The organism is Lysinibacillus sp. FSL K6-4013 (genome assembly GCF_038630435.1).
Lineage (GTDB): Bacteria > Bacillota > Bacilli > Bacillales_A > Planococcaceae > Lysinibacillus > Lysinibacillus boronitolerans.
Map to the genome: position 1 here is coordinate 1,153,429 of NZ_CP152031.1, position 922,746 is coordinate 2,076,174.

The window sequence follows — 922,746 nt, forward strand, 5'->3', positions numbered from 1 at the left end:
ACGATTGAATATGTTGACCTAAACGGTAATCGTAAATGGGCAGGACAGCTGATTATGGCAAAATTCCCGAATGCTGGTGGTTTAGCTAAGGTAGGAGGCAACTATTACCAACAAACAGCTAACTCAGGAGCTGCTTATGCACAAGTAGCCACTGTTGCAGGGATGGGTAAAGTAGTTCCTGGGACAGTAGAAATGTCCAATGTTGACTTATCTGAAGAGTTTACAGAGATGATCGTTGCTCAGCGTGGTTTCCAAGCGAACACACGTATTATTACAACTTCAGATGAAGTGTTACAAGAACTAGTAAACTTAAAACGATAATAATATAGTCCTTTCATAACGGACATTTTTACAAACATATTTTTCATATGAGGGAGGGTCGGGCCGGCTCTCATGCTAGACCCGGCCCTAATTCATGATTGAACTAACACGTCTAAATGGCAAAGCATTTACCTTAAATGCTTTATACATAGAAACAGTCGAATCATTTCCAGATACGACTATTACATTAACAACTGGAACAAAATTAATTGTTTTAGAGAGTGAAGAAGAGGTGCGACAAAAGGTAACTGCCTTTTATAACAATATACAAATACTATCCAACCCGCATCTACGAGGTGAAGAAGATGAAGAATAATAAAATGCTAACAATGATTATTATTTTACTAGTAGCAGTCATTCTGATTGGGGTTATTTTGTTTGTATTGCTCACGCAATTTAATAAACCAACAGGTGCTGTTGAGCCGTCCATTGATGAGATTGTAGAGGCTACAGTGGAGGTACCAGAGATCACGACAAATCTAGCAGATAATAGAGTTGTACGCCTGTCATTAAAAATCCAAACGACAAGCAAGGAAGCTGGTGCAGAGTTAACAAAGCGCGTTTTCCAAGTGCAAAACATTGCCATTCAAGAGCTTTCTGAAATGGAGAAAAAGGACTTAGAAGGTAAGCAAGGGAAACAAATTTTCCAAAAATCATTAAAAACACGATTAAATGAGTTAATGCAAGAAGGAGAAGTCCAGGAAGTATATTTTACCTCCTTCATTACTCAATAAAACAGAAACTGCTTGAATTGGAGGTGGGCAAATGGCAGGAGATGTGTTATCTCAATCCGAGATAGATGCGCTGCTTTCCGCTATATCGACAGGGGAAATGTCAGCGGATGACATAAAAAAAGAGGACGAGGGACGAAAGGTTAAAGTCTATGATTTTAAACGAGCACTTCGCTTCTCAAAAGATCAAATCCGAAGTTTGACCCGAATACATGAAAATTTCGCACGACTATTGACAACCTTTTTCTCAGCACAGCTTAGAAGCTATGTACAAATTACAGTTGCATCAGTAGACCAAATACCATTTGAAGAGTTTGTCCGTTCCATTCCAAATATGACACTCATTAATGTATTTGAAGTGCCACCATTAGATGGTAATATATTGATGGAAATCAATCCGAATATTGCCTATTCAATGTTAGATCGCCTAATGGGCGGTAGTGGGGCGAGTCATAGTAATGTAGATAACCTAACGGAAATTGAAACAAAAATTATGACAAACCTTTTTGAACGCTCATTCGACAATTTACGCGAAGCATGGGAAAATGTTGCGGAAATTGATCCAATATTAGTGGAACTTGAAGTAAATCCACAATTTTTACAAATGATTTCACCTAATGAAACGGTTGTTGTAATTTCGTTAAATACGATTATTGGTGAGACAAGCGGTATGATTAATATTTGTATTCCACATGTTGTGTTGGAGCCAATTGTTCCAAATCTTTCAGTTCGTTATTGGATGCAAACCAATACGAAGGAGATGTCACCAGAGCAAACAAAAATGCTTGAAACACGTGTGAAACAAGCCCAATTGCCACTCTCAGTTGAATTAGGTTTGACAGACATCACCATTGAAGATTTCCTAACAATGCAAGTTGGAGATGTTATACAGTTAGATCAAAAAATCGAAGCACCATTACTACTAAAAGTAGGAACATTGCCGAAATTTACTGTTCAACCAGGTAAAAAAGGTAAAAAATTAGCAATCCAGATTATCGACCCTTTGAAAGGAGGAGACGAAGATGAGTGATGAAATGCTCTCCCAAGAAGAAATTGAAGCGCTATTAAGGGGCGAGACGTTGGGAGATAAAAACAACGACACTGATGCTTCAACAAATGAAGAAATAAATGAGATACGAGTGGAGGATTACCTTGATTCGTTTGCACAAGATGCATTAGGAGAGGTAGGCAATATATCCTTTGGTAGCTCTGCCACTGCTCTTTCAGCGTTATTGGGTCAAAAAGTAGATATTACTACACCAAGTATTTCGATGATTAATCGCAATAAATTAGAAGAGGAATTTCCTCATCCATATGTAGCTGTACAAGTTGAATATACAATTGGTTTGACAGGTATGAATTTACTTGTTATTAAACAATCCGATGCAGCAATTATCGCAGATTTAATGTTAGGTGGCGATGGATTAAATCCGAAGCCAGACTTAGGTGAAATCCAGCTAAGTGCTGTTCAAGAAGCTATGAATCAAATGATGGGCTCAGCTGCTACATCGATGTCGACGGTCTTCAACAAAAAAGTAGATATTTCTCCACCGACAATTGATTTAATGAACATCTCGCAAGATGAAGGTCGAGAAAATATTCCAGAAGACGATTTGCTGGTGAAAGTTTCATTTAGATTAAGAATTGGTAATTTAATTGATTCAAATTTAATGCAATTATTACCGCTTAAATTTAGTCAAAATATTGTAAAATCATTATTAGGTGAAACAGGAGTATTTGAGGAACCTGTGGCAGCAACGATTGCACCTGAAGCTCCACCAGTTGCACCACCACCTGTACAACAGCATGTTCCTGTAGCCCCACCATCTGAACAACCAGTTTATCAGCAGCAATCAGCACCGATGCAGCAACCGATTTATCAGGAGCAACAACAATTTGCACAACCAGCAAGACCGGCACAGCCTGTCAATGTGCAACAAGCGCAGTTTGCTAGCTTCGATACAAATGTAATCTCTCAATCTGAAGCTAGAAATTTAAATATGCTACTTGATATTCCATTGCAAGTTACTGTAGAGTTAGGACGTACGAAACGTTCTGTTAAAGAGATTTTAGAACTCTCAAGTGGTTCAATTATTGAACTGGATAAATTAGCGGGGGAACCGGTTGATATTTTAGTCAATAGTCGTTTAATTGCTAAAGGGGAAGTCGTTGTTATTGACGAAAACTTTGGTGTCCGTATTACAGATGTTTTAAGTCAAGCAGAGCGTTTAAATAATTTAAGATAGTTTCAATTGGAGGAGTTAACCATGTCTAAAAGAATTTTGATTGTAGACGACGCTGCATTTATGCGCATGATGATCAAGGATATTTTATCAAAAAATGGATTTGAAGTAGTTGGAGAGGCAGCAGATGGTTTACAAGCTGTCGAAAAGTACAATGAACTAAAACCAGATTTAGTAACAATGGATATCACAATGCCAGAGATGGACGGTATTGCAGCTCTTAAAGCAATTAAGGGAACAGATCCAAGTGCAACTGTAATCATGTGTTCAGCAATGGGGCAACAAGCAATGGTAATCGATGCGATTCAAGCTGGTGCGAAAGACTTTATCGTAAAACCTTTCCAAGCAGATCGTGTAATTGAAGCGATTCAAAAAGCGCTAGGATGATTGCATGAAAATGTTAAAATCATTTCGTTTCACGATGATTTTCGCATTTCTTGTATCCTTCCTGTTTTTGTACCCGACACCAACTTCTGTCTATGCAGATGCTGACACAAATAGTGTCACGGATTGCATTAAAGACCCAGAAGCTTGTAATGGAGATACGACTGATCCAGCTGCTAAACAAGAACCAACTGTAACAGCAGCTGGAGATATATCTGCATGGGAATACATAAAAATGGTTTTGGCGCTTATTTTTGTTGTAGCTTTATTTTATGGATTGATGAAGTTTTTAAATAAACGAAATTTAAACTTCCAACGTAATCAAATGGTACAAAATTTAGGCGGTTTATCGTTAGGTGCGCAAAAGTCAGTTCAGCTTTTACAGGTAGGTAAAACATTGTATTTAGTTGGGGTCGGAGAAGATGTTCAGCTTTTACGAGAAATTACAGATCCTGAAGAAGTTGAAGCTCTTTTAGCACTTTATAACGAAAGGCAAGAATTTGCAGCAACATCACCGTATATTGCAGAAGTACTTTCTAAGTTTAAGAGAAAAGATAGCATAAATATGCAAAATGAGCAGCAAAAGCAAGATTCATTTGGCAATCTATTTGAAAAAAAGCTATCCGAAATAAAACAGGAGCGTAGTGATGAGATAGAGAGATGGAAGCAGAAGGAGAAGGATGGTAAATGAATGATTTAATCAATATTTTTTCCAACAGCGATCCAACGAACGTCTCGACATCTGTAAAGCTCTTACTTTTACTAACAGTTTTATCACTTGCACCAAGTATTTTAATTTTAATGACATCCTTTGCTCGTATAGTCATTGTCTTATCCTTTGTGCGTACAGCATTGGCAACACAGCAAATGCCACCAAATCAAGTAATCGTTGGGCTGGCACTATTTTTAACGTTTTTTATCATGGCACCAACCTTTCAAGAGGTTAATAAAGAGGCATTACAGCCATTGTTTGCTGAAGAAATTGGTATAGAAGAAGCCTATGATCGTGCTAGTGTGCCATTTAAAGAGTTTATGAGTAAGCATACTAGGCAAAAAGATCTAGATTTATTTTTAACATATAATCAAGCAGAAAAACCAGCATCAGTGGAGGAAATCCCACTGACTATGCTTGTACCTGCCTTTGCTTTAAGTGAAATTAAAACTGCATTTCAAATTGGATTTATGATTTTTATTCCATTCCTAGTGATCGATATGATTGTCGCGAGTACATTAATGTCGATGGGGATGATGATGTTACCGCCAGTAATGATTTCATTGCCATTTAAAATATTATTATTTGTACTGGTTGATGGCTGGTATCTCGTTATGAAATCGTTACTACAAAGTTTTTAGGGGATGATACAGTATGACAGGTGAGTTGGTTATTTCCATTGCAGAGCGTGCTATTATGATTATCCTTCTAACAAGCGGTCCGCTACTATTAGTTGCTTTAATCTCTGGTTTAGCGGTAAGTATCTTTCAAGCCACAACTTCGATACAAGAGCAAACGTTAGCATTTGTACCAAAAATTATTGCTGTCTTAGTGGCCATCGTATTCTTCGGTCCTTGGATGCTATCTCAAGTTACAAGCTATGCGAGAGACATATTCGAGAATTTAACGCGTTATATAGGGTGAGTACATGAATGAATTAATTCCGCATTTAACGGTTTTCTTATTAGTACTTGTGCGCATCTCAGCCTTTTTTGTTACAGTTCCTTTTTTTTCATATAGAACCATTCCACCACAAGTCAAAATTACTCTCGCACTGGTTTTAGCTTGGATGATGTACTATACAATTGATGTTGAGCCATTTGCATTCAATGATGATTACATATTATTAGTGATGAAAGAAGCACTAGTTGGACTATTACTCGGTCTAATGGGCTATATCATCATGTCCGCAATTCAAATTGCAGGAAGCTTTATCGATTTTCAAATGGGTTTTGCTATTGCCAATATAATTGACCCGCAAACAGGTGCTCAAAGTCCATTAATTGGTCAGTTTTTTAATATGCTAGCACTGCTTTTATTGTTAGCAATTGATGGCCATCATATGATTCTTAATGGAATCTACTACAGCTATCAATTTTTCCCGATGGATCAATTCCCAAATTTTATGAGCGAAAACTTTCCTCAAGTTATTATCAAAACTTTCACAGCAGTTTTTGCCATAGCATTCCAGATGGCTGCTCCTGTTGTAGCGACCTTATTTTTGGTCGATTTAGCTTTAGGGATCACTGCAAAAACAGTACCACAATTAAATATATTTGTTGTCGGTTTTCCTATTAAAATTGGTGTTAGTTTTTTAGTGTTATTTACAATGATGGCCGTTATGATTCAAGTTATTCAAAAGCTTATTACGATAATGATTTATGGGATGCGTGATTTAATGGCCATTTTAGGTGGTGGATAATATGAGACTACTACTGAATTTAGAGCTACAATTTTTTGCGGGTGAAAAAACAGAAAAGGCAACACCGAAAAAACGACAGGATGCTCGAAAAAAGGGGCAAGTTGTCAAGAGTCAAGATATTTCTAGTGCCATTGTAATGTTAATGGTATTTATCTTTTTGTTTTTCTTTGCAGGCTCTTTGCGTGATGAGCTATTAGCCTTTTTCAGGCAAACCTTTATTCATAACATACGCATTGAATCACTAACGATTGATAGTGTGATGCGCTTATTTACAGAAACTTTGATTCAAATGGCTTTTATCATTGTGCCAATTATGGCGATTGCATTTGTCGGAGCACTTGCAGGTAACTTTTTGCAATTTGGCTTTCTCTTTACGTTAGAGCCAATGAAGTTTGATTTAAAAAAGATGGACCCTATTAAAGGGTTAAAAAAGATATTTTCCGTGAAAGCCATTGTGGAGTTAATAAAGTCTGTTTTAAAGATTGGTTTTATCGGAAGTGTCACAACAATTATTATTTGGTCCAACTTACCGGAAGTTTTGGCATTATCATTTAAAAGTCCATGGATGACACTCATTACGGTAGGGAAGCTTGTTGGTATTATGGGTATAGCGGCTTCTTTAGTATTACTTTGTGTATCCGTTTTAGACTGGATGTATCAAAAACATGAGTATGAAAAAAATCTTAAAATGTCTAAGCAAGATATTAAAGATGAATATAAAAATAGTGAAGGTGACCCTCTAATCAAATCAAAAATCAAACAACGCCAACGTGAGATGGCGATGAGACGTATGATGTCAGAGGTTCCTAGTGCGGATGTAGTTATTACCAACCCTACTCACTATGCAATTGCCCTCAAATATAATGAGGACAGTATGGATGCCCCTCGTGTTATTGCGAAGGGGACAGACTTTATTGCTCAAAAAATCAAACTGATTGCCAAAGAACATGATGTAATAATGGTTGAAAATCGACCTTTAGCACGTGCTATGTATGATCAAGTAGAAATAGGCGATCAGGTACCAGAGGAATTTTTCAAAGCAGTAGCAGAAATACTCGCTTATGTTTACCGTATTAAGCGAAAAATTTAAGGCTTTTTGTAGGAGGGACACAAATGAAAGTTCGCGATATTGGGGTTTTAGGTGCGGTTATTTTAATCGTTGCGATGCTCATCATCCCTCTTCCTCCGTGGATGTTAAGTTTTTTAATTGTCATTAATATTACATTAGGATTAATTGTATTGCTTACAGCAATGAGTATGAAAGAAGCATTGGATTTTTCCATTTTTCCTTCGGTGATTTTACTATTAACTTTGTTCCGATTAGGACTAAGTGTTTCCACAACTCGTGCAATTTTAGCTAATGGAGATGCAGGTTCAGTCGTTGAAACCTTTGGTGATTTCGTAGTTGGAGGAAATATCCTTGTTGGTTTAGTCGTCTTCTTAATTTTAGTGTTAATTCAGTTTATTGTAATTACAAAAGGTGCAGAACGAGTAGCAGAAGTAGCAGCACGTTTCACACTTGATGCGATGCCAGGTAAACAAATGAGTATTGATGCTGATTTAAATGCGGGGATTATTTCCGAAAAGGAAGCACGCGAACGACGTGAAAAAGTTGCGGGGGAAGCGGACTTTTACGGTGCAATGGATGGTGCTACAAAATTTGTAAAAGGGGATGCCATTGCTTCGATGGTAATGGTTATTATCAACCTATTATTTGGTATCATCATTGGCGTCGTACAAATGGGGCTTCCCTTTGCAGAAGCGGCAACTCATTTTTCGAAACTAACTGTCGGGGATGGTATTGTATCCCAAATTCCCGCCTTGCTTATTTCAACTGCTACAGGGATTGTCGTAACAAGAGCCTCTTCTAAAGGTAGTCTTGGTCAAGACATTACAGGGCAATTATTTGCTCAAGCAAAGCTGCTTTATGTAGCAGGAGGTACGATTGTATTACTAGGGCTATTTACGCCAATTCCAAACTGGGTGACACTTCCAATAGGTCTCTCGTTAATTGCGGGAGCTTATATGATGGAGCGTAAGAAGCCAGAGGATGAAGAAGAATTACAGGAGATTGAGGAAGAAGTGGCTACTGACGGCATGAAGAGCCCTGAAAATGTTGTGAATTTATTAAATGTGGACCCAATTGAATTTGAATTTGGTTATGGATTAATTCCCTTAGTAGATGCCGCTCAAGGTGGAGATTTGTTAGACCGTGTTATCATGATTCGTCGACAGCTTGCTTTGGAGTTAGGTATCGTTATCCCAGTAGTTCGTATTCGAGATAATATTCAGCTTCAACCAAATGAATATCGAATTAAAATAAAGGGGAACGAAATGGCACGAGGTGAACTTTTACTAGATCATTATTTAGCGATGAGCCCAGGCGATGATGATTCTATTGAAGGTATTGATACTGTGGAGCCATCATTTGGATTACCAGCTAAATGGATTACAGAGCAAGTAAAAGAGGATGCAGAAATGTATGGTTACACGGTTGTAGACCCACCAAGTGTGGTGTCAACACATCTAACAGAAATTATTCGAGCAAATGCTCATGAGTTATTGGGCCGTCAAGAGACAAAGCAGTTAATCGATCACTTACGGGAATCCCATCCAATTTTAGTAGAAGAATTAACACCTGCACCTTTATCTACTGGGGAAATCCAAAAGGTACTGGGTAAGCTTCTTCGAGAAAATGTATCTGTGCGTAACTTACCAATTATTTTTGAGACACTTGCAGACTATGCAAAATTAACGAGTGATACAGATATCTTGGCTGAGTATGTGCGTCAAGCATTGGCACGCCAAATTACAGCGCAGTATGTTGGGGATAGTTCGGTATTAAAGGTGATTACGGTTTCAGGAAAAGTAGAGAAAATGATTGCGGATAGTATCCAACAAACGGATCACGGAAATTACCTAGCGATGGACCCACAAGATTCTCAAACAGTATTAGAAACTATTGCAGCGGAAGTAGAGCGTGTATCCTTTATGGAGCAATCAGCTATTATATTATGCTCTCCAGCAGTTCGGATGTATTTACGACAATTAACGGAGCGTTATTTCCCACAAATCCCGGTTCTATCCTATAATGAATTGGATGCTTCGGTTGAAATTCAAAGTGTTGGGGTGGTGAATGTTCAATGAAAATGAAAAAATATTATGCATCATCCATACCAGAGGCGATGAAGCAGGTGCGAGCAGAATTAGGTGAGGACGCAGTCATTTTAAATTCAAAAGTCGTCATTACAAAGAAATTTTTTGGGATGATAAAAAAGAAGAGTTTTGAAGTGGTTGCAGGTGTTGATGCAATGGAGCCACGTCAAGTGGCTTCAGTACCAACACCTGCTGTTCTGCCTGTAGCAAAAAAAGAAAATGCAAGGTTACAAGAGATTACAAATGCTATTCAAGCAAAAATACATCAGGAACCACCCCAGGATGTAGCAGTACATGAGGACGCTAGCATTTCAGAAGAATTGAGAAAAGAAATTGCTGATTTAAAATCATTAATGCAATCTATGCATAAAAAGACTACCCAAGCTCAATATCCCGATGAACTCTTACCCTTCATTGAATACTTAAGACAGCAAGAGCTAAGTGAAGAGCTCATCACAACGATAGGTGATGAGCTTTTTATGCATTTCAAAGAAGCATCTGAAATAAATTTTTCGCAATGTAAATTGATAACAAAAAATTTACTACGTAAGAAGCTAGAAGTACTTCCAGTCGGAGGATTGTCCTACGAAAGAAAATATATAAATATTTTAGGGCCAACAGGTGTTGGGAAGACTACAACTATTGCCAAAATGGCTGCTAGAGCTGTGTTAGAAAAAAAGAAAAAGATTGGCTTTATTACGACAGATACTTATCGGATTGCGGCAATAGAGCAGCTTAAAACATATGCTGGTCTTTTACAAGCTCCTGTTGAGATTGCTTACAATGCAACAGATTTTGAACAAGCGATCCAAAGATTATCACATTTAGATTTGGTATTTATTGATACAGCTGGTCGAAATTATAAAGAAGTCAAATACGTTGATGATCTCCAACGTCTCATAAAATTCGATGATCAAGCAGAATCTTATTTAGTCCTTGCAATGACAACGAAAGAAAGAGATATGGAGAATATTGTAGATCAATTTAAGCAATTACCAATTGAAAAATTCATTTTTACAAAAATTGATGAAACAAATTCTATTGGCACAATGATCAATTTAATGATTAAATATAATAAAGGACTTGCTTACTATACGAATGGTCAAGAAGTACCAGAAGATATTGAAGAAGCTGATTTAGAAGCAGTACTTAATTTGTTTTTTCAAGGTGAAGAAAAATGAGAGACCAAGCTGAAGCATTACGCTTAAAAATGATGAAACAGCAAGGCGAACTAGGTAGAGCGATTGCAGTTGTAAGTGGCAAAGGTGGAGTAGGTAAAAGTAACTTCACAATGAACTTTGCCATGACTTTAGCCCAAAAGGGAAAAAAAGTTGTCATTGTAGACATGGATATTGGGATGGGAAATATCCATGTCTTAATTGGGAAAAATGCTTCTTATAGTTTAAAAGATTACTTGGAAGGAAATAAGTTACTAGATGAGGTAATATTTGAAGGGCCTTACGATTTAAGGTATATTTCAGGTGGGTCAGGTATGACGAGTGTGCTTGATTGGTCTCATAGTATGTTCGAACGACTTATTCAAGCATTTGAAGAACTTCAAAAAAACTATGATTATATTTTATTTGATATGGGAGCTGGTGCGACAAATTGGTCGCTAGATTTACTCACATCCATCGATGAAATTATCGTGATTTCAACAGCGGAACCTACTTCTATTACAGATGCGTACTCTATGATGAAATATATTCATGTTCGAGATCCAGATAAGCAGTTTTATATTCTCTGTAACCGCGCTTTCAGTAAAGAAGAAGGAATAGAAACGAATGAACGTTTACAGTTAACAATGAAACGTTTTTTAGACAAAGAAACGATCATTCTTGGCTCATTACCTGAAGACCCAGTTGTGCGTAAGGCAGTGCGCGAGCAAGTGCCATTCTCTCTTGCTTATCCAGACGCATTAATATCAAAGACATTGCAACTTATTGTCGTTCGTTTTATGGAGCAACGTGCGGGGGAAATACACGCACATGATCAAACAACGAAAAAATTTTTAACGAAACTTAGAAGTATTTTCTCGAAAGGGCGTGATTAATTGGACTTTTTGCATAAAAGCAAGCTTTTAGTTGTGGATGATTCTGCTTTTATGAGAAAGCTAATTAGTGACTTTTTTGTTGGCAACTCGAAGGTGGAAGTAGTTGGAACAGCTCGAAATGGTAAAGATGCGATCAAAAAGATACAATCGTTGAAGCCAAACGTTGTGACAATGGATATTGAGATGCCTGAAATGAATGGGCTCGACGCTTTAAAAGAAATTATGATACAATGTCCAGTTCCTGTAGTAATGCTCTCAAGTACCACGCAACGTGGGACAGAAAATGCAATTGCAGCGATTGAGGGCGGGGCAGTCGATTTTGTTGCCAAGCCGAGCGGGACCATTTCCCTTGATTTACATAAAATTCAAAATGAACTTGTGCACAAAGTGGAACAAGCTGCAACGGTGCCAATTTCCAAATTGAAAAAACCTTCTGGTAGTAAACGACAACAAGAACAAGTGACAAGGGTGAGTACCGTAATAAAGGAACCACAACAACATGGACGAACAAATACGTCTACTAATGTTGTTTCTACTAAGGTAGCCGTAACTAAACCAATGGTAGAATGGAGTAAGGTAGGAAAGAAGATTGTGCTAATTGGCACTTCAACAGGAGGACCTCGCGCACTTCAAGAGGTTGTTACTAAAATTCCTAAGTCTATTCAAGCTCCTATATTAATTGTTCAGCATATGCCTGCTGGATTTACTAAATCGCTTGCGACCCGACTTGATCAGCTAAGTGAAATTTCTGTTAAAGAAGCTGAACAGGGTGATATTTTGCAAAATGGAGTGGCTTATATTGCACCAGGTGGGTATCATTTAAAGCTTAGAAAAGTAGGGACGACTTTTGGCATTGTTCTTGATAATCAAGAAGCACCAAGATCTGGCCATCGACCTTCTGTAGATGTTATGTTCGAAGATGTTAGTCAATATAAAGATTTTGATAAAGTAGCAGTGATTATGACAGGTATGGGCCATGATGGATCTAATGGTTTAAAAGCATTAAAAAATACTGGCAATGTCATTGCTATTGCAGAATCAGCAGAAACTTGCATTGTATATGGTATGCCGAAAGCAGCAGTAGAAACGCAACTTGTTGATGAAGTTGCAGATGTAGATGATATTGCACAAACAATAATGAAATATTTGCCTTAAAAGGGGTGTCCTCTTATGGAAGTCAATCAATATTTAGAGATGTTTATTGAAGAAAGTAAAGAGCATTTACAAGCGTGTAGTGAACATTTATTAGAATTAGAAAAAAATCCAGATGATTTGGCAATTGTTGGGGAAATATTCCGCTCTGCACACACTTTAAAAGGTATGTCTGCCACAATGGGCTTTGAAGATTTAGCAGATTTAACACATAAAATGGAGAATGTTTTAGATGCCATCCGTAATGAAAAGATTCATGTTACACCCGAAATTTTAGATGTTGTATTTGAATCTGTTGATCATTTAGAGGAAATGGTGATGGATATTGCTAACGGTGGGGATGGTAAGCGTGATGTTTCCTCAACTGTTGCACAGCTAAAACGAATAGAACTAGGCGAGGAAGCAATCCCAGAGGTGGTAGCAACGATTGCTGCACCGGTTGTTGAAAGTGTATTAGAATATGATTCGTTTGAACAAACAGTCATTACACAATCGGCTGAACAAGGCTTTAATGCTTTTGAAATTTCAGTAACATTACGCGAGGATTGCCTTCTTAAGGCAGCACGTGTATTTATGGTGTTTGAGATTTTGGAAAAAGATGGAGATGTCATTAAATCAAGTCCATCTGTTGAAAAGCTAGAAGACGAGCAGTTTGACCAACAGTTTTATGTGGCTTTTGTCACAAAAACATCAGCTGAGGATATGCAGAAAAAGCTAATGAAAGTTTCTGAAGTTGATGAAGTAATTGTGACAGTAATTGACCAAAGGAAATTTAGTGAAAAAGAATTTGAAGCTCATCAAGAGGTAGCAGCAACTGTAACAGCAGTGGCTGAAGTAGCTGCTATTCCAACTGATACGCCTACTGCTAAAGCTGAGCCTGTTGCAAAACCAGTCAAAGAAGCTACACCTGCAAAGACTGATAAAAATCATGCACCTGTAGGTAATAAAACAATTCGTGTAAATATAGAACGGCTAGATATTTTAATGAACTTGTTTGAAGAGCTTGTCATTGATCGTGGTCGACTGCAATCTATCTCTACTGAAGTCAATCATGGCGAGCTAAATGAAACAGTAGAGCGTATGAGTCGTGTGATGGGCGATTTGCAAACTATTATCTTAACAATGCGAATGGTACCAGTAGAAACAGTTTTCAATCGTTTCCCGAAAATGATTCGTCAGCTATCACGTGATTTAAATAAGAAAATCAACCTTGAAATTATTGGTGCTGAAACAGAACTAGATCGTACAGTAATCGATGAAATTGGAGATCCGCTTGTTCACTTGATCCGTAATTCTGTGGATCATGGCATTGAGAATCCAACTGCTCGTCGTGCAAAAGGCAAGCCTGAAGAAGGAACGGTCGTATTGCGTGCCTATCATAGCGGAAACTACGTCTTTATTGAAATTGAAGACGATGGAGCGGGCATAAATCGAGAAAAAGTATTAGCGAAAGCTATTTCAAAAGGTATTGTTACACAAGAACAATCATATTCAATGTCTGATAAACAAATAAATGAGCTTATCCTAGCCTCAGGCTTCTCAACTGCAGATGTCATTTCGGATGTATCTGGTCGTGGAGTAGGTTTAGATGTTGTAAAAACAACGATCGAATCACTAGGTGGCAATATTTCAATTGAATCAACACAAGATGTTGGATCCATCTTCTCGATTCAATTACCACTGACATTATCGATTATTTCAGTTATGCTTGTGGAGATTGAAAAGGAAATTTATGCAATTCCACTATCTTCTATTATTGAAACATCTATTATCCGTTCATCAGAGATTATGAATGCGCATAATCAAAAAGTAATCGACTTCCGTGGCAAAGTTGTACCATTGGTATTCTTAGAGGAAATCTTTGAGGTACCTCGTCAAGAGCATCAAGATGAAGAATTCCACTCAGTAGTGATCGTCCGTAAGGGTGAAAAACTTGCTGGTTTAGTGGTGGATTCATTCATTGGCCAACAAGAAATTGTCTTGAAGTCTTTAGGAAATTACTTAACAAATATCTTTGCCATTTCAGGAGCAACAATCTTAGGCAATGGTAAAGTAGCCTTAATTGTAGATTGCAACGCACTAATTAAATAAGGTGAATGAATAAGAGAGGTGTAAAGTATGACAAATGCAGTGGAGCAAGAAAGTATTAAAGTAATAGTTTTTCAGTTAGCAGATAAAGAATATGCAATTCCTGTGTCCCATGTTCAAGGTATCGAGAAATTAATGCATATCACACGTGTACCGAAAACAGCGAAATACGTAAAAGGTGTAATCAATCTACGAGGTGTTGTCACACCGATTGTGGATTTACGTGAACGTTTTGAATTACCTATTTCTGAACATGAGGAAACAACACGCATTATCATTATTTCATTAGAAGATATGGAAGTAGGCTTTGTAGTGGATTCCGCTAACGACGTTATCGATATTCCTGCAAGTGCTATTGAACCGCAACCTGAAGTCGTTGGCTCACTTGAAGAAGAATTTATTTCAGGCGTTGCTAAAGTAGAGAAGCGATTATTAATCTTATTACATTTAGAAAAAGTATTAAATCCACTAAAGTAGGGATCGATAATGACATTTAATCAAAAAATTACATCACTACATTTAGATGTATTAAAGGAAATTGGAAACATTGGTGCTGCGCATGCCGCGACAGCACTTTCCAATTTACTTGGGAAAAAAATTGATATGCGCGTTCCAAAGGTAGAAATGGTGTCCTTTAACGATATGATGGAGTTGGCTGGTGGATCAGAAAACGTTGTTGTTGGCATTTTCCTTCGTATTGAAGGTGATGCTGAAGGAAGTATGTTCTTTATTTTACCTATCGAACAAGCAAACCGCTTTATACGTCGACTCATTTTCGACGATTCTTTTGACTTTGAAAAACGACCTGTTTCAGAGTTAGGTTTATCAGCTATGCAAGAAATGGGGAATATTTTATCGGGCTCTTATTTATCTGCCTTATCGGATTTTACTAATTTAAAAATTTATCCGACTGTGCCAGGTCTAAGTGTTGATATGTTTGGAGCTATAATAAGCATTGGTTTAATAGAATTATCTCATGTCAGTGATAATGTTATTGTTATAAATACATCCATTTTTGAAGAAGGTGTGGAAGACCATGAAACGGTGAGGGGCCATTTCTTCCTACTACCAGATCCTGACTCATTTGATGCGATTTTTAAAGCATTAGGGGTTTCGTGATATGTTAACCAATAGTAGTGGACAAGTGATTAAAGTGGGAATTGCACAAATGGATGTAGTAAAGCTACCTAACACGATTCGAACTTCTGGTCTTGGTTCATGTGTTGGTGTTATTTTGTATGATGAGTCAAAAAAAATTGCTGGTTTAATCCATGTGATGTTACCAGATTCCAGTTTAGGAAGAGCTGAGTCAATCAATGTCGCGAAATTTGCAGATTCAGGGATTGCTGCAATGATTGATTTATTAAAGTTAGAGGGCGTTCAAAAATTTAAGCTCAAGGCAAAAATTGCAGGGGGTGCGCAGATGTTCCAATTTACTTCTGACAAAGATACAATGCGTATTGGTCCCCGCAATGTAGAAGCTGTCAAAAATGAATTAAAGAGACAGGGCATCCCTTTAGTGGCAGAGGATACTGGTGGAAATAGTGGTAGAACGATTGAATTTAATCCTGCAACGTCGATATTACATATCCGAACAGTTAACCAGGGAGTGAGTGAAATCTAATGTTTGGTTCTATATTTTACAACCTATGGGGAGCATTAATTGCCTTTTCGATTTATTTTTTTAGTACATTTCAAAAACCATTTACGCCTCTGCGAATCCTAATTAGCTCTTTTATTGCAGCAACCATCGTATTTTTTGTAATGTTCATTGTACGTTTTCTAATTGCTTACATCTTGTTTACACCAGAAGTAGATGAGGAAGCGGTTGAAGGTGAATTAGAAGAAAAGGAACTTGATTCTACGGAAGGCGTAAACCATGAAGTGCCAACAGCTAATTCTACGGTTGAATTTCAAGATGAGAATACCGAGGAAATTGCACAAGTAGTACGAACGATGATGAATCGAGAAGAAGATCAACAAGTGAATGCATAAAAAAAGAGTCGTGAATAACGACTCTTTTTTTATTTGGCTTGAAGTTTGTATTATACGAAAAACTTAAGTAAAATTTATTTTTTTTATATTATTCATATATACAGTCCTCATGTTAGCATATTTGTACAAAGGTAAAAGCTATTAATCAGAAAACCACAAGTTATAAAAATGTAGCTTGTTCTGTCAATCAATCACCAGAAAAAATGTTGATTATGGATAATTTCAATTGTTGAAAAGGAAAGAGAAATTTGCAATTTCTAGGAGAGGGAACTGTATGAAATCTTATGACTTTATGAAAAAAGCGCTTGAACTAGCTAAGGAAAATGAAAGAACAAAACATGGTGCTCCTTTTGGTGCAATTGTGGTCAAAAATGGACAAATTATTGGCTCTGGTGTAAATGAGGTTACCATCACCAATGATGTAACGAATCATGCAGAGATTCAAGCAATCCGTCAAGCTTGTCATGCACTGAAAACAACCAATTTAGAAGGTTGCGAAATGTATGCAAGCACGGAGCCATGTCCTATGTGTTTGAGCGCCATTTATTATTCTAAAATTTCTACAGTTTATTATTTTAATGCTAGTAATTCTAGTCAAGATTATGTCTATCATCAACTTTCTTTACCACATCAAGAGAGGGCCATTCAAATGGTTCATCTAGCTATTAATCTTCAATAAAATTCGGGGAGGACCAATCAATGATACCAACAGCATACTGGCTAACAAATGTACGATTAGAAACGGGTTATGGTTACGATAATGGGGCTGTTATAGAAACAAAAACAGCTCTTTTTAATGTACAGGTCGAAAATGGTAAAATAACTCAAATTATAGGTGCAGATCAGCCTTTAGAGACTGATTTGCCTAAACGAAATGCACATAGTTATTTAATGCTCCCTTCTTTTAGAGATATGCATATTCATATTGATAAAACCTATTTTGGTGGACCATGGAAGGCTCCTTCGATCCCCACAGAAGGTCTTATCACAAGATTAAAAGAAGAAGAGATTCTACTGCCAAGCTTATTGCCTGTTGCAGAGGAAAGAGCAAAAAAATTACTAGATTTGCTATTACATGCAGGATCAACACATATTCGTACGCATTGTAATATTGATCCGTTTATTGGATTGAAAAATTTAGAAGCAGTCTTAAGAGCTAAAGAGGCTTACAAAGATAAAGTTGATTTAGAGATTGTCGCTTTCCCACAACATGGCCTCTTACGTAGTGAATCTATTTCTTTAGTAAGGGAAGCTTTGCGAAGTGGAGCGTCTCTAGTAGGCGGTGTAGACCCAGCATCGATTGATGAAAATATAGAAAAATCCTTACAAACGGTGATGGAATTAGCAGTAGAAGCTAATGCAAATGTTGATCTGCATATCCATGATCCTGGTCATCTTGGTATTTTTACCTTTAAACGATTAGCTGCATTAACAGAGGAAGCAGGTTGGCACGGCCGAGTGACAATTAGTCATGCCATGGCCTTAGCTGATGTTTCTACTAATGAAGCAAGTGAAGTGGCAGCGTTACTAGCTCATCACGGTATTGACATTACTTCGTCTGTTCCTTTGAATCATACCATTCCTATTCCGTTATTAGATCAAAAAGGTGTTCATATCTCGTTAGGTGATGATAGTATTACAGATCACTGGTCGCCGTTTGGTATAGGTGACAGCCTAGAAAAAGTAGGCACGCTAGCTGAACGCTTTGGCTTAAGTGATGAACGTTCACTTGATCAAAGTCTAAAGTATATTACTGGAGGCATAACACCTTTAAACAAGGATGGACAGCTTCAATGGCCGAAAATTGGAGATATAGCCAATGTCGTGTTTGTAGAAGCAACTTGCTCAGCAGAAGCAGTCGCAAGGAGAGCAAGGAGAGTGGCAGTGCTTTTTAAAGGAAATATAGTTGTAGGCAAGCTTTAATTATTGAAGAAGAAAGGATAAATCTAAAATGAACTCTACTTTCTGGTTAACAAATGTACGTCTTGAAACAGATTATCACTTTGTAAATGGCACGATAACTAAAACGAATACGGCTTGTGCTCATCTATTCATTAAAGATGGAACCATTGCAGAAATAGTTGCTGCTGATAGTCAATTAAATGATGATTATCCAAAAAAAGATATGAAACAGCTATTAGCACTACCTTCTTTTATAGAAAAACATTGTCATTTGGATAAAACTCTCTTGAGCGACAAATGGCGGGCAGTTACACCTGTGAATAATATTTTTGAACGCTGTGAGATTGAAAAAGAGGTACTGCCAACATTGCATACAACTACACAACAACGCGCTGAGGAATTACTTAGTCGTTATGTGCAGTTAGGGGTTACACATGTACGTACGCATGTGGATTTATATCCTGAGGTAGGTTTGAAAAATTTAGAGGAGGTTCAAAAAGCTTTCCAAACTTTTGAAGGGAAATTGTCTTATGAAATCGTTGCCTTTCCACAACATGGTCTATTACGAACAAAGGCAACCAGTTTAATAAGAGAGGCTTTACGTTCTGGGGCTGGATTTGTAGGAGGTGTCGATCCGGCTACAGTGGATGGTGATATTGAGGCTTCTCTACAACAAATGGTGGAACTCGCTGTTGAAGGAAACGCAGGGATTGATTTGCATTTGCATGACCCAGACCAATTAGGTACTTTCACAATGAAGAGATTAGCCCAATTAACAAAGGAAGCGGGTTTACAGGGGAAAGTAGCCATTAGCCATGCCTTTGGGCTAGGAGATGTTTCACGCTCTGAGGCAGAAAAATGGCAGACATCTTACGTGATGCAGGCATTACCATTGTGACGAGTGTCCCCCTACGTAGAAAGTTCCCGCCTGTTGGTTTGTTAAACAGTAAAGGCGTACCCATTGCAATAGGTTGTGACAATATCTTTGATGTTTGGTCGCCGTTTGGTAATGGAGATTTATTAGAACGAGCTGGGCGTTTGGCAAAAAGTTCAGGTTGGGGGGATGAACGCTCATTAGCTCAAACCCTTCAATTTATTACAGGTGGAAAAACCCCACTTAATCAAGCAGGTGAGCAAACATGGCCAAAAGTGGGAGATAGTGCAAATATGGTGTTCTTGGAGGCCTCTTGCTCTGCTGAAGCAATTGCTCGAAGATCTCAACGCAAGGCAACCATGTTCAAGGGGAACTTTGTCTCTAGTTCGATTTAAAGCATAATTTATTACTAAAGAGTTGGTTCCATATTTTAGGTATTATTGTTCTTTTGTTCAATTTGTTTGTTGTTCTACAGTATTGCTAAAACTATATGAAAGAATTCAATAGCTTCATAAACTAAAAGCTTCATTATATCCAACTGTATCCGCGTGTCATTACACAATCAGGATACAGTTTTTCTATGTCTTTAAAAAACAAAGGAATATATTAGAGACTAAGAGAAACAAATGAAATTATAGTCGATTCTTGTTATAATATAGGAAAGATGGCAACTGCTTATCGGGCTTTAACTATTCAGGGCTCACGTCTAAATTAGCTTACATGTGGATTTTTATAAAAATAGCTGAGAAATCCTGTTGAATGATAAATTTTAAGAGCGCAGGTAGTCGTTGGCACATGAGCGTGAAAAAGCGTTTTTTAGAGAGGTGGATTTCATGACACAACCAATTCTGAACGATGAGCAAAAACTATGGAATCGATGGATACATGAGCGTGATCCAGATGCTGGTGATTTACTTATAAAAAAATACATTTCTTTAGTATCTTATCATGTCCAACGTATTGGTGCAGGTCTGCCAAAAAGCGTATCACGAGACGATTTAACGAGTTTAGGGATGGTAGGACTTTTTGATGCATTAAATAAATTTGACATTAACAGAGATTTAAAATTTGATACATATGCTTCGTTTAGAGTAAGAGGAGCCATCATTGATGGTCTACGAAAAGAAGACTGGTTACCACGGTCAGCGCGTGAAAAAGCCAAAAAATTAGATGCGCAGATTGAACAACTAGAGCAGAAATATATGCGTCATGTAACGCCTGAGGAACTTGCGGAGCATATGGAAGTATCTGTTGAAGATGTTTATCAAACTGTGCAAGAGCATTTTTTTTCAAATGTTCTCTCTATTAATGAACAACAAGATCAAGAAGAAACAGATGGCAAGTCATTTGTCATACGCGACGATACAACAAAAACACCTGAGCAAGCAATCATTAAATCAGAGTTATTAGATGATCTAGCGGAAAATATACAGAAACTCAATGAAAAAGAACAGCTTGTCCTTAGTTTATTTTACACGGAGGAGTTAACTTTGACTGAAATTGGTGAAATGCTTGAACTATCAACTTCCCGTATTTCACAAATTCATTCAAAAGCGCTATTAAAGCTACGAAAGCTATTATCTAGTGAAATGATTAATGCGTAAATATCCTTGAGGGAGAGATTCCAATGAGTTTAAAAGGTGTCGAGTTACAGATTGCTATACCAAAAACATTTGAAGCAGGGAAAATGGCGGATCAGGCACAGCAACAAGTATTAGCTCAGCAAGCACATGCAAATGAAGCATTAAAAAAAGAAGTAGAGCGCAAACAAAAAATTGTCAACACATCAGAAGGTATGGATGAAATTAGTGAGGATGAAGATGCGGGTGGTGAGTATTTAACAGGTTTTCATAAAAAGAAAAAAAAGGAACAACAAGAAAAACAGGCACAACATCCGTTTAAAGGGAATTTCGTGGATTTTAGTGGATAGGAGTTTACAATGACAACCATTCTAATAGCGGTGCTATTCTTTTTACAGCTAATTTCTTTTTACTTTCTTATCATTTTAAATACAAAGTTAGCAAAGTTTAAAGATTTGGAAAAGAAGCAAGAGCGATTAATGCGGGAAATGGATGATACCATTAGTGTGTATTTAACAGAAATGAAAGATGAAAATGATCGTCTTATTAAAGAGTTACAAAATGTCTCACAGTCGGAAATAGCGGCTAGTAGCATGCAGCACACGGAACAATATATGTCACCTCAGGAGGAGCCGCCTTTGCCAGTAGTACAGGAGGTGAAAAGTGATAGTTCTCTATCTTTAGAGAAAGATGCTCGTATCTATGTACCTAAGAATATTGTCGCAAATGCTTATTCACGTCAGCAACATACAGGTTCCAAAATGGTGAAAACAGCTTCACCTCTAAAAGTGGAGGAGCAAAAAGAACCAGATAAAGTACTGACAGTGGAACAACAGGCTCTAGAATTAGCAAAGCAGGGAAAATCACCAGAGGAAATAGCGAAACAACTGCAAAAGGGTAAAACAGAAATCGAGCTTTTACTGAAATTCCATCACTAAATTGTTGCGAATCATTCAAAGCTATGATATAGTTGCAAATGGTGTTATTACTACACACGTATTTTGATACAGTAAGTGGTGCTCTAAGCTTAGGGTAGCTTGTTGTAGATGATAAATGCGGAGGATAAAAACCAAACATATAGGAGGAAATTCACATGTCAGTAATTTCTATGAAACAATTACTTGAAGCTGGTGTACATTTCGGTCACCAAACTCGTCGTTGGAACCCAAAAATGAAGAAATATATCTTCGTTGAACGTAACGGGATCTACATCATCGACTTACAAAAAACTGTTAAAAAATTAGAGGAAGCTTATGACTTCATGCGTCAAGTTGGTCAAGACGGTGGTAAAGTTCTTTTCGTTGGTACGAAAAAACAAGCACAAGAAGCGATCAAAGATGAAGCTGAACGTTCAGGCAACTACTACATCAACCAACGTTGGTTAGGTGGTACTCTTACAAACTTCGGTACAATTCAAAAACGTGTTGCACGTATGAAACAAATCGAAAAAATGGAAGAAGAAGGAACTTTTGAAGTTCTTCCTAAAAAAGAAGTAATCCAACTTAAAAAAGAACACGAACGTCTAATCAAATTCTTAGGCGGTATCCGTGATATGCACGATCTTCCAGACGTAATGTTCGTGGTTGACCCACGTAAAGAACGTATTGCGGTTGCAGAAGCTCGTAAATTAAACATCCCTCTAGTAGGTATTGTTGATACTAACTGTGATCCAGATGAAATCGACTACGTAATCCCTGCTAACGATGATGCTATTCGCGCTGTTAAACTTTTAACTGCTAAAATGGCTGACGCTTTAATCGAGTCAAAACAAGGTGAAGAAGAAGCTCCAGCTGTAGAAGCTGCTGCTGAGTAATTCACGTTTACAAAAAGGTGATAAGTGGCTCAAAACCCTTATCACCTTTTTTAGAACCTATCATTAAATTATGTTCAACCAATTTGAGGAGGAAACACTAAATGGCAAACATTACTGCACAATTAGTAAAAGAATTACGCGAAAAAACTGGCGCTGGAATGATGGATTGTAAAAAAGCGTTAGTACAAACTGATGGCGACTTAGAAGCTGCAATCGATTTCCTACGTGAAAAAGGTCTTTCTTCAGCTGCTAAAAAAGCTGACCGTATCGCTGCAGAGGGTACAACTTACATTTTAGAACAAGGTAACGAAGCAATCATCCTTGAAGTAAACGCTGAAACTGACTTTGTTGCGAAAAACGATAAATTCCAAGTATTAGTTGCATCTTTAGCTGAGCAATTACTTGCTGCTAAACCTGCATCAGTTGAAGCTGCTTTAGAGCTTGCAAATGCTGAAGGCGTAAAAATTGTAGATCAAATCTCAACTGCTATTGCAACAATTGGAGAAAAAATTACACTTCGTCGCTTCGAAATTAAAACAAAATCTGATGCAGATGCATTCGGTTCATACTTACACATGGGTGGCCGTATCGGTGTATTAGTAACTTTAGAAGGTTCTACTGATGCAGCAGCTGCTAAAGATGTTGCTATGCACATTGCAGCAATCAACCCAACTTATGTTTCTCGTGATGAAGTTTCTGCTGAAGAAATTGAACGTGAGCGTAAAGTATTAACTGAACAAGCTCTTAACGAAGGTAAACCAGAAAACATCGTTGCAAAAATGGTTGAAGGCCGTCTTGGTAAATACTTCGAAGATGTTTGCTTACTTGACCAAACTTTCGTTAAAAACTCAGATCAAAAAGTACGTGATTTTGTAGCTTCAACTGGTGGTTCTGTAAACGGCTTTGTACGTTACGCTGTTGGTGAAGGTATCGAAAAACGTGAAGATAACTTTGCAGAAGAAGTAATGAGCCAAGTTAAAGGTAACTAATTTAGCTTGCATTTGATTCTAATCAAATAATATCTAGATTATCTAGACAAAAAAATGGGGAACACAACATAGCGTGTTCCCTATTTTTCCGAAGTGAATGAAAAATTGAAGAATTTTCTATTCTGCCTTATTCACAACTAGCAATTATTGTTAGATATACTATAATGGAAAAGGGAATAGGGATGTTTTAAATAAAGTCTTACGGAGGTTTACAATGAGTGTACCGCAATATAAACGAGTAGTTATTAAACTAAGTGGTGAAGCGTTAGCTGGAGAAGCGGGCTTCGGTTTATCACCAAAAATAATCAAGTCTGTTGCAGAAGAAGTAAAAGAAGTAGTAGATCTTGATGTAGAAGTTGCTGTTGTTGTAGGTGGCGGTAATATATGGCGTGGGAAAATAGGTAGTGAAATGGGAATGGATCGTGCTGCTGCGGACTATATGGGCATGCTGGCAACCGTAATGAACTCCCTAGCTTTACAAGATGCACTTGAAAAATTAGGCATTGAAACACGTGTTCAATCTTCTATTGTGATGACTCAAGTAGCGGAGCCATACATTCGTCGTAAAGCAGTTAGACATCTTGAGAAAAAGCGTGTCGTTATCTTTGCAGCAGGGACAGGTAATCCGTTCTTCTCTACTGATACGACTGCCGCATTACGAGCAGCAGAAATTGACGCTGATGCAATTTTAATGGCTAAAAACAATGTCGATGGCGTTTATTCAGCGGATCCTAAAGTGGATGAGACAGCCATTAAATATGATACACTCACATACTTAGACGTTATCCAACAAGGCTTACAAGTAATGGATTCAACGGCTTCTACTTTATGTATGGATAACGATATCCCGCTAATTGTTTTCTCAATTACGGAGCCGGGTAACATTAAACGTGCTGTACAAGGCGAGAAAATCGGAACAGTTGTTAGGAGGAATGTATAATGGCTAAACAAGTATTAGAACAAGCAAAAGAAAAAATGAACAAAACAATCGCAGCTTTCTCACGCGAACTAGCATCTATTCGTGCGGGTCGTGCGAATGCATCTCTATTAGATCGTATTTCGGTTGATTACTATGGAGCGCCAACACCAATTAACCAACTTGCGGGTGTTTCTATACCTGAAGCTCGTTTATTAGTAATCACACCTTACGATAAATCAATTTTAGGTGATATTGAAAAAGCAATTATGAAATCAGATATTGGTATCACACCAACAAATGATGGTTCTGTCATCCGTCTTATGATTCCCGCTTTAACAGAAGAGCGTCGTAAGGATCTAGTAAAACAAGTGAAAAAAGAAGCGGAAGACGCAAAAATTGCTGTCCGTAATGTTCGTCGTGATGCAAATGATGATTTGAAAAAACTTGAAAAAGCTGGCGAAATCACAGAAGACGATCTACGTGGCTATGGTGAAGATATTCAAAAATTAACAGATGAATTCATTGTAAAAGTAGATCAAGTAGCGAAAGATAAAGAAAAAGAAATTTTAGAGGTGTAAACAAACCTTTTACACGTCTATGATGGAACTTTTTGAGGAGATGAAGGCGTCCTATACTTAACAGGACGTCTTTTCTCTTTATTATTCATAGCCAAATTGCTGACTCAAGTAGAGAGCATGTATGAATGTGAAAAGGTCATTAATGATACAATCATCATTTTTTAACAAACTCATTCTTTAATATGTGTATAGTTCTAAAATAAGCTAGTACATACATAGTCAATTTAGAGGGAAAAAAAAGACAAAAGGCGCTTTTGTTTGATATGATAGGTTAGTATACGTCCGATTAGTTGTAGTGGGGGAGTTAGCATGTTTAAAAAGCTATTAGGTAAACAAATAAATATGGATACACTATCATTGGAGGAGCGTGTGGCCCTAGCTAAAAGCGAGCCGATTCCTGCCCATGTAGCGATTATTATGGACGGAAATGGACGTTGGGCGAAGAAACGAGCTATGCCACGTGTGGCTGGTCATCATGAAGGAATGAAGACGGTGCGTAAGGTGACGAGATTTGCGTCAGATTTGGGTATTAAAGTCTTAACTGTCTATGCATTTTCCACTGAAAATTGGAAGCGACCAAAACCTGAGGTTGATTTTCTTATGAGGCTACCTGTTGAGTTTTTAGGTTCCTTTTTACCAGAAATGATGGAGCGTAATGTACGTGTCGAAATGATTGGAGACCCCTCTTTATTACCTGCCCATACACAAAAAGCGTTGTATGAGGCAATGGAAGAAACGAAGCATAATACAGGGCTTATTTTAAATTTTGCGCTAAATTATGGTAGTCGTTCTGAAATGGTCAATGCCATGAAAATGATGCTTCAAAAAGTGCAGGACGGTCAATTAACGATGCAAGACATAACAGAAGATTGCTTAACATCTCATTTAATGACGGCCCATTTACCTGAGCCAGATCTTTTAATTCGTACAAGTGGTGAAGTGCGATTAAGTAACTTTATGTTATGGCAGCTCGCCTATACAGAATTTTGGTTTACAGATACATTGTGGCCAGATTTTAGTGAGGAAAACTTACTGGAAGCGGTGGAAAACTATCAGAAACGTAATCGCCGTTACGGTGGGTTGAAGGGAGAAGAAACAACTTGAAACAACGAATTATCACGGCAATAATTGCAGCAGCACTTTTTATTCCGTTCGTTATTTATGGCAAAGTACCGTTTACCATACTTGTGCTCGCAATGGCTATTGTCGGTTTTTATGAAATACTTAAGATGAAAGGTATTTCCATCTTTTCTGTGCCTGGCTTCTTAGGGCTAGTCACTTTAATATTACTGGTTATCCCGAAGGACTGGAGTGAAAAGGTTGTAGAATTAATAGGCTATTCATCTAATCTAATGGTAGTCTATGGTCTAATGATGCTACTTCTTATTTACGTAGTATTAGTAAAAAATAAAATAACCTTTGATGAAGTTGGCTTTATTTTATTAGGCGCATTTTATGTGGGCTTAGGATTCCATTATTTAATTGAAACTAGAAATGTTGGATTAGAGTATGTTGTCTATTGCTTATTAGTTGTTTGGACAACAGATTCTGGTGCTTATTTTGTAGGTAGAAAATTAGGGAAAAATAAGTTATGGCCAGAAATTTCACCTAAGAAAACGATCGAAGGCTTTATAGGTGGAATCGTCATTGCTGTTATTTTTGCAGTTGGTATGCAACTCATTTACCCATTCGCAAATGGTTATATATCACTTGTTTTAGTAACGATTTTTGCCTCAATCATTGGTCAAATGGGGGATTTGGTAGAGTCCGCTATTAAACGCCACTTTGATGTAAAAGATTCAGGCAATATTTTACCAGGGCATGGGGGAATTTTAGATCGCTTTGATAGTCTATTATTTGTCGTGCCTCTACTCCATTTTTTACATTTATTTAGTAATTAATTGTATAGGGAAAGACTCTTGCTAAATCATTTGCTTAGATAGAAAAAGGGGACAATTTGTTGTGAAAAAAATTAGTTTATTAGGTGCAACTGGTTCAATTGGTTGGCAAACCTACGACATCTTAAAAGAACAACGTGATGCTTTTCAATTAGTAGCTTTTTCATCAGGAAAGAACTTAGAGAAAACGCGAGAAATGATTGAAACATTAAAGCCCGAATTAGTTTCAGTACAATTAGAAGAAGATGCACTTACGCTTGCTAATGAGTTTCCAAATATCCAATTTACATTTGGGGCAAAAGGACTTGTAGAGGTCGCAACACATCCAGATTCGACTGTTCTTGTCAATGCTGTGCTTGGAAGTGTAGGGCTTGAATCAACATTAGCAGCCATTCGTATGGGCAAAACGATTGCTATTGCTAATAAAGAAACGCTTGTAACTGCTGGTCATTTAGTGATGGCAGAGGCCAAAAAATACAAAGCAACCATCTTGCCTGTAGATAGTGAGCACTCTGCCATCTTCCAATCAATGAATGGTGAGAATCCGAAAAATATTGAACGTTTGATTATTACCGCTTCTGGTGGTAGCTTCCGTGATAAAACGCGAGAGCAATTAAAACAAGTGACGGTCGCAGATGCACTTAATCATCCAAACTGGTCTATGGGTGCAAAAATTACGATAGATTCCGCTACAATGATGAACAAGGGATTAGAAGTCATAGAAGCACATGTTTTATTTGATATGCCATATGATAAAATAGATGTACTTTTGCATAGAGAAAGTATTATTCACTCTCTAGTTGAGTATCATGATACTAGTGTTATTGCTCAGCTAGGTACACCAGATATGCGTGTGCCAATCCAATATGCTTTAAGCTACCCAGACCGTATCCCATTACAAAATGGTCAGCGACTAAATTTAGCGCAAATTGGTCAACTACATTTTCAAGAGATGGACTTTGAGCGATACCCTGCCTTGCGTTTAGCGTATGAGGCTGGTCGTATGGGTGGTACGATTCTGACAGCAATGAATGCAGCAAACGAAGCGGCAGTTTCAGCCTTTTTACAAGGAAAAATCACATTCCTTGAAATTGATGAAACGATTGAACGTGTGATGCAAGCACACCAAAACATTGCAATACCAGATTTACAAACCATATTACATGTGGATAGTGAGACAAGAAAAATAGTGTTAGACATGGTAAAATAACGAAAGCACTGTAACGTTAACTAATCGCTATTAAAGGTGGGGTAATATGCAAACAGCCATTGCATTTATATTAATATTTGGTATGCTCGTCTTCTTCCATGAACTTGGACATTTCTTATTTGCCAAACGTGCAGGTATCTTAGTACGTGAATTTGCGATCGGAATGGGTCCCAAAATTTATGGAAAAACGCATGGCGAAACAATGTATACTATTCGATTATTACCAATCGGGGGATACGTACGTATGGCCGGCGAGGATATGGATGGCACTGAATTACAGCCAGGCTACCGAATAGGGCTTATTGTGAATGAGGATAATGTTGTAAAAAAAATTATTTTCAATCAAAACAATAAGCAGTTACCAGATTTATTATTTTTAGAAGTTGAACGCGCTGATTTAGAGAAAGAGTTATTTGTAGAGGGCTATGATGAAGAAGAACGTTTAGTTCGTTATCAAGTAGCTAGAGACTGTGTGCTAGTGGAAAATGGTCGTGAACTAGTCATTGCGCCACAGGATCGTCAATTTAATGCAAAAACAGTCGGCCAACGAGCGATGACGATCTTTGCAGGTCCTTTGTTTAACTTTATTCTTGCGTTTGTGATTTATTTAGTGATTGGTTTGATCCACGGTGTACCAACATACGAGCCAATCATCACGGAAGTAGTAGAGAATGATCCAGCTGCACAGGCAGGGATGCTGGCAGGAGATAGAGTAACAGCTATTAACGGACAAGCAGTTGAAAAATGGCAAGATTTAGCTGCTATCGTTCAAGATCATCCAAACGAAGATATTGCTGTGACAGTTGAACGAGATGGACAATCAGTGAACTTAAATATGACCGTCAAGGAAATCCAACAGGATGGCGAAAAATATGGTCAAATAGGTGTGCGCTATGAAAGCCCAAGAGAATTTAACCCATTAAAAGCAGTTGTCTATGGAGCACAAGAAACCTATAATATGACTGTGAAAATATTTGAACTATTAGGTATGCTGATTACTGGTAAGTTCACAATAGATGCACTTTCTGGTCCTGTAGGTATTTATAAAGCAACAGAGCAAGTTGCCCAGTATGGTATTATGAACTTAATGAATTGGGCAGCAATGCTAAGTATTAACTTAGGAATTATGAACCTACTTCCATTACCAGCACTTGACGGAGGCCGTTTATTATTCTTTGGTTTTGAAGCTCTACGTGGTAAACCAATTGACCGTCAAAAAGAAGGTATTGTACATTTTGTAGGAATCGTCCTACTGATGATTCTAATGGTGGTTGTTACATGGAACGATATACAACGATTTTTCTTTTAATTCATTTACAGTTAAATGAAATTTGATTTCCTAGCTTTGAGCGCAATTTCGATGAAACATTGCGCTCAAAGCTAAATTTGTTTATGCTATTGAGAGTATAAACTTATCTATTGAAAAAGGTGGAACACTGAATGAAGCAAAGTAAAACATTTATCCCAACGTTACGTGAAGTACCTGCTGATGCTGAGGTAAAATCACATAAGCAATTACTACGTGCAGGGTTTATTCGTCAAAATACAAGTGGGGTATACTCGTATTTACCGCTTGCAAAACGTGTGCTAACAAAAATTGAAACAATTATCCGAGAAGAAATGGAAGCTATCAACTCCATTGAGCTTCTCATGCCATCTCTACAATCTGCTGAGCTGTGGCAGGAATCAGGTCGCTGGGAAAAATACGGTCCAGAATTAATGCGCTTAAAAGACCGTCATGACCGCGATTTTGCATTAGGACCAACACACGAAGAAGTCATCACTACTTTAGTACGTGATGAAATTAAATCATATAAAAAATTACCGTTAACGTTGTATCAAATTCAAACGAAATTCCGTGATGAAAAACGTCCTCGCTTTGGCTTACTACGCGGAAGAGAGTTTATCATGAAGGATGCTTATTCTTTCCATGCCTCACGCGAAAGTTTAGATGAAACATATGAAGATATGTATCGTGCTTATTCTAATATTTTTTCCCGCCTTGGCTTAAACTACCGCGCTGTTATTGCAGATGCAGGTTCGATTGGCGGTAAAGGAACACATGAATTTATGGTGCTTTCTGAAATCGGTGAAGATACAATTGCATACTCTGATACTTCTGATTATGCAGCAAATATCGAAATGGCTGAAGTAATCGTTGATTATCAACCATCTGATGAAGCTTTAAAAGAAGTGGAAAAAGTAGCAACACCAGAGCAAAAAACAATTGAAGATGTTTCAGCATTCTTAAAGGTAGAACCTGCTAATGTCATCAAATCCCTAGTTTTTGATGTAGATGGAGAGCTTGTTGTAGTCCTTGCACGTGGGGATCATGAAATTAATGATATCAAATTGAAAAATGCACTTGATGCAGGTTCTGTAGAACTTGCTAGTGAAGCAGCAATTCAAGAATTATTAGGGTGTGGCGTTGGTTCAATTGGCCCAGTGAAATTACCAGTAGACGTAAAAGTAGTAGCAGACCATGCTATTAAATCTATCCGTAATGGTATTGCAGGTGCAAACGAAGATGGATTCCATTTAGTCAATGTTAACCCAGAGCGTGATTTTGCTGTTAATGATTATTTAGATATTCGTTTTATTCAAGAGGGAGATCCATCTCCTGATGGACAAGGGAACATTAAGTTTGCAGAAGGTATCGAGGTTGGTCACATTTTCAAATTAGGTACTACATACTCTGATAAAATGAATGGTACATTCTTAGATGAGCAAGGTAAGGCTCAACCATTTATTATGGGGTGCTATGGTATTGGCGTATCTCGTATTCTAGCTGCTGTAGCGGAGCACTTCCAAGATGACAATGGCTTTACATGGCCACCACAATTAGCACCGTATGATATTCATGTTGTGCCAGTTAACACAAAAGATGAGGCACAAGTGGCATTAGCAGAGGAGCTTTATGGCTTACTAAAATCATACCGTTATGATGTACTAATAGATGATCGTCCTGAACGTGCGGGTGTAAAATTCGCGGATGCTGATTTAATTGGTTTACCTGTTCGAGTAACTGTTGGTAAAAAAGCAACAGAAGGTATTGTAGAAGTGAAATTCCGTCAAACAGGTGAAACATTTGAATGGAAAAAAGAAGAAGTAATTGATCGCCTTAACGAATTTTTCCGTAAAAATTAACGATGAGCTAAATTGTTGTTTATAATTGGAATTCGATGCTTTTGATAGAGGCTTTCGTATAATTTTGATAAGATAGATATAAATAATTCGCGACACTTCTGCGGGACAGTGAGCCAAGCAAGAAACAACAGATGGTAAAATCTCTGTTAAACTTGAAGAGCGCCCGCAGTGTGGGAGCGAATTTTTTTCTTGAGTTTTCACATGCATTTGAGACGAACTAGAACATGAGGCTAAAGAAACTGCCTCTTTCTGAAAGTAGGTGTCATTAGATTGGAACAGCAACAAGAGGCAAGAATGAGACTTCGAATGCTCTTGCAACAACTAGAGTTAACAGATGATGTATATATGTCATTTTTTGAGGAAGGTGAACTATCACGCCTGACAGTTCATAAAAAGGATAGACTTTGGCATTTCACCATTAAGCTAAAGGATATACTACCATTTCCGTTATATCAGCTTTTCCGTACGCATTTAACTGAGAAATTTTCAGCCATCGCCCAAGTTAATACGACATTTGAAACATTAGATAAAAATGTCACAGAGGAACTGGTGCAAGCGTACTGGCTAAATGTTGTGGAACAAATTGATGAGATGGCTCCAACGCTTAAAAACTGTCTTATTACCCAAATACCAACATGGAACGGCCAAAAAATCACATTATCCTGTATGCAGGAAATGGAATTTATGATGCTCAAAACTAAATATGCTGACAAACTGGCAGAAAGCTATGGGCAATTTGGTTTCCCTCGTATGGCAATCGACTTTGTGCTACAAGAAGAAACAGAAGAAATGATAGCGGCACAGGAAGCGTTTATGGAGCAGAAACGTATGGAAGAAGTGGCTCTAGCACAGCAAGCAATGCAAGATTTCCAAAAGCGTGAGCAGGAGAAGAAGGACAATCCAGCATTGGCAAACCTTGGTGACCGTCCATTCCAACTTGGGATGCATATTAAAGATGATGAAGTCATGGAAATTAAACGGATTGTTGAAGAAGAACGACGTGTTATTATTGAAGGATTTGTCTTTGATACGGAAATTAAAGAGTTAAAAAGTGGACGTTCCTTACTACAAATTAAAATTACCGACTATACAGATTCCATTGTTGTAAAAATGTTTTCTCGTGACAATGATGATGCTGAATTAATGCAACATTTGAAAAAGGGCATGTGGGTTAAAGTTCGAGGCTCTGTGCAAACAGATACGTTTATTCGTGATTTAATCGTCATGGCGAATGATATTAATGAAATCAAAAAAGCAACACGACAGGATTTAGCACCAGAGGGTGAAAAGCGTGTTGAGTTACATTTGCATACACCAATGAGCCAAATGGATGCTGTTACACCTGTTGATCGACTTGTTGCTCAGGCTGCAAAGTGGGGGCATCCAGCCATAGCTATTACGGATCATGCCGTTGTGCAATCTTTCCCTGAAGCATATGCAGCGGGGAAAAAACATGGCATTAAGATTATTTATGGTCTGGAAGCAAATTTAGTTGATGATGGTGTACCGATTGCCTATGCTCCAGAGCATCGTTTATTGGCAGACACAACGTATGTTGTTTTTGACGTAGAAACGACAGGGCTATCAACTGCATACGATACCATTATTGAATTGGCTGCAGTTAAAATTAAAGATGGGCAAGTGATCGATAAGTACGAAAGCTTTGCAAACCCACATCATCCACTTTCAGCAACGACCATCGAATTAACAGGTATTACGGATGATATGGTTCGAAATGCTCCAGAGGTAGAGCAGGTCATTAAAGAATTTCATGCCTTTATCGGTGATGCAATCGTTGTCGCTCATAACGCATCATTTGATATAGGCTTCCTATATACAGGCTATAAAAAATATGGTCTTGAAGAGACAGTCCATCCTGTCATTGATACATTAGAGCTAGCAAGATTGCTTTATCCTACAATGAAAAACCACCGTTTGAATACGCTGTGTAAAAAATTCAATATTGAATTAACACAGCATCATCGAGCAATTTATGATACTGAGGCGACAGGGTATCTCCTGCTGCAGCTATTGAAGGATGCTGATGAGCTAGCTATTAAATACCACGATGACTTCAATAAGCATATTGGTGGTGGGGATGCCTATAAAAAAGGGAGACCTATGCATTGTACAATTTTAGCAGTAGATAATGCAGGCTTAAAAAACTTATTTAAAATCGTCTCACACTCACATACAAAAACATTCTATCGTGTTCCTCGTGTGACACGTGCAGTGCTTGAACAATATCGTGAGGGCTTATTAGTAGGATCAGGTTGTAGTAATGGTGAAGTATTCGAAACGATGATGAATAAGTCTCCAGAGGAAGCAGAGAAAGTCGCTCGTTTTTATGATTATATTGAGGTGCAACCGAAGGCTGTATATGCGCCATTAATCGAACGCAATGTTGTACGAGATGAATGGACATTAGAAGATATTATCCGTAAACTTGTGAAACTCGGGAAGAAGCTAGATAAGCCTGTTGTTGCAACTGGAAATGTTCATTATTTAGATCCGACAGATGGGATATTTAGGAAAATACTTATTGGTTCACAAGGTGGAGCGAATATTTTGAATCGCTCTAAGCTACCAGAGGTCCATTTTAGAACAACTGATGAAATGCTGAAAGAATTTGATTTTTTAGGACCTGATCTTGCAAAAGAAGTGGTTGTGACGAATACTCAAAAAGTGGCAGCAAGTATAGGTGACGTCAAACCAATTAAGGATGACCTATATACACCAAAAATTGAGGGCTCTGATGATGAGGTAACCAATTTAACTTATGAAATGGCCCATCGTATTTATGGCGAGGAGTTACCAGAAATCGTGAAAGCTCGAATTGAGAAAGAGTTAAAATCGATTTTGGGGCACGGTTTTGGAGTAATTTATTTAATTTCTGCCAAGCTAGTGAAAAAATCATTAGCTGATGGCTATTTAGTAGGATCCCGTGGTTCGGTTGGTTCTTCATTAGTAGCTACTTTTATGGAAATCACAGAGGTTAACCCATTACCTCCTCACTATATTTGTCCTAATTGTAAACATTCCGAGTTTTTTGATGATGGATCTGTCAGCTCAGGCTACGATTTACCAAATAAAGACTGCACGGAATGTGGTACACCTTATAAAAAAGATGGACAAGACATACCATTTGAAACCTTCCTTGGTTTTAAAGGTGATAAGGTACCTGATATCGATTTAAGTGCGACACGTTGCTAATTGAAAAGATTAGCCACCATTAATGGTAGAACTGCTATTTCGAAGTGTGGAATGACGGAGTAACGCCCCGAAACACACTCGCTGAAGCTACGACATGCAAGCGGATGACTGCAAAATTGAAACTTGTATGAAGCTCGTTAAAGTGGGCTGAAGTTCACCCAAACAGTACAGCTGTGGAAAAGGAGACATCCTGTGAATGATAGGTCTGGCGTCTATAAACTTTCTATGGTTAGAATCAGTAGATTGACTGGGACGAACCCTCGATTGACTTTTCGTGAATGTCACACAGTAGAAATGCTGTGGGGTCCAAATTAGGGCTTCTAGGTGTGGATGAGTAAGCGTTTGATTATGAAAATCCATCTTGTGTTATAGGCACATGCAAGCCTAGCGGAATTTAGGGGGAACCTAAGGGAAGATGTACAGATAGAAATAGTGGAACGTGTGAAGCTCCAAACGTAAGAGACAGTTGCATGTCGATGACGACGGTACGAGGAAAGGCTTTTAGCTATAACTCGTTTTAACGGAGTGGCAGTAGTGCCGTAGTACCGATGATGAAATGCCAATGATGACTGAATAACAAATAGGTCGGAGGAAAAAACATTTCTGAGGGAAGGGCACAAGTCGTTAGTGTTGAAAACAAACCTACACAAGTCAGATTCTAGTATGACTAAAGAGAACGAAAGCTCAAAGGGAGTGATTAGTTGACTGACTTAATGATTCAAAAGTTAAGAAACAATGAGTATTTTGGATTGCAAACAACTTTTGATGATCTTTATAACGAAAGTAAAAATGGTCGTTATTTTACAGACATTTATGATGTGATTATTTCCGAAGAAAATATCATGCTCGCCTTTCGTAACCTTAAAAGTAATACAGGTAGTAAAACGAAAGGTACTAATGGACACACAATTAAACATTTAAACAAAATGAATGCTAATAAACTAATCAAGCTTGTTCGAAGAAGACTAGAAAATTATTCACCACATGCAGTAAGAAGGTTATTCATACCAAAACCGAATGGAAAGATGCGACCTCTTGGTATCCCAACTATTGAGGATAGATTAATACAGCAAATGTTTTTGCAAGTATTAGAGCCGATTACAGAGGCGAAATTTCATCCGCAAAGTTATGGCTTTAGACCGAAACGAAGCACACATGATGCCCTCGCAAGATGCTATCATATGGTGAATCATAGTCATCAGCATTTTGTTGTTGATATCGACATTAAAGGTTTCTTCGATAATGTAAATCATAAAAAGCTAATGAGACAATTATGGACGATTGGTATTAGGGATAAAAAAGTATTAGTAATTATCAAAAAGATGCTGAAAGCTGAAATTACAGGTGAAGGAGTACCAACGAAAGGAACGCCCCAAGGAGGAATTTTATCTCCGCTACTTGCCAATGTAGTATTAAACGAGTTGGATTGGTGGATTTCAAATCAATGGGAAACGAAACCAACACGAGTACCTTATAAGCTAAAACGCAATAAAACGGACGCACTTAAAAAGACAAGGTTAAAACCAATGTATCTAGTTCGATACGCAGATGATTTTAAAATATTCACGAACTCATATGAAAATGCTCGAAAGATTAAAATTGCTGTTGAAAAATGGTTAAAAGAACGATTAGGGCTAGAAATTAGTGAAGAAAAAAGTAAAATCACGAATTTGCGTAAGAATGGTACAGACTTTTTAGGAGTTCGCTTTAGAGCGGTACAAAAAGGCAATGCGAAAACAGGATACATCGTCAATTCTAAGATGGACCCAAGAGCAAAAGAAAAGGTACAAGGCGTTATAAGGCATCAGCTAGTAAAACTAAGAAAAAGTCCTACTCCACAAAAAGTGATGAATTTTAATGCGAATATTTTAGGGCTGCAAAACTATTATAAGATTGCAACTCGGATCGCTCAGGATTTTAATGAGATAAGGCATAACATTCACCCAAACATTAAATCACTCATGATTAGAAACATCTTTTTGAAAACAAAAGAAACAAACGGAGTGATTGATAAATTTTACGGAGATTACAATTATCCACGTTTCAAAAGCAATGGATTGCTGGTATATCCTATTGAAGCTGTTCGACATGATATACGAGGACAGCGAAAGCCTGAATTCACAATTTACAATGAAGCTGATAGGAAAGTAATTCATAAAGATTTAAAACAAGTGTCCATTCGAGAAATCGAAATGTTTCGTAAAGGAATATATAAATCAAAAAGTGTTCTGTATGAGAATAACCGATTGAGTAAATATGTAGCACAAAAAGGCTGCTGTGGTATTACGGGTGAGAGATTAACACCTCATCAAGCGTTATGTCATCACATTAAATCAACAGCACAAGGTGGTACAGATGAATACGATAACTTGATTATTATTAATAGAAAGTATCATATGCTCATTCACAATTCAGACCCTTTAAGGAATAAAGAATATCAGAAGATTTTAAGTAAATTCGAAATAAAAGCAATGAATAAATTAAACAGGCTAAGAACGGAAGTAGGAAATCCAAAGCTTAGTCTATAACATTCAACAAAACTAACGATGGAACGCCGTGTGAGTGTGAAAGCCTCATGCACGGTGTGGGACGGGGGAAAAGCTGGCGATAACTTCAAAGGCTTACCTATCGTCATATTTCTCGGGTGAATATCAGCCTCAAGCGCACAACTATACAAAGGTGCTATTTGGCGAGGATTATGTATTCCGTGCTGGAACAATCGGTACAGTGGCAGAGAAAACAGCATATGGCTATGTAAAAGGCTATGCAAGTGATCATAATTTACATTTTCGTGGTGCAGAAGTTGATCGTTTAGTTCAAGGCTGTACAGGAGTAAAACGTACAACTGGGCAACACCCTGGAGGAATTATTGTTGTTCCAGATTATATGGACATTTATGATTTCTCTCCAGTACAGTACCCTGCAGATGCGCAGGATGCAGAATGGCGCACAACCCATTTTGATTTCCACTCTATCCATGACAATATTTTAAAGCTAGATATACTTGGACACGATGATCCGACGGTGATAAGAATGTTACAGGATTTATCAGGAATCGATCCTAAAACAATCCCGACCGATGATCCTGTCGTTATGAAAATTTTTAGTTCTCCTGAATCTTTAGGCGTGACAGAAAAGCAAATTGGTTGTAAGACAGGGACATTAGGTATACCAGAATTCGGTACGCGTTTCGTACGTCAAATGCTAGAAGATACAAAGCCTTCGACATTCTCAGAGCTTGTACAAATTTCTGGACTTTCCCATGGTACAGACGTATGGCTAGGAAATGCACAAGAATTAATTCAAAACGGTACATGTGTGCTAAAAGAAGTAATTGGTTGTCGTGATGACATTATGGTGTATTTAATTTATCAAGGCCTAGAGCCGTCATTAGCCTTCAAAATTATGGAATCTGTTCGTAAAGGGAAAGGCTTATCAGAAGAATTTGAAGCGGAGATGCTCGCCAATAAAGTACCAGGTTGGTATATTGAATCCTGTAAAAAGATAAAATACATGTTCCCGAAGGCCCATGCCGCAGCATATGTGCTAATGGCGGTACGTATTGCCTGGTTTAAGGTACATTTCCCAATCCTTTATTATGCAGCGTATTTCACAGTTCGAGCAGATGATTTTGATTTAATTGCAATGGTGCAAGGATCGCAAATGATTCGAGCACGTATTGATGAAATCAATATGAAAGGCTTAGATGCATCCACTAAAGAGAAAAACTTATTAACGGTGTTGGAGCTTGCGCTAGAAATGTGTGAACGAGGTATGAGTTTCCAAAAGGTGGACCTGTATCGATCACAAGCTAGTGAGTTTGTCATTGATGGCAATTCACTCATCCCACCGTTCGATGCGATTCCGGGTCTTGGAACCAACGTGGCGAAAACAATCGTTGCTGCTCGTGAAGAGGGAGAGTTTTTATCCAAGGAAGATTTACAGCAACGTGGTCGTGTTTCCAAAACGCTTATTGAATACATGGACCAGCTTGGTTGTTTAGAAGGCATGCCTGATGCTAATCAGTTATCGCTATTCTAGTATTGCAATTGTTTTGCATTGAAAGGTCACAATGTAAATTCAAATTCCTGACACAATATGGTTATCTAGAATGAAGGAAATTTGCATTGTGTCGAGAACTGTGCTATTCTTATGGTAATAATTTGTTGATATTTTTCCAGCAAAAGAGTGGGGCATACCCGCTCTTTTCTGTTGTTTAACCGTAGCAAAACAAATTTTGACTAACAGCAGGTAAGACCGTAAAATTTCACCAAAGCAACTGGTGGAATTTCTGTTTTATTATGGTTCATTACTGCGTTAACTTCATAGTGATGAACAATCATACGCTAGAATCTGATAAATACAGGAGGAAATAATGAGCAAAGTACCATCTTTAATTGAAGAGCTCGCTAAACCAATTGTGGATGAGTTAAATCTTGAGCTAGTGGATATTGAGTTCGTAAAAGAAGGACGTAACTGGTTTTTACGTGTCTATGTTGATACACCTGAGGGTGGAATTGACATCGATCAATGTGCTCAAGTGAGTGAACGACTAAGCTTGTTATTGGATGAAAAAGATCCAATTACACAAAACTATTATTTAGAAGTTTCTTCACCTGGAGCGGAACGTCCATTAAAAAAAGATACGGATTTTGTCAAAGCAGTTGGTAAATTTATTTATGTAAAAACCTATGAGCCCATCAAGGACATGAAGGAATTCCAAGGCTACTTAACGTCATACGATGAACATACATTAGTGATGGAAGTGCGTATTAAAACACGTAAAATAACAGTAACAATTGAACAAGAAAAAATTGCATTGGCACGACTTGCCATCGATTTTTCAGCATAAAGCATATTTAGGAGTGAAAACAAAATGAGTAGTGATTTGTTAGATGCGCTGAATGCGCTAGAAGAACAAAAGGGAATTTCAAGAGATGTGTTAATTGAAGCCATTGAAGCGGCATTAGTTACAGCTTACAAACGCAACTTTAACCAAGCACAAAATGTTCGAGTGGACTTAAATCTAGATAAGGGCTCAATTCGTGTATTCTCACGTAAAGATGTTGTAGAAGAGGTAGAGGATGATCGTTTGCAAATTTCTTTAGAAGATGCAAAAGTTATTAATCCAGCCTATCAGCTAGAGGACATCGTGGAACAGGAAGTAACACCACGTAACTTCGGACGCATTGCTGCACAAACAGCAAAGCAGGTAGTTACACAACGCGTACGTGAAGCGGAACGAGGTTTAATTTATGAGCAATACGTAGATCGTGAAGATGATATCGTAACTGGCGTTGTAGAACGTTTAGATGCTCGTAATATCTATGTAGGTCTAGGGAAAGTAGAAGCGGCATTGCCAGTTAATGAACAAATCCAAGGTGAATCTTATCATCCACATGATCGTATTAAGGTGTATATTACAAAAGTTGAACGTACAACACGTGGACCTCAAGTGATTGTGTCTCGTACACATCCTGGGTTGTTACGTCGATTATTTGAGATGGAAGTACCTGAAATTTATGAGGGTATTGTAGAGATTAAATCAATTGCACGTGAAGCTGGAGATCGCTCTAAAATTTCTGTCTTTGCACATAATGAGGAAGTGGATCCAGTAGGTTCATGTGTTGGGGCAAAGGGAGCTCGTGTACAAACGATTGTCAATGAACTAAATGGTGAAAAAATTGATATCGTTGAATGGTCTGAAGATCCAGTTGTATTTGTAGCTAATGCATTAAGCCCATCAAAAGTATTAGATGTACAAGTGAATGAAGAAGAAAAGTCGACAACAGTTGTCGTACCTGACTATCAATTATCTCTAGCTATCGGGAAACGTGGGCAAAATGCACGCCTAGCAGCGAAGCTTACTGGCTGGAAAATTGATATTAAGAGTGAGACTGATGCTCGTGAATTAGGTATTTATCCTTCGGCTACAAGCACTTTCATCCCTGCTGATGATGCAGAAAGTGATTTTGATGATGTAGCAGTTGACTTATATCAAGACGACGAAGAATAAGTAAGAAAGCCCGTGTGACAAGTTAGCTGACAGTATTCAGTGGGCCCCCTACGCCGACTGAATACTGTCAGAGCGTCAAGTAGAGCAAGACTTGTCCACCTCTTACGACAAGCTTCAGAGAGGAATGGTGATTCTTATGGCTGTAAACAAAAAAGTACCTCTTCGTAAATGCGTAGCAACTGGAGAAATGCTACCAAAGAAAGAGATGATACGTGTTGTTCGTTCGAAAGAGGGCGAAGTAAGTGTAGATGTCTCCGGGAAAAAGCCGGGGCGTGGTGCCTATGTCTCTAAATCAGAGCAGGCAGTTGACCTCGCGCGTAAGAAAAATGTATTAGGGCACCAACTTGATGTGAAAATTCCTGAAGAAATATATGAGGAACTTATTTTGCTGATTCGTAGGGAGTCTATTTTATGATGAATCAAGCAATATTTAATTTGCTTGGAATCGCGGCAAGAGCACGTAAGGTGATTTCAGGAGAAGAGTTAGTAGTAAAGGAAGTCCGCAATGGCAATGCTAAACTAGTACTGCTTGCAAACGATGCTTCTAAAAACTCTAGTAAAAAAATTCAAGATAAGTGCACGTACTACAACGTTGAGTATCATGTAATTGGAGATCGATATGATCTAGGACATGCTACAGGTAAGGAGGCCCGAGTGGCTTTAGCTATTACCGATAAAGGTTTTGCAAGTAAATTGTCTAGTCTACTCAACGAAAACTAATCGGGGGTGAGCAGATGACCAAAATCAGAGTTCATGAATATGCGAAGCAAGTGAATAAAACGAGTAAAGAGGTTATTGAAGCACTAAGTAAATTAAATGTGAGTGTAACAAACCATATGTCTATGTTGGAAAAAGACGCTGTGGCAAAGTTAAATCAAACATTTAAAGCAACACCTGAGAAAAATGTAGCAAAACAATCAACTCAAAACATGGCACAAAAGCCTCAATCAAATGGCCAGCAAAAACCACAGCATTCGGTGAAAAAGCAAGAAGGACAAAGGCAGCAATCTGCTACTTCTAAGCCAAAAGCAAACAATCAGCAACATGCACAGCAAAACTCAAATTCGTCTAACGAAAAATCTAAGAATACAAAAGGTAATCAAAATAGAAATATGACACAAAATAATAATAATAACAATAATAATCGTAGAGGTGGCGGTGGTTACAACCAACGTCCAAAACCAGGGATTCATGGAGGCAAACGTCGCCATCCAAAAACGCATCAACCATCAATTCCAGTGAAACAAAAGGAACTTCCAGAAAAAATTACTTTTGTTGAATCATTATCAGTTGCAGAATTAGCAAAAAAATTACACCGTGAGCCATCTGAAATCATTAAGAAATTATTCATGCTTGGCGTAATGGCAACAATTAACCAAGAATTAGATAAGGATGCAATTGAATTAATTTGCGCAGACTATGGTGTAGAAGTGGAAGAAGAAATTCGTGTAGATATTACGGATTTAGAAACACACTTCGAGCAAACAGAAGAAGTAAACGAGGCAGATTTATCAGAGCGTCCGCCAGTTGTAACAATTATGGGTCACGTTGACCATGGTAAAACAACTTTATTAGACTCTATTCGCCATACAAAAGTAACAGCAGGAGAAGCTGGTGGTATTACACAACATATTGGTGCATACCAAGTTACAGAAGGCGACAAGAAAATTACATTCCTTGATACACCAGGACATGCGGCTTTCACAACAATGCGTGCACGTGGTGCAAAAGTAACGGATTTAACAATTTTAGTCGTAGCTGCTGATGATGGTGTTATGCCACAAACAGTAGAAGCTATTAATCACGCCAAGGCAGCTGAAGTACCAATTATTGTGGCTGTGAATAAAATGGATAAACCATCGGCAAATCCAGATCGTGTAATGCAAGAATTAACAGAGCATGGCTTAGTTCCTGAAGCATGGGGCGGGGACACAATTTTCGTTCCAATTTCAGCGTTAAAAGGTGAAGGCATTGATACATTGTTAGAGATGATTTTACTTGTAGCTGAAGTAGGCGAGCTTAAAGCTAACCCAGAACGTTTAGCACTTGGAACAGTAATCGAAGCGCAGCTTGATAAAGGTCGTGGCTCTGTTGCTACGCTTTTAGTACAAGATGGAACATTAAAAGTAGGTGACCCAATCGTTGTAGGTCATACGTATGGTCGTGTACGTGCGATGGTAAATGATAAAGGTCGTCGTGTAAAAGAAGCTGGCCCATCAACTCCAGTTGAAATTACAGGTTTAAATGATGTACCTCAAGCAGGTGACCGTTTCGTTGTCTTTGAAGACGAGAAAACAGCGCGTCAAGTTGGGGAAACAAGAGCAATGTCAGCGATCCAAGCACAACGCTCAGAAAAACAACGTGTAACGCTAGATAACTTATTTGAACAAATGAGCCAAGGCGAAATGAAAGAGCTTAACTTAATTGTGAAAGCTGATGTTCAAGGTACTGTTGAAGCAATGGCAGCCTCTCTAATGAAAATTGATGTGGAAGGCGTAAATGTGAAAATTATTCACACAGGTGCTGGAGCTATTACCGAATCTGATATTTCTCTTGCAGCAGCTTCTAATGCGATTGTTATTGGATTTAACGTCCGTCCGGATGTTAACGCAAAACGTGCAGCAGAAGAAGAGGGTGTAGATATTCGCTTACACCGCATTATCTATAAAGTAATTGAAGAGATTGAACAAGCAATGAAAGGTATGCTTGATCCTGAATTTGAAGAAAAAATTATTGGTCAAGCAGAAGTTCGTCAAACAATTAAAGTATCAAAAGTTGGTACAATTGCTGGTTCATATGTAACAGAAGGAAAGGTAACACGTGATTCAGGTGTACGTGTGATCCGTGATAACGTCGTTATTTTTGAAGGTGAGCTAGATACGCTTAAACGCTTTAAAGATGAAGTTAAAGAAGTGGCAAAAGGATACGAATGTGGTATTACGATTACAAACTTCAACGATATAAAAGAAGGCGATATTATTGAAGCCTATATTATGGAAGAGGTTAAACGCGCCTAATGATCGTGTATGCAGAGGTTGAATTTATCATTCAAACTGCCCATTCGTTAAAGGAAAAGCGTGCTGTCTTACAGCGTATGATTACCCGCACAAAGCAGAAATTTAATGTTTCTATTGCGGAAATTGACCATCAAAATGTATGGCAGCGTACGAAATTAGCACTTGTTGCTGTTTCCTCATCAAAGGACGCAGCTGAACGGGAAATTAATCACGCGCTCCATTATTTACAGTCAAATCCGTCATGGGAACAGCTTAATGTGTGGCGAGATTATTTATAAGTAATAGTAGATAGTTGAGAGTGTGAACAGCAATAATATATCAACTATCTGTACATCGAAATAGAGGTGACAAATTATGTCTCTACGTTCAAACCGTGTTGCCGAGCAAATGAAAAAGGAGCTTGGTGATATTCTTGGCCGTAAAATAAAAGATCCGCGTGTTGGTTTTGTGACTGTTACAGGTGTTGAAGTAACGGGTGATTTACAGCAAGCGACTATTTATATTACATCTTTAGGCAACGAACGTGAACGAGAGGAAACGCTTAAAGCTTTAGTAAAAGCTTCGGGCTTCATTCGCTCTGAAATTGGATCACGTATTCGTTTACGACGTACACCAGAATTAATCTTTGAATTTGATTCATCGATTGAATATGGTAACCGTATTGATTCGTTGCTTAGAGATTTACACAAAGAATAAGCTAAAAAAAGTCTGCCACATGCATGTTTATGCAGGCAGACTTTTTATCTTCATGGAAAAGGTTATATTGCCAATGAATTATAGAGTAGGCAATTTGGGAGGAGCTATATGAACGGTATTTTACCGCTTTGGAAAGAAAGAGGCATGACGAGCCATGACTGTGTCTTTAAATTACGCAAAATTTTACGGACAAAAAAAGTTGGGCATACAGGGACACTTGATCCAGGTGTTGAGGGCGTACTGCCAATTTGTATTGGCCAAGCAACTCGAATAGCAGAATATTTAACTGACGCAGGGAAAACCTATGAAGCCATTATCTCAATAGGTCGTTCTACGACAACCGAGGATGCTGAGGGTGAAACCGTTGAAGAAGATCTTACGATAAAAAATTTTTCTCGTGAGCAGGTGTTAGAGGTTTTAGCTTCATTAACTGGCGTTATTGAACAAACACCACCCATGTTTTCAGCAGTAAAAGTAAATGGGAAGCGCCTCTATGAATATGCGAGAAAAGGCGAAAGTGTTGAAAGACCTACTCGCCAAGTAACAATTTATAATTTGGAGCTACTTGATGAGCTAGCACAATATGAGGGGCAAGAAATCACATTTCCAGTACGTATCGCTTGTAGTAAAGGGACATATATTCGAACATTAGCTGTGCAAATTGGTGAGGCTCTTGGCTATCCAGCACATATGAAAGAGCTTGTACGAACTGCTTCCGGTACTTTTACACGGGATAATTGTTTTACGTTAGCACAGGTTGCTGAGCTAATGGAGGATGAGCAAATAGCTACCTGTATTTTACCTGTCGAGTATGCATTAGCAGACTATCCATATATTGAGATTACGAGTGCTAATGAAAAAGAAATTTTCAATGGACAAGTGCTTCCAGCAGATGCATTATTAAATAGTCATGATAAAATTGTATACGGAATCAATGGAAAGGCAGTTGCGGTTTATCGGGCTCACCCTACAAAGGATGGGTTGATGAAGCCACATAAGATGTTTCCGACGATAGAGTAGGAGGATTTTTCAATGGAGGTCATTCATTTAAAATACCCACATCAATTACAGCAACGAGAAAGCATGCAGCCATATTCATTAGCTCTTGGCTTTTTCGATGGTGTACATAGAGGGCATCAAGCAGTTATCAAGGCAGCTAAGGAAGAAGGAAACAAGCGACAAATTCCAACTGCAGTGATGACATTCGATCCACATCCTTCATTAGTCCTTGGTGGACGTAACGAAAAGGTTTTTTATATTACACTCTTACAGCAAAAATTACAGCTGTTTGAAGAACAGGGTGTGGATACGGTATTCGTTGTCCACTTCACTTCTGATTTTGCCAAACTTTCACCAGCGGCATTTATCGATACATTTATCCGTGGATTAAATGTTCAGCATGTGACAGCTGGCTTCGATTATTCATTTGGAGCATTTGGTAAGGGAACAATGGAAGATATGCGTGTATTAAGCAATGGTGATTATGGCGTTACAATTGTTGAGAAGAAAACAGATGATGTTGAGAAAATCAGCTCTACCCGTATCCGCAAGCTATTACAAGAAGGCGATATGGAAGAAGCAACAGTGTTACTAGGGAGACCGTTTGAAATCAATGGGATTGTTGTACATGGTGATAAGCGTGGCCGTACTATTGGCTTCCCTACAGCAAATGTCCAAGCTTTAGAGGGAACGTTTATTCCAGCAAGTGGTGTCTATGCTGTTCGTCTGCTTGTGCAAAATAGCTGGTATGATGGTGTTTGTAATGTAGGCTATAAACCAACTTTCAAAGACCCAAATGATAAGCAATTATCGATTGAAGTCCATATTTTAAACTTTGATAAAAATATCTACGGTGAAGAAGTACATGTGGCATGGTATAAACGTATTCGAAGTGAACGGAAATTCGATGGTATTGAGGCCTTGAAAACGCAAATTGAAAAGGATAAACAAGAAGCAATCCGTTACTTTAACGCGCTATAATACGACTTCATCATTGTAGTCACATTTCCAAGTCGACGTTTTACTTGCTTGACTAAGTAATGTATGATAATATTCATAAGTGCATAAATGCTTAACCTTAGCTCGGTATATCGATGACTCCAACGTTTACTGTGCTAATGGGGATTAATTATAATTTAGGAGGTCCATACAAATGGCTATTACAAAAGAACGTAAAAACGAAATTATCGCTGAGTACCGTACTCACGAAAGTGACACTGGTTCACCAGAAGTACAAGTTGCAGTATTAACAGAGGAAATCAACGCTCTAAATACTCACTTACGTACTCACAAAAAAGATTTCCACTCTGAGCGTGGTCTTCTTAAAATGGTAGGTCGTCGTCGTCACTTATTAAAATATCTTCGTGAAACAGACGTACAACGTTACCGTGAATTAATCAACCGTTTAGGCTTACGTCGCTAATTCATAGCAAAAGTAATCCTATATTAGACTGTAGACAAACATTCGTTTGTCTACAGTCTTTTTTTTGAAATAAACATTGTTCATAATATTTTGTTCAACAATAAGCCATAACTTTTTTACACTACGATGAACGATAGATAAAAATGATTTGATACTTGATAAAAGGGTGATATATTCTAATCACATTTCACAGCCCATGTTATAGTCATTGCGATCATCATTTGCAAGTGCAATTGAAGTAGACTGCTATTATATTTCATGAAATCAATCCAGCAAATTATAGATAGAGGCTCAAACAATTGGTACATAAGCGTCAATCATACAATCTAAATGCTATCATTGAATACTAGTAAAACGTTGGCTTTGGGTTAGAAAACTAGATGGTGAAATGTAAACTAAATCATTTAGAGGGGTGAGTAGGATGTTTAACCAATTATTAAGAGAGAATAATATTGTTGCAGGTATTCTAACAGTTATTCGTGTTTATTTAGGCTGGCATTGGCTTACAGCAGGTTGGGGAAAACTGTTTAATAGCTTTGATGCATCTGGCTTTTTAGCCAATGCGATTACAAATCCAGTGACAAGTGGAGAAGAGCTTGCATATCCACTGTATGTAAAGTTTATTGAATCATTTGCTTTGCCAAATGCCGGGCTAATTAACATTCTTGTGCCGTGGGGAGAATTTTTAGTAGGGCTAGGATTAATTCTGGGATGCTTAACGACATATGCTGCATTTTTCGGTATGGTCATGAATTTTGCTTTCTTAATGGCAGGTACGATATCTAGTAATCCGTGGGATATTTTACTTGCAATCTTTATAGCTGCTGCAGGTTACAATGCTGGGAAATTCGGACTCGACCGCTTCATTATGCCTATCATAAGTGAAAAGATGGCGAGAAATAAGAAAAAAGATGTAGTTCAACCTGTTGCTAAAATTACATAATAAACTTTTTTAGATATCTTATATTAGGAGACTACTCATTAGTTTGAATATACCCCACCCATTATATGGGTGGGGTATTCATATTGTTGAAAAAAGAACACGTCACTAGCAGAAGAGATCTTTTTGCAAGGAGAGGTGGTGATTTCTGTTCCACCTGCGTCCTTTCCAGGGGGCGTCCAATGAACCGCTAAATCCCCTAGGAAAGAAGCTGGCTAACCATTCTGCAAAAGTGTCTTTTCCTCTTTCATACTAGTAGTGAACGAAATAGCCCATTATCTGTAGTAGTAGAGAGGATGGGCTCCTATTTTCACGGTGGAGAATTGATGCGTTACAACAGCTTCCATAAAATGAGTAGTGAAAACCTTCACTTTATTTAAAAACCTTTGCTAAAAAGTTAACATTTGTGTTTCAACACTTTGTATAACCCGACTATTATTTACCAAGCTACTAACTTTTCTAGCTGATTCGACTTTCTTTTACCTTATAAGATGTTGTATGATAAGCTCCATGTTATAATAAGTCTATTGTTTAAACTTGTACGTGAAAAACTAATGTTAGCGAAGCAGTTATTTCCATTTACATACATTACTTTTCGTCAAGAAGGAATCAATATAAAAAAATCCATATACCAAAAATGCTTTTTCGATAAAATAAAGAAATAAATCTTAAATAAATTGGCAATAACTGAATTTAAATGTATGATTATTTCATGAAATATTATTTAGCATAGAACAAGCATTTTTGGTACACTTACTATTAGTACATACAGACGAAGTAAGTGTTTTTATAATAGAGAGGGGTTCATTGAATGAACGAAAAGAAAGTCTATTCCTATGAATGGGCTGGCCGTCCACTTGTAATTGAAGTAGGACAGTTAGCAAAACAAGCAAACGGAGCCGCATTAGTACGCTATGGCGATACTTCTGTACTTGCTACAGCAACAATGTCAAAATCACCTAAACCACTTGATTTCTTCCCATTAACAGTAAACTATGAAGAGCGTCTATATGCTGCGGGTAAAATTCCTGGCGGCTTTATTAAGCGTGAAGGACGTCCATCTGAAAAGGCGATTTTAGCAAGCCGTTTAATCGACCGTCCGATTCGTCCGATGTTCCCGGATGGTTTCCGTAATGAAGTACAAGTTATTTCTATGGTTATGTCAAATGATCCTGACTGTACATCTGAAATGGCAGCAATGGTTGGTTCATCACTAGCATTAGCGATCTCTGATATTCCATTTGATGGGCCAATAGCAGGTGTACAAGTTGGTTATATTGATGGAGAATTCATTGTCAACCCGACAGTAGAGCAATCGAATCGCTCAACAATTCATTTATCTGTAGCAGGGAACAAAGATGCTATTAACATGGTTGAAGCGGGTGCGCTTGAAGTACCAGAGGAAATTATGTTAGAAGCGATTATGTTCGGTCATGAAGAAATCAAAAAAATCATTGCTTTCCAAGAGCAGATTGTGGCAGAGGTTGGTAAAGAAAAGTTACCAGTGACACTATTTGAAATTGACGAAGCGATTCAAGCCGATATAAAAGCAGCTTGTGAGACTGATATGCATGATGCTATTCAAACGGCTGAGAAACATGCACGTGATGAGGCAATCCAAGCTGTTAAAGATCGAGTTATCGCTTCCTATGAAGAGCAAGAAGCAGATGACGAAACAATGAAACAAGTGTATACAATTCTTGATAAGATGGTAAAAGAAGAAGTACGCCGTCAAATCACGGAAGATAAGATTCGTCCAGATGGTCGTAAGCTCGACGAAATCCGACCACTTTCTTCTGAAACAGGCTTATTACAACGTACACATGGTTCAGGTCTATTTACACGTGGACAAACACAGGCACTTTCTATTTGTACTTTAGGTGCGCTTGGTGATGTACAAATTATTGACGGTTTAGGTGTGGAAGAGTCTAAACGCTTTATGCACCATTATAACTTCCCGCAATTTTCTGTAGGGGAAACAGGACCAATCCGTGGGCCAGGTCGTCGTGAAATTGGTCATGGTGCGTTAGGTGAGCGTGCACTTGAAGCAGTAATTCCTGATGAATCGGTCTTCCCTTATACAATTCGTTGTGTATCAGAAGTACTTGAATCAAACGGATCAACTTCTCAAGCTTCTATTTGTGCATCTACTTTAGCCATGATGGATGCAGGTGTTCCATTAAAAGCACCAGTGGCAGGTATTGCTATGGGTCTTATTAAAAAGGGCGAGCACTATTCTATTTTAACGGACATTCAAGGAATGGAAGACCATTTAGGCGATATGGACTTTAAAGTTGCAGGTACAGCTAAAGGTGTAACAGCGCTACAAATGGACATTAAAATTGATGGCTTATCTCGCAATATTTTAGAAGAAGCACTGACACAAGCAAAAGTTGGACGTATGCATATTCTAGAATCAATGCTTGCTACACTGGCAGAGCCACGTAAGCAATTATCTGAGTTTGCACCAAAAATTGTTATTGTAAAAATTAATCCTGATAAAATTCGCGATGTAATTGGACCAGGTGGTAAACAAATTAACAAAATTATTGAAGAAACGGGCGTTAAGATTGATACGGAGCAAGATGGTACAATCTATATTTCTTCTGCAGATGAAGCAATGAATGCACGTGCAAAACAAATTATTGAAGATATCGTACGTGAAGCAAAAGTAGGAGAATACTACTTAGCAACAGTGAAGCGTATTGAAAAATTCGGAGCCTTTTGTGAAATCTTCCCAGGGAAAGATGGCTTGCTTCACATTTCTGAAATTCAAGAGGAACGTACGAAGCAAGTGGAGGACGTCTTAAAACTTGGCGATCAATTACTTGTGAAAGTGATTGAAATCGACAAGCAAGGTCGTGTGAATTTATCTCGCAAAGTAGTAATTCAAGAGGAAAAAGAGCGCGCTGAACAAGAAAAATAATATCGATCAAAAGGCTGCGTAAATTGCGCAGCCTTTTTCGATAGTAGCAAGAAGAATAGTAGAGGATTTTTATAATTGGGGGAGATAGTTTGGTTCAAGTACATACATGTCAGAATGGTGTTCGTATTGTATCAGAGCAAATTGATCATGTGAGATCGGTTGCATTAGGAATCTTTGTGAATGCGGGCTCTCGCTACGAGCTACCTGAAGAGAATGGTATCACACATTTTATTGAGCATATGTTGTTTAAAGGAACAGCAACTCGCTCAGCTCGTCAAATCGCTGAAGAATTTGATCGAATCGGAGGAGAGCTAAATGCCTTCACATCGAAAGAAAATACATGTTACTATGCTAAAGTTTTAGATCATCATGCGGAGCTTGCGGTCACAATACTAGCGGATATGTTTTTCAATTCTACATTTGCGGAAGAAGAATTAGAAAAAGAGCGACAAGTAGTATTAGAAGAAATATTAATGAGCGAAGATGCTCCCGATGATGATGTTCATGAGAAGCTGTGGGGCGTCATGTATCCGAATGATGCACTCGGTCGTCCAATACTAGGCACAGCTGCTACGTTAAAGACATTTACAGCAGATGCTATACGACATTATATGGATAAACATTATGGGCCAGAGTCCGTTGTTATTTCGATTGCAGGTAATATTTCATCTCAGCTTATGCAAACGATTGAAGATTTATTTGGACACTATCAACCTTCACCATATGCTATGGCGCCTGTCCTGACAAATCCTTCATTTTATCCAGGGGAAATTACAAAAATACGCGATACAGAGCAGGCACATGTTGCGATTTCATATCCAGCAATCGGTGTAAAAGACCCAGATATGTATAGCTTTATTGCGCTTAACAATATTATTGGAGGCAATATGAGCTCTCGCTTGTTTCAGGAAGTACGAGAAGAGCGTGGGCTTGCCTATTCTATTTTTTCCTATCAATCGTGTTATGCCGATGTAGGCGCTTTTACGATTTATGGTAGTACTAGTCGACAGCAATTAGCGCAGCTTCAGCACACGATCGATGCCACTTTATTAGATATTGTAGCGGGTGGTGTTACAGAGGAGGAGCTTGATAATGCGAAAGAGCAGCTTAAAGGCAGCTTTGTCCTTGGGTTAGAAGGGACAGGGGCTCGTATGAATCGTAATGGAACAAGTGAACTTGTCCATCGCAAGCATCGAACAGTAGACGAGGTTCTTAAATCGATAGATGCTGTATCGATGGAGTCAGTAGATCGACTGATTGCTAAAATTTTAAAAGCAGAACCAGCTATCTCAATCATTGGTCCTAGCGAATAAAAATATTTTAATAAGGATAGCATTTTTTCCAGGCTATAACGAATTTTTTATTATATTGATACCTAGAAAAGGAGAACTTTGATTATTTTCAAAGTTCTCGTTTTCTATTCGTTTATCATCATTAGCAAAATAGCCTATTATTTCCAATTTGGATAAGTGACAGCAGCCCTCCATAATGAGGAGTGCATACCTTTGCTAAAAAGGTAACACTTTGGGCTGGCGTGGAAGGTACTTCACGAGACAGACCAATCTCTAAACGGAGAGGTAGCGAAAGAGGCAGCTCTGCGCATACCCATAAGAAAGCCAGTAGCCTGCAACGGAAATCCATTTCCATTTTAATTAACTTTTTTGTTATTCAATACGATTAAAAATAAGCAGCCAAATAAAGTAGCCTATTTTTTGATGACTGTTTAGTAAATCTCCTTTGCCATATATAAATAAAGACATTTGTAAAACACAATAAAACTGATGAGGATACTAACCAGTGTTGGTATGAACAAGATAATTAAATTTGCTGCTACTAGTGATAAATAGTAATGAATAACAAAATTTAGCAGAATGATAAGCACAACAGCTGTAAGCATTCTAACTGTTCGCATTCCCTCTGTTTCCTCAAGATGCTGAATATAAAATTGACTACAGATGAGGAAAGAGGCGCTACTTATATAAGCAAAGTACATAGCTAAATGCTCTATAAAATTTTCAGATGCTTCAGGTTGTGAGAAATACGTTGGCGCTAGGACAATAAAGAGTAACGAAATAAGGCCATAGCAAAATAGAAAATCGGATTGCAATTGTGTCTTCTTTGAAAGAGGTAGAGTATTGACATACACGTTCCACTTTACTTGACGATCGCCTCTATATAAATTATCTACGAGGTTGGCAGAAATAACGACAACAAATAATCCAATGGAAGGACTATCTACAAAAGGTATGTGAACAAAATTAAAAAGTAAACATATAATCATTGCAAAAAGAATAATCCATTTTTGTACGACAATTCTTTGTAACAATAGTGCTCGCATGAGATACCTCCTAAAACTCTTTTCTTTTATAAATAGCTGTAGAAACTAAAGAGGAGAGGCATAGCAGTAAAAGTCCGCCAAAAGGTGTTAAATAGACATATTGCTTTAAATATAAAAAGGTTTGGGGCATATCAGGAATATATTCTTTAAACATCCCTGTTAAGAAGCCAGGGATAAAACATAGCGCAATTAGGACGATCCTTCCTTTAATAGAGCCAAATTTAATATAGATAGGTAGTAACACGGCTAACGAACAGAGCGCCAATGTTACAATCAAATTAAACGTTAGGAAAAATTCTGAAGTGATTTCGTTATTGGTAAAGAAATTGATAAAAAATAGGATAGGTAAAGCCATAACAAGGCCGATAATCATTAACATCACACTAAGTATATATTTACTAAAAACAATATCCGCTTTAGAAATTGGTAAAGTATTAGCATATTTATCCCACTTACTTTGTTCATCGTAGCTAAGCGCAGTTATCGCTTGTATCGTAACAATAAAGACAATAATAGCTAGGAGCATTGAGCTTTGCTGCATAAATATCGCCATCACAAGAAGAAATACAAGAACAAATGCTTGTGCTTTCATTTGACGTTGAATGGTCATTAAATCTTTTAAGATAAGTCCTACCATATTTAAACACTACCTTTCACAAAAAATAGCATGATATCTTCTATAGAAGGTCTTTCAAGTTTGAAAGCCTCATTTACTTCCTTTTTCAGCACTAATGCTTCTATTCCAAACGTACCAGGACGGGTTCTCAGAATAGCATGCTTCGGTAAGTCGTTTACTTCCTCACTATTTCCTTTGAAAATACCATATTCATATAAAAGAGCATCTTTACTCTCGCTCAATAAAATTTCACCATTATGAATTAACGTAATATAGTCAGCAATTTTTTCTAAGTCGCTTGTAATATGAGAAGAAAATAAAATGCTGTGCGTTTCATCCTGCATAAATGCTAAAAATAAATCCAAAATTTCATCCCGAATAATAGGGTCTAATCCACTTGTGGGCTCATCTAAAATCAATAGTTTTGGATGATGTGCCAATGCCAAGGCGATCGATAGCTTCATCCTCATCCCTCGTGATAGTTCCTTAATCTTCTTCCTCTTTGGCACCTTAAATTGAGCTAACCTTTCAAAATAATAGCCTGAATCCCATGTTTGAAATACTTTGCTCATGATTTTGTCGAGTTGCGTCGCATTTAGCGTTTCTGGTACATGTAAATCGTCAAATACAACGCCGATGTCGTTTTTTATCGATAGTTCGTGTTCGACATGATCTTTGCCAAATAGCAAAATTTCGCCATATTCTTTTTTTAGTAAATTCAGCATGCATTTTATCGTTGTTGATTTCCCAGCCCCATTTTCCCCAACAAATCCCATGACAGTGCCTTGAGGGACGGAAAAACTTATATTTTTGAGAAAAAAGCCTTCAAAGCCCTTATGTAAATCATGAATTTCAATGGCGTTCATTTTACTGATCCTCCTCTAACATTAAAGATAGTAGTTCTCGCAATTCTTCACTAGAAAGTCCAGCGGTTTTCGCTATTTTTGCTGCTCTTTGCAAATGCCCCTCTACCTGCCGTAATAGCTCCTCACGTAGAAAGTCTTGATTTCGTTCTGTGACAAAGCTCCCTTTACCAGCGACTGTTTCAATGAAACCGTCTCGCTCTAAATCAGCATAAGCCCGTTTAGTGGTCATCACACTTATTTTTAAATCCTTTGCTAGAGCGCGGATAGACGGTAGTGCGTCACCTGCCTGTAATTTATTAGCCAAAATAGCCTCTTTGAGCTGTATGGTGATTTGCTCATAAATAGGTTTTTCACTCGCATTACTTAAATGGATATGCACAAATCATCACCTCTTATTACTGTATATACACACTATATACAGTTGGTGATGAAAATGCAACATATTCGTACTTTTGGTAGGGGTCACGATTTGCAAAAACTCGGCATATATTGAGGTAACGGCTCAAGGAGGGAGATGAGGCATGCTACTATCTGAGATGGTGGATAAGGAGTTAATTCAAATTGAGGGTGGCGTACATTTTGGCATCCTGGCACATACAGAATGCCTATTAGATGTGCAAACAGGGAAAATACATGGCTTTGAAATTGTGAAAGATAAACTACCATTCCAAAAAAAGAAAATGAAAGTTAGTGAAATGATACCTTGGCACGAAATTATTTTAATTGGTGAAGATCGTATTTTATTTAATAAGACATCTACAGTACAGTCAGAATATTTACAGTGAGGTGAGCTTTTGGAAAACGAAAAATGGCTTGTTATCGGTGAGGACTCCCGGTTAAAGGAACTAGCTACAATGCTAAGAAGTCCATCGAGAACAGTGTTTTATAAAAGAACGACCGTATGGAACGAAGAGTTAAATAAACTTGTTTTAGAATTCCAGCCCAATAAAATTGTACTACCTATTCTTCCATTAAAAATAGAAGTTGAGCAGCTCTATGGTATATCACAAGTGAAATTTTATACAGGTCGATTAACAATGCATTGGAAGCAGTTACTAGAGAAAAATGAATCTATTTGCTATTTACAGCAAGAATCATTTATTTGGCAAAATGCTCGATTAACAGCAGAGGGATTTATCGCCACGTTTTACGGACTCGAGCAAAAATGTATTTACGGACAAAATTTCACAATCGCAGGTTTTGGGCGCATCGCAAAAATGCTCGCCTCTTTACTAGTTAAGATGGGTGCAAATGTTCATATTGTTGCACGTTCAGTTGTACAAGTGAGTGAAGCAAAAGCATATGGTTATAAAGCTACGAATTTAGATGATCGCCAATGGTCTATTACGGATGGCATTTTTATAAATACAATTCCTGCTAAATGGATTACAGAGTCTTTTATAGAGCATGTCCCAACAGTTTTATATGACTTGGCTTCAGAGCCAGGCTGTTTAGATATAGATTCTGAGCAACTACAAACATATGTACTATTGCCGTCATTGCCTGGGAAATACTTTGCACATGATGCAGCTACAATATTGTGCAAGGCAATAGAGGAGGAAGAAAATTGTTAACGGGGAAACGAATTGGCCTAGGTATTACTGCTTCCCATTGTACGTATGAAGATGTAGTACCTAAAATCCAAAATTTTATTGATGTCGGAGCAACAGTTATTCCAATTATTACGCATTCCGTTTTACATGCAGCTACTCGCTTTGGTACAGGAGAAGAGTGGATTGCAAAAATAGAAGCTTTGACAGGAGAAAAAGTTATTTCTTCTATAAAAGAGGCGGAGCCATTTGGCCCATCCAATCCATTAGACGCAATGGTCATCGCCCCCATGACAGGCAATAGCATTAGTAAATTTGCTAATGCAGCAACAGATAGCCCTGTATTAATGGCAGCGAAGGCAACTTTGCGTAATGGTTCGCCTGTAGTTTTAGGTATTTCCACAAATGATGCACTAGGCTTAAATGGCATAAATATTATGAAATTGTTAAATGCCAAAAATATATATTTTATTCCATTTGGTCAGGATGCCCCTCACTCCAAACCAAATTCTTTAATTGCTGATTTTGAGCAAATGGTGGATACTGTTCATGCAGCAATTACGCAGAAAAAGCAATTACAACCGCTGTTGATACAATATTTCAAATAAATAAGAGATTACACACAATTTTCAGTATTTTTGTGATACAATAGCACACATTATGGAACATGTATTCAAGGAGAGATGACAGATGACAAAGCAGTTAACAGTTGCGGTTGTTGGGGCAACAGGAGCAGTAGGATCAAAAATGATGGAGCAGTTGATTAAACGTAAATTTCCGATTGGACATATTAAATTTTTAGCTTCTGCTCGTTCAGCAGGAAAATCAATCGAATTTAATGGTGAAACATATACAATTGAAGAAGCGACACCTGAGGCTTTCGAAGGCGTCAATGTCGCTTTATTCTCAGCTGGTGGCTCAGTATCTGCCGCGCTTGCACCAGAAGCAGCTAAGCGTGGTGCAGTAGTTATTGATAATACAAGCCATTTTCGTATGGATCCAGAGGTACCGCTTGTTGTGCCTGAAGTGAATCGAGGCGACTTAGCGGAGCATAAAGGGATTATTGCGAATCCAAACTGCTCTACAATTCAAATGGTAGCTGCACTTGAACCAATTCGTAATGCATTTGGTTTAACAAAAGTAATTGTTTCAACTTATCAGGCAGTATCAGGTGCGGGGATTTCTGCGATCCAAGAATTAAAGGCACAAAGCGAAAACTGGGATGCAGGTAAAGATGTAGAAGCCAATATTTTACCGTCTGGTAGTGATAAACGTCATTACCCAATTGCTCGTAATGTCATTCCACAAATCGATAAATTCACAGATAATGGATTTACATACGAAGAAATGAAAATGATTAATGAGACGAAAAAAATCATGCATGCACCAGAGCTAAAAGTAGCTGCTACTTGTGTTCGTGTGCCAGTCGTTTCAGGTCACTCTGAATCTGTTTATATTGAGGTAGAGAAAGAAGCGTCAATCCAAGAGATTTTTGATGTATTACGCAATGCACCAGGTGTGGTATTACAAGATGATATTGCAACACAAACTTACCCAATGCCTATTTATGCAGAAGGGGAAGACGCTACTTTTGTAGGACGTATCCGTCAAGATTTAGACAACAGCAAAGGGTTCCATCTATGGATCGTTTCTGACAATTTATTAAAAGGCGCCGCATTAAACTCTATCCAAATTGCAGAAGCAATGCTTGAGGATAACTTACTATAAGAGGGGTGTAAGGATGAATTTAGGTCGAATTGGAACGGCTATGATTACGCCGTTCAAAAATGATGGCACGATTAATTATCCAGAACTAGAACGTATTATTAATCATTTAATAGACAATGGTACTGATTGTATTGTTGCTTGTGGTACGACTTCTGAAAACCCAACTATGTCTACAGAAGAGAAGATTGAAGTTGTTCGCTTTACAGTAGAGAAAGTAGCAGGTCGCGTACCAGTTATTGCAGGTACTGGGGATAATGAAACAGCTTACTCTATTGCAATGACACATAAAGCAGAAGAAAATGGAGCAGACGGCATTATGCTTGTAGCTCCCTACTATAATAAGCCAAATCAACGTGGGATTTATGCTCACTTTGAAACCATTGCTAAACAAACGAGTCTCCCAGTTATGCTTTATAATGTCCCAGGGCGTACAGGGGTCAATGTTGCCTATGAAACTTCTGTTGCATTAAGCAAGATTCCTAATATTGCTTGGATTAAAGAAGCGAGCGGTAACTTAGATCAGATGGGTGATGTTATTGAGAATGTAGATCCAGATGATGATTTCTTAGTGTATAGTGGGGACGATGGTTTAACACTCCCACTAATGGCCATTGGTGGAGCGGGTGTTATTTCTGTAGCTGCACACGTGGTAGGTAATGATATGCAATTAATGATTAAAGCGTTTGAAGAAGGAAATCATAAGCTAGCAGCCAAAATTCACCGAGCCTTATTACCTTTAGTACGTGCGCTGTTCGCTCAACCCAACCCTTCACCGATTAAATATGCGATGACAAAATTAGGATTTGATACACTCAATGTCCGTTTGCCAATGATGGAAATGACAGATGAAGAGAAAGCTAATTTTGACCGAATTTGGGATACGTATCAAGAAAAAGCGAAAAGTTTTAGATAAATAGCAACGAGGCTGATAGCATTTCAGCCTCGTTTTTTTATATCTTATAAAATAAAATGTTTTAACCAAATCTGTAGCTCCTTGTCCTCACAAATACTAATTAAGCTCTATTTATACAGGATATCCAATTTTTGTTTACCATCTGCTAGCAATAAGCAAATAGCAGGAAAATCTATTTCCAACGTGAAACATGTATTTTTAATTTGTGCAAAAGCTTTGCAAACCGTATAATAAATGTTAAGTGGTTGCTGTTCGGGATATTTTTTAGGAGGAAATAAATTGACAAAAAAGAAAAATGAATTAATCCGCATCATCCCTCTTGGTGGTGTAGGCGAAATTGGGAAAGCAATGTACGTAGTAGAAATTGATGAAGAACTATTTGTGGTGGATAGCGGCTTAATGTTCCCAGAAGATGAAATGCTAGGTATAGATATCGTGATTCCTGACATTACGTACTTAGAAGAAAATAAAGAACGTGTGAAGGGTATTTTCTTAACACATGGTCATGAAGACGCGATTGGGTCTATTGCCTATGTATTACAAAAAATAAAGGCACCTGTGTACGGATCAAAATTAACCATTGCATTAGCAAAGGAACATTTAAAAGAATTACCTGCACCACATCAGGTGAAGTTTTTTGAAGTAACAAACCGTAGTCGTATGAATTTTAACTCAACGTATGTAACATTCTTCCACACAACACATAGTATTCCCGATTCGTTAGGGGTAGTGTTCCATACATCTGAAGGCGCGATTGTTCATACAGGAGAGTTTAAATTCGATCAGTCAGCGACAGGTAAATTTAAACCTGATTTAGCAAAAATGGCACAGCTAGGAGAAGACGGCGTCTTTATTCTATTATCGGAGTCTTGCGAAGCTGAGCGACCAGGATATACGACATCAGAGATTGTCATTGAAGAACAATTATCAAAAACATTCCACTCAGCACCAGGTCGTATTTTAGTAGCTGTTTACGCATCAAACTTTATTCGAATTCAACAAGTATTTGCTCAAGCCCAGAAATCATTCCGTAAGGTTGTGATTGTGGGTAAACCATTGGAAAAAGCGGTTGATCTAGGCGTACAGCTTGGCTATTTAACAGTTCAAGAAGATACAATAATTCCGATATCGGAAATGCAAAAATATCAAGATGATGAAATTATCATTATTACAACAGGCAATAGAGGAGAACCCCTCGATGCTTTAGAAAAAATTGTCCGTAAACACCATCGTGACATTAAAATTAAACAAGGTGACACGGTACTAATCACCTTTACACCTTCTCCTGGCATGGAAGTTCAAATGGCAAATACAATGAACTCTATGTCAAAAGCAGGCGCTGAAATTTTGACTTCTAGCAAAAATGTTCATGTTTCAGGACATGGTAGTCAAGAAGATTTAAAGCTGATGCTAAACTTAATGCAACCAAAGTATTTTATTCCTGTACAAGGAGAATACCGTATGCTAATTGCACACTCTAAATTAGCACAACAGCTTGGTATGCAAAAATCCCAAATTTTTATCGCTGATAAAGGGGATATCGTAGAATATAAAAATAATAAAATGCGCATGAGTGGTCGTGTACAAGCTGGTAATGTCTTAATTGACGGTATTGGTGTAGGCGATGTAGGTAATATTGTACTTCGTGACCGTAAATTATTATCGCAGGATGGTATTTTCATTGTGGTGGTAACATTAAATCGAGCACAAAAGAAAATTGCCTCTGGCCCAGAAATTTTATCACGAGGCTTTGTCTATGTACGAGAATCAGAGGAATTAATGATTGAGGCTTCTGACATTGCGAAGAATGTGATTGAAAAGTACGTTGGGAAAGAAACCTTTGAATGGACGAATATTAAACAAGAAATTCGAGATACGCTAAATACGTATTTATTCCAAAAAACAAAACGTCGCCCAATGATTATTCCTATTATTATGGAATATTAATTGAACAAACTCATCGTATATGCTTTGAGGAAAAAATAAATGAAAAAGGATTTTCTCCCAATTGCGGTGGAAAATCCTTTTTTTGAAATAATCAAGTTCTACATGTGATGATTCGCTACATATATAGAATGGATTGCAGAAGAAGGTGAAATAGATGGCAGTTAGTAAGAGAAAAAAAGTTGCTAAAAGTAAGGCGACAACAGAAAAAAAAGAAATGCATCCGCTTATGTACGAAATTTTAGGGTTGCTCTTAATTGCGCTAGCAGTCATTATGATTTTTGAATACGGCATGATCGGGCGGATTCTACAAACAATCGCCATGTTCCTTTTAGGTAATTTACATTTTGCTGTTCCATTTATGCTTATATTTGTTGCATTGTTAATGATGATTGGTCGTAAAAAAGTTGGAATAAAGGATCGATTAATACTGGGCATGTTTCTCATTGTTATGAGCTTAACGATTTTTAGTCATGGCATATTATTTGAACAACTATCCAAATCAGGTGGTCTACTATCTGATTCTGTGCTACGTGAATCATGGCGAATTTTGATTAATACAGAAGGTATCATCCATCGCAGTAATGCTTTGGGGGGGGGGATGATTGGTGCCCTACTATTTAGTGGGCTTCATGTGTTATTTGAAGCCTCTGGGGCAAAAGTTGTTGCTTGGGTTATTTTCTTTATTGGATTAATTCTTGTCACTGGAAAAGCATTAGTGCCTTATTTAGCAGAAAAAACACCAGATATATTTGGCAAATGGAAAAAAAAGCACCGTGATAAGAAAAAAAATACACCGAAAAAGCCAAATAATCGTCGTTCAAGAGTAGAGAGTGAAGATGAAGTAGCAGCCGTTAATCAATCTATAGATATGCCTGAACAGGAAGAAGAAATACCACATGAGCCGATTATTTCTGCTTTTACACAGAATGTTTCACAGGAAAGAGAAGTGTTTGATACAACTCACTTGTTGGAAAATGAACTAGAAGAAACAACAGATGATGTCCAGATTCAGGGCACAGATGCAGTAGAAAATGCAGACTATCAGCTTCCATCATATAATTTATTACAATTACCACCACAACATGATCAAAGTGGTGAATATTCAGTGATTCAAGCGAATGCCAAAAAGCTTGAGCAAACGTTACAAAGCTTTGGAGTAAAGGCAAAGGTGACACAAGTGCATTTAGGTCCTGCTGTCACAAAATATGAAATTTTACCTGATATCGGTGTGAAAGTAAGCAAAATTGTCAATTTGCAAGATGATCTTGCATTAGCATTAGCAGCTAAAGATATTCGTATGGAAGCGCCAATTCCAGGGAAATCTGCGATTGGTATTGAAGTACCAAACAGTGAGGTAGCCATTGTAACACTTCGTGAGGTATTGGAATCGAAGGATGGTGCTAAGCCTGAAGCATTATTACAGGTAGCATTTGGCCGTGATATTACAGGACAAGCTGTACTAGCAGAACTCAATAAAATGCCACATTTACTTGTAGCTGGTTCTACAGGCAGTGGGAAAAGTGTTTGTATAAATGGCATTGTGGTATCCATACTAATGCGTACAAAACCGCATGAAGTGAAGCTCATGATGATTGACCCAAAAATGGTTGAATTAAACGTTTATAATGGGATTCCTCATTTATTAGCGCCTGTCGTAACAGATGCACGTAAAGCTTCGCAAGCACTGAAAAAAGTGGTATCTGAAATGGAACGTCGCTACGATTTGTTTTCTCATACAGGTACAAGAAATATAGAGGGTTATAATGCACATGTACAAAAGGTTAATGAACAAACAGAAGAGAAACATCCAAAGCTACCATATATTGTGGTTATTGTAGATGAGTTAGCGGATTTGATGATGGTCGCTTCAAGTGATGTAGAGGATTCAATTACACGTTTAGCACAAATGGCAAGGGCTGCTGGCATTCATTTGATAATTGCCACACAACGACCAAGTGTAGATGTTCTAACAGGTGTCATTAAAGCAAATATTCCATCCAGAATTGCTTTTGCAGTTTCTTCCGCAATTGATTCGAGAACAATTTTAGACATGGGTGGAGCCGAACGTTTACTAGGAAGAGGCGATATGTTATTTTTACCTGCTGGAGCTTCTAAGCCAAAAAGGGTGCAAGGTGCCTTTTTATCAGATCAAGAAGTGGAAGCAGTCGTTCATTTTGTTATAGAACAGCAAAAAGCTCAGTATCAGGAGGAGATGATTCCTACTGAAGAAGAAACCATTTTAGAGGAAACAGATGATTTATATGATGAAGCGGTCCAATTAGTTGTCAATATGCAAACTGCATCTGTCTCTATGCTTCAACGTCGCTTCCGAATTGGTTATTCAAGAGCTGCACGTATTGTTGATCAGATGGAACAACGCGGTATTGTTGGGCCTCCAGAGGGTAGTAAACCTCGTCAAGTACTTGTTCACCAATACGATAACTAAACAAAAAATGAAGCTGAAAATGATGAGAGTAACTGTATTTATGTCCAAAAATTTGCAGATAAAATAAAGAAAGAATGAATTCTATAACAGATTTTACTCAAAACTGTTTATTTCATTCTGCAAAAATGTTATATTTATGAACGATTAGTAGGAATGTTGTACATCAGATGTCTGATCTCTGATTTTGGTGGTGATATATGTGACTATTAAAGCAGATCATCGTCATCTCTATCTTCAAGTTATCGATCGTTTAAAATCTGACATCGAGGCTGGCATTTTTAAAGAAAATGAAAAGCTGCCTTCAGAATTTGAATTATCGAAATCACTAGGAGTCAGTCGAGCAACACTTAGAGAAGCACTTCGACTGTTGGAAGAGGAAAATGTGATTGTGCGCCGACATGGGGTTGGGACTTTTGTCAACCCGAAGCCGTTGTTTACATCAGGCATCGAGCATCTATCTAGTATTTCTTCTATGATCGAGGCAGCAGGTATGGAGCCAGGTTCGCGGTTTTTAAAAGCGACTGAGCACGTGCCTTCTGAGGAAGATTTAAAACGCTTCCAAAGTGATGGCGACGATAAAATACTCACGATTGAACGTGTCAGAACAGCGGATGGTGAGCCAGTAGTATACTGCATAGACAGGCTACCTGCAAGCTTCCTGCCTACTGACTTTGTCGAAAAAAAAGAAGTTTCACTGTTCTCTGCACTTGAGCAATCTGGCAAAATTCATGTAGCTTATGCTGTAACCTATATTGATCCAGTTGGGTATCATGAACAAGCCTCACCGATTTTAAATTGTGGACGTGAGACAGCTCTTTTAGTGTTAAAGCAATTGCATTATGATGATCATGATCAAGTAGTGCTCTATTCAAAAAATTATTTCCGAGCTGATAAATTCAGCTTCCATGTAGTTCGTAAACGGGTGTAGAACATTTCTAAATTTTTTCCTGCTAATTACAATACCTTTGGGGGGTTAATTAAATGAAAAAACGTAAATTTGGTTTAGTATTAACATCAGTATTAGCGGCAAGTGCTATTTTAGGTGCTTGTGGTACGAAAGACGACGAAAAGCCAGCGAAAGAAAATGACAAAGCTTCAGGCGGCGAAAGCACAGAAGAAGCTTTCTCAGTAGCAATGGTTACTGACGTAGGTGGCGTGGATGACAAATCATTCAACCAATCTGCATGGGAAGGTGTACAAGCTTACGGTAAAGAACACGGTTTATCAAAAGGTGATGGTGGTTTTGACTACCTACAATCAGCTTCAGATGCTGACTATGAAACAAACTTAAACAATTTAGTTCGTCGTGACTTTAACCTAGTATTTGGTATCGGGTTCATGATGGCTGATGCAATTGATGCAGTTGCTTCTGAAAATCCAGATAATCACTTTGCATTAATCGATGCTGAAGTAGAAGCAGACAACGTAGTAAACGTACTGTTCAAAGAGCAAGAAGGTGCTTTCTTAGCAGGTGTTGCTGCAGCGAAAACATCTAAAACAGGTAAAATCGGCTTCGTAGGCGGCGTTGATATTCCAGTTATTAACCGTTTCCACGCTGGTTTCGTTGAAGGTGCTAAAGCAGTAAACCCAGATATCGAAATTCAAGTAAAATATACTGGTGCGTTTGATAAAGCGGATCTTGGTAAAATTACAGCGAACAGCATGTATTCTTCAGGTGTAGATGTAATCTTCCACGCTGCTGGTGCAACTGGTAACGGTGTATTCTCTGAAGCAAAAGAGCGTAAAGCGAAAGATCCAAATGCTGATGTATGGGTTATCGGTGTAGATGCTGACCAATACGAAGAAGGTAAAGTAGACGATAAAACAAACGTTACACTAACTTCTATGTTAAAAGGTGTTAATACAGCAGTAGTAGATATTTCAAATAGAGCGAAAAATGGTGATTTCCCAGGTGGAGAAACACTTGTTTACGGTTTAGCTGAAGATGGCGTTAAACTTGCGGATTCTCGCGGTGCAATTCCAGAAGATGTACAAAAAGTAATCGACGAATATAAAGAGAAAATTGCTAAGGGTGAAATCAAAGTTCCAGAAAAAGTGGAAAAATAATTCATCTTTTGATCATCATAAGGGACTTTTAGAAGGACCTTATGATGATTTTTCAATCTATCGTTATATTTAGATTATTCGCAATACTCTATTTAGCTAGATTTATAGGAACCTTATAGAGGTAGTAATTATGATTTGAATAATGATGGTAACAAGTTAATAGAAGAAAGGTTTCTAACGATGACCTTTCCTGTATTAATTTAGCAAAACATCTACCTCTATACGTGGGATATTAAATCGGTCAATAAAATATAGCCTCTGGTAGAAAATTCATTACTGGACGTATGGCTTATCTGTACCATCCATCATGTAGCAGCAGATACTATACGCTAAGGCAAAAATACTTAATAATAGTGCCTATTAAGGGAGTGACAAATTTGGATTATGTGATTGAAATGCTAGGAATCCGTAAAGAATTCGGTAATTTCGTGGCGAATAATAATATCACCCTCCAACTGAAACAAGGCGAGATTCATGCATTGCTAGGTGAAAATGGTGCAGGTAAATCGACTTTGATGAATGTCCTTTTTGGTTTGTATCAACCAGAAGGTGGCGAAATTCGTGTACGTGGGAAGGCAGTAAAAATTACAAACCCGAATATTGCCAATGATTTAGGGATTGGCATGGTGCATCAACATTTTATGTTGGTAGAAAACTTTACAGTAACAGAAAATATCATTTTAGGCACTGAGCCTACTAAAATGGGAATTGTGAATATAAAAGATGCGGCTAAGAAAGTACAAGCACTTTCTGAAAAGTATGGATTAGATGTTGATCCAAACGCCAAAATCGAGGATATCACGGTTGGTATGCAACAACGTGTAGAAATATTAAAAACATTGTATCGCGGTGCCGAAATTTTAATTTTTGATGAACCAACTGCATCATTAACACCGCAAGAAATTACCGAATTAATTCAAATAATGCGTCGTCTTATCGCAGAAGGTAAATCCATTATTTTAATTACGCATAAGCTAAAAGAAATTATGGAAGTTTCAGACCGTGTGACGATTATCCGTAAGGGAGAAGGGATTGGCACTGTTGTAACCGCTGCCACAAATCCTGATCAGCTTGCTGAAATGATGGTTGGCCGTCAAGTTGAATTCAAAACGGAAAAAACGGATGCGACACCAACTGATGAAGTGCTTGCAATTGAGAACTTGGTTGTTACAGATTATCGAAATATAGATAAAGTTAAAGGTCTTAATTTAAATGTTCGTAAAGGTGAAATCGTGGGTATTGCGGGTATTGATGGTAATGGTCAATCTGAATTAATTGAAGCCATTACAGGTCTACGCAAAATTAAAAGTGGTAAAGTCAAGCTGAATGGTAAAGATATTACTAACATGAAGCCTCGTAAAATTACAGAGGAAGGCGTAGGACATATTCCACAAGACCGTCATAAGCATGGTTTAGTTTTAGATTTCCCAATTGGTCATAATATTGCATTGCAAACATATTACCAATCTCCAATAGCGAAGGGCTTTGTCATGGACTATAAAAAGGTGTCAGAGAAAGCTCGCCAAATCATTAAAGAGTATGATGTGCGTACTGGTAATGGGGAGATGACACCAGCTCGTGCATTATCTGGTGGTAACCAACAAAAAGCAATTATTGGTCGTGAAATTGACCGTAACCCTGATCTATTAATTGCTGCTCTACCAACACGTGGACTTGATGTAGGAGCTATTGAATTCATTCACTCTCGTCTAATTGAGCAACGTGATAAAGGGAAAGCCGTTTTGTTAATCTCATTTGAATTAGATGAGGTTATGAATGTTTCGGATCGAATTGCCGTTATCTATGATGGACAAATTGTCGATGAGTTAAATCCGAAAGAAACGACTGAACAAGAGCTAGGCTTACTAATGGCAGGGCAAAGTAAAAAAAATATCAAGCGTGATGCGAAGGAGGGGAACGACTAATGTCAAATCGTGTCATTAATATACTCGTTCCTATCATCTCTATCATTATCGGTTTAATTGTAGGGGCTATCGTCATGGTAGTCAGTGGCTATGACCCAGTGCAAGGTTATATCGCTCTTTGGACAGGTATTTTTGGAGATTCATATTCAATCGGGAACACAATTCGTCAAATTACACCATATATTTTAGCAGGTCTCGCAGTAGCCTTTGCATTCCGCACAGGGCTCTTCAATATCGGTGTTGAAGGTCAGCTAATTTTAGGTTGGTTAGCCGCAGCTTGGGTAGGTTATGCGTTTGAACTTCCTAAAATCATTCACTTACCATTAGCATTGCTTGCAGCAGCAGCTGCAGGTGCATTTTGGGCCTTTATTGCAGGTTTCTTAAAAGCGAAATTTAAAGTTCATGAAGTTATTGCGACAATTATGCTAAACTACACTGCACTTTATATTGCAAATGCAGTGATTAAAAAATTGTCCGATGGCAGCTTTAAAACAGAACGTATCCATGAGTCAGCTTCTTTACGTTCTCCGTTTTTAAGAGAGCTTACAGACAATTCAAGTCTTCACTATGGGATCATTGTTGCACTTTTAATGGTAGTCGTGATGTGGTTCATTCTAGAAAAAACAACACGGGGCTACGAGCTAAAAGCAGTAGGTTTTAACAAAAATGCTGCTGATTATGCAGGTATGAGTGTCAATAAAAATATTATTTTAGCTATGACGATTTCTGGTATGTTTGCAGGTCTTGGCGGCGCGATGGAAGCATTAGGAACGTTCCAAAACGCATCCATTAAACCTGGCTTTACAGGAATTGGTTTTGACGGTATCGCCGTTGCTTTACTTGGTGCCAATACACCACTTGGCGTAGTATTTGGGGCATCCCTTTTCGGTTCTTTAAAATATGGTGCATTAAATATGCCAAATGCTGCGGGTATCCCAGAAGAGATCGTATCCATTATCATTGCATTGATTATCTTCTTCGTTGCATCAGGCTATATTATTCGAGTAGGCTTACAAAAGCTGAGCAAGAAAAAGGAGGGACAATAACATGAGCTTTTTAGAAATGTTATATTTCATCATCCCTTCAGCGATTCTATATGCAACACCTTTGATTTTTACAGCCATCGGTGGGGTATTCTCTGAACGCTCTGGTGTTGTCAACATCGGGCTAGAAGGCTTAATGATTGTCGGTGCGTTTGTTGGTATTTTTGTCAATTTAGAATTCGCTTCATCATTAGGGGCAGCAACAGTTTGGGTAGCAATGCTAGCAGCTGTTGTGATTGGTGCTGTGTTCTCACTTTTCCATGCTGTAGCTTCTATTTCTTTCCGTGCCGATCAAACGGTATCAGGGGTAGCTATTAACTTACTAGGTTTAGCTGCAACCGTATTCTTAGTAAAAATGATTTATGATAAAGGTCAAACAGATATGATTGACCAACCGATTCGTCGTTTTGGTGTCCCTTACTTAGAGGATATTCCGTTCTTCGGTCGTTTACTGTTCCATGATGTTTACAGCACATCTATTTTAGCGTTCGCTGTAGCATTCGGGGCATGGTTTATCATTTATAAAACGCCATTCGGCTTGCGTTTGCGTGCAGTGGGTGAACATCCAATGGCAGCAGATACAATGGGTATAAATGTAAATAAAATGCGCTATATTGCCGTGATGATTTCAGGGGCATTAGGTGGTCTTGGTGGTGCAGTGTATGCACAAACAATTACACACGACTTCTCACATGCAACAATTGCTGGTCAAGGTTTCATGGCTATTGCCGCAATGATTTTCGGGAAGTGGCATCCAATTGGAGCACTAGGTGCAGCCTTATTCTTCGGTTTAGCACAAACATTAAGTATTGCAGGGAATCAAATTCCGCTAATCGAGAATGTTCCAGCAGTGTATCTACAAATTTTACCGTATGTGTTAACAATTCTTGCTTTAGCAGGATTTATTGGTAAAGCAAACGCTCCAAAAGCGAGTGGACAACCTTATATTAAAGGTAAACGCTAAGAAAAGCATTTTAAGGACTGGGCACTATGCTCGGTCCTTTTTTTATTATAATTGGCGTAATTTTTAATTTTTCCCATACATACTTTGGATTCCTTTTGCAATTATAGACAATAGACATGTATAGTATGTGTAGTACATCGTTATATTAAGAAGGATAGGAGGGTTTCATATGTTTAAAACAATACCTTTTGCAAAAGGTGTCAATTTGCATATCCGACAAACGACCCAATTTAAAACCGTAAATTTTTCAATTAAATGGAGAAGAGCATTAACAGCTAAAAGTGCATCAGAGCGTACAGTGTTAACAAATGTACTGCAGCACAGTAATGCTAAATATAAGACAACGGCTGCTTTTCGAAGCTTTTTAGATGACTTGTATGGTACAGTTTTGTATTTTGATACATCGAAGCGCGGAAATGAGCATACAGTTCTTATGAATGTAGAGACTGTTAATGATCATTATCTAGCGAATACAAGTGTCTTAAACGAAGTCCTTGGTTTATTGCATACAGCTATTTTTGAGCCTAATCTAGAAAATGGTGTCTTTAAGGAATCCGTTGTTGAGCGTGAGAAAAAGACAGTTATTCAACGTATTGAATCTATTTTTGATGATAAATCTCGCTTTGCACAATTCCGTCTACAACAAATCCTGAGACCAAATGAACCAGCATCCATTTCAGCGAATGGTAGTGTCGAAGAAATTCAAAAAATTACACCTGCCTCTTTATTTGAGGCATATCAATCGATGCTAGATAACGACAAAATTGATATTTATGTTGCTGGGGACATTAATGAAGAGGAAATTGTTGCGAAATTAAAAAAAGCGCTACCATTTAATGATCGTACACCTGAGGAAGTGCCAGCAGTGCTTCCACAACAACATCCTGCCAATGATTATGTAAGAGAACAGCATGAAATGAAACAAGGTAAACTTCATATTGGCTTTAGCACACCTGTTAGATTTGGTGATGTAGATTTCTCTAAGATGCAAATTTTTAATGGCATTTTTGGTGGATATCCACATGCCAAGTTGTTTATGAATGTTCGTGAAAAAGAGAGCCTTGCTTATTATGCTTCTAGTTCCTATGCATCGCATTATGGACTTGTATTTGTTGTATCTGGTATTGAAGCTAAAAATGAAGAAAAAGCGCTATCTTTAATTAAAGAACAACTTGCCGTCATGCAGGCTGGAGACATTACAGATTTAGAATTGGAACAAACAAAGGCTATGCTGACAAATCAGATAAAAGAGTCCTTAGATTCTGCACGAGGACAAATCGAAATTTTTGATCAATATAAAGATTTACCTGAGGAATTCTCAGTTGAAGCCTGGGCAAATAAGTGGAAAGCTGTGACAAAGGAAGATGTTGTTGCAATGGCAAAGCAAGTGCAGCTTGAAGCGGTCTATTTCTTATGTGGAAAGGAGCAAGCCGCACAATGAAAACAATAGAATTTAAACAATTAGATGAAACACTTTATTATGAAAAGCTAGACAATGGCTTAGATGTTTATATATTGCCGAAAAAGAGCTTCTCTAAAACATTTGTTACATTCACAACAAAGTACGGCTCTGTCGATCGTACGTTTGTACCAATTGGCGAAACAGAAAGTATTACTGTACCAGATGGTATTGCGCACTTTTTAGAGCATAAAATGTTCGAAAAAGAGGATGGAGACGTTTTCCAAAAATTTAGCGAATATGGTGCTTCTGCGAATGCATTTACATCGTTTACACGTACAGCTTATTTATTTTCGTCTACCGACAATATTTATAAAAGTACAGAAACATTATTGAATTTTGTCCAAGAACCATATTTTACAGAGGCTACTGTTAATAAAGAAAAAGGAATTATTGGGCAAGAAATTACAATGTATGACGATCAACCAGACTGGCGTCTATATTTTGGCACAATCGAAAATATGTATCATCATCATCCTGTGAAAATTGATATTGCTGGTACGATTGAATCGATTGATGGCATTACAGCAGAGCATTTATATACATGCTACAATACGTTTTATCATCCTTCGAATATGTTGTTATTTGTGATTGGTGCTGTAGAACCAGAGGAAATGATGACGTTTATTCGTGACAATCAAGGTAAAAAAGAGTTCCCAGAACCAACGCCAATTCAACGCTTCTTTGATATAGAACCAACAGAGGTAGCCATTAAGGAACGTACATTAAATATGGATGTTCAAAAACCAAAAATTTATGTTGGTTTAAAAGCGAAAGACACTAATTTATCAGGTCAGGACATGTTAAAGCATGAGTTGTCCGTTCAAATTGCGCTTGAACTTATTTTTGGACGTACTTCTGATTTTTATGAACGTGTTTACGAGGAAGGTTTAATTGATGAGACGTATGCTTTTGATTTTACCTTAGAAAATGGCTTTGGATTTGCCATGATTGGTTCAGATTCAGCAGAGCCTGATAAATTGTCAAAAACGATTATGGACGAATTAGCAAAATATGAAGGAAATAGCCAATTCGATCCTGCTGGTTTGGATCGTATAAAACGCAAAAAAATTGGGTTCTTCCTACGTGCACTAAATTCGATCGAGTTTATCGCAAACCAATTCACACGGTATTCCTTTAATGACATGAATTTATTTGATGTAGTACCAGTACTTGAGACTTTAACCGTTGAGGACTTACAAAAAGCATTTGCTTCTATCCAAGGTGAAACACAGCAAACAGTCTTTAAAATTCTGCCAAGTAAGCAGGATGCCCAGTGAAAAAATTTGCCCTTGTTTTAGGTGCATCAGGTGATATCGGTCATGCCATTTGTCAAAGCTTAGCTGAGGACGGCTGGTCCATCTATGTACATTATTCAAACAATCAAAATGCTGCACAGAGATTATGTGAAATGCTTTCCGAAAATTTCCCTGCACAAGAATTTATGCTTGTACAGGGGGATTTTTCAATCGTTAATGGAGCAGAATTAGTAGCCGCGCAAATTTTCAATGTGCAGGCAATTGTTTTTGCCAATGGACAAGCCCATTATTCATTGCTCGAAGATACAACAGTGGAGGATATGGATGCTTTATGGCGTGTTCATGTTCAAAATCCTATGAGACTAACAGCTTTACTTTCTGGAAAACTTCGCAAGCATGATGTAAGCTATGTACTATTTATAGGTTCCATTTGGGGAGAGGCTGGCTCAGCAGGGGAGGCACTTTATGCAACTGTTAAGGGTGCGCAACATGCTTTTGTTAAATCCTATGCAAAAGAAGCGGCATTATCTCGGATTAGAGTGAATGCTATTGCTCCTGGCTTTATAAATACCTCAATGAACAGCCATCTAAGTCAAGAAGAGCTTCAATACATTTTGGACGATATCCCACTAGGTTCCATTGGACAAACAAGGGATGTGGCTGAAATGGTACGTTTTTATTTGTCTGGTAAAGCTGATTATGTGACAGGACAAATCGTACGATTAAATGGAGGCTGGTACATATAATAATCTCTTTTGCACATACTACTTGTGTAAAGGAGGAGGAAGAATATGACCATTTTAGAAAACTGGCAAAAATGGACATCGTTTTTAGGGCAAAACGTTATGCAAGCTGAATCAAGCGGTATGCCGAAGAAAATGATTCAAACGGCTGCTGTCCAAATTGGGGAATATTTGGCGACAAATGTCGATCCTAAAAACGAACAAGAGCGAGTGCTGTCGGATTTATGGGGCGTTGCCTCTGAAGATGAAAAACATGCATTAGCGAATTGTGTCATTAAGCTTGTACAAAATAAGCATGTGCAGTAAATAAAAGAGGAGAGCCAATCTCCTCTTTTTGTTATACAATAAACTTTTTATCTGTAAAAACGGGAACATATGTAAGCCTTTTAACAGGCATCAAAAAAAATTAGCAAATAACGCTGTAATTCCATGTATTCTAACTTTCCATTACATAAAAAATCAGCTATGATGGAACTTATAAAGGATTTTTTACGTTAACTAATAGGAAGGGAACGAGTGTGTTGAGCGATTGGTACTTTGAATATGAAATTCAGGTGAATCGCCCTGGATTATTAGGAGATATTGCTTCACTTTTAGGGATGCTTCGTGTCAATATTATATCAATAAATGGTGTAGATGAGGATCGACGTGGTATGTTAGTGCATACAGACAATGATGAGGCAATTGAGCGTTTTCGTACAATTGTTTCGACAATGGAACATATTAACGTAACCAAATTTCGACAACCAAAACTTCGTGACCGATTAGCCATTAGGCATGGTCGTTATATTCCTCGAGATGCAGACGAAAAAAACACATTCCATTTCGTAAGAGACGAACTAGGTATTTTAGTTGACTTTATGGCAGAGCTCTTTAAAAAAGAGGGGCATAAGCTGATTGGTATTCGTGGGATGCCACGTGTGGGAAAAACTGAATCCATAGTAGCCGCAAGTGTCTGCGCCAATAAAAAGTGGATCTTTTTATCATCTACAATGATTAAGCAAACAGTTCGTAATAAGCTTGTGGGAGATGAATTTAGTCGTAACAATATTTTTATTCTAGATGGTATTGTGACTCGACGTTCATCTGATGAGAAACATTTGCAATTAGTGCGTGAAATGATGAATATGCCTTGTATAAAAGTTGTAGAGCATCCAGATATGTTTGTTCAGCACTCAGAATATAAAATAGAGGATTTTGATTATATCATTGAATTACGTCATCACACTGATGAAGAAATTACTTATGAAATAATGGAAAAAAATCATATGTCCGAATCCGATTCTTTTGGTGGATTTAATTTTTAATTTGATGTTAAAGTAGGTGTTATTAGTGGCAGAATTAGGGACTCGACTGAAAGAGGCGAGACTGTCTAAAGGCTACAGCTTAGACGATTTACAAGAAATAACGAAAATTCAAAAACGTTATTTAGTAGGAATTGAAGAGGGCAATTATTCCATTATGCCTGGCTCGTTTTATGTACGAGCTTTTATTAAACAATATGCAGAAGCTGTTGGTTTGGACGCGGAAGAAATTTTAGAGACATATAAAAATGAACTACCGAGCACTCCAAATGATCAAGTAAGTCAATCGATGACGAATAGCCCTAGCAGAAGAAAAGTAACGAAAGGCCCTTCGAATAAAATGATGGAGGCTATGCCAAAAATCATTGTTGCTTTATTTATTGTAGTCATTATTGTGGCTATATGGGTGCTATGGCAATCAAAAAACAGTCCAGGGACAAGCGAAGAAGTAAATCCAACTCCTGAGATGGAATATGACACAAATGTCAATCCAATTGATAGTGAGAAGGATAAAAAAGAACAAGAAAATAAAGATGCACAGAAAAATGATAAAGATAAAGATGATACAAAAGCTACAGAAGAAACACCAACTGATGAAGATGACACTGATCAAACTGAAGAGATGAAGCAAACAATTTCCGCGGGTACTGTTGAAGCAGATGGAGCGACAACTTCTTATACGTTAACAGGGACGGATACAATGAAACTTAAAATCGAAATATCAGGCCCTACATTTGTTGGTATTCGCAATCAACAGCAACAAGAAATCTTAACAGATACGCGTGTCTATAATGCCGGGGAAGTAGTTGAATTTGACGCCTCAACACAAAACTATGTTCGTATTCGTCTCGGTAATTCAACGCAAGCTAAAATCTATATTAATGACGAACTTCTAACGTATGCACAACAAATTGTAACGCAAAATATCGTCATCAATTTCAATAAAGAACAGTAGTCATCCTATGATGACTACTTTCTTTCATCATGAAAGGTGTTAGAAAAATGAACATTCCAAATAAAATTACCATCTCTCGAATCTTGCTTATTCCATTCTTTGTCATTGTTATGATGTTTGATTTTGGCTGGGGAACATTATCGCTTTTTGGTGCAGAGATGCCAATCCATCATTTTATAGGTGCACTTATTTTTATCTTTGCTTCAACAACCGATTGGGTGGATGGTTATTACGCACGTAAGTATAACCTTGTGACTACATTTGGGAAATTTTTAGATCCCTTAGCTGACAAGTTACTTGTCTCAGCAGCCTTTATTTTAATGGTCGAGCTTAAGATGGCACCTGCTTGGGTAATTATCATTATTATTAGTCGTGAATTTGCTGTTACGGGTTTACGTTTGATTTTGGCAGGTGGAGGAGAAGTGGTCGCTGCCAATCAGCTTGGTAAAATTAAAACTTGGGCACAAATTGTAGCGATTGCTGCTGCTCTTTTACACAATACAATCTTTACATTGGTTGGTATTCCATTTGATACAATCATGCTCTATATTGCATTGTTCTTTACACTTTGGTCAGGGTGGGATTATTTCTATCTAAATCGACGTGTATTACTTGAGTCTAAATAAGAAAGGTCTTGGGATCATGAATGCTGAAATTCTTGCGGTTGGCTCAGAACTATTATTAGGTCAAATTACGAATACAAATGCGAGATTTATCTCAAGCCAGCTATCCGAGCTTGGCATCAACGTTTTTTATCATACCGTAGTGGGCGATAATGCAAAGCGTTTAGAACAAGCTATCGAAGTGGCAGAGTCTCGTGCAGATCTCATTATTTTTTCGGGAGGACTGGGTCCAACAAAAGATGATTTAACGAAGGAAACGATTGCACGTCATCTTGGTGTTTCTCTTGAGTTTGATGAAGTAGCATTGACGTATATTGAGCAATTTTTTGCTAAACGAGGACGTCCAATGACGGAAAATAATCGTAAACAGGCATTAATTTTAGCAGGGAGTGAAGTATTAGCTAATCACCATGGAATGGCTCCAGGTATGATCTTCACAAAAAGTGATCGCACTTATATTTTATTACCAGGACCTCCAAAAGAGTTAGAACCAATGTTTCAATTTGAGGCTAAACCTAAACTTGCTGCGATGCTTAATGATGGAGGGATCATTGCATCACATGTTATGCGATTTTATGGAATTGGTGAGGCCGAGCTTGAAGTACAAGTTCAAAATATTTTAGATGCACAAACCAATCCAACAGTTGCTCCACTTGCTTCTGATGGTGAGGTAACGTTACGCGTAACAGCTAAAGCCGCAACAGAGCAGCAAGCTAGAGAGCTTATTAAGGCAAAGGTTGCGGAAATACAAGCACTTGTTGGTGATTATCAATATGGTGTAGATGATGATTCCCTTGCCTCAAAAACGGTAGAAATGCTATTGGATAATAAGCTAACAATCGCGGCTGCAGAAAGTTTAACTGCTGGGTTATTTCAATCTGAGCTTGCGGAAATTCCAGGGGTAGGCAATGCTCTTATAGGAGGCGTTGTTACCTATGCAGCAGATGCGAAAGTAAAACAGCTAGGCATTTCACAAGAATTAATTGATACACATGGTGTTGTGAGTGCTGAGTGTGCGGCGGCAATGGCAAGTGCTGTTCGTGAGAAATTTGCTACAAATATTGGGATTGGCCTTACAGGAGAAGCAGGTCCCACTGCGCATGATCATCAGCCAGTAGGTACTGTTTGGATTGGTATTGCCATAAATGATGAGGAGCCGCTTACATATTTACTTCATTTATCAGGCATGCGGAATACGAATCGACTCCGTGCGGTGAAATTTACATGCCACTATTTAATGCAGCTGTTAGAAGAACGTGGCTACACAAAACGTTATTAAAATAGAGTAAAACATAGGAATTTGGGTAGAGGAAAACTATCCAAATTTTTATTTTGAAGGAAAATCGAATAAATGTTCGCTTTTTTCTTGCGTGTTTTCTCAAAAACAAGTATAGTAGAGATAGATAAAAACAGTGAACAGTTTTCGAAGGAGGAAAATGAATGAGTGATCGTAAAGCAGCCTTAGAACAGGCTCTAAAACAAATTGAAAAGAATTTTGGTAAAGGTTCCATCATGAAACTCGGTGAAAAAACCGATTTAGAAATTGCCACATCTTCAAGTGGTTCACTTGCACTTGATGCTGCATTAGGAGTGGGTGGATATCCACGTGGACGTATTATTGAAGTATACGGTCCAGAATCATCTGGTAAAACAACTGTTGCTCTGCATGCCATTGCTGAAGTACAAGCAACAGGTGGACAAGCAGCATTTATCGATGCTGAGCATGCATTAGATCCAATCTATGCACAAAAATTAGGTGTTAATATTGATGAGCTATTATTATCACAGCCTGACACAGGTGAACAAGCACTTGAAATCGCAGAAGCATTAGTGCGTAGTGGGGCTATTGATATTATCGTTATTGACTCTGTTGCTGCCTTAGTGCCAAAAGCTGAAATTGAAGGTGATATGGGTGACTCTCATGTCGGCTTACAAGCCCGTTTAATGTCTCAAGCTTTACGTAAACTATCAGGTGCGATTAATAAATCAAAAACGATTGCTATATTCATTAACCAAGTTCGTGAAAAAATTGGTGTTATGTTCGGTAATCCAGAAACAACACCAGGTGGACGTGCACTTAAATTCTACAGCTCTGTCCGTTTAGAAGTGCGTCGTGCTGAAGCTATTAAACAAGGTAATGATATTGTTGGTAACCGAACTAAAATTAAAATTGTTAAAAATAAAGTAGCACCACCTTTCCGTACAGCTGAAGTAGATATTATGTATGGAGAAGGAATTTCTAAAGAAGGCGAAACAGTCGATTTAGGTGTGGAATTAGACATTGTACAAAAAAGCGGTTCTTGGTATGCATATGGCGATGAGCGCTTAGGTCAAGGACGAGAAAATGCTAAACAGTATTTAAAGGAAAATACTGCTGTCCTGGAAGACATAGCAAACAAAATCCGAGCTTCTTATGGTATTGCGGCTTCTTCTTATACAATTGCTGCACATGATGATGAAGAAGAGATGGATGAAGAATTAATGTTACTTCTTGAAGAAGAATAATTAATGATTGCATTGTTCCCACTTTATTGAGGGGGCAATGCATTTTTTTGTCTATATTCTTAAATTTTTACACATAATAAGAGAGAAGCTATGTATTTCGGTGTTTATTTCTAATGTACTGTTTTTTTATTAATTGTATTTAACGTGAAAATTTTCTAGTGAAATAGTAATAGGAAGAAAATTCGCTGAATGGATAGGACTTACTTTTTTTTGGCTAAGGTGGCGAACAGACGCCCGACTATCCTTGACAGAGCTTGAGGCTAGCTATACAATTAAATATGTATAATTTCTGAATTATGACTTTAAATAGGCAGTACATTTTATCTTCATTTAGCAAATGTTTTATAGTGAAATATCCTTTAAAATGGATGTCTAAACGCCTACTGGATGAAGATAATGCCTTTGGCCAATGAAACGGGTTTTGCACAAATTCTAACAAAATCTGGTGCATTTTAGCTAAGGCGACATAGATGTATGCGCCGACTGAAACTGTAATACCCAAATAGCAAGAGGAGGTGTTCATATGGATGGAATTACTATCATCTCCGCTTTGCTTGGACTCATCGTTGGTGCCGCTGTTAGCTATATCTACATGAAAAAAGTGAATGACTCAAAAATCACTGGTGCTAAACATGTCGCTGAAACAATCGTTGAAGAAGGAAAACGAGAAGCGGAGGCAATGAAGAAAGAAGCACTACTTGAAGCCAAAGATGAAACTCACAAATTTCGTACTGAAGCTGAAAATGACATTCGTGAACGTCGTTTAGAACTTCAAAAACAAGAGAACCGTTTATTGCAAAGAGAAGAGAATCTTGATCGCAAAGATGATGCTCTAAATAAGAGAGAAGCTGGCTTAGAGCGCAAAGAACAAGCTCTAGCTGAAAGACAACAGCATATTGAACAGATGGAGAGCAAAGTGGACGAGCTCATGGCATCACAAAAAACAGAGCTAGAACGTATTTCTGCTTTAACTAGGGATGAAGCTAAATCAATTATCCTCAATGAAGTAGAAAAAGAGTTATCAACTGATATTGCTGTGATGACGAAAGAAGCTGAAACGCGTGCGAAAGAAGACTCAGATAAAAAAGCACGTGAAATTTTATCATTAGCACTACAACGCTTTGCTGCAGATCACGTAGCAGAAACAACTGTATCTGTTGTGAACTTGCCAAATGATGAAATGAAGGGACGTATTATTGGTCGTGAAGGCCGTAATATCCGCACATTGGAAACGTTAACAGGAATTGATTTAATTATTGATGATACGCCAGAAGCGGTTATATTATCAGGCTTTGATCCAATTCGCCGTGAAACAGCACGACTTGCACTTGAAAAACTTGTACAGGATGGTCGTATTCACCCAGCTCGTATTGAGGAAATGGTGGAAAAAGCTCGACGTGAAGTGGATGAACAAATCCGCGAAACAGGTGAGCAAACTACATTTGAAATTGGTATTCATAACTTACATCCAGATTTAATGAAAATTTTAGGCCGCATGAAATATCGTACAAGCTATGGACAAAACGTCCTAAAACATTCAATTGAAGTCGCACATTTGGCAGGATTACTTGCTGCTGAACTTGGCGAAGATGTAGCATTGGCTCGCCGTGCAGGCTTATTACATGATATTGGAAAAGCAATTGACCATGAAGTTGAAGGAAGCCACGTCGAAATTGGTGTGGAATTAGCAACAAAATATAAGGAACACCCAGTTGTTATTAATAGTATTGCCTCGCATCATGGTGATACTGAAGCAACATCTGTTATTGCGGTATTAGTCGCTGCAGCTGATGCATTATCAGCAGCTCGTCCAGGTGCACGTAGTGAAACACTTGAAAACTATATCCGCAGACTTGAAAAGTTAGAGGAAATTTCAGAAAGCTATGATGGCGTAGAAAAATCTTTTGCGATTCAAGCTGGACGTGAAATTCGTATTATTGTACAACCTGAAAAAATTGATGATTTAGCCTCTCATCGTCTTGCACGTGATATTCGCAAACGTATTGAGGAAGAACTCGATTATCCAGGTCATATTAAAGTAACAGTTATTCGCGAAACACGTGCTGTGGAATACGCGAAATAAATAATAAAATATTAGGCATCCCTTGACCGAGGTCAGGGGATGCCTTTTTGTATGTGAATAAAATTCGATGTAATCTACCCAGTAAGAATAAATGGATGATTCCAACAATATAGTATGGAATAAAGCATAGTGAACTAGCCTCAACATGAATACCTTTTAAAAATTAACCAGCCTAGTTATACTCCGTTTTTACAACTGGTTTATGTTTTGACAAGGAGTGAGAAGCATTGAAAGAAACGATCACATTACAAGATATATTGAAAATAGTCCGAGAAAATCTTCTTTTTATCATAAGTTTTACACTTTTCGTAGCGTTGGTTACGGCCTTTATTAGCATCTTTATTTTAAAACCTACCTATGAGGCAGAAACGCAAATTTTAGTTAACCAAAAAAATATAGAGCAACCACATTTAGGCGTACAACAGGTTGAAACAGATCTCCGACTTATTAATACGTATAACATTATCATTACAAGCTCAGCTATTTTATCTAAAGTTATAAATAAGCTAGATTTGGATGTCACACCTGAAGTGTTAATGGATCAAATTACTGTATCAAGTGCCAATAATTCGCAAGTCGTCAATATTAATGTTGTAGACAAGCAAGCAGAATTGGCTGTTGAAATTGCCAATACAATAGCAGATGTGTTTCAAGAGGAGATCCAAGTTTTAATGACGGTTGATAATGTTAATATTTTGTCCGTTGCAAAATTAGATAAGGAGCCTGTACCGATTGCGCCAAATAAAACTCTTTATGTTGTAGCAGCCTCGTTTATTGGTTTTGTATTAAGTGCTGCCTTCATAATTATAATAGAGAGCTTAGATACCACAATCAAGACAGAGCAAGATATTGAAGAGTTGGTAGGGCTACCGATTATAGGCTTGATTAGTCAAATTAGTGATTCTCACAATAAAAGCGCTAGGATAAAATCCCGTAAAACGAGGAGGGGATCATAATGTTCCGGAAAAAAAAGAAAAAAAAGAAGCTAGTGAAAATGGCACGAAAACTTGTGACGATTGCAAATGGCCAATCTTTTATTTCTGAACAATTTCGAACAATCCGAACAAACATTACATTTTCAATGCCAGATAAAGAGATTAAAACAATATTAGTGACATCTGCAACACCAGGTGAAGGAAAGTCAACCAATGCAGCGAATATCGGCGTTGTTTTTGCACAAGAAGGAAAACGAGTCATCATCGTAGATGCAGATTTACGTAAACCAACAATGCATTATACGTTTCTATTGCAAAATGCTAGGGGACTATCAAATTTACTAACACGACATTTTACAATGTCCGAAGTTATCAATAGTACAGATATTGCTAATCTATTTGTCTTGACGAGTGGGCCTATTCCACCCAATCCAGCAGAGTTACTGGCTTCTAATGTAATGGAGAGTGTAATAGAAAACCTAAAGAAAGAGTTTGACATCATTATTTTTGATGCGCCACCGATTTTATCTGTGACGGATGCTCAAATTTTGTCCAATAAATGTGATGGTACATTATTAATTGTGAACAGTGGAGTTGCAGAAAATGAAAGTGTGTTAAAAGCAAAGTCAAACCTAGAAGCCTCAAAAGCAAATATTTTAGGCGTCATATTAAATAACTATAAAATGCCACTCCATCAATATTATGAGCAATATTATTATTAATTCAAGTACTTAGACAGGGAAGTGAAGTACAGTGATTGATATACACAGTCATATATTATTTGATGTCGATGATGGTCCGAAAGCGATTGAAGAGACACTTTGTTTATTTGAGCAGGCAGTTTTGGAGGGGATTACAACGATTGTTTCCACTTCGCATGCTTTACATCCATTGTATAATGTTCCTTTTAATGTAGTGAATGAACAAATCGAACAGTTGCAAATGGCAATTGACCAACGTAACATGCCGTTAAAGCTTTACACGGGACAAGAGGTACGCTTGGCGGGTAATATACTAGAATTGTATGAAAAAAAACAATTACATACATTAGCACATTCCAATTATTTGCTGTTGGAACTCCCCTCTAATCATATTCCAAAATATACAAAGGATATCATCTACTCGTTATTAACAGCAGGCATAACACCCATTATTGCACACCCAGAACGAAATAGAGTCATTACAGAAAATCCAAGTCAATTGGAACAAATTATACGGGAGGGGGCACTTGCACAAATTACAGCAGGAAGTTTAGCAGGATTGTTTGGAAAAGCCATCCAAAAGCTTTCAATAAAATTTGTGCGCTCGAATCTTGTCCATACATATGGTTCGGATGTGCATAACTTAAGTACACGTCCTTTCTTATTTGAAAAAGGTCTTCGATATTTAGAAAAGCAAAAAGACTTAGATATGGTGGATTTTTTGCTTGAGAACAACGAACGAATCATAAACAATCAGCCATTAATTGTATATGAACCAGATGATACTTTCACAAAAAAATGGTGGAAGTTTTTTTAAAATGCGAGAGCATCTTTCAGTTGGAAGGATATAAAAGATAGCAACAAGTAGCTGAAGCGCTGGAGACATTCAGTGTTTAAGGGGGCCGTATGGGATGCGAGTTGTTTTTATGAGGAGTAACCCTGTTTCACCAGACCCAAGGGTTGAAAAAGAAGCACTTTGCCTTGTGGAAAATAATTGGAATGTCCACATTTTAGCTTGGGATAGGGATAATAAATATAAAGTAAAGGACCAACTGCTAGAAGGTGAACATGCAATCCGTATTACAAGGTTTGGTATTCCTGCAACATTTGGGGGAGGTTTGAAAAAGAACTTAATTCCATTTATAAAATTTCAGATTAAACTTTTTCAGTGGTTACTTCGCCATAAAAATACGTATGATATGATTCACGCTTGTGATTTTGATACAGCACTAATAGGTACAATATGTGGGAAATTACTGCGTAAAAAAGTAATCTATGACATGTTTGATTCGTATACCTCACCATTTTATGGACCAGCGAGTATTGGAAAGGTCATTGAAAGTATAGATTTACGTCTTTTGAATAGTGTAGATGCAGTCATTATATGTACAGAAAAGCGTAAAGAACAGATTGCTAAAGCTTCACCTAAAAAAATAGAGATCATATATAATACCCCGCGTTATATAGATTCAAATAATCGCTTAGATTTGAATCCGAAAAAAGTAAAAATAGTTTATGTAGGCATACTTACTGAAAATCGGTTGATTAATGAATTGGTTGAAGTAGTAAAGAATACGCCAAGTTACGAGCTGCATATTGGTGGATTTGGTAAATTAGCCGATACATTGCTGCAAACTTCAAAAATGCATGACAACATTCACTTTTATGGTAAGTTACCCTATGAAAAAACAATAGAGTTAGAAAATAGTTGTGACATTATGACGGCTATTTATGATCCTAACATTTCTAACCACTATTATGCTGCACCCAATAAATTCTATGAAGCATTAATGCTTGGTAAACCTTTGATTATGGTAAAAAATACGGGAATGTCGGAAGTAGTTGCAGCAAATAATTTTGGAGAACTTATTGATTATAATAGAGAGAGTTTACAAAAAGGAATTGAGAATTTGGTAAAGCGTAGAAAAGAATGGTCAGATATTTCTCATGAAATGAAGGCACTGTACGAAGAAAGTTATAGCTGGGCGAAAATGGAGAAACGAATCACTAATTTATACAGTAATTTATAAAAGCTGTGCGAAGGACGGAGTGACTCGTAGCGGCAATCGATATCCCAATTGAGGAAATTTGTTCATCCACAATCGTAAGAGCAATATGAAAATTTACAATAGTATTGGATTTTTAGGGGGACTAAATATGAAGATATTATTTGTTGCACAAAATTTTCAAATGGGTGGTATCCAAAAGGCATTGATTAATATGCTAAAAGAAATCAGCCACTACGAGCAATATAAGATAGATGTTTTTACATTTAGTGGTGGGGAATTAATGAACGATATTCCCTCCAATGTGAAGGTAAATACAGGGAATTTACTGTTGCAACTAATTGCTACACCTTTTGCTGAAGTGAAAAAAGGAAGTAACATATGGCATATTATTTTACGAATTGTGTGTATGATAGTTGTTCGATTAATAGGTTCCCATAACTTCTATTCGATGCTTTTAAAAAAACATCGCAATAATTGTCATTATGATATCGCCATATCTTATTTTAATGATGTACCCAATCAATACTTCAATAAGGGGACCAATTTATTTGTAGATCAGTTTGTGATAGCAGATCGTAAGTTAGCATGGATTCATACAGATCCCATTAAAGCGAATTTTAATTATGAGGCTTGTGTCAAAACCTATAAAAATTTTGATCGATTGTTATGTGTTTCAGTAGCATGTAAGGAAAATTTAATACATTTTCTTCCACAATATCAACATAAAATTCAAGTGGTTTATAATTTTTTTCCAATCGAAGAGATTAAAGAACTGGCATGTCAATATACACCGTTTCATAAAAGCGAGTTGGATTTAATATCTGTCGGGCGAATTGAAAATAGTACAAAAAGGTTCGACCTTATTCCACATCTGTGTAAGTTGTTAAAGGAAGCTTCTATAAATAATTTTCGCTGGCGCATTTTAGGGGATGGACCAGACCTACTTTCAAATCAGCAATTAGCTTTGCAACTAGGTGTAGAGGATGTAGTTGAATTTGTAGGAGAAATGAAAAATCCCTATCCATTTATAAAATGTAGTGATGTATTCGTTTTAACATCTGCCTACGAAGGCTATCCAATGGTCATTGGGGAGGCATTAATTGTACAAACGCCTGTTATTACAACGGACTTTGCCGCAGCAGGTGAACAAATATGTAATGGTCATAACGGGTTGATAACAGGCTTTAATGTTGAAGACATCTTTCAAGTCATTGCCAATGTAATGAAAAATACAGAATTACTAAATAATATGAAAAATTGCATAGAAGAAAATCACTACACAAACGAAAAAGCTCAAGAGCAACTAGAATTGGAGTTTGATGCTATATGATAGTGGAAAATAAAAATTTTAGTGTGCTCATTTGCATTATTTCTAGTATCTTTGTCGTATTAAAAATATATACAGGTAGTAATCTATTTCTCTGGATCTTCTTTCTTTTAACAAGTACGGCGATGCTGCTAGATAAGCAGCAGCATCGAATTGACTATTTATTGTTTTTTATTTCATGGGTTTATGTCATTAAATTTGATATATCTGGCTATTCACTGCTTGTCGTACTTAGTTCTTTCTATATTTTGTTAAGTATTTTGACGATCTTTTTACAAAAGCAAGGTATATCAAAACGTCTCTTATTGACCTTTTTCTTATTTGCGTTTTATACGGTGGCCGTAACGTTAATTAGTGGGGGCAATCTTATAGCAGTTTTAGGCTTTGTGTTGAATTATAGTGTGCTCTTTTGTGCAGTAGTGACTATCAATGAGAGGACATATTTCAGAAGGTATACGTATATCTATGCATTGGGTTTACTAGCTGCTTCGATCGTTCGATTAATCAGTTATTCTGTTCCAAAAATTGATCATTTTATAGAGTCAATGACCGTTGTGAATACAGTGAAGACAATGAACTCAATTAGTACAAGATTTACGGGTTTAGATTTAGATCCAAACTACTTTAGTTTGCAAGTATTAATAGCAATGGCTTGTTTATTAGTGCTTTTTAATCTGGATGGAAAAAAGGAGAAAAAGTCAATTGTATTACTCGTAATATTAGCGTTTTTTGGCATACTGACATATTCCAAAATGTTTATTATTACATTCGTCGTTTTCATTTTGATGACATTCATCGTATTCATTAAAAATAATGTGAAGACAGCCATTAAATTTTCAACTTTTATAGTGATCATATGTGGGGTTGTACTCTATTTTTTTTACGAGTCTTTATTCGAAATTTATTGGATTCGGTTTTTCGGGTCAGGAATATCGACAGATGCTATTACCACTGGTCGAGTGAGTAGTTGGAGCATATTTATCAATGAAATCCTTCAAAACACGAAAGTATTTGTTTTGGGAGCAGGATTTGGCACAAGCTTTGCGAAGGTGAAGATGGCACATACAATGTACTTATCAACTCCCTATTATATAGGTTTAATCGGAATAGTCTTGTCAGTACTATACATTTCAAGCCTCTATAAAGTACTTAGAGAGAATGTCGGAATTATGAATAGACCAGGCTTTCAAATCCTTTCAATCAACGCTATTCCTCTCTATATCATGTTAATAGCGAATATAGGACTTGATTCATTTGTCATGGATTATTTTCCATATCATATTTTATTAATTATGTTAGCTCTGACTATGAGTAAAAGTAAGACGGAACTACTTACGATGAATGAGAGGTGAGGTGAGTGCCATTTTTAAGCATTATTGTCCCCATCTATAATACGGAGCCTTACTTAAATATGTGTCTTGATAGCATTTTGAGACAGGAATTCGTGGATTTTGAGTTGATATTAGTGAATGATGGCTCGACTGATAACTGCTCAGTAATTTGCGATGAATATGCCGAAGCTGATACAAGAATTACTGTCATTCATCAAGCAAATAGTGGTGCTGTCAGTGCCCGTAAAGCAGGGCTAAGCGTCGCCAAAGGACAGTATATTGGCTATGTAGATAGTGATGATTGGATTGAAGTGGATATGTACAAATCATTATGCAATGCTGCACGTGATTTTGATGTAGATATTGTCATTTGTGACATTGTAGAAAATTATCCACTCCAAGAAGTGAAGAGAGCGCAGCTTGTCGCGCCCGGTTTGTACAGGAAGGATAGGCTGGAAAAAGAAGTGTATCCAATTATGCTATATTCGGGCGAGTATTACCGTTTTGGATTATTTCCATCTTTGTCTAATAAAATATTTAAAAGAGACCTATTAGAGAAAAATCTATTTGATGTGGATGAAAAAATTTGCATGGGGGACGATGCTGCTTGTACGTATCCAAGCTTATTTGATGCAGAAAGTATTTATATATTAGAAAATCAATACCTCTACCATTACCGTCAGCATACTTCTTCCATGACAGCTAGTTATGATCAGCTGTTTTTTAACAAAATACTTATTTTGTATGAACAATTGAAAGTGTTAAAGCACAGAAAAGCAGACCTGGTTCCTAATTTTACTGAACAACTTCAGTATTATTTTACTTATTTAATGATTGCAGCAGTGAATAATGAATTGAATAGATTTAACTATAAGCGTTTACATGAAAAGCGTATCTTTATCAAGAAAATGTTGATTCATGAAGTGTTTCATGAATCGTTGCACACTATTCGTATGACAAATATGCCGCTCAAATCAAAGGCCTACATTTGGTTATTAAGGAAAAAACAAATTCTATTACTTTTCATGTTGAATAGGATCAATCGGTGGATAATTGATTGTAAAGGATTAATTCCCACTTTTACTAAAAGAAAAGGTGCTTACCAGCATGAGAACTAAGAGGGTAGTTTTAAATTTAATGTCTAATGTATTGCTACAAGTGGTTGCAGCGGTTATTAATTTCATTTTGCCTCGACTATTTATGACAACATATGGCTCTGCTACAAACGGGCTTGTTTCGTCGATTAAGCAATTTTTAAGTTATTTAAAAATAGTAGAGGCAGGTGTTGGTAGTGCATCCATAGTGGCGCTCTATAAGCCACTAGCCCAGAGAGATAAGGACCAAATAAATGGAATTCTTTCAGCAACTAATCTTTTTTATAGACGCTCGGGTTATGTCTTTGTTGGGTTAGTCGCCATTTTGGCCATTTGTTATCCGTTAATAGTAGGCGATGAGGTGAACCCTCGAACAGCTTTTTACATGGTACTTATTTTGGGGATAAGTGGCATGTGGGAGTATTTTTTTATAGGGAAATATTTAGTCCTACTGTCGGCAGATCAAAAAAGCTATGTTATTTTTCGCGTTCAAACAATCTTGCTTTTTATGAGTGCATTATTGTCAATTGCTTTGATAGTACTTGGCTTTTCCATCGTCGTTGTCGTTGCTAGTTCAAGTGCCTTAATGTTACTTGATGTTCTTTTTTTAAAATTGTATGTTAAAAAAAAATATCCGTATTTCAATAGTAAAGAACAAGCTAATACGTTAGCAATTAAAAATAAATGGGATGCTTTAATTCATCAAATTGCCTCGTTAATTATATTTAACACACCGTTTATTTTAATAACGATTTTTTTAGGCTTAACAGAAGTTAGTGTATTTACAGTTTATAGTATGGTGTTTAATGCAGTCACATTGTTCATCTCCACTTTTTCAGGGGCGATATTAGCAGCTTTTGGCGATATTCTCGTTAAAGAGGATAAGGACGCACTTCGGAAACAGTTTCATCATTTTGAATATATTTTTTATGGCATTATTGCTTTTAGTTACACATGTACGGCTATTTTAATATTGCCTTTTATAACGATTTATACAGCGGGTATTGAAGATGCCAATTACATAAGGCCATGGCTGGCAATATTGTTTGTCATTGTAGGAATTGTGAATACAATTCGGATTCCTGCGAATACGTTAGTGAATGCTGCGGGGCATTTTGGAGAGACGAAAAATCGTGCCATTATGGAAGCATTAATGAACCTAGTAGCGTCTCTTGTTTTTGTACAGTTTTTTGGCGCAGAAGGAATATTACTAGGAGGAATTTGTTCATACGTCTACCGAACTTACGATTTAATCATGTATTCTTCAAAAGTGATTTTACAAAGTTCCCCTTTAGATACTGTCAAAAAAATTGTGCGTAATAGTATCTTTGCATTTCTTGCAGCGACACCATTTATATTCTTTTTTGAGCTCCATATTACAAGTGCCAGTTCATGGCTTGTAGCAGCTATATGTATTTCCCTGTGGACGATGTTTATTGTATTAATAGGTAATTTTATTATTGAGCCTAAAGCAATGCGAGATATTTTGATGCAATTAAAGCGGACAATTACCGATAGTTAAATAATTTTATCCCTGCATTTTAGTAAGGTAAGAAGCATAATTGAAAGGCAAATAGATTCCTTTGAAATGGCAGGTGATGATGATGAAAAGAGAAGTCAAAGAAATATATTTACTACGATTCGTTGCTTGCTTAGGAATTGTGTTAATGCATAGTGTTACGTTGGCGTTGAACATGTATAACATAGAAGAAGGCCCACAATTCGTAATCCTGACATCAATTCAGCTGATCTTTATGTTCGGGACACCTCTTTTTATATTTATCTCAGAGTTTGTCATTGCCTTTTCCTATTCAGATCGTTTGCCGAAAAAGTTTTATGTAAAACGTTATAAATATATTTTAGTTCCGTTTCTTTTTATTGGGCTACTTGATGCAGTTCTTAAATCAATTGAATCACCTACTATTGAATTTGCAAAAAAACTCCTATTGAATTATTTAGAAGGTGATTTTCATGGTTATTTTATCGTAATTATTTTTCAGTTTTATATCATACATCCATTTTTTGTAAAATTTATTGTATCGAGATATCCAGCCCATAAAGTAATAATAACTGCGTTTATTATTAATTTTGGTTACTTAGCCTTTTTTAATTTTTTGGATCCATATAAGTATTTTCCGTATTTGTCTTATATTAGTTTGCAATGGGATTTCTTTAATAAGATGCCATTTCCAGCGTGGATTGCTTATTTTGTAGTAGCTTATTATTGTGGAAAAAATTATGAAAAATTTCTATCGTTGTTACAGCGTTTTCGTCATCTGCTGCTAATAGTATCGCTAATTACAGTAAGCATTTTGCTAGCCTCCCAGCTATCAGGTATCATTACGGAAGTTCATTCTAAGAGAATAGACGTTATCCTTTATACATTCAGTATAGCTTTTCTGTTATTTTTCATCGCGAGTAACAGAAGAAAAATGCCGAAATTTATCATTTTTATTAGTCGATATTCCTTCGGTATCTATTTATTACATCCCCTAGTTAATAGCCTACTTAAAATTTTTTTAACGAATGTTATCGAAACATTAAGTGTCTTCTCTGTTATTGCCATTTCATTTATTATCAGTATTAGTTGCTCTATTTGTATAACCTATGTAATGAGTAAATGGCAATTCGGTGCATTTTTTGTAGGGCAACTCACCAACAATGGGTACTCCTCTAATAAAAAAGATGCACAATTACCCATCCAGCAATCCTAGATAAATTGGTGCTATCCAAAAAGTATCCAAAAACGTAAATTGAGTATGGCTTACGTTTTTACTTTGCGATTGCTAAAGCAAAGATGGTAAACTAAAAGTTGTTATTTAGAGAAAGTGTGGTCTTGCATAATGAAAGTTCTATTTATTGGTGATATTGTTGGTTCAATTGGTCGAGATGCGGTGGAAAAATATTTACCTCGCTTAAAAAAGAAGTATAATCCAGATGTTGTGATTGCAAATGGAGAAAATGCTGCAGCTGGACGAGGGATTACTCGTAATATTTATAACAGTCTGCTACAAATAGGTGTAGATGTCATTACAATGGGCAATCATACATGGGACAATAAAGACATTTTTGATTTTATTGATGATGCGGATTACTTAATTCGACCAGCAAACTTTTCAAATGAAGCACCTGGTAAAGGTATGGTTCAAATTTCTAAAAATGGTGTGACATTATCCGTCATTAATTTACATGGTCGTGTATTTTTACCTCCACATGAGGATCCGTTTGCAATGGCAGATCAATTGATTGCAGAAGCACGACAAATATCTCCACTTGTCTTCGTGGATTTTCATGCTGAAGCGACTAGTGAAAAAATTGCTCTTGGTTGGCATTTAGATGGGAAGGCTTCAGCCGTTGTAGGCACACATACACATGTGCAAACAGCAGACGCAAGAATTTACCCGCAAGGTACAGCTTATATCACGGATGTTGGTATGACAGGTCCATATGATGAAATTTTAGGTATGACGAAGGAAAGTGTCATCTACAAATTCCAAACAAACATGCCATCTCGTTTTGAAGTTCCGAAAAAAGGGCGAGAGGTTTTAAGTGGTTTCTTTGTAGAGATAAATGATCGCACAGGGAAAGCTATTGCCTGTGAACGCATTTATATAAATGAAGACTATCCATTTCAAGGGTAGATAAGTCGAAGAATGTTTTTTTACGTTTCTTTTTCAGGGATATAGGTTTCTTTGTCAAACTAGTCTATTTCCGTTTTGCGGAGCATAAAATGTGCTACGGACAATAACTTGAGGTCCAAAAAGGGGGACACATGAGTTGTTGAGCGTAAACACTATTCGCGAAACGGGGAGGAATAATTGTGGATTCATTAAAAGTATCATCACGCTCTAATCCAAATTCAGTTGCAGGTGCATTAGTCGCGGTAATCAGAGAAAAAGGGCAGGCAGAAATGCAAGCAGTTGGGGCAGGTGCACTTAACCAAGCCGTGAAAGCAGTGGCCATTGCACGCGGATTTGTAGCGCCAAGTGGCACAGATTTAATTTGCGCGCCGGCGTTTGCCGATATTTTGATTGCTGGAGAAGAACGAACAGCATTAAAGCTGCTAGTGGAAAAACGTATTCGATAAAAAAGTAATGAAGTAAAATGCTCTGTCACATAATATTGTGGTGGAGCATTTTTTCGTTTTCCTATTTACATATGATAGATGTCACTTGAAATAGGGGCGTGATTTTGCTTAGATTTGAAAATTACAACTTTATGAACAGGATTTTCAGTCAAAGGTCTGATTTTCGCCTAAATCGTGGAGAAACAATAGTCCAGACGGTTTCTTCGTGTTAAACTTATGAAGGAAAAATAATAGTACACATTGGATTTAAGGAGTTGTTGACATGTTACATCAGCTTTCATGGAAAGTCGGTGGGCAACAGGGTGAAGGGATTGAGAGTACAGGTGAGATTTTCTCAATGGCAATGAATCGTCTAGGCTATTTCCTATACGGTTATCGTCACTTCTCTTCTCGAATTAAAGGTGGCCATACGAATAATAAAATTACAGTTCGTCCAACAGAAGTACGTTCAATTGCGGATGATTTAGATATTTTAGTGGCATTCGATCAAGAAACAATTGATGTCAATTATAAAGAGCTTACAGAAAAGGGTATTATTTTAGCCGATGCAAAATTTGATCCTGTTAAACCAGAGGATTCAAAAGCTCCATTATTTGCAGTACCGTTTACAGAAGTAGCAGCAGAGCTTGGTACTTCGTTAATGAAAAACATGGTGGCTATCGGAGCAACTGCGTCATTGCTAAACCTAGAAGATGCAGTTTTCCAAAATGTTGTCGATGATATTTTTGGTAAAAAGGGCGAAGAAGTCGTTCAAAAAAATATGGAAGCCATTACACGTGGTCGTCAAATTATGAATGAGCTTTTAGTTGATCGTATAGGCGAATGGGAGCTTGCACCTGCGGATGGTAAACGTCGTATGTTTATGATTGGGAACGACGCCATAGCACTTGGCGCAATAGCTGCTGGGACACGCTTTATGGCAGCATACCCAATTACACCTGCCTCTGAAATTATGGAATATTTAATTAAAAAATTACCGAAGTTCGGTGGCACTGTCATCCAAACGGAAGATGAGATTGCTGCAGCAACAATGGCTATTGGAGCTAACTTTGGCGGTGTACGTTCCTTTACCGCTTCTGCTGGTCCTGGTCTTTCATTAATGATGGAAGCAATTGGTCTTTCAGGTATGACTGAGCAACCTTTAGTAGTAGTGGATACACAACGTGGAGGCCCTTCAACTGGGTTACCAACTAAGCAAGAACAATCTGACTTGATGGCTATGCTTTACGGTACACATGGAGAAATTCCTAAGGTAGTCATTGCACCTTCTACGATGGAGGAAGCTTTCTTTGATACGATCCAAGCATTTAACATTGCAGAGGAATTACAATTACCAGTAATCTTAATGACAGATTTACAATTATCTCTAGGTAAACAATCTGTTGAGCCATTTGATTATAATAAAATTGAAATTCGTCGCGGTAAAATTGTGATGGATGATCTTGAGGAAGCGGCAGATAAAGCCTACTTCAAGCGTTATGAAGATACAGAAGATGGCATTTCACCTCGTGTATTACCAGGAACATTACATGGTATTCATCACGTTACAGGTGTTGAACATGATGAAACAGGGAAGCCATCTGAGGCAACGGGTAATCGCCAAACTCAAATGGATAAACGCTTCCGCAAATTAGAGAGCTTGAAATTTGATAACCCAGTCTATGTCAATGCACCACATGAGGAAGCCGATATTTTATTAGTAGGCTTTAACTCAACAAGAGGAGCTATTGAGGAAGTGCAAGAACGACTGAATGCGCAAGGAATGAAAGTGAATCATGCACATATTCGTTTAATTCACCCATTCCCATCTGCGGAAATGGCACCTCTTATTACACAAGCGAAAAAAGTGATCGTTGTAGAAAATAACTATACAGGTCAATTAGCTAATATTATGAAGATGAATGTTGGTGGTCACGATAAAATCGCGACAATCACTAAATATAATGGTACACCATTCTTGCCAGGTGAATTAGAAAATCGTGTGAAGGAGTTGACTCGCTAATGGCAACATTTAAGGATTTTCGTAATACAGTGAAACCAAACTGGTGCCCAGGCTGTGGAGACTTCTCCGTACAAGCAGCTATCCAACGTGCTGCTGCAAATGTTGGCATTGAACCAAATGAACTTGCTGTCATTTCAGGAATTGGTTGTTCAGGACGAATTTCAGGATATATCAATTCTTATGGATTCCATGGTATTCATGGTCGTGCACTTCCGATTGCACAGGGCTTGAAAATGGCTAATCGTGATTTACATGTCATCGCTTCAGGCGGTGATGGTGATGGATTTGCAATTGGTATGGGGCATACAATTCATGCAATCCGCCGTAATATTGATATTACTTATATCGTGATGGATAACCAAATCTATGGTCTTACAAAAGGTCAAACATCGCCACGTTCTGCTGCTGGATTTATTACAAAATCTACACCAGGTGGAGCGATTGAGCCATCATTGAAACCATTAGAGGTAGCATTAACAAGTGGTGCGACATTTGTGGCACAGGGCTTCTCTACTGACATTAAAGAATTAACAGCTCTAATTGAAGCTGGTATTAACCATAAAGGCTTCTCGTTTATCAATGTCTTTTCACCTTGTGTAACGTATAACAAAGTGAACACATATGATTGGTTTAAAGAAAACCTAACAAAATTAGCGGATGTTGAAGGTTATGACCACTCAGATCGTGGTATGGCGATGCGTACAGTGATGGAGCACGAGGGCTTAGTAACAGGCATTATTTATCATGATACGGAAACAAGGTCTTATCAAGAAAAAGTACCTGGCTACTCTGAGTTACCATTAACAGATATCGATATCAAAATGAGCGAAAATGATTTTAATGATTTAATAAAAGAATTTATGTAAAAAAGATAGAAACGAAGCATTTGGAATGTCATCATTCCAAATGCTTTCAGACTGTAGACAAACTCAATGAATTTTGAGTTTGCCTACAGTCTTTTTTCTTTTACAATAAAATAAAGTAAAGCCGTTGATTTCCACTACGGGCGGACGCTTTCCGCGGGCGGGGTCGAGCTGCTTCCCTCGCTTCGCTCAGTCCAGGATCTCGACTTTCCCGCTTTTCCCGCAGGAGTCGCCACCCTTCGTTCCAATCAACTTCTACATAAAGAATTCCTAATTCATCTATTGATAAAAAGTACACTTTCGAGGTGATTAACCATGATGACGAAAAATCAAATCAATGAACGTGAACAATTAGAAATGCTAACGATTGATCAATTAGTTCCCCAAGATCATTTAGTACGAAAACTAGAGGCGGCTATTGATTTTTCATTTATCTATCCTTTAGTAGAAAACCTCTACTCTGCTAAAGGACGCCCTAGTATTGATCCTGTTGTTCTCTTTAAAATGACGTTTATTCAGTACGTTTTTGGTATACGGTCCATGCGTCAAACCATCAAAGAAATTGAAACGAATATGGCGTATCGTTGGTTTTTAGGATTTGGCTTCCATACAGAAGTCCCGCATTTCTCTACCTTCGGTAAAAATTATGTCCGTCGCTTTCAAGACACTGATATATTTGAGCAGATATTCTATCGTATATTAAAGGAGATTATGCATCAAGGACTCCTCCATGCAGACCATTTATTTATCGATTCTACGCATGTGAAAGCGAGTGCGAATAAACGAAAGTATGATAAAAAAGTTGTGCGAAAAGAAACACGAGCTTATGAAGAGAAACTTCAATTAGAGTTAAATATGGATCGTGAGGAACACGGAAAAAAGCCCTTTCCCCCGGAGAAGTTTGAAAAGGAAGAATGGAAAGAAATAAAGGAAAGCACGACAGATCCTGAAAGTGGATATTACGTGAAGGATGAACGCACGAAACAGTTTGCGTATTCTTTTCATGCAGCGACAGATGAAAAAGGCTTTGTCTTGGGTGCCATTGTAACTCCGGGAAATGTGCACGATAGTCATGTATTACAGCCACTTGTGGAAAAAGTCATTGAAAACGTTCAAAAACCATTAGCTGTTGCGGCAGATGCAGCCTATAAAACACCCGCAATTACAAACTTTTTATTAGAGAATCAAATGTTGCCTGTTCTTCCTTATACACGTCCTAAAACGAAAGATGGATTCTTCCGAAAACATGAGTATATATATGATGAGCACTATAATTGTTATCTTTGTCCACAAGGACAGATATTGAAGTATACGACAACGACTAAAGAAGGGTATCGTCAATATAAATCGAATCCTTTGATTTGTGCGAAGTGTCCGAGCCTATCCCAATGTACAGAAAGTAAGCAACATCAAAAACTCATTCAACGTCATATTTGGGAATCGTATGTAGAGGAAGCAGAACATTTACGCCATTCCAATGACATCAAACAAATCTATGCAAAGCGCAAAGAAACGATTGAGCGTATCTTTGCAGATGCAAAAGAAAAGCATGGTATGCGATGGACAACCTTAAGAGGTCTAAAAAAATTGTCTATGCAGGCGATGCTTACTTTTGCTGCCATGAATTTAAAGAAACTGGCTACTTGGACGTGGCAGGCAGCTTAAGAAGGTAGCTATGCTCGAAGAGTATGTTGAATTTGGTAGTATATTACCAAATGTTAAAGATAAAATAGGAAGAAAAATGACAAAAGCCCATCGAGAGTGAACCTCTCGATGGCTTTTGTCTACAGTCTGGAAGCATTTGGAATGTCATCATTCCAAATGCTTTTTTTGTGCTTTAGTAAGTGTTTGATCGTGGGTAAATGCATAGCCACTTTGAGTATTTGATATGATCCTTATAAAATCCTTATATTTATTTTTTACACTTAGGTCATTGAAAGGATGATGACTAATTATGAATGACTTGATTTTGAAAACAAACAATCTTAATAAAACGTTTAAAGGACAAAAAATCGTAGACAATTTATCTTTAGAAATTAAACGCAATACGGTATATGGCTTACTTGGACCGAACGGAGCGGGGAAATCTACAACCTTAAAGATGATAACGGGCATGCTACGACCTAATGAAGGAGATATCATTTTTAATGGACATTTATGGACTCGAAAAGATCTGCAGAATATCGGAGCCTTAATTGAAACACCACCCTTGTATGATAATTTAACAGCTAAAGAAAATCTAAAAGTTCGAACGATCGCGTTAGGCTTACCGCAAAGTCGGATTGACGAAGTATTGGAAATTGTAGATTTAACGAACACGAGGAAAAAACGAGCAGGTCAGTTTTCTTTAGGAATGAAGCAACGATTAGGTATAGCCATTGCACTGTTAAACAAACCGAAGTTGTTAATTTTAGATGAGCCGACAAATGGTTTGGATCCAATTGGTATACAAGAGCTGCGTAAGCTCATTCGCTCCTTTCCAGAACAAGGTATCACTGTTATTTTGTCAAGTCATATTTTGCATGAGGTAGAACAAGTCGTGGATGATATTGGCATTATTGCTGATGGCAAGCTGGGCTATCAGGGACCAGCTCCACAAGGTCATGAATTAGAATCACTCTTTATGCAGGTTGTCACTGCCAACAGAAAGGCTGGTCACTAGCATGTTAGCCATCATAAAAGCAGAACGATTAAAATGGAAGCGAACTTTTATTCCCAAACTTCTTTGGCTTACGCCTCTTATAACCTTACTTTTAAGCGCTGTACTTATGGGAGGTGCTTACTTTCAAACAGGTGCTTATAACTGGTGGTATACGATGCTACTGCCAGGTGCAATGACGATTTGCTGTGCCTTAGTGGTCGAAAAAGATAAGAAGTTGAAATACCATAGTATACTGGCACTACCGCTTGACCTCAAAAAAGTTTGGCTAGGAAAAATACTTTCATCAGGTGTATGGCTTTTCCTTATCACTAGTATGTTCTTTGGAGGAATTACAGCAGGGGGCTGGCTATTTGGTCATACATTACCAATAACAAGCAGCTTATTAAGTTCTCTAGTTATTTTCGTAACATTTTTGTGGCAAATTCCTTTATGTCTTTTTCTGTCAGCTAAATTAGGGACCTATTTGGCTATTTTGCTTAATGTAGTGGCCAATATCGTAGGGATTGTAGTATTTGCTGATGGAGAGCTATGGTATTGCTATCCATTTACGATTGGTGCACGTTTACTATGCTCAACCCTCGGCATATTACCAAATGGTCTGCCTGTACCTGAAGGAAGTTCTTTACTCGATAAAGATGTTATATTTCCTGGCTTATTGATAACAATTGCTTGGTTTATCATAATAAGTTTTCTCACAACAAAGTGGTTTCAAAAAAGGGAGGCAAAATAGCAAATGGACATGTTACGATTATTGAAAGCAGAATGTCTTAAAACAAAACGCACGAAATTGTTACTTACACATCTACTTGTCCCCATAGCTATTTCTGGACTGTTTTTAGCTTACTATTCCTATTCACCATGGGATTCTCATGGAAAAATAACTGCCTATTTTCAAGGCTTAGCGTGTGGACTACCTATTATTATAGGATTAGTATGTGCAATGGCATCCGAGCAGGAGGCAAATGCAGGTCATTATCAAAGCATGCTAGTCACAACAAAATTAAAAATAAAGGCATATCTGAGTAAGCTTGTATTATTATTGATGTATAGCTTTGGAGCCATCTTTATGTCTGTAGCTATTTTTAGTATTGGTTTTAGAGAACTATTACATGAACTAGATTTTGACTATTTATTTTATAGTATTGCTGCCTGTATTATATTCGGCAGCCATATTATCTTTTATATCTTACATTTATTTGTGAGCTTACAATTTGGGAAAGGTGCTTCGATTGGTTTAGGTATTGTAGAAGCTCTGCTGGTTGCTTTGTTGCTTACTGGTTTAGGGGATACTATTTGGCCGTTTTTACCGTATGGATGGAGCGGTCACTTTGTTATTTTATGGATTTTAGCATCGGCGGGTACAAATTTAACATGGCTCGAGGCAAGTATCCAGACTAGCATAGTTTGGTGTTTAGGCGGAATCATATTAGCATTTGCATTGTCTTGCTTATGGTTTTGGAGATGGGAAGGTAGAGCATCTGAATAGTGGGAATGGATGGTTGATTATGGCAAATATATTAGTAGTTGATGATGAAGTTGATATTTTAATGCTGATTAAAAATGCACTACAGAAAGATGAACATTTAGTAAGCATTGTGTCTAATTCGACAGAAGTAGAGAAGATGGAGCTAGGTTCCTATGATTTGATTTTGCTTGATGTTATGATGCCTGCTATTGATGGATTTACGTTATGTAGGCAAATTCGCCATGCTGTAGATTGTCCAATTCTTTTTCTTACCGCTAAATCCTTAGAGGAAGATATTATGTTTGGTCTTGGTTTGGGTGCAGATGACTATTTAATCAAACCCTTTAGTATTGGAGAACTAAGGGCAAGGGTCAATGCTCATATTCGACGTGAAAATAGAGAGAAACGGAATATCCTTTTTAATGGTAAAATTCATTTTAATCTTTCCGGTAAAGAACTATTTGTTCAAAATGAGCGTGTTCTGTTAACCAAAAGTGAGTATGAAATATGTGAATTTTTAGCACGTCATCGCGGGCAAGTATTCTCTAAAGAACAAATATACGAAACGATTTTTGGATTTGATGGCAAAAGTGACAGTACAGCGATAACAGAGCATATTAAAAATATTCGTTCAAAGTTACATGCATTTGATATAGAACTTATTGATACGGTTTGGGGGATTGGCTATAAGTGGAAACCATAAAACCGAGGAAAGGAACACATCTGCATACATTTTTCCTGAGATATTTATTTTTTCTTTGCATTGGCATCATTCTTTTAGTAGCTCTATTAATAGGTCTATTTATGTTTGCCTTTTCAGCTAATATTATTTTACCTGCAAATTATGCAGAGACACAAATCACTTTAGCAAAAGACCGAATTGCGACAAGCAGCTCGGTAACGGACGAGATGATCCCTGATCTTGTAGATTATGCAGTGGTTTCTATGCAGGGAGAATTTATTTCAGGCAATTTAACAAAAGAAGAGGCTTCCTATGCATGGCATTTAAAACAAAAGGGAGAGAAGCAAGGAAGTTCTCGATTTTATGCATTTATTGAGCGCGAACAGGAAGTATGTATTTTACGCTATAGTTTAGTCCCTGAGTATCGATCTGCGATCATAAGAAATTATTTACCTAACCCGCAATTAACGGTTTTATTAGTTTTTATTATTGGAGTTGTTGTACAAGCAGCGGTACTTGCTGTTCATTTTGGCAGAAGACTAAAACAAAAAATGATGGGCTTGCAAGAAGCTATTGAAAAAATACAACATCAGAATTTGGCATTTCATTTACAACCATCTGGAATTCAAGAAATTGATGATATTGCTCTTTCCTTCGAACAAATGAAGGAAGCATTAAATACTTCTTTGACACAGCAATGGCGGGCAGAAAGATTGCGCAGAGAACAAATATCAGCACTGGCACATGACCTGAAAACACCATTGACAATTATTAAGGGAAATGCCGAGCTTTTATCGGACACTGCACTAGACGAAATGCAAAAAGAATATAACCAATATATATTAAAAAATACGGTTGAAATTGAAAAGTTCACAAAGCAATTAATGGATCTTTCGAATATGGAGCAAGGTATTGTCACATCAAAATCAAATGTAGCCATGCATTCTTTTATTCAACAGGTCGAACAACAAATGAAAGCTCTTGCTTTAGAAAAAAATCTTGAAGTTAGTGTAGAAAAGGTCAGGCTACCTACTTCCATTATGATAGAGGAAGAGCTTTTTTATCGGGCTCTATTAAATGTGATTGTCAATGCAGTTGAGCACACACCAAATAACGGCAAAGTTACTTTATTTGTTCAAGGAAAGGAAGATGTTATTCATTTTACTGTGAAAGATAGTGGTACTGGTTTTTCATCAAAAGATTTAATAGAGGCTACCAAACAATTTTATCGTGGAGACCAAAGTAGAAACACAACAAATCATCATGGTATGGGCCTTTATATTGCAGAGTCAATTATTAAAAAGCATGATGGGGTATTGACACTCGCTAATGATTCGATAACGGGAGGAGGGAAAGTGACAGTTACTATTCCTGTTATGAGCATGGAATGATAGCCTATTTTTTCAATTCACTTCAGGTATAGGTTAAAGTCATTGCTCTATTGAAGGCCTTTATGTTTACCCTAGAATAAAGTTAGTCCTTTTTATTGGAGGTAAGGTTTTACAACTAATTATCCTTATAAAGGACTTTTTCTATAGAAATAAAGGCGCAATTGGAGAAGAAAGCTTTTCTGTGGAATTTCACAAATTGGCTACTTTTTTAGAGGAATTTAATAAAAAACAAACCATTTAAGTGGATTGGATAAAGGGCTCTTTCAGGCAATGTTTCTATAAAAAATGCTACAATAAAAGAAAAAAAGAGGCGATGGACGTGAATAACGTCATTGATTTTATTGCAAAAAAAAAGGAACGTGAAGACCGAAAGCGTGCGCAGGATTTAGAACGTTATGTTGCAACTCAGTGTAATTTTCAGCAGCCTGAAAATATTGATGCTCTGGTAGAAGACAAACTAATTGAAGTCAAAGATCATACGTTATTTCTTGGTTTTCTATCCATTTTAAAGGATGAGCAAATAGAACCGCTAGATATTTTTCAAGATGTCTTTTCATTAGAGCCCTCTCGTTTTGAAATGTCCTACAATATGAGATGGTGGTCAGTTGTGCAACTGGCATTTACATTTTTAACAATTCTCAAGGAAAATGAGCCGCATACATATGCTGATTTTTTAGGTCTCTCCAAATAACCTAGGTATGTGTACGTCTGTAAAGCAAACGTACACATACTTAGGTTTTTCCTTATCTTCCCCCTTCAGCTTTACAAGTCTACTTCATTTATTCATTAAATTCATAGATATTTATAATTCCTCAATAATTTTTACTAAATATTCTTAACATCTCCATACTTGCTTAATGTTTGTTTTATAACATAACGTTTGTAAGCAAATAAAAATAAAGCAAAACAAATGGAGGGTCCAACACATGGCAATTCAAAAACTGTGGAAAAAAGGTCTAATTGGTGCATTAGCTATTTCCATGTTGGCAGCTTGTTCTGACAGTTCATCTAGTGCAAATGAGGTAAACAAGGATTTATCGCTTGAGGACATTACAGAAAAAGCAAAGGAAGAGGGCACTGTTAATTCTGTCGGTATGCCAGATACATGGGCGAATTGGGTAGAAACCTGGGAGGAACTCGGGACCGAATATAGCATCAAACACAAGGATACGGATATGTCGAGTGCCGAGGAGTTAGCGAAGTTTGAAGCAGAGAAGGAAGATGCTACAGCAGATATTGGAGATGTCGGGATTGCTTTTGGACCAATCGCTAAGGACAAGGGCTTAACATTACCATACAAAACATCATATTGGGATGAAATACCTGATTGGGCAAAAGACGATGAAGGACACTGGATTGTTGGCTATACTGGTACCATTTCTTTCTTGACAGATAAAAATAATGTGAAGAATGCTCCAAAATCATGGGAAGATCTGAAAAATGGAGATTACACAGTCAGTATTGGGGATGCATTAACAGCTAACCAAGCACAGTTTGCCATATTAGCAGCTGCTATTGCATTTGGTGGAGATGAGTCGAACATACAGCCAGGTATAGATTTCTTTGCTGAATTAGCGAAGCAAGGGCGTTTACAGGGGGATCCATCAGTAGCGAACCTAGAAAAAGGTGAAATCGATGTTGCGATTTTATGGGATTTTAATGCATTAGGCTATCGTCACCAAATCGACGAGGAGCGCTTTGATGTAGTGATACCAAAGGAAGGATCTGTTACTTCTGGTTATGCAACAGTTATTAATAAATATGCTAAAAACCCACATGCTGCCATGCTAGCACGTGAATACATTTTATCTGACGCTGGTCAAGAAAATTTAGCAAAAGGCTATGCTCGTCCGATTCGAGACAACGTAGAACTTCCACAAGATGTAAAGGATTTATTATTACCAGCTGATATGTATACGAATGCACAGCCAGTAAAAGATCAAAAGAAATGGGAAGAAACAACAAAGCAAATCCCTCAACTTTATCAAGAGCAGGTGTTAATCCATGCAAAATAACAAAGTGGTTCTCATTGTCATCGATGCATTACGCTTTGATACAGCCTGTACACATATGGGATTCTTACACCATCTAGTCGAGCGTCAGGTGGCTGCTCGCTATAAGATTTGCTCAGAGGTGCCATCTTTATCGAGACCATTGTATGAGACGATTTTAACGGGTACACCCCCTATTGTACATGGCGTTACCAGCAATATGACAGTGCGTTTATCGAACGGGCAAAGTGTCTTTCATGTCGCAAAGGAGCACGGTTTATCTACAGCAGCCTCCGCCTATTATTGGGTGAGTGAGCTTTATAATAGAGCACCATTCAATCATATGGAGGACAGAATACAACTCGATACACAATTACCAATTGACAACGGTATATTTTATTTTGAGGATCATTATCCAGATAGTCATGTGTTTGCCGATGCAGCATGGTTAATGGATCAAAAGCAGCCTGATTTCCTTTATATTCATCCAATGAATGTCGATGATGATGGTCACAAATTTACGGCGGATTCTGCCCAATATCGCAATCGTGTTTTAGCGATGGATGCCTTATTATCATTATTTATTCCAAAGTGTATGGCACAGGGCTATGAGGTGATCGTTACGGCTGATCATGGCATGACAAGAGATGGGAATCATGGCGGCACAACACATGAGGATCGTCATGTTCCGCTATTTGTCATTTCAGAGGCTGTAAAGGCTGGTATAAAAGAAGGCATTATTTCACAATTACAAGTTGCACCACTGTGCTGTCATTTATTAAATATCAAGCCTGCAGATGATATGGTGCCACTCCTATTAGACGGTGTGTTTACAGCAAAAGAGGTTTAAATAGTAGTAGTCGCTCTTATTGTAAGGAGCGGCTATTATCCCCATAAGCCGCAAGTCATTTATAGAAAGAAGTGAGTGTGTTGATATCGAAGCGGCAATCCATTGCTTGGCTTTCGCCTTTTCTTGTATTACTATTACTGTTTTTCTTAGTACCGCTACTATATATGCTCATTACAAGCTTTCAAAATATTGAGGGCTTTACATTGAATCAGTATGAATCGATTTTTACGAACGACTACATTCTCCAAGGTTTTAAAAATAGTATTACATTATCTGTTATCTCGGCTATGATTGCGTTACTTATCACATTGTTCGCGGTTTATGCCATGATGAAGTTTTCAGAGCCAGTACGGGAGAAAATTTTAATACTAACGAACTTAACCTCCAATTTTTCAGGTATTCCGCTAGCATTTGCTTTTATCGTTTTACTTGGCAATAGTGGTTTATTTACATTGTTATTTGACAAATGGGATATTGATGTGTTGACGTCCTTTTCACTTTACAGTTGGAGCGGATTGTTACTTATTTATATTTATTTTCAGCTGCCATTATCGCTTATGCTGCTCTACCCCATTTATGATGGGATTCAGCAACAGTGGAAGGAGGCAGCAGCCCTTCTAGGGGCATCCAGCTGGCAATTTTGGATGAAAATTGGTATCCCTGTTATGCTGCCAGGAATTGTGGGAACCTTTAGTGTATTGTTTGCCAATGCAATGGGTGCGTATGCCTCTGCTTATGCATTAACAAGCAGTAATTATAATTTAGTGGCGATTCGTATTGGCTCCTTAATAAAAGGTGATATTTTTGCTCAGCCAGAGCTAGCCAGCGCCATTGCAGTAATATTAGCAGTGACAATGGTGACTGCCATGCTTATCAGTGAATGGAGCATCTCTAAAACAAGGAGGAAAGTAAAATGAAAAAGCGTGGTTTGGCTGATTTCTTTTTCCTTCTGCTAGTGGGGTATTTACTATTACCTGTGTTAGCAACAATGCTCTATGCGTTTGCAACAAAATGGAATAAAACGATATTGCCAGAGGGACTTACGCTAAAATGGCTTGCTACATTGTTTCGGGATACCGATTTTATTCAGGCATTTGGTCGTTCAGTACTTTTAGCAGGTGGTGCAGTTAGTATCGCACTCCTCGTCATTGTGCCAGCCATCTTTGTCATTGTCTTGTACTTTCCTAAATATGAAAAGTGGATACAGATGGCAGTGGTGATGGTGTATTCTTTTCCAGGCATTATTTTAGCTGTTGGGCTTATACGCGTTTATAGCAAAATAGGTATACCGATGATATTCGTTGTTTTAGGTGCCTATGTTGTGGGGATTCTTCCTTATATCTATCAAGGTACACGAAATAGTTTAAGAAATATAGATGCGAGGCAGCTACTTGATGCGGCACAATTGCTAGGTGCATCGAAAAGGCAGGCATTCACAAAAATTTTACTGCCTACCGTTTATCCGGGCTTATTTGCAGGAGCATTGTTATCCTTCTCAGTCTTATTCGGTGAGTTTGTCTTAATTAATCTTGTTGTCGGTTCTCGCTTTGAAACCGTTCAAATTTATTTAATGAAAAAGCTTAGCACAAGTGGACATATAGCTAGTGCAGTTGTATTCATCTATCTCGTGCTGATGGGTCTTTTAACATTCGTCATTGCAATCGTAACAAAACGATCGAAAGGTGCTACAAATCTATGAGTTATCTTATTATTGAAGGGCTTCATAAAAAATATGGACAAGTATCTGTTTTAACCAATATTCATATGGAAATACAAAAGGGAGAATTTATCACACTATTAGGTCCTAGTGGCTGTGGAAAGAGTACCATTTTGCGGATTGTTGCGGGCTTAACAGATGCATCGGCAGGTAAGATTTCGATTGAAGGAAAAGATATGAGTGGCGTACAACCGAAGGATCGTCAAGTAGGTATGGTCTTTCAATCCTATGCACTTTTTCCAAATATGACTGTGCACGAAAATGTTGCTTTTGGTTTGCGTATGCAAAAAGTCAATAAGACAGATATGGAGCAGCGTGTTCATGAAATGCTTGCGCTTGTTCATCTAAGTGAGAAAGCTAATGCTTACCCGAAAGAATTATCTGGAGGTCAACAGCAGCGTGTTGCTCTGGCTCGTGCATTAATTGTCCGTCCTAAAGTATTGCTATTAGATGAACCACTTAGCGCGCTCGATGCTCAAATTCGTAAAAAACTTCAAGCAGATTTACGATCAATTCAAAGAAAATTAAATATGACTATGATTCTAGTTACACATGATCAGGAGGAGGCAATGGCTGTTTCGGATAGAATATTCGTTATGAATAATGGCAGCATTGCCCAAACAGGTACGCCAACGGAAATCTATACGAGACCAAATAATGAATTTATTGCTAACTTCATCGGTCATTATAATGTTTTTCCACGCCAATCTTTAGAAAAAATGCTTGGCAAATCTTTAATAGGTCAATCCACTAAATTTGCCATACGACCTGAAGCACTGCATCTCGATCAACGAGATGGAGACTTGTGTCTCTCTGGAATTGCCAAACAATCATTAATGAGCGGCAATATTATTCGTACTACGTTTGAAGGAGAAATGCCGTTTACAATGGAACAACTGCATCAACAAGGGTACTCGATTGAAATGGGAAAATCCTATAAGTGTTATGTCGCACAAGAAGATGTGATTGCGCTATCATGACTTACGCTAAACTGGAAAGATTTGAATTTATTTTAAAACAATTAGATACAGAAGGAAAAATTATTGTTGCTAATATTGCCGATGCCCTTCAGGTGGCACCAGAAACAATTCGCCGAGACTTTGATGAATTAGAGCAACAGCATTTATTATCAAGGGTTCATGGTGGGGCTATTAAATATACGAATGTACGAAATGAACCGGTATTTTTACGCAAGCTACAAATGCACAAGGACGCAAAGAGACAAATTGCTCAGATGGCAGCAAAACGCATTTGCGACGGCGATACTATTGCAGTAGACACAGGTACTACAACAGTACATATAGCCGATTTTTTACTAGCTGTTGAAGATATAACGGTTGTAACGAATTCAATTGCAGCAGCTATTCAATTTAATTTAGCCATAGAAGAACGACGTATGACAGGCAAGGTCATATTACTAGGGGGCACGGCGAATCCAAAACAATCTTCTGTTGCAGGTGCTATGACGTTAGAAATGCTAGATAATATGAATTTTGATAAGGCTTTTTTATCGTGTGGTGGTATGAGTGAGGGCATTGTTTATGATTACGATTTGGATGAATCTCTTATTTCTAAGAAAATGCTCAAGCATAGCAAAGTGAGTTATTTATTAGCCGATGGATCCAAAATTAATGGCAAATCATTTTTTCAAATCTGTCATCTTGATGAATGTACAGAAATTCTTTGCGAAAGCACTTGTCCATTAGAATGGCAGGCTTATGAGGAAAAATGGACGATATGTAATGGAGGGAAGAACTGATGACAATTGATTATCACGTACATTTAGAAGAGGGGCCTTATTCATTTCGCTGGCTAGAGCGTACATCGCAGGCACTGGAGTTTTTTCATTCGGATGATGAAACGGAAAAAGGCTCTAAGCAACAAATGACCTGTCATTTACAGCGGCTAGCACAGCGCGTGAAAAATGGCTGTTATAGTGAGGAATGGTTGGATTTATATCTCGAACAGGCAAAGCAGCTTGGCTTACGTGAGGTGGGTATTGTCGATCACTTATATCGTTTTCAAGAAACACGTGCCTATTTTGAGCGCTATATGAGACTGGATGATAGTGAAATTGGGCAGGTACAGCGCTATTGGCTGGATCGTGTGATGACAGAAAACATAGATGCTTTTGTGGCGTCCATTCAGCAGGCAAAGGAAAAATGGCGTCAGCATGGGATTACGTTGAGACTTGGTATAGAGGCAGATTATTTTGTTGGTGGAGAGGAGGAATTAACAGCTTTACTAGCTGGTTATCCTTGGGATTATGTAATTGGTTCTGTCCATTTTGTCGATGGGTGGGGCTTTGATAATCCGCAAACACAATATCTTTTTGAGCAAATGGATCAACTTTCTTTACAACAAAATTATGAGCGATTTTTTAAAGTAGTTGAGAAAATGATTCTTTCCAATATGTTTGATTTTGTTGCCCATTTAGATAATTTTAAAGTATTTAATTATCAGGTGGAGGATCGTGCTTTTCTTGAAGCTTGGTATAAACGTATTGCAAAGGCACTAACATCTACTCAAACCGCCACTGAAATCAATGCCGGGCTGTATTATCGTTACCCTGTACAGGAAATGTGCCCGAGCCCTCGTTTTTTACAAACCTTACTTGAACATGGAGTTGCTTTTACTGTATCCTCTGATGCACATTTCCCAGACGATTTAGGTAAATTTACATCTGCTAATACAGAGCTACTAAAGAGTCATGGCGTTCAAGCCGTTGTCTCCTTTGAACAGCGAGTTAAAAAAATGATTACATTATAGGTTGAGTATAGGGCACTACAGCTTCGATATAGTGCCTTTTACTCGTATTACATAACTACAATTTAGCTCGCATACACATGATTAAATTCATCTTTTTAATGTGAGGAGAGTCCAATTGACATCCATTAAAGAACAACCCTTTTTGCCAATTATTATACAATCGGGTCAACATGCCTACGGGGTAGCCCGCTCTTTTTATGCAGCCTATCGCGTGAAAAGTCTTGTCATTGAGCCAGCTAAAAAAGGAAGATCGATGCGCTCACTCTTTTTGGGGGGCTCTCAGGGAATTGCAACGCAAAATAGCGGTATTCTGGATTTTCAATATGTTGAACATTTAGATGATCCAGCCCTATTTGTACAAGCGCTAGTCAGAGTAGCCATGCAGTGCCAGCAAAAGAAATTGATTCTATTAGTGTGTGACTGCTACTATGCTGAGCTTATCATTGAAAATAAAAAGAAGCTTGAAAAGTACTTTATTTTACCTTATATTGATCAGGCTTTACTAAAAATGGTCCAAACTAAGGAAAAGTTTTACCAACTTTGTGATAAATATCAGTTAAAATACCCCAAAACCATCATCATAACAAAGGCACATCATCCAAATAGAGACATCCCTATCCAGTATCCCATTATTATTAAACCTTCCAATGCCGTGAGCTATACGAACTGTTCCTTTCCTGAAAAGAAAAAAATATATCTAGTGCATGATGCCGACGAGATGGAGCACATCATTCGCTGTATTTATCGTTCTAGCTATCAAGACACCTTAATCGTTCAAGAATTTATTCCAGGCGATGATTCCTATATACGTGTTCTAGACGTATATGTAGGAAGGGATCGAAAAGTAAAGTTAATGTGTGTAAGCAACAAGCTACTTGAAGATCCCTCTCCACAAAACAAAGGCATTTCTTTAGCGGTCATGACCGATTATGATGAACAGCTAATGGAATCCATTCGGTATTTTTTAGAGGACATCGGCTATACAGGCTTTGCTAATTTTGATATGAAATATGACATCAGGGATGGGAAATACAAGCTATTTGAAATGAATTTGCGCGCAGGGGCGTCAAGCTACTATGTGACCGCAAGCGGGTATAATTTAATGCAATATGTGGTGGATGATTATTTATTCCAAGTTCATCATGAACGAACATATGTCCAGACGAAGCATGTATGGTCACTCCTTCCACCAAAAACGTTATTTAAATACATGAAGAATGAAAAATTAAAAATAGAAGCAAAGCAACTAAAGAAAGATGGGCAATACACGGATGCATTACTATATAAAGAAGATATGAATATAAAGCGTTGGATAAAGCTGAAATTGTATCATTCATATTTACAGATAAAATACAGCAAGTATTTTAACAAAAGCAATGGTTAGCATAGGTGAAATGAAGGATAGGGCTTTAAAACTTTCAGGATAGAACGCCAGAGCTGATGGATAATTACGCCTATCTTCATATAATTAAGTCGAAACCACGACATTTGAGGCGCAAACCTTGTAGGAAGTATCAACTATTCAGTATAATAATAAAATGGGAATTCAAGTGCATGGATTTCGTTTGAAAGGAGTTACCTGATTGCGATGAATGAGGAACAACGCTTAGCAAATCAACAAGTCAATCAACCCAAAAAAGAAGACAAGCCTGAAAAGGATTATAGTAAATATTTTGAGAGGGTCTTTACAGCTCCTTCCTTAAAAGATGCTAAAAAACGTGGGAAAGAAGATGTCAAGTATCATAAGGATTTTAGCATTGCAGAAGAGTTCACAGGAATGGGCAAAGATCGCACCTTCTATATTCGAACTTATGGCTGCCAAATGAATGAGCATGACACAGAAGTAATGGCAGGGATTTTTATGCAGCTAGGCTACACACCAACAGAGGTGATTGAAGAGGCTGACGTTGTCTTGCTAAATACATGTGCTATTCGTGAAAATGCAGAAAACAAAGTATTTGGAGAACTTGGTTTCCTGCTGAAATATAAACGAAAAAACCCTGAGATGCTAATAGGGGTATGTGGCTGTATGTCGCAAGAGGAATCTGTGGTTAATAAAATTTTAAGAAGCTATCCACATGTCGATATGGTATTTGGTACACACAATATTCACCGTCTGCCAAACATTTTAAAAGAAGCCTACATGTCGAAAGAAATGGTCATAGAGGTTTGGTCTAAAGAAGGCGATGTCATTGAAAATCTGCCGAAAAAACGTCTTGGTTCCATTAAGGCATGGGTTAATATTATGTATGGGTGCGATAAGTTCTGTACGTATTGTATTGTTCCGTATACACGTGGGAAAGAGCGTAGTCGCCGACCAGAGGAGATTATTGCTGAAGTTCGTGAGCTAGCGGCAGCGGGCTACAAAGAAATTATGTTGCTGGGACAAAATGTCAACGCATATGGCAAAGATTTTGAGGATATTAATTATCGTCTTGGAGATTTAATGGATGAATTAAGAAAGATTGATATTCCACGGATCCGTTTTACAACGAGTCATCCACGTGACTTTGACGATCATTTAATTGAAGTTCTTGCAAAACGTGGCAATTTAGTGGAGCACATCCATTTACCAGTACAATCTGGCTCGAATGACGTGCTAAAAATTATGGCGCGTAAATACACACGCGAACATTTCCTCGGTTTAGTGGATAGAATTAAAGCGGCAATTCCTGAAGTAACATTAACAACAGATATTATCGTTGGCTATCCGAATGAAACAGAGGAGCAGTTTGAGGAAACATTGTCCTTGTACCGTGAAGTCGGCTTTGAGGCAGCGTTTACGTATATTTATTCTCCACGTGAAGGCACACCAGCTGCGAAAATGATCGACAATGTACCTGAAGAGGTGAAAAAAGAGCGTCTTCAACGTTTAAATGAAGTGGTGGGCGAATACTCACGCAAAGCATTAGAGCGTTTAAATGGCGAGGTTGTCGAAGTATTAGTTGAAGGAACAAGTAAACGACGCGACGATGTGCTAGCGGGCTATACGCGAAAAAATCGTTTAGTTAACTTTAAAGCACCAGCAGAAGTAATTGGTCAATTAGTAAAAGTAAAAATAACAGAGACTACATCTTATTCACTTACTGGTGAATTTGTAGAAGTCGTAAAAAATGAAAAGGTGGAAGCGTAAATGACACAAGTCTTATATACAAAAGAAGATTTAATTAAAAAATCACACGAAATTGCACATATGATTGCGAATACGCCAGAGGTTGAATTTTTCAAAAAAGCAGAAGCGCAAATTAATGAAAATCAACATGTACGTGAACGTATTGCAAGTTTAAAAAGCTTACAAAAACAAGCGGTTAATTTCCAACACTTAGGGAAAGAAAAAGCATTAAAAATGATTGAAGATAAAATTGCCAAAATCGAAGAAGAAATTAATGCCATCCCAGTCGTACAACAATTTAAAGAATCACAAGGCGATGTAAATGATTTATTGCAACTTGTTTCGAATACAATCGCAAATAATGTAACAAATGAAATTATTCGTTCAACTGGTGGCGATGTACTTCGTGGTGAAACCGGCTCGTATGTAGAAAACACTCAGCCAGGTAGCTGCTCTTAAAAGATGATAGAAATCAAAGCTCGAATGCTGTCATTCGAGCTTTTTTTACGTCTTCTTCTATTGAAGCTTACAGCGGCTATCTTAGGCCTCTCACAGAAAAGTTTTAAATGATCCATTTCATTCTCTAAAAATATATGTTCACCCAATGGGCGCTACCTGCATATGATGGAGTGAAAAGAGTCGAAGGAGGAATTGCGCTGAAACGTTTACGACAAATCGTGACGAAAGCAGTAGTTGCCAAAGGGAAGAAGAGAACGGAAGAACGTGTGACATTATCACCAACAAATAAACCGACAAGTATTTTAGGATGCTGGGTAATCAATCATACTTGCTCTGCAAAAAAAGTTGGGAAATTTGTAGAAGTAACAGGGAAATTTGATGTCAATGTATGGTATGCCTATAGTAATCATTCGAAAACAGCTGTGTTTTCTGAAACGGTTCACTATAAAGACAAAGTGAAGCTTCACTATCGAGAAGGTGAAATTAGTGTTGGTGATGATGTTCGTGTACGTGTGATACAAGAACCAAATTGTATTGAAGCGATAATCTCTCCATGTGGTACGAAATTTGAAATTGTAGTAGAACGTGAAGTAATTGTTGAAGTAATGGGTGAAACAACAATTTGTATTAGTGTGCATCCACTAGACTATGAAGAAGATTGGAACCTTAGTGATGAAAGTTCATCCTCATCTTCATCCTCATCAAGCTCTAGTTCTAGCTCATCTTCTAGTTCTGAAGGAGAAGGCAGGTATGTGTTAGAGTCTTCATCGTTTCCTGATGAACGTCCAAGATAAGTCTACTAAACATCATTTTTTGATACATGCGAAATGCTAGCATCTTAAAAAAGGTGATTGAAGCGTTTCGCATGTATCTTTTGTTATAATAAATATATCTATAAGGCAAGAGCGAGGTAAATAGTGATATGACAACATATACACCAATGATGCAACAGTATCTACAGGTAAAGGAAGATTACAAAGATGCCTTTTTATTTTTTAGATTAGGTGACTTTTATGAAATGTTTTTTGAGGATGCAATCAATGCCTCACAAATTTTAGAAATTACATTAACAAGCCGAGATGCAGGCGCAAAAGAGCGAATACCAATGTGCGGTGTGCCGCATCATTCGGCTAAAAATTATATTGAAACACTTGTGCAAAAGGGCTATAAAGTGGCTATTTGTGAACAAACAGAAGATCCAAAGCAAGCAAAAGGTGTGGTCAAACGTGAAGTGGTTCAGCTTATCACACCAGGAACAATTATGGAAGGGAAGGCCCTTGATGGTAAATCTAATCATTTTATTGGCGCGGCAGAGCAATTAGATGACACAACATTTGGCTATGCTTATTTAGATTTATCAACAGGTGAGGCAGTAGCGTCTTCTATTGAAGGCGATGGGAAAGCCTTATTAATGCAAATGCAGGCTTATGGCATTCGAGAACTGATTGTAACGGATAGTTTGCAGCTATTATTAGCAGAGCATGCCGTCAATGCTGGTATCGTGCTTTCAATTGAAGTGAATGAAATGCCTATGCACAAAGCAGCAGGCTATTTAGAAGCTGTACCACAACCGTTACAAATAGCATGTCTTCGATTGTTAGCATATATTGATCAAACGCAAATGAGATCTTTATCACATATTCAGGCATTCACATTTAATGAAATGAAAAATTATTTGCGCATTGATTCTAGCTCAAAGCGCAATTTAGAGCTGATTCAATCGATTCGTGGTGGCGATCAAAAAGGGACACTCTTATGGCTATTAGATGACACTGTGACAGCGATGGGTGGGCGAAAATTAAAGCAATGGCTACACCAGCCGCTTGCCACACGTTCAGCAATAGAGGCTAGACTAGCGATTGTGACGGATTTATTGGAAGAATATTTTGTACGAACAGAGCTTCAAGCATCCTTAAAACAGGTATATGATTTAGAGCGTTTGGCTGGTCGTGTTGCTTTTGGTAATGTGGGTGGACGAGATTTAGCCCAATTGCGTGATTCTTTACGCCAAGTGCCAACTATCCAGCAACAGTTAATGGGTTCAAATAAAGAAACGTTACAGCATTTAGGTGCAGACCTTGATACATGTTCAGATGTCGAGGCATTATTAGCAAAAGCGATTACCGATAATCCCCCTATTACCATTAAAGAAGGGGATGTTATCCGTGATGGCTATAATGAACGCTTAGATGAACTTCGCTATGCTGCTCGTAATGGTAAGGATTGGATTGCCCAACTTGAACAAGAAGAGCGTATGAAAACAGGTATTAAAAATTTAAAAATAGGCTATAATCGCATTTTTGGTTACTATATTGAAATTACAAAATCAAATATTCATTTAGCAGATTTAACACGCTATGAGCGCAAACAAACACTGGCGAATGCGGAGCGCTATATTACACAGGAACTAAAAGAAAAAGAAGCATTGATTTTAAATGCTGAAGAAGAAAGCTTAACATTAGAGTACAACCTATTTGTAGAAATTCGTGATGTATTAAAAGCTTATATTCCACGTGTCCAAGCACTGGCAGCAAGCATTAGTGAATTAGATGTTTTACTAAGCTTTGCAAGTGTCTCAGAAAAATATCGATTTACGAAACCGCAATTTCATGGTGGACGTGCCCTAGAAATTATAGAAGGACGTCATCCTGTAGTTGAAAAAATGCTGAATAAGCAAATGTATGTACCAAACGATTGTGTCCTAGAAGAGCAGAACAATATGATGCTTATTACAGGACCGAATATGTCAGGTAAAAGTACTTATATGCGTCAAGTTGCATTAATAGTTGTTATGGCACAGATGGGCTGCTATGTACCCGCTGAAAAAGCGAGATTGCCTATTACCGACCAAATTTTTACTCGGATTGGAGCGGCTGATGATTTAGCGGCAGGGCAATCTACATTTATGGTGGAGATGCTTGAATCGCAACATGCAATTATGCATGCAACAAAAAATAGCTTGATGCTATTTGATGAAATTGGACGTGGAACATCGACATATGATGGTATGAGTTTGGCACAATCAATGATGGAATATATTCATGACAAAATTGGGGCAAATACGTTATTTTCTACGCACTATCATGAATTGACAGCACTTGAAAAGGATTTGCCACGCTTACAAAATGTGCATGTTTCGGCAACCGAAAAAAATGGTACGGTCGTATTCCTGCATAAGGTAAAAAAAGGAGCGGCTGATAAATCCTATGGTATTCATGTGGCACAGCTTGCTCAATTACCTGAGGAAATTTTAGCTAGAGCCCGTGTATTACTTGAGAACTTTGAGGCAGGGAAAGAGGTAGTTGCCGAAACACAGGTGATAGCTGAACAACCAGTGCAGATGTCTTTATTTGCAGAGGAAGAGTCGATTTCTCCATCCGAGGCAAAGGTGCTAAAGAAATTAGAAAAGGTCAATATTCTAGGTACTTCACCGATGCAGGCGATGAATATTTTATATGAGCTACAGCAAGAGCTAGTGAACGCTAAAAAATAAAGGAGTGATACGTTAGTGGGAAACATACAAATTATGGACGAATGGCTATCCAATAAAATCGCAGCAGGAGAGGTAGTAGAAAGGCCAGCTTCTGTTGTCAAAGAGCTTGTGGAAAATGCTATTGATGCTGGAAGTACGTCCATTGATGTTTTTTTACTAGAAGCGGGTCTCACTTCCATTCAAGTAATAGATAATGGTAGCGGTATGGATGAAGAGGATGCACTCATGTCATTCTCTCGTCATGCTACTAGTAAAATTCATCAGGAACATGATTTATTCCGTATCCGGACACTTGGCTTCCGTGGTGAGGCTTTAGCATCCATTGCTTCTGTTTCTAAAATGACATTGATTACATCAAATGGTGAATCTGGCACACATTTAGAGCTTGAAGGTGGACATATCCTCACTCATAAGCCTGGTCCGTTGCGTAAAGGGACTGATTTAACTGTATCACAGCTATTCTTTAATACACCCGCGCGCTTAAAATATATGAAAACCATTCAAACTGAACTTGGGCATACAATAGACCTGATGAATCGCCTCGCACTTGGTAACCCACAAATTGCTTTCAGATTACTGCATAATGGTCAACAATTACTACAAACAAATGGCCGTGGAGATGTACAACAAGTACTTGCTGCTATTTATGGTGTACATAATGCCAAGAAAATGGTGTCTTTCCAAGGCGAGTCACATGATTATCAAATTTCTGGCTTTGTAACCTTGCCAGAGGTAACACGTGCTTCTAAAAATTATATGTCCCTATTTGTAAATGGTCGTTGGGTCAAGCATTATTTAGTACAAAAGGCTATTGTGGATGCCTTCCATACGTATTTACCTATTGAGCGCTACCCGATAGTTGTTCTATTTATAAAAGGTGATCCTTACTTAACAGACGTGAATGTGCATCCTGCAAAACATCAAATTCGTTTAAGTAAAGAGCCTGAGCTTTTGAAGCTAATAGAAGAAACCATTCGTGAAACAATACGCAACATTATTCGAGTTCCGCAAATGGAAAAAAAAGAAAAAATCGTTAAACCAGCTACTGAGCAATTAAACATTTGGAAGCCTGCTCCCAAGATGGATGTGGAGAAAATGAATGCCATCGTAGAAAAATTATATGATGTCCAAACCATTCAAGAAAATAATTGTGAGCAGATAGTTGAACCTAAGCCTATTTCTACTGTTCGAGAGGAAAGTTGGCAGCCTACACCTCAAATGGAGGCTGAAATAAAAGATGAAGTAACTATAGTGGCACATTCCGAAGTATTGGAAGAGGCGCCTACAAAGGAACCCTTTCCTGAACTCGAAGTAGTAGGGCAAATCCATGGCACATACATTGTCGCGCAGATGGAGGATGGTTTTTATTTAATTGATCAGCATGCTGCACAGGAACGTATTAAATACGAATTTTTCCGTGAAAAAGTCGGTCAAGTCAATCCTCATGAACGTCAGGCATTATTGTTACCATTAACATTCCATTATGCAGCCGATGAGGCATTGATCTTACGAGAACACAGGCATGAATTAGAAGCTGTAGGCGTATTTTTAGAGGAATTTGGACAGTCATCTTTTGTTGTGCGTGAACACCCGAGTTGGTTCCCACAAGGGGAGGAACAGGAAATCATTGAGGATTTAATTGAACAGGTGCTGACAACTAAAAAGGCTGATATCAAAAAGCTACGTGAGGCAGCAGCGATTATGATGAGCTGTAAAAAATCGATTAAAGCCAATCATTATTTAACAAAAGAGCAAATGGAAACATTGCTACGAGATTTACGCAATGCAGATAATCCATTTACATGCCCACACGGACGTCCAGTGCTTATTCACTTTACTTCGTATGAAGTGGAAAAAATGTTTAAACGGGTTATGTAAGTGAGAGGGGGAAAATGGATGGGCGAATTTATTTTAGCGATTGATCAAGGAACGACAAGTTCAAGAGCCATTTTATTTAATAAAAAAGGTCAAATTGTTCATGTAGCACAAAAGGAATTTCAACAAATTTTTCCAAAGGCTGGCTGGGTAGAGCATAATGCAAATGAAATATGGGGATCTATCTTGTCCGTAATTGCGGCTGTATTAACCGAAAGTGGCCATGAAGCAAGTGAGGTTCATGCGATCGGCATTACCAATCAGCGCGAAACAACAGTGGTGTGGGATAAACACACAGGTCAGCCGATTTACAATGCGATTGTCTGGCAATCACGTCAAACACAGGACATAGTGAATGCATTAAAAGAACAAGGACATGAAGAACGTTTCCAGCAAAAGACAGGGCTACGCTTAGATGCCTATTTTTCAGCGACTAAAATTAAATGGATCTTAGATAATGTTGAAGGTGCGCGTGAAAAGGCAGACAATGGCGATTTATTATTTGGGACGATTGACTCATGGATTGTTTGGCGATTATCAAAGGGAAAGGCCCATGTGACCGATTACTCAAATGCAGCTCGAACAATGCTCTACAATATTCATGAATTGCAGTGGGATAAGGAACTTTGCGAGCTTTTAGCTATTCCGATGTCCATGCTTCCAGAAGTGAGAAATTCATCAGAAATATACACAGAAACGGCTCCAAGTATATTTTTTGGAGAAAAAATTCCGATAGCTGGTATTGCGGGTGATCAGCAAGCCGCACTTTTTGGACAAACTTGTTTTACCAAAGGAATGGCGAAAAACACGTATGGCACTGGCTGCTTTATGCTTTTAAATACAGGACAGCAGGCAGTGACATCTGAAAATGGTTTACTAACGACCATTGCGTGGGGAATAGATGGGACAGTGACCTATGCATTGGAGGGTAGTGTGTTTGTAGCAGGATCAGCTATCCAATGGCTACGCGATGGACTACGGATGATTCGTGCAGCAGAGGATTCGGAAACCTATGCTAGAAAAGTAGACAATACGGATGGCGTCTATGTTGTCCCTGCCTTTGTTGGACTCGGTACACCTTACTGGGATACAGATGCACGTGGCGCCATTTTTGGGTTAACACGAGGAACGTCAAAAGAACATTTTATTCGAGCAACACTAGAATCATTAGCCTATCAAACGAAAGATGTACTAGATGCAATGGAAGAAGCAGCAGGTACTCCGATTGAAGTACTCCGTGTAGATGGTGGAGCTGTCAAAAATCAATTTTTAATGCAGTTCCAAAGTGATGTTTTACAGCTACAAGTAGAACTAGCAAAATTGAATGAGTCGACAGCCCTCGGTGCAGCCTATTTAGCAGGACTGGCGACAAGCTTTTGGCCAAACCAAGAGGCTTTATCCTCATTATGGGTGAGTGGGCAAACCTACCAACCTCACATGGATGAAGTGCAAGCCATGGCTCTGTATACAGGCTGGCAGAAGGCTGTTGAGGCAACACGAATTTTTAAATCATAGCTATTGGGGGAGAAAGGTATGTTTTCATTTGAGCAGCGACCAAAAATTATATATTATCTAGAGCACTATAGCTTTGACGTATTAGTCATTGGTGGTGGTATTACAGGTGCAGGAATTGCATTAGATGCCGCATCAAGAGGCCTTTCTGTCGCATTAATTGATATGCAGGATTTTTCAGCTGGTACGTCGAGTCGTTCAACCAAACTGATTCACGGTGGTCTACGTTATTTAAAGCAATTTGATGTGGGAGTTGTAGCAGAAGTAGGGAGAGAGCGTGAAATTGTTTATGATAATGCTGTACATGTCACAACGCCTGAAAAAATGCTATTACCTTTATATAAAAAGGGTTCACTCGGTCCGTTCACAACATCTATGGCTTTAAAGGTCTATGACCGCTTAGCAGGTGTCAAAAAACATGAACGTCGAACGATGTTAAACGCGCAGGAAACCCTGGCATTAGAGCCTTTACTCAATCAAGATGGCTTAGTTGGTGGTGGCTATTATGTAGAGTACCGTACAGATGATGCCCGTCTAACAATTGAAGTATTAAAAAAGGCTGCAGAATATGGAGCACTTTGCCTCAATTATGCGGAAATGACGGAATTTATCTACGAAAAGAAAAAGCTTGTTGGCATTAAAGTGAAGGATCATGTCACGGGGAGAATGCTGGATGTCCATGCTGCACAAATTGTGAATGCGACAGGCCCATGGGTTGATGACGTACGACAAAAAGATAAAGTAGCAGATAACAAGCAATTACGTCTAACAAAGGGCGTTCATATTGTCATCAAACAAAAGGATTTTCCACTAAAGCAAGCCGTTTATTTTGATATTGCTGATGGTCGCATGGCCTTTGCTATTCCACGAGATGGCAAAGCCTATGTAGGGACGACGGATACTGTCTTTGAGGGTAATCCTGTACACCCTGTGGCGACTCAGCAAGATGTGGATTATCTAATCGAGGCTGCAAAAAAGGTCTTTCCAACAGCTACTATTACAAGAGACACAATAGAATCCTCTTGGGCAGGCGTAAGACCACTGATTTATGAAAAAGGCAAGGATCCATCAGAAATTTCAAGGAAAGATGAAATTTGGACAGCGCCAAGTGGTTTAATGACAATCGCTGGTGGCAAGCTTACGGGCTATCGCCAAATGGCTGAAACGATTGTCGATAAAATTGTGAAGGCCCGTCGTTACAAGCATGCAAGTGCCTGTTTAACACGTGAGCTAGCACTTTCCGGTGCAAAGGGAATTAACGCTATAAATTTCCCTGACTATATTGCCTATAAAGCACGAGAAGGCGTACAGTATGGCTTAAATTATGATGAAGCCAAGCAGCTTGTACAAAAGTATGGCACGAATGTAGATGCCTTATTTGATCGCGTGAAATTTTTACATGAACATGGTAGTACAATGCCTCTTGCCTTACATGCGATGCTACTGTATGGCATTGAGGCCGAAATGGTCTATACACCAAGCGACTTCTTTATTCGTCGAACTGGTTTATTATACTTCGATATTGAAGCAGTAAAGCTTTATAAACAGCAAGTGATTCAGGTGATGCAACAACGCTTGAATTATACGGAGGAGCAAAAAAATAGGTATATTGCTGAATTAGAGCAAGCCATTAACGATGCAACAAATTTTGTGAAAGAAGGGGAGTAAGGGATGGAGCGTTATATACAAATGTCGGATGAACAATTTGTCTTCACTCGAACATTGGAGCCTTCAACGCCATGTATAGGACATATTCACATTTTGCATGGCATGGCAGAGCACAGCGGTCGCTATTTAACATTTGCGAAAACACTCAACGCAGCAGGCTATGTTGTGACGATGCACGATCACCGCGGGCATGGTGAAACGGCAGCATATAATGGGACATTGGGCTTTTTTGCTGAAGAAAACGGCTTTGAGCGTGTTGTAAAAGATGCTCATGAAGTGATTACACAACTCCACGCACCATATCCTAATGTACCTTTTATTGTCTTTGGCCATAGTATGGGTTCTTTTATTACTAGACGCTATATCCAATTATACGGAGAGCAAGTAGACAATGTTATTCTCTGTGGCACTGGGAATGTGACAGCCTTGCATGCTGTAGGAAATCTAGTAGCCAAAGCTTTAGCTAAGGGACTAGGGAAAGAAACTGAAAGTAAGCTGTTAAATCAACTGAGCTTTGGTAGCTTTAATAAGCAATTTCCGAATCCAAAGACTGCCTATGATTGGTTATGTTCAGTACAACAAGAGGTGCAAAAGTATATAGACGATCCCTATTGTGGCTTCATTCCAACGAATCAATTTTTCGTTGATTTGACAACCGGCTTTGCGACGCTAAATCGTAAAAAAGAATTAGCAAAAGTAAGAAAAGATCTTCCTATTCTCTTGATAAGTGGCAGTAAAGATCCAGTCGGTGAACAGGGGCTAGGAGTTTATAAAGTTGCTGAGCAATTGGTAGCGATAGGTGTAGAGGATGTAACGGTTTATTTATTCGAGGAAAAACGACATGAAATTTTAAATGAAGACAATCAAGAAGCGGTCTTTCAAGTTTTATTACGGTGGTTAGAAAAATATGATAGAAACTAAATTGCAGCAGGCAGAGGTCGTAGCAATAGTAGGACCGACTGCCTCTGGTAAAACGGCTTTAAGCATTGAACTGGCAAAAAAATATAACGGTGAAGTCATTAATGGTGATTCCATGCAAGTTTATAAAGGGCTCGATATCGGTACAGCTAAAATTACTGAAGAAGAGATGGAGGGCGTTCCACATCATTTACTAAGCTTTTTAGAGCCAACAGAATCTTTTTCAGTAGCAGATTATCAAAAATTAGTACGTGCGAAAATCACGGAAATTCAAGCTCGTCAAAAATTACCTATAATAGTAGGGGGCTCTGGCTTATATGTACAGGCTGTCCTCTATGATTTCCAATTTACTGATGAAAAAGTAGATGAAGAAGCACGTAAAGCCTATTATGAGGAATTAGCAAAGCTTGGCCCTGAGGCAATGCATGATAAATTAAAACAACTCGACCCTCAAACAGCGGAGACAATCCACCCAAACAATACACGACGTGTTATTCGTGCTTTAGAAATGCTGGAATTAAGTGGTGTATCAAAAGCAGCAGAAGCGCAAAATCGAGGGGAAATGCCTCTTTACAATCATGTTATTTTAGGTCTAGGTCAAAACATGTCCCGTGACGTGCTATATGACCGTATTAATCGTCGGGTTGATTTAATGATGGAAAATGGTCTTCTGCAAGAGGTGAAGGGATTATGGCAGCAAAATATCCGAGGTGTGCAATCTATACAAGCCATTGGGTACAAGGAATTATATGATTATTTAGATGGCAAATGTACCTTAGAGGAAGCCATTGATAGCTTAAAACAAAATTCCCGTCGCTATGCAAAAAGACAACTTACTTATTTCCGCAATAAAATGGATGTTCATTTTATTACGCCAGATGAACGATTATAAGAATAAAGAAAAATTTCTAAAAATTACTAATTGATAAATTGGTAGAACGTGCTACTATAGGAATGAAGAGGTAGAAAGTTAGTAGGGAGGCTATTTGATGAAATCAATCAATTTGCAAGATACGTTCTTGAACCAACTACGTAAAAACAGTGTTTTTGTAACTGTATTTCTATTAAACGGATTTCAGTTAAAAGGGACCGTGAAATCATATGATAATTTTACAGTATTACTATTAGATGCTGAAAATAAGCAGCACCTAATCTACAAGCATGCCATTTCTACATTCGTTCCAGCAAAACAAATAGAGTTTTTAGAGACAGACGTATAAAAAGATTGTAAAACAGTTAGTGTTCTCCACACTGGCTGTTTTTTTTGCTACAAGCTATAATGATAGTGGAATTTGATATTTTGGAGGACGAAGTTAATGAAAACAATGGAAACAACAGAATTATTAGATCTTTTAGATGCAAATGAGGACCTATATATTATCGATGTTCGTGAAGAGGATGAAGTAGCACATGGTATGATCCCAGGCGCTCAGCATATTGCACTTGGAACAATCCCTGAACGTTTAGAGGAATTAGATATAGAAAAGCCATATATTATTGTATGTAAGGCTGGAGCTCGTTCTGCCAATGCGTGTGCTTACTTAGAAGCACAAGGATTTGATGTAACCAACCTTGAAGGCGGCATGCTGGCTTATGATGGAGAATTAGAATTTAAATAAAGTGTGAGTAAAAAAGAAAGAGTTCCTTATCTTGGAATGACAACTTCCAACTCGATTAAAATTAATAGACCAGACATATTATACACATAAATATGTTTGGTCTATTTTTTTGTTTTGTTCGTTCTTAACTAACAGAGCAGTTTAATGGAGTGTCATATAAAGGGATTTCTCCAAAATTAAATCTTTCATGAGTTGAAAATTTATTTGATACTTAGTAAGCCTAGTTTAATAGCTGTTACAACAGCACCTAAACGAGTTTCAGCATTTAATTTGCGAATAATAGAAGATATATGATATTCCACTGTTCTCCTACTCATACCTAATTCTAAACTAATCTCATTATTGGTTTTGTCCTCAGCAATACGCTCTAAAATCTCATATTCTTTAGGTGTTAACTTTATCATATGTAATACTCCCCCCTATTTATTTTCAGAAGATATCGTATCAACAAATTCCATTTTATTCTATATTCTGGATAAAAAATACCGTTTAATCAAATGTAAAAAGTGACAATTTTTCAAAATAATAATTAAAATTTCACTATGATTGCGGAAAATACGGATACCTCATTTGAGAAGTTTTGTTAAATTTGAACTACAAAACAAATTAATATTTACATATTAGTACCTAATAATTAATTGTTTTGTTGTAGTTATAAGCGGTTTGAGGAGGTGAAAAAATGCTCAAGAGAATTAATCATGGTTTTAATAGTGCTATTTCTAAATCTAAATGGTGTGTTTTTTGTGATGCAAAAGATTATTGCAATAAGTGTGATGCTATGGATTGGGGATGTGCTGGAGGCTGGGAAACTTGTTTTAGAAAAGATACAGACGGTTAAAACAAGTGCTTAATATTTTGCAATGTAGAGTAAAATCATTATTTACTCTACATTGTATCAAAGAAATGGAGGGTATTTATGATTGAATCTATGGAGAAAAAAATTAAAGTATCAAGTTTTAAAGAGTTAGAAGTTAATCATAAAAAATATATTTATGTACCGAATACTAATGGTTTATTTGAAATAGATGATATTGTTTATTCTATTTTATCAAGTGACAACAAAAGCATAGTGGAAGTTTTTAATCAATTAAAAGAAAAAATAGCAGAAAATGAATTTAATAATATTATTCAATCACTAATAGAAAATAGGATTATCAATGATACTACTGAAAGTAATGCTGTTAACGAAGAAAATGTTAAAAACATAAGTGCACTCACATTAATGATGGTGCAAGAATGTAATTTACGATGTAAATATTGTTACGCTGGTGACGGAGAATATAACGAAAAAGGTAGAATGTCTATAATGACAGCAAAATCAGCAATTGACTATTTGCTAGAACAGTCAGGTGATCGTGATGATCTATCCATTGTATTTTTTGGGGGTGAACCTTTATTAAATTTTCCAGTAATTAAGCAAGTAGTAGAATATGCAAATCACAAAGTAAAATTACATAATAAAAAAATAGGCTTTAGTATGACCTGTAATGGAACGTTAATAAATAAAGAAATCACAAAATTTATTTTAGACAATAACATCGCTGTTCAAGTAAGTGTTGATGGGACTAAAAACGAGCATGACACAAATCGCTTTTATGGAAATAAAAAGGGAAGTTATGATGTTATTTTAAACAGAACAAAAGAATTAAGGGAGCAAAAACAATTAGGAGTTAGGGCAACCATTACTCCGAATAATGTTGATTTGGTAAATATATATGAGCATTTATTCGATTTGAATTTTAGAAGTATATATGCTGCCCCAGCTATGCAGATGTTTACAGAAGATCAATTCATTGAATTGTCTAAAAGTTATAATGAATTAATTTATTATTTCGAGTATTTAGTTAATAGAAGAGAATATTCTAAAGCAGTCAAACTCAATAATATAATGAAGAATTTAGAACGTATTCATATTGGACACGAATCAACATATTTTTGTGGTGCAGAGGTTAATTTTTTAGCAGTTGATATTAATGGTGATTTATATCCTTGTCATCGTTTTGTCAATAATAAAGAGTATAAACAAGGAAATATTTTTGAAGGGACCTACTCAATTGCTAGGTCAAAATTTTTAGAAGAAGCACATGTTTCAAATAGATTAAATTGTACTAAATGCTGGGCAAAAAATTTATGTGGGGGTGGGTGTCACCATGAAAATTTAGAATCAACAGGTAAAGTAACGACACCCCCTTTACATTATTGCATTTTAACACAAAAGCAATTAGAAGCTACCTTGCATTTATATTTACGTTTATCAGATGAACAAAGAGAATTATTATTAGAAAAGAAAAATACAAGAGAGTTTGTTAAAAATGGAAATCAAAATTAAAAATTTAACAAAAATTTATAAAAATATAAAGGTACTAGATAATGTCTCCTTAGAAATTCATAATGGTGTATTTGGTTTATTAGGGGAAAACGGAGCAGGAAAAACAACATTGATGGAAATAATCTCTACATTACTTCCATTTGATGACGGAGAAATTGAAGTTGCAGGGCTAAACGTAAAAAAAGAACCACTTAAGGTTTGTGAAATATTGGGTTATCTTCCCCAGAAGTTTGATTTTTTTCCAAAGGTTACTTTAGAAGAGTCATTTGATTATTTATGTAAATTAAAAGGAATGAATAATAGCGAAAGCCGAAAACAGGAAATAAACTTAAGACTTCAAGAGGTGGGGCTATTAAGCGAACAAAAAAAATATATTCAAGAACTTTCGGGTGGTATGAAACAAAGATTTGGCATTGCTCAAGCTTTAATTGGTAATCCCAAAATAATACTCATTGATGAACCAACAGTAGGTTTAGATCCTCATGAGCGCATTTCCTTTCGAAATTTAATTACTCGGATTAGTCGAGATAAAATCATTCTGCTTTCAACACATATTGTACAGGATATTGCTTCTACATGTAAAAATTTGATGGTGCTACAAAAAGGAAAAGTGAATTACTTCGGTAGTACAATAGACCTTATTAATAAAGTTCGAGGGAAGGTATGGCTTTATAATATTTTAGATGATGAAATACCTCATGTGGATTTATTTGTATCTTTACAAGATAAAGGCAGCAGTATTGAGATTCGTTACATTGCAGATAATCCGTTACAAGGAAGTATATCGACAGAGCCTACTTTAGAGGATGCATATATTTATATAAATAGAAAAGAGTTAACCGTATGAGAGAATTACCTTTTTTAATAAACTTTGAATTAAAAAGACTCATAAAGAGTAGAGCTATTTCCGTCTTTCTTATACTTATAATGCTGGTTCTTCCAATTATAATGAATAACTTAGACACTCAGGAAACGATTATTGAGAAATGGTATGGAACACTTCAGTTACAAATGGTATTTTTACTTATTTTAATACCGAGTATGGTTTCATATGTTTGGAAAGGGTATCTTCAATCATTTGAAAGAGCAGTCATCCTACTAAAATTGACAAATAGAGCGATGTATATAGTTGGAAAAATCGTAGCAGTTCTTCTTTTTGTTTCAGTTTATCTATTTTTCTTCTATGTAATTTTTTTTATTTTTTATGCAAATAAAATTCCTATTAGCATTTTATTAATTACATTGTTTCAAGTCTTCCTTTCTATTTTCTACAGCATTACCTTTAGCTTTTTCATTTCCTTTTATTTGAAACGTACTGTATATCTACACATTTTACTAATAGTATATTTGGTATTCAGTATTTATTTAAATTCTCCTTATTTTTCTATATGGTTTAATCCTGATTATATACAACATCAAATGACTGATCTGCTATTTAATGTAAAGAGAAGTATTTTTCTAAGTATTGGCATACTATTTATGTTTGGAAATGTGTTGCTATTTAAAAGAAGGGTGAATGACAAATGAGAGATATCTTTTTATTTTGGTCGAAAGTGGTCTTACGAAGTGATTATTTGTTGACTTATTATGCTATCGTCATTCTATTATGTATCTCTCAGTACTTCTTTACAGTCAGTGATGCGCAAGCATTGATTCCTTTATATGGGATTTTCTCAAGTGTATTAACGATTCAAATTATAACTTTGCATCAAAGATATCATGTAGAGAAATTTTTAATGATTTCCCCAATATCAAATGGGAAGCTTTTATTATGGCAATGGGTTTTCAGCTTTATTCTGACCACCCCTGCCATTATGTTATTAGTTGGTTTTGTAAAGTTTGTATATGTAGAGACACCAATATATAAAATTCTACTTATCGTTTTTGTTTTTCAGCTATTTACTATATCCATTCCATTTTTAATGGCAACAATTTTTAAAAATCAAGCCGTGTCTATAATTTTAATTGTCATCATTTATTTTTTACTAATGTTAATGCATGGTTATAGACTAGAAACGATTCAATATATAGCTCCTACTCTTAACTTTATGTATCCAGATTTCATTCATTATTTAAATGTTATAGGTGTTTTATCCATTTGTTTGTGTTCTATATCGTGCGCGATTTTATTCAGCAGGAGGGCCACAAATAAAACGGAAAAGTGGGTTGCTGGAATTATGACCAGTATGATGCTTTTCGTTCTATTAAGCTTACATTTTTATAATGGATATAAAGAAGAGGAGCTGTTAAATAAACCTTATCAAAATTATCAATATAACGGGCTAACTGTCCAATATAAAGGTGTGAGTATAGAAAAAGTGGAGAATTATGCGAATGTTTATAAAGACATTACTCAAATAATGGAGAGCTTCGGTGTCCACAACATTCCGTATCACACGCTGAAAATAACGAGAGTTTTTAGCCTTCCAGATAACAATAGTTTAGAAAATATTATTAGTAGTTCTGGCGACATCATTGAAATACGCCCGTATTCTAATAAATTTTTTGAATTTAATTATGGCTATAATATTACGGAAGACATGATAAATACATTAATGGGCGAACAGTGGGAAACCAAGGAACAAACTAATTGCTATGAGGTTTTAAAAAGAACGATCGAGCAAAAGGTTATATACACCAACAAAAGCATGCTCTTTAGTGAGGCGAAAAAGAAGTCAGTAGAAAACTTGCTCATTAGTAATGAAAAAGATCCGTATATGGAAAAGTTTCTACATATATTACAGGAAGAGCCGAAAAATGCTTATCTGTATATCAAAAGGTTATAAGAAAACCTTAACTAAATCAGGGAGATAGAGTATTATTTCATGAAAATATTAGGTGAGGTATTTAAGTATACAAAGCCATACAAAGCAAAATTATTTCAAGTAAATATTTTGATGGGTATTTCAATGATTTTAAGTATAGTACACCCCCTTTTATTTGGTAAATTTATTGATTCTATAACAGTAAAAGATCTCAATTCAGCATTCCTCATTATAGTGTTTATGGCTTTTTTGTTTCTGTTTAATTTATTTTTTAAAGTAATCCAAAAATATTATTTAACGAAATTTGCCTGCTATCTACAAATGGATATTAAATTAAAAATAATAAAAAGAATTATGGCTATGGACATGGATGAGTATCAATTAAAAGCAAAAGGTGAACTGATGAATAAAATAGAAAATGATACAAAGGCATTTTCTGAGGTAGTATCAGAGTTTTTAAATATTGTTATAGATTTTATCAGTATAATAATTGTGTTAATAATATTGATCAATCTAAATTTTATTTTAGCTAGTATTTTATTCATAGCTTGTCCTTTAGCACTTATCATTTTTAAATATTATGGAAAAAAAATAAGGATGATGGATACTGCCATCAAAAAAGATTTAGATTCTTATTTAACCTATCTGGGAGAATTACTGTCATCATTTAAATTATTTAAGATATTTAATAATGAGGTAAACGCCATAGATAACTATCAAAAGAAAATTACCTTATTATACAAAAATACTCTTGATAAAATGCGTTTAAGCATAAAATCAGGATCAATAATAGAATTAATAAACTTTACAAGTTATTTGATTATCCTTATTATAGGTGCCTACTTTATTTATAAAGGAAGCCTCACGTTAGGAGTATTAATAGCATTCACAACCTATGCCAATAACTTTAGTCAGTCATTTTTAAGATTTTCCCAACTAAATTCATTTTTACAAGAAGCAATTGTGTCTGTAAATAGAGTGAAAAACTTAATGGAAGACAATAAATATCAGCTAAGGAAATTAGAAGTACCAGACTATGTAAATTCATCGCATCATTTTAATAAAGATAAAATAGTATTACGGAATGTAAGCTTTACCTATACTAATGCATTTTCTCCAGTTTTAGAAAATATAAATTTCCAAATACCTTTGAAGAAAATTGTATTGATTAAGGGAGAAAGCGGATCAGGTAAATCGACATTATTGAATATATTATCAGGTTTATACATTAATTATCAGGGTGAAATATTTCTATCCAATCAGAATATTAGATATATTCCTATTGATGTTTATAGAAAAAGGGTATGTTTGGTAACGCAAGAGCATTTTATAATGACAGGGACAATAAGGGAAAATTTGTTATTAGCAAAGCCGAATGCAACAGACGAAGAATTAATTCAAATTTGTAAAATGGTTAACATTTATTCATATATAGAAACGTTAGACTATAAATTTGAAACGCTTATAGGGCATAATGGGCTTGAATTATCTACTGGGCAACAGCAAAGACTTTCAATAGCAAGATCGCTTCTAAGAGATGCGGATATCTATTTGTTTGACGAGATTACTTCTGCGCTTGATAAAGACAACCAAATAAATATAGAATCATTACTTTTATATTTAAATAAAGAAAAACAAAAGACTGTTATATTGGTTACTCATCACCCTGCTTTAATAAATGAAGCAGATAAAATATTTGAAGTTGATAGGAATCAGGTGAACGAGAGGGATTCATTTGTTGTGACAGGTTCTTGATAAGCCTATATTGTTTGAATAGGTGGTGGTACTAAGTTAACACTCAAAAAATTTTTATCTATTGACACTAAAAAAGTTGTAAAGTAGATTTAACATAATTACATAAAAGCAATAGGTGCCCACTAGGGAGAATAGGGAATAAAGTGAAAAGCTTTAGCGGACCCGCCACTGTATAAGGAAGTTTCATAGTGTATGCCACTAGCGAATTGCTGGGAAGGTACTATGAGATGTTGAACTTGAGCCAGGAGACCTGCCTACTTGCTTTAGAAGATATAGATGATGGAAAAGTCTGTAGTTTATTTGTCATGACAATAAACTACAGACTTTTTATTTTGTCTTAATGAGAACGAGAGGAGAAATAATTATGCCATTATTACAAGACACGATTGAAAACATTCAAGGGGTTGATATGAAAGGTATGGAGCAAGCTAGAAAGCGGATTGATGCGCTTTGTAAGCCCCCAGGTAGCTTGGGTAAACTAGAATCACTTGCCGTACAGCTCTCTGGTATAACAGGACAATTATATCCGACGGTTGACAAAAAGGTGATGATTGTTTGTGCTGCAGATCATGGTGTATGTGAGGAAGGTGTAACCACGAATCCGCAAGATGTTACAGTCTTTCAAACATTAAATTTTCCTAAGGGGGGGACAGGCGTTTGTGCAATTGCGCGCATTACCAATGCAAAGGTGGTCACAGTAGATGTTGGGGTAAAAGCAGATATTCCACTTGATGCTGGTGTCATTATTCATAAAATTAAATACGGTACAGATAACATGGCACAAGGTCCAGCTATGTCCAAACAAGAAGCCATTCAATCGATAGAAGTAGGAATCCGTGTGGCCACTGAGGAAATCATACAAGGTGCTGATGTACTTGGTACAGGGGAAATGGGTATTGGCAATACAACACCAAGTGCTGCGATATTAGCTGTTCTGACTGGATGTGACCCTATAGAAGTAACAGGGTTTGGGGCAGGAGTTGGCCAAGGAGGCATTGCCTATAAAGCGGCGATTATTGAAAAAGCAATTACCTTAAATAAGCCTAATCCAAAAGATGCTATTGATGTTCTGGCTAAGGTAGGAGGATTAGAGATAGGGGCGATGACAGGTATTATTCTTGGGGCTGCAGTTCATCGTAAACCAGTGGTTATTGATGGATTTATTTCGACTATAGCTGCCCTCATTGCTTATAAGCTCGAACCAAAAGTAATCGATTATATTATTCCTTCCCATGCTTCAGAGGAGCCAGGGGCAAAAATTGCCGCTGCATTACTAGGTATTGAACCGATGTTGCACATGAATATGCGTTTAGGCGAAGGTTCTGGAGCAGCCTTAGCCTTTCCTATTTTAGATGCAGCTTGTTCAATGATGAAAAACATGGTGACATTAGAAGAAGCAATGCAGTTGTTAAAAAGATAAGCTAAGTTAATGTCTTCTTCAATCATATAAGGAATGAAACCCATAAAAGATTATTATTAGACAAAAAATAAAATAGCCAATGACTTAATTTTTGGTCATTGGCTGAATAGTATTTATGCACGATTTAACTTACGTAATGGCAAGCGCCACTTCATCGTATAGGAAAGAATACGTAACGCAGTAATTACCGCGAATAAAATATAAAGGAAAATGTCCCCTGTAAAAACCTCGAAGCCGATTAGTAGTCCAGCAAGAGCTGCCCAAACACCATAAACTTCATCACGGAGAACTAATGGTTTTCTTCTAGCTAATAAATCACGCACAATGCCACCACCTGAACCTGTTAACACAGCAGCTACAACTACAGCACTAACAGGCATATCCAGCTTGACAGCATAAAGTGCGCCTTGAATGGCGAACGCTGATAAGCCAATCGCATCTGTGAAGTTACCCCAACGATGCCAATGTTGAATCAGATGATGCGGAAAAATAAAAAATATCGTAATCGCAGCCAGCGCAATTTGAAACATCATATCCTGTCCCCATAGGGTTGTGACAGGTAGCCCGATGAGTAAATTTCGAATGGCTCCTCCACCAAAAGCAGTGACAATACCAAGTATATATACACCAAATAAATCGTATTCTTCTTCCATGGCAATAATTGCCCCAGAAATAGCAAAGGCAATTGTTCCTATGATACTAAAAACCTCCCAAGCCATCCCTTTCACCCCTTCTATCAATAAATAAACTTTTTAAAGTTAAAAGACTATTTTACGTAACAGAATCTATGAATTTAATAGCCAAAATCGGTCATTAAATACGCTTCTCGAAATAAGTCCGCACATTAGCTTAGCGTAAAATGCTCTTAGAAACAATAGGCAAGTTTTACAGGTGCACATACAAATTGATAAAATGTGATTAAAATAAAGAAAACATTCGTCAAAAGCGTTCATATACCAGTAGTTGGTTAGGGTAATTCTAGAGTGATTGAAGTCAATTTAGATAGTCAATAAATGTTACTGATTGAAATGCGAGACATTGTGAAATGGAGAAGAAAGAATGACGTTTACATCAAATTTATCAATACAAACGCTATCGTTAGCGACAAAAATTGAGGAGCAAGTTCGGCCATATCATGCCAAGGTAGAAGAAATGGCGTTTTACAATCAGCAGAAGGTGCTAGCAGCGTTCAGAAAGCATCAAGTAGGTGATTATCATTTACATCCATCAAACGGCTATGGCTATGATGATGAGGGACGGGATAATCTAGAGCGTGTTTATGCAGAAGTATTTGGTGCAGAGGCAGCCATAGTTCGACCACAAATTATTTCAGGCACACATGCAATCACGCTTAGTCTATTCGGTGTTTTGCGTCCTGGTGATGAGCTGCTTTATATTTCTGGTCAGCCATATGATACATTGCAATCCATTGTCGATGGTGGTGATAAAGATACAGGTTCACTGAAGGATTATAAAATCGGTTATCAACATGTGGATTTGCTAGATAATCAGGCCATTGATTGGGCAGGTGTTGAAGCAGCCATTACAGCACAAACCAAAATGATTGCGATTCAACGTTCAAAAGGCTATGCAACACGTCCATCCTTTACAATTGAAGAAATTGCTACTATGTGTGCAAAGGTACGTAAATTGGCCCCAGAAGCTGTTATTTTTGTAGATAACTGCTATGGCGAGTTCGTAGAGGCACAGGAACCTACAGAGGTCGGTGCTGATTTAATGGCAGGCTCGCTCATTAAAAATCCTGGCGGAGGCTTGGCTAAAATTGGGGGCTATATTGCTGGCCGAGCAGATCTAGTGGAGAAATGTGCCTATCGCATGACTTCTCCAGGGATTGGTGCCGAAGCGGGAGCCACATTAAATACACTAGGTGACTTTTATCAAGGGTTTTTCCTGGCACCACATGTAGTATCGCAAGCATTAAAAGGTGCAATTTTTACAGCTGCAATGTTAGAGGAAATCGGTATGAGCACTTCTCCGAGCTATCATGCGAAGCGTACAGATTTAATTCAATCAGTATCTTTTCAAACAGCACAGCAAATGATAGCCTTTTGTCGCGAAATACAAGCGAACTCACCGATAAATGCCCATTATGCTCCTGAACCAGCCTATATGCCAGGCTATGAAGATGATGTCATCATGGCGGCTGGAACATTTATTCAAGGGTCCAGCATTGAGCTGACAGCGGATGGCCCAATACGACCACCCTATACAGCCTTTATTCAGGGCGGACTAACATATGAACACGTTAAATTTGCTATTTGCAGTGCGGTTCAAGCTATTCAAAAATCATAATAAGACAATAGATAAAGCCTAAATATGAATAGTTTTTTACAATTTTCACTCGGATTGAAAAAAATAGTACCAACCATGTTAGGTTACCTTACATGGTTGGTTGACAGTAAAAAAATTTCGTTATATGATAAGCGGGTATTGGAGGAGGACTTAAATGAGTCGTGAAATTAGACGAACTATGCCGTTATTATCGATGAGTATTGTGATGCAATTAACAGAGCTTTCGGCAAGACAAATTCGTTATTATGAAGAACACCATTTAATTGAGCCGCACCGAACAGAAGGCAATCGACGTATGTTTTCACTAAATGACGTCGATACATTGCTTGAGGTTAAAGACTACTTAGAACAGGGTATGAATATGGCGAAGATTAAAAAAATATTTGCTAAAAAGAAAAATCCTGTTGCAACAACTGATGAGCAAGACTTAAGTGATTCAGAATTACGACAAATTATGCGCGAAGAAATGCGTCAAGCACAGCGCATGCAAAAATCGTCCATCCGAAGAGGGGATTTATCTCGATTCTATTAATAAATAGGGTAGGGTAAACATAAAAGCTAGACAAATTATAGGAGTGTGGAAAACTGTGGGTAAATACACAAAAGAGGACATTAAACGTCTCATCGAAGAAAAAAACGTAAGCTTTATTCGTTTACAATTTACAGATATTCTTGGCACTATCAAAAATGTTGAGATTCCTGTAAGTCAATTAGACAAAGCACTGGAAAATAAAATGATGTTTGATGGCTCATCTATTGAAGGTTTCGTTCGAATCGAAGAATCTGATATGTATTTATATCCTGATCTTGATACTTTCGTAGTATTCCCTTGGACTTCTGAAAAAGGGAAAGTAGCACGTTTTATCTGTGATGTATACACTGCGAAAGGCGAACCGTTTGCTGGTGACCCACGTAACAACCTAAAACGAATTCTTAAAAAAATGGAAGAAATGGGCTTCTCAAGCTTCAATTTAGGGCCTGAGCCAGAATTCTTCTTATTCAAATTAGATGCAAAAGGCGAACCAACCTTAGAAGTAAATGACCATGGTGGTTATTTCGATTTAGCGCCAACAGATCTTGGGGAAAATTGCCGTCGTGATATCGTGTTAGAGCTAGAAGAAATGGGCTTTGAAATTGAAGCATCACACCATGAGGTAGCTCCAGGACAACACGAAATCGACTTTAAATATGCTGATGCTGTTACTGCGTGTGATAACATCCAAACATTCAAATTAGTGGTTAAAACAATCGCTCGTAAACATGGCTTACACGCTACATTTATGCCAAAACCACTATTTGGTGAAGCAGGCTCTGGTATGCACTTTAACGTGTCGCTATTTAAAGGTAAAGAAAATGCATTTTATGATGAATCTACAGAATTAGGTCTTTCTGAAACAGCTATGCAATTCATGGCGGGTGTTCTTGCACACGTACAAGGTTTCACAGCTGTAACAAACCCAACAGTTAACTCTTATAAACGTCTAGTACCAGGTTATGAAGCACCATGTTATGTAGCATGGTCTGCACAAAACCGTTCACCATTAATTCGTATTCCATCTGCGCGTGGCCTTTCAACTCGTGTTGAAGTACGTTCTGTAGACCCTTCTGCAAACCCATATTTAGCGATGGCTGTTATTTTAGAAGCAGGTCTTGAAGGTATTCGTCAAAGCCTAACTCCACCTGCTGCTATTAACCGCAACATCTATGTGATGTCGGAAGAAGAGCGTCAAGCAAATGGTATTGAAAACCTGCCTGCAGCACTTGATGATGCACTAACATTACTTGCTAAAGATCAAGTAGCACAGGAAGCACTAGGTGAGCATATTTATGCAAACTTTAAAGAAGCAAAAGAAATCGAGTTCGATATGTACCGTACAACTGTTCATCAGTGGGAACGCGATCAATATTTAAAAATGTATTAATCATAAAGATACCGAGTCCCTGATAAAGGTGACTCGGTTTTTTTCTGAACATATATTAGGAACGATGGGGTCATATGACAACCCCATCGTTATTTTAGTATTAGCGCATACGTTTATGATGGTGTGGCATAGGCATATGGCAAGGGTTAGGTGGCATACCGCACATTGTATGTGTTTCACAGCATTCATTCACGACAGATTCTGTGCATGGGAAATAGTACTGATGATCAATCATATGTTTGTTGACTGTTGTAACATGTGCAGGTTGTACGTGTGGAACAACCGTATGGATATAATTTGTGCGTACATATTGCTCTGGTGGTAAAAATTGTGGTGGATCATATTGCATTGGCATCATTTGTGGCGGACAGCAGTGTGGACCTTTTGCCGGATGGCGTCTTCGTTGAAACATGTTATTACCTCCTGTTTTGATAAGTTGTAGTTCATTATTAAGATATGAGATATACGTCGATAGGGTCTATTTATTTGCCTATTAATGCATAGGTAAATCTAACAAGTAACTAAAATAGTAGAAAATCTATAATCAATTTGCCTACGTCTTTGAGTGAAATGAAAGCATGACATATTGTTGAAAAAAGATGATGTCAACGGCAGGAAAAGCAATTTTGCGGGCGAGGCGTTTTCCGTTCCATCATTGTCCTTTCCAAAGGGCGATGATCCTCCCCTCAATCATGCTGCAAAACTTCTTTCATACTAACAGTAGTGAACAAAATAGCACATATTTTCGAAGTGAAAAGTAAAAGCCTCTAACAACCATCCACTTGCTTTTTTTCAACGCGATGAATAGGTTTTTTAAATAACGTTCTTCCTAGCGGCATAATGTAAAATAAATTTTTATTGAAAAAGTATGTTTTTTGAAAAAATATATATTGTCAATAAAACAATCGTACAGTATACTCTTTAATTGATAATGATTATCGTTATCGATTATTTCTTAGGAGGAAATGTATGCCAAAATTATCACTGCAGAAAAAGAACTTTTTTGTACTGTTCACACTACTATTAACCTTCGCGTTATTATTAGTTGGGTGTGGGGAGAAAACATCGAACTCCAGTAGTTCACAAGAGAACGACAAAGCAGAAGAAAGTAACACAGAATCAAAATCTTCTAGTCGTGAGATTACACATGCAATGGGTACTACAACGATTGAAGGCACACCTACAAAAATCGTTACACTATATCAAGGCGCAACAGATGTTGCAGTAGCTATGGGCATTAAGCCAGTTGGGGTAGTAGAATCTTGGGCTGAAGCGCCTGTTTATAATTATATGAAGAATGAGCTTGATGGCGTTGCAATTGTAGGACAAGAAACACAACCAAACCTTGAAGAAATTGCAAAGCTTAAACCAGATTTAATTATTGCTTCTAAAGTACGTCATGAAGAAATTTATGATCAGTTATCGCAGATTGCTCCAACAGTTGCTCATGAAACAGTTTTCGATTTCAAAGGAACAGCTGAAATGATGGGTCAAGCAATGAATCAAGAAGATAAGGTGAAAGAATTACTTGGCGATTGGGATACGCGAGTAGCTGATTTCCAAACAAAAATCAAAGAGAAGCTTGGCGATAAATGGCCATTCCATGTTTCTGTTGTCAACTTCAGAGCAGACCATGCTCGTATTTATGTGACAGGTTATGCGGGTTCTATTTTATCTGAGCTTGGATTCCAAGGTCCTAAAAATTTAACAGATGATTCTTTAGAAATTGTGAAGCTAACGGACAAGGAAAGTATTACCCAAATGAATGCTGATGTTATTTATATGTTTATGGAAAATGATGAGACAGTGAAAAAAACTTATGAAGATTGGACAAACCATCCACTTTGGAAAGAGCTTGACGCAGTGAAAGCGAATCAAGTTTATCAGGTAGATGAAATCAATTGGAATCTAGCAGGTGGTATTACTAGTGCTAATTTAATGCTAGATGATATTTATGACAAGTTTGAATTAGAAAAATAGAGAATGAAGGATGGGCTGTTAAAAGTGTTAGAGAATACTTGAATAACAGCCCTCTCATTGTAGTGTTTGAGCATAATTGAAACCTACATAAGATAAATTGTGGATCAAGAAAGTTGGCATAACATGAGAATTATTCTTTCCAGTAGACCGATGAAACAAGTAGGTTTACTCATCAGCTGTTTGATTCTTTTGCTGGCATTTATAATCAGCATAGCTATTGGTCAAACGTCCATACCTTTTTCGTCAATCTATGATGCTATTTTTCATTTTGATGCTGCTAATAAGGAGCATGTCATTATTCGAACATCTAGATTTACAAGAGCTGTGATCGCTACAGTAGTTGGCGCAAGCCTTGCCATTGCGGGTGCATTAATGCGAGCATTAACAAGAAATCCTTTAGCAGCTCCTGATATTTTAGGTATTAATGCAGGGGCCATATTTTTTATTGTCAGTGCTATTACTCTTTTTTCCGTTCAGTCTTTAATGAGCTATATGTGGATTGCCTTTTTAGGGGCAGGTGCAGCGGGAGCAATGGTTTTTTTCCTAGGCTCATTAGGAAGAGATGGGTTAACACCGATAAAAATAGTATTAGCTGGTGCAGCGATTACAGCTCTATTTGTCTCGTTTACGCAGGGGCTTTTAGTCATCGATGAACAAGGTTTACAAAGTGTCCTGTTTTGGTTAGCAGGTTCTGTATCGGGGCGTAGTATTGAAATGCTTGTGCCTGTCCTACCGTTTGTTTTAGGAGTGACAGTTGTGGCAATATTTATGGGGCGTTCAATCAATATTTTACAATCAGGAGATGATATTGCCAAAGGATTAGGACAACGAACAATGATCACGAAAATCACGCTAGGCATAATTATTATCATACTTGCAGGTAGTTCAGTAGCTGTTGCAGGTTCAATAGGCTTTATCGGCTTGATTGTCCCTCATATGGCGATCCATCTTGTTGGCACGGATTATCGCTGGATTATTCCCTACAGTGCCGTGTTGGGAGCAATATTGCTACTGTTGGCTGATATTGCGGCAAGATATGTGATTATGCCATTGGAAATGCCGATTGGTGTCATGACTGCCTTAATCGGAGCTCCTTTCTTCATTTATATTGCACGAAAGGGGTTAGCAAAAAATGCCTAATTATGTGACAGTACGAACGAAATCTAATCGTATATCCTTTCAAATTGTTAAAAGAACGGCTTGGATACTATTACTATTAAGCTTGTTATTAGTCATCATAACGGTTCTGGGTTTATCTGCTGGTAGTGAGTTTATTCATCCAGTGACAGTGGTGAAAGAATTGTTGGGCTATGGGAATGGAGATTATGATTTTGTCTTACATACATTAAGGCTCCCGCGTGTCTTAATGGCCTTATTAGTTGGTGCTGCGCTGGGAGTTGCCGGTTTAATTTTACAAGGAATTATTCGTAATCCTCTTGCTGCCCCAGATATTATTGGTGTAACGAGCGGAGCATCGATGGGTGCAATTATTTTTATCGTGTACTTTATGGGATCAGTCAGCATTCAATTTTTACCGTTAGCTGCTATATTAGGTGCTGGTATTGTCTCCTTCATCATTTATCTACTGTCATGGAGAAAAGGAGTCACACCCATTCGTATGGTATTAATTGGAATTGGTATCTCGGCCTTAGCAAAGGCAGTTGTGACGATGCTGCTTGTGATCAGTAATGTAGCCGCTACAACGAAGGCTTATTTATGGCTGACAGGTAGTTTGTATGGGGCTAATATGCAGGATGTCTATTTGCTATTACCATGGCTAGTCATTTTAGTGCCACTAACATTTATTTTAGCAAGAACGGTGAATGTGAAGGAATTAGGCGATGAAATAGCGATAGGGCTAGGCGTAAAAGTACAAGTGTATCGTGTACTTTTTCTACTCATTAGTGTCATGCTAGCTGGTTCTGCAGTAGCTTTTGCTGGTGGCATTGCCTTTGTTGGATTAGTGGCTCCTCATATGAGCAGAATGCTTGTAGGGCGTTCCTTTGCAGGATTAATTCCTGTGACAGCTATTATAGGTGGAATCATTGTCATTGTAGCTGATATTGTGGCACGCACAGCCTTTTTACCAAAGGATTTACCTACAGGAGTCTTTACTGCTGCAATTGGCGCACCATTCTTTATTTATTTATTATTTAGAACGCGCAATCAATAAAGCTCCATGTTAAAAAGTTAAAAGCGGGAGAAGAAGGTGACAGGATTTTGAAAAATGTCTTAGAAGCACAAAATTTACATGTAAGCTATGGAGAAAATCTTATTTTAGAGGATTTGAATCTTCAAATACCAAAAGGAAAAATTACAGTACTAGTTGGGGCCAACGGTTGTGGAAAATCTACACTACTTCGGACATTTGCACGACTACAAAAAGCGAAGTCGGGTGAAATTTTTTTAGATGAGAATAAACTAGAGGCCATTTCAACGAAAGAGGTGGCGAAACGTTTAGCTATTCTGCCGCAGGGCCCTGTTGCACCAGAAGGATTAACTGTTCAGCAATTGATTAAGCAAGGTCGTTATCCACACCAGAGCTGGTTAAAGCAATGGTCTACGGAGGATGAAAATATTGTAAACAATGCGCTTGCAGTAACGCAGATGACTGAATTTGCCGATCGTCCAGTAGATGCATTATCAGGTGGTCAGCGGCAGCGTGTATGGATTGCTATGACATTGGCTCAAAAAACAGATCTTATTTTACTAGATGAACCTACAACTTATTTAGATATGGCTCATCAAGTAGAAATTTTAGATTTACTATTTGATTTAAATGACAAAGAAGGGCGTACCATCGTTATGGTATTACATGATTTAAACTTAGCCTGTCGCTATGCCCATCATATTGTGGCGGTGCGTAATAAACAGGTTTATGCCCAAGGGAAGCCAGAGGAAGTGGTGACAACAGAGATGGTCCAGACTGTTTTTCGTATGGATTGTACCATTATTAAAGACCCGCTCTTTGGTACACCTTTATGTGTGCCACATGGCAAGGGGCGAACAGTTCAATCAGTGGAATTAGAGGAGGTAGGGATCTGTTGAGCCTCACACTGTCAGCTGAAGAAACATCCGTGTTACTAAGAGACTATCGATTGGCGATAGAGCCTGCAGTAGATGCTACATACTCTTTATATGCCAAAAATTTATTGGACAATGAACAAGCTCTAGATTATTTACAAAAAATTGCCCATTTCTTTCAATCGCCCTCTATCCTAGTTACGGCATCGTTATTTGCGAAGCGCTATAGTGTCTTAACGATAGCTTCAGCATTCTATGCTATGTCCAGATACGATAAAGGACTACATTGCAGAATTGAAAATATGTGGGTAGAAGCGGAATATGCAAAACCTTGGCTTCCTACTATTCGGCTAATTGATCGCACAGTGTCAATACCTACTGAAGACCGTGAAAAATGGCGTGATGAGGTTCTTAGAGAAATCTTTGCGAATAATTTAGCGAAGGTTTGGCGGTCATTAGCGAAAATAAGTAAAATCCCAAAAACAATCTTATGGGAAAACACAGCTATTTATGTGAATTGGCTCTATGAAACAAAAATAGGGGAAGGGGCCAGCGAGCAAGAAAAGGCTCGTATACAAGAGGATTATCACTATATTGTAAACCTAGCACCAGGCTCCATTTTTGGAGAAAGGAAAAATCCTTTGACGAACTACTGTGGTCCTAAAGTGAAAATTATGGAATCGGAGCAACCTGTACGCTTGAGAAAAACATGTTGTTTCTATTATCATACCTCTGATGAAGCAAATGATTTTTGTATCTCCTGTCCAAAAATAAAAAGATGATCATAACACAAAATCTCTAACCACCAAAAGTGAGTAAACACTTATATCATTTCATAAGTGTTTATTCACTTTTATGTTGATCATCAATACCTGCCAATAAATAAGGAATTACAGGTTTGATAAATTCTTCGGGCTGTATCTCCTGATTGCTAGTTCTCCATTCTATAGAAGCCCCATAGATTCCCCAGCTTAATATTACAGCAGTCATTTTTAGCGCTTCGTTCTCTGTCGCTGCATTTTGTTTCAATAACATTTTGTAAAAGATAATTTCAAGCTGCTCTCTAATAATTCGAGCAATTGTCTCTTCATAGCCTCTATGACAACGATTAGACAATGACTTTTGAAAATTAGTTATCGCTTTAAAGAGAATAATGAAAGCGCCTTCATTAAGTTCGTTATACTGTAGAAAGTCATCATTCAAATTAATTAATAATACTTCTGACAGTACCTTCTCTAACAAATCATATATATCTTCAAAGTGATAATAAAAAGTCGCACGATTAATCATGGCCTCTGTCGTAATATCCTTAACCGTTATATCCTTGAACTCTTTTTTACTAGAAAGTGCAATGAAAGAATCCATGATTAATTTACGAGTCCGTATAACACGAAGATCTGTCTTAGATGAGGTCATTACTTAGCACTCCTTTTTAAACAATTTCTTAAAAGTGTTGTATAAACAACAATTCAAATAAATTATTGGTTTAATGATGGTTTTATTATGAATAAAATACAACTGTAAGGCAAATAAGAGAGTTATATATTTATTCTTAACGAAAGTAAGAAAAGGGGATAGTCAATTGAAGAATCATCCAATGGTTTGTGATTTAGAGACAGGTGTATGTGGAGTAGCTAGCGAGGATGAATTGGGGATGATTGATTTTAATCAACCAAAGAAATCCGTTGAAGTATACTATGTAACTGATCCAATATGTTCTCATTGTTGGGCACTCGAACCCGTTCTTCGACGCTTTATAGAGCAGTACGGACACTATTTTAACTTTCATACGATTATGGGAGGATTACTAGAAAAATGGGGTGATGGTCCAGTAGACCCTGCAAATGGAATATCAGGACCTGCGGACGTGGTAGGACACTGGAGAGAAGTTGGAGAATATTATCGCATGCCAATAGATGGAACAGTGATGATGAATAATCCAGTGCAATCATCCTATCCGCCATCTCGTGTTTTTAAAGTGATTCAAAAAAATCAGCATGATGCTACAGCATTTGAATATTTGCGCAGAGCAAGAGAAGCGTTATTCATATTTAATCAAAATATTGCAGAGGAATCCGTTATGATTGACATTGTAAATAAGCTGGGGCTTGACGGAGGGGCTATTGTACATGAATCAGAACAAACAAGCGGGCAACAGTTATTAAATGAAGATTTTGATCTTGTAAGAAATCTAGGCGTAAGAGGATTTCCAACTATTATTATGATGAATGAGGATAATAAAGGCTTAAAAATTGTTGGTGGACGTCCATTTGTAAACTATGTGGAAGGACTAAAACAAGTTCTCAATTTTGAAGAGCTGCAACCAAAACAACAGCCATCTCTTTTAAGCTTACTTGAAAAAGAAAAACTTCTATTTTCCAAAGAAATTGAAGTCATGTATGATTTGGAAAAGTCAGAGGCTATAGCTTATGTGAAAAAAGAGCTTTCATCAGATCAATATGAAATGAAGGAAATGCTCGGTGAATGTTATATTACTACTAAATAATGAGGAGAATGGCAATGACATACGTATTACAGGTAGATTTTAAATTGGATGGACCATTTGGTGATGAGATGGCAGAAGCGTTTTCTGATTTAGCAAAAAGTATTTATGAAGAGGAAGGACTTTTGTGGAAAATTTGGACAGAGAGCCCTGAAACAAACGAAGCAGGCGGCATCTACCTATTCGAATCTAAACGCACAGCTGAACAATATATAGAAATGCATTCCAAAAGGCTAGTTGAATTTGGAATCACTACTATCAACGCAAAAATCTTTGCTATCAATTCAAAACTGACTGAAGTCACGAAGGGTCCAGTAAAACAATTAAAAAAAGCTGATGCATAGTAGAATTGCTAGCTAAATCAAAGGAGTCTAATTTCTAATTAAGAAGTTAGACTTTTCTATATTTAAGGATGAATAAATATTCAGAATATTGTGAGGTTGAACCAAATATGTTGTAGCGTTTACAATAGTTTTATAACACGTTTATGGTATAAAAACATGAATAATGTGAGTGTTATTCTATTTAATGCTCAATACTTCAAAGCTTTTATAATAGTCCTATAACAGAAGGAGGGATGAGATGTTGAATGAAAACAACATTTTTTTGCTTGTATAGTAGTACAACAATTGATAAATAAATGTTTCTTATAAACACTATTTTAATTGTTGTAATGCAAAATACATAAATTATTGAGATTAAAAGAGATGAGGTTTTAGAAAAAAATGAAAAAGTATTCTGTTGCTACATATTTTTCCTTCATTATTCCTTCTTTAATTGGTATCTTTCTATTTATGACCCCCATTTTAACGGAAGAGGGATGGAAAGTACCCATTGCCATATTAGCTAATGTTTTAGCGGGGATAGTGGCTCCAATCATTAGCTATTTTACAATTGGAATGTTTGCCATTTCTGCAATTGGTGCACTCATAGCGAAATTTATACCACGTAAAAATGCTAAAGAACCTAGTATTTTAGATACATTGTTTTATGTTAATTGGTTTTGGACAATTACTCGTATTATCGGTTTAGCCTTTGCTTCAATGGTGGTCTTCAATTTTGGACCTTCTGCCATCAATAATGAAAATACGGGTGGACTCCTAATGGATCCAAATGAGGGGCTTGTGACGTTTTTATTTACCATTTTTTTGTTTGCAGGTTTCCTTTTACCATTTTTAACAAACTTCGGTTTACTTGAATTTTTCGGGACAATGATGGTGAAAATTATGCGGCCACTGTTTAAAAGTCCAGGACGTTCTTCAATTGATGCTCTTACGTCATGGGTTGGAGATGGCACAATAGGTGTGTTAATGACCAGTAAACAATATGAGATGGGGAACTACACAAAAAAAGAAGCTGCGATTATTGCCACAAGTTTCTCAGTAGTGTCCATCACATTCTGTATCGTTGTATTGGATACTGTACATTTGGCACGCTATTTTATTCCTTATTATTTGACAGTAGTCCTTTGTGGAATTGTATTAGCCATTATTATGCCTCGAATCTATCCACTTGCGAAAAAAGAAGATACGTATATAGATGGGACAACAGTAGATTATTCACGTGAGAAATTACCAGAGGGCTATAATTCTGTCTCACATGGCTTAGAGAATGCACTTGCTATTGCGCATGCAAATCGTGATCCTCGACAATTTTTCAAAGATGGCTCTAGAAATGTAATTGATTTATGGGTGGGTGTTGCCCCTATCGTTATGGCTTTTGGGACAATTGCCTTAATGCTTGCTGAATTTACAAGTATTTTTGTGATTTTAGGAAAACCGTTCGAGCCAATTTTAACTGTCCTTGGCTTGCCTGAAGCGGCTGAAGCAGCGCAAACTATGGTCGTAGGCTTTGCCGATATGTTTCTACCTTCTATTTTAGGTGCAGGGATTGAATCGGATGTTACTAGATTTGTTATTGCAGTTGTTTCTGTGTCACAGCTGATCTACATGTCTGAGGTAGGTGGACTTATTTTAGGTACAAAAATTCCATTGAAATTTTTGGATTTAGTCGTCTTATTCATACTACGTACGCTTATTTCTCTTCCAATTGCAGCATTGGTTGGTCATCTACTCTTCTAACTAAAATGCCAAGTCTTAAATGGACTTGGCATTTTTCATAAACAGATTGTGATCGATTTTCTTTAGACGTCTCCATAATGTAAGCATGTAGATAAAGAGTACTAAAATGATAAGATAGGCACTTAACATGGAGCCTTCCGTATTTCCCATAATGTTGAAGAAATTATTCAGTCCATGGAAAATAATTGTTACGATAATTGATTGACCTTCCAATACAAGTAAAGCTAGAACTAGGCCAACTAAAAGAGCATAGATGATTTGAAGAATCGTATCTTCTAGAGATTGGCCACCTAGTAATTGTAATGCATGTGTGACGCCAAACAATATACTAGAAATCCAGACAGCAGAAAAAGCCCCTTTTGCTACTAGCATGCGTAGCATAATGCCTCTAAATACAGACTCCTCAATAAATGCTACTATGAAAATTTGCATGATAAACATGACAATTAAATCACTAATAGATGTCATATTCAATCCTTTTGTGCTTACTAAGATGATGCCTAAAATAAGAAGAAGTGGTAAGGTGATGAAGAAATGATTCTTTTTAATAGGATAAAAGAAATATTCTCTCCATTTCTTTTTCGTCGCTATATACATGAAGAGTCCTAATGCAAATGGGATTAACAGCGCAAACTGTAGAAAAGGGCTTGAAGGTTGTTTAATAGAAACAAAGGCACCATTTAAAACATAGAAAAATATGAGTAGTGACTCTAAACCAATTATTTTCATCAACATTTTTGGGGTCATGTTATTATCTTCCTCCTATTCTATTTATACAGGATTTACAGAAACCTTTCTCATACTAGCTGAAATAACTAGATAGAGGAAAATACTAACAACAAACATGCTCCCTAAAATCGCTAATATAGATGAATTGGCTAATAGTTTATACAACGGAGAATACCATTCAAAGATCACCATTAATATAGGTATTAATGCAAGGAAACCAATTAAGCTATAGCCTCCTAGTATGCCTAAACGATAAAAAACAACGTTAAGGAGAAGGCCAGAACTTAGACAAAATAGAAGCAAGATTGTATCCAATACTACTGTTTGTAAAAATGAATGGGTAATATCAAAAAATAAGATAGGGTGGATGATAATAATATCTTTGATCTTGAATAGAGTAGAAACATAAGAAATGATTTGATGAGCACATGCAATCATCAAGGCACCGACCAGACTCCAGCTGATAAAAAATAGCCCGACATACAACATATATTGCTGACGACTTAATCCTAGCTTTAAAAAATAGGGTAAGGTTTTATTGAGAAGCTTTGTTGCCATCGTACTGTAAAAAATATAAACAGGAATTGAAATAGTCATAGCAAATGATACATATTGACCGAAAAATGCATCTAAGAAAAATGACAAAAGCACGATAGAAAATAAAATGCTCCAAAAAATAATATTTTGCTTCTTATAGCTTTGAAATAAGATATAAAAACTGCCTTTCATCGTGTTCATCGCCCCGGCCTCACTTTCTGTTTACTTAAATAGACGAGCATATCTTGAAGAGAAACAGATTCAAGCTTAATGTTCTGATCTTCAATGGATTGACCATTTGCGAAGACAATAGCTGTCATCTCTTGCATAAATGTATGTTGATAGATTACTTGTAAATCCCCAATTGCTCTCTCAACATCTGAGGCATTGCCTTTTACAGCCACAATATGCTCTCGCCATTCAACAGTGGTCTTTTGGAGCAAAAGTTCGCCCTCATGTAGAATGAAAATTTCCTCAAATAGCTCGCTCGCCTCATCGATTAAATGTGTAGATAGAATAAATAATCGCGGATTTTCTGTTTGCTGTTCAATTAACAAATCATAAAACATATTACGTGCGGCTACATCTAAACCGATATACGGTTCATCAACGATAGTAATGGAAGCACAACTCGCAAAGCCTGTAATAATTCCAAGTGCAGATACCATCCCTTTTGAAAGATTTCGCACTTTATCTTTTGGATTCAGGGCAAATACTTGTAGCAGTTCTTGAGCTAGCTCCTCATCCCATTTTGGATAAAAGAAGCGATTGGCCTTTAATGTTTGGGCAATGGTCATTTCTTCTTGAAAGTTGCCACTTTCAGCGACAAAGCAAATATCACGTAATGTGGAAGGGGAGTTGAAGACATTTTCTCCGTTAACTAAAATTTCTCCGCTTGTCGTAGAGATGAGACCTGATAATAAATTTAAAAAAGTCGTTTTGCCAGCTCCATTGTGTCCTAAAAAGCCAATAATCTTTGGCCCCTCCATGGTGAAAGAGATATTTTTTAAAGCTGTTTTATGTTTATAGGATTTCGTGACATTGCTCACATTAATTTTCATTCATGATCCCCCTTGCATCAATTTTTGTAACTCTTCATCTGAAATGCCTAGACGTCTTGCTTCCTTTTTCAATGGTTCAATATGTTGCTGGAAAAAGCTTTCTTTACGCTCAGTAATTAAAATATTTTTGGCGTCTTCATGTACAAACATACCGACACCTCTCTTTTTATAAATGACGCCCTTATCCACTAATTCATTCATGCCTTTCCCAGCAGTTGCAGGATTAATCTGGTATTCTTTTGCAAACTCATTTGTAGATGGAATGCGATCTTCAGGCTGTAGCTGTCCATCTAGAATGGCATCTTCTATTCTTTCACGTATTTGTTGGAAAATGGGCTTTTTGTTATTTAAAGAATGAATCACAATCCACCTCACTTGTTAGTTGGTTAATCACTTATGTAACTAACCATATAACTTGTGGTATTCATTGTCAATGATTTGGTAAAAAAATGTACAAAAATTTTTACATGTAGAAAACCTTCTTATTCTTGAGAGGGCTCTAAGTAAACTAAATAGATGAACATGTTATTCATGAAAAAACTTCCTTCACTTTCTATGTTTGATAATAGCTTGCATCACAAAATATTATCAAAAAATACTAGTAACTTGGCTAGAGTTCCATTTTTGCATATGTGTCACATAACCACTATGCATATACTGTGGCAAGAGGGGGGGAGGTGAGCTTTTATGAGAATTAATTGGAAGGTTCGTCTTCAACATATTCCATTTCTACTAGGGCTATTTTCATTGTTGCTCTTACTCGCACAACAAGTGGCTGCAATTTTTGGCTATGATTTTACAGGTGTGATGAGTGAGCAAATGTCATCTATATTAAATACAGTTTTATCCATTCTTGTGTTAATGGGGGTCATTGTTGATCCAACCACACGGGGCACCAGTGATAGTGAACGTGCCTTAATGTATCGGAGACCGAGATAAAATAAACAAAAAGTGTAATTTTACAATAAGGATAAATGTGTTATAATGTTAGAAAATTGATAAAGTGGGGAGGATGATTGAATGTCCCTTGAATTGGAGCGCAGAATTGCGAAGCTCGAGGAGGAAATGGCAGATTTACGTCAGGAGTTGTCAGTATTAAAAGGTTCGCAAAGCACTGAAAAAATGAATACTCTTGATGCCAGACAGTCGATGATCAAGCAATCAGAACCAATTAAACCAAAACCAGTACTGGAGTCGAAGCCTATCCCGACTAAAGTAGCGGAAAAAGAAGTGCAACCACAGCCATCGATGGAGGAACGTGTTATGTGGGCACTTCCAAAAGTATTCATGGTTATTTTAGTAATGGGCGTACTTTGGGGTCTAAAACTTGTCAGTGACTATGGCTATTTATCGGATGGCGTGAAAATCATCCTTGCCTATGTACTATCGGTAGGATTGGCGGTTATTGCCTATGGACTAGAGCGTAGGAAAGTAGGCTCATCGGCTATAACGATTTCTTTATATGGTGGGGCATTTATTGTCGGTATTTTAACAACCGCAGCGAGTTCCATATTATATGAAATCATTGGTCTTATTCCAGCACTAGGCATTACGCTACTTTATATTGGCTATGGTATTGCCATTAGCTATTTAAAGAAAAATGAAGCACTAACTGTTTTTGTTGCCTTTACATCATTATTACTACCTTACTTACTAGAATATATGGATTTTAGTGCTGTCATTATTTTATTATTTGTGGTCGTATTGTTTGCTGCATTGCAATTAGTTATTTACCAGCACAAGCAAAAGCTAGCCCTTTATATTGCCACATTCTTTTCAGTGCTAGCAGTGAGTGTTGTAGCATTTATGAATAGTGATCAGCAAGTTGTTTTTGCACTTGGCTTACTTGTGATTCTAGCAATCTTTTATGCCATATGGTGTTTACTCTATAACGCTCAATCCAAATGGAAGCCACTTCACATCGGACTCCAATTTTCTTTAGGTTCATTTAGTTTATTACTGCTGAACCTGATTATCCGTTCTCTTGAGAATGGAGAAATGCTACTCTTCATTTTAATGGCTTTATTTGGCGCTGTAGCGTTTTATAGCTATCGTCAAAAATGGCAGGAGGTACTGGATAGTTCTGTGACACTTGTGTTTATCACCTTCTGTAATATGATACTGCTATTGAATATTCCGAATAAAGTGGATGATTTATTGTATCCTTTGATTGCATTTACAGGCGTGATGATGAGCTTACGAATACGTGCAAGTATAATGAAGGTTGTTACTTCACTTTCCCTTGTGATGACATTTACACTAAACTTTGTTTTCCATGAACCAAGTCCATTTTTCAGTATCGATCATTTAAGCTTATTTATGCCAGTCATCTATTTCATCATTATTTACTTATATGCAAGACGTCCAAAAGAGACACTCACACCTTTTGAAAAGGTCATGAAGGATTTATTTGTAATCGATATTTTAGCAGTGGTCACAGCTGGCTATTTCTTAGCCTATATTGGCAAGCTAGATACCGTATATTTTGCAGCAACAAATGGCATGCCATATATGATGTGTATCGCATTAGCTGCCTTATTTACTGGCTCTCTATTTGTAGAGGAAACTTACAAAGGACGCGCTTTAACGCCAGTACTTGGCGCATTTTTCCTACTAGTCTCCTTGATGATCAGCACTAGAGTGTCAATGTTGGAAAGCTTAAACAGTATTACAAGATTAATTTATATAGCAGTGATTGTAGCGATTGTCGCGGATGTGCTTGTAAAAGGAATTATTTATCGATTGTACGAGGAGCGTCTAGGGAAATATGTAGACGTCATTGTAAGCGGTGGTATCGTGCTCACGATGATTTCCATATGGGGGCTAATCCATCAATTCACGTACAACAACGTCCTTGATTGGAAGCTAAGCATCGCCCTTGCAACCATTACATTATTCTTAACAGCCAGTGTTTCACTATGGATTAGTTCCACACATCATTTAAAAACACTGCGCACAACCGGCTTTATTATTTTAGTCATTGCATTCATTAAGCTAATTTTCTTTGACTTATCTGCCCTTGATTTATTGATTAGAGCTATTCTATTTATTACCATTGGTGGTATTGGGATGCTGTTGTCGGGTAGGTTGTTGAGGAAATGAAAAATGGGTTATTTAGCGTGCTTTTTTCACCATAGCACTCTAAATAACCCTTAATTTTTGTACGTTTTTAGTTCTTAATATGAATATTCATACTCAGTAGTATAGTCAATTGAACCAGGAGACACTGTAGGGCTACCACCTGCACAGGCAGCTTCAAACTTGTCATTTCCAACAATAATAGATTCATGAACCCTGGTAGAAGTTCTAGCGTATATTTTACTGGTACCTCCTGAATGATCATTGATATTTCCAATGGCTAAATCCCCGTTGACGCAAATCTTAGCATTCCTTTTAAGATTCACTCCTTGATAAATGTTGGCACTTCCATGTACATATATAGTTGAATTCGAAATTTGATTGATCTGTGCCATCATAAAGGCTCCGCCAATAAATATAGTTGAATTGGTTAGATTATCTAGATTTCCAATCAAAGTGGTACTTCCTGCTACTTCAATAACAGAGTCGACTATACTACTATTTAGCTGACTTACATAAAGTGCACCACCAACATGTAATTTTACGTTAGTCATTGAATTTAAGTTTTGACCATTCATACTACCAACTATATAAAGTGTTGAGTTGGAACTAGAGTAATTCATATTAGGAACTGTAAGTGTTCCACTTACTCGATAGATGGAGTTATTGAATTTTAACTCATCATTTTGAGAATAAGTAATATTTCCTTTGATTTGACATTGTTTATTGGATAAATCCGCCCTTGTTCCAGTAGGACAAATATTTAAACTAGTCCCTGGATCAGCAATGGTATTGCCTGTAATAATTGTTTCATCAGATTCATTATTAGTTGTTGGATCAATCATATTGGAAAAATCTACTGTAATTGTCCCATTAATTTCCGCATTTTTGGCTTCATCATGCCCTATGCTTGTAAAATTAATAATTAGCATACTATTTTTATCTATAAAATTTATAGAATCTATTTCAAAATTATTTTGCGAATTTGAGTGTATGTTAATATTAATATTCAGAAAGGGAATTACTTCATCTTCTATTTCCTGCTTCATGTATCCAACAGCTAAATTTCTATAGTATTCATCTGCTTTAATCAAATTATCTTTAATATCTTTTTCTCTTTGTAAGAGTACTTTTTGAATAATTTTATCTTGACGAGTAATGATTTCATTAGTCATGGCATGTTGAAAATAACTTGCACCCATCTCTGCGATAGATTGGGATTGAAATGTACTTTCCACAATGTTATTTTGTTTTGTTGTATTAGAGGAAATAGCTAAAAATGAGAAAAAAATCACAGTAAATAATATAGATATAATTAATACTAAAGCCAATACATAGCCTTTATTATTATTTAGGACATTCCTCATTTTTTTTTCTCCTCCTTTAAGCGGCTTAATAAAGAATTGATTTCGATTTTATTTTTAGGGTTATCCTTTTCCTCAATTATTAAATGTATATCAGCATCAGTTGTTTTGGGATTTATAGTAAAATCATTTACTTGGATACACATTTGACTATTTTCAAATACTTCTGTTTTTGTTGTACTTTTAGTAGTGTATTGAACCGAAAGGATACAGTTGTTTGAAGTGGCACTATACTCAATAGAACGTTTATGAATCGAGTTTAAACTAGCAATAATAACATTAGCTTCTTGTTGCATTTGATTTTTAGAGACAGCTTTCTTTGAATATTCTGTGCCTTGAAAAAATATACTCCATGCTAGAATAGAAATTATAGACAAAATAATCACAGTTGCTAACACTTCTACTAAAGTAAGTCCTCTTTCATTTTTAGTTTTCATTATTTTCACCCTCAATAAAAGACATAGCCGTAAATCTCTGTTACTAAAATATTGCTATTTTTGTATATAAAAATACTAATCTGATTGGCTTTTGTTGGCGATGTTTTTAAATCTGGTTTTCTCGTTATTTTTATTTCTGTTTTATATTTCGAAGGCGCAGATTTAGTAGTAGTTGTAATGGTAATCGTATCATTATCATATGTAAGCTTGTCATCAGGTTTGATAAATGAAAACGTACCATTTGGATTAGCCAACAAAGTATTAAAATCACTCTGTAATGCAGATTGCCAATAAGCTAGCTCTTTTGATGCAAGGTTTACAGCAATTTGTTTATCTTCATTTTGGTTGTTTTTTTTACCCATTTGTGGAAGTAAATTAATTATAGAAACCAGTATGATTGCTAGAAGGACAATAGAAGCAACAACCTCTATTAATGAAATACCACGTTCGTTTAATACCTTTTTGTGGCTCATTTCTTCAACACCTTTCTGTTATTAAAAAATTTGAGACTAAGTAAATGGAAGTACTAAATTTATGTATTTAATTGAATTTGAAATTCTATGAACTATTTAAAAATAGTCAAATTTAATAATTTTAATCAGATACTTTGGATTCGAAGGATGAAATTTTAATTGATTTAAATAGTACGTTCCAATCAACTATGAATGGAAAAGATAAATAAGGGTAAATAAATCATGCAGCTTCATTTTAACTCAATCAACAACAAACAACTTCATATATGATTTAACTTCCTAATATTATAAAACTGGATTACATATTAAAAACAATTAGATAAAAATGACTATCTAGGATATTATAACAAATTACAGAATTGTTTATAATGAATTATAAAACACTTTGTAATTCTATAGAACTATTTTTTGAATTATTTTTGAATGTTTGTATGAAAATTAAAAGAAAAATCGGAACAAAGTTGCATTTTGGTAGTGTCAGAATACCATAGTTGTAGTATCATTTGTATATAAATAGAAAAACCACTAAGTAAAATAAAGGATGATGTGGATGAAAACATACATAAAAATAATTAGCTTGTTTTTGGTAATTGTTCTAATTGTGGGATTTTTTGTTCCATCATTTGTGCTAAATGACACAGTTTTTGCTAAAGAAGGTCCCGGATATTCCACCATTGGAGGGATTGAGATCAATGATGTGAAAACATCAGATTTAGCCACAACTTTACAAAATGCGATCTCAGAATGGCAAGGTGAGGAAATAGAAATTGTTAGTGAGGGCATTTCCAAAACCATTGACCCGAAACAATTTGTTTTTGATACATCAGCAGCTATTGCTCAGTACGAAATGCTGACAAAAAAACCTTGGTATGCATTTTGGCAAAAAGAGAAAATTGTTCATATTCCCATTCCTGTTACCGTTAATGAAGTAATTACACAGCAAATAGATGAAGCAGGTATTTGGGATACAGATAAAACCCTTCAGAAACTAATCTTGCAAGCCAGCTATTTGAAGGAGCATAAGGTTGAAGCCGTTATCAATGAAGATTCCATGCAAACCGAGGAAAGGATTGCCTTTCAGATTGCCGAGCTACCAGCAAATAGTCAAGGGGTAGCGAAAATCATTCCGTTATTAAATGATGTTAATCTTGTTCCAAATCAATCAATCTCGTTGCTTACACTTTTAGGTGAACAGGCTGGGGTTGTCAATGATGCAGGTTTAGATTTTGTCGCGTCTATGCTATATAGTGTCATTCTTCAAACGGATTACGAAATTCTTGAAAGACATTCTCAGGAAATCAATCCAAGCTATTTACAGCAGGGCATTGAAGCAGATATCAATGCAGCATTAGTAAAAGACTTACAGTTTATTAATCGTTCCGAACAGCTTGCTAAAATGAAAGCATCTATGGAAGGTAATCAATTAAAGATAGAAGTTTTTGCAGCAGCGAAAGACAAGGACATTACAGTTCGCGTCAGCAAGGATAAAATCGTGAAGCCACGAATTATTTATCGCTATTCGGAGGATTTAAAAGCTGGACAAGAACGAGTGGAGCAAGAGGGTAAAGAGGGTTCAAGAGTGGAAGTGTATCGTTCCATTGTAGAGAACGGAGCAACAGAAGAACAGTTCATCAGTAGAGATTATTATGCACCTCAAAATCGAATTGTTACGCGTTCATCGCAGGAGCCTGTTACGATCACAACACCTACTCAAAACGTAGGGGCAGGAACATCAGATCCTGATTTAGAAGTGGATTTAGATGGCAATGGCTTGCCTGACGTGAAACCTTCAACACCAGAGGAAACTAAGGAAGAAGATGGACCAGAAATTGTCTATGGCTACTATGACAAGGGCGGTAATTTTGTACAAACAAGTCCATAACGATTGGAGGTATGTTTATGGCAATGAAGCCAGGGCGTAAACGTTTAGGGGATTTACTGGTTGAATCAGGTGTTATCACAGCTGACCAGCTAGAGTACGCATTAACTACTAAGATGAAAAATGAGAAGCTTGGAGATTTCCTTATAAAAGAAAATTTCCTAACAGAGCAGCAGCTTATTGAGGTCTTAGAATTCCAGCTGGGTATCCCACATATCAGCTTGAATCAGTTTTCAATTAGTCCCGAATTATTACAGCTAATTCCTGCGGAGCTTGCGAAGCGGACAAATATTATGCCGATTCGCAAAGAAAAAAATAAACTGTTTATTGCAATGGAAGACCCGATGGATTATTTCGCCATTGAGGAAGTTCGTATGACGACGGGCTGCCAAATCGAGACAAGTATTGCAGCAAAAGATGATTTATATCGGACGATAACAAAATACTATGATTTGCAGGAATCAATGGATGCGGCCATGCTGGATTTGGCTGCCACTAGTACAGAAACACAAGAAGAAATCGAGAATGAGGATTCGCCTATTGTTCGTTTAGTGAATCAAATAATTGCCAATGGTGTCGCACAGCGCGCAAGTGATATCCATTTTGATCCACAAGAAACAGAGCTACGTGTCCGCTATCGAGTAGATGGTGTGCTTCGTACTGAACGATCTTTGCCCAAGCATATGCAAAATGTCGTATTGGCTCGTATTAAAATTATGGGTAATTTAAATATTACAGAAAATCGTATCCCACAGGATGGACGTATTAAAACCAATGTTAATTTTAGACCTGTCGATATACGTTTAGCCACATTACCAACAGTCTATGGTGAAAAGGTTGTTATGCGTATTTTAGATTTAACCAATTCAGCCAATGATATTGATAAATTAGGCTTTAGTGCAAGTAACGAAGCACTTTTCAGGAAAATGATAGCCCATCCAAACGGTATCATGTTAATTACTGGTCCAACAGGCTCAGGGAAGTCCTCTACGTTATATGCGGCACTTTCTCATTTAAATGAAGAAGGCGTCAATATTATTACGGTTGAGGACCCAGTAGAATATCAATTAGATGGTATCAACCAAATCCAAGTAAAAGAGGAAGTCGGCTTAACATTTGCGGTAGGTTTACGATCAATTTTACGACAGGACCCTGACATTGTGATGGTAGGGGAAATTCGTGACCTTGAAACAGCGCAAATTGCTATTCGTGCTTCACTTACAGGTCATCTAGTGTTAAGTACGCTGCACACTAATAGTGCCGTAGAATCTATTTCAAGACTACATGATATGGGTATCGAGCCATTTCTACTATCCTCCTCCCTCGTAGGAATCATGGCGCAACGTCTTGTACGTAAAGTTTGTCGTGATTGTGCTGAGCCATATGTATTCACTTCTCGTGAACTTGAAATACTTGAGGAAAATGGGGTGGAGGGCGTAACGCATGGAAAAAAAGGTCGTGGATGTCCTGCCTGCAACCATACAGGCTACCGAGGGCGTATGGCGATTCATGAAATCCTCCCTGTTGATCGCCAAATAAAGGATATGATTTTAAATCGTGTTGGTGATAGCGTTCTACGTGATTATATGAATGAGAAAGGCTTCCATACCTTATTAGTAGATGGATTACTAAAGGTTGTAGCTGGCAAAACAACCACATCAGAAATATTACGTGTTGCAAGTGCAGACTAGGGGTGAAAGAAATGACAGCATATTCAATCGTTGAATTATTAACACGTGCATTTGAAGATAAAGCATCGGATCTACATTTAACAAAAGGTATTCCACCAGTATATCGTATTCATGGGCAACTGGAGCATTATGGCACAGTGCCGTTAGAAACAGAAGATTTAAAGGAAATGGTAAAGGTCATTCTCCCTGTCCATAAACAACAGGAGTTTGAGGACAAAGGAGAAACGGACTTTAACTTTTCATTGCCTGGGAAATGTCGATTCCGTGTCAACGCCTATCATCAGCGAAATGAAGTAACGATTGCGGCTCGTTTAATTGAGGCTAAAATTCCTTCTATTGAAGCGCTCAATATGCCACAGGTGTTATATAAGCTTGCGGAAAAACCACAAGGCTTAATTTTAGTGACTGGCCCAACAGGCTCAGGAAAATCAACTACCTTGGCAGCAATGATTGATCATATTAATGAAACGAGATCAAAACATATTATTACGTTAGAGGATCCAATTGAATACTTGCATACACATAAGAAATCTGTCATCAATCAGCGTGAGATTGGTGTCGATACGATGAGCTTTGCAAATGGTTTACGTGCATCATTACGTCAGGACCCAGATATTATTTTAGTTGGGGAAATGCGAGACTATGAAACCATCTCCACGGCTATTACGGCGGCTGAAACGGGGCATTTAGTCATGGCAACACTTCATACAAGTAGTGCACCAACGACGATCGACCGTATTATCGATGTATTTCCACCGCATCAGCAGAGTCAAATTCGTGTGCAGCTTGCGAATGTACTACAAGGTATTGTTTCTCAGCGTTTATTTGTACGTAAGGATATAAAAGGGCGTATTGCTGCGACAGAAATTTTAGTACAGGCACCTGCAATTTCAAATTTAATTCGTAATGAAAAAATTCATCAAATTCCAAGTGTGATGCAGACAAGTAAAGCTTTGGGTATGCACACATTGGAATATTCGATGCAGCACCTAATTACGACAGGTAAGATTTCACTAGAGGATGCAAGACCATATATGAACGCTGGTGATTATAGTTGACGATATTTCGTTATAGTGGTCGTACCAAAACAGGAGCACCTAAAAAGGGCATTATCGAGGCACCGAATAAAAAGGTAGCCATGGAAAAGCTTCGAGCACAAGGAATTAATGCAAGAGAACTTCAAGAATCAAATAGCATTTTACATAAAGATATTGCTTTTGGTACAAAAGTGAAGCACCAGGAATTCGTTATTTATTGTCGGCAATATGCGACATTAATTCGTGCTGGCGTTCCTGTCGTTGAAGCAACTCATATTTTGGGTGAGCAAACACGGAGTAAACCACTGAAGCGAGCATTGATGCAGGTTGAAGAGGATATTCGAAATGGGATGGCATTTTCAGATGCAGCAGGTAAACACCCAAAAGTGTTCCCATTGCTATTTGTCAATATGATGCGTGCTGGTGAGGCTACAGGAAACGTTGACGATACATTAGATCGTCTTGCAAGCACACTAGAGAAGCAATATAACATTAAGAAAAAAATTCAATCTGCCATGACCTATCCAGCGATTTTATCGCTTTTAACTCTAGTGGTTGGTATGTTTTTAATGGTATTCATTGTGCCAACCTTTATGGATGCATTTAAGGAAATGAATTTGGAAATGCCGTTAATAACGGTCATTGTAGTGGGGATTAGTGATTGGCTCATACAGTTTTGGTACCTTGTGATTTTAGGGCTATTGGTATTAGTAGTGGGCCTACATTATTTCTATAAAAATAATAAAGAGTTTCATTATGCCGTCAATGTATTTTTACTTCGTATGCCAATCTTTGGACAGCTTTTGCAAAAGGATATTATCGCGAGAATGACAAGAACCTTGTCAACACTCTTTAGCAGCTCCGTACCAATCTTACAAGCCCTAACAATTGTCGAAAAGGTTGGTGGTAATCCGGTAATGGGTAAAGTAGTACTGGAAGCTCGCGATAATTTAGAAAAGGGTGGCACATTATCAGAGCCACTTGAAAAAAGCTGGCTATTTCCACCGCTTGTAACACAAATGACCTCAATTGGCGAGAAAACAGGGTCCTTGGATTACATGCTTGAAAAGATAGCTGATTTTTATGAAGAGGAAGTAAACCGTGCCGTCGATACCATGAAGTCACTAATTGAGCCTTTAATGATTGTGGTACTGGCTCTAGTTGTAGGAGTCATTGTAGCGGCTATATTCTTACCAATGTTCCAACTATACGAAAATATGTAAGAACTGTTAGATTCAACACTTGAAAAAGTGTATGAAGTTATATATCGATACCTACTCATAAAAAGCACACCTTAGGATAAGAAACATAGAAAGTGGATGTCTAAAAACTTTCTATTTCTTATTTAATGGGACCAGCAATATTTATAGAAGATACTGGTATAAGGCGCTAAAGGAACACGCAATGAATATTCTCACGGCAGCTGATTTCTTTTTTCTAGACAATCCAGATAAAACTGTAGTTTCAAGTGGTTAATTATTGGTACTTGGTTATTTAGATGATACAGGTAAATTCCAAGTAAGGGAACTATTAAAATAATTGTAAAGATAATCAAAAAGATAGAGAATATGATTCTAAGATTATTGAAAAATAAACCAAATTAGATACTAAGAAAATAGAAGTTCGTGTTTTCACACTTCATATAAAAATACTAAGGAGGAATATTAAATGTTAAAAAAATGGAACAATAAGAAACTATTGAAAAACGAAAAGGGTTTGACATTAATTGAGCTTTTAGCAGTAATAGTTATCCTAGCTATTATCTCTGCAATAGCCGTTCCTGCAATTGGAAATATTATTGAAAATACTCGCTATAACGCTGCAAAGGCGGATGCAGTTAATGTTCTAAATGCAGCAAATCTCTATTTTACGGATGAGCCAGATGAAACTTCAGTGACATTAGAGAAATTAAAGAGTGAAAAATATTTAGATCATGCTGGTAAGCTTGAAAAAGCCACTACTGTTTCAGTCACTAAAGCAAGTCCTAACAAAATATCAGCTACAAATGTTCCATTTAGTGGTACAAAAACGGTTTCATTTAATGAGGCAACATTAGAATCTATCAATGCGGATAACCAAAAAGGAAGTAACTCACCTAAATCAATAGGTGGCACAACAAAATAATCAGTCCTCCCAACCCACTCAGAAGCGCAAGAAAATTTGCGTTTCTGGCTGGGAAATGGATGACTAATTGAAAAAATCATTTATACTGGATAGGATAAGGAGGTCTTTTCACATGTTTAAGAGAAAAAGAAAGTCGCATGTTTCGATTGAACTGAAGGATTATGTGCTGCGTGCGATTGTGGCGAAAGGACCAGAGCCTAATCAGTGGCAAGGCTATGAATACCCTTTAGCAGCTGGAATCGTTGAAAATGGAACAATCGTCGATGAGGTAGCTCTTTTTGAGGTGATTAAAGAGCAAGTAATGAAATGGACAGGGAAAAAACAGGCTGTCCGTATGTTTGTCCCTGATACGACGGTTCTATTAAAAAACTTTGAGCACCCTAAAGATGTCAAGCCTCAGGAATTACGAGGATATGCTGAAATGGAATTGGGACATTCCATTCATTTACCATTTCAAGACCCTTTAATTGATGTTTATGATGCTGATGCCGAGGATGGCAAGGCTATCTTATTTGCTGCGCCTTCTGAAGAGATAACGAAAATGGTAGGGATGCTGCTAGATGTTTCATTAGAACCTGAAGCTGCCGATATTCGTGCGCTTTGCAATATACGCTTATTAGAGCATATGTCATTATTAGTGCCTAATAAAACGTATTTGATTGCGGAATGGTCGATTAATGAGCTCTCTATCAGTATTTTTTCCAATGGCCAAGTGGAGTTTTTGCGCTATCAATCCATTGAAGTAGATATGACGCAATGGCAGGGGAAGAAAGAGAATGAGTTTAACTATCAATTTATCTATAATGGCGAAGCAGAGAATTATCAAATGGTCGTAATGGATCAGGTTCTAGAGATTGATCGGATGATGAATTTCTTTAAGTTTTCTTTACATAAAGGTGAAAAAGCAGTGGATGAAATTATTATGCTTGGCGATAACCCACTATTGAAATCAATTGGAAACTTACTTGCTTCTAATTTAGAACCACCGCTAAGAGTTGTCGATGGGAAAAAGATTGAGAAATCATTTCCTCGCTTTAAGCGAGAATTTTCAACGTTGCTTGGCTTAGCTTTGAAGGAGGTTCATTAATGGTTCCAGATATAAACCTCTTACCACAACTTGAAAAAAGAACAACCTCCCCCAAGCTTTTTTACAGCTTGGTGATTGTCATTGTGGGACTTATTGTAGCTTATTTACTTTTTTTATTTTTTACATCCAAAAGTGAATTGTCACGATTGACTGCAGAGGAACATGCTTTAACAACACAGCTTGATCAATTGCAGCAAGAGTTAGATGCACGACAAAGTGTCGATCAGGGTTCATTGGAAGAGTCTGTGACATTTATTCAAGGTGTTTCTTATCCTGTAACACCGTTGATTGATGAAACGAAAACTTTATTACCAACTCATTCCTATTTACGTAGCTACGTTTTCGGAGAGAATACGGTGAATATTGAAGTGGATTTTGAAACGATGACAGATATATCGAAATATGTGGAGCGGCTTTTAATGAGTAGCTATTTTACAGACGCTCAAATTAACACTGTCTCAAACTTTGATATAGAGCTAGGTGAACAAAGGGAGTTAACACCCCAACAAAAATTTAAAGAAGTACCGCGCTATTCAGTGTCCATTACAGCGACAATCGATTTTATGTATTTAGCTGGAGGACGACGCTCATGAATAAATTAACGAGTAGTAAAAATTCATCTATGATCTTGTTACTTGCGCTAATAGCTGCTATTTTATTTGCGCTGTATTATTATTTGCTTTCACCAAAATTGAATGAAGTGAATGAAAAAGAGAGTAATGTGTTGCAGGTGAAGCAAGAATTAGCTAGTGTCAAAGAACAACTAGCTCAATTAGACAAGGAGCAGGGACAGCCTACAATCAATATATTAGCCTTAAGACAAAAGCTACCTGCAACAAGAGCCGTTGAAAAGATTATTCTTGATTTAGCTGAGATTGAAGAGGTGACAGGAACTCGTATACAGTCTTTAACTGTTCAAGGTGAGGACGGCACTGTAACAAATTCAGATGTATCGAATGATCCCAATATGTTGGAGCAGGCTGAAGCAGAGGTCAATGGTAATCAGGAGAACAAGGAGACAACGACACCGATTGCTTCTCTTTCGAAAGACTCTTTACCAGCAAATTTAAAGCTTATTACTTTTATATTAGAGGTGGGTGCGCTTGATTTTAATTCTCTTGAAAGCTTTTTACAGGAGGTTGAACAATTAGAGCGTGTCATGAAAACCGATAAGATTGAATTTAAATTGCCTGGAGAGCAGGCACAGCTAGAGAAAGATGCAGATCTTACGTTAAAGGCAACAGTGCAAGTGACGACGTTCTATTACGAAGAACAACAATAAACTTTATTGATAGGCGCCCCATACTTCATTTGTATGGGCGCCTATTGGTTTAGGAGGACATGAAATTGGAAATGGCTTATACGATCTTTATTTTTTTATTTGGACTTATCTTTGGCTCTTTTTATAATGTAGTTGGCTTACGTGTACCACAGAAGGAATCGATTGTACATCCTCCTTCACATTGTCCGAAATGCCAGAGACGACTAACGGTGCTTGATTTAGTACCCGTTTTGTCCTATGTATTTTTAGGAGGAAAATGTCGGAGTTGTGGCAATAAAATTTCTTGGGTTTACCCATTCATAGAATTAATGACAGGTGTATTATTTGCCTTTGCTTATTGGCAGCTAGGCTGGGGCATAGAATTGATAGTAGCGTTCTTTTTTATTTCCTTATTAGTTATTATCGTTGTGTCAGATTTGGCCTATATGCTAATTCCTGATAAGGTATTAATATTCTTTTTACCTTTGCTAGCTATTGGACGAGTTCTGTCACCATTAACACCGTGGTGGGACTCTCTTGTGGGTGCTGTCGTCGGTTTTGGCATATTATATATCATTGCTGTGCTATCTAACGGTGGCATGGGTGGAGGCGATATTAAATTATTCTTTTTAATTGGTCTCGTTCTGGGTACGATTGATACACTATTAACGCTTTTTTTAGCTGCAGTGATTGGTATGATTGTCGGGATTACCGTTTTATCGAAGAACAAACAAGGGAGAAAAACACCCATTCCATTTGGGCCATCTATTGCATTGGCCGCAGTCATTGTTTATTTCTATGGCGATCTATTAATCAATTGGTATTTAGGCTTTTGGTAATTGTTCAATCTTCAAGAATGTGGAGGGAAGCAAGTGAAACCGATTATTGGTATTACAGCCTTTGTGGAGGATGATTTATCCTCTCGATTAAATGCTGCTTACAGCAAAAGTATTATTGATGCTGGTGGAATTCCACTGATTATTCCAATTGGAGTAGAAGAAGAGGCAGCCCAGATTTTAGCCCTTACAGATGGTTTATTATTATCCGGGGGTCATGACGTGCACCCATTTCTGTTCGGGGCTGAGCCTTCATTAAAACTTGGAAAAATTCATCCCGCGCGTGATACAGTGGAGTTAGCAATAATTGAAGCCGCATTCCAACGAAAGATGCCTATTTTCGGGATTTGTCGAGGGATTCAAATACTAAATGTTGCATTAGGTGGTACCTTATATCAGGATATTGATAGTGATCATTTTAGCACTAAATTACTCCAACATATGCAGCAATCAGGTAGAGCTGTAGCTACCCACACTGTACAGATTATTGCTGATAATTTATTAGCGACTATCGTTGAACAAGAGAAGATAGCAGTGAATTCATTCCATCATCAAGCGGTGAATGTATTAGCTGAAAAATTAAAAGTAGCGGCAAAATCAAATGACGGTATTATCGAAGCTGTAGTTCATGAGGAAATGCCATTTTGCTTGGCTGTTCAGTGGCATCCTGAGGAACTAGCCATAGCAGGAGATGAGAGTGCTCAAAAGCTATTTTCAGCCTTTGTTGAAGCTAGCTTAAAATTTAAGAAGGAAGCTTAGAGGGCATTGTACAAAGAATCCAATCGTCTGTGGATTCTTTTTTTGCGTAAAAAAGAGGATACATGCTCTTAGAAGGAACATAATCCTCAAAACCTGTTTTAATAGTTAATGTACTCGTCTGTAAAGACCTACAACTTGTCCTAAAATAGAAACTTGATCGACAATAATAGGTTCCATAGAAGAATTTTCAGGCTGTAAACGGAAATGATTTTTCTCTTTAAAGAAGCGTTTTACAGTTGCTTCATCCTCAGCTGTCATAGCTACAACAATATCCCCGTTATTAGCTGTTGCCTTTTGTTTTACAATGACTAAATCTCCATCTAAAATTCCGGCTTCAATCATTGATTCTCCCATAATTTCTAGCATGAACAATTGATCTTCACTTGTGCCGTACGTATCGGGTAATGGGAAGTATTCTTCAATGTTTTCAATTGCTGTAATTGGAGAACCAGCTGTAACCTTCCCGACAAGTGGGACATGGATCACCTGTTGCTTTTGGATGGATTCTTCAGGCTCTAAAATTTCAATTGCGCGTGGCTTTGTTGGATCTCGACGAATAAAGCCTTTTTGTTCTAATCGAGCTAAATGTCCATGAACAGTTGAACTGGAAGCAAGTCCAACTGCTTCACCAATTTCACGTACTGATGGCGGATATCCCTTAGCTCGTACCTCTTCCTTAATGAAAGCTAAAATATCCTCTTGTCTTTTCGAAACTTTTTTCATGAGTGCTCACCTCTTTTTTCTAAAATCAATCTTCTTATTTGATAGTATAACAGAATGCGAACATGTATGCAAACATAGGTTCGAAAAGTGTTTGACAAAAACGTTTGTTCGCTTTATTATGAGAACATACATTCCGAACAAACATTCTTAAAAAGGGGTAATGATTATGACATGGTTTAAGAAAAACACACATATCTCAATTTTATTAGGAGCTTGCCTACTATTTGCAGCATACCTTTACATTACTGATCCAGGAAAAGTTAGTTACGCAGAAATCCAAATCGAACATGGGGATAGCTTGTGGTCGTTAGCGGAGCAATATCGTGGTAAAATGAGTACTGATGATTGGATAAAGCTTGTAAAAACGGAAAATGAACTAGCAGATATTAAAATTGTAGCGGGAAAATCTCTAGTTATTCCTGTAGTGAGTGATCAAGCCAGTCCCATCAATACTATCGAAATTGCGAGAAATGAACAATGATAAATAATCAACTGTCGGCTGTTGTCTATTGTCGCGTAAGTACTGAAAAAGAAACACAAAGCTCCTCATTAGAGCGTCAACAGGAAGAGTTGCTGCGCTATGCTAAGGAGCAAGGCTATGCGGTGAAGGGCGTGTTTAAAGATCAGCATAGTGGTTATGATGTAGAACGTGCAGGCTTACTAGAAATGCTTGATTTCATAAAAGATAAAAACATTAATGCCCTTTTTGTACAAGATGAAACTCGTTTAGGACGAGGCAATGCAAGAATGGCTGTATTGCATTTATTACAAAAATCAGCAACGGATGTTTTTTCTATGCGTGATGCTGGCCCAGTTCAATTAAATGAAATGGACACGATGCTGCTAGAAATTTTAGCGATTGTAGAGGAATATCAGCGTAGAATTCATAATGCTAAAATACGACGAGGTATGCGACGTGCTGTAGAAAACGGCTATCGTCCTGAAAATAATTTATCCAACAGAGGTAATCCGCAGGGGCAGGAGCGTAAAGATCTACCTGTAGATGAAATTGTAAAGCTACGCAAACGTGGATTTACCTTTGAAGAAATTTCTATAACGCTTAGAGGGTTAGGCTTTGAGGTAAGTAAGGCGACTGTCCATCGTCGTTTCCAAGAGCACCAAGAAAGATTAGCAGGAAAATAATATTCCTGCTAATTTTTTTTGTAAAAAACTACTGAGAGGAAGAAAAGCTCTCGATAATAACATTTTTAGGCAGTTGGAAAGGGTGCTCTTTATTTATTCGGTCATAAAACATGATGCCATTTAAATGATCGATTTCATGTTGTACAACGATGGCCCCATAGCCCTGTAACTGTACAATGATTTCATGTCCATCAATGTCGTAAGCTTTGACTTTAATCCTCTCATATCTCGGCACAAAACCAGGAACAGGTCGATTTACAGATAGACAGCCTTCTCCCTCCGGTAGATAAATCATATTGATGGAATGACTCATTATTTTAGGGTTAATCAGCATCATTTCTTGGTCATCAAAGAGTACAGCAAACATTCGTTTATCTACACCAATTTGATTAGCAGAGAGTCCACTTCCAGGGCGAAGCTTATATTTTTTTGCTAGAGTTGGATTTTGACTATTTTTCAGATATTGTAGCATGGCTAGGAGGGTATTTCGGTCCTCATTGGTCACAGGTATCGCCACTTCTTGAGTCCGTTTTCTTAAAATTGCCGAGTGTTCTTTCACGAAATCCTTCATTGTAATCATATAATCTGGGTGAAATTTAGTCATAGATAAACACCTCATCAACACGGCTATTGAGAACCTTAGCAATCTTAAAAGCTAATTCAAGGGTCGGATCATATTTATCATTTTCAATACTATTAATGGTCTGCCTCACAACCCCACATTCTTTTGCAAGTGCAGCTTGTGTTATACCTAATTTTTTTCTCAAAATTTTGATAATGTTCTTCAGAATTATCCCTCCATTTTGTCTAAAGTATTAGATATATATCGTAAAATAAGAATCAAGAAATGTCCAACTAATTAGACATTTATGAGTATTGAAAAACAAAACAGTCAATTGAAGGGTAGAGATGGATTTCCGTTGCAGGCTACTTGCTTTCCTCTGGGCGAGCACCAAATCGCTTCCGCCGCTACCGCTCCGTTTAGAATTTCGCCTGTCTCGCTATCCCACGGGAGTCAAGTAGCCCTCCGCTCTAACCCATAAATATTTAACTTTTTAGCAAAGATTTTCAGATAAAGTAAAGGTGTTTTACTCTTTATGGAGGCGTGTTGTCAGACATCACTTTTCTACATTGAAAATAAAAACCCTAATTCAAATAATGGGGTATTTTGATCGATACTACTGATAAGGAAAAGACGCTGGCGGAGCTGAAATCACCCCGTCTTGTTAAAAGGTCTCAATCTACTAATGACATAATCTTTTTTTAACAACATGAAATGTCCGATTAATTGGACATGCAGGTTTTAAATATCACTTAATACCAATTTTCATCAAAATTTAGCTTTAACGCATGACCAAAACAAATACCGAATGGAATAAAACCTCGTCCTTTTGCTGTAATGATATTGCCATCTTGTACCACTAGTTCATCTGAAAAGTTATGAAGCTCAAAGCACCCTAGCTGCTTCATGCCATCTAAAGGTAGCCCTACTGTATATTTTTTGTTTTGTAAGACACCTGCTTTTGCCAATAGGTAAGGGGAGCTAGAAATACTTGCAATCATTCCTCCTTTTGCAGATAGATGACGAATGAAATCTAGTAAGCTCTCTTCAAGTTGTAATGTTGAAATATCCATACAGCCTGGTAATAGTAGACTATCAATATCGTCAAGCTCTACTTCAGTCACGGGTAAATCAGCTATGCAATTTAAACCAGATTCTCCTCTGATAGGTTCGGTATTCGATCCTAGTGTGACGATGGGTTTCCCTCCTTGCATTAATATGGACAAAGCAACACTCAATTCATATTCACTAAATTGTGGGTATAATAACACCGCAGTTTTCTTCATTTCATACACCTCTTACCTTTAGATTGTTCCATTCTTCCTCTAAAATAGCGTAATAGTATTCATCCCACCAAGTCTCTCCATGAGGAATGCATTTTTTGAAAAATCCTTCTTGGCGCATACCGATCTTTTCCATGACTCGGTAAGAAGCGATATTTTCTGGCTGGCATGTGGCAATAATTCGATGAAGTTTCATATTATTAAAGCCATAGTCTAATAGGGCCTGAGCAGCTTCAGAAGCATAGCCATGATTATGATAGACAGGATTCATAACCCATCCAATTTCATACGTATGGTCGCCAAAGTATTTGTGGAAAACAAGATGACCAATGACTCGCTGTTGTTCACGTAAAACAATGGCGAAATGTTTTGCATGCTCGTTGCTATTCTCTGTTATGAAATTTTGAACCTGATCTTCATTTAACACACCCTCTGGCATATAGTGCATGACTTTTTCGTTGGACATATAGCTATAAACAGCCTGCCAATCTTGTGCTTCAAATGTTCGAATAAGTAGTCTAGGTGTTGTGATGTTCATGATAGTTCCTCCTATATGCTATCAAATTTTTCCTTTTGTTATTAGTTATACACCTCTAACATCTGGAAGTCATGTAAATAATGGCTATGAAGTGTTTTTAAGGGTTGGTATAACTGCATTTTAAGGGAAACCGTGCTATACTTTGCATACTGAGGTCATTAAGCTAGGTACTGAAAGGTGTGTAACGATGTTATCAAAGGAAAAAATTAACCGAATTAATGAATTATCTGCTAAAGCAAAAAGCGGACAATTAACAGAGGAAGAAGCAAAGGAGCGAACAGCGCTTCGCAAGGAGTATTTAGATACGTTTAGAGCAACGATGCGAGATACGATTGAAAACGTTAAAGTGGTCGATGCAGAAGGCAATGATGTAACTCCTGAGAAGGTAAAACAAGCGCAAAAAAATAAATTTCTAAATTAATGTGACACAATTCAATAAAGTATGTATGAAAACGCAAATAGTATAACAAAAGCATTGTTTTCTAAAGCAATGTTGACTAAACTGTAAAAGAACAATATATAGGACGAGAAAGGATGTCACAATATAATGACTCAACACGCGGATCTTTTAGCTATTAATGCTATCCGAACTTTGTCAATCGATGCTATTGAAAAAGCAAATTCTGGTCACCCAGGTTTACCAATGGGAGCAGCGCCAATGGCTTATACGCTTTGGACAAAACAATTACGCCATAATCCAGCAAATCCAAAATGGTTTAACCGTGATCGTTTTGTACTATCAGCAGGTCATGGCTCAATGCTTTTATACAGCTTACTTCACCTTGGAGGCTATGGTTTACCAATGGAAGAAATTCAAAACTTCCGCCAATGGGATTCATTAACACCAGGACATCCTGAATATGGTCATACAGTAGGGGTAGAGGCAACAACTGGTCCTCTTGGACAAGGAATCGCTATGACTGTTGGTATGGCAATGGCTGAGCGCCATTTAGCCGCTACTTACAATAAACCAGGTCATGACATTGTTGACCACTACACATTTGCGTTATGTGGTGATGGTGACTTAATGGAAGGTGTTGCAGCAGAGGCGATTTCATTAGCTGGTCACTTAAAGCTTGAAAAATTAATCGTACTTTACGATTCTAATGATATTTCTTTAGATGGTGACTTAGAAAAGTCATTTTCAGAAAACGTTCAAAAACGCTTTGAATCTTATGGTTGGAATTATTTAAAAGTGGCAGATGGTACAGATGTAGATGCTATTAATGCAGCCATTGAAGAAGCCAAAAAATCTACTGGCAAGCCAACATTAATTGAAGTGAAAACAGTGATTGGTTTTGGTTCTCCAAATAAATCTGGTAAAGCAGATTCTCACGGTGCACCACTTGGTACAGATGAAGTTGTCTTAACGAAGGCTGCCTATGAGTGGGCACATGAACCATTCCAAATTCCTGCAGAAGTTTACGATACATTTAATGCGGCTGCTGAAGCGCAAGGCGCACAACCAGAGGAAGCTTGGAATGCAAAATTTGCTGCATACAAAGAAGAATTCCCGGCGTTAGCAGCTCAATTCGAGAAAGCGATGAATGGTGAATTACCAGAAGACTTTGCTTCTGAGTTACCAGTATATGAAGCAGGTAAATCTGTAGCAACTCGTTCTTCTTCAGGCGATGCAATTAATGCTATTGCAAAGAAAACACCTTCATTCTTTGGTGGTTCAGCTGACCTTGCTGGCTCCAATAAAACAACGATGAAGGGTGCAGGAGATTTCTCAGCAGACGACTATGCTGGACGTAACATCTGGTTTGGTGTTCGTGAATTTGCAATGGGTGCTGCTATGAACGGAATGGCTCTTCACGGTGGTTTAAACGTATTCGGTGGTACATTCTTCGTATTCTCTGATTACGTTCGTCCAGCAATTCGTCTATCTGCATTAATGGGTCTTCCTGTAACATATGTATTCACACATGATTCGATTGCAGTAGGGGAAGATGGTCCAACACATGAACCAATCGAACACCTTGCATCATTACGTGCAATGCCAAACCTATCTGTTATTCGTCCTGCGGATGCAAATGAATCAGCAGTTGCATGGGAGCTTGCAGTAGCAGCAGAAAAAACACCAACTGTTCTTGTATTATCTCGTCAAAACTTACCTGTTCTTGACGCTTCTATTGAAACAGTACGTGAGGGCGTAGCAAAGGGTGCTTACACAGTGTCTCCAGCTACAAAAGAAGTGGCAGATGCTATTTTAATTGCAACAGGCTCTGAGGTTTCGCTTGCTGTCGAAGCACAAAAAGCATTAAAAGCAGACGGTATAGATGTAGCAGTTGTTTCTATGCCATCTATGGATCGCTTCGAAAAACAAGACGCAGCTTACAAAGAATCTGTTCTACCAAAAGCTGTTACAAAACGTCTTGCAATTGAAATGGGGGCATCATTCGGTTGGCATAAATATACTGGCTTTGAAGGCGATGTTCTAGCAATTGATAAGTTCGGTGCATCTGCTCCAGGTGAATTAGTAATGGAAAAATACGGCTTCACTGTTGAAAACGTAGTAGCAAAAGTGAAAGCATTAAACAAATAATATTAAGAAGACAAGCAAAAACATCTTCATTATAAAGTAAAAAGGCAGTGGGAAGCTCGATATATTCGAGCTTCCCACTGCCTCATTTAAATTAACGATAGAGGTATTTTTTATGCAATTTTATTTAATGGTATTTCCACCATCAATCACAATATTTTCACCTGTGATTAAATTGGAAGCATCACATGCAAGGAAAAGAGCAATGGCTGCAACTTCCTCTGGATAGCCGAAGCGTCCAAGTGGAATTTCTTTCATAGCTTGTTCGCCCACTTCACCAGCCCAAGCTTTTTTTCCAAGCTCTGTTAAAATAACGGTTGGTGAAATTGCATTGACGTTAATATCAAATTGTGCCCACTCCAATGCAAGAGAACGTGTAATACCAAGCACAGCCGCTTTACTTGCACAATAGGCAACATGATTATCCAGTGCAATAATGGCTGCTTGAGAGGCTAAGTTAATAATTTTGCCTCCAGTGCCTTGTTCGATGAAAATATTGCCAACCTTCTGTGCCATTTTAAATGTACCTGTTACATTAATATCCATGGTTTTTTGCCAATAGTCATCAGAAATATTTTCAGCATCATCGAGTAGAGCAATGCCTGCACAGTTTACCAAAATATCAATTTTTCCATAATGAGTATGGGCTTGTTTGATGGCATCATCCATACTTGCATTATCTGTTACATTACATAGAACACCAATTGCTCGCTCCTGGTGCAACTCCTTTGCAATAGCTGCTACATCTTCTTTTAAATCAAAAAGTGCAACAGATGCCCCTTTTTCAATAAATAGCTGAGCGATAGCATAGCCAATCCCGTTTGCACCGCCTGTAATTACTGCCACTTTATTTTCAATGCCGAAATTTGTATCAAAACCTTTGAACTTCAAGTGAATCCCACCTTTTGTTATTTTTTTGCCACAATCAGTTCAACATTATACGTTTGGAAAAGGTCGAAATAGTCTTCAGAAACTGGTTCATCTGTAATGAATGTATCAATATCTGCAATGGAGGCAAAGGCTGCAATAGAACTACGGTTTATTTTTGTATGATCGAGCAAGGCTGTCACTTTTTTAGCTGCTTGAACCATGCGCTTTTTCAGTTCAACTTCATAAACACTAAAATCCGTAAATCCTGCATCTTTACTAAAACCATTGGCAGATGTAAATAAGCGATCTACATGAATCTTATCTAAAATCTCTGCGCCAAGTGTTCCCTCTAATGAATTTGAACCTTGCTTCACGATTCCACCGATTAAAATAACAGTAATATTAGGAGAATCACTTAATTCCATTGCCACTTTTAAGCCACTTGTCACAACTGTTAGACGATGATTAAAGTCCTTTAAACAGTGGGCTAGTTCCAAAGCAGTTGAACTGGCATCAAGCATGATAGATTGATTATCTGAAATCGTTTGCAAAGCTGCACGTGCAATCGCATTTTTTTCAGTTTTATTTTTGAGCTGACGCGTAGAAAAGCTTGTTTCATGTTCATCTGTATCGACTAAAATAGCACCACCATGCGTTCGGCGTAACAGATTTTGTTGTTCAAGCTTTGTTAAATCAGTGCGTAAAGTAGCTTCCGACACATTTAAAGAAGTAGCCAATTCCTTAATCGTAATACTATTCTGTTGAACTAATTTATCCAAAATTATTTTTTGACGTTCCTGTGCAAACATTTTTTTCATCACATCACCTATAAATTTTCTATAATATTATTTTTTGCTTTTCACCATAAAGTGGGGTTGACTGCCACCCTGCTAGCATACTTTGTAAGTGCTGCTTCTTTTACATAGAGTAAAGTTTCCTTTGAACTCAGGTGTGTTGATTAGCCTTTATTTTACAGATGATACGAAAACCTTGTCCATTTCCGTTGCGGGAGACGCTTTCCGCTGAAGTCGTACCCTCCACGCCACTGAACAAGTAAAGGCTCTAAAAGAAAGTGTTTGCTTGCAACACACGCTAAGCACATCAGGTTGTTCTATGACATTATATCTATGCGATAGTAGCAACGCCTTTGTGACCAGGATCTTATCTTTTAATTACTATTTGAAAAAATATCAACCATATCTTTTAGTGATGAGCATATTGTTATTGTTTTTCGTTATTTTCACTATCATATCATACCTAGATAGTGTAAAAACAATAGGATTTAGAAAATTACAATTACAAGCAATATGATAATTAAGAAAGTCAGAAAAAATATTGCTTTTACATAGTAGCGTAAAAATAAATGAAATGAAAGTAAAAAATAGATAACGAAATTAAATAAAAATAAAAATTGAAATTCGAAAGTTTGGGTGGTACGATAAAAACAGAAAAACAAAAACAATCTGAAAAATGAAAACGCTTTTTTATAATGGGAGGATGAAATACATGTGTTCAAATCAAGTAGTAGACAAAGTGACAAAATCTATTGACAATATCCCAACAAAAATGAAAGCAGTTGTTGCCTATGAACCTGGTGATTATCGTTTAGAGGAAGTAGCTGTTCCAAAGATTGGGGAAGGTGAAATTTTAATAAAGGTAGAAGCATGTGGCATTTGTGCAGGTGATGTAAAAGCATTTGACGGTGCGCCAAGCTTTTGGGGCGATGAAGATCAGCCCGCATACATTAAAGCACCAATGATTCCTGGTCATGAGTTTATCGGTCATATTGTAGCAATTGGTGAAAATGTAGATGGTGATTTTGAACTCGGTGATCGTGTAATTTCAGAACAAATAGTTCCTTGTGAGAAATGTCGCTTTTGTAAGCGTGGTCAATATTGGATGTGTCAAAAGCATGATCTATATGGTTTCCAAAACAATGTTAATGGTGGTATGGCTGAGTATATGAAATTTACAAAGGAGGGCATTAATTACCATGTTCCAAATGAGTTACCAATTGAAAAAGCCATTCTTATTGAGCCATATGCCTGTTCATATCATGCTGTTCAACGTGCACAAATTGAATTAGAAGATGTTGTTGTATTAGCAGGTGCTGGAACATTAGGGCTTGGCATGATTGGTGCGATAAAAAAATCAGGTCCAGGAAAATTAATTGTTCTTGATTTATTTGAGGATCGTTTAGCATTAGCAAAACAATTTGGTGCAGATATAGTACTAAATCCTGCGAAAGATGATGTTTATGGCATTATTGATGAATTAACCGATGGCTATGGTTGTGATGTATATATTGAAGCAACAGGTGCACAAAAATCTGTCGAGCAGGGTTTAAAATTAATTCGTAAATTAGGGCGTTTCGTTGAATTTAGTGTGTTTAAAGACCCAGTAACAGTGGATTGGTCTATTATTTCAGACCGTAAAGAGTTGGATGTATTAGGTTCACATTTAGGGCCGTACTGCTATGAGCCTGTTATCAAAGGAATTATGAATGGAGATTTACCAACAGAGGGCGTTGTTACACATATGCTACCTCTTGAAGAGTTTGAAAAAGGGTTTGAGCTAGTGAAAAATGGACGGGAATCATTAAAAGTAGTACTAAACCCAAATTTATAGGCCGATAAACGCTAGACAAGGGGGGATATTATGCAATCAAATTTACAGGCGACATCAGTTGGTAAGCTAGGAATGGATAAAAAAATGTTTATGGGTTATTTAGGCGTCCTGATATTTATGATTGGGGATGGTTTAGAACAAGGTTGGCTTTCAACCTATTTAACCCAAAATGGAATGACTGTACAGGAGGTCGCTACATTACTTAGTTTTTATGGTATTGCTGTAGCTATAGCCTCTTGGCTTTCAGGTGTGTTAGCAGAAATTTATGGTCCTAGAAAAATGATGATTATAGGATTGAGTTTATTTGTTTTAGGAACGTTGATTTTCTTATTAATAGGTATTACAACGATGAATTTATCTATTATGCTTCCTACATATGCATTACGTGGGCTAGGCTATCCATTATTTGCGTATTCATTTTTAGTATGGATTACGTACTATGCTCCAATTGAGCGATTAGGAACAGCAGTTGGTTGGTTCTGGGTATCATTTGCAGGTGGTCTAAATATGCTAGGGGCCTATTATTCAAGTTTTGCACTACCATTTTTAGGCGAGATGATGACGCTTTGGAGTGCATTGATTTTTACAGCAATCGGTGCAGTTTTTGGTATTATCCTTTGCAAACCTGAAGTACAAAAAACAAATTTAACAATTAAAGAAGCAATGAAGCAAATGACAAAAGGCATCACGATTGCATTTGAAAAGCCACGTGTAGGTCTTGGTGGCATTGTTCGTGCTATTAATACATCTGGTGCATATGGATTAGTAGTCTTTTTGCCTGCCTATATGATTGATGCTGGATTTACGATGTCACAATGGCTACAAATTTATGGGGCTCTATGGGCAAGCAATGTTATTTTCAATTTAATTTGGGGTGCAGTGGCCGATAAAATTGGCTGGCAGCGTACTGTTATGTGGATCGGTGGTTTAGGTTGTGCAGTGTTTATGGCAGGTCTTTATTATGTGCCGTATTTCCTTGGTGCTAACTATCTGATGACAATTATTGTGGCTATGTGCTTCGGCTCCTGTTTAGCGGCGTATGTCCCACTTTCTGCATTAGTGCCATCATTAGCACCAGAAAACCGTGGAGCAGCAATGTCTATTCTTAACTTGGGTGCTGGATTAAGCACATTTCTCGGTCCAGCAGTTGCAGGTGCTTTAATCGGTGGTTTTGGTGCTGTTGGTGTTATTTGGGCATATGTTACTATGCATATTATAAGTGCTGGGTTGATGATATTTGTTCGTCTGCCAAAAGGCTCTAAACAAACCGATATACCGAAAGAGGTAGTAACAGGACATTGATAAAAAGGATATTCGAAAAGAATATCCTTTTTATATAATCGAAAACGAAAATAAACGAAAATTAACGAAAATAAAAATTGACAAACGAAAATCGGTGTGTGAGAATAATATTATATTTATCAGAAAATACCAAATATATATAGATGACAAGTAGGAGGAAATTGTATAATGAAAATTGGTTTAGGTTCAGACCATAATGCACATCATTTGAAACAAGTTTTGCAACAATATATTACCGAAGAATTAGGTCATGAAGTGATTGATTATGGTTCAAAAGACAATTGTACAGAAATTGATTACCCAGGTGTTGCGTTCACAGTAGGCACAGCTATTATGAACAATCAATTAGATCGAGGCATTTTAGTGTGTGGTACAGGGCTAGGTATGGCGATTGCGGCATGTAAAGTACCAGGGATTCGTGCAGCAACAACACATGATGTTTATTCAGCGGAACGAGCTTGTAAAAGTAACGACGCACAAATTATTACTTTAGGTGAAAAAGTAATTGGCATAGAAGCAGCAAAAAAAGTAGTAGAAATCTATTTGAATTCGGCTTTTCCAGGTGGTAATTCCGCGCGTAAAGTACAACAAATTATGAACCAAGAACAAAGTTATATTGATGGGGGTGTACATAGATAATGAAAAAATTAATGAATGATCCTGCAAATGTTGTGGATGAAATGATTGAAGGCTATGTAAAAGCCTTTCCAAATTATGTACAGCAATTAGCAGAAAATAAACGTGCTTTAGTTGCTGTTCGTGAAGAAAGCCAAAAAGTGGGTGTTTTAATTGGTGGTGGCTCAGGTCATGAGCCTGCTTTTATGGGTTATGTAGGATATGGGATGGCAGATGGTGTAGCTGTAGGGAATATTTTTGCTTCTCCTTCCCCAGATCCAATTGTTGAGGTAACGAAAAAAATTAATAATGGACAAGGTGTTGTCTATATTTATGGAAATTATGCAGGTGATTTAATGAATTTCGGAATGGCAGCAGAGCTTGCCGATTTAGAGGAAGATATTACTGTAGAATGTGTCATTGTAACAGATGATGTTGCATCCGCACCAAAGGAAGAACAGCACAAACGTCGAGGTATTGCAGGTGAGTTTTTCGTGACGAAAGCTGCTGGGGCTGCCTCTGAAAAGGGCTATAGTTTAGAAGAGGTTGTGCGTGTTGCGAATAAAATGAACGATGTGACACGTACAATGGGTGTTGGTCTTTCACCGTGCTCACTACCACAAACAGGTCAGCCAAGCTTTGAATTAGAAGCGGATGAGATGGAAATTGGTTTAGGACATCATGGAGAACCAGGTATTGAAAAAGGTAAACTTCAAACGGCTGACGAGGTTGTAGATAGATTGGTAGATGCTATTTTAGAAGATATGCCAATTGAAAGCGGTAACAAAGTAGCTGTATTAGTAAATGGTTTAGGCTCAACGACGAATATGGAACTATATATTTTATTCCGTCGTGTTGAACAAATTTTAACAGCAAAAAATATTCACATTCATCGTTCATTTGTGGGAAATTATAGCACATCTTTAGAAATGGGTGGTGCATCTATATCCATTGCACAATTAGATGACGAGCTGATGGAAGTCATTGATTTTGCAGCAGATTGTCCAATGTATGTACAGCGATAGGGAGGAAGCGAGATGGAAGTCACGGTAACACAATTTAAACAGTTTTTATTGAAAATAGTGGATATGATTGAAGAACAAAAAGATTATTTATGTGAGCTTGACCGTAAATTAGGTGATGGTGATCATGGTGTCACAATGTCTATTGGCTGGCAAGCTGTTAAAGAACAACTAGAAGGGCCTTTAGCTGAGGAAGAGGACTGTGTCAAAGTAAGTTCAACTGCTGGTCGTACATTTTTAAGTGCGGTTGGTTCATCCGTTGGTCCATTATATGCAACAGGCTTTATGCGTGGGGCGAAAGCCATAAAAGGTAAAGATATGTTAAATGATGAAGCATGGAAAGATTTTTGGGTTGCCTTTGTAGATGGAGTACAGGAGCGTGGGCAAGCAGAGTTAGGCGATAAAACGATGATGGATGCACTTATTCCAGCGCGTGAAACATTAATTACTGAATTTAATAAGGATGGAGATTTTCCTGTAGCCTTTGAAAAAGCTGTTGCTGCTGCTAAAGAAGGTGCTGAATCAACGAAAGATTTATTGTCAAAACGAGGTCGTTCAAGCCGCTTAGGTGAACGTTCCATTGGCGTGCAAGATCCTGGTGCTACATCAGCAGCATTAATTATGGAGCAATTTTTATACATCGCACAAAATACGATGCGTGTATAACTAAAAATAGCACTCATCCGCTTTAAATGATGTTTTCGGACATGCCTTTTTTAGGGTGAGTGTTTTTTATTGCCTTTTTTGAAAGGAATGATGAAAATGACTGTACAAATTAAGCATTTTGCAAATGATTTTATGAAAGTAACACAGATGGCAGCGCTGAACGCCTATCCGTGGATTGGACGTGGCAATAAGATAGCGGCTGATGGTGCAGGAACAAATGCGATGCGAAATGAACTGAACCAATTACCATTGGATATTACAGTTGTCATTGGTGAAGGTGAAATGGATGAAGCACCGATGCTTTATATTGGAGAAAAGCTTGGAACAGGAGAAGCTTTGCATGTTGATATTGCAGTAGATCCAATTGAAGGCACTACATTAGTAGCAAAAGGTATGAATGATGCAATGGCAGTGATGGCTGTAGCACCACAAGGAACATTACTTCATGCACCTGATATGTATATGAAAAAAATGGCTTGCGGACCTCAAGCGAAAGGGGCGATTTGTTTAACGGATTCTTTAAAAGAAAATATGCATCGTGTAGCAAAGGCATTACATAAGCCTGTACGTGCATTAACGGTGATGATTCAAGATCGTCCACGTCATCAGCAATGGATTGAGGATGTATTAGAGGAAGGAGCTAAGGTCAAGCTTTTTGCAGAAGTCGATATTACAGGCGTTTTAGCAACATCATTAGAGCAATGTGACGTTGATTTGTTTATTGGTATTGGTGGTGCACCAGAAGGGGTTATTGCTGCAGCGGCACAAAAAGGATTTGGTGGTGACTTTTTAGGTCAATTGATGCCAGAGACAGAGGAGGAATATGCCCGCTGTGTCAAAATGGGTATCAAAGACCCTCATCAAATTTGGACATTGGATGAACTTGTTCAAACAGATGATTGTTTATTTACTGCAACAGGTGTCACGGATGGCTTTATTTTAAAGGGGGTTATGCAACAGCAAGCGATAATGCATTCATATAGTTTAGTTGTTGCCCCAAATCATAGACAGTTTGTTGAAGCAAAACATGAAGAAAATGAGGTTTTAGTAACGGCTAATTAGCAATCACTCTTCTATTGAAATCGTATATAAGGGTGTAGCGAAGGGGGAGCTTACATAGTATCTCCTGTTGAAAAGCATGGTGCAGTCCATAAAGAAGCTGTATAGTTAATCAATAAATTCGGCGCATCCGCACCAGGTGAATTAGTCATCGAGAAATATGGCTTTACAGTCGAAAACGTTGTAGCAAAAGTAAAAGCACTATAAGCTACATAAAAATACCGCAACACAGCGTGACTTTACATCACGCTGCTATGTTGCGGTATTTTTTTATTGTTTTTCTTGCTAGTTACCCATAAACTAAGACACTGCACTATCACGATACTAATAAAAAGATTAAAGCTTTTTGCACTACCACCAATCCCTAGCTCATCAGCAATAATGCCAGAAAACCAAAGAAGCTGTGCGGCTACAATACTAGTTAAAGTACCAAAAAGAGTACATACCCAAACAGGCACTTTTTTCAGCAAAACGATGATAAGCAGTACAATGGAGAACAGCAGCAATACAATAAAAACAGGGTCCAATAATGCAAAAGCATTATTTTTAATAAAGTGCTGATACGTAAAACGACTATCCATGAAAGCTCCCCTTTTATAAATACTAACGTACCAAACGATAAAAAGTTCTATCTAACAAAACGTACTATCAAGATTATTTTGACTTCTCATTTCATAGTATCAATTTTGCTAAATCTCATCGAATATATATAGGCATGGTTAAACTAGTATATGGTAAGAAGCCTAAAAAATTTTACGAGTATTGCGATCAAATTTATTGGTGGTGAGGAGAGTACGATTTAGTTGCTAGTCTGACCACTTGGGATCCGTCTTGTTCTCTATATAGTAAGTTTAGAAGTATTGAAGTGCAAAGACCTACTGCTTTAATCCCTTTTCATCTTGGGGGGAGTATAGGATAAGATAAATCAATGGGTGTCTGTTGCAAGGACGTTTTCTACGCAGGATCATCCATTTATTTTGGCTCATACTAAAATAAATGGATGATTAGTTGGTAAGATTTCTGTTGAAAGATCGCCATGTCCTCAAAGCGTAATGGGTAGATGGTTATTTCGCTAGCCCATTTTGGAATGCGTAGACGACGGCTTGTGTACGATCTTGAACTTCTAGCTTTGCTAAAATATTACTAACATGTGTTTTCACAGTTTTTAGGGCAATATATAGCTCATCAGCAATTTCCTGATTGGCTTTACCCTGGGCCATTAGCAATAATACTTCCATTTCACGTTCAGTCAATTGTTCGTATAGTGGTGTACTATTGCCGTGGCGCATGCGGTGCATCATTTTGGAAGTGACCTCTGGCTCTAATACCGTTTCGCCACCCATCGTTTTACGAATAGCATCTGCAATCTGTTTCGCATTAGATGTTTTCAAAATATAGCTTACCGCGCCAGCCTCTAAGGCAGGGTAGACTTTATCATCATCTAAAAAACTAGTCACCATCATGATTTTTGCCTCAGGCCATGCTGCTAATATTTCCACTGTTGCCTCTGCCCCTGTCATAACAGGCATCACATTATCCATTAAAATAATATCTGGCCTTAGCGCTAGGGCACGTTCCACAGCCTCTTTACCGTTCTCAGCCTCACCTACAACCGTAATATCTGGCTGTGCTGAAAGATAGGCTGACACACCAATCCGTACCATTTCATGATCATCCACTATGAGCACTTGTATCATCGACATTGACCTCCTCCTTTTGTAAAGGAATTTTAACCTCTACAATTGTTCCTTCACCAGGCACTGATACAATTTTATAGGTGCAGCCAATTTCAACTGCTCGTTCAGCTATATTTTGTAAACCATACGATGTGGATTTATCTTCCTCTACATCAAAGCCTAAACCATTATCTTGAATTCGTAAAATAGCTAAGTCGTCTCGTGCCACAAGAAGTAATTCCACCTCACTTGCTTTGGCATGACGCAGTGTATTGGAGAGTGCCTCCTGTGCAATACGAAATAAATGATCTTCCTCTGCTTTAGTTAAGGCCATTTCTTCTAATTCATATTCTATATGGAAATAAACTTTTTGCTGAAGCTCAATAATCAATTCCTCTAAGCCTTGTGCCAATGTTTTATTGTGTAAAGCTACAGGTCGTAAGTGTAGCAGTAATGCACGCATTTCTAGCTGTGCCTGTTGAACGATTTTCTCCACCTGTTTTAAGCTAGTAGCATGTTCGTCATTTTCAGTTAATGCGGAGAGTAACATAGAGGCAGCAAATAGTTGCTGTGACACAGAATCATGTAGTTCTCTAGCTAGTCGTTGACGTTCAGCAATAATACGCTCCTGTATAATTTTATCATTGGCCTCAGCACGTTCATTGGACAAACGCTGTAAACTTTTACGTTGCGTATCAATTAATTCACTTGTTTGGACAATTGCCTTTTTTAACGATTTCGGAAGCGCTTGTTTTTTAGGAAAAACAAAATCAGGCTCGATTAATTGTTTCACTATTCGTGTTGCCTGCGCTTCTCGCGCCCTTGCAGTCATACTGATCCAGCTGGCAAACAGGAAGCTAAGTATAAACAGGCTAACTATGATGATGCCACCTAGAGGGATATTATCGTAATTCTGCTGCCATAGGGGCTCCCATGTTTTTTCATCAGGATTGCCCCATAGTGCAACAAGAAGACCGAAAACAGCACTCATTAAAATAAAAAATAATGTAAATAATCTTGAGATAAAGGCAATCATTTTCGTAGCACCTCCAAATCTCCAAGCCAGGTTGCGACATGAATAATCAGTACACGTTTAGCATCCTCAGGGTTGCCGTCGGAGAAAGTAATACTTTCATTTAATATACGTTGTGGCCCTACGTGTAAGCAGGAGAGCTCACCAAATAACGTCGTATACTGTAAACGGAATGGAATTTCATAAGGAATATAAATTTGAACTTTACCGATACCTTGTCGAATTGTAATAAGACTAGTACCAGCAGGTAAAATCGTTTGCGTTGTATCGATGGTAATATCTCCTGCAAGGCGCTGAATTTGTACATCTTGCCATTTATATGCTTCTGTAGGCGCTGGCATTGTGCCAATTAAGTCATTTTTAATTGCAGGAAGCTTTTCAAAAAGCTCTGCCCCAACTACTTTTGGCTCGTTTTCTCTTTGCAAGTATTGATAGAGCATATATAAGAGCATGATGACGATAAATAAACGTAAGCTCCACATCGTGAACAAAGCAATGGCAATAAAGAAAATTCCTGTCCATTTAAAAAATCGAACTTTTTTAGAAAAACTTAAATAAAGAAGTACAGCCCCAATCAATAAACAGAAGGCGCCACCATTATTAAAAATAGTTAGCTCCACAAAGACGAGTAAAAAGAAGCAAAGTACCCAAAATGTGAGCTTATTTGTTGTGAAATTTTGCAAGAGGGTCACCCTTCCTTCTACTAATAGTATAAGAGAGGGAATGGGACCCTCTATTCTTAAACGTGAAAGAATGCGCCCTTTAATGTTGGCGCATTGCTTTCATTATACCATGTTATTTATTTTCAATTAGCAGTGGTGAGCTTTCTTCTACTGCTTTTTTTTCTAATTCTGCCAGTCTTGCCTCAAAAGTTGTAAGCTCATGGTCTTTATCGATTTGATAAGCTAATTTATCGATATATGCTTCTAAATCTTCAAAGTTTGTTTTATTATTTTTGGCAATCATTCCATCCATTTGATGATGGGCACGAGTTACATTTTCTTTTCCCATCAGCTGTAATTGACGCACTTTCATATCTTTAATTTTATGCTTCATTGTTTCAAATTTACGCTCAAGCTCGAAGTATTCACGAGTACTTGCTTCAATGCTAGCTTGTAATGTAAGGTTACGAGCTGAATAAGCTGTTACTTCATCCGTTGCGAAATCAATTAAGTCCTGCTCTCCGCTAGATTTTGCTAATGCCAATTGAGATTCACGTTTCGCTAGTAAATCTGCGTTCTCTTTATATTCTTGCTCTAGCTTTTCTTTTAATTGCCCTTGTCGCTCTAATAATTTGCCTGTTTGTTCCGTTTGCTTTTCTGCTTCACGAATGTATTGATTTAACATCGCAATCGGATTTTTTTGTTCCTTCTTATCAAATAAGTGGTGTAAGTCTGCCTCTACTGTATATCTAAAACGTTGAAATAAGTTCATTTAAATTCGCTCCTTTTATTTTGTTAAGTTTGACCATTCTTTTTCAAAGTTTGTAAACGGATCTTCTTCTTTTTTCCCTTCGATTGTTGGAATTTTTACATCTTCGCCATTCCATTTTTTATAGATAACATAGATAATGGCGATTGCTGCAAGACCAACCATTGCTGGAATGTTAGATATTGCTGATAGGACACCGATTAGACCAACTGTAAACCAGAAGATTTTACCGAATGTTGACTTACTAGCAATGTAGAAGTGCATGCCCAGTGCTACAAATAGTCCAGAGAATAATAACCCTGCCAGTGGTCCAATTAACGCTAGTGCAACACATGCAGCAATGACGCCTCCAGTTAATAAAAGAAATTTTTTCATTTGTTTTAGCTCCTTTCGTTTGTACCTTTATGTTACCTATTTACAAGATTGTCTAAAACGGACTCGAAATTGATTTTGAACTAGGTCTTGAGGCTGAGATTCATCTAAGCAGCCAAAATAGAAGGTTTTTGTCCGTGTTTAATAAGACTTTTTCTTGTTTTTGGAAAAATGTTAATTATTTTTGGTTGGAAATACCATTTGTCATAAAGTCATTTATAGACCCGAAACTAGAATTTTTTCGACAAAAATAGAAGAGAGATCCCTCCCTCGTTTGACAAATAAACAAGGTTGAATGAGCTATACTTATGAAAAAGAAACTGAGCGAAGGAGGATTTCTGGTGAGAACCTATTCTATATATAAGATAAAAGAAGAGCATTTAACGTTTATTTTTGGCAGAGAGCGTAAGTTGTTAGAGATGATGCAAGGTTGTGAAGATGCCAATGAGAAATCCTTAAAAGAGCTTGCATATATATGTGAATCCGTTCGTTTTGAGGAGATTGCAGCCATGTTAGAGCATCAACTTGATTCCAAATATGCACACCTAGAAAGAGCTCGTAATGCTTTGTTTTTAGAACATCCGATAAAAGGTAAAATGGCTATTTATTTAGTAGATCGTAAAATTTGTGTTTATTGTGAAGGTTCGCGAATGCTAGATTTAGATTTATTTCAAATGCTTGCTAAAATGAGTGAACGTTTTATTGCTTTTAATAAACAGGATAATGAGTGTGGGTGGTTAAAGCCGATGAAGTATACAATGCACTAGGAAAATTCACTACAATATATAGTAACACGCTATTATTTCGTGTATAATGGAGCGTGGAGAGTTTTTTCTCGGTATATTGTAGTGGAGGAGGTTGGTTGTATGCCTATATGGGGCTGGATTATTATCGTAATTATCGCATTAGCAGCGGGCGCGGCACTTGGTTTCTATTTCGCTCGTCAAGCTACGATGAAATATTTAAAAGAAAACCCACCTATTAATGAGCAAATGATTCGTATGATGATGGCACAAATGGGTCGTACGCCGTCTGAAAAGCAAGTACGTCAAATGATGGCGCAAATGAATAAATTCCAGAAGTAATTTGGAATGATCAGAGCAACTAGTTCAAGCATAACTAGTTGTTTTTTTTTATTTTTAACAGTATTTAAAAAATTCTTGAAAATCATACAATTCTATCGGGAAACTATGTATAATAGAATTACCATACGGAAGGGAGTTGTATATTTTGCAAAAAGAAAAAACAAATGTAGAAAGTTTTGATTTAGATCATACAAAAGTAAAGGCACCTTATGTTCGTTTAGCAGGTGTGAAAACGGGCCAAAATGGCGATGAAGTATATAAATACGATATTCGCTTTAAACAGCCAAATAAGGAGCATATGGAAATGCCTGCATTACATTCTTTAGAGCATTTATCTGCTGACATTATCCGTAATTACTCTGATCATATTGTTGATTTCAGTCCAATGGGTTGTCAAACAGGCTTCTATGTATCATTGATCAATCATAATGATTATGAGGATTTATTAACTATTTTAGAGAACACATTTACAGATGTGACAAAGGCAACCGCAGTGCCTGCCTGCAATGAAGTGCAATGTGGCTGGGCTGCTAGCCATAGTTTAGAAGGGGCTCAAGCATTAGCGAAAGAGTTTTTAGCGAAACGTGATGAATGGCATATTATTTTTGAAGATTAAATAAAATAAAAACCTTGCGAGTAAAATGACGCAAGGTTTTTCATTGCCCTAAAAATGGAATGGAATGACATTCGAAGAAGAAGAATCCCGATTGATTTTTTGATAAATAAAATTGTCTAGAAAATCATGAATTAAATCCTCATATTCATCCATATTTTCATTAAAGGATTGTGCATGTGCCCCCGTATCAAAAAGTTTTAATTTTTTTGGACCGGTTTTTTTATTGTAGAGATCGAGTGACATGGAAGCTGGAATAAACGTATCAGGAATACTATGGATAAAGAGCACAGGTTTTTCAATATGTGTGACGGCTTCGGCAGGTGTTACACTTTTAAATGAGTAACCATCTCTGAGGCGAACAAAAAAGTCAGCAAAACGAATAGGAATAATGGAGCCATATTTAAATTCAGTTTTTGCAATTTGTTTGAGCAACATAGAAAAGTCAGAGAACGCACAATCTGAGATATAAAAATCAGCGCCATCCTCGACTGTTCCTGCATAGAGGAGCATGGTTGCTGCACCCATCGATTCACCGTGAATGCCAAGTATAGCATCCTCTCCAATCATGGCTTTTACTGTTTTCACCACAGCATCAAGATCGTTTTTCTCATAGTAGCCATAGCTTGTTGTCTTGCCTCCAGATTCACCATGGCGGCGGTGGTCAAATATAACGGAATTATAGCCAAGTCTTTCAAATAGGCGAGCATATTTCACGGAATTTATTTTATTTTCGGTAACCCCGTGGCAAATGATGATGGTGTTATTGGTTTGCAAAGGCTGAAACATAATGCCTCGAATTGAGTAGCCATTTGGGGAATCAATATTCAGCTCACATTTCAAGTTTTTATTGTACCAAGCCTCATCAAAGCGCTTTGCTGTCGTTTCTCGTTCCCGAATAAATTCAGGGTCTTTTTGTTGGATATACATTAATTTATTGGAAAGCGCGAAGCCGAACAGACCTGTTGCAGCTGCGGCTAGCGTTGTTGTAATACCAGAGAATAAAAGCATCTTCTTTTTCATCATAAAACACCTCCACATGCTGTTTCTTATTTGTAATGTTCCCAACTAAGATTGTTTAAAACACGTCAACATTTTACAATATCTTTGGCAAAACTGCGATTATTTCTATTATCGAAAATCGTCAAAATATTTGTTAAAATATACATATCTGCTAGTAGCATATGCATGCAGTGTTGATTCTTGAACGGGGAAAAGGGGAGAATGATTATGACAAACGAGGTAGTAATCGTGAGTGCGGTGCGTACAGCAATCGGCTCATTTCAGGGGACATTAAAAGACGTACCAGCGACAACGTTAGGTAGCATTGTCATTAAAGAGGCATTAGTGCGTGCTGGCGTAGCAGGAGAACAGGTCGATGAGGTCATTATGGGGAATGTTTTATCGGCTGGACTTGGACAAAATCCAGCGCGTCAAGCGGCAATTAAAGCGGGGTTACCTCAAGAGGTATCAGCTTTAACAATTAATAAAGTATGTGGATCAGGTTTAAAGGCTGTTCATTTAGCAACACAGGCGATTTTAGCGGGAGATGCAGAGATTGTTGTTGCAGGTGGATTTGAAAATATGAGCCAGGCTCCATACGTATTAAAAAATGCTCGTGAAGGATTCCGAATGGGCGACCAAAAGGTAGTAGATACAATGATTCATGATGGCCTATGGTGTGCTTTTAACGATTATCATATGGGCATTACAGCTGAAAATTTATGTGATATGTATCAAATTTCTCGAGAAGAGCAGGATGCTTTTGCAGCTCGTTCTCAGCAACGCGCAGAGGCAGCGATTGCAGCTGGCAAGTTTGAAAATGAAATCGTTGCTGTCGAGATTCCACAGCGTAAGGGAGAGCCACTTCTTTTCAATAAAGATGAATTTCCACGAGCAGGTGTGACAGCGGAATCCTTAGGTAAGCTACGACCAGCATTTAAAAAGGATGGCTCTGTCACAGCAGCGAACGCGTCTGGTATAAATGATGGTGCGGCAGCGGTAGTGGTGATGTCAAAGGAAAAAGCACAAGAGCTAGGCATTCAACCAATGGCGATCATTACAGCGAATGCTAGTGCTGGTGTAGATCCTGCAATTATGGGGACAGGTCCTGTAAAAGCAGTACAAAAAGCGCTGACAAAGGCTGATATTACTTTAAACGATATCGATTTAATTGAAGCAAATGAAGCATTTGCAGCACAATCAATTGCTGTAGATCGTGAATTAAGCTTTAATCATGATAAACTAAATGTTAACGGGGGTGCTATTGCTCTTGGTCACCCAATCGGTGCAAGTGGTGCTCGGATTTTGGTAACGCTATTACATGAGATGGAAAAGCGTGATGTGAAAACGGGCTTAGCCACACTATGTATCGGTGGTGGACAAGGCGTAGCAACAGTTGTGAAGCGCCCTTGATGTCAATAAGAAGGTGAATAGAAATGGGAAAGAAACGAAAACAGCAACAGCATACTGACAATAGCGTAACAGCTAGTCTACCTAAGCAAGAGGCCGTCACATTAGCAGATCAGCTAGGTGGCGATGTGCTAGCAAAATTAAAAGCAGCGAAGCAAGATTTAACTGCTAAAGAGCAGGCGGCAGAAGAAGAGCGTCAGGCAAAACTAGCTTTTGAACGTAAACAACGAGAAAAAAACAAATCGTTTGAAGAACTTTTAAACGAATACGGCGATAAAGGTACTAAATATTAAGAGAGAACAGTGAATTCACATAAGTGGGTTCACTGTTTTGTATTTTACAGCATAAAATTTATATGGCTGTGGTCGATATAGAGGGAGAGGTCTTTGAATTTAAACGAACGGGAGACGCTGCCAATAACATATACCTAATTGTAGTTTAGTATCGATTAAATTATGTTAGGAGAACAACATGGTAGAATTACAGACAGAAAGAATAAGATTAATTCCTTTAAACGCTAAGTATCTAAATTTACTAATAGAGCATGAGGAACAAATGGCGGAGGAGTTGCTCTTAAGAAAAGGTGAAGGGAGTTTAGATAACGAGCTTAAACAAGCATTGTATTTTAGACTTTCCAAAGTATTGGAAGATGAGCAAAACTATTTATGGCATACAAATTGGTTACTTGTATTAAAAGAAAAAAATTGTGCTATTGGTGGCATAATGCTAAAAGGAATACCAAGTGAGCAAGAGGAAGTTGTGATCGAGTATTATACTTTGCCTCCTTATATGGGGCAGGGCTATATGACAGAATCAATCATAGCTCTTAAAAACTGGTTACTTCATCAGCCAAATGTAAAATACGTTATTGCAGATACCGAAACAGATAATATGGCTTCCCATCAAGTTTTAGAAAAAGCAGGAGCTAACTTGTATAAAGTAACGAAGTCCCTCTATTTTTGGCGGTTTCAACTTTAAAATAAAAGACAAAAGGCTATAATTGTGCCTTTTGTCTTTTATTTTTGAGTATTTTTCTTACTGCAACAACGAGACTAACAAAAACAATGGCTCCAGCTGTGTCGACAAGCACATCTTGGGCACTCATTGTACGACCTGGCGTAAAGCTTTGACGAAATTCATCAAGCACCGCGATTGTTGCCGATCCACCGATAGCAATACTTGCTGCAAAACGTCTTTTTCCCCAGGTGAAGTAAAGGCCAAGTGCGATGCATCCAAATCCCATGAAGTGTGTCAATTTACGAATTAAAAACTCTACAAATGGAAAATAACCTCGTTCTTCCACTGAAACGATGGTTCCCCAATAGGGAATTTTTAAAATAGAAAGTTGTTTTTCCAAAGGTTTATTGGCAAGCAAATCTTCTAATTCTGGTAGAATACTCTGTTGTTCATAGGTCATACTAGAGGAAATTACTAGTACAACTAGACAAATGATAAAAATTAGCCATTTTTTCATCGATGTTCTTGATAGTTCTCATTTTTTGTTAGCTCATTAGCTACCTTGAAATCTGTTATTGAATTAATTTTCTCGTAGGAAGCAAGCGTTTGTGCTAGTTGTTGTTGTGAGCTTGCGCCAATGACCGTAGAAGCGATTGTCGGCTCTTTCAGATTAAAAGCGATAGCCAAAGCATGCAAATCATCATAGTGTGAGGCTAAGTCTGTTAACGTTGTTGTTAACTCCTCAGCAGTATAGGTGTTAAAACCATTAACATGTTGTAGACGTTGTTGCCAGCTATTCGTTAATAAGCCCTTTGCCACTGTGCCACGTGTTACAACAGATGCACCTTGATTCGCAATAAAATCAAACCATTCTTCAGGGCGGCGATCGAGAGCACTGTATTGCATCATAACGCTTTTAGCTGAGCTTGCAGGTAAAAATTGCTGCAATACATTAGGGCGAATTGAGGATATACCGTATTCACGAATGAGCCCTTCTTTTTTAAGCCCTTCAAATGTGTCAATTATCCCATCCCAATCATCTTCGATTGTGCCACCGTGTAATTGATATACATCAATGTAGTCTGTTCCTAAACGTCGTAAGCTAGCATGGACAGCTTCTTTTATATAGGATGGTGATGCATCCCAATGCCAGCCATCTACCCCTTTTGCCCACCGATTACCTACCTTTGTTGCTAGGATGATATCATGACGACGCTTACCTAACGTTGCGCCAATAATCTCTTCATTTGCACCATAATCATATAAATCAGCTGTATCTATATAGTTAATGCCAGCATCTAATGCCATATCGACAATGGTAGCTGCTTGTGTTTTATCTGTCGAAAGAGACATGCCTCCTAAACTAATCTCTGAAATAAACAATTCACTTGTACCAAGCTGTCTTTTTTTCATACGAATGACCTCCTTCGATTTCTCTACTTGTAATGGTACAATGAACATATCTGAAGAACAAGCGAGGTTATCGTCAATGAAAAAGTTCGAGGAAAAAACAACGAAAACGACACCGGTCTATGACGGAAGAATAATAAAATTACAAATTGATGATGTCACTTTACCAAATGGACAGGTTGCAAAACGTGAAATAATTAAGCATCCAGGTGCCGTAGCAGTGATTGCTGTTACGGACGAGGGTAAACTAGTGTTAGTAGAACAATATCGCAAAGCGCTGGAGCGTTCTATTATTGAAATACCGGCTGGAAAGCTTGAGCCAGGTGAGGAGCCAGTAGTGACAGCACGCCGAGAATTAGAAGAAGAGACAGGCTATGGCGCGCATCAACTTACTTTTTTACAAACATTTGCAACATCACCAGGCTTTGCGGATGAAGTTATTCATTTGTTTGTGGCGAAGGGATTATATACAATAGATAATAAAGCAGATTTAGATGAGGATGAATTTGTCGAACTATTAGAAGTTTCGTTGGAAGAAGCACAAGTAATGGTGGCTGACCAACGTATATATGATGCTAAAACAGCATTTGCAGTACTATGGCTAGCTGCAAATTTAGAAAATAATCTTTTAGCATAATAGAGACGGACGAGCATAAGCTGTACAAACCTTGATAGAAAAGGAGCATGTTTATGTCTCGTACGGTGTCTATTTTTTATCACGCTTCCATCATTGCAGTAAGTTTTGTTTGTGGCGTTATTTTCTTTCATATTATTGGTGGACCGAAAGCGGAACCCTTTATATTATTTATAGAGCCTCGTTTAGCAGATGGGGACAGGCAATCCATTTTTCGTTTAGTACTGCCTGTTGCTATTTCCATAGGTCTTATATTATTACTAGCAACTCATAGCGTCTTAAAGGTGTTAGTGCGTGTGACTGTAGCCATGCGTGCCACTTTTTTTGGCTTTAGTTCGGTTTTTTTATTACAAAAACTTGAAGCTTTTTGGCTTTATACGATTTGGTGGTTTCCATTTCAGCTTATCTATTGTATATTGTTGCTAGTCCTATGCAATTTACTTGTACCTGCTTGGTCAAAGCGAAAAATCGGGAAACAAGTATCTGGTCGGACAATTTTGTTGAATTTTATCTCATTTTTCATCATAATAGTTGCTGAGTTTATTGTTATTTCTTATGTGTTAAAATGATGGATTGAATGGACCAAAATTGTGATCAGATAAAAAAGTAGAAGCATGTTAGAAATCTATTCACTATCTTGTAATAGGATTTACTCCTTTGGTATAATGGAAAGAGTTTAGGGGGGCGTCACATGGAGAGCCGAATTGATCGTATAAAAAAACAGTTGCATAGTGCTAGTTACAAGCTGACGCCGCAGCGAGAAGCAACAGTTGCTGTTTTGCTTGAGCACGAAGAGGATCACTTAAGTGCTGAAGATGTTTATCTTTTAGTAAAAGAAAAAGCACCTGAGATTGGTCTAGCTACTGTTTATAGAACGTTAGAATTATTAACTGAGCTCAAAATTGTCGACAAAATCAACTTTGGCGATGGCGTATCGCGCTATGATTTACGCCAAGAGGGAGCTGCCCATTTCCACCATCATCTTGTTTGTATCGAATGTGGTGCTGTTGATGAAATTCAAGAAGATTTGCTTGAAGATGTGGAAGCCGTTGTTGAAAAACGTTGGAACTTTATCATAAAAGATCACCGACTAACTTTCCACGGCATATGCTGGCGCTGTCATGATAAAAACGACGAATCGAATGAAGAAAATTAACAAAAAACTGTCTGTTTTAATCTTTGGTATAGATTGAATCGGACAGTTTTTTGTTTTTTTATTGGAGTATAGAACGCCATAATAGTTGGTGGTTTATGTCGAATGGAGGGGCTTTTAGCACATTTCTTAAGGCCATGCTAAAATAGAGAATAATTGACAGTGAGGGGGCGTTGTGATGAATGAATTTCAATATGCAGTAGAGGACTATATCCATTTTATTCAAGTGGAAAGGCAGTTATCTGTTAATACATTAGCATCCTATCGCCGAGATTTAGAAAGCTATGTGCATTTTTTAAAGGAAGTAGAAGGTATGTCTGATTTTAGTGTGGTGGAACGGACAACTATATTACGCCATTTAGAGCAATTGCGGGCACAGGGGAAGACAAGTCGTACCGTTGCCCGTCATATTTCATCTATTCGGAGTTTCCACCAATTTTTATTACGAGAAAAGCGGGCAGAAACCGATCCGACAGTCCATTTGGAAATGCCGACAATTGAGCAAAAGTTGCCTAATATCTTATCGATCGAAGAGATTGAAGCTTTACTAACAGCTCCGAATCGAAGTAAGCCACAAGGTATACGTGATCTTGCTATGCTAGAGTTATTATATGGATCTGGTATGCGCATCAGTGAACTTATTGCATTGGATTTAGCTGATATTCATTTAACTATGGGCTTTGTACGTGTATTTGGGAAGGGTGGCAAGGAGCGAATCATACCACTCGGCAAAAGCGCACTTTCGGCAATAAATGCCTATTTAAATGGTGCTCGTGGTCAATTACAGGGAAAGTACCCCAAAACAGATGCGTTTTTTATTAATCAAAGAGGGAAACGTTTAACAAGGCAGGGTTGTTGGAAATTAATGAAGGAGCATGCCTTAAAGGCAGGCATCCAACATGAATTAACACCACATACATTGCGTCATTCCTTTGCCACTCATTTGGTTGAAAATGGAGCTGATTTACGAGCGGTACAGGAGATGCTTGGTCATGCAGATATATCTACTACGCAGATTTATACACATATTAGCAAAACAAGATTATCTGAGGTTTATAAGCAATTCCATCCACGTGCTTAAAAGTTAATAGGAAAAAATTATATTTCAGTCGGATGTCTGACCTTTATTTTTCGCATTTTTTTGGTAAAATAGAGTCATGAGATTAGGAGGCAACCATTATGAATAAACCATTTAACAAAATCCATGTTGTTGTCATGGATTCCGTAGGTATTGGTGAAGCGCCAGACGCTGCAAATTTTGGGGATGTTGGCGCACATACACTAGGACATATCGCTGAAAAAATGAATGGGCTTACAATGCCAGTAATGGAGTCATTTGGTTTAGCGAATATTGAACCATTGCATGGAATGCATGCAACTACTGACCCTAAAGCATACTACGGTAAAATGCAAGAAGCATCAGTTGGTAAAGATACGATGACAGGCCATTGGGAAATCATGGGACTAAATATTGATAAACCATTTAAAGTGTATCCAGATGGGTTTCCAGCGGAGCTAATTGATGAGCTAGAGAAACGTACAGGTCGAAAAGTGCTATGCAATCAACCAGCAAGTGGTACACAAGTGATTGAAGACTTCGGGAAGGAGCATATGGAAACAGGTGCGATTATAGTCTATACATCAGCCGATCCTGTTTTACAAATTGCTGCTCATGAGGAAATCATTCCACTAGAAGAGCTATATAAAATTTGCGAAATTGCTCGTGAATTAACATTACAGCCTGAATATTTAGTAGGTCGCGTCATCGCTCGACCATTTGTGGGGACACCTGGAAACTTTACTCGTACATCCAATCGTCATGATTATGCGTTAAAGCCATTTGGTCGAACAACGATGAATGTTTTGAAGGATGCGGGATTAGATGTCATTGCTATTGGAAAAATCTCGGATATTTTCAACGGTGAAGGTGTGACAGATTCTGTACGTACAAAAAATAATAGAGATGGTATGGATCAATTTGCAGAAGTTGTACGTCGTGACTTCCACGGTCTGAGCTTCTTAAATTTAGTAGACTTTGACGCCAATTTCGGTCATCGTCGTGATCCACTAGGCTATGGACAGGCATTACAGGAATTTGATGCACGTCTACCAGAAATTCTAGAGGCAATGTCAGAGGACGATTTATTAATTATTACAGCAGATCATGGCAATGATCCAACCTTCCCAGGGACAGATCATACACGTGAATATGTACCACTAATTGTCTATTCACCACGTTTCAAAGGTGGGGCGGAACTTCCGCTACGTGAAACTTTTGCTGATATTGCAGCAACGGTTGCAGAAAACTTTCATGTAGAAGCACCACCATTCGGTAAAAGTTTCTTACATGATTTGAAATAAGGGGGTTTTTTGTATGAATATGGTTCAATTGTTTGAAAAGAAAAAACAAGGATTAGAGCTTTCTCAAGCTGAAATTCAGTATTTTGTTGAAGGCTATACGACAGGCTCAATCCCAGATTATCAAGCAAGCTCTTTATTAATGGCGATACGTTTACTAGGTATGTCAGATGATGAGACATTTTATTTAACAAAGGCAATGATCGAATCAGGCGACGTCATTGATCTAACATCTATTGAAGGCTTCAAAATTGATAAACACTCAACAGGGGGAGTTGGTGACAAGGTCACACTTGTTGTTACGCCAATTATTGCTGCTCTCGGAATTCCTGTTGCGAAATTTAGTGGTAAAGGCTTAGGGATTACTGGGGGAACAATTGATAAACTTGAATCCATTCAGGGCTTTAAAACAGAGCTTTCATCCCAGGAATTCATTGATAATGTCAATCAGCATAAAATTGCAGTTGCTGGACAAACAGGTAATCTTGTACCAGCCGACAAAAAATTATATGCATTGCGTGATGTGACAGGTACTGTCGATTCTATTCCACTAATCGCCGCATCGATTATGAGTAAAAAAATTGCTAGTGGTGCCGATGGTATTGTACTGGATGTAAAATGTGGCTCTGGTGCGTTTATGAAGACGCAGGAAGAAGCACAGCGTTTAGCAGATACAATGACGGCCATTGGTGAAAAACTTGGCCGTAAAGTCATCGCACATATTAGTGATATGGATAATCCATTAGGGAAAATGATTGGTAATAAGCTTGAGGTAGTAGAGGCTTATGCCCTATTAAGTGGACGCTTGGAAGAAACGCATGAAGATTTGGTTGATGAATGTGTTGTCATCGCTTCCTTGATGTACCAAATTGCGGCTGGTGTGAATGAAGCGGAAGCGACAGCTGCTGTTAAGGGAGTGCTAGCAGATGGCTCTGCTGCTGCAAAATTCGAGGAGTTTATTGTGGCGCAAGGCGGAGTAGTCTCTGATATTGTTCAAAATGACACAGCTCATAAAGTAGCAGTGACAGCGGTTTCAGAAGGCACTGTGGAAACTATAAATGCTTTATTAGTTGGTGAAGCAAGTGTTAGTCTAGGCGCTGGACGTTTAACGAAAGAATCAAAGTTAGATTATGATGCAGGAATTCAGCTAATCGCCAAAAAAGGTGATCATGTTAATAATGGCGATACGATTGCTTATTTGTATTCAAATCAGCCAATTGACGAAGAGACAATTAATAAAATTCAGCAAGCTTATACAATTGCATAAAGATTATTAGCGAGAGCCCTCACTTATGAGGGTTCTCGCTTTTTTGTGTGTTCGATGAATCGCCAAAATTTAGAGCTCGATAGCGTTTAGAAATTGTTGATTTATCCCATACTGCACTTAACCTAAAAAGCTATAAGTATGTCGATTAGACACTATTTCGGAAGACTTTGCACTAGTTCTGTCAGCCGCAAGGATTCACCCTAAGGAATGTGGAATTGCACGAGGAGGAGGCGATGTTCATGCATTATCAATTAGAAATGGTCACAAGAGAGACAGTCGTTATACGTTTGTTTGGGGAGCTCGATCATCATGCAGTGGAACAAATTCGAGCGAAAATTTCTGCAGCAATTTTTCAAGGCACTGTGACGACCATCATTTGGAACTTGGAAGGACTATCTTTTATGGATAGTTCAGGAGTTGGTTTAGTGCTTGGTCGTATGCGTGAGCTAGAGGCAGTTGCTGGGCGAACTATATTATTGAATCCATCGCCAACAATGCGAAAAGTATTTCAATTTTCAGGGTTAGGACCGTGGATGATGGATGCAACAGAGGAACAAGCGATTGATCGCGTTAGGGGGATTGTAAATGGATAACGAAATGACATTAACTTTTTTGGCACTTAGTGAAAATGAAGCTTTAGCGCGTGTAGCTGTTACAGGCTTTATTGCACAATTAGACCCAACTATTGATGAGCTATCAGAATTTAAAACAGTTGTCTCAGAAGCGGTTTCCAATGCTATTATTCATGGCTATGAAGAAGATGGTAAGGGTATTGTGACAGTTCATGCTAAACGTGAGGATGATATTGTGACAGTATCTGTCATGGATAAAGGGATAGGAATTGAAGATGTTAGTCGAGCAATGGAGCCATTATTTACAACAAAAGGTATGATGGAGCGTTCAGGTATGGGCTTCACGATTATGGATAGCTTTTCAGATCAGCTAACAGTTATATCAAAATGGCAAGAAGGAACAACTGTAACATTCACGAAGAAATTCTACACAGTTCGCACAGCGGTAATGTGAGGTTAAGCCCGTGAAGCCGTTAGAACAGTCGTCCGATAAGCTATTGTCTCAGGAGGAAATGCGTGATTTAATTGCACGTGCACAGCAGGGCGATCATGAGGCTCGTAAACGAATGGTAGAAGGCAATACGAGACTTGTGTGGTCCATTGTTCAACGTTTTACAACGAGAGGTGTTGAGCTTGAGGATTTATTCCAGATTGGCTGCATTGGGCTCATGAAATCTGTGGATAAATTCGATTTAACCTATGATGTGAAATTTTCAACCTATGCCGTACCGATGATCATTGGAGAAATTCAACGCTTTTTAAGAGATGATGGCATGGTGAAGGTGAGCCGCTCTATTCGTGAGCTCAATTTTAAAATCCGCCATGCTACAGATGAATTTATTAAAAAGAACGAACATCCACCAACCATTCAAGAGCTTGCTCAGGTGCTTGGTGTGACAACTGAGGAAATTGTTACCGCATCCGATGCATTGAGAGACCCAGCCTCTCTTCATGAGCAATTGTATGAGAGTGAGGGGGATTCCATTACACTAATGGATCAAATGAAGGATGAAAAATCGGAGCAACCCTTTGACTATATCCCGTTGAAAGAAGTACTAACGAGACTTGAGCCAAGAGAACAGTCTATCATATATCTTCGCTATTTTTCAGATTGCACGCAAACTGAAATTGCAAATAGGTTAGGTATATCGCAGGTACAAGTATCCCGATTAGAGAAAAAAATCCTTGCCCAGCTGAAAAGTTGGATGGCAACAAGCGCAACAGTGGAGCAGGAAGTAATAAAAAAAGACATCTAAGAAAATGGTGACAGCATGACAAATAAATTATTTAACAGCTTAGAAGAAGCCGAAGATTTTCTTATAGAACAATTTGGTGACGGCGAATCGTTTGACGTTGGTATTAAACACTTATTTGTCAAGGATTTGCCGGTCCTTTGTGCATATATTAGTGGGCTTGTAGATGGAGAAGCTTTAACACAATTACTGTCTAGCATGCTTCCAGATGAGGACATTGAGATTGATGTAGAGGATGAGAAGGAATATTTTGAGTCCTATTTTAATTTCCATGGACGTTCAGAGGAAACAGAGCGTAAGGCCTATTTACTATCCATTTTGAGTGGACAAGTCACCTTTATTACTAAAAGTGGCTATTGCTATGTTGCAGAGCTTAGAAACTATCCAGGACGTTCTCCTGAAGAGCCAGATAATGAAAAAGTTATTCGTGGCTCAAGGGATGGCTTTACAGAAGGAATTTCTCAAAATACGGCTTTAATACGTAGACGAATTCGCAATAGTAATTTACGTTTCGAGCTACATAAAATATCCAAAATCGGTCAAACCGACGTGGCGATCGCGTTTATGAAGGATGTTGCCAATGAAGATATGCTCGAAAGTTTACGACAGCGTCTTGGACAAATCAATCATGATGGCTTGACGATGGCTGATAAATCATTAGAAGAATGGCTTTTTAAACAAAAGTTCCACCCAGTGCCATTTGTACGTTATACGGAGAGGCCCGATATTGCTGCAGCTCATCTACTTGAAGGGCATATAGCTATATTAGTCGACACTTCTCCATCCGTTATTTTAGTGCCTGTTACGGTGTTTCATTTATTACAGCATGCAGAGGAATATCGTCAGGCACCGACCGTAGGGACGTTTGTACGTTTTATGCGATATTTTGGCTCAGTTATGGGTTTACTTTTATTGCCGTTGTGGTATGTATTTGCAACGAATGAATCCCTACTTCCAGATGCCCTCTCCTTTTTAGGTACGGAGGAGAAATCGCATGTACCTTTATTGCTACAAATTTTGATTGCAGATATTGGCATTGAATTTTTGAGGATGGCCGCCATTCATACTCCGTCACCATTATCCACAGCGATGGGATTGGTTGCGGGGGTAATCATTGGTCAAATTGCAATTGATGTTGGATTATTCTCATCAGAGGTGGTCCTCTATACAGCAGTTGCCGCCATTCTTATTTTCATTATTCCATCCTATGAGCTCAGTATCTCCATTAAAATTTTTAGGTTACTGTTACTTCTAATGACGGGTCTCTGGGGTGTCAATGGGTTATTTATTGGTTTATTTTTATTGTTTACGTATTTATGTTCATTGCGACCAATGCAAGCACCTTATTTATGGCCGCTTGTTCCATTCTTTCCAACAGCGATGCTTCGTGTCATCATTCGTTTCCCAATGACTTCGGACGCACTAAGACCTTATGTAGTCGCTTCCAAACAGCGAAAAAGATCATAGGAGCCGTTGCACTCGTTTTTTTCATGTGATAAAGTTCACATATAGTATTTTGTGATTTTTGCAAAAATTATTTTCATTCAAGAAAAAGCAAGTACTATACATTTGTTTTTTTATGTGGATGGAAATAATTTCTTGATGGGATGGCTCTAAACAGTAAAGAACAATCCCCTATCAAGCCGTAAAAATAACAAGATGGAACGATGTGAAAAGGGAGAGATGCACATGCATTTATATGGAACACAAGCGATTTCTGAAAATGGTCATTTAACAATTGGACAGGTAGACACACTAGAGCTAGCAAAAGAGTATGGTACACCACTTTTCGTGTATGATACTGCACTTATTCGTAAGCGTGCGCGTAGCTTTATCGATACGTTTAAAAAACTAGGCGTAAAAGCAGAAGTAGCTTATGCTTCAAAAGCATTTGCATGTGTAGCGGTGTATCAATTAGCAGCAGAAGAAAATTTATCATTGGATGTTGTATCTGGTGGAGAATTATTTACTGCATTAAAGGCAGGTTTCCCTGCAGAGCGCATTCATTTTCATGGTAACAATAAAAGCAATGCAGAAATAGAGCTAGCTTTTGACTCCAAGATTGGATGTATTGTTGTAGATAATTTCTATGAAATACAGCTTTTGAAAGATATTTCGGAGCGCCGTCAGCAAAAAATGCGTATATTATTACGTGTTACACCAGGTGTTGAAGCACATACGCATGATTTCATCACGACAGGTCAAGCAGATTCAAAATTCGGCTTTGACTTAAACAATGGTCAAGCAGATGAAGCATTCCAACAGACATTTAACCATGAATTCCTAGAGCTACTTGGCTTACATTGCCATATTGGCTCACAAATTTTTGATACTGCTGGTTTTGGCTTGGCTGGAGAAAAATTGATTGACAAAATTTCTGATTGGAACAAGACTCACGGATTTACATGTACTGTGTTAAACTTAGGTGGGGGCTTTGGTATTCGTTATACTGAAGAAGATGCACCGCTTGAACCACAAGTATATGTAGAGGATATGATTACAGTTGTCAAAAATAAAGCAACTGTTCTTGGACTGAAGATGCCGGAAATTTGGATTGAACCAGGTCGATCACTTGTAGGTGATGCAGGAACATCTCTTTATACAATCGGTTCACAAAAAACAGTGCCAGATGTGCGAAAATATATTGCTGTTGATGGCGGTATGAGTGATAATATCCGTCCCGCATTATACGACGCTAAATATGAGGCAATCATCGCAAGTAAGGCGAACGAGCCGAAAGATGAACTCTATACAGTTGCTGGTAAATTATGTGAATCTGGCGATAAATTAATTATTGATGCTAAACTACAAGATGCTGCTTCAGGTGATGTGTTAGCCATCTTCTGTACAGGTGCGTATGGGTATTCGATGGCTAGTAACTATAATCGTGTGCCAAGACCTGCAGTTGTATTTGTAGAGGATGGACAGCATCAACTAGCTATTCGCCGCGAAAGTTATGAAGATATTGTGCAAAACGATCTCCCGCTAACTTTAAAAAAGGGTGAGTAAATTTGAGGAAAAATAAGAGGGTATTACTAGCGTCCATTACAACATTTATTTTATTATGGGGCGTAGTCTATTGGGTGTTGGCGTCGAAAGGTATTCTCGGACCTGGTTCGTAAGACAGAAATTGGCTTGCGGTAAAAGTACAAATCGTGTAGGATAGTCAAAGATTATGTACAGCTAGAAAAAGAGGGAATAGACAAATATGTTAATTCGATATAAAAAAGCTTTAGAGAAAATAGCAATGGGGCTACTTTCATTTATGCCTAACGAAAAAGACGTAAAAAAGCTTACAGAAACCATCCACTCCTATGAAAATGACGATAATTGGGTTTTATACTTATGGAAAAAGAATGATGAATATGTTGGCATTGTAGGGCTTGTTGTTGATGAGCATAATATAGCCACAATCCAGCACGTGTCGGTGATCCCTTCCTATAGGGGAGAGGGAGTAGCAACTGAGATGCTTCAAGAAGTGGCAGAAATTGGCCAATATGAAAGTGTGCGTGCTACAGATGAAACACGCAGTTTTGTTCAAAAATGTATTCATTGTATCGATGAAAAAGCAGACGATTAACAACGTCTGCTTTTTCTTTGTTTGCTTTCTTGTCGCTCTGCAAGAATATGTGAGCGATCTCGAAGCATATGTTTATGAAGAAGATAATTTGAGCTATTTGATGGCAAAAGCTTTATACGTGCTAGCGCTAAATCCAGCAAGTGAGGTGAGAGAGGGAGCTGGAAAGTTTGAAAGGACTTGCCCGTTTTAATCAAAGTGATAGCTTTTGCTATTTGTGTTAGGAGTTCAGGATAATCAATTTCTTGGAAAAAAACATGCCCTTCATTTACTTGAAAATTATGAAGTGCTTTTTCTAAAATTCGTTTAGCACCAGTATTGTTACCACGTCGCCAATGATAGAAGCCTGTTGCCAGCTGTACATAGCCGACAAGCGGATGCGTTTTATCACCAGGAGCAATTTCCTTCCAATATTCCTCTAGCACTTCATGGCATTCAAAAAAATCTTGATTGCCATTAAAATAAGCACAGTAATCTATAAATAAAGTATGATGCTGTGGATGCATTTTGGACTCCTTTCCACTATACTAAAAGAACATAGAATCTCAGGGTGGTAAAATAATGTCTTATGAAGTAAAATTAGAAGCCTTTTCAGGGCCTCTTGATTTATTATTGCATTTAATTCACAGATTGGAAATTGATATCTATGATATCCCAATGGCTGAAATTACACAACAATATATCGACCATATACATGCAATGCAAGTACTGGAGTTAAATGAAGCAAGTGAATATTTAGTAATGGCAGCAACGTTGCTGGCAATTAAAAGCCGCATGTTATTGCCAATTCACGAAGGAGAGATGGAGGACGCAGAATTAGAAGTGGACGGCCCTGACCCTCGTGAAGAATTGGTGCAACGCTTAATCGAATATAAAAAGTACAAGGAAGCAGCAAGTAATTTGCAAGAGCTTGAAACAGACCGAGCTCAGGTATTTACGAGGCCACCTGCTGATTTAACAGGATTAGCCTCAGAAGAACAGATGGCTTTATTTGATTTGAATGTGAATATCTATGATATGCTTGGAGCATTTCAAAAATTGATGCGTCGCAAAAAATTAAAGAAACCATTAAAAACAACTGTAGCAAGGCAGGAACGATCAGTAAAAGATCAAATGCGTTCTGTTGTGGATTCTTTACGATTAACAGGTGGACGTGCATCGTTTTTCGAGCTTTTTCCCTATGAAGATAAGCCAACACTTATTCTAACGTTTGTATCCCTTCTTGAACTGATGAAGCGTCAGGTCGTCATCGTAGAGCAAGATGGTAACTTTGAAGAATTAATGGTTACCTTACAGAAGGAGGAATGGGAAGATGACGAAAACATTGATGTTACAGAGTAAAATTGAAGCCTTATTGTTTGTTGTGGGAGATGATGGCTTAACGATTAAACAACTCTCACAACTTTTAGGAGAACAGGAAGAGCTGATCCTTCAAACAATGAATACATTGAGAGAAGCCTATGAAGAAGATTTAGCAAGAGGAATTACGGTGAAAGAAATTGCAGGCGTCTATCAGCTCATTACAAAATCTGAGTTTGCCGATACGATTCAAAGATTAGTAGAAAATCCAACGGCACAATCCTTATCTCAAGCCTCCCTCGAAGTGTTGGCAATAGTGGCATACAAACAGCCCATTACACGTGTAGCGATAGAAGATTTGCGCGGTGTCAAGTGTGAACGCCCAATCCAGACGTTAGTTTCACGAGGATTAATTAAAGAGGTAGGTCGGTCAGAAGGGACTGGACGTGCCATCTTATATGGAACAACAAAAGAATTTTTACATTATTTTGGCTTAAATAGTATAGAAGAAATGCCTCCTCTACCTGAAGAGGACCTTGCTGAAACAGAACAAGAAACAGATTTATTTATGACAAAATTCCAAGAGACATTTAGCGGGGCAAAATAATGGTTAGGTATAATGCGTTGCCTTCAACATAAATATAAATCTATAAATTCCTATCACATTGAATAAGGAGTGGCTCGTTGCTTCGGTTATTTCGTTTAACACTGATCATGATTATTGTGTTAATGGTCATGCTTCCTCAAACTAGTTTAGCAAGAGGAGGAAGCGGCTATGCTGTCTTAGATGGCGATACAGGACGGATTTTAATAGGGTCCAATAGCGATGAACGATTACCTATTGCTAGTTTAACGAAAATTTGGACAGCACTTGTGGCAATTGAAAATAGTGACTTGCAGGAAGAAGTCGTCATATCTCCGAAGGCTGCTATGGCTGAGGGGAGTTCTATTTACTTACAGGCTGGTGAAACGGTGACAGTTGAAACGTTATTGTATGGCTTAATGCTACGTTCAGGCAATGATGCTGCAACAGCTTTAGCCGAACATGTAGGGGGATCTGTCGAGGGCTTTGTCAAATTAATGAATGAAAGAGCCGTTATTGCAGGTCTTACTAATACCGTCTTTATGAATCCTTCTGGTCTTCATCATGATGAGCATTTATCGTCTGCAAGAGATACTGCGGAGATGTTAAGACTTGCTTTGCAAAATAAAACATTTGAGAAAATTGCTTCAACGGTACTTTATCGGGCAAATACAGTAAACGGAATGCTATGGGAAAATAAACACCGTCTATTAAGAGAAGGTTCAGGAATAGCAGCAGATATAGATGATGAGACAGAGCAGCCTGTTAGTTCCTTAAAGTCAGCCACTGGTACTGCATTTGCTGGAAAAACAGGCTTTACTAAAGTTGCTGGACGAACACTTGCAACGGCCTTTCAAAAGGATGGGCAAACCTGCATTGTCGTCACATTAAATGAATCAGATGATTGGAATGTACATCGAGGCTTATCCAATAAAGTATGGCAAGATTATAGTCTTGAAACAGTAGTGAAGAAGGGTAAATACAATGTCAATAAAAAGTTGGCTATTCGTTTACAAGAGCCTATTCGACTCCAATTAAATAAAGAGGAAAAAGAACAAGTGAGGCAAGTATTACATGTTTCAAGGAAACGTCAAGAAGCAGTCCTGTCGATCTTTTTAGGGGAAGAACGTATTTATGCAACGCCAGTAAAAGTTGAATCAGCGGATCGTTAAAAACGATTTGCTGATTTTTTACATTATTTGATTAATTAGTGTTAAATTTGGTAGAATGATAATGAAGATAGAATTCTTAATTTTCGAAAAAGGGGTGAGGAAATTGAGGAATGCTTCTATGGAAAGTAAAGGTAGACAAATTCAATTTGGGCTAATAATTGTCTTATTCTTATCAAGTTTAATTGTCCCTGTCATTCTACTATATCCAATTCAAGAGATGCTATATCGACCTAATGAATTTTATTATTTTGCACCTTATTTTAATGCTTATATTATCTTTATGGTCTCTTTATTTGTTATGGCCCTCGTACTACTAATCAATTATTTGATCATACCTAAAACGAAAAAAAGAAAGAATATTCAACGTGGTCTAGTGTCTGCTTCCTTATTAATTGCCTTAGGTTTTATCGCATTAAGCTTTAATACTTATAAATGGATAGATTCGAGAGGTATTCATATGAATCCATTTTTTAGTTTAAAAGTAAATTTTGTCGAGTGGGAAGAAATAGTGAAAGTTGAGCAGGTTAATCTAGAAAAAAGTGGAGTGACAAAGCCTGATCATCTGGTTTTTACATTTCAAGACGGTTCAACAATGGAGGAACCTTTGGCAGGCAACATGATACTGGCTAAAAACTATATAGCCAATGAGTTAAAGCAACGTGGCCTAACAATTGAAAATGTATACAAATAAAAGCTGCCGAATGGTAGCTTTTTTTCTGTCAAAATAAACATTATACAATCGATTCGCATGATTACCAAATGAGTATACTGCTAGTAAACAAAACAAAATCTCGGTTCAAATGTTAAGAAATTAGCGAATGAGAAATTATTTGGAATACTCAAATAAAAAATGTGAAATTTGTTTTTCTTTAATAATGTCTAAAAGTATGACATAATTTTCACAGATTAGCGGGAAAAATAACCCTATTCATTGGATCGAAATCGAATGATGACGAACGTGTCAATGTGAAAGAAAACTAGAGGTGAAAAAAATGGAAAGATTACAAAAGGTCATTGCCTATGCAGGCGTTGCGTCAAGGCGCAAGGCAGAGCAATTGATTTTAGAAGGTAAAGTTAAAGTAAATGGTGTAGTGGTTCGTGAGTTAGGAACAAAGGTATCTAATTCCGATACAATTGAAGTAGAAGGTGTAAAACTAGAAAAAGAAGATAAGGTATATTTCTTACTTTACAAACCACGTGGAACAATTTCTGCAGTTACAGATGATAAAGGACGCAAAACTGTCACAGATTTATTTCATCATATTCCGCAACGTATTTTCCCAGTTGGTCGTCTTGATTATGATACATCTGGATTATTGCTATTGACAAATGATGGGGAATTTTCCTATATGTTGACACATCCGAAATTTAAAATTGACAAAACCTATATCGCTCGTGTCAAAGGTGTGCCAACAATTGAAGGGCTTAAAAAGCTTCAACGAGGGATCAAATTAGAGGATGGTAAGACAGCACCTGCTAAGGTAAGCATGACATCTTTCGATGAAAAAGCGGGCAAAGCTATTTGTGAAATCACGATTCATGAAGGGCGCAATCGTCAAGTTCGTCGTATGTTTGAAGCGATTGGAACACCCGTTGTCAAATTAAAACGCGAACGCTTTGCTTTCTTAGATTTATTTGGCCTTGCTCCAGGAGAATACCGTGAATTATCAAAGCATGAAGTAAAGCAACTACGTGTGTTAGCAGAAACAGGAAAGCTTGATTAATGCAATTTTGCCAGAAGAAAGTGTGGATACCACAAGAGGTATTTGGATGTTTACACTTTCTTTGTGGTGAAATCGTTCATAAATCATTCATAATTAATAGCTAAGTGTTTTTGTATCATTTTGCTATAATAGGTGAGAATAGTACACCTAGTAGCAGTTTGTTCAAAAAAGCTGTAACACATTTAATCCGGTATTGTTGACGTCAATGTGAAAGAAGCTTTTACATACTTATAGACGTATAGAGCATGAAAAAGTTCTATTTGTCTCTTCCTTATGTAAAAGCAAACGCAAGCCGTAATTGATAGGGGGTTTATTAACTTGGAGAAAAAGAAAAAACGTCTTGTACTGCGAACTGTCATTTTAGCTGTGTTAGCGTTGGCAATCGGGTACACAGTATATGGAACAGCAACAAAGGAAAAAGTAGAGTTAGTAGCAGTAGGCTCTGAGGCACCTGACTTCACGTTAGTAGATTTAAACGGTGAAAAACATAAATTGTCGGATTATAAAGGGCAAGGGGTATTTTTAAATTTCTGGGGAACTTGGTGTAAGCCTTGCGAGAAGGAAATGCCTGCGATGGACAATCAGTATCAAGAATTTAAAGATCATGGTGTACAAACATTAGCTGTCAATATTGCTCAAACAGATTTTGAAGTACAGAATTTTGTCGATCGATATGGGTTGTCATTTCCAGTAGTTATCGATAAAACAAAAAGTGTTATGACTGCTTATAATGTAGGTCAATTACCTGCAACAGTGCTAATCGATCCAGAAGGCAAAGTGGCCAAAATTATTACAGGTGAAATGACGGAGAAGGATATTGCTTCGTACATGGAATTAGTGAAGCCAAATAAGGAGTAAATGACGATGGAAAAAATCATTTGTGCTTGTGGTCATAGTAATCCATACGGCACGAAGCTTTGTGAGAAATGTGGTCGTCCTTTAACCGAGGAAGAAAAACAAAATAAGGTTGTTGATATGCGCTATGATGGTATGGCCATTCGCTCCAAAACATATAACAAATCATTTGTTGATAAAATATGGAATTTCTTCTCAAGTGTTAAAGTTGGTATATCCTTAATTATTATCACATTAATTGCTGCTTCAGTCGGAACATTACTACCACAAGAGTTTTACGTAAAAGCTTCTGATATGGAGAAGGGGGCTTACTACGCAGACGTATATGGTACATTCGGTAAAATCTATTATACGTTGGGGCTTTCGGATTTATATAGCTCATGGTGGTTCCAGATTTTGGTTGGTATGCTAGCGGTATCAATTATAGTGGCAAGTCTTGACCGAGGCATTCCACTTTATAAATCATTAAAGAATCAACGTGTTAAAAGACATGAAAGCTTTATGAAGCGTCAGCGCATTGTTGCAGAAGGACAAGTGTCAGCCAGTGCGGAGGAAACGCTTGATAAAGTGGCTCAAAAAATGACTGAGATGAAGTATTCTGTTCGTCGAGATGGTAGCGCTCTCTTAGCTGAAAAAGGACGCTTTTCTCGTTACGGTCCGTACATAAACCATGTAGGTCTCATCATTTTTTTAGGTGGTGTCATGCTACGTCTAGTCCCAGGATTCTATGTTGATGAATCGATATGGGTGCGTGAAGGTGAAACACGAGCTATCACTGGAATGGAAGGCTATTTCATTGAAAACCGTGATTTTATTTTAGAAACACATGATAATACACCTCAAGGCGAGCAAGTTAAACAGGGTGTGAATGTAGTGGCTAAAAACTTCCAGACCGATATTACACTATACAAGCAACCTGAAGACGCATTACCAGGTGATACGGAAAATCTAGAAAAAGTAAAAGACTATTCCATTCGTGTAAACCATCCTTTGAAAGAAGATGGCTTTGCGCTTTACCAGATGGATTATCGTCTAAATGAATTAAAACAAATGAACTTTGAATTAATTAATAAGACAACAGAGAAATCATTAGGTAAGGTAGAGATTGATTTAACAAATCCTAAAAAGGAATATGATTTAGGGAATGGTTCATCCGTTCAAATTCTTGTCTATACACCTGATTTTGATGGATTTGAAAATGGTGAACCTCAGACTAAAACGTCTATTCCAAATAATCCTGCATTTTTATTTAAAATGACTACACCAGAAACACCTGAAGGAGAAGTAAGCTTTGTTGAAATTATGCAGCCTCCTTTAGAACCACTTGGTGAAAATAAATATAGAATGAAATTTGCTAGTGCAGAAATGCGTGATATGTCAGGTATTACAGTACGTAAAGATAGTACCATCCCTATTCTGTTTGTTGGTGGTGTCATCTTTATGATCGGTGTTGCGATTGGCTCTTACTGGAATCATCGTCGTCTATGGCTTCAAGTGGAACCAGACGGCCGTGTGTTAATGGCTGCCCATGTCAACAAAAATATGTTCAGCATGAAAAAGGATTTAGATGCTGTTACAACATTTGCTGCATTGCCTCCATATATAGATCAGTTAGAGAAAGATGAGGCTAGCGAAGAGTCCACAAATGGTGGCATTAAAGAAAAGGAAGGTGACAACACCTTATGAGTTTGATTGACATAAGTGGAAACTTACTATTTGTAGCATTTATTGCTTATCTAGTAGCGACATTATTATTTGGTGGTTCAATTAAGCAAGCGAATGCTACTGGTAAAAATACTGATAAATGGGGCAAGCTTGCCATTGTGGTTACCATTATTGGTTTCCTATCACAGCTTAGCTATTTTATTACGCGTTGGATCTATACAGGACATGCGCCAGTAAGTAACATGTTCGAATTTACAACTGCCTTTGGTATGTTCATTGTCGGCGCGTTTATCTTAATTTATTTTATTTATCGTTTGACTGCACTTGGATTAGTGGCATTGCCAGTTGCGCTTTTGATCATCGCTTATGCAGCAATGTTCCCAAAAGAAGTAAGCCCGTTAGTGCCTTCTTTACAAAGTCATTGGTTAACAATTCACGTTATTACAGCTGCATTAGGACAATCTATTTTAGCGATAAGTGCTGTGGCAGGACTTATTTACTTATTAAAAGTAGTTGATTTAACAAAGCCTTCTAAACAACGTTTTTGGTTAGAGGCCGTTATGTACTGTCTTGTAGTAGTTGTTGGGTTTGTTGCAGTTACATCTACATTTAGTGCGATGGATTATGAGTCTAGTTATAATTATGTGGATAAAGAAGGAACTACTCGTAAAATTATTTACAATTTACCTCCAGTATTCGGTATGAATGAATATGAAGTGATAGAAGAACATGGCATGTCGCCATTAGTAGAAATGCCAGCATTAATTAATGCGAAAAAATTAACAACTGTTGTTTGGTCATTAATGGTAGGATCTGTGTTGTATTTATTAATTCGTTTAATTGCTCGCCGTCGAATTAGTGCCATTTTCCAACCACTTGTTAAACGTGTCAATTTACAATTACTTGATGAAATTGGTTATCGTTCAGTGCTGATTGGTTTCCCTGTATTCTCCCTTGGTGCTTTAATCTTTGCGATGATTTGGGCACAAATTGCTTGGAGTCGTTTCTGGGGTTGGGATCCAAAAGAAGTATGGGCTCTTATTACATGGTTATTCTATGCAGCATTCCTGCATTTACGTCTATCAAAAGGCTGGGAAGGTCGAAAATCTGCTTGGTTAGCATTAATTGGTTTCGGGATTATTTTATTCAACCTAATTGCTGTTAACTTAATTCTAGCAGGTTTACACTCCTACGCGTAACCTGTGAAGCAACAAGCCTTTTCGCTGTAGCGAAGAGGCTTTCTTTTCTTTTCAATATGTGTCACACCATGTACAATAGAAGTTAGAGAAAGATTGGAAGAGAGGGATCGTGAAAGTGTCAGAAAATATTTCAGTATTAGTAGTAGATGACGAGGATCGTATTCGCCGCTTATTAAAAATGTATCTTGAGCGTGAAGGATACCTTGTTGACGAGGCCGAAAATGGTGAACAAGCGATCGAGAAATCTTTAGAAAAAGAGTATCACTGTATTTTACTTGATATTATGATGCCTGAAAAAGATGGGCTAGAAGTGTGTGCGGAAATTCGAGAGCGCGCAGCAACACCGATTATTTTATTAACTGCCAAAGGCGAAGAAGCGAACCGTGTACAAGGGTTTGAGCTTGGTGCAGATGACTATATTGTAAAACCATTTAGTCCTCGTGAGGTTGTGCTACGTGTGAAGGCTATTTTACGCCGTTCACAGGCTTTCTCACCAACGACAAATGCGTCTTCTTCAAAAGATTTAGTGGTGTTCCAACATTTAATGATTGATCATGATGCACACCGTGTGACTGCAGAGGGCATTGAGGTTAATTTAACACCGAAAGAGTATGAATTGCTTTACTTTTTAGCGAAATCGCCAGACAAAGTATTTGACCGTGAACAACTACTAAAAGAGGTATGGCATTATGACTTCTTTGGTGATTTACGTACAGTGGACACACATGTAAAACGTTTACGTGAAAAGCTCAACCGAGTTTCTGAAAACGCTGCTAAAATGATTGTGACGGTTTGGGGCGTTGGATACAAATTTGAGGTTGTCAATGAATAGAATATGGAATAGTGTTGTCGGGAAGCTATGGGTAACCATATTGCTTCTCGTTTCATTTGTATTATTTGTTTTCACGGTGTTAATGCTTGAATTTCTTCAAAATTACCATATGCAGCAAGCAGAAATTTCATTGCGGCAAACAGCTGCAACGGTAGCAAGTATAGTAGATGACAATGAAACAGCCGAATCTACCTCGGAATTATTAAAAGATATTTTACCTACAGGGACCAATGCATTGATCGCTATCAGTCATGTTGAAGTGTCCTTTGCGATGCAAGAAGGTGTCAATAAAAAAGAAATACAAGATACCATTTTAGCCAATAAATCTTTTCATGAAGTGTTTCAATCAGATGAACCGATTATTAAAGAAATGATGATGCCTTCTTCAACTGATCAAGAAAAGATGGAATCTTATGTCGTACTTGGTTTTCCGCTAAATGTTGAAAATGCAGTACATGGAGCTGTCTTCATCTATCAAAGCCCTGATGCGCTACATAAAACGTCTAAGGAAACAACGAAAATTGTCTTTTTAGCAGCCTTCATAGCATTTGTGTTGACGACATTCTTCGCATTTTTCCTTTCTTCACGTATTACTTCGCCATTGAGAAAAATGCGTGAATTGGCTTTTGAAATCGCGAAAGGGAATTTTGAAGCGAAAATGCCTACTACCCAAAATGACGAAATTGGTCAGCTTGCCGTTGCCTTTAACCAAATGGGCCGTCAATTAAAGCATAATTTAGAGGTCATCAATCAAGAAAACGAACAGCTTTCTAATATTTTGACATCTATGACAGATGCTGTGATTACATTTAACCGTGATCGTACAATATTATTAAGTAATCCACCAGCAGAACGGCTAATGCAAAAGTGGTTTGTGAATAAAGGCTCACAAAGTGCTAAACCTATCCCGCCAGAGCTGTATCATATGCTTGATCATGTGCTGATGTTTGAGGATAAACTAGAAGAGGAAATTGAAATGGACGGCAGCTATTATACGTTTACTATTAGTCCCCTTTATAGTGGTGAAATGATACGTGGCGCTGTGGCTGTTATTCGTGATATGACTGAACAACATCGCTTAGAAAAACTTAGATCCGATTTTATAGCCAATGTCTCTCATGAGCTACGGACACCGATTGCCATGCTTCAAGGTTACTCGGAAGCATTGATGGATGATGATTTTATTCAGGATCAGGAAGAGCGTAATGAGATTACCAAAATTATTTATGATGAATCGAAGCGAATGGGCCGTCTTGTGACAGATCTATTAGATTTAGCACGCATGGAATCAGGGCATATGACGCTATATAAAGATGAATTACCGATTAACTCTACATTCGAACGAATTACACAAAAATTTGCGCAGGTAGCAAAAGAAAAGCACGTTCGTCTGCAATTTGACAGTGAATTTAATGACGAAGCTATGATTAATATAGATGAGGATCGCATTGAACAAGTGCTTACAAATTTAGTTGACAATGCCCTTAGACATACAGATGAAGGGTCTGTGACTGTAAAAGTAGAGCAGGAGCCGACATTTGCTAAAATATCTGTCCAAGATACAGGACACGGTATTCCTCAAGAGGACTTACCCTATGTCTTTGAACGTTTTTATAAAGCCGATAAGGCACGTACTCGTTCCAAGGGTGGAACTGGTCTCGGCTTAGCCATTGCTAGAAATATTGTGAAGGCACACTCAGGTAATATAATGGTAGACAGTGTGCTGAAAGAGGGTACGACCTTCACGTTTTATTTACCGTTCGATTAATAACATGTATTGCTATTAATTGGCTGTAACTTCTATGAATGTAAGACGACAAATATTATAGAACGGGGGTGGAGTGCTTTGAATGACTCCGTGTTCCATCGACTATACGATGCATATCACCAAGACGTGTTTCAGTTTTTAATATATTTAGTAAAAAACCGTACACTTGCCGAAGATTTAGCACATGAAGTTTATGTACGAGTGTTGCGCTCGTACGATCAATTTGCAGGGAATAGTAGTGAGAAAACTTGGCTATTTGCTATTGCCAAAAATGTAGCGATTGATCATTTTAGAAAGCAAGCTGTACGCCAAAAGCATTCACATGATTTCTTTGACTGGGAAACGGAACAGCTCCATTCAACCACACCATCACCGGAAGATATGCTACAGGCCAGTGATGAATTTATGCAGGTAGAATCAGCACTTGAAAACTGTACAGGCGACCAAAAAATGGTCATTATTATGCGCTATTTTCAGGACTTATCAATTGCAGAAACAGCGCAAATACTAGATTGGACAGAAGCTAAGGTAAAAACCACCCAGCATCGAGCCATTAAATTTTTAAGGCAACAGCTACAGCCGATTAGAGAACAGGAGGCGAAACGGCAATGACGCATAAGCCATTTGATGATGAACAGCTTGAACATGTATTGAACAATGCCCCTAAGCTTTCTGACCGCCGTTCAAAAGAAGAAATATTAAATCGGTTAATGGCAGATGCTCGCTTGCAGGATAATAGTCACCTTCAAGAAGCGATACAACAACCTATAGAGAATGAAGAAGCACAACAAGAAAGTAAACCTTTGATTCAAGATGAACAACCATCACGATTTAAGTTCCGAAAAATGTCGATTTTTACGAGTATAGCAGCTGTTCTCGCGTTAACGGTGCTCGTTGGCTCCATGGTCATGAATAATAACGCTAGCCAAAAAGATCTAGCTAGTACACCGGAAACGGCTAATTACTCTACATTACAGGAAGATCGTTCTGCTAAAGAGGCCGCTACCCAGGATGAGGCACTTCAATCCAGTATTGTAGCGGAGCATGAGCGTATGTTATCTTTACGGTCATCAGTCTATGAGGAAGATGTGAAAGATGCTGTCGTTTTTCGTATTGGTTTGGCAGGACGTGATGCAGAAAGTGTACCAATGACATATGTTATACCAAATGAGCGTGTAGCAACTGATTTTGGGACGCAAAAACCTTCTACTTTACAGATGTATGAGAAATATGCTCCTCAAATTGATGAAGAAGCCAAAGGGTTTACGGATTATCATCCTTTTAAGGGTGAACTGAAGGAGAAAGATGACAAGCTTGTCCACGTTTTACCAAAGGACAATAACTATGATGTTGCTTCAGCTACCGTTAATGAATACAAAGGTACTTTAGAGGATACATTCTCGGATTCTGAATATACGGAAGTTGAGATTCAAAATGAAGATGGCACACCTTATGAGTTTTCTCAAGAGGGTGAGCCAAGCCAAGCCATGTCATTAACAAACGCCAAACATTTTAATTATTATTTATACCAAGATGGTAATGGGGCAGAATATCTATCACCAGATTTCCGTCAAACATTTGCTAATGTTACAGAGGCACTTACATTAATGAAAAACAAAAATGATGATGTTTATGTAACAGTTGTTCCTGAAAATGTGACATACACGGTGAAAGAGGAAGCAGAAGGTGTAGTCGTTACATTCGATATCCCTTTAGATTTAGCATCGATGGAGCCAATTCGCGCTACCCAACTGATTGAGGCTATGATGTTAACTGCTGCTAGCTTTGACCAACAATTACGCTTAGATAATGTGGTCCAAGAAAGCTGGGAAGGATTCGATTTTAAAACGTATTTGCCAAAGCCTGTGGGGCCAAATAAACAATATATGCCTTAGACAAAATCAAAAATGGAGCATTCCTGTAACATGGAATGCTCCATTTTTACAATACATACAAATCTAATCGGATTTTTTTTAAGCAGAACTATTTACTTTTTCTTGATAATTAATTATAGTAAGGTTGTAGTATAAAATAATATGATTCATCTTCGGGGCAGGGTGAAAATCCCGACCGGCGGTAATAGAGTGGTGAACCGTTAATGTTTTTCATTAACTCGAATGGTTTATGCTTCGCTCTTCAGCCCGCGACCTGTGCAAATTTATTTGCATGGCTGACTTGGTGTGATTCCAAGGCCGACAGTTAAAGTCTGGATGGGAGAAGATGGAGGTACGATCGTCATTCATTGTTATGAAATGAACTATGACCGAGCGCTTTTTTTGTATGACTTTTTAAACAGTGCTTAAAAATAGTTTATGTTGACGCTTATTCGTCATGCCTTTCTCCCTTGTGCTTTTCATGCATAAGGGTTTTTTCATGCTAACAATTGAAAGATCGTCACCTTTCTTCTTGCGAGATTGAATCAGCAAAGAGGAGAGAGTTTTCTATGAAGAAAAATGTTAAACTTCAATCGTTTATTACGATTGGCATGCTGAGCAGTATTTCGTTTTTATTAATGCTTTTTAATTTCCCAATTCCACCATTCCCAGCATTTTTGGAAGTCGACTTTAGTGATATGCCAGCATTAATAGCAGCCATCACTATGGGGCCTGTGGCTGGTATTTTAGTAGAATTATTTAAAAATGTATTGGATTGGATTTTCTCGGGAACGCCAACAGGTGTGCCAGTAGGTCATATTGCCAACTTTGCAACAGGTATTTTATTTATTTTACCAGTAAGCCTTATTTTTAATCGCTTTAAAACAATTGCTGGTCTTGTTGGAGGTTTAGCGACTGGAACAGTTGTAATGGCAGTAGGCATGAGTATTTTAAACTACGCAGTATTTTTACCGATGTACACATACTTCTTAGGTATGGAGCCTGTTGTAGGTGATTCGCTTTATAAAATGATCATCGCTGGGATTTTACCATTTAACATTGTAAAAGGTATTTTATTAACGGCTATTATGGCGTTTTTATTTACAACAATGCGCAAATGGATCGACCGCCAGCGTTCTATCTATATAACAAAATAATTTTTACTAACCTCGGGTGAACATACCTGAGGTTTTTTGTTGGAAGGAATGATGGATAGGGAAAGGTGTGAAGAATAGAAAGGCTAAACTAACGGATAAATATAGAAAAAAGTAATGGGGTAAAAAAGCTAACTAGTACTTTATAATTACAACCTAGTCGAAAGCTATATTTTCATGTAAAATAGAGAAGAGTTTAGAATGTTTGAGGAGTTTGAAGAGATGAGTGGAAAAAAAGGACAGTGGTCTAGTAAATTAGGTTTTATTTTAGCATCAGCTGGTGCGGCGATCGGACTAGGGGCAATTTGGAAACTTCCCTATGTAACAGGACAAAGTGGTGGAGGAGCATTTTTCCTTATCTTTGTGTTATTTACCTTGTTAATAGGACTACCGATGTTATTGTCCGAGTATGTTTTAGGACGTGGTACACAATCCGAGGCTGTAACAGCGTATAAAAAAATTGCTCCAACTAAGCCAGGCTGGGCTTGGATTGGTCGAATGGGCGTGCTAGGCTGTTTTTTATTATTAACTTTTTATAGCGTAGTTGGAGGTTGGATCTTTATTTATAGCGGGCTAGGTGTAGCTGGCGCGGTAATTGATCCAGCAGTAGATCCAGCTGAACTATTTGGAAAAATTATAGGTACGCCTTGGATTACGCTAGTTGGACTAGTGTTGTTTACATTAGCCAACGTACTTGTGATTTCATTAGGTGTACAAAATGGAATTGAAAAGGCCAATAAATGGATGATGCCGTTACTCTTCATAATGTTCATTGTCCTTGTTGTGCGTGCAGTTACATTAGATGGGGCAATGGAAGGGGTAAAATTCTTCTTATGGCCTGATTTCTCGAATATTACAGGTAAAGCATTATTAGAAGCCCTAGGACAATCGTTCTTTGGGTTAGCAGTAGGCTTTTCTTGTCTAGTTACATATAGCTCTTATTTAAAAAAGGATGTCAGTCTTCCGAATTCAGCGGGTTCTGTAGTGTTGTTAACCGTGCTTGTTTCATTTTTAGCAGGTTTAGCGATTTTCCCTGTGGTGTTCGCCTTTGATTTAGAGCCAGCAGCGGGTCCGGGTTTGCTATTTATGGTGCTGCCAACAGCTTTTAGTCAAATGCCATTTGGTGAAGTGTTTTTAGCCATGTTTTTATTGCTATTTTTATTTGCTACATTAACGTCATCATTTAGTTTATATGAGATTATCGTCGCGGCATTTATGGAGCATAGTCAGAAATCCCGACCGATGTGGACGCTTTTACTTGGTATAGTCGTATTTATTGCAGCTATTCCAGCAGCACTTTCTTCGAGTGTATTATCGGATATAATGATTTTTGAGAAAAGTATCTTTGATGCAACCGATTTTTTAGTGTCGAATATCATGCTTCCATTAGGGAATTTATTCATTGCTATTTTTATTGCCTATGTAGTGGATAAAGAATTTGTGAAGAGAGAATTGCTAACGGGTAGTCAAATGGGGCAAGGCTATTATTCTACATATCGTATGTTAATGTTAGTTGTTGTACCGATTATTATTCTCGTTGTGTTTGTTAATATGCTACTGCAGTATTAAAGAAAAACAAAACAGTCAATTGAAAGGTAGAAATGGATATCTGTTGCTTGGCTACTTGCTTTCCTATCTAACCAAAAAAATCTAATCTATTTAGCAAAGGTTTTCAAATAAAATGAAGGTGTTCATTACTCTTTATGTAGAGGTGCTGTCAATCACCACTTCTCCACATTGAAATCGCTATGCTACTATGAAAAAATGGTTGATTGGAGTGGAGCCAGGGGTCAAAGATGAGACCCTGGAGCGAATGGAAGTGAGTAAAGCGGCTCATCGGACGCCCCCTAGACGCTGGCGGAACGGAAATACCTTTCACCTTGCAAAGTTGCTTTTTCTGCCGTGGACATCTTCTTTTTTTGGTTCTATAATAAATGTTGGGGTTTTTAAACAATTTCTAAAATAAAAATGCACAACATCACCTATTTTACTATACTTGAATTGTTGAGAAACAAGTTAGTAAAGGGGAGTTGTGCTGTATGAATTTTAACATGGAATTACCAGGATTTAAAGGAGTAAAGATTGAGGAAATTATCGAACAAGAGAATCGCATTTTGCTGTATATTTCAATGCCTATAAAGGAACATATTTGTCCCGAATGTGGTAAAAACACAACGAAAATTCATGATTATCGAATGCGTAAGATTGGACATCTTCCAATGTGGGGACGTTTAACGATATTGATGTATAAAGGTCGTCGCTATCGTTGTACTTGCGGAAAGCGTTTTTCCGAAAAAGCTCCATTTATCGAGCGTTATCAACGTTTTTCTAAAGAGGCAAATCAAGCTATGATCCTTCAATCTGTTAAAGCGAAAACATTTAAGGAAGCTGCAATCACACTTGGTACATCTATTTCTACAATACTTCGGAGATTCTACAAACAAACCAAAGTAGCGTTACCTGAAGGTTTTCGTTTACCAAAAGCCATTGCCATTGATGAGTATAAAGCGGATACGGATTCGGGAAAATATCAGCTGATTATAGCGAATGCGGAGACACATGAACCGATTGATATTTTACCGAATCGTCGACTACAAACAATAAAAGCTTACTTACAAAAATACGGTCAAGATGTGGAAGTTGTCGTTATGGATATGAATGGAAGCTTTAAAGCGGCTGTCTATCAAGCTTTAGCGAAACCGATTATTGTAGCAGATCGGTTCCATTATTGTCGGTATATTCACTGGGCTTTGGATGATGTCAGAAGAAAAGTTCAAAAAGAATGGCACGCCTATGATCGCAAAAAGTGTAAGAAAATGCGATTTGTTTTACATAAAAATTCAGCGAAATTAACTGAGGAAGAGCGTTGGTATTTAAATTATTATCTTGGTTTATCACCTGAATTGAAAAAAGCATATGAGTTAAAAGAAGATTATAAACATTGGTTTACACAGGCCAAAGAAGAAAAGGATATTCAAAAGATTAAAAATGGATTAGAAGCATTTTACCGTAAGGTAGAAGAGGCAACTATTCCTGCATTTAGAAAGCGAATACAAACGTTAAAAAACTGGCAGGTAGAAATCTTAAATAGCTTTGTATTCAACTATTCAAATGGTTTTTTAGAAGGTATTAATAATAAATCAAAAGTGCTCAAACGAAATGCTTATGGCTTCCGCAAATATGAGCACTTTAAAGCGAAAATATTATTAGGACACATGTATAGAAAAATAGGATTATATGTTGGGTGAGAAAATGAAACGAGCCGACCTGCCCCATCCATTGCTTCCTCGCTACGCTTCGTAAGCAATGGATGGGGCAGGAAAAGTGATTCTTGTAAACTAAAAAATTTACTTCTCTCGTTTGTCACCCCAACAATTGACAAAGGACCCTTTTTTTAAACATGAAAAGGTGTATTCCGTCTATTAGGAATACACCTTTTTATTATGGTTACAAAGATTAATAATCGTTAAGTGATAGCTCACCTAGCCAATCTTCTTTAATAATCTTCCTTGCTTGTTCTTCGCTTTTGGCAATAGGGAATACTTTATCAACCTGTGAAATAGCGAATAAGTTGCGAATGAAATCATCGACGACAATAATGGCGATTTTCTTATCTTTTACAGACACTTTCTTAGCAAAATTAACGATCATACCGAATCCAGTACTATCAATATTTGTTACCTTTTGCATATCGATAATGTATCCATGCTTTGTGTCTAAGCTAAGTGTTTGAAGCTCTGACTTTATTTCTTCAATCATCCCGTATTCTAAATCGCCTGTAAACGCAATTACAATATAATCAGCCTTTGTGTCAATATTCATTGCAATTTTCTTCTGATTCATCCTATAGCGCCTCCATTATTCTTTTCTTGTTTGGGGATTTATTCAAACTTAAATTTATTCACTTCATTTTGTAAATTATCAGCAATTGATGATAACTCATCTGAGCTTTGTGTAATTTCTGCAACAGTCGCATATTGCTCTTCTGAGGTTGCTGCAATCTCCTCTGTAGCTGCGGCAGCGTCCTCAATGATACGAGAAATATCTTGAATTGCTTGTTGTACGCTTAAAGAGTTGTCGTTAACATGTGTAAATGCCACTTTCATTTGTTCGACGCCTTCCTCAGTTTCGACAACTTTCTCCACGATTTCCTTAAGGGCACTTCCACCTTTATTGATGATCGTAACCTGCTCCTCGACAGCCAGTAAATTGCTTTCCATCGTTCGTACGGTTACAGATGTTTCAGCCTGGATATCATTAATAAGATTTGTAATTTGTCCTGCTGCTAAACTTGACTGCTCTGCAAGTTGACGAACCTCTGATGCAACGACAGCAAAGCCTTTTCCTTGATCACCTGCTCGTGCTGCCTCAATGGCTGCATTGAGTGCTAACAGATTCGTTTGTTCTGCGATCCCAGTGATAACGGTAATAATACCACCAATTTCTTCAGAGCGCTTGCCTAATTTTTGGATAGAATCAGTTGCATAAGACACAGTTTTTGTAACATCACTTAGATGCATAATCGCTTCATTGATGGCTTCTTCTCCTTTACGTGCGATATGAGTGGATTCGATAGCGCTATTTAAAGTGATTTCAGCCTTTTGTAAGCTCTTTGATACTTCTTCAATCGTTTTTTGCATCATTGAAACTATTCGTTCAGCCTGATCAGATTGAGTGGTAGTACCAACGGCGATTTCATTCATTGTTAGTGCAATCTGATTAGATGCTTCACTTGTTTGATGTGATGATTCTGCCAAAGTGTGTGACGACTTTGCAATTTGGTGTGCACTACCAGCTACAATCTTTATCGTCTCTGTTAAATGATTTTTCATACTACTAAATGCGCGTGCTAATTCAGCGATTTCATCTTTGCCTTTAGGGTTTAACAGTTTAACATTTAAATTTAGTTCTGCTAATTCCTTGGCATTGGTACTTAAAATGTTAATAGGATTTACAATTTGCTTTTGTAAGAACCAACTAATTCCTCCGATCATTACAATGGCAATCACTAAGGAAATAGCTACATTCTCCAGTGCTGATTTTGTTGCAATGCTTATATAAGGAGCGGTAGGGACAGCGGTTGCCCATACACCGATCACCTCGCCTTGACTATTTACGATAGGATCATAGGCTGCTTGATGCAAACTTCCTAAGACATTTGCAGAACCGATAAAGCGCTTTTTTTCTCCGAGCACAACAGTTGCAACCTCGTCAGAAACCTTTGTATTTAAAGCACGCTCACCATTATCCACTATATTGGTACTGATACGAGTATCGTTTTGAAAGATGGATACAGCATTCCCGTTTGTAAGTTCTCCAACTTTATCAGCCACCTCAAAGTTTTCTACCATATTGATATCGCCTTTATAGAGCTGATTGTTTTTTATGGACCATTCTCCAGGGTATTTAGCATCTAAATATTCATAGCTCAATTGTATATCTGATAAAAGCTTTGTATCAGCACTTTCTAATAGATTGTTCTTGGCAACAAAAAAATTGACGCCTGCTAAAAGGGAAGTAAGTAAAATAATACAACCAAATATAAGCAGATTCATTTTCTTTCGTATAGATAACTTCATTAAAACGCCCCCAATTTTACGTTTACTTTATAGATGAAACTTTTTGGAAATACCTACTAAAAATTTTGTTTCAGAAATATTTTCGAACCAAATATGGTCTACCATATTTTTGACAAAAAATAAACCGCGTCCACGATCAGCATAATCAAGTTTGTCTAAATCGAATTGAAGAACTTTGTCCCAGTCCTTTTCGTCAATACCTTTTGCTTCGTCAGTGACAGTTATTTTTATTTCTTCGTTTGATTGAGTTACATGTATTTGAATTTCCTTTTGAGTGGGTATATTAATTTTCCCCATAGCCTCTACGGCATTGATGACTAATTCATGAACAACAAATCTTATTTCTCGTTTATAAGGTAGATTATATAAATTTGTATAATTCTCCATAATTTGATCAATAAAGGCTATAGCTTGTGTATCAGGATTTACATTGAGTGTGAATTCCATCTTCAATCACCTACCCTTTAATGTAATTGTTATTGAAACGACTGTGATGTCATCGCTGTAATCATTGTCAATTAAATTGTATTTTTGAGAAAATTTTTGTAGTGCATAGCTATTATCCTGTGAAGCATAAGCGTAGAAAAAGTCCATATCAATTGAATTTTGCTCGTTCAATGTTAATAATCCATCTGTATAAAGAATAATACGGTGCCAGCCTGATAAAGGTATTGTTTTTTTATTTATTTGAATAGTAGGGAATAGTCCGAGGATAGGTGTATTCGCTGGGAGGAAGACTGTTTCTCCATATTTTCCAAATAAAAAACCAGAAGGGTGAGCCGCATTCACATAGTGCAATGTTCCATTTTTCGTATCTAGAAGTATGTAAATCGCCGTCATTAAAAAACGGTCCATATCTTCATCAGAAAATAGCTCGTATATTTGGCGGTTAAGTTCTTGGATTACTGCTACTGGATCAATTAACTTAGTGATTATCCCTTTTAATAATGATCTAATGGACATCGTAACGAGTGATGCAGCTATGCCATGCCCCATTGCATCGTACAGAAGAATGGCGGTTAAGTGGTCATTAATCTTAAACCAACAGTACATGTCACCTCCTAGTGTATTAGATGTTACATAAAGACCATCAATCTGTATTTGCTCAAGATTTAATGGAGGAGATAGTGCGTTCTTTTGGAATTTTTTTGCAACGAATAAATCTTTTTGAATCATACTTTCTTGCTGCTTTCGAAGCGTGGCTTCCTTCTGATATTTTAAGGCTACTTGAATTCGAGTTTTAAAATGAGTAAAATCAAACGGCTTTAAAATAAAGTCGAAAATACCTGCTTCAAACACCCTATCGATTGTTATGTTTTTTTCGTAGGTAGTGGATAGAAGGATAGGGACATCTATCCAATTTTTAAGTACATGAATGTGCTGACAAATTTCCTCGCAATTGCTGAGTGTCATTTTAGTGTCGAGGACGATTAATTCCAGCTCATCTTTCAAAGATGAATCTACTAAATAATTCATTGCTGCTTCCGTTGTTGAAAAGCAATGAATATTTGGGATGCTGATACGATGAAAATATTTCTGCAGACGTAGCACATCATTACTTACGCTGCCAATAATTAATACTGACATGCCTACTAAATTCACCGCCTTATGTATCTATAACTAAATATTTCCTGGAAGCCAACATAATGATTTCTAACCATAATTATATACTCCGTATTTACTGATAATATGAATAAATGAAAATTCTAATTTGCTATAAATTTACCAATAAATATGGCATTATACAAGGCTTTTGTGATATAAAGTAAAACTTAATCAATAGGATTTTTGACATCTAGGTTCTTGGATAGGGTTCACGGGTTAACTTTTTAACGATGCTCTTGATATATCTGCATTTGATGCATGAGGAAGTAGAGAATGCTTCGTCTCTAGTCATGATACTTGACTGTACATTTTTAGAGTGACGAAGGATTTTGTAAGACTAAAGGCCTTTTGTAGAAAGTATTAATTTTGCCCTTCTTTTAAGGTGAAAGATCGCTATTTGAGATGGAAATGTGGTAAGAAAAATTAATCTAAAAAAGGGATTAATATATTCGATAAAATGCATGTTATAAAACATTACATACATATTGCTTATTATTCAATTTTAATGTATTTTTAGATCAGTCATAAAAAAGTATGTTAATTAAATTTACATTGGAGTGGTGAAAAATGAAACATTATACCAAAGAAGATATTATACGTCGAGTGAAGGAAGAAAATGTGAAATTTATTCGCCTACAGTTTACAGATATATTAGGGACAATCAAAAATGTGGAAGTGCCTGTCAGTCAATTAGAAAAAGCGCTAGATAATAAAGTCATGTTTGACGGCTCTTCAATCGAAGGTTTTGTGCGTATTGAAGAATCGGATATGTATTTAAAGCCTGATTTCAATACCTTCGTGATTTTTCCTTGGACTGCTGAAAAGGGGAAAGTGGCACGCTTTATCTGTGATATTGCAAGACCAGATGGTACACCGTTTGAAGGAGATCCACGCTCCAATTTAAAACGAGTATTGAAGGAAATGGAGGAGCTAGGCTTTACTTCGTTTAATTTAGGGCCAGAGCCTGAATTTTTCCTATTCAAGTTGGATGAAAAGGGGCGTCCGACACTGGAATTAAATGATAGTGGGGGCTATTTTGATTTAGCGCCAACTGATTTGGGAGAGAACTGTCGTCGTGATATTGTTTTAGAGCTAGAGGGAATGGGCTTCGAGATTGAAGCGTCTCATCATGAAGTAGCACCAGGCCAGCATGAAATCGACTTTAAGTATGCGAGTGCTATTGAGGCATGTGACAATATCCAAACATTTAAACTAGTTGTAAAAACCATTGCTGCACAGCATGGCCTCCACGCAACATTTATGCCAAAGCCACTATTTGGGGTCAATGGGTCAGGAATGCATTTTAATCTCTCGTTATTTGAAGGTGATAAAAATGCCTTCTACGATGAACATGCAGACTTGCAATTAAGTGCAACCGCACGTAGCTTTATGGCAGGAATCATGAAGCATGTGCATGGCTTTACGGCTATCACAAATCCACTTGTCAATTCCTATAAACGATTAGTACCTGGCTATGAAGCCCCTTGCTATGTAGCTTGGTCTGCTCAAAACCGCTCACCATTAATTCGTATTCCAGCAGCTCGTGGACTATCTACACGAATTGAATTGCGTTCAGTGGATCCAGCAGCAAACCCTTATTTAGCAATGACTGTTATTCTAGCATCTGGGCTGGATGGTATACGAAAAGATTTAACGCCACCAGCTGCAGTAGACCGTAACATTTATAAAATGACAGCAGCGGATCGGGAGTTGAATGGGATTGATAGTTTACCATCCTCATTAGAATTTGCGTTAATCGAATTAGAGATGGATGCCATTGTTCGTGATGCACTGGGTGACCATATTTACGATAAATTCACAGCTGCGAAAGAGATTGAATGGAATAAATATCGCACACGTGTCCATAACTGGGAGCGTGAGGAGTATTTAACGATGTACTAAAGGTTGGGGCTGTTTTAGCTCCAACTTTTTTATGTGACATGTACTTCTTTTTGCTCTATCATAAGATTAAAGGAGTGTGGACAATGACACAGATAACTCAAGTTGTGACAATTCAAAACAATGATATTGTGCAATTTGAACTTGATATTAACCGAGCTTTAGTAGATTTAAAAGGCTTTTTCATACTTGATATCAAATACAATACGCTCTTTATTGGAGAGCAGACGGTCATCCATTCTGCTTTAATTATTTATCAGCAAAGCGATTACACCATTTAACAAGAGGGGTCATGTCGATGAGACGTGACTTTTTTTAATAAAAGATAAACTCGAGTGTTGGGGAAGGTTAATGGTATTCGGGTAACTTCCTCCTTTGATTTTCATGCAATGTCATAAATGAATTCATCTACATCAGGGATCATCATTTTTCCCTAACCAGGACCGTTTCAAAATAATGAACCTCCACAACTTCATTATGTCTATAATAATTTCTTTAATAATCTTAATGAGATTGCCTGTTTCTTCATAAACCCTACCGAATGTAGCGTGTCTCAAAGTCTTCTACTGCCTCTTTACCACCTGATGGATCTGCCCGTATTTTTGCTTCATCCTTATTTCCTTGTAAAACCATTAATAATTGATTATCTTTCGTTTAAGCAAAAAGCAGCAACATCTTGCCGTTTGACCAAGAAAAAACCTCCATTTCATTTCTGTATATAATAAACTTATCTTTTTTTAATGTTGGTTAAGCAAAGGAGGGATAATAAAATACGGTTAGGTCTTCCTAATTCTTAATTCAATTGATTTTGTTAAATCTGTCCTGAAAGATTGGTCAGAGTTTAATGTATTTCAATAGAAAATTTAAAGAAAATTCTTTCTATTTAGCCTGTCCAAAGTTAGCATAAAAAGACAGGTTAAGCAGCCATATCTATTTTATGATGGAATCAAGGAGTGAGAGCAATGAGTTGGATTGAGTCGATTCAAAAGGCCATTAATTATATGGAGGATCATTTATTAGAGGATATTACGATTGAACAGATTGCACAGGAGGTTAATTCATCTGTCTTTCATTTTCAGCGAACATTTGCCATTTTGACAGATATGTCTATTGCAGATTATCTACGGCGAAGAAGATTAACATTAGCTGCACAAGAATTGCTGGGTACTGAACAAAAAATAATCGATCTTGCCTACAAATACGGCTATGAAACTCCTGAAGCCTTTACTAAAGCGTTTCGTAAACAACACCATGTAACGCCTAGTGAAGCAAGAAAGAAGCAAGGACCATTACAATCATATAATCGCCTGGTCATACAGGTAAGCTTGAAGGGAGCAGAACCAATGAAGTATAAAATTATTGAAAAAGACAAGTTTCAAATTGTCGGTGTAAAAAGAACATACAACTGTCAAAATGGGGAGAACACAACGGAAATACCTCTATTTTGGCAAGAGGTCAACCAAAGTGGCTTTGATCATCAGCTATACCAATTAAATAATGGCACGGTCAATGGCGTACTAGGTGTTTGTGTACCAAATACAGAACAGGGACAAAAGGGCTTCATTGATTATTGGATTGCTACTGATCATGTAGGAGAAGTAGGTGAAGATCTCTTAACAATGGAAGTACCTGCATCTAAATGGGTTATCTTTGAAGTACATGGACCTATGCCTGATGCAATGCAAAATACATGGAAACAAATTTATTCAGAGTGGTTCCCATCCAACCCATATGAACCAGCAGGAACAGCGGAGTTGGAGGTTTATCCTGAAGAGGATGCTTATAGCCCTGATTCGTATTCAGAAATTTGGATTCCAATAAAATAACAAGAAAGCCAAGGGTGCAATACTAGTGCATCCTTGGCTTTTATTATTCTACTGAAAAAATTCACCCTTTTTTTAGCTTTGTTAAAGATGTAAAATATATGTATGTTTAAAATAAACGGTTTAGCGGCGTTTATTAATCGTTACATAATTTCATAAGGGGGCTAATAAACGATGAGAGGTACGATTCAAAACAAACGTGTGGAAATTTCACAAGAGGACGCACAGCAATACTTAAAGTTGGGAAAAGTGGCACATGTCGCAACAGTTGATGAGGAAGGTTTTCCTTATGTTATTCCGTTTGTCTATGTATATGAAGGGGAGGACAAACTATACTTGCATATTGGTAATCTTCGAGAAAGTCACTTTTGGTCAAATATCAAACAAAATCCTAAAATTTGTATAGAAGTGTGCGATATGGGTGATTTACATCCAGGCAAAAAATATGCCTGTCAATCCGCACTAGTTTATCAAAGTGTGGTTCTGTTTGGACATATCGAAAGAATTGAAGAGGAATCAAAAAAAGTATGGTTCTTTGATGCGCTGCTGGATAAGTATGGAAATCCTGAATGGACATTTGAAAGAGAGGGCTATCCGATTATGCCGAAAATCGAACTATTTGAAGTAAAAATAGAAAAGCTGACAGGGAAAATAAATCACGGCATGTATCATTAATCAAAAAGGCTAAGTATTGGTTGAATTCTACCATGCTTAGCCTTTTCTTCTTACGATTTTGTTAAAGTGTAAAGTTGTAGAGTATCTTCAGTATTGTGCTTCTCTTGGTAAATGAAATTCAATTTTTTTAAAACCTTGATTGAATTGATATTGGCAGCGTCAACTTCTGCCACAATTGTTTCCATTTTTAAGTGCTTAAAGGCATAATCAATTAAAGCAGTTATAGCTTCTGTTGCATAGCCTTTTCCCCAATATTCCTTGCCCAAATCATAGCCAATCTCTGTTAGAGCATTGTCATAATCAAGCATATTAAAGCCGCATGAGCCAATGATATGATTAGATGCCTTTTCAAAAATAGAGAAGCGGATTGCCTTGTGTTGCTTAGCTAATTGTTCTAGAAGTTCAATCATTTCCAGGGCCTGCTCTTCTTGTGTAAACTGAGTAATATTCATATACTTGGTTACATCAGGATCAGACCAAATAGCTAATAAACTTTTAGCATCAGCTTTTCCCATTTTTCGTAACCGTAATCTTTCCGTGTCGATATTTTCAATCAATACTTTTGCCTCCAAAATTATAATGATGTTGGATGAAAAATATTGCTATCTGCGCATAATTCAGTCCCTTCATATGGATATAAGTTTATTATAATAGAAAGGATACATACTGCAAAATACTGGAGGAAATCGCATGATAAAAGTCTCGGAAGAGCAATATCCTATCATTAAACAATTTATTTCAAGTGCCCCGACATTTGTTTATAGTATACTAGATCGAATGATAGAAGGAGCTGTCTATTCCGATACAGCTGCTTTTCAAACATTATTATTTCACACGAAATCAGGGATATACTATGTATATGGCGATGAAAATAAGACTTCGATTGATTATCAGCTTGCTTATTGTTTTCAACAGGCTATAGAACAACAGAAACGGTTTACCTTATTTTCTTATTCTGAACAGTGGAATACTAAAATCGAACAATTGTTAAATAATCAGCTAAGAAAGCTAGAACGCTATACATTTACATTTGATGAAAATATTTATAATCATAGAGAGAAGCATGGGGAAGGTGATTACGAAGTCAAATTTATTACTGAACCCCTGATTAAAAATTCACTGGAATTTGATCAGACTTATTATGAGGAATATTGGGATTCTACCTCTAATTTTCTCAAAAATGGCTTTGGCTTTTGTTTCGTACATAATGAACAAATCATTAGTGAAGCCGTCTCTATATTTAAGTCAAATGACTATGCAGAAATTGATATTATGACAGATCCAAACTATAGAGGACAAGGATTAGCAAGTAGCATTGCAGAAGCCTTTATAGATCATTGTCTAGTCAACCAGCTAAAGCCTTGTTGGGATTGTGATATTTCAAATACAGGCTCCATTCACCTAGGCACAAAGCTTGGTTTTACGACTCCGCAAAAATATGCTATCTATACAAAAAAGTAGCCCACGCGGTTATTATAAACATCGTGAGCTTTATGCGCTGTTAAAAGAAACGATTGCGTAATTCAAAAACTCGATAGAATAGTCTAGCGTCTCTAGCCATTTTATTTGGTGCGTTCATATGGGGACGGAGGCATTGTTGAAACAATTCATCACAGTATTTTGTGCTACCGTGTCGTTCATAGCATTCATCATGCAGTTTACAGCAAGCGTCCACTGCATTTGTAGGCATACCTGGTCCTGAGCAGCCAGGGCCACAGTATCGGTAGCCAGGATAACAAAAACCGAGCTTGCGATTTCTATTCATCTCCTTAACCTCTCTTTTCGATGTCTTTTCTATAAAATATGTAATATTTCATCATAGAAGAGGATAAAAAACTATAAGACTATTCTTTTTGATTTGTAAGGTTCCTGTAAGCTTAAAAATAATTAGTTGTAAGGATGGTGCGTTATGCTAGCTATAGCATAAAAGATAAGGAGTTTTTCAACATGAATCCATCCGTTACACAAAAAGAACGAATCATTTCCTTAGATATTATACGAGGATTAGCGTTATTTGGTATTTTATTTATTAATGTAGGTGCCTATCAGCTCTTAATGGAGGGTGCACCAATGCCTGATATGAGTGGAATCAATGGGGTGATTGATTCACTTATTGATATTTTTATAGAAAAGAAATTTTTCTCTATCTTTTCATTCCTATTTGGAGTTGGTTTTTATATTTTTGCTTCACGTGCAGAAGCGCGTGGGGATAGACCGAGATGGCGCTTTGCAAGACGCTTATTTGCTTTATTCGTTATTGGTATTATTCATATTTTTATTTTTTGGGGCTCTATCCTATCCATTTACGCAGTAATTGGTTTTTTATTGCTACCATTTTACTCTGCGAAGGTTTCAACCATTTCTAAATGGTTATTTACCATTATCACACTGCATATTCTGGCACTATTAGGACAAATGTATATGCCGTCTAATGCCGTTTCGTCAGCTATTTTTGGCTTTTTAGGCAATGATGCAGTAGCTATCTTTATTATGTTTTTAAGTGGATTTTTAGTAGCAAAAGCTGATTGGATTGGGCATATTGGAGCGCATAGTCAAAAAATAAAATGGTTGCTTTATAGTACTTTCCCATTCTTTATTGGATTCTCATTATGGATTTGGTTTGCCTCACAAGCAGATGACCAACAGCTCCAATCTATCATTGGCTTAGGGGTTGTTCCAACAACCTATTTTTACTTAAGTGGTTTGTTTATTCTATTAGAACATAAAACAATAGCGAAGCTACTTCAGCCAATTGGACGTGTGGGGCAAATGGCCTTTACAAATTATTTGGCGCAAAGCTTTATTGGAACAGCCATCATCTCATTCATGGGGCTAGAAGTAGTTTCACCATCAGATATTGTAGTGATAGCGAGTATTACGTTTATCATTCAAATAATTTTTAGCGTGATTTGGTTTAAGTTCTTTACAATAGGACCATTTGAAAAATTATGGCGCTATATGACTTATGGAAAAAAAGTCGTATCAAAACAATCATAAAACACTGTAAATCCCAAACAATCCTACTGTTTGGGATTTTTTCTGCTAAAATAAATTGTATGTTTTTGTAAAAAACGAAACCTAAAATGGGAGATAATCGTAAACTAGGTACCAGAAATAAAGGAGCGCTTATAATATGGCAAAGCAAATAAAAAAATATATGGCTGTGACAACGGCATCTTTGATGGCTGTACAGCTAGCAGCATGTGGAAATAGTGAATCTCAAACAGTAGAAGAATACCCTTTAACTACTTCTAATCAGGTAACCGAAGATCAAAATCAAGCCATTACAAGTGATGAAATAGAAAGTGTTTACAATAGTGAAATGGCTGAAGCTTGTGATGAATGGCAAGAAGGTGATGATGGTTCCTTTGAATGTATCGATGAAAATTCACCTTACTATGCACAGCATTTCTTTAATGGTTTGATGTATGCAACGGCTGGAGCCATGATAGGAAGTGCGATATATAAAAGTCGCAATTTAAAAAATGGTACAGAGCGAGATGAGCAAAGCAATGGTGGCGGCTCAGCAGTGCCACGATCGTCATCAAGCGCTAAGGATGAGAGTAAACCAACAAATGGTATAACAAACAGTACGCAAAATAAGGCTAGTTCAACTTCAGGTAGCTCAACTTCAAGTGGATCAAATTCTTATTCGAGTGGACAACGCTCCTATTCGACGGATAGTTCATCTAAGAGTTCCAATTCCTACTCCAATAGCTCTTCCACAAGCACAGGAAAATCAGGCTTTGGTACTGGTGGGACATCTCGTGGCGGCTCGTCCTCCTCGTAAGGCTTGGGTAAGGAGTGAAGAACATGATGAATCACACACAGCAACGACAAGCATTTTACTCAAAATTTCCTGACTTCTTTCCTGACTTTGAGGATTTAGAGTATGCATTATATGATGTTTTAGAATTACCAAAGCAGCAAATTGATCAACTTTATTATGCAACACAAATACTTTGGCGCATCTTTTTAAAAGTCGGGAAACAATTTAAACATTTATCAGTCGATCAGCTCTTAGCCTTAGGTATTCGACCAGAAATGATCCCATATATTCAGTTAGATTATTTACAGCAGCAATCCATTCTGGCACGATTTGATTTTATTTGTACGGAGGAGGGCTACATTAAATGTTTAGAGTTAAATGGAGAAACACCTTTTCTTGTACAAGAAACCTTCAAGATGAATGACGCTCTATGTCAGCATTTTGGCTATAAAAATCCCAATGATGTATCAGCCTTACAAAAAGCATTGTCGGGCGCTCTTTTTGCTGCCATCCACTATTTACATGATGTCAAAAAGCCGAAGATTGTCATCACAGGTAAAACAGCGAAAGAGGACTATGAAGAGTATTGTCAGGTACAGTTTATCAAGTCCTGTATTCCTTTTGACATTGAGTATGTGCCCATTCAAGAACTTATTATCTTTTCTAGTGATACATCTGAGGTAGCACAAGGTCTTTATACACCCACAATGGAGAAAATTGATATTTTATTTAGACCTGCACACCCTGCAGAGTTTTTAATAGATGATGTGGCAGCGGATGGTGATCGCATTGGCTTGCATCTTTTAGAGCTTGTCAAAAAAAGACAGCTGGCAATTATTAATCCACCTGCTGCCTATGTATTACAATCGAAAATCTTATTATGGTTAATATGGGAGCGGAGAAATGATCCATTGCTCTTTACTTCTGAGGAACGAGCAGCTATTTTGCAATATATGCTTCCTACATACCTGACAGCAGAGCCATTTATTCGAGGTGATATACCCTATGTCAAGAAGCCTGTTTATTCTCGTGAAGGAAATACAGTAGAAATTTACGCAGGAAGTGGGCGGAGAGTAAATGCTTCCACATCCAAACATTATAATGATAATTTGTTTATTTACCAACAGTATGTGGAGATGCCTAGTATAACTGTGCAGTTAAAAGAAGGATATCACGCTAAGAAGTGGCTAATTGGCTCATTTGTTGCGGATAACCAAGCATGTGGTTTAAGCTGTCGGGTAGGCAATCAAATTACAGAATGGGATTCACATTGGTTAGCCGTTGGTTACAAGGAATAGCAAATCTATAGTGCTGAAAAACAAAACCACCCATAAAATTTTTTTATAAGGTGAAAATGGATTGCCGTTGCAGGCTACTTGCTTTCCTGTGGGCGAGCGCCGAACCGCTTCCTTCGCTCCGCTCCGTGCAGGGTTTCGCCTGACTCGCTATCCCACGGGAGTCAAGTAGCCTTCCACTCCAACCTACAAAAGTGTTATCTTTTTAGCAAAGGTTTTCAAATAAAGTGAAGGTGTTCACTTCTTGTCACTCATCACTTCTCCAAATTGAAAATAAGAGCTTATCCCCTCTATGAATACAGATAATGGGCGATTTTATTACTATGCTACTATTAAAAAAGTAAAGACACTTTGCAGAATGGTTGATTGGAGAGGAGCCAGCGTCACTCCTAGAGGATTTAGCGTCACTGATGAGACCCTGGAGCGAACGTAAGTGAGAGAAGCGGCTCATTGGACGCCCCCTGGAAAGGACGCTGGCGGAACGGAAATCAACCCTTACCTTGCCAAAAGGTAATATTTCTCCTAGCGATATTATCTTTTTTCAACAACATGAATTGGCGAGACTTTTTAAAGTATCGCCAATCGTTTGGTCCTTATTCATTCCAGCCTTTACAGACATCAATCCATTCTTTATAGGGAGCATATGTTTCAAGTTCTGAAATGGTTACCTCAATGGCTGAATTACTACTACCGCACGCTGGAAATACTGTAGTAAAACGTTTTAAAGATTCATCTAAATAAATGGCTACGCCCTCGTTGACACCAAAAGGACATACACCCCCGACATCGTGGCCAATCATCGTCTCCACATCATCTTTGGATAACATCTTTGCCTTCGTGCCAAATATGGCTTTATATTTTGCATTATCGATTTTAGCATCACCTGCAGCCACAATTAAGATCGCACCATCATTCACAAGAAAAGATAAAGATTTGGCTATGCGCTCTGGCTCACAGCCAAGCGCCTGTGCTGCTAATTCAACTGTTGCGGAGCTTTCTTCTAATTCTTGTATTTTGTGTTCTACATGCCATTGTGCTAAATGGCGGCGTACTTTTTCAATTGCCATATGTACATCCTCCTACTAATATCAATTATGCCTTAGCATAGGTTGTCGAGATTTTTTGAGATACATCGAAAAGCTCCCATTTCTATAGAGAGCGTTTTCTATATTTGATATACCACATTCACACAAAAAGCATTCATTAAATCAAGACAAATTTAATTTTACCATAATTTTCAGAATATATAGTTGTGAATGCTGTATCTTTCGGGTACCATTGGTGTAAGAGTGTAAAATTACACTAGGGAGGTCTTTGTATGCTTAAGTTTATACAAATAGTATCTATACTAATTGGTTTATCCTTTGTGACATTAATGGTGGCATTCATTATCACATTGAGTGGTGGACTGCATTTAATTTATTTGGTCTTTACTATACCTGTTTGTTTATTTGTCTGGATTGTTTGTAGCATGTTTAAATGGACCAACACAAAAAAACGAAGGGGCTTGCTATTTGGTGTCATGGGAATTGCCCTGTTGATTGCAGCCATCAAACCGATTCAACATTATTATAAAATGAGTATTCCCACTGTTGATGCGGAAATTGATGTAACAGTCTATCAGCCATTTGTCCCTGGCAATAAAGTAGTGAAGAATAAAGCTTCCTTACAATTGACAGAGTCATTACCACGATTAGATGGTGCAACAGCCATGTACCCTTTATATGCGGCTTTTGTGGAAGCTACTTATCCCAAAGGGGAATATCCTCCATATAATAGTAGAGTTCAAGTAAGTCGTACACCAGAGGCCTATCAAAATTTAATTGCTGGAGATGTTGATTTAATATTTGCGGCAGCCCCGTCCACCTCACAAGAATGGCAAGCAGAAAAAGAAGGACTTACATTTGATATGACGCCAATTGGTCGAGAGGCATTTGTCTTTTTTGTGCACCGTAAAAATAAAATCGATAATTTAACACTTGAGCAGGTCAAAAAAATATATGCTGGAGAAATAACTAATTGGCGTGAGGTGGGTGGGGAGGATGAGGCCATTCGTGCTTTCCAACGCCCAGCAGATAGTGGAAGCCAAACGACACTAGAAAAGCTGATGGGCAATACGCCAATCATGGAGGCACCCACTGAAGATGTTGCAACAGGAATGGGGGGAATCATTCGTGAAGTGTCGCAATATCGAAATTATAAAAATGCCTTGGGCTTTACATTTAGATATTATTCTACAGAGATGGTAGGTAACAAAAAGATCAAATTACTATCCATTGACGGAGTAGCACCAACAAAAGAGAATATTCAAAATGGGACATATCCTTTAGTGTCTGAATTTTATGCCATCACAGCAGGAACAGAAAATCAAAATGTACAGAAACTGATTGATTGGATACTTTCTGAGGAAGGGCAGGCAATGGTAGAAAAGGTCGGCTATGTACCAGTGGAAAATCATTGAATAGTTTGCTATACTAAGAGTAATAATCGAATAAAAGTTTTCTAGGGTTCCGTAGCGCTTGCTAGTCTGGTCCGAGAGAAAACCACAAATTGATTTTGTGACACGGAAGGATAAAAGCCTGGGAGATACTGTTTAAAGACAGTTTCTTCAGGCTTTTTTTGTTTGGCTAAAATCGAGTCATTCGGCGAATGCTGAAAAAGTAGTTGAATTAGCTAGTTATTCGGCCGTGTCTTATAAAATGGAGGGATTTATCATGAATAAACAATGGATCAGCGTTATTATAGCGGCTTGCTTTGAAGTTGGCTGGGTCATTGGGTTAAAGCATGCAACAAGTGTACTGGAATGGATTGGTACAGCAATTGCCATTTTTATTAGTTTTTATTTACTCATTAAAGCAGGTGAGCATCTACCAGTTGGGACCGTCTATGCAATATTTGTCGGATTAGGGACAGCTGGTACTGTATGTGCGGATAGCTTGCTATTTGGAGAGCCGTGGAAATTAGCAAAAATTATATGTATTGTTGTGTTACTTGCAGGAGTTGTAGGCTTAAAGCTTGTAACGGGAGAGCCTAAGGAACAAGAGGTGAGTGAATAATGGCATGGATGGCATTAGTTGTTGCAGGGTTATGTGAGATGATGGGCGTATATATGATTAGTAAATATAATAAGACGAAGAGTATGAAAAATTTAGGTCTGTTGATTGGTGCATTCACCTTAAGTTTTGCAGGCCTTGCCTATGCGATGGAAACATTACCAATGGGTACTGCCTATGCGATCTGGACAGGGATTGGTGCAGCTGGGGGAGCACTGCTAGGTATGCTGTTTTTTAATGAATCTAAGGACTGGCGACGCATCGTTTGTATTATCCTTGTATTAGGAGCAGCAATCATGTTGAAATTGCTATCATAATTAAACAGGCACTCCTTATGCAGGAGTGCCTGTTTTTATATTATTTTTTTACGTCTTTTGTCCATTCGGCTACTTTATCTGGATTAGCATCAACCCATTCTTTCGCAGCGTCTTTTGGATCTTTACCATCCATTACTTGTAACATAACACTTTCTAAATCTTCTGCTGTCCAGTGGAAGTTATCGAGTACTGAATATACATCTGGTAAATCTTCTTTTAGGCCTTTACGTACGAATGTATTAATCGTTTCTTCTCCACCATATACACCCTTTGGATCTTCTAAGTATTTAAGATCATATTTCGCAAATTTCCAGTGGGGTGACCAGCCTGTGACAATAATCTCTTCCTTATCTTTCAGCGCTTTTGATAATGCAGTTGTCATGGCGCCAGAAGACGAAGTAATGAAGTTCCAATCTGCTAAATTATCATATTCTTCTATTGCTTTTTCTGTAGCAGCAGTAATGCCTGCACCTGGCTCAATACCAGTGATTGTATGATCTGCTTCATTAGATAAATCTTCAATAGAATTGACATTCATATAGCTTGGTACAACTAAACCGATTTTTGCACCAGCAAGGTTTTCACCTAGCTCATCTAAATCTGCTTTATACTTTTCATATTGTGAAGCATGTGTATGTGGTAGCCACGCAGCAACCATTCCATCAGCCTCTCCTTTTGAGACAGCCTCCCACATGATCGCATTATCCAAAGGAGTTAATGTTACATCATATCCTAAATCTTCGAGTACCTGCCCAACAACATTCGTTGAGGCAATTTCTGTATCCCACTCAACATAGGCTAGGTTTACCTCCTTAGAATCACTGTTTTTTCCAGAACTTGAGCCCGAGTCTCCTCCACTACATGCAGCAAGCATGAAGCCTAGACCTAGAGCCATTCCTAACTTTGAAAGTGTTTTCAGTTTCATCGAATCTCCCTTTCTCTTCATCATTTTGTATCAAACTGCCGGCATCCATCGGAGGATGGAAGGTAGCAAGAAAGATGACAATTATAGTGCTTTCTTTTTATTAAAGCTTTGTGTTAAGCGGTCAATAATGATCGCGAAAATAACTAAACCTAAACCTGCAACGAAGCCATTCCCAACTTGGGTACGTTGTAGGGCTGTTAATACTTCACGTCCTAGACCTGGAGCACCGATCATAGAGGCAATAACTACCATAGAAAGTGACAGCATAACGGTTTGGTTAATCCCTGCCATAATGGTTGATTTAGCAAGGGGAATTTCTACTTTAAATAATTTTTGGCTAGCTGTACTACCATAGGAGTCAGCAGCTTCCACTAATTCTTTTGGTACTTGACGAATACCGAGGTTTGTCATACGTACAGTTGGGGGTAAAGCAAAGATAACGGATGCAAAGACACCAGGTACAATACCAATACCAAAAAAGGCAACGGCTGGAATTAAATACACAAAGCCAGGCATTGTTTGCATGAAATCTAGTATTGGTTTAATAATGTTTTCAGCTACCGTTGATTTTGACATTAGAATACCAAGTGGAATACCGATGATGATGGATATAATACTGGAAAAGATCACAAGCGTGGTTGTTTCCATAAGATGAGTCCATAATCCTTGGTTATAGATAAACAACAAGCCAATTAAAGAGAATGCAGCAAGCCCTAACTTTTTGCCTGAAACGAAGAAGGCAAATATCACGACAAGAAGTATAAGAATAATGGCTGGGATACTAATTAATAAATCAGTGACCTGATTCATGAGTAGTTTTCCAAATTGCTGAATAGAGTTAAAGAACGCTGAAAAATTACTCGTCAACCAGTCCATAGCTGATTCTACCCACGGAGCTAGTGGTAATGTTGGAATATTATCTAAAAAGTTATTCATGTGCTTCGGCCTCCTCATCGCTCGTTGACAGTGCTTGGATGACAACGCCCCTAATTAGTACACCAAGCAAGCGACCATCTTTCACAACGGCAATAGGAGTAGGAGAATTATAAATCATCCCTAAAATATCCTGTAGTAGCATATCTGGTGGAACTGTTAATACTTCTGATTGCACAATAGAATGGACGGTTTGCTCTTGTTTCTTTGCTGCAGCTAGTGCATCGTCTGCAGTGATATAGCCTTTTAAATGTCTATTTTTATCAACAGCCATTAATAAACTAACAGCTTCCTGACGCATACGCTTTAGTGCCACTTTAGGGCCATCTAGGTCTGTATTGACAGAAACTGGTCGTACCATGACATTTTCAGCTGTCAATACTTTAGAACGATCCACATCTTCCACGAATGTTTTGACATAATCATTTGCTGGGTTGGTTAATATTTCTTCTCCCGTACCAATCTGAATGATAGAGCCATCCTTCATAATGGCAATGCGATCCCCAATGCGTAATGCTTCATTTAAATCATGTGTGATAAATAAGATCGTTTTTTTCAATGTCTGTTGTAGATCGAGTAGCTCATCTTGCATTTCCTTGCGAATCAATGGATCGAGTGCAGAAAATGCTTCATCCATTAGCAATATTTCAGGATCATTAGCGAGGGCTCGTGCTAAACCAACACGCTGTTGCATACCACCTGATAATTGACTCGGATACTGGTCTTTATAAGCGAGTAATCCAGCATTTTCTAAAGCCTGTTCAGCTTTTGCTTGCCGTTCTTCTTTTGAAATACCTCGAATCTCAAGGCCATATTCGGTGTTTTGAAGTAATGTTCGATGGGGGAATAAACCGAAGTTTTGGAAAACCATGCTCATTTTGTTTCTTCTTACAGACCGTAGACTTTCTTTTCCCATGGTAGAAATATTTTCTCCATCGATATATATATTTCCGCTCGTTGGTTCAATTAGGCGGTTTAAAAGCCGTATAAGCGTGGATTTGCCACTTCCTGACAATCCCATGATAACGAAGATTTCTCCTTCGTTGACAGTAAAGCTTGCATCGTATACACCAACAGTTGCACCTGTTTCTTTTAAGATATCAGTCTTACTTTTTTGTTGCTTAACGAGTTCTAGTGCTTGGGGAATATGTTTGCCAAACACTTTCGATACGTGTTCTATTTTAATTTTTTCCATAGAAGCACTCCTTTCGTAGATTATTACTATGTGAGGATAATGATACCCAAAAATAAACAAGTAACAACCTTACTGTAGCAAAGGGTTGTTACTTTTGTCAAATCGACAAATAAGAAAAAACCCGCTTAAACGCTGTTATATCAGCGCTTAAACGGATTTTAATTTGGGTATAAAAAGCTTTGAACTCTAGCGAAACTTTCATCATTTCCAACAAAATAAATTATGTCACCTTCTTCAAATGAGACATAAGGACCAGGGGATAGTAATAATTCATTACCGCGTCTAATACCAACGATGGTGCTAGAAGTATTTTGCCAAAAATTTAAAGCTTGTACAGTTTGATGAATGCATGGACTATCCGCTGTCATTTCTAATTGATAGGGAATGAACGGATTGACTGATCGGTAATGCTCCGTGCGGCTAATTAGTTGCTTTGCCTTATCTTGTAAATTAATTAATTCATGATGTTGCTTTTGAATACTTGTCAAAAGTTCATTTTGTATTTCATGAATCGATTGTACATCATGAAACTGTCTGACGAATTGAGCCGCTTTTTCATACGATTTTATAATTACGCCGCTACCTTTAGAAGCTTCCACGATTTCTAAGTCTTGCAAAACGGCAATAGCTCTTCTTGCAGTCTCAGCGGAAACATTATATTGACTGGCAAGAGAGGATCTTGCATATATTTTATCGCCAATGCGGTATTTTCTTTCAACAATCTTGGAGGCGAGATCAATGGCTATTTGTTGATATTTTGGTTGCTTTAGTTGAACAGTTTTTTCTAAGTTCATGTTAAACTTCCTTTCGTCATTACAGTACCACAGCTTATTATAGACTAGCCTGCACAGAAAAAATAGCATCTCCATAAGCTAGTAGTATATGATGAAAAAGTAATAATAAAATTCCCATCACTTATAATTATAATTATTAGAGTAATAGCTGTTGTTTGACACTTTTTAGTTATTATTATAAACTAAGTTACATTATGTAAGTGATGTGAAAATACATGTGCTCAGTTGGTGAATTTCACTAACTGTTTCTATAGAAGGTTGGAGATTAATATGACAATTACGACTAAAGTGATGGACATAGTGAAAGATAAAATGACGATAGTAAAGCATACAAATACAGAGAATATTTGCCTAGTTGGACCAGTGAAATTACCTGTAAAACAAGGTGATTTTTCTGCAACTTTTCAATGGTATAACTGGCTTAAAATTGATGCAGATTTAACAAAAGAAGAAATCATTGATGGATTAGCCACTGCCAATTTAGCATTTTTGCAACAATCTTCAGTGCTTGTATATGGTGATTTTACCCATTCAGAAGATGCTTTAATCCGAATGCATAGTATTTGTCACACGGGCGACATATTTGGCAGTCAGCGTTGTGATTGTGGATACCAGTTGCATGAGTCTATGAAAATGATTGTTGAGCATGGCTGTGGTGCTATATTTTATTTAGCCGATCATGAAGGCCGTGGTATTGGACTATTCTCAAAATCTCTTGCTTACTTATTGCAAGAGGAGGGGCTAGATACAGTTGAAGCAAACCATGCACTTGGCTTCCCAGATGACACACGATCCTATGAAGAAGCACTTGCTGTATTAGCTACACTGCGTACAAAACCTGTAACACTTATTACAAATAATCCGAAGAAACTGGCTGCATTACAGGCTCGTGGCATGGCTGCGGAAGGGCATGTTCCTTTATGGGGCGGTTTGACAGAGACGAATCGTTTTTATTTAGAAACGAAAGTTGAAAAATCTGGACATATACGTGAAAAGCAATAGGTGGAGGTTGCAAGGATGATGAATGTAGATGAGAAGTATATGCAACTAGCATTAGATTTAGCTGCTAGTGCCAAAGGAAATACGAACCCAAATCCACTTGTTGGGGCTGTAATCGTGAAGAATGACATGATTGTAGGCACAGGTTTACACAGAAAAGCAGGAGAACCACATGCTGAGGTGCATGCTTTTCGAATGGCTGGAGAGCATGCAAAGGGTGCTACGTTATATGTAACGTTAGAGCCTTGTTCACATTATGGTAAGACACCGCCTTGTGCAAATTTAGTGAAGGAATCTGGTGTCAGTCGAGTGGTAGTTGCTATGCAAGATCCGAACCCAACTGTAGCAGGTCGTGGTATTCAATTGCTGAAAGATGCGGGAATAGTGGTAGAAGTTGGTGTTTTAGAGCAACAAGCGCGCCGCTTAAATGAACGTTTTATTCACAATATGCTTTCGCAACGCCCTTTTGTTACTTCAAAATTTGCTATGACTTTAGATGGGAAAATTGCCACGCATACAGGGCATTCAAAATGGGTAACTGGTGAGGGTGCACGTGAGGATGTTCACCATCTTCGTCATGAAGTGGATGGAATTCTAGTTGGCGTGGGTACAGTCATTGCTGACAATCCTTCTTTAACAACGAGATTAAAAGAAGGATACGGAAAAAGCCCAACACGTATTATTATGGATAGTTCTCTACGTACACCCGACAATGCAAATGTATTAAATATAGAGGATGCACCAACGATTCTTGTTTGTAGTGATGATGTAAGCCAAGAAAAGATTGCTTTATTTACAGAAAAAGGCGTTACAGTTTTACCTGTACAAAAAAATGAATATGGACTACAGATTGATGAGATGCTGGAAAAACTTTATACACATGGCATAACAGATATTTTGCTAGAAGGTGGAAGTAAAATAAATGCTTCCTTTTTACAGCAAGGTGCAATCGATAAATATGTGGTATATATAGCGCCTAAAGTTTTAGGTGGAAATCTATCATTAACACCGTTTGCTGGCTATAACCCCTCTCTCATGCATGAGGCATGGAATGTTGAATTTGCTTCATTTGATAAAATAGGTGAGGATTTGCGTATTATTGCTTATCCAAAGCAGGGTGAAGAAAAGTGAACTATCAAGCAGATGTCTGTATAGTAGGGGCAGGGCCTGCTGGTGTATTGTTATCCTACCTCCTTGCTAAAAAAGGGCTGTCGGTGATTCTACTAGAGCAAAACATAGCACTTGGTCAGGCATTTCGTGGCGAGCATTTAAATGAGGAGGGGGAGGCTGTTTTAAAAAGCCATCATCTTTTCGAAGCAGTCGAGGCACTCGGTATATTACGAATGGAGAAGCTTGAGTATTATGCTGGTGGCAGAGCATTTAAAACGATTCTTCCAGATGAAGCAATAGGACATTTAGGCATTCATGTACCACAGGCAAATTTATTAAAAGCAATTTTACAAAAAGCACAACCGTTCCCTAACTTTACATGCCTGCTACATACAAAGGTTACCAAGCTGATTGTGGATGCTACAGGTCATTATAGTGGCGTTATGGCGATAAAAAATGGAGACCCTATAAAAATCGATAGTCAGTTAATTATCGGTGCGGATGATCGTTATTCTACTATTCGTAAGCAAGCACAAATTGATGTTCAGAAACAGAAGCATGGCTTTGATTTACTGTGGGCTAAAATTCCCGCACCCGCTGATTGGGAGCCATCTATAAAAATGGCACTCATCGATGATAAGCAGCTGTCATTGTTTACACAAGTTGGTGGTTATATTCAAATAGGCTGGAATATTGAGCAAGGTAGTTTCCCTCAGCTTCGAAAACTAGCATTTACACCCTTTATCCAGCAGCTTGTGGAGGCATTTCCACAATTAACGAAAACAGTACAGGCACAGATAACATCCTGGCAGGATTTTGTTTTGCTTGATGTCTTTAGTAGCCATTGTAATAGTTGGGGGACAAAGGGCCTTGTCTTGCTAGGGGACGCCGTTCACACAATGACACCAACAGGCGCTTTTGGGCTAAATAGTGCACTAAAAGATGCAGATTGTCTTGCAGCATTGCTAAATAAAGATACGCTAGGACAATTTAACGTACAATATTTTCAACAAATGCGTGAGCAAGCCATTGAGGAAGTATTAGCAAAACAAATTGAAAAAGAGCAAACATTTGCTTCTAATTTTATAAACAAGGCTTCGTGAAAGGACGAACAACTAGATGAAGTTTGGCTTTGATATAGATGACACATTAATTGATTTACGCGCACATGCCTTTTCACTTTATAATAAAAAGCTTGGCAAAAATGTTTCCTTTGAAACCTTTCAAGCAATACAACGAGTAGAAATTCATGAACCATTTGGATTAACAGATGAGGAAGGTTCAGCCATGTGGAATAGCGTATTAGAAGAGATCTATTTTACGGATTGTCCTTCTTTTGAAGGTGCTTTAAAAACCCTCCAAACTTTAGCGGAGCAGGGACATGACATTTACTACATTACATCTCGTCCAAAACAATATTGTGCGCAAACAAAAGCTTGGATGGAAGCACAGGGCTTTCCAATAACAGAAGGTCATTTTTTCTGTGGCATGCAAGATGCAGAAAAAGTAGCCATTATAAAAGAGCTTGCTTTAGATATTTATGTAGATGATAAACCTGCAGTACTTGAAACGCTTCATGATGTGACAACTAAGGTAATATTAAAGAATCAATCTTATAACCAGCATGTAAATCTTCCACGTTTAGATGATTGGCAAGAGTTTCAAATGATGTTAATAAAATAAAGGATTGGTGCAACGGTTAGTCGTTGCACCAATCCTTTTTTTGCTAAAATCGACTAAGCTTAAAGGTAGATAAATCTTGTTTACTTTTGCCTTCTACAATTAAATCTGCAAGAGCTTCCCCAACGGCACTACTAAATTTAAAGCCATGACCCGAAAAACCTGCAGCAATCACAATATTCTGATGTTCAGGTAAAAAGTCGATAATGAAATCTTCATCTGGTGTCATTGAATACTTACATGTTTTTCCATATTTAAGTGCTCCATGCTGAGGCATAAACTGCTCAATGAAGTTTTGTAAGTCAACAGCATCAGATGCATCAAACGGACGTAGAGGATCGTTTGGATTAACCACATTACCACCATCGTGTCGACCAAGTTTTAACCCCGATTCATTAATACTTGGAAAACCGTAGTAGGTTGAATCAGCAAATTCAAAGCAATAGGCTGGAAAAACTTCATCCCGATACAGCTGCTCATCTGCCTCAAACCATGCAAAAGTTTTCCGCGTTGGTGTGACGGGTATGCTCACGTCTACTGTTTGCAGTAACTCTGTCGCCCATGCACCTGCAGTTACTATTAAATGCTTTGCTTTATAGCTATTATGTACTGTTTGTACCTGCACAATTTCACCAGCCTGGATAGCCAATACTTTTTCATTTGTTCGAAGGCTTGCACCCGCCTCTAAGGCTAATTTCTTATAGGCTTGGATACATGCTTCAACACGAAGGACACCAGCTGTTGGTTCAAAGCAAGCAACTAAATTTTTTGGCAAGAATAGCCCTGGCCATTTGTTCATCGCTTCATCAGCTGAATAGTGTTCAAGCGCTAAATCATAGAGCACAGCACTCGCCTTCACATTTTGAATAAAAGCACATGTTGGCTCTCCAATATTAACTACACCAGTTTGTAAAAATAAGCTTTCATTTGCTAAAGACTCTAGCTCTTGCCAAAGCTCGCCAGCTCTTTTTACGAAAGGTACATAGCTAGCTCCTTCACCATAAGCAAAGCGAATGATTCTTGTATCCCCATGATGACTACCTTCTTCATGCGGGGGAGTAAAGGCGTCTAGCATAAGTACATTTTTGCCTTCCTTTGCTAAATAATAACCAGCCGCCATCCCCATGGAGCCAGCACCAACTATAATGACATCATAGTCCATTTTAATCCCTACTTTTTTGCTCTAGTATAACAGATTTATAGAGAAGGAAACAGAAATTTTAGAAAATAAATAGACACAGCACCTCTAACCCGAATGGACTAGAGGTGCTGTTTGTTGTAGATAGCTACTATTTTGAGCTTGGTAGAATTTTATGAAGGAAAATCGCTACGAGCGCGGCGGTCGCAATAGGCGAACCAAATAAATATTGAACAGTTGTAGGTAATGAATAGAGGAAATCATCAGGCAATAATGTCAAAGCTAACGTTAAAATAACAGGAATTGCAATAACATACATTTCCTTTTCACCAATGTGTTCATTTTTCATGACCTGTAAGCCACTAATGGCAATGATGCCGCAGACGATCACAAATACACCGCCAATAACGGCTGAAGGAATCGCTGAAATAAGTGCTGCTAATTTACCAGAGAAGCCGAAGACGATAAACCAAATACCTGCTGCTATAAAGACACGACGGCTCGCAATTCCAGTAATAGAAATAACACCTGCATTTGTGGAGTAACCAGTAACAGGAGTGGAACCAAGTAAAGAAGCAATAAAGCAGCCTATTCCTTCACCAATAACCCCACGATTAATTTGTTTATTTGTTAAAGGTTGGTCGATGACATTGCTAATAGCAAACCAAGTTCCTGTTGTTTCTGCCATTAAGACAATATATATAATGACCATTGTAATAATAGCAGAAATATTAAAGCTAAAACTAAAATCTGCAAATGGAATTTGTGGCATACTAAACCATTTTGCTTGCGATACAGGAGATAAATCTAAAACACCCATAATATTTGCTGCAATACTACCAGCAATTAAGGCAATGATGACAGAAGCTATTCGGAATAGACGTCCTTTTTGATGGAAGACTGTGCCTAACATGACACAAATAATTAACACGAATGCTGTGATCAGCGCTAAATAGATGTTTTGATTAATAGATGCACCTGCTCCATTAAAAATATTATCACTTAAACCAACAGGCATTAAGGACAGCCCTACCACAAAGATAATTGTTCCACCAACAATTGGTGGAATAAATGTTTGGACAATTTTATTGAAGATGCCTGTATAGCCTAAAATAATAACCAAAATGGCTCCAATTAAACTAGCACCTAGCACAGTACTCCAACCTAGATCACCACTACCACTTGCTGCATAGATCCCAATAATGGCACCAAGTGGAACATAGGATGGACCTTGTGCCATCGGTAATTTCATACAAAAATGTGTTTGCACAATCGTCGCAATCCCAGCTGCAATAAAGGTTGATTGAATTAATGCGCTTGCCTGACCAGTTTGTAAGCCGATTAGCATGGCAATTAAAAAGGGCACCACGTATACATCCATAGCCATAACATGCTGTAAACCGAGTAGAGCAGACTGACCGAACGAAATTTTTTCATCTGGTAGTACAGTTAATTGTGTTTGTTGTGTTTGATTAGTTAGTTTTCTATGTTGTGTTTCCACGAAGTTGTACACCTCAAAATGATAGATTTTTAGTAGAGAATAAGAGAATGATTAGTCTCTCGTATGAACTTTATTTCCTTGCACCCATACCTCGCGGATATTTTCTGGGCGTACAAGATACATGATTTTTTGGAATATATCGTGTAAATCTTCATTTTGATCAAAAATCGGAAGCTTAGCAGTAGAGATTTTTGTATCGATAATTTGTACATCCCATGTATAGTTTTCCTGTAAACGGCCAATTGGAAGACTTAAGCTTTCTCCACCACCAGCTGTCGCGAGATAGAAGGCCTCATTAATGGTAATACGTGAATTTGACACACCACGCTTTTCAGCTACAATAGCTGTATCTACACCATCCTCTAACATTCTCGATGACATAACAGCTTGTCTTGCATTATCAAAAAGACTAGGAGAAAATCCACCTGAAACATCTGAGCCCAATCCAATATCAACGCCCATTGCATGGAAGCGGGCGATTGGAATCACGCTGTTTGCAAAATAGGCATTAGAGATTGGACAATGGCCAATGGCAGTGCCAGTTTCAGCAAATAATCGGGCATCCTCATCACTTAAGAAATTACAATGAGCCATGACAGATTTATCACCTAACAAACCAAAGTCATGTAAGGCAACGGCATCATTTTTGTTGAATCGTTCTTTGACGTAGCCGTGCTCCCAGTCACTTTCACTACAATGTGATTGAATATGTGTATCGTATTTCGCAGCCAGTTCACCTAAGCCCTTTAAGGCACCGTCCGTACAGCTTGGAATAAAGCGAGGCGTGACAACAGGATAAACACCCTGTTTAGTCGTTTTGGCTAAATCTTTTACAGCTAAAATAAATTCTTCCGTATCTTCTAATGCGGTTTTTGTATTTTCATCTCGATAAAAATCAGGATTCTGCTCAGGGTCATCCATGACTACTTTTCCGACTAGTCCTCGCTGTCCCTTTTCAGCACAGATTTTCGCTAAAAGTACACTGGCGTCCTTATGAACCGTCGCAAAATATAATGATGTAGTTGTACCATTGGCAAGAAGTGTGCTTACTAAATCCTCATAAACTTCTTGAGCAAATGCTAAATCGGAGAATTTTGATTCGATAGGGAAAGTATATGTATTTAACCAATCGTAAAGAGGAATGTCTAAAGCTGTCCCAGATTGTGCCCATTGAGGTGCATGTACATGCAAATCGACAAATCCTGGTAGGAAATATTGCCCTTCAGCTAATGCATGGAAGTTATTTTGATCTTGATATGTAATTAATAGTTGCTGGTAATCAGCTTGTTCAGGAGCGACAGTTTTAACAATCATGCCGTCAGCATTAATGAAAAATAAATAATCCTTTAAAATGTGAACGTCAGTAGCAGATTTACTAGTAAAAGCTGTTCCTTTGAAAATATGCGTATATTCAGACATAAAAACCACCTTAATGTTCGTTTATCGATAATAACACGGATTATTATAGGCTATAAAAACTATTAAGTCTATAAAAAAACGAATATTAGTATGGTGACTAAAGAAATATATGAACCTTTTTAACTACATTTTTACAGCTTTGACAAGCGTTGATAGATAACAAAAGAAGGCACCTATTTGAGAGTGCCTTCTTTCTACATGATCGATTCATTGATGATGTGAAGAAAATTATTAAAGGATGTGGAGTGATGCAATTCATTTTTTCTTGTACAAAGGTAGATCGGTCGTTGGATATCAATGTCCTTAATAAAAACGCGGGCAACTTGCTGCTGTAGAATAAAGCTAGAAGCTGCGATGGATGGTGCTAGCATTGTACCAAAACCTGCTGCAATGGCATGTATGGATTCATTAATCCCGTCTAGTTGTAAACCTACTTTCGGTGGAGGAATTTTATGCACTTTACATAGGGCATTTAAGTATTCTTTTGTGGAACTACCATCCTCCCTTGTGACGAAGGGCTGCTGCATAAGTTCTGCAAGGGATACTATTTGACCTGCCAGATGATGATTGTACGGCACAATAAACCAATAATCCAAATTCATTAGAAATTGATAATTAATATCAGCATGATGTCCATCTTCTTTGACGATAAAAGCTAAATCAGCTTTATAATGGAGTAAATCCTCAATTACTTGCTGGGAATTGGCGGTCTTTAAATGAATATGTGTTGCTGGATAAACTTGTTTAAATTGAGCTAACCATTTAGGTAGTAAAAAATGAGAGGGAACATGTGTGGAGGCAATTTGCAGTTCTTCATTGCCCGTATTTTTAAGCTGTTCAACTTTATTTTCAATATCAGTTTCTAGATCAAATAAGCGCTGTGCCTGTTTGTATAAAAAAGTACCATTTTGTGTTAGCGAAATGCCCCTACCTTTGGCTTCTAGCAATGTCAAGCCTAGTTCTTTCTCTAAATTTCGAATTTGAATGGTTACAGCAGGCTGACTAATCATAAGCGTCTGTGCCGCTTTGGAAACACTATTGAGTTCAGCCACCTTTGTAAATAAACGTAGAGCATGTAAATTCATGTCGTTACACCTTTCATAAATTTTTTTTATGCTTTTATATACATTATATATTAGATTTATTAATTTGCGCTCTGTATCCTTTTAATTACAGTAGAATAATATGAGAGGGGGGTTCATCATGAATCGACAACATATAGGAATTGTCTTAGGAGGAATTTTATTATTAGTTGTTGCAATGGGGATTAGTCGATTTGCCTTCACACCAATTCTTCCCTTTATGCGTCATGATGTAGGATTTTCATTGGAAGTGGCTGGTTTTTTAGCTTCAAGCAATTATATTGGTTATTTCATTGGCGCATTATGGGCAGGGTTCATTTATCGTCAACGTAAAAACGTTTTAATGGCAAGTGTTGTTACCAATGTCCTATCTGTTCTATTAATGGGCTTAATAGAAGTGTATAGTGTCTGGCTAGTTCTGCGTTTAATTGCTGGCATTACAGGGGGCCTTATTTTTGTGTTAACATCGAGTATTATTATGGATTACTTGGCGAAGCATTCATTATCACGATGGTCTGGCTATGTATTTAGTGGAATAGGCTTAGGGATTGCTATTTCAGGTTTATGTGTACCTGCTATAGAAGCAAGATTTGCTTGGCAGGGTGCATGGTTAGGCTTAGGAATTTTATCAGCGAATTTTTTATTTATTACCTCTTATTTATGGAGAAGTTTAGTGGTGCAGGACAGCACAAAAGTTACGAAATCTCTTGATACAAAAATGACAAAGGGTTTTATGCCATGGCTGATTTTATCCTATGGCTTAGAGGGGTTAGGCTATATTATTACAGGTACTTTTTTAGTCGATATTATTCATAATATTCCTTCTCTTCAAGCTTACTCCTCCTATAGCTGGGTCATTGTGGGGCTAGCGGCTATTCCATCAGCTCCTGTTTGGACGGTCTTATTAGAGAAGTTTTCAGCTATAAAAATTTTGTTTGTGGCGTACATACTGCAAGTGGTTGGTATCCTATTACCTGTTTTTGCACAAACGGTATGGAGCGTTTTACTAGCATCGTTTTTATTCGGTCTAACCTTTGTAGGAATTGTTACGCTAACTACTTCCTATGCACGACAGCTTTTCCCGACACAGAGTGGATTCGTTGTATCTTTATTAACAACCTTTTATGCTTTTGGACAAATTATCGGACCGATCGTCGCGGGAAAACTGGTTGAAGTTTATAGCAGCTATAAAGCAGCACTTGTATTTGCTGGTGTCATTGTGTTTCTTGCATTGCTCGTTATGGTAATTGGTAGATGGCTCACTGTAAAAAAAGAAGCTGTTGCTGAACAGACAATTTCTATATAACGCATAAAAGCCAGAAATCCTATTTGGATTTCTGACTTTATCATTTACTTAAAGAAGCCGTGCCTCTATCTACATGATATTAAAAAATAAAATAAAAGTCTATATATTTTTTTCTTTATATGGAAAAATAGACAAGTGCACAAAGGACGTAACGTTACGATTTTACTTTGAAATGGGGACTTTATATGAACACAGAACAAGCCATTCAACGCTGGAATCGATATGCGGAAAGGTATACAGCAAACTACGATGAGCAGGGTGACATTCATCGTGTTGTACTGTTAAATCCCACTATCTTTCCTTTGCTAGGAGAGGTAGATGGAAAGCATCTATTAGATGCAGGATGTGGAGAAGGCTATTTAAGCAGATTACTAGTAAATAAGGGTGCAAGAGTAACAGCCGTTGATTTTTCACAAAAAATGCTAGACATTGCTATGGAAAGAACACAACAGCAAGAAGCTATTCAATTTTCACAAGGCAATTGTGAAAATTTATCATTTTTAGCAGATGAACAATTTGATGGTATTGTTTCAAATATGGTTCTCCAAGATTTAGAGGATTATCAGGCTGCTCTATGTGAGATGTATCGATTATTAAAACCTAATCGCACTTTTATTTTTTCGATTTTACACCCATGCTTTGTAACACCTAATAGTGGATGGATGAGACATGAGCAGCTAGATCAACAGTATTGGAAAGTCCAACGTTATTTTTATGAAGGGGAGTATCACCAGCTAGATGCTGACCCACCAATCGTTCTATACCATCGAACATTAACAAGCTATGTGCAAGCAATTAGGCAAGCTGGATTTACTATTGAGACTATTGTAGAGCCCAAGCCATCACAAGACATGCTAAAGAAGTATCCTCAATTTGTGGAAGATTTGCATAGTGCAAATTTTATTGTTTTTAAATTAAGGAAATAAAGGAGAAGTAACCATGCGTTTATTTCATGTCAGTGAAGACCCTACTATTATGACTTTTCATCCTCGACTGCCTGAGCGACCAGATTTAGATGCCAAAAAAGGGCTAGTATGGGCAATCAACGAAAGATGCCTGCCAAACTATTTAACGCCTAGAGATTGTCCGCGTGTTTGCTTCCATGCAGGAGATCAAACAACAGAGCAGGACAGACAGCAATATCTACCTCAAGCTTCACATGTAGTAGTCATAGAAAACAAGTGGTTGGAAGTATTGAAAACTACAAGTCTTTACCTATATGAGTTTGATAGTAATGGATTCACTTTACAGGATGATATTGCGGGCTATTATACGAGTGAAATAACACAAATGCCCATCGATGTCTCAGAGATCAATGATATAGCTAAAGCATTATTGGAGCGCAATGTTGAATTGCGAATCGTGGATAGCTTATGGGAAATACATGATGACATCCAAAATACAAGCTTAAATTGGTCAATGTGCAGAATGCGCTTTGCACAACCAAGATTCTAAAAACAAGCCTCGTTATGCACCTATTGCATGAACGAGGCTTATTTTTTATTAGACAGTAGATGTTTGTTCAATTGGTGCGGAAGAGATATTGACTAATTTCTTATCTTGATATGTAAAAATATAATCATAGTTTGCTGTTTCATTGAGCATGGTAGGTAAATAATATTTTAAGTCCGCAATACCTACATTTTCAGGGTGGAAAATCCAAGTAAGCTCCTTCCAATCAAGAATGCCCTCAGCAAACTTTATCGGTGTTTCAAATGTAAAAGATTCAGGTAGTTCCGCTATAAACGCATACATACAGCCATAGTTCACAACGCCATCTGTCCAGGTAATCTTACCCTTATAGGTAATATCCTCAACCGTAATGCCTGTTTCTTCTTTAATTTCTCGCAAGGCACCAGCTAATGGTGTTTCATCCTGTTCAATTTTGCCACCAACACCATTCCATGCGCCCATCCACTGAGGCTTATCTCTATTCAATAAAAGGATATAATCACCCTTCTTCAGAAAACAAATTGTAAATTCAGCCAAGTTTGTTCCTCCTTTTTCTTTAGTTATCTGAATTGGCAGGAGACCAGCCAGTCTGCTGACTCCAATGATTTGCTTGTTTTAAAATTTCCCATATGATTGATTCTTTAGATTTTGTATAAAGTTGACGATTATGTTGGTATTTCTTAGCCAATTCATATTTTACCTGCTCATAGCGACGACAGTAATCTGGATGACAGCGCAAAAAATCTCGAAATAATAAGGCTAGCTGCTCTGCCCAACTACCAGCCTGTCGAACATGAATATGTACTCGTCTATCTCCTGGAGCCTCTCGAAAATAGCGTTTAGACTTGTCTGGATTTTCTGCTCGATAACTAAAACCTAGAGATTCTAATGGAGCTTTAAATGCTGCTAATGGTGTAAACGATGTGACGGATATTTGTATATCAATTACAGGCTTTGCTGCTAATCCTGTTACAGCGGTTGAGCCAATATGATCAATTCTCAGCGCTATGTTTCCTAAGGCCTCCCGTAATTGACAGCCTATGCTATGAAATTCCTTAGCCCACTCATCTGTATAAGGTAAAATCAAAATAGGATCAGGCATTTTATCTCCTCCCTTAATCTTCATAAAAATAGTGTAGCACGCGTGTTATAGTGAAATAAAGATAGTAGAGGGAGTGAGAAAACGATGATTTTAATAAGTGCTTGCTTAGCAGGTTTAAATGTTCGTTATAATGGCACAAACAGTCTAGATGAAAAAATACAAAAGCTTGTGTTAGAAAAAAAAGCTGTCACGGTTTGCCCAGAGCTGATGGGAGGCTTTTCAACGCCTCGTGAACCTGCTGAAATTGTAGGTGGCAATGGACAAGATGTACTTGATGGCCACGCAACAGTGGTTGAAAGTTCTGGACGAGATGTCACAGATTTATATCTGAAGGGAGCCTATGCAACTTTACAAAAAGCGCTTGAGGTAGGGGCAACTCATGTCATTTTAAAGGAATATAGCCCATCCTGTGGCAGTGCAAAGATTTATAACGGTGCGTTTAATGGAACAAAATTAGCTGGCGAAGGAGTAACTACGGCATTGCTTCGAAGAAACAATATTGTCGTGCTATCTGAAGAGAATTTTTTTGAATAGTTAATACTAACATTAAAGAAGAGGCCCCTAAACTAGTAGGGGCCAAATTTAATTATTCAACAATTAATATGCGAGGTGACGTTTTAGCAATGACATTGGTCGAAATCCAGCCGCCAAAAATGGCAGCTATCACACTTACAAAGCTTATACCGATACTTGTTGGCCAGTTTATAATAAGCGGTAGTTCGCGTAAGCCATAATCTAAAATAATCGACTGAAGAGCTAGAGGAATTAATTTTATCCCGATAAAGATTCCTGCTAATGCACCCATTATGGATAGAATTAAAATACCTATTGTAATCGACCATCTAATATTTGTAGAGGTCATGCCAATGGATTTATAAATGCCATACGTGCTACTTTCTTTTCTAACATTAATTCGTGATACACTAAAAATAATGATGCAGGTTACGATGATAAATAAAATACCAACGATTGAAAGGGGAATGACTAAAACTGCCACGACTTCTTTAAAGACGGCATCTAATAATAGCTGTTGTGTGACAGCTGATACAGAACTTTTAAAGTGCGTATTTACATCCTCAACGAATGGCGTAGCGACTGTTTCATCTAATAGATTAATCATACTTACTTCTGAAGTAGTGTAGGTTGTGTTATTCACTTTAATAACATCTGCTGTAATCCTTGCTGAATTCGACATATTTGCTATCGATTGATAGATTCCGGTCACAATAAGAAAATGCGGTTTCCCCTCAAGATAAACTTCTACAATATCGCCTATATTTTTATTTAAAGCGCGAGCAACATTGAGCCCAATCGCAATTTCGTTCTTACTGTTTGGATTACGGCCAGACAATGTCACATAGCCAGCGGCATCAAAACTACCCTCAATCACATTGACATTAATATTTAAAGGGGGATGGCTGTCATTAGGGAGGACTCCTGTGAATTGATCAAGCCATGCATGATCTTTAACCCGTTCATCAGCCATTAAAAAATCTTCAAATTGTTGTTTTGTAAAGGTTTCTTTATTAGATACAGTTACTACTACATGTGAGGCATCATATCCCCATGAAGGAGATGTTTCTTTGATGGAAGTAAAACTATTTAATATGACTACACTAAAGACAAGTATGGCTGACGTAATGGAAGTAAGTGCCATAACAAGAATGGAACTATAATCTCATGGATTATGGTAGTTCTAAACTTGGAGAAAAATATTTGAGTAGTGTGGATTTTGAAGAGGTTATGAATGGGTTCAATCAACTTGTTCAACAGGAAGCGATATTAAATCGACAAGTAAATGACTTAGAAAATTATTTAAAAACCATTATGGATCCCCTTATAACTTGAGACATGTTGTTAATTGTTTAAGAGAAGAATTAGGGTTTACTGTAGCAGAACTATGTGAAAAATTAGACTGTAATTTAACTGATTGGAAGCTATTTGTTGAAGGTGGTCACTGCAGTCACCAGTTGTTCTACAAAATTTTTCTGTATTTTAATGTACCAAAATTCGATTTATATGATAGCTGGTATTTAAGAGTCAAAGAAGACCATCAAAAGTTAATGTCTCTTGCTGAAAGAGAAGAGTGTACTGTATGAAAAACATCATAAAAAGATAAGAAGCGGTTAGTATCTATACAACCGCTTCTTTGTTTATTTAAAGTTATTTATGTCCTGTCACTTTGCGTTTAAGTGTTAAATAATCAAGTGTAGTATAAACGGAAATTACCCACGATAAATATTTCTTTGCGTTTTCTACTATATTAAAATTCTGAATACGCAATTAGATAATTTATCCAGATTCCCACCACCATAGTCACGTGCTACTATGTTATAATTCTCACAATAGCAGTACTATGAGAGGTGGCTTAATATTGAATAATACCTTCGAGATTTACTTTAGTGATAAGAGTAAAATTACATTCTCTGACATTATAGACTTTGAGGAAGACCAAAAAAGGGAAATTAAAAACATTGCTTTAAGGTTTACCAAAACAGAGCTTAAAATGATACAGACTGGCATTCCATTACAAAATGAACTAACAATAGACCAATAGAATGTAGTAGTAGACTTGAAAAAACAGGTTGTCAACGCTAAGACCGCTAAACAGCTTATCGCTCTGAAATTGGTTAAGGTGCTTCCCCACGCTTTGAAACAGCTTTTTCAAAGAACCCCAGATGGAGTAGCGCACAATAATGAATACTTAGTGGACAAACTTATACATACTGATCAAGTTAAGAAAGCACTATTCAAAGGATACGCTCAATTATCATACACTATGTATTCCTTATCAGATCCTGAAGAGTTTGAAATCCCCATCAGTTTTATTGTTAAAAGAAAGCATACAGAGGTGTTAATTATCACAGTCTATTTTGCAGACGCAATAGACACTCACACAGTGAACACTATTGGAGAAGGGGATGAAAACAAAAGAAAACTGTTGGCATTTTATAAGGCCAATTTTGAAAAGTTTTAAGTAAATAGGCTTGAATTACCTTCTCCAAGGGTATAGAATCACATATAATAGGTAAGAATTAGGATTAGCAGCAACTCTAGCGTAGAAAAAAAGCTGAGAACAAAAATGAATTCATAATAGGGGTGAATGTGGAATGGTAACTACAGAGGAGGTAGCTATTATTAGCGAGCCAAATATCCGTAAAGATGTTTTTGAATGGGAACATAACGGTACGACTTACCGTATATTGAATGTGCCTTTCGAAGTACATGAAGAGTTTGAAGAAGATTTACTTGATATGTCTGTTTCTATTACCCTTTCAAACCTTAGAGACCTTATGGTAACTGGAGAAATACCCGAAACTGTTTTAGATTATGACAAATTCGCTAATGTACTTTAATAAAGGTTGATAAGAGTCCTCGATTGAGGGCTTTTTTTTTATGACAAGCAAAAAGGTGGTGATTCTGTATGTCAACAACAGTAAAACAAAGTTCATATCGCGATATAAAACAAGCATATGAAAAGGGTGTAGAACAAGCTGGTGGTATTAGCGCTACCTATTTAGAGGCTACGTTTGACGATAAAAGTCAACAATTTGTAGAGGTTGATGAGGAATTTGAGGAAGATATACTGTTCCAAATAAATAAACTAATGCCATTTTTAGTTGCAACTAAATACAGATTAGAATTTATAGTTGAAGATACAAATACAAGTGAAAAGAAAAAGAGAAAATATAGAAACAGGTTAGAAGATTTGAATGCATATATAACAACTTTAGAAAACATTAAAGATGACATAGGATGGTCATAGTTGGGTTGATAATTTTTCCTGTAACAGTCCTATAAATGCATTATAATTTAACTAATTAACAAACATTGGAGAATATAAAATGGTCGTTTCAATTTCAGCACTTAAAGGATTTTTATTAGAGGAAGCTTTATCAAAGTTATTAGAAAACAGCGGATATACATTAATAAATAAAGATGTGCTAAATGACAGGGACAAATACCCGGAATTTGTATCACAAGGGAATGGATTGAACATTAAAGGTCGAGGCGGTACGCATCAAGCTGATGTATTAGGTCAATTTCCTATTTCAATTCCGTTTAATTATCCAGTAAGACTATTTGTAGAAGCTAAGTTTAGACATAAAAAAACCGGCATTGATGTTGTACGATCTGGAATTGGTATTCTTACAGATTTAAATGCAAATTACCAAACAATAGATTTAAACGGTGATGAATTATTAATACAACGCTTTAATTATCACTATGCTATTTTTTCAACAAGTGGTTTTTCAGAAAATGCTATCAGACTAGCTATTGCGTATAAAATAACTCTCATTGATTTGGGAGGTAGTGAATATTACGATTTATTACATATAATTGATGAGATTGCTCAAAACCTATTGGATTGGATGAAAGCACATAGAATTTCCTTAAATGAAGTAAGGGAGTACATTCGTTATAGATTGTTTAATGATAGGTTAATGGGTACTGGAAATGAAGATGAAAAATTTGAGTGGTTAGATTATTTTTTAGAGCCTTTCTTTAAAATAATAGATGAATATGGCGATCTATACTTAGCTTCTATTAATTCACCATTTTCAATTTTGATAAAGCCATCATCTCCTGATTTGTTTAGAAGTTTTATAGGAAACGTTGGAAAATCAACATTTGAAGTTAGAATCAATTGGTATGACGACGAACCAGAGATGTGGGAAATACGTTTATTTGATAATAGATTCGATGAACTAATATTTAAATTTTATTTACCAGAATTAATAAAACAATATGTTTTTAATAGACCTAATGTTTTAGTAAATGCATTAAATGCAAAAGAACAGTTTTTTGGAAGTATGATTTTTTATATGAGAAGTGCTGAAAAATTTATAACATTTAAATATATTCCAAGTGATCTAATTAAACGTCATGGTTAAAAACTAATTTCCATTGCCTAGCTCAAAAGTTAATGTTAAAATACAAGTATCAAATTACATATAAGATACTAACGGGAAAACCCCGCTTTAGATAATTCAAGGTGTAAAAAGGACTCTATTTTGTAGTCTTTACACTATTGTTTCTATAGCGAGGTTTTCTTTTTTTATTGCACAGCTTTTCATAAGGTTCAGCACTATAGTTACCTAAAATTATTTCATATTAAAAGGTGGTTGTATATATTGGGAAAATATGGCATACTTATAAGTAATAAGAAAGGGTTTATTCATTAACCAAAAAGAAAATATCAGAAAGAGGGATACAGATTACTAGGGCCCATACCCATTTATTCATCCAATTTTTTAGGTACATTTGATTCTCCTATGAGTGATTGGTTGTACTGAATTTATAACCGACTCCCCAAACCGTTTGAAGATAAACTGGATGAGAAGGGTTGACTTCAATTTTTTCACGAAGTCTTCTAATATAAACCGTAATTGTATTTTCATCTCCATAGGTCTCATAACCCCAAACGGCATCAAGTAACTGACCTTTAGAGAAAACTTGGTTTCTATTTTTAGCTAGGAAAAATAGTAGTTCAAACTCTTTTGCAGATAGTGGTATTGGCTTGCTATCGCGTAAAAAAATATATTCCTGTTTATTTATGACCATATTATCTATATGAATTACATCTACGCCTCTATGACCACCATTATCCTGAAGCCATCTATCTTGTCTTCGTAAATGAGCGTTTATTCTTGCGACAAGTTCACTTAAAGAGAATGGTTTTGTCATATAATCATCTGCTCCAAAGCCTAATCCCAGTACTTTATCTGTATCACTTCCTCGAGCACTTAAAATAAGAATGGCAACATTGCTATTTTCACGGATTTTACGACATAATTCAATGCCATCACAATCTGGTAGAGAAAGATCAAGGATAATGAAATCAGGTTTAGTTTCTTGCAAATAATGGATTGCCTCATGACCTGTTCGCACAATATGTGAATCGAACTGATTAACACTTAAGTAGTCCTTTATAATATTAGCTATATCATTTTCGTCTTCAACAATTAGTACTTTGATGTTCCTGTTGCGCATACATACTATCTCTCCTCAGTAAGATGTCTCAATCATTTTCTTCGGTTGACTAGGAAAAAAAACAAAACAATGATAAGGAATGCATAAATTATAATCCATGCGTATTGCCAGTAAAAAACGTTGGGTATAACGTCAATTTGATCGCCAACACTCATCATTTCTAATGAAAAATGAAGAGGTGGAAGTAACCAAAGTAGTCCAGTTAGAATAGAATCCTTTAAAGTAGCGATAGCGACAGAAATAATAAGGATGCCTATTACACCCCACCACGTATTTCGTCTATTTTTCACGAGTTCCCTAGTAAATAAAGCAGTGAGTGCAATGGCAAGTAACGATAAACTGAAATGAGACAAGAAACCTAGTAAAATATGTAATAGTTTGGGCTTCTCAAAAAATGCCTCTATTAAAATTGGGTAGATGACAGAAACACAGCTTAGGCTAAAGGCGAGTAGACCACAAATAATGAATATCCCTAAATTGTAGTCTATTTTTTTTTTCGTATGAAGGGTAGTAATCATTTTTTGTCCTTCATCTTCAGCATGAAATAATGTAACAGTAAACCAGCCCATTAAAAAAAAGAGCAAAAGTGATGTAAATGAATAGCTATCTAATATTGGATTAGGGACAAAAGTATAATTAACGATAAGACATAGAATGAAGATTGTAAAAGGTGGAACGTAGTGATAGGTTCTTAAATAATTTATCAATTGATAGCGCAATAAACTGCTCATCTTTTTCGATTCCTCCTTTCAAAAATGAGAAGAGAATTGTTCTTTTTTGTGGTGGACAGTAGCTAAATATTTAATTGAAGCATTTTGTTGTAATAATTTCAGTAAAATTTGATCTGAATCCTTTGCTGGAACAATCGTCACTATTTCATAATGTCCATTCACTAAAAGTTGTTTTTGTTGAATATCCATAGAAGGTATGAGTTCATCGAGTAATGATAGGCTAGCAATCTCAAAAATTAATCGATGAGTTGGGCTACTATCGAATTCTTTTATCTGAATGATCGCATTCTCTTGAATAAGTAAAACGGAGTCTACAAGGTTTTCGAGTAATTTGGTTTCATGACAGGTTAAGAGGATACTTAGTCCTTTGCTTCTTACTCTAGCTAAGATTTGTTCGAAATCATTTTGTGCCTTGGCATCAAGTCCTGACAATGGTTCATCCATTATCAGTAGATCAGTTTCTTCTAGCATCGCCTGCATAATCATTACCTTTTGCTTCATTCCTTTAGAGAAATGGATAATCCTTGTATTTTTTTCCTCTTTTAGCTGAAACATTTCAAGTAATTCTTCTATCTTCTGTAAAAGCTGCTTTTTAGCCATACCTCGTATACAGCCCATGTGATAAAGATATTCTTGAGGGGTAAATAAAATATGAGAAGGAGTTGTTTCTGGTACATAGCCAACTTTTAAAGACGTTTTATGCTTCACAATAGAACCACTGTCTGGTTTAATGAATGATGCAATAATCTTGAGTAAAGTGCTTTTTCCAGAACCATTTTTCCCCACTAGAGCAATGATTTGATTGGACGCAATTGAAAACGATACATTCTCTAAAATTTTTTTCCCATTATATTGTTTACAGATGTTTTGTACTTCCAAAATAGTTGTCATCTTCACACACCTTTTAGGTTAATTCTTCACCACAAAATCATTATAATGAAAATCCACCATTCACTTCAATTAAATTGGTTATATTTCCTGTTTTTAGTCATTTCAATTACATAAAAAAGCTCTGCTTCTCAAATAGCAGAACTTTTAAGGTTTGATTACAAAGAACGATATTTTTTTAAACTGATCATATTTAATGTAATGAAAACAATGGCGAAACAAGCAAGAATGCTGAGATTCACTATAATATCAGGAAGTGAATAACCTTTATACATTACACCATTCAATGCGTCCGCAGCATAGTATAGAGGCATGATACGTCCAATATTTTGAAGCCATTCCGCCATACTATCGAGCGGGAAAATACCCGAAAAGAACACTTGAGGAACAATAACAAGCGGAATATATTGCATCATTTGAAATTCTGAAGCGGCAAAGCTAGATAGCAACGCACCTAAGGATAACGATACAAGAGCGACCATCATATTAATAAGCAGGACAAGCCAGATGGAGCCAACATGGACAATATCGAGCACATAAATACCAAACAGGACAATAATAATTGTTTGCAGGAACGCAAATAAACCATAGCCAACCATATAGCCTGCTACAATTTCTGAGCGTTTAATCGGTGTCGCCAGTAAACGCTCCAATGTTCCTGAAGTACGCTCCTTTAATAAGGCAATGCCCGTAATTAAAAAGACAAAGAAGAACACGAAGAAACCAATTAGCATAGGACTAAAAATATCGAAAATGGCTGTATCTTCATCACCATAAACATAGTCTGTTTCAAAACTGCCCATAGCAGCTTGTGAAGGTTGTAAAACTTGTGCCAGTTGCATTGCTAATGCCTTTGCCAGGGAAGGATCATCATTTAATAAAGTTAACTTACTAGCATTTTGCTCTATTGCTAGCCAACCATCATACTCTTTATCTTGTAGCTGTTTTTTAGAAAAAGCATTGTCCTCGATAATTATAAAATCAGTCTCTTTCAATTTGTCGATCAATGGGGCGGGCGCATTAGAGATCACAAGTGTAACAGAAGAAGCCTCGTTACTATTGAAAATAAAAGACATTAGGGACAAGACAAGAAGTGGGGCTAAAAATAATAAAGCAAGAGTCCGTTTATCTCTTTTCATTTGTTGGATGATTCTTGTGACGATAGCACCTATTCTCATTGAACCTCACCTCCAGCTTTTACAAACACTTCATCAAAGTCTTTTGCTTGATAATGATCTTTTAACTCTTGTGGGGTACCCTGTGCAATAATATGTCCACTTCTCAGCATGGCCAATTGATCACATCTTTCCGCTTCATCCATCGCATGCGTCGTCACTAATATGGTTTTTTGTTCTTGCTCTTTTAAACGAATAAGTTCCTGCCAAATTTCCTTTTTTAAGACAGGATCTATCCCCACCGTGGGTTCATCCAAAATGAGTAGTTTAGGATTTTGTATAAGGGCAATAGCAAGAGATAAGCGACGTTTCATTCCCCCTGAATAATTTTCCACTTTAAGTTGTAAGTCATCAGTTAAACGAACGAGTCTTGCCGCATAGGCTACTCTTTCTATTCGTTCCGTCTTGGATAATGAATAAAGCTTTGCAAAAAAATGTAGATTTTCTTCCCCAGTTAAATCTGTATAAAGTGCATCTGATTGTGCCATATAGCCAATATCATTTAATAATTGCTTATGAGGAACAGTCAAATCTAACACTTGAATAGTACCACTATCAGGTTTCAGCATTCCCATAATCATTTTGATGAGTGTTGTTTTACCACAGCCTGACGGACCGAGTAAGCCCATTAACTGTCCCTTAGGAACATCCAAAGATAGGGGGGCAATTACTTGCTTATGTTGAAATCGTTTTTCGAGAGATTTAATAGAGATTGCCTGGTTGCCCATATGGTCCTCACTCCTTCACTGAACACAATGTTGATTTGATAAAAATTTTACGGTAGCATGTGAGCAAATACAATCAACAGTTTGCCAGCAAGTGTTAAGTAAATGGAGGGAAATAGGTGTCTGTACATGAGAAAATGAATTTTGAAACGAAGCAAGCCATTAAAAATGCTTTTATCCAACAAGTAGAGGAGGTAGGCTTTGAGCGTGTGACTGTAAAAAATTTAGCGTTAGTAGCTGAAATCAATCGTGGTACGTTTTACTTACATTATTCGGATAAATATGATGTGATGGAGGATTTGCAGCAAGAGCTATTAATGGAGTTAGAACGCTATGTCAAACATGTTCAGCCGTTGGATGCTTTTCAAACGTTAAAAATGGGGCAACTCTATCAGCCATTTATCAAGGTAATAACGTGTATAAAAGAGCATGCACCAGCTTTTCGTATGTTATTAGGAGAGCAGGGGAGTCCTAGCTTTACACAAAAGGTGAAAATGGTCTTTGGGAATCATATTTTGGACAGATTATCCCTTATACGCAAGGAAGCACAAGATCCAGAGTTTCAGCAATATTTACAAGCCTTTATAGCATCAGCCATTTTAGGGGTCATCCAGGAGTGGTTAGACAAGGGGAACGAGAACTTAACGGTAGAAGAAATGGTCGCGCTACATTTTCGATTAATACGTTTTTTAGGAAATGTAGTAGGTACTATTTAATGAAAAACCGCTACAGCCCTAGCGCTGTAGCGTTAGAAATTATAGATATAAATCACGTTTTACAAAAAAACAAATCGCTAAACTATAGCAAAGCAAGCCAATGAGTAAAAGAATACCTAGCAACCACCAGCAAGAGCTATCTTGTTGGATTAATTGAACGGAATCGAACAATGAATAAATTGTAAAGTATTGTAATTTGTCTAATGAACCACCCATATTGCTCAGTGCCTCAATCAGATAAAAGGCAATGGGAATGCCAGCACTATAGGCATAGGATGTTCTTAAATCTTTCGTGCTGCAAGACATAAGAAAACAGAATCCACTAATGGCAAAGTGCAATAAAAATAGCCCGAAATTTAGCAGCAGTAGGGCCGTTATGTCCAGCTCATTAGGGAATAATACTTCTGCAAAGACAATCATGACCAACGTAGTAACGGCAAGTAATGTAAAAAGACTAATAATCAAAAATAGTGCTTGTGTAAGGACAATTTTAAAGCGTGTATTCGGTGTAGCGATTAAGTATGCCATTGAACCATTATCAATATAGCCCATGATGAGCTTATTGGCTAACATGATAGAAAATACCATAGGTAGAATCATGAATAAAAATCCATATAAATAGGTGGAGAGAAATTCTATCAAGGTATCGCCAATGCTGGTCATACCAAAGGCTGCCATCATCTCAGGCATTGTTTCCGTTAATTTTTTTAGCGTGTCCGTCATTTCTGGGTTATACATGTAAATCACACTGATAATATATAGCATTAGCACAGCTAGAATAATGATAAATAGTTTAAGAGAGGCAAATAGCTCATGCTTGAATAAGGTAAAATTCATGATTGAGCACCTCCATTTTCGTAATAATGCATAAAAATATCTTCTAGTGATTGGGAAATAACGTCTAAATCTATAATTTTATAGTTAGATAGAGTATGAAGAAATGCTTGAAGGTCTCCAGTTATAGTAATCATAACTTTGGTAGAAGAGATTCGTTCGAGTACATATTCCTCATCAAGGAAGCGAGTGAGCTCTTGCTCATCTTGAAACTCAAGCATGTATTTTTTAGATTTACGTTTCTTTAAATCTGTAATGGTTTCAGTCGCCACGATTTTACCTGCATTAATAATCGCTACACGATCACAAGTTTTCTCTACTTCTTCAATCATATGGGAGGACATGAAAATGGTCGTTCCTTTGTCCTTTTCAGCTAAAATGAATTCAATAAATTTTGTTTGCATGAGCGGGTCTAAACCACTAGTAGGTTCATCTAAAATGACAATTTCGGGATGATGCATGAAGGCACAAACTAAGCCAACCTTCTGCTTCATACCTTTCGACATTTTCTTTATGAGCCTAGAAGCATCTAATTCAAAGAAATGCATTAATTTCTCAGCATGCGTGTAATCGTTCATACCTCTTAACTGAGCAATAAAGTGAATAAATTGCTTCCCGGTCATTTTATCAATAAACGCAATTTCTCCAGGTAAATAGCCAACAAACTGTTGAATGGTTGCAGATGCTTCCCGACAATTTAAACCGTTAATGAAGCAAGAGCCCTCAGTTGGCTGTAAAAAACCCATTAAATGGCGAATGGTTGTGGACTTTCCTGCCCCATTTGGTCCTAAAAAACCGAACACTTCTCCCTTTGGAATTTGTAGATGAACATTTTGTATACTATAAAAATCGCCAAACTTTTTGGTTAAATGGTTTACTTCAATCATGGACATGTCACTCACCCCATTTTATTGATACAATAATGTTTTCAAAAATAGAAAATATTCACTAGCCTCTTCCATGCATTGCTCGATTAATTCGTTAAAGAGCTCTTGATTATCTACATGCGCTTTTAATCTTTCCTCATAACGATGACTGATGCCATCTGTTACCCATTGAATAGTATCGATTGCCTTTTTTATATCCAAATTTTCTCGGAATAAACTAGTATCAATTCCTTCAAACGCCGTTGCATAAGCATTTTTTTGAATAGTGGCATTATAATGATTTAGTTCATCTCGTACTTCAGAGCTTGTTTCAGCATAGGTCTTTTTCAAAAAATCAAACAGAGCATGATATTGCTTCATGAGATCAACTTTAATTTTCATAATCTGTTGATAACGCTTAAAAATATCAGGCTCTGCTAAATCAATTTGGCGATTAAGTGCCTCGGAAAATATAGTAGTTGTATAGTCATATAAGAAAAGATACAAATTTTTTTTGCTACCAAAATAGTGATATAAAATGCCTTTTGAAATTCTGGCATTGCTCACAATTCTATTTGTTGAAGCGGTAGCATAGTGATTGATTGAAAATTCCTTTAAGGCAGCATTAATGATTGCTTGACGTTTATCTTCTGCTAAATTCATAAAAGCTTGGTACAATTTTTTACTCCTTTTCGTCATATTTTATGCCATTATATTGAAATTGACTACTGTGGTCAATGCAATTTGGAAAAATAAAAAAGAACATGATTGTGACCATTTCCAATAGTCTCACTCATGCTCTCCATTGCTCTAGTTTACTTATCATAATAATCGTTCAATGCAATTTCTAGACGTTCTTCTAGATGCTTTGAAATATAGCTGAGAACGTATTGCTCTTTGTCCATTTCAATTTGTGCGGACTTAAAAAATTTGGTGAAAAAACCGATTTTATTTTGTTGGGAGTATTGCTGTAATGCTTCTGTACGTAATGTGGAGACGATTTCATTTTCTATATGACGCTCTCTAATCTTTTGTACAATGTCCTTCACGCTATTCTCTTGTAGCTCGGTAATTTGCTTTTGGAGATGTTCATTTTCCTGCTTTAGTTCCAACGTTTCTTTTTGAATTTCTTCCACTTGAAGGACAGAATTGTTCGAAAAACGTTGAATGTTTTTGTCAAGAAAGTCCTGATTAATGTTAACTTGTAATGTCCCTTGCTCTTCATTCGGCAAAATTTGAAAAAGACCTGTTTGAATCATCTGCTGTAGGACGTTTCCAAGCAAGTCAATTTTATGTGATAAATCCTCAGAATCCATGGTCGTTGCCGTAATTTGGTGTTTCAGCAGCTGACCGTTATCATCAATACCTAGCAATAATTTAATCCCCCTCACACGATACTCATCCTTCAATAATAAAATCATGCGCAATCTCAAGATAGCAGGTAGGTTTAAACGAATATTACTATTTGTATTGGGCGAAGCATTGTCAAAAATATACTGTTCAAACGGTTTTAAATAGTAGCGCAGCATGGCGTCTGTAATATCAAACCAGCCCGCAACTTCTGCAATTGTATAGTGTTTCGATTCATCGATCTCTGCTAAATACCCATCATTATAAAGGTTTTCCTCTAAAGGCGTATGTTGTAGTGCCACAAACAATGGGTCATCTTGCACAATTTCAAGTACCATTTCTTTTGCATCATTTACTTTAAGCATCCTTACACACCCCACTTTATTTTTCCCATGACTAAATGTTCCCTATATAGGTTTCTATTCGATTGGCAGCAATTGTATGCCTATTTTATGTAGGAAATAGTCATTAGAACGAAGACCTTTTAATCTTTTATGAATCTTAAGGGAAATGGTACTGATGTTCAGGAGGAAGTTGATACAGAAGATTTACCGTCCTTTACAATTTATTTTTTATAGATAAAAGATATTTTGCTTTTCACCATATGAGATCGTGTTGATCTACTAGCTAAATAATGTCAATTATTAAGAAAAAGTTAAGAATTCTCCTTGCAAATCTTTAAGAAAGTCTCTTTATAGTTAGAACCATCAATAAAGAAAGCAAAGCGAGGAGACAACGAAATGCAGCTTATTACCTTCCTTACTGAATTTATAAAGCATCCAAAAACAATTGGCGCCATATCACCTAGTTCTAAGAAATTAGCATATAAAATGGTGCAACCTATTTGCTTTGAAACGGCTCAATGCATTATAGAGCTCGGCCCAGGGATGGGGGCTTTTACAAAGGAGCTTGTGAAAAGAAAAAAGCCAGCTACATTGCTTGTTCTCATTGAACATAATACGATTTTTTGTGAGAAACTACGTAGGCAATTTGCTCATGTAGCCAATGTTGTAGTGATCCATGGCTCAGCAGAAAATTTGAAGCAATATTTGAAGGACTTGAATATCGAAAAAATAGATTATGTTATTTCTGGACTGCCATTTACATCGTTGAAGGCAGAAGTATCATGTTGTGTTTTAAGAAATGTGAAGGATTGTTTGGACAATGGAAAATTCATTACTTTCCAATATTCACTTGTGAAAAAGTCATTTTTTCATACCTATTTTCAGGATATTTCACATGAGAAAGTATGGCTCAATATGCCACCAGCCTATGTATTGAGCTGTAGGCTAGGAGATACGAGGGTCAGCTAATGGAGCTACAGGATCTTTTATTATTTATTGAACAATATGGCTATTTTGCTTTGTTTTTTAGTTTATGGCTAGGAATCATAGGCATGCCGCTACCAGATGAAATGATTGTCATGAGTGGTGGTTTTCTATCGTCGCTAGGAAAATTGGTCATATGGAAGTCTTTCTTACTTACTTATTTAGGCGTTGTTTCAGGGCTTTCTCTAGGGTTTATTCTTGGAAAACTATTTGGTCATCGTGTACTCGATAAACTTGTGAAAAAGAAAAAGGCAAAGTACTTATCCAAGTCAAAAGAATTGTTAGATCAATATGGACACTTTGCATTAGTCCTGAGTTACTTTATTCCAATTGTTCGACATATCCTCCCTTACTTGGTGGGAATGAATAAGATGCCTTTTAGAACATATGCTTTATTTTCCTATACAACAGGCTTTGTCTGGACATTGATTTATTTTACACTAGGTTTATTATTTGGCAGTCAAATTGAATATTTTTCTATGATTGCAACGAAATATGGTATTTACTTTGGGTTATTCCTCGTCACTATTAGCTGTATTTATTATTTTTATATACGGAAAATAAAAAAATAGATAAAATAGAGGAACATTATGAATGGAAAATATTTGATTAATGGTGGGATTAGATGAGTAATGAAACAATTTTAATTGTAGATGATGAAAAAGAGATAAGAAATCTGATTTCCATTTATTTGAAAAACGAGGGTTTTCATGTGTTAGAGGCCTGTGATGGAGAAGAGGGCTTACAGTTAGTAAAGATGCATAAAGTACATTTAATTGTATTGGATTTAATGATGCCTAAAGTAGATGGCATTGAAATGTGTATGAAGGTAAGAGAAATAGCAGAAATGCCGATTATTATGCTGACTGCGAAATCTCAAGATATGGATAAGATTGTTGGTTTAACGATAGGTGCCGATGATTATGTAACAAAGCCCTTTAATCCGTTAGAGCTGATTGCCCGTATTAAATCACAGCTTCGTCGCTATTTGAAAATGAGTGGTATAAATAGTACTAATAATGAGGAGAAAGAAGTGGGTGATTTACGTATCAATACAGCGACACATGAAGTTTTTGTTAACAATGAAAGAGTGAAGCTGACACCTAGAGAGTTTGCTATATTGGAGTTGCTTGTTAGTAATCCAGGCATCGTCATGAGTGCAGAGCAAATTTATGAAAAAGTTTGGAAAGAGGGGGCATTTCAATCGGAAAATACTGTAATGGTACATATTCGAAAAATTCGAGAGCGAATTGAGACAAATCCAAGAAATCCTCAATATATTAAAACCGTATGGGGAGTAGGGTATAAAGTTGAAAAAGATCTTTAGGCTTTTAAAATTCCCAAGATTTCTAAAGCATATTGGTGCGAAAATAAAAAATAATATTCAGCGGAGCATTCGTATTCAACTATTTACAACGTTTTTATTATGTGCGCTTGGCAGCTTTTTAGTGGCACGTGCGGTTGTGCCATTTTTTGAGAGTATCAATGAAACAGTGATTGTGGATTATAGTGGCAGTATGAAGATGATGTATTATCATGCACAGGATACAGCAGAATTGGCAACCCAAGAAAATAGTGTTGAAGCATTGAGAGAATTGATTGATCAAGAAAATGGAAAAATAGAAAATGAGGACAATGCATTAAAAATTGTCGTGACAGATGAGGCAGGTAAGATCTTATATAAAACAAAGCAGGTAAAAGAGCAACAAATCGATTTGCATGAAGAAATGAGACATGTCATGGGCTTTACAATGAATCAACCTTTTGAAAATGCCTATCATGTAATCGAAACTTCTCGGGAGGAATTTACTACATTAGTGCCACTAACTTTACAAGATAAAAATTATTATTTCTTTGTTAGTGGGCTTCCACAAGGAGAAGCCATCACAAGTACGAATGAAGGGCCCATCCCTTTTTTCATTGGGGTTATGCTGTTTATCGTATCATTTTTCTCTATAACAAAACGGAAAATGAATCAAATTGAGGCATTAGCGGAGGGGGTTATGGAAATCGCAAAAGGAAATTTAGCCTTTCGTATTGAGAAAAAAGGTCAGGATGAAATTGCTTTACTAACGGATAATGTTAATCAAATGGCAGAAGAAATTATGACAAGTATCGAGATGGAGAGAAAAATTGAGCAACAAAAAAACGAGCTTATTACAAATGTTTCACATGACCTTAGAACACCTCTTACCTCAATCATGGGTTATTTGCGTTTATTAAGAGAAGAGAAGTATGAGACGAAAGAGCAATATGACGAATATTTGAAAATAGCCTTCTCTAAATCCGAGCAATTAAAAAATTTAATAGACGATTTATTTGAATATACTAAGCTCACGAATGATAAAAATACTTTAATGCGACAACAAGTTTGTGTAAATGAGCTGCTTGAACAACTAATGGAGGAATTAGTACCATTAGCAGAAGAGAAACAACGCATTTTTATAAAACATTTTCCAGAGAAACGAATTTTTGCTGCACTGGATTCGGAAAAGATTGTACGAGTATTTGATAATCTACTCATCAATGCGATCAATTATAGTACAGCTGAAGGAAAAATTATGGTTTCCCTTGAAGGACAAGCAAACCATGTGCGAATTTGTGTAGCGAATCAAAGTGATGCCTTTACACCGGTGGAGCTTGCTAGTTTATTTGAGAGGTTTTATAAAAAAGATCAATCGAGAACAAATGTAACCGAGGGTTCAGGGCTTGGACTAGCAATAGCCAAAAGCATAGTGGAGCTTCACGGAGGAACCATTCACGCAAAATACAAAAACGAGACACTGTACTTTATTATCACATTGCCATTAGCGCTTCATAACTGACTACAATGGAACAATACTAATGGCATGTTGTGTTTGTACATGTTGTGAAAGCATATCTTGTAGGGTTGCTAGGGTAGCTGTGTTTCGGACTAATAATTGGATTTCTGTCTGCTTGTATTGTCGTTGAAAGTCCATAATATAATCTGCAATGATATGTAAATTATATTGATTTTTAATCTCTACCTCAACGAAAAATGGCAGTGTTAAATCTGGCAGCTTCATACTGCCACCACGTCGAATCCAAATTGCTTCCTGCACATAGTAGCGGATCGGTAATTGGCGGTTACTGGCGATAAAAATATCCATAGAAAACTCCCTTCAGTGTCTAATTACAGCCTAATGGAAATGCATGCAGTCGTCAAAAGAAAACAGAGAAAAAGCTGTTCAGTGGAGAATCTGCTGAACAGCTTTTTTATTAGGGGAAGGATAGTTTTATTAAACTGACGGATAGATTCCCCAAATTGACGGATAGAATTTCAAAACTGACGGATAGAACCCTCAAACCGTTGGATAGTCATAAGCTTCTATGGCTTCTAAAAAATGCGTTAGAATGGGAGATTGTACTTCATCCTTACGATAAATAAACCATGTAGGAATATGTGCTTGCTTGTTCTTTATCTTGTGCAATGTTAATGCTTGTGTTGCCATATATTTTTCCGCAATGGCACGTGGTAGCAAGGTAATACCTAACCCAGCAACAACACAGCCAATAATACCGTCAAGCGTACCAAGCTCCATGCGATTTTGTGGTCGAACCCCTTCTTCATGTAACCAATGTTCCAAGATGACTCGATAGGAACAGCCATGGCGGAATGTAATCATGGTGCTTCCCTCTAAATCCTGTAGATGCTTAATAGATTTATGCTTGCTAGAAGTGAGAATAACAAGCTCTTCACAGACAAACTCTTTCATCATTATATTTTCTTTATAAACAGGTCCTGTAACAAATGCACCATCTAGTTCATAGTTTTCTACCCGTTCAATATTGTGCAGAGAAGGGCCTGTTAGTATCGTGATATCCACCTGTTCATGTGCTTGATGAAATGTTGTTAAAAGAGTTGGTAAATGCAATGCAGCAGTTGTTTCCATCGAACCAATTCGTAAAACGCCTCGCTGTTCCTCCGTATCTTGCATGACTTCAAAAGACTTTTCATAGAGATGAAGCATTTTTAGGACTAATTCATAAAATTGTTCTCCTTTTGGTGTTAGCCGTATCCCTCGATGTCCACGATAAAAAAAGGTTGTTTCGTAGAGTGCCTCAAGACTTTGTATTTTCATAGAGATGTTGGATTGCGTATAATTAAGTGCTGTGGCAGCTTTAGAAAAGCTACCTGTTTGGACGACGGTTCGAAAAATCGTTAAATCATTAATATTCATATGCCCTCCAGCTATCAATTTTATTGATACTTATTATAAAGAATTGGGTCTATTTATGATACCTAGATATTCGATATAGTGAAATAGAAGGAGTGATAATATGCACAAGCAAACCGTACGCTATTTAATCGGGGGCATTTTTGCTTTAGTAATCGCTATGGGCATCGGCCGTTTTTCGTATACGGTTATTTTACCTTATATGCAAGAAGCTCTTGAATTTAGCCGATCAACAGCAGGTTACTTAGCAACGAGTAATTACTTAGGCTACTTGGTTGGCGCCTGGGTGGCAGGCCGTTTACCAATAGGGAATAAACGTATTCTCTTTTTGCAAATTACACTTGTTGTCAGCATTTTAACAACAGCCTTCATGGGCTTTACAAATGCAATCATCATTTGGTACATATTACGGTTTATCTCAGGTGTTATGAGTGCTTTTATTTTTGTTGTTATAACAAGCCTTGTATTAGACCAATTAGCCAGCAGTAGTCATATGCATCTATCAGGGCTGTTCTATAGTGGGGTGGGGATAGGGATTGCATTAAGTGCGGTGATTGTTTCACCAATCCAAGCAATTTTCCATTGGAATGGTACTTGGGTCGTATTAGCTCTATTTTGTATTGTAATGTTTGTCTTGGTAGTGCTATTTATCAAACCCATTCCACAAAGTAAACAACGAGTAGAAAGCCAGAAAATTATTTCACAGAAAACGCTTCCTGGGTCTTGGATGAAATGGTTAATCATCGCTTATAGCTTAGAGGGGCTTGGCTATATTGTCACAGGTACATTTATAGTATCGATTGCACAGGAGTCGACAAGCTTTCATGGAGATGCCGCCTTTGTATGGTTTGTTGTGGGTGTTGCAGCAATTCCCTCATGTATCGTATGGTCTAAGCTAGCACAGCGTTATGGCTATGTGAAAATTTTGCTCATCTCTATGCTACTGCAAGCGATAGGCATTGTTTTACCTGCGCTAGCTACAAATTCGGCGACTCTTTATACGAGTGCCTTTATTTTTGGGGCAACCTTTATGGGAATCACGACTGTTTGTACAACATTAGCAAGGGAAATTGCACCTGTGAATAGTCATCAAATGATAGGCTATTTAACGGCTGGCTATGCACTCGGACAAATGATTGGTCCATCCATTGCGGGAACACTTGCAAATTATACAAATAGCTATCAGTATGCCTTAGTCGGGGCTTCCTTAGTCGTAATGCTGGGAGGATTATGTTTAATAGGTGGCGTAAAATATGATAGAAGCAACTAAAAAAGTAAGTAAGGCATGATGCGCCTTACTTACTTTGAAATTAATGGATATCTCGTTTCTTAAAGTTACCACCACGAACTTCTGACACATCAGAAATGACAACAAAAGCGCCTTCGTCGATGTCCTTAATGATCGAAACTAATTTATTTTCTTCCATACGGTTAATGACACAGTTTAAGATTTCTGTTGGTTCATTGGAGAAACCGCCACGCCCATGTGTATAGGTAACACCACGTCCTAAACGAGCTTGGATAGCGTCTCCAATCTCCTCGGATTTTCCACTAACCACACGAACTTCTTTTGATTTCTCTAAACCAACTTGGATAATATCAATGACGTTTTTGGCAATATAGTAAGTTAACGCTGAGTAAAGAGCACTCTCTAAGCCAAAGATAAAGCTTGCCCCTAAGAAAATAAAGGCATTAATAAATAATATAATATCGCCGACTGAAAATGGGATCTTACGTGATAATAATACTGCTAAAACCTCTGAGCCATCTAAAGCGCCACCATTTCGTAGGACAATCCCAATCCCAACACCAAGCAGCATACCACCCGATAATACAATTAGGAGGGGGTCATTTGGGCCTAAAATGGTTTTGACGTCATGTAAAAGAACTGTCGAGATCGATAAAGCTGCAATACCAGCACTACTCATTAAAGCAAACGTTTTTCCAACTTGCTTATAGCCGATATAAATGAACGGAATGTTTAATACAAAGAGCAGTACGCCTAACGGGATACCAAAGAGGTGTGCTCCCATAATACTAAGACCCGTTACACCGCCATCAATGACAGCATTAGGAATTAGTACTGCCTCTAGTCCGTAAGCGGCAATAACAGCACCAATAATGATCATAATTAATTTTCGTGTATTTTCTAGTGACTTTCTTTTTTTCATAAATCTTCTCCATTTCTTTACGTCAATAGTACCTAAGGTTTTGGAATAATATTTAGAGCAATTGTTTTAGTCTCAAAACCTTTATTTGAGTCGGTCATATTATAGTATTTAGTAAATAAATCGTTTAATTCATTTTCAAAATTCTTGAATTGATCGTTCGTTAATGTTAGGTCGATTAAAGAAAATGTTGCTAAATCTGTCGTGCTTTCTTTTTCATCAAGTGAATGCAAATAATTTTGATATTGAGATAGTAAAGCCAATTGATAGTAGGAAATATAATTTAATTTTTGCTTGGTTGTGAGTTGAGTCCAATCCTCCTTACTAAGTTTTGCTGCTCCTTCATTTAATGCATAAAACTTCTCTGTAACAGAACGAACTTTTCGCTCTTTCACAATTTTTATGATGTTTTCATCGACTAAAATTTGGATATGACGATATAGAGTGGCTTGTGGTACATCCTTAATGACAGAAATCATCTCCAATGTGCTTAAGCCCTCTTCTTTATTGTGCATCAGAGCTTGTAAAATTTTCATTCTCACAGGGTGCATTAATACCTCTGCTTTATTACGCATAAACCGATCCTCCTACCAGAAAATGAGATAGTATCAAGGGAAGCATTCAAATGTTATCAATTTGAGAACATTATCAAAAAATATACTATAGCGTTTTTTTATAGATGTACAGTAAAAAGGTAATGAAATTTTTTTATCTTTTTGTTATCATTATTGATAATGATAATGAAGGGGGCTATTACAATGAAATTACACTATGGTTTTGAAGACTTAAATCAAATTGATTGGGCAAGCATACTGCCAATTCTTTTACCATTTGTACTCGTAGGTTTTTTACTTATCACTGTTGCACTAATTGATTTATATAAACATCGAGATAGCAGAGAAAACATACTAATGTGGGCAATTATTATTTTGTTCTTTAATACAATTGGTTCTGTTCTATATTTCGTGATGGGGAGAAAGGATGTCAATAAACGTGCGCTTAGAAATTAACAATATTACGAAAAAATTTAATCAGAAAACGGCCGTAAGTAGTTTTTCAATGGTTATAGATTCGAATGAATGTGTAGGGCTTATTGGACCAAACGGGGCAGGGAAATCCACATTAATTCAGATCATTGCTGATATTCTTTATGCAGATGAAGGGGACATTGTCCTTGATGGACAAAAAATTTCAAAGATGAAAAATCATATTGGTTATTTACCGCAGTATCCTAATTTCTACTCATGGATGACAGCATCTCAAACCTTATCCTTTATGGGGACGCTTTCTGGTATTTCGAAAAACCAATTACAAAAAGATATTCCACTTCTTTTAGAAAAGGTAGGCTTAGGGAAGGAAGCACATGCTCATGTTGGAACATTTTCAGGTGGTATGAAACAGCGTCTTGGCATCGCACAAGCTTTATTACACAAGCCAGCTTTCATCATTATGGATGAGCCAGTATCAGCACTAGATCCAATTGGTAGGCGTGAAGTACTGAATCTATTAAAAGACATAAAAAAAGAAACGACTATTTTACTTTCTACGCATATATTAGGCGATGCGGAGGAAGTTTGTGAGCGCTTTGTAGTCATTAAAAATGGTTACAAAATTGAAGATGCAACAAAATTAGAGTTACTTAATCGCTATCAGGATCCAGCTATCTTTTTAATGGTTCAAAAGAAAGATGTTAAGTGGCTAACAACGATTGAACATTTACCTTATGTAAAGAAAATCGAAAGTTGTGGTGATGGTTTTAAAGTATATGTCAATCACTTGGAAGCGGATGCCCATCGATTGCTACAGTATGGATTGGATTCAAACGTAATATTTACAAAGTATGATCTAGGCATGCAGGAAAGCTTAGAAGAAATATTTTTAGAATTGGTGGTGTAACCTGGAGTGAATACGTTTATAGCATTAAGTAAAAAAGAAATGAATCAAATGACAAAGGAATATAAAGTCGTTTGGCTACCGATTGTCTATATCCTACTAGGCTTAACTCAGCCGATCATGATGTATTTCTTACCTACTATTTTACAATCAATGGGTGGTATTGAAGGGATTATGATTGATCCTACAATGGCAAAGCCAGGGGGAGAAGAAGTGCTCGCCTCAACACTGAATTCGCAATTTGATCAATTAGGTATAATCATACTTGCCATTGCAACGATGGGTATTATTCAGGGAGAAAAAGCCAATGGGATGATGGCATTCATTTTAACAAGGCCAGTATCTATCTCATCCTACTTAAATAGCAAGCTTCTTACTCATTATGTTTTAGCTGTTCTATGTATTACGCTTGGCTATGCAATGTCCTTTGGCTATACATCTTATTTATTTACCTCTGTATCGATAACTCGTGCATTGATAGCTTTAGCATTTTATTGTATTTGGCTGTTGTTTGTCATTACATTTGTTGCTATGATTAGTACATTTTTTAATAGTGCACCATTTATTGCATTAATCAGTATTGGTGTCTTATTTATTAGTCGTTTCTGTGCTGGCTTACATCCATTCTTAGATGTCATTAATCCTGCTAGTAATAGTTTGCATGCTACAACGATATTAATGACAGGTGACGTTGAAACATGGTATGGCTTCACTATTGTTATCACACTGTTACTTGTACTATTCATGATGGCTAACATGCATCATTTTATTGCCAAAAAGAAATTTTAATATAGAGGAAATTCTCGACAAATGAATGTAACAATAAATCGAAGAAGCAAAACGCCATATTATCAGCAACTCACACAGCAGGTGCTTTTAGCAATAGTGACTGGAAATTTAAATAAGGGAGACCATTTGCCTTCCATTCGCAATTTAGCGGCACAAACAAATCTCAATCTGCATACGGTTCATAAAAGCTACAAAGAGCTTCAAAAAAAGGGGATCATCACCATTAAACCTCATTCTAGAGCATTTGTTATTGTAGATCCTAGTAAAGCAACGACTATTTCACTTCAACAAATAGCTATGAATATGGAGCAACTATTAATAGAGGCTTATATTTTAGGAATGAAAAAATCCCAACTAAAAGAAATGTTTTATGAGATTTTAAAAAAGTATTATACGGAAAGTGAAGGAGATGGCTACTAATATAGTAACCATCTCATTTCATTTGGATGAAACTAAATTAAAAACACCGCCACAATTGTCGTCACAATCAGTCCAATGACTACAGGGATCAAGTTTCGTCTTGCTAGCTCAAATGGGCTGACATTACAAATTGCAGCAGCTGGAATTAATGCCCATGGAATTAATGTGCCGCCACCAACCCAAATGGCTGTAATTTGCCCTAAAGCAGTTAAAGTGGCTGTTCCTCCACCAATGGCATTGCCGAACAAACTACCGACAGAGCCAGCAAGAGAAATGCCTGAGAAGCCAGAACCATCTAATCCTGTAATAGCGCCTACAACTGCTAGCGTGACAACAGCAATTTCCTTTGTTAACGGAACTATTGCTGCAAGACCGACACCAAGATCATTGACAATACCGTGTGAAGTAGCGGGGAGGTGATCTCCAAGAATTTGTGTAAAGCCAGCATCTCCAAGATAGAAGAAAGCAGCAATTGGAATTACGGGTCCGAAGACTTTAAAGCCGAATTGAAATCCTTGAATCAAATAACTTGTTGTCTTTTCTAAACCCGCTGATTTATGAGCAACCATACTAAGCAACAATAAAATAAAAACAGAGGTTCCCCCGATTAAAGCTGTTGCATCGCCGCCCGTTAAATCGAATACTGACATAGCGATAACGTCTAAGATAAAGGCAATAGGAATAAGTACGGCGAAGAATCGTTTTTGCCCAATTGACAGTAAGTTTTCTGCAGTTTCTTGTTCAACATCCATCTCCTCATTGTTGCCAGTATTTAAAAGTAGCGTTCCTCGTTTCATATCACGTCGTAAAAAAATATAAGCAACAATTGTCGTTACAACACCCATTGTGATAACAAGTGGAATACTAGCTGAAACAACATCTCCAACAGGAATACCCGCAGCATCAGCCGTTAATTTTGGAGCCCCTTGAATGACAAAATCACTTGATAACGCAATACCGTGCCCAAATAAATTCATCGCCATGGCAACCCCCAGTGCTGGGAGGCCCGCCCGAATCGCAACAGGTAAGAGCACTGCTCCTAATAGCGCTACTGCAGGTGATGGCCAGAAAAACCAAGAAATAAGCATCATTAATAGTCCAATTGTCCAATAAGCGAGTGCAGGTGTTTTAATGATCTTTGTGAAAGGGGCCACCATAACCCCATTAATACCTGAAGACATCATGACCCGACTCATCGCTACGATAATCGAAATAATAAGAATCGTTGATAGCAGCTCAGTTATGGCATAAATAAAGCTGTTAAACACACCACTTATAGACGAAGTAAAATCACCAGTAGCAACAATTGCTAGCATAAAGATGCCTACTACACAAATGAGGGTGGTATCGCGACGTTTAACCATAAATCCGATGATGAGCACAATAAAAACAACATAAATCCAATGGAGAGCTGTGAATTCAATCCCCATACGTTTCCCCCTCAATATTCTGATTCTATAGAATATGAAGAGAAAAAAAGTTGGTGATGATTTCAAAAAAATCTGAAAAATTAGTTGCAAACTTAAAGTAGGAGCTAATAACAAGTTTAGTCGAAAAGTAGAAAATGTCATTTCATTAAATCGTTATCCTTTAGTTTTAAGGGGAGATCATAGAATGTCTATTGGAATATTAGCTGTTGAGAATTTAGGTGTCATTTCGCAAATGCACTTGGTAATCTAAATATATGTGAAGTTTATTCTTTCACTATAGTTTGAGATGGACTTTATTCAAATGATGCACCATGTGTTGGGACTTCGATTGTAGTATTAGTTGCTGTTTCACATAAGAAACAGAATGATTTAAATTAGTTGTTTAACTAATGGATGCCTTAGAGGAATAACAAGTACAAAAATAATCAAATTTTATTATTAAAATCCATGCTAAGTAAAAGGATAAATCTATTTTAAATAATCATTTTTAAAAATGAAGTTTGTTTATGTAGCTTTAAGATTTTAAATCAAGAATTACTCAACAATGGAAGTATTGTTAAAATTATAAATTATTTCCAAGTAAAACGAGGATGCATTTCTAGATAATTTCGCAAAGTATATATACTGTAACAAGCAATTCTTAGTATTTATGACATAATACGTTATCTACCTGAACTCAGAACTGAAACATTACGGTCATGTCATTTTTCAAAAAAACAACGCTTTCAAATCAGGTTTTCTGAGAGTTTATTTTAGCTTTATTGTGTAAATATAAGGTTGAAAATTATGAATACATTTATTAATATGTATTTAAATGTAAATACAGGAAAATTAGTTTGGAGGTCATACTATGAAAAAATTTGTAAAGTTATTATTTACATCCTTTTTATGTTTGAGCATTTCCTTATCCTTAATCACCTGTGTGTCTGCAAGTGAAAATGTAAATCTTGAAAAATCTATTAGTCCATATCAGGAAGTGCTGAATAAACTGACTAATGAATTTGGCGTAGAATTTTATATTAATCCAGAAAAAAAGGAACACTTTTATAACAATGTAGGAGATATGAGCACAGATGAATTAGAAAAATTACTAAGAGAACAATATAAAGAGTTCTTAGATAATTTTTATAATGATAAGCTATCTAATAGTGACTCTGCGGTTTCTCCATTATCTATTAGTGAAAATATTACTCAACTAGTTGCATTAAGCTATAATTCTTCAATGTACTTGAACTCAAATGTTTTTAGTGCATCAGGTAATCAAGGAACTTTTACTTATCAAAGTATAAAATCATATGGAACAACTTGGCCATCTAGTTTTACAGGTTATCATTGGGAAGTTGATAGTGCTTCACATAAATTAAGTAGTGATTTAAAAAGTTGTACAGTCTCTCTAAGAGGACATCCAGAAGATGCTAATGGTGTTGCACTTGCACTTTCTTTAACAGCATCAAATACATTCTATGCAAATTAGTTGTTTTATTTATTTAAAACAGGCATACAATTATAATGTGTGCCTGTTTAAAAATGAAAAAAATAAAGATGTGTTTATTATTAAATAATTCGGATATAAGTAAGGGGAAAGGAACAATAAAGGAGAGAAAAAGCATGAAGAAGATAATAAATATTACATTGATTTGTATCATGGTTTCTGTTTTTTGTTCAACTACTCATTATAATGCTGAGTCAACATATGACAATGATATTGAGTTATTACTCGTACCTTACAATAAAATATTGATAAAACTTAGTAAAGAATATGGGATAGAAATGTATATTCCAGAAAAAAACAAAGAAAAGTTTTTAAATAGCATTCAAAATATAACACCTAAAGAATTTGAAAACCGACTAAGACAACAGTACAAGGAATCAAAGAAATATATTAATCAATCTAATGGAGAAAGCAACTTTTTTTATCCTCAACCAATCCCTAATGCAGAACAAGTTGTACCGGCAATTCCGTTAAATTAATAACTATAGCAAAGGTCAGGTGCATAAAGCCTGATCTTTTTTATTGCATATTTATACAGTTTTCTATTGTGGCTTTTTGGAAAGTTCGAAGTATCTCTTGGGCTTTTAATCGAAGCAGTAAATGACAATACAACTTATTACTTCAAAAAAAGAATATAAGTAAATCCTATTTAGAAGTTTATTGTAAAAATAGGCACTCTAAAATGAAATGCTTAGTGCTTTGGAATATTTGATCCACCTCTCTGCGAACAATCCCGCTGTACCTCGCTCATCAGCTTAATAACACTTTCTTAGAATTTGATATTTCTTTTAAAAGATACTATATCCGAAACAAGATAATTGAAAGAAATGAATTTATAGATTAGAATATTTTTATAGATTATCGATAATCTATAATCCATAATATATAACGCTTTTAGCTAATCACCCTATACACTGAACTATGTTAAAATAAAAAGATATAAATTTATTGGAGTGGTTTAATGGGGTTTGATGAAAATTCAATTTCAAAAAAAACAATTTCTGAGCAAATAGCTGAACGATTATTATTTCGTATATTTTCTGGTTACTATGAACAAGGTCAGCGCTTAATAGAGGCGGAAATTGCAAAGGAGTTACAAGTAAGTCATGCACCTGTCCGTGAGGCCCTTTATCTTTTACAAAAAGATGGTGTAGTTGAAAAAGTACAACATAAAGGTGTAAGAGTGAAGATTATAACGGATCAGGAATTAAAGGATTATTTGGAAGCGCTTTATCATCTATTGGATATTGCACTTACCAAGTGTGAATCTAAATGGACTGCCGATTTGCAAAATGAACTATTACATCGTTTTGAAGCGATGAAACAAAGAAAGTCTGCTGAAAATATTTATGAATATGTTGTTTCGTTTGCCCACTTGTTACAATTGTTTTTTGATGTTACAGGAAATATTGCGATGCTACGATTCTTTAAAGAAACAATATTTGTTACAAATGTAGCTGCACAAACAAAATGGAAGATGAATCTAGTTGAATCCTATCATATGTCCATCAATACTTTTATCAAGTGTATAGAAGTGTCGGATTTTGATCATGCACGAGTAGCTATTAAGGATGTTATTTTATGGTACCAATTTAAATAATTTTATGGGGGTAACATAAATGAAAGCTGCAGTTTGGCATGGTGTGAAAGATATTAGAGTTGAAGAGGTTGAATTACGCGCTTTAAGAGAAGAAGAAGTGAAAGTAAAAGTAGCGTGGGCTGGTATTTGCGGAAGTGATTTGCATGAATACGAAGAAGGTCCGGTTTTCGTACCAGTTGATGAAAAAGCTGATTTAACAGGTGAAGTTGCCCCACTTACAATGGGACATGAATTTGCTGGTATCATCGAAGAAGTTGGCTCTAAGGTTACTGACTTTAAGGCTGGGGATCGAGTTGTCATCAATCCTACATTAACATATAGAAAAAAACATGAAGAAGTCGATCGTTATGATGGATTTAACTTCATTGGCTTACATGGAAACGGTGGATTTGCGGAATATGTTAATGTCCCTGTAACGAATATACATCGATTAGCAGATAACTTAACATTACAAGATGGTGCATTGGTAGAACCAATGGCTGTTGCTGTACAAGCTGTCAAAGATGCTGGGGTTACATTAGGTGATTCTGTTGCTGTATTTGGGGCTGGACCTATTGGATTATTAACTGTCATCGCTGCAAAAGCATCCGGTGCTAGTAAAGTTATTGTATTAGATTTATCCGATGATCGATTAGAAAAGGCAAAAGAATTAGGTGCAACCCATGCTATTAATTCAGGGAAAGAAAATCCTGTACAAGCAGTTCGCGAGATTGTTGCAGATGGGGTTGATGTATCCTTTGAGGTTGCGGGGGTTGCCCCAACCTTTAAACAAGCAATTGATGTAACAAAACCTCGTGGTAACATGATGATTGTTTCGATTTTTGCAAGACCAATCGAATGGAATCCAATGCAACTTACAAACACAGGTGTTAATGTATTATCATCCATTGTTTATACACCGTCAATTTTCCAACGAACAATTGATGCAATGAGCGCTGGTCAACTAAATCCTCAAGGGATCATCACAAGTCAAATTGAATTAGATGAGATTGTTGAAAAAGGATTCAAAACGTTAACAAATGACAAAACACAATCTAAAATTTTAGTCGAGATAAGCGGAGAAAATTAATAAAATTGAGAGGAGTATGGCTGATGACAGCCATGCTCTTTTTTATAGTCTGGTGGAGCATGGAGTTTAAGAAAAAATGACAAAAGGAATCGAGAATGAACTTCTCGACTCTTTCAGTAACTTAATCTCTTTCTCTTGCCTGCTGTGTGTCTCTAATATTCTTTTGAACCGTGATGGATGCAAATAAACTTAGAACAAATGACATACCATAAAATCCTTTTTCGCTTAAAACAATACTTCCAGCATTATATAGCCCAATGCCCATTAATGAAATCGACACAATAAGTGCAACCCAACTAATACCATAATAAATATTCGTAACTGGTATTCCCTCTTCTTTATCTCTTACAGCTTTTTGTAAGGATATTGCTGAATAGAGTCCAAATACTAAAACAGCTAGGTAATATCCTTTTTCGTTTAGTTGCATCGTTGCATTAAACAAGCCTATAAAATAAGCCGTCACACCTACTAACAATGCTGCCCAGGAAGCCCCCTTGAAAGCAGCAGTAGGTTCTCCCTCTTTTCTTTCTACTTTAACTTTCGGATCAGGCTGTTTTTCCTTATCTAATGAAGACTCATTTTGATTAGACAATATCTTTCTCCTCCTTCTATCACTGTATAAAAACATTCTATCATTCTATAGGGAGGTTATGAGAATAGAAATTTCTCTAAATCTCGCTCTTCAATAATAAAAGTAATTCTCCTTAACGGAGGCTGCTTTAATTTGACTGTTATTTTGCTGGGGGTATAGCGTCAATATGGGTTCATCAAATCTGAAGGATCTGTCCTTCGTTGCAATGATTTTGATACAGATAAGAGCTAGGTGTATAGCTTTTTTTCATATTATTCAACTTGACAGCTAAATATGTTTAGGTCTGTGTGACTGCCTGAGTTACTTTGTTCACTGCTTTTTACAATTCGCGTCAACTATGAACGAATAATTAAAAATGGTTGATAAAGCTATGAACCATCGTTTATAGATAAAATAATCGGTAGTCCCAGTTTCCAACAATAAGTTAAGGAACATGAATTAGCCAAAGTTCATTAGACAGTCCGATCACTTAGAAAGCGATTGCGCCACTGTAACCAATTTTTTTACTCCTTCACTTAGCTGTTTTTCATTAGCATAAGAATAGCTTAAACGTATCCAGGATGATAGCTGTTTTAGTGGATCACAAACTTGACCTGGGACAAAGGATATCGATTGTTCGATACTTTTAGATAATAATAATTCAGTTGGAACATCATCTGGGAGCTGTACCCATAAATTCAGACCGCCTTTTGGGCTAATCCAACGCCAGCCTGTTACAGCTAGCTCCTCCTCCATAATTTCCTTCCGAATCTGCAGGGCGATCCGAATTTTCTCCAATTGTTGCTGCAATCTTAGTGAGGAGAAGTAATGGAGAAAAATTTTTTGGTTGAGAAGTGGTGAGCCATTATCAGCTAGCGATTTTTCTGTTAATAGTGATTTCATCAATGATGATGGACAAATAACAGTCGCAATTCTCAAACCAGGAGAGATATATTTGCAAAAGCTTCGGATATAAATGACTGTCCCAGCACTATCATATGTGTAAATCGGTGGAGGTGGGGCTTCATCAAAATAAATGTCGTGATAGGCATCGTCTTCAATTAATAGAAACCGATAGTGCTCAGCTAATTCTACTAACTTTTTGCGCTGCTCGATTGAAACCGTATAACCAGTAGGATTATGGAAGGTGGGGTTGAGATAAAATAGGCGAGGTTTGTATTGTTTAATATAGTATTCAACCTGTTCTAAATCGTAGCCCTCAGGATGGATATCCACGGTTACAATTTGTGCTCCTTGTGCGCTAAAAATATCAATCGCAGCACTATAGCTTGGACGTTCCAATAAAACGACGTCTCTTGGCTTAATAAAAGCTTGCGCAACTAAGTGAATGGCTTGCTGTGAGCCAGACGTTATTAACAGATCATCTGCACTGAGATGAGTTTTATACTGGTTGATAAAATATTGGGTAAGTGTTTCACGCAGCTCTAAATCACCTTGCACAGTGGAGTAGGTTGCCAGTACTTTTGGATAAAGGTCAAACACTTCCTTTACGTAATCAGAAAAATAATGATTTGGCAAAAGATTAGGATCAATCAATGCCTGAGAAAAGTGATAAGAAAAAGATGGTTGATGGATTTCGGATAAATGATTTTTTTTTACGTATGCTGAAATAATTGGATTCTCCTGATTTAGATATTCAAGATTTTTCGATACAGTTGATTGGACAAAATAGCCTGATTTATCTTTTACATAAACTTTGTCATGCTGTTTCAATAATTGATAAGCCTTTAAAACCGTTAGCCGATGAACATTCATTTCAGATGCTAATTGCCGGACGGAGGGAAGCTTTTCATCTTCTTTCCATTCTTTACGCTCTATTCTGTGCAGTACATTATCATAGATTTTCTTAAAAAGATAATCTTCATTTTGAATTGCTTTGCCCACATCGATCCCTCCTATTCAAAACGATTGTACCACGAACTGCTCTAATCTGTTCTATCCTTTTCAATCTGTTCTATCCTCCTTCTTTTATGATAGAAAAAGAGGAGGAGTATGATATGGTAATTTTTAATTATTTCTTTATGTGTTTGATTTTTGGGACAACATTTTTAGCAATTAAAGTTGGGGTTGATGCAGGAGTTCCTCCGTTTTTATCAGCTGGTCTTCGTTTTCTCATTGCTGGTTTACTACTATTTAGTTTTATGGTTTGGCGCAAAAAAACGACAATCCGGTTATTATTTCGGAAAGAAATGTTTTTTACAGGAGTGGGCTTAACCTTTGGAACGTTTGCCACATTATACTGGGCAGAACAGTATGTGACATCTGGAATCGCGGCTGTCTTATCTGCTACAGGTCCGATGATGATTATTGTGATTCAGACATTCCTATTGAAGCAAAAAGGAAATCGGAAATCATTTATTGGCTGTGTCGTCGGAGTCATTGGTGTTACGTTCTTAATCTTACCTAGTTTTGCAATTGAGATTAGTCCTCTCTGGATGGTTGGTTGTTTCGCTATTATTTTAGGTGAAGTTTTTTACGCATCTGGAACGATTTATACAAAGCATGTTATCCAAAAATTCGGAACAACATCCCCAATTGCTTTAAATGCAGCACAAATGATGCATGGAGGGATTTTATTAATCATTTTGTCACTTTTTACTGAGAACATTCAGCTTCATTATCTATTAAGTCCAGCTTCAATGGGTTCTCTTTTTTATTTGATTATTTTTGGTTCAATGATCGGTCACACTATTTATTATTGGCTTGTTTCACGAACAAATCCTGTTTTTCCGTCCACATGGCTGTATATCTCACCAGTAATTGCCGTTATATTAGGTGTTACCTTCTATCATGAATATATTTCGTGGCTAACAGGAATAGGTACTATGACAATTATTGTTGGAACGATTCTAGTCAATTTCGAAACGTTGAGAGAGTTGCTTTGGCGGAAGGGGACTGTTCTTCAGGATGTAAAAAATTAACTTGTTCCTGAATAATAAAATCTAATTATAAAGGGGAAGAAAATGAAAATTTCTAATGGAGTAGAGATTCTGGAGCTTGAATTTAATGGGGCCTTCATTCATCCAACGCTATTATGGGATCAGGAGATGGCTGTTTTAATTGATACTGGATGTTCAGGACAAATGGAAGATTTACGTATAGCAATGAATAAGGTAGGCGTGTCGTTCGACCAACTAAAAGTTGTGATATTGACACATCAGGATATCGATCATATAGGCAGTCTTCCTGAGATATTACAATATTGTGGAAGTCATATAAAAGTATATGCGCATGAATTAGATAAGCCCTATATTCAGGGGGAATTACCATTGTTGAAAGACGGGCATCTAGCAAATCCACCCAAGAGCAAAGTAGATGAGATCTTGAAAGACGGTCAAGAACTACCATATTGTGGGGGAATACGAGTTATCCATACACCAGGACATACGCCTGGCCATATCAGTTTATATTTAAAGCAAAGTAAAACGCTTGTTGCAGGCGATTCGATGTATAGTATAAATGGTACACTGGGAGGGATTCATGTTCCAACCACTTTGGATATAGAGGTTGCTCAACAATCTTTAAAGAAATATGCAGACCTAGACATTGAATCTGTGATTTGTTATCACGGTGGATTATGCAAGGTGGATATTAAAGAGCAGATTCAAAAGCTTTGAATTTTTAAAAAGATTGATTAAAGATGTAGGCTCCTTAGAATGCCAAGTGCTGGGAGGCTTGCTTGAATCGTAACAGGCAAGAATTCCGTTTTCTAGCACGAGTCAAAGGCTTGTCAAAATCTATTTTATTGTGAGTCAGCTCATGTTATAATGAGGCACTTAAGGTACTTATAACGGATGCCAGGAAAAGCCTCCGCAGAACGATCAAATATGGAGGTGTAAGTGAATGAATAAACGTTGGACGATTGGTGATATTCAGAAATTTGTTGAGAACAATTCAGAAAGTAAGTTGTTAACGACAGAATATCATGGTTTTTCTCAAAAGCTACTATTTAAATGTGCATGTGGTAGTAACTTTGAAAAAACATTTACAAAATTTAAAAATAAAAACCAACGAAAATGTGATGTATGCCAACCGCCAAAAGAGTCACGCTAAACATTTTGCGGCCGTTCATTAATCATATTAGTGAACATTAAAAACATCTCACTTCTATATTTTTTATAGAGGGAGGTGTTTTTTGATTGGATTATTACAGAATAAGATTGTAATATGCTGAAGAAAATTGAGAAAAAACATTCAATTTAACATACTTTAATAAAAAATACATAGAAAAAAGCCAAACCCTTTATATATGTGAGTTTTGGCTTTTTTTGTCATTTTCGCTACGGGAGAATTCCTTATGAACGAAAAAAAAGATTGTAAAATAACAATCAGTGATATATATTGGAGATTATGATTTTTTTCGACATCTCAAAATCATAAACAAAATTTCATCAAGACAAATTTTGAGAGGGAAGTGAATAATCAAGATGTATCTTTATCCCCTATTAGTAGTGATTGCAGCTAGTAGTTTTGGTATCGTTTCAACTATTATAAAACTGGCAATGCGTAGTGGCTTTTCTGTAGCTGAGGCAGTTACAAGTCAGTTTTTTATCGGGTTTTGTATAGCAGTATGTATTTCCTTAGTTACAAATAGATCAAACTTTAGCTTTAAAGGCGTTAAATTCCTTTTATTTGCAGGCTTGTTAACAGGGTTAACAAATATTTTATATGGTCATTCTTTAAACTTTTTGCCTGCGTCCTTAGCAGTAGTATTACTGTTTCAATTTACATGGATCGGTATGTTGATTTCTTGTATCACAAAACGACAATTTCCAAGCAGAATTGAATTCATCTCTTTAATTATATTAGTAGCTGGAACCATACCAGCCGCTGGTATAATTGATGTTGATTTGTCTCAAATACCTTTTCAAGGGTGGTTATGGGGTTTAGCAGCTGCTCTTTGTTACTCCTTATTTTTATATGTAAACGGAAAGACAACCGCAAGTATGACAACCTCCAACCGTTTAGTTTTGGTTTCTTTCTTTGCATTCATGACGACGGCGGCTTTTCAGTCTCCAGAAATTATTTGGAATGGCACCTTGTTTAACGAGGGACTGTGGATTTATGGTTTAGCATTAGGGTTATTTGGCATGATTATACCAGTTTTCTTATTCACAATTGCAGTGCCTAAAGTGGGATTAGGTATGTCATCCATATTGAGTGCTGTTGAATTGCCAATCGCGGTGATGGTATCCGTTATTCTCTTAAGCGAAACGGTTACAACTTTGCAAATAGCAGGTATCGTAACAATCGTTATCGGCATCAGCTTACCTACATTGCTTGATAAAGATGGATTGTTAAAAAACGTCAAAACGAAATACAAAAAATCCAGCAAAAAATTCGCCAAAGGATCTTCGATTTGAAGATCCTTTTTTTCATATCAATTAAGTAGTGCCATAACAAATGGATCCTTGGGCCCTCTCTATATTTTATATAACGACGTACTATTTTTTTGTTCATACTCCGTTCATATGGTTGTCATAGGCAGTACACCTTCATTGTATAAGCTATCCTTAATCACTATTTATATCGTACAAAAGCAAAGGAAATCGTTAAAAACTTTAGAGAATTTTTTTGAACAGAATAAACTGAAGTGATTCTCAACTGAGTGCAAAAGACCAATTATCAAACGATAGCCCTGATCAGCATTTTGTCATTGGATAGTATATCCCTCTGAACAGCAAGTATTTTAACTTGACCACAATTAGTTAATGAAACAACTAACCAGGCGCTTAAATGAGAACCTGGTCTTTTTTACTATTTGTGAACCCTATGTTTTAATGCCAATGTTTAGATCTCAGAACGGAAGTTGTTACCAAGGTTGCTACCCAAACCAAAATAATGACGAAAATTATAAATGAGAGGACTCCATTTATTAGGATCAATATGATTTTCTTCTATAATTATATCCTCATGGGCATGAACATGTATCGTTTGGGTCTCAACAATAGCAAAATTAGGAGAATAATCTGGGATGCGAATATGTTTACCTGGGCTTCGATTTGAATTGGACACTCCATAATTCGAGTAGGAATAACCGTTGTAGATCCAATAGGTGTTAAGCCACTACTATCAAGTTTCTCTTTTCTGAATGTAAAGCCAATCTGTTTCTTAAATTCTGGAACTGGATTTTTTCCTGTGTATGGAGCTAACTGTTCCACGTTCTCCCATAGAGAGGGGGCAGGAATATTAATGACACATTCAGGATGTCGCTCTAAATTTTCAATTGCTTTTCCACCAAGTCCAATGCCTAAGACAATACAGTCTCCTAATACCCAAGAAGAAGATAAAGGGCTAATATTCACTGTACCATCCTCATTTAACGTACTCAGTAAAATTACAGGAAATCCATAATATAAAATTTTAGGGTTTATTATTTTTGTATTTGGTATTTGTTTCATTATTTTCATTATAAGTTCCTCCCGCAAAATATTTTCACTATCAGAACCCATTGTAAAAGATAAATATTTCGACATTCATCGAAGTGTTGATTACAAACAATTGCCCCAACCTAAAAAACGATTGAGCAAAGATAAAGCTCACACTTTTCATTCTTCTACTAGATAGATATCCGTAGTTTTTCAGTTCGAATTTAAAGATTTATTTTTAATTAACAACGATAATCATTATCGATAATATTGAGATAGTGAGAGCCCCTAAACGATCTCCTTTTGTTGTTCCCAAACTTGAGCCTCGGTTATTCATGCATCAGTATTTTTCTTCTATACCATCCATTTAATCCAATTTCGCTAAAGATGAGTTCATCTATATAAGTAATTGCATATATTTGAATCCTGATGAAATTTAAGGAGTATAAAAATAAGCGTTTAAAGGAATTATTATTATATTAAAAAAATACTAGAACAAAATTGAAGAAAAAAATAGGTGTCTGTAATATTCATCCAAATGGATTGTTTTGTCGCACTTCAGCATAATGTTTCCTTATTTTAGAAATTTTTTATGAAAAGATTCCCTACATAGCCAATGTAGTATTAATATTACCTTATTTTTAGCGTTTATTTATTGGTAATGAAGTTATATTATTGTGTTGTAAAGCAAATTACAGTTTGATTGGGATATTTAATCATGGAAAATTTAGAAGATTGCTTTACATATAATTGGTTAAATTATTATTTGTGGGAACGATTTATACATATTTTTATAATTTTATAATTAAATAGCGCGATAATATTGTTCTCACAGAATAATATAATTTATTTAAATTCTGGAGGAATATACTATGACAAAACAAAACAAGGGTCGTAAATTTTTCGCAACTACAGCTACAGCAGCACTTGTAGCATCAGCAATCGTACCAGTAGCATCAGCTGCTGAATTTCAAGATGCAGCTAGCATTTCATCTTGGGCAAAAGAAGCTGTACAATTTTTAACTGATAAAGGCTACATCCAAGGCGATGAAAAAGGAAACTTCAACCCAGCTGGTACACTTACACGTGCAGAAGCTGCTGAAATTTTATCTAAAGCATTAGATTTAAAAGCTACGGGCACAGAAGATTTTTCTGATGTAAATGAAAATGACTGGTTCTATAACGCAGTACTTGCAACTTCACCAGAATTATTTGATGGTATGGGCAATGGTAAATTTGAGCCTAAAGCTCAATTAACAAGAGAACAAGCTGCTAAAGTGATCGTTCAAGGTTACCAATTAACAGGTAAAGCAGATCTTAGCCAATTTGCAGATGCTTCTAAAGCTTCTAAATGGGCTGTATCTTACTTAGAAACAGCTGTAGAAAATGGTGTAATCAATGGTAAAGGGTCATTATTAGCACCACAGGATAAAATCAGCCGTGAAGAATTCGCTACAATGGTAAAACGTACAATTGATGCAACAACTAAAGAGGTAACACCAGCTGTAGATTCTGTAAAAGGACTTAATGCAAAAGAATTGGAAGTGAAGTTCAATACAGCTGTTGATGCTAAAGATGCTGCAGTGACAGCGAAATATGCTATTGAAGGTGTAGCTATTACGAATGCAAAAGTATCTGAAGATGGAATGACTGTTACTTTAACAACTGATAAAGAGATTAAATTAACAAATGGCAAAGTGACTGTAAAGCCAATCAAAACAAAAGCAGATGCAAAAGTTCTAACAGAAGAGTTTAACAAATTGATCACATTTGCAGACACTACTCCTGTAAGTGTAAATACTGTTGAAGCAAAAGGTACTACAGCAGTTATCACTTTCGATGAGCTTGTACAAAGTGAAGGAACTGTAAGCTTAAATGGTGCTGAACTTGCTAAGGATCGCTACACTTTATCTGGTAAAACATTAACAATCAATGGTTTAACTGCTGAACAAACTTACAAAGTAGACATCGTTGGTGCAACTGACTTTGCTAATAATATTGCAAATCCGATTGCTGTTAACTTCACAGTTCTTAAAGCAGACGTTGATAACTCAAAACCAACTGTTTCAACAGCAGTAAACGGTACAGAAATCACTTTCGATTTCTCAGAAGAATTAAAGAAACAAGATTTTGTTGTTGATAAAGATAATACAGTTAAAGGGTATGCAAAAGTAACTGTTGGATCAACTGTTTTCTATTTAACAGATGCTGATATTAAAGATGCAGAGGATAAAACTGTATTTACAATTGATGCAAAAACTGCATTAGGTACTGCTACATTCATCAATACCAATGTTAAAGTAGAAGGTCAAAAAGATTTAGCTGGTAACGCTGGAGATGCATTTGAGTTCAATGCTATTCTTTCTAAAGATTTAACGCCTGCTACTTTAGTAGCTGTTTCTTCTAAAATGTTAGTGGCTGATGATGTAAATGCTACTACAGACGTAGATGCTTTATACCTTACTTTTAGTGAACCAGTAAAAGTAGATGGTAAATTAACAGTTAAAACTCAAAATGGTATTGCTTACACTACTGGGAAAGAAACAGCAGTAAAAGCTGTTGCTGGTTTCGATGTAGATGGTAACGGTAAAATCGAGGGTGCAGAGAAAAACACTGTAAAAGTGGACATTGATTTAGATAGCAATTCAACATACACATTTGAATTATCTGCTAAAGCAGTTTCAGATTTAGCTGGCAATGTAACTGCTGATACTGTTACTTTCAATGTAACAACAGGCGTATTTGAAGCTACACCTGAAACACCAACAGATTCATTAGTATTCGGAGCTACTCCAGTTGTTGTAACTGACAATAACGTATTCACAGTTGAGTATGCTAAAGATGTGACTGCAACAGCAACAAATCCTGCTAACTACACAATTGGAGGAAAAGAGCTACCTGCTGGCACTCAACTTCAATTTGTAGATGGTACTAAAAAAGTACGATTCACTTTACCAGAAGGTTCTATCACTGCTAATGGTAATTATGTACTTGAAGCTAAAAATGTAGTAGATACAAAAGGTAATACACTTAAAGGTGGAAAAGCTACAATTCTAGTAGCACTTAAAGAAAATATTGTGCCTGTAGCATCTAAAGTAACGGTAGTAGATAGCAAAACATTTACTGTTGACTTCACTGAAAGTATTGCTGACCAAGTTGCACCAACAGGTTTAACAGTTAAAATTGCTGGTTCAACTGTAGAGGTTGCTTCAGCTGCTGTAGCTAATGGTAAATTAACTGTGACAACTAAAGCGGATTACGCTTTAACGGATAGCATTGTAGTTGAATTCAAATCTACAAACTTAGTTGATGCTAATAACAACAAAGTAAAAGACGGTTCAATTGCAAAATAATTAAATCGTTCATTGAAATGCCCTGTGGAGAGGTCTCTACAGGGCTTTTTTAATTAGTTTCTTCTTATTAATAATGTATCCCTGAAGAAACCCAAATTTTTTTAAAATATAGCAAGGGTAAATAGGCTCTCAAAGAAATACATAGCCGGTTGACGGAAACTAATCGACAACAGGCTGTGTATATAGAACGGCTATTTGTAAGGGAATTTGCTTGGGATAGGACCAAAGGCAATCCAATGGTACTTAAAGAATCTGCCCATCAATAGTACGACCATCCATGGAACGAAGAGAGAAAAGATAAAGCCCCCAATGCTCCAAAGGTGATAGATAATACTATTACCGCCAGTACTTAATTGTCTATAAAGGAAAAGGAAAAATGGATGTAGTAGATAGATGCCAAATGATACTGTTCCTAGATTGATTAAGCCATTTACAATAGCTTGGTTCCATTTATCATAGATCCAGAAAGAAAGCTGTAATAAGACAATACAGGCTGTAAAAGATTGTAGCTGAAAAACTAGCTCAAATATGGTGCTGTTCACTAGATAGGTTTGTGATGAATAAACATAGAAATATAAATATACATTATATATCGTAGAACTTAGCCATATACACCACAAAAAAAGTATCGTGATAGGAAAATTTTCTTTTTTTAGTTGAAGCCATCCTTTGTATTTTTCAAAATAGATTCCTAAAAATGCCCCTGTTAAGAAATAAAAGAGATAAGAGAAAGCGATACTCCCTCTATAGGGATACTGCCAAAACTCCGCATTTAATAGAATAAAGACCCATTGAAGAGCAAAGCCAATCAAAATTATATGAGGAGATAGGGCTGGTTTTTTCTTTAAAATATATAGGAGTAATGGGAACAAAAGATAGAATTGGACAATAATAAAAATATAGTATAGATGGGTATACGCTTTGCCTAATAATAGTTTTTCCAGAAATTCGATACTAAATAGGGAGCGCCAAGTTTCTGCTAAATCATATATCACATAAAATTGCATCGCTACATAATAAAAGATAGAAAAAAAGAGGTAAGGAATGAGAATTTGTGTCACTCTTTTTTTATAAAAATTTTTAATAAGCTCCTTTGTTAAATCCTTTTGTATATAATTGTAAAATAATACAAATCCACTTAAGAAAATAAAAACAGGAACAGCGAATTTAGGGGAAATATTAAAAAATACATAAAATGGATATAGTTTTGAGTCACTAGATAAAGCCGTTACAGGGGTACTAGTAGAATGAATAAGAAGGACAGCTAGAATGGCGAATGCTCGTGTAATATTTAATTCATTAATATGTGCTCGCTTCATACGCTCATCTCCAAAATTTTAATTATAGTATTGAATTCCCAGAAAGCTGTCTACATACTCTATTGGTATGCTTGTTAGTACTAATTTAGACAAGCTTAGGTGCCTAAATTTGTCTAAAGGAAACAGGTGGGTCGTTCATGAGTTACTATAAAGCGCATATATGTCAGGGAGATGTCAACCATAAAAAAAGCTACCACGCTCGCTATGCGTAGTAGCTTATTTGACAACTAGAATTATTTTCTGGGAAATACAATGGAGAAGGAGGCTTGATGAAACTCCTTATAATGTAACAAGGATTCTGCCCCTTGCTTGACCCTTCAGTAAGATAGGTAAAACATCAGGAAGTTGTTGTAGTGTTACCTCTTGCTGAATGAAATCATTAAGGTTTGCTGGTTTGAAATCAGTCGCTAATCGATGCCAAATGTTCAATCGAATGTCCATTGGGCAATAAACAGAATCAACTCCAAGTAAACTCACGCCTCTTAAAATGAAGGGAAATACACTTGTAGGAAGCTGTGTACCTGCTGTTAAACCACTACTTGCAACAGCCCCACCATATTGAATTTGGCTTAATAAAGAGGCAAGTGGCTCTCCACCAACAGAATCTACAGCAGCAGCCCATTTTTGTTTTCCTAATGCTCTAATCTTTCCATCATAAACCTCTTCACGATTTACTATTGTAGTAGCTCCGAGTGATTGTAAATATTCATGTTCAGATTCTTTTCCTGTGCTCGCTTCAACTTGATAACCCAGTGTTGAAAGAATAGAGACAGCAAAGCTACCTACACCACCAGTAGCCCCTGTCACAAGAATTTTTCCCTTTTCAGGATGAATACCATTTTCCTCTAACTTTTGAACAGATAATGCAGCTGTAAATCCTGCAGTACCAATTACCATAGCCTCTTTGAGGGAAAGTCCTTTTGGAAGCGGTACAATCCATTGTGCTGGAATGCGAGCATATTCACTAAAACCACCAAAATGAGAGACACCTATTTCATAGCTAGTCGCGATGACCTCATCACCAATTTTAAAGCGAGAATCCTCAGAAGAAACAACAGTCCCAGCTAAATCAATGCCAGGAACAAAAGGATAAGACGTAACGATTTTACCATCAGGAATAGAGGCAAGACTATCTTTATAATTAATACCTGAATAACTAACTTTAATTAAAACCTCACCTTTTGGTAGATCTTCTAAAGTTAACTCGTTCACTTTCACTGTAAATGCATCGTCTTTATTGACTACTAACGCACTAAAATTTTCTACCGTCATCGTAAACGTCCCCCTATAATTTTATTCCATTAAACAGTAACAAAATTATTCTGACCGGTCAACATAAAATTGGATTGTTGCTACTCTTCATGTATAATAACTTCTATCAAATCATCGGAGGCTCCTATGAAAAAGAAAGAGGAAGAACGTAAAAAACAGATTATGAAAGCAGCCTTTAACGCTGTTTCACAATTAGGGTATGATAAGGTTACACTACAAGACATAGCCAATCATGCCAGTGTCTCAAAAGGGGTAGTTCACTACTACTTTACAAGCAAACAAAACATTTTATTAGAATTACTGGAATCCACTACGAGCAAAATCTACAGCTATGAAATACAAGAAATAGGCAAGCATCAAACAGCTATAGACAAGCTCCAGGCCTACTTAAATGCTGTTTTTGTATCCCCTATAGAAAATAAAAAATTTTACAGCGTTTATTTAGATTTTTTAGCTCAGGCAAATAGCAATGAAGAGTACAAAAAAATTAACTTAAAATTTTATGAGAATTGCTGGAGAATTGGACAAGAAATTATTGAATTAGGAAAAAGTGAAGGGGTTTTTAGTCCAGACATTCATTCCTTAACCTATGCAAAAATGATGAGGGCAATAATTGATGGTTCATTAATCCAGTGGTTAACCTGCGATTTAGAAGAACAACATAAATTTTATAAAGAAACCTGTTTGAATAGTATTGTGCGATTATTAAAATAGGTGATTGAAAAGCCTTATTACTATTGTAGTAAGGCTTTTTTTGCCGTAAAAAAGAAGAAAAATTGGATGGTTTTAGAGATTATTTATTAATATATAGCATTTATAGATAAAATTACCGACGAAATTTTCGGAAAAAACTATAAAAAAAGAACAGTTTTAATATTTTGTTTAGTAATTTCTTACAAAAAAACACGTTTAAAAGGAAAAAAATGTTTTGTTATGCATTGAAATAGCGTTTATGCATTCGTTTATACAGGAATAAATCTATGTTTTTAATAATTTAAACTGTATAAAAATTTAAAAAAATGTCGAGTTGAGTCAATGTTGCAAATTCTTTATACTGTGAAAGTAATTAGTGGAGAGGAGAAAACATCATGAATAAAGAAGTGACAATTATTGGGGTGCCCATGGATTTAGGTCAAACAAGAAGAGGCGTAGATATGGGACCAAGTGCTATCAGATATGCGGGGGTAACTGAACGACTTGAGGGCCTTGGTTATTCGATTTATGACGAAGGAGATTTAACTATTGACTTCGTACACGAAGATAAAGACGCAGAAGGAAAGACAAACTTAAAAAATTTAAAAACTGTCACAGAAAGTAACGAGAAGCTAGGCCAAAAAGTAGACCATGAAATTTCTTTAAACCGTTTTCCTTTAGTATTAGGTGGAGATCATAGTATTGCTATTGGAACATTAGCAGGAGTTTCCAAGCATTATGAGAATCTAGGGGTCATTTGGTATGATGCCCATGGCGATTTAAATACTGGTGAAACATCTCCTTCAGGAAATATCCATGGCATGTCTTTAGCTGTAAGCTTAGGCCTTGGGCATCCAGCACTTACAAATATCGGAGGCTATGCTCCAAAGGTAAAGCCTGAAAACGTTGTTATTATTGGTGCTCGTGATTTAGATCCAGGAGAAAAAAAACTTATTAAGGAAATTGGTATTAAAGTATACACGATGCATGAAATTGATCGTTTAGGAATGACGAAAGTGATGTCAGAAACGATTGACTATTTAAAGGAGCGTACAGACGGTGTTCACCTATCATTAGATTTAGATGGACTTGATCCAAATGATGCACCAGGTGTAGGTACGCCCGTAGCAGGTGGTATTAGCTATCGTGAAAGTCATTTGGCTATGGAAATGCTGTCAGAAGCAAATATTATTACTTCAGCAGAATTTGTTGAAACTAACCCAGTATTAGATCAATACAATAAAACGGCTATTGCTGCAGTAGCTTTAATCAGCTCACTATTTGGCGATACATTACTTTAAGCCATGAATAGAAGTCATTTTGTATCCCAAAAGGAAGAACTTTCTTAAAAAATTAGGTCGCGACAACCAACTATAAGAAAGTAGCTCTCCCTATAGTCAGTTTACAATACAATTTAGCTAATCAATAGCCTTTATTTTGTCAGAAAATTGACAGTTCATAAAATATATAAAACAGTTTATCTATTAATCATTCAAATTTTAGATTGTTATCTGTTTTGCACGAAAAAAAGAAAGTGCTTACAAGATAATGAATGTAAGGAGTTTTTTATGGCAGCAGAACAATATGAATTAAAAAGAAGTATGAAAGCAAGACACTTATTTATGATTTCACTTGGCGGATGTATTGGAACTGGTTTCTTTCTTGGATCAGGCTACACGATTAACCAAGCTGGGCCAACTGGTGCCATCCTCGCTTACTTAGTAGGCGGAGCAGTTATGTATTTAACAATGCTATGTTTGGGTGAATTGTCTGTTGCTATGCCGGTATCAGGCTCGTTCCAAACGTACACGACGAAATTTATCGGTCCTGCTACTGGTTTTGCCGTTGGATGGCTATACTGGCAAGGTTGGGCAGTAACTGTTGCTCTTGAATTTTTAGGAGCTGGACAACTTATGCAAAGATGGTTCCCTGATTCACCAGTATGGATGTGGTGCCTAATATTTGCTGCACTGCTCTTTGTATTGAATGGTTTATCAGCAAAAGCATTTGGTGAAGCAGAATTTGTTTTCTCCAGCATTAAGATATTAGCAATTATTATGTTCCTTGCGGTTGGTGGAGCAGCTATGTTTGGGCTAATCGATATGAAAGATGGAACAAATGCACCTTTCCTTACTCATTTTTATGAGGGTGGACTATTTCCGAATGGCGTAACAGCACTGCTTATTACAATGATTACCGTGAATTTTTCATTCCAAGGTACAGAATTAATTGGTATTGCTGCTGGGGAGAGTGAAAATCCTGAAAAGACTATCCCTAAATCTATTAAGCAAACTGTTTGGCGTACGTTGTTCTTCTTTGTGTTATCGGTATTTGTACTTGCAGCTATGATACCAATGGATAAAGCAGGGGTTGTGGAAAGTCCATTTGTAGTCGTATTAGATAGCATAGGTATTCCATATGCAGCAGATATTATGAATTTTGTTATCCTAACAGCCTTATTATCTGTCGCAAACTCTGGTCTTTATGCTGCAACACGTATGCTGTTCTCACTATCTGTCGAAAAGATGGCAAGTCCCGTTTTAGGGAAGGTTAATAAAAGAGGTATCCCAATGAATGCATTACTAATCACACTCGCTGTAGCAGGTCTATCATTACTGTCAAGTGTCTTCGCTGCTAATACAGTCTTTGTGTGGTTATTATCTCTAGCAGGCTTAGGTGCACAAATTGGTTGGATTGCGATTACAGCATCTCAAATTGCATTTAGACGCTCCTATATACGTCAAGGAGGAAAAGTAGAGGATTTAAAATTCAAAGCGCCATTGTATCCAGTGATCCCTATATTAGGTTTATTAGCGAACTGTATTGTAATGGTAAGCTTGGCTTTTGATCCAGCACAACGTTTAGCACTCTACTGTGGTGGTGCATTCTTCATTGGATGTTATATCGTTTATTATTTAAAAGTGAAAAAAGTGACGAACTTAGAAATAAATCAGCAAGAAGTCCAATTAAAATTAAATCAAAAAATATATCTTTAATTTCAAAGAGTAGCTGCTTATGTGGCTACTCTTTTCTTCATAAATAAAGAACAACAAAGACGTATTTAACTAGAAATAGTTTCGATATTAAAAGAAAAAATTTATCGTTTTTCGATAAATAAATATTGAAATTAGATAATTTATCGTTTATTCTTCATACAAGAAGCATTAAATTATGAACAAGTTGATTTGAGGTGGATTCATGTTGAAGAATTTTATTAAAGACTTAGGAGTCTTTACGTATCATCAATCATTATCTTGTATTTTTCCTGTTGTGATATTTGCTACACTTGCACTCTCTAAAGCCATTCAAATACCTGGGGTAGGAAGATATGACTTTATTCTGGTTATCTGTCTATTGACTCAGTACTTGATGTATAAATTTGGTTTAGAAACAAAGGATGAAATAAAAGTCATTTGCTTGTTTCACATTATTGGGCTCGTGCTCGAACTATATAAAGTGAATTTCAATTCATGGTCATATCCTGAAGAAGCGTGGACAAAAATAGGGGGTGTGCCTTTATATAGTGGATTTATGTATGCGAGTGTGGCAAGTTATATTTGCCAAGCCTGGCGTAGGTTTGATTTAAAAATTGTAAGTTGGCCAAAAAGTTATGTAGCTATTCCACTTGGAGCCGTTATCTACTTAAATTTTTTCACACACCATTTTATTTATGATTTTAGATGGCTGTTAATGGCACTACTATTTATTGTGTTTTATCGTACTATTGTAAAATTTACCGTACGGAACAAAGTCTTTAAAATGCCCATCGTTGTATCGTTCTTTTTGATTGGCTTTTTCATTTGGATTGCGGAGAATATTGCAACGTTTTTTGGAGCATGGTCATATCCGAATCAGGAGGTGTCTTGGTCGATTGTTCATTTCGGTAAAATCAGTTCATGGTTTTTACTTGTAGTCATTAGCATTATGATTGTTGCACAACTTAAATTATTCTATCGTGATGCAGGTGAAAATTTGGAGAAATAATAATTCACTATATGACATTCATTTGTTGAATGATATTTGCGATGAACTATTAAATATAACACTTAGAGATTTGCAAAGCTTCTAAGTGAAATAGTATGGGTTTCTGATAAACTAGTATTTTTACCTTTGTACCCATTCCCTTTCATCAAACTGTCCCTTTTTTAGTGTGCAATACTGCTGTAGACTCCTTTTTAGAAGAGGATGGGGGGAATGATCATGGTAACAAATATTCGGATGATCAATAGAGCTTGTACAGACGACAAACAAATTAAGCAATTTTTAGAAGGTGCCCAAACTGCATTTCTTGGTTTAGTGGAACAACATATGCCATATGTTATTCCGCTAAATTATGTCTACAAAGACGGAAGTTTTTATTTCCACGGTGCCAACGAGGGAAGAAAAATAGACATTCTAGCAACCAATCAAAATGCATGTATCACAGTAAGTGAAAATTATGGAACAATGGTAGATCCCATTCCAGCTAAGACTGATACGGCTTATATGAGCATAATCGCAAATGGCTTGGTGGAAATTGTCACAGATTTAAATGAAGCTACTGCTGCTATGCAGGCCATGCTTGATAAATATGTACCAGATTATTACCAAGCGCCTTTGTCAAAAAAGCATATCGATAAATATCAATCATCTTTAGGGAGCAAAACGCTTGTTCTGAAAGTGAAGCCAACCAATTTAACTGCAAAAGAGAATAAATTAAATAAACAAATGCTATATTACTCAGGCAGAGTGGTAACACAGGATATGAGTAGAAAATCTACTGCTACAGCAATCAATCCAACAAATGAATCACGAGAAACATGAAAGGCTAAGCCTATTGTTTGTGTAGTAATCGTTCATTATTAAGCTATAGCGTATCCTGAGGAAAATAACTTGAATATTTTTTTCGTGTAGCCCCTTTGCTAACATAAACTATCGCAAGTAGAGTTGGAAAGAAGTATTCCATCTCTACTTTTTTCATTAGCTTTCAAAGGTACTACCTTATTAATAGATATAGTCATACGTAAGTGCTATAATGCCTGTGAAAAATCATTGGAAAACAAGTGGGGAGAAGGAGAGGGCAATACAGTTGAATATATTAGTTGTTGACGATGAAAAGGAAATTGCAGATTTAATAGAACTTTACTTGAAAAATGAAAACTATCATGTATTTAAATATTATACAGCGCAAGAGGCTTTGGCATGTATCGAGCATGAAAATGTAGATCTAGCTGTGCTGGATATTATGATGCCTGATATAGATGGCTTTACTATTTTAAGAAAAATACGAGAAACATTGAATTTTCCAGTGATAATGCTTACGGCAAAGGAAGAAGAAATTGATAAAATTAATGGGTTCTCTCTAGGAGCAGATGATTATATAACAAAGCCATTTCGTCCATTGGAGTTGGTTGCTCGTGTAAAGGCGCAAATACGAAGATTTACCTTGTACAACCAGGGCTCGAAGCAACATGAAGATATCATTGATTTTGCTGGCCTGGTGATTAACAAAAACACACGGCAAGTCTTTTTAAATGAAAGGCCTATATCCCTTACACCTACGGAATTCGCTATACTTTGGTATTTATGTGCAAATCGAGGAACAGTTATTAGCTCAGAGCAATTATTCCAAGAAATATGGGGGGAAAAGTACTTTAGCAGCAATAATACGGTAATGGTTCATATTCGACATTTACGGGAAAAAATGAAAGATTCTGCGGAGAACCCAAAGTATATTAAAACGGTTTGGGGAGTGGGGTATACCATTGAAAAATGAGTTTGGTAAACTGAAAAGGAAAATGGTTCTACAAATTATTTCGATACTTGTCATCGCAAGCATCATAGGCTTTTTTATTAATTTTGCATTTATTGATGGGGTCTTACAAGCTCCCTTTGCAGATGCTTTTATTGCCTTTTGTGAAAATGTCTTGCAGCTTGATTATTATGCCGCAAGTAGTGCCTATCATGTGTTATTTCGACAAAATAAACCGCTTTGGCTAGCCATAGGATTTATTTTATTATTGTTGATTATTTTTTATATCGCCTTGTCTCGATTTACCCGATATTTTCATCAAATTAGTTCAAGTATCACGATGCTTGCAGATGAGTCAGGGAAGGAAATTGAGCTCCCAGCTGAACTCGACTTTTTGGAGAAAAAATTAAATAACGTCAAATATAAATTAGAAAAGCGTGCAAGGGATGCGCAAGAAGCGGAGCAACGAAAGAATGATTTAGTTGTCTATTTAGCGCATGATATTAAAACACCCTTAACCTCCATTATTGGCTACTTAAGTCTTTTAGATGAAGCGAGGGATATGCCTGTAGAGCAGAAAGAAAAATATGTGACGATTACATTAGAAAAATCTTATAGACTGGAACAACTAATCAATGAATTTTTTGAAATAACCCGATTTAATTTACAATCTATCATTTTAGAGAAAGATCCTATTCCTTTACATCATATGTTAATGCAAGTGGCCGACGAGTTTTATCCATTGCTGGCACCAAAGGGGCAAAAAGCCATCGTCAAAATAGATAAAGATATTACTATCTATGCAGACGGTAATAAATTAGCAAGGGTATTTAATAATATTTTAAAAAATGCAATTGCCTACAGTGATCCAAATAGTACAATTGAAATTAGTGCGCAAAGCGAAAATAATCAGACATTTATTTCGTTTACGAATACAGGGAAGACGATCCCTCCTGAAAAATTAAAAATGATATTTGAGAAGTTTTACCGCTTAGATAGTGCAAGGTCTACCCAAACAGGAGGTGCTGGGCTTGGTTTAGCCATTTCTAATGAAATTGTACAGGCCCATGGCGGAACGATTACCGCAACTTCTAGTAATGATACAACCGTATTCACCGTGATGATTCCCACCAATTCTTAAGAAACCTTAAGAATTCACTAATAGTAAATTAAAAATAAGCTCCTTTTTTTATGGTTGAATAAAAGCATAAAGAGAAGGAGTTGTTTTTATGTTCAAGAGAAAAGGTATATTGAGTTTATTGTTTTTATTCGTGATGATATTTATTTATTTACTATTGAAAGAATCGCCAATGGCTTTACGTCAGGAAATAGATCATGCACCAAAAGTAGTACAAACTTCCAGTCAGCATATGCTTGATCTTGATATATACAGTTCGAATGCAATTTTAGTGAATTTGGATGAAAATCAAATTCTCTTAGATAAAAAAAGTGAGGAAAAGATTTATCCGGCTTCTTTGACAAAAATGATGACGGTACTAGTCGCGATTGAGCAGATCTCCAATTTACAAGAAGAAATCATTTTACCTAAACATATCTTTCAGGATTTAATAGAGGAAAATGCTTCAGTAGCTGGATTTCTCCCAAATGAAAAGCTGACATTAGAAGATTTATTGTATGGCTCCATGTTGCCATCAGGTGCAGAGGCATCACTAGGTTTAGCTGAATATGTTGCGGGGTCAGAACGTGGATTCGTGAAACTGATGAACGAAAAGGCGCAGCAGCTAGGCATGAAAAATACGCACTTTGTGAATACAACTGGACTGCACCATTCAGATCATTATACAACTGTAAAGGATATGTCTTTACTTTTACAATACGCCTTAACAAACGATGAGTTTCGAAATGTTTATACAGCAGAAAGATATTCTATAAAATCAACAAACCTTCATCCTGAAGGCATTACTTTTACCAGTCGCATGTTTCAACATATGCCGTCAAGTATATTGCCAGGAGGAGAAATCTTAGGTGGGAAAACTGGCTATACAGAAGATGCAGGCTTATGTTTAGCAAGCTTAGCTCTTATAAATGGACAAGAATATGTGTTAGTGACAGTAGGAGCGGACGGCAACCCGAGAACGGAGCAATATAATATTACTGATGCTATGTCGGTATATAGTCAATTATAACTTCATTACTAAATGGCTAGCCCCTAATAGTGTGTGATTGGAGAATATTTCATTTTCTAATCACGCATTTTTGTAGTTATATTATAGAAAATTTCTATTGTGATTATAGTAATAATAGAATTGATTAATAGTTGGGAGATTCCATATAATTCTCTATAAATCAACGTGTTGTTGGTATTACAAAAATAATTTATTAATTTTAATCTTCAGAAAAATGATATATAGTAAATATGATCAAAACTTTCATCTTTAAGGAGGATATTATGGGGAGATTAGTTCATTTTGAAATTCATGTAAGTGATATGGAGCGGGCAAAGGATTTTTATGGGAAAGTATTTGGGTGGTCATTTCAGGACTGGAGTGAATATGCAGGAATGCCTTACTTCGGTGCCGTGACAGGTGAAGATGATGAACTTGGCATTAACGGTGCTTTAATGCAACGCCAAGGTCCTCCACCAGAAACAAACCAAGCATTGAATGGCTTTGCTTGTACAATGGGCGTTGAAAGCTATGATGTAACGGAAGCAAAAATTCTTGAAAACGGTGGTAAAGTAGCCATGCCTAAGTATGCATTACCAGGGATGGCATGGCAAGGCTACTATATTGATACAGAAGGCAATGTATTTGGTATTCATCAGCCTGATAAAAATGCTAAATAGTATTGAGGGGTGAAATCGCCTTGACAGGAAGGTAAGGTTAGAGTCGCTCTTAATCAGATGAAAAAAATATAAAGCAGAAAGACCTATGTTCGAGAAAGCGAGCATAGGTCTTTTTTGATCACCTGATAGGTACATGGGGAGAATTGTAAATATATAATGTTTTATTTTGGTAAATTTGGTATGGTTGAAATAGAGAAGTTATCAAGCGATACATAGCATTCAAGGAGAAATGGCAATGAAAAAAAGTAGGCTTATGTTATTTTTATTCGCACCAATATTGATTTTAGCATCTTGTAGTAGTGAGGACGAAAATGTTACTGCTAATGAGAAAAAGTATATTTCATCGATTCAGAAAAAGGAAGTCTATGAGATTCAACAGCCTGCAAAAGTCAATATTGCTAGAGGTTCAATCATCAAAAATATGAATAATGCTTTAAATATTAATGAAATTGAAAGAGGACTCATGAATTTATCGGTGAATCATGTTTCAACAGAAAAGTTTTATATGCAGGAAGGTCAATATCTGGAAGAGAAAACGATCAGTCAATGGTTAAGCAGAAAAACAGATGAAGGTATTGGGTTAAACCCAGCCATCGAAACGAGCAGTGACAATGTGCTAGAGGATGAAAAAAAGTATCCTTTGATTCTCTCACATGTATTAGAACAAAATTTTATTAATAAAGAAAATAACAAAGTAGAGGGACTATCGATCGCGATCTCGTTAAATGAATTTTATGATATACGAGTTTCCGATGCCAATGGTTTAATTTACACAGGCCAAGTGAAAGTAGACCAAAATAATGATGATATCAACGATGTTAAAAATTATGGGAAGGAAGTAGCTAAAAGGATTCTTGAGGATATTAGAAAAAATGAAAAGTATCCGAGAGTTCCTATTTATTTAGCTTTATATCAAGAATCTAATATAAACGATATTATGCCAGGCATATTTTTAGCTGAAACCTTTATTCCGAAAGATGCAGATACCATAACAAAATGGTTTGATATAGATAAAAAGCATTATATATTCCCATCAGATGCTTTATATAGTTTGGACCAAAATATGTATAATAAATTATTAATTTTTAAAGAGGATATTCAAGGTGGATTTAAACATTTAAATCCTAAAATCATGGGAAAACTTCGTTATGAAGATGGTAAATTAACAGATATTAATCTAGAAATACATGTTCCACTGGTTAATGATATTGAATTAATTGGCTTGTTACAGCTCACTAGTACAAAAATAAATACAATTTTATTTGACTATATTCCCATTACCATTCGGGTAATCGATCAGAAGCAGGATGTTGGAATTGTTCTCTGGGACCCAACGGAAAAACAAATTTTTGCATCACCTATTTGAATAGAAAAAAGCTAAAGGGTTATATCTACTGTAATTAAAGCTCATTGAACCCTGACCTGTTGGAAGAGTAGCAGGTGTTGAAAGAAGCATGGGAGAACCATCATCCATTCCATCACTTTGACAGCTGTGTTAGTAGAATGAGGTTCTTCAGCAGTAGCAGCTAGGGTAGGCGGAATAGACAAACTGTTTATATGATCAGCTATATATGATGCTCATCACGTGGAAATATAAAAAAGAGGCAAATTTTCTCATGGTTCCTCCGACTTTACTACTTTAATATCAATACAATAATGCCTTTATCTAACTTACTGGTAAATTTAGTTTGGGTGCTCGTTAAAATGGAGTGCCTATTTTTCATTTGTAAATGACCTTCAAAACTTAAAAAGTATTTCATTGCAATCTCTGCCACGAATGATAATCATTTTCATTTAAAGGGAGGGGGAGTAGCAATGAAAAGACATCTTATTATTGGAATGCATTTAGCTGTTTACAGTAATCATGCCAAAAAGGGCGCGTTTATAGATGATCATATCGCATTTGCACAGCGTGCTGAGGCAGCGAAATTAGATTTTGTATTTAAGGCCGATTATTTAATAGCTCATCCAGAATTAATGGCTAAAATGAAAGGTACAGTTGGCATAGATCCTAGCTTTTTAATGGCGATGGTGGCAAGAGAAACGAAACAGATTGGCTTAGTAACAACGATTTCCACATCATTTACGCCACCTTATCTGATTGCGCGTCAATTGCAGTCTTTGAATTGGATTAGTGATGGGCGAGTGGGATGGAATATCGTGACCTCTATAGATGGAGCACATAATTTCAGCAACGAGCCTATGCCTTCTTCAGAGGCGCGTTATGCTAAAGCGGCAGAATGTACAGAGGTGGTCAAGCAGCTATGGCATAGTCATCCCTATGAAGTGTTAGAAACGGATGGGAATATAGAAAAAATAAAAGAGCTTGTCAAGGCAATTGAGCATGAGGGAGAGTTTTACCATATTAAAGGTCCCCTAAATCTCCCTATGCATCCAGCAGGAGAGATTCCGCTCTTCCAAGCAGGTGCGTCGGATGTTGGGCGTCAATTTGCGGCTACTGTTTCCAATGCGATTTTCGCTGCTACACCAGCTATGGAGGTGGGCATTGAGATGCGGAATGATTTGCGTCAGCGTGCTATAGAAGTAGGTCGTTCAGCCGACGATATTCGCGTATTACCGGGGCTCTATTTCTTTATAGGTGATACATATGAAGAAGCACTCGAAATGCACCGACAAGCACATGCACATTTAACACTTGAGCGACGCTACAGTGCGTTAGAATCTGTGATTGGTATGGATATTCGTCATTTGTCACTTGAAGATCAGGTAACGGTTGATATGCTACCACCACAAGATCAAAAAGTACGTAGTAAAACACATGCAGATTTGGTACGTCGTTATATTTTAAATAATGAACCAACTGTCGCGGTATTGTTAGCACGTCCAGAGGTAATTGGCTCAGCCCACCTTGTAGCAATCGGTACACCACAGGATATTGTCGATCAAATCGTTACTTTTTATAAAGAAGGTGCATTGGATGGCTTTATTGCTGTACCAGGTGGCCCTGCGAAATCTTTAGATTTGTTCTTTAGCGACGTTATTCCCCTGTTAGTAGAGCGGGGGTTATTCAGAGCGGAATATGAAGGGAGCACATTACGTTCCCATTTAGGCTTAGATGGGCGATCCCCCATTAATAGCTGAAAAAGGGCAAGCCATAAGCTTTGCCCTTTTATTGCTAGAAACTCATTCGAATATTGATAGGATAAAGATAAGGGGATTCGGGTTGTTCAATTGTTACCCAATCATCAATATGGATAACAGGTAAGCTTGCACCCTCATATGTTGTTTGACTAATTGTACCAACTACTTCAATCCATGTATCTTCTGTGAGAGTGGGAGCCTCCGGAAATTCTGTCAGAAAGCCGACGATACTTGCATCGGCAACACAATGTGTAATGAGAAATCTTGAAATAACTAGTTGGTTTTCTGTAAAACTTTCTTCTTTTAAAACAAAGCCCTTCAGCTGTATTTTCTTCCCTAAATAGTTTTCTAAATTTTGGTTAATTTCCTCATAGTAGATTGTATAGTCCTCATCGGTCATTTTCAGCATAGATTGTTGGGATAGCTGTTGCTTTAATTTGTCATATTGCTTTTTTGTCATTTCCAGTTTTTCCTCCGTCAGTCGGGGATCAGCTTCATGCTCATCAGAGATGTTTTCATCAATCGTTTCATTTGAAGTGAGGTAATCCTCTATTTTAGCTGATTGATTTTGCTGGGTGAGAATAGAGGCACCACCTTTTTTATCAGCGATGGCAGCATCTAAAATTTTTGCTGGCACGAAGAAGCCTGTCATTATTGGTGTCATGATAATAAGGTAAGCAATCATTTTTTTACGTGTAAAGGCTGAGTGACCTTGGTCGTGATGGGAGCAGCAAGCTTGTCCTGCTTGATCACATGAATGGGGAGCCTTTGAAAAAGATATTACTCTTGTCACTTGAACAAGAAATAGTATAAAAAACAAAATGGCGGCTGTTTTACTCAGCCCTTCATATTTCTGGTTGATGAATTTTGTTAGTTCACCGGTCCAATGCAGGTTGGCTATCATAGCTGAAAAGGCAAGTAACAGTAAGGCTCTTATCGCTAGTTGAACATGAAATTTCATGGTTTTCCCCCTTAGAGATACGCTGAAAGAATCCATATACTAATGTAGACGACTGTAGCCACTAAGGCGATTAACCAAAATACAAATTTTAAGCGAAATACGCTCATCAACATAATGGTATTTTTCAAATCGATCATAGGGCCAAAAATAAGAAAGGCCAGAATGGATGGAGTGGAGAAAATGGCACTAAAGGATGCGCCAATAAAGGCATCTGCCTCTGAACAAAGTGACAGAATGAAGGCTAAGCCCATCATAACTAGAATGGAGGAGGAATCACCATCTCCAATGGCTACGAGTGTTTTCGTAGATACATAGGTTTGTACAAAGGCAGCTAAAAATGCCCCAATTATTAAGTATTTGCCCATATCAAAAAATTCATCGATGGCATGCTTGACCATATTTGCTAGTTTAGTGATGAAGGATGTTTGTTGACTAGTGGTTGTCAATGAGTAGGACTGTAAGGAGACCTTAAATTGTGAGCCTTTGAAAAACAAGCTGATAAGTAATGCTACTACAATAGCAATGACAAAGCCAACGAGCATTCGAAGGCTCGCTATTCTTAAATCATTGCCAAATGCCATATAGGTAGAAAGAATAACAATAGGGTTAATAAGTGGACCAGTTAACATAAAACCCATAGCTGCATGTATTGGTACGCCTTTGGCAATCAATCTTCTAACAATCGGAACAATCCCACATTCACAGGCTGGAAATAATGCACCTACAAAACAACTCATGATAACAGCCATCACAGGATTTCGAGGAATCCACCTTTGGATATGTTCCTCTGTAATAAAAATCTGAATAAAGCCTGCAATCAGTATTCCAATTAAGACAAATGGTAATGCTTCAATTAAAATACTTAAAAATATCGTATTTAAATTGAGTAGAGAGGAACTAAGGTCGTTTAGTGCTGAGACGTTGAATAACAGTAGGGGTAGCATGCCTATGAATAAAATGAAAAGGAACCAAAAATTCAATACATATTTAGAAAAATGGAGACGTTCCACATAGACCTCCTTAAAGTGTAATGGTTACGTTTTAATACAGGGTATGACATAGAGGTTATGGTTAGTACTTCAAAAAAGGAAAGAGAAAGTAAAAGTTGATTCCTACCTTCTTTTTACTTTCCCTCTATAACGAATTATTTATGAGAATACTTAGTTCTATATTGTTTAGGAGTGATCCCTGTAAATTTTTTGAAAACTTTAATGAAATAGCTTTGATCTGTGAAATTAAGTAATGAGCCGATATCTAGGATTGGATAGTTGGTAAATGTTAAGAGTTTTTTCGCCTCATCAATCCTTTGCTGCTGAATGTATTCACTAAAGGAAGTCCCTACTTCCTTTTTAAATAAAGATGAAAGATAGTTGGGGCTTAGATGGCAAATAGCTGAAAGCTGGTCGAGTGTTAGATCCCCATATAATTGATTTTCAATATAATGGATACAGGTAGTAATGGGTGCTGAATATTTCATTTTATTGGTTTGCGATACACGGCTTGTAAAGTCGTAAATAGCCTCCTCCATTAACGAAAGAATATCGATTAAGCTGTTTTGATCCTCTAGCTTTTGAATGTAAAAATCATTTAATGTAAAGGCTGTTTCTTCATTTAATCCACCCTCAATCGCTGCACGGCAAATAAGTGCAATTCCTGTAATCATTAAATATTGAATACTTCTTAAATTATTGCGTTTTGAAAGTATTCCAAGTTCTGCTTGCTCGACTATAGAATAATTCAAAACTTCATTTAATTTCTCCATACGCCCATTTTTCACATTGTCTAACAATATTTTTTCGTAGTAAAGGTTTGTATGAATAATATCATTTCTTCTTGCATGGGAGAGCTCAAGCGCCGTATTTTCCTCATGACGAATGAGAGGTTTTAATGCCTGGTTGTGATAAATGACAGCTGTTTTATTTAATTTCTTTTGATAGATGGAGTAATACACAAATAAACTAATGGCTAAACTTTGTTGATAATGAAGAATAGGGATCAGCTCTTGATTAACATTTGCCTTTATATTTTCCACTTCTGCAGAAAAGGAAGGACCAACTACAATTGCCCCTAAATATTGATCATCTGTCTTCAAGTTAATATAGAAGAAATTAAATTCAGCATAAGAGAAAAAAATTGGATAATCATTTGAATTTGTATGGTAAGGATATGTTTTGAGCTGCTCCTTTAAAGAAATGTAAGATGAATTATTTGCTGATGAATAGTCAAAAATTATTTCCCCCAATGAATTAATATAAGTGACTGGAAGATGGTGTGTTTCATAGATTAATTGGCTTATGTATTGAAGATCGATAGTGGTAATTTTCATGTTCCTATACCTCAGTTCGTAATGGTGCTATCAAAATGAAAGCATTTACATTTTTATTGGATAGACATTGAGAAAGTACTATTTTGTGTAGAATAATACAATAAATGAAGGGGAAGTAGCAATAAAATAGATAGTGACTTCAAAATGTTAGGGAGGAAGAGAAGATGGATCTTTTAAATAAAATTGCAGTAGTAACGGGCGCAGGAAGCGGTATTGGAAGAGCCAGTAGTTTGAAACTTGCTAGCAATGGCGCAAAAGTGGTAGTAGTGGATTTCAACAAAGAAACAGGAGAAGAAACAGTAAGCTTGATTAAAGAACAAGGTGGAGAAGGTATCTTCGTTCAGGCTGACGTTTCAAAAAGTGAAGACGTTCAGAAATATGTCAATGCGGCTGTTGATACGTATGGACGCATTGATATATTTTTCAATAATGCTGGGGTTATTCAGAAAATTTCTCCACTAACAGAGATTGAAGATGCAGAATATGACCGTATTATGTCAATCAATGTGAAGGGTGTATTCCTTGGCTTAAAACATGTTTTAAAAGTAATGGAGGGACAAGGAAGCGGCTCTATTATTAATACAGCTTCGACAGCGGGTGTTCGTAGTGAGCATAGTATGGCTGTCTATTCAGCAAGTAAGCATGCAGTAGTTGGTTTAACAAAATCTGCCTCTTTAGAGTATGTAAAAAAAGGTATCCGTATCAATGGTATTTGTCCAGGTGGAGTAGAAACGGCATTAACAAACAGTGTAACGGCCATGTTTGAAACAGGTGGCTATGTGCCAGAGGAAATTCCAAACATGAGAATGGGACGCTATGCGAAACCAGAGGAATTAGCAGAAATGGTTGTGTTCCTAGCATCGGACAAAGCAAGCTATATGACAGGCTCCATCGTATTAGTTGATGGTGGCTTAACTTTATAATGAAAGAAGAAATCCAGTGAATCATTTTCATTGGATTTCTTCTTGTTGTTGAAAAAGATGATGTCAACGGCAGAAGAAACTTTGCAAGGTGAGAGGTTGATTTCCGTTCCGCCAGCGTCCTTTCCAGGGGGCGTCCGATGAGCCGCTTCACTCACTTACGTTCGCTCCAGAGTCTCATCTGTGACGCTAAATCCCCTAGGAGTGACGCTGGCTCCTCTCCAATCAACTAGTAGAATATAGCCTATTATCTGTATTCTTAGTGGGGATAAGCTCATATTTTCAATTCAATGTGGAGAAGTGATGCGTGACAACACCTCTTCATAAAGAGTAGTGAACACCTTCGCTAAAAAGGTAACACTTTTGTAGGTTCAAATGGGAGGCTACTTGACTCCCGTGGGATAGCGAAACAGGGGAGCCACTAAACGGAGCGGTAGCGGAGAAAAACGACTCGGCGCTCGCCCACAATAAAGCAAGTAGCCTACAACGGAAATCCATTTCTACCTTTTAATTGACTGTTTTGTTTTTCAACCATAAGAAGAAATCCAGTGAATCATTTCACTGGATTTTTTGCGGTAATGAATCGAATCGCTATAGGGTGAATTTTTTGAGCTCATTCATCAACGTATTAGTCATAGCTTCAAGATCGTCTATCTTAGCACTAATTTTTTGGAAGGAAAGTAGCTGTTCTTGCGTTGATGCCGATATTTCTTCTGTGCCAGCAGCCGTTTCTTCTGTAATAGCTGAAATATTTTCAATGGTACTATTTACTTGCTGGCTCATTTCATTCGTTTGTGCCATTTCTCTTGTGAGGTTTTGTAAATCGCGATGGATATTTGTTATGTGCATGGTAATAACAGAGAATGATTGTTCTGTCTCTACCATGGATTGAGATTGCTCATTTGACAGCAGATAACCTCGTTCAGCCGTAGTAAGGATGTGCGTAATGCCATCTTGAATATGCGAGACCATTGAAGTGATTAAATTCGTAGCATTCTCCGTTTCAGAAGAGAGCTTTTTAACCTCCTCGGCAACAATGGCAAACCCTTTGCCTGCTTCTCCAGCTCTTGCAGCCTCGATGGCAGCATTTAGTGCTAATAAATTTGTTTGGGTAGCAATCGTATGGACAGCATTGGCTGCGCCTTCAATTTCCGAAGTGAATTGAGAAAATTGAGTTACAGCTTCCTTAATATCAAGTGATGTGGTTGATATATCCTTTGCAATGGAAGATTGTTTTTCTAATGAATATTGACCATTTTGAACAGCCTCCAGAGCTTGTTTGCCAGTGTCAGCCGATTGCTCACTCGTACGCATAACATCCCTAAATTGATCTGCCATATTATTCATTTGGAGTGCCACTGATTGAATGTCTTCTGACATCGTATAGCTGCCTTTTGCTAATTCGTCGGTTGAGGTAGCGACTTGATTACTACTTTCATGAATATTGTTCATATGGCTTGTCACTTCTTGTGTAAACAAATTAACATCCTTTCCAATATTATCAATGGATTGTACAGTATTTTTTAAATTATTCATCATGTCTGCAAAGCTTTTTGTTAATTGATCAATCTCATATCGACTGTTTGCTTGATAGGAGAGGGTAGAAGTATCCATTGTTAAGTTTCCTGTTGCTGCAGCCTGTGCACAATCTACAATCTGATTAATGGGTTTGGTAATTCTTTTCGCAGCTACATAGGAATAAAGTATCGTAGCAATAATTAATAGCACACTACCTATGATGGTAGAGGTTGTAATGAAACCTATTTTTTGCTTCGTTACTTGGATCATTTCTTGATACCATTCGTTCGTTTCTTTTTTGAGCAAATACATATCGTTTAAAATCCCTTTTATTCTGATGGACTGCTTTTTAATTTCAGAGCGATTTTTTTCTTGAAAACCGCTTTCAGTCGCTTTTTCTAGATTTTCAAATTTACTAGCTATTTTTTCGACGATTGTCTGATGCTCAGGCATTCTCGTTAGGGAGGCTAATGCCTCTATATTACTTTTTGTTTCTTGCAAAATAGCGAGCGCTTCGTTTTTATTGGCTTCACTATCTAAGTAGGTAAAATTATTTAAAGATTGACTGGCAACAACTAAACTTTGCTCTAGTTCTTTCACTGCAAGTAAAAGTTTCGTATCATCCTGTGCTGTTGTTTGGATCGTGAATGTTTGTAGGATAATAAAGCCAATCATAGCCATAGCCAATACGATTGGAATCAATGTGTTCATAAATAATTTCTTACGTAGTGTCACTGGTCATTCCTCTTTTCCGCAGTAACTTTTATCGTACCTGAAATAATGGCTTCTTCGATAGCAGTCTGTTGCTCAGCTGTCAGTTGAATTACACGAATATCTGCTAGTCCCACACCCTGATCCGCTAAACCTAATGCAAAGGATTTTTCTGTAATTTTACCATTTTCTACTAATGTCTTAGCGAGTTGATAGACGGCTAGATCAACATTTTTAAGCATGGATGTGACAACTGTTTTTTCGGCAACAAAAAACTGATCGATATCAACACCTGCTGCATAGATCCCCATTTCCTCTGCCTTTTTTATCGCCCCAAAGCCAGTAAAGCCTGCTGCATGGTAAATAAAATCAACGTTATTTTTGATATACCTTTCTGCTATTGCTGCACCAGCCTGGGTATCGTCAAAGGTACCAGCATAGTCACTCATAATTTCAATCGATGGCTGTACATAACGTGCTCCTTCGATAAAACCATTTTCAAAGTGATGGATAACAGGAGCATCTGCTCCACCAATAAAGCCAACTTTTCCTGTTTTACTTGTCATAGCGGCAATCATGCCAACTAAAAAGCTACCTTCTTGTTCTTTAAAGGTAATCGAAATGATGTTGTTAATATCAGATTGCCCGTCAATCAGTATAAATTGCTGAGAGGGATTTTGTTTTGCAGTCTTTTCTAGTGCTTCTTGTACAGAGAACCCGAGACCAATGATGATATCATATTTTTCTGCTACAAGTTCATTCAGCTTTTCCTCGTATTTACCATCAGGAGCCTCTTTGTAATCAAACAAAATGCCTAGCTCGTCGCGCGCTTTTTCTAAGCCTTTAAAAGCGGAATCATTAAATGATTCATCGCCTAGTCCTGCATCTGATAGTAAAATTCCTATCTTATATCCTTCAGTTGATGTTTCTGTCGGTGCTGAGGAACAGCCTGCTATCAACAGAGTGATCAAAAGAAAACTAGTGAATAATTTCTTCAAATTTTGTGTACCTCCTGTTGTGTATAAAATATATATCGGCAAAAACTTAATATTTTTAGTCTGATGTCAGACATCCGTGCAAAAAATTTTTAGGATGTCTAAGAATAATGAATCATTTCTATATACATAATAAGTTAATAATATAAAGCTAGATTACTAATAAAGTAATTGATTTATAAAGGTTTTCGTAGCACTTCTTGTATGTACAGCACTATAAAAGCCTAACGCAAATAGCGTCAGGCTTTATATGTTCTAAACAGCGCCGAATAATTTTAATAAATTAATAATAATAATGCCGATTACCCCAAAGTCTGAATCACCGAAGGTTGTGCCCTCATAGCCAATGTCTCCCATAAAGATAAGGAGTATGGCTGGAATAAAGCTAATTAATAAACCATTGGCAAAGGCTCCGGACATCGCACCAATTCTACCGCCAGTAGCATTTCCAAAGACACCTGCCGCAGCACCTGTGAAGAAATGGGGAACAAGACCTGGCACGATCACTTTAAGTCCGATGAAGGGGAGTATAAACATGGAAATCAGTCCTGCTACAAAACTAAAAATGAAACCAATGATAACAGCATTTGGGGCAAAGGGGAAAATGGTTGGACAATCAAGCGCTGGTTTTGTGTTTGGAACAAGTTTATCTGCAATGCCTTTGAAGGCTGGAATAATTTCAGCAATTAACATCCGTACACCTGCTAAAATAATATAAACACCCGCTGCAAATGTAATCGCTTGCATAATAGCGAAAATAATAAAATTTGAGCCAGCTGATAATTGTGTCTCAATATAGGAAGGGCCAGCAAAAAGGGCAACAATCACAAAGAACACACTCATTGTTAAAGAAATAGCCACTGAGGTATCTCGTAAAAAGCCTAATGATTTCGGAACCTGTATATCCTCTGTGGATTTCGTTTTATTGCCAAAGAGCTTACCAATCTTTGCAGAAACATAATAGCCAACACTGCCAAAGTGACCAACTGCAAAGTCGTCACTACCTGTTATTTGCCGAACCGTCGGCTGCAAAATGGCAGGGAACACGACCATACAAAGCCCAAGAATAATAGACCCGACAATAATAAGAGGTGTCCCATTCATCCCCCCAACTGACAATGAAGCAGCGATTAAACAAGCCATAAATAATGTATGATGTCCAGTTAAAAAGATATATTTTAATGGCGTAAATCGCGCAAATAGTAGATTCATAATCATACCAAATACCATGATTAATGCAGTAGCTGTACCAAAATTAGTCTGAGCAGCTGCCACGATGGCCTCATTGTTGGGAATGACTCCCTGTACCTGAAAGGCATGATCAAACATTTTACTAAAATGATCTAAGGAGCCAATCAAGACAGTGGCCCCTGCTCCGAGGATGACGAAGCCCATTATCGTTTTTAATGTACCTGACAGAACAGTGGAACTTGATTTTTTTTGAATGAGTAAACCAATAAAAGCGAATAGGCCGACTAATATAGCTGGTGTTCCTAAAATGTCATGCATGATAACATCTAACATATCAACACCTCATCCTATCCAATTTTTTTATGCTTAAAGCAATGGTTCAAGCTTTTCTTTTATTTCTGCAATACTCATCATATTAACGATGCTCACAATGATTCCTTTGTCTTTCGCTAATTCATTCACGATATCAGCGGCCCCTAAATAAATATCTGCTTTCTCCGCCTTGGCAGACGCTAAATCTGTATGCGTTACCTCTGCATCTTTCCCCAATACTTCTAATGCTTTTTTAACATTCAATTCTAAAATAAAGCTACTTCCTAAACCGCTTCCACACACGACTAAAATTTTCATTCTGTTGACTCCTTTGTCGTATATTGTTTGATTTTCTCCCATATCGTGTCCGCATGTTGACAGGCGATTAGGTCATCAATCTGATCGGGTTCTTGTAATACTGATGTCAAATCAGCCAACACCTGTAGATGTGAAGCATTGTCAATGGCAGCTAGCACAATCAGTAGGTAGACAGGGTGATTAGGGCTAAAAAAAACAGGCTTTTGTAACCGTAGCAAGCTTATGGCTAGTTCATGAACCCCATCAGATGGCCGTGCATGAGGAATGGCTACTTTGGGTGTGATGACAACGTAAGGACCATAGTGTTCAATAGATCGAATCATGGCTTCGACATAGCGCTGTTCAATTTTGTGTTGTTGTACTAATGGGCTAGCCGCTAAATGAATTGCTTCTTGCCATGATTGGACAAAGTTTGCAAGCTGTATACAATCTTTTGTCAACAGCTTGGTTAGCAAGGACAACCCTCCTTTCATAAAAATATCTTCCCATTCCATGTTATTACGACTGTATGTGGAATTATGTCATCGTAGAAGACATTTTTAATTGCTTTGCTATTTCATAAACCGACATTTTTACAAATTCATCCATTTTATGATCTAAGCGCGTTTTCGGATAAATCAATTGAATTTTTCTATTTAGTGTTACATCATGTAGATCTTTCTTCAGCAGTACACCTGATTTTAATTCTTCTTCTATTAAGGAAACAGATAGAAACGCCAAGTTTTTGCCAAAGGTCAGCATCTTTTTAATCGTGCTCACAGAATCCAGCTCAATTGTGTAAATAGAAGGCTGAAAAGGGTCCATCCACTTTTCAATGAAGTGATTCGTGGAGCTAGAGGATGTATGCAACAATAGCTTGTACTTAAGAATATCTTCTTTAGTGATGTCTTTTTGTGCTGCTAGCTCGTGTGATGGGCTGAATGCCAATACAAGTGCATCTTCACCGATCGTTTCGTATTGAAGTAAAGGATTTTCCTGCTTAGTCTCCATGATGAGCCCGAAATCTAATTCTTGTAGTGCTACCTTTTTTTCAATTTCGGGTGCTGTTTTTACTTCTAATGAAATGCGAATCTCAGGATAGGTCGTTGAAACTTGATGAATTAAATCTGGCATAAAAATATGGGCAGGTAAGCCACTCGCCCCAAATCGTAATGAACCGATATGGCCAGCTAAAAGATTTTCAATAAAACGATCCATATCCTTTTGAAGTTGAACCATTTGACGAGCGTAATGATACACACCTTCGCCCGCTTCTGTTAAACGGTATCCTCCAGCATTTGTTCGAAATAAACGAATACCGTATTCCTCCTCTATAGAGCGAATATGAAAGGATACGGTGGGGGCTGTAATGCCAAGTGCTTTGGCGACAGGGGCTAATTTTTTTAATTCTACAAGTAAGCAAAATGCCTGTAATTTACTATTGTTCATTTTATCCTCCTAAAGGAAATTAGAAAAAATCTTGTATTTGCTTTAGTTTATTAGATTTTTTTTAACGTGTTATTAATAATAGATTAATATTTTCTAAATATCTGGAATTTATAGTTGTAAGTAACGAGGAGGACACTTATGAAAATCTCATTAAAAAATATCGAGAAAAAATATGGGCAGTCTCAAGCATTATGGCCGATCGATGTGGAGTTAGATCAGCAATTTATTACGATTCTCGGACAATCAGGCTGTGGCAAAACAACCTTATTAAAGTTGATAGCTGGTCTTGAACAGCCATCAAAAGGAGAAATACGATTTGATGACACCGTCATTTATTCTTCGGTGTCTCGTAAAAATGTCAAACCAAATAAGCGTAATATTGCTATGGTTTTTCAAGATTTTGCTCTATGGCCACATATGACCATCTTCCAAAATATTGCCTTTGGTTTAAAGGGCATTATTCCGAAATCAGCTATTCCTGAACGAGTCGAGCATGTGATGCGATTGGTAAAAATGCAAGGCTATGAGAAACGAAAGCCAGGTGAATTATCGGGTGGACAGCAGCAGCGAGTGGCATTAGCTAGAGCTTTAGCGACCAAACCGCAATTAATTTTATTTGATGAGCCTTTATCCGCTCTCGATGCTGTTTTAAGAGAGCAAATGCAAGATGAAATTATGCACCTCATTCATGAGCTTAATTGCCAAGCCATTTTCGTAACACATGATCAAACAGAGGCCATGACAATGTCTGATCAAATTATTGTTATGGAGGCAGGGAGGATTGCTCAAATTGGCTCGCCTGAGGAAATTTATCGTGCACCAGCAACGCCCTATGTGGCAGATTTTATTGGCAAAGTGAATTGGCTTCACAATCGACAATCAATTGTGCGACCTGAAGGGGTTTCGAGAGTCTCGCGTCCTGGTACGATTGCCAAACAAGCGCAGATTGTGAAAAGTACATTTATTGGCGATCGTTATTTAGTACAAGCACAGGTAGATGGACAGTCTTGGAGCTTTTATGAGAAGCAGCCATTAGAGCATGGAAAAAGATTGCAAGTTTTTATTGATGAAAAACAAATCTATCAATTGGAGGGTTTACATTGAAGAAACGACATTTTAAATTATGGGCAACTGCTGGCATTTTATTGACCTTAGCATTAGCTGGCTGTGGTAATAAAGAGGCAAAAGAGACGAATGAAGCAAGTGCAAAGACACAGGAGGAGAAAGTACTGACAGTGTATTCTGCTGGGCCAGATGATTTAGCTGCAAATATTCAGCAAGCATTTGAAGAAAAAACAGGGATTAAAGTGGAAATGTTTCAAGGAACTACGGGTAAAATTCTCTCTCGTTTAGAAGCGGAAAAAAATAATCCTGTAGCTGATATTGTTGTACTTGCCTCTGTCGCCTCAATGGATGGATTAAAAGCAACAGATCAATTGCAAAGCTACGAAGCGGCTAAAAACAAGGACAAAATCAACAGTGATTGGTCGGATCAAGATGGATATTTTTATGGCTACAGTGCCTCTGCTTTAGGTATTGCCTATAATACGAAAAATACGACACAGGCGCCTACGGATTGGTCTGATTTAGCAAAAGCTGATTGGCAAAATAAAATAAATATTCCCGATCCAAGTCTGTCAGGATCTGCTGTTGATTTCTTATTTGGCTACACAGCAGCAGAAAAAACAGCTTGGAGCACAATTGAAAGTTGGAAGAAAAATGGCTTACAAGTCAATGGTGCGAATAAAGAAGCCTTAGATGCGGTTATTACAGGCGAGAAAAATGCCACGATTGCAGGTGTAGACTATATGGCTTATAAAGCAAAAGCAGACGGTGAGCCAGTGGAAATCATTTATCCGAAGAGTGGGACAGTTGTTAGTCCAAGAGCAGTAGGTATTTTAAAGGATGCGCAACATGTAGAATCTGCACAAGCCTATGTTGATTTTTTATTGTCAGATGAAGGGCAAAAGCTAGTAGCAGATGCTTACTTATTACCAGGGAATAAAGATATTGCTGTGAAAAATCGTGCAGCATTAGATGAAATTCCACAGTTAACAGTTGATTGGATGGGTGCGGAAGCGAAACAGCTGGAAGTACTAACAAAGTTTACGGATTTATTTCGTTAAATAAAGGGAGGTTAATATACCTCCTTCTAGTTTTCATAGAGAAGGGTTGAAATCGTCATGATAATGGAAGGAAGACGAGCTTTTGGATTTTTACTAACAATTGTCATCATATTTGCTATCGCACCGTTGATGGCCATTTTATTTTATACCTTTATAAAAGAGGGACATGTTGATATTTCACAGTTTAGTCGAATGTTTGCACACGATAGAATATGGAAAACACTTGGGAATTCGATGGTTTTAGGGGTTTTCGTGATTATTGGGACAACAATTATCGCATTACCTATGGCTTTCATTCGCACGAAAACAAGTTTATATCAATATGAATGGCTCGATATAGTGTTAACAATTCCATTTATGACACCTCCCTATATTGGTTCAATGGGCTGGATTTTGTTTATGCAGCACAATGGTTTTTTACAGCAGCTTATTCCAAGTGCTGCTTGGATGACAGATTCCTTCTTTTCCTTATTTGGCATGGTAGTGATCATGTGCTTACACCTGTTTCCGTTTTTGTATTTAATGCTGAAAAATACATTGCTTCGCATAAATGGCTCATTTTTAGATGCAGCGCTGATTTTTGGGCGAAGCTCTTCGCAAAATTGGCTAAAGGTTGTGTTACCCCTTTTATTTTCAAGCTATGTTTTGGGAAGTCTGCTTATTTTTATTAAGACGCTTGCTGAATTTGGAACGCCAGCTACATTCGGCAGTCGAATTGGGTTTCAAGTGTTTACAACCGAAATTCATTCCTATTTATCAAGATGGCCAGTCGATATTCGCATGGCAACCTCGCTATCCTTATTCTTATTGTCTGTTTGCTTAGTCATTTGGTATTTCCAAAATCTCATTGGACGCAAATATACATATGGTGTGCTATCAGGAAAAACACCTGCTAGACGTGAGATCAAAGACAAATGGTATATAAAAACAGCTTCGTGGACTTTTGTAGGGCTTGTCGTATTGCTATCTATCGGCATTCCTTATTTCTCTATTATTGTGACCTCTTTGCAAAAGGTACGGGGAGATGGTTTACAGGCAGGAAATTTCAGTTTGGCTTCTTATCAAGAGGTCTTCACTAGTGGAAGCGCAGGATTGACAGCATTTTTAAATAGCATCGTTTTCTCTATCATGACGGCCTTGATAACCGCCATAATAGGTTTATTCATCGCTCTTTATATTAAAAAAGGTGAAACCAGAAAGCAGCAAATATTAGACTTCTTTAGTTTAATGCCTAATATTATTCCGGGGATTGTCTTTGTTGTAGGTTTAATTATGTTTTGGAATGCTCCTTGGCTTCCCGCAACGATTTATAACACAAAGGCAATGGTAGTAGTCACATACTGTGTACTGTTTTTGCCTTATTCGGTGCAGTATATAAAGTCTTCTTTTTCACAATTAGATGCCTCTATCTTTCAATCAGCCGCTATTTTTGGACGTAGTAACATGGCCGTTTATCGTCGTATCATCCTACCACTTTTGATGCAGGGTATTTTAACGGGAATGATGATGACCTTTATTATTTCAATGCGGGAGCTTGTAGCTGGCCTTTTAATTTTGCCACCATCAGTAGAGACAGGGGCAACCTTTATTTATAGCCAATTTGAGCAAGGTAATGTAGGGGTTGGGATGGCAGTAGCTGTTATAACCGTCCTTATGACAGTTATTTTTATGTTCCTATTAGGTTGGCTGCAAAAACGAGGAGGGCAGGCCAATGCTTAGTGTTGAAATTTTAGGTGGTGTAGGCGAATATGGGCGCAATTGTTTTTATATTGAAAATCAGAGGCAGGCTATTTTATTGGATTGTGGCATTATGAAAGATACACAAAAAACGCCACCAAATATTACATCTAATCATATTGAAAAGCTAGCTGCTGTCTTTATTTCTCATTCGCATATTGATCATGTAGGGGCATTGCCATTACTACAGAACATGGGCTATACGGGACCGATACTAATGAGTCATACAACTGCTCAGCAGCTTCCACTGCCTCTTCCACAAGTCCGAACTTTCTATCCAGATACGGTTGGAAAATGGATAGAGGTCAATGAATATCTTGCCTTTCAATGGGGATATAGTGGGCATTTAATTGGAAGCGTGTGGTACAAAATTCGTTTCTTTGATGAAATGATTTTTTTCTCTGGTGATTATGTAGTCGATTCGTATTTATTAAAGGCGACCTTGCCAGCGGAGGATGGAACGGTTTATGATGTAGCGTTTATTGATAGTGGACATGCGGAAAAATGCATTCGAAATCTTGAGGTGTTACAGCAAATGGCTATGTATGTAAAGGCTCATCCCAATCATTCATTTATATTCCCCTCCTCTTTTTCGGGCAAAACAGTTGATATTATGACGTATCTTTCCGAACATACAACTCGAGCCATTCGTGTAGATGTAAAGCTACAATCTTTATTGGCGCATTATGAGGAAGAGCATGAAAATATTTGGCCGAATAAAGTGATGCTTTTAGAACGACTCAAGCAAAAACAGGACAGTGACCATGTATTGTATTTTGTCTCAGAGCAGGATGCGGCTCAAGTGGAGGAGCTTGCAAAGGATTACCCGACGGCAATTTTTGTTCATACAGGCTATTCTCGTCATGCTTACAATCCAGCTAGCTTAAAGCATATCTCTGAGGAATTCTTCTATAAAACACATCCAGACTATTGGGATGTAGTGACACTGTCGCAGAGACTTCGTGCACGACAAACAATCTATTTTCACAGTACACATACAAATTTAACAACAACATTTCCGAAGGAGGAATTAAAGCATGACTAAACTAAAAAATTGGGCATTATATATATGTGTCTTGGGCTTGATAGTGATGAGTATGATGAGTGTGAATACAACACAAGCGAAAGCAGCCATTGAGCCGGGCCATGAAATTAAATTCAATATTAAACCTGAGATTTTTAAGGAATCAACTATTGTCCAGGTTTTTCAAGCAACTAAAAAGGATGACGTAAAAGTTTATTTTTATGATACGCTTGACCAATCGTTTCTCCATAATGATTATATACATCGCTTACGTGTATATAAGGGTAGTAATAAAATGGATGTAACCTACAAAAAGCGTTTTTTAAACACACCTTTAAGTGAAGCAATGGCAGAAACAATGAATCATGGTTTTACTGGTTCTGAGTCAAATTATAAGTTTGAGCTAGATATTAAGGGAGATCATCGTACATTTACGATTAGCCGGAAGGAATCCTTGAAGACTTCTGCTGAGGTCTCTTATGATTCAGTTGATACAAATGTTGCTAAAAAACTCATTCTTGAAAATGCGCCAAAGAAAATTGTAAATTGGAACTCCGAAGCATGGTATAAAAATACGTTGTCTCAAGTTGTCGTATATGGGCCTGCTAGTGCTATGACCTATAAAGGAAGCTTTTTAGGACATGAAGCGGATATAGAGGTATGGCAGTACAAAGGAGACATTATGGTTGAACTTTCTACGAAGGTAGATGATGCGGCTCAAGCAGCTACTATAGAAAAGCAATGGTATGAGCAGCTATTATCCACTGGCTATCTAAGTGGGGATCAACGTGGTAAAACGGCATTTGTTATGGATAAATGAATAGGACGGTAATGATTTCGCCTCATATAGAAATGAGGCGAAATTTTTCTTTGGCCACAGAGAGATTAAAAAAGTAGGTCAATGTTTGTTCTAACTTTGATAATTTCGCTTACACTTACTATAGGACAAACTTTGGGTGATATGAGGGGGAAATAACATAGCGAAAAAAATGGGCATTGTTACACTACTACTTTTCGGTGTTTACGTGCTTTGTATGTACTGGTATATATTCCACAGCGGCGGTGGTAAAATACCGAGTGCCTTACAAGGAACGGCTGCAGATCCAGTGATGTTTATGTCTGGCAAGGAGCTTTTTTTAAGTGGTGAATATTCAAAAATACGGAACTTTTTATTCTTTGTAGCCACCCCTTTAGAATGGCTTATTTACTTCTTTATTTTACTAATGGGTGTTTCCCGGTATTTCGAAAAAGTGACGACCTCCCAAACGAAGTGGAAGCTATTGCAAAATGCAGGCTACTTATTCCTATTATCTTTATTACTCTATATCGTGCTATTCCCGCTTGACTATTATCGCTATCATCTTAGCAAAAGCTATGGTATCAGTACACAAGCATTTGCATCTTGGATGAAGGATGGTGTCATTGATTTTTGGGTGAACTTTGGCGCTAGCTTGATTATTGTTACGGTGATTTATTGGCTCATTAAAAAGAGTGAAAAAAGGTGGTGGCTCTATGCTTGGCTTTTAACCATCCCTTTTACAATCTTTGTGATGTTCATTCAGCCAGTTGTCATTGATCCTTTGTACAATGATTTTTATCCATTAAAAAATAAAGAGCTGGAAACAAAGATACTTTCACTTGCTACACAGGCCAATATTCCGGCAGAGCATGTTTATGAGGTTAATATGGCAGAAAAGACAAATGCCTTAAATGCTTATGTGACAGGAATTGGGAGCAATTCGAGAATTGTGCTATGGGATACTACATTAAATAGGCTAACGGACAATGAAATTTTATTTATCATGGCACATGAAATGGGACATTATGTAGAAAAGCATATTTATTTTGGCATTGCAGGCTATTTATTGTTAATACTGATAGGGCTATGGCTAACGGCGAAAATTATGCGTCGCTTGATTTCACGGTATGGTCAGGTTTTAAAAATTAATAAAATCAGTAGCATTCGTTCCTATCCATTATTTTTACTCATTACTTCTATTTTACTATTTGCTTCCAATCCAGTATCCAATTTTATATCGAGATATCAGGAAACGAGAGCCGATCAATATGCGATTAACCTTATGAATGATCGAGAAGCGGCTGTAACAGCATTTCAAAAGCTAACGATTTCAGGCTTAAGTGAAGTGAACCCGCCACTCTTAGTGAAGTGGTTCCGTTATACACATCCACCGATGCTTGAGCGAATCTATAAAGTTGCGGATACCGGGGAACATAAACAAAATATGCCTTTAAAGGAAGAACAGAAGAAAAAGTAAGAGGATAGGTTTTTCATGAGGAGAAATTGGGTAGTCTATGACAAAGATGTATCAAAATTTGGTCGTTGATTGATAGGGGATAGCATTATGCGAAATGTGATTATAATTACACTTTCTTCCATTTTAGTGGCCTTTGCCTATAATTATTTATTGATTCCCCATGAAATCTTGAGTGGTGGTTTGAGTGGTATTGCCATCATGCTTGGGATTATTACCCCTTTGAATACAGGCGTGTTAAATTTACTGCTTAACCTGCCTTTACTGATTTTAGGTGTGATGAAGCTCGGCAAGCGATTTATTAGCTATACCATTCTTTCGGTCGCTGTGTTGTCAGTGAGTTTATATATTATTCCAATACACAAAGCGACACAAGAGCCGATCCTCGCGTCCTTATTTGGTGGTGTGATTGTAGGTTTTGCAATGGGCATGATTTTCCGAGCAGCTGGCTCTTCAGGGGGCTTTGATATTATTGCTATGCTACTTAGTCGCAAACGCGATTTTCCACTCGGTACGTTAATTGCCGCTATGAATGGAATTGTAGTGGCTGCTTCTGGCTTTGTCTTTAGCTGGGATGCAGCATTGTTAACCCTTGTTTCCATTTATGCAACTGGAAAAGTAGTGGATACAATTCATACAAGCCATATTAAATTAACGCTAATGATTATTACGAGTAAAGGGGAAGAGGTCAAACAGCAGCTATTAGAAAAGCTACATCGTGGGGTAACAATTATCGATGCAAAGGGAGCGTATTCAGGCGAGGGTCGGAAAGTATTAATTACAGTGATTACGCGTTACCAGCTAGCTGATGTGAAAAGCACGATTAAGGAGACTGATCCAAAGTCGTTTGTGAATATTTTACAGACGACGGAAGTAATCGGGATGTTTGATCGTGGTACAACTAAATAATGCTATTCTCTACACACGTTTTAGATTATACTTACCATAATCGAACGTGTGTTTTTATTTTGGGGAGGGGATCGTAAAGATGGAAAAAGAAATAATTCATGCTTACTGTATACAGCTTCATGGAACAACGTATGACTATCAAGAGGAGTGGCAAGCAGATCGCTATCATATCGGTGGAAAAATGTTTGCCATGCTTGGAGGAAACAGAACGGGTAAGCCTGTGCTTACATTGAAATGTGAGCCTTCTCGAGCGGAGGAATTACGAGAAGCCTATGCAAGCATTATACCTGGTTACTATATGAATAAAACCCATTGGAATTCCATTTATATGGATGCTGAGGATGTCCCGATGGAGTTGGTAGAGCATCTTATCCAACATTCCTATGAGCTTGTTTTCAATAAATTAACGAAGAAAGCACAGCAGGAAATTTGTTGCTAAACGATCGGTTGGTTTATATAACTTCCGTTTTTTGGTTGTTTATAATATTCATAAACCTGTTAAACATGAGAGCACATTGGCTTTTGGTTCAAAAAAGGAGATTTCTGGGATTTTAGTTTGGTATGCTACTGGACGTAGATCTTTAATTTTGAATGCAAACACTTATTTTTTATTAATTGGATTAAAAACAGTTATTTAGCTTGTTATAGGGTGGGTGAAAATATGAAAAAAGCCTTGTTACTAATTATAGTTATTGTAAGTGTTTTATTATTTCTATCAGGTTATCGACCTACGGCATTAAGCGCAGCAAAAGCAAATTTTTTTATGACACCTGAGTATAAGAATGTAGAAAAGATTCAAGAAGGACACGATATTTTTTATTTGTTTAAGAGTGATAAAAAAGAAATCTATCAAACTGTTTTGGTACAAAAAAAAGTATTTCTATATAAAAGGGTTTATGCTACAGGTATCTCCTCCACGAATGATTCTTTAGAGACAATAGGAGGCATGAGCTATCGTTTGAATCATGAAGGAACTTTATTTGTTGTATTATCTCATGATGAAAATGTTTCATATATAACAATTAACTCAAAGCAAGGAATTATCAAAAAATCCATTGAACATAGTAAACTAGTTTCGTTTTATATACCTTATGCGCAGCAAATTGATTTATTAGAAGCTGTTGCTTATGATAAGAACGATCGCCCCATCTATTATTATGGCTATGATGATGATGATAATTTAAGATGGAATCGTGTGGATGAATAAAAAATAGCTGAGGAGACAGTTAAATTTTCATTTGCTTGTTTACTCAGCTATCTATTGGATAAATACTAAGAATTATAACCGCGCTCACCATAAGGATTTAGCGTGTCGAGCCATTTTTGCTCCAGCTTTTCGAGCTCTTTTTTTTTCATCGAAATAGCCTTCTTCTTTTTTCTTTAAATACTCAACGATTTCCACCTCAAAGGCTTCTTGACCATATAAATTGTAATCTGCCTGAAGCTCCTTGTTCGTATGTGTATTGGTTTTTAGCATAAATTGAAAGCCATTTAAACGCTTTAAATTATTAAAGCTCCCCACAAATACTTTGCCTGTTTGTGTATTGGTCATTGTAAAAACGCCAGCTTCAATTTTCATCTCTTTATACATTTCTTTTAACTCTTTTTTATGATCCATTTTAATTACCTGCTTTCTTAATTTTTTACCCAATAGGCACTACCATCTGCTTTGCGATCCAGAAAACCGTATTCAATTAAGTAACGACGTATATGAACATAGTCTTCATACATCGGCTTGATCACTTCATTTAATTCTTTTTCAGTATAATGCTTTTCCTTGTCAAAAAGATTTGCGATAGCACGCAGCACTACAATTTTCTGTTTTTCGCGCTTTGGAAAGCGAACCAGTTCCTTGCCAACACCGTTTGGAAATAGCTTCTCTAATAATTGCTGTTCTTCCGTGAGGGTTACGTTATAGCGATCGTCGACCATAGTAGCTGTTTTATGAATAGGCACAAATGGTTCCTCCTTCTGATCTTGTTCTTTTAGTAACTCCATCATCACCATCAATGTTTTGGCTTGGCGTTCCTTTTCTTTTAAAGCAAAACGGTGATGGCGAATCGTTGTGGCACTGCCAATCTCTAATTCTTCTTTTATCTCCTGATCTGATTTTCCCTCATAAAATAAGCGTAAAATATGGCTTTGATGTTCTGTTAAGCCTGTCATTTTTTTATTGAGACCGTTTAAATAATGAAAAACAGATTGGTGAGACAATATGATATGGTGCTGCATCATTTTTTCTGCTTCATATAATAAGCCCTCTTGAGGATAAATAATGCCTTTTTCTACTTTTTCTCCGCATAGTAGACAGGTGAAGTGTGTCGATTGATCAATATATCCCTTTTTAAGATCATCGATAGGAGCTTGCCAAAATAATTCATTTACATCCATTGCAACCTCTCCTTATTAAAACAAACGAATTTTATTTTTGTTTGCTATTTTATATTTAAAATAACAAAATGTTTGTTTAAATGCAATAAAAAACACATCGTCTTCTAAACGATGTGTATAATTGTTAACTAATATTTAATTATATTTTCTTTTAAATAGAGTCATAGATGCTAGAGAAAGAACTACGATTGTACAGGCAATCACAATTAGACTTGTTGTGGAGCTAAGTATATGTCCATTAAGTTCATAAACAATGCCATAATTGATTTTATAATCTGCAACATAGGAATCGGGCACACCGTCAAAAACATTTGCGATAGAGTTCTCCATAAAAGCATTGCGTAATAATAGTGTTGTATGGCTAATTGGAAAGTACATGATTACATGTTGAGCAAAGCTTGGCAGAGCCCCAAGAGGTACATAAACACCACATAAAAATCCAAGTAATGTACCAACAATTGTGCCGAGTGTTGAGAAAGCATTTTGGGTCGACACAAATAACGAAAGAAATAAATTAAAAACACTTGCAAGCAAGACAGATAAAAACAGTATGCTCATTACCTGAACAAAATCCCCGAAACTTAGAAGCTTACCTCCTGTTGTGACAATAAAGATTTCACAGCCAATGAGCGCGATAAAGGAAAAAATACAGCCGATAATAAATGCATTGAGTACATAGCTCAACTGAATGGTTGCACGAGAAAGAGGAGCTGTTAAAAAGTCGGCTTGTACCTTGGATTCTTGGTCTTTAACAGCGATACCATAGGCACCAAGTGTAGTCGAAACAGCAATCATGGATAGTAAGCCTGCTACAAGCCACTCATTGACCATGGTGATCAATTCAGGTGTAGCTTCTGTTAGTTGTTCAATGGCATCTACCTGCATTTTTTGGAGAAAGACAGCGTACAGCACAATGACAATAATGACGGACAGTAGGGAGAAGAACACCTGTGTTTTATCCCGTCTAAATATTTTGTTATTACGTAGAACTAAACTAATTAATGCCTCCACTACGCAACCTCCTCCTCTGCCATAATATGAAGAAAGACATCATCCATTGATCCTTTAATGACTTCGAAGGAGGCGATAAGTGGTTCAGCCTCTTTTAAAAGGGGAAGCGCTTGTAAGGTAGAAGTTAAACGGATGGTGTATATCCCTTGGTTCTCGGTAAAGGAAATCGCATTTTCCTCAAGAAATTTTGCTCCCTCCTGAGTATTATGAAAAACAAGAGCCATTGAATCATAGGCATATTTTGTTTTAAGTGCATCGGGCGTTCCCTGTGCAACAATTTTTCCCTGCTTTAAGACCGTGACTTGGTGAGCGACTGCCGCTTCCTCCATATAATGGGTCGTTAAAAAAACAGTCATATTGGTTTCCAGTTGAAGCTGCTTGATTGCCTGCCAAACAAATTGACGTGTTTGTGGATCTAACCCCGTTGTAGGTTCATCCAGAAATAAAATACTTGGACGATGAATCAGTGCACGAGCAATATCTGCTCGCCTTTTTTGTCCCCCAGATAATGCTCCATATTTTTTCTTTTCAATATCCTCTAAATGCAAATAGGTGGAAACAAATTGATAGTTATCGGTAAGCTGTGCTTTCGATAAACCATATGTTTTCCCTCGATGGAGGATATTTTCACGTACAGTTAATCGCTCATCTAATAGACTTTGCTGGAACACGACACCAATAGATTTACGGATATCCGCGTTATCATTGCTTGCGTCGAGTGTGAAACCATTAATAGTTACTTGACCACTCGATTTTTTTAGTAAAGTACATAGTATTTCAATCGTTGTAGATTTACCTGCACCGTTTTCACCTAAAAAAGCGAAGAGGGTGCCTTGTTCGACTGTAAAAGAAATGCCTTTGACAGCTTGCTGTTCACCATACTGTTTACATAAATTTTCAACTTTTATCGCAAACGTCATGAGTGGTTAATCCCTTCTCTTTTGAATTTCTTTATTGATTTTTTCAATATCATTTAATTGAAGAACATATAGAATACACCAAACAATCAAGTAAATAATGGCTTCCGCAATAAGTACATACCATACCCCTGAATCAAACCAGCTACCAAAATAGCCTGCGGTTAGTACACATGCTGTCACCGCTACTAAATGGAGAAGAAGCTGAACTGTAAAAGGCAGTGGCTCAATATCAAAAATGAAGGATAGCAAACCAATAGCAATTCCAAGAATGGCTGCGATCACAATTTGCTCGAATAACTCTGTTCCTGACGCCAACGCATTATTTGATAGGACGCTAAGTGTCACTAAGACATAAGAGGAGCTAAGGGAAATGAGTAGACCGATAATCATCATGCGTAAATACTTCATGCTATGAATCCCTCCCAATACCTAAGTGTCTCTTTAATTCTTTTAAATATTTTCGACTGACATGAATGGCTACGTCATTTTCAAGTAATATCTGTGTAGTGCCGATTTTGCCCATTTGAATAGAGGATATTTTATGGATATTGACGAGTGTAGACTTACTCACGCGTACAAAATCTTTGGCTAGCTGAGCCTCAAGCTCATATAATTTTCGCTTGGACTCAAACTCTTGCTCATCTGTCTGTAAAAATACTTTGGCATCCTCTGCGTAAATGGAATAAATATCGGAAATTTTTAATAGATGAATTTCTTGTTGGTCATACCCATCTAGCATCGTCGTTTGGGATGCTTGAAGCTGTCTCATCAATCTTTCAATTTGCTCATTATATTCCTTGGCATGAATATGAACCTCAGTTTCCTCGAGCTCATGATTGATGGTTAAATGAATTTTCATAGGAGGCCTCCTTTAAAAACGCTGAATCAGGTATTACTAATGTAGCATAGAAAATTTTAGCAAGGATAAATTGTTCGATAAGAGGTTTTATTTGTTGGATAACAGGTTCTTTTTCAACGATAGCAAACAGCTCAAAAGTCGGTCCAGTAGAAAATGCGGATTATAAAGGTCATAATAGGTTTATCGAGTTGAAGGGGTTGCTACCATGTTTGTTTTTGATAAGCATATGTTCACCACATTATGCATTGGATTAATAGGTGCTGTAGTTTTTCAATTTTTCCATATACCGATGCCTTGGCTGTTAGGAGCGATTACAGCGGTGCTCACCGTGCAGCTATCCACCAACGTCCAATTAAAATGGCATCATTCTTTCCGCAATTTTGGTTTAGTCGTAGCGGGTTATTCTATCGGCTATGCCTTTACACCAGAAGCTGTACAGGACATCAAGCTTTTTTTAGGAAGCATGGTCGTGTTAAATATCATTTTTATTTTGTTATTTTTTGCAGTAAGTTTCCTTGTTGCCAAGCGTACAGATTTGGATTTTGCGACTGCCTTAACATGCTGTGTTCCTGGGGGCATGTCGCAGGTTGTGGCATTTGCGGAAGAGCAACAAGAGATGGATATGGTGGTCATCACATTCTTTCAAATCCTCCGCGTCCTTTTAATCGTTGGCTTTGTTCCTTTAATGGTGGCAGGAGCGGGTGGCAATAGTTCTATGATTGATGGAACATACACATGGAACCTTGTTGGTATACTTGTGGTATGTGGTGGCGCAGGGTGGCTAGCACAAAAGCTAAAAATTCCAACAGGCTATATGCTAGGCCCCGTGTTTTTACTAATGGGCATTAATATGGCAGGGATAGAAGTACCAAAATTACCATTATCACTTCTGCATATTGCTCAACTCATGCTAGGAATTTATATCGGATTATTATTGAAAAAAGAGGATTTACATTTATCGAAGAAGCATATCTTTTATGCGTTTGTTTCAGCGGGCATTTTTATAGGGGCAGCCTATGGTTTAACATTTGTGATGGCAGCATTGTACAGCCTTGATTTTAGGACAAGCTTTTTAAGTATTGTTCCTGGTGGTCTTGATCAAATGGGGATTATTGCCGCTTCAGTCCATGCAAATGTCACGATTGTCACGGCCTTTCAGCTTTTTCGTGTCTTAGTTGTCTCGATTTTCTTGGTGCCTGTTGTAAAAATATTTGTGAAAAAAGTGAAAACATGAGGGGCTATGAATCAACCTCTCATGTTTTTCTTTGTGCGAATTTCAAATAGAATTTTGGAATAATGATAAATGAACGTTAAATTTTCCCTTTCCAAATAATTCGAATAATGCTATGATAGTCATAACTATTATGAACGGAGGTGAAAAGGAATGAATAAAAACGCTACGAAAACATGTGTAAAGGTGGATACGGCTATGTATTTTGCACGTGTGATTACTTTCGATTTTGCGAACAACGGGATAGGTCTGTCCATTTTTAAGCAAAATCAAATAATAAACGTAGCGAATTAACCATTCTTTTTCACACATTTAATTGAGAAGAGGACTGCTTGTTAATGAGCAGTCTTTTTTGTGTTGTAAAGATGTTTTCGCACGTTTCATTGGAGGAAAAAACGATGCAAATGAAAGCTGAACAAATTCAAAAAATTATGGGTGGCAATATATTATTCGAGAACTTACAGCTAGAGGTAAATAGTGGTGAACATGTGGCGATTGTTGGTGTAAATGGCAGTGGAAAAACGACTTTATTACAACTGCTTGCAGGGGTAGAGATACCTGACAAGGGACGAATAATTAAAAGTAAAGAAGCGACGATTGGCTATTTACATCAGATTCCACATTATCCACTCCATGCTGTGAAAGAAGTGCTGGAGGAAGCATTTGCGGATATTTATGCAATAAAGGCAAAAATGACGGTACTTGAGCAAGAGATGCAGTCGACGGTCACGGATAAAATATTACTGCAATATGGGCAATTGCAGGAGCGATTTATGCTATTAGGGGGCTATGAAGTAGATGCGCAGCTGGCAATGATTGCAAATGGACTGGGTATTTCAGATATGCTAGAGCAGCCATTTAGTAGTTTAAGTGGTGGGGAAAAAACAAAGGTTATGCTTGGACAAATTTTATTGAAAAAGCCCTCTATTTTGTTATTGGATGAACCAACGAACCATCTGGATATGCAAGCCATTGAGTGGCTTGAACATTATGTGCGAAACTTTGAGGGAATTGTCATTGTCGTATCCCATGATCGTCAATTCATGAATCAAGTAGCCCAGAAGATTATTGAAATTGAGGATGGGGAGGCTTTTACGTATAACGGCCATTATGATGCTTATATAGCACAAAAAGAAGCAAAAATTGAGCAACAGTTTGCAAATTATGAAGAGCAGCAAAAGAAAATTAAAAAGATGCAAGAAACGATAAAACGATTAAAGCAGTGGGCAAATGAGGCGAATCCACCAAACGCATCGATGCATCGACGTGCTAAGAGTATGGAAAAAGCATTAGCACGTATCGAGCGAGTAAAGAAGCCTCTCGCTAAAAGGAAAATGAATTTAGCGTTAACGATGGCTGAACGCAGTGGTAAAGAGGTTGTGCTCTTGCAAGCCATTGATCATGGCTTTGATAAGCCTTTATTGAAGGACAGCAATCTAGCTGTTTATTTTGGCGAAAGATTAGCAATTGTTGGGAGCAATGGTAGTGGAAAATCAACATTATTAAAAATGATGTTAGGGGAAATCATTCCTAATCAGGGAGTGTGTCAGATTGGAAGCAATGTGAAATTTGGATACCTTTCCCAACAATTTGAACATCAAAATCCTGCTATTCGATTAATTGATGCCTTTCGTGAAAGTGTCGCCGTGTCAGAGGCGGAAGCTCGCCATATACTCGCACGATTTTTGTTCTATGGCTATGATGTCTTTAAAAAAGTGAAGGACCTAAGTGGTGGAGAAAAAATGCGTCTTCGTTTAGCACAATTAATGCATGAGGATATCAATGTCTTAATCTTAGATGAGCCAACGAACCATTTAGATATTGAAGCAAGAGAAGTATTGGAAGAGACACTAGAATCCTTTGAAGGCACGATTATTGGGGTGTCACATGACCGCTATTTCTTACAGAAAATTTTTACGAAAACGGCGTGGATTGAAAACCAGACTATTCAGGTTTTTGAGGGAGATTACGAGTGGGCTAGAGGAAAACGACAGGAACTTGCAATGAAAACGATTGAAAAACAACCAGTAAATAAAACGCAGCCACCTAAAAAAGAATTACCGATTGAACAACAAATTGAAAAATTAGAGACAAAACTACAACAACCATCGCTTGCTAAAGAACAACGGCAGAAGCTTGAACTGCAATTAGAACATTTATATGAAAGATGGTTAGAAGGGGGTACAGAGCATGTTTAATTTAGAACGCATTATGCAGCTTGATATAGAGTATGTGAAGAGTTTCAGTGAAGTGGAGGTTTGTAAGGAGGGGGTCTTATTTTACAATCAGGCTATCCCAACCTATTACGATGCAAATCATGCACAGATTTGGAGAAAGATTGCACAACCTGATTTATTTTTACAAGGCATCAAAGATTTCTACCAATCAAAGTCTCTGATTCCGCGGATTTATTTATATAATCTGGAAGAAAACCAGCTATGTATAGAGGCATTAGAGACGCACGGCTTTCAATATGAGCATTTTGTCAACGAAATTCAGTACTGGGACGGTGAATATGCGATACTTCCACCTAATCCTGCCATTCAAATTGAGCGTGTAACGGATGCAAATAGGGAGGAAGCATTAGCAGTAGAAATGAGCATTGCTGCATTTGGGGATCCTTCATTAATAAAAAAGGCATTTGAGCAAACCTATCATTCGCCACTTTTTACGTATTATCTATTAAGACTAGATGGGGTGGCGTGCTGCTCAGCGTCTATTTTTGTGTCAGGAAATCAAGGAAGGATTGAAAGTGTTGCAACAACTGAAAGCTATCGTGGTCGTGGTTTAATCGGCTATATGCTGCAACATATCCAACAGCAATCGGTCGAGCTGGGATTGGACGATCTTTGGATATTACCGATTAGTGAACAGGTTGCCAAAGTCTATGAGAAGGCGAATTTTAAATCGGTGGGCTCCATTGCATCGATTCATGCGTTTACTGAAGGAAAGAGCATTCAAGACATCCGCCAACAGGCTTAAATAGCTACACATAAAGCTCGCCAAATTCCTTTAGTGCTTACAAGGAATTTGGCGATTTTTTAGATCTGTACTTGCCAATATTGATACAAGCTGCTTTGATGAAGGGATGTTTTAAAATATAATCAGCAAAAATTTTTTTCCTGCTCCTGTAGCACGATAGCTGCTCATTACGACATCAAATTCCTCAGGCCTCAGTTAACAGCATTGTTTTTAATCCATTGTCATCTATTGTTTTGATATGAATTTGCGAGATGCAACCATACATGGGTTAGTGGAGCAGGTGGATAGGTGTTAAAGGATAAGTAGGAATAAATGAAAACTAGTAAAATCGTGAATAGTATCGACTATTCGGGATTTTTGTTTTATTGTTAAAAAGAAGGATTTTCAATTATTAAAAGTTTTTTACTTGAAAAAATGCCGTATTCGATTTATTGTCTTTAGAGATACTTGTTTAATGGACTTGGAGGATATGAAATGCACGGAATTTATATACGCTATAATGTCTCAGATGAAACCCAAGCAGCACAATGGCCCAAAAAAATGGATGCATTTGCGTATGTTCAACGAGGAAAACCACAACAAGACAATGATAACTTGCTGTCAAAAGAGGAGCTAAAAAGCCATGCAATTCGCTATATTAAAAGCTTGAAAGACAATGCAAGTGTCCATTTAGTAGAGCAGCGCAACGGTGAAATTGAACATTTTGATCGACGCTATATGGAATCATTAAAGTTAAAGGAAAGCATCGATTCACAACTTATTAATCTAGAAGAAATACGCTTATTATTGCAATTAATGAATGTCTTGAATTTATCCCATGCTTTTGGAGAAAATGCTGGAAAGCTCTTACGTCAAATAACGCCGTATGCCAAAGAGGTAGAGCATCCAACATTCCAAACAACACGCGTCGAGCGCCATTTTTATTCGGAACTAATAGAACAAATAGAAATGGTTTACGCACGAATTATGCGTCAGCACAACCCATCTACTACGGAAATGCAACAATCAGAAAAGCTATGGACAACAGTCTGTGAGCAAGCAATAGAAAAAGTAGAAGCACGAATCGAACGTTTATCTTCTATTAAGTTAAAGCATGAGAAAAATTTACTAGAGTTTAGTCACTTAAAACAGCAAAATATCGAAGCAAAGGAACGCTTAGATCTAGCTGTCCATGAACTGGACGCCATTTTAAATGTATTAGAATCATAAGAAAAGCATGTCTCTGTCAAAATCGGAGACATGCTTTTTATGTTGTTGTCGGATAGAAGGACAAAAGTGACGGATAGTGCTGTGAATGTAGCGGTTAGCAGTGCGAAAGTGGTGGAAAGCTTCGTAAGGTTGACGGATAGCTATGCTTTACTTCGCTTTCTCCTCTGTTTGATCCCGCTTAGATTGGCGTGAAAGGCGGATTAAATCCAATCCAAGCAGCACAACAATAATATAGAATAGAGGACTTGTGAACGATAAGCCAATTTGTGACTGACCGCCAAGTAATGTTAAAACAATCCATAATCCAACTGTATACAATGTTAATCCGATATAAGCCTTTTTGGATAATCTTTTATATCTACCCTTGTCGAAGGCTAGCTGAATGATGACAAGCCCAACTAATATAAGCAATATTATTTTTTTAGTCAGCATCGCAGCAATAGCTGTATCAGGGAAGAAATCATTAACGAATAATAACGTGAAAAAAATTAAAATTACAAAATTTAAGATTGTCGAAAGCTTCATGCCATTTCTCCTTAGTTGTCAGAATACTTTTCTATTGTAACATGGTTCTAATGAAAGCAAAAAATAATACTTTAAAGAAGAGTTTGAAAAATTTTGAAACTTTTCCTGAGGTACATCCGTATAGTAGGTAATATGATGAAAAGGGGTGAGCAACTTGACGCTATTTGGCTATTCACTCGAGCAGATCTTTTTGGTGGTTTTGATTTTCGCCGGCCTTGCCACAGTATTGGTTATGTTTTTTGGTGATGCAGTCGAAGGTATTGGGGAAGGACTGCCCATTTTTAATCCGAGTGTCATTCTATCTTTCATTACGTTGATGTCAGCAGCAGGTTTTATCTTAGAAAAACTAGCCTGGTTCTCTAGCGTTTGGAACATCATTGCTGCATGTATCATCGGCGCTATTTTAAGTTCCATCTTTTATTTATTTGTCCTCGTTCCGCTACGTTCCGCTGATGTTTCATTAGCTTACACAGAGGAGTCGCTGGGCGGCCAATTAGGAAGAGTTATTGTGCCAATTCCAGTAGATGGTTTTGGAGAGGTTGTTATCGAAACGACAAGTGGTATGATTTCAAAACGAGCAACGGGCTATGATAATGAAGCCATTGACTATGATGAAACCGTACTTGTTGTGGATGTGAAGGACGGAACACTTTTTGTAAGAACGTACGAGAAAAAATTTGTTTAAAGGAGAGATATGTCTATGTCAACCGATATTTTAATTGTTTTAGGAATTGTAGCATTTGTTTTAATTGCCCTAGTTGGCTTATATGTGACAAAGTATCGTACGGCGGGTCCTGATGAAGCACTGATTGTGACAGGTAGCTATCTCGGCTCTAAAAATGTACATAAGGATGAGTCGGGAAATCGTATTAAAATCATTCGTGGGGGCGGTACATTTGTCTTCCCTATTTTCCAACAAGCACAGCCGTTAAGCTTACTTTCTAGTAAACTAGAAGTGACAACGCCTGAGGTGTATACAGAGCAAGGTGTTCCTGTTATGGCAGATGGTACAGCTATTATTAAAATTGGCGGTTCCATTTCAGAAATTGCGACAGCAGCAGAGCAGTTTTTAGGAAAGCAAAAGGCGGAGCGCGAAGGGGAAGCACGTGAGGTGCTAGAAGGTCATTTACGTTCGATTTTAGGGTCCATGACGGTTGAAGAAATCTATAAAAATCGTGATAAATTCTCCCAGGAAGTTCAACGTGTTGCTTCACAAGATTTAGCGAAGATGGGTCTTGTCATTGTATCCTTTACGATTAAGGATGTACGAGATAAAAATGGCTATTTAGATTCACTGGGGAAACCGAGAATCGCACAGGTAAAACGCGATGCTGATATTGCGACAGCAGATGCAGAAAAAGAAACACGTATTAAACGTGCAGAAGCGTCTAAGGAAGCACAAAAGGCAGAACTAGAGCGTGCGACGGAAATTGCTGAAGCAGAAAAAGAAAATCAATTAAAAGTAGCTGAGTTCCGACGTGAGCAGGATATTGCGAAAGCCCGTGCTGACCAAGCGTATGAGCTTGAAACTGCTCGTGCAAAGCAGGAAGTAACAGAGCAAGAAATGCAAATTCGCATTATCGAGCGTCAAAAGCAAATTGAATTAGAAGAAAAAGAGATTTTACGTAGAGAAAAGCAATATGATTCTGAGGTTAAAAAGAAAGCAGATGCAGACCGCTATGCAGTGGAGCAAAATGCCGCAGCTGAAAAGATGCGCGAGCTTGCACAGGCTGATGCGGAGAAATATCGTATTGAATCATTGGCAAAAGCAGAAGCAGAGAAAATTCGTTTGGATGGTCTTGCCAAAGCAGATGCAGAGCGGGCACAAGGGGAGACTGAGGCTGATATCATTCGTCTTCGCGGTCTGGCTGAAGCTGAAGCTAAACGTAAGATTGCCGAAGCCTTTGAATACTATGGTCAAGCAGCTGTACTAGATATGGTTGTACGCATGATGCCAGAGTATGCAAAAGAGCTTGCAAGTCCACTTGGCAATATCGATAAGATTACTGTGGTCGATACTGGTGGTGGAGAAGGCAGTGGCGCTAATAAAGTAACGTCTTATGCTACTAATTTAATGTCTACACTACAAGAAACATTAAAAGAAACTTCTGGTCTTGATGTAAAAGAGCTGATTGAAAGCTATGCTGGGAAGCACACATTGCGTCCAGAATTAGAGCAGATTGCTTTAGGACTTGAAAAAAAGCAAGCACCTGAAGAAACGAAAGAAGCGGTAGAGCAATCCTAACAAAAAGCGACCTGATGAGATATTTCATCAGGTCGCTTTTGTTATTGTTGTTGCTGCCATTCACTGACAAGCATGCCATAAATCACGTGATTTACATAATGATCATAGAGCCATTCTGCAGCTCGAATGGTTCCTTCTTGCATGAATCCAAGACGTTCTGGGATTGCGCGACTTTTGTGATTGGCTTCCGCAACACGAATTTCAACTTTATGAAGCTTCAATGTTTCAAAGGCATATTGCAATAAAGCTTTTACCGTTTTCGTCATGATGCCATGTCCTTGTGCTCCTTCGCTCAACCAATAGCCAATAGTGCCGATTTTATTGCTCGGGTTAATCGCGTTAAAGCCTGCAATGCCAACAATTTCATTTTTAAAGAGAATGACTAGGGAGAGGCTACTGTTCGCTTCATGGCCCTTAATACAGCCCTCAATATAGGCTTTTGTATCCGCCAGTTCTTTTGTGAAATCTAGCCATGGTAGCCATTCTTTCAGATATTCCCTCGAGGCATCCGTTAATGCAAAAACCTTCTCTGCATCCTCAGGTGTAATCATCCGTAGAACTAAATCATGGTTAATGGTAATTTGCATTATTGTTCACCTCATGATTATTTTAATGCATTGTGCATAAAGTCTTTCATTTCTCGGCTAAGTAAAGTTAATTCTTCTATAATTTCGCTGAAATCCTGTACGAGCTGTGCTTGCTCATTTGTTGCATCATTGATTTGTCCCATATTTTGCTTTAGATTATCTAGATTTCTATTGATATTTCGTAATGACGATTCTATATTTTCAGTAGCACTAGATGTCTCAAAGGACAGTTTTCGAACTTCCTGTGCCACAATATTAAAGCCAGCGCCGTGCTGTCCAGCACGTGCAGCCTCGATGGATGCATTTAAACCTAATAAATTCGTTTGGCGAGATATACTTTTAATTAAATCTGTCACGGCATTTGTTTTTTCAGAGTCCTCTAGGGCATGCTGTGCCTGCTTATTAATTTCCTCACTAGTGGCCGCTAATTCCTCAGAATGGGAAGCGATTGTATGTACTTTATCCTGTAGACTGTTGACGATCTTATCCATCGTAGCCATATAATCTTCAAGTTTGAGCTCATTATCTATTGGTAAGCCAAAAGCTAATGCACCTACTACTTGACCATTTTCACGAATGGGGAATGAAAAAGCATTGATTGCTACACCATAAACATCCTCTGGTATCACCACATCTGCATTTTGTCCATTAAAGGCGATGAAAACATTTTGGTCATTGGCGTTAACTTTTTGTCCATCATGGTAGCCAGAATCCACACGTTTACCTGCTAAATATTTAACGACTGTTTCACTTTCCTTTTCAACAACAGCTACAATGGCTTCTTGCTTTAATGCTAAATGAATATAAGGTGTTGCAAGGGTTAAAGCTTCAATAATTTTCATAAAAATTCCTCCAAGTCTCGTCAATGAAAATGGTTGTATCATCTGTCTGCATTGTGACAATGGTTCTAGATGATTACTTTTACTGTAGCACAATATTTGCCAAGTCAAAATAGCTATTTATTTTTTATGAAAAGAAAATCATCCAAATCTGAAAGGCTTTTTATTTGTCAATTATTATTTTTTTTTACCTGTGAAAGCGAAGGTCTTTATGTCTATTTTTTGACAAAGGGACGTGTGTTTTGCGAAATATTGTATTAGAATAATAGTAGCATGGGGAAGAAGTTAAGGAGAGAGTTTCATGGACTATATACAAAAGGGTACGAGGGCGTTTCATAAAGCGAATTGGGCCTTATTTTTAGCAGGCTTTATTACGTTTGCTAACCTATATGTAACGCAGCCATTACTACCAACATTTTCAGAAGCATTTCACGTCTCACCAGCTGTAGCAAGTTTATCTCTTTCAGTAACTACCTTTGCATTAGCGGTGAGTTTAATAATTGTCAGTTCGTTATCAGAAGCATGGGGAAGAAAATCATTGATGACGATTTCTATTTTTGCAGCTTCTGTCCTGACACTTGCTCTTGCATTTTCACCTAACTTTGAAACGATTTTAGTTTTGCGTGTTGTACAAGGCATCGTTTTTGCAGGTTTACCAGCAATCGCTATGGCTTATTTGGGAGAAGAGATGGAACCAGCAAGCTTAGGGATTGCCATGGGCTTATATATTAGCGGTAATTCAGTAGGGGGACTTAGTGGACGAGTTATTATTGGTACCTTAACGGACCATTATAACTGGCATACAGGCATGATGGTACTAGGAGGAATCAGCCTGCTAGTTAGTTTATTGTTTGTCTGGATGTTACCAAGCTCCAAACATTTCAGCGCACGACCTTTACAATTAAAAGCATTGACCAAAACCCTACTGCAACATTTAAGAGATCCTTCTATGCTGTGTCTTTATGGGATGGGGTTTCTTTTAATGGGAAGCTTTGTCACACTTTATAATTATATTGGCTTTAAACTAATGGCACCTCCCTATAATTTAAGTGCCACAATTGTAGGTTGGATATTTGTCATTTATTTAGTTGGGACATTTAGCTCGGCATGGTTTGGCAGTTTAGCCGATCGTTATGGTCGCCAACGAATGCTCTTACTGGCCATTGCCATTATGTTAGCAGGAGCTATAGTAACGCTCAACGGGCTCCTTACTTTAAAGATTATAGGGATAACAGTTTTTACCTTTGGCTTTTTTGCAGCTCATTCAATCGCAAGTGGCTGGGTGAGCAAACGAGCATCCCACGATAAAGCACAAGCATCTTCTCTCTATTTATTTTTCTATTATTTTGGTTCAAGTGTTGGAGGAACAGTAGGTGGCCTTTTTTGGATGAAATATGGGTGGATGGGTGTTATAGCGATGATTGCGCTGTTTTTATTCATTGCTTGTGGCCTATCATTTTTATTAAAAAGATTTATTGTTAGACAACGTATCACAACATGATGTGAGGTGTCATTTTGCAGGAATTACTTTTCTATTTTTTCATTATTCTAGCAGCTTCTATTTTACAAACAAGTACAGGATTTGGTTTTTCTGTTATGGCAACGCCTTTTTTACTGTTGCTATTTACTCCACAAGAGGCGATGCAAATAAATATAATTCTGTCCCTTGTTATTTCGTTCTCTCTCGTATGGAAGGTGAGACATGATATTGACGTAGCTTTGCTTAAAAAGGTGATGATCGGTAGTGTTGTGGGTGCTCCATTTGGTAGTCTACTCTTTGCCTTAGTCGATGTGACGACATTTAAGCTGCTCATCGCTATCCTTCTTATAGGGCTTACGATTCTGTTGATTAAAAATCTCTCTATTCAACAAACAGGGAGTAGAGATTATGGCGTTGGTTTTATATCAGGTATGTTCACAACCAGTATTGGGATGGCTGGACCACCACTGTTACTCTATTTTGCGAGCACACATAGAGATAAAGAAACCATTAGAGCTGTTTCACTAGCCTATTATATTTTTATCTATCTTATTAGCCTACTTTCTCAAGTTATTTTTGAGGGCACAAGTGGAATGGTTTGGGTATATAGTATGTACGCCTTGCCAATTGTTTTCTTAGGGCTTATTTTTGGACAAATGCTATTTACTCGATTAAATCAAAAGTTATTTAGAACATTAATTTATATTCTACTAGTAGCAGCAGGCTTAATTTTGTTGATCCAAAGTTTATGGACAATGCTATAAACAACAAAAGAAGTATGGGGGATGATACATCCTCCATACTTCTTATTTGTTAACCCATAATATTGTAGCCAGCGTCGATGTAGATTGTTTCACCAGTGACACCACGGGATAGGTGAGATAGCATGACAATCGTCATATCTGCTACTTCGTCTTGTTGAACATTCCGTTTTAAAGGAGCTGTTTCTTCGATTTTGTGTAAAATTGTGTTAAAGGAAGGGACACCTTTTGCAGCTAGTGTACGAATAGCACCAGCTGAAATAGCATTGACGCGAATATTATCTTGGCCGATATCAGCAGCAAGATAGCGCATAGAAGCCTCTAAAGCAGCTTTTGCTACGCCCATCACATTGTAGCCATCAAGTACTCGTTCTGCACCTAAGTAACTCATCGTAACGATAGAGCCACCCTCTGTCATGTATGGATGAGCTGCTTTAGCCGTCGAAATAAGTGAATAGGCGCTTGTATCTTGTGCAAATGCATAGCCTTCTCGAGTTGTTTCAAGGAAGCGGTTGTGTAAATCTTCTGCATGTGCAAAAGCCACTGAATGGACAATTCCATGAATAACGCCAACCTTTGAGCCGATTACATCAAAAGCTGCTTTTGTGCTGTCGTCACTATTCACATCACATTGAACAACAAGAGAATCGGATTGTCCGATATTTTCTAATTGTTTTTGTAATTTTTTTAATGAACGTTCTTGACGATACGTGAAGATGACATTTGCACCAACGTCAAATAAACGTTTAGCAATGCCCCAAGCAATACTGCGATCATTTGCTACGCCCATGACAACAATGTTCTTATCTTTTAATTGTAATAAATTATCCATCATTATGAAGAACTCCTTTGTGAGATAATATCTGTTATTAGTACCAACTACTAAAATCTTATCATACATAAAATATCGTTGCAATAACAAGATGAAAAGAGAAGTAGTTGAGAGAGCAAAAAAAATTCATCTCTTTACAGTAGAGACGAATTAAAAAGTGTGCTATTTTATTTTGTTACATAATGATCATACATATCTACTGCTCGATTAACAGCACTACTGACAGTGATTCTAAAGCAATTTTGTGACCGAATGACCTGTGCCAATATTTTGATTGCTCTTGTTTGATTTTTATGGAATAAAGCATTGTCTGTTTGAAAATCATCGTCTAAAAAGGCAAGATAATAAGGTATTCGATTTTGTGGTTTTAACAAATCAGATTCTGCACTTTTTTCAAGTGTATCGTACACCCATAAATCGATGGCATTTCCTAAGTGGAAGGCTGCAAAATACTGAAAATCATCATTCTCACATTCTTTTACTTTTTGAATTATTTGAATTTTTTGGAGCTCATCTAATAAGAATGTATTGATGGAATAATAGATGGCTTTAGAAGGATTTAGAATGAGCTCATCGGTCTGCTGCGATTTTAAGAAAACCCAGTTATTTAACACGTTTGCCCATGCGTCCACATTATTCAAACATTTCGCACAAACATCTGGAAATATTGATTGCCACTTTGCAGCAAGATTTTTAAATCTATTCATATGGTCTTGATCAATATAAAATAAACTATGCTCAACTTGTAACTGCTCAAACATTCACATTCCTCCAATAGATTGGTATGTATAGCAATGGACCATATGCCTATTATCTTGATGCAAAAGATAGCCAATATTTTAATCAATAAGAAGGCATCCCCTGAAGGATGCCTTTTAAGATATACATCAACGGAAGACTATTCAAATTTTAATGAGTCACCATCGAATGTTTCATCTGCTACTTTGATAGAGTCTGTTGGACAACCTTCAAAAGCGTCTTGCATATCTTCCAATAGATCCTCTGGAACTTCAGCAGTTCCCATGTTATCATCTAAAATAACGAAGGCAATGCCTTCATCATCATAATCATAAATGTCTGGCGCTGCGGCTCCACATGCGCCACAAGCGATGCATGTATCTTTATCAACTATTGTGTATTTAGCCATTTTATTCTCTCCTTTAACGATGTTCCTACAAAGCTTCATACTCATTTTAAAGATGTTTATCTTACATTTCAACTTAAATACTATTAAATTGGAGGAATTTGCGTCAATGTTTCATCAAATTTTATTGCAAATCTTTCAAAAACTCAATAAAGAGCGGACGATTTCGGCTGCCTATCATGTCCTAAGAGGGAAGCGTTCAGGCCAGACGATTCAAGATATTGGTCTTTTTCAATTGCATCAATATTTTGGCCTCTTGCCAAAACTATCTCGTACTACATTTGATGAGGCTGTAAACTTATTTATGCAGAATAGTTGGTTAAATGTGCAGGAATCTGGTCATTTTTACATGGAAACGCTAGGATTACAACGTGCACAACAAACGCCAACCTTTTTCTTTGATGGTTGGCACTATCGGGGAAATGAGCATGTGTTTTTTGCGAGGCTCTCTCTCATTGTACAAAGTTTGTCACATCAAGCCGCAGCCGTTCGTACCTTTTCACCGATTAGTAGAGATACAATGATTCAAGCGTGGGTGCGAACTTTTTTACAGGCACATCATTATAAGGAAGGTCATTTACAGCAGCAATTATTGACAGAATGTAATCATGTGCTAACTATTCTCCCTGTGTCAGATGCAAGCAAACAGCTTGTTCTGTATCGTTTAAGTGGTTATCAATTACCAGGATGGACGTGGCAACAGCTTGCAGATGAACGGAAGGAAACTGTACTGGATAGTCAATTAGCTTTTATTGAAACCCTACATATATTATTAAATGAAGTGCATCAAAAAATAGATGATTACCCATTGCTAGGGCATGTGGCAGAAGGATTAAAAGTTAAAATATTGCTAACAGATTCTGCACAACAAACCGCACAATTATATGAACAAGGTTATTCGATGGAGCAAATTGTTCAAATGAGAAAACTAAAACAAAGTACAATTGAGGATCATTTTGTGGAATTAGCTATGTATGAACCGAACTTTTCTATTGGCCCATTCGTCTCCTATGATGAAGCTCAAAAAGTGTGGCAGGCATCGAAGCAGTATCAAACAAAAAAATTGAAAATATTACATGAAGCTTTAAACGATATGAGTTATTTTCAATTAAGGCTTGTCCTTGCGAAAGGAGAAGTATAAATGGAACTTGAACAATTATTGCATAAGCATTTTGGTTATTCATCATTTCGACCAGGACAGAAAGAAGTCATTGAGGCATTACTACAAGAACAAGATGTTATTGCCTTATTGCCAACAGGAATGGGAAAATCACTCTGCTACCAGCTACCAGCCTATACATTAGAGAAACCTGTACTAATTGTTTCACCATTACTGTCATTAATGCAGGATCAAGTAGAAGAGCTGAAGCGTTTTGGGGAAAAGAGGGTGGTAGCTTTAAATTCCTTTTTATCACTAACAGAGAAACGTTATGTATTACATTATTTAGAGCAATATCGTTTTATTTTTACTTCCCCAGAGATGCTGCTCCAGCAACAGGTACAAGAGAAACTGGCGCAGATGAAGCTAGGTTTAATCGTAGTAGATGAGGCACATTGTATCTCACAATGGGGCTTTGATTTTCGACCAGATTATTTACGAATAGGTGACTGGCTAACGAGAGGAAATCGTCCGCCGATTTTGGCATTATCTGCTACGGCAACAAAGAAGGTTGTTCGAGATATACGGGAAACTTTATCTCTCAAAGCTCCATTCGAGTTTATGTATAATGTTGACCGCCCGAATATTCATTTAGGCCGTGTAGTAGTGGAGGATAAGGCTGATAAAGCTAGATGGCTCATGCACCATATTACGGAAACAGCAGGACCTGGTATTTTATATGTTTCCTCACGTAAACGTGCGCAACAATATAGCGAAGCCTTATTACAAGCTGGCGTTCGTGTTGCTGCCTATCATGCTGGCTATGGGGCGGAGGACCGTCAATTTATTCAACAGCAATTTATAGCTGGAGAACTTGATTGGATCGTTGCAACAAATGCTTTTGGCATGGGCATTAATAAGCTTGATATACGGCAGGTTATTCATGAATCAATGCCAGCCAATATCGCGAATTATATGCAGGAGATTGGACGAGCAGGGCGGGATGGTCACTCTGCACTTGCTATTTTACTGTATGCTGAAGGTGATGAGGAGCTGGCTAAATTTGTTGTGACAGGTGATTTACCAACTTTACATCATGTTGACCGCTATCAGGAACTGCTATCTCAGCAAATACAGCCAATCCAAATGTTGAAAAATGGGGAGTTAAGTGAGACAGCCTTCCGTGTGTTAGATTATTGGCTACAACGAGAGTCTTCGGAACAAGTGAAGGTCCGATTAAATCATTTAGCACTAGAGAAATACAATGCAGTGAATGAAATGCTTCAAATCATACAGACAAAAGACTGTATTCGTGAACATTTAGTCGGGTATTTTGGGCAAAAATTGCAGAAAAAACCGGAAAATTGTTGTGAAAATTGTGGAATCCATTATGATGTAATCAAGAAAGTACGCTTAAAAGAGAAAAAGAAAGTAGAAATGGCAACGTGGGAAAGTCGATTGCAACAATTATTAATGGGTAATTAGACTAAAACTGACGGTCATTTACTTTTTTCGTAAAATTCGTCATAATAGAGATGATAGAAAGCGTAGTAAGGTTGGGGGAAAGGCGAATGAATAAAGAAGATTATCGCGATAAAATAGAAGAGCATCGTCAATCATTTGAAGATGAGCAAAAAGAACAGCAATCCTTATCTAGAGTTTCCAGAATGAATAAAAATGGTAATAAAAACAAAAAGCCAAAAGATTCGAAACGTAAAACACCATTAATGACGATTCTTTTTGTTATTTTTATCTTGATACCGTTAACGATTCTTATCTATTTTTGGAAATTTTATGAACCAGGAAAAACGATTGAACAAGCCGAAAAGGATACAGCTGAACAGGTTGTCGAATTAGATCCTTCAGAAGCATCTGCGTCAGATAAAGATAAGGATAAAGAAGATAAGGGTCAAGACGCTCAGGGGGATAAGAAGGCTCAGGAGCAGTCTCAAAAAGATGCTGAAAAATTAGCAGCTGAGCAAAAAGCTGCTGAAGAAGCGAAAAAGGCTCAAGAGGCGAAAAAGGCAGAGGAAGCAAAAAAAGTCGAAGAAGCTCGAAAAGCTGAAGAAGCAAGAATAGCTCAACAACAAGCAGAGGCAGCAAGAAAAGCAGAAGAGGCTAGAAAAGCGGAAGAAGCAAAACAGAATGCTAAAGCAACGACACATACTGTAAAAGCAAATGAGAACTTATACCGAATTGCATTAAATCACTATGGCGATGGCAGTGAAGCGACTTTAGCTAAAATTCGTGCTGCTAATGGGATGTCCTCTAATACTGTAATGGTTGGGCAAGTCATTAAACTACCTTAATAGAATTTTTTTATCGTTATATAGTTTTTCTAGTATAAAATTACAGACAAATGTTCACACCAAAACGTACGTCTGATTTAGCAAAAAGGCGATTCTTCTTAAAAAACGAATCGCCTTTTTGCTGTAGTAAGGAGAAGTGAGAAAATGCTATATTTAGGGCTATTTCTTTTGGTAGTCATCGCCCTTCTACTTTATATGTGGAAGGTGGCACATGAAAATAATGTATTGTCTCACCAGCTTTCATTACAGGGTGAACAGGAGAAGGTACGATTATTTTTTATTTCAGATGTTCATTTACGTAAAATAAGTAAGAAAATGATTGCACAGTTACAGGGACATCATTTTGATGCAGTAATTATTGGCGGTGATTTTGCGGATAGCCGTACACCGATTGAACGTATTCATGAAAATTTAACATTATTAACGTCCCTTGGACCAACCTATTTTATTTGGGGCAATAATGACAGAGAAATTGGGGAAGAAAGACTGAAGGACATTTTACAGGCATACCATGTTCAAATCATTGTCAATGATGCCGTTCAACTTCCGCTTAAAAATCGCTTTTGGTTAAGTGCTATTGAGGATACAACCGTAAAAGAATATAGTTTTGAAAAAGCTTTTGCAAAGATAGGAGATCAGGATTTAGTTGTTTTCATCGCCCATAATCCAGGGGTTTTTGCGAAAGTTCGTACAAAGTTCCGTGCGGATTTAATGATGGGGGGACATTTACACGGAGGGCAAATCCGATTCGGCCCATATGGTGTCCATCCAAATGGTTCCTATCGTCGACGTGATGGTGTTATGACTTTAGTAAGCAATGGCTATGGGACGACATTAGTGCCTTTTCGATTTGGTGCAAAGCCCCAATGTCATATAATTGACATTGATATTTCGAGTAAATAAACAACCAAAACGTGTGAGAAGGCGTATAATAAAAAGGTATCGTCTATTCTATGATAATGTGAAAGCATGGAGCAGCAATTTTTGCTGTTCAAATTCGATTGGAGTGTCAAGAAATGCAGCAAGCAGATGCAATTATTGTTGGAGGAGGCCCATGTGGCTTAGCAGCAGCAATAGCTTTGCAAAATATTGGTTTACAACCTATCGTGATTGAAAAAGGAAATATCGTCAATGCCATCTATCATTACCCTACACATCAAACATTTTTTAGTACGAGTGAACGGTTAGCCATTGGTGATGTACCATTTATTATTGAAGGACGTAAGCCGAAACGCAATCAAGCCCTTGTCTATTATCGAGAGGTCGTCCGTTTAAAGAATATACAAGTTAATCGCTTCGAAAAAGTACAAAGTGTTGTAAAAAATAATGATTTATTCACTGTTACATCTGATAAGGATACGTATATAACGCCCTATGTTGTCATTGCAACAGGATATTATGATCATCCAAATTATTTAAATATCCAAGGTGAACAGTTACCTAAAGTATTCCATTACTTTAAAGAGGGCCATGAATTTTTTGATACGGATGTTCTAGTTATAGGTGGCAAAAATTCAGCGATAGATGCCGCATTAGAATTAAATAAAGCCGGCGCTCGTGTAACCGTAGCCTATCGTGGCAGCGAATACTCTCCAAGCATCAAGCCATGGGTATTGCCCGAATTTGAAGGGGTAGTCAAAACTGGAGAAGTTGACATGCTTTTTAATACAAATGTAGTAGAAATACGAGAGCATGAAGTTGTTTTAGAAGTAGAAGGCCAAGAGAAAGTAGTAAAAAATGATTTCGTTTTTGCTATGACGGGTTATCATCCTGATCACTCCTTTATCAAAGCAATGGGCGTACAGATAGAGGAAGCAACAGGTCGTCCTTATGTAACGCCTGAAACGATGGAAACCAATGTTGAAGGATTATTCATTGCAGGAGTTATTGCAGCAGGAAATAATGCCAATGAAATTTTTATTGAAAATGGTCGTTTCCATGGCGAATGTATCGCTCGAATTATTGAGCAGAGAAAATAATAATGATCGAGGCTGTATAGGCATGTAGCTTATACAGCCTTTTTAGCAAGGAGGCAACTCAATGATTGGCTTGTATTGGCTCTTAAGTTATTTAATAGGAAACATCTTGACGGCTTATTTCGTTGGTAAGATATACGGTGTCAATTTGCAGGAAGAGCGTAGTAAAAATTTAGGCGCACGTAATGCGGGAAGTGTGATTGGGAAAACGGCGTTTATTTTGACTCTTCTTGGCGATTCATTAAAAGGTGTACTTGTTGTTGGATTAGGACGCATGTGGCAATTGGATGAATGGGTCGTGATTGGCGGAGCTGCGTGGGTGATAATAGGGCATCTATTTCCGATGTGGCTGAAATTGAATGGAGGGAAAGGTGTAGCTACGTTTATTGGTGTGGGTCTCGCCTTATCGCCAAGTCTTTTTTTATGGATGATCCTTGGTACTGCACTTATATCTGCATTTACTAGAAGTCTGACACTTGGCATGGTTGGGGGCTTTGTTTTCTATATAGCCGCAATTATACAAGCGGGGGAAGTAGAGTCATATGGACTTTTAATCATGGCAATCGTGTTTATGCTTATAAAGCATATGTCTAATATTCAGGAATCATTGAAAAGAGGGAAGTGAAGGAAATGTATTGGTGTAAAATTGCCAAGACAGATGAAGAATTTGAGGCGATTGCTCGATTGAATTATGAAACATTTGTAGAAGAAATTCCTCAGCATGATGCGAATGCATCGCGAAAAAAAGTTGACCGATTTCATCAGGAGAATACCTATGTCGTTGTTTATAAGCAAACAGAATTAATTGGCATGGTGGCGTTTAGAGATCAACGACCATTTTCTATTGATGAAAAGATTGGTAAGGTCGAACAGTATTTATCGAAGGAAAATTGTGAGAAGCTTTGTGAAATTCGTTTGCTTTCTGTGAAGAAAGGTTATCGAACGGGTCGAGTTCTATTAAAGCTTACTCAAGCCTTAACTACATTTGCCTACGAAAAAGGCTATTCTGCGGCAGTGATTTCAGGTACAACGAGAGAGGAAAAACTATATAAGCAGATGGGTTTTCAGCAGTTTGCGCCAGCTGTCGGGGAAGAGGGTGCGATGTTTTTACCGATGGTGCTCACTAGACATGAATTTGAGCAATCTTTACAACATAGACTAACGACGGAAACCTCTACATTTTATCCTGGACCAGTGAAGCAATTAGAGACAATCGCTCATTCAGATTTATCACATCGTTCACTACCTTTTAATGCGCTTTATGAACGAGTACAGAAGAAGTTGCTACATCTATCGAATGCCAATCATGTTGGTGTAATCGTAGGGACAGGAACGCTAGCAAATGAAGTGATGCTTGTGCAACTAAAGGCACAGCAATTAGGAAAAGGGCTTATTCTAACAAATGGAGAATTTGGTGAGCGTTTACGGAAGCAAGCCGCTCGTTGGTCATTACATTTTGAGGTCGTAGAAAAAGAGTGGGGAACGGTATTTGATGACAAAGAACTGGCTTCACAGCTTGAGACGGGGTCTTATCAGTGGATGTTGGCCGTACATGGTGAGACTTCCACGGGAACTTGTAATAACTTAGACATTCTTAAAAAGCTTGCTAAACAATACAATGTAAAGTTATGTATAGATTGTATTAGTTCGTTCGGTGCCATGCCGTTTTCTTTACAGGACTGCTATTTAGCTACGGCTGTGAGTGGTAAGGCCATTGGTGCATTAAGTGGGCTAGCATTTGTATTTTCGCAATCACTGGTACCCTCATCTGCTACTCTACCCGCTTATCTTGATTTAGCAAATTATCAGCAAGGTGCCATACCATTTACATTACCTGCTGTATTACTGAGCAATGTGGAGACGGCATTGCAAGCCTATCCAGCACGTTATGAGCAGCTACAGCAACGCTTTCAATCACTGCTGCAGCTACCAATCATGCAATTTCAATATCCAACAATTCAATATCCGATGCTGATAACGGTTCAATTGCCTCATACTTATGCTAACGTACTTATTGATTTAGCATTAAACGGACTATTCGTTCATGGTGAAAGCCAGTATTTACGCCAAAAGAATTTCATTCAATTTTCTGTGATACAACCAGATTTTGATGAAGCTTTTGCTCGGCTTAGTGAGATACTGAGCTATTATGAACAAGTGATCGAGGTATGAGGAAAGATACTTTAACGTTACAGGAAAAAGTCCTTTAAATTTAAAGGCGAGCCAGTTGTGTTAAGGCCTATTAATAATTTTAAGCGTGCCTTTTGGCCATTAATACCTGTGGCAAATATGGCGCCTAAGTCTTCTAGCATTTTACCACCACCCACATAGCCATAAACACCTTCTGCGATACCATTAAAGCAGCGGGAAACAAGTACAACTGGGATGTCTCGCTGTATAAGGCTTTCAATTCCCTTTACAACAGATGGTGGGACATTCCCTTGACCTAGTCCTTCTAGCACAACACCATCATATTTGCACGCAAGCACGACATCCAATAAATCTTCTTCCATACCAGCATACACTTTTAGCATTGCGACACGCTTGGATAAATTGTTAACATCTACATATTGTCGACGAATTGGTGCGTGATGGAATAAGATTCGAGATTTTGTAATAAGTCCAATCGGTCCATATTGTGGAGATTGAAAAGTATTTACTGAACTTGTGCTTGTTTTTGTTGTATTTACAGCAAGATGAACCTCATCATTCATCACAACAAGCACACCTTTATCACGTGCTTCTTCATCAACAGCTACTCGGACTGCCTCCACTAAATTATAAATCCCATCTGCTCCAAGTTCGTTAGATGAACGCATTGCTCCTGTTAGCACAATAGGAATGGCTAAGTTTGTTGTTAGCTCTAAGAAATAGGCGGTTTCTTCCAATGTATCCGTACCGTGTGTGATGACCACACCGTCAATTGGCTGTGCGTCAATTTGTTCCAAAATCAAGTTACGCAGTAAAAGCATCTCTTTCGGTGTGATATGTGGAGAAGGAAGGTTAAAAGCTTCTATTTCGATAATGCTTGCTAGGGAAGCTAGTTTATTACTTTCCTTCATTAGAGGATTTTCCTTATTTGGCATGACCGCTCCTTCAGCACTCATCGCCATGGAGATTGTGCCGCCAGTATGAATTAATAAAATTGATTTTTTCATAAAAAATAAATCTCCTTTTAAAAAATTTTTTTGTCATTACATGGTATAATAATAGCAGTCTATTGTTGAAAGGAGCCGGCATCATGATCATTTTATTATCTGCTGCCATTGCTCCCGGTCTAGCGCTTTTTAGTTATTTCTATTTGCGCAATCAGATGGCTACGGAGCCAAGAAGAACTTTACTACAAACGTTTTTATACGGCGCATTTTTAACGTTCCCAATCATGTTTTTACAGTATGTATTAACAGAGGAAGGGGTTTTTCGATATCTTTATCTTCAAGACGTACTATTTTCAAGTGTCATTGAAGAGTTTTTTAAATGGTTTGTGCTATTAATTGCCATCTATAATCATATAGAATTTGATGACCCTTACGATGGTATATTGTACGGGGCAAGCATTTCTCTTGGCTTTGCTACGATTGAAAATGTTCTTTATTTACTTTCATTTGGCTTAGACACGGCATTTATGCGAGCCTTATTACCAGTATCGAGTCATGCTTTGTTTGGTGTCGTAATGGGCTATTATTATGGACGGGCTAAGTTTTCGAAACTTGTTAAGACAAAAGAGATGATTGCTATGGCGCTTTGTGCACCAGTCGTACTTCACATTCTATACAATACAATATTATCATTCAAAGGTCACTGGGTTTATTTAATGATTCCTTTTATGTTGTTTTTATGGTGGTTTGGCTTGCGCAAAGTGAAGCTTGCACATTATCATCTGGTGCAGCATCTTCACATGCAAAAGAAAATATAAAGCGTAGAAATCGTCAAAGATTTCTACGCTTTATTTCATTTTTATCATGTATAAATTACTCCTTTTGTTTCAAGCTATAAAAAAAAGGAGTGATAAAAGTGCGTTTAGTAAGCATACTTTTTGCTTTGATATTAGGAATTAGTATAATTGCGATTCCTCAAAATGATGCAAATGCATTTAGCGATCAGCAAATTACTCGAGGTGCCTATGGAGATGATGTCATTGAATTGCAAGCAAGGCTACAATACTTAGGTTTTTATAAGAGTAAAATTGATGGTAAATTTGGCTACAACACATACTGGGCTTTACGTAATTTCCAGGAAAATTATGGATTACCGGTAGATGGAATTGCAGGCGCTAAGACAAAGAAAGCGTTAACGGGCAATTCAGATTATGATGAAAAATGGGTGAAAGCTCAATTAAATGCAGGAAATCAATTTACTTATTATGGTGGCAAGCCACTTGATCAGCAAGTGAAAAAGAATACTAGTGGTGGCAGTAGCAATAGTAGTGGAAGTAGTAATAATAATGGAACACAGACACAAGTTCCTCCCAAATATACAGAGCGTGATTTACAGCTAATGGCGAATGCGGTATATGGAGAGGCAAGAGGAGAACCATATGAAGGACAAGTAGCAGTTGCTGCAGTTATTTTGAATCGTTTGGAAAGCCCAGATTTCCCGAATACTATTTCAGGTATCATTTTCCAACCGTTAGCATTTACGGCCGTTGCAGATGGGCAAATTTGGCTTGAGCCAAATGAGCGAGCAAAAGAGGCAGTTATTGATGCAATGAACGGCTGGGACCCTTCTGAAAATGCATTGTATTATTTCAATCCAAAAACTGCAACGAGCAAATGGATTTGGTCACGTCCACAAATTAAACAAATTGGAGAGCATATTTTCTGTTCATAGAAAGGAGGAACCTAGATGAAAACTTGGCTCGTGGTCTTAACGATTGCCGTTATTGGGTTAGGGGCATACAGTATTGATTTACATGGAGATAAAGAAGATTTACAACGTACCGTGCTAGCACAATATACAGATAAGTTGACGGATGCATCTGAGAAGCTTTCCCATCTTCAACGCTCAGTATCACAATCCCTGTTGTTTCAAGACGAGCAGGCGATTCACAATGAACTAGACTCGGTTTGGCGTTTAAGCTCAGAAGTTCGTTCTTCTATTGCGAATATTCCAATTGGACAAGAACTATCAAGTGAATGGATGAACTATCTAGGGCGACTAGGCGATGAAGCAAAAAGGACAGCAAAAACAGGTGATTATGAGGCTTGGCGTAAAAAAATGCCCCAGGTTTCAACGAATTTACAATCCCTTTCCGATGAATGGACTGCTGCAACCGTCGATTTTTATAAGCATGATGGGAAAATGGATGTTTGGCTACAGCAAGTAGATAATAAAAATCCAAATACCCAATTTGATACTGTAAAAGATACATTAAAAGGCTACGGTGAAAAGGATTTCCCATTAACTTTATCTGAATCTGATTGGCAGAAAAAAATTGAGTTAAAGGCTTTACAGGATGCGGTTATTACCGAAAAAGAAGCACTAGAAAAAGTGAAATACTTATTCCCAATCATTAAAGATGCTACATTTACAGTTACCAAAAGTAGTGATACAGCCCCATATCCTTTTTATCATATCCAATTCCACCAAGGGATTCGATTAGGCTATGTTGATTTAACAGAAAAGGGCGGACATTTATTATCCTATTTAGTAGAACGTCCTGTTGATGAAGCCAAGTTATCACAAGAGGAAGTCTTGAAAAAAGCGCAGGAATATGTGAAGAGATTAGGCATGAAAGATGTAGCCTATGTGGAATCACGTGAAAATCATCAGGCTTGGCATGTGACATTTGCTCGTGTCCATCCTGGAGATAATGCGTTAATCTATGCCGATGGTGTTCAATTGAAAGTAGCGAAAGATACAGGTGAGCTGTTGGGTGCAAATGCAATGGAGTATATTCAAGAAGAGAATATTAAAAAGCAAACAGCTAAGCCGATTGATTGGAAAACATTCTTCCAAGACGACATTCAAGTACAAGAGGTAAAAAATATCTACACAGATAATGGGCAGTTTGAGCAACGTCTTTGCTATGAGGTTATTGCATTGCGAGATGGTAATACGCAGGAAACATTTAGAATTGTCATTGATGCGGAAAACCATAATGTATTAAAAGTGGAATATTTAACTTAATCAAGGATACCTCCGCTTTGTATCAATTGGACATGAAAATACTACCAATTTTTATAGCCAAAATCAGCTTCTCATGAGATAATTAAACTATATTTTTCGCAACGGGGAGATGCTCATGGAAATAAAAATTGGTACACAATTACAACTTGAACCAACTTATACAGAGCGTTTGGAGAAATTCCGCTGTAAAGTTGTAGAGCAAAAAGATAATATTCTCTATATTGATTATCCGGTTAATATGGCAACAAAGAAAACGGCATTTTTAATAGATGGCTCAGAATTTAGAGCAACTTTTCGCACTGAGGATAAGCAATCCTTTGCCTTTAATACAGAGGTAGTTGGCCGTAAAGCAGGTAATATCCCAATGATTATGTTGCATTGTCCAACACCAGAAGAGTTTATAAAAATTCAACGACGAGAATACGTTCGTGTGGAGACACCAGTAGATGTGGCTATTCAGTTGAAAGATTATAAATATCAGCTCGTGACTTTGGATATTAGTGCAGGAGGCCTCGCAGTCTTGTTGAAAGGTCAGGTAGCTTTCAATGAGGGTGATGAAGTAAAATTAACGATTGTATTGCCATTTGCCAATGGAGATGTTAAATATGTCATTACAGAAGCGCTGATCGTCCGTATTTTTGAAAAAGAGGATAAGCGCATTGCAACAATCCAATTAACAGATACAGATGATGTCGATCAACAGCATATTGTCCGTTTTTGCTTTGAACGTCAATTAGTTAATCGACGGAAAGAAATGAATCCTTTTCATGTTTAATGTCTTACGAACATTTTGATGATGCCCTCTCCTAGTAGAGGGCTTTTTTGAGGTTATATGATACAATAAGAGGTGCAGAAAGTAGGGAAGAATATGAAGAAAAACATTCAAATTGCGATAGACGGGCCAGCTGGTGCAGGCAAAAGTACAATCGCGAAAATTGTTGCTGAAGCACTTGGATTTACTTACATTGACACAGGTGCAATGTATCGAGCAGTTACGTATAAAGCGATGCAACAAAACATACATTTAGATGATGAAGCAAAATTAGCAGAGATGCTTGAAGTAAGCACAATTGAATTAAAACCATCCCCACAAGGACAGCTTGTCTATTTAGATGGTCACAACGTCTCAGCGGAAATACGCTCTAATGAGGTCACTTCATCAGTCTCACAAGTAGCCGCCCATGCGAAGGTTCGTGAGCTATTAGTTGCCCAACAGCAAAAGCTTGCAGCTAATGGTGGTGTTGTCATGGATGGCCGCGATATTGCTACACATGTCTTGAAGGATGCAGAGCTAAAGATTTTCATGTCTGCAACTGTAGAGGAGCGTGCTAGACGACGCTTGATTGATAATCAAAAAAGAGGAATTGACTCCTCTCTTGAAAAACTTCAGGAAGAAATTGCACTACGTGATAAAAAGGATAGTGAGCGTGAAGCATCGCCACTGATTCAAGCTGAAGATGCTATATTTTTAGATACAACAGCATTGTCCATTGATGATGCAGCACAAGCTATTTTAAAATTAGCAGAAGAAAAAATGCTATAAATCCTAAAATTTCAGACATTTTTTGAATTTAAAGGATTTATTTTTGTCTTTGTCTTCAATATCGAATAAAATAGTAAGGGAAGATGCGAAGGAGGGTTACATATGTCTGAAGAAATGAACTATGCAGAACAAACGTTTAACGAGGGTGATATCGTCAAAGGCATTGCCGCGCAGGTTGATGAAAAGGCAGTATCTGTATCAATTCCAGGTGCTCCATTTGATGGTATTGTACCGATTAGTGAATTATCAAGCTTACACATTGAGAAAGCGTCTGATGTCATCTCAGTTGGAGATGAATTAGAGTTGATGATTACAAAGGTAGAAGAAGAAAACTTTGTCCTATCAAAACGTAAAGTGGATGCTTTAAAAGCATGGGATACACTGGAGCAGCAATTTGCCGCTGAGGAAATTTTTGAAGCAGAAGTTAAGGATATTGTTAAAGGTGGTCTTGTCGTAGATTTAGGTGTACGTGGCTTTGTACCAGCATCGCTTGTGGAGGACTATTTTGTCGATGATTTTGAAGGCTATAAGGGACAAACATTAAGCTTTAAAATTGTTGAGCTTGATAAAGACAAGAATCGCCTTATTTTATCTCATCGTGCAGTAGTTGAAGCAGAGAAAGCTTCACAAAAGAAAAATGTTATTAATCAAATAAAAGCTGGCGATGTATTGGATGGTAAAGTACAGCGTCTCGCATCATTTGGTGCATTCATCGACCTAGGTGGTATTGATGGCCTTGTACACATCTCACAGGTATCACATGAGCATGTGAGTGATGTGAGTGAGGTTTTAGCTGAAGGACAAGATGTAAAAGTAAAAGTTCTGTCAGTGGACCCAGAAAATGAACGTATTTCTTTATCTATTAAAGAAACTATTCCTGGACCATGGTCAAATATTGAAGAACGTGCAGCAAAAGGCACTATTTTAGACGGCAGAGTAAAGCGACTTACTTCATTCGGCGCATTTGTGGAAGTATTCCCAGGCGTTGAAGGTTTAGTGCATATATCGCAAATTGCGCATAAGCACATTAACACGCCACATGAAGCATTAAAAGAGGGACAAGAAGTACAGGTGAAGGTCCTTGATGTCAATGCTGAAGAAGGCCGTCTAGCCCTAAGTATTAAAGAATTACTAGAAAATCCAGAAGCAGAAGAAGTAATCGACTATGAATTACCTGAAGAGAACACAGGCTTCTCATTCGGTGATGTCATTGGCGATAAACTGAAAAACTTTAAATAATGTATAAAGCGAGGATGCATGAATGTATCCTCGCTATTTTTATGGCTGATAGGATTTTGAAAGTGAAGGATAGCGATTGAGGAGAGGATAAAATCTTTGAAATGACGGTTAAAACTTTAAAAGTAGCGGATAAGATTTCAGAAATGAAGGATAAAACTTTAAAAGTAGTGGATAAGATACCCGAAGTGAAGGATAGCAATTAAGAATAGGATAAAATCTTAGAAAAAAAGGATAAAACTCTAAAAGTAGCGGATAAGATTCTCAAAATAAAGGATAGTAATTAAAAAGGCGATAAAACCTTTAGAACGCCTGATAGCACACTCAAAAAAAGAGGTAACACCTTTTATCGCCATACATAGCGTTCTACATTATGGATATGATATGATATAATGGCATTTTTCGTGTATAATAGCGAAAGACAAGAAGTTGGAAGGATGAAGTACAGATGACGAAACCAGTAGTAGCCATCGTAGGTCGTCCGAACGTAGGTAAGTCGACGATTTTTAATCGTATCGTTGGAGAACGTGTTTCGATTGTGGAGGATATCCCAGGCGTAACACGTGACCGTATTTATAGTTCGGCAGAGTGGTTAACACACGATTTTAATATTATTGATACAGGTGGCATTGAAATTGGAGACGAGCCGTTTTTAGAACAAATTCGTCAACAAGCTGAAATCGCTATTGATGAAGCAGACGTTATTATTTTCATGACAAATGGTCGTGAAGGGGTAACGGCAGCAGATGAGCAAGTTGCTAAAATTCTATACAAAACAAAAAAACCAGTCGTATTAGCGGTCAATAAAATTGATAATCCTGATATGCGTGAAATGATTTATGATTTTTATGCACTTGGCTTCGGTGAACCTTGGCCTATTTCAGGTTCCCACGGTTTAGGTTTAGGGGATTTATTGGACGAATGTGCGAAACATTTCCCGAAAGAAGATGAAGAACAATACGGTGATGATGTCATTAAATTCTCTTTAATTGGTCGCCCGAATGTTGGGAAATCCTCTTTAGTGAATGCTTTCCTAGGGCAGGAACGTGTTATTGTTAGTAATATTGCAGGGACAACACGTGATGCGATTGATACGCCTTATGCATATGATGGACAGGAATATGTCATTATTGATACGGCGGGTATGCGTAAAAAAGGAAAGATCTATGAAACAACCGAGAAATATTCTGTGTTACGTGCGCTACGTGCTATTGAACGCTCAGACGTTGTTTTAGTAGTGCTGAATGCAGAAGAAGGTATTCAGGAGCAAGATAAAAAAATCGCTGGCTATGCACATGAGGCTGGAAAAGCTGTGATCATTGTTGTGAATAAATGGGATGCCATTGAAAAAGATGAAAAAACAATGAATGTCTTTACACAGCAAATTCGTGAGCATTTCCTATTTTTAGATTATGCCCCAATTATTTTTGTATCGGCGAATACAAAACAGCGTGTGCATCAAATTTTACCGATTATCCAACGTGTCAGCGAGAATCATGCGATGCGTATTCAGTCCTCTATTTTAAATGAAGTGATTGAGGACTCAGTGGCTCGTAATCCAGCACCGACAGATAAAGGTCGTCGTTTACGTATTTACTATGCTACTCAGGTAGCGATTAAGCCACCAACATTCGTTATTTTTGTGAATGAACCAGAGCTTATGCATTTCTCATATGAACGCTTCTTAGAAAATCGCATCCGCGAAACATTTGACTTTGAAGGGACGCCAATTCGTTTAATTACACGTGCGCGTGCTTAAGGCAATAGCTATAGACATACAATACGCCAACCCGACATTATTGTTGGGTGGCGTCTTTTTACAAGAAAGAACTTACTTAATAGACAACCCAACAAAGGGAGGATTTTGTTATGGAAAAAGTTTGTGTGTTAGGGGCAGGCTCATGGGGTACTGCACTGGCAATGGTACTAGCGGAAAATGGACATGATACGCTTGTATGGACACATAGAGCTGAGCAGGCAGAAGAAATCAATCAACTGCATACGAATAAAAAATATTTACCAGAAACCATTCTACCTGTAAATTTACATGCAACGAGTGATATGGCGCAGGTAGCTACTCATGCAGAAACCATTGTTGTGGCTGTTCCAACAAAAGCGATTCGTGAAGTATGCGAGAAACTAACGGCTGAATTAACAAAAAAAGTGTTGTTTGTCCATGTTTCGAAAGGAATTGAGCCTGACTCATTAAAACGAATATCTGAGATTTTAGCAGAAAGCTTACCAGCAATGTATGTGGAAGAAATTGTTGTTCTTTCTGGGCCAAGTCATGCAGAAGAAGTGGTACTGCATCATCCTACAACGGTTACTGCAGCTTGTGCTAATATTGATGCTGCTGAAAAGGTACAGGATTTATTTATGAATCAGTTCTTCCGCGTCTATACAAATGAGGATATCATTGGTGTAGAAATAGGAGGAGCGTTGAAAAACGTTATCGCTTTAGCGGCAGGTATTACTGATGGCTTAAATTATGGAGACAATGCAAAAGCGGCACTTATTACGCGAGGTCTTGCAGAAATTTCACGGTTAGGTGTAAAAATGGGTGGTAATCCATTTACGTTCTCAGGGCTTACAGGTATGGGGGACTTAATTGTAACCTGTACAAGTGTCCACTCGCGAAACTGGCGTGCAGGTAATATGTTAGGGCAAGGTATGAAGCTACAAGAAGTGCTGGATCAAATGGGCATGGTCGTAGAAGGTGTCCGTACCACGAAGGCAGCCTATCAATTAGCAGAGAAATATGATGTCGCCATGCCGATTTCCACAGAGCTCTATAGTGTGCTATTTAATGATGTTGAACCGAAAGTGGCAGTAGATGCCTTAATGATGCGTATGAAAAAACGAGAAATAGACGATATGAAGCATTAATATTAATTTTTTGATTAGACTTGTCATTAAATGGACATAAATAAGGTGTCTCAACGAATCTGTTGAGACGCCTTATTGTGTGCCACTAGTTGAATAGAAATACATGCTAAAAGAGTTGTCCATTTCTTGATAGTTATGGGACAACTATTTCTTTTTAGCAAAAGCACATAGTATAATATACTTTGATTGTGTCTTGACATTCAAAGAAAGGTGGTTTTTTGAAATGGGCCCGTTAGCTCATATGCCTGCGCTTGATGTAATGTGGGTGTCGTTTTATTGCATCGCATTTATGATTATATCAGTCGGCTTAATTTATTTAGCGCGAAATAAGATTTCAAATGTATTTTTACGAACAGTCGTAAATTTATGTGCATACATACTGTTTGGACTTGGCACATTTTTAATGGTACTTGTAGTTGCCACTTGGCCAGCATAAATAATAATGAGGTGTCAGTAACATGAAAAAACTAAGTGCTTTGCTGTTGGTATTTGCAACCGCCATATTGCTAGTAGGATGTGCGTACCCAGAAGACGAAAAAAGGGCTAAGGTCACGCCTGATGTCGATCAACTAGCGGCAGTTCAACGTGCTGTGGATGAATACCGTGAAGCAACAGGTGGACTAGTACCAATTAAAAATAGCGAGCTAGATACGGATATCTATATCAAATATTTAATCGATTTTGAAAAACTTATGCCGAAGTATTTGACGACAATTCCTGGAAATGCCTATGAAAAAGGTGGTATATATCAATATATCATTTGGGACCCTGAAAATGAGGCATCGGTCAAATTAGTAGATTTAAATGCGGCAGAGCGTATACGTGAAATAGGTATTCGTAAACTATCTACACAGTATTTACCAATAAAAGGGTCAATTTCAGATAATGTTTATCAGATCAACTATAAAGATTTGGGTTATGAAACAGAGGTAACTGTAAAAAGTCCCTATTCTGGCGTCGAGTTACCGCTTTTCATGACTGGTGATGGTGAATTACATGTAGACTATGCTGTGGATTTAGGCCAGCTTTTAAAAGAGGATAAGCCGAATGTAAAGCCAGGTGATGATATTCGCCAACTGCTTGTCGACAAATTTCCAGTGGTGCCTGCCTATTCTATTCCATATACAGTGGACGAGAATGGAGAGCCTATCTATGATATGAAAACGTATAATGCGGATGTCAAAAAAGCGAAAGAATTACAAAAACAAGAGGCAGAAGCCGCCGAGAAAAAAGAGAAATAGCAAACAAGCTCCTTACATTTGTGAGGGGCTTTTTCATATTTGTCTACAGGCTCGCATATAGTGAAAAAGCGTAGATAAAGGAGGCAGAAACCTTGAGTGAAGCAGTATTTAGAGAAATTGCAGAGCGCACAAATGGCGATGTTTATATTGGTGTTGTCGGTCCAGTACGTGTAGGTAAATCAACATTTGTAAAAAAGGTAATGGAATCAGTCGTGTTACCAAACATTGTGGATGAAACGGAAAGAATGCGAGCACAAGATGAGTTGCCACAAAGTTCTCCGGGGCCAGTCATTATGACTGCTGAGCCGAAGTTTGTGCCTGCCCAAGCAACCCGTATTGTGGTCGGTGAAGATGAAATGCCATTCCAAATTCGATTAGCAGATTGTGTTGGTTATATTATCGATGGGACAAAAGGCTATGAGGATGAAAATGGACCAAAATTTGTTCATACGCCTTGGCATACGGAGCCTATTCCATTTCAGGAAGCCGCTAAAATTGGCACAGATAAGGTGATTCGCGATCATGCGAATATTGGTATTGTCGTAACGACTGATGGTACAGTGAACGGAATCAGTCGACGAGCAGCAGAGAAGGCAGAAGAGGAAATTGTAGAGCAATTAAAAGACATCGGCAAACCATTTGTCATCTTACTCAATTGCCAAATGCCTGCGAGAGAAGAAACGGTTCAGCTTCGCAATGAATTGTTTGAACGTTACAATGTCCCTGTTATTGCGATGTCCATTGATCAAATGAGAGAAACGGATATTCAATATATTTTACAAGAGGCGTTATTTGAATTCCCAATTCGTACCATTGAGGTGGAAAAACCAGACTGGCTGGATGTATTAGATGCTACACATCCATTAAATGTTGCATTGATTGATTCGATGGAGGAAGTCCTTTCTTCTGTTATGAAAATTCGAGATGTGCAACAGGCGTCAGATGCCTTTAAAGCCATTGACTTTATTGACCAAAGTGAAGTTGTTCATGTAGATGCAGGTGTAGGAACAGCTGTAATTCGGGTATCCCTACAGGGTGAATTGTATAAATCAGTTTGTAATGAATGGCTAGAAGAACCAATTGAAACGAAAAAAGATTGGTTACTCTTTATCAAAGAGGCGGCAGAGGCAAAAGAGGCCCAAAAACGATTTAAAAGTGCTATTCACGATGCTGATACGACAGGCTATGGCGTGACATTGCCAATGATGCAGGAATTTGAGCCAACAGCCCCAGAGCTCATTAAACAGAATAATTTCTTCGGCGTACGAATGAAGGCAAAAGCGCCATCCTATCATATTATCCGAGTTGATATGGAGTCAGAATTTGCACCGTTAATTGGCTCAGAGTTCCATAGTCAGCAACTTCTAAAAGATTTAAATCATGCTTATTTACATGATCGTGATGCCTTATGGAATACACAATTATTTGGCACACCATTGCATGAAGTATTAAAAGAGGGTATTCGCTATAAAATGGATGCAGTTCCACCTACTGCCAAAAAACGTATGCGTCAGACGATTGAACGTATGGTTAACGAAGGAGATCGTGGTTTAGTAACATTTATTTTATAGTGATAAAATTCAGAAAAAATGCAAAAAATATACGCAGGGCTTTTCGTTTTTATGCGAAAAGTCCTTTTATTTTTGTTTTTTGGGTGAAAAACTGATTTTTTGGTTATAATCATGTATGAATACAGTTGCGTAGCGGTTTTCTATGTGTTACTCTTTTTACAGAATTGGTTCATGACCCTTTGAGAGGAGGTGAATGGTGTGAATAAAACAGAATTAGTAAACTCTGTTGCTGAAGCTGCAGGTCTTTCTAAAAAAGACGCTTCTAAAGCAGTTGAAGCTGTATTTGATACAATTCAAGATGCTCTTGCAAAGGGTGACAAAGTACAATTAATTGGTTTTGGTAACTTTGAAGTACGTGAACGTGCGGCTCGTAAAGGTCGTAACCCACAAACTGGTAAAGAAATCGAAATCGCTGCTAGCAAGGTGCCTGCTTTCAAACCAGGTAAAGCGCTTAAAGACGCGGTAAAATAATACACGTCTAGTAGTTACATAGAGCAGTCTTCATGTTAACGAACATGAAGGCTGCTCTTTTTAACTTCAAATTTGAATTTTACATAATAATATACAGTGATTTTCTTATCTAGAAGCGAATTTCTGATGAATCAGGTAAGTCATTTTGCGCTTACCTTTTGGATGTGCTACGATGCATAGGGAAATGTGTAATGTTTTGATATGCAGGAGGGTTTTTTGATGTCGAATATTGATTTATTAAAAATAGAAGAAGCGGTAAAAATGATTTTAGAAGCGGTAGGTGAAGATGTAAATCGTGAAGGTTTATTGGATACGCCGAAGCGTGTAGCAAAAATGTATGCCGAAATGTTCAGCGGCTTGCATGAGGATGCTAAAGATTATTTTAAAACGGTATTTCATGAGGATCATGAAGAACTAGTGCTTGTCAAAGATATTCCATTTTATTCGATGTGTGAGCATCATCTAGTACCATTCTATGGCAAAGCACATGTTGCATACATACCAAATGACGGCGTTGTTGCTGGACTGAGTAAGTTAGGACGTGCAGTGGAGACGATTGCCCGCAGACCACAACTACAAGAGCGTATTACCTCTTCAGTAGCAGACACAATAATGGAGATGCTTTCGCCAAAAGGTGTCTATGTTGTGATCGAGGCTGAGCATATGTGTATGACAATGCGTGGATTAAAAAAACCTGGTTCTAAAACAGTGACATCTGTTGCACGCGGTATTTATGAGGAAGATGAAGTGAAACGTAGAGAAGTACTGTCATTTATTCAAATGTCTTAAATTGCGTGTCTAATTATGTTATGATGAACTAAGAATTTGTCGGATTTAAGGAGTGTACAAAGATGTCACAAGATTATATTGTTATACAAGCAGAAGAAGATGGTGTACATGTCATTGGATTAACACGTGGAACAGATACGAAATTCCATCATTCAGAGAAATTAGATGCCGGCGAAGTAATGATTGCTCAATTTACAGAACACACGTCTGCCATGAAAATACGCGGTAAAGCGCAAATTCATACAGCACATGGCGTGATCAATAGCGAAGCGAAAAAATAAGAAAATTTGTTTCTGACGATAGTTTTAATTTTGTTTAGCGTACAACAAGCACATATAAAAACACTAGATGTGAAAAACTGAGTATAAGGTTTATGGGCAGTTAGCATTCCTACATTTAATTATGGGAAAGCTTTACTGCCTGTCCTATGAAGAAAGCAAATTTTTTTTATTCCGCATCGTTGCGTATGCTATAATGACTCAGTAAGCAAGCGTTCAGTCTTGTATAGGGCTAACGTATCTGAAAGTGAAATGGAGTAAGGTCTATGAATGCAACATACATTCAAAATTCAATTGCACAGTTAAAAACAGAGATTTTCATGGATGTTCGTCATAGAACTTTGCAAAAATACACAGGTGTACCTGTGCTAGATGAAAATCAATTGTTTTATTTGCTAATCCCGTTTTTGAATGGTGAAGAGTGGCAACAAGAGCAACAAGAGGCTGCAATTACTGTTGGCATAGTGTACGCAGCATTAGCGGCTCACGATCATATAAAAGAATTAGACGCAACATCAAAAGAACAGCAGCTTACCGTTTTAGCTGGGGATTTTTATAGTGGTCGTTATTATGAAATATTAGCGATGTCAGGGAATGTCGCATTGATTCGAAACCTGTCACAAGGTATTGTGGTACGTTGTGAACAACAAATTAAAGTTTATGAAAATGAACAACGAACAATCGAACAGTGGTATGCATCGATGAGTACGATAGAATCTGGGTTAATTGCTCAATTTTTTAATCTTTATTCTTTCGGTAAATATATACCGCTTGTAGAAAAAAGCTTATTAATCTTGCGTTTAGAAAAAGAATGGACAGCTTATCAACGTGGTCAAATGTCTTTAATGGGTAAGGCACTAGAAGAAAGTGTCAGACGTAATGGCGCAACCTTTAATAGCGTCATCCAAAGGAAAATTGTGCATTTAAAAACAGAGCTATCACAGATTATTAATCAGGCAACCTTTTTACAAAGTGATATCAAACAAGCTTTACATGCACATGTAGAGGCATCCATTGCTTCTACTAACGGATAAGAGAGGTTTTTCAAAATGGCTAAAACGAAAGAAGAACACGTTCACGAAGTATTTGAAAGTATTTCGGAAAACTACGATAAAATGAATGGTGTAATTAGTTTCCAGATGCATGTTGGCTGGCGTAACGATACGATGAAGCACATGGCAGTCAAACCTGGATCAAAAGCACTTGATGTATGCTGTGGCACGGCAGACTGGACGATCGCATTGGCAGAGGCTGTTGGTGAAAGTGGAGAAGTAAAAGGGCTTGACTTTAGTCAAAACATGTTAAAAGTTGGCGAGAAAAAGGTAGAGCCATACCCACAAATTGAACTAATTCATGGAAATGCGATGGAATTACCTTTCCCAGATGATACGTTTGATTATGTGACGATTGGCTTTGGTCTTCGTAATGTACCTGATTATTTACAAGTGTTGAAGGAAATGCATCGTGTTGTTAAACCAGGTGGTATGGTGGTATGTTTAGAAACATCTCAATCTGAAATTCCTGGTTATCGTCAACTGTTCCGTTTTTATTTTAAATATATAATGCCGATATTTGGTAAAATATTTGCGAAAAGCTATAAGGAGTATTCTTGGCTTCAGGAATCTGCGAATGATTTCCCAGGTATGAAGAAGTTAGCGGCATTGTTTCAGCAGGCAGGATTAGAAAAAGTAACGTACAAAGCATACAGTGGCGGGGCTGCGGCAATGCATATGGGCTTTAAAAAGGTACGTTAATGGGGGAAGGTTTTCACACGTGGAAAAGATGAAGTTAAAACTACTCTATTCCGATTTGAAATCAGATATCGATATCATTGAACGAGAGTTAGAAAAAGCGGTGGACTCGTCTTCATATTTGATCAACGATGCTTCTCTCCATTTATTACAAGCTGGTGGCAAACGGATACGACCAATTTTTGTGTTACTAGGCGCAAAATTTGGTGATTATGACATTGAGAAGATGAAGGATGTAGCAGTACCTTTAGAACTCATTCATATGGCATCGCTTGTACATGATGATGTCATTGACGACTCCAATATGCGAAGAGGGCGCCCGACTGTCAAATCACAGTGGAATAACAGGGTAGCGATGTACACAGGCGATTTTATTTTCGCACGTGCGCTAGAATATATAACAAAGTTAGAAGACCCACTTGTTCATCAAATTTTAGCCCGTACGATGGTGGAGATTTGTAACGGTGAAGTCATTCAAATAGAAGATAAATTTAGATTAGATCAAGGTTTAAAAGATTATTTTAGAAGAATCAAACGCAAAACAGCATTACTTATTTCTTCAAGCTGTGAGCTAGGGGCTGTGGCAGCTGGGGTTGATGCTAAAACAGTTCGGCATTTAAAGCGCTTCGGCTACTTTGTGGGCATGAGCTTCCAAATTATCGATGATGTTTTAGATATTATGGCAACCGATAAAGAACTAGGGAAGCCAGCAGGTAGTGATTTACTGCAGGGCAATATTACTTTACCGATTTTATTATTGAAAGATGATCCGGAGATGCAGCCTTACTTAGTTAAAGTGTTTGCAGGCACGTTAACAGAATCGGAACGTCAAAATATGTTGCAATATGTGCGTAAATCTCATGCAATTGAGCAAGCTAATCGTATGAGTGATAAATATTTGAAAAAAGCCTTACAGGAAATTGATGCTTTACCAAAACATCCCGTTAAGAAAAAATTACGTGATGTTGCATTGTTCATGGGTAAGCGCAAATTCTAGCTTTTTGTTGTACAAAGGCTCATTTTTTGTTAATATTTATCGGTAGGTGTAAAACCTGTTAGACGAATTTAAGGAGTGTTTTAAACATGGCAATTGAACAAACTTTTTTAATGGTTAAGCCTGACGGCGTTGAACGTCAAGTAGTAGGAGACATCGTTGATCGTTTTGAACGTCGCGGTTTTGTAATGAAAGGTGCTAAATTAATGGTAATTCCTAAAGAATTAGCTGAAAAGCACTATGCTGAGCATGCTGAGCGTCCATTCTTCGGTGAATTAGTTGATTTCATCACTTCTGGTCCTGTATTCGCTATGGTATGGGAAGGCGAGAACGTAATCAAGCTTGCTCGTACAATGATGGGTGCAACAAAACCTGAAGAATCTAACCCAGGTACAATCCGTGGTGACTACGCAACAACTGTTTCTCACAACATCATCCATGGTTCTGACTCTCTTGCTTCTGCAGAGCGCGAAATCGGCTTATTCTTCGGTGAAGATTTAGTTTAATTTTTCTGATGATAGGATTTAACTGCGAAAATAACTAATTAAAAAATCATCTATTTTTCGATGAAATTTTACCTTCTAACAAATATGTTAGGGGGTTTTTTATTTGTCAAAAAAATACAACAAAGTGGATACAAATATTGATTTAAGTTTATTTCATCTAAATTCAGACAAAGCTTCGGAAGAAGTTTTTGTAAAAAAGCAAGCTCACAACTCAATTTTAAAAATAGATGTAATCGATGATATTGATAATCGTAATATATCAGTTGAGCAAGCGTTAAAAATTTTGAATCAGCAATGGAAATTAAGTGGTTTAAGAGCGAGAACTATCCAAACTTATAACTATAATTTTAATCGCTTTGTGGATGTTACTAAAGTTGAATATCTACATCAAATTAACAGTCAAAAGATTTATGATTTTTTAGCTAGTCTTGGAGATGTTAAAGATTCATCTTTGAATGGGATTTTAAAGCAAATTAAAGCTGTTTTAAGTAAGTGTCACGACAATGGGTGGTATAGCTCTAAATTTTGGATGAATCTTAAAATAAAAGTAAATAAGACGGTTAAGGAAGCTGCTACAGAACAAGAGATAACTTTACTACTATCGCTATTAGACAAATCTACTTACAGCGGATTTAGAGACAGTGTTGCAATTATATTTTTAGTCAAAACAGGTGTCCGTATAAAAACTCTAGGAGAGATTAGGGAACAAAATATTGACTTTGATAATCAATTATTAAAATTGCAAGGAGACATCATGAAGTCACACAAACCACTATTTTTACCTTTGTCAAAGGATATGTGTATTTTGTTAAAAAAACTCATTGCTGAAAACGAGAAAATTAGAAGAGAACATAAACAGAAAAATGATTATATCTTCTTATCTAATACTGGTGTACCAATATCCAATACGAAATCACCTTCTAATTTAATAGCAAAAAACTTATGGGTGTACAGTAAAAAATGGGGACTAAAAAATATAAATGCTCATTCGCTGAGGAGATTGTTTGCACAGCGTCTGATTAACTCAGGGGCAGATATAAATTTAGTGTCACATGCATTAGCACACTCTGATTTAACTACTACATCTATCTATTTAGGACTTAATCCAAATACAGTGGCCAAAAACTTACGTGACTATATTTAAATATCATAATCAAAAAACAAAAAAGAGGACAAGTGCGCTAACACTAATCCTCTCAAAACTGAATAACACTAATATGCTTCCTACGGCTATATAAGTGTATTTATGTAAATCATTTTACAGCTTTTGTTCAAAAAATACAAGGACAAACGCTTATTTAAGATGCCTTCTTACATAAATGCATTCAATTTTAGTGTTATTCGCCACCAAATATAAGGAGCGAATACAATTATGACACTACTAAACACTCACGAAACATACCAATCACTACAATCATTCGCCACGATTGACGAAATGAACGTAGCTGTTAAGCACTACAAACAGCAATTTAAATCTCAATTAACAAAGTCTACTTATGCAGTTTTAGACTTTATTTCGCAATGGGCTTGTAAATACGTTGGAGTTTGTTATTTATCTCAAAAAAAGATTGCTGAACAATTAAATATTAGTTACAAAACTGTACAACGTGCAATAGCTGTATTAGTCGATTTAAACGTGATTAAAAAATATGATAGCAAACGTCACAACGGAGATAAAAGACGCTCTACAAATATCCTAGTAATTAAAAATGTAGATGTTAATGTCCAAACAGAATGTCCAGACAAAGAGACTCTATTAAATACTAAAAATATTAATAATACAGATGATACAGTAGCATTGTCTAAAAATGTCGATAAAGAATCTCTAATCAAAAAAGGACTAACAATCAAATTACCAAAACCATTGCAATTTTTATCTGCATTTTTTAATGTAGATGATTTGTATAGCATTGTTGGAGTAATTTATAAAGCTAAAGCAACAATAGATAAGTCAATTCAAATCGAGGAATATGAACAGGAGTATAGAGAGTCCATTTTAAGCGTTATCAATGCATATAAACGTGGTAAAGCTAAATCGTTACATGGATTACTATTTTACTCTATCAAAGCTATAACACGCTCTATTCAGCTTAAATCACGCTTACATGATGCATTTGGACTCAATTAAAAAAAAGGAATAGCTATACGCTAATCCTCAATAATTTCTAGTATTTCGTTAAAGTCGGTAATGTTTAAAGTTTGCATTACACTTAATAAGTGGTCAAGTTGAAGACGATCATATTTGTTATTGACCATCAAACTAATTGTAGCAGGTCTTAATTTAGATTTCTCAGCAAAATCCTTTTGTCTTAGTTTTCTTTCTTTTAGCTGTTTATCTAGTTTGAGTTTGATCTTTGTCATTTTATCACCGCCGTTTAATTTTATGTATTTATTTATATAATACCTCAATCTTAAATAAATTACACTTTATCGTAATTTATTATTGATTTAAATTACTTATTACTGTAATATGTTATTTATATAAGTCGAAGAGGTGATAATTTGAACATAGCAATTGCAATCATTCGTTACTTTAACTACCTACCAGACACACCAGACGAAGAAATAGTCATCACAGATTACTGGCTTCAATTTTTACTATTGTTTACAGAAATACTAGCTATCATAATTATTATCACTACAATCTAAGGGAGGTTTAAATGTCTCAATTGTTATCACAGTTGACTAACTTGCAATATAAATTTTTAATCCAAATCAATGCATACCATCAGACAATCTCTGATAATTGTGGAGATGAATACAGATTAACTTGCATTGTTGACTTGACTATAAACAAAGCTACTCAATCAATCGTAGTGACCTTTAATAATAATGAAGTATTTAGTTACAACCGTTACGGTACAATTCATAAAATAAACATAAAATAAAGCACAAAAAGGGAGAAATTTAAATGACAAACAATAACAATTATTGTGAAATGAAAGTAGCATTTGTTGCAAATGATATTGACCCTGTTGAATTAATGGTCTACTTTAACAACTTTTTAAAAGACCACACTAATTTAGAGAGCAGATCAGGACGCAAACATCCGATTGAAATTGTGGAATCTTATTTCACAAAGATTGCTCAATGCGATCCAGAGACAGGTGTTGAGCGTGAGTTTTTAGATGATAGAGGTAATTTAATTTTAAATGATGATGAGATGCAGGAGGCAATTGACAAAGGTTTAATTGGAGAACCGTGTAAATAAAAAGAACTATTACAATTTGTAATAGTTAAGAATGACTTTTTTCTAAGCCGTCCGCAAAACGAAAGAAGAATAGTCGTCGAAAGTAAGTCGGAGGGGACATTATGTCCCTTCCCTTTATAGTAAGTATAGTATCATGATCCATTTCTTTATGCAATGTAATTCCGTGTACCTTTTTATGTTACTTAATTGGTATGTCTAACTGTGACAAATACCCCTGCGATAGTATCGCTATGGTTAAGTCAGACATAATTTCTGAGTTGTAGTCGTTGTTCCACTCAGGATCCAAATTACCGATGATGGGTAATTAGCTTTAAAGTATTAAAGGATTACCCTTATCATACGTATAAAGTGACCTGCTATGAGACACGTTGATTTTGTTTTGCTTTCCAATTTTGGAATAAATGTCATCCGATTTTTGACGACTACCTTTACTCTAGTGTCGCTCTCAACGACAACAATTTTGTGGTCTCTAAAAAAAGATTAGCCATCGACTAGCTACTTAGATAATTTTCTATTATTATTTAGATGAGTTTAAGAGCAGCTAATAAAAGTTTGCATTTAGTGTTGGAGGGTATGCTAAAAATATTTTTAACTTTGACTGTCACTTCTCCAACTTTTACATTATAATATTAATAAATACATAAAACGATGAAACGCAAATAAACACTTGCAATATAATTCGCAAATGTGTTGGTTTCATTCTACCTATTTTTGAAAGGAGATAGTTTAATAGGTATAAGATTTGCTGTACTCAGAGTATAGCATGATATAAAACGGGTGTAAATAGAAATCGGTAAAATAATGTAGATTATATGCCCTTATATCACCTAATAAAAGGTAAAAGGAGAAGAAGGAGGAATTGAAATGGAAGTTAAAGATTTACCGCATTTTCATTCTTGGAAAATGTAGAAGATGGATACTACACTAAAACTAAATTAAAAAATGAATTTGGTTTAAAGCCATTTGATGAATCGCAATATGACGCTACAGCTAAACTTTATGTACATAATAAATGGGGTAACTATTATTTATATCATATCGACAACTGTATAGAGATAAAAAAGCGTAAAGTCACAGAACACCCTATTACACTACAAAGTATTGCGGAGTCCCTTTACTTAATCAATAAATCTGCAAAAGTTAGTCGGGATACTAAAAATGAAAATTATCATCAAAGAAAGCATTCAGTTGTACAAGCTGCAAAAACTAGACAGTTTAAATTATACGATTTAAAAGAATCAGTGATTAACAAATTACTATCAGAAGAAAAAATTGAAATTAAAGGTTATCACACAATGTTTGATGGATATTTAATGTTGTTACAGTTAGGTGATTTTACATTTCATCGACCTGTTTCCAAAAGTGAAATTGCTGATCTGACTTGTTTGGGAGTACTAGATCATGAAGTTTCATCTGTAAGAACTCGTGACGTAAGTCTTAATTTTTTTGAAGCTGAAAATCTATTAAATAGATACATATCTTAAGAATAAAAGAAAGGAGGGTTATGATGCAAGAAACTAAGTATTACACGATTTTTAATAAGAATTTAGCTTGTGCATTGTCTTATTTAACTGGTCAAAAGTTTTATACATTTGATTCGTTTGAGGATGCAAATAAAAAAGTATACAGCTTTATACAAACAGATAGATTAAATAAGGCAATGACACAGATTCAACAATTAAAAAAATCAAACTAAACTAGAGAGGACATTTTATGAGCGAACAAGTAAATAATGATTATTTTGATGAGATTTTTAATAATGTAGAGGTGTTACCAGAGCAACCAAGAAAGAAATATCGAACTGTAATACAAATACCCAACAGCGTTATCAAAAATAGGGATATCACTGTAAATGCATTTGCACTTTATATCTATTTAAAGCGAGAGTCCTTCAGGGAACGAGACAGTAAATTACAGCTAGATCACAGAAAGGTACGTCACGAATTAGGAATGAAGGATAATCGACCATTATTAGTAGCATTTCAAAATCTACATAATCAAGGATTAATAGAAGAGAAGATTTTAAAGATGCCCATACATAGTCCGCTAATCATCACACTATCAGAGGTTGCTTCAGAGCCTTTTACACAACTACCAAGTGAATTACTCGACAAGGTTAATACAATAAAGCCTTACGGTTTAAGACTTATGTATTATTATGAATCCTTTATTAATCGTAAGCAGATATTGAGGCTATTCGCCTTTCCCTGTTTTGAAACAATCAAGAATGACACTGGGATAAGTCATAACGCTATCATTAAATACAATAACTTATTGGTTAAAAATAAAATGTTAAAGATAGATAAGCACAGGGCTGAACAAGGTGATTTCGGATTCGAAAAATGGAATAATCACTATTTCGTATTGTGGGATAAGATAATTAGTTAGATAAATACATAATTTAAATTTAATGGTTGTACATATAATAATAGAAGAAGATAGAAGTGGTCGTACATAATTTAGTAGAAGGTTAAATAGTAGAAGAAAAGAGAAGAAGAAAATTTAAATCAGATGTGCAATGAACATTGCGCAGATGAAATACTGTATCTTAATTATCTTAATATCTTTAACTTCTTGTTACACTCCTTTTTATGCAAGGTAAGGTAGTGAAAAAAGGAATCAGAGGTTGCGTAAAAAGGAATCAGAGGTTGCGTAAAAAGGAGTTAGGTAAAAGTGATAAAAATTAAGGTGATTTTGGTGCTTTTTTGACATAAAAAATAAGCCATAAAAAAGGAAAATGGAGGAAATTATTAACCAACATCAAATTGATTTAGGTTAAAAGAATACTAACTTTAAAAAAGGAAAATGGAGGAGATTATATTGGGTAAAAATAATAATAATAATAACGGAGTTTATATTCAATCTATTGAGGCTAATAAGATTTATGCAAATAATAAACGAGGGGACTACTTGACTCATGATTACATTGGGAAAATACCTCACTCATTACAATTGATTAAATTAGAGTCTCTTAAAGGATTCAAAACGTTTAGGAGTAAATTTAATCCTAATAAATTATTATCGAATGCAGTAGTGAATGTCTCGTTCGGTTATGACGTAGATGAAGCAGAAACGGTAATTGAGCGTACTAAAAGTAGAATTGAAGGGTATAAAAATGAGATTGAAAAGTTGAAACTCGAAATTAATAAGGAAAATGAAATTAAAAAACTAAATAAGAACATAGAGGAATCGAACGCATATTTAGATAAAATTGAAAAGGCTAAAAATAATGAGGATTGGAAATCCGTAAAAGTTGAAAAATTACGTGAATTATTATATCAAGATGGCTTCTTTATCGACTATAAAAAAGCAGATAAAATTGAAAGAATTGAATACGTACAATTTGCTCGCTCATCATCTAAGAGCCGCAAAGGAGAGGTGTTATTTATCGATAAGACATTACATAAACAAATGACAAATTGGCAGCGTATGGGGCTTGAATATGATGAAGAAGAAACTATTGACCTCGTAAGTTTGCGAGCGTATGAATCGTTAATCGGTTCAGCAATACAAGGTTTAATTAATATTAAAGTTGATGATATTTTACTGGTTGATGATGTGAAATCTACATTTAGTGAAGATGTAAACTTAGTTTATGCTGAGGGTAAAGGAAAGAAGAAGAGATTAACTGTTGAAAAAGTTGATAACCATTCAATTACAAATGATATTTTCGATGGTGAATCATTACTCGATGTGAGTATTTTCGAAGCTTCAGGTTATGCAGACAAATCATTTATATTGTTACGAAATCACTTCTTTAAATCGGCAGCGTTTAAAACTGATATTCAATTATTTTTAAAAGATAACTGTCCAGATGGCGTTAAATATGATGAGTGGGTTTTACAAGACATGTTCGGCAATCCTATTTTAGCTGAAAATGTAAAGATGATTGTCACACCTAATTCAATGAAAATGTTTAAGATGGCATATAAGATGGGTTTGGATTCTGTTAACGAAAATAAAAATGCGATGTATAAATATTGGAAAGATTTAGTTAGAGATGAAGGAGAAATGTTTGGGGTATGTAAATATGATAAACCGTCACAAGCCCCGAAACTAGAAGATGGAACTGTAACCCAACAAATGTCATACCAGATGATTAATGCTTTATTAGCTAGCCAAGATGATATGAATGAGTTATTGGCAATTGAAATGGAATACATAGATAATTTAAAGAATAACCCATCGACATTAATTGAGCACTTAAAAGCTACAAGTAATGATAATAATTTGAATGATTTTTACGTAAATTTATTTGAGATTAACCCTGAAGTTATTTACACAAAAATGTTTAAAGATTACCGCAGTCAAGTGGTTAATCGCTATAAAAAACGAGTAGCAAAAGGAAAAGTTCGTGTACAAGGCGACAATTTAACAATGCTGTCTAATCCAATTGAGTTACTTCAACAAGCGATTGATAAATTAGATTTAAATAATTTAGAGTTGAATGGTAATCAAGTTTACACTACTCAATTTGATTTTGGTGAAGAAATTGCTTTACATCGTAATCCGCATACAAATATGAGTAATATTTTAGCGGTACATAATACATATAATAGTAAGATTAAGAAATACATAAAAGTAAGTAAAGAGATAATAGTTGTTAATTCAGTGAATCACTCTATCATGTCCCGACTTTCAGGGGCTGATTTTGACTCGGATTTTGTACACGCAACTACTAATAGCACGGTAGTTAGATTGGCTAAAAAGGCCAATGAAGATTATCTAGTATGTGAAACCAGTGTAAGAGAATCAGAAAATGAAGCAATAGTTTATAAGCTGACAGACATTGATATGGCTAAAGCAGATAATAAAATTGCTGAATCTAAAACAGTGATAGGTGAATGTGTAAATAGTGGACAGTTGGCGATGTCATTATTCCATCATTTACAATCGATTGGAGAGAATGAAAAAGCTGAACAGGTGTTGCAGCTTACTAATTTAGTTGCTGCACTTAGTACGTTAGCGATTGATGTTGCAAAGAAAACATTTGAGATTGACGTTAAAAAGGCTGTCCGTTCAGTGGTGTTGGCGGTTAATAAGTACATAAATAAAGATGCTGACATTTTAAAATTTGAAGAAGTACCAGAAGAAAAGAAAAAATTTAAACCTTCATTTTTTGAAAATATTGACCGTAAAAAGCGTAAAGAAGTGATGTATGTACAATTTAAAACTCCAATGGATATGCTTCAAGATATTTTAGATGAAGATGAGAATGCAAAACCTACAAAAACTAACGAACTTATTGATCTGTTAAATCACTCATTAGATAAAGATAAAGCGAATCGCAACCAAAAGAGGAAATTAATAGAAATTGGAGAAGAATTAGAAGATGCAATTGCGAAAATCTATGTGGATGTTAAAGACAAAGAAAAACAATTTACATTAATTGATGATGTTGCACGAAAATTTGAAACTAGGATTGGTAAGTTAAAAATAAAGCCTGAAACTATTTATTCGTTTATTTCAGATATCCACGATCCGAATGCAAAAGTAAAAATTGATAAGAAGTACAATAGATTGCTTAAAATTATAATTAGATCACATAAAGAAGTATTCGTCAACATTTTTAGTGAAAATTTTAACGGAACTAAAAAAGAAATCAGCAAGAAAGCTAGTTAAATCAATGGTTTGTGGCATGTTTGGAAGTTTGACTAATGGAGAGTAGAGATGCTTTCCATTCCTCACTTAAATTTCCTCCTTTTTTTAGGACTGTTGCTTGACTACGACTAGGGGTAGCAGTCCAACCTTTTTTATAAAGGTATGAGAGGGATATTTTTTAAACTTAATTTTTAAACAGATTAAACGGATTTACCCACATATAACATTAGCATGTATCATTATAAATATCAATGAAATAAAAGAAATCGAGGTGAAAAAATAGTAATGAATTTTGAAGAACGTATTGATTTATTAGCGAAGGGCAAAAAAAAAGGGTTGAGAATGAAGGATTATAGTGCCCATTTAAACGTCTCTGTAAGTTGGGTATCACAGTTTTTTAGTGGTAAAGCCCAGATGACCGAAACAATGCAAAATGATTTAGTCAGCTTTATTGATACATATAAAGTTGTTTAATAAATGTTTAACAGCAAGGACAATTGGAGAGATGAGAGGCTCTTATAAGTTAAAAAAGGGGAAATTTAATTGAAAAATATTTTTGAAGAATTAGTAGAAGGTATTGTTAAAGATTTGGATTTGGATTTAAGTAAGCCATATTTTAGAGATTTAAAAGGCTTTGATGACAAGTACACGGTAGATATTAACAACGGATTAATTTATCAAAAAGTAGGAGATAAACTCAAACTAAAAAAAGCTGAAGCAAATAAAATCGGCTATTGTTTTGTAAATCTATCTGGCAAAAAAGAGGGAAGTCGATCATATCCTGCTCATCAAGTTGTAATGGCTGCACTCCTCGAAATGCAAATTGGAGAATGGAAACGATTTGGATTTAATGAGGTTAATCACAAAAAAGTAGGTATAGAATGGCGAAGAGTTAATACATGGTGGAATCTTGAGTTAGATACACGCCCAGGCAATATGTCTAAAGCGAGAAAGGCTACAACTAGACGTAGATTAACAAAAGACGAAGTAACGCAATTGCGTGAAGAGTTTAAAAATGTAAAGAAAAATAAAATGGATTGGTATTTTGCAAAAGCAGATGAATTAGGATGCAGCTATACAACTATCCAGTACAATGTGTTGGGTTTTTATAATAAAGCGCAATAAGACGATTTGAGTATTACAACAATACATATAATAAGATTTCGATTGCGCTCACAGAGTATAATACATAATTTTACATATTAAAATAAAAGGTGAAAAGGGGAAATTTATATTATGACAAAAACAATTAAAAAATTAGAGAATGTAAGCTTAACGATTGATAAATTAAAGGCTCTAACAAAAAATAATGAGGAATCTATGGCGGTGTTTAGAGATTGTCGTCTAGATGTTGATGAAATAACAACATATGTAGAGGATGTAATCTATGGTCTGCAAGAGGTACACTCGATAATTTATAATCACAAAGCAGATAAAGTCTATATTGATAATCTAATCAAATGTAAAGATTACTATTATAATAAAGGATATCTCGAATGGGGAACAGCTAATTTTATCGATGCTACATATGAGTTGTTTGATGTAGTTATCCAAAATGCTGGAGAAGGAATGAAACCCATTGTTGAATCAGTTTTAGGTGAATCATTTATTGACTTATTTAATACTGATACTACGGTTGATGTTGATTTACAGCGAGAGGTATCTGGTGAATTGTGGAATTTTATTGAAGAAGATGATGATGAGTCACATTATTTATTTTTAAGTAAGTTTAATGATGATTTAATCTCTCTCAGAGATTTATTAGATGACTATACAGTTAAATTAGTGGATGTACATAAATACGTTTACGGCTATGATAACAGCATGTTTAGTACAGTATATGGTGATAATATCGCCATGATTAAACACTATTATTTTAAAAATCGACATAAAAGTAACATACTAAAAAATAGTAGTTTTATGACAGCAATCGGATTTTTACATGAAGCAATTACTAATAAAATTTGGAGTCGTGAGAGTATCTTAGAGTTAGTCAATATGTTATTCGAGGATGAATTTGAAGGTTTAACTGATTTTAAGGTAAACGAGTTTAATCAATTTCATCAAGAAGTTTGTAATTTTTATAATGAATTACAAGACATGCTTGCACATGGATATGGGATAGATACACCAGAAAATGAAGTATTACATAAGGTTGATAAATTATTTAGTAGGCATGTAACACTTTAATACATATTTGGGTCATGGTGCAGTGATCTACTTGGCTTAATTGCCGACTTAATTAGGACTCTTGTCGACATGATTGACAGGACTTACAGGCAACAGTTTAGCCTCCATACAATTTTATAGTTGGGTGATAAAACACCGTTATCAAATAACAGTGAGGTCGAAGAAGGTGAAAGGCTTCTTATTATACATAAAATAAACAAACTATAAAATATAAAATTGAAATGGAGATTAAATAGATGGTAAAAATTATTGAGCTAGTAAAAGAAAATGGTCAAGTATATGCAACAAGTAAACAGATTGCCGAAGATTTTGGAAAGCAACATGCTCATGTACTACGTGATATTGACATGCTCAAAAAAGATGTATCCATTTTTGGAGAGATGTTTATTGAGACTAAAATACTAGATAAATACAAACGTGAGCAACGTGCTTACAATTTAACTAAAGATGGTTTTACATTACTAGCATTCGGTTTTAATGGTAAGAAAGCTATGCAATTTAAGTTGGATTATATTAATGCATTTAATGAGACGGAGCGACAACTTAAAGAGTTAGATACTGTTAAAGTAGCTTCACCAGTATTTGACTTTGAGTATTATGATGTAAAGTTTAAAACTGCTCAACGTGTTAAACGTTACTTTAAAAATGAAGTTGATGATTTGAGTAAGGCGTATGATAACTTTACAAAATGGTCACGTAAACGATTGAATGTTAAACAGCGTATCAGACAATTGGAGCATATTTTAGTTGCGGTAGATTTAAAATGTAAAGAAAATGGAAGTATTAATAATTCAAATTATTATCGTATGCGAGAGGATGTTATTGCATTGCGTGAGCGCATCTTACGTGACATTGATGAGATCAATAATAGATCGTATGGACAAAAAGTATCTCATGCAAAGAAAGCAATCTAATACATATAAAGTAATAATATTTTATACATAACTATTGGGGATTATTTAAGAAGAGTAGGGCATAACACTGGTTTAAGATGAAATTGTTAACACAGACATTATGTCGGAGTTACAGTGAGAGATACTCACTATTAAAACTTGCTCGCACGTTGTGTACGACTAAGAACTTATGCTATACTAAATATAAAATATAAGTGGTAAGTTATTTAAGGGCGGAACAGGCAGCCGCCACACCAATATTTTTTATTGGTCTTACAAGAGATGCAGATTGCCACCTGCTAAATAACTTACCTTTCGTTAAACACCCTACATTAATTTGAAGGGTGTTTTATCTTTTTTATAATAGATGTACAAATAGATTGAGACTGTTGTCTTGATAATACTATTTTTCAAAAAAAGAAGGAATCATTTAGACACTATCATGTCATTGAAACGGAAGGTATGAGTGTTGAGCAGTTACAAGACATATTAAATAAAGCAACGCATGAAGATTTCCAAGAGAAACAGATTGATTTTGTTGTTGGTACTAAGATTATTTTAGGTTATGAGTCAATTTTAAATGCAAAAGGCAGAGCAGAGGCGAGATTGCAAACACTCTTAAAGGAGAAGAAGATTGGAAGGATTCAAATGAAGTCACTAAGTCAAATAGAAGAACTTGTAGCAAGTAAAGATGTTGTGAAAGTTAAGAATGGAGTAATTCAAATCGATCCTTCACATCCAGATTACGATTTTTGGATGGAGGATTATAAGAGTATTAAAGTAAATGGCATTACTTTTTATTATGATAAGTCGGAGATACCTTTTGGTGAGGATGTTATTTTAATTTATATCAGGACTGTTGCAAACAATTTAAATGCCAAAGAAGATGATACGTATACTGTTGTATATGATGAGACACAAGGATTGTATCATTATTAATTAGGGTAGCTAGGAGTTAGTAAATGTAGGTGAAGTAATGACATACTATAAGAATATTAATAGTAAATTTTATAATAGCATTGTATGGAAAAAGAAAAGATTACAGATATTAAAACGTGATAAGTATTTATGTCAGATATGTAAGAAGTACGGTAAGCAAACAGAGGGAACACATGTACACCATATCATTGAGTTAGAGGATGATAAATCATTAGCATTAAGCAATGATAATCTAGTTACGTTATGTAATAAATGTCATACTGGTTGGCATAAGAGTCGTGAGTTTAGGTGGAGTCCATAAATAAATTTGAACGTTTAATTTCCTTTATTATTCTACATAGGATTTTAAAGTGTCAAATTTTTATTTTGTAAAAGTATCCTCCCCTAGCCATTATACTACTGAAAACAAAGGGAAGAACGGCTAAAAGGGTAACCTTTTCCAAATCCGCGTGAAAAAATTTACTAAAAGGGGTGCTGAAAGAAAGGTGATTAGATGGCACTAACAGAAAGAGAAAAAGAAATACGAAAAATAGTTAATCGAACCACGAAAGATATGAAAGAACTACGCATTTTTAAACCTCAATTTAAAACTACGATCAGACGATATTCAGAATTAATCCACTTATATGATTTACAACTCAATCAATTTTACGACACTGGTTGTCAAATAGTAGAAGAATACACAAACAGAGCAGGGGCTACGAATGAACGTAAAACTCCATTGTTTATGTCTTTGGAAAAATTACGAGCAGATATATTGTCCCTCGAAAATGTCCTCGGTTTAAATCCCTCGTCTTACCATAAGTTAACCAAAAGTGTCATCAAGCCAACCAAACCAGAACCGACAGGATTAGAAAAGGTGCTGATGAATAGTGACCTTGACTAAAGTAAAATTAAACAAAAAAAATCAAGAACTGTATGATACATATTCCAATTTTAAAGAGGTAATTGATTACTGTGACAAGATAATTTCAGGTGAAAAGATTGCTAATAATTATTTAAAAAAGGCTTGTGAAAGGTTTATCGAGGATATACACAACGATAGATTTATCCTGAAACCTAAAAAACCTGAATGGTGTATTAATTTAATTGAAAGTATTTTTATCAATACAAAAACGGATGAAAAAGACCGTTCATTTAAGCTTATAGACTTTCAAAAATTTATAATTTATAACCTGACAATGTTTTATCTTGCAAATAATCCAGAAGAAAGGCGTTTTCACGAGGCGTTCATTTTTATGCCAAGAAAGCAGGGTAAGACAACTCTTATTGGGGCAATTAATCTAGCATTAAGTCTATTGGATATCGCTGAAGGTGTGTCATGTGAGACATTTATTGTTGCAACTAAGCTCAAACGAGCTAAAGAGTCTTTTGATTTTATACTTAAAAATATTGAAAACATGGGTGAGCGAAGTAATTTTAGAGTGCTAGATAACAACGCTGAACATAGTCTGAGTAGAAACTTTAAAGTAGCTAACGGTATTATCAACATGCGAATTGAAGCTATTGCTAACGATACGGAAAAAAATGATGGGATACTGTGTCCATACATTATAGCCGATGAAGTCCACGCGTATAAATCAGCGAATGACTATATTGTATACAAACAGGCTACAAAATCCTATAAACTTAAAAAATTAGTTATTGCGATTACAACAGCAGGCACAAACATACATTCGTTTTGCTATGAACGGTTAGAATATTGTAAAAAAGTACTAGATAAACAAATTGAAGATGATCAATATTTTATCTTTATTGCTGAAGCAGATGCAGACGAACATGGTGACATTGATTATTTAAATCCTAAAGTGCATGAAATGGCTAACCCTGCATATGGTTACATGATTAGACCAGAGGATATGATGAGTGAAGCATTACAAGCACAGTCAAGTCCTAGTACAAGACATCTGTTTTTAAGTAAGTCATTGAATGTGTTTACAAATAGCAGTAACGCTTGGTTTGACATTGGAGAAGTACAATACAGTGACGAACAATATACTTGGACAATCGATGAATTAGCAAAATTACCTATTACTTGGTACGGTGGTGCAGATTTATCGGTTATGCATGATTTAACTGCCGCAGTTTTATATGGGCGATATGTTGATATTAAGAAGAATATTGAGGTCGATATTGTGATAAGTCACGGATTTATGCCAATTACACAAGCTAAACGTAAAGCAGAAGAAGATAACATCCCATTCTTTTACTGGCAAGAGCAGGGTTGGTTAACACTTTGTAATGATGATGTGATAAATCCTAGTGATATAGTTAAATGGTTTAAAATGATGCGTGATAAAGGATTCAAAATAAAAGAAGTTGCATTTGATATGTACAAGTCACGAGAGTTTCAGAATGAAATGAAGCAAGCAAAGTTTAAAATGCAACCTTCATCACAAAAATATTGGATGAAGAGTGAAGCGTTTAGAGAAATTGAACGCAAAATTAAGAAACGTGAGTTTTATTATTTACATAGTAGAGCATTTGAATATTGTATCAGCAACGTTAAAGGCACAACTGATGCCGAAGATAAGGTTCGGTACGAAAAGGTACACGAAAATAGACGTATGGACTTGTTTGATGCATCTGTAATAGCTTGTAAGTCTTTAATTATTGATATTAATAAACAAAAAGTTAACAAGGAGTTCTTCAATCAACAATTGTAAGGTGGTGATAAATTGAAACTATTTAATAGGAAGAAAACTAAAAGATCAGTACAATATTTTGACACCAGTGGTTTTAATAGTTGGATTGTATCAGGCGGTTATACAACACTAGATAAAAATGCAGATGTACAAATTTGCGTAAATAAAATTGCGGATATTGTATCAAGTATGCCTGTTGCTTTAATGCAAAATGTTGAAAATGGTGATATACAAATTAAAAATGGTTTATCCCGTATTGTAGACATCAATCCCAATAAACATCAAACCCGTAAAACATTTATTCAAACTATTGTTCGTGAAGCATTTTTAAAAGGTGATGGTAACGCTATTGTACTGCCCAAATTTAACAACTCTAATGGTTCTTATTTTTTAGACAGCCTTGATGTACTGGACATGAATAAAGTAACTTTTAACACAAATGACAATACATATAATATTAATTATCAAGGTAAGGTATTATATCCTGATGAGGTTCTACATTTTGTATTCAATCCCTCTCGACAATCCTCATTTATTGGTGAAGGTTATGCACCACTCCTCAAAGATGTCCTCTCAAATATTGCACAAGGTAATGCTACAAAACAATCCTTTTTTAAACAACCAAAGCCTTCGTTAATTATCGGTGTGAATAGTGATAATGGTGAGTTAATGGATGGTGACGGACAAAAGGTGATACGAGAAAGTTATACATCAAACATGGAGAATGGGAAACCTTGGTTAATACCTGCTGATGAAATAAGCGTACATCAAATCCAACCATTATCATTAAAAGACTTAGCGATCAATGAATCGTTAGAAGTTGAACGTAAACAGATTGCAGCAGCTTTCGGTATTCCTTCTTTTCTAGTTGGAATAGGTAAATTTGATAAAACTGAATACAACAACTTTATCAATACAACTATCCAATCGATTGCAGATGTGATACAGCAAGAGTTTACAAAGAAACTACTATACTCAGAGTTGATGTATTTCAAGTTTAAAAAGAAAGCATTGATGCAATACGACATTGGAGAGTTATCTACTTTCGCTAATGAAAGTGTTAAGTTAGGTATTTTAAATCGAAATGAATCACGTAATTTATTTGATTATTCACCTGTTGATAAGGAATCCATGAATGAATACAGTACGTTAGAAAACTACATAAATATTGATGATATGAGCAAGCAAAAGAAATTAGTCCAAGATGAACCTTCAGAAGAAGGAGGTGAAAATACATAAATGGAAAAACGAAATATGTACTTAAAAGATAGCCTTCAATTACGAGCAGAAAATGAGTCTGACTTAGTGATCGAAGGCTATTTTGCATTGTTTGATACACCAACTAAATTAACTGATGGTTTATATGAGCAAATTGAAAAAGGTGCATTTGATAACAGTTTAAAAAACAATGATATTAGATGTCTATTTAATCACGAGTCAGCTATTGTGTTAGGTCGTACAGGTAATAAAACATTACAACTACATACAGATGAAAAAGGATTATACGGAAAAGTAATTATTAATGCAGATGATAAGCAAGCTATGGATATTTACAGTCGTGTAAAACGTGGTGATATCACTGGTTGTTCGTTTGGGTTTTATCCATCCCAAGAAGAACCAACAACATATGAAGATGGCGTTATGTATCGAGTTATTGAAGCAGACACGATTGAAGTCTCAATTGTTACGTTTCCACAATATCCAGAGACAGAAATTAAAGCACGTTCAGAACAGTTAGGAACTTATAAGTCAGGACAGTTAAAAGTAAGAAAACAAAAATTACTAGACAAATTAAAGGAGATGTATGGATGCTAAAACAATTACGTTATGCAAAACAGTTAGAAATGAAACGCTCAAAGTTAAATGAACTAATAACACGGGAGCAAGAGTATAAACAAAAGGCTGAAGAATTAGAAGCGGCAATTAATGAAGCTGAAACAGAAGAGGACATTGCTTTAGTAGATGAGTTGGTTGAAGAATTAGAAGCCAAGAAAACTGAATTAGAAGCTGAAAAGGTAGAAGTAGAAGCTGAAATAGCTGAAGTTGAAGCCAAGTTAGAAGAAATTAATAATCAAGCTGAGAAAGTAACTCAAGAAAATAATGAAACTAAAACAAATGAAAAAGAAGAAAGAGGTAATGTAACAATGACAAACAAATATTTCGAAACTCGTTCAGTAAAAGATTTCTATGAGCAATTAAAAGGATTAAAGGAACGTTCAGTTGGTGGAGAAGGTTTACAGGTTCCAAATGAAGTAATCAATAAAGTAATGGTTAAAGTTGCTGATTACGCTTCGGTATATCCATTGGTAAACAAAGAAAAAGTTAAAGGTACAGCACGTATTTTACTTGATACAGATGAAACTGGTGCAACATGGATGGAGATGACTGGTACTTTTGCTGAAGATACAACAGGCTCAATTACTAATGTAGACTTTGACGGTTTTAAACTAGGTAAATTAACTACTATTGATAATGCTTACTTACAAGACTCTATTATTAATCTTGATGAATATGTAACGAAGAAGCTTGCTAAAGCAATTGCAAAATCACTTGATGCTGCAATTTTAAATGGTACTGGCTCTGTAGACAAACAACCTGAAGGTATTATTACAAAGTTAGCAGCTGGAAATAAAGTAACTGTTCCTGCGGATTCGTTAGCTTCGGTTGTCGCTCCAATCGGTTTAATTGACTCAGGTGAAACAGAAGTTGCTCCAGTGGTTGCGGTCATGAACCGTAAGACATATTACAATCGTATTTTAGCTTTAAATGTTGGTACTAACTCCGATGGTCAAATTGTAGGGGCTATTCCTAACTTAGCCAAACCAACAATTCTAGGTCTTGATGTAGTATTCTCTGCTCACATGACTGAAGATAAAGTTTTATACGGTGACTTCTCACAATACACATTAGTTGAACGAGAAGATATTACGATTGAGAAATCTACACATGCAAAATTTGCAGCAGATCAATTGGCAATCCGTGGTAAGGGTCGTTTTGATGGTAAACCAACAAATGCTGATGCATTCGTTTTAGTTACGTTAACACCAGTAGTCTAATAAAAAGGACTGATACATATTGAAATATTTAGTATTACATAGTTTTGTTGATAAAAATACGAGAGAACTCTTTAACGAGGGTTCTCTTTATATTTGTACAAATAAGGAACGTGCAGAGGAACTAATTGTAAAAGGATATATCAAAAAGCAAGAAGTGAAGGCTCGTAAATCTAAAAAAGTGAGTGATGAATAATGGACAATTCTATTATTTTAACTTTATTTAAAATAGATTTAGGTATTACCCATACTGCACGTGACGATTACTTTTCCAAATTAATTGAAGGTACGATTAATGAAATTGAACGTAAGGGCATTAAATTAAACTGTGAAAATGTAGATGACCAAATGTTGGTTGCTGATTATGCTGCTTGGACGTATCGAAAGCGTCAAGAAAACATTCCCATTTCTCGTAATATCCAATTACGTTTAAAAAATCGTATTGTAAGAGAGCGGAGTGTTGTAGATGATTAAGCAATCAATGGGTAATACTCGTCATGTGTCATTGGATGATGTGTGCTATTTAGTCTCTACTAAAATAGTAAAAGATGAACTGTTTCAGGATATCGAAGTAGACGAAGAAAGTGAAGTATTTTGTAGTGTGCTTAATGTCAATCAATATGAGTATGCATCGGCTATAGTTGCAGGAAGAAAGCCTAAAAATACTTTCGTATTGAACTATGAAGATTACAATGATGAAAACAAAATCAAATATAACAATCGATTATATACTATTTATCGCACATTTGTTCGTTACGATGGATATATTGAATGTCATTGCGAGGTGAAAATTGGTGGCTAGTATTGAAGATTTAGCAAGCGAATTATCTAGACAGTTAGCACTTTATGCAAATGCTGTAGAAGAAGATGTAGATAAAGCAGCTAAGAACGTTAGTAAACAAGGTAAAAACAAGTTACACCAAACATCTCCAGAAGGCGCAAGGGGCGATTATGCAAAAGGTTGGTCTATAAAGAAAAAGGGTAGTAATTATATCCTTTACAATGCTACTGACCCACAACTTACACATTTGTTAGAAAATGGTCACGTAACTAGAGATGGTGGACGAACACAAGCACAACCTCATATAAAACCAGTTGAAAAGCGAATGATTAAGGATTTTGAAAAGGAAGTAATAAAGGCGGTTGAGGGACGATGAAGTTAAAAGAATTTGCAGAGCTATTAGGTACGTTAGGTTTACCAATTGCTTATAACCACTTTAAAACCACTTCAACTAATCCACCTCCTGACCCACCATTTATTGTTTATCTTGAAGAAGATTCGAATAACTTTGGTGCAGATAACAAGTCATGGAAGCAGATAGTGAATTATCGCATTGAAGTTTACTCAGATGATAAAGATTTAGATTTAGAAGAAAAGATAGAAAAGTTATTAGATGATAATGGTATTTTTTACGATACTGATGAGACATACATAGATCAAGAGAGTTTATATCAACGCATGTATTTTATCACACTTATAAAATAAAAATAGAAATGGAGAAAACTAAATTATGACAAAAAATCGTGTTTTATATGGTCTTACAAATGTTCACTACGCAGTCCTTGAACGTTTAGCAGACGGAACTTACAAATATGGTACACCAGTACGTGTAGAAGGTGCGGTTTCATTGCAATTAGACCCTACAGGCGATCCAATGAACTTCTATGCAGACAATGGAATTTTCTTCTCACGAAATAGTAACACAGGTTATGAAGGTACATTAACAATCGCAATGATTACTGACCAATTCCGTACAGATGTATTAGGAGAAAAAATGGTCAACGGTGGTTTCCTAGAATCATCTGACGCTAAACAAAAGGACATCGCCCTCATGTTTGAAATTGATGGTGACGCACAGGCTACTCGTTTTGTATATTATGACGTTACAGTTGCACGCCCATCTCAAACAGCAAACACAGTAGCAGAATCAATCGAAATTGAGGGACAAGAGCTTTCATTTACAGCAAAGCCACGTACTAGTGATAAAGCAATTCGCTGGAATACAGGTGATACAACAGACCCTGCAATTTATGATGCTTTTTATGATGCAGTGGTAGAACCAGTTACTAAAGAAGTAAGTACTGGAGAGTAATCTCACAAAATAAATTTCGGAGGAATCATATTTTATGGCAGAGAAATCAATAAATATTAATGGTAAAGAAGTAAAATTTAAAATTACAGGTGGTACACCAGTACATTACTTAAGTTTGTTTGGAAAAGATTTCCTAGCAGAATTTATCGCATTAGAGAAAGATATGAATGCAGGGACACTAACGGACTTTATGCCGTTTTATCGAATCGCTTGGCTTATGGCAAAAAAAGCAGATGAAAGTATACCACAATTGGATGAGTGGCTTGATTCGTTCGAAGATGGTTTTCCAGTGATCGATCTATTACAAGAATTAATGCCTTTAATCCAAGCTAATTTTAAATCTAACTTAAACAAACCAAAACCTAAAAAAAAGTAAGTCAAGATGATGAACCATTAACAACCAATAATTATATCTTTATGATAAAGATGTCTAAGCTAGATTTGTTCGAGCTAGAAATCATGTCTATCGGGATGGTATTAGACCATATACAACTTTATGCAGATACTATTAATCCTGATGATAAGAAAGAAAAAGTCAAGAAAGCTACTCAAGCAGATATAAATGCGTTGAAAATATAATTACTAAGGGAGATGTTGCTTAAAAGCTTCATTTCCTTTTTTACTTTCAAAGAAAGGAGATGATGTTATTGGCAGGAGATATTAAAGGTATCAATATTGAGATTGGCGGTAATACTACCAAACTTACTAATGCATTAAAAAATGTTGATGCTCAGTCTAAAGCAACTCAAAAGGAGCTAAAAGAAATTGACAAAGCAGCTAAACTTGACCCTACAAGTACGGAACTTTATACACAGAAGCAAGCATTACTACAACAAGCAGTACAAGATACATCACAACGTTTAGATGTGCTTAAACAAGCGCAACAACAAGTAGAACAGCAATTCCAGAATGGTGATATTGGTGTAGAACAGTATCGAGCATTCCAACGTGAATTAGCAACTACAGAAGCACAATTAAAGTCATACCAAACTCAAATACAAACAACATCTCAAAACTATGACCGTTTAAAAAATGCGAATAAGGATTTACAAACCTTTTTTGAAGCAACTGGAACATCTGTAGATCAATTTTCTGACGTATTAGGTTCAAGATTAACTGCCTCAATTTCCAATGGTACAGCAAGTGCAGACCAGATTAATAGAGCGTTAAATCAAATGGGTAGACATGCACTTGGAGCAGGAGCAGATATTGACCAAATGAGACAAGCACTAACTCAAATAAATACTAGTGGATTGAATGGTGTTCGTAGAGAATTTGGGCAGATTGCAGATGCTGCTAGAGATGCTGAAGATGAAGTTAACGGATTCGGTGATAGCTTAAAGAATGTTGCAGCAGGACTCATGGCAGGTGGTAGTATTGCTACACTGTTCCAACAAGCAATGGACGTATCTACTCTTAACACTAATATTGATATTTCCATGAATCTTAATGAGGCTGATACTAAAGCAGTACGTCAAGGTATCATGGAAACTACTGCCGCAATTGGTGATGAAGAAGCTGCCTATGAAGGTGTACGTAGGCAGATGATTCTTAATAAAGATGCTTCATTAGAAACCAACATGGAGATTATTAAAGGTGCTTCTATGATTGGTAGAGCCTATAAAGAGATTGACTTCAAAGAGTTAATTCAAGAATCTCATGAGATTGGTAAAGAGTTAGGTGTATCTCAACAAGAAGCGTTAAATCTAGTTAACCAATTACTTGATGTTGGATTTCCCACAGAGCAGTTAGACATCATTGCCGAATATGGCGGACAACTACATCGAGCAGGATTTGATGCCGAACAGGTTCAAGCAATTATGGCAACAGGTGTAGAGACAGGCACTTGGAATATTGACAATTTACTTGATGGTTTGAAGGAAGGTCGTATTAAAGCAGCAGAGATGGGTGCTGGATTGTCTGCATCGATGGCGGATGCATTACAAATCATTGGTGGTTCAGAAGAGCAATTTCGTCAATGGGGAGTAGCAATTGCACAAGGTGGAGAAAAAGGCAATAAAGCATTTCAGGATATGACTCAATATCTAATGAATGTAGAAGACGATGTTGCACGAAACGCTCTAGGTGTCGAACTGTTTGGAACGATGTGGGAAGATCAAGGTGAAAACATAGCCGCAACTATCTTAAATATGAATGACCATATAAAAACAGCAGATGAAATGCAAAAGAATCTTAATGCCGATGTTGCTAAATTAGATGCTGATCCTATGTATGCATTACAGACGGCAATGGGTAATTTAAAAGAAGCATTTGCACCTCTACTATCAGATATTGCTGACTTTATTGCTGATATTGCAAATTGGGCATCCGAGAATACTACTCTAGTCGCTACAATTACCTCAGTAGCTGCAATTATCGCTACAGTAATAGCTTCATGCATGGCTCTAGCACCAGTCATAATGACTCTCACAGGAGCAGCAGGAGGACTAACCGCAGCACTTGCAGTAATAACATCTCCAGTTACTTTAATTGTAGCAGGGATAGCTGCATTGATAGCAGCTCTAGTTTGGGCTTATAACGAGTTCGATGTGTTTAGAGATACTGTCAATAGTGTATTCTCAGGAATCAAAGATGTAGTAATGGTTGCCCTTGGTACTGTTACTGACTTCATCAAAGAAAAAGTAGACCAGATTAAACAGTTTTGGGATGAAAATGGATCAACTATCCTTCAAGCAGTTACAAATGCGTGGAACGCTATTAAAGCAGTCTTTGACTTTGTAATGCCTTTTATTCTCAGTTTAATTCAAGATACTTGGAATAATATTAAGGGTGTAATAGAAGGTGTTTTAAATGTGATCATGGGTTTAATCAAAACATTCTCAGGTTTACTAACTGGTGATTGGTCGAAAATGTGGGAAGGTATAAAGCAATTACTATCTGGTGTAGTACAAGCAATTTGGAACTTAGTTGAATTATGGTTTATCGGTAAGATATTAAAAATGTTTAAGACGTTTGGTAAATCAGTTGGAGATTTATTCTCTAAGCTAGGCGACTCACTAAAAGGTATTTGGGATAAAATTGGTTCTTTGGCTTCAACTGCATGGAATAAGGTCAAAGATGTAATCATGAAACCTGTTGAAGGAGCAAAGAAAGGTGCTTCTGATACCTTTGAAGCATTAAAAAATGCCATCTCTACAACATCTACAGCCATTTGGAATGCTGTTAAAAACAAGTTTGAACCATTAAAAGATTTGATGACTAAACCGATTGAAACTGCTAAAGAAGCAATAAGCAAAGCAATCGAAGCTATAAAAGGGTTCTTTAATGGCTTAAAATTAAAGTTTCCTAAAATTGAAATGCCTAAGTTACCTAAGTTCTCGCTGACTGGTAAGTTCAGTCTGAATCCACCATCAGTACCAAAAATAGGTATCGAATGGTTCGCTAAAGGCGGTATTATGACTAATCCTACAGCATTCGGTATGAACGGTAATAACTTAATGGTTGGTGGGGAAGCAGGTCGAGAAGCAATCTTACCTCTAAATGCACGCAACCTATCTGGAATTGGGGAAGGTATTGCCAAACACATGACGCAAGGGCAACAACAGCAAGTCGTTTACGTACAACCTGCACCTATCTATATTGATGGAGAAAAAGTAGCAGAAGTGACATTCGAAAATATAAGTGGATTACAGTATCAAAAAACAAATGTAACAGCATTAACGAGAGGAGTGTACATATGATAATCCGACTACTAAATGGTAAAGAGATGGATATTGCTGATTATAGTTTAAAGCGTCTATTTCATTACATTCCTTCTGTTTCGCTGTCACACTCTGTTGAAACAGTGGATGGTCGTGATGGCGGTATCTTTATAGATAGTCAATTTACAGACCGCATAATCACTGTGGAGTTCCTTTATGAATCTATGGATATTTATGATTACTATTTGTTGAGAGATGAAATTAACGCTTTGTTTAGTAGAAAAGAAGCATTCTATATAATCTTTAAAGGTGAGCCGTATAAACGTTATTTAGTAAAACTCAATCAAGCGTTTCAAGTGAAGCCTAACCAGCACATGGAGTCATTCGAAGTTCAGTTTACTTGTGTAAATATCTTTGCTGAATCTATTGTATCCACACAAGAGTTAAAGAAAGAGTGGGATGTAAATCAATGGGCGTGGAATGGTCAAATTACATGGGATGATGACTTACAGTATACCTATAACTCAAATGTCTTTTCAGTTAAAAATTTAGGTAACGTCATCATTGATCCGAGACAGCATGAATTAGAGATAATTGTAAAAGGGACATTCTCATCTAATTTATCAATAACAAATAGTACCACAGGTGATATTTATACATATAACGGATCAATAACTTCAGGTGATACTTTAACAATTAAAGGTGTGCAATCATTTAAAAATGGTTCGAGTGTCTTTAAAAATACTAACAAAAAACTACTGACTTTAGCAGTAGGTAATAATAATTTTTGGATAAGTGGAGGTACTGTTAGCAGTATCTCTTTTAATTTTAGATTTTTATATTTATAAGGAAGGAGTAGTACATTGACTATACTTTTAAATAATACAGGTAATCCGATTAATCGTGATGAACGTAATAAAATTAATGAAAACTGGCAACGTATTATTGATGGATTGACTAATTTACAGATGCAAATCAAGGTGCTCGCTGGTGGTCAAGAAGTTGATGAATTAATTGCACGTCTTGAAAAAGCAATTGAAAATGCTGAAACAGACTTACAAAATTACATAGAACAAATTAATTCAACTGTACAAGAGGCAATTAATGCAAATAACACAGCTACACAACAAGCTATTGATAAAAATAACGCTGCATTGCAAGCATCATTAGGAGAAGTATCTGATAAATTGCAAGATTTAAGTACAGCTATCACCAACGCAGAAACAGCTACAACAGATACAACTAATGCTAAAAACTCTGCAATTCAAGCCACTCAAGATGCTCAAAATGCTATCAGTAACATGCGGTCAGTTATTGATAATACCGTCCATCGAGGTGAGTGGAATAGTGAAACTCAATACTTTAAAAATAATATGGCTGTATATAATGGCTCAACATTTATTTCTTTACAGGATAACCTAAATAAAGTACCTCCAACATTACCTACTCAATCAAATGTTTACTGGTCATTGCTAGCTCAAAAAGGTGATAAAGGTTCAAAAGGAGAAAAAGGAGATACTGGTGCTGCTTTAAGTATTCAAGGTAAATTAACAGATGCGTCACAATTACCTCCATCTGGACAAGCTGGACACGCCTACTCTGTTAATGGTGAATTATATGTATGGTCAGAAAATACAGACTCATGGGAAAACGTAGGTAATATCAAAGGTGAAAAAGGTGATACAGGTAACACTGGAGAAGATGGGTTGTCAGCTTATGAAGTTGCTGTAAATAATGGTTTTGTTGGTACATCAGAAGAATGGTTAGCCTCACTTAAAGGAGAAAAAGGTGACAAGGGACAAGATGCTGACCTGACAGAAGTTAATCAAGAAATAGTAAATTTACAGCAAACTGTCACTGACAATCAACAAGTAGTTACTCAACATTTGGCTAATATGACTCTAAATGTAAAGAATTATGGTGCAGTTGGTGACGGAGTGGTTGACGACACTCAAGCTTTCGTTGATGCATTGGCAGATTTAAAAATAATTAGAGATACCTATAGACTTATTAATAATTTTCAATCAAACACAGGCGGTAATATTACATTATATGTACCGCATGGAACATATAAAATTTCAAATCAACTAAATATACCAAAGGGTACATGTATTCGTGGAGAAAATCATTGTTCAGTTATTTTTACTAATTTGTCATTTACCATGTTCTCTGTGAAAGATGATATAGCTGAAAGACTGGAAAATGGCGCTTTGTTAGATGAGGATATTTATACCATTATTGAAAATATTTCGTTGTTTGGTTGCAAATATGGAACCAACCCTTTTGCTGCACATACTCAAAATAATAGTTCAAACGGAATTGTTTTAGACACACATAGATTTAAAATAATAAATTGCAATATTATAGGCTTTTCTAGTAAAGGCATTGTAGTTAATAGTAAATATTATGGTTCAATTCGTGATTGTAAAATAACTCACTGTGGAGTAGGTATATTCTTGGATGGAGGTATTTCAAAGGAAGTCACTGCAATTAAAATTACCAGAAATGAAATAAGATTGAATAGTCAAGGAATTATCTTAAATCGAGGATTTGGTAATACAGTTATAGATAATACCATAGAAAGTAATATAGCCAACTATTTACCATCAGAAACAGAACAACCTATCACTTACTTGTCAAGAGGTAAAGCTTTATTATTGGTGAATTCTCATGAAAATATCATTAGAGATAATTATATAGAAAATCATTATAGTAATGTTTTGTTTTATAACTCTAATAACAACCAAGTTAACAGTAATTTTTTAGTTGCAGGTGCTTTAGAAGGACAACAAAATCAAGTAATATTTGACGGGTCTTCTAATAAAGATAATTTATTTTATTTTAACGAAATGCATTCAGCTAGCGGGACGGACGGTTTATCATCATTGATGACAATTTACAATTATAATTCTGTCGAAGGTAATGTTTTCTATACTTTCAATCTTGATGCGATACTTGCTCAAAACAATATTTGGAATAGTGGTTTTATTGGAATTGAATCAAAATCGCCAATTATTATAGAGCCGAAATCAAACAGGATATATAAGAATAAAGCTGTAAAAATGTTTACACTTTCATGAATGATTCTTATAATTGAAAGAAAAAGGTTTTTGAGGGAGAGAAAGACTTGGTAAATGTAGTAGTATTAGCTGGACATTATTATCCGTTATTTAGTGCGAACGGAAGTATTATGAAAAATCTAATAGACGAATTAAAAACTGAGCATAAAATTACGGTTATAGCAGTAAAAAATAATTTTATGCTCAGCGATTATGAAGATTATGATGGATATAATATAATACGGCTAAACGAATTTGCCACTTGTTTTCACAATTTTTGTGAAAGAAAAAAACATTCTACTAAAGGACTTATGAAAAATGTATATAATTTTCTATTACAATCTAAAAGAGGTTTACTTCTATTAAAAAAGGTATTAAAAAAAGAAAGCCTAGATCATACACAGGTAAAAAAACATTATAAGGCTTTACAAAAATTAAATGAAAAGTCCACCATCGATGTTATCTTACCTGTTTCATTACCGTTTGAAAGCTTTGTTGCAGCAGTAATGTTTAAAGAAACACATCCAAATGTCAAAGTGTTACCATTTCAATTGGATCATTTTTCAGATTCAGAAACACTTCATAATTTTTCATTTATTAAAAAGTTAAGATACAATAAGCATATTGAAATTGAAAAAGAATGTATCAAAAATTCAGATCAATTTTATATACTTCCTCAATTAAAAGAACATTATGACGATAAAGAATTTATTCATTTTCAAGACAAAATAACAGTTTGTGAACACCCACTTATTAAAGCCAAAGTAATAAATGTTTTAAATACTATAAAATTCAATGTTAATAGAATCAATTTGGTTTATGCAGGTTCACTATATAAAGATATAAGAAATCCAAAAGAATTACTAGATATACTTACCTTCATACCTTCAGATGAAAATATTTGCTTAAATGTATTTCATTTTGGAAACTGCAACGAAATTATAGAGGATTTTAAAGGTAAACTGGGTGATAATCTACAAAATCATGAACAAGTTCCATCTGAAGTTTCTATATCCGCAATGAATGACTCTGATATATTGGTTAGTATTGCTAATAAGATAAACAACCAAGTACCAAGTAAAATTTTTGATTATTTATCTTTCGGAAAACCAATTATTCACGTATACCATGATGATAATGACCCGTATATAAATTTATTAAACGAGTATCCATTAGTGTTATGTGTAAAGATAGATAACGAAAAAATTGAAGATAACGCATTAAAAATTCAAGAATTTTGTAAATCTAATTCAGGTAAAAGTATTTCTTTTGATAAAATTCAGGAAAAATACTTTTATGCAACACCATCATTTGTTGCTTCAAAATTTTCAAAAGAATTTATATAGAATGTCGGAATCAGTAATATTGGTTTGCAAATACTTTATTGTTCAGTAAGCGCTACTCATTTGAGTAGCGTATTTTTAATAAGTTAAATTTGATAAAAGACATATATTATTTAAAATTTAAATGAAAGGGTGATAACGTGATTTATGTTACAAGTGTTAATGGCGAACAAATTGAACCATTAACACAATTCAACAACTTTAAAATGGAACAAGAGGTAAATGGGGCTTTTTCGGTCTCATTTACCTCTTTTAATTTAAACAATCCTGCTCATAGCATATTACACGAAGAGTCTGTTATTACAGTTGATGGCTACGATTTTAATGTTAAACAATTGAAAGAAAATCGAACATCTAAAAATATTGTAGGCGTATCCACTTTCTTCGACTTAAACGACAAACGAAGAGATGAAATTTATGGCGGTACTCACACCTTTAATGAGTTCATGTCATTTGTTTTAGATGGTTCTGGATGGTCATTTACTTTTGACAACGATATTAATCACCATAAAATGATTCCGAACTTCGGTGAAGCTAATGTAATAGCGTTAGTAAATGTATTATGCTCAACGTTCCAGTGCGAATATGAAATCAGACCGAATAATCAAGTTCATTTTGCTCATGCAATTGGTGGAGATAATGACGCTCAATATCGTTATAAACACAATATTAAAGCACTACATAAAAACGTTGATACGACTAAGCTAAAGACATTTATCAAAGGTTACGGAGCAAATGGATTGATGGTATCATATACATCTCCTAATGCATCTATTTTCGGTGTAAGAGAAGCTGATCCAATTAGTGATGATAGTCTTACAGAGTCTGACACCTTGCTAGAAAAGTTGAAAAGTGAATTGATAGACTATCCAGAAGCCTTTTTCGAATTAGATGCTGTCGAATTAACTGACAAAGGATTGGGTGAGCGTGTATGGCTTATTTATGATCCATTAAAAATTGAGTTTCAAACTCGTGTACTATCTCAAACGAAAGAATTTAGAGCAGGTAAATTAGTTACTACTAAAGTAATTTTAGGTAATACACTTCCAAAATCCACAGACGATTTATTAGTATCACAAAAAGTCGAAATTGACGAAAACAGGAAAGAATATCGTAGTAGATTTGAACAAACAAATGACAGGATTACGATTGAAGTTGAAGAAGTAAAAGGTTCTATTGCACAACTGGAGATCAAAGCAGATGAGATTAATTTAAGTGTAAATAACCGTATTACAGATGAAATGGCTACCATTAACATTAAGGCAGATAACATCAATTTGAGCGTGAACAATCGTATCACTAATGAAGTATCTACCATTAATCAACGTGCTGACCAAATCGAATTAAAAGTTAAAAAAAATGAAAGCAATGTATCGACTCTTACCATTCAAGCAGGTCAAATTGAATCAAGAGTTTCAAATTTGGATGGACGGATGGGGAATGCTGAATCTAGAATCACTCAAACAGACAATCGCATCACGCTTGAAACAAGAGGAGACAATCTAATTAGTAGTATTAACGTTGCTCCATATGGCGTAACCGTCAATGCTGATAAGATTAACCTTAACGGTGCAGTAATCGCTAGTGGCAGTATCACTGGACACTCAACTCTTAATATTGCTACAGATGCAACAGTAGGTAACAACTTATATCTGGGACGGGGTATTGGTGATAAATCGTTAGTATTTAATAACTCGAATCGTATCAATGCTTCTGGTTATGGTATGGATTTAAACGCACAGCAAATTACTTTGTCATCATCAGATATAACTATAGGGACGAGTTCATACAGCAGGACTGGCTTTAATGGTACTGTTGATTTTTCTTATGCAAATGTATTAGGCGTTGCTTTAGCACATTCACAAGGAATCGGTATTTCGTACTCTGGTGGTTATTTATATGTAAAAGTAAACGGAAGTACTGTAGGATCAGTAAAACTAACATAAACAAAGGAGATTGTTATTATGAATTACCAAGTATTATTAAATAATGGACAGGAAATTAATTTACAGAATGCAGAGTTTGACGCAAATACATTTACGGAGACATTAAATAATCCTCAAATTAACTTCGTTAATATTGGTGGAGCGATTATTAATAAACACATCATTATAAGTGTATTGCCAGTATCGGCGACAGAATAGGGGTGTCTAATGGATACTTTAGATATGACAATCATTAGTCAATTAACTAAAATATTGGAGTCACAATTTGGATGGGCTATATTATGCCTATTATTAGGTGGGTTCATCTTAAAAAAAGTGTATCAAAAGAATGAGCAAAATGAGACTAAAATAATCTCACTATATGAAACAAACGAAAAGAAAGCACAAAAACGTGAAGATAAGCTAATGGAACATTTAGAGCGCAGTAATGAATCACAGGAACGCACAGCGAAAAGCTTAGAAGGGATTAATGACTCGTTACAGTCATTAGAGAAACGTGTTGAGAAAATTGAAGAAAAAACACCGTAAGGATGGTGAGCTAATTGGCATTTAAAATGATCTATGACACTCGTAATCGTACCAATATAAATAAGTTAGCAGATCATACAAAGTTAGCTGCTATTAATTGGTACGATTATTGTATTAATAATCAAATTCAAATATTAATTTATGAAACTATTCGAACAGTTGAACAACAAAAGCTTAATGTTGCCAATGGAAAATCTCAAACTATGAAATCATATCACTTAGTAGGTCAAGCATTAGATTGGGTATTGGTTGATGCTAACGGTACTGCTTTGTGGAATGCTTATAAAACTTCAAATGCTGATAAAGTGATTAATTATGCTAAAAAATTAGGCTTTGTTAGTGGTCGTGATTGGGGTTGGGATGCTCCTCATTTACAGTATGAACATAAAGGTTACGGCACTGATACATTTGGTAAATTTAAAGAAAATGGAGATGAGCTAACTATGTCGGAGTATAATGAATTGAAGAAAATGATAACCGATCTTCAGAAAGAAAATACAGAACTAAAGAAACAATTAGAAAACAAATTAGATAAGCAAGAAACAAGAGAGCCATTAAAATACCATATGGATGATTGGCAATGGATGAAAGCTAATGGTATTACAGATGGATCAAATCCACAAAACTACATAACTCGTGAACAAGTTTCAAGTGTTCTGAAAAAGTTTGAGCAATATTACACTAAAAAATTAAGCTAAAATCAGGCTATCTCTTAATTGAGGTAGTCTATTTTTTTCTTAATTTTTTTTATCAAAAATAAAACTTGCTAGATTATCTTCATTAGTAGTATTATTGGAAGTAATATAGGAGGTAAAATTTAAGTTTGTATTTAGTTATTTTCGTAATTTTCCTATAAAATCTACTCATAAACATTTTAAGTATTATCAGACAAATTATAAATTTTAATCTAACCCAGGTACAATCCGTGGTGACTACGCAACAACTGTTTCTCACAACATCATCCACGGTTCTGACTCTCTTGCTTCTGCAGAGCGCGAAATCGGCTTATTCTTCGGTGAAGATTTAGTTTAATTTCGAATAGATCAAGCAATCTCAATTTATGAGATTGCTTTTTTTATTGCGCAAAAAGGGGAGGGAACATCCCGATATAGAATTGTTAAAAACTTCTTACTCATGTACAATAAATAATGTAATATTCTGATAATTAAGTTAGGAATAGTTTAGTAGACTCGTCAATAAACTATGAGAATGACGTGAAAAAGGGGTTATGGACATGAGAGAAGTGGTGATTGTAGCAGCTGTGAGAACTGCTGTAGGTAGAAGTAAGGGCGCGTTAAGTCAAGTTCGAGCAGATGATTTAGCAGCGGATGTATTACAGGAGGTTGTAAAGCGTGCAGGCATTGGTAAGGAACAAGTAGACGATGTTATTTTGGGATGTGTGACGCAAACAGCTGAACAAGGGGCAAATATTGCGCGTACCTCTTTATTAATGGCTGGATTCCCAGATAGTGTGCCAGGAGTAACCATTGATCGTCAGTGTGGTTCAAGCCAACAAGCCGTGCATTTCGCGGCACAGGCCATTTTAGCGGGAGATATGGACATTGTCATTGCTGGTGGCGTAGAAAGTATGTCAAGAGTACAAATGGGCTCAAACATGCAACACGCACATGCTGGTAAACGCTTACAGGAAAATTATGATATTATTCATCAAGGATTATCAGCAGAGAAAATTGCTTCCCAATGGTCTTTATCGAAAGATCAGCTAAATAGCTATGCTTATCAAAGCCATCAACGGGCAATTTCCGCCATTGAAGCGGGTCATTTCCAAGCTGAAATACTACCTATTCAAGTTCCACAAGAGGATGGCACGGTGACAACAGTTGCTGTTGATGAGGGTCCTCGAGCAGAAACTACCGTTGACATTTTAAATGGATTAAAAACCGTTTTTCAGGAGAATGGTGTGATTACTGCGGGCAATGCGAGCCAAATGAGTGATGGGGCCTCAGCTGTAGTCGTGATGGCATTGGATAAAGCAAGAGAACTGGGCATTCAACCACTCGCTAAAATTGTGACAAGAGTGGTCGTGGGCTCTGATCCGACATTAATGCTGACAGGGCCAATCGAGGCTACTAGAAAAGCATTAGAACGGTCAGGTCTCAAGATAGAGGATATTGACACATATGAGGTAAATGAGGCCTTTGCACCTGTGCCGCTCGTATGGCTGCATGAAATAGGAGGAGACCCAGAAAAGCTCAATCCTGATGGTGGAGCAATTGCACTGGGACATCCATTAGGGGCAACTGGTACGAAATTGTTAACGACTATGCTATATCGCATGGAGCGAGAGAATTATCGTTACGGCTTGTTGGCTATTTGTGAGGGAATGGGAATGGCCAATGCCACAATCATTGAAAAAATGTAAAAGGGGATATGTCTGATGAAAGAACATGAAGTGGTGGCAGTCATAACAGGGGGTGCCTCTGGGTTAGGAGAGGCAACCGTTCGGAAATTGGTAGGGCAGGGTGGCAAAGCGATTATTTTTGATCTGAATGATGAGCGTGGACAAGCTCTAGTGGAGGAATTAGGTCAAAATGTCCTTTATGCACGAGTGGATGTCACAAAGGAAGAGGACGTGGCGGCAGGCCTAGAGCAGGCTGTTGCAGCTTTTGGTAAGGTCAATGTTGCAGTGAACTGTGCTGGCATAGCAGATGCGAGTAAAGTTATTTCAAAGCGAGGTATACATGCCCTTGCTCTATTTGAAAAGGTGATTACGGTTAATTTAGTTGGTACATTTAATGTCATTCGTCTAGTTGCGGATAAAATGCAGCATAATGAGCCAAATGAGGATGGACAGCGTGGCGTCATTATTAATACCGCGTCTGTGGCTGCATTTGATGGGCAAATTGGACAAGCTGCTTATAGCGCGTCAAAAGGGGGCGTAGCGGCGATGACGTTACCGATTGCAAGAGAGCTTGCGGAAATCGGTGTCCGAGTGATGACCATTGCGCCTGGATTAATTGAAACACCGATGTTTGCTTCGTTACCTGAGCCTGCAAGAACAGCCCTTGCTCAAATGACACCGTTCCCTAAACGACTTGGTAAACCTTCGGAATATGCTCTTTTGGTTGAAAGTATTATTCATAATGGCTTGTTAAATGGAGAGGTCATTCGATTGGATGGTGCCATTCGTATGCAACCAAGGTAACGGCCAATTCTCGTTTAAATTGTTTTAGTGTTGATCGTTTCAAAAAATCGTAGATGAAGGGAAGCGGTATAATGCATATGATGGATACACCTTTATTATTAACAAGTTTTTTGAATCGCGCAGAACGATTTTTTCACTCAAAGAAAATCTATTCTCGAACAAGTGCCACTACAATTCACGAATTTACGTATAAAGATTATGTCAAACGGACTCGCCGATTAGCTGATGCTCTGACGAAACTGGGTATGGAGCAAGGAATGAAGGTGGGCACATTTGCTTGGAACCACCATCGCCATTTGGAAGCTTACTTTGCTGTACCATGTGCAGGAGCCGTATTGCATATGATTAATATTCGATTATCCCCTGAGCATATTGCTTATGTCATCAATCATGCTGAGGATGAAATATTATTAATAGATGATAATCTCGTGCCATTGATTGCACCAATCGTATCTCAGCTAAAAACGGTGAAGCATTTTATTATTATGGGTGATGCTGTTGCGGTAGAAACTTTACCGATTCCAAATGCTCTTTCCTATGAAGCGCTACTTGCAGAGGCAGATGAACATTTCACATTCCCAGAAGATTTAGATGAAAATACACCTGCAGGCATGTGCTATACAAGTGCAACGACGGGCATGCCAAAGGGAGTAGTGTATACACATCGTAGTATTGTACTCCATAGTTTAGCAGCTGGTCTTGCCGACAGTATTGCGATTTGTGAGTCGGATGTAGTGTTACCTGTTGTACCCATGTTTCACGCGAATGCATGGGGATTACCATTTGCCAGTGTCGCATTTGGTTCTACACAGGTTTTACCTGGTCCGATGTTTACACCACAGCTATTGCTTGAATTATTTGATGTGTATAAAGTCACATTGACAGCAGGGGTACCGACCATATGGCTAGGCGTACTACAGGAGCAGCGTCAAAATCCTCGTGACCTATCGTCTATGCGATTAATTGTTTGTGGAGGTTCTGCCTCACCACTTGGTCTTGTTCGAGGTTTTGAGCAAGAACTTAATATCCCGTACATGACAGGTTACGGTATGACGGAAACCTCACCTCTTGTAAGCCTATCCACATATTTAACACATATGCAGGACTATACGGCTGATGAAAAAATGAATGTTCGGATAACACAAGGTATGACGATGCCTCTTATTGATACTAGGATTGTCAATGAAAATGGTGAAGTGCCTTGGGATGGTAAAACGATGGGAGAGCTTACAATTAGAGGCCCATGGATTGCCAATGCATATTATCAGGATGAACGAACGGAAGAGGCCTTTAAAGACGGCTGGCTTTATACAGGCGATATTGCAGTGATGACAACAGATGGCTATATAAAAATCACCGATCGTACAAAGGACTTAATTAAGAGTGGTGGCGAATGGATTTCTTCAGTAGAGCTTGAAAATGCATTAATGTCCCATCCAAAGGTCTTTGAGGCGGCTGTTATTGCCATTCCACATGAAAAGTGGTTGGAGCGACCATTAGCTTGTGTCGTAGCAAAGCCAGAGTTTAAGGATTCGATTACTAAAGAAGAATTACTAGAGAGTCTACAGCAACAATTCCATAAAACATGGATTCCTGATGATATTGTCTTCATTGACGAGGTACCGAAAACGTCTGTAGGTAAATTCTTAAAGGCTAAATTACGAGAAGATTTAAAAGAATACCGCATACAAGTCTAACGATAATGGATAGAATGAAGGTGGTCAAAACTACCTTCATTTTTTATTGGAATAAATTCCTGAAAAATGAAACTATTTTTTCCATTTTGCCGTATAATCGTAATAACGAAAGGAAGTGAAGGGATTGTCAATTGCCATTGTAGCGATAATTGGAGGCGTCATTATTTCTTTAGCTGGAATTTTTACAGACGCTCGTACTAGACAACAAAAAATAAAACTGAAAGCTGTTGAAAAAGAAGTAGAATTAGAAAAGCTTAGGTTAGAAACGTATACGATTGAGACAGAAAAAATGAGACTTGAATTAGAACAGTCGAAAGTATTACTTTTAGAGGAAAAACAAAACGCAAGCAAGTAGATTTGCTTACATGAGAAAGACTATTTCAGGATTGGGACTTTTCCGCTATAATGGTAATACGACGCTAGAGGGGAAGATGACCATATGTCTGATTATGAACAGTTTATAGAAGGTATTAAGCGCAAAACAGGAATAGATTTAGCGTTATATAAAGAAGCGCAAATGAAAAGACGATTAACCTCTCTTTATGAGAAAAAGGGCTATCGTAATTTTGTAGACTTTCTAAAGGCACTTGAACAAGATCGTGATTTAATGAATGAATTTTTAGATCGTATGACGATCAATGTTTCTGAATTTTATCGCAATGGAAAGCGCTGGGAAGTATTACAAAAGAAAATATTTCCGAAGCTCTTACAAACTAATAAGCGTTTAAAAATTTGGAGTGCTGCTTGTTCGACAGGAGAAGAACCCTATTCTTTAGTAATGGTTTTATCTCAATTGGTGCCTTTATCTCAAATTCAAATTATTGCCACTGATTTAGATGAGAATGTGATACAAAAGGCGAAGTTAGGTGTCTATCCTGAACGCTCTTTAGCAGAGGTGCCAAGTGATATTAAAGCAAAGTATTTTGAGCAAGAAGGCTCCTTCTATCGGGTGAAGGATGAAATTAAGCGTTGTGTAACCTTTAAGAAACATAATTTATTGAATGACGCTTATGACAGCAATTATGATTTAATTGTTTGTCGCAATGTCATGATTTATTTTACAGAAGAAGCGAAAGATCAAATTTATAATAATTTTAGTAAAGCACTGCGCAAGGATGGCGTTTTATTTGTTGGATCGACAGAGCAAATTTTTAATCCAGCACGTTATGAATTTGATGTAGAAGACACGTTCTTCTATCGTAAAAATAATTAATAATATGGATGAAAAGCTTTGTACAAATGACACAATTGTACATATAGTTGACCAAGCATTAAACATAGATAATTCATACGCTTTTCGCTTATCATAAGCAAAGGCGTATTTTTTATAAAATTTAGCTAGTTGTTTTTTTACAACTTTCATTCAGAATATTCACATTTAGATCTATGAAAATGGTAACTACTTAAAAGACATTCGTAAAAGGACTGTTTTTTTAAAGAATATATGTTATAGTGAAAAATACATACTTTAGCGAGTTGAAGGGAGAAAGTGTTTATGCGTTACTTAACAGCAGGTGAGTCACACGGACCTCAATTAACGACAATTATTGAGGGTTTACCGTCACTCTTACCCATTACAGCAGAAAAAATTAATCACGATTTAAAACGTCGCCAGGGAGGTCATGGACGTGGGCGCCGTATGCAAATCGAAACAGATACAGTGGAGATTGTAGCTGGTGTTCGTCATGGTCAGACACTTGGATCTCCTGTTGCACTCGTTGTCACAAATGATGACTGGAAGCACTGGACTAAAATTATGGGAGCAGAGCCATTAGCTGATGATATCAATCCTGAAGATATCAAGCGTCAAATCTCTCGTCCTCGACCAGGTCATGCTGATTTAGTCGGAGGCATGAAATATGGTCACCGTGATTTAAGGAATGTATTAGAGCGCTCCTCTGCGCGTGAAACAACTGTACGTGTAGCAGTTGGGTCTGTGGCAAAGGCGTTACTTAATGAACTAGGCATTTCCATTGTTGCACATGTTACAGAGATAGTGGGAATCAAAGCCGATACATCTTTAATAGAAGGAAAAACAACAGAAGAAATTCGTGCCATTGTCGAAGCGGATCCTTGCTACTGTGTAGATCCAATCGCCTCTGCGAAAATGGTTGAGGCAATTGATGAAGCGAAAAAAGCTGGTGATTCGATCGGTGGTGTTGTAGAAGTCATTGTGGAAGGCATGCCAGCAGGTGTAGGGTCTTATGTACATTATGATCGTAAGCTGGATGCGAAACTTGCAGCAGCCATGCTATCCATTAATGCATTTAAAGGAGTAGAATTTGGACTTGGCTTTGAAATGGCACGTCGAAAGGGTTCTGAAGTGCACGATGAAATCATTTGGTCTGAAGAAGAAGGTTATACTCGTGCAACTAATCGACTTGGTGGCTTAGAGGGTGGTATGTCAACAGGTATGCCAATTGTTGTACGTGGTGTGATGAAGCCAATTCCTACTTTATATAAACCATTACAAAGTGTAGATATTGAAACAAAAGAGCCGTTTAAAGCGAGTGTTGAGCGCTCTGATAGCTGTGCAGTACCAGCAGCATCTGTAGTTGCAGAACATGTTATTGCCTGGGAAATAGCGAATGCAATTTTAGAGCAATTCCATAGTGATCAACTACCACAATTACAAGCTCAAATTGACGAGCATCGTCAATATACAAAGGGGTTCTAAGTTATGCGTGTACCAGTAGCAACAAAATCGCATCAATATGAAGTTGTTCTTGGGCATCAATTTCTAACTGAAGCTGTGGAGGCATTTGCTGATAAACTGCAAAAAGCGGATAAGCTCTTTGTGTTTACAGATGTCAATGTTTGGGCAGCACAGGGAGAGTACTTCAAAGCAAATTTCCCGTACCATTTTGAGGTCTTTATTTTGCCAGGTGGTGAAGCATGTAAAACCTTTGATCAATACAACGCAGCTCAAACATTTTTATTAGAGCAAAAATGCTCCCGAAAATCCTTCATTTTTGCCTTTGGAGGAGGAGCAGTTGGCGATTTAACAGGCTTTGTTGCGGCAACCTATATGCGTGGGGTTCCATTTATTCAAATTCCAACGACTATTCTAGCGCATGATTCCGCAGTTGGTGGAAAAACGGCCATTAATCATCCGCTAGGGAAAAATATGATTGGCGCATTTTATCAGCCAGAAGGCGTGATATATGATACAGCCCTTTTAGAAAGCTTATCAGAGCGTGAGGTACGTTCAGGAACAGCAGAGTTAATTAAGCATGCCATGATTTCTGACCCGACCTGGCTAGAGGAATTAATGACAGGAGATTCGGTGATTCATTTTAATCAAAATGAACTAGCAAAGCAGTTAAAAAAAGGAATTGAAGTGAAAGCACAAATTGTTGCTGAGGACGAAACAGAGCAATCCGTTCGAAAGTTTTTAAACCTAGGCCATACATATGGACATGCCATTGAGGCAGCTGCGGGTTATGGCAAAGTGGCTCATGGTGAGGCGGTTATGATTGGACTCGTCTATTGTCTTCTATTGAGTGAACGATATGGAGAACTCGATCGTACGTTCACCCAATCCTTTTTACAGTTTGCGATAAAAAACGGCTATCCTTTTAAGGCTGTGAGTGATTATTCATTTGAACAATTATCTAGCTACCTAATGAAAGATAAAAAAGCGGAATATGGCATTTTACAATTCGTTCTTTTGGATAAAATCGGAAAACCTTTTGTCAAAGCTATTGATTTAGAAGAATGTCAAGAAATAGATGCTGAATATAGACAGTTATTAGCGGAGGTGCTTGTATGATTCGTGGACTTAGAGGAGCAATAACAATTGAATCTGACAAGCCAGAGCTTGTATGGGATGAGACAGCAAGATTAGTGCGTGAGGTTGTGGCAGCAAATAATGTGGACATTGATGATATCGCATCGATCCTCATTTCAACAACGCCAGATATTACCTCAGCATTTCCTGCTCGTGCAGTACGCTTGATGGATGGCTGGCAATATGTCCCTGTTATGTGTACACATGAGATGGATGTGCCAGAAGCGTTACCATTATGTATTCGTGTATTAATACATGCAAACGTAGAGGTTGCCCAAAAAGATGTAAAGCACTTGTATCTCAATGATGCAGTGAAATTAAGACCAGATTTGGCCCAGGCTAAATAAGTAGAGGAGATGTTTTAGATGAAGTGGAAACAACAATTGGACGGTATGCAAGCGTATAAGCCAGGTAAACCAATTGAAGAAGTACAACGTGAATATGGCTTAAAGGAAGTTATTAAATTGGCGTCGAATGAAAATCCATTCGGGTGCTCACCTAAGGTAACAGCTTATTTACAAAATAATGCAGTGAATCATGCACTTTATCCAGATGGCTATGCACAAAACCTACGTACTGCTGTGGCAAATCATCTAGGTGTGAAAGAGACACAGCTTCTTTTTGGTAACGGCTCTGATGACATCATTGCTATTATTACTCGTGCTCTGTTGTATCCAAGGGTAAATACGGTTATGGCCGACCCTTCCTTCTCTCAATACTGGCACAATGCTGAAATTGAAGGTGCTGAAGTACGTAAAGTGCCTTGTCAAGATGGAGCACATGATCTAGAGGCAATGTTGGCTGCAATTGATGACCAAACTTCTATTGTTTGGGTATGTAGTCCAAATAATCCGACTGGCGTTGTCATTCCTGATGCTGCATTGCGTGCCTTTCTTGCAAAGGTTCCAAGCGATGTCCTTGTCGTGCTTGATGAGGCATACATTGAATATGTTACACATCCAGACCACAAGGATACGTTACCAATCATTGATGAATATCCGAATGTTCTTTTACTGCGTACATTCTCTAAAGCTTATGGCTTAGCTTCGTTCCGCGTTGGCTATGCAATTGGCCAACCTGATGTTATTGCTAAGCTAGATCCTGTTCGTGCACCATTCAATAATACAATCTTAAGTCAAGCTGTTGCTGCCATTGCGCTCAGTGACCAAGAATATATTGAAGCCTGCCGTGAAGCTAATGAAATAGGCAAAAAACAATATGTAGAATTTTGTGAAAAGCATAATTTAAAATACTTCCCATCTGATACAAACTTTATTTTCTTTGATACTCATGCTGATAGTGATGTTGTTTTCCAAGAGCTGATGAAAAGAGGCTTTATTGTGCGCAGTGGTAATGCATTAGGGTTACCAGGATTTATCCGTGTGACAATTGGAACAGAGGCTCAAAATGCAGCATTACTTAGCCAACTTGATGAAGTGTTAAAACAACAAGGGGTATTTGCATGACACGCAAAGTACTCGTTATAGGGCTTGGATTGATCGGTGGTTCTATTGCCCTTGCTTTGCAAAAAGCACCTGAAACAAAAATTATTGGCTATGACATGGACGCACAAACACGTGAGCATGCGAAAACATTAAATATTGTGCATGATATTGTCGCAGATCCACTGGCTGTTGTGGCTGAGGTTGATGTTATTATCTTCGGGACACCCGTTAATGCAACACTGGATTGGATGGAGCAATTAAAATCATGGCCATTGAAAAATAAAGTCATCGTAACAGATACAGGGAGTACAAAAAAATTAATTATGCAAAAAGCCAGCGAATTACGAGAACTTGGCATAACGTTTATTGGTGGACATCCAATGGCGGGGTCTCATAAAAGCGGTGTGCTGGCTGCTAAGGCGCATCTTTTTGAAAACGCATATTACATGCTTACGCCACTCGCTGGGGAAGAAATTGTTCATATGTCACAGCTTGAAAGTTTGCTGAAATTTACCCATGCAAAAGTAGTCAGTGTATCTGCCAGTGAGCATGATCACATGACAGCGGTGGTGAGTCATTTTCCACATGTTATCGCGGCCTCCCTTGTCCATCAATTAGGTGGCGAAAATGGGGAGTACCCAATGACACGTTCTCTTGCAGCAGGAGGTTTTCGTGATGTGACACGAATCGCCTCTTCGAACCCCATCTTATGGCGAGATATTACGCTGCAAAATCGCGAGGAGCTCCTCACGCAATTAGATGGCTGGGAAAAAGAAATGACGCGCATTAAGAAACTGCTAATGGAGGGTTCTTCACAGGATATTGAAAACTATTTTGCAGTTGCTAAAGAACTGAGAGATGAATTACCGATTAGTGCAGGGGCTATGTATACACCATTCGACCTCTATGTTGATGTTCCTGACTATCCAGGTGTTATTTCTGAAGTGACGGGCTTTTTAGCGGATGAAGCAATTAGTATTACGAATCTACGCATTGTTGAATCACGAGAAGATGTTTTCGGTATTCTAGTCATTAGCTTCCAAAGTGAAAATGATCGCGAACGTGCTGCAGCCTGTATTCAAAAACGAGCAAATTTCGAAACGTATATTTCTTAGCATAAGAAAGCGTCGGCATTTCGGCGCTTTCTATCTTCATATTGGAGGGAATAAAGTTCATGAGTGAAAAAGTATTGCAATACAACAAGCCTTCTTTACAGGGCTCTTTAACCGTTCCAGGCGATAAATCTGTATCCCATCGCTCTGTGATGTTTGGTGCCATTGCTAGTGGCACAACGACAGTAGAGGGCTTTTTACTAGGTGAAGATTGTTTAAGTACAATTGATTGCTTCCAGAAACTTGGCGTTCAGATTGAGGTGGAAGGGACAAATGTAACCATTCATAGTCCAGGGATGGAAGGCTGGCAGGAGCCGACAGAAGTGTTATATACGGGTAACTCTGGTACAACAACACGCTTAATGCTAGGCATTTTAGCTGGTTCTACTGTTCATTCTGTCATGACAGGAGATGCATCCATTGGAAAACGACCAATGCGACGTGTTATAGATCCACTGCGTCAGATGGGTGCACAAATTACAGGGCGTGCAGATGGACAATATACACCACTAGCCATTCAAGGTACAAAATTACAAGCCATTGATTACAAGATGCCTGTAGCAAGTGCACAGGTGAAATCTGCTATTTTACTAGCGGGCTTGCGTGCTGAAGGAACAACCATTGTTAGAGAAATGGATGTTTCGAGAGATCATACAGAGAGAATGCTGCGTCAATTTGGTGCACATGTAGAAGTAGATAATGGCGTAGTATCCATTGAAGGAGGCCAAGCTCTCAATGGGACGCATGTTTCTGTGCCAGGAGATATATCATCGGCTGCCTTTTTCTTAGTGGCAGGAGCCATTTGCAAAAATAGTCAGCTAACACTAAACAATGTGGGCATTAATCCAACACGTGATGGCATTATTGAGGTGCTGCAAAAAATGGGCGCCACGATGACGGTAACGCCGAATGACGATAATCAAGCTGAACCTACAGCAACAATCCAAATCGCGACCTCTTCTTTAACTGGTACAGTAATTGAGGGGGACATTATTCCTCGTTTAATTGACGAAATTCCAATCCTTGCATTACTCGCTACGCAAGCACATGGTCAAACGATCATTAAAGATGCCGAGGAGCTAAAGGTTAAGGAGACTGACCGTATCACGGCTGTTGTGACTGAATTGAAGAAACTTGGTGCCCAGATCGAAGCAACAGAAGATGGTATGATTATTGAGGGACCAACGCCTTTAAAAGGAGCAAACCTTCAAACATATGGCGATCATCGTATCGGCATGATGGGTGCTGTTGCAGCTTTAATAACAGATGGAGCTGTTACACTAGAGGATGCACAATGTATTGCTGTATCCTACCCATCGTTTTTTGAGCATATTGAGGCAGTGAAGTAACAATTAAAGAGAGGCTCTCCAAGCTTTTGGGGAGTTTTTTCTTGTTTCAGAAGTAAATGTTTTGTAGCATAAAGGTATCAACGAAAGAATAGGTGAATGACTGTGAACAATGCGATGACTGAAATGATGCAAGCACTTGAACAAGGGGATTTAGCATTAATAGATCAGCTACTAGAATCATTTTTAATGAAGGAGCTACCCGAGGAGATCTATGCACTAGCGGAGATTTTTATGCAGTATGGGTACATGAAGGAAGCTGACCGTGTGCTGGAGCATTTGCAATTTTTATTCCCAGAAGAAGCACAGTTAAAAATAGATCATGCCAATGTCCTAATGGAGCTTGGTAATGAAGATGAAGCATTAGATTTATTATTAGAAATTGAAGAAACCTCCCCAGAATATCCACAAGCGTTATTGGTGTTAGCCGATTATTATCAAATGCAAGGGTTATTTGAGGTTGCAGAAAAGCGTATAAATGAAGCACTAGCGATTTTACCAGACGAGCCATTATTGCATTTTGCAAAAGCCGAGCTTTTATTTGAAACAGGCCGTTTTTTAGAGGCAGCAAGACTGTATGAGGACTTATATGAGCAGCAAAATGAATTTGCTGGTATTCCACTTGTCGAACGACTAGCGGAGGTTTATCGTGCAGGGGCAGCCTATGAGACGGCATTCGATTATTATGTCAAAGCCCTTGAAGATGAAGTAAAGCCCGATATTTTATTTGGAGCTGCTTATTCAGCCTTCCAGTCACAAAAATACGAGATGGCTATTAAACAACTAGAGGAATTGAAAGAATTAGATCCTGATTACTTCTCAGCCTATTTATTGCTTGCGGAGAGCTATGCAATGACAGAGGATAATCAAAAAGCGTATGCGGCCATTCAAGAGGGGTTAAAGCGTGATGAATATGATAAATCACTTTACTTATTCGCTGGTAAAATGGCCTTGAAAAATGGTTTGCCAGAAGAAGCTGAGCAACATCTGAGAGAAGCTATAGCGCTCGATCCTGAATATATGGAAGCGGTACTGGCACTTATTTCTGTGTTTGGTCAACAGGAGCGCCATGAGGATGTAATCGAGCTATTTGAGAGATTACAGCAAAATGATTTTGAATGGAGCACTTTATATCCTTTTGCGGCAGAGGCATATGAAAATTTAGAATTGTACGACCGTGCATACGAATTTTACCGTTTGGCATATAATGATTTTAAGGAAGACGCAACATTTTTAGAAAAATATGTTTACTTTTTATTAGAAGAAGGAAAGCGTTCAGAGGCAAAAGAGGTTCTTAGACAATTAATCAACATTCAACCGGGTGAACCAGAGTGGCAGGAGAAGTTAGAAACCTTAGAATTTGAGTAAAGGAGGGAGTGGGTATGACTGCTTCTGTATCAGTTGTTGATAAAAAAGCATTTGTTCGATGGTTTTTAAAAAATTATCAATTGAAACGTCGTGAGTGTGTATGGATTTTAAATTACTTATTAAGTAATGATGACTTATTAAAAAGAATCCGCTTTGTGGAAGAAGCTCACTATTGTCCTAGGGCAATGGTGATGTCAACAGTAGACTCAACTGGTGTGCCTTTTCGTTTCTATAAAGGCAATGTGATGACGGCAGATGCTGAGAAGTCTTTCCATGATTTACGCTTACATGAACAAGAAGATATGTATATACAATTGAATTTTCCTAATATACCACCAAGTGCACAATACTTAGCAGTTCTTGAAGAAAACCCTTATATGCCAGAAACACTGCTCGTCAGTGAAAAAGATCGTGTACTGGCAGAAGAGCTGCTTTCCAATAGCTTACTCGTATTCCAAGAAGAGAAATTACTCGCACAAATTGATGAAGCCCTCGACCAGGGAGATAAAGCGCGTTTTTATGAATTGTCTAATTTGTTACAAGCACTAAAGGAAACGGCTAATTTACGTTAATCATAGGTAAAATTTGAATGTCCTTTATCCACTTCAATATGGTAACATTACTAGTGAATGATTGTTTTCACTTTTAATTGGGTATCCTATTGAAGAGTGGATAAGGGATTTTATTTTGCAATAAAAGGAGGTTTGTTGGATGTATTTTAATGCAAACGATGTGACATCGTTTATGGCACAGAAGGATTTCATTGATACTGCAATTGTTCCACTCGTATCCATTGATCTATCTTCTGAAAAAATGAAACAGAGTGGTGCGGAAGTAGATTTTGTTATGTCTTTAACTTCATTTATAGAGCAACAGTTCAAAGGCCGTTTACTAGTCATGCCACCATTTTCTTATATGACAACTTTAAAAAACGACGATTTACCACAGCAATTAGAAGCACAATTACATAATGCTGGATTTAAGCATGTGTTCTTCATTACTTGTGACCATTATTGGACAAAGAGTGGAGAGATAGTCAATATGATTTGGTTACCAGCGATTCCGTTAGAAAGTATGGATGCCAGTGTGAAAAAATCCATTCTAGAAGATCAATTACGTCAAGTGATTCCAATGCTTTCGACTAAATGGGCACAGATTTAACAATTAGTTTCAATAAATGTTCACATTCTCCAGCTTTCCACAGAATGCTATATTGACCAAGCTATGGACTTGATATATCATATATATGTCCTAGTATTACTATTTGTAAAAGTATGTCCGTTGGACTGACCTTTAAGTTAGAGGGGGGAAAATAATGAGTAATAATCGAGTTTCACGTCGTCAATTTCTTAGCTATACACTAACTGGTGTAGGTGGATTTATGGCGGCAAGCATGTTAATGCCAATGCTTCGATTCGCAATTGATCCAGTGTTACAAAAACATGATGGTGGAGATTTTGTAAAAACAGAGCATAAAATCGCTGATCTCACTGATGAACCTGTTAAAGTTGACTTTTCATTCGAACAAGTTGACGCATGGTACAAATCGGATGTTACAAATGTAGCGTGGGTATACAAAAATGGCGACCAAATAGTAGCCTTATCTCCTGTTTGTAAGCATTTAGGATGTATGGTGAATTGGGGAGGAGATTCAGCACACCCAGAACAATTCTTCTGTCCTTGTCATGCTGGACGTTACGAGAAAAACGGTAAAAATGTACCAGGAACACCACCTACAGGTCCGTTGGATGAATATGAAGTTAAAGAAGAAGATGGTTACTTATCAATTGGTCCAACTAAAGCAAACACTCTAGTTAAGTAAGGGGGTACAAAACAGTGCTAAATAAAATTTATGATTGGGTCGATGAACGCTTAGATATTACACCGATTTGGCGTGATATTGCTGACCACGAAGTGCCTGAGCACGTAAACCCTGCACACCATTTTTCAGCATTCGTTTACTGTTTTGGTGGATTAACGTTCTTCATTACAGTTATACAAATTCTATCTGGTATGTTCCTAACAATGTACTATGTACCAGACGTTGTGAATGCCTGGAAATCAGTTTATTATTTACAAAACGAAGTAGCATTTGGTGAAATCGTCCGCGGTATGCACCACTGGGGAGCTTCATTAGTAATCGTAATGATGTTCTTACATACGCTTCGTGTATTCTTTACAGGTTCTTATAAGAAACCTCGTGAATTAAACTGGATGGTTGGTGTAGGTATTTTTGGTGTAATGATGGGTCTTGGCTTTACAGGATACTTATTACCTTGGGATATGAAAGCATTATTCGCTACTAAAGTAGGTATCGAAATTGCTGCATCTGTACCGTTTATCGGTTCAATGATTAAAGTATTATTAGCGGGTGACACAACGATTCTAGGTGCTCAAACGTTAACACGATTCTTTGCGATTCATGTATTCTTCTTACCTGCAGTATTGTTTGGGTTACTTGCAGCGCACTTTATCATGATTCGTCGCCAAGGAATTTCAGGACCGTTGTAATTGTCTTGACGGTTCGATGATCTTTAAAAGGAGGGGACACTATGCATCGCGGAAAAGGAATGAAATTTGTTGGTGATTCTCGTATTAAAGCGAATCACAGAATGCCGAACGTTCCAAAGGATTATTCCGAATATCCAGGTAAGACGGAAGCTTTCTGGCCAAACTTCTTACTGAAGGAATGGATGGTTGGTGCTGTATTCTTAATTGCTTATTTATTATTAACAGTTGCTCATCCATCGCCACTTGAAGGGCCGGCAGATCCAACTAGAGCATATACACCACTACCGGACTGGTACTTCTTATTTATGTATCAACTTTTAAAATACTCATTTGCTTCTGGTCCATACAATGTAATCGGAGCTATTGTAATTCCAGGTCTTGCATTTGGAGCGCTATTATTAATGCCATTTTTAGACAAGGGTCCAGAACGTCGTCCATCTAAACGTCCGTTACCGACTGCGTTTATGTTATTAACTTTGGCTGCTATGTTCTACCTAACTTGGGAGTCAGTTGTTAACCACGACTGGGAAGCTCAAAAAGCTATGGGTGCAATCGTTGAAACAGTTGAGTTCGATAAAGAATCAGAAGGTTATAAAATCTATGCTGGTTCTGCATGTATTACATGTCACGGTGAAGGCTTAGAAGGTGGAGCAGGTGCGCCATCTCTAATGAACACAGGTTTAACAGCTGATCAAATTAAGGACATTGCTCATAATGGTTCTGAAAGTGGTAAAATGCCAGCAGGATTATGGACAGGTTCAGATGAAGATCTTCAAAAACTTGCTGAATTCATCGAAAGCTTAAAAGCAGAGTAATAGTAAAAGAGTCAGGAAACTGGCTCTTTTTTTTCTACCTTGTTATACTATTGGGACTGGAAGCCATACAAAAAGGTTCCCTTGTATAAAGGATTTTAGCGAAAGATGTCGAAAAAACATTTATTCTTGAAACAAGTAAGCGAATTAAAACAATAAAATAACACATATTGATGGTGAGGTACAATTGAATTATACATAAATAATGGATTGTTTTTATCGGAAGGAGTTAACATCATGCAACTAACAAGAGCAAATATTTGGTACCTTCTGACCCATAAATCATTCTTGATTGCACTGCTAATTATTAATCTACTAGGTACAATTTATGGCTATTATTGGTATGGGTGGCAGCTCGCCATCACGGAGCCTATTTTTTATATTTTTGTTCCAGATAGTCCGACAGCCAGTTTATTCTTTTGTTTTGTGTTGCTTGCTTGGATTATGGGGAAAAGCTGGCCACTAATGGAAGTACTTGCCCTTGTTACGTTGGTGAAATATGGCTTATGGGCAGATGTGATGAATATTTGGACATTAATTGAAACAGGTTCTATTGGCTGGCAGGGGTGGATGCTAGTTGGTTCACATTTTGCCATGGCTGTACAAGCTGTACTATATATGAGGAAATATGTCTTCACTTATTGGCATGTTGTGATAGCAGCTGTTTGGACACTGCATAATGATGTCATTGACTATGTATTTGGGCAAATGCCTATGTATCGAGATTTAGCCAATTACACAAGCTATATTGGTTACTTTACATTCTGGTTATCAATTGCATGTATTTTACTTGCCATTTTCTCAATTAGGTGGCGCAAATATTTGCCGAATTAGGGTATAAATTATAGAATTATAGTATCGAGGTAGAAAGGGGTTAGAAAATTGTCAACGAGCATGTATATTGTTTATTTTGTGATTATTATGCTGCTTCCACTTTATGCTCAAATGAAGGTAAAGGGTACGTATAATAAATTTGCAAAGCAACGTACAATGAAGGGGCAAACTGGTGCAGAGGTAGCGCGTGCGATTTTAGATGCAAACGGCTTATATGATGTACGAGTTGTGCCAACGCAAGGTGTGTTGTCTGATCATTATAATCCGGCAACCAAAACAGTGGCTTTATCCGAAAGTAACTTTTATGAAGCAAGTGTTGCAGGTGCTGCGGTTGCTGCCCATGAGGTAGGTCACGCCATCCAACATAAAGAAGCTTATTCGATGCTTACATTACGTAGTAAGCTAGTCCCAGTAGCAAATATTTCTTCAAATGCGTCTTGGATTTTCGTAATGATTGGTATTTTTGCAAGTAGTACGAATTTCTTGCTATTAGGTATCATATTATTAGCAGCAGGTGTTGTTTTCCAATTAGTGACACTTCCGGTGGAGTTTGATGCCTCCAAGCGAGCATTAGTTCAAATGAATTCACTTGGTATTATTACAAATGAAGAAGAACGACCAGCACGAAAAGTATTAAGTGCTGCAGCATTAACTTATGTAGCAGCGGCAGCGGTAGCTGTACTAGAGTTATTACGTTTAATTTTAATTTTTACCAATATGCGTAGCGACGACTAAGAAAAAACTTGTTATAGTGGTGCACCACTATAGCAAGTTTTTTATCTTCGTATGCTTAATGAAGGGGTTGCTTTTGATCGTCTAGTGTGAAGCCTTCTCCTGCCACATCTCGTACTTCAATGATGGAAACAAATGCGTGAGGATCAACTTCATGCACAATAGATTTTAACCGTACAACTTCATTGCGACCAATCACACAATAGATTACCTCTTTAGGTTGTTTGGTAAAATGACCATGTCCTTCTAAAATTGTGATACCACGCTCCATTCGAAGAGCGATTGTTTCAGCAATGGCTCCAGACTTTTCCGATATGATGAGCGCACCACGAGCAGCATAGGCACCTTCTTGTACAAAGTCAATGACACGGGCTCCAACAAATACGGCTACTAATGTATACATCATCGAACGGGCATCCAAGAACGTCAGCCAAGAAAGGATGATGACAATGGCATCGAAGACAAACATGGTTTTCCCCATACTCCAGCCAAAATATTTATGCCCTAGTCGTGCCAAAATATCGACACCACCTGTAGTGCCACCGAAACGAAAGACAATCCCAAGTCCCAATCCAACAAAGACACCAGCAAAAAGTGCCACAAGCAACATGTCATCCTCTAAATGGATAGTAAATTGATATTTTTGGAAAATTTTTAGAAAAAGAGATACGGATAAAGTGCCAACAAGCGTATAGACAAATGATTTTTTTCCAAGTAATCGATAACCTATGATAAACATGGGAATATTTAATAACAGGTTCATTAAGGCGGGGTCCCATCCTAATGTAAAATATAGTATGAGTGTAATCCCACTTAGTCCACCTTCACCCAGTTGATTTTGGATGTTGAAGTGAACAAAGCCGAAGCTGAAAACGGCTGCTCCGAGCATAATCGCGATAATATTACGAATTTTAATCTGTTTTAGCATTTGACCTCCTGTAGTTCCAAACAAATGAAGTAGTGTTATCTATTATCTGACATTTTATTGGTTTTGACAACAATGGTGTAAATTTTATACGATGGTAAATAGGAGTGTGATTTTTATGGCAGATCAACTAACAATGCAAGCATTACAACAACGTGTCGATGACTATATAGGTCAATTTAAAGAAGGATATTTTCCACCATTCGAATTACTTGCACGTCTAACAGAAGAATTAGGTGAACTTTCACGCGAAGTTCAGGATGTCTATGGACAAAAAAAGAAAAAGAGTACTGAGGATACAAACAGTATAGAAGAGGAGCTAGGAGACTTTTTCTTTGTACTTGTCTGTTTTGCAAATGCCCAAGGTATTAAACTAGATGAAGCACTTTTACGCGTCATACATAAATTTGAAACTAGAGATAAGGATCGTTGGACTAGAAAGGATGAAGAATGATGTCGATTCGTGTAGCTATTGCGGGAGCAAGAGGAAAAATGGGAGCTGAGGCTGTACATACGGTCATGAAACATGACAAAATGGAATTAGTAGCTGTACTAGATTATAAGGAAGTAGGAAAAACTTTAGCTGATTTAGATATGTTTCCAGCAAGCTATACAGTGCCTATATTTACAGAAATGCATGATCTTGTAGAAGCAACTGCACCGGATGTACTAGTGGATTTAACTAATCCACATGCAGTCTACAAACATACGAAGGAAGCACTGAATTTAAATGTACGACCTGTAATTGGTACAACAGGATTTACAGATGCACAACTAGAGGAATTATCAGCCATGGCCAAAGAAAAAGAGTTAGGTTGCATTATTGCACCAAACTTTGCGATTGGTGCTATCCTAATGATGAAGTTTGCAAAAGAAGCGGCCAAATACTTACCAGATGTAGAGATTATAGAAATGCACCATGATCAGAAGCTTGATGCACCATCTGGAACGGCGGTGAAAACGGCACAGTTAATACAAGAAGTCCGTACGTCAAAGGCACAAGGACATCCAGAAGAGAAAGAAACCATTGAAGGTGCAAGAGGTGGAGACTTTGACGGTATGCGCATTCACTCCGTACGTTTACCTGGATTAGTGGCACACCAGCAAGTATTATTTGGAGGGGATGGGCAGCTACTAACGATTCGCCACGATTCATTAAACCGTAATTCTTTTATGTCTGGTGTTGCTTTTTGCATAGAAGAGGTTATGAAAATGGATCAGCTTGTTTATGGTTTAGAAAACATCATCTAAAGATTGGGATGGAAGCTATATGAAAATCGCATTGATTGCACATGATCGTAAAAAAGATAATTTAGTACAGTTTGCTATTGCTTACCAAAATATTTTACAAGAACACACGCTATATGCTACCGGTACAACAGGACAACGTGTCATCGAAGCTACTGGTTTGGAGGTTACACGTTTTCGTTCAGGACCACTTGGTGGCGATCAACAAATTGGTGCAATGATTGCCAATAATGATATGGACATGGTGGTATTTTTCCGTGATCCATTAACAGCACAACCACATGAGCCAGATGTTTCTGCACTAATCCGTCTTTGTGATGTTTACCAAGTGCCACTGGCAACAAATATGGGAACAGCAGAGATATTACTAAAAGGCCTACAAGAAGGCTTTGTGGATTGGAGACTGATACAAGAAAGACGAAATTAACAAAAGACGTGATTCAGAAAGGATGATCATCGAATGAAAAAGCTAAAAATCGGCATTACCTGTTATCCTACAGTTGGTGGCTCTGGTGTCATCGCAACAGAATTAGGCAAAATGCTTGCAGAAAGAGGACATGAAATTCATTTCATCACCTCAAGCGTACCATTTCGATTGAATAAAATTTATCCAACCGTCTTTTTCCATGAAGTCGAAGTTAATAATTATTCAGTATTTCAATATTCTCCATACGATATTGCATTAGCGAGTAAAATGGCAGACGTCATCAAGGATGAAGAGTTGGATGTGCTGCATGTGCATTATGCTATCCCACATGCAGTATGTGCGGTGCTAGCACGTGAAATGAGCGGTCGAGACATTGGCATCGTCACAACCCTTCATGGTACAGATATATCGGTGCTTGGGCAAGATTCTACGCTCTCACAGGCCATTAAGTATGGGATTGATAAATCTGATATTGTGACAACCGTGTCACAGGCATTAAAAGAACAAACCTATGAACTGATTGATACAGTAAAACCAATTGAAACGATTTATAATTTTGTGGATGAACGCGAATACTTCCCACGAAATTCAGGAAACTTAAAAGAGCAATTTGGTATTCAAGAAGATGAAAAAGTCCTCATTCATGTATCCAACTTCCGTAAAATAAAGAACCTTCCACACATTGTAGACGCCTTTATGAAAATCCGTGCCAACATGAAAGCAAAGCTCTTATTAGTAGGGGATGGCCCAGAAAAGCATCGTGTCATGGACCAAGTAAAAGGAAGTCCGTATATGAAGGATGTTTTATTTTTAGGGAAACAAGAAAACTTAGCTGAACTGTATGCGATTAGTGATCTTAAGCTATTATTATCACAGCAAGAATCGTTTGGACTGGTGTTATTAGAGGCGATGGCTTGTGGTGTACCTTGTATTGGATCAAATGTAGGTGGTATTCCTGAAGTCATTGAGCATGGCGTTGATGGCTATATCGTGGAATTAGGGGATACAGATGCAGTTGCGGAGTATGCAACCCATTTATTGCAAGATGAGGAACAATTACTGCGCTTCCGAGAAGCGGCCATCCGTGCAGTAAGTGAAAAATTCCACTCATCCAAAATTGTGGAACAATATGAAAATCTGTACGAGAAGGTTGCGGAAAGAAATCATGCAAAACAATAAAGAATGGCAAGCAGCCTATTCAGTCATTGAACAATTAGAACAAGCAGGCTTTGAAGCGGTTATTGTTGGTGGAGCTGTAAGAGATGCTTTACTCGATCGTCCTGCCCATGATGTAGATGTGGCTACAAATGCCTTGCCTGAAGAAGTAAAAACTGTGTTTCAAAAAACTGTAGATATTGGGATTCAGCATGGGACGGTACTTGTTATCGTACCCGCTGGACCTGTGGAAGTGACTACCTATCGGACAGATGGGGAATATACAGATCATCGAAGACCACAGAATGTCCATTTCGTTCGATCTCTAAAAGAGGACTTACAACGCCGAGATTTTACGATGAATGCCATTGCCATGCGTCGTGATGGCTCTTTTGTAGATTATTATGGTGGACGTCAAGATATTGAAAAGCGCGTGATCCGTGCGGTAGGAGAGGCAGAAAAACGGTTTGCAGAAGATGCTCTACGGATGCTTCGAGCGATTCGCTTCTCTGCACAGCTTGATTTTACGATTGAGGCGAATACATTAGCAGCCATACAGCAAAGGGCTGCTGATTTGACCTTTATTGCCAAAGAACGCATTAAAGCAGAGCTTGATAAGCTTTGGGTAGGACAAACCGTTTTTGGGGGTATACAAAAACTAGAGGACAGCGGATTAGCGGCCTATTTAACAGGTGATTTTCAAGCTGCGCAATGGCGTAATTTCCAAACACAGGATGCTCTTCTTGGTTGGGCATACTTTGCCTTACTACAAGGAACGGCATGGCGTGAGGTAGTGCGCGATTATCGATTATCTAATAAGGAAATGGCGTTTATTAAATCCGTTTTAACCGCTTTTGAGGCTTTAAAAGATGGTTGGACAAATCGTCATTATTTTATCTATACAGAGGAAGAGCTAGTGGCTGCGCAATATTTTGCACGACTTCTCCAATTAGATGCTTCAATCCCTCAACAATCTATTCGAGAATTACAGGCAAAGCTACCGATTCAACATAAGCAAGAATTAGTGGTGAATGGGGCTGATTTACTGAAATGGTCTGGCAAAAAAGGTGGACCGTGGGTAAAAGCCACATTGGATGATCTGCTGACAGCCATTCTTCATCATGAGCTTCAAAATGATCGACAACAGATTAAAAGCTGGCTTGAGCAGCAGGATCTTACTTAAAGCCAAATACATGATAGTCAAAAGCCGTCTCTCATTTTCGGGAGATGGCTTTTATTAAATTCCCCATCGTTGGTGGTCATTTACGTTAATTTACAGTATGATTAAGACAAAATAAGTTACATAACAAGAGTACAGTTAACTAAAGGATTGATGTGAAGATGACAAATTCCATAAAGGACGAAATTTTAAAAAGAATATTGGCTGCTGATGGAGAAGCGGTTTCAGGTCAGGAGTTAGCAGATTCTCTTGGTGTCTCAAGAACCGCTGTTTGGAAGCATATGCAAACATTACAAGAGGAAGGGTATACATTTGAAACAATTAAGAAAAAGGGGTATGTATTGACAGGCGTACCAAATAGCTTGAGCCCTACACAGATTGAGCTTTTTTTAAAGACAGAGCATTTTGGACGTGAGATCCATTATTATGATGTAGTTGATTCTACACAAACGATTGCACATAAGCTTGCACAGGAAGGAGCCCCACACGGTACGATTATCATTGGTGAGGAGCAAACAGCGGGGCGTGGTCGTATGGCTCGTCCTTGGGAGTCTGCACATGGGACAGGTATTTGGATGACCGTTATCGTTCGGCCAGATGTTACGCCCCAACAGGCCTCATCCTATACACTTGTGGTGGCAGTAGCTGTCACGATGGCCATTAAAACCTTATATAAACATGTAGAGCCAGCGATTAAATGGCCTAATGATTTATTGATTAATGGAAAAAAATGTACGGGTATTTTAACAGAAATGCAGGCTGAGGCGGATCTTGTGCAAGCTTTACTTGTTGGAATTGGCATAAATGCGAACCAAGCAGCAGCTGACTTTTCACCTGAAATCGCGGATATTGCCACTTCATTACGATTAGAGGCAGGGGAAGAAATCAATCGTGCAGCACTTGTGGCCTCTATCTTACACTATTTAGAACAGTTTACAGAGCTATATGTCAAAGAGGGGTTTGCGAGTCTAAAAACACTATGGCAGCAATTGTCCTGTACAATTGGTCAACGTATTGAGGTAACGACGATACGCGAACGTTTTGAAGGGGTTGCAAGTGGCATTACAGACGATGGTGTCCTACAGCTGACGCAGGATGATGGAACGATTCGCACGATCTATGCGGGAGACATCAAACTATTATAAAAAGAAGCTGCGAGTAACGTTCATACTTGCAGCTTCTTTTATTGTCTATTCTTTATTTTAGTGACACATCTATATCACCATGTGATAAGGAAACATTCAGTTGGTGCTCACCCTTCGTTACTTGAGTCACGGTGCCACTTTGTTCTTCATCATTAATGGTCACATCACCGAAATCTGTTTTGAGAGCATAGCCTACATCACTTTGTTTGTTTTGTAAGTGAAGCGTTGTATCGCCAAAACTTGAGGTAATGGTTGATTGGCCATTTAATGTGCCATCTATATCGATATCTCCATGCTCGCTCTCAATAGTCAAGCCGTTACTAGTAAGTTTCTGAAGCGTCAAATCACCAAAGGACTGCCTAATCTCTGTTTTGTCACCAGTCGAGTTATTGAAAGTAATATCTCCAAAATCCTGGATGAGATGAAGCTGCTGATACTGTAGCCCATGAATGGCTGTATCGCCAAAATTACTGTCTATCACAATCGCCTCTATTTTTGTATCTTTTGGGACATAGAGTTTGATTGAAGGGGAAGAAAGGTTACCGAAGCCAAATTGAATACCATCCTTTTTCTTTGCCATTGTTTTGATGGTTAAAGTTCCGTTATCAATATGATATGTTACATCTTCTTGCTCAAGGACCTTTGTGTCTAATTTATAGTCACTATCACTTGCAACAATTTCCACATCTCCATAATCATTTACGATATTAATACTTGTGAATGCATCTAAAGCATGTGACTGACTTATTAATTTAGTATTACTTGGGACGTAAAGCCCCTCTGAATCTTTTAGAATCAGCCAGCGACCCCCTGAAAAATAGCCAATCAATGCAAGTAGAATGCCTAATGCAATCATTGTCATGGCAATAAGGGTATTTTTTGACGTCATTTTAGAAGTCCCCCTTTTTTCGCTTCTTTGTCATTTTGTGGAATAGTCTGCCTAATGTTTCAACAGAGACAACAACGGTTTTCTTGATAACACGAGCAACAACTGGGAACAGTAAGACTCCCAAGCCCGTTACGATTAACCCGACACCCATAAAAAGCAGTGCAGTCGGCCAATGCTCTGTTAAAATTAAGAAACCTGAAATGATCGCCACAACGCCACCGACAAAAATACTCATAACAGTTGCGACAATAGCAAAGATTAAGCTGATAATGACTGCGCCAAATGAAAAAATGAGTGCAATGGCTGTTGCAAGTAATGGCAATGAAAGGGGCGCAGACAGTATAGCTAGAATAATGAGCCAAATGGCAGACATATTCTTTTTTGTTGATTTTGCCGAGGAGGTTTCTAAATCCTTTAATGCGAAATCAGCTAATATTTGTGAGGCGACATGTGAAGGAGAGCCAAGTTGTGAAATGACCTGATGTTCATTTTCCTCTCCAGCTTCCTCAAAGTATTCTTCATAATAGGCAAGCGCAGCGTCTAACTCATGCGCAGGAAGCCGACGTAATTTTCCTCGTAGCTGTTTCAAATAGCTTGCTCTATCCATCTAAATTCCCTCCTAAAAGTACACAATCAACCTTTTCCTTATACATTTGCCATTCTTTTAATAGCTCTAATAATCGTATACGTCCTTGCTCTGTAATTTGATAATAGCGTCTATTTCTACCTTGATAAGGCTGATCGTACGTTGTTAAGTAATGCGCTTTTTGTAAGCGGCGTAATACAGGATACAGTGTAGACTCTGAAATCTCCATGACTGATTGTACCTGCTGTGTTAAAGAATAACCGTAGGCGTCCTCTTTCTCAACAATAGCCAGTACACAAGCATCAAGTAAAGCTGAACCAAGCTGAAATGTCATCTTTTCACCTCACATGTAATACCTATACTTCATTTTATATTATATGGCATATAGTATGGGGATAGTATATGACGTATAACATGGAATGTCAATTCTAAAAGAAAATTTTTTCCAATGTTGTTAGACGAAGATATTGTAAGAAAATAATATTTGAAGATTAGTAGGAAAATCTGTTATAGTATGTGCGAAGGGCAGTATCCATTGTGAACGGCACCTTCAAAAACGCAATAGACTATACTACCAAATATCTGCCTTGATCTTTTAGACAGGGACGGAAGAAAACGATACGTTCAAATATAGCTTTCATTTTGCAAGCTATTGCCTCTTTATGGGGTCTTTTTATCATTGAACGACACACTACCCTTCTGTCCATTTTCGACACAGAAGGGTTTTTCTGTTTTCTTCCTTTAAAAAAGGAGGACTACAAAATGAAAACGACAACAGATTTTTTAAAGATGAAAGCGGCAGGCGAGAAAATCGTGATGGTAACAGCCTATGATTATCCAGCTGCTAAATTCGCGGAAGAAGCTGGTGTTGAGATGATACTAGTCGGGGATTCACTTGGAATGGTCGTGCTTGGCTATGATTCTACAATGCCTGTGACTGTAGCGGATATGGTTCATCATGCAAAAGCAGTAAGACGAGGGGCAAAGGATACGTTTATGGTCGTTGATATGCCATTCGGTTCTTATCATGGCGATGTCAATGAGACACTAAAAACAGCCATTTCGATGATGCAGCAAACAGGAGCAGATGCTTTAAAGGTTGAGGGGGCAGGAGAGGTTATACCTGTCATTCGTAAATTAACGTCAGCTGGTATTCCAGTAGTAGCTCACTTAGGCTTGTTGCCTCAATCAGCGGGCGTGCTTGGTGGCTATAAGGTACAAGGAAAAACAGCTGAACAGGCTGCTACACTGCTTGAAGAAGCAAAACAATGCGAAGCGGCTGGTGCATGTGCAGTCGTATTAGAATGTATTCCTCATCAGCTGACAGAGATCGTTTCAGCTAGTCTTGTTATTCCAACCATCGGCATAGGCGCTGGTGTTGAGGCTGATGGACAAGTGCTCGTGTATCATGACATGCTAAGCTACGGTTCGCACCATGTACCGAAATTTGTTCAACAATTTGCTGATATGGGCAAAGAGGTAAGCACGGGTATAATTCGTTACGTAGAAGCGGTGAAAGCGGGTACTTTCCCCGCTCCAAAGCATTTCTTCACAATGAAAGAGGAAGCGTTAGATCAGCTATATGGAGGCGTTAAATGATGAAGGTCGTTACGACGATACAGGCATTAGCCAAAGAAATTCAAGCAGCTAAGCAGTCTCAAAAAACGATTGGACTTGTTCCGACAATGGGCTATTTACATGAGGGTCATTTAACATTAGCACAAACAGCTCGTGCAGAAAATGATGTCGTTGTAATGAGTATTTTCGTCAATCCAACGCAATTTGGACCAAATGAAGATTTTGAAAGTTATCCTCGTGATTTGCCTAGAGATACTGCATTAGCTGAATCTGTCGGTGTGGATATTGTGTTCGCACCAAGTGTGGAAGAAATGTATCCCCAAGATGGAGGGATTCGCCTACATGCAGGTGAGCAGGCCACGATTCTTTGTGGTGCGAGTCGCCCTGGTCATTTTGATGGTGTTTTACAGGTTGTCTCTAAATTATTTCATTTAACAATGCCAAATCGAGCTTATTTCGGGCAAAAAGATGCGCAGCAGGTTGCGATTATTGCGACGATGGTACGTGACTTTAATTTCCCTTTAGAAATACGTGTAGTCCCAATTGTACGCGAGGAGGACGGTTTAGCAAAATCTTCACGTAATGTCTATTTAAGTGGGTCAGAGCGACAAGAGGCTCCAGCGATCAATGAAGCATTGCAGTTGGCACGCGATAGCTTTTTAGCGAATGGTGATGCTGATAGCGCACTTGCTAAAGCAAAAGCTCATATTCAGACAAGAACACATGGCCGAATTGATTATATTGAATTATTAGCCTACCCCGATTTAACACCAGTGACAGCTACAACACAGCAAGTCTTGTTAGCAGCAGCTGTTTATATAGGTAAAACACGTTTAATTGATAATTGTATTTTTACTGTGAAAGAGGGATTATAAAATGTTTCGTATGATGATGAATAGTAAAATCCACCGTGCAACAGTGACACAGGCAGATTTAAACTATGTAGGCTCCATAACAATAGATGAAGATATTTTAGATGCAGTAGGTATGCTGGCAAACGAAAAAGTACATGTCGTTAATAATAATAATGGCGCTCGCTTTGAAACATATATTATAGCGGGTGAACGAGGGTCAGGTGTCATTTGTGTCAATGGCGCAGCAGCAAGACTTGTACAGCGTGGTGATATTGTCATCATTATTTCCTATGTGTATGTAGATAATCATGAGGCTAAAGACCATCAACCAACTGTAGCCATCATGGGAGAGGGCAACACGATTAAGGAAATGATCGCACACGAGCCAGAGGCAACTGTGATGTGAATTCAGCAATAGTCTAAATTAATACTAGAAAGGAGGATGGCAAAGCAATAGCCAATCCTCCTTTTTTGCGATTACGTTTATACCAAAAGTTACTGGCAAAAATTTGCTTTTATTACTATTAAACTAGTTTATAAAATTATAATTTTACAAATGTTCTAGTATTTTGCGTCATATTTATGTAGAATTTAGTTGTTAGTACATCATTTTACTAGTGGAGGTATCATTTGTCATGGAAAATAAACGTAACAAATTTTTAACAGTTACTGCGGCAGCATTAGCTGTAACAGCGGTAGCGGTAGTACCAGCATCAGCAGCAAGTCCTTTTTCGGATGTAAAGGAAAGTCATGCAGATTTTGAAAGCATTGCTACACTTTATGCAGCAGGGATTATTAGTGGTTACCCAGATGGTACATTCAAACCAGATTCAAATGTCACACGTGGACAAGCTGCAAAAATGATTGCAGGCGCATTAAAATTGGATACAAAAGAAGTAGTGGATCCAAAATTTACGGATATTAGTACATCAAATCCTTATTATGGCTCAATTGCAGCCCTTGTAGGATTAAATGTCATTACAGGTTATGGAGATAATACTTTCCGTCCAAACCAAACAATTACACATGGTGATTTAGCAAAAATCTTAGCATCAATTCCAACATTACCAGAGCTAGAAAGTGCAAAAAATCATGAGGCTAGTGAAAAAGTTACACGTGGACAACTGGCAACATTCATTGCTGAGGCTCTAACAAAATCAAACCCAGAAACTCCAGAGACTCCAGAAACACCAGCAGATGCCTTCTCATTATCGATTTTACATGTGAATGATACACATGCTCATGCAAATGAATTACCTAAATTGGCGACAGCTGTAAAAGAACAAAGGGAAGCAAAGAAAAATGTTTTAACATTACATGCTGGCGATGCATTTAATGGTACATTATATTTCAATGAATTCCATGGACAAGCAGATCTAGCGCTATTAAATGAAATTGGCTTTGATGCAATGGTATTTGGTAACCATGAATTTGATTTAGGTGCCTCTCCTGAAGGTCATCAAGCATTAGCGGATTTTGTTAAAGGGGCTAAATTCCCATTTGTGGATGCCAATACAGATTTCTCAGCAGATGATAAATTCACTGGTTTATTTACAGACTTAATTTCAAGTGAACCTGAAAATGGTAAAATTTATTCTGGTATTGTAAAAGAAATTGATGGAGAAAAAGTTGGTATTTTTGGTTTAACAACAGAAGAAACAAAAGCTGTTGCATCTCCAGATAAAGTAACATTCTCAAATTACATTGAAGAGGCCAAAAAAGCAGTAGCGGCTTTTGAAGGTATGGGGGTTAACAAAATTATCGCCTTAACACATATTGGATTTGAAGATAATGCGAATATAGATAATGACCAACTATTAGCAAAAAATGTAGATGGTATTGACATTATTGTAGGTGCACATGATCATACAAAATTAGACAAACCATTTATCGTAGATACAAATACAGCTGGCGAAGCAAAAGAGGCTACATTAATTGTACAAGCTAATGAGTATGTAAAGTATTTAGGTACACTAGATGTAACATTTGATGGAAATGGTGTTGTGACTGAATATAATGGTGAATTAATCGACCTTGGTAAAGTAGCAGAGGATAAAGCGGCATTAGAAAAACTTGCACCGTTTAAAGAAAAAGTAGATGCAATCATGAAACAAGAGATTGGTGTAAAACTTAATGAAGCATTAGATGGATCACGTGAATTAGTACGTACACAAGAAGCGGCATTAGGTAATCTCATTACAGATGGCATGTTAGCAAAATCACAACAATACTCAGATAAAAAAGTTGTGATGGCATTTACAAATGGTGGTGGTATTCGCGAGACGATTCCAGCAGGTGAAATTACTGTAGGTCATGTTATGACAGTACTACCTTTTGGTAACACATTAGCACTTATGGATATAACAGGTGCTCAATTAAAAGAAGCATTTGAACTATCTGTAGGACAAGCACCAAATCAATTTGGAGGCTTCTTACAAATTGCAGGTGCAAAATTACAATATGATTCTTCAAAAGAAGCAGGCTCTCGCATAGTATCGTTTGAATACTTAGATCAAGCAACAGGTAAGTATGTAGCATTTGAAGATGATAAAACATATACAGTAGCAACAAACGCCTTTACTGCTAAGCAAGGTGGGGATGGCTATGAAGTATTTAGAAAAATTTACGAAGAAGGTCACGTAACAGATTTAGGTTTATCTGACTGGGAAAATTTCCAAGAACACTTATTATCATTAAAAGAAGTGAAAACAACAACAGAAGGTCGTATTGTTGATGTAGCAAAAAAACAATAAGCGTAACGTTGTTTGAGTAAGCACTCCATAACGATTCCACAACGCAACCTTAGGGGATTGATTTCTCCAAGGTTGCGTTTTTTGTATGGATGCGGTGATTCAACAAAGAGGAGAAAGGATGCCGCAGAGCCAATAATATGATAAAATTCAACTTATCTAATGTGAACTGTGAGTTGAGATGTATGATGGAAAGTCAAAAATATGCAATTGTAGATTTGGAGACAACTGGTCATTCACCAGCCAATGGGGACCGGATGATTCAAATTGCCATTGTTATTATGAAGGATTGGGAAATTGAGCGTACCTATACGAAGTTCATAAATCCGGGGAAAGCTATTCCAACTTTCATTCAAGATTTAACGCATATAACGAATGAGGATGTAAAGGATGCCTTCCCATTTGAAGCGCATGCGGATTACATATATGAGCTACTTGCTGACTGTGTATTTGTCGCACATAATGCAGATTTTGACTTATCCTTTTTACAAGCAGAGTTTAAACGTGCTGGACTTCCAAAGTGGCAAGGTAAAAAAATGGATACAGTGGAGCTGGCTAAAATTTTATTCCCTATGTCCCTTGGTTTTAAGCTAGGCGATTTAGCGGCTGATTTAAATATTGAGCTAGCAAATGCACATCGAGCGGATGACGATGCACGCGCGACAGCAGAGCTATTCAAGCATTGCTGGAAGGAGCTACTAAGTTTACCACAGCTAACGCTTGAACAGATGCATAAGCGTTCATTTCGCTTGAAATCAAATATTTCTCAGCTTTTTTTTGAGGCGTTGCAAATTAAGCGCCAGCATACAACGGGCCGCGAAAATGTGCATTATTACCGTAATTTTGCGATTGGCAATGGCCGAAATAAGCATGAGCATGTGACAGAAACGATTGCCTACCCTCAATCCGTAGATGAGAAAATAGCTTTAATGTCAAAGGCACTGCCGAATTTTGAGGAACGTCCTGCACAATTTGACATGATGGACACGATTTGGCAGGCATTACATGAACAACAGGAGTGCGTGATTGAAGCTTCTACTGGTATTGGTAAAACGGCTGGCTATCTACTTCCAGCTATCTTATTTGCTCGTGCTGTCAATAAAAAGATAGCCATTAGTACGTATACTTCCTATTTACAAGAACAGCTTGTAGAGGAAGAACTACCAAAGATCGAAAAAATCCTTGGGACAAAAGTGAATTTGTGTGTGCTGAAGGGAATGCAGCATTATATTGATCTCGAACGCTTTGAGCAATGTATGGCACATGCTGATGAATCCTATGATGATACATTTACTATTTTACAAATACTTGTGTGGTTGACCAAAACAGAGACAGGTGTGTTGAGTGAGCTCAATGTTTCTGGTGGTGGACAACTGTTTTTAGAGAAAATCCGAAAAATACCGAATGACAAGCCTTCAAAGGGCTTTGATTTCTATGAGCAAGCTTTAAAGAACAGTGCAATTGCTGACTGTATTGTAACGAATCATGCCATGGTTTTAAGTGATTTAGTGCGCCAAACACCACTTTTTACAGAAATAGATGGCTGGATTATTGACGAGGCGCATCAATTTATTCAGGCTGCTATGCAGCAGGATGAAGTAGTCTTCTCCTATACACAATGGAAGTATATTTTTGGACAAATTGGTACGATGGAGGACACGGCTCTATTTCAACAGTTTTGCCAGGCAGCGAAGAAAAAACAGCGAGTAGCCATGCAAAATTTACAGCATCTTGATGCACAATTCATACGTTTGCAGCGGACATTTGATGAAACAATCCAGAGAACTATTCAAAAATTGCAACAGCAAATGAAAGGGAAACAAGCAGGTAGTAAATGCACCTTGTTTTTAGAGGATGTTTCATTTGCGAAAGAAACGTTTGCACAAGTAAGCAAACTAACCCAGCAATGGCTGGATCTCGCTACTAGCATTACACAGTCGTTCGAAAATGCGATTGAGCAGCTAGATAAAAACGATCAATATGTATTATCTGAATGGCAATATTGGATTCGAGAAGTGAAGATAAAAATTGCTGAATGGGACGATATTTTTCTGTCACCACAGGAAGGCAATTCTGTTTGGTTAGAATTTGATGTACGGAGTGTCCCTGGCAGTCTCCATGTTTTTAAGAAGCCTGTCAATGTGACGCCGATAATTGAACAAGTATTAGCACCATTACGTCAGCAAGCTAGTATTGTTTGGACATCAGGCACATTAACGGTACCAGGCAATGAGCGCTTTGTTACACGCCAGTTAGGCATTTCTGATAATGTTAAAGTCTTGAAACTACAAGCTCCGCCAGCCTACTATGCTGGGGCTAAGGCATTTATCGTCACCGATATGCCAGATATTCAGCATGTCAGCCAAGAAGAATACATTGAGGCTGTTGCCCATGCAATTACGCGGACTGTTCGAATGACAGAAGGGCGTTGCTTTGTACTCTTTACAGCACAGGATATGCTACGAAAAACAGTTGAGCTTATCCAAGATAGTGAACTATTAGATGATTACATGCTATTTGCACAAGGTGTTACAGGCGGTAGCCGTATGCGCATTCTAAAATCCTTCCAAAAATTTAGTCATGCCGTTCTATTTGGTACAAACAGTTTTTGGGAGGGGGTAGATGTTCCAGGAGATGCACTTGCCTCTGTTATTGTCGTACGATTACCATTTTCTTCACCAGAAGAGCCTGTTTTTAAGGCGAGGGCAAAGCATCTAACTACTCTAGGCCGCAATTCCTTTACGGAGCTTTCCTTACCAGAAGCGATCATGAGGTTTAAGCAAGGCTTTGGTCGATTAATACGTTCTTCGCAGGATAAAGGAGCTTTTATTGTCCTAGACCGACGAATTACTAGTAAGTCATATGGGAAAGAGTTTATTAAGGCATTACCACCTATCGATGTAAAGAAATTGCAGCTACCCGAATTGTTAAAGGAACTAAATCATTGGCAAAAATAGCAGAAACCCCTTTTAGCATTGCTAGAAGGGGTTTCTTACATACGTTTGAAGAGTGGCAATGTTATATTACTTGCATAATTATTGTTGTTTGTTTTTATTTTGCTCATCAAAAAGATTGGCATTACGAACAATCTCTGTAATATATTTCATAGCGATTTCAGCATCATAAACTTTGTCTCTTTCTATGTAGCGAGCAACTCATTGGTATAATCTTGCATGCATCTCATTGTTGCAAAAAATAGAAGATGCGATATTTCTAAAAAATAATTGTTGAAAGTAGCACTGTTGTAGCCTGCTTTATCAGCAAACTTTCGAATCGTGACATGTTCCAGCCCTTCTTCCTGAAATATACCTTTATCACATCTTAATATTAAGGAATGAATGTATTATCCTTCACAAAGCATATCACACCAAAGCTACTTGATTTGTGACCAACAACTGGAAACGAAGGCTGTTCAAACTCAGTCTTAGATTTTCAGATAGCTGCACAACATCCTTTAATAAGTATATGGAAAAAGACTTAAAACACTTCATCACCCCTTCTACCAACGATGTATCCGGCTCGTACATTATTTTTCAATAGCTCTGCTACATTCTGTAACACGATAGCACCTACCAGTTGGTCTTATTCATCATTGACGGCTTATCCATATCACAAAATTAGTACAGACCATAACAGCAAGATTGAGGACGAAATAAACGGATAGTTCCTGATAATATAAGGTCTAACAAACAGTATGGAGGCTTATATTATGTCAAAAATTCAGCAATTTCATGATTTACATTTTTCACAAGAGCTATTATTTATTGGGAATGCTTGGGATGTGTTATCCGCATTAACATTAGAAAAGGCAGGCTTTCAAGCTATTGGGACAACAAGCTGGGGCATAGCGAATTCGCTTGGCTATGCGGATGGTGAACAGATCGATTTTCAACGACATCTCACCATTATTCAATCCATTACAGAGCAAGTGAATATCCCCGTATCAGCAGATATTGAAGCAGGGTATGGCCATGATGAGCAGAAAATTATCGACAATCTTTTAAGAACGGCAGATGTGGGGGTAGCAGGGATTAACATTGAAGATTCCCTTAAACATCAAGCAGGCTTAAGAAGCATAATTGAACACTGTCATTTGTTAACAAATGTGAGGAAAGAATTAGATAATCATGGTTATAAAAATTTCTTTATTAATGCCCGAACAGATACGTATTTTCAATTGGAGCAACCATTTGGGGAAACAATGACAAGAGCAAAAGCTTATATCGAAAGTGGAGCAAGCGGTGTATTTATCCCAGGCTTAACAGATGTCAATGAAATAAAAGCGATGGCTTGTAATGTAAATGCGCCCATTAATCTTCTTTCTTTACCTGGTTTAACGAATGTCAAGCTATTAAAAGAATTAGGGGTAAAGCGTTTTAGTATTGGCAACGCACTTTCAGATAAAATAATTGCGCATTTAACACAACATGCTGCACAATTATTAAAAGACCAAGATACTTCTTCGTTATATGTATAGCCAATAAGAATGAGGTGAGATAATCGTGGACAATGCAATCCATTTATCTTTTGAGGAGAAGTGGGAAAAAATTATAGCTTGTGATCAAACCTATGATGGGCTTTTTTATACAGCGGTTAAAACTACTAAGATTTATTGCCGTCCTTCCTGTAAATCCAGAAAACCGAAAAAAATGAATGTTGAATTTTATGAAGATATCCAAGAGGTGGAGGCGGCTGGCTATCGGGCATGTAAACGATGTCAGCCTGAAATCGAACATTCCCCACATACGCAATTAATTAAAAGTGTCACGACTTTTATCATTAATGAATATAAGCAAAGAGTGACTTTACAGGATATGGCGGAGCATGTTGGCCTCAGTCCCTTTCATCTAGAACGACTATTTAAACAAGAGACAGCTGAGACGCCCCGAACGTATTTAGAAAAAATTCGAATTGATAAGGCTGCCCATCTATTAAAACATACAGACTATACAAATTTAGAAATTTGTTATGAAGCAGGCTTTCAAAGTCCATCTAACTTTTATAAAGTTTTTCGACGACTGAAAAATTGTTCACCTACAGAATATCGTAACCTATCGTAGCAGGGGGACATGATATGAAATGGACGAACGATGGTGGTTATTTAGTTATCGAGTTACCACAAGCATTTAATTATAGAGAGTGTTTGCAGTTCTTAAAGCGTTCACCTCACGAAATTCTTCATCATATAAAGGATGATGTGCTCTACAAATTATTGAAGATGAATGACCAATTTATTTTATGTGAAATAACTGAGCAAGATCATAAAATAATAGTCACATTTCCAATGAAACAGCCATCTAGCCATGAACAGGCAATCATCGCACAATATGTCGCAGAGTGGTTTGATTTAACAACGGATTTGCAGGGGTATTACCAGATGGCTGAAAACGATCAAATCTTAAAGCCACTTGTGAAAAAATATAGCGGATTACGGTTAATCGGGATTCCTGATTTATTTGAAGCAATCGCTTGGGCGATAATTGGTCAACAAATAAATTTAACTTTTGCCTATACGTTAAAAAAGCGATTTGTCGAGCATTTTGGAGAATATGTTTACTTTGAAGGGCAAAGCTATTGGTTGTTTCCAACGCCAGAGAAAATAGCGGCTATTCAGGTAGATGATTTGAGAAACCTCCAATTTACACGGAGGAAATCAGAATACATTATTGATATTGCCAAAAGTATAGCAAGCGGTCAATTGACAAAAGATTTGCTATGTCAAAAAGAGGGCTACGAAGCCATGAAAAAAAGTTTAATGGACATTCGAGGAATTGGTGCATGGACAGCAGATTATGTGCTTATGAAATGTCTGCAACAACCGACAGCATTTCCGATAGTAGATGTTGGTCTGCATAATGCTTTAAAAATACAACTAGCATTCGAACGAAAACCAACGATGGAAGAAATGAAGAACTACGCGAAACATTGGCAAGGCTGGCAAGCGTATGCCACCTTTTATTTATGGAGGTCACTGTATGAAACGATATAAATTAGATTATCCATCACCAATTGGAATTATAGAAGTTGAGGGAAATGATACAGCAATTGATGCCATTAACTTTGCAGAGCGAGAGCAGGTCGTCAACACTCCTCAGCATGACACACCTGAAGTTTTACTAGAGTGTGTTAAGCAATTGCATGAGTATTTTCTAGGTGTACGCCAGGAGTTCTCATTTCCTTATGTATTTCAAGGTACAGACTTTCAACAGGCTGTATGGCATGCATTACCGAGTGTAGGCTTTGGTGAAACGGCTTCATATAAGGATATCGCCATTGCCATTAACAATGAAAAAGCTGTAAGGGCTGTTGGCAGTGCGAATGGTAAAAATAATATCAGCATTGTTGTGCCATGTCATCGAATTATCGGCTCCAATGGAACGCTGACAGGTTATGGAGGCGGGATGTGGCGCAAAGAATGGCTGCTTCAGCATGAGCAAACACATAAAAATCCATCCAAGTAATACCGTTCATCAGAGTACGTCATTACGCCATTTGTACACAGTATAAAAAAGTTGTTATTGCAAAAAATAAGACCGTCAAAACGGCGGTTGTAATGACTAGTCTTTGTCATTTTATCGCTTTTTATGACACCTCCCTGCTAAGAAATATAGCTTGGAGTATTGATGGTAAAGGAGGTGTACACATGAGCGTGCTATATAGAATCGCCTTAGTATTAGTTATTATAGGTGCAATCAACTGGGGACTCATTGGATTCTTTAGATTTGATTTAGTGGCTTATTTATTTGGTGGACAAACGGCGGTCTTATCTCGTTGGATTTATGCACTCGTTGGTCTTGCTGGGCTAATTTCGATTCCAATTCTTGTAAAGCGATTTGAAGACGAGGATGATGTGGATACATTCACTCGTATGGATAGAAATCCTAGCTATGGCATGGAGGCTGGGGAAGAAGCAGATTTCTCTGAAGTAAGAGAAAAAGAAGTGAAAAAAAAGAACAAGTAGTTAAACTGTAAAAATTGGTGACCCTGTTGGCTTGTCAGTTTTTTCAATAGCAAGCATAAATATTCGCGTAGCTTCTGACTACGCGAATATTTGTTTTTTAGTCTTGATTACTTGGAAATGCAAAGGATGAGGTAACATCATTCCCTTGTTCTATCCACTTTTCTGAAATGGTTTTCGCTTTAGTGAAGAAACGTACTTGGTCAGGTCCAAACATATGCCCCTCCCCAAACCTCGAACGTTTCCAGCCACCAAAGTTATGATAGCCTACTGGAATAGGAATCGGTACATTAACGCCTACCATACCTACTTCAATTTCAGTAGTAAACTTTCGAGCGGCTGCACCATTGTTCGTAAAGATGGTTACACCATTTCCTAATTCATGGGCATTAATAAGGGCGATAGCTTCCTCTAATGTTGCCACGCGGACGATATTACGTGCAGGCCCAAAAACCTCTTGCTCATAAATTTCCATTCCAGGCTTTACATGATCGAGTAATGTAGGTCCAAGATAGAAGCCGTTCGATTGTTTGGCAATTTCCGGATTTCGTCCATCGCAGACCAGTGTAGCGCCTTCTTCTAGGCTACGATTAATATAGCCAATGATGGCGTCCTTTGATTGCTGCGTGATGACTGGTCCAAAATCAACTTCGGCATCTGTATAGGGACCCACTTTTAATTTGGCAATTTTATCGGCAAGAATACCCACTAATTTATTCGCTGTATCCTCACCAACAGGAATAATGGTTGACAGTGCCATACAACGCTGGGAGGCAGCTCCATAGGCAGCCCCTAAAAAGGCATTTGCTACATGCTCTAAGTCAGCATCTGGCATAACCACCATATTATTTTTACCTCCCCCAAGTGCTGTGACACGCTTCCCATGTTTAGAGGCTGTAGCATAAATGGCTTCTGCAACTGGCGTAGAGCCTACAAAGGAAATCGCTTCAATGGCAGGATGGCATAACAGCTCATTAACAGCATCTTTGTCTCCATTAATAACCGTCCAAACCCCATCTGGTAAGCCTGCCTCTTTCCACAGCTCTGATAAAAATAATGCTGAGCAAGGAACCCGCTCTGACGGCTTGAGAATCACACAGTTTCCTACAGCCACCGCCATACTTGTAATTGCTAGCGGTACCATGACAGGGAAATTAAATGGTGAAATAGCCGCTACAATGCCTAATGGTTCTTTCAGAGAGTAGGCATTGATATGACCACCAACATTCACCGAATACTCTCCTTTAAGTAAATGGGGGGCATTGATAGCTAAATCAACAGATTCTAAACCGCGAGTAATTTCGCCCTTGGCATCCTCAATCGTTTTGCCACTCTCTATACAGATCATATCAATTAGCTCATCGATATTTTCTGTTATGAGCTGGCGGAATTTAAGGACAATTTCAGCTCGTTTACCAACGGATAAGGCGCGCCAAGCAGGAAAAGCCGCTTGGGCAGCATTGATTGCTTCCTGTACTTCTTGTTTTGTTGCCAAAGGAACACGAGCAATGACAGCACCAGTGCTTGGATTGTAAACATCTGAAAACTGACCGCTTTTCCCTAGAGCTGTTTGCCCATTGATAAAATGACCTAACTCCTGTATGTCTGTATTCGTTACCATCTGGCTATTCCTCCTACAGTTTAATAGAATGTAAGGCTTGCACAAATTTTTCAACAATGAAATTCTTCTCATCTGAGGAAATAATCAGAGGAGGAGATAAGGTTAACACATTATTGAAACCTGCAACGGTTACCCCATTTTTCCCAATGATTAACCCTTGTTCCTTACATTGTGTAATCACTTTGTTCACAAGAGTAATGTCGAGTGGTGTTTTGCTGACTTTATCTTGTACTAGCTCTACGCCAATTAATAAGCCTTTCCCACGAATATCTCCAACATTCGGGTGCTCCTTTAATTGCTCCTGTAATGTAGTGAGTAATGTAGCACCTAGTGTAGCCGAGTGGGCAAATAAATTTTCCTTCTCCATTATTTCAATATTTTTTAATGCGACGGCACATGCTGCTGGTGATCCACCAAATGTGTTGACATGACGGAAAAAGTCATAGTCCTCAGTTCCAGCAAACGCCTCATAAATTTCACGACGAACCGCTGTGGCAGATAGTGGCATATAAGCGCTTGTTAAGCCTTTCGCCATTGTCACAATATCTGGCTGGATGCCGTAGTTTTGGAATCCAAAAGCTTTGCCTGTACGACCAAAACCACAAATGACTTCATCGACAATGAGTAGTGCGCCATGCTTCTCACAAACAGCTTTAACTCCCTGTAAGTAGCTGTCGTGGGGCATAATTACACCACCGCCAGTAATAATAGGCTCCATAATGACTGCTGCTATGGAATCTGACATTTCCCAAGTCATGACATGATCGATTGCTTGGACGGATGGTAATGCACAAGGGTCCTTACTTTGAATATGGTCTTCATTGGCACGATAAGCGTCAGGTGGAGTGACATGTAAAAAACCTGGTGCCAGTGGCTCATATTTATACTTTCGTTGAGCTTGTCCAGTTGCTGCAAGAGCACCCATCGAGCTACCATGATAGGCCCGGTAACGAGAAATAATTTTCGTTCGATTGACGTGACCTTTTTGTTGATGATATTGTCTAGCTATTTTGAAGGCTGCCTCATTTGCCTCGGAGCCACTATTGGAGAAGAAGACGACATAATCATCCCCTAAAAGCTCATTAATTTTTTCACTTAATTGAATAGCAGGGATATGCCCAACAGATAATGGGGTATACGTATTTTCTAGCAATTGCTCATAGGCAGCTTTGGCAATCTCCTCACGTCCATAGCCAACGTTCACACACCATAAACCTGCCATTGCATCTAAATAGCGCTTGCCTTCAATGTCAGTAATCCATGCCCCTTTAGAGGATTGGACGATCATTGTTGCATTTGGATTGTAGGGCTTCATAGAATGCCATACGAATTGTTCATCTTTTACTTGCCAATTGGGACTTGTTACATTTGTCACGAAGCTTCACTCCTTCTAAACAGGTAGTTGATTAGCATGCATATGTTTTCCTCAGATGTGGACAACAAAAATGCGCAGTCGCCCCCATTTGTACTTTATATGTATGCTTCAAGAATTTTAGAAGGAGTATTTAATGAGAAAGATAATTCAGTTAATTTAATGTTGTGACAGGCTATTGATGCATTAAGACATCCTCAATTAAAAAGGCAATATACAAATTAGTCTTCGTAAAGGGATTGCTTAAGTCCATATCTAATAGCATTTCAATTTTCTTAATTTTATAGAGGACGGTGTTTCGATGTATAAATTGACGTTCACTAATCCTGCTTGTACTGCCATTTTCCTCAACAAAAATACGTAAAAAAGGTACATAGTCTGTCCCATGTAGTTCATCATAGCGATAAAGTTGTCCTAAAATATCCTGACTAAACGATTTCATTAGGGGCTGATTTTTCACAGCCATCAATATTTTATAGGCACCGATTTCTTTGTATTTATACAAATAACGATTGTTATGAAGCTGTGCTAAATGGATGACGGTTAAGGACTCATCATAGCTTTGGCGAACATTTTCTAGCTCTTTATGAAAGTTACCTTTGCCGATAATAATATCCAAGTAACCATTTTTTAGCGTGATTTTTTCATAGATTTCTTCTACAACTTTTGAGAAGGGTATATTAGGTGTATTGATTTGTGCTTTATCAATTAAAAAGATGAGGTGATTTTTATGCTTTAATTTTAAGAAGCGTTGATAGCGATTTTGAAAAGCGAATTGGATCATGACCTCATAACGGTCAATAGCTGCTTTGGAGCCAATGGTTGTACAAGTTATGATCGCTAATTCTCTTCCTTGAGGAAATCCTAGCTGTGCTAGTTGATCTTTCATTGTGTTAGTGTTTTGTTTGTAATGAAATAGTAGATTGAAAAGAACCTTTTCTTCGATAGAAAGCTCTTGATGGTGATTGGCAATAAATTGAAAGGTAGTTTTTAATAGATCAGCAATGCGATAATTCCATGGCATTTGAAAAATTGGGAAATCATGTTGATTGGCAAAAGAGATGACGGCTTCTGGAATGCTAGGAATGAATGGTCCTGTATTAATGATAAAGCCAGCTACTTTTTTTGTGAATGCCTGTTTGACAAGATGTTCCAAGGAGTCTTGCTGCGCATCTAAATGAATACCTGTTGTGACGACTAATTCATTGGGTCTACAAAACATGATTAAATCACTGCTTTCCACAACATTAATACCAGTAACTCTGCGATACGTACCACTATGTCCAGCGACTAATGTGAGCATTGGGAAATGAACTCCCTCTACAATTTTACGAATCGTCCCCATACGTTCCCCCCTTAATTATGAACATAACTTACCATATATGATGTGCAGTTGCACATATTTTTTTAGTTTACTATCCATATCTCACAAATTTTATCTATTTTAGAATGTTTATTAACTACTGTGAAAGAGAGGACTTGCATATGTATAAATGTAATAGTAGACGATTGCAAGAGTTAATTGAACAATTTAGTCAATTTGGGGCCACCGAAAATGGTGGCGTCACACGTTTGTCTCTTTCGAATGAGGATGTATTAGCAAGAAACTATTTTTGTGAGTGTTGCAAAGCGTTAGGAATGGATATTCAGGTGGACGATATGGGCAACATTTACGCCACTCTTCCTGGTAAAAAGAATGTGCCACCCATTGTCATGGGTTCCCATCTAGATTCAGTAGAAAAAGGTGGAAAATTTGATGGTGTGTTAGGTGTACTAACAGCGATCGAGGCCATTCGAACAATAAAGGAAAATGATATCGAAGTGGACATTCCTCTTACGATTGTCAATTTCACGAATGAAGAAGGGGCACGTTTTGATCCAGCCATGATGAGTTCAGGCGTCATCACCTCAAAATTTGACAAAGAAAAAATGCTCCAATCTACGGATAAAAACGGCATTCGTTTTCAACAAGCTTTACAAGCAAGTGGCTATGAGGGAGAGCAAGCCAATCGTCTGAAGGAGGCACTTGCTTATATCGAATTGCATATTGAACAAGGGCCAGTATTAGAAGCAAAACAGCAGGAAATTGGTGTGGTTGAGGGTGTACTAGGCATGGTCTGCTATGAAATTACAATTAGTGGGCAATCAAACCATGCAGGTACAACACCAATGTCAATGCGTAAAGACCCGATGATTGTGGCATCGACCATCATTACAGAGCTATATGAGCAATTAGGAAAAATTGACGAACAACTTGTTTTTACTTTTGGTCGTATGAATGTTTCCCCGAATATTCATACTGTCATCCCAAATAAGGTAACATTTACAATTGATTCACGTCACCAGAAACCAGAGGTCATGCAACAGGTTGAGGATATTCTCAACGCGCTTCCAGAGACAGCAGGCGGATGCCATATTCAGCCTGTCAAGTTATGGGGCAGGGATACCGTGTATTTTGATAGTGCGATTTGCAATGAAGTAGAAAGAGCTTGTCAAAGCTTTGGCTATTCATCTCATCGTATGTTTAGTGGCGCTGGACATGATGCACAGTATATGGCAAGTATGGTTCCTTCCGCGATGATTTTTGTTCCAAGTATTGAAGGGAAGAGTCATTGTGAAGAAGAGGAAACAGCCTTTGAAGATTGTGTAAAGGGCGCAGATATTTTATTGGAAACGGTGTTAACGCTACAAACGAAGTTTAGTATGGGCGAAACATATACACTGCATTAACTATCAAGCATTCTCTAATTTTGTGATGAAGGGTGAGAGGCATAGTGAAAAAAATCATTAAAGGTGGAAGAGTAGCAACAGCTGCTGATGTATTTGAGGCAGATATTTTAATTGATAACGGTAAAATTGTTCAAATTGGACAAAATTTAACGGATGCTGGCGCTGAAATTATTGATGCTACAGGCAAGTACGTATTGCCTGGTGGCATTGATCCCCATACGCATTTAGACATGCCATTCAATAACACGGTGACAGATGATGATTGGAAATCAGGCACCATTGCAGCGGCTTTTGGTGGGACAACTACTATTTTAGATTTCTGCTTAACAGCAGGGGAAGAAAAATTATCGACAGCCGTAGAGAAATGGCATGACAAGGCAAAGGGAAAGTCAGCTATTGACTATGGCTTCCACTTGATGATTGGTGATTTAACACCTGAAACCGAAGCCGAATTACCGCAGCTATTGGAGCAAGAGGGCATTACCTCTGTAAAAGTTTTTATGGCGTATGCAAAAGAATTCCAAGCGACAGATCGTACACTATTTAAAGCCTTTAAAATCGCCAAGGATCTCGGTGCGCTTGTGATGGTCCATTGTGAAAATGGCTCTGTTATTGATGAGCTAGTAGAGGAAGCAAGACGTGCAGGACATAAGGAACCCATCTATCATGCACTGACTCGTCCAGCTGAATTGGAGGGCGAAGCAACAAAGCGTGCTATCGAATTAGCTCATATAGCTGGTGCGAAGCTCTATGTGGTGCATGTGACATGTAAAGAAGCGGTAGATGAAATTATCGCTGCCCGTGAGAAGGGCTATGATGTTTATGGTGAAACTTGTCCACCGTATTTAACGCTCGATCAATCAGCACTAGCACAACCTGGCTTTGAGGGAGCCAAATATGTTTGGTCACCTCCACTTCGACCTAAATATCATCAGGAACATTTATGGAATGCCTTAAAGGCGAAACAGCTTCAGACAATCGGCTCAGACCAATGCTCCTTTAGCTTTAAGGGTAAAAAGCAGCTAGGCTTAAATGATTTCTCGAAAATTCCAAATGGCGGACCATTCATTGAAGACCGCTTCAGTATTTTATACTCAGAGGGCGTGGCAAAAGGTAGAATTTCCATCAATGAATTTGTTGATATGATCTCTACTAGTGCCGCAAAAATATTTGGCTTATTCCCGCAAAAAGGAACGATTGCAATTGGTTCAGATGCGGATATCGTCATTTTTGACCCAGAGGCACAGCGCCAAATTTCGGCTAAAACACATCATATGAATGTGGACTATAACCCATATGAAGGCTGGGAGGTAACAGGTGAGCCTGTTAGTGTACTCGTACGTGGGGAATATGTCATTAAAAATAAAGAATTTGTAGGGGTACTTGGCAGTGGGCGATACATTAAACGTCCATTAAAAACAGTAGCTGCGGAAGCACTAAACATTTAGCTTCTTGTAGGATAGGACCGATTGTTTTGACTGGAGAGCAAAGCAATCGGTTTCGTAATTAGGGTATTGGAAAAAATGAACACATGAGGGGGATGTGGAAATGGCTCCGATTCAAGAAAATGCAATGACCGTGCAGCTTAGACGTAATTTTGTAGAATTAAAAGGTAAGATGACAAAGAATGAGGCTATTGAGGAAGCTAATCGTTGTTTGTATTGCTACGACGCACCATGTATTAAAGCGTGTCCAACAAGTATTCAAATACCAAATTTCATAAAAAAAATTGCATCTGGTAATATGAAGGGTTCTGCGACGACTATATTAGAAGCAAACCCAATTGGTGCAAGCTGTGCAAGAGTTTGTCCAACGGAAGAACTGTGTGAAGGGGCGTGTGTCTTAAATTCTTCAACAAAGCCAATTAAAATTGGTGAGTTACAACGTTATGCAACGGATTGGGCAATGGAAACCAATGCTCAGCTATTTAAGGCAGGTCCACATAATGGACAGAAAATAGCCATTGTAGGGGCAGGTCCTGCTGGTTTATCGGCAGCACGTGAGCTCAGTCGTTTAGGCTATCAAGTAACTATTTATGAGGCTGAAGCGAAGGCAGGGGGCTTAGGAAGCTATGGGATTGTAGCATTCCGATTACCAAATGATGTCGTAGATTGGGAAGTAGAGCAGATTGAACAGCTCGGTGTGGACATTCAAACGAATACAGCTGTAGGTGAGGATATTTCTGCTGATGAAATTTTGGCTCAGTATGACAGTGTGATTTTAGCTGTCGGTATGGGTGCTGTCCCAAATTTGGGCATTGATGGGGAAGAATTAGAAGGGGTACATGATGCCATTGAGTTTATTCGAAAAACAAAAATGGGACCGCTTACAAATGATATTGTAGGGAAACGAGTAGCCATAATCGGTGCTGGAAACACGGCGATAGACGGTGCTACAAGTGCGGTGCGTTTAGGCGCAGATAATGTACAAATTCTCTATCGTAGAACAGAAAAAGAAATGACAGCATACAAATTTGAATATGAATTTGCCAAGCAGGATGGTGTGGAATTTAAATGGCTAACTGCACCTAAAAAAATTATTGGCAATGAAGCAGGAAAGGTGACAGGCATTGAATGTGTGAAAATGAAGCTTGGTGAGGCAGGTCCTGATGGTCGACAACGCCCTGAAGAAGTAAAGGGCTCCAATTTTATCATTGAAGTGGATGCTGTTATTAAAGCCATCGGGCAAACTCGTTTTGTATCGTTAATTGAAGCCTTTGGTTTAGCTCATACAAATGGTGTCGTAGACATTGATGAGACAACAATGCAAACGTCCAATGACAAAGTATTTGCATGTGGAGATGTTGTCTTTGGTAATGGACAGGGTGAAGCGATGGTAGTGACCGCTGTACAGCAAGGAAAAGATGCAGCATATAAGATTCATGAACGTTTAAGAAAACCAAGTGAGATTGCATAAAGTGAACCTTCAATCAGGGAGGCTCTTCCTCCACTGGTTGTTAGATTCATCAATCGGGTTTATACAGGCTGTTAATCCCCCATCTGAATGATTACATTAGCTTTTGAAATGGTGGTCATACAGCCTGTATCTGGCACTATGCTTTCAGTTGACAAAAGATTGTTAGTACGGATAGAGGGGGAACTTATATGGCAGACTTACGCATTAATTTAGCGGGCATCAAATCGCCGAATCCATTTTGGCTAGCATCTGCTCCACCAACGAATTCAGGCTATCAAGTCCAACGTGCATTTGAAGCGGGCTGGGGTGGCGCAGTTTGGAAAACGTTAGGAGAACCGATTTTAAATGTGTCTTCCCGTTTTGCAGCAGTTAGCTATAATGGCCAACGTGTGGCAGGCTTTAACAATATTGAATTAATTACGGATCGACCATTAGAAGTGAATTTACAAGAAATTTATGAGACGAAAAAGAAATTTCCTAATCACGCAATTATTGCCTCGTTAATGGTGGAACCAAAGCAAGAAAAATGGCATGAAATTGTGAAACGAGTAGAAGATGTGGGGGTTGATGGTCTTGAGCTTAACTTTGGTTGTCCACATGGGATGGCAGAACGAGGCATGGGTTCTGCCTCTGGTCAAGTCCCTGAATTGGTGGAAAAACAAACGTATTGGGTAAAGGAAGCGGCGCGTACACCTGTTATTGTTAAACTAACGCCCAACATTACGGATATTACCGTGACGGCGGAAGCGGCAACACGAGGTGGAGCAGATGCTGTGAGTATGATTAATACGATTAACAGTTTAGCTGGTGTTGATTTAGATTCTTGGAATACAGTACCACATGTGGCTGGAAAAGGAGCTCATGGGGGCTATTGTGGTCCAGCAGTTAAACCAATTGCACTGAACATGGTTGCAGAATGTGCTCGTAATCCATTAGTCAATGTACCGATTTCGGGCATTGGGGGGATCTCCAATTGGCAAGATGCAGCGGAATTTATTTTAATGGGTGCGACAGGCGTACAGGTATGTACAGCAGCAATGCATCATGGCTTTAGTATTGTGGAGGATATGATTGATGGGCTGAATAACTACTTAGATGATAAAGGTCTAGCTTCAGTCATGGATTTAGTTGGTCGCTCTGTACAAAGGTATTCAAACTGGGGTGATTTAGATTTAAATTATAAAATTGTCGCAGAAATTAATAATGATGTTTGTATTAATTGCAATAAGTGTCATATTGCTTGCGAGGATACATCCCATCAATGTATTGACCTTTATACGGAGGATGGTCGCCCAATGCTAAAGGTTCGTGAGGAAGACTGCGTAGGCTGTAATTTATGCTCAATTGTTTGTCCTGTCGATGGAGCCATTTCAATGGTTGAACGCCCATCTACAATTCCGCCAATGACATGGAATGAACGCCAATCACTTCTTAGCAGTCTATCAAAATAAAGGACCGTTGTTCATTTTTGAATAAAGATTAAAATCGAAATTCCACCTTCCTTCAGCATTTTGGGTGAAGGAAGGCACTTCAAGTAGGTTGTCACGGAAATTAGAAAAAAAGGAGAGAAACATTATGGAACGTGAAGGGAATTATTTAAAATCCCCAGATTTACTTCCAGTGACACATCAACAAAGAAATATTGGAACATTTGGTTTTGCGGTGATTTGGATAGGAATGGCAATTGTATTAGCGGCTTTTGCCATTGGTGGTTCGGCTATCATGAATTTATCCTTACCAATGGTGATTGTGGCAACATTGGTAGGTTCTTGTTTAATTGGCGTCTTTATGACGTTAATTGGTGACATCGGAATAGAGCATGGATTATCTTTCCCTGTTTATATGCGTGCACCATTTGGCACATTCGGTACTCATATACCTTCTCTTGTACGTGGTGTTACAGCTGCCTGTTGGTTTGGTTTGAATACGTATTTTGGTGCATTAGCGATAAACGGAATTTTAAATTTATTGTTTGGCTTTGATAATTGGTTTATCTGCTTCCTTGTGTTTGCAGCGCTTCAACTCTTTAATACATCTCTTGGTATTAAATCCATTGAGCGTTTTGCTGATTTAGCAGCCCCTGTCATTATTTTAATTTCTTGTTGGATGTATTACACATTGGCAGATAATGCAACATCTCAGGGAAAAAATATTTGGACATGGGTGGAAACCCCAACAACAGGCTTCGCTGCTTTTACCGCCTTTATGGTAGTGGTGATGGCAAATATGGGCTTTTGGGCAACCTTAGCAGCAGATATGCCATCCTTGTCCCGTTTCTTTAAAGCACCCAAAAATGAGCGTAATTGGTTCAAGCGTAATAAAACACAGCTTGTAGGCTCTTTAATTGTCATGCCCATTACAAACACATTCATTGTTACGATTGGTGCAGTTTGCTATATGGCAGTTGCCTCGGCAGACCCAATTAATGCCTTACAGCAAAGTGCAAGCGGCTTTATTCTTGGGATTCTATTGCTGATGATTGTATTAGCACAATGGTCGACAAATACCTCTGCCAACGTTGTACCAGCAGCTACTATTTTCTCTAATATCGGTGGACCGAAAGTGCCATTCTGGGTAGGGGTAGTTATTGCAGGGATTATTGGTATTCTTGCACAGCCTTGGAGTCTATTTGATGTCATGGTCAATGTCCTATTAATCATTGGCGGTATTTTAACAGCGATTGTAGGTATTTTATTTGCTGATTACTACCTGATTCGTAAACGGCGCGTACATGTAAAAGAGCTTTATGAATTAGATGGGCAATTTAAATATTATAAGGGCTTTAATATGGCTGGGTTAATCGCCTGGGTAATCGGTGGTGCAGTTGCCAATATATTTTCAACTTACTCTTCTTTAGTAGGGTTCGCTGTAGGCGCGATTGTATATTATGTATTAGCGAAGTATTGGTGGTTTAAAAAGTATCCACAAGCTGAGCTAGATGATCCAAGTGATGCCAAATATTTAGGTATTACAGTCGGACATAATTTAGATGAAATATTTGGCCAACCAGCAGCTCCAACGGCGACTCCGGATGAAGATGAACTGGTGGAGCAACCAGATCCTCTGTTAGAGATGAAGGGTGCCGAGTAAGTGAGACAACATCAAGACATTTTCAAAAGAAGGTGAGGTGATGGCATGTCTGAATTCCAACAAAGCACAGAGGAAATTCAAAAAGTAGATCATTATTTAGATAGTGGCTTTAAAATCAAATATGTCTACGAGAATTTAAGTGGGATGTTTGTAGAATTTGCTCGTCAAGAAGAAGTGACATTGCTACAAATTCTAACAGCAGATGCACGTAAATACTTCTCTGCAAAATTACAGGAACAAACTTTATTACAATAACGAAGTAAACTCTATTCCTTTCGACTTGAACGGAATAGAGTTTTTTGAATTTTCTGATTTAAATTATGTTGAAGTAACATCATATTTCGTATAAATCGTCGTTATTACCTATTTTTTGTTATTCTATTAAAATAGCAATATTTTTTGTTTTTCCTAAAAATACATTTGTCTTTTTTAGAAAAATTGATTATTATTTTAAAGTAAAAACATCGTAGAAAGAACATCAGGAAAAGAGGCGTTATGGAGTGGCCAATAAGGAATTGAAAAGAGGATTAGAAGCACGTCATATTCAAATGATTGCACTTGGCGGTACGATTGGTGTTGGGCTATTTATGGGCTCAGCAAGTGCTATTCAATGGACAGGACCTTCTGTACTCCTTGCCTATGGTATTGCAGGTATTTTTATTTTTTTCATTATGAGGGCAATGGGTGAGATGCTTTATATGGAGCCAAGTACAGGTTCTTTTGCCACATTTGGCTATAAATATATTCATCCTTTAGCAGGGTATTTAACAGCGTGGAGTAACTGGTTCCAATGGGTTATTGTTGGGATGTCTGAAATTATAGCAGTAGGAACGTATATGCAATATTGGTATCCAGAATTACCAGCTTGGATACCTGGTCTAATTGCAATGGTGATTTTGGGTGTGGCGAACTTCATTTCTGTCAAATCGTTTGGAGAATTTGAATTCTGGTTTGCGATGATTAAAATTGTTACGATTATTTTAATGATTATTGCAGGGGTCGGACTCATCTTCTTTGGCTTTGGCAATGATGGAATAGCAATCGGCTTATCCAATCTTTGGAGTCACGGTGGCTTCTTTACAGGTGGCTGGACAGGATTTTTCTTTGCCTTATCTTTAGTCGTTGCTGCCTATCAAGGGGTGGAGCTCATTGGGATTACAGCAGGAGAAGCAAAAAATCCTCAACAAACGATTACGAATGCCATCCAAAGCATTATTTGGCGTATTTTAATTTTCTATATCGGTGCAATCTTTGTCATTGTTACAGTGTATCCTTGGGATGAGCTTGGCACAATTGGTAGTCCTTTCGTTGCAACATTTGCTAAGGTAGGTATCACAGCTGCTGCAGGTATTATTAATTTCGTCGTCATCACAGCTGCAATGTCAGGGTGTAATAGTGGAATCTATAGTGCTGGACGTATGTTATATACACTTGCTATGAATGGACAAGCACCAAAATTTTTCGCAAAGCTTTCTAGTAATGGTGTGCCTTTATTTGGAACAGCGGGTGTATTAGTTGGCTTAGTCGTTGGTGTTATTCTAAGTTATATTGCCCCTGAAAACTTATTTGTTTATGTGTATAGTGCAAGTGTTTTACCAGGGATGATTCCATGGTTTATCATTTTAATAAGTCAAATTCGTTTTAGAAAAGTAAAGGGAGCGCAGCTAGCAAAGCATCCTTTTAAAATGCCGTTCGCACCGATTACAAACTATGTAACAATCATCTTTTTAATCATGGTACTAGTCGGCATGTGGTTCAATGATGATACACGCGTGTCATTAATAGTGGGCATTATTTTCTTGATTCTCGTAACCATTAGCTACTATGTATTTGGTATTGGTAAAAACCGATACAGCAAAGATTCTATAGAATAACCTTTAAGGATGTATCTCTAATTGGGATGCATCCTTTTTGTATGGCTATTTTTGCTAGCACAATTTTTACATAATTAAATGAAAAAAAGACAAACTACTAAAAAATGAATGATATGGACTGGTATTTATCGGAACAAAAGGGGTGGAGCAAAAATGAACGAGATACCCGAGCAGATTGTCGCTAAATTAAAGCAGGAGATTAACGAAGTCGATGACGTAAAACTGAAAATGATCGCTACAGAAGAAGGGGATGTGACGGTCATTTATTTCTCCTCACTCATCGAAAAAATGACCTTACAAACCATGGTGACGATTCCACTAGCTAATAATTTGAAACAAATTCATCAAATGGCTCAATATTTGGACCCGAAAGATGTGAAAGGTGTCGTTAAAAAATTGAATGCTGGGCAAACCCTTCTTTTTTTTCACGAAACCAACGCCCTATTAAGTGTCGATACGTATAGTGCGCCTACAAGGGCCATTACGGATACGGAAACAGAGTCGACTGTAATTGGTCCACAGGATGCATTTACAGAATCACTGGAAACGAATATATCGTTAGTGAGAAGACGGATTCAAAGCTCCATGCTAAAAAATGAAAACCGAATTGTTGGGTCAGAAGCCAATATTAAAATATCGATTATGTATATGGATAATATCGTGAGCCATGAAAATTTAGATGATTTAAGAAACCGTATTGACCAGGTAGATTATCCGTTATTTACGGATATATCCGTGTTGAAGCAATTAATTGAGGATAATCCATTATCGCCCTTTCCTCAATATTACATGACAGTCCGTCCAGATAGTATTTGCCGTTATCTTCTGGATGGTAGAATCGTCGTTTTTATGGATAATAGTCAACTAGCCATTGTCTGTCCCACTTCTTTTTTTGAAATGTTCGTGTCGATTGAGGATTACTACAACCGTTGGACAACAGCATCTTTATTAAGGATGCTGCGCTTTTTTGGTTTTTTCTTAACGATCATGATTACACCAATGTATATATCAGCCTTAACCTTTCATCCAGAAATTTTGCCATACGAATTATTACTAAATCTTCAAGAATCAAGAAGTAAGGTACCTTTTCCACCACTGATTGAGGTATTATTTATCGAGCTTATAATTGAAGTCTTACGAGAAGCGGGCTCTCGAATGCCTGCCAAAGTCGGACAAACAATTGGTATCGTAGGAGGTATTGTAATTGGTACAGCGGCCGTAGAAGCTGGATTACTCAGTAATATACTCATTGTATTAGTCGCTACCTCAGCACTACTTTCCTTCTTACCGCCCATTTTCTTAATGAGTAATACTAGCCGATTTATCCGTTATATTTTTATCTTATCAGCAGGTTTATTTGGCTTGTTTGGACAGATGCTCGCCTTTGCGTGGTTAATCCACCATTTATTAAGTCTCAAATCCTTAGGAACGCATTATATGACACCTGCTATTCCAAGAAAGCCAAGCGATTTATTGGATAGTGTCATCCGATTTCCAACTAAATATATAAGAAGTAAGACTGGTATTTCAAAAGTACAGAAAAAATAGTGTCAGAATGAGAATGAGGTGGTTAACTTTGAATACAACAAAAGGAAAGGTGTTAAATCGTTATCATGTCATCTTCTTAGCGCAAAGTATTATGATTGGTACCGGTATCCTTTCGCTCCCTCAGAAATTAAGTCCTATGGGCTACACACAATCATTTATGCCTCTTCTCTTTGGTGTGATTGCTAGCCTGACACTATTTGCGATGGTATGGCTTTGTTCGAAGTTTCCCAATGATGATTTATTTCGAATGAATGAAATATTATTGGGAAAATGGCTCGGAAAATTTATAAATCTACTCATCATTATTCAATTTATTGTTTTTAGTGCAGGGATTATTAGTAATTATATGCACTTAATTCAAAGTACAGCATTGCAGGAACAAACCATCACCATGCCTGTTCTTTGCTTTTTACTGCTACTTATTTATATTGTAAGTGGGGGTATTAAATCTATTGCACGATTTTGTATAATGACATTTTTTATTACCATTGGATTATTCTATTTTACGCGCTGGGCCATTGAAAAAGGTGATCCAAGTCATTTTTTGCCTCTATTTAATTTTACGCCTAAGGAATTTTATGAAGCGTTAAAGCAAGGATATTTTTCTATCCTTGGTTACGAATTAATTCTATTTTATTTTCCATATATCATCGATCAAAAAAAGGCATTTCGTCATTCCTTAATCGGTATTTGGATTAGTATATTTTTATGCTTTATCACAACAGCTATTAGCGTCATGTATTATTCAGAGTGGCAATTAAAAAATGTAGAGTTTTCAGTATTAAACCTATTTAAGGCAGGAGAATTTACCTTTATTGAGCGAATCGATATCATTGGCATTACGCTTTGGGTTTTTCTAATCTTATCCTCGATTACAGCCTATGTATGGTGTGCAAAAAGGGGTATGGATACCTTCCTTAAAAAGAAAAAGCAAAGTTATCAGTTGTATATCATCGCCTTGATCATTTTCTTTATTGTAAAAATGCCCTTTTCGCGTGAATTCCAGGAAAAATTATTTATGGCAAGTAACTATGTAGGCTATGTGCTGGTAAGCTGGCCAGTGTTTTTAATCCTGATATATGTTATTCGAAAAAAGCAGGTGCAGGTATGAAAAATAAACGTCTATGCATCATTTCTTTTTTGATTTTCGTTTTACTTGCAGGCTGTTCTAAAAAAGAAATAAAAGTTCCTCTAGAGGATGTTGGGATGGTAGATTCGATGGCTTTTGACTATATCGATGAGAATCAGATGAGACTCACAGTAGCGATCCCCCAATATTCTCCAGACGCAGAAAAAGACACACAAACTTTTTCTATCACAACAGATTTAGTATCAAGCGGCATCGTGGAAATAGAAAAGCAATCCGATAAGAAAATAGTCTTCAATCAATTGCGAGTTGTCTTAGTAAACGAAGATTTTGCGCGGAAAGGGAATGTTCGAAAAATTGTTCAGCACTTATATCGCAATGCGGAAGTAGGTAATAAAGTATTGATAGCTGTTGTGAAGGATAATGCGGAAGCGATTTTAAAAGGAGATTATCCTGATAAGCCAAGTATTAATTTTTATTTGAACAATCTATTAGAGCCGAGTATCAATACTGCTTTTAACCCCAATACCAATATTCATGATTTTATGTACTCGATTACAAATCCTGTAGTGGATACAGTATTACCCTATGTTGAAAAACGAGAGGAGAAATTAGAGATTAAAGGCGTTGCCATATTTAAAGGGAATCAGATGCATGAATTAATTAAACCTGAGGAAGCACTAGTTATTCAAGCTTTAAGTGGACAGAAAAATCTTGCTCCTTTGCACCTTGATTTAAATGCAGGACATGGAGAAGAAAAGGTAATGATTGATTTAATCGAGAGCAGTGTGAAAAAAGAGAGTAATAAAAATATGGAATCACCCAAATTAACGATTTTCTTAAAAATAAAGGGTACTTTAAGCGAATATAAGGGAGAAAGAGAATCACATTTATTTACAGTTGAAAGTATTAGTGATTTGGAAAAAGATGTGAATAAACAGCTGGAACAGGATATTAGTGAATTTTTAGCGCGATTAAATAAAACAGAGGTAGATCCAGCTGGCTTAAGTGAAGAATTTAGAATGTATCATCATGGAAAATGGACATCGAAAAAAACAAGAGAGCTTATTAGAAAATTAGACGTGAAGGTCCATGTAGAAACGTCCATTATTAGTACAGGTACTTTAAAATAACAGCAAAGACCCATTCGATAAGAAGGGTCTTTGCTGTTATTGTGTTTTTCGCATAATAAAGCTTAAATGTCTTCCAGCTTGTTTATCTTGACGATAAGAAAAGCCATCGGGACTAAGGAATGTACAGGTTTCATCAATTTGTATTTGATTCACTGGAATACCCGCAAGCTCACATTGCTTTTTGACTGTCTGCTGATTATCAATGTGGTATTTTTTCGTTTCTGCATTGTAATACATAAACTCTTCGGCATAACTAAGACTGTGAAATTTTTCATATACATCTGCGTCTACCTCAAATTTCTGCTGACTCAGTGCCATACCGATTTGAACATGAAAGTCCTCAGGTCGACACTGTTCTTCATTCATAAGATGCTGAAACAGTTTGGGTGTTATTTCTTTGACTGTTCCTTGCCATCCCGAATGAATCACACCGACAAGTCCATTCACAGCATTATAAAAAATAACGGGCACGCAATCTGCTGTAAAACTACATAATAGTAAGTTAGGCTCAACTGTATAAAGCGCGTCTGTATTCTTCACCGCTGTCTCCATTTGTGCAGCTCCTCGTCCTTGATCGGCTAATGTGACTTTATGAAAGTTCGCACTATGTGTTTGCTCTGTACAAATAAAATTTTGTAAATCACAGTTCAATGTCGCAGCTAAATGCTGACGATTGTTAATGATAGCTTGAACATCATGGCAACTATGCAAAGCCATATTATTGTGTTCAATCTCCATCTCATCTTTTAAGGTCGTTCCTGCGATAAATTGCTCATTATCTATATACATTTTTATTTTCATTTAATCACCTCGTTTTACTATATAGGATCGCTTGTGGAATGTATAGGTTGCCGTTTTTTACTATTTAGCACTCCTTTACCCGTCTATCAAACTTTTAGACATAAAGAATCGATTTCCTCATATAGTAGAAGGAATGCTAGAGAGGGGGAGAGCGTGAATGTTGAGTGAACAAGACATATTATTAATTTGCCAAGTAGGAATGGGTCTTTTTTGGATTTTTACATATATACTTGTTATTTACAGAGGATGGCAAGATAAAACCTATGGCATGCCTATGGTCGCTATTTGTGCCAATATTTCATGGGAATTTATCTTTGCCTTTTTCTACCCACAAAATGACCTGCAACGCTATATTACGCTGATTTGGTTTGTATTGGATATCTTTATTTTGATGCAATTTTTACGTTATGCTCCAAATGAATATCGAAAGATGCTATCAAAAAAGCTATTGTATTTCTCCTTTTTGATCACGTTAATCTTTAGCATGCTGATCATTTTAGGTATAGTCTATGAATTTCAAGATTTCGAAGGAAAGTACGTAGCATTCTTTCAAAATCTTATGATGTCAGGTCTATTTATTGCTTTACTCTTGCAAAGAGGGAATTTAGCTGGTCAATCCATGGGGATTGCAGTTTGTAAGATGGTGGGTACATTATTTGCAGCGGTAGGCTTTTATCTATACTTCCGCACACCTTTAATTACCATTATTTCTGTAGCAACGCTCTTTTATGATTGGCTCTATATTCTCTTAATTTATCGATTACAGCGTAAGCAATTAGCAAAATAGGATATTTTGTGCAGCAATTGATCACTGAATCTATTAGTAATGTATGCCAATTACAAACATATTGCAACTTGATGACAATTCCAATGGGAAAGAATAGCGAAAGAAAGGGCTTTAACCAAACATATGGCGAGCTTGTCATACAATTGTAAAAATCCTTCCAAATATTTTGTGATGATTATGGCTCAGAAACTATTTACGATAATGGTAGAGCAATTAGGAAGGGTGATTAACATGTTTAAAAAAATAAAAAAAGCAGCACTAGCTTCAGTAGTAGCAACTTCATTATTAGTGCCAGTTGCGGCAATGGCCGCCGAATCCTATACAGTGACATCTGGTGATACTCTATGGAAAATAGCATTAAAAACAGAAACGGGTGTACAGGAATTAATTGATGCCAACCCACAACTCGCTAACCCAAATCAAATTTCTCCAGGTCAAAAAATTAACGTCCCTGTAAAAGAACAGGCAACAGTTGAACAAGAGGTTGTGAAACTTGTCAATGCAGAACGGGCAAAAGCAGATCTTCCAGCATTGCAAGAAGATTGGGAGCTATCAAGGGTTGCTAAATATAAGTCGCAAGATATGCAGGATAAAAATTACTTTGACCACACAAGTCCAACGTATGGTACACCTTTTACCATGATGAAAAACTTCGGTATTACGTATAAATCTGCTGGTGAAAATATCGCGAAGGGCCAACGCTCCGCACAGGAAGTTGTAACGGCCTGGATGAACAGTGAAGGACACCGTGCCAATATCCTTAATAAAAGCTACACACATATTGGTGTAGGCTATGTACAAGAAGGTAATTACTGGACACAAATGTTTATTCAAAAATAAAAAAAGAAAGAGTATCTATTGGCTTTTGTGATAGCTAGTAGATGCTCTTTTTCGCGTTAAATTCTAAAGTATAGCGTATTGGAAGCGTATATTACTTCTTCTAGAATTAATCCTCCTAAATCATTAAAAGGTTAATTAAGTACAAGAATACACATCAAACTATCTTTAGATATGTCAGGCTAAGGATAATGTAGCGTGTTTTTGCTATCTTGACAAATAAAAATAACCAAAAAACAACACACTATGAGCAATAGACGAATAAGATGTCTCTGTAGTATGAAGATAGAGGTGGTGTTTATGGTTGAAAAAGAAGTGGTTAGCTACATGTTGCGTTATCTGTATGACGGGTCTCGTAGGTTGTGAAAAAACAGCAGTCCCTGATAACAAGCTAGAACAAGAAATTCAACAACGTGAGGAAATACAGCAACCTGTTACATATGAACAAGAACAAATGATTGATCCTATTGTAGAGGTTGTTGATCCAACTACGAGTAAGGTACTTAAAACAATATCTCCAAAGGAATTTGGCTTCGATACGGACCCACAAGCCTATCAAAAGCATATCGAACAATTAGCAAGGGAATGGGCGAGAGGAACGGACACATCAAATGGCTATGATCAGCGTATGATGCTTGATCGATTGGATGAAAACGGGCAAGTGATCAAGGGGAAGCCGCAAATCATTTTAAAGGAAAGTGAGCTAGTGGAGCGTATTATCGAAGCTTCTGCGACTGGCGGTCAGGTAGAAATGCCGCTCTATATAACAGAAAGTGGCTATTATTTTGAGGATCTTCCTTTATTAGAGGAAGTGGTTGTTGCATCTTATACAACTTATTTCAATCGTGCTGATTTAGGAAGAAATAAAAATATTGAGCTCTCTGCTAGAGCCATTCATAATGTGATTGTAGGCAGTGGCGATTATTTTTCTTTTAATACAATTGTAGGTCCCAGAGATGAGGCAAATGGCTATCAACCCGCACCTGAAATTATTAATAAGAAGGTAGTCATGGGAATTGGTGGTGGAATCTGTCAAACTTCTTCAACCTTGTTTAATGCAGTAGACCAAATTCCCGTCAAATATGTTGAGCGCCATCATCATTCGTTAGATGTAGGATATGTCCCAAAAGGAAGAGATGCTACGGTTTCTTATGATACGTTAGATTTTAGGTTTCAAAACTCAAATGATGTACCATTTTTAATTAAGGCAAGTTATGGAGAGAATTCTCTAACAATTGAAATTCGAACGGCAGAAAAATATGTAGAATTATTGAAAAAACCATAATGTTGTAAGGAGACACCACTGGACGTTGGTGTCTTTTTTCGGATCGCATGCTATAGTTAAATTGATACAATTCAGAAAATTTTAGGGGGAAAAGACAATGCATCCTAAACTACAAGCAACTATTGATTCGATTGATTTATACCAAGCAACTTACCCAGAGGATGCTTGTGTCATCGTGGCAGATACGGAAAAAGTGCTTGCCTACAAACCAGGAAAAAAGGTTGACTTAAAAGTTGGGGTTGGTGACCCAGTACATAAATATCGAGGTACAGCAACAGAAATAGCGTTAAGTTCAGGAAAATTTGTGAAAGAGGAGCGTAGCGCAGAAGGTTTTGGTATGGCCTATATCGCCTCTGCCCAGCCTATTTTTGAAGGAGGACGTATTATTGGCGTAGTAAGTGCCATTATTTCGAACGAAAAAATGGATAGTATGCGTCTATTGGCAACTGAGCTTTCGAGTGCTGTAGAAGAAATGACAGCTACAAATGAAGGATTAGCCACTGCCAGTAAGGATGTATCCAATCGTTTGGAAGAGCTATCTAATTTCGCGGAATCGATGACAGGCGATATTGAACAAATTAATGTGATTGTCCATTTAGTAAAAGATTTAGCTATGAAATCGAGAATTCTTGGTCTAAACGCATCGATAGAAGCAGCACGTTCAGGTGAGCATGGGCGTGGCTTTGCGGTGGTCGCTTCTGAAATACAAAAAATGTCCCAGAGTAGTACAGAAAGTGCTGATAGCATAACTGTGCAACTAGAAAATATTAAACAATCCATCGATCAGGTAAATGCATCAACAAATCAAATTGCTGCGTTTACACAGCAGTTTGCTGCGAGTATGCATGAATTAACAGATGCCTACAAAGGGGTTAATAGTACAGCAGAAAAGCTAATGCAAATTAGTGACATCAAAGGATAGGCATATAAAAAGGATAATAGACAAGTGCTATTATCCTTTTTCATGATTAAATGATCTCTAAAATTTCCTGTGGTGTTGAGACACTGTATTCAGGTTCGTCATTTTGCACGACTTCTTTGGCATCATAGCCCCATTCCACCCAAATAATTGGTATACCGGCTTTCTTACAAGCAACAATATCCCTTTGCTCGTCTCCAATGTATACGACGTTAGACGAGTCGACATTTGCTTCCTTTAAAAACTTTTTCATTACTTTGTCCTTACCAAAAATGCGGTTGGAGCAAAGTACATCTGCTACACAATGAATACCGTTCATTTTAAGAAATTCTAAAATATTCTCTTTAGAGTTTGAGGAAATAATCAGGATTTTATAGCCTCTTTTATCAATCTCTATTAATAGTTCTTTCATTCCTTCAAAAAGATGAACATCATTTAATGATTGACGATACAATTTATAAAATTGCGGTAAAATCATAGGCAACTTATACATTGGAAAGTCGAATAATTTACTGCGTTCTGAAATTGATAATTTTTTTAATGTATCAATTTCCTTTAATTCAATGCCTTTAAATTTATATTTTTGGGCTAAAGTATTCCATGCTGAGGCAAACACAGCAGTAGAATCTGCAAGCGTCCCATCAAAATCAAAGATAATATGCTTCATTGCAAACTTTCTCCTTTTTCATCTCGTTGTATTGACGTTCTATGCTAAAAAATGTTACATGGAATGGGCATCTAGTATTCTTGCAATAACAACCATTTTGAGCGTACGTAAACATCTTATGGTAAATATTATCAGAAAATACGGCGATTGCAATGAAAATGGTACAACAAAAGGAGGTGTCTCAAAAGTCCATTGAGACACCTCGACATTATTGTGTTTTTTTCAAAAAGAAGGAGAGTATGACATTGATTATTGCCAGAACAAAACTGATAGAAAAGACAAAGGCTGAACCTGAAGCTGCTGCTTCTTGCGTATTAGTTGTTATGTCACTTAGGAGGTGCTGTTGTTTTGCTGAGAACAACGACACCATCACAGCAATACCAATTGCACCAGAAACTTGCTGAGAGGTTTGTGTAATCGCAATGCCATCTGGAAAGTATTGTCTTGGTAAGGCATTCAGTGTATTTGTTTGAACAGAGGCTAATACCATTCCAACACCAAGCATCATGATAATATGCGTTACGACTAATAGCCAAGTAGCTGTTTCTGTACCAGATAAAGCATAAAGTCCATACCCGATTACAACAAGTATAGTGCCAGGCGTAATGACTGCACGAGGGCCATATTTATCGAAGAATTTACCGATTGTAGGGGCTAATATACAGTTTAATAGACTACCAGGAAGCAACATTAAACCTGTCCCAAAAGCCGATACGAAAAGGACCATTTGCATATACATAGGAAGCACTACCAGCATAGACAACATATTGAAGAAGGTAATCATATTCATAAGAAGACCTAACACGAACATAGGGTATTGAAACGCTGTCAAATTTAACATCGGATGTTGCATTTTCAATTGACGTAATACAAATAAACATAAGGCGATTACACCTAGCAAAATGGTGCCTAGTACAGTAATATTTGACCAGCCTAAATCTCCGCCAGCACTGACACCATAAACGATGCCACCAAAGCTAATGGTAGATAAGAGAATGGACCAAAGATCAATAGCCAGCTGCTTTATTTCATTTACATTAGGAATAAAGATAAAGCCAAAAATAATGGAGAATAATAGGAAGGGGATGGTAACCCAGAATATCCAGTGCCAGGACAAACTATCTAAAATCATCCCAGCCAAGGTTGGACCGAAAGCGGGTCCAGCTAAAATAACGAGACCCATTACGCCCATAGCACTACCACGTTTATTAGCTGGGAAAATTGTGAAAATCACATTTTGCGTTAAAGGTAATATAATCGCAAGTCCTGCTGCTTGAATAATACGTGCTAAAAGTAGGACAGCAAAGACGGGTGCAACGGCGGCAAGTATAGTACCGATTATCGAAAAGAGTAAAGACGCCATAAACATTTGGCGAGTAGTAAACTTTTGCATTAAAATGCCTGTTACAGGTACTAAAATGCCTAATGTGAGAAAGTATCCTGTTGCAAGCCATTGGATGGTTGTAGCGTCCACATCGAAGAGCAGGCTTAGCTCTCCAAGTGCAATATTTAAAGCTGTCTCACTAAACAATCCTACAAAGCCAGCTACTAAGAGAGCAGCCATAATCGGACTTGTTTTTATTTCTTTATTCACAGTAAAAGCTCCTTTAATAAATGTTAGACGATCATAGGAGATTAAAATACAGAATATTTAGAAATTAATAGACGAATTTCTAGCAATCTTTTATTTTCTGCACAATAAAATGACCATGACGATGTTATCGTGATGTGGATTATCAGCGATCGTTTTTCCTATTAGCCAGTACACCTCCACGATACTGGCTTTTCTGATTTTTACTATAGCAAAAAAATTTTCTCAAATGTAAGTATTAATTCTAGCTTCATCTATACGATTTCACAATTTGGACAAACATTTTTGACATAGCATTCATTTTTTGAATGAATTAGAGGAGAAACGACGAGCACCTATCACAAATGCATGATAGGTACTGGTAATTTTTATAAAAGTTTTTCTGTTTTTTCGCGTGTTCGAATTAAATAAAAGGCATTGATGCAGGCGGCAATCGGAATAATCAATGCAATGCCGATTCCTGCACAAAAAATGGTTGTCATTTCGGCACTAAAAACCTTGGAGTTAACAATTTCCCCAATCGAATAGGAGAGGTCCTTGAACCAGATTAATAAGCTTAAATAGCCACCAAAGAAAGCAAAAAATAACGTATTAGTATCGGTTCCTAATATATCTCTTCCTATGCTTAAGCCAACTGTAAATAATTTTTTTCTACTCATCGAAGGATTGCGATAAAAAATCTCATGCATAGAGGTAGCGATGGAAATGGCTACATCCATAATGGCACCAATCGTACTCATAATGATGACTGATGCACCAATCTGCACAAAATTAACACCAATGTAGAGAGAAAAGATGCTGATTTCTTCAGTTGATTCTTCGCCAAACCCTTGGATCATCGACTTTTCCGTTACAAAGGTAATAAAGAGTAGTAACACACCTATCGTCACCATCGTCGAGATAAAGGCTGTAATGGTTTTACTGTTTGTTTTATTGATATAGAAAAGACTAATACAGCTAATGACCGTACAGGCAATAAACGTCAAGATGATGGGGCTATTTTTAGGGTTTGTCATTAAAAAAATGGTGACAAAGAGCACACCAAAGTTTAGGAATAAAGAAAGAAATGAGCGTATCCCCTGTCTACCGCCGACAAGTACCATTAACACGAATAATATAACTGCTAATAAGACGACAACATTCATCCTTGAACCCTCTTTCGATTAATGAAAAATATAGCGGTATACTGACTGATAGGAATCGTAAGGACAACACCAATACCCCCTGCTAAGGCACGGGCTAATTCTAATGAAAGATTTAAGGACAATGTAAGCCCTAATGTGGAAGAATTTTTTAAATAGAGAATAATCATAGGTATGGAGCCGCAAAGGTAGGCAAAGAATAAGATACTTGTAATGGTACCCATAATATCTTTACCGATTTCATGTCCCGAAGATTTCAGAGCCTTGACAGAGATTGTAGGATCTTGCTCGTATAAAGCAAAAATTGAGGAAGCCATTGTAATAGAAACATCCATTACTGCCCCAAGTGAGCCAATAAATAAACCTGCCATAAAGACGGTACGATAGGGACGTGTTAAAAATTGCATTTCTTCATAACGAAGACCATTTTCACCTGTCAACCACATTACAATAGAGCTTATGATAAGCGCTATAACAGTGCCTAAAAGTGTGGACACGATGGCTACATATGTTTTTGTATGCAATCCACTAATAAGTAGTAGCGAAATAATCGTAAATAGCAGGGCGCAAATGCCGCTGACTAATAACAGGCTTACGCCCCCATGCTTCACATAAAGATCTAATGCGAATGATAAAATCACAGCATTGACACTCAAACTAATGATAGAAAATAAGCCTTGTCTTTTACCTACAATAAGTAGGGCAAAAATAAAAATCCATGCAATCATAACCATGGTTTGATCTCGTTTTAAATCGAGAATGGTTCCTGTTAAAACAGATTGTGTTGTGCGATCATCTAGCGTGACAAAGATTTCATTGCCTACATGGTATTCTTGATCAAAAGCACCAGACGAAGAATAGTCATTCGTCAAATGAATGGATTGCCCCTTATGCTGACCATTTTTGATAATGGCCATCATCTCCTGTGTAAACAAAAAATCCTCATTTTCATACATATCTGTCATCGGTTCTGATGCTGTTACATCCACTTGCGTTATTTCGGCTATCGGTCGATCATAAAATTGTTCGTTATGATGTACGAAAACGATCGAAACCCCACAACAGAGTGCTAATAGGGCATAGAAAATAGCTTGTTTAAAAGGTATATTTTTAAAAAATGTCAAGTAAATGACCTCCAAACTGCTAGACTGAATAGTCACTTGTAAAGGAACGTTTTTTTGATTAAGAAGTTCCATAAACAGGTTAAATGTCATCATTTTAATAACTTCTTTTACATTTTTCAAGTCAAGTCAAAGCTGTTTAAAATTTATGCTTCGAAAAAAATTTAAAAAGAAGGATGGATAATATAATAAAATAGTGTTATCGTAAGACTAGCTAAATAAAAATATTCTTCGGGGTAGGGTGAAATTCCCAATCGGCGGTGATGAAGCAATTCAAAGTCCGTGAGCGCAAGCTGATTTGGTGCAAATCCAAAACCGACAGTTACAGTCTGGATGGGAGAAGGGTAAAAATGCGAACTTTTTAAATTGATACTAATTTAGAAGGTTTATTTGACTATGCATTTATTACAAAACTTCCTAATCATCTTGTGGGAAGTTTTTTTATTTAGCTACAATCGAATAGAAGATGTTCTTCGGGGTAGGGTGAAATTCCCAATCGGCGGTGATGAAGCAATTCAAAGTCCGTGAGCGCAAGCTGATTTGGTGCAAATCCAAAACCGACAGTGATAGTCTGGATGGGAGAAGAACGAGTGAGATGACAGTCTATGAAAAAATTGTTTTCAAATAGGCTTATTTGTTGATGTCTTATACTCCCAAAACCCCTTTGATGTAAAGGGGTTTTTATTTTTTATTGCTAACGAGAGAAGGGAGAAGGATAAGGCACAAAAACAGGTGGATCAACTTTAAAAGTTAAGGATAGAAGTGCTAATAAAGTAGAGTAGGTGATGGAATGTTTACAGGACTTGTAGAGGATATTGGTATCATAAAAGCTGTGCAAAGCGATCGGGACAGTATGAAAATTACGGTTCAATCAGCCAAGATAACGGAGGATGTCAAGCTTGGTGACAGTATAGCGGTCAATGGAGTTTGTTTAACGGTGACAAATTTCACACAACAGCAGCTTACGATGGATGTTATGCCTGAAACAGTCAAAGCAACAAATTTACACCAGCTTGCAATAGGTGATTCTGTTAATTTGGAGCGTGCCATGCCTGCTAATGGGCGATTTGGTGGCCATTTTGTTGCTGGTCATGTTGATGGAGTCGGCAAAATTTTGCGAAAACGTCCAGTAGCAAACGCCGTTTATATTGATATCGAAATGTCAGAGGAACTAACCAACTTTTGTATTCCAAAGGGTTCCATAACAATTGATGGCACAAGCTTAACCCTTTTTCATGTTGAAGCCAAGAGTGTCACAATTTCACTTATTCCACATACTTACAAAGAAACCGTTTTAGGTATGAAGAGGGTTGGAGCAATCGTTAATATCGAAACCGATTTAGTTGGAAAATACATTATAGGGCAATTAAAAAAGGGGCAAACAACGCCAGCTATTACAAGAGATTATTTAGCACAACATGGTTTTTAAATCACAGAATAGGAGTTGATCATCGTGCTACATTCAATTGAAGAAGCCATAGAGGATTTAAAGCAGGGCAATATGATTGTGGTGGTTGATGATGAGGATCGAGAAAATGAAGGAGATCTACTGGCACTCGCTGAATTCATCACACCAGCAACAATCAACTTTATGGCAACCAATGGTAGAGGTTTAATTTGTACGCCGATTTCGCAGCAGCTTGCACAAAAGCTAGATTTATATCCAATGGTTCAGCACAATACAGATAACCATCAAACCGCATTTACGGTAAGTATTGATCATGTAGAAACAACGACAGGGATTAGCGCCTTTGAGCGTGCGCTAACGATACAAAGAATGATAGAAAAGCAAGCTAAGCCAACTGATTTTCGTCGACCAGGCCATATTTTTCCGTTGATTGCGAAAGAGCAAGGAGTGCTGGAACGGAGAGGGCACACGGAGGCCACTATTGATCTAGCGAAGCTTTGTCATAGCGTACCTGCAGGTGTTATTTGCGAAATTATGGGTGATGATGGGCACATGCTTCGGTTTGAAGAACTAACAAATTACGCTGCACATCATGGCTTAAAAATGATCTCGATAGAAGCATTGGTTGCTTATCGTAAACAATTATCCACTAATAAAACTAAAATTTCTATGTAAAAAGGAGAAGGAACAATGGGTCAAACATTTGAAGCACAATTAATTGGAACGGATTTGAAAATTGCAGTAGTAGTGGGTCGTTTTAATGAGTTTATTACTAGCAAATTATTGGATGGGGCAATGGATGGTTTAACTCGTCATGGGGTTGATTCTGCATCTATTGATGTTGCATGGGTGCCAGGAGCTTTTGAAGTTCCTTTTATAGCGAAACAACTGGCAGAAACGAAGAAGTATGATGCTATTATTGGTTTAGGTACTGTTATTCGTGGCTCTACAACACACTATGACTATGTTTGTAATGAATCAGCAAAAGGCATTGCCAATGTGTCATTGTCAACGAATGTACCTGTTATTTTTGGAATTGTTACTACTGAAAATATTGAACAGGCAATTGAACGTGCAGGAACAAAATCTGGTAATAAAGGCTATGATGCGGCAATGTCTGCAATTGAGATGGCAAATCTAAAGAAAATGATTGGATCAGAACAATTTGAATAGTCGTCACAACATTTGTTTCTTTGAATATTTTGAACAACCATGGGAAAAATATGCTTAAGTGTATTTATTGAAGGTGATTGTTTTCATAAATGTACTAATCTTGAGCTGGCTCAGTAGGAGATGAGAAGTATTTCATCAATGGAACAAATTAATTTGAAAATGTTGAAATCACTATTTCAACGCTCTGCTGATGTGATTTTCCAACAATATAATTTTCAGCAATATACAGTACATTTGATAACTTGTGATGCAATGGTCAATGAGCAAATACTTCAAACTGTGGTTGTTCAACGTGTTCAATCTTTGTTAAGCAATGTCACTGAGGACATGCTAGAGGAAGAAATCGAACAGCATTTACACATTCCCTATTTACAAAAGATTTTATCGAAAGAGGATGCGGTAACTAGGGTCTATAAAGGCCATGTCTTACTGTATTTTGAAGAAAATCAATTACTTTATTCTAGTGATATTTCAAAAAGACCCAATCGAGAGCCTGGGGAAACAACATTAGAACTAGTAGTAAAGGGACCTAGAGATGACTTTATTGAAGATGTTTTTATTAATATTGCTTTATTAAGAAAACGATTACCGACTAATTCTTTTAGTGTAGAGACATTAGAAATTGGTAAGCGTTCTAAAACAACCGTAGCCGTACTATATATGGAAGACATTGTGAATTTAAATATGCTGGAACAAATTCGACTACAATTACAAAAAATTGATACGGATATTGTTATCAATGGCGACTTATTAATGGAAAAAATTGAAAAGACAGCGACAATTCTTCCAAGACATGATTATACAGGAAGACCTGATTTTGCTATGCAGGCCTTAATTAGAGGAAGAATACTCTTAATGATTGATGGTGTGTCCTATGCCATAATTACACCTACAAATATTATGTTGCTCTTTAAATCAGCAGAGGATAATGAGTACCCACTCATTGTTAGCTCGATGGAACGATTACTAAGAATTGTCGGGATATTAATAAGTATGCTACTGCCAGGTTTTTGGCTCGCATTGACGACATATCATCAAGAACAGCTTCCTTTTCTACTACTGGCAACAGTTGTCGAATCGAGAACAGGATTGCCTTTTCCAACAATTCTAGAAATTTTAATGATGCTATTTATGTTTGAATTGTTTCGTGAAGCCAACTTACGTCTTCCGAGTGCCATCAGTGGCTCAGTTAGTGTGGTAGGGGGACTAATTATTGGGGATGCAGCGATTAAAGCAGGTGTTACAAGCCCCTCAATGATTGTTGTGATTGCCATTTCCAGTATCGCTGCATTTACATTGGTCAATCAATCCTTTGTGACGGCTATGAGTATTTTTCGATTAATCATTATTATGGCTTCGGCGTTTTTTGGTTTATTTGGTTTTTTTATATCCGTGTTTTTCATCCTTTTATACACTGCGAATATGAGAGTCTTGGGAGTGCCATACGTAAACTTTAGTGCCGATTTTGAAAAGGGCAATATACGTAAGTCCTTATTGCGACTATCTCCAAAGGGCTATAGTAAACGACCTACCTTTCTAAAGCCGCAGGATCAAACACGGACTTCAAGTAAAAAATAAGCATATTGTGATGAGATCAGGTATTGTTGATACCTGATCTTTTTTTGATACCTTAGCTTTAGTGGTTTTTTCAATTTTCGATTTAAATAGGAAATGAGACATAAAAAGTTATTACTTATCTTTTTAGTTTACTTTCTTGTCAAGGATTATTAAACTATTTGTTACAGTGTGTAATTTTTGGTGTGAATAAAATAAAAATTGATTTTGTGTTTTAATTTATGTAGGATATACAAGCAATGTTTGCTTTACAAACAAAAAAATAGAGTTAATTATAATATAATAATATTCTAGAATATTTATAGATGAGGAAGTACCGTTTTTTATGAAAAATAGAAAAATAAAACTAATATTAATTCTATCAACGATTTTATTATGTTTGTTTACAAGTTTAAACATCTTTACATCCTATGTAAAAATAAAAAAGACCGTTGAAGAGTCGATTGCCAATCAAAGCTTAGAAGCAGCCCATTCTATTGCTGCATCCATAGATACGGATGCCTATCAGCAATTTTTAAATAATCCACAGGAAAATGATTATTATTGGAAAGTAAGAAATTATTTAAACGATGCAAGGATAAAATTAGGTGCACTATTTGTGTACACCTTAAAGGTGGATAATCCTGAAGTATCTATAGCCATGATTACAGGGATGCCAAAAGAAATGAAAGAGGGCTTCGGTATTGGCGTGGTTTGTACTGTCCCTGCAAAGCATGTTGAAAAGGCCTATAATGGTGAAACCTATGTTACAGAGGTAATTCATGATTCTGAACATGGGTCTTATTTATCTGTTGGTGCACCCATCAAAGATGATAATGGAACAATTATCGGGTATTTAGGCATTGACATTAGTGCAGATACGCTAAATGGTATTAAGGGTAAAGTCATTGAAGACAACCTATTTAACTTTATTTTTAATGGTGTACTTATTTTAATTGTCATCGGTTCTTTTTTATTTTTACAAAGATGGTACCAAAAAGAGGTGGCGAAGGAAGTTGGCGCTACAGAGGACACATATCTAGCAGAAATCAAGACATTGATTACTTCGGTGTCGTCCCTACGTCATGATTTTACGAACCATATCCAAGTGTTACATGGTTTATTACAATTAGAAAAAACAGATCAGGCGAGACAATATTTATCCTCACTATCAAAAGAAGTTCAGGCGATCAAGTCATTAAAATTAAATATTGATCATCCAGGTTTGTCCATCTTAATGCAAACGAAGAAATTAACGGCTCAAAATCATCATATTGATATGGATTTTACGCTTTCTCAAAATGACTTTAATAAGATTAAAACGACAGATTTAATCAAGATTCTATCCAATTTAATTGATAATGCGATTGATGCTGCTGTTGAATTACCTGAGGAACAACGTAAGATTAAGATTTGCTGTACAGCAGATGATTCACAGTATGAATTTAAAATTACCAATACTGGGCCAAATATTGCGAATCCCGATCACATATTCAAACAAGGGTTTTCAACGAAAAAACATGAGAATGGTAGACTAAGAGGACAAGGTTTATTTATTGTCAAAGAAATTGTCACTAAATATAATGGTCATATTTCAATTGACTCATCAAAACATTTAGAAACGACTGCTATTGTCAGAATTCCAATAAAATAACAGAAAAAAGCTTCCTACAAAAAGTTGTGGGGAGCTTTTTTCTATGTACAGCACATACATTACAAAGTAGAAAGTGATATGATGAAGGAGATGAAGAAAATGGAAAAGGGTCTCCTAGCGTTATTGAGAAAAGGTGGGCTAACTTTATATGCAAGACACGGAACAGCAACTATTGGTGTAGATCAAGCATATGGTACATTTCAAAGTTGTCAAAATCAACGGAATTTATCCGATCAAGGTCGTAGGGAGGCAATTTATTATGGTCAAATGCTACGCTATTGGCAAATTCCCATCCTTTCCACCATCACTACCAGTCCTTTTTGTCGGACCATTGAAACAGCACGTTTGGCATTTCCAAACAGCAATCTCCAAATTGACCCCTTCTTGTTTGAAATCTTTATGTTAGGTGGCAATCTTCCTACAGCAGTGCAAAGCAGTATATTAACGATTTCTACATCGATGCTGGAAATCATCCCACCCGAGGGCATAAACAACATAATCATTGGGCATAGCTTTCCAAGAAATGCGGGGCTGGGTATCATTTCGAATATGGGGACGGTTGTCATAAAACCTAAAGGTCAAGGACATGGTTATGAGATTGTGAGAAAACTAACCTTAGAAAATTTAGCAGCATTAGATTCCATTTGAAAAGAGGGATACTATGAAGATTAAAACAGTTGCACAATGTACATTAGATGAAGTATTGAAAGCATGGAACAAAGGCTTTGAAGGTTATTTTATTGAAATTAATATGACAGCAGATATGTTTTTACAGCGACTAGTGGGGGAGGGGTTATCTCCTGAGCATTCTATTGTCGTTTTTGATCAAGAGGAACCGATTGCCATTGTGATGAATGGCTTTCGTACCATCGAGGGCCAAAAAACAGCTTGGAATGGTGGGACTGGTATTTCTCCAGCATATCGTGGTAAGGGTGTCTCGCGCCTATTAATGGAGGAAACCCTAGCTATCTATAAGCGAGAAAATGTAGAATTGGGTACGTTAGAAGCCATTAAGGAAAATCAGGTAGCCATTGCCTTATATGAAAAATATGGCTATGTGGTTGCCAATCAATTACTATTTTTAAGCGGCGAGTATGAAGCCAAGGTAACATCTACTGTAGCCCTTTATATAGCGACCATTCGCCCTGAGCAGCTAGCACATCTATCTTTCTATCGAGAAAATGTTCCTTGGCAGTGTAACTGGCAGAGCGTGAAGCATGGAGAAGCAAGGGTGTTTTATAATGATAACAATGAACCACTTGGCTATATGCTATACAAAACATTGTGGAATGAATATGGTGAGGTGGAGCGTATTCTACTTTATCAAATGGTAATACTAGAGGAAAGTAATGTAGAGTTAATAACACAGTTTTTAGCAAGTATTACAACACATAAAGTCCATTTAACGACAGTGAATTTCTTAGCGAGCAATCCAGCAACGAGCTATTTGTTAAAGCATGGATTAAAGGTGACAACAGAGCAGGTACAGATGACAAAGCAACTATAAGCAAGGCTGTCGTTCAGTATACGAATCAATAAAGAGTGGAAATAGAGCGACGTATGTAAAAAGCAGAGGGAAAAGTAATTACAAAACAACAAGGGCTCCTTATGGTACATGAAGCGCCATAAGGAGTCCCAGCTATGAAAAAATAATTGACCTATTGATTAATTTGAGGGTCTTGGGGTGCCTCATTATTGTTATTATCAGGAGATTTCTTGAGTTGCACCGAATTATTGGATGTATTCGATAGCGAAGAAGTTCCTTTCGCCAAAGTCAGAACCTTAGCAACATATTCTGTAGATGAATCAAGTTGATTACCAAATGCATCTACTGGTATGCTTAGCGCTTGGCTGACGTTAGAGAGATTATTCGGATAAATTCTGGTGCTATTTGGATTGCTAATAGCATCCTCCAATTTGAAACTATCTGCTTTATCCTTAGGTAACATAAACACTCTATACTCCGTTACGCTTTGACCATTTTTGACATCAAAGCTAATGTTTATATTGTTATATTTATATCCGTCGCCCTGAAGACTGAGTGTTACTTTCTCCACTGATCCAGGGGCTGAAAGGTCTTCCAAAGCAATGTAGGAAGATGGGTAGGATAAGCTATACATTTCCTTAGAATTTCCACCACCTACAGACAAGATATATACGCGATATTCTTGGCCATTCGTTATAAGTCTTCCGTCTGTATCTCTACTATTAGCCCCCAATTTCACACTATACTGGCCTTTACTCCAACCTGTATAATTAGTTGCTCTAATAGCTGTATTCAGATCAAAGTCATTTGCCTTTGATGCAGGTACAACTAGAATACGGTAACTATCTATATTTGATTCATCAGAAGGTTTTGTAAACGAAATCTGTAGATCTCGACCATCTCCATAATCACCAACATCGCTAACATTAATATTGCTTACTGCCTGAACAGCTTTGCTTTTACTAATTGTAATCACAGGTGAAGGAGAGGATAGAGCGTAGGCATTTAAAGAGTTACCATTTGCAACAGTCAGTACATAGACGCGATAGCTAGTTCCTTCTGTAATAAAATTACCTCGTACATCCCTAATCCCATCCAATGTTCTATTTGCTGCTAAATTTCCACCTTTGCTTTCTGTGATGTAATAAGAGCTACTATTGGCTTGTGAAAGATTAAAGCTACTGTAATATGCAGTTGGTACCATTAAAATCCGATAATGATTAACATTCGATTCATCTGTAGGCTTCGTGAATGTTACTTGCACATCACGGCCATCCCCTTTATCATCGATATCTGCAACATTCAAATTAGTTACAGCTTGCACAGTGAAGTTCTTAGTTAGTGTAACTGTAGACGTTGCGGCAGTTAGCGCATTGTTTCCTAATGTATTTCCATTGGCAACAGTCAGTACATAGATACGGTAATTCGTACCTTCTTTAATAGTATTTCCGCGCACATCCCGAGTATTTTCAGATAACGCTTGCTCATATGTGGATTTCCCAGATTTATTAACAGTTGTGTAATTGCTGCTGGATACGCTATTAGCATCCGTCAGGCTAAAATTATTGTAATTTGCTGTTGGCACCACCATAATCCGATAGTGATTAATAGGTGTCTCATCAACAGCTTTATTGAATGACACAAAGAGGTCACGACCGTTACCATAATCGCTCACATCGCTGGCAATAATATTCGACACTGCACCCACGTTGTTGCTAAGCAGCGTAATCATATTGGAGGCTGAAGAAAGCACATTATTTGCAGAGTTATTAGTTACTGCCATAATAAATACACGATAGCTAACGCCATTTTGAATGGCATAACCGTCAGTATCTTTTGCCCCTGCAGAGAGCACCTGAGTAATATTGTTGCCTGTTTTGTTCACTTGTGTGTAATAAGTGTTAGATAAACTGTTGGCTTTAGTCAATGTGAAGTTCGTATAGTTGTTAGCTCTTACAACAAAAATTCGGTAAGAGTTAACATTAGATTCATCAGACATTTTGTTGAAGCTAACTCTCAAATCGCGTCCATCGCCAAAATCATTAACATCATCTACTTGTGTAATAATTGGAGTAGATACAGTAAGCGTTACTGATAATGAAGCAGGCGAGAGTTTATTCATGCCCGAATTCGTATTACTTACAGACATAACGAACGCTGTGTAAGATTCGTTATTCTTTATAAAGTCACCTGAAGTATCTCGTGTTGAGGAAGACAGAGTTGCTATCAACGTACTGCCGTTGCTTCCCGATTTGTCCACTGTTGTATAATAATTGCTGGATAAATTATTCGCAGTGGTAAGACTAAAATTGTTAGCATCCTTGGTCTTTACTATAAACACACGGTAATTGGAAGTATTGCTATCATTTTGTGGACGAGTAAAGCTAACTGAGACATCACGTCCATCGCCAAAATCGTTAATATCGCTAATCTTCACATTTGTTACCGCTGTAACAGTAGACATGTTTGTTAGAGTAATCTTCGGAGAAGAAGTTGATAGTACGCTAGAATAAGAACCTTTGCCAATGGCAAGTATATAAACCACATAAGACTGATCATTTTTTATGTAGTCTCCGTCCACATCTCGTGAGCTTTGCAATAAAGTTATGGCACGATTCGCATTTGAAGTCGATACCACCGAATAATTAGAAGAGGAGACTTTAAGAGCTGATGACAAATTAAAACTTTTAGAAGCCTTCACAACCATAACCCGATAATGATCTACATATGATTCTGTAGACGATTTAGAGAAGCTAACCTCAAGATCACGCCCATCTCCCTGATCATTCACATCTCGAACTGACACATTGCTCGCTGGAGCAATACTGATATTACTTGGAGTGTCAGATTTAATAGATACTTGCTGTTTTTCCGAGTTCCAATCAACATCCTGCCCAAGTGCTTCACTGACGAAGCGTACTGGTACCATTGTTCTACCTTTTAATACCTGTGCTGGTACATCAAGCGTTACTGTCTGGTTATTAATAGTAGCTGTCTTCGATTTAATCTTGAGAACTACCGTTGTATCACCTTTTATCCCTGTGACTGTTTGAGTCTTTTGGTCCCAGTTTACGCTTGCATTCAATGCTTCAAAGATCGCTCTAAGTGGTAGCATAACACGTCCTTGAATCATCGCAGGCGGCTGATCGGTTTTTAATTGCACCCCATCCACATTAATTGTGATGGCTTTTGCCGCTTGTGCGGTTGCCGGCTGCAATACTAACGGTACAATAAGTATCACAGCAAAAAGTAAAGTCCATATTTTTTTCATAAATTCCACCCTTCTTCATGCCATTTGAATGACTTAGCATGACATCTAATTTAACGTATGAGCATCCTAAAAGTTTCACCCTTTTACCTTTTGAAGAAAATTTAACCATCATGCAGTTTTGATACGTATTCTGGCTTACTTTCCTTACAAGATGATTGAAAAGAGTAAGGGAATTTTGAGTGGATAACCTCACACTATTCGACGTAGGAGAATTGAATAAAGCAGGTTAAATTGAAGTGTTACAATTTACGGGAAGTGCAATTTTCTTAAAATAACTGCACGACTGTATGTATATTACCAACTAAATTTTTTATGACATATTTTTTGTACACTTTCACCAAACTAATGGAAAGGCAGAGGAAGGTGAAGAGATGCAACAACCATTTGATGTGGGAGATATTGTTTATATTTTTTACCGCAATCCACATATTCAAGATGTAACGAATATACAGGAAGCGGCAGTAGTGAATCATCCAGAAAAACCAGAGGAGCTAGCGCTATTTTTATTTGAAACATATTATCCAATTACGAATGACATGGTAATTTTTGCAAGTGAGATGGCGGCTGAACAGGCCTATCATCAGTATTTTCATTAAGGGAGGACTCGCATGATGAAGCCGTTTACCCCTCAGCTTGTTTATTTTGAGCCAGATGCTCTCCACTATCCACTAGGTCAGGAGCTAAAAGAGAAATTTGAGCAGATGGGGATTGAAATTCGCTATACAACTTCGCACAATCAAGTGAGAAATCTACCTGGTGACAATGATTTTCAAAAGTATCGGGTAGCAAAATCGACCTTAGTAGTGGGCATTCGAAAAACATTAAAATTTGATACATCTAAGCCTTCAGCGGAATATGCCATCCCATTTGCGACTGGCTGTATGGGGCATTGTCATTATTGCTATTTACAAACAACGATGGGCAGCAAACCTTATATTCGGACCTATGTTAATGTCGATGAGATTCTAGAACAGGCCGATCATTATATGGCTGAACGAGCACCTGACATCACACGCTTTGAGGCTTCCTGTACCTCTGATATTGTAGGAATTGATCATCTTACACACACCTTAAAGCGAGCCATTGAGCATTTTGGACAAAGTGAGCTAGGTCAGTTACGATTTGTAACGAAGTTCCATCATGTGGATCATCTATTGGATGCCAAGCATAATGGTCGGACAAGGTTTCGTTTTAGTGTCAATGCTGATTATGTCATTAAACACTTTGAACCAGGTACATCACCATTGGAAAAGCGCATTGAGGCAGCGGGGAAAGTGGCAAGAGCTGGATACCCACTCGGATTTATTGTTGCGCCAATCTATCTTCATGATGGCTGGCAGGAGGGCTATTATCATATGTTTGAGCGATTGGATGCTGAATTGCCAAAGGATGTGCGCAATGACATCACCTTTGAATTTATTCAACATCGCTTTACAAAGCCTGCCAAACGAGTGATTGAAAAAAATTATCCAATGACAAAGCTAGAGCTCGACGAGACGGTAAGACGATATAAATGGGGTAAATATGGCATTGGTAAATATATCTATCAAAAAGAGGAAGAGGAAGATATAAAGGAGCATCTGTATGGTTATATGCAGAAATTTTTTCCTCAAGCAAAATTAGAATATTTTACATGACAATTAGAGAGAGAACGGCTTGTTTTCTCTCTAAATTAATTGTGTGATATATGGTTCAATATATCGACGATCTTTTAAATCGTTTGGTAAATGGTAAAGAGAGAAATATTGCATTGTCTCTGATTCATTGTAATCAATCACTAAATTACCAAGCACATTCCTTGTATAGAAGACTGCTGTAACGGCGTATAATTCGTCCCCATTCGAAACTTTAAGGTAACAATCCGGACCAGAAAAAACACCTAGTAACTGTAAATCTGTGATGGCTAGTCCTGTCTCTTCTTGTACCTCTCTTTTGGCAGTATCCTCTAAGCTCTCGCCTAATTCCATTAAGCCTCCAGGGAGCCCCCAACCGCCATCATATCTTTTTTGTAGTAATATTTCGTTTTCAGTATTAAGAATGAGAACCACCGAACCAGGTAAAATAATTGGTTGGTGTCCTACATACTGTCTTAAAAATTTATAGTATTCCATAATGACACCCCTTTCTCTAAATAATTATAATTGGTAAATTCTTCTTAATTATGATCCTTGTATAATCCGAAAGTCAATGGTAACGCTAACATAGATTGTTGTGAAGAAGGAGAGAATACTTGAATGGATTCATTTCAACTAAATTGTTGGTCAGAACATGGAGAACTGAAAGTAGTGATGCTTTGTGCACCTTCACTCGTAGATGTAACGGATTTAACAGTAGCAGAGCAGGTTGGTTGGAGTGATACGGTCAACCATCAGAAGGCGATGGATAATTTCATGGCATTAAAGACAACATTCGAAAACGCAGGGGTACATGTACTTGATTATGCAAGAGAACTAGCCCACGATCAGCAGCTATTAAGTGAGCAGCTCCTCAATCGTTATTTTGTGCGTGACCTAGCCTGTGTCATTGGGAATCGGCTTTTACTTGGAAATGCTGGAAGCTCACTTAGAAAACCAGAGTACCCTCTTGCACATTCACTATTAGAAAAATGGTTACCACAACAATGGAAAGCTAATTTGCAGCCGCTTCATTCCTTCGAATGTGGAGATTTGTTAATTTTAAATAAAGATGCTGTGCTTATTAATCTTGGAATGAGAACATCGATAGAAGCTATCGAAAGCTTAAAGGAAGGCATTTTTCAAGAGGGGTTTTCTGAAATTGCCATAATTGATTTACCGAAAAGCAATGATACGCTGCATTTAGATATGAATTGTAATGTTGTAAACGCGAATCTGGTTGTTGCTAAAAGCTTTGTACGCCATTTTCCTATTCAGGTGTTAACAGCTCAAAGCAGTCGTTTTGATATGGTAGAGTCATTTTTAAAGCGTCATGGTTTGGATGTTTACTGGCTGAACTCGTATAAGACCATTCCAGACATCAACTTTATTAACCTGAATCCTGAAACACTGTTGATAAGCAAGCAGGGAACACAACAACAATTATTGGCGCATCCACTGCTGAAGAATAAAAACTTGCTCGAAGTTGATGTCACTGAGCTTGAAAAAGGCGGTGGTGGCATTCGATGTATGACATTGCCATTGGTAAGAACGTAACGAAGGGTTGAGAACAAATGACTTCAAAATCAGCTAAAGGAAGTATGGCCTGGTGGCAGCTTTCGCTTCTTGGAATCGGTTGTACTTTGGGAACGGGCTTTTTTCTTGGGACAAGTATGGCCATTCATAAAAGTGGGCCTGCGGTATTAATTCCTTTTTTATTAGCGGCCATTTGTACGTATATCGTGTATGATGCACTTGTTAAAATGTCTGTGGAAAATCCAGATAAAGGCTCTTTTCGTACCTATGCCAAGCAAGCCTTTGGACGTTGGGCAGGATTTAGCAATGGCTGGGTGTACTTGATTTCTGAGCTATTAATCATGGGAAGCCAGCTGATGGCGCTCGGCATTTTTACGAAATTTTGGTTTCCGGTGCTGCCCCTGTGGATTGCTGCATCGATTTATGCTGCTATTGGTTTAGTCGTTATTCTCACAGGCATGAAGGGCTTTGAAAATTTCCAAAATATCTTCGGTGCCTTAAAGGCAGCTGCCATCATTATGTTCATTATTGTAGCAGTGGTCATCATCATGAGAGGTACACCATCTACTACAATGGCTTCACTTCAAGCTAATTATGAAGCATTTTTTTCACAAGGACTAAAAGGTATTTGGCTCGGATTACTTTATGCCTTTTATGCCTACGGAGGAATTGAAGTGATGGGTTTAATGGTCATCGATTTGAAAAATCCAAAAGAGGCGCCAAAAGCGGGGAGAATTATGCTGATCGTGATTTCCGTTATTTTTATCATGGCCATCGCCCTTGCATTAGTACTCGTTTCGTGGAAAGACTTTTCGATTGATGAAAGTCCTTTTATTACAGCGCTTCAAGGACACCATATCCCTTTTGTGGCAGATATCTTTAATGGTGTGCTAATCATTGCTGGTTTTTCAACGATGGTGGCCTCGCTTTACGCGGTGATCACCATTCTCACTACACTTGCAGAGGATCATGATGCACCGGCAGTCCTTGCAAAGAAAGGAAAAATGAAAGTTCCTTTTCCAGCCTTTTTATTTTTAACGAGTGGGCTAGTAATTACGATTGTAATTGGTTTTTTGATGCCAGAAAAAATCTTTGAATATTTGATTACAGCGGCGGGTTTAATGTTGATCTATAATTGGCTTTTTATTTTAGTGACCTACTGGAAGCTCATGGAGTTAACTAAGTGGGGGCATGTAAAGAATGCTATGGGGATGTTGCTCATTGCTGTGACGGTATCTGGAACTTTAGGTGAAAAAACAAGCAGACTCGGTTTTTATGTGAGCCTGCTCTTTATAGCCTTAATCAGTGTGGCGACCTGGATTGTTGTGAAAAGGCAAAAAAATATTACGTAATGAACCGTTTTCCTGAGACATCCTTAAAAAAGGACATTTGGATGGACTATGGTTATCATCACTTAAGAAGTACTGCTTCCATTCATAACTATCTTCTTGCCCATACCATTTCAAATCTGGATGTCCTGGGACTGTGTCGTAGTCTGCAATCCGCTGACGAATGAGCTTTTTAATTTTTCGCCCAAAGGCTGTGGTGTCGTTTATATCATCGAATATCCAACGGGGTTGAATGGCCATTAATAAAGTGGAAAAATGACGACTCTTTCGCAATTTATGGGCTGGTGTTGCACAAGAGATAAAATAGGGTTCACCATGAAAGCAAAACTCCCATTCATGGTGAGTTGGCTCCATTGGTATTCCTTCAGGCCAATTCATCTCATCCAAATTGGTTAAATTATTTAATATGGACCAAAATAACTGCTGATAATCTGCTACCTCAAAGCTATCTTGCATATCGTGAGGGGTATGAAAGAACACAGTAAGAGTTGTATACTTCCCGAAAGTTCGTGATGCTTTCGTATAGTCCTTTAAGCATTGTGCTAACATTTTAATCGATTGCTCTTCCCGTGGATCCCCGACAAAACTATAGCGCAAATGGTTTGATAAAAAGCCCATTCTTGCTGGTATACACGGAAACGTATTTGCTTCATCCGCAATCGTGGCAGCAAAATCTGTATAGGCTGACCGTTGCCATAATGGAAGTGTATCAAACTGTTCTTCAATCCACTCCCGATCAAACACTACTTCCACTTGAGACTCCTCCTTCTACTCACCTTTATACTATTAAAGAAAAGACAAAGTGGTTACGAATCTGTGGTGCGTGACACTAAAGATTTTTAATGATTCAAATCAAATTATGGCTAACCTTTTTGCGTGTAAGATGAATAATTCCTTAAAGAAGAATGAGCAGTTTTGGTTTAGAAGTGATCACTCCGAGCAAGGAGATGAGCAATTTGAAGTAAAAGAGAGCGCTTCGAACCAAGGAAAGAGCGGCTTTGCATGAAAAGAGAGTGCTTCAAGCCAATAAAAGAGCGGCTTTGAATCAGAAGCGAGCACTTTAAACCAAAGAAAGAGCGGTAGCGATTGAAAAGTGATCACTTAGAGCAAAGGAAAGATCGGTTTTGAAAAAAATGATCACTTCAAACCAAAGCAAGAGCAATTTCAGTCAAAAAAGATCTCGCCTCCTGCTTCTCCAATAGTAGCGATCACCACTCCCGAAAAGCAGCATGGTCTTAGCCGTTTTGCTGTAAAACCTTTTCCTCTAAAATGGTTAGAGCATGTTGGATGTCCTCTAGATCATCCTGTGTTGCGTGTTGAATAAGCTGTAAAAAGCGCTCTTCGATACAGGCAAATGCCTCCTCCATCATTTTTTCACCCTCTTTGGATAAACGGACATACTGCTTTCTGCGGTCGGCTGTGTCGTTAAATTTTTCGATTAGCTGCCGTTCCTGCAATTTCCGAAGTTCACGGCTTGTGTTGGGTAGGGACATATGCTGACATTCACTGATTTCCGTTGGTGTGACAGGTTGGCTTACTTTAATATATTCAAGAATTTTATATTGTAGCGGTGTGATATTCGCAGTGTTAACATTTTGTGTGAGATCATGTGTCACTTGATGGATTGTGGCTGTAAATGCTACAAACTGATGAAATAAAGCGCTTTTATTCAATGGGATCACCTCTTACTGTCAAGATAACAAATAACTTGTCCTAAAACAATTATCATTTGACAACTAAAATGAAATGAATTATTATTTTGTTATCAAATGATAAGTAATGAGGAGGCGCACAATGAAAACGTTAATTGTTTATACATATCCCAACCATAAAAGTTTAAATTATGCTTTTTTACAAGAAGTGATAAAGGGGTGTCGAGAGAATCCTGCCATCGAGGAGATTCAGATACTAGATTTATATGAAGAAGAGTTCGATCCACGCTTAATTTTCCATGAACATAAACGACGTCGTGATATGTATCGGGATCCGAAAATGGAAAAATACCGCCAACAGCTCTCTTGGGCAGATCAAATTGTATTTGTTTATCCGATCTGGTGGGGGAGACCGCCAGCCATGCTGTTAGGATATATCGACCAATTATTTGCAGCAAATTTTGCTTATCGAGATACAAAGGGTTTATTTCCAGAGGGTCTTTTAAAAGGGAAGTCTGTAGTCTGTGTGTCCACGATGAAGGGGCCAACCAATTATCCATTTTTATGGTTGAACAATGCACATAAAATTTTAATGAAAAGGGCGTTGTTTAAATTTGTTGGAATGAAAAAAGTGAAGTTTTTTGAGTTTGGTAATATGGAAAGTAAAAAGGGGAAGCAACAGCAGAAACTAAATAAAGTATATCGATATTTTAGTAAAGTAGCATACTAGAAAAAATAACTCATGCAGACGGGGTTAGTCGTTTGCATGAGTTGGCGTACTGTCGATGGGGACAGTAATCAAAAATCTTGTATATTCTGCTATTTTGCTTTCTACAGCAATGGTTCCATGATGCATCTCAATTATTTTTTTGACAATGGCTAGCCCTAATCCGCTACCGCCATTTCCAGCAGTTCGCGATTGATCGGCCTTATAAAACCTTTCGAAAATATGCTTTTGTTGTTCTTCGGTTAAGCCTATGCCAGTATCTTGAACCTGAACGGTTATCGTGTCGAACTGCTTTTTCATAGATAATGAGATGGTTCCATTGGTAGGTGTAAACTTAATACTGTTTGTCAGCAAATTCATCCAGACTTGATTCATCAAATCCTCATCTGCAGTGATGCTCAGGTTATCAAGATCGAGATCAAAGTCAATCTGTTTGGCTAACCAATTCGGTTCTAGTGCCAGCACAACATTGCGTAATTGTTTATCGAGTCGATAAGTTATAGGCTCAAATGGATGGTGCTGCGATTCTAAGGAAGTTAGCTTGAGCAAATTGTCGCTAATTTTTGATAAACGATTACTTTCTAATTCAATTATAGCTAAATAATGCTGACGTTTTTCTTCAGGTAGGTTAATATTTTTCAAAGCCTTGGCAAAGCCATTAATAGACGTTAAAGGTGATTGAATTTCATGGGAGACATTGGAAATGAACTCCTGACGCATTCTTTCCAGTTCACCTAACTCAACAGCCATATGATTAATACCATGAATCAATTGCCCAAATTGATCCTCCTCATCTGCTCTCAAATCCAGCTGAACATCAAAATCACCTTTTGCCATGCGGCTTAATGCATCTACAATCGTATCCCAATAGTTACGTTGTCGATTTAGTCCGATTAAAAAGATAATGGCAGCTGAACAGGCAAAGAGTGCAAACACCCCAATCACTGTTGCTAGTTGTAGCCAAAATCCATGAGGCTCAGTTCCTAACCGTCCATACAGCCATGAAGTTACATGATAGGAAATAAAAGCGAAAACGGTGTTTGCAATCAGAAACAGGCAAAAGACCAGCGCTAATCTTAACAAGAATCTTCGTTTTCTCATGTGTCTAGTTCCAGGCGGTAACCAAGACCACGAATGGTGCGAATGACAAAGCCGCTCGTCTCCTGTGGAAAGCGTTCTCGTATTCTTTTGATATGGACATCAACTGTTCGTTCATCTCCCTCATAGTCGTAGCCCCAGATTTCTTCGATCAACTGTTCACGGGAAAAGGTTTTGCCAACATAGCTTGCAAGTGTAAATAATAGCTCGAACTCCTTCAAACGAAGGAGAATCGTCTCGCCGTTCATTTCCACTTCATGTGTATGGCGATTTAATTTGACATTTCCAGCCTCTACAACTTGAGAAAGGGAGATACGATATCTTTTTAAAATAGACTTAACACGTACGATTAGCTCGGCAGGCTCGAATGGCTTCACAAGATAATCATCTGTCCCTAAATGAAAGCCCTTGATTTTTTGAGAGGTTTCTCCTTTAGCTGTAAGCATAAGGATTGGTAGATCTGTATTGAATGAACGTATTTCCTCACATAATGCCCAGCCATCCATATTGGGCATCATAATGTCCATCACGACCATATCGACTTTTTCAGTGTCTAATTTAGTCAGTGCATCAACACCATCGATAGCCTCTATCACCTCTAAGCCCTCATTTTGCAGAAACACTTTTACCAATTCTCGAATATGTGCATCATCATCCACGACTAATAGTTTTGTCATCTCAACAAACCCCTTTATTCAACGTCTTTAATGCGTAATTGCTGCATGGCAAACTCACGATACATAGCATGTGTTTCAAAGAGAGTTTCGTGTGTACCACAGCCTGTAATATGCCCTTTCTCGATAAACAATATTTGATCGGCATCTACCACTGTCGATAAACGGTGCGCAATGACTAGTGTTGTGCGCCCTTGCATTAAGTTGTCTAATGCCTTTTGTACATAAATTTCTGATTTACTATCTAAGCTTGATGTTGCTTCATCCAGCATTAATATTTGCGGATTACGTAAGAGCGCTCTTGCGATAGAGATACGTTGACGTTGTCCTCCTGACAGCTTGATGCCTCGTTCTCCAACTTCAGTGTCAAACTTGTCTGGAAGCTCGTTAATAAATTGATCTGCATAGGCCATTTTAGCCACTTTTTCTAGCTCATCATCTTGCACTTCACGGTCTATACCATAGCAAATGTTTTCTCGAATCGTACCTGAGAGCAGGGCACTTTCCTGCGCCACATAGCCGATTTGACTGCGCCAAGAGTGGAGTGAGAATGTTTCGATTGGTGTATCTCCTAGTGTGATACTGCCGTTCGTTGGCCGATAATATCGTTCTAGCAGTGAAAATGTGGTTGTTTTACCGCCGCCGCTTGGTCCAACGATGGCTGTTACTTTGCCTGGCTCAATTGTGAAGTTAATATCGGATAAAATGGGTTCCTCACCATAAGAAAAATCAACATTTTTAAGATAAATGGGTTGATCTACTTTTTCTACTGTTAAGCCTTCTTCAATATGTTCTTCCTCGTATTCAAGCAATGCACTAATTCGTTCTGTAGCACCCATGGCTTTTTGGAGCTGGGTAAAGAACATCGTTAATTGCGTCATTGGCATAATGATTTGGATTAAATATAAAATAAATGCCACCATATCGCCAGCCGTCAGCTCTCCAGAGGAAACACGGACACCACCATAGCCAATAATAGCTACAAGCACAGACATCAGAACGAATGAAATCAGCGGGGAAATCAGTGCATGAATTTTTGCTTCTTTTAAGCCAAATGTAAAGAGATTAGTAATGCCCTTTTTTCCACGCTCATATTCAATTTGCTCAGCATTTGAAGCCTTGACTAGGCGCGTTTCAGGTAAAACTTGATTTAATACAGACGTAAATTTTGCTGTTTCATCTTGCATCCCTTTTGAAATCACAAACATGCGTCGCCCTAACAACATTAAGATCACCATAGCCAGTGGTACGGCAATCAGCATGACTAATGTCATTTTCCAATCTAAAAATAGAAGAATGATAATAGAACCTATTATGGAGATAACGCCAGATAAACAGTTTGCTAAATGCTCTGTTATAAGCTCTTTCACAACCCCTGTGTCATTCGTAACACGGCTCAATGTTTCGCCTGTATCATGTTCATCATAATAGGGGATTGGTAAATGCAACAGCTTTCGCCATAGCTGGTCACGTAATTTTGCCACAACATGATGTCCAACTCGATTTAAATAATAGATGGATAATCCACTGGCAATAGCCTGTGCGATAAAGGCAATACCCAATACAATAATTTGCCAATAATTAAGCGATTCTAACGAAAAGCCATCCACTAATTGTTTTGTAAATAATGGAACAATAAACCCTACACCTGTTGTTGCTAAACTCATCACTAAAGCGATGACAAGTAGCCATATCGGTGGTTCGGCACGTTTTACTAACTGTATAAAACGGCGCCAATCTTTTTGTTTAGACATATCATTTGATGTTTCTTGCAAAGAAATAAGCCTCCTTCATTGTCTAAAAACAATGTATTTCGTTTCTATGGCTTTACTATAGCATGCGTTTATGAACTGAATATGAAATGAATGGTCATCAAAAAAAGGTGATGCGATCACCACCTTTTGATACTAGTCTGCAAATTCATCGTGGTATAAAGACTTACCAAGCAAGCGATAGATTCTTAAGGCTAGCTGGATTTGTAACAGCTCCTCATAGCTTTTTAAATCGGTTTTTAAAATTTCTTTAATCTTTTCAATCCGATAAATTAACGTATTGCGATGGATAAACATTTCCTTGGCTGTTTCACTTATATTCATATGATTGATAAAGTAATTTTCTAATGTAAGTAGATAGCTTGTCCCATGTAATAGATCGTGCTCAAAGACAGAACCCAAGCTTTCTAAGAAAAAGTCCTTTAGCTGCACTTCATTAATATTGGAGTCTAAAAAATGATAAATGGAGTGATCCGCATAATGAGCCACTGCCCCACGCTCTTCGAAGCGGTGCATAAGACGGAGAGCTTCATGTGCCTCTGCAAAGCTTTTATGGACAAAACGTATATGTTTATATTCTTTGCCAATTCCCATTAAGAAAGAGCTTTGCGTATGTTGCTGTACTAATAATTGGAGAATGTTTTCTGCGTATTGCTTTGTTTCATTGATCGTGAAATCTTGTTTGCTGTCTTGCTGTCCAACTAATATAATGATTTGATTGTTGCGATAAAGGCATGTAATTTCCCCATTAATTGTGCTAGAGTGCTCATAAATTAAATTCATACATTTTTTTGCAATATTATCGGTTTCGTATTTTCTAGAAATTAAATCATGCTGGTTTTGCAAATTTTCATGGCTAATAGAGATGACGATGCAATAATATTTATGGTTGATCTTTAAGCCGTGGAGATCGCATAGTGTTTGTAGCGTTTCAAGCGAAGTGATTTTTCCAGTCAATAAATCATCAAAAAACTCTTGTTTAATCTTTAGACGTACACCCTCAATTTCCTTCTGTTTTATCCTTTCTAGTGCCACAATCGTGGAGGCTTGCTCTAAAACGATGAAATCAAACTCATTCAGATCCCGTACAGTTTGCCAAATGACAATATAGCCATAAATATAGTTGGCTACTGCAACAGGAAGAATTCTACATTTTACGGCTAGATCTTCTAACTGATAGATTCGTGTAATGGATTTTTGCATTTCATTGAGATCATTCGGAATGGTATTTATAAAATCCTTTGAAAATGTTGGACGATTCTTCTTTAAATTAATGCCATAGGCAAGGGGCACAGGATTCGTATCAAGATCTGTATAATGCAGTAAATTCCAGTCATTATCTAAAAAAATAATCGGGTTATTAATTGTTTCAGCTAACTTAGAGGAAATAGATTCGATGCCTCCTCCTTCAAGCGCCACCTTAAATAGCGTATTGTGCATGTCCAAAGATTTTCTATTTAATAGATCATAACGGCCAGATGCCTTTTCATTGATAATCGAGATGACCTTGGAAAGGGTGTAATTATAAGGTAACTCTAATAACGGCAATCCATGCTGATTGGCAATATCGATCATGTTTTGAGGCGTCTTTTGTAAATAGCGTCTCATTTTAATAACCAGGCCTGCACAATTGATTTTAGAGATTTCTTGGATAATTTTATTTTGTAAGGCTTCGTCATCTTGGAAGATGTAACCAGTCGTTAACAGTAATTCATTCGGTGTCAGCCAATCAAATGCATCGGGATTTTCGATAATGTTCACAAGTGCAATTTCATTGTGAATTCCTTGCTCTCCAGCAACAATTTTAATTCCTTCAAGTGCCTTTATCTCTAATATATCTTTAATTGTTAGCAAATGATTTCACTCCTTCGCCATAATCTTATCACAAAACATTGTACATATTGCCTAAATGATCTACATTCTTTTTGGTTTTGCTAAACAATGATATCTACGGCATAAGAGAATAAAATAAAGCTTGTAAGACGGAAATGTGAAAGTAGTAACATTCTCGCGGTTTATTTCTTTTTAGTTGAAATGAACAATAGGTCAGAGAAATGGAGGAATGAAATTGGTAGATATGAATGTGGTCTCAGAATTTTTAACTGCAGCTGAAGCAGGTGATAATAACGCTCTGAAAGGTTATTTACAACAAGGTGTGGATATTAATTCTCAAAATAAGCGCAAACGTACAGCAATTTTACTTGCTGCGATGAATGATCAATTAGAAACAGTAAAATTTTTAATTCAGGAAGGGGCAGATATTGACCTTCAAGATCAAATTTGTTTAAACCCATTTTTGTATGGATGTATAAATGGAAAGTTAGAGCTTGTGAAAATAATGCTACAAGCAAACACAGATTTAGAGCGTTTAACACGCTTTGGCGGTGTAGGGATTCATCCAGCAAGTGAGAAGGGCTTTGTTGAGGTAGTTCGTGAACTTGTAACGACTACAGACATCAATGTCAACCATACAAATATTTGTGGATGGACACCATTGATTGAAGCCATTCTCCTCAATGATGGGAGAGAAAAGCAACAAGAAATAGTTCGTCTATTAGTTGAACATGGAGCAGATACACAATTAGTGGATCAATATGGTGTGACACCATTAACAATGGCTAAAGAAAAAGGATTTACTGAAATTGAAAAAATTCTACTAGAAGCAGGAGCGAAATAGTAGTACTCCTACGACATAAAGAGGGTGTACATATGATACATGCCAAATTGGGTGATGATTATTTCCTGCAGCAAATAGTGGCGACGTTTACGGGAACGGTTCACAGCGTGTTTAAACATGCCTTAAATATACGGAGTGATGGTAATGATGAAATTTTTACACTTGCTACGAAGGCAATGGATCGGGCCCCCAATACACTTGTCATTGATCTTGATACATTGGATCACCTGGACATCCAGCAACATGACAGGGTATCGGTTCGCCATAATCAACTATTAGTAGAAGAAAAATTACAAATAGCGATTCATACAGCCACTCATTGGCAATGTCAGCTACCAATTTATCCAGCAAACCGTACAAGTTTAACAATGAATATGATTCGTGTAAAACAATTCATTGATTTACATGGTAAAGGCGGCGGTATCAAACGTAATGAGTTACCCGTCAGTGAATTTGAAGCGGAGACATCGAGATTATTACAGCAGCGTACAACTTTACTTTATGAGGAAATATTGAATCAACGTTTGGATCGTTTTCAGGCATATGCTGCGGATTTAGTAGGCTTGGGGCCAGGGCTAACACCATCAGGGGATGATTTTTTAGTAGGCTTATTTGCTATCATTCACTTACAAAATAGCCCGTGTTCTATGTATAAACCTTTGTGTGAAAGCGTCATCAAAGTGATGCAGCCTTTGACCAATGAGATTAGCTTTACAACATTGAAGAAGGCAGCACATGGACAAGTAAGGGAGTCCATCTGTTCATTCATACACACCATTTTATATGGCACAGAAGTGGAATCCATTGAGGCTCTGAGAAGGGTGCTTGCTATTGGCTCCTCCTCAGGAACAGATATTGCCTTAGGGCTGATAAGTGGCTTAGAAGCCAATATAGAATTAGGAGGATAATGATGAGTATTAAAGTCGTAATTAAGCGCAACACATATTTTGATTCAGTGTCATTGATGTCACTATCTACAAAAGCGAATCAAATTGAAGGTGTTGAGCAAGCAATTATTGGTATGGGTACGGAGATGAACAAAGGAGTCATTCGTAACGTTGGTTTGATGACGCCAGAAGTGGAGGAAGCAACAGCAGGGGACTTAATGATTATTGTTAAAACTGCTAATGCGGATCAAACAGAAAGCGCTTACCTAGCAGTGGAAGAATTACTAACAAATAAAGATAAAGCACAAGCAAAAAGTGATATTAAATATGCAACGATTGATTCTGCTGCACAAGGAATCCCTGATGCAAACTTTGCGGTCATTTCTGTCAATGGTGCTTTTGCCGTTCGCGAAGCACGCAAAGCACTTGAAAATGATCTACACGTGATGCTGTTCAGTGATAATGTAAGCGTTGAAGACGAAGTAGAATTAAAAACTTTAGCACATGAAAAAGGCTTATTAATGATGGGACCAGACTGTGGTACCGCCATTATTGGTAATACAGGACTTTGCTTTGCAAACGCTGTAAGAAAAGGCAATATCGGTATCGTAGCGGCATCTGGTACAGGTAGCCAAGAAGTAAGTGTTCGCATTCATGACTTCGGTGGTGGTATCACACAACTGATCGGTACTGGCGGAAGAGATTTAAGTAAAGAAGTGGGCGGTATGATGATGCTTGATGGTATCAAAGCACTAGATGCCGATGAAGCCACAAAAGTGATTGTACTTGTATCGAAGCCACCTGAAGCAAGTGTTGAGAAAAAAGTACTCGCACAAATTAAAGAATGCAGCAAACCGGTAGTGGTTTATTTTATAGGTGGTAATGAAGAGGCTGTAGTGGCAGCTGGTGGACAATTTGCTAAAACATCGAAAGAAGCAGCCTTAAAGGCAGTCTTACTAGCAGGTATTGATGAAGCAGGCATTAACAAACGTGCACTTAACATTCCATTAGTTGAAGAGGTTCGTGCAAAATTAGCGCCAGAGCAAAAATACATTCGTGGGTTATTCTGTGGCGGTACGCTTTGTGATGAATCTATGTATCTAGCGATGGAAAAATTAGATAATATTTACAGTAACATCCAAAAGAATCCTGATTTCTTATTGAAAGATATCAATGTGAGTCAGGAACATACATTCATTGACTTCGGTGATGATGATTTTACAAATGGTAAACCACATCCAATGATCGATCCATCTTCTCGCATTGAGCGCTTCTTACAAGAAGCAAAAGATCCGACAGTTGGTGTCATTGTGATGGACTTCGTATTAGGCTTTGGCTCTCACGAAGACCCAGTGGGTGTTATGCTTCCAGCCATCATTGAAGCTAAACAATTTGCTGAAAAAGAAGGTAGACATTTAGAGATCATTGGGTATGTCCTTGGAACAGACTTAGATACGCCAAACATAGATGAGCAAGTGGAAAAATTAGTCGATGCAGGTGTTACACATGCAAGCAGTAGTACAAATGCAGGATTACTTGCTAGAGAAATGGTGTTGAAAGGAGAAAATCATGAGTAAGATCAATGAACTTTTCACAAGTAAAATTAACGTAATTAACGTAGGTATTGAACTTTTTAAGGATGATATATTAGCACAAAATGCAAGTGCTACACACCTAGAGTGGTCACCACCGGGTGGAGGTAAGCCAGAAATTATTGCAGCACTAAACAAAATCGATAAAGCAGAACTTGCTGAAAAAATCGAAGCAGCAAATCGTCTTGCAGTGGAAAAAATTGTGAACTCTCAACCCGTGTTGATTGGTTTCGATCAAGCCATCAATGTTGTACCTGGCATGACGAAAAAAACAATTTTACACGCAGGACCACCCATTACTTGGGAAGATATGAATGGCCCAATGAAGGGCGCTGTGATGGGTGCTCTTGTATTCGAAGGATTAGCAAAAGATTTAGAAGAAGCAGCAGAGGTAGCGGCGTCTGGAGATATTACATTCTCACCTTGCCATGAGCATAATGCAGTTGGTTCAATGGCTGGGGTAACATCTGCTTCGATGTTTATGCACATCGTTGAAAATAAAACGTATGGCAATATCGCCTATACAAATTTAAGTGAGCAAATGGCAAAAATCTTACGCATGGGTGCCAACGATGAAAGTGTTGTCGAGCGATTAATATGGATGCGTGATGTGTTAGGACCAATTTTACGCGATGCAATGAAATTAAATAAAGACGGCATCGATCTACGATTAATGCTTGCACAAGCGCTCCACATGGGTGACGAATGTCATAACCGTAATAATGCAGGTACAAGCTTATTAATTCAAGCATTGACACCATATATCTTAGAAACAGATTATCCTGTTGAACAGAAGCGAGCAGTATTTGATTTCGTGGCAAGTAGTGATTATTTCTCAGGTCCTACATGGATGGCATGCTGTAAATGTGCATTAGATGCTGCACATGGAATCGAATATAGTACTGTCGTGACAACAATGGCACGTAACGGTGTAGAATTTGGTGTTCGTATTAGTGGCATGCCAGGTAATACATGGTTTACTGGCCCAGCACAAAAAGTAATCGGACCGATGTTTGCTGGCTACAAACCAGAGGATTCAGGTCTTGATATAGGGGATAGTGCTATTACAGAAACTTACGGTATTGGTGGTTTCGCAATGGCTACTGCACCAGCAATCGTTGCTTTAGTAGGTGGAACAGTGGATGAAGCAATTGGTTATTCTCGTAAAATGAAAGAAATTACGACGACAGAAAACCAAAATATTACCATTCCATTATTAAACTTCATGGGAATTCCTACTGGTATTGATATTCGCAAAGTCATCCAATCAGGTATTCTTCCAATTATTAATACAGCTATCGCACATAAAGAGGCTGGAATCGGTATGATTGGTGCTGGTATTACAAATCCTCCAATGGAAGCTTTTGAAAAAGCATTAATTACAATTAGTGAGAAGTGGGCTTAAGCCCACTTCCTATAAGTAGGAGGAGCTTTCTATGGAACACGCAAAAATTGAACAGTCCAATCAAGATTATAGAGCACTTGGCTATTCGGAAGAACTTTTACCAAAAGGGCCTCAGGAAAGAGACTGGGGAATCTTTAACTACATTACCGTGTGGATGGGCGCAGTTCACAATATTATGTCTTATATGACGGTTGCAGGGTTTTTTGTCTTAGGATTATCAGTTAATCAAGTTTTCTTAGCCATTATGCTTTCAGCAGTAATCGTCTCAGCAGGCTATTGCTTAAATGGATATTCCGCCTCTAAATATGGCATTCCGTTTGCTATATTACTAAGAGATTCATTTGGAGTAAAAGGCTCTATTATTCCGGCGTTATGTCGAGGGTTGATTGCTGGGGTTGTATTCTTTGGTACGACGACCGTTGTGGGCGCTCAATCCCTTAATGTATTATTTGCAAGATTCATTCCGAACTATATGTCTATTGGTGGAGACTTCACTATTTTTGGCTTAGATGTTCCGACTATGATTTCTTACATTATTTTATGGGTAATTACAGTTTTACTTTTTTTAGGTGGCATGGATATGCTAACAGTCTTCGGTAAATACTCATCACCGATTGTTTATATTTTCATTATTGGCGCAGCGATTTGGGCAATTAATATTGCTGGAGGAATTAGACCAATTGTAGAATATAAGCCTTCTACAACGATGGAAAGTCCATTGGTCTTTATTGCATGTGTTAGCGCATTGGTGTCTAACTGGGCTGGTCCAATTGTAAATATCGCAGATTTTACGCATAGAGCTAAATCGCCAAAAGCAATGATCTATGGCTTATCCATCGGTATGATCGGCTCGTATCTATTATTTGCGATTACTTGTATTAGTTTAATAGCAGGGACAGAAATTGCTTTTGGGCAACCAATTTTTAATATTGTAGATGCTATTGATAAAATTCAAAATCCCTTTTCAGTAATTGTATTAATTTTAGCTTTAAATGTAGGCGCAACAGCTTTTGTAGTTTTTGGTAATTTATTACCATCTGGATTGCAAATGACAACTTTATTCCCTAAAGTATTTACGGTCAAAACAGCAGGTATTTTAACAGCGATTATTGGCACAGTCATTTTGCCTTGGAAACTAGTATCGAGTACAGAAACGTTATTTTTCTTTTATAGTTTTATAGGCTCTATGTTTGGACCGATTGCAGGTATTATGTTGTCTAGCTTCTTTATCGAGCGTAAAAGGCGTTTAGATTTATCTATGATTTATGTGGAAGAAGGTCATAATGGAGCTTATAAATCTGGCTATAACATCGTAGCATGTATCGTTCTATTAATAAGCTTCCTCTTACCAATGTCAGGTGCTTTCCTGAAAAGTGTGCCGTTTTTAGTACAGCTAAATAACTTTGCTTTCTTTAGCGGACTGATCGTGTCATTCATTTTATATACGCTGTTATATAAATTTAATCAGCAAAATGTTCAAAATAGTGTAGAAAAAGAAGTAGGGGTGTAGTTGTGAATAAATTAGTAATTGTAGCAATCGGCGGTAACTCGTTGGTAAAGGATAGTGGAAGTGAATCTATTCAAAGTCAGCAAGAGGCAGTTGCTCAAACTGTCGAGCATATCGCGGATATGATTCAGGAAGGTTATAAAGTGGTTGTCACACACGGCAATGGTCCACAAGTTGGTTTCACTTTACAAAGAAGTGAAATTGCTAATGAAGTATCAGGCATGCCAGCAATTCCGTTAGTAAACTGTGTGGCTGACACACAAGGTGGAATTGGCTATTTAATTCAACAAGCATTAATTAACGAACTGACTAAACGTCAAATTAATAAAAAGGTAGTCAGTGTGATTACACAAGTTGAAATCAATGAACATGATCCCAACTTTATTAACCCTACAAAGCCAGTTGGTTCATTCTTTACAAAGGAGCAAGCGGAGGCGATGCTAGTAGAGCATCCAGATTGGAAAATGGTAGAGGATTCTGGCCGTGGCTACCGTCGCGTTGTGCCTTCACCAAAACCAATCGATATCGTGGAAAAAGAGGCGATTAAATCATTAATTGATAATGATTATGTCGTGATCGCTGTAGGCGGTGGTGGAATTCCAGTTGTGAAAAAAGAAAACAATGTCTATGAGGGTGTAGATGCAGTCATTGACAAAGACTTTGCAACAAGTCTATTAGCGGCACAAGTAAATGCGGATTCATTAATTATTACAACGGGTGTTCCGCGTGTGTTTATTAACTTTGGAAAACCTGAACAACAAGCACTTGAAGAAATTACTGTTGAGGAAACAAAGCAGCATGTTCAAGATAATCAGTTCCCGCCAGGAAGTATGCTACCAAAAATCGAAGCAAGCTTAAGCTTCTTAGAAAATGGTGGTCATCGAGTAATTATTACAAACCCTGAAAGTCTGAAAGAAGCGATCAATAATCAGGCTGGTACTCATATTATTAACTAGGAGGAATCACGGTATGGATTATATTCAACTAGCTGTTGACAAAACAAAAGAAGGCATCGATCAAAATATTGGTGGACCATTTGGTGCAACCATTGTAAGAGGTGATGAAATCATCGCTGTTGTTGGCAATACAATGATGCGTGATACAGACATCACTGCACATGCAGAAATAGTAGCCATTCGTGAAGCCTCTAAAAAGCTTGGCACAATGGATTTATCCGATTGTGTCATCTACGCTACTTGCGAACCATGTCCAATGTGTGTGGGCGCTATTATTTGGTCGGGTATTAAAGAAGTTCATTATTGTAATACAGCAGAAGATGCTCATGTACATGGCTTCTCTGATATGCATCTACGTAATTACTTAACAGGTAAAGATAAAAGTGTCCTGAACATGCAAAAAATTGAAACGACTGAAGAATGTGATGCATTGTTCCATCATTTCAATGACAAAATGGCTAATAGTAAATAGATTAGAGCAGTCATATACTGCTTAAGTCTTTCCAGTGAATTAGAGTAGGGATCTCGTTATGGAGAATCCCTTTTCTAATTTTCAACCAAAAAGGTGTAAAATAGATACTATACAAGCGTACATTTGGTCTGATTTTCATCTTCGTAATTCTTCAAAAGGAGCTGTTTACATGATCTATAAAGAACGTTATCAACAATTACTAGATAAAATGAATCAATATAATTCAGGCGAAAAAGGGATTACGAGAGTTGCCTATACGAATGAAGAACAGGCTTGTTTACATGCCTTTATTCGTTTATGTAAAGATGAAAATCTTCAAATTCATATTGACCATTGTGGAAATCTTATTGCTCGAAGAGAAGGCAGTGTGCCAGGATTGCAGCCTGTTGTCATGGGATCCCATTTAGATACTGTCTATCAAGGCGGTAAATATGATGGTGTTGTAGGGGTAACCGCTGCCCTAGAGGTCATCAAGCGATTAAACGAGCGATCTATTGTGACAGAGCATCCAATTGAAATTATCGCCTTTGCCTGTGAGGAGTCTTCAAGATTTGGTGTGTCGACAGTAGGCAGTAAAGCAATGGCAGGATTAATTGATAAAGAAAAATATCGCCATTTAGTCGATCGAGATGGTATTACGATGGAGCAGGCTTTTGCTCATTGTGGACTTGATTTTAGTAGTGTTGATCAAGCGACAAGAGTAGAGGAAGGATTCCATGCCTTTTTCGAATTGCATATTGAACAGGGACCACTGCTAATTAACTATGAAAAGAAAATTGGTATTGTCACAGGGGTAGCAGCACCAGTTCGCTTATTAATGAAGTTAAATGGAAAAGCGTCCCATTCAGGCACGACTCCAATGAATATGAGAAAGGACGCTCTTTTAGGAGCATCCGAATTGGCATTAGAATTAGAAAAAGCGGCGATAGCAGAGCAGGAGTTTGGCACTGTGGCAACTGTTGGAATACTAGAGGTTGTGGCAGGCTCGATGAACGTAGTTCCAGGTGAAGTGGAGTTAACTGTAGATATCCGATCATCCTCTGTGGAATCGAGAGAACGTGTGCTTCAGCATTTTTATACGGTTATTGCAAACGTTCAACAAAAGAGGCAGCTTGCGATTGAATACAATGTCATTAGCTCAGAGGATCCTGTCCTGCTTTCTCCAAAGCTAATGCAAGATTTAGAAACAATTTGTGTAGAGAAGAAACTATCCTATCAATATATGCAAAGTGGAGCAGGTCACGATTCTATGAATATGACAAGGCTCGGACCAGTTGGCCTTATTTTTATTCCTTCAGTGGATGGTTTAAGTCACCATCCAGATGAACATACGGAGCTTGAAGATATATTAATAGGAATCGATGTTTTAGAGGCAGTTGTGCTAAGATATGCTTCAGTCAGCTAATTAGCAATCATCAGTTGAAGACGCTACATGTATGGCCAGTGTCATCCCATGAAGGCAATACAACAAAGGCACAAAATCGATTCCATCATTAAAAGACGACCTTCCTTGTTAGAAAGTCGTCTTTTTTATGTGAATATGATGCATTTGCGGTTGCTTTTGGTTTCCAATTTTTAGTTGAATCAGAATCATCACAAGGACGATGATGATCATGCCAATAATAGCAGTTGTAAAATTGCCTGTGAAATCTCGAACAAGACCGACAAAGAAGGGGCCCAATGCAGCAAATACAAAGCCAACTGATTGTGTCATAGCAGCTAAGAAGCTAGCCTCGTGAATATCTTTGGCCTCATCAATTGGTAATGTTAGCCCTAATGAGAAAAGCCCACCTGCACCAAGGCCAATCAGAATACTGCTCAGCCAAGGATTATAAGAAAACAGTAGCATCAATAAACCAATTAACTCTAATGATGAACTACCTACTAGCCATACGGCTCGATGCTGAAAACGGTTATTTAATATAGGCACTAAAAATGTAGCTGGCATTTGGGCAATTGTTAATAGTGTCAGCATCATTCCAGCGTCGTGTTTGCTATAGCCTAAATTTTCTGCGATGGGAGGTAACCAAGCCATGATGGTATAAAACATGAAGGCCATTAAACCAAAAAAGCCTGTTAAAAGCCAAGCCTTTTGATTCATTAACATTTGCTTCACACTGTTGCTCTTACTAGGTGAATTTGTGACTGATGCAGTAACTGCTTTTTGTTCAATTGGCTTCCACCAAAAGAATAAAGCGATTAAAGCAAGAATAGCCCAGGAGGCAGAAGAAACTTGCCATGAATGAAAAAAATTGCTTAGTGGAATAGAAAGCCCAGAGCCAAGTGCAGCTCCTACTACAAGTGCTAGCGAGTAAATCCCCACTACACGGGAAGGGTTCGCAAATTTCTCCTTAATATAGCCCGATAACAGTGGTCCTACGATGGCAATGCCAATGCCTGATAACAAGGCTGTTACTAGCATGACCCAGGCAGTATTAGCAAAATATCTGGTAGCTGTTGCTAGTCCAATAAGAATAAGAGCGTAAGCGATAGTTCGCTCGATGCGCCAACGATTAGCTAGTTTGATTGCGAAAGGTGCAAATAAGCCCATACATAGCACAGCTAAAGAAGTTAGCAAACTAGCAGTAGCTGCGCTCATATGTAAAGTCTGGCGAATAGTTCCTAATAAGGGGGACACCGAAGTAATGACAGGGCGTAAATTAAAAGAAGCTAAAATAATAGCGATAATTGGTACGATTTTGTGTTTTATATTCATTGTCTTTCCTCTCCGTCCTATCAAATAAATAGTAAGACTAAATTGAAGTCTATCTGAATTAGAATGATTGAACAATACTATTATTACTATTACAATGATAGTTAGAAACTATGATAGGGCGTGGTCTATGTGGAAATACGGCATCTGCATTATTTTATGGCAGTCTATGAGGAGCTACATTTTACAAAAGCTGCTGAGAAACTTGGCATCTCTCAGCCAACGTTAAGCCAGCAAATACGTGTGCTGGAGGATGAGCTAGGAATGCCATTGTTCGATCGTATTGGCAAAAAAATTGTTGTGACTGAGGCAGGCTCACTTTTGTTTAGCTATACAACAGAGGTATTTAATACATTACAAAATGTCAAAGATTCGATTAAAGATTTACAGGGGCTACAAGGGGGACAAATAAGTATTGGCATCATGCCATCTGATCTTGATTATCGGATTACACAGCTTGTTATTGATTTCCATCAAAAATTTCCAAAGGTAAAATTAAAGATACTTTCTTCCATCGATATTATGCGGCAGGTTCTCGAAAATGAAGTGGATATCGGTATTGGGACGAATGTAGAATCAGATGATCGATTGGTCATTATTCCTTTATGTAGAGAGGAATATGTACTGACCGTTTCAAAGGAGCATCCATTGGCACAGCAAACAGTGATCCCAATTGCTGAATTAGAAGGACTTCCTATGGTGATGTATCCAGAAGGTTTTCTTGGTAGAGAGATAGTAGAAGAGGCTGTAAAAAAGCATGGTTTTCACATTCATTCTATTCTTGAAACAAGCTCTGTCACGTCCATTATGAATCTCGTTCGAGCCAATATTGGTGTAACGGTGCAACCCTATCCTTTGCTCCAACAAATGAATGATCCTACATTGTGCAGTATACGTATTTCAAATGGTGCTCCAAGCCGTAGCTTATCCATTATTTACCGCGTAGATCGCTATGTCAGTCAGGCAACAACAGCTATGATTGAGCAAATTAAACATTACTTTAAAAGCAAATAGGAATAACAAAAAGGAAGATATAAAAATATGTTCCTTTTTTTGGAGCGTTCACATATACTATTTATAAACCGACAGTCAGTCTATTTCTGTAGGGCAAGACCAAGAAGCTTGTAAAGCCTCAACTTGCGCCTACATTTTTTTAACACATTAAATGACCGACTGTCGGTCTAAGAATAGTAAGGGGTGTTTTTTATATGGAAATGCTAGTCAAAGAAAAAGGCTTTTCGAAAGATTTTATCATTATGGTAGCTGGGCAGATTATTTCTATTTTAGGCTCTGCGCTTTTAAGATTTGCTCTTTCACTTTTTGTTTTAGATATAACAGGACGGGCAGATCTTTTTGCTGTGCTTTTCGCTATTTCAAGCCTTCCTGTTTTACTTACACCATTTGGTGGCGCTATAGCAGATCGTTTTAATCGGCGAAATTTAATGGTCCTATTTGATTTTATCAGTAGTGGCATTGTATTGATTTTTTTTATTGTATTACTAACAGACAATCATTCTGTGCTATGGATTGGGTTGGTTATGGTGCTTCTTTCATTCATTAGTGCAATGTACACGCCAGCTGTAATGGCTAGTATTCCGCTATTAGTTAGCGAACAAAAGCTTGAGCAGGCTAATGGGATCGTCAATGGGGTCCAGGCATTAGCAGGAGTGACAGCACCTGTGCTAGGGGGGATACTATATGGAATGCTTGGCCTCAAACTTCTCGTCATAGTAAGTGGTTTATTATTTTTCTTTACGGCTATTGTAGAAATGTTTATGACAATCCCATTTGTGAAACGTAGCTATGATGGTCATTTGATGCCGACCTTAATCAAAGACATGAAAGAAGGTTTTACTTATGTGGTGAAGCAAACTTTTATTTTAAAATGTACGCTACTTGCTGCTTTATTGAATTTACTATTGACTCCACTTTTTATCGTTGGTGTGCCTATTATTCTTCGTGTCACGATGAAAAGTAGTGATACATTGTATGGAATAGGAATGGGGATTATTGATTTTGCGACGATTTTAGGCGCGTTAACGATGGGGTACTTTGCAAAAAAGCTGCGTATTCACACCCTCTATATTTGGGTATTGATGTCAGCCTTTTTGGTAATTCCCATGGCTATGTCTGTGCTCCCTCGCGCCCTTCAAATTGGCTATTATCCATCGTATAGCTTATTTATTGGTTGTGCTCTTATCATTGCGATGATGATGACGATTATCTCCATTTACGTAATGACCCTTGTGCAAAAAGAAACACCAAATGAACAATTAGGGAAAGTCATGGCAATTATGATGGCAGTATCACAGTGTATGGCACCACTTGGGCAGATGGGGTATGGGTTGCTATTTGAGTTCTTTCAAGCCAACATCTATATACCAGTCTTTATAATCTCTGTGTGTGTATTATTATTAGCTTTCGTAACAAAAAGAATATGGCGATTGGAGGTCAAATAAATTGCTAGAACAAAGAAAACCACCTTTTCATTGGTAGTTTTCTTTGTAAAGCGTACTTTGCTAAAATCTTCGGGTTCTTTGACGAGGCCTATGCCTGCTCGTAGGAGTATTGGTAGGATGGGTTGGAAACAGTAGCGTTGGCATATGTTGTGTATTATCTCCTATATGAATAGTAATGGATTCTTCTTCTTGAGGTGAGACTACCTTTTCTTCCTCAAGTTGTGAGTGTTCTACCTCATTTAATAGTGGTGCTGAAGATTCACTATGATGGGTAGTACTTGTAGGATTTGAAGGATTTGTGGGAGCTGTTGATTCTTGATGTGTTACAGGATGTTCTACTACTGCATGAGGCTGCTGAACAGCATGGACGTCTTTCATAACGAGAATGGGTCGCATCATATCATGATCCTCATGCTCAAGGAAATGACAATGCCACATATAATTCCCGACATGATCTTTCCAATGCATAATAATTTTTGTCACCTTTCCAGCGTCAGCCTTCACAGTGTCTTTCCAACCTCGCTCATAGTCTCTTGGTTCTTCAGGCGGCCCTGTAAATTGTACGATGCCTTCATTTTGATAGATTTCTAAATCAAACGGCCTTCGTTCCAGAATTTTAAATTGAATGAGGTGCAGGTGAATAGGATGGATAAAGGGTGTAGCATTAATAAAGCTCCAGATTTCCACACTATCTAAAGAAGGTTTTTCCGTTGCTGGATCATGGTACATACGATCATTTAACAGCAACATAGGTCGACCAAACTCATCGGTAGTCGCCGTCAATGGTAGCTGTCTTTCAATATGTGCATGGTGTGGATGTAGATCCATAGAAACGGCAAGTCTTTCTGGAATCTCACTTGTATCTTCACATTTCAAAGGTAAAGTTACTCGAAACTGCATAATCACGTTTGTATGTTCATCACTGAAATCGGTATCAGTATTAAGTAAGGTAATCTCCTGTCCAGCACAGCTTGAAAAATCGATAATGACATCCGTGCGTTCAGCTGGCAGCAACTCGACAGATTGGATAAGTTGTGGTGCTGATAAGAAACCGCCATCTGTACCAATTTGAAACATTGGTTGATCATTGGAAAGACTGATGACATAGCCTCGTCGATTAGAGCCATTTAGTAAACGAAATCTATATTTACGTGGCTCAACATCTAAAAAAGGCCATAGTTTTCCGTTAACCACTATCGTATTGCCAACAAAGCCTGGTGTGATAGAGGGATGAACAGGCACGGGAAAGGGTGGTTCGTCAGGATAAAACAATGAGCCATCCTCATTAAACGTTTTATCTTGAATTAAAATCGGATATTCATAGTCTCCACATGGTAAATTAGAGCGTTCCTCAAGGGCATCCCTCAGTAAATAAAAGCCTGCTAATCCTGCATATACATTTAAACGTGTTAAAGCCATGGCATGGTCATGATACCACATGGTAGTGCCAGGTTGATGATTCGTATATTCATGTATTTCCTTATTAAATTTTGGACCTGTATGCCGATAGTCTCTTGTGTACCATGCTTCAGGATGGCCATCACTCTGCCAATCCACATTGGCACCATGTAAGTGAGTAACTGTTCTTACTTCTTGTGAATCGTTTGCAGCATGAAGCGTAAAATCTACTGGTAAAAAGTGCTGTAAGGGCAGCTGGTTTTTGTATTTCACATAGATAGTTTTATCTTTAGAAGCTTCTATGGTTGGCCCTGGGTAAAGCCCATTGTAGCCCCAAATTAATGAGTTTGGAAAATGCTTATGAAAACGATGCTGGCCCTCCATCATGACCAATTCGTAATAATCATTCTTCTGTTGCCCTCTGCTGTATTTTGGTTTAGCAATCATTGGTTTTGGAAGTTCATCTACAAATTTTGGAATCGTTGCTGGATCAGAAGGGTTAATTTGCATACTCACAACATCACGTCCCTTTTCGATACTAAAAAAGCTAATTAACTCATCATATGGGTAAAAACAACAGGTAACGAGGACAAAAATGGAGAAAAATGTGTAAAGACATAAAAAAATTACCTACATATTATGATGAGATAAGATGATTCACTTTCAAGCAAACAGATGTAAGATTTTAAAACAATCATCAAAAAAGATTTTTGCGTTGTAGGTAATAGTTGGTATCATACGAAAAATGCGGACTAAGTGAATACATATGTCTTATAATTGAGAAAGCACAAAGTAAACTGGATGATATGGGGTATGGAGAAGTGGTGAAACGGTGGAATTAACATTAGAAGAATTAAATAAAACGATAATGGAGATGCGCACAAAGGGGTATTTAACGAAAGCACTAAAGCTTGCTGATCAAGGTCTTTTAGTCGCATTAGAGAGTAATAACTATCCATATGTCATGGATTTGTACTATCAAAAAATATTAGTTCATCATTCTTTAGGTGACACATTAAGCATGGTTAATCTTATTCATGATTATGAGGCCATTTGCCAAAATTATGGTACGACAAAAGATTTAATGCATTATCATTTAGTAATGTCATTAATCTATGATTTAGTTGGCATCCGTGAAAAAACGGTGGAGATGACGAAAAAATCTATCGCCTATGCACAGGAGCTACAAGATCCTATCATGCTTGTTCGCTGTCATAATAATCTGTGCTATTTAGAGGTAGAGAAGGGCTGTACAAAGGAAGCACTTCAAGCGGGGCTATTAGCTAGAGAGTATAATAAATCCTTAGCTAGAACAATGCCTGATCTAGCAAAATTACATGATATTCGTATTAATAATAATTTAGCAGATGTGTATATTTTAGAAGGGGATTTTATAACGGGGAAGGCATTGCTGGACAGGACGTTATCTTCTGACATTATTCATCACCATAAACGAGAAAAGGTAGCGGCATTGTTTGGCTACGGTTTTTTATTTGAAAAGCAACAAAAGCTTGAAGAAGCCGTATTCTATTATAAACAAGCCATAGATCTTGCCCAATCTTATGGAGATAAGCCTATTACAAAAAAAGTGATGCGCTTACTCTTAAATGTATTGTATCAATTGGATTGGCGAGATGAAATTTTTGATGTACAGCGTGAATATATTGATCTCTCGGAAAAAATGAGTGTTGCAAATTTATTACAACAAGTAATGAATTTGGAATTTAAGCGACAAAAGGAAAAGCTTGAGAAAAAAGCGCATTATGATCCATTAACAGGCGTTTTAAATCGTCATTTTTTAGATTATGAGCTACAGGAATGGCTCAATGCAGCCGAAATAACGCAATCCTATGTATGTATTACGGTTTTGGATGTCGATTATTTTAAACTATTTAACGATACGCATGGTCATTTATTTGGAGATATGATTTTACAGCTTTTAGCTAACAGCTTGCAGGATTTTTTACAGGATGAAGATGTGAAAATTATTCGTTATGGTGGAGATGAATTCATCCTTTGTTTCAGGCATTCGCAAAAAGACTATATCAAAACATTGGTCCATAACACACATGCCTATTTGCTCTCACTAAAGCTCGAACAAGAACAGCAAAGCTATCCTTTACGTGTCAGTATGGGGGCTTGTGTGAATAATCAGAAAAACTATCAATACAAGGAGCTATTTGAGCAAGCAGATAGCTGTTTATACCAAGCAAAAGCGAATGGTCGTGCTAGCTGCGTGCTATACGAATTATCATAATGACAGATTCCTATTTACATAGCTAAATAGGAATTTTTCTTGTGAAAGGACCATGTTTTTTATACCCAAAATGAGGCTTCTATGTGGTGGAATGAAATTTACTGTAGTCATCATTTGAAAACGTTGTTCTAGCAACGTACAATATATGAAATTAAGAAACACGACAGCACAAAATTGTTGTATAATGTTGTGGTATGAGGAAAGAAAGCAGGTTGACAAAATGGAAAGCAAAATGAATGGTTACACAGTTATAGACACACACATGCATCAGCTATGTGTTATGCCAAAACAGCTCGATGTGAAACATAAGGTGAATAGATGAAAAACTGGTTAATTTTCATTTCTGTCTTTATTGTTTCGTTGTCACTTGTCATTAGTATTTTAGTACTCTGGAAAGCCGAGGCTCCGTTCCGTTCAATTGAAGAGCAGGCTGAACAGTTGGCACTCGATGCCAAAGCCCTCGCAATTGTATCGGAGTCCTACACATATAATGGCAAACATTCGTATGTTACTGTGTTCGGGGTAGACGAATACGGTGATAAAAAAGCTGTCTTTGTTCCGACGAATCTAGACGAGGATTCCATTCAGGAAGTGTTATTAGAAGATGGTATTACGGAAAAGCAAGCATTATCGGTTTTTAAAAATGAAGGAAATGTACAAAAAGTCCTCCACATGAAATTAGGCTATGAGGAGCCTGGCGCAGTTTGGGAAATTACGTATTTGAACGACCACGACCAGCTCAACTATGTCTATATTCTGTTTAAGGATGGCGACTGGTGGAAGCGCATTACGAATTTATAAGAGGAGTAGATCCCGAATGAAAAATTTATTAGCAACACGTGTAAAAACTTTAACACCATCTTCAACATTAGCGATTACTGCAAAAGCAAAAGCATTGAAAGAGCAAGGTATTGATGTTATTGGTCTTGGAGCTGGTGAACCAGACTTTAATACACCTCAAAATATTTTAAATGCTGCCATTGATTCAATGGAAAAAGGATATACAAAATATACACCTGCTGGTGGACTTCCAGTTCTGAAAAAAGCCATTATTGATAAGCTTCAACGTGACAATAGCCTTGCCTATCAGCCAAATGAAATCATTGTTGGTGTAGGGGCAAAGCATATTTTATACACGCTATTCCAAGTGATTTTAAATGAGGGCGACGAGGTTATTATTCCAATTCCTTATTGGGTGTCTTATCCAGAACAAGTGAAATTAGCTGGCGGCGTACCAGTATATGTTGAAGGTACACGTGAACAAAGCTATAAAATTACAGCGGATCAACTGAGAGCAGCTGTGACAGACAAGACAAAAGCAGTGATTATCAATTCTCCTAGTAACCCATCAGGCATGATTTATTCTCGTGAAGAGCTAGCAGAACTTGCTGCTGTTGCAGAAGAAAAAGATATTTTAATCGTGTCAGATGAAATTTATGAGAAGCTTGTATACAATGGTATTGAGCATTTTTCAATTGCACAACTTTCTGATGCAGTGAAAGCACGTACAATCGTTGTAAATGGTGTGGCAAAATCTCACTCTATGACAGGCTGGCGTATTGGATATGCTGCAGGTGACGCAGACATTATTAAAGCAATGACTGACCTTGCATCACACTCAACATCTAATGCGACAACAACAGCACAATATGCAACTGTGGAGGCGTATAATGGCTCTCAGGATGCGGTAGAGGAAATGCGTCAAGCATTTGAATCTCGTCTTGAAAAAATTTACCCTCAGCTAAGTGCTATTCCTGGCTTCCATGTATTAAAGCCGCAGGGTGCATTCTACCTATTACCAGACGTTGCAGAGGCTATGGCTCACACTGGCTATGATTCAGTAGATGCATTTGCTGCGGATATTTTAACAGAAGCAAACGTAGCAGTGATTCCAGGCTCTGGCTTCGGTACACCAACTACTATGCGATTATCTTATGCTACATCTTTAGACTTATTAGAAGAGGCAGTCCGTCGTATTGATACATTTGTAAAATCAAAATGGCAAGACTAATCCTTCTAGTCAACTTTGGAGGATTTCTATGAAAAAAATTATGATTAAAGATATGCCACAGCATATCGGTGAAACAGTCAAAATTGGCGCTTGGTTAGCCAATAAACGTTCAAGCGGAAAAATCGCGTTCCTACAGCTACGTGATGGCTCTGGCTTTGTACAAGGCGTTGTAGTGAAAGAAGAAGTAGGCGAAGAAATTTTTGCTACGGCAAAAGGGATGACGCAAGAAACTTCTATGTATGTGATTGGAGAGGTGAAAGCTGACGAACGTTCAAGCTTTGGCTGTGAGCTTGCTATAACTGGTATCGAGGTACTACATGCAGCAACAGATTTCCCAATCACACCAAAAGAACATGGTCCAGAATTTTTAATGGATAACCGTCATTTATGGCTACGCTCTCGTAAACAACATGCCATTATGAAAATTCGTAATGAAATTATTCGCGCTACATACGAATTTTTCAACAACAACGGTTTTACAAAAATGGACCCACCAATTTTAACAGGTTCTGCGCCTGAAGGTACTTCAGAGCTGTTCCATACAAAATATTTTGATGAAGATGCTTATTTATCTCAATCTGGTCAGCTTTACATGGAAGCGGCTGCGATGGCTTTAGGAAAAGTATTCTCATTCGGTCCAACTTTCCGTGCTGAAAAATCTAAGACTCGTCGCCATTTAATCGAGTTTTGGATGATTGAGCCTGAAATGGCATTCGTAGAATTTGAAGAAAATTTAGAAGTACAAGAGCAATATGTAGCGCACATCGTACAATCTGTACTTGCAAACTGCAAATTAGATCTTGAGCGACTTGGCCGTGATACATCAACACTTGAAAACATTAAAGCGCCATTCCCTCGAATTTCTTATGATGATGCGATTAAGCTTTTACACGAACAAGGCTTCGACGATATTGAGTGGGGCGATGATTTTGGTGCGCCACATGAAACAGCGATTGCGAATTCATTTGACAAACCAGTATTTATTACTTGTTACCCAGTAGGCATTAAACCGTTCTATATGCAACCACACCCAGATCGTGATGATGTTGTATTATGTGCTGATTTAATTGCACCAGAGGGTTACGGAGAAATTATTGGTGGTTCTGAACGAATCCATGACTACGATCTATTAAAATCACGTCTGGAAGAGCATAACCTATCATTAGATGCCTATGCTTGGTATTTAGAGCTTCGCAAACATGGCTCTGTCCCGCATTCAGGCTTTGGTCTAGGGTTAGAGCGAACTGTAGCATGGATTTCAGGCACAGAGCATATCCGTGAAACAATTCCATTCCCACGTTTACTGAACCGCTTATATCCATAAGCTAATCAATTTAAAAGTCGCGTAGTGAACTATCTACGCGGCTTTTCTACTTACTTAAAGAAGGAGTCTGGAGAATAATGAACGTAAATAATCATCGACTCCGTACATGGACTGAGCAGAGAATGATTCCCATTCCTCAGCTTTTTTTTCAGTTTTATAAGGAGTTAAATATGGAGGATGAAGAGGCACTAATAGTCATGCACTTATTAGCCTTTCATATGGAGGAGAATGACTTCCCAACACCTAATGATCTAAAGAACCGTCTCACAATGTCTGACAATGACATTACATCACGTTTGCAGCGATTAATGCAGAAGGGTTTTCTTGAAATTACACGAGATGTTGATGCGGGTGGGAAGCTTTATGAAAAGTATTCCGTATACCCGCTATGGGAGCGCATTTTGCAGATGATCGATATGAAAGAGCAGCAACAAACGGCAGTGACACTTCAACAAGAAGAAGGGGAGATATTCCGTCTTTTTGAAGAGGAAATGGGGCGCCTTTTATCTCCTTTAGAACTTGAAAAAATTGGATGCTGGCTTGATGAGGACAAGCATAGTCCAGCACTCATCAAAGAGGCGCTCAAGGAGGCTGTCTTTGCTGGGAAACTGAGTATTCGCTATATTGATCGCATTTTATTAGAATGGAAAAAGAAAAATATTACAACACCACAAGCAGCACAAAAGCAAAGTGAACAGTTCCGTGAGAAACAGACCTTTAACAGAGCACCAGCTCGAACAGTTCAACAAGAAACACAATCAACGGGTAGAGTTCCTTTTTACAATTGGTTGGAAGAAAGAGAATAGGGGGCATCCAGTTTGTTAACGAAAAAACAGTGGGAGCATTGTCTAGAAGAAATGGATCGAATGTTTCCCGATGCACATTGTGAGCTCGTCCATGACAATGCTTTTGAGCTAACGATTGCCACATTATTATCTGCACAATGTACAGATGTACTAGTCAATAAAGTAACGAAAACCTTATTTCAAAAATATAAAACACCAGAAGATTATTTAGCTGTTTCTTTAGAGGAGTTGCAACAGGATATTCGCTCTATTGGCCTTTATCGCAATAAGGCGAAGAACATTCAGGCTCTATGTCAACGTTTACTAGATGAGTACGGTGGCGAAATCCCTGCAACACGTGAAGCATTGGTGACATTACCAGGTGTAGGAAGAAAAACGGCCAATGTTGTGCTGTCAGTAGCCTTCGATATTCCAGCGCTTGCAGTGGATACCCACGTGGAGCGAGTATCCAAACGCCTTGGGCTCTGTCGATGGAAAGATTCGGTGCTTGAAGTGGAAGAAACGATTATGAAGAAAACGCCAATGGACAAATGGTCAAAAACACATCACCAATTAATTTTCTTTGGACGTTATCATTGTAAGGCCCAAAATCCTGGATGCCATACTTGTCCTTTACTCGACGATTGTCGTGAAGGGCAAAAGCGTTTAAAGAAAGGCCTGGTGAAGGAAGCATGAATAGTGAAGCCATTGCAAAAGACAAAGTAGATGCATGGTTTGCCCAATGGACTACACTACAAGCCGCTATCCATACAGCGCATGATGCCAGAAACGGTCTAGCAAAAGGGCTAATGGAAGAAGCTATTGAGCTATTTGAACAACTAGTGCAAGCTGCAGGCGATGAAGTGCTACCCATTAATGGGGTTGAGCGACTAGCCTTTATCAAAGCTAAGCCAGGTCAATATGCATGCTATCGTCAACTAGATGAGCTATTTAAAGAAACGAAAAAGCGCACAGCACGACTGCGGATTCAAGCTAGTAAAAGCTAGAGTAGATGGATAGGATAGGTCGCGAAAAGTGGCGGATAGACTGTGTAGAGTGAAGGATAGAGTGTAAAAGTGGCGGATAGAACGTCAAAACTGACGGATAGCCTCCTCAGATCCTTCATTAATAAAAAACCGAGAAGCAGTGAATGAACTGCTTCTCGGTTTTTTTTATTCTGAGCTTTGGTCTTCTTCATTTGGGTTGGTAGGCTCTGTAGGAGGTGTTGGCTGCTGATTACCATCATTATTGCCATTGTTTCCACCATTGCCGTTATTACCATGCCCATTACCATGCCCATTATTACCATTATTATTGTTGTTATTGCCGTTATTGCCGTTGTTGCCATTGCCATTATTGTGATTACCTTGATCATTGTCCTCTTGACCAGGATCAATCGGTAAATCAATATCTGGTTCATCTGGATCTTCCGTTTCCAAATCTTCCTCAGAGGTACTTGTAACCTGGAAGGTAGTTGTTCCAGGCTCACTGCGTGTGCCATCTACAATAGCTACGACAGAGATTGTATAATTACCATCTTCAAGCGTGTTGGCAACCGTTAAGCCTTTAGTATCTGCTGTGCCAAGGATAACCGTTTCTCCACCTTCACGTGTGGCAGAAACTTCAAATGAAGTTGGTAATGGTTCATCCGTTTCTGGATTTAGGATGGCATCATGTTCCCAAGAAATATTGATAGACTGTGCTCCTAAATCTAAGCTTGCTGAAACATTATAAGGTGTAGATAATTCTGGCGCCTCATATACCTCAGAAACCTCTGTTGGTTCAGTTCCGCGAACGAATAACTCTGTTTGACGTAGTTCGCTAGGTGTATAGTCACTTGCCAATCTTAAAGGATTAGAGCCTACTTCCACCGTTGCTTCTACAACAGTACTTGGCTTTTTAAAGCTAGCTGTCTCAACATTCGCTGAAATTTCTTGCATAATCGTCTTAAATAAGTTTTGTGGTAAACGACGTTCTTCCCACGTTGTAATTGGATCAAAGTGTTTTTCATAGCCACTCCATATAGCGATGGAATAGTTAGTTGTGTAACCAGCAAACCATGAATCTGGCACACTTGTATTTGGTAAATTATATTTGTTAAAGTCTTCTGCTGAATAGTTGGTTGTACCTGTTTTACCTGCGATATCTAAGCCAGGCACATTGGCAGCAGTTCCTGAAGCATCAGGCTTATTGCTGACTACATCACGTAGCATGTCTGTTACCATATAGGCCGTATAATCATTCATAGCCACTTTAGACTCAGGTGTATAGTTTTTAGACGTTTTACCATCACGATAAACAATTTTTGTAATCGAATGTGGATCTGTATAGACCCCGTTATTACCGAAAGCAGCATAGGAAGCTGCCATTTGAATAGGAGAGATAGTAATAGCACCACCGCCAATTGCATCTGACTCATAAAGGTTTTCTGTTTCAATTCCTAAACGTCCAACAAATTCCTTGGCTTTGTCAGTGCCTACCTCCTGTAATGTTTTGACAGCTGGAACATTTCGTGAAGCATATAATGCTTTACGTGCAGTCATGGCACCCATATATCTGCCATCCCAGTTTGTGATTGTTTGCTTTGTACCTGTATAATTCATTGGTTCGTCGACAAGTGTTTGACCTGTAGACCATTTTAAATATTCGATTGCTGGCCCATAGTCAACTAACGGTTTCATTGTGGAACCTGGTTGATTATTTGTTAAGTCCTCGGCATAGTTCCAGCCACGTTCTGCACCATATTTACGACCGCCACCAACGGCTTGAATGGCACCTGTTTTTGTATCAACAACCGCCACACCTGACTGAATATCTTCAGTTGGGAAATTACTATCATCATTCATCACATTTTCTACAACTTGTTGAGCATTTGGATCAAGCGTCGTATAGACTTTGATTCCTTCTGCCATTGCCGAACCGTCACCATTATTTTCTAATTCGTTAATAACAACATCTAGGAAGGCATCATATTTGGAACCTGCAAATGATTGTCGTGTTGCGTCATCCGCTAAACCTGATTGAACTTCTGCTTTCTTCGCTTCTTCCATTTCGGCTTTAGTAATTTTTCCATGTTGATACATTAAACCTAAAACAGTATTACGTCGTTTTTTAGCAAGCTCAGGGTTTTTTAATGGATTATACGCATTTGGTCGTTGCACTAACCCTGCTAATAATGCTTCTTCATCTAATGTTAAATCTTTTAATTCTTTACCATAGAAATATTGTGCGGCTGTGCCGAAGCCATAGATACGACCTGACATAAGCATTTTATTAAAGTACATTTCAAAAATTTCTTCTTTTGTATACTTACGCTCTAATTGGAAGGCAAGCCATGCTTCCTGTGCTTTACGCTTTAATTTCTTCTCGTTTTGTAAAAATGAGTTTTTGACTACTTGCTGTGTTAAAGTCGATGCACCTTGCGCACCAAAGCCATCACGGAAGTTGGCTAGAATAGCACCGCCTAGACGATAAAAATCCATACCATGATGCTCAAAAAAGCGTACATCTTCTGTAGCCAGAATAGCATTGATCATATCTTCAGGTATATCTTCATATTTTATATATTTACGGTTTTCAGCACCGATTGTTGCAAATAATTCACCGTTTTTATCGTAGAACTCTGAAGAAACAGGATCTTTCAGTAATTCTTCATCGAGCTCTGGAGCCGAGCTTGCATAGAAGGCAAATAATGCAGCTCCTCCGATTAAGCCTGCTACACCGATTGCTAAGACTGTTAAGAAAATGCGTTTAAACCATGACTTAGCCGATGAGGCTGGTTTCGTTTTTTTCTTTTTATTTTTTTCAGCGAGAGCTTTTTGATGCTCTCCACGTGTTCGACGACGTTCAGTCATTCTTATTTCTCCTCACTTTCAGACCCGTAGCATTTTGCATCAATCAATTGTTGGATGATGGGTAAATAATCGATACGCGGATAATAGCTCGTGGGAATTTCATATGCCTCTTCTTCGATGATCGAAAAGGGTATCGATTTACGATCGCCATTCTCCATTGCTTGCCAGGCCTTTTGTAAAACTTCATATGGCACAATAAAATATCGTTCATAAGCAGAAAAGCGAACGATAATAAAAGCCACACCATTTTGTTCCGTCACTTGCTGCATATGTGTCATTTGATGCTCATGAATATTTTTTAAGGGGAAACTCGTTTTGGAAGCTGTTTCCTTTGCATCAAAATCTATATAATGCCCATTCCAAACACCATTGTAGTCGGTTGTAGAGGGTGTTCGAAAATAAGCTTCACGAATGACAGCAGCACTTCGTGAAGGGTACTCTACTTTGACGATTTGCACAGGAACAGGTTTCTTATGAATGATAGCAAGTCGCCTTTTTATATAATAGTCGTTTGCTTCATTAATTTCATCTTCTAGCGTCTTCCCACGATTACTAAAAGATAAATCTTTGTTTTTGCTCTTTTTTTCTGTTTTCTGTACAGAAGCATTTGGGGTATACAATTTCCCGTTTGGATAACGAATTGTCATTAAGCTCACCCTTTACCTTACTGCTTTTCTATCCACTAGTTTACCATGTTTTAATAGCGGTTCTCTACCTCCATCAGTCATGAAATTGTTACTAGAATAGTAGAAAACAGATGGTAAGTATAAATAATTTGCGTCGAAAAATCGCCAGCTTCATTATTACTCAAATCGTCAAAATAACTGATAAATTTAAGTAGGTCATTGGGATGAAAATATACTCACACAGTGACCTTTCATTCATGACGATTTTTTTGGTGGGAGGTTCGCTCTTAAAATTTTATCGAAAATCTTCTTCTTTCAGCTAACTTACGCTTATTTTGTCACGTATGAAGGTAATTCTATACATACGAGGAATACTAAAGTAAAGCAAAGGAGGCGTTATTTTGAACAAGTTAGAACAATTAGTTGCGCAGTTAGATCTGGTCAATCAATTACTTTTCACGAGAGTGTCACTGGAAAACAATGCTCATCGTTTGCATTTTTTTATGCAGCTCAAAGCGGTTAGCCAGAAAGTAAGCTTAGCAGAAAAGAACTGGCAAGTAAAGAATGCTTGTTCGCCTATTAGTAGTGAAAAATGATAGACTTTGGTACACTTATCTCATAGCAATTGAAGTAACGCAATAGCATGAAGAATGATACAATATTTGCCATAATGCTGTGGTAAATAGGTGTCATCAGCAGTGATATTTCCATAGCTGAAGTGGTGGACAAGACATATTCACCATGTATATGCCATCACTACGAAATATATTTGCTATTAGTGATTGATGAGAGATGAGGTGCAAAATTGTTAGTTATCCAGCAAACATCCAAATTAATAGATGAATGTGATCAATGCGTTTCCCGGTTTTGGCAAATGCGTGAGGAAGATCGAACACCTGATTTTTTTCAAGAGGTAAAGCCACATGCAGATGAAATCCATCAACTTTTGAAGGAATGGCAGCAAGAAGCCAATACATGGATTCAAAAAAATCGACCGAAATACATGCATACGCAACAAATTGCTTCAGCCGTAGAGTCGATGGAGCAATTTGTTGTGCAATCTTTTTATAAAGAAACGAGTAAAAAACGTTTTTTAGATGCGATTCATTCTACTTCCTATACATTGAAAATATTTGAACGATTAGTAAAGGAGGCAGTAACGGATGCTATCGAAGAAACGAACGATTAGTGAGCTTTTACAAGAGTGGAGATATGATGAAGAACTGAAAGAGCGTATCCTGCACTGGCAAACATTAGAAGGTCGCCCGGCTAACTATGCACCTTTTCCGAGGAATTTACATCCGTCATTAGTGAAAGCCTTACAGGCACGTGGTATTGAGCAGCTTTATACACATCAGCGAGAGGCTTTTGATTTGGCGCAGAGTGGTACGTCTTTTACTGCGGTGACGCCAACTGCTTCCGGTAAATCCTACTGCTATCATCTACCAGTGCTACAAAAAATAATGGAAGATAAAAATGCGCGTGCCATTTATTTATTTCCAACAAAGGCACTGGCACAGGACCAGAAAAATGATTTGAATGAACTAATCGAGCAAAGTGGTGAGGAGATTTTAAGCTATACCTATGATGGAGATACGGCTCCAGGTATTCGCCAAAAGGTTCGTAAGGCCGGGCATATCGTGATGACGAATCCTGATATGCTTCATTCGGGGATTTTGCCGCATCATACAAAATGGGTTTCACTCTTTGAAAATCTACAATATATCGTGATTGATGAATTGCATACATACAAAGGTGTGTTTGGTTCCCATGTGGCGCATGTTATTCGCAGATTAAAAAGAATTTGTGACTTTTATGGTAGTAAACCTGTGTTTATTTGTACATCAGCTACCATTAAAAACCCTAAAGAGCTTGCTGAGCTGTTAACGAATGAATCACATATGCTCATTGCTGATTCGGGTGCTCCAGTTGGTAAGAAAACCTTTCTTTTTTACAATCCGCCGATTATTCATAAAACATTTGGCGTGCGTAGAAGTGCAGTATTAGAGGTTAGTGATTTAGCTAAAAGGCTGTACACGGCCGGCATTCAATCCATTATTTTTGCCAAAAGTCGGGTACGAGTAGAAATGATTGTAACCTATTTAAAGGAACTGACACGTAATAAGCTACTCGATGAATCTGTACGTGGCTATCGCGGTGGGTATCTACCATCTGAGCGACGTGTCATCGAAAAAGGCTTGCGTGATGGGACGATTCAAACAGTAGTTAGCACCAATGCATTAGAATTAGGTGTCGATATCGGTCAATTACAAGCATGTATTATGACCGGTTATCCAGGAAATATTGCGAGTGCTTGGCAGCAAGCAGGACGTGCAGGGAGACGTCAGGATGAGGCATTGATTATTTATGTTGCGCAATCTTCGGCATTGGACCAGTATGTGGTCAATCATCCACTATTTTTACTAGGCAGTACACCAGAGGAAGCACGTATTTATCCAGAAAATATGTTGATTTTAATGGATCATTTGAAATGTGCCGCCTTCGAGCTACCTTTCTCAACAGGCGATACGTATGGAGAATATGACATACAGGAATTGTTGGAGTATTTAGCAGAGGAAGGGGTAGTATTTAAGACAAGTGATAAATGGCATTGGATGAGTGATCGTTTCCCGGCACATGATATTAGCTTACGTTCAGCGTCACAGGAAAATGTAGTCATTATTGATCTTACCATTCCTGCACAGACAAAGGTTATTGGTGAAATGGATCGTCATAGTGCCATGACACTCTTACATGAAGAAGCCATTTACTTGCACCAAGGTATTCAATTCCAAGTAGAGAAGCTTGACTGGGAGGAAAAGAAAGCCTACGTACGTGAAGTAGATGTTGATTACTATACAGATGCCAATCTAGCCGTTGAAATGAAAGTTTTAGAGGAAGATCGTAACCGTTCATATGCGGGCGGTACGATTTGCTTTGGCGATGTTGGCTTAGTTGCACAAGCAACGATTTTCAAGAAAATCCGCTTCGGCACACATGACAATATTGGCTCAGGACCTATACATTTACCACCAGATGAAATGCATACAAGTGCTTCGTGGCTATCGTTTACAGCACCAGATAAATGGACTGAGGAAGAGCTAACAGATGCTATGACTGGAGTAGCCTATGCGATGAACGCCTTCATTCCTTTATTTATCCAATGTGATAGTAGTGATGTAGCCGTTGTACCGCAGGTGAAGGCTACACATAATGAGCAGCCAACGTTTTTTGTCTATGATAAGTATCCTGGTGGCATCGGCTTAAGTGAAAAGGTATATGAACTATGGGAAGAGCTAATCATGAAAACATATGAGCATGTCGCAAATTGTGCATGTGAATCAGGCTGTCCTTCCTGTATTGGGGCACAAGAATCATTGCTTCAAACAAAAGGGAAGGTAGCTAAATTACTGCAACAATTAATGGCTTAGCAAACAGAGGGTGAAGAACGCGAATTGGTTCTTCCACCCTCTTATTTGTATTCATGGTAAGTCGAGGCGAAGAATATTTTGAATGAGGTTAACAATCATGTTACTCTTGCAAAAGAGATGTCTTATACTATAAGCAGAAAATGAGTGAAATTCATGTCTTACGAAAATAAAATATTACAAATGAAAAAAATGCTTGGAAAAAAACCAGTGACTGCTAAACAGAAAGTTGAAGAACCTGCGTTCCAAAAACCTGCTAGGCCTAGCTATACAGAGCAATGGAAACGAGCAGGACTAACTGTTGTTGAAAATGATTTTGGCATCGTCTTTAAGCGTCAAGTAAGCTATCCGTTTAGCTATCAGCATGGTCATTATCAGCTAAAAACATTCTTTGAGGCCCTGAAAAAATGGCAAGATGCCGAGTTTGATCATCCTTATGCGCTCGATATGGAGGAGTCTGTATTATTTTTTGATACGGAAACAACAGGTTTAAAAGGCGTTGGGACTCATATTTTTTTGCTTGGATTTTTAGAGGTAGCTGAAGAATCCTTCATCCTCACACAATATATTATGGCAGATCCTGCACATGAAGCAGCCTTCTTATTTGAATCCAAGCTTTGGCAAAAGTCAGCTACTGTGATTACCTATAATGGGAAAAGCTTTGATTGGCCACAGCTTGAAACACGATGGACATTGCATCAAAAAACTTTACCCAAATTACGCTCGCAGCGACAGATCGATTTGTTGCATAGTTCGAAGCGTTTATGGAAAAATGATATGGAGCGCTTAAAATTAAAATCTGTCGAGGAAGAAAAGCTTGGTTTTTCGCGTAAAGGGGATATCCCAGGCCATCTCGCACCTATTATTTATTTGGATGCTGTAAAAAGTGGCGTACCTGATGCACTTATGAAGGTATTGCATCATAATGAGTGGGATTTACTATCACTAATCACACTGTATAGTCATTCTACGTATTTATTGTTTGAGCAGGACCAGGAAGAATCGGCAAAAACTTTCACCAACATCGGGAAATGGTATGGTGATTTAAGAGAAAGCACACAAAGTGTGAGGGTTTTAGAAAAAGTGACATCGAAATTTGATGCACTAGAAGCGGGCCATGCTCAATATTATTTAGCAATACAGCACAAAAAGAATAAACGCTACAGTGAAGCTATTGACTCATTCGTGGCCTCTCTTCATTTTGTAGAAGCAAGAACAAAGTTACATGCCCTTGAGCAGCTAGCCATACTTTATGAGCACCAAATGAAGGATTATGAGCAGGCCCTTTATTATACGCAAGAAGGCATACGTCTCATTCAAGATCATGAGCAATGGAGAGCAGAACAAAAACAAAAATGGGAAATTTCTTGGGAAAAGAGACTACGTAGATTAGGAAATAAGAAATAAATTCCTAGGTAAGCGCATGAAACGACAAGTTTAGCCTTACAATTAGTGTTTTCAGACGATATAATGTGATGAAGTATGCTATTATAATGTATATGTGTATGTAGTGTGAGGAAGGGCGATGTGAATGGACATTAAATTAACGTCAAAAATGATCCTTGAAAAGGAATTTAAAAAGAACTTTAAAGGCTACAATGTAGAAGAAGTAGATTCTTTTCTTGATGAAATTATTCAAGACTATGAAACGTTTGAAAAAGTGGTGGCCCAACTACGTGAAGAAAATAGACAGTTAAAAGAAGAAATTGAAAGCACACCTAAGAGACAACCGGTTGCTTCAGCGGCAGCTGGTACAACGAATTTTGATATTTTAAAACGTCTTTCTAATTTAGAAAAACATGTATTTGGTAGCAAGCTGTACGAATAAATTTAGTCAATTATATTGTATTTAACATAAAACTCTAGTATAATCTTTCGTATCATCACGAAATTCTGGTAATCGCTGCGGCGCTAGACGTCGTAGAGGAAAGTCCATGCTCGCACGGTTCTGAGATGACCGTAGTGTTCGTGCTTACTGAAAAAATAAGGTAAGGCAGCTATTAAGGCTGACGGCGGAAGGAAAACCTAAGTCCTCTGGATATGGTTGACACTTCCTGAAAGTGCCACAGTGACGAAGCTTGCTTGGAAACTTGCAAGGTGGAACGAGGTAAACCCCACGAGTGAGAAACCCAAATTATGGTAGGGGCACTCTCTAGAAGGAATTGAACGGATAGAGGGACAGAGTTTGCTCTGTAGATAGATGATTACCACCTGATCGTACGAGGCGCAAGCTGTTTGAGTACTCGGGAACAAAACATGGCTTATGGAATTTTTTGATGCTTATCTACGAAATAACAAGCGCTCTCCAATTCGGTGGAGAGCTTTTATTTTGAATTCATGAGGAAAAAGTAACCTTGTTAATCAAGTCTTGGTATGCGCTATACGTTTGAGAAGTATCGCTACCGCTTCTAAGTCACAACATCTGAAAACGGTTATAGCATCAATGTGATGTATTGATCTTGACTGCTCACATACTTGTATTGTAAGCAAACGCCAGGTATAACAACCACCTCTATAAATGGTTTATCAGTTTAGGTGTATGGTTACCTGTTTATCAAGAGAATGCCTTCGGCGATTGTCATAGATTTACTTGAGGCGCTTTTCGAGCAAATTCGAAAAATCTGGACGCATTCATTGCACGAAAGAGAAGCGTCAGTGACAATTACACCGAGCGTAATAGATTACATAGTGGTTGGCCTGACGTAAATGCCCTTCTGAGAGGGAGTATAGAGAGATAGGATGGAGCGGAAACATGAACGGAGTAAACAATTGGGAAAGTACGGATAAACTGAAACTGATATCTAAATATCCGACTTCCTTAATACTTAAAATCTTCGAAAATGTATCTGAAGGTATCATGATTACTGATGAATACAAAAAAATAGTAATGGTTAATCCTGCCTTTGAATTTGTGACAGGCTATACATGTGATGATGTGGTTGGAAAAACGCCAGCCGTTTTACAATCTGGTGTACATGAATTGCCGTTCTATTTAGAGATGTGGGAGCAGATACGACAAGAAGGCATTTGGCAAGGTGAGATATGGAATCGTCGTAAAACTGGAGACGTATATCCTGAATGGTTAACAATTGTTTGTGTAACCAACGATGAGGGTGAGGTTACAAATTACTGTGGTATTTTCACAGATTTGTCTGAAAGAAAAATAGTAGAAAATGAATTAGAAAAGCGTTTGCTCACGGATTCATTAACAGATGTATCCAATCGTTTTGCCTATATCGAAAGAATGGATAATCTTTTGGAATCGACTTCTGCTATTTCTCATTCAGTGCAGCATGCGATCTATTTCTTAGATTTGGATCGATTTAAGCAAATTAATGATACATTAGGCCATGCTGTTGGAGATTCAATTTTAATAGAAGTAGCAAATCGACTAAAAAAATTACTGAAAAATAAAGATATTATTGCAAGATATGGCGGAGATGAATTCGTCATTACATTAACCAATGTGAAAAATGTGAAAGAGGCTGCAAAATTTGCTGAACAAATTATTAGTAGTATTGAACAGCCGATGATGATAAATGATCAGGAAGTTTTTATTTCTACAAGTATTGGTATTAGCGTTTATCCAGTTGATAGTAAAAACACAGAAGAACTAATCAATTGTGCAGATAGAGCAATGACGTATTCAAAAAAGAATGAACTAAACGGCTATTCCTTCTATTTTGATGAACTGCAAACCGACGCACAACGAGTGCTATTGCTAGATTCTGAGTTAAGAAGAGCAATAGAAAACCGTGAATTTGAACTATATTTTCAGCCAAAGATTGCTATGGAAAATGAGCAGATTCAAGGTTTAGAAGCACTAGTCCGCTGGAATAGCGAGAGGCTAGGCTTTGTGTCGCCTGCGGAGTTTATCACTTATGCGGAGGATACAGGTCTAATCATTCCATTAAGTGAGCTCATTATTGAAAAAGCATGTGAGGCAGTCATTCAAATGCAACAATATGGTTGGAAAACACCTGTCGCCATTAATATCTCGAGCATTCACTTTAAACAGCAGAATTTTTTGGAGTCGATACAAACAATATTAGAGCGCTATAATATGCCAGCTAACAATTTTGAAATAGAAGTGACAGAGCGAACGGTGATGAACAGTGCCAATGAGACTGTCAGTAAATTGGTTCGTTTAAAACAATTAGGCTTTAAAATCTCAATCGATGATTTTGGGACAGGCTATTCGTCCTTAAGCTATTTAGTTCGCTTCCCATTAGATTGTTTAAAAATTGATCGTAGCTTTATTCAGCATATTGGATCACTCGATGAAAAACAGGCAGTTGTAGATGCTATTATTCAAATGTCCCATCGCCTAAAAATGAAAGTTGTTGCTGAAGGTGTAGAACAAGCACAACAAGTGGATATACTACGTAAAATGAACTGTGATATTATCCAAGGCTATTATTACAGCAAACCACTCCCGTTAAACGAATTGATGGAGTTTATGGAGTATTGGGAAATTGAGCATCAAGGAAGGAAATAATTTATGGCAAACTATCAATTAGTAGCTACGTCAGCAATGGGCTTAGAAGCTATTGTGGCACAAGAAGTAAAAGCACTTGGCTATGAAACAACCGTTGACAATGGCAAAGTATATTTTGAAGGTGATGAAACGGCGATTGCTCGTACCAATTTATGGCTACGTGTAGCGGATCGTGTAAAGATTGTCGTTGGGCAATTCCCAGCAAAATCGTTTGAACAATTATTTGAAAGTGTGAAGGCACTCCCTTGGGAGAAGTATTTACCAGTGGACGCTGCTTTTCCTGTTTCAGGAAAGTCCGTAAAATCGAAGTTATTTAGTGTACCTGATTGTCAAGCCATTACCAAAAAGGCAATCGTTGAGCGAATGAAACAGCATTATAAACGACTTGGCTTTTTAGATGAATCTGGAGCGACTTACAAAATTGAGGTTTCAATTTTAAAGGATGTGGCGACACTAACGATTGATACATCTGGTGCTGGCCTACATAAGCGTGGCTATCGTCAGGCACAAGGTGAGGCACCATTAAAAGAAACATTAGCTGCTGCACTTGTACAAATTTCAAAATGGAATCCGAATCGTCCGTTTGTTGACCCATTCTGTGGCTCTGGTACTATTACATTGGAAGCGGCAATGTTTGGACAAAACATAGCTCCAGGCTATAACCGTGAATTCATTTCTGAGGAATGGCCATGGATGAAAGCTGCAATCTGGGATATGGTTCGTGATGAAGCAGAGAGTTTAGCGAACTATGATCAGCCATTAGAAATTATTGGCTCCGATATTGATCACCGCATGGTCAGCATTGCACAAGAAAACGCAACGGAAGCAGGCTTTGGAGAGTTAATCACGTTTAAGCAAATGCAAGCACGTGATTTTACAACACAGTTAACGGATGGCGTCATGATTGGAAACCCGCCGTATGGAGAACGTATTGGTGATGTGGAAGTCGTGGAACAGGTGATCCGCGATGTTGGGAAGGTCATGAAAAACTATCCAACATGGTCTGTATATATGCTATCCTCCATGAAGAATTTTGAAGAATTATATGGACGCCAAGCGACGAAAAAGCGTAAATTATTTAATGGTTTTATTGAAACAAATTATTATCAGTTCTGGGGTCAAAAGTCTAAAAGAGATTAACGAATAGTAACGGAAGATAAGATTTTTTCTTATCTTCCGTTTCGTCGCGTATAATAGCACCAGATAGTTAGAGGGGGAACACTAATTGCGTAAATCTTTACCATTTGCATTATCAAAGGACCGTTCATTTTTCGATTCATTAGGTGACTGGATGGGCGATGTTCTTTATGATGAATTACCAGAAAAGGGCTTTGAATGCCGTGATGAGCAAATCTTTATGGCTTATCAAATAGAACAAGCACTAAAAGAAAAGAATGTTCTTTTTGCAGAGGCAGGAGTGGGAACTGGCAAAACGATCGCTTATTTGCTTCCAGCCATTTCCTATGCACGCTACACAGGGAAACCTGCGTTGATTGCTTGTGCAGATGAAACATTAATCGACCAACTTGTAAAAGAGGGGGGAGATATATATAAACTCCAAAAAACGTTAGGACTTGATATTGATGTTCGTCTAGCAAAATCGAGAGATCAGTATTTATGCTTAAAACGCTTTGAGGAAGCAGAAAAAGTGGAGTCGGATGAATGGATAGACGATATTGCCTTTTCTATCCCTGATGGTGTTTATGCACAGGGTTCGATGATTGCTGTTCATCCATATGGGGAACGCAGTGATTATCCAACTGTCAGTGATGAGGATTGGCAAAAGGTTAATTACAATTCGATTATGCAATGCTCGGTTTGTGATCTTCGTAATCGCTGTGGGCAAACATTGCATCGCTCTCATTATCGAAAATCAACTGATCTTGTTATTTGTTCACAAGATTTTCTAATGGAGCATTTGGCTACAAAGGAATCTCGTGAGCGTGAAGGTCAGCTAGCATTACTGCCTGAGGTATCAATGATGGTGCTGGATGAAGGGCATTTATTGGAGTATGCTGCGCAAAAAGCGATGACCTATAAAGTACAGGCAACGACCATTGTGCAATTACTGGAGCGCTTGATGGTAGATGGTGTACGCGAGCGCACACTGTATGCAATGGAGAAATTACAGGATGATCATGAACTATTTTTTGATCAACTTCGTGATGATATCGTCGCTTCTAATGAAGACCGCAAACGCATAAACAAATCAAAAACATTGCTCGCTTACGGGAAGCAGTTAATAGATGATGTAGAAACATTGATGGAGGAATTCGTTTTTGAATCAGAAATGTACATGATTCCTGAATATGAGCTAAATATGGCGGAAGAATATTTAGAACAATATGAGGCTTCATTGCGTATTTTCATCGCACAGGGAGATGCAGTAGATTGGTTAGAGGAAACAGATGGTGAAGAAACGCTCGTCATTATGCCTCGTTTAATCACAGAAGTTTTAGCAGAAAAATTATTCTCTAAAAAGCTTCCAATCGTCTTTTCTTCTGCCACGTTATCGGTCAATAAAGACTTTTCTTATATTGCCTATAGTTTAGGAATTCGAGATTACCAATCATTTTCTGTACCATCCCCGTTCGACTATGAAGAGGTTATGAAGATCTATTTACATGAGCTTACACAACGAGACAAAACAGCACGTGTTCAGCAGTTGCTGCGTGATGGCGAGCAAACGTTGATTTTGTTTAAATCGAAGCAAGCCATGCTAAACTTCAAGGCAGAATTACCGCTAATGGAACGTATGTATGTAGCATTTGAGGGAGATCGAGAGCTATCAGCCATTGTTCGAGACTTCCAGCAAGGAACAGTTAAAACATTATGTTCATATCATTTATGGGAAGGGTTAGATTTGCCTGAGGAAGCATTAACGCGTGTGATTATTTATGATTTACCGTTTCCTCCACAGGACCCATTATTTGATGCGAAACGTACATTTGCTGAAAACCCATTTGAGGAAGTGGAATTACCTTTCATGCAATTACGCTTGCAGCAAGGGATGGGGCGCTTAATTCGTACATCGAATGACCATGGGGATATTCACATTTTATTAAATGAAGATGAACAAAAGCAGCGCGCAGCCTTTGAAAATATAGTAGCAGTTGTACCAGAAATAAAATAGAAAGAAGCGAGTTTACCCAAACGGTAAGCTCGTTTTTTATTATATTAAAATAACATTATGTGTGTAGTTAAATTATGGATCTTTAAAAAACTGTTGAATATTTCTCTTTTAAGCTATATAGTTCTTTGTAATGCAACGAAATCTTGTGAAAGAATATATTTTTTATATTGAAAATAATTTCACAAAAGGTTTATAATAATGACAAAGATTTTTAAGAATAGTCAAATTGCTTGCTGACTATTCCTTGATAGGGGGCTTAAACCTGTCGAACATTCAATCATTGTGTAGAAAATATACAAATCTATCGGCAACGGATATTGACAAGTTAATAGAAATAGAGGCTACGCTAACGTATTATGCTGAGTTGACTGATTGTTACATGTTCATAGATTGCCTGTTGGAGAATTTACCGCATGCAATTGTTGTGGCAGAGGCATTCCCAAAGAAAGAGATTGGTTTATACGAAAAATCAGTTATCGGAAAATTCGTATTTGAAAGTTTTGAACCAGCCGTATTTGCTGCGTTTAAACATAAAGAAAAATCATCCATTTCCAGAGCAATTACGCAGGAAGGCATTACGGTGGAGCAAAATGTCATTCCCATTTTTAATGAGCAGCAGCAAGTAATTGCTGTATTGATTCAGGAAAAAATGGTGAAGATGCAAACGACACCGAAGGATGATTTTCAGAATATGCCTTTTGCATTAATTGAGCATATTGTTGAACCAAATTCTCAACCGATTCCAGTTGTTTCTGATTTACTCGTAGAGTCGATTATTCTCACAAATCACGAAAATAAAGTGATTTATAGTAATCCTGCTGGCTATCATTTTATTTCAGAGCTATCTGGATTAGAAAATTTTGACAATGTAGCATTGGATAAAATCTTACCTTTTTTACAGGAGGTCTATGATAAAGGCGACGATGTCTTTTTCCTTGAAATTACGATTGATCGTAAATCCTTTATTGTAAAGAAAATTCCAATTCGCAGTCATAACGAGAAAGTCACACTACTCATTATTCATGATCTAACAGAGCTTAAGCTGAAAGAAAATGAGCTAATGATGAAAACATTTGCGATAAGAGAAATTCACCACCGCGTGAAAAACAATCTTCAGACAGTGACAAGTCTATTACGTTTACAAATGCGAAATGATCTGTCTGCTTCAAATGCAAGTGCGTTTCAAGAGGCATTAAATCGAATCTATAGTATTTCATCGGTGTATGAGCTGATTTTAGAAAATGAAGATAACGCTGAAGAAAGAGTAGACGTTATCGCATTAGCTAAAAAAATTGGTCATAAAATGATTGGTACGTCTAATACAGCAACTATTCAACTAGCCTTTCATCATGAAAATTTGCAGCTGTTCTGCCATTCAAAAAAGGCAGTCTCTTTAGCACTCATTATTTGTGAGCTACTGCAAAATGCATTAAAGTATGCGTTTATCGGACGTGATGAAGGAATCATCGATATTCAATTCATTCAGGAAGATTCTACAATTTCGCTTCATATTTCTGACAACGGCGTTGGAATGCAAGAGGTGAAGGCATCTTTTGGTATGGAGATTATCACAAGGCTTGTAGAATATGATTTAGCTGGCTCATTTTCAATTATCCCTAGTAATGAAGGTACACATACTCAAATTCAGTTCCCTGTAAGTGAGGAGGTATTTATCGTAAATGACTAGGAAAGTTATGATTGTCGAAGATGAATCACTGATTGCGATTGATTTGAAGTTTATGTTAGAAGATAACGGCTACGAAGTTGTAGCTCAAGCGAACAATGGGGAAACAGCCATTGAATTAGCCTTTTTACATAAACCACAGTTAATCTTAATGGACATTAAAATGCCTAAACTTGACGGTTTAAAGGCAAGTAAAATTATTGAACAACAGCTTGGTATACCCGTTCTTTTCATCTCGGCCTATAGTGAAAAAGAATTGTTGCTATACATGAAGCAGGATAATATATTAGGATATGTAATGAAACCGTTTTCTGAAAAAAATGTGTTGCCTGTGCTTGAGGTTGCTTTTCATCAAATTGATAAATTCAACCGTCTCAATGGGGAGATCTTACATAAGCAAACACAATTAGATAAGCGAAAAGTCATTGAACGAGCGAAGGGCTTGCTGATGCAGGCTGAAAATATAAGCGAGGACGAGGCTTACCGTAAGATTCGCAATGAAAGCATGCAAACACAACAGGAAATGGTGCATATTGCACAGCAAATTATTAACAACTTACAAGTCAATAGTTGAAGCAAAGGCGCTTTAAAGAGATTTCTTCTTTAAAGTGCCTTTTTTTATATAAATTTATAAATAAAAAAGGGGTGATGAGTAAGATGGCAATGATAGGAACGGTTATCGTTTATATTATTATGATTTGTGCTGTTTTAGGGGCAATCGGAGCTATCCGAGATGCTGAGTATGGAATTGGGAAAGAATTTATGAATGGGATCCATACGGTTGGTCATATTTTTGTCCCAGCAGCAGGGATCATGGCAGCTATACCTTACTTAACATGGTTTATTAGTCATTTTATTAGTCCGATTTTTGAGTTAATTGGTGCAGATCCTGCGATTGCAGCGACGACGATTTTAGCCTCGGACATGGGTGGTTATCAATTAGCCAATGCATTAAAGGAGTCTTATGAGGGATGGGTAATGGCTCTTGTTGTTGGTTTTATGTCAGGTGCTACTATCGTATTCTCAATTCCAATGGGCCTTGCGATGTTGGATAAGCGTGATCATAAATACATGGCGCTAGGAATTATGGCTGGCGTTTTAACAATTCCGATTGGTGCATTTATTTCTTCGATCATGATTGTGCTATTCAACACAGAAGTACGTGAAGTCATTAGTACAACAGAGGCTCCTACATATGTATTTGCCATTTCTGTTTTACAAATATTAATTAACTTACTACCTTTATTCATTTTCGTTATCTTAATCGCACTAGGCTTAAAGCTTATTCCAAACGGCATGATTACTGGCTTCATGGTATTCGGTCGTGTAATGGATGCGGGAATTAAATTGGTGTTAGTGTTCTCTATTGTTGAGATTTTTACAGGTATTTTTACAAAGATTTTTGGCGCGTGGGGCTTCGATCCAATCATGGCTGATGAAATCGATCAGTTCCGAGCATTAGAAACAGCCGGTTATATCGGGATTATGCTAGCGGGTGCCTTCCCAATGGTGTATCTAATTCGAAAGTATGCTTCCAAGCCACTTGAAGCAGCTGGTAAAAAATTAGGCTTATCCTCTGTAGGAAGTGCTGGGATTTTAGCAACGATTGCGAATATTTTAGCGATGTTTACACTAATTCGCCATATGCCACCAAAAGACAAAGTAATTAACATTGCATTTGGTGTATGTTCCGCCTTTTTATTAGGTGATCACTTATCATTCACGGCGAACTTCCAGCCAACCATTATTTTACCTGTTATTGCAGGGAAGTTTTTAGCGGGAGTTATTGCGATAATTTTAGCCTATAAGCTTTCAGTACCAACTGCATTAAGGTTGGAAATTGAAGATCGTAAGGCTGGCATTATCAAAGAAGGCGAGTATTTAACAGATCAACAATCTTAATTGATTAAAAAGTGAGGTGATGACGTGTGAGTGAAGAGAAAAAACGATTTATTCAGGAGTTTGTGCCGGGTAAACAGCTAACATTGAGTCACCTTATTGCCAATCCTGATCCAGAAATGTTTCAAAAGCTAGGTATCCAAGAAGCAGGTGCACTTGGCATTATGACTTGTACACCAAGTGAAACGGTAATTATTGCAGGGGACTTAGCAACAAAGGCTGCCAATGTCAAACTTGGGTTTTTAGATCGTTTTACAGGTAGTCTCGTTATTGTTGGTAGTGTGTCAGAGGTAGAAATGGCGATGTTGGAAATCAATCGTTTTTTATCCGAGGTATTAGGCTATACACCATCAAAAATAACAAAATCATAGGATGTGTCATATGAAAAATCGAGTAATGATAATAGGCGGTGTGCAAGCAGGAAAGTCAACATTGATGAATACATTGTTGGGCAAAGAAAGCAGTGCCAACAAAACACAAGCACTCGTTTATGATGACTGGATTGTTGATACACCAGGTGAATATGTTGAAAATCCAATGTATTACAGAAATATTATGGCAACATCGTTGGAAGTAACGCATGTGATTTACTTGCAGGATGCCACATCAGCAAGGAGTGTATTCCCTCCGCAATTCAGCTTAGGGATTCCCAAAATACAAATAGGGGTGATTACCAAGATTGATGCCCCTGATGCAGATGTAGAAAGGGCTACCGCCTTATTAAAAAATGTTATGACGCAGGGCCCTATCGTGAAAACCTCTTCCTGGCAAAAGCTTGGCATTGAATTGATTGAACCATTGATTCAACTCAAGACAAATGAAGAAATTCGACAATTTGTTAAGGAAAGCGATAGTCCGTATCTCATGTATTGCTCACAGTAGCGAGAGGGAGGTGTAGGGTGAAAACAGAAAAAATATTTAGTGCAGGCATTGATATTGGGACAAGTACCACAAAAATGGTTGTCAGTAGTTTTCTGTTAAAGAATGTGGCTGGCATAACACATGTGCCAAGGATTGAAATTATTGAGAAAACGGTGTTGCATCAAAGTCCAATTATTAGAACACCTTTTATCAATAAAGACATCATTGATATGAAAAAGATAGAGGAATTTATTTCTCAACAGTATCAATTGGCACAAATTGCTCCATCTGATATTGCAACAGGGGCCATCATCATTACAGGTGAATCAGCCACGAAGGAAAATGCAAGTGAGGTTGTCCATACCATTGCAGATGGCGCAGGTCATTTTTTAGTTGCTACCGCAGGTCCTGATTTAGAGGGCATTATTGCTGCCAAAGGGGCAGGTACTTTACAGCAATCAAAGAATACATCCAAAGTCATCGCCAATATCGACATTGGTGGAGGGACAGCGAATATTGCTGTTATGCAATTTGGAGAGATCATTGGTACATGTACCTTACATGTTGGTGGTAGATTGATTGAGTTTAAGGATGGCAAGATTCAATCAATTTCTCCGCCACTCATGCGATTGATGGAACGATGGGCTAATCCGTTAGCGGTCGGTGATGCGGCCGAAGATATTCGAGTGACACATTGTATTGAAGAAATGGTGCAAACACTTGCCATGATTCTTCATGGGCAATGCAGAGATGAAAAGCATCCATTATTACTAGGGCATTTACCAAACTGGCATAAACCTGTGGATGCCATCGTTTTTACGGGTGGTGTGGCCTCTTGTATTTATGAAAATGAATGTACACAGCGTCAATATGATGATATTGGTGAAAAATTAGCGAAAATGCTACAACAGCATGAACAGCTACAATCATTTTTATGGTTACAACCAGAGGAAACAGCACGTGCAACAGTGACGGGTGCTGGTACACAAACCACTGAAATCAGTGGGGCAACCATTCAGGTAGATGCACAAGTGTTACCACTAAAAAATGTACCTGTCTTCAATTGTCATATAGATCCTTTAACAGACTTTAACTCGACAGTGAAGACAGCAGTAGAGAGAGCAAATGATTTATTTTCTATAGAGGACAATCGTTCGCCATTTGCACTTTATTTTAGTGAATTGCCGTATTTAAGCTTTCAGGATGTACATGCATTGTGTCAGGCCATTTTGCTACATTTGGCAACAAGATGCTCTAAGGACATACCAATTATCATAGTCATTCAATCAGATTATGCAAAGATTATTGGACAGACCATACAAGCCATAAATGCGACAGTACCAATTATTTGCATCGATCAAATTAAAGTGGAAACGGGCGATTACATCGACATTGGAGAGGTTCTGCCATCTGGCGTTGTTCCTGTTGTGGTAAAGACCCTTGCCTTCCATTCAAAGTAAGGAGGATGAATGTGAATTTATCGGTGATATTTGGTGGAGAAAAATATAATTTTAAATCATTAAAAGATGTTATGGCTAAGGCCAATGAAGAAAAATCAGGCGATCAGCTAGCAGGTATTGCCGCTGAGACGGTTCAACAACGAATCGCAGCAAAGGCAGTATTAAGTGAGCTTTTAGTTAAAGATATCCGCGAAAATCCATTAGTGCCACAAGAAAATGATGAGGTTTCACGCATTATTGAGGGCGATATTAATGAGCAAATATATGGAGAAATCAAAAACTGGAGCATCGAGCAGCTACGTGAATACATTTTATCAAATGACACGGGTGATCGTGAATTAAAGCGTTTAAGTAAAGGGATGAATTCCGAGATTATTGCTGCTGTTACAAAACTAATGTCCAATTTAGATCTTGTTCACGCAGCCAATAAAGTTGAAATACTTTCAACGTGTAATATTACGATTGGTCAAAAAGGGACGCTGTCATCTCGTCTACAGCCAAATCATCCGACAGATAATATTGATGGCATCATCGCCTCTCTAAAAGAAGGACTGTCCTATGGTATTGGGGATGCTGTTATCGGCATTAATCCTGTAGATGATTCAGTTGAAAGTGTCAAAAAAGTGCTTACGGCTACAAAGGAATTCATCAATGATTGGTCTATTCCTACGCAAAACTGTGTATTGGCTCATATTACAACACAGATGAAGGCAATTAAACAAGGCGCCCCAGCAGATATGATTTTCCAAAGTATCGCAGGGACAGAAATTGCTAACCGTTCGTTCGGTATATCTGCTGATTTAATAAGAGAAGCAGAGGAGCTCATTAAAAAACAAGGAACAGGTACTGGCCCAAATTTATTCTACTTTGAAACAGGTCAAGGCTCAGAACTATCGGCAGAGGCACACATGGGCATTGACCAAGTAACACTGGAATCGCGCAATTATGGATTTGCAAGACATTTTAATCCTTATATTGTGAACACAGTAGTTGGTTTTATTGGCCCAGAGTATTTATACAACAATAAACAAGTAATTCGAGCAGGTCTTGAAGATCATTTCATGGGCAAAATGCATGGTATTCCTATGGGGGTAGATATTTGCTATACCAACCATATTAAGGCAGACCAAAATGATGTGGAAGATTTAAGTGTATTGCTGACAGCAGCTGGCGTTAACTTTATTATTGCTGCGCCAATGGGCGATGATGTGATGCTCAACTATCAATCGATGAGCTTCCATGATGTGGCTACATTACTCCAAACATTTGGTAAAAAACCAGCACCAGAGTATTTAGCATGGTTAGAGAAAATGGGCATTTATGAAAATGGTCGACTTTCAGCAAGAGCTGGCGATTTATCCATTTTTGAAAGGTAGGTGAGTCAAGTGAATGATCAATTAGTTTCAATGATTACACAGCTTGTCATGGAGAAGATGGAGAAAAGTACTGGTAGTCAAGCACCTGAAATAGCTGCTACTTCAACAGAACAACCACTTATTAAGTTTTATGATAAAGTGGAAAATCGTTCTTCAGGAACAACAGAAGCTACAGCAACATCACAGGAGCCATTAATTCAGCTGTATCAGCATGGAGCTCCCCAGGAAGTAACAACGTTTGCTTCTACTACTTTCAACCAACCAGTAAATGACGCTGTGCCCATCAAGCCCTTTCAGTTTGAGGAAGAATCGTTAACTGAAAGTGTACAGGCTGCTAAGAAACATACACCTGCTCGTATTGGTGTAGGGAGAGCGGGGACAAGACCGAAAACGAAAACCTGGTTAAAATTCCGACTCGATCATGCTGCTGCGGTAGATGCTGTGTATGGCGAAGTGTCAGAAGATCTTTTACAAAAGCTTGATGTCTTTCAGGTCACTACGAAAGTCACAGATAAAGAGGAATACATTACAAGACCTGACTTAGGGCGTCGTTTATCAGAGGAATCAAAGGCATTGATTCAGCAAAAATGTAAACCACAGCCAAAGGTACAAATTATTATCTCGAATGGCTTGAGTGCAAGTGCGATTGAAGAGAATGTTCAAGATGTTTACTTAGCCCTTCAGCAAAGCCTTAGCAATTTAAATATTGACATCGGTACTACGTTCTATATTGACAAAGGGCGTGTTGCTTTAATGGATGAGATTGGTGAGCTGCTACAGGCAGAGGTTATTGTTTACCTAATTGGTGAGCGTCCAGGGCTCGTATCGGCAGAATCAATGAGTGCATATTTATGCTACAAGCCAAGAATTGGGACAGTGGAAGCGGAACGTATGGTAATTTCAAATATCCATAAGGGTGGTATCCCACCATTAGAAGCGGGCGCTTATCTTGGCACAGTCGTAGAAAAAATCCTGCATTATCAGGCAAGTGGCGTAGAGCTTGTCGCAAAAGAAGGTTAGGAGGCTGAAATATGTATCCTCAAAAAATTATGGCGCAAATCTTGGCGATGCAAACCATTCCAAGAGTCAACAGTGAACTAGCAGAGCAGTTAGATTTAAAGCCACATCATCATAGCATTGGACTTGTCACACTGACAATCGACGATGTTGGCTACGTAGCCTTAGACGAGGCGACGAAAAAGGCAGATGTCGATGTTGTCTATGCAAAAAGCTTTTATGCGGGAGCGGCACATGCGTCTGGTCCATTGTCAGGTGAAGTGATTGGTATTATTGCTGGAAGCTCACCTGATGAAATTCGTAGTGGTCTTGATGCCATTCAACAAAAAATTGAATTTGATACGTATTTTGAAGCCATTAATAATAATGACAATCATGCCTTGTTTGCCCATACCGTGGCAAGCTGTGGGACGTATCTTGCTGAGCTTGCAGATGTAAAGGTTGGCACCCCACTTGCTTATTTAATCGCACCGCCGCTTGAAGCAGTTGTTGGATTAGATGCAGCATTAAAGGCTGCAGATGTTGAGCTAAAGGTTTTCTTTGGTCCTCCATCTGAAACCAATTTTGGGGGTGGCTTATTAACTGGCAGTCAATCTTCATGCGAGGCTGCGGCACATGCATTCAGAGAAGCTATTGAAAATATAGCTAGAAACCCAGTGATCTAGAAGGGAGGCGGCTTTATGGCCACATTAGACAAAGACTTATTAGCGATTCAGGAAATGAGAGATGCCGTTAAACATGCTAATACAGCACAGGCTGCCTATATGCAATTTTCTCAGCAACAAGTAGACAACATTGTAAAGGCTGTCGCGGATGCTGCCTTTAAGGAAGCAGATCGTTTAGCAAAAATGGCTGTGCAAGAAACAGGAATGGGTATTCCTAACCATAAAAAGATGAAAAATGAAGTAGCTTCACGCGATGTCTATGAAGATATTAAAGAATTAAAAACAGTTGGTATTGTGGGCTATGATCGGATGAAAAAAGTAGCCGAAATTGCAAGTCCTTTCGGTGTCATTGCTGGTATCGTACCAACAACAAATCCAACCTCTACAGCGATCTTTAAGACACTTATTTCTTTAAAAACGAGAAATGGGTTAGTGCTTAGTCCACACCCATATGCAGTGAAATGTACAAAAGAGGCTTTGGATATTTGTCGAGTAGCTGCTGAAAAAGCAGGTGCGCCAGAAGGATTACTACAATGTTTAACAATGTCCTCCATGGAGGCAACACAGCAGCTAATGAAGCACCCAAACATTCATTTAATTTTAGCTACGGGTGGTGGTGCATTGGTAAAGGCAGCCTATAGCTCTGGCAAACCTGCCTATGGGGTTGGGCCAGGAAATGTACCAGCTTACATTGAAAAATCGGCTAATATTCAAAAATCTGTACGTCAATTGGTGCAAAGTAAATCATTCGATAATGGCACAATCTGTGCAACAGAGCAAGCCATTATTGTGGATAAGGTGATTGCAGAGCAAGTGCAAACAGAATTAAAGAAAAATGGTGCCTATCTATTAAATGCCGAAGAAAAAGCTAAAATGGAAAAATTGATCTCGCCAGTTCCTGGGAAAGTTAATCCCCAGATTGTTGGTAAATCAGCTACTTGCCTAGCTGATTCTGTTGGTATTACAGTACCAGACGATACAAAAGTTCTTGTGGGCTTAGAAACAATGATTGGTAAAAATATTCCGTTTTCTCTTGAAAAACTATCACCAATCTTTGCGCTTTATATTGTGGAAAACAGTACAGAAGCCAAGCAGGTGATGATTGACCTGCTAAATATTGGAGGACGCGGACATACATGCTCAATTCACACTGAAAATGCAGCATTAGCAGAGCAATTTTCTGTTGAATTACCAGTATCACGGATTGTGGTTAATACATTATCCTCAATTGGTGCAGTAGGTGGCACAACGGGCTTAGCGCCATCCTTTACATTAGGCTGTGGGACATTTGGCGGCAATATTACGTCAGACAACATTACAGCAAGACATTTATTAAATATCAAACGTATGGCGTATGGCATTAAAGATGTCGAAGTGCCAAAACCAGAATTCGAAGTACAGTCCGTTGTTGAGTCGGTAGTTTCACAAGAGCCTGCTCTAGATACAACAATGGTTCAACAAATTGTCGATCAAGTATTAAAACAAATCACATTACAAAATAAATAAATTATTTGGAGGAATGACAAATGAGTACAGCATTAGGAATGGTAGAAACAAAAGGTTTAGTAGGAGCAATTGAAGCAGCAGACGCAATGGTAAAGGCAGCAAGCGTTAATCTAGTAGGAAAAGTTCATGTTGGTGGCGGGATCGTAACAGTTCTTGTACGTGGTGATGTAGGTGCAGTAAAAGCAGCAACAGATGCAGGGGCAGCAGCAGCACAACGTGTAGGAGAGCTATTATCTGTCCATGTAATTCCACGTCCACACCACGAATTAGAAATGATTCTACCAAAAGCAGAAGCATAATTTCATATTCTTTGGATAGAAAATTCCCAACGCTATAGATGGAAAAATAACTACCATTTATAGAGGAGAGCTGGATCTAACTTTAGAACAGCTCTCCAACTTGTTCTGATAATACAATCCATAAAATAAAGAGGTGGCTAACATGACAACAGCAATAAAAACTTTTCCAGTGGCCATTTCGGCTCGTCATATCCATCTAAGTGAAGCGGATTTACAAGCACTTTTTGGCCCAAATGCGACTCTAACGAAAGATTTTGACTTATCACAGCCAGGGCAATTTGCTGCAAAAGAGCGCGTCTCTATTGAGGGACCTAAAGGCGTTATTCATAATGTCCGTGTCCTTGGACCTGTAAGACCAGCAACCCAAGTAGAGGTAAGCCGCACTGATGCCATGAAGCTAGGAGTGACACCACCTTTACGCCAATCAGGTGATATAGACAATTCTGCGGGCATTAAAATACTTTCTCAAGACAAAGAAATAGAAATCCAGCAGGGAGTCATCATTGCGCAAGCGCATATTCATATGACTGAGGAAGATGCCAAAGCATTGGAAGTACGCAATAATGAAATAGTTTCAGTGGAAGTTGTAAGTGATCGACCTGTCACTTTCCGAGGTGTCGTTGTACGTGTTTCAAATGATTTTAGTCTGGAAATGCACATTGATACAGATGAAGCAAATGCTGGTTTTATCGAACAGCAGGCACAGGGTAAATTAATAAAAGTATCATCGTAAGGAGGAGGCAAGATGCAAGAAAATTTAGTGCAAAAAATTGTGGAAGAAGTTCTGCAACAGGTCTTAAAAAATCAATCTTCCCCTCCACATGACGGTAAAATTCCGATTGGTGTTTCTGCCCGCCATGTCCATCTTGCACAAGCAGAAGTGGAACAGCTCTTTGGTGAAAATTATCAGCTCACACCGAAATTCGAGCTTTCACAGCCAGGGCAATTTGCTGCGGAGGAAACTGTAGTAATTGCAGGTCCAAAAGGGTCAATTGAGCGCGTGCGTATTCTTGGTCCCGCTCGTTCCTTATCCCAAGTGGAAGTAAGCTGGACAGATGCTATGAAATTAGGTCTGAAGCCACCATTAAGAATTTCTGGTGATATTCAAGGTTCCAGTCCTGTTACATTAATTGGTCCAAAGGGAAGTGTTGTGTTAAAGGAAGGCCTCATTATTGCACAGGCACATATTCATATGTCCCCAGCGGATAGTGCGAGATTCCAAGTCGTAGATGGGCAATCTGTCCAAATTAAGGTAGAAGGTATTCGCCCAATTATTTTATCGAATGTGGTTATCCGTGTTTCAGAGCGTTATCGCTTAGAAATGCATATTGATACAGATGAAGCAAATGCAGGGTTAATTCAACAAGGAACGCTTGCAGAAATCGTGCATCATCAAGTAAGTGAACCTATGATCACTGTGAAAGAGCAGTCGCCAGTCGTACAGAAAGTAGAGCAACCGTCCGTCTATCATTATGACAAAAAGCTACTTTCACAAATAGAAGTGCTCGATATCGATGCACAAGAAATTGTCGTTCCAAAGAAAACCATTGTGACAGCATTGGCTTATGATAAGCTGCGAGAGTTAAATAAAACATTAACGATTCGTTCAGAGTAATTAGACAATGTGTGTCGCATAAAGAGGGTGAAGTTCATGCAAATGGGAAGAGTGATAGGCAGTGTATGGGCAACACGCAAGGAAGAGGGACTGAATGGTTTAAAGCTACTAATCATTCAACCTATTGATTCCAATCAACAGCCGATTCGCACAGAAATGGTTGCAGCTGATCGTATAGGAGCGGGTATTGGTGATGATGTCCTGATTACAAGTGGTGGGTCATCTCGCTATATCATGAAAGATAATCCGTTACCGATTGATGCAGTTGTCATTGGTATTATTGATTCTACGGAAGTAATGAGAGGTGAGGACAATGAGTAGCGCAATTGGAATGATCGAAACAAAAGGATTAGTAGGCTCTTATGAAGCTGCTGATGCGATGATTAAAGCGTCAGACGTCACAATCGTCAAACAAGAGTTTGTGGATGGTGGCATCGTGACGATTGTCGTGAAGGGTGACGTAGGTTCTGTACAAGCCGCAGTAGAGGCTGGAAAAGCAGCCGCTATGCGTGTTGGTGAATTATTAGGCGCTCACGTCATTCCGAGACCTGATGAAGATGTCTTTAAAATGATTAAAGGACCAGAGGCACCAAAGAAAAAGGCTGTCTCTGCACCCGCAGCAACGCGTGCTAAAAAAACAACAGAAACAACATCAGCGACAGATAATCGAGGTGATGCATAATGGCATTTCGTAAAAATAAAATCGCTGTTATTGGAGCAGGCCACACCGGTTCCACACTGAGTTTATTTTTAGCACAGAAAGAATTAGGCGATGTAGTGCTTGTTGATATTCCAGAGGCCGAGAACCCGACAAAAGGGAAAGCTTTGGATTTGCTACAAACAGGCCCCATCGAAAAATTCAATGTGTCCATTAAAGGCACGAGTCAATATGAAGATATCGCTGGTGCGGATATTGTTGTCATTACAGCAGGTATTCCACGTAAACCAGGGATGAGTCGTGATGACTTAGTCACAACAAATGCTAAAATTATTCAACAGGTTTCAAGACAAATTAAACACTATGCTCCAAATAGTATTGTTGTTGTGTTGAGTAATCCTGTTGATGCCATGACGTATGTGTGTCATAAGGAAACAGGCTTTGCCAAAAATCGTATCATTGGTCAATCTGGTGTATTAGATACAGCTCGCTTCAACACATTTGTGGCGCAGGAGCTTCACATAGCACCAGAGGATGTATCAGGCTTCGTCCTAGGAGGACATGGCGATGAAATGGTACCATTAATCCGTTATTCCTATGCAGGCGGCATTCCATTAGAGAAACTAATTCCTCAGGAACGACTACAGCAAATCGTGGAGCGTACGCGTAAAGGCGGCGGTGAAATTGTTGGCTTACTAGGTAATGGTAGTGCCTACTATGCACCAGCAGCAGCGTGTGCCCAAATGGTTGAAATTATTATCAAAGATCAACGAAAAATTATCCCTTCTATTGCCCTATTAGAAGGAGAATATGGGTACCACGATCTCTTTTTAGGGGTACCAACTATTTTAGGTGGCAATGGCATCGAATCTGTCATTGAATTGCACCTAACAAATGAAGAACAAACAGCCCTTCAGCACTCTGCAGAGGCTGTGAAACAGGTAATTGCTATTTGCCAAAACATTGAATAGAGTAAACAGACTCTATTTTTCAACGGATCGAAAGGATCCCCAACTTTCTTTCCAATAAAGCTTCATGATAGCTCAAAAAATGTTTGATTGGAAACCGAACATGACTTGAAGGCTAGTATAAATCCCCAATTATATAGAAAGCTCTCCTGTATTTATGGGAGCAGAAACTGTAGCAGACTTTAAAGTTTGCTGCAGTTTTTTTCATTCACAACTTATATCATAAAAATCATTATCGCTTCTACTATAATGAAATTGGGAGGGATGTGGATGAACAACATTGTACAGGAGATGATTGATTGGATTGAGCGTCACCTATCAGAAGGATTTTCATTGGAGCAATTAGGAAAGGATATGGGTTATTCTCCTTATTACTGTTCTTTTAAATTCCATCAGGCGACAGGGATGACGATTAAAAAATATCGATCACTACGTAAAATCTATCTTTCTACTACTGCATTAAAAAATCCCCAAAAGAAAATAATCGACATCGCCTTTCACTACGGCTTTTCATCGCAGGAATCCTTTTCTAGAGCTTTTAAAAGGTACTTTGGTATAAGTCCGAATGATTACGGAAAGTCCCCTCAACCTTTACAAACCTTTGTAAAGTTGAGATTACAGGATGATGGAGGATGGTTGACGATGGATATCTCTCAGAAATTAAAAATTGAAGTATTACAAGAGAAGATTAATGAGCAATACGATCAGAAGCTATTGAATGTATTAAATGGTCAAATGATGTATGAGGAGTTCGCAAAACAACAATTAATGGGCAACAGCGATTACGTTCCTTTCAATGAAGCGATGTGTGCGAATCCAACGATTAGTCCGATTTTCAGTGAAGAATTTAATAAACTGCGTGCTATAGGGCATGAGGTGTCTTTACAGCAATATGAGCAGGTGACATTGAATCCGTTAAAGCCATTGTTAACAAATGACTATGAATGTATTGTTTTATGGTTTGGAGATGATATGTTTTGTCAGATGAATTTATTGACAGTCCTCGCTTTCCTAGAGCAACAAAGCTATCAAGGCAAAGTCTATTATTATATGGTCAAGGAAATGACCTATGAAGTGGAAGAAACAGAGATAGAACTTGGACCGTATGGGGAGGTCTATCAGGAAGTATTGATGCACCATCGTCTGCCCAAGACAACGCTTATACCTGTCATGTATCAGGGCATTCAATTATTTTTCAGCTATTTAAATGAAGAGAATGAGATCACTACGTATATAAAAAAACACCTCCATCTATCCCAAAATGACCTGTTAAAGCAATTATTTTCCCTATTTCCACACTATGGATTGGGGGATAGACAATATATTAAAATAATAGAGAAGATAAAAAAGGAATATTCTGAATGATTATCCTAGAAAGTCCGCAATATACAAAATTTTCGAAAATATGATAAAATAATAACGTGAAAAGGAGGATGAATGCATGACTGTTCAACAATTTACAGACTATGTGAAGAAAATGCAGCATTATGAGGAAGCGCTCAATGTGATTTATTGGGATATGCGGACGGGTGCACCGAAAAAGGGGTTAGCACAACGTTCTGAGGTAATTGGTACATTATCAGCCTCCTTATTTGATATGCAGACGAGTGAAGAACTAGGAGAGCTTTTAGTAGCATTAGAGGCACAAAAAGCTGATCTTGACTATGTAACACTGCGTCTAGTAGAAGAAGTAAGAAAGAATTACGATCAAAATAAAAAAATTCCTGCGAATGAATACAAAGAATTCGTCATTCTTCAATCGAAGGCAGAAACGGCTTGGGAAGAAGCGAAGGCAACGAATAATTTTGCTCTATTCCTACCATACCTAGAAGAAATCATTCAATGGCAGAAAAAATTCATTCAATATTGGGGCATTAAAAATGGATCTCCCTACAATACATTACTAGATTTATATGAGCCAGATATGACAACAGATGTCGTAGATCAAGTATTTGGTGAATTACGAGAGTCTATTGTGACGCTTGTTCAAAAAATTGCTCATTCATCGAATAAGCCTGATACTAGCATGCTATTTAAGCATTTCCCGCGAGAGGCACAGCGTGAATTATCGTTAGAATTGCTTACTCAGCTCGGCTATGACTTTGATGCTGGTCGCTTGGATGAAAGTGTCCATCCATTTATGATCGGCTTAAATTATGGTGACGCGCGTATTACCACTAAATATGATGAAAATGATTTCCGTTCAGCTATTTTTGGCACGATTCATGAGTGTGGTCATGCGATGTATGAGCAAAACATTGATGAAAAACTTGCAGGTCTGCCATTAGCTACTGGTACATCGATGGGGATTCATGAATCCCAATCATTATTTTATGAAAACTTTGTCGGCAGAAATGAAAAGTTCTGGGAGCATAACTATGAGCGTCTTCAACACTTCTCACCAGCTCAATTTGGCGATGTTGCATTAGCCGATTTTTTACGTGCCATCAATATGGTAGAACCATCATTGATTCGCATTGAAGCAGATGAACTAACATATCCATTACATATCATGATTCGCTATGAAATTGAACGTGACTTATTCAATGGGGATTTACAAGCTAAAGATCTACCGCAAGTATGGAATGATAAATATGAGGAATATTTAGGTATTCGTCCTGAGACAGATGCACAGGGAGTATTACAAGACATGCACTGGTCAGGTGGCATGTTCGGTTACTTCCCATCCTATGCATTAGGAATGATCTATGCAGCACAGTGGAAGCACGCGATGGATAAGGATATTCCAAACTTTGATGAGCTACTAGAAAAGGGAGAGCTGCTACCTATTCGAGAGTGGCTAACTGATAAAGTTCATCAATATGGAGCATTGAAAAAGCCATTTGAATTGCTGAAAGAAGCGACAGGGGAAGGCTTAAATGCTAAGTACCTAGCAGATTATTTACAAGAAAAATATACAAAGCTATATCAGCTATAGAAAAACAAGCGATTTCTCATTTTAGAGAAATCGCTTGTTGCTTTGAAAATATTCTTACCAAAGCTTAAAGCCTTTGAGCCCGCTGGTGAATTTGAAATAATTTCGAAGATTGGAATTGTGTAAGCTAATATAAATAAGGCTACTAAAATTACAAGTCAAGATTGAAAGTAAGCTACATTTCATGTTACATCAATATTTTTTAAGTTCAACATAATAAAGAGTCATTTTTAAATTGAACTATTGTGTTAAACAATCTGGCCAGATTGTTGAGTAGTGTAGCTTATGTATGATGAACCGTATATAGTTTTTACTTTTTTGACCAATTAAAAATTTAGGGGTGATTATGGTGACACTTAAATGGTTGTGGATATTGGTTATTGCATTTTGCGTACTAGAATGGATTTCAATCCCATTCATAAGTGCATTTACAGGAAAATTGTATCAAGTAGTTGATGGTGTATTAATAATTACTTTTATTATTTATCCATTATTTTTCTTGACTACTCTTTTATTATTACAAAAGGGGAATAAAAAAATTGGTGCAGTAATTTTGCTTATTCCACTAGTTGTGTATGCCCCCGTGTTAATAAGTCTTCAAACGTTGGTTAAATAATGAATTACTAATTGAGTTAACGTAGCGCTTTGTACAACAAGAGTTTCAAAAATTATCGAACTTTAAAAAATTTAATCTATCCCATTAAATAAGAGCAAGCTTTGAACAATCATTTTTTCAAAACTTGCTCTTTAGTTTTGTTCTCATATCAAGGTTGATATCGTTAATTTAATCAAACTTTATTACAAATCTACTCAACAAGAAGTTTATGTTAGAATTCGATTAAGTTTGTGAAGTATATGTAACTTGGTAACTTTTATATGGAAAAGAAGGAACATAGGCAGATGGAAAATATAATAAGTTAATTAATGCAATTCCTGCTCAAGAATATGATATTATGGGACAACTATTTAAATTTATGAGTAATTGAGGGATTTACTTGACGATTTTCAGAGTAAGCAACATCGAGAGACATTTTAGTGAGTGTCAGGTGGCATGTTCGGTTACTTCCCATCCTATGCATTAGGAATGATTTATGCAGCACAGTGGAAGCACGCGATGGATAAGGATATTCCAAACTTTGATGAGCTATTAGAAAAGGGAGAGCTACTACCTATTCGTGAGTGGTTAACAGACAAGGTCCACCAATATGGAGCATTGAAAAAGCCATTCGAGCTATTACAAGAAGCGACAGGGGAAGGCTTAAATGCGAAGTACCTAGCAGACTATTTACAAGAAAAATATACGAAACTCTATCAATTATAAAGTGAAAAGAGCGATTTCTCGTTACAGAGAAATCGCTTTTTTATAGGAAGATGCTTTGGATGCTTACCACAATTGATAGCCTTTGGAGCCGGCTGGTGAATTCGAAATAATATCGATAATTGGTACTGTGTAAGCGAATAAAATTAAGGCTACTAAAATAACAAGCCATATTTTAAAGTTTTCTAAAATAGCTGGTGTTGGACCGCTAAGCTCATGTACATCACCTACTGGGAATTCCTCTTCGCCTTTAGGTGCGAACCAAGCTAATTTCACTACGATATAAATGATCACTAGGATGGCGATAAAGAGAATTGTTCCACCCACAGCTTGTGCGATTTGATAAGGAATCCAATCGTAAGCCTGCTGAGCGCCACCATATTCTGAGTAATCTGAGCGACGAGGCGCACCAATCAGACCAGCAATATGCATTGCTGAAGACATGATCGTCATACCAGTAGCCCATAAGATACCAGCGAAATTACTAAGATTATTTAAAGACTTCGAAAGTGTACGGCCTGTTAAATGTGGAATTAACCAGAATGCCGCACCGAAGTAAGTTAAAACAACAGCTGTGGCAATCGTTAAATGGAAATGCCCTGTAACCCAAATAGTATTATGAATTAATTGGTTCATTTGATAAGAGGCATTGACAATTCCGCCTGCACCACCTGGAATAAATGACACCATACCGATAAATGGTACGAAGAAACGAGCATCCTTCCAAGGTAATTTTTTAAACCAACCAAATAGTCCTTTTCCACCTAATTCACGTCCACGTAACTCGAACATTGCAAACATCGAGAAGGCCGTCATGAGAGAAGGCACGATTACAGCAAATGTTAAAACAACTTGAATGAACTTCCATGTACCATCAATACCAGGCTCTGTTAACTGATGGTGAATCCCTACAGGAATAGAGAAGAGTAAGAACAGCATAAACGAAAGTCTTGCTAAAGAATCGGAGAAAATTTTCCCACCAATTACTTTTGGAATAATCACGTACCACACCATATAGGCAGGTAATAACCAGAAGTATACGAGCGCATGGCCAAAATACCAGAAAAGGGTACGCGATAATGCCACATCGACACGCTCAATTAAACCTAAGGACCATGGTAACAATTGAATTAAAACAGAAGCTGCAACACCAAGCGTTGCCACGAACCACATTAAATTATTAACAACTACCATAAATGATAGTAATGGGCTGCGTTGTCCACTCGCTTTATTTTCTTTGCGCCACTGGACATAACGTAAAATTTGACCTGCGCCGCCAACCCAAGAACCAACTACGACGAATGTAAGACCTAAATAGAAAATCCAATGTGCCTTTAATGGCGCATAGAATGTATAAAGAACAGTTGCCTTATTCAATAAAACCATCGTTGCTGCAGCAGCTGTACCAATAGTCATTAACCAAAAACCAATCCAGCCAAGTTTTCTCTGAGTATCAGTGAATGTACCAGATGTTCGACTTACACTTGCAATTTGGAAGCCGTAAATAAAGAATGTAGTTAATATAAGACCGAGTAATACACCATGAACTGTTAGTACTTGATAATAACCAATGCCTGCTGGTAATGTAAATTGACCAGAGCGTACAAAAACCTGTAATAAACCTGCAAGACCACCTAATAACAATGCGATAAATGCCACGTAAATATGTGCCATTGCTAGCTTTGCATCTCGACGATCCACTTTTGTCATTGAATTAGTGTGACTCATTTGAATCCACCACCTTTAGCATAGAGTGCATCATCGTATGTCCAGTACCACAATACTCATTACATACGATTAAAAACTCGCCAACCTTATTGACTTCTGTCACATATTCCGAAATATAGCCAGGCTCAAGCATCATATTGATATTCGTACCTGCAACCTCAAAACCATGCATAACATCCTCGCTTGTTGCGATAAATTTCACTTTTGCACCAAGTGGAACCTCAATTTGTGGAGGATTATAATTGAATGCAGAAGCAATTACCACCACTTCGTAATCCCAATCCTTACCTTCTACCTTATGGACACCTGGATTATCAAAAGGTGCTGTCTCTTTCACTTTCTCGTAATCTAGTGTTTTTTTACCATTGTTTGGATGGGAGCCTTGATGAAATGCTCCGATACCGAGAATGATCAGGAATGCCACTAAAGTGGTAACTCCAAACACAAGCCAGTATTTCTCATACTTATGTATGTGCATATGTTTCTGTCCCTTCTTCGTAGATTAAAACCGTCCAATGAACAAATCGAAGCAGTACACCCAAAGTAAAATGATGATAATACCTACTCCAAAAACTGCATAGAGTGAACCTTTTAAATTTTCATCTGACTTCTTTTTATTTGCCATTTTTGCTCCTCCTACGCTTTTTATTGTTGTGTTTCTTACAGTCATCATATAGAAATCCATTGCATTTTGATGTGAAAAAAATCACACTTCTAGGGGAATTATGTGAAGAAAGTGTGAAGGATTTAAGAGAGAAAAAAAACAAGCCATCTCAAAAGTCATTGAGATGGCTTGCTTAATGATTGTAATTAACTTTTTTTAATAAAAATAATAGATTTTAAGAAAGGGAGAACCGTCCTTCTCATTCCCTTGTGGGCGAAAGGCAAATCTTACACACATACATGCTGAATGTCTTGCATACAATGTCTTATTTGGAACAGACTTTAAACCTACCAAGCTTCTATTCCGCTTCTTCTTCAATTGTTAATAGAACTGTTAGGGCACCGACGCTTGGGACCGAAACTGGGAGAGCAAAGGCCTTTTCAAAGCCATATAATTTTGTATTGCCCACCATCACCGTTGGCGGAGTGATATCAATTTCTAAGCTTTCTTGCCCAACAGCTGTACATAAATTTCCTGCAATCATGTTACCAAATTCTCCTGTAAAGGATTCTAGCATTTCTCCTTCAAGCGGCATACCGAACATAGTGCTACCGATCCCGCTGAACACTTCGGGAGAGGAGTCAATGATAACGCGTCCCTTTAAATCTCCGATTAAGCCAATTAATACGCCCATTTGTTGCTGTTGAAAGGGTTCAGAAATAATACTAGGCGACTTTACTTCTATATCCATAGGAAGAATGGTTTTTAAAGCGTGGATTGTCCCGTTTAAAATAGTTTGAAAGTACTTCGAATTACTCATCATTACCGCATCCTTTTTCCGACTTTTCTACATCTTACCATGTAAAAAGGGTAAGATGAAAGTATGTCTTGACGAATTAACGTGAAATTTATAATATATTAATGAGAATGATTTTCAAATTCAATGTAAACGTCTGAAAACTTAACGAAAAATAACTAAGAAGGAGCGGTTCGCAATGACTTTCGTATTGATTGGAGCAGCTGTAGTGATCTATATTGGAGTTGGAAAATACGTCATGAACCAGGCAACTGCACATTTGAAATAAGAGCTAATACTTGTTAAACATCTTTAGGCATGGTCCGAATATTCGGACCATGTTTTTTTGTATTTCTAGGAATGATAAAAAAATTAAATGTTTTTTCGGAATAATTTAATTAAGATGAATTTTTATTTTTTTCTGAAAACTATTGAAATAACCAAGTTTTTTCTGTTAAGATTTTAAAAAATGGAATCGCGTTTCATATTTTGGAACGGAGGGGGAAATGAGTTTGAATATTTTAGAAGTAAGCGATTTGAAAATAGGTATTCAACAAAATAAAAAAGATATTGCCATTGTGAATGGAGTATCATTTCAACTTGAAAAAGGAAAAACTTTGGGGATTGTAGGGGAATCAGGTTGTGGAAAAAGCATGACATCACTTTCACTTATGGGATTGTTACCTGCCGGGGTTAACTGGCAAGGTGGAGAAGTTTACATAGATCAAAAACAAATTAATAAAAAGTCGAATAAGGAATGGCGAAAGATTCGTGGGAAAAAAATTTCTATGATATTTCAAGAACCAATGAGTTCGCTCAATCCAGTATATAAGGTTGGTTCCCAAATTATGGAAATGATTCATAGCCATGAAAAAATTTCAAGGAAAGAAGCTCATGAACGTGCCGTTGATATGCTTCGTCTCGTAGGTATTCCTCGTCCAGATAAAGTAGTGAATGAATATCCTCATCAATTATCAGGAGGAATGCGACAAAGGGTTATGATCGCCATGGCATTGGCTTGTGGACCAGAAATATTAATTGCAGATGAACCTACTACAGCATTAGATGTGACAATCCAGGCTCAGATTTTAGATTTAATGAGAGACATACAAGAAAAACTAGATATGTCCATCATTTTAATTACCCATGATCTTGGTGTAGTAGCAGAAATATGTGAGAAAGTAATTGTGATGTATGCCGGTGAAATAGTGGAAGAGGCAACAGTGCTAGATTTGTTTAATTATCCGCTTCATCCATATACAAAAGGGTTATTAAATTCATTGCCTGACATTGAATCAGAACAAGAGTACCTTCCATCAATAGAAGGGGTGGTGCCATCACCATCCGATATGCCTTCAGGTTGTAGATTTTTCGATCGCTGCGAATTTGCAACAGATCAATGTAAAAAGAAGCCTGATCTATATACAACCTCTATTGGTACCAAAGTTAGATGTTGGCTGTACGAAGAGAACGAAGTAGGAGGGGGAATTGTCAATGGGCAGTCCATTGTTAGAAGTTAAACACTTAAAGAAATATTTTCCAGTTAAAGGATCACGTTCTGGTCATTTAAAAGCAGTAGATGATGTTTCATTTTTTGTAAATGAGGGTGAGGTTTTAGGAATTGTCGGAGAGTCTGGGTGCGGAAAGTCCACTATGGGTAAAACATTAATTCAGCTTCTAACACCTACTGAGGGTGAAATTTTACTGAATGGAGAAAATATTGCCACTCTTAGCCCAAAAGAGGTACGTCAAAAGCGCCGTGATATGCAAATCATCTTTCAAGACCCTTTTTCTTCCCTTAATCCTCGTATGAAGGTGTTTAAAATAATCGAAGAACCTTTGGTGAATTTTGGAATAGGTACAAAGGAAGAGAGAAAACAACGCGTTTATGAAGTAGCTAAACAGGTTGGACTTACACAAAAGCAGTTAGAACGTTTTCCACATGAATTTTCAGGTGGTCAAAGACAACGGATTGGAATTGCTCGAGCATTAGTGTCCAATCCAAAATTGATTGTTGCAGATGAACCAGTATCTGCTCTGGATGTTTCCATTCAATCTCAAGTATTAAATATTATGAAAGATTTAAAAAAGGAAATGAACCTTACCTACATTTTTATATCACATGATTTAAGTGTAGTGCATCATTTTTGTGACCGCATAGGGGTAATGTATTTAGGAAAGTTAGTGGAAATGGCAGATAAACACGAATTATTTAATAATCCTAAACATCCATACACAAAAGCTTTACTATCGGCATTACCAAAATCTCATCCTTCAAAAGTAAAGGAGCGAATAGTGCTAAGTGGAGATGTTCCCAATCCTGCTAATCCACCATCGGGTTGTACATTCCATACACGATGCCCAAACTGCATGGAAATATGTAAAGTGACACCTCCGAAATTTAAAAAAATTGGCGATAAGCATGAAGTTTCCTGTTTACTTTATGAAGAGCAAATGGAGCGATTAACATGAGCAAAACATTGGAAAAAGGTATTAATATTTTAACGTTATTTACTGAAGAAAAACCTTCTTGGCGGTTAGACGAGCTAGCAATCGAAACGGATATTCCTAAACCGACTTTACATAGGTTTTTAAAAACATTTACAGATTTAGGCGTATTAAAACGTCCTTACGTTCAAAGCGGTGGACAGTTAGTATTGAGTGATCATTATCTACTTGGGAATAAACTCATTGAATTAGGTGCAATTGCTGCAAATTCAATTGAAATTCGTTCTTTGGCTATACCGTATATGAAGATGTTGCAACAGAAGTTTGACTTGGCTGTTCAACTAAGCATACTGGATGAAACAGATGGTCTTTATATCGAAAAAATCGAAAGTTTAAAACCAGTTTTATTATATACACGGGTGGGGAGAAGAGCACCTCTTTATGCAGGCGCTTGTTCAAGAATACTTTTATCCTTTCAATCAGAGGAAAAAATTAGTGAGGTACTTCAAAAAACTCGTAAAAAATATGCTAGTGGAACACCTGTTACTGATGAAGAGATATTTGAACTAATTGAATTTGGGAAAAAAAATGGCTATGCCTACAGCGTGTCAGAATTGGAAGAAGGCACTGTATCAATAGCAGTACCGATTTTCAATAGTGAACGCAAGGTAGAATACTCGATTAGTATAGCGGGCATAGAGACACTCATACCAAAAGAAAAAATAAATGAATTTTTAGAAGGTCTGTGGGAAACGGCAGCTTCAATATCTGCTGAACTAGGTTATTCGATGCCATATCCTTATGGCGTATAGATAGCACAAATACAAAAGGGGATGAACAATGTATGAAGAAACAAAAATGGATTGCGCTATTACTTGTTTGTATAATGATTGTTTTAACAGCATGTAGTGGCGGTACATCATCAAAAGACGAAAGTAAAAATAGTAGTAAATCATCTGGTGAAAATCCAGCAGCAACACGTGGAAATGAATTAGTTATTCGTGTGGCAGGAGACCCACAAAACTGGGACCCAATTGATACATTTTTACTTGCTTGGAGTACAGTAGCAACATCGGTATTTGAAGGATTAGTAAGTCGTTCTTTAGATTTAGAAATTCAACCAGGATTAGCGGAATCTTGGGAATATATAGATGATAAAACGATTGTCTTTAAACTACGACAAGGTGTTACCTTCCATAATGGCGAACCGTTTAATGCGGAAGCAGTTAAATTTACATTTGATCGACTACTAGGAGAAGAAGGTCAACAAGGTCCGCAATATTCAAACTATACGTCGATTGACAATGTTGAAGTGACAGGTGACTATGAAGTCACTATGCACCTAAATGCCATTGACCCAGTATTATTGACTAAACTTTCAGGATATGGTGCTGTCATCGTACCACCTAAATATATCCAAGAACAGGGTGCAGAGAATTTTGACATGAAGCCTGTTGGTACTGGTCCATTTAAAATGACTGATTATCAACGTGATAAACAAGTAGTTATTGAGCGATATGAAGATTATTGGAATAAAGATGCTATTAAACTAGATAAAGTAACATTTAAAGTGATTCCAGAAACAGCGACGGCACTGGCAGAATTACAAACAGGAAATATTGATATTATGACACGTTTAGAGGTTTCGCAAGCGGCAACAGCAGAAGGAACTGATTTCATTGAATTAAAGGATGTGTCCACTCCTACAGCGTATTCAATTCGTTTTGATACAGCACAAAAGCCTGTTGATGATGTACGTGTTCGTCAAGCGATTAACTATGCCATTGATAAGGAAACAATAGTGAAAGAAATTTTAGGTGGCTATGGCAACCTCATTAGTTCGTTCCAAAGTAATCTATCTTTTGGCTATAACAAAGATTTAGAGCCATATCCATATGATCCAGAAAAAGCAAAAAAATTACTTGCCGAAGCTAAGGTTCCTGAAGGTACTACACTTGAATTGTTTATTCCAGGTACGGATGGAACATTTAAAGAAATAGCCCAAGCAGTAACATTTTATTTACAAGAAGTGGGATTAAAAGTTTCTATTAATAGTGTGGAAAATACTACATTCCAATCAGAGTTAATACCACAAGGGAAAGCTGGTCAAATGTATAAAAATGGCTGGGGTGGTTGGACTTTAGATTTTGATAATACAGCTTATTTAATGTATCACGAAGGGGAATTCTGGAATCCATCCTATAAAAATGAAAAAGTTGAACAATTATTAGCGGCAGAGCGAGCAACGATTAATAATGAGGAGCGTCAAAAAATCTTTAAAGAGCTGACAGAAGTGTTATATGAAGATGCTGCAGAAGTTAATTTATATTCTGAGGTTGAAATATACGCAGTGAATAAACGAATAAAAGATTTCCAACCACCTCATGATGGCCGCTTTAGATTTGAAGGTGTCACTGTCGAGTAAGTAAAAAATTATGAGATAGTATGCTTGTCATACTATCTCTTTCATTTCAAATTAGGAGGATGGAATTATGCTTTCCTATATACTACGACGTTTATCGCATACAGTGTTGGTGATAATTGCTGTCTCATTAATTATATTTTTCGCCATTCGTTTAACGGGGGATCCGGTAAGCATCATGTTCGGTGCTGGGGAACCTTCACAACAAGCAGTAGAGGAACTGACAGCAAAGTTGGGTTTAGATAAGCCTATTTGGGAGCAATATATCATATTCATGAAAGATTTAGTAACGCTTGATTTTGGTACATCGTATCGTTCGAATAGTCCAGTTTTGGAAATGTTGTTAGAACGAGCATGGCCAACACTAGCACTTGCTTTAGGGGGGATGACTGTAGCATTGTTAATCGCTATTCCTATCGGTATCCTATCTGCAGTTTATAAAGGCAAGTCCATTGATATTTTTGGTCGTATTTTTTCTTTATTAGGTATCTCTTTCCCTAATTTTTGGTTAGCGTTTATGCTAATCTTGATCTTTGCTGTTCAGTTAAAATGGTTACCTGTATCGGGCTTTGATGGGTTTAGCTCATTGATCCTGCCATCCATTGCATTGGGTCTGATTTTATCTGGTATTTTAGTTCGATTAATTCGTACCTCTATGCTTGAGGTGCTTAAAATGCAATATGTGACAACTGCTCGAGCAAAAGGAATTAGAGAATGGCTTGTCATTATTCGACATGCCTTTCGAAATGCCTTATTGCCAACTGTGACGTTTGTTGGGTTACAGTTCGGTGGACTTTTAGGGGGGGCTGTTATTGTAGAGCAAGTATTTTCTTGGCCGGGAATCGGAAGATTAATTGTTGATTCTATTAATCAACGAGATTATCCAGTCGTACAGGGTGGAGTAATTCTCCTAGCTCTTATCATGATTGTCGTCAATCTAATTGTGGATTTATGTTATTCATTAATTAACCCAAAAATACGCACTGGAAGAGGTGACAATTAATGACACAGATAATGGAAGCAGAAACAGTCGAAATAAAAAAGGTTAGTAGAATAATAAGTATTTTAAAGTTTATTAAAAATAATCCAACTGGGATAATCGGTCTATTATTAGTTGTCACGACTATTCTATGTGCGATATTTGCCCCTTATATTGCTCCACATGATCCAGGAGCAGCTAGCTTAGGACATCGTCTAGATTTGCCTAAATGGTTAGACGATACTGGTAAATCTCAATATTTACTTGGGGGAGACCAAGTTGGACGGGATTTGCTAAGTAGGATTATATATGGTGCTCGTATTTCCCTTTTGGTAGGGATTTGTGGTGTGCTCATTTCGTTAGTCCTTGGAACATTTCTTGGAATTGTGTCAGGGTATTTTGGGAAATGGATGGACGATTTAATCATGAGGTTAGCTGAAGTTCAATTAGGTCTGCCATTTATTTTACTAGCAATTGTAATTATGAGTGTATTTGGAACAGGGATTGAAAAAATCATTATTATTCTTGGACTTACATATTGGGTTAGTTTTGCTAGGCTAATTCGAGGGGAGATTTTAGCTCTAAAGGAACAAGAATATATACAGGCTACAAAGGCAATCGGAGGCACACATTTTAAAATTATCCTTAAGCACATCTTACCAAATGTTGCTTCTTCGATTTTAGTGTTAGCAACGATGTGTATCGCAGAGTTTATCTTATTAGAGGCTTCACTAACATTTTTAGGGTTAGGTGTTGAACCGACAGTACCTTCGTGGGGCGGAATGTTAGCAGACAGTCGGAATTATATGACGTCAGCTTGGTGGATTTCTGTATTTCCAGGTATTGCAATTATGTTAACTGTACTAGGCTTTAATTTACTAGGAGATTGGCTACGAGATCGCTTAGATCCAAATATGAAAGTTTAGGTGATAGTGTGAACTCTAAAATATTTTCAATTTTATTTAATAAGAATGAAACCCTAAAAAAGCCTTCTTTATTTATAAACTTACCTACAAATCTTGTTCCAATCGGATTGATTGATTTTTGTGCGAGGTTAGGCTTAGAGTCAAATGAAATAGATTTTGATTTATTTCAAGCGTCTAATCAGCAGTACTCAATGGAATTTTTACAACATAGTAGTACATTTATTTCACAGAATGGGTCTATCTTTACACTCTATTATGAGACTGAGTCTTCGCTGTCAACGTTGTTAAGTACGATAGCAAGTGAAGGAATGGCCGAAACGCATACAGATATTCCATCCTCTTATTATGAAAGTTTAAGTCATCTGTGGTCAGCCTATGGAACTGGTGAGAAGGACGAGGCACATCCACATCAGCATTTAAGTGTGAAAATTAATTTACAACAAGAAATCATGTCAAACGCCATTATAAAAGAAGTTTGCTATCTTGCATTACGTTTAGGACTGTATGCTACCTCTGTTTCTTTACCAGTTGTCACAGAAGATCATCGACAGTTCTCGATTGATATCAAGCAAGGAACTGAAAATTTCATAGAGTTAAGTTCTAGAAACGTTATTCAAATTTGTGGTACTAAAGATTGCTTACCGACTGTCCTACATTCAATAGCAAAAGAAAAGCATGTGTCTGAAGGTGGCTTATTTGGTGTTTGGGAGCTAAACGAAAAACAAGTAAATGTAGCAGATTTGTTGTATGAAACAACATGGGAAGATGAATCGGAAGCATCGTATATTTTAAATGCTTTGCAAGATGAACCAAATAAAATGCTTGATGCTGAAATCTATCTTACAGCTTCTAAAAAAAATCGAGATGAATATTGTTTAGATTTGTATAAGAAATTTTCAAATTTAAAGACAATTACAGTTCGCTCTGCGTTTAAAACAGGGTTATACTGGATATTAGAGGAAGTACTTCCATCTGTTTCGGGTCATTTTGAACAAGTAAAAATAATATGTAAAGATGGGGTTAATCAAAATGGTTTAGAACAACATAATCGCTGGATTATGGAACTTTACCCAGTGGATGAATTGATTGAAATGCAATATGGCATACCGAAAGAAAATGTACAATTTGAGCTTTCAAGCACACAGCAGCACATCTATAGTGTCTATGTTGATGATCTATTAATTGCTGAATTAAATCCGCTGATTAGTGAATTGGATTATGTTGATGGTCAGAGAAAAGTCTATCCAACTACAGCGGGGTATAGGTTATTTGAAGATGGGAAACTGGTTCAAGAAAATGCAATATTGTCAGATCGTGAGCGTTTCTATAAAACGTATATCAATGAGTTTCTTCCTCAGATAGTGGGAAAATTAAATATTGATGTAACAAATCGTGATCAAGGACAATTGTTCCCTTTATTTGATCGCATCGAAATTGACTTTACTTCATCTGGAATTGAAGAAGAATTAAACGTGAAGCAAGAAGCAAACTCGTCCTTTGAAGCGTTATACGAAGACCTTTATTTTAACACGCTTGATTATTTTAATGAGCTCGGTCGCCGATTAGTTAATCAACCTTATCAAGCTCCTGGTGGTATTATTCCCTTTATTCATATAGAGGAAAATATTTATAAGCCTATTAAAAGTGTAATACGGGCATACAAATGGCATGAAAAAACCAATTTAGTTCCAGTTACAAAAAGAATTTTATTTAACCAAGAGGGGCAATTTGAAACAGTAGAAATGTATTTAGGTAATTATCTGAAAGTAATGGAAATGAATGATAATTTAAAATACAAAATTAAAAATGTTTATCAACTATCAACGCGGTATCAAAATTATTCTGAGGTCAAACTAAATTATGGGGATATATCTTACAAAGGGAATGTCATTCCATTTTTTGAAGTGACTGAGCCTATTACTAGTGACTTTTATTCAGGACTTAAAAAATCGGATGAAAAGCATACGATTGTCTTTGAAGCGGGCCATCATCCAAACGAAGTATCTAGTACACCTGCTATATTAGAGCTCATGGAAGATATTATTTGTCACCATCCTGAAATCTTAAAAAAGATTAATATAATCATTATTCCGCTATCAAATCCAGATGGTTATGAAATAATGGAGAGCTTGACAAAAGAACATCCAAAATGGAAACATCATGCTGCAAGATTTAATGCGGTAGGTTTAGAGTTTGCCTATGTCAAATTCCAAGAAAGTGTATTTGGTGAGGCAAATGTTTTACCACTTATCTTAAAAAAATGGGCACCTGATATAGTGATTGATGATCATGGAATCCCTGCTCGTGAATGGGTTCAACCATTCGCAGGATATGCGTGTCCACCTATTTTCCCTGTTTCTTACACGCTTCCAAGTGCTAAGATCTACGGAATTGGTCGATATGCGGATTATGATACGAGGGAAGTCCAGGCTACGAATCTAGAACGAGTAGCTGAAAAAGTGAATATGATTTTTGAGGGTACAATATTTGCCCAAGAAAATGCTTATTGGCGTGAACGCTACTATAAATATGGCACAAAGTGGGATCCACAAAAGTACCCAATTGAAGAAATGGGAAATATAAATTTTTATCGAAGTATGGAAGTTACGCCAACATACTCATCTGTAAGTATATTACGCTACCCGCAGTGGGTGGCTCTAGATATCATTTCTGAAGTGTCTGATGAAATTGTTTATGATGAAGAATTAACTTCTTGTATTGAAGCACATAAATTATTTAATCAAGCTATTATTGAAGCAGCACTTTCTACTAAAGTAAATAAAATTAAACAATTTGGACGCTACTTTAAAAAACGTCCGATAGAAATCAGGTGACAAATATGACAAAAATATTAGTAACAGGGTTTGAACCATTTCTTGATTTTAAAATAAATCCAACAATGCAAATTGTGGAAGCATTAAATGGAAAGAAGATAGATAGCTATGATATCGTCGGACGAATTTTATCTGTTGATTTTCAGCAATCAGCGGAGCAATTAAAACAACATATAGAAGAAGTGAAACCACAAATCATCATTTCATTAGGGTTAGCAGGAGGACGTTTTAAGGTAACACCAGAGCGCATTGCCATTAATGTGAAAGACGGAGAGCCTGATAATAATGGCTATACACCAGTTGATGAGAGTATCTATGAGGAGGGGGAGGATGCTTATCTAACAAACTTACCGATTCGCAGTATGGTAAATCGTTTGCAGGCAGAAGGATATCCAGCGGAAATCTCCAATACAGCGGGTACATACTTGTGTAATAACATTATGTATGAAGGGCTAGCTTATGCACAGCAACATAAAGGGGTTCGTGCTGGCTTTATTCATATTCCAGCATCATTTGAGCTGGCAATCCAACATGGCAAAATTCCCGGCTGGAATATCGGAGATTTGATAGCTGCAGTACAGCTTTGTATTGAGGAGACGGCACGTGCAACCAATCATTGATTTTCCTCATTCGATGTGGATTAGTCAACATACTATTCGTTTTGCATTCAAGGAGGAAATCTCCCACTCAAACTTTCACGCGGTCCAAACGTTTAATCGTTTTCTGAAACAGCAGCTACGACATAACCTAGTTGAAAGTGTTGCAAGCTACCATACAGTAACAGCTTATATTAAACAAAAAATAGATGTTGAACGTTTAGAAATGCAGTGGCTTGAGATGCAAGCCTCCACAACAATTGATAAAGGAACGAATCGATTTTTAAAAATACCCGTCTGCTATGATGAGGAATTTGCCTTAGATTCAAAGCGCGTCATGAATTTTACAGGTTTACCTTTTGAGGACATTAAAACATTGCATATGTCCAAAAGCTATTATGTGTATTTAATCGGCTTTTTACCAGGCTTTCCTTACTTAGGCGAGCTTGATTCTAAATTATTTGTGCCACGCTTACAGAAACCAAGGGCATCTGTATCAGCAAGCTCTGTTGGAGTTGGGGGTGGACAAACAGGAATCTATCCTGTCGATTCACCCGGTGGCTGGAATATTATAGGGAAAACACCGTTGGATTTATTTGATGTTCATGGCAAAGAGCCATTTTTATTTGAACTTGGTGATGAAGTTCAGTTTTATGAAATAACCAAACAGCAATTTTGGGAAATGAAAAGCAAAGGAGTGTAGCGTTTGAAGCCACTTCTGCTCGTAACAAAACAAGGGGTTTATGGTAGCTTACAAGACAAAGGAAGGTACGGCTATCGGGCATTTGGTATTCCGTTATCTGGACCAATGGATAACCGATCGTTTCAAGCAGCTCAGAGAATCTTACATCACCACCATGATCAAACGTCTTTTGAAATGTTTGTGGGTGGTTTTGAATTCGAGGCGCTTGCTGATTGTGTTTATGTATTAACAGGGGGGCATAGTACATGCTTGGTTAATCATGTACCAATCGAAATGTGGAAAACATTCCATTTAACGAGGGGAGATAGATTAGCTATCAAGGGTGTCCATCAAGGCTCTATTGTTTACTTAACTCCATTAGGAGGTTTTCGTACAAACGATGAGCTTGGTAGCCAATCCTGCCTTCCGCTTGGCAATTTGGGAACACGGATTACAAAAGGAAGTATTTTGTATGGGCAGGTATCATCGTCTTTAAAATATAATAGAGGGCTATATGCACCCTATCGTCCGAATTTTGACAGTTCCATTACGGTTCGATTGTTTAAAGGACCGCACTTTCATTTATTTACAGAAAAGAGTCAGCAACAATTTTTACAAAATCCTTTTCAATTTATCGGCGGCAATCGTATGGGCTACTACATAAAAGGACCTGCCTTACAACTTCAGGAAATGAAAGATATACTGTCAGAAGCTACACAGTTCGGTACGATCCAAGTGCCGCAAAGTGGTGATCCCATTATCCTGATGGCTGATGCTCAAACAGTAGGAGGCTATCCTATTATTGCGACAGTTCATGAAGAGGATTTACATAAAGTAGCGCAAATGCGTATGTTTAACACTATTCACTTTGTACTGGAGGAAGCATGATGCCAATTGATATTAATTGTGATTTAGGTGAAAGCTATAATGCTTTTATCACAGGTAAAGACGAAGCACTATTAGACTATGTAACTTCCATCAATATTGCATGCGGCTACCATGCTGGACATCATTCGATTATGCATCAAATTGTCCGTAGTGCCATTAATAAAAATGTTCATATTGGTGCACATCCAGGCTATCCTGATCGAGAGGGATTTGGTCGCCGCAATATGGAATGTAGCCCAGCTGAAATTTACGATATGATGGTTTATCAAATTGGTGCCTTACAAGCATTTGTGCAGATTGAAAAAGGTACGCTTCATCATGTTAAACCACATGGCGCTCTCTATAATCAATGCGCGAATGACCGTGAAAAAGCGTTAGCTGTAGTCAATACAGTGTATGATTTTAATCCACAGCTTATTTTATATGCCTTATCTGGTAGCCTCATCGTAGAGATTGCTAGAGACATAGGGCTTCCGGTATATGAGGAGGTTTTTTCGGATCGACGCTATAACGATGACGGCACATTAGTGAACAGACAGGAACCAAATGCCTTAATACAATCGGAAGAAGAAATGCTAGTGCATGTAAAAGGTATTTTGACTGCTAATGAAGTGTTGTCAGTCCAGTCCCAAAAAATTAAAGTTGCGGTGCAAACCTTATGTATTCACGGTGATGGCCCCCATGCGCTAGATTATGCGAAAAAAATTGCGGATATTAGACAGCAATTACAATAAAATGTAAGAATGGATGCCCTAAACAAGGCATCCATTTTATTTAGATTGTTGTCACTAGCTCAACAGCTTCTAGCACAATGGGCGTACCAGCAGAAAGTGTACCTGTGACAGTATTGAACGTTATTTCAGTTGTAGAAACTGTATAGGCACCACCCTCCTGAAGAACACCATTGATATATAAGTTATAGTAACCATTCGCGACTTCTGGGAATGCTGTTGCGGCTGTACCGCTATCAGTTAAAAACGTTGATGCAGCGACTGTTGTGCCATCTGCAATGGCTAGTGGTGCAGCTAAGACGTTAAAAAATCTTGTAGAACTACCTGTTACATTGACGTGAATATTAATAATGGAAAGTGCCACCCATTTCACCTCCTTTCATTTCCTTTATTTTGTTGTAAAGCCTAGCGATTCGATAATAATGGGTGTTCCTCTATACAATGTCGCATTATAGGGTACGATTGTCAGGGAGGCTGGGGTTACCGTATAAATACCGCCTTCCTGCATTACTGCATTAATATAAAGGTTAACGTAACCATTGGGTGAAAAAACTGCAAACTCAGTAACGGAATTTGCTTCATCATTCCAAAAGAGATCGGCTGGAAGAGTTGCCCCATTAGATAGATCAAGATCAGCTGTAACGATATAAAAATATCGCTGGATCGTTGGTATAATCGTTCCTTCTGGGACTATTTCAGTAGGAGGATTAATGGGTATGCCGTTTGTAGCCTTTATACGGGGCCAGATAAATCGCTCCTCACAGTTACATGAACAATATTTTTCGATGATTTGACGAGACTTAGGATTCATCATATGTCATCACACTCCCTTCATAAAAAAATATAACTTTGCCCCGAATATGCTTACTTTAAAATATGAAGAAAATATATAAAGAACTAGTTGACCATCTATCATTTGGCATAGATTTTTTGTATAAACATGTTTTTGTAAGGATGGAAACGTTGGCATATATGCTTTAAATTAGTGTTATACTTTGCTAGTTGAATAAGGTAGAATACTAATTATGAATAATTAATGAAAAAGGGGTTACTGGTTTCATGAAAGATTTTGAACAACAATTGGAGGGGCTATTAAAGCAAGCCTCTTTGCAATACATAATTTATCAGCATAATGGTGATACAGAGCGTATGGATAAAACATCACTTTTTGCTCGAAAAATTCAGCAAAAAGAGTATGTGATTGGCTTTGCAGGCCATTTCTCTGCAGGGAAGTCAAGTATGATTAATGCGTTGTCTGGTGAAAATCTACTGGCATCTAGTCCAATTCCAACAAGTGCGAACATCGTAAAAGTCCATAAATCAGAGGAAGACTATGCGATTGTTTACATGCACAATGAAAAGCCTGTAAAATTTGAGGCTGGCTATGATTTTAAAACAGTAAAAGAGCTAAGTAAAAATGGGGATTTAGTGTCACAGATTGAGATTGGACACAGTGCCTCTACACTACCACTAGGTGTCACTGTAATGGATACGCCAGGGGTAGACTCCACAGATGATGCACACCGCATGTCAACGGAATCAGCATTACATATTGCTGATATCGTATTTTATACAATGGACTACAACCATGTGCAGTCGGAATTAAATTTCCAATTCACAAAGCAATTAATGAAATATAATCCAAATGTTTATTTAATTGTCAATATGATCGATAAGCATAAAGATAATGAATTGAGCTTCGAAGAATTTAAAGCAACTGTTCATCAATCCTTTGCAGCATGGGGTGTTGTACCGAAGGGTGTTTTCTTCACATCATTAAGAGAGCCTGAACATCCACATAATGATTTTGAGGCAGTAAAGAAAATCGTGATGGACAGTATGAATGATTGGCAGGAGCAGCTTGTACAAACAGCTACGAATACATTGCGTTTATTGCAAAGCGAGCATGACAATTATTTAATGGAAGAAAGACAGGATCGTTTAGCAATTGATGAAGAAATTTTAAGTGCGGATGACTGGGCACACCATCAAGATATTTTAGAGCAATACAATAAATTAAATCGTCAGGTTGAATTATTCTCAGTAGAAGCTTGGAACGAAACGTTTGAGGAGCAACGTAAGGAGTTGCTCGCGAATGCTGCAATTATGCCAGCTGATTTACGTGATCGCTTACGCCTTTATTTAGAAAGTATGCAGGAAGGCTTTAAAGTTGGTGGGCTCTTTACTGCAAAGAAAAAAACAGAGGAAGAGCGAAACCGACGTAAAGAGGATGCGTATAGTGCCTATCAAAATGTGGTCCATGCACAAATTACGGGGCATTTAAAAGGCCTTATGAAAAAGGCATTGAAGGACGTTAGTGCATTAAACGAGGAACGTGCCGCTGCCATTGATGCCTATGTATTTGACTTACCTTTTTCATTGATTGAGCAACAAGTTCAAACAGGCGCTATTTTAACAGGTGATGCTGTGCTAAACTTCGCTAACCGTGTCGCAGAGGCAACAAAGCGCTACTTCATTCAGGAGACAGATAGCTGGAAAAATGCGCAAGCGCCAACACTTGAAGCTGTAGCAACAGAAACTGCTGCACCGTCAAAATTAAAAATGGCGGGTATGCAGGACAAAGTAGATGCTATTAATGCGGTTCTTGAAATTGAAGGCTATCAGCAATATAGTGCAAGCACTATGCATCAAGCGAGCAATGAAATTCGTCAAGTTGCCAATCAACAGCTTACAAATTGGGAACAATCATTTAAGCAAGATTTAGCAGAAATTCGATTATTTGACGAGTCCATGTTGCAGCCAAAAGAGCAAATCATCCAACAAGAGGAAGCTCAGCAAGCTATTAGTGCAACGACTCTACCAATCGAAGGTGTGATTAACCGTGCACTCCATACTGCCAATGCAGTCAAAGAGGTGCAAGGCTTTGCCGAAGTTGCCCAATACCTTGAAAATAAAGTAGAACGTTTACAGAAAAAGGATTTTACGATTGCTTTGTTTGGCGCATTTAGTGCTGGGAAATCTTCCTTCTCGAATGCTTTAATGGGAGCCAAGGTGTTACCTGTATCCCCAAACCCAACAACTGCGGCCATCAATAAAATTCGTCCAGTTACACCTGAGCACCCACATGAAACAGCGGATGTACAGCTTAAAACTGCAGAACAAATGCTAGAGGATATTCAAGGCTCTTATGCGGCGATTGGTTTGTCTGTCTCGTCATTGGAGGAAGCCTATAATCGTGCTGATGAAGGGCTTGCCGTTCAGTTAACGGACGAACGTTTAAATGTTCATAAATCATTTATTCGTGCCTATAAAGAAGGCTATCCAACCTTTAAGTCTGAGTTTGGCTCTATTCTTCGTGTAGACCGTGAAGAGTTTGAAAAATTTGTAGCACAAGAGAATAAATCTTGCTTTGTTGACAATATCGACTTCTATTATGATAGTCCATTAACACGTATGGGCGTGACACTTGTTGACACGCCAGGAGCGGACTCTATTAATGCCCGCCATACAGGCGTAGCATTTGAATATATTCGTAATGCTGATGCCATCCTATTTATTACGTACTATAACCATGCCTTTGCCAAAGCTGACCGCGAGTTTTTAATCCAGCTTGGTCGTGTGAAGGATGCATTTGAGCTTGATAAAATGTTCTTTATTGTCAATGCGATTGATTTAGCAACAACGGATGAAGAACAGGAAGATGTAAAAGGGTATGTACGCTCAGAGTTACAACGCTTTGGCATTCGCTTCCCAAGACTATATGGAGTATCTAGTCTTTTAGCGTTGAAGGAAAAGGTAGAAGGTGCCGATTTAACATCAGGTATGCCACCATTTGAAAAAGACTTCCATACATTCTTAAATGATGAATTGAGTGCATTAGCCGTTCAAGCTCTTGCAGAGGAAGTTGATAAAACAGAGCAACGTTTGGCGGATTTAATTGCCCAAACAGAGGAAAACTTAAAACGTAAAGATGAGCGACTAGAGGAATTAGCAACACTTGAAAAGCATATTCAATCGAAGTTCAGTGTGCTGAATACGAGCATGTTAGAGAGTGAAACAAAACAGGAGCTTGATGAGCTACTCTATTATGTTCTTCAGCGTGTTTATTATCGTTACCCTGAGTTCTTTAAGGAAGGCTACAATCCTTCTACCTTTGCTGCAATGCCAGCACAGCAAGCGTTGGAGCATGCATTAAAAGAAGTGATGCAAAGCTTGCGTTTTGATTTTACTCAAGAAATGCGTGTAACAAACTTCCGTTTATCGCAGTTCATTAGCAAAAAGATGCAACAACGTTTTAAAGATGAAGTCCGCGAATTAAAAGAGTTAAATCGAAGCTTCTCATTCCTAGCCTTTGAATCTTCTGAGCCAAATTTATTGGATTTTGAAGGACCGTTTGCGGATATTTCCAAATATGCTAGCGTAAAATCTCATTTCCGCAATCAAAAAGCTTTCTTTGAAAAGAATGAAAAAGTGAAGCTGAGTGAGGCATTAGAAGCTGTAACAAAACCAGATGCACAAGATTATTTAGATGCACAGAAAGTTTCTCTCATGACATGGGCGATTACGTTTATTGCAGAGGAAGCCGAAAAATTACGTTACTATATCTATCATCAAGCGCTTGAACAAATTGACACAGAAAGATTAGCCTTACAAGAAGAGAGCCGTTTAGCTTCTTGGAAAGCGATTTACGCACAATTACAATACGCATGAGGTGATTCCAATGGGAAAAGTATTCAAATCAGTGGATGAAATTCAGTTTGATAACGTCCGTTTTATCGATGCTCGTTTCGATCTTCAGGACAAAGAGGCTGGCAAAAAGGCATTCGAGGAAGGTCATGCTACTGGTGCTATCTATATTGATTTAGAACAGCAGTTATCGGATATGGACAGCAAAGACGGTCGTCATCCGATGCCAAGCAAAGAAAAATTGGCATCCGTTTTTCAAGAACTAGGATTACGCTATGAAGATCAGATTGTAGTTTATGACCAAGGAGCAGCTCCATTTGCCCCACGCGCCTGGTGGATGCTAACTTATGCTGGTTTCCCAAATGTAGTGATTGTCAACGGAGGTGCCCCTGCGCTTGAGGCGAAAATTCCTTTTACCAAGGATATTATTAAATATCCACCAACCATCATTGAGTTTGATTGGAAAGATGAGCTTTACGCACCACGCCAAGCCGTAAAAGCCATTGTGGATGGAGAGGTGAAAGCCACTTTACTCGATGCGCGTGCTGCTGAACGGTATAGAGGGGAAGTAGAGCCATTGGATAAAGTAGCTGGCCATATCCCAACTGCGAAAAACTTTGACTGGGAGCAATTGAAGTCAAATGGTCAACTAAAGGCAAACGATGCATTACGTCAAAAAGTTACACCTGATGAACAGGTTGTTGTTTACTGTGGAAGCGGCGTAACAGCCTCTCCGCTTTATGCTGTATTAGCAGATGAAGGCTATGAAAACATCCAATTATATGTAGGCAGCTTCAGTGATTGGATTACAGAATATGACGTGGAAAAAGGCACAAACGAATAAAAAGAAACGCTCACTTCGGTGGGCGTTTTTTTATGTAATGCGGTAGATAGAGCGTAAAGTAGAGGTTAGAATTTAATGTAGCGGATAACCTGCTCAAAGTGGCGGATAAGGAAGAAAAAGTGGAGGAAAGAACAATCAAAGTGAGGGATAAAATTTAATGTAGCGGATAGCCTGCTCAAAGTGGCGGATAAGGAAGGAAAAGTGGAGGATAGAATGTTCAAGGTGACGGATAAAATTTAATGTAGCGGATAACCTGCTCAAAGTGGCGGATAAGGAAGAAAAAGTGGAGGATAGAACAATCAAAGTGAGGGATAAAATTTAATGCAGCGGATAACCTGCTCAAAGTGGCGGATAAGGAAGAAAAAGTGGAGGATAGAACAATCAAAGTGAGGGATAAAATTTAATGTAGCGGATAACCTGCTCAAAGTGGCGGATAAGGAAGGAAAAGTGGAGGATAGAACGTTCAAAGTGACGGATAAAATTTAATGTAGCGGATAACTTGCTCAAAGTGGCGGATTAAAATGAAAAAGGGAAGGATAGCCCTTTTAAAGTAGTGGATAGAATTTTATACTTGATCAAAAGGCAGATGCACTCGATGTTGAACAGGAAGTAGCTTACCGTAGCTTTAAATACATACATTCTCTTCAAAATTCATCCTATTTAAAAACATGGTTAATAAGGATTGTCATAAAAGGAGTCAGCACTAGGTGAAGAACCACATGAAGAACTTCCTGAGAGGTGGGCGTTGGCAGATGTGATGACAAAGCTCACAAAAGAGGAAAAGGATGTTATTTTGTTGAGATTCTCATGATTATACATTGTCTCAGGTGGCTCAGGTATTGCAGCTTAAATTAGGGACGACGAAAACCATTTTGTATCGTGCATTAAAAAAATTAAAGCAGGCACTGGAACAGGAGGGGCAAGGGTGGACAATCTAAAAAAGCAGATGGATCAAATAGACATTCCAGAATCGTTACATCAGCGTAGTCTACAAGGCATTGAACAAGCAAAAATAGAGCAGCATAAGCCTCAGCACTTGGTACCTAAAGTCTTGACTATTGCTGTAACACTAGCAGCGTGTGTATTTGTGGCATTCATGGTGGGGGAGCAACACTTAGGTAATGATCGGGCTAGTGTGCTAAGGTCACAATTAGAAAATTTATCCCCTCCAATGTACTGGATTTTGGCTCTTTTGTGCGTATGCATCATAATATACTTCTCTAGGAAGAAGCTTAAAGTGGGCACTAATCAGAAAAAGACGATTGGTGTTGCCATAGTTTTGATTCTAATGATCGGTAACAGTACGATTTTTTTACAACATCAATTAATAAAACCGATAGTGATACCTACTGTGATTGAAGTTACAGATAGCTTACAGAATGCTTTAGAGATACGCTATATTACAAACAAAGATGACCATCGATATGTGAAATATTTACAGGCAGAAGACGTGCAATTACCAATAGTATATGATCAAACGGAGCAAACAAATCTAGTCAATGGCTTTTATTATCCATTGGATACGTCTCAAGATTTACTCTATCAAAATATTCGTTTAGCTTTTTTTCAGCTTGATTTAAACACGATGAAAAAAGTGATGACAAGCGAAAATGTTTATCTTGTATTAAGTGATGGGATGAAATTACCTGCTCCAATTCATTTAACGAGGGAAACCTTCATTGATGAAAATCAGATCATGAATCATAGCTATAGTCAGTCACAACATGATTCGGAACAAATCATTTCATTCACCCTCCAACAAGATGCTGTTTTTGATGCATTTTATGTTCCAACTTCATTAGAGGATAAAATACTGTTGAAAGAATGGCGATTAAACGATCAGCGCTATACAGCAAGTGATTTTCCTTTTTCAGTGACGAAAGGTCAACGCTTGGAGCTGAATATTCAATTGAAGGAAGCCCCTTTAGATATCAATACGTCCATAGGTTTTAGTGGCCCTGATGGTTATTTAACTAAAAGAGTATATTCGCAAGCGTATTTTACGTCGAATTTGGTGAAAAAGGTGCGTGAAAACAATGAGTGAATCTAAACAACAGGTAAAACTTTTACAATGGTTTGCAGTGGCGCTCTTTTTTCAATTTATCTATTTAAATGTTTTTAAATACGCTAATCTTCTACAAGATATCCTTGTTTATGGGGCCTATTTAAAAAGTCTTTCGTTCTATAAAGAAAAAACACCTATCAGCAAATATATGGCTTGCGCTATGATTCTTGCCTTGATGAATACTTTCTTTTCTTCACATCTTCTCTTCTATTGGAGTACGGTTTTAATTCAAGGAATTAAATTGCTGATCATAATGGAATTTGGAAAAATTTTATTAAGCATTGAACAAAAACACGATATACAGGGTTCCACTACAAGAGTGATGAAAAAATATATAGCGATTGCCTTTGCTGTCATTATAAGTTGGACGCTGTTAATGAATGTTACAAATGATTGGCAGATGGGATTATTGTTCCTAGGCGCATTGCTTTTATTGGCTGTAAATATACGATTATTTCTTCATGTGTTAGCACTTCGTAAACATGTAAAAAACAAATCCTTTGTAGTTACCTACTTACAAAAATGACTCACCATTCATTTTATGCTACACTTTTTGTACAAGGGGAAAAGGGGGAGCAGGATGTTTAAACGGGAGAAAAGTATCGAGATTCAGCAGCATCGCGGTGTACAATGTGCGCATGGGAAAGTTGCGGTGCAGGGGGTTGGTATGAGTGTGTACAGCTTTTTTGTGGATGGGTTACTGATTGATACAGGTTCCTACTCACTATCGCAGGAATTTCAATCCTTTTTTAAGGGTATACCGATAGAGCAATTGGCATTAACGCATTCACATGAGGATCATGCAGGAAATGCAGCGTGGATTCAACATCATAAGAATGTACCTATTTATATTCATCGTGATTCAGTCAATCTTTGTGCTGAAGATGGAGACTATCCACTCTATCGTCAGGCATTGTGGGGGGAACGACCCGCGTTTGTTGCCCAACCATTTGGTCAAACCTTACAAACGAACGCAGCAACATGGGATGTTATTGAAACACCTGGGCATACTACAGATCATCTTTCTTTTTACAATCGGGAAACAGGCGCTATGTTTACAGGTGATTTGTTTATCCAGCCAAAGACAAAGGTTGTGCTTGATGAAGAAAACATTGTCCATACCTTGGCGTCTTTAAGGAAAATAGTAAACTATGATTTCGATGTCGTCTATTGCTGTCATGCAGGCTTTATAGTGGATGGTCGAACGAAAATACAAGAAAAAATTGCTTATTTGGAAGACATGCAAGGAAAAGTGAAGCAATTATTTATGCAAGGTTATTCTGTTGAGGAAATCACCAAAACCATTTTTCCTCGTGATTATCCGATTACAAAAGTTTCGGGAGAGCAATGGTCTTCCAAGCATATCATCACGGCCTTTATTAATCATTTTACCGAAGAGTCCTTTATATAGGGCTCTTTTTTGTCTTGTTAAGAATTTCACAAATACTTTGATCTGTATAATAAAAAACTTTGTGAAAAAATGTGAATAAATTGTGACAAACTCAATTAAGACAATGGATGCGCTTACATAAGTTTGTGAAAAAATTCTCATTTACATAAGAAAAATACTATGTGAAAAGTTGAACAGGCTAAATGGCTCTATGTGTACACTTTTTAATGTGTTAACAATCGCATTAATTATCTTAAAATAATTGATTGTGAAATGTTTAATTTGACAGAAAAATGTAATGAAAGTCATTAAACATTGAATTTTTGAAGTTTAAAATAAATTGACAGAAAATTCGTTGACTATATTTTCACAAAGTATTATGATTCTGAAATATAATAAAAAATCAAAGGGAAAAGGATGGGATGGAATGGACGTAATGAAAAAGGCTTTAGAAATGCATGCACACTATAGCGGGAAATTAGAGGTGAGCTCAAAGGTACCTGTACAAGATTCCTATGATCTTAGCTTGGCTTATTCACCAGGGGTAGCAGCGCCATGTGTGGAGATTGAAAAAAATCCTTCGCTTGTGTACGACTATACAATGAAGGGCAATATGGTAGCTGTTGTGTCGGATGGGACAGCGGTTTTAGGGTTAGGAGATATCGGACCGAAAGCGGCATTACCTGTAATGGAAGGGAAGGCGATTTTACTAAAGCGTTTTGCCAATGTTGATGCTTTTCCAATATGCTTAGATACAAAAAATACGGATGAAATCGTCAGCATTGTGAAGGCGCTTGCCCCGACATTTGGTGCGGTAAACTTAGAGGATATTTCAGCACCAAGATGCTTTGAAATTGAAGATCGCCTACGTCAAGAATGTGATATTCCAGTTTTTCATGATGATCAACATGGAACAGCGATTGTTGTAGGAGCAGCGATGATTAATGCCAATCGTATTGTGAAAAAGGATGTTGCAACGATGAAGGTTGTGATTAACGGTGCTGGTGCTGCAGGCATTGCGATCTTACGTATACTTGTGCAAATGGGCTATAAGAATATTTATATGTGCGATACAAAGGGTATTATTTATGAGGGTCGTGCAGAGGGGATGAATCCGATTAAAGAAGCGGTTGCCCATTTGACAAATCCTAAGAAGCAACATGGTACACTAGAGGATGCACTAACAGGTGCAGATGTCTTTATTGGTGTTTCTGTAGCCAATCTATTAACGGAGGCACATATTGCGTCCATGAATGAAAATCCAGTTGTCTTTGCCTTAGCTAATCCAAATCCTGAAATTACGTATGAAAATGCCAAAGCATGGGGAGTACGTGTTATGGGAACGGGCCGATCTGATTATCCAAATCAGATTAATAATGTTCTCGCATTCCCTGGTATTTTCCGTGGTGCTTTAGATGTGCGCGCTACGGATATTAATGAGTCGATGAAGCTAGCTGCTGTAGAAGCGATTGCCTCCCTTGTGAGTGATAAGGAGCTAAAGGAAGAATATATTGTTCCTAAGTCTTTGGACGAACGCGTAGTGGCCATCGTCTCACGCGCAGTAAGTGGGGCAGCTGTAGAATCTGGCGTATCTGAGCTATTCCAGCAAAGTACAGCACTATCTGTTTAATAAAATTGAATAGGGAATTGGAACAGATAGGGAAAAGTGTATTGCTTTTCTCTATCTGTTTTTTATCAAATATGCTCGAAATTTGTTGTTTTTTGGTGTTTTATGTAATAAAATGATTAAGTAAAATGGAATGTTTTACATAGTTGGTTGAAGAGAAGAAATACTTATTGACGACAGATTTAGGTTAAAAAATAAGTCTTAAGTCCATTTAAAATTGAAAGAAGTGATGAGGGAAAATGACATCAATCGTACAATTTCGATCTATTAAAACGAAGCTAATCGCTTTTTCATTGCTGCTTTTAATGATTCCGTTACTTATCTTAGGTTTTATAAGCTATCAGCAAAGTAAATCAAACCTAGAAACAGTAGGGAAAGAAAATCTAAAAAATAGTGTCGAAATGACGATTGCTATGATTGAGCAATTCAATCAAGAGGTAGAAGCAGGCAATTTATCATTAGAGGAAGCTCAGGAAAAAGTAAAGATTGCTATTTTAGGAGAAAAGGATAGTGAAGGAAAGCGACCGATTAATAAGGACATTAAACTTGGCGACAATGGTTATATTTTTGTCGTTGACCAAAAAGGGATGTCCGTTGCCCATCCAAATATAGAGGGTACGAGTGTTTGGGATGAAGAGGATGATAAAGGCGTTAAGTACATACAAGAAATCATTGCTAAAGGGAATGAAGGTGGTGGATTTGTTTCATATTCGTGGCCGTTACCCAATTCAGGTCAATTAGAGGACAAAGGGGTTTATGCAGAAACAGATCCATATTGGGGTTGGGTCATTGGTGCGAGCACCTATTTAATGGACTTCAATAAACCAGCACAAAGTATTCTTAAGATAACACTTATAGTAATTGGCTTGGCCATTATGGTGGGGATATTGATCATTTGGCAATATGCGAGTAGTATGACAAAGCCTATTAACCAAGCGGCTCAAGCGATGGAGCGTTTTGCAGAGGGAGATTTATCTCAAGAAAGTATGGCTATACGTTCAAAAGATGAAATTGGAAAACTGGCAAGCGCCATGAATCAAATGCAAATAAGGTTGAAGGATATGATTCATAATATTGCCCAAGCATCAGACTTAATTAATACATCTAGTAAAGAGCTAACGCATTCAGCAAATGAAGTCAATATGGGAGCGGAGCAAGTTGCGATTACGATGCATGAATTAGCATCGGGTGCTGAGGGACAAGCTCACCATTCTAGTGCATTAACTTCATTAATGGAGCGCTTTACAGCAGATTTACAGGAAACGAATCAGCATGGTGCACATATTCATCAATCTTCAGTAGAAGTTTTAACATTAACGAATGAAGGAAGTCAGCTAATGACATCCTCTAATTCTCAAATGGAAAAGATTGATAGCATCGTGCAAAATGCCGTTGAGAAAGTGAAAAAATTAGATGCTCAAGCACAGGAAATCTCTAAATTAGTCGTGGTCATTAAGGATATTGCAGATCAAACGAACCTGTTGGCTTTAAATGCTGCGATTGAAGCGGCAAGAGCGGGAGAGCATGGCAAAGGATTTGCTGTAGTGGCAGATGAAGTACGTAAGCTTGCAGAACAAGTAGCCTTTTCAGTAAACGATATTACATCCATCGTCACGAATATTCAGCAAGATTTTGATGTGGTCACGAACTCTTTAGAGGATGGTTACCAAGAAGTAAAAGAAGGAACGAATCAAATAAAAGCTACTACTGAAACATTTAACACGATTAGTCACTCCATTAATGATGTAGTGGAGAGTGTCCAATTAATTTCAACGAATTTATCGAAAGTTACAGAAGATGGCCATAAAATGAACAACTCTATTCAAGAAATTGCTGCGGTGGCAGAGGAATCTGCTGCAGGGGTCGAGCAAACAACAGCTACGACAGAAGAGACAAGTAGCTCAATGGAGAATATGGCTGGAAAGTCTGCTCAACTATCGGAATTAGCATTACAATTGAAAGCTCTCATTGCTCAATTCAAACTATAAAAAACATCTCCCACTCTCTTAAATGAGAGGGGAGATGTTTTTACATCATGCCAACACCAATAATTCCGATGAGTATGACAAAGAAAAGAACAAATAACACGATGAAGATAATAATGGCTGGAATAAAGATGGTGAAGAAAGCCATCCAGTTCGAAATTTGATGTGCTTCAGCGACTACACCTACAGAAATAACAAATGACCAAATCGTCACAATGATGCTTACTAAAATAGTTGGCCAAAAAATCCACGGTAATGAACCCATAAAATTAGGATCCAATAATGAATCGGGTGAAGTCATTAACCAAATAATATAAAGTGGAATCAGTACGATATATGGGATTGCTGTTAAGCTTAACCCCTTAAATAAGTCCGAGTAAGTCCCAGTACCTTTAAATAATTTCCCGAATAGCCAAGAGATGAGTGCAGAAATAGCTGTGCCAATCAAACCTGCGATAGGAGCAAAAATGACACATAATAGGACTAAAAGCCATGGCGAAAAATCAGGGAGAAATTCTGAATCAATTAATCCAGACATAAGGGAGCCAATATAACCAATAGACAAAACCAAAATTGCAAAGCCGATAGATTTTTCATTAATCATATAACGAGTCGTTTGCTTTGGATGCATCCAAACCGATAAAAATGGATTTAGTTTTGACCTTTCTTCTTTTGATGTCTCATTCAAGTTTTCCATCAAACTACCTCCAAAATAATAGAATAATTGCTTGTTACATATAGTTAATATACGAGGGAAGTAAAGAAAAGTTTCATGGAAAATAAAAATAAGCCCACACATAAAAAAAGAGTCGTAATTGTCGACTCTTTTTAAGGTTATTATTATTCGGCTAACATAATTTTCTCAAGTTCTAACGGCTCAATATATTGCTCACCTTTGTAAGCACGCATATTACCGCCTGAAATTTCATCGATTAATAAAATTTCATTCGTTTTCGCATCGCGGCCGAATTCTAATTTAATGTCATAAAGCGTTAAGCCTTTTTTAGCAAGCTCTGCCGCTACAAATTTGGAAATTTCAATTGTACGTTGTTTTAAAATGGCGTATTCTTCATGAGTTAACAGGTTTAACATCGCTAAAGCATCTTCAGAAATTGGAGGATCTAAACGATCATCATCTTTGATGGTTACTTCTACAAAGGAGTCTAAATCTTGTCCTTCCTTTACATAGGCACCATAACGGCGTAGGAATGAACCAACTGCCTTAAAGCGGCAAATCACTTCTAAACCATTACCGAAAACAGTTGCCGGTTTTACTGTCATTGTTGCATCTTCGAAGTTAGCATCAACGAAATGCGTAGGAACTCCTTGTTCGTTTAATTTTGAATAAAAATAAGAAGTTAAACGTAAACCAGCCAAGCCAGCCCCATCAATTGTTAAACCAACAGTATTTGCACCTGGGTCAAACACGCCGTTTTCTCCTGTAACATCGTCTTTAAATTTTAATAAATAATGACCATCTTCTAATTTGAACACATTTTTTGTTTTACCTGTATACAATAATTCCACAAAAAACCCTCCAATATTTTTCATAGTACTCTAAAATTATAACACGAATGTTCTAAATATTTAATGATAAAAATGTTCGTTTAAAACGTTTATTTTAATGTTTTATAACGGAATTATAAATAAAAAATAAGGTGATAACGAATGTTCGTTACCACCTTGGTTGAAATTAAGAATATTCCGAAATCAAATCCTGGGAAACATTGAAAATAGAAGGTTATTAATAGACGCCTTCAGTAAGCATTCCATCTGCTACTTTGATAAAGCCAGCAATGTTTGCACCAACTACTAGGTTACCTGGGAAGCCATATTTTTCTGCTGCCGCTTTGCTGTCTGTATAAATATTTTTCATAATTTGATGAAGTTTCGCATCTACTTCTTCAAATGACCAAAATACGCGACTAGAATCTTGTGCCATTTCAAGAGCAGATACTGCAACTCCACCAGCATTCGCTGCTTTTGCTGGACCAAATAATACGCCTGCCTCTAGGAATTCATTGATTGCTTCAAGGTCTGATGGCATATTAGCACCTTCACCAATTGCTTTCACACCATTCGAAATTAATGTACGAGCTGACTCACCGTTAATTTCATTTTGCGTAGCACATGGTAGGGCAATATCACAAGGAATCGTCCAAATTCCTGTACAACCTTCTGTAAAAGTAGCATTTGGTCGGTAATTAACGTAAGTTGAGATACGGTCACCTTTTACTTCTTTAATTTCTTTGATGGCATCTAAATCTAAGCCTTCTGGGTCATAGATATAGCCTGAAGAATCTGAGCAAGCAACCACTTTGGCACCATACTGTTGCGCTTTTTCAATGGCATACGTAGATACATTACCAGAACCAGAAACAACCACTGTTTTACCTTCGAATGAGTCATTAGCATCCTTTAGCATTTCGTTCACAAAGTAAACAGTACCGTAACCAGTTGCTTCTTTACGTGCTAAAGAGCCACCATAGCCAGGAGTCTTACCAGTTAATACGCCTGATTCATTTGCTTTTGTTAAACGCTTATATTGGCCCCATAAATATCCTACTTCACGAGCACCTACGCCAATATCACCAGCAGGAACATCGACATCTGGACCAATATGGCGGTATAATTCAGTCATGAATGCTTGGCAGAAACGCATAATTTCTGAATCTGATTTACCTTTCGGATCAAAGTTTGAACCACCTTTACCACCACCGATTGGCTGCCCTGTTAAAGCATTTTTAAAGATTTGCTCAAAGCCTAGGAACTTAATGATGGATTCGTTTACGGAAGGGTGGAAGCGAAGACCGCCTTTATATGGGCCCATGACATTGCTGTATTGTACACGATAGCCACGATTTACTTGTACTTGATTGTTATCATCTTGCCATGCTACACGGAAAGAAATAATGCGATCTGGCTCCACAATACGAGATAAAATATTGGCTTTAATATATTCAGGATGTTGCGCGAATACGGGTACTAATGAGATGAAAATTTCTTCAGCAGCTTGTAAAAATTCCGCTTGATGACTGTTCTGTTGTTTAAGTTGCTCAAATACGCCATCTACGTATTCTTTTGCTAATTGTTCATTGCTAACAGTTGTAATTGTCATAAATAAAACCCCCATTTAGTTGATAGATGTATCGTATATCTATTTTTCAAACTATTCAATAAAATACTTTTAAAGTTTGTGAAAAATTGAGCAAGAGAGGTTGTTTTGAAATTATATTAATATAATTTAGTTCTAAGTGATTCATCTAATTACGAGAAAGGAATGATGCCTTATTGTGAAGGTTCTTATAGACGCTGATGCCTGTCCAGTCGTGGATTTGGCGCTATCTATATCATCTGAGTTTGAGATAGAAACTATCTTATTTTGCGATACATCCCATCGTGTTGAACGTGATAATGTAATAACAATTATTGTACCCAAAGGTCCAGATTCGGTTGATTTTACGCTAGTGAACGCGCTTTCAAAACACGATATTGTTATTACACAGGATTACGGATTAGCAGCCATGGTTTTAGCACGAGGGGGGTATCCGATTGATCAAAATGGACGAGAAATGTCTGATGAAAACATCGAACGTTTGCTCGATATGCGGCATGTTGGTCAGAAAATTAGAAGGGCAGGTGGACGAACAAAGGGACCTAAAAAAAGAACACAAGAAAACAATATTTCGTTTGAAATGAAATTTCGACAAATTTGTGAACGAGCAATTTTAGCCCATAAACTGGAGGAATCTACAGGTGAAAAATGAACATAAACACGAACTATTCGAACAATATCCGCAGTTGAACGAACTAGCAAAAAAGGCTACTGTATTGTGGGAAAATACAAATTGGATGAAAAATCCTGAAACAACGCTCTTTACTATGGCTGAAGTGGATGATGCGGAAGCAACATTACAACGTTTTTCTTCTTATTTAAAAGTAGCATTTCCAGAGCTTCTAGAAAGTGATGGTTTAATTGAATCAACGATCAAGGAAATTCCTGCAATGAAAAGTGCTATTGAACAAGCATATGATGTGGCGATTCCCGGCCAATTGCTTTTAAAATGTGATCATGCACTACCGATCTCTGGCTCAATCAAAGCACGCGGAGGAATTTATGAGGTATTAAAACATGCAGAAAGGCTAGCTTTGGCAAGTGGAAGACTCAAAGAGGTGGATGATTATGCGATTTTAGCAACAGAAGAATTTCAGTCGTTCTTCCAACAATATACGATTGCAGTAGGCTCTACTGGAAATTTAGGATTAAGTATCGGCATTATGGGCAAGAAGCTCGGCTTTAATGTCGTTGTACATATGTCGAGTGATGCCAAGGAGTGGAAAAAAGCCTTACTGCGAGAAAAGGGTGCTACAGTGATTGAATATGAAGCTGATTACAGTGTAGCTGTTGAGCAGGGACGTCAAAAAGCTGAGCAAGATCCAAAGTGTCATTTTATTGATGATGAAAATTCAAAGGATTTATTTGCTGGCTATGCCGTAGCCGCTAAGCGTTTAAAGGGGCAGCTAGAAAGGACGAATATTACAGTGGATGAAGCACATCCATTGTTCGTCTATTTACCATGTGGCGTAGGTGGAGGACCAGGTGGTGTTGCCTATGGATTAAAAGAGATTTACGGTGAGCATGTGCATATTTTCTTTGCAGAACCTGTTGCTTCTCCTTGTATGACAATTGGGCTGATGACAGGCTTACATGATGCAATTAGTGTAGAAGATATAGGCCTTGACAATCGAACAGAAGCGGATGGGTTAGCTGTTGGACGCGCCTCCAAATTTGTAGGAAAAGTGATGGAGACGTATATAAGTGGTTGCTATACAGTATCAGATGAAGAATTATTTACATCTCTAGGATTAGCCATGGAAAGTGAAGATTTATTTTTAGAGCCATCTGCACACGCAGGGATGTTTGGAGCCATTCGTTTATTGCAACAAGGTCAATCCTATCTTGAAAAGCATGCATTAGTAAGCCATCTCCCACAAGCCACACATCTCGTATGGGCCACTGGTGGTAGTATGGTTCCACCTACAATGCGAGCCGCTTATTTAGCAAAGGCCAAGGAATTTAATTAAAGACGGTGTGGAGCTATGTTTGGATGGAAGCTCGACCTCTAATAGTGATATCCCGCTCGAGCATAGGGTAAAGCATTCAAATAGTGAGATGCCCCGCTCCAATAGGAGTCCAAAGAGCTCGCAAAATGTATGGACCCGCTCAAGTAGGAGACCAAAGCGCTCACAAAATGTATGGATCCGCTCAAATAGGAGTCCAAAGAGCTCGCAAAATGTATGGACCCGCTCAAATAGGAGACCAAAGCGCTCACAAAATGTGTAGACCCGCTCAAGTAGGAGACCAAAGCGCTCACAAAATGTGTAGACCCGCTCAAATAGGAGTCCAAAGCGCTCGCAAAATGTATGGACCCGCTCAAGTAGGAGTCCAAAGCGCTCACAAAATGTGTGGATCCGCTCAAATAGGAGTCCAAAGCATTCACAAAATGTATGGACCCGCTCAAGTAGGAGACCAAAGCGCTCACAAAATGTATGGATCCGCTCAAGTAGGAGACCAAAGCGCTCACAAAATGTGTGGATCCGCTCAAATAGGAGTCCAAAGCATTCACAAAATGTATGGACCCGCTCAAACTGGGGTCTTAAGCTCTCAAAAAGTGAAGCAACCCGCTCAGATTAGCGTCCACAAACGCGCAACGCAACTTCAAGTTTAGTAGAAAAAAATTCCAATTAAAAAACAGGTGGAAACTTCTCCACCTGTTTTTGCTGTTTTAACGTTGTAGTGCTTTACGTTGTGCGGCTAAGTATACTTCTTGTGCGGCAAGGATGCCTGCTCCTGGTTCGAAATCATAGGAGAAGTCTTGTAGGGCAGCCTCGAGTAGGGAAACGGCTTGTAAAATGTCACTTGGGAAGCAATAGCCCATATGGCCGAATCTAAAAATTTTACCCTGTAGATGACCCAGTCCGCCTGCGAAATCTAAATGATAGTGTTGCTTAAGGTGCGTCAAAAATTCACCAAGATCAATTCCTTGAGGTGTTTTAATTGCTGTAATAGTTGGAGAAGCATATTGATCTTCAGTTAATAGCTCAATGTGTAATGCTTGCATTGCATTTCGCACCATGTTTTTCATAAGTTCATGGCGGGCAACCGTTTGCGTAAAGCCACCTTCCTGTTCAATTAACTTACACACCTCGTGCAGTCCATAAATCAGTGTGATAGCAGGGGTATTAGGTGTCATGCCCTTTTCCGCCCAGCTACGATAGCTTTGAAGATTCAAATAATAAGCAGGTGTTTGATTTTCTTCAATGACTTTCCAAGCTCTTTCGCTTACGCTGACGAGAGAGAGTCCAGGTGGGAGCATCATTGCTTTTTGAGAGCCTGTCACGAGTATATCAATGCCCCAAGCATCCATTTCAGCAGGAGCACCACCAATACAGCTTACACCATCAACGATAACGAGGGCATCTGTTTCTTCACGGATTACCTGTGCTAGTTCAGCAACAGGGTTTAAAATACCTGTGGATGTTTCATTGTACGTAACAAAAACGGCTTTAACAGTTTGTAATGGCTGTAAAAATGCTCGTAGTTCGTCTGCTGTGCAAGCTTGTCCCCATTCTTTTTCAAGCTTATGTACATGGAAGCCATATTGCTCACAGATAGAAACGAAATAGTCGCCAAAAGCTCCAACTGTGATGACGACAACCTCTTCACCAGCAGATACGGTATTAACAGCCGCAGCCTCAAGTGCAGCAGTCCCGCCTGATGGTAAAAGTAAGATGTCCTGTGTCGTACCGAAAACGGGCTTTACTAATTCAATAGTTTCTCGGTATAATTCTACAAATTCCTGACTACGATGACTAAAAATATCCCGATTCATCGCAAGCTGTACCTTTTTTGGTATCGGTGTTGGCCCTGGATGTCTTAAAATATTTTCATACATATTCATCAATCCCCTTTGTTAGAAATTCTAAATTTTCTAACTATAATAATAGCATATTTATGGTGCTAGCTAACTACTTTTTTGAAAAATGATGGAAGAGATTGTCATTGTGGTACAATTTTTAAAAAGGAGGCTGTGCGAATGGAAACATCCATGCATTATCCATTTATCTATTTCTTCTACGACACAAACCAGGTGCTAGTATACAAAATTCAAGCGCTAGAGTATATCACAATAGAAGATGTGATGAGGAAGGGGGAATGGCAGGGGTATGAGCTTGAGCCATCTGAATCATTTACAGCATTCCATCATGAACAAAGCACCCCTCAGCAGGGATGGTCTTTCTTTATGGGGCAGGAAGAGCTCTATCATTTGGTAGAAATTATGAATGATTATATTCAACAGGTCATAACCACTACTTCGGCACAAATGGTACATATTGTTTGCTCGGAATCTGCAGCAGGCTCATTACGAGCGGCACTTGCTCCACCGAAATATGTGATCGGGTTTCCAGAGGATTTGTCGATTGGACCATTGTGGAAACTCGATGAAAAAAGAGGACAGGCATTCCGTGATGAGTGGCTAAGAGAAAATATGAATGATGGAGTGGATGATTTTGTAAATCGTAATAAATTGATGAACACAATTAGAGAGATACAGGATATTCCAAGCAACCTGCCGATTTACATTTGGTGTGGGTACAATGCAGAAGAACAGTGTGGCCTTAGATTTCTTCTTTATTTATTACGTGATAAAACCAATGAAGTTGTTCTTATCAACACAGGTGAACAGCGGGCTATTGACCACCAATGGAACATGGAACTTTATGACATTAAGCGATTATCCATGAAGGAGCGTCTAATTTTTCAGCAGCAGTGGGAAAGTTTAGCGCAGACAAAGGATGTTTGTCGTCTATGGCTACATCAACAAATTCAAGCAGTCCACGAGAATTATTATGATAATTTGATTATGTCAACGATTGGACAACTTCATGAGGAGCAAGGGGATACTGATTTTATACAAACAGGTGTAGTCATCTCAGAGCTATTAACCAGAATGGATGCTCCCCCAAATATCTTCTTTTTAGAATATAGAATTCGCTATTTAGTATATAGCGGGGTCTTTGAGTTAAAGGGAATTCCTAAATCCATGCACCATTACTCTGTGAAATTACGTAAAAAACCTCTTTAGCCTAAGGGCATAAAGAGGTTTTAAACAATTAAGCAACGAAAGGTCTGTTCATACGCATTAAGCCGTAGATGGCAAAGAACAATCCACCTGTTAGTACCATTAGGATTGTGTATAATACAGCCTTACCTGTTTCACCACACCAGCGGTAGAATAAGCGATACGTGAAATAGAGTGTAAAACCTGCCGCTCCTAAAGAAGCCAGAATACCGATAAATGGAATAAACGAAACAATGATTAAGCCCGCATAAATCAGCGTATTTTTTAAAGCGGTTGCACGTATTGTTTCTCGAGTATCCCCACCAGCTGTCAGCAGGAAGAGACTATATACATTAATAATGGGAATCCAAGCAATATAGGCTACATCTCCAAAACCATTTGTTTTAGATGTCATAAAATAAATAAGTGCACTAATAATGTAGGCAATTAAACCAATAGCAAGAGCGGCTAGTATAAAGATAAAAAATAAACCACCCATGGCTGCATCTAAATCTGAGTAATAATAAGAATCATTATAGTCATAATTCATCAGAAAAACCTCCCTTCATATGAAAATACCTCCTAATCATAACAATCCTCAAATGTTAAAGCTACAACAATTTAGATGTAATATTTAGTAGAAATCACACAAATGTACTAGAATGAAGTTGATTATTTAAGACTTTAATGATGATTTTTTGAGTGCCTTGTGATAAAAATGCAAAAAATATCCTGAGGAACATTATTATGCTAGTTTTTGAGAATCATTTTCCGTTTTATTAATTTTAACAAGTACGTACAAAAACATTACTATCCTATGATGGCAGATGCATAAGAAATGCCATAAAAAATAAAAATAGCCATCTTAACTACAATGTAAGATGACTATTTTCACGTGTATTAAATGAATTTGGCGATGTGCTCAAGTTCAATGCGGGAAGAATTGTAGGCAGGTGCGGCTGCCTTACCAATCGCAATTAAAATAACTGGGACGATATGGTCAGCTAATTCAAAGCGTTGAGCAAAGGCTTCTTTATTAAATCCACCCATTGGCACTGTATCATAGCCCATGTCTTTCGCTAGTAGCATGATTTGCATGGAAATTAGACCAGCATCAAATGTAACGATATTTTTTAACACTTCTTGGGGAAGTTGAGAATATAAGTTGATTGAGTTGTTAATCATTAAATCTTTTGTTGCCTCATTGATATAGCCAAGATCGAAGTTCTTTGTATAGACTGCCTCGGCATTTTCGTACATTTTTGTATCACCTAGAACAGCAATAATTGCTGAGGAAGTTTCTACTTGTTCTTGGTTATTGGCAATAGCACGTAGCTCTTTTTTGACCGCTTCATCCTGAATTACTAAAAAGCGCCAAGGCTGTAGGTTACTAGACGATGGAGCAGACGTTGCTTCTACAAGTAATTCTTCTAATTGTTGCTGCGGGATTTTAAAGTTTTCATCGTATTTACGAACGGATTTACGCTCATGCATAACTTTAGTTAAAGAACTTTTTGTCACTGTCATTATTTTGTCTCCTTCATGTTATGATGCGTTTTTTACTATACGATAAATGAATTCATTTTCCAAGTAAATTGCTCGAATTAAAGAGTCTTGAATCTAGGATTTAAAAGTTACAAAAAAAACATATTTTTGTAGGTATAATCCATTTATACTAGAGATGGAATAGAGCAATAATAATAGATATGGAGTGAAGGTGTATGAAAAAGCTATTAGGAAATTTAAATATTATGGCAAAAATCGCAATGCTTATTCCTGTCATCACTGTTTTTTTAGGTGGTATGACCTTCCTTAACTATTTGAACGTATCCAATGAACTTGAAAGCTCTATTGAAAATGAAATGTCTATACTAGCGGATGACGTTGCAGGTTCCGTTGAGGGCAAATTGCATGCACACATTCAGCTCATAAATAGTGCAAAGACAACAATAGAATCGGCTGACAGTCTGATGACCAGAGAGCAATTTATTCGCTACGTACAGCAGCTATTGCCTTTCAATAAGGAAACGTATGGTATGGGCTTATGGCTAGAGGAGGATGTGGCAAAGGGAGAAATTTTCGGGCCGTATGCCTATAAGGAAGAAGAAAAAATTGTCTCTACGGATGCTTATGAAGATCCTGCCTATCATTTTCACGAGCAAGAATGGTATCGCAATAGTATCCAATCTAATAAGGTAGTTCATACTGCACCTTATTTTGATGAAGCTCTTGGGGAAATGTTTATCTCATTTGGTACACAAATTGTCAAAGATTCTAAGCCCATTGGCGTTATTACAGGGGATTATGTATTAGATTCAATTCAATCCATTGTTTCTGACGTGAAAATTCGAGAGAGTGGTTATGCATTTATAATTGATGATAGTGGCAAAATTTTAACGCACCCTGATGTAAATAAAGTGAATAAAGAAACGATCCAGCAGTTGTTGAATATGCCTGTGGAGCAGATTTCTGAGCAAAAAAAGTTAATACATACAAGCAGTGAGGGTAGTGATTTTACCTTACAATTTATGCAAATACAAGATATGCCATGGAAGCTAGTTTTACTGGTTCCGACAACTGAGCTTTACGGCGAAATACAGGCAATGCTCCAACAGCAAATCGTGATTAGTGTTGTTCTAATCTTGCTAATCGCAATTAGTATTTATTTCCTTGCTCGTTATATCCGAGGGGAAGTGAAAACGATGAATACTCATTTAGGCTTTCTTGCTACGGGTGATTTAACGCAACAAATGGCCGTTCAAACAAAGGATGAATTTGGTGAAATGGCACAGTATTATAATGACTCTGTGGAAGCATTAGGTTCGATGATGCAGCGCATTGTAGCTGAAACCGAGACAGTTGCTTCTACTGCAGAAGAATTAACGGCAAGTGTGCAAGAGGTCAATAAAACTGTCACAGAAGTTGCTGTTTCTATGCAAGAGGTGGCAGAAAATACGAGTTCACAACAACAGGTGAGTGGGGAGCTAGGGGGTGTAACAACACAGCTAGGTGGGGATATGAAGACCGCCATGGACGATTTACATGAAGCGGTCCAACAATCGCAAAAAACCTCTGAGCTCGCTACTGGCGGATCACAAAAAATACATGGTTTCGTGAATGATATTGTCCACCTCCATGCACAGGTTGACAGTAGTGCCAATCTTGTGAATGGCTTGAAGGAGCATTCGATTCAAATAGAGCAGATGAGTCAGCTCATTTCGGCTATTACCGACCAAACCAATTTACTATCGCTTAATGCTGCCATTGAGGCGGCACGAGCAGGGGAAGCAGGGAAAGGCTTTGCCGTTGTTGCAGGAGAGGTCAAAGCACTTGCTGAACAAACTAGCCGTGCCTCGTTAGATATTGCAAAGGTTGTGCAGACGATTCAGGAACAAATGAATGACGCGGTAGAGATGATGGAGCAAAGTCGAAAAATAGCCCATCAAGGCATTGGCTCTGTTCAACAAGCTGGCACGACCTTCGATACAATTGCCAGTGCAATTGAAGATCTCCAAAACACCATGCAAAAGACAAGCAAAACGACAGCTGAGGCTTTTGAAAAGCTGCAGGCAGTAACCGAAAAGGTGCAAGCAATTAGCAAACAGGCACTTGCAACAAATGATCATACATTAAATGTATCGGCCATCACGGAAGAGCAGGCATCTACGATGAATGAGATGTCCGTAGCCTCTGAGCAGTTGGCACAACTTGCTCAAAATCTGCAAGAAGAAGCAACTAAATTCACGATTTAATGGTAAGGTGTACATCTAGGTTTAGGTGTACACCTTTCTAAGATCTAAATGAAAAAGCTTCCCACTGTACATTATTCTTAGGAGCAGCTGATTTGAAATGCTTAATCATTTTTTCTGGTCCACATATAAAAATAGTTGTTTGTGAAGAGAAGGATAACTCATCAATAGAGAGTCTATTTCGCTGTGTTGTATCGATAAATGTGACCGTAAAATGGTCGTTTGCTTGTGCATAATCCTCTAAAAAATCTTTGTAGATGACATTGTCTTGCCCGTGAAAAGAATAATATAAGTCAATTTTCTTATCAGGCTTCGTGTGTAAATAGGCAAGAAATGGGGTGATGCCCATACCTCCTGCAATCCATAGCTGCTGTGCATCCCCGCTGTCGAAGTCAAAATGACCATAGGGGCCATCTACAGCAACCTCTGTATGAACCTGAATAAGGTTGTACACCTGTTTGGTATAATCTCCTATAGCCTTCATCGTAATATTGATTTGTTGTCCATACCCTCCAGAAATAGAGAAGGGATGTGGTGCTTTTTCGATACCCTCTTGAAAGACTTTCAGAAAGAGAAATTGTCCTGGTCGATAATTCAGCTGTTTTGTAAGCTTCAGCTTAATTTCCAATACCTCAGGGGTCAGCCTTTGAATGGATGAAATATGACCTTTATAGGGAAAGAACATATCCTGATACATTGTCAGCATATAAAGGGCTGACATAAATCCAATTGTAGTTGTTAGTGCTGTAAAAATCCCTAAAGCTGAGGGTTGTAATAAATCATATTGGCTAGAAAAATAAGCATGATAAATGCCAAATGTATACGGCACAAGTAATAATCGATGAAGCCAGCGCCAATGCTCGTACTTCAGGAATTTTGCAATAAAGGCAAGAATGATTAGGATGATAAAGCCGTATTGGGCAAGCTCGCCAAGATCTTTTGCGAATTCGTTGAGTGGTGTTTGTTGTGTTAGCTCTTCATCAGGAATCATTTTTTGTAATTGCCCGTGAATAACAATCAATACAAGTGAAAGGATTGCTAGTAATTTATGATAAAAATAGACATGCTCAAGACCACTAAACCATCGCTCTAACATTTTTATTCTTGTAGCTAATAAAAATACAAGAAATAAACAAGTTATGGCTAAGCCACCAATGACATGACTTAGTGTGTTCAATGGATGAATCGGTGCCATCGGTTTGCTAAAATACCAAAGCAAAGCACTACCACACAAAATGATGAAAATAAAAAGTATTCCTTTATAAGCTCTCATATTTAACCTCCATCACTATGTTTATCCATAATTTAACTAGCTATACAATCAGAGTGGAAAAAGTTTCGAGCGTACGTTCGGAATGTATGTTCCCTTTTGTGTCGAATTATGTTACATTAAGAAGGAAAGATAAGAGAAAAGGAGTGGAAGTAATTTATGCAAGGGAATACCCATATCGTTGGGGGCATTACAGCAAGTCTTGCCTTTGCACAGTTTTCAAATGATAACCCACTTGTCTTAGTTGGTGCAGGGGTTATTGGTGCGTTACTTCCAGATATTTGCCACAGAGGTAGTAAAATAGGTCGAACATTTCCCCTCATCGCGAAGCTAGTGACTACAGTATTTGGACACCGTTCCTTTACACATAGTTTGTTGTTTTTAATAAGCATGATGGTGTTATTACATATGTTGATTCCTTATCGAGCGATATCTATTGGAATTATTATTGGAATGGCTAGTCATATCGTACTTGATATGTGTACAAAAAAAGGGGTTAAACTATTTTTTCCTGCGTCTATCTCCATTCGTTTTCCACTTACAACGAAAACTGGTAGCAAGGTAGAAGGGGTCGTATTGATGTTGTTATCGATGCTATCCATCTATTTGAGCTATGAACTAATTGTAAGATTTATTGTTGCGATATAAATAAGAAAGCCCCAGTATTTGTTTACTGGGGCCTTTGGTGTTAGTCTGCCTGTACCTCTTCAACAGTTTGCTCAACCTCGGCACGAGTCATTTTTTCTCGTCCTTCTTGCATTGCCTTTAGTGTTTTGTGGGCTAAGGCAAGTGGTAGGCGACAGAACAGCAGAATAGTACGTTTATTGATATCCTTCATATATAAATCTGCTTTGGCTAAATTTTCTTCTGCATACGCAAATAAATCCTCGCGTGTCCATCCCTCTGGTACGAAACTTACACCACGTTCATCTAAATCCTCATGCTGATTACGTAAGATGTTGATAGCCTGCAACCCACGACCGTAGCCTATTGCTAGCTCGCGATCCGTTTGAACGCCTGCACCCCATGCCCAAAGCTCAGACAGCATTGTCCCTACAAGCCCAGCCACGTAGTATGTATAATCGTCCAAATCCTCACGTGTGCGGACCTGCCAATTCGCCTTTGCCCATTTTGCCATCCCAAAAGCCATTTCACTTGTGGAAGCCTGGACAATTTTTCGGGATTCCTCAGGGCAAAATGTCAGCCAATCTGCTAAACGAAGGGATACTTCAGGTAATAGCTCTGCATAAGGTGCGAGTAATGCCTGATAGGCTTCGTTATTGAAAGTGTCCTTTAGTAATTCACTCGTTGCTGACAGTAAATCAAATTTTACATCATTAGCAAGTTCTTCATGGTCTTCAATTTCATCAATTGCACGCATCGCTAAATAGGCAGCAGCCACTGATATCTTTAAATCATTTTTTAAAAATGTAATAGGTATATAAAACGTGCGGCTTGTATCTTTCAAAACCTGCATCGCTTCTTTGTATAGTCTTTTTTGCTCGTTCACTTGTATTCCTCCGTTCAAATGGTTCCACATCTATAGTATATCGTATCGTAAAAAAAGGGAAAGATAAAACAGATTGTTCTTATTTAGAGAGATATTCTTTGAAAACGTTTCCTAAAGATGATATAGTTTAGTAGTAAACTATTTAAAACTATACTTTTAATGTGGACGAAAGTATAGGTTAAAACCACATTTCAGAAGAGAGGAAGTTTAGAAAATGGGACGTTTAGATAATAAAATTGCGATGATTACTGGTGGTGCATCTGGTATGGGTGCAGCAATGGCGAAATTGTTTGCACAAGAGGGAGCTACTGTAATTGCAGCTGATATTAATGAAGATAATCTAGCAAAGATCTCTGAGCTAGACAATGTAGAGGGGATGAAATTAGATGTTTCCTCTGATGAAAACTGGGCAGAAGTGACAAAGGCCATTGTGGAGAAATATGGTCGCATTGATATTTTAATTAACAATGCTGGTATTTCCTCCGAAAAAGGACCAGATCAAATTACACAAGCGGACTGGTCAATCATGCATAATATCAATGCCTTTGGACCTTTCTTGGGCATTAAACATGCCTCTAATTATATGAAAGAAGCTGGGAAAGGCTCTATCGTTAATACATCCTCTTACACAGCGATTATTGGCGCTGGCTTTAATGCCTATACAGCCTCTAAAGGATCTTTACGTGCAATTGCTCGTGCAGCGGCCTCAGAGCTTGGTGCTTTCAATGTTCGTGTCAATACAGTATTCCCTGGTGTCATTGAAACACCAATGACTGCTAAATTATCAGAAGCAAAAGAAGCAATGGATATGTTAGTAAGAGCAACACCAATGGGTCGCCTTGGCCAACCAGAGGAAGTAGCAAATGCTATTTTATTTTTAGCATCTGATGAAGCTTCTTACATTACAGGTGCCGAGCTTGTCATTGATGGTGGCTATTCAGCACGCTAATTAATCGTTTTAGGAAAGTGAAAGTGCCTGCTCAAGCAGTGCATTTTCACTTTTTTTATGTTTCTCGTGGATGGATAAAATAGGGGAACGTTTGATTTGGTCAGTATTTCATAAACCCCCTTTTAGCACCTTACATACTTAGGAATACAATGTGCTCATTACGATAGGCATCGTGCATGCACTAATGAGCCTTCTTCTTTTGGAATCTGAAATCCTCTTGTTCTAATTAAGCAAATATTTTATGCGTACCTGAATGCAGGTGTATCCCCTAATATGACAAAGACTTACTTGCTCCACTTTAGAATATTCGTTAAATTTCAAAAACAGCATTATGCTTTAACAAAGCTTTATTTTTTTAGTAGAATGATAATAAAGCTTTAGAAATGCATTAAAATTCAGCGATCGAATAGAAAAAATTTGATATTTTCCATGATTTTTTCATGAAAGTTTACGAAGTTATTGCACAATCATTTCAACAGCGTTAAAGTTTAGAAAGGGCGAAAATGTCATTACACAATTTGGGGGATTGTACTGAGCGTTTAGCTTTTGTACGAACAAATTAATTGGTCAGGATTTTGGCACACAAAACTCCTTGCAAAATCCTTCGTACCAAAGAGGGCATGTACTTTATTAGTTGCCTTAATCATCGCGTAAACTGCGTAATAAAATCAAAGGAGAATTGTATGCCAAAGGCTATAGGTATTGATGCAGGCGGCACATTGACAAAGGTTGCTTATTTAGATCAACACAATGAACTTGTTTTAACAACCTTTCCGTCTAATGATCTGCAATCTGTAAAAAAATGGATTATCGACCATCCAGATATTGAGGATATTGGTGTTACGGGGGGACGTACAGAGCAATTACTTGATGTCATTAAAACAATGAAATCGATTCATTATATAGTGGAGTTTGAAGCAACTTTAAAGGGTGTCCGATTTTTACTAAATAAAGAAGGCTACTTTTTTGAGCGTAGTATGATTACCAATATCGGGACAGGCACTTCCATTCATTACATGGAGGGCAATACCCATATTCGCGTTGGCGGGACAGGCGTTGGTGGTGGGACATTAATTGGATTGTCAGCGCTTACAACAGGGATTACAGATTACAATGAAATACGAGAAATGGCTGACAAGGGCCATCGTGAGAGCATTGATTTATTAGTTAAGGACATTTATCAGGGCATGGATACACCCATTGATGGTCATTTAACTGCAAGTAATTTTGGGAAAGTAGGCATTACCCAGTCCATGAAACATCCAGCAGAGGATATTATAGCGACGGTTCAGGGACTAGTAGGCGAAGTCATTACAACACTTAGCATTCAATATGCGGAAGAAAAAAAGGCACAGCATATTGTTTATATTGGTTCAACTCTCAGCAATAATGCTCATCTTGCCCGTGTGATTGCAAATTATACACGTACGAAAAAGCATACACCTGTCTTTATTAACGATCATGGTTTTTCAGGCGCTGTCGGAGCATTGCTCAACATTACAGAATATACAATTGTCTAGGGACGAAATAAGAATGAACATGACTAATACATATTAGTCATGTTCATTTTTTTACAATTAGCGAAGAAACTGACCTACATAGTAACGCCTCAATTTGAACAAATTATGTGCAGGAGGTGATGTTACGTGGGCAAACGTAATAATCGAAATAACAGTAAAACCATGAATATGCGAACGCATAATCCTTTTGGTACCTACAAAAGTAAAGATCTTGATCGAAGTAATAGCAATAATAACAACCCGAATGATAACTTAAACGAAGAATTCGCAGCAGAATTTGATGCAAAAGCTAAAAATAAAAACAATAAAACGAATCATGATAAAAACCAGCAGTCCAATAAAACAAAATAGCGGAGGTGAAAATCATGGCAAAAAAGAGAAAAACAAGCTTTAAAAAGAAAAAGAAGGAAGATACGCATAAAAAGAATGATCGTGAGGAGTACTCAGCAGAGTTTAACCAAGTCATTCATAATAACCCTCAACAGCCAAAGCAATAAAGACAAGCTGCTCCAAAACTTTTTTGGAGCGCTTATTTTTTAAAGGAGTGATTCAAGTGAGGCAGTTATATTTACTTGGGCTTCTGCTTGTTTGTCTTGCTGTGTTCATACAAACACCAATGGTCGCCAATGCACAACAAGAAACACCAGCCTATGCCAAATGGGGACAAATGGCTATCAAAGAGGTAAAGACAAAATATCCTTCAGCCAAAATTATCGATTATTTGCATGAGGGTAAAGAAGTACATGGGGCGTCAACAATCGAAAAGTTTAAGCTTTGGCTCAAGCAACCCGATAAGGAATTTGGTGTCTATGTAAGAATTAGATATCAAAGTGCAACACAAAAGGTAGAAAAAATTGAATTACAAGAAAGTACGTCATGAAAAAAGGATGCCCAGAAAAGGCATCCTCATTCATTTAATCTTCAAGCTTTTGAATAAACGCACGCATCAAGCCTGGTAAATCAGGCCATGCATGTCCACTTACTAAATTGCCATCTGTATGAAGATTGGCTTCAATATAAGTAGCGCCAGCCACTTGTACCTCTGGCTTGCAGGCAATATAGGCTGTCAGCTCACGTCCTTTTAGCGCTTCAGGAATGGTCGCGAAAATTTGTGCTGCGTGGCAAACGGCTGCAATCGGTTTATTGGTTTCGAAAAAATGGGACACAAGTGGTGGAACATGCTCGTTTAAACGAATGTATTCTGGCGCACGACCACCCGGAATAATCAATCCATCAAAATGTGTTGGATCAATATCAGCAAAAGAAGCATGTGCCTCTAATCCATAGGCAGGTCGCTCGATGTATGTATCGACGCCATCTACAAAATCATGTAATACGGTCTGTAATTTCTTAGCTGATGGTGCTGCAATTGTGACATCATAACCTGCCTCAAGACAACGATAATAAGGATAAAAAATCTCTAAAGCCTCTACTGCATCTCCTGCAAGTATTAAAACCTTTTTCCCCATGATTCCATCTCCTTTTCATTGTGAATCTATTATGTTTTATTCGACACATGCAAAAAATTCCCTGCTGATGATTGAGCCATCTTTCCAAATTCCTTCCTTTACAAAGAAAAAAATGAAGCGTATAGTATTTATTTAGCTAGGTAAATAATTTTAGGAGGTAGATAGTGATGAATCCAATTTTCCATGCTTTATTCCAAAAAAATCGCTATTTAACTAATTGCTTAAATGAAGTGCTGAAGCAGCATCATTTATATAGTTCTCAATGGACCATTTTGTATTGCTTACATAAAAATGGACCCATGACATTGACGCAAATTTGGAAATATTTAAATGTGGAAGCACCAAGTATCACAAGAGCGATTACAAGGCTTGAGGCATTGGGCTGGGTACAACGATTAGATGGTGAGGATAAACGAGAAAAGATTGTGACATTATCCGCACAAGCAGAGGAACGCCTACCAGCCATTACAGCAACTATTCTAGCGTTTGAGGAAGAAATGGTTGGGTCTTTAACTGCTGAAGAACAAGAGCAACTTCTGAAGCTATTGGAAAAAATGAAAGGTTGATGGACATGCAGCAAGAAGAGAATACACAAATATGGACGAAGCGTTTCATTAGTCTATTTTTAACGAATATCTCAGTTTTTTTTGTATTTTATGGACTTGTAACGACTTTGCCACTATATGCAATAGGGGAGCTACATCAGACAGATAAGGAGGCAGGGCTTCTATTGTCTGGCTTTTTATTGTCAGCTATCATTGTACGCCCGTTTTCAGGAAAGCTGTTGGATGTCTTTGGTAAGAAGAAACTGTTAGTCCTTTCGATAGTGGGCTATTTTATATGTACCGTCTTATATTTATTTATTCATCCATTCGGACTTTTACTTGGTCTACGTTTTATTCAAGGGATTTTCTTTAGTATTATTACAACAGCTGCAGGTTCTTTAGCGGCTGATATCGTTCCAGCTAAACGAAAAGGAGCAGGCCTTGGCTATTTTACGATGTCTACAAATCTAGCTGTCGTTATTGGTCCATTTATTGGGCTATTATTAATACAATATAGTACCTTTAACGTATTGTTCATCGTTATGAGTATTTGTATTCTAGCAGGAGGAATTCTAGCGTTAACGGTCAATACCGATGATTTACCGAAGCCTATACATGAAGGAAAACTAACCTTTAAATTTGATGATTTGTTTGAGCGAAAAGCGTTACCTGTTGCTGCGATTGCTAGTTTAGTAGCCTTTTCGTATGCCAGTGTTTTATCCTTTTTATCGGTCTATGCACAGCAAAAGGATTTAATGGCTGTGGCCAGTCTTTTTTATGCAGTGTTTGCTGCATCCATGTTAATTACGCGGCCATACACAGGTAAACTTTATGATACGAAGGGACCGCAATTTGTTATTATTCCCGGCATTATCTCCTTCGCCATTGGGCTCGTTATGCTCGCTTTTGTAGAAGGACCTGTGTTATTTTTAAGTGCTGCTATTTTTGTAGGCTTTGGCTATGGAGCTGTGACGACAAGCTTGCAAGCATTAGCCGTTCAATCCACAGCCATCCAGCGAAGTGGCTATGCTACAGCAACCTATTTTACGATGTTTGACCTTGGGATCGCATTAGGTTCCTATATTTTGGGAATGGTAGCTGTGCAGGCAGGCTATGCTTCAGTTTACTTGTCAGGTGCAGGCTTACTCGGGGTTGTCTTTATTATTTATCTATTACGCCTTGCAAAGATGAAACCGAAAAAAGTTGTGAATATATAGTAAAACAGTTGGGTCTGTCCCAACTGTTTTTATTTTTATAGGCAATCATGTAGCGTGGCCGAGTTAGACCAAAATATGGTATAATAAGAGCGTAACTAGATAGAGTTTTCATGGGCGGTTGGCACAATTTTAACCTATCTCATTCAACTTATTGAAGAGAAAGGAGTTGATGCCTTTGACTATTTTTGAAGCAATAATGGTTGCGATAAGTCTTTCAACACTTATTGTTTCTGTACTTGCATTGTCATTTACTTTTACACAAAAAAAGTAAACCGCCCCTGCCTCGCCAGCATGTGAGATGGTTTACTTTCATCACCTTGCAAATCGCCTTTGAAGCGATTCGTCTTGTTACTAGGACCATTGGTGTTCCAGCACCAATGGTCTTATTTACTTATATACATCTTCACTAAGAATTATAACATGGATAAACGGTTTTTTTCAAATAATGTAAAATAAATTGTTATGGACTACAAATGATTTTTGGGGAATCAGTTGGTAGGGTGAAATAAACTACTTAGACGATGGATATCAAGCATTCAAAGCTTACCATGCTTTAGAAGCAATCGATCTTATTCGAGATCAAGTCAAGGTAGCGGATTAGGTTTGTCAATTGCTAAAAGCCGTATTCACATCCAGAACAGCAAATTCTTATTTTTAAAAGTATATTTGTTCTAATAACGCAAAAAAATGTTAGACCAAACTTGTATATGGTCTAACATTCTTTCTTTTGTCCCATCCTCTTTTCTGTACATAAAAATCTGTAAAAAAAGAGAGCGGCATAAGCCAGCTCTCCTTTAACTTAATTAAAATTCTTTTGTAAAAACGCCTTTGTACGGTCGTTTTGAGGGTTTGTAAAGAAGTTGTCTGGATGGTCGGTTTCAATAATTTGACCACCGTCCATAAAGACTACCTTATTTGCTACCTCTCGTGCAAAGCCCATTTCGTGTGTCACGACAATCATCGTCATCTGATCCTCTGCTAGGCTTTTCATAACCTTTAATACTTCGCCTGTCAGCTCAGGATCTAAGGCAGAGGTAGGTTCATCAAATAACAAAATTTGAGGATTCATCATTAGGGCACGGGCGATCGCTACACGCTGTTTTTGGCCACCAGAAAGATTGGCTGGATAAGCCTTGGCCTTGTCGGCAAGCCCAATTTTTTGTAGTAAATCTTGACAGCGTTTCGTAATGGCTTCTGCCGATTCTTTTTTTAATAAGCTCGGTGCCATTTCGAGGTTTTGCTGAACGGTTAAGTGGGGGAACAGGTTAAAGTGTTGAAAGACCATCCCCATTTTAGCTGTGATTGCTTTAATGTCCTGTGGCTTTGTATAATGTCCATCCTGTACAAGATAGTCACCATCTACTACAATACTGCCACCATCGATTTCTTCTAAATGTATTAAGCTTCGAAGCATTGTACTTTTCCCAGATCCAGAGGGACCGATAACTGCAATGACATCGTTCTTCTCTACCGAAAATGTAATTTGTTTCAGAACCTCCACCTGATCGAAAGATTTCTTCAAATTTGTTACTTCCATCAATGCCATATGTGTCACCTCTATTCGAATTTAAAGCGCTTTTCCAGCCATTTAAAGAACACGGTCAATACAAGGGTCATGACTAAGTAAATTGCACCCGCAATAAAGAACGGTGTAATTGTGAAGTCACGATTGACAGCTGTTTGCGCAAAATGTAGTAATTCTGGAACAGCAACTGCATAAAGCAGGGCTGTATCCTTAATTAGTGTAACGGATTCATTTGATAATGCGGGTAAGGCAACACGAAACATTTGTGGCAAAATAACACGTGTCGTCGTTTGCCATTTGGTTAAGCCGAGTACCTGGGCTGCCTCATATTGTCCTTTATCGATGGCAAGAAGACCACCACGGAATATTTCTGCAAAGTAGGCAGCATAATTTAAAATAAAGCCAAGGCAAGCGGCCACAAAACGATCAAGTACTAAATATTCACCGATTACTGGTAGCATAGGTAAACCGAAGCAAATTAATAATAATTGCAGTAATAGTGGTGTACCACGCATGATATAAATATACGTATGTGCAAGCCAAGCGAGTGGTTTAATCCGACTTTTTACGGCGAGTGTTAGTAAAAAGCCGAATGGAATCGATACCAAAATGGCGATGAAAAACAGTAAAACTGTCATTTTTGCCCCTTCTAGCATCGGTAATATCATAGTTTGCCAGTAATCCGCCATAACGATGTCCCTCCAAAAAGAGTAAGAGTTCCACTAAGGAAACTCTTACAGTTGATGTATCCTGTCATTATTTTAATACTTTGTCTTCTCCGAACCATTTAGTTGAAATGTCAGCCGCAGTACCGTCTTCATTCATTTTGTCTAACGCAGCTTGTAGTTTTTCTAATAAGGCTTCATTTCCTGGTTTCACACCAATACCGTATTGCTCAGGTGCGAGTGATTCCTCTAATAATTTGAATGTGTCAGGCTCTTGTGTCATGTAATATTCTGCAACTACAGCATCAATTACCACAGCATCAACACGGCCTGTTTTTAAGTCTGATAATGCTAAAACATTATCCGCAAATTCAGTAATTTTTTTCACTTCTTTGTGAATTGGGTTACCGTTTAATGCATCTGCCGCAGAAGAAAGGGATTGAATACCTACTTCTTGTCCAGCTAAATCACTTAGCTTCGTAATCTTTGAATCTGCCTTTGTTATCACAACTTGAGAGTTTTCAAGATAAGGCTTTGTAAATAAAACCTTTTCCTTACGCTCATCTGTAATGGTATAACCGTTCCAAATTAAATCAATACGTCCACTTAATAATTCAGCCTCTTTTGTTTTCCAATCGATTGGCTGGAATTCCGCTTCAACACCCATATGCTCTGCTGCAGCACGAGCTAAATCAATATCGAATCCAACGATGTCATTTTTATCATCGCGGAAGCCCATTGGTGCAAATTTGTCGTCAATTCCAATAATAATTTTTTCTTGATCTGCTGCTGTTTCGTCTTTTTCTGCTGTCTTTTCTTTTGAAGTACCGCATGCTGCTAAAACGATGACAGCTGTCAGCATCATAAATAAAGTCAATACACGTTTCATTTTTGTTTCCCCCTATAATCCATCGCTTTCGTTTGCTAAACTACTAATGTGTTAAAGGATAACATCGTACTTTAACAATGTCAATATCGTTTTGGATTAATCAGAAAATGAGCGGCGTTTTCTAGCATTTTTTTGCATATCATAAAATAATGAAATTGGGGGATAGTAAGTAACTGAAGAATAGGGAAAGAAAAAGGGACTGCTCCTAACGAACAGTCCAGTAAAATGAGATTAGCTATTTTTGCTTTGAATTGCTTTGCGGGCCAGGGCATCAGCCGCTTTATTTTGTGAGTCGGGCACCCATTTGATAAAGAATAAATCAAAGCTTGTGGCAAGCGCTAAAGCTTTTTCTAAATAAGGTTTAAATTCCTCATTTTTCACATATTCTTTTTCCATAGAGGCGACAACGATTTTGGAATCTGAACGCACCGATACAAGAGGGGAGCCTAGCTTTTGTGCTTCTTCTAGGCCACGAACCAATGCCGTGAATTCAGCGATATGGTTGTTTGTCTCACCAATATACTCGCTGATTTGGATATGGTGACCTTCACCTTTAATAAATATGCCTATCCCACTTGGACCAGGATTTCCTGCACTGGCAGCATCTATATAAACTTCTAACATATCATCCCTACTTTGCGTTTTGACTTTCTCTATAATTGTACAACATGGCTATGGTGCAAAGCATCCTTGTGAGCAATTCGTGTTTGAAAAAATACGTAGGAAGCAAACAAAATAGTTGCGTGTTGAAATTGAACGCTTCATAATAGTAGGAAGTGAATTTTGGACGTGAAAGGAGCGAGAGTTCGACATGGATAAAGTGACGGTTATGAAGGATATTGACGAACTGCATGATACGTATTGTTCGGATTGCTTAGTGATTAAGCAATTACGTAAAGAACGTGGTAAACCAGGGGCTCATCGTTTCTGCATTGAAGCCTGTTCAGTTGGAGAAAAGCTACAGTTCCTAGGGGAAGAGCTTTTAAAAGTTTATAGTAAATGAACACATGAGAAAAAGCTACATGTATTAGAAACGCTAATACATGTAGCTTCTTTAATTGTCATGATTATTTCGTTTCAGCATAGCTGCTTAGGTCTTGATAATACTTTGTAAGAGAGGAAGCCGAAATATCAAATGTTGCAGCGATTTCTTTCACGGTCATGGATAGAGACTCGAATAGTTCTTTTTCCTGACCATAACGAATTGCACCAGCTGCAATGGCTGCTTCTTTACGCGCAGTCGGTTGACCTTCAATTAAATAGTCCTCTAAAAGCTCAAGCATTGGTGCTGTTTCACGCTCATTTTGCTCTAAGAAGTCTTTTACTTGTGATAGGACATTGCTCTCAAAGTTTGAGAATTCCTCACCTTTATAGCCATTTGATACTAATAACTCCCAGAATGCTAGGTGCTCTTCTTTTAAGAAGGAGCCAACCTTCTTCTCTGAAGCCTCAAAGCTCTTCTTGAATTCTTCAAATACTTTCGCATGATCCTCTGGGAAGAAAATCAGTGTAGACACAGCTAAATAATGAGTCGATTTCTTCGTACCATCTGGTAAAATGAAGGCAAATACATGCATTCCTTCAGGGATCGGTTTGTTATTTTCACGTCGAATATAAAGCTCATCATTTGTAAGTAAATGATTAGCCTTGAAATATTTTTCCTCAACAACAGACACTGTACCAATAAATAAAGTAGGCTGAGACCAATCTTCAAGTACTTTGACCGTAGAAGGTCTTACCGCCTTTTTCTTCGTTTTCTTCAGATAATTTTTCCAAATAGATGGCTCTTGATGGAAGAAAAAGTCGTCTAAAGCGATGGCTTCGATTAGCTCTCGCTGTAAAACGCTCTCTAATTTAGGCTGCCATGTGCCCACATGCTCAATATAGGCACGAACATCTTTACGTTCAGGATATTCTAAGTAAAATGTTTGTAGCACACGCTCTAATTCTTCGATTTGTACTGTTTCCACTGTTACTTGTTGTTTGCCTTCACAACATTTTTTATATTTTTTGCCGCTACCGCATGGGCATGGATCATTACGTTTTACCATAATTAGAACACTTCCTTTAATCATTGTTAATCGTATATTGCTAAATAATTTGCGTACTATTAATAATAACGGTACTTTTGTATGAAGAAAAATGATTGTCTATTTTGAAATATCTAAAAAATGTAGAGGGACGCCCTGATTCTAGTATATGTACGTATTTTTCTACTTAGAACTAAAAAAAGAAAACGACCTACACCTTTGAATAGGCAGGACCGTTTTCTAGTTAAATTATTGCTGAACGGCTTCGATTTCCACTGTCAGACGTTCAAGCTCATCAATTAAATGGCCAATGTAGGCAATTGTATCACGAAGTGGTTGGTCGGTCGTAATATCAACCCCAGCCATTTGCGCTAACTCCACTGGTGATTTTGTGCCGCCAGCCCGAAGAACTGCTAGCCAATCTTCAACAGCTGGAGCGCCCTCTTTTAAAATACGTTGAGACACTTGTGTGGAGATGGTTAACCCTGCACTATATGTGTATGGATAAAGGCCCATATAATAGTGCGGCTGACGCATCCATGTGAGTTCAGCACCTTCAGAAATAGCGACTGTATCACCCCAGAAATCTTCCAATACGGAACGTTTTAATTGATTGAGTATGGTTGCATTCACTGCTTCTCCAGCATCAATTAATTCATAGACTTTGCGTTGATAGGCAGCTTCTAGTAAATGTGTAACAAAGTTATGATAATATGTTTTCGCTACAATATTGGAAATCACCCAACGTTTAAAGCGTAGATCATCATTATGTGTTAGTAGATAATTCGCTAACAGCATTTCATTCATTGTCGATGGCGCTTCAATAAAGTACAGAGATGGTCGACTATTAAGATAAGACTGATGCTCATACGTATTTGCAAAATGCCCAGCATGACCAAGCTCATGAATAAGTGTAAAGACTTCATTCATTTGTTCATTCCAAGACATTAAAATATAAGGATGGCTACCATACGGACTTGAGCAGAATGCCCCTGTAGATTTTCCTTTGTTTGGCGCATAGTCAATCCAGCGTTCATTAAAGGCTCTCTCCATTAATTGATTATAGTCTTCACCCATAACGGCTAAGGCCTTTTCAACATATTCTTTTGCCTCAGCCATTGATAATCGTGGATCATACTCAGGATCCAGCGCAATTTTTAAATCTGCAAATGTCATTTGGTCGATTCCGTTGGCTTTTTGAATCAACGTTGCATAACGACGCATATGCGGGGCAAGCTCTTTTGTAATTAAATCAATTTGACGATTATAGAGGGAACGATCGACATCTTGATCAAATAATAAATAATCAATGACAGAATTAAAGCCTCTTAGGTCAGCCATTGTTTTTTCTTGTTGAATATGTGTGTTATATACTTGTGCCGTTGTATGCTGGTAATCGCGTAGCTTGCTTGAAAAAGCTTGAAATGCAGCACGGCGTACATCTGTATTTGCTTCAAACTCCCAGTCATTTTCGTACAGCACAAAGCTAAGAGGATGCTTTTCGCCATTGGCTTCAAATTCGCCAAAATCCATGTCCACTAATTTCGTCGTATTGTACGTTTTATATGGCGCGTCAAATGTGGCACTGAAGGCTGCCAGCGCTTTTTCCACTTCAGGATGGAGCTGGTGTGGTTTTTGTTTTAATAATTCCTCTAGATAGCGTTTGTAAAGAGGGCTTAATGCTGCTGCTTCTTGTAAAACAGCTTCATCCAATGCCAGTAACTCGCTACGCACGAAGGATAGTGCACTGCTGACTTTTCCGATAGCTGTACCAAACTTTGCCGCACGCATTTGGGCTACATCATTTGTGCGATCTGTTTCGAGATTTAAGCTTGCATATGTGCCAATCGGAACAAACTTTTTTTGTAGCTCTTCAAAGGCTGTTAACACGTCAATTACTTTTTGTGCATTTGTAATCGTACCTTTGTATTGTTGCTCGAAGCTAAGTGCATCTTCCACTAATTGTGCTAAGGTAGGTTCAAAATCAGCCTCATTGCTCAATAAATCTGTTAAATCCCAAGTTTCTTCTACTGCAACATCTTTTCGTAATGGTAAAACTTTCATTTATGGACACCCCTTTACATATAAGTGATTTCATTATAACGAAACTATTTCGGAAAGTGAAATAATTTCGTAGAATAGTTGAAATATTCTTACTCTAAATCGTTTCTTATGAAGGATGTTTGAAATATTGTCGGTCGGGAACAATGAGTGTATAGCCAACATCTTTCATTACGCATACTAATGGCTAGAACGAGACATATTGGAGGAGAAATTGATTATGACACAAAACTTAAACAAACAACTAAATAAGCTAGTGGCGACATGGTCTGTGCTTTATACAAAGCTACACAATTATCATTGGTATGTCACAGGTCCAGCCTTCTTTACATTACATGCAAAATTTGAAGAGCTGTATAATGAAACAACATTGAATTTAGATGAAATAGCAGAGCGTATTTTATCAAAGGATGGCAAGCCAGTGGCGACATTAAAAGAGCATCTAGAGCTATCCTATGTAGAGGAAGCTACAGGTGAAGAAACGACAGAGGACATGGTTGCAACGACAATCTCAGATTTCCAAAAGCTGATGAAAGCTTTAAACTCTACAATGGAGCTAGCTGCAGAAGAAGGAGACGACCGTACAGAGGATTTACTCAATGCCATGTACCAGTCTCTTGAAAAGCATACATGGATGTTAAAAGCCTTTCTTGACAAGTAAAAATTGACAATTGGCATGCTGGAGAAGAAATTCTCTCCAGCATGTTTTTTTTCTGCCCTGAAGGCATTATGTCAAACGGGCAACGTAGTTTAAGGCAATTTAACAATTATTACAGTTGAGTAAAACGGGTTTGCTTGTGTGCAGTGCGGGTAATTATCTAGTAAGCCATACAACATAGGAGGAATTGAACATGATGAATGAACAAAATCCAAAAATTGAGGTGGCCCATACAAGGGATGAAATGCTTCACATTTTAGAGAATATGCGAATGGAAGGTTATCACCAAGACGATATTCATATTATTGCGAGAGATCCCCAACAGTTTGAGGATGTAAAATGGGATGCCGATGTGCAAACGCATGAGGCTGGAAATTGGGTAGACCAATTTAAATCTTGGTTTACAGGCGACTCAGCCGTTACAGAGGGCTTAAAACGATTTAATCTGTCAGAGGGACAAATCGCTTACTATGCACACCTTGTAGAACAAGGCAGTATTGTTTTATATGCAGAGCATGAGGATGATGTTGATACACTCCAAACATATCCAGAGACTGCTGAAGAGCAAGAGGAGCGTTTAAGAAATCAACAACGTATGATAGAGGCAGAGCAATATAGAAGATTTTTATAAAGAGTAAAACAGAGTGATCCCAGTGATCACTCTGTTTTACTGTATGACTTTTTCTTGTGCGTCTTTTTTTATAAAGCGTAGGGCATGGAAGTGCTCTAATTGAGCCACTAAATTACCAATAAGAATAAAGCTACCACCAATCATTAATTTCATTGTTAAGCCTTCTCCGATAAACATCATGGCAAACATAGCGGCAAAAATAGGTTCTAAGGAGAAGATAAGACCTGTATGTGTAGCAGAAGTATACTGTTGTGCAACAGTTTGACCCACAAAGCAAAACGCACTACAGATGATGCCAAGCCCTAAAATAGCAATCCAGGATGTTGTTGAATTTGGCAATGTTGGTGTTTCGAATAGAAAAGTTAACACTAGCGCATAAATACCAGCAAAGCCAAGCTGATAAATTCCGTATGAAATGGACTCTACATTTCGAGTGAATGAGCTATTTAAAAGTAAATAAATTGAATAACCTAACGCAGCAATTGCGACTAATAAATCGCCTTTATGGAAAGTGAATGTGCCGTGTGCTGTTAAGACGGTAATCCCAATCATGGTACAAATGATCGCAAAGCTAACTGCACGAGAAGGTAACTTTTTTTCAATAAAGCTACTGAAAATCGGCACTAACACGACTGTTAGGCTCAAGATGAAGCCAGCATTTGAAACAGAAGTAGACTGTAAACCAAATAAACTTAACGCGAACACAATGAATAGTAAAAATCCTTGAATAGCCGCATATTTTAATGTTTTACCATTTACTTTGATCATCCGTTTGTAAAAAATAAGTCCTGCTACGAAAAATGCGATGATACAACGTAATGCCACCACATTATAAACTGCCAACGTTTCTAGCCCCATGACCATAAAGGTATAAGAGAGCCCCCAAAACATTGTGACAATAACCATCAATACATTTGCTTTTCCTTGGATACTCATTATGTTCACCTACCATCTGTGTACTAAAACAGTTTTTATACTAAAAATTACTATATATCTTGTATTGTGATTAGTAAAACGAATGTTTATAATGAATAGGATTAAAAAAATTCATGTATATTGAGGGATTGTGGATGAGCTTAGTTAAATATGAGATTTTAACAAAGGTGGCAGAGGTGGCAAGCTTTACAAAAGCAGCGGATGCACTAGGGTTAACACAGTCTGCTGTGAGTCATGCCGTATCAAGTTTAGAAAAAGAGTTTGGCTTTGCTCTCATTCATCGAAGTCGGGTAGGTGTAACATTAACGAGTGAGGGACAAACAATGCTAAGGGCAATGCGTCAGGTTTTGGATGCTCAGGAATTATTGCAACAGGAAGCAGCTCATATTCTTGGCGTAACACGCGGTAAGGTTCGAATTGGTGTAATATCGAGTATTTCCTCGAATTGGATGCCAGAAATTGTTCAGATCATGGATAATCAATTTCCAGGGATACAGGTGGAGTTACGAGAGGGAGATTACTATGAAATTGAACAATGGCTTTTAAGCGGTGAAGTGGAAGTAGGATTTTTGAATGGTCAAAAGTCAGAGCAATATCAGTTCACTGAGCTCCAACAGGACCCATTGTTATGTATTGTTTCGGATAAAAGTCCTTTATTTAATAAGACAGAAATTGATATCGTAGATCTAGAGGATATGCCATTTATTATGACTTCCTATAAAGGGACAAATGATGTCAAGGTGCTATTAGAGCAATATCATGTCAAGCCGAATATCCGCTTTGAGCTTTCTGAGGAGGTAGGGATTCTTTCCATGATTTCTCATCATTTAGGGATCAGTATTTTACCTCAGTTGGTTATTCAAAATTTACCGCCAACATTGAAAGCGATTCCATTAAAACAAGGTGGCTACCGAACGATTGGTATTGCCATGAAACATCATGCTTCGCCCGTCACAAAGAAATTTGCAGAGATATTAAGTGCTTGGCTAAAAGAGCAAAACAACTCCCTAAAATAGTGGCTATTGAAGCATATCCTTACATTACGTTAAAATAGTAATTGTATATATTTCAGAAAATAGGTGAGTGTATGGGGACATTACAGGGCAAAACCGTACTGATTACAAGTGGGGGAACACTTGAAAAATGGGATCGTGTACGAGGTCACACGAATTTATCAAAAGGCACAATGGGGTGTTATTTAGCAGAGGCGGCGCTGGCTGCTGGCGCTAATGTAGTATACATGCATGGTTACTTTGCACAGCTCCCAGAAAACCAAAATGTTATGACATTGATACAATTTGAAGGTATAGAGGATTTAGGGCAAAAGGTGCGTCATGCAGTTCAACAACAACATATCGATATTGTCATTATGGCGGCTGCGGGCTCTGATTGGGTCATTGACAAAGTGTATGATCAATCAGGTAATTTAATGGAGGAAACGGGGAAAATGCCTTCTGACGAACCACCTATTATTCATTTTAAAAAAGCGCCAAAAGTATTAGGTCAAATTAAGGGCTGGCAACCGAATGTAACATTAGTAGGCTTTAAGCTCGAAGCCACGAATGATGAGGAATTCTTGTTAGCTCGCGCAAGACTGCGTATGGAAACAGCCAATGCTCAATTTATGGTAGCAAATAGCTCTCAGTCTTTATATGGGGGGGATGAACCTCATTGGATTGTACCTGCTGATGGACAGCCTCTTAAAGTAATGGGTAAGCAAAAAACAGCAGAAGCTTTAATGATGCATTTACAAAATCAATAAATGTGAACTGTGTAGAGAACTATTTCTACACAGTTTTTTCTTGTCTAAAAGGTTAGCATCCTATAATATTTACTTAACGGTCGGTAAAAAAGGGAGGGTAATAATGGGAAATAAAGAACAAACCTTTCAAAAGATTATAGAAATTGCTTATGTGATGTTTGCGGAAAATGGGTTTGAAAAAACAAGCTTATCAATGATTGCTACTGAGGTAGGTATTTCAAAACCAGCCATTTACTATTATTTTCAATCAAAAGATCAATTAATCGCTTACATATTTGACGAATTGTATAAAGAAATTCAACAGGATATCGCTGTGGATTATAAAGAGCTTTCTTCCGCTAATTTTAAGGAAAAATTACTCGAGCTTGGCTATAAGTCTATTGAGGCACAGGGCAAGGATCCTTATTTTAATAAAATATTTAATCAATATGTACTATTAGCGGCTCGCGATGAAAACTATAAGAGACAATTAGTGGAGCTAGAAACCAGCTTTTTAACAAGCTTTGTTGAAGTCCTACAATGGGGTGTGCGGCTAGGAGTTCTAGACGATACGCCTCATATAGAAGCAAAGGCACAGATGCTAGCCATGGTCTATGATAATATCGGTAATTTCATGTTAACAGGTAACCAATTGAACTATAGAGCTATTTGGAAGGAGGCTGTACATAGCGTTATTCAAGGGGGCAAAGATGACAAATAGAAATGATGATCGGCGCATTGAAGGTCTTGATTTTGCAAGAGCTCTCGCTATGCTTGGTATGTTCATTGTCAATTTTGGCGTCATAACAGGTTCTACAACGAATGGTTCAACACGGTTGATTGCCTTACAAAATATGTTTGAGGGGCGTGCGTCGGCCGTATTTGTCATGCTAGCAGGAATAGGAACAGCCTTAATGACTCGTCAGGCTAGAGAGAGTAAGGACCCAATGCTTCTTCGTCAGAATCGACTTATTTTGTGGAAGAGGTCGCTTTTGTTATTCGTGATAGGGATAGTACTATATGCGATCGGTTGGACAGGAGATATATTACATTATTATGGCGTGTATATGTTTGTTGCCGCATGGTTGATTGCCCAATCTAAGAAAAGGATGATGTTTATTATCGGTGTCATTCTTATCCTTTCACAATGGCTTCAAATTCAATTTAATTACCTTGCTGGCTGGCATCCAACATATGTGTTACTAGAGTATCTGGATTTTTGGACACCAGTAGGATTTATTAGAAATTTGCTGTTTAATGGCTATCACCCACTTTTCCCCTGGATTTGTTTTTTTCTGATCGGCATGTTAATCGGCACATTAGATTTAACAAATCGTACATTACGAAAAATCTTATTGGTGACTGGTTTATTGCTAGTCATCTTGACTGAGGCTTGTTCAACAGTATTCATTAAGATGACAACCATTCATTTATTGGATGTAGAGAGTGCATTGTATTTATTTGATACAGGACCGATTCCACCAAATATGATGTATGTCCTATCTAATTCGGCTTCGGCTATTGTCCTTATCGTGGGCTCCATCTATCTTGTAGAGACATATAAAAATAAAGTCATTCAATCTTTAATCTTAACTGGACAAATGTCTTTAACGCATTATGTTGGCCATGTTTTTATAGGCATTGGAATACTAATTGTTTGCCAAAAGCTGGAGAACCAAACACTTGCTTTTTCTATGTTGTATGCTTGCTGTTACTTTTTAGGATGTGTCTTTGTTTCTGTATGGTGGAGGGCTAAACATCATCGAGGCCCACTTGAATTCATAATGAGGAAATGGAGCTCGTAATAAATTAATGGATTGCCATCTATTTCTCACTGACTAGGCATAAAATACTTTAGGTATAAGGAGTCTTTTAATCTAAATGACACATTACATAGTATTCAACTAGGTTTTCTAATATTTTGTATTGACATTCCTATAGCGGAATTATAGAATTATTTTCAAGAAACGCAGTACTCTTATCAAGAGAGGTGGAGGGACTTGGCCCAATGAAGCCTCGGCAACCGAAAAACAGGTGCCAAATCCAACAGATGGTGTCTGAGAGATAGGAGGGGCTATCAATCAGTTTGATGCGTTGGCCTCTTTATGAACAATAAGGAATAAGAAAGAAGGGGTGTTTCGTATGGCTCAGTCAGTAAAAGTAGATGATAAGAAACTAGAGGCAATTGCGAAGGCGATTCAAAATCTTGAATTTGGTGAAGTGCATATTACGATTCAAGATGGTGTAATTGTGCAAATTAATAGGCTTGAAAAGCAAAGATTTCCGCAGAAAAAATAACAATGATTTCAGTAGAACTTATGTCAAATGGCCACCTATAAGCATGAAGGATATCCTGTGCTTACAAGTGGCCCTTTTTTTGTGTGATAGGCTAGCTATAAAAGCCTTTTGGTATGGGACCGATATGACGGCGATGATAAAGCAAAGGCTCTTTTTGAGCATTTGTAATGTCTACCACCTGCCCAATAAAAATGGTATGGTCGCCCGCATCGATTTGCTGAAATGTTTTACATTGTAAATTAGCTGCTGTATCATGTAGAATCGGTAGTCCTAAAGTGGAAGTTGACCACTGTGCTTGTGCAAAGCGATCAGGGATTTTACTAGCAAAAAGTGTACATAAATGCTCTTGATCACTCGCTAAAATATTGACCGCAAAATTTGGCGCAGCCGTGAAATAAGGATGGAGCTGAGATTTTTTATCGAGTGACCACAAAATAAGGAGCGGGTCGATTGAAACAGATGCAAAGGAATTGACGGTTAAACCAATAGGTTGTGTGTCATGACATGTCGTGACAACTGTTACGCCTGTAGGATAATTACCTAATGCCAATTTAAAGGCAGCTACTAAATCTGTCATTCAAATCACCTCTTTATGAAATTAGTGAACGGAGTTTGTAGGTAAACGAAACTTTTTTTCATATCCTACTAGTAACTCCTTTTCTTGAGTAAATTTTAAACTAATCAAACATATAGGTAAAGGTAATGGGGAAAGAAAGGGGAATGGCCATGACTTTATATTTTGATCATCTGGTTCATCAAGTGGAATCACCAGAAAATATAAAGGTTTTCTTCAATAAACGAAATGTTCATACAGTGAATGGTGGGCAGCACACGATGTGGGGGACTTATAATACGTTAAGCTACTTTGGCTTAAGCTATATTGAACAAATTGCTATTTATGATCGTGATTTATTTGAGCAAGCGGCACAATACCCATATTCCCTACATTATACGTTTAAACGTGATCAAGAGCGCCAGGGATTTTCTCGAATTGCCCTGCGTACAAAAAATATTGAGGAAGAGGGTCGGCGCTTGCGAGCATTGGGCTATGAAGTATATGGGCCAGATGCATGTAGCAGAACAAGACCAGATGGCACAGTGGTAGAATGGAAGCTACTGCATTTTGGTAAGCCAGATCTTCCAATTGATTTTCCATTTTTGATTGAATGGGCGGAGGAAGATGAAGAGCGTTTGGCACAATTAAAGGCAAGTGGTGCCATTGATGTAAAACAGGCTATAACGATGGAATCCGTCCAATTCTATGTCAGGGACATGCAGGCAACCGTTCAGCTGTGGCAAGAGGTGCTACAGCTACCAGAGCCTACGCAATATGAGCAGTATATGTCACTACAGCTACCGAATATGCGGTTAGATTTCTACAAGGAAGAGAGTGCGAAGGCAATGACACTCGGTCATGTCAAAGAGGGACCATTTGGCGTGACATTAAAGGATCCTAAGCGAACAAAGGAAACATTAGTTTGCCCAGGTGCTTTTTATTGGATAAATCGATAATGAAAAAAGGCTGGAACATAACTAACATGGACCTTCATTAAGCCGAATAATCTTTAAACATGATAACTAGAAAAACCGACTATTCCGAAACACTTCGTAAGCGTTTTAGTGGATAGCTCGGTATTTTTATGGGCTGAAACACCTTTGCTCCAGCATCTTTACATAAGTATTGAAAAACAAAACCATTAATAGAATTTCTGGTGCAGGCTACTTGCTTTCCTGTGGATTTAGCGTTACACAGGAGACCCTGGAGCGAAATCAACCCCTCACCTTGCTAAAAGGTCTTTTTCTAGTGACATGCTCTTTATTCAACAATATGGAAAAATCCACTTCATCAAAGAAGTGGATTTTCGCTGCCTATTATTATTCGATTGTCATTTTTTTCGGTGTTTCTGTACCTGTGTACCAATCAAACTCAATTTCAAATGAATGCTTGTCGCCCTTTTTTGTATAGGAGTATTCGATTTTGAGCTGTTCACTTGGGCTGACAACTGTTGGCTCTGTGCCTTGAACAAAAGTGAATTCACCATTTTCTTTAAGCTTTTCTGCAATCGTTTCCAGTGTTGCCGCAAATTCTGCTACACTTTGTCGTTCTTTATGCTTCAAAATAACTTCTGTCATTGATTTTTGCATCGAAATCCCTCCTTACGTATTATTACTTCTATTATAACATGGAGGGGTCATTAAGCTTATAAAACAGCACAAAAAGCGGATGAAGGAAACGATGCATTTCCTAATCCGCTGCTAATCTGGAACTACACGGATAGTCCCATTACGCTTATAGTTTTACAACATTTGATGCTTGGGGTCCACGATTGCCTTCCACAACATCAAATGAAACCTTTTGACCTTCTTCAAGTGTACGGAAGCCTTCCTCCTGGATGCCCGTAAAATGAACAAATACATCTTCGCCATCATCACATTCAATAAAGCCATAACCTTTTTCATTATTGAACCACTTTACGATCCCCTGTTGCATAAGCATTCGCCTCCAATGCGCTTGAATGTAAAATAAAGTTAAATAAATGGTGCACTCATTGAGAAAATGTGAAAAAATTGCATTTTCTCTTAGAACATACAGGAATTGAACAAATAAGTCAATTGATTGACGAAATGCTTGCATATCTGGCTTTCTTTTTTTTCACAATTAAGACTATAATGGAAATGAACAACATAGAAAGTAGGATGCCAAATGACAACGAAAAATCAACCATTATCAGATTTAGAAATCGCTAGTCAAGCAGTGATCAAACCTATTACGGAAATTGCCAATGCTGCGGGTATTCCAGAGGATGCTCTTGAGCAGTATGGACGCTACAAAGCAAAGATCGACCCATTAAAAATTACTGCTCAGGGCGAGGATGCAAAGGTAGTATTAGTATCAGCTATAAGTCCAACCCCAGCTGGTGAAGGAAAGTCGACTGTGACTGTTGGACTAGCAGATGCCCTTCATCAATTAGATAAGAAGGTGATGGTCGCATTACGTGAACCATCATTAGGTCCAGTCATGGGCGTAAAAGGTGGCGCAACTGGCGGAGGTTACGCACAAGTTATACCAATGGAGGATATTAATTTACATTTTACTGGCGACCTTCATGCGATTACAACAGCTAACAATGCTTTATCCGCATTTATTGATAATCATATCCACCAAGGAAATACACTTAACATTGATCCACGACGCATTATTTGGAAGCGTGTCATGGACTTAAATGATCGTGCCCTTCGTAAGGTAGTGGTGGGATTAGGTGGTCCTGTTCAAGGCATGCCGCGTGAGGATGGCTTTGATATTACGGTTGCCTCTGAAATTATGGCGGTATTCTGTTTAGCAACAAGCATTGAGGATTTACGTGAGCGTATCGCTAGTATCGTGATTGGCTATACTTTCGAGCGTGAGCCTGTCTTTGTGCGTGATTTACAGGTAGAGGGTGCCTTAACACTATTATTAAAAGATGCCTTCAAGCCAAACCTAGTTCAAACATTAGAGGGAACACCTGCTATTATCCATGGTGGTCCATTTGCGAATATTGCCCACGGCTGTAATTCTATTATGGCGACACAAACCGCTCGTAAGCTAGCTGATATTGTGGTGACAGAAGCGGGCTTCGGCTCTGATTTAGGTGCTGAAAAATTCATGAACATTAAAGCTCGTAAGGGAGGCTTTAAACCAAGCGTAGTTGTCATTGTAGCGACAATTCGTGCATTAAAAATGCATGGTGGTGTACCGAAAACAGCGCTTGTAGGTGAAAATGTGGAAGCACTCCTACAAGGAATTGAAAACTTAGCTAAACATGTAGATACAGTTCGTACATTTGGCGTTGAACCAATTATTGCCTTAAATCGTTTTATCACGGACACAGAGGCTGAACTAGAAGCCGTTCTGAACTGGTGTCAAGAAAATCATGTTCGCATTGCCCGTACGAATGTCTGGGAAGAGGGCGGTAAAGGTGGTCTAGCCTTAGCTGAGCAAGTACTAGCTGTGCTAGAGGAAGAAAACAACTTCTCTCCTTTATATGATGTAACAGAGTCAATTGAAGAAAAGGTACGTACGATTGTGCAAAAGGTATATGGCGGGAAAGATGTACAATTTACAGACCAAGCCAAAAAACAAATTGCCCAAATCGAAAAATTTGGTTGGGACTCCCTTCCAATTTGTATGGCGAAAACCCAGTATTCTTTATCAGACCAACCAAGTTTACTTGGTCGTCCAGAAGGCTTTACCATCACAATTCGCGAAGTTATTCCAAAGCTTGGTGCAGGCTTCTTAGTTTGTCTAACTGGCGATATTATGACAATGCCAGGACTTCCAAAAGCACCAGCTGCGCTACGCATGAATGTCGATAACGAAGGACATGCGGTAGGATTGTTTTAACAGAATATTAAAAGCTGCCTACTTAAATGGGCAGCTTTTTTATTGATAATGGGTAAACATGGTTCGTAGGAGGTGACCCAATTCATCGTCTATCTACAATGCAAATATGGTATAAAAGTAAAATTTCGGATGATTCCTTCATCCACCTCTTGAGTAAAAATTCATAAAAATTAATTTTTTTAAAACGATTTTAAGATTCTAGTGAAAACTAGGATCTTTTTTATGTTGCACAAAAATCACGAGAACTTTCCTTATATAAATGTGTTTGGTATTTTTTATCAATAGTTCTCTGATATTGGAAAGATAGAGCGGGTTTTTACAACGAAGGACAATTGTCAAATGAATTTTTATTTAAAAAATACATTGAATTTTCTTTTTCTTTTAAATATAATTTATTTAATTCTAATTCGGAACACTGTACCGATAATAGGAACACGGAGGGATGAAGTCTTGAAAATCGCAACAGATATTGGCGGTACTTTTACTGACCTAGTTTTCACAGATGAAAAAGGAAATCTTCATTTTGATAAGGGACATACGACACCTGGTCACTTTGAGGATGGCATATTAAATGTATTAGGACGACATGTAACGGAAGATTCTTTCATTGAATCATTTATTCATGGATCGACGGTTATCATCAATACATTAACGGAAAGAAAAGGGGGCGTAGTTGGGTTAATTACAACAAAGGGTTTCCGTGATGTTATAGAAATTGCTCGTGGAAATCGACCAGACTTATATAACTTTAAATATAAAAAGCCAGAACCATTTGTAGAGCGTTATTTACGTCAAGAAATTGATGAGCGAATTGATTTTAAAGGAAATATTATGAAAGCGCTTAATACCGAGGAAGTTGACGAGATCGTTTATAAATTTAAGGAATTAGGTGTTGAGGCGATTGCCATTTCCTTAATACACGGCTATAAAAATCCAATTCATGAACAACAGTTAAAAGAAGCCATTTTAAAAATTTGGCCGGAAGTATATATCACACTTTCAAGTGAAACGATTAAAGAATACCGTGAGTATGAAAGAACAAACACAACAGTCCTTAATTCTTATGTAAAGCCAATTGCACATGCCTACTTAAAAAGCCTAAAAGAGAAATTAAGCACAATTGGCATTACAGACCATTTAAAAATTATGCAATCGAATGGCGGAACTACAAGCTTTGATAAAGCAATGGAGCTACCAATCAACCTCGTTGAATCTGGACCTGTAGCAGGGATGTTTGGGGCAGCTAAATTAGGCCAACTTTTAAATGAATCGAATATCATAGCTTTTGATGTTGGTGGGACGACAGCAAAATGTTCGCTTATTACAGACGGCAAAGTCAATGTCACAACAGATTACTATATTGAAAGAAATGAAAAATTTGCGGGCTATCCAATTAAAACACCTGTAGTGGATATTGTGGAAATCGGAAATGGTGGTGGCTCTATCGCACGTGTAGATCAGTTTGGCTCATTAAAGGTTGGACCAGATTCTGCTGGGGCAAAGCCAGGGCCTGTAGCATATGGCTTAGGGAATACACAGCCAACAATTACAGATGCCAATGTTTATTTAGGAAGATTATCCTTAGCAAACTTTGATAACCCAGTATCCATTGACAAAGTGGAGGAGGCTCTTGTTGAAGCAATTGCGAAACCATTTAATGTGTCAGCAGAAGAAGCAGCACAGGGTATTTTAGATATTGCAAACTCCAATATGTTAAATGCACTGAAGCTGATCTCTATTCGTAAAGGCTATGATCCTGAAGACTTTACAATGGTGGCATTTGGTGGTGGTGGTCCACTACATGCGATTAATTTAGCAGAAGAGCTTGGTATGAAAAAAGTCATTATTCCTTATGGCTCATCCGTCTTCTCAGCATTAGGAATGATGATGACCGAATATCGACAAGATTACATTCAAACAAGTTTAATGAACTTTGACAAAGACCATCTTGCGGCTATTCAAGAAAATATTGATCAAGTCATTGCTAATGCCTATGCAGATGCACCATTATCAAAGGATCATTATTATTTTGAAATTAATTATGATTTACGCTACAAAGGTCAAGAGCATGCCGTTAAATTAAATGCATCAGCTATTACGCTTGATGAAGAGGGGCTACTTGCATTAGCAGAAGCCTTCCATATCAAACATAAACAAGAGTTTTCTTTTGATTTACCAGCTACACCAATTGAGTTAGTCAACTTACATCTTACAATCTACGGGAAAGATGAGGCGGTTCAATTTAAAGAGCTAGACTTCTCTCATATCGACAATTCTACATGTATCAAGGCACAACGCAATTTATATGTGAAGGGAACAGGTTGGGTAGAGGTCAATGTCTATGACCAACAAAAATTAGTGCCTGGCTATGTCATTACAGGTCCTGCAATTGTGGAAAATCCAACATCTACCGTCGTAATCAATAATAATCAATCAATTGAAATTGATAAATACGGCAATTTGATAGTAGAGATGGAGGGGAAATAAAACATGAAAAAAGATGTTTTTGCAGTAGAAATTATTCAAGATTCATTGCTAGCTATAGGCGATGAGATGTTTATAGCTCTAGCACGCTCTTCTATGAGTCCAGTAATCTATGAAGTATTAGACTATGCTTGTGGTTTAACAGATGCCAAGGGTAATTTAATTAGTCAAGGAAACGGTGTAACGAGCTTTATTGGGATGTTAAGTCCAATGGTACAGCGTGTAATAGAGAAGTTTGATAATGGGAAAAAACTACATGAAGGTGATGTCATTATTATCAATGACCCTTATGTTGGAGGTGGCTCGCATTTATCGGATGTGGGCTTAGTTCTCCCAATTTTCTACAACGGTGAAATTATTGCGTACTCTGCCAATAAAGCACACTGGACAGAGGTAGGGGGCATGGACCCTGGTTCGTTTACAAGTAATTCTAATGAAATCTATCAGGAAGGTTTACAGCTACCAGGTGTCAAACTTTATCATCAAGGTGAGTTGAACGATGCAGTCTATGAAATCATTTCTACGAATGTTCGTTTACCAGAGCTTTCAATCGGTGATATGTTTGCACAAGTAGCCGCCTTAAAAACAGGTGAAAAACGAATCGCAGAGCTTTGTCAGAAGTTTGGTGCGGAATCGGTGAAATTGTCCATTCAAAAATTATTGGACAAGGGTGAGAAAATTGTAGAGTATGAGCTTCAACACCTACCTAAAGGTGAATTTTATGCGGAGGACTTTATTGAAGGGGACCCATTAAAGGGTGGACCTTATCCAATAAAAGTGAAAGTCACAATTAGTGATGAGGCGTTTATTTGTGACTTTAGAGGCTCACATCCTGCAGTCAATGTGCCAATGAACTGTTCTCAGTTTGGTTTAATGGCAAGTGTGCGCGTTATGTTCCTAGCATTACTTGGTGATATTGACGTAATTAACGAAGGTGTCTTTAAACGCTTAACGATTATCACAGATGACAATTCGATTGTTTCAGCTAAACGCCCACATCCTGTGTCTATGAATTTTGAGGCACGTATTGGGGCAGCTGATCTAATTTGGAAAGCTCTTGCGCCGCATTTACCAGAACGCTTATCGGCGGGGCATTTACAATCTGTTTGTACGTTTATTCTCACTGGGAAAAATCCTGAAAATGATGAGTCATTCCTAATTGTTGAGCCATCTGTTGGTGGCTGGGGAGCAGCGAATGATGAGGATGGGCAAAGCGGGCAATACTGTATGGGAGATGGTGAAACTTATAATCTTCCAGTTGAAATTGCAGAAACAAAATATGGTATTCAAATTGATGAATATAGCTTAAATTGTGACGGTGCAGGTGCTGGTCAATTTAGAGGTGGCTTAGGTGTTCGTCGCGTTTATACAGTCAATCATGATGGTCAAAAGGTTTCTGTGAACTTAGGTAGACATCAATTCGCGCCATTCGGTTTAAATGGTGGTGGAGAAGGCTCTCACAACTATTTAATCATTCATAAAAAGGATGGAACGAAAATTGGACCTGTTGGCGTACTTGCCAATTATCAATTGCAAAAAGGCGACCGTATTGAGCTTGTGACTGCTACTGGCGGTGGTTATGGTCTTCCACACGAACGAAGCTTAGAGGCCATTGAACGTGATCTATTAAATGAATATATTTCTGTAGATGTAGCGAAAGAGCGATACGGTTATCAAAACGCTTAAAGGGAGAAATAGATGACTGTCAAGACATTAAAAAACTCATTGGATATACTAGAATGCTTTGCAACGACAGAAAATGCATTAGGTGTTCGTGAAATTTCACGCATGATGAAACTGCCGACAAGTGTCGTGCAAAGAACCATTAATACATTTACAGAAGCGGGTTATTTAATACAGGATGAACACACGAAAAAATATAAATTAGGTTATAAAATGTACCTTTTTTATGATGTGTTATCGAATTCAAAAGACCCTCACTCGACCATTTATGAATTGATGCAAAATCTTGCCAGTGAAATCAATGAATCAGTATTTCTTACTTATATGGACAATGAATACGGTGTCACAACGAAAATAGCCGAAAGCAATAAAAATGTAAAGTATGCGGTGTCTTTAGGAACAAAGACACCCCTTTACATCGGTGCTTCCTGTAAGGTCATGTTTGCTTATTTAGAGGAGGACAGACAGCTGGAGTTAATGGCCTTCTTTCATGAGGAACAATCGAAGGAAGAGCAGGTTTCTTTCCTAGCGTCATTAAAGGAAGAGCTGCAACAAATTCGCCAAAACAACTGGTGTGTTACCGTCGGGGAGTATAATGAACATGCATTTGGCATCAGTGTACCATTATTTAACTATAAAAAGGAAATCACTGCGTCTCTTACAATTTCTGGGTTAGTATATGATTTAGATGATCAAAGGGAGAAAAATATGCTTGAACAGTTAGTGAAAGTAGCTCAGCAAATACAATCACACATTTCAAAATTATAACAACAATAGGGGAGCTGACACTATGAATAATAAAGTATTACATCCAAGGGCTTTAGAGCCTGTAACTCTACTAATGATCGTCTTAACATCTGTTGTGGGGGCAATTATTGGGATACAGCTAATTACGACTTTAGGGATTTCTGCCAATACATCAATCGTAGGGGCAATATTTGCGATGATTCTTGGAAGAATACCGATTGGCAAGCTAATTGCCTTTAAATCTGTACACAGACAAAATATTATTCAAACGGCGATTTCTTCTGCTACATTTAGTGCAGCAAGTAGTTTAATGTTGCCAATTGGTATTCCATATGTATTAGGCTATGAAAATTTAGTATTACCATTGTTTATCGGTGTTATTTTAGCGATGTTTGTTGATGCTTTATTATTATATAAATTTTTCGATACAAAGATTTTCCCAGCAGCAGGTACTTGGCCACCGGGAATTGCAACAGCTGAAGCCATTAAAGCGGGCGATAAAGGCGGTAAGAATGCAAAGGTATTAATTGGTGGCGTGTTAATTGGTATCGTGGGATCTGTTTTGAAAATTCCAATGTCAGCTTTTGGGGTAGCGTTCATCGGTAATATTTGGGCACTGACGATGTTTGGGATTGGGCTTTTATTAAGAGGCTATTCTGTTCAATTATTTAATGTTGACTTAAATGCTTACTATATTCCACATGGCGTTATGATTGGTGCTGGGATTGTAGCACTTTTCCAAGTAGCTTTTGCCTTATTGAATAAAAAGTCGGCTAAAAAGTCAGAAGAGTTAAGCTATTCAAAAGATGCAAAAGAAATTCGACAAGCATTTGGTGTTGGGTTTATAGCATATTTAGCCATTGCTCTATTAATCGCTATTTTAGGCGGGATTATTTCACACATGTCTTTCGGTATGTTAATAGGATTCATCATCTTTGCAACGATTGCTGCATTTGTCCATGAGCTAATTGTAGGTATCGCAGCGATGCATGCGGGTTGGTTCCCTGCATTTGCAGTGGCATTTATTACACTGATTGTTGGTATTTTAATTGGTTTCCCAGCTCCAGCACTTGCATTACTAGCAGGGTATAGTGCTGCTACAGGGGTAGCATTTGCGGATATGGGCTATGACTTAAAAACTGGTTTCATTTTACGTGGTAATGGTAGTGATGTTGCATTAGAAAAAGAAGGTCGCAAGCAACAATTGATTGCTGGTATGCTAGCTTTTGCAATTTCCGCAGTTGTAGTATTGCTATCCTATAAATCTTATTTTGCACAGGATTTAGTAGCACCTGTTAACCATGTGTATGCAGCAACAATTCAATCAGGCGTTACAGGCGATGTAGCGAAACAATTAATGATTTGGGCGATTCCAGGTGCATTAATTCAGCTAATTGGTGGTTCAAAACGTCAAATGGGTATCTTATTTGCAACAGGTTTATTACTTGTCAATCCAATTGCTGGCTGGGCTGTATTAGTTGGTATCATACTTCGTGTTATTTTCACATATGTGACGAAAGGTAAGAGAGAATCTGAAATGACGGTCTTTGCAGCAGGTGTCATCGCTGGAGATGCGCTATATAGCTTCTTCTCTTCCATTCTAAAAATAGGGAAATAGAAAGGAGTCATGCTGAATGGCGAAAGGATTATCGTATGAGGATGGGATTGCTGCCGTTTATGGAGGAGCAATCCTTGGCGGAGGCGGCGGTGGTCTCCTAGAGGAAGGACTCAAGCTAGTGGAGGAAATCTTTGCAGCAGGCGAACCTCAAATCGTGGATATTACCGAATTAGACCAAGAAGATTTAGTTGCCTGTGTGGCAATGGTAGGTGCGCCATCAGCGGCCGATCAATATATTTCAAATGAACAGCTTTGTTGGAGCTATCGTAGTATGAACAACTATATCAATCGACGTCTAAAGGGCATCATTACCAATGAAAATGGTGCCATCACGACGATCAATGGCTGGTTGCAGTCAGTCTTATTAAATGTACCTGTTGTGGATGCTCCCTGTAATGGACGAGCACATCCAACGGGAATCATGGGTTCTTTAAATCTCCATGAACAACAAGAATATCAATCCGTACAATTTTATGCAGGAGGAAAAGGTGACTTCGCCGTTCAAGGCTTTGTGGAAGGGAATTTACACAGCACCGCAAAGACAGCACGCCAAGCTTCTATTTTAGCAGGCGGGCTAGTCGGGGTCACTCGAAATCCTGTGACGATTGACTATTTACAAAAACATGGCGCACCAAATGCGATTACCATGGCTATAGAGCTTGGCTATTGCTTCTTAAATGGGCAAACCTTTGAAGAAAAGCTAGCCCATGTGTTGCAGTATTTGAATGGCGTGCACATCGTATCAGGCGCTGTCACAAATTATTCGTTAACAAAGGAAAATGGCTTCGATGTAGGGGAATTATCAGTGGGTGATTACCATCTGACGTTCTGGAATGAATATATGACATTATTGAAGGAAGGGCAGGTACAATCCAAATTCCCAGATCTCATTATGACGTTCGATACAGAGAAAATGATGCCAGTTCCAAGTGCAAGTATTGAAGAAGGAATGCATGTCGCAGTGATTCATGTAGACCAATCTAACTTAAAATTAAGTACAACCATGCAAAACGAAGCACTATTGCGGGAAATTGATGAAGTGATCAAAGGCGTTCTATAAAGTAAGAAAATAAAACAGTAAAAGCTGCCATCATCTACTTGAATGTAAGATGGGCAGCTTTTATTTGTCCTTCAGCGGGATGGTAATACATTTTATCACAATCGTTCCTACTTCCTTTTTCACTTCATACATTGATGGCTTAAATGAATTTCTTACTGATTTGCACAACTCATCGAACGTGGTATTCACAAGCTGTAAGCAATTATCGTGTACGATTTTCATTAAAGGGAGGAGCTACGTTCATACATAATCAAGGTATTGACTAGAAGAAGGTAACAACCAGTAATGAAAAAACAATGCACTTCTGCTACAACTGGCGAAATCCTTTTGGTCATGCAACAAACTAACTTGTTGTTCACATTTTCGGCATGTACATTTGGCTATGCGGGTTAAACAAAGAATTTCTAAGGGAAAGTGTTCACTTTTATTTGTTTAGATGATAGGTTTTCAATACGCACGTCATCTTTTAAACAGGTTATTCAATTGTAAGCCCGCTGAAGTTAATGTTAAATCTGTTAAACACACAGCTGTTGTACATTGCTGAAAAATATGAGGTACAGAACAAATAGCTGTTCTGTACGTTTATCATACAATATTCTGAAAAATTAGTCAATTGAAATGGATTTGATTTTTAATTTTCTAGATTACCTCTTATGTAATAAAATACAGTATAATTTTGTAGGAAAGGAATGAGTGAAGACTATGAATCATTTAATGAATAAAGTACGTGAAATATATGATCAATTTGATGCTAGTCATGATTTTCAACATATTGAACGTGTCTATCAAAATGCATTAGCTATCCTACATAGCGAGCCAACAGCAGATGAAGAAGTTGTGAAAATAGCGGTGCTTTTACATGATGTCAGTGACAAAAAGTATACAGATAGCAAGGAAAAGGAAGAACAGCTTATTGCGGAATTATCTGTTAGTGAGGGTAAAAAGCAACATATTCGAGATTGCATTGCTCAAGTGTCATTTAATGGTGGGAATGAGCTAGAAGCAACATCATTGGAAGCAAAAATCGTACGAGATGCAGATCGTTTAGATGCGATTGGTGCTATTGGCATTGCCAGAACATTTGCTTATGGTGGCGCAAAAGGTCGCAAGCTTTATGATAAGGAAGAAGAAGCACGCACAAATATGTCAGAGTCAGAATATCGTCAAAACAATACCGCGTCTGTTACTCATTTTTATGAGAAATTATTACTGCTAAAAGATTTAATGGTGACGGAAAAGGGCAAGCAAATGGCACTTGAACGTCATCAATTTATGGAAAGTTTTTTAAAGCAACTCCAGCACGAAATCGGTCAATAGCACATAGCACAAAAACCGCTTTTCACTTTGAAGGGCGGTTTTTGTGCTTCATTCGGCTATGGTCTTCGTAGTACAAAAATAATGAAGCGTGCATTTCCTATGGCAAGTAGCATTTTAGTTTTGTAGTGATTATTGGAGGCGCAACAAATGAGGAATCCTTCATCATGCTACTCCATTACCATTTAATAGCTTAGATGGATTCATTAAAAAAAGGGGATATCGTTGTTGTTAATGCTTCCCAAATGATTGTCAGGTCTGCTTGGGAAGTGCGCCAATTACTGAAAGCCGCACGAATAGCTGGCATACCTTTGTAGACAGTTGGCGTCATGTATACTTTGCCTTGCTGATTTAAAGTCGTTAAAAATTGTTGGTTCATTTCAGCTGTCAGTGCCTCATGATTGACAGCGAAGCATACGATATTCAGTCGAACAGGTGCTAGCAATGTAAAGTAGGGACTGTCATCTATTTTATGACCAAGCTGTTGTGCAAGCAGTACATTTTCTTCTATTAATTGTTGGTAGCCCAATTTACCATAGGCCTGTAAAGAAAACCAAGCAGGCAGCGCACGAAATCGACGTGAATTTTCAGGTGTAAGATCACAGAAATCTGGATTTTCAAGGGAACTACCAAGATAGGCAGCATTATTTTGAAAAACGGTTGCTTGCAACGATTGATGACGGGTAAATTGCATAGCCGCATCATAAGGGACGTTCAGCCATTTATGTGCGTCAATTGTAATAGAATCTGCATTATTCATGCCCTCGATAAAGTGACGATACTTTGGTGAACAGGCTGCAAAGCCACCAAAAGCCGCATCGATATGAAGCCAGAAAGGATATCGCTTTTTTAGCTCGCCAATTGCTTGTAAATCATCAAAGTCAACCGTATTGACAGTTCCCGCATTTGCTACAACTATACAAGGTTCATGTAGGTTTTCTTCAAGAAACTGCTGTAATTTTGTGATGTCAATGGCTTCTCGCTGTTCTAGGCATAGCATAGTATGAATGGAATTTCTTCCCATACCAAGCATAGAAGTTGCTTTGATTATACTTGAGTGGGGCGTTCCGCTAACAATCTTTATTGGAGGGATACCATATAGACCATCCAGAGCAGTGTTTTTTCCATAGTATTGTGCAATCCATTCCCTTGCTTGAGCAAGTCCTACAAAATTAGCCATCGTAGCCCCACTGACAAATGTTCCTCGATAATCATCGCTTAATAGCAATAACTCCTTTAGCATGTCAATTGTCGCAAGCTCCATTGAACCTGCAATAGAGCCCTTAGAATGGGATAAATTTTGATCGTAAATACTTACTAACCAATCTCCAACAATCGAAGCAGGGGTAGATCCACCTGTGACAAAACCCAAGTATCTTGAGCCTACACTACTATTTAAGCCTTCAGCAAATTGCTTTGTAAAATATTGAAGTGTTGCCTGAGCACCCTCACCCACTTCTGGAAGTGTCGGAGTAGGAAGGCTAGGGGAATGGTTCGTTACAGCTCTATGCTCCAGATTAGTAAAAAAATTGGCTGCATGGTCAACTACATCCATTAAAAGCGTTTTTATTTTTTCCTGATCTTGCTTCATGTTCATCATGTGTCATCATTTCCCTTCATTTTAACTTAGCTATTTCTGCCTCTACACTATATAGTGATATATATAACAGTCAAATGAAGACTATAACAGTTGGAGGTCCAATGGAAATAAAGCTGAATCGTCAGTCCGATCAATCTTTAATTACTCAGATTTCAACTATCCTTGCAGAAAAAATAAGGTCAGAATTTTTACAGGAAGGGAGCCAATTACCTTCTATTCGGAGCTTTTCAAAAGAAAATCAAGTGAGTCCTGTCACGGTCAGTAAGGCATATGCCTTATTAGAAAGAAATGGTTATATTGAAGTGATACATGGCAAGGGGGCGTTTGTTCGAAACAAAGAACAAAGAAGCACAAATGAGAGCGGTAGTGATTATAATTGGCAACTAACCATTCCTGATTACATTCAACGTTCACAATCTATGTTAAATAAAAGAATGGAATATGCGATGAAATTCTCCAGTGCGACCATCCACCCTGGATTATTACCCTCTGTTTATTTGGTGAATGAAATTGTGGCGATATTACAGGCAGATCCTCAGATTGTGGCTCGTTATGGATCGGTACAGGGGGATGAAGATGCACGAAAGGCAATCCGAGACTATGTCAAAACATATAGTAATATTGCCACAACACCACAGGAAATTATTGTGACAAACGGTGTACAACAAGGTATAGATTTAGTGGCTAAAACATTTATTGGACCTGGAGATATTGTCATTACCGAAGCTCCTACATATACAGCAGCAATCGATGTCTTTAGAAATCGTGGGGCCCACATTATTCCCATACCAGTAGACGAGGAAGGAATGCAGACAGCTCTTCTAGCGACACTCTGCCTAAGCAAACAGCCAAAGCTTATCTATACAAATCCTACCTTCCATAATCCCACAGGCACAGTTTTAACTAAAGCAAGAAGGAGAGAATTACTGGATCTTGCCCAACAATATGGCTTTCTTATTGTAGAGGACGATTCATGGAATGAAATTTATTTTGACGATAACCCACCACCACCACCTCTGAAAGCTTTAGATACAAGTGGTCATGTTATTTATTTAAAAGGCTTTAGTAAGACGTTGGCCCCGAGCTGTAGAATCGGCGCTATCCTTTCAAAAGGTACCGTTCATCAACGACTTTTATCTGCCAAATCCAGTGCCGATTCGGGTAATCCCTTATTAACACAAAAGGCACTGATTCCATTTTTACGTTCAGACCGAATGCATGCCCATTTAGAAAAACTGCGCATTGCGCTTGAGATAAGAAGGGATCAAACGATTGCATTGTTGAATAAGCATGCACCAAAGGGCGTTACATGGATCGAACCAAAAGGTGGACTTAATATTTGGGTGTCTTTACCTAGTAATGGCAATACGGATGAGCTGTTATGGAAGGCTCAACAAGACCAAATTACCTTTTTACCAAGCTCAGCTTGTTATCCAGGAGAGCCACAATATCACCATCTAAGAATTAGTTACTCTTATCCTGAACCCCACGACTTAACACAAGGAATCATCAAGCTTTGTCAGCTTATGGAATCCTATTTACAGGACATGCCACCAGTTCGTTGATAGTTTGTTGTTCTTTGTTTACCTGCGGTTTGATGTTATGATGAATAGTGGATATCAATAATCGTCTACATAAAAATCGTGTGGGCATGAACAATACCTAACATGAAAGAGATGGAATAGTGGAATGAGTCATTTAATTGTACAAAATTTAACCAAAACAGTGGGCGATAAAACGCTTTTTCAAAATATTGAATTTACCATTTATGAGGGAGAGCGGGCAGGCCTAATCGGTATAAATGGAACGGGAAAATCAACCCTGTTATCCATTTTAGCTGGGGACATGGAAGCGGATTCGATGACAGTAGATCGTCCGAATAAATACCGTGTCGCTTATTTACCACAGGAGCCTACATTTCAGGCAGGTGAAACAGTTTTACAAGCTGTCTTTTCAGGCGATTCGCCCATTTTACAGCTGAATCGTCAATATGAGGAAACGGTTGCTGCACTAGCAAGTAACCCAACATCCGAAAGTTTACAAAAGACGTTATTTAGTCTGCAACAGCGCATGGATGAAGAGCAGGCATGGGATGTCAATGCCCTTGCAAAGACGGCCTTAACAAAGCTTGGGATTGAAACTTTTGAAAAAGAGGTACTAACGCTATCAGGCGGTCAGCAAAAACGTGTTGCATTAGCGAAGGTGTTAATTGAACCAGCGGATCTTTACTTATTAGATGAGCCCACCAACCATTTAGATGTACAGTCTACAGAATGGCTTCAAGAGATGGTCTTACGATTAAAGGGTGCAGTGATTTTCATCACCCACGATCGTTATTTCTTAGATGAATTATCAACACATATTTACGAGTTAGCAAATCAAACCTTGTATCGTCATACAGGGAATTACGGTGATTATTTAGAGGCGCGAGCTATTCGTGAGGAGATGCAAGCTGCTTCTGCACAGAAGGATCGCAATCGTTATCGTTCAGAATTAAAATGGATACGTCGTGGTGCGAAGGCGCGTTCAACTAAGCAAAAGGCTCGTATTCAACGCTTTGAAAAGCTAGAAGAAAACCTAGAACGCAAAACAGAAGATGTTTCCTTGGATATGGGACTTGCGACAACACGTCTTGGACGTAAAGTGCTGGAGGCTGAGAAAATTTCGAAAGCCTTTGGCCAGCAAAAAATCCTTGAAAACTTCTCATTTCTACTACAGCAAGGTGATCGAATTGGCATTATCGGCGCGAACGGTGTAGGAAAATCAACTTTGTTGAACATGCTAGCAGGAGAGCTGACACCCGATCAAGGTGAAATTCTTGTTGGGTCAACGGTCAAGCTGGCACATTTCAAGCAAACATTGCCGAAAATGAATGAAAATGAGCGCATGATTGAATATATACGTGAGGCTTCAAATGATATTACCGATGCAGAGGGTGTCCGTTACTCAGCTGCTCAAATGCTGGAGCGCTTTTTATTCCCGTTGCATGCTCATGGTACTCCAATTGGAAAATTATCGGGCGGTGAGCGCAAGCGTCTTCATTTATTACGTTTATTGATGGAGCAACCAAACGTCTTATTATTGGACGAGCCAACGAATGATTTAGATATTGAAACATTAGGTGTACTAGAGGATTTCATCGAGCATTTCCCAGGCGTGGTTATCACGATTTCCCATGATCGTTTCTTCCTCGACCGTATTGCGAAAAAGCTATGGATACTAGATGGTCAGGGACAAGTAGAGGAAACACTGGATCTATACAGTGAGTATCTGGAGAAACGTGAGCAGACAGCTACTGTCAAAGTAGAACCGCCAAAAGTAGAAAAGGCCAAATCAGAAAAGCCAAAATCAGACAAAAAAAAGCTATCGTTTAAAGAGCAAAAAGAATGGGAAACGATTGCAGACGAGATAGAGAAAACAGAAACTGCTATTATGGAGACCGAAGAAGGAATCGCCAATGCAGGCTCAGATTTTACCAAGCTACAGGAATTAACAGCTAAGTTGGATGAGTTAAATGCACAGTATGAGCATCTAATTGAAAGATGGTCGTATTTAGATGAAATAGTTAACGGATAAGGAGCGATAGACATGAAGATTATTACCATTGAACCGACGCCAAGTCCCAATTCTATGAAGATTGTTGTTGATACAGAGCTACCATTCGGGAAGAGCTATAATTTTACAAAGGATAATAAAGACGAAGCAACAGGCGAGGCGGCTGCTATTTTAGCGATTGAGGGAGTAAAGGGCGTTTACCACGTAGCCGATTTCTTTGCGGTTGAGCGCAATGCCAAATATGCATGGGAAGGTATTTTAGCAGGTATTCGTCAAGTGTTAGGGGAAGATGTCCAAACACAAGAAGAAACGGTTGTGGGCAATGAATTTTATGGAGAGGTTTATGTGCATGTACAGTTTTACAAGCAGGTGCCTTTACAAGTAAAAGTTTTTGATAACCAACGCGAATATCGTATTAGCTGTGGAGACCGTTTTGTCGATGCTTTTAATCAAATTATTGAGTCAGCAGTAGATGAAAACTATATTTTCCAACGTAAGTGGATTGATTATGGGGTTCGCTACGGTGAGCTGGAGGAAATTGCTGAAACAGTCAAGCAGGAGATCGATGTCACTTATTCTGCAGACCGTTTAGCGGAAATTGTCGCAGCAATCAATAATGATGGTGAAAAAGCGGCTGTGAAAACGGACAAACTCAAAGTTACGGTAGAGCAGTTCCAGCAACCTGAATGGGAGAAACGCTTCCAGCTGCTCGATCAAATGGCTGATCCTGAGCTAGACGATCTACCGCTATTAGATTTAGCCTTACAGGATGAACAAATGTCTATCCGTCGACTAGCTACCGTGTACTTAGGCATGATTGAGGATGTGGCAGTTGTACCTTATTTAGAAAGAGCCCTACAAGATAAAAGTGCAGCAGTGCGTCGAACAGCAGGTGACTGTATGAGTGACCTTGGCTTTGTAGAATTTGAAGAAGCCATGCAGCAAGCCTTACAGGACAAAAACAAATTGGTTCGCTGGCGAGCAGCGATGTATTTATATGAGGTCGGCACGGAGCAATCCTTACCAGCATTGAAGGCTGCTGAGGACGACAAAGAATTCGAAGTGAAGCTACAAGTGAAAATGGCCATTGCCCGTATCGAACAGGGCGAGGAAGCAAAAGGCTCGGTCTGGAAGCAAATGACCGAATCCCGTCAACAATAATCAGGAAAAAACCAGCATGTGCTGGTTTTTTTCTGTTTTGTCATGGTTGGATTTGCGCTCATAAGTGGTTGAGGCTGCTCCTGAATAGTGAGGGTCTTGCTCCAAGAAGTTGGAAAGTCGTTCGTAAGAAGTGAGGACCTGATCTAAAAAGGGGTAAGCTCGCTCTAAAAAGTAAGAAAGCCGCTCGTAAGAAGCGAATACCCGCTCCAAAAAGAGAGAAAGCCGCTCGTAAGAAGTGGGAACTCGCTCCAAAAAGTAAGAAAGCCGCTCGTAATAAGTGAGAACCCGCTCCAAAAAGAGAGAAAGCCGCTCCTAAGAAGCGAAAGCCCGCTCTAAAAAGAGAGAGAGCCGCTCCTAAGAAGCGAAAGCCCGCTCTAAAAAGTAAGAAAGCCGCTCGTAAGAAGTGAGAACCCGCTCCAAAAAAAGTATTACCTTCTTCCAAACTAAAAATCTATCAACCATCCAAAACCACTCCTAAAATCGAAACCAATCATCTCCTGCATTCAATGAATTGATCGAAAAACCGTGTAAAACAGAAAAAAATGTTGTTTTCTAGTGATTTATTGCTAAACAAAAAGTTAAGGGCGTTCTTTGAATCATTAACATATTGTCTAGTTTCATAGAGAAAGGACAATGTTAAAATAACATAAATTCAGAATATTCTTTAAAAATAGGAGGTCCTTTGCATGACAGTAACTAGTTTAAAGACAACAAAATCGTATGTGCGTGATCGTGAGGCGGTCATCGATCTAACACAGAAGCTCGTGCGCATTGAAAGCGTTTACCGTGAGAACGATCCGAAGGGCAATGAGCAAGAGGTGGCAACTTTTGTAGCGGCGTATTTACGAGATATCGGGATCGAGACGCATATCGAGGAGGTTGTGCCAGGGCGACCGAATGTCATTGGCATTATTGATTCGGGCAAGCCTGGGAAAACATTACTTTTCGAAGGACATACGGATGTGGTGACAGAGGGCAATCGAGAGGCTTGGGCCTATGATCCATTTGGAGCAGAAATTGTAGATGGGCGTATGTATGGCAGGGGAACGAATGATACAAAAGGGAATCTTGCTTGTATGATTACGGCTTGTCAGTCATTGCTACTAGATCAAGAGGCGTTTACAGGCAAGATTATTTTATGTATTCCTTGTGATGAAGAAGGGCTTATGCTAGGCATTAAACATTTTATTAAAAATGGTTGGGCTGATGGTGTGGATGGTGCGATTATCTGTGAACCACAGGAAAATAATGTGTGTATTGCACAACGTGGGGCTATTCGTTTACAGGTAGATATTTTCGGAAAAATGGCGCATGGTGCGATTTCATGGAGTGGCATCAATCCTAACTGGCGTATGGCGCGCTTCATCGTAGAGCTTGAAAAGCTGGAAAAAGAGGAGCAAGCACGATTAGGGCGTGATCCAATGCTGAATTGGCCATCTATTACACCTACGATTTTACGTGCGCCTGTAAAAGGCGATGCACAAATCAATGTTATTCCGGATCATTGTATGACAACACTCGATATTCGTACGGTGCCTGCGCAGGACCATGATGAACTGCTCGGCAAGATTGAAGCGATTATTAAACGATTACAAGCAGATGATCCTGATTTCAAAGTTGAACTGACGGTTCTTGATAACCGACCTGCAACTGCAACAGCGAAGGAAGACCCTGTTGTACAGGCTATTTATGAGGCTGTGGCAGAGGTAACAGAAAAGGAACCAAAATATAACGGTGTTCCAGGTGCGACAGATGGTACGTTTCTTCATGTGCATGGTATTCCCATTGTAACGGTTGGTGCAGGAGATCGAGAAATCCCTCATCAAATCAATGAGTATGTGGATATTGAAGAATTGGCAGAAACAACAGCCATTTACCGTTTAGCAGCATTAAAATTTTTGGCGGGTGATGCACAATGACGGCTATCAAAATAGCAGTAATACCAGGAGATGGCATAGGAAAAGAGGTTATGCAGGAAGCGTTAAAAGTTTTAAATTGTTTGCAAGAACAACATAGCTCTTTACAAATTGAAACAACCGTCTTTCCTTGGAGCTCCGATTACTACGTGCAGCATGGCTGTATGATGCCTAATGATGCACTTGCAACACTTCAAACATATGATGCGATTTTATTTGGTGCTATTGGCGATGCTCGTGTGCCCGATGATGTTACCGTTTGGGAATTAATTATGCCCATTCGAAAGCATTTTCAGCAATATGTGAATTTCCGTCCTATTAAATCGCTACCTGGAATAGCGTCGCCCTTGGCTAACGGAAAAGAAATTGACTTTGTGATCTTCCGTGAGAATGCAGAGGGTGAATATTCGGACAGTGGTGGCCGACTGTACCAACAGCAGCCGCAGGAAATGACGATACAAAATACAATCATGACACGAATTGGGATTGAAAAGATTGTCCATGCTGCCTGTGATTATGCGAAGCAACACGGTAAAACCAAAATAACAAGTGCGACAAAATCGAATGCCATTATTCATTCGATGAAATTCTGGGACGAGCATACTAGCAAAACGGTGGCGCAAAGCTCACCAGCACTACAGCTCGAATCCATTTATATCGATGCGCTCGTCGCCTATTTCGTAGAACGACCACAGAATTTTGAGGTGGTGGTGGCGTCCAATTTATTTGGCGATATTTTATCCGATTTAGGCTCTGCTATTGTTGGAGGACTTGGCCTGTCTCCATCGGCCAACCTAAATCCAGAAAAGGATTTTCCGTCGATGTTTGAGCCTGTTCATGGCTCAGCACCAGATATTGCAGGTAAGGGCATTGCCAATCCAATCGCTCAAATTTGGTCGCTTGCCTTACTGCTTGGCCATCAAGGCAGACCAGATTTAGAACAGCTCATTGTTAAAGCCATTACAGCTGTGCTGCAGGAAGGCGTTGTGAAAACAGCAGATATTGGTGGACAAGCGACAACAGCACAAATGGGCGATGCGATTTGTCAGGAAATTATTAATAGAACTTTAACAGCAGGAGGTGTTTAGCATGTCAGTTGAGCAAAAGGTGATTGTGGTTACTGGTGCAGGAGGCGGTATGGGAAAGGCTATTATTCAAGAGCAATTAAAGCAGGGCAATCGAGTTGTTGGACTTGATCTATCCATAGATGCCTTATTAGATATTGCACAGGATGCCCTTCAATGCTTTGAGGTCAATGTATTACAGGAGGAACGTGTGCAAGATATCTGTCAGCAGGTTTTTGATAAGTATGGCAGAATAGATGGTCTTGTTAATGCACTGGGAATTGCCCAGTCAGCTACACCGATTGAAGAGGTCACAATGGATGAATGGAATCGTTTAATGGATGTTAATGTGAAAAGTTTATTTATCACGACAAAGGCAGTTGTCCCTTTTATGAAAAAACAGCAAAGGGGTTCTATTATTACAATTGCCTCCATTTCAGCAGTGCGACCAAGACCAGGCTTACAGGCTTATATTGCGTCAAAGGGTGCAGCAGAGAGCTTTACGAGAGGACTGGCAATTGAACTAGCATCTAGTCAAATTCGGGTTAATACAATTCATCCAGGACCAGCAGACACACAAATGCTTGGTCAATTTGCCGCACAGGGTGCAGATATAGAGCAGACGAAGCAAAGTGTCTTTGTGCAATCTGTGCCACTAGGACGATTGGTGAAGCCAGCGGATATAGCAGGAGCTGTTAATTATTTACTCTCAGATGCAGCAAGCATGGTCACAGGAACGACATTACATGTAGATGGTGGCCGTGGATTATAGGAGGGGTACAATGAAAAAAATTCCTATGTTGATAGATGGTGAGTGGGTTCACGGTGATGCACAGGCATACCTCGATGTTAAGAATCCCTCAACAGGTGAAGTGATTGCACAAATTAGCAACGCGAGTAAAGAACATGTAGAAGAGGCAGTACATGCAGCTCGTGTAGCCTTTGAACGAGAAGACTGGCGTCAATGGAAAGCCTATGAACGTGGGCAGTTATTGATCGAATTTGCTCATTATATTCGTAAGCATGCAGAGGAATGGAGTTTACTAGAATGTCGGGATGTAGGAAAGCCCTTATCACAGGCACGAGCAGATATTGAAGCAGCGGCTCGCTATTTTGAATTTTATGGCGGTGCAGCGGATAAGGTGATGGGGGATACAATTCCGATTGAGGATGGGCTATTAAATGCAGTAGTGCTAGAGCCAGTGGGTATTACGGTACATATTGTGCCATGGAATTATCCGATTCAAATTACGGCAAGAAGTGTAGCAGCCGCTATAGCAACTGGTAATGCAGTCATTGTGAAAAGTGCGGAGGATACACCGCTAACAACGCATGCCATTGCAGAATGGTTCGCCGATAAGTTGCCGAAAGGGATTTTCCAGCATATTACGGGCTTGGGACGAGAGGTTGGTCCTTATTTAACCTCACATCCCGATATTAATCATATTACGTTTACAGGCTCTGTTCCGACAGGAATTGCGGTGATGAAGGCGGCTGCAGAAAATGTTGTGCCTGTGACATTAGAGCTTGGTGGTAAATCTCCTAATATTGTTTTTGCGGATGCTAACATGGAGCAGGCATTAGAGGGAGTCGTACGTGCGATTATCCAAAATGCTGGTCAAACTTGTTCAGCAGGGGCACGTTTACTCATTGAGGAACATATAAAAGACTCCTTCATTTCACGATTAGCGCAAAGATTCCAAGCGATCCAAGTAGGACCAGGTGAAGCAGATATGGAGATGGGACCATTACTGAATGAACAACAATATAAAAAAATCACTGCATTATTACAGCAAGCAAAGGTAGATGGCTATGTTGTGACGGGTGGGGAACCATTGACATTGGCAGGCTATGAGAAAGGCTTTTATGTTCAGCCAACTATACTTGATGGTGTCGATCCAAATGATCCATTAGCTCAGGAGGAAATTTTCGGTCCAGTGTTAACCGTCTTGACATTTTCCTCTGTAGAGGAGGCCATCGCATTAGCTAATAGTACGGACTATGGCCTAGTGGCGGGCATTTGGTCACAAAATATCGATACGGCTCATTATGTGGCAAGTCGTGTGCAGGCGGGCCAAGTATTTGTCAATAATTATGGGGCTGCTGGAGGCATTCAAATGCCATTTGGAGGCTATAAAAAAAGCGGAATTGGTCGAGAGAAGGGCTTTGTTGCACTGCGAAACTATACGCAAATGAAAAATATCGCTATACGCTATGCACCACCTAATCAACACTGAGATGGAGGGACGCATATGGAACAGCCAAAAGAAAAAGATGTACTTTTAGAGGTCAATCACTTATCAATTAAATTCCATTTAAAGAATGGGAAAGAGGCAAAAGTAGTTGAAGATGTGAATTTTACTATTCATAAAGGAGAAACCGTTGCACTGGTCGGTGAATCAGGAAGTGGCAAAAGTATTACATCCTTAGCCATTATGCGGTTGTTGCCTATACCTCCAGGAGAAATTACGACAGGCTCTATCACTTTAAACGGTAAAAATCTACTTACCTATAAAAATAAAGAAATGAGCCGTATTCGAGGCAATGAAATTAGTATGATTTTTCAAGAGCCTATGACCTCTTTAGATCCCGTTTTTACGATTGGCAATCAAATGATTGAAGGCATACGAAGACACCAAAAGGTATCGAAAAAAGAGGCATGGAATAAAGCGCTACAGCTTTTAAAAGAAGTCGGGATTGCGAATGCAGAAAAGGTCATTGCGGAATATCCTCACCAACTATCAGGCGGGATGCGACAACGCGTTATGATTGCCATCGCAATGTCTAATAATCCGCAGCTATTGATTGCGGATGAGCCAACTACTGCACTTGATGTCACGGTTCAGGCACAGATTTTAAAGCTGATGCTAAAAATGAAGGAAGAGCATCGATCGGCCATTTTATTCATTACCCATGATATGAGCGTTGTTGCAGAGACAGCAGACCGCGTTATGGTAATGTATGCAGGACAGATTGTCGAGGAAGCCCCAGTAAGAGAGCTCTTTTTAAATCCACAGCATCCTTATACAACAGCACTTTTAAAGACAATGCCAAGCCTTGAAACAGATGTCAAAAGGCTACCATCGATTCCTGGTACAGTGCCACCAGCGTATGCATTACCTGATGGCTGTCGCTTTGCGCCACGTTGTCCTCATGCGCTGGCACATTGTCATCAGGAGCAACCTGCTGTTTATCATATTCAAGAGGCACATAAGGTACGCTGTCATTTATTCACGGAGAAAGGAGAGCTGGCTCATGACGGAGAAAGAAGTTTTGTTGGAAATTAATCATTTAAAAGCCTACTTTCCTGTGAAGCGTAAGTCGATGAAGGAAGAGAAAAAGGTCATTAAAGCGGTCGATGATATTTCGATTGAGATTTATAGAGGGGAAACACTTGGTATTGTTGGCGAATCAGGCTCAGGAAAGTCCACCTTTGGGCGAACAATTTTAAAGCTTGTTGAACCAACAGCAGGAGAAGTGTTGTATAAAGGACAACCCATCCAGCATTTAAAGGGGAATAAGCTACAAAGTTATCGCAATCAAATGCAAATGATTTTTCAAGATCCCTTTGCCTCTCTCAATCCGCGGATGCGAATCGGTTCTATAATCGAAGAACCGATGAAGCTGCAACTAACATTGACGAAGGAGCAACGCAAAGAGCGTGTGAAGGAGCTATTACAAAAGGTAGGGCTACCTGAGGATGCCATGCATAAGTTTCCCCATGAATTTTCCGGTGGGCAGCGGCAGCGTATTGGAATTGCACGGGCATTAGCGATTCATCCAGAATTCATAATTGCTGATGAGCCCGTTTCAGCACTGGATGTGTCGGTGCAATCACAAGTGCTTAATCTCATGATGGATTTACAGGATGAATTTCAATTAACCTATTTATTTATTTCACATGATTTAAGCGTTGTGAAGCATATTAGTGACCGTGTGGCAGTGCTGTATTTAGGGAGAGTAGTGGAGGTTGGGACAAAGAAGGAGCTATATGCCAATGCGTTACATCCCTACACACAAGCATTACTATCTGCAATACCAGTTGTTAATTTTGATGAGCCCAAACAAGAAATACTTTTACAGGGCGAGTTACCAAGTCCAATGAATCCACCTGTTGGCTGTGTCTTTCATACACGTTGCCCGTATGTGATGGAAAGATGCCATCAGGAGAGACCGCAGCTTCTCAATGAAAATGATCATCAACGAGTTGCCTGTTTTTTATATGACAAAAAATCAGAAAATTATAATTATTTAAAAAGTGAGGTGTGAAGAATGTTTGGCAATATAACGGATGTGCCAGGTGTTAAGGTAGGACATCGCGAGAATAAGGAGGGCATCACAGGCTGTACGGCGCTAGTAGTGGAAAACGGAGCTGTTTGTGGAGTGGATGTTCGAGGCTCTGCACCAGGTACTCGTGAAACTGATGCGTTAGATCCCATCAATGAAATTGACCGGGTCCATGCCATTTGTTTAGCTGGGGGTAGTGCGTTTGGGTTAGATGCTGCTACAGGCGTCATGCAATTTTTAGAGGAGCAAGGGATTGGGGTCGATGCAGGGGTAGCGAAAATACCGATTGTACCAAGTGCAGTACTCTTTGACTTGTTTATCGGTGATCCGCATGCACGACCCACTGCACTTATGGGCTATGAAGCGGCACAAGCGGCACAAGTTGGCTCATTTCCAAACGGCAATGTAGGCGCAGGCTACGGAGCAACTGTAGGCAAATTAGCTGGTCCAGAATTTGCAATGAAGGGTGGGCTTGGTAGTGCTTCCTATGCGGGGAAAGATGGTCTTGTAGCAGGTGCTATCGTGGCTGTCAATGCAGTAGGAGATGTCAAGGACCCTACAACAAGGCAAATTTTAGCTGGAGCAAGAGATAAGCATTCTGGTCAATGGGTGGATTGCTGTGCCTATCTAGAGGAGCATGCGCAATCAGAGGCTTTAGCGGGTACCAATACAACCATTGGTGTTGTGGCAGTGAATGCCAAGCTAACGAAGGCAGAGGCTAAAAAGATTGCGCAGCTTACGCAAAATGCCTTAGCACGCACGATTTATCCTGTTCATACGATGCTGGATGGCGATACGATTTTTGTACTCGGTACAGGAGATCAATGCTATGCACTTGATTATTTAGGGCAGCTAGCAACAAAGGTGATGGAGGAAGCGATTCTAGCTGGCATTAAAGCCGCTGAGCAATTGGCGGATGTTGAAAGTTATACAAGCATTCAAAAGAAAAGCACTTAGGAAAAGGGGGAACAGCCATGCAATGGAAGAAAAGCGGATTGTTACTACTAACAGTGTTGATGGCAATCGTTATGGCAGCTTGTTCAAGTGATGGAGAGAAAACGACGACTACTTCAGGTACTACAGATGGTCAAACGGCAACAGATGTTCCACAGGAAATTGTTGTGCGTGTGAATGATGATCCAGATTTTTTAGATCCACATAAAGCGACAGCGTCCATTTCGTATCAAATGATTCTAAATATCTTTGAGGGGCTAATGGCTCCTGAAACAGATGGCTCCTTAAAAGAGGGACTTGCGGAAAGCTATGAAATCTCTGAGGATGGCTTAACCTATACGTTTAAAATTCGCCAAGGTGTGAAGTTTCATAATGGTGATGACTTAACGATGGAGGATATTCAATATTCCTTTGACCGTTTAATGGGGAAAAATGGTGGAGAAAAAATGTCCAATAGCTTTGATAACGTAGCATCTACAGAGGCGCCTGATGCAAGTACATTTGTGATCAAGCTAAAAGAGCCAAATTCAAATTTCCTGTATTCATTAACAGGGAGACAATCAGCTATTATTCCAAAGAGCAATGATGGGAAGCATAATGAAAATCCAATTGGTACAGGTCCATTTGCCTTTGTGAAATATGCACCAGGTACAAATTTAGAGCTTAAGAAAAATGAACAGTATTGGCAGGAAGGATTACCTTATTTGAATAAAGTAACCTTTGCCTTCCAATCAGATGATCAGGCAGCCATTATGAGCTTGATGGCTAACGAAGTTGATTTAACGAGTGTTCCTTGGCACCGTGTGAGCGAGGTAGAGGGAAGCTATAATTTATCACACCAAAATAATAACTCTTCTCTTATTGTTACATTTAACGAAACAAAGGCACCATTTGATAATGTGAAGGTTCGTCAAGCAATCAATTACGCAATTAGTAAAGCCGATATTATTGACTCTGTTTTTGCAGGCTATGCTGTGCCACTTGGCTCTAATATGAGTCCAGCGATGGGCGATTTCCAAAAGAAGGGCTTAGAAAGCATGTATGAGCGAGATGTGGAAAAAGCGAAGGCGTTATTAGCAGAAGCAGGATATCCTGATGGCTTTAAAACAAAAATTACCGTGTCTTCACACAATGATATTTACTCAAATATTGCACAAATTGTCGTGGCTAATTTGCAAGAAATCGGAATTGATGTAGAAATTGAAGTAGTGGAATGGGGAATTTGGCTAGATCGCGTTTACTTTGGCCGTGACTATGCAATGACAACGATTGACTTAACAGGTCGTGCATCTGCTTTTGAAGTGTTGAATGATTACATTTCTACAAACGATAGTGAAAACTTCTTCTTATTTAAAAATGAAGAATACGACAAAATTATGGCTGATGTTTTAAAGGAAACCGACCAGGCTAAGCAAATAGAGTACTATCATCGTGCACAGGAAATATTAGCAGAGCAGGCGACAGCAGTATATATTGCGGATTATCAAATCGTTTGGGGATCTGACAAACAGGTGACGGGGCTCAAGAGCTATCCATTCTGGTTCCACGATATGTCAGAGGTCAAGTTTTCAAACTAGAAAGGGATGAGTGCTTATGATGTATATTCTACGTCGAATCGTCCTGTTAATAACAACCATCCTTCTAGTATCCATTATTACATTTGGTGTTTTTCAAATTTTACCCGGTGATCCAGTTCGCACAATGCTAGGGACAGAGGCGGATCCCACTCAAATTGAAAATTTACGATCTGAGCTTGGCTTGGATCGTCCTCTTTATGAACAATATGTGGATTGGATGAAGGGCTTATTGACAGGGCAATTAGGGAATTCCATTCGATTTTCCATGCCAGTAAAAGAATTATTATTTGATCGACTTCCTGTCACCATGTCATTAGCAGGGCTTACCCTTATCATTGTCTTAATCATCTCATTACCTTTAGGGATGTTTGCAGCAAGAAGACAAAATAAATTAAGTGATGTGTCATTATCGACTGTAACCCAAATCGGTATGGCAGTGCCTTCCTTTTGGCTAGGGATGATGCTTATTCTTTACATTGGCCTACAGTTCAGCTTCTTTAAAATTAGTGGCTATATACCTTGGACACAAAGTGTAGCAGGAGCACTCAGTACGCTAATTCTTCCAGCTTTAACCATTGCAATCCCACAAATTGCGGTGAATTTTCGTTATGTTCGTACAGCCATTTTGGAGCAGGTCCAGCTCGATTATGTCCGCACGATACGCAGTAAAGGGATGTCAGAACAAAATGTAATGTATAAGCATGTGTTGAAAAATTCCATGATTCCGATATTGACGGTTTTTGGGTTGATTATGGCGGAGGTTGTGGCAGGAACGATTATTGTGGAGCAGGTGTTTTCATTGCCAGGGATTGGTCAGTTATTGATTACGGCTATCAGTAACCGTGATTTTCCACTCGTACAAGGAATCGTTATGTATATTACAGTAGCTGTTGTCATGATTAATTTTATCGTCGATGTTTTATATTCTGTGTTGGACCCTAGAATTCGATTACGTTAAGAGGTGACTACCATGAAACAACTACAGCGCTATACTAAAAAAATCAATTTAATCATTGGTCTCCTCGTCATTGTTGGCTTTCTGCTCGTCATGATTGTTAGCTTTTTTTATACACCCCATGATGTCAACGCGATGAATATACCTGAAAAATTGCGTGGTCCAGGTGGAGCCTATATGTTTGGAACAGATGAATTCGGGCGAGATATTTTTAGCCGCATTATGAAGGGGACGCAAACAGCCTTTGCCGTGGGTCTATTAACGGTTGCGATCGGAACAGTATTTGGTATTCTCATAGGCGGGATTGCAGGCTATGTTGGTGGCTGGGTCGATGAAATATTTATGCGCACGATGGACGCTTTAATGGCCTTTCCGGGAATCATCTTAGCATTAATGCTTGTAGCAGTATTCGGTCCAGGAATAACGAATACAGCGATAGCGCTTGGAATTATCGCGATACCAGCTATTGCGAGGATTGCCCGCAGTGGCTTTGTGCAACAGCGCGACTCGGAATATGTGCTAGCAGCGAAATTAATTGGTGTTAAGCCTTATAGCATCATGTTCCGTCATATATTGCCAAACATTTCGTCGCAAATTATTGTTGCAGCAACCGTGACGTTTGCGACAGCAATGTTAGCCGAGGCAGCACTGAGCTATTTAGGGCTTGGGGTACAGCCACCAAACCCTAGCTGGGGTAGAATGTTAAAAGATTCACAAGCCTATTTAATCGGTGCCCCTTGGTATACGTATGCCCCTGGGGGAGCCATTACGATTCTCGTTCTAGGCTTATATATGCTCAGTAATGCTTTACGAGATTTTATGGACCCACGTTCAAAATCGTAATAGATCAGGTGCTGTCTTTTGCAACAGTTCATATGCCTTAACAGCCATCTCAATATTGAGGCGATGGGGAGCTTGTAAAAAATCAGCACCTAGTATACTTTCTAATCGTTCTATTCGTTTGTAAAGTGTTTGACGGACAATAAACAGCTGTTCTGCTGTATCATTTTTAGCCCCATTACAGGTCAGATAAACAGCCAATGTTTGAAATAAATCATGGCTACTTTTTTGATCTAATACTAAAATTTCCTGTAAATAATCTTTTACAAATTGTAGGAGGGCTGTTTGATCCTGCTGTAATAACAATCGGTAGACACCTAAATCCTTATAATAGATGGAGCTCGTCAATTGATGATGCTGCATTTGGATGGCTGATTTGGCTTCCTTATAGCCCAGATGAACACTTTCGATCGTTTGATAGACATTGCTAATACCACAGCTAAGGGTAAGTTGCTCAAAAAATTGTGCTGCTTTTCGTGCAACAATCTGTGAAATCGCTTGATCAAAGGCGTCACGATTGTCTTTCATATAATCTGCGGCAATGAAAAAGGCTAATATAATAATCTCGTGCTGTCTTACTGAAACAGTAGGAAAAAATCCAAGCTTTTTCAGGATCGAACGAACATACATGGCATTTTGTAGCTGGATTTCCTGCCATTCTTCTTCAGGCACGGTATTGGCTTCATCATGTAGATTGAACACGACGACTCGGTAAAATAAATTACGACTTTCGATTGGTAGATAGCTTTGATAGTATTGAATATCTACTGGCTGACCTTGAATTAAGGCTAGTATGAATTCATCCTCACGGCTTTGCTGTCGCTCCTGAAGCATGCGGTTACGCATTAAAATATGGGCAATCGACATAGTTGCTCGTTCAAGATTTAACAAGGTGTAATCACTCTGCTTTGGCAGTTCAGAATGCATACATAAATAGCCCCACACTTGTCCAAGTCCATTAACAGGAATAATGACAAAATGGTCTTTACCCAAGGATAGAAGGTGCAAGGGCTCTTGTAGTTCTAACTGCTGACAATGCTCCTCCATGACACGTAAATATTTTTTAGCCTCCATAGGATAATAAAAGCTTTTTGTATCTTCTGAAACAAATAGAAAGGGAGCATTTGTATCTTGATGGAGCACTTGTAATATTTTTAAAATACCATTTGGCATTAATGATAATTCCATAAAAGTTTTGGATAGTGTATCTAGCTGTGTAAGTGCCTGCTGGTGTTGATTAATTATGTACGTGTGCAAATCTTGCGTAATATCAATAAATCGTACAATTTCCTCAAAGATGATGATAGGGAAATGATGGGCATTTGCCATGGCAATCAATTCTACGGGAACATGGTCAAAATAGTCGCCAATTTCGATGCAAAGACCAGCTGCCTCATTTCGAATAAGGTTTTGTAAGTAGGCAATTTGTGTTTCCCGTTCTAGCTGTAAGCCGACACCCGTAGTTAAAATTAATTCACCACCATTGATTAATGTTTCAAAATCTTTAATTTCTAATATATGTGTCCACAATACTTGGCGATCAAGGCCGTGCTGCCCTGCAATAAGCTTCGCCGATTCAAAATGCTTGCGCTTGAGGACATCACGTACGAGTAGAGGATGTTTCGACATCAATTAGCACCTGCCCTTCGAATGTACAATGTCTATTTCATTATGTTAGAGAAATCAGAAAATTTCAATATTAACTAGCTTAATAGGGAAAATGGAGATAGACAAAAAGACACCGATGATACACGATTGGAGGTCATGATATGGAGCGAAACGATCAGTTTACACATACTTTACAGCAAAAAGATCATGAAAACATTTGGCATCACATGTCTATCTATAACGACAAAGCACCTCCCATTATTGAACAGGGAGAAGGGGCGTGGATTACAGATAGTTTAGGCAATCGCTTTTTAGATGGTATGTCAGGCTTATGGGCAGTGAATGTAGGGTATGGGCGTGAGCGTCTTGCCAAGGTTGCGTATGAGCAGCTAAAAAAGCTTTGCTATGCTCCTTTAACACAAAGCCATGAACCTGCTATTAGGCTCGCTGAAAAAATTAACAGCCTACTTGATGATGACTATATGATGTTTTATTCCAATAGTGGCTCAGATGCGAATGAAGTGGCGTTTAAGTTAATACGTCAATACCATCAACAAAATGGGGAAGGGAACCGCTATAAAATCATTGCTCGCTATCGGGGCTATCATGGCAGTTCACTTGGGGCATTAGCAGCTACAGGTCAGGCATTACGTAAATTTAAGTACGAGCCGCTGACACCAGGCTTCTTACATGTTGCTCCACCTGATCACTATCGTCGTCCAAAAGGGCAGTCAATTGAGACATACAGCCTAGCACTTGCCCGAGAAATGGAAGAAAAGATTATTTGGGAGCAAAAAGAAACCATTGCGGCTGTCATTATGGAGCCACTCATCACGGGTGGTGGAGTGCTTATTCCACATCCAACTTATGTCAAAGAAGTCGAGCGCATTTGTAGAAAGCATGGAGTATTACTCATCATGGATGAAGTCATTTGTGGTTTCGGACGGACAGGTAAGCTATTTGGCCATCAGCATTTTGATATTCGACCAGATGTTATTACCATGGCGAAAGGATTAACGAGTGCCTACCTACCACTATCCATTACAGCTATACGTAAAGACATTTATGAAAAATTTAAAGAGACGGACGGCTATAGTCATTTTCGCCATATCAATACATTTGGGGGCAATCCAGCAGCTTGTGCAGTGGCCTTAGAAAATATAAAAATCATGGAAGAGGAAGGACTTGTGCAGCGAGCAAGAGATTTGGGTATTCAATTCCTACATGATTTGCAAGACCTATTAGAGCTGCCCTTCGTTGGCGATATTCGTGGGCTTGGGCTACTCATTGGTATCGAGCTGGTCGAAGATAAACAATCTCAAACACCTGCCAAGCCTGAGCTAATAGCGAAAATCATGGCTGATTGTCAAGCAAACGGCTTAATTGTTGGAAGAAATGGTGATACAGTCGAAGGCTTCAATAATATCATTACGTTAAGTCCACCGCTTTGCTGTACAGACGAGGACTTTGAGTTTATGGTTGCTGTATTAAAAAGAGTATTTGCAGCCAACGTCTAGCCTGAGGCGATTCCAAATGTGCAAAAAACACGAGGAATCGCCTTTAATACTGTCGTTTATGCCCTTTCTTCACCTCTTCCCAGTCAATTTCGATGTTATGCAACACACGTGTTAGTAGACTGTGAATGCTGTTAATCTCCTCATTGGAAAACCCCTCAAGCGCACGGGCATTGGAATATTCGCCCTCCCGTTTTAAAAAAGGATAGATGTCCATGCTTTTAGCTGTAGGAAAAAGTAATTTATTTTTCTTATTCCCTTGTTCAATTCGTTTTTCAATAAAGCCTTTAGTCTCCAATTTTTGAATAGCTCGTGAAGCCGTTGTGCGGTCTACCTTCAATAGCTCTGCGACTTTCTCTTGAATAATACCTGGATTTTCACAAATACGGATGACATATAAATATTGCCCCTTCGTCAAATCCAATTCCTTGAATTCAATATTGCTTATCGAGTCTAATGCCCGTGCAATGGCACCTATTTCACGTAAGATTTCTTTCATGTTCGATCCTCCTAAGATTTTTGTTGTAATTGCAATAAAAATCGTTCTATACTAATATTATCATCTTCAAAGTGAAATTGCACCTAGAGAAGATGATTCAGGAGAGACTAGGAGGAATAGTAATGCGTATAAAAAAAGTAACAACGGAAGCAGAATTACAAACTGCGTTTGATTTTAGACGTAGCGTTTTTATTGAAGAGCAGCAAGTCCCTGAGGAAGAAGAATATGATGAATTTGATGCACTAGATGCTCCATGCGATCATATTTTGGTGTATTACAATGAGCAACCGGTTGGAACAGGTAGACTACGAGTTGTAGAGGGCTATGGCAAATTGGAGCGTATTTGTATATTAGAAGAATACCGCAAATTTGGCCTTGGTAAGGAAGTTATTGTGGGCCTAGAGCAAATTGCACGAGATAAAGGGCTAACAAAGGCAAAATTAAATGCCCAGTCCTATGCAGAAGGCTTTTATGAAAAATTAGGCTATCAGCGTGAAGGTGAAGAATTTATGGATTGTGGCATTCCCCATATTTTAATGAAGAAATACTGGTAGCAGATGAAAATCACACGATGATAGAACATGCCAGACTTAGCATCATACTTTGTAACTTTTTAATCGTTGCTTGGGTCTACTGCTTAAAGGGGGGATGTTGTTGAAGAAATGGATATGCCTTTGTACCATGTGTTTGTTACTGACTGCTTGCGGTAGTCAAGTCATCATCGAATGGGTTGATGTAATCAAATGGGATGGTAAACAATATGAAGCTGTATATGAAGTAGCGTTAGCCGATCGTTCATTCATTGATAAGGAAATAGGGGAAGTTGATTTTAAAGTAGCTGATCATATCAAAAGAACTTCCTATCGTTTTAAGGATGGCGATGCAGCCTTCCACGAGAAGGGGACAAAGCTTTATGCGATAAAGGGTCTTGACGATGCCATTGCGGTAGAGGATCACTCGGTTATTAATGGCTATCGAATTTATATGATAAGAGATGACGCTCCGCCGCGACGGAATTTTGATCAGGTTCCATTAGAAGAAGTGAAGAAAATAGAATTTTACTCATCTACGGAAGAAGGCAATCGGAAAACGGCTAGCTATACAAACCAGTCTGACATGGCAGATATAAAGGCAATTTTAGTCAATAGTAAACCAGCCCCATCCTTTGAGCCAAACGGGGATACGAACCGTTATGATGTACTCCTTTATACAGACGATGCCATTGCTTTTCAATATGGCATACAATTTGATGGGACTACTTATTTTTGGTTTCCGTCAGAAAACGCGATTTTATCGAATGATATACAGCAGTTTATTTCCAAAGATTAGCGTACTTCTCTAAAGAGAATTGCATGCTACTTTCTGTAATGGTTAGGCGATCAGGAAGATTAACACTTTAGCAAAATGCGCCAATTAAAGAAAGCTGCCCAAACATAAGGCAGCTTTTATTTATTTTTGCTTTACAACCGTACCTGCAAAGCTATCATGAGGAAGACGTTGACCGTGCTGCTGCTCGAAGGCTTGGCGATCTTTTAGATAATCGAACGTACTGATAGTATCTCGATATGCCATGCGTTTAATAATTTGACCTGCTGATAATGGACGACCATCTTCATTTTCGAGTGCTAATCCCATTGCTTTGTAGCCAATCGTTTGTCCGTTTTTACGGAGTTGTGCATATTCTAGCGCCCACAATACCACAGTTGGCGTAACGAGTGCATGAACAGCCTCATTTTTTACTTTTTTTCGTAGGAGGTATTCAACCCCAAACGTGACAGCTGTTGAAACAGCTGTATCGATTAAAAATGCAGCTGTGCGTTTTTTTGTCATCGATTCCATATAAGCCCTCCTTTAATGACCTGTCACTAGTACATACGAACAATAAGGACAAAAAGTTTCGATTTATCCTAGATTCATATCTAATGAAAGTACAGGATAGGATGGAATTGCCCCATGCTTTGTTGTTGAAATGCCCGCATATCCGTTTGCAAAAGATAGCAGAGACATTGCATACTGTTCACAATGAGCTACCACTTGATCTACTGTTAGTTGATGATGAAGAAATTGACTTAAAATCGCGCCAATAAAAGCATCACCAGCCCCAGTTGTATCAACGGTTTGTACCTTGTTAGCAGGAGCCTTCATATGATGCTTTTTCGTATATAAGGTAGCCCCAGCAGCACCATGTGTAATGATGATAACTTCTACATATCCCTTGAATAACGTTTGAACAGCTTCCTGTTCATCTTCTAGAGTTGTTAAAAACAACAGTTCTTCCTCTGAAAGCTTGACAATATGGGCTTTTGGTAAAAAGGCTAAAATGGTTTCACAACACGCCGTCTTATCCTGCCATAAAGGAAGGCGCACATTCGGATCGAAGGATATAAGGCTTCCTGCTTGATGTGCCTGTTCAATAAGGGCAAGATGTGCTTGTTTCATAGGACTCTCTACAAGATTAACAGAGCAAAAGTGAACGATATCGTGCGCTGTTAATAGCTGCGAGGGGAGGTATTCCTGTTTGTATAAGAGATCTGCAGCATGCCGGCGATAAAATTGAAAATCTCGTTCGCCATGTTCATTTAATGAAACAAAGGCAAGACTTGTTTCACCATCCGTTGATTGACGAATAAACTGTGTATCTACACCTGCTTGCTGCAACGTTTTGATTAGGAAGTCACCAAAGGCATCCTGACCGACTTGTGTAAGAAGGGCCGCCTGCTGTCCTAGCTTTGCACAGACAGCGGCTACATTGGCAGGTGCTCCTCCTGCATGTTTAGTAAAATGCTCAATGTTGGCTAGGGAGCCGTGCTGCTGTGTCGGTGTAAAGTCAACTAATAATTCTCCAATTGTGAAGAGCTTGCCCATTATGAGACCTCCTGTGGTAGTCGCTTTTTCTTAGGAACATAAATGGTATAAAAAATACCAGCGAAAATGAGAAGGATCCCCATCGTTTGCGTAAAGCTTGGCATAAAATCAAGCAATAGCATATCCAGTAAAATGGCGACAACAGGGTCGACAAAAACCAATACAGAGACAAGAATCGTAGACAGGCTACGAATACTATCAAAAAATAAATAGTAAACAAATCCTGTATGAATAAAGCCTGTGCCGAGTATATAAAACCAATTGGTTGACGTTAATCCATCAAACAGCGAGAAGTCGATAAAAGGCAGTAGTATCACGATTCCAACTGTTGTTTGAATATAGGTTAACGCATACGAGCTAAGCTTCGTGATGGTTTTGCTTGTTAGCATTGTAAGGGCATAAAATACTGCTGACAGTAATGCCCAGATAAAGCCAGATTGCATAAATTCTGAGAACGACACAAAATTATTGAGACCGATGATAAAAATACTACCGATAAAGCAAGTGATTGTTGCGACAAGTGCCTGAATGGTCATTTTTTCCTTCAAAAAAATAGCGCCTAAAATTAACACAAATATGGGGGCTAAATTATAGATGGAAATGGCAATTGAAATGGACATTTCCTCAAAGGCTTTAAATAAAAATACCCAGTTTAACACAATAAAGACACCGCAAATAAGCGTTTGAAATATTTCTTTCTTATCCCATACCTCTGTTTTATGTCCACCCGTGATGAGCCACATACCACCTAGAAAGAGGGTTGCGCAAATGCATCTAACAAAGACAAGCTCTGTAGCGGGAACACCAGTGTGAACGGTAAAAAAGCCGATGGAACCAAACAGTGCCATGGAGACTGTTAGTTTAATGATTGCTGAGATGTTCATACGAAACCTTCCTTCTATTATTCTATTATTTTATTAAGCTATACGGATTAAAACCAACTATTCACGAATTTGGCCGTTGCCATGAATAACATATTTTGTTGATGTTAATGCAGGCAAGCCCATTGGTCCACGGGCATGTAGCTTTTGTGTACTAATACCGATTTCTGCACCATAGCCAAATTCAAAGCCGTCCGTGAAGCGGGTGGAGGCATTATGATACACTGCTGCTGCATCGACATTGTTTAAGAACGTCTCGGCGGTTAATTGATCCTCTGTAATGATGGCCTCAGAATGATTCGTTCCAAAGTATTGAATATGCTCAATCGCTTCATAGACATTTTCCACCAATTTAACGCTTATTTTTAAATCAAGGTACTCTGTCGCATAATCATCCGCTGTAGCTGGAAGGGCAGCTGCAAATTGCTGACATACTTGCTCATCACCGATGATGGTTACACCTGCATTGTGGAGTGACGTTAAAAGCTGGACGCCGTGTTCTTTAAACCAAGCCTGATGAATGAGTAAGCTTTCTGCTGCATTACAAACAGAAGGACGCTGTGTTTTAGCATTCAGACAGATTTTTTCTGCTTTTATGTAATCCGCCATTTCATCCACGTAAATGTGACAGTTGCCTGCACCTGTTTCGAGTACAGGAACAGTCGCCTCATTGACAACTAAATCAATCAGGGCTTTGCCACCACGAGGAATGAGCACATCTAAGTACTCTTTTAAATGGAATAATTCTTTGGCTGTTTCGCGGCTTGTATCCTCAATTAATTGAACAGCATCGGTAGGGATAGAAGTTTTAGCAAGCGCGCGATGAATACTTGCAACAAGAGCCATATTAGAAAACTTAGCGGAGGAGCTTCCGCGCAAAATAACTGCATTGCCCGTTTTTAGAGATAGTGTTGCTGCATCGATCGTCACATTTGGTCGAGCTTCATAGATCATACCAATAACACCAAGTGGCACAATTCGTTTTTCAATGCGTAGCCCATTGTCCTTTTCAATATGTTCAACAATTGTACCTACTGGATCGTTTAAGGAGACGAGTAAATGAATGGCATCGGCCATTGCTGCAATCCGTTCTTCATTGAGCATGATACGATCCAACGTAGATGCAGGTATACCTTGCTGCTCACCTTGTGCCAAATCCTTTGCATTTTCAGCCATAATGTCATCTTGATCGATTAATAGCTGTTCTGCAATTTTTTTCAGTGCCTCATTTTTCTCGCAGGTAGTTTTAATATTTAACATATAGCTTGCGGCTTTTGCGCGTTGTCCTTTTTCTTGAATTTCACTTGTCATTTGTCATTCCTCCTTAATTCGTTTGAATTTTCAGCCATTTGTCTCGGTGAATTACCTCAATAGGGCTTTTCAGCAATGTATCAGTCCGTTTTCCCATGGCAGAGAGAAGCTCTTGGGAAGAGTACAGTACTTCGCCACGTCCTAGTAAGTTCTTCTCACTATAGACTTCTACAACATCACCATTGACAAACTCACCTTCTACACGATAGACGCCAGCAGGTAATAGACTTTTACCATTATTCATTAAAGCCTGTTCTGCACCACTGTCTATAAAAATTTTACCAGAAATTTCCGTGAGTGCAATCCACTGTTTATGATTTGTTAACACAGCGAGCTCATCATGCCCCACATAAGTGCCATCACCATGTCCTGCTAAAATTTCGACGAGCTTCTGTGCACCATGACCTGTACCGATAAATACCTTCACCCCTGCACGTAGCGCTGTTCGTGCTGCCAGAAGCTTTGAGGCCATGCCTCCTGTGCCAACCTTTGATCCTGTACCATCCGCAAAGCTTAGCAAGTCATCCGTAATAGCAGCTAATCGATCAATGCGCTCTGCCTGTGGGTTTTTATTGGGATTGGCATTATAAAGGCCATTGATATCTGTTAAAATGATGAGCTGATCGGCGTGAACAAGTCCACTGACGAGTGCTGAAAGCATATCGTTATCTCCAAAGGTTAATTCGCTAATAGACACTGTATCGTTTTCATTAATAATCGGTAGCATGGATCGTTCTAATAACTCCTCGAAAGTCGCATAGGCATTTTTATAGCATTCTTTTTTAGAAAAATCTGTTCGTGTCAATAATATCTGGGCAGGCATGATATCGTAAATACTAAACAAAGCACTGTACGTTTGAATGAGTAGGCTCTGTCCTACAGCAGCAGCTGCCTGCTTACCCTTCACTGTCACAGGACGAGCAGGGTAGCCTAGTTGTTTAAAACCCGCCGCTACGGCACCAGACGACACAAGCAAAACTTCATGCCCCAATTTCTTCAACTCGGCGATTGCCTGCACATGGTCCATTAAGCGAACTTTATCGATTTCACCCTTTGCATTCGTTAAAGAGCTACTGCCAATCTTAACAACAATTCTTTTTCTCTCCATCTCACGACCTCCATCATTGCTGAATCAAGATAAAAAAAGCCTTTTCATCCTAAAAATTAGGACGAAAAGACTTGCCTTCCGTGGTACCACCTACATTGAATATCATGCGACATTCCACTTTTCTCATAACGCTAGAGACTGCGCCTAGTTTGGCTAGGACGTTTCACAAAGTAGGTTTCATTAGTCTTCCTTGTACAATGCCTTGCAGCCGATGGGCAGTGCTCTCTTTTCAAGCAGTGGCTAACTACTGGTCTTCGTTCGTTTTCTCATCTATTGACTAAAGGATGCACTACTTCTATAAGTCTGTCAAGCTGAATGGGTAAATTACTTGAAAGTTTTGATAAATTAAGAAAGGGATGCGTTAAAATGATGAAAAGGCCACTTATTTAAACCACCAAATAGCAATGAAAAGGGGAAGCATAGCCAACACAATGACAAAGAAGCTCCAAATGACCTGTTTCCCAGAAGACATATTTTTGGGTTTGATGCTCATTTGTTCATATAGCTGGTTAATGGCTCGTTGCTCTTTCGCATAAAGCATTGCTTGAAATTCTTCGTAATCTTGAATATAGCTAGATGGAGCACGTGGACTGAAGCGTAAATTTCGAATGGAATCCGTAATCTCTTTGTCAGCCATCCAATACGTGATGACAGGTGCTAAGCCTGCGTTTTGTGTGGCCTTCACCTCAATGTCATGGGATTTCATTTTATAGTAAACCTGTCCATGCTCATCCTCATATTGCGTGACAATATCACTTACTGCCATTATCAATCACCTCTTATGGAAGTTATCTGGTTTATCATGAGTTTCTACTATTATAATGGATTAGGGAAGAAAAGTATCGCTTGAGCGAGCATAAATTGTGAAACCGAAATTTAAAAAAAGTTTTGGATAAAGTCATAAACTTACATCTAGTGAGAACAACGTCATGTAGTATAATGTATATAGTTTTTTAAAAGAAGTTGAAGGAAGGGAAAGTTTTGGACATCTCAACGTTATTTGCGTTTTTAGGGGCTGCGATGATTTTAACCATTATGCCAGGGCCCGATAATTTATTTGTGCTTGCCCAAAGTATTACACAAGATAAAAAAGCGGGTATTGCCACATCTCTTGGATTGTGTACAGGGCTACTTGTTCATATTAGTGCAGCAGTACTTGGTATTTCTGCGATAATTTATCAATCGACCATTATTTTTACCATCGTCAAATTTGCAGGAGCAGCGTATTTATTATATCTAGCTTGGCAATCATTTCGTGCTAAAGGAGACCCTTTTACGTTGCAACAGCAAAATACGCAAGCCTATATTAAATTATATAAAAAAGGAATATTAATGAATATTTTAAATCCTAAAGTATCGTTATTTTTCCTAGCGCTGTTACCACAGTTTGTTAATCCATCGCAAGGACATGTGGCGTTTCAAATGCTTATTTTGGGTATTGTATTTTTAATACAAGCGCTTGTATTATTTTCATTGTTTAGTATATTTGCAGGGAAAGTTAGACAAGTCATTATTGGTAAACCTGCGATTGCTAAACGACTAAATACAGTTCAAGGTATTTTATTCACATTTATCGGGATACAGATTGCCATTAGCAAACAGTAGGGAGGAATGGACATGGCTATTTTACATATTACCTTTAGCTTAGCAACGCAGGGTTCTATGAAACTTGCAATTCGTCAACATCGTTTGCAGCGAAGTGAATCAGTTCTAAGTGTCCATGATGATCTCTCGATTGGACCTCTTCAAAACTTTGAAGAACGTAAAACTTGGTTAGCCACGCATATTTTAGATGATGATGACCAGCAATTGTATGATGAGATTTATGAAAACTGGAGGAAAAAAATCGCTAATTTACCTTGTGATGTGGATGTGTGGATTTGGTATAGTCACAACACACATGAACAGATAGGACTGCGCTATGTGATGAGTGAGTTAATTCATAAATGCAGTATGGTGTATGGTATTGATGCAACGGAGAATCTGAAGGGTATTCACCCCAATTTAGACATTCGCCATACAGGCGAGCTTTCCTCGGAAATGCTAATGAAGCTTCGCCCTAGTGCAAAACGATTCTCTGTGCAAGAATGTCAGCAACTCGCTAAGGAATGGGAAAACATTAAAGAACAGCCCAGTACATTACGGTTATGGAAAAGTGAACTATTGCATGTAGAGGAAGATGCAATGGATGCATACATTATCGCCAGTGCAAAAAATTTGCATTTACAGCAAAATGAAGAGTGGCTAATGCCTACGCATATTTTGGCACAGATATTTGAAACATTTGTCCATTATGTAGGAAATGATTTCGTAGAGTATCGCTTGCTAACGCTCGTCGAACAAGGCGTATTTGCCATGAAAGGCGATACAACGGATATTTTTTCCTATCAGGTTAAATTACTTTAGTAAAAAAGATCAGGGCTGCCAAAGCTGATATTATCCCCTTTAAGTAGACAATGTTAAAAAACCTACAGTACGCTGTAGATAAACATTTTACTTAAAGGGGATTTTCTCTATGTCGCGAAAAAATAATACGTATTCAAATGAATTGAAGTTAGAAATTGTACAAGCCTATTTAACGAGCAATGAAAGTATGCAAAAGATTGCGGATCGATATGAAATTCGCAATGTTTCACAAGTGAAGGCCTGGGTGAAAAAATTTAAAGAAGTTGGATCAATTGAAGCCTTTAATCGCCTTCCATCTACGGGTTCTGGAGCGAAAGGTGTGAAGAATCCGTTAAAAGGAAAACGTACCCACTTTAAAACTGTAGAAGAAGAACGTGATTACTATAAGGCACAGGTAGAATACTTAAAAAAGCAGTATCCAAATCTGTAAATGGAGGAATGCCCACTTATCCAGACCGTTATCATATTATCGAAGAAATGAAAGATCGGTATCCGATTACATGGCTCACTGAAATGGCGAAAGTTGAACGTTCAGGTTATTATAGATGGCTTAAAAATGGCAAGGTATCGTTACGTAAACGTGATGATATCCTTTTAAAGGAGCATATTTTAGCGATTCATCAAACGCATAAAATGTATGGTTATCCTCGTATGAAAATCGCTTTACGAGACAAAGGATTTCATGTGAATCATAAGAAGGTCTATCGATTAATGAGTGAGTTGGGTATTCAATCGATTATCCGTAAAAAGCATCGTATATGGGGAAATCGACTATCACGTGTATTTGATAATGTGCTGGCGCGTAATTTTAAGGAGCGTGTAGAAAATGAGGTGCTCGTGACAGATATTACATATTTACCGACGAAAAATGGTTTTCTCTACCTATCAGCTGTACAAGATTTATATAACAACGAAATTGTCGCCTGGAAAATTAGTGAGCGTAACGATTTAGAATTAGTCATGGACACACTACAGGAATTGACGGCAAAAAGAAAGGTGTACCGAAGCATCATCCATTCGGATCAGGGCTTCCAATACACATCGATTAAGTATCATCAGACCGTAAGTCAACTTGGCATGATTGGCAGTCATTCTCGCAAAGGAAACTGCCATGATAACGCTTGTATCGAGTCGTTCTTCTCGCACTTTAAAAGCGAGTGTTTGTATCTTTTACACGATAATACGGAAGAAGCAGTGAGGCAAGCCGTTGAGCAATACATCTACTTTTATAACTTCCAACGCTTCCAAAAACGACTCAACCACCTGGCACCGATAGAATATCGACACCAGATGGCTGCTTAGTCTTTTTTAAAGCTGTCTACTTGACAGGGGTAAGTCCAAGCCTTGATCTTTTTTATATTATCTATTTATTGTCATAAAAATCAAAGACAAATTGTTTAAACTGACGTGCAGATGGCGGTAAATAACGATTTTCGATCCAGGCCATGCCGATAATTCGTTCACATACCATATCCTCAACATGGATTTTAACGATTTTTTTCGGGTTTAAATCCTCATCATCAGGTAGTAAGGAAACGCCAAGTCCCGCACCAACAAATCCAGCGATTGTTGACACTTCGTCGCCTTCATAAGAAATTTTTGGCTTTATGCCCGCAGCATTTAATAAGCGATCAGCAGAGCGGCGTAGTGCATAGCCCTTTTTCATTAAGACAAAACTTTCATGCTCCAATTCTTTCATTTTGATGCTTTTACGATGGGCTAAAGGATGGTCAATGGGGACCATTATAAAGAGCTCATCCCGCCATAATTCCTTCCAACATACTGGCGGCTCTGTATCAATCGCAGCTAGTAGGCACAGGTCTAACTCACCCGCCAGCAATTGCTTTAACTGAGAATGGGAGTAGTTTTGTGTGAAATGAAAACGGATATGGGGATGTTTCTGACGAAAGGCACGAATCAAGTCAGGTACAATACTCGTTCCAAGTGTATGTAAAAAACCGAGTGATACGTCTCCAAGCTCTGGATTATTAAGCTCCTGTAATTCTAAAACAGCCTTTTCATATTCTTTCCGCATGCGCTGAACACGATATAAAAATAGCTCTCCATATCGGTTTAGCATAATTGAGCGCCCTTGTCTGTCGAAAAGCGGTACACCTAATTCTTCCTCCAGCTTTGAAATTGAACGACTAAGTGCTGGCTGTGAAATCGCTAATGCTTCGGCAGCCCGTGTCATATGCTCTAACTTTGCAACCGTTACAAAATATTCTAATTGTTGCCACTCCATTTTTTCACCTCTTTTCTTGTTATTTTTAAGTTATCTGCATTATAACGGGAAACAGACGGGAAGTATAGGGAACAAAAAATTTTTAAAAGCAGATTGCAATTATTTAGCAGAATGGAAAAGTTAAGTAGCAGAAAGTGTGATAGTACAGCCGTTAAGTTGACATCATTCATGCACGATACACATTGATTTGATAAAAACTATAAATTGTACATTATGAATAAAGGGTGATAAGATAGACACATAAAATACACAATTATTAATTTCCGTGAAGGGGATATCATAAAATGAAGTTAACAAAGCCACAACCTCTAACAATTGAGGGAGGCAAAAAAGCCGTACTATTACTGCATGGTTTCACAGGTAGCACAAAAGATGTGAAAAAGCTAGGAGAATTTTTATCTCAACGAGGTTATACTGTGCATGCACCAATTTATAGTGGGCATGGCGTTGAACCAGAAGCATTATTAGAAACAAAACCAGAAGATTGGTGGAATGATGTAGTAGAAGGTTATAACTTCCTACAAAAGAAAGGCTATGAAGAAATCGCTGTTGTTGGGATTTCACTTGGAGGTGTCTTTTCATTAAAGGTGGCAGAGACATTCCCAGTGAAAGCATGTGTAGCGATGTGTGCACCGATTACACGTGATAATTCAAAAGGCTTATTTACACGTTTGTACCATTATGCTCGTTTATATAAACACTTTGAAAATAAATCAAAAGATCAAATTATTTCAGAATTACATGAATTACGTATTTCACCGAAGGATTCATTGGACGGCGTAACACGTTTAACAGCAGAAACGCGTGAAGAATTATCAACGATCAAAGCACCAACACTTGTGTTACAAGGCTCACTAGATGATGACCTATATCAAGAAAGCGCACCTTTTATTTTAAATACTGTGGAAACAGACGACAAAGAAATCATTTGGTATGAAAACTCTGGCCACATTATTACATTGGATAAAGAACGCGATAAAGTGTATGAAGATGTTTATAAATTTTTAGATCATATTGAATGGTCAGTTGCAAACTAAGAAGGGGCTGTCAGCAGACAGCTCTTTTTTTGTTGAATCTCACTGGATAAACGAAAAAACTATTGTAATTATAATAAATGCTTGATAACATGATGAAATTGTAGTGAAAAATCATTCGATTAAAATAATTTGCTATAGTTTAAAACTTCTAAGGAGCACATCAATTATGCAACAAAAAATACCTTTTTCAACTTACGCAGTCATTGGAACCATGTTATTTGGACTGTATTTTGGAGCAGGGAACCTAATTTTTCCTATTCAAATGGGTCAATTTGCTGGGACAAATTTTTGGTTTGGATTAATCGGTTTTTTAGTGACTGCTATCGGCTTACCATTCCTCGGAATTTTGGCAATTGGCTTATCAGGTAGTAATGGTTTACGTGATCTAGCCAATCGTGTTCATCCTATATTTGGCATTATTTTTTCATTGGCACTGTACTTAACAATCGGACCATTCTTTGCCATCCCACGTACAGCAACTGTACCTTTTGTAGTAGGGTTTGAGCCATATATTCAAGCACAACATGCAACACTGCTACTAGCTGTATTTAGCTTTGTATTTTTCGCTATTGTCTATTATTTTTCTTTAAATCCAGCGAAAATAATGGATTATATCGGTAAATATTTAACGCCCGCATTTTTAGTTGTTTTATTTATTTTAATTATTACAAGCATTACGAAGCCAATGGGCCATTTCCAGCAGCCAATCGGTGCATATATGGATGCTGCCTTTATGACAGGCTTTAAAGAAGGCTATAATACGATGGACGCCCTTGCCTCACTAGCCTTCGGGATTGTTGTCATTAATGCAATTAAAAGTGCAGGGATTACAGATCGTAAGGAAATTGCCAAGGCTACATGGACATCAGGTATTTTTGCGATGGCTTTAATGACGCTTATTTATGGTCTCATTACGTATATGGGCGCTTCCAGTATGAATGCTGTCGGGACTTTTGATAATGGTGGTTTAATCTTTGCGGCAGTGGCCGATCATTACTTCGGCTCATTTGGAGCTATTTTATTGGCCGTCATCATCGTGCTCGCTTGCTTAAAAACAAGTATCGGCTTAATTACATCTTGTAGCGAGTTTTTCCATGAGGTATTTCCAAAAATCAGTTACAAATGGTTTGTGTTCCTGTTGTGTACTGTATCCTTTACGATTGCAAATTTTGGTTTAAACAATATTATCAAATATGCTATTCCAGTTTTAATGTTCTTATATCCATTAGCAATCGTCCTAATCTTGCTTGCTCTAAGCTCATCCTTCTTTAAGAATAAGCAAACAGTGTATGCCATAGCGATGATTTTTACATTTTTCATTAGCCTGATTGATGGCTATAAAGCCCTGGTAGAAAGTGTGCCAGATGCGAAGTTAGGTGTGTTGGACGCAGTAGAGAAATACTATTCTGCGATGCTACCTTTTTATGATATTGGCTTAGGATGGATACTGCCAGCGTTAATAGGGGTAGTAATTGGAAGCATGATTCCGTCTCGAAAAGTTATATAATGAAAGAAACACGCACAGAAAATGTCTCTGTGCGTGTTTCTTTCTGGATTAGTAAGCTGTCCAGCCACCATCAACTGCAATAACTTGTCCATTCACAAAGCTAGCCTCATCTGAGCCTAGGAAGATCGCTAATTGAGCGATTTCTTCTGGCTGACCAGCCCGCGGATTGATGGATAGTCCTAGTGCTTGTCGTGCAGCACCTGTTTGGCTCATATTTGTCATAGAAGAGGCGACATTGGTTTGAATGGCAAATGCTGTTCCTCCAGCCGCTTGAATACCCTCCACAACCGCTTGGGCACCCTCTAAATTTAAGTCTGAAACGACAACTTTAGCGCCTTCTTTTGCATATCCTTCTGCAATAGCTTTCCCCATACCTGAAGCTGCACCTGTCACAATGGCTACTTTACCTGCTAATCTCATCTCAAAGACCTCCTCCTAGTAATTTAGTTAGTTATTGAACATCTGTTCATTAAAATCATATAATAAAGATGAAAGCGATTTCAATATGCAAAAAAACGGGATGTGTTGAGTAATCAACACATTTGGACAAACTGTTTATTAAGGAGCTGAAAAAATTGCGTACAACGGATTTACGGATTATTAAAACGAAGCAAGCCTTGCATGGAGCCTTATTAACATTGCTCAGTCAAAAACCGTTGGAACAAATTTCTATCGCTGAAATATGTAGAGAGGCTAAGGTGAATAGAGGAACGTTCTATTTACATTACGAGCAAAAAGAGGGGCTCTTTGAGGAATACTTTCAGGAGATAATGGAGGATTTATATCAATCCTATGAAGAACCCTATCGAGCCGTCACGACATTGGACACAAATCAATTAGATCCCAATACTATCCGTATTTTTCATCATATTGAACGCTTTAAAATGTTTTACCGTATCGTCTTTTCTAAAAATGTCCCGTTGACCTACTACTACATGCTTTTTGATGGTATTTATTCCCTACTAAAACGAGATATTACCTCACATCACGTGCATCAAATGGAGGATCATATCTCGATCGACTATTATAGTGCCTATCAAGCAAACGCCATCATCGGACTCATCATCCAATGGTATCGCGGCGATTTCAGCGATAGCGTGACCATGTTAAATCAGCAGCTAGCAGCTATTTTAAAGAATGTGAGGAGTGGCGGATAGAACGCTTGAATTGAAGGATAGAGAGAGAAGTGGCGGATAGAACGCCCGATTTGAAGGATAGAAGAGAAAAAGTGGCGGATAGAACGCCCGATTTGAAGGATAGAGTAAGAAGCAGTGGATAGGACGCCAGAATAGAAGGATAGTATAGAAAAAGTAGCGGATAGAACGTTCAATTTGAAGGATAGAGAGAGAAGCAGCGGATAGGACGCCCGATTTGAAGGATAGAAGAGAAAAAGTGGCGTATAGAACGCTCGATTTGAAGGATAGAGAGAAGTGGCGTATAGAACGCCCAATTTGAAGGATAGAAGAGAAAAAGTGGCGGATAGAACGCTCGATTTGAAGGATAGAGAGAGAAGTGGCGGATAGGACGCCCGAATTGAAGGATAGAAGAGAAAAAGTGGTGGATAGAACGCCCGAATTGAAGGATAGACTAAGAAGCAGTGAATAGAACGCTCAATTTGAAGGATAGAAGAGAAAAAGTAGCGGATAGCCAGCTCAAAGTGAAGGATAGAAGAGAAAAAGTAGCGGATAACCACGCAAAGAGAAGGTCTACATCAGCATGTAGACCTTCTCTTTTCTATTAAATCATCGGACTGGAGCTGGCTTAAATGTGACGATCAGCGTAGCAATGGCTAGTGTTACGAAGATAATGATGCCTAAGGAGCTACTGTTTTGCAGGAGATTGTCGGTACTACCACCAAAGATGATCGTGTAGTAGCCATCTGCTCCATAAGTGGCAGGTAGCATAGCAGCGACCTGCTTGTATCCTTCAGATAGCATGGTTTTTGGAACAAGTACGCCAGATGTTACTAATTGGAGTGAGAGAGCACAAATATTAAATACCATCCCCATATTCCCAAAGGCAATCACAAATACTTGGGCCAAGCTAAGGAAAGCAAGATACATTACAGATTGAAAGAAATAAATCGATAGCAGGCTTTCCTGACTAGCGATATTAAAAAGGCGCATCAAACCAATTGTTATGAATGGTAATGTAAAGGCTACGCCCACATTGAGTAGTTGTCGGGCGAGGAACAATTGCCATTTTGATAGGCTTTCTTGAACGAGCTGTGCTGCTTGCTGGTGTTGCATAATCATGACCATCGCTCCTACGAAGGAAGAGATGATGACCATAAGTGGGACAAAGTTTGCGGCAAATCCCTTTACATCATTTGTTTTTACAATCGTACCATCGACGGGATGGTCTTTGACATTCATTACAGTTGTTTTGACAGAAGTGGTAATTTGTTGGGCAGTTTGTTGCTCAAAGGGAAGCTGAGCAAATTGTTGAGCGAAGACCTCAACTGCTTGATTTTGTTGCATTGGATAAAGGGCTTGATTGATCTCTTCTGTTAATTGCTTTGCTACCCCCTCCATTATATTTTTCGCTACACTTGCATTGGCTTGATTAATCGCATAAATAATTTCAGCCTCTTTCCCAGCTTGTATTTGATTTGTAAAATCGGCGGGAATTTGCATAATCATATTAATTTGTCGTTCGTTTAATGCGCTCTCAGCTTTCTTCATTGATGGATAGTCCTCCATTGAAAAGGGGATGGAACCTTTGATGTTCTGTGCTACCTGCTGACCCATTGCAGAATCTTCCACAACAAGACCAATGCTTAACTGTTCAGCTCTTTCATTGACGCCATCATAGGCAGTCATCCAGATCGTAAAAAAGATTAATTGAAAGGCAATGGTTGCAACAATGCCGATATAGGTTTCACGAACTCGCAATAGTGCTTGTAAACCTGTCATTTTTTATTCCCCCTAATATTAAGTAAGTACTTACTTGCATTGATTAGAAAAATTTTTTCTAGGAAACAAGTCCCCTAGAAAAAATAGCAACACTAGTTTGTAAAAGTTCTTCAGTTGGTAAGTCAGACACGATAGTTCCAAGTCGAGCACGTGACATAAAATGACCAAAATTCAAAGCAATAAGCGATAACGCTGCTGCTTCAAAATCAACTTCTCTTATTTTCCCTTGCTGATGCATCTCTTGAAAATAGTGAATGAGCTCCTTTTTGATGAGGAGAGGGATATTGGCGATTTCCTCACTAATTTCAGGAAATTGAATGGATTCCTTAAAGCCGATCATGACAAAATCTTTAATCGACATTAAAAAATGAAAATGCTTCAATGAGAAATTTAATAAATCCTTTTCTAATTCCCACGTTACATTTTGATTGATCTCCTGCTGTAGAAGAGGATAATAAGAAAATTGCTCTATGATGGCCTTTAATAAACCACGTTTGTTGCCAAAATGACGGAAAAGAGTGACCTCATTGACACCTGCTAATTCTGCAATGGTTTTGGTAGTTGCAGCTGTATAGCCTTTTTCACTGATCAATTGTAGAGCAGCTTCGATAATTCGTTGTGCAGTTCCTTTCGTTGTCAAAAACATACTTCCTTCCATGCAAGTAATTACTTACATCCTAGCATAATGTACGGTGAACTGCAACACCATGAATGAACGTTGACAATTATATCGACTGCTGATATATTTTAAATATATCGACTGGCGATATATTGATAGGCGATATAAAGGAGGATTTGTATGACGCAGGAACATCCGCCATTAACAGAGGGCGTTTATTATATTTTGTTAGCATTATATGAGGCGAGGCATGGCTATGGCATTATGCAATTGGTGGAAGAAATGAGCAATGGACGCGTGCGCTTAGGGGCAGGAACCATATATGGTGCGATTAAAACGTTGCTGGAACGAGACTGGATAGAGGCACTTGATGGGGATGGTAGAAAGAAAGAATATATTATTACTAAAACTGGAAAAACAGTGGTAGAATATGAAATTTTGAGATTAAGGGAACTTTTTGACAATGGTATCCGTATAACGAGAGGAGTTGAATAATATGCATAAATATCGATTGATGATTAATCCCTATGCAATAGAGAAGTGGGTCAATGACATGGCTAGTCTGGGCTGGCATTTGAAAAAATTCACATGGATTCGCTTTACATTTGAACGGGGAGCGCCAAATAGTAATATTTATCGCCATGATGAATTTTGGCGATTTGGTTCGCCCTATGAAGAGGACTATGAGCAAGTAGATCGCTCTGGCAATTTTGTATTTTTTAGAAAAGCAGCACAGGAAGGCCCATTTGATAAAAAAACGAAAATTGGTAACCTGTCAAAAAAGATGATGCCCTTACTTTCTCTTATTCTACTTAATTTGTTCATTGGTCTCATCGGTTTAATTGGTGATTTTTCGGAGAAAACAACAGACTGGGTTGGTTTCATGTTAAATACGCTGAATCTTGTGGTTGTTGTATTATTCACCCTCCCATTCTATAAGCTTATGCGTATACGTAATCGATTAAAGAGAGAATTAAATGTATTTTCGGATTAACGAAGCGTCTATTATTTTCCGGGAAATCAGAAAATAATGAAAAAGGAAGCATGATTTTATAGTAGGGGTGATGCAAAATGAAAAAAAGAATGTATCGTTTTTTTATTGATTACGAAAAGGAAGAACGATGGGTCAATGACATGGCAGATCGGGGGTGGAATCTTAAAAAGACAGTGGTAGGCTACTTTGTTTTTGAAAAAGGGACACCAGGTCAATATATTTATCGAAATGAATTTGTTAATAGAAAGTCGAAGGATTATTTTGAATTTTTAGATGAAATGAATATCGAGTGTGTGTCTAAGTTTGGTGGGTGGGCCTATTATCGAAAACCAAAATCGGAGGGGCCTTTTGAGATATTTTCAGATGCTTCCTCGAAAATAAACTATATTAAATCCATGAATCGCATATTTATATTTGTGTTACTGTTAAATTTAATCATTGGTATTTACAATCTATCGCTAGGTTTACAGGAATTCGCTGCAGGACCTATGAACACAAGCGTGGGGTGCATAAATTTGATTGTAGCCTTACTGCTATTCATTCCTATAGTGAAAAATGGAAATCGTAAAAAGGGCTTGAAACAAGACTTACATATATTTGAAGGATAAGGAGGATGACAACATGACGTTACAGTTACAGCATGTTACAAAGAAGTATAAGGATTTTACAGCTGTGGATGATTTGAATTTTACCATTGAAAAGGGTGAAATTTTCGGTCTAATTGGTCAAAATGGTGCAGGGAAAACGACGACATTCCGAATGATTTTAGATTTACAGGAGACGACGGCGGGGACAATTACTTGGGATGGTAAGCCAGTTAATGCCATTAACCGAGATGTCCTTGGTTATTTACCAGAGGAGCGTGGTATCTTCCCAACAATGAAGGTAGAGGAGCAGCTTTACTTTTTTGGTGAGCTACGAGGTATGAAGCGAGCAGAGCTGAAAAAGGAAATAGATTTTTGGATTCAACGTTTTGAATTGGGAGAAAAACGTAAAGATAAGGCAGAAACATTGTCAAAAGGGAATCAGCAAAAGGTACAGCTAATTGCAAGTTTTATCCATAAACCTGCGTTTTTAATTTTAGATGAGCCGTTCAGTGGGCTAGATCCCGTCAACAAAGATTTACTAAAGGATGCTATTTTACTATTGAAAGAGCAGGGTACGACGATTTTGTTCTCCAGTCACCAAATGGACAATGTCGAGGAGCTTTGTGATCATTTATGCTTATTAAAACGAGGTGTTTCTTTATTTTCTGGAAGCTTACTAGATTTAAAGAAACAATATGGTAAAACAAAGCTTGCTGTTCGTACGGATTGGTCAACGACACAGTTATTGGCACTAGAGGGTGTCAAGGATGTGCGCGTAGAGAAGGAACAAACAGTGCTTACATTAGCAGACGAAAGCTTTGCTCAAAGTATCTTTGAGCAGCTATCCAACGGGAAGTATATTGAAAAATTCAGCTTAGATTATTTATCCTTAGATGAAATCTTTAAAGATAAGGTAGGTGGCCATGTTGTCGAAGTTTAATTTATTAATGAAGCAATTATATAAAGCTAAAATTAAATCAAAATCCTTTATCTTAATGACTTGTTTATATGTCTTTGTCATGTCTGTGGCTGTCTTCTGGTCAGAAATTAAGGAACTATTCACAGGTGATGATGAAGCACAGCAAATCGCGATTATCAATGAAACCTCTGCCGATTTAAGTGGTATTTTTGTCTCGAATGGAGATATGGCCTTTATTCAGGATGAACAAGATGTTTCAGCCCTTGAAAAAAGGGTAAAGGACGGCAAGCTTGATGCTATTGTAACGATTAACGATCAAAATGGTCAGCTACATGCGGAAATTGCTACGTTCACACCACTGAAATTGAACGATCAATCTACATTATCATCCTTATTACAGTATGCTGGTCAGCATTATGCTGTTCAGCAATTATCGCTTTCGCCAGAGCAAGCAGCACAAATTATGGCGGCTCAAACAACGATTTCAACGAAAAACTTAAATGAGGAATCAGCAGGAGGAAAAAGTGAGGAAGAAAAGCAATCTGGTTTAGTGGTTTCCTATGCGGTTGGGATTTTAATCTATTTCTTTATCTCTACATTCCTATCGATGATTACGACTGAAATAGCCTCTGAAAAGGGCTCACGCGCAATGGAAATGCTCTTAGTAAGTGTCAAACCTGGGACACATTTTAAAGCAAAAATTGCTGGCGTTTTATTGCTTGCTTTAACACAGATGGGCATTATTGCGGCCGTGTTCCTTATCTATGCGAAGTTTATCAAAGGTGGGATGGTTTGGGATGCAGCTGCTAGCATTGTCAAGGAATTGTCCGTTGGCTATGTCATCTATGCTATCGTATTCCTACTGTTAACAGTTATTCTTTATCTTATCATCGGTGCATTATTCGGCTCTTTAGTATCGAAAGTAGAAGAGGCGGGTCAAGTATTAATGCCTGCGATGATTATTACGATCATCGGCTTCTATGTTATGCTGACAGGCATGGGTAATCCAGATACAATTATTATCAAAATATTCTCTTATATCCCACTAACTTCTGGCATGATCATGCCAATGCGTATTGGCGCTACAGATATCGGTGGCATTGTACCATTACTTTCATTAGGAATTTTAATCGTAACGATTGTTGTTGTGTACCTATTTAGTTTATCGTTCTATAAACGTAGTGTATTGACATATAGCTCTGGCGGTGTCATTCAAAAAATTAAAACGGTATTAAAAGTAACAACATAACATAATGGCAGCTACATGGATAATGTAGCTGCTTTTTTAGTGAGATGATGCCATTGTTAGCAAACAATGTAAAGGAATTTACGGAATGAGTCGAATTTTGGATAGAAAGAGGCTATAATTTATAAAAGGGGATGAGACGATGTTAGCTAAATCAGAGGTGGAGGCAATTCTTGACCGATCATCAAATCAGCGTTTAGCAACAATCGAAGAAAAAGCGCAGCTCTTTCAAAAGCTTCAACAGCTATGCCCTACTAGTAAAGAAATAGAAGCAATTCTTCACTATTGGACAGATATGGAAATTTTTGTTAATGATGCTCACCCTAACCAATATAGTTTGCAATATAAGTTCAATCAAAATGGCTATTGTATAGCAGATTCGTATTTTTTCATCCTATAGAAAATGAAACTTTTTTACATGGTAATCGTAAGTAATTAGTAGAGATAAATTGCAGGGGGTAAAACGTATGTCTGAATTCAACAATGATCTTTTAAAATCCAAGGACCCATTCGCTTCAGAAAATCCTTTATTACAGCCAAATCCACTTTTACAGCAGGCAACTGAGCAAAAGCCGGTGCTTGTATCTGAGCAGGAGCTATCACAAATCGCACAAAATCAGCTAATGTTAAAGCAAGATCCAGAGGTTCATACACTTGCACAAAAAATTGATGTCAAAGATCAAATTGCCATGCTAGAGCTCGGTAAAGAAACAGCAAGTGGCATTTCGACCTTTTCAGATAAAATGCTCGCAACGATGAAAGCTAGTAAGCTGGAAGAATCGAGTGTGCTATTAAATAACCTGAATAAAATTATGGATAAATTCGATCCACAGGATTTTGCGGAAGAGAAAAAGGGCGGTTTCATCTCCAAGCTCTTTAACAAAGGAAAAGAGCAATTGGAAAGGTTCTTATCTAAGTATGACAGCATGAATAAAGAAGTGGATGTCATTTACCGTGAAATTCAAAAATATGAAGGGGAAATGAAGCGTAATACCATTGACCTTGAAAATCTGTATGAACAAAATTTAAACTACTTCCAATCATTAAGTAAATTTGTTGCAGCTATTGAAGTGAAAACAGAAGAGGTCCGTGCCTCTTTACCAGCACTTGAACAAAAGGCTCAAAGTGGTGACCAATTGGCAGCTATGGAATATGAAACAATGCTTCGCGCTGTGGAATTATTAGAGCAACGTCGCTATGATTTAGAAATGGCACAACAAGTATCATTCCAATCAGCACCTCAAATTCGCTTAATGCAGCAAGGGAACAATCATCTGATTGCCAAGATTAATTCTGCCTTTGTCACAACGATTCCGATCTTTAAGCAGGGGCTAATTCACGCAGTGACATTAAAGCGTCAAAAGCTGATTTCTGATTCTATGGTGGAGCTAGATCGTCGTACGAATGAAATGCTTGTCCGAAATGCTGAAAATATTAGTAAGAACAGTGTGAATATTGCTCGTCAAGCTGGCAGCCCAAGCATTAAAATCGAAACCATTGAAACAACATGGCAAACAATTATGGCTGGTATTCAAGAAACGAAGCAAATTCAAGCAGAAACAGCAAGAAACCGTGAAGAAGGTCGTAAACGTATTGAGCGTTTGCAATTGGAGTATGAGAAACTGAAAAAAATGTAAGGCTAAAGCTTCTTGCAGCTATTGTTGCAAGAGGCTTTTTTTATGGAAAGTGTAGGTGAGCAAGGACTCCTTCCGCGTGTGAGAAATGATCTTTGACAAAAAGCAAAATAGTGATTATGATAAAATCAAATGAGAATGATTATCAAATGAAGAGGAAGCGGAAAGATGCTGCACAAGGGTATTCGATTACATGTATTTATTCGTGGAGGAGTGAAAATAAATGGCAAATAAGATAAATGCCTCTACATTGTCGTATGAGCCTTTTAAAGATGGAACGCTTGCTCTATACACGACAGATAGCTTAATGATTGTACCGCAAAGTCGCTATCAAGAGCTTTTGCATATGGAAGAGTTACATAATGCTATGCATAAAGATTTAGATAACAAGCAAAATGGTTTAGAACGAGAACGAAAAATGCTAAAAAAACAAAATACACAGCTAACAGAAGATCTACAAAAGTTAAAGCAGCAAAACACAGTCTTGCAGAAAAAGGTAACTGAATACAATTGTGTAGTGGAGGAGATGAAGGTGCTCCGCCAAGAAAATACAGATCTTCTTATGGAGCTTAGTAAATATACAGCGATGTCAAGAGAGACATTGACGGGGCCTGTGAAGTCGATGATTCGGGCTATGCGTGAGCAAGGGGTTGGAATTAAAGAAATCCATATTCGCATCAAGCGCCAAATCAATCCAGAGATTAGCTATAGTACCGTACGCAAGTATATTTCTGAGCTAGAATCGGAACAGAAAGGTTAACAGCTTTTAAAAGGAACTAGAAATTTGGCATTTACAGCAGCTACTCAAAGTCCTATAATGAGTCTATTCTTTAACTAGTTTAAGATTATAGGAAATCGTTGACCGATTTCAATAAGAGTAGGAGCGTTAGTATCATGTCAAATGAGAAAAAAGGAGTTTTGGCTGCCTTTTTTGCCTATGCCTTTTGGGGAGCATTCCCTCTATATTGGAAATTACTTGAGCATGTACCAAGTATGGAGATTTTATTATCCCGTGTCATTTGGTCCTTTGTCTTTACGGTGCTGGCAGTGATCGTATTTCGCATGCGTCATGACCTCGTAGCAGATTTAAAATATTTATGGTCACATCAAAAGCATTTCTGGCAGCTTGCGGGTGCGTCCTTTGTCATTTCAATGAACTGGTATTTATATATTTGGGCAGTGACGCATAATCATCTCATTGAAACGAGCTTAGGTTATTATATTAATCCGCTCTTGTCTGTAATCTTTGGGGTGATTTTCTTTAAAGAATCGCTCAGTCGTGCACAATGGGTAGCGACAGGAATTGCTTTTATTGCGGTGATTATTTTAACAATGAATTATGGCTCTGTCCCGTGGGTAGCTTTATTGATTGCGCTATCCTTCGCAATTTATGGTGTGCTGAAAAAGAAAATTACATTGGATGCAACAAGAGGGCTAGCCATTGAAACGTTATTGATTTTACCCTTTGCATTAGGCTATTATGTTTATCTTTTTGCTACACATCAAGCTTCGTTTTTACATGTCGATGTTAAAACAGATATTTTGATGATCTTCAGTGGCTTAGTAACAGCCGTCCCGCTTATTTTATTTGCGAAGGGGGCACAAAATATACCTTTATACTTACTAGGGTTTATCCAATATGTATCGCCAACCATTGTCCTGATTTTAGGCATCGTGCTATACAAAGAGCCATTTAGTCAGGTTGAGCTCCTTGCATTCAGCATTATTTGGGCAGCATTACTCTTATTTTCTGGTTCTAAAATTATCGAAACAAGAAAAGCCCATCATAAATCAGTTTCGTAAAAGACTTGTAGATTTTTCTACAAGTCTTTTTTATGTAACTTTTACCACTTCGCTTTGTAATGCACAAAACTTTTTTATTTCCTTATCGGATTGCCCGCTATTTTGTTTAATCGTATTTTAAAGATCGATAAAATTCATCCACTAATATGGTAAAAAATAAAGGTAGCTTCTTGAATTGTCTGGTTGAGATGAAGTGCCTGTTTGAAAACTATTAAAATCGCTAGAACGAATGGTAAAACGATTACGATGGCTGCTGAATTTTTCAGCTCATGCTTTTGCTTTCTATAGAATAGCCAACAAATAATGGCAGCCATTAGGAGTGCACTGAGTAGGATGAGGCTAACAATGAATGTAGCGTGTAACTTATTCACGGCTTACTCTATATTGCATTGTCTTGACTCTCATTCCACTTAAAGTGGAAGACTGCATAATGAAAGCCCATTGCGTTTCTTTCATCAATCACAGTTGATGTGGCAGAGGCTGTAGGGATTATAAAAAATAATGGTAAACAGGCAAAGGGGAGTCTTTTGTTGCATTTAGGTACTCCCTCCAAATAGTGTCTTTTTGATAGATTCGACAAAATTAGGAGAAAACCTTTTGAAGCTTAGGCACCTTTACTTTCATGCCAGCATATAGTAAAATGTCAATAATTAGATAACAATGATCAATTAATGAGAGGTGCTTTTTGTGAGTGCGGTAGGTTCTAACTAGGTAAAAATTGAATGAAATAGTGGCGATGACGACAGCAGGGGATATATGTTATGAACACCCCTTATTTTGTCATGGACCTATTTCAACAACCTATGTAGATACCTACAATACTTTATTAAGCGTGGCATAAAGGATAGAAACTTCAATTAGATGAAGTTTTATTTGTGATGCCGAGAAAACGCGCCTTTTAAAGATAGAGCTGTGGGGATTCCTCACAGCTTTTTTATGTTGTTTAAACCATCATTGCTATCTAATATTGGGTAGGTATCTTCATGTATGATAAAACATGACAATGGGGAGCAAAAAGAAATGAATAATACTACACTTGAAAAATTACAATATCATGAATTAAAGGACATCGTTAAATCCTACTGTGTCAGCGGGTTAGGAAAACAGCTTTTAGATAAATTAATGCCAAGCTCAAGCTTAGCAGTGGTAAAAAATCGGTTGAATGAAACAACTGAAGCGCGTGCCATATTGGATGCAGAGGGGCATGTTCCGTTTTTAGGGGTATCAAATATTGAGCATATTATGACAAAGCTTGAAAAGGGGATGCTTCTTGAGCCCAGTGAGCTAGTAAGTATCTCCGATTTTTTACGAGGCTGCCGCAACATCAAAAAATTTATGTTAGATAAGGCATTTTTTGCGCCTGTTCTTTCCTCTTACGCTCATTCTATGGCTGAATTTAAAAGCGTGGAGGAGGAGATAAATTTTGCGATCAAAGCCAATCGTGTAGATTCGGCTGCTAGTCGTGAATTAAAACGCATCCGTCATCATATGGAAACGACAGAGGAAAAAATAAAAGAACGTTTAACGAAATTTTTAAATAACAGTGCCAATAAACCGTATATCCAGGAATTTTTTATTAGTCAAAAGGATGATCGCTATACGATTCCGATTAAGGCGACCTATAAAAATCATGTACAGGGAACAGTCGTTGAAATTTCCTCAAAAGGGGCAACCGTTTTTATGGAGCCAAGTGTTGTCGCTAAATTAAATGTAGAATTAGCTACCTTAAAGGCTGAGGAAGCGGTGGAGGAATATCAGATTTTAGCGTCTTTATCAGGGTTATTGATGGAACATCTTCATGCAATCACCATTAACATGGAGTTGATCAGTCAATACGATATGGTTTTTGCCAAAGCGAAGTTCAGTAGACAAATAGGTGGTAGGGAGCCGCTTATAAATGATTATGGTTATATTCAACTGATCAATGGTAAGCACCCATTACTACCAGGAAATGCGGTACCTCTTCAATTTTCCATCGCGAAAGACTACCGTAGCTTAATTATTACAGGGCCAAACGCTGGCGGGAAAACGGTTGTGTTGAAAACCATTGGCCTTTTAACATTAGCTACAATGTCAGGCTTCCATATTGTAGCGGACGAAGGAACGGAAATGGCTGTATTTGATCATATCTTTGTTGATATTGGCGATAATCAAAGTATAGAGAATGCACTTAGTACGTTTTCTTCTCATATGAAAAATCTTTCTGATATTATGAGAGCTGCTAATAATCATACACTCTTACTGTTTGATGAAATTGGCAGTGGAACAGAGCCAAATGAAGGAGCAGCACTAGCCATTGCGATATTAGAGGAATTTTATCAAATGGGCTGTATAACTGTGGCAACTACACATTATGGTGAAATTAAACGATTTTCTGAAATGCATCCTGATTTTATGAATGCAGCAATGCGCTTTCATGCTGAAACATTAGAGCCTTTGTATCAATTACTCATCGGCACGTCTGGAGAAAGCAATGCTTTATGGATTTCCAAAAAAATGAATGTCCGCGAAGCTGTTTTACAAAGAGCGAAGGATTATATAAATAATAAAGAATATCAGCTGACGCTCGTTCAGGACAGTAAAATTCGTAAGCCTAAAGAAGAGAAAAAAAGCTTGGCAGCAGTTTATACATTTGCCAAAGGGGATCGTGTGAAATTATTGGACTATGATGATGTGGGATTGGTATATGAAGAAATGAATCCGTACAATAATGTCAGCGTATTCTATCAGGGGCAAATACTAGAAGTGAACGTAAAGCGACTTGCTCTTGAATTACCTGCAACAGAGTTATACCCTGAGGGATATGATTTAGAGACATTATTTGTAGACTATCAGGATCGGAAGCTTCAGCACGATATCGAGCGTGGTTCGAAAAAAGCGTTACGCAAGATCCATAAACAAATTAAGAACGATCGTCAGCAATAAAAACAAGGGATTGCACAGCCTCGTGCAATCCCTTTACTCATTAGGTTATGGAATCAATCTGTGCCTTAATCGTTCGATAGACTTCCTCGATTTTTCGTTTATAGGGTAAATCCACTAAATCCAATGAATCAGTATAGGCCATTTTTGCAATTTCATAGGCTGTTGTTAGCTCACCAAAATGTGCATAGCAAAGGGCTTTATAGGAAAAGCATTCATTTAAGCTTAAAATATCATATGGATGACTAATATAGATCGGGATGTGTTTATACTGTTCAAATGCAGCTTTCGCTTCCTCATAACGACCAAGTAAATATAAGGATTTTCCTTTTTCAGCATAATAAAAGTTTGGATCAAGCTTGTCTAAATAATCATCGTGTCGAAGCTGATTAAAACGTTCTATTTCGATCAGAGCCTGCTCAAAATTATTGCTGTAATTATTATAATAATGTGCCTTCAATACAAAAATAAAAGCATCAACCTCAACACGTTCAGCAAATGCCTGATATTGCTCCAGTTTCATAAACATATGATTGGTTTGTTCAAAATCATGATCAATCATCGCACAATAGGCTCCAATTCTGTACATATTATCAATCTGATAGAACAGTTGGTTTTTATGAGCATTGGCAATCGTCTCTTGAATTAATTTTTTCCCTTCCTCATGTTCACCAATTGCAAGTTGGAAAATACTTGTATAATAAGTCATTAATAAGGCATCACGAGAATCAAGCTGATAGTCCTCTTGTTCGATAATGTCTTTTGCCTGTAAGATACGATCGTAAGCCAATGTATATTGACGTTTTGCTGCTAAAATAGCCATCTCTAGGATAAAGGTTTTGAACCAATGGCTGAGTAAATTAATTTCCTTAAAAATAGTGCGGGCTTGCTGAAGCGGGACTTCCCATGTTGTTAATCCTGCTTCATACTGGGCATCTGCGTAAATATACAATAAACGGCCAGCTTCATAACTTTGAGGTAGGCCCTCCACAGACGGCTTTATTAAATCGACAATTTCTTGATGATGATCGGCATCTCCACGTTTTACTTCTGCAAATAAACTTTCCACCTGTTCTAATAGCTGGCGAATGGAGGATGGCGTTACTTCTTCCAGTAATTCACTAGCTTTTACACCTAAACGTTCAGCAATATAGTCAAGGCTTTCCATGGAAGGCTTGGCCTTATCATTTTCTATTTGGCTTAACATTCCTTTAGTTAGACGATCACCGGCGAGTGCCTCTAATGTTAATTTTTGTTCTTTCCTTAATTTGCGAATTCGTGTGCCTAAAGAGTCCACTGCCTCGCCTCCTTTTGTTTAATTATATTAAACTTTTGCTTGCGTGAAAAGAGGGAGCTATGGTATATTTTGTTTAACTTAATTAAACTTTTTAATTTAGTTAAATAAAGGAGGGGTTTAGATGAATGAGGTAGAAAAATTAAAAAAGGCGACTTACCACTTATGGACGTTCACGGCGAGTAAAATGATTGCCATGTTGGGTGCAAATGTCATGGCATTTGGTTTCAGCTTGTATATTTTAGCAATGACTGGGTCGGCAATGAGCTTTGCTACCAATATGATTTGTTCCGTATTACCACGCGCTCTTGTGGCACCATTAGCTGGCTATGTCGCAGATAATTTTTCAAAAAAGCGTACGATTTTACTAGCACAGGCAGGCACCATTTTGACAGTAGGGGGATTACTGCTTTATACAGAAACAGTAGGAATGTCCGTTTATGCTATTTACATAGCTACTGTTTTTAATACGATTTGCTCAGCCTTTTCTGGTGTAACGTTTTCATCGGCTATTGCCACACTTGTCAATCCAGAGCGATTACAGCGTGCGATGTCATTTAACCAAATGTCAATGTCTGTAGCTGCAATTGGAGGACCAGTCATTGGTGGTATGATGTATGGATTTTTTAATATGGATGTATTTTTAATGGTGAATATGGTGGCCTATGCGATTGCCTTTTGTTTAGAGGCAACAATGGATTTTAACCTTTATAGTACAAGAGGGGAAGATACGAAAAAAGAAAAGATGTGGGAAGGGCTGAAAAGTGGTTTTCATTATATCAAGCAACGTAACGTCATTAAGACCATTATGTGGGTTGCATTGTGGATCAACCTATTCTTTTCTGCCATCGCTGTTGGAGGAACGTACATCATTATTGAATTGCTAAAAGTAAAATCTACACACTTTGGCTTTATTGAAGCGTCTGGTGCATTAGGTATGCTCTTGGCATCCCTTTATTTCGCAACAAGACCTGAAGTAAAGGTCCCTTTACGCTTTTCCAAAATCAGCTTATTACTATTGGCGGGAAGTGTTGGCTTAGCAGTCATCCCATTAGTCACTGATTTTTCCTATATTGCTATCGTGATCTTCTATCTCATCATTTACTTTATTTTCGCAATTTTCGAAATAGGGATTAATATGCCCATCGGGGTGTATATGCAAAAAATCATTGCGGAAGAGTACCGTGGGCGTGTTTTTGGGCTAATGGAGACGATGGCGATGTCCATGATGCCGATTGGTATGGTAGTCTATGGCATGTTATATGATACATTACCAGCAACGATTATTTTACCAGTAACGAGTATCATTATTATTATCATTTCACTTGTGATGCTGCGCTCCTCTATTTTAAAAGAGGCACATCCAGAGTATTATGAAAAAGCAGCTCTACCAGAAGGGGTCGCGAACACAACAACGTAAAAGAACAGGCATGCAGCGAAATGCATGCCTGTTCTTTTACTGATCCTCAATGACAATATAGGTTGCTTGAATAGGACCATGAACTCCAACGATAAGAATCATTTCGATATCGGCTGAGTTGCTTGGTCCCGTAATAAAGTTAATACAGGAAGCAATTTTTTCACCCTGACGGATTTTTTCACTAATCCAGCGTGCTGCCTGTGTCATACGAGGTACAATTGTACTTTTAGGAATGAAAATGATCGACTTTTCAGGTAAAAAGCTAATGCTTCTCCCTTTATCTTTGCTACTAAAGAGCACGGCAGTTCCCGATTCTGCTAACGTCATTTCACTAATTGTCATTCCGATATTTGCCTTTTCAGCTTGTCGTATATTTTCCTCAGGATGCTGTGGATCCCATTCATAAAGCTGAATATTGGCTTGTGACCATTGTTCGTTCATAAGCGCGGCTAATCCATAATCTTGGAACCGTTTATCCTTCCATGTAATAACGGACTGACCTCCATAATTATCAACAACTTTCTGTAAATCCTGTGGAAGTGTGGCAGTACTAGAAATGACAATATTGGTATGAATGTTGGCGCACTGCTGGATTAATATGTCTACCAATTCATCCTTTGTCGCATCTTTGAGCACACGATCTTGAGGCTGATACTGCCAAGTTGGTCGTGGAAGTTCTGCCTTAGGCGAACGTCCGAGTTGCTTCGCGATATTTGCTAAAAAGGTTTCTCGATGCTGAATCATACCAGTCATTATTGCTCGCCTCCTTTTGTACGATGCTTCATCCAGTCTCTAAAGCTGTCTTTACTCGGGGCAGGAAAATCCCTTGCCTCGGTCCATGCTTTTAATGGGCCTGGCCCTTTAGAAATGGTCTTGTCTTTGGTAAATGGAGACATGGCAGGTGCAGCCATTTTTGTCGCCATTTTATAAAGGGTAGGGGAGGAAGCCCCTAGACCAAATGCCTTCATTAAAAGTTTTTCAGAGATAGGTGCCTTGCCCTCATTTTCAACAATGACCTGACGATGGCGATGAATGAGCTGATGTAATGGAATTTTAACAGGGCATGCATCTGTACAAGCACCGCACAATGTAGAAGCATAGGGCAGTTCTTTAAAATCATCATAGCCTCCTAAAAGTGGAGAGAGGACAACACCTACAGGTCCTGAGTAGATAGAGCCGTACGTATGCCCACCCACATGACGATAGACAGGGCAAGCATTGACACAGGCAGCACAGCGAATGCACTGTAAAATAGGCTGGAATTCACTACCTAAAATAGCCGAGCGTCCATTATCCACAATAACTAAATGAAATTCCTCTGGTCCATCCGTATCCTCGTGGTCCTTTACGCCTGTTAACGTTGTAATATAGCTCGTTAGTTTTTGACCTACAGCACTTCTTGTTAATAAACTAACAAGGACTTCCATTTCTTCAAAGGTAGGAACTATTCTTTCCATTCCCATAACTGTGATTTGTGTTTTTGGTAGTGCTGTTACTAAATCAGCATTGCCCTCATTCGTAACGAGTGTAATCGAGCCACTTTCAGCAATAGCAAAATTACAGCCTGTAATACCAATATCGGCTGTTAAATATTCCTGTCGTAATTTTTCACGTACATAAAGGGCAAGTTCCTCTGGCTTTTCTGTTTGACTGTAGCCTTGTTTTTCCTTAAAAACATCTCGAATTTGCTCCTTATTTTTATGCAAGGCTGGCGCCACGATATGCGAAGGGGGCTCGTGATCTGCCACCTGCAAAATATATTCACCTAGGTCCGTCTCAATCACTTCACAACCAAGCGCTTCTAAAGCTGTATTTAAGTTAATTTCTTCTGTCACCATTGATTTGGATTTCACAATTTTTGCCGCATTTTTCTTTTTAGCAATGCTTTGAATATAGTCGGTTGCTTCCTGTGCAGTTTGCGCAAAGAACACATGCCCACCTCGTTTAGCAACATTTTCACTTAATTGATAAAGGTAATAATCAAGATTTGCTAAAACATGCTTGCGAATTTCCTCTCCATGAGAACGCCATTCTTCCCAATGTCCTAATTCATCTGCTTGTTGAAGGCGACGTGTTTGAAAACGTTCTTGGGCACTCGAAACCGCACGACGCATAAATTGATTATCTAGCTCTTTCGTGACACGTTGTTGAAACCGATCATCACTTGTTTTCATGGCCATGTTTATTTCCCCCTCTTATCGGCAATTTAATACTTCTGCAATATGCATCACTTTAATCGGCTTATCCTGACGTTGAATGCGACCACCGATATTCAATAAGCAGCCGGCGTCTGCGCCTATTAAAATGTTAGCGCCTGTTTCTTCCACATTCAGCACTTTTTCATTGACCATTTCTCCAGAAATATTGCCCATTTTAACTGAAAAGGTACCGCCAAATCCGCAGCATCGATCCTTGCCAGGGAGGTCCACATAATGTAAGCCCTTGACGTTCTTTAATAATTGCAAGGGTGCCTCCGTCACACCAAGCAATCTTGTCATATGGCATGACGTATGGTAAGTAGCTGTGCCTTCTAGACGCGCTCCCACATCTTCTGTCTTTAACACGTTGACAATAAATTCTGTGAACTCATAGGTTTTAGCTGCTAATGTTTGCGCTTTTGGCTCCCATATTGGGTCTCCTTTAAACACTGCTGGATATTCCTTCAACATATAAGCGCAGGAACCAGAAGGAGAGACAACATATTCAGCATGTTCAAAGGCTGTAATCATTTTTTTCATCGCATTTTTCGATTCCTTGACATAGCCGCTATTGTAAGCAGGCTGTCCACAACATATTTGATCCTCTGGAAAATCAATGTCACAGCCAAGTCTTTCTAATACTTCGACAACTGCTTTTCCCACATTCCCTTGAAACATATCCACTAAGCAAGTGGCGAACAGTGTGACTTTCATATTCATCGCTCCTTTTTTAAAACAACTGGTCATCAGATGACTTATCGATATTTTAATCATACAACAAATTTGAAAGACTGAAAACGTTTTTTAATGAATTTTCAGAAAAGAAAAACTACCTAGCGTGTACTAGGTAGTTTTTAGTGTGAATTGGATTCGGTTGTTTCGAAATATTGTAATAGCACTTTTTCAACATTGCTTAAATGAGATGCCATCGCATGCTTGGCTAGCTCTTCATTTTGCTGTTTAATCGCGAGGAAAATCTGCATATGTTCATCATATAATTGTTCGCTCGTTGTTTTTTTTGAGTATAACCAAATTCGCCGTGTCTCTTTCATCGTTTCGATCATTAAACCAGAAATTTGATCTAAAATTGTAGTGAGTAGGGGATTTTGAGAGGCATTGGAAATAGCTGCATGAAATTGATAATCTACTTTTTCACCAAGCTCGCCATCACCATGTGCCTGCTTCATATCCTCTAAAATTTGTAGCATTGCCTGAATATCCTGATCTGTACGTTGGAGGGCTGCACGTCCTGCTGCTCCCACCTCAATAATTTTGCGCACTTCTAGTAAATGAGCAATATCCTGTCTATTCGTTAACATAGCTGTGGATAATGGAAAGTCAAGCTGATGGGCTGGTACACTTTTGACAAACGTTCCAGAGCCTTGTTTAATTTCAATCAATCCCATAGCTTTTAATGCAGATAATGCCTCCCGTACAGCGGAACGACTCACTTGCAATTGCTCGGCAAGCTGCTCCACTGAGTCAAGCCGATCGCCTGGCTTTAGGACACCAGCTCGTATTTTTTCATGTAATATTTCGGATACTTCTTCATAGATCTTTTTTGGTCTAATCTTTCTTAATTCCAAGGGCTACACCTCTTTTTTCGCTCATTTGCTATCATCATTATACATGAAAATAAGTCATTTACTCATGGTTTAACATGAACACTTTGTGTAGGGTAGAGGATTGTCGAAATTTGAGGAAAAAATCAGGGATCATATAAACCTATAATACGGTCATCAGATGACTTGATTTTCAGATAGATTGGATGATGAATGAAAAAATAAATGGTTTCTTACTATAATACGGTCGTGATAGTGAATTTGAAATACAGCAGCTTCTTTCAACATTAACGACAAGTAATCGACACTGTCAAGAAAAAGGTAGAAAAGCAGCTAAACTCTCTTTGAAAAGGGGGAAGATTAGCGGATTTTGTTGACAGAAAATCAACAGGAGCGCATAATGCAGAAGTAGCTTGATGGGACTTCTTAAAAATCTCATTATTTTGCCATGAAACGTTCACAAATTAGAAGGGCGCTTTTTATTTTGATTTTTGGTACGATGGATGCAGTAAATGTAAGGAGCGAATAAAAAATATGGGATCTGATATTAACGTATTTTTAGCTTTTGGTGCAGGGTTCTTAAGTTTCATTTCACCGTGTACTCTCCCACTGTATCCAGCATTTTTATCGTACATAACGGGTATGACATTAGATGAGCTAAAATCAGAAAAAGGTATGCTACAAAAACGTGCCATTTTCCACACACTATTCTTTTTACTAGGCTTTTCCATTATCTTTATCATTATTGGACTAAGTGCTTCATATGCAGCAGAATTCTTCCTGAATTATCAAACATTATTACGACAGGTTGGGGCTATTTTAATCGTCGTATTCGGTTTAATGATAGTAGGATTATTGCAAATAGACTTCTTAATGAAGGATCGAAAGTTCCAATTTAAAAATAGACCATCTGGCTATTTTGGGTCTGTCTTAATTGGTATTGCCTTTGCGGCAGGCTGGACACCATGTACAGGACCCATCCTTGCATCAATTATCATGTTAGCAAGTACAAACCCAGGTGCGGGCTTTAGCTATATGTTTGCGTATTATTTAGGGTTCGCCATTCCATTCTTCGTGCTATCTTTCTTCATTTCACGAATGACGTGGATTCGTACACACAGCCAGAAAATTGTAAAAATTGGCGGGTACATCATGATTGCCGTTGGGATTTTATTATTCTTTGATGGCTTAACGTATATTACACGCGTTTTACAGCTTATTTTCGGTGGATTTACAGGCTTTTAATTTGTTAAACTAAAGAGGCATACCGAACTTTAACGTGGAGGGAGATGAACATGTGCCTACAGTTTTAGTAGTAGACGATACGCTATTTATGCGTGTTGCAATCAGTAATATGTTTACAGAATGGGGCTATGAGGTAGTCGGTAAGGCAGTAAATGGTAAGGAAGCTGTGGCGATGTATCGTGAGTTACAACCAGATTTAGTCACAATGGATGTAACGATGCCCGTTATGACAGGTATTGCAGCCGTAAAAAAAATCATCCCAGAATTTCCAGATGCGAAAATCATTATGGTAACTGCACTAGGTCAGCAAAAATTAATCGTAGAAGCGATTGAGAGTGGGGCAAAGGATTTTATCACAAAGCCGTTCGAGCCGGAAAGATTAAAGGCTGTAGCTGATCAATTACTGGGGCAAAATTGTTAATTAGACATTAGAGGAGGATTTTTTATGTTAAGCAGTATCCCTTCTCACTATTATGTTATAGGGTCGACCATTATGGCCATTCTTATGGGAAGCTTTGTGATGGTCATACGAATGAGAGCTTCCAAAATGCCGACAAATGAGAAGAAAATTATTATTCCACCAATAGCGATGTCCTCAGGTGCATTGATGTTTTTATTCGAGCAATTCCGTGTACCACCGATGCAAATCTTAGAGGCGGCAGCGGTAGGAATGGTGTTCTCGACAATATTAATTGCTACTTCTAAATTTGAAGTAAAAGGTCGAGATATTTATTTAAAGCGTTCAAAAGCATTTGTTTTTATATTAATCGGATTGTTAATATTCCGAGTGGTGGCGAAAATGATTTTAAGTAGCTCCATCGATGTCGGTGAATTAGCAGGTATGTTCTGGATTTTAGCCTTTGCCATGTTAGTACCCTGGCGTATCGCAATGCTCATCCAGTTTAAACGCGTCAAAAAAACAATTCCAAAACTACACTAGTGCTGAAGCTAGTGTAGTTTTTTTATGCTTGTAAGCGCGGATAGGAGTCCAAATGTAGAGGATAAAATTAGTAAAGAGCAGGAAAGCATCTTAAAAGTGACGGATAGAACCTCAAAAGTAGCGGATAGAATAGCAAAGCGCGGATAGGAGTCCAAATGAAGAGGATAAAATTAGCAAAGAGCAGGATAGCATCTAAAAAGTGACGGATAAAACCTCAAAAGTAGCGGATAGAGCAGCATAGCGTGGATAGGAGTCCAAATGTAGGGGATAAAATTAGCAAAGAGCAGGAAAGCACCTTAAAAGTAGCGGATAAAACCTCAAAAGTAGCGGATAAAACAGCAAAGCGTGGATAGGAGTCCAAATGAAGAGGATAAAGCTAGCCAAGTGTAGGATAGCATCTAAAAAGTGACGGATAAAGCCTTAAAAGTAGCGGATAGAACAGCAAAACGTGGATAGGAGTCCAAATGAAGAGGATAAAATTAGCAAAGAGCAGGATAGCATCTAAAAAGTAGCGGATAGAACCTCAAAAGTAGCGGATAAAACAGCAAAGCGTGGATAGGAGTCCAAATGAAGAGGATAAAATTAGCAAAGTGCAGGATAGCATCTTAAAAGTGACGGATAAAACCTCAAAAGTAGCGGATAGAACAGCAAAGCGTGGATAGGAGTCCAAATGTAGAGGATAAAACTAGCCAAGTGCAGGAAAGCATCTTAAAAGTGACGGATAGAACCTCAAAAGTAGCGGATAGAACAGCAAAGCATGGATAGGAGTCCAAATGAAGAGGATAAAATTAGCAAAGAGAAGGAAAGCATCTAAAAAGTGACGGATAAAACCTCAAAAGTAGCGGATAGAGCAGCAAAGCGTGGATAGGAGTCCAAATGAAGAGGATAAAGCTAGCCAAGTGTAGGATAGCATCTAAAAAGTAGCGGATAGAGCAGCAAAGTATGGATAGAAGTCCAAATGTAGAGGATAAAGCTAGTCAAGTGTAGGATAGCATCTAAAAAGTAGCGGATAAAACCTCAAAAGTAGCGGATAAAACCTCAAAAGTAGCGGATAGAACAGCAAAGCATGGATAGGAGTCCAAATGTAGCGGATAAGATTAGCCAAGTGCAGGAAAGCCTCATAAAAACACAGGTTAGGATAATATCCCCATAGCTAAGTAAAAACGCTGCACAAAGATTTGTGCAGCGTTTACTTATTCGAATAGATGTTCATAGGGGGAGATGTCAATTTGCATTTGCTCTAATTTTTTGCGTAAAAATTTGTGATCGCGTTTTGGTGTTGCTTGGATATAGCCTCGAATAATGAGGTCATTGTTAATGGCAGCTGCTTTTTCTTCTAATGCGAGCTCGCCAATTTTTCCTGCAATCTTTTCCTTCGCCACTTGTCTAAACAGCTCAGGGACAGGGCTTACGAGTTCATAGAGTAATTCTTTTTCAGCTTGTCCCCACAAGTGAACGGTTTTATCTAAATAATATTCTTGCCAATCTAAATCTGATTTTCCATCCTGCTTTGGGAGTGCTTTTAAAAATTTGCGGAACATGAAGAATCCGCCAATAGCCATCAATGAAATGAGGACAACAACCCAAAATAAAATAAACCATAAAAACCAACCTTGTAACAAATCGTTCACCTCTTTGCCTTCTCTCACTCTATTATAAAAGCTTCCGAAAAAAAATTCATCCTTAATGTCCCTTTTTTAGCAATTCGCCTTTATATAGTGTGCAGAAGGGAGGTGATGCTATATGGCTAATGTTAACTTTGTAAATGCTACACTTCGTCTCAAGTATATGGATGGCTATGATGAGAACAATGAGCCTACGTTCACAACGAAATCGTATCGAAATATTAACAACACACATAGCGCGGACGATTTGTTAGCTGTTGCTCATGCCATTGCTAGTCTTTCATCACAGTCACTGGCTGGCATTGCGAAACAGGAAACACACGATTTATCTTAAGGAGGGATCACAGAATGACACAAGTTCTAGAATTACAATTTGCAACAACTGATGGCAAAACGACAACCCTTTCGATTGATGCACCCAAGCCGAATATTACAGTGACTGAAATTCAGCAGGCAATGGCAACGATTATGGCTAAAAATGTTTTTACTGGGCAAGGTGGTGCTCTATCAGCCATCAAGGGAGCTCGTATTGTAGATCGTCAAGTAACGGAATTTGAAGTAGCAACAGAATAACTCAGTAATGGTCTTTGCAGCGAGAAGTGCAAAGACCATTTTTACTATAGGAGAGGAGGAGGCAAATGGAACAGTGGTTGAACATGATATCCGATATCGGTTTTCCGATTTTAGTGTCATTTTATTTATTGCACCGCGTCGAAGTAAAGCTTGATGCGATTCATGCTGCGCTTGTTTCATTAAAATGAAATGGATTTCACAAAGATGTACGAAAGCTGTCACTTAGAAGTTCTTGTCAACGCTTACAACCTACGTTAGGATGGGGAGAGTGTAGGTTAGGGAGAGTGTTGACATGAAACATAAGTTAATAGGGCTAGTGCTGCTGTTAGCCTGTGCATCTGTGCTAGGCGGATGTGGAAATTCAAAATTTAAAGCAGATTATAGTCTAGAAATACCCGATTTTGAACATGTTAATCAACGTGGTGAAACGGTTTCGCTTGAAAGCTTAAAAGGTAAGCCTTGGATTGGCATGTATATTTTCACAAACTGTGTGTCGATCTGCCCGCCCATGTCATTAAACATGGCACAAGTCCAAGAAAAGCTCCAGAAAAAAGGGGTGGAGGACTATAACATCGTTGCCTTTTCAGTTGACCCAGATGTAGATCAGCCAGATGTGCTAGCGAATTATCTTAGTAAATACAATGTTCCAGATGAATCTAAATGGAACCTTCTTACAGGGTATTCACAGAAATATATCGAACAATTTGCGGTGAAAAATACAAAGATTTTAGTGAAAAACGACCCTAACAGTGACCAAGTCATTCATGGCAATCAATTTTTCTTAGTCGATAAAGATGGTGTCCTCGTCAAAATGTATAATGGTTATGCTGAAAACATTGAAGATGTACCGATTGATACGATAGCTTCTGATATCGAAACATATATTGATGAAAATTTATAAAGTAACAGTAAACCGTCTCAAATGGTTGAGGCGGTTTTTTTATGTATTTTTCTATCTGGAAAAATAATCTTTTTCTGGTTGGGAGTCGTTTATAGTGTAGAAGGAGGATGATGGCGTGTCTGATCATGAAAATTTCGAGCAGTTAATGGCTATACATACGGAGCAATTGTTTCGAATTGCTTATTACTATACAAAGGATTTACAAATAGCCGAGGATATTGTACAGGATGTGTTTATTAAGTTCTATCATCAAAAACAATATGAGGAACGAGGAGAGATGAAGGCATACTTAGCCCGCATGACAATCAATAAATGCAAAGATTATTTAAAAAGCTGGGCATACAGAAAAATAACATTTCAGCATAAATTTTTTACCAAACAAAAATCAACATTGCCGGACACACTGATTCGTCAAGATGAACAAGCACTGTTAGATGATGCCATTTTAAGCTTACCTCTCAAACCACGAGAAGCAATTGTCTATTTTTACTTGGAGGAGATGACGATTAAAGAGATTGCGGAGCTACTTGCGATTCCTGAAGGTACTGTGAAATCACGTTTAAAGAAAGGAAAGGAGCTATTAAAAATAGAGTTACAACATATTGAATGGGAGGTGCTTTTCCATGGATAAGCATACAATGCAGGTACTACAAGATGTTTCAGCACATAAGGAAGCCATTATTCATAAGGTTCGACAACAAATTCAGCAAGAGCCTGTTATGCCCAAGCCAAGATGGACATATCGTGCCGTTACGATAATGATTACCTGCTCTATTTTACTATTTATTGCCTGGCAAGCCGCAAAACCGATGGATGAGCTGGCGACACAGGATGAAGGGGTAACACCTACATTCACAGATTTATTTCAAACAGAAGTGGAGGGCAAAGACACAGCATTCAGTAATTTTTTTCCACTTGCTAATTATTTAAGTCAGGCAAAACATATCCAATATTATGCACCACTTCAAGGTTTAGAGGCGATGCAATCAGTAGCAACATCACTGGAGGATGTCGTTCATCTCACTGATCCTGAAAATTTACCATTTCAACCAAATATACATGAGGTCTATGCAATTTCAGCAAAAATGGAGGATGGTAGCCAACAAACGCAATTTCAATTTAGCTATAAAAAAAAATCCTCCACTGGGGTGGATTTACAATTTATTAATTTTACCGTGACAAATGTAAAGTATAATCCCTTAGCGAGCTATGTGAAGTCTAAAAATATGGAAGAAACTTTAGGGATGAAAGTTTCGAATATAGGCTTAAATTTTATGAATCCCCTGTTTTATCGGGAGATGTCACCAGAGAGAGGTTATTTGTATATTTACTATAATTACGATGAAGCGGATAAGCGAATCTATCAGATGGCTACTAGAGCCAATGAGTTTTATTCTTACTATAACGGCTATGTCTATCATATCGGGTATCAACTTGATGGAGACCCACAGGAGGTTCAAGAAAAAATGGCGATCCTTGCAAGAGATTTTATTCTTGGCGAATAAGTCATGAGACATTTCACTTGAGCTATAATAGAATGATAGAAAAGAGGGGATGGAGGTTCGACTATGACAATTGCACAAACCTATTTACAAGTTGTTCAGAAAAGATTTCAAAGTGTGAAAGAGCTAGGGGATAAAACACTTGCCCAAATGGAAGAGGCACAATTGCACTGGGCATACAATGAAGAATCCAATAGTATTGCAGTGATTGTAAAGCATATAAGTGGAAATATGGTTTCCCGCTGGACAGATTTTTTAACGACAGATGGAGAAAAGCCAACGAGAAATCGAGATGATGAGTTTGAGGATAGTCTTCACACCAAAGAAGCAATCATCTCAGCTTGGGACAAGGGGTGGCAAGTGTTTTTAGAGGCCTTGGCGAGTTTAACAGAATCCGATTTACAGGGACATGTCACGATTAGAGGGGAGCGGCTAGCAGTCATTGATGCCATTGAAAGACAAATGGCACACTATGCACAGCACGTCGGTCAAATCATTTATATCGCCAAATTGGTAAAGGGCTCTGATTGGCAAACACTCAGTATTCCTAAAGGACAGTCACAAGCTTTTACTGAAGCCATGCTAGATAAACATCAACGCTAAAGAAGAAAGATCGTAGCCAAGTAGTAGGTGCTACGATCTTTTTTCTGCTAAATAGAGCTTGTATAAGGCTGTTTCTAGGTCGGTCGCTTGAGCGAGTTCAAATGCCTCCTGCTGACTTCTATGATTTGTGATTATCTCATAGAAAAAGTGAATTAGAAACATGAGATTAGCATTACCCTCAATATAATCATCAGGTGCTAGGTAGGAATGACAGCCACTCTCTAAAAAGGCTGTCGCTAGCTGCTGCCAGCCTAATGTACAGCCTGCCGCAATGACCTTGACACCCTGTAGCTGACAATAGGTTAAGACATCTTGAGGTTCAAAATAGATACTCCTTGGTTCATTTTCTTCATATACCTCTTCTCCTAGCTCAGGCAGACAAAATCGCCCCTCATCGCCGTGAAAGTTTAATAGCAAATAATCCATTTTGTGAGGAAGATCATTTCCAGATAAAATATCAATTAAATCATTTGGTCTGCCAATTAAATCGAGTGTCACTCCTGCACCAAAGGATTCCAGTGCTGCTCGAATGGCCATGGATTCAAAATCACAGTCAGGACCAACTACTAAATGTACGTATAATTCTGGTCTACTCATACATCATCACCTCTATTTAAGTATAGCTGAAACTTATTAGAGTAGTAAATCGTATATGACAATAATTACTATAAATGTAAAGTGGCAAAGGAGGTGATAAAGTGCATAAGGGTGGTTATATTTATACACTTATTCTGGGCATTGTTTTGAGTATAAGCACACTACTACTCTTCATTTACAATGAAAGGCAGCGGGAGGAGCTAGTACCGCTGCATACTCCCATTCAATCGATTAAAGAGGCTTGGTATTTGTCTGGAAGTAATGGCAAAGAGCAATATTTATATCCATTAAAGCAAGTATTCTACGTCGACCGCTATGAGGTGAAAGATACAGATCGCCTTCAGCAAGTTTTACAAACTAAAAAGGACCTTAGCAGTCGACCAGCAGACCATGAAGCAGTAAGTGATTTATACATACACTTCCATAATGGCAAGGAAACGGCCTTGAAAGTAATAGTCGAGGATGAACGATTCTTCCTAATGGATCAAAAAACAGGATTGTATTATGTACTGCAAGCACAAGAAGCTGAGGATTATTTTCATTTGTTAAATGAGAAAAGCAAAATGTCGTGGCTATTATTTATTGTTTATACAATTTTATTTTTTGGTCTTGTCTATATGCTTGTAAAGAAACTAATAGCCGCTAAATCCACAGAGAAAGAAAGCATTCCCTCCAATACGAGGGAAAAAAGATCACTAGCAGATTCTATTTATCCAGCCATCCTGCCATTGGTCATCACATTCTCTATGCAGATTTATGGGGCTCAACATAGCTTACTATTACTGAGTGCGATGATGCTGACTTCAGGCATTCGAGAGTTTTTAGAAAAAAGAGGTCATTTTCTGAAAATGCTCCTACTTCTTCCGCTCTTTTGGTGTTATCTCTATGGTTTCCAAATGATTACTTCCTATTTCAACTAGTAAAATAGTGGATATTATTGTCAATAGATTAGATGCGAAATTCTCATTATTGTTAAATTTTAGCGATAGTTTAGGAGGAGGAGCATAGATTTTATAGGCTAATAGGTTTAGGTAGGCTATACTCAAGTGGATTATAGAAGAATAGAGGGAATCATATGAGACTAACTGTGGAACGGAAATTGCAATTTGCTTTTGGTATTGTCCTCGTCTTTTTACTGCTTATATCAGGGATTGCTATGTACTACTTGAATAATAATAATCAGACATTAGCAGAAATCGAAGACAATACGGAATTAATCCATTTATATCAAGATATCTCGTTCCAAACCGTACGAGCGAATGCGGCTATTCGTGGGTATATGTTATATGGCAAGGAAGAAATGCTCAACAATCATCATGAAATCCGAAATACCTTACATACGTCGATTAATCGACTTCAAGAAGTAGGCGATAGTAATCAAGATTTTGATCAATTTTTATCGCAGCTTGACGACTGGGAAAAGGCTATAGATGGGCAGATTGTGCCTCTTTATCAGCGAGGGGATCATCAGCAAGCACAACAAATGGCTTTACCGATTTTAGGTGAGGGCTCTCAGAAATTGGTTGTCTTTGGAAAAACGATGGCAACAGCTCAGCAAGAAGATATGCAGGCTCATATTGAGGCTACCAAGCAAAAAGGGGAAAGAAGTGGCCTGGAAATTATGATTCTAGTGGCTATTTCTCTACTTATAAGCATTATCATCGCAACACTATTTGGTAGACGGATCGCAAAAAATATTCAACAAACAGTAGTTGAAATGGATAAGTTTTCGGAAGGGAATTTGCAAACGCATTTACAATTTAAAACCAAGGATGAGTTTGCGCACTTAGCCGATTCCTTCAATAGTATGTCAGAAAAGCTTCGACTGATGATGAAACAAGTAGGAAACTCCTCTGAGCAAGTTGCCGCAACATCAGAACAGCTAACAGCAAGTAGCATGGAGGTTACACAGGCGACAGAGGTGGTAACAGAATCTATTCATGATATTGCACAAGGTATTGATCAGCAGGATACTTTAACTGGTGATGTACGAAATTTATCTGCTCATATTTTAAAGAAAATGAATGATATTTCTGCAAGCATACAAAGCGTGAATCAGGCAACAGTCGACACGAAAAATATGGCACATACAGGTCGTTCTTCTGTGCATGATGTTACAGCGCAAATGAATGAAATCTCTGCCAACACAAGTGAGCTGAATACACGGGTGCAAGATTTAGATGACAATACAGCAGCAATTGTATCAGCAGTAAATGTCATTAAGAGTATAGCGACACAGACCAATTTACTAGCGATCAATGCTTCTATTGAAGCGGCAAGGAGCGGGGAGCATGGAAAAGGCTTTGCAGTTGTGGCAGAGGAAGTCCGCAAGCTAGCAGATGAGTCAAATCTTGCTGCAGTCGATATTGAAAAAGTAGTGGTCCAAATTACAGATAGCACGAGGATTATCGAGGAAGATATGGTCAATAGTAAGGATTCTGTTCATGTAGGTCGTGAAAAGGTCAATGTGGCAAGGGATAATTTTATACAAATTGATGATGCCATTAATGATGTACAAGCACAGACCGAGCTAGTTACCGCAGCCATTCGAACAATCCAGCAAGATATTGAAAAGTTAGTGCAAGAAATCGACTATATTAGTGAAGTGTCGATGAAATCAAGCCATCATGTGCAAAGTGTTGCAGCCTCTTCAGAGGAACAAAATGCAGCGATGGAGGAGGTAGCAGCAGCCTCTACCCATCTAGCAAAGATGGCGATAGACCTGCAAGAATCCATTCAGTCGTTTAAATACTAAATCCAATTTGGGGCTGGGACAAAACCCATCTCTACACTAAAAAGCCGGTGAAATTTTACGATCAGTAAAATTTCATCGGCTTTAAATTTTTTCATAAAAATAAGGACCACTTCTGATAAAATTAAGTCACCACAACCAAATTATACAGAAAGAAGGATCCTTATGTTTAAAGATTATAACATGAATCAATTAGTTTTGCCTTTAGATTTAGAAGTAAAATTACAAAAGAATGATATTGCCTTCCATGTCCATCATTTAGTCGAAAGTATCCCGCCTGAAGCGTTTGAACCATTCCTTCGAAATGAGGGCTGCCCTGCCTACCATCCACGCATGATGCTTAAAATTATCTTATGCGCCTACACGCAATCTGTCTTTTCTGGTCGTAAAATTGAAGCGCTTTTAAAAGACAGTATTCGGATGATGTGGCTAGCTCAAGGGCATGAACCAACCTACCGCACAATCAACCGATTCCGTGTCCAACCAGACGTAAAAGAGTTAATTCGTCAATGCTTCGTTCAATTCCGCTGCCAGTTGGTACAAGGGGGATTAATTAACCAGGAAGCTATTTTTATTGATGGAACAAAGATTGAAGCGAATGCGAACAAGTTTACATTCGTGTGGAAAAAGTCGATTGAAAAATATCATAACGGACTAATTGAAAAGTCAAACCAGCTTTACGATGAGCTGCTTGAAAAAGAAATCATGCCAGAAATTGAACGGGAAAATGAAAATGAATTAGCATTGGAAGACCTCGCTCGAATGGTTGAAAAAGTAGATGAAGTAATTTCTGAATATGATCGAAAAATTGAGGATTCATCAGATGTAGCAGAGCGAAAGGCTTTAAGAACGGAACGGAAATTCCCAAAGCAAGCTCGGAAAAAATTAATCGACTATATTGAACGCAAACTAAAATATCAAAGAGACTTCGAAATCTTTGACGAACGAAATAGTTATTCGAAAACAGACCCGGATGCGACATTTATGCGTATGAAAGATGACTATATGAAAAATGGTCAATTGAAGGCAGGTTATAACATACAAGTGGCAACAGAAGGTCAGTATGTGCTTGCCTACAGCATTTTTCCGAACCCAACAGATACACGTACATTAATCCCATTTTTAGATGAAATCGAACAACGTTATTTTAAGTTACCCAAACACATTGTCGCAGATGCCGGATATGGCAGTGAACAAAATTATGATGATATCCTTTCGAATCGTAAGAGAGAAGCCTTAATCACGTACAATATGTATTTAAAAGAACAGAAGAAAAAGCATAAGCACAACGAATTCAATACAGCGAACTGGGATTATGATAAAGAACATGATCGATACACTTGCCCAAACCAACAACAGCTTGTATTTAAATATCGTACCACGAAAACAGATCAATATGATTTCAAGCGTGAGTTTAAGATATACGAATGTGAAGACTGTTCCGGATGCCCTCTCCGTTCATCGTGTACAAAAGCAAAAGAAGGAAATAATCGAAAGATAATGGTGAATGAGAAGTGGGAAGAACAAAAAGAATATGTGCGAGCAAAGCTTTCAGAAGAAAAAACAAGTACCATTTATCGTCAACGTAAAATTGACGTGGAACCAGTTTTTGGATTCTTGAAGGCTAATTTGCGTTTCACCCGATTTTCTGTACGAGGAAAATCGAAGGTTGAAAACGAGATGGGCCTCGCATTAATGGCCGTGAATTTAAGAAAATTCACAGCCATTAGCTAAGATCTATAGGGAGACTACATAAAAAATAGAGAAATCCGAATTTGAATTCATTCAAATTCGGATTTCTCACTAATTGAAGCTAGTTATGTCCCAGCCTCTTTTATTTGTCGGTAAAGCCTGAATAATATGAAAATCGTAAAAATGTTAGAAAAAAATTTTTTCGTCCGATAAAAGCTTTGGGAGAAATGTTAAGCAGATAAAGAGAGGGAGAGGAATCAAAAGGAGATTGATATATGAAGAAACTATTTAGCAGTTTTAAGGGCAAGCTTTATACGCTATTCGCGCTAGTATTACTTATCCCTGTCATATCTGTTGGGAGTTTGTCTTATTTATCTGCAAAAGACTCGATTGAAGAAGAAATCTTATTTAGTGCCAATGAAAGTGTAGGCATTTTAAATAAGCTGATTGACAAAACGATTAGTGAGAAAATGAGTGACATCAATGTGTTTAGTAGTGAAATAGATGCGCGCCAATATGAAGAAGCACAAGCTTCAATTGTGGCTAAATTTCAGCAATATACAAAGCTTAATGCAGATGTATTAAGTGTTTATATTGGCATGAATGACGGTCGATTTACACAGGAGCCAAAATTGAATGGTGCAGATTATAATCCATTAGATCGAGATTGGTATAAAGAGGCGACAGCTTTAAAAGGAGAAACCTTAATCACCAACCCTTACAAGGATGCGGGGACGGGTGATATGGTGGTAACAGTTGCTAAGCAGACGAAGGATCATGCTGGAGTTGTGGCAATCGATATTAAATTAACCGATCTTCAAAAAATTGCTGATTCAATTCGAATCGGAAAAAATGGGTATCCTTCAATTTTTGGAGAAGACAAGATGGTCATTTCACATCCTACACTTGAAGCGGGAGGGGAGCTGAAAGAAAGTTTCCTTGATAAAATGTACGAAAGTCCATCAGGTACGTATGAATATGTCTTTAATGGTGATGATCGTCTATTATTCTATACGACAAATGAACTGACAAATTGGAAAATAACAGGAACGATTTTTGCTGAAGAAATTGATGAGTCTGCTTCCTCGATTTTATACCATACGATTCTAGTCCTCATAGCAGCAATTATCATCAGTTCGATCATTTTTTATTTTGTAATGAGGGCTGTCATTAAACCAATTAAAGCTTTAAAGGATAGTGCGGTTACGATCAGCAAAGGGGATCTCACGGAAATGGTAACGATAACGTCAAAAGATGAGATTGGCCAATTAGGACAAGCCTTTAATGATATGCAGGAAAGCTTACGGACACTTATTCAAAAAATTGAACAAAATGCAGAGGAGGTTGCTTCTTCAGCAGATGAGCTAACCGCCAATGCCAATCAGACAAGCATTGCAACAGAAAAAGTGGCGATTTCCATTCAGGATGTTGCAACAAGCGCTGATTCTCAAACGATGAGTGCCACTAAAAATGCAGCTTCTTTACATGAGCTTTCTACTGCCATTCTGCATATTGCAGAAATCTCTTCGGCAGTGACGGACCTTTCACAGCATGCGACATTACAGGCGGATGAAGGCGGACAAGCTGTCCAAAATACAAAGGATCAAATGCAATCCATTCATTTATCCGTAGCAGACTCCAATGCGAAAATCCAGACATTGCATGAACGCTCTCAGCAAATTACATCCATTTTAGATGTAATTACAAGCATTGCAGATCAAACAAATTTACTGGCTTTAAATGCAGCTATCGAAGCAGCAAGAGCAGGAGAGCATGGGAAAGGCTTTGCAGTCGTGGCAGACGAAGTGCGTAAGCTTGCAGAGCAATCTCAAGAATCAGCTAAACAAATATTTGAGCTTATCCGAGGCATTCAGCAAGAAACGGAGCAATCTGTCAGCATTATGGCGAAGGTTACAGAGGATGTGCAAAATGGATTGCATATTTCCGATGAAGCCATTGCAAAATTCCAAGTCATTATGACAAGTATGAATGAAATTACCCCTAAAATGGAGGAGGTCTCTTCAGCCTCTGAGCAAATGTCTGCAGGTGTTCAAGAGGTAGCAGCAGTAACCGAAGATTTGGCATTCTCCGCGAAAGGCAATGCAGCGGCGTCTGAGGATGTAGCAGCATCAACAGAGGAGCAATTAGCCTCGATGGAGGAAATCAATGCCTCTGCGCAAGCACTCGCACATATGGCGGATGAATTAAAGCTACTGATTAGTCAGTTTAAATATTAAAGCACAACGCCACCCCAAATTTTGGGGTGGCGTTAAGTATTTTATCGATCTTCTTCTTCCCAACAGTCTGTGTTTTTTAAGGTTGGAATTGATTTTGCGTAGAAGACAGGATTTTTGCCTGCTCTTCGTTGCTCTGTAAAGTCGTCTAGCACAAGGAAGGCCATTTTACCGAGCATCATAATGATGGTAATATTGATGAGCGCCATCAGCCCCATAAAGAGGTCAGCGAGGTTCCATACAAGCTGTACCTGTGCAATGGAGCCGAACATAACCATACCTAACACTAAAATTCGATAGCAAAACATCCAAGCTTTATGAGCATCCATAAACTCAATATTGGATTCACCATAATAATAATTACCAATAATCGAACTAAATGCAAAGAAAATGATGGAGATGGCAATAAAATAAGGAGCCCAATCACCAACATGAACAGCTAAAGAATTTTGCGTCAAAATAATACCATCACTCTCACCTTTATCATATAAGCCCGCTAAAATAATGATAAAGGCAGTCGCTGTACAAATCATAATCGTATCAAAAAAGACACCTAAGCTTTGTACAAGTCCTTGCTTAGCAGGATGTGAAGTATTAGCAGTTGCCGCAGCATTTGGCACACTTCCCATCCCTGCTTCATTGGAAAATAAACCGCGACGTACACCCTGCATGATTGCAGCCCCAATTGCACCACCAGCAGCTTCCTGTAGGCCAAATGCATGAGTGAAAATTAATGAAAAAACATGAGGAATTTCCGATAAATTGGTCACCACGACAAAAAGGGCAACAAGCAAATAAAAGATGGCCATAACAGGGACAAGAACTTGGGTCACCTTTACAATTCGATGGACACCACCAAAAATAATTAAGGCAGTTAAAACGACAAGTATAGCCCCAATAATCTTAGGACTTACATCGAAGGCTTCGCCGACTGAAGTGGCAATTGTGTTAGATTGCACTGCATTAAAAATAAAGCCAAAGCTTAATGTTAATAAAATACTAAAAATAATGCCAAGCTTTCGTTGACCTAACGCTTTCTCCATATAGTAGGCGGGACCACCACGGAATGTATCGCCATCCTTTACTTTATACACCTGTGCTAAGGTACTTTCAATGAAGGCAGTGGCCATCCCTAAAATCGCGATTATCCACATCCAAAATACTGCACCAGGTCCACCTACACCAATGGCTAAGGCTACCCCTGTAATATTCCCTGTACCGACACGTGAAGCAGCGCTAATGGTAAAGGCTTGGAACGGAGAAACCCCCGAATCGCCCTCTCTTTTTTCTACAATTAAACGAAACATTTCAGGAAAAAGACGAATTTGTACAAACTTCGTACCGAATGAAAAATATAGTCCTGCTGCTAAAAGTAAGATAATGAGGATATATGTCCATAAAATATTATTTCCGCTATCAACTATTGTTGAAATCAATTCCATAAGTTGTCCTCCTTTCACAATACGCTTTAGTCTACACTGTTTTTTTATTAAAAATCAACTTTTCTAAAATAATAAATTATGCTAAAATTTTGATATTTTATAATTTACTAATTGAGAAAATTCGCTTTATATACTATTTTCCAAACCTTGTATATTGCTTTTGGAAAATTCTCTTATTTTTGTGAGAGAGAGGCGTATAATAATAGAAAAAGGAGTGATGTAGACATGAAAACAATTGGCTTAATTGGTGGGATGAGCTGGGAGTCATCTGCTGAATATTACAGACTTATCAATGAACAGGTGAAACATAAGCTAGGGGGCTTACACTCTGCGAAATGTATTTTGTTTAGTGTAGATTTCCAGCAAATTGAGCATTTTCAAGCTAACGGGGAGTGGAATAAAGCAGGTGAGGTTCTAGCTCAAGCTGCACAAGCACTTGAACGGGCAGGTGCAGATCTAGTCATCATTTGTACCAATACCATGCATAAGGTCATTGATGTTATCGAGCCTGCTATTACCATCCCTATTTTACATATTGCGGATGCCACAGCTAAGCAAATCAAAGAAGCGGGATTACAGAAAATTGCACTGCTTGGCACAAAGTACACAATGGAGCAAGCGTTTTATAAAGCAAGAGTAGAAGGCTTTGGCATAGAGGTGATCGTACCTGATAGCAACGAAAGAATGGAAGTAAACCGAATTATTTACGATGAATTGTGTCTTGGCACCATTGTACCAGCATCTAAAACGTACTATAGCCAAGTGATCGAGGAGCTTGTACAAGCGGGCGCACAAGGGGTAATTTTGGGCTGCACGGAAATTGGCTTACTGATTCAGCAGGAGGATGTCAGTATTCCTGTGTTTGATACAACGGCTATCCATGCACAGGCTGCTGTGTTAATGGCGATTCAGGAGGATGCATAGTATGCAGGGAAAGGTAAGACAATTGGGCATAGAAATTGGCGTGTTACCAGTTGGTCAGAAAAACTGCATCACCGATGTAGAAGGAGTCCAAGTGGGACATGTTACATTGGATGAGCCATTAGATCAGAATGGGGCCTATGCGTGTACAGGCGTTACAGCCATTTTACCGCATGGAGGCAATGTATTTCAGCACAAGGTAACAGCGGCAAGCTATGTACTAAATGGCTTTGGGAAAACAACGGGACTTGTGCAAGTGAATGAACTAGGTGTACTGGAATCGCCCATTATGTTAACTAATACTTTTGGCGTACCAGCTGTTACACAGGGTACATTAAGCTATATGCTTGATAGGAATGAAGACATTGGACTGACAACAGGAACCATTAATCTCGTTGTGGGCGAATGTAATGATAGCTATCTTAATTCGATTCGAGCTTGCCCAGTAACACCTGCGCATGCCATAGAAGCCATTCGTCAAGCCTCTGCACAGACGGCACAGGAAGGCGCTGTTGGTGCAGGGAAGGGGATGATGTGTTTCGGCTATAAAGGAGGAATTGGTTCTTCCTCTCGCATCGTCAAGGTAGAATCAAATGAAGTGAACTATACAGTAGGCTGCCTAGTTCTTAGTAATTTTGGACAAGGTAGGGAGTTTTTAGCCGAGCATTACAAAGTCTCCACTACGCAAAACCAATCTACCCTATCACCAACAGATGGCTCCATTATTATTGTCCTTGCGACAGATGCCCCACTGAGTAGTCGACAATTAACACGTGTCATTAAACGTTGTGGAATCGGTTTAGGACGGACAGGCAGTCATTTTTCACATGGTAGTGGCGATATTGTGATTGGCTTCACGACGGCACACTGTATTCCTCATACCGCTGATCAGCTTGTTGAGACAAGAACTCAGCTACGTGAGGATCATCCCATTATGAATCAATTGTTTACAGCCGCTGCTGAAGCGACAGAGGAAGCGATACTAAATTCGTTATCCCAAGCACAGACAACAACTGGTCGCAATGGTCATACTGTGCAAGCTTATTCCTTTCAACAGGCATAAAAGAAAAAGCTATTGAAACAACATTTGGGTTTCAATGGCTTTTATTATGCCTTGAAACAGGATTCTGCTTTTTTTTAGCATGAACGAGCCATAAGATGAATAAAATCCTTAATTAGAGGATAAAAGTGGTTTTTCGACCCGTCAATTGCTGGAATATGTATCATTATAAGAGTATATCCAGTATTTTGTAATTATTCTTTTTTTATCTAGTCAATGCTAGAGAGATGTGATAACATTCAATTTAAAAAAACTGAATTATCTAACTATTTAAAAGGGGGGTCATTGATTATTAACCTTTTTCAACCGATAGCACCCTCTCTAAATCGAAGTACCTTTCCATCACCCGTTGTATGTGAAAACAATGAGCCGCTTATCCAGCTTACAGCTGCTCATCCTAGGATATTTATGGAGCCAATCTATTATCAGCAACAGATTCCTGATAGTTTACGAGTTATTTATGTAAGAGAAGGTGTCTATGAACGTTTGCAACAGGCGTTAACATTATTACCTCAAGAGTATTGCTTATTACTTTATGATGGCTATCGCCCATTTCAAGTACAGCAGTATTTGTTTAGCCATTTTTCACAGCAATTAGCAAAGAGGATGCCACAATCAACACCACAAGAGATTGTGCAGGCAACCAAAAAATATGTAGCATTTCCAAGTAAAGATGTAGCCTATTTAGCCCCGCATTTAACAGGGGGTGCCATCGATGTAACGCTGGCTGATGTTCATGGTAAAGCCCTCGATCTTGGGACAGCGTTTGATGAAATGAATGAAAAATCAGCGACCCGTTATTTTGAACAGCATCCGCAAGAAAATCCGTTTGCCTGTCAGCACCGACGTTTATTGTATAACTGTATGACACTTGCTGGATTTACGAACTATGCGGAGGAATGGTGGCATTACGATTATGGCAATGTGGCATGGGCTAGACGTGTTCAAACACAGGTAGCCCAATATGGAGCAGTACACGCAACAATTCAAAAACACAATGTAAAGGAGTTTCGATTTCTATGAAAGTTTATATTAGTGCGGATATTGAAGGGATTACAGGTACAACTTCGTGGAGTGAGACCGAGTTAAACGCGCCTGACTATCAGCTTTTCCAAAAACAAATGACACGTGAAGTAGAAGCTGCCATTGCAGGAGCGATAGCGGGAGGCGCAACCGAAATTTTATTAAAGGACGCACATGATTCAGCCCGCAATCTAGACATTTCTAATTTACCAATCAATTGTAAAGTCATCCGTGGCTGGACATACGATCCGATGTGTATGGTAGCAGGTCTTGATGAAAGCTTCAATCGCGCCGTTTTTATCGGCTATCACAGCAAGGGTGGCAGCGAGCGTAACCCACTAGCCCACACGCTTTGCACATACGCGGATGTCAAAATCAATGGCGAATATGCGAGTGAATTTCTGATCAATACGTATGCAGCAGCCTTACACGGTGTTCCTGTGTCCTTTGTGAGTGGGGATGTGGGGTTGACAGAAGAGATTCAGGCCGTAAACGAACACATTGTCACATTTGCTACTAAGGAAGGCATCGGTAATGCGACGATTAGTGTTAGTCCACAACTAACCATAATGGAAACCAAGCGACTGGTAGAGTCTTCTATGAAGGTTCCTCGTACCGCATTACAGGTAACGTTGCCAGAACACTTTAGGGTAGAGCTTATTTATCGTGACCATACACGAGCCTATCGCAATTCATTTTATCCAAATGCCAAATTCAAACCACATAATACTGTAGAGTTCATGACCAATGATTTTTATGAGGTGCTGCGTGTCCTTCAATTTTTAACATGATGGGAAGGTTTTGTGAGAGCTTTTACATCAAGTGAAGGTTCTATTTCATGAAAGGTGAGAAGTGATCAAAAAAGTGGTGAACCCGCTCACAAAGGCATGAGAAGTGATCAAAAGATAGATAGACCCGCTCAAAAAGCGGTGGGACACGCTGTCTGAGTGGTTTGAATCTCATAACCGTGACATCGGGTATGTACCGTTGTTTATTTCATCGATAGATGGTCGAGTTAGACTGACCTAGCCTAAGTTTGAAAGATCCTATTGAAGGTGCAATCCATCCTGCTAATAGGATTTTCATTATAAAAAGATGACTAGGGGGATGCTTGTGAGAAAATATTGGTTGCTGTTCGTATGTCTGGTCGTATTATTTTGTGTAGCCTGTAATGACAAATCAGCGAGTGAAAAAGCATCGGAATATCGAGTGGTGTATTCAGGGGAAATTAAAACGTTAAATTATTTAAAGACGTCCGAAACAAATGAATTTGCGGTGGCTGCGAATATGGTGGATGGGCTCATTGAATATGACAACTATGGGGTGGTCCAGCCAGGATTAGCGAAAGAGTGGTCTGCGAATGAGGATGCTACGGTGTGGACATTCAAATTGCGTGATGACGCAAAATGGGTGACACATGAGGGCAAGGAATATGCAGATGTTGTGGCACAAGACTTTGTGGATGGCTTACACTATGTGCTTGATGCTAAAAACGAATCATCGACAGCTTGGATTGCGACGGTGGTGAAAAATGGGGAAGCCTTCTATAATGGCGAGATGAACGATTTCAAGGAGGTAGGCATAAAGGCGCTAGATGAACATACAGTAGAATATACTTTAGAGGCGCCGACACCCTATTTTCTTTCTATGTTGAATTATGTTTGTTTCTTCCCTGTAAATGGCAAGTTTATTGCGGAAAAAGGAGAGGATTTTGGCACAACACGTGAAAACTTCCTCTATAACGGTGCCTATATTTTAGATAAATTTGAGCCACAAAATGAACGCGTTCTTGTAAAAAATGAAACGTACTGGGATAAAGACAAGGTGCTGATTGACCGTATTCGCTATAAATACAATAAAGAAGCGGCAACTGTGGCGCCTGAGCTGTTTTTACGTGGCGAAATCGATTCGGCTAGTATCCCGACCTCCATCATTGATGAATGGTTTAAAGATGAAAAGAAAAAATCTCAGGTTCGTCAAACACAAAATAACTTCTATACCTACTTTTATGCACTCAACTTCAACCCACAATTTGACGCACAATACGAGCCTGATAATTGGAAGATTGCCGTCAATAATAAAGATTTCCGCAAATCCTTATTCCATGCGCTTGATCGTGTCTCCGCGATGCTAACGGTTGAGCCTTATAATCCAGCAGATTTGCTGAGCAATACCATTACACCGAAAAACTTTGTTGATGTGGAAGGAGTGGATTATACACAACTAGCACCACTTACATCCATTTCCAATGAGGATTCCTTCAATAAAGAGCTGGCCCTAGAGTACAAAGAAAAGGCAAAAACAGCATTAGCAGGTAAGGCCACATTCCCTGTAAAGGTATTAATGCCTTATAACGCTGGTATGCCAGATTGGGCTAATCGCTCTCAAGTAGTTGAGCAGCAAATTGAGAAATTACTAGGGACAGATTATGTCGACATTATCGTAGAGGCTGGCCCATCGACAGGCTTCTTATCAGAGGTACGTCGTCCAGGTAAATTTGCACTCTTAGAGGCGAACTGGGGTCCTGATTTTGCAGATCCATCTACGTATACAGATCCTTTCACAGTAGATGGTACTTACAATAAACCAGAATTAGCAGAAGGCTATAAAGAGGCGAATGGTAAAACAACTTATCAAAATCTTGTGGATCAAGCGAAAGAAACAATTGACACAGCCAAACGCTATGAACTATTTGCGAAGGCAGAAGCGTTTTTAATTGAGGAAGCCTTTGTTATTCCCTATTCAGTTGGTGGTAGCGGCTATATGGCATCTAAATTAAATCCATTCGAAGCGCAATATTCGCCATTTGGTGTAACGGCAGAGAAATTTAAAGGCCAGCAAGTGCTAGAAAAGCCAATGAGTAATGAAGAATTTAAAAAAGCGCTTGCTGAGTGGGAGCAAGAACGTGCAGAAGCACTAGCCAATGCTGAAAAGTAGTAGAATTTCGTAGATGAAAAGGAGATACCGAAAAGAGTAGTCGGCATCTCCTTTCGTCTTTTTGACAAAGGAGGATGGCGTGATGTTGCAGTATATAGGAAAACGACTCTTACAATCCGTTTTAACCCTTTTTATTATCATCACCATTGTCTTTTCATTATTACGGCTAATGCCAGAGGAAGGCTATTTAGGAGCGGCAGCCGATAAAATGTCACCTGCTCAGCAGGAAATTTACTTAACAAGTCTCGGCTTGCGCGACCCAATCCTTGTCCAGCTAGGGAATTTTTACAAGAATTTACTGCAGGGGGATTTGGGGAAATCTGTGACCTATCGTACCGATGTCCCAGTAGTGACGATTATTGCAGATAAAATCACGTATTCTTTGCTTTTTGGTTTAGGAGCAGTCGCGTTATCACTACTGATTGGTGTGCCGCTAGGAATAATGATGGCCTATCGTAAGGGACGTTGGCTGGATCGACTTGGGACAGGCTATATCGTATTTGTTGTTGCAGTCCCTGCAGCCGTTTATTACTTAGTCATTCAAATGTATATTACAGAACTCTTTCAATTACCGATGCTGTTTGATGAATACAGGCCGATTACTTGGATTCTTCCACTTACGTCAATGGCATTGGCTCCAACTGCCTCCTACGCGATGTGGATGCGACGCTATATGGTCGATGAACTGAACAAGGACTATATTAAGCTAGCAAGGGCGAAGGGCGTAAGGGAGCGGACATTGATGTTCAAGCATGTATTACGTAATGCCTTTATTCCTATGGCACAATATTTACCTGCAACGATTCTGTTTACGATTACAGGCTCGATCTATATAGAGTCGTTGTATTCCATTCCAGGGATGGGGGGCTTGCTTGTGGATGCTATTCAGCGACAGGATAATACGATTGTGCAGGGCCTAGTGTTAGTGTTTTCTTCCCTTGGTATCATTGGACTTATTTTAGGGGATATTGCCATGGCACTTGTCGACCCTCGTATTAAATTAGGCAAGGGAGGGGGTGTGCGTTAATGGGGATGTATACAGATGAAATCAATAATATTTCAAATAAATCCCGTGAAACCTTGTTTGAATTTGCTGAAGTGGACGCAAGGCAGGCAGAGGAAACGGGCTATTCAAATTATTCTTATTGGCGTTCTACATGGCAATCCTTTTTGAAAAATCGACTGGCTGTTTTTTTATTAGTTGGGGTGATCATCATTGTAGGCTTTACTATTTTACAACCCTATTTACCAGCGCAAAAATCACCAATTGAAATTTACTTGGATGAACAAACAGGGATGCAGGCACGTAATATTGCACCTAATGCAGAATTTTGGTTTGGCACGAATTCGATTGGTCAGGATTTATGGTCTCGTATTTGGGCAGGGACGAGAACTTCTCTCTTTATTGGCTGTGTTGTCGCCTTAGTGGAGGCAGTGGTGGGCATAACCATTGGCACGCTATGGGGCTTTTCGCGGAAATTAGAAGCGCCTATTACACAGCTTTATAACGTCGTCGATAATATTCCCACAACCATTGTGCTCATTTTAATGTCCTATATCTTACGGCCAAGTATTTCAACCATTATTATTGCCATGTGTATTACGGGGTGGGTGGAAATGGCGAGGTTTATCCGCAATCAAATTGTTATTTTGCGTGACCGCGAATACAATCTAGCCTCAAAGTGCTTAGGCACACCTGATTATCGTATTATTCTAAAAAATCTATTACCCTATTTAATTTCTGTCATTATGCTACGCATGAGCCTAGCGATCCCCTTTGCAATTGGGGCAGAAGTCTTTTTAACGTATATCGGCTTAGGGCTACCCATCAGCGAGCCTTCCTTAGGCAATTTAATCAATGAAGGACGTGTCCTCATGATGTCACCTGACCTACGCTATCAGCTTATTTTCCCGAGTATTGTGCTAAGTGTTATTACGATCGCATTTTATATTATTGGTAATTCCTTTGCAGATGCAGCAGATCCGAAAAACCATGTATAAGGAGAGGAAGCTAGTGACATTGAAAAAATCACGCATATTAGTCATCCGAAATTTAGTGATTCAGTTTACGCTACGTGGTCGAATTTTAACAGCGATCCGCGATATTTCACTCGACCTTTACAAGGGAGAGAGCTTAGCTATTGTGGGCGAATCAGGATCTGGTAAATCCGTGCTGATGAAATCCATTATGGGCTTGCTCGATAAAAATGGCAGCATTAAGCAGGGACAAATTATTTACAATGCACAGGATTTAGGCAAGTTCACAACAGAGCAAGAATGGCTAGGTATTCGGGGCAAGGAAATAGCGATGGTGACACAGGATCCGATGACATCGTTAAACCCGCTCAAAACCATTGGAAAGCAAATTGAAGAATGTGTGGTTATGCATCAAGGCTTAAGAGGCAAGGAAGCCTATGCGGAAACATTAAAACTGTTAACAGATGTCGGCATTACCGATGTGCAGAAGCGCTATAAGCAATATCCGCATGAATTTTCAGGAGGGATGCGTCAACGTATTGTTATTGCGATTGCGATTGCCTGTAAGCCGAATATTTTAATATGTGATGAGCCCACGACAGCTTTGGATGTAACCATTCAGGCACAAATTTTACAGCTCTTAAAAAGTCTTCAGCACAAATACGGCTTAACAATTGTCTATATTACGCATGATTTAGGCGTAGTCGCAAAGGTGGCTGACCGTATTGCCGTGATGTATGCTGGCGATGTCATCGAGGTTGGGGAAACACATGAAATTTTCTTTCATAGTAAGCATCCTTATACATGGGCGCTTATTTCTTCCTTACCACAGCTTGGCTCAAAGGGGGAACAATTGTATTCCATCAAGGGCACACCCCCGAATCTTTTTCAGGAAGTAAAGGGTGATGCCTTTGCTCCACGCAATCCATACGCATTAAAAATTGACTTTATCGAGCGACCACCCTTTTTTCAGGTCAGTGATACCCACTATGCACGCACATGGTTATTAGATCCACTTGCACCAAAGGTAGAGCCTCCAGCAGCCTTACAAGCATTCTTTGCCGAGGGGAGGCAGTATGCGAATGACTGATAAAGAGGTTCTAGTAGAGGTGAAAAATTTGAAAGTTGTGTTTGGTAAAGGGAAAAATAAGTTTACGGCCATTGATGATGTCAGCTTTCAAATTTTTAAAGGCGAAACATTTGGCATTGTAGGTGAATCAGGCTCAGGGAAGACAACGATAGGTCGGGCGATTATGCGCATCAATGAGGTGACAGAGGGGCAAATTTTGTACCATGGCAAAAGTATTCAGGGGAAAATCTCGAAAGATTGGGATAGAGAAATTACGCAAAAAATCCAAATGATATTCCAGGACCCTATGGCATCTCTGAATGAACGAGCAAAAGTAGATTATATTGTCTCAGAGGGCTTATACCCTTCGAAAAAATTTAAAGATGAGGCAGATCGGCAACAAAAGGTGCGCGATGCGTTATTGAACGTTGGGCTACTTCCAGAGTTCTCAAGCCGCTTTCCGCATGAGTTTTCAGGAGGTCAACGCCAACGTATCGGCATTGCTCGTGCGTTAGTGATGGAGCCTGAATTTATTATTGCAGATGAGCCTATATCTGCCTTGGACGTATCCATTCGAGCACAGGTTTTGAATTTATTAGCAAGCCTTCAACAGCGAAATCATTTAACGTATTTATTTATTGCCCATGACTTATCGATTGTCCGTTTTATTACGGATCGTACGGCAGTCATTTATAAGGGGAAGATTGTGGAGCTAGCGGAAACAGAAAAGCTTTTTGCTCATCCGCTGCATCCTTATACAAGGGCTTTGTTATCAGCAGTACCAGAGCCGAATCCCTATAAGGAGCGGGACAAAGTTGTAGAAGTGTATGATCCGTCACAGCACCGTTATGATGAAAATCCCCCCTCATTTGTTGAGATAGAGGAAGGTCATTTCATTTTAGCCAATGAAGAGGAACTTGCCCATTATCGTACTTCACTGAAAAGGGAGGAAAAGATATGATTTGTCCAAAGGCATTGAAAAAGGGTGACACAATTGGTCTTATTAGTGCTTCTGGAGCAACGCCACCCGAAAAGCTGCAGCCTGCTATTGCTAGTATCGAAAAGCTCGGGCTCAATGTGGTCGTTGGGGAGACCTGTCACGCAAGACATGGCTATTTAGCAGGCACAGATGATTTACGGGTAGCAGATGTTCATCGTATGTTTGGTGATCCGATGATTGATGGTGTTTTTTGTATACGTGGGGGCTATGGTGCGACGAAAATTTTAGCTCAATTAGACTTTGACTTGATAAGTGCCAATCCAAAAGTATTTGCTGGCTATAGTGATGTGACCGCTTTACATATAGCGTTTAATCAGCTATGTGGCTTTGTAACCTATCATACACCGATGCCATCCACAGAATTTATTAGGCAGGAGATGGATGACTATACATGGCAGTCGTTCATTCAGCTGATTATGGAGAATGAAAGAAAGGCGTACTACTTAAAAAATCCTTCTCACCAGCCCATGTCCACACTGGTGGCTGGGAGTGCTTCAGGTCAACTTATCGGTGGCAATTTAACATTAGTGACAGCTTCACTTGGCACACCCTATGAAATTGATACACGAGGTAAAATTCTGTTTTTAGAAGATATCGATGAAACGGAGCAACGGGTGGATCGTATGCTGACACAATTAAAACTGGCAGGAAAGCTAGATGACGTGGCAGGCATTTTATTGGGCGCTTGGACAAATTGCGAACCTGAAAATCCCGCACACAGCTTATCATTACAAACTATTTTTCAAGAAATTCTAGTGCCTTTAGGGAAGCCTATAATTGCGGATTTGGCATGTGGTCATTGTTTACCAACAATGTCGCTTCCTTTAGGAAGAACCATCAAGATGGATGCGGACAATCAGCGTATCCATGTAAATGGGTAGGTGGTCTATGGAGCAGAGGATTACTACACTTATTCAAGAATCGCCCTACAACGTACATTTGTTTATTAAAAATCTAACAACGAATCAGTTGCTCATCGGTCATCAGCTAGAGGCTTCATTTTCAAGTGCAAGTTTAATCAAAGTGCCGATTCTGCTAGCCCTGCTCTCACATATAGAGAAAAACAAATTATCACTTGATTCAACGCTTACGATTTCACCAGCTGATTGGGTGGATTTTAGTGTAATTAGTGAACAAAGACTTACACAAAGCACTTTCTATGAGCTGCTAGTGTGGATGATTATTACAAGCGATAATACAGCTACGAACGTCCTAATTGATGTAGTTGGCATGGAATATTTGAATGACTATTTTCAGCATATTGGTTTACAGGACACACTGCTACAGCGAAAAATGATGGATGTGGAGCGGCTAGCAAAGGGCATAGATAATCGCACATCAGCAAGGGATATGGCACATCTTTATACGCGAATCTATCAGCAAGAGCTTTTATCGCCTTCTTACAATAAACTAGTCATTGATATTTTAAGCCGTCAGCGTGTACATGACTCCCTAAAGCGCTATCTAGTAGATGATGTGAGGCTGGCACATAAAACAGGCGGACTGGCTACCGTCGATCATGATGTGGGGATATTTTACACGCATGCAGTCGATTATAGTATGGGTGTTTTTATAACAAATGTAACGGAAAATGATCAGGCACGCCAACTCATTGGTCATCTATCAAAAGTTGTCTATGACCAGCTGGTGAAGCGAAGGGGGGAGAAGGATGAAGGCTATCGTTACAGCCATGATTGCTAGCTTGCATGCCATGCCAGATAAAGCTTCTGAAATAGTTGATGAAGTGCTTTATGGGATGACCGTAGAGATTATCAGTGATGTCAATGACGCTTGGGTTTCTATTCGAACGGTCTATCGTTACGAGGGCTATTGTCAGAAGGCAGACTTACTGCAAGAGGAAGCACTTGCAGCTACATGGCAACAAGATGCACAGTATGTAGTCTGTCAAAGCTTTGCAGATGTTTTGCAGCAACCACGTATTCAAAGTACAAAGCTGCTAACGCTTGTAAGAGGCTCTTCCATTCGTGTCATGTCAGACGAAGCAGTACCTGAAGAATGGTCAGCTGTACAGCTAGTGTCAGGACAAATAGGGTATGTTCGAACAAAATGGCTACAGCCTAAAATAACAGCATATTCATTACCGGAGCAGCAGTTCCGAGAAAACGTGGTGGACACAGCACTCAGCTATTTAACGGCCCCTTATCGCTGGGGTGGCAAATCGCCACTAGGTATTGATTGCTCTGGTTTATGTTCAATGGCTTATCTGTTAAACGGTGTCTATATTTATCGTGATGCCCGAATAGTAGAGGGCTTCCCTATCATTAACATAGAGCAAGACCAAATGCAGAAGGGTGATTTAATCTATTTTCCAGGTCATATTGCTCTATACATGGGTGATGATTTGTATGTCCATTCATCGTTAGGTGGTAATGAAGTAACCATTAATAGTCTAGATGCCAAACATCCCCTCTATCGACAGGATTTAGCCACAACCATACTAGCAGTAGGTACTTTATATAACTCGCAGCAGGACTAGTTAAGCTTTGATGCTATTAAGCTTTTTTGAAGGTCAGTCCCATTTTGAGGATGATAAACGTACTGAGATGGATCAGTACTAACACGATGAACTGCCATAGCCCAATTAAAAATGTACTCATGCATAAATCAAACACTGCTTCACCTGGCGGCATATCTGGATAGGGCTTTAATTGCCCATAATGCCACACAAAATAACAGGCGATAGAGGTGCCTTGTCCGACATAGACAAAGGTCCAATGGATAGAAGCGGCTACTCTTTGCCGACTACAACATAGTAAAAGGTTCGATAAAATAATAAGAGTGGGGAAAATAATAAGATAAAAGGAACCCTCAGCTATTTTTGTTGTGAAATATAGGTGATAGCTAAGCTGAATCAATGGCAATAGCACAAGGTTAACGGCGAAAAGACTGAGCAATTGTGTACGCTTCACTGTGTTCCTATCCTTTCCGTATTTTTCACTAAGACGTTTTGACAAACGAATTAGTTTCATGAGAAAAAACGTCCATACTCCTTGATGAGTCATGGACGTTTTTGTGTTAATAATGATAAATATTAAGTTGCTGACCTGCTTCAAGTCGTTCTGTTCGAAGCTGATTCCATTGCTTAAGTGATGTCACTTTCACATTATAGGCTTCGGCAATCTTCAAAAGTGAATCTCCATCAGCCACCGTGATGGTTTTCTTATCTTTTACAGGGCTATCATATTGCTGAAGGTCATATTTTGCGATCAATGTATTTAATTTTTCATTGTAAGCCGAATCAGTTGCATAGGAGCCTGTTAAAAACTTGGTCGCATCTGTATAGGTAGTTGTGTTGCTTTTGAAAACGCCTGCGTAAAAATCTTTATTCCATGACACGCCATTACGCATTAATTTTACATAATCCTGCATGGATGCTTCATAGGAAGGGTATTTGCGGAAGTCAGCCATGATGGTAGAAAGGTTGCCTGACCCATCATCCTCTGTGGTTTCGAGTGTGACGGAATTATTTTGGTAGCTGCCTTTCATTCCAAAAAGATTATAATTAGGGGCAGAGCCAAGTCCACTTTGCCCATGCTCACTTTCTAGAATCGCCTGAGCAATCATCACGGATGCATATAAGTCATTGTCAGCACCAAGATCTCGTGCGGTCTCTGCAATCTCACCGATAAACTCTTCCACACTTGGACGATCATCAATAACCACAGACTCTTCTCTTTCAGTCGTATTAAATAACTGTGTCACCATATAAAACGAAATACAAATAACAACAACGGCAATCATAAGTCCTTTAAAAAAGTTTAGCACGTATTTCATTGTAGCTGGATGTTGGTCGTGACCACATCTCCCTCCCTTCTATTAAAAGTTTAGCTATCTCTCATTATTACAGAGAGTGAAAGAGATGTATAGTTGAATAGACTTCATTATTAATAGAACGTCTCCTGCCTTAAGTTAGTTCCTAAATCTATCTTAAAATTCTGAGACATAAATTGAATCTCTCAAAATCCCCTTATTCACTAAAATCCTTGTAAAACTTTGCCCACCAAGAGTCTGCTGGAAATGTTGTGAAATTGTCTATTACAGTTTTTATTATCTTCTCACAGCTAGTAATTGGCAGTCAATTTCATAGAATGGTAGAGACAAGAATAATTTCATAGAAAATGGTATTATAAACCTTTAAAACAATTAGTTGAAAGGGCGTTTTGATTGAATACGATTTATAATGTGACTCAAAAACAGCTATATGATTTTCTACTGAATGTAGCGACAATAAGACCAGTCTTTATTTGGGGAGCACCTGGCATTGGGAAATCAGCGATTGTTGAAAATTTCGCCAGTGAATTAGGGCTACCCTGTGTGTCGTTATTGGGCAGTCAGCTAGCACCTGAGGATATTATTGGTGTTCCGCAGATAAAGGATGGCTACAGTGTTTTTTGTCCACCCAAAATAATTGCACGCGATGAACCTTATTGCCTTTTTTTAGATGAATTAAATGCTTGCTCACAGGAAGTACAAAAAGCGTTTTATAGTCTTATTCATGAACGCAGAATTGGAGAGTTTACATTGCCAGAGGGCACGATTGTTATTGGTGCAGGCAATCGGGCTCAGGATAATGCGATTGTTAAGCCGATGTCCTCCGCATTAATCAATCGGATGGTTCATGTTCAGCTGAGGGCATCACATAAAGATTGGCTTGAATGGGCCTATGCACATGAAATACATCCATATGTGATTGAGTATATTCAAATGCGTCCCGATCATTTATGGAGCGAACCACCGAAAACAGAAGAACCCTTCTCCACGCCTCGTTCATGGCATATGTTAAGTGATTGTTTGTATGCATATGGCAGCAGCTTACAAGAACAAACAATCGATCTATTAGCAAGTAGCTGCCTATCCGCGCATACTGCCAGTCAATTTAAAGCCTTTATCAAGCAAGTACAAAGTAAATACGATCTTGCTAAAATTATTCAAGGAGAATTACGTTGGCCCGATCAACCTGATGAAAGAGATTTGCTTTATTTCCTGGCACAATCCTTCCGTGCTCAGTTACTGAAGGAGCTTCCGAACGAGCATACGATATTGAAGGGAAATCAACGGCAATTAGCCTTTCGAGCCAAAGACTTGATCAAGGACCTATCATCCATCAGCTTAGAAATCGCACAGATGGTTGTGTCAGAGCAAAAGGGTGAAGCATTGCCTGCCTGGTTTATGCTGGAGGTTATCCGTGATTTACCACGTTTAGTAGCCAAAAAGGAAGGGTAGCTTATGGCCAAAAAAAAGAAAGCATTACAGCAGGAGCATAAAAATGAGAAAGCCATCGCACGTGGGCATGACATTGTCTGTACACATCCCCTGTTTGAGGCGTTGTGTCATGCTGTTTACATGCAATACGAAAGTATGCCACAAAAGGATTGGGCTTACGTTACAAGCACAGGTGTTATTTATGTGAATCAGGATAAAAAAGGTCAGCCAAATGAATGGGCTTATGTGATTGCGCATTGCTTGCTACACCTTGGCCTACATCATCATCAACCAAAAGAGCAGCAGGAGCTGTGGAATATTGCCTGTGACTGCTATATAACAAAATTTTTAGCAGAGCTAAAATTTGGTCAAGCACCAAAGGAAATGAATAATCCCCTTTTTGAGGCCATTAGCTCTGAGGAAAAATTATATGAACGATTTTTACGCGAAGGTGTACCAGATGATTTGAAAGGCTATAGTACAATGCCAGGTCAAGTGGACTTTGTTATTTCACAAAATCAAACAGGCTATCTATATCGAGGGAATAGTAATTTCGCTACATTATTTGCAGAAGGTTTAGCGAAAGCCGTGCAAAGTGCCATTCGCGTAGCGGGAGGGGTAGAAAATACATTTGGAGGCACAACGAGGGTAACACAAGCACAACGCGCAAAGGCATGGTTTATGAGCTCCTATCCCTTATTCGGTGCTTTGGCAGCAGATTTTACGATCATTGAAGACCCACTTATTTGCACAAGAATGGATATCTCAGTCGCAGCCATTGCAGTGGAAACGAAGGAGATTTATTTGAATACCGCTATGGGAATGACCGATGAGGAAATGCGCTTTTTAATGGCACACGAATTGCTGCATGCGGGGTTAAGCCATGCTACCCGCAGACAAGGACGTGATCCCTACTTGTGGAATGTTGCTTGTGATTATGTTATCAATGGCTGGCTCATCGATATGCAAATCGGCGAGATGCCAGCATTTGGCGGGCTATATGATCCAGCATTAAAAGGACTTTCAGCCGAATCTATTTATGATCGTATAGTTACAGATATTAGGATGTATCGCAAATTAAGAACCTTTCGAGGGCAGGGCATCGGAGATATGATCGAAACGAATCCGCCAGATTTTTGGGAAGGCAAGGTTGGCGTGGATTTAGATGCTTTTTATAGAAGGGCATTGAGTCAAGGGTTAAGCTATCATATAACCCAAGAGAGAGGCTATTTGCCACAAGGGCTCATTGAGGAAATTCGTAGCCTAGCACAGCCTCCTATTGCCTGGGATGTGGCATTAGCCGAATGGTTTGATCGGATGTTTCAACCGATAGAGAAAGTTAGAACGTATACCCGCCCAAGTAGAAGGCAAGCATCGACACCTGATATAGCTAGACCAAGATGGATTCATCAAAGCGGTGAGGAAGATGGACGTACTTTCGCAGTCCTTATTGATACATCAGGCTCCATGGACCGTCTCTTACTAGGAAAAGCACTCGGCACAATAGCGAGCTATAGCATCGCTAGAGATGTCCCCTTTGTTCGCGTTATATTTTGTGATGCTGTTGCCTATGACGCGGGCTATCTAGCCCCTGAAGAACTATTAACGAAAGTGAAGGTAAGAGGTAGAGGAGGCACAGTGTTACAGCCTGGTATCCAGCTACTTGAAGCCGCACAGGATTTTCCAAAGGATGGTCCTATTCTGATTATTACAGATGGACAATGTGATCGTTTAGCCATTAAAAGACAGCATGCCTTCGTACTACCACAGGGGGCCAAGCTACCGTTTGTGCCCAAAGGCGAGATATTTAGAATGAAATAGTTGCAGCTATCTACAAATGTTTGAAATGATTTTTGTTGGTGAAATATAAAAAGTGAACGCATTTCATGAGCACATTTTAAAGGAGATGACCGATGATTACATTTGACAATGTCTCAAAACAATATGATAACAACCAAATAGCTGTCAAAGCGCTAAATGTAGAAATTAAAAAGGGTGAATTCTTTGTTATTATTGGCCCTAGTGGATGCGGCAAAACTACTTTGTTGAAGATGATTAATCGATTAATCCCCTTAACAGCAGGCACCATCTGGATCAATGATAAAAGAATTAGCGATTATAATATCCATGAGCTGCGTTGGAGTATTGGCTATGTACTACAGCAAATCGCCCTATTTCCGCATATGACAATAGAGGAAAATATTGCGGTTGTACCAGAACTGAAGAAATGGAGTAAAACGAAAATCCATCAGCGTGTAGACGAACTATTAGCGTTGGTGGGTCTGGAGCCAGCGAAATATCGTCAGCGTAAGCCAAAGGAGCTGTCAGGAGGCGAACAGCAAAGGGTTGGCGTTGTTCGTGCCTTGGCAGCTGACCCAGAAATTATTTTAATGGATGAGCCCTTTAGTGCGCTAGACCCTATTAGTCGCACCAAACTACAGGATGATCTACTAGAGATGCAGCGTACCATCCAGAAAACCATTGTATTTGTATCACATGATATGCAGGAAGCACTGAAATTAGGAGATCGTCTCTGTATTATGAAAGATGGCGAAATTGTTCAGATAGGCACTCCACAGCAATTACTACAAAATCCTGTAAATGATTTTGTCCAACAGTTTATTGGAGGTAAGCAGACAGATCAATTGTTTACGATCCATGATGTGTTACAGCCAATCACAGTGACAAACGACTTTGGGCATACCATTCCTGTTGATGCCCCATTTCCGACGATTCTTGAAAAATTAGCCGAGCATGACGTGTTAGGTGTCGAAGAGAATGGCAAGCTCATTGGCATGGTGACAAGAGCTTCCACGCTTCGTTATTTAGCAGCGGATTCTAAGAAAAGAGGGCATGTACATGGTGGCTAATGTGGTAGATGTATTTCAGGAACGGAAGGCACAGCTGCTGGCTGCATTACTAGAGCATATCCAAATCTCTTTTATTGCGCTATTTTTTGCTGTCCTCATCGCTATTCCCCTAGGTATCTATTTAACCAATAAAAAGAAAATAGCCGAGAGTATTATTGGAATCAGTGCTGTGCTGCAAACGATTCCTTCCTTAGCGTTGCTCGGCTTATTAATCCCTTTATTCGGTATTGGGAAAGTTCCCGCAATTATTGCGTTAGTCGTCTATGCGCTGTTGCCTATTCTACGAAACACCTACACGGGCATCAATGAGGTTGACCCATCACTGAAAGAAGCGGCATTAGCTATGGGAATGAATCGATCAAAGCGTTTAGTAAAGGTTGAGCTACCACTTGCTATGCCTGTTATGATGGCTGGTATTCGGACAGCAATGGTGCTGATTGTGGGGACAGCAACATTAGCCGCTTTAATTGGTGCAGGAGGCTTAGGAGATATTATATTACTTGGGATTGACCGAAATAACACGGCACTCATTCTTATAGGAGCCATTCCCGCTGCTATTTTAGCCCTGATTTTTGATGTGGCGCTTAAAAAGTTAGAATCTCTGTCCTTTAAAAAAACAATAACGACGTTGAGTCTCATTAGTTTAGCGGCACTGGTAATGATTTTCTTCCCGCTCCTAAGCAGTAAACAGCAAGATGAAATTGTCATTGCAGGAAAGCTTGGTGCGGAGCCTGAGATTCTCATCAATATGTATAAATTATTAATTGAGCAGGAGACCGATTTAACGGTGACATTAAAGCCAGGGCTTGGTAAAACTTCATTTGTATTTAATGCATTGAAATCGGGCAGCATTGATATTTATCCTGAATTTACAGGCACCGCTATTTCGGAGTTTTTAAAGGAAGAAGCCATTAATAATAACCAAGAGGACGTCTATCTTCAGGCAAAAGAGGGGATGCAGGAGCAATTCGATATGGTCATGCTAAGCCCCATGAACTATAACAATACGTATGCACTCGCTGTATCAGAGGAGCTGGCTGAGAGCTATCAACTGCAAAAAATCTCTGATCTTAAACCGATAGAGCAGAAGGTGAAAGCAGGCTTTACATTAGAATTTAATGACCGTGAGGATGGCTATGTTGGCATACAAAAACGGTATGGGATAGCCTTTACGACACTTGCAACGATGGAGCCAAAGCTTCGCTATCAGGCAATACAATCAGGTGATATTAATTTGCTAGATGCTTATTCAACGGATAGTGAAATTCGTCAATACAAGCTACGTGTATTGGAGGACGATCAAGCATTATTCCCACCATACCAGGGAGCGCCTTTACTAAGGAAAGAAACGCTGATTGACTATCCAGAGATTGGAGAAGCGTTAAATCAACTAGCTGATCACATTACAGATGATGAAATGCGAGAAATGAATTATCAGGTGAATGTAGAAGGAAAGCTTGCAGCAGAAGTAGCAAAAGAATATTTAGTAAAGATAGGATTACTAAAATAAACCCTCTAGCTTTAGAGGGTTTATTTTTATCAATAATTTATTAATGATAAACATTAAAAAATTATTGATAGAGATAAAGAGAGATGTATAATAGAGAGAAGGGAAGGAGAGGTTGATAATGGGGCAAACAATTCAAAGTAAAGAATTTCGATGGATGACTAAGGGGCTTCGTACCGCTTTTACCATCATCATGGTGATGATGATTTTTGCCTTGACGATGCTCGCGATTTTTATGGTGGGAGCAATGGTGGTATCAGAGCAACAAGTGAATCATTTATTAGCAAAGGGGAGTGTGACCGCTGCCGTTCAGTTAGAAGGATTGGAAATGAAGCTGGCAGACCATGTGACAAGTGACATTCACTATTCAAAAAAAGATGTCATGACCTTCCTATTTACTGCTACAATATACATAGCTATTTTACTGTTTATTATTGTACAAGTAAGGAATATTTTAAGTAATTTATCAAAAGGTATTGTATTTTCACTCACTAATAGTAAAAAAATGGAGAGAATTGCCTACTGTGTGATTGTATTGAGTTTGACAGTGAATGCATTTCGTACATATACCGTCTATCTAATCATGCAACAATTCCAAATGGAGTCCCGATTTGTGGAGACCGGTTTGATTAAGGGGATTAGCTATCATTTTACAGGCATTCATTGGACTCTTTTACTATGTGGTGTGGTGATTTGGACCTTTGCACGTATTTTCCGATACGGTGCATTCCTTCAGGATGAATATGATGCAACAGCTTAGGAAGTGAAAACATGACCATAATTATTCGATTAGATCGTATGCTAGCCGATCGTAAAATGCAGCTGAGTGAACTTGCAGAGAAGGTTGATGTCTCGATTGTCAATCTCTCTAATTTAAAAACGGGCAAGGTAAGAGCCGTACGTTTTTCTACATTAAATGCCATTTGTAAAGCTTTGGGCTGCCAGCCAGGAGACATATTGGAGTATGTAGAGGAAGAAGATGACATCTAGAAGCAAAGCAGAAAGGATTTTTTGAATGACGGCTTTTAGTTTTTTAATGCTCGCTATCATAGCAGAGGTTTTTGCCAGTTCCTTGCTCAAGCGTACGGAGGGCTTCACACGAATTGGGCCATCAATTGGCGTAGTAGTAGGCTATGGAACGGCATTTTATTGTTTAGCCTTAACATTAAAAGTGATTCCTATTGGCACAGCCTATGCAATTTGGGCAGGTTTAGGGACAGCGTTAACCGCTATTGTGGGAGTTGTCCTCTATAAGGAACGATTTAATCGCAAGAAGGTATTAGGGATTCTATGCATTATCTTGGGTGTTGTGGTACTCAATCTTGCTGGTGGTCATTAGGAGGCTGAACAGGATGAAAGGCTATTTATTTTTAACACTATCGATTATAAGCGAGGTCTTTGCAACAACCATGCTGAAGTTCTCAGACGGCTTTACTGTCCTCGTTCCATCCTTGGCGGTAACAATTGGCTATGGTATTTCGTTTTATAGCCTATCCCTCTGCTTAAAAACCATGCCATTAAGCTTGGCCTACGCTATCTGGTCAGGTGTCGGCACAGCTCTAACCGTTCTGGTAGGCATTGTCATTTGGCACGATATTTTTACTGTTTATTCTGCGATCGGTATTGTCCTCATTATAGGAGGCGTTATCTTGTTGAATCAGGGGGATAAAGGTAAAGAAGTGGTGGAAAAGGGTTAGATCTGTGAGGATAGGCGGATAGAAATGCGAAAGTAGCGGATAGCGGGTCTAAATTGATGGATAGGATTAGCAAAGTGATGGATAGCTTTGCAAAAGAGTTGGATGCATGAGGATAAGCGGATAGAGATGAGAAAGTAATGGATAGGATTAGAAAATCGATGGAGAGGTCTGCCAAAACCTAGGCTTAGTTCAGCGCAAACCAATAGAATGGGGGAATTTGATGATAAAAGCTCTAATTTTTGATTTTGACGGTACAATCATTGATACGGAAACAGCATGGTATAACGTTTTTAAGGATGCCTATGCACAATATGGTGTTGAATTATCGTTAGCAACCTATGCTAAGTGCCTTGGGACCAATCTTTAAACCTTTAATCCCTATACATATCTTGTTACACATCATCACATACAACTGGATGTGGAGGCTTTTCAAACATCCATTCAGCAACGTCATGCACAATGGATGGAAACGGAAACGCTAAGACCTGGTATTTTAGCATTGCTGCAGCAGGCAAAGGAAGCGGGTTTGAAGATTGGACTTGCTAGTAGCTCCAGTCGGCAATGGATTGATATGTATGTGGATCGGCTGGGTATCCGACATTACTTTGATTGCTTTTGTAGCGCTGATACGGTGACAAATGTTAAGCCTGATCCAGAGCTTTACTTGCAGGCGCTTGAACAATTAGGAGTAGAGGCTGATGAGGCCATGGCAATTGAGGATTCACCGAATGGCGCACAAGCCGCTGTAGCAGCGGGACTTTATACAGTGGTTATTCCGAACGAGATTACCAAGCAATTACCATTCAATACAAAACACCATACCGTTTCTGCATTAGAACAATATACAATACATGATCTCCTCGCAACATAAGCTTTTGCAAAAGCCTCCCCCTCATTGATCTGACCCAAAAAAGTTAGACATATTTAGTTAAGCAACTTCTAAGACCTGAATTCGGTATTCCACCGGACTTAGGTCTTTTAATTTTGCCTTCATTCGTTTGTGATTGTAGTAGTAAATATAGTCGTTGAGTTCCTGTTCAAAATGTGCCATGGATTCAAATTCTTGTAGATACAGGAGTTCAGATTTTAATAAGCCAAAGAAATTTTCGATGACTGCGTTGTCCAAACAATTACCCTTACGGGACATACTCTGCGTAATTCTATGTTGCTTTAATGTTTGTTGATACTTTTTCATTTGATAATGCCAACCTTGATCTGAATGAAGAATAACTTGATCACTTGATTCGAGGCGCTCCAATGCTTGTTCTAACATATTATGGACTAGTTTATACACTGGACGCTTCATTACCGTGTATGCAATGATTTCGCCATTACATAGATCAAGGACGGGTGATAAATAGCGTTTCTCACCAAATAGATGGAACTCTGTCACGTCTGTTACCCATTTCTCGTTCATTTTTTCCGCTGTAAAATCGCGTTGTAATATGTTTGGGGCAATTTTTCCGACGTTACCTTTATACGAACGATATTTCTTCATGCGGACTTCACACTTTATGCCAATGGCATTCATCAAGCAGTTAATCGTTTTTGGATCGTGATGAATACCGAATTTTTTTAGTTCTTTGGTGATACGACGATAACCATAACGTCCCTTATGTTCATGATAAATGGACTGAATTGCGACTTTCACATCAGCGTATTTATCATGACGATTCAAACGCTTTTCCCAGTAATAATACGTACTACGTGGAATATCAGCGACTTTGATTAATTCCACTACTTCATAGATTTCCTTCAGTTCATAAATTACTTGCGCTTTGATTTGATTGGTAATTTTTCTTGCATTTGAACTAAAGTATTCAACTTTTTTAAGTACGCATTCTCCATTTCTAATTGTTTAATTCGTGCTTCTAACGCCTCAACAGATCCTTCAGCTGGTGTTGATTTCGTTGTTCTTTTTGTCTCTTTTTTCATAGATGGATGCCCCTTTTTCTTAGAAACAAGGGCATCATAACCACCAACTTCAAACTTCAACTTCCAATTCCGAATCATGCCAGGAGATGAAATATTGAATAGTGCAGCTGTGTCTCTCGAAGATGTACCTGTCTCGTTCATATAATTAAGTACATTCATTTTATAGTCAGCTGAATAGTTTGTATAGGACTTTAAGAAAGTCTCTACGCCATTTTTTTGATAACGGCGAACCCATTCACTGACGATCTGAGCTGTCACACCGATATCTTTCGCAATTTCGATCAAAGTTTCATTTCCATTTAAATATCGTTGAACTGCTTGAATACGTTGTTCAGCACTTACTTTTGCCATAAAAAAACCCCCGTAAAAGTTAGATTGGTGTCTAACTTTTACGGGGCAGTTCACATTGGTGGAGGTTTTTTTAGTTTCTTTAGGAAGAAGTCGCCATATTTTTTGTCGCAACATATGATAACGAGAGGGCAACTTACACGGATCAAATCGTATAGTCAAACTAAGAGAGGGGGCTACGAATTGAATAGTGATAAGAAAAGAAATCACTTTTTATGTGAAGCTTTAAGTGATTTAAAGGATCTTCAGGATATTATGATGAATTTTCATTCTAAATATTTTGGTCAGCTACTTATTAAAATTGTCGGGAGTGATACGATTCCATTTTTTTTAATTACACATAGTGGTGCTCATTTAAGCTTATTGGATACAGTGAAACAGTTTGAGACAGAGTTTTTCCGCATTGAGGCTGTTGATAGAGAGCGTTGCCGTGGCACAGTATCGTTGTTGCGTGCTTTTGATTATGAAGGAAACGATACAAATTCGATTGCAGATGTGGTGAGGCTAGAAAAAACAAGTACAAAGAAATCTATTGAACTCAGTGGTATATCGGCCATTCAGCTCTTAAAGCCAGACATGCTGAAGGGGAAATTTATCATAGAGCCGAAATGGTAGGGCCATATTAAACTACTAAAGCTAGAGCATCTGTCTATATGCAAGGGATACAAAATGAATGTAATAGAGAGAGAATCTAATGAAAGGAAGTTTAGCTATGACGATTATTGGTATGCTGCATCATCGACTTGATCCAACAACAGTGCTCAAGTCCTATGCCTTTGCAGCCGTTGCGAAAGCTGAAGGCGCAACGTTTTTTTACTTCACACCTAAAAGTGTGGACTTTGCCAAACGGTCTATTCGAGCAAAGGTCTATGAGAATGGGCAATGGCAGGAAAAAACGATGCCCTTTCCTGATGTTATCTATAATGCAGGAAGCCCTGAGAAATTATCTGTCTCGAAGGAGATTATTGATCGTTTAAAAGAGGAGATACCATTTACAACTCATTCAATCGGGAACAAATGGAATGTGATGAAACGATTAAAGGAAGCGAAGGAATTTGAACAGTATTTGATTCCCACTGAAATTGTAAAGGATGCCGATTTATTTCATAAGTTCGTTAATTATTATAAACGAGTTGTGTTTAAGCCAATTGATGGACGAAAAGGGAAGGGCATTTATTTTATAACAAAGGCGGGAGCCAAGTATTTTGAGGTGAAAAAGGATAGCACCACAACAACCTATACAAAGCCACAATTGGATTCCTTGATAAAGGAGCAACTTGCGTCTGGCACCTTTATTATGCAGCCGTATATTCAATCTGTTACAAAATCAGGTCAGGTCTATGATTTCCGCCTGCATGTTCAAAAAAATGGAGAAGGTAAATGGGTAGTGACAACGGTGTATCCACGCATTGCACCGAATGGCTCCATCATACCGAATATTAATAATGGTGGCTATACCAATTATTTAGATCCTTTTTTGGAGCAGGAGTTTAAGGATGAGGCCTATAATATTCGGCGAATGCTTGAGCATTTTTCACTGGCGCTGGCACATCATCTAGATGAAATTCAAATGGCGAAATTTGGGGAAGTTATTGATGAAATTGGCATTGATGTGGGCTTAGATCAAAATCAAAAAATTTGGATGTATGAGGTCAATTGGCGCCCAGGCTGTCCTCCTGCCTTTTACTTGGAATTAGATGTGGTCATCCATTCCATCCGTTATGCGATGTACCTTGCCAAAAATCAAAAACCGCTGAAAAAGAAAATTGACCAACAAAAAAGTAAGCAGGTGGAGGCAAAGAAGACCCTGCCGATTATTGCGATTACAGGAAGTGCGGGGAAAACTACTACAAAGGCATTTGTTGGTTCGATCTTATCGAAAAAGTGGAATGTATTTGAATCAAAGGATTATTGGAATACGACAGAGCATACGAAAAAACATAAGGAAGAAATCAATGATACACATCAGGCCGTCGTATTAGAGTATGGTATGGCTTACCCAGGCATTATTACCAATCACTGCAGCATCATCCAGCCGAATATTAGTATTGTAACGAATATAGGCTTAGCCCATGTTGGGAACTTTGATGGAGATGTAAGGGGCGTTGCCAAGGCAAAATCGGAATTGATTCATGGCATGGATCAACAGGGCTTACTCATTGTCAATCAAGATGATGACAATTCAAGATACTTAGAGACACAGCAATTTAAAGGGAAAATCATCACAGTAGGGATTAAAAAGGAAGCGGATTACCGTGCATATGATTTGCAATATAAAGATGTTGGCATGTCTTTTAAAATGAAGCTGCATGGCCAAGAAATAGATTTGTATATTCCTATTTTAGGAGAACATCATGTTTACAACGCACTGAATGCAGTGGCAGTGGCTGATCTTTTAGGGTTTAGTCCGCTTGATATTCAGGCAGGTCTCAACTTTAAAAAACCACCAAGACGCTTAACGATTTATAATTGCCGTGATGATATAACGGTTATTGATGATACGGTACACTCTCATCCGCAGGGGGTTCGTGCTGCGCTCGATGTACTGAAGAATATCGCGACAAATCGCAAGGTAGCCATAATTGGGCAAATGCGAGAACTTGGTGTCTTGAGAGAAGAGGAATATCGTAAGGTTGGGGAGTATGTATATGAGATAGGCATCGATGAATTTATTACCTATGGCTTTAGGACAGATGAAATGAGTAATGCAGCCATTGCGAAGGGCATGGACCCATCCAGAGTACATCATTTTATTAATAAAGATCAAATGCATGTCCTCCTTGAAAAGCTCATTAAGCCTCATGATACCATTCTTGTGAAGGGTGCAAGTAAAACCAATATGTTCGAAACCGTGAAATTTTTAGATCAAACGTTTAAAGAAGAATGATCCATTATGACTTATGAAGATAAAAAAGCCCGAGTAACTGTCCACTGGCAAGCGGCAATTATTCGGGATATTTTTTTCAAACTCTTAAAATGAATTTTATTTCCTTCGCTGCATTGATGGCGTGATTTCTTGCTTCCTTCAAGGTAGCTCCCTCTGCTATAACATAGGCGTAACGGTGACCCATCGATAAAGGTGGGGTGAGGAGGGTGCCTTTTCTTGGTTTGACATACACTTCTACGACGCCAGTTGATTTTGTCGCTCTTGCCCTGCCAATAACCTTTTCTAAAATCCCTCTACTTTCCACAATGACATATTTTGTATAGACAAATTTTTTGTGTCTTGGTTGCAGATTAGGCTGTTCTCCTAGCAAAATCTTCAGTGTTTCTTCTACTAAACTGAAACCTAGAGCTGCTTGTAGCATATTGTTCATGGCGCCACCTGAAATTCGAGGATTGATCTCGATGAGTTTCCAACCATTTTGGGTTAATCGAAGCTCTAAATGGAGCGCCCCATTCTCAATACCAAAGGCTTTGACGATGGAATGAAGTACCTCCTCGATGCCTGATTGGATGTTTTGAGGGGCTTTCACTAGTACACCATAGCCTGTAATAATAAATCGTTTTCCTTGTGTAATTTCCTGCTCAATAATACCAATGACATGTGGTTGTCGTTGATAGACAACCGCCTCCACTAAATATTGAGGACCATCTAGATATTCTTCAATCATGATGGTTTCATAGGGATTTTTACTGCGTAGTGCTTTGAGGTGGTTATGGAGCTGATCGGCATCCGTTGCTAGTAAAACATCTTTTGAGCCTGTTGATTTAGGAGATTTTACGATTAATGGGAAGGTCAAATTTTTTGCAATGGGTTCGTTAGGTTTCATGAGCGAGAACTTTGGCGAATATGGCTGGTCTTGTAAAAACTTTCTTGTTTTTTCTTTATCCTCCATGGTTTCAATCGCGCTGGAGGATGTGTAGTTCTGACAAAATTCATCACATAACATTGAAGCAACATGGACAAAGGGATCAACAAAACTAACGATACTTTTAATATTTATTCCGGTTTTTCCTAGTTTCTCTATTTCATCTTTCATGCTCTCGATATCAAAAGTATCAATGAGTATCATTTTATGGATGTCGGGGTAGGCTCTGCGCTGCTGAAGTTGTTTTTCATTATTTGTGAAAAGTACTGTGAAGTAGCCTAATTTTTCTGCTGCCCTTGTTGCTTCACGACTAGACCCAGATTTGTTTGTACCGATAAATACAATGGCTTTCAGGTATATCACTCCTTCTATTGGTACTTAGATACTTAATCACCTTTATATATATGCAATGAAATAGATTTCCTCTAGTTATGTATCTTGTCTACATCCAAGCAACTTTTAAGAGGTTACATATACTAGAAAAGAAAGGAGGGAGAAAAGATATGAAGCCTCTTTCGGTGAAAAATTTAGCAATGATTACGGCAGGCTATCTAGTGCACGGGTCAGAGGATACACTGATTCAGCATGGGGCTTATCGATTAAAACAAGTGAAAAAGTCCAATACGGCCCTTTTTACAAGTAAACGTATTGTCAATTGGAAAAGTCTAGAGCCACTTTCTCCTCTGGTGCTAGTGACCGATAGAGCCTATCGACCAACTGACATTCCCAACCATGTCATTATGATACAGGTAGGGAATGCAGAAGAGGCCTACTGGAAATTTGTTCATTTTTATCGCAGCCAGTTTCATATTCCGATTGTCGCCATCACAGGTACATCAGGTAAAACAACGACAAAAGAGATGATTAAACATATTCTTTCGGCTGATCGGAAAGTGACTGCGACGACACTTAGCAGTAATTCTAGAACCGCTTCCTTGCAATATTTATTAGGTATAGAGGAAGAAACAGAGGCTGCCGTTTTTGAAACAGCAGTTGGCTCACCAGGAGATGTCACGAATGCGGGGAAATATTTTAAACCGACAATCGGTATTATTACGAATATCGGAGCCCATCATTTAAATTATTGCAAAACATTAGAAGGCTATATTCAAGCAAAAGGAGAAATGCTAGATATCATTCATCCCAAAGGTACATTAATTATCAATGCAGAGGATGTAAATACGAAAAAACTAGATGTTACGAGATTTCGTGGGCGTTTGATCAAGGTGGGAAAGCATGACTCCTGTGATTTTCAAGCGAGCCATATCCACTACTATCAAAAAGGCATGAAATTTGTCCTGCATCATGATAGAAAAAGCTATGACATTCTTGTACCAGGGTTTGGGGAGCATCAGGTTTATAATGCTCTTGCTGCCATCGCAGCGGTCCACGATATGGGCGTGCCTATTCCAGTCGCAGCAAAACAGCTCCAATCATTCCGTCAATTGAAAAAACAACTGCAACTCTTTGAGGGCATTAATCATTCCATGTTATTGGATGATACATGGAGTATTACAACCACTTCCTTAGAGGCAGCCTTAAAAGTGTTGAATGAGCTAGGTGACGGCAAGAAGAAGATTGCTGTTATTGGTACGATTACCGATTTAGGTTCGTGGGGCTATATTATTCACGAACAAGCGGGTGAATTAATCCAACGTATTGGCGTGGATGTCCTGATTACCATTGGGGAGCATGCAAGGATTATGGCTGATCATGCAGTAAAGCTAGGATTTAGCGCACCTGTTTATACATTTAAAAATAGTACGCTAGTCTATCCGTTATTGCAGAAGATTGTCGATGAAAATACCATCATTCTCATTAAGGGAGATATGTATAGCAAACAGGTTTCTACACTAGCAACGGAGCTAAAGCTAAAACCTCCACCACCTGCAAATTAGCTTCTTTCCATATAGGATATTGACTGTGCCACATAGAAGAGCTTGCTAATAAAGTATAGTAATTGATCAAAAGGCAGCACGCTAGATCAAGAGAAAAAATAAGTCATCTACAAGATTGATAAAGAGAGGAGGCGTAGTACACTTGCAATCTATTAGTGTGCAAAAACTTAGGAATGTCCTACAGGGAAAGCTCATTCACGGATCAGATCAATGGTCTGTTAAGCAGGCAATCTACTATAATCGGCATGATTTAACAAAAAGTCATTCACTTATGTTTGTTAGTCGAAACGATCAAATCAATTGGCAAGAGATTGATCGGAAAGGTCCGTCTCTCATCATATCCGATAAACCGTCTACAGAGTTAAAAAATGCACTAGCGAATACAACCGTTTTACAAGTAAAAAGTGTTGCACAGGCCTACTGGACATTTATCGAGTATTATCGTGGACTCTTTCAAATTCCCGTTGTGGCTTTAACAGGAACTTGTGGGAAAACAACGACAAAAGAGATGTTAAAACATATTGCTAGTAAGCATTGGCAAGTGCAAGCATCTGTCAGCAGTAAAAACGAGCCAAGGCAATCACTACCTTATTTGACGGGCATTGATGATAAAACACAAGCTGCTATCTTTGAATTAGGCTTAGGGAATACGGGGAATATTAAACATCAATGTATGATCTATCAACCGACTATCGGGATTATTACAAATATTGGTGTGCATCATCTAGATGGCTGTCTCAATCTGGAAGGTTATATTAAGGCCAAGTCAGAAATTGTGGAAGGTATTAAAGAAGATGGCACATTAATCATCAATGCTGATGATGCCAATACCAAAAAAATCTCCTTGAAAAGATTTAAAGGGAAGATTATCAAGTTTGGTTTACAGGATACAGCTGATTACAAGGCTTCGAAAGTGGAGTTTGCCAATACGGGCATGAAGTTTGTTTTAGAGGTAGTTGATAAAACGTACAATGTGTTTGTCCCTGGCTATGGCGAGCACCAGGTTTATAATGCCTTAGCCGCAATTGCAGCTAGTCACGAAATGGGGCTGACTATTCGTCAGGCGATCGCAGGGCTAAGAACGTTTAAACAGATGGCAAGACATTTAGAATTTACAACAGGTCTTGGGGACAGCACGATTATTGATGATACTTGGACAAATAACCCGACATCTGTAGAGGCAGCCTTAAAAGTGTTAGATACGGTAGGGAAAGACAAAAAGGTCATTCTTGTTTTAGGGGATATAAAGCGATTAGGTAATTTTGAAGAAAAATATCATCGCGAAATTGGCTCCATGGTAGCACTAAGAAAGATCGATACATTAATTACCATCGGCAAAAGGGCAGAGAAGATTGCGGATCAAGCTCAAAAAGATGGAACCAGTGCAGAGGTTCATACGTTTAAAGAGGTAGCGGGCGTTTTAGAAGTATTGAAGCCAAAGCTTGATGCAGACACGATTGTTTTAATTAAGGGACCGATGTCTAGTAGATCCATGATCGAATTTGCCAATAAACTGAAAAACTCTTTATAGAGAAAAAGGGTGTCTCAACATGAATGAGACACCCAATTCTTACTTATTTTAAAACACGCCGAGCTGTTACAAACTTTTGTGCCCATGTTATGCTTAAACTTTGTTTCACAACAGTTCGTTGTCATATTAATAGATTGATTACTCCCTATAATAGATCCTCGTTTGTGTGATTTCTATTAATAGAGATGAATAATAAATCTACTTTTTGAAACTGAGATTTTTGAATACGTTTACCAACTAAAGCTTGTGTTTGCTAATTTATTCTTCAACTCAATACCATGTTTCTTAAAGACATAGTAAGTAAAACCTGTACTTGTAAAAGTCAGTGCACTTAACAGGGCGTAGAGTTATTTAGTAGAGATAACACGCTTCGCAGTAATATAGTGTTGAGCATAATAATCAACAAATAATACTCTTGTCATGACACCATCGGAATTAGGGATGATGATACGGTGATCGCCTGCATAAATCCCTACAAGAGAAGGTTTTTTTGAACCTTTCACACTATTAAAGAAGACTAAATCACCCTTTTTCAAATTAGCACGCGCTACAGTTGATCCTTTGCTCATTAAACCGCTTAAAGAAGTTGATCCGAGTTTAACGCCACTTTTACGGTAGATGAAATCGACAAATGCTGGAGCGGTAAAGCGTAGACTTGACTCATTTGTTGTCGAGCTAATCGATACTTTATTTTTATAAGTCAGCGCATTCTCTACAATTTTATCGCCTTTTGTAGCAGGATTGGCAGATAGCAGAGTAGGTAATACTCTACGTGCAGATACATAGTTTTCCGTATAGTACGGCTTACTATTTAGATCAGAGATAACTATATTTTGTTTGGAATCAGCCATATGGATGATTTTATTGTCGCCAATATACATACCGACATGATCGGGATCAGTCCCTGTTTTTTTACTTTTAAAGAACACTAAATCGCCTTTTTGTAATTGGTTTCTTGCTACATAAGTCCCTTGCTGAATCATATAATTTTCGTTATACGTACCAAGGTCTACCCCATTTTTCTCGAAGATGTACATTAAAAATGAAGCACAAGAAAATTTGTATGGGTATGTAGGCTTGTAAACCGAATTGCTGTATGTTGCTTGCCCCATTAAGCTTTTACCAGTCTGAATTAATTGGTCTGCTTTTGCAGCTACCGCCTGTGCGTTGTTCTGAGCATTTGTTGTTGCAGCCTCTACTTGTATTGGCTGGATCGCTGTTTGCACCATTCCAAATGAACTAAATCCAATTGTTAATGCAAGTGTTGTAGATAAAAATCGTTTATTCATGTTGTGTAACCTCCTAAAGCATCTAGTAGGATTTCTCCTGTATACCTTTGCCATGGAAATAATCGTAGCATGAAAAAGTAGGGCTTCTGGGCGGTAAATGTTACCAGGATAGTTGAAGGGAGGGCTTCAACACTTGCTGTAAAAGGCTTTATCAAGGGAATTTACAGTTTTATTACAAATGTTTCAGTAAGATGTAATATGGAACAATTCCATGAAAAAAGCTGCCCTAAAACGAGGCAGCCTACACGATTTCCTGTATCATTTCTACGCGATTGCCAAAGGGATCACGGAATTCAAAGCGCTCGTAATGGGGAATAGGCACCGAATCGAGTATCTCGATTTGATGTGCTACGAGCTTCTTCCGCCAATACTGAATATCCGCTACTTGATACGCAATATGCGCCTTTGTGGTTAAACGATCGAAGCCATCCTCTGTCCCTACATGTACTTCCTGCTGACCAAGCTGTAGCCAAAATCCCCCGCGACCTTTGAGAGAGTCAGGCTTCTCTAATTCTTGAAGTCCTAAAACATGACAATAAAAATCCTTCCCCTGCTCCTCACAGCCTTTTGGAATTGTAATTTGCACATGATGTAAACCCATAATCATCTCATACCGCCTCCTTTTTTTCTTAATTATAGAGTAATTTCTAAATATTTGAAATGGATGGGAGGATAGAGCTTAAACTGGTGGATAGAATCATCAAAGTGAAGGATAGCATTCTAAAACTGGCGGATAGAATCATCAAATTGAAGGATAGAGTTTAAACTAGCGGATAGAACTTCGAAAGTGAGGGATAGCATTCTAAAACAGGCGGATAGAATCATCAAATTGAAGGATAGAGCTTAAACTGGCGGATAGAATCATCAAATTGAAGGATAGAGCTTAAACTGGCGGATAGAACTTCAAAAGTGAAGGATAGCATTCTAAAACAGGCGGATAGAATCATCAAATTGAAGGATAGAGTTTAAACAGGTGGATAGAACTTCAAAAGTGAAGGATAGCATTCTAAAACAGTCGGATAGAATCATCAAATTGAAGGATAGGGTTTAAACTGGCGGATAGAACTTCAAAAGTGAAGGATAGCATTCTAAAACTGGCGGATAGAATCATCAAATTGAAGGATAGGGTTTAAACTAGCGGATAGAACTTCAAAAGTGAAGGATAGCATTCTAAAACAGGCGGATAGAATCATCAAATTGAAGGATAGGGTTTAAACTAGCGGATAGAACTTCAAAAGTGAAGGATAGCATTCTAAAACTGGCGGATAGAATCATCAAATTGAAGGATAGAGCTTAAACTGGTGGATAGAACTTCGAAAGTAGCGAATAGCGCTTCAAATTAAGAGGATAAATCCTTAAAAGAGAGGGATAGCGCTCTAAATGTGAAGAAAGCTGTTAAGATTTAATACTATGGTATAATAATAAAAACGGAATAATAGGATAGAGGTACAAATTAGATTTGTTTAAAAGGGAAGATCGGTGTGAATCCGACGCTGTCCCGCAACTGTAAATGGGAGCACATTTCAACAGGCCACTGTTACGAGTCGTAATGGGAAGGTGAAAGGTGTGATGAACATAAGCCAGGAGACCTGCCTTTATCTAGTACAGCCAAAAAACCTACGCGGATAGGGGGTGTTGAGTGTGACTAGAGAATTTCTCCTGCATGCTCATAGTACGATGATTGCTAAAAAGGGTGCTTCTATGTTTAATAGAAGGCTTCTTTCCATTTGGCGATCACCGTATTATGTCGTGTATTTGTCATAGTAGACATCTTTCTAATGAGGGAAAGATGTTTTTTTATGTAAAAAATTAAAGGAGCGGTCCACATGAATCCACAAGTTGTTGAGTACTATGAAAGCTTATTCAAATTTGAAATTATGCAAGAGCCTAAACCCTTAAAGGAGCTTGTCGAACAATATGTTGGGCATGATGCTACACATGAGCAATCTATTTTAGCAGCGTACGCAAATGTTTTGAAAGAATTAAGAGGATAGATGTTTGGCTACTTCGAAAAACGAAGTAGCCATTTTTTAATAAGCGCATGCTTTGACAATTAATAATAGTAGGCGTACAATTTCGTTGAACAATTGTTTTGAACGTTTGTTCAAAAAGAGGTGAGAACTATCGATCAAAAAGAAAAGAATAAAGAGGTAAAGGATCAAATTTTACAAGCGGCAAAAACCTTGTTTTCATCAAGGGGCTTTGATGGCACCACGGTGAGACAAATTTGTGAAGAAGCTGATGTGTCACTTGCACTTGTTTCCTATCATTTTGGTGGTAAGGAAAATGTTTTTAATGCATTATTTGAACCGCTACGCCACACCTTTATGAATGCTCATTATGATGTTCAAGATTCAATCGGTGCGCTTCGTAGCTTTTGTCGTAACTTTGTTCTTTACCGAATCCATGAGCATGAGTTAATTGATATTTTACAGCAAGAAATTGTTATGAATAGTCCAAGGCTTGAGATGCTAAAGGATGTGTTTTTACCTTCCTGGGAGCAGCTTCGGACGATTTTACTTGCTTGTCAGGAGCAGCAGACCATTCATTTCGAGTCACTTGATGTTGCATTGAACTTTATCATGGGGACGTTAATGTATTCCTTGAACAATCCCTTTTTAAACCGTTCTTCCTTACAAGCAACACCCGATCAGATAGCGGAGCTTGCAGTCAACTTCGTGTTCCATGGTCTTCAAACTAAATCATAAAAAGAAGGTAATAGGATGAAAGCAGCAAAATTTTACGGTGTAAAAGATATTCGAGTAGAGGAGGCACAACTGCCAGCACTAGAGCCAGGCATGGTGAAAGTAAAAGTTGCCTTTGCTGGAATATGTGGCAGTGATTTACATGAATATGTGGGTGGAGCTTATGCATTCCGTACACAACCCGTATTAGGTCATGAATTTGCAGGTGTCGTTGTAGAGGTTGCAGAAGGCGTTACACATACCAAAGTAGGTGATCGTGTAGCAGTGGAGCCACCAATCCCATGTGGTAAATGTGATAATTGTCGACGTGGCTATTCCAACTTATGTAAACGTGGCCAATCTTATGGCTATACAATCTCAGGAGGATTTGCTGAATATGCAGTCGTACAAGAAGAAAATATTCACCTTCTTCCTGAGAATATGAGCTTAGAGCTAGGCGCACTTGTTGAACCTACAGCAGTAGCGGTACATGCAGTGCGTCAAAGTCAATTAAAGCTAGGCGATACAGCTGCTATTTTTGGTGCGGGTCCTATTGGATTATTGGTCTTGCAGGCTGTGAAGGCAGCGGGAGCAAGTGAAATTTTTGTCGTAGAGGTTTCGGATGAACGACGCCAAAAAGCACTTGAATTAGGTGCGACCTATGTCATTAATCCAATTGATACGGATGCAGTAGCGTTTATTCGTGAAAAAACAACTGGTGGGGTCGATGTTGCGTATGATGCAGCAGGTGTGCAAGCAACATTTACTAGCGGTGTGAGTGCTGTTCATCCAGGCGGCGAATTTAAAATCGTCAGCGTATGGGAAAGACCTGTAGAATTTAACCCCAATGCGGTGGTTTCTCCAGAGGTAAAAATCAGTGGCTCGTTCGCCTATGTGAATATTTTCCCTGAAGTGATTCGATTACTTGCTCGTGGTGTGATTGATGGACAAGCTGTTATCACAAGCCAAATTGCTTTAGAGGATATCGTGGAAAAAGGCTTTGAGGCTTTAACAAAAGACCGTAGCCAATGCAAAATTCTTGTAAATATGAATATGTAATTTAATGAAATCATAGCCCAACTTGAGGTTTGGCTATGATTTTTTTGGCTACCTTAATAATATAATACCAATTGGAATACATTTGTTTGTCATAAAACTGCCTTTAGGACTTCATTCATATTTCACTTTTTATTTATATAATTAATCTGCTATAAATAGAGAGATTGGAGATTAAATATGAAAAATTTGCTTTATTCTAGATTTTGGCGGCTACATTTTTTCGCAGCACTTTTTATTACGCCTTTATTGCTGTCTCTCACATTGAGTGGGATTGGTTATTTGTTTTTTACAGATGTAGAAAATCGCTTATATGACGATTATTTCTTTGGTGAGAGCCATAAGGAAGAGGTCTTAACAATTGATGAGGCCGTGGAAAAAGCGGAGGCGGCATTTTCAGGATACTCTACTACAAAAGTGATTATGTTAGAGGAGCCTTATAATACACGTTTAACTTTATCAAATGGTACTAAACAAAAGTACGTATTTTTAGACGATCACAATCAAATGGTTGGTAGTCAGGATGCCGATTATACATTTTCAAATATTATGCGAAATACCCATAGCTCTCTCTTTATTGGTGGTACCTTTGTAAACTATTTAGTGGAGCTGGCAGCATGTTGGACGATCTTTTTATTACTGTCAGGGCTTTATATGACATTCAAAGGAAATCTCTTAAAGAAGGGCAAGTCGGAGAATAAGAGACAAAAAAGTAAGAGGTTGCATGCACTTGTTGGGACAATCATTACGATTCCGATGGTGATGTTCATCTCAACAGGGCTATTATGGTCTGCTTTTCAAGGTTCCATGCTAGCAGATATAGCTTCAGAAAATCCTACTTTTGGGTATCCATTGCTCCAACAAAAGCCACCAACATCTGATGTCTCTGAAATACCATGGGCGACTCGTCAATTAGAGGCACCTACATCAGAAGGAGAACATGCACAACATCATGGCGGTGGAGCTGTCCGTTATACGAACGATAGTCAAATGACGATTGCTCAACTTGAAAAAGAAATTAATGCCATGAATATCGCTAAGCCTTATTCAATTATTTATCCGTCAAACGGTGAGGGCGTCTATACAGTGGCGAAGGCTAGTAATTCTGGTGTAACAGGGCTAGATGTAAAACCTACAGCGGAAGCCACAATGTATTTTGATCAGTATAGTGGCAAGTTTATCGATCAAGTGAATTATGACGATTATGGCCCATTAGCTAAATTCTTTACATGGGGCATACCATTACATGAGGGGCATTTATTCGGCTGGCCGAATAAGCTTTTAAACTTAGTGGTTTGTCTAGCCTTCCTAGCCGTAATCGTATGGGGCATTCGCACTTGGATTTTACGTAGAAAAAAAGGGGAGCTGTCTGCGCCACCGCAAATTTCTCATAAAATGTCCATGCCATTCATCATATTCCTTGTCATTTTAGGGATTATGATGCCACTATTTGGTGCGTCATTAATCGCTGTAGTATTAATTGAATTACTCATTTTAGGTTGGCAAACAAAGAAGAAGCTAAGAGCACAAGAAACGAAATAAAGCAAAGGGATACGGCACAGCAGGATTGTGCCGTATCTTTTTGTTTATTTCATTTATTGGAACGCAATACTATACTGAAGTGGTAAAAATGTTTATAGATTTTTCAGCATGATTTTATAAAGTTTTAAGATTTGTATGGTACATTGCTAGTAGTTTCAGCTTATTGGGGGAATGTAGATGTCAATTAAAACAAGGTTTTTGCTATCATATGTGGGTGTCATAATCATTGCCATCACGCTATTACTAGCAGCGGTTTTTCTTTTTTCCTTTGCCATCACTGGTGATATTAAAGCGATTGAGCATTTTTATAAAAAATCTTATGTCCAAAAGCCTTTGACGACAGTAGAGGAAAATGCATTTCTAGATTTAAAATTACTAGCTAAAAATAATCCCCAGCAGCTTTTAGATCTCGAACAGCTTGAACAAATCAATGCGCCTTCGATAGAGATTGTGGTACGAAAAGATCATCAAATTGTTTATTCAACACAGAAAGAGCATAAACAATTATTGCTTCAAAGCTTACCTGGTTTTGAAGCGACCAATATTAATTCTCGTGACACAATCATGATCAATCAAGCCTTTTATACGTATGTCAAATTTGATTTTTATTTTCCAGATCAAACAGAGGGTAGTATTTTTGTATTGCGAGAGGTTAGTTCCCATGCAGAGGTAACGAGGGAGCTGTTACCGATTCTTTTAGGTATTTTATTCGTTCTGTTTATGATGATTATTGGCTTTTTAAATTATTTAGTCTCAAGAAGTATTATTAAACCGATTTCGGCATTAAAGGAAGGAGCAGAACGTATTAAATCGGGCGACTTGGATTTTGAGATTGCGACCCACTCGAAGGATGAAATTGGTCAGCTGAATCGATCCTTCGAGGAAATGCGAGTCAAATTAAAAGAATCCATCCAACTTCAGCTTCAATATGAGGAAAATCGAAAGGAGCTCATCTCCAATATTTCCCATGATTTAAAAACGCCGATGACTTCCATTATCGGCTATGTGGAGGGCATTAAAGATGGTGTGGCGAATACAGAGGAAAAAATGGATAAATATTTAACTACTATCTATACAAAGGCAAAGGATATGGATGTATTAATTGATGAGCTATTCTTATTTTCTAAATTGGATTTAAAAAAGATTCCCTTCCAGATGGAAAGCGTCAATCTTCAGCAATATATGCATGATTATGTAGAGGATGCAAGCTTTGATTTTATTGCACGAGACATTCATTTACACTATATAGCAGAAGGCTCGCCGCTTTTGGCTATGGTGGACCGAGATAAATTAAGACGTGTCCTGACAAATCTGTTAAGCAACAGCGAAAAATATATGGATAAGCCGTATAAGCAAATCATTATTTCATTGCATGAGCGGGCTGAGGATGCGATTATTCAGGTAACAGATAATGGTGCAGGCATTGATCCTGTCGCATTGCCCTATATTTTTGATCGATTTTACCGTGCGGAGCCTTCACGTAATTCGCAAACAGGAGGCAGTGGCTTAGGGTTAGCCATTGCCAAACAAATCGTTGTTGAAATGGGCGGCGATATTTGGGCAAAGAGTGAACTAGCAAAGGGGACGAGCGTATTCATTTCATTGAAAAAGGCTGAGGAGAAGGTGAATTATCATGAAAAAAATTCTGCTAATTGAAGACGAAGTGAGCATAGCAGAGCTCCAACGAGATTATTTAGAGATTAATGGCTTTACAGTAGATATCCAACATCATGGAGAGGATGGGCTACAGCAGGCACTTAACGGCAATTATGATTTAATCATTTTGGATATTATGCTACCAGGGATAAGTGGCTTTGACATTTGTAAACAGATTCGAGCTGTACACAATATCCCCATTTTATTTGTTTCAGCTAAAAAAGAGGACATTGATAAAATTCGTGGTCTTGGACTAGGGGCGGATGATTATATTACAAAACCATTTAGTCCGAGTGAATTAGTGGCAAGGGTCAAGGCCCATTTATCGAGATATGAGCGTCTGGCGACCAATCAACAAACAAATCATATGATGTCCATTCATGGCATTACAATCGATACTTCGGCTAGAAAGGTGTTTGTCAATGGTGATGAGATTGCCTTTACAACGAAGGAATTTGATTTACTCGTCTTTTTTGTTAGACACCCCAATCAAGTATTGAGTAAGGAACAGCTATATGAGCGAAACTGGGGCTATGAATCAGCTGCAGACGTTTCGACTGTCACTGTTCATATACGAAAGCTACGTGAAAAAATTGAACGAGAGCCAGCGCATCCCAAGTTTTTGGAAACAGTATGGGGTGCAGGCTATCGCTTCAATGTTTAAGTAAAACTACCTCGTCCTTGTGGCGGGGTAGTTTTTTTAGACTTTTTTAAGAATTCGTTAATGGGCAATTTAGCATTACCGCTTACACTGAGGAAAGAAAGGCGGTGTATTAAAATTGAAAAAAAGGCAGGCAGTTATCATTGCAATAACATGTTTACTTCAAGGGTGTGCCTCAATTGATACGGAGACAATACAGCATGATAAAGGTGGGAGTGAAGTGGTGCGAACAGAATGGGCGAGTGAGTTGCTAAAGGCGGCTGAAAAGGGAGATATCGATGGGCTTCAACATGCTTTGAGACAAAAAGGGGACATCAATGTACAAGATTCAACTAATCGAACAGCTTTGATGATTGCTACCTATAATCAGGATATAGAGGCAGCAAAATTATTAATAGAGGCAGGAGCAGATGTTAATATTCAGGATAATCAGCAAAATACGCCGTTTCTCTATGCAGGTGCGGAAGGCTATCTGGCTATTTTAAAGATGACCATTCAAGCTGGTGCTGATCCGACTATTTTAAATCGATATGGGGGAACAGCACTCATACCAGCAGCAGAGCATGGTCATGTGGAGGTCATCGAGGAGCTATTGAGCAATACCGATATTGACGTCAATCATGTGAATCATTTAGGCTGGACAGCCCTGATGGAGGCGATTGTCTTAAATAACGGCAATCCAACACAGCAAGCCGTAATACAACGACTCATTGAACAGGGTGCTGATGTAAATATCCCCGATCAACATAACGTAACACCACTGCAACATGCAAAACAGCGAGGCTTTAAAGAGATCGAACAAATTCTACTTGCTGCAGGCGCAAAATAACCCAAACTGTAGAGACGGCTCTCTACAGTTTTCTTAGTGTTGAAAAACAAAACAGTCAATTGAAAGGTAGAAATGGATTTCCGTTGCAGGCTACTTGCTTTCCTGTGGGCGAGCGCCGAATCGCTTCCTCCGCCACCGCTCCGTTTAGAGTTTCGCCTGTCTTGCTATCCCACGTGAGTCAAGCAGCCTTCCACTTCAACCAACTAACTTATTAGCAAAGGTTTTCAAATAAAGTGAAGGTGTTCACTACTCTTTATGAAGAGGTGTTGTCATGCATCACTTCTCCACATTGAAAATAAGAACTTATCCCCTCTAAGAATACAGTTAATGGACGATTTGATCGCTATGTTACTATAAAAAAGTAAAGACACTTTGCAGAATGGTTGATTGGAGTGGAGCCAGCGTCACAGAGGAGACCCTGGAGCGAACGTAAGTGAGTGAAGCGGCTCATCGGACGCCCCCTGGAAAGGACGCTGGTGTAACGGAAATCAACCCCTCGACTTGCAAAGTTGCTTTTTTTTGGCGTTGACATCATCTTTTTTCAACAACATGCAAACTGTAGAGACGGCTCTCTACAGTTTTTTGTTCTTAAATTATTTTTCCTATTTTTTAATTCTTTTTTAATAGTTTATTTATTAGCAGTTTAGATATGGACTTTATGATAAATTTTGTAAACCAAATAACACCATAAAGGAGAGTACCACAAATGAAATTAAGAAAACGCATTGTCCCAGCAGCATTGGCTTTATCCGTATTATCAGCAGGTCTAGTAACCATAGGCGAGCCATTAAATGCAGATGCGGCAAGTAATAAAGCAGTAGCAGTAGCGGAAAACGAGCAAGTAGCTAAAATTACAAACATCAAGCCATTAAATACAATGACACTACAAATCACATTTAATCAGCCCTTAGCAGCAGCAGATGTAGACCTAAATCATTTAGATGCTATAAAAAAACATTTTACGTTTAATGGAGATTTAGAGATTGTCAATGTGCCACGCTTAATGACAGACGCTAAGAGTACATATATTGTACCAACAACATTCCAAGAAGATGATTTTATCTATACATTGAGCTATAAGGAGCAACGCAATAAAGTTTTTGAGGGCACAGATGAAAAGGTATATGTACGCAATGTGGAGCAAGTCACAAATGATACATTCACATTGGAATCCTTTCAGGAGGATGGCGTAGTAGATTATGCTAATATTATTGAAGCCTATCGCGCAGGTCGTGGAGATTTAGCATTTAGCTTAGATGGTCATAATCGAGATGCTAGCGGAAAACGCTTTGATGTTATTTCTTCCTTACGTGATCGCTTTGTGACGGTGAGAACAAGTGAGGGAGAAGAGTTTGTTGCTAATTATGTACCATTTACACAAGCAGCTGATGGCAGACAAGCTCCTCAATTTAGACTCCCTGCTGGCAAACTTTTAAAACCAGGTGTGACTTACCGTGTGTACGCACAATGGGCGGAAATAGATGTAAAGAGCTTTGTGGCGAAAGAAATCGCGCCATTCACTCTGCAATCAGCGAAAGCCATGGATGAAAAATCCTTTGAATTACAATTAAGAAACGATCCGCAATCTGATTTACTTGCTGGTCGAAGTGTAGCGTTAAAAGGCAATGATGGGAGTACATTGCAAGCACAATATCGTTATTCATCACGTAAAGGTGCTGTGGGCATTTTTGATCTAACGAATGGTGGTACGTTGAAAGCAAATGTCAGCTATACCGTAATCCCATTAAACAACTGGGCTACAGCAACAAATGTAGTTCTACAAGGAAAATAAACGTTCTTTTGCTTAATAAAATAATGAATCTGTCATTTGAAACCTAATAAATGGAACGTATTTTATGCTAACATTGTAAAAATCTCGTCACAGTTGTGGCGAGATTTTTTTATAGCCAGCCTTTTTCACCTGCTACCTGAGCGGCTTGCTGTCTGGATTCAACTTGTAGCTTCTGAATAGAGGTTGATAAATAATTGCGAATCGTGCCCTTCGTTAAAAATAGTTGCTTACTAATCTCGTTTGTGGTCAAGCCTTTTTTGACTAGCTGAAGTACCGCAATTTCTCGTTCATTTAAAGGATTTTGCTCCTTCATAAATAGGGAGGCAGCTAAATCCTTGCTGACCACCTTTTCTCCCTGCATGATTTTTCGTATAGTAGCGATTAAATAATCAATAGGTTCATCTTTCAATAGATAGCCGTGGACCTCGCAATCCATTGCCTTCTGCAAATAGCCAGGACGTGCGAAGGTTGTCACAATCATCACCTTGCAAGGCAGGTTGGCCTGTTTAATTTTTTCAGCAAGCTCAAGCCCTGATAGATGGGGCATTTCAATATCGACTAGGCAAATATCTGGTGGCTCCTGCTGGATCAATTCCCATGCTTGTTGACCATCCGCCACCTCAGCTATGACCTCAATATCAGGCTCAAACGCTAGTAGCGAAGTTAGGGCACCACGTAACATTTGTTGGTCTTCTGCTAGTAATACACGTATCATGTTAGAGGCTCCTTTCCATCTTGAATTGGTAGAGTAAGTGTGACGCTGGTGCCGATAGGTGTGTCACTTTCAATCAGGGCATAGCCTTGCAGCATATGCATTCTTTCTTTAATGGAGTGGATGCCATTCCCACGTCCCTGTGACTGTAAACCGATGCCATCGTCTTTCATCACAAGTGTATAGTGTCCAGCACAACATTGAATGGTGAAATGACATTTTTTTGCCTGACTATGCTTGAGAATATTCGTAGTCGTCTCTCGTACACATAGAGCAAGCATCGTTTCCTCCACACTAGAAAGTACGATTTGAGGACATTGATTGTCAAGGGTTGTGGTAATATTCGCGCTTTGTAAAAGCTGTTGGCAATGGACAAGCTCTGTTTGCAACGAAATAAAATTCATATCAGACACTAACTCACGTACCTGTTTTAAGGCGGTACGGGTAGTGGCTAATATGTCATGTAGCTCAGGCTTCACGCTTGAAGGATCTCTATCAATCAGTTTGGTCGTAAGTTCGGTTTTTACTTTAATCATTGTGAGCGTATGGCCAATTGTATCATGAAGGTCTCTAGCGATCCGTTGACGCTCCTCTTGCTGAACAAGCTGTGTATTAACGTCTGCTAGCTCAGCTTGCAGATTTTTCGACTTTTCCACAAAATAAATGAGTACCGGGAGCACTAGCTGAAACATCATAATCGGTACTAGCACCTGTGATTCCTTTGGTAAAAGGGAATCTGTTGTCATGGACAAAACCGTCAAAAACATGGCTGCGATGGCTACAATCCCACAGGCAATATGCCATTTTGATTTTGCACGTCCTAGTAAATCGGCAAAGGTAAAGCCAAAAATAAGCATAAAAGGATCGACAAAAATGCTAAGTAAGGCAATAAGGACAAAGGCTACTAGAGAGGCGACAAGTAGCCTCCAATCTCGATGCCATAAAGCAATGTAGAAGGCTATTAGATATAAAAGGAGCACTGTTATTTTCATAGCTAAGGGAAGGGAATGAGACCCGAGTACTAGCGCGAATAAGAAAATGACAGAAGCGGCATCAATGATTAAATAATGCTTAATTTGTTCTCTTGGATATAATTTTATTACTAGCACCATCCTTTGTTGCTTTACTGTGTCATCGCTTGAAGGGCTTTTTTACGAATCCATTCCATAGGGCCCATTTGAAATTGCTGTAGCCAAGCAAACGCTATAACAAGTTGTAAGATTGATAGAGATAGCCAAATACCAATTACAGTGATGCTATTGACTTGCCCACCTAAGCCAAGCCCCCAACCATAAAAAATAATCGACGCAAGCACGTTTTGGAGGACATAGCAGCTTAAAGACATTTTACCGACATGAGCAAAGCGCTGCCAAAGCCAGTCTAGCTTCTTATATTCTACCAGTTTACCTAAAATTCCAATATAGCCAATGGATAGAATAGGGGCACAAAGGTAGCGAACAGGTAAATCAAAAAGCCCACCAGGAATAAAAATAAGCAGATTGATAGGAAAACCAATGAATACACCGATTTTAAATAGCTTTTGTCTAGTTTGGCGTCCTTTGTCTGTTGGTGAAAATACCTCATTACGCATAAACTTCACGCCAAGTAAAAATAAAAAGACATTCATTGGGATAATAAATATTGCTTCTGAGCGATAAAATAAAAAGTTTGTGAGACGATGCTGCACCTGCGCAAACCATGTGCCATGCTCATAGAGCTCAGTAACGGAGGCCATACCATTTAAGGAAACACCAGCTCCTTGTAAGGTACTGATAAAAATAAGCAGAATCAATAGGATGTGAAAGCCACCAAAAAAATAAAAGGCTCCTGTCATGAACTTGTCACCCAAACGTACAATAAAAGCGACGATGAATGCTGTGACAGCATAGCTCATTAAAATATCATATTCCATCACCAGGGTGTAGTGCAGCAATCCCTCCAATCCTAAAAAGACGATAGTCCACAGATACACGCCAGGCCAAGCTGTACCTCTACGTAAGGCTTGCTGATATTTTAATTGTAAGCCTACCCCAAACATAATTGTTAATAATCCAAGTAGCTTACCATTAACGAAAAATAATACGACCATACGTAAAAAATCATTGAAGGACCACCAACCAGAATGGTCACTTGTTGTGATATACGATAAATCGCCAAGATAAGCAAAAATCCAAATATTTGTGCCGAGCGTTCCTAAGACGGCAAAGCCTCTTAACATATCGATAAAGGGAAGTCTTTGTTGTGTTTGCATAAGTTCGATCACTCTTTCTTTTTTTTCTTACCTTAAGGATAAGAAAATCTCTAAAGAAAACCTATTCACACCAGTCAAAAAATCTTGATGACAGGTGTCATAAAGTTTGCTGTGACAGCACAAAAAACCAGCAACGCTTTTGCTGCTGGCTCATTACTTTGTACAGGTATAGATGCGATAGTCTAAAATATTTTCGTATTTTTCATTCATGGCAATATGCTGATCCATGATTTCATAGAACTCGGATTCCATATGTGAGGAAACTTGAAATTCAGGCTTGGATGAGATGGATTTATTTTTTTGTATACGTATTTCATAAAAGCCAGCCTGATGTAGGAGTCTTACCCAATCCTTTTTCATGAGGAGAGACTGAAAGCCGTAAAATTGTTGGATGTCGTCTGTAAGTTCGGTGCGAAGTGTTTTGGGAATGGTGAATTCAATAGCAATGAAGCGGCCACCTTTCTTTAATAAACGATAAATTTCCTGCAAAGCCTGCTGCAAATTAACAAAGGCCAGAACCGACTCAGCTAGAATCAAGTCAAATGACTCGCTCCCTAAGGAGGTTTGTTCAATAGAGCCTTGTATAAGTTTGACAGGTAGACGGGCTTTATGCATACGCTGACGAGCCTTTTCTATCATGATGGGCTGAATATCGAGACCTGTGACGTTTGCTTGATAGGAAGATGCTAAATAAGCAGCCGTTTGTCCTGTACCACATCCCACATCTAAAATATGTGCGTTTTGCTCAATATTCTCTGCTTGCAAGACAGCCTTTGATAGATTAATGCCTCCAGGATGGGCGCCTCCAATCCCGAACTTAGCTAAAAAAGTAAGATAATGAGAGTCTTGAATAGTACCACCTTCTTTTTTCTTATAGTATGACAGGGAAACTAGTATGGTTCCCTTATTATTTTTAACCTCTTCTTCAAAAGTCTAATTCGCTATAAAAATTTCCACATATACTAGTTAGAAGGCTTTCCGATAGGGGGTGTATAAATGCCATATTTTCAGCCGAATGCTAGAAGAGGTCCATACCCGCCAAACAACAGGCAATATTTTGGCCCACCTTTTCGAGGTAGAATGGTGCAACCATACTATTCTCCCAATCAACAACAGCAAGGCTCTAGATTAGGAAATTTACCAGATCATTTAAATACAATTATGGGGCATGCTGGGACGATAACAAATGGAGTAAATATGTTGAGACAGATGGGAGCGCTATTAAGTTTATTTAGATAAAAACTAGAAACCCTCTTAAGATCATGATCTTAAGAGGGTTATATTTAGGTTTAACGGGCTGGTGCAAATTGCTTTTCGATAATTGAGCGATTTTTCTCTTTAAATAGCTCATTATGTGAGGACACCATGCCATGACGATAGGCAGTTGGTTCTAAATACGTTTTAATAGAATTGACCGCATTGGCTGCATCTTGGAATGTCCCAAGTAGCAAATTGATTTTTCCATCAAATGATAAAATATCACCCGCAGCAAAAATACCAGGATGGGCTGTTTCACCTGTTGCTTTTCCTTCAAAATAATAATCATCCTTTTTCGGAATGGCAATGGCCTCGTCAAATGCAAGAGACGCCTCACGATTATAGCCATGACTGACAATCACCTCATCGATTTGACGCGTATAACTTTGCTTTGTTAGCGTATTCTCGCATGTCACTAATTGAATAGCCGTTTTATCAGCATTTGCGGAAAGCTTTGTAATGGTTGTATTACACTCAATGCGCACACCTGCTTTCAGTGCTTCCTGTACAGTGGCTTCGTGCGCTGATAAATGCTCTTTGCGGTAAACAACCGTTACGCTTTTGGCAATCGGACTTAATTCAACAGCCCAATCAATGGCTGCATTACCACCGCCTGAGATGATGATATCCTTATCGACAAAACGTTTATACGATTGCACAGTGTAATGTAGATTGGACATTTCATATTTTTCAGCGCCTTCAAGTGTTAGCTTTTGAGGGCTAATAATGCCTCCACCTACAGCTAGCAGCACCGTTTTAGAATAATGCTTTTCACCAGTTGCTGTATGTATCACAAAAATATCATCATGACGTTCAATTAAATCCACTTTTGTATCTGTCAAAATAGTAGGATCAAATGTTTTGGCTTGCTCGATTAATTGTTTAACAAATTGATCGCCCAACACAGGTGGATGTCCCCCAATATCCCATATCAGCTTTTCTGGATAAAGTAAGACTTTTCCGCCAAGCTGTGGTTGACTTTCTACTAATTTTGTTTTTAAACCACGTAAACCACTATAAAAGGCACTGTATAAGCCAGCTGGACCTCCGCCAATAATTGTCACATCATACACCTGTTGCATTTTTGTTGCCACTTCCTTAATAAATAGTAAAAAAGTAATTGACAAAATCTTATCAAAAAACTAGACTTATTTTTATTGATAATGATTATCATTTTTAATAGTGCTTATCATAGCACGGAATGAAGTAAAAAGAAAGAGAGGGTCCGAATTGCGTTTAGAAGTTGAATCGATTCGTGTTGGTTATGACGATAAAACGATTGTGCATGATTTATCGCTGCAAATTCCAGATGGCAAAATCACAACCATCATTGGTTCAAATGGTTGTGGAAAGTCTACCTTATTAAAGGCCATTACACGTATATTAAAGCATGAGAGTGGACAGGTCATATTAGATGGTCAAAATATTTCCAAGATGAAAACAAAAGAATTGGCAAAAGAGCTGGCAATCTTACCACAGAGTCCAGAAAGTGCACATGGTTTAACAGTGGAAGAGCTTGTATCCTACGGTCGATTTCCCTATCAAAAGGGCATTGGTAATTTATCACAAAAAGATAAAGAGGTCATTGACTGGGCTTTACAAGTGACAAAAACCGAAGACTTCCGTTTGCAATCTGTAGATGCTTTATCAGGTGGACAGCGTCAACGAGTATGGATTGCAATGTCTCTAGCTCAAGAAACCGATATTATATTCTTAGATGAGCCGACAACGTATTTAGATATGGCACATCAATTAGAGGTTTTAGAGTTACTCTACAAGCTGAATGAAGAACAAGGGCGTACGATTGTTATGGTACTCCATGATTTAAATCAAGCGGCACGTTTTTCAGATTATATTGTAGCGCTTTCACAAGGAAAGCTTGTAAAATTCGGAACGGCTGAAGAAGTGATGGTTCCAGAAGTATTAAAAAAAGTATTTAATATAGATGCAGTAATTGGCAAAGATCCACGAACAAACAAACCAATGTGCATTACATATGACTTATTACAAACCGTTTAAAGGAGAATGAATGACAATGAAGAAGTGGTTATTACCAATGTTTATGATGCTCGTACTCGTACTTGCAGCGTGCGGCAATAAAGAGGAGAAAACAGACAAGGCTGATGAAGGCTCGAAAGAAGCGACTTCAGCACAAACAATTACTTATCAATCTGAAGTAGGTCCAATTGAAGTACCAGCAAACCCTAAACGTGTAGTTGTATTATCTTCTTTTGTAGGGGATTTATTACAGCTGGATGTTGATGTTGTCGGTGTAGACGCATGGGCAGCAAAAAATCCAAACTTTGAAGATGCAATTAAAGACGCTGTCGTTGTTGAAAATACCGATATTGAAAAAATTCTTGAGCTAGAGCCAGATTTAATTATTGGCTTAAATGGTATTGAAAATGCTGATAAATTAGCAGAAATCGCGCCAACTGTATTATTTACGTATGGTAAAGTAGACTATTTACAGCAATTTATTGAAATCGGTAAAGTTGTGAATAAAGAAAAAGAAGCAACTGCTTGGGTAGAAGATTTTAAAGCACGTGCAGCAGAAGCTGGTAAAAAAATTAAAGAAAAAATCGGTGAAGATGCGACTGTAACAGTAGCAGAGAACTTTAATAAACAGTTCTATATTTATGGCGATAACTGGGGTCGTGGAACAGAGATTTTATATCAAGAAATGGGCTTGAAAATGCCTGAGAAAGTAAAAGAAACTGCGTTAGAGCCTGGCTACTATGCCATTTCTCAAGAAGTTTTAGGGGAATATGCAGGTGACTACGTGATCTTCAGTATGTTCCAAGATCAAGATAATTCCTTTACAGATGCAGCATGGTTTAAAGATTTAGAAGCAGTGAAAAATGGTCATTTATTTGAAGTGAATGCGAATGCCTTTTACTTCAATGATCCGATCACATTAGAACATCAATTGAAGTTCTTTGAAGAGAAATTTTTACAATAATTAGTAGAGAGTAGCGAAGGCAAATGACAAAGTTTCGAAAGCTTCCATTTTGGCTTCAGATATTGCTTGCATTGCTTGTATTAATGGGTACGGCCAGTATCTCGTTGTGCTTAGGGGCAGCGAATACAAGTATTCAAGATGTCTTTCAAGCAATTGTCGGACAAAGTGGAGGTAAACATTACACGATTTTACGTGAAATTCGATTTCCTCGTATCATTGCAGCTATTTTTGTTGGAAGTGCGCTCGCTGTTGCTGGGGCGATTATGCAAGGGGTTACACGAAATCCGTTAGCTGATCCAGGGCTGCTTGGTTTAACGGCAGGGGCAAATGCTGCCCTTGCTTTAACAATGGCATTTATCCCTAAATTCTCGTATTATACGTTAATTTTAGCCTGCTTTATTGGCGCTGGAATTGGAATGATGTTAGTTTATGGGATTGGTGCCTCTACTAAAAAAGGCTTTTCCCCTTTAAAGCTTGTTTTAGCTGGTGCGGCTGTCACAGCATTATTACAGGCAATTGCTGAGGGGACAGGCATTTTATTTCAAATCTCCAAAGATGTTTCGATGTGGACAAGTGGCGGTTTCATTGGCACGACATGGCAGGCTTTATTGATCGTACCGGTTATTATTATTGGCTTACTGCTTTCATTTGCGTTTAGTCGTCAATTAACGATTTTAAGCTTAAATGAGGAAGTAGCAGTGGGCGTTGGGCAAAACACTACACTCGTAAAGGGTGTCATGATGCTCGTTGTGGTTATTCTGGCTGGCTCTGCTGTGGCTCTCGTAGGGAATCTAGCTTTTGTTGGCTTAATGGTACCGCATATTGTCCGTGCGTTTGTAGGGACAGACTATCGTTATGTCTTACCGATGAGCGCCATTGTTGGTGGCTGGTTTATGGTGTTGGCTGATTTTGCAGGGCGCATGATTAACGCACCTTATGAAACACCAGTTGTCGCCATTATTTCAATTTTAGGTCTTCCATTCTTCCTACTATTAGTGCGGAAGGGAGGGCGTCAATTTGTTTAAAGAAGGTCGCAGAAAACAACGTAAATGGTTACTCATATGGCTTGTGGTAACCTTGTTCATTTTTATTTTAGGGATTTCATTAGGTGCTGCTTCGGTTTCTATTGACCGCATTCTTCCAACCTTACTGGGCGATGGTAGTTTTAAGGAGTCCTTCGTGCTTTTTTCAGTCCGTTTACCAAGAATGTTTGTGCTAGCGGCTGCGGGTATGGCATTAGCACTGGCAGGGGCCGTATTGCAGGGCGTAACCCGCAATGATTTAGCAGACCCAGGAATTATTGGTATTAGTGCTGGCGCAGGTGTTGGGATTACTGTCTTTTATTTACTAGTAGATGGCGACCTTCCTCACTTTGCCTATATTTTACCGATTGTCGGCTTTTGTAGTGCCTTAGTGACAGCACTGGGCATTTACTTTTTCTCTTATCAGCGTAATAAGGGTGTCCATCCTGTGCAGTTTATTTTAGTAGGGGTAGGCGTAGCATCAGCCTTATCAGGGGTCATGATGGTATTAATATCCTCTGCTGAGCGGAGCGATGTACAATTTATTGCACAATGGCTAGCCGGAAATGTATGGGGCACAGATTGGCCATTTTTCTGGGCGCTAATGCCTTGGCTTGTACTGGGCATCCCTTACATTTTCTATAAAGCCAACGTTTTAAATGTCTTGGCCATGACGGAGCAAACAGCAGTCGGACTTGGTATGAACATTGGGCGAGAACGTTTCCGATTATTAATTGTTGCGGTTGCACTAGCGGCTGCCGCGGTATCCGTAACAGGGGGAGTAGCCTTCATCGGTTTGATGGCTCCCCATATTGCAAAACAGCTCGTTGGTCCACGCTACCAATTCTTTTTACCACTGACGCTATTCATTGGCGCAAGCTTGCTAATGCTTGCTGATACCATTGGACGTGTTGCTATTGCAAGTGCAACGGTTCCTGCTGGGATTGTTGTTGCATTTATTGGCGCACCTTATTTTCTATATTTATTACGCAAAAATGTATAGAAATGTATTAGTTATTGGTCACAAAAACAGTCTTTCGATCTAATAAAAATAGTGAAAAAAAGATTTTACATCATCTATCTTTCAAGTTTTTGAGAACCTCATTTGTTGAGGTTCTTTTTTTGTATAATCAGAACAGGAGGTGCATACATGATTCTATTAGCACGACAACCATCGGACTTGCAAAAAATACTAGAGGTGGTGCTCCGTAGATTGCCACAGACGCATAATAACTACGCTTATTATGGTGAACGTTTGAGCCGTGTCCAAGCAGGTCTTGCGGGGGAACAGCGTGTTGATGCAGAATGGCTCGAAATCGATTTACCAACCCCACATTTTTTTCTACATGATTTTCAAACCGCAAATAGCTACGGATCTACCTATCAAATGGATACCATCTTTCTCTGCCCACATTTTTTACTTATTCTTGAAATCAAAAATATAACAGGAAATCTCTCATATGATGTCCCTTTTGCGCAGTTTACACGGACAACATTGGATGGCACGGTGGAAGGAATGACTGATCCATTTGTTCAGCTGGATCGGCATGTCATATGGATGAAAAAGCTTCTACTGCGAGAACATTTCGAATTACCTATTGTACATGCAGTAGTGCTGGCAACGAAAAATGGCATTTTAACAAAGGGTTTTGAGGGGCAACCTATATTTCATGTAAAAGGGTTACGATTTCATCTACAAAAATGGATAGAGCATTATCAACCTAGAGAAAGAGTTGATCTTTTACAATTAGCCAACCTTCTATTATCCCTGCACACAAAGTTGAAAAAAGAAGTAGAGGTGCCTCTTAAGGAAATGGTGAAGGGTGTGTTATGTCCACAGTGCGGCTCGGGGCAGCGTTTAAAGTATCACTATAAGAAATGGATTTGCCCTCGCTGTGGATTGGTGGACGATGATGCATTGCTTCGAACATTAGAGGACTACAGGTTACTAGTCGGGCAGCAGGTAACCAATCGAAGCTTCCGCGAATTCTTTGGCATTGACTCTCCCGATTTAGCGTATAAGTTGTTGCAACAACTCCCATTAAAAGCGGAGGGTGTCAAAAAGCATCGGAAATATTGGATTAAGGAATAAATAGCTAAGAGCTACAATTCAAGAGGTCTGAATTGTAGCTTTTAGTGTTGTAGAGGGAAAGGGCGCTTGAAGTAGGTGGATAGAAAGCTGAAAGTGACGGATAGAGCAAGGAAAGTAGCGGATAGAACGCGCAAAGTGGAGGATAGAGCAGAGAAAGTGGAGGATACGGTTCGAATTGGCGGATAGAATGCTGAAAGTAGCGGATAGAGCAAGGAAAGTAGCGGATAGAACGCGCAAAGTGGAGGATAGAGCAGAGAAAGCGGAGGATACGCTTCGTATTGGCGGATAGAAAGCTGAAAGTGACGGATAAAACAAGGAAAGTAGCGGATAGAACGCGCAAAGTGGAGGATACGCTTCGAATTAGCGGATAGAATGCGTAAAGTGACGGATACCACTCTTAAAAGCAATCATCCCGCTTTAGCGATGTTTCGCTTATTTCCTACTAGACAAATAGAGTTTTTAGGTATATAGTTAGCTAGGCTAACTAATATAAAAGGAAGTGATAGTGTGACAATTGAACAGGAATTTTTTAATCAGTACCGCTTAATGTATCGGCCGTTTATTAATCAGTTGAATGTGCAGCTTGAACCCTATCAGTTATATAGCTCACAGTGGGCAGTGCTTCGTTTCTTGAATGATAAGGGTCCACATTCATTTGTAGATATCGCGAATTTCATGTCTATAGAGAAGCCAAGTGTCACGAAGCTTGTACATAAACTTGTGGAGCTAGGCTATGTGGAAACGATGACGGGCAAGGATAAGCGTGAAAAGCTGGTACACCTATCAAAGCATGGGGAAGAGCTTGTGCTGGAAATAAAGTCGCATCTAAATCCATTTTTTGAGCAGGCTTTGGCAGGCGTGCCAAAACAAGATATTGACATTGCGACACAGGTTTTAGCAAGAATTTGTATGAATATTAATCAATAGGGAGAGCAACGTGGAAGCAGCCAGAAAGAAACTATGGACAAAAGATTTTTTAATTGTCTCACTTATTAATTTTACCATTACGTTAATCTTTTATTTATTAATGGTTACGATAGCAGCATATGCGGTGGAGCATTTTAATGCCTCTACAAGTACAGCGGGGCTTGTATCGAGTATTTTTATTATCGGGACACTATTAGGTCGTCTTGGGACAGGGCGTATTATTGGAGACTGGGGTAGCAAAAAAACATTATTTTGTGGACTATTATTATTTATGTTATCAACAATGTCTTATTTTATAGCAGGCAATTTACCGCTGCTGATGATCAATCGTTTAGTACAGGGGATTGCACTAGGGATTGCCAGTACAGCAACAGGTACCATTATTGCACAAATTTTACCAGCTGAGCGTCGTGGAGAAGGGATTGGTTATTATAGCTTAAGCGCTATTCTAGCCACAGCCATTGGCCCATTTATTGGAATATTATTAACACAGCTATTTGCAGATTATCGTATGATTTTTGCAGTAGATTCTGTGTTAGCGATTATTTGTTTCTTTATGTATTACATTGTGACCGTGCCAGATGCACCGAAAAAAGCAAAGGATACAGCTGTAAAGGCTGGGTTTAAAGTGACGAACTTTATTGAAATGCGTGCAGTACCGATTGCCTTTGTGGCACTTGTGATTGGCTTTGCTTATTCAGGTGTGATGTCGTTTATGACGTTTTATGCAAAGGAGTTAGATTTAGTATCAGCAGGTAGCTACTTCTTTATTATCTATGCTATTGTCATTTTGGCTACACGTCCATTTACAGGGAAATTGCTTGATACAAGAGGGGCAAATATCATTATCTATCCATGCTTAGTGTTGTTTGCAATAGGCATGTATGCCTTTAGCTCAGCAACAACTACGATTGCCTTTTTAATCGCTGCCGCTTGTATCGGGATTGGCTATGGAAACTTCAACTCGGTGGCACAGGCAATTGCCATCAAAGTAACACCAAATGAGCGTTTAGGACTTGCGACATCTACGTATTTTATTTTTTATGATTTAGGCTTAGGTGTCGGGCCTTATTTCTTAGGCTTATTTGTACCATCTATGGGCTACAGCTCGATTTTCTTCTTGATGGTCTTTGTTATTTTAGTGTCGATTGTGCTTTATTACCTTTTACATGGAAAACATGAAAATTTGAAACAAGCAAAAATTTCGTAGATTAGAATCATTATATTGTAGAATAAACGTCTTTTTTCTAGTTGTTCGTAAAGAATAACTGAAAAATGACGTTTTTTTCTATTTACAAAAATAGTTGTTGCAATAGATGATGATAATCATTATCATCACAATATAAAACAAATTCGGAAGTAGGTACGAAGTATGAAAAACAAATCATTTTTGTCGGTATTAGTAGCAGGAGGCATTTTAATGGCTGGCTGTGGCAATACAGAAGAAGTAAAAAAAGAAGATAAGCCAGCAACAGAACAGGCGGAGCAAGCTACAAAAGAGGTGGATTTATCTTCTGAATTATCAGCCTATCAACAATTTGCGTTAGAGCAAATGGATCAATTTTTACTAGATACAGAGAAATTTGTGAACCTATTCAAAGCAGGCGATATTGAAGGGGCAAAGGCAGCGTATGCACCAGCACGTATGTATTTTGAACGCTCTGAGCCAATTGCGGAAAGCTTCGGTGATCTTGACCCTCGCATCGATGGACGTTTAGCAGATATTCAAGAAGAAGGTAAGGGTGAGGAAGAATGGTCAGGCTACCATAAGCTTGAGTATGCGCTTTGGGAAGAAAATACAACAAAAGGTTATGAGGCTGTAGCAGATCAGCTTCTTGCAGATGCGAAGGAATTGCATGCACTTGTGCAAACAGTGGAAGTGACACCTGACTTAATGATTACAGGTGCAGTAGATTTATTAAATGAAGTATCAACATCTAAAATTACAGGTGAGGAAGAAATTTACTCTCATACAGACCTTTATGATTTTAAAGCGAATATTGAAGGCGCAGAAAAAATCTTTGAGATTTTACGCTCAAAATTAGAAGCAAAAGATTCTACATTAGTGGCAACACTTGATGAAAAATTCAAAGCAGTAGACGATTTATTAGCACAGCATACAACGGCTAATGGTGGCTATGTATCCTATGAGGAATTAACGGAGGAAAATACGAAAGCACTTGCAGCAGCGGTGAATCAGCTTGGAGAACCATTAAGTCAAATGGGTATCATTTTGGAGTGAACTAAACAATGACAACGTCAAACGAGGAAAAATTTATAAATAAAAAAATTTCTAGACGTGATATGTTAAAGCTAACAGGTATCGGTATGGCAGGTGTGGCCATCGGTGCCTCTGGCTTGGGTGGTGTCATGAAAGCAATGGGCTATGATGTCTTTGAGCCAGTAGCAGATAGCACGACGGCTAGCAATAAGGTCAATTTCTATGGCAAGCATCAGTCAGGTATTGTGACACCTGTACAGACGAATATTTATTTTGCTTCTTTAGATGTATTAGTGACATCAAAGAAGGAACTACAAGCGTTGTTCCAGCAATGGACACCCCTTGTTGTGCGTTTAATGAATGGTGAAGTCATGGTCGATGTATCGACAAATACAAGAGTGCCAACTGGCGATACTGGAGAGGCAGAGGGTTTAGATGCATCTAATCTATCCATTACCATTGGTGTCGGGCCTTCATTATTCGATAAACTGGGCATCCAGCATTTAAAACCAGCGGAGCTAAAGGATTTACCACATTTCCCCAAAGATCAGCTACAGAAAGAATACACAGGTGGTGATTTGTGTATTCAGGCTTGTGCAGATGATCCGCAGGTGGCCTTCCATGCTGTTCGTAATCTAGTACGAGCTGCTTCAGGTAAAGTAGAAATAAAATGGTCACAGGCGGGCTTTAACTCGTTTCCAGCTAGTGGAGGGACACCACGAAACCTCTTCGCCTTTAAGGACGGTACTGTAAATCCAGCCATTACGGATGAAAAAGACTTAAATGAGGTCGTGTGGGTGGATAAAGGCTGGTTAAAGGGTGGCTCTTATTTAATTGCGCGTAAAGTTCAAATGCATCTTGAAACTTGGGATCGTACATCATTGAAAGATCAAGAGGCAACATTTGGCCGTTACCGCGACAGTGGGGCACCTTTTGGCAAAACAAAGGAATTCGATGATTTTGATGTAGAGGCAAAGGATGATAAGGGCAATTATATTATGCCTGATACATCACATGTCCATTTGGCGCGGAAATCAGGTGCGCGTATTTTGCGACGCTCTTATTCTTATGCGTCAGGCGTGATGTCGAATACAGGGACCCATGATGCGGGGCTAATCTTTATCTCTTTTCAAAAAGACCCAGCCCAATTTACAACCATCCAAAATAGCTTAGGGCGTATGGATAAAATGAATGAGTACATTACCCATCGAGGCAGTGCCGTGTTTGCTTGCTTCCCTGGTGTACAAAAGGGGAGTTATTTAGGTGAAGCACTTTTTAACGCGCTGTAGTATCGTGTTTGCCCTTATGCTGACTTTAGCTTTACCTGTGCAAGCTGCGCAGTCCTATAGTCATCTCTATATTGCGATTAGTGATGCACTGATGAATACAAAGCAGGATAAAGAGGCGGAGGCCAAGCAGGCACTTGAACAATTTGCTGTGGATTGGGCTAAAGTATCTTCTGATCAAACTGAGGCAAAAACCAAGATTGATGAAATTCTTCAGCAGGCCACAGAGGCAACTTCCAAGGAAGAACGCTTAAAGGCGTTGTCGGCTCTATCGAATGCGTTACGTGATCTAGAAAAGCTTGAAAATCCTGTAGATGAAGCGGCACAACGAGCGGACTTTGGCCAAAAATTTAAGCCAATTATGGCAGACTTTGAAAAGGCTTTAGCAAGTGGTGATAGTGAAGCTATTGATGAAGCTTATAAAGACTTTAATAGTAAATGGAAAAAAGTAGAGCGACCTGTGCGTGAGCAAAGTATTGCAATGTATGGGCAAATCGAAACACAAATGGCGTTTTTACGTATTGCGATTTCAGCTGAGGAACCAGATTTCGCTTTAATGAAAACGCAATTTGCCGAGTTGCAAAAAACAATTGAGGATTTTGTAGCTGGTAAGGAAACAGCGGAAGTAGTAGAAGGTAACTATTCCTTAGCAACATTGCTCGCCTATATTGACGAGGCACAAGATCTAATTGATGCTGGTGATTATCAGGCAGCTTCTAATAAAGTACGCGAATTTATTACGATATGGCCAAGGGTAGAAATTGAAATCTCCACACGTAATGGCAGTCTTTATACGAAAATTGAAAGTGATATGCCGATTATTGCGAGTGATTTATTAAAATCAAACGTCGATCAGCAAGCCATGACCAAACAATTAAATACATTCCGTACGGAAATTGAGCTGATTCAAGGGGATTCCGATTACACAATTTGGGATGCTGCGTTAATTTTATTACGTGAAGGGCTAGAGGCATTACTGATTATTTTAGCCTTAGTATCATTCCTTAATAAATCAGGACAAAACAAGATGCGCAAATGGATTTATGTCGGAGCGTTTGTCGGCGTTCTATTATCCGCCGTAGCTGCCATCCTTATGTCGACGATTTTAAATTCGGCAACAATTGATACGAATCGCGAGTTAATGGAAGGCTATGTAGGGTTAATTGCTGCAGCGATGATGATCGGTGTGGGTATTTGGCTGCATAGTAAATCAAGCGTGGTCAGTTGGAATCGCTATATTTCCAAACAAATGGGTAATGCCATTTCGAGTGGCTCTATTTTTGCGATGGCTATGATTAGCTTTTTATCGGTCTTCCGTGAAGGTGCAGAAACACTAGTCTTTTATGCGGGGATTGCACCGAAAATGGAAACATCGCAGTTTATACTTGGAATTGTGGTGGCACTGCTCATTCTTGCTGTACTTGCAGTTGTGTTATTTAAAGCAAGTGGCAAAATTCCAATTCACAAATTTTTTGCAGTAGCAACTATTTTAATTTATGTGCTAGCCTTTAAAATTATTGGTGTCAGTCTGCATACTTTGCAGCTGACAGATAATCTGTCCACAACGATTGTTGATGGCTTACCTGTTATTAGCTTGATTGGCTTCTATCCAACGGTGGAAACAATCATAGGACAGTCTATTTTACTTGTGTTAGTGGCGGCTACTGTGCTTTATAAAAAGAAACAAGCCTAATGAAAAAGGGTAGATGAGCGTAAAACGCCATCTACCTTTTTTTATTGCCAATGAGCAGGTCGTTTTATATATGAAGGTAATTTAGTCGAACGATCCCCCTGTGCGGCGTTGATTTGCATTTGGGTTAAAAACAGACTTGTTGAAAGATCAGCACCGCGTAAATTGGTATCTCGCAAATCAGCCCCGATGAAATCTACTCCCTGTAAATTCGCATCTTGAAGATTAGCTGCGATTAAATAACTCCCCCTTAGATCAGTCGCTCGTAAATCCTTGCCTTTTAAATTTTTGCCCATCCAATTAGCCCCACGCTGATTCAAGTTTCTAGAAGCCTTTCCCTTCACACTGTGCTGGCGAATTTGTTCGCTAGTTTGGAGCAATAGTGCATTGATCGGCATACGAATAGCTACCATATCCAATGCTAATAAGGTATCTGCATCCTGAGCTATTGTCTGCTGTAGGTGCTTCAATTGAGCAATTAGCTGTTCATAAAGCATATTATCCACCTGATAGGACAAAGCCTCCGCCACATACGCAATCATTTCGTAAAGCTGTTCCATAATAGGAAAAACACGAAACATCTTGTCAGCATGCTCACGAGATTGTCGCCAATCCTGTCCATGAAATGTCACCTGTGAAACCTGTTGACCTGCGCCTAGGCAATCAAAAACGGTACAGCCCTTAAAACCTGTCTCTCGTAGCTGACTATGTATGTGACAGCTATAGTTATCCTGCAAATTAGGACATGGCGTGCCTGCGGGTTTATTGATCGCAAAATCACTAGAAGCCACAATATTTAAAGCGGTACAGCACAAGCCAAAACAGCTTTGACAATCTGCCTGTAGACTGTGTCGGATTTTTGTACCAATGGTTGTAACTTTTTTTGTCTGATTAGACATTCTCATTTTCCTCTCTAATCTTATCCATTTAGTTACTATTTTAACACTAACAAGCTATCAGTTAAAATAGAGAGCAAACTGTATTTTGAAAGATAATAGGGGATATGGTATTCTTCTTCAAAAGAGTTGTAAAGAAAAGTGGTGGTGGAACATGGGGTAACGGTCAATGAATTATTACAATTGCCATCTTTTCGAGGGGCAGAGGTGTTAACAGGGCGAGGTAACCTGCACCGTACTGTATCATCTCTATCTGTATTAGAGGTATCGAATGTTGATTTTTATTCGAAAATTATTAACCGTGTACAGGAGGAATGGTATGCAGAGGAGCTTGTTATTAGCTCCTTTTACTCCATTCGAGATAGTGTGGAGCAGCAATGTGAAACGATACAGCATTTACATGATTTAGGAGAGCTGGGGCTTATTTTATATTATGTCGGCATTGTATTGCCTGATATTCCAGAAGAAGTGCTTGCGTTAGCGGAGGCACAAGGCTTTATTATCATTTGTATGCCGCGAAATGATTATTCACTGCGCTATAACGAGGTTATCTATGAGGTTATGGAAGCGATTGTTAGTCATCAAGGCGTTAATGATCATTTTGTCAAAGAGACATTAGAAAAGGTATCGTTACTACCTGAGCATTTAAGAAGTGTTGAAATTACACTGAAAATGCTTTCAGATCGTTTAAAGGCGAATATTGTGCTCACCAATAGTCATTTTGACATTGTGAACCAAGTGATGTGGCCACGAAATTCATCATTAGATGTAGCGAATGTCATCGAAGAATGCTCCCAATCCAATTTTCAGAGGGAAGCAGGCAAGCTCGAGCTGCTAAGAAGTGATGTCGCCTGTGTCGTAGACTATAAAAGAGTACATCAAAAAAATGGCGAGCCGCTATTTTTATTTCTGATTAAAGAAAATACAAAACTACCTGCTAAGACAATTGAAAAAGTAAGTGAGGTTGTGCAAGTAGCCATAAATTTATGGGGAGACAAGCATGATGAGGTTAGTGAATATGCCTTAGTTAAAGCTATTATCAATGATGAGGGGGAGAAAATGAGAAGATTAGCCAATCTTCTTCATATTGATGTTTCCGCCATTCAAATGATGTGGCTTGTCTACATGCATGATTTAGCAGACGAAAAAAGAATTCGCGATGAATTAGAAGAGCAACTGTCCAAATATTATCAAACAAGAGTCATCCAATGCATTGACCATTGTATAATTGTACTGGTAGGCAATTGCTTTTATAAGCATCATGAATTTGAAATTGCCATTGAATATAGTGAAACTACTCAATACGATGCCCAAATCGCTGAAATTGTTTATGCACCTAAAATGAGAAATACAAAGTCTGTTCGTCAAATGTATCAATTGGTCAATCAGGTGGGGGACAAAGCCCATACGATTTATCCGATGCGAAAATTGTTTACTGCAGCGGAAGTGCGCTCCATGAAAAGGGCAATTGATATCAGTAAGCAGGGCGAGGAAATGATTGAAGAATATTTGTCTGTAATTGAACCCATTTTACGCGACCATGATTCCTTGCAGACATTGATAACCTTTTTATTAGATGCAAATGCTAGTGTGGAGCGCTGTGCAGAGCTCCTCTATATCCATAAAAACACGGTGAAATACCGCATCAAAAAAATTAGTGAGCTGATTGGCACAGATGTTACCGTATATTCGGAATTTTATGATGCCTACATGGCTTGCATGCTATATCGATTGATTAATGATTAGAATAATCTGAAATTTTGTCATTTTGAACAAAATTTCAGATTATTTTTTTCATTTGCGCAAAAGACTCGACTCTTACCTATCTTCTATAATTAAAAACATTAATCCATCACCAATAAGGAGGGAGTCACATGCAAGATGAAAATAAAGGTCAATCTTGGTATAGCTTAGGCATTATTTGGGCTGGTGCCATGATTTGTATTCCCAGTTTATTAGTCGGTAACGCACTGATTACCAATATGAGTTTATCAAAGGCACTGGCTGTTGCTTTTGTAGGCTATGCTATTGTCGTGATCATCATGATTTTGCAAGGCATGCAAAGCAGTGATTTAGGAAAGCCCACTGTCCATATAGCAGGACAAGTGTTTGGAAAAAAGGGCTCTCGTACAATATTATCCATTATCTTAGCTATTGCTTGCTTAGGGTGGTTTGGCATTCAGGCCAATGTGTGTGGCGTAGCCTTAGCAAACTTATTAGCAATCTATCATTTGAATATACCCATTCCAATCGCTTCATTCATTAGTGGTATGGTCATGGTCGTATCCGCACTTTATGGGATGAAGGTGTTGCGTATTTTAAGCTATATCGCCGTACCATTGCTCGTCATCATTTGCCTGTATGGTTTAGGTCAAATATTAACTGGTGAGCAACTACAGTCCGTTCGGGATTATCAGCCACAGGGCAATATGAGCTTTATGGATGGTTTAGCTGTAACGATTGGGTCCTTTGCATTAGGGGCTGTTATAGCGGGTGATTATTCGCAATTTTCAAAAAAACGTTCAGACGTTTTCAAAGCCGCTACATTAGGGATTATTCCTGCAGGGGTGCTAATGATTGCTGTGGGAGCTGTCTTAACGATTGCCTATCAAACAAGTGATATTACAGCAGTCTTTCTGCATATCGCAACACCCTTTATTGGTGGAGTGGGTCTGATTTTAGCAACATGGAAAACCAATTTGGTCAATGCAATTTCAGGTGGAATTGCCTTAATTAATGTATTTGATGTTGCTAAAAACAAAGAACGATTAGCCATAGGTGTGGCGGGTACAATTGGCACAATCTTAGCCGTTGTAGGGATTTTAAATTATTTTACACCTATCATGTCAATTTTATCGGCGATGATTCCGCCTGTTGCAGGGGTGATGATTGCTTCCTACTGGGTCATTCATAAAGGCAAAACAGATAGCTGGCAGGAAGTTGAAGGGGTCAATCGATTAGGTGTATTTTCTTGGCTAGTAGGTGCTGTAATTGCCTGTATGCCAGTGGTATTTTCCTTATTCCCTGCATTGCCAGCGCTACCAAACCAACCGATGATTGGCATCATTATTTCATTCGTGATTTATTATGTTGGGTATCGTGTATCTGTACAAAAAACGGTCATATTGGAGGAACATAGATGAGATATTTAGATCAGGCAGCTATTGAACATATTGCCATAGGGGCAGCATTTTTAGGAACAGGTGGGGGAGGAGATCCCTATATTGGAAAATTAATGGCGCTTTCTGCTATCGAAAAAAATGGCCCTGTAAAGTTGTATTCAGTGGATGAAATTGCGGATGATGATTTTTTCATTCCAGCCGCAATGATGGGGGCACCATCAGTTTTAGTAGAAAAATTTCCACGTGGCGATGAGTTTGTTAAGGTTTTCCAAAAACTTGCCCAATATTTGGGGAAAGAAAAAATTGCAGGCACCTATCCAATGGAAGCAGGTGGGGTCAATTCGATGATTCCTATTGTAGTAGCAGCACAGCTTGGCTTACCATTGATTGATTGTGATGGCATGGGGCGTGCATTTCCGGAATTACAAATGGTGACATTCCACTTAGATGGAATTTCGGCAACGCCAATGGCCATCACTGATGAAAAAGGGAATATTGGTATTTTTGAAACGATTGATAATAAATGGACCGAGCGTATCGCCCGAACAGCAACAGTAGAAATGGGCGCTAGTTCTTTAGTGAGCCTCTACCCAACAACAGGTGCACAAATTAAACAAAGCGGTGTTCATCATATTGTGACGCTTTCTGAAAAAATCGGTGAAATTATTGCCTCGAAAGATCAAGAGGTGAACGATAAGCTAAAAAGCCTTTTAAAGCTTGTGAAAGGATATGAGCTTTTCCAAGGAAAAATAGTGGATGTTATTCGTGAAACGAAGGGTGGCTTTAACCTAGGTAAAATGAATCTAGAAGGTATTGAATCTTATAAAAATGATCAAATGAAGGTTCATTTCCAAAATGAAAACTTATTAGCTGAGAAAAACGAGCAGGTTATTGCGATGACACCAGACTTAATTTGTTTGGTGGATTATGAAACCTTATTGCCTGTTACAACAGAGAGCTTAAAATATGGTAAACGTGTGCGTGTGATTGGTTTACCAGCACATGAAAAATGGCGTACAGCAAAAGGGATTGAAACAGCTGGACCCAAATACTTTGGCTATGAATATGAGTATACGCCAATTGAGGAACTGGTGAAAAAGGAGGTAGCACAGCATGTATAAAATTGGAATCGATGTAGGTGGAACAAACACAGATGCCATCCTTTTAGACCATAATAGCCAGCTTATTTACAGTGTGAAATCACCAACAAGCTTAGATATTAAAACGGGAATTGAAAAGTCTCTACAACAATTACTAGAGGGTGCAAATATTGACAAAACAAAAATTACTCATGCCATGTTAGGGACAACGCAATGTACCAATGCCATTGTGGAACGTAAAAAGCTAGCAAAGGTGGGTGTCATTCGACTAGGCTATCCAGCGACGGCTTCCGTACTCCCCTATACAGCTTGGCCATCCGATATGATTGATAAATTATCAGGAAATTATGCCATCGCACACGGGGGCTATGAATACGATGGCCAGTTATTGAGTGCGCTTGATCAACAGGAAATTACAAAACTACTAGAGGATTGGCGTGGTCAAGTAGAATCCATTGCGATTGTTGGTGTCTTTTCCTCTATTAAAAATGATCAAGAATTGCAGGTTCGTGAATGGATTCAAGATGTCTATGGCGAGGAATTTCCGATTTCCTGCTCCTCATTAATAGGTTCAGTCGGGCTAATTGAACGTGAAAATGCAACGATTCTAAATGCTGCATTATGTAAGGTCATTGAGACAACAACACAGGGCTTTGTACAGGCGTTACAAGCAGAAGGCATTTTTGATGTAGAAGTTTATCTATGCCAGAATGATGGCACATTAATGTCTATCGACTACGCCAAGCAATTCCCGATTTTAACAATTGCCTGTGGACCAACGAATAGTATTCGTGGAGCATCGTATTTATCCCAAATTCAAAACACAATGGTGTTGGATGTTGGGGGTACGACTTCAGATATCGGTGTATTACAGGATGGTTTCCCGCGAGAATCCTCGGTCGCAGTTGAAGTGGGCGACATTCGGACAAACTTTAGGATGCCAGATATTATTTCAGTCGGTCTTGGCGGTGGTAGTATTGTTCGTGTGAACGGCGACAAAATAACAGTTGGACCAGATAGTGTAGGCTATAAAATTAGTGAGGAGGCCCTTGTTTTCGGTGGCTCGACCTTAACAACAACAGATATCGCTGTCCGTTTAGGCTTAGCAGATGTAGGAGATTCCACATTAGTCGCACATATTGATGAAGCCTTTGCCAAAGCCGTTCAAGAAGAAATTTCTTCGTTACTAGAACAGGCGATTGATAAGATGAAAACTTCCTCAGAGGATGTGTCTCTAGTCTTAGTAGGTGGCGGGGGAATCATTGTGCCAGAAAAGATTCGAGGCGTTTCCACAATTGTAAAATCTGAATATGGTGGTGTAGCGAATGCCATTGGTGCCTCGATTGCACAAATTAGTGGTCAATATGAGCAAATTTATATTTATTCCAAAGAACCGCGTGAGGAATCCTTAAAGGATGCACAAAACAAGGCTGTGAAACAGGCTGTATTAGCAGGTGCTCTGGAGGATACGATTGAGCTAGTGGAAGTAGAAGAAACACCTCTCGCGTATCATCCAGAAAATGCGACAAGATTAAAGGTAAAAGTAGTAGGGAAAATGGTCTAAAGTTAAAGGAAGAGTCCTAGTCAAACAGGTCTCTTCCTTTTATTAATTGATCAAATGAATGGATCACGGCATCAGGCTTAATGTCAGTATTATTCGTGAGCCGATGAGGATTGAACCATATGCCCTTCATCCTTGCTTGCTGACAACCAGCAATATCTTTTGCTAAGTCATCCCCAACGAATAAAGCTTCATTTGGCTGAACTTGGAGCTGATGTAGTGCTAATTCAAATATGCGTTTGTCAGGCTTAGTTAATCCTACTTCCTCAGAAATAAGGATAACATCAAAATAGCTAGCTAAGCCTGTATGCGTAATTTTAGCCTTTTGTCGCTGAGTAGTGCCGTTTGTGATAATGCCAACCTGTACATGCTTCTTAATCGTTTGGAGAACCTTCAACGTATGTTGATCGATAGAAAAGCAATATGGAAACTGCTGATCCCAAAAATCTTGCATGTCATGGCGAGGCAATTGACAGGCTGATGGAAACGCATCAAAAAACGATGATAAAACATTGGTTTTATCGGCAATCCCATAGTCTCTTTTATCGTATTCCTTAAATTTTTCCAGCATGTCCTTTTTGAGCGTACCCTGAATAGCTCCATAGTATTTTTCCAAAATAATATGAAACAGGTGATCGACAGCATGATCTCGATTAAGTAAGGTATCATCTAAATCAAATAGTATTGCTTTCAACGAGCTTCATGTCCTTTCTTGCTCATCAAGAGGTTTTCGTTTATGTTTTTCATTTATAATTTTCTTGTTAAGGATCGTTACCTTGCCAACCATGAGCAGCCTCATATCTTCCACAATATACTTAGCTAGTTCTTCGTCCGATATGTCATCTCCATCAATATCAAGGCGAAAATCCTGCCCTTGTATGCCACCACCATTAGTAAATTCAATTTCAAAATCAAAGACAACTCTTTTATCCATTCAAGTACCACCTTGCGCTTAGTGTTAGAGTGCTATCCATATATTCTGTGTTTAATAGGTGAATACCTTCTTTGAGCATAAGCGTTAATTGTTGAATAAACGAAATTTCCTTTTTCTTGTATTTGACACTTGCCAACAAATAAGTCATAGTGTAATATGTGACTAGTACACTATGACACGAGGTGTTGTGATTGAAAAGCTTTACAGGACTTATAAAAAAAGAATGGGTACTTTATCGCTCATGGTTTTTAGTAGGGATATTTATGGGACTTATGCTATCTTGGATCGTTCCCTATATCTTACATCAGTATGTCGATCTCTTTGCACATGAGCATCAACTAGCATTTGCATTTACGATACTCGTTCTTTTTCTAGGTGGATTCTATTCTGTCTTACAATTTTTAGCATCGATGCGTTTGGATATTAAAGCAAAGGAGAGCTGGCTCCATTCAACAAGCTCTATCACAAAGCTTATCGGAGCAAAATTGGTTTGCTCATTAGTAGGTTATGTCCTCTTCACTATCCTTTTCACGAGTATAGCCATTTTCAATATTAAGGATGAGCTGATCGCAAGCGCTGGACAAATTTTATTAGTTTTAGTAATAATTGTTATTATATTGGCAATTTTACAATTAATGCTATTTATCGTTCTTTTATTCTTTTTAGCTTTTTATTTGCAATTGAAGCGCATAATAGGTCGTTTTTCAATTGTGCTGACAATGATTGTGTTTTATGTAACCACAGCTAGTTGGGCGCGGGTAACGGAGAGTCAGCTGTATCGAACGATCTTCCTCCATGGAGAAGTTTCGCTTCAAAACATCGAACACTATCTACCAAAAGCGAAAGAAATGACGATGGAATGGATGCTTGGCTCGATATATGTCGTTGAGGAAATAGCCATTACGTTATTACTACTACTGCTGTTTTTAGCAGCATCGAAGTGGCTTGAAAGGGTGGTTTTACGATGACGATGGATTTTTCGCGTGACAAACCCATTTATAGCCAGCTTGTCGATCGAATTTGTGGAGACATTTTGAAGGGGAAGTTGGAGCTAGGTGATCGACTTCCCTCTGTTCGAGAATATGCAGTAGAAACAGGTGTCAATGTCAATACGGTGCAACGTGTATACAAGGAGTTAGAGGCAATGAATATAACGGAAACCAAACGAGGACAGGGTACATTTATTACGAGCAATGAGGAGCGCATTGAGTTATTGCGTGAAGAGATGAAAAATCAGCTGGCTGAAAATTTTTTAACATCGATTGAGGCATTAGGCTTTTCGAAGGAAGAGATGCTTGTGGTTTTGAAAAATAAAGCGTGAGGTGAAGGGATGTTACAGCTATCAAATGTATCTTTTCAATATAAGAAAAAGCCAGTTTTACAGGATCTATCCTTCTCCTTTCCGGTTGGACAAATCATTGGACTAGTTGGAGAAAATGGTAGTGGTAAATCTACGCTTATGAAAGTTTTAGCTGGTTTACTGCGACCCACTGCTGGTGAGATCACACTAGAGGGTAAGCCAGTCACACGTAGAAGTGCTGACAAAATTGCTTATTTACCAGATACAGATTTGTTTTTTGAGTACTACACAGGTGAACAGCTTTTCCAGCATTATGCTTCGCAATTTGAAGATTTTTCCTATGATAAAGCCTGTATCGTCGCACAATTTTTACAGGTAGATACGCGCACAAAGCTACGCCAATTATCAAAGGGGAATCGTGGTCGCATGAAAATGGCTGCCACCCTTGGGCGAGAGGTTCCTTATTATGTCATGGACGAACCATTTGCTGGGCTAGACCCAATTGTGAGAGAGCAGCTGATTAAAGGCTTAATTCAATTTACGGACATCGAAAATCAAACGATTTTGCTATCCACACATGAATTATATGAGGTAGAGCCTATTTTAGATCAAATTATTTTATTGCAGGCAGGATCAATCATGGCCTACGAGAATGTGGAAACATTACGCGATGTGGCTAATAAGGATGCAGTTGAGTGGATGAAAGGGTTTTATCGTCCTTCAGTAAAAGACAGCTAAAGGTGAAGAAAGAATCGTCAATAAAGCAATGTTGTCGTGCCAGACTGCATAATGCTCAGGCGAAATAGATTAGAAAGGGTGAAAAATATGACAGAACCGATTGTACAATTGCAAAATTTATCGAAAACTATTCGAGGAAAGCAATTAATTCAACAGTTAAACATTGATTTATATCCTGGCCAAATTACAGGATTTTTAGGACCGAATGGAGCGGGGAAAACAACAACGATCCGAATGATGACAGGGCTTATGCATCCAACAGAGGGCAATGTCATCATCGATGGGCTTTCACTGAAGGAGCATTATGAGGAAGCCATTAGTAAGGTTGGTGTGATTGTTGAAAATCCAGAAATGTATAAATTTATGTCAGGCTATAAAAATTTACTACACTTTGCGCGGATGCATAAAAATGTAACGAAGGAACGAATTCAGGAGGTCATTCAACAGGTTGGGCTTGAAAATCGTATACATGAAAAGGTCTCTACGTATTCACTTGGTATGAGACAGCGTCTAGGATTAGCCCAGGCGCTATTGCACAGACCGAAATTTTTAATTTTAGATGAACCGACGAATGGTCTAGACCCTGCTGGTATTCGTGAGTTTCGAATGTACCTGCGTAAGATTGCTTCAGAAGAGGGCGTATCCGTCTTTGTCTCAAGTCACTTATTATCAGAAATTGAATTGATGTGTGATCGAGTGGCCGTGATTCAAAATGGGCAGCTGATTGATCTGCGCGATATTCATAATGAAAGCTCATCGTTTTATTATGTGGAGGCACAGCCAAAAGAGCAGGTGTCTGCTTATCTGGAACAGCATGACTTTACCTTTGTAGCAGAGAATCAAGGCTATGTGGTGGAAATGAAGAAAGAGGATGTCCCAGCTATGACTACACAACTAGTCCAAGCGGGTATTCAATTATTTGCTGTACAGCCACATCAGAAAACATTAGAGGATCAATTCTTAGAAATGACTGGAGGCGGACAAATTGCTGAAGCTAATTCAAAATGAGTGGATGAAATTATGGCATAAAAAAGGAACATGGGCAATGGTGGCCATGCTGATTCTTGTCATTCTTGTTCCTGCTGGAATCACCAAATATTATGAAGTAAAATCCCCGACGGAGGGCTCCTGGCAGGACATAGAGCAGGAGGCCATTCAATCCTATAAAGAGACGCTAGCAAGGGAAGATTTAACGGAGGAAGATAAGGCATACTTTCAAGAGCAGATGGCTATTTCTGAATATCGTTTAGCGAATGATGCACCAAGTCAAAAGGATAGTAGTCTTGCAAGCTTTATGTCCTTTACAAGCGGCATGCTGACGCTTGTTACTTTATTTACAGTCATTACCGCAGCTAGTATTGTATCGAGCGAATTTTCAACAGGGACGATTAAAATGCTCTTAACGCGTCCAATGTCACGTGCCAAAGTGTTAACGTCTAAATTACTGACAACATTCCTTTTTGGGTTGTTATTGTATGTGGTCAATGTTGTGGTAAGTGCGCTTATCGGCTTAATCTTATTCGGCATGGGAACAGGTGTCGAATTAGAAATGGTCAATGGACAGGTCGTTGAAAAGGCCGTATGGAGTGATTTAGCCTATCATTACCTATTATCTGGTGGCGATTTTGTGATGTCTACATTATTTGCCTTTTTGATTGGTTCTGTGTTCCGTTCAAGCTCGTTAGCAATCGGTTTAACGATGTTCCTTTCTTTTACAGGCGGCATGATTGTTATGTTCTTAAGCCGATACGACATCGTCAAATATATTTGGCTCACACATTCTGATTTAACACAGTATGAGCATGGTGGTGGCTCCATGATTGCTGATGTGACGTTGCCCTTCTCATTAACAGTACTTGCGATTTACGCAGTAGTTTTCCTTGTTATTAGTTATTCAACCTTTATGAAACGTGATGTCACTGCATAAGCTATAGAAGAACTGTGCCCTAATTTCGCATTAGGGTGCGGTTTTTTTGTTTGACATCACGAAATATTAAAAAAGTATTTATTTTTTTTTGAATTGCGCCTATAATAATAGCAACTTAGTGAAAACGCTTTTTTTTTACTAAAGTGGTCTAGACAACTATACCAAAGGGGGATAATGAATGTTTGCTTTCTTACAAAAAATCGGTAAGTCGCTCATGTTTCCAATCGCAACATTACCAGCAGCAGCATTACTATTGCGTTTAGGTTCAGCGGATATGCTTGGGGCCGTACCGAATGAAGCCATCCAGTACATTGCTAGTATTATGGCCGCTTCTGGTAATGCTATACTAGGGAATTTACCAATTATTTTTGCTATCGGTATTGCGATGGGGTTTGCACATGATAGTAGTGGCGGTGCAGCTCTAGCAGGTGCGATTGCGCATCTTGTTTTAGTCGCCGTTTTAGGGACTGTTAACGAAGAATTAAATATGGGTGTGTTTGGTGGTATTATTGCCGGTATTACGGCAGGCTTATTATATAACAAATATTATAATGTGAAATTTCCAGAATGGTTATCATTCTTCGGTGGACGGCGCTTTGTACCGATTATTACGTCCATCACCATGGCAATTTTAGGTAGTGTTTTAGCGATTGTTTGGGGACCAATTCAAGGTGGCATTGATGCTGTCGGCAATTGGATGATTGGTGCAGGATCACTTGGCGTAGGGATGTATGGCTTCTTCAACCGTCTATTAATTCCAGTGGGTCTACACCATGTAATCAATACAATTATTTGGTTTGATTTCGGTGAATTTACAAATGCTGCAGGCGAAATCGTGAAAGGGGATATCAACCGCTTCCTAGCAGGAGACACATCAGCTGGACATTTCCAAGCTGGTTTCTTCCCAATCATGATGTTTGGCTTACCAGCAGCTTGTTTAGCAATGTATTTTGCAGCGAAAAAAGAAAAGCGTCCAATCGTTGGAGGGATGTTCGTTTCCATCGCTTTAACAGCCTTTTTAACGGGTGTTACAGAGCCTATTGAATTTTCCTTTATGTTCTTATCGCCAGTTCTTTATGGTATCCATGCTGTATTAACAGGTATTTCATTGGCTGTGGCCTATCTTGTTGGATTCCGTGATGGCTTTGGCTTCTCTGCAGGCTTAATTGACTACTTACTAAACCTTGGTCTGGCAGATAAACCATTGCTCTTATTACCTTTAGGTTTAGGCTTTGGGGCGATTTACTTTGTAGTATTCTATTTCTTAATCAAAAAATTAGACTTAAAAACACCTGGACGTGAAGACGATGAGGATGAGGATGGCGAAGTAAATGCTATTGCTGATGATGTCGATTTACGTGCATATTATACAATTGAAGCATTAGGTGGAAAAGACAATATTAAGCAAGTGGATTATTGTACAACTCGCCTACGATTATTAGTACAGGATTCTGCTAGCGTCGATGAAAAAACATTGAAGCAAACAGGTGCAAGAGGCGTTATGCGTATCAGTAAAACCAATGTCCAAGTAATTATTGGGACATCTGTTGAGTTTTTAGCTGAAGCCATAAAAGAACGTTTGAAAAAAGGCAATCCAGCACCAGCCAATGCAGGACTTCCAGCTGCACAGCCTGTCATGGAAGAAACAGTGAAGAATGACACGATGACATTGCGTGATTTCGAAATGCCAATGACTGGCGATTTATTACCTTTAACAGAAGTGCCTGATGAGGCATTTTCAGCAGGCTTGATGGGTCCAGGTTTCGGGATTCGTCCGACAGATGGAGCAGTCTATGCCCCATTTGATGGTCAAGTAGTGATGGTGTTCCCAACAAAGCATGCAATTGGCTTAAAATCGGATACGGGCATTGAGGTATTAATTCATGTTGGCTTAGATACAGTCAAATTAAATGGTGAAGGCTTTGATCTGTTCGTTACAGATGGTCAAAAAATTAAGCGTGGGGATGCGTTATTAAAAGCAGACCTTGTACAGATTGAAGATCAAGTACCTTCTGTCATTACTCCAGTTGTCTTCACAAGCTTAATGGGGCAAGAGATTACACTTGAAAAGACTGGCTATCAACGAGCAGGCTCAACGAATATTATTACAATGAAGAAGTAACGACTAATGGGGCTGTTAGCTAAGGTGCACAGGGGCAATGAGCTATTGCAAATGGAACCTTTTCGACAGCCCTTGTTCAAGAAGGAGATGTTTTTCTTGAGTTTATTCATTCGAAATATCACAGTGGTGAATGCCAATGGGCGAGATGAGCAGGTAGATGTATGGATGAAGGATGGTAAAATTGCGCAAATTGCTCCTCAGCTTGATATCCACGATGTAGAACAGCTTGATGGTTCAGGGAAATTTTTATTGCCAGGATTTATTGATATGCACATTCATGGATCCGCTCAAATGGATACGATGGATGCTTCTGATGAAGGGCTTCATACGATGGCTCAATCCCTTTTAAAAGAAGGAACGACAAGTTTTTTAGCCACAACGATGACACAAAGCTATGACAACATTGAACGAGCTATTGAAAATGTGGCACAGTTCCAGCCACAGCCAGACGAAGCAGAGGTACTCGGTATTCATATCGAAGGACCTTTTGTCTCGAAGCAGCGCGCAGGGGCACAGCCTCTTGAATATATTGTCGAGCTAGATTTAGATATATGGTCAAAATGGCAGCAACTAAGTGGCCATAAAATTAAGCAAATTACGCTAGCACCTGAAGAACCAAATGGCATGGCAGCTGTACAAAGTATTTCTGCTAGCGGTGTCATTGTTTCAATTGGTCACTCGGATGCGACCTTTGAGCAAATGCAACAAGCGGCTCAATTAGGTGCCACACAGGGAACACACTTATACAATCAAATGCGTCCATTCCACCATCGAGATCCAGGTGTAGTTGGTGGTGTCCTGCTGCTAGATGCGATTAAGGCAGAACTGATTGTTGATTTTATCCATATGCATGAAGGTGCGGTGGAAATGGCTTATCGCTTAAAGGGAGCAGACGGGCTAATTTTAATTACCGATGCGATGCGCGCAAAGGGAATGCCCTATGGAGCGTATGATTTAGGCGGTCAAACAGTTCATGTGACAGAAGCAGGCGCTCATTTGTCAAATGGATCGTTAGCAGGCAGTATTTTAAAAATGGATCAAGCTGTACGGAATATGCATCACATTACGAATTGTCCGCTGGAGGAGCTTGTCAAAATGTCCAGCTTTAATGCTGCAGAGCAATTGAAGCTAGGTAATAAGGGTCAGCTTGTACAAGGCTATGATGCGGACGCGGTAATTTTAGATGAACATTTAAAGCTCCATCAAACGATTAAGGCGGGCAAGGTCCTATATGATGCAATGCAAGCTGACAATTGTCACTAATATGCAGAAGGTATACAAACATCTAGCATGAAACGATGGAAATGAAAAGGTGATAGAACATGAATACCTATTTTCAACAAGTAAATCGATATTTAACAATGGTGGCACAGCAGGAAAGCAACCAACTTATGCATATTGCCAAGCAAATTGTTAAACGTCTCACAAAGGGAGGCATTATCCAGCTCTTTGGCTCTGGTCATTCCATGCTATTAGCACAGGAATGTTACTACAGGGCAGGTGGCTTAGTGCCTGTTAAACCGATACACATAGAATCGTTAATGCTACATCAGGGTGCACGGCAATCCTCACAAAATGAAAAAAAACAGGCTTTTTTAGCCTCCTATAAGGATCAGCTGCAATTTGATGACCAAGATGTTTGTATCATCATTTCAACCTCTGCCAATAATCCAGCCCCCATTGATATGGCTATCTATGCAAAGGAAGCGGGCGCTTTGACCATATCACTGCAGTCGCTGGAATATCAGCACCAGCCATCGCGTCATCCGTCAGGCAAGCGTTTAGAGCAAGTAGTAGATGAAGTAATGAATACGCATGTGCCATTAGGCGATGGTGTGCTAACCGTTGACCAATTGCAATATGCCCCTGTATCAACGGTGCTAGGTGCGACTTTATTAAATGCTTTATTCGCTCAAATCATTGAGCTGATGCATGCACAGGGCGCTAGTGTACCAGTGTTTGGTAGCAGTAATTTAGGGGAAAATAATAACTATGCGCTTATTAATCAATATGGTCAGCGTATTCATTTCTAGGGTACAAAGGAGGATGCGTGGTGAAAGTAAAAAGATTTTCCGCAATGGATGATTTATATACACATGCAGTAGCGACCATCTTGGAAGCCAAAAATAATGGCGCCACAACGTTTGGATTAGCTACTGGTGGAACAATGGAACCGCTATATGCTAAAATCTGTCAAACAGATGTTGATTTTTCGCATTGTATTAGCTTTAATTTGGATGAGTATGTTGGGCTTGAGGCAACTCATAAACAAAGCTATGCCTATTATATGAATAAACATTTATTTAACCAAAAGCCATTTCTAGCATCGTATTTACCAGATGGATTAGCAGTAGATCCTCTAGTGGAAACAGCTCGCTATGAAGGATTATTGCAACAATATCCCTTAGATTTCCAGCTGCTAGGTATCGGTCAAAATGGTCATATCGGCTTCAATGAGCCTGGTACGCCATTTGCTTCTTTAACACATCTCGTGACACTTGAAGAATCTACTCGTCAAGCTAACGCGCGTTTCTTTTCTTCCATCGACGAAGTGCCAACACAGGCATACACGATGGGTATTCAATCGATTATGCGTGCAAAATGCATTTTGTTACTTGCAGTGGGAGAAGCTAAGCGTGAGGTGTTAGAGCGCTTGCTGTCTTCTGATTATACAGAAGATGTACCAGCAACTGCTTTATCCAAACATCCAAATGTGATTGTTTTAACAGACTTACAAGAAGAGGAGAATAAATTATGAAAACACAACAATTTACAGTAGTCGATCCTTTAGGTATTCATGCAAGACCTGCGAGCCAGCTTGTGGCAAAAGCAACACCATTTGCTTCATCTATAGAAATACGTACAGAAGAAAAAGCAGCTAACTTGAAATCAATCTTAGGTGTGATGGGATTAGCCTTAAAGCAAGGTTCACAATTTACACTTGCTGTAGAGGGGGAAGACGAAGAGCAAGCATTAGCAGCACTAACGACACTCATCACGGAAATGGGGCTTGCACAATGACACGACTCACTGGTATTGCCGCTTCAGACGGCATTGCCATTGCGAAAGCATATCGTTTCGTCCAACCAGATTTAACATTCGCTAAAACAACTGTTCATGATATCGAGGCAGAGCAGAAACGTTTAGCAGCCGCTCTTGCCAAAGCAGAGCAAGAACTGATTGTCATTCGACAGCAAACATTAGAAAAATTTAGTGCAGAAGAAGCCGCAATTTTTGAGGCACATTTATTAGTGGTTCATGATCCCGAATTAATTGGGCCTATCAATCAAAAAATTGCCGACGAAGCGGTAAATGCGGAGTATGCATTGCATGAAGTAACCTCTATGTTTGTGGCATTATTTGAAGGTATGGATGACGAATACATGAGTGCCCGTGCATCAGATATTAAAGATGTGACAAATCGCATATTAGCACATTTACTCGGAGTACATATTCCAAATCCAAGCAATATTAACGAACAGGTAATTATCGTAGCGAATGATTTGACACCTTCAGAGACAGCCCAATTAGATCGCAACTATGTTCTCGGTTTTATTACCGATATTGGTGGGCGTACATCCCATTCAGCCATCATGGCTCGTAGCTTAGAAATCCCAGCAGTCGTAGGGGCAGGGGTTGCTACGACAACAATTCAGGATGGCGATACTATAATTGTTGACGGTTTGACGGGTCAAGTCCTAGTGAATCCAAGTGCCGATGTGATTGCAGACTATCAGGAAAAGGCACAAAAATATCGTGTACAGCAGGCGGAATGGTCTACTTTAGTGAATGAGCAAACCGTTTCTAAAGATGGCGTGCATGTTGAGCTAGCGGCTAATATTGGATCGCCAAATGATTTGGATGGTGTATTGCGTCATGGAGCAGAGGGAATTGGCTTATATCGAACAGAGTTTTTATATATGGGCAGAGAAAATTTACCCTCTGAGGAAGAACAATTTACAGCGTATAAAACAGTCTTGGAAGGAATGAAGGGCAAGCCAGTTGTTATTCGAACACTGGATATTGGTGGCGACAAGCACCTGCCATATTTACCTTTGCAAGAAGAAATGAATCCATTCCTTGGTCACCGTGCCATTCGTCTATGTCTTGACCAGCAGGAGTTATTCCGCACACAATTGCGAGCACTACTGCGAGCATCTGTCTACGGAAACTTAAAAATTATGTTCCCTATGATAGCGACCATTCAAGAATTCCGTGCGGCTAAAGCCATTTTGCTTGAGGAAAAGGAAAAGCTGATAGCTGGAGGGGTTGCAGTAGGCTCTTCCATCGAGGTCGGGATGATGGTTGAAATTCCCTCGACAGCCGTAATGGCAGATATTTTTGCCAAAGAAGTGGATTTCTTCTCCATCGGTACAAATGATTTAATTCAATATACAATGGCGGCAGATCGGATGAATGAAAAAGTTTCTTATTTATATCAACCATATAACCCAGCCATATTACGTTTAATTCAAATGGTCATTAAAGCTGCCCATCAAGAACAGAAATGGGTAGGAATGTGTGGAGAAATGGCTGGCGATGAGCATGCTGTTCCACTATTGCTAGGCCTAGGCTTAGATGAGTTCTCTATGAGTGCTACGTCTATTTTAAAAACGAGGGCCTTGCTAAAGCAATTATCTGTCCCAGAGATGCAGACTTTAGCAACAGAGGCATTACAGCTAGCGACAGCTGAAGAAGTGCTGGAAAAAGTAAAGCAAGCTGTGAAATAAGATAGAACAAAAACCCATCTACTTATTGGTAGATGGGTTTTTAGCATGATGGGCTGAAAGAGTCAATGAATATCGGTATTTCTAATAAATCCTCCACGATGGCATCCGCTTGAACATGTTGCCATTGTTTATCTTTTTTCCAAATGCCCTTCATTCCCACATGTTGAGCACCTTTGACATCATTCACAGGATGGTCGCCGATAAAAACACATTCATGAGGAAGGACATTTAGCTTTTCGATGGCATTTAAAAACAGTTGAGGATCGGGTTTTTTCATTCCTGCCCATTCAGAAACTAAAATGACATCAAAATAATGTTCAATTGCTAATGCCTTTATAGTGTCCATCTGAAAATGCCCATAGCCATTCGTAATCATGCCTAAAGCCAACTGATCCCTTTTCAATTGTTCTAGCATAGGGATAAGGTTAGGAAAAGGGACACAGCTATATTTAAATTCGTTTAGGTAATCTTGAAGAAGTTCTTCCCACGTAATATGAACAAGATGAAATTCTTCTACTAATTGCTGGTAGACGCAATCCTTCCAAACGTAGCCTCGCTTATCTAGTTGGATAAAGCGAGTTATATACTGTTCTTTTGAAATACTACCTAATACCGACTTTAATCGCTCATATTGCTGCTCAATGAAGAATTCGATAGATGCATCTCTATTTAATAATGTTCCGTCTAAATCAAATAATGCTGCTTTCATCACATCTTTTTCACCTTCCTATTTGATCATAAAAAAAGTAGCTGAAGTTAGGCTTCAACTACTTTTTTAGTTCATTAGGCATGTTTTGAAATGATTTGCTGAAGCTTTGCTTGCAGTGTCGGTAGATCATGCATCGTAACCGTTGTGCGAACATAGCTTTCATCCATATCTAATGCTTCAGCAAAAAAGCTACCAATGCCTTTTACTTTGCGATCAATTTGCATGAAAATCTCTGCAGAATGGTTGGATTGAGAAAGGAAAACTAATTCAAGCTCATCTAAATGGCCTCTATATTGTCCAGTTGGTACAAATTCAAATTCCTGAACAAATGGATAGTAGCCACGGAAGCGTGAAGGAGCTTGTTCACATTCTGCTTCACGTAAACGGAAACCTAATCCACGAATCGCATCTAATATATGTCCTGCTAGTACTGTTGGCTCCACACGAATATAATCCTTATCACTCGGATCGACCGCATTTTTAATATCAAGGCCCGTTTGAATCCATACCTGTGTTTTGCCTGCACTAATCGGTGTTTCAAATGGCAATGTTAATGAAATAGGGAAGATTTTTTCCTCGCCCGCACCCAGTGTGAAAGGCTCTGTTACTTTCACCTTCTGCAGTGCGGCAACCTCTGTATGTTTGTGATCATTCGACTCACGGATATACGTCGTATTGACGGATAGGTAAATCGTGTCGACCTGTTGCTCCACTTGACCGCCCCGCACAACGATTTCCCCCTGCATGACCTCTCCAGCACGATAACTATCCTTCTCTAATCTTGTATCCACTGTCGCTGAACCTATACCAATACTTGCTAATGCTTTATGAAAAAAAGACATCTTTCATTCCTCCTACTGACATCGTTAGCTATACATACGCTTATGTTAAAAAAAGGTTTCAAGACTTACAAATTTTTCGCTATACTAGTTGAAAACGAAAGAGGGATGGCGATGGAAACAGAGTGGCTACGCACATTTATAGTGGCAGCACAAACCGAAAATTTTCGAGAAACAGCTGAAAAACGATTTATTACTCAATCAACCGTTACAAAGCATATCCAGCATTTAGAAAGGACATTGCAAACCCCCTTATTTGATCGACAGGGCAAACAAGTGACGTTAAATCGGCAGGGGGCTTATTTTAGTCAGCAGGCACAAAAAATCCTGTCCGCTTTAGATGAAGGGCTACATCAAATGGATTCCTTTGTAAAAGGCTACACCGCTAAACTTACGCTTGGCGTTGCTCCACAAATTGCGAACTCAACATTACCTGCCATCCTCACAGCATTCCAGTGCCGAAAGCCAACTACTCAAGTAGTGATAGAACTTTTAAAATCCAATGAAATCGGGGAAGCGGTGTTTACTGGTGTAATTGATATTGGCTTATCCAAATTAACCTCAACACGTGAGCTTCACACGGTGATGCTCGCACAGGAACCATTGCATTTAATTGCTCCTATTGCTAAAAAGGAATTGGATGCTTTCACCCTTTTACAGCAGGAAACGCTTCTTACACATGAGTATGCGCCCTATTGGGAGGACGTACAGCAGGTGCTACAGCAGTTTGCAAGCCATCAAACAATGCATATTAATCAAACAGAGGTGATTAAGCATTTCGTCAAACATGGTCTTGGTATTGCCTTGTTGCCTAAGAGTGTGATAGAAGCTGATTGTCAGCAACATCTTCTACATAGCTATTCGTTAAAAGAATTTTCCCATATTGTATCGGATACTTATTTGCTTACAAAGTATGTCTCAGCAGAATATGATGATTTTTTAGAAGCGTGTAATAGCGTGTATGGGTGAAGCAGCTTTCTGCACGGTTTATTCATAATGTACCTTTATACTATTTTAGTATAAAGGATAGATAGAGGGTGTTGATATGTATAGTATGTTGTCCACCATTAGTCAGTTTATTAGTGAGCCGATTACGCAATTTGTACAGGGCTATGAGCATTCTGCTTTGATGATGGCCATTCTTCTTGGCTTGATAGGCGCCTTTGCTCCATGTCAGTTAACGGGTAATATGAGTGCCATTACATTTTACGGCAATCGAACACTACAAAAGAGCAGTAATTGGCAAGAAATTATGTTTTTTATTGGGGGGAAAGTGGTTGTTTTTAGTGTGCTTGGGTTTTGTGCTTGGCTTTTTGGACAATCATTTGAAACAAAAATGACCGTTTATTTTCCAATCTTTCGTCAGGCTATTGGACCGATGATGCTGGTAACAGGGCTGGTGCTAATCGGTTTATTCAAATTAACCTTTCTACAACGCTTAACATCGTTGCTACCACCTGTAGTAAAAGAGGGGAAATTAGGCTCGTTCTTAATGGGCGCTAGTTTTTCGATTGCCTTTTGTCCCACTATGTTTGTCTTGTTCTTTGTGTGGTTAATGCCCCTTGTGGCAAGTACCTCCTATGGGTTGCTTCTACCGAGTATTTTTGGCATAGCGACCGCTGTACCGCTCATTATGATGCTTCTGTTGATCTATGTCTTTGATGCCAAGCGCCTTATCCTACGAAAGAGTATGAAGATGGGAAGGGCTATTCAAATGACGGCAGGTATCCTATTAATTTTAATCGGTTTAACGGACACTATTACTTATTGGGGCATGTAAGACATGTATAATAGAGTTAAAACGAGAAAGAGAGATACAGTATGACAGCTATATTATTATTTATCCTTGCAGGAATTGGCGAAATTGGCGGGGGCTATTTAATTTGGCTTTGGTTACGAGAGGGCAAACCTTTTTATTGGGGCATTATTGGCGGTATTGCACTTGCTCTGTACGGCGTTGTCGCAACTTTCCAGACCTTTCCAACCTTTGGTAGGGTTTATGCAGCCTATGGTGGGGTATTCATCGTGTTGTCTATTTTATGGGGGTGGGGCATTGATGGCAAAAAGCCCGATCATTTAGACTTTATTGGCGCAGGGATATGCTTAATAGGCGTCATTGTGATATTGCTGCCTCGCTCTTAGCAATGAAAAAGAGGCTGGGACAGAACTAGCTTCGAATAAGGAGAAAGGAGAATTTGAGTTCGCTCAAATTCTCCTTTCTCCATTTTTTACTATTTAATTTTATATGTTCTTGTTTGTTGGCCGTGTATTTTCGTAAATTCACGGCCAGTAATGCGAGCCCCATTTCGTTTTCTACCTTCGATTTTCCTCGTACAGAAAATCGAGTGAAACGCAAATTAGCCTTCAAGAATCCAAAAACTGGCTCCACGTCAATTTTGCGTTGACGATAAATGGTACGCGTTTTTTCTTCTGAAAGCTTTGTTCTTATATATTCTTTTTGTTGTTCCCATTTTTCATTCACCATCATTTTTCGATTGGTGCCTTCTTTTGCTTTTGTACATGATGAACGGAATGGACATCCTGAACAGTCCTCGCATTCGTAGATGTTGAACGTATGTTGGAAGCCTGTCCGATCATTCCGTACAGTTTGATTTTTCCATTCGAGACGTTTCTGATTCGGGCATGTATAGGTGTCTGTTTCTTTATCATATGGCCAGTTATCGGTGTTAAATTGGTTTTGTTTGTACTTTTTCTTTTGCTCCTTCTCATACATGGTATAGGGAATCAGTGCTTCTCGTTTTCTGTTCGAAAGGATCTCCTCATAGTTTTGTTCACTACCATAACCTGCATCTGCGACAATGTATTGCGGTAACTCGAAATAATGCTGCTCGATTTCATTTAGAAATGGAATGAACGTACGTGTATCCGTTGGGTTCGGAAAAATGCTGTAGGCAAGCGCATACTGACCTTCTGTTGCGATTTGTACGTTATAGCCTGGTTTTAGTTGTCCATTCTGCATGTAATCGTCTTTCATTCGCATAAACGTCGCATCTTTGTCCGTTTTTGAATAGCTGTTGCGTGTGTCAAAAATCTCAAAATCTTTTTCGTACCTCTGCTTACGAATCAGCCAGTCATGTACTTGTTTTAACAGTTGCTTTGGCGTTTTTCGTTCACTACGCAGCTGTTTCCGCATCCCGACATCATCCGTACTATCGATTTTTTGTGTATAGTCCTCGACCACTTCCTCTAACTTTTCAGCGATTTGCGTGAGTTCTTCCATAGAAAGCTGCTCCTCATCTTCACGTTGCAATGCTGGTATAATTTGTTTTTCAAGTAGCTCATTATACAATTGATTCGATTTTTCAACGAGATTGTGATGATGTTTTTCCACTGCTTTCTTCCAAACGAACGTGAATTTATTGGCATTCGCTTCAATCTTCGTACCATCAATAAAAATGGCCTCTTGATCGATGATTTTTTCTTGGACAAGCTGGACACGGAACTGCACAAAACACTGGCGAATGAGCTCTTTCATATCGGGATGAACACGGAAACGATTGATCGTACGGTAGCTTGGTTCATACCCTTGGGCCAGCCACATCATCCGTATACTGTCTTTGGTTAGGTCTTCTATTTTACGGCCAGAGAAAACCGATTGCGTGTAGCCACATAAAATAATTTTAAGCATCATGCGTGGGTGATAAGATGGGCAACCTGTTTGGCGTTGAAAGGAGTCGAAGGTTCTCTCAGGAATACTTTCGACTAAATGATGGATGGCAAAAGCAATATCATTTTCTTGTAATGGAACTTCTAAATCTAGAGGCAAAACTAATTGATTCATGTTATAATTTTTGAACATAAGGATCCTTCTTTCCTGTAAAATTTTGTGTGGTAACTTTATTTTATCAGAAGTGGTCCTTATTTTTATTCAATAATTATTGAAAGCCGTTGAAATTTTACTCATCGTAAAATTTCAACGGCTTTTTCAGCTCAAAGGTGGGTTTTGTCCCACCCTCTTTTTAATCTATTTTTTACGAGCTATAAAGCGCAGCCGATAATAATCAATGACCCATTCATTCTGTTGATAACAAGTTGGCTTTAATAATTCCTCACATGTCGCGTAAACCTGCTCTTTTTCATCAGCCTTTAAGTGCTGAAGAAGATTTTCACTAAACATGACCAACCAGTTGCGAAGCCCATCCTGCCCTTGAAGTGGTGTAGGGCGTTTATAGAGTGTGATATTCTCGACCTGAAAGCCTGCCTTTTCTAATTTTGATTGATATTCCTCGACGCTTGGAAAATACCAAGGGAAATAGTGGTCGATATAGGGAAATTGTAAAGTTTCCATACTTTTTTGCAGAGCCCAAATGATAGATGCAATATTGCCTTGTCCACCCATTTCAGCAACAAAGCGTCCACCGTTCTTCAGTGCACCATAGACATTTTCAATAACTACATCAGGTTCCTTCATCCAATGAAGTGCGGCATTGGAGAAAACGGCATCAAATTGCTGAGAAAAGTGCATCGCTGTAGCTTCCATCGTTTGAAAGTTAATGGCAGGATATTTTTGCTGAGCAGCTAAAATCATTGTAGCCGACGCATCTACTCCGAGCACAGAAGCTCCAAGTGCTGATATGTCATTAGCCAAATCTCCTGTACCACAACCCACATCTAAAATATGTTCATTTTTTTGCGGCGCTAGTAGATCGACTAAGCTTGTACCCAATTTTGACACGAAATCATGCTTTTCATCATATAAATGAGCATTCCATTTTGTTTTTGTTGTCATCCTCTTTCATCTCCTTTAGTAGAGCATAGCAAAGGAGGTCATCCAACAGAAATGCGAAAAATCATGAATTTTGATTCCAAATTGGAATGATAGCTTTCTCTCCAACAGCTAGCTTTACACGCTATCAAATTTCCGATCCGATAAGGGATTAAAATTATTTTATACAACACATAGTCAAGGTAGTAAGAAATGGTGTTTCCACAAAAATTTTGAATAAAATAAAAAGGTAGCTGATGTTGTTTTCAGCTACCTTTTGCTATGGTTAAAGCTTTGTTAATGTTTTGCCACTCCAGCCAAACAAGATCGTTAGAATTGGTCCTAGTAAACAGAAGAAGGTGAATGGTAGGTAATCCAGTGTGGAAATACCGAGGACACTTGTGATAAAAATACCACAAACACTCCAAGGCACAAGAGGGTTGACGACCGTACCTGCATCCTCCATGACGCGTGAAAGGTTTTTTGGTGCAAGCCCAACCTTTGCAAATTGTGCCTTAAAGGCCTCACCAGTTAATAGAATGGATAAGTACTGTTCACCGATCAATGTATTAACACCGATGCCTGTGATGGCAGCACCTGTAATAACAGAACCAGCACTTTTAAATAAGCTTTCGACCTTCGCTAAAATGCTTTGAATAATGCCTAGTGTGAATAAAAGGCCACCCATTGTTAAAGCAAGTAAGACAAGCGCGATTGTAAATAGCATACTATTCATCCCACCACGAGTGAGCAAGGCATCTACCTCTTTATTACCAGTTTGAGAGACATAGCCATCAAACAGAATTTTGAAGACATCCGAAGCGGGAACTGGGTCAAGTAAAGAGCCAAGACCTACTCCAATAATGGACACAACAGCCAATGTAATGACTGCAGGTGCCTTGTAAAAAGTCATGATTACGAGAACAACAATTGGCAATAATGTATACCAATGAATAAGTCCTGTAGACAGTAAACCCCCTTTAAATTGCTCCACTGTCTCAAAGGATGTAGCAGCTCCTGTTGGGGAGATAATAGCATAGAGCACAAAGGAGATAAGAAAAGCAGGGATGGTTGTCCAGCCCATATTTTTAATATGCTCAAAAAGGTCTACACCAACTGTACCAGAAGCAAGATTGGTTGTATCGGATAATGGAGACATTTTATCACCAAAGAAGGCCCCAGAAACAATCGCTCCAGCTGTAATGGTTAGCGAGATATCCATAGCTCCGGCAATGCCCATAAATGCTACACCAACCGTTGCGACAGTTGTCAGAGAGCTTCCAATTGAAATACCAACGATACTACAAATTAAAAACACGATAGCAAAGAAAAAGTTTGGCGACACAATTAAAAAGCCATAATAGATAAGGGTTGGGATCGTTCCACCCATAATCCAGCTGGAAATTAAAATGCCAATAAAAAAGAAAATAAAAACGGCGCCAAGTCCAGCGCTAGCACCAGCAATCATACCACCCTCAAGATCGCGAAAGGGTACTTTTTTCAGTAATCCATAAGCCAGTAAAATGGCAATCACCAGAAAAATCGGGATATGCGGTGTAGCCTTTAAATAGCCAATACTATAAGCCATTGTGGCAATAATTAAAATAGTGATAAAGCCTGCCTCAAGAAATCGAGGGTTACTCTTTGCTTCTATTCGAAACATGTGAATCCTCCTAATAAATACTTCTGCGCTTCAACGCGGTGAAGCCCAAAAGTATTATAGCACGCTAATATTTTTTGTCAATTGACTGAAAATTGGCGGTCTCAATGAAAGAAATCATCCCAGGCATTTTTTCAAAATCAATAAACAGGTCATGACAAAGTCCATCGAAAAACCATATAGAAAATGAACTTCTCCTAAAACTAAAACATGATTAATGCCGCTAATTTTGAGGTGAAATTAATAGCTTTCGCATTACCAGTAGCTTGAAGAAAATCATCGCCTATCATTAATAGAATAAAAAATGAACCCGTACCTGGTCCAAAAAAAGCCTATAGCCACAAATGCACCTATATAGGCTAAATTTTGGCTGTACTAGGCACACGCTCTTAATATTGCTGTCCCCAATCTTTTTTAAACATTGTATAAGCAGCTACAAGGACGAGCATAACAAGCTTAAGTGGTTTTAAATAGCAGGGGATACAAGATGGATGGTAAATGCACCGAGAAAGGACCCCACAAAGATAAAGGGGACGATTTTTCCGATTTTCTTGCTATCTACTTTACCTGCACGCCATTACTAATGGTATTGGCCAGTTTATTTGTGGCAAATGGCTGTACTTGGGGTAAACCAACAGCCATTAATGTAGGTAAGGAGATAAGTCCACCGCCAGTAGTAATACTATTGTGAGTGAAAGTAAATCCATATCCATTAATATGCTCCCATCTTTCATCATCGCGTACTGTGAAAGTCAAAAAATAACAATGAAATCCCAGCATTTTCATGTAAATTTCGTTTACAATTCCTTAACATTTCACAAGGTAAACAAATCAGCAAAAAAAAGTTTATTTCAAGTATTTTTATAAAAATAAAAGAAAAAATGGTCATTTTTAAAGAAAAAATAGTGATTTTTAATATTTGATTTCCAACGTTTACAACTTGGGAAATAGCTTAAAAATAAATGTGGCAAATTTTATATTACAGTTTTGTAAAATCAACATCTGAGTGTTTAAAATTTTGTAGAATTGTGTAAATGTTTTGTTATGATGGTTCAGAAATCGACAATATTTTTTCAACAGGAGGAACAGGATGTTCAACTCAAATAAGCAAGATCCATTTTTTCAGTCATTATTAAAAATCGCGAAAAACGTGAATGAGGGTATTTATTATGCTCATAATGCTCGTATTCAAGATATAGATGCGCTCAAAGAAATTGCAGATACAATGAAGCAATACGAAACAAGTGGCGATAAATTAATCCATGAGCTCATCGTTATGCTGAATAAATCCTTTATGACGCCAATTGAACGTGAAGATATTTTAGCATTAGCAAACAAACTAGATGATGTAATTGATGGAATGGAAGGCTGTATTGCGCACTTCAATATGTACAACCTAACAGAAGTAACAGAACCAATGCGCCAATTCCTCACATATATTGCGAAAAGCACGGACGAAATGGTACAAGCCATGGAACTGTTAAATAGTAAAAAGCTTGTGGAAATGCGTAAACATGCTATTCAAATTAAGGACAATGAACGTGAATGTGATGAAATTTTCCGTTCTTCAATGAAGCAATTATTCATCCAAGAAAAAGACCCAATGCGTTTGATTGTTTTCAAGGATATTTATGAGCAATTTGAAGACATTGCAGACTGCTGTCAAACAGTAGCAAACACAATTGAAACAATAATTATGCGTAATGCATAAGATGGAGTGTACGAAATGGATACGATCTTATTAATCACCATATTAGTCGTTATTTTCGCACTTGTGTTCGACTTTATTAACGGCTTCCATGATACAGCAAATGCGATTGCTACTTCTGTATCAACCCGTGCCTTAAAGCCACGTACAGCAGTTTACATGGCAGCGGTTATGAACTTCGTCGGAGCCATTACATTCGTTGGAGTAGCCAAAGCCTTAACAAAAGATATTGTGGACCCATTTTCTTTAAATGCCTATGATGGCGATATTACAGGTTCTGTTGTGATTTTAGCAGCCTTATTATCTGCCATTACATGGAATTTATTAACATGGTATTTTGGGATTCCATCAAGTTCTTCTCATACATTAATAGGTTCTGTTGCAGGGGCAGCTATTGCCGCAGCAGGATTTGATATTTTGAACTATGCTGGGTTTATTAAAATTCTTCAAGCACTTATTTTTTCACCATTACTAGCGTTCGCAGCTGGTTTCCTGATGATGACATTATTAAAAGTCATCTTCAAAGATATGAATTTATATCGAACGAATAAAGGCTTCCGTACAATGCAAATTGGGACAGCAGCCTTACAATCCTTTACACACGGGACAAATGATGCGCAGAAGGCAATGGGTATTATTACCTTGGCGCTAATCGCCGGCGGCCTACACCAAGGAGATGATATTCCTTTCTGGGTACGTTTTGCTGCAGCAACTGCGATGGGTCTTGGTACATCTGTCGGTGGGTATAAAATCATCAAAACCGTTGGCGGAAAAATTATGAAAATCCGCCCCGTAAATGGGGTAGCGGCAGACTTAGCTTCTGCATCGATTATCTTTGGTGCCACATTAATCCATTTACCAGTTTCTACAACACATGTTATTTCTTCATCCATCATGGGTGTCGGAACAGCTCACCGTGTTAAAGGCGTTAAATGGGGGATGGCACGTAAAATCGTCACAACATGGGTCATCACGATGCCAATCTCTGCTGTCATGGCGGCATTGATTTACTATATTCTAAGTTTATTTTTCTAGTTCGCTAAGGAATGCACAACCACAGTGCATTCCTTTTTTTGTGCTGGAAAACGGATCTGGGTGATAGAATCGGCAAAAGTGGCGGATAGCCCTGTTAAAGTAGCGGATAGAACCGGCAAAGTGGCGGAAAGCCCGGACAGTAGCGGATAAAACCGGCAAAATGGCGGATAGCCGGGACAGTAGCGGATAGGAGCGGCAAAGTGGCGGATAGCCAGGTTAAAGTAGTGGAACCGGCAAAGTGGCGGAAAGCCCGGACAGTAGCGGATAAAACCGGCAAAGTGGCGGAAAGCTCAGTTAAAGTAGCGGATAAAACCGGCAAAGTGGCGGAAAGCCCAGTTAAAGTAGCGGATAGCCCCACACAAGTCGCGGATAGCGCGGGCAGGAAGAAAAACTGCTTCGATGAAATCGGTAGCCTCCTCCCCTTGTATAAAGTGCGGATACGCTCTAAGGTAATTATAAAGAAAGTGTAAAGTTCGGAGAAAATCGTTTTTTCCGTAGTAAGGTGAATGCAGGAGGAAAATGATGAAGGAAAAGTTACTACTGATTGAGGATGATACAGCGATTGGGCGTATTGTGAAGGATACGCTAGAGCAGGAAGGCTATTATGTGACATGGGCTACTACGGGCCTTGAGGGACTGGCAGATTTTCAAACGCAACCTTTCGATTTAGTGCTAGTGGATTGGATGCTGCCAGAAATGGATGGGTTAACGGTTTGTCAAAATATCCGTTGGGAGAGTGATGTGCCGATCCTAATGATGAGTGCTCGCAAGGAAGATGCGGATAAGGTGGAGGGCTTGCAGGGGGCAGACGATTATATCGCTAAACCATTTAGCTTAGAAGAATTAAAGGCACGAGTTGCCTCTCATCTTAGACGCTGGCGACGCTACCATAAGCAAGACGTGATAGAAGAGCATACTGCCTATGCGAATGGATTAACAATAGATTGGCAACGACAAATAGTATGTGTTTATCAGCAAGAAATTGCATTAACTCAAAAGGAGTTTGCTCTTGTTAGGCTGCTAGCTAAAAATCCGAGTCAAACCTTTACAAAAGAGGAACTGTATCAGCATATTTGGCAGCAAGCAACGTTAGAGGACACTCATACTGTCACAGTTCATATTAAGGCACTACGAGAAAAGCTCAAGGATTCTGTGAAAAACCCAAATTTTATTCAAACCGTGTGGGGTAAGGGCTACCGTTTTATTGGTGAACCATTATGAAAATAAAAGCGTGGTTACTAATCATGTTTTTTATTGTAATGGTATTACCCATAGTAGGAGCTTATAGCCTTTATGTGTGGATTAATGCTTATTACCAAGATAAAAATGTGGCGGAGTTCTTTGACAAGTGGACAGAGCTAAATCAGGTAAAAGATGTCGTTGACAATCCAATGCTTTATCAAAAAAATGCCAATCTTAAAGAGGTTGAGGATCTTACCAATGAGCAGCTGGCGATTACCCTCTATACGAAATCTGGCTATGTTTTATATTCCTCCAACCCTTTGCTAACGGGCTATGTAGGGAAAGAGCGCATGTTAAATGGTTTATATGATTTACAGCAAGCATACAACGCCTTTACATACAAGGAGCCTGTATATCTAAAAGGTGATTTGCTTGGCATCTATGAAATTCAATTAATACGAACAGATTGGGTAAAGGGTGTAGAAAAGCGTTCATGGCTTGTCATCGCAAGCACGATCCTGTTGTTTCTTATCATTTATTTAACTGTCATCTTGTTGCTTCATCGGAAACTGAATCGGCCATTAGGTGAACTGATGCAGCACATGCGTAATTTTGCGAAAGGTCAGCATGTTAAATCAACTCTAAGCGTAAGAAAAGATGAGATTGGCGCACTCGCCAAAACATTTGAGGCGATGCAGGATGAAATTGAAAAGACTCGGGCTTCTTTAAAAACGGAACAACAGCAAAAAGAAATGATGATTGCAAGTATTTCCCATGATTTGAAGACGCCCCTTACAGCCATTCAAGCCTATGCGGAATCTTTACAAACTAAAGGCTTAACAGAACAGCAGGAGGCAGAATATCAGCAGGTCATCGTTACGAAGGCAGATCGGATGAAGCATATGCTAGAGGATTTAATGATGTTTACATTACTTCAATCAACAAACTATACATTAGAGCTTATTGCTGTGGATGGAGAAGAATTTTTTGACATGGCCTTGTCTGACTATGAACCTTTATGTGAAGAACAAGGATTTACATTAAAAGTATGCTGTGCCGTGGATGGGCTCTATGCTGTGCATCCTAAACAACTTCAGCGTGTCATTGATAATTTATTGAGCAACGCATGGCGTTATGGGGAAAAGGGGACAACAATCGGCTTAGCCGCAGTCAATGCTGGAAATAATCCCGAATGGGGCTTTGATTTCTTGAAGTCTGCTTTAACCAAGCAAGAGGGAATGTATATAATTGTGCAAAATCACGGAAGAGGCATACCACAGCAGGACATTGTAAAATTATTCGAGCCAATGTATCAAGCAGATTATGCGAGATCAAAGGCTGGTGAACGAGGAACAGGACTAGGCTTAAATATTACAAAACAAATTATTGAAAAACATGGTGGCACTGTCGAACTGCTTTCTAGAGAGAGCATTGGAACAGCGGTAATTTGCTGGCTACCACCTTATAAAGGAGTAAATGAATGATGAATTGGAAAAGATCTTGCCGAGCAGCAGGCTTAATTGCTGTAATGACATTTAGCTTAGTGGGCTGTAACTCAGAGGCATCTTATACACCTCAGGAAATTATCGACCAAGCCCTTCAAGAATCCAAGGAGCCACTCACTTATTATGGCGAATATACGTTAGATATGGGAGAGCTAGGTGGCAAAGCTCAAGTGAAGGAATGGGTAAAGGATAGCAATAGACGGATAGAAATGACAGGTGATAATGGTGAACATGTTATCACAGTCAAAAATGATGCTAAAGTGATTAGCTATGATGTCACTGAAAAGACAGCCTACACAATAGATTATTCACAACATGAATTAGATGGCTTGCAATCACCGAAAGATCAGGTACAGCTTATTTTTAATATGGTTAAGGATACCCATGATATTAAAATAGCGGGAGAAGAGAAGGTTGCAGGTAGAGATACGTATAAAATCGTGGCAAAGACGAAGAAAACGGAATCGTTATTTGGAGATATCGAAGCATGGATTGACAAAAAAACTTGGCTGACATTAAAAATGAAGACAGATAGTGCAGGGAATCATATGATCACTGAATATTCTAAGATTAATTTTGGTGAAAAAATAGATGATCAACAATTTGCGCTAGATCTACCAAAGGATGTAACGATTCAGGAAATTAGCGGCCAGGACACTTCAGAATCTATTTCATTGGAGGACGTCAAGCAGCAGCTTGAAAAGTTTTTATTAGTGCCAGAAGTAAATGGTCTTACGTTAGATAACATATCCATGGTCAAAGGGATAGAGGAACGACCAGAATACTCTTTCGATTATGTTTTAGATGGAGAGTTAGCTTTTTTTGTCACAATTTTTAAAGCAGATGCGAGTGTTGCAGATATTGGCCCCATTCTAAATGAAAAAGAAATAGATATTCGAGGACAAAAAGGCACTGTTATGGATAGTGAAAATTTCCGCTCCCTTGCTTGGCAAGAAAACGGCTACCAATATAGTATGGTTGGGCAAAATCCAGAATTAACAGTTGAGGATCTTTTAAGCTATGCGCAACAAATGACCGTTGTACAATGAGGTGATACTATGAAAAAAGCGCAAGGACTAAAATGTCTGGCATTATTTTTATTTACCACTATTTTTTTATATGGGGTAGGGGAAACATATGAGGTGTCTTGGCTACAATTTCACTTTACGGGACAATATCAGGACGCAGGCTTTTATTTCAGTTTTACATCCCTTATTCCAATATTGATTGGACTATTAATGGTGGGTCTATATGAATCAATGTTAAAAAGATTCATTTAAATAATTAGGAGCAGGATCCGAGTGGAGGAGCCTGCTTTTTTTATGGTAGAAATATAATAAAGAGGATACTAATAGGAGGTTTCATCAATGGCTACATTTCTACATAGCTTTGCTCAACAACTCATTTTCCCCTTGTTTATGATTTTATGCTTTTATTTCACACTAACTTATTTTCATCTTCTAAAGACAGGCGATGACCGTGATATTAAGAAATCAAAATGGGCAGCGGTGGTGTGTTTAGCGTTCGCTTTGGTTGCACCAGCGCTTTATAATGTGATTACGTTCATGATCATGATGAGGTAAAGTGATAATTTTGGCCCAATACGTACATAATGTAAGGTAACAGGTTTAGTCATGCTAAAATGAGGGAATATACATTCATCCTCGGATATTGTAGGTGATACATATGTTTGACAATTTACTATTTCAGTTACCTTTTATTATTTTTATCGGTTTATTTTCACAGTGGTTAGCATGGCGTTTTCGCATGCCTGCCATTGTCATTATGAGTATCGCTGGGCTAATTATTGGTCCGTTTACAGGGTTAGTGTCTCCAAAAGAGACATTTGGCCCTATTTTTCATACCGTTATTTCTCTGGCAGTTGCCGTTATTTTATTTGAAGGAAGTTTAAGCCTTGATTTTCGTGAAATACGTGGCTTTAAGAAGTCTATATTGCGTATTTCCACAGTAGGGGCAGCCATCGCTTGGATTGCAGGCTTTACTGCCGCGCATTTTGTTGCAGGGCTATCATGGCCAGTCTCTTTTGTCATTGGTGGACTATTTATTGTGACAGGTCCAACCGTTATTTTGCCTTTATTGAGACAGGCAAAATTGAAGGAGCGACCAGCAGCTATCTTAAAATGGGAAGGCATCGTTGTCGATCCATTTGGCGCATTGTTAGCGCTATTTGCGTATCAGATTGTTTTAGGCATATATCATTTAGAGGGTGGGACATCCCTTACCGTTTTCTTTGTTTCCGCCTTTTTAGCCGCCCTGTTAGGAGGGGTCGTCGGTTATGTAATGGGGCAATGCTTGGAGCGTGGTTTAATTCCAGAGTTTTTGAAATCACCTCTGTTACTTGCTACTATTTTACTTGTTTTTGCCCTAAGCGATGCCATCATGCATGAGACGGGCTTATTGGCTGTGACAGTGATGGGGCTTGTGATGGCAAATATGCATTTAACAAGTCATCATGAGCTGTTGCATTTTAAAGAAAATATTTCGGTTATTTTAATTTCAAGTGTCTTTATTATGCTGACGTCGTCTTTAACCATCGATACGTTATGGCAAATCGTTGATTGGCGTATGCTATTCGTGCTAGCAATGATGTTTATTGTTCGACCGTTATCGATTTGGATTGCGACCATTAATACGGGCTTAACATTGGAAGAACGGGCCTTAATTGGGTGGATTGCACCGAGAGGGATTGTAGCATTAACCGTTTCAGGTTACTTTACAACGGCACTACAAGACGTAGGTTTTCAAAGTGCACAATTATTAACAGCGCTCACATTAGCACTTGTTTTTGCGACAGTGGTTGCCCATGGCTTTAGCATTGGCTGGCTTGCGAAAAAATTAGATCTACAAGCTTCCACTGGGAAAGGTATTGTGATTGTAGGCGCTTCTCCATTTACAACACAGCTCGCAACGTCCCTGCAAAATAACGGAATTGATGTGTTGATGATGGATCGTGCATGGGAAGATTTATCTGCTGCTCGACAAAATGGTATTAAGACGGAAACAGGTGATATTTTAAGCGAGCATACTGAGTTTTATGTTGATTTAACCCCATATGATCAACTAATTGTAGCAACAAAGCAGGACGCCTATAATGTCCTTGTTTGTGCAGACTTTGTGCCAGAATTAGGGCGTCTCAATATTTTTCAAACGGCTTTACATTCTACAGACCCTAAAAATTACTCACGGAAGTACGGGGGACAGCTTCTTGTCGATGCACAGCATGATATTCATCAGCTCAATGAACTGATAGAGCAAGGTGCACAACTTCGCCAAACGAAAATTACAGAAGTATTTACATGGAAGGATTATGTAGAACAAAATCCTCATGCCGTCTGGGTGTATGCTATAACACAGGATGGAGCTATCGTGTTGGATATGGTCAATAAATATGACGATATAAAACATGAACCACATACTATTATTAGTTTAATTCGCTAAAACCAGCCACCTGTTTGTGCAGGGCGGCTGGTTTTTTGATGCAAGAGAAAGGAGACTAGTTGACTGAAAATGGCCATGCTTGGAATTAGTGTCCTGCCTGTTTCATAGAAAGCAAGAACAGCTAGCTTAAAGAGAGCAACTCCATATTCCGATGATAAATAATGGTAATCCCACCCCAAGAGAGCATTTAATTAGGAAATTTTTCTAACCCATTTCTACTAAAAATCGCAGTGTTAAATGGCTAGCCATACTTACATTACGCAATTTGCTGTAAATGTGTCTTCTTAAAAGCATCCTCATATTTTAAACCATAGCCAAGTGCGCGATCTAAGAAAATATGCGCGAGCCAAATCAGGGCAGCCATCAGAGGTATTGATGTAGTCGTTAGTAAACCAATCGCCATTATCATGGCAGGTAGCACAAAGCTATGCCCCATATTATAGAAAAGAGCGCCTACTTTTGTATTGATGAGATAGCCAACCATTGTGATGTCTGGGAGCAATAAAAATACAATAAAATATAGCCATGAAAAATTTAGATGACCATAGAAAAAAACAGTGATGACGAAAGCAAGGATATATTCGATTGAGATGATTTTACGTAGTGACATTTAACCACGACCTTCCAGTAAATTTTGATACATATCCTCAATGAGTGAGGCAATTTTTTCTTGATTTTCTTCATACTGTCCGTCAGCCATTAACGTTTTAGTCAGTTGTAACGAATGAAGCGCATGCTGATAGAATCGAAGTTGCTGCTCAATCTGGGCAATCTTTGTGGAAAATAGCTGTACCGTTTCTTCATTACATGCTGTTGAAATAGGCTTTTGTTCGAGTGTCAGTAAATGTTTAATTTCTTGGAGCGTAAAGCCTAGCTGACGTAAAACGATAATAAATTTCATTGTATGTTCACACATGGCATCATACACACGGTAGCCATTGTCTTGTTTTTGCGGCTGTAAGAGTCCCTCTTTTTCATAGTAGCGAACGGTATCGGTTGTTAATTGAAATTTCTCGGCGAATTGTTTAATTTTCATGTAAGTACCTCCTAAATTCATCCTAACCTTGGAGCATGCTCCAAGGTCAAGGTGCTTGAGAAAAAAAGTAAAAAAATGAAACGGTCATTCAGTGGCAGTCGTTTATAGTGTAAGAAGGGGAGGTGGACGGCATACTTGAGGAAATGATCGAAGAACATGCAGCGCATTTATTACGTCTCGCCTATTTGTATGTGAAGAACCGACAAACCGCAGAGGATATTGTGCAAGAGGTCTTTATTAAATTTTCTCAGCGTGGCTATGAAGAACGCGGGCAGTTGCGTGCGTATTTATCCACGCTAACGATTAATCAAAGCAAGGATTATTTAAAAAGCTGGCATTATAAGAAATTACTATTACAAGAAAAAATATTTCCTGTTCAGGGGAATAGACAGCGAGATGAGCTGGTGGCAGCAGAGGAACGGTCTCAAATTGGGGCAGCTATTTTAAAGCTTTCACTTACCTATCGGGAGCCCATTATCCTTTATTATTTTGAAGAAATGAAGATTCGTGATATTGCCCAGCTACTTGGCATTGCAGAGAATACGGTGAAAACAAGACTGAAGCGGGCAAGAGAAGCATTAAAGCCTCATCTGAAGCAGGAGGAATGGGAGGTGCTTAGACATGAATGAGATACAGAAGGAATTACTCAAAGTCGCTGGTGATATGACAGCAAGCAAAGAACGCGTCAAAAAACATGTACTACAACAGTCTATCAATAGAAGGAAGCCTTTTCGTTTCACCCTATTAACCGTCGTGCTGACACTTTGTGTGGTGGGGTTTATGATGGTGCAGCTTCTTACGAACGAAACAGAGCAAACATCCTCACTATTTCATGAAAGACAGCTTGAGCATTTCGAACGTCTTAATCAGCTAATGTGGCCAGGGAAAGAGCAGGAATTTTATAAAGAGGAAGCCTATCTATCGTATGAGAAGCTCGTTGCCGCCTACTATTTTGCGAAATCAGTAGGGATTGATTATTCTAAGGCAGAGCTAGATGCGGAGAGAAAGAAGCAAGTAGAACAGTTGGAAATGCTTTATCAAGCATCTGAATACGAAGCACTATTTCAGGGATTAGCACCGAAACAGTATGTTGAAACATATCTCGAGCCCCTTCTGCCGATGTATACAACGCGAACAAAGCTATATGCTCTCTATAAAGAAAAATATCCAACTTTTTATGCTTACCAAGAAGTAGCCAATATTGAGGCGAAACGATATTTCCAAGCGCATTATACTGAGCAGGCAACAGCCTTTCAAAAGGAGCATAACATTGTAATACGTACCAGTTCACATGGCTCTTCAATGGTCGGAACAGTTGCAAAGGTTGAATCAAATGTTTTCTTATTTATTGAAGGGGTGATTCCTGAGGACCTTGATCATATGGCAGAGGAACAGCTTGCTGCAAAATATGAACAAGCCAATTGGTATCCTGTGCTGGATGATTTTCCTGTCGAGCAGGGGGATTATATTACTTTAACTTCTATGGGAACAGGGAGCATTGAGGAAAATGGAATCGTAAGAAAATATGGTTTATTATCGAAACTGGAAAAACTAGAGCCAACCATTACAAAAATGCTTGAGCTAGAAAATGACAAAGAGGTTGCTCAGTTTTTACAGGATATCCCTTGGCAGCCTGCAGCATATATGAAAAGACCACCCGAATATTCATTTGAAGTAGAAGGCGTCCGTATTGAAATGTGGAAGGGCTATGGCGGTTCAATTTATCTCCAAAAGGCTGGTAGCGGAGAAATTCACCTTAGTGCCAACAGAGCGAAGGAATTAATAGCCATCCTAGGCATAGAAGAATCTTAACAAGTCTCTTGAAAGAGGCTTGTTTTTTGTTTAGGGGAAAATTATAGTGAAAGTACCATGTTAAAATAACCTTTAATTGAATGTAGGAAAAAATACACACTGATTTTCGTTATTAGGCTGAATTACTTAATGTCGAAAAAATAAATGAGTCCAAAGAATTGTAATATTTTAAGGTCAAAGGTAGTATTAAAGAAGTAAGGATGAAGAAAAGGAGGGGCGGTATGAACGCACAAGAATTTGAAGAACTATGGATTACGCTTAATGAGTTATATAATGCGGATCGTTTTTTAGAATATATAGAAATAAGTAGTGCCGCAATTGAAAGTGCCATTAAGCTTGAAATGTATGATAAGGCGATCCTTCTATTACGTTATAGCTGTGCCAGTTATTTTCAAACGGGTGATTTACAGCTTTCTATAAGTGTCCTTGAACAATATCGTGAGTTAACATTTCAACATGGCAACGATATTGATTTAATTCAATATTACAATTTAGCAGCCATTTATTGGGGAACATTTGGTCATTTAAAGAAATCAGAAGAGTTGATGTTGAAAGGCTTAAAAATTGCTGAAGCAATCCAGCACGTGGAGAGCATGGGGAAAATCTATAACAACCTGAGCGACTTAGAAATATCCATGGGAAGCTATCGGACAGCTAAGGAATTTGCCTTAAAGAGTTTATATTATGCGAATGCGTTTGAAATGAAGCATAAAGAGCCTTATACAGGGATTATCCATCCGAAGACAAACCTAGCTGTTGCACTTATTTGGCTTGAAGAATTTGAAGAAGCCAATACGATATTACAAGAATTAATGGCAACCATTCATCATCCACCCTATTCGAAAGTACAACTTGAGGTCCTCAATGCCTATGCCTTCCTTTGTGAAAGACAGGGACGTATAAGTGAGGCCATTGATTTATATCAAAAGACAAAGCATTATGCTTTACAAAACAATGACCTTTCTCTACTTCAACTAATTTATAATTCTTTAGTGAAGCTAATTGAGGAGCAAGGCAATAAAATTGTATTATGTGCGATACAAAAGGAATATATTAATATTTTGTTAGAAATCCAGCGTGAAAACTATTCACATGTATTGTTTGAAATGGAATATAACGATCATAAGAAGCAGTTTGAAAAAAATGCCTATATTGATCCTCTGACGAATATTTACAATCGTCGCTATTTTGATGAACAGGCCAAAAAGATGGTCGAGAAGGCGGCTGAAAAACATCAGCAATTGGCCTTGATGATGGTGGATTTAGACCATTTTAAAGAAATCAATGACATGAATGGTCATTTATTTGGCGATGATGCTTTGACGAATACAGCCAAAACCTTACAGGACTATTTTCAGCCCTTTGAGTCCATTGTTGCCCGTTTTGGGGGGGATGAATTCATTGTGTTGAGTCAAGTAAAGGAAGGTGAATCAGTGCAAACATTGGCTGACAACCTGTATCAAACCTTAACGGCACTATCACTGACAGTGAATAATCAAACGGTTCAGTTGGAATTTAGTATTGGTGTCAGTACGAATGATCATGGCAAAATTCAGAAAGTAGAGGAGCTTATCCAGCATGCGGATGAAGCGCTCTATAAGTCAAAGCGTAATGGCCGCAACCAAATTACGCACTATAATCATTATTGCGATGTGGGAAATGGTATTTAAAAGAGAGAGAGGCATATCTACGCGGAAAGTGCCTCTTTCGTAAACGTGTTGCTAGTGTGATGGATTAAGCAAGCCATACAACACAATATCTTCAAAAGTCCCGTTTTTATAAATATGATCCTTTAAGGTTCCCTCATAATGCATGCCACATTTCTCCATAATTTTCCCAGAGGCGGGATTAGATTGGAAATACCGGGCATAGATACGATGATACTGTTTCTCCTGAAAGGCGAATTCAATCATCGCTTGAGCAGCTTCTGTACCGTAGCCATTACTCCAATAAGGCTCTCCAATCCAATAAGCGATTTCTCCTCTTTGATGTTGGGATTGATTTGACAGTCCTATCGCTCCATATAATTGTCCACTTTGTTTGTCTGTTATCGCGAATTCGTAACTTCGATTTTCCTCAAAGTTTTGTTGATGCGTGGAAATCCATGATAATGCACATTCTAATGTATAAGGATAAGGTAAACTCAATGTGCTTTTATAGATCGCATAATTGTTACATAAAACACTTACTTCTTGTGCATCTGCTTCTGTAAAAAGTCGAAGTATTAAACGAGGTGTTTCTATCGTCTTTTCGGCTGGCGAATAAATCATCGAATACCCCCTTTTTAATGGTAGGATTGATTATAGCACAATAAAAAGTAAAGTAAACCAAATAATGGGTGTTATAGTGCATCTTGAATTGGAATAAAAATTTATTGAAAAACGATAAATTATGTGATAAATTAAACAGGAGAATAAATAAAAGAGGTGCGTAAGATGAAACGAGAAACGCTCTTTTTAAAGATAGCTGTTTTTCTAATAGGTATACCCGTTCTTGCCTTATGTGTATGGGTGGTGCCTCGTGTTGCATTGGATACAGTGGAGCATTCTCCCATTCTAACCATTGTTGCTTTAATTGGCGTCTATGCAACGGCTATTGCATATTTTGTTGCGCTATTTACGACGATCAAACTATTGAGCTATATTGACCGAAACATTGCATTTTCAGAGCTGTCAGTGAAGGCTTTAATTAAGATCAAATATTGTGCAATTATAATTAGTAGTGTTTACGTGGTTGGCATGCCACTGATATACTATGCTGCAGAAGTAGACGATGCCCCTGGACTAATACTTATCGGAATGGTCATTATTTTTGCTTCCTTTGTCGTGGCAGTCTTTGCTGCAGTGCTGCAAAAGCTTCTTAAAAATGCCATCGATATCAAATCAGAAAATGATCTAACGGTTTGAGGTGAATACTATGGCAATGATCATTAATATTGATGTAATGCTGGCAAAACGAAAAATGAGTGTAACAGAGCTTTCAGAAAAAGTTGGCATCACGATGGCAAACCTTTCGATATTAAAAAACGGCAAGGCCAAAGCCATCCGCTTTTCAACATTAGAGGCTATTTGTGAGGCATTGGATTGCCAGCCTGGCGATATTTTGGAATATCGAAAGAACGAGGAACTACAAAAATAAGGATCTGTGTAAAGCAGATTCTTTTTTTGTAGAAATTATTGCCAACAGAAGTCGTCCTATGCTAGGATAAAGAAAAGATATATCGACAGGCAGTCGGTCAATTATAAGGAGTTGTCTTATGAGAGAAATAAAAAAAGCGGAAGAACGCAGAAATGAAATATTAGATGCAGCGGATGAATTATTTACACAGAAGGGGTTTGATGGTACGAGTACGAGTAATATTTTGGAAAAAGTAGGCATTGCTCGAGGCACACTCTATTATCATTTTAAATCGAAGGAAGATATTATGGATGCACTCATTGAGCGTTATACAAGCACAATGCTAGCAAAGGCGAAAACCGTTGCAGCAGACAAGACTATAGCTGTAAATGAGCGGATATTGCGCGTTGTCATGGCATTGAATATGCAAAATGAACAGGGCGGACAGGAGATGTTAGAGCATGTTCATAGGCCGCAAAATGCTTTGATGCACCGCAAAATACAGCAAGTGATCATTAATCAGGTACCACCAATCCTTACCGCCATTATTCGTGAGGGCATTGAGCAGGGTGTTTACCAAACGCCTTATCCCTATGAGTGTATGGAAATGATTATCGCTTATACCAATACGGTATTCGATGATGATTTCGTCTTAATGACAGATGAGGAACGTGCTGCCCGTATTCCAGCATTGATTTTTAATATTGAACGAATGCTAGGGGTGGAAAATGGTAGCCTATTGTATATGATGCAAATGTTTGGAAATAAAGGAGAAGGCAGTACAAACTAAGTTTTTTAGGTCTTGTTAGATTTTATGGCGGTTAACAACTTACAAAGAGGTGACCTATGTATTGGAAAATTGTGCGAAATGATATGGCAAATAGCAAGCTAATTACAGGTATGACCACCTTATTTGTGGCGGTAGCGGCTTTACTTGTCACACTTTCGGCAGTACTTATTGTCCATTTGACAAGTGCAATTGACACATTGATGAAACAAGCAGAAACGTCTCATTTTCTTCAGATGCATGCAGGGGAAATTGATCAAGTGCGGCTTACTGAATTTGCAGAGCAAAATAAATATGTAGATGAATTTCAAATGAATGAATTTCTAAATGTGGAGGGCTCGAAGATCAATATTGCGGGTACCACTTTGGCACACAGTGTGCAGGACAATGGTTTCAGCACACAAAGTGAGAATTTTGATTATTTACTTGACCTTGATGGTCATGTGATTGAAGTGTCCAATGGTGATATTTATGTTCCTGTAAGCTATTGGAAAGATGGCATTGCCGACTTGGGTGATACCGTAATCGTTCATGATCAAATCTTTACAATAGCTGGATTTCTAAGGGATTCACAGATGAACTCTATGCTGGCTTCCTCCAAACGCTTTCTTGTCAGTGAACAAGATTTTGCAGCAATCCAGGAAGCAGGCACGATTGAATATTTAATTGAGTTTCGTTTGAAAGATTTGAAGGATTTAAAGAATTTTGAAGAAGCCTATATAAGTGCGGGTTTGGAAGCAAACGGACCGACCATTACCTACCAACTTTTTCAAATGCTGAATGCCATATCAGATGGGCTTATGATTGCTGTGATCTTACTCATTAGTCTCCTTGTAGTCGCTATTGCTTTTATGTGTATTCGATTTACATTGCTCACTAAAATTGAAGAGGATTATCGAGAAATCGGTGTGATGAAAGCAATCGGCCTACGGGTGGCAGATATTCAGAAAATGTATTTAGCCAAATATGGCGTTATAGCTGTGATTGGTTGTATGCTCGGTTTTGCCTGTTCCTTCTTCCTTCGAGATATTCTATTAGAAAATATCCGTCTGTTCATGGGAGAAACGGACAATGTTTCACTCATTTGGTTGTTCACGGCTCTGGGGTTGTTGCTCGTGTTTATCGTGATTATGGGCTATGTACAATCGGTACTGAAACAGTTTCGCAAGCTATCAGCCACGCAGGCTCTGCGCTTTGGCACAATGCAAGGAAAAGGGCAACATGCAAAATTATTGAACCTCAGCGCCAATAAAAGGCTACCGATTAATCTTTTCCTTGGCATAAAGGATGTGCTATCAAGAAAAACACTTTATGCGACAATGCTCGCAGTATTAGTATTGGCAACATTTATTATCATCGTCCCTCAAAACTTACACAACACAATTGCAGCTAAAAGCTTTATTACGTATATGGGTATTGGGAACAGTGACATCCGAATTGATATCCCACAAGGCAAGCAAAATGAACAACAGGTTTCAGCGGTGATGGATAGGCTTGAGCATGACACAGCCATTAAGAATTACACTGTTTTGACAACAAAAAAATTCACAACGATTGCCGAGGACGGAACAGCGCAAAACCTAAAAATAGAGCTGGGTGACCATACGATTTTTCCCTTAGAATATGCACACGGAGAGGCTCCGGTTGCTCCTAATGAAGTGGCACTTTCGGTGCTCAATGCAGAGGAGCTTCAAAAAAAGGTTGGCGATAGTTTAGCAGTGGTCATTAATGGACAGAAGAAAAATTTGAGGATCAGCGGTATTTATTCAGATATTACCAATGGAGGCAAGACTGCGAAGGCAGCTTTCTCTGACTATTCTACGGATAGCATGTGGAGTGTCGTCTATAGTACGATGGCAGATCCATCTCTTGTTGCAGATAAAAGGGCGGAATATGCAAAAACCTTCTCATTTGCCAAAGTGTCAGGTATTGATGATTATATTTATCAAACTTTTGGTACGACGATTCATGCCATCGAAAAGGCAGCTCGTGCAGCACTCGTCATTGCCTTATTGCTATGTGTGCTCGTGACATTATTATTTATGAATATGCTGATTGCGAAGGATCAAGCGCCCATCGCTATCATGAAGGCATTGGGATTCACGAATGTCGATATAGCTATACAATATGCTGCACGTTCGATTTTTGTATTACTGCTTGCTATCTCGATGGGGACGTTGCTCGCAAACACGTTAGGTGAATATTTAACTAGTACGGTCATTGCCTCATTCGGGGCGGCTTCCTTTGATTTTATGATTAATCCACTAGCAGCGTATGTTTTTTGCCCACTAGCGCTTACAAGCGTTGTTCTGCTAGCTACGCTATTTGGTACGTCAAGGGCAGGGCAGGTAAAAATTATTGAGCATATAAAGGAGTAGAACCTATGAATATCGTAAGTGGTGAGCAAATAGCAAAGACGTTTCAGGTAGGTAAAGAACAGCATCCCGTTTTACTGGATGTATCAGTTGCCATCAATCAAGGGGAGTTTATTTCCATCATGGGCCCATCAGGCTGTGGTAAATCGACACTGTTGTATGCCCTTAGCGGAATGGACAGTATTGATCAAGGTCAGGTCATCTTTGATGGAATGGACTTAACGACATTAAGTGACAAAGAACTGGCTGATTTGCGTAGAACGAAAATGGGCTTTGTCTTTCAGCAGCCGACCTTTCTAAAAAGCTTAAATATCCTCGATAATATCCTGTTACCTGCGATGCGTGATGAGCGAAAAAATGTCAGGGCCTTGACAGAAAGGGCACTACAGATCATGAACAAAATGGGGATTGCAGACTTGGCAAAGCGAGATATTACACAAGTGTCTGGTGGGCAGCTTCAACGGGCAGGCATCTGCCGGGCCTTGATTAGCAACCCGCAAATGATCTTTGGAGATGAACCCACAGGCGCATTGAATTCAACGTCTGCTCAGGAAATCATGGATTTATTAGCCTCCATCAATCGTGAAGGCACAACGGTGATGCTTGTGACCCATGACCCAAAAATTGCCGCAAGAACAGAGCGTATCCTTTTTATGTCTGATGGTGCTATCGTGAATGAATTGAGATTGCCTCGATACACAGGCGCCGATTTAGACGATCGAATGGTCAAAGTTGTCTCTACTATGCAAAAAATAGGTATTTAGCTTGAAGAAATCCGTAATGATTTAAAAATTACGGATTTTTTTTGATAAAATGAATCGCATTCGTTACGGCGACCGTCAGTAGTGTAGAAAGTAGGTGAGGGCAATGATGGCTATTGAACAGATAATCGAGGAGCACGGTGATTACTTATTAAAGGTCGCCTATCTATATGTAAAAAATAAGGCAACGGCGGAGGACATCGTGCAGGATGTGTTCATCGCCTTTTATCAAAAGCAGGGACAGTTTCGTCAGGAAGCATCCTTACGTACATATTTAGTGAAAATGACGGTTAATCGAAGTCACGATTATTTACGAAGTTGGAAAAGTAAACGACTGACATTGTTTGAAAAGATCACGGGGCGCACAACAGCTATGACACCTGAAAAGGAGATGCTAGAGAAAACTGTAAAAAAAGAGCTGGTGGAGGCACTGTTTACATTATCAGTTGCCTATCGAGAGGTCTTGATTTTGTATTATTTTGAGGAGATGTCGACAGTGGAAATTGCACAGCTTGTACACTGTCCGGAAGCAACGATTCGCACAAGATTACAGCGAGCTCGTAAACAATTAGCAACAGTAATGGGTGACTTTGATTGGGAGGTGCTACGCCATGAATCAATTTAAAGAGGAACTATTAAAGGAGCTACAAGATGTCAAGCTCTCACAGCAGCGCAAACAAATAATCGCGGAAAAAGCACGACGAAAAGTTCAACGTAAAGCAGATGGTCAATGGACGTATCGCATCGTGTTCGCAACCTTTACTATTTTTGTTATCGGTTTTAGCTATATCTTGACACAACAGAAGGGGCAACAGGGTTCAGGCCATCAGGCGGCTAGCCTGCAGTCAGATACTTGGCATTGGTGGTCACTTTTTAATTCGGATTATGTAAGAGGCTTTATCTTACTGAGCATCTTTATAGGGGCTACATTTATTGTCAAACGCTATCTATTGAAAAAGGGGTATGGTTTACCTGTTTGTATTGAATGTGGGGAGAGTTGGTCTGAGAAGGATGCACGTAAATTATATCGCAAAAATAGTGAAATTGTGTGCCCTCATTGTGGACAAAAACAATACCGCACAAAAAAATCCATGCAAATAAGTGGTGTAATGACGATGCCAGTGCCGCTACTGATTATGTTGCAGCATGTTTTCCATCATTTTGTTATCGGTCTCATTTTCTTTTTAGTGGGCATGTTCTTTTACCATTATCAAATTGCGCCATATGTGTTTAAGCTACAAGAGAAAGACCCGATGAATGAACCTTTATGGTAATGATTTTGGCAAGAAATTGCTAGGCTAATCTAGCAATTTCTTTTTTTATTCTAAAATAGATTGACAATGGTTTTCATTTGCTTTATCTTTGTGTTAACTTATTTTTATCATTAGTTAACGCACAAGGGGAGGCTTTTTACATTGAAAAAAGGAAGTACATATCAATATGTGTTAGCAGCATTTGGGGCAGCAATAATCGCAGTTTTAGCACAGGTAACAATTCCACTACCACTTATCCCGATTACAGGTCAAACGTTAGCGGTTGGCATCATCGTGACGATTTTAGGGACAAGATTAGGCACGTTATCTGTTCTATTATATATTTTACTAGGTGCAGTAGGTTTACCTGTATTTAGCGGTATGTCAGGTGGACTTGGGATTTTAGTTGGTCCAACAGGTGGATATATTGTTGGCTTCCTTGCCACAGCCATTATTATGGGCTTATACTTAGATAAATTTGGTATTACATTTACTCAAGCTATTATTGCGAATATCATTGGGATGTTCGTTACGTTAGTGTTTGGAACAGTGTGGTTAAAAATTGTAGCAGATTATACATGGACAGCTGCCTTTATGGGTGGTGTTGCACCATTTATCGTGGTTGGTATCGTCAAAGCGGTACTTGCAGCATGGATTGGTGTGATTGTTCGACGTCGCTTAGAAAGAGCGCACCTAATTGAAGCAATAGCATAGGACATGGGAGGAATTGTTTTGGCAACATTATGGACAGGTGGTAAGATTTACACGATGGCTCAGGTTGGTGAAACAGTGGATGCAGTCCTTGTTGAAGATGGAAAAATTGTGGCGACAGGCTCAGCGGAGAGCTTGTCGCCACTAGCTGCTTCTATCCAACATTTAGAGGGCAATATCATGTATCCAGGCTTTGTCGACAGTCATTTACATATTATTGGCTACGGAGAAAAGCTCAAGCATCTTGATGTATCGGCGGTTACAAGTAAAGAGGCGTTACTTGTGAAGCTTCAGGAGCGAATGGCTGAGGCGTCAGCACATGAATGGGTCATTGCGATTGGACTAAATGAAAACCAATTTGAGGAGCCCATTTTCCCGACCTTAGCGGAGCTAGATGCCCTTGGAGATGCTCATTTAATCATTAAACGGAGCTGTCATCATTTGATCCTAGCCAATTCCAAGGCACTCGCTTTTGCAGGAATTACAAACAGGACTCCTTCGCCAGAGGGGGGTGTCATTGACAAAGTAGATGGTCAGCTCACAGGGATCCTAAAGGATGCCGCATTGTATTTAATTGTTAACCAGATGCCACATATTACACCTGCGTATATTGAGGATGCACTGACAAAGGCGGTGACCTCATTGCAATCCTATGGCTTAGTAGGGGGACATTCAGAGGATTTAAGCTATTATGGACCGCCAAGCCAGCCGATTCAGGCTTATCGCAAAATAGTAGAGGCACAGCAATCCTTTAAGGTGCATTTATTACAGCATCATACAGTCTTTGAAGAGGTTGCGAAGATGGATTTAGCTTCCTCACCATTTTTGGCGTTTGGTGCGATGAAAATTTTTATTGATGGAGCCTTTGGAGGTCGTACGGCTGCACTACGTCAGCCTTACTGTGATGATCCAGACAATGCAGGGATGCTTATTCATACAACCGAGCAATTAGCAAGCTATGTTCAGCTGGCACGTCAATATGGACAAACCGTTGCCGTGCATGCCATTGGCGATTTAGCAATAGACACGATTTTAGACGTTTTTGCGGCATATCCTCCTCAGGAAGGTCAGCTTGATCGGGTGATACACTGTAGCTTAGTTGATGAGGAACTTTTAGCTAAGCTAGCTGCATTACCAGTGGCAGTGGATATGCAGCCGCAGTTTGTACAGGGGGAATACCAAGCAGAGCTATCGAGACTTGGAGAGGAGCGCGCACAGGGCTTACATCCTTTAAAGTCGCTTCTTGACAGAGGGCTGATTGTCGCAGGCGGCAGTGATGCGCCGATTGAAGTGCCAAACCCGTTGCATGGTATTTATGCGGCTGTCACTAGAAGAAATTTTGGGGAGTCACATGATGGCTATAACCCGCATGAGAAAATTTCTAGATTTGAGGCAGTCCGTTTGTACACAGTAGGGGCTGCTGAAATCATTGGACAGCAATTGATGCGTGGCAAAATTGCAGCAGGCTTTGCAGCAGACTTTACGATTTTACAAGAGGACGTTTTTACGGTAGAGATGGAGCAGCTTCCACACATTCAAGTCGCATGCACGGTTGTGAATGGTCAGATAGTATATGAAAATCGCTGAGAAGGTTATCCTTCCCAGCGATTTTTTTATGGGACTATTGTTTGTCAGCTAGTTGTTTTACTTGTTGTTCTAAGGTCGACACACGTTTTGATAAGTCCTCTACTTGCTGTTGCATGGTTGGTGGAGGAGACACAGGGGCAGTGGATTTCATTTTTTTGATCATATGGATCATCACGAAAAAGATCGCTAGAAACATACATAAAAGAACGATTGTACTAATGATATCGCCAAGGTTGAATTTCATGTTTGCGCTCCTTTCTGTAGTGGGTATCTAGTTATATACAGGGTGGCATGCTAAAAAGTTTCAAAAAAATGGAGATTGTCACGATTAATACAAAAATTGACGCCTACTTTGGTGTAGAGGAGTGCTATTTTATTGGCTTTGAGGAATGGGCCATAGCAGTCAAAACATACGTTAGTAGTGAGCGATTTTAACAGCATGATAGGGGTGAGTATGTGCACAAGGCAGGACAAGTAATGCGACAGGCTGTCCATAATATTTATGTTTATCGATTCGATTATGTACAGGTTTTCGCATTAATTAGAATCTTTCAGTTTTTATTAATGATCCCTGTAACCTCTATCGTTTTGAAGCTCATGCTACGAGTAACAGGGTTTACACATATTACTGAGCAAAATTGGCAAAGCTTTGTGACGAATCCCTTTGTGATGATAATGATTTGTCTATTAATTTTGCTGTTTTTATTATTTGTATATTATGAGATGGGCTTTCTATTTCTCATGGCCTTTCATCAGCAACGAGGACTTCGCTACCGATTTCTTCCTTTATGGCAACAATTAAATCGCAAGGTTGTCTATTTTTTTAGTGTGCAAGTTCTATTTCTCATCGTCTATTTAGCACTATTAATGCCACTAGCTTCCTTTATGCTACCCCTTACATTGACTCAATCCATCTCCCTACCACATTTTCTAACTGAAGAAATCATGAGTAGTCGAGCGGGTAGGCTAGCATATGCTGCAGTGGCAAGCATTATCGTGATGATAGGTATTCGAAGTATCTTAACGTTACCTATCTTTACAATCCAGCCGAACATCTCTATTTTGCGTTCTTTTAAGCAAAGCTGGCGATTTTCCCAGCGTGGTTTATTTGAACTAGTCGTGCTACTAGCTATGCTTTTAACAGGTCATCTGTTGATGATGCTTGGTATCACAGTGGTCGCTACGTTTCCGCTCTATCTAATTGAACGTTTAATGCCAAGTGCAGCCTTGGTTACGGCTGGGCTGACACTAGCCTTTTTAGAAATGGTCTTTGTGGTGCTATTTAGTTTATTACAGGCGATGTTTTCACAAGTTATGGTCGCCATCACGTATAATACGCTAGTTATAGGCAAATTGAGCGGGACTACACATCGGAAGCGGCGCTATAAGCCATTACTATTGATCAGTGGCATTGTGTTTCTCGTATTAAGTATGATGAATATCAATTCATTAGAGAAAAGTGTCTATGCGCCAGATACCAAAATTATTGCCCACCGCGGCTATGTAGCAGGCAATGTAGAAAATACAATTAGTGGATTGGTGAGTGCGGCCAATGCGGGGGCAGATTTAATTGAAATCGACATTCAACAAACGGTGGATGGGGAATTCGTCGTCTTCCATGATCGAACATTACGAAGGTTAGCAGGTAAAAATGGTGTTATTGCGAATATGACCCTGAGCGAACTAAAAACGTTAACCATTCATCAAAATGGCTTTAGCGATAAAATTGCTTCATTAGATGATTGTATTGAAATTGCCAAAGCGTTAGATGTGGCGCTTCTAATCGAATTAAAGGTGCATGGTCAAGAAACAGAAGATGTTTTACCTAAATTAGTAGAGAAGCTACGAAAATACAAGGTGCTAGATTCCTATTATGTGCAATCCGCTGATGGACAGAAAATGACGCAATTAAAAAAATTGGTGCCGAATTTGCGAGTCGGTATTGTCTATGCACTCAATATTGGACCGATGGAGGAAAATGTTGATTTTATCGCACTGGAGGAATCCTGGGTAACGGAGCAGCTTATCGAAGAATTGAAGCAACATCCGACCGATTTATTTGTTTGGACACTCAATGACGACCGCTCCCTGCAAACTTTTATCGAAAAAAATGTCAGCGGCGTCATCACTGACCACCCCGACGTCGCCCGCGAGCTAAGAACCCAGCAAAGCGAAAACCAGTATTTCTTACAGCGCATCCTGAATCGTCTGAGATTTATCTTTTGATCGGGGGAGAATAAAATTGCGAAGAAGCGAATATCCGCGAAAGCAAAGCACCGCCATCTAGTAAATCGAATATTCAAGAGAAGTCGCTCGCAAATCGCTATCGCTCAAAATGAGGAAGCAAAGCTCTAGCCATAAAAATGGAGACAGTTTGTAACCTTTTTCGTGTGAACACGACTACTTTATTGAATTCGGGAAAATGAAGGAGATGCTTTTTGTATGAAAATGACGAAAGTCGTACCATTTGCTATGTCAGCATTATTATTAGGGGGCGCGATTGGAGCTCCAACTGCATCAGCGAACGAAGGAGAGGCTACTGTGATTAACGCAGAAACTTCGGAGCAACAAGTGCAGCCTATTTTTATTAAAGTGACAGGTACAGTTGAAAACGTAGAAGTACGTGAAAATGCCACATACTATACAGTGGTTGATGGTGACAATACAAATATTGTGATTGCCAATAAAGACTCATTAGTTTTTGACAATATGGGAAAAGAAGCCAAGCTTCAAAAAGGAGATAAGGTGTCAGCTTACTCATATGCCAAGAAGCCGATGCTTGCGATTTATCCACCACAATACAACCCAGAAGTAATCATTGTAGAAACAGAAGAAATGGGTAGCGTGGAAGTGGATTTCTTCAATAAAGATTTAGTGGATACTGAAAATAACCTCAAGTTAAATGTTGGGGAAGACACGAAGCTAGCAAGTGCTACTGGCAAAGCTGTCAAAGTAGACGATTTAAAAGAGCAGCATTTAGTCGTGTTCTACACAATTGCAACGATGAGCATCCCTGCTCAAACACCGCCTTCAAAAGTAATTGTATTAGATACGATTGAGAAGGAAGAGCCTGTTGAAGTGGATCCAGCTCCGACCCCAGAACCAGCACCAGTGGATTCAGCGGTTCAAGAAATTATCAATAAAGACTTTTACGAAGTAGATGGGACAAAAATGGTGCCGTTACGCTTAATTGCTGAAAAGCTAGGCTTTAAAGTAGAAGTAACGCCAAAAGGTGCCATTGTTTCAAAAGGAGCCCTTTCGTATACAATTACGCGAGGTCAAAAAGAATATGGTTATAATAAAGCGCTTCGCCAATTTAAAGTAGCCCCAGCTTTATTAGAATCTGGCAAAACATATGTACCTGTTGAATTTGTAGAGGAATTAACAAAATAATCCCGTCATCCCCCTTTATGGTTTCTGCCATAAAGGGGTTTTTTCATGGAGAAAAATAGTGTTGTAGAAAAGTATTTTGAAAAAGATTTTTAAGAGCAGTTGAAGCAAATGGAAATTGGTTTTTTGTGGAGTCTTAATTCTGCACTTTGGAGAAATATGTTGCTTTAAAGAGAAAAAATAATACAGGAAATAAAATTCAGAGTATTGATAATTGTTGAACTATTATTTAAAATTCAAAACAAATCCACATGAATACAGAAATAAAGTGTTGGATTTGTGGATTTTGTTGGATTTAACTTTGTGTTTGGAGTGATGATGTATGTCTCTTTCGTTTGAGGAACGTAAAAAAGTAATTTTAGATATTTTAGATTTAGAAGGAAAAGTGAAGGTAAGTGATGCAGAGCAGCTATTAAATGTATCAGGCGAGACTATACGTAGAGATATGGATCGATTGGAGAAGGAAGGGCTTCTACACAAAGTCTATGGGGGGGCTGTGAAGGCAAAGGAAAAGTATGAGAGGACCTTTGAACAGAAAACGTCACTTAACAATATAGAGAAGAGAAGGATTTGCAAGGCTGCTGCAAATATTGTGGAAGACGGAGATGTTATTTTTATCGGTCATGGTACAACAGCCTATGAAATCGTTCGTTATTTAGGTGATAAGCCCAACGTCATTGTCGTCACAAATTCGCTCCCCGTTTTATCATTAGCCGCAGAATGCTTTCAAGGGAAGGTACTCTTTGCGGGAGGAGAATATGAACATCGTCAAAAATTTATGGGTGGTCCATTAGCTGAATTATTTTTTAATCAACTAAAGGCAAATAAAGCCTTTGTTGCTGCAGGCGGGATTTCGTTAGCGGATGGTATTACTGACTATGATATTACGGGCGCAGCGATGTCAAAGAAATTAATCGAACGGGCAGAAAATACGATTATTTTAGCAGACCATACGAAATTTGGTGTCTCTACATTTGCACATATTTGTCATTTAGAGGACGTTTCGATGGTGATTACAGATCAAAAGAGCTCCACACAATGGCAGGAACGATTACAGCAGAAAAAAGTGGAGTTATTCATTGCAGGTGAAATGTTGGATGACGTCAATGTATAGGAAGGTGGAAACTATGGACTATTTTGCAAATAAACAGGCAACCTTACAAAAATCAATTGACTGGTGGAATCCAGGAAAAACGAAACAGTGGCAAATCGATGGAGTCGATGTCGTTATCGGGAAACGAGAGGGCTATTATTTCTACGATGTGGATGGCAAAAAATTAATGAATGCGCATCTCAATGGCGGAACGTATAACCTTGGCCATCGTAATCCAGAAGTCATTGCTGCATTGGTGGAAGGAACCAATTATTTTGACATTGGCAATCATCATTTTCCATCTACTGCACGTGCACAATTAGCTGAAAAATTAGCAGCCTGCACACCAGAAGGCTTAACATATTCTATTTTCTCTAGTGGTGGAAGTGAAGCAATTGATGTTGCCTTAAAGTGTGCTCGTTATGCTACAAAACGCAAGAAAACGATTTCCATTAAAAATGGATATCATGGACACACAGGTCTTGCGGTTTCGCTTGGCAATGAACGCTATTCAAAACCATTTTTAAGTGAGGGCAGTCCACACGAATTTGTGCACGTACCATTCAATGATCTTGCAGCAATGGAACGAGAGCTTGCTAGAGGGGATGTAGCTAGCGTAATTATCGAGACTATTCCTGCGACGTATGGTTTCCCCTTGCCAGCTGCTAATTACTTGGCGGATGTCAAGTCACTTTGTGAACGATACGGGGCACTATATATTGCAGATGAGGTGCAAACGGGCTTGATGAGAACAGGTAAGCTGTGGGGAATTGAGCATTATGGCGTGAAACCAGATATTCTGGTGACAGCAAAGGGTCTAAGTGGCGGTATCTATCCAATTGCAGCTACAGTGGTCAATGAACGAGCAGGCGGCTGGATGGAAGAAGATGGACTAGCCCATATTTCTACATTTGGTGGAGCAGAGCTTGGTTGTGTAGTGGCGATGAAAGTATTAGAAATCTCCCAACGTCCTGAAGTAGTAAAGAATGTAGAATATGTTGCTCGTTATCTACGAAGTGGCTTAGAGCGTATTCAACAACAATATCCTGATTTCTTTGTGGGCATTCGTCAGCTTGGCGTTGTCATGGGCCTAGAGTTTAATCATCCTGAAGGGGCTAAATATGTGATGAGCTCCTTGTACAAACATGGTGTATGGGCCATTTATTCAATGCTGGATACACGTGTGTTGCAATTTAAGCCAGGGCTATTATGTGATAAAGCGTACTGTGATGAATTGCTTGAAAAATGTGAGGCTGGCATTAAAGAGGCAGCACAGCTTGTAAAATTTGCACGCTATTAAAGGGAAGAAAGCTTGTCAATTTAGTAAACAGGGGGTTTTCTAGATGGGTCAAATGAATTTCATAGATTTAGAATTGGTCCTTTCCAACTTTCATCAAGCAGCAAATGATGCGTTAAAGGAGTTTAGTTGTTTACTAGAAGCATCGTGTAAAATGATTGATTATTCCGAAAATGCGACGTATCTCGTAGAAGATGGGCAGGGCGAAAAATATATTCTGAGGATTAGCCGTCCAAATTACCATAAAAAAGAGGAAATCGAAGCGGAGATTGCCTGGTTAAACTCGCTCCATGAGCAATCTCCTATTGATGTATCATTACCGATGCGAGCAGATGACGGTGACTACGTACATGCTCATTCGTATAATGACACGATCTATTATAGCACATTATTTACATTTTTGGAGGGCACTGCTCCTGATGAGAATAATGAAGATGACTTAATTCAGCAATTTGAAACATTAGGCGAAATTACAGCCATGTTCCATCAACATACAATCGAGCAGCATGATTATTACCAAGCCTTTCAGCGCATGACATGGGACTATGACACGATTCTAGGTCAATCTCCTAAATGGGCGAGATGGCAGGATGGACTTGGAATGACCCCTGCACGAATCGCTTTATATGAGGAAGCATCACATATCATTCAAAAGAGGCTTGAGGCATTTGGAAAAGATAAAACACGATTTGGCCTTATCCATGCGGATTTGCGCTTAGCTAATTTACTCATCGATGGTGATGAAATTAAAGTGATTGATTTTGATGATTGTGGTTTTGGGTGGTTTTTATATGATTTAGCCACATCAGTGAGCTTTATTGAGCATCTGCCGTATCTTGATGAGTTGATCGCTTCATGGGTTAAGGGCTATAGCAAAATTCGGTTATTAACAGACGAAGAAAAAGAGATGATCCCAACTTTTATTTTAATGAGAAGACTACAGCTTATTTCATGGATTGGTAGTCGTGATAATGAGACAACGCGCTTACTTGGTGAAAATTACACCCTTCAAAGTGATGCATTAGTGAAAGCCTATGTAGAAAAGTATCAAGACCGTAACAACTAAATAACGATAAAAGGTGGCGAATAACATGTCTTCGAAAAAGGATGAAATCATCGTATTAAAGAAAGCCCTTACACCCATCCATTTATGGACAATTGGCGTCGGCATTGTGATTTCTGGTAACTACTTTGGCTGGAATTTTGGTTTAAGTCAATCTGGTTTTTTAGGAATGCTCATTGCCACATTATTTATGGCGATTATGTATTTAACGATGACCTTAGGTATTTCTGAATTATCGACGATGTTACCTTATGCAGGAGGACCTTACTCCTTTGCTCGACGGGCGATGGGGCGTTATATCGGTTTTATTACAGGGGTTGGTGTCGTGCTGCAATATGTCATTGCCGCACCAATTATCGCGATTGGTATTGGGGGCTATATCAGCTTTTTGTTTCCAGCCGTACCGACAGTGATGGCAGCTGCCTTTATGTATGCTCTGTTCATGGGGGTTCATATTATTGGCATTAAAGAATATGCCACGGTCGAAATGGTGCTTGTTTTTATCGCTTTAGGCTTACTAGTCTTAATGTATTTCGTTGGTTTACCGCAAATTAATGTGGGCCATTTATTCCCTGAGAATGGCGATCTTATACCAGGTGGATTTAAAGGCATCTGGTCAGCATTGCCCTATGCGATGTGGCTATTCCTAGCAATCGAGATGTTGCCTATGTTATCGGAGGAGACGAGAGATGTGCAGAAGGACATGCCGAAGGGGTTAATTTCAGGTATGGTGACCTTGCTGATTTTATCCATTTTGACAACAACTGTTGCCATTGGGCTAGCTGGCATCGATGTCATGACGGTTGCTGAAGATCCATTGCCAGCAGCGATTGCCGCTGTTTTTGGAAATACGTATTGGTTGGCGCAGATTTTAGCATCTGTTGGCTTAGTAGGACTAATTGCAAGCTTTTCGGGTGTGATTTTGGCTTACTCTCGTCAGGTCTATGCTTTATCACGTGCAGGCTATTTGCCAAGCATGTTATCGAAGATGCATAAAAAGCGTCAGACACCCTATATGGCCATTATTTTGCCAGGCTTTATCGGGTTAGTGTTAGTCATTTTATTTAATCCAGATGATTTAATTTTAATTTCTACATTTGGGGCATTAGTATCGTATATTACGATGAATTTATCGGTGTTGATTTTGCGTAAAAAAGAACCTCATTTAGTGCGTACCTTTAAGACACCACTGTATCCATTTACGCCTATTGTCTCACTTGTGCTAGCCGTCATTGCTATCTTTGCGAGCTTCTTTGCGAATTTGACTTTTTTCATCGTTTGTTTGGCTGTTTTTGCTGTGGCAACGATCTATTATTGGGTGTGGGCAAGACACCATATTAACGAGGATGCACCAGAGGAACGCTTTGCGAAGGATGCTGCTACGGTGCAGGTAGAGGTGCAAGCACCAGTATCGCCAATAGAGGCTATACGAGAATAAATAAAGGGATGGGTTTTCCTATGACAAAAGTGGAATGGGTCATTTTTGATAAGGATGGAACAATCATTGAAATGGATTCTTTATGGATTGCTTGGGCCAAAAATTTATATGCTAATTTAACTGAAAATTCAGACTTAGAAATCTGTTTTTCCTTACAAACTTTTTTAAAAAACATAGGGGTTAATGACAATGGAACAACGATTGACCCAACGAGTCCTCTAGCCATTGGAAGTATACAAGAAGCTGAGACGATCGTGGCATTTTTACTCTATCAGCAGGGAATCCCCTGGAGCAAAGGGGTAACACTTGCGAGAGCAGCTTCCAACTTGGCCACATCACAGCAGGAAAATAGCAAGGTACAGGCATTACCAGGTATTCGTAATCTCTTAATCACCTTAAAAAATAAAGGGATGAAATTAGGGGTGATTACAGCTGATCAAACGGCACGAGCCAAATCACATTTACAACAGCTAGAGTTAATAGCTTTGTTTGAATTCGTTCTAGGAAGTGACCAAGCTACGTCCAGTAAGCCCTTCCCAGACTTAGCGTATGTGGCAAAGGAACAATTTCACGTATCACTTGAGAAAGCCGTGATGATTGGCGACTCGAATGCAGATATGCTCTTTGCTAAAAATGCTGGCATGTGCTTTTCAATTGGCATCATTCCTAAAGCCACATACCCAAAGGATTATTTACCTGATGCAACCACAATTATTGAAGCGTATGACGAATCTGTTCTCACCATGCTAATCGAAAAGGAGTGAGCATATGGACAATCAGCTAATTGCCAAGATTACTGAATTGGTATTGGAAAAACTAACGCAAGGCTCTCAGCCTGAACAAGCTTCTAAAACGTTATCAAATGAGGAATTACAGGAATGGCAATCATTTCGATTAATAAAAGAAAACCAACATCAGACGCAGCAAACAACTGCCCCAGCATATGTAGCATTATCTACGCATGAATTACAGCATTGGCAAAGTCTGCACCAGCAATCATCAGGCACTGTCTCTGTAGCTAATTCGAGCGACTTAATTGCCCTAAAAAAATTTACATGACGGGAGGTTCGTCATATGGTGAGAGACCAAGATTTGGTTTCGATACAAGAGGCAAGAGACGGAATAGCTGCCGCTTCGATTGCGCAAAAAATGTATGCCAGCTTTACGCAAGAGCAGGTCGATCGAATTGTAGAGACCATTGCCCAAGCTGCTTATAAACAGGCAGAAAATCTTGCTGTATTAGCTGTTACGGAAACAAAGATGGGCATTATTGAACATAAAAAAATAAAAAATGAGTTGGCTTCTCAAGGTGTCTATGAAGCCATTCGGCATGAAAAGACAATTGGCGTTATACACGAGGATAGGGTAGCAAGGCAGGTGGAAATTGCTTATCCATTCGGTGTTATTGCGGCAGTTACACCTGTTACGAACCCGACTGCTACAGCCATTTTTAAAACGCTAATTGCCCTAAAGGCGCAAAATGCCATTGTCTTTAGTCCTCATCCAACAGCAGTCAACTGCACTATCGAGGCATTGAAAATTTGTCAGCAGGCAGCCGTTCATGCAGGAGCACCAGAGGGACTTATTCAATGGATTAGCCATCCAACAATAAAAGGAACAGAGGAACTTATGCATCATCGTGATGTACAGCTCATTTTAGCAACTGGTGGAGCAGGGCTTGTCAAAGCTGCCTATAGCTCAGGGAAACCAGCCTATGGTGTTGGCCCTGGGAATGTTCCTGTCTATATTGATCGCACAGCAAATGTGAACGAGGCAATGAAGCAAATTATCGATAGTAAATCATTTGATAATAGTACGATCTGTGCCACAGAACAAGCTATTGTCGTACATCAGGAGGTCAAAGCACAGGTGATGGCTGCTTTAGCAGAAAATGGGGCCATCCTTCTAAGTGGGCAGGACAAGGAAAAATTAGCAAAGGTGATTTCACCAGTAGCTCGTACATTAAATAGCCAAATTGTCGGGAAGCCAGCAACCGTAATAGCCCATATGGCCAATATTGATGTCCCTCGGCATACACGCGTATTAGTCGCGGAGGAACATCAGATTGGGAAGGAGTATCCATTTTCCATGGAAAAGCTTTCTCCCATCCTAGGTCTTTATACGGCTCGTTCTCAGGAAGAAGCCGTAAAGATTTGCCGTCGCTTGCTTGACGTTGGAGGGAGAGGACATAGCCTGGCTATTCATGCACAGGATGAACATTTTGTTAAGCAGTTTGCCGCTCAAATGCCCGTGTCCAGAATATTAGTCAATACTTTAGCATCTGTTGGGGCTGCAGGCGGTACGACAAGTTTAACGCCTTCCTTTACATTGGGCTGTGGGGCCTATGGGGGAAATATTACGAGTGATAATATTTCTGCACATCATTTATTAAATAAAAAAAGAGTGGCCTATGGTGTGAAGGCACTAACGATTCCTCCCCCACAGCATCCACAAAATATACAGGCTCCAGCGATGCAAGCAATTGAAGGGGTGTCTATTGACAGGTTGTCCATTGAAAAGATTGTAGAGGAAGTACTCACAAAGCTAAGTAATTAGAGGAGGAAAAGGAAATGAGCGTAGAGATAAATGGAGCTTTAGGCATGATTGAAACAAGAGGCTTAATCGGATCAATTGAGGCGGCAGATGCCATGGTGAAGGCAGCAAACGTCAATATTGTAGGGAAAGTACATGTTGGTGGCGGCATTGTGACGGTGCTGGTGACAGGTGATGTCGGGGCAGTCAAGGCAGCGACGGATGCAGGCTCTGAGGCCGCACGTCGAGTAGGTGAGCTATTATCGGTACATGTTATTCCACGCCCTCATTCGGAATTATACGCAATTTTACCTAAGTGAAAAGTGAGGGATTGTGATGACAAACAATCAAATACATGTCACTGAAGTTACAAATCAAAGTATCCCGATTGCGATTTCTGCCCGTCATTGTCATGTTAATGAGGAGGATTTCTATTATTTATTTGGTAGAGACGCAGCGTTACAGAAATGGAAGGAACTTTCCCACCCAGGTCAATTTGCTTCACAGCATGTTCTAACGATTAAGGGACCCAAAGGCCAAATTGACAAGGTTCGGGTTTTAGGCCCATTTCGCACTGCAACCCAAATCGAAATCAGTCAAACGGATGCCATCAAGCTGGGTGTAACACCACCGATTCGTATGTCAGGCGACTTAGAAAAATCTGAATCAATCACATTGATTGGACCTCATGGAACTCGCCATAAAAAGCAAGGATTGATTATTGCACAAGCACATATCCACATGGCTGTAACCGATGCTGCTGTGTTCAATGTCCAAGATAAGGAAATCGTGACGGTTGAAATCTGTGGGGATGGACGTCAGCTACGATTAATGAATGTGGCCATACGCGTTTCCCCAGCATTCGTTCTTGAGATGCATGTAGATACAGATGAAGCGAATGCCGCCGCCCTTCAACAGCATTCAATTGGCAAGCTTATCAAAATGGAGTGACACGTATGGATATAAAAGAATTACAGAGAATCATCGAAGAAGTAGTCACATCGATGATGGATACGAAGCATAAAAGACTTTTGCTTGTCCATTCGCATACGGCCATTTCTAAGAAACAGGTGGACGTATTACAAAGCTATTGCCATGTCGAGGAGTGGCAGGCAAATGATACCACCAGTCACACTCAGCTATTCTACGATGCTATTGTTTTTCTCGAAGTGGATCAAGCATTTATCGTCAGCAGTGCCCAAGGCTTGCCTAGTACACCTGCAGCCTTGTACCTGTCTGAATTGCTGGTTAGCAATCAAACAGCAATTTTAATTCCTAATGAAAAATTATCTGCTGTTGTCACAGCAAAGGAACCAAATCCTTACATGAAAATGTTGCTGCATCATATAGAGCGCTTAAAGGAGTTTGGCTGTGACATTCAGTTATTTGCACAGCTTATTCGATTTATAAAGCAGCAACAGGAACCTACTCATTCGGGTATAGAGGCAAACTATGTAACAGCAGAGATGCTTCAATCGTACAAGGGACAACAGCTGACACTGCCTGCCCATACAAAACTTACACCACTAGCACAAGAAATGGTTCAGGAAAAAGGGATGACGATACAAAGATATTAGCAGGAGTGTTGTTACATGATGAAATCGATTGGTATTGTGGAGACAAGAGGGCTTGCGATTTCAATACAGATCGCAGATGCTATGCTCAAAGCAGCGGATATTCGAATACTTCGACAAGAAACCATCGATTTGGCTCTCGTAACCATTGCCATTGAAGGGGACACAGCGGCCATTCAGGAAGCGATAGCTATTGGCACACAACTAGCTAAAGCAGCCAACCAATGGATTGCCTCTTCGACTATTTTACGGCCAGATATTGCGGTGAATGAATTAGTAACAGAAATTGCGAAAAAGCCAAGTACTTAAAATGAATAAAAGGAAAGGTGGAGGAACGAGTTGAAGGTCGATTTAACGGGGAAGGTTGTCATAGTTACTGGTGGTAGTAAAGGAATTGGGAAGGGGATTGCTACCGTATTTGCGGAACAGGGCGCACATGTGGTGATTGCGGCAAGAGGTATGGAAGCTGCCACAGATTTAGCAAATCAATTACAAACGCAAGGCTTCTCAGCTTCTGCTGCCACTGTTGATGTTGAAAACTATGAATCTGTTGAGCACATGGCTACGGAGGTTGCTAGCTCTTTTGGTTCCATCGATATTTTATGTGCCAATGCTGGTATTTTTCCCTCTATGAAACTAGAGGACATGACGACTGACCATTGGGATCAGGTATTAAATGTCAATGCCAGAGGAACAATGTTTGCTGTCAAAGCTTGCGTGCCCCATTTAAAGAAAGCGAATGCTGGCAGGGTCATTATTACCTCGTCGATCACGGGTCCAGTGACTGGCTATGCTGGATGGACGCATTATGCCGCAAGTAAGGCAGCTCAATTAGGATTTATGCGAACTGCGGCTCTTGAATTAGCACCCTATCATATTACGGTCAATGCCGTGTTACCAGGAAATATTGCAACAGAAGGCTTAGATGGGCTTGGTGAAACCTATCTACAGAAGATGGCGAAGGCGATTCCTTTTGGCAGCCTTGGTCGTGTGGAGGATATAGCGTACGCTGCATTGTTCCTTAGTAGCAAGGAGGCAGGCTTTATTACGGGTCAATCGATCATTATTGATGGTGGCCAAACATTACCTGAAGATGCAGAGGCATTTTAAGAGAAGGAGGGATACAAGATGAATTTAGGCGCATTAGGAATGATTGAAACAAAGGGCTTAGTGGGCTCTATTGAAGCGGCCGATGCGATGGTCAAGGCTGCCAATGTCAATATTGTTGGTAAAGTCCATGTGGGTGGCGGTATTGTCACTGTACTTGTTCGTGGAGATGTCGGAGCTGTGAAAGCTGCAACAGATGCAGGGGCAGCAGCCGCACAACGTGTTGGAGAGCTACTATCTGTACATGTGATTCCGCGACCACATGCAGAATTGGAAGCGATTCTAAAAGTGCAATAATGAATGAGGTGGCTATATGAATGAACAAGCGGTAATGCAAATTGTTAATGATGTCATAGCCGAATTATTACCTAAAAAACAAGCAGCTCCTACACTTAATGAAATCCCTATAGGTATCTCTGCAAGGCATATTCATTTACAACAAGAGCATGTCGAGCAGCTGTTTGGCAAGGGTGCTTCACTAAGTGTAAAAAAAATGTTAGCTCAACCCGGTCAGTTTGCAGCACATGAAACGCTACAGGTGGTGGGACCAAAAGGAAGCATCCAAAATGTACGTGTATTAGGTCCAGCTCGTAACTTTACACAAATTGAAATTAGTCATACAGATGCCATTGCCCTCGGAATTCAACCACCATTGCGTGAATCGGGAGAAATTGCTGGCTCAGCTAGCTGTATACTGGTAGGACCCAGGGGAAGTTTGATTTTACAAGAGGGCGTCATTATAGCACAAGCACATATTCATATGGCACCTGCTGATGCACAGCAGTTAGGGGTTCAAAACGGTCAATATGTCTCCGTTAGGGTGCAAGGTCGACGTCCTATTACCTTTGAGTAAGTGAAAATTCGTGTGGCTGATCACTATCAATTAGAAATGCATATTGATACAGATGAAGCAAACGCAGGCTTCATCCAACAGGGCGAAACAGGTACAATTATAACATGCAAGATGGCAGGAGAGCCGTTCAATAACATCGACAGTCCTCCAATTGAAATTAACCACAGGTTTATAACGGCAAATGATGTAAGCCGTTATCAAGGTGAGACAGTGATAGTTCCTAAAGAGGCAAGGTTGACGGCACTGGCGAAGGAGGCCGTGGAAAAATTAGAAATTGACCTTCAGTTTCACGAAAAAGGATGAGGATGTATGCGGATAGGAACAGTGGTCGGAAATATCTGGGCAACACGTAAAGAGGAAGGGCTACAGGGATTGAAATTACTCATTATCCAGCCAATAAAGCTGGATGGTCAACTAAGTGATGAACAAATTGTTGCTGCAGATCGTATAGGTGCAGGTGTAGGGGATAACGTCATTTTAACAATGGGCAGTGCTGCCGTACGAAGTTTTTCTACGACCAGTATTTGTCCAATTGATGCCATTGTTGTTGGCATTATTGATGGCACAGATGAATCGTGAGGTGAGCACAGTGACAGAAGCGATAGGAATGATCGAAACATATGGCTTGATTGGCTCCATTGAAGCTGCGGACGCCATGCTAAAAGCAGCCAATGTCCAATTAGTGAAACAGGAGCTAGTAGACGGTGGTATCGTAACCATTATTGTTGAGGGAGATGTTGGGGCAGTACAGGCTGCGGTTGATGCTGGCAAAGCGGCAGCGACGCGAACGAGCAAGCTACTAAGCGCACATGTAATACCACGAGCAGCCAATGAAGTATTCACAGCGATTATTGATGAAACACAGCCGACAAAAGCGACGGAGGCAGCAGCCAAAAAAACAAGCACTCGCCAGAAGCCTCAACAAACAAAGCTTGTAGAGGATGAGCAGGCAGATAAGTAGTCGTGGATCTTTAGCAATGAATCTATGTCGTTAGGAGGGGGAGGCAGATGAGCTTTAGGCGACCGAAAATCGTTATCATTGGCGCTGGACATACAGGTGCAACCGTCGCGTTAATGGTCGCACAGAAACAGATCGGGGATATTGTGCTAATCGATTTACCAGACTTCGAAAGTGCTGCGAAAGGGAAGGCATTAGATATTCTCCAAGCGGGACCAATAGAAAGATTTAACGTACAGGTGACGGCTACTTCAAACTATCAAGAAATCGCTCATGCTGATATTGTGGTTATCACGGCAGGTATTGCAAGAAAGCCTGGCATGACACGACAGGATTTAATTCATACAAATGCGGCAATCGTCCGCACGGTAAGCGAACAGATCAAACGTTATACGCCAACTAGCTATGTTATCGTCTTAAGTAACCCTGTCGATGCCATGACCTATGTTTGTCTGGAAGCAACGGGTTTTCCAAAAAATCGCGTCATGGGACAATCAGGTGTGTTAGATACAGCGCGCTTTAATACCTTTATCGCACAGGCACTTCAGCTCGCTGTCGAGGATATATCAAGCTTCGTCTTGGGTGGGCATGGGGATGAAATGGTGCCACTCGTTCGCTATACGTATGTCGGAGGAATACCACTAGAAAAATTAATGCCACAAGCACAGATTGAACAATTAGTGGAGCGAACGCGAAAAGGCGGAGGCGAAATTGTCGCCCTACTTGGCAATGGCAGTGCTTACTATGCCCCAGCTGCCGCCATTGTCCAAATGATTGAAGCGATTGTGAAGGATCAACGGAAAGTAATGCCCATCATTACGTATTTACAGGGCGAATATCAAGTAAACAACGCATGTATCGGTGTCCCCGTTGTTTTAGGGGGAGATGGTATTGAAAGTGTAATTGAATTGCATTTAAACGAAGAGGAACAGCAAGCATTTAATCATTCGGTTCACCAAGTTTATCAAACATTAGCCTATATCAAATGATGCAAGCGCATGACACCATCTAATAGTGGCATGTATTAGATGGTACTGTACATAGTTGAGGCACCTTACGATGTTGTAAAGGTGCTTTTTGTTGTGCAAAATTTTCTTTTAATGGAAGATCGTTTTCTGTACAATTAAAAAAGTTACTACTGATGCACAAAGGAGGATTCGATGAAACAAGCACTCATCATTATCGATATACAGGAGGCTTTCTTTCTAGATAGCCAGCAAAAACTTTGGAACAGTGAAGCTATTATCAAAAATATTAATGTCTCCATTACATGGGCACGGCGCAACGAAGTACCCGTTATTTTTATTCAGCATACAGACGCAGATGATGTTGATTTTGCATTAGGTCAACCAGGCTGGGAACTGTATCATGGATTACTTAGACAGGCGGAGGATCAAGTGATTCAAAAAACAACGTGGGACGCTTTCTATCAAACGGAGCTTGCAGCTTATTTACAAGCGCATCACATCGAGCAATTGATTTTCGCGGGTGCTCAAACAGAGTTTTGTCTTGATACAACAATCCGTAGTGCTTTTAGTCATGGCTACCATCATAATATTTTAATAGAAGATGCACATAGCACCTTAGATAGTAATGTACTGGCAGCACCACAAATTATTCAACATCACGAATCCATTTGGCATAATCGTTTTGTGCGGATTCAGTCAATTGGAGGATTCCAACATGCTGATTGATCAGAAAGAGCTCCAGATAAAAGAGCTATCCTATACAATTCGCTGTGCCCGACGCGAAGATGCCCAAGCCTTATCAGATTTACGCTTGCAATTAGACGGTGAAACGGAAAACTTCGATCGTGAACAGGGCGAGGCATTGATTGATCGAGCAGGCTTTGAGCAGCTTATTCAACAGGATAGCGAAAGCTCAAAAAATTTATGTTTAGTGGCGGTTGTCGGTGATCGGATCGTTGGGTTCTCAAGATGTGAGGGCTCTCCACTCAAAAGGCTTGCTCATAAAGTAACCTTTGGTGTTGGAGTCAGTAAAGAGTTTTGGGGCTATGGCATAGGAAAAGCCTTGCTGCAAGAATCCATTGATTGGGCAGATACCAATGGTGTTCGCAAAATAGCACTAGAAGTGTTAGAAACCAATGAGAAAGCGATACAGCTCTATAAAAAAATGGGCTTTTTAGTGGAAGGCATTCTGAAAAATGATAAATGCCTTGCAGATGGCTTGTTCTATCACACGATCATTATGGGAAGATGGCAGGAATAGCATCGGAGAAGGAATTTAAAACAGCATGACAAATTTTATGTATATCTTTTGTTTGATTGTCTGGGGTCTTAATTTTATTGCAGTCAAAATTCAAGGAACGCCAGTCAGTTTAGAATTATCTTTAACCTATCGTTTAGTCATGACAGCCCTTTTATTTTTCATCCTTGCTTGGTTCTTGAAACCACAGGGTAAACCACAACAGGGCGACGTGCCTTTTATCATCGTTTTTGGCGTTTGTAATTTTGCATTCAGCTATTTAGCGCTGTATTATGCGACGATATGGAGCTCGGCTGCTATTGTCACATTAATTTTTTCATTAAAAGTCATATTAACACCTATCGCTCTACGGATATTTCTCAAGGAGCCATTGCCTCGTCGTGTTTTAATTGGCGGTATTTTAGGTGTCATCGGCGTGGGGGTGCTGATTTATCCATCTTTACATAATATCGAGTTAAAAGGAGTGTTAATTGCCTTCGTAGGGACTGTCCTGACAGCCATCGGGGATGCAAGCTCTGCCAGAAATGCCAAGCAGCAGATAAACCCCGTTTATGCGAATGCCATTGGCTTTACAGTGGGTAGTGCAGTCATGTGTGTCATTGTTTGGCTACAGGGGCAAACAGTCGTGATACCCAAATCCATTACCTTCCTATCGGCTCTCTTGTATTTAACGCTTATCGCCTCCTTTCTCGCATGGTTATTTTACTTAAAACTAGTCGAACGAATTGGTGGGGCAAAAAGTGGCTATATGGTTGCGTTATTCCCCGTGATTGGCGGTATCACTTCAGTTGTCATTGGCGAATCAACACTCAGTATTTATTTAATTCTAGGCTGTCTTTTTAGCTGTATTGGAGCTGCGATTGCCTTAGGCTTTAAAATTAAGCCTATTTTACGATGAACGAAAACCCCTTTCCCTTCATAAACTAGAGAAGAACGCTTGAAAAGGGTGAGGGACAAAATGTCATTCGTTCCATTGAATGCAATGGGTATCAGGAGAGAAAAAGATGAGGATCACTGGGACATTGATCGCTGGGAAAATGATGGTGGCAGAAGCTTAGAGGCGTAAGGGAGACAGAAATTTGTCTCCCTTTAAATATTTTTGAAACCTTTTGATCGAATGCTCGTATGATAAGTAGATAAGTTTTCATTGTTAGCTATAAAAAAAGGGAGAAATGATTTTTTTGAACCATTGAACAAAACGATTACTATTCATTATTTACGTGATTGTCATTGCGGATGCGTATTATACAACGCTCTATATTGAACCAAAAACACCGCCGCAACACCAAACCATCAAAGCAACAGCCATCACGGTAGACCAACTACGGTAGCAAGCCTCACAAAAGGAAGCGGACAACCCGTCGTTTGAAGCCTTTTTCCTTCAAGCAATTTCTTCAAAGCGTGGCCCAGGAAATGGTGATGCAAGAAAATTTCGTAGAAGCACGAACGCAAAAGCGTGTCTATTTACACTATCAACAGCTACGTTGCTGACACCCTGTACATTTACAGGGTTTTTTTAATAGGAGGAGTAAAAACATGAGTATGGCAACCTATATAGGCTTCAATTTTCCAGTTAAAATACAGGATGACTATACAGAAAATGAAGTTGACATAAATTATTTTTTCTCAGTAAAAGAGAATCGCCAAATTGTACAGGCAAAGCATTTTACAACACCCTATGTATATGAAATCGAAACAAAGGGAGAGCCCATTTGGCAAATGCATAACGAAAATAAAATGTATTCCCCCCATAACTATGAAAAAGCCAAAAGAACTTTTCACCATGTATGTGACTTTCTAAAAAAATTCCTTCCCAAAGGAGATTATTGCGAAATCTACATTTGCTGGATAGGAGGAGAAGGAGAGGAACATGAGAAAAAACTGGCACTTTTGTTAGATCAACTTTCAGTAGAAGAGGTAGATATAGTTGAGAAATGTTTGCTGATGTTAAGAAACTAATACCTTCATTAAAGTAAAAGATTGAAGCAATAAGCCTCAATCTTTTTTCTGTTTGCTAGGAAGCTGATAACCCTCTAAGTCTGGAATGAATTCTTGAGGGTCAATCGATATATTCACTTCAAGCTTTTCTGGATGAACATAGCTTGTCAGCTCACCATGTTGGTCATATGTTTCACTTTTAATGAGAATGCCAGTATCTTTATCCACCCAAAAACGAAACGCTTCTGTCGTCCCTTTTAACTTTTCATTATTTGTCACCGCTTCATCCATTTTCCCAGCTAATACGATTGTATTATGACCTAACAACGCTTCATTTTGTTTTTCAATCTCCCAATGCCCCATATTTCTTAAATAACTAGCAGCTTTCTCATAAGCGAACAACGACATACTTGAACTTCCAAATGAAGGTCTTTCTCTCAATTTATTATATGAAATAGGCGGATATTTCAAGTCAATACTAAAAGCTTGCTCAGGAGTAACTATGTCTCGTTTTGATTTCTGTTTCGTTTCACTAACTGTATAAACTTTTTGTCCATTAAGTGCTGTATATTTTAACCAGCTCTTTCTGTTGTTATAAAAGTACTCCTGTGTATCGTTCTTGATTCCCGTCGTGTTATCATCTAAAGCGATTATCTTTTCATAGCCTCCAACTTCTTTTTTGGTACTTACTTTATAAGTAACACCCAATGTTCTAGTGGAACCGTCTTGAGAAATTCTATGTTCTTCAAATTTTCCAGCTGCTGAGTGAAAATAATCGATCGAATTTAATAATTTACTCACGACATCCTCTTTCGTCATATCCCCATAAAATTCTTCTTGGATCGGGGGATGATAAAGAGTAGTTTCCATTGTAGGTTCTTGTGAACGGTCTCCCTTAGCAACTGGTTGTTCTGTCAGCTCCGTGACCATAAAATAGCTAGCCCCTATAAGAAAAAAAACAATGACAGCTATAGGTAACAAATGATTGAAAATGGATTGAAATTGGGGCTGCTTCTTGTGACCTTTTCGAAGCCTCTGCCTTACTTTTTCTTTCTGTTTCTCATTAAAATGAATGTCCTTGAATGCCGTGTCATCCAATGCCTTGCCTATATTTTTAAACATATCATTCATTCATCTTGCACCCCTCCATTGATTTTTTGAGCAAAAGGCGAGCCCTATGAAGTCGAGACTTAATGGTTTGTAAACGCAAATCTAACAAATCAGCTATTTGGTTATAGGGCAGCTCTTCATAATAATATAAAATAATGAGTTCTCGGTAACGTATTGGTAGAGCAAGAATCTTTTCAGAAAGCAATCGTTTTTCCTCCTGTCCGACTAATTCCAACTCAGGGGATTCAATTGTACTCTTAATTTTTGAGAAAAATTCTGTCAGCACAATATTTCGATAAGACCAGCTTTTTAATCTATCTTTACATAGATTGACAGTAATTCGATATAACCATGTTTTATAGGAAGATTCATTCCTGAAATTATCTAAATGCTCATAGCACTTTATAAATACTTCTTGCGCAATATCTTCCGAAAGCTGCTTGTGCTTCATATACGTAAAGGCAAGACGTGCTATGTCATCTCCATATGCCTTCATCAACCATTCAAGCCTCTCCTCCTTACTACATTCACTGCTAACTTCTATTGATGATCTCGCATGTTCAAGCATCCTCCACACCCTTTCAATTATTAGACGGAGTTGGTGCTATTTGGTTGTAATCAATTTACTATAATAACAATGGATTTGTAATAGCAGTAAAAGAGAGTATGAGAGATTCTTGTGTTATGATTCAATAGTAAAATGCTAATAAATGGTGAAAAAGGGGAGTAGTATGCATACACAATTCGAATTTACTGTTTTTCCTCAATTGGAAACAGATCGCTTTATTTTACGAAAAGGAAAAATGGATGACCGCCAAGATATTTTGAGACTTTATTCTAATGAAAATGTAGTGAAGTACCTGCCATTACCATTGTTTGCTTCAGTTGAAGATGCTATTGATGAAATCAATTGGTATGAGAAAATTTTTAAAGAACAAAAAGGCTTAAGATGGGTAATCGAAGAAATTCAGACCAACAAAGTGATTGGCACATGTGGCTATTTGAATTATGAAAAAGAGCATAATCGTATAGAAATTGGTTATGATTTAAACCCTGATTATTGGGGGAAGGGTGTGATGCAAGAGGCTTTAAACGCGATTATCCATTTTGCCTTTACATCCATGGGAATCAATAAAATCGAAGCAAAAATAGAACCAGAAAACACAGCATCTATCAAACTAGTAGAGAAATTAAATTTTTCTCAAGAGGGTCTTTTGAGGCAACATGAATTTGAAAAAGGGAAGTATGTAGATCTCGCTATCTTTTCCCTATTGAAAAGTGAATTTTAGGAGGTTAGGAAAGTCGCACTCATCATGAGGGTGGCTTTTTATTTTGCTATTACTGCGAGATACATAGAGAATCAGCCATGTTAAACGTAACTATTTAATGGAAAATATTATAAAAATTAACTAGTGTAAGGTATTATTATAATAAATGGCTAACCTTCTAAAGAGGAGTGAGAGAGATGAAGCTCGTAAATGTTGTATTGACAGGACTATTGATAAGTGGATTGTTAATAGGTTGTACCGAGGAAGAAGAAACGAAAGGGGAACAGGTAAAAACAGAAGAAACAACAATCAAACAAGTAGCAGCAGTAAACCCTTCGAAAATTTGGAATGATGTATCAACCCCTGAAGGCTTCAATAACTATGGGATTGAACCAACGTTGGAAGCATGGATTGCCTATCATGCCCAAGATATTAACAAAACAACAGATGTTGACGAATATTATCTAAGGGCAGATCGTCTCACGAAGGAAATGCTATATTTTAGGGTTCAAGGGGAAGACCTTCAAAAGGATTTTGAAAATTTAAATGTACTGCAGATTTTGATGGGACATCTGGATTATGTGATATCGGTAGAAAAACAGCAAGGTCTTGATACAACTGAGTTCTATGGAGAATTAACTAAATGTTTCAAGTATTTTACTGAATTACTTCACGATCTCAACGTAATTATCAATAATGATGGCAAGGGTGAAACATTCGGGCTCACACACCAATTAGACGGGAACAAGGTGGACGAACTCGAAAAACTTCTTTATTCAGAGGCCGGTAAGGAGTAAAAGTAAAATAGATTTATCAGGGGGGATATTTTTGAGTAATAAACAACTAATTCCTACAAATCAAGTTAAAGAAGAGTTTGAAGCTATTTTATTAGAACATGCTAGTATTGCGCATTGTGAGATTAATTTAAAAAACGGCACGATCAAAAACAACCAACGATTCGACACCCGCTATGACGAGTTTGCTTTGGATACTGTGAATAATGAATTTTGTTTTAGTCTAAAAGCTAATAATAGCATAAACTTTCATAGAATTAATCTTCAAACATTCAGTCAAATCAATGCAATAACATTAGACTTAAACAATTATTTTTCTTCTGAAGAACTTAAGGAGGAAAGCTATTATTCCAAGTTAATTTACCTCAATCATCAATATTTGTTGTATTTTATTACGAAAAGAGAAATGAACTATGGACGTCCTTTTTATCAATGTATTTTTTTGATAAACACTTCAACAGGAGAGATAAAACGATTAAATCCTTACCTTCCAAACGGAGATAATTTACTTAGATTAGATACGTCCAAAAACATCTACCTAAGCAATCATAGTCACTTATTACTATTAAAAACTGGGAGAATAAGACCCTTTGAGAAACAAGCAATGTATAATGGAGTAGATATAGAAAATCCTTATCATGACCACCTTGAATCGATTTACTTAATGGAGGTTTCATCTTTAATTAACCAACAAAATTTTAATAATGCGACATTACTATCTTTACTAAATTATTCAGGTGCTTCTGAAAACTTACGATATGAGAACAATGTTCTGTCATACGTAGTATCTGATTTTACTAACAATACTAAAGAGTTAATAAAACATGATTTGTTAGACGGGGATGTTTCAAAATTTCAAGATGACCAATTAATACGAGATTATTTAAATTATGATTTTGAAATATTACCAAACTACTATCATTATATCTCTAAATTATCTAAACAAGAAAAAAGTAATACATATAATTTGATTGACGATGAATTGTCGTTTAATTTAAAGCTGAATGAGATAAGCTGAGAGAATTTTAACTTGTTATAAGCATCTGTAATGGAGGATGGATTATTAGGAAGCTATTTGGCATGAATGCGATTTTTTGCTTTCCTAAAGATATTTCCCATAAACAAAAAAGATTGAAGCCCATTAGCCTCCAATCTTTTTATGGTCGCTCTCATTATTTTACATTCGGATAAATCATTGTTGCTGGGTCTACATATTCGTCGAACTGTTCTTCTGTAAGTAAGCCACTTGCAATGGCTGCTGCCTTTAAGGTCGTGCCTTCTTTGTGGGCCTGTTTTGCGATTTTTGCTGCTTTTTCATAGCCGATGTATGGGTTTAATGCCGTTACAAGCATTAATGAATTTTGTAAATTATGATTGAGTACCTCTTTGTTTGGCTCAATGCCTACTGCACAATGGTCGTTAAATGATTTCATTGTATCCGCTAATAGGCGAGTTGATTGTAAGAAGTTGTAAATGATGACTGGTTTAAAGACGTTTAATTCAAAGTTACCTTGAGAAGCGGCGAAGGCAATTGTTGCGTCATTCCCAACTACTTGTGTGACAACCATTGTCATTGCTTCACTTTGAGTAGGGTTTACTTTACCTGGCATAATGGAAGAGCCTGGTTCGTTTTCTGGGATCGTAATTTCACCAATACCTGAACGAGGGCCACTTGCTAGCCAGCGAACGTCATTGGCAATTTTCATTAAATCAGCCGCTAAAGCCTTTAATGCACCATGTGCTACAACTGCTTCATCATGACTCGTTAGGGCATGGAATTTATTTGCAGCTGATGTAAATTGTTTGCCTGTTAGCTCACTAATTTCCTCAGCCACACGATCACCAAATTCAGGGTGAGCATTGATTCCTGTACCGACCGCTGTTCCACCAATTGCAAGCTCCTTCATATAGTCAATATTTTGGATAATCATATGCTCTGATTTTGCCAGCATAGCTGCCCAACCACTAATTTCTTGACCTAATGTAAGAGGTGTCGCGTCCTGTAAATGCGTACGACCAATTTTAATAATGTCCTTAAATTGAGCTGCTTTATCTTCCAAAGTTGCTTTTAGTAAACGTAGTCTTGGTAATAAATAATCTTCCACTTTTAAAACAGCCGCAATATGCAATGCTGTTGGGAATGTATCATTTGAGCTTTGTGATTTATTGACATCATCATTTGGATGAATACGGTCCGCTTCACCAGCATCCTCTAATAGTTGATTCGCACGGTGAGCAATGACTTCATTCACATTCATATTGGATTGTGTACCACTACCAGTTTGCCAAACCACAAGAGGAAATTGATCGTCCCATTGACCATTTAAAATTTCATCTGCAGCCTGCACGATGGCATTTGCTTTAATATCAGAAAGTTTGCCTAGTTTATTATTCGCAATCGCTGCACTTTTCTTTAAGATCGTCATAGCTTGCACAAGCTCGATTGGCATTTGTTCCGTACCAATTTGGAAATTTTCTTTACTGCGCTGTGTTTGCGCGCCCCAAATTTTATTGGCAGGTACTTTAATTTCACCCATAGTGTCTTTTTCAATACGATAATCCATGTCAAAACAGCTCCTTTAGTATGTAAAATTTTCCTCATGTACAGATAAAAACGGATACTCTTAGTCTGATGTAAGAATATCCGTTTGATACATGCTTATTCAAAAAAGAGGGGGATTCTGAATGAAGCAATTTGGAGAAAGAAATAATCTATTGATAATGATAATTGTTATCAATTAAAAAGTCAACGGATATGCTTGAAGAAATTTAAGGTGAGAATGATTCGCAATCCTTGCCTATTTTATTCCCGAAATTTAATGGAATAAACATGTTTTAGTCGACTATCTCTTTTTCTTTCCAAGCTCTTTAAGAGGCTGCTTTTTAGGGATTTTTTCGAACAATATCTTTACATGAAAATTGTTGTCATCGACTTGAAGTACCTCCAACACCTTTGCCTTGCGCCCTTTAATGCGAATATCCTCTTCCACAGTAGGTAGCTTGACGAGCAATTGACTTAAAACAGACGTCTTGTTTTCATAATAATGAGTCACAAACATCGCGATTCTCCTTCTGACTTTTGATTGTTACTCAATTTATGAGCGAGGGATAATAGTTAGAACTTTGGAGATGGTGAGCAAAAAATGAAGAACAACGAATAGATGCTTAAGATAATTAAAAATTGAAAGGGGTCTGTACAGTTTTTTAAAACTGAAGTATTTTGGTTCACTACATAGAAAATACATAAAACTATGTTATAAGAGCTAATAAAATAATTGGGTGTAAAATATGTTTGACACCTTATTTGTCTTAAATTAATATTATGATGTAAAAGATCTTTTACAAGCCAGGAGCGGAGTGGTGTTTGAAATGGAAAATAAAATAAGGGTATATCGTGAAAAAAATAGCCTCTCACAAGGTAAATTAGCGGAGTTATGCAATGTGACAAGGCAGACCATTAATGCCATTGAAAATAATAAATATGATCCAAGTTTGGAATTGGCTTTTACTTTGTCCTATATTTTAAGTACTCCTATAGAAGAATTATTTATTTTTACATATGGAAGGAATGAGAAAAAGTGACGATTACAAAAAAGGTAAGTTTAATCGGTTCTTTAGTTATTATTGTTTCTATTGGTAGTTACGGTGTATATGAATGGATAACGAAAGAAATGATTGATGCAGCGACAATTTTCTTTGTATTCTTAGGAATAGGTCTTTTGTTTCAGTCCATTACTTGGGGAGAAATGAACGGAGTAAATGAAGGAAAAAAGGATGAGTTAGAAAAACATATAACACTTGTTAGTTCAAAAATTAGTTACTATCTTTTACTGTTATTTATGGTTATTGTTTTAGTGATCTCAGAAAGAGTAACCGCTTTAAATGATATTAAGAATATTCCACTTGTTATTGTCATAGGACTTGCTTGGATTACTATGCCAATTACTGAGTTTGTGGTTTCTAAAAAATATAGTTAAATAAATTGTTCTTTGTAAAGAAGGCTGATTTATTTTGATGAAATTTAATTTTAGATCAACTTACCTCGATAGATTGATTAAGAGGTGAGTTGATTTTTTTGCTGGATATTTATGTTAAAATAACTATGGAGTTTTATTACAGGTTATTGTTATTAAACTACCATGACAAAAAAATTTAAAAAATGGGCGAGTAAGTAGAATGACAAATAATATCATTGAACAAGCAAAACGAGGGTTGGAGGGTTTTGCTATTGGAGGTTATCATACTAGCGGAAATTTTAGTAAGTATCGGGAGGAATACTATAAATATTTTGGAGATCCAGATGATGAAACGAGAAAATACGCTATAGCTGCATTTACTTGTATGCTGGGTACTTGGGAAACGGGTTCTCTTCAGATATTTCAGCCCATACAAGAGTGGGAGGAAAATAAAAAATGGAGCTCCAATCCATTAGACCAGAAGCGATTTTATCGTTTAAAAGATTATCTTTATGCATTGTTAGCACATCATGAGCAGATAGAGAAAGAATTCCCCTATATGTATGAAGATATTGTTTTATTTTTAATAAAAATAGAGTTAAATCAAGGGGTCAGATATGAGGAATGGTTTCCAGAGCATAACCCGAATTTGTTTCAGCGATTAAGAGAAGAAATTTTAATACCTAAACAACATTTGGTAGATAAAAGAAGTCATCGAAAATTCTTATTAAAAGAAATAGGTATTGAACCTTTTTTCGAATCGGATCAATTTAGGTAATGAAAGTAATCCAAAAGTGGATGGAATCGCTCAGAAAGGGTTCCAAGGTGATCGAAAAGAGAGGCACCCCGCTTATTAGAGACAATCATTTAGCAAGCCACTGCGAAATAAAATTGCAAGGGAAAACACTGCTGCATGTTGCGGGGAAATCGCTTACTCGGTCAGTAAGAGAGGAGGTCAATGTCCGCTTATTTTATAAGAAAATCAAAAATATGACATGTTTTTACCTTTGGAAATTGCAACTTTCGACATGTTTTTTATTTATTTCTCGGGAAATATCTCATAGCGAAGTGTGAAAATGGTAGGGACTTCGTAAGCTGTTTTAGGCTATTTATGTGGTGGCTGGCTCGAATGGATACATAAAAAGGTGACATTTTAATCAAACAGGTGGGTGGAATACGTTTCAGCTAGGGGGATGTTCGCTATAATAAGATTAGGGAGGAAATGAAATGTATTTAAAATCATGTAAGGTGTTACAGGATACGATTCCCAATAAACAGGCGTATCCTTTTAATATTCCAAGCTTGCAGGATTTGCATGAGCTTGAGTTCCCAACGAATGTGACGTTCTTTGTTGGGGAAAATGGTTCGGGGAAATCAACATTACTGGAGGCGATTGCTGATCGCTGCGATTTCAATACGGCTGGTGGCGGTCGTCAAAATTTATATGAAGTACATAAGGCGGAATCTTCATTGGGGGAATATATCCGTTTGTCGTGGCTGCCGAAAATTTCGAATGGGTTTTTTCTTCGATCAGAAACATTTTATCAATTTGCCAGTCATATTGATTTGATAGAAGATCCAAGGAGATATAACGCTTTTGGTGGGAAATCGCTACATCATCAATCTCATGGTGAATCCTTTCTTGCGTTATTTATGAATCGCTTTAAGGGGAAAGCCATTTATTTATTGGATGAGCCTGAGGCAGCATTGTCTCCAACGAGGCAGCTGAGCTTGCTGAAAATAATGAAGGACCTTGAGCATGAGGCACAATTTATTATTGCTACACACTCACCCATTTTGCTTGGCTATCCGAATGCAACGATTTATAGTTTTGATCAAGGAGAAATTGAATCCATTCGCTATGAGGATACCATTCATTATATTGTGACCAAACGTTTTTTAGATGCACCACAGTCGATATTAAGAGAGTTATTTGATGAGGAGAGGGAATCATGAATCAACGAAAAGGCTTAATCATGCGAGAAATTCGATTAGATGAAATGGCACAGTCCATTGATTTACTGAATTATGTCTTTCAAATGTCAATGTCCATTCACAAGGATCGTCGCTTTGTGAATGCGAAGAGTAGGCAATTTAATGAAGGGCATGCTATCGGGTGGTTTGATGGTTCACAGCTTGTATCGCAAATTTTAAGTTTGCCTTTTGAGGTGAATGTGCATGGCAAGATTTATGAAATGGGTGGCATCACAGCAGTTGGGACATACCCTGAATATTCAGGGCATGGCTTAATGGAGAGCTTGATAATAGAAAGTCTGCAAAGTATGCGAAATGAAGGACAGTATATATCCTATTTATTTCCATATTCTATTCCTTATTACCGCAAAAAGGGATGGGAAATTATGAGTGATATTGTGGAATTTCAAGTGAAGGATACACAGCTTCCTCATTATGCTGGGCTTAATGGGAAAATTCGCAGAGTTGATCCGAAGCATGAGGATGTGGTGGATATCTACGCACGCTATGCGCAGAAGACGCATGGGGTAATGGTGCGCAATAGTATTGCCTGGAACGAGAAATTTCAGGAGGATTTCTGGGAGGAGAAATTTATAGATAGTGATGTGAACCTTCAGGCAGCGGTCTACTATGATGAAGAAGATGTGGCACAGGGCTACATGTTCTATCGTATTATGGAGGAAAATTATTACATTGATGAAATCGTCTATTTGCAGGAAGAGGCTCGTAAAGGTTTATGGAATTTCGTCTCGGCTCACAGCTCGATGGTCTACAATGTCTACGGGAAAACAACTGGTAATGAAGCGGTAGCCTTTCTATTAGAGGATAGTGAGATCATTCAAAAGGTATCGCCATATTTCATGGCAAGAATCGTCGATGTCAAAGAATTTTTACTGCGCTATCCATTTATTGGTCAGAATTTCGAGCTTCAGCTAGCTGTCAGTGATCGCACTGTGGCGTGGAATAATGGCACCTACATCATCAAAATGAAAGATGGAAACCTTTCTGTGCAAAAGGTAAGTGAGACGTTAAACGCGAATGCTGTGCATTTAACAGTGCAAACACTGGCTACTATGCTGTTAGGCTACAAACGTCCAACCTATTTAGAAAGAATTGAACGATTACAGGGACGTGCAGAGGAAATTGCATTGCTCGAGGCGGTTTTACCAGTAGGTATCCCAACATTTATTGATTATTTTTAAGTGGTATGGGGGTAAGAGCCATAACGTTGACGGTTATGGCTGCCACGCCTCTTTTAACAGCTCGATGCCCAGCTTGATTTCTTCCAGCGTTAATTTACTAAAGCCTAATTGCAGCATGGGTTCCTCAATTGTTTGATGGATAAAAAAGGGACTTGTCGGATAAACCTTTACACCATAAGTCGCCGCTCTTTGGATTAACTGCTGCTCGGAAAGTGAAGACTTTATCTTCACTAATACATATAGGCCTGATTGCTCGCCTAACACGGCTATTTGCTGACCAAAATGTCGTTGTAGCTCCTGCACAAGGTGCTGCATTTTTTGTTTATAGGTCAAACGCATTCGTTTAATATGGCGTGTCCATTCTCCCTGCGCCATAAATTGGGCCATTGTCCGTTGATGGAGGGACGAAGCATTTTGTTCAAAATGAGCAAAACGCTCTTTATAGGGCTGAACAAGTGCATTTGGTAGCACCATATAGCTTAAACGCACACCTGGTAAAAACGATTTCGAGAAGGTGCCAAGATAGATTACCCTTGATGAATCGATGGAGGCAAGGGCAGGAAATGGCTGTTGCGTATAGCGAAACTCTCCATCATAATCATCCTCTAGAATATAACCATCGACTTGTTGAGCCCATTGTATTAAGGTCTGTCGCTGCTGAATAGACATGGACACACCGTATGGGAAATGATGTGATGGGGTGACATACATTAAGCGTGATTGACAGTTTTGGAGTATAGCAAGTTGAGCTCCTGTTTCCCTTACAGGTAGCGACTCTATTTCGAAGTGATGTAACTGGAAGGCCTCACGTGCACCATTATAGCCAGGGTCTTCCAAAAGAATGCTTGGGAAAGAATCCTTTAGTAAAAAGCCAAGATACAAGAGCATTTGCTGTGTGCTACTACCAATGATGATATTGTCGCTCGTTGTATAAACCCCTCTTGCTTGCAGTAAATACGGCACAAGCTGCTCCTTTAGCGCTGATTCTCCAAACAGTTCTCCATATTCGTAACAGGTTGATTCCTGTAATACTTGATTGGCAATTTGGCGCCATGTTTTCATGGGAAAATGTTGCTGATCGACCGCCCCTGCACGAAAATCTACGAGGTATGATGCAGTCTGTCTTTTTGGCTGTAATATAAGAGGCGGTTCCTGCTCCTGTAGAAAAACCTGCTCTAGCGCATTGACGAAATAGCCTTTTCGTCCCTCCCCACGTATGTATCCTTCTGCCACAAGCTGTTCATAAGCGGTTAATGTAGTATTACGACTGACCTGTAAAGTTTCTGCAAGTTTTCGTATGGAGGGCAAGGAATCATCTGTTTGAAGTGTACCTTGCATAATAAGTGCTTTAATTTGCTGGTACACTTGCTTATATTTTGCCTCTTTTTCTGTTAATAGAAAGATTAAATCGTCCATCAGGCACCACCTTGACATGTTAAAATGTTTGGAACTGTTTCTTTTGAAATGTCAGATTATTTACTACCATCATACTAGAAGGACAATCAAAAGGAAATGGAGATCATTACATGAAAATTTATAAGGTGACACAGCAAACGATAGGAGAAGTAGTCCCATTATTTAATGCCTATCGTGAATTTTATGGACAATTATCTGATTTACAGCAAGCTGAGCAGTTTATACGGGAGCGAGTGGCGGGAGCAGAGTCTATTATTTTTCTCGCATATTTGGAGGAGGAGCCAGTTGGATTTGTACAATTGTTTCCAGTTTTTTCATCCGTAGCTATGAAACGAGCGTTTCTCTTAAATGATTTATTTGTGGCGAAACAAGCCAGAAAACAAGGTGTAGCACAGGCGTTGATGGAGCAATGCTTTATCTATTGTCAGCAGGAAGATGCGCGTTACATGATGCTAGAAACTGCCAGAGATAATGTCCAAGCACAGAAGCTCTATGAAAAAATGGACATGACGATTGATGAAACTGTTTATTATTACAGTATTTATTGGTGATTTTTTCGATGTGATGGGTGTTGGTGGAGAACCCGCTCAATACCACTATAAATCTAAGTTTCAGCCCCCACCATTGATTGTGACTATGGTGGGGGCTTTGTGGTTAGGCGTGGCTCATCCATCCTGCGAAGAGACCTGAGGAGAAAAAGCAGGTAATGTTTTGAAAGCCCGCTTCACTTAATAGCTGTTGGATTTCTTGATCGGAGAGGAAGGAAATATTCATGATGCCCTTGCCCATGCTATCTACCTTTTCTTTTGTATAGCCGGCCTCTAAAAAGTAGCTTTGCCATATTTTGATGCGATCCTGTAGCTCGTCACTTTCTCGTTCACCATAGGCACAAGCGAGGACAAAGGGCTTTCCAGGTTTTAATTGCTTGTGAATGTTTTGCAGTAAATGGAGTTTCTCCTGTCGATCTTCAATGAAATGAAGAACGAGGATACAGCTTGCCGCATCGAATTTCGGTGTTGATTGTGGCAAGCACTCAATCGTTCCTTGTAGCAGCTGAACGCGATTTTCAATATCGAGTTGCACGGCTTTATGTTGTGCGATTTGGAGCATTTCCATCGCTGGATCAACCCCTGTGAACGTCCATTTAGGGTTTGTAGGTCCCCATGCAGAAAGCTCGTTGCCCCCGCCAGCTCCTACAACAAGCAGGGATGCTTCTTGTTCCCCTAAATGCATACGGAAATAGGCTTGAGTCACGGCAAATAATGTGTCATAGGCAGGCACTGAAATCCGCGTGCTTTGCTCATATGTTCGTGCCTTTTCTAATAAATGTGTTGATAATGTCCCCATTGTGATAGCCTCCAGTGATTTATTGCCTCTATTACAGACCCTTAATGTCTGTAATAGAGTGTAAATGAAAATAACTGAAAAGACAAAGGAGAAGCCCCTAGACAGTGTGTTTTATTGTAAAAAATTCAAAAATTAATAATAAAGATAAATAATTTAATGTTTATCGTTAAATTTATATTGAAAATAATGGTGCTTTCTTCTATGCTTGTAGTAACAGGAGGGGGAAATAAGATGATGAATAGTTTAATTAGTGCCATTTTGCAAGTGATATTATTTTCAGTGATTCCATTTATTTGGTGGCTTTGCACAGCGAGGAAAGAACAGCCCTTTTTCATATGGTTGGGATTGCAAAAGCCCATTGTGCAGCATAAGGGGAGGTATGCCATGTTCTTTGTGCTTTCCATTGTTGTGCTCGTAGCACCGAGCTTTGTGCTAATCTTTTTCTCTATTGATCGTACCTTACTAGCGGCGAATCAATTCGCGGGACTTGGAGCTGCTGCCGTCATTCCAGCACTTTTCTACGCTATTATTCAAACTGGTTTATCAGAAGAGCTATTATTTCGCGGCTTTTTATTAAAGAGATTGATGAAAACTTTTGGCTTTCAAGCAGGTAATGTCGTGCAAAGTATTGTTTTTGGCTGTGTTCATGGGGCCATGCTATGGTCGGTGCTTCCGCTACATGTAATCTTATTAGTTGTGCTTACTACAGCGCTTGCAGGCTATGTGATGGGATGGGTGAACGAACGGATTGCTGGGGGCTCTATTGTCGCTAGCTGGAGTATCCATAGTATTGTGAATTTCATAGCGGCGTCCTTGTATATGTTTAAATTTTGACTTATTTGCATTTCTTTGCTGTCACTTGCATAATAGGGCAGAGAAGATTTTTTCGCGAAGGGACGTGCAAGCATGACAGAGTGGCCTAAGGGAGTAGCAAAACCAGCAATTCGCGCATTACAGGCAGCGGGCTTTACAGAATTGAAGCAGCTAGAAAAAGTTGAGCTTTCTACATTAGCTCATCTTCATGGAATGGGGCCAAAAGCTTTAGCAGCGATTGAGGCGGCACTAAAGGAAAGTAGGGAACCTCGTGAATAAGCTGACATTGTTTTTACTGGCGATGGTTGTCTATTATATCCTCGTTGTAGTCGTAATTAGCAAGCTGTTTATTATTCCCATTATGAAAGTGATGGCTCTGATCTTTTTTATAGGGGCAGGTTATATTTTTTCTCGTAAAATGCGTAGGAAACTTCAGTAGGAGGTAACATGAAAATTGTTAAATTAACATTCTTTTATTTAGTTATTATTTTATTGGCACTGACGCTGTCCTTAGCGGGTGTTCGTCTATCCATCTCTCTTGGGATATTTGCATTAATTGCGGTAGGGATGATTTATCGCCATATACATATTTTATATCGCACAAACAATATGGAGCAGGTGGATAAATGGGTTAAAAATCACCGAAAAGAGCCTATATTTGCTGCGCTCTATGCATCAGCTTACGGGACAAAAGAGGAACAGATTCAGGCAATCGATGTCATTATCCATCATTATAAGCAGCCAGCCATTAAGTACAATTACCTCTTTATTAAGGCGATTATGGAGGAGAATCTTGGTGCTGCTAAAGTAGCTGCAAGACAAATTGATAAGGAGCCTTTAACTAGCTATGCATTATGCTATATCGCCGCTCTGGAAGGCCGCTCAGCCGATATGAGAAGTGATAAACTAACACAGCCGTGGATGCAACCTGCAATTGAAGCGGTCTATGCCTGTACAATAAAGGATGAGGCTAAGTTCCGCCAATTCGCAGATGCCAGCATCCAGCAAGCACGTGGCATACAGAAATACGGTTTAATACATAATTTTAAGCAAATGGAAGATGAATGGGTAAAGGCATAATCGAAGGGCTACTTGATAACAGTATCAGGTAGCCTGATTTTGTGTCAGAAATCATAAATTAATTCAATGAGGTGAAAATGTTTGTCTAAAATGGATCATATGATGCAGATTTTATGGATGTTGAATTCAGGTAGGAAAATTACCGCGAAAGAAATTGCGGAAAAATTAGAGATTAATATCAGATCCGTTTATCGCTATATTAACTCACTTTCTGCCAGTGGTGTGCCGATTATAGCTGAAACAGGTCATCATGGAGGATATACCCTGTTGAATAATTTTATTAAAAGTCCTCTTATTTTTGATGTAGATGAGAAAGCGGCATTACTTCATGCTTCTATTTTTGCAAAAGAAGCTGGTTATTTTTTAGATGAGGCATTAAACAGTGCAACAGCAAAGCTTACAATGTATTCAAATCAAGAGCAAGAAAAAATGATTCAACAGCATTTACAAGGTTTCGAGATAATCGGTCCAGATGAATCCTCCTTGGAGCCACTGTTAAAAAAATTAGAAGAGAGTATAGTAAAGAGAACATCTATAGAAATGGAATACCATACTAATAATGAAGAGCAATCTAAGTCTAGGGTGGTTAATCCATATGGTTTGGTTTATTGGAAACAAAACTGGTATGTCGTTGCATTTTGTCATGTAAGAAATGAAATCCGTACTTTTAAAGTAGGCCGAATTAGCAGTCTGCATCAAACAGGCATTCCTTTCCAACGACCACAATCTTTCTCTGCCAGTGATTTTTTTATGAAAAGCCTTTTTCCTCAAGCCGAACATAAACAGAACCTTGTGCCCTTCATCATTTGTGGAAAGACAAGTGCTGTGGATGCGATCAGTCAGCATTGGTTTTTAAAGTATCACCTCCAAGAACGCACCAATAAGAACGCAATATTTTTAGTAGATGAGGAAGCACTACATACCTATGTACCCTATTTACTTTTTCCCTATGGAAAATCAATCCAAGTAGTAGAACCCATAAGTCTAAAGCAAAAGATAATTGACGTTCTATATGAGCTCATCCATTTTTATGAAAATGAAAACTTTACTGACGGAGAATGTCAGTAAAGTTTTTTTATACTAAGCATAGTTTCAATAAAAGGAGTGTTTATTATGCAGACAAGAAAAGTGTATCTTTATGTATTTGATACGATGGCAGATTGGGAGATAGGGTATTTAATGGCCGAATTAAATACAGGTAGATATTTTAAAAAGGGATTAGAGCCTTTAGAGGTGATGACAGTAGGGATTGATAGAAGTCCTGTTACGACGATGGGTGGCATCACCATACTTCCAACGATGGCCGTTGCTGAATGTCACTTGAATAGCATGGATGTCTTGATTCTTCCAGGAGGCAATACATGGCTAGAATCTATTCATGAGCCTGTATTGAATGAAGTCTCAAAAGCATTGAACGAAAATGTTTTCGTAGCTGCAATTTGTGGTGCAACATTTGGTCTCGCAAAGGTTGGTTTGCTTGATACAAGACAACATACGAGCAACGATCTCGAATACTTGAAGATGCTTTGTCCACATTATATTGGGGATGAATATTTTAAACAGAAGCCAGCCGTAACTGAAGGGAATTTAGTAACGGCATCTGGCATTGCACCGTTGGATTTTGCCTACCATGTTTTGAGGCTGCTCGATGTTTTTACACCTGAAACATTACATGCTTGGTATAAGCTTTATGAGACGCAGGAGAAAAAATATTTTTATGAATTAATGACATCCATTGGATAATAAGTAGTCTAAGAAGAGCATGTTCATTGTTAAAACATGCTCTCTAATTTTTTGCATTAGATTTTTTATCCAACAAAATGCCTCGCACAATACCCATCATGAAGATGCCAAATAACAGCAGTAAAAATAAGTAAGCATGCCATTGCTGTAAAATACGTTCACGACCTAGAGCTACCGTCAGGTCATTGAATAGGGAGTAGGTAAAATACAATAGAATACTATTTTTGATGAGACAAAACGTAAGGATGCCATTTTGTCGCTGTTTATGGGAGAGCGGTGCTTTATTTTTACGCATCACAGGATAAGCTGCCTTTATCTCTAAATAGTGTAAGAGTAGAAAGAGCATAAGAGCGACAAAGGGTAAATAAAAAATAGCAATTTTCGGACCGAATTGGGCATGGTCACTCGTGAAGCTTTGCAAGACAGGAATCATGGCAGGGAGCTTGCCGTATTGAATGAGTGTCGCTGTAATGCCGGCTAGAAAAATAGTCGCCACAATAACCGTTAGCTGGTGACAAAAGCGTGGTGTGGGTGTTTTTTGTTGTATATGCATCCTTGCTCCTCATTTCCATCATCATTGATAATAACAATCTGTTATACTGTATCATAGAATGATTGCTTTTTGTGTTAGGGAAAGAAGGATATTATGGAATACTTGTTGTTTTTACTTATTGGCATCATTGGGAATGTCATTGGTACGTTAGTTGGGGGTGGTGGCTTAATTACCTTGCCAACGATGATGCTAATGGGTGTACCCGTCCATTCGGCTATTGGCGCAAATAAAGTGTCCAATATGGTGAGTGCTTTTTCAAGCTTTTATACAATTTATCAACGTAAGGAATTAGCATGGAACGAAATGCGTTCGGTGTTACTTGTCTCTTTAATCGGAGGTACATTGGGGGGACTTTTCGCTTCAGTCATGAGTAGTCAATCATTAACGTTCATTGCTATTATTTTACTTGGCTTTGCGCTTGTCATGTCCTTTATGGGTGGAGCTGAATTTGGCGACAAGGAACGTTTTACAATGAATCGAAAAAACGGTCCTATCCTTCTTGGAGTTGGCTTTTATGACGGTATGTTTGGTCCGGGCAGTAGTACATTGGCGCTTTATACATATGCACATGAGAAGATTTCCTATATTAAAGCCGTGGGGCTATCACGGGTAGGGGTATTTGCAATGTGCTCAGGAGCAGCGATTACCTATATTGCTACAGGGAAAATCGAATGGCCGTTAACGCTTATTTTAATGATTGGCTCGACGATTGGTGCACAAATTGGGCTTGTGCTAGCCAGAAAAGTGAAAGCACATCAGGTAAAGCTTTTACTGCGTATTGTAACGATTGTGCTGATTATACAGCTTGTTTATGATTTCATCCATCAGCTTTAGGAGGTGATTGTCCTGTTTGAAATTTCACCCTATCCAACCTTTTCGTGGTCGCTATCGCGTCACAAAACATTGACAAGCTGCGCCCGCAAATACGGCTATGAATATTACTTTTCACATAACGGGTGGCTCAGTTACAATGTGGAGCCATATCATCAACAGGTGTATCGCTTAAAAAAGCTGCAATCGATGCCTATTTTATTTGGGCAAATTGTCCATCGATACATTGAGCAGGCCATTAATGATTATTTACAAACAGGAAAAGCTCCAACAGTAGAGGAGCTAATTCAATTGGGGCGCGGGCAGCTGAATGCAGCCTTTATTGACTCCACTCGTCGTCTTGACTTTTGGAGGCAAAAACCCAATAAGTATTATATGATGCAGGAAATCTATTATCATGGCACCCTTTCTCCTGAGCTTGTGCAAGACTACAAAGAACGTTTACGACTTGTCTTTAATCATTTTTTGATGAGTGAAACATTTCAGCAAATCACCTCACAAAAAGGCTCGCTCCGTATCGGAGAACCAGAGCAATTCCGCTCCATGAAAATAGAAGATGTCCAGGTATTCGTTGTTATGGACTTTCATTATTATGATGAATTGAGGGATAAATGGATTATTGTTGACTGGAAGACCGGTAGAGAATCTGATGATGACCGTCAGCAATTAGCCCTCTACGCTTACTATGTTCAGCAAAAATACCGTGTGTCTCTAGCGCAAATCGAGGTCTATAATGAATATTTATTAACAGGCAAGCGCAAGAAATATAGTTTTACAGACATCGATATGGAGAACATTTTGTATACGTTTCAGCGCAGTGTTTTAGAAATGAAAAAGTATCAGGCCGATATTTTTTCCAACGAGCCCGTAGACCTCGAGGACTTTGAACAAACACAAGAAAAATGGCATTGTCGCGGCTGTAATTTTAGGGAGTTATGTGCATCAAGGTGAAAAAGAAGCGAGTGCTAATATAGCCTCTCGCTTCTTTTTAAGAGATTTTCGTATAATGAGCTTTTGTGCTTTTTTTAATAAAGTAAAGAAAAATTAATTGTATAAGCACAACTATTAGAAACATGATGCCCAAAATAACGAATGAAACCATTCTCACTTCAGGTGTTTGCACAATCCCTGCACCATCCACATTCCTTGCCCCAATAAATACGGCGATGCCAGAAAAAATCAATAACCACACAATATTTACAGCCCACCAAAATATTTTCATACCTAAAATGAACACCTTCTTTCTTCTTGTAATTTCCTCTTATTGCTTAATCATATCAATTTACCTTAAATTTGGAAATGCACTATAGACGGTGCTACATCTCAGCCTGCAGACGGATTGACTCTTTTTAAAATAGTTGTTTTTATAGGCTTCATTTCTTTTTAAGGATATATATGGTAAATTGGTGTATGCATATTTGTATATCACCTAGTCAAATTTTAGAAAGGAGGCAGCATATGATAAACAATAAAAAGACGTTCATAGGGTCAATCGTTATGTTGGGTATTTGTATGTGTCTGTTTTTTCCGTATCCCTACAATGAAGCGATGATGGCACATACTACCTTCATGTCAATTCCTATCGAAACACAAGATGGATACGTGTTACTTGGCATCTTTTGCTCGATTTTATTTATAATTGCTATGATATTACTACTTAGGAGCATCAACAAATATCATTTTCGAACATTTGTCATTGTAGTATTACTTTATTCACTTTTACCCCATTTGCTTATCGTGGCGTATCAAGAAACCTTTGCTAGTGGCATTATGGCCATTTCATACAAAGGGGATGGAGCATGTCGTTTTGATATGGTGGGAAAAGATTTAATGAATGGGGAATGTACCATTGTCTTACATAATCGAAGCAATGAAGCTGTGTCCTTTGATTTACAATTTATCGATACGAATTTTTTTAAAGGCGATAAACGGATGAATTCACTTATGAATATAACAGGGCCATATCATGTGACCATCGAGGCCAATCGTGAAAAAGCTATTCATCTAAAGGAATTACTCGATTTAACAAATGTTCCTAATCATATAGAGGGAGGTAGCTCCTCCAAGGTGCATGTGCAATTAATAGACGGTGACAAGGAAAGAACTTTATAAATAGTCGATGCGGGGAAAATATTTTGCGTCTTATACATAGTTTCAACGTTGCATTTGCTTTTGTGGTAAACTTGTATTAGATTATAGTAAGCTATGAATTGAACTTGAGAGAGGAGGCAAAAAGTCATGGAAACGATTTTCAGAAGAACGGCGATTGAGGTAAAGACATTTTTACAATTAGATGATTTATGCTCAAAGGGACCAGTCTGTGGTTTTTTAAGAAAACAGCATAGTAAAAATAGTAACCGGAAGCTTTTTGCCTTTGTCAGTCATGTGTGAAAAATGACTTTTTAACCATACAAAGTAATTGGTAGACGCCGGTTTATGGCGTCTTTTTTGTTGCGATAAAACGGAGAGAGGGTGAACTAATTGCTAAAAAAACTAAGACAATTACGGAATGTTGCAGTGTTCCAAGCGCTTCTAATTTAGAAAAATAATTAGAAGCGAGGAACTTTACTATGAAAAAACAACTAATTTTTACTTCATCATTTCTTTTTCTATTTCTAAGTAATTTTTTTATTTTTATAGGATTTGAAATGCTATTGCCTATTTTACCAGCCTATTTATTAAGCATAAACGCCAATCCGATGCAAGTAGGCTTGGTGACGACGGTATTTACACTAGGTGCCATTACGATAAGACCTTTTATAGGGTACTATTTAATGGATCATAAGCGGAAAAAACTAGCGATTGTGGCAAGTATAGCATTACTACTAATTACCATGCTGTATCCATTGCTTAATACGATTTGGATTTTCCTATTACTCCGACTTTTCCATGGAACAGCGTGGGGTGTATCCACGACAGCCAATAGTACAATGGCTGTAGATAGTATCCCTAAAGCTCGATTAGGAGAGGGAATGGGCTATTTCTCGGTATCCACAACCGTGGGAGCAATTGTTGCACCAAGTCTCGGGATTCTTATTTACAGTACCTTTTCTTTTCACACGCTGATTTGGTCGTCAGCCTTACTCAGCCTTTTTGCGATCATAATGCTTTCATTTGTGCATTCCACGGCACCTATTCAAAATGACAAGCAGCCATTTCGATTTATGGAAGCGATATTTGAAAAAGAAGTAAGGTTTCAGGCATTATTGACTGTTGTGACGACGCTTGGTTTCGGCGCCATTATTACATTCTTAGTTCTTTTTGGTGAACAAAAGGGATTACAACAGATTTTTCTATTCTTTCTTATTAACGCAATTGTTTCCACGTTAATACGTCCTTTTACAGGGAAATGGTTTGATAAGCATGGACCATGGTCGATCATTATTGTGTCAGCGATTTTCGGTTTTCTATCATTAATCGTGTTATCCTATACTACAAATAATTTCACTTTGATTATCGCCGCGATTTTATTTGGTGCAGGCTATGGCACCGTTATGCCGTGCCTACAAACCTGGGCTGTTCAAAAAGTAAGTGAAGCCAAAAGTGGTGCAGCCAATGCCACTTTTCTTTCCAGTTTTGATGTTGGAGTAGGGATGAGCGCATTTATCTTAGGAATTTTAGCTGAATGGATAAGTATAGAAATGATTTTCCGACTTGTTAGCCTTAGCTTTCTTCTTGTCGCTCTGTTAGTCTATCGGGATTACATTCTTAATAAGAAAACAAACCATTAATATAGGAAGAAGGACCAGTCTCAAGTGTCTGGTCTTTTTTCTTTGACTTATATAACGCAGGAGTAAACTATTTTTCCCAAAGCTCAATCAGTCGACCTTCTGGATCTTTAATCCAAATAAACTTTCCAAATTCGTTACACTCTAGAGGTTTTGCGAGTGGGACATCAAGATGTTCAAGATGCTTTATCATCTCGTTTACATCATGAACTTGGAAATTTAACATCACTTGCTGTTCTGCTGGAAAATAATTGTCCTGTTCAGTGAAAAAAGAAAAGATCGTTTCATTGCCTTCTTGGGGTTTAATGATTGTCCCATTCCAATCGTTTATTTCTAGCATCAAGGTTTCGCTATACCACTTTTTTACAGAATCTAGATTCTTTGTTCGCCAAAATATTCCTCCAAAGCCTTTTATCATCGTCTCGATCTCCTGTCTGTTTAACGTTTCCTCATCTTTTCCATTACTATAGCATGACAAGATGGCCATAAGAAAGAGACCATGCCATTTTGGATGATCTCTACCTATTATTCGGTAATCGTTTCTGCAAATGTTTTACGGCCAGGGCTTACTTTATTAATATGAATATCGATTTTACTGATGGAATCTTTGCTTAAAGGAATTTTGCCATCCTTCTCTAATCTCTTCCAAGCCTTTACATTACTACGATAGAGATATTCGGATAGACGAAAGACATCCGCATCCATTTTTAGTCCTTCCTCAAAGGTAGTTAGGATTTCTTCCTTGACGGCTTTTTCTACTTTTTTTCTTACCTGATTGGGTGTCAGCTTTCCTTTAAAACCATTTAAAATCGTATCGAATTTTAAATTTACCTCAAACTTTACATCATTACCTTTCACAATTGGCTTGACTTTAACATCTAGCTTTTTAATATCGACGGTTAAGTAATCACTTTTTTCATTATTTTCTAATTCGACGGTGATTTCTCCTTGCTTTGTTTCATCATTCATCCACTCTATTCCACGTGCAGATTTGCCTTTAATATAGCCTTTAAAACTATCCTTTGAAAGAATACCAACGCCAGCAAAAAAGGTTTCTGTTTTGGGGCCATCCATTGTCTCCCAGTTTTCGTTGACGGTTACATAAGGAATTTTCATTTCGTGGTTGGGCTCATTTAAGCCAATGACGAGCTGTCTTAAATTAACAGGCTCTACAAATGACTCCTGCTTCGCTGTATTTTTAGGATTACTTAATTTGGCGGCAGTTGGTGATTTCTCTAACAATGGAGAAACTAATAAAACATCCTCGATAGGATCTTGGGTACAGTAAACCCAAATATGATATCTGGTCTCGCGAAAGCGTAAAAAAGTGTCAATAACCGCAATCGCATTTTCATCTTTCATAGCACTCTCTGAGAAGAGAAGAAAGGTCATATGTCCCCAAAATACTTCTTGGTCCATTGAACGATACAATTTGTAGATGGCTTCTTCTATTGTCTTCCCCTTCGCTTGGCCAATTTCGGTAGGTGCAGCTTCGGGATTAGCTGATTCTGTTTTCGCTACGTTAGCAAAGTTGATAATTTGTAAGTATGCTGTATATTCATTATCCTTATAGTCAACCCCCACACCTTGTGCGTAATACATGCGTTGCGGCTCTGTTACATCCCAACAGCCTGATAGCAGTAGTGTAGTCGTCAGCATTAAAATAACAATCGCAATTTGTTTTTGGCTCATATATCTCCCTACTTTTTGAAGTTCGTGTATATTAGTTTGTACAAGAACGCAAGGTATTATAAGTAGAGACCATTTGTATGTAGGAAAGTGCTGCTCTCGTCAAAATGACGTAGAGACAGCACTAATGATTTTAGTGGAAATATTTTTGGACGCGTTCAACGACCTCGTTTGCCGATAGTCCATCCGCATCAATCACAGGACCTGCCATGACTGGATCACTAATTCCCATGACATCGCGATCCTGACCTGTAATAATACAAGCATCACATTTTTTCGCATCCTCTTCATTGCGAAGCTGGATGACTTCAAAGCCTTGTGCTTTTAAAGCATCTTCGATATTCGTTAATGATTGTTCCACACCAATAATTCTAGACATTTCTTGTCCACCTCCTACAAATAATGTGCCATTTCAGGTTGCTCATTATTCATACTATTTTTTAGTGGGGAGAGATAATTTCTAGAGATCCGTGCGTAATAGGGGTTGTGTACTACATCTAAAAGAACCGCCAAAGCTTCGAGAAATCGTAAAATCAACATATTCTACGGTGATACCTCTCTTCGCTAGTTGCTCGCCAATCCATGTGAATTCTTTGTCTGTAATATAGACTTCTTCATTAATAGGTAAGCCGTTAGTAGCAAGTTTTGCGGCATCCTCTAGGGAAACGTGAATTTTATCCCAATCTTTTAGCTGTTTAGGAATACCATCAATGAGTGCTTCCTCGCAGACAATCATTAGACCCTCTCTAACGAGGCTAAGCGCACAGTCGAGATGAAGAATGGTTGGATGAAGCGTCACTTCGACCACTGTATAATCAAAGTTACTTGCTAAATTACGCAGCCATTGCACACCATTTTTATTGGAGGCTAGTCCTGAATTCCCGACGAAAATCGTTTTATCTAACACTAACACATCACCGCCCTCTAAAAACGGGCCAGCTTCAGAATCTAAACCATCTGCCATATCAGGCTTTGGAATGGAGACATAGAAACATTGATTTTCGTTTGCCTCCTGTGCTAAAAGATTACGTACGGGCAAAACTTCGTTGCGTCTATGTGGGAATCGAAGGGAGCCTTCGATTAAGAAGTGGCCGATAGTGAAAAAGGGATCGCGAACGAAAAAATTGCTATAGCCATCTTCTTTTCCTACTTCTTTTTCATAGTCTGTTAAACGTCTTGGTACTTGTACTTCTACCCCGTATTTTTCTAATACTTTTTTTAAATTTGCTCGTTCCAATTCCCATTGCTGCTGTCTTTCTGGAAAGACATCTTTAAAATTTTTACCGAGTGTATCTACGCTTGCATAAAGTGCTAGTGTTTCTTCTGTTAAAAATTCATCATCTGTTGGAGCCTCCTTAGCTGGAAAAGCAAATTCCGATTGCGCCATGACAACTCGTTTTAAAGGAGCAAACTCGCTTTTTACAAAAATATTCGTCATCTTACTGCCTCCTGTTGTATGATTTAGAAAAAGTAGTGAAAATTTTTCCTGTGATGTTCCTTATCGTAAGATATATAGTTACTATATAGTCAAGAATGGGCTGTAAGGTGGTGAAATGATGGGCATTGCAGAAGTGTTGACCATTGTCTTTGTCGTATTAAAGCTAACAAATGTCATTACATGGTCGTGGTGGCTGGTATTATTACCAGCGATTCTTTCATTTAGTCTGTATGCCATTATTGGGCTGGTGAAGCTTGGGATGGTATTGATTGCTGTGGTAGCAGTGAAAAGGCGGGAAAAGAAAGCAGAATTATGAAATCAAAGTAGCCAAATTACTAGTAATCAGAACAACCAGGTCCTTCTTTTGTTTCGCATAGTCATGTAGGATCGTATTGGAGATTAGAGCATGAAAAAGGTGAGGATAGTCCAATTAGGTCCACCCTCACCATTTTATTATTTGCTTAATTCATAAGTTTTCACAGCTGGAGGAACAAAGCTTTCACATTTATCTAATAGTGCTGCTGCGTCCTCATCAACAATAAGTGCATCACGATATTGTGCTTTTAAAAATTGTTCATTTTGCATATGGTCAAAGAAAGATATTAATAAATCAAAATAGTTTTCCATATTGAAAATAGCACAAGGTTTTTGAAGCAGCCCGATTTGATTCCACGTAAATACTTCAAAAAATTCCTCTAATGTTCCAGGTCCACCAGGAAGGGCAATAAAGCCATCTGCTAATTCCATCATTTTACTTTTACGTTCATGCATTGTCTTTACAACAATCAGCTCTGTCAGCTGTTGATGCGCAATTTCACGTTCTTCTAATAATGTCGGAATCACCCCAATGACCTTGCCGCCTTCTTCTAGCACTGTATTCGCTACTGTTGCCATGATGCCTACAGAAGCACCACCATAAATAAGAGTAATTTGTCTTTTGGCTAATTCTTTTCCTAGTAAAATCGCTCCTTGACGATAAGCATCGGAAGCGCCTAGACTGGATCCGCAAAATACGGCAATACTTTTCATAGCTGATTTCCTCCATATCTGATCGAATTCTTTTATAGTATAATTTATTTTGAAGAGGAAGGAAATGGAGGAAACTGAATTGGAACTAAATGAATTTCAACGCTGGGTAAAGGATTACTATGAAGCACGTGGCTGGTCAGAGCTTAATATTTTTACACGTATTGGCTTCTTGGCAGAAGAAACAGGTGAGGTAGCCAGGGCGATTCGAGCAATCGAGATTGGTAGAGATCGACCAGATGAAAAAACACCATCCTTTGAAGAAAATAAGCAGGAGCTAATTGAAGAGCTAGGGGATGTCTTAGGAAATCTTATAGTGATTGCCAATCAGTACGATATTCCATTAGAAGAAATATTTGCAGCTCATCAAGACAAGCTGATAAAGCGTTACCAGGAATAGGAGGATCGAGATGGAATATCAAGTAGAGGTTTTACGGGGACAGCATGAGGATTTTACAAATTTTTTAAGCGAAAAAATTCGTGCCTATAATAATGAGCAATCTCCTTATCATCGCGAAAGTAGAAAGAAGGGTGCGGTTCTTCCTTTACAGTTAATCGTCACAGATCAACAGCAGCAATGGATAGGTGGTATAACAGCTGAAGTCTACTGGGGATGGATAGAAATACATAAATTTTGGTTTAGTGAAGAATATCGTGGAAAGGGAATTGGCACAAAGCTCTTAGCACAGGCAGAGTTAGTAGCCAAGGACATGGGGGCAACAAAAGCCCTACTGACAACCTACGAGTTTCAAGCGCGTACCTTTTATGAGGCACATGGCTATCAAGTAGTGGGAGAAATTAAAGATTATCCACCAGGCAGTAGCTACTATACGATGGTGAAAGTGCTTCCTTAAGGATAGGCTGTCTAAGGAGATAGACAGCCTGTTTTAATTGACATCGCCCAAATAGATTGTTGTCTGTTGTCCTCGTATAAATTTCTGTAATGGTTGGGTAAGCGCTTTGGGGTAAAGTCTATATGTATGAAGCTTTTCAATCGGTATCCATTGTGTCCCAATTTGAAGACTATCAGGATTCGTTGGTTGACAAGTTTGCGCATTTAGCTGACAGAGGAAATAATATTCTACCTGATGTACATCAGCGTCAAAGGCGGCATGCTCATGATTTTGTCCGATGTATTCACGGATAAATAACAGCTCTCCAATGTGAACGGAGGAGCCAATTTCCTCCAGGCATTCCCTTTGCAACGTCTTGTGAAAGGTCTCTCCATGCTCCTGTCCACCACCTGGACAAAGGTAAAAGTAGCCCTCTATATCTTGATTTTTTGTTAGCAATAGTTTCCCATCCACGATGATGATGGCTTTGACAGAATTTCTAATCATGGACTTCTCCTTTTAATTGTTATTTTTCGTGATCATGACTAAAACGCTTCATGAATGTCTACCTTAGTAAAAAGGGGAGATGAAGCGTGTATTCAATGTCCAATTTTAAATTACTTGTCGAAAAACAGACCGAAATTGATACCATTTATCAGAAATGTAATGATTTAATTCAATCAACTGTTACGCCAAAGCTAGATGCAGAGGTCGAGCAGTTTTTAATGCTGGTTGAACAGCATTTGACACAGCAAGGCTTTACAATTACGAATACATCAACAGGGTTAATCGCCAATTATCAAGAGGCTGTCATTAATGTAGATAAACATTCAAAGCATTTGGAAGAATGCTTTTTTATCAATTTAAATAGTTATGCTGAGGATCAAGTCTCTATTGTACTCGATATCTCACCAACGATGCTACCGAAAATTTCAAACCAGCTCGATGGCTACACAGATATTATTGAGCAAATGACGGATAAGCTAAAGCAAGCAAAAAGTCTAGAGAAAGCCTGTACGAATCCCAAATTTCTTTATAAAACGCAAAGCAACAAAGTTTTTCATACCCCTCAGGAAGTGTTGGATTATTATTTTCAAGGATAGGAGAAGCAGCTAGAAAGAACTAGTAGGTGTATAAAAAGTGGAAAATTGATGTTGAGGACTGACCTCAACAGTATAGACAAATAAAAAAATACACCTTCGATTGAATATGGGGTTAAAAACTAAATTTCAATTAGGAGGTGATTTTTCTAAGAGTAAAAGGTTTTAAATGAATTAATTGATAACTATTGCGAAATATATATATAAAGGATGATGATTCAATTACAAATCACCATCCTTTTTAGCGTATTAAATAAGTAAAACATACTTAATCTGTAAATAAATCATTCCTTAATCCGTTTCAAAGGGCTTTTCTTTATACTTGGAAACATCATAACGCCCAATTACTTGATAATTAGACGTTTCATCGTCAGCCTTGAATTTATTGAAATCAGCTACATCCAGAGCATCTGTCATCATCTTCAATAAATATTGTGGTTCCGGAGCTTCTTCTACTGCTGCAAGAACTAGTGCATTTCGTAAATATCCTGCATACTGTGAGAGCAATTGAGCATTGAAGTCTAGCCTATTTGCTTCAGCAAAAAGCTTCATGAAAATCGATACCGTTCGTGTATTTCCTTCTCGGAAAGGATGAACACGCCAAAGTTTTGTCATAAATGAAGAAAAGTCCTCAACAAGGAGAGGATTAGAATACTTCCATTGCTTAGATTTAGACCAACTGAAAATAGTTTTTAAATCAGATACAATGTGATCTTTATCACTATAAGCAACAGATAATCCACTTAAAACATGTTCGCTTTTATAAATATTGACTGTGCGGAATTCTCCTGCCCATAAATATAGCTCATGAAAAAGGAAGTGATGAATCTTTTGGAGACTTTTATATTTTTGGAAGTCAATCTCATGCGTGATAGAAGAAATATCTATAATCCCAGCGATTAACAGTTGTGCTTCAACGTCAATCAATTGTTGTTCATCTCGAATATTTAATTTGTTGATTAAGACATTTGTATTAGGATAAATATATGGGTCCATAAACTACTGTGAAGCCCTTGTATATTTTTCAACAATCGCTTGTTTCAATTGGCTGGATGATACTTGACCATTTTCATATTGGTTTAAGAGGTTCTGTGTAAATGCGCTCGGTTTTCCACCGTCAATGGCAGCCAAACCAACTGCGAATTGCACTTGCTTTTTACGTTCTAAGGATGAATTTTCTTTCATAAATAACACCCCTCACTTTAATGGTATATCTATTATATCAGTTTTATGCATCAGGAGATAGTTAGATCACTGCACGATGCCTACTGAGTGAGAAAATTCAATAGGTGCCAGTGGGAAAAATTTAGAGCTAAGCTCCCTATAATCAAAGTGGGTGAAATTTTACGAAGAGTAAAATTTCACCCACTTTTTCTATTCGGAGAAGAGGTTTTGTTCTAGTCTTTCATCTATCTAAAAGCGATAGGATTAGAAGCCCGCTTTCTTCCATTATCGAATAAACTTTCTCCCAAAAAGCCACATCATTAAGGATAGACCTAAGAAATAAAGTGGCATTGTCAGTAAAGAACCGTTATGCAGTAAGCTCATACCAGAAGTGATGGCACTGACAAGTAAATAATAGCCGAGACTAAAGATAGCGCCTGCTGTGCCAATGACGTCCTGAAAATCTACTAACGCTAAACTTAAGCAATTAGGAAGTGCAATGCCTGAGCCTAGCAGTGTGATAAAAATAGTAATCAGCATACCAATGGCCATCATGCTCGCGTGCAATGGCAGGGTACAAACGATAGTCAAAAGCAAAGTGCCACCGAGCATTACCAAGCAGCCAACATGGATGATTTTTTGTGGCGGATGGCCGATGACGAGTCGCTTTGAAATCATAGCCCCTATTATGGAAGCAAGGGCAACAATGATACCAAGAAAGCCGTACAGGCCAGGTGACAGCTGGAAATACTCGATGAAAATAAAGGGTGCTTCGGCATAGTAGCTAAATAGGACACCATTGATGCCTCCAATTAGCAAACCATAGACAAGCACAATGGGTGAAGCAAAAATGCGTTTGACGACAGGCCAAATCGCCGTTCTTTGTCTTGTTGCAGGGTCAGTTGTTTCTGGAAGTCTGCAATAAGCATAGATAAACAACAAGATACTCATGATGACAAGGACAAAAAACACGGCCCGAAAGCCTAGTGCTTGATCCACCCAACCACCGATTAATGGCCCTACCGCAGGGGTAAAGGCAATGACGGCTGAAATTTGAGCAAACATGGCATGGCGTTGACTACCTGACAGACTTTCACGCAATATGGTCTGCGTAATAATGGAGCCAGTGGCAGCGCCGAACGCTTGGAGCAATCGACTTGCCAATAGAAAAGGGATTGACTCTGCATAAAAACAAAGTAGGCTACCTATGCCATAAAAATTAAACCGCCTAGCATGGCAGGTCGACGGCCAATAAAATCAGAAATCCATCCCCAGCAAAAAACACCGAGTGCAAAGCCAATAAAATAGATGCTTAAGGTTAATTGGACAGAGCTAAAGTCTACACCAAGTGCAGCTGCAATATCCGGTAGAGATGGGGTATATATCGTTTCGCTAATTTGTGGAAAAGCCACAAGAACAATCATTAATAATAAAGATGGTACTGCCTGTTTTTTCAACATATTGCCCTCCTACAAGCAAAATTCTACTTTGTTCGTTACAAGTAGATTGCGTAGCTAGGGAAACGGCGGGACCATTATAAGAATACGTTCATAGGATGTCATGTTGAAATCACCTTTGTATGCTTGAAGTAGGAGTGCATAGTCTAGCAACTATTATAGGCTATTTTACAATAATTATATAGTAATAATTGCTAAAGCTAAGAGATATTGCTTGTATAGGGAAGGAGGATTTTGTAAAATGGAACATATGTTCTTTTGAATTTAAATGACAGAGGGTGTATCTAATTGAATTTTGAGCTAACTTTATTTACTTCTACTGATATTCAGGGATTAATCGAGCTATCAGCTTCCGTTGGATGGGATTACGATGCCTACGAAATTGAAACGATTATGGCAGCAGGTAGAATAGTAGGACATAAAAATATGGAAGGAAAAATTGTTTCCAGTGCAGCTATTATTCCCTATGACACAAATGTAGCCTCCATTGGCATGGTGATTGTACATGAGCAATGCAGAGGTTTTGGCTTAGGTAGAATCGTTACTCAAGCGTGTATCAATAGTGTTTCAGCGGAAACAGCGATTTTGCTCGTAGCTACGAAAGAGGGAGAACCTTTATATCAAAAAATGGGCTTCACGACTGTTGAGCATGTACATAAATATTTGGCAGACAAATTTGTTGAGACGACCAGCGAAGCCGATTTTTTAGGCACCATCACAGAATTTCAAGAACAGGATTTTGAACAGCTTGTTAAACTTGACGTAGCAGCCTTTGGGGATAGTAGAAGAATCTTTTTGCGTAAAAGAATTCAGCAATCACAGCGCTGTGTTGTTGTAAAAAATCAAGACAACCAAATGATTGGCTATGGCTTAACGATCGCTGGGCCAATTTATCTTCTTTTAGGGCCAATCGTTGCGCCAAGTATGGAAATAGCACATCACATTATTAATGAAGTGGCTAAGGGCTATCAGGGAAAATTACGTATCGACTGTCCATCAGTTCAAAAGGAGCTTGGTCCAATTTTACAACAAAGTGGTTTTACGATGGCTGCCACACCACCTGTCATGATCTGTAATGCCAAAAAAATACCTACACGAAATCAAACATTATTTGCTCTAGCAGCACAAGCTTTTGGGTAATCAAACGTGCAAGCCTACTTTTAGGTTTGCACGTTTATATTGTCAAAAAAGGATTTTGAAGAAAGAGTAGCGAATGATATGGATGGTAGAGGAGGGGAACAGCATGTTTCCAGAATTAGAAACAGCAAGACTTAGGTTAAGAGAACTTACAGAGGAGGACATTGCTGCGATTTTTCGCTGCTTTTCCAATGAGGCTTTAACACGCTATTATGGACAGGAGCCTTTTGCTGACACACAGCAGGCTAAGCAGTTAATTAAGCAATTTGCTAAAAATTTTGAGGAAAAGCGTGGAATTCGTTGGGGAATTGAACGAAAAGATACGAATGAGGTGATTGGTACAGTTGGCTTTCATCTATGGTCGGCGGCACATCGACGAGCAGAGATTGGCTATGAAATTCATCCCGATTATTGGCGGCAGGGTTATACAAAAGAAGCCGTGCAGAAAGTAATTACTTATGGTTTTGGGAATATGAACTTAAACCGTATTGGAGCTGTTGTTTTTTTAGAGAATGAGGCATCCTCCCAGCTTTTAATTCAGCTTGGATTCCAACAGGAAGGTATATTGAGGGACTATATGTATCAAAAGGGACAGGGACATGATACATTTATCTATTCTTTGTTAAAAAAAAATGAATAACTTAGCTTTAGCGTTTTTATAGAATAATAATTTACTTAGAAATGGATAATAAATAATAATTTAGATGGAGTTTTGAGGGTACTTTTTTCGGTTATATTTCTTATATGAACAACAATTTTTATAAGTTTGTGTAAAAATGTAACAGATGAGGGGCTGGGTGTTATGGAGCAATATAGCACAGCTTATTTTCAAAAGCTAGATTTACTGTCAAGCCTATACGCGGGACAGGCTGCTTTAAAGGATTCCATTCCAGCAGAGAAGGTCAAGCGAATGGAGCGCTATCAACAAATTGAAGCGGCGATTACAAAACTAAATAACGAAATTAGAATAATTGAACGGACCATATTAAAGTCCTCCCATTCTATTCGAAATAGTTAATGGTAGCTCAACCCATGCATATCCCAGCATGGGTTTTTCGTTTGATAAGGTAAACTTATGTATTTTTATAATAATTATAGATTTTTCTTATGGGTGATCTACTAGTACACTAAAATAAAGAGGGAGGATGAAGAGAATGGGTATTGATTTCCACAATCAGCAACATCGTGCGTCTTATACAACAAGACAGGCAGACAGCTCATGGAAGGAAGCGTTAGCGACACATATTCCTTTTCATCGTATGGGAAAGGCAGTGGATATCGGCTGTGGCGGAGGGATTTATGCCAAGGCTCTTGTCGATATGGGGGTGGCATCTGTAACAGGTGTAGACTTTTCACTAGCCATGCTAGACGGAGCGAAAGAAAATTGTCGGGCTTATCCACAAATCACATTTGTCCAAGGGAGTGCTTTCAATACAGGGCTTTCAGGGGATACTTTTGATATCGTGCTGGAGCGAGCTTTAATTCATCACATACAAGATGTCAAAGCATGCTTTCAAGAGGCTTTTCGGCTCTTACAGAAAGATGGTTATTTTATCGTGCAGGATCGCACCCCAGAGGATTGCTTACTTCCAGGGGATGCTCATCATATAAGGGGCTATTTCTTTGAAAGTTTTCCTTCGCTTATTCAAAAGGAAGTAGAGCGCAGACACAATAGTCAGTTGGTGACAGAAAGCTTACAAGAAGTAGGCTTTCAAGAAGTTAACGAGCTAAAGCTATGGGAGACGAGACAGGTCTATGCCAATAAGGAGCAATTATTGGCCGATTTACAAGGCAGAGTGGGGCGTAGTCTATTACATGAGTTAAATGACACCCAATTATCGTCCCTTCTTGAGCATATAAGGAATGCAATTACCACTGAAGCTTCCATCATTGAAAAGGATCGATGGACGATTTGGATCGCCAAGAAAAAATAAGGATCATCCTATGGAGAGGCTCAACCCTCTCCATTTTTATTCGATTCAGCATCCCCAGAGCTATCCTTCAATTTACAGGATCTATCCGCCACTTTTAACTTTCTATCCGTCACTTTAGGATTGCTATCCACTACTTTGCACATTTTATCCGCTTTCCTAGAGAAAACTCTTATAGCATAACTATAAGGGATTATTTAGTAAGTGCCAGCAAAAATTGATCGCGGTCTGCTTCTTCCTGCATTTTACTGTCGACTAGCATTGCACCTGATTGGACACTTGTGATGTCGTTGCCTACAAGAAACTGTACATTCACCTTGGCTACTTCATTGTTAACCGTGCAATCACCCTCAAACTCTACAACATCCTGTCCCTTTTGTGTTTCAAAATAAACCCAATATGGATTTTCACAGGCAGAGGCAAAGGCACTCTCCAAAGTTTTTGTACTATTTTCATAGGAATAGTTTTTTACGTATGTAATGTATTCATTATCTGTAATATCCTTTTGTGGACCATAGAAGTACCAAAATATCGCTAAGATACCGATTGGCACAATCCACAATATATTTCTTTTACTTAATTTCCCCATATGTTATATCCCCCTTTATGTGAATATTTTAACATCTTCTTTTGCATTTTTGCTAGCTTACGATAATATTTTCTATTGAAGGCTGCGATTCTGTTCACAGCGTGAGCTTTGAATTCAGGTGGCAGTTATGATAACGTTAGTTGATAGATTTGTTTCGATGTCGCCAAATGGCTTGGTGAAGGAGGTTTTTACATGCATAAAAGAAGACGTGGTTTGCTGCTAGTTCTTGTGCTGATGTTGATGGGTCTAGCCTTTTTTATCGGCATGAAAGTGAGGCCAGTCACACTACCGACTAGAAATCCTGAGACAACGCCCGTTCAAGAGGATGCGTCTGAACAGGAAGGTGGTTCAGACAATATAGAGGTCCTCATACAGGATATTGCTCAATTAGCACGAGAAGGAAAAGTACCTGATGTGCCATTTGCAGCAGGAGATACAGAACAACAAGCGGTTCGTGAGCAATGGGGAGAACCGCAGCAGGTCACGGAATCCGCCAATGGACAATATGAAGATTACGAGGATGTGACGATTGGTTATCGAGGTTCACAGGCCTTCGATATCCGTTCATCGAAAGAGAATATCAAAAGCATTCGTTTAGCAGATATTAAAAATAAGTTGGGTGAACCTGATGAAGTTCGTTACTATCAGGATCCTTCAACCGATCAAATTATTCTTGTCTACCAAGTAAATGCCAGCTATCAATTAAAGTGGATTTTACCGAAACCGATTGACAGTGATGCCAATCCTACTGTTCATCATATTTCGGTCTATACGGAACTGAAGCCACAAGCGCCAGATACGGTGGAACAAATGACATTGGACGAGAAAATCGGTCAAATGATGTTTGCAGGTGTTTCAGGTACGACGCTTCAGCAGGAGACAATAAGACTTATTCAAAAGGCTAAAGTAGGTGGTTTAATTCTTTATGGCAATAATCTTGAAACACCACAGCAAACGGTCACATTGATGAATGACTTAATGGCTGCCAATTCGAATAATCAGCTACCACTTTTCCTTGGCACCGACCAAGAGGGTGGAAAAGTAGTCAGATTACCAGGCGCTTTAAAAAATTTCCCAACGAACCGAAAAATTGGGGACATTAACCAATCCAAGTTTTCATTTGAAGTAGGCCAATTATTAGGGGAGCAATTAAAGGCATTTGGCTTCAATCTGGACTTTGCGCCTGTATTAGATGTCAATAGCAATCCGAATAATCCAATTATCGGGGATCGTTCGTTTTCCAATGATCCAGCTATCGTCAGCAAATTGGGCATTCAAACAATGAAGGGTCTGGAGTCGGAGCAGGTTATTCCTGTCGTGAAGCATTTCCCAGGGCATGGTGATACATCTGTGGACTCCCATTTAGAATTGCCAAAGGTGACAAAAAGCTTGAACGATTTGAATCAGCTAGAGCTTGTCCCATTTAAAGAGGCCATTAACAATGGTGCAGATGTCGTCATGGTCGCACATATTTTATTGCCAAAGATCGATCCACAGTACCCTTCCTCCATGTCGAAGGAAATTATCACGGGTATGTTAAGAAAGCAACTGGGGTTTGACGGTGTTGTTATGACTGATGATATGACGATGAAAGCTATCACGAATCATTATGCGATCGGGCAAGCAGCTGTCGATTCGATCAAGGCTGGTAGTGATATTATTTTAATCGCTCATGAATATGCCAATATTACAGCAGCGATAGAAGCGGTAAAGATAGCCGTCAGCAATGGGGAAATAACAGAGGAACGCATCAATGAGAGTGTCCAAAGAATCGTAAAGCTAAAAGAAAAATATCAGCTTGTCAATCAGCCCGTGACTGCGGTCGATGTGAACAAGCTTAATACAGACATCGAAAAAGTATTGAATACGTATATGAAATAAAGGCGAAAAGGGACATACAGCAACCGATGTATGTTCCTTTTTGTGAATGATGGATAGGGTGAGAACGTGGATAAGGAATTCAAATTAGCTAGTCAATTATTACTGTTGCTAGATTCTGAACAAAGGTGGTTTACTTTAGCGGAGGTGGAAAAAAGCTTACATATTTCAGATAAGACCATACGTAAGCTCGTAGAAGAAATCAATCGGCAATTACCAGTAGCAATGACGATTGACGTATCTAGAGGAAAGGGAATTTTTCTACAACGCGATGGGCGAAGTACAACCGTTAGTGAAGTGCTTTCGAGCATGTTCAGGCAAACCATCTTCTATCGCTTCATGCACTTATTGTTTATCAATGGGCAACATTTTTCGATGGAGGAGCTAGCAGAGGCGATGTATATGAGCACCTCCTCGTTGAAGAAGCTGATTATGCAACTAAATAATCATGATTTGAAGCCATATAAGCTACGCATTACATACTCGACGCCAGCCGTAAAGGGAAACGAATTGAATATTCGCTACTTTTACTGGAAGTTATATGGTGATGCCTATGAGTATACAGGATGGCCATTTACCAATAGTGATGCTGATTTTATCAATCAATGCATCACACATATAGAGCATGAGCAAAGCATTGTTTATTTTATTAATTCCAAAAGGAAATTATCCTTTTTAGTGGCGATTGTATTGGAAAGAGCGAGAAAGGGAAACTATGTCAAAATTACGGAGGATGATTACGCTTGGGAAAGTGGAATGTTCTATTTGCCCGTAAAGGACTTTACACAGGCACTGGAAGAAAAATTCTCGATTGAATTACCAAGGAGTGAATTGTTTTTTATGCAATCTCTATTTAGTCTAAGCCAATATCATTATTATGAAGGCTCAGACATGACGCCAATGAAGGAAATCGAATTATATAAGAATAAAGAAATCGATCAAATGGCGCAGCAGCTGTTCTCCCTATTGGCAAAGGCTTACCCAAATCTGGATATGAATGAGCGGTTTAGCTTGGAGGTATATGAGTTCTTGGACAAGCTTTTAATTGATAATGCCATCCCTGAATGGCTGATGATTTCAAAAAGTAATTTAACAAACTATGTTCAAATTGAATGTCAGCAAATTTACCAAGATATGCAGGTCTGTATGCAAACATGGAAAAAAGCGTACCCTTCTATCCTGTATAATGACTTTCATTTAACCAAGCTTACCTTACTTGTTCGTTCAGGGCTACGTTATAAAAGTAAACGAGCCTTCTTGGTCATTGGAGAGGAATTTTCAATCCGCCACTATATCGCCAATTTAATCAAGAATGAAATTGGGGACCAGCTGATTATTAATACCTCTATTATGAAGGGGTTAACGGATGAAATGGTACAGCAGCATCACATTGATTTTGTCATAAGTAATTTCCCTGTTGCCTTAACGACAGTGCCAGTTGTTATTATATCCACGATTCCTTCCAAAAGGGATTTAGATAATATTCGTCAGGAACTGCTTCGATAATTTGGTCAATTATTTCCCGTACACTACGTAACAATCTGGTCTAGTTTGTCATCATCATTAAATCTTATACTCATAGTAGTTTCTGAACAGATTTCTTGTAAAAGAGATCGTGTTGGAAATGGCTATGGGTATTTTTTATTGGTAAATGAAAACGGTTACCTAATTGGATTTAAGATAAATGACATGTTTTGGAGGTATGAAAATGAGTAGACATTTAGGAGCAAAAAAGGGAGAAATAGCTGAGCGTGTCTTGCTACCTGGAGACCCATTACGTGCAAGATTTGTAGCAGAACATTTTTTAGAGAATGCTTATTGCTATAACGAGGTAAGAGGAATGTATGGTTACACAGGAACATTCAAAGGCGTGCCGATTTCCGTGCAGGGGACGGGCATGGGGAATCCATCGATGAGTATATACGGTACTGAATTGGTCAACGATTATGGCGTGAAGAAATTGATTCGTATTGGCACATGTGGTGCGATGCAAAAGGATATTCAAATCCGAGATATCATATTAGCCCAAGCAGTCTCTTCAGACAGTAATTTGACGGAGAAAATTTTCTACGGCAATAATTATGCCCCAATAGCGGATTTTCCCTTATTAATGAAAGCGTTTCAACAAGCACAGGGAAAAAAGGGGAATGTCTTTGTTGGCAACATTTATAATTCAGATGAATTTTATCGTGAAACATTAGACAGGCTTCATAAGTTTATGGAATTCGGTGTTTTAGGAGTAGAAATGGAAAGCACCGCTCTCTATACGTTAGCCGCAAAATATGGGGTAAAGGCATTGTCTATTTTGACGGTCGGTAGTCAATTATTAACAAATGAAAGCTTAACGCATGAGGAAAGTGAAAAATCCTTTTTTGATATGGTGGACATTGCTCTTCATACAATCATCGATGAGTAGGGGATTATGCTGGATGGGAAGAAAAAGCATTTGAAAACATTGTTCGTAACGGAGGGGACAACATGCATTATATCATTTCGCTAGTAGGTCTACTACTCGTGCTATTTTTAGCATGGCTTGCAAGTAATAATAAGAAAAAGATTAAATACCGCCCAATCATTGTGATGATTGTTATCCAGCTTGTTTTAGGGTTTCTATTACTGAAAACAGGTATTGGGGAATTTTTAATTAAAGGATTTGCTGATAGCTTTGCAAAACTACTTGAATATGCCAACGAAGGCACAAATTTTGTATTCGGTGGGATGGCGAATGAAGGCGCACATACATTTTTCCTCTATGTTTTAATGCCAATCGTATTTATGTCAGCCATCATCGGCATATTGCAACATTATAAGATTCTACCGTTTATGATTAAATATATAGGTTTCGTATTAAGTAAAATCAATGGGATGGGTAAACTAGAATCCTATAATGCGGTTGCTGCGGCAATTGTAGGGCAAAATGAAGTATTCATTTCAGTAAAAAATCAAATTGGCTTTTTACCAAAGCATCGACTCTATACCTTGTGTGCTTCTGCGATGTCAACGGTATCGATGTCCATTGTGGGCTCCTATATGACGATGCTAGAGCCAAAGTATGTAGTGGCAGCTCTCATATTAAACTTGTTTGGTGGTTTTATCGTGGCCTCGATCATTAATCCGTATGAAGTGCAAGCGGAGGAAGATATAATCGAAGTGCAAGAAGGTGAAAAGCAAACATTTTTTGAGATGCTAGGCGAATACATTATGGACGGTTTTAAGGTAGCCATCATCGTCGGGGTTATGTTAGTAGGCTTTGTTGGGTTAATTGCCCTCATTAATGGTGTGTTTAATGGCATTTTCGGCATCACATTCCAAGGCTTCCTAGGCTATGTCTTTGCCCCAATTGCCTTCGTCATGGGTGTACCGTGGCATGAAGCTGTGAATGCTGGGAGTATCATGGCGACAAAGCTTGTGGCAAATGAATTCGTTGCCATGCTGGACTTCGTTAAAATCCAAGACAGCTTTAGTGAGCGTACAGCAGCCATTGTCTCTGTTTTCCTCATATCCTTTGCTAACTTTGGCTCGATTGGTACTATCGTAGGTGCCGTAAAAGGGTTAAATGAAAAGCAAGGCAATGTGGTGGCACGCTTTGGATTAAAATTGCTCTATGGTGCTTCACTAGTAAGTGTTTTATCGGCAATCATTATTGGGATTGTGTTTTAAGTTGAAGAATACAAGAGAAAGAGCATATTTTAGGCGTATCAATTCCTAAAATATGCTTTTTTTGAGCTTTTGATGATCACTCAAAGAAACATTGTAACTTTCTTCCACAATTATCGTTGGATATATTAAGAGGAATAATTGTACCAATAGTAAAAATTCATAAGAGGATGGATTAGAATGAAAACTTTCTATCATTGTTTAATCATGTGGATTCCTTTTATAGTGCTGTTTGCCTTAGCAGGATTTGGCTTAGAGGTTTTAGAAGGAAGAAAAATCAGAACATCAGAATATATGACGGGATTTCGTGATTTAGGAGCTGGTTATATGTTCTTAATGGGCTCTTTTGCTTTTATTCTTTATCCGATTTCATTTTTACCACTAACATTGCTTGTGAGTCGTTTTATGAAAAATTGGCTGTATAAAGTGGCTTCCTTTACTTTATGTGGTGGGGCAATAGGGGCTTTTTCCTGCATAATCATCTATGATTCGCGATTTATAGAAGAATATAATGTAAGCATTGTCAATTCTATGCTCTTTTTTGGAATTGCGGGTTTTCTCTATGCTTTAGTAGAAAATGCGGTGAAGAAAAATATAAAATTTGTTTAACTAATGAATATGTCTTTTTTCATCTAGCGGAATATGGAAAAATTATTTCTACTCATTTCAGTCTAATTACCGATAGCATATTAACGGATTTTCCTTTATGGTTAATAAGTCGTAAAAGACACTATCAGGAATATCCTGCAAATATTGAAATGATAGGTGGAAAACAATGAATTATCGAGTTTTATTATATTACCATTACACGAAGATTGAAGACCCAGCGGCGTTTTCAGCAATGCACTTAGAAATGTGTAAAGAAATCGGTCTAAAAGGTCGTATTTTAGTAGCCAATGAGGGCATTAACGGTACTGTTTCTGGTACGATTGAGCAAACAGAACAATACATGGCAAACATGCAAGCAGACCCATTATTTGAAGGCATTGTTTTCAAAATTGATGAGGCAGAAGGACATGCATTCAAAAAAATGCACGTACGCCCACGACCTGAGTTAGTCAACTTAGGCTTAGAAGAAGACGTCAACCCACATGAGTTAACAGGTCGCTACCTGTCACCAGAACAATTCCTTGCTGAAATGCAAGATGAAAATACAGTAGTATTAGATGTACGTAACATGTATGAATACGATGTCGGCCATTTTCGTGGTGCGATTCGACCAGAGGTAAAGAACTTCCGTGATACACCAGAATGGGTCCGTGCAAACCGTGAGCTATTCGAAGGGAAAAATGTTTTAACCTATTGCACGGGAGGGATTCGTTGTGAGAAGTTTTCGGGTTGGATGAAACGTGAGGGTTTTGGCAATGTTGGTCAATTACATGGTGGTGTTGCCACATACGGAAAAGATCCTGTTGCGAAAGGTCAACTATGGGACGGTCAAATGTACGTATTTGATGAGCGTTTAACGGTGCCAATCAATCAAGTAGAGCATGTGATTGTCGGCCGTGATCACTATGATGGGGAACCTTGTGAGCGTTACATTAACTGTGCAAACCCTGAATGTAACAAGCAAATCATCGCATCTGAAGAAAATGAAGCTAAGCATTTAGGTGGCTGTACAATCGAATGTACAAAGCATGCACGCAACCGCTACATTGTGCGTCACAATTTAACAGAAGAGCAAGTAGCTCAAGCAATTGAGGCGTTAATTTAAACATACAAAGCGATATTAAATATCTTTCATAACCTACTTTATAGAGGTTCTTAAAACACTCAATGTAAGTGTTCAAACTATCCATTTCAACATTGGACTAGTCTGCTCGCTTACATAGGGTGTTTTTTTCTTTTGTAAGGAAAAAGTAAATGACACTATCATGGGAGGAAGAGGGTAATAAATCTGAAGCTGTTTAAAGTAAATGATCAGAGGGTATTCAACAAAATGTAACAGGATTTAAATAGTGCAAGCACGCAAAGTGTTTATCACTAATTAATCAAGATAGGAGATGATAGTTGATGGGAAACCCACATCTAACCGATCCACGCAAGAAATTTCATACCGAAAAATTCCCAAATCAGGAACAGAACACGCCAGCGCTACAGCATGGAATGATCCCCAAACCTGACTGCGGAGAAGAATCATATAAAGGATACAATCGTCTAGAAGGGCGCAATGCCTTAATTACAGGAGGCGATTCTGGGATTGGCCGTGCTGCCGCTATTGCTTATGCACGTGAAGGCGCCAATGTAGCCATACAATTCTTCCCTGGTGAAGAGGAAGATGCCAACGTCGTTAAAGAATTAATTGAAAAAGCAGGAAGAAAAGCATTACTGCTACCGTACGACTTGCGAGAAGACGGCGCAGCGACAGAGATTGTTACAAAAACCGTAGAAGCCTTTGGCGGATTGGACATTCTTGTATTAAATGCTGCGCAACAGATCGCACAGCCATCCCTAAGTGACTTAACAATTAAACAAGTGCAAGACACTTTCAAAGTAAACATCATCAGCATGTTCGAGACCGTAAAAGCTGCTGAAGAACATTTGGAGCCAGGAAGTGCAATTATCACCACCACATCGGTTCAATCTTTCGATCCATCCTCATCTTTAATGGATTATGCCGCGACAAAAGGTGCAATAAGCAACTTTATGGTATCCCTATCCTCGTACTTTGCTTCTAAAGGTGTCCGTGTCAATGGTGTTGCACCTGGTCCGATTTGGACGCCACTTCAGCTGGATAACGGGAAATTAGAAGGAGAGATTCCTGAGTTTGGCCAAAATACGCCCCTCGGCCGTGCGGGACAGCCCGTAGAGCTTGCACCAGTTTATGTTCTTCTGGCCTCGGATGAAGCAAGTTATATCACGGGTCAGATTTATGGAGTGACAGGTGGTAAGCCAATAGACTTGTAATCTTAAGTTTGTGACAAATATAAAACCTCTATGTAGGTGAAGAGCGATAAAGAAAAGGTGAAAAATAATGCCCCCTAAAGTTGGTAGTTTGTCTCTAACTTTAGGGGGCATCTTCTTTTCATTCATAAATTTGAAGCATCGTTTATAGGTAGGAGCGCTTAGCTGGCCATGATCCTTGTAGTTTACGAAGTTGGACAATTTGTCCTGTATGGTAAGCGTCGTGCAAAAGGATATTTAAATATTGTTGCCAAACTGGAAGAGCGGGACTAGGTTGATCTAATGCCTCTTCTTGCAGGGAGGCTAATGAAGATTGTAAGGCATCATGTACGTGAAGTGTTCGCTTCACTGTTTCTTGCCAAGCCTCTTCATCATGAGCGTCGCCTTGGACAAACGTTTCATCATTAGTTTGTGGTGCAACAAATGTCTCATCATTATGTAAGCGAGAAAGTAAGCGCTCTTTAAAGATTAGTAAATGGTTTACATTTTCCCAAATCGTATTAGCGGCATTTCCTTCTGGTTGCCAACTAGCTTGCGCAGCAGTGAGATTCTTTAATGCTTCTGATAACGGTGGGTACCATTCCTCTTCGTAAAAAACCTGATTGATTCCATTTTGCAAGAGCTCTTTTTTACTCATTTGGATAACCTCCTTTTTGTAACGCTCAACACATTCCTTACGATTAATTTATCAAATTTTCCGAAAATAGTACATAGTAATAGAATTGTGTTGTTCTTTACTCGCCATTGCCATTTCATCTAACTAAAAATCTAATTGTAAAGTTTGCTTGACATATGTAGTAATGTAAAGTAAACTTTACTTAACATTAAATGTATAGTTTGCTTTACATTTATAAAGGAGGCATTATGAAAAACAGAATTCGAGAATTACGAAAATTGAAGAAGATTACGCAGGAAGAATTGTCGAAACAAGTTGGCGTTTCACGGCAATCGATCATTGCTATTGAATCAGGCAAATTCAATCCATCCTTAGAGCTTGCCTACAATATTTCCAAAGCGTTCAATAGCACAATTGAAGAAGTGTTTATATTTGAAGAGGGGGAGAATGAATGATGGAGCTTAATATCTGGGGTATGATTGGATTGTATGGGGGAGTGCTTGGTGGACTCCTTGGATGGTGGTTCGGACGACAGAAAGCTAGAAAAAACAGAGGCTTAGACGAGCTGTACTATCATATTTGGCAAAAGGCGAGATCCTATTCATGGTATGTGACATTAGGAGCGCTGTATGTTTTCTTTACGTTACTCAGTTTTGGGATTGAATTAAGCACTGCGATGGTTTTAGGTATCCTTTTATTAACACACGTAGCGAGTTGGGGAATCATCGGAATTATGATGACCATCAATATGTTCAGTGCAGCCCCGTTACAGCCCTCGCGTGTGAAGGTGGGCCTATTCATCTTCATTACGTCCATTATTGTATTCACGATAATCTCGATCCTGACGACAAACTGGCTGTTTTTATTATTTAGCATTCCACCTAATTTAATTGCACTCTTTACTTCACTTACTCCAAAGCGAAAAGATTCCGAGGTAACCTACTAAACTTCATACTAATATCGTACCGTTTTTTCCCCTATAGATATGGTGGTCTATGGGGGTGTTTTTTATGACAATTAAAGCATCTAAATGGAAAAATGGTTTTGACTAACATTGTTAAAATAAGTAAAATGATAGTTGTTACAAAATTTAGGAGGTGTTTACTTTGCATACAAACTACGTTCTATATAATATTGTTCCTTTAGGATTTTTAGTTTTGTTGTTCTATATTTTTATAGATGTATTTCTTGATTACTTTAGAAAAGAAATCAAGCATAATCAAAGACGCGTTATCCTAGACAGCTTTCTCTTCTATTTACTATGTTTACTTCAAATTAAAGTAGGGGGAATAACGCTTTTACCTCTAAATCCAGCAGACGATAGTAGGAGTTTTATTACAGCTAATGATTGGTTTGGAATTTTTGATAGTATCCACTTCAATATGTATTTGTGGAGCTATTCAGCTTTAGCTTATAATTTTTTATTATTACTCCCCTTAGGGATATTTTTATTCGTTCTTTTCCATTTTAATTATAAAGCCATTTTAATAGTGATATTGTGTTGTTTAGGTATAGAGCTTTTACGTCTCCTATTAGGGTCGTTTAGTTTAGTTCCTAGGAACATTGGTTCTGTAGATGCTATTTACTTGTTATGTAATATACTTGGTGGAATAGTTGGTATAGTAATAGTGAAAATATTTATACATATACAAGTGAAGCGAAAAGATAAAGTTTATAAGGGTAGTTTTAATTGAATAATGTCTTCGGCAATCGGGCGCGTTTATTTATGTAGTTATTTGAAACCTTTCCCACAATTTACCGTTAAGTATTGTTAAACAGCAATACAAATAGAAAGAGGGATTCGTTATGATGGGTTGGCTTAATATTGGCAGTCTCTTACTAGGACTAATCGCTTGGATACTTCCAGTTATTTATCTAATGGGAAATAATAAGCATGAACATGCTAATTGGGGCATCCTTTCCGTTCTCAGCATCAGTGCCTGCGCTATTTCAATTAGCTTCCAGATGTTCTATCAATATCATTTAGTAAAAATTGAGGATTGGACGGCACTCCTGGACACCACACGTGCAGTCGTGATCGCCACAGCAGTTCTTCTCATTTTTACATTGCTATTAAATGGCCTTACTTTTATTGTATATCAAAAGAACAAAAAGTAAGAAATTCGTTGCCTGTTCGTATGATTGAAATATATTTTTGGTTTTCAGAGAGTGTAATGAAGCTAATGTAATTTTTGGGTCTTTTACAATCGGGCGTTTTTATTTAGCGAAAATCTACTCTTTCTCGTGAGATGGCTAAAACAAAGGCTATGAAAAAAATAGTATCAATTATTTTTACGAACAGAAAGTTACCGGTTGATGAGAGGTGCATGTAAAACGAGTGAGAATTCATCTTGGAGCTGTGTACCGAAAAGATCATTCTAAGTAGGCTACACCCGTAAGCATCCGAATCATGTGCGAGAGTATCGTCAAATGACCGTACTTCTTAAGGTAAGTAATGTGAATTGCTTATAAATTAAAGGTGGTAACACGAGTTGAATCGTCCTTTTGATTAATCCAAAAGGGCGTTTTTTTTATTCCTTTTTTGAGCAAGTATTTGAAAATCTAAACGTATGAGGAGTAAGCATTAGGAAAGATAATATCAAGATTCACAACTAAAGCGTGGAATTAAGTGCGCGTCACATGCAATTAATTGCACTTGGCGGATCCATTGGGGTTCTGAAGTAGCGGATAAAACATGAAAAGTAGCGGATATAACGTGAAAAGTGATGGATAGAGCAGACAAAGTGAGGGATAGGTTCTGAAGTAGCGGTTAAAACGTGAAAAGTAGCGGATACAACGTGAAAAGTGAGGGATAGAGCAGACAAAGTGAGGGATAGGCTCTGAAGTAGCGGTTAAAACATGAAAAGTAGCGGATAGAACGTGAAAAGTGATGGATAGAGTAGGCAAAGTGAGGGATAGGTTCTGAAGTAGCGGTTAAAACATGAAAAGTAGCGGATACAACGTGAAAAGTGATGGATAGAGCAGACAAAGTGAGGGATAGGCTCTGAAGTAGCGATTAAACCATGAAAAGTAGCGGATACAACGTGAAAAGTGATGGATAGAGCAGGCAAAGTGAGGGATAGGCTCTAAATTAGCGGTTAGAACGTGAAAAAGTGAGGGATAGGGCCATCTATTTTGCTCCTTTTCATTTAAGGGTCATATTGTTGAGTAAAGCAATACATCTTACATTTGCGTGTTTATCTTAACATTGGGTCCAATTGTTGAATAACATTCTTTTAAGTAAAGTTTCCAAACAAAGCTTCTGGCACTTTAAGTTTCAGCATTTTAATACATGATATACTTAAACGCACTTGAATTAACACAAGGTATATTGTTATCTTTGTAGAATCTAATTATTATAATAAATTGCGGTGAAATTCAATTATATAAAGGGAGTGTAAAGGTGGATCTACTACTTTGGGTAACTATTGATTTCATAATCATTGGATTTGTTGTGCTCTCTTCTATGAAAAAAGATATGGAAAGTAAGGTCGCTTTTATAAAGTTGAATATGGAGGAAGAGGGAAATTCATCACAAGCTAAAGCTGTAGTTTGGTGGATATGGAGTACCATTGCTTGGGGGATAGCGAGTATGTTTCTTGTTGTTTGGTGTGTCCATCATTACTTTGGGTAACTTTTTGGCTTCAAATGGGTAAAAACAGGTACTGCACATTTCTAAATGAAATATAGTAGCAAAATAGATTAAAAGCAAAGGGTGGGTAGTTTGAAGATTATCGAGACGGAACGATTATACCTGAGAGCGTTAAAAATGGACGATCATCATGAATTATCAAAAGTGCTTTCCGATCCAGAGTCTATGCACTATTACCCGCATCCTTTTAATCAAGAAGAGGTTAAAAATTGGATCAGCTGGAATGAGAAAAATTATAAGCAGTATAATCACGGACTATGGGCAGTTGTTTTAAAAGAAGGGGACCGATTTATCGGTGATTGTGGGATAACCATGCAGAACATTGACGGTGTATGGTTACCTGAAATCGGGTTTCACATTATTAAAGCGTATTGGAATAAGGGGTATGCCACAGAAGCGGCGTCTGCTTGTAAGGAATATGCGTTTAATGTTTTGGGCTATTCCGAAATATTTTCATATACGACCTTAAAAAATATTCCTTCCCAAAAAGTTGCAGAAAAAATTGGAATGAAAAATTATAAGTTTTTTGAGAAGAATGGTGAACAACAAATCGTTCAAGTTGCCTACAAAAGTTTATGAATAGTGAGTAACTCATTTTTTATTCCAAAAAAGGGCGCGTTTATTTAGGAACGTGTCTTTTTCTTTTAAAGAGTTAAATAGCATTCATTTTTCAAAGGGGGATTGAATGAAGAAATATATAAAAGGTTTAGTACCTTGCATTTATATGATAGTGTCGTTCTTTGTACTATCTGGCTGCAATGCTCAAAAAGGTGGTAATACTTATTATTTATTATTGATGGGTGAAAGTAAAAGCTGGAATCTAACAGGTTATGAAATTGTTATAACACCAGAAGACTTTAAAGCAGGATTTGGGACCTTAAAAATGAAAAACGTCAATACGTATATGACAGATTTCTTCCATTTTGAAACGCATGTGGTTATCGAGAGTGATGATTCAGTCGTTCATACTGATTCAGTTACTGGTGAGACGAATATAGCAGAATATACAACTGGTGCTATTGCAGGGCCATACATCAATAAAAATGGTGACTTTATTACACTGAAAGATATACATGAGATTTATGTGGTCGTTGAATGGTGGGATATTAGCAGGAACGAAAGTATAAAAGAAAGAATAGATTTATTTAACAAATCGAACAAAGATCAGTCCTTCTTGAGCGAACTATAGTTATAGTTGAATAACGATCTTCTCGGACGCTTTTCTGAAATAATAGAAAAGCGTCTTTCTTCATGAAAAGGGCCATTATCAGTAAGCCCATCTACTACATAGGTACTGTTGCATCATCTAGAAGTGCATTGCATTCTACTGCAATCTTGATAAATAGGCTACTCTAAAATATTTCCAGGAGATTGAACAATTTTTTAGAAAACGAGCGTCTAAGTAGTAGGATTGAAACGAGGTGAGTTGTTGTTGGAACAAATCGTAGAACAATATGGTGAATATTTATATCATCTTAGCTATTTATATATGAAGGATTTTCAGCTTGCAGAAGAGATTACACAAGACGTGCTCATGAAGTATTTATTACATAAAGACGATTTTAGAAAAGATGCTTCATTGAAAACGTATTTAACCCGTATCGCTATTAATTGCTGTCACGATGAACTACGAAAACAAAAGAGAAAATCATTTATATCAAAATTTTTACCACTAGGCAGAACTGAACCATCTGTGGAGCAAACGTATATAGCAACTGAAGATTTTGCAACTTTAAAGCAAATTGTCTTTGCATTACCACTTCATTATAGGGAAGTCATTGTACTGTTTTATTATGAAGAATTTGATGTTTCTGAAATTGCTAGTTTATTAAACGTCTCACAAAACACCGTTCGTACAAGGATTCGTCGAGCGAGAGAATTGTTGAAAACAAATCCGGAACTGGAGGCAATATTTTATGAAGGAATTTAAAGACAAGCTAAAAGAAGAATTGCGACAAGATGCCCCATTTACAAACGACATCAAGCAACGTATATTGCAAAAGAAACCCATAAAAAGAAAGTTCAACTGGCAGGTTGTCACCGTATCTATTGCAGCTTGTTTCATTATTGGGTTAATGCTATTCGTTGAGTTTTCTCAAAAGAATAACCTACAAACCGCAAGTCAGCAAAATGAGCTACTACCGATTGTCGATGATGTTTCTTCGTTAGACATCATTCAACCGAAATATGCCCATCTACTTGGAAAACAATGGATGCTGCATTTTTTGCCAATGATTATCGATAAGGAAGCCCCCATTACGTATGGCGATTATATTGCCTTTTATGGAACGGATGGGCTTGTCGTTTCAACTGTAGTAGGATTAGGGAATGATCATGTAGCAATGAAGCAAGGGCAAATTTTAGTAGAGGATACCCCATTAAAAGTTCATGGATTAAATGAGCAAATAAAAAAAGAGGATATTAATGATCCATTGAAAAATCCTTACTTTTTTCATAATTTTGGAACAAGACCAGCACCATTCAATGACAAATCGATTTCTGCGAAAGAAAAAGAAATGGTTGTCTATGACAGTGACGAAGGCCATACGATTATGAAAATTAGTGAGGGGCAATTAGTTGGTAAGGTCGTAGGCTTCCAAAATTTTGAGCTAACATTTGAATTGACTGAACAGGAGCAGCAAGTTTTTGATGCCTTTAAAGCGGATTATAATATTGAAAAGTTAAAAAATATGACACCCCAAGCGATTACTAAAATGTTTTTATTGAGTGATATTGAAAAAGATTATGAAACATATGAAGCATTGTTTACAACAAATAGGAACGATGAAACAGAAAGTGTTCGAAGATATTATGAGAAAACGAAAATCGTACGTCAGGAGTTGTTTACAAAGGAAATAAATCGCCTTATTATTGCAAACCTCTTTGCTGGGTTAGAACATGCGGAGTTTGAGCAACAAACAGATACAACAGGGGTTGTAAAATTTATTTCACTTGAAGGACCAACAGAGCTAGATATGGAGAAAAATGCCCAAGGAATTTGGCAGCCAGCCTTTAGCAGGGGAATTTATTAGCTTTTTAGAAAGGACATCAATTCTAGTTGATAATTTTCATCAGTATCTTTATCTAACAATCTGACGCGTTTATTTCGAAACGCGTCTTCTTTTAATGGGTCATGTAGATTGAATAAAGAGCAGGATAGTTTAACGATATAGGTGGATTTTTATGGTAAAATATTTAGTGGAATGTATTTTTGGGGAGAATAGTGAGTTTTAAGAAAAGGAGTGTTCAAAGTTGAAAAAAGTGTTCTTAGGAATTTTTTTTGGGTTGATTCTAATCATGACTTCGTCACCGGCATATGCAGCCGATTTTCAAATAAAAGTTGACGGTGTTACAATTGCATCTGATGTAAATCCAGAAGTTAAAAGTAATCGGACAATGGTTCCTTTACGTGTAATTAGTGAAAATTTAGGGGTAAATGTTGTATGGACGGATGCCCAAATCACCCTTACTAAAAACGATATACAGGTAACACTAAAACTTAATCGTAATCAAGTGGTGAAAAACGGTAAAACAGAAACGCTTGATGTAAAGCCATATATGAAGAATAATCGTACTTTTGTTCCGATGCGTTTTCTTGCCGAAACATTTGGCAGCAATATCACTTACAAAAACGGTACAGTAACGGTTGAGACACAGCCTCTCTTTATTGATGGTATAAAAGTAAAAGCATTGCAATACGAATATCATATGACATTAGGCGGAGTCGTACAGCAAATCAATGGGAATGGTTATAACGAAGCTATTTATAATACTTTTATAAAAAATAATGGAAGTAAAATCGAAGCACCTACTTATAATCCTTGGAATTCTCATCCCATTCCAGTAGGAGACTATGATAAAAATGCGCAATTTGATTTTTTAGACCAAGACTCGAACAGTATCAAACGGTTTGATATTTATTTTTCCACGGGGGACTTGGGCGGAGTTTTGGTGCATGATACTACTGCAAATCATTGGTATGTCTACAGTGATACCGCAAGACTGGGAATACTTCAATTAATTGATACAGCCTCGTTGAACGGCTTTGTGACGGTTATGAGTAATACAGTTCCATAAGGTGGATGATAGTGTTTTACTATTGTTTTAACGGACTTACTTTAATAAGGAGTAGAGCCTTTTTCTACTTAAACAACATTGCAACTTTGTTTGTACCATTACGCAGGTTTATATTTTCATGTTGTCAGAAGAAATGAGGTAATTTATTTGGATGAATGGAAGAAAGTTGTACTTAGTTTACTCGAAATTATTGTAATTCTATCGATTGGTTTACTTTTCACAACTTATATTTTAAGACCTATATACGAGAATTTTGGAATTCAATTTACAGGTGACGTATGGGTAAACTGGTTTGGATTATCGTATATTTTATTCGTCTTATACTCGTTGATTGTCGGTATTTTTATCTTTCAGGAAAGTAATATCTTTAAACAGCGACGTACATCAGTACTCTTTTGGCTCATTTTTATTGGTTCAAATTATGTAGTTTTTATTCCTTTTATAAAAGGTGAAAATCCATTCTAAGACTTCTATATAGTTCATTATTTCAACAATCCCAAAATCTATTATCGACACAAAGTAGGATAAAAATCAAAAGGGGCTGGGACAAAACCCATCTCTAAACTAAAAAGCCGGTGAAATTTTACGATCAGTAAAATTTCATCGGCTTTCAATTTTTTCATAAAAATAAGGACCACTTCTGATAAAATTAAGTCACCACAACCAAATTATACAGAAAGAAGGATCCTTATGTTTAAAGATTATAACATGAATCAATTAGTTTTGCCTTTAGATTTAGAAGTAAAATTACAAAAGAATGATATTGCCTTCCATGTCCATCATTTAGTCGAAAGTATCCCGCCTGAAGCGTTTGAACCATTCCTTCGAAATGAGGGCTGCCCTGCCTACCATCCACGCATGATGCTTAAAATTATCTTATGCGCCTACACGCAATCTGTCTTTTCTGGTCGTAAAATTGAAGCGCTTTTAAAAGACAGTATTCGGATGATGTGGCTAGCTCAAGGGCATGAACCAACCTACCGCACAATCAACCGATTCCGTGTCCAACCAGACGTAAAAGAGTTAATTCGTCAATGCTTCGTTCAATTCCGCTGCCAGTTGGTACAAGGGGGATTAATTAACCAGGAAGCTATTTTTATTGATGGAACAAAGATTGAAGCGAATGCGAACAAGTTTACATTCGTGTGGAAAAAGTCGATTGAAAAATATCATAACGGACTAATTGAAAAGTCAAACCAGCTATACGATGAGCTGCTTGAAAAAGAAATCATGCCAGAAATTGAACGGGAAAATGAAAATGAATTAGCATTGGAAGACCTCGCTCGAATGGTTGAAAAAGTAGATGAAGTGATTTCTGAATATGATCGAAAAATTGAGGATTCATCAGATGTAGCAGAGCGAAAGGCTTTAAGAACGGAACGGAAATTCCCAAAGCAAGCTCGGAAAAAATTAATCGACTATATTGAACGCAAACTAAAATATCAAAGAGACTTCGAAATCTTTGACGAACGAAATAGTTATTCGAAAACAGACCCGGATGCGACATTTATGCGTATGAAAGATGACTATATGAAAAATGGTCAATTGAAGGCAGGTTATAACATACAAGTGGCAACAGAAGGTCAGTATGCGCTTGCCTACAGCATTTTTCCGAACCCAACAGATACACGTACATTAATCCCATTTTTAGATGAAATCGAACAACGTTATTTTAAGTTACCCAAACACATTGTCGCAGATGCCGGATATGGCAGTGAACAAAATTATGATGATATCCTTTCGAATCGTAAGAGAGAAGCCTTAATCACGTACAATATGTATTTAAAAGAACAGAAGAAAAAGCATAAGCAAAACGAATTCAATACAGCGAACTGGGATTATGATAAAGAACATGATCGATACACTTGCCCAAACCAACAACAGCTTGTATTTAAATATCGTACCACGAAAACAGATCAATATGATTTCAAGCGTGAGTTTAAGATATACGAATGTGAAGACTGTTCCGGATGCCCTCTCCGTTCATCGTGTACAAAAGCAAAAGAAGGAAATAATCGAAAGATAATGGTGAATGAGAAGTGGGAAGAACAAAAAGAATATGTGCGAGCAAAGCTTTCAGAAGAAAAAACAAGTACCATTTATCGTCAACGTAAAATTGACGTGGAACCAGTTTTTGGATTCTTGAAGGCTAATTTGCGTTTCACCCGATTTTCTGTACGAGGAAAATCGAAGGTTGAAAACGAGATGGGCCTCGCATTAATGGCCGTGAATTTAAGAAAATTCACAGCCATTAGCTAAGATCTATAGGAAGACTACATAAAAATAGAGAAATCCGAATTTGAATTCATTCAAATTCGGATTTCTCACTAATTGAAGCTAGTTATGTCCCAGCCTCTTTATTTTTTTCTAATCAGTGTTTCACCAAGTGGGATTCCAACTACAACAACCAAAACCGTTAAAATTAACAGCGCTCTAAAAATAAAATATGCAGCTTCATCAAACATCGTATCTCTCCTTCTTTTTTACAATACCTACCTTCTATTCCGTAAGAATTATTGTTGTGTTTTTATAGTTTACGTCATTACAAGGTACGTATGCAGTTTTTTTAAAATTTGTGGTCTTCAGGCATTTCTTTAGTAAGGAATGCGTCATGCTTCCTCTAATCCATTAGAAAATCATTGTATTGATGCTATACAAAATCTTCAATCGTTCATTACTAAAGAATGAGCTAAAGATTAATAATCCTTTACCCGAGATAATAAATAGTAAACGTGAGTCTGTTGAGAAGGGAAATATCGGTCCTTATCGAGCATAGCTGAATATATCTTACACATTACCATCACAGAAATTATAAGTAAGGACCCAGTTTTTTATATAGATTTCGATAGTCAACGATACATAAGTCAATTTAATGGAGGTTATGATGATGAGGATAGCGAAGAAAATAGCCAAGATAGTAGGAATCCTTCTAGCTATACTGACTTTGTTTATGGGGATTGGATACGCTATTCTTGTGATTAATCCGTTCGGGAATCAACCAGGCAAGCCAGTTGCGGATATTGAAAACAAGGTGGAGATTTGGGGAGAAGAAGTGGCAGGTAATCATTCGGGAAGTAAGCTAGACGATATGAATATTAAGGGCAATCCTAACAGACTTTTGGCGACATTCAAATTTTCCACTGGCATTGTGGGGGAAGACTATAAAGACAATGAAGCGGCCATTGATACCTTTACTTACATCCATGAGATTGAAGGGGGCTATGAAAAATCAACCTATGAAGATGCGCCCTATCTGATTCCTTATACGGTAGCGAACAGTGACAGTGCCGTCATTATTATGCCAGGTGGTGGTTATGGCTTTAAGGAAATGGATGGAGGAACAGCGGAAGGAAAGGAAGTAGCTGCATCATTAAATAAAGCAGGTATAAATGCATTCGTTCTCCACTATCGTTCCAATCCCTATGAGTGGCCTATTCCACAGCTAGATGTTCAGCGTGCTGTCCGTTATCTACGTTATCATGCCAATGAATATGGTCTCCATCCAGATCGAATTGGTTTGATAGGTTTTAGTGCTGGAGGTTATCAGACGGGTAGCTTTATTAACCTTATTCAGGGTGAAAATCTGTTTCCTGCTCGTTATCAGCCTGATGCCATTGATGCAGTTGATGATCGAGTAGCATCCGCTGCTATGATTTACCCTGCATTGACGTATCGCTATAATGTGCCCATGCTCTTTGCTTCTTTTAATGATGAAGATGTTAGAAATCCAGAAAAGCGTGAAGAGCTCTTACAGCAGACAGATTTATCTACGAATTTCAGAACAGCTCATATACCTCAGTTTATAGCTTATGGGACAAAGGATTTAGCAATCGGGGTAAAAGGTCCACAGGAATATATTCAATCCGCACGAAACGCAGACGCGGATGTGACTGTGATTGTAGCAGAGGGTCAGAATCACGGCTTTAAGCAGGCATACTATATGCGAGCGTATCTAGAATGGGTAAAGAAAATTTTTGATTCTTTATAATTTGCTTTAAAAGAGGTCAAAGATTTTAGTAAGTGCTATTTTATATGGTTTAAAGTAAAATAGTAGGAAGGTATTTCACCATCAACTCAACTAATCTGATTAGTTGAGTTTTATGTTTTTATAGAAAAGCTACTAAAATATTGTAAAGAAGATGTGATGATTAATGGGGAAAATTGCTATATTAGCAGAGAAACCATCTCAAGCAAGAGCATATGCAGACGCCTTTAAAGTGAAGCAAAAAGAGAAAACCTTTATTGAACTGGAACCTTGTGCTACTTTTCCTTATGGTGCAGTTATTACCTGGGCGGTTGGTCATCTTGTTGAATTAAAGGAGCCGAAAGAATATCAGAAGGAATGGGAGAAGTGGTCGCTTGCTTCATTACCGATCATTCCGCAAAAATTTGAAGATAAAGTGGTCTCTAAAATGTATCCACAATTCAATGCAGTCAAAAAAATCTTTAGTGATCCCCAAGTAACAATGATTTATAACTGCTGTGATAGTGAACGTGAGGGTTCAAATATCTTCTACTCCCTTTTGAAAATGACAAAAGTAAATAAGCCAGTTAAACGATTATGGATCAATTCATTAGAAGTGGAGGAAATCCGAAAAGGTTTTAATCATATGCAAGGTAATGAGCGTGATTTGCTTATGTACCAAGAAGCCAAAACGCGTCAAATTAGCGATTGGCTAGTAGGTATGAACTGTAGTCGCCTCTATACGCTACTGTTGCAGAAAAAGGGCTTCAAGGGCAGTATCTCCATCGGACGAGTACAATCGCCAACCGTCTATTTAATTTATAAAAGACAGCAGGAAATTGAACAGTTCAAGCCTGAAAAATTTTATGAAATCGAAGGGGTATTTAAAGCTCAACATGGTGTATATAAAGGGAAGGCGAAGCTAAAGACAAAAGAGCGGGCTGAGGCAGTGCAGTTATTGCAACAGCATGGGATTGAACCGAATGATACAGGTCTCATTACAAGTGTCACGAACAAAACGAAGCGGATGGCACCACCTAAACTACATGCGCTATCAACTTTACAAGCGGCTGCCAATAAACGTTGGAAATACAGTCCATCACATGTGTTGAAACTTACGCAATCACTTTATGAGAAAAAGCTCGTTTCTTACCCACGTACCGATTCACAGCTCATTACACATAATGAGTTTGCTTATTTAAATGAATCATTAGGAAACTATCAGCAGCTCGTGGGAAAAGCATTTCAGCCAATCAATAGAGGGAAGAACAAGCGCTATGTCGACAGTGCCAATGTTGGGGAGCACTATGCGATAATTCCAACGAAAAAAATACCGACCGCCAAAGCGTTGCAATCCATGAATGCTGATGAACGAAATATTTATTTTGAAATCCTCAATACGACACTCGCTATGTTTCATCAGGATTATGAATACGATGAAAAAACGATTATCACGAATGTCAAAAATGTAGAGTTTAAAACAGTAGGGAAAACAGAGCTTGTCAAAGGCTGGAAAGAATTATTTTCAAATGAGACAGAGGTGCAGGCGCGTGAAGAGTCTTTACCTGTTGTCTTCCAAGATGAGCTGGTACAAAGTAAGATTGCTATACTAGAAGGCACGACAACGCCTCCGAAGCCCTATACAGAAGGTCAACTCATTACGATGATGAAAACCTGTGGTAAATCGGTTGAGGATGAAGAGGAAATCGAGGTGCTGAAATCGATTGAAGGGATTGGGACGGAGGCAACTCGAAGTGGCATTATCGAGACGATTAAGAAGCATGGATTTATTGAAGTACGAAAAAATATCGTGAGCATTACACCGAAAGGACAGCTTTTATGTCAGGCAATTGAAGGAACATTACTGTCAAGTCCTTCCATGACGGCTAAATGGGAAATTTACTTACATAAAATTGGTAAGGGGGAAGGCTCTGCCAAACATTTTATTGAGAGCATAGGCAAGTTTATTCATCAATTAATAGCAGAGGTGCCTAAACAGTTAGAGGCACTGACAATTGAAGCAGAGCAGTTTAAACCAGCCGAGGTCAAAGATATTGCCATGTGCCCAGCATGCAAGGAAGGGAAAATAGGCTTGCGTAAAAGCTTTTACGGATGTTCGAATTATAAAAATGGTTGTAAGCAAACGTTCCCACAAAGGCTATTAGGAAAAAAACTAACGGAAAAAAACATCCATGATTTATGTAAGAGTGGGAAAACTGCTATGATGAAAGGCTTTAAATCAAAGAATGGCAAACAATTTAATGCAGCCCTACGTTTGGTAGAAGGAAAAATTGAATTTGAATTTAAAGAAAAGTAAATGCTGATAGTTTCAAAGGACTTCCAACATGAAAGTAGGATAGTGTGTTTGTATAGGACATGCTATCCATTTTTAAGTAAATCAGTCACCTAAAAGGAGCGATGTAATGACGACTATAAAAGAAATTGGCAGCTTATGTCTGACGGATAGTGATGGATACATTATTAATCATGCAGATTGGAATAAAATCAACCCTATTTTTCTTGCTGTCATCAACGATGTGGTTCATACCTATCGCACCCTTCTCCAAGATGACTTACATAGCATTTATATAAGGGGATCGATTCCAAAGGGTATAGGTATTGAAGGAGTAGCTGACTTAGACACAATAGCGGTCACGAAGCAAAATCCTAAAAAACAGCAGGTAAAGCGGATAAAAGAAGTAGAGCAAGCGTTAACTCAAAACCATCATTGTGTAGATGGGATTGAGCTAAGTGTATTCGGCAAAGAAGATATTTTAAATACGACATCTTTTTCAATCATTAGTTTCATCCTCCAAACCCATAGTATATGTGTCTTTGGAGAGGATTTAATACCTCGATTACCAAGATATAAAGCGAACGAGGCTTTAGCGAATGACCACCTTATTCAGTTGCAGGGGCAAATAAAAAATGCCTGTGATGACCTTCAAGATAATTCGGATAGAGAGGATATTAAAGATTGTTGTAAGTGGATTATGAAAATTATAGTAAGAGCAGGGCTTGCACTTGTCATAACAAAGGAAAACACCTATACAAGGGATTTATACCCCGCCTATAAACGGTTCTCAGAATATTTCCCTGACAAGGAAAGCGACATGAGAAGGGCACTTGAATATGCAATAACACCCATAATCGATAAGAACGTTTTGTTATTGTTTTTAAATGAATTTGGAACGTGGATGGTCAGTGAAGCGGATAAATGGTTACAATTCTATAACCCTACTAGAGAATTAAACATGAAAATCGTATAACTTTCGAGACAAATAGAGAAAGGTAATCACATTTGCGTTGTGATTACCTTTTGTTGTTAATTGAAATTTGGTGTTTTGCTTTATCTTTCAAAAGGGTTGTCAATATAAGGGCCTTTAATGGTAATACGCATTAACTGGGTCGCCATAAATTTGGGGGTATAGGGCATATCATTTTCTAACCACCAGACGATTACTTCAAGAAAGGCGGCTGCATAAAAACGGACGGCCATTTCGCGCGGCACGGTCAGCTTTTGGTCGTCAGGCTCCATCATTTGAATGCCGCTCGAGACAAAATTGATAATAATGTCTTTAAGGCCATCGGAGAAATAAGGGATATTTTTTTCTGTGAGATAGACCTTGTATAGTTTACTATTCAGCGCTATTTGTTCAAATAAATGCATAAATGTCTCATGTGGCTGGTCATAATTTGGTAATAAATCAAAATCCTTCTTCTCTTCGAAGGGTGGATGGATACTACTTACAAGCTCATGCAAGGCTTCTTCTGAGCTTTGATAGAGAAGGTCTAATTTATCACGGTAATGTAAATAAAAAGTGGCACGGTTTAATGTAGCCCGTTGTGTAATATCTTGTACCGTAATCTTTTCATAGCCTTGTTCATCAATTAATGCCACTAGTGCATCTCTTAATAATTGGCGCGTTCTGATGACGCGAGGGTCCATTTTTTTCGACATTTTGAAGCTCCTTGTATTAAATTTTCTATTTAAACAACAGTCCGATTGCAAGTGTTGTGAAAGCATCATTATGGGCTTTGGTGTTGTTTGCCCTTTTTCAATTGCGCGTTATAATTATATTAACGACACCGTGTCGATAATACAACTAGTTGTTAACGTGTTCACGAATTGTTCATTTATATAGAAGAAAGGGAGTTTTATGATGGGTCGTTTAAATGGGAAAGTAGCAATTATTACAGGAGCAGCAATGGGAATGGGCGCTTCTGAGGCAAAACTATTTGCACAAGAAGGCGCAAAGGTCATTGCAACAGATGTACAAATCGAGCCCTTGAATAATTTAGTAAAAGAAATTAAAGAAAATGGTGGGGACATTATTGGTCTTCAACATAATGTTACTTCTGAGGATGAGTGGAAAGCAGTGATTGCCGAGACTGTAAAGGCATATGGCAAAGTGGATATCCTCGTCAACAATGCGGGCGTTTCATCACCTAAAACAATTGCCAACATGGAAATGGCTGAATGGAATAAAATTATGGATATTAACCTGAATGGTTGTATCATTGGCATGAAATATGTGATTCCTGAAATGCAAAAAGCTGGCGGTGGTTCAATTATCAATATTTCTTCGATCGGTGGAATCGTGGGAATGGCTGGTACAAGCCCTTATACAGCAGCAAAAGGAGCGCTTCGTGTGCTTTCTAAATCGGCTGCGATTGAATATGGTAAAGATAAAATTCGTGTGAATTCTGTTCATCCAGGCATTATTGTAACACCAATGACAGCGCCTACGATGGAAGAGGGCGGTGCATTGCCATACTATCAAGCTTACACGCAATTACCATACTTCGGTGAACCTGAAGATGTAGCTTATGGCGTAGTGTTCTTAGCATCAGACGAATCCCGCTTTATGACAGGCGCAGAGCTCGTAATCGATGGCGGCTGGACAGCCATTTAATCCAATAGCAATAGCAAAATCAAAACTAGGCATCACTCGACGTGAGCCTAGTTTTTTATATCCACAGTCACTCCATAAAGGCCTCAGGAACGAGCGAAAAACCTCATAAATAAAAGAAAAAGCCTTGCTGAAGGAATCAACGATACATACAAAAATAGCACAGACATAGTGGATATTTGTGCATATCATAAATGGAGTAAGCGTTTTCTTCATTTATATAGAAGAAAGTCAAAATCGAAAATTTCACGATTATGTCAACGTCACGAAAAAAAATTCACAAAAACCTTAACTATTTCATGTGAAATCCGTATAATAAATCAAACAGTACGAAAATTGTCCATATTTCTCGAAAAATTGCGTGAATTTTTTAAATTGTATTGACGTAGGAAACGATAATTTGTACACTGTGTACAGTCAATTGTTTTGTGGAGGAATACAATTAATTTGAAAAAGTTAGGATTTGATAGATATGATCGTGTGTAAATTTGGTGGAACATCTGTAGCAAGTGCAGAACAAATACAAAAAGTAGCAAACATTGTAAAATCTAATCCGGCGCGTAAGATTGTTGCCGTTTCAGCACCAGGGAAACGTTCTGGTGACGATATAAAAGTAACTGACCTATTAATACAATTAGCAAATGCAGCGTTACTACAAGAGAATACAGAGGAAAAATTGCAAACTGTTGTGGATCGTTTTAGAGCGATTGCTGATGGTTTGGGGCTAGATAATGCCATTTGTGACGTAATCGCAGAAGATTTACGTGAACGTGTACAAGGTGACAAAACAAATGTGGAATTATTCATCGATAGTATTAAAGCAGCAGGTGAAGATAATAACGCCAAGCTTATTGCAGCTTACTTTAATGCCATTGGTATGCCCGCACGCTATGTCAGTCCTAAAGAAGGTTTAGTGGTCAATGATTTACCAGAAAGAACCTTTGCATTACCTGAAGCGTATGCTAATTTAGCCCCTTTAAAAGACACAAAAGAAATTATTGTGTTCCCAGGGTTCTTCGGTTACACTAAAGCGGGCGTATTGCGAACATTTGACCGCGGTGGCTCTGATATTACAGGCTCTATTTTAGCAGCAGCCGTTGAAGCGGAGCTGTATGAAAACTTTACGGATGTGGATTGTGTGTTCTCCGCGAATCCGAAAGTCGTCAACGATCCAGTGGAAATTAAAGAAATTACGTATCGCGAAATGCGCGAATTATCATATGCAGGCTTTTCAGTGTTCCATGATGAAGCGTTAATGCCTGTCTACAAGATTGGGGTGCCCGTTAACATAAAAAATACAAATAATCCATCAGCCCCAGGTACACGTATTGTACCAAGCCGTCCTGCAACAGGTCGTCCAGTTACAGGTATTTCGGCAGACAGTGGCTTTTCAACTTTATATGTCTCTAAATATTTGATGAATCGTGAGGTAGGCTTTGGACGTAAGCTACTCCAAATTTTAGAAGATGAAAATATTTCTTATGAACACACACCATCTGGTTTAGACGATATTTCTGTCATCATGCGTTCGAATCAACTAACACCAGAAAATGAAGCACGCATTCTTAGTCGTGTGAAAGAAGAGCTACATGCAGAGTATGTAGAAATGCGTCACGGTTTTTCCATGATCGTGATTGTGGGCGAAGGGATGCGTCATAACACAGGATTAGCTGCCCGTGCTGCCACAGCGATTTCAAAAACTGGCGCAAATATTGAAATGATCAATCAAGGTTCTTCTGAAGTGAGCCTCGTGTTTGGTGTCCTTCAGGAATATGAAAACCGCATTTTACAAGCGTTATATGAAGAGTTTTTTGCCCATGCAAAAGCATAATGACACAATCGTCACTAATCCAAGTGTTTCTTGCTTGGATTAGTGTTTTCTTTTTGCCGAGAATACGGTAAAATCGAGGGCGTACATAGTTGGGAGGGTTATTCGTGAAGAATTTAACAATCGGTATGCTTTTTTCAATCATCGGGATACTTTTTGTCTGTTTAACGATTATGGATATTTTACCGTCATCGACAAAAACAATGAAAATTGTTTACATAGGCATTGGGTGGGTCTTTATTATCGTCGGCTCTGTCATCCGCTTTAAGAATCTCAAACAAAAGCAGCAATAACACTTTGAAAATGGAATTGTGACAATAGCCAAAGTTATGATACAATTTCAAAGAAAATAAATAATTTGAGTATTATGAAGTTGTTATTCTGTACAAATGTTCAGAAGGTTCAAATTTTAATAAAGAATCGACCGTACAAATTCTTCTTTGTAAGAATTTGTTTTTTTATGTTCCGTCATAACTTTATCGCGAGGAGGCGATTGATTGCCTATACTTACTAAGGATTGCATTCATATTTTTGACGATTATGTTGCCCTTCAAACAGCTTCAGCCATGAAGGTTGTATCCTCAGCCATGCATAACCCAGGCTTTGGTCATTATACGCATCTGATGAATCGAACGGTGCCTATTACCTATGATGAACGACAGCCACATCAGGAATTGCTGCAGTTTTTGCAGGCACAGCATTTCCCGCATGACAATACAGTGGCTATGATGACGGCTGTCCAAGCCAAGTTTGCGACTATTCGTGACTTTACATATGAGGGAATCCACCTTGTCATTATGATTACCGCAGGGCTTGGCAATGCGGTGGATATTACCCGTGCTTTTCAACGAGAGGAGCAGTACCATGCAGGCACCATTAATACTTGGGTGCTGATCAATGGCAAGCTGTCTGATGAGGCACTTTTTCAGGCAATGATTTCAACTACGGAAGCCAAGGTCAAGGCTTTAGTAGATGAGGGTGTTACAGATCCTACGACAGGCACGCTAGCTACAGGTACATCTACTGATAGCTTGCTTATTGCCTCGACAGAAGAAGGGGACTTCCATCAATATGCAGGTCCCATCACTATGCTTGGTAAGGTCATTGGCTATGGTGTTTATGAAACGATGTGTGAGGCGGTTAGGAAATACAAAAAAGATAAAGAGGAGAGGTCTAAATGATTGCTATCGTGATTGCCTGCATCATAGGGCTTATTTTTGATTTAGTAGTAGGGGACCCTCCGAAGCTTCCTCATCCTGTACGCTGGATTGGACACTTGATTCAATCGCAAACAGCTTTATGGAATAAGGGCAAATGGCGCAAGCTACGTGGGACAGTGATGGCACTTGCTGTTGTTGGCACGACCATGTTTGTGGTGACGCTAATTCTATTACTAAGCTATCAGATGAGTATCATTTTTGGCATCCTTGTAGAGGGTCTGCTGATTGGTATCGGACTGGCACAGCGGAGCTTGAAGGAGGCGGCGATGGCTGTCTATGAGCCGCTTGTCAAAGGGGATTTTGCCGAAGCACGAGTTAAGCTATCTTGGATTGTCGGACGTGATACCGATAAACTAGGTGAGGATGAAATTGTGCGTGGTGTGGTAGAAACGGTTTCTGAGAATACAAGTGATGGTGTGACAGCTCCACTCTTTTATGCCTTTCTATTTGGGGCAATTGGTTTATGGGGCTATAAGGCTGTCAATACCTTAGATTCGATGGTGGGCTATAAAAATGAAAAATATAAAGACTTTGGTATGTTTTCAGCCAAGCTTGATGATGTCCTGAATTTTATTCCAAGTCGCATTACAGGCTTACTGATCGTGCTTGGTACGAAAAATGAAACAGATCGTTCGCTTGGCAAGCGCTTAAAGCGTTGGGTACAGGACGCTAAGAAGCATCCTAGTCCAAATAGTGGCTATTTAGAGGCAGCGACTGCAGTGCAGCTTGGTGTACAGCTAGGAGGGAAAAATACGTATCAGGGCGTTGTCTCTCATCGAGCAATTATGGGGGAAAAATTAGTGCCATTAACGAAAGAGCATATTGCAACGTCCATTATTCATATGCGTATTGCCACAGTGCTGTTTGCGCTTGTTATGTTAGCAGTGGAGGTGTTAATTTATGCGGTTACCTAATCACGGAGCAAATCCGCAAAATGTTTATCAGCAATTAGGCTTAACGATGCCTGAGGTGGTGTATGATTTCAGCGAAAATGTCAATGCGGCAGGACCACCAGCCTTTGTGGAGGCACGTTGGCGTACTTTTTATCCACTAATTCAGCGCTATCCAGATCCAGATGGGGAGCCTTTTTTAACGAAGGTTGCTGCTTTTCATCAAGTAGCAAAGAATACGATTTTACTAGGCAATGGGGCTTCAGAGCTTTTTAGTGTACTAGCAAGACGCTATACCAATAAGCGTGTCATCATTGTGCATCCAACTTTTTCAGAGTATGAGCGAACATTGCGTGCAGCAGGTGCTACGATCGTTCCTATTGTCGCGACAGATTTTATCAATTACACATTGCCATTAGAGCAGCTACAGCAGGAAATGTTGACGGCAGATGCTGTATATCTTTGTACACCTAATAATCCAACTGGCGTACTGCCAAATAAGGAAGATTTACTTGCCTTAATCGCACACGGAGCAATCGTTAATTGTGAGCTTGTTATCGATGAGGCATTTATGGATTGGGTAGATGAGGCGCATTCGCTGATTCAGTTTAGTGCACAAAACCCACATGTTATTGTCGTTCGTTCGATGACTAAAATGTATGCGATTCCAGGTTTACGACTTGGGTATTTGGTTGCGCATGCTACAATTGTGAGCGCCTTAAAAGATATGCTACCGCATTGGAATTTAAATGCCTTTGCGCTTGTAATTGGGGCAAGCTGTTTAGACGAGCAGCACTATTGTCAGCAGGCAATTACCTATGCCTCAGCGCAAAGGGAATGGCTGCATCGTTACTTACAGGACAATGGCTGCCAAGTAACGAATAGTGTGACGAATTATGTGTGCTTCTCCTTACCGAAAACACAGCAAGCGGACGCCTTTTTCACCTATTGTCTTGCACAGGGGGTTGTGCTGCGTCACACAAAAAACTTTCAAGGTTTGCAGGGTGAGTGGTTCCGTATTGGCATAAAAGACATTGCAGCCATGACATCTTTACATAATTGTCTACAAACGTGGTTTAACGTAAATAAGGGGAGAGAAAAGTGACAACTTTTTATCTAGTAAGACATGGGGAAACACAATGGAATCAGGAGCATCGACTACAGGGGTGGCTGGATTCTCCATTAACGGGAAACGGTAGAGCAGCGGCTGAAAAACTTCACAAGCAACTGCAACAGATTCCTTTTACCGCTGCTTATTGTAGTTCAAGTGGTCGTGCAAGAGAGACGATGGCTATTTTGATGGCCAATCGCAAGCTGCCTATTGCCTATGAAGATGATTTACGGGAGATCTATTTAGGGAAATGGCAGGGGCAGACAATCGACGATATACTGGCGACACATAAGCTTGATTATGAGCTATATACGAACTACCCTGCGCAGTTTGTGGCGAGTCATACAGAAAGCTTTGGAGCCGTAACAGAAAGAGCGATGTTTACATTAAAAAAAATAGCAGCCCAACATCAGAATGAAACGATCCTCATTGTCTCCCACGCTGTAACGATTAAATGCATTATCAATGCTATTTTACAGCGCAGCATTAGTGAGCTGTGGGCAGCTCCATACATTCATGGGACAAGTGTGACAGTGATTGAACGGAAAGGTCAACAATGGCTTGTGAAGGATATTGGTAATCTACATCATTTACAATAGGAGGTGTCCTACATGGCGCTTATTTTTATTACAGGTGGTGTACGTAGTGGTAAATCCCATTTTGCCGAGCAAGCAGCGCTTCAGCATTATGAGGCACAGGCATGTACAGCGAAACGCTTGCTCTATTTGGCATCTGGTATTGCCTTAGATCATGAAATGGAAAAAAGAATCCTACGGCATCAGGCAGATCGCCAGGCACAGCCTATTCAATGGCTGACGGTGGAGGCTCCCTATGCGATTTCTGAGGTATTTGAGACACTTCGGGATGGAGATGTGGTGCTGTGGGATTGCGTGACAACTTGGCTGACGAATGCTTTTTACGAAGGCTATGACAAGGGGACACCCTGTTTACAACAACCTGGTTGTTTAGCTAACAAGCTACAGGTCGTCAAGCAGGCTATCCAGTTACTGTTGAAGAAGGATGTGACTTTTTTTGTTGTATCCAATGAACTGTTTGATGAACCTCCTTATGCTAGTGATGAAGTAGAATTATACCGACGAACGCTCGGACAATTCCATCAATGGTTCGTTTCTATGGCACAGGAGGCCTATGAAATGAACTATGGCATTGTAAAGAGATGGAAATAATCAAGAAGGAAGGCAAGAGGATGAAAAATTTTTGGCATAGCCTTCAACTGGCATTTCAATTTTTTACGGTATTGCCGGTACATAAAGAGCTTCCATTAACGAGGTCCACCATCACAGGCATGTTTGCTTGCTTACCGTGGATAGGTGCTTTAATGGGCACAACGGTGGCAGCCGTGCTTTATAGTCTTATGCAGTGGACAGCAAGCAGTGAGGTGATGCTAGCTTTTACTGTGATAGGGCTATTTGCTTTATGGACAGGAGGTTTGCACTTAGACGGCTTTATTGATATGGGCGATGCCTATTTTTCCTATCGAGATCGAGAAAAACGATTGGAGATTTTAGATGACCCACGTGTAGGTGCGTTCGGAGTATTGGCTGTGGTGTTTTTATTAATGGGAAAATTTGTTATTCTACATGAGCTTTTTGTGCAGCAGAGGTTCGCCTTGTGGATGGTACTATTCGTCCCTTTTCTAACAAGGGTTGGCATGAGCTTTTATTTTATGTCACTCCATTGCTCAAAGGAAAAAGGTCTTGCTTATTTTTTTAAGTCTCATATGAATGCTAATCGATTGAAAGCGATCATGCTGTTGTCGCTCGTATTGGCGATGACGGTCGTTTTTATCAGCACGCAGCTCTTTCTTCTTCCAGTTGTCCTAGTCGTCGTTTTAGCCATTGCACTTTTTATTTTTCGACAATTTACGTTGCGTAATTTTGGTGGAGTATCTGGCGATTTACTGGGTGCCTCCATTGAAGGGATGGAGGTTGTGCTATGGGTGACATTGTTACTGTGTGCTTAATACGGCATGCGCCTACAAAAGAGAATCTTGAAAAGCGTTACCTTGGGTGGACGGACGCACCATTAGCAGATACAGCCAAGCTTGCTGTTGTGGATGCATTGGTTAAAAAGGTATATGGCAGTGATCTACAGCGCTGTCGACAAACGGCTGCTCATTATTTTCCCAATGCTAGCTACCAGGCAGAGGCATCCCTTCGAGAGACGAACTTTGGTGCATTCGAAGGGAAAACCTATGAGGAGCTAAAAATGGATGCTCACTATCGGGCATGGATAGATGATCCAATCCGTACACCCCCTCCACAAGGTGAGGCATTCGATGATTTTATGAAACGTGTTGTAGATGGATTTCATTATTTACCGAAAAATGAGGATAGCTATTATTTAGTGGTTCATGGTGGGGTTATTCGTGCCTTACTTGTTGCCTTTGCGCCAACAGAACAGCCCTTTTGGTCCTATCAAGTGCCACATGATAAACAATTTGTTTTAACATTTACAAGAAAGGCTTGGGAGGAGGGAGCACGATGCATGTCTTTATCGGAGGTGCCTATAACGGCAAAACCGACTATGTGAGGCGCTTGTATGAACAGCAACAGATGGTTATGATTGCTGGCGAACTTCCTGAGGCAGCGCCAGCCTGTGATGTCCTTGTCCTGAAGAACTTAGAAAACTGGCTTGTGACACAAGATTTGGAGGAAGATGAACAAATCGTACAAACGGTGCTAGCAACATTACAAGAGCTTGAGCAGCATTGTACACTTGCACTTATTGTAACGGATATGGGGCGTGGTGTTGTACCAATGGATAAGCAAGCCCGACAGCTACGCGATACCTGTGGCCGTTTATACCAAGCTTTGTTCAAGGAAGCGGAGCAGGTTGTACGGATTTGGTATGGAATAGCTGAGCAATTGAAGTAAAGAAGACATTCAACAGAAAAGAGGGCATGATATGGAACGACAAAAATTAAGGAAATGGATTTTGACGGCAATGGTAGCGGCCATCTGTGCAGTAGGAGCAATGATTAAGGTACCAACGTTTATTTCAACGGCTGCACTGGATTCGGCTCCTGCCTTTTTAGCGGTTGTCTTTCTATCCCCCATCTTAGCGGGGGCTGCTGGATTGATCGGTCATTTTATAACGGCATTAACGTCTGGCTTCCCATTAGGGCCATTACATATCATAATCGCGGTGGAAATGTTAATTGTTGTATGGGTCTTCGGGGTGATGCATAAAAAAGGCATGCACTTTTGGAAATGGCCGGTTGCCTTAGTATTAAACGGTATTATAGCGCCACTACCATTTTACTTTATTATTAGTCCAGCATTCTTCTGGGGTGCTTTAGGCAGTATTCTGATGGCAACGGTGATCAATTTAATCATTGTCGCGGTAGTTATGCCCATTCTGTCAAAGGTTTTTGTGCGTAAGGAAGGTCGTGTACAGTGAGAAATGCGATGAAAGTAGGCACGTTCATTGCAACAATGGATAATGCCGCTGCCATTGGACAAAAACCGCAAGATGTTGTGTCAGCACCCGATCAACTGACAGCCTATATGACAGCACGTGTGACCTTTTTAGAACAGCTTGCGGCACAGGCACTACCTGTCCAAGTTCTACTTGCGAATTTTTCTGGAGATGCTGCATGGTCTCGCTATGAAAAAGGTATTCAGCAAGTGTTTACAGAGGCAGGTCTTACATGCCCAGCCATTTCAGGGAGTACGGAATCCAATATGCCCACATTACAGTCAGGCTTAGCTGTTACAATGCTTGGTGAAATCCAGCAGCAGCGTCGGGCATTTGACCACGATCAGCTTAGCTGGTACACCTATGGCCTGCCGCTTGTGGGCGAAGAGGTGTTGGCACAGCCTGAAGATGTGGCGCAGTTGCTGCCAATTTTTCAGGCGTGGCAGGCAGAAATTATTCAGCAAGTATGGCCAGTCGGATCAAAAGGGCTACAAGGAGAATTTGCCCGTTTGTTTGGAGAGCGAAGTATTGAAAGCTCCCTCGATTGTGCAAAATCAGCAGGGCCCTGTACGGTCATTTTGCTAGGCATTGATCCAGTTCATGAGCAGCAGGCACAGAAAATTTTCCTGCGAAATTTTGAGAAGCTGAGAATTTCTGTTAACTGATAGAGCCTGTTTTGAGCAAATGATCGCATCTTGGGACAGGGCTAGATAATCCAGAGCGAGTGTTATTTTCCTTCGATATGATTCTTGCTCTGGGTAGTTTCTTACTTATTAACAGGATGACGCTTAATCTAAATTAGCTGGCTGTTGCTTGTAAAGGAAAAGGCCCGCTCTGTAGTGTGAGGAAGTCGCTCCAAAGAAGGGCAAACCCGCTCCAAAGTGGAAGAAAGCCGCTCCAAAGAAGGGCAAACCCGCTCCAAAGTGAAAGGAATTCGCTCTTAAGGAGGGCAACCCCGCTCCAAAGTGGAAGAAAGCCGCTCCAAAGAAGGGCAAACCCGCTCCAAAGTGGAAGAAAGCCGCTCCAAAGTGGAAGAAAGCCGCTCCAAAGTGGAAGAAAGCCGCTCCAAAGTGGAAGGAAGCCGCTCCAAAGAAGGGCAAACCCGCTCCAAAGTGGAAGGAATTCGCTCTTAAGGAGGGCAACCTCGCTCCAAAGCGAATGAAAGCCGCTCATAAGAAGTGGAACTTCGCTCTAAAAAGTCACCACCCTCCAAAATCTGCTTAGAAATTAGATTTTTACTCCTTATGAAGACACTACACCACAATCAAACCACTCCAATAATATTACGAGACCCGAAAAATTAGTTGCCAAATGGGAATGATTTTCAGTTATAATGAGGAACGAATGGGATTTAAATAGAACGGAGACGAATGTATGCAGGCAGTTAGACAATTAGGGCAGTATTTGGGGCCTTATAAATTTTTCACCTTGATTGCACCGCTATTGATGGTGCTGGAGGTGACGATGGATTTAATTCAGCCGACCATCATGCAGCATATGATTGATACGGGGATTGCCAATGGGGATAATCGCTACGTATTAACGATGTTTGTGTGGATGCTTGGCAGTGCAGTGCTCGGACTTATCGGTGGAATTGGTTGCTCGTATTATAGCTCGAAGGCGGCGATTCATTTTGCGTCGGATGTTCGACAGGCTCTTTATGAGAAGATGATGACTTACTCGGCCAAGGAGCGAGATGCTTTTACAACGGGGAAGCTGATTACGATTTTAACGAGTGATGTGGAAAGTATTCAGCGTGCCTTTATGATGACGCTGCGTATTTTTGTGCGAGGGCCATTGCTTTTTATCGGTGCAGTGATTATTGTGTTTGTGACAGCACGTGAGCTTTTTTCCATATTGCTCATTATCGTGCCATTGTTGATTATTGCAATGTACTTTTTCACAAAGTATTCGGGTGTGCTGTATCGTCGTGTTCAGGAGGCGATTGATGCCGTCAATACGAAGCTACAGGAAAATTTGGCGGGTATTCGTGTGGTTAAAGCCTTTCGCCGTGAGACACAGCAGGTAGCACAGTTTGGAGAATTAAATGAGGCGCTGACGAAACGTTTTATTACAGCTGAGCAAATTGTCGGCGTGCTTGTACCCTTTACGATGTTTGTTGTCAATCTTGGGATTGTAGCCGCGCTTTGGCTTGGAGCCATTAAGGTAGACGCGGGTACGCTGCAAGTTGGCGTTATTCTTGCATTTATCAACTATTTAACAATTATTTTAAATGGACTGATGTCCTCTAGTATGGTGCTGATGCAAATAGCGCGAGCTTTGCCTTCAGGAGAGCGCATTGTGGATGTGTTAAACAAAGACATTGCTGTTAAGGAAGCGGACCATGCGCTGACAGATCCAATAAAAGGGGCCATTGACTTTGATCAGGTGAGCTATCGCTACTATGAAACAGCTGAGGATGTCCTCAAAAAGATTTCATTTTCGGTGAAGCCAGGGCAAACGGTCGGCATTATTGGGAAAACAGGTAGTGGTAAATCGACGCTGGTGAAGCTATTACCTCGCTTATTTGATCCAACTGGTGGCGAAATCCGCATAGATGGAAAACCGCTAACATCCTACTCACTCGCAACCCTACGTGAGCATATCGGATTTACTTCACAAAAAGCATTATTGTTCTCTGGACCGATTGAAAAAAATATCCGCCTCGGCAAGGATGATGCGACAGCTGAGGACATACAGCAGGCATTAGAGGCCGCCTGTGCCAGTGAATTTGTAGAGCAACTTGAAAAGGGCTTAGCGCATGAATTGTCACAGGGCGCTACGAATCTTTCGGGTGGACAGAAGCAGCGCCTTGCATTAAGTCGTGCGTTTATTCGAAAGCCTGCCATTTTGGTGCTGGACGATACAACGTCAGCGCTCGATAGTGCATCGGAACAACATGTGCAGCGAGCTATTGCCACCTATTATCAAGACACAACGACCTTCATCGTAGCGTCGAAAATTGCCTCCATACAGCAGGCAGATGTTATTTTGGTACTAGAGGATGGCGACATTGTTGGGCAAGGAACCCATCAGCAGCTTCTACAATCAAATGCGCATTATCAAGCAATTTATGCGTCACAGCAAAAGGCTGGTGAACAAGGATGAGTCAAGGTCAACCAAAGCAAATGAATTTTGGACGTGGACCGCGTATGGGAGGACCAGCTGAGAAGGCGAAAAATCAAAGGGAGACATTGTCACGTGTGTGGCATTATGTCAAGCAACAAAAAATAGGGCTGTTTTTCTCTATCTTTTTTGTCATTGCCTCGACCTTTTTAAGCCTTGCGGGGCCCTACATGATTGGGCATATTATTGATGATTATATTATGAAAAAGGATATCGACGGAACGATTCGTTTAGGCATCCTATTGGCCGTTATTTTTTCAGTAGCCTCTATTCTGACATGGCTGCAAACCTATGTCATGATTCATGTGGCGATGAAAACCATTCGGACATTACGTCTGGAACTATTTCAAAAACTTCAGACACTGACATTACGTTTCTTTGATCAGCGTGCACTTGGGGATTTAATGAGCCGTGTGACCAACGATATTGATAATTTAAATACAGCACTTGCGCAAAGTGTTACGCAAATCGTGTCGTCCATTTTAACTGTAATCGGTGTCAGTATCGCCATGTTTACATTAAGCTGGCAATTAGCAATCGTGACATTGATTATTATTCCGCTGATCGTTTTCACAACCAAGCAAATCATTAAACGCAGCAGTAAAAATTATGCAGCACGACAACGAGATCTCGGGAAGCTCAACGGCTATATTGAGGAAATGATTACAGGAGCGGAGGTACTTACGCTTTTTGGCAAGGAGCAGCAAACGATTGATACGTTCCATCAGCAAAACGAAAATCTACGAAACTCTGCCCAACGAGCAGAAATTACCTCTGGCTTACTAGGTCCGATTAATAATTTTATGAATAATTTAGGCCTTGCCATCGTCATCGGAACAGGTGCCTTTTTAGCAGTAAAGAGTATTGTTACAGTGGGGATTATTGCCGCCTTTGTGACCTATACACGGCAATTTTTCCGTCCGCTTAATCAGCTATCTAATCTATTAAACACCTTCCAGTCTGCTATTGCTGGGGCAGAGCGTGTTTTTGAGATACTAGATGAACCCTCAGAGGTAGCCGACAAGCCTAATGCTATCAAGACGGCATCGCTCAAGGGGGATGTTGTTTTCAAGCAAGTATCATTTAGCTATGAGCCAAATAAGCCTGTGTTAAAAAACATTGACTTCCATGCCAAGGCAGGAGAGACATTTGCTCTAGTTGGCCCAACAGGCTCAGGCAAAACAACGATTATCAATTTATTAACACGTTTTTATGACGTCGATCAAGGTGAGATTTTAATTGATGGGCATAATATTGAGCACTATCAGATGGCGACGATTCGCCAAAGAGTTGGTGTGGTTTTACAGGACACCTATTTGTTCTCGGGAACGATTCGTGAAAATATTCGCTTTGGTAAGCTAGATGCGACAGATGAAGAGGTTGTGGAAGCGGCAAAAATTGCGAATGCCCATCATTTTATCAAATATTTACCTGCCCAATACGAAACACCCGTGCAGGCAGGAGGAGTCAATTTAAGTCAGGGGCAGCGTCAGCTTATTGCGATCGCCCGTGCAATTTTAGAGAATGCAGATATTTTAATTTTGGATGAAGCGACATCTAGCGTGGATACCCAAACAGAGGTCGATATTCAAAAAGGCTTACAGCATTTAATGCAGGGACGCACAAGCTTTGTCATTGCCCATCGTCTGAAAACAATCGAAAATGCCGATCAAATCCTCGTGATTCAGCAGGGAGAAATTGTCGAGCAGGGCAATCACCAAGAGCTGATGCAACAGCAGGGGATCTATCGTCACCTTCAACAAAAACTATTGTTAGAGCAGGTAGAATAGGGAATAATGAAGGTACATCTTCCAGAAGGCGAGGGATTGACATGTATGAATTAAAGACCAAAGAAACCGATGTAAGTGTCATTGAATTTATTGAAAGTGTAGACCATCCAAAAAAGCGAGAAGACGCCTATCGATTATTGGACATTTTTACAGAGGTCACAGGCTATGAAGCCAAAATGTGGGGACCGAGTATTATAGGCTTTGGTAAATATCATTACAAATATCAAACAGGCCATGAAGGGGATGCCCCACTAGCTGCCTATTCCCCTCGCAAAGCGAAAATTAGCTTATATTTTGCTCCAGGGGATGAACGAGAGCAACTATTACAACAATTTGGTAAACACACAACAGGAAAAGCCTGCGTTTATATTAATAAGCTAGCTGATGTGAATGAAGACATCTTAAAAGCCCTTATACAACAAACGATCGATTTTTTACGAAAAACCTATCCAGATGCTTAATCAAGAGAGCTGCCTATTAGTTAGGTAGCTTTTTTGTATGAAATTTATCTATTTTCTTCAAAAGTTTAGTAGAAATTTATTTTTACCGTGTATCCTTGCAAGTATCAACGAAAAGAGGAGATACGTATGAAAAAGAAAGCAAAGAAAATGATTGTCTATATGGGGGTATTGATTGTGCTTGGAATGGTGATAATTTGTATTTATCACTATAGCTTAATACAGAATGAATCAGCTATTTTACAACCTAACGGCACATTAAATAATGTAGATGGTCAAAATCTCCATGTTTATCAGGAGGGGGCTGGCGTGGATACATATATTTTTATGGCTGGCTCAGGTATCGCAGCACCCGTATATGAGCTAAAAGGGCTGTATCGTAAGTTTTCACAGCATCATCAAATTGCAGTAGTGGATCGAGCTGGCTATGGCTATAGCGACGTAGCCCATGATGATAGAGGAATCGATACGATTTTAGCGCAAACACGACAGGCACTTCTGCAAAGTGGGCTTGAACCGCCCTATGTCCTTGTGCCACATTCCATTTCAGGGCTAGAGGCCATTTACTGGGCGCAAAAATACCCAGAGGAAGTAAAGGGCATCATCGCGCTAGACATTGGCCTACCTAGTCAATATGTAAAGCATAAAATGGGGACGGTCGATCGTTGGATGGTGAGAGGCATGCACCTCGCTACTAAACTCGGCTTACATCGACTTTTGCCAACACAGGTCTATAATCCGCAAGTACTTCAACTGTCGTTTTTAACAGCACAGGAAAAGGAAATCTATCAGGCGTTGTCCTTTAAGCAATTTTTTAATGAAGATATGCAAAATGAGCTGTTGCAGGTCTACGAAAATAGTTTACAATCAGAACAGCTCAAAAAGCCGCAAGACACGCCTATCTTACTGATTGATGCGATTGCGGAAGAAAATAAACATTCGAAATATACGAAGCAAAATCGGCAGGATTATGCTGACTTTGCAAAGCAATTCACTAATGCACAGGTGAAAGAGGTCAGTGGGACACATAGTATTTATCTCTATCAGCCAGATGAAATCTATCAACTGGCAATGGAATTTATGAAAACAACGGGTGATGAGAAAGGTCGATAAGTATGAAAGGATTTAGAATCTTAATTATAGAAGACGATCACATGATTGGTGATCTACTGCAAAAAATAGTACAGCGTGAGGGCTATGAGGCAATCTGGAAAACAGATGGCAAGGATATGATGGCGCTAATTCAGCAGGTGGATTTAGTCATAATGGATATTATGCTGCCAGGAGAGGATGGCTATCAATTGAGCAAAAATATTAAACGATTAGGCTTAAATATTCCAATCATTTTTCTATCGGCACGTAATGATATTGAAAGTAAGCTAGAGGGGTTGATGGTTGGAGAGGATTACCTGACAAAGCCATTTGATCCGCGAGAGCTGTTGCTAAGAATGCAAAAAATGCTAGCACAACAGTATGGTACACTTACGCAAATTCAGCATTTATTGATCGATGGGGAGCGCCGTCAAGTATTTCATCATAGTATCCATGATGAAATCGCCCTAACAGCGATTGAGCGAAAAATTTTCTTTTATTTATTTGACAATCGTGACCGAGTATTAACAAAGGAACATTTTTTTGATTATCTCTGGCCACTTGATGAACGCAATCATAATATTTTGAATGTCCATATTAAAAAAATTCGAACAAAGCTACAAGACCCAGCAGGCATTATTGTGCAAAATATTTATGGAGAAGGGTATCGTTTAAATACCTATAATAAAAAATGACCTTAAAAACAAAATACCGTACTTTGTTATTTGTAGCCATTGGGAGTGTGCCTGTTGTACTATTAGGCATTAGTGTGGCCATGTCAATTTTGTATGACAAGGCCTTTAAAATGAAAAATGACGGCATTCCGTTTCATGAGTCCTATGCCTATCCTGTGATGCTGATTGCGTTTGTGCTAGCGTTAGGAATGCTCGCATGGCTATTTTCCACATCGATTCATTCGTTACTATCCAAAATTACACTACTTAATAAAACAATACGAGAACTAGCTAGTAATGAGCGAATACCTGACACGTTAACGATAAAAAGTGAGGATGAAATTGGACAGCTTAGCCAATCTGTCAATCTTTTAATTGAGCGTACAACTTACCGAGAGTTAGAGCTTGCCCAGCAGCAGGAGCTTCAAAAAGAGCTGCTACAAAAGTTGCGACATGACATTCATACGCCGTTAACGGCTATCCGTTTGCAGCTGTTTTATCTAGAGGATCAGCTACAGGGGCAGCCCAAATTGGTGGAATCCTTACATGCACAAATTCAATATATCACGAATTTAACTAATGCATTTCAGTTACAGTCCTTTGATACGGGTGAACAGTCCTATGTCATGCAGGAGGAGGTTCAACTTGTCCCATTGTTACAAATGATGATAAAGAAGTGGCAGTATCTATATCGCATGCAGAATATTACGCTGCATTTTCAGCACGATGATTTACAAGCAACTTGGCTTAGCAATGAATTGTGGCTACAGCGTTTATTCGATAATGTCTTTCAAAATACATTAAAGCATGCCCAAGCATCCAAGCTAGAGGTGACGATCAAGGACGGGCAAGTTGTCATGTGTGATGATGGTATTGGCTTTACGACAGAAGATGAGCATGGCGGACTTGGGCTTAAAATCATTCAGGATATTGCTAAAACATTGAATATCGAAGCTTCCTTACAATCAAACAAAAATGGCACGATCTTCTACTTTACACACGAATAAAAAACAACGGCAGCCTTTGCCGTTGTTTTTTCTTTTACACAGATTTTCGTTGCTGTAGTAAGAACAGGGCCAGTCCTAGTAAAATGACCACAATACCGATCCCCTGTTGAACGGAAATCATCTCATCTAAAATAAAATAAGCTAATATACATGTGCCGATTGTTTCGCCTAAAATACTCATGGAAATCACCGTTGTACTTAACCATTTCAATAGCCAATTAAAAATGGTTTGCCCGAAAATCGTTGCAATGACAGCCAGCCCTACAAGGGACCACCAGGTGGAGGCTGAATATTCGAAAAACGATTCTTTCATAAAGAGGGCATAAACGGCTAAAAAGATCGAGCTACTGCCATAGCCGATAATAGAATAGGGAATGAGCGATAAATCCTTGCGCACTGATTGCCCAATAAAAAAGTAGGCTGTAATAATACCTGCCGCAATAAAGGCAAGAATATCGCCATAAAGGGCTTGTCCACTAATCTGGAAATCTTGCCAGCCAATAATGAAGCAGCCGATGATCGCTACGAAGCAGCCAACAATCGCTCCTTTTGAAAATCGCTCTTTAAATAAAAAATAGCTGCCTATTAAAGAGAATAGTGGCTGTAGTGTCACAATGACGGTTGAACTAGCCACAGATGTGTAGTTTAATGATTCAAACCATAACACATAATGACAGGACAAAAATAAGCCTGATAAAATGCCGAGTCCCCATTGTTTTTTCGAGAGACTTGTAAGCTCCTGCCGCAAGCTCTTCTGTGCCAATAAAAATGGAAGAAGAACTAGCATCGCAAAAAATAGTCGATAAAAGGCTGTAATCGCTGGTGGTGCATCAGCTAGCTTAACAAAGATTGCTGAGGTAGATAATGCAAATACTGCAAAAAATAACGAGATGTAATAAAACATGATGTACTCCTAAGCATTTACAAGATTAATAATGACAAACCTATTATAGTGTAGTCCGCATGAATAATATAGGGTTTTTAGAATATTAGCACAAAATAGGTTTATGGAGCTAATTCTGCTCAAGCAAGGATTCAATGACCTGTTTTAATTGCAGGATGAAGGGCTGCTTACTGTCATCTTTTTTATAGATATAAACTGTTTCGATCGCACTGTGAAGCCCATCTAAATCATAAAAATGCAGGTCAGGACAAGGATAAAGTGCTAGTAATTTGGTATTTAATACAGCCAATGTATGCTCGATTTCAAGAAAATCTAAAATACTACTAACTGATTTAATTTCCTTCATCGTAAAAGGTACCTGCTTGTCAGTGAGCCATTGTGCTAATGCATGGGTATACATGCAGCCCTTACTTAACACAAGCAATGTGACAGGTGTTCGTTGTTCAAAGTCGATGATATGAGCGGAGCTTGAGATAACTTCAAACGTCTCTGTGGCTAGTACATCATAGTGTAGCTCGCTATAATGCTTGATTGGATTACTTGTCAATGCACAATCTATTTCCGCCAGATGAACTTTGTGATTTAAGGCTGTACTTGATTCCACAGTGAAATCAACATCTATCGGACTTCGACTAGTTTGCAGTGCGTTCATAATGGATGGTCCATATATTTTTATGGTTGTATGAGATGTACCAACCAAAATGCTCGTTTGTGTAGGGCCGATGGTATGTAAAAAGTCTTCATACTGCTCGGCAACTTTCTTTAAAAACTGTAAATAATGTTGACCTACCTCTGTCAGCTTTAAGCCTTGGGGTGTTCGTTTAAAGACGTCCTGCCCAATTTCACGCTCCATTTTTTTCACCTTTGCTGTTAAGGCAGATTGTGTATAATTGGTGATTTCAGCCGATTTACTCAAGTTTTGCCTCTCTAAAAGCTCCATTTTTAAGGCAATTTCTTCAATGTTCATGTTGTTCCTCACATACCTATAGATTTTTTTAATAGCCGCTATCATTTTCCTCCATTTTACGTACGCTAGCTGTCCACGTACACTCTAGATAATGAAAAGGTAGACTGCAAAAGCAGTAACCTGATGGAGGGTTTTTATGCAAACATATTATCGATGGGTCATCTTGCTTGTGGCTACACTTTCGCAAACAGCCGCAACCTTTGTGACCTACGGAATGGGGCCAGTTGCCTCTTTTTATCAAATGGAATGGCACTTAACGTCCTTCCAGACAGGGCTAATTGTTTCAGCCGTCAATATAGGGCCAATTTTCTCCATGCTGCTATTTGGTTATCTCATGGATAAAAAGGGAGAAAAGCAGATTATTGGATGGGGCTCGATACTACTGGGCCTGTCAGCCTTATTGCTAATACCCGTGAATCATTATACGACATTGCTTCTCGTATTAATAGTTGTGGGGATATGGTATGGCAGTGCGCAAACAGGTGGCAGTACTGCTATTGTGAAATGGTTTCCTAACAAGCATCGAGGACTTGCTATTGGGATACGCCAAACAGGTATTCCGATTGGTGGTGCATTGGCTTCCACTTTGCTGACCTATTTGTATCAACATCATCATCTATCCTCTGTCCATTTAGCACAGGGCTTGATGGCGGTTGGTGGGGGACTATTATTTTTATTGCTGTACAAAGAACCAAAACAGTATGACACCGCTACGGCACCTCTCATTCCTTTTAAAGAGAAGATGCGTGCTATTCGGCACAATCGAGCGCTCTATCCTTTATTTTTTGTGGGCATGGTCATGATGTCCCTCCAAATGATTATCATTGCTCACTTTATGAGCTATTTACATCATGAAGGTGGGTATACATTAACCGAGGCGGGGCGCTATTTAAGTCTGATTTTATTTGGTGGGATGTTTGGGAGAATTGTACTTGCTTGGATGAGTGATCATTATTTCGCTCAAAAACGAGAGCCATTATTAGTGCTCGTCATGCTCGCTACATTCCTGATGGTTGGCTTTTTGCCCTTTGTCATACATAGCAAGGGCCTCATGATTTTATTTTGCAGTCTATTTGGATTTTTAGCGCTTGGCTGGTATTCCATATATATCACTTGTGTCACGGAGCAATCCGATTCGCAAGCAGTAGGACTAACTGTTAGTGCAGCGTTAACGATTAATCAGTTCTTTATTGTCTTGGCACCAACGGTTTATGGTTTATTGGTTACTGTTTTTTCCAGCTATCAGCTCGCTTTGGATGTTATCGCTGTGATGGTTATACTGGGGGCATTTCACTTATACAGAACATCCCAAGGTAGTTTAACTTCTGAAAGTTCGGTAAAATAATGGAAAAGAGGAAATGGAGGTTGCTGCGAATGACCAGTTCGATTTGGATTGAGGCAAAGATTGATAAAGTATGGCAGGCGATTACAGAGGAGCAATCCCTCTCCCGATGGTACGCACCAGGCGCCATATGGGACATCCCTATACTAACAGCTGGGGAAAAGATGACATTTACCTTAATGCCAAATGCGCATAACCAGCTTTCTGAAAAACTGCCGATGGAGCTAACGATTCAGCAAGTGAAGAAAAATGAGGAATTTTCCTTCTATCTAGAAGTTCCTGAAACATTGATTGCTATTACGCTAGCCCAACAGGGTAATGGCACTACGGTGAGCTTTAATTCGTCAGGCTATGATGCCTCTCTTGCGAATTTAAAGGCATTGCTGGAGGGACATGACATTCCTTTTCAGTAAGCCTCTCTACGTCTTAGGTCTTAGATGAATTTCGAGCGGAGGGTCGTATTTTAATTTCCTTCCTTCTATATAATGAAATTATTGGTAGATTATACGGTGGGAGGAAATAATAGTGAAAAAATTAGTGGGTTTAGGTGTCGTGATAGGCACGTCAGCATTGGTATTATCGGGGTGCTTTTCCTTTATTCCAAATAAAATGCGAGAGGAAGCCATTTTGGTGGAAAAGGATAAAGCGAAAGCATTAGAGGTAGACATTGATTTAGGTGTTGGCGAAATGAATGTATCGAGTGGTGCAAAGGAATGGGTTGAGGGTAACGCAGAATATAATGTAAAAAAGCTAGCCCCTCAGGTAGACTATGATCTACATGGCGATACAGGAGAAGTGGAAATCAAGCATAAGGGCTCAACAAGGCTGGGGCTCTCGAATATTAAAAACACATGGGCGATTCAACTGAACGACAGCATCCCCATGGATCTAAATGTGGAAACGGGTGCTTCTCTTGCCAACCTTGATTTACAGGGTCTTCAGCTGGAAAAGCTCGATATTGAAGCGGGTGTCGGTGATCTAACGGTTAATCTAGGTGGCGACTGGAAAAAGAGCTTTACAACGACTATTGAAACAGGTGTCGGTCAAACAACAGTTATTTTACCTTCAAAGGTTGGCGTGAAATTAACGACAGAAAAAGGCATTGGCTCGTCTAATGTGGAGGGCCTTATATCAAAAGGGAATGGTGTCTATGTCAACGAAGCTTACGACAAGGCGGATGTCGTACTAGAGGTCAATTCGGAATTGGGCATCGGGGAAATTACCTTTAAGTTAGATCGATAGAAAATGGAGTAGGCTACTTGATTGAAATAAATACAATAACCATAATAGGAGCGTCAAATACATCCTTTGTATTTGACGCTTATTTTATGGTAGTTTTAAGAAAGCAATGTTTCAAAGGAGCGAATAGATTGAAGACCTATACATACAAGCAACCAGCGGCCATCGAGTCAACAGAGACCGTTACTATTTTAAATGAAGCGGGGGAGGTATCGTCCACCGTTCAACGCGTGTATTCCAATGCACTAAAAAAAGCATTCGATAAAACGATGGACTATCGTTATTTCGTTCGTTTTGATGTTCACGATCGCAATGGTCAGCCGCTTTTTACGTGCAAAAAAGTATCCCGTCGCGGGCGCGTGCATTTCCGTGGCAAGGATTTGGTAACAGGTAAAGACTATATGATTGCCTATGATGGCTGGCAAATTATGATTCCTGATTTAGTTATTACCGATGGCGAACAGCAGATCAAGCTCAACAAAGAAATGGAGGACTGGTCTGTTTTTACTGTGAATGAGCAGCCTATCGCACGCTGGCAAGCGACTTTCTGCGAGACGCATTTTGACATTACACTACAAATTGAAGACAGCAGTCCCATTCAGCAGGTAGCCTTTTTTATTGCCATCGGACAGGCAGTGCTGTTTGTTGGGGCTTAAATAAAGGTAGATGGAAGAAAGGGCTTGATGAAATGCTAAACATATTACCAGCAAAAGAGATTTATTTACAGGGAAATGAGCATGCCCTATTGCTTTTACATTCCTTTACAAGTCATACAAGAGATATGAAGACAGTAGCCACTGCATTACATAACCAAGGCTATACTTGCTATGCGCCGCTGTATCGTGGACATGGCACTCATCCAGAACAGTTATTACACTATCAGGTAGACGACTGGTGGCAGGATGTAGTGAATGCTCATCAATTTTTATTGGATGAAGGCTATCAAAAGATTTCGGTCATCGGTCTATCCATCGGGGGAATTTTCGCGTTGAAGCTTGCTCAATTAGAAAGGCTCGAGCAAATCATTGTCTTATCTGTGCCGTTTGATAAGGAGCCAGAGCAATTAAAACAAAGGATTATGGACTATGCCCATAATTACAAAACAATAGAGGGCAAGCCACCACTTCAAATCGCTCAGGAAATGGAGCCATTTGAGAACATGCCATTACATGCAATGAACGTATTCCAAACATTTATCCAAGCAACGATGGAGCAGCTTGATAGAATTATCATTCCTATCGCTATCTACTATGGTGAAAAGGACGATGCCTTATACACGCAAAGTGCTGAAACGATCTATCAGCATGTTCATTCATCTAGAAAGCAGAAGAAAGGCTTTGGAAATTCTAAGCATCTCATGACATTAGGACGAGATCAAGAGGCTATCATAAAGGAAATGATAGAATTTCTTCAAATTTAGGGAGAATTTCATTTATAAAAGGAGTGGGGGTGCTCCGCTCCAAAGAGGGGTAAAAGCGCTCACTCAAGAGAGAGCCCCGCTTCTAAAAAAACAGCCACCTCTATCCATAGAGTGGCTGTTTTCCTTATATTTCCAATATCTCGTTCGCTAATTTTTGTCTGCTCATCCAGTAGCCTTGGAGGGTAAAGACAATGAGGGTTGACCCTAGGAACGCGAGACTTGTGAGGCCCAATGTTAGAAAGTCATAGGACATCGGCGAGCCATCATCAATGAAGCCTAGCATCCTCGTTAAAACGAACCCCAGAAATGTACCGACTATGAGACCATAAAGGACAAAGGATAGGACTTGTGTCAATATAAGCTTCATTAAGCCATTTGGTGACAGACCAATTAATCGTTGGATGGCATAGTCGCTGCGTTTTGTATAAATCGTATGCAGTAAAGTTTGAAGGACACCAAGCCCCGTGGCAGCTATTAAAATAACAAAGACGCCAACAAATAGGCTCCACCGTTGGAAGAACATTTCATTGGATTGTGCTAATATGGTCGCTTTATCTGTCAACTTCAGGGCTGGCCAGCGCTCTTCCAAGAATGACAGCTCCGTCAATGCCTGCTCTGGGTAGGATGTTTCGACCATAATGTCTTCGATGAACGGGTGATCCTGTGCTGTGAGGAATGATGACCAATCAACGATTATATCGGCTCGGTGAATCGGTGAATCGGTAATTCCTATAATTTGTAATTCACCAGAAGGCCTATCCTGCTGTGCAGCAAAATCATAGGAACCTATCGTTATACGGTCACCCACTGACAAATGATAACGTTCGGCAAAGCCCTTTGTCACGACAAGGCCATCCTGCAAATTTCCACCTTCAATTTGAGGCAACTTCTTTAATTGCATAAATTTCTCAATATCAATGGTTGTATAGTTCTCTGCTAGCCATTCATCGCCGAGTTGTAGGGCAATATACGCATTATTACTTTGTGCATACGCGTACTGTACGCTTGGCAATGCCTCTATTTCATCTATAATTGCAGGCGTGATAGTTGGATCATTTAATTCATTATCAATTTTTATGGCTGTTTCGTATTGTGATTCCGTGTAGGCAAGGTCATTGTGCTGTAAGGTTTTCATTAATGAGCTTCCAAAGGTTAAAATGACCATTAATCCTATCATGCTAAGCACCACGGGCATATTTTTGCGTACCTGTGGCATGAGCTGCTGGCATGCTAAATAAGCTTCCTTGCCAAGTACCCTTCGAATCGGCTTTAAGGCCAGATGAAGGATGGCTGTAAACAGATAGGGGATTAGTAACAGTAAAATCCCACATACAAGTAGTGTTCCGAGTAAAATAAATAAGGCACCTTGATCGCTTCCTGTCCCAGCTAAATAGGCTTGTAAAAAGAAGAAGACAGCTGACACACCTACAATACTGACAATAATTGTTTTCCATTTTGTCCAACGTAGCTGTAAATTTTCATTTTCTGAAGCGATTTGTAATGGCAATAGTCTAGAGCTTTTCGCTACTTGCCATTTTGTCATCACTTGAAGAATGATGAAGCTGGAAAGGGCAATTAAAAGAATAAACACAATAGGAAGCTCTGTTTTAGCTTCGGGTAAATGCAAAAGGCTAATTAATTGTGGTAGCCAGCTTTTTATGACGACAAGGCTCAGCGTTGTTCCAAGCATAACGCCAAAGCTAATGATCAGTGATAGTTGGAGCTTGACTATACGTCCAACCTGTTTCACTGATGCCCCGAGAGCCCGTAAGATCATGAGCTGCTCTTTAATTTTATAAAATAATAGCTGGAATGTGGACAGCAATAGGACACTCGAAATGAGTAAAATAAAAACAGATAGTACAATCATAAAAACCATTAAGCTCTGTAAATTTCTTTTAATCGCATCGTACTCACTCATAACATCAACACGTAATGTTGGATCCTGTTGTTTGATTTCTGCGCCTACTGCCTTGGCACGACCCTCATCCGTTTTAATGAGCGCAAATATGCCTGCCGTTTGTGGCTGACTATTGTTCATCCATGCCTTAACTACGTCATTCGCTAAGAGAATGATATTAGGACTATCAGTGCCTTTTATCGTCGGTAAAATTTCTTGCACGATAAAATCCTTTGATTGAATATGAATGGAGTCCCCAACGCGTTTGTTGAAAAGACGGGCAACATTTTCCGAAAGAATGGCATCGTTCGGTCCAAGATTGACCTCAAAATGGTAGCGACTTTTCACAAGGTCATCATTTTCAACGCCAACGGTATAAAATGTGGTGTACTTTTCATGTTCAACGAATGTATGAGCTAGCGATAAGCGGGACACTTGTGTGACACCGGCTAGGGTAGAAAGCTCCTCTATTTGATGTGTCGTCAACAATTTTTGCTGATCGGGATTATAACCAACCATTAAATCCATTTCCCCATACAACGCTTGGATGTCTGCCTTCATCTGGCTATTCGCATTCCAAATGTAGACGGTCATCGTCATTACCAGGCAAATCGAGATCGTAATAACACTAATACTCGTTAGGACATTTGCCCAAGCGGCACGAAATAGCTTGAGGGCAATATTACGCATCGTAAACATTAGCGATCCCCCCTCGTAATTTGCTTGAATTTCATTAGAATACAATCCAAATCCTCTTCATTTTGCTGGTTTTGATAGGAATCCACAATCGCCCCATCATGGAAGAACAATACCCGATTGGCATAGGTAGCCACATAGGGGTCATGTGTGACAAGTAATATCGTTTGCTGGTTCTTTTTTTGCAGAGCAACAAGCAGCTCTAAAATTTCATCTGTTGTATGAACATCCAAAGCCCCCGTTGGCTCATCTGCCAGTAAAATAGGAGGATTGGCAATAATCGCTCGCGCAATGGCGACACGTTGCTTCTGTCCACCAGAAAGCTCATGTGGTCGATGCTTTGCCCAAGCAGCGATGTTTAAGGTTTCCATCATGTGCTGCACACGCACCTTAATCTCCTTGCTAGGAATATCATTTAATATAAGGGGAAGCGCGATATTATCCTCGACGGTTAAATCCTTTAGCAGATGAAAGGATTGGAAGATAAAGCCGATATTTTCTTTTCGGAATTGCGATGCTTTTGGCTCTTGATAAATAGCCTGCGCTTCCTTGCCAAATAAAAATAATGCTCCATCTGTTGGCTCATCAATGGCACTGATCATATTCAGAAGAGTACTTTTACCAGAGCCGCTTGTCCCCATAATTGCCACCATTTCCCCTTGATAAATGGTGCAATGGATATTTTTCAAGGCATTCACAGTATGATGCTTTTGCTGATAAATTTTGGACATCCCTTCCACACGTAGCACTTCTGTTAAACGTCCTTCAGGGATGGGTATTGCATTAATGACTTCTTTCAGCGGATTGAACCCACTCATCGAGATATGCCCCCTTTAATTGTTGTCGTAATGCATGCAAGCCACGGCGAATATGTGTTTTCACGGTACCTTCAGGACATTGCAAAATCGCCGCAATATCCTTGACCGAGTAGTCTTGATAAAATCGTAGCAATAGCACCGTTTTGTACTTTTCCTCGAGCTGGCAAAGAGCCTGCCATAAATCCAGCTCTTCTTCGATGTATGTAGGAGATGCGCTTGTTAAATCCTCGAAAGTTTGTGGTTCAACAGGCATAACTGTTTTTTTCTTCGCAATATAGGTTTTACAGCAATTTATCATAATGCGGGTAAGCCAAGTGGCAAAATAGTGAGTCTCCTTTAATTGCGGTAGCCCCTCATAGGCTCGAATAATGGTTTGCTGAAAAACTTCTACGGCGTCGTTTTCATTTTGTACGTAGACATAGGCCATTCGGTAAAGCTTATGCTGCTCCTGCTCAATGAGCTGATAAAACGCCTGCTCATCACCTTGTTGGGCTAAGGCTACAAGAGTTTGTTGGGTGCTCGTAATGAAAATCGCCTCCTTTTCGACCATTAGACTCAGCAAGTCATCATTTCGATTCAAGTTTTTTATTTTTATTGAGAAACGTCATAAGCATGCCCATTTAATAGAAGGTTATCAATTTACTGTTATAATGATACAACAACACAGCAGCCCTTTGATTTCCCCATAAGCCAAGTGCAAAAGAAGCTACAGTCGCCTTCTCCTACAGCGATCGTCAGAAAAATTTTGGATGATTCCGATTCAGTAACTTTCTCGCTAGAGTAAGGCTATGAGGAAGTCACAACACAAATGGTCGCAACCAATACGACATTCAATTCAAATTGCGGATGCTATTGAGGCCATTGCGACAGGCATTGAAGGTATGTCAGTGGAGCTAGCGGAGGTTGTTCACAATACTGTCACGATTAATAAAGCAGTCGATGAAATTGCTGCTGTTTCTGAACAATCAGCGGCAGGTATTCAGGAAACATCGGCTACCATTGAGCAAACTGCAAGCTCCATGGCGGAAATTAAACATAGTGCCGAGCATTTAGCAGAAATGGCTGAACAACTAAACGCCCGATTTCGTCAATTTAAGCTATAGAAAGTACCTGTGGATTTCAAACTTCCCTCACATTTCATCTGTATACTAAGGCATTGGAAGGTGGAATCATTTTGAGAAAATATTTACTTTTATTATTGATGAGTACTTTATTCATGGCACCCGTTGCCTACGCCCATACGATGGATAAAAGTACACTATTCACGGATGTCCCTGAAACAGCCGCCAATATTCAGGACATTATGGTACTACACAGTATTGGGCTTCTTGGGTACAATGGCAAAGATATGGCCTTAAACCCAACAGACAATCTCTCACGCAAGGACTTTGCAGGCTGGGTAGGTGGCTTTTTCGGCCTTGACGGAGCAACAGTGGATGAGCTAGCACAAGCAGCTCAAAAAGAGGATTACGTGTCTTCTCTAGAGGGAGATATTACGTACAAGGAAATAAATACAGCACTTTTTCATCATAAACTTGAGCTAGCCAATCCTGACGCAACCATGACGAAAGAAGAGTACATTGCATTCTTAACAGAGCACCTTACATTTGATATGGGCGGACATACGCTTATTCAAATGGGCGGCTTTGCAGAAGGACCAACAGGTACAATTGAAGATGTAGTCACAGGTGACCAAACAGGAATCATCATCGACGGTAAAACATACATGCTGTCAGGACACCCTCGCATCTTTGCCGATTCAACAGATGCCAAAAGCTGGGTAGGGCAACAACTAGAACGATCTATTTTCACAACAGCAGCAGATCACCATCATGGTCATGACGGTGGGCAAGAGGAAACTCACGGCGATCATGCAGAAGGTCACGACGCAAGCCACGAGCATGAAGCATCTGCCTCGAATGAAGCAACACTACAATATGTGCAAATTAGCACTGCACAAGTGGTGAAAGAGGATGCCAAAGAAATGGAGTCTTCGAACGCTACACCAAGAGAAGAGCAACAAGCAGCCGCAACAGATGACACAACATCCAACTCAAACACAGTATGGATGATCGCCATCCTAGCAGCACTAGCCGCTATTTTTGTTATTGTATTTGTGAAACGCAAGAAATAATGTAAATGAAAAGAACCAGCAATGACCGAGGGATTTCGGTTGTTGTTGGTTTTTTTGAGAATAATAGATTGCAAGGGTTTAAATGCCACTTGCTAATAAAAATGCCTTCAGTTGGACAATAACTTCCTAACCTATTTACTTATTATAAATCCACTTAGTTAATGAAAAACGAAGATTAAATTCTAGCTAATCAAGTGTTACGAGATTTAAATTCCACTTAGTTAATGAAAAACTTTGATTTGCACAAGCTTGTCCGATCCATCGTTGTCATTTAAATTCCACTTAGTTAATGAAAAACTTTGATTTGCACAAGCTTGTCCGATCCATCGTTGTCATTTAAATTCCACTTAGTTAATGAAAAACAAAGAGCGACTGCGAAGATTTCGATGAGAATTGAAAATTTAAATTCCACTTAGTTAATGAAAAACGGTGCCGATATGCTCTAGAAGAACATGCAGATAGCAATTTAAATTCCACTTAGTTAATGAAAAACTTATCCTCAAGTGTGAGATAGATGAATTATATGAAATTTAAATTCCACTTAGTTAATGAAAAACAGGTATGATACGTATAGAGTGAGTATAGCTGTAAAATTTAAATTCCACTTAGTTAATGAAAAACTTTTACTGAATTGGAAAGTAAAATTACTGATCTTGATTTAAATTCCACTTAGTTAATGAAAAACCTTACTACTGAATGGTGGTATCGCTAATATTTCAATATTTAAATTCCACTTAGTTAATGAAAAACATTTCATCCGCAAATCTGCTCGCTCCATTCCGTCCTATTTAAATTCCACTTAGTTAATGAAAAACGATTCCGGCGGCGCTGGTGGTGGTGCTACGGATGTTATTTAAATTCCACTTAGTTAATGAAAAACATTAACTGATTTCCGTCCTACTAAAACATATCAAGTATTTAAATTCCACTTAGTTAATGAAAAACGATGAATTAGTTAAAAGAATCAAGACTGCAGGTGTATTTAAATTCCACTTAGTTAATGAAAAACGATTTCTTTGTTTCCTCATTGAAATAATGAGCATTATATTTAAATTCCACTTAGTTAATGAAAAACCCATTTCAGTTTATCGTCAATCGCATGATGCCAAAATTTAAATTCCACTTAGTTAATGAAAAACTATGCCCCGTCCTACGCCGTACTTGAGTTGTCCGAAATTTAAATTCCACTTAGTTAATGAAAAACGATGAAACTGTGTATACACATTTATTAAAGTCATTGATTTAAATTCCACTTAGTTAATGAAAAACTTTTGCGTACCATTCTATTCCTAATTTCGGAACACTATTTAAATTCCACTTAGTTAATGAAAAACCGAGGGGATACCTAGCAAGCCTGGAGGAAATGGCACATTTAAATTCCACTTAGTTAATGAAAAACCCCCCTTAAGCATAATCAAAAAAAACTTATTTTTCAACGCTATATCAGATTGTACTTTGAGACTAATATCATTTTTTTGCAGTCAATCTGTAGTTCAAAAATTTCCCTTTGTTATTCAAGTGCCTCAATGCTAGGCATGGTAAGCATTGAAGAGATTTAATGTTGTAAAATGATTCACTGCAATTTTTTATAAAGAGGGGAAAATCCATTTCATTCAAGTAATAGTTCATGACGAGCACATTCTCATAGTGAGTTTTATATCTATGTTAAATATTTTCATGCTTTATAAATTTTCCTTACATGTGTTAAATCCTCATCATGTGCAATCGGCGTATATTTAGTGCTTTAACACTTTCAATGTGAAGTTTATGCTTGGGGAGGAATATAGGCTCTTGGTTGCTACTAGTTACCGTCGGTTATTGATTGGATGTAGTGAAGAGGGTAAAGGAAATTAAATGAAGTTTAGTTAGAATTACTAAAATAAAAAACCTACTCGAATTAGTCTAAAGTAGGCTCTTTTGTTGTTTTTTAAAGAAAGTAAGAATTTGAAGTAAGTAAATTTCCACATAGTTAATAAAAAATGAGGTAGTTTTCTAAAAAATTAAACATTATTTAAAAATATATATTTAAATTCCACTTAGTTAAACATGATTTTCCTATCTTATCAAGAAAAGCTAAGAAAATAAATGAGAATAAAATCACAAAATAAATAGTTATCCTATATAGTTTTAATAATAATTTAATTTTTAGAAAATATTGACTAATTATAAAAAATAAATTACTATAAATGTAAATTAGCTCCTAAAAATATCCTTACTATATCTGGGAGTAGTCTATGAAATAAAAAGGAGGTGAAGCCAAATGAGGTTGCAGATCATTATGGAAGCGGAGAAAATACCTAAGCATTATCATTTTTTAGCTGGGAGTGTAGTTAAAGCCGGACTATCTTCTGTCAATCCAGAATTAAAGGAAAGTTTGTATAGCTTTAAGGAACATCAAGCTAACAAGGCGATGCGTCCTTTTACAGGAGCAATTTATGTAAATGGTTACACGCTAGAAGGTGATGAATTTATCATCCATCAAGACATTCGTATGACCATTTCTTCTTCTGATATAAATTTTATGATAACTCTGTATAATGGCTTACTTGAGCATCAGCAAATGCAATATAAGTCATACACCCTACACATTAAGCATGTTAAATTTTTATCTGAAAAATTACCTACAAAATCTCAAGCTCTATTTAAAACAAACAGCACCATCGTTATTAAAGATAAAAACAATCAATATTTAAATATTGATGATCCTGATTATGAGAAGGAATTGAATTATGCAGCAAATGAATGCCTAAAATCTGTTGCTGGGCGGCCATTGCATCAGCCACTAGTTTTTACACCAGTAATGATGCATAAAAAAGTTGTGCAGTTAAAGCATGACAAGTTTAAAAATTTAAATGAAAAAGGAATTCTTTATTTGAATGGTTTTGAAGGAAGCTTTGTACTAGGAGGACATCCAGAAGATTTAGCTTTATTAACGCAGACGGGTATTGGTTTTAGAAGATCACAAATGCTAGGCTGCATTGAAATGGTGAATGAATAGGGGGTGAAGTGAATGATTGAACTACAGTTAGATGAAACAATTTACAATGCCAGTATTTTGGGACTTTGCCGTGTATTTGACTATGCAAAGCTAGAGTATAGTAAGAGCGATTATCAGACTATTAGTTTTCCAGAAAGCAATTTAGCGAACTTTGAAGAACATTATTTTGCCTATTTATCTGCTCAATATGGACATGAAACAAATTACTATAAAATGACTAATCCTACTATTGTAGAGTTTTTATTAAGAGCGAAAACTGAAATTGGAGATGAAAAAAACTTAGAACGGCTCAATGCCCATATTGAAAAAGTGAAATACTGGCTGTCATCGAATAGTTATAAGAATGTCTATCCATTTCTGTCTGCGATTCCATTTGATTTTTTAGAGGCTGCAAAAAGTTTAAAAAAGGTAACACAGAGGAAAAAAGAAACCTTGGAACAAATACAGCCGCAAATTGGAGACGCTGTGGACGCATTACTACAAATTGTCGAGCATTTAAAGCATAAGGATGCAAAGCGATTTATCATCCCACGTGTCCTTACATATCAAGTTATTCAAGGTTTTTGGTCCAATGTCTCCTTCCTAAATAGCAATGCGAGTAAAAAGGATCTCTATGAAGAATATTTTAATTACTTCATCAAACCTGCTCAAGATTTTCTAACGTCAAAGAAAGATGAAAAAAAGTACGGAAAAAATAAATTAACATGTGCGTGCTGTGACAATAAAATGAAGTCTATCTCAGAGGCATTTGATCTTACTTGGGTACAAAATTTAGGGGTTGATGGGGCAAGAAAATCCTCGCATTATTGGAACCATCAGCGCAATTTATTTATTTGTCCAATCTGTAATATTGTGTATAGTTGTCTGCCATTAGGCTTCACATTGAAAAATGGGATAGGTCTCTTTATCAATAGCAATCAATCCATTGTCGAGTTACTAGCTTACAATAAAATCCAGTTGCGCAACGATAGAGGAGAAGAATATACACGCGATAAGCTGGAGGAAATGGCATATTCAAAAATTATCAATGAAATGTATCAACATGCAGAAAACAAGAAGAATATAGAAATTGATAATATCCAGATTGTTAAATATGACAAAAATAATGAATCCAGACCTTATACATTCAATATGTTATCCCGTGACAAAGCACAGCAGCTTTATGATAGCCGGAATGACTTCCATTACTTGACGGGGAAATTTGTTAAGGAAAATGGAGACTATATCAGCCTCTATCAAGAAGTTATACGACGTTTTTATAATGGACAACGCTTTAGTGATTTACTCTATCGTTTAATACGTTTAGTAATCGATGATAAATATGCGGATACTTTTTCTATCTATAAAATTCTGAAAATTTCAAATTATGCATTAAATGGAGGTTCACATTATATGACAGATAAAGAGTTAAGAAGTATTCGGATTAGCGGCTACGAATTAAGAAAAGTATATCGAGGTCAAGAAACAAAATTAAATGCTATTTCACACCGTTTGTTAAATGCTTTAAAAGTAAAAAATCCTAATAAATTTATGGAAACAATTGTACAGGCGTATAGCTACAAACGCCATGAAAAATTAGGTATCCCCCTATTTTTCACAACAACACTCAGTGATATTGAAAAATTCCAAACAATTGGCTATGCATTTTTAATAGGATTAAATGGAAAAGATTTCGAAAAAGAGGATATGGCAAAGGAGGAGCAAGTAAATGAATAAAAAAGGATTAACAATCAGTATGATAGTTGAAGCAGAAAGTGCCAACTATGGTGAGGGTGTTGGCAACGTTGCTTCTTTGAAAAAAATTTCCCGCGGAGATCATGAAGTGTACACGTATATTTCACGTCAAGCATTGCGTTATAACATTGTCGAACAAATGGATATCAATCACACGCCATTAGGTATGGATGGCTCCGTTATTCAATTTCACCCAGATGCAACAATCGCAGATTATCCTGAAATTGATTTGTTCGGCTATATGAAAACGGTAAAACCAACGAGAACTCGTGCTGCCGTGGTACGCTTATCCAATGCTGTCGCATTAGAAAGTTATAATACAGATTTAGAATTTTTAACGAATAAAGGGTTGTTTGACCGCCATAAAAGTGCAACAGCTAATGAGGAATTAAGAGGTGGAAATATTGCACAAAGTGAAATTCATAAATCCTTTTATGCTTACACACTGACGGTGGATTTAGATAAGATTGGAATTGATACAAACGATCAAATCGAAATTCCATTAGAGGAACGTGCTAAGCGTGTTATTTCTTTATTACGTACATTAAAATTTTTATATCGTGATATAAAAGGGCGTCGAGAGAATTTAGCTCCAATTTTTGCTATCGGTGGTGTCTATGATTTAAAAAATCCATTTTTCGAAAATCGATTAAAGCTTCAAAATAATAAGCTTGCCGTTGCAACGGTTGAGGGGATTTTAGCATTGGATTCACATATTCAACAACATACACATGTTGGCTTAGTCAAAGGATTATTAGCAAACGACGAGGAAATTGAGCAAAGTTTACAAGCAAAACCAATGGCAGACTTCTTCGCGCAGCTAGAGCAGGCTGTATCAGACTATTATAAGTAAGCAGGTGAACATATGAAGGGGATTCGGATTGAGGCTTATCAGAACCTAGTGAACTACAAAAAGCCTACGAGTTTTCAATTAAAGGAATCATATCCACTGCCCCCATACTCAACTGTTATTGGCATGGTGCATGCGGCATGTGGCTTTACAAGTTATGTGCCAATGCAGGTGAGTATTCAGGGGAAATATCATGCAAAGGTCAATGATTTATGGACGCGCTATGAGTTTGCTGGTAGTTCGTATGAGCAAGGTCGCCATCAGTTGAAAGTGGAGTTATCAGATGGGAAAGCACATGGGATTACACGCGGTGTTTCCACAACAGAGCTATTAGTAGATGTCGAACTAGTATTGCATATTGTACCAGAGGACAAGCAATACATTCCAATCATTATCGACGCACTAAAATCACCTGCTGAATATTTATCACTAGGTAGACGCGAGGATTTATTGCAGATTAATGTAGTGACGGAAGTGGAGTTAGAAATTCAAGAAATGGAAGAAGACAAGAGAGTTGATTTTGATATTTTTATTCCGCAATCGATGACCAAGAATGATATTTATGGAAAAATCGGTACATCCTATCGTTTAAATAAAACATATAAATTATTAGAAATTGCTAAAGGAAAGCACATTCGTCAGTGGGAAAAGGTGATTGTTTCTCATGTACCGGCTTCTTCAACTAACTATCTTGCTGCATATGAAAACGTGCTTTTCGATCAGGATGGCTATACCGTATTTTTAGTATAAGAGTGGGGGAATGTTCTCCATTCTTTTTTTATAAGGAGGTTTGTAGATGTTTGAAAAGCTACTAGCAAAATCAGCAACAAAAACATCCGCCGCACAAACGATTATTGAGCATACAAACCATTTAATTAAAAAATGGGAAATATTTCGTAAAATTTATCCAAATGCACTGTCAAAGAAAGATTGGAACATTTTATTACAAGCGGTGACGTACCATGATTTAGGAAAGGCAAATACCAAATTTCAGAATAAAGTACGCACAATAGAAGAGCGTATAGAGGATTTATTTCCTGAAATAGATGAAATTCCTCACAATTACTTAAGCTGTGCATTTATGCCGATTAAAAATCTAATCACTCACTATGGTAAAGAGGATGCTACGTTATTAATTTTAGCTGTTTATTATCACCACGAACGGGCAGAGCAAAATATGTACGAGAGTGGTGATGAGATTAAAAAGGATTTACAAAAATATGTGTCACTATTAAATAATGATTTTAATATTCGTGAAGAACCTAAATTTGATTATCGAAAATTTACCGATCGAAAATTTCTTAAAAACCGTGAGCATCTGTATCGTTTCGTTCGCATAAAGGGCTTATTAAACAAGTTGGATTATGCGGCAAGTGGAGATTATGAAGTTGAAATTCCTCCTGAAGATTTACCGCAAAAAATGAAAAAGTATTTCGATAATAAAAAACGCACTAGGAACGAGTTGCAAGACTATTTATATACTCTCCAACAAGAGAATCATATAGTCATTGCGTCAACGGGTATTGGGAAAACAGAAGCAGCACTTTGGTGGCTTGGTAATGACAAGGGCATTTTCACGCTGCCATTAAAAGTGTCCATCAATGCGATTTATGACAGATTGATTAATGAAATTGGCTGCAGCAAAAAGAATACAGGATTGCTTCATAGTGGTATGCATGCTGAATATGTCAAACGTGCAGATGAGCAAGACCTTGATTTAATAACGATTACACATGCGAAAAATTTATCTATGCCGCTTACAGTGACGACAATCGATCAAATTATTGATTTTGTCGGGTTATACCCAGGCTTTGAAATGAAACTTGCCACATTAGCCTATAGCAAAATTATCATTGATGAAATTCAAATGTACAGCGCAAGATTAGCAGCCTTTATCGTATTAGGGTTGAAGTATGTTACGGATATAGGCGGTAAGTTTTTAATTATGACTGCCACATTGCCACCACTTTTTATAGAAGCGTTGAAACGATTGGAAGTTCCATTTGAAAAACGAGAAGACCCATTTTTAAAATTCAATGCCAATAATCAGCCAATTAAGCGTCATTTTATGCAAATCGTTGAAAAGGATTTGACGATAGAAGAAATTTTAAAGCATCCAATGGAACAAAAGGTATTAATCATTGTGAATACGGTGACAAAAGCACAGCAATTATATAAAGAATTTGAAGAAACAGGGGTAAAGGCTTCTCTTTTACACAGTCGTTTTATCAGCAAGCACCGTCAAGAAAAGGAAGATGCAATTTTAGCATTAGGAAACAAAGATTGCCTAAACACGGGAATATGGATTACTACACAGTTAGTAGAGGCAAGCGTTGATATTGATTTTGATATTTTATTTACTGAGCTTTCAGAGGCATCAGGTTTATTTCAACGTATGGGACGTATTTATCGAACGCGAGATTATGTTGAAAATATACCTAACATTTATGTTTTTACAGGCGGTCCATTACCATCAGGTATTGCAAACAATAAAAAATCTGTTGTTGATTTTACAATTTTTTCTAAATCAAAGGAAGTGTTACTGCAATATAACAATCAGCTAATAGATGAGAAAATTAAAATGAAGATTGTAGAGCAAGTGTATAGTAGAGAAGCTTTAGGAGCAGAGTGCGAATATATTCAAACATTCGATGAAACATTAGCTTGGTATGAGGATTTATTACCTTATCAAGAGGAGAATAAACCGACCTTAAGAGATATTCAAAATCAATTAGTGATCCCATATGGCGTTTATAGGGAAAATGAATTAGAAATAGAGAATATGAAAAATGAATTAACTAAAAAGTTAGAATTGAAGGCGAAGATTAATTTTTTAATCGAGTTACAAAAATTCACAGTGCCAATCGCCACTTGGGCATACGATAATGCAAGAAAACGAAAAAATGGAGAGATTATTTCAACAATTAGAGTTGATCGCTATACAGAATACCCAGTTGTGACCTATCAATATACAGAGGAACTCGGCTTAATTTTTGCAAATGATGTAGATAGCTTCTTTCATTAATTATGGAAAATGCCATACAAGGGGTGAAAGCATATGCAATGGGACGATTTAAAGGCAACCGGTTTGCAAGTCCAATATTTGAAAGTATGCGAGCGCAAGCTATGGTTACATTCACATCAACTTGGCTTTGAGGATGAGGACGATAAAGTACAACAAGGGAAAGTATTGCACGATACGTCCTATCAACGCCAAAAGTCAAAAGAAGTATTGATAGAAAATTTAATTCGGATTGATATGATGGACAAGCATTATGTAGGAGAAGTGAAATCTAGTAGTAAAATGGAACAGGCTGATAAGGCGCAGCTTCTATATTATTTATTCGTACTTGAGCAAATGGGGATATATCGAAAAGGCAAAATACATTATCCAAAAGAAAAACGTGTTGATGAAATTGAATTAACGGAAGAGGATAGAGAGGCCATTCCTAAATGGTTAGCCCAAATCCAACAAATTATTCAGCTAGACAAGCCTTCTAAGAAGAAAAAATTAAGATATTGTACAAAATGTGCTTATTATTCATTTTGCTGGGTAGGTGAAGAGGATTGAAAAATGTATATTTATTTAATAACGGAAGGATCCAAAGAAAAGATTCTACTATTTATTTAGTATTCGAAGATGGTACGAAAAAAACATTACCAATAGAAAATACAGAAAATCTACATGTATTTGCGGAAATGGACTTTAACACCTCTTTTTTTAATTTGATGAATCAAAAAGATGTAAATATACATTTTTATAATTACTACGGTTACTATTCAGGTAGTTACACACCTAGACGAAAAAAAGTGGCGGGCTTCGTTGATGTTCAGCAAGCAGCCCATGTAATGGACTTGAATAAAAGGCTGTATATTGCACAACAATTTGTCTATAGTGCTATTCATCATATGTTACGCAATATTCGTCGCTACAAAGATGAGGTAGAGCCATTCATCAATGAAATAACCCAACTAAAGAAACAAGTTGCCGATGCTACGGATATACAAACCTTAATGGGCATTGAGGGGAAAATTCGCTTTGCTTACTATCAATGCTTTAATGCGATTATTAAAAATCCTGATTTTCAATTTACAAAGAGAGAAAAACGTCCGCCTACCAATCCAATTAATGCACTTATTTCATTTGGCAATAGTTTAATGTATACAGCTGTATTATCTGAAATGTACAAAACGCAATTAAACCCAACAATTAGTTATTTACATGAATCAGGTTCTCGAAGATTTTCCCTATCACTGGATATTGCAGAAATCTTCAAACCGTTGTTAATGGATAATTTAATTTTTATGTTAATAAACAAAAAGATGATTCGTGCTGAACATTTCGAATATATCGAAGAACATATTTGCTTATTAAATGAAACAGGACGTAAAATTTTTATTGCTGAATTCGAAAAACGAATGAGCACGACCATTAAACATCGAAAATTAAACAGACAAACCTCTTACCGATTTTTAATTCGTCTAGAATGTTATAAATTAATTAAACATCTGATTGGTGATGAAGATTATAAAGCATTGAAAGCGTGGTGGTAGCGTGTATGTACTGATTGCGTATGATGTGGATGTGAAACGGGTGGGAAAAGTCCATAAAGTATTGAAAAAATATTTAACGTGGACACAAAATTCTTTATTTGAAGGAGAAATTACGGAAGGACTTTTAAAACAATGCCTAGCTGAATTAGCAACAAAGGCTAATCCGAATATTGATTCAATTTATGTTTACCGAATTGCCAATCCCAAAAATATGAAAAAAACTGTGTATGGGGTCGAGAAAGATTTTGAGAGCATGTTTTTATAGTCATCTATTCTATTAGTAAAGACTAGAAAAGTGAGTATCGATTGTATTCAAACTCTCTTTTAGTAGAATTGCAGTGAATCATTTTACAATATTATATTCCTTCCAGGCATATCATACCTAGCTTTGAGGGCACTTTGATTGCAAAGGCAAATTTCTGGACTACCGATTGACTGCAAATAATCATATTTGTCGCAAATTACAAGCCGTTAAAGCGTTGAAAAATAAGGGTTTTTTGATTATGCTTAAGGTGGGTTTTACATTAACTATGTGGAATATAAATATACTTCTCATTTCGATTCTGTCTAATGTGGTTTTCGTTTTACATTAACTATGTGGAATATAAATGTGTCAGAGGCTTACGCCAACTATATTGACCATGTAGTTTTACATTAACTATGTGGAATATAAATGAAAAATAGATTATTAGATTTTTTACGACCAAGAGTGTTTTACATTAACTATGTGGAATATAAATAAAGAAAAAGCTTCGAATGAAGCACCGGCTGAAACGTTTTACATTAACTATGTGGAATATAAATGGAATCTAATTTAGTACAAGCCTTCAAAGGTGTTATCGTTTTACATTAACTATGTGGAATATAAATATTAAAAGAAGTGAATGCAGCTGCTAAACGTGTTGAGTTTTACATTAACTATGTGGAATATAAATCTTCGAGCAGATCATGCTTATACATAAATCAACTTTGTTTTACATTAACTATGTGGAATATAAATAACTTCGAAAAAGAATATTCGACAACAGTGGTTAAGTTTTACATTAACTATGTGGAATATAAATATGAATGTAATTTATATTTCACGATACGGCACCGTGTTTTACATTAACTATGTGGAATATAAATCACGTATAGTAGGGTTTCGCACTTAGGGGCAGTAAGGTTTTACATTAACTATGTGGAATATAAATGGGGTTGATACTGTTGATATAACTTTTGATTTACCAGTTTTACATTAACTATGTGGAATATAAATGTGGGAATATTGGTTTTAGGTGTGATATTGCGAATAGTTTTACATTAACTATGTGGAATATAAATATGTCATTCCTAGATCTAGCCAGGGAGAAGTTACAAGTTTTACATTAACTATGTGGAATATAAATGAATCATTTGGGAGTTACATACAAGATGGCGTCTACGTTTTACATTAACTATGTGGAATATAAATGTCAACTTGCTGATTTAATTCAGTCCAACTAGAAGGTTTTACATTAACTATGTGGAATATAAATGAACGAGCATTTAAGAAGTCTCTATGACACGGAGAAGTTTTACATTAACTATGTGGAATATAAATTAACTTTTGCCAGAACCAACGAAGCCAGTGAGCAATGTTTTACATTAACTATGTGGAATATAAATTCCAAATCTTTTAGTGCAAGAGCTTGGAAATAAGCGTTTTACATTAACTATGTGGAATATAAATAATGCAATAGCGAATGCTTTGAATCGAGCTGCAACGTTTTACATTAACTATGTGGAATATAAATGCAGATGTAAATAGTTGGCTAGTGGCAACAGTTGTGTGTTTTACATTAACTATGTGGAATATAAATGATGGTGCTGATACCGATTCAGTTATTGAATGGACTGTTTTACATTAACTATGTGGAATATAAATATATTTATGGCTTGTTGGTGAAAAGCAAGCTGTACTGGGTTTTACATTAACTATGTGGAATATAAATACGTTCAGCTAACGTGAAGCAATCAACAATGAAGAAAGTTTTACATTAACTATGTGGAATATAAATGTCGTTATGAAACTAGTATCTTTCGGTATAATCAACGTTTTACATTAACTATGTGGAATATAAATCCGAGTACAGGCAAGGTTTCAGTTTCAGTGTCCAAAGTTTTACATTAACTATGTGGAATATAAATTGATCACCTACCATTAATGTCAGCCCATACTCATTGTTTTACATTAACTATGTGGAATATAAATGCTTTTACAGTAATCTTAGATCCCATGTCGTAATCTGTTTTACATTAACTATGTGGAATATAAATTTAAAATAAGTAAAAACCTGTAATCCGTGTGTTAAGTTTTACATTAACTATGTGGAATATAAATCCTTAATCGGTACTAAAACATCATCTGTAGCGACAAGTTTTACATTAACTATGTGGAATATAAATGTAGTCGTGCAGCTTGATATGTCTTTTCAGCATCAGTTTTACATTAACTATGTGGAATATAAATCTCATAATTCCAGTAATATAGTCAATAGCCATAAAGTTTTACATTAACTATGTGGAATATAAATGTACCTTTTACAAGCTTTTCGCGGTCTTGCGGTAGGTGTTTTACATTAACTATGTGGAATATAAATTTGTTTAACCAAACAATTTCTGTCATAATTAACCAGTTTTACATTAACTATGTGGAATATAAATTGCACAGTTACCCAAGAATTAATGAGGAAGTAGTAGTTTTACATTAACTATGTGGAATATAAATTTGGACTTCACGATAGATTTAAAGTTTTTAGATCCGGTTTTACATTAACTATGTGGAATATAAATTTCTATCAATCTAGGCATTACCAAAAACGAAAATAAGTTTTACATTAACTATGTGGAATATAAATTAATACTTAACAGCATTGAACTTAAAGGTAAAAACGTTTTACATTAACTATGTGGAATATAAATAAGAATCTAGCGCAATTTCGTTCAAAATCATCATAGGTTTTACATTAACTATGTAGAATATAAATGAGCTTTTGTAATAGTGCCAAGCTCGCGTTCTAAAGTTTTACATTAACTATGTGGAATATAAATCCAAATGCTCAACAGGAAGCTGAAAAACTAGAACAGTTTTACATTAACTATGTGGAATATAAATAGTACAACGTCGTTTCGGGATATAAAAATATAAAAGTTTTACATTAACTATGTGGAATATAAATGAAATTAAAAAGGCAACATCTTTAAACATTGCTGCCGTTTTACATTAACTATGTGGAATATAAATGGTGGAGTTCCGCATCATGTGACCACGGAACCGTGTTTTACATTAACTATGTGGAATATAAATTGGGATTTTGTTGCTATGTTCAAACTCTTATATGCTGAGTTTTACATTAACTATGTGGAATATAAATACTTTTATGTTAAATCAGATTAAGCTGCCTAAAAAGTTTTACATTAACTATGTGGAATATAAATAATAATGTAGGATCTTGTTGTAAATCTTTCATGATGGTTTTACATTAACTATGTGGAATATAAATAGTAACACGCTCATTGGTTAAAGCAGGCCCGCTGATCCGTTTTACATTAACTATGTGGAATATAAATTGATACCATCAATTTCAGCCTGTTGCACATCTTTTATGTTTTACATTAACTATGTGGAATATAAATTTTAATATCTCGATATTGGTTGGTAGTTGTGAATTCGTTTTACATTAACTATGTGGAATATAAATCTCTTCGTGTTTTTGAAATTCCTGGTTAACGACAATCGTTTTACATTAACTATGTGGAATATAAATTTTTGGAGTCCTGCTGTAGATGCTGGCAAGGATTATTGTTTTACATTAACTATGTGGAATATAAATAGACTCTAAAACCCCGATACCAACCAAAAAAACGAACAGCGTACCCTTAACCGCTGTTCATTTTTATTGCCTAAAACCATGCCACTTTCATGAAACCGTCAAACATTCCAAATAAACGTCTGCATATTCCAGCATTTTTACACAAAATTGAATAAGCACAAGCATGTTCGGTATATAAATAGGGTACGAACATTTTTTGGTTAGGAGTGTGTAAATGGCTGTACTTGTGGTGAAGAGGAGTATTATGCATCGTTATCAAAGTATCGGGCAGGCGATTGAAGAGGCGGCGCCTGGGGATATGATTGAAATTCGGGATGGGATTTATGAGGAAAGCTTGGATATTGCCAAGCGGCTGACGTTGTATGGGGTTGGCAATGTGACCATCAAGGGTGGCGTTTTTATTCGTTATCAAACACATGTGGCGATGCGTAATTTACGGTTTCGGCAAGGTCAGGGGCTGTATGTGAAAGGAGATTTACAGCTAGAGAATTGTGTCATTGAGGAGCAATTGATTCGAACACAGATGATGGTGAGCTATGGTAGTCTGCTGATGAAAAATTGTGCAGTGCTTGCGACACCGTTGAATCATTTTGGTTTGCGAGTGGCGAATGGGTCCAGTGTTATTCTAGTCGATACAACATTTGAGCATCATGTGAAAGCGCAGATTATTGCTCAAAACTGTGAGCTGAGCTTGACGAATTGTATGCTGCTGGAAGGGAAGAAGCATGGTGTTTTTGCGATTCGTCATGTCAAGCTGACAATGGAGGACTGTGAAATTCATGGGCATGACAAGGCACAAGTAATAGCTGCGTCAAGTGAGATTGCGATGACCAATTGTTTAGTTCATCAAGGGCAAGGGGTAGGTATTCAATTGTTTGACAGCACGACTTTCAGAATGGATGGCTGTGAAATAAAAGAGCATCTCGATACAAATATGGTGGTTCATCGCAGTGAGCTAATGGTAGCTGATTCTATTTTTTCAGATGGTCAAAGTCATGGGTTGTATCTTGGCGAAAAAACGATAGCCAAGTTCTATGATTGCCAAGTTTCTCGACATGTCAAGGCGCAGGTGTTGATAGAAAATAGCAAGGTGGAGCTTCATACATGTCATGTTCGAAATGGTATGGCCGTAGGGCTTACCATTGTAGATGAAGCAGATGTTTCGGTGAACCAATGTAAAATTCAAAACCACCAGCAATTTCATATTATTGTCGATGCTAGTGGCTTAAAGCTACATCAATCAATTATTCAATTTGGGCAATCAGGTGGTGTTTATGGTAACGACCATGCCAAAATCATGATGCATCAGACAACGATTCGAGAGCTGCAAAGCCATCATGTCTATATCAACAATGCCCGATTATTTACACAGTATTGCACGTTTGAACAAATGGAAGGAAACGGAATTACTTGCATTGATGCGATTTTTGAAGTAGCTAATAGCTATTTTAAAGATGGGCAAGAAAGCTCTTATGCCATGATCTGGTCAGATCAATCAATGGGCCGTATTGAAAATTGTAGGGTGGATGAGGCAGCTAGACCGTTTTTAGCACTGTCCAATAAATCCTTATTGGAAATGCGCCATACGGATATAGCTGCAGTAAAGGCTCCAGCGGTGATACAGGAAAACAGCCAATTATTTGTGCAAGGGCATGTGCAGTCAGCGACATGGCAGAAGGATACAGCATCAAAGGTTTCTCAAATAGAGGACATGCAAATAGAAATAGTGAAACATGATATTAAAAAAATAATATAAAAGCCGATTATACAAATAAGACAAGTAGTTTCAATTTTGAAATTACTTTTTTTATGGATTCGTATATTGAGGTTTTATGCATGTGGAAAATGGGAAAAGGGAAATGTTTGCGCTATAAATTCATTTTAATTTGTATAAAAAAACTCTATAATTCGACAAAATGCAAGAATATTTTTATAATGGTATAGATGTCTTGTTGCAATTAATGCAATATTTTGAAATATTCCATAGGAAAACTTATACAATCTTTGTATAAGTTATAACAATCATAATAAAGTTTTTTCTTAATGCAAAAAAAATATTAAATAAATGTGGATAATAGATTGATTATTTTCCATGTTTTAACCTATAATTAGCAAAAATGGTTCATTAAACACGATAAATATTCGATAATTATGAAATGGGAATAATGATTTTACAATAATAAATAGAGAGAGTATTGGGGTGATATGAGTATGTTTGGGCTGACAAAAGAAGAAATTATGTTAATGCTAGAGGAGATTGAATTAGCAGAGAAGCAAAAGAATTTGATTGCTGATATCATTCATCTAAACAATATGCGAATCGAACAACAACTCGCATTAATGATCCATTTAATCATAGATGAGCGCGAACGAAATATTTCCAACAATACATATCTAAACTAAAAAAATGTTGAAAAATCACAGGTGCTATTGTTTGCAACGCCTGTGATTTTTTTGTTAGCCATTTTTATAATTTTTTTGTGAAGCAAATGATGCGATTGGCTTCTGTAAAACCGAGCTGAAGATGAACCCTTAGACTTTCTTCATTGTCCCATTCACAGTCACTGGCAAACTCTAGACAGCCCCTAAGCTTTGCCCATTGTTCACATTGCTCCACAAGTTGTCTTGCACAGCCCTGCTGGCGATATTCCTCCATCACGAAAAGGCCTTCTAAATAGCCGACTGGACTCGAGTCGGTGCCTTCTACATAATCCGTTCGCAACTGACATTGGGCAAATCCAACTGCTCTGTCATCGTCATAGGCAAGGAAAATAGCTGCGTTTTCTTCCTTTAGCAGCTGTGTCATCTCTTCTGTAAATTCTTCTAGTGTATGATTGGGCCAGAGCTGTAAGGCTAATGAGGCTGCAGCATGAGCGTCCTTCTGTGTTGCTTGTTGAATCATAAAATCTTCCTCCTTTGTAAAAAATGAAACAAATCGTTTTGAAGCACGTACAAACTAGTAAGCGTTTTAATTTTAAAGATCTATTTTCTATTTTATCATTCGTACTTGAAGGGGGGAATCCAATCATGTCACTCTTACAAACGTTAATTGAACAAGCGAAAAAGCCAAATGGATGGATTGGCTCAACGATGCTACGGATCATGAATTTCGCCCATCGTGGTATGAATGCATGGTTCATCAGGCAAGGAGCTATCAATGATGGTGATCGTGTGTTAGACATCGGTTGTGGTGGTGGGAAAACGCTCCAAATTTTATCCAAATTGAATCCAAATGGTATAATCTATGGGATAGATTTTTCCGCACAGGCAGTGAAGGAATCGATCAAATTGAATGAAGCAAGTGTTACCAGTGGTAGTGTCATTGTGAAAGAGGCAAGCGTTTCAAACATTCCATACGATGATCAGTTTTTTGATGCAATTACAGCCTTTCAAACGCATTATTTTTGGCCATCCTTGGAGCAGGATGTAGCGGAGGTTTGGCGAGTTCTGAAAAACGGAGGGAAATTTATTATTATAGCAGAGCTCTACAAAATGAACTATCATATGAAAGCCTATCAAACACCTGAGGCGACGAAGCAATTATTAGAACAAATTGGATTTCAAACCGTGTATGTCACGGAAAAATCAAGTAAAGGTTGGCTTTGCATTACAGCTATTAAGTAAGAGATACATAAAATGGAGGGTTTAGAAATGAAAAGATGTGATTGGGTTAAGCTAGATGAGCCTTTGTATGTGGAATACCATGACAAGGAGTGGGGTGTACCGGTCTATGATGATCAGCATTTATTCGAGATGCTTTGCTTGGAGGGGGCACAGGCTGGCTTGAGCTGGTGGACGATTCTCCAAAAGCGTGAAGGCTATCGTGAGGCATTTGATCAATTCGATGTGGAAAAAATTATCCATTATACAGCGGACAAGCTAGAGGAATTACAGCAAGACACACGGATTGTACGCAATAAATTAAAAATAGCTAGCGTGGTGACAAATGCTAAAGCATATCTCCAAATACAGGAAAAGCATGGCTCATTCTCACATTATCTTTGGAGCTTTGTAGATCATAAACCACTTATTAATGAGTGGGCTTCCATTAAAGAGGTGCCTGTGACGACGGAAATTAGTGATCGTATGAGCAAGCAATTGAAGAAGGATGGCTTTAAATTTATTGGTAGTACCATTTGCTATTCCTTTATGCAGGCAGTGGGGATAGTAAACGATCATATAACGGATTGCTGCTGTCGCCAGAAGGAGCTAGCAGATGGCAATTGAACAAATACGGGCTCAACTAACTAAGCAGGCCACAATTTTTCAAACAGGTGGTATTCGACCCACACATGATTTATTGGAAAGCTGGATTGGCTATGTCGGCTGGTCCTTACCAGAGGAGCAGCCACCGTCTGGCTATCAGCCGCTCGCTACGTTCTTTCTACAAGCCCTATCCTATGTACCGACGGCATTACAGCCTTTTCAATTAATCACAGTCTTTGTCGATGAACGTCTATTGGATCACCTCATGGAGGATGATCTTAGTTCTTATTTTGAGATTAGAACGTACACCACTTTGGAAGGCTTAGTAGAGCGTGAATGGCAGCATGAGCAAATGCGCGCGTTTCCACTCATACCCCAGTATATCTCGAATGACTATCCAACATGGGATGGGGGCGGTATTCCAGCTCAATTGGAGGAAGAGATTTTGATGTTGGAGCATGAAGAGCAAATCGAATATTTTGAGGATATCGTTGAAGACCTTTTTCCGCTCCATAAAATCGGTGGCTATCCAAGCTTTTGTCAAAGTGGCGTTGATTTTGGGGACGATGCACCATTTGTCTTCCAAATTGCCTCGGATGCAAAAGCGCGTTTGAACATTGTAGATCATGGCAATTTTTATTTTTTCTACAATCTAACAACACAGACGTGGCACGTTTATTGTGATTTCTACTAAAGGTAGGAGGGCTTGTCTCTATCATCAATTGTTTGAATAATTAAGCGGTAAATCAAATATAAGCCGAGATATGCTCCTGTAATCAGAAATACAGGGTTTAAGAAAACGGCATGAATCATTGTCATAAAGACCGCATCCTCAAGAATAATGTTCGTTATAGATGTAGCGGCAATCGTGCTAAACAGGATCGCAGCAATGACGCCTAGTATGTTGAAAAGAAGGCGAAAGCTAGCCCATTTGTGCTGAAGATACACCATAAGGCTGGGGATGCCAATCGTGGCAGCCAGCATGAAAACTGTCATAACATCACATCCTTTCTTTCAGATTGCCCTTGTCCGTTTATGAATAAACATAGAAAACGATAGGAGGGAAACCTATTGCGATGGCAAGAAGGAGCGTTAAAAAGAACAAGGAAGGTGAAAAAAGTGGAGCATAAAACGGTAGTCAAAAATGGCATTGGTTTTGGATCGGTTTTAGCGATTACGATTTCATGGAGTGTGCATCACTCCATCATTTGGGCAATCATCCATGGCTGTTTTAGCTGGCTGTATGTTATTTACTACGCCATCATGCGCTAAGCTTGTAGGTCAGCCTATCAACTAAGATGTTGTTTGAATAAAAATAACATTGGGTACATAAAAACAAAGCGTTCATAATTTTTAATGAGCAAGCATAAATAACAAAGTGCTCTTTTTTCAAAGTACGAATTGTATGAACGTAGAAGAAAGGTTGATAGAATGACACATCAAGTAACGGCTTTAAGTAATGTAAATGGTAATGCTACAGGAGTGGAAAGTATATTACAAAATGTAGCATTTATTTTATCGACGTTTACGATTCCTTGTCCGCTTCGAGAATATGTGACAAGGTCTGATATTCGTAAACCCTTCCAGCGTATGAAGAAAATAAACACAAAACGTCTCATTGAATGTATCCAACGTTTTGAGCCACGAGCTGTCGTAGTGGATGTTGATTATCTTGGCGATGTGAATATAGGGAAATTAGAGCCCATTGTCAAAGTCATTGTCAATGAATAGTGGAAAAAATATAAATTCTGCCAGGGATATTCACAAACCTGGCAGAAGATCAAATGTGCTTATAATGGTAGGTTTTATGGTATACGAATTGGTGTCAAAAAGGATAGTGGAACATTTACGCCCTTCTAATGGCAATAATTTGCTGGCAATCAATGATAAGTGGTGTTGCTGCAGCATCTACCTCTAAGAATGTAGCACAGCAAGTTTTAGGATCTAAGCTGATGAAGAAAATTCCTGCAAAGCTACCGCCACCTGCTAAAATAACATCTACCAAA

Annotated in this window: 921 protein-coding genes, 1 other RNA gene, 11 pseudogenes, 2 CRISPR repeat arrays and 7 riboswitches (2 of these 942 cut by a window edge); of the genes and pseudogenes, 718 read left to right on the plus strand and 215 right to left on the minus strand. The window is 38.2% G+C overall.

Annotation, left to right across the window (positions count from 1 at the left end; genetic code table 11):
• The 51 genes and pseudogenes from flgG to MHB39_RS05675 all read left to right on the plus strand — a co-directional run.
• On the plus strand, nucleotides 1-321 hold the 3' portion of the coding sequence (flgG, locus tag MHB39_RS05425) for a flagellar basal body rod protein FlgG (RefSeq protein WP_312123996.1). The gene continues 648 nt to the left of window position 1, outside the view; 321 of the gene's 969 nt are visible here — the last part of the coding sequence; its start codon lies beyond the left edge, outside the window; its stop codon occupies nucleotides 319-321.
• Nucleotides 322-415: 94 nt separating this feature from the next.
• Nucleotides 416-637 carry a flagellar FlbD family protein gene (locus tag MHB39_RS05430; RefSeq protein ID WP_016994570.1) on the plus strand — a complete coding sequence of 74 codons (222 nt, stop codon included), beginning with the start codon at nucleotides 416-418 and terminating at the stop codon, nucleotides 635-637.
• Entirely contained in the window at nucleotides 627-1,055 is a 429-nt protein-coding gene (fliL, locus tag MHB39_RS05435; RefSeq protein ID WP_016994569.1) for a flagellar basal body-associated protein FliL, read from the plus strand. Before MHB39_RS05430 ends, fliL begins: the two co-directional genes overlap by 11 nt.
• 31 nt (nucleotides 1,056-1,086) lie before the next feature.
• Entirely contained in the window at nucleotides 1,087-2,082 is a 996-nt protein-coding gene (gene fliM, locus MHB39_RS05440) for a flagellar motor switch protein FliM (RefSeq protein ID WP_004269290.1), read from the plus strand.
• A complete protein-coding gene (fliY, locus tag MHB39_RS05445) occupies nucleotides 2,075-3,298 on the plus strand; it encodes a flagellar motor switch phosphatase FliY (protein WP_016994568.1) in 1,224 nt (407 codons plus the stop codon). Before fliM ends, fliY begins: the two co-directional genes overlap by 8 nt.
• Nucleotides 3,299-3,319: 21 nt before the next feature.
• Nucleotides 3,320-3,682 (plus strand): response regulator, encoded by a 363-nt coding sequence (locus MHB39_RS05450; RefSeq protein WP_004269288.1) that lies wholly within the window; start codon nucleotides 3,320-3,322, stop codon nucleotides 3,680-3,682.
• A gap of 4 nt (nucleotides 3,683-3,686) precedes the next feature.
• Nucleotides 3,687-4,370: a flagellar biosynthetic protein FliO gene (locus tag MHB39_RS05455; protein ID WP_036080460.1), complete on the plus strand. Its 684-nt coding sequence runs from the start codon at nucleotides 3,687-3,689 to the stop codon at nucleotides 4,368-4,370.
• Nucleotides 4,367-5,032 carry a flagellar type III secretion system pore protein FliP gene (gene fliP, locus MHB39_RS05460; protein ID WP_016994566.1) on the plus strand — a complete coding sequence of 222 codons (666 nt, stop codon included), beginning with the start codon at nucleotides 4,367-4,369 and terminating at the stop codon, nucleotides 5,030-5,032. Before MHB39_RS05455 ends, fliP begins: the two co-directional genes overlap by 4 nt.
• A gap of 13 nt (nucleotides 5,033-5,045) precedes the next feature.
• The gene (gene fliQ / locus MHB39_RS05465) at nucleotides 5,046-5,315 is read left to right on the plus strand and encodes a flagellar biosynthesis protein FliQ (RefSeq protein ID WP_004269285.1); all 270 of its coding nucleotides are present in this window, start codon (nucleotides 5,046-5,048) and stop codon (nucleotides 5,313-5,315) included.
• Between the two features lie 4 nt (nucleotides 5,316-5,319).
• Nucleotides 5,320-6,093 carry a flagellar biosynthetic protein FliR gene (fliR, locus tag MHB39_RS05470; protein ID WP_258859554.1) on the plus strand — a complete coding sequence of 258 codons (774 nt, stop codon included), beginning with the start codon at nucleotides 5,320-5,322 and terminating at the stop codon, nucleotides 6,091-6,093.
• A gap of 1 nt (nucleotide 6,094) precedes the next feature.
• Entirely contained in the window at nucleotides 6,095-7,183 is a 1,089-nt protein-coding gene (gene flhB, locus MHB39_RS05475) for a flagellar biosynthesis protein FlhB (protein WP_036080455.1), read from the plus strand.
• 23 nt (nucleotides 7,184-7,206) lie between these two features.
• Nucleotides 7,207-9,240, plus strand: coding sequence for a flagellar biosynthesis protein FlhA (gene flhA, locus MHB39_RS05480; RefSeq protein ID WP_036080453.1), 2,034 nt, complete (start codon nucleotides 7,207-7,209; stop codon nucleotides 9,238-9,240).
• A complete protein-coding gene (gene flhF, locus MHB39_RS05485; protein WP_258859553.1) occupies nucleotides 9,237-10,430 on the plus strand; it encodes a flagellar biosynthesis protein FlhF in 1,194 nt (397 codons plus the stop codon). The genes flhA and flhF overlap by 4 nt, the downstream gene beginning before the upstream one ends.
• On the plus strand, nucleotides 10,427-11,302 hold the full coding sequence (locus tag MHB39_RS05490) for a MinD/ParA family protein (protein ID WP_016994563.1): 876 nt from the start codon (nucleotides 10,427-10,429) through the stop codon (nucleotides 11,300-11,302). Before flhF ends, MHB39_RS05490 begins: the two co-directional genes overlap by 4 nt.
• A complete protein-coding gene (locus MHB39_RS05495; RefSeq protein ID WP_016994562.1) occupies nucleotides 11,303-12,457 on the plus strand; it encodes a chemotaxis response regulator protein-glutamate methylesterase in 1,155 nt (384 codons plus the stop codon).
• 15 nt (nucleotides 12,458-12,472) lie between these two features.
• Nucleotides 12,473-14,545 carry a chemotaxis protein CheA gene (locus MHB39_RS05500; RefSeq protein ID WP_036080449.1) on the plus strand — a complete coding sequence of 691 codons (2,073 nt, stop codon included), beginning with the start codon at nucleotides 12,473-12,475 and terminating at the stop codon, nucleotides 14,543-14,545.
• 27 nt (nucleotides 14,546-14,572) lie between these two features.
• Nucleotides 14,573-15,019, plus strand: coding sequence for a chemotaxis protein CheW (locus MHB39_RS05505; RefSeq protein WP_004269272.1), 447 nt, complete (start codon nucleotides 14,573-14,575; stop codon nucleotides 15,017-15,019).
• A gap of 9 nt (nucleotides 15,020-15,028) precedes the next feature.
• Complete coding sequence (locus tag MHB39_RS05510; RefSeq protein ID WP_016994561.1) at nucleotides 15,029-15,661, plus strand: chemotaxis protein CheC; 633 nt, start codon at nucleotides 15,029-15,031, stop codon at nucleotides 15,659-15,661.
• Nucleotide 15,662: 1 nt separating this feature from the next.
• The gene (locus MHB39_RS05515; protein ID WP_004269269.1) at nucleotides 15,663-16,166 is read left to right on the plus strand and encodes a chemotaxis protein CheD; all 504 of its coding nucleotides are present in this window, start codon (nucleotides 15,663-15,665) and stop codon (nucleotides 16,164-16,166) included.
• Complete coding sequence (locus tag MHB39_RS05520; RefSeq protein ID WP_312123995.1) at nucleotides 16,166-16,537, plus strand: hypothetical protein; 372 nt, start codon at nucleotides 16,166-16,168, stop codon at nucleotides 16,535-16,537. The genes MHB39_RS05515 and MHB39_RS05520 overlap by 1 nt, the downstream gene beginning before the upstream one ends.
• Before the next feature lie 274 nt (nucleotides 16,538-16,811).
• Complete coding sequence (locus tag MHB39_RS05525; protein ID WP_016994558.1) at nucleotides 16,812-17,216, plus strand: nucleoside deaminase; 405 nt, start codon at nucleotides 16,812-16,814, stop codon at nucleotides 17,214-17,216.
• Between the two features lie 20 nt (nucleotides 17,217-17,236).
• Nucleotides 17,237-18,460 (plus strand): amidohydrolase, encoded by a 1,224-nt coding sequence (locus MHB39_RS05530; RefSeq protein WP_342545981.1) that lies wholly within the window; start codon nucleotides 17,237-17,239, stop codon nucleotides 18,458-18,460.
• 28 nt (nucleotides 18,461-18,488) lie between these two features.
• Nucleotides 18,489-19,708 (plus strand): annotated as a pseudogene (locus MHB39_RS05535) (amidohydrolase).
• Nucleotides 19,709-20,146: 438 nt separating this feature from the next.
• The gene (locus MHB39_RS05540; RefSeq protein ID WP_036080567.1) at nucleotides 20,147-20,917 is read left to right on the plus strand and encodes a FliA/WhiG family RNA polymerase sigma factor; all 771 of its coding nucleotides are present in this window, start codon (nucleotides 20,147-20,149) and stop codon (nucleotides 20,915-20,917) included.
• Between the two features lie 23 nt (nucleotides 20,918-20,940).
• Complete coding sequence (locus MHB39_RS05545) at nucleotides 20,941-21,243, plus strand: RNA polymerase subunit sigma (protein ID WP_342545982.1); 303 nt, start codon at nucleotides 20,941-20,943, stop codon at nucleotides 21,241-21,243.
• 9 nt (nucleotides 21,244-21,252) lie between these two features.
• Nucleotides 21,253-21,831: a hypothetical protein gene (locus tag MHB39_RS05550; protein WP_036080433.1), complete on the plus strand. Its 579-nt coding sequence runs from the start codon at nucleotides 21,253-21,255 to the stop codon at nucleotides 21,829-21,831.
• A gap of 155 nt (nucleotides 21,832-21,986) precedes the next feature.
• Nucleotides 21,987-22,706: a 30S ribosomal protein S2 gene (gene rpsB / locus MHB39_RS05555; RefSeq protein ID WP_004269262.1), complete on the plus strand. Its 720-nt coding sequence runs from the start codon at nucleotides 21,987-21,989 to the stop codon at nucleotides 22,704-22,706.
• A gap of 101 nt (nucleotides 22,707-22,807) precedes the next feature.
• Nucleotides 22,808-23,695, plus strand: coding sequence for a translation elongation factor Ts (tsf, locus tag MHB39_RS05560; RefSeq protein ID WP_342545983.1), 888 nt, complete (start codon nucleotides 22,808-22,810; stop codon nucleotides 23,693-23,695).
• Nucleotides 23,696-23,909: 214 nt separating this feature from the next.
• On the plus strand, nucleotides 23,910-24,635 hold the full coding sequence (pyrH, locus tag MHB39_RS05565) for a UMP kinase (protein WP_004269260.1): 726 nt from the start codon (nucleotides 23,910-23,912) through the stop codon (nucleotides 24,633-24,635).
• The gene (gene frr, locus MHB39_RS05570; protein ID WP_016994554.1) at nucleotides 24,635-25,192 is read left to right on the plus strand and encodes a ribosome recycling factor; all 558 of its coding nucleotides are present in this window, start codon (nucleotides 24,635-24,637) and stop codon (nucleotides 25,190-25,192) included. The genes pyrH and frr overlap by 1 nt, the downstream gene beginning before the upstream one ends.
• 309 nt (nucleotides 25,193-25,501) lie before the next feature.
• Nucleotides 25,502-26,296: an isoprenyl transferase gene (locus MHB39_RS05575; RefSeq protein ID WP_004269258.1), complete on the plus strand. Its 795-nt coding sequence runs from the start codon at nucleotides 25,502-25,504 to the stop codon at nucleotides 26,294-26,296.
• Nucleotides 26,293-27,093 (plus strand): phosphatidate cytidylyltransferase, encoded by an 801-nt coding sequence (locus MHB39_RS05580; protein ID WP_016994553.1) that lies wholly within the window; start codon nucleotides 26,293-26,295, stop codon nucleotides 27,091-27,093. Before MHB39_RS05575 ends, MHB39_RS05580 begins: the two co-directional genes overlap by 4 nt.
• A gap of 61 nt (nucleotides 27,094-27,154) precedes the next feature.
• The gene (gene dxr, locus MHB39_RS05585) at nucleotides 27,155-28,300 is read left to right on the plus strand and encodes a 1-deoxy-D-xylulose-5-phosphate reductoisomerase (RefSeq protein WP_036080428.1); all 1,146 of its coding nucleotides are present in this window, start codon (nucleotides 27,155-27,157) and stop codon (nucleotides 28,298-28,300) included.
• A 46-nt stretch (nucleotides 28,301-28,346) separates the two neighbouring features.
• Complete coding sequence (gene rseP, locus MHB39_RS05590; RefSeq protein WP_016994551.1) at nucleotides 28,347-29,609, plus strand: RIP metalloprotease RseP; 1,263 nt, start codon at nucleotides 28,347-28,349, stop codon at nucleotides 29,607-29,609.
• A gap of 131 nt (nucleotides 29,610-29,740) precedes the next feature.
• A complete protein-coding gene (locus tag MHB39_RS05595; protein ID WP_339280648.1) occupies nucleotides 29,741-31,447 on the plus strand; it encodes a proline--tRNA ligase in 1,707 nt (568 codons plus the stop codon).
• 270 nt (nucleotides 31,448-31,717) lie between these two features.
• Nucleotides 31,718-34,645 (plus strand): annotated as a pseudogene (locus MHB39_RS05600) (PolC-type DNA polymerase III); the annotation flags it as partial.
• Nucleotides 34,646-35,361: 716 nt separating this feature from the next.
• Nucleotides 35,362-37,188, plus strand: a complete 1,827-nt coding sequence (gene ltrA / locus MHB39_RS05605; protein WP_339280649.1) for a group II intron reverse transcriptase/maturase — start codon at nucleotides 35,362-35,364, stop codon at nucleotides 37,186-37,188.
• Nucleotides 37,189-37,297: 109 nt separating this feature from the next.
• Nucleotides 37,298-38,701: pseudogene (locus MHB39_RS05610) on the plus strand (PolC-type DNA polymerase III); the annotation flags it as partial.
• A 334-nt stretch (nucleotides 38,702-39,035) separates the two neighbouring features.
• Complete coding sequence (gene rimP / locus MHB39_RS05615) at nucleotides 39,036-39,512, plus strand: ribosome maturation factor RimP (protein WP_004269252.1); 477 nt, start codon at nucleotides 39,036-39,038, stop codon at nucleotides 39,510-39,512.
• A gap of 24 nt (nucleotides 39,513-39,536) precedes the next feature.
• Nucleotides 39,537-40,676 carry a transcription termination factor NusA gene (nusA, locus tag MHB39_RS05620; protein ID WP_016994545.1) on the plus strand — a complete coding sequence of 380 codons (1,140 nt, stop codon included), beginning with the start codon at nucleotides 39,537-39,539 and terminating at the stop codon, nucleotides 40,674-40,676.
• Nucleotides 40,677-40,812: 136 nt separating this feature from the next.
• Entirely contained in the window at nucleotides 40,813-41,091 is a 279-nt protein-coding gene (locus MHB39_RS05625; RefSeq protein ID WP_004269250.1) for a YlxR family protein, read from the plus strand.
• Nucleotides 41,088-41,396, plus strand: coding sequence for a YlxQ family RNA-binding protein (locus MHB39_RS05630; RefSeq protein ID WP_016994544.1), 309 nt, complete (start codon nucleotides 41,088-41,090; stop codon nucleotides 41,394-41,396). Before MHB39_RS05625 ends, MHB39_RS05630 begins: the two co-directional genes overlap by 4 nt.
• A gap of 14 nt (nucleotides 41,397-41,410) precedes the next feature.
• A complete protein-coding gene (gene infB, locus MHB39_RS05635) occupies nucleotides 41,411-43,693 on the plus strand; it encodes a translation initiation factor IF-2 (protein WP_036080418.1) in 2,283 nt (760 codons plus the stop codon).
• Nucleotides 43,693-43,971: a DUF503 domain-containing protein gene (locus MHB39_RS05640; RefSeq protein ID WP_010858486.1), complete on the plus strand. Its 279-nt coding sequence runs from the start codon at nucleotides 43,693-43,695 to the stop codon at nucleotides 43,969-43,971. Before infB ends, MHB39_RS05640 begins: the two co-directional genes overlap by 1 nt.
• A 76-nt stretch (nucleotides 43,972-44,047) precedes the next feature.
• A complete protein-coding gene (rbfA, locus tag MHB39_RS05645) occupies nucleotides 44,048-44,389 on the plus strand; it encodes a 30S ribosome-binding factor RbfA (protein WP_004225003.1) in 342 nt (113 codons plus the stop codon).
• Nucleotides 44,390-44,497: 108 nt separating this feature from the next.
• The gene (truB, locus tag MHB39_RS05650) at nucleotides 44,498-45,409 is read left to right on the plus strand and encodes a tRNA pseudouridine(55) synthase TruB (protein WP_036080413.1); all 912 of its coding nucleotides are present in this window, start codon (nucleotides 44,498-44,500) and stop codon (nucleotides 45,407-45,409) included.
• A 12-nt stretch (nucleotides 45,410-45,421) separates the two neighbouring features.
• Nucleotides 45,422-46,369: a riboflavin biosynthesis protein RibF gene (gene ribF / locus MHB39_RS05655; protein ID WP_342545984.1), complete on the plus strand. Its 948-nt coding sequence runs from the start codon at nucleotides 45,422-45,424 to the stop codon at nucleotides 46,367-46,369.
• A gap of 172 nt (nucleotides 46,370-46,541) precedes the next feature.
• Nucleotides 46,542-46,811, plus strand: coding sequence for a 30S ribosomal protein S15 (gene rpsO / locus MHB39_RS05660; protein ID WP_004224992.1), 270 nt, complete (start codon nucleotides 46,542-46,544; stop codon nucleotides 46,809-46,811).
• Between the two features lie 421 nt (nucleotides 46,812-47,232).
• On the plus strand, nucleotides 47,233-47,754 hold the full coding sequence (locus tag MHB39_RS05665; protein ID WP_339280651.1) for a DoxX family protein: 522 nt from the start codon (nucleotides 47,233-47,235) through the stop codon (nucleotides 47,752-47,754).
• Nucleotides 47,755-48,562: 808 nt separating this feature from the next.
• Nucleotides 48,563-50,677 carry a polyribonucleotide nucleotidyltransferase gene (gene pnp / locus MHB39_RS05670; RefSeq protein WP_036080410.1) on the plus strand — a complete coding sequence of 705 codons (2,115 nt, stop codon included), beginning with the start codon at nucleotides 48,563-48,565 and terminating at the stop codon, nucleotides 50,675-50,677.
• Between the two features lie 89 nt (nucleotides 50,678-50,766).
• Complete coding sequence (locus MHB39_RS05675) at nucleotides 50,767-51,990, plus strand: pitrilysin family protein (protein ID WP_016992816.1); 1,224 nt, start codon at nucleotides 50,767-50,769, stop codon at nucleotides 51,988-51,990.
• A gap of 410 nt (nucleotides 51,991-52,400) precedes the next feature.
• Here MHB39_RS05675 and MHB39_RS05680 read toward each other — a convergent pair whose 3' ends face one another.
• From MHB39_RS05680 to MHB39_RS05695, 4 genes are read right to left on the minus strand one after another with little or no spacing between them, the layout of a single operon-like run.
• The gene (locus tag MHB39_RS05680) at nucleotides 52,401-53,015 is read right to left on the minus strand and encodes an ABC-2 transporter permease (RefSeq protein WP_036080407.1); all 615 of its coding nucleotides are present in this window, start codon (nucleotides 53,013-53,015) and stop codon (nucleotides 52,401-52,403) included.
• Nucleotides 53,016-53,025: 10 nt separating this feature from the next.
• Nucleotides 53,026-53,652: an ABC-2 transporter permease gene (locus tag MHB39_RS05685; protein ID WP_342545985.1), complete on the minus strand. Its 627-nt coding sequence runs from the start codon at nucleotides 53,650-53,652 to the stop codon at nucleotides 53,026-53,028.
• Between the two features lie 2 nt (nucleotides 53,653-53,654).
• Complete coding sequence (locus MHB39_RS05690) at nucleotides 53,655-54,497, minus strand: ABC transporter ATP-binding protein (protein ID WP_342545986.1); 843 nt, start codon at nucleotides 54,495-54,497, stop codon at nucleotides 53,655-53,657.
• Nucleotide 54,498: 1 nt separating this feature from the next.
• Nucleotides 54,499-54,876, minus strand: a complete 378-nt coding sequence (locus tag MHB39_RS05695) for a GntR family transcriptional regulator (protein WP_036080396.1) — start codon at nucleotides 54,874-54,876, stop codon at nucleotides 54,499-54,501.
• 142 nt (nucleotides 54,877-55,018) lie between these two features.
• Between MHB39_RS05695 and MHB39_RS05700 the strand changes: the two genes are divergently transcribed.
• The 61 genes from MHB39_RS05700 to MHB39_RS06000 all read left to right on the plus strand — a co-directional run bounded on the left by MHB39_RS05700 (nucleotide 55,019) and on the right by MHB39_RS06000 (nucleotide 122,543).
• Complete coding sequence (locus tag MHB39_RS05700) at nucleotides 55,019-55,282, plus strand: hypothetical protein (protein ID WP_004224966.1); 264 nt, start codon at nucleotides 55,019-55,021, stop codon at nucleotides 55,280-55,282.
• A gap of 9 nt (nucleotides 55,283-55,291) precedes the next feature.
• The gene (locus tag MHB39_RS05705; RefSeq protein ID WP_016992822.1) at nucleotides 55,292-56,071 is read left to right on the plus strand and encodes an NAD(P)-dependent oxidoreductase; all 780 of its coding nucleotides are present in this window, start codon (nucleotides 55,292-55,294) and stop codon (nucleotides 56,069-56,071) included.
• A complete protein-coding gene (locus tag MHB39_RS05710) occupies nucleotides 56,065-56,655 on the plus strand; it encodes a dipicolinate synthase subunit B (RefSeq protein WP_004224962.1) in 591 nt (196 codons plus the stop codon). The genes MHB39_RS05705 and MHB39_RS05710 overlap by 7 nt, the downstream gene beginning before the upstream one ends.
• An 82-nt stretch (nucleotides 56,656-56,737) precedes the next feature.
• A complete protein-coding gene (locus MHB39_RS05715) occupies nucleotides 56,738-57,775 on the plus strand; it encodes an aspartate-semialdehyde dehydrogenase (RefSeq protein WP_016992823.1) in 1,038 nt (345 codons plus the stop codon).
• 13 nt (nucleotides 57,776-57,788) lie between these two features.
• Nucleotides 57,789-58,688 carry a 4-hydroxy-tetrahydrodipicolinate synthase gene (gene dapA / locus MHB39_RS05720; RefSeq protein WP_016992824.1) on the plus strand — a complete coding sequence of 300 codons (900 nt, stop codon included), beginning with the start codon at nucleotides 57,789-57,791 and terminating at the stop codon, nucleotides 58,686-58,688.
• A 279-nt stretch (nucleotides 58,689-58,967) separates the two neighbouring features.
• The gene (locus tag MHB39_RS05725; RefSeq protein ID WP_312123987.1) at nucleotides 58,968-60,635 is read left to right on the plus strand and encodes a ribonuclease J; all 1,668 of its coding nucleotides are present in this window, start codon (nucleotides 58,968-58,970) and stop codon (nucleotides 60,633-60,635) included.
• A 154-nt stretch (nucleotides 60,636-60,789) separates the two neighbouring features.
• Nucleotides 60,790-63,081, plus strand: coding sequence for a DNA translocase FtsK (locus MHB39_RS05730; protein ID WP_342545987.1), 2,292 nt, complete (start codon nucleotides 60,790-60,792; stop codon nucleotides 63,079-63,081).
• Nucleotides 63,082-63,280: 199 nt separating this feature from the next.
• On the plus strand, nucleotides 63,281-64,009 hold the full coding sequence (locus tag MHB39_RS05735) for a GntR family transcriptional regulator (RefSeq protein WP_036080379.1): 729 nt from the start codon (nucleotides 63,281-63,283) through the stop codon (nucleotides 64,007-64,009).
• A 53-nt stretch (nucleotides 64,010-64,062) separates the two neighbouring features.
• On the plus strand, nucleotides 64,063-65,148 hold the full coding sequence (locus tag MHB39_RS05740) for a BMP family protein (RefSeq protein ID WP_036080376.1): 1,086 nt from the start codon (nucleotides 64,063-64,065) through the stop codon (nucleotides 65,146-65,148).
• A gap of 377 nt (nucleotides 65,149-65,525) precedes the next feature.
• Entirely contained in the window at nucleotides 65,526-67,073 is a 1,548-nt protein-coding gene (locus MHB39_RS05745) for an ABC transporter ATP-binding protein (RefSeq protein ID WP_054550535.1), read from the plus strand.
• Entirely contained in the window at nucleotides 67,073-68,119 is a 1,047-nt protein-coding gene (locus tag MHB39_RS05750) for an ABC transporter permease (protein WP_004224945.1), read from the plus strand. Before MHB39_RS05745 ends, MHB39_RS05750 begins: the two co-directional genes overlap by 1 nt.
• A gap of 1 nt (nucleotide 68,120) precedes the next feature.
• Nucleotides 68,121-69,080 (plus strand): ABC transporter permease, encoded by a 960-nt coding sequence (locus MHB39_RS05755; protein WP_048391533.1) that lies wholly within the window; start codon nucleotides 68,121-68,123, stop codon nucleotides 69,078-69,080.
• Nucleotides 69,081-69,249: 169 nt separating this feature from the next.
• Nucleotides 69,250-70,521 carry a pitrilysin family protein gene (locus tag MHB39_RS05760; RefSeq protein WP_342545988.1) on the plus strand — a complete coding sequence of 424 codons (1,272 nt, stop codon included), beginning with the start codon at nucleotides 69,250-69,252 and terminating at the stop codon, nucleotides 70,519-70,521.
• Entirely contained in the window at nucleotides 70,518-71,819 is a 1,302-nt protein-coding gene (locus MHB39_RS05765) for a pitrilysin family protein (protein ID WP_342545989.1), read from the plus strand. Before MHB39_RS05760 ends, MHB39_RS05765 begins: the two co-directional genes overlap by 4 nt.
• A complete protein-coding gene (locus MHB39_RS05770) occupies nucleotides 71,816-72,544 on the plus strand; it encodes an SDR family oxidoreductase (protein ID WP_342545990.1) in 729 nt (242 codons plus the stop codon). Before MHB39_RS05765 ends, MHB39_RS05770 begins: the two co-directional genes overlap by 4 nt.
• Nucleotides 72,545-72,589: 45 nt before the next feature.
• Nucleotides 72,590-72,847 (plus strand): DUF3243 domain-containing protein, encoded by a 258-nt coding sequence (locus MHB39_RS05775; protein WP_004224939.1) that lies wholly within the window; start codon nucleotides 72,590-72,592, stop codon nucleotides 72,845-72,847.
• 215 nt (nucleotides 72,848-73,062) lie between these two features.
• Nucleotides 73,063-73,848, plus strand: coding sequence for a DUF3388 domain-containing protein (locus tag MHB39_RS05780; protein ID WP_026023397.1), 786 nt, complete (start codon nucleotides 73,063-73,065; stop codon nucleotides 73,846-73,848).
• 16 nt (nucleotides 73,849-73,864) lie between these two features.
• Nucleotides 73,865-74,800, plus strand: a complete 936-nt coding sequence (locus MHB39_RS05785; protein WP_176408485.1) for a helix-turn-helix domain-containing protein — start codon at nucleotides 73,865-73,867, stop codon at nucleotides 74,798-74,800.
• A gap of 47 nt (nucleotides 74,801-74,847) precedes the next feature.
• On the plus strand, nucleotides 74,848-75,426 hold the full coding sequence (gene pgsA / locus MHB39_RS05790; RefSeq protein WP_036080355.1) for a CDP-diacylglycerol--glycerol-3-phosphate 3-phosphatidyltransferase: 579 nt from the start codon (nucleotides 74,848-74,850) through the stop codon (nucleotides 75,424-75,426).
• Nucleotides 75,427-75,442: 16 nt separating this feature from the next.
• Nucleotides 75,443-76,702: a competence/damage-inducible protein A gene (locus MHB39_RS05795; protein WP_036080562.1), complete on the plus strand. Its 1,260-nt coding sequence runs from the start codon at nucleotides 75,443-75,445 to the stop codon at nucleotides 76,700-76,702.
• A gap of 161 nt (nucleotides 76,703-76,863) precedes the next feature.
• Nucleotides 76,864-77,928: a recombinase RecA gene (gene recA / locus MHB39_RS05800; protein ID WP_016992835.1), complete on the plus strand. Its 1,065-nt coding sequence runs from the start codon at nucleotides 76,864-76,866 to the stop codon at nucleotides 77,926-77,928.
• Between the two features lie 523 nt (nucleotides 77,929-78,451).
• Complete coding sequence (gene rny, locus MHB39_RS05805) at nucleotides 78,452-80,011, plus strand: ribonuclease Y (protein ID WP_036080352.1); 1,560 nt, start codon at nucleotides 78,452-78,454, stop codon at nucleotides 80,009-80,011.
• Between the two features lie 227 nt (nucleotides 80,012-80,238).
• A complete protein-coding gene (locus MHB39_RS05810) occupies nucleotides 80,239-80,967 on the plus strand; it encodes a Wzz/FepE/Etk N-terminal domain-containing protein (RefSeq protein ID WP_258859535.1) in 729 nt (242 codons plus the stop codon).
• Nucleotides 80,967-81,668, plus strand: a complete 702-nt coding sequence (locus MHB39_RS05815) for a CpsD/CapB family tyrosine-protein kinase (protein WP_312123983.1) — start codon at nucleotides 80,967-80,969, stop codon at nucleotides 81,666-81,668. The genes MHB39_RS05810 and MHB39_RS05815 overlap by 1 nt, the downstream gene beginning before the upstream one ends.
• 31 nt (nucleotides 81,669-81,699) lie before the next feature.
• On the plus strand, nucleotides 81,700-82,464 hold the full coding sequence (locus tag MHB39_RS05820; protein ID WP_342545991.1) for a CpsB/CapC family capsule biosynthesis tyrosine phosphatase: 765 nt from the start codon (nucleotides 81,700-81,702) through the stop codon (nucleotides 82,462-82,464).
• Nucleotides 82,465-82,558: 94 nt separating this feature from the next.
• Nucleotides 82,559-83,677, plus strand: coding sequence for a glycosyltransferase family 4 protein (locus MHB39_RS05825; protein WP_312123981.1), 1,119 nt, complete (start codon nucleotides 82,559-82,561; stop codon nucleotides 83,675-83,677).
• 127 nt (nucleotides 83,678-83,804) lie between these two features.
• The gene (locus MHB39_RS05830; protein ID WP_342545992.1) at nucleotides 83,805-84,986 is read left to right on the plus strand and encodes a glycosyltransferase; all 1,182 of its coding nucleotides are present in this window, start codon (nucleotides 83,805-83,807) and stop codon (nucleotides 84,984-84,986) included.
• Entirely contained in the window at nucleotides 84,983-86,335 is a 1,353-nt protein-coding gene (locus MHB39_RS05835) for a hypothetical protein (RefSeq protein WP_342545993.1), read from the plus strand. Before MHB39_RS05830 ends, MHB39_RS05835 begins: the two co-directional genes overlap by 4 nt.
• A 5-nt stretch (nucleotides 86,336-86,340) precedes the next feature.
• Nucleotides 86,341-87,432: a glycosyltransferase gene (locus tag MHB39_RS05840; protein ID WP_342545994.1), complete on the plus strand. Its 1,092-nt coding sequence runs from the start codon at nucleotides 86,341-86,343 to the stop codon at nucleotides 87,430-87,432.
• Nucleotides 87,422-88,930 (plus strand): polysaccharide transport protein, encoded by a 1,509-nt coding sequence (locus MHB39_RS05845; RefSeq protein WP_342545995.1) that lies wholly within the window; start codon nucleotides 87,422-87,424, stop codon nucleotides 88,928-88,930. Before MHB39_RS05840 ends, MHB39_RS05845 begins: the two co-directional genes overlap by 11 nt.
• Nucleotides 88,931-89,012: 82 nt before the next feature.
• Nucleotides 89,013-90,122, plus strand: a complete 1,110-nt coding sequence (locus MHB39_RS05850) for an acyltransferase family protein (RefSeq protein ID WP_342545996.1) — start codon at nucleotides 89,013-89,015, stop codon at nucleotides 90,120-90,122.
• 129 nt (nucleotides 90,123-90,251) lie between these two features.
• A complete protein-coding gene (locus tag MHB39_RS05855) occupies nucleotides 90,252-91,049 on the plus strand; it encodes a TIGR00282 family metallophosphoesterase (RefSeq protein WP_258859527.1) in 798 nt (265 codons plus the stop codon).
• Nucleotides 91,050-91,228: 179 nt separating this feature from the next.
• Nucleotides 91,229-91,495: a stage V sporulation protein S gene (locus MHB39_RS05860; protein ID WP_004224903.1), complete on the plus strand. Its 267-nt coding sequence runs from the start codon at nucleotides 91,229-91,231 to the stop codon at nucleotides 91,493-91,495.
• A 262-nt stretch (nucleotides 91,496-91,757) separates the two neighbouring features.
• Nucleotides 91,758-93,497, plus strand: a complete 1,740-nt coding sequence (locus tag MHB39_RS05865; RefSeq protein WP_258859526.1) for a 2-oxoacid:acceptor oxidoreductase subunit alpha — start codon at nucleotides 91,758-91,760, stop codon at nucleotides 93,495-93,497.
• Nucleotides 93,497-94,363, plus strand: a complete 867-nt coding sequence (locus MHB39_RS05870; RefSeq protein WP_342545997.1) for a 2-oxoacid:ferredoxin oxidoreductase subunit beta — start codon at nucleotides 93,497-93,499, stop codon at nucleotides 94,361-94,363. Before MHB39_RS05865 ends, MHB39_RS05870 begins: the two co-directional genes overlap by 1 nt.
• 312 nt (nucleotides 94,364-94,675) lie before the next feature.
• On the plus strand, nucleotides 94,676-96,025 hold the full coding sequence (locus MHB39_RS05875) for an IS1182 family transposase (protein ID WP_342545717.1): 1,350 nt from the start codon (nucleotides 94,676-94,678) through the stop codon (nucleotides 96,023-96,025).
• Between the two features lie 289 nt (nucleotides 96,026-96,314).
• Nucleotides 96,315-97,022 carry a lantibiotic protection ABC transporter ATP-binding protein gene (locus tag MHB39_RS05880; RefSeq protein ID WP_333006187.1) on the plus strand — a complete coding sequence of 236 codons (708 nt, stop codon included), beginning with the start codon at nucleotides 96,315-96,317 and terminating at the stop codon, nucleotides 97,020-97,022.
• Nucleotide 97,023: 1 nt separating this feature from the next.
• Nucleotides 97,024-97,752 carry a lantibiotic immunity ABC transporter MutE/EpiE family permease subunit gene (locus tag MHB39_RS05885; RefSeq protein WP_036080306.1) on the plus strand — a complete coding sequence of 243 codons (729 nt, stop codon included), beginning with the start codon at nucleotides 97,024-97,026 and terminating at the stop codon, nucleotides 97,750-97,752.
• Between the two features lie 3 nt (nucleotides 97,753-97,755).
• Nucleotides 97,756-98,508, plus strand: coding sequence for a lantibiotic immunity ABC transporter MutG family permease subunit (locus tag MHB39_RS05890; RefSeq protein WP_342545998.1), 753 nt, complete (start codon nucleotides 97,756-97,758; stop codon nucleotides 98,506-98,508).
• A 19-nt stretch (nucleotides 98,509-98,527) separates the two neighbouring features.
• Nucleotides 98,528-99,190, plus strand: a complete 663-nt coding sequence (locus MHB39_RS05895; protein WP_342545999.1) for a response regulator transcription factor — start codon at nucleotides 98,528-98,530, stop codon at nucleotides 99,188-99,190.
• A complete protein-coding gene (locus MHB39_RS05900) occupies nucleotides 99,178-100,560 on the plus strand; it encodes a HAMP domain-containing sensor histidine kinase (RefSeq protein ID WP_036080300.1) in 1,383 nt (460 codons plus the stop codon). The genes MHB39_RS05895 and MHB39_RS05900 overlap by 13 nt, the downstream gene beginning before the upstream one ends.
• A gap of 313 nt (nucleotides 100,561-100,873) precedes the next feature.
• Nucleotides 100,874-101,251, plus strand: a complete 378-nt coding sequence (locus tag MHB39_RS05905; protein WP_244905015.1) for an ELKS/Rab6-interacting/CAST family protein — start codon at nucleotides 100,874-100,876, stop codon at nucleotides 101,249-101,251.
• 235 nt (nucleotides 101,252-101,486) lie between these two features.
• Nucleotides 101,487-102,575, plus strand: a complete 1,089-nt coding sequence (locus MHB39_RS05910) for an extracellular solute-binding protein (protein WP_312123967.1) — start codon at nucleotides 101,487-101,489, stop codon at nucleotides 102,573-102,575.
• The gene (locus MHB39_RS05915; RefSeq protein WP_258859523.1) at nucleotides 102,565-103,401 is read left to right on the plus strand and encodes an alkaline phosphatase family protein; all 837 of its coding nucleotides are present in this window, start codon (nucleotides 102,565-102,567) and stop codon (nucleotides 103,399-103,401) included. The genes MHB39_RS05910 and MHB39_RS05915 overlap by 11 nt, the downstream gene beginning before the upstream one ends.
• A 71-nt stretch (nucleotides 103,402-103,472) precedes the next feature.
• Complete coding sequence (locus MHB39_RS05920) at nucleotides 103,473-104,318, plus strand: ABC transporter permease subunit (protein ID WP_342546000.1); 846 nt, start codon at nucleotides 103,473-103,475, stop codon at nucleotides 104,316-104,318.
• Nucleotides 104,315-105,100 carry an ABC transporter permease subunit gene (locus tag MHB39_RS05925; protein ID WP_312123964.1) on the plus strand — a complete coding sequence of 262 codons (786 nt, stop codon included), beginning with the start codon at nucleotides 104,315-104,317 and terminating at the stop codon, nucleotides 105,098-105,100. Before MHB39_RS05920 ends, MHB39_RS05925 begins: the two co-directional genes overlap by 4 nt.
• On the plus strand, nucleotides 105,097-106,098 hold the full coding sequence (locus MHB39_RS05930) for an ABC transporter ATP-binding protein (RefSeq protein ID WP_342546001.1): 1,002 nt from the start codon (nucleotides 105,097-105,099) through the stop codon (nucleotides 106,096-106,098). Before MHB39_RS05925 ends, MHB39_RS05930 begins: the two co-directional genes overlap by 4 nt.
• Entirely contained in the window at nucleotides 106,095-106,877 is a 783-nt protein-coding gene (locus MHB39_RS05935; RefSeq protein ID WP_016991950.1) for a DeoR/GlpR family DNA-binding transcription regulator, read from the plus strand. Before MHB39_RS05930 ends, MHB39_RS05935 begins: the two co-directional genes overlap by 4 nt.
• Nucleotides 106,877-107,887: a histidinol phosphate phosphatase domain-containing protein gene (locus tag MHB39_RS05940; protein WP_342546002.1), complete on the plus strand. Its 1,011-nt coding sequence runs from the start codon at nucleotides 106,877-106,879 to the stop codon at nucleotides 107,885-107,887. Before MHB39_RS05935 ends, MHB39_RS05940 begins: the two co-directional genes overlap by 1 nt.
• 115 nt (nucleotides 107,888-108,002) lie before the next feature.
• Entirely contained in the window at nucleotides 108,003-109,271 is a 1,269-nt protein-coding gene (locus MHB39_RS05945) for an ATP-grasp domain-containing protein (RefSeq protein ID WP_342546003.1), read from the plus strand.
• 204 nt (nucleotides 109,272-109,475) lie between these two features.
• Nucleotides 109,476-111,020, plus strand: coding sequence for a tRNA (N6-isopentenyl adenosine(37)-C2)-methylthiotransferase MiaB (miaB, locus tag MHB39_RS05950; protein WP_312123960.1), 1,545 nt, complete (start codon nucleotides 109,476-109,478; stop codon nucleotides 111,018-111,020).
• Complete coding sequence (locus MHB39_RS05955; RefSeq protein WP_036080276.1) at nucleotides 111,021-111,458, plus strand: RicAFT regulatory complex protein RicA family protein; 438 nt, start codon at nucleotides 111,021-111,023, stop codon at nucleotides 111,456-111,458. It abuts the gene before it with no gap.
• 134 nt (nucleotides 111,459-111,592) lie between these two features.
• Nucleotides 111,593-112,252 carry an outer spore coat protein CotE gene (cotE, locus tag MHB39_RS05960; RefSeq protein ID WP_176408483.1) on the plus strand — a complete coding sequence of 220 codons (660 nt, stop codon included), beginning with the start codon at nucleotides 111,593-111,595 and terminating at the stop codon, nucleotides 112,250-112,252.
• 128 nt (nucleotides 112,253-112,380) lie between these two features.
• Nucleotides 112,381-114,951 (plus strand): DNA mismatch repair protein MutS, encoded by a 2,571-nt coding sequence (gene mutS / locus MHB39_RS05965; RefSeq protein WP_036080273.1) that lies wholly within the window; start codon nucleotides 112,381-112,383, stop codon nucleotides 114,949-114,951.
• Nucleotides 114,952-114,966: 15 nt separating this feature from the next.
• Nucleotides 114,967-116,829: a DNA mismatch repair endonuclease MutL gene (gene mutL / locus MHB39_RS05970; RefSeq protein ID WP_016991956.1), complete on the plus strand. Its 1,863-nt coding sequence runs from the start codon at nucleotides 114,967-114,969 to the stop codon at nucleotides 116,827-116,829.
• An 18-nt stretch (nucleotides 116,830-116,847) separates the two neighbouring features.
• Complete coding sequence (gene glpK, locus MHB39_RS05975; protein ID WP_342546004.1) at nucleotides 116,848-118,341, plus strand: glycerol kinase GlpK; 1,494 nt, start codon at nucleotides 116,848-116,850, stop codon at nucleotides 118,339-118,341.
• A gap of 18 nt (nucleotides 118,342-118,359) precedes the next feature.
• The gene (locus MHB39_RS05980) at nucleotides 118,360-120,006 is read left to right on the plus strand and encodes a glycerol-3-phosphate dehydrogenase/oxidase (protein WP_258859517.1); all 1,647 of its coding nucleotides are present in this window, start codon (nucleotides 118,360-118,362) and stop codon (nucleotides 120,004-120,006) included.
• Nucleotides 120,007-120,009: 3 nt separating this feature from the next.
• On the plus strand, nucleotides 120,010-120,927 hold the full coding sequence (locus MHB39_RS05985) for a lysophospholipase (RefSeq protein ID WP_342546005.1): 918 nt from the start codon (nucleotides 120,010-120,012) through the stop codon (nucleotides 120,925-120,927).
• On the plus strand, nucleotides 120,914-121,816 hold the full coding sequence (miaA, locus tag MHB39_RS05990) for a tRNA (adenosine(37)-N6)-dimethylallyltransferase MiaA (protein ID WP_342546006.1): 903 nt from the start codon (nucleotides 120,914-120,916) through the stop codon (nucleotides 121,814-121,816). Before MHB39_RS05985 ends, miaA begins: the two co-directional genes overlap by 14 nt.
• Before the next feature lie 97 nt (nucleotides 121,817-121,913).
• Nucleotides 121,914-122,144 (plus strand): RNA chaperone Hfq, encoded by a 231-nt coding sequence (gene hfq / locus MHB39_RS05995; protein ID WP_036080261.1) that lies wholly within the window; start codon nucleotides 121,914-121,916, stop codon nucleotides 122,142-122,144.
• Nucleotides 122,145-122,240: 96 nt separating this feature from the next.
• Nucleotides 122,241-122,543, plus strand: a complete 303-nt coding sequence (locus tag MHB39_RS06000; protein WP_036080258.1) for a rhodanese-like domain-containing protein — start codon at nucleotides 122,241-122,243, stop codon at nucleotides 122,541-122,543.
• A gap of 200 nt (nucleotides 122,544-122,743) precedes the next feature.
• Here MHB39_RS06000 and MHB39_RS06005 read toward each other — a convergent pair whose 3' ends face one another.
• On the minus strand, nucleotides 122,744-122,947 hold the full coding sequence (locus tag MHB39_RS06005) for a LuxR C-terminal-related transcriptional regulator (protein WP_016991965.1): 204 nt from the start codon (nucleotides 122,945-122,947) through the stop codon (nucleotides 122,744-122,746).
• Nucleotides 122,948-123,222: 275 nt separating this feature from the next.
• Here MHB39_RS06005 and MHB39_RS06010 point away from each other — a divergent pair, with 275 nt between their 5' ends.
• From MHB39_RS06010 to cobT, 7 genes are all read left to right on the plus strand, one after another.
• Nucleotides 123,223-123,381: a freyrasin family ranthipeptide gene (locus MHB39_RS06010; RefSeq protein WP_342546007.1), complete on the plus strand. Its 159-nt coding sequence runs from the start codon at nucleotides 123,223-123,225 to the stop codon at nucleotides 123,379-123,381.
• Between the two features lie 78 nt (nucleotides 123,382-123,459).
• The gene (locus tag MHB39_RS06015; protein WP_342546008.1) at nucleotides 123,460-124,872 is read left to right on the plus strand and encodes a radical SAM protein; all 1,413 of its coding nucleotides are present in this window, start codon (nucleotides 123,460-123,462) and stop codon (nucleotides 124,870-124,872) included.
• Nucleotides 124,856-125,719, plus strand: a complete 864-nt coding sequence (locus MHB39_RS06020; protein ID WP_036080252.1) for an ATP-binding cassette domain-containing protein — start codon at nucleotides 124,856-124,858, stop codon at nucleotides 125,717-125,719. Before MHB39_RS06015 ends, MHB39_RS06020 begins: the two co-directional genes overlap by 17 nt.
• Complete coding sequence (locus tag MHB39_RS06025; protein WP_342546009.1) at nucleotides 125,716-126,399, plus strand: hypothetical protein; 684 nt, start codon at nucleotides 125,716-125,718, stop codon at nucleotides 126,397-126,399. The genes MHB39_RS06020 and MHB39_RS06025 overlap by 4 nt, the downstream gene beginning before the upstream one ends.
• Entirely contained in the window at nucleotides 126,396-127,658 is a 1,263-nt protein-coding gene (locus tag MHB39_RS06030; RefSeq protein ID WP_342546010.1) for a hypothetical protein, read from the plus strand. The genes MHB39_RS06025 and MHB39_RS06030 overlap by 4 nt, the downstream gene beginning before the upstream one ends.
• A 39-nt stretch (nucleotides 127,659-127,697) precedes the next feature.
• On the plus strand, nucleotides 127,698-129,392 hold the full coding sequence (locus tag MHB39_RS06035; RefSeq protein WP_342546011.1) for an ABC transporter ATP-binding protein: 1,695 nt from the start codon (nucleotides 127,698-127,700) through the stop codon (nucleotides 129,390-129,392).
• A gap of 96 nt (nucleotides 129,393-129,488) precedes the next feature.
• Nucleotides 129,489-129,665: riboswitch (cobalamin riboswitch) on the plus strand.
• A 91-nt stretch (nucleotides 129,666-129,756) separates the two neighbouring features.
• A complete protein-coding gene (cobT, locus tag MHB39_RS06040; protein WP_342546012.1) occupies nucleotides 129,757-130,812 on the plus strand; it encodes a nicotinate-nucleotide--dimethylbenzimidazole phosphoribosyltransferase in 1,056 nt (351 codons plus the stop codon).
• Between the two features lie 113 nt (nucleotides 130,813-130,925).
• Here the strand turns inward: cobT and MHB39_RS06045 are convergent, their stop codons facing one another.
• Nucleotides 130,926-131,531 (minus strand): trimeric intracellular cation channel family protein, encoded by a 606-nt coding sequence (locus tag MHB39_RS06045; protein WP_016991976.1) that lies wholly within the window; start codon nucleotides 131,529-131,531, stop codon nucleotides 130,926-130,928.
• Between the two features lie 340 nt (nucleotides 131,532-131,871).
• Here MHB39_RS06045 and MHB39_RS06050 point away from each other — a divergent pair, with 340 nt between their 5' ends.
• From MHB39_RS06050 to glnA (MHB39_RS06060), 3 genes are all read left to right on the plus strand, one after another.
• Nucleotides 131,872-133,125 carry a methionine gamma-lyase family protein gene (locus MHB39_RS06050; RefSeq protein WP_342546013.1) on the plus strand — a complete coding sequence of 418 codons (1,254 nt, stop codon included), beginning with the start codon at nucleotides 131,872-131,874 and terminating at the stop codon, nucleotides 133,123-133,125.
• Nucleotides 133,126-133,279: 154 nt separating this feature from the next.
• A complete protein-coding gene (locus MHB39_RS06055) occupies nucleotides 133,280-133,657 on the plus strand; it encodes a MerR family transcriptional regulator (RefSeq protein ID WP_004225812.1) in 378 nt (125 codons plus the stop codon).
• Between the two features lie 55 nt (nucleotides 133,658-133,712).
• The gene (gene glnA, locus MHB39_RS06060) at nucleotides 133,713-135,047 is read left to right on the plus strand and encodes a type I glutamate--ammonia ligase (protein ID WP_004225810.1); all 1,335 of its coding nucleotides are present in this window, start codon (nucleotides 133,713-133,715) and stop codon (nucleotides 135,045-135,047) included.
• Between the two features lie 100 nt (nucleotides 135,048-135,147).
• Here the strand turns inward: glnA (MHB39_RS06060) and MHB39_RS06065 are convergent, their stop codons facing one another.
• Nucleotides 135,148-135,459: a CotD family spore coat protein gene (locus MHB39_RS06065; RefSeq protein WP_342546014.1), complete on the minus strand. Its 312-nt coding sequence runs from the start codon at nucleotides 135,457-135,459 to the stop codon at nucleotides 135,148-135,150.
• A 557-nt stretch (nucleotides 135,460-136,016) separates the two neighbouring features.
• Between MHB39_RS06065 and MHB39_RS06070 the strand changes: the two genes are divergently transcribed.
• From MHB39_RS06070 to MHB39_RS06090, 5 genes are all read left to right on the plus strand, one after another.
• Entirely contained in the window at nucleotides 136,017-137,027 is a 1,011-nt protein-coding gene (locus MHB39_RS06070) for an iron-siderophore ABC transporter substrate-binding protein (RefSeq protein ID WP_221680437.1), read from the plus strand.
• A 123-nt stretch (nucleotides 137,028-137,150) separates the two neighbouring features.
• Nucleotides 137,151-138,167, plus strand: a complete 1,017-nt coding sequence (locus MHB39_RS06075; protein ID WP_342546015.1) for an iron ABC transporter permease — start codon at nucleotides 137,151-137,153, stop codon at nucleotides 138,165-138,167.
• Nucleotides 138,160-139,200, plus strand: coding sequence for an iron ABC transporter permease (locus tag MHB39_RS06080; protein ID WP_337976152.1), 1,041 nt, complete (start codon nucleotides 138,160-138,162; stop codon nucleotides 139,198-139,200). Before MHB39_RS06075 ends, MHB39_RS06080 begins: the two co-directional genes overlap by 8 nt.
• 47 nt (nucleotides 139,201-139,247) lie before the next feature.
• On the plus strand, nucleotides 139,248-140,075 hold the full coding sequence (locus MHB39_RS06085) for an ABC transporter ATP-binding protein (protein ID WP_342546016.1): 828 nt from the start codon (nucleotides 139,248-139,250) through the stop codon (nucleotides 140,073-140,075).
• Nucleotides 140,072-140,833 carry an IucA/IucC family C-terminal-domain containing protein gene (locus tag MHB39_RS06090; protein WP_221680441.1) on the plus strand — a complete coding sequence of 254 codons (762 nt, stop codon included), beginning with the start codon at nucleotides 140,072-140,074 and terminating at the stop codon, nucleotides 140,831-140,833. The genes MHB39_RS06085 and MHB39_RS06090 overlap by 4 nt, the downstream gene beginning before the upstream one ends.
• 61 nt (nucleotides 140,834-140,894) lie before the next feature.
• Here MHB39_RS06090 and MHB39_RS06095 read toward each other — a convergent pair whose 3' ends face one another.
• On the minus strand, nucleotides 140,895-141,467 hold the full coding sequence (locus MHB39_RS06095) for a TetR/AcrR family transcriptional regulator (protein WP_257521348.1): 573 nt from the start codon (nucleotides 141,465-141,467) through the stop codon (nucleotides 140,895-140,897).
• A 166-nt stretch (nucleotides 141,468-141,633) separates the two neighbouring features.
• Between MHB39_RS06095 and MHB39_RS06100 the strand changes: the two genes are divergently transcribed.
• The 3 genes from MHB39_RS06100 to MHB39_RS06110 all read left to right on the plus strand — a co-directional run bounded on the left by MHB39_RS06100 (nucleotide 141,634) and on the right by MHB39_RS06110 (nucleotide 144,635).
• Nucleotides 141,634-142,557: a DsbA family protein gene (locus MHB39_RS06100; protein WP_274772041.1), complete on the plus strand. Its 924-nt coding sequence runs from the start codon at nucleotides 141,634-141,636 to the stop codon at nucleotides 142,555-142,557.
• A gap of 14 nt (nucleotides 142,558-142,571) precedes the next feature.
• Entirely contained in the window at nucleotides 142,572-142,898 is a 327-nt protein-coding gene (locus tag MHB39_RS06105; protein WP_274772043.1) for a monooxygenase, read from the plus strand.
• A gap of 381 nt (nucleotides 142,899-143,279) precedes the next feature.
• Nucleotides 143,280-144,635: a YjiH family protein gene (locus MHB39_RS06110; protein WP_342546017.1), complete on the plus strand. Its 1,356-nt coding sequence runs from the start codon at nucleotides 143,280-143,282 to the stop codon at nucleotides 144,633-144,635.
• Nucleotides 144,636-144,650: 15 nt separating this feature from the next.
• Here the strand turns inward: MHB39_RS06110 and MHB39_RS06115 are convergent, their stop codons facing one another.
• The 4 genes from MHB39_RS06115 to MHB39_RS06130 are packed head-to-tail and all read right to left on the minus strand — an operon-like array spanning nucleotide 144,651 to nucleotide 147,325.
• Entirely contained in the window at nucleotides 144,651-145,382 is a 732-nt protein-coding gene (locus MHB39_RS06115) for a CPBP family intramembrane glutamic endopeptidase (RefSeq protein ID WP_342546018.1), read from the minus strand.
• A gap of 24 nt (nucleotides 145,383-145,406) precedes the next feature.
• Nucleotides 145,407-146,102, minus strand: coding sequence for a hypothetical protein (locus MHB39_RS06120; RefSeq protein ID WP_274772049.1), 696 nt, complete (start codon nucleotides 146,100-146,102; stop codon nucleotides 145,407-145,409).
• On the minus strand, nucleotides 146,099-146,962 hold the full coding sequence (locus tag MHB39_RS06125) for an ABC transporter ATP-binding protein (protein ID WP_342546019.1): 864 nt from the start codon (nucleotides 146,960-146,962) through the stop codon (nucleotides 146,099-146,101). The genes MHB39_RS06120 and MHB39_RS06125 overlap by 4 nt, the downstream gene beginning before the upstream one ends.
• Entirely contained in the window at nucleotides 146,963-147,325 is a 363-nt protein-coding gene (locus MHB39_RS06130) for a GntR family transcriptional regulator (protein ID WP_320939187.1), read from the minus strand.
• 324 nt (nucleotides 147,326-147,649) lie between these two features.
• Here MHB39_RS06130 and MHB39_RS06135 point away from each other — a divergent pair, with 324 nt between their 5' ends.
• Nucleotides 147,650-147,901 carry a phage holin gene (locus tag MHB39_RS06135; RefSeq protein ID WP_016991985.1) on the plus strand — a complete coding sequence of 84 codons (252 nt, stop codon included), beginning with the start codon at nucleotides 147,650-147,652 and terminating at the stop codon, nucleotides 147,899-147,901.
• A gap of 81 nt (nucleotides 147,902-147,982) precedes the next feature.
• Nucleotides 147,983-150,064, plus strand: coding sequence for a DUF2339 domain-containing protein (locus MHB39_RS06140; protein ID WP_342546021.1), 2,082 nt, complete (start codon nucleotides 147,983-147,985; stop codon nucleotides 150,062-150,064).
• Nucleotides 150,065-150,138: 74 nt separating this feature from the next.
• Here the strand turns inward: MHB39_RS06140 and MHB39_RS06145 are convergent, their stop codons facing one another.
• The 3 genes from MHB39_RS06145 to MHB39_RS06155 are packed head-to-tail and all read right to left on the minus strand — an operon-like array spanning nucleotide 150,139 to nucleotide 152,314.
• Entirely contained in the window at nucleotides 150,139-151,407 is a 1,269-nt protein-coding gene (locus tag MHB39_RS06145; RefSeq protein WP_258859487.1) for a hypothetical protein, read from the minus strand.
• Entirely contained in the window at nucleotides 151,404-151,841 is a 438-nt protein-coding gene (locus MHB39_RS06150) for a prepilin-type N-terminal cleavage/methylation domain-containing protein (protein ID WP_258859486.1), read from the minus strand. Before MHB39_RS06150 ends, MHB39_RS06145 begins: the two co-directional genes overlap by 4 nt.
• A gap of 11 nt (nucleotides 151,842-151,852) precedes the next feature.
• Nucleotides 151,853-152,314 carry a type II secretion system protein gene (locus MHB39_RS06155; protein WP_258859485.1) on the minus strand — a complete coding sequence of 154 codons (462 nt, stop codon included), beginning with the start codon at nucleotides 152,312-152,314 and terminating at the stop codon, nucleotides 151,853-151,855.
• A 550-nt stretch (nucleotides 152,315-152,864) separates the two neighbouring features.
• On the opposite strand from MHB39_RS06155, the gene MHB39_RS06160 reads away from it, so the two are divergent.
• The 10 genes from MHB39_RS06160 (at nucleotide 152,865) to MHB39_RS06205 (ending at nucleotide 162,988) form a co-directional block, all read left to right on the plus strand.
• Nucleotides 152,865-154,196 (plus strand): G5 domain-containing protein, encoded by a 1,332-nt coding sequence (locus MHB39_RS06160; RefSeq protein ID WP_342546022.1) that lies wholly within the window; start codon nucleotides 152,865-152,867, stop codon nucleotides 154,194-154,196.
• Nucleotides 154,197-154,219: 23 nt separating this feature from the next.
• Nucleotides 154,220-155,884 (plus strand): GspE/PulE family protein, encoded by a 1,665-nt coding sequence (locus MHB39_RS06165; RefSeq protein ID WP_342546889.1) that lies wholly within the window; start codon nucleotides 154,220-154,222, stop codon nucleotides 155,882-155,884.
• 11 nt (nucleotides 155,885-155,895) lie between these two features.
• Nucleotides 155,896-156,942 (plus strand): type IV pilus twitching motility protein PilT, encoded by a 1,047-nt coding sequence (locus MHB39_RS06170; RefSeq protein WP_342546023.1) that lies wholly within the window; start codon nucleotides 155,896-155,898, stop codon nucleotides 156,940-156,942.
• Nucleotides 156,939-158,144, plus strand: a complete 1,206-nt coding sequence (locus MHB39_RS06175; protein WP_036080216.1) for a type II secretion system F family protein — start codon at nucleotides 156,939-156,941, stop codon at nucleotides 158,142-158,144. The genes MHB39_RS06170 and MHB39_RS06175 overlap by 4 nt, the downstream gene beginning before the upstream one ends.
• 445 nt (nucleotides 158,145-158,589) lie before the next feature.
• Nucleotides 158,590-159,045, plus strand: coding sequence for a prepilin-type N-terminal cleavage/methylation domain-containing protein (locus tag MHB39_RS06180; RefSeq protein ID WP_258859483.1), 456 nt, complete (start codon nucleotides 158,590-158,592; stop codon nucleotides 159,043-159,045).
• A gap of 112 nt (nucleotides 159,046-159,157) precedes the next feature.
• Complete coding sequence (pilM, locus tag MHB39_RS06185) at nucleotides 159,158-160,132, plus strand: pilus assembly protein PilM (protein WP_016991996.1); 975 nt, start codon at nucleotides 159,158-159,160, stop codon at nucleotides 160,130-160,132.
• Nucleotides 160,132-160,725 (plus strand): hypothetical protein, encoded by a 594-nt coding sequence (locus MHB39_RS06190; protein WP_342546024.1) that lies wholly within the window; start codon nucleotides 160,132-160,134, stop codon nucleotides 160,723-160,725. Before pilM ends, MHB39_RS06190 begins: the two co-directional genes overlap by 1 nt.
• Nucleotides 160,722-161,414, plus strand: a complete 693-nt coding sequence (locus MHB39_RS06195; RefSeq protein WP_016991999.1) for a hypothetical protein — start codon at nucleotides 160,722-160,724, stop codon at nucleotides 161,412-161,414. Before MHB39_RS06190 ends, MHB39_RS06195 begins: the two co-directional genes overlap by 4 nt.
• Nucleotides 161,415-161,479: 65 nt before the next feature.
• A complete protein-coding gene (locus MHB39_RS06200) occupies nucleotides 161,480-162,232 on the plus strand; it encodes a prepilin peptidase (RefSeq protein ID WP_312124623.1) in 753 nt (250 codons plus the stop codon).
• Nucleotides 162,233-162,265: 33 nt separating this feature from the next.
• The gene (locus tag MHB39_RS06205; RefSeq protein ID WP_016992000.1) at nucleotides 162,266-162,988 is read left to right on the plus strand and encodes a gamma-glutamyl-gamma-aminobutyrate hydrolase family protein; all 723 of its coding nucleotides are present in this window, start codon (nucleotides 162,266-162,268) and stop codon (nucleotides 162,986-162,988) included.
• 105 nt (nucleotides 162,989-163,093) lie between these two features.
• Here the strand turns inward: MHB39_RS06205 and lexA are convergent, their stop codons facing one another.
• Complete coding sequence (gene lexA, locus MHB39_RS06210; RefSeq protein ID WP_004232118.1) at nucleotides 163,094-163,711, minus strand: transcriptional repressor LexA; 618 nt, start codon at nucleotides 163,709-163,711, stop codon at nucleotides 163,094-163,096.
• Between the two features lie 166 nt (nucleotides 163,712-163,877).
• Between lexA and MHB39_RS06215 the strand changes: the two genes are divergently transcribed.
• Nucleotides 163,878-164,192 (plus strand): LysM peptidoglycan-binding domain-containing protein, encoded by a 315-nt coding sequence (locus MHB39_RS06215; RefSeq protein WP_016992001.1) that lies wholly within the window; start codon nucleotides 163,878-163,880, stop codon nucleotides 164,190-164,192.
• Nucleotides 164,189-164,854, plus strand: coding sequence for a recombinase family protein (locus MHB39_RS06220; protein WP_016992002.1), 666 nt, complete (start codon nucleotides 164,189-164,191; stop codon nucleotides 164,852-164,854). The genes MHB39_RS06215 and MHB39_RS06220 overlap by 4 nt, the downstream gene beginning before the upstream one ends.
• A 28-nt stretch (nucleotides 164,855-164,882) precedes the next feature.
• Here MHB39_RS06220 and def read toward each other — a convergent pair whose 3' ends face one another.
• The 4 genes from def to MHB39_RS06240 all read right to left on the minus strand — a co-directional run bounded on the left by def (nucleotide 164,883) and on the right by MHB39_RS06240 (nucleotide 167,237).
• Nucleotides 164,883-165,458, minus strand: coding sequence for a peptide deformylase (gene def / locus MHB39_RS06225; protein ID WP_342546025.1), 576 nt, complete (start codon nucleotides 165,456-165,458; stop codon nucleotides 164,883-164,885).
• Nucleotides 165,451-165,642, minus strand: coding sequence for a helix-turn-helix transcriptional regulator (locus MHB39_RS06230; RefSeq protein WP_036080196.1), 192 nt, complete (start codon nucleotides 165,640-165,642; stop codon nucleotides 165,451-165,453). The genes def and MHB39_RS06230 overlap by 8 nt, the downstream gene beginning before the upstream one ends.
• A gap of 526 nt (nucleotides 165,643-166,168) precedes the next feature.
• Nucleotides 166,169-166,702: a DJ-1/PfpI family protein gene (locus MHB39_RS06235; protein ID WP_342546026.1), complete on the minus strand. Its 534-nt coding sequence runs from the start codon at nucleotides 166,700-166,702 to the stop codon at nucleotides 166,169-166,171.
• Between the two features lies 1 nt (nucleotide 166,703).
• Nucleotides 166,704-167,237 carry a GNAT family protein gene (locus MHB39_RS06240; protein WP_342546027.1) on the minus strand — a complete coding sequence of 178 codons (534 nt, stop codon included), beginning with the start codon at nucleotides 167,235-167,237 and terminating at the stop codon, nucleotides 166,704-166,706.
• A 187-nt stretch (nucleotides 167,238-167,424) separates the two neighbouring features.
• On the opposite strand from MHB39_RS06240, the gene MHB39_RS06245 reads away from it, so the two are divergent.
• Nucleotides 167,425-167,658 (plus strand): DUF896 domain-containing protein, encoded by a 234-nt coding sequence (locus MHB39_RS06245; RefSeq protein WP_004232132.1) that lies wholly within the window; start codon nucleotides 167,425-167,427, stop codon nucleotides 167,656-167,658.
• 126 nt (nucleotides 167,659-167,784) lie between these two features.
• Complete coding sequence (gene tkt / locus MHB39_RS06250) at nucleotides 167,785-169,785, plus strand: transketolase (protein WP_342546028.1); 2,001 nt, start codon at nucleotides 167,785-167,787, stop codon at nucleotides 169,783-169,785.
• A gap of 120 nt (nucleotides 169,786-169,905) precedes the next feature.
• On the opposite strand, the gene MHB39_RS06255 is transcribed toward tkt, so the two are convergent.
• A complete protein-coding gene (locus MHB39_RS06255) occupies nucleotides 169,906-170,673 on the minus strand; it encodes a GolD/DthD family dehydrogenase (RefSeq protein WP_259419263.1) in 768 nt (255 codons plus the stop codon).
• 17 nt (nucleotides 170,674-170,690) lie between these two features.
• The gene (locus tag MHB39_RS06260; RefSeq protein WP_259419262.1) at nucleotides 170,691-171,470 is read right to left on the minus strand and encodes a DeoR/GlpR family DNA-binding transcription regulator; all 780 of its coding nucleotides are present in this window, start codon (nucleotides 171,468-171,470) and stop codon (nucleotides 170,691-170,693) included.
• Nucleotides 171,471-172,158: 688 nt separating this feature from the next.
• On the opposite strand from MHB39_RS06260, the gene MHB39_RS06265 reads away from it, so the two are divergent.
• From MHB39_RS06265 to glpX, 6 genes are all read left to right on the plus strand, one after another.
• Complete coding sequence (locus MHB39_RS06265) at nucleotides 172,159-173,280, plus strand: alcohol dehydrogenase catalytic domain-containing protein (RefSeq protein WP_259419261.1); 1,122 nt, start codon at nucleotides 172,159-172,161, stop codon at nucleotides 173,278-173,280.
• Between the two features lie 30 nt (nucleotides 173,281-173,310).
• Nucleotides 173,311-174,582 (plus strand): MFS transporter, encoded by a 1,272-nt coding sequence (locus tag MHB39_RS06270; RefSeq protein ID WP_259419260.1) that lies wholly within the window; start codon nucleotides 173,311-173,313, stop codon nucleotides 174,580-174,582.
• A 168-nt stretch (nucleotides 174,583-174,750) separates the two neighbouring features.
• Nucleotides 174,751-175,221, plus strand: a complete 471-nt coding sequence (locus MHB39_RS06275) for an RpiB/LacA/LacB family sugar-phosphate isomerase (protein WP_259419259.1) — start codon at nucleotides 174,751-174,753, stop codon at nucleotides 175,219-175,221.
• Complete coding sequence (locus tag MHB39_RS06280; RefSeq protein WP_312124628.1) at nucleotides 175,221-176,222, plus strand: dihydroxyacetone kinase subunit DhaK; 1,002 nt, start codon at nucleotides 175,221-175,223, stop codon at nucleotides 176,220-176,222. The genes MHB39_RS06275 and MHB39_RS06280 overlap by 1 nt, the downstream gene beginning before the upstream one ends.
• Nucleotides 176,223-176,234: 12 nt before the next feature.
• Nucleotides 176,235-176,885 (plus strand): dihydroxyacetone kinase subunit DhaL, encoded by a 651-nt coding sequence (gene dhaL / locus MHB39_RS06285; protein WP_312124629.1) that lies wholly within the window; start codon nucleotides 176,235-176,237, stop codon nucleotides 176,883-176,885.
• Nucleotides 176,886-176,981: 96 nt separating this feature from the next.
• On the plus strand, nucleotides 176,982-177,947 hold the full coding sequence (glpX, locus tag MHB39_RS06290) for a class II fructose-bisphosphatase (protein WP_312124630.1): 966 nt from the start codon (nucleotides 176,982-176,984) through the stop codon (nucleotides 177,945-177,947).
• 236 nt (nucleotides 177,948-178,183) lie between these two features.
• Here the strand turns inward: glpX and MHB39_RS06295 are convergent, their stop codons facing one another.
• The 6 genes from MHB39_RS06295 to MHB39_RS06320 form a co-directional block, all read right to left on the minus strand.
• Nucleotides 178,184-178,525 carry a hypothetical protein gene (locus tag MHB39_RS06295; protein WP_259419255.1) on the minus strand — a complete coding sequence of 114 codons (342 nt, stop codon included), beginning with the start codon at nucleotides 178,523-178,525 and terminating at the stop codon, nucleotides 178,184-178,186.
• 483 nt (nucleotides 178,526-179,008) lie between these two features.
• Nucleotides 179,009-179,641: a response regulator transcription factor gene (locus tag MHB39_RS06300; RefSeq protein WP_009370700.1), complete on the minus strand. Its 633-nt coding sequence runs from the start codon at nucleotides 179,639-179,641 to the stop codon at nucleotides 179,009-179,011.
• On the minus strand, nucleotides 179,616-180,656 hold the full coding sequence (locus MHB39_RS06305) for a sensor histidine kinase (protein ID WP_036080185.1): 1,041 nt from the start codon (nucleotides 180,654-180,656) through the stop codon (nucleotides 179,616-179,618). The genes MHB39_RS06300 and MHB39_RS06305 overlap by 26 nt, the downstream gene beginning before the upstream one ends.
• Entirely contained in the window at nucleotides 180,653-181,336 is a 684-nt protein-coding gene (liaF, locus tag MHB39_RS06310) for a cell wall-active antibiotics response protein LiaF (protein WP_258859475.1), read from the minus strand. Before liaF ends, MHB39_RS06305 begins: the two co-directional genes overlap by 4 nt.
• Before the next feature lie 112 nt (nucleotides 181,337-181,448).
• Nucleotides 181,449-182,087: a PspA/IM30 family protein gene (locus MHB39_RS06315; RefSeq protein ID WP_036080180.1), complete on the minus strand. Its 639-nt coding sequence runs from the start codon at nucleotides 182,085-182,087 to the stop codon at nucleotides 181,449-181,451.
• 15 nt (nucleotides 182,088-182,102) lie between these two features.
• Nucleotides 182,103-182,459 (minus strand): hypothetical protein, encoded by a 357-nt coding sequence (locus MHB39_RS06320; RefSeq protein ID WP_036080176.1) that lies wholly within the window; start codon nucleotides 182,457-182,459, stop codon nucleotides 182,103-182,105.
• Nucleotides 182,460-182,797: 338 nt separating this feature from the next.
• Between MHB39_RS06320 and sirA the strand changes: the two genes are divergently transcribed.
• From sirA to MHB39_RS06335, 3 genes are all read left to right on the plus strand, one after another.
• Entirely contained in the window at nucleotides 182,798-183,223 is a 426-nt protein-coding gene (sirA, locus tag MHB39_RS06325) for a sporulation inhibitor of replication protein SirA (protein ID WP_004232148.1), read from the plus strand.
• A gap of 99 nt (nucleotides 183,224-183,322) precedes the next feature.
• The gene (locus MHB39_RS06330; protein WP_342546030.1) at nucleotides 183,323-183,541 is read left to right on the plus strand and encodes a YneF family protein; all 219 of its coding nucleotides are present in this window, start codon (nucleotides 183,323-183,325) and stop codon (nucleotides 183,539-183,541) included.
• Between the two features lie 145 nt (nucleotides 183,542-183,686).
• Nucleotides 183,687-184,157: an S-ribosylhomocysteine lyase gene (locus MHB39_RS06335; protein WP_342546031.1), complete on the plus strand. Its 471-nt coding sequence runs from the start codon at nucleotides 183,687-183,689 to the stop codon at nucleotides 184,155-184,157.
• A gap of 48 nt (nucleotides 184,158-184,205) precedes the next feature.
• On the opposite strand, the gene MHB39_RS06340 is transcribed toward MHB39_RS06335, so the two are convergent.
• Nucleotides 184,206-185,177: an alpha/beta hydrolase gene (locus MHB39_RS06340; RefSeq protein WP_342546890.1), complete on the minus strand. Its 972-nt coding sequence runs from the start codon at nucleotides 185,175-185,177 to the stop codon at nucleotides 184,206-184,208.
• 207 nt (nucleotides 185,178-185,384) lie between these two features.
• Between MHB39_RS06340 and MHB39_RS06345 the strand changes: the two genes are divergently transcribed.
• The 3 genes from MHB39_RS06345 to MHB39_RS06355 all read left to right on the plus strand — a co-directional run bounded on the left by MHB39_RS06345 (nucleotide 185,385) and on the right by MHB39_RS06355 (nucleotide 187,544).
• A complete protein-coding gene (locus tag MHB39_RS06345) occupies nucleotides 185,385-186,569 on the plus strand; it encodes an acetyl-CoA C-acetyltransferase (protein WP_081977524.1) in 1,185 nt (394 codons plus the stop codon).
• Nucleotides 186,570-186,592: 23 nt separating this feature from the next.
• Complete coding sequence (locus MHB39_RS06350; protein WP_036080173.1) at nucleotides 186,593-186,859, plus strand: YqkE family protein; 267 nt, start codon at nucleotides 186,593-186,595, stop codon at nucleotides 186,857-186,859.
• Nucleotides 186,860-187,037: 178 nt separating this feature from the next.
• Nucleotides 187,038-187,544 (plus strand): GNAT family N-acetyltransferase, encoded by a 507-nt coding sequence (locus MHB39_RS06355; RefSeq protein WP_342546032.1) that lies wholly within the window; start codon nucleotides 187,038-187,040, stop codon nucleotides 187,542-187,544.
• A 16-nt stretch (nucleotides 187,545-187,560) separates the two neighbouring features.
• On the opposite strand, the gene MHB39_RS06360 is transcribed toward MHB39_RS06355, so the two are convergent.
• Together MHB39_RS06360 and MHB39_RS06365 are read right to left on the minus strand one after the other, a co-directional pair.
• The gene (locus MHB39_RS06360; protein ID WP_342546033.1) at nucleotides 187,561-188,040 is read right to left on the minus strand and encodes a VanZ family protein; all 480 of its coding nucleotides are present in this window, start codon (nucleotides 188,038-188,040) and stop codon (nucleotides 187,561-187,563) included.
• Nucleotides 188,037-188,936 carry an aldo/keto reductase gene (locus MHB39_RS06365; RefSeq protein ID WP_342546034.1) on the minus strand — a complete coding sequence of 300 codons (900 nt, stop codon included), beginning with the start codon at nucleotides 188,934-188,936 and terminating at the stop codon, nucleotides 188,037-188,039. The genes MHB39_RS06360 and MHB39_RS06365 overlap by 4 nt, the downstream gene beginning before the upstream one ends.
• Before the next feature lie 76 nt (nucleotides 188,937-189,012).
• Here MHB39_RS06365 and MHB39_RS06370 point away from each other — a divergent pair, with 76 nt between their 5' ends.
• The 12 genes from MHB39_RS06370 (at nucleotide 189,013) to MHB39_RS06425 (ending at nucleotide 199,750) form a co-directional block, all read left to right on the plus strand.
• Nucleotides 189,013-189,570 carry an NUDIX hydrolase gene (locus MHB39_RS06370; protein WP_333005553.1) on the plus strand — a complete coding sequence of 186 codons (558 nt, stop codon included), beginning with the start codon at nucleotides 189,013-189,015 and terminating at the stop codon, nucleotides 189,568-189,570.
• Between the two features lie 53 nt (nucleotides 189,571-189,623).
• The gene (locus MHB39_RS06375) at nucleotides 189,624-190,136 is read left to right on the plus strand and encodes a hypothetical protein (protein ID WP_036080164.1); all 513 of its coding nucleotides are present in this window, start codon (nucleotides 189,624-189,626) and stop codon (nucleotides 190,134-190,136) included.
• A gap of 122 nt (nucleotides 190,137-190,258) precedes the next feature.
• Nucleotides 190,259-190,723 carry a Fur family transcriptional regulator gene (locus MHB39_RS06380; protein WP_008174639.1) on the plus strand — a complete coding sequence of 155 codons (465 nt, stop codon included), beginning with the start codon at nucleotides 190,259-190,261 and terminating at the stop codon, nucleotides 190,721-190,723.
• Nucleotides 190,724-190,898: 175 nt separating this feature from the next.
• Nucleotides 190,899-191,801, plus strand: coding sequence for a site-specific tyrosine recombinase XerD (gene xerD / locus MHB39_RS06385; protein ID WP_016992979.1), 903 nt, complete (start codon nucleotides 190,899-190,901; stop codon nucleotides 191,799-191,801).
• Between the two features lie 98 nt (nucleotides 191,802-191,899).
• Nucleotides 191,900-193,081, plus strand: a complete 1,182-nt coding sequence (gene deoB / locus MHB39_RS06390; RefSeq protein WP_016992981.1) for a phosphopentomutase — start codon at nucleotides 191,900-191,902, stop codon at nucleotides 193,079-193,081.
• Nucleotides 193,082-193,094: 13 nt separating this feature from the next.
• Complete coding sequence (locus tag MHB39_RS06395) at nucleotides 193,095-194,345, plus strand: thymidine phosphorylase (RefSeq protein ID WP_342546035.1); 1,251 nt, start codon at nucleotides 193,095-193,097, stop codon at nucleotides 194,343-194,345.
• A 239-nt stretch (nucleotides 194,346-194,584) separates the two neighbouring features.
• Entirely contained in the window at nucleotides 194,585-194,938 is a 354-nt protein-coding gene (gene spoIIAA / locus MHB39_RS06400) for an anti-sigma F factor antagonist (RefSeq protein WP_004232181.1), read from the plus strand.
• Nucleotides 194,931-195,371, plus strand: a complete 441-nt coding sequence (gene spoIIAB / locus MHB39_RS06405; RefSeq protein ID WP_016992986.1) for an anti-sigma F factor — start codon at nucleotides 194,931-194,933, stop codon at nucleotides 195,369-195,371. Before spoIIAA ends, spoIIAB begins: the two co-directional genes overlap by 8 nt.
• A 10-nt stretch (nucleotides 195,372-195,381) precedes the next feature.
• On the plus strand, nucleotides 195,382-196,173 hold the full coding sequence (gene sigF / locus MHB39_RS06410; protein WP_009370709.1) for an RNA polymerase sporulation sigma factor SigF: 792 nt from the start codon (nucleotides 195,382-195,384) through the stop codon (nucleotides 196,171-196,173).
• Between the two features lie 15 nt (nucleotides 196,174-196,188).
• The gene (locus MHB39_RS06415; RefSeq protein ID WP_036080156.1) at nucleotides 196,189-197,637 is read left to right on the plus strand and encodes a spore germination protein; all 1,449 of its coding nucleotides are present in this window, start codon (nucleotides 196,189-196,191) and stop codon (nucleotides 197,635-197,637) included.
• 222 nt (nucleotides 197,638-197,859) lie between these two features.
• Complete coding sequence (lysA, locus tag MHB39_RS06420; protein WP_036080153.1) at nucleotides 197,860-199,179, plus strand: diaminopimelate decarboxylase; 1,320 nt, start codon at nucleotides 197,860-197,862, stop codon at nucleotides 199,177-199,179.
• A gap of 199 nt (nucleotides 199,180-199,378) precedes the next feature.
• Nucleotides 199,379-199,750, plus strand: a complete 372-nt coding sequence (locus MHB39_RS06425) for a GNAT family N-acetyltransferase (protein WP_016992990.1) — start codon at nucleotides 199,379-199,381, stop codon at nucleotides 199,748-199,750.
• On the opposite strand, the gene MHB39_RS06430 is transcribed toward MHB39_RS06425, so the two are convergent.
• Nucleotides 199,747-200,253 carry a DUF309 domain-containing protein gene (locus MHB39_RS06430; RefSeq protein ID WP_258860299.1) on the minus strand — a complete coding sequence of 169 codons (507 nt, stop codon included), beginning with the start codon at nucleotides 200,251-200,253 and terminating at the stop codon, nucleotides 199,747-199,749. The two genes, MHB39_RS06425 and MHB39_RS06430, sit on opposite strands and share 4 nt — an antisense overlap.
• 55 nt (nucleotides 200,254-200,308) lie before the next feature.
• Between MHB39_RS06430 and MHB39_RS06435 the strand changes: the two genes are divergently transcribed.
• The 15 genes from MHB39_RS06435 to MHB39_RS06505 all read left to right on the plus strand — a co-directional run bounded on the left by MHB39_RS06435 (nucleotide 200,309) and on the right by MHB39_RS06505 (nucleotide 217,120).
• Nucleotides 200,309-201,088, plus strand: a complete 780-nt coding sequence (locus MHB39_RS06435; RefSeq protein ID WP_016992993.1) for a segregation/condensation protein A — start codon at nucleotides 200,309-200,311, stop codon at nucleotides 201,086-201,088.
• On the plus strand, nucleotides 201,060-201,653 hold the full coding sequence (scpB, locus tag MHB39_RS06440; protein ID WP_016992995.1) for an SMC-Scp complex subunit ScpB: 594 nt from the start codon (nucleotides 201,060-201,062) through the stop codon (nucleotides 201,651-201,653). Before MHB39_RS06435 ends, scpB begins: the two co-directional genes overlap by 29 nt.
• Nucleotides 201,654-201,730: 77 nt before the next feature.
• Nucleotides 201,731-202,801 (plus strand): serine hydrolase, encoded by a 1,071-nt coding sequence (locus MHB39_RS06445; RefSeq protein WP_258860300.1) that lies wholly within the window; start codon nucleotides 201,731-201,733, stop codon nucleotides 202,799-202,801.
• A gap of 103 nt (nucleotides 202,802-202,904) precedes the next feature.
• Nucleotides 202,905-203,492 (plus strand): hypothetical protein, encoded by a 588-nt coding sequence (locus tag MHB39_RS06450; RefSeq protein WP_339280660.1) that lies wholly within the window; start codon nucleotides 202,905-202,907, stop codon nucleotides 203,490-203,492.
• A 301-nt stretch (nucleotides 203,493-203,793) separates the two neighbouring features.
• Nucleotides 203,794-204,525 carry a pseudouridine synthase gene (locus tag MHB39_RS06455; RefSeq protein ID WP_004232209.1) on the plus strand — a complete coding sequence of 244 codons (732 nt, stop codon included), beginning with the start codon at nucleotides 203,794-203,796 and terminating at the stop codon, nucleotides 204,523-204,525.
• Nucleotides 204,526-204,843: 318 nt separating this feature from the next.
• Nucleotides 204,844-205,383, plus strand: coding sequence for a thiol-disulfide oxidoreductase ResA (gene resA, locus MHB39_RS06460; RefSeq protein ID WP_004232210.1), 540 nt, complete (start codon nucleotides 204,844-204,846; stop codon nucleotides 205,381-205,383).
• 6 nt (nucleotides 205,384-205,389) lie between these two features.
• Nucleotides 205,390-207,066, plus strand: a complete 1,677-nt coding sequence (locus MHB39_RS06465) for a cytochrome c biogenesis protein ResB (protein WP_016995171.1) — start codon at nucleotides 205,390-205,392, stop codon at nucleotides 207,064-207,066.
• Nucleotides 207,063-208,244, plus strand: a complete 1,182-nt coding sequence (ccsB, locus tag MHB39_RS06470) for a c-type cytochrome biogenesis protein CcsB (RefSeq protein WP_016995170.1) — start codon at nucleotides 207,063-207,065, stop codon at nucleotides 208,242-208,244. Before MHB39_RS06465 ends, ccsB begins: the two co-directional genes overlap by 4 nt.
• 115 nt (nucleotides 208,245-208,359) lie before the next feature.
• Nucleotides 208,360-209,076 carry a response regulator transcription factor gene (locus MHB39_RS06475; protein WP_004232215.1) on the plus strand — a complete coding sequence of 239 codons (717 nt, stop codon included), beginning with the start codon at nucleotides 208,360-208,362 and terminating at the stop codon, nucleotides 209,074-209,076.
• On the plus strand, nucleotides 209,069-210,844 hold the full coding sequence (locus MHB39_RS06480) for an ATP-binding protein (RefSeq protein WP_016995169.1): 1,776 nt from the start codon (nucleotides 209,069-209,071) through the stop codon (nucleotides 210,842-210,844). The genes MHB39_RS06475 and MHB39_RS06480 overlap by 8 nt, the downstream gene beginning before the upstream one ends.
• A 57-nt stretch (nucleotides 210,845-210,901) precedes the next feature.
• Nucleotides 210,902-211,456, plus strand: a complete 555-nt coding sequence (sigX, locus tag MHB39_RS06485; protein WP_081011069.1) for an RNA polymerase sigma factor SigX — start codon at nucleotides 210,902-210,904, stop codon at nucleotides 211,454-211,456.
• On the plus strand, nucleotides 211,453-212,739 hold the full coding sequence (locus MHB39_RS06490) for an RNA polymerase subunit sigma (RefSeq protein WP_342546037.1): 1,287 nt from the start codon (nucleotides 211,453-211,455) through the stop codon (nucleotides 212,737-212,739). The genes sigX and MHB39_RS06490 overlap by 4 nt, the downstream gene beginning before the upstream one ends.
• Before the next feature lie 144 nt (nucleotides 212,740-212,883).
• Nucleotides 212,884-213,070: riboswitch (FMN riboswitch) on the plus strand.
• Nucleotides 213,071-213,287: 217 nt separating this feature from the next.
• The gene (locus tag MHB39_RS06495; protein WP_036080135.1) at nucleotides 213,288-213,875 is read left to right on the plus strand and encodes an ECF transporter S component; all 588 of its coding nucleotides are present in this window, start codon (nucleotides 213,288-213,290) and stop codon (nucleotides 213,873-213,875) included.
• 219 nt (nucleotides 213,876-214,094) lie between these two features.
• Nucleotides 214,095-215,441 (plus strand): sodium-dependent transporter, encoded by a 1,347-nt coding sequence (locus MHB39_RS06500; RefSeq protein ID WP_036080548.1) that lies wholly within the window; start codon nucleotides 214,095-214,097, stop codon nucleotides 215,439-215,441.
• A gap of 470 nt (nucleotides 215,442-215,911) precedes the next feature.
• A complete protein-coding gene (locus MHB39_RS06505; protein ID WP_342545650.1) occupies nucleotides 215,912-217,120 on the plus strand; it encodes an ISL3 family transposase in 1,209 nt (402 codons plus the stop codon).
• Between the two features lie 208 nt (nucleotides 217,121-217,328).
• Here the strand turns inward: MHB39_RS06505 and MHB39_RS06510 are convergent, their stop codons facing one another.
• Genes MHB39_RS06510 through MHB39_RS06525 form a run of 4 tightly spaced genes read right to left on the minus strand, consistent with a single transcriptional unit; the run spans nucleotide 217,329 to nucleotide 221,038 of the window.
• Nucleotides 217,329-217,715 carry an STAS domain-containing protein gene (locus MHB39_RS06510; RefSeq protein ID WP_016991824.1) on the minus strand — a complete coding sequence of 129 codons (387 nt, stop codon included), beginning with the start codon at nucleotides 217,713-217,715 and terminating at the stop codon, nucleotides 217,329-217,331.
• A gap of 38 nt (nucleotides 217,716-217,753) precedes the next feature.
• On the minus strand, nucleotides 217,754-219,451 hold the full coding sequence (locus MHB39_RS06515) for a methyl-accepting chemotaxis protein (RefSeq protein WP_036080132.1): 1,698 nt from the start codon (nucleotides 219,449-219,451) through the stop codon (nucleotides 217,754-217,756).
• A gap of 27 nt (nucleotides 219,452-219,478) precedes the next feature.
• On the minus strand, nucleotides 219,479-219,898 hold the full coding sequence (locus MHB39_RS06520) for an ATP-binding protein (protein ID WP_036080129.1): 420 nt from the start codon (nucleotides 219,896-219,898) through the stop codon (nucleotides 219,479-219,481).
• A gap of 6 nt (nucleotides 219,899-219,904) precedes the next feature.
• Nucleotides 219,905-221,038 carry a SpoIIE family protein phosphatase gene (locus tag MHB39_RS06525; RefSeq protein WP_342546040.1) on the minus strand — a complete coding sequence of 378 codons (1,134 nt, stop codon included), beginning with the start codon at nucleotides 221,036-221,038 and terminating at the stop codon, nucleotides 219,905-219,907.
• A 585-nt stretch (nucleotides 221,039-221,623) separates the two neighbouring features.
• Between MHB39_RS06525 and glnA (MHB39_RS06530) the strand changes: the two genes are divergently transcribed.
• The 4 genes from glnA (MHB39_RS06530) to MHB39_RS06545 all read left to right on the plus strand — a co-directional run bounded on the left by glnA (MHB39_RS06530) (nucleotide 221,624) and on the right by MHB39_RS06545 (nucleotide 225,453).
• Nucleotides 221,624-222,958 carry a type I glutamate--ammonia ligase gene (gene glnA / locus MHB39_RS06530; RefSeq protein WP_036080124.1) on the plus strand — a complete coding sequence of 445 codons (1,335 nt, stop codon included), beginning with the start codon at nucleotides 221,624-221,626 and terminating at the stop codon, nucleotides 222,956-222,958.
• Nucleotides 222,959-223,041: 83 nt separating this feature from the next.
• Complete coding sequence (locus MHB39_RS06535; RefSeq protein ID WP_016991830.1) at nucleotides 223,042-223,236, plus strand: hypothetical protein; 195 nt, start codon at nucleotides 223,042-223,044, stop codon at nucleotides 223,234-223,236.
• A gap of 681 nt (nucleotides 223,237-223,917) precedes the next feature.
• Nucleotides 223,918-224,781 carry an AraC family transcriptional regulator gene (locus tag MHB39_RS06540; RefSeq protein ID WP_036080121.1) on the plus strand — a complete coding sequence of 288 codons (864 nt, stop codon included), beginning with the start codon at nucleotides 223,918-223,920 and terminating at the stop codon, nucleotides 224,779-224,781.
• Nucleotides 224,782-224,952: 171 nt separating this feature from the next.
• A complete protein-coding gene (locus MHB39_RS06545) occupies nucleotides 224,953-225,453 on the plus strand; it encodes a pyridoxamine 5'-phosphate oxidase family protein (RefSeq protein WP_036080546.1) in 501 nt (166 codons plus the stop codon).
• 50 nt (nucleotides 225,454-225,503) lie between these two features.
• Here MHB39_RS06545 and MHB39_RS06550 read toward each other — a convergent pair whose 3' ends face one another.
• Nucleotides 225,504-226,010: a GNAT family N-acetyltransferase gene (locus MHB39_RS06550; protein WP_342546043.1), complete on the minus strand. Its 507-nt coding sequence runs from the start codon at nucleotides 226,008-226,010 to the stop codon at nucleotides 225,504-225,506.
• Between the two features lie 133 nt (nucleotides 226,011-226,143).
• Here MHB39_RS06550 and MHB39_RS06555 point away from each other — a divergent pair, with 133 nt between their 5' ends.
• Entirely contained in the window at nucleotides 226,144-226,914 is a 771-nt protein-coding gene (locus tag MHB39_RS06555; RefSeq protein ID WP_339280664.1) for a GNAT family N-acetyltransferase, read from the plus strand.
• Nucleotides 226,915-226,954: 40 nt separating this feature from the next.
• Here the strand turns inward: MHB39_RS06555 and MHB39_RS06560 are convergent, their stop codons facing one another.
• On the minus strand, nucleotides 226,955-227,218 hold the full coding sequence (locus tag MHB39_RS06560; protein ID WP_128568202.1) for a Parvovirus coat protein VP1-like protein: 264 nt from the start codon (nucleotides 227,216-227,218) through the stop codon (nucleotides 226,955-226,957).
• Nucleotides 227,219-227,400: 182 nt separating this feature from the next.
• On the opposite strand from MHB39_RS06560, the gene MHB39_RS06565 reads away from it, so the two are divergent.
• From MHB39_RS06565 to MHB39_RS06575, 3 genes are all read left to right on the plus strand, one after another.
• The gene (locus MHB39_RS06565) at nucleotides 227,401-228,450 is read left to right on the plus strand and encodes a DUF418 domain-containing protein (protein WP_036080113.1); all 1,050 of its coding nucleotides are present in this window, start codon (nucleotides 227,401-227,403) and stop codon (nucleotides 228,448-228,450) included.
• A 136-nt stretch (nucleotides 228,451-228,586) separates the two neighbouring features.
• Nucleotides 228,587-229,243, plus strand: coding sequence for a hypothetical protein (locus MHB39_RS06570; protein ID WP_312124648.1), 657 nt, complete (start codon nucleotides 228,587-228,589; stop codon nucleotides 229,241-229,243).
• Between the two features lie 23 nt (nucleotides 229,244-229,266).
• Nucleotides 229,267-230,520: a glutathionylspermidine synthase family protein gene (locus MHB39_RS06575; RefSeq protein ID WP_016991836.1), complete on the plus strand. Its 1,254-nt coding sequence runs from the start codon at nucleotides 229,267-229,269 to the stop codon at nucleotides 230,518-230,520.
• Between the two features lie 590 nt (nucleotides 230,521-231,110).
• Here MHB39_RS06575 and MHB39_RS06580 read toward each other — a convergent pair.
• The gene (locus MHB39_RS06580) at nucleotides 231,111-231,584 is read right to left on the minus strand and encodes a YbaK/EbsC family protein (RefSeq protein WP_016991837.1); all 474 of its coding nucleotides are present in this window, start codon (nucleotides 231,582-231,584) and stop codon (nucleotides 231,111-231,113) included.
• Between the two features lie 251 nt (nucleotides 231,585-231,835).
• On the opposite strand from MHB39_RS06580, the gene MHB39_RS06585 reads away from it, so the two are divergent.
• The 3 genes from MHB39_RS06585 to MHB39_RS06595 all read left to right on the plus strand — a co-directional run bounded on the left by MHB39_RS06585 (nucleotide 231,836) and on the right by MHB39_RS06595 (nucleotide 233,887).
• Nucleotides 231,836-232,978: a substrate-binding domain-containing protein gene (locus MHB39_RS06585; RefSeq protein WP_339280666.1), complete on the plus strand. Its 1,143-nt coding sequence runs from the start codon at nucleotides 231,836-231,838 to the stop codon at nucleotides 232,976-232,978.
• 30 nt (nucleotides 232,979-233,008) lie between these two features.
• A riboswitch (guanidine-I (ykkC/yxkD leader) is annotated at nucleotides 233,009-233,105 on the plus strand.
• A 126-nt stretch (nucleotides 233,106-233,231) separates the two neighbouring features.
• The gene (locus MHB39_RS06590) at nucleotides 233,232-233,573 is read left to right on the plus strand and encodes a multidrug efflux SMR transporter (protein ID WP_004232293.1); all 342 of its coding nucleotides are present in this window, start codon (nucleotides 233,232-233,234) and stop codon (nucleotides 233,571-233,573) included.
• A complete protein-coding gene (locus tag MHB39_RS06595; RefSeq protein WP_016991838.1) occupies nucleotides 233,573-233,887 on the plus strand; it encodes a multidrug efflux SMR transporter in 315 nt (104 codons plus the stop codon). The genes MHB39_RS06590 and MHB39_RS06595 overlap by 1 nt, the downstream gene beginning before the upstream one ends.
• Before the next feature lie 40 nt (nucleotides 233,888-233,927).
• Here MHB39_RS06595 and MHB39_RS06600 read toward each other — a convergent pair whose 3' ends face one another.
• From MHB39_RS06600 to MHB39_RS06615, 4 genes are all read right to left on the minus strand, one after another.
• Complete coding sequence (locus MHB39_RS06600) at nucleotides 233,928-234,812, minus strand: glycine betaine ABC transporter substrate-binding protein (protein WP_016991839.1); 885 nt, start codon at nucleotides 234,810-234,812, stop codon at nucleotides 233,928-233,930.
• Between the two features lie 81 nt (nucleotides 234,813-234,893).
• Nucleotides 234,894-235,748, minus strand: coding sequence for a proline/glycine betaine ABC transporter permease (locus MHB39_RS06605; protein WP_016991840.1), 855 nt, complete (start codon nucleotides 235,746-235,748; stop codon nucleotides 234,894-234,896).
• The gene (locus MHB39_RS06610; RefSeq protein ID WP_016991841.1) at nucleotides 235,741-236,940 is read right to left on the minus strand and encodes a glycine betaine/L-proline ABC transporter ATP-binding protein; all 1,200 of its coding nucleotides are present in this window, start codon (nucleotides 236,938-236,940) and stop codon (nucleotides 235,741-235,743) included. The genes MHB39_RS06605 and MHB39_RS06610 overlap by 8 nt, the downstream gene beginning before the upstream one ends.
• A 158-nt stretch (nucleotides 236,941-237,098) precedes the next feature.
• Nucleotides 237,099-237,734, minus strand: coding sequence for a TrkA C-terminal domain-containing protein (locus MHB39_RS06615; protein WP_036080093.1), 636 nt, complete (start codon nucleotides 237,732-237,734; stop codon nucleotides 237,099-237,101).
• 270 nt (nucleotides 237,735-238,004) lie between these two features.
• Between MHB39_RS06615 and MHB39_RS06620 the strand changes: the two genes are divergently transcribed.
• The 4 genes from MHB39_RS06620 to MHB39_RS06635 are packed head-to-tail and all read left to right on the plus strand — an operon-like array spanning nucleotide 238,005 to nucleotide 241,526.
• Complete coding sequence (locus MHB39_RS06620; RefSeq protein ID WP_016991843.1) at nucleotides 238,005-238,736, plus strand: GTP cyclohydrolase II; 732 nt, start codon at nucleotides 238,005-238,007, stop codon at nucleotides 238,734-238,736.
• A 15-nt stretch (nucleotides 238,737-238,751) separates the two neighbouring features.
• Nucleotides 238,752-239,864 carry a bifunctional diaminohydroxyphosphoribosylaminopyrimidine deaminase/5-amino-6-(5-phosphoribosylamino)uracil reductase RibD gene (ribD, locus tag MHB39_RS06625; RefSeq protein WP_339280667.1) on the plus strand — a complete coding sequence of 371 codons (1,113 nt, stop codon included), beginning with the start codon at nucleotides 238,752-238,754 and terminating at the stop codon, nucleotides 239,862-239,864.
• A complete protein-coding gene (locus MHB39_RS06630) occupies nucleotides 239,861-240,946 on the plus strand; it encodes an FAD-dependent monooxygenase (RefSeq protein ID WP_339280668.1) in 1,086 nt (361 codons plus the stop codon). The genes ribD and MHB39_RS06630 overlap by 4 nt, the downstream gene beginning before the upstream one ends.
• Before the next feature lie 16 nt (nucleotides 240,947-240,962).
• Nucleotides 240,963-241,526 (plus strand): HAD family acid phosphatase, encoded by a 564-nt coding sequence (locus MHB39_RS06635; protein WP_312125663.1) that lies wholly within the window; start codon nucleotides 240,963-240,965, stop codon nucleotides 241,524-241,526.
• Nucleotides 241,527-241,569: 43 nt separating this feature from the next.
• Here the strand turns inward: MHB39_RS06635 and solA are convergent, their stop codons facing one another.
• The 4 genes from solA to MHB39_RS06655 form a co-directional block, all read right to left on the minus strand.
• Nucleotides 241,570-242,685, minus strand: a complete 1,116-nt coding sequence (solA, locus tag MHB39_RS06640; protein ID WP_342546044.1) for an N-methyl-L-tryptophan oxidase — start codon at nucleotides 242,683-242,685, stop codon at nucleotides 241,570-241,572.
• A 127-nt stretch (nucleotides 242,686-242,812) separates the two neighbouring features.
• Complete coding sequence (locus MHB39_RS06645; protein ID WP_339280669.1) at nucleotides 242,813-244,162, minus strand: solute carrier family 23 protein; 1,350 nt, start codon at nucleotides 244,160-244,162, stop codon at nucleotides 242,813-242,815.
• A 51-nt stretch (nucleotides 244,163-244,213) separates the two neighbouring features.
• A complete protein-coding gene (gene guaD, locus MHB39_RS06650; RefSeq protein ID WP_339280670.1) occupies nucleotides 244,214-245,581 on the minus strand; it encodes a guanine deaminase in 1,368 nt (455 codons plus the stop codon).
• 194 nt (nucleotides 245,582-245,775) lie between these two features.
• Entirely contained in the window at nucleotides 245,776-246,666 is an 891-nt protein-coding gene (locus MHB39_RS06655; protein WP_016993218.1) for a LysR family transcriptional regulator, read from the minus strand.
• 118 nt (nucleotides 246,667-246,784) lie between these two features.
• On the opposite strand from MHB39_RS06655, the gene MHB39_RS06660 reads away from it, so the two are divergent.
• The 3 genes from MHB39_RS06660 to MHB39_RS06670 all read left to right on the plus strand — a co-directional run bounded on the left by MHB39_RS06660 (nucleotide 246,785) and on the right by MHB39_RS06670 (nucleotide 249,424).
• Nucleotides 246,785-247,969: a YbfB/YjiJ family MFS transporter gene (locus MHB39_RS06660; RefSeq protein WP_342546045.1), complete on the plus strand. Its 1,185-nt coding sequence runs from the start codon at nucleotides 246,785-246,787 to the stop codon at nucleotides 247,967-247,969.
• Between the two features lie 185 nt (nucleotides 247,970-248,154).
• Entirely contained in the window at nucleotides 248,155-248,895 is a 741-nt protein-coding gene (locus MHB39_RS06665; protein ID WP_342546046.1) for a methyltransferase domain-containing protein, read from the plus strand.
• Between the two features lie 13 nt (nucleotides 248,896-248,908).
• Nucleotides 248,909-249,424, plus strand: a complete 516-nt coding sequence (locus MHB39_RS06670; protein WP_016993220.1) for a DUF6886 family protein — start codon at nucleotides 248,909-248,911, stop codon at nucleotides 249,422-249,424.
• Between the two features lie 48 nt (nucleotides 249,425-249,472).
• On the opposite strand, the gene MHB39_RS06675 is transcribed toward MHB39_RS06670, so the two are convergent.
• Together MHB39_RS06675 and MHB39_RS06680 are read right to left on the minus strand one after the other, a co-directional pair.
• A complete protein-coding gene (locus tag MHB39_RS06675; protein WP_342546047.1) occupies nucleotides 249,473-249,958 on the minus strand; it encodes an 8-oxo-dGTP diphosphatase in 486 nt (161 codons plus the stop codon).
• A 19-nt stretch (nucleotides 249,959-249,977) separates the two neighbouring features.
• Nucleotides 249,978-250,523: a GrpB family protein gene (locus MHB39_RS06680; protein ID WP_036080072.1), complete on the minus strand. Its 546-nt coding sequence runs from the start codon at nucleotides 250,521-250,523 to the stop codon at nucleotides 249,978-249,980.
• 84 nt (nucleotides 250,524-250,607) lie between these two features.
• Between MHB39_RS06680 and MHB39_RS06685 the strand changes: the two genes are divergently transcribed.
• Nucleotides 250,608-251,057: a DUF523 domain-containing protein gene (locus MHB39_RS06685; protein WP_342546048.1), complete on the plus strand. Its 450-nt coding sequence runs from the start codon at nucleotides 250,608-250,610 to the stop codon at nucleotides 251,055-251,057.
• 52 nt (nucleotides 251,058-251,109) lie between these two features.
• On the opposite strand, the gene MHB39_RS06690 is transcribed toward MHB39_RS06685, so the two are convergent.
• The gene (locus MHB39_RS06690; protein WP_342546049.1) at nucleotides 251,110-252,180 is read right to left on the minus strand and encodes an ABC transporter permease; all 1,071 of its coding nucleotides are present in this window, start codon (nucleotides 252,178-252,180) and stop codon (nucleotides 251,110-251,112) included.
• Nucleotides 252,181-252,239: 59 nt separating this feature from the next.
• Here MHB39_RS06690 and MHB39_RS06695 point away from each other — a divergent pair, with 59 nt between their 5' ends.
• The 5 genes from MHB39_RS06695 (at nucleotide 252,240) to MHB39_RS06715 (ending at nucleotide 255,418) form a co-directional block, all read left to right on the plus strand.
• On the plus strand, nucleotides 252,240-252,371 hold the full coding sequence (locus MHB39_RS06695) for a hypothetical protein (RefSeq protein ID WP_339280677.1): 132 nt from the start codon (nucleotides 252,240-252,242) through the stop codon (nucleotides 252,369-252,371).
• A 724-nt stretch (nucleotides 252,372-253,095) separates the two neighbouring features.
• The gene (locus tag MHB39_RS06700; RefSeq protein WP_342546050.1) at nucleotides 253,096-253,500 is read left to right on the plus strand and encodes a hypothetical protein; all 405 of its coding nucleotides are present in this window, start codon (nucleotides 253,096-253,098) and stop codon (nucleotides 253,498-253,500) included.
• 133 nt (nucleotides 253,501-253,633) lie between these two features.
• Nucleotides 253,634-253,879, plus strand: coding sequence for a hypothetical protein (locus tag MHB39_RS06705; RefSeq protein WP_339280679.1), 246 nt, complete (start codon nucleotides 253,634-253,636; stop codon nucleotides 253,877-253,879).
• 68 nt (nucleotides 253,880-253,947) lie between these two features.
• Entirely contained in the window at nucleotides 253,948-254,289 is a 342-nt protein-coding gene (locus tag MHB39_RS06710) for a hypothetical protein (protein WP_342546051.1), read from the plus strand.
• Between the two features lie 79 nt (nucleotides 254,290-254,368).
• Nucleotides 254,369-255,418: a hypothetical protein gene (locus tag MHB39_RS06715; protein WP_342546052.1), complete on the plus strand. Its 1,050-nt coding sequence runs from the start codon at nucleotides 254,369-254,371 to the stop codon at nucleotides 255,416-255,418.
• 379 nt (nucleotides 255,419-255,797) lie between these two features.
• Here MHB39_RS06715 and MHB39_RS06720 read toward each other — a convergent pair whose 3' ends face one another.
• From MHB39_RS06720 to MHB39_RS06740, 5 genes are all read right to left on the minus strand, one after another.
• Nucleotides 255,798-256,517 (minus strand): response regulator transcription factor, encoded by a 720-nt coding sequence (locus tag MHB39_RS06720; RefSeq protein ID WP_333005496.1) that lies wholly within the window; start codon nucleotides 256,515-256,517, stop codon nucleotides 255,798-255,800.
• A gap of 32 nt (nucleotides 256,518-256,549) precedes the next feature.
• Nucleotides 256,550-257,248 (minus strand): ABC transporter permease, encoded by a 699-nt coding sequence (locus tag MHB39_RS06725; RefSeq protein ID WP_339280683.1) that lies wholly within the window; start codon nucleotides 257,246-257,248, stop codon nucleotides 256,550-256,552.
• A gap of 18 nt (nucleotides 257,249-257,266) precedes the next feature.
• Nucleotides 257,267-258,139, minus strand: coding sequence for an ABC transporter ATP-binding protein (locus MHB39_RS06730; protein ID WP_342546053.1), 873 nt, complete (start codon nucleotides 258,137-258,139; stop codon nucleotides 257,267-257,269).
• A gap of 155 nt (nucleotides 258,140-258,294) precedes the next feature.
• A complete protein-coding gene (locus tag MHB39_RS06735; protein ID WP_342546054.1) occupies nucleotides 258,295-259,314 on the minus strand; it encodes an ABC transporter permease in 1,020 nt (339 codons plus the stop codon).
• Entirely contained in the window at nucleotides 259,311-260,039 is a 729-nt protein-coding gene (locus MHB39_RS06740) for an ABC transporter ATP-binding protein (protein WP_312125705.1), read from the minus strand. Before MHB39_RS06740 ends, MHB39_RS06735 begins: the two co-directional genes overlap by 4 nt.
• A 116-nt stretch (nucleotides 260,040-260,155) precedes the next feature.
• Here MHB39_RS06740 and MHB39_RS06745 point away from each other — a divergent pair, with 116 nt between their 5' ends.
• Nucleotides 260,156-260,752 (plus strand): TetR/AcrR family transcriptional regulator C-terminal domain-containing protein, encoded by a 597-nt coding sequence (locus MHB39_RS06745; protein ID WP_342546055.1) that lies wholly within the window; start codon nucleotides 260,156-260,158, stop codon nucleotides 260,750-260,752.
• 39 nt (nucleotides 260,753-260,791) lie between these two features.
• Here MHB39_RS06745 and MHB39_RS06750 read toward each other — a convergent pair whose 3' ends face one another.
• The 4 genes from MHB39_RS06750 to MHB39_RS06765 all read right to left on the minus strand — a co-directional run bounded on the left by MHB39_RS06750 (nucleotide 260,792) and on the right by MHB39_RS06765 (nucleotide 264,167).
• On the minus strand, nucleotides 260,792-261,589 hold the full coding sequence (locus tag MHB39_RS06750) for an ABC transporter permease subunit (protein ID WP_342546056.1): 798 nt from the start codon (nucleotides 261,587-261,589) through the stop codon (nucleotides 260,792-260,794).
• A complete protein-coding gene (locus tag MHB39_RS06755) occupies nucleotides 261,586-262,479 on the minus strand; it encodes an ABC transporter ATP-binding protein (RefSeq protein ID WP_016993231.1) in 894 nt (297 codons plus the stop codon). The genes MHB39_RS06750 and MHB39_RS06755 overlap by 4 nt, the downstream gene beginning before the upstream one ends.
• Nucleotides 262,480-262,494: 15 nt before the next feature.
• Nucleotides 262,495-263,130, minus strand: a complete 636-nt coding sequence (locus MHB39_RS06760; protein ID WP_339280686.1) for a TetR/AcrR family transcriptional regulator — start codon at nucleotides 263,128-263,130, stop codon at nucleotides 262,495-262,497.
• A 137-nt stretch (nucleotides 263,131-263,267) separates the two neighbouring features.
• Nucleotides 263,268-264,167 (minus strand): hypothetical protein, encoded by a 900-nt coding sequence (locus MHB39_RS06765; protein ID WP_339280687.1) that lies wholly within the window; start codon nucleotides 264,165-264,167, stop codon nucleotides 263,268-263,270.
• A 375-nt stretch (nucleotides 264,168-264,542) separates the two neighbouring features.
• Here MHB39_RS06765 and MHB39_RS06770 point away from each other — a divergent pair, with 375 nt between their 5' ends.
• Genes MHB39_RS06770 through MHB39_RS06785 form a run of 4 tightly spaced genes read left to right on the plus strand, consistent with a single transcriptional unit; the run spans nucleotide 264,543 to nucleotide 267,955 of the window.
• Complete coding sequence (locus MHB39_RS06770) at nucleotides 264,543-265,115, plus strand: rRNA adenine N-6-methyltransferase family protein (RefSeq protein ID WP_342546057.1); 573 nt, start codon at nucleotides 264,543-264,545, stop codon at nucleotides 265,113-265,115.
• Nucleotides 265,115-265,702, plus strand: a complete 588-nt coding sequence (locus MHB39_RS06775; RefSeq protein WP_036080038.1) for a DedA family protein — start codon at nucleotides 265,115-265,117, stop codon at nucleotides 265,700-265,702. The genes MHB39_RS06770 and MHB39_RS06775 overlap by 1 nt, the downstream gene beginning before the upstream one ends.
• Nucleotides 265,703-265,755: 53 nt before the next feature.
• Nucleotides 265,756-266,457 carry a response regulator transcription factor gene (locus MHB39_RS06780; RefSeq protein WP_016994848.1) on the plus strand — a complete coding sequence of 234 codons (702 nt, stop codon included), beginning with the start codon at nucleotides 265,756-265,758 and terminating at the stop codon, nucleotides 266,455-266,457.
• A complete protein-coding gene (locus tag MHB39_RS06785; protein ID WP_312125724.1) occupies nucleotides 266,441-267,955 on the plus strand; it encodes an ATP-binding protein in 1,515 nt (504 codons plus the stop codon). The genes MHB39_RS06780 and MHB39_RS06785 overlap by 17 nt, the downstream gene beginning before the upstream one ends.
• Here the strand turns inward: MHB39_RS06785 and MHB39_RS06790 are convergent, their stop codons facing one another.
• Together MHB39_RS06790 and MHB39_RS06795 are read right to left on the minus strand one after the other, a co-directional pair.
• A complete protein-coding gene (locus MHB39_RS06790) occupies nucleotides 267,956-268,261 on the minus strand; it encodes a hypothetical protein (protein WP_016994847.1) in 306 nt (101 codons plus the stop codon).
• Between the two features lie 192 nt (nucleotides 268,262-268,453).
• Complete coding sequence (locus tag MHB39_RS06795; RefSeq protein ID WP_342546058.1) at nucleotides 268,454-269,332, minus strand: LysR family transcriptional regulator; 879 nt, start codon at nucleotides 269,330-269,332, stop codon at nucleotides 268,454-268,456.
• A 100-nt stretch (nucleotides 269,333-269,432) separates the two neighbouring features.
• Here MHB39_RS06795 and MHB39_RS06800 point away from each other — a divergent pair, with 100 nt between their 5' ends.
• Nucleotides 269,433-270,599, plus strand: a complete 1,167-nt coding sequence (locus MHB39_RS06800; RefSeq protein WP_342546059.1) for a YbfB/YjiJ family MFS transporter — start codon at nucleotides 269,433-269,435, stop codon at nucleotides 270,597-270,599.
• A 40-nt stretch (nucleotides 270,600-270,639) separates the two neighbouring features.
• On the opposite strand, the gene MHB39_RS06805 is transcribed toward MHB39_RS06800, so the two are convergent.
• Nucleotides 270,640-271,500 carry a YitT family protein gene (locus MHB39_RS06805; protein WP_036080023.1) on the minus strand — a complete coding sequence of 287 codons (861 nt, stop codon included), beginning with the start codon at nucleotides 271,498-271,500 and terminating at the stop codon, nucleotides 270,640-270,642.
• 32 nt (nucleotides 271,501-271,532) lie between these two features.
• Nucleotides 271,533-272,072: a transcriptional regulator gene (locus MHB39_RS06810; protein WP_036080020.1), complete on the minus strand. Its 540-nt coding sequence runs from the start codon at nucleotides 272,070-272,072 to the stop codon at nucleotides 271,533-271,535.
• A 183-nt stretch (nucleotides 272,073-272,255) separates the two neighbouring features.
• Between MHB39_RS06810 and MHB39_RS06815 the strand changes: the two genes are divergently transcribed.
• The 4 genes from MHB39_RS06815 to MHB39_RS06830 are packed head-to-tail and all read left to right on the plus strand — an operon-like array spanning nucleotide 272,256 to nucleotide 274,599.
• Nucleotides 272,256-272,507 carry a PLD nuclease N-terminal domain-containing protein gene (locus MHB39_RS06815; RefSeq protein ID WP_016994843.1) on the plus strand — a complete coding sequence of 84 codons (252 nt, stop codon included), beginning with the start codon at nucleotides 272,256-272,258 and terminating at the stop codon, nucleotides 272,505-272,507.
• Nucleotides 272,491-273,393: an ABC transporter ATP-binding protein gene (locus tag MHB39_RS06820; protein ID WP_312125785.1), complete on the plus strand. Its 903-nt coding sequence runs from the start codon at nucleotides 272,491-272,493 to the stop codon at nucleotides 273,391-273,393. Before MHB39_RS06815 ends, MHB39_RS06820 begins: the two co-directional genes overlap by 17 nt.
• 6 nt (nucleotides 273,394-273,399) lie before the next feature.
• On the plus strand, nucleotides 273,400-274,179 hold the full coding sequence (locus MHB39_RS06825; RefSeq protein ID WP_258860941.1) for an ABC transporter permease: 780 nt from the start codon (nucleotides 273,400-273,402) through the stop codon (nucleotides 274,177-274,179).
• Nucleotides 274,180-274,200: 21 nt separating this feature from the next.
• On the plus strand, nucleotides 274,201-274,599 hold the full coding sequence (locus MHB39_RS06830; RefSeq protein WP_258860942.1) for a GntR family transcriptional regulator: 399 nt from the start codon (nucleotides 274,201-274,203) through the stop codon (nucleotides 274,597-274,599).
• Nucleotides 274,600-274,631: 32 nt separating this feature from the next.
• Here the strand turns inward: MHB39_RS06830 and MHB39_RS06835 are convergent, their stop codons facing one another.
• Nucleotides 274,632-276,029: a hypothetical protein gene (locus MHB39_RS06835; RefSeq protein ID WP_258860943.1), complete on the minus strand. Its 1,398-nt coding sequence runs from the start codon at nucleotides 276,027-276,029 to the stop codon at nucleotides 274,632-274,634.
• 850 nt (nucleotides 276,030-276,879) lie between these two features.
• On the opposite strand from MHB39_RS06835, the gene MHB39_RS06840 reads away from it, so the two are divergent.
• The 4 genes from MHB39_RS06840 to MHB39_RS06855 all read left to right on the plus strand — a co-directional run bounded on the left by MHB39_RS06840 (nucleotide 276,880) and on the right by MHB39_RS06855 (nucleotide 280,190).
• Nucleotides 276,880-277,503, plus strand: coding sequence for a hypothetical protein (locus tag MHB39_RS06840; RefSeq protein WP_342442929.1), 624 nt, complete (start codon nucleotides 276,880-276,882; stop codon nucleotides 277,501-277,503).
• Between the two features lie 134 nt (nucleotides 277,504-277,637).
• Nucleotides 277,638-278,000, plus strand: coding sequence for a hypothetical protein (locus tag MHB39_RS06845; protein WP_339280692.1), 363 nt, complete (start codon nucleotides 277,638-277,640; stop codon nucleotides 277,998-278,000).
• Nucleotides 278,001-278,482: 482 nt separating this feature from the next.
• Nucleotides 278,483-279,121 (plus strand): GntR family transcriptional regulator, encoded by a 639-nt coding sequence (locus tag MHB39_RS06850; RefSeq protein WP_036080013.1) that lies wholly within the window; start codon nucleotides 278,483-278,485, stop codon nucleotides 279,119-279,121.
• Nucleotides 279,122-279,140: 19 nt separating this feature from the next.
• Entirely contained in the window at nucleotides 279,141-280,190 is a 1,050-nt protein-coding gene (locus MHB39_RS06855; RefSeq protein ID WP_342546061.1) for a 2,3-butanediol dehydrogenase, read from the plus strand.
• Between the two features lie 121 nt (nucleotides 280,191-280,311).
• Here the strand turns inward: MHB39_RS06855 and yiaA are convergent, their stop codons facing one another.
• Nucleotides 280,312-280,782, minus strand: coding sequence for an inner membrane protein YiaA (yiaA, locus tag MHB39_RS06860; RefSeq protein WP_016994835.1), 471 nt, complete (start codon nucleotides 280,780-280,782; stop codon nucleotides 280,312-280,314).
• Nucleotides 280,783-281,247: 465 nt separating this feature from the next.
• Nucleotides 281,248-282,666: a PLP-dependent aminotransferase family protein gene (locus MHB39_RS06865; RefSeq protein WP_342546062.1), complete on the minus strand. Its 1,419-nt coding sequence runs from the start codon at nucleotides 282,664-282,666 to the stop codon at nucleotides 281,248-281,250.
• Nucleotides 282,667-282,779: 113 nt separating this feature from the next.
• On the opposite strand from MHB39_RS06865, the gene MHB39_RS06870 reads away from it, so the two are divergent.
• The 4 genes from MHB39_RS06870 to MHB39_RS06885 all read left to right on the plus strand — a co-directional run bounded on the left by MHB39_RS06870 (nucleotide 282,780) and on the right by MHB39_RS06885 (nucleotide 286,145).
• The gene (locus MHB39_RS06870; RefSeq protein ID WP_339280695.1) at nucleotides 282,780-283,703 is read left to right on the plus strand and encodes an EamA family transporter; all 924 of its coding nucleotides are present in this window, start codon (nucleotides 282,780-282,782) and stop codon (nucleotides 283,701-283,703) included.
• 42 nt (nucleotides 283,704-283,745) lie between these two features.
• The gene (locus MHB39_RS06875; RefSeq protein ID WP_342546063.1) at nucleotides 283,746-284,399 is read left to right on the plus strand and encodes an MBL fold metallo-hydrolase; all 654 of its coding nucleotides are present in this window, start codon (nucleotides 283,746-283,748) and stop codon (nucleotides 284,397-284,399) included.
• A 226-nt stretch (nucleotides 284,400-284,625) separates the two neighbouring features.
• On the plus strand, nucleotides 284,626-284,835 hold the full coding sequence (locus tag MHB39_RS06880; protein ID WP_016994831.1) for a hypothetical protein: 210 nt from the start codon (nucleotides 284,626-284,628) through the stop codon (nucleotides 284,833-284,835).
• Nucleotides 284,836-285,209: 374 nt separating this feature from the next.
• Nucleotides 285,210-286,145, plus strand: coding sequence for a DMT family transporter (locus tag MHB39_RS06885; protein ID WP_342546064.1), 936 nt, complete (start codon nucleotides 285,210-285,212; stop codon nucleotides 286,143-286,145).
• 427 nt (nucleotides 286,146-286,572) lie between these two features.
• Here the strand turns inward: MHB39_RS06885 and MHB39_RS06890 are convergent.
• A pseudogene (locus MHB39_RS06890) lies at nucleotides 286,573-287,192 on the minus strand (flavin reductase family protein).
• 830 nt (nucleotides 287,193-288,022) lie between these two features.
• Here MHB39_RS06890 and MHB39_RS06895 point away from each other — a divergent pair.
• Entirely contained in the window at nucleotides 288,023-290,503 is a 2,481-nt protein-coding gene (locus tag MHB39_RS06895) for an S-layer homology domain-containing protein (RefSeq protein WP_342546066.1), read from the plus strand.
• Nucleotides 290,504-290,694: 191 nt separating this feature from the next.
• Here MHB39_RS06895 and MHB39_RS06900 read toward each other — a convergent pair whose 3' ends face one another.
• Together MHB39_RS06900 and MHB39_RS06905 are read right to left on the minus strand one after the other, a co-directional pair.
• Complete coding sequence (locus MHB39_RS06900) at nucleotides 290,695-291,822, minus strand: acyltransferase (protein ID WP_342546067.1); 1,128 nt, start codon at nucleotides 291,820-291,822, stop codon at nucleotides 290,695-290,697.
• A gap of 279 nt (nucleotides 291,823-292,101) precedes the next feature.
• The gene (locus tag MHB39_RS06905; protein WP_339280699.1) at nucleotides 292,102-293,094 is read right to left on the minus strand and encodes an acryloyl-CoA reductase; all 993 of its coding nucleotides are present in this window, start codon (nucleotides 293,092-293,094) and stop codon (nucleotides 292,102-292,104) included.
• Between the two features lie 126 nt (nucleotides 293,095-293,220).
• On the opposite strand from MHB39_RS06905, the gene MHB39_RS06910 reads away from it, so the two are divergent.
• From MHB39_RS06910 to MHB39_RS06960, 11 genes are all read left to right on the plus strand, one after another.
• Nucleotides 293,221-293,808 carry a TetR/AcrR family transcriptional regulator gene (locus MHB39_RS06910; RefSeq protein WP_016994825.1) on the plus strand — a complete coding sequence of 196 codons (588 nt, stop codon included), beginning with the start codon at nucleotides 293,221-293,223 and terminating at the stop codon, nucleotides 293,806-293,808.
• A 374-nt stretch (nucleotides 293,809-294,182) separates the two neighbouring features.
• Nucleotides 294,183-295,088: an arginase gene (gene rocF / locus MHB39_RS06915; RefSeq protein WP_036079979.1), complete on the plus strand. Its 906-nt coding sequence runs from the start codon at nucleotides 294,183-294,185 to the stop codon at nucleotides 295,086-295,088.
• A gap of 267 nt (nucleotides 295,089-295,355) precedes the next feature.
• Nucleotides 295,356-296,783 (plus strand): amino acid permease, encoded by a 1,428-nt coding sequence (locus MHB39_RS06920; RefSeq protein WP_342546068.1) that lies wholly within the window; start codon nucleotides 295,356-295,358, stop codon nucleotides 296,781-296,783.
• A gap of 202 nt (nucleotides 296,784-296,985) precedes the next feature.
• The gene (locus MHB39_RS06925; RefSeq protein WP_258860416.1) at nucleotides 296,986-297,771 is read left to right on the plus strand and encodes a DUF817 domain-containing protein; all 786 of its coding nucleotides are present in this window, start codon (nucleotides 296,986-296,988) and stop codon (nucleotides 297,769-297,771) included.
• Between the two features lie 216 nt (nucleotides 297,772-297,987).
• Nucleotides 297,988-298,590 carry a pyridoxamine 5'-phosphate oxidase family protein gene (locus tag MHB39_RS06930; RefSeq protein WP_016995498.1) on the plus strand — a complete coding sequence of 201 codons (603 nt, stop codon included), beginning with the start codon at nucleotides 297,988-297,990 and terminating at the stop codon, nucleotides 298,588-298,590.
• A gap of 259 nt (nucleotides 298,591-298,849) precedes the next feature.
• Entirely contained in the window at nucleotides 298,850-299,542 is a 693-nt protein-coding gene (gene vanR, locus MHB39_RS06935) for a VanR-ABDEGLN family response regulator transcription factor (RefSeq protein WP_164835479.1), read from the plus strand.
• 22 nt (nucleotides 299,543-299,564) lie between these two features.
• Nucleotides 299,565-300,659 carry a HAMP domain-containing sensor histidine kinase gene (locus MHB39_RS06940; protein WP_342546892.1) on the plus strand — a complete coding sequence of 365 codons (1,095 nt, stop codon included), beginning with the start codon at nucleotides 299,565-299,567 and terminating at the stop codon, nucleotides 300,657-300,659.
• Between the two features lie 88 nt (nucleotides 300,660-300,747).
• Nucleotides 300,748-301,665, plus strand: a complete 918-nt coding sequence (locus tag MHB39_RS06945) for a serine hydrolase (RefSeq protein WP_016995500.1) — start codon at nucleotides 300,748-300,750, stop codon at nucleotides 301,663-301,665.
• Between the two features lie 263 nt (nucleotides 301,666-301,928).
• Complete coding sequence (locus MHB39_RS06950) at nucleotides 301,929-302,324, plus strand: VOC family protein (protein WP_016995501.1); 396 nt, start codon at nucleotides 301,929-301,931, stop codon at nucleotides 302,322-302,324.
• 229 nt (nucleotides 302,325-302,553) lie between these two features.
• Nucleotides 302,554-303,690, plus strand: coding sequence for a CamS family sex pheromone protein (locus MHB39_RS06955; RefSeq protein WP_342546069.1), 1,137 nt, complete (start codon nucleotides 302,554-302,556; stop codon nucleotides 303,688-303,690).
• A 473-nt stretch (nucleotides 303,691-304,163) separates the two neighbouring features.
• Nucleotides 304,164-305,426, plus strand: coding sequence for an NtaA/DmoA family FMN-dependent monooxygenase (locus tag MHB39_RS06960; RefSeq protein WP_342546893.1), 1,263 nt, complete (start codon nucleotides 304,164-304,166; stop codon nucleotides 305,424-305,426).
• Between the two features lie 34 nt (nucleotides 305,427-305,460).
• Here MHB39_RS06960 and MHB39_RS06965 read toward each other — a convergent pair whose 3' ends face one another.
• From MHB39_RS06965 to MHB39_RS06975, 3 genes are all read right to left on the minus strand, one after another.
• Nucleotides 305,461-306,387: a TIGR03943 family protein gene (locus MHB39_RS06965; protein WP_342546070.1), complete on the minus strand. Its 927-nt coding sequence runs from the start codon at nucleotides 306,385-306,387 to the stop codon at nucleotides 305,461-305,463.
• 11 nt (nucleotides 306,388-306,398) lie between these two features.
• Nucleotides 306,399-307,397 carry a permease gene (locus MHB39_RS06970; RefSeq protein ID WP_312127129.1) on the minus strand — a complete coding sequence of 333 codons (999 nt, stop codon included), beginning with the start codon at nucleotides 307,395-307,397 and terminating at the stop codon, nucleotides 306,399-306,401.
• 134 nt (nucleotides 307,398-307,531) lie between these two features.
• The gene (locus tag MHB39_RS06975) at nucleotides 307,532-308,713 is read right to left on the minus strand and encodes an AraC family transcriptional regulator (RefSeq protein ID WP_342546071.1); all 1,182 of its coding nucleotides are present in this window, start codon (nucleotides 308,711-308,713) and stop codon (nucleotides 307,532-307,534) included.
• Nucleotides 308,714-308,877: 164 nt separating this feature from the next.
• Here MHB39_RS06975 and MHB39_RS06980 point away from each other — a divergent pair, with 164 nt between their 5' ends.
• Entirely contained in the window at nucleotides 308,878-309,636 is a 759-nt protein-coding gene (locus MHB39_RS06980; protein ID WP_258860424.1) for a glucose 1-dehydrogenase, read from the plus strand.
• Nucleotides 309,637-310,224: 588 nt separating this feature from the next.
• On the opposite strand, the gene MHB39_RS06985 is transcribed toward MHB39_RS06980, so the two are convergent.
• From MHB39_RS06985 to MHB39_RS07010, 6 genes are all read right to left on the minus strand, one after another.
• The gene (locus tag MHB39_RS06985; RefSeq protein WP_342546073.1) at nucleotides 310,225-311,886 is read right to left on the minus strand and encodes a methyl-accepting chemotaxis protein; all 1,662 of its coding nucleotides are present in this window, start codon (nucleotides 311,884-311,886) and stop codon (nucleotides 310,225-310,227) included.
• Entirely contained in the window at nucleotides 311,883-312,860 is a 978-nt protein-coding gene (locus tag MHB39_RS06990; RefSeq protein WP_342546074.1) for a BMP family ABC transporter substrate-binding protein, read from the minus strand. The genes MHB39_RS06985 and MHB39_RS06990 overlap by 4 nt, the downstream gene beginning before the upstream one ends.
• A gap of 252 nt (nucleotides 312,861-313,112) precedes the next feature.
• Entirely contained in the window at nucleotides 313,113-314,381 is a 1,269-nt protein-coding gene (locus MHB39_RS06995) for a PTS ascorbate transporter subunit IIC (protein WP_036079956.1), read from the minus strand.
• A gap of 33 nt (nucleotides 314,382-314,414) precedes the next feature.
• Entirely contained in the window at nucleotides 314,415-314,678 is a 264-nt protein-coding gene (locus tag MHB39_RS07000; RefSeq protein ID WP_312127122.1) for a PTS sugar transporter subunit IIB, read from the minus strand.
• A complete protein-coding gene (locus MHB39_RS07005) occupies nucleotides 314,675-315,133 on the minus strand; it encodes a PTS sugar transporter subunit IIA (RefSeq protein WP_258860428.1) in 459 nt (152 codons plus the stop codon). Before MHB39_RS07005 ends, MHB39_RS07000 begins: the two co-directional genes overlap by 4 nt.
• A 61-nt stretch (nucleotides 315,134-315,194) precedes the next feature.
• Entirely contained in the window at nucleotides 315,195-316,106 is a 912-nt protein-coding gene (locus tag MHB39_RS07010) for a LysR family transcriptional regulator (protein WP_036079945.1), read from the minus strand.
• 138 nt (nucleotides 316,107-316,244) lie between these two features.
• Here MHB39_RS07010 and MHB39_RS07015 point away from each other — a divergent pair, with 138 nt between their 5' ends.
• The 9 genes from MHB39_RS07015 to MHB39_RS07055 all read left to right on the plus strand — a co-directional run bounded on the left by MHB39_RS07015 (nucleotide 316,245) and on the right by MHB39_RS07055 (nucleotide 325,382).
• Nucleotides 316,245-317,210, plus strand: coding sequence for an ABC transporter ATP-binding protein (locus MHB39_RS07015; RefSeq protein WP_342546075.1), 966 nt, complete (start codon nucleotides 316,245-316,247; stop codon nucleotides 317,208-317,210).
• The gene (locus tag MHB39_RS07020; RefSeq protein ID WP_342546076.1) at nucleotides 317,207-318,232 is read left to right on the plus strand and encodes an ABC transporter substrate-binding protein; all 1,026 of its coding nucleotides are present in this window, start codon (nucleotides 317,207-317,209) and stop codon (nucleotides 318,230-318,232) included. The genes MHB39_RS07015 and MHB39_RS07020 overlap by 4 nt, the downstream gene beginning before the upstream one ends.
• Nucleotides 318,233-318,289: 57 nt before the next feature.
• Complete coding sequence (locus MHB39_RS07025; RefSeq protein ID WP_342546077.1) at nucleotides 318,290-319,951, plus strand: iron ABC transporter permease; 1,662 nt, start codon at nucleotides 318,290-318,292, stop codon at nucleotides 319,949-319,951.
• On the plus strand, nucleotides 319,944-321,014 hold the full coding sequence (locus tag MHB39_RS07030; RefSeq protein ID WP_339280712.1) for an MBL fold metallo-hydrolase: 1,071 nt from the start codon (nucleotides 319,944-319,946) through the stop codon (nucleotides 321,012-321,014). The genes MHB39_RS07025 and MHB39_RS07030 overlap by 8 nt, the downstream gene beginning before the upstream one ends.
• Nucleotides 321,007-321,813, plus strand: a complete 807-nt coding sequence (locus MHB39_RS07035; RefSeq protein WP_036079933.1) for a hypothetical protein — start codon at nucleotides 321,007-321,009, stop codon at nucleotides 321,811-321,813. Before MHB39_RS07030 ends, MHB39_RS07035 begins: the two co-directional genes overlap by 8 nt.
• A 157-nt stretch (nucleotides 321,814-321,970) precedes the next feature.
• On the plus strand, nucleotides 321,971-323,269 hold the full coding sequence (locus MHB39_RS07040) for a M48 family metallopeptidase (RefSeq protein ID WP_342546894.1): 1,299 nt from the start codon (nucleotides 321,971-321,973) through the stop codon (nucleotides 323,267-323,269).
• An 87-nt stretch (nucleotides 323,270-323,356) separates the two neighbouring features.
• On the plus strand, nucleotides 323,357-324,175 hold the full coding sequence (locus tag MHB39_RS07045) for a YitT family protein (protein ID WP_016995490.1): 819 nt from the start codon (nucleotides 323,357-323,359) through the stop codon (nucleotides 324,173-324,175).
• A 79-nt stretch (nucleotides 324,176-324,254) separates the two neighbouring features.
• On the plus strand, nucleotides 324,255-324,614 hold the full coding sequence (locus MHB39_RS07050; protein WP_342546078.1) for an MmcQ/YjbR family DNA-binding protein: 360 nt from the start codon (nucleotides 324,255-324,257) through the stop codon (nucleotides 324,612-324,614).
• 222 nt (nucleotides 324,615-324,836) lie between these two features.
• Nucleotides 324,837-325,382 carry a hypothetical protein gene (locus MHB39_RS07055; RefSeq protein WP_258860437.1) on the plus strand — a complete coding sequence of 182 codons (546 nt, stop codon included), beginning with the start codon at nucleotides 324,837-324,839 and terminating at the stop codon, nucleotides 325,380-325,382.
• Between the two features lie 65 nt (nucleotides 325,383-325,447).
• On the opposite strand, the pseudogene MHB39_RS07060 reads toward MHB39_RS07055, so the two are convergent.
• From MHB39_RS07060 to MHB39_RS07085, 6 genes and pseudogenes are all read right to left on the minus strand, one after another.
• Nucleotides 325,448-325,793, minus strand: a pseudogene (locus tag MHB39_RS07060) (GIY-YIG nuclease family protein).
• A 17-nt stretch (nucleotides 325,794-325,810) separates the two neighbouring features.
• A complete protein-coding gene (locus MHB39_RS07065) occupies nucleotides 325,811-326,566 on the minus strand; it encodes a DUF2087 domain-containing protein (RefSeq protein WP_342546081.1) in 756 nt (251 codons plus the stop codon).
• A 135-nt stretch (nucleotides 326,567-326,701) separates the two neighbouring features.
• The gene (locus MHB39_RS07070; protein ID WP_342546082.1) at nucleotides 326,702-327,577 is read right to left on the minus strand and encodes an ABC transporter permease; all 876 of its coding nucleotides are present in this window, start codon (nucleotides 327,575-327,577) and stop codon (nucleotides 326,702-326,704) included.
• Entirely contained in the window at nucleotides 327,577-328,497 is a 921-nt protein-coding gene (locus MHB39_RS07075) for an ABC transporter ATP-binding protein (RefSeq protein WP_339280718.1), read from the minus strand. The genes MHB39_RS07070 and MHB39_RS07075 overlap by 1 nt, the downstream gene beginning before the upstream one ends.
• A 6-nt stretch (nucleotides 328,498-328,503) precedes the next feature.
• Nucleotides 328,504-328,905 carry a DUF3021 domain-containing protein gene (locus tag MHB39_RS07080; RefSeq protein ID WP_339280719.1) on the minus strand — a complete coding sequence of 134 codons (402 nt, stop codon included), beginning with the start codon at nucleotides 328,903-328,905 and terminating at the stop codon, nucleotides 328,504-328,506.
• 1 nt (nucleotide 328,906) lies between these two features.
• Nucleotides 328,907-329,356, minus strand: a complete 450-nt coding sequence (locus MHB39_RS07085) for a LytTR family DNA-binding domain-containing protein (protein WP_342546085.1) — start codon at nucleotides 329,354-329,356, stop codon at nucleotides 328,907-328,909.
• A 205-nt stretch (nucleotides 329,357-329,561) separates the two neighbouring features.
• Between MHB39_RS07085 and MHB39_RS07090 the strand changes: the two genes are divergently transcribed.
• The 5 genes from MHB39_RS07090 (at nucleotide 329,562) to MHB39_RS07110 (ending at nucleotide 334,778) form a co-directional block, all read left to right on the plus strand.
• Entirely contained in the window at nucleotides 329,562-330,590 is a 1,029-nt protein-coding gene (locus MHB39_RS07090; RefSeq protein ID WP_342546086.1) for an AbrB family transcriptional regulator, read from the plus strand.
• 150 nt (nucleotides 330,591-330,740) lie between these two features.
• The gene (locus MHB39_RS07095; RefSeq protein ID WP_342546087.1) at nucleotides 330,741-330,881 is read left to right on the plus strand and encodes an RAxF-45 family protein; all 141 of its coding nucleotides are present in this window, start codon (nucleotides 330,741-330,743) and stop codon (nucleotides 330,879-330,881) included.
• A 104-nt stretch (nucleotides 330,882-330,985) separates the two neighbouring features.
• Nucleotides 330,986-332,785: an ABC-F type ribosomal protection protein gene (gene abc-f / locus MHB39_RS07100; protein WP_342546088.1), complete on the plus strand. Its 1,800-nt coding sequence runs from the start codon at nucleotides 330,986-330,988 to the stop codon at nucleotides 332,783-332,785.
• The gene (locus MHB39_RS07105; protein WP_036079910.1) at nucleotides 332,778-333,569 is read left to right on the plus strand and encodes a GNAT family N-acetyltransferase; all 792 of its coding nucleotides are present in this window, start codon (nucleotides 332,778-332,780) and stop codon (nucleotides 333,567-333,569) included. Before abc-f ends, MHB39_RS07105 begins: the two co-directional genes overlap by 8 nt.
• Nucleotides 333,570-334,043: 474 nt before the next feature.
• Complete coding sequence (locus MHB39_RS07110; RefSeq protein ID WP_016995241.1) at nucleotides 334,044-334,778, plus strand: hypothetical protein; 735 nt, start codon at nucleotides 334,044-334,046, stop codon at nucleotides 334,776-334,778.
• A gap of 147 nt (nucleotides 334,779-334,925) precedes the next feature.
• Here the strand turns inward: MHB39_RS07110 and MHB39_RS07115 are convergent, their stop codons facing one another.
• Entirely contained in the window at nucleotides 334,926-335,303 is a 378-nt protein-coding gene (locus MHB39_RS07115; RefSeq protein WP_312126855.1) for a hypothetical protein, read from the minus strand.
• A gap of 154 nt (nucleotides 335,304-335,457) precedes the next feature.
• Between MHB39_RS07115 and MHB39_RS07120 the strand changes: the two genes are divergently transcribed.
• A complete protein-coding gene (locus MHB39_RS07120; protein ID WP_004232545.1) occupies nucleotides 335,458-335,988 on the plus strand; it encodes a hypothetical protein in 531 nt (176 codons plus the stop codon).
• Between the two features lie 15 nt (nucleotides 335,989-336,003).
• Nucleotides 336,004-337,548: a flotillin family protein gene (locus MHB39_RS07125; protein WP_004232547.1), complete on the plus strand. Its 1,545-nt coding sequence runs from the start codon at nucleotides 336,004-336,006 to the stop codon at nucleotides 337,546-337,548.
• Between the two features lie 41 nt (nucleotides 337,549-337,589).
• On the opposite strand, the gene MHB39_RS07130 is transcribed toward MHB39_RS07125, so the two are convergent.
• Nucleotides 337,590-338,135, minus strand: coding sequence for a GNAT family protein (locus tag MHB39_RS07130; RefSeq protein WP_342546089.1), 546 nt, complete (start codon nucleotides 338,133-338,135; stop codon nucleotides 337,590-337,592).
• A gap of 17 nt (nucleotides 338,136-338,152) precedes the next feature.
• The gene (locus tag MHB39_RS07135) at nucleotides 338,153-338,977 is read right to left on the minus strand and encodes a methyl-accepting chemotaxis protein (protein WP_237899964.1); all 825 of its coding nucleotides are present in this window, start codon (nucleotides 338,975-338,977) and stop codon (nucleotides 338,153-338,155) included.
• A 298-nt stretch (nucleotides 338,978-339,275) separates the two neighbouring features.
• Between MHB39_RS07135 and MHB39_RS07140 the strand changes: the two genes are divergently transcribed.
• On the plus strand, nucleotides 339,276-340,475 hold the full coding sequence (locus tag MHB39_RS07140) for an MFS transporter (RefSeq protein WP_342546090.1): 1,200 nt from the start codon (nucleotides 339,276-339,278) through the stop codon (nucleotides 340,473-340,475).
• 14 nt (nucleotides 340,476-340,489) lie between these two features.
• Nucleotides 340,490-341,218, plus strand: a complete 729-nt coding sequence (locus MHB39_RS07145; RefSeq protein WP_016993331.1) for a sulfite exporter TauE/SafE family protein — start codon at nucleotides 340,490-340,492, stop codon at nucleotides 341,216-341,218.
• A 49-nt stretch (nucleotides 341,219-341,267) separates the two neighbouring features.
• On the opposite strand, the gene MHB39_RS07150 is transcribed toward MHB39_RS07145, so the two are convergent.
• From MHB39_RS07150 to MHB39_RS07160, 3 genes are all read right to left on the minus strand, one after another.
• The gene (locus MHB39_RS07150) at nucleotides 341,268-342,050 is read right to left on the minus strand and encodes an SDR family oxidoreductase (RefSeq protein WP_342546091.1); all 783 of its coding nucleotides are present in this window, start codon (nucleotides 342,048-342,050) and stop codon (nucleotides 341,268-341,270) included.
• Between the two features lie 164 nt (nucleotides 342,051-342,214).
• Nucleotides 342,215-342,808: a hypothetical protein gene (locus tag MHB39_RS07155; protein WP_103117711.1), complete on the minus strand. Its 594-nt coding sequence runs from the start codon at nucleotides 342,806-342,808 to the stop codon at nucleotides 342,215-342,217.
• A gap of 137 nt (nucleotides 342,809-342,945) precedes the next feature.
• Nucleotides 342,946-343,194 carry a ferredoxin gene (locus MHB39_RS07160; protein ID WP_004232564.1) on the minus strand — a complete coding sequence of 83 codons (249 nt, stop codon included), beginning with the start codon at nucleotides 343,192-343,194 and terminating at the stop codon, nucleotides 342,946-342,948.
• Between the two features lie 106 nt (nucleotides 343,195-343,300).
• Here MHB39_RS07160 and MHB39_RS07165 point away from each other — a divergent pair, with 106 nt between their 5' ends.
• The 7 genes from MHB39_RS07165 to MHB39_RS07195 all read left to right on the plus strand — a co-directional run bounded on the left by MHB39_RS07165 (nucleotide 343,301) and on the right by MHB39_RS07195 (nucleotide 350,747).
• Nucleotides 343,301-344,332 (plus strand): helix-turn-helix domain-containing protein, encoded by a 1,032-nt coding sequence (locus tag MHB39_RS07165; protein ID WP_048389783.1) that lies wholly within the window; start codon nucleotides 343,301-343,303, stop codon nucleotides 344,330-344,332.
• Nucleotides 344,333-345,775: an ATP-dependent DNA helicase RecQ gene (locus tag MHB39_RS07170; protein WP_342546092.1), complete on the plus strand. Its 1,443-nt coding sequence runs from the start codon at nucleotides 344,333-344,335 to the stop codon at nucleotides 345,773-345,775. It begins immediately after the preceding gene.
• Between the two features lie 86 nt (nucleotides 345,776-345,861).
• Nucleotides 345,862-346,599, plus strand: coding sequence for a LysM peptidoglycan-binding domain-containing protein (locus tag MHB39_RS07175; RefSeq protein ID WP_342546093.1), 738 nt, complete (start codon nucleotides 345,862-345,864; stop codon nucleotides 346,597-346,599).
• A gap of 144 nt (nucleotides 346,600-346,743) precedes the next feature.
• Nucleotides 346,744-347,502, plus strand: a complete 759-nt coding sequence (locus MHB39_RS07180) for a metallophosphoesterase (protein ID WP_016993338.1) — start codon at nucleotides 346,744-346,746, stop codon at nucleotides 347,500-347,502.
• Nucleotides 347,503-347,615: 113 nt separating this feature from the next.
• Nucleotides 347,616-348,578, plus strand: coding sequence for a YpdA family putative bacillithiol disulfide reductase (locus MHB39_RS07185; protein ID WP_342546094.1), 963 nt, complete (start codon nucleotides 347,616-347,618; stop codon nucleotides 348,576-348,578).
• 61 nt (nucleotides 348,579-348,639) lie between these two features.
• Complete coding sequence (locus tag MHB39_RS07190) at nucleotides 348,640-349,200, plus strand: glycerol-3-phosphate acyltransferase (RefSeq protein ID WP_036079876.1); 561 nt, start codon at nucleotides 348,640-348,642, stop codon at nucleotides 349,198-349,200.
• A 5-nt stretch (nucleotides 349,201-349,205) separates the two neighbouring features.
• A complete protein-coding gene (locus MHB39_RS07195) occupies nucleotides 349,206-350,747 on the plus strand; it encodes an aminotransferase class V-fold PLP-dependent enzyme (protein WP_342546095.1) in 1,542 nt (513 codons plus the stop codon).
• Nucleotides 350,748-350,764: 17 nt separating this feature from the next.
• Here the strand turns inward: MHB39_RS07195 and MHB39_RS07200 are convergent, their stop codons facing one another.
• Nucleotides 350,765-351,733, minus strand: coding sequence for an asparaginase (locus MHB39_RS07200; protein WP_016993341.1), 969 nt, complete (start codon nucleotides 351,731-351,733; stop codon nucleotides 350,765-350,767).
• 83 nt (nucleotides 351,734-351,816) lie between these two features.
• Here MHB39_RS07200 and prsW point away from each other — a divergent pair, with 83 nt between their 5' ends.
• The 20 genes from prsW (at nucleotide 351,817) to MHB39_RS07300 (ending at nucleotide 370,098) form a co-directional block, all read left to right on the plus strand.
• A complete protein-coding gene (gene prsW, locus MHB39_RS07205; protein WP_004232588.1) occupies nucleotides 351,817-352,491 on the plus strand; it encodes a glutamic-type intramembrane protease PrsW in 675 nt (224 codons plus the stop codon).
• Between the two features lie 98 nt (nucleotides 352,492-352,589).
• Nucleotides 352,590-353,405 carry a spore cortex-lytic enzyme gene (gene sleB, locus MHB39_RS07210; protein WP_054550704.1) on the plus strand — a complete coding sequence of 272 codons (816 nt, stop codon included), beginning with the start codon at nucleotides 352,590-352,592 and terminating at the stop codon, nucleotides 353,403-353,405.
• A 15-nt stretch (nucleotides 353,406-353,420) separates the two neighbouring features.
• The gene (locus MHB39_RS07215) at nucleotides 353,421-354,704 is read left to right on the plus strand and encodes a PepSY1/2 domain-containing protein (RefSeq protein ID WP_342546096.1); all 1,284 of its coding nucleotides are present in this window, start codon (nucleotides 353,421-353,423) and stop codon (nucleotides 354,702-354,704) included.
• 115 nt (nucleotides 354,705-354,819) lie between these two features.
• Nucleotides 354,820-355,479: a flagellar brake domain-containing protein gene (locus MHB39_RS07220; RefSeq protein WP_342546097.1), complete on the plus strand. Its 660-nt coding sequence runs from the start codon at nucleotides 354,820-354,822 to the stop codon at nucleotides 355,477-355,479.
• A 93-nt stretch (nucleotides 355,480-355,572) separates the two neighbouring features.
• Nucleotides 355,573-356,247, plus strand: coding sequence for a (d)CMP kinase (cmk, locus tag MHB39_RS07225; RefSeq protein ID WP_036079867.1), 675 nt, complete (start codon nucleotides 355,573-355,575; stop codon nucleotides 356,245-356,247).
• Nucleotides 356,248-356,349: 102 nt separating this feature from the next.
• Entirely contained in the window at nucleotides 356,350-357,486 is a 1,137-nt protein-coding gene (gene rpsA / locus MHB39_RS07230; RefSeq protein WP_016993346.1) for a 30S ribosomal protein S1, read from the plus strand.
• Between the two features lie 445 nt (nucleotides 357,487-357,931).
• The gene (der, locus tag MHB39_RS07235; RefSeq protein ID WP_004232601.1) at nucleotides 357,932-359,242 is read left to right on the plus strand and encodes a ribosome biogenesis GTPase Der; all 1,311 of its coding nucleotides are present in this window, start codon (nucleotides 357,932-357,934) and stop codon (nucleotides 359,240-359,242) included.
• Nucleotides 359,243-359,352: 110 nt separating this feature from the next.
• Nucleotides 359,353-360,369, plus strand: coding sequence for an NAD(P)H-dependent glycerol-3-phosphate dehydrogenase (locus tag MHB39_RS07240; protein WP_016993349.1), 1,017 nt, complete (start codon nucleotides 359,353-359,355; stop codon nucleotides 360,367-360,369).
• 223 nt (nucleotides 360,370-360,592) lie between these two features.
• A complete protein-coding gene (locus tag MHB39_RS07245) occupies nucleotides 360,593-360,805 on the plus strand; it encodes a DUF2768 domain-containing protein (protein ID WP_004232605.1) in 213 nt (70 codons plus the stop codon).
• Nucleotides 360,806-360,827: 22 nt separating this feature from the next.
• The gene (locus MHB39_RS07250; RefSeq protein ID WP_342546098.1) at nucleotides 360,828-361,610 is read left to right on the plus strand and encodes a hypothetical protein; all 783 of its coding nucleotides are present in this window, start codon (nucleotides 360,828-360,830) and stop codon (nucleotides 361,608-361,610) included.
• A 92-nt stretch (nucleotides 361,611-361,702) separates the two neighbouring features.
• The gene (gene spoIVA, locus MHB39_RS07255) at nucleotides 361,703-363,181 is read left to right on the plus strand and encodes a stage IV sporulation protein A (protein WP_016993351.1); all 1,479 of its coding nucleotides are present in this window, start codon (nucleotides 361,703-361,705) and stop codon (nucleotides 363,179-363,181) included.
• 198 nt (nucleotides 363,182-363,379) lie between these two features.
• Complete coding sequence (locus MHB39_RS07260; RefSeq protein ID WP_004232618.1) at nucleotides 363,380-363,652, plus strand: HU family DNA-binding protein; 273 nt, start codon at nucleotides 363,380-363,382, stop codon at nucleotides 363,650-363,652.
• Between the two features lie 219 nt (nucleotides 363,653-363,871).
• Nucleotides 363,872-364,441: a GTP cyclohydrolase I FolE gene (folE, locus tag MHB39_RS07265; protein ID WP_009370809.1), complete on the plus strand. Its 570-nt coding sequence runs from the start codon at nucleotides 363,872-363,874 to the stop codon at nucleotides 364,439-364,441.
• A gap of 62 nt (nucleotides 364,442-364,503) precedes the next feature.
• On the plus strand, nucleotides 364,504-364,722 hold the full coding sequence (gene mtrB / locus MHB39_RS07270) for a trp RNA-binding attenuation protein MtrB (RefSeq protein WP_004232621.1): 219 nt from the start codon (nucleotides 364,504-364,506) through the stop codon (nucleotides 364,720-364,722).
• A 263-nt stretch (nucleotides 364,723-364,985) separates the two neighbouring features.
• The gene (locus MHB39_RS07275; RefSeq protein ID WP_342546099.1) at nucleotides 364,986-365,753 is read left to right on the plus strand and encodes a heptaprenyl diphosphate synthase component 1; all 768 of its coding nucleotides are present in this window, start codon (nucleotides 364,986-364,988) and stop codon (nucleotides 365,751-365,753) included.
• A 15-nt stretch (nucleotides 365,754-365,768) separates the two neighbouring features.
• On the plus strand, nucleotides 365,769-366,473 hold the full coding sequence (locus MHB39_RS07280) for a demethylmenaquinone methyltransferase (RefSeq protein WP_036079853.1): 705 nt from the start codon (nucleotides 365,769-365,771) through the stop codon (nucleotides 366,471-366,473).
• Nucleotides 366,474-366,492: 19 nt separating this feature from the next.
• Entirely contained in the window at nucleotides 366,493-367,467 is a 975-nt protein-coding gene (hepT, locus tag MHB39_RS07285; RefSeq protein ID WP_016994416.1) for a heptaprenyl diphosphate synthase component II, read from the plus strand.
• A gap of 86 nt (nucleotides 367,468-367,553) precedes the next feature.
• Nucleotides 367,554-367,970 (plus strand): nucleoside-diphosphate kinase, encoded by a 417-nt coding sequence (gene ndk / locus MHB39_RS07290; RefSeq protein ID WP_016994415.1) that lies wholly within the window; start codon nucleotides 367,554-367,556, stop codon nucleotides 367,968-367,970.
• A gap of 103 nt (nucleotides 367,971-368,073) precedes the next feature.
• Complete coding sequence (locus MHB39_RS07295) at nucleotides 368,074-369,114, plus strand: site-specific integrase (protein WP_342546101.1); 1,041 nt, start codon at nucleotides 368,074-368,076, stop codon at nucleotides 369,112-369,114.
• Between the two features lie 228 nt (nucleotides 369,115-369,342).
• Complete coding sequence (locus tag MHB39_RS07300; protein ID WP_342546103.1) at nucleotides 369,343-370,098, plus strand: helix-turn-helix domain-containing protein; 756 nt, start codon at nucleotides 369,343-369,345, stop codon at nucleotides 370,096-370,098.
• Nucleotides 370,099-370,118: 20 nt separating this feature from the next.
• Here MHB39_RS07300 and MHB39_RS07305 read toward each other — a convergent pair whose 3' ends face one another.
• Entirely contained in the window at nucleotides 370,119-370,331 is a 213-nt protein-coding gene (locus MHB39_RS07305) for a helix-turn-helix transcriptional regulator (protein WP_342546104.1), read from the minus strand.
• 141 nt (nucleotides 370,332-370,472) lie between these two features.
• On the opposite strand from MHB39_RS07305, the gene MHB39_RS07310 reads away from it, so the two are divergent.
• The 51 genes and pseudogenes from MHB39_RS07310 (at nucleotide 370,473) to MHB39_RS07560 (ending at nucleotide 417,949) form a co-directional block, all read left to right on the plus strand.
• Nucleotides 370,473-370,619: a hypothetical protein gene (locus tag MHB39_RS07310; protein ID WP_342546106.1), complete on the plus strand. Its 147-nt coding sequence runs from the start codon at nucleotides 370,473-370,475 to the stop codon at nucleotides 370,617-370,619.
• 262 nt (nucleotides 370,620-370,881) lie between these two features.
• Nucleotides 370,882-371,181 (plus strand): hypothetical protein, encoded by a 300-nt coding sequence (locus MHB39_RS07315; RefSeq protein WP_342546107.1) that lies wholly within the window; start codon nucleotides 370,882-370,884, stop codon nucleotides 371,179-371,181.
• Between the two features lie 896 nt (nucleotides 371,182-372,077).
• Nucleotides 372,078-372,665 carry a YkyB family protein gene (locus MHB39_RS07320; protein WP_342546108.1) on the plus strand — a complete coding sequence of 196 codons (588 nt, stop codon included), beginning with the start codon at nucleotides 372,078-372,080 and terminating at the stop codon, nucleotides 372,663-372,665.
• Nucleotides 372,666-372,688: 23 nt separating this feature from the next.
• Entirely contained in the window at nucleotides 372,689-372,877 is a 189-nt protein-coding gene (locus tag MHB39_RS07325) for a hypothetical protein (protein ID WP_342546109.1), read from the plus strand.
• Nucleotides 372,878-372,894: 17 nt separating this feature from the next.
• Entirely contained in the window at nucleotides 372,895-373,569 is a 675-nt protein-coding gene (locus MHB39_RS07330; protein ID WP_342546110.1) for a hypothetical protein, read from the plus strand.
• A 432-nt stretch (nucleotides 373,570-374,001) separates the two neighbouring features.
• Nucleotides 374,002-376,803, plus strand: a complete 2,802-nt coding sequence (locus MHB39_RS07335) for a hypothetical protein (RefSeq protein ID WP_342546111.1) — start codon at nucleotides 374,002-374,004, stop codon at nucleotides 376,801-376,803.
• A 264-nt stretch (nucleotides 376,804-377,067) separates the two neighbouring features.
• Nucleotides 377,068-377,256 (plus strand): hypothetical protein, encoded by a 189-nt coding sequence (locus MHB39_RS07340; protein WP_342546112.1) that lies wholly within the window; start codon nucleotides 377,068-377,070, stop codon nucleotides 377,254-377,256.
• Nucleotides 377,257-377,325: 69 nt separating this feature from the next.
• Nucleotides 377,326-377,907, plus strand: coding sequence for a hypothetical protein (locus tag MHB39_RS07345; RefSeq protein ID WP_342546113.1), 582 nt, complete (start codon nucleotides 377,326-377,328; stop codon nucleotides 377,905-377,907).
• A 111-nt stretch (nucleotides 377,908-378,018) separates the two neighbouring features.
• Entirely contained in the window at nucleotides 378,019-378,972 is a 954-nt protein-coding gene (locus tag MHB39_RS07350) for a hypothetical protein (protein ID WP_342546114.1), read from the plus strand.
• 236 nt (nucleotides 378,973-379,208) lie between these two features.
• Nucleotides 379,209-379,886, plus strand: coding sequence for a Rha family transcriptional regulator (locus MHB39_RS07355; RefSeq protein ID WP_342546115.1), 678 nt, complete (start codon nucleotides 379,209-379,211; stop codon nucleotides 379,884-379,886).
• A 441-nt stretch (nucleotides 379,887-380,327) separates the two neighbouring features.
• On the plus strand, nucleotides 380,328-380,804 hold the full coding sequence (locus tag MHB39_RS07360) for a hypothetical protein (RefSeq protein WP_342546116.1): 477 nt from the start codon (nucleotides 380,328-380,330) through the stop codon (nucleotides 380,802-380,804).
• Between the two features lie 493 nt (nucleotides 380,805-381,297).
• Nucleotides 381,298-381,690 (plus strand): P27 family phage terminase small subunit, encoded by a 393-nt coding sequence (locus MHB39_RS07365; RefSeq protein ID WP_342546117.1) that lies wholly within the window; start codon nucleotides 381,298-381,300, stop codon nucleotides 381,688-381,690.
• Nucleotides 381,677-383,470 (plus strand): terminase TerL endonuclease subunit, encoded by a 1,794-nt coding sequence (locus tag MHB39_RS07370; protein ID WP_342546118.1) that lies wholly within the window; start codon nucleotides 381,677-381,679, stop codon nucleotides 383,468-383,470. Before MHB39_RS07365 ends, MHB39_RS07370 begins: the two co-directional genes overlap by 14 nt.
• A gap of 12 nt (nucleotides 383,471-383,482) precedes the next feature.
• Nucleotides 383,483-384,688 (plus strand): phage portal protein, encoded by a 1,206-nt coding sequence (locus tag MHB39_RS07375; protein ID WP_342546119.1) that lies wholly within the window; start codon nucleotides 383,483-383,485, stop codon nucleotides 384,686-384,688.
• Entirely contained in the window at nucleotides 384,689-385,264 is a 576-nt protein-coding gene (locus tag MHB39_RS07380; protein WP_342546120.1) for an HK97 family phage prohead protease, read from the plus strand.
• Nucleotides 385,258-386,505, plus strand: a complete 1,248-nt coding sequence (locus MHB39_RS07385; RefSeq protein ID WP_342546121.1) for a phage major capsid protein — start codon at nucleotides 385,258-385,260, stop codon at nucleotides 386,503-386,505. The genes MHB39_RS07380 and MHB39_RS07385 overlap by 7 nt, the downstream gene beginning before the upstream one ends.
• Nucleotides 386,506-386,524: 19 nt before the next feature.
• The gene (locus MHB39_RS07390) at nucleotides 386,525-386,698 is read left to right on the plus strand and encodes a hypothetical protein (RefSeq protein ID WP_342546122.1); all 174 of its coding nucleotides are present in this window, start codon (nucleotides 386,525-386,527) and stop codon (nucleotides 386,696-386,698) included.
• On the plus strand, nucleotides 386,698-386,976 hold the full coding sequence (locus tag MHB39_RS07395; protein WP_342546123.1) for a hypothetical protein: 279 nt from the start codon (nucleotides 386,698-386,700) through the stop codon (nucleotides 386,974-386,976). Before MHB39_RS07390 ends, MHB39_RS07395 begins: the two co-directional genes overlap by 1 nt.
• Nucleotides 386,969-387,304 carry a hypothetical protein gene (locus MHB39_RS07400; protein ID WP_342546124.1) on the plus strand — a complete coding sequence of 112 codons (336 nt, stop codon included), beginning with the start codon at nucleotides 386,969-386,971 and terminating at the stop codon, nucleotides 387,302-387,304. The genes MHB39_RS07395 and MHB39_RS07400 overlap by 8 nt, the downstream gene beginning before the upstream one ends.
• On the plus strand, nucleotides 387,297-387,659 hold the full coding sequence (locus MHB39_RS07405) for an HK97 gp10 family phage protein (RefSeq protein WP_342546126.1): 363 nt from the start codon (nucleotides 387,297-387,299) through the stop codon (nucleotides 387,657-387,659). The genes MHB39_RS07400 and MHB39_RS07405 overlap by 8 nt, the downstream gene beginning before the upstream one ends.
• Complete coding sequence (locus tag MHB39_RS07410) at nucleotides 387,656-387,988, plus strand: hypothetical protein (protein WP_342546127.1); 333 nt, start codon at nucleotides 387,656-387,658, stop codon at nucleotides 387,986-387,988. Before MHB39_RS07405 ends, MHB39_RS07410 begins: the two co-directional genes overlap by 4 nt.
• 25 nt (nucleotides 387,989-388,013) lie before the next feature.
• Complete coding sequence (locus MHB39_RS07415; protein WP_342546128.1) at nucleotides 388,014-388,595, plus strand: major tail protein; 582 nt, start codon at nucleotides 388,014-388,016, stop codon at nucleotides 388,593-388,595.
• Nucleotides 388,596-388,629: 34 nt separating this feature from the next.
• A complete protein-coding gene (locus MHB39_RS07420) occupies nucleotides 388,630-388,971 on the plus strand; it encodes a hypothetical protein (RefSeq protein WP_342546129.1) in 342 nt (113 codons plus the stop codon).
• Nucleotides 388,972-389,242: 271 nt separating this feature from the next.
• Nucleotides 389,243-392,296, plus strand: a complete 3,054-nt coding sequence (locus tag MHB39_RS07425) for a hypothetical protein (RefSeq protein WP_342546130.1) — start codon at nucleotides 389,243-389,245, stop codon at nucleotides 392,294-392,296.
• Nucleotides 392,293-393,105 (plus strand): distal tail protein Dit, encoded by an 813-nt coding sequence (locus MHB39_RS07430; RefSeq protein ID WP_342546131.1) that lies wholly within the window; start codon nucleotides 392,293-392,295, stop codon nucleotides 393,103-393,105. Before MHB39_RS07425 ends, MHB39_RS07430 begins: the two co-directional genes overlap by 4 nt.
• 15 nt (nucleotides 393,106-393,120) lie before the next feature.
• Nucleotides 393,121-395,337, plus strand: a complete 2,217-nt coding sequence (locus MHB39_RS07435) for a glycosyl hydrolase family 28-related protein (RefSeq protein ID WP_342546133.1) — start codon at nucleotides 393,121-393,123, stop codon at nucleotides 395,335-395,337.
• A gap of 47 nt (nucleotides 395,338-395,384) precedes the next feature.
• The gene (locus MHB39_RS07440; RefSeq protein WP_342546134.1) at nucleotides 395,385-396,662 is read left to right on the plus strand and encodes a hypothetical protein; all 1,278 of its coding nucleotides are present in this window, start codon (nucleotides 395,385-395,387) and stop codon (nucleotides 396,660-396,662) included.
• 137 nt (nucleotides 396,663-396,799) lie between these two features.
• Nucleotides 396,800-398,605, plus strand: a complete 1,806-nt coding sequence (locus MHB39_RS07445; RefSeq protein ID WP_342546135.1) for a phage tail protein — start codon at nucleotides 396,800-396,802, stop codon at nucleotides 398,603-398,605.
• An 18-nt stretch (nucleotides 398,606-398,623) separates the two neighbouring features.
• Entirely contained in the window at nucleotides 398,624-398,803 is a 180-nt protein-coding gene (locus tag MHB39_RS07450; RefSeq protein ID WP_342546136.1) for a hypothetical protein, read from the plus strand.
• Between the two features lie 9 nt (nucleotides 398,804-398,812).
• Nucleotides 398,813-399,133 (plus strand): hypothetical protein, encoded by a 321-nt coding sequence (locus MHB39_RS07455; protein ID WP_342546137.1) that lies wholly within the window; start codon nucleotides 398,813-398,815, stop codon nucleotides 399,131-399,133.
• A 26-nt stretch (nucleotides 399,134-399,159) separates the two neighbouring features.
• Nucleotides 399,160-399,831: a M15 family metallopeptidase gene (locus MHB39_RS07460; RefSeq protein WP_342546895.1), complete on the plus strand. Its 672-nt coding sequence runs from the start codon at nucleotides 399,160-399,162 to the stop codon at nucleotides 399,829-399,831.
• 208 nt (nucleotides 399,832-400,039) lie between these two features.
• Nucleotides 400,040-400,165: pseudogene (locus MHB39_RS07465) on the plus strand (nucleoside-diphosphate kinase); the annotation flags it as partial.
• A gap of 202 nt (nucleotides 400,166-400,367) precedes the next feature.
• Complete coding sequence (locus MHB39_RS07470) at nucleotides 400,368-401,516, plus strand: thiolase family protein (RefSeq protein WP_339280732.1); 1,149 nt, start codon at nucleotides 400,368-400,370, stop codon at nucleotides 401,514-401,516.
• A 15-nt stretch (nucleotides 401,517-401,531) separates the two neighbouring features.
• On the plus strand, nucleotides 401,532-402,299 hold the full coding sequence (locus tag MHB39_RS07475; protein ID WP_036077701.1) for a 3-hydroxyacyl-CoA dehydrogenase: 768 nt from the start codon (nucleotides 401,532-401,534) through the stop codon (nucleotides 402,297-402,299).
• Nucleotides 402,300-402,370: 71 nt separating this feature from the next.
• Nucleotides 402,371-403,996 carry a long-chain fatty acid--CoA ligase gene (locus tag MHB39_RS07480; RefSeq protein WP_016994412.1) on the plus strand — a complete coding sequence of 542 codons (1,626 nt, stop codon included), beginning with the start codon at nucleotides 402,371-402,373 and terminating at the stop codon, nucleotides 403,994-403,996.
• 124 nt (nucleotides 403,997-404,120) lie between these two features.
• Nucleotides 404,121-404,351: a hypothetical protein gene (locus tag MHB39_RS07485; protein WP_016994411.1), complete on the plus strand. Its 231-nt coding sequence runs from the start codon at nucleotides 404,121-404,123 to the stop codon at nucleotides 404,349-404,351.
• Nucleotides 404,352-404,435: 84 nt separating this feature from the next.
• Complete coding sequence (locus MHB39_RS07490) at nucleotides 404,436-405,209, plus strand: protein-glutamate O-methyltransferase CheR (protein WP_036077697.1); 774 nt, start codon at nucleotides 404,436-404,438, stop codon at nucleotides 405,207-405,209.
• Nucleotides 405,210-405,491: 282 nt separating this feature from the next.
• On the plus strand, nucleotides 405,492-406,673 hold the full coding sequence (gene aroC / locus MHB39_RS07495; RefSeq protein ID WP_004232644.1) for a chorismate synthase: 1,182 nt from the start codon (nucleotides 405,492-405,494) through the stop codon (nucleotides 406,671-406,673).
• A gap of 3 nt (nucleotides 406,674-406,676) precedes the next feature.
• The gene (gene aroB / locus MHB39_RS07500; RefSeq protein WP_339280734.1) at nucleotides 406,677-407,768 is read left to right on the plus strand and encodes a 3-dehydroquinate synthase; all 1,092 of its coding nucleotides are present in this window, start codon (nucleotides 406,677-406,679) and stop codon (nucleotides 407,766-407,768) included.
• Nucleotides 407,765-408,133 (plus strand): chorismate mutase, encoded by a 369-nt coding sequence (aroH, locus tag MHB39_RS07505; protein WP_004232646.1) that lies wholly within the window; start codon nucleotides 407,765-407,767, stop codon nucleotides 408,131-408,133. The genes aroB and aroH overlap by 4 nt, the downstream gene beginning before the upstream one ends.
• A gap of 18 nt (nucleotides 408,134-408,151) precedes the next feature.
• Nucleotides 408,152-409,252: a histidinol-phosphate transaminase gene (gene hisC / locus MHB39_RS07510; protein WP_339280735.1), complete on the plus strand. Its 1,101-nt coding sequence runs from the start codon at nucleotides 408,152-408,154 to the stop codon at nucleotides 409,250-409,252.
• Nucleotides 409,249-410,346, plus strand: a complete 1,098-nt coding sequence (locus MHB39_RS07515) for a prephenate dehydrogenase (RefSeq protein WP_342546139.1) — start codon at nucleotides 409,249-409,251, stop codon at nucleotides 410,344-410,346. Before hisC ends, MHB39_RS07515 begins: the two co-directional genes overlap by 4 nt.
• A gap of 59 nt (nucleotides 410,347-410,405) precedes the next feature.
• Nucleotides 410,406-411,692 (plus strand): 3-phosphoshikimate 1-carboxyvinyltransferase, encoded by a 1,287-nt coding sequence (aroA, locus tag MHB39_RS07520; protein ID WP_342546141.1) that lies wholly within the window; start codon nucleotides 410,406-410,408, stop codon nucleotides 411,690-411,692.
• Between the two features lie 96 nt (nucleotides 411,693-411,788).
• Entirely contained in the window at nucleotides 411,789-413,057 is a 1,269-nt protein-coding gene (locus MHB39_RS07525) for a tetratricopeptide repeat protein (RefSeq protein WP_342546142.1), read from the plus strand.
• Nucleotides 413,058-413,071: 14 nt separating this feature from the next.
• The gene (locus tag MHB39_RS07530) at nucleotides 413,072-413,629 is read left to right on the plus strand and encodes a ReoY family proteolytic degradation factor (RefSeq protein ID WP_342546143.1); all 558 of its coding nucleotides are present in this window, start codon (nucleotides 413,072-413,074) and stop codon (nucleotides 413,627-413,629) included.
• A gap of 139 nt (nucleotides 413,630-413,768) precedes the next feature.
• Nucleotides 413,769-414,218 carry a DUF2487 family protein gene (locus MHB39_RS07535; protein WP_312124535.1) on the plus strand — a complete coding sequence of 150 codons (450 nt, stop codon included), beginning with the start codon at nucleotides 413,769-413,771 and terminating at the stop codon, nucleotides 414,216-414,218.
• A 154-nt stretch (nucleotides 414,219-414,372) separates the two neighbouring features.
• The gene (locus MHB39_RS07540) at nucleotides 414,373-414,879 is read left to right on the plus strand and encodes a ubiquinol-cytochrome c reductase iron-sulfur subunit (protein WP_342546144.1); all 507 of its coding nucleotides are present in this window, start codon (nucleotides 414,373-414,375) and stop codon (nucleotides 414,877-414,879) included.
• Nucleotides 414,880-414,893: 14 nt separating this feature from the next.
• A complete protein-coding gene (locus tag MHB39_RS07545; RefSeq protein ID WP_008181573.1) occupies nucleotides 414,894-415,568 on the plus strand; it encodes a cytochrome b6 in 675 nt (224 codons plus the stop codon).
• Nucleotides 415,569-415,609: 41 nt separating this feature from the next.
• Entirely contained in the window at nucleotides 415,610-416,383 is a 774-nt protein-coding gene (locus MHB39_RS07550) for a c-type cytochrome (protein ID WP_342546145.1), read from the plus strand.
• Nucleotides 416,384-416,617: 234 nt separating this feature from the next.
• Nucleotides 416,618-417,214, plus strand: a complete 597-nt coding sequence (locus MHB39_RS07555; protein WP_016992616.1) for a DUF1405 domain-containing protein — start codon at nucleotides 416,618-416,620, stop codon at nucleotides 417,212-417,214.
• Nucleotides 417,215-417,274: 60 nt separating this feature from the next.
• On the plus strand, nucleotides 417,275-417,949 hold the full coding sequence (locus MHB39_RS07560; RefSeq protein WP_036077718.1) for a zinc metallopeptidase: 675 nt from the start codon (nucleotides 417,275-417,277) through the stop codon (nucleotides 417,947-417,949).
• Nucleotides 417,950-418,004: 55 nt separating this feature from the next.
• Here MHB39_RS07560 and MHB39_RS07565 read toward each other — a convergent pair whose 3' ends face one another.
• On the minus strand, nucleotides 418,005-418,874 hold the full coding sequence (locus MHB39_RS07565) for a YitT family protein (RefSeq protein WP_004232676.1): 870 nt from the start codon (nucleotides 418,872-418,874) through the stop codon (nucleotides 418,005-418,007).
• A gap of 115 nt (nucleotides 418,875-418,989) precedes the next feature.
• On the opposite strand from MHB39_RS07565, the gene MHB39_RS07570 reads away from it, so the two are divergent.
• From MHB39_RS07570 to MHB39_RS07595, 6 genes are all read left to right on the plus strand, one after another.
• On the plus strand, nucleotides 418,990-419,325 hold the full coding sequence (locus MHB39_RS07570) for a nucleotide pyrophosphohydrolase (protein ID WP_036077682.1): 336 nt from the start codon (nucleotides 418,990-418,992) through the stop codon (nucleotides 419,323-419,325).
• Nucleotides 419,325-420,122: a 4-hydroxy-tetrahydrodipicolinate reductase gene (dapB, locus tag MHB39_RS07575; RefSeq protein ID WP_036077681.1), complete on the plus strand. Its 798-nt coding sequence runs from the start codon at nucleotides 419,325-419,327 to the stop codon at nucleotides 420,120-420,122. Before MHB39_RS07570 ends, dapB begins: the two co-directional genes overlap by 1 nt.
• Nucleotides 420,123-420,141: 19 nt before the next feature.
• Entirely contained in the window at nucleotides 420,142-420,546 is a 405-nt protein-coding gene (gene mgsA / locus MHB39_RS07580) for a methylglyoxal synthase (RefSeq protein ID WP_036077680.1), read from the plus strand.
• 33 nt (nucleotides 420,547-420,579) lie between these two features.
• Entirely contained in the window at nucleotides 420,580-421,725 is a 1,146-nt protein-coding gene (gene bshA / locus MHB39_RS07585; RefSeq protein WP_016992614.1) for an N-acetyl-alpha-D-glucosaminyl L-malate synthase BshA, read from the plus strand.
• Nucleotides 421,712-422,884, plus strand: coding sequence for a CCA tRNA nucleotidyltransferase (locus MHB39_RS07590; RefSeq protein ID WP_342546147.1), 1,173 nt, complete (start codon nucleotides 421,712-421,714; stop codon nucleotides 422,882-422,884). Before bshA ends, MHB39_RS07590 begins: the two co-directional genes overlap by 14 nt.
• Nucleotides 422,885-423,042: 158 nt before the next feature.
• Nucleotides 423,043-424,026, plus strand: coding sequence for a biotin--[acetyl-CoA-carboxylase] ligase (locus MHB39_RS07595; RefSeq protein WP_036077677.1), 984 nt, complete (start codon nucleotides 423,043-423,045; stop codon nucleotides 424,024-424,026).
• 52 nt (nucleotides 424,027-424,078) lie between these two features.
• Here MHB39_RS07595 and MHB39_RS07600 read toward each other — a convergent pair whose 3' ends face one another.
• The 3 genes from MHB39_RS07600 to MHB39_RS07610 are packed head-to-tail and all read right to left on the minus strand — an operon-like array spanning nucleotide 424,079 to nucleotide 425,835.
• Entirely contained in the window at nucleotides 424,079-424,915 is an 837-nt protein-coding gene (locus MHB39_RS07600; protein ID WP_036077674.1) for a DUF4097 family beta strand repeat-containing protein, read from the minus strand.
• Between the two features lies 1 nt (nucleotide 424,916).
• Nucleotides 424,917-425,522, minus strand: coding sequence for a DUF1700 domain-containing protein (locus tag MHB39_RS07605; RefSeq protein WP_016992608.1), 606 nt, complete (start codon nucleotides 425,520-425,522; stop codon nucleotides 424,917-424,919).
• A complete protein-coding gene (locus MHB39_RS07610; RefSeq protein WP_004232706.1) occupies nucleotides 425,515-425,835 on the minus strand; it encodes a PadR family transcriptional regulator in 321 nt (106 codons plus the stop codon). Before MHB39_RS07610 ends, MHB39_RS07605 begins: the two co-directional genes overlap by 8 nt.
• 428 nt (nucleotides 425,836-426,263) lie before the next feature.
• Between MHB39_RS07610 and panB the strand changes: the two genes are divergently transcribed.
• The 10 genes from panB to MHB39_RS07660 all read left to right on the plus strand — a co-directional run bounded on the left by panB (nucleotide 426,264) and on the right by MHB39_RS07660 (nucleotide 437,644).
• Entirely contained in the window at nucleotides 426,264-427,100 is an 837-nt protein-coding gene (panB, locus tag MHB39_RS07615) for a 3-methyl-2-oxobutanoate hydroxymethyltransferase (protein ID WP_342546149.1), read from the plus strand.
• Nucleotides 427,100-427,954: a pantoate--beta-alanine ligase gene (gene panC, locus MHB39_RS07620; protein WP_342546896.1), complete on the plus strand. Its 855-nt coding sequence runs from the start codon at nucleotides 427,100-427,102 to the stop codon at nucleotides 427,952-427,954. The genes panB and panC overlap by 1 nt, the downstream gene beginning before the upstream one ends.
• 1 nt (nucleotide 427,955) lies before the next feature.
• Complete coding sequence (gene panD / locus MHB39_RS07625) at nucleotides 427,956-428,339, plus strand: aspartate 1-decarboxylase (RefSeq protein ID WP_036077669.1); 384 nt, start codon at nucleotides 427,956-427,958, stop codon at nucleotides 428,337-428,339.
• Between the two features lie 229 nt (nucleotides 428,340-428,568).
• Nucleotides 428,569-430,686 (plus strand): 5'-nucleotidase C-terminal domain-containing protein, encoded by a 2,118-nt coding sequence (locus MHB39_RS07630; RefSeq protein ID WP_342546151.1) that lies wholly within the window; start codon nucleotides 428,569-428,571, stop codon nucleotides 430,684-430,686.
• Between the two features lie 182 nt (nucleotides 430,687-430,868).
• Nucleotides 430,869-433,640 (plus strand): ATP-dependent DNA helicase DinG, encoded by a 2,772-nt coding sequence (dinG, locus tag MHB39_RS07635; protein WP_342546153.1) that lies wholly within the window; start codon nucleotides 430,869-430,871, stop codon nucleotides 433,638-433,640.
• 752 nt (nucleotides 433,641-434,392) lie between these two features.
• The gene (locus MHB39_RS07640; protein WP_342546155.1) at nucleotides 434,393-435,160 is read left to right on the plus strand and encodes an isocitrate lyase/phosphoenolpyruvate mutase family protein; all 768 of its coding nucleotides are present in this window, start codon (nucleotides 434,393-434,395) and stop codon (nucleotides 435,158-435,160) included.
• Between the two features lie 25 nt (nucleotides 435,161-435,185).
• A complete protein-coding gene (locus MHB39_RS07645; protein WP_016992601.1) occupies nucleotides 435,186-435,743 on the plus strand; it encodes an Ada metal-binding domain-containing protein in 558 nt (185 codons plus the stop codon).
• Between the two features lie 14 nt (nucleotides 435,744-435,757).
• Entirely contained in the window at nucleotides 435,758-436,672 is a 915-nt protein-coding gene (locus MHB39_RS07650; protein WP_342546157.1) for a DNA-3-methyladenine glycosylase, read from the plus strand.
• A complete protein-coding gene (locus tag MHB39_RS07655; protein WP_016992599.1) occupies nucleotides 436,659-437,144 on the plus strand; it encodes a methylated-DNA--[protein]-cysteine S-methyltransferase in 486 nt (161 codons plus the stop codon). The genes MHB39_RS07650 and MHB39_RS07655 overlap by 14 nt, the downstream gene beginning before the upstream one ends.
• A 182-nt stretch (nucleotides 437,145-437,326) precedes the next feature.
• Complete coding sequence (locus MHB39_RS07660) at nucleotides 437,327-437,644, plus strand: DUF378 domain-containing protein (protein WP_036077648.1); 318 nt, start codon at nucleotides 437,327-437,329, stop codon at nucleotides 437,642-437,644.
• A 97-nt stretch (nucleotides 437,645-437,741) separates the two neighbouring features.
• Here the strand turns inward: MHB39_RS07660 and MHB39_RS07665 are convergent, their stop codons facing one another.
• The 3 genes from MHB39_RS07665 to MHB39_RS07675 all read right to left on the minus strand — a co-directional run bounded on the left by MHB39_RS07665 (nucleotide 437,742) and on the right by MHB39_RS07675 (nucleotide 441,979).
• Nucleotides 437,742-439,262 (minus strand): CoA-acylating methylmalonate-semialdehyde dehydrogenase, encoded by a 1,521-nt coding sequence (locus MHB39_RS07665; protein ID WP_342546160.1) that lies wholly within the window; start codon nucleotides 439,260-439,262, stop codon nucleotides 437,742-437,744.
• Between the two features lie 13 nt (nucleotides 439,263-439,275).
• Nucleotides 439,276-440,637, minus strand: a complete 1,362-nt coding sequence (locus tag MHB39_RS07670; protein ID WP_342546162.1) for an aspartate aminotransferase family protein — start codon at nucleotides 440,635-440,637, stop codon at nucleotides 439,276-439,278.
• A 172-nt stretch (nucleotides 440,638-440,809) separates the two neighbouring features.
• A complete protein-coding gene (locus tag MHB39_RS07675) occupies nucleotides 440,810-441,979 on the minus strand; it encodes a PucR family transcriptional regulator ligand-binding domain-containing protein (RefSeq protein WP_342546163.1) in 1,170 nt (389 codons plus the stop codon).
• Between the two features lie 140 nt (nucleotides 441,980-442,119).
• On the opposite strand from MHB39_RS07675, the gene MHB39_RS07680 reads away from it, so the two are divergent.
• The 10 genes from MHB39_RS07680 (at nucleotide 442,120) to MHB39_RS07725 (ending at nucleotide 455,012) form a co-directional block, all read left to right on the plus strand.
• On the plus strand, nucleotides 442,120-443,364 hold the full coding sequence (locus MHB39_RS07680; protein ID WP_342546164.1) for a Zn-dependent hydrolase: 1,245 nt from the start codon (nucleotides 442,120-442,122) through the stop codon (nucleotides 443,362-443,364).
• A 44-nt stretch (nucleotides 443,365-443,408) separates the two neighbouring features.
• Complete coding sequence (gene hydA, locus MHB39_RS07685) at nucleotides 443,409-444,812, plus strand: dihydropyrimidinase (protein WP_036077638.1); 1,404 nt, start codon at nucleotides 443,409-443,411, stop codon at nucleotides 444,810-444,812.
• 100 nt (nucleotides 444,813-444,912) lie between these two features.
• Nucleotides 444,913-446,280 carry an NAD(P)-dependent oxidoreductase gene (locus MHB39_RS07690; protein ID WP_342546167.1) on the plus strand — a complete coding sequence of 456 codons (1,368 nt, stop codon included), beginning with the start codon at nucleotides 444,913-444,915 and terminating at the stop codon, nucleotides 446,278-446,280.
• 188 nt (nucleotides 446,281-446,468) lie between these two features.
• Nucleotides 446,469-447,731 carry an NAD-dependent dihydropyrimidine dehydrogenase subunit PreA gene (gene preA, locus MHB39_RS07695; RefSeq protein WP_048389894.1) on the plus strand — a complete coding sequence of 421 codons (1,263 nt, stop codon included), beginning with the start codon at nucleotides 446,469-446,471 and terminating at the stop codon, nucleotides 447,729-447,731.
• Between the two features lie 124 nt (nucleotides 447,732-447,855).
• Complete coding sequence (locus MHB39_RS07700; RefSeq protein ID WP_342546169.1) at nucleotides 447,856-449,370, plus strand: NCS1 family transporter; 1,515 nt, start codon at nucleotides 447,856-447,858, stop codon at nucleotides 449,368-449,370.
• A gap of 45 nt (nucleotides 449,371-449,415) precedes the next feature.
• Nucleotides 449,416-449,625: a hypothetical protein gene (locus MHB39_RS07705; RefSeq protein WP_016995612.1), complete on the plus strand. Its 210-nt coding sequence runs from the start codon at nucleotides 449,416-449,418 to the stop codon at nucleotides 449,623-449,625.
• Between the two features lie 245 nt (nucleotides 449,626-449,870).
• Nucleotides 449,871-451,244, plus strand: coding sequence for an amino acid permease (locus tag MHB39_RS07710; RefSeq protein ID WP_257961404.1), 1,374 nt, complete (start codon nucleotides 449,871-449,873; stop codon nucleotides 451,242-451,244).
• 153 nt (nucleotides 451,245-451,397) lie between these two features.
• The gene (locus MHB39_RS07715; RefSeq protein ID WP_342546171.1) at nucleotides 451,398-452,792 is read left to right on the plus strand and encodes a spore germination protein; all 1,395 of its coding nucleotides are present in this window, start codon (nucleotides 451,398-451,400) and stop codon (nucleotides 452,790-452,792) included.
• 28 nt (nucleotides 452,793-452,820) lie between these two features.
• Complete coding sequence (locus MHB39_RS07720) at nucleotides 452,821-453,903, plus strand: GerAB/ArcD/ProY family transporter (protein ID WP_342546172.1); 1,083 nt, start codon at nucleotides 452,821-452,823, stop codon at nucleotides 453,901-453,903.
• Complete coding sequence (locus MHB39_RS07725) at nucleotides 453,900-455,012, plus strand: Ger(x)C family spore germination protein (protein ID WP_054550733.1); 1,113 nt, start codon at nucleotides 453,900-453,902, stop codon at nucleotides 455,010-455,012. The genes MHB39_RS07720 and MHB39_RS07725 overlap by 4 nt, the downstream gene beginning before the upstream one ends.
• A gap of 36 nt (nucleotides 455,013-455,048) precedes the next feature.
• Here MHB39_RS07725 and pgeF read toward each other — a convergent pair whose 3' ends face one another.
• Complete coding sequence (gene pgeF / locus MHB39_RS07730; RefSeq protein ID WP_342546173.1) at nucleotides 455,049-455,813, minus strand: peptidoglycan editing factor PgeF; 765 nt, start codon at nucleotides 455,811-455,813, stop codon at nucleotides 455,049-455,051.
• A gap of 157 nt (nucleotides 455,814-455,970) precedes the next feature.
• Here pgeF and MHB39_RS07735 point away from each other — a divergent pair, with 157 nt between their 5' ends.
• The 4 genes from MHB39_RS07735 (at nucleotide 455,971) to MHB39_RS07750 (ending at nucleotide 459,644) form a co-directional block, all read left to right on the plus strand.
• Complete coding sequence (locus tag MHB39_RS07735) at nucleotides 455,971-456,600, plus strand: hypothetical protein (protein WP_342546174.1); 630 nt, start codon at nucleotides 455,971-455,973, stop codon at nucleotides 456,598-456,600.
• A 231-nt stretch (nucleotides 456,601-456,831) separates the two neighbouring features.
• Nucleotides 456,832-457,440 (plus strand): CAP domain-containing protein, encoded by a 609-nt coding sequence (locus MHB39_RS07740; protein ID WP_342546175.1) that lies wholly within the window; start codon nucleotides 456,832-456,834, stop codon nucleotides 457,438-457,440.
• A gap of 301 nt (nucleotides 457,441-457,741) precedes the next feature.
• On the plus strand, nucleotides 457,742-458,722 hold the full coding sequence (locus MHB39_RS07745; RefSeq protein WP_305193345.1) for a VanW family protein: 981 nt from the start codon (nucleotides 457,742-457,744) through the stop codon (nucleotides 458,720-458,722).
• Between the two features lie 97 nt (nucleotides 458,723-458,819).
• A complete protein-coding gene (locus tag MHB39_RS07750; protein WP_048389914.1) occupies nucleotides 458,820-459,644 on the plus strand; it encodes a methyl-accepting chemotaxis protein in 825 nt (274 codons plus the stop codon).
• A gap of 46 nt (nucleotides 459,645-459,690) precedes the next feature.
• Here MHB39_RS07750 and MHB39_RS07755 read toward each other — a convergent pair whose 3' ends face one another.
• The 4 genes from MHB39_RS07755 to MHB39_RS07770 all read right to left on the minus strand — a co-directional run bounded on the left by MHB39_RS07755 (nucleotide 459,691) and on the right by MHB39_RS07770 (nucleotide 464,165).
• Nucleotides 459,691-460,308, minus strand: a complete 618-nt coding sequence (locus MHB39_RS07755) for an HAD-IA family hydrolase (RefSeq protein WP_048389915.1) — start codon at nucleotides 460,306-460,308, stop codon at nucleotides 459,691-459,693.
• A 208-nt stretch (nucleotides 460,309-460,516) separates the two neighbouring features.
• On the minus strand, nucleotides 460,517-461,902 hold the full coding sequence (locus MHB39_RS07760) for a DHA2 family efflux MFS transporter permease subunit (protein ID WP_053075665.1): 1,386 nt from the start codon (nucleotides 461,900-461,902) through the stop codon (nucleotides 460,517-460,519).
• Between the two features lie 365 nt (nucleotides 461,903-462,267).
• Nucleotides 462,268-463,044 (minus strand): YibE/F family protein, encoded by a 777-nt coding sequence (locus tag MHB39_RS07765; RefSeq protein WP_342546177.1) that lies wholly within the window; start codon nucleotides 463,042-463,044, stop codon nucleotides 462,268-462,270.
• A complete protein-coding gene (locus MHB39_RS07770; RefSeq protein WP_313871799.1) occupies nucleotides 463,041-464,165 on the minus strand; it encodes a YibE/F family protein in 1,125 nt (374 codons plus the stop codon). Before MHB39_RS07770 ends, MHB39_RS07765 begins: the two co-directional genes overlap by 4 nt.
• 220 nt (nucleotides 464,166-464,385) lie before the next feature.
• Nucleotides 464,386-464,511, plus strand: a riboswitch (FMN riboswitch).
• A gap of 116 nt (nucleotides 464,512-464,627) precedes the next feature.
• Nucleotides 464,628-464,753: riboswitch (FMN riboswitch) on the plus strand.
• A gap of 199 nt (nucleotides 464,754-464,952) precedes the next feature.
• On the opposite strand from MHB39_RS07770, the gene ribE (MHB39_RS07775) reads away from it, so the two are divergent.
• From ribE (MHB39_RS07775) to MHB39_RS07805, 7 genes and pseudogenes are all read left to right on the plus strand, one after another.
• Complete coding sequence (gene ribE / locus MHB39_RS07775; RefSeq protein ID WP_342546179.1) at nucleotides 464,953-465,591, plus strand: riboflavin synthase; 639 nt, start codon at nucleotides 464,953-464,955, stop codon at nucleotides 465,589-465,591.
• A gap of 24 nt (nucleotides 465,592-465,615) precedes the next feature.
• Nucleotides 465,616-466,242: pseudogene (gene ribB, locus MHB39_RS07780) on the plus strand (3,4-dihydroxy-2-butanone-4-phosphate synthase); the annotation flags it as partial.
• A gap of 18 nt (nucleotides 466,243-466,260) precedes the next feature.
• A complete protein-coding gene (gene ribE, locus MHB39_RS07785; protein WP_313871801.1) occupies nucleotides 466,261-466,743 on the plus strand; it encodes a 6,7-dimethyl-8-ribityllumazine synthase in 483 nt (160 codons plus the stop codon).
• 138 nt (nucleotides 466,744-466,881) lie between these two features.
• Nucleotides 466,882-468,321 carry a spore germination protein gene (locus tag MHB39_RS07790; protein WP_342546181.1) on the plus strand — a complete coding sequence of 480 codons (1,440 nt, stop codon included), beginning with the start codon at nucleotides 466,882-466,884 and terminating at the stop codon, nucleotides 468,319-468,321.
• 322 nt (nucleotides 468,322-468,643) lie between these two features.
• Nucleotides 468,644-469,951 carry an ATP-binding protein gene (locus tag MHB39_RS07795; protein WP_342546183.1) on the plus strand — a complete coding sequence of 436 codons (1,308 nt, stop codon included), beginning with the start codon at nucleotides 468,644-468,646 and terminating at the stop codon, nucleotides 469,949-469,951.
• 99 nt (nucleotides 469,952-470,050) lie between these two features.
• Complete coding sequence (locus MHB39_RS07800) at nucleotides 470,051-470,599, plus strand: histidine phosphatase family protein (protein WP_342546184.1); 549 nt, start codon at nucleotides 470,051-470,053, stop codon at nucleotides 470,597-470,599.
• Between the two features lie 13 nt (nucleotides 470,600-470,612).
• Entirely contained in the window at nucleotides 470,613-471,458 is an 846-nt protein-coding gene (locus MHB39_RS07805) for a GNAT family N-acetyltransferase (protein ID WP_342546186.1), read from the plus strand.
• Nucleotides 471,459-471,609: 151 nt separating this feature from the next.
• Here the strand turns inward: MHB39_RS07805 and MHB39_RS07810 are convergent, their stop codons facing one another.
• Nucleotides 471,610-474,708, minus strand: a complete 3,099-nt coding sequence (locus MHB39_RS07810) for a copper amine oxidase N-terminal domain-containing protein (protein ID WP_342546189.1) — start codon at nucleotides 474,706-474,708, stop codon at nucleotides 471,610-471,612.
• A gap of 371 nt (nucleotides 474,709-475,079) precedes the next feature.
• Between MHB39_RS07810 and MHB39_RS07815 the strand changes: the two genes are divergently transcribed.
• Nucleotides 475,080-475,304 carry a transcriptional regulator SplA domain-containing protein gene (locus MHB39_RS07815; RefSeq protein WP_016994319.1) on the plus strand — a complete coding sequence of 75 codons (225 nt, stop codon included), beginning with the start codon at nucleotides 475,080-475,082 and terminating at the stop codon, nucleotides 475,302-475,304.
• Between the two features lie 12 nt (nucleotides 475,305-475,316).
• Nucleotides 475,317-476,345 carry a spore photoproduct lyase gene (gene splB / locus MHB39_RS07820; protein ID WP_036077599.1) on the plus strand — a complete coding sequence of 343 codons (1,029 nt, stop codon included), beginning with the start codon at nucleotides 475,317-475,319 and terminating at the stop codon, nucleotides 476,343-476,345.
• Nucleotides 476,346-476,375: 30 nt separating this feature from the next.
• Here splB and MHB39_RS07825 read toward each other — a convergent pair whose 3' ends face one another.
• A complete protein-coding gene (locus MHB39_RS07825; RefSeq protein ID WP_258860650.1) occupies nucleotides 476,376-476,819 on the minus strand; it encodes an NUDIX hydrolase in 444 nt (147 codons plus the stop codon).
• Nucleotides 476,820-476,942: 123 nt separating this feature from the next.
• Between MHB39_RS07825 and MHB39_RS07830 the strand changes: the two genes are divergently transcribed.
• Together MHB39_RS07830 and MHB39_RS07835 are read left to right on the plus strand one after the other, a co-directional pair.
• Complete coding sequence (locus tag MHB39_RS07830; protein ID WP_342546192.1) at nucleotides 476,943-477,878, plus strand: arginine deiminase family protein; 936 nt, start codon at nucleotides 476,943-476,945, stop codon at nucleotides 477,876-477,878.
• 17 nt (nucleotides 477,879-477,895) lie between these two features.
• Nucleotides 477,896-479,209 carry an amino acid permease gene (locus MHB39_RS07835; RefSeq protein WP_342546194.1) on the plus strand — a complete coding sequence of 438 codons (1,314 nt, stop codon included), beginning with the start codon at nucleotides 477,896-477,898 and terminating at the stop codon, nucleotides 479,207-479,209.
• Here MHB39_RS07835 and MHB39_RS07840 read toward each other — a convergent pair.
• Both MHB39_RS07840 and MHB39_RS07845 read right to left on the minus strand, forming a co-directional pair.
• Nucleotides 479,156-479,959 carry a YqcI/YcgG family protein gene (locus tag MHB39_RS07840; RefSeq protein ID WP_342546195.1) on the minus strand — a complete coding sequence of 268 codons (804 nt, stop codon included), beginning with the start codon at nucleotides 479,957-479,959 and terminating at the stop codon, nucleotides 479,156-479,158. The genes MHB39_RS07835 and MHB39_RS07840 overlap by 54 nt on opposite strands.
• A 482-nt stretch (nucleotides 479,960-480,441) precedes the next feature.
• Complete coding sequence (locus tag MHB39_RS07845) at nucleotides 480,442-480,879, minus strand: MarR family transcriptional regulator (RefSeq protein ID WP_342546198.1); 438 nt, start codon at nucleotides 480,877-480,879, stop codon at nucleotides 480,442-480,444.
• A gap of 121 nt (nucleotides 480,880-481,000) precedes the next feature.
• Here MHB39_RS07845 and MHB39_RS07850 point away from each other — a divergent pair, with 121 nt between their 5' ends.
• Nucleotides 481,001-481,588 (plus strand): NAD(P)H-dependent oxidoreductase, encoded by a 588-nt coding sequence (locus MHB39_RS07850; RefSeq protein ID WP_004232802.1) that lies wholly within the window; start codon nucleotides 481,001-481,003, stop codon nucleotides 481,586-481,588.
• A gap of 24 nt (nucleotides 481,589-481,612) precedes the next feature.
• Here the strand turns inward: MHB39_RS07850 and MHB39_RS07855 are convergent, their stop codons facing one another.
• The 4 genes from MHB39_RS07855 to MHB39_RS07870 form a co-directional block, all read right to left on the minus strand.
• A complete protein-coding gene (locus tag MHB39_RS07855; protein WP_208644728.1) occupies nucleotides 481,613-482,686 on the minus strand; it encodes a HAMP domain-containing sensor histidine kinase in 1,074 nt (357 codons plus the stop codon).
• Nucleotides 482,683-483,360, minus strand: coding sequence for a response regulator transcription factor (locus MHB39_RS07860; protein ID WP_257961392.1), 678 nt, complete (start codon nucleotides 483,358-483,360; stop codon nucleotides 482,683-482,685). Before MHB39_RS07860 ends, MHB39_RS07855 begins: the two co-directional genes overlap by 4 nt.
• A gap of 14 nt (nucleotides 483,361-483,374) precedes the next feature.
• Entirely contained in the window at nucleotides 483,375-485,132 is a 1,758-nt protein-coding gene (locus MHB39_RS07865) for an ABC transporter ATP-binding protein (protein ID WP_342546202.1), read from the minus strand.
• A 132-nt stretch (nucleotides 485,133-485,264) separates the two neighbouring features.
• Complete coding sequence (locus MHB39_RS07870; protein WP_054550754.1) at nucleotides 485,265-486,983, minus strand: PucR family transcriptional regulator; 1,719 nt, start codon at nucleotides 486,981-486,983, stop codon at nucleotides 485,265-485,267.
• 214 nt (nucleotides 486,984-487,197) lie between these two features.
• Between MHB39_RS07870 and MHB39_RS07875 the strand changes: the two genes are divergently transcribed.
• The 8 genes from MHB39_RS07875 to MHB39_RS07910 all read left to right on the plus strand — a co-directional run bounded on the left by MHB39_RS07875 (nucleotide 487,198) and on the right by MHB39_RS07910 (nucleotide 496,030).
• A complete protein-coding gene (locus MHB39_RS07875) occupies nucleotides 487,198-487,806 on the plus strand; it encodes an ankyrin repeat domain-containing protein (RefSeq protein WP_342546205.1) in 609 nt (202 codons plus the stop codon).
• A 32-nt stretch (nucleotides 487,807-487,838) separates the two neighbouring features.
• Nucleotides 487,839-488,714 (plus strand): DUF2877 domain-containing protein, encoded by an 876-nt coding sequence (locus tag MHB39_RS07880; RefSeq protein WP_342546207.1) that lies wholly within the window; start codon nucleotides 487,839-487,841, stop codon nucleotides 488,712-488,714.
• A 2-nt stretch (nucleotides 488,715-488,716) separates the two neighbouring features.
• Nucleotides 488,717-490,270 (plus strand): acyl-CoA synthetase FdrA, encoded by a 1,554-nt coding sequence (gene fdrA / locus MHB39_RS07885; RefSeq protein WP_066037660.1) that lies wholly within the window; start codon nucleotides 488,717-488,719, stop codon nucleotides 490,268-490,270.
• Nucleotides 490,263-491,690, plus strand: coding sequence for a DUF1116 domain-containing protein (locus MHB39_RS07890; RefSeq protein WP_342546210.1), 1,428 nt, complete (start codon nucleotides 490,263-490,265; stop codon nucleotides 491,688-491,690). Before fdrA ends, MHB39_RS07890 begins: the two co-directional genes overlap by 8 nt.
• Nucleotides 491,691-491,721: 31 nt before the next feature.
• The gene (locus MHB39_RS07895; protein ID WP_342546211.1) at nucleotides 491,722-493,200 is read left to right on the plus strand and encodes a cytosine permease; all 1,479 of its coding nucleotides are present in this window, start codon (nucleotides 491,722-491,724) and stop codon (nucleotides 493,198-493,200) included.
• A gap of 2 nt (nucleotides 493,201-493,202) precedes the next feature.
• Nucleotides 493,203-494,153: a carbamate kinase gene (arcC, locus tag MHB39_RS07900; RefSeq protein WP_048389956.1), complete on the plus strand. Its 951-nt coding sequence runs from the start codon at nucleotides 493,203-493,205 to the stop codon at nucleotides 494,151-494,153.
• A gap of 13 nt (nucleotides 494,154-494,166) precedes the next feature.
• Complete coding sequence (locus MHB39_RS07905; RefSeq protein WP_342546213.1) at nucleotides 494,167-494,625, plus strand: nucleoside deaminase; 459 nt, start codon at nucleotides 494,167-494,169, stop codon at nucleotides 494,623-494,625.
• 169 nt (nucleotides 494,626-494,794) lie between these two features.
• Nucleotides 494,795-496,030 (plus strand): Zn-dependent hydrolase, encoded by a 1,236-nt coding sequence (locus MHB39_RS07910; RefSeq protein ID WP_115673416.1) that lies wholly within the window; start codon nucleotides 494,795-494,797, stop codon nucleotides 496,028-496,030.
• 108 nt (nucleotides 496,031-496,138) lie between these two features.
• On the opposite strand, the gene MHB39_RS07915 is transcribed toward MHB39_RS07910, so the two are convergent.
• On the minus strand, nucleotides 496,139-497,341 hold the full coding sequence (locus tag MHB39_RS07915) for an MFS transporter (protein ID WP_342546216.1): 1,203 nt from the start codon (nucleotides 497,339-497,341) through the stop codon (nucleotides 496,139-496,141).
• A gap of 129 nt (nucleotides 497,342-497,470) precedes the next feature.
• Here MHB39_RS07915 and MHB39_RS07920 point away from each other — a divergent pair, with 129 nt between their 5' ends.
• On the plus strand, nucleotides 497,471-498,352 hold the full coding sequence (locus MHB39_RS07920; protein ID WP_342546217.1) for a LysR family transcriptional regulator: 882 nt from the start codon (nucleotides 497,471-497,473) through the stop codon (nucleotides 498,350-498,352).
• Nucleotides 498,353-498,546: 194 nt separating this feature from the next.
• A complete protein-coding gene (locus tag MHB39_RS07925; RefSeq protein WP_054550762.1) occupies nucleotides 498,547-499,797 on the plus strand; it encodes an MFS transporter in 1,251 nt (416 codons plus the stop codon).
• A gap of 60 nt (nucleotides 499,798-499,857) precedes the next feature.
• On the opposite strand, the gene MHB39_RS07930 is transcribed toward MHB39_RS07925, so the two are convergent.
• Nucleotides 499,858-501,705 carry a multicopper oxidase gene (locus MHB39_RS07930; RefSeq protein WP_342546897.1) on the minus strand — a complete coding sequence of 616 codons (1,848 nt, stop codon included), beginning with the start codon at nucleotides 501,703-501,705 and terminating at the stop codon, nucleotides 499,858-499,860.
• 322 nt (nucleotides 501,706-502,027) lie between these two features.
• On the opposite strand from MHB39_RS07930, the gene MHB39_RS07935 reads away from it, so the two are divergent.
• The 7 genes from MHB39_RS07935 to MHB39_RS07965 all read left to right on the plus strand — a co-directional run bounded on the left by MHB39_RS07935 (nucleotide 502,028) and on the right by MHB39_RS07965 (nucleotide 508,579).
• Entirely contained in the window at nucleotides 502,028-503,452 is a 1,425-nt protein-coding gene (locus MHB39_RS07935; protein WP_342546218.1) for a tetratricopeptide repeat-containing diguanylate cyclase, read from the plus strand.
• Between the two features lie 318 nt (nucleotides 503,453-503,770).
• Nucleotides 503,771-504,253: a DUF5590 domain-containing protein gene (locus MHB39_RS07940; protein ID WP_016994292.1), complete on the plus strand. Its 483-nt coding sequence runs from the start codon at nucleotides 503,771-503,773 to the stop codon at nucleotides 504,251-504,253.
• Nucleotides 504,254-504,269: 16 nt separating this feature from the next.
• A complete protein-coding gene (locus MHB39_RS07945) occupies nucleotides 504,270-505,463 on the plus strand; it encodes a pyridoxal phosphate-dependent aminotransferase (protein WP_016994291.1) in 1,194 nt (397 codons plus the stop codon).
• Between the two features lie 28 nt (nucleotides 505,464-505,491).
• Nucleotides 505,492-506,787, plus strand: a complete 1,296-nt coding sequence (asnS, locus tag MHB39_RS07950) for an asparagine--tRNA ligase (RefSeq protein ID WP_004232833.1) — start codon at nucleotides 505,492-505,494, stop codon at nucleotides 506,785-506,787.
• 77 nt (nucleotides 506,788-506,864) lie between these two features.
• Nucleotides 506,865-507,593 carry a DnaD domain-containing protein gene (locus MHB39_RS07955; RefSeq protein WP_016994290.1) on the plus strand — a complete coding sequence of 243 codons (729 nt, stop codon included), beginning with the start codon at nucleotides 506,865-506,867 and terminating at the stop codon, nucleotides 507,591-507,593.
• A 12-nt stretch (nucleotides 507,594-507,605) separates the two neighbouring features.
• Nucleotides 507,606-508,268, plus strand: a complete 663-nt coding sequence (gene nth, locus MHB39_RS07960; protein ID WP_016994289.1) for an endonuclease III — start codon at nucleotides 507,606-507,608, stop codon at nucleotides 508,266-508,268.
• Nucleotides 508,265-508,579, plus strand: a complete 315-nt coding sequence (locus MHB39_RS07965) for a YpoC family protein (RefSeq protein WP_016994288.1) — start codon at nucleotides 508,265-508,267, stop codon at nucleotides 508,577-508,579. The genes nth and MHB39_RS07965 overlap by 4 nt, the downstream gene beginning before the upstream one ends.
• 165 nt (nucleotides 508,580-508,744) lie before the next feature.
• Here the strand turns inward: MHB39_RS07965 and MHB39_RS07970 are convergent, their stop codons facing one another.
• Together MHB39_RS07970 and recU are read right to left on the minus strand one after the other, a co-directional pair.
• Entirely contained in the window at nucleotides 508,745-511,426 is a 2,682-nt protein-coding gene (locus MHB39_RS07970) for a PBP1A family penicillin-binding protein (protein WP_342546223.1), read from the minus strand.
• 2 nt (nucleotides 511,427-511,428) lie between these two features.
• Nucleotides 511,429-512,073: a Holliday junction resolvase RecU gene (recU, locus tag MHB39_RS07975; protein ID WP_036077562.1), complete on the minus strand. Its 645-nt coding sequence runs from the start codon at nucleotides 512,071-512,073 to the stop codon at nucleotides 511,429-511,431.
• Nucleotides 512,074-512,453: 380 nt separating this feature from the next.
• On the opposite strand from recU, the gene MHB39_RS07980 reads away from it, so the two are divergent.
• The 29 genes and pseudogenes from MHB39_RS07980 to MHB39_RS08120 form a co-directional block, all read left to right on the plus strand.
• Complete coding sequence (locus tag MHB39_RS07980; protein ID WP_036077560.1) at nucleotides 512,454-512,648, plus strand: hypothetical protein; 195 nt, start codon at nucleotides 512,454-512,456, stop codon at nucleotides 512,646-512,648.
• Nucleotides 512,649-512,857: 209 nt separating this feature from the next.
• A complete protein-coding gene (locus tag MHB39_RS07985) occupies nucleotides 512,858-513,241 on the plus strand; it encodes a YppE family protein (protein WP_036077559.1) in 384 nt (127 codons plus the stop codon).
• Nucleotides 513,216-515,483 carry a DEAD/DEAH box helicase gene (locus MHB39_RS07990; protein WP_258860633.1) on the plus strand — a complete coding sequence of 756 codons (2,268 nt, stop codon included), beginning with the start codon at nucleotides 513,216-513,218 and terminating at the stop codon, nucleotides 515,481-515,483. The genes MHB39_RS07985 and MHB39_RS07990 overlap by 26 nt, the downstream gene beginning before the upstream one ends.
• A gap of 153 nt (nucleotides 515,484-515,636) precedes the next feature.
• On the plus strand, nucleotides 515,637-516,887 hold the full coding sequence (locus tag MHB39_RS07995) for a ribonuclease H-like domain-containing protein (protein WP_342546225.1): 1,251 nt from the start codon (nucleotides 515,637-515,639) through the stop codon (nucleotides 516,885-516,887).
• A 124-nt stretch (nucleotides 516,888-517,011) separates the two neighbouring features.
• Nucleotides 517,012-517,308, plus strand: coding sequence for a cell division regulator GpsB (gpsB, locus tag MHB39_RS08000; RefSeq protein ID WP_004269307.1), 297 nt, complete (start codon nucleotides 517,012-517,014; stop codon nucleotides 517,306-517,308).
• 60 nt (nucleotides 517,309-517,368) lie between these two features.
• Nucleotides 517,369-517,749, plus strand: an RNA gene (gene rnpB, locus MHB39_RS08005) — RNase P RNA component class B.
• Between the two features lie 483 nt (nucleotides 517,750-518,232).
• Nucleotides 518,233-519,978, plus strand: coding sequence for an EAL domain-containing protein (locus MHB39_RS08010; RefSeq protein WP_342546226.1), 1,746 nt, complete (start codon nucleotides 518,233-518,235; stop codon nucleotides 519,976-519,978).
• Nucleotides 519,979-519,981: 3 nt separating this feature from the next.
• On the plus strand, nucleotides 519,982-521,118 hold the full coding sequence (locus MHB39_RS08015) for a class I SAM-dependent RNA methyltransferase (RefSeq protein ID WP_016991942.1): 1,137 nt from the start codon (nucleotides 519,982-519,984) through the stop codon (nucleotides 521,116-521,118).
• 85 nt (nucleotides 521,119-521,203) lie between these two features.
• Nucleotides 521,204-523,111 (plus strand): ATP-dependent DNA helicase, encoded by a 1,908-nt coding sequence (locus MHB39_RS08020; protein ID WP_258860631.1) that lies wholly within the window; start codon nucleotides 521,204-521,206, stop codon nucleotides 523,109-523,111.
• A gap of 280 nt (nucleotides 523,112-523,391) precedes the next feature.
• Nucleotides 523,392-524,798, plus strand: a complete 1,407-nt coding sequence (locus tag MHB39_RS08025; protein ID WP_342546230.1) for a histidine kinase N-terminal domain-containing protein — start codon at nucleotides 523,392-523,394, stop codon at nucleotides 524,796-524,798.
• Nucleotides 524,791-525,369, plus strand: a complete 579-nt coding sequence (locus tag MHB39_RS08030; RefSeq protein ID WP_004269312.1) for a response regulator — start codon at nucleotides 524,791-524,793, stop codon at nucleotides 525,367-525,369. Before MHB39_RS08025 ends, MHB39_RS08030 begins: the two co-directional genes overlap by 8 nt.
• A gap of 83 nt (nucleotides 525,370-525,452) precedes the next feature.
• The gene (gene eutH, locus MHB39_RS08035) at nucleotides 525,453-526,697 is read left to right on the plus strand and encodes an ethanolamine utilization protein EutH (protein WP_054550774.1); all 1,245 of its coding nucleotides are present in this window, start codon (nucleotides 525,453-525,455) and stop codon (nucleotides 526,695-526,697) included.
• A 26-nt stretch (nucleotides 526,698-526,723) separates the two neighbouring features.
• A complete protein-coding gene (locus tag MHB39_RS08040) occupies nucleotides 526,724-527,065 on the plus strand; it encodes a BMC domain-containing protein (protein WP_004269314.1) in 342 nt (113 codons plus the stop codon).
• Nucleotides 527,066-527,075: 10 nt separating this feature from the next.
• Complete coding sequence (locus tag MHB39_RS08045; RefSeq protein WP_004269315.1) at nucleotides 527,076-527,576, plus strand: EutP/PduV family microcompartment system protein; 501 nt, start codon at nucleotides 527,076-527,078, stop codon at nucleotides 527,574-527,576.
• A 17-nt stretch (nucleotides 527,577-527,593) separates the two neighbouring features.
• Entirely contained in the window at nucleotides 527,594-529,015 is a 1,422-nt protein-coding gene (locus MHB39_RS08050; protein WP_339280771.1) for an ethanolamine ammonia-lyase reactivating factor EutA, read from the plus strand.
• 5 nt (nucleotides 529,016-529,020) lie between these two features.
• Nucleotides 529,021-530,391, plus strand: a complete 1,371-nt coding sequence (locus tag MHB39_RS08055) for an ethanolamine ammonia-lyase subunit EutB (RefSeq protein WP_008176446.1) — start codon at nucleotides 529,021-529,023, stop codon at nucleotides 530,389-530,391.
• 9 nt (nucleotides 530,392-530,400) lie between these two features.
• Nucleotides 530,401-531,411 (plus strand): ethanolamine ammonia-lyase subunit EutC, encoded by a 1,011-nt coding sequence (gene eutC / locus MHB39_RS08060; RefSeq protein ID WP_036077524.1) that lies wholly within the window; start codon nucleotides 530,401-530,403, stop codon nucleotides 531,409-531,411.
• An 11-nt stretch (nucleotides 531,412-531,422) separates the two neighbouring features.
• Complete coding sequence (eutL, locus tag MHB39_RS08065) at nucleotides 531,423-532,073, plus strand: ethanolamine utilization microcompartment protein EutL (RefSeq protein ID WP_036077522.1); 651 nt, start codon at nucleotides 531,423-531,425, stop codon at nucleotides 532,071-532,073.
• A gap of 15 nt (nucleotides 532,074-532,088) precedes the next feature.
• Nucleotides 532,089-533,579 (plus strand): aldehyde dehydrogenase family protein, encoded by a 1,491-nt coding sequence (locus MHB39_RS08070; protein ID WP_052125369.1) that lies wholly within the window; start codon nucleotides 532,089-532,091, stop codon nucleotides 533,577-533,579.
• A gap of 20 nt (nucleotides 533,580-533,599) precedes the next feature.
• Complete coding sequence (locus MHB39_RS08075; RefSeq protein ID WP_004269321.1) at nucleotides 533,600-533,878, plus strand: BMC domain-containing protein; 279 nt, start codon at nucleotides 533,600-533,602, stop codon at nucleotides 533,876-533,878.
• Nucleotides 533,879-534,020: 142 nt separating this feature from the next.
• A complete protein-coding gene (locus MHB39_RS08080) occupies nucleotides 534,021-534,611 on the plus strand; it encodes a phosphate propanoyltransferase (RefSeq protein WP_016991932.1) in 591 nt (196 codons plus the stop codon).
• Between the two features lie 12 nt (nucleotides 534,612-534,623).
• Nucleotides 534,624-535,493, plus strand: a complete 870-nt coding sequence (locus MHB39_RS08085) for a phosphate propanoyltransferase (protein ID WP_258860627.1) — start codon at nucleotides 534,624-534,626, stop codon at nucleotides 535,491-535,493.
• Nucleotides 535,494-535,529: 36 nt separating this feature from the next.
• A complete protein-coding gene (locus tag MHB39_RS08090; RefSeq protein WP_004269324.1) occupies nucleotides 535,530-535,814 on the plus strand; it encodes a EutN/CcmL family microcompartment protein in 285 nt (94 codons plus the stop codon).
• Nucleotides 535,807-536,175 carry a BMC domain-containing protein gene (locus tag MHB39_RS08095; RefSeq protein ID WP_342534287.1) on the plus strand — a complete coding sequence of 123 codons (369 nt, stop codon included), beginning with the start codon at nucleotides 535,807-535,809 and terminating at the stop codon, nucleotides 536,173-536,175. The genes MHB39_RS08090 and MHB39_RS08095 overlap by 8 nt, the downstream gene beginning before the upstream one ends.
• Nucleotides 536,175-537,122, plus strand: coding sequence for a malate dehydrogenase (gene mdh, locus MHB39_RS08100; protein ID WP_016991928.1), 948 nt, complete (start codon nucleotides 536,175-536,177; stop codon nucleotides 537,120-537,122). The genes MHB39_RS08095 and mdh (MHB39_RS08100) overlap by 1 nt, the downstream gene beginning before the upstream one ends.
• Nucleotides 537,123-537,389: 267 nt before the next feature.
• Nucleotides 537,390-538,484, plus strand: a complete 1,095-nt coding sequence (locus MHB39_RS08105; protein WP_342546234.1) for an AraC family transcriptional regulator — start codon at nucleotides 537,390-537,392, stop codon at nucleotides 538,482-538,484.
• A gap of 76 nt (nucleotides 538,485-538,560) precedes the next feature.
• A complete protein-coding gene (locus tag MHB39_RS08110) occupies nucleotides 538,561-540,057 on the plus strand; it encodes a carboxypeptidase M32 (protein ID WP_342546235.1) in 1,497 nt (498 codons plus the stop codon).
• A gap of 346 nt (nucleotides 540,058-540,403) precedes the next feature.
• The gene (locus MHB39_RS08115; protein ID WP_036077509.1) at nucleotides 540,404-540,670 is read left to right on the plus strand and encodes a hypothetical protein; all 267 of its coding nucleotides are present in this window, start codon (nucleotides 540,404-540,406) and stop codon (nucleotides 540,668-540,670) included.
• A 426-nt stretch (nucleotides 540,671-541,096) separates the two neighbouring features.
• Nucleotides 541,097-541,375, plus strand: a pseudogene (locus MHB39_RS08120) (carboxypeptidase M32); the annotation flags it as partial.
• A gap of 63 nt (nucleotides 541,376-541,438) precedes the next feature.
• Here MHB39_RS08120 and MHB39_RS08125 read toward each other — a convergent pair.
• From MHB39_RS08125 to MHB39_RS08140, 4 genes are all read right to left on the minus strand, one after another.
• Nucleotides 541,439-543,100, minus strand: coding sequence for a b(o/a)3-type cytochrome-c oxidase subunit 1 (locus MHB39_RS08125; protein WP_016991925.1), 1,662 nt, complete (start codon nucleotides 543,098-543,100; stop codon nucleotides 541,439-541,441).
• On the minus strand, nucleotides 543,087-543,578 hold the full coding sequence (locus MHB39_RS08130; RefSeq protein WP_016991924.1) for a cytochrome b5: 492 nt from the start codon (nucleotides 543,576-543,578) through the stop codon (nucleotides 543,087-543,089). Before MHB39_RS08130 ends, MHB39_RS08125 begins: the two co-directional genes overlap by 14 nt.
• Before the next feature lie 24 nt (nucleotides 543,579-543,602).
• Complete coding sequence (locus MHB39_RS08135) at nucleotides 543,603-543,725, minus strand: hypothetical protein (RefSeq protein WP_009370491.1); 123 nt, start codon at nucleotides 543,723-543,725, stop codon at nucleotides 543,603-543,605.
• 337 nt (nucleotides 543,726-544,062) lie between these two features.
• Nucleotides 544,063-544,524: a chemotaxis protein CheX gene (locus MHB39_RS08140; RefSeq protein WP_004269332.1), complete on the minus strand. Its 462-nt coding sequence runs from the start codon at nucleotides 544,522-544,524 to the stop codon at nucleotides 544,063-544,065.
• Between the two features lie 482 nt (nucleotides 544,525-545,006).
• On the opposite strand from MHB39_RS08140, the gene MHB39_RS08145 reads away from it, so the two are divergent.
• From MHB39_RS08145 to MHB39_RS08195, 11 genes are all read left to right on the plus strand, one after another.
• The gene (locus MHB39_RS08145; protein WP_026023343.1) at nucleotides 545,007-546,020 is read left to right on the plus strand and encodes an ABC transporter ATP-binding protein; all 1,014 of its coding nucleotides are present in this window, start codon (nucleotides 545,007-545,009) and stop codon (nucleotides 546,018-546,020) included.
• Entirely contained in the window at nucleotides 545,995-546,972 is a 978-nt protein-coding gene (locus tag MHB39_RS08150; RefSeq protein WP_036077504.1) for a dipeptide ABC transporter ATP-binding protein, read from the plus strand. Before MHB39_RS08145 ends, MHB39_RS08150 begins: the two co-directional genes overlap by 26 nt.
• Nucleotides 546,969-547,760, plus strand: coding sequence for an IclR family transcriptional regulator (locus MHB39_RS08155; RefSeq protein WP_016991920.1), 792 nt, complete (start codon nucleotides 546,969-546,971; stop codon nucleotides 547,758-547,760). Before MHB39_RS08150 ends, MHB39_RS08155 begins: the two co-directional genes overlap by 4 nt.
• A 32-nt stretch (nucleotides 547,761-547,792) precedes the next feature.
• Nucleotides 547,793-549,373, plus strand: a complete 1,581-nt coding sequence (locus MHB39_RS08160; RefSeq protein WP_342546240.1) for an ABC transporter substrate-binding protein — start codon at nucleotides 547,793-547,795, stop codon at nucleotides 549,371-549,373.
• A 67-nt stretch (nucleotides 549,374-549,440) separates the two neighbouring features.
• Entirely contained in the window at nucleotides 549,441-550,373 is a 933-nt protein-coding gene (nikB, locus tag MHB39_RS08165; RefSeq protein ID WP_036077499.1) for a nickel ABC transporter permease, read from the plus strand.
• Nucleotides 550,373-551,275 (plus strand): ABC transporter permease, encoded by a 903-nt coding sequence (locus MHB39_RS08170; RefSeq protein WP_342546243.1) that lies wholly within the window; start codon nucleotides 550,373-550,375, stop codon nucleotides 551,273-551,275. Before nikB ends, MHB39_RS08170 begins: the two co-directional genes overlap by 1 nt.
• Before the next feature lie 8 nt (nucleotides 551,276-551,283).
• Complete coding sequence (locus tag MHB39_RS08175; protein WP_258860625.1) at nucleotides 551,284-554,109, plus strand: M14 family metallopeptidase; 2,826 nt, start codon at nucleotides 551,284-551,286, stop codon at nucleotides 554,107-554,109.
• 5 nt (nucleotides 554,110-554,114) lie between these two features.
• A complete protein-coding gene (pcp, locus tag MHB39_RS08180; RefSeq protein WP_312124493.1) occupies nucleotides 554,115-554,729 on the plus strand; it encodes a pyroglutamyl-peptidase I in 615 nt (204 codons plus the stop codon).
• Complete coding sequence (pxpB, locus tag MHB39_RS08185; protein WP_312124492.1) at nucleotides 554,713-555,408, plus strand: 5-oxoprolinase subunit PxpB; 696 nt, start codon at nucleotides 554,713-554,715, stop codon at nucleotides 555,406-555,408. The genes pcp and pxpB overlap by 17 nt, the downstream gene beginning before the upstream one ends.
• Before the next feature lie 3 nt (nucleotides 555,409-555,411).
• Nucleotides 555,412-556,275, plus strand: a complete 864-nt coding sequence (locus MHB39_RS08190) for a biotin-dependent carboxyltransferase family protein (RefSeq protein ID WP_016991914.1) — start codon at nucleotides 555,412-555,414, stop codon at nucleotides 556,273-556,275.
• A complete protein-coding gene (locus tag MHB39_RS08195) occupies nucleotides 556,275-557,009 on the plus strand; it encodes a 5-oxoprolinase subunit PxpA (protein WP_342546898.1) in 735 nt (244 codons plus the stop codon). The genes MHB39_RS08190 and MHB39_RS08195 overlap by 1 nt, the downstream gene beginning before the upstream one ends.
• Nucleotides 557,010-557,049: 40 nt before the next feature.
• Here the strand turns inward: MHB39_RS08195 and MHB39_RS08200 are convergent, their stop codons facing one another.
• Both MHB39_RS08200 and MHB39_RS08205 read right to left on the minus strand, forming a co-directional pair.
• A complete protein-coding gene (locus tag MHB39_RS08200) occupies nucleotides 557,050-557,370 on the minus strand; it encodes a DUF4183 domain-containing protein (protein ID WP_312124489.1) in 321 nt (106 codons plus the stop codon).
• Nucleotides 557,371-557,394: 24 nt separating this feature from the next.
• Nucleotides 557,395-557,820 carry a DUF4183 domain-containing protein gene (locus MHB39_RS08205; protein ID WP_342546248.1) on the minus strand — a complete coding sequence of 142 codons (426 nt, stop codon included), beginning with the start codon at nucleotides 557,818-557,820 and terminating at the stop codon, nucleotides 557,395-557,397.
• Nucleotides 557,821-558,065: 245 nt separating this feature from the next.
• On the opposite strand from MHB39_RS08205, the gene MHB39_RS08210 reads away from it, so the two are divergent.
• The 8 genes from MHB39_RS08210 to MHB39_RS08245 all read left to right on the plus strand — a co-directional run bounded on the left by MHB39_RS08210 (nucleotide 558,066) and on the right by MHB39_RS08245 (nucleotide 569,567).
• Nucleotides 558,066-561,677, plus strand: a complete 3,612-nt coding sequence (locus MHB39_RS08210; RefSeq protein WP_036077485.1) for a dynamin family protein — start codon at nucleotides 558,066-558,068, stop codon at nucleotides 561,675-561,677.
• 10 nt (nucleotides 561,678-561,687) lie between these two features.
• Complete coding sequence (locus MHB39_RS08215) at nucleotides 561,688-562,497, plus strand: sulfurtransferase (RefSeq protein WP_258860621.1); 810 nt, start codon at nucleotides 561,688-561,690, stop codon at nucleotides 562,495-562,497.
• 818 nt (nucleotides 562,498-563,315) lie between these two features.
• Nucleotides 563,316-563,435 carry a hypothetical protein gene (locus MHB39_RS08220; RefSeq protein ID WP_342546251.1) on the plus strand — a complete coding sequence of 40 codons (120 nt, stop codon included), beginning with the start codon at nucleotides 563,316-563,318 and terminating at the stop codon, nucleotides 563,433-563,435.
• On the plus strand, nucleotides 563,423-564,541 hold the full coding sequence (locus MHB39_RS08225) for a hypothetical protein (protein WP_342546253.1): 1,119 nt from the start codon (nucleotides 563,423-563,425) through the stop codon (nucleotides 564,539-564,541). Before MHB39_RS08220 ends, MHB39_RS08225 begins: the two co-directional genes overlap by 13 nt.
• Nucleotides 564,534-565,088, plus strand: a complete 555-nt coding sequence (locus MHB39_RS08230) for a hypothetical protein (protein ID WP_342546254.1) — start codon at nucleotides 564,534-564,536, stop codon at nucleotides 565,086-565,088. The genes MHB39_RS08225 and MHB39_RS08230 overlap by 8 nt, the downstream gene beginning before the upstream one ends.
• A 54-nt stretch (nucleotides 565,089-565,142) precedes the next feature.
• Nucleotides 565,143-565,973, plus strand: a complete 831-nt coding sequence (locus MHB39_RS08235; protein WP_313871842.1) for an MBL fold metallo-hydrolase — start codon at nucleotides 565,143-565,145, stop codon at nucleotides 565,971-565,973.
• 406 nt (nucleotides 565,974-566,379) lie between these two features.
• Nucleotides 566,380-567,582 (plus strand): malic enzyme-like NAD(P)-binding protein, encoded by a 1,203-nt coding sequence (locus tag MHB39_RS08240; protein ID WP_342546257.1) that lies wholly within the window; start codon nucleotides 566,380-566,382, stop codon nucleotides 567,580-567,582.
• Between the two features lie 236 nt (nucleotides 567,583-567,818).
• Complete coding sequence (locus tag MHB39_RS08245; RefSeq protein WP_342546258.1) at nucleotides 567,819-569,567, plus strand: methyl-accepting chemotaxis protein; 1,749 nt, start codon at nucleotides 567,819-567,821, stop codon at nucleotides 569,565-569,567.
• A gap of 40 nt (nucleotides 569,568-569,607) precedes the next feature.
• Here MHB39_RS08245 and MHB39_RS08250 read toward each other — a convergent pair whose 3' ends face one another.
• The 3 genes from MHB39_RS08250 to gdhA all read right to left on the minus strand — a co-directional run bounded on the left by MHB39_RS08250 (nucleotide 569,608) and on the right by gdhA (nucleotide 572,682).
• A complete protein-coding gene (locus MHB39_RS08250) occupies nucleotides 569,608-570,261 on the minus strand; it encodes a Yip1 family protein (RefSeq protein WP_342546259.1) in 654 nt (217 codons plus the stop codon).
• A 143-nt stretch (nucleotides 570,262-570,404) separates the two neighbouring features.
• On the minus strand, nucleotides 570,405-571,091 hold the full coding sequence (locus MHB39_RS08255) for a phosphoribosylaminoimidazolesuccinocarboxamide synthase (protein WP_257521777.1): 687 nt from the start codon (nucleotides 571,089-571,091) through the stop codon (nucleotides 570,405-570,407).
• Between the two features lie 217 nt (nucleotides 571,092-571,308).
• Complete coding sequence (gene gdhA / locus MHB39_RS08260) at nucleotides 571,309-572,682, minus strand: NADP-specific glutamate dehydrogenase (RefSeq protein ID WP_004269356.1); 1,374 nt, start codon at nucleotides 572,680-572,682, stop codon at nucleotides 571,309-571,311.
• 175 nt (nucleotides 572,683-572,857) lie between these two features.
• Here gdhA and MHB39_RS08265 point away from each other — a divergent pair, with 175 nt between their 5' ends.
• Nucleotides 572,858-573,331 carry a YaiI/YqxD family protein gene (locus MHB39_RS08265; RefSeq protein WP_258860615.1) on the plus strand — a complete coding sequence of 158 codons (474 nt, stop codon included), beginning with the start codon at nucleotides 572,858-572,860 and terminating at the stop codon, nucleotides 573,329-573,331.
• Nucleotides 573,321-574,649: a D-serine ammonia-lyase gene (locus tag MHB39_RS08270; RefSeq protein ID WP_342546260.1), complete on the plus strand. Its 1,329-nt coding sequence runs from the start codon at nucleotides 573,321-573,323 to the stop codon at nucleotides 574,647-574,649. Before MHB39_RS08265 ends, MHB39_RS08270 begins: the two co-directional genes overlap by 11 nt.
• Nucleotides 574,650-575,350: 701 nt before the next feature.
• On the opposite strand, the gene MHB39_RS08275 is transcribed toward MHB39_RS08270, so the two are convergent.
• Nucleotides 575,351-576,520, minus strand: a complete 1,170-nt coding sequence (locus tag MHB39_RS08275; protein WP_342546261.1) for an alanine--glyoxylate aminotransferase family protein — start codon at nucleotides 576,518-576,520, stop codon at nucleotides 575,351-575,353.
• Nucleotides 576,521-576,661: 141 nt separating this feature from the next.
• Between MHB39_RS08275 and MHB39_RS08280 the strand changes: the two genes are divergently transcribed.
• Nucleotides 576,662-577,711: a DUF1835 domain-containing protein gene (locus MHB39_RS08280; RefSeq protein ID WP_342546262.1), complete on the plus strand. Its 1,050-nt coding sequence runs from the start codon at nucleotides 576,662-576,664 to the stop codon at nucleotides 577,709-577,711.
• 28 nt (nucleotides 577,712-577,739) lie between these two features.
• On the opposite strand, the gene MHB39_RS08285 is transcribed toward MHB39_RS08280, so the two are convergent.
• Both MHB39_RS08285 and MHB39_RS08290 read right to left on the minus strand, forming a co-directional pair.
• A complete protein-coding gene (locus tag MHB39_RS08285) occupies nucleotides 577,740-578,237 on the minus strand; it encodes a hypothetical protein (RefSeq protein WP_339280784.1) in 498 nt (165 codons plus the stop codon).
• A 350-nt stretch (nucleotides 578,238-578,587) separates the two neighbouring features.
• The gene (locus tag MHB39_RS08290; RefSeq protein ID WP_016992492.1) at nucleotides 578,588-579,214 is read right to left on the minus strand and encodes a nitroreductase family protein; all 627 of its coding nucleotides are present in this window, start codon (nucleotides 579,212-579,214) and stop codon (nucleotides 578,588-578,590) included.
• Nucleotides 579,215-579,408: 194 nt separating this feature from the next.
• Here MHB39_RS08290 and MHB39_RS08295 point away from each other — a divergent pair, with 194 nt between their 5' ends.
• Nucleotides 579,409-581,439: a methyl-accepting chemotaxis protein gene (locus MHB39_RS08295; protein ID WP_342546268.1), complete on the plus strand. Its 2,031-nt coding sequence runs from the start codon at nucleotides 579,409-579,411 to the stop codon at nucleotides 581,437-581,439.
• A 37-nt stretch (nucleotides 581,440-581,476) separates the two neighbouring features.
• On the opposite strand, the gene MHB39_RS08300 is transcribed toward MHB39_RS08295, so the two are convergent.
• Complete coding sequence (locus MHB39_RS08300; RefSeq protein WP_342546270.1) at nucleotides 581,477-582,709, minus strand: ferric reductase-like transmembrane domain-containing protein; 1,233 nt, start codon at nucleotides 582,707-582,709, stop codon at nucleotides 581,477-581,479.
• Between the two features lie 156 nt (nucleotides 582,710-582,865).
• Between MHB39_RS08300 and MHB39_RS08305 the strand changes: the two genes are divergently transcribed.
• Entirely contained in the window at nucleotides 582,866-583,354 is a 489-nt protein-coding gene (locus MHB39_RS08305) for a metal-dependent hydrolase (RefSeq protein WP_016992497.1), read from the plus strand.
• A 40-nt stretch (nucleotides 583,355-583,394) separates the two neighbouring features.
• On the opposite strand, the gene MHB39_RS08310 is transcribed toward MHB39_RS08305, so the two are convergent.
• Nucleotides 583,395-584,216, minus strand: a complete 822-nt coding sequence (locus tag MHB39_RS08310; RefSeq protein WP_016992498.1) for a squalene/phytoene synthase family protein — start codon at nucleotides 584,214-584,216, stop codon at nucleotides 583,395-583,397.
• A gap of 214 nt (nucleotides 584,217-584,430) precedes the next feature.
• Between MHB39_RS08310 and MHB39_RS08315 the strand changes: the two genes are divergently transcribed.
• From MHB39_RS08315 to MHB39_RS08335, 5 genes are all read left to right on the plus strand, one after another.
• Nucleotides 584,431-585,165, plus strand: coding sequence for an SDR family oxidoreductase (locus MHB39_RS08315; RefSeq protein WP_016992499.1), 735 nt, complete (start codon nucleotides 584,431-584,433; stop codon nucleotides 585,163-585,165).
• A gap of 683 nt (nucleotides 585,166-585,848) precedes the next feature.
• Nucleotides 585,849-586,685 (plus strand): type II pantothenate kinase, encoded by an 837-nt coding sequence (coaW, locus tag MHB39_RS08320; RefSeq protein WP_036076313.1) that lies wholly within the window; start codon nucleotides 585,849-585,851, stop codon nucleotides 586,683-586,685.
• 126 nt (nucleotides 586,686-586,811) lie between these two features.
• The gene (locus MHB39_RS08325) at nucleotides 586,812-587,036 is read left to right on the plus strand and encodes a hypothetical protein (RefSeq protein ID WP_004269369.1); all 225 of its coding nucleotides are present in this window, start codon (nucleotides 586,812-586,814) and stop codon (nucleotides 587,034-587,036) included.
• Nucleotides 587,037-587,050: 14 nt separating this feature from the next.
• Nucleotides 587,051-587,182, plus strand: coding sequence for a hypothetical protein (locus MHB39_RS08330; protein ID WP_004269370.1), 132 nt, complete (start codon nucleotides 587,051-587,053; stop codon nucleotides 587,180-587,182).
• A gap of 56 nt (nucleotides 587,183-587,238) precedes the next feature.
• The gene (locus MHB39_RS08335; RefSeq protein ID WP_342546275.1) at nucleotides 587,239-587,565 is read left to right on the plus strand and encodes a DUF3889 domain-containing protein; all 327 of its coding nucleotides are present in this window, start codon (nucleotides 587,239-587,241) and stop codon (nucleotides 587,563-587,565) included.
• A gap of 34 nt (nucleotides 587,566-587,599) precedes the next feature.
• On the opposite strand, the gene MHB39_RS08340 is transcribed toward MHB39_RS08335, so the two are convergent.
• Nucleotides 587,600-588,154 (minus strand): DJ-1/PfpI family protein, encoded by a 555-nt coding sequence (locus tag MHB39_RS08340; protein WP_016992501.1) that lies wholly within the window; start codon nucleotides 588,152-588,154, stop codon nucleotides 587,600-587,602.
• 167 nt (nucleotides 588,155-588,321) lie between these two features.
• Between MHB39_RS08340 and MHB39_RS08345 the strand changes: the two genes are divergently transcribed.
• Both MHB39_RS08345 and MHB39_RS08350 read left to right on the plus strand, forming a co-directional pair.
• Nucleotides 588,322-588,720 (plus strand): MarR family transcriptional regulator, encoded by a 399-nt coding sequence (locus MHB39_RS08345; RefSeq protein WP_016992502.1) that lies wholly within the window; start codon nucleotides 588,322-588,324, stop codon nucleotides 588,718-588,720.
• Nucleotides 588,720-589,916: an MFS transporter gene (locus tag MHB39_RS08350; protein WP_339280789.1), complete on the plus strand. Its 1,197-nt coding sequence runs from the start codon at nucleotides 588,720-588,722 to the stop codon at nucleotides 589,914-589,916. Before MHB39_RS08345 ends, MHB39_RS08350 begins: the two co-directional genes overlap by 1 nt.
• Before the next feature lie 799 nt (nucleotides 589,917-590,715).
• On the opposite strand, the gene MHB39_RS08355 is transcribed toward MHB39_RS08350, so the two are convergent.
• From MHB39_RS08355 to MHB39_RS08370, 4 genes are all read right to left on the minus strand, one after another.
• Nucleotides 590,716-591,462, minus strand: a complete 747-nt coding sequence (locus MHB39_RS08355) for an amino acid ABC transporter ATP-binding protein (RefSeq protein ID WP_312124466.1) — start codon at nucleotides 591,460-591,462, stop codon at nucleotides 590,716-590,718.
• A gap of 11 nt (nucleotides 591,463-591,473) precedes the next feature.
• Nucleotides 591,474-592,130 (minus strand): amino acid ABC transporter permease, encoded by a 657-nt coding sequence (locus MHB39_RS08360; protein WP_342546279.1) that lies wholly within the window; start codon nucleotides 592,128-592,130, stop codon nucleotides 591,474-591,476.
• A 67-nt stretch (nucleotides 592,131-592,197) separates the two neighbouring features.
• Nucleotides 592,198-592,995, minus strand: a complete 798-nt coding sequence (locus MHB39_RS08365) for an amino acid ABC transporter substrate-binding protein (RefSeq protein WP_054550807.1) — start codon at nucleotides 592,993-592,995, stop codon at nucleotides 592,198-592,200.
• 231 nt (nucleotides 592,996-593,226) lie between these two features.
• The gene (locus MHB39_RS08370; RefSeq protein WP_036076318.1) at nucleotides 593,227-593,619 is read right to left on the minus strand and encodes a ribonuclease HI family protein; all 393 of its coding nucleotides are present in this window, start codon (nucleotides 593,617-593,619) and stop codon (nucleotides 593,227-593,229) included.
• 187 nt (nucleotides 593,620-593,806) lie between these two features.
• Between MHB39_RS08370 and MHB39_RS08375 the strand changes: the two genes are divergently transcribed.
• Entirely contained in the window at nucleotides 593,807-593,998 is a 192-nt protein-coding gene (locus tag MHB39_RS08375; protein ID WP_004269383.1) for a zinc-finger domain-containing protein, read from the plus strand.
• 64 nt (nucleotides 593,999-594,062) lie between these two features.
• On the opposite strand, the gene MHB39_RS08380 is transcribed toward MHB39_RS08375, so the two are convergent.
• Both MHB39_RS08380 and pepF read right to left on the minus strand, forming a co-directional pair.
• Nucleotides 594,063-595,046, minus strand: coding sequence for an SEC-C domain-containing protein (locus MHB39_RS08380; protein WP_016994903.1), 984 nt, complete (start codon nucleotides 595,044-595,046; stop codon nucleotides 594,063-594,065).
• 228 nt (nucleotides 595,047-595,274) lie between these two features.
• Complete coding sequence (pepF, locus tag MHB39_RS08385) at nucleotides 595,275-597,089, minus strand: oligoendopeptidase F (RefSeq protein WP_036076319.1); 1,815 nt, start codon at nucleotides 597,087-597,089, stop codon at nucleotides 595,275-595,277.
• A gap of 217 nt (nucleotides 597,090-597,306) precedes the next feature.
• Between pepF and MHB39_RS08390 the strand changes: the two genes are divergently transcribed.
• Together MHB39_RS08390 and MHB39_RS08395 are read left to right on the plus strand one after the other, a co-directional pair.
• The gene (locus MHB39_RS08390; RefSeq protein WP_016994902.1) at nucleotides 597,307-597,747 is read left to right on the plus strand and encodes a DNA starvation/stationary phase protection protein; all 441 of its coding nucleotides are present in this window, start codon (nucleotides 597,307-597,309) and stop codon (nucleotides 597,745-597,747) included.
• Between the two features lie 190 nt (nucleotides 597,748-597,937).
• Entirely contained in the window at nucleotides 597,938-598,375 is a 438-nt protein-coding gene (locus tag MHB39_RS08395) for a general stress protein (protein WP_036076320.1), read from the plus strand.
• Between the two features lie 36 nt (nucleotides 598,376-598,411).
• Here the strand turns inward: MHB39_RS08395 and MHB39_RS08400 are convergent, their stop codons facing one another.
• A complete protein-coding gene (locus tag MHB39_RS08400) occupies nucleotides 598,412-599,311 on the minus strand; it encodes a DMT family transporter (protein WP_036076321.1) in 900 nt (299 codons plus the stop codon).
• Between the two features lie 134 nt (nucleotides 599,312-599,445).
• Here MHB39_RS08400 and MHB39_RS08405 point away from each other — a divergent pair, with 134 nt between their 5' ends.
• The 5 genes from MHB39_RS08405 (at nucleotide 599,446) to MHB39_RS08425 (ending at nucleotide 603,350) form a co-directional block, all read left to right on the plus strand.
• On the plus strand, nucleotides 599,446-600,327 hold the full coding sequence (locus MHB39_RS08405; protein WP_312124462.1) for a LysR family transcriptional regulator: 882 nt from the start codon (nucleotides 599,446-599,448) through the stop codon (nucleotides 600,325-600,327).
• A 71-nt stretch (nucleotides 600,328-600,398) separates the two neighbouring features.
• The gene (locus MHB39_RS08410) at nucleotides 600,399-601,073 is read left to right on the plus strand and encodes a phosphopantothenoylcysteine decarboxylase (RefSeq protein ID WP_342546280.1); all 675 of its coding nucleotides are present in this window, start codon (nucleotides 600,399-600,401) and stop codon (nucleotides 601,071-601,073) included.
• 103 nt (nucleotides 601,074-601,176) lie between these two features.
• The gene (locus MHB39_RS08415) at nucleotides 601,177-601,773 is read left to right on the plus strand and encodes a TetR/AcrR family transcriptional regulator (protein WP_342546281.1); all 597 of its coding nucleotides are present in this window, start codon (nucleotides 601,177-601,179) and stop codon (nucleotides 601,771-601,773) included.
• Nucleotides 601,763-602,857, plus strand: coding sequence for a heparan-alpha-glucosaminide N-acetyltransferase domain-containing protein (locus tag MHB39_RS08420; RefSeq protein ID WP_342546282.1), 1,095 nt, complete (start codon nucleotides 601,763-601,765; stop codon nucleotides 602,855-602,857). Before MHB39_RS08415 ends, MHB39_RS08420 begins: the two co-directional genes overlap by 11 nt.
• 170 nt (nucleotides 602,858-603,027) lie before the next feature.
• Nucleotides 603,028-603,123: riboswitch (SAM riboswitch) on the plus strand.
• A 71-nt stretch (nucleotides 603,124-603,194) separates the two neighbouring features.
• Complete coding sequence (locus MHB39_RS08425; RefSeq protein ID WP_004269393.1) at nucleotides 603,195-603,350, plus strand: YezD family protein; 156 nt, start codon at nucleotides 603,195-603,197, stop codon at nucleotides 603,348-603,350.
• Nucleotides 603,351-603,441: 91 nt separating this feature from the next.
• Here the strand turns inward: MHB39_RS08425 and MHB39_RS08430 are convergent, their stop codons facing one another.
• Nucleotides 603,442-603,927: a flavin reductase family protein gene (locus MHB39_RS08430; protein WP_036076325.1), complete on the minus strand. Its 486-nt coding sequence runs from the start codon at nucleotides 603,925-603,927 to the stop codon at nucleotides 603,442-603,444.
• A gap of 149 nt (nucleotides 603,928-604,076) precedes the next feature.
• Between MHB39_RS08430 and MHB39_RS08435 the strand changes: the two genes are divergently transcribed.
• The gene (locus MHB39_RS08435) at nucleotides 604,077-604,862 is read left to right on the plus strand and encodes a VOC family protein (RefSeq protein ID WP_016994895.1); all 786 of its coding nucleotides are present in this window, start codon (nucleotides 604,077-604,079) and stop codon (nucleotides 604,860-604,862) included.
• 363 nt (nucleotides 604,863-605,225) lie between these two features.
• On the opposite strand, the gene MHB39_RS08440 is transcribed toward MHB39_RS08435, so the two are convergent.
• Both MHB39_RS08440 and MHB39_RS08445 read right to left on the minus strand, forming a co-directional pair.
• Nucleotides 605,226-605,495: an amphi-Trp domain-containing protein gene (locus MHB39_RS08440; RefSeq protein WP_342546283.1), complete on the minus strand. Its 270-nt coding sequence runs from the start codon at nucleotides 605,493-605,495 to the stop codon at nucleotides 605,226-605,228.
• A 145-nt stretch (nucleotides 605,496-605,640) separates the two neighbouring features.
• Nucleotides 605,641-605,841 (minus strand): cold-shock protein, encoded by a 201-nt coding sequence (locus MHB39_RS08445; RefSeq protein ID WP_004269397.1) that lies wholly within the window; start codon nucleotides 605,839-605,841, stop codon nucleotides 605,641-605,643.
• A 213-nt stretch (nucleotides 605,842-606,054) separates the two neighbouring features.
• Here MHB39_RS08445 and MHB39_RS08450 point away from each other — a divergent pair, with 213 nt between their 5' ends.
• The 7 genes from MHB39_RS08450 to MHB39_RS08480 all read left to right on the plus strand — a co-directional run bounded on the left by MHB39_RS08450 (nucleotide 606,055) and on the right by MHB39_RS08480 (nucleotide 616,643).
• Nucleotides 606,055-607,734, plus strand: coding sequence for a formate--tetrahydrofolate ligase (locus tag MHB39_RS08450; protein WP_342546284.1), 1,680 nt, complete (start codon nucleotides 606,055-606,057; stop codon nucleotides 607,732-607,734).
• A 450-nt stretch (nucleotides 607,735-608,184) separates the two neighbouring features.
• Nucleotides 608,185-610,221: a hydantoinase/oxoprolinase family protein gene (locus tag MHB39_RS08455; protein WP_054550816.1), complete on the plus strand. Its 2,037-nt coding sequence runs from the start codon at nucleotides 608,185-608,187 to the stop codon at nucleotides 610,219-610,221.
• 3 nt (nucleotides 610,222-610,224) lie between these two features.
• Nucleotides 610,225-611,904 carry a hydantoinase B/oxoprolinase family protein gene (locus MHB39_RS08460; protein ID WP_342546285.1) on the plus strand — a complete coding sequence of 560 codons (1,680 nt, stop codon included), beginning with the start codon at nucleotides 610,225-610,227 and terminating at the stop codon, nucleotides 611,902-611,904.
• Between the two features lie 12 nt (nucleotides 611,905-611,916).
• Nucleotides 611,917-612,669, plus strand: a complete 753-nt coding sequence (locus MHB39_RS08465) for an IclR family transcriptional regulator (protein WP_004269401.1) — start codon at nucleotides 611,917-611,919, stop codon at nucleotides 612,667-612,669.
• 22 nt (nucleotides 612,670-612,691) lie between these two features.
• Complete coding sequence (locus MHB39_RS08470; protein ID WP_342546286.1) at nucleotides 612,692-614,266, plus strand: OPT/YSL family transporter; 1,575 nt, start codon at nucleotides 612,692-612,694, stop codon at nucleotides 614,264-614,266.
• A 16-nt stretch (nucleotides 614,267-614,282) separates the two neighbouring features.
• A complete protein-coding gene (locus tag MHB39_RS08475; protein ID WP_342546288.1) occupies nucleotides 614,283-615,326 on the plus strand; it encodes a DUF917 family protein in 1,044 nt (347 codons plus the stop codon).
• A gap of 702 nt (nucleotides 615,327-616,028) precedes the next feature.
• Nucleotides 616,029-616,643 carry an HD domain-containing protein gene (locus tag MHB39_RS08480; protein WP_342546289.1) on the plus strand — a complete coding sequence of 205 codons (615 nt, stop codon included), beginning with the start codon at nucleotides 616,029-616,031 and terminating at the stop codon, nucleotides 616,641-616,643.
• 190 nt (nucleotides 616,644-616,833) lie between these two features.
• Here MHB39_RS08480 and MHB39_RS08485 read toward each other — a convergent pair whose 3' ends face one another.
• Nucleotides 616,834-618,240, minus strand: a complete 1,407-nt coding sequence (locus MHB39_RS08485) for a pyridoxal-dependent decarboxylase (protein WP_342546290.1) — start codon at nucleotides 618,238-618,240, stop codon at nucleotides 616,834-616,836.
• Between the two features lie 101 nt (nucleotides 618,241-618,341).
• Here MHB39_RS08485 and MHB39_RS08490 point away from each other — a divergent pair, with 101 nt between their 5' ends.
• From MHB39_RS08490 to MHB39_RS08550, 13 genes are all read left to right on the plus strand, one after another.
• Complete coding sequence (locus MHB39_RS08490; protein WP_342546291.1) at nucleotides 618,342-619,805, plus strand: PLP-dependent aminotransferase family protein; 1,464 nt, start codon at nucleotides 618,342-618,344, stop codon at nucleotides 619,803-619,805.
• Between the two features lie 124 nt (nucleotides 619,806-619,929).
• Entirely contained in the window at nucleotides 619,930-621,816 is a 1,887-nt protein-coding gene (locus MHB39_RS08495; protein WP_342546292.1) for an ABC-F family ATP-binding cassette domain-containing protein, read from the plus strand.
• 12 nt (nucleotides 621,817-621,828) lie between these two features.
• Nucleotides 621,829-622,956, plus strand: coding sequence for a virulence factor (locus MHB39_RS08500; RefSeq protein WP_342546293.1), 1,128 nt, complete (start codon nucleotides 621,829-621,831; stop codon nucleotides 622,954-622,956).
• A 686-nt stretch (nucleotides 622,957-623,642) separates the two neighbouring features.
• Complete coding sequence (locus MHB39_RS08505) at nucleotides 623,643-624,875, plus strand: M20 family metallopeptidase (RefSeq protein ID WP_036076336.1); 1,233 nt, start codon at nucleotides 623,643-623,645, stop codon at nucleotides 624,873-624,875.
• Nucleotides 624,872-625,960, plus strand: coding sequence for a tartrate dehydrogenase (locus MHB39_RS08510; protein WP_258860061.1), 1,089 nt, complete (start codon nucleotides 624,872-624,874; stop codon nucleotides 625,958-625,960). The genes MHB39_RS08505 and MHB39_RS08510 overlap by 4 nt, the downstream gene beginning before the upstream one ends.
• 1 nt (nucleotide 625,961) lies before the next feature.
• The gene (locus tag MHB39_RS08515) at nucleotides 625,962-626,708 is read left to right on the plus strand and encodes a glucose 1-dehydrogenase (RefSeq protein WP_342546294.1); all 747 of its coding nucleotides are present in this window, start codon (nucleotides 625,962-625,964) and stop codon (nucleotides 626,706-626,708) included.
• A gap of 10 nt (nucleotides 626,709-626,718) precedes the next feature.
• Nucleotides 626,719-628,173, plus strand: coding sequence for an aldehyde dehydrogenase family protein (locus MHB39_RS08520; protein WP_342546295.1), 1,455 nt, complete (start codon nucleotides 626,719-626,721; stop codon nucleotides 628,171-628,173).
• 15 nt (nucleotides 628,174-628,188) lie between these two features.
• Nucleotides 628,189-629,223 (plus strand): ABC transporter ATP-binding protein, encoded by a 1,035-nt coding sequence (locus tag MHB39_RS08525; RefSeq protein ID WP_016994360.1) that lies wholly within the window; start codon nucleotides 628,189-628,191, stop codon nucleotides 629,221-629,223.
• Complete coding sequence (locus MHB39_RS08530; protein ID WP_333005773.1) at nucleotides 629,192-630,205, plus strand: dipeptide ABC transporter ATP-binding protein; 1,014 nt, start codon at nucleotides 629,192-629,194, stop codon at nucleotides 630,203-630,205. Before MHB39_RS08525 ends, MHB39_RS08530 begins: the two co-directional genes overlap by 32 nt.
• Before the next feature lie 3 nt (nucleotides 630,206-630,208).
• Nucleotides 630,209-631,180, plus strand: a complete 972-nt coding sequence (locus tag MHB39_RS08535) for a P1 family peptidase (protein ID WP_016994362.1) — start codon at nucleotides 630,209-630,211, stop codon at nucleotides 631,178-631,180.
• A gap of 17 nt (nucleotides 631,181-631,197) precedes the next feature.
• Entirely contained in the window at nucleotides 631,198-632,754 is a 1,557-nt protein-coding gene (locus MHB39_RS08540; RefSeq protein WP_036076341.1) for an ABC transporter substrate-binding protein, read from the plus strand.
• Between the two features lie 16 nt (nucleotides 632,755-632,770).
• Nucleotides 632,771-633,712, plus strand: a complete 942-nt coding sequence (locus MHB39_RS08545) for an ABC transporter permease (RefSeq protein ID WP_342546296.1) — start codon at nucleotides 632,771-632,773, stop codon at nucleotides 633,710-633,712.
• A gap of 12 nt (nucleotides 633,713-633,724) precedes the next feature.
• On the plus strand, nucleotides 633,725-634,552 hold the full coding sequence (locus MHB39_RS08550; RefSeq protein ID WP_036076342.1) for an ABC transporter permease: 828 nt from the start codon (nucleotides 633,725-633,727) through the stop codon (nucleotides 634,550-634,552).
• On the opposite strand, the gene MHB39_RS08555 is transcribed toward MHB39_RS08550, so the two are convergent.
• Entirely contained in the window at nucleotides 634,541-636,178 is a 1,638-nt protein-coding gene (locus tag MHB39_RS08555) for a PucR family transcriptional regulator (protein ID WP_036076343.1), read from the minus strand. The two genes, MHB39_RS08550 and MHB39_RS08555, sit on opposite strands and share 12 nt — an antisense overlap.
• Before the next feature lie 140 nt (nucleotides 636,179-636,318).
• Here MHB39_RS08555 and MHB39_RS08560 point away from each other — a divergent pair, with 140 nt between their 5' ends.
• Nucleotides 636,319-637,674 carry an aspartate aminotransferase family protein gene (locus MHB39_RS08560; protein WP_016994367.1) on the plus strand — a complete coding sequence of 452 codons (1,356 nt, stop codon included), beginning with the start codon at nucleotides 636,319-636,321 and terminating at the stop codon, nucleotides 637,672-637,674.
• A 43-nt stretch (nucleotides 637,675-637,717) separates the two neighbouring features.
• Here MHB39_RS08560 and MHB39_RS08565 read toward each other — a convergent pair whose 3' ends face one another.
• Complete coding sequence (locus MHB39_RS08565) at nucleotides 637,718-638,170, minus strand: MarR family transcriptional regulator (protein ID WP_016994368.1); 453 nt, start codon at nucleotides 638,168-638,170, stop codon at nucleotides 637,718-637,720.
• A 122-nt stretch (nucleotides 638,171-638,292) separates the two neighbouring features.
• Here MHB39_RS08565 and MHB39_RS08570 point away from each other — a divergent pair, with 122 nt between their 5' ends.
• Both MHB39_RS08570 and MHB39_RS08575 read left to right on the plus strand, forming a co-directional pair.
• On the plus strand, nucleotides 638,293-638,724 hold the full coding sequence (locus tag MHB39_RS08570) for a GNAT family N-acetyltransferase (RefSeq protein WP_312126729.1): 432 nt from the start codon (nucleotides 638,293-638,295) through the stop codon (nucleotides 638,722-638,724).
• 94 nt (nucleotides 638,725-638,818) lie between these two features.
• A complete protein-coding gene (locus tag MHB39_RS08575) occupies nucleotides 638,819-639,499 on the plus strand; it encodes a hypothetical protein (protein WP_342546297.1) in 681 nt (226 codons plus the stop codon).
• Between the two features lie 120 nt (nucleotides 639,500-639,619).
• On the opposite strand, the gene MHB39_RS08580 is transcribed toward MHB39_RS08575, so the two are convergent.
• From MHB39_RS08580 to MHB39_RS08605, 6 genes are all read right to left on the minus strand, one after another.
• Nucleotides 639,620-640,009 (minus strand): RDD family protein, encoded by a 390-nt coding sequence (locus MHB39_RS08580; RefSeq protein WP_342546298.1) that lies wholly within the window; start codon nucleotides 640,007-640,009, stop codon nucleotides 639,620-639,622.
• A gap of 63 nt (nucleotides 640,010-640,072) precedes the next feature.
• Nucleotides 640,073-641,035 (minus strand): carbohydrate kinase, encoded by a 963-nt coding sequence (locus MHB39_RS08585; RefSeq protein ID WP_279494563.1) that lies wholly within the window; start codon nucleotides 641,033-641,035, stop codon nucleotides 640,073-640,075.
• Nucleotides 641,035-641,919, minus strand: a complete 885-nt coding sequence (locus MHB39_RS08590; RefSeq protein ID WP_004229564.1) for a DMT family transporter — start codon at nucleotides 641,917-641,919, stop codon at nucleotides 641,035-641,037. The genes MHB39_RS08585 and MHB39_RS08590 overlap by 1 nt, the downstream gene beginning before the upstream one ends.
• 57 nt (nucleotides 641,920-641,976) lie before the next feature.
• Nucleotides 641,977-643,227, minus strand: a complete 1,251-nt coding sequence (locus MHB39_RS08595) for a glutamate-5-semialdehyde dehydrogenase (protein WP_342546299.1) — start codon at nucleotides 643,225-643,227, stop codon at nucleotides 641,977-641,979.
• Between the two features lie 13 nt (nucleotides 643,228-643,240).
• Nucleotides 643,241-644,335, minus strand: a complete 1,095-nt coding sequence (gene proB, locus MHB39_RS08600) for a glutamate 5-kinase (RefSeq protein ID WP_312126745.1) — start codon at nucleotides 644,333-644,335, stop codon at nucleotides 643,241-643,243.
• 382 nt (nucleotides 644,336-644,717) lie between these two features.
• On the minus strand, nucleotides 644,718-645,101 hold the full coding sequence (locus MHB39_RS08605; RefSeq protein ID WP_004229554.1) for a hypothetical protein: 384 nt from the start codon (nucleotides 645,099-645,101) through the stop codon (nucleotides 644,718-644,720).
• Between the two features lie 215 nt (nucleotides 645,102-645,316).
• Here MHB39_RS08605 and MHB39_RS08610 point away from each other — a divergent pair, with 215 nt between their 5' ends.
• From MHB39_RS08610 to MHB39_RS08625, 4 genes are all read left to right on the plus strand, one after another.
• Complete coding sequence (locus tag MHB39_RS08610) at nucleotides 645,317-645,940, plus strand: LysE family translocator (RefSeq protein ID WP_048390149.1); 624 nt, start codon at nucleotides 645,317-645,319, stop codon at nucleotides 645,938-645,940.
• A gap of 12 nt (nucleotides 645,941-645,952) precedes the next feature.
• On the plus strand, nucleotides 645,953-646,741 hold the full coding sequence (locus tag MHB39_RS08615) for a DUF1835 domain-containing protein (protein WP_342546300.1): 789 nt from the start codon (nucleotides 645,953-645,955) through the stop codon (nucleotides 646,739-646,741).
• 109 nt (nucleotides 646,742-646,850) lie between these two features.
• Nucleotides 646,851-647,171, plus strand: a complete 321-nt coding sequence (locus MHB39_RS08620) for a helix-turn-helix domain-containing protein (protein ID WP_016995084.1) — start codon at nucleotides 646,851-646,853, stop codon at nucleotides 647,169-647,171.
• Between the two features lie 8 nt (nucleotides 647,172-647,179).
• Nucleotides 647,180-648,043 (plus strand): IS3 family transposase, encoded by an 864-nt coding sequence (locus MHB39_RS08625; protein ID WP_053996766.1) that lies wholly within the window; start codon nucleotides 647,180-647,182, stop codon nucleotides 648,041-648,043.
• A gap of 61 nt (nucleotides 648,044-648,104) precedes the next feature.
• Here MHB39_RS08625 and MHB39_RS08630 read toward each other — a convergent pair whose 3' ends face one another.
• Entirely contained in the window at nucleotides 648,105-648,986 is an 882-nt protein-coding gene (locus MHB39_RS08630; RefSeq protein WP_016994379.1) for a LysR family transcriptional regulator, read from the minus strand.
• Nucleotides 648,987-649,270: 284 nt separating this feature from the next.
• Between MHB39_RS08630 and MHB39_RS08635 the strand changes: the two genes are divergently transcribed.
• Complete coding sequence (locus MHB39_RS08635) at nucleotides 649,271-650,023, plus strand: alpha/beta fold hydrolase (RefSeq protein ID WP_036076351.1); 753 nt, start codon at nucleotides 649,271-649,273, stop codon at nucleotides 650,021-650,023.
• Nucleotides 650,024-650,189: 166 nt separating this feature from the next.
• Nucleotides 650,190-651,530: a branched-chain amino acid transport system II carrier protein gene (gene brnQ, locus MHB39_RS08640; protein WP_342546301.1), complete on the plus strand. Its 1,341-nt coding sequence runs from the start codon at nucleotides 650,190-650,192 to the stop codon at nucleotides 651,528-651,530.
• A gap of 48 nt (nucleotides 651,531-651,578) precedes the next feature.
• Here brnQ and MHB39_RS08645 read toward each other — a convergent pair whose 3' ends face one another.
• On the minus strand, nucleotides 651,579-651,950 hold the full coding sequence (locus MHB39_RS08645; protein ID WP_342546302.1) for an SDR family oxidoreductase: 372 nt from the start codon (nucleotides 651,948-651,950) through the stop codon (nucleotides 651,579-651,581).
• 155 nt (nucleotides 651,951-652,105) lie between these two features.
• Between MHB39_RS08645 and MHB39_RS08650 the strand changes: the two genes are divergently transcribed.
• Entirely contained in the window at nucleotides 652,106-652,687 is a 582-nt protein-coding gene (locus MHB39_RS08650; protein WP_258860073.1) for a TetR/AcrR family transcriptional regulator, read from the plus strand.
• A 585-nt stretch (nucleotides 652,688-653,272) separates the two neighbouring features.
• Here the strand turns inward: MHB39_RS08650 and MHB39_RS08655 are convergent.
• Nucleotides 653,273-654,445 (minus strand): ABC transporter permease, encoded by a 1,173-nt coding sequence (locus MHB39_RS08655; RefSeq protein ID WP_342546303.1) that lies wholly within the window; start codon nucleotides 654,443-654,445, stop codon nucleotides 653,273-653,275.
• Between the two features lie 58 nt (nucleotides 654,446-654,503).
• Entirely contained in the window at nucleotides 654,504-655,091 is a 588-nt protein-coding gene (locus MHB39_RS08660; protein WP_036076372.1) for a TetR/AcrR family transcriptional regulator, read from the minus strand.
• 153 nt (nucleotides 655,092-655,244) lie between these two features.
• Between MHB39_RS08660 and MHB39_RS08665 the strand changes: the two genes are divergently transcribed.
• The 9 genes from MHB39_RS08665 (at nucleotide 655,245) to rarD (ending at nucleotide 662,247) form a co-directional block, all read left to right on the plus strand.
• Nucleotides 655,245-655,559 (plus strand): helix-turn-helix transcriptional regulator, encoded by a 315-nt coding sequence (locus tag MHB39_RS08665; RefSeq protein WP_342546304.1) that lies wholly within the window; start codon nucleotides 655,245-655,247, stop codon nucleotides 655,557-655,559.
• A gap of 1 nt (nucleotide 655,560) precedes the next feature.
• On the plus strand, nucleotides 655,561-656,058 hold the full coding sequence (locus MHB39_RS08670; protein ID WP_342546305.1) for a DUF2812 domain-containing protein: 498 nt from the start codon (nucleotides 655,561-655,563) through the stop codon (nucleotides 656,056-656,058).
• A gap of 77 nt (nucleotides 656,059-656,135) precedes the next feature.
• Nucleotides 656,136-656,666 carry a DUF2812 domain-containing protein gene (locus tag MHB39_RS08675; protein WP_257521824.1) on the plus strand — a complete coding sequence of 177 codons (531 nt, stop codon included), beginning with the start codon at nucleotides 656,136-656,138 and terminating at the stop codon, nucleotides 656,664-656,666.
• Nucleotides 656,667-656,679: 13 nt separating this feature from the next.
• Nucleotides 656,680-657,585, plus strand: coding sequence for an ABC transporter ATP-binding protein (locus MHB39_RS08680; protein ID WP_342546306.1), 906 nt, complete (start codon nucleotides 656,680-656,682; stop codon nucleotides 657,583-657,585).
• A complete protein-coding gene (locus MHB39_RS08685; RefSeq protein WP_342546307.1) occupies nucleotides 657,569-658,813 on the plus strand; it encodes an ABC transporter permease in 1,245 nt (414 codons plus the stop codon). The genes MHB39_RS08680 and MHB39_RS08685 overlap by 17 nt, the downstream gene beginning before the upstream one ends.
• A gap of 139 nt (nucleotides 658,814-658,952) precedes the next feature.
• Nucleotides 658,953-659,210: a hypothetical protein gene (locus tag MHB39_RS08690; protein WP_342546308.1), complete on the plus strand. Its 258-nt coding sequence runs from the start codon at nucleotides 658,953-658,955 to the stop codon at nucleotides 659,208-659,210.
• Between the two features lie 67 nt (nucleotides 659,211-659,277).
• A complete protein-coding gene (locus tag MHB39_RS08695; RefSeq protein WP_016995219.1) occupies nucleotides 659,278-660,447 on the plus strand; it encodes a toxic anion resistance protein in 1,170 nt (389 codons plus the stop codon).
• A 220-nt stretch (nucleotides 660,448-660,667) separates the two neighbouring features.
• On the plus strand, nucleotides 660,668-661,204 hold the full coding sequence (locus tag MHB39_RS08700) for a hypothetical protein (protein WP_312125973.1): 537 nt from the start codon (nucleotides 660,668-660,670) through the stop codon (nucleotides 661,202-661,204).
• Nucleotides 661,205-661,338: 134 nt separating this feature from the next.
• On the plus strand, nucleotides 661,339-662,247 hold the full coding sequence (gene rarD / locus MHB39_RS08705; RefSeq protein WP_036076361.1) for an EamA family transporter RarD: 909 nt from the start codon (nucleotides 661,339-661,341) through the stop codon (nucleotides 662,245-662,247).
• 134 nt (nucleotides 662,248-662,381) lie between these two features.
• Here rarD and MHB39_RS08710 read toward each other — a convergent pair whose 3' ends face one another.
• Nucleotides 662,382-662,618: a hypothetical protein gene (locus tag MHB39_RS08710; protein ID WP_342546309.1), complete on the minus strand. Its 237-nt coding sequence runs from the start codon at nucleotides 662,616-662,618 to the stop codon at nucleotides 662,382-662,384.
• Between the two features lie 649 nt (nucleotides 662,619-663,267).
• On the opposite strand from MHB39_RS08710, the gene MHB39_RS08715 reads away from it, so the two are divergent.
• Nucleotides 663,268-665,172, plus strand: coding sequence for an endonuclease MutS2 (locus tag MHB39_RS08715; RefSeq protein ID WP_342546310.1), 1,905 nt, complete (start codon nucleotides 663,268-663,270; stop codon nucleotides 665,170-665,172).
• A 40-nt stretch (nucleotides 665,173-665,212) separates the two neighbouring features.
• On the opposite strand, the gene MHB39_RS08720 is transcribed toward MHB39_RS08715, so the two are convergent.
• Nucleotides 665,213-666,466 carry a helix-turn-helix transcriptional regulator gene (locus MHB39_RS08720; RefSeq protein WP_016995213.1) on the minus strand — a complete coding sequence of 418 codons (1,254 nt, stop codon included), beginning with the start codon at nucleotides 666,464-666,466 and terminating at the stop codon, nucleotides 665,213-665,215.
• A gap of 121 nt (nucleotides 666,467-666,587) precedes the next feature.
• On the opposite strand from MHB39_RS08720, the gene MHB39_RS08725 reads away from it, so the two are divergent.
• Complete coding sequence (locus MHB39_RS08725) at nucleotides 666,588-667,883, plus strand: MFS transporter (protein ID WP_333005754.1); 1,296 nt, start codon at nucleotides 666,588-666,590, stop codon at nucleotides 667,881-667,883.
• 36 nt (nucleotides 667,884-667,919) lie between these two features.
• On the opposite strand, the gene MHB39_RS08730 is transcribed toward MHB39_RS08725, so the two are convergent.
• The 4 genes from MHB39_RS08730 to MHB39_RS08745 all read right to left on the minus strand — a co-directional run bounded on the left by MHB39_RS08730 (nucleotide 667,920) and on the right by MHB39_RS08745 (nucleotide 671,667).
• Nucleotides 667,920-668,636 carry a lactate utilization protein C gene (locus tag MHB39_RS08730; RefSeq protein WP_342546311.1) on the minus strand — a complete coding sequence of 239 codons (717 nt, stop codon included), beginning with the start codon at nucleotides 668,634-668,636 and terminating at the stop codon, nucleotides 667,920-667,922.
• Complete coding sequence (locus tag MHB39_RS08735) at nucleotides 668,636-670,063, minus strand: LutB/LldF family L-lactate oxidation iron-sulfur protein (protein WP_342546312.1); 1,428 nt, start codon at nucleotides 670,061-670,063, stop codon at nucleotides 668,636-668,638. Before MHB39_RS08735 ends, MHB39_RS08730 begins: the two co-directional genes overlap by 1 nt.
• A 15-nt stretch (nucleotides 670,064-670,078) precedes the next feature.
• Entirely contained in the window at nucleotides 670,079-670,795 is a 717-nt protein-coding gene (locus MHB39_RS08740; RefSeq protein ID WP_342546313.1) for a (Fe-S)-binding protein, read from the minus strand.
• 140 nt (nucleotides 670,796-670,935) lie between these two features.
• Entirely contained in the window at nucleotides 670,936-671,667 is a 732-nt protein-coding gene (locus MHB39_RS08745; protein WP_342546314.1) for a FadR/GntR family transcriptional regulator, read from the minus strand.
• A gap of 510 nt (nucleotides 671,668-672,177) precedes the next feature.
• Between MHB39_RS08745 and MHB39_RS08750 the strand changes: the two genes are divergently transcribed.
• The 3 genes from MHB39_RS08750 to MHB39_RS08760 are packed head-to-tail and all read left to right on the plus strand — an operon-like array spanning nucleotide 672,178 to nucleotide 673,828.
• Nucleotides 672,178-672,888 (plus strand): cytochrome c biogenesis protein CcdA, encoded by a 711-nt coding sequence (locus tag MHB39_RS08750; protein ID WP_342546315.1) that lies wholly within the window; start codon nucleotides 672,178-672,180, stop codon nucleotides 672,886-672,888.
• Nucleotides 672,889-672,922: 34 nt separating this feature from the next.
• Nucleotides 672,923-673,309 (plus strand): response regulator, encoded by a 387-nt coding sequence (locus MHB39_RS08755; protein ID WP_004229473.1) that lies wholly within the window; start codon nucleotides 672,923-672,925, stop codon nucleotides 673,307-673,309.
• 24 nt (nucleotides 673,310-673,333) lie between these two features.
• Nucleotides 673,334-673,828 (plus strand): cytochrome c biogenesis protein CcdC, encoded by a 495-nt coding sequence (locus MHB39_RS08760; protein ID WP_016995207.1) that lies wholly within the window; start codon nucleotides 673,334-673,336, stop codon nucleotides 673,826-673,828.
• 1,193 nt (nucleotides 673,829-675,021) lie between these two features.
• On the opposite strand, the gene MHB39_RS08765 is transcribed toward MHB39_RS08760, so the two are convergent.
• Nucleotides 675,022-675,450, minus strand: a complete 429-nt coding sequence (locus tag MHB39_RS08765) for a DUF2621 domain-containing protein (RefSeq protein ID WP_004229468.1) — start codon at nucleotides 675,448-675,450, stop codon at nucleotides 675,022-675,024.
• Between the two features lie 121 nt (nucleotides 675,451-675,571).
• Here MHB39_RS08765 and MHB39_RS08770 point away from each other — a divergent pair, with 121 nt between their 5' ends.
• The 7 genes from MHB39_RS08770 to MHB39_RS08800 all read left to right on the plus strand — a co-directional run bounded on the left by MHB39_RS08770 (nucleotide 675,572) and on the right by MHB39_RS08800 (nucleotide 679,032).
• On the plus strand, nucleotides 675,572-675,787 hold the full coding sequence (locus MHB39_RS08770; RefSeq protein WP_036081555.1) for a DUF1659 domain-containing protein: 216 nt from the start codon (nucleotides 675,572-675,574) through the stop codon (nucleotides 675,785-675,787).
• 14 nt (nucleotides 675,788-675,801) lie between these two features.
• Nucleotides 675,802-676,026: a DUF2922 domain-containing protein gene (locus tag MHB39_RS08775; RefSeq protein WP_036081551.1), complete on the plus strand. Its 225-nt coding sequence runs from the start codon at nucleotides 675,802-675,804 to the stop codon at nucleotides 676,024-676,026.
• Nucleotides 676,027-676,091: 65 nt separating this feature from the next.
• Entirely contained in the window at nucleotides 676,092-676,214 is a 123-nt protein-coding gene (locus tag MHB39_RS08780; RefSeq protein ID WP_004229459.1) for a YvrJ family protein, read from the plus strand.
• 104 nt (nucleotides 676,215-676,318) lie between these two features.
• The gene (locus MHB39_RS08785; protein WP_016992026.1) at nucleotides 676,319-676,927 is read left to right on the plus strand and encodes an SCO family protein; all 609 of its coding nucleotides are present in this window, start codon (nucleotides 676,319-676,321) and stop codon (nucleotides 676,925-676,927) included.
• A gap of 115 nt (nucleotides 676,928-677,042) precedes the next feature.
• Nucleotides 677,043-677,558, plus strand: a complete 516-nt coding sequence (locus MHB39_RS08790) for a sigma-70 family RNA polymerase sigma factor (RefSeq protein WP_081011064.1) — start codon at nucleotides 677,043-677,045, stop codon at nucleotides 677,556-677,558.
• Nucleotides 677,551-678,432 carry a hypothetical protein gene (locus tag MHB39_RS08795; protein WP_342546317.1) on the plus strand — a complete coding sequence of 294 codons (882 nt, stop codon included), beginning with the start codon at nucleotides 677,551-677,553 and terminating at the stop codon, nucleotides 678,430-678,432. Before MHB39_RS08790 ends, MHB39_RS08795 begins: the two co-directional genes overlap by 8 nt.
• Before the next feature lie 63 nt (nucleotides 678,433-678,495).
• Entirely contained in the window at nucleotides 678,496-679,032 is a 537-nt protein-coding gene (locus tag MHB39_RS08800) for a DUF1572 family protein (RefSeq protein WP_016992030.1), read from the plus strand.
• A gap of 30 nt (nucleotides 679,033-679,062) precedes the next feature.
• On the opposite strand, the gene MHB39_RS08805 is transcribed toward MHB39_RS08800, so the two are convergent.
• Nucleotides 679,063-679,629, minus strand: coding sequence for a hypothetical protein (locus tag MHB39_RS08805; protein ID WP_054550850.1), 567 nt, complete (start codon nucleotides 679,627-679,629; stop codon nucleotides 679,063-679,065).
• A gap of 101 nt (nucleotides 679,630-679,730) precedes the next feature.
• Here MHB39_RS08805 and MHB39_RS08810 point away from each other — a divergent pair, with 101 nt between their 5' ends.
• From MHB39_RS08810 to MHB39_RS08825, 4 genes are all read left to right on the plus strand, one after another.
• Nucleotides 679,731-680,549, plus strand: a complete 819-nt coding sequence (locus tag MHB39_RS08810; RefSeq protein WP_036081537.1) for a hypothetical protein — start codon at nucleotides 679,731-679,733, stop codon at nucleotides 680,547-680,549.
• 155 nt (nucleotides 680,550-680,704) lie between these two features.
• Complete coding sequence (locus tag MHB39_RS08815; RefSeq protein WP_342546318.1) at nucleotides 680,705-682,384, plus strand: methyl-accepting chemotaxis protein; 1,680 nt, start codon at nucleotides 680,705-680,707, stop codon at nucleotides 682,382-682,384.
• Between the two features lie 162 nt (nucleotides 682,385-682,546).
• Nucleotides 682,547-684,115 (plus strand): IS1182 family transposase, encoded by a 1,569-nt coding sequence (locus MHB39_RS08820; RefSeq protein ID WP_258861044.1) that lies wholly within the window; start codon nucleotides 682,547-682,549, stop codon nucleotides 684,113-684,115.
• Nucleotides 684,116-684,348: 233 nt separating this feature from the next.
• Nucleotides 684,349-686,310 (plus strand): methyl-accepting chemotaxis protein, encoded by a 1,962-nt coding sequence (locus tag MHB39_RS08825; RefSeq protein ID WP_342546320.1) that lies wholly within the window; start codon nucleotides 684,349-684,351, stop codon nucleotides 686,308-686,310.
• 41 nt (nucleotides 686,311-686,351) lie between these two features.
• Here MHB39_RS08825 and MHB39_RS08830 read toward each other — a convergent pair whose 3' ends face one another.
• A complete protein-coding gene (locus MHB39_RS08830) occupies nucleotides 686,352-687,749 on the minus strand; it encodes an alanine/glycine:cation symporter family protein (protein WP_342546322.1) in 1,398 nt (465 codons plus the stop codon).
• Between the two features lie 225 nt (nucleotides 687,750-687,974).
• Here MHB39_RS08830 and MHB39_RS08835 point away from each other — a divergent pair, with 225 nt between their 5' ends.
• The 12 genes from MHB39_RS08835 (at nucleotide 687,975) to MHB39_RS08890 (ending at nucleotide 700,233) form a co-directional block, all read left to right on the plus strand.
• Entirely contained in the window at nucleotides 687,975-688,673 is a 699-nt protein-coding gene (locus MHB39_RS08835; RefSeq protein WP_342546323.1) for an aspartate/glutamate racemase family protein, read from the plus strand.
• A 1-nt stretch (nucleotide 688,674) separates the two neighbouring features.
• Nucleotides 688,675-689,733 (plus strand): P1 family peptidase, encoded by a 1,059-nt coding sequence (locus tag MHB39_RS08840; protein ID WP_036081523.1) that lies wholly within the window; start codon nucleotides 688,675-688,677, stop codon nucleotides 689,731-689,733.
• A gap of 282 nt (nucleotides 689,734-690,015) precedes the next feature.
• Nucleotides 690,016-690,753, plus strand: a complete 738-nt coding sequence (locus MHB39_RS08845; RefSeq protein WP_342546324.1) for a M15 family metallopeptidase — start codon at nucleotides 690,016-690,018, stop codon at nucleotides 690,751-690,753.
• On the plus strand, nucleotides 690,750-691,544 hold the full coding sequence (locus MHB39_RS08850) for a M55 family metallopeptidase (RefSeq protein ID WP_342546325.1): 795 nt from the start codon (nucleotides 690,750-690,752) through the stop codon (nucleotides 691,542-691,544). Before MHB39_RS08845 ends, MHB39_RS08850 begins: the two co-directional genes overlap by 4 nt.
• Before the next feature lie 322 nt (nucleotides 691,545-691,866).
• On the plus strand, nucleotides 691,867-693,690 hold the full coding sequence (locus MHB39_RS08855) for a peptide ABC transporter substrate-binding protein (RefSeq protein ID WP_342546327.1): 1,824 nt from the start codon (nucleotides 691,867-691,869) through the stop codon (nucleotides 693,688-693,690).
• An 82-nt stretch (nucleotides 693,691-693,772) separates the two neighbouring features.
• Entirely contained in the window at nucleotides 693,773-694,717 is a 945-nt protein-coding gene (locus MHB39_RS08860; protein ID WP_036081513.1) for an ABC transporter permease, read from the plus strand.
• Entirely contained in the window at nucleotides 694,717-695,691 is a 975-nt protein-coding gene (locus MHB39_RS08865) for an ABC transporter permease (RefSeq protein ID WP_342546328.1), read from the plus strand. Before MHB39_RS08860 ends, MHB39_RS08865 begins: the two co-directional genes overlap by 1 nt.
• A complete protein-coding gene (locus MHB39_RS08870) occupies nucleotides 695,684-696,757 on the plus strand; it encodes an ABC transporter ATP-binding protein (protein WP_342546329.1) in 1,074 nt (357 codons plus the stop codon). Before MHB39_RS08865 ends, MHB39_RS08870 begins: the two co-directional genes overlap by 8 nt.
• Complete coding sequence (locus MHB39_RS08875; RefSeq protein WP_342546331.1) at nucleotides 696,750-697,697, plus strand: ATP-binding cassette domain-containing protein; 948 nt, start codon at nucleotides 696,750-696,752, stop codon at nucleotides 697,695-697,697. Before MHB39_RS08870 ends, MHB39_RS08875 begins: the two co-directional genes overlap by 8 nt.
• Nucleotides 697,694-698,617, plus strand: coding sequence for an LD-carboxypeptidase (locus MHB39_RS08880; protein ID WP_342546333.1), 924 nt, complete (start codon nucleotides 697,694-697,696; stop codon nucleotides 698,615-698,617). The genes MHB39_RS08875 and MHB39_RS08880 overlap by 4 nt, the downstream gene beginning before the upstream one ends.
• A gap of 7 nt (nucleotides 698,618-698,624) precedes the next feature.
• A complete protein-coding gene (locus MHB39_RS08885; protein WP_342546334.1) occupies nucleotides 698,625-699,437 on the plus strand; it encodes a serine hydrolase in 813 nt (270 codons plus the stop codon).
• Nucleotides 699,406-700,233: an SH3 domain-containing C40 family peptidase gene (locus MHB39_RS08890; protein ID WP_342546336.1), complete on the plus strand. Its 828-nt coding sequence runs from the start codon at nucleotides 699,406-699,408 to the stop codon at nucleotides 700,231-700,233. The genes MHB39_RS08885 and MHB39_RS08890 overlap by 32 nt, the downstream gene beginning before the upstream one ends.
• Before the next feature lie 16 nt (nucleotides 700,234-700,249).
• Here the strand turns inward: MHB39_RS08890 and MHB39_RS08895 are convergent, their stop codons facing one another.
• Together MHB39_RS08895 and MHB39_RS08900 are read right to left on the minus strand one after the other, a co-directional pair.
• A complete protein-coding gene (locus MHB39_RS08895; RefSeq protein WP_342546338.1) occupies nucleotides 700,250-700,726 on the minus strand; it encodes a hypothetical protein in 477 nt (158 codons plus the stop codon).
• A 46-nt stretch (nucleotides 700,727-700,772) separates the two neighbouring features.
• Nucleotides 700,773-701,531 carry a glucosaminidase domain-containing protein gene (locus tag MHB39_RS08900; protein WP_036081496.1) on the minus strand — a complete coding sequence of 253 codons (759 nt, stop codon included), beginning with the start codon at nucleotides 701,529-701,531 and terminating at the stop codon, nucleotides 700,773-700,775.
• A gap of 390 nt (nucleotides 701,532-701,921) precedes the next feature.
• Between MHB39_RS08900 and MHB39_RS08905 the strand changes: the two genes are divergently transcribed.
• The 9 genes and pseudogenes from MHB39_RS08905 (at nucleotide 701,922) to MHB39_RS08945 (ending at nucleotide 709,904) form a co-directional block, all read left to right on the plus strand.
• Nucleotides 701,922-702,980: a MoxR family ATPase gene (locus tag MHB39_RS08905; RefSeq protein WP_342546340.1), complete on the plus strand. Its 1,059-nt coding sequence runs from the start codon at nucleotides 701,922-701,924 to the stop codon at nucleotides 702,978-702,980.
• 3 nt (nucleotides 702,981-702,983) lie between these two features.
• Complete coding sequence (locus tag MHB39_RS08910; protein WP_342546341.1) at nucleotides 702,984-704,780, plus strand: VWA-like domain-containing protein; 1,797 nt, start codon at nucleotides 702,984-702,986, stop codon at nucleotides 704,778-704,780.
• A 92-nt stretch (nucleotides 704,781-704,872) separates the two neighbouring features.
• Entirely contained in the window at nucleotides 704,873-705,829 is a 957-nt protein-coding gene (locus MHB39_RS08915; protein ID WP_342546342.1) for an ABC transporter ATP-binding protein, read from the plus strand.
• Nucleotides 705,819-707,339, plus strand: a complete 1,521-nt coding sequence (opuFB, locus tag MHB39_RS08920; protein ID WP_054550867.1) for an osmoprotectant update ABC transporter permease/substrate-binding subunit OpuFB — start codon at nucleotides 705,819-705,821, stop codon at nucleotides 707,337-707,339. Before MHB39_RS08915 ends, opuFB begins: the two co-directional genes overlap by 11 nt.
• Before the next feature lie 118 nt (nucleotides 707,340-707,457).
• Nucleotides 707,458-708,096 carry a DUF2975 domain-containing protein gene (locus tag MHB39_RS08925; protein WP_258860108.1) on the plus strand — a complete coding sequence of 213 codons (639 nt, stop codon included), beginning with the start codon at nucleotides 707,458-707,460 and terminating at the stop codon, nucleotides 708,094-708,096.
• Between the two features lie 11 nt (nucleotides 708,097-708,107).
• Entirely contained in the window at nucleotides 708,108-708,326 is a 219-nt protein-coding gene (locus MHB39_RS08930) for a helix-turn-helix transcriptional regulator (RefSeq protein WP_016992054.1), read from the plus strand.
• Nucleotides 708,327-708,351: 25 nt separating this feature from the next.
• Nucleotides 708,352-708,675: a multidrug efflux SMR transporter gene (locus tag MHB39_RS08935; RefSeq protein ID WP_048390263.1), complete on the plus strand. Its 324-nt coding sequence runs from the start codon at nucleotides 708,352-708,354 to the stop codon at nucleotides 708,673-708,675.
• Between the two features lie 13 nt (nucleotides 708,676-708,688).
• Nucleotides 708,689-709,033: a multidrug efflux SMR transporter gene (locus MHB39_RS08940; protein ID WP_259948760.1), complete on the plus strand. Its 345-nt coding sequence runs from the start codon at nucleotides 708,689-708,691 to the stop codon at nucleotides 709,031-709,033.
• A 220-nt stretch (nucleotides 709,034-709,253) separates the two neighbouring features.
• Nucleotides 709,254-709,904: pseudogene (locus tag MHB39_RS08945) on the plus strand (HAD family hydrolase).
• A gap of 57 nt (nucleotides 709,905-709,961) precedes the next feature.
• Here MHB39_RS08945 and MHB39_RS08950 read toward each other — a convergent pair.
• Nucleotides 709,962-711,319, minus strand: a protein-coding gene (locus MHB39_RS08950) for an IS3 family transposase (RefSeq protein ID WP_342546344.1) whose coding sequence is annotated in 2 segments (ribosomal slippage) — nucleotides 709,962-710,866 and nucleotides 710,866-711,319 — 1,359 coding nt in all. Because the reading frame shifts where the segments join, the coding sequence is not laid out codon by codon here.
• Nucleotides 711,320-711,499: 180 nt separating this feature from the next.
• On the opposite strand from MHB39_RS08950, the gene MHB39_RS08955 reads away from it, so the two are divergent.
• Entirely contained in the window at nucleotides 711,500-711,931 is a 432-nt protein-coding gene (locus MHB39_RS08955) for a hypothetical protein (protein ID WP_036081468.1), read from the plus strand.
• Between the two features lie 79 nt (nucleotides 711,932-712,010).
• A complete protein-coding gene (locus MHB39_RS08960) occupies nucleotides 712,011-714,203 on the plus strand; it encodes a YheC/YheD family protein (protein WP_342546345.1) in 2,193 nt (730 codons plus the stop codon).
• A gap of 76 nt (nucleotides 714,204-714,279) precedes the next feature.
• On the opposite strand, the gene MHB39_RS08965 is transcribed toward MHB39_RS08960, so the two are convergent.
• Nucleotides 714,280-715,491, minus strand: a complete 1,212-nt coding sequence (locus MHB39_RS08965) for an ATP-grasp domain-containing protein (RefSeq protein ID WP_342534372.1) — start codon at nucleotides 715,489-715,491, stop codon at nucleotides 714,280-714,282.
• A 140-nt stretch (nucleotides 715,492-715,631) separates the two neighbouring features.
• Here MHB39_RS08965 and murF (MHB39_RS08970) point away from each other — a divergent pair, with 140 nt between their 5' ends.
• A complete protein-coding gene (gene murF, locus MHB39_RS08970; RefSeq protein ID WP_342546346.1) occupies nucleotides 715,632-717,026 on the plus strand; it encodes a UDP-N-acetylmuramoyl-tripeptide--D-alanyl-D-alanine ligase in 1,395 nt (464 codons plus the stop codon).
• Between the two features lie 142 nt (nucleotides 717,027-717,168).
• Nucleotides 717,169-718,557, plus strand: a complete 1,389-nt coding sequence (gene murF, locus MHB39_RS08975; RefSeq protein ID WP_342546349.1) for a UDP-N-acetylmuramoyl-tripeptide--D-alanyl-D-alanine ligase — start codon at nucleotides 717,169-717,171, stop codon at nucleotides 718,555-718,557.
• Nucleotides 718,558-718,904: 347 nt separating this feature from the next.
• Here murF (MHB39_RS08975) and MHB39_RS08980 read toward each other — a convergent pair whose 3' ends face one another.
• Together MHB39_RS08980 and MHB39_RS08985 are read right to left on the minus strand one after the other, a co-directional pair.
• Complete coding sequence (locus tag MHB39_RS08980) at nucleotides 718,905-719,846, minus strand: NlpC/P60 family protein (RefSeq protein ID WP_342546352.1); 942 nt, start codon at nucleotides 719,844-719,846, stop codon at nucleotides 718,905-718,907.
• Nucleotides 719,847-720,087: 241 nt separating this feature from the next.
• Nucleotides 720,088-720,453, minus strand: a complete 366-nt coding sequence (locus tag MHB39_RS08985) for a VOC family protein (protein WP_342546353.1) — start codon at nucleotides 720,451-720,453, stop codon at nucleotides 720,088-720,090.
• Nucleotides 720,454-721,273: 820 nt separating this feature from the next.
• Nucleotides 721,274-721,458: riboswitch (cobalamin riboswitch) on the plus strand.
• A 214-nt stretch (nucleotides 721,459-721,672) separates the two neighbouring features.
• Here MHB39_RS08985 and MHB39_RS08990 point away from each other — a divergent pair.
• The 8 genes from MHB39_RS08990 (at nucleotide 721,673) to MHB39_RS09025 (ending at nucleotide 730,066) form a co-directional block, all read left to right on the plus strand.
• Nucleotides 721,673-721,840 (plus strand): hypothetical protein, encoded by a 168-nt coding sequence (locus MHB39_RS08990; RefSeq protein ID WP_333004399.1) that lies wholly within the window; start codon nucleotides 721,673-721,675, stop codon nucleotides 721,838-721,840.
• Nucleotides 721,841-721,960: 120 nt separating this feature from the next.
• Nucleotides 721,961-722,554, plus strand: a complete 594-nt coding sequence (locus MHB39_RS08995) for a TetR/AcrR family transcriptional regulator (protein WP_342546355.1) — start codon at nucleotides 721,961-721,963, stop codon at nucleotides 722,552-722,554.
• 15 nt (nucleotides 722,555-722,569) lie between these two features.
• On the plus strand, nucleotides 722,570-723,589 hold the full coding sequence (locus MHB39_RS09000; protein WP_312127090.1) for a 2,3-butanediol dehydrogenase: 1,020 nt from the start codon (nucleotides 722,570-722,572) through the stop codon (nucleotides 723,587-723,589).
• 177 nt (nucleotides 723,590-723,766) lie between these two features.
• Nucleotides 723,767-725,128 (plus strand): PepSY domain-containing protein, encoded by a 1,362-nt coding sequence (locus tag MHB39_RS09005; RefSeq protein ID WP_342546356.1) that lies wholly within the window; start codon nucleotides 723,767-723,769, stop codon nucleotides 725,126-725,128.
• Between the two features lie 177 nt (nucleotides 725,129-725,305).
• Nucleotides 725,306-726,784, plus strand: coding sequence for a HAMP domain-containing sensor histidine kinase (locus MHB39_RS09010; protein WP_036081450.1), 1,479 nt, complete (start codon nucleotides 725,306-725,308; stop codon nucleotides 726,782-726,784).
• Nucleotides 726,762-727,448: a response regulator transcription factor gene (locus MHB39_RS09015; RefSeq protein WP_036081446.1), complete on the plus strand. Its 687-nt coding sequence runs from the start codon at nucleotides 726,762-726,764 to the stop codon at nucleotides 727,446-727,448. The genes MHB39_RS09010 and MHB39_RS09015 overlap by 23 nt, the downstream gene beginning before the upstream one ends.
• A 115-nt stretch (nucleotides 727,449-727,563) precedes the next feature.
• A complete protein-coding gene (locus tag MHB39_RS09020) occupies nucleotides 727,564-728,274 on the plus strand; it encodes an ankyrin repeat domain-containing protein (RefSeq protein WP_342546360.1) in 711 nt (236 codons plus the stop codon).
• A gap of 706 nt (nucleotides 728,275-728,980) precedes the next feature.
• Nucleotides 728,981-730,066: a hypothetical protein gene (locus tag MHB39_RS09025; RefSeq protein ID WP_342546362.1), complete on the plus strand. Its 1,086-nt coding sequence runs from the start codon at nucleotides 728,981-728,983 to the stop codon at nucleotides 730,064-730,066.
• A 109-nt stretch (nucleotides 730,067-730,175) separates the two neighbouring features.
• On the opposite strand, the gene MHB39_RS09030 is transcribed toward MHB39_RS09025, so the two are convergent.
• From MHB39_RS09030 to MHB39_RS09045, 4 genes are all read right to left on the minus strand, one after another.
• The gene (locus tag MHB39_RS09030; protein WP_004229368.1) at nucleotides 730,176-730,781 is read right to left on the minus strand and encodes a response regulator transcription factor; all 606 of its coding nucleotides are present in this window, start codon (nucleotides 730,779-730,781) and stop codon (nucleotides 730,176-730,178) included.
• Complete coding sequence (locus tag MHB39_RS09035; protein ID WP_333004411.1) at nucleotides 730,778-731,890, minus strand: sensor histidine kinase; 1,113 nt, start codon at nucleotides 731,888-731,890, stop codon at nucleotides 730,778-730,780. The genes MHB39_RS09030 and MHB39_RS09035 overlap by 4 nt, the downstream gene beginning before the upstream one ends.
• Before the next feature lie 11 nt (nucleotides 731,891-731,901).
• Nucleotides 731,902-733,029 carry a DUF418 domain-containing protein gene (locus MHB39_RS09040; RefSeq protein ID WP_312127078.1) on the minus strand — a complete coding sequence of 376 codons (1,128 nt, stop codon included), beginning with the start codon at nucleotides 733,027-733,029 and terminating at the stop codon, nucleotides 731,902-731,904.
• Between the two features lie 153 nt (nucleotides 733,030-733,182).
• Nucleotides 733,183-733,794: a class I SAM-dependent methyltransferase gene (locus MHB39_RS09045; protein WP_016995553.1), complete on the minus strand. Its 612-nt coding sequence runs from the start codon at nucleotides 733,792-733,794 to the stop codon at nucleotides 733,183-733,185.
• Nucleotides 733,795-734,025: 231 nt separating this feature from the next.
• Here MHB39_RS09045 and MHB39_RS09050 point away from each other — a divergent pair, with 231 nt between their 5' ends.
• Nucleotides 734,026-734,268 (plus strand): hypothetical protein, encoded by a 243-nt coding sequence (locus MHB39_RS09050; protein ID WP_016995552.1) that lies wholly within the window; start codon nucleotides 734,026-734,028, stop codon nucleotides 734,266-734,268.
• A gap of 50 nt (nucleotides 734,269-734,318) precedes the next feature.
• Here the strand turns inward: MHB39_RS09050 and MHB39_RS09055 are convergent, their stop codons facing one another.
• Nucleotides 734,319-735,368 (minus strand): NAD(P)/FAD-dependent oxidoreductase, encoded by a 1,050-nt coding sequence (locus MHB39_RS09055; RefSeq protein ID WP_342546366.1) that lies wholly within the window; start codon nucleotides 735,366-735,368, stop codon nucleotides 734,319-734,321.
• Between the two features lie 148 nt (nucleotides 735,369-735,516).
• Between MHB39_RS09055 and MHB39_RS09060 the strand changes: the two genes are divergently transcribed.
• The 10 genes from MHB39_RS09060 to MHB39_RS09105 all read left to right on the plus strand — a co-directional run bounded on the left by MHB39_RS09060 (nucleotide 735,517) and on the right by MHB39_RS09105 (nucleotide 746,489).
• On the plus strand, nucleotides 735,517-736,305 hold the full coding sequence (locus MHB39_RS09060) for an ABC transporter ATP-binding protein (RefSeq protein ID WP_342546368.1): 789 nt from the start codon (nucleotides 735,517-735,519) through the stop codon (nucleotides 736,303-736,305).
• A 16-nt stretch (nucleotides 736,306-736,321) separates the two neighbouring features.
• Nucleotides 736,322-737,248, plus strand: coding sequence for an iron-hydroxamate ABC transporter substrate-binding protein (locus tag MHB39_RS09065; protein WP_342546370.1), 927 nt, complete (start codon nucleotides 736,322-736,324; stop codon nucleotides 737,246-737,248).
• A gap of 23 nt (nucleotides 737,249-737,271) precedes the next feature.
• A complete protein-coding gene (locus MHB39_RS09070) occupies nucleotides 737,272-738,273 on the plus strand; it encodes an iron ABC transporter permease (protein WP_342546371.1) in 1,002 nt (333 codons plus the stop codon).
• Complete coding sequence (locus tag MHB39_RS09075; RefSeq protein WP_016992070.1) at nucleotides 738,266-739,273, plus strand: iron ABC transporter permease; 1,008 nt, start codon at nucleotides 738,266-738,268, stop codon at nucleotides 739,271-739,273. The genes MHB39_RS09070 and MHB39_RS09075 overlap by 8 nt, the downstream gene beginning before the upstream one ends.
• Nucleotides 739,274-739,420: 147 nt before the next feature.
• The gene (locus MHB39_RS09080; protein ID WP_342546373.1) at nucleotides 739,421-740,362 is read left to right on the plus strand and encodes an NERD domain-containing protein; all 942 of its coding nucleotides are present in this window, start codon (nucleotides 739,421-739,423) and stop codon (nucleotides 740,360-740,362) included.
• A gap of 507 nt (nucleotides 740,363-740,869) precedes the next feature.
• The gene (locus MHB39_RS09085) at nucleotides 740,870-741,289 is read left to right on the plus strand and encodes a MarR family transcriptional regulator (RefSeq protein WP_054550884.1); all 420 of its coding nucleotides are present in this window, start codon (nucleotides 740,870-740,872) and stop codon (nucleotides 741,287-741,289) included.
• Between the two features lie 10 nt (nucleotides 741,290-741,299).
• Nucleotides 741,300-742,499 (plus strand): MFS transporter, encoded by a 1,200-nt coding sequence (locus MHB39_RS09090; protein ID WP_342546377.1) that lies wholly within the window; start codon nucleotides 741,300-741,302, stop codon nucleotides 742,497-742,499.
• Between the two features lie 162 nt (nucleotides 742,500-742,661).
• Nucleotides 742,662-743,531, plus strand: coding sequence for an iron uptake system protein EfeO (gene efeO / locus MHB39_RS09095; RefSeq protein ID WP_342546379.1), 870 nt, complete (start codon nucleotides 742,662-742,664; stop codon nucleotides 743,529-743,531).
• Between the two features lie 8 nt (nucleotides 743,532-743,539).
• Entirely contained in the window at nucleotides 743,540-744,799 is a 1,260-nt protein-coding gene (gene efeB / locus MHB39_RS09100) for an iron uptake transporter deferrochelatase/peroxidase subunit (RefSeq protein ID WP_315057668.1), read from the plus strand.
• The gene (locus MHB39_RS09105; RefSeq protein WP_342546383.1) at nucleotides 744,774-746,489 is read left to right on the plus strand and encodes an FTR1 family protein; all 1,716 of its coding nucleotides are present in this window, start codon (nucleotides 744,774-744,776) and stop codon (nucleotides 746,487-746,489) included. The genes efeB and MHB39_RS09105 overlap by 26 nt, the downstream gene beginning before the upstream one ends.
• A 41-nt stretch (nucleotides 746,490-746,530) precedes the next feature.
• Here MHB39_RS09105 and MHB39_RS09110 read toward each other — a convergent pair whose 3' ends face one another.
• On the minus strand, nucleotides 746,531-747,385 hold the full coding sequence (locus MHB39_RS09110) for a pentapeptide repeat-containing protein (RefSeq protein ID WP_342546384.1): 855 nt from the start codon (nucleotides 747,383-747,385) through the stop codon (nucleotides 746,531-746,533).
• A gap of 138 nt (nucleotides 747,386-747,523) precedes the next feature.
• Here MHB39_RS09110 and MHB39_RS09115 point away from each other — a divergent pair, with 138 nt between their 5' ends.
• The 4 genes from MHB39_RS09115 (at nucleotide 747,524) to MHB39_RS09130 (ending at nucleotide 753,168) form a co-directional block, all read left to right on the plus strand.
• On the plus strand, nucleotides 747,524-749,128 hold the full coding sequence (locus MHB39_RS09115; protein WP_342546385.1) for a PucR family transcriptional regulator ligand-binding domain-containing protein: 1,605 nt from the start codon (nucleotides 747,524-747,526) through the stop codon (nucleotides 749,126-749,128).
• A 128-nt stretch (nucleotides 749,129-749,256) separates the two neighbouring features.
• Nucleotides 749,257-750,525 (plus strand): cytosine permease, encoded by a 1,269-nt coding sequence (locus MHB39_RS09120; RefSeq protein WP_342546386.1) that lies wholly within the window; start codon nucleotides 749,257-749,259, stop codon nucleotides 750,523-750,525.
• Nucleotides 750,522-751,625, plus strand: coding sequence for a DUF917 domain-containing protein (locus MHB39_RS09125; RefSeq protein ID WP_342546387.1), 1,104 nt, complete (start codon nucleotides 750,522-750,524; stop codon nucleotides 751,623-751,625). The genes MHB39_RS09120 and MHB39_RS09125 overlap by 4 nt, the downstream gene beginning before the upstream one ends.
• The gene (locus MHB39_RS09130; protein WP_016994655.1) at nucleotides 751,618-753,168 is read left to right on the plus strand and encodes a hydantoinase/oxoprolinase family protein; all 1,551 of its coding nucleotides are present in this window, start codon (nucleotides 751,618-751,620) and stop codon (nucleotides 753,166-753,168) included. Before MHB39_RS09125 ends, MHB39_RS09130 begins: the two co-directional genes overlap by 8 nt.
• Nucleotides 753,169-753,184: 16 nt before the next feature.
• Here MHB39_RS09130 and MHB39_RS09135 read toward each other — a convergent pair whose 3' ends face one another.
• Together MHB39_RS09135 and MHB39_RS09140 are read right to left on the minus strand one after the other, a co-directional pair.
• Nucleotides 753,185-753,859, minus strand: a complete 675-nt coding sequence (locus tag MHB39_RS09135) for an HAD family hydrolase (RefSeq protein WP_036081390.1) — start codon at nucleotides 753,857-753,859, stop codon at nucleotides 753,185-753,187.
• Between the two features lie 6 nt (nucleotides 753,860-753,865).
• A complete protein-coding gene (locus tag MHB39_RS09140; protein WP_016994653.1) occupies nucleotides 753,866-754,099 on the minus strand; it encodes a hypothetical protein in 234 nt (77 codons plus the stop codon).
• A gap of 191 nt (nucleotides 754,100-754,290) precedes the next feature.
• Between MHB39_RS09140 and MHB39_RS09145 the strand changes: the two genes are divergently transcribed.
• The 11 genes from MHB39_RS09145 (at nucleotide 754,291) to ptsP (ending at nucleotide 764,916) form a co-directional block, all read left to right on the plus strand.
• The gene (locus MHB39_RS09145; RefSeq protein WP_342546390.1) at nucleotides 754,291-755,067 is read left to right on the plus strand and encodes a hypothetical protein; all 777 of its coding nucleotides are present in this window, start codon (nucleotides 754,291-754,293) and stop codon (nucleotides 755,065-755,067) included.
• Nucleotides 755,064-755,420 (plus strand): GntR family transcriptional regulator, encoded by a 357-nt coding sequence (locus tag MHB39_RS09150; RefSeq protein WP_048390347.1) that lies wholly within the window; start codon nucleotides 755,064-755,066, stop codon nucleotides 755,418-755,420. Before MHB39_RS09145 ends, MHB39_RS09150 begins: the two co-directional genes overlap by 4 nt.
• Nucleotides 755,421-755,429: 9 nt before the next feature.
• Nucleotides 755,430-756,137, plus strand: a complete 708-nt coding sequence (locus MHB39_RS09155; RefSeq protein ID WP_342546394.1) for an ABC transporter ATP-binding protein — start codon at nucleotides 755,430-755,432, stop codon at nucleotides 756,135-756,137.
• A gap of 87 nt (nucleotides 756,138-756,224) precedes the next feature.
• A complete protein-coding gene (locus MHB39_RS09160) occupies nucleotides 756,225-757,145 on the plus strand; it encodes an ABC transporter ATP-binding protein (RefSeq protein ID WP_036081385.1) in 921 nt (306 codons plus the stop codon).
• Nucleotides 757,123-758,064, plus strand: coding sequence for an ABC transporter permease (locus tag MHB39_RS09165; protein WP_016994648.1), 942 nt, complete (start codon nucleotides 757,123-757,125; stop codon nucleotides 758,062-758,064). The genes MHB39_RS09160 and MHB39_RS09165 overlap by 23 nt, the downstream gene beginning before the upstream one ends.
• 178 nt (nucleotides 758,065-758,242) lie before the next feature.
• Nucleotides 758,243-760,186 (plus strand): N-acetylglucosamine-specific PTS transporter subunit IIBC, encoded by a 1,944-nt coding sequence (gene nagE / locus MHB39_RS09170; RefSeq protein ID WP_342546396.1) that lies wholly within the window; start codon nucleotides 758,243-758,245, stop codon nucleotides 760,184-760,186.
• A gap of 96 nt (nucleotides 760,187-760,282) precedes the next feature.
• On the plus strand, nucleotides 760,283-761,449 hold the full coding sequence (gene nagA, locus MHB39_RS09175) for an N-acetylglucosamine-6-phosphate deacetylase (RefSeq protein ID WP_342546398.1): 1,167 nt from the start codon (nucleotides 760,283-760,285) through the stop codon (nucleotides 761,447-761,449).
• Nucleotides 761,450-761,508: 59 nt separating this feature from the next.
• Nucleotides 761,509-762,219: an SIS domain-containing protein gene (locus MHB39_RS09180; RefSeq protein ID WP_342546399.1), complete on the plus strand. Its 711-nt coding sequence runs from the start codon at nucleotides 761,509-761,511 to the stop codon at nucleotides 762,217-762,219.
• Between the two features lie 20 nt (nucleotides 762,220-762,239).
• Nucleotides 762,240-762,944 carry a glucosamine-6-phosphate deaminase gene (locus MHB39_RS09185; RefSeq protein ID WP_081977536.1) on the plus strand — a complete coding sequence of 235 codons (705 nt, stop codon included), beginning with the start codon at nucleotides 762,240-762,242 and terminating at the stop codon, nucleotides 762,942-762,944.
• Nucleotides 762,941-763,207 (plus strand): HPr family phosphocarrier protein, encoded by a 267-nt coding sequence (locus tag MHB39_RS09190; protein ID WP_066037445.1) that lies wholly within the window; start codon nucleotides 762,941-762,943, stop codon nucleotides 763,205-763,207. The genes MHB39_RS09185 and MHB39_RS09190 overlap by 4 nt, the downstream gene beginning before the upstream one ends.
• Nucleotides 763,204-764,916, plus strand: a complete 1,713-nt coding sequence (gene ptsP / locus MHB39_RS09195; protein WP_048390361.1) for a phosphoenolpyruvate--protein phosphotransferase — start codon at nucleotides 763,204-763,206, stop codon at nucleotides 764,914-764,916. The genes MHB39_RS09190 and ptsP overlap by 4 nt, the downstream gene beginning before the upstream one ends.
• 40 nt (nucleotides 764,917-764,956) lie before the next feature.
• Here the strand turns inward: ptsP and MHB39_RS09200 are convergent, their stop codons facing one another.
• Complete coding sequence (locus tag MHB39_RS09200; protein ID WP_054550899.1) at nucleotides 764,957-765,628, minus strand: HAD family hydrolase; 672 nt, start codon at nucleotides 765,626-765,628, stop codon at nucleotides 764,957-764,959.
• 71 nt (nucleotides 765,629-765,699) lie between these two features.
• Nucleotides 765,700-766,467 (minus strand): sporulation protein, encoded by a 768-nt coding sequence (locus MHB39_RS09205; RefSeq protein WP_342546402.1) that lies wholly within the window; start codon nucleotides 766,465-766,467, stop codon nucleotides 765,700-765,702.
• 111 nt (nucleotides 766,468-766,578) lie between these two features.
• On the opposite strand from MHB39_RS09205, the gene MHB39_RS09210 reads away from it, so the two are divergent.
• From MHB39_RS09210 to MHB39_RS09220, 3 genes are all read left to right on the plus strand, one after another.
• The gene (locus MHB39_RS09210) at nucleotides 766,579-767,433 is read left to right on the plus strand and encodes a LysR family transcriptional regulator (RefSeq protein ID WP_342546404.1); all 855 of its coding nucleotides are present in this window, start codon (nucleotides 766,579-766,581) and stop codon (nucleotides 767,431-767,433) included.
• Nucleotides 767,434-767,509: 76 nt separating this feature from the next.
• Nucleotides 767,510-768,244, plus strand: coding sequence for a sulfite exporter TauE/SafE family protein (locus MHB39_RS09215; RefSeq protein WP_312124855.1), 735 nt, complete (start codon nucleotides 767,510-767,512; stop codon nucleotides 768,242-768,244).
• 41 nt (nucleotides 768,245-768,285) lie between these two features.
• Nucleotides 768,286-768,606 carry a YnfA family protein gene (locus tag MHB39_RS09220; RefSeq protein ID WP_036081358.1) on the plus strand — a complete coding sequence of 107 codons (321 nt, stop codon included), beginning with the start codon at nucleotides 768,286-768,288 and terminating at the stop codon, nucleotides 768,604-768,606.
• 25 nt (nucleotides 768,607-768,631) lie between these two features.
• Here the strand turns inward: MHB39_RS09220 and MHB39_RS09225 are convergent, their stop codons facing one another.
• The 4 genes from MHB39_RS09225 to MHB39_RS09240 form a co-directional block, all read right to left on the minus strand.
• Nucleotides 768,632-770,284 (minus strand): IS1182 family transposase, encoded by a 1,653-nt coding sequence (locus MHB39_RS09225; protein ID WP_339280866.1) that lies wholly within the window; start codon nucleotides 770,282-770,284, stop codon nucleotides 768,632-768,634.
• 165 nt (nucleotides 770,285-770,449) lie between these two features.
• Nucleotides 770,450-771,214, minus strand: coding sequence for a methyltransferase domain-containing protein (locus MHB39_RS09230; protein ID WP_342546408.1), 765 nt, complete (start codon nucleotides 771,212-771,214; stop codon nucleotides 770,450-770,452).
• Nucleotides 771,215-771,476: 262 nt separating this feature from the next.
• On the minus strand, nucleotides 771,477-772,853 hold the full coding sequence (nhaC, locus tag MHB39_RS09235; RefSeq protein WP_342546409.1) for a Na+/H+ antiporter NhaC: 1,377 nt from the start codon (nucleotides 772,851-772,853) through the stop codon (nucleotides 771,477-771,479).
• Between the two features lie 555 nt (nucleotides 772,854-773,408).
• A complete protein-coding gene (locus MHB39_RS09240) occupies nucleotides 773,409-773,606 on the minus strand; it encodes a hypothetical protein (protein ID WP_238542977.1) in 198 nt (65 codons plus the stop codon).
• A gap of 334 nt (nucleotides 773,607-773,940) precedes the next feature.
• Here MHB39_RS09240 and MHB39_RS09245 point away from each other — a divergent pair, with 334 nt between their 5' ends.
• The 9 genes from MHB39_RS09245 (at nucleotide 773,941) to MHB39_RS09285 (ending at nucleotide 781,739) form a co-directional block, all read left to right on the plus strand.
• A complete protein-coding gene (locus MHB39_RS09245) occupies nucleotides 773,941-774,561 on the plus strand; it encodes a DUF47 family protein (protein ID WP_036081351.1) in 621 nt (206 codons plus the stop codon).
• A gap of 15 nt (nucleotides 774,562-774,576) precedes the next feature.
• Nucleotides 774,577-775,593: an inorganic phosphate transporter gene (locus MHB39_RS09250; protein WP_004229076.1), complete on the plus strand. Its 1,017-nt coding sequence runs from the start codon at nucleotides 774,577-774,579 to the stop codon at nucleotides 775,591-775,593.
• A gap of 200 nt (nucleotides 775,594-775,793) precedes the next feature.
• Nucleotides 775,794-776,063: a hypothetical protein gene (locus MHB39_RS09255; protein ID WP_342546414.1), complete on the plus strand. Its 270-nt coding sequence runs from the start codon at nucleotides 775,794-775,796 to the stop codon at nucleotides 776,061-776,063.
• Between the two features lie 52 nt (nucleotides 776,064-776,115).
• Entirely contained in the window at nucleotides 776,116-776,814 is a 699-nt protein-coding gene (locus MHB39_RS09260) for a response regulator transcription factor (protein WP_202341843.1), read from the plus strand.
• A complete protein-coding gene (locus MHB39_RS09265) occupies nucleotides 776,811-778,259 on the plus strand; it encodes a HAMP domain-containing sensor histidine kinase (RefSeq protein ID WP_342546415.1) in 1,449 nt (482 codons plus the stop codon). Before MHB39_RS09260 ends, MHB39_RS09265 begins: the two co-directional genes overlap by 4 nt.
• Nucleotides 778,256-779,329, plus strand: a complete 1,074-nt coding sequence (locus tag MHB39_RS09270; protein ID WP_342546417.1) for a sigma-E factor regulatory protein RseB domain-containing protein — start codon at nucleotides 778,256-778,258, stop codon at nucleotides 779,327-779,329. Before MHB39_RS09265 ends, MHB39_RS09270 begins: the two co-directional genes overlap by 4 nt.
• Before the next feature lie 9 nt (nucleotides 779,330-779,338).
• Complete coding sequence (locus MHB39_RS09275; protein WP_016994620.1) at nucleotides 779,339-779,560, plus strand: hypothetical protein; 222 nt, start codon at nucleotides 779,339-779,341, stop codon at nucleotides 779,558-779,560.
• An 87-nt stretch (nucleotides 779,561-779,647) separates the two neighbouring features.
• Nucleotides 779,648-779,863, plus strand: a complete 216-nt coding sequence (locus MHB39_RS09280) for a hypothetical protein (protein WP_342546419.1) — start codon at nucleotides 779,648-779,650, stop codon at nucleotides 779,861-779,863.
• Between the two features lie 103 nt (nucleotides 779,864-779,966).
• A complete protein-coding gene (locus MHB39_RS09285; RefSeq protein WP_342546421.1) occupies nucleotides 779,967-781,739 on the plus strand; it encodes a sodium:proton antiporter in 1,773 nt (590 codons plus the stop codon).
• A gap of 256 nt (nucleotides 781,740-781,995) precedes the next feature.
• Here the strand turns inward: MHB39_RS09285 and MHB39_RS09290 are convergent, their stop codons facing one another.
• Both MHB39_RS09290 and MHB39_RS09295 read right to left on the minus strand, forming a co-directional pair.
• Nucleotides 781,996-782,349, minus strand: a complete 354-nt coding sequence (locus MHB39_RS09290; RefSeq protein WP_342546424.1) for a DUF4260 domain-containing protein — start codon at nucleotides 782,347-782,349, stop codon at nucleotides 781,996-781,998.
• Nucleotides 782,350-782,775 carry a MerR family transcriptional regulator gene (locus MHB39_RS09295; RefSeq protein ID WP_312124876.1) on the minus strand — a complete coding sequence of 142 codons (426 nt, stop codon included), beginning with the start codon at nucleotides 782,773-782,775 and terminating at the stop codon, nucleotides 782,350-782,352.
• 122 nt (nucleotides 782,776-782,897) lie between these two features.
• On the opposite strand from MHB39_RS09295, the gene MHB39_RS09300 reads away from it, so the two are divergent.
• The 3 genes from MHB39_RS09300 to MHB39_RS09310 all read left to right on the plus strand — a co-directional run bounded on the left by MHB39_RS09300 (nucleotide 782,898) and on the right by MHB39_RS09310 (nucleotide 786,257).
• Complete coding sequence (locus tag MHB39_RS09300; RefSeq protein ID WP_258859298.1) at nucleotides 782,898-783,404, plus strand: sigma-70 family RNA polymerase sigma factor; 507 nt, start codon at nucleotides 782,898-782,900, stop codon at nucleotides 783,402-783,404.
• Nucleotides 783,397-784,587 (plus strand): hypothetical protein, encoded by a 1,191-nt coding sequence (locus tag MHB39_RS09305; RefSeq protein WP_342546427.1) that lies wholly within the window; start codon nucleotides 783,397-783,399, stop codon nucleotides 784,585-784,587. Before MHB39_RS09300 ends, MHB39_RS09305 begins: the two co-directional genes overlap by 8 nt.
• 221 nt (nucleotides 784,588-784,808) lie before the next feature.
• Entirely contained in the window at nucleotides 784,809-786,257 is a 1,449-nt protein-coding gene (locus MHB39_RS09310; RefSeq protein ID WP_036081333.1) for a tetratricopeptide repeat-containing diguanylate cyclase, read from the plus strand.
• A gap of 51 nt (nucleotides 786,258-786,308) precedes the next feature.
• Here MHB39_RS09310 and MHB39_RS09315 read toward each other — a convergent pair whose 3' ends face one another.
• Nucleotides 786,309-786,857 (minus strand): GNAT family N-acetyltransferase, encoded by a 549-nt coding sequence (locus MHB39_RS09315; protein WP_333004478.1) that lies wholly within the window; start codon nucleotides 786,855-786,857, stop codon nucleotides 786,309-786,311.
• Between the two features lie 165 nt (nucleotides 786,858-787,022).
• Between MHB39_RS09315 and MHB39_RS09320 the strand changes: the two genes are divergently transcribed.
• The 9 genes from MHB39_RS09320 to MHB39_RS09360 all read left to right on the plus strand — a co-directional run bounded on the left by MHB39_RS09320 (nucleotide 787,023) and on the right by MHB39_RS09360 (nucleotide 795,178).
• Nucleotides 787,023-787,493, plus strand: coding sequence for a DUF2975 domain-containing protein (locus MHB39_RS09320; protein WP_339280810.1), 471 nt, complete (start codon nucleotides 787,023-787,025; stop codon nucleotides 787,491-787,493).
• 10 nt (nucleotides 787,494-787,503) lie between these two features.
• Nucleotides 787,504-787,725 (plus strand): helix-turn-helix transcriptional regulator, encoded by a 222-nt coding sequence (locus tag MHB39_RS09325; RefSeq protein ID WP_004229042.1) that lies wholly within the window; start codon nucleotides 787,504-787,506, stop codon nucleotides 787,723-787,725.
• A gap of 118 nt (nucleotides 787,726-787,843) precedes the next feature.
• Nucleotides 787,844-788,494, plus strand: coding sequence for a TetR/AcrR family transcriptional regulator (locus MHB39_RS09330; RefSeq protein WP_342546430.1), 651 nt, complete (start codon nucleotides 787,844-787,846; stop codon nucleotides 788,492-788,494).
• Between the two features lie 56 nt (nucleotides 788,495-788,550).
• Nucleotides 788,551-790,869, plus strand: coding sequence for an FtsX-like permease family protein (locus MHB39_RS09335; RefSeq protein ID WP_342546431.1), 2,319 nt, complete (start codon nucleotides 788,551-788,553; stop codon nucleotides 790,867-790,869).
• A gap of 5 nt (nucleotides 790,870-790,874) precedes the next feature.
• Nucleotides 790,875-791,630 (plus strand): ABC transporter ATP-binding protein, encoded by a 756-nt coding sequence (locus MHB39_RS09340; protein ID WP_342546432.1) that lies wholly within the window; start codon nucleotides 790,875-790,877, stop codon nucleotides 791,628-791,630.
• Between the two features lie 103 nt (nucleotides 791,631-791,733).
• On the plus strand, nucleotides 791,734-792,252 hold the full coding sequence (locus tag MHB39_RS09345; protein ID WP_342546434.1) for a sigma-70 family RNA polymerase sigma factor: 519 nt from the start codon (nucleotides 791,734-791,736) through the stop codon (nucleotides 792,250-792,252).
• Nucleotides 792,239-792,901, plus strand: coding sequence for a TIGR04104 family putative zinc finger protein (locus MHB39_RS09350; protein ID WP_342546436.1), 663 nt, complete (start codon nucleotides 792,239-792,241; stop codon nucleotides 792,899-792,901). Before MHB39_RS09345 ends, MHB39_RS09350 begins: the two co-directional genes overlap by 14 nt.
• 141 nt (nucleotides 792,902-793,042) lie before the next feature.
• Nucleotides 793,043-793,594, plus strand: coding sequence for a biotin transporter BioY (locus tag MHB39_RS09355; protein WP_036081316.1), 552 nt, complete (start codon nucleotides 793,043-793,045; stop codon nucleotides 793,592-793,594).
• An 18-nt stretch (nucleotides 793,595-793,612) separates the two neighbouring features.
• Entirely contained in the window at nucleotides 793,613-795,178 is a 1,566-nt protein-coding gene (locus tag MHB39_RS09360; RefSeq protein WP_342546439.1) for an amidohydrolase, read from the plus strand.
• Between the two features lie 34 nt (nucleotides 795,179-795,212).
• On the opposite strand, the gene MHB39_RS09365 is transcribed toward MHB39_RS09360, so the two are convergent.
• Nucleotides 795,213-795,422 (minus strand): hypothetical protein, encoded by a 210-nt coding sequence (locus MHB39_RS09365; RefSeq protein WP_016994601.1) that lies wholly within the window; start codon nucleotides 795,420-795,422, stop codon nucleotides 795,213-795,215.
• 47 nt (nucleotides 795,423-795,469) lie between these two features.
• Here MHB39_RS09365 and MHB39_RS09370 point away from each other — a divergent pair, with 47 nt between their 5' ends.
• The 24 genes and pseudogenes from MHB39_RS09370 (at nucleotide 795,470) to MHB39_RS09485 (ending at nucleotide 814,668) form a co-directional block, all read left to right on the plus strand.
• Complete coding sequence (locus tag MHB39_RS09370) at nucleotides 795,470-795,613, plus strand: hypothetical protein (protein WP_016994600.1); 144 nt, start codon at nucleotides 795,470-795,472, stop codon at nucleotides 795,611-795,613.
• Between the two features lie 21 nt (nucleotides 795,614-795,634).
• Nucleotides 795,635-797,404, plus strand: coding sequence for a glycerophosphodiester phosphodiesterase (locus MHB39_RS09375; RefSeq protein ID WP_342546441.1), 1,770 nt, complete (start codon nucleotides 795,635-795,637; stop codon nucleotides 797,402-797,404).
• Between the two features lie 216 nt (nucleotides 797,405-797,620).
• Nucleotides 797,621-798,571, plus strand: a complete 951-nt coding sequence (locus MHB39_RS09380) for a stalk domain-containing protein (RefSeq protein WP_279494649.1) — start codon at nucleotides 797,621-797,623, stop codon at nucleotides 798,569-798,571.
• Between the two features lie 319 nt (nucleotides 798,572-798,890).
• Nucleotides 798,891-799,682 (plus strand): DeoR/GlpR family DNA-binding transcription regulator, encoded by a 792-nt coding sequence (locus MHB39_RS09385; RefSeq protein ID WP_036081304.1) that lies wholly within the window; start codon nucleotides 798,891-798,893, stop codon nucleotides 799,680-799,682.
• A gap of 13 nt (nucleotides 799,683-799,695) precedes the next feature.
• Complete coding sequence (locus tag MHB39_RS09390; RefSeq protein ID WP_036081301.1) at nucleotides 799,696-800,961, plus strand: aminotransferase class III-fold pyridoxal phosphate-dependent enzyme; 1,266 nt, start codon at nucleotides 799,696-799,698, stop codon at nucleotides 800,959-800,961.
• A gap of 43 nt (nucleotides 800,962-801,004) precedes the next feature.
• Nucleotides 801,005-802,024, plus strand: a complete 1,020-nt coding sequence (locus MHB39_RS09395) for a phosphotransferase (protein ID WP_016994597.1) — start codon at nucleotides 801,005-801,007, stop codon at nucleotides 802,022-802,024.
• 25 nt (nucleotides 802,025-802,049) lie between these two features.
• Nucleotides 802,050-803,459, plus strand: a complete 1,410-nt coding sequence (eat, locus tag MHB39_RS09400) for an ethanolamine permease (protein WP_342546445.1) — start codon at nucleotides 802,050-802,052, stop codon at nucleotides 803,457-803,459.
• Nucleotides 803,460-803,479: 20 nt separating this feature from the next.
• Nucleotides 803,480-804,223, plus strand: a complete 744-nt coding sequence (locus MHB39_RS09405) for an HAD-IA family hydrolase (RefSeq protein ID WP_333004505.1) — start codon at nucleotides 803,480-803,482, stop codon at nucleotides 804,221-804,223.
• A 4-nt stretch (nucleotides 804,224-804,227) separates the two neighbouring features.
• The gene (locus MHB39_RS09410) at nucleotides 804,228-804,518 is read left to right on the plus strand and encodes a hypothetical protein (RefSeq protein WP_004229009.1); all 291 of its coding nucleotides are present in this window, start codon (nucleotides 804,228-804,230) and stop codon (nucleotides 804,516-804,518) included.
• A 15-nt stretch (nucleotides 804,519-804,533) separates the two neighbouring features.
• A complete protein-coding gene (locus MHB39_RS09415) occupies nucleotides 804,534-806,015 on the plus strand; it encodes an aldehyde dehydrogenase family protein (protein ID WP_342546449.1) in 1,482 nt (493 codons plus the stop codon).
• Between the two features lie 14 nt (nucleotides 806,016-806,029).
• Entirely contained in the window at nucleotides 806,030-806,311 is a 282-nt protein-coding gene (locus tag MHB39_RS09420) for a BMC domain-containing protein (RefSeq protein ID WP_004229005.1), read from the plus strand.
• Between the two features lie 16 nt (nucleotides 806,312-806,327).
• A complete protein-coding gene (gene pduL / locus MHB39_RS09425) occupies nucleotides 806,328-806,942 on the plus strand; it encodes a phosphate propanoyltransferase (protein WP_342546451.1) in 615 nt (204 codons plus the stop codon).
• 5 nt (nucleotides 806,943-806,947) lie between these two features.
• Nucleotides 806,948-807,568: a hypothetical protein gene (locus tag MHB39_RS09430; protein WP_342546454.1), complete on the plus strand. Its 621-nt coding sequence runs from the start codon at nucleotides 806,948-806,950 to the stop codon at nucleotides 807,566-807,568.
• Between the two features lie 15 nt (nucleotides 807,569-807,583).
• A complete protein-coding gene (locus MHB39_RS09435) occupies nucleotides 807,584-807,874 on the plus strand; it encodes a BMC domain-containing protein (RefSeq protein WP_333004509.1) in 291 nt (96 codons plus the stop codon).
• A gap of 30 nt (nucleotides 807,875-807,904) precedes the next feature.
• Nucleotides 807,905-808,675 (plus strand): 3-oxoacyl-ACP reductase FabG, encoded by a 771-nt coding sequence (gene fabG, locus MHB39_RS09440; protein WP_342546456.1) that lies wholly within the window; start codon nucleotides 807,905-807,907, stop codon nucleotides 808,673-808,675.
• 18 nt (nucleotides 808,676-808,693) lie between these two features.
• Complete coding sequence (locus MHB39_RS09445; RefSeq protein ID WP_326141473.1) at nucleotides 808,694-808,969, plus strand: BMC domain-containing protein; 276 nt, start codon at nucleotides 808,694-808,696, stop codon at nucleotides 808,967-808,969.
• Between the two features lie 16 nt (nucleotides 808,970-808,985).
• Nucleotides 808,986-809,624, plus strand: a pseudogene (locus tag MHB39_RS09450) (phosphate propanoyltransferase); the annotation flags it as partial.
• A 210-nt stretch (nucleotides 809,625-809,834) separates the two neighbouring features.
• Nucleotides 809,835-810,104, plus strand: coding sequence for a EutN/CcmL family microcompartment protein (locus MHB39_RS09455; RefSeq protein ID WP_004228986.1), 270 nt, complete (start codon nucleotides 809,835-809,837; stop codon nucleotides 810,102-810,104).
• Entirely contained in the window at nucleotides 810,094-810,486 is a 393-nt protein-coding gene (locus MHB39_RS09460) for a BMC domain-containing protein (RefSeq protein WP_036081613.1), read from the plus strand. The genes MHB39_RS09455 and MHB39_RS09460 overlap by 11 nt, the downstream gene beginning before the upstream one ends.
• Nucleotides 810,487-810,533: 47 nt before the next feature.
• Complete coding sequence (gene mdh, locus MHB39_RS09465; RefSeq protein ID WP_342546460.1) at nucleotides 810,534-811,472, plus strand: malate dehydrogenase; 939 nt, start codon at nucleotides 810,534-810,536, stop codon at nucleotides 811,470-811,472.
• Between the two features lie 171 nt (nucleotides 811,473-811,643).
• Nucleotides 811,644-812,177 (plus strand): cysteine hydrolase family protein, encoded by a 534-nt coding sequence (locus tag MHB39_RS09470; protein ID WP_333004517.1) that lies wholly within the window; start codon nucleotides 811,644-811,646, stop codon nucleotides 812,175-812,177.
• Entirely contained in the window at nucleotides 812,167-812,712 is a 546-nt protein-coding gene (locus tag MHB39_RS09475; RefSeq protein WP_333004518.1) for a GNAT family N-acetyltransferase, read from the plus strand. Before MHB39_RS09470 ends, MHB39_RS09475 begins: the two co-directional genes overlap by 11 nt.
• Nucleotides 812,713-812,737: 25 nt before the next feature.
• On the plus strand, nucleotides 812,738-813,607 hold the full coding sequence (locus tag MHB39_RS09480; RefSeq protein ID WP_333004520.1) for a DMT family transporter: 870 nt from the start codon (nucleotides 812,738-812,740) through the stop codon (nucleotides 813,605-813,607).
• A 638-nt stretch (nucleotides 813,608-814,245) separates the two neighbouring features.
• Nucleotides 814,246-814,668 (plus strand): hypothetical protein, encoded by a 423-nt coding sequence (locus tag MHB39_RS09485; protein ID WP_333004522.1) that lies wholly within the window; start codon nucleotides 814,246-814,248, stop codon nucleotides 814,666-814,668.
• 36 nt (nucleotides 814,669-814,704) lie between these two features.
• Here the strand turns inward: MHB39_RS09485 and MHB39_RS09490 are convergent, their stop codons facing one another.
• Both MHB39_RS09490 and MHB39_RS09495 read right to left on the minus strand, forming a co-directional pair.
• Nucleotides 814,705-815,778: a hypothetical protein gene (locus tag MHB39_RS09490; protein WP_342546461.1), complete on the minus strand. Its 1,074-nt coding sequence runs from the start codon at nucleotides 815,776-815,778 to the stop codon at nucleotides 814,705-814,707.
• Nucleotides 815,771-816,325, minus strand: coding sequence for a sigma-70 family RNA polymerase sigma factor (locus MHB39_RS09495; RefSeq protein WP_333004526.1), 555 nt, complete (start codon nucleotides 816,323-816,325; stop codon nucleotides 815,771-815,773). The genes MHB39_RS09490 and MHB39_RS09495 overlap by 8 nt, the downstream gene beginning before the upstream one ends.
• Before the next feature lie 163 nt (nucleotides 816,326-816,488).
• On the opposite strand from MHB39_RS09495, the gene MHB39_RS09500 reads away from it, so the two are divergent.
• The 3 genes from MHB39_RS09500 to MHB39_RS09510 all read left to right on the plus strand — a co-directional run bounded on the left by MHB39_RS09500 (nucleotide 816,489) and on the right by MHB39_RS09510 (nucleotide 818,837).
• A complete protein-coding gene (locus MHB39_RS09500) occupies nucleotides 816,489-817,046 on the plus strand; it encodes a GNAT family protein (RefSeq protein ID WP_016995133.1) in 558 nt (185 codons plus the stop codon).
• Nucleotides 817,047-817,222: 176 nt separating this feature from the next.
• A complete protein-coding gene (locus tag MHB39_RS09505; protein WP_342546462.1) occupies nucleotides 817,223-817,822 on the plus strand; it encodes a hypothetical protein in 600 nt (199 codons plus the stop codon).
• Nucleotides 817,823-817,853: 31 nt separating this feature from the next.
• Complete coding sequence (locus MHB39_RS09510; protein ID WP_342546464.1) at nucleotides 817,854-818,837, plus strand: hypothetical protein; 984 nt, start codon at nucleotides 817,854-817,856, stop codon at nucleotides 818,835-818,837.
• Between the two features lie 154 nt (nucleotides 818,838-818,991).
• On the opposite strand, the gene fumC is transcribed toward MHB39_RS09510, so the two are convergent.
• Nucleotides 818,992-820,383, minus strand: coding sequence for a class II fumarate hydratase (gene fumC, locus MHB39_RS09515; protein ID WP_342546465.1), 1,392 nt, complete (start codon nucleotides 820,381-820,383; stop codon nucleotides 818,992-818,994).
• 279 nt (nucleotides 820,384-820,662) lie between these two features.
• Nucleotides 820,663-820,878, minus strand: a complete 216-nt coding sequence (locus MHB39_RS09520) for a hypothetical protein (RefSeq protein ID WP_004228943.1) — start codon at nucleotides 820,876-820,878, stop codon at nucleotides 820,663-820,665.
• A 310-nt stretch (nucleotides 820,879-821,188) separates the two neighbouring features.
• Here MHB39_RS09520 and MHB39_RS09525 point away from each other — a divergent pair, with 310 nt between their 5' ends.
• The 5 genes from MHB39_RS09525 (at nucleotide 821,189) to MHB39_RS09545 (ending at nucleotide 824,951) form a co-directional block, all read left to right on the plus strand.
• Nucleotides 821,189-821,401 (plus strand): helix-turn-helix transcriptional regulator, encoded by a 213-nt coding sequence (locus MHB39_RS09525; protein ID WP_103119066.1) that lies wholly within the window; start codon nucleotides 821,189-821,191, stop codon nucleotides 821,399-821,401.
• The gene (locus MHB39_RS09530; protein WP_004228939.1) at nucleotides 821,398-821,796 is read left to right on the plus strand and encodes a hypothetical protein; all 399 of its coding nucleotides are present in this window, start codon (nucleotides 821,398-821,400) and stop codon (nucleotides 821,794-821,796) included. The genes MHB39_RS09525 and MHB39_RS09530 overlap by 4 nt, the downstream gene beginning before the upstream one ends.
• 199 nt (nucleotides 821,797-821,995) lie before the next feature.
• A complete protein-coding gene (locus MHB39_RS09535) occupies nucleotides 821,996-822,553 on the plus strand; it encodes a hypothetical protein (protein ID WP_342546466.1) in 558 nt (185 codons plus the stop codon).
• 449 nt (nucleotides 822,554-823,002) lie between these two features.
• Nucleotides 823,003-823,731 carry an AAA family ATPase gene (locus tag MHB39_RS09540; protein WP_016993352.1) on the plus strand — a complete coding sequence of 243 codons (729 nt, stop codon included), beginning with the start codon at nucleotides 823,003-823,005 and terminating at the stop codon, nucleotides 823,729-823,731.
• Entirely contained in the window at nucleotides 823,728-824,951 is a 1,224-nt protein-coding gene (locus MHB39_RS09545; protein WP_342546468.1) for a GNAT family N-acetyltransferase, read from the plus strand. Before MHB39_RS09540 ends, MHB39_RS09545 begins: the two co-directional genes overlap by 4 nt.
• Before the next feature lie 33 nt (nucleotides 824,952-824,984).
• Here the strand turns inward: MHB39_RS09545 and MHB39_RS09550 are convergent, their stop codons facing one another.
• Nucleotides 824,985-826,367 carry a PLP-dependent aminotransferase family protein gene (locus MHB39_RS09550; protein WP_342546469.1) on the minus strand — a complete coding sequence of 461 codons (1,383 nt, stop codon included), beginning with the start codon at nucleotides 826,365-826,367 and terminating at the stop codon, nucleotides 824,985-824,987.
• Nucleotides 826,368-826,477: 110 nt separating this feature from the next.
• Between MHB39_RS09550 and MHB39_RS09555 the strand changes: the two genes are divergently transcribed.
• Nucleotides 826,478-826,918, plus strand: coding sequence for a GNAT family N-acetyltransferase (locus MHB39_RS09555; RefSeq protein WP_342546470.1), 441 nt, complete (start codon nucleotides 826,478-826,480; stop codon nucleotides 826,916-826,918).
• Nucleotides 826,919-827,021: 103 nt separating this feature from the next.
• Here MHB39_RS09555 and MHB39_RS09560 read toward each other — a convergent pair whose 3' ends face one another.
• Nucleotides 827,022-827,714, minus strand: a complete 693-nt coding sequence (locus MHB39_RS09560; protein ID WP_342546471.1) for a class I SAM-dependent methyltransferase — start codon at nucleotides 827,712-827,714, stop codon at nucleotides 827,022-827,024.
• A gap of 231 nt (nucleotides 827,715-827,945) precedes the next feature.
• Here MHB39_RS09560 and MHB39_RS09565 point away from each other — a divergent pair, with 231 nt between their 5' ends.
• From MHB39_RS09565 to MHB39_RS09590, 6 genes are all read left to right on the plus strand, one after another.
• Nucleotides 827,946-828,548 (plus strand): CPBP family intramembrane glutamic endopeptidase, encoded by a 603-nt coding sequence (locus MHB39_RS09565; protein WP_312124948.1) that lies wholly within the window; start codon nucleotides 827,946-827,948, stop codon nucleotides 828,546-828,548.
• A 72-nt stretch (nucleotides 828,549-828,620) separates the two neighbouring features.
• Nucleotides 828,621-828,806, plus strand: a complete 186-nt coding sequence (locus MHB39_RS09570; protein ID WP_036081610.1) for a hypothetical protein — start codon at nucleotides 828,621-828,623, stop codon at nucleotides 828,804-828,806.
• Nucleotides 828,799-828,966, plus strand: coding sequence for a hypothetical protein (locus tag MHB39_RS09575; protein WP_016993359.1), 168 nt, complete (start codon nucleotides 828,799-828,801; stop codon nucleotides 828,964-828,966). The genes MHB39_RS09570 and MHB39_RS09575 overlap by 8 nt, the downstream gene beginning before the upstream one ends.
• An 8-nt stretch (nucleotides 828,967-828,974) precedes the next feature.
• Entirely contained in the window at nucleotides 828,975-829,607 is a 633-nt protein-coding gene (locus MHB39_RS09580) for a hypothetical protein (protein WP_342546472.1), read from the plus strand.
• 81 nt (nucleotides 829,608-829,688) lie between these two features.
• Entirely contained in the window at nucleotides 829,689-830,675 is a 987-nt protein-coding gene (locus MHB39_RS09585; RefSeq protein ID WP_342546473.1) for a YafY family protein, read from the plus strand.
• A gap of 45 nt (nucleotides 830,676-830,720) precedes the next feature.
• On the plus strand, nucleotides 830,721-831,350 hold the full coding sequence (locus tag MHB39_RS09590; RefSeq protein WP_342546474.1) for a type 1 glutamine amidotransferase family protein: 630 nt from the start codon (nucleotides 830,721-830,723) through the stop codon (nucleotides 831,348-831,350).
• 43 nt (nucleotides 831,351-831,393) lie between these two features.
• Here the strand turns inward: MHB39_RS09590 and MHB39_RS09595 are convergent, their stop codons facing one another.
• Complete coding sequence (locus tag MHB39_RS09595; RefSeq protein WP_342546475.1) at nucleotides 831,394-831,903, minus strand: DUF1648 domain-containing protein; 510 nt, start codon at nucleotides 831,901-831,903, stop codon at nucleotides 831,394-831,396.
• Between the two features lie 93 nt (nucleotides 831,904-831,996).
• Here MHB39_RS09595 and MHB39_RS09600 point away from each other — a divergent pair, with 93 nt between their 5' ends.
• Together MHB39_RS09600 and MHB39_RS09605 are read left to right on the plus strand one after the other, a co-directional pair.
• Nucleotides 831,997-832,737, plus strand: a complete 741-nt coding sequence (locus MHB39_RS09600; RefSeq protein ID WP_342546476.1) for a sulfite exporter TauE/SafE family protein — start codon at nucleotides 831,997-831,999, stop codon at nucleotides 832,735-832,737.
• A 12-nt stretch (nucleotides 832,738-832,749) separates the two neighbouring features.
• Entirely contained in the window at nucleotides 832,750-833,685 is a 936-nt protein-coding gene (locus MHB39_RS09605) for a PD-(D/E)XK nuclease family protein (protein ID WP_342546899.1), read from the plus strand.
• Between the two features lie 37 nt (nucleotides 833,686-833,722).
• Here the strand turns inward: MHB39_RS09605 and MHB39_RS09610 are convergent, their stop codons facing one another.
• Nucleotides 833,723-833,956 (minus strand): DUF3923 family protein, encoded by a 234-nt coding sequence (locus MHB39_RS09610; RefSeq protein ID WP_342546477.1) that lies wholly within the window; start codon nucleotides 833,954-833,956, stop codon nucleotides 833,723-833,725.
• Between the two features lie 236 nt (nucleotides 833,957-834,192).
• Here MHB39_RS09610 and MHB39_RS09615 point away from each other — a divergent pair, with 236 nt between their 5' ends.
• The 3 genes from MHB39_RS09615 (at nucleotide 834,193) to MHB39_RS09625 (ending at nucleotide 836,465) form a co-directional block, all read left to right on the plus strand.
• On the plus strand, nucleotides 834,193-834,846 hold the full coding sequence (locus MHB39_RS09615; RefSeq protein ID WP_342546478.1) for a hypothetical protein: 654 nt from the start codon (nucleotides 834,193-834,195) through the stop codon (nucleotides 834,844-834,846).
• 126 nt (nucleotides 834,847-834,972) lie between these two features.
• Nucleotides 834,973-835,125, plus strand: a complete 153-nt coding sequence (locus MHB39_RS09620) for a hypothetical protein (RefSeq protein WP_342546479.1) — start codon at nucleotides 834,973-834,975, stop codon at nucleotides 835,123-835,125.
• A gap of 179 nt (nucleotides 835,126-835,304) precedes the next feature.
• Nucleotides 835,305-836,465, plus strand: coding sequence for an MFS transporter (locus tag MHB39_RS09625; protein ID WP_342546480.1), 1,161 nt, complete (start codon nucleotides 835,305-835,307; stop codon nucleotides 836,463-836,465).
• A 67-nt stretch (nucleotides 836,466-836,532) separates the two neighbouring features.
• On the opposite strand, the gene MHB39_RS09630 is transcribed toward MHB39_RS09625, so the two are convergent.
• The 4 genes from MHB39_RS09630 to MHB39_RS09645 form a co-directional block, all read right to left on the minus strand.
• Nucleotides 836,533-836,880, minus strand: a complete 348-nt coding sequence (locus MHB39_RS09630) for a glyoxalase/bleomycin resistance/dioxygenase family protein (protein WP_048390551.1) — start codon at nucleotides 836,878-836,880, stop codon at nucleotides 836,533-836,535.
• Between the two features lie 107 nt (nucleotides 836,881-836,987).
• Nucleotides 836,988-838,154 (minus strand): Ger(x)C family spore germination protein, encoded by a 1,167-nt coding sequence (locus MHB39_RS09635; protein ID WP_279494675.1) that lies wholly within the window; start codon nucleotides 838,152-838,154, stop codon nucleotides 836,988-836,990.
• A gap of 130 nt (nucleotides 838,155-838,284) precedes the next feature.
• Nucleotides 838,285-838,530: a YkuS family protein gene (locus tag MHB39_RS09640; protein ID WP_048390555.1), complete on the minus strand. Its 246-nt coding sequence runs from the start codon at nucleotides 838,528-838,530 to the stop codon at nucleotides 838,285-838,287.
• Nucleotides 838,531-838,611: 81 nt separating this feature from the next.
• The gene (locus tag MHB39_RS09645) at nucleotides 838,612-839,589 is read right to left on the minus strand and encodes an arginine deiminase family protein (RefSeq protein ID WP_342546481.1); all 978 of its coding nucleotides are present in this window, start codon (nucleotides 839,587-839,589) and stop codon (nucleotides 838,612-838,614) included.
• A 118-nt stretch (nucleotides 839,590-839,707) separates the two neighbouring features.
• Here MHB39_RS09645 and MHB39_RS09650 point away from each other — a divergent pair, with 118 nt between their 5' ends.
• Nucleotides 839,708-839,905 carry a transmembrane Fragile-X-F protein gene (locus tag MHB39_RS09650; protein WP_054548795.1) on the plus strand — a complete coding sequence of 66 codons (198 nt, stop codon included), beginning with the start codon at nucleotides 839,708-839,710 and terminating at the stop codon, nucleotides 839,903-839,905.
• A 137-nt stretch (nucleotides 839,906-840,042) separates the two neighbouring features.
• Here MHB39_RS09650 and MHB39_RS09655 read toward each other — a convergent pair whose 3' ends face one another.
• Complete coding sequence (locus tag MHB39_RS09655; protein WP_054548794.1) at nucleotides 840,043-840,618, minus strand: TIGR00730 family Rossman fold protein; 576 nt, start codon at nucleotides 840,616-840,618, stop codon at nucleotides 840,043-840,045.
• Between the two features lie 79 nt (nucleotides 840,619-840,697).
• Between MHB39_RS09655 and MHB39_RS09660 the strand changes: the two genes are divergently transcribed.
• Entirely contained in the window at nucleotides 840,698-841,015 is a 318-nt protein-coding gene (locus tag MHB39_RS09660; RefSeq protein WP_054548807.1) for a MazG-like family protein, read from the plus strand.
• A gap of 10 nt (nucleotides 841,016-841,025) precedes the next feature.
• A complete protein-coding gene (locus tag MHB39_RS09665) occupies nucleotides 841,026-841,469 on the plus strand; it encodes a GNAT family N-acetyltransferase (RefSeq protein ID WP_328023376.1) in 444 nt (147 codons plus the stop codon).
• Between the two features lie 33 nt (nucleotides 841,470-841,502).
• Here the strand turns inward: MHB39_RS09665 and MHB39_RS09670 are convergent, their stop codons facing one another.
• The gene (locus tag MHB39_RS09670; protein WP_259418988.1) at nucleotides 841,503-841,955 is read right to left on the minus strand and encodes an NUDIX domain-containing protein; all 453 of its coding nucleotides are present in this window, start codon (nucleotides 841,953-841,955) and stop codon (nucleotides 841,503-841,505) included.
• A 95-nt stretch (nucleotides 841,956-842,050) separates the two neighbouring features.
• On the opposite strand from MHB39_RS09670, the gene MHB39_RS09675 reads away from it, so the two are divergent.
• On the plus strand, nucleotides 842,051-842,551 hold the full coding sequence (locus tag MHB39_RS09675) for a hypothetical protein (protein WP_227744841.1): 501 nt from the start codon (nucleotides 842,051-842,053) through the stop codon (nucleotides 842,549-842,551).
• Between the two features lie 288 nt (nucleotides 842,552-842,839).
• Here the strand turns inward: MHB39_RS09675 and MHB39_RS09680 are convergent, their stop codons facing one another.
• The 3 genes and pseudogenes from MHB39_RS09680 to MHB39_RS09690 form a co-directional block, all read right to left on the minus strand.
• Nucleotides 842,840-843,544, minus strand: coding sequence for a Fic family protein (locus MHB39_RS09680; protein WP_048390571.1), 705 nt, complete (start codon nucleotides 843,542-843,544; stop codon nucleotides 842,840-842,842).
• A gap of 3 nt (nucleotides 843,545-843,547) precedes the next feature.
• Entirely contained in the window at nucleotides 843,548-843,733 is a 186-nt protein-coding gene (locus MHB39_RS09685) for an antitoxin VbhA family protein (protein ID WP_131519903.1), read from the minus strand.
• 264 nt (nucleotides 843,734-843,997) lie between these two features.
• Nucleotides 843,998-845,169 (minus strand): annotated as a pseudogene (locus MHB39_RS09690) (multidrug effflux MFS transporter).
• Nucleotides 845,170-845,457: 288 nt separating this feature from the next.
• On the opposite strand from MHB39_RS09690, the gene MHB39_RS09695 reads away from it, so the two are divergent.
• The 4 genes from MHB39_RS09695 (at nucleotide 845,458) to MHB39_RS09710 (ending at nucleotide 848,240) form a co-directional block, all read left to right on the plus strand.
• The gene (locus tag MHB39_RS09695; protein WP_342546486.1) at nucleotides 845,458-846,309 is read left to right on the plus strand and encodes a GNAT family N-acetyltransferase; all 852 of its coding nucleotides are present in this window, start codon (nucleotides 845,458-845,460) and stop codon (nucleotides 846,307-846,309) included.
• A gap of 103 nt (nucleotides 846,310-846,412) precedes the next feature.
• Entirely contained in the window at nucleotides 846,413-846,946 is a 534-nt protein-coding gene (locus MHB39_RS09700; RefSeq protein WP_258859259.1) for a GNAT family protein, read from the plus strand.
• Nucleotides 846,947-847,108: 162 nt separating this feature from the next.
• Nucleotides 847,109-847,324: a hypothetical protein gene (locus MHB39_RS09705; protein ID WP_016993664.1), complete on the plus strand. Its 216-nt coding sequence runs from the start codon at nucleotides 847,109-847,111 to the stop codon at nucleotides 847,322-847,324.
• 136 nt (nucleotides 847,325-847,460) lie between these two features.
• Nucleotides 847,461-848,240: a class I SAM-dependent methyltransferase gene (locus MHB39_RS09710; RefSeq protein WP_036081205.1), complete on the plus strand. Its 780-nt coding sequence runs from the start codon at nucleotides 847,461-847,463 to the stop codon at nucleotides 848,238-848,240.
• Between the two features lie 190 nt (nucleotides 848,241-848,430).
• On the opposite strand, the gene MHB39_RS09715 is transcribed toward MHB39_RS09710, so the two are convergent.
• Nucleotides 848,431-848,826, minus strand: coding sequence for a glucosamine 6-phosphate synthetase (locus tag MHB39_RS09715; RefSeq protein ID WP_342546487.1), 396 nt, complete (start codon nucleotides 848,824-848,826; stop codon nucleotides 848,431-848,433).
• Nucleotides 848,827-849,018: 192 nt separating this feature from the next.
• Here MHB39_RS09715 and nagZ point away from each other — a divergent pair, with 192 nt between their 5' ends.
• From nagZ to MHB39_RS09750, 7 genes are all read left to right on the plus strand, one after another.
• A complete protein-coding gene (gene nagZ, locus MHB39_RS09720; protein ID WP_342546488.1) occupies nucleotides 849,019-850,707 on the plus strand; it encodes a beta-N-acetylhexosaminidase in 1,689 nt (562 codons plus the stop codon).
• A gap of 66 nt (nucleotides 850,708-850,773) precedes the next feature.
• A complete protein-coding gene (locus tag MHB39_RS09725; protein WP_342546489.1) occupies nucleotides 850,774-852,210 on the plus strand; it encodes a helix-turn-helix domain-containing protein in 1,437 nt (478 codons plus the stop codon).
• Nucleotides 852,211-852,412: 202 nt separating this feature from the next.
• Nucleotides 852,413-853,120 carry a purine-nucleoside phosphorylase gene (deoD, locus tag MHB39_RS09730; RefSeq protein ID WP_258859254.1) on the plus strand — a complete coding sequence of 236 codons (708 nt, stop codon included), beginning with the start codon at nucleotides 852,413-852,415 and terminating at the stop codon, nucleotides 853,118-853,120.
• A 62-nt stretch (nucleotides 853,121-853,182) separates the two neighbouring features.
• The gene (locus tag MHB39_RS09735; protein ID WP_342546491.1) at nucleotides 853,183-854,364 is read left to right on the plus strand and encodes a nucleoside transporter C-terminal domain-containing protein; all 1,182 of its coding nucleotides are present in this window, start codon (nucleotides 853,183-853,185) and stop codon (nucleotides 854,362-854,364) included.
• A 177-nt stretch (nucleotides 854,365-854,541) separates the two neighbouring features.
• Complete coding sequence (locus MHB39_RS09740; protein ID WP_312127282.1) at nucleotides 854,542-854,970, plus strand: hypothetical protein; 429 nt, start codon at nucleotides 854,542-854,544, stop codon at nucleotides 854,968-854,970.
• Between the two features lie 166 nt (nucleotides 854,971-855,136).
• Nucleotides 855,137-856,075, plus strand: a complete 939-nt coding sequence (locus MHB39_RS09745; protein ID WP_342546494.1) for a rhodanese-related sulfurtransferase — start codon at nucleotides 855,137-855,139, stop codon at nucleotides 856,073-856,075.
• A 299-nt stretch (nucleotides 856,076-856,374) separates the two neighbouring features.
• Nucleotides 856,375-857,268: an SDR family oxidoreductase gene (locus tag MHB39_RS09750; RefSeq protein WP_342546495.1), complete on the plus strand. Its 894-nt coding sequence runs from the start codon at nucleotides 856,375-856,377 to the stop codon at nucleotides 857,266-857,268.
• Between the two features lie 142 nt (nucleotides 857,269-857,410).
• On the opposite strand, the gene MHB39_RS09755 is transcribed toward MHB39_RS09750, so the two are convergent.
• Complete coding sequence (locus MHB39_RS09755) at nucleotides 857,411-857,902, minus strand: DinB family protein (RefSeq protein WP_342546496.1); 492 nt, start codon at nucleotides 857,900-857,902, stop codon at nucleotides 857,411-857,413.
• Nucleotides 857,903-858,129: 227 nt separating this feature from the next.
• On the opposite strand from MHB39_RS09755, the gene MHB39_RS09760 reads away from it, so the two are divergent.
• The 15 genes from MHB39_RS09760 to MHB39_RS09830 all read left to right on the plus strand — a co-directional run bounded on the left by MHB39_RS09760 (nucleotide 858,130) and on the right by MHB39_RS09830 (nucleotide 872,843).
• On the plus strand, nucleotides 858,130-858,336 hold the full coding sequence (locus MHB39_RS09760; protein ID WP_036081178.1) for a helix-turn-helix transcriptional regulator: 207 nt from the start codon (nucleotides 858,130-858,132) through the stop codon (nucleotides 858,334-858,336).
• Nucleotides 858,333-858,827, plus strand: coding sequence for a hypothetical protein (locus MHB39_RS09765; protein ID WP_342546498.1), 495 nt, complete (start codon nucleotides 858,333-858,335; stop codon nucleotides 858,825-858,827). Before MHB39_RS09760 ends, MHB39_RS09765 begins: the two co-directional genes overlap by 4 nt.
• 151 nt (nucleotides 858,828-858,978) lie before the next feature.
• Complete coding sequence (locus MHB39_RS09770) at nucleotides 858,979-859,575, plus strand: VanZ family protein (protein ID WP_238542879.1); 597 nt, start codon at nucleotides 858,979-858,981, stop codon at nucleotides 859,573-859,575.
• Between the two features lie 112 nt (nucleotides 859,576-859,687).
• Complete coding sequence (locus tag MHB39_RS09775) at nucleotides 859,688-859,999, plus strand: hypothetical protein (RefSeq protein ID WP_016993679.1); 312 nt, start codon at nucleotides 859,688-859,690, stop codon at nucleotides 859,997-859,999.
• A 1,285-nt stretch (nucleotides 860,000-861,284) separates the two neighbouring features.
• Complete coding sequence (locus tag MHB39_RS09780; RefSeq protein WP_342546501.1) at nucleotides 861,285-861,515, plus strand: hypothetical protein; 231 nt, start codon at nucleotides 861,285-861,287, stop codon at nucleotides 861,513-861,515.
• Between the two features lie 90 nt (nucleotides 861,516-861,605).
• Nucleotides 861,606-862,112, plus strand: coding sequence for a GNAT family N-acetyltransferase (locus MHB39_RS09785; protein WP_312126630.1), 507 nt, complete (start codon nucleotides 861,606-861,608; stop codon nucleotides 862,110-862,112).
• Between the two features lie 106 nt (nucleotides 862,113-862,218).
• On the plus strand, nucleotides 862,219-862,722 hold the full coding sequence (locus MHB39_RS09790; RefSeq protein ID WP_342546503.1) for a hypothetical protein: 504 nt from the start codon (nucleotides 862,219-862,221) through the stop codon (nucleotides 862,720-862,722).
• Nucleotides 862,723-862,965: 243 nt separating this feature from the next.
• Nucleotides 862,966-863,463, plus strand: coding sequence for a sigma-70 family RNA polymerase sigma factor (locus MHB39_RS09795; RefSeq protein ID WP_258858841.1), 498 nt, complete (start codon nucleotides 862,966-862,968; stop codon nucleotides 863,461-863,463).
• Nucleotides 863,450-864,565 carry a hypothetical protein gene (locus MHB39_RS09800; RefSeq protein ID WP_342546504.1) on the plus strand — a complete coding sequence of 372 codons (1,116 nt, stop codon included), beginning with the start codon at nucleotides 863,450-863,452 and terminating at the stop codon, nucleotides 864,563-864,565. Before MHB39_RS09795 ends, MHB39_RS09800 begins: the two co-directional genes overlap by 14 nt.
• A 220-nt stretch (nucleotides 864,566-864,785) precedes the next feature.
• The gene (locus MHB39_RS09805) at nucleotides 864,786-865,610 is read left to right on the plus strand and encodes a copper amine oxidase N-terminal domain-containing protein (protein WP_342546505.1); all 825 of its coding nucleotides are present in this window, start codon (nucleotides 864,786-864,788) and stop codon (nucleotides 865,608-865,610) included.
• Nucleotides 865,611-865,757: 147 nt separating this feature from the next.
• A complete protein-coding gene (locus tag MHB39_RS09810; protein ID WP_054548773.1) occupies nucleotides 865,758-866,075 on the plus strand; it encodes a hypothetical protein in 318 nt (105 codons plus the stop codon).
• Nucleotides 866,076-866,300: 225 nt separating this feature from the next.
• Nucleotides 866,301-867,869 (plus strand): IS1182 family transposase, encoded by a 1,569-nt coding sequence (locus tag MHB39_RS09815; protein WP_342546507.1) that lies wholly within the window; start codon nucleotides 866,301-866,303, stop codon nucleotides 867,867-867,869.
• Nucleotides 867,870-868,497: 628 nt separating this feature from the next.
• A complete protein-coding gene (locus MHB39_RS09820) occupies nucleotides 868,498-869,598 on the plus strand; it encodes an alpha/beta hydrolase (protein WP_342546509.1) in 1,101 nt (366 codons plus the stop codon).
• A 163-nt stretch (nucleotides 869,599-869,761) separates the two neighbouring features.
• Nucleotides 869,762-871,891: a DNA topoisomerase III gene (topB, locus tag MHB39_RS09825; RefSeq protein WP_342546510.1), complete on the plus strand. Its 2,130-nt coding sequence runs from the start codon at nucleotides 869,762-869,764 to the stop codon at nucleotides 871,889-871,891.
• Nucleotides 871,892-871,997: 106 nt separating this feature from the next.
• Complete coding sequence (locus MHB39_RS09830) at nucleotides 871,998-872,843, plus strand: nucleotidyltransferase (RefSeq protein ID WP_342546511.1); 846 nt, start codon at nucleotides 871,998-872,000, stop codon at nucleotides 872,841-872,843.
• Nucleotides 872,844-872,923: 80 nt separating this feature from the next.
• On the opposite strand, the gene MHB39_RS09835 is transcribed toward MHB39_RS09830, so the two are convergent.
• Nucleotides 872,924-873,535, minus strand: coding sequence for a TetR/AcrR family transcriptional regulator (locus MHB39_RS09835; protein WP_009371039.1), 612 nt, complete (start codon nucleotides 873,533-873,535; stop codon nucleotides 872,924-872,926).
• Nucleotides 873,536-873,737: 202 nt separating this feature from the next.
• On the opposite strand from MHB39_RS09835, the gene MHB39_RS09840 reads away from it, so the two are divergent.
• The 20 genes from MHB39_RS09840 (at nucleotide 873,738) to MHB39_RS09935 (ending at nucleotide 891,124) form a co-directional block, all read left to right on the plus strand.
• Nucleotides 873,738-874,490, plus strand: a complete 753-nt coding sequence (locus MHB39_RS09840; RefSeq protein ID WP_342546514.1) for a glucose 1-dehydrogenase — start codon at nucleotides 873,738-873,740, stop codon at nucleotides 874,488-874,490.
• A gap of 469 nt (nucleotides 874,491-874,959) precedes the next feature.
• Nucleotides 874,960-876,318 carry an aspartate kinase gene (locus tag MHB39_RS09845; RefSeq protein WP_048390622.1) on the plus strand — a complete coding sequence of 453 codons (1,359 nt, stop codon included), beginning with the start codon at nucleotides 874,960-874,962 and terminating at the stop codon, nucleotides 876,316-876,318.
• A 104-nt stretch (nucleotides 876,319-876,422) separates the two neighbouring features.
• Entirely contained in the window at nucleotides 876,423-876,608 is a 186-nt protein-coding gene (locus tag MHB39_RS09850) for a hypothetical protein (protein ID WP_048390624.1), read from the plus strand.
• A 204-nt stretch (nucleotides 876,609-876,812) separates the two neighbouring features.
• Complete coding sequence (locus tag MHB39_RS09855; RefSeq protein ID WP_048390626.1) at nucleotides 876,813-877,496, plus strand: adenosylcobinamide amidohydrolase; 684 nt, start codon at nucleotides 876,813-876,815, stop codon at nucleotides 877,494-877,496.
• A complete protein-coding gene (cbiB, locus tag MHB39_RS09860; RefSeq protein WP_342546518.1) occupies nucleotides 877,493-878,449 on the plus strand; it encodes an adenosylcobinamide-phosphate synthase CbiB in 957 nt (318 codons plus the stop codon). The genes MHB39_RS09855 and cbiB overlap by 4 nt, the downstream gene beginning before the upstream one ends.
• The gene (locus MHB39_RS09865; RefSeq protein ID WP_315058012.1) at nucleotides 878,436-879,530 is read left to right on the plus strand and encodes a threonine-phosphate decarboxylase; all 1,095 of its coding nucleotides are present in this window, start codon (nucleotides 878,436-878,438) and stop codon (nucleotides 879,528-879,530) included. The genes cbiB and MHB39_RS09865 overlap by 14 nt, the downstream gene beginning before the upstream one ends.
• Entirely contained in the window at nucleotides 879,527-880,135 is a 609-nt protein-coding gene (locus MHB39_RS09870; protein WP_257961202.1) for a histidine phosphatase family protein, read from the plus strand. Before MHB39_RS09865 ends, MHB39_RS09870 begins: the two co-directional genes overlap by 4 nt.
• Nucleotides 880,136-880,147: 12 nt before the next feature.
• On the plus strand, nucleotides 880,148-880,723 hold the full coding sequence (locus MHB39_RS09875; protein WP_342546522.1) for a bifunctional adenosylcobinamide kinase/adenosylcobinamide-phosphate guanylyltransferase: 576 nt from the start codon (nucleotides 880,148-880,150) through the stop codon (nucleotides 880,721-880,723).
• A 20-nt stretch (nucleotides 880,724-880,743) separates the two neighbouring features.
• Nucleotides 880,744-881,520, plus strand: a complete 777-nt coding sequence (gene cobS, locus MHB39_RS09880) for an adenosylcobinamide-GDP ribazoletransferase (protein WP_036081598.1) — start codon at nucleotides 880,744-880,746, stop codon at nucleotides 881,518-881,520.
• Nucleotides 881,493-882,089, plus strand: coding sequence for a histidine phosphatase family protein (locus MHB39_RS09885; protein WP_048390636.1), 597 nt, complete (start codon nucleotides 881,493-881,495; stop codon nucleotides 882,087-882,089). Before cobS ends, MHB39_RS09885 begins: the two co-directional genes overlap by 28 nt.
• Complete coding sequence (locus MHB39_RS09890) at nucleotides 882,041-882,433, plus strand: bifunctional adenosylcobinamide kinase/adenosylcobinamide-phosphate guanylyltransferase (protein WP_342546524.1); 393 nt, start codon at nucleotides 882,041-882,043, stop codon at nucleotides 882,431-882,433. The genes MHB39_RS09885 and MHB39_RS09890 overlap by 49 nt, the downstream gene beginning before the upstream one ends.
• A 31-nt stretch (nucleotides 882,434-882,464) precedes the next feature.
• Nucleotides 882,465-882,959 (plus strand): ECF transporter S component, encoded by a 495-nt coding sequence (locus MHB39_RS09895; protein WP_333006720.1) that lies wholly within the window; start codon nucleotides 882,465-882,467, stop codon nucleotides 882,957-882,959.
• Nucleotides 882,956-883,642, plus strand: a complete 687-nt coding sequence (locus tag MHB39_RS09900; protein WP_342546526.1) for a hypothetical protein — start codon at nucleotides 882,956-882,958, stop codon at nucleotides 883,640-883,642. The genes MHB39_RS09895 and MHB39_RS09900 overlap by 4 nt, the downstream gene beginning before the upstream one ends.
• 300 nt (nucleotides 883,643-883,942) lie before the next feature.
• Nucleotides 883,943-884,110, plus strand: a complete 168-nt coding sequence (locus MHB39_RS09905) for a hypothetical protein (RefSeq protein ID WP_342546527.1) — start codon at nucleotides 883,943-883,945, stop codon at nucleotides 884,108-884,110.
• Between the two features lie 241 nt (nucleotides 884,111-884,351).
• Nucleotides 884,352-886,085: an ABC transporter ATP-binding protein gene (locus tag MHB39_RS09910; protein ID WP_342546528.1), complete on the plus strand. Its 1,734-nt coding sequence runs from the start codon at nucleotides 884,352-884,354 to the stop codon at nucleotides 886,083-886,085.
• The gene (locus MHB39_RS09915; RefSeq protein ID WP_319840258.1) at nucleotides 886,082-887,893 is read left to right on the plus strand and encodes an ABC transporter ATP-binding protein; all 1,812 of its coding nucleotides are present in this window, start codon (nucleotides 886,082-886,084) and stop codon (nucleotides 887,891-887,893) included. Before MHB39_RS09910 ends, MHB39_RS09915 begins: the two co-directional genes overlap by 4 nt.
• Nucleotides 887,894-887,934: 41 nt before the next feature.
• On the plus strand, nucleotides 887,935-888,354 hold the full coding sequence (locus MHB39_RS09920) for a DUF1801 domain-containing protein (RefSeq protein WP_004228761.1): 420 nt from the start codon (nucleotides 887,935-887,937) through the stop codon (nucleotides 888,352-888,354).
• A 126-nt stretch (nucleotides 888,355-888,480) separates the two neighbouring features.
• Complete coding sequence (locus MHB39_RS09925; protein ID WP_342546532.1) at nucleotides 888,481-889,464, plus strand: alpha/beta hydrolase; 984 nt, start codon at nucleotides 888,481-888,483, stop codon at nucleotides 889,462-889,464.
• Between the two features lie 2 nt (nucleotides 889,465-889,466).
• The gene (locus tag MHB39_RS09930) at nucleotides 889,467-890,138 is read left to right on the plus strand and encodes a response regulator transcription factor (protein ID WP_115673717.1); all 672 of its coding nucleotides are present in this window, start codon (nucleotides 889,467-889,469) and stop codon (nucleotides 890,136-890,138) included.
• Complete coding sequence (locus MHB39_RS09935) at nucleotides 890,135-891,124, plus strand: HAMP domain-containing sensor histidine kinase (RefSeq protein ID WP_342546534.1); 990 nt, start codon at nucleotides 890,135-890,137, stop codon at nucleotides 891,122-891,124. Before MHB39_RS09930 ends, MHB39_RS09935 begins: the two co-directional genes overlap by 4 nt.
• Before the next feature lie 34 nt (nucleotides 891,125-891,158).
• Here MHB39_RS09935 and MHB39_RS09940 read toward each other — a convergent pair whose 3' ends face one another.
• Nucleotides 891,159-892,028, minus strand: coding sequence for a DMT family transporter (locus MHB39_RS09940; protein WP_103117938.1), 870 nt, complete (start codon nucleotides 892,026-892,028; stop codon nucleotides 891,159-891,161).
• A gap of 109 nt (nucleotides 892,029-892,137) precedes the next feature.
• Entirely contained in the window at nucleotides 892,138-892,995 is an 858-nt protein-coding gene (locus MHB39_RS09945) for a LysR family transcriptional regulator (RefSeq protein WP_257961192.1), read from the minus strand.
• A gap of 136 nt (nucleotides 892,996-893,131) precedes the next feature.
• Here MHB39_RS09945 and MHB39_RS09950 point away from each other — a divergent pair, with 136 nt between their 5' ends.
• The 5 genes from MHB39_RS09950 (at nucleotide 893,132) to MHB39_RS09970 (ending at nucleotide 896,996) form a co-directional block, all read left to right on the plus strand.
• Nucleotides 893,132-894,340 carry an MFS transporter gene (locus tag MHB39_RS09950; protein WP_342546536.1) on the plus strand — a complete coding sequence of 403 codons (1,209 nt, stop codon included), beginning with the start codon at nucleotides 893,132-893,134 and terminating at the stop codon, nucleotides 894,338-894,340.
• A 29-nt stretch (nucleotides 894,341-894,369) separates the two neighbouring features.
• A complete protein-coding gene (locus MHB39_RS09955) occupies nucleotides 894,370-894,750 on the plus strand; it encodes an SRPBCC domain-containing protein (RefSeq protein WP_342546537.1) in 381 nt (126 codons plus the stop codon).
• Nucleotides 894,751-894,862: 112 nt separating this feature from the next.
• Entirely contained in the window at nucleotides 894,863-895,579 is a 717-nt protein-coding gene (locus MHB39_RS09960; RefSeq protein WP_312126688.1) for a toast rack family protein, read from the plus strand.
• 128 nt (nucleotides 895,580-895,707) lie between these two features.
• Nucleotides 895,708-896,232 carry a hypothetical protein gene (locus MHB39_RS09965; RefSeq protein ID WP_279494717.1) on the plus strand — a complete coding sequence of 175 codons (525 nt, stop codon included), beginning with the start codon at nucleotides 895,708-895,710 and terminating at the stop codon, nucleotides 896,230-896,232.
• A 32-nt stretch (nucleotides 896,233-896,264) separates the two neighbouring features.
• Nucleotides 896,265-896,996: an alpha/beta fold hydrolase gene (locus tag MHB39_RS09970; RefSeq protein ID WP_131519940.1), complete on the plus strand. Its 732-nt coding sequence runs from the start codon at nucleotides 896,265-896,267 to the stop codon at nucleotides 896,994-896,996.
• A 124-nt stretch (nucleotides 896,997-897,120) separates the two neighbouring features.
• Here MHB39_RS09970 and MHB39_RS09975 read toward each other — a convergent pair whose 3' ends face one another.
• From MHB39_RS09975 to MHB39_RS09985, 3 genes are read right to left on the minus strand one after another with little or no spacing between them, the layout of a single operon-like run.
• Nucleotides 897,121-899,595, minus strand: a complete 2,475-nt coding sequence (locus tag MHB39_RS09975; protein WP_342546538.1) for an ABC transporter permease — start codon at nucleotides 899,593-899,595, stop codon at nucleotides 897,121-897,123.
• A complete protein-coding gene (locus MHB39_RS09980) occupies nucleotides 899,595-900,323 on the minus strand; it encodes an ABC transporter ATP-binding protein (protein ID WP_036081592.1) in 729 nt (242 codons plus the stop codon). The genes MHB39_RS09975 and MHB39_RS09980 overlap by 1 nt, the downstream gene beginning before the upstream one ends.
• Before the next feature lie 52 nt (nucleotides 900,324-900,375).
• Nucleotides 900,376-900,960 carry a sigma-70 family RNA polymerase sigma factor gene (locus tag MHB39_RS09985; RefSeq protein ID WP_036081071.1) on the minus strand — a complete coding sequence of 195 codons (585 nt, stop codon included), beginning with the start codon at nucleotides 900,958-900,960 and terminating at the stop codon, nucleotides 900,376-900,378.
• Nucleotides 900,961-901,198: 238 nt separating this feature from the next.
• On the opposite strand from MHB39_RS09985, the gene MHB39_RS09990 reads away from it, so the two are divergent.
• From MHB39_RS09990 to MHB39_RS10045, 12 genes are all read left to right on the plus strand, one after another.
• On the plus strand, nucleotides 901,199-901,513 hold the full coding sequence (locus MHB39_RS09990; protein WP_342546539.1) for a hypothetical protein: 315 nt from the start codon (nucleotides 901,199-901,201) through the stop codon (nucleotides 901,511-901,513).
• 71 nt (nucleotides 901,514-901,584) lie between these two features.
• Nucleotides 901,585-902,544: a hypothetical protein gene (locus MHB39_RS09995; protein ID WP_342546540.1), complete on the plus strand. Its 960-nt coding sequence runs from the start codon at nucleotides 901,585-901,587 to the stop codon at nucleotides 902,542-902,544.
• 141 nt (nucleotides 902,545-902,685) lie between these two features.
• Nucleotides 902,686-903,943: direct repeats of the CRISPR family, unit length 29 nt; unit sequence ATTTAAATTCCACTTAGTTAATGAAAAAC.
• 861 nt (nucleotides 903,944-904,804) lie between these two features.
• Complete coding sequence (cas6, locus tag MHB39_RS10000) at nucleotides 904,805-905,542, plus strand: CRISPR-associated endoribonuclease Cas6 (RefSeq protein ID WP_342546541.1); 738 nt, start codon at nucleotides 904,805-904,807, stop codon at nucleotides 905,540-905,542.
• A gap of 12 nt (nucleotides 905,543-905,554) precedes the next feature.
• The gene (locus MHB39_RS10005) at nucleotides 905,555-907,258 is read left to right on the plus strand and encodes a Cas8a1 family CRISPR/Cas system-associated protein (protein ID WP_342546543.1); all 1,704 of its coding nucleotides are present in this window, start codon (nucleotides 905,555-905,557) and stop codon (nucleotides 907,256-907,258) included.
• Entirely contained in the window at nucleotides 907,251-908,129 is an 879-nt protein-coding gene (gene cas7i, locus MHB39_RS10010; protein ID WP_333006935.1) for a type I-B CRISPR-associated protein Cas7/Cst2/DevR, read from the plus strand. The genes MHB39_RS10005 and cas7i overlap by 8 nt, the downstream gene beginning before the upstream one ends.
• Nucleotides 908,130-908,141: 12 nt before the next feature.
• Nucleotides 908,142-908,876, plus strand: a complete 735-nt coding sequence (gene cas5b / locus MHB39_RS10015) for a type I-B CRISPR-associated protein Cas5b (protein WP_016994003.1) — start codon at nucleotides 908,142-908,144, stop codon at nucleotides 908,874-908,876.
• Nucleotides 908,877-908,922: 46 nt separating this feature from the next.
• Nucleotides 908,923-911,151: a CRISPR-associated helicase Cas3' gene (gene cas3, locus MHB39_RS10020; protein WP_333006937.1), complete on the plus strand. Its 2,229-nt coding sequence runs from the start codon at nucleotides 908,923-908,925 to the stop codon at nucleotides 911,149-911,151.
• Nucleotides 911,152-911,184: 33 nt separating this feature from the next.
• Entirely contained in the window at nucleotides 911,185-911,697 is a 513-nt protein-coding gene (cas4, locus tag MHB39_RS10025) for a CRISPR-associated protein Cas4 (protein ID WP_342546545.1), read from the plus strand.
• A complete protein-coding gene (gene cas1b / locus MHB39_RS10030; RefSeq protein ID WP_258858805.1) occupies nucleotides 911,694-912,680 on the plus strand; it encodes a type I-B CRISPR-associated endonuclease Cas1b in 987 nt (328 codons plus the stop codon). The genes cas4 and cas1b overlap by 4 nt, the downstream gene beginning before the upstream one ends.
• Before the next feature lies 1 nt (nucleotide 912,681).
• Entirely contained in the window at nucleotides 912,682-912,945 is a 264-nt protein-coding gene (gene cas2, locus MHB39_RS10035; protein WP_009371077.1) for a CRISPR-associated endonuclease Cas2, read from the plus strand.
• 251 nt (nucleotides 912,946-913,196) lie between these two features.
• A CRISPR array of direct repeats spans nucleotides 913,197-916,534; the repeat unit is 29 nt; unit sequence GTTTTACATTAACTATGTGGAATATAAAT.
• Nucleotides 916,535-916,748: 214 nt separating this feature from the next.
• A complete protein-coding gene (locus MHB39_RS10040; protein WP_258858804.1) occupies nucleotides 916,749-918,290 on the plus strand; it encodes a right-handed parallel beta-helix repeat-containing protein in 1,542 nt (513 codons plus the stop codon).
• A gap of 455 nt (nucleotides 918,291-918,745) precedes the next feature.
• Nucleotides 918,746-918,937, plus strand: a complete 192-nt coding sequence (locus MHB39_RS10045; RefSeq protein WP_016993998.1) for a hypothetical protein — start codon at nucleotides 918,746-918,748, stop codon at nucleotides 918,935-918,937.
• Nucleotides 918,938-919,001: 64 nt separating this feature from the next.
• On the opposite strand, the gene aac(6') is transcribed toward MHB39_RS10045, so the two are convergent.
• A complete protein-coding gene (aac(6'), locus tag MHB39_RS10050) occupies nucleotides 919,002-919,436 on the minus strand; it encodes an aminoglycoside 6'-N-acetyltransferase (RefSeq protein WP_342546549.1) in 435 nt (144 codons plus the stop codon).
• Nucleotides 919,437-919,561: 125 nt separating this feature from the next.
• On the opposite strand from aac(6'), the gene MHB39_RS10055 reads away from it, so the two are divergent.
• Genes MHB39_RS10055 through MHB39_RS10065 form a run of 3 tightly spaced genes read left to right on the plus strand, consistent with a single transcriptional unit; the run spans nucleotide 919,562 to nucleotide 921,434 of the window.
• Nucleotides 919,562-920,158 carry a class I SAM-dependent methyltransferase gene (locus tag MHB39_RS10055; RefSeq protein WP_016993996.1) on the plus strand — a complete coding sequence of 199 codons (597 nt, stop codon included), beginning with the start codon at nucleotides 919,562-919,564 and terminating at the stop codon, nucleotides 920,156-920,158.
• A 27-nt stretch (nucleotides 920,159-920,185) separates the two neighbouring features.
• Nucleotides 920,186-920,761: a DNA-3-methyladenine glycosylase I gene (locus MHB39_RS10060; protein ID WP_342546551.1), complete on the plus strand. Its 576-nt coding sequence runs from the start codon at nucleotides 920,186-920,188 to the stop codon at nucleotides 920,759-920,761.
• Nucleotides 920,751-921,434, plus strand: coding sequence for a DUF1963 domain-containing protein (locus MHB39_RS10065; RefSeq protein ID WP_312126110.1), 684 nt, complete (start codon nucleotides 920,751-920,753; stop codon nucleotides 921,432-921,434). The genes MHB39_RS10060 and MHB39_RS10065 overlap by 11 nt, the downstream gene beginning before the upstream one ends.
• On the opposite strand, the gene MHB39_RS10070 is transcribed toward MHB39_RS10065, so the two are convergent.
• The gene (locus MHB39_RS10070; protein WP_312126108.1) at nucleotides 921,431-921,736 is read right to left on the minus strand and encodes a transposase; all 306 of its coding nucleotides are present in this window, start codon (nucleotides 921,734-921,736) and stop codon (nucleotides 921,431-921,433) included. The genes MHB39_RS10065 and MHB39_RS10070 overlap by 4 nt on opposite strands.
• 75 nt (nucleotides 921,737-921,811) lie before the next feature.
• Here MHB39_RS10070 and MHB39_RS10075 point away from each other — a divergent pair, with 75 nt between their 5' ends.
• Nucleotides 921,812-922,012, plus strand: coding sequence for a hypothetical protein (locus MHB39_RS10075; RefSeq protein WP_036081021.1), 201 nt, complete (start codon nucleotides 921,812-921,814; stop codon nucleotides 922,010-922,012).
• 159 nt (nucleotides 922,013-922,171) lie between these two features.
• Entirely contained in the window at nucleotides 922,172-922,471 is a 300-nt protein-coding gene (locus MHB39_RS10080) for a hypothetical protein (protein WP_016993993.1), read from the plus strand.
• 115 nt (nucleotides 922,472-922,586) lie between these two features.
• On the opposite strand, the gene MHB39_RS10085 is transcribed toward MHB39_RS10080, so the two are convergent.
• Nucleotides 922,587-922,746 carry the 3' portion of a hypothetical protein gene (locus MHB39_RS10085; protein ID WP_016993992.1) on the minus strand. The gene runs 71 nt beyond the window's last position, so the window shows 160 of its 231 coding nt (coding positions 72-231); its start codon lies off the right edge, out of view; its stop codon occupies nucleotides 922,587-922,589.

What these genes read in the sequence shown, in the direction of transcription:
- MHB39_RS05430 (WP_016994570.1), top strand. Translation starts at nt 416, where the DNA reads ATGATTGAACTAACACGTCTAAATGGCAAAGCATTTACCTTAAATGCT.
- fliL (WP_016994569.1), top strand. Translation starts at nt 627, where the DNA reads ATGAAGAATAATAAAATGCTAACAATGATTATTATTTTACTAGTAGCA.
- fliM (WP_004269290.1), top strand. Translation starts at nt 1,087, where the DNA reads ATGGCAGGAGATGTGTTATCTCAATCCGAGATAGATGCGCTGCTTTCC.
- fliY (WP_016994568.1), top strand. Translation starts at nt 2,075, where the DNA reads ATGAGTGATGAAATGCTCTCCCAAGAAGAAATTGAAGCGCTATTAAGG.
- MHB39_RS05450 (WP_004269288.1), top strand. Translation starts at nt 3,320, where the DNA reads ATGTCTAAAAGAATTTTGATTGTAGACGACGCTGCATTTATGCGCATG.
- MHB39_RS05455 (WP_036080460.1), top strand. Translation starts at nt 3,687, where the DNA reads ATGAAAATGTTAAAATCATTTCGTTTCACGATGATTTTCGCATTTCTT.
- fliP (WP_016994566.1), top strand. Translation starts at nt 4,367, where the DNA reads ATGAATGATTTAATCAATATTTTTTCCAACAGCGATCCAACGAACGTC.
- fliQ (WP_004269285.1), top strand. Translation starts at nt 5,046, where the DNA reads ATGACAGGTGAGTTGGTTATTTCCATTGCAGAGCGTGCTATTATGATT.
- fliR (WP_258859554.1), top strand. Translation starts at nt 5,320, where the DNA reads ATGAATGAATTAATTCCGCATTTAACGGTTTTCTTATTAGTACTTGTG.
- flhB (WP_036080455.1), top strand. Translation starts at nt 6,095, where the DNA reads ATGAGACTACTACTGAATTTAGAGCTACAATTTTTTGCGGGTGAAAAA.
- flhA (WP_036080453.1), top strand. Translation starts at nt 7,207, where the DNA reads ATGAAAGTTCGCGATATTGGGGTTTTAGGTGCGGTTATTTTAATCGTT.
- flhF (WP_258859553.1), top strand. Translation starts at nt 9,237, where the DNA reads ATGAAAATGAAAAAATATTATGCATCATCCATACCAGAGGCGATGAAG.
- MHB39_RS05490 (WP_016994563.1), top strand. Translation starts at nt 10,427, where the DNA reads ATGAGAGACCAAGCTGAAGCATTACGCTTAAAAATGATGAAACAGCAA.
- MHB39_RS05500 (WP_036080449.1), top strand. Translation starts at nt 12,473, where the DNA reads ATGGAAGTCAATCAATATTTAGAGATGTTTATTGAAGAAAGTAAAGAG.
- MHB39_RS05505 (WP_004269272.1), top strand. Translation starts at nt 14,573, where the DNA reads ATGACAAATGCAGTGGAGCAAGAAAGTATTAAAGTAATAGTTTTTCAG.
- MHB39_RS05510 (WP_016994561.1), top strand. Translation starts at nt 15,029, where the DNA reads ATGACATTTAATCAAAAAATTACATCACTACATTTAGATGTATTAAAG.
- MHB39_RS05515 (WP_004269269.1), top strand. Translation starts at nt 15,663, where the DNA reads ATGTTAACCAATAGTAGTGGACAAGTGATTAAAGTGGGAATTGCACAA.
- MHB39_RS05520 (WP_312123995.1), top strand. Translation starts at nt 16,166, where the DNA reads ATGTTTGGTTCTATATTTTACAACCTATGGGGAGCATTAATTGCCTTT.
- MHB39_RS05525 (WP_016994558.1), top strand. Translation starts at nt 16,812, where the DNA reads ATGAAATCTTATGACTTTATGAAAAAAGCGCTTGAACTAGCTAAGGAA.
- MHB39_RS05530 (WP_342545981.1), top strand. Translation starts at nt 17,237, where the DNA reads ATGATACCAACAGCATACTGGCTAACAAATGTACGATTAGAAACGGGT.
- MHB39_RS05540 (WP_036080567.1), top strand. Translation starts at nt 20,147, where the DNA reads ATGACACAACCAATTCTGAACGATGAGCAAAAACTATGGAATCGATGG.
- MHB39_RS05545 (WP_342545982.1), top strand. Translation starts at nt 20,941, where the DNA reads ATGAGTTTAAAAGGTGTCGAGTTACAGATTGCTATACCAAAAACATTT.
- MHB39_RS05550 (WP_036080433.1), top strand. Translation starts at nt 21,253, where the DNA reads ATGACAACCATTCTAATAGCGGTGCTATTCTTTTTACAGCTAATTTCT.
- rpsB (WP_004269262.1), top strand. Translation starts at nt 21,987, where the DNA reads ATGTCAGTAATTTCTATGAAACAATTACTTGAAGCTGGTGTACATTTC.
- tsf (WP_342545983.1), top strand. Translation starts at nt 22,808, where the DNA reads ATGGCAAACATTACTGCACAATTAGTAAAAGAATTACGCGAAAAAACT.
- pyrH (WP_004269260.1), top strand. Translation starts at nt 23,910, where the DNA reads ATGAGTGTACCGCAATATAAACGAGTAGTTATTAAACTAAGTGGTGAA.
- frr (WP_016994554.1), top strand. Translation starts at nt 24,635, where the DNA reads ATGGCTAAACAAGTATTAGAACAAGCAAAAGAAAAAATGAACAAAACA.
- MHB39_RS05575 (WP_004269258.1), top strand. Translation starts at nt 25,502, where the DNA reads ATGTTTAAAAAGCTATTAGGTAAACAAATAAATATGGATACACTATCA.
- rseP (WP_016994551.1), top strand. Translation starts at nt 28,347, where the DNA reads ATGCAAACAGCCATTGCATTTATATTAATATTTGGTATGCTCGTCTTC.
- MHB39_RS05595 (WP_339280648.1), top strand. Translation starts at nt 29,741, where the DNA reads ATGAAGCAAAGTAAAACATTTATCCCAACGTTACGTGAAGTACCTGCT.
- rimP (WP_004269252.1), top strand. Translation starts at nt 39,036, where the DNA reads ATGAGCAAAGTACCATCTTTAATTGAAGAGCTCGCTAAACCAATTGTG.
- nusA (WP_016994545.1), top strand. Translation starts at nt 39,537, where the DNA reads ATGAGTAGTGATTTGTTAGATGCGCTGAATGCGCTAGAAGAACAAAAG.
- MHB39_RS05625 (WP_004269250.1), top strand. Translation starts at nt 40,813, where the DNA reads ATGGCTGTAAACAAAAAAGTACCTCTTCGTAAATGCGTAGCAACTGGA.
- MHB39_RS05630 (WP_016994544.1), top strand. Translation starts at nt 41,088, where the DNA reads ATGATGAATCAAGCAATATTTAATTTGCTTGGAATCGCGGCAAGAGCA.
- infB (WP_036080418.1), top strand. Translation starts at nt 41,411, where the DNA reads ATGACCAAAATCAGAGTTCATGAATATGCGAAGCAAGTGAATAAAACG.
- MHB39_RS05640 (WP_010858486.1), top strand. Translation starts at nt 43,693, where the DNA reads ATGATCGTGTATGCAGAGGTTGAATTTATCATTCAAACTGCCCATTCG.
- rbfA (WP_004225003.1), top strand. Translation starts at nt 44,048, where the DNA reads ATGTCTCTACGTTCAAACCGTGTTGCCGAGCAAATGAAAAAGGAGCTT.
- truB (WP_036080413.1), top strand. Translation starts at nt 44,498, where the DNA reads ATGAACGGTATTTTACCGCTTTGGAAAGAAAGAGGCATGACGAGCCAT.
- ribF (WP_342545984.1), top strand. Translation starts at nt 45,422, where the DNA reads ATGGAGGTCATTCATTTAAAATACCCACATCAATTACAGCAACGAGAA.
- rpsO (WP_004224992.1), top strand. Translation starts at nt 46,542, where the DNA reads ATGGCTATTACAAAAGAACGTAAAAACGAAATTATCGCTGAGTACCGT.
- MHB39_RS05665 (WP_339280651.1), top strand. Translation starts at nt 47,233, where the DNA reads ATGTTTAACCAATTATTAAGAGAGAATAATATTGTTGCAGGTATTCTA.
- pnp (WP_036080410.1), top strand. Translation starts at nt 48,563, where the DNA reads ATGAACGAAAAGAAAGTCTATTCCTATGAATGGGCTGGCCGTCCACTT.
- MHB39_RS05680 (WP_036080407.1), bottom strand. Translation starts at nt 53,015, where the DNA reads ATGCGAGCACTATTGTTACAAAGAATTGTCGTACAAAAATGGATTATT.
- MHB39_RS05685 (WP_342545985.1), bottom strand. Translation starts at nt 53,652, where the DNA reads ATGGTAGGACTTATCTTAAAAGATTTAATGACCATTCAACGTCAAATG.
- MHB39_RS05690 (WP_342545986.1), bottom strand. Translation starts at nt 54,497, where the DNA reads ATGAACGCCATTGAAATTCATGATTTACATAAGGGCTTTGAAGGCTTT.
- MHB39_RS05700 (WP_004224966.1), top strand. Translation starts at nt 55,019, where the DNA reads ATGCTACTATCTGAGATGGTGGATAAGGAGTTAATTCAAATTGAGGGT.
- MHB39_RS05715 (WP_016992823.1), top strand. Translation starts at nt 56,738, where the DNA reads ATGACAAAGCAGTTAACAGTTGCGGTTGTTGGGGCAACAGGAGCAGTA.
- dapA (WP_016992824.1), top strand. Translation starts at nt 57,789, where the DNA reads ATGAATTTAGGTCGAATTGGAACGGCTATGATTACGCCGTTCAAAAAT.
- MHB39_RS05730 (WP_342545987.1), top strand. Translation starts at nt 60,790, where the DNA reads ATGGCAGTTAGTAAGAGAAAAAAAGTTGCTAAAAGTAAGGCGACAACA.
- MHB39_RS05740 (WP_036080376.1), top strand. Translation starts at nt 64,063, where the DNA reads ATGAAAAAACGTAAATTTGGTTTAGTATTAACATCAGTATTAGCGGCA.
- MHB39_RS05750 (WP_004224945.1), top strand. Translation starts at nt 67,073, where the DNA reads ATGTCAAATCGTGTCATTAATATACTCGTTCCTATCATCTCTATCATT.
- MHB39_RS05755 (WP_048391533.1), top strand. Translation starts at nt 68,121, where the DNA reads ATGAGCTTTTTAGAAATGTTATATTTCATCATCCCTTCAGCGATTCTA.
- MHB39_RS05760 (WP_342545988.1), top strand. Translation starts at nt 69,250, where the DNA reads ATGTTTAAAACAATACCTTTTGCAAAAGGTGTCAATTTGCATATCCGA.
- MHB39_RS05765 (WP_342545989.1), top strand. Translation starts at nt 70,518, where the DNA reads ATGAAAACAATAGAATTTAAACAATTAGATGAAACACTTTATTATGAA.
- MHB39_RS05775 (WP_004224939.1), top strand. Translation starts at nt 72,590, where the DNA reads ATGACCATTTTAGAAAACTGGCAAAAATGGACATCGTTTTTAGGGCAA.
- pgsA (WP_036080355.1), top strand. Translation starts at nt 74,848, where the DNA reads ATGAACATTCCAAATAAAATTACCATCTCTCGAATCTTGCTTATTCCA.
- MHB39_RS05795 (WP_036080562.1), top strand. Translation starts at nt 75,443, where the DNA reads ATGAATGCTGAAATTCTTGCGGTTGGCTCAGAACTATTATTAGGTCAA.
- recA (WP_016992835.1), top strand. Translation starts at nt 76,864, where the DNA reads ATGAGTGATCGTAAAGCAGCCTTAGAACAGGCTCTAAAACAAATTGAA.
- rny (WP_036080352.1), top strand. Translation starts at nt 78,452, where the DNA reads ATGGATGGAATTACTATCATCTCCGCTTTGCTTGGACTCATCGTTGGT.
- MHB39_RS05815 (WP_312123983.1), top strand. Translation starts at nt 80,967, where the DNA reads ATGTTCCGGAAAAAAAAGAAAAAAAAGAAGCTAGTGAAAATGGCACGA.
- MHB39_RS05825 (WP_312123981.1), top strand. Translation starts at nt 82,559, where the DNA reads ATGCGAGTTGTTTTTATGAGGAGTAACCCTGTTTCACCAGACCCAAGG.
- MHB39_RS05830 (WP_342545992.1), top strand. Translation starts at nt 83,805, where the DNA reads ATGAAGATATTATTTGTTGCACAAAATTTTCAAATGGGTGGTATCCAA.
- MHB39_RS05835 (WP_342545993.1), top strand. Translation starts at nt 84,983, where the DNA reads ATGATAGTGGAAAATAAAAATTTTAGTGTGCTCATTTGCATTATTTCT.
- MHB39_RS05845 (WP_342545995.1), top strand. Translation starts at nt 87,422, where the DNA reads ATGAGAACTAAGAGGGTAGTTTTAAATTTAATGTCTAATGTATTGCTA.
- MHB39_RS05850 (WP_342545996.1), top strand. Translation starts at nt 89,013, where the DNA reads ATGAAAAGAGAAGTCAAAGAAATATATTTACTACGATTCGTTGCTTGC.
- MHB39_RS05855 (WP_258859527.1), top strand. Translation starts at nt 90,252, where the DNA reads ATGAAAGTTCTATTTATTGGTGATATTGTTGGTTCAATTGGTCGAGAT.
- MHB39_RS05865 (WP_258859526.1), top strand. Translation starts at nt 91,758, where the DNA reads ATGTTACATCAGCTTTCATGGAAAGTCGGTGGGCAACAGGGTGAAGGG.
- MHB39_RS05870 (WP_342545997.1), top strand. Translation starts at nt 93,497, where the DNA reads ATGGCAACATTTAAGGATTTTCGTAATACAGTGAAACCAAACTGGTGC.
- MHB39_RS05875 (WP_342545717.1), top strand. Translation starts at nt 94,676, where the DNA reads ATGATGACGAAAAATCAAATCAATGAACGTGAACAATTAGAAATGCTA.
- MHB39_RS05880 (WP_333006187.1), top strand. Translation starts at nt 96,315, where the DNA reads ATGAATGACTTGATTTTGAAAACAAACAATCTTAATAAAACGTTTAAA.
- MHB39_RS05885 (WP_036080306.1), top strand. Translation starts at nt 97,024, where the DNA reads ATGTTAGCCATCATAAAAGCAGAACGATTAAAATGGAAGCGAACTTTT.
- MHB39_RS05890 (WP_342545998.1), top strand. Translation starts at nt 97,756, where the DNA reads ATGGACATGTTACGATTATTGAAAGCAGAATGTCTTAAAACAAAACGC.
- MHB39_RS05895 (WP_342545999.1), top strand. Translation starts at nt 98,528, where the DNA reads ATGGCAAATATATTAGTAGTTGATGATGAAGTTGATATTTTAATGCTG.
- MHB39_RS05905 (WP_244905015.1), top strand. Translation starts at nt 100,874, where the DNA reads ATGGACGTGAATAACGTCATTGATTTTATTGCAAAAAAAAAGGAACGT.
- MHB39_RS05910 (WP_312123967.1), top strand. Translation starts at nt 101,487, where the DNA reads ATGGCAATTCAAAAACTGTGGAAAAAAGGTCTAATTGGTGCATTAGCT.
- MHB39_RS05915 (WP_258859523.1), top strand. Translation starts at nt 102,565, where the DNA reads ATGCAAAATAACAAAGTGGTTCTCATTGTCATCGATGCATTACGCTTT.
- MHB39_RS05925 (WP_312123964.1), top strand. Translation starts at nt 104,315, where the DNA reads ATGAAAAAGCGTGGTTTGGCTGATTTCTTTTTCCTTCTGCTAGTGGGG.
- MHB39_RS05930 (WP_342546001.1), top strand. Translation starts at nt 105,097, where the DNA reads ATGAGTTATCTTATTATTGAAGGGCTTCATAAAAAATATGGACAAGTA.
- MHB39_RS05935 (WP_016991950.1), top strand. Translation starts at nt 106,095, where the DNA reads ATGACTTACGCTAAACTGGAAAGATTTGAATTTATTTTAAAACAATTA.
- MHB39_RS05940 (WP_342546002.1), top strand. Translation starts at nt 106,877, where the DNA reads ATGACAATTGATTATCACGTACATTTAGAAGAGGGGCCTTATTCATTT.
- miaB (WP_312123960.1), top strand. Translation starts at nt 109,476, where the DNA reads ATGAATGAGGAACAACGCTTAGCAAATCAACAAGTCAATCAACCCAAA.
- MHB39_RS05955 (WP_036080276.1), top strand. Translation starts at nt 111,021, where the DNA reads ATGACACAAGTCTTATATACAAAAGAAGATTTAATTAAAAAATCACAC.
- cotE (WP_176408483.1), top strand. Translation starts at nt 111,593, where the DNA reads ATGTTCACCCAATGGGCGCTACCTGCATATGATGGAGTGAAAAGAGTC.
- mutS (WP_036080273.1), top strand. Translation starts at nt 112,381, where the DNA reads ATGACAACATATACACCAATGATGCAACAGTATCTACAGGTAAAGGAA.
- glpK (WP_342546004.1), top strand. Translation starts at nt 116,848, where the DNA reads ATGGGCGAATTTATTTTAGCGATTGATCAAGGAACGACAAGTTCAAGA.
- MHB39_RS05980 (WP_258859517.1), top strand. Translation starts at nt 118,360, where the DNA reads ATGTTTTCATTTGAGCAGCGACCAAAAATTATATATTATCTAGAGCAC.
- MHB39_RS05985 (WP_342546005.1), top strand. Translation starts at nt 120,010, where the DNA reads ATGGAGCGTTATATACAAATGTCGGATGAACAATTTGTCTTCACTCGA.
- miaA (WP_342546006.1), top strand. Translation starts at nt 120,914, where the DNA reads ATGATAGAAACTAAATTGCAGCAGGCAGAGGTCGTAGCAATAGTAGGA.
- hfq (WP_036080261.1), top strand. Translation starts at nt 121,914, where the DNA reads ATGAAATCAATCAATTTGCAAGATACGTTCTTGAACCAACTACGTAAA.
- MHB39_RS06000 (WP_036080258.1), top strand. Translation starts at nt 122,241, where the DNA reads ATGAAAACAATGGAAACAACAGAATTATTAGATCTTTTAGATGCAAAT.
- MHB39_RS06005 (WP_016991965.1), bottom strand. Translation starts at nt 122,947, where the DNA reads ATGATAAAGTTAACACCTAAAGAATATGAGATTTTAGAGCGTATTGCT.
- MHB39_RS06010 (WP_342546007.1), top strand. Translation starts at nt 123,223, where the DNA reads ATGCTCAAGAGAATTAATCATGGTTTTAATAGTGCTATTTCTAAATCT.
- MHB39_RS06015 (WP_342546008.1), top strand. Translation starts at nt 123,460, where the DNA reads ATGATTGAATCTATGGAGAAAAAAATTAAAGTATCAAGTTTTAAAGAG.
- MHB39_RS06020 (WP_036080252.1), top strand. Translation starts at nt 124,856, where the DNA reads ATGGAAATCAAAATTAAAAATTTAACAAAAATTTATAAAAATATAAAG.
- MHB39_RS06025 (WP_342546009.1), top strand. Translation starts at nt 125,716, where the DNA reads ATGAGAGAATTACCTTTTTTAATAAACTTTGAATTAAAAAGACTCATA.
- MHB39_RS06030 (WP_342546010.1), top strand. Translation starts at nt 126,396, where the DNA reads ATGAGAGATATCTTTTTATTTTGGTCGAAAGTGGTCTTACGAAGTGAT.
- MHB39_RS06035 (WP_342546011.1), top strand. Translation starts at nt 127,698, where the DNA reads ATGAAAATATTAGGTGAGGTATTTAAGTATACAAAGCCATACAAAGCA.
- cobT (WP_342546012.1), top strand. Translation starts at nt 129,757, where the DNA reads ATGCCATTATTACAAGACACGATTGAAAACATTCAAGGGGTTGATATG.
- MHB39_RS06045 (WP_016991976.1), bottom strand. Translation starts at nt 131,531, where the DNA reads ATGGCTTGGGAGGTTTTTAGTATCATAGGAACAATTGCCTTTGCTATT.
- MHB39_RS06050 (WP_342546013.1), top strand. Translation starts at nt 131,872, where the DNA reads ATGACGTTTACATCAAATTTATCAATACAAACGCTATCGTTAGCGACA.
- MHB39_RS06055 (WP_004225812.1), top strand. Translation starts at nt 133,280, where the DNA reads ATGAGTCGTGAAATTAGACGAACTATGCCGTTATTATCGATGAGTATT.
- MHB39_RS06065 (WP_342546014.1), bottom strand. Translation starts at nt 135,459, where the DNA reads ATGTTTCAACGAAGACGCCATCCGGCAAAAGGTCCACACTGCTGTCCG.
- MHB39_RS06070 (WP_221680437.1), top strand. Translation starts at nt 136,017, where the DNA reads ATGCCAAAATTATCACTGCAGAAAAAGAACTTTTTTGTACTGTTCACA.
- MHB39_RS06075 (WP_342546015.1), top strand. Translation starts at nt 137,151, where the DNA reads ATGAGAATTATTCTTTCCAGTAGACCGATGAAACAAGTAGGTTTACTC.
- MHB39_RS06080 (WP_337976152.1), top strand. Translation starts at nt 138,160, where the DNA reads ATGCCTAATTATGTGACAGTACGAACGAAATCTAATCGTATATCCTTT.
- MHB39_RS06095 (WP_257521348.1), bottom strand. Translation starts at nt 141,467, where the DNA reads ATGACCTCATCTAAGACAGATCTTCGTGTTATACGGACTCGTAAATTA.
- MHB39_RS06105 (WP_274772043.1), top strand. Translation starts at nt 142,572, where the DNA reads ATGACATACGTATTACAGGTAGATTTTAAATTGGATGGACCATTTGGT.
- MHB39_RS06110 (WP_342546017.1), top strand. Translation starts at nt 143,280, where the DNA reads ATGAAAAAGTATTCTGTTGCTACATATTTTTCCTTCATTATTCCTTCT.
- MHB39_RS06115 (WP_342546018.1), bottom strand. Translation starts at nt 145,382, where the DNA reads ATGACCCCAAAAATGTTGATGAAAATAATTGGTTTAGAGTCACTACTC.
- MHB39_RS06120 (WP_274772049.1), bottom strand. Translation starts at nt 146,102, where the DNA reads ATGAACACGATGAAAGGCAGTTTTTATATCTTATTTCAAAGCTATAAG.
- MHB39_RS06125 (WP_342546019.1), bottom strand. Translation starts at nt 146,962, where the DNA reads ATGAAAATTAATGTGAGCAATGTCACGAAATCCTATAAACATAAAACA.
- MHB39_RS06135 (WP_016991985.1), top strand. Translation starts at nt 147,650, where the DNA reads ATGAGAATTAATTGGAAGGTTCGTCTTCAACATATTCCATTTCTACTA.
- MHB39_RS06140 (WP_342546021.1), top strand. Translation starts at nt 147,983, where the DNA reads ATGTCCCTTGAATTGGAGCGCAGAATTGCGAAGCTCGAGGAGGAAATG.
- MHB39_RS06145 (WP_258859487.1), bottom strand. Translation starts at nt 151,407, where the DNA reads ATGAGGAATGTCCTAAATAATAATAAAGGCTATGTATTGGCTTTAGTA.
- MHB39_RS06150 (WP_258859486.1), bottom strand. Translation starts at nt 151,841, where the DNA reads ATGAAAACTAAAAATGAAAGAGGACTTACTTTAGTAGAAGTGTTAGCA.
- MHB39_RS06155 (WP_258859485.1), bottom strand. Translation starts at nt 152,314, where the DNA reads ATGAGCCACAAAAAGGTATTAAACGAACGTGGTATTTCATTAATAGAG.
- MHB39_RS06160 (WP_342546022.1), top strand. Translation starts at nt 152,865, where the DNA reads ATGAAAACATACATAAAAATAATTAGCTTGTTTTTGGTAATTGTTCTA.
- MHB39_RS06165 (WP_342546889.1), top strand. Translation starts at nt 154,220, where the DNA reads ATGAAGCCAGGGCGTAAACGTTTAGGGGATTTACTGGTTGAATCAGGT.
- MHB39_RS06170 (WP_342546023.1), top strand. Translation starts at nt 155,896, where the DNA reads ATGACAGCATATTCAATCGTTGAATTATTAACACGTGCATTTGAAGAT.
- MHB39_RS06180 (WP_258859483.1), top strand. Translation starts at nt 158,590, where the DNA reads ATGTTAAAAAAATGGAACAATAAGAAACTATTGAAAAACGAAAAGGGT.
- pilM (WP_016991996.1), top strand. Translation starts at nt 159,158, where the DNA reads ATGTTTAAGAGAAAAAGAAAGTCGCATGTTTCGATTGAACTGAAGGAT.
- MHB39_RS06190 (WP_342546024.1), top strand. Translation starts at nt 160,132, where the DNA reads ATGGTTCCAGATATAAACCTCTTACCACAACTTGAAAAAAGAACAACC.
- MHB39_RS06195 (WP_016991999.1), top strand. Translation starts at nt 160,722, where the DNA reads ATGAATAAATTAACGAGTAGTAAAAATTCATCTATGATCTTGTTACTT.
- lexA (WP_004232118.1), bottom strand. Translation starts at nt 163,711, where the DNA reads ATGAAAAAAGTTTCGAAAAGACAAGAGGATATTTTAGCTTTCATTAAG.
- MHB39_RS06215 (WP_016992001.1), top strand. Translation starts at nt 163,878, where the DNA reads ATGACATGGTTTAAGAAAAACACACATATCTCAATTTTATTAGGAGCT.
- MHB39_RS06220 (WP_016992002.1), top strand. Translation starts at nt 164,189, where the DNA reads ATGATAAATAATCAACTGTCGGCTGTTGTCTATTGTCGCGTAAGTACT.
- def (WP_342546025.1), bottom strand. Translation starts at nt 165,458, where the DNA reads ATGACTAAATTTCACCCAGATTATATGATTACAATGAAGGATTTCGTG.
- MHB39_RS06235 (WP_342546026.1), bottom strand. Translation starts at nt 166,702, where the DNA reads ATGAAGAAAACTGCGGTGTTATTATACCCACAATTTAGTGAATATGAA.
- MHB39_RS06240 (WP_342546027.1), bottom strand. Translation starts at nt 167,237, where the DNA reads ATGAACATCACAACACCTAGACTACTTATTCGAACATTTGAAGCACAA.
- MHB39_RS06245 (WP_004232132.1), top strand. Translation starts at nt 167,425, where the DNA reads ATGTTATCAAAGGAAAAAATTAACCGAATTAATGAATTATCTGCTAAA.
- tkt (WP_342546028.1), top strand. Translation starts at nt 167,785, where the DNA reads ATGACTCAACACGCGGATCTTTTAGCTATTAATGCTATCCGAACTTTG.
- MHB39_RS06260 (WP_259419262.1), bottom strand. Translation starts at nt 171,470, where the DNA reads ATGAAAAAAATGTTTGCACAGGAACGTCAAAAAATAATTTTGGATAAA.
- MHB39_RS06265 (WP_259419261.1), top strand. Translation starts at nt 172,159, where the DNA reads ATGTGTTCAAATCAAGTAGTAGACAAAGTGACAAAATCTATTGACAAT.
- MHB39_RS06270 (WP_259419260.1), top strand. Translation starts at nt 173,311, where the DNA reads ATGCAATCAAATTTACAGGCGACATCAGTTGGTAAGCTAGGAATGGAT.
- MHB39_RS06275 (WP_259419259.1), top strand. Translation starts at nt 174,751, where the DNA reads ATGAAAATTGGTTTAGGTTCAGACCATAATGCACATCATTTGAAACAA.
- MHB39_RS06280 (WP_312124628.1), top strand. Translation starts at nt 175,221, where the DNA reads ATGAAAAAATTAATGAATGATCCTGCAAATGTTGTGGATGAAATGATT.
- dhaL (WP_312124629.1), top strand. Translation starts at nt 176,235, where the DNA reads ATGGAAGTCACGGTAACACAATTTAAACAGTTTTTATTGAAAATAGTG.
- glpX (WP_312124630.1), top strand. Translation starts at nt 176,982, where the DNA reads ATGACTGTACAAATTAAGCATTTTGCAAATGATTTTATGAAAGTAACA.
- MHB39_RS06295 (WP_259419255.1), bottom strand. Translation starts at nt 178,525, where the DNA reads ATGGATAGTCGTTTTACGTATCAGCACTTTATTAAAAATAATGCTTTT.
- MHB39_RS06300 (WP_009370700.1), bottom strand. Translation starts at nt 179,641, where the DNA reads ATGATACAAGTGCTCATAGTGGATGATCATGAAATGGTACGGATTGGT.
- MHB39_RS06305 (WP_036080185.1), bottom strand. Translation starts at nt 180,656, where the DNA reads ATGATTGCCTTTATCTCAAGATTATTTACATTATTTTTTATTTTAATG.
- MHB39_RS06315 (WP_036080180.1), bottom strand. Translation starts at nt 182,087, where the DNA reads ATGAACTTATTTCAACGTTTTAGATATACAGTAGAGGCAGACTTACAC.
- MHB39_RS06320 (WP_036080176.1), bottom strand. Translation starts at nt 182,459, where the DNA reads ATGAAAAAATTTCTTTTATTAACTGGAGGCGTCATTGCTGCATGTGTT.
- MHB39_RS06330 (WP_342546030.1), top strand. Translation starts at nt 183,323, where the DNA reads ATGCCTATATGGGGCTGGATTATTATCGTAATTATCGCATTAGCAGCG.
- MHB39_RS06340 (WP_342546890.1), bottom strand. Translation starts at nt 185,177, where the DNA reads ATGAAAAAGAAGATGCTTTTATTCTCTGGTATTACAACAACGCTAGCC.
- MHB39_RS06345 (WP_081977524.1), top strand. Translation starts at nt 185,385, where the DNA reads ATGACAAACGAGGTAGTAATCGTGAGTGCGGTGCGTACAGCAATCGGC.
- MHB39_RS06350 (WP_036080173.1), top strand. Translation starts at nt 186,593, where the DNA reads ATGGGAAAGAAACGAAAACAGCAACAGCATACTGACAATAGCGTAACA.
- MHB39_RS06355 (WP_342546032.1), top strand. Translation starts at nt 187,038, where the DNA reads ATGGTAGAATTACAGACAGAAAGAATAAGATTAATTCCTTTAAACGCT.
- MHB39_RS06360 (WP_342546033.1), bottom strand. Translation starts at nt 188,040, where the DNA reads ATGAAAAAATGGCTAATTTTTATCATTTGTCTAGTTGTACTAGTAATT.
- MHB39_RS06365 (WP_342546034.1), bottom strand. Translation starts at nt 188,936, where the DNA reads ATGAAAAAAAGACAGCTTGGTACAAGTGAATTGTTTATTTCAGAGATT.
- MHB39_RS06370 (WP_333005553.1), top strand. Translation starts at nt 189,013, where the DNA reads ATGAAAAAGTTCGAGGAAAAAACAACGAAAACGACACCGGTCTATGAC.
- MHB39_RS06375 (WP_036080164.1), top strand. Translation starts at nt 189,624, where the DNA reads ATGTCTCGTACGGTGTCTATTTTTTATCACGCTTCCATCATTGCAGTA.
- MHB39_RS06380 (WP_008174639.1), top strand. Translation starts at nt 190,259, where the DNA reads ATGGAGAGCCGAATTGATCGTATAAAAAAACAGTTGCATAGTGCTAGT.
- xerD (WP_016992979.1), top strand. Translation starts at nt 190,899, where the DNA reads ATGAATGAATTTCAATATGCAGTAGAGGACTATATCCATTTTATTCAA.
- deoB (WP_016992981.1), top strand. Translation starts at nt 191,900, where the DNA reads ATGAATAAACCATTTAACAAAATCCATGTTGTTGTCATGGATTCCGTA.
- MHB39_RS06395 (WP_342546035.1), top strand. Translation starts at nt 193,095, where the DNA reads ATGAATATGGTTCAATTGTTTGAAAAGAAAAAACAAGGATTAGAGCTT.
- spoIIAA (WP_004232181.1), top strand. Translation starts at nt 194,585, where the DNA reads ATGCATTATCAATTAGAAATGGTCACAAGAGAGACAGTCGTTATACGT.
- spoIIAB (WP_016992986.1), top strand. Translation starts at nt 194,931, where the DNA reads ATGGATAACGAAATGACATTAACTTTTTTGGCACTTAGTGAAAATGAA.
- MHB39_RS06415 (WP_036080156.1), top strand. Translation starts at nt 196,189, where the DNA reads ATGACAAATAAATTATTTAACAGCTTAGAAGAAGCCGAAGATTTTCTT.
- lysA (WP_036080153.1), top strand. Translation starts at nt 197,860, where the DNA reads ATGCATTTATATGGAACACAAGCGATTTCTGAAAATGGTCATTTAACA.
- MHB39_RS06425 (WP_016992990.1), top strand. Translation starts at nt 199,379, where the DNA reads ATGTTAATTCGATATAAAAAAGCTTTAGAGAAAATAGCAATGGGGCTA.
- MHB39_RS06430 (WP_258860299.1), bottom strand. Translation starts at nt 200,253, where the DNA reads ATGCATCCACAGCATCATACTTTATTTATAGATTACTGTGCTTATTTT.
- MHB39_RS06435 (WP_016992993.1), top strand. Translation starts at nt 200,309, where the DNA reads ATGTCTTATGAAGTAAAATTAGAAGCCTTTTCAGGGCCTCTTGATTTA.
- scpB (WP_016992995.1), top strand. Translation starts at nt 201,060, where the DNA reads ATGACGAAAACATTGATGTTACAGAGTAAAATTGAAGCCTTATTGTTT.
- MHB39_RS06455 (WP_004232209.1), top strand. Translation starts at nt 203,794, where the DNA reads ATGGAAAGATTACAAAAGGTCATTGCCTATGCAGGCGTTGCGTCAAGG.
- MHB39_RS06465 (WP_016995171.1), top strand. Translation starts at nt 205,390, where the DNA reads ATGGAAAAAATCATTTGTGCTTGTGGTCATAGTAATCCATACGGCACG.
- ccsB (WP_016995170.1), top strand. Translation starts at nt 207,063, where the DNA reads ATGAGTTTGATTGACATAAGTGGAAACTTACTATTTGTAGCATTTATT.
- MHB39_RS06480 (WP_016995169.1), top strand. Translation starts at nt 209,069, where the DNA reads ATGAATAGAATATGGAATAGTGTTGTCGGGAAGCTATGGGTAACCATA.
- MHB39_RS06490 (WP_342546037.1), top strand. Translation starts at nt 211,453, where the DNA reads ATGACGCATAAGCCATTTGATGATGAACAGCTTGAACATGTATTGAAC.
- MHB39_RS06495 (WP_036080135.1), top strand. Translation starts at nt 213,288, where the DNA reads ATGAAGAAAAATGTTAAACTTCAATCGTTTATTACGATTGGCATGCTG.
- MHB39_RS06500 (WP_036080548.1), top strand. Translation starts at nt 214,095, where the DNA reads ATGAGTGGAAAAAAAGGACAGTGGTCTAGTAAATTAGGTTTTATTTTA.
- MHB39_RS06505 (WP_342545650.1), top strand. Translation starts at nt 215,912, where the DNA reads ATGAATTTTAACATGGAATTACCAGGATTTAAAGGAGTAAAGATTGAG.
- MHB39_RS06510 (WP_016991824.1), bottom strand. Translation starts at nt 217,715, where the DNA reads ATGAATCAGAAGAAAATTGCAATGAATATTGACACAAAGGCTGATTAT.
- MHB39_RS06515 (WP_036080132.1), bottom strand. Translation starts at nt 219,451, where the DNA reads ATGAAGTTATCTATACGAAAGAAAATGAATCTGCTTATATTTGGTTGT.
- MHB39_RS06520 (WP_036080129.1), bottom strand. Translation starts at nt 219,898, where the DNA reads ATGGAATTCACACTCAATGTAAATCCTGATACACAAGCTATAGCCTTT.
- MHB39_RS06525 (WP_342546040.1), bottom strand. Translation starts at nt 221,038, where the DNA reads ATGTCAGTATTAATTATTGGCAGCGTAAGTAATGATGTGCTACGTCTG.
- glnA (WP_036080124.1), top strand. Translation starts at nt 221,624, where the DNA reads ATGAAACATTATACCAAAGAAGATATTATACGTCGAGTGAAGGAAGAA.
- MHB39_RS06535 (WP_016991830.1), top strand. Translation starts at nt 223,042, where the DNA reads ATGACACAGATAACTCAAGTTGTGACAATTCAAAACAATGATATTGTG.
- MHB39_RS06540 (WP_036080121.1), top strand. Translation starts at nt 223,918, where the DNA reads ATGAGTTGGATTGAGTCGATTCAAAAGGCCATTAATTATATGGAGGAT.
- MHB39_RS06545 (WP_036080546.1), top strand. Translation starts at nt 224,953, where the DNA reads ATGAGAGGTACGATTCAAAACAAACGTGTGGAAATTTCACAAGAGGAC.
- MHB39_RS06555 (WP_339280664.1), top strand. Translation starts at nt 226,144, where the DNA reads ATGATAAAAGTCTCGGAAGAGCAATATCCTATCATTAAACAATTTATT.
- MHB39_RS06560 (WP_128568202.1), bottom strand. Translation starts at nt 227,218, where the DNA reads ATGAATAGAAATCGCAAGCTCGGTTTTTGTTATCCTGGCTACCGATAC.
- MHB39_RS06565 (WP_036080113.1), top strand. Translation starts at nt 227,401, where the DNA reads ATGAATCCATCCGTTACACAAAAAGAACGAATCATTTCCTTAGATATT.
- MHB39_RS06570 (WP_312124648.1), top strand. Translation starts at nt 228,587, where the DNA reads ATGGCAAAGCAAATAAAAAAATATATGGCTGTGACAACGGCATCTTTG.
- MHB39_RS06575 (WP_016991836.1), top strand. Translation starts at nt 229,267, where the DNA reads ATGATGAATCACACACAGCAACGACAAGCATTTTACTCAAAATTTCCT.
- MHB39_RS06580 (WP_016991837.1), bottom strand. Translation starts at nt 231,584, where the DNA reads ATGGCAATTGAAAAAGTACGCCGCCATTTAGCACAATGGCATGTAGAA.
- MHB39_RS06585 (WP_339280666.1), top strand. Translation starts at nt 231,836, where the DNA reads ATGCTTAAGTTTATACAAATAGTATCTATACTAATTGGTTTATCCTTT.
- MHB39_RS06590 (WP_004232293.1), top strand. Translation starts at nt 233,232, where the DNA reads ATGAATAAACAATGGATCAGCGTTATTATAGCGGCTTGCTTTGAAGTT.
- MHB39_RS06595 (WP_016991838.1), top strand. Translation starts at nt 233,573, where the DNA reads ATGGCATGGATGGCATTAGTTGTTGCAGGGTTATGTGAGATGATGGGC.
- MHB39_RS06600 (WP_016991839.1), bottom strand. Translation starts at nt 234,812, where the DNA reads ATGAAACTGAAAACACTTTCAAAGTTAGGAATGGCTCTAGGTCTAGGC.
- MHB39_RS06605 (WP_016991840.1), bottom strand. Translation starts at nt 235,748, where the DNA reads ATGAATAACTTTTTAGATAATATTCCAACATTACCACTAGCTCCGTGG.
- MHB39_RS06610 (WP_016991841.1), bottom strand. Translation starts at nt 236,940, where the DNA reads ATGGAAAAAATTAAAATAGAACACGTATCGAAAGTGTTTGGCAAACAT.
- MHB39_RS06615 (WP_036080093.1), bottom strand. Translation starts at nt 237,734, where the DNA reads ATGAACTTAGAAAAAACTGTTCAACTAAAGCAACCAAAATATCAACAA.
- MHB39_RS06620 (WP_016991843.1), top strand. Translation starts at nt 238,005, where the DNA reads ATGACAATTACGACTAAAGTGATGGACATAGTGAAAGATAAAATGACG.
- ribD (WP_339280667.1), top strand. Translation starts at nt 238,752, where the DNA reads ATGATGAATGTAGATGAGAAGTATATGCAACTAGCATTAGATTTAGCT.
- MHB39_RS06635 (WP_312125663.1), top strand. Translation starts at nt 240,963, where the DNA reads ATGAAGTTTGGCTTTGATATAGATGACACATTAATTGATTTACGCGCA.
- solA (WP_342546044.1), bottom strand. Translation starts at nt 242,685, where the DNA reads ATGGACTATGATGTCATTATAGTTGGTGCTGGCTCCATGGGGATGGCG.
- guaD (WP_339280670.1), bottom strand. Translation starts at nt 245,581, where the DNA reads ATGTCTGAATATACGCATATTTTCAAAGGAACAGCTTTTACTAGTAAA.
- MHB39_RS06655 (WP_016993218.1), bottom strand. Translation starts at nt 246,666, where the DNA reads ATGAATTTACATGCTCTACGTTTATTTACAAAGGTGGCTGAACTCAAT.
- MHB39_RS06660 (WP_342546045.1), top strand. Translation starts at nt 246,785, where the DNA reads ATGAATCGACAACATATAGGAATTGTCTTAGGAGGAATTTTATTATTA.
- MHB39_RS06665 (WP_342546046.1), top strand. Translation starts at nt 248,155, where the DNA reads ATGAACACAGAACAAGCCATTCAACGCTGGAATCGATATGCGGAAAGG.
- MHB39_RS06670 (WP_016993220.1), top strand. Translation starts at nt 248,909, where the DNA reads ATGCGTTTATTTCATGTCAGTGAAGACCCTACTATTATGACTTTTCAT.
- MHB39_RS06680 (WP_036080072.1), bottom strand. Translation starts at nt 250,523, where the DNA reads ATGCCTGATCCTATTTTGATTTTACCTTATACAGATGAGTGGGCTAAG.
- MHB39_RS06685 (WP_342546048.1), top strand. Translation starts at nt 250,608, where the DNA reads ATGATTTTAATAAGTGCTTGCTTAGCAGGTTTAAATGTTCGTTATAAT.
- MHB39_RS06690 (WP_342546049.1), bottom strand. Translation starts at nt 252,180, where the DNA reads ATGGCACTTACTTCCATTACGTCAGCCATACTTGTCTTTAGTGTAGTC.
- MHB39_RS06705 (WP_339280679.1), top strand. Translation starts at nt 253,634, where the DNA reads ATGGTAACTACAGAGGAGGTAGCTATTATTAGCGAGCCAAATATCCGT.
- MHB39_RS06710 (WP_342546051.1), top strand. Translation starts at nt 253,948, where the DNA reads ATGTCAACAACAGTAAAACAAAGTTCATATCGCGATATAAAACAAGCA.
- MHB39_RS06715 (WP_342546052.1), top strand. Translation starts at nt 254,369, where the DNA reads ATGGTCGTTTCAATTTCAGCACTTAAAGGATTTTTATTAGAGGAAGCT.
- MHB39_RS06720 (WP_333005496.1), bottom strand. Translation starts at nt 256,517, where the DNA reads ATGCGCAACAGGAACATCAAAGTACTAATTGTTGAAGACGAAAATGAT.
- MHB39_RS06725 (WP_339280683.1), bottom strand. Translation starts at nt 257,248, where the DNA reads ATGAGCAGTTTATTGCGCTATCAATTGATAAATTATTTAAGAACCTAT.
- MHB39_RS06730 (WP_342546053.1), bottom strand. Translation starts at nt 258,139, where the DNA reads ATGACAACTATTTTGGAAGTACAAAACATCTGTAAACAATATAATGGG.
- MHB39_RS06735 (WP_342546054.1), bottom strand. Translation starts at nt 259,314, where the DNA reads ATGAGAATAGGTGCTATCGTCACAAGAATCATCCAACAAATGAAAAGA.
- MHB39_RS06740 (WP_312125705.1), bottom strand. Translation starts at nt 260,039, where the DNA reads ATGGGCAACCAGGCAATCTCTATTAAATCTCTCGAAAAACGATTTCAA.
- MHB39_RS06750 (WP_342546056.1), bottom strand. Translation starts at nt 261,589, where the DNA reads ATGAATTTTACCTTATTCAAGCATGAGCTATTTGCCTCTCTTAAACTA.
- MHB39_RS06755 (WP_016993231.1), bottom strand. Translation starts at nt 262,479, where the DNA reads ATGTCCATGATTGAAGTAAACCATTTAACCAAAAAGTTTGGCGATTTT.
- MHB39_RS06765 (WP_339280687.1), bottom strand. Translation starts at nt 264,167, where the DNA reads ATGCTTAAAGTAAATGATGCAAAAGAAATGGTACTTGAAATTGTGCAA.
- MHB39_RS06770 (WP_342546057.1), top strand. Translation starts at nt 264,543, where the DNA reads ATGCAGCTTATTACCTTCCTTACTGAATTTATAAAGCATCCAAAAACA.
- MHB39_RS06775 (WP_036080038.1), top strand. Translation starts at nt 265,115, where the DNA reads ATGGAGCTACAGGATCTTTTATTATTTATTGAACAATATGGCTATTTT.
- MHB39_RS06780 (WP_016994848.1), top strand. Translation starts at nt 265,756, where the DNA reads ATGAGTAATGAAACAATTTTAATTGTAGATGATGAAAAAGAGATAAGA.
- MHB39_RS06790 (WP_016994847.1), bottom strand. Translation starts at nt 268,261, where the DNA reads ATGGATATTTTTATCGCCAGTAACCGCCAATTACCGATCCGCTACTAT.
- MHB39_RS06795 (WP_342546058.1), bottom strand. Translation starts at nt 269,332, where the DNA reads ATGAATATTAATGATTTAACGATTTTTCGAACCGTCGTCCAAACAGGT.
- MHB39_RS06800 (WP_342546059.1), top strand. Translation starts at nt 269,433, where the DNA reads ATGCACAAGCAAACCGTACGCTATTTAATCGGGGGCATTTTTGCTTTA.
- MHB39_RS06805 (WP_036080023.1), bottom strand. Translation starts at nt 271,500, where the DNA reads ATGAAAAAAAGAAAGTCACTAGAAAATACACGAAAATTAATTATGATC.
- MHB39_RS06810 (WP_036080020.1), bottom strand. Translation starts at nt 272,072, where the DNA reads ATGCGTAATAAAGCAGAGGTATTAATGCACCCTGTGAGAATGAAAATT.
- MHB39_RS06815 (WP_016994843.1), top strand. Translation starts at nt 272,256, where the DNA reads ATGAAATTACACTATGGTTTTGAAGACTTAAATCAAATTGATTGGGCA.
- MHB39_RS06830 (WP_258860942.1), top strand. Translation starts at nt 274,201, where the DNA reads ATGAATGTAACAATAAATCGAAGAAGCAAAACGCCATATTATCAGCAA.
- MHB39_RS06835 (WP_258860943.1), bottom strand. Translation starts at nt 276,029, where the DNA reads ATGGGGATTGAATTCACAGCTCTCCATTGGATTTATGTTGTTTTTATT.
- MHB39_RS06840 (WP_342442929.1), top strand. Translation starts at nt 276,880, where the DNA reads ATGAAAAAATTTGTAAAGTTATTATTTACATCCTTTTTATGTTTGAGC.
- MHB39_RS06845 (WP_339280692.1), top strand. Translation starts at nt 277,638, where the DNA reads ATGAAGAAGATAATAAATATTACATTGATTTGTATCATGGTTTCTGTT.
- MHB39_RS06850 (WP_036080013.1), top strand. Translation starts at nt 278,483, where the DNA reads ATGGGGTTTGATGAAAATTCAATTTCAAAAAAAACAATTTCTGAGCAA.
- MHB39_RS06855 (WP_342546061.1), top strand. Translation starts at nt 279,141, where the DNA reads ATGAAAGCTGCAGTTTGGCATGGTGTGAAAGATATTAGAGTTGAAGAG.
- MHB39_RS06870 (WP_339280695.1), top strand. Translation starts at nt 282,780, where the DNA reads ATGGTAATTTTTAATTATTTCTTTATGTGTTTGATTTTTGGGACAACA.
- MHB39_RS06875 (WP_342546063.1), top strand. Translation starts at nt 283,746, where the DNA reads ATGAAAATTTCTAATGGAGTAGAGATTCTGGAGCTTGAATTTAATGGG.
- MHB39_RS06880 (WP_016994831.1), top strand. Translation starts at nt 284,626, where the DNA reads ATGAATAAACGTTGGACGATTGGTGATATTCAGAAATTTGTTGAGAAC.
- MHB39_RS06885 (WP_342546064.1), top strand. Translation starts at nt 285,210, where the DNA reads ATGTATCTTTATCCCCTATTAGTAGTGATTGCAGCTAGTAGTTTTGGT.
- MHB39_RS06895 (WP_342546066.1), top strand. Translation starts at nt 288,023, where the DNA reads ATGACAAAACAAAACAAGGGTCGTAAATTTTTCGCAACTACAGCTACA.
- MHB39_RS06900 (WP_342546067.1), bottom strand. Translation starts at nt 291,822, where the DNA reads ATGAAGCGAGCACATATTAATGAATTAAATATTACACGAGCATTCGCC.
- MHB39_RS06905 (WP_339280699.1), bottom strand. Translation starts at nt 293,094, where the DNA reads ATGACGGTAGAAAATTTTAGTGCGTTAGTAGTCAATAAAGACGATGCA.
- MHB39_RS06910 (WP_016994825.1), top strand. Translation starts at nt 293,221, where the DNA reads ATGAAAAAGAAAGAGGAAGAACGTAAAAAACAGATTATGAAAGCAGCC.
- rocF (WP_036079979.1), top strand. Translation starts at nt 294,183, where the DNA reads ATGAATAAAGAAGTGACAATTATTGGGGTGCCCATGGATTTAGGTCAA.
- MHB39_RS06920 (WP_342546068.1), top strand. Translation starts at nt 295,356, where the DNA reads ATGGCAGCAGAACAATATGAATTAAAAAGAAGTATGAAAGCAAGACAC.
- MHB39_RS06925 (WP_258860416.1), top strand. Translation starts at nt 296,986, where the DNA reads ATGTTGAAGAATTTTATTAAAGACTTAGGAGTCTTTACGTATCATCAA.
- MHB39_RS06930 (WP_016995498.1), top strand. Translation starts at nt 297,988, where the DNA reads ATGGTAACAAATATTCGGATGATCAATAGAGCTTGTACAGACGACAAA.
- MHB39_RS06940 (WP_342546892.1), top strand. Translation starts at nt 299,565, where the DNA reads ATGGTTCTACAAATTATTTCGATACTTGTCATCGCAAGCATCATAGGC.
- MHB39_RS06945 (WP_016995500.1), top strand. Translation starts at nt 300,748, where the DNA reads ATGTTCAAGAGAAAAGGTATATTGAGTTTATTGTTTTTATTCGTGATG.
- MHB39_RS06950 (WP_016995501.1), top strand. Translation starts at nt 301,929, where the DNA reads ATGGGGAGATTAGTTCATTTTGAAATTCATGTAAGTGATATGGAGCGG.
- MHB39_RS06955 (WP_342546069.1), top strand. Translation starts at nt 302,554, where the DNA reads ATGGCAATGAAAAAAAGTAGGCTTATGTTATTTTTATTCGCACCAATA.
- MHB39_RS06960 (WP_342546893.1), top strand. Translation starts at nt 304,164, where the DNA reads ATGCATTTAGCTGTTTACAGTAATCATGCCAAAAAGGGCGCGTTTATA.
- MHB39_RS06965 (WP_342546070.1), bottom strand. Translation starts at nt 306,387, where the DNA reads ATGAAATTTCATGTTCAACTAGCGATAAGAGCCTTACTGTTACTTGCC.
- MHB39_RS06975 (WP_342546071.1), bottom strand. Translation starts at nt 308,713, where the DNA reads ATGAAAATTACCACTATCGATCTTCAATACATAAGCCAATTAATCTAT.
- MHB39_RS06980 (WP_258860424.1), top strand. Translation starts at nt 308,878, where the DNA reads ATGGATCTTTTAAATAAAATTGCAGTAGTAACGGGCGCAGGAAGCGGT.
- MHB39_RS06995 (WP_036079956.1), bottom strand. Translation starts at nt 314,381, where the DNA reads ATGTTAGATGTTATCATGCATGACATTTTAGGAACACCAGCTATATTA.
- MHB39_RS07000 (WP_312127122.1), bottom strand. Translation starts at nt 314,678, where the DNA reads ATGAAAATTTTAGTCGTGTGTGGAAGCGGTTTAGGAAGTAGCTTTATT.
- MHB39_RS07010 (WP_036079945.1), bottom strand. Translation starts at nt 316,106, where the DNA reads ATGAACAATAGTAAATTACAGGCATTTTGCTTACTTGTAGAATTAAAA.
- MHB39_RS07015 (WP_342546075.1), top strand. Translation starts at nt 316,245, where the DNA reads ATGAAAATCTCATTAAAAAATATCGAGAAAAAATATGGGCAGTCTCAA.
- MHB39_RS07025 (WP_342546077.1), top strand. Translation starts at nt 318,290, where the DNA reads ATGATAATGGAAGGAAGACGAGCTTTTGGATTTTTACTAACAATTGTC.
- MHB39_RS07030 (WP_339280712.1), top strand. Translation starts at nt 319,944, where the DNA reads ATGCTTAGTGTTGAAATTTTAGGTGGTGTAGGCGAATATGGGCGCAAT.
- MHB39_RS07035 (WP_036079933.1), top strand. Translation starts at nt 321,007, where the DNA reads ATGACTAAACTAAAAAATTGGGCATTATATATATGTGTCTTGGGCTTG.
- MHB39_RS07045 (WP_016995490.1), top strand. Translation starts at nt 323,357, where the DNA reads ATGCGAAATGTGATTATAATTACACTTTCTTCCATTTTAGTGGCCTTT.
- MHB39_RS07050 (WP_342546078.1), top strand. Translation starts at nt 324,255, where the DNA reads ATGGAAAAAGAAATAATTCATGCTTACTGTATACAGCTTCATGGAACA.
- MHB39_RS07055 (WP_258860437.1), top strand. Translation starts at nt 324,837, where the DNA reads ATGAAAAAAGCCTTGTTACTAATTATAGTTATTGTAAGTGTTTTATTA.
- MHB39_RS07065 (WP_342546081.1), bottom strand. Translation starts at nt 326,566, where the DNA reads ATGGATGTAAATGAATTATTTTGGCAAGCTCCTATCGATGATCTTAAA.
- MHB39_RS07075 (WP_339280718.1), bottom strand. Translation starts at nt 328,497, where the DNA reads ATGACGTTTGCGATAAAAGTTGAAAATTTATGTAAACAGTATGGTGAA.
- MHB39_RS07080 (WP_339280719.1), bottom strand. Translation starts at nt 328,905, where the DNA reads ATGAAGTATTTACGCATGATGATTATCGGTCTACTCATTTCCCTTAGC.
- MHB39_RS07085 (WP_342546085.1), bottom strand. Translation starts at nt 329,356, where the DNA reads ATGAAAATTCATTTAACCATCAATCATGAGCTCGAGGAAACTGAGGTT.
- MHB39_RS07090 (WP_342546086.1), top strand. Translation starts at nt 329,562, where the DNA reads ATGTTTGTTTTTGATAAGCATATGTTCACCACATTATGCATTGGATTA.
- MHB39_RS07095 (WP_342546087.1), top strand. Translation starts at nt 330,741, where the DNA reads ATGAATAAAAACGCTACGAAAACATGTGTAAAGGTGGATACGGCTATG.
- abc-f (WP_342546088.1), top strand. Translation starts at nt 330,986, where the DNA reads ATGCAAATGAAAGCTGAACAAATTCAAAAAATTATGGGTGGCAATATA.
- MHB39_RS07105 (WP_036079910.1), top strand. Translation starts at nt 332,778, where the DNA reads ATGTTTAATTTAGAACGCATTATGCAGCTTGATATAGAGTATGTGAAG.
- MHB39_RS07110 (WP_016995241.1), top strand. Translation starts at nt 334,044, where the DNA reads ATGCACGGAATTTATATACGCTATAATGTCTCAGATGAAACCCAAGCA.
- MHB39_RS07115 (WP_312126855.1), bottom strand. Translation starts at nt 335,303, where the DNA reads ATGAAGCTTTCGACAATCTTAAATTTTGTAATTTTAATTTTTTTCACG.
- MHB39_RS07125 (WP_004232547.1), top strand. Translation starts at nt 336,004, where the DNA reads ATGTCAACCGATATTTTAATTGTTTTAGGAATTGTAGCATTTGTTTTA.
- MHB39_RS07130 (WP_342546089.1), bottom strand. Translation starts at nt 338,135, where the DNA reads ATGCAAATTACCATTAACCATGATTTAGTTCTACGGATGATTACACCT.
- MHB39_RS07135 (WP_237899964.1), bottom strand. Translation starts at nt 338,977, where the DNA reads ATGAAAATTATTGAAGCTTTAACCCTTGCAACACCTTATATTCATTTA.
- MHB39_RS07140 (WP_342546090.1), top strand. Translation starts at nt 339,276, where the DNA reads ATGGACTATATACAAAAGGGTACGAGGGCGTTTCATAAAGCGAATTGG.
- MHB39_RS07150 (WP_342546091.1), bottom strand. Translation starts at nt 342,050, where the DNA reads ATGATGGATAATTTATTACAATTAAAAGATAAGAACATTGTTGTCATG.
- MHB39_RS07155 (WP_103117711.1), bottom strand. Translation starts at nt 342,808, where the DNA reads ATGTTTGAGCAGTTACAAGTTGAGCATAGTTTATTTTATATTGATCAA.
- MHB39_RS07160 (WP_004232564.1), bottom strand. Translation starts at nt 343,194, where the DNA reads ATGGCTAAATACACAATAGTTGATAAAGATACATGCATCGCTTGTGGC.
- MHB39_RS07165 (WP_048389783.1), top strand. Translation starts at nt 343,301, where the DNA reads ATGTTTCATCAAATTTTATTGCAAATCTTTCAAAAACTCAATAAAGAG.
- MHB39_RS07170 (WP_342546092.1), top strand. Translation starts at nt 344,333, where the DNA reads ATGGAACTTGAACAATTATTGCATAAGCATTTTGGTTATTCATCATTT.
- MHB39_RS07175 (WP_342546093.1), top strand. Translation starts at nt 345,862, where the DNA reads ATGAATAAAGAAGATTATCGCGATAAAATAGAAGAGCATCGTCAATCA.
- MHB39_RS07180 (WP_016993338.1), top strand. Translation starts at nt 346,744, where the DNA reads ATGCTATATTTAGGGCTATTTCTTTTGGTAGTCATCGCCCTTCTACTT.
- MHB39_RS07185 (WP_342546094.1), top strand. Translation starts at nt 347,616, where the DNA reads ATGCAGCAAGCAGATGCAATTATTGTTGGAGGAGGCCCATGTGGCTTA.
- MHB39_RS07190 (WP_036079876.1), top strand. Translation starts at nt 348,640, where the DNA reads ATGATTGGCTTGTATTGGCTCTTAAGTTATTTAATAGGAAACATCTTG.
- MHB39_RS07195 (WP_342546095.1), top strand. Translation starts at nt 349,206, where the DNA reads ATGTATTGGTGTAAAATTGCCAAGACAGATGAAGAATTTGAGGCGATT.
- MHB39_RS07200 (WP_016993341.1), bottom strand. Translation starts at nt 351,733, where the DNA reads ATGAAAAAATCAATTTTATTAATTCATACTGGCGGCACAATCTCCATG.
- prsW (WP_004232588.1), top strand. Translation starts at nt 351,817, where the DNA reads ATGATCATTTTATTATCTGCTGCCATTGCTCCCGGTCTAGCGCTTTTT.
- MHB39_RS07215 (WP_342546096.1), top strand. Translation starts at nt 353,421, where the DNA reads ATGAAAACTTGGCTCGTGGTCTTAACGATTGCCGTTATTGGGTTAGGG.
- MHB39_RS07220 (WP_342546097.1), top strand. Translation starts at nt 354,820, where the DNA reads ATGGAAATAAAAATTGGTACACAATTACAACTTGAACCAACTTATACA.
- cmk (WP_036079867.1), top strand. Translation starts at nt 355,573, where the DNA reads ATGAAGAAAAACATTCAAATTGCGATAGACGGGCCAGCTGGTGCAGGC.
- rpsA (WP_016993346.1), top strand. Translation starts at nt 356,350, where the DNA reads ATGTCTGAAGAAATGAACTATGCAGAACAAACGTTTAACGAGGGTGAT.
- der (WP_004232601.1), top strand. Translation starts at nt 357,932, where the DNA reads ATGACGAAACCAGTAGTAGCCATCGTAGGTCGTCCGAACGTAGGTAAG.
- MHB39_RS07240 (WP_016993349.1), top strand. Translation starts at nt 359,353, where the DNA reads ATGGAAAAAGTTTGTGTGTTAGGGGCAGGCTCATGGGGTACTGCACTG.
- MHB39_RS07245 (WP_004232605.1), top strand. Translation starts at nt 360,593, where the DNA reads ATGGGCCCGTTAGCTCATATGCCTGCGCTTGATGTAATGTGGGTGTCG.
- MHB39_RS07250 (WP_342546098.1), top strand. Translation starts at nt 360,828, where the DNA reads ATGAAAAAACTAAGTGCTTTGCTGTTGGTATTTGCAACCGCCATATTG.
- folE (WP_009370809.1), top strand. Translation starts at nt 363,872, where the DNA reads ATGTCGAATATTGATTTATTAAAAATAGAAGAAGCGGTAAAAATGATT.
- mtrB (WP_004232621.1), top strand. Translation starts at nt 364,504, where the DNA reads ATGTCACAAGATTATATTGTTATACAAGCAGAAGAAGATGGTGTACAT.
- MHB39_RS07275 (WP_342546099.1), top strand. Translation starts at nt 364,986, where the DNA reads ATGAATGCAACATACATTCAAAATTCAATTGCACAGTTAAAAACAGAG.
- MHB39_RS07280 (WP_036079853.1), top strand. Translation starts at nt 365,769, where the DNA reads ATGGCTAAAACGAAAGAAGAACACGTTCACGAAGTATTTGAAAGTATT.
- ndk (WP_016994415.1), top strand. Translation starts at nt 367,554, where the DNA reads ATGGCAATTGAACAAACTTTTTTAATGGTTAAGCCTGACGGCGTTGAA.
- MHB39_RS07300 (WP_342546103.1), top strand. Translation starts at nt 369,343, where the DNA reads ATGACACTACTAAACACTCACGAAACATACCAATCACTACAATCATTC.
- MHB39_RS07305 (WP_342546104.1), bottom strand. Translation starts at nt 370,331, where the DNA reads ATGACAAAGATCAAACTCAAACTAGATAAACAGCTAAAAGAAAGAAAA.
- MHB39_RS07315 (WP_342546107.1), top strand. Translation starts at nt 370,882, where the DNA reads ATGACAAACAATAACAATTATTGTGAAATGAAAGTAGCATTTGTTGCA.
- MHB39_RS07325 (WP_342546109.1), top strand. Translation starts at nt 372,689, where the DNA reads ATGCAAGAAACTAAGTATTACACGATTTTTAATAAGAATTTAGCTTGT.
- MHB39_RS07330 (WP_342546110.1), top strand. Translation starts at nt 372,895, where the DNA reads ATGAGCGAACAAGTAAATAATGATTATTTTGATGAGATTTTTAATAAT.
- MHB39_RS07340 (WP_342546112.1), top strand. Translation starts at nt 377,068, where the DNA reads ATGAATTTTGAAGAACGTATTGATTTATTAGCGAAGGGCAAAAAAAAA.
- MHB39_RS07350 (WP_342546114.1), top strand. Translation starts at nt 378,019, where the DNA reads ATGACAAAAACAATTAAAAAATTAGAGAATGTAAGCTTAACGATTGAT.
- MHB39_RS07355 (WP_342546115.1), top strand. Translation starts at nt 379,209, where the DNA reads ATGGTAAAAATTATTGAGCTAGTAAAAGAAAATGGTCAAGTATATGCA.
- MHB39_RS07360 (WP_342546116.1), top strand. Translation starts at nt 380,328, where the DNA reads ATGAGTGTTGAGCAGTTACAAGACATATTAAATAAAGCAACGCATGAA.
- MHB39_RS07365 (WP_342546117.1), top strand. Translation starts at nt 381,298, where the DNA reads ATGGCACTAACAGAAAGAGAAAAAGAAATACGAAAAATAGTTAATCGA.
- MHB39_RS07380 (WP_342546120.1), top strand. Translation starts at nt 384,689, where the DNA reads ATGGAAAAACGAAATATGTACTTAAAAGATAGCCTTCAATTACGAGCA.
- MHB39_RS07385 (WP_342546121.1), top strand. Translation starts at nt 385,258, where the DNA reads ATGCTAAAACAATTACGTTATGCAAAACAGTTAGAAATGAAACGCTCA.
- MHB39_RS07395 (WP_342546123.1), top strand. Translation starts at nt 386,698, where the DNA reads ATGGACAATTCTATTATTTTAACTTTATTTAAAATAGATTTAGGTATT.
- MHB39_RS07400 (WP_342546124.1), top strand. Translation starts at nt 386,969, where the DNA reads ATGATTAAGCAATCAATGGGTAATACTCGTCATGTGTCATTGGATGAT.
- MHB39_RS07410 (WP_342546127.1), top strand. Translation starts at nt 387,656, where the DNA reads ATGAAGTTAAAAGAATTTGCAGAGCTATTAGGTACGTTAGGTTTACCA.
- MHB39_RS07415 (WP_342546128.1), top strand. Translation starts at nt 388,014, where the DNA reads ATGACAAAAAATCGTGTTTTATATGGTCTTACAAATGTTCACTACGCA.
- MHB39_RS07420 (WP_342546129.1), top strand. Translation starts at nt 388,630, where the DNA reads ATGGCAGAGAAATCAATAAATATTAATGGTAAAGAAGTAAAATTTAAA.
- MHB39_RS07430 (WP_342546131.1), top strand. Translation starts at nt 392,293, where the DNA reads ATGATAATCCGACTACTAAATGGTAAAGAGATGGATATTGCTGATTAT.
- MHB39_RS07450 (WP_342546136.1), top strand. Translation starts at nt 398,624, where the DNA reads ATGAATTACCAAGTATTATTAAATAATGGACAGGAAATTAATTTACAG.
- MHB39_RS07455 (WP_342546137.1), top strand. Translation starts at nt 398,813, where the DNA reads ATGGATACTTTAGATATGACAATCATTAGTCAATTAACTAAAATATTG.
- MHB39_RS07460 (WP_342546895.1), top strand. Translation starts at nt 399,160, where the DNA reads ATGATCTATGACACTCGTAATCGTACCAATATAAATAAGTTAGCAGAT.
- MHB39_RS07470 (WP_339280732.1), top strand. Translation starts at nt 400,368, where the DNA reads ATGAGAGAAGTGGTGATTGTAGCAGCTGTGAGAACTGCTGTAGGTAGA.
- MHB39_RS07475 (WP_036077701.1), top strand. Translation starts at nt 401,532, where the DNA reads ATGAAAGAACATGAAGTGGTGGCAGTCATAACAGGGGGTGCCTCTGGG.
- MHB39_RS07480 (WP_016994412.1), top strand. Translation starts at nt 402,371, where the DNA reads ATGCATATGATGGATACACCTTTATTATTAACAAGTTTTTTGAATCGC.
- MHB39_RS07490 (WP_036077697.1), top strand. Translation starts at nt 404,436, where the DNA reads ATGTCTGATTATGAACAGTTTATAGAAGGTATTAAGCGCAAAACAGGA.
- aroC (WP_004232644.1), top strand. Translation starts at nt 405,492, where the DNA reads ATGCGTTACTTAACAGCAGGTGAGTCACACGGACCTCAATTAACGACA.
- aroB (WP_339280734.1), top strand. Translation starts at nt 406,677, where the DNA reads ATGCGTGTACCAGTAGCAACAAAATCGCATCAATATGAAGTTGTTCTT.
- aroH (WP_004232646.1), top strand. Translation starts at nt 407,765, where the DNA reads ATGATTCGTGGACTTAGAGGAGCAATAACAATTGAATCTGACAAGCCA.
- hisC (WP_339280735.1), top strand. Translation starts at nt 408,152, where the DNA reads ATGAAGTGGAAACAACAATTGGACGGTATGCAAGCGTATAAGCCAGGT.
- MHB39_RS07515 (WP_342546139.1), top strand. Translation starts at nt 409,249, where the DNA reads ATGACACGCAAAGTACTCGTTATAGGGCTTGGATTGATCGGTGGTTCT.
- aroA (WP_342546141.1), top strand. Translation starts at nt 410,406, where the DNA reads ATGAGTGAAAAAGTATTGCAATACAACAAGCCTTCTTTACAGGGCTCT.
- MHB39_RS07525 (WP_342546142.1), top strand. Translation starts at nt 411,789, where the DNA reads ATGACTGTGAACAATGCGATGACTGAAATGATGCAAGCACTTGAACAA.
- MHB39_RS07530 (WP_342546143.1), top strand. Translation starts at nt 413,072, where the DNA reads ATGACTGCTTCTGTATCAGTTGTTGATAAAAAAGCATTTGTTCGATGG.
- MHB39_RS07535 (WP_312124535.1), top strand. Translation starts at nt 413,769, where the DNA reads ATGTATTTTAATGCAAACGATGTGACATCGTTTATGGCACAGAAGGAT.
- MHB39_RS07540 (WP_342546144.1), top strand. Translation starts at nt 414,373, where the DNA reads ATGAGTAATAATCGAGTTTCACGTCGTCAATTTCTTAGCTATACACTA.
- MHB39_RS07550 (WP_342546145.1), top strand. Translation starts at nt 415,610, where the DNA reads ATGCATCGCGGAAAAGGAATGAAATTTGTTGGTGATTCTCGTATTAAA.
- MHB39_RS07555 (WP_016992616.1), top strand. Translation starts at nt 416,618, where the DNA reads ATGCAACTAACAAGAGCAAATATTTGGTACCTTCTGACCCATAAATCA.
- MHB39_RS07560 (WP_036077718.1), top strand. Translation starts at nt 417,275, where the DNA reads ATGTATATTGTTTATTTTGTGATTATTATGCTGCTTCCACTTTATGCT.
- MHB39_RS07565 (WP_004232676.1), bottom strand. Translation starts at nt 418,874, where the DNA reads ATGCTAAAACAGATTAAAATTCGTAATATTATCGCGATTATGCTCGGA.
- MHB39_RS07570 (WP_036077682.1), top strand. Translation starts at nt 418,990, where the DNA reads ATGGCAGATCAACTAACAATGCAAGCATTACAACAACGTGTCGATGAC.
- dapB (WP_036077681.1), top strand. Translation starts at nt 419,325, where the DNA reads ATGTCGATTCGTGTAGCTATTGCGGGAGCAAGAGGAAAAATGGGAGCT.
- mgsA (WP_036077680.1), top strand. Translation starts at nt 420,142, where the DNA reads ATGAAAATCGCATTGATTGCACATGATCGTAAAAAAGATAATTTAGTA.
- bshA (WP_016992614.1), top strand. Translation starts at nt 420,580, where the DNA reads ATGAAAAAGCTAAAAATCGGCATTACCTGTTATCCTACAGTTGGTGGC.
- MHB39_RS07590 (WP_342546147.1), top strand. Translation starts at nt 421,712, where the DNA reads ATGCAAAACAATAAAGAATGGCAAGCAGCCTATTCAGTCATTGAACAA.
- MHB39_RS07595 (WP_036077677.1), top strand. Translation starts at nt 423,043, where the DNA reads ATGACAAATTCCATAAAGGACGAAATTTTAAAAAGAATATTGGCTGCT.
- MHB39_RS07600 (WP_036077674.1), bottom strand. Translation starts at nt 424,915, where the DNA reads ATGACGTCAAAAAATACCCTTATTGCCATGACAATGATTGCATTAGGC.
- MHB39_RS07605 (WP_016992608.1), bottom strand. Translation starts at nt 425,522, where the DNA reads ATGGATAGAGCAAGCTATTTGAAACAGCTACGAGGAAAATTACGTCGG.
- MHB39_RS07610 (WP_004232706.1), bottom strand. Translation starts at nt 425,835, where the DNA reads ATGACATTTCAGCTTGGTTCAGCTTTACTTGATGCTTGTGTACTGGCT.
- panB (WP_342546149.1), top strand. Translation starts at nt 426,264, where the DNA reads ATGAAAACGACAACAGATTTTTTAAAGATGAAAGCGGCAGGCGAGAAA.
- panC (WP_342546896.1), top strand. Translation starts at nt 427,100, where the DNA reads ATGAAGGTCGTTACGACGATACAGGCATTAGCCAAAGAAATTCAAGCA.
- panD (WP_036077669.1), top strand. Translation starts at nt 427,956, where the DNA reads ATGTTTCGTATGATGATGAATAGTAAAATCCACCGTGCAACAGTGACA.
- MHB39_RS07630 (WP_342546151.1), top strand. Translation starts at nt 428,569, where the DNA reads ATGGAAAATAAACGTAACAAATTTTTAACAGTTACTGCGGCAGCATTA.
- dinG (WP_342546153.1), top strand. Translation starts at nt 430,869, where the DNA reads ATGATGGAAAGTCAAAAATATGCAATTGTAGATTTGGAGACAACTGGT.
- MHB39_RS07640 (WP_342546155.1), top strand. Translation starts at nt 434,393, where the DNA reads ATGTCAAAAATTCAGCAATTTCATGATTTACATTTTTCACAAGAGCTA.
- MHB39_RS07650 (WP_342546157.1), top strand. Translation starts at nt 435,758, where the DNA reads ATGAAATGGACGAACGATGGTGGTTATTTAGTTATCGAGTTACCACAA.
- MHB39_RS07655 (WP_016992599.1), top strand. Translation starts at nt 436,659, where the DNA reads ATGAAACGATATAAATTAGATTATCCATCACCAATTGGAATTATAGAA.
- MHB39_RS07660 (WP_036077648.1), top strand. Translation starts at nt 437,327, where the DNA reads ATGAGCGTGCTATATAGAATCGCCTTAGTATTAGTTATTATAGGTGCA.
- MHB39_RS07665 (WP_342546160.1), bottom strand. Translation starts at nt 439,262, where the DNA reads ATGGTAACGAATACAGACATACAGGAGTTAGGTCATTTTATCAATGGG.
- MHB39_RS07675 (WP_342546163.1), bottom strand. Translation starts at nt 441,979, where the DNA reads ATGGGGACGATTCGTAAAATTGTAGAGGGAGTTCATTTCCCAATGCTC.
- MHB39_RS07680 (WP_342546164.1), top strand. Translation starts at nt 442,120, where the DNA reads ATGTATAAATGTAATAGTAGACGATTGCAAGAGTTAATTGAACAATTT.
- MHB39_RS07690 (WP_342546167.1), top strand. Translation starts at nt 444,913, where the DNA reads ATGGCTCCGATTCAAGAAAATGCAATGACCGTGCAGCTTAGACGTAAT.
- preA (WP_048389894.1), top strand. Translation starts at nt 446,469, where the DNA reads ATGGCAGACTTACGCATTAATTTAGCGGGCATCAAATCGCCGAATCCA.
- MHB39_RS07700 (WP_342546169.1), top strand. Translation starts at nt 447,856, where the DNA reads ATGGAACGTGAAGGGAATTATTTAAAATCCCCAGATTTACTTCCAGTG.
- MHB39_RS07705 (WP_016995612.1), top strand. Translation starts at nt 449,416, where the DNA reads ATGTCTGAATTCCAACAAAGCACAGAGGAAATTCAAAAAGTAGATCAT.
- MHB39_RS07715 (WP_342546171.1), top strand. Translation starts at nt 451,398, where the DNA reads ATGAACGAGATACCCGAGCAGATTGTCGCTAAATTAAAGCAGGAGATT.
- MHB39_RS07725 (WP_054550733.1), top strand. Translation starts at nt 453,900, where the DNA reads ATGAAAAATAAACGTCTATGCATCATTTCTTTTTTGATTTTCGTTTTA.
- pgeF (WP_342546173.1), bottom strand. Translation starts at nt 455,813, where the DNA reads ATGAAAATAAAAATGTATATAGATAATGAGCAATTTATCGCAGGAACG.
- MHB39_RS07735 (WP_342546174.1), top strand. Translation starts at nt 455,971, where the DNA reads ATGTTGAGTGAACAAGACATATTATTAATTTGCCAAGTAGGAATGGGT.
- MHB39_RS07740 (WP_342546175.1), top strand. Translation starts at nt 456,832, where the DNA reads ATGTTTAAAAAAATAAAAAAAGCAGCACTAGCTTCAGTAGTAGCAACT.
- MHB39_RS07750 (WP_048389914.1), top strand. Translation starts at nt 458,820, where the DNA reads ATGCATCCTAAACTACAAGCAACTATTGATTCGATTGATTTATACCAA.
- MHB39_RS07755 (WP_048389915.1), bottom strand. Translation starts at nt 460,308, where the DNA reads ATGAAGCATATTATCTTTGATTTTGATGGGACGCTTGCAGATTCTACT.
- MHB39_RS07765 (WP_342546177.1), bottom strand. Translation starts at nt 463,044, where the DNA reads ATGAATGTTGTCGTCTTATTAGCAGTTATATTATTCGTGTTAATGGTA.
- ribE (WP_342546179.1), top strand. Translation starts at nt 464,953, where the DNA reads ATGTTTACAGGACTTGTAGAGGATATTGGTATCATAAAAGCTGTGCAA.
- ribE (WP_313871801.1), top strand. Translation starts at nt 466,261, where the DNA reads ATGGGTCAAACATTTGAAGCACAATTAATTGGAACGGATTTGAAAATT.
- MHB39_RS07790 (WP_342546181.1), top strand. Translation starts at nt 466,882, where the DNA reads ATGGAACAAATTAATTTGAAAATGTTGAAATCACTATTTCAACGCTCT.
- MHB39_RS07795 (WP_342546183.1), top strand. Translation starts at nt 468,644, where the DNA reads ATGAAAAATAGAAAAATAAAACTAATATTAATTCTATCAACGATTTTA.
- MHB39_RS07800 (WP_342546184.1), top strand. Translation starts at nt 470,051, where the DNA reads ATGGAAAAGGGTCTCCTAGCGTTATTGAGAAAAGGTGGGCTAACTTTA.
- MHB39_RS07805 (WP_342546186.1), top strand. Translation starts at nt 470,613, where the DNA reads ATGAAGATTAAAACAGTTGCACAATGTACATTAGATGAAGTATTGAAA.
- MHB39_RS07810 (WP_342546189.1), bottom strand. Translation starts at nt 474,708, where the DNA reads ATGAAAAAAATATGGACTTTACTTTTTGCTGTGATACTTATTGTACCG.
- MHB39_RS07815 (WP_016994319.1), top strand. Translation starts at nt 475,080, where the DNA reads ATGCAACAACCATTTGATGTGGGAGATATTGTTTATATTTTTTACCGC.
- splB (WP_036077599.1), top strand. Translation starts at nt 475,317, where the DNA reads ATGATGAAGCCGTTTACCCCTCAGCTTGTTTATTTTGAGCCAGATGCT.
- MHB39_RS07825 (WP_258860650.1), bottom strand. Translation starts at nt 476,819, where the DNA reads ATGGAATACTATAAATTTTTAAGACAGTATGTAGGACACCAACCAATT.
- MHB39_RS07830 (WP_342546192.1), top strand. Translation starts at nt 476,943, where the DNA reads ATGGATTCATTTCAACTAAATTGTTGGTCAGAACATGGAGAACTGAAA.
- MHB39_RS07835 (WP_342546194.1), top strand. Translation starts at nt 477,896, where the DNA reads ATGACTTCAAAATCAGCTAAAGGAAGTATGGCCTGGTGGCAGCTTTCG.
- MHB39_RS07850 (WP_004232802.1), top strand. Translation starts at nt 481,001, where the DNA reads ATGAAAACGTTAATTGTTTATACATATCCCAACCATAAAAGTTTAAAT.
- MHB39_RS07855 (WP_208644728.1), bottom strand. Translation starts at nt 482,686, where the DNA reads ATGAGAAAACGAAGATTCTTGTTAAGATTAGCGCTGGTCTTTTGCCTG.
- MHB39_RS07860 (WP_257961392.1), bottom strand. Translation starts at nt 483,360, where the DNA reads ATGACAAAACTATTAGTCGTGGATGATGATGCACATATTCGAGAATTG.
- MHB39_RS07880 (WP_342546207.1), top strand. Translation starts at nt 487,839, where the DNA reads ATGATACATGCCAAATTGGGTGATGATTATTTCCTGCAGCAAATAGTG.
- fdrA (WP_066037660.1), top strand. Translation starts at nt 488,717, where the DNA reads ATGAGTATTAAAGTCGTAATTAAGCGCAACACATATTTTGATTCAGTG.
- MHB39_RS07890 (WP_342546210.1), top strand. Translation starts at nt 490,263, where the DNA reads ATGAGTAAGATCAATGAACTTTTCACAAGTAAAATTAACGTAATTAAC.
- MHB39_RS07895 (WP_342546211.1), top strand. Translation starts at nt 491,722, where the DNA reads ATGGAACACGCAAAAATTGAACAGTCCAATCAAGATTATAGAGCACTT.
- MHB39_RS07905 (WP_342546213.1), top strand. Translation starts at nt 494,167, where the DNA reads ATGGATTATATTCAACTAGCTGTTGACAAAACAAAAGAAGGCATCGAT.
- MHB39_RS07910 (WP_115673416.1), top strand. Translation starts at nt 494,795, where the DNA reads ATGATCTATAAAGAACGTTATCAACAATTACTAGATAAAATGAATCAA.
- MHB39_RS07915 (WP_342546216.1), bottom strand. Translation starts at nt 497,341, where the DNA reads ATGAATATAAAACACAAAATCGTACCAATTATCGCTATTATTTTAGCT.
- MHB39_RS07925 (WP_054550762.1), top strand. Translation starts at nt 498,547, where the DNA reads ATGGAAATGCTAGTCAAAGAAAAAGGCTTTTCGAAAGATTTTATCATT.
- MHB39_RS07930 (WP_342546897.1), bottom strand. Translation starts at nt 501,705, where the DNA reads ATGCAAATTAACCCTTCTGATCCAGCAACGATTCCAAAATTTGTAGAT.
- MHB39_RS07940 (WP_016994292.1), top strand. Translation starts at nt 503,771, where the DNA reads ATGAAAAACTGGTTAATTTTCATTTCTGTCTTTATTGTTTCGTTGTCA.
- MHB39_RS07945 (WP_016994291.1), top strand. Translation starts at nt 504,270, where the DNA reads ATGAAAAATTTATTAGCAACACGTGTAAAAACTTTAACACCATCTTCA.
- asnS (WP_004232833.1), top strand. Translation starts at nt 505,492, where the DNA reads ATGAAAAAAATTATGATTAAAGATATGCCACAGCATATCGGTGAAACA.
- MHB39_RS07955 (WP_016994290.1), top strand. Translation starts at nt 506,865, where the DNA reads ATGAACGTAAATAATCATCGACTCCGTACATGGACTGAGCAGAGAATG.
- MHB39_RS07965 (WP_016994288.1), top strand. Translation starts at nt 508,265, where the DNA reads ATGAATAGTGAAGCCATTGCAAAAGACAAAGTAGATGCATGGTTTGCC.
- MHB39_RS07970 (WP_342546223.1), bottom strand. Translation starts at nt 511,426, where the DNA reads ATGACTGAACGTCGTCGAACACGTGGAGAGCATCAAAAAGCTCTCGCT.
- recU (WP_036077562.1), bottom strand. Translation starts at nt 512,073, where the DNA reads ATGACAATTCGTTATCCAAACGGGAAATTGTATACCCCAAATGCTTCT.
- MHB39_RS07990 (WP_258860633.1), top strand. Translation starts at nt 513,216, where the DNA reads ATGCTATCGAAGAAACGAACGATTAGTGAGCTTTTACAAGAGTGGAGA.
- MHB39_RS07995 (WP_342546225.1), top strand. Translation starts at nt 515,637, where the DNA reads ATGTCTTACGAAAATAAAATATTACAAATGAAAAAAATGCTTGGAAAA.
- gpsB (WP_004269307.1), top strand. Translation starts at nt 517,012, where the DNA reads ATGGACATTAAATTAACGTCAAAAATGATCCTTGAAAAGGAATTTAAA.
- MHB39_RS08010 (WP_342546226.1), top strand. Translation starts at nt 518,233, where the DNA reads ATGAACGGAGTAAACAATTGGGAAAGTACGGATAAACTGAAACTGATA.
- MHB39_RS08015 (WP_016991942.1), top strand. Translation starts at nt 519,982, where the DNA reads ATGGCAAACTATCAATTAGTAGCTACGTCAGCAATGGGCTTAGAAGCT.
- MHB39_RS08030 (WP_004269312.1), top strand. Translation starts at nt 524,791, where the DNA reads ATGACTAGGAAAGTTATGATTGTCGAAGATGAATCACTGATTGCGATT.
- eutH (WP_054550774.1), top strand. Translation starts at nt 525,453, where the DNA reads ATGGCAATGATAGGAACGGTTATCGTTTATATTATTATGATTTGTGCT.
- MHB39_RS08045 (WP_004269315.1), top strand. Translation starts at nt 527,076, where the DNA reads ATGAAAAATCGAGTAATGATAATAGGCGGTGTGCAAGCAGGAAAGTCA.
- MHB39_RS08055 (WP_008176446.1), top strand. Translation starts at nt 529,021, where the DNA reads ATGAATGTGAATTTATCGGTGATATTTGGTGGAGAAAAATATAATTTT.
- eutL (WP_036077522.1), top strand. Translation starts at nt 531,423, where the DNA reads ATGTATCCTCAAAAAATTATGGCGCAAATCTTGGCGATGCAAACCATT.
- MHB39_RS08070 (WP_052125369.1), top strand. Translation starts at nt 532,089, where the DNA reads ATGGCCACATTAGACAAAGACTTATTAGCGATTCAGGAAATGAGAGAT.
- MHB39_RS08075 (WP_004269321.1), top strand. Translation starts at nt 533,600, where the DNA reads ATGAGTACAGCATTAGGAATGGTAGAAACAAAAGGTTTAGTAGGAGCA.
- MHB39_RS08080 (WP_016991932.1), top strand. Translation starts at nt 534,021, where the DNA reads ATGACAACAGCAATAAAAACTTTTCCAGTGGCCATTTCGGCTCGTCAT.
- MHB39_RS08085 (WP_258860627.1), top strand. Translation starts at nt 534,624, where the DNA reads ATGCAAGAAAATTTAGTGCAAAAAATTGTGGAAGAAGTTCTGCAACAG.
- MHB39_RS08090 (WP_004269324.1), top strand. Translation starts at nt 535,530, where the DNA reads ATGCAAATGGGAAGAGTGATAGGCAGTGTATGGGCAACACGCAAGGAA.
- MHB39_RS08095 (WP_342534287.1), top strand. Translation starts at nt 535,807, where the DNA reads ATGAGTAGCGCAATTGGAATGATCGAAACAAAAGGATTAGTAGGCTCT.
- mdh (WP_016991928.1), top strand. Translation starts at nt 536,175, where the DNA reads ATGGCATTTCGTAAAAATAAAATCGCTGTTATTGGAGCAGGCCACACC.
- MHB39_RS08105 (WP_342546234.1), top strand. Translation starts at nt 537,390, where the DNA reads ATGAACAACATTGTACAGGAGATGATTGATTGGATTGAGCGTCACCTA.
- MHB39_RS08110 (WP_342546235.1), top strand. Translation starts at nt 538,561, where the DNA reads ATGACTGTTCAACAATTTACAGACTATGTGAAGAAAATGCAGCATTAT.
- MHB39_RS08125 (WP_016991925.1), bottom strand. Translation starts at nt 543,100, where the DNA reads ATGAGTCACACTAATTCAATGACAAAAGTGGATCGTCGAGATGCAAAG.
- MHB39_RS08130 (WP_016991924.1), bottom strand. Translation starts at nt 543,578, where the DNA reads ATGCACATACATAAGTATGAGAAATACTGGCTTGTGTTTGGAGTTACC.
- MHB39_RS08135 (WP_009370491.1), bottom strand. Translation starts at nt 543,725, where the DNA reads ATGGCAAATAAAAAGAAGTCAGATGAAAATTTAAAAGGTTCACTCTAT.
- MHB39_RS08140 (WP_004269332.1), bottom strand. Translation starts at nt 544,524, where the DNA reads ATGAGTAATTCGAAGTACTTTCAAACTATTTTAAACGGGACAATCCAC.
- MHB39_RS08145 (WP_026023343.1), top strand. Translation starts at nt 545,007, where the DNA reads ATGAGTTTGAATATTTTAGAAGTAAGCGATTTGAAAATAGGTATTCAA.
- MHB39_RS08150 (WP_036077504.1), top strand. Translation starts at nt 545,995, where the DNA reads ATGGGCAGTCCATTGTTAGAAGTTAAACACTTAAAGAAATATTTTCCA.
- MHB39_RS08155 (WP_016991920.1), top strand. Translation starts at nt 546,969, where the DNA reads ATGAGCAAAACATTGGAAAAAGGTATTAATATTTTAACGTTATTTACT.
- MHB39_RS08160 (WP_342546240.1), top strand. Translation starts at nt 547,793, where the DNA reads ATGAAGAAACAAAAATGGATTGCGCTATTACTTGTTTGTATAATGATT.
- nikB (WP_036077499.1), top strand. Translation starts at nt 549,441, where the DNA reads ATGCTTTCCTATATACTACGACGTTTATCGCATACAGTGTTGGTGATA.
- MHB39_RS08170 (WP_342546243.1), top strand. Translation starts at nt 550,373, where the DNA reads ATGACACAGATAATGGAAGCAGAAACAGTCGAAATAAAAAAGGTTAGT.
- pcp (WP_312124493.1), top strand. Translation starts at nt 554,115, where the DNA reads ATGACAAAAATATTAGTAACAGGGTTTGAACCATTTCTTGATTTTAAA.
- MHB39_RS08195 (WP_342546898.1), top strand. Translation starts at nt 556,275, where the DNA reads ATGCCAATTGATATTAATTGTGATTTAGGTGAAAGCTATAATGCTTTT.
- MHB39_RS08205 (WP_342546248.1), bottom strand. Translation starts at nt 557,820, where the DNA reads ATGATGAATCCTAAGTCTCGTCAAATCATCGAAAAATATTGTTCATGT.
- MHB39_RS08210 (WP_036077485.1), top strand. Translation starts at nt 558,066, where the DNA reads ATGAAAGATTTTGAACAACAATTGGAGGGGCTATTAAAGCAAGCCTCT.
- MHB39_RS08215 (WP_258860621.1), top strand. Translation starts at nt 561,688, where the DNA reads ATGGGAAAAGTATTCAAATCAGTGGATGAAATTCAGTTTGATAACGTC.
- MHB39_RS08230 (WP_342546254.1), top strand. Translation starts at nt 564,534, where the DNA reads ATGAGTGAATCTAAACAACAGGTAAAACTTTTACAATGGTTTGCAGTG.
- MHB39_RS08235 (WP_313871842.1), top strand. Translation starts at nt 565,143, where the DNA reads ATGTTTAAACGGGAGAAAAGTATCGAGATTCAGCAGCATCGCGGTGTA.
- MHB39_RS08240 (WP_342546257.1), top strand. Translation starts at nt 566,380, where the DNA reads ATGGACGTAATGAAAAAGGCTTTAGAAATGCATGCACACTATAGCGGG.
- MHB39_RS08245 (WP_342546258.1), top strand. Translation starts at nt 567,819, where the DNA reads ATGACATCAATCGTACAATTTCGATCTATTAAAACGAAGCTAATCGCT.
- MHB39_RS08250 (WP_342546259.1), bottom strand. Translation starts at nt 570,261, where the DNA reads ATGGAAAACTTGAATGAGACATCAAAAGAAGAAAGGTCAAAACTAAAT.
- gdhA (WP_004269356.1), bottom strand. Translation starts at nt 572,682, where the DNA reads ATGACAATTACAACTGTTAGCAATGAACAATTAGCAAAAGAATACGTA.
- MHB39_RS08275 (WP_342546261.1), bottom strand. Translation starts at nt 576,520, where the DNA reads ATGTATGAAAATATTTTAAGACATCCAGGGCCAACACCGATACCAAAA.
- MHB39_RS08280 (WP_342546262.1), top strand. Translation starts at nt 576,662, where the DNA reads ATGGAAACATCCATGCATTATCCATTTATCTATTTCTTCTACGACACA.
- MHB39_RS08285 (WP_339280784.1), bottom strand. Translation starts at nt 578,237, where the DNA reads ATGAATTATGACTATAATGATTCTTATTATTACTCAGATTTAGATGCA.
- MHB39_RS08290 (WP_016992492.1), bottom strand. Translation starts at nt 579,214, where the DNA reads ATGACAGTGACAAAAAGTTCTTTAACTAAAGTTATGCATGAGCGTAAA.
- MHB39_RS08295 (WP_342546268.1), top strand. Translation starts at nt 579,409, where the DNA reads ATGAAAAAGCTATTAGGAAATTTAAATATTATGGCAAAAATCGCAATG.
- MHB39_RS08300 (WP_342546270.1), bottom strand. Translation starts at nt 582,709, where the DNA reads ATGAGAGCTTATAAAGGAATACTTTTTATTTTCATCATTTTGTGTGGT.
- MHB39_RS08305 (WP_016992497.1), top strand. Translation starts at nt 582,866, where the DNA reads ATGCAAGGGAATACCCATATCGTTGGGGGCATTACAGCAAGTCTTGCC.
- MHB39_RS08315 (WP_016992499.1), top strand. Translation starts at nt 584,431, where the DNA reads ATGGGACGTTTAGATAATAAAATTGCGATGATTACTGGTGGTGCATCT.
- coaW (WP_036076313.1), top strand. Translation starts at nt 585,849, where the DNA reads ATGCCAAAGGCTATAGGTATTGATGCAGGCGGCACATTGACAAAGGTT.
- MHB39_RS08330 (WP_004269370.1), top strand. Translation starts at nt 587,051, where the DNA reads ATGGCAAAAAAGAGAAAAACAAGCTTTAAAAAGAAAAAGAAGGAAGAT.
- MHB39_RS08340 (WP_016992501.1), bottom strand. Translation starts at nt 588,154, where the DNA reads ATGGGGAAAAAGGTTTTAATACTTGCAGGAGATGCAGTAGAGGCTTTA.
- MHB39_RS08345 (WP_016992502.1), top strand. Translation starts at nt 588,322, where the DNA reads ATGAATCCAATTTTCCATGCTTTATTCCAAAAAAATCGCTATTTAACT.
- MHB39_RS08350 (WP_339280789.1), top strand. Translation starts at nt 588,720, where the DNA reads ATGGACATGCAGCAAGAAGAGAATACACAAATATGGACGAAGCGTTTC.
- MHB39_RS08355 (WP_312124466.1), bottom strand. Translation starts at nt 591,462, where the DNA reads ATGGCATTGATGGAAGTAACAAATTTGAAGAAATCTTTCGATCAGGTG.
- MHB39_RS08360 (WP_342546279.1), bottom strand. Translation starts at nt 592,130, where the DNA reads ATGGCGGATTACTGGCAAACTATGATATTACCGATGCTAGAAGGGGCA.
- MHB39_RS08365 (WP_054550807.1), bottom strand. Translation starts at nt 592,995, where the DNA reads ATGAAACGTGTATTGACTTTATTTATGATGCTGACAGCTGTCATCGTT.
- MHB39_RS08370 (WP_036076318.1), bottom strand. Translation starts at nt 593,619, where the DNA reads ATGTTAGAAGTTTATATAGATGCTGCCAGTGCAGGAAATCCTGGTCCA.
- MHB39_RS08375 (WP_004269383.1), top strand. Translation starts at nt 593,807, where the DNA reads ATGGATAAAGTGACGGTTATGAAGGATATTGACGAACTGCATGATACG.
- MHB39_RS08380 (WP_016994903.1), bottom strand. Translation starts at nt 595,046, where the DNA reads ATGGTAAAACGTAATGATCCATGCCCATGCGGTAGCGGCAAAAAATAT.
- pepF (WP_036076319.1), bottom strand. Translation starts at nt 597,089, where the DNA reads ATGAAAGTTTTACCATTACGAAAAGATGTTGCAGTAGAAGAAACTTGG.
- MHB39_RS08390 (WP_016994902.1), top strand. Translation starts at nt 597,307, where the DNA reads ATGACACAAAACTTAAACAAACAACTAAATAAGCTAGTGGCGACATGG.
- MHB39_RS08395 (WP_036076320.1), top strand. Translation starts at nt 597,938, where the DNA reads ATGATGAATGAACAAAATCCAAAAATTGAGGTGGCCCATACAAGGGAT.
- MHB39_RS08400 (WP_036076321.1), bottom strand. Translation starts at nt 599,311, where the DNA reads ATGAGTATCCAAGGAAAAGCAAATGTATTGATGGTTATTGTCACAATG.
- MHB39_RS08405 (WP_312124462.1), top strand. Translation starts at nt 599,446, where the DNA reads ATGAGCTTAGTTAAATATGAGATTTTAACAAAGGTGGCAGAGGTGGCA.
- MHB39_RS08410 (WP_342546280.1), top strand. Translation starts at nt 600,399, where the DNA reads ATGGGGACATTACAGGGCAAAACCGTACTGATTACAAGTGGGGGAACA.
- MHB39_RS08415 (WP_342546281.1), top strand. Translation starts at nt 601,177, where the DNA reads ATGGGAAATAAAGAACAAACCTTTCAAAAGATTATAGAAATTGCTTAT.
- MHB39_RS08420 (WP_342546282.1), top strand. Translation starts at nt 601,763, where the DNA reads ATGACAAATAGAAATGATGATCGGCGCATTGAAGGTCTTGATTTTGCA.
- MHB39_RS08425 (WP_004269393.1), top strand. Translation starts at nt 603,195, where the DNA reads ATGGCTCAGTCAGTAAAAGTAGATGATAAGAAACTAGAGGCAATTGCG.
- MHB39_RS08430 (WP_036076325.1), bottom strand. Translation starts at nt 603,927, where the DNA reads ATGACAGATTTAGTAGCTGCCTTTAAATTGGCATTAGGTAATTATCCT.
- MHB39_RS08435 (WP_016994895.1), top strand. Translation starts at nt 604,077, where the DNA reads ATGACTTTATATTTTGATCATCTGGTTCATCAAGTGGAATCACCAGAA.
- MHB39_RS08440 (WP_342546283.1), bottom strand. Translation starts at nt 605,495, where the DNA reads ATGCAAAAATCAATGACAGAAGTTATTTTGAAGCATAAAGAACGACAA.
- MHB39_RS08445 (WP_004269397.1), bottom strand. Translation starts at nt 605,841, where the DNA reads ATGCAACAGGGGATCGTAAAGTGGTTCAATAATGAAAAAGGTTATGGC.
- MHB39_RS08450 (WP_342546284.1), top strand. Translation starts at nt 606,055, where the DNA reads ATGACAACGAAAAATCAACCATTATCAGATTTAGAAATCGCTAGTCAA.
- MHB39_RS08460 (WP_342546285.1), top strand. Translation starts at nt 610,225, where the DNA reads ATGAAAAAAGATGTTTTTGCAGTAGAAATTATTCAAGATTCATTGCTA.
- MHB39_RS08465 (WP_004269401.1), top strand. Translation starts at nt 611,917, where the DNA reads ATGACTGTCAAGACATTAAAAAACTCATTGGATATACTAGAATGCTTT.
- MHB39_RS08470 (WP_342546286.1), top strand. Translation starts at nt 612,692, where the DNA reads ATGAATAATAAAGTATTACATCCAAGGGCTTTAGAGCCTGTAACTCTA.
- MHB39_RS08475 (WP_342546288.1), top strand. Translation starts at nt 614,283, where the DNA reads ATGGCGAAAGGATTATCGTATGAGGATGGGATTGCTGCCGTTTATGGA.
- MHB39_RS08480 (WP_342546289.1), top strand. Translation starts at nt 616,029, where the DNA reads ATGAATCATTTAATGAATAAAGTACGTGAAATATATGATCAATTTGAT.
- MHB39_RS08485 (WP_342546290.1), bottom strand. Translation starts at nt 618,240, where the DNA reads ATGATGAACATGAAGCAAGATCAGGAAAAAATAAAAACGCTTTTAATG.
- MHB39_RS08490 (WP_342546291.1), top strand. Translation starts at nt 618,342, where the DNA reads ATGGAAATAAAGCTGAATCGTCAGTCCGATCAATCTTTAATTACTCAG.
- MHB39_RS08495 (WP_342546292.1), top strand. Translation starts at nt 619,930, where the DNA reads ATGAGTCATTTAATTGTACAAAATTTAACCAAAACAGTGGGCGATAAA.
- MHB39_RS08500 (WP_342546293.1), top strand. Translation starts at nt 621,829, where the DNA reads ATGAAGATTATTACCATTGAACCGACGCCAAGTCCCAATTCTATGAAG.
- MHB39_RS08505 (WP_036076336.1), top strand. Translation starts at nt 623,643, where the DNA reads ATGACAGTAACTAGTTTAAAGACAACAAAATCGTATGTGCGTGATCGT.
- MHB39_RS08510 (WP_258860061.1), top strand. Translation starts at nt 624,872, where the DNA reads ATGACGGCTATCAAAATAGCAGTAATACCAGGAGATGGCATAGGAAAA.
- MHB39_RS08515 (WP_342546294.1), top strand. Translation starts at nt 625,962, where the DNA reads ATGTCAGTTGAGCAAAAGGTGATTGTGGTTACTGGTGCAGGAGGCGGT.
- MHB39_RS08520 (WP_342546295.1), top strand. Translation starts at nt 626,719, where the DNA reads ATGAAAAAAATTCCTATGTTGATAGATGGTGAGTGGGTTCACGGTGAT.
- MHB39_RS08525 (WP_016994360.1), top strand. Translation starts at nt 628,189, where the DNA reads ATGGAACAGCCAAAAGAAAAAGATGTACTTTTAGAGGTCAATCACTTA.
- MHB39_RS08530 (WP_333005773.1), top strand. Translation starts at nt 629,192, where the DNA reads ATGACGGAGAAAGAAGTTTTGTTGGAAATTAATCATTTAAAAGCCTAC.
- MHB39_RS08535 (WP_016994362.1), top strand. Translation starts at nt 630,209, where the DNA reads ATGTTTGGCAATATAACGGATGTGCCAGGTGTTAAGGTAGGACATCGC.
- MHB39_RS08540 (WP_036076341.1), top strand. Translation starts at nt 631,198, where the DNA reads ATGCAATGGAAGAAAAGCGGATTGTTACTACTAACAGTGTTGATGGCA.
- MHB39_RS08545 (WP_342546296.1), top strand. Translation starts at nt 632,771, where the DNA reads ATGATGTATATTCTACGTCGAATCGTCCTGTTAATAACAACCATCCTT.
- MHB39_RS08550 (WP_036076342.1), top strand. Translation starts at nt 633,725, where the DNA reads ATGAAACAACTACAGCGCTATACTAAAAAAATCAATTTAATCATTGGT.
- MHB39_RS08555 (WP_036076343.1), bottom strand. Translation starts at nt 636,178, where the DNA reads ATGTCGAAACATCCTCTACTCGTACGTGATGTCCTCAAGCGCAAGCAT.
- MHB39_RS08560 (WP_016994367.1), top strand. Translation starts at nt 636,319, where the DNA reads ATGGAGCGAAACGATCAGTTTACACATACTTTACAGCAAAAAGATCAT.
- MHB39_RS08565 (WP_016994368.1), bottom strand. Translation starts at nt 638,170, where the DNA reads ATGAAAGAAATCTTACGTGAAATAGGTGCCATTGCACGGGCATTAGAC.
- MHB39_RS08570 (WP_312126729.1), top strand. Translation starts at nt 638,293, where the DNA reads ATGCGTATAAAAAAAGTAACAACGGAAGCAGAATTACAAACTGCGTTT.
- MHB39_RS08575 (WP_342546297.1), top strand. Translation starts at nt 638,819, where the DNA reads ATGTTGTTGAAGAAATGGATATGCCTTTGTACCATGTGTTTGTTACTG.
- MHB39_RS08580 (WP_342546298.1), bottom strand. Translation starts at nt 640,009, where the DNA reads ATGGAATCGATGACAAAAAAACGCACAGCTGCATTTTTAATCGATACA.
- MHB39_RS08585 (WP_279494563.1), bottom strand. Translation starts at nt 641,035, where the DNA reads ATGGGCAAGCTCTTCACAATTGGAGAATTATTAGTTGACTTTACACCG.
- MHB39_RS08590 (WP_004229564.1), bottom strand. Translation starts at nt 641,919, where the DNA reads ATGAACATCTCAGCAATCATTAAACTAACAGTCTCCATGGCACTGTTT.
- MHB39_RS08595 (WP_342546299.1), bottom strand. Translation starts at nt 643,227, where the DNA reads ATGACAAGTGAAATTCAAGAAAAAGGACAACGCGCAAAAGCCGCAAGC.
- proB (WP_312126745.1), bottom strand. Translation starts at nt 644,335, where the DNA reads ATGGAGAGAAAAAGAATTGTTGTTAAGATTGGCAGTAGCTCTTTAACG.
- MHB39_RS08605 (WP_004229554.1), bottom strand. Translation starts at nt 645,101, where the DNA reads ATGGCAGTAAGTGATATTGTCACGCAATATGAGGATGAGCATGGACAG.
- MHB39_RS08615 (WP_342546300.1), top strand. Translation starts at nt 645,953, where the DNA reads ATGGCTATTTTACATATTACCTTTAGCTTAGCAACGCAGGGTTCTATG.
- MHB39_RS08620 (WP_016995084.1), top strand. Translation starts at nt 646,851, where the DNA reads ATGTCGCGAAAAAATAATACGTATTCAAATGAATTGAAGTTAGAAATT.
- MHB39_RS08625 (WP_053996766.1), top strand. Translation starts at nt 647,180, where the DNA reads ATGCCCACTTATCCAGACCGTTATCATATTATCGAAGAAATGAAAGAT.
- MHB39_RS08630 (WP_016994379.1), bottom strand. Translation starts at nt 648,986, where the DNA reads ATGGAGTGGCAACAATTAGAATATTTTGTAACGGTTGCAAAGTTAGAG.
- MHB39_RS08635 (WP_036076351.1), top strand. Translation starts at nt 649,271, where the DNA reads ATGAAGTTAACAAAGCCACAACCTCTAACAATTGAGGGAGGCAAAAAA.
- brnQ (WP_342546301.1), top strand. Translation starts at nt 650,190, where the DNA reads ATGCAACAAAAAATACCTTTTTCAACTTACGCAGTCATTGGAACCATG.
- MHB39_RS08645 (WP_342546302.1), bottom strand. Translation starts at nt 651,950, where the DNA reads ATGAGATTAGCAGGTAAAGTAGCCATTGTGACAGGTGCAGCTTCAGGT.
- MHB39_RS08655 (WP_342546303.1), bottom strand. Translation starts at nt 654,445, where the DNA reads ATGACAGGTTTACAAGCACTATTGCGAGTTCGTGAAACCTATATCGGC.
- MHB39_RS08660 (WP_036076372.1), bottom strand. Translation starts at nt 655,091, where the DNA reads ATGTTTTTGACAACGAAAGGAACTGCACAACGAATTATCGAAGCTGCT.
- MHB39_RS08665 (WP_342546304.1), top strand. Translation starts at nt 655,245, where the DNA reads ATGACGCAGGAACATCCGCCATTAACAGAGGGCGTTTATTATATTTTG.
- MHB39_RS08670 (WP_342546305.1), top strand. Translation starts at nt 655,561, where the DNA reads ATGCATAAATATCGATTGATGATTAATCCCTATGCAATAGAGAAGTGG.
- MHB39_RS08675 (WP_257521824.1), top strand. Translation starts at nt 656,136, where the DNA reads ATGAAAAAAAGAATGTATCGTTTTTTTATTGATTACGAAAAGGAAGAA.
- MHB39_RS08680 (WP_342546306.1), top strand. Translation starts at nt 656,680, where the DNA reads ATGACGTTACAGTTACAGCATGTTACAAAGAAGTATAAGGATTTTACA.
- MHB39_RS08685 (WP_342546307.1), top strand. Translation starts at nt 657,569, where the DNA reads ATGTTGTCGAAGTTTAATTTATTAATGAAGCAATTATATAAAGCTAAA.
- MHB39_RS08690 (WP_342546308.1), top strand. Translation starts at nt 658,953, where the DNA reads ATGTTAGCTAAATCAGAGGTGGAGGCAATTCTTGACCGATCATCAAAT.
- MHB39_RS08695 (WP_016995219.1), top strand. Translation starts at nt 659,278, where the DNA reads ATGTCTGAATTCAACAATGATCTTTTAAAATCCAAGGACCCATTCGCT.
- MHB39_RS08700 (WP_312125973.1), top strand. Translation starts at nt 660,668, where the DNA reads ATGGCAAATAAGATAAATGCCTCTACATTGTCGTATGAGCCTTTTAAA.
- rarD (WP_036076361.1), top strand. Translation starts at nt 661,339, where the DNA reads ATGTCAAATGAGAAAAAAGGAGTTTTGGCTGCCTTTTTTGCCTATGCC.
- MHB39_RS08715 (WP_342546310.1), top strand. Translation starts at nt 663,268, where the DNA reads ATGAATAATACTACACTTGAAAAATTACAATATCATGAATTAAAGGAC.
- MHB39_RS08725 (WP_333005754.1), top strand. Translation starts at nt 666,588, where the DNA reads ATGAATGAGGTAGAAAAATTAAAAAAGGCGACTTACCACTTATGGACG.
- MHB39_RS08730 (WP_342546311.1), bottom strand. Translation starts at nt 668,636, where the DNA reads ATGACTGGTATGATTCAGCATCGAGAAACCTTTTTAGCAAATATCGCG.
- MHB39_RS08735 (WP_342546312.1), bottom strand. Translation starts at nt 670,063, where the DNA reads ATGGCCATGAAAACAAGTGATGATCGGTTTCAACAACGTGTCACGAAA.
- MHB39_RS08740 (WP_342546313.1), bottom strand. Translation starts at nt 670,795, where the DNA reads ATGAAAGTCACACTGTTCGCCACTTGCTTAGTGGATATGTTTCAAGGG.
- MHB39_RS08750 (WP_342546315.1), top strand. Translation starts at nt 672,178, where the DNA reads ATGGGATCTGATATTAACGTATTTTTAGCTTTTGGTGCAGGGTTCTTA.
- MHB39_RS08760 (WP_016995207.1), top strand. Translation starts at nt 673,334, where the DNA reads ATGTTAAGCAGTATCCCTTCTCACTATTATGTTATAGGGTCGACCATT.
- MHB39_RS08770 (WP_036081555.1), top strand. Translation starts at nt 675,572, where the DNA reads ATGGCTAATGTTAACTTTGTAAATGCTACACTTCGTCTCAAGTATATG.
- MHB39_RS08775 (WP_036081551.1), top strand. Translation starts at nt 675,802, where the DNA reads ATGACACAAGTTCTAGAATTACAATTTGCAACAACTGATGGCAAAACG.
- MHB39_RS08780 (WP_004229459.1), top strand. Translation starts at nt 676,092, where the DNA reads ATGGAACAGTGGTTGAACATGATATCCGATATCGGTTTTCCGATTTTA.
- MHB39_RS08785 (WP_016992026.1), top strand. Translation starts at nt 676,319, where the DNA reads ATGAAACATAAGTTAATAGGGCTAGTGCTGCTGTTAGCCTGTGCATCT.
- MHB39_RS08795 (WP_342546317.1), top strand. Translation starts at nt 677,551, where the DNA reads ATGGATAAGCATACAATGCAGGTACTACAAGATGTTTCAGCACATAAG.
- MHB39_RS08800 (WP_016992030.1), top strand. Translation starts at nt 678,496, where the DNA reads ATGACAATTGCACAAACCTATTTACAAGTTGTTCAGAAAAGATTTCAA.
- MHB39_RS08805 (WP_054550850.1), bottom strand. Translation starts at nt 679,629, where the DNA reads ATGAGTAGACCAGAATTATACGTACATTTAGTAGTTGGTCCTGACTGT.
- MHB39_RS08815 (WP_342546318.1), top strand. Translation starts at nt 680,705, where the DNA reads ATGAGACTAACTGTGGAACGGAAATTGCAATTTGCTTTTGGTATTGTC.
- MHB39_RS08820 (WP_258861044.1), top strand. Translation starts at nt 682,547, where the DNA reads ATGTTTAAAGATTATAACATGAATCAATTAGTTTTGCCTTTAGATTTA.
- MHB39_RS08825 (WP_342546320.1), top strand. Translation starts at nt 684,349, where the DNA reads ATGAAGAAACTATTTAGCAGTTTTAAGGGCAAGCTTTATACGCTATTC.
- MHB39_RS08830 (WP_342546322.1), bottom strand. Translation starts at nt 687,749, where the DNA reads ATGGAATTGATTTCAACAATAGTTGATAGCGGAAATAATATTTTATGG.
- MHB39_RS08835 (WP_342546323.1), top strand. Translation starts at nt 687,975, where the DNA reads ATGAAAACAATTGGCTTAATTGGTGGGATGAGCTGGGAGTCATCTGCT.
- MHB39_RS08840 (WP_036081523.1), top strand. Translation starts at nt 688,675, where the DNA reads ATGCAGGGAAAGGTAAGACAATTGGGCATAGAAATTGGCGTGTTACCA.
- MHB39_RS08850 (WP_342546325.1), top strand. Translation starts at nt 690,750, where the DNA reads ATGAAAGTTTATATTAGTGCGGATATTGAAGGGATTACAGGTACAACT.
- MHB39_RS08860 (WP_036081513.1), top strand. Translation starts at nt 693,773, where the DNA reads ATGTTGCAGTATATAGGAAAACGACTCTTACAATCCGTTTTAACCCTT.
- MHB39_RS08865 (WP_342546328.1), top strand. Translation starts at nt 694,717, where the DNA reads ATGGGGATGTATACAGATGAAATCAATAATATTTCAAATAAATCCCGT.
- MHB39_RS08870 (WP_342546329.1), top strand. Translation starts at nt 695,684, where the DNA reads ATGTATAAGGAGAGGAAGCTAGTGACATTGAAAAAATCACGCATATTA.
- MHB39_RS08875 (WP_342546331.1), top strand. Translation starts at nt 696,750, where the DNA reads ATGACTGATAAAGAGGTTCTAGTAGAGGTGAAAAATTTGAAAGTTGTG.
- MHB39_RS08880 (WP_342546333.1), top strand. Translation starts at nt 697,694, where the DNA reads ATGATTTGTCCAAAGGCATTGAAAAAGGGTGACACAATTGGTCTTATT.
- MHB39_RS08885 (WP_342546334.1), top strand. Translation starts at nt 698,625, where the DNA reads ATGGAGCAGAGGATTACTACACTTATTCAAGAATCGCCCTACAACGTA.
- MHB39_RS08890 (WP_342546336.1), top strand. Translation starts at nt 699,406, where the DNA reads ATGAAGGCTATCGTTACAGCCATGATTGCTAGCTTGCATGCCATGCCA.
- MHB39_RS08895 (WP_342546338.1), bottom strand. Translation starts at nt 700,726, where the DNA reads ATGAAACTAATTCGTTTGTCAAAACGTCTTAGTGAAAAATACGGAAAG.
- MHB39_RS08900 (WP_036081496.1), bottom strand. Translation starts at nt 701,531, where the DNA reads ATGAAATACGTGCTAAACTTTTTTAAAGGACTTATGATTGCCGTTGTT.
- MHB39_RS08910 (WP_342546341.1), top strand. Translation starts at nt 702,984, where the DNA reads ATGGCCAAAAAAAAGAAAGCATTACAGCAGGAGCATAAAAATGAGAAA.
- MHB39_RS08915 (WP_342546342.1), top strand. Translation starts at nt 704,873, where the DNA reads ATGATTACATTTGACAATGTCTCAAAACAATATGATAACAACCAAATA.
- opuFB (WP_054550867.1), top strand. Translation starts at nt 705,819, where the DNA reads ATGGTGGCTAATGTGGTAGATGTATTTCAGGAACGGAAGGCACAGCTG.
- MHB39_RS08925 (WP_258860108.1), top strand. Translation starts at nt 707,458, where the DNA reads ATGGGGCAAACAATTCAAAGTAAAGAATTTCGATGGATGACTAAGGGG.
- MHB39_RS08930 (WP_016992054.1), top strand. Translation starts at nt 708,108, where the DNA reads ATGACCATAATTATTCGATTAGATCGTATGCTAGCCGATCGTAAAATG.
- MHB39_RS08935 (WP_048390263.1), top strand. Translation starts at nt 708,352, where the DNA reads ATGACGGCTTTTAGTTTTTTAATGCTCGCTATCATAGCAGAGGTTTTT.
- MHB39_RS08940 (WP_259948760.1), top strand. Translation starts at nt 708,689, where the DNA reads ATGAAAGGCTATTTATTTTTAACACTATCGATTATAAGCGAGGTCTTT.
- MHB39_RS08960 (WP_342546345.1), top strand. Translation starts at nt 712,011, where the DNA reads ATGAAAGGAAGTTTAGCTATGACGATTATTGGTATGCTGCATCATCGA.
- murF (WP_342546346.1), top strand. Translation starts at nt 715,632, where the DNA reads ATGAAGCCTCTTTCGGTGAAAAATTTAGCAATGATTACGGCAGGCTAT.
- MHB39_RS08980 (WP_342546352.1), bottom strand. Translation starts at nt 719,846, where the DNA reads ATGAATAAACGATTTTTATCTACAACACTTGCATTAACAATTGGATTT.
- MHB39_RS08985 (WP_342546353.1), bottom strand. Translation starts at nt 720,453, where the DNA reads ATGATTATGGGTTTACATCATGTGCAAATTACAATTCCAAAAGGCTGT.
- MHB39_RS08990 (WP_333004399.1), top strand. Translation starts at nt 721,673, where the DNA reads ATGAATCCACAAGTTGTTGAGTACTATGAAAGCTTATTCAAATTTGAA.
- MHB39_RS09000 (WP_312127090.1), top strand. Translation starts at nt 722,570, where the DNA reads ATGAAAGCAGCAAAATTTTACGGTGTAAAAGATATTCGAGTAGAGGAG.
- MHB39_RS09005 (WP_342546356.1), top strand. Translation starts at nt 723,767, where the DNA reads ATGAAAAATTTGCTTTATTCTAGATTTTGGCGGCTACATTTTTTCGCA.
- MHB39_RS09010 (WP_036081450.1), top strand. Translation starts at nt 725,306, where the DNA reads ATGTCAATTAAAACAAGGTTTTTGCTATCATATGTGGGTGTCATAATC.
- MHB39_RS09015 (WP_036081446.1), top strand. Translation starts at nt 726,762, where the DNA reads ATGAAAAAAATTCTGCTAATTGAAGACGAAGTGAGCATAGCAGAGCTC.
- MHB39_RS09025 (WP_342546362.1), top strand. Translation starts at nt 728,981, where the DNA reads ATGAAATTAAGAAAACGCATTGTCCCAGCAGCATTGGCTTTATCCGTA.
- MHB39_RS09030 (WP_004229368.1), bottom strand. Translation starts at nt 730,781, where the DNA reads ATGATACGTGTATTACTAGCAGAAGACCAACAAATGTTACGTGGTGCC.
- MHB39_RS09035 (WP_333004411.1), bottom strand. Translation starts at nt 731,890, where the DNA reads ATGGTGCTAGTAATAAAATTATATCCAAGAGAACAAATTAAGCATTAT.
- MHB39_RS09040 (WP_312127078.1), bottom strand. Translation starts at nt 733,029, where the DNA reads ATGCAAACACAACAAAGACTTCCCTTTATCGATATGTTAAGAGGCTTT.
- MHB39_RS09050 (WP_016995552.1), top strand. Translation starts at nt 734,026, where the DNA reads ATGCCATATTTTCAGCCGAATGCTAGAAGAGGTCCATACCCGCCAAAC.
- MHB39_RS09055 (WP_342546366.1), bottom strand. Translation starts at nt 735,368, where the DNA reads ATGCAACAGGTGTATGATGTGACAATTATTGGCGGAGGTCCAGCTGGC.
- MHB39_RS09065 (WP_342546370.1), top strand. Translation starts at nt 736,322, where the DNA reads ATGAAGAAGTGGTTATTACCAATGTTTATGATGCTCGTACTCGTACTT.
- MHB39_RS09070 (WP_342546371.1), top strand. Translation starts at nt 737,272, where the DNA reads ATGACAAAGTTTCGAAAGCTTCCATTTTGGCTTCAGATATTGCTTGCA.
- MHB39_RS09080 (WP_342546373.1), top strand. Translation starts at nt 739,421, where the DNA reads ATGATTCTATTAGCACGACAACCATCGGACTTGCAAAAAATACTAGAG.
- efeO (WP_342546379.1), top strand. Translation starts at nt 742,662, where the DNA reads ATGAAAAACAAATCATTTTTGTCGGTATTAGTAGCAGGAGGCATTTTA.
- efeB (WP_315057668.1), top strand. Translation starts at nt 743,540, where the DNA reads ATGACAACGTCAAACGAGGAAAAATTTATAAATAAAAAAATTTCTAGA.
- MHB39_RS09110 (WP_342546384.1), bottom strand. Translation starts at nt 747,385, where the DNA reads ATGTCTAATCAGACAAAAAAAGTTACAACCATTGGTACAAAAATCCGA.
- MHB39_RS09120 (WP_342546386.1), top strand. Translation starts at nt 749,257, where the DNA reads ATGCAAGATGAAAATAAAGGTCAATCTTGGTATAGCTTAGGCATTATT.
- MHB39_RS09125 (WP_342546387.1), top strand. Translation starts at nt 750,522, where the DNA reads ATGAGATATTTAGATCAGGCAGCTATTGAACATATTGCCATAGGGGCA.
- MHB39_RS09130 (WP_016994655.1), top strand. Translation starts at nt 751,618, where the DNA reads ATGTATAAAATTGGAATCGATGTAGGTGGAACAAACACAGATGCCATC.
- MHB39_RS09140 (WP_016994653.1), bottom strand. Translation starts at nt 754,099, where the DNA reads ATGGATAAAAGAGTTGTCTTTGATTTTGAAATTGAATTTACTAATGGT.
- MHB39_RS09150 (WP_048390347.1), top strand. Translation starts at nt 755,064, where the DNA reads ATGACGATGGATTTTTCGCGTGACAAACCCATTTATAGCCAGCTTGTC.
- MHB39_RS09155 (WP_342546394.1), top strand. Translation starts at nt 755,430, where the DNA reads ATGTTACAGCTATCAAATGTATCTTTTCAATATAAGAAAAAGCCAGTT.
- MHB39_RS09160 (WP_036081385.1), top strand. Translation starts at nt 756,225, where the DNA reads ATGACAGAACCGATTGTACAATTGCAAAATTTATCGAAAACTATTCGA.
- nagE (WP_342546396.1), top strand. Translation starts at nt 758,243, where the DNA reads ATGTTTGCTTTCTTACAAAAAATCGGTAAGTCGCTCATGTTTCCAATC.
- MHB39_RS09180 (WP_342546399.1), top strand. Translation starts at nt 761,509, where the DNA reads ATGAATACCTATTTTCAACAAGTAAATCGATATTTAACAATGGTGGCA.
- MHB39_RS09190 (WP_066037445.1), top strand. Translation starts at nt 762,941, where the DNA reads ATGAAAACACAACAATTTACAGTAGTCGATCCTTTAGGTATTCATGCA.
- ptsP (WP_048390361.1), top strand. Translation starts at nt 763,204, where the DNA reads ATGACACGACTCACTGGTATTGCCGCTTCAGACGGCATTGCCATTGCG.
- MHB39_RS09205 (WP_342546402.1), bottom strand. Translation starts at nt 766,467, where the DNA reads ATGTCTTTTTTTCATAAAGCATTAGCAAGTATTGGTATAGGTTCAGCG.
- MHB39_RS09210 (WP_342546404.1), top strand. Translation starts at nt 766,579, where the DNA reads ATGGAAACAGAGTGGCTACGCACATTTATAGTGGCAGCACAAACCGAA.
- MHB39_RS09215 (WP_312124855.1), top strand. Translation starts at nt 767,510, where the DNA reads ATGTATAGTATGTTGTCCACCATTAGTCAGTTTATTAGTGAGCCGATT.
- MHB39_RS09220 (WP_036081358.1), top strand. Translation starts at nt 768,286, where the DNA reads ATGACAGCTATATTATTATTTATCCTTGCAGGAATTGGCGAAATTGGC.
- MHB39_RS09225 (WP_339280866.1), bottom strand. Translation starts at nt 770,284, where the DNA reads ATGTTCAAAAATTATAACATGAATCAATTAGTTTTGCCTCTAGATTTA.
- MHB39_RS09230 (WP_342546408.1), bottom strand. Translation starts at nt 771,214, where the DNA reads ATGACAACAAAAACAAAATGGAATGCTCATTTATATGATGAAAAGCAT.
- nhaC (WP_342546409.1), bottom strand. Translation starts at nt 772,853, where the DNA reads ATGTTTCGAATAGAAGCAAAGAGTAACCCTCGATTTCTTGAGGCAGGC.
- MHB39_RS09245 (WP_036081351.1), top strand. Translation starts at nt 773,941, where the DNA reads ATGTTCAACTCAAATAAGCAAGATCCATTTTTTCAGTCATTATTAAAA.
- MHB39_RS09250 (WP_004229076.1), top strand. Translation starts at nt 774,577, where the DNA reads ATGGATACGATCTTATTAATCACCATATTAGTCGTTATTTTCGCACTT.
- MHB39_RS09260 (WP_202341843.1), top strand. Translation starts at nt 776,116, where the DNA reads ATGAAGGAAAAGTTACTACTGATTGAGGATGATACAGCGATTGGGCGT.
- MHB39_RS09265 (WP_342546415.1), top strand. Translation starts at nt 776,811, where the DNA reads ATGAAAATAAAAGCGTGGTTACTAATCATGTTTTTTATTGTAATGGTA.
- MHB39_RS09270 (WP_342546417.1), top strand. Translation starts at nt 778,256, where the DNA reads ATGATGAATTGGAAAAGATCTTGCCGAGCAGCAGGCTTAATTGCTGTA.
- MHB39_RS09275 (WP_016994620.1), top strand. Translation starts at nt 779,339, where the DNA reads ATGAAAAAAGCGCAAGGACTAAAATGTCTGGCATTATTTTTATTTACC.
- MHB39_RS09280 (WP_342546419.1), top strand. Translation starts at nt 779,648, where the DNA reads ATGGCTACATTTCTACATAGCTTTGCTCAACAACTCATTTTCCCCTTG.
- MHB39_RS09285 (WP_342546421.1), top strand. Translation starts at nt 779,967, where the DNA reads ATGTTTGACAATTTACTATTTCAGTTACCTTTTATTATTTTTATCGGT.
- MHB39_RS09290 (WP_342546424.1), bottom strand. Translation starts at nt 782,349, where the DNA reads ATGTCACTACGTAAAATCATCTCAATCGAATATATCCTTGCTTTCGTC.
- MHB39_RS09295 (WP_312124876.1), bottom strand. Translation starts at nt 782,775, where the DNA reads ATGAAAATTAAACAATTCGCCGAGAAATTTCAATTAACAACCGATACC.
- MHB39_RS09305 (WP_342546427.1), top strand. Translation starts at nt 783,397, where the DNA reads ATGAATGAGATACAGAAGGAATTACTCAAAGTCGCTGGTGATATGACA.
- MHB39_RS09310 (WP_036081333.1), top strand. Translation starts at nt 784,809, where the DNA reads ATGAACGCACAAGAATTTGAAGAACTATGGATTACGCTTAATGAGTTA.
- MHB39_RS09315 (WP_333004478.1), bottom strand. Translation starts at nt 786,857, where the DNA reads ATGATTTATTCGCCAGCCGAAAAGACGATAGAAACACCTCGTTTAATA.
- MHB39_RS09320 (WP_339280810.1), top strand. Translation starts at nt 787,023, where the DNA reads ATGAAACGAGAAACGCTCTTTTTAAAGATAGCTGTTTTTCTAATAGGT.
- MHB39_RS09325 (WP_004229042.1), top strand. Translation starts at nt 787,504, where the DNA reads ATGGCAATGATCATTAATATTGATGTAATGCTGGCAAAACGAAAAATG.
- MHB39_RS09330 (WP_342546430.1), top strand. Translation starts at nt 787,844, where the DNA reads ATGAGAGAAATAAAAAAAGCGGAAGAACGCAGAAATGAAATATTAGAT.
- MHB39_RS09335 (WP_342546431.1), top strand. Translation starts at nt 788,551, where the DNA reads ATGTATTGGAAAATTGTGCGAAATGATATGGCAAATAGCAAGCTAATT.
- MHB39_RS09340 (WP_342546432.1), top strand. Translation starts at nt 790,875, where the DNA reads ATGAATATCGTAAGTGGTGAGCAAATAGCAAAGACGTTTCAGGTAGGT.
- MHB39_RS09345 (WP_342546434.1), top strand. Translation starts at nt 791,734, where the DNA reads ATGATGGCTATTGAACAGATAATCGAGGAGCACGGTGATTACTTATTA.
- MHB39_RS09350 (WP_342546436.1), top strand. Translation starts at nt 792,239, where the DNA reads ATGAATCAATTTAAAGAGGAACTATTAAAGGAGCTACAAGATGTCAAG.
- MHB39_RS09365 (WP_016994601.1), bottom strand. Translation starts at nt 795,422, where the DNA reads ATGAAATTCAACCTTGGCGATATCATTAGTACAATCGTTCTTTTATGT.
- MHB39_RS09370 (WP_016994600.1), top strand. Translation starts at nt 795,470, where the DNA reads ATGCTAAAAAGTTTCAAAAAAATGGAGATTGTCACGATTAATACAAAA.
- MHB39_RS09380 (WP_279494649.1), top strand. Translation starts at nt 797,621, where the DNA reads ATGAAAATGACGAAAGTCGTACCATTTGCTATGTCAGCATTATTATTA.
- MHB39_RS09385 (WP_036081304.1), top strand. Translation starts at nt 798,891, where the DNA reads ATGTCTCTTTCGTTTGAGGAACGTAAAAAAGTAATTTTAGATATTTTA.
- MHB39_RS09390 (WP_036081301.1), top strand. Translation starts at nt 799,696, where the DNA reads ATGGACTATTTTGCAAATAAACAGGCAACCTTACAAAAATCAATTGAC.
- MHB39_RS09395 (WP_016994597.1), top strand. Translation starts at nt 801,005, where the DNA reads ATGGGTCAAATGAATTTCATAGATTTAGAATTGGTCCTTTCCAACTTT.
- eat (WP_342546445.1), top strand. Translation starts at nt 802,050, where the DNA reads ATGTCTTCGAAAAAGGATGAAATCATCGTATTAAAGAAAGCCCTTACA.
- MHB39_RS09405 (WP_333004505.1), top strand. Translation starts at nt 803,480, where the DNA reads ATGACAAAAGTGGAATGGGTCATTTTTGATAAGGATGGAACAATCATT.
- MHB39_RS09410 (WP_004229009.1), top strand. Translation starts at nt 804,228, where the DNA reads ATGGACAATCAGCTAATTGCCAAGATTACTGAATTGGTATTGGAAAAA.
- MHB39_RS09415 (WP_342546449.1), top strand. Translation starts at nt 804,534, where the DNA reads ATGGTGAGAGACCAAGATTTGGTTTCGATACAAGAGGCAAGAGACGGA.
- MHB39_RS09420 (WP_004229005.1), top strand. Translation starts at nt 806,030, where the DNA reads ATGAGCGTAGAGATAAATGGAGCTTTAGGCATGATTGAAACAAGAGGC.
- pduL (WP_342546451.1), top strand. Translation starts at nt 806,328, where the DNA reads ATGACAAACAATCAAATACATGTCACTGAAGTTACAAATCAAAGTATC.
- MHB39_RS09430 (WP_342546454.1), top strand. Translation starts at nt 806,948, where the DNA reads ATGGATATAAAAGAATTACAGAGAATCATCGAAGAAGTAGTCACATCG.
- MHB39_RS09435 (WP_333004509.1), top strand. Translation starts at nt 807,584, where the DNA reads ATGATGAAATCGATTGGTATTGTGGAGACAAGAGGGCTTGCGATTTCA.
- MHB39_RS09445 (WP_326141473.1), top strand. Translation starts at nt 808,694, where the DNA reads ATGAATTTAGGCGCATTAGGAATGATTGAAACAAAGGGCTTAGTGGGC.
- MHB39_RS09455 (WP_004228986.1), top strand. Translation starts at nt 809,835, where the DNA reads ATGCGGATAGGAACAGTGGTCGGAAATATCTGGGCAACACGTAAAGAG.
- MHB39_RS09460 (WP_036081613.1), top strand. Translation starts at nt 810,094, where the DNA reads ATGAATCGTGAGGTGAGCACAGTGACAGAAGCGATAGGAATGATCGAA.
- mdh (WP_342546460.1), top strand. Translation starts at nt 810,534, where the DNA reads ATGAGCTTTAGGCGACCGAAAATCGTTATCATTGGCGCTGGACATACA.
- MHB39_RS09470 (WP_333004517.1), top strand. Translation starts at nt 811,644, where the DNA reads ATGAAACAAGCACTCATCATTATCGATATACAGGAGGCTTTCTTTCTA.
- MHB39_RS09475 (WP_333004518.1), top strand. Translation starts at nt 812,167, where the DNA reads ATGCTGATTGATCAGAAAGAGCTCCAGATAAAAGAGCTATCCTATACA.
- MHB39_RS09480 (WP_333004520.1), top strand. Translation starts at nt 812,738, where the DNA reads ATGACAAATTTTATGTATATCTTTTGTTTGATTGTCTGGGGTCTTAAT.
- MHB39_RS09485 (WP_333004522.1), top strand. Translation starts at nt 814,246, where the DNA reads ATGAGTATGGCAACCTATATAGGCTTCAATTTTCCAGTTAAAATACAG.
- MHB39_RS09490 (WP_342546461.1), bottom strand. Translation starts at nt 815,778, where the DNA reads ATGAATGATATGTTTAAAAATATAGGCAAGGCATTGGATGACACGGCA.
- MHB39_RS09495 (WP_333004526.1), bottom strand. Translation starts at nt 816,325, where the DNA reads ATGCTTGAACATGCGAGATCATCAATAGAAGTTAGCAGTGAATGTAGT.
- MHB39_RS09500 (WP_016995133.1), top strand. Translation starts at nt 816,489, where the DNA reads ATGCATACACAATTCGAATTTACTGTTTTTCCTCAATTGGAAACAGAT.
- MHB39_RS09505 (WP_342546462.1), top strand. Translation starts at nt 817,223, where the DNA reads ATGAAGCTCGTAAATGTTGTATTGACAGGACTATTGATAAGTGGATTG.
- fumC (WP_342546465.1), bottom strand. Translation starts at nt 820,383, where the DNA reads ATGGATTATCGTATTGAAAAAGACACTATGGGTGAAATTAAAGTACCT.
- MHB39_RS09520 (WP_004228943.1), bottom strand. Translation starts at nt 820,878, where the DNA reads ATGTTTGTGACTCATTATTATGAAAACAAGACGTCTGTTTTAAGTCAA.
- MHB39_RS09525 (WP_103119066.1), top strand. Translation starts at nt 821,189, where the DNA reads ATGGAAAATAAAATAAGGGTATATCGTGAAAAAAATAGCCTCTCACAA.
- MHB39_RS09535 (WP_342546466.1), top strand. Translation starts at nt 821,996, where the DNA reads ATGACAAATAATATCATTGAACAAGCAAAACGAGGGTTGGAGGGTTTT.
- MHB39_RS09540 (WP_016993352.1), top strand. Translation starts at nt 823,003, where the DNA reads ATGTATTTAAAATCATGTAAGGTGTTACAGGATACGATTCCCAATAAA.
- MHB39_RS09545 (WP_342546468.1), top strand. Translation starts at nt 823,728, where the DNA reads ATGAATCAACGAAAAGGCTTAATCATGCGAGAAATTCGATTAGATGAA.
- MHB39_RS09550 (WP_342546469.1), bottom strand. Translation starts at nt 826,367, where the DNA reads ATGGACGATTTAATCTTTCTATTAACAGAAAAAGAGGCAAAATATAAG.
- MHB39_RS09555 (WP_342546470.1), top strand. Translation starts at nt 826,478, where the DNA reads ATGAAAATTTATAAGGTGACACAGCAAACGATAGGAGAAGTAGTCCCA.
- MHB39_RS09560 (WP_342546471.1), bottom strand. Translation starts at nt 827,714, where the DNA reads ATGGGGACATTATCAACACATTTATTAGAAAAGGCACGAACATATGAG.
- MHB39_RS09565 (WP_312124948.1), top strand. Translation starts at nt 827,946, where the DNA reads ATGATGAATAGTTTAATTAGTGCCATTTTGCAAGTGATATTATTTTCA.
- MHB39_RS09570 (WP_036081610.1), top strand. Translation starts at nt 828,621, where the DNA reads ATGACAGAGTGGCCTAAGGGAGTAGCAAAACCAGCAATTCGCGCATTA.
- MHB39_RS09580 (WP_342546472.1), top strand. Translation starts at nt 828,975, where the DNA reads ATGAAAATTGTTAAATTAACATTCTTTTATTTAGTTATTATTTTATTG.
- MHB39_RS09590 (WP_342546474.1), top strand. Translation starts at nt 830,721, where the DNA reads ATGCAGACAAGAAAAGTGTATCTTTATGTATTTGATACGATGGCAGAT.
- MHB39_RS09595 (WP_342546475.1), bottom strand. Translation starts at nt 831,903, where the DNA reads ATGCATATACAACAAAAAACACCCACACCACGCTTTTGTCACCAGCTA.
- MHB39_RS09600 (WP_342546476.1), top strand. Translation starts at nt 831,997, where the DNA reads ATGGAATACTTGTTGTTTTTACTTATTGGCATCATTGGGAATGTCATT.
- MHB39_RS09610 (WP_342546477.1), bottom strand. Translation starts at nt 833,956, where the DNA reads ATGAAAATATTTTGGTGGGCTGTAAATATTGTGTGGTTATTGATTTTT.
- MHB39_RS09615 (WP_342546478.1), top strand. Translation starts at nt 834,193, where the DNA reads ATGATAAACAATAAAAAGACGTTCATAGGGTCAATCGTTATGTTGGGT.
- MHB39_RS09620 (WP_342546479.1), top strand. Translation starts at nt 834,973, where the DNA reads ATGGAAACGATTTTCAGAAGAACGGCGATTGAGGTAAAGACATTTTTA.
- MHB39_RS09625 (WP_342546480.1), top strand. Translation starts at nt 835,305, where the DNA reads ATGAAAAAACAACTAATTTTTACTTCATCATTTCTTTTTCTATTTCTA.
- MHB39_RS09630 (WP_048390551.1), bottom strand. Translation starts at nt 836,880, where the DNA reads ATGATAAAAGGCTTTGGAGGAATATTTTGGCGAACAAAGAATCTAGAT.
- MHB39_RS09635 (WP_279494675.1), bottom strand. Translation starts at nt 838,154, where the DNA reads ATGAGCCAAAAACAAATTGCGATTGTTATTTTAATGCTGACGACTACA.
- MHB39_RS09640 (WP_048390555.1), bottom strand. Translation starts at nt 838,530, where the DNA reads ATGTCTAGAATTATTGGTGTGGAACAATCATTAACGAATATCGAAGAT.
- MHB39_RS09645 (WP_342546481.1), bottom strand. Translation starts at nt 839,589, where the DNA reads ATGACGAATATTTTTGTAAAAAGCGAGTTTGCTCCTTTAAAACGAGTT.
- MHB39_RS09650 (WP_054548795.1), top strand. Translation starts at nt 839,708, where the DNA reads ATGGGCATTGCAGAAGTGTTGACCATTGTCTTTGTCGTATTAAAGCTA.
- MHB39_RS09655 (WP_054548794.1), bottom strand. Translation starts at nt 840,618, where the DNA reads ATGAAAAGTATTGCCGTATTTTGCGGATCCAGTCTAGGCGCTTCCGAT.
- MHB39_RS09665 (WP_328023376.1), top strand. Translation starts at nt 841,026, where the DNA reads ATGGAATATCAAGTAGAGGTTTTACGGGGACAGCATGAGGATTTTACA.
- MHB39_RS09670 (WP_259418988.1), bottom strand. Translation starts at nt 841,955, where the DNA reads ATGATTAGAAATTCTGTCAAAGCCATCATCATCGTGGATGGGAAACTA.
- MHB39_RS09675 (WP_227744841.1), top strand. Translation starts at nt 842,051, where the DNA reads ATGTCCAATTTTAAATTACTTGTCGAAAAACAGACCGAAATTGATACC.
- MHB39_RS09680 (WP_048390571.1), bottom strand. Translation starts at nt 843,544, where the DNA reads ATGGACCCATATATTTATCCTAATACAAATGTCTTAATCAACAAATTA.
- MHB39_RS09685 (WP_131519903.1), bottom strand. Translation starts at nt 843,733, where the DNA reads ATGAAAGAAAATTCATCCTTAGAACGTAAAAAGCAAGTGCAATTCGCA.
- MHB39_RS09700 (WP_258859259.1), top strand. Translation starts at nt 846,413, where the DNA reads ATGTTTCCAGAATTAGAAACAGCAAGACTTAGGTTAAGAGAACTTACA.
- MHB39_RS09705 (WP_016993664.1), top strand. Translation starts at nt 847,109, where the DNA reads ATGGAGCAATATAGCACAGCTTATTTTCAAAAGCTAGATTTACTGTCA.
- MHB39_RS09710 (WP_036081205.1), top strand. Translation starts at nt 847,461, where the DNA reads ATGGGTATTGATTTCCACAATCAGCAACATCGTGCGTCTTATACAACA.
- MHB39_RS09715 (WP_342546487.1), bottom strand. Translation starts at nt 848,826, where the DNA reads ATGGGGAAATTAAGTAAAAGAAATATATTGTGGATTGTGCCAATCGGT.
- nagZ (WP_342546488.1), top strand. Translation starts at nt 849,019, where the DNA reads ATGCATAAAAGAAGACGTGGTTTGCTGCTAGTTCTTGTGCTGATGTTG.
- deoD (WP_258859254.1), top strand. Translation starts at nt 852,413, where the DNA reads ATGAGTAGACATTTAGGAGCAAAAAAGGGAGAAATAGCTGAGCGTGTC.
- MHB39_RS09735 (WP_342546491.1), top strand. Translation starts at nt 853,183, where the DNA reads ATGCATTATATCATTTCGCTAGTAGGTCTACTACTCGTGCTATTTTTA.
- MHB39_RS09740 (WP_312127282.1), top strand. Translation starts at nt 854,542, where the DNA reads ATGAAAACTTTCTATCATTGTTTAATCATGTGGATTCCTTTTATAGTG.
- MHB39_RS09745 (WP_342546494.1), top strand. Translation starts at nt 855,137, where the DNA reads ATGAATTATCGAGTTTTATTATATTACCATTACACGAAGATTGAAGAC.
- MHB39_RS09750 (WP_342546495.1), top strand. Translation starts at nt 856,375, where the DNA reads ATGGGAAACCCACATCTAACCGATCCACGCAAGAAATTTCATACCGAA.
- MHB39_RS09755 (WP_342546496.1), bottom strand. Translation starts at nt 857,902, where the DNA reads ATGAGTAAAAAAGAGCTCTTGCAAAATGGAATCAATCAGGTTTTTTAC.
- MHB39_RS09760 (WP_036081178.1), top strand. Translation starts at nt 858,130, where the DNA reads ATGAAAAACAGAATTCGAGAATTACGAAAATTGAAGAAGATTACGCAG.
- MHB39_RS09765 (WP_342546498.1), top strand. Translation starts at nt 858,333, where the DNA reads ATGATGGAGCTTAATATCTGGGGTATGATTGGATTGTATGGGGGAGTG.
- MHB39_RS09775 (WP_016993679.1), top strand. Translation starts at nt 859,688, where the DNA reads ATGATGGGTTGGCTTAATATTGGCAGTCTCTTACTAGGACTAATCGCT.
- MHB39_RS09790 (WP_342546503.1), top strand. Translation starts at nt 862,219, where the DNA reads ATGAAGAAATATATAAAAGGTTTAGTACCTTGCATTTATATGATAGTG.
- MHB39_RS09800 (WP_342546504.1), top strand. Translation starts at nt 863,450, where the DNA reads ATGAAGGAATTTAAAGACAAGCTAAAAGAAGAATTGCGACAAGATGCC.
- MHB39_RS09815 (WP_342546507.1), top strand. Translation starts at nt 866,301, where the DNA reads ATGTTTAAAGATTATAACATGAATCAATTAGTTTTGCCTTTAGATTTA.
- MHB39_RS09820 (WP_342546509.1), top strand. Translation starts at nt 868,498, where the DNA reads ATGAGGATAGCGAAGAAAATAGCCAAGATAGTAGGAATCCTTCTAGCT.
- topB (WP_342546510.1), top strand. Translation starts at nt 869,762, where the DNA reads ATGGGGAAAATTGCTATATTAGCAGAGAAACCATCTCAAGCAAGAGCA.
- MHB39_RS09830 (WP_342546511.1), top strand. Translation starts at nt 871,998, where the DNA reads ATGACGACTATAAAAGAAATTGGCAGCTTATGTCTGACGGATAGTGAT.
- MHB39_RS09835 (WP_009371039.1), bottom strand. Translation starts at nt 873,535, where the DNA reads ATGTCGAAAAAAATGGACCCTCGCGTCATCAGAACGCGCCAATTATTA.
- MHB39_RS09840 (WP_342546514.1), top strand. Translation starts at nt 873,738, where the DNA reads ATGGGTCGTTTAAATGGGAAAGTAGCAATTATTACAGGAGCAGCAATG.
- MHB39_RS09845 (WP_048390622.1), top strand. Translation starts at nt 874,960, where the DNA reads ATGATCGTGTGTAAATTTGGTGGAACATCTGTAGCAAGTGCAGAACAA.
- cbiB (WP_342546518.1), top strand. Translation starts at nt 877,493, where the DNA reads ATGATTGCTATCGTGATTGCCTGCATCATAGGGCTTATTTTTGATTTA.
- MHB39_RS09865 (WP_315058012.1), top strand. Translation starts at nt 878,436, where the DNA reads ATGCGGTTACCTAATCACGGAGCAAATCCGCAAAATGTTTATCAGCAA.
- MHB39_RS09875 (WP_342546522.1), top strand. Translation starts at nt 880,148, where the DNA reads ATGGCGCTTATTTTTATTACAGGTGGTGTACGTAGTGGTAAATCCCAT.
- cobS (WP_036081598.1), top strand. Translation starts at nt 880,744, where the DNA reads ATGAAAAATTTTTGGCATAGCCTTCAACTGGCATTTCAATTTTTTACG.
- MHB39_RS09885 (WP_048390636.1), top strand. Translation starts at nt 881,493, where the DNA reads ATGGGTGACATTGTTACTGTGTGCTTAATACGGCATGCGCCTACAAAA.
- MHB39_RS09890 (WP_342546524.1), top strand. Translation starts at nt 882,041, where the DNA reads ATGCATGTCTTTATCGGAGGTGCCTATAACGGCAAAACCGACTATGTG.
- MHB39_RS09895 (WP_333006720.1), top strand. Translation starts at nt 882,465, where the DNA reads ATGGAACGACAAAAATTAAGGAAATGGATTTTGACGGCAATGGTAGCG.
- MHB39_RS09910 (WP_342546528.1), top strand. Translation starts at nt 884,352, where the DNA reads ATGCAGGCAGTTAGACAATTAGGGCAGTATTTGGGGCCTTATAAATTT.
- MHB39_RS09915 (WP_319840258.1), top strand. Translation starts at nt 886,082, where the DNA reads ATGAGTCAAGGTCAACCAAAGCAAATGAATTTTGGACGTGGACCGCGT.
- MHB39_RS09920 (WP_004228761.1), top strand. Translation starts at nt 887,935, where the DNA reads ATGTATGAATTAAAGACCAAAGAAACCGATGTAAGTGTCATTGAATTT.
- MHB39_RS09925 (WP_342546532.1), top strand. Translation starts at nt 888,481, where the DNA reads ATGAAAAAGAAAGCAAAGAAAATGATTGTCTATATGGGGGTATTGATT.
- MHB39_RS09930 (WP_115673717.1), top strand. Translation starts at nt 889,467, where the DNA reads ATGAAAGGATTTAGAATCTTAATTATAGAAGACGATCACATGATTGGT.
- MHB39_RS09935 (WP_342546534.1), top strand. Translation starts at nt 890,135, where the DNA reads ATGACCTTAAAAACAAAATACCGTACTTTGTTATTTGTAGCCATTGGG.
- MHB39_RS09940 (WP_103117938.1), bottom strand. Translation starts at nt 892,028, where the DNA reads ATGTTTTATTACATCTCGTTATTTTTTGCAGTATTTGCATTATCTACC.
- MHB39_RS09945 (WP_257961192.1), bottom strand. Translation starts at nt 892,995, where the DNA reads ATGAACATTGAAGAAATTGCCTTAAAAATGGAGCTTTTAGAGAGGCAA.
- MHB39_RS09950 (WP_342546536.1), top strand. Translation starts at nt 893,132, where the DNA reads ATGCAAACATATTATCGATGGGTCATCTTGCTTGTGGCTACACTTTCG.
- MHB39_RS09955 (WP_342546537.1), top strand. Translation starts at nt 894,370, where the DNA reads ATGACCAGTTCGATTTGGATTGAGGCAAAGATTGATAAAGTATGGCAG.
- MHB39_RS09970 (WP_131519940.1), top strand. Translation starts at nt 896,265, where the DNA reads ATGCTAAACATATTACCAGCAAAAGAGATTTATTTACAGGGAAATGAG.
- MHB39_RS09975 (WP_342546538.1), bottom strand. Translation starts at nt 899,595, where the DNA reads ATGTTTACGATGCGTAATATTGCCCTCAAGCTATTTCGTGCCGCTTGG.
- MHB39_RS09980 (WP_036081592.1), bottom strand. Translation starts at nt 900,323, where the DNA reads ATGTCCAAAATTTATCAGCAAAAGCATCATACTGTGAATGCCTTGAAA.
- MHB39_RS09985 (WP_036081071.1), bottom strand. Translation starts at nt 900,960, where the DNA reads ATGGTCGAAAAGGAGGCGATTTTCATTACGAGCACCCAACAAACTCTT.
- MHB39_RS09990 (WP_342546539.1), top strand. Translation starts at nt 901,199, where the DNA reads ATGAGGAAGTCACAACACAAATGGTCGCAACCAATACGACATTCAATT.
- cas6 (WP_342546541.1), top strand. Translation starts at nt 904,805, where the DNA reads ATGAGGTTGCAGATCATTATGGAAGCGGAGAAAATACCTAAGCATTAT.
- MHB39_RS10005 (WP_342546543.1), top strand. Translation starts at nt 905,555, where the DNA reads ATGATTGAACTACAGTTAGATGAAACAATTTACAATGCCAGTATTTTG.
- cas7i (WP_333006935.1), top strand. Translation starts at nt 907,251, where the DNA reads ATGAATAAAAAAGGATTAACAATCAGTATGATAGTTGAAGCAGAAAGT.
- cas5b (WP_016994003.1), top strand. Translation starts at nt 908,142, where the DNA reads ATGAAGGGGATTCGGATTGAGGCTTATCAGAACCTAGTGAACTACAAA.
- cas3 (WP_333006937.1), top strand. Translation starts at nt 908,923, where the DNA reads ATGTTTGAAAAGCTACTAGCAAAATCAGCAACAAAAACATCCGCCGCA.
- cas4 (WP_342546545.1), top strand. Translation starts at nt 911,185, where the DNA reads ATGCAATGGGACGATTTAAAGGCAACCGGTTTGCAAGTCCAATATTTG.
- MHB39_RS10040 (WP_258858804.1), top strand. Translation starts at nt 916,749, where the DNA reads ATGGCTGTACTTGTGGTGAAGAGGAGTATTATGCATCGTTATCAAAGT.
- MHB39_RS10045 (WP_016993998.1), top strand. Translation starts at nt 918,746, where the DNA reads ATGTTTGGGCTGACAAAAGAAGAAATTATGTTAATGCTAGAGGAGATT.
- MHB39_RS10055 (WP_016993996.1), top strand. Translation starts at nt 919,562, where the DNA reads ATGTCACTCTTACAAACGTTAATTGAACAAGCGAAAAAGCCAAATGGA.
- MHB39_RS10060 (WP_342546551.1), top strand. Translation starts at nt 920,186, where the DNA reads ATGAAAAGATGTGATTGGGTTAAGCTAGATGAGCCTTTGTATGTGGAA.
- MHB39_RS10065 (WP_312126110.1), top strand. Translation starts at nt 920,751, where the DNA reads ATGGCAATTGAACAAATACGGGCTCAACTAACTAAGCAGGCCACAATT.
- MHB39_RS10070 (WP_312126108.1), bottom strand. Translation starts at nt 921,736, where the DNA reads ATGACAGTTTTCATGCTGGCTGCCACGATTGGCATCCCCAGCCTTATG.
- MHB39_RS10080 (WP_016993993.1), top strand. Translation starts at nt 922,172, where the DNA reads ATGACACATCAAGTAACGGCTTTAAGTAATGTAAATGGTAATGCTACA.